This window comes from Curtobacterium sp. MCLR17_058 (assembly GCF_003234705.2).
Taxonomy (GTDB): Bacteria; Actinomycetota; Actinomycetes; order Actinomycetales; family Microbacteriaceae; genus Curtobacterium; species Curtobacterium flaccumfaciens.
Genome location: NZ_CP126262.1, coordinates 790570 through 1703770 on the forward strand (window position 1 = coordinate 790570; position 913201 = coordinate 1703770).

Annotated in this window: 828 protein-coding genes, 12 tRNA genes, 3 rRNA genes, 2 pseudogenes and 4 riboswitches (2 of these 849 running past the window's edge); of the genes and pseudogenes, 511 read left to right on the forward strand and 334 right to left on the reverse strand. The window is 71.0% G+C overall.

What is annotated here, in order from left to right; all coding sequences use genetic code 11:
* From glmU to DEJ11_RS03865, 3 genes are all read left to right on the forward strand, one after another.
* Nucleotides 1-149: the 3' portion of a bifunctional UDP-N-acetylglucosamine diphosphorylase/glucosamine-1-phosphate N-acetyltransferase GlmU gene (glmU, locus tag DEJ11_RS03855; protein ID WP_111104218.1), read on the forward strand. Its footprint begins 1279 nt before the window's first position; the window shows 149 of its 1428 coding nt (coding positions 1280-1428); its start codon lies off the left edge, out of view; its stop codon occupies nucleotides 147-149.
* A 61-nt stretch (nucleotides 150-210) separates the two neighbouring features.
* Nucleotides 211-1188, forward strand: a complete 978-nt coding sequence (locus DEJ11_RS03860; protein WP_027464468.1) for a ribose-phosphate diphosphokinase — start codon at nucleotides 211-213, stop codon at nucleotides 1186-1188.
* A 74-nt stretch (nucleotides 1189-1262) separates the two neighbouring features.
* Nucleotides 1263-2042, forward strand: coding sequence for a putative protein N(5)-glutamine methyltransferase (locus tag DEJ11_RS03865; protein WP_349775175.1), 780 nt, complete (start codon nucleotides 1263-1265; stop codon nucleotides 2040-2042).
* A 540-nt stretch (nucleotides 2043-2582) separates the two neighbouring features.
* Here DEJ11_RS03865 and DEJ11_RS03870 read toward each other — a convergent pair.
* Nucleotides 2583-4217 (reverse strand): molybdopterin-dependent oxidoreductase, encoded by a 1635-nt coding sequence (locus tag DEJ11_RS03870; RefSeq protein ID WP_111104222.1) that lies wholly within the window; start codon nucleotides 4215-4217, stop codon nucleotides 2583-2585.
* 109 nt (nucleotides 4218-4326) lie between these two features.
* On the opposite strand from DEJ11_RS03870, the gene DEJ11_RS03875 reads away from it, so the two are divergent.
* Entirely contained in the window at nucleotides 4327-5082 is a 756-nt protein-coding gene (locus DEJ11_RS03875) for a hypothetical protein (protein WP_146249300.1), read from the forward strand.
* Between the two features lie 81 nt (nucleotides 5083-5163).
* On the opposite strand, the gene gnd is transcribed toward DEJ11_RS03875, so the two are convergent.
* Entirely contained in the window at nucleotides 5164-6621 is a 1458-nt protein-coding gene (gene gnd, locus DEJ11_RS03880) for an NADP-dependent phosphogluconate dehydrogenase (RefSeq protein WP_111104226.1), read from the reverse strand.
* A gap of 112 nt (nucleotides 6622-6733) precedes the next feature.
* Between gnd and DEJ11_RS03885 the strand changes: the two genes are divergently transcribed.
* From DEJ11_RS03885 to DEJ11_RS03895, 3 genes are all read left to right on the forward strand, one after another.
* Nucleotides 6734-7273, forward strand: coding sequence for a gluconokinase (locus DEJ11_RS03885; RefSeq protein WP_111029615.1), 540 nt, complete (start codon nucleotides 6734-6736; stop codon nucleotides 7271-7273).
* A gap of 122 nt (nucleotides 7274-7395) precedes the next feature.
* A complete protein-coding gene (locus tag DEJ11_RS03890) occupies nucleotides 7396-7653 on the forward strand; it encodes a ribbon-helix-helix protein, CopG family (RefSeq protein ID WP_254699648.1) in 258 nt (85 codons plus the stop codon).
* Entirely contained in the window at nucleotides 7650-8027 is a 378-nt protein-coding gene (locus tag DEJ11_RS03895; protein ID WP_111029614.1) for a type II toxin-antitoxin system death-on-curing family toxin, read from the forward strand. Before DEJ11_RS03890 ends, DEJ11_RS03895 begins: the two co-directional genes overlap by 4 nt.
* Nucleotides 8028-8057: 30 nt before the next feature.
* On the opposite strand, the gene DEJ11_RS03900 is transcribed toward DEJ11_RS03895, so the two are convergent.
* The 3 genes from DEJ11_RS03900 to DEJ11_RS03910 form a co-directional block, all read right to left on the reverse strand.
* Nucleotides 8058-8666, reverse strand: a complete 609-nt coding sequence (locus DEJ11_RS03900) for a class I SAM-dependent methyltransferase (protein WP_111104228.1) — start codon at nucleotides 8664-8666, stop codon at nucleotides 8058-8060.
* 118 nt (nucleotides 8667-8784) lie between these two features.
* Entirely contained in the window at nucleotides 8785-10281 is a 1497-nt protein-coding gene (gene uxaC, locus DEJ11_RS03905) for a glucuronate isomerase (protein WP_111104230.1), read from the reverse strand.
* A 63-nt stretch (nucleotides 10282-10344) separates the two neighbouring features.
* Complete coding sequence (locus DEJ11_RS03910; protein WP_181440871.1) at nucleotides 10345-11430, reverse strand: LacI family DNA-binding transcriptional regulator; 1086 nt, start codon at nucleotides 11428-11430, stop codon at nucleotides 10345-10347.
* A gap of 120 nt (nucleotides 11431-11550) precedes the next feature.
* Between DEJ11_RS03910 and DEJ11_RS03915 the strand changes: the two genes are divergently transcribed.
* From DEJ11_RS03915 to mfd, 12 genes are all read left to right on the forward strand, one after another.
* Nucleotides 11551-12906 (forward strand): ABC transporter substrate-binding protein, encoded by a 1356-nt coding sequence (locus tag DEJ11_RS03915; protein WP_181440872.1) that lies wholly within the window; start codon nucleotides 11551-11553, stop codon nucleotides 12904-12906.
* Nucleotides 12906-13928, forward strand: coding sequence for a carbohydrate ABC transporter permease (locus tag DEJ11_RS03920; RefSeq protein ID WP_111104232.1), 1023 nt, complete (start codon nucleotides 12906-12908; stop codon nucleotides 13926-13928). Before DEJ11_RS03915 ends, DEJ11_RS03920 begins: the two co-directional genes overlap by 1 nt.
* Nucleotides 13925-14884, forward strand: coding sequence for a carbohydrate ABC transporter permease (locus tag DEJ11_RS03925; RefSeq protein WP_214542713.1), 960 nt, complete (start codon nucleotides 13925-13927; stop codon nucleotides 14882-14884). The genes DEJ11_RS03920 and DEJ11_RS03925 overlap by 4 nt, the downstream gene beginning before the upstream one ends.
* Before the next feature lie 73 nt (nucleotides 14885-14957).
* Complete coding sequence (locus tag DEJ11_RS03930) at nucleotides 14958-15797, forward strand: sugar phosphate isomerase/epimerase family protein (RefSeq protein WP_111104234.1); 840 nt, start codon at nucleotides 14958-14960, stop codon at nucleotides 15795-15797.
* A complete protein-coding gene (locus DEJ11_RS03935; protein WP_111104236.1) occupies nucleotides 15794-17005 on the forward strand; it encodes a Gfo/Idh/MocA family oxidoreductase in 1212 nt (403 codons plus the stop codon). Before DEJ11_RS03930 ends, DEJ11_RS03935 begins: the two co-directional genes overlap by 4 nt.
* Nucleotides 17002-17889 carry a sugar phosphate isomerase/epimerase family protein gene (locus DEJ11_RS03940; RefSeq protein WP_111104238.1) on the forward strand — a complete coding sequence of 296 codons (888 nt, stop codon included), beginning with the start codon at nucleotides 17002-17004 and terminating at the stop codon, nucleotides 17887-17889. The genes DEJ11_RS03935 and DEJ11_RS03940 overlap by 4 nt, the downstream gene beginning before the upstream one ends.
* Complete coding sequence (locus DEJ11_RS03945; protein ID WP_111104240.1) at nucleotides 17886-19169, forward strand: mannitol dehydrogenase family protein; 1284 nt, start codon at nucleotides 17886-17888, stop codon at nucleotides 19167-19169. The genes DEJ11_RS03940 and DEJ11_RS03945 overlap by 4 nt, the downstream gene beginning before the upstream one ends.
* Nucleotides 19166-20518 (forward strand): D-mannonate dehydratase ManD, encoded by a 1353-nt coding sequence (gene manD, locus DEJ11_RS03950; RefSeq protein WP_258375484.1) that lies wholly within the window; start codon nucleotides 19166-19168, stop codon nucleotides 20516-20518. The genes DEJ11_RS03945 and manD overlap by 4 nt, the downstream gene beginning before the upstream one ends.
* A 31-nt stretch (nucleotides 20519-20549) precedes the next feature.
* Nucleotides 20550-21458: a hypothetical protein gene (locus DEJ11_RS03955; protein WP_111104242.1), complete on the forward strand. Its 909-nt coding sequence runs from the start codon at nucleotides 20550-20552 to the stop codon at nucleotides 21456-21458.
* A 230-nt stretch (nucleotides 21459-21688) separates the two neighbouring features.
* On the forward strand, nucleotides 21689-22312 hold the full coding sequence (locus DEJ11_RS03960) for a 50S ribosomal protein L25/general stress protein Ctc (protein WP_071405234.1): 624 nt from the start codon (nucleotides 21689-21691) through the stop codon (nucleotides 22310-22312).
* Nucleotides 22313-22341: 29 nt separating this feature from the next.
* Entirely contained in the window at nucleotides 22342-22926 is a 585-nt protein-coding gene (gene pth, locus DEJ11_RS03965) for an aminoacyl-tRNA hydrolase (RefSeq protein ID WP_111054896.1), read from the forward strand.
* Between the two features lie 82 nt (nucleotides 22927-23008).
* Complete coding sequence (gene mfd / locus DEJ11_RS03970; protein ID WP_111104244.1) at nucleotides 23009-26617, forward strand: transcription-repair coupling factor; 3609 nt, start codon at nucleotides 23009-23011, stop codon at nucleotides 26615-26617.
* 159 nt (nucleotides 26618-26776) lie between these two features.
* Here the strand turns inward: mfd and nhaA are convergent, their stop codons facing one another.
* Nucleotides 26777-27955 carry a Na+/H+ antiporter NhaA gene (nhaA, locus tag DEJ11_RS03975; RefSeq protein ID WP_071406115.1) on the reverse strand — a complete coding sequence of 393 codons (1179 nt, stop codon included), beginning with the start codon at nucleotides 27953-27955 and terminating at the stop codon, nucleotides 26777-26779.
* Nucleotides 27956-28045: 90 nt separating this feature from the next.
* Between nhaA and DEJ11_RS03980 the strand changes: the two genes are divergently transcribed.
* The 8 genes from DEJ11_RS03980 (at nucleotide 28046) to DEJ11_RS04015 (ending at nucleotide 36590) form a co-directional block, all read left to right on the forward strand.
* A complete protein-coding gene (locus DEJ11_RS03980) occupies nucleotides 28046-28759 on the forward strand; it encodes a MazG family protein (protein ID WP_111104246.1) in 714 nt (237 codons plus the stop codon).
* A 270-nt stretch (nucleotides 28760-29029) separates the two neighbouring features.
* The gene (hisS, locus tag DEJ11_RS03985) at nucleotides 29030-30274 is read left to right on the forward strand and encodes a histidine--tRNA ligase (protein ID WP_110865050.1); all 1245 of its coding nucleotides are present in this window, start codon (nucleotides 29030-29032) and stop codon (nucleotides 30272-30274) included.
* Between the two features lie 123 nt (nucleotides 30275-30397).
* Complete coding sequence (gene eno, locus DEJ11_RS03990; protein WP_027464494.1) at nucleotides 30398-31681, forward strand: phosphopyruvate hydratase; 1284 nt, start codon at nucleotides 30398-30400, stop codon at nucleotides 31679-31681.
* Nucleotides 31682-32146: 465 nt separating this feature from the next.
* Complete coding sequence (locus DEJ11_RS03995) at nucleotides 32147-32680, forward strand: FtsB family cell division protein (RefSeq protein ID WP_111029598.1); 534 nt, start codon at nucleotides 32147-32149, stop codon at nucleotides 32678-32680.
* Nucleotides 32681-32755: 75 nt separating this feature from the next.
* A complete protein-coding gene (locus DEJ11_RS04000; protein ID WP_071406119.1) occupies nucleotides 32756-33304 on the forward strand; it encodes a DUF501 domain-containing protein in 549 nt (182 codons plus the stop codon).
* 40 nt (nucleotides 33305-33344) lie between these two features.
* The gene (locus DEJ11_RS04005) at nucleotides 33345-34820 is read left to right on the forward strand and encodes an NAD(P)/FAD-dependent oxidoreductase (protein WP_111104248.1); all 1476 of its coding nucleotides are present in this window, start codon (nucleotides 33345-33347) and stop codon (nucleotides 34818-34820) included.
* A gap of 71 nt (nucleotides 34821-34891) precedes the next feature.
* Nucleotides 34892-34965, forward strand: a tRNA-Leu gene (locus tag DEJ11_RS04010).
* A gap of 284 nt (nucleotides 34966-35249) precedes the next feature.
* Nucleotides 35250-36590: a threonine/serine exporter family protein gene (locus DEJ11_RS04015; RefSeq protein ID WP_027464496.1), complete on the forward strand. Its 1341-nt coding sequence runs from the start codon at nucleotides 35250-35252 to the stop codon at nucleotides 36588-36590.
* 67 nt (nucleotides 36591-36657) lie between these two features.
* Here DEJ11_RS04015 and DEJ11_RS04020 read toward each other — a convergent pair whose 3' ends face one another.
* The gene (locus tag DEJ11_RS04020; protein ID WP_111104266.1) at nucleotides 36658-38349 is read right to left on the reverse strand and encodes a class I adenylate-forming enzyme family protein; all 1692 of its coding nucleotides are present in this window, start codon (nucleotides 38347-38349) and stop codon (nucleotides 36658-36660) included.
* 235 nt (nucleotides 38350-38584) lie between these two features.
* Nucleotides 38585-40984 (reverse strand): Ig-like domain-containing protein, encoded by a 2400-nt coding sequence (locus tag DEJ11_RS04025; protein ID WP_284176682.1) that lies wholly within the window; start codon nucleotides 40982-40984, stop codon nucleotides 38585-38587.
* Between the two features lie 218 nt (nucleotides 40985-41202).
* Between DEJ11_RS04025 and DEJ11_RS04030 the strand changes: the two genes are divergently transcribed.
* Both DEJ11_RS04030 and DEJ11_RS04035 read left to right on the forward strand, forming a co-directional pair.
* The gene (locus DEJ11_RS04030; RefSeq protein ID WP_111103200.1) at nucleotides 41203-41784 is read left to right on the forward strand and encodes a LemA family protein; all 582 of its coding nucleotides are present in this window, start codon (nucleotides 41203-41205) and stop codon (nucleotides 41782-41784) included.
* A gap of 19 nt (nucleotides 41785-41803) precedes the next feature.
* Nucleotides 41804-42706: a M48 family metalloprotease gene (locus DEJ11_RS04035; protein ID WP_111103199.1), complete on the forward strand. Its 903-nt coding sequence runs from the start codon at nucleotides 41804-41806 to the stop codon at nucleotides 42704-42706.
* Nucleotides 42707-42710: 4 nt separating this feature from the next.
* On the opposite strand, the gene DEJ11_RS04040 is transcribed toward DEJ11_RS04035, so the two are convergent.
* A complete protein-coding gene (locus DEJ11_RS04040; RefSeq protein ID WP_111103198.1) occupies nucleotides 42711-43994 on the reverse strand; it encodes a winged helix-turn-helix domain-containing protein in 1284 nt (427 codons plus the stop codon).
* A 93-nt stretch (nucleotides 43995-44087) separates the two neighbouring features.
* Here DEJ11_RS04040 and DEJ11_RS04045 point away from each other — a divergent pair, with 93 nt between their 5' ends.
* Nucleotides 44088-45347, forward strand: a complete 1260-nt coding sequence (locus DEJ11_RS04045; RefSeq protein ID WP_258375339.1) for an AI-2E family transporter — start codon at nucleotides 44088-44090, stop codon at nucleotides 45345-45347.
* 48 nt (nucleotides 45348-45395) lie between these two features.
* The gene (gene ilvA / locus DEJ11_RS04050) at nucleotides 45396-46655 is read left to right on the forward strand and encodes a threonine ammonia-lyase (protein ID WP_071406124.1); all 1260 of its coding nucleotides are present in this window, start codon (nucleotides 45396-45398) and stop codon (nucleotides 46653-46655) included.
* A gap of 132 nt (nucleotides 46656-46787) precedes the next feature.
* On the opposite strand, the gene greA is transcribed toward ilvA, so the two are convergent.
* Both greA and DEJ11_RS04060 read right to left on the reverse strand, forming a co-directional pair.
* Nucleotides 46788-47276, reverse strand: coding sequence for a transcription elongation factor GreA (gene greA / locus DEJ11_RS04055; protein ID WP_017886739.1), 489 nt, complete (start codon nucleotides 47274-47276; stop codon nucleotides 46788-46790).
* Nucleotides 47277-47347: 71 nt separating this feature from the next.
* Nucleotides 47348-47839, reverse strand: a complete 492-nt coding sequence (locus tag DEJ11_RS04060) for a DUF4307 domain-containing protein (protein WP_051596498.1) — start codon at nucleotides 47837-47839, stop codon at nucleotides 47348-47350.
* A 19-nt stretch (nucleotides 47840-47858) separates the two neighbouring features.
* On the opposite strand from DEJ11_RS04060, the gene mca reads away from it, so the two are divergent.
* The gene (gene mca / locus DEJ11_RS04065; protein ID WP_027464504.1) at nucleotides 47859-48749 is read left to right on the forward strand and encodes a mycothiol conjugate amidase Mca; all 891 of its coding nucleotides are present in this window, start codon (nucleotides 47859-47861) and stop codon (nucleotides 48747-48749) included.
* Nucleotides 48746-49036 (forward strand): hypothetical protein, encoded by a 291-nt coding sequence (locus DEJ11_RS04070; protein ID WP_111103196.1) that lies wholly within the window; start codon nucleotides 48746-48748, stop codon nucleotides 49034-49036. The genes mca and DEJ11_RS04070 overlap by 4 nt, the downstream gene beginning before the upstream one ends.
* 202 nt (nucleotides 49037-49238) lie before the next feature.
* Here the strand turns inward: DEJ11_RS04070 and trhA are convergent, their stop codons facing one another.
* Nucleotides 49239-49964 (reverse strand): PAQR family membrane homeostasis protein TrhA, encoded by a 726-nt coding sequence (gene trhA / locus DEJ11_RS04075; RefSeq protein WP_258375338.1) that lies wholly within the window; start codon nucleotides 49962-49964, stop codon nucleotides 49239-49241.
* A 96-nt stretch (nucleotides 49965-50060) separates the two neighbouring features.
* Between trhA and DEJ11_RS04080 the strand changes: the two genes are divergently transcribed.
* The 3 genes from DEJ11_RS04080 (at nucleotide 50061) to phoH2 (ending at nucleotide 53923) form a co-directional block, all read left to right on the forward strand.
* Entirely contained in the window at nucleotides 50061-50846 is a 786-nt protein-coding gene (locus DEJ11_RS04080) for an isoprenyl transferase (RefSeq protein WP_027464506.1), read from the forward strand.
* 85 nt (nucleotides 50847-50931) lie between these two features.
* Nucleotides 50932-52041, forward strand: a complete 1110-nt coding sequence (locus tag DEJ11_RS04085) for an aminotransferase class V-fold PLP-dependent enzyme (protein WP_071406125.1) — start codon at nucleotides 50932-50934, stop codon at nucleotides 52039-52041.
* A gap of 520 nt (nucleotides 52042-52561) precedes the next feature.
* On the forward strand, nucleotides 52562-53923 hold the full coding sequence (phoH2, locus tag DEJ11_RS04090) for an RNA 5'-3' helicase PhoH2 (RefSeq protein WP_181433317.1): 1362 nt from the start codon (nucleotides 52562-52564) through the stop codon (nucleotides 53921-53923).
* Between the two features lie 93 nt (nucleotides 53924-54016).
* Here phoH2 and DEJ11_RS04095 read toward each other — a convergent pair whose 3' ends face one another.
* From DEJ11_RS04095 to xseA, 5 genes are all read right to left on the reverse strand, one after another.
* A complete protein-coding gene (locus tag DEJ11_RS04095) occupies nucleotides 54017-55420 on the reverse strand; it encodes a class II fumarate hydratase (protein ID WP_111055644.1) in 1404 nt (467 codons plus the stop codon).
* Nucleotides 55421-55546: 126 nt separating this feature from the next.
* Nucleotides 55547-56161 carry a carbonic anhydrase gene (locus DEJ11_RS04100; RefSeq protein ID WP_111103193.1) on the reverse strand — a complete coding sequence of 205 codons (615 nt, stop codon included), beginning with the start codon at nucleotides 56159-56161 and terminating at the stop codon, nucleotides 55547-55549.
* Nucleotides 56162-56217: 56 nt separating this feature from the next.
* Nucleotides 56218-56853 (reverse strand): DUF4245 domain-containing protein, encoded by a 636-nt coding sequence (locus DEJ11_RS04105; RefSeq protein ID WP_110864396.1) that lies wholly within the window; start codon nucleotides 56851-56853, stop codon nucleotides 56218-56220.
* The gene (locus DEJ11_RS04110) at nucleotides 56850-57095 is read right to left on the reverse strand and encodes an exodeoxyribonuclease VII small subunit (protein ID WP_017886728.1); all 246 of its coding nucleotides are present in this window, start codon (nucleotides 57093-57095) and stop codon (nucleotides 56850-56852) included. The genes DEJ11_RS04105 and DEJ11_RS04110 overlap by 4 nt, the downstream gene beginning before the upstream one ends.
* Nucleotides 57096-57166: 71 nt before the next feature.
* Nucleotides 57167-58402, reverse strand: coding sequence for an exodeoxyribonuclease VII large subunit (xseA, locus tag DEJ11_RS04115; RefSeq protein ID WP_111103192.1), 1236 nt, complete (start codon nucleotides 58400-58402; stop codon nucleotides 57167-57169).
* A gap of 126 nt (nucleotides 58403-58528) precedes the next feature.
* Here xseA and DEJ11_RS04120 point away from each other — a divergent pair, with 126 nt between their 5' ends.
* Nucleotides 58529-59593: a 4-hydroxy-3-methylbut-2-enyl diphosphate reductase gene (locus DEJ11_RS04120; RefSeq protein WP_081827167.1), complete on the forward strand. Its 1065-nt coding sequence runs from the start codon at nucleotides 58529-58531 to the stop codon at nucleotides 59591-59593.
* The gene (locus DEJ11_RS04125) at nucleotides 59590-60336 is read left to right on the forward strand and encodes a DUF6264 family protein (RefSeq protein WP_111103191.1); all 747 of its coding nucleotides are present in this window, start codon (nucleotides 59590-59592) and stop codon (nucleotides 60334-60336) included. Before DEJ11_RS04120 ends, DEJ11_RS04125 begins: the two co-directional genes overlap by 4 nt.
* A 408-nt stretch (nucleotides 60337-60744) precedes the next feature.
* Here the strand turns inward: DEJ11_RS04125 and DEJ11_RS04130 are convergent, their stop codons facing one another.
* Nucleotides 60745-62004: a M18 family aminopeptidase gene (locus DEJ11_RS04130; protein ID WP_111029591.1), complete on the reverse strand. Its 1260-nt coding sequence runs from the start codon at nucleotides 62002-62004 to the stop codon at nucleotides 60745-60747.
* 105 nt (nucleotides 62005-62109) lie between these two features.
* Complete coding sequence (gene fbaA / locus DEJ11_RS04135) at nucleotides 62110-63138, reverse strand: class II fructose-bisphosphate aldolase (protein WP_017886723.1); 1029 nt, start codon at nucleotides 63136-63138, stop codon at nucleotides 62110-62112.
* A gap of 159 nt (nucleotides 63139-63297) precedes the next feature.
* Here fbaA and glpX point away from each other — a divergent pair, with 159 nt between their 5' ends.
* The 9 genes from glpX to DEJ11_RS04175 all read left to right on the forward strand — a co-directional run bounded on the left by glpX (nucleotide 63298) and on the right by DEJ11_RS04175 (nucleotide 71158).
* Entirely contained in the window at nucleotides 63298-64287 is a 990-nt protein-coding gene (gene glpX, locus DEJ11_RS04140; protein WP_017886722.1) for a class II fructose-bisphosphatase, read from the forward strand.
* Nucleotides 64288-64370: 83 nt separating this feature from the next.
* The gene (locus DEJ11_RS04145; protein WP_111103190.1) at nucleotides 64371-65267 is read left to right on the forward strand and encodes a hypothetical protein; all 897 of its coding nucleotides are present in this window, start codon (nucleotides 64371-64373) and stop codon (nucleotides 65265-65267) included.
* 68 nt (nucleotides 65268-65335) lie between these two features.
* A complete protein-coding gene (locus DEJ11_RS04150; protein ID WP_284176683.1) occupies nucleotides 65336-66982 on the forward strand; it encodes a putative T7SS-secreted protein in 1647 nt (548 codons plus the stop codon).
* 5 nt (nucleotides 66983-66987) lie between these two features.
* Nucleotides 66988-67746 carry a PoNe immunity protein domain-containing protein gene (locus tag DEJ11_RS04155; RefSeq protein WP_082509793.1) on the forward strand — a complete coding sequence of 253 codons (759 nt, stop codon included), beginning with the start codon at nucleotides 66988-66990 and terminating at the stop codon, nucleotides 67744-67746.
* A gap of 161 nt (nucleotides 67747-67907) precedes the next feature.
* The gene (locus tag DEJ11_RS18115) at nucleotides 67908-68189 is read left to right on the forward strand and encodes a YrhB domain-containing protein (RefSeq protein WP_111103188.1); all 282 of its coding nucleotides are present in this window, start codon (nucleotides 67908-67910) and stop codon (nucleotides 68187-68189) included.
* Between the two features lie 320 nt (nucleotides 68190-68509).
* Entirely contained in the window at nucleotides 68510-68965 is a 456-nt protein-coding gene (locus tag DEJ11_RS04160; protein ID WP_146250035.1) for an SMI1/KNR4 family protein, read from the forward strand.
* A gap of 21 nt (nucleotides 68966-68986) precedes the next feature.
* Complete coding sequence (locus tag DEJ11_RS04165; RefSeq protein ID WP_181440801.1) at nucleotides 68987-69508, forward strand: RNA 2'-phosphotransferase; 522 nt, start codon at nucleotides 68987-68989, stop codon at nucleotides 69506-69508.
* A gap of 221 nt (nucleotides 69509-69729) precedes the next feature.
* The gene (locus DEJ11_RS04170; RefSeq protein WP_111022582.1) at nucleotides 69730-70500 is read left to right on the forward strand and encodes an ankyrin repeat domain-containing protein; all 771 of its coding nucleotides are present in this window, start codon (nucleotides 69730-69732) and stop codon (nucleotides 70498-70500) included.
* Nucleotides 70501-70582: 82 nt separating this feature from the next.
* A complete protein-coding gene (locus tag DEJ11_RS04175) occupies nucleotides 70583-71158 on the forward strand; it encodes a hypothetical protein (protein WP_111103184.1) in 576 nt (191 codons plus the stop codon).
* A gap of 30 nt (nucleotides 71159-71188) precedes the next feature.
* Here DEJ11_RS04175 and DEJ11_RS04180 read toward each other — a convergent pair whose 3' ends face one another.
* Both DEJ11_RS04180 and DEJ11_RS04185 read right to left on the reverse strand, forming a co-directional pair.
* Nucleotides 71189-72289 (reverse strand): DUF1266 domain-containing protein, encoded by a 1101-nt coding sequence (locus tag DEJ11_RS04180; RefSeq protein WP_111103183.1) that lies wholly within the window; start codon nucleotides 72287-72289, stop codon nucleotides 71189-71191.
* 23 nt (nucleotides 72290-72312) lie between these two features.
* Nucleotides 72313-73575, reverse strand: a complete 1263-nt coding sequence (locus DEJ11_RS04185) for a DNA recombination protein RmuC (RefSeq protein ID WP_111046288.1) — start codon at nucleotides 73573-73575, stop codon at nucleotides 72313-72315.
* 190 nt (nucleotides 73576-73765) lie between these two features.
* Between DEJ11_RS04185 and iolC the strand changes: the two genes are divergently transcribed.
* The 11 genes from iolC to DEJ11_RS04240 all read left to right on the forward strand — a co-directional run bounded on the left by iolC (nucleotide 73766) and on the right by DEJ11_RS04240 (nucleotide 86115).
* Complete coding sequence (gene iolC, locus DEJ11_RS04190; protein WP_111022586.1) at nucleotides 73766-74806, forward strand: 5-dehydro-2-deoxygluconokinase; 1041 nt, start codon at nucleotides 73766-73768, stop codon at nucleotides 74804-74806.
* On the forward strand, nucleotides 74799-75788 hold the full coding sequence (locus DEJ11_RS04195; RefSeq protein ID WP_111103182.1) for a class I fructose-bisphosphate aldolase: 990 nt from the start codon (nucleotides 74799-74801) through the stop codon (nucleotides 75786-75788). Before iolC ends, DEJ11_RS04195 begins: the two co-directional genes overlap by 8 nt.
* Nucleotides 75785-77296 (forward strand): CoA-acylating methylmalonate-semialdehyde dehydrogenase, encoded by a 1512-nt coding sequence (locus tag DEJ11_RS04200; protein WP_027464521.1) that lies wholly within the window; start codon nucleotides 75785-75787, stop codon nucleotides 77294-77296. Before DEJ11_RS04195 ends, DEJ11_RS04200 begins: the two co-directional genes overlap by 4 nt.
* Nucleotides 77297-77304: 8 nt before the next feature.
* Complete coding sequence (iolB, locus tag DEJ11_RS04205) at nucleotides 77305-78228, forward strand: 5-deoxy-glucuronate isomerase (RefSeq protein ID WP_111038833.1); 924 nt, start codon at nucleotides 77305-77307, stop codon at nucleotides 78226-78228.
* A gap of 17 nt (nucleotides 78229-78245) precedes the next feature.
* Nucleotides 78246-80135 carry a 3D-(3,5/4)-trihydroxycyclohexane-1,2-dione acylhydrolase (decyclizing) gene (iolD, locus tag DEJ11_RS04210; protein ID WP_111103209.1) on the forward strand — a complete coding sequence of 630 codons (1890 nt, stop codon included), beginning with the start codon at nucleotides 78246-78248 and terminating at the stop codon, nucleotides 80133-80135.
* A 33-nt stretch (nucleotides 80136-80168) separates the two neighbouring features.
* Nucleotides 80169-81122: a sugar phosphate isomerase/epimerase family protein gene (locus tag DEJ11_RS04215; RefSeq protein ID WP_111103181.1), complete on the forward strand. Its 954-nt coding sequence runs from the start codon at nucleotides 80169-80171 to the stop codon at nucleotides 81120-81122.
* Between the two features lie 44 nt (nucleotides 81123-81166).
* On the forward strand, nucleotides 81167-82252 hold the full coding sequence (locus tag DEJ11_RS04220) for a Gfo/Idh/MocA family protein (RefSeq protein WP_111046290.1): 1086 nt from the start codon (nucleotides 81167-81169) through the stop codon (nucleotides 82250-82252).
* A gap of 3 nt (nucleotides 82253-82255) precedes the next feature.
* Complete coding sequence (locus DEJ11_RS04225) at nucleotides 82256-83125, forward strand: sugar phosphate isomerase/epimerase family protein (RefSeq protein WP_111046291.1); 870 nt, start codon at nucleotides 82256-82258, stop codon at nucleotides 83123-83125.
* On the forward strand, nucleotides 83122-84234 hold the full coding sequence (locus DEJ11_RS04230; protein ID WP_111029577.1) for a transaldolase family protein: 1113 nt from the start codon (nucleotides 83122-83124) through the stop codon (nucleotides 84232-84234). The genes DEJ11_RS04225 and DEJ11_RS04230 overlap by 4 nt, the downstream gene beginning before the upstream one ends.
* A 218-nt stretch (nucleotides 84235-84452) precedes the next feature.
* Nucleotides 84453-85646: a Gfo/Idh/MocA family protein gene (locus tag DEJ11_RS04235; RefSeq protein ID WP_111103180.1), complete on the forward strand. Its 1194-nt coding sequence runs from the start codon at nucleotides 84453-84455 to the stop codon at nucleotides 85644-85646.
* Between the two features lie 61 nt (nucleotides 85647-85707).
* Nucleotides 85708-86115, forward strand: a complete 408-nt coding sequence (locus DEJ11_RS04240) for a tautomerase family protein (RefSeq protein ID WP_071405737.1) — start codon at nucleotides 85708-85710, stop codon at nucleotides 86113-86115.
* A gap of 143 nt (nucleotides 86116-86258) precedes the next feature.
* On the opposite strand, the gene DEJ11_RS04245 is transcribed toward DEJ11_RS04240, so the two are convergent.
* Together DEJ11_RS04245 and DEJ11_RS04250 are read right to left on the reverse strand one after the other, a co-directional pair.
* Complete coding sequence (locus DEJ11_RS04245) at nucleotides 86259-87017, reverse strand: GntR family transcriptional regulator (protein WP_071405736.1); 759 nt, start codon at nucleotides 87015-87017, stop codon at nucleotides 86259-86261.
* A 156-nt stretch (nucleotides 87018-87173) separates the two neighbouring features.
* Complete coding sequence (locus DEJ11_RS04250) at nucleotides 87174-87809, reverse strand: exonuclease domain-containing protein (protein ID WP_051596555.1); 636 nt, start codon at nucleotides 87807-87809, stop codon at nucleotides 87174-87176.
* A gap of 74 nt (nucleotides 87810-87883) precedes the next feature.
* Here DEJ11_RS04250 and DEJ11_RS04255 point away from each other — a divergent pair, with 74 nt between their 5' ends.
* From DEJ11_RS04255 to DEJ11_RS04270, 4 genes are all read left to right on the forward strand, one after another.
* Nucleotides 87884-88453 (forward strand): hypothetical protein, encoded by a 570-nt coding sequence (locus DEJ11_RS04255; protein ID WP_111103178.1) that lies wholly within the window; start codon nucleotides 87884-87886, stop codon nucleotides 88451-88453.
* 59 nt (nucleotides 88454-88512) lie between these two features.
* Nucleotides 88513-89586: a redox-regulated ATPase YchF gene (ychF, locus tag DEJ11_RS04260; RefSeq protein ID WP_111033284.1), complete on the forward strand. Its 1074-nt coding sequence runs from the start codon at nucleotides 88513-88515 to the stop codon at nucleotides 89584-89586.
* A gap of 116 nt (nucleotides 89587-89702) precedes the next feature.
* Nucleotides 89703-90941: a hypothetical protein gene (locus DEJ11_RS04265; RefSeq protein ID WP_181440800.1), complete on the forward strand. Its 1239-nt coding sequence runs from the start codon at nucleotides 89703-89705 to the stop codon at nucleotides 90939-90941.
* 125 nt (nucleotides 90942-91066) lie between these two features.
* On the forward strand, nucleotides 91067-91456 hold the full coding sequence (locus tag DEJ11_RS04270) for a DUF2510 domain-containing protein (protein WP_111103177.1): 390 nt from the start codon (nucleotides 91067-91069) through the stop codon (nucleotides 91454-91456).
* A gap of 36 nt (nucleotides 91457-91492) precedes the next feature.
* On the opposite strand, the gene DEJ11_RS18120 is transcribed toward DEJ11_RS04270, so the two are convergent.
* The 5 genes from DEJ11_RS18120 to DEJ11_RS04290 all read right to left on the reverse strand — a co-directional run bounded on the left by DEJ11_RS18120 (nucleotide 91493) and on the right by DEJ11_RS04290 (nucleotide 93608).
* Entirely contained in the window at nucleotides 91493-91687 is a 195-nt protein-coding gene (locus DEJ11_RS18120) for a HepT-like ribonuclease domain-containing protein (RefSeq protein WP_111103208.1), read from the reverse strand.
* Nucleotides 91688-91702: 15 nt separating this feature from the next.
* Nucleotides 91703-91873 (reverse strand): hypothetical protein, encoded by a 171-nt coding sequence (locus DEJ11_RS04275; RefSeq protein WP_284176684.1) that lies wholly within the window; start codon nucleotides 91871-91873, stop codon nucleotides 91703-91705.
* Nucleotides 91873-92337, reverse strand: a complete 465-nt coding sequence (locus DEJ11_RS04280; RefSeq protein ID WP_111103176.1) for a helix-turn-helix domain-containing protein — start codon at nucleotides 92335-92337, stop codon at nucleotides 91873-91875. The genes DEJ11_RS04275 and DEJ11_RS04280 overlap by 1 nt, the downstream gene beginning before the upstream one ends.
* Nucleotides 92338-92436: 99 nt before the next feature.
* The gene (locus DEJ11_RS04285; protein ID WP_017887091.1) at nucleotides 92437-92724 is read right to left on the reverse strand and encodes a hypothetical protein; all 288 of its coding nucleotides are present in this window, start codon (nucleotides 92722-92724) and stop codon (nucleotides 92437-92439) included.
* Between the two features lie 272 nt (nucleotides 92725-92996).
* Entirely contained in the window at nucleotides 92997-93608 is a 612-nt protein-coding gene (locus tag DEJ11_RS04290; protein WP_111103175.1) for an HD domain-containing protein, read from the reverse strand.
* Between the two features lie 139 nt (nucleotides 93609-93747).
* On the opposite strand from DEJ11_RS04290, the gene DEJ11_RS04295 reads away from it, so the two are divergent.
* Nucleotides 93748-94557 (forward strand): hypothetical protein, encoded by an 810-nt coding sequence (locus tag DEJ11_RS04295; RefSeq protein WP_111103174.1) that lies wholly within the window; start codon nucleotides 93748-93750, stop codon nucleotides 94555-94557.
* Complete coding sequence (locus DEJ11_RS04300) at nucleotides 94554-96449, forward strand: amidase family protein (RefSeq protein WP_111103173.1); 1896 nt, start codon at nucleotides 94554-94556, stop codon at nucleotides 96447-96449. The genes DEJ11_RS04295 and DEJ11_RS04300 overlap by 4 nt, the downstream gene beginning before the upstream one ends.
* Before the next feature lie 82 nt (nucleotides 96450-96531).
* On the opposite strand, the gene DEJ11_RS04305 is transcribed toward DEJ11_RS04300, so the two are convergent.
* Nucleotides 96532-97308 carry an isocitrate lyase/PEP mutase family protein gene (locus DEJ11_RS04305; RefSeq protein WP_111103172.1) on the reverse strand — a complete coding sequence of 259 codons (777 nt, stop codon included), beginning with the start codon at nucleotides 97306-97308 and terminating at the stop codon, nucleotides 96532-96534.
* Between the two features lie 112 nt (nucleotides 97309-97420).
* On the opposite strand from DEJ11_RS04305, the gene DEJ11_RS04310 reads away from it, so the two are divergent.
* Nucleotides 97421-98608, forward strand: coding sequence for a MalY/PatB family protein (locus DEJ11_RS04310; RefSeq protein WP_245164561.1), 1188 nt, complete (start codon nucleotides 97421-97423; stop codon nucleotides 98606-98608).
* Between the two features lie 105 nt (nucleotides 98609-98713).
* Here DEJ11_RS04310 and DEJ11_RS04315 read toward each other — a convergent pair whose 3' ends face one another.
* Both DEJ11_RS04315 and DEJ11_RS04320 read right to left on the reverse strand, forming a co-directional pair.
* Nucleotides 98714-98899: a hypothetical protein gene (locus DEJ11_RS04315; RefSeq protein ID WP_017887087.1), complete on the reverse strand. Its 186-nt coding sequence runs from the start codon at nucleotides 98897-98899 to the stop codon at nucleotides 98714-98716.
* A 63-nt stretch (nucleotides 98900-98962) separates the two neighbouring features.
* Nucleotides 98963-99451, reverse strand: a complete 489-nt coding sequence (locus DEJ11_RS04320; RefSeq protein WP_111103171.1) for a GNAT family N-acetyltransferase — start codon at nucleotides 99449-99451, stop codon at nucleotides 98963-98965.
* Between the two features lie 68 nt (nucleotides 99452-99519).
* Here DEJ11_RS04320 and DEJ11_RS04325 point away from each other — a divergent pair, with 68 nt between their 5' ends.
* Nucleotides 99520-100404 carry a LysR substrate-binding domain-containing protein gene (locus DEJ11_RS04325; RefSeq protein ID WP_111103170.1) on the forward strand — a complete coding sequence of 295 codons (885 nt, stop codon included), beginning with the start codon at nucleotides 99520-99522 and terminating at the stop codon, nucleotides 100402-100404.
* Between the two features lie 46 nt (nucleotides 100405-100450).
* On the opposite strand, the gene DEJ11_RS04330 is transcribed toward DEJ11_RS04325, so the two are convergent.
* From DEJ11_RS04330 to DEJ11_RS04345, 4 genes are read right to left on the reverse strand one after another with little or no spacing between them, the layout of a single operon-like run.
* A complete protein-coding gene (locus DEJ11_RS04330; RefSeq protein ID WP_017887084.1) occupies nucleotides 100451-100705 on the reverse strand; it encodes a hypothetical protein in 255 nt (84 codons plus the stop codon).
* Nucleotides 100702-101184 carry an FBP domain-containing protein gene (locus tag DEJ11_RS04335; RefSeq protein ID WP_027464546.1) on the reverse strand — a complete coding sequence of 161 codons (483 nt, stop codon included), beginning with the start codon at nucleotides 101182-101184 and terminating at the stop codon, nucleotides 100702-100704. The genes DEJ11_RS04330 and DEJ11_RS04335 overlap by 4 nt, the downstream gene beginning before the upstream one ends.
* Nucleotides 101185-101224: 40 nt before the next feature.
* A complete protein-coding gene (locus DEJ11_RS04340) occupies nucleotides 101225-101962 on the reverse strand; it encodes a M48 family metalloprotease (RefSeq protein WP_111088225.1) in 738 nt (245 codons plus the stop codon).
* Nucleotides 101963-101975: 13 nt separating this feature from the next.
* Nucleotides 101976-102350, reverse strand: a complete 375-nt coding sequence (locus tag DEJ11_RS04345; protein ID WP_110864431.1) for a BlaI/MecI/CopY family transcriptional regulator — start codon at nucleotides 102348-102350, stop codon at nucleotides 101976-101978.
* A 96-nt stretch (nucleotides 102351-102446) separates the two neighbouring features.
* A riboswitch (glycine riboswitch) is annotated at nucleotides 102447-102584 on the forward strand.
* Nucleotides 102585-102686: riboswitch (glycine riboswitch) on the forward strand.
* 49 nt (nucleotides 102687-102735) lie between these two features.
* On the opposite strand from DEJ11_RS04345, the gene gcvT reads away from it, so the two are divergent.
* The 8 genes from gcvT (at nucleotide 102736) to DEJ11_RS04385 (ending at nucleotide 113717) form a co-directional block, all read left to right on the forward strand.
* Nucleotides 102736-103881, forward strand: a complete 1146-nt coding sequence (gene gcvT / locus DEJ11_RS04350) for a glycine cleavage system aminomethyltransferase GcvT (protein ID WP_111054534.1) — start codon at nucleotides 102736-102738, stop codon at nucleotides 103879-103881.
* A 4-nt stretch (nucleotides 103882-103885) separates the two neighbouring features.
* Nucleotides 103886-104263 (forward strand): glycine cleavage system protein GcvH, encoded by a 378-nt coding sequence (gene gcvH, locus DEJ11_RS04355; protein ID WP_017887079.1) that lies wholly within the window; start codon nucleotides 103886-103888, stop codon nucleotides 104261-104263.
* Nucleotides 104260-107181, forward strand: coding sequence for an aminomethyl-transferring glycine dehydrogenase (gene gcvP, locus DEJ11_RS04360; RefSeq protein ID WP_111103166.1), 2922 nt, complete (start codon nucleotides 104260-104262; stop codon nucleotides 107179-107181). Before gcvH ends, gcvP begins: the two co-directional genes overlap by 4 nt.
* Before the next feature lie 508 nt (nucleotides 107182-107689).
* A complete protein-coding gene (locus DEJ11_RS04365; RefSeq protein ID WP_111022606.1) occupies nucleotides 107690-109315 on the forward strand; it encodes a peptide ABC transporter substrate-binding protein in 1626 nt (541 codons plus the stop codon).
* Nucleotides 109316-109539: 224 nt separating this feature from the next.
* Nucleotides 109540-110469 carry an ABC transporter permease gene (locus tag DEJ11_RS04370; protein WP_111022607.1) on the forward strand — a complete coding sequence of 310 codons (930 nt, stop codon included), beginning with the start codon at nucleotides 109540-109542 and terminating at the stop codon, nucleotides 110467-110469.
* Complete coding sequence (locus tag DEJ11_RS04375) at nucleotides 110459-111409, forward strand: ABC transporter permease (RefSeq protein ID WP_111103164.1); 951 nt, start codon at nucleotides 110459-110461, stop codon at nucleotides 111407-111409. Before DEJ11_RS04370 ends, DEJ11_RS04375 begins: the two co-directional genes overlap by 11 nt.
* Nucleotides 111406-113148 (forward strand): dipeptide ABC transporter ATP-binding protein, encoded by a 1743-nt coding sequence (locus DEJ11_RS04380; RefSeq protein WP_071404173.1) that lies wholly within the window; start codon nucleotides 111406-111408, stop codon nucleotides 113146-113148. The genes DEJ11_RS04375 and DEJ11_RS04380 overlap by 4 nt, the downstream gene beginning before the upstream one ends.
* Nucleotides 113149-113210: 62 nt before the next feature.
* A complete protein-coding gene (locus DEJ11_RS04385) occupies nucleotides 113211-113717 on the forward strand; it encodes a PH domain-containing protein (protein WP_071404172.1) in 507 nt (168 codons plus the stop codon).
* 105 nt (nucleotides 113718-113822) lie between these two features.
* Here the strand turns inward: DEJ11_RS04385 and DEJ11_RS04390 are convergent, their stop codons facing one another.
* The 3 genes from DEJ11_RS04390 to DEJ11_RS04400 are packed head-to-tail and all read right to left on the reverse strand — an operon-like array spanning nucleotide 113823 to nucleotide 117882.
* Nucleotides 113823-115967 carry a dipeptide ABC transporter ATP-binding protein gene (locus DEJ11_RS04390; RefSeq protein ID WP_111103162.1) on the reverse strand — a complete coding sequence of 715 codons (2145 nt, stop codon included), beginning with the start codon at nucleotides 115965-115967 and terminating at the stop codon, nucleotides 113823-113825.
* Nucleotides 115960-116898, reverse strand: coding sequence for an ABC transporter permease (locus DEJ11_RS04395; protein ID WP_071404170.1), 939 nt, complete (start codon nucleotides 116896-116898; stop codon nucleotides 115960-115962). Before DEJ11_RS04395 ends, DEJ11_RS04390 begins: the two co-directional genes overlap by 8 nt.
* 3 nt (nucleotides 116899-116901) lie before the next feature.
* On the reverse strand, nucleotides 116902-117882 hold the full coding sequence (locus tag DEJ11_RS04400; RefSeq protein ID WP_111103160.1) for an ABC transporter permease: 981 nt from the start codon (nucleotides 117880-117882) through the stop codon (nucleotides 116902-116904).
* A 255-nt stretch (nucleotides 117883-118137) separates the two neighbouring features.
* Between DEJ11_RS04400 and DEJ11_RS04405 the strand changes: the two genes are divergently transcribed.
* Nucleotides 118138-119856 carry an ABC transporter family substrate-binding protein gene (locus DEJ11_RS04405; protein WP_111029560.1) on the forward strand — a complete coding sequence of 573 codons (1719 nt, stop codon included), beginning with the start codon at nucleotides 118138-118140 and terminating at the stop codon, nucleotides 119854-119856.
* An 87-nt stretch (nucleotides 119857-119943) separates the two neighbouring features.
* Here the strand turns inward: DEJ11_RS04405 and DEJ11_RS04410 are convergent, their stop codons facing one another.
* The 3 genes from DEJ11_RS04410 to DEJ11_RS04420 form a co-directional block, all read right to left on the reverse strand.
* A complete protein-coding gene (locus DEJ11_RS04410; protein WP_111103158.1) occupies nucleotides 119944-120495 on the reverse strand; it encodes a PH domain-containing protein in 552 nt (183 codons plus the stop codon).
* Nucleotides 120496-120688: 193 nt separating this feature from the next.
* Complete coding sequence (locus tag DEJ11_RS04415) at nucleotides 120689-121168, reverse strand: peroxiredoxin (protein ID WP_111103156.1); 480 nt, start codon at nucleotides 121166-121168, stop codon at nucleotides 120689-120691.
* Nucleotides 121169-121244: 76 nt separating this feature from the next.
* Nucleotides 121245-121994 carry a CPBP family intramembrane glutamic endopeptidase gene (locus DEJ11_RS04420; RefSeq protein ID WP_111103155.1) on the reverse strand — a complete coding sequence of 250 codons (750 nt, stop codon included), beginning with the start codon at nucleotides 121992-121994 and terminating at the stop codon, nucleotides 121245-121247.
* A 121-nt stretch (nucleotides 121995-122115) separates the two neighbouring features.
* Between DEJ11_RS04420 and typA the strand changes: the two genes are divergently transcribed.
* The 7 genes from typA to DEJ11_RS04455 all read left to right on the forward strand — a co-directional run bounded on the left by typA (nucleotide 122116) and on the right by DEJ11_RS04455 (nucleotide 130148).
* Entirely contained in the window at nucleotides 122116-124038 is a 1923-nt protein-coding gene (gene typA, locus DEJ11_RS04425) for a translational GTPase TypA (protein ID WP_027464562.1), read from the forward strand.
* 100 nt (nucleotides 124039-124138) lie between these two features.
* Complete coding sequence (locus DEJ11_RS04430; RefSeq protein WP_220038315.1) at nucleotides 124139-125332, forward strand: amidohydrolase; 1194 nt, start codon at nucleotides 124139-124141, stop codon at nucleotides 125330-125332.
* A 117-nt stretch (nucleotides 125333-125449) separates the two neighbouring features.
* Complete coding sequence (locus DEJ11_RS04435) at nucleotides 125450-125998, forward strand: hypothetical protein (RefSeq protein ID WP_071404165.1); 549 nt, start codon at nucleotides 125450-125452, stop codon at nucleotides 125996-125998.
* Nucleotides 125999-126017: 19 nt separating this feature from the next.
* Nucleotides 126018-127202, forward strand: a complete 1185-nt coding sequence (locus DEJ11_RS04440; RefSeq protein ID WP_111103152.1) for a PIG-L family deacetylase — start codon at nucleotides 126018-126020, stop codon at nucleotides 127200-127202.
* Nucleotides 127203-127237: 35 nt separating this feature from the next.
* A complete protein-coding gene (gene fdxA / locus DEJ11_RS04445; RefSeq protein ID WP_111103207.1) occupies nucleotides 127238-127555 on the forward strand; it encodes a ferredoxin in 318 nt (105 codons plus the stop codon).
* Nucleotides 127556-127566: 11 nt separating this feature from the next.
* Nucleotides 127567-128685: a succinyldiaminopimelate transaminase gene (gene dapC, locus DEJ11_RS04450; protein ID WP_111235445.1), complete on the forward strand. Its 1119-nt coding sequence runs from the start codon at nucleotides 127567-127569 to the stop codon at nucleotides 128683-128685.
* 164 nt (nucleotides 128686-128849) lie between these two features.
* A complete protein-coding gene (locus DEJ11_RS04455) occupies nucleotides 128850-130148 on the forward strand; it encodes a citrate synthase (protein ID WP_111103151.1) in 1299 nt (432 codons plus the stop codon).
* 598 nt (nucleotides 130149-130746) lie between these two features.
* On the opposite strand, the gene dapD is transcribed toward DEJ11_RS04455, so the two are convergent.
* Nucleotides 130747-131712, reverse strand: coding sequence for a 2,3,4,5-tetrahydropyridine-2,6-dicarboxylate N-succinyltransferase (dapD, locus tag DEJ11_RS04460; protein WP_111103150.1), 966 nt, complete (start codon nucleotides 131710-131712; stop codon nucleotides 130747-130749).
* Nucleotides 131713-131798: 86 nt separating this feature from the next.
* On the opposite strand from dapD, the gene dapE reads away from it, so the two are divergent.
* The 4 genes from dapE to DEJ11_RS04480 all read left to right on the forward strand — a co-directional run bounded on the left by dapE (nucleotide 131799) and on the right by DEJ11_RS04480 (nucleotide 135271).
* Nucleotides 131799-132881, forward strand: coding sequence for a succinyl-diaminopimelate desuccinylase (gene dapE, locus DEJ11_RS04465; protein WP_071404160.1), 1083 nt, complete (start codon nucleotides 131799-131801; stop codon nucleotides 132879-132881).
* A complete protein-coding gene (locus tag DEJ11_RS04470) occupies nucleotides 132866-134110 on the forward strand; it encodes a hypothetical protein (protein WP_111103149.1) in 1245 nt (414 codons plus the stop codon). The genes dapE and DEJ11_RS04470 overlap by 16 nt, the downstream gene beginning before the upstream one ends.
* 147 nt (nucleotides 134111-134257) lie before the next feature.
* Nucleotides 134258-134428 (forward strand): DUF3117 domain-containing protein, encoded by a 171-nt coding sequence (locus tag DEJ11_RS04475; RefSeq protein WP_017887054.1) that lies wholly within the window; start codon nucleotides 134258-134260, stop codon nucleotides 134426-134428.
* 114 nt (nucleotides 134429-134542) lie between these two features.
* Nucleotides 134543-135271 carry an AAA family ATPase gene (locus DEJ11_RS04480; RefSeq protein WP_071404158.1) on the forward strand — a complete coding sequence of 243 codons (729 nt, stop codon included), beginning with the start codon at nucleotides 134543-134545 and terminating at the stop codon, nucleotides 135269-135271.
* Between the two features lie 27 nt (nucleotides 135272-135298).
* Here DEJ11_RS04480 and DEJ11_RS04485 read toward each other — a convergent pair whose 3' ends face one another.
* Nucleotides 135299-135931: an O-methyltransferase gene (locus DEJ11_RS04485; RefSeq protein WP_017887052.1), complete on the reverse strand. Its 633-nt coding sequence runs from the start codon at nucleotides 135929-135931 to the stop codon at nucleotides 135299-135301.
* 64 nt (nucleotides 135932-135995) lie between these two features.
* Between DEJ11_RS04485 and DEJ11_RS04490 the strand changes: the two genes are divergently transcribed.
* Nucleotides 135996-136364: a twin-arginine translocase TatA/TatE family subunit gene (locus DEJ11_RS04490; RefSeq protein WP_110894138.1), complete on the forward strand. Its 369-nt coding sequence runs from the start codon at nucleotides 135996-135998 to the stop codon at nucleotides 136362-136364.
* Between the two features lie 82 nt (nucleotides 136365-136446).
* On the opposite strand, the gene DEJ11_RS04495 is transcribed toward DEJ11_RS04490, so the two are convergent.
* Genes DEJ11_RS04495 through DEJ11_RS04510 form a run of 4 tightly spaced genes read right to left on the reverse strand, consistent with a single transcriptional unit; the run spans nucleotide 136447 to nucleotide 140328 of the window.
* The gene (locus DEJ11_RS04495) at nucleotides 136447-137295 is read right to left on the reverse strand and encodes a class I SAM-dependent methyltransferase (RefSeq protein ID WP_111103148.1); all 849 of its coding nucleotides are present in this window, start codon (nucleotides 137293-137295) and stop codon (nucleotides 136447-136449) included.
* A gap of 10 nt (nucleotides 137296-137305) precedes the next feature.
* Entirely contained in the window at nucleotides 137306-138466 is a 1161-nt protein-coding gene (locus DEJ11_RS04500) for a P-loop NTPase (RefSeq protein ID WP_111103146.1), read from the reverse strand.
* The gene (locus tag DEJ11_RS04505) at nucleotides 138459-138956 is read right to left on the reverse strand and encodes a DUF1003 domain-containing protein (protein WP_042539423.1); all 498 of its coding nucleotides are present in this window, start codon (nucleotides 138954-138956) and stop codon (nucleotides 138459-138461) included. The genes DEJ11_RS04500 and DEJ11_RS04505 overlap by 8 nt, the downstream gene beginning before the upstream one ends.
* A 52-nt stretch (nucleotides 138957-139008) precedes the next feature.
* Nucleotides 139009-140328 (reverse strand): magnesium transporter MgtE N-terminal domain-containing protein, encoded by a 1320-nt coding sequence (locus DEJ11_RS04510; protein ID WP_027464574.1) that lies wholly within the window; start codon nucleotides 140326-140328, stop codon nucleotides 139009-139011.
* A 130-nt stretch (nucleotides 140329-140458) separates the two neighbouring features.
* Between DEJ11_RS04510 and DEJ11_RS04515 the strand changes: the two genes are divergently transcribed.
* Nucleotides 140459-141337, forward strand: a complete 879-nt coding sequence (locus tag DEJ11_RS04515) for a YflT domain-containing protein (protein WP_111103145.1) — start codon at nucleotides 140459-140461, stop codon at nucleotides 141335-141337.
* Between the two features lie 366 nt (nucleotides 141338-141703).
* Here the strand turns inward: DEJ11_RS04515 and DEJ11_RS04520 are convergent, their stop codons facing one another.
* Nucleotides 141704-142180, reverse strand: a complete 477-nt coding sequence (locus DEJ11_RS04520; protein ID WP_111103144.1) for a GNAT family N-acetyltransferase — start codon at nucleotides 142178-142180, stop codon at nucleotides 141704-141706.
* A gap of 9 nt (nucleotides 142181-142189) precedes the next feature.
* A complete protein-coding gene (locus DEJ11_RS04525; RefSeq protein WP_111103143.1) occupies nucleotides 142190-143674 on the reverse strand; it encodes an aminopeptidase P family protein in 1485 nt (494 codons plus the stop codon).
* A 70-nt stretch (nucleotides 143675-143744) separates the two neighbouring features.
* Between DEJ11_RS04525 and DEJ11_RS04530 the strand changes: the two genes are divergently transcribed.
* Complete coding sequence (locus tag DEJ11_RS04530) at nucleotides 143745-144617, forward strand: PHP domain-containing protein (protein WP_071405460.1); 873 nt, start codon at nucleotides 143745-143747, stop codon at nucleotides 144615-144617.
* A 177-nt stretch (nucleotides 144618-144794) separates the two neighbouring features.
* Here the strand turns inward: DEJ11_RS04530 and DEJ11_RS04535 are convergent, their stop codons facing one another.
* On the reverse strand, nucleotides 144795-146300 hold the full coding sequence (locus tag DEJ11_RS04535; RefSeq protein ID WP_111103142.1) for a DEAD/DEAH box helicase: 1506 nt from the start codon (nucleotides 146298-146300) through the stop codon (nucleotides 144795-144797).
* 159 nt (nucleotides 146301-146459) lie between these two features.
* Here DEJ11_RS04535 and DEJ11_RS04540 point away from each other — a divergent pair, with 159 nt between their 5' ends.
* Nucleotides 146460-147173 (forward strand): ferritin-like fold-containing protein, encoded by a 714-nt coding sequence (locus DEJ11_RS04540; RefSeq protein WP_258372448.1) that lies wholly within the window; start codon nucleotides 146460-146462, stop codon nucleotides 147171-147173.
* A gap of 42 nt (nucleotides 147174-147215) precedes the next feature.
* Here the strand turns inward: DEJ11_RS04540 and DEJ11_RS04545 are convergent, their stop codons facing one another.
* Nucleotides 147216-147512, reverse strand: a complete 297-nt coding sequence (locus DEJ11_RS04545; RefSeq protein WP_111103141.1) for a hypothetical protein — start codon at nucleotides 147510-147512, stop codon at nucleotides 147216-147218.
* Between the two features lie 4 nt (nucleotides 147513-147516).
* The gene (locus DEJ11_RS04550; RefSeq protein ID WP_031259670.1) at nucleotides 147517-147741 is read right to left on the reverse strand and encodes a DUF3107 domain-containing protein; all 225 of its coding nucleotides are present in this window, start codon (nucleotides 147739-147741) and stop codon (nucleotides 147517-147519) included.
* Nucleotides 147742-147868: 127 nt separating this feature from the next.
* Here DEJ11_RS04550 and DEJ11_RS04555 point away from each other — a divergent pair, with 127 nt between their 5' ends.
* Nucleotides 147869-151024, forward strand: a complete 3156-nt coding sequence (locus tag DEJ11_RS04555; RefSeq protein ID WP_181440799.1) for a UrvD/REP family ATP-dependent DNA helicase — start codon at nucleotides 147869-147871, stop codon at nucleotides 151022-151024.
* Nucleotides 151021-154302 carry an ATP-dependent DNA helicase gene (locus tag DEJ11_RS04560; RefSeq protein ID WP_258375331.1) on the forward strand — a complete coding sequence of 1094 codons (3282 nt, stop codon included), beginning with the start codon at nucleotides 151021-151023 and terminating at the stop codon, nucleotides 154300-154302. The genes DEJ11_RS04555 and DEJ11_RS04560 overlap by 4 nt, the downstream gene beginning before the upstream one ends.
* Nucleotides 154303-154508: 206 nt before the next feature.
* On the opposite strand, the gene DEJ11_RS04565 is transcribed toward DEJ11_RS04560, so the two are convergent.
* Nucleotides 154509-155507, reverse strand: coding sequence for a phosphotransferase (locus DEJ11_RS04565; protein ID WP_111103138.1), 999 nt, complete (start codon nucleotides 155505-155507; stop codon nucleotides 154509-154511).
* A 116-nt stretch (nucleotides 155508-155623) separates the two neighbouring features.
* On the opposite strand from DEJ11_RS04565, the gene nudC reads away from it, so the two are divergent.
* The gene (nudC, locus tag DEJ11_RS04570) at nucleotides 155624-156559 is read left to right on the forward strand and encodes an NAD(+) diphosphatase (protein WP_071405456.1); all 936 of its coding nucleotides are present in this window, start codon (nucleotides 155624-155626) and stop codon (nucleotides 156557-156559) included.
* Nucleotides 156556-158322, forward strand: coding sequence for an ATP-dependent helicase (locus DEJ11_RS04575; RefSeq protein WP_181433046.1), 1767 nt, complete (start codon nucleotides 156556-156558; stop codon nucleotides 158320-158322). Before nudC ends, DEJ11_RS04575 begins: the two co-directional genes overlap by 4 nt.
* Here the strand turns inward: DEJ11_RS04575 and DEJ11_RS04580 are convergent.
* Together DEJ11_RS04580 and DEJ11_RS04585 are read right to left on the reverse strand one after the other, a co-directional pair.
* Nucleotides 158213-159070 carry a TOMM precursor leader peptide-binding protein gene (locus DEJ11_RS04580; RefSeq protein WP_111029542.1) on the reverse strand — a complete coding sequence of 286 codons (858 nt, stop codon included), beginning with the start codon at nucleotides 159068-159070 and terminating at the stop codon, nucleotides 158213-158215. The genes DEJ11_RS04575 and DEJ11_RS04580 overlap by 110 nt on opposite strands.
* 60 nt (nucleotides 159071-159130) lie before the next feature.
* Nucleotides 159131-160549: a zinc-dependent metalloprotease gene (locus DEJ11_RS04585; RefSeq protein ID WP_111029541.1), complete on the reverse strand. Its 1419-nt coding sequence runs from the start codon at nucleotides 160547-160549 to the stop codon at nucleotides 159131-159133.
* 152 nt (nucleotides 160550-160701) lie between these two features.
* Between DEJ11_RS04585 and DEJ11_RS04590 the strand changes: the two genes are divergently transcribed.
* The 4 genes from DEJ11_RS04590 to DEJ11_RS04605 all read left to right on the forward strand — a co-directional run bounded on the left by DEJ11_RS04590 (nucleotide 160702) and on the right by DEJ11_RS04605 (nucleotide 166119).
* The gene (locus tag DEJ11_RS04590; protein ID WP_111029540.1) at nucleotides 160702-161811 is read left to right on the forward strand and encodes a YlbL family protein; all 1110 of its coding nucleotides are present in this window, start codon (nucleotides 160702-160704) and stop codon (nucleotides 161809-161811) included.
* 165 nt (nucleotides 161812-161976) lie between these two features.
* The gene (locus DEJ11_RS04595; protein WP_181440798.1) at nucleotides 161977-164964 is read left to right on the forward strand and encodes a UPF0182 family membrane protein; all 2988 of its coding nucleotides are present in this window, start codon (nucleotides 161977-161979) and stop codon (nucleotides 164962-164964) included.
* Between the two features lie 63 nt (nucleotides 164965-165027).
* Nucleotides 165028-165104 (forward strand) — tRNA-Met (locus DEJ11_RS04600).
* A 175-nt stretch (nucleotides 165105-165279) separates the two neighbouring features.
* Nucleotides 165280-166119, forward strand: a complete 840-nt coding sequence (locus tag DEJ11_RS04605) for a carbon-nitrogen hydrolase family protein (RefSeq protein WP_111103137.1) — start codon at nucleotides 165280-165282, stop codon at nucleotides 166117-166119.
* Between the two features lie 32 nt (nucleotides 166120-166151).
* Here the strand turns inward: DEJ11_RS04605 and DEJ11_RS04610 are convergent, their stop codons facing one another.
* Complete coding sequence (locus tag DEJ11_RS04610; RefSeq protein ID WP_111103136.1) at nucleotides 166152-167360, reverse strand: aminotransferase class I/II-fold pyridoxal phosphate-dependent enzyme; 1209 nt, start codon at nucleotides 167358-167360, stop codon at nucleotides 166152-166154.
* Between the two features lie 191 nt (nucleotides 167361-167551).
* Between DEJ11_RS04610 and DEJ11_RS04615 the strand changes: the two genes are divergently transcribed.
* The 5 genes from DEJ11_RS04615 to DEJ11_RS04635 all read left to right on the forward strand — a co-directional run bounded on the left by DEJ11_RS04615 (nucleotide 167552) and on the right by DEJ11_RS04635 (nucleotide 173757).
* A complete protein-coding gene (locus DEJ11_RS04615; RefSeq protein WP_258375330.1) occupies nucleotides 167552-169510 on the forward strand; it encodes a S1C family serine protease in 1959 nt (652 codons plus the stop codon).
* Between the two features lie 182 nt (nucleotides 169511-169692).
* Entirely contained in the window at nucleotides 169693-170736 is a 1044-nt protein-coding gene (locus tag DEJ11_RS04620) for a glycosyltransferase family 2 protein (protein ID WP_111029537.1), read from the forward strand.
* Nucleotides 170737-170740: 4 nt separating this feature from the next.
* Nucleotides 170741-171562 (forward strand): CDP-alcohol phosphatidyltransferase family protein, encoded by an 822-nt coding sequence (locus DEJ11_RS04625; RefSeq protein WP_110864465.1) that lies wholly within the window; start codon nucleotides 170741-170743, stop codon nucleotides 171560-171562.
* A gap of 44 nt (nucleotides 171563-171606) precedes the next feature.
* Nucleotides 171607-172482 (forward strand): glycosyltransferase family 2 protein, encoded by an 876-nt coding sequence (locus DEJ11_RS04630; RefSeq protein WP_111103201.1) that lies wholly within the window; start codon nucleotides 171607-171609, stop codon nucleotides 172480-172482.
* Nucleotides 172483-172524: 42 nt separating this feature from the next.
* Complete coding sequence (locus tag DEJ11_RS04635) at nucleotides 172525-173757, forward strand: CDP-glycerol glycerophosphotransferase family protein (protein WP_111103135.1); 1233 nt, start codon at nucleotides 172525-172527, stop codon at nucleotides 173755-173757.
* A gap of 47 nt (nucleotides 173758-173804) precedes the next feature.
* Here the strand turns inward: DEJ11_RS04635 and DEJ11_RS04640 are convergent, their stop codons facing one another.
* The 4 genes from DEJ11_RS04640 to DEJ11_RS04655 all read right to left on the reverse strand — a co-directional run bounded on the left by DEJ11_RS04640 (nucleotide 173805) and on the right by DEJ11_RS04655 (nucleotide 176558).
* Nucleotides 173805-174107, reverse strand: a complete 303-nt coding sequence (locus tag DEJ11_RS04640; RefSeq protein ID WP_111103134.1) for a hypothetical protein — start codon at nucleotides 174105-174107, stop codon at nucleotides 173805-173807.
* Between the two features lie 116 nt (nucleotides 174108-174223).
* Nucleotides 174224-174994, reverse strand: coding sequence for an ABC transporter ATP-binding protein (locus tag DEJ11_RS04645; RefSeq protein WP_071405446.1), 771 nt, complete (start codon nucleotides 174992-174994; stop codon nucleotides 174224-174226).
* On the reverse strand, nucleotides 174994-175818 hold the full coding sequence (locus tag DEJ11_RS04650) for an ABC transporter permease (protein ID WP_258375328.1): 825 nt from the start codon (nucleotides 175816-175818) through the stop codon (nucleotides 174994-174996). Before DEJ11_RS04650 ends, DEJ11_RS04645 begins: the two co-directional genes overlap by 1 nt.
* A 44-nt stretch (nucleotides 175819-175862) precedes the next feature.
* Nucleotides 175863-176558, reverse strand: coding sequence for a phosphocholine cytidylyltransferase family protein (locus DEJ11_RS04655; protein WP_017887019.1), 696 nt, complete (start codon nucleotides 176556-176558; stop codon nucleotides 175863-175865).
* Nucleotides 176559-176855: 297 nt separating this feature from the next.
* On the opposite strand from DEJ11_RS04655, the gene DEJ11_RS04660 reads away from it, so the two are divergent.
* The 3 genes from DEJ11_RS04660 to DEJ11_RS04670 all read left to right on the forward strand — a co-directional run bounded on the left by DEJ11_RS04660 (nucleotide 176856) and on the right by DEJ11_RS04670 (nucleotide 180023).
* Nucleotides 176856-178127, forward strand: a complete 1272-nt coding sequence (locus DEJ11_RS04660) for an ABC transporter ATP-binding protein (protein ID WP_258375327.1) — start codon at nucleotides 176856-176858, stop codon at nucleotides 178125-178127.
* Nucleotides 178103-179674 carry an ABC transporter permease gene (locus DEJ11_RS04665; RefSeq protein WP_111103132.1) on the forward strand — a complete coding sequence of 524 codons (1572 nt, stop codon included), beginning with the start codon at nucleotides 178103-178105 and terminating at the stop codon, nucleotides 179672-179674. Before DEJ11_RS04660 ends, DEJ11_RS04665 begins: the two co-directional genes overlap by 25 nt.
* 88 nt (nucleotides 179675-179762) lie before the next feature.
* Nucleotides 179763-180023: a DUF3039 domain-containing protein gene (locus DEJ11_RS04670; protein ID WP_099051947.1), complete on the forward strand. Its 261-nt coding sequence runs from the start codon at nucleotides 179763-179765 to the stop codon at nucleotides 180021-180023.
* A gap of 110 nt (nucleotides 180024-180133) precedes the next feature.
* On the opposite strand, the gene DEJ11_RS04675 is transcribed toward DEJ11_RS04670, so the two are convergent.
* A complete protein-coding gene (locus tag DEJ11_RS04675; protein ID WP_502866907.1) occupies nucleotides 180134-181630 on the reverse strand; it encodes a nicotinate phosphoribosyltransferase in 1497 nt (498 codons plus the stop codon).
* On the opposite strand from DEJ11_RS04675, the gene murI reads away from it, so the two are divergent.
* From murI to rdgB, 3 genes are read left to right on the forward strand one after another with little or no spacing between them, the layout of a single operon-like run.
* Nucleotides 181539-182384, forward strand: coding sequence for a glutamate racemase (gene murI, locus DEJ11_RS04680; RefSeq protein WP_111038847.1), 846 nt, complete (start codon nucleotides 181539-181541; stop codon nucleotides 182382-182384). The genes DEJ11_RS04675 and murI overlap by 92 nt on opposite strands.
* A complete protein-coding gene (rph, locus tag DEJ11_RS04685; protein WP_027464601.1) occupies nucleotides 182381-183118 on the forward strand; it encodes a ribonuclease PH in 738 nt (245 codons plus the stop codon). Before murI ends, rph begins: the two co-directional genes overlap by 4 nt.
* The gene (rdgB, locus tag DEJ11_RS04690) at nucleotides 183115-183708 is read left to right on the forward strand and encodes an RdgB/HAM1 family non-canonical purine NTP pyrophosphatase (protein ID WP_027464602.1); all 594 of its coding nucleotides are present in this window, start codon (nucleotides 183115-183117) and stop codon (nucleotides 183706-183708) included. The genes rph and rdgB overlap by 4 nt, the downstream gene beginning before the upstream one ends.
* A 95-nt stretch (nucleotides 183709-183803) precedes the next feature.
* Here rdgB and DEJ11_RS04695 read toward each other — a convergent pair whose 3' ends face one another.
* The 3 genes from DEJ11_RS04695 to DEJ11_RS04705 form a co-directional block, all read right to left on the reverse strand.
* Nucleotides 183804-184511, reverse strand: coding sequence for a DedA family protein (locus tag DEJ11_RS04695; protein WP_027464603.1), 708 nt, complete (start codon nucleotides 184509-184511; stop codon nucleotides 183804-183806).
* Nucleotides 184512-184654: 143 nt separating this feature from the next.
* A tRNA-Leu gene (locus DEJ11_RS04700) sits at nucleotides 184655-184735 on the reverse strand.
* Between the two features lie 200 nt (nucleotides 184736-184935).
* Nucleotides 184936-186243: an MFS transporter gene (locus tag DEJ11_RS04705; RefSeq protein ID WP_111103131.1), complete on the reverse strand. Its 1308-nt coding sequence runs from the start codon at nucleotides 186241-186243 to the stop codon at nucleotides 184936-184938.
* 56 nt (nucleotides 186244-186299) lie between these two features.
* Here DEJ11_RS04705 and mnmA point away from each other — a divergent pair, with 56 nt between their 5' ends.
* The 9 genes from mnmA to DEJ11_RS04750 all read left to right on the forward strand — a co-directional run bounded on the left by mnmA (nucleotide 186300) and on the right by DEJ11_RS04750 (nucleotide 199504).
* Entirely contained in the window at nucleotides 186300-187406 is a 1107-nt protein-coding gene (mnmA, locus tag DEJ11_RS04710; RefSeq protein ID WP_111038787.1) for a tRNA 2-thiouridine(34) synthase MnmA, read from the forward strand.
* Nucleotides 187407-187472: 66 nt separating this feature from the next.
* A complete protein-coding gene (gene ligA, locus DEJ11_RS04715) occupies nucleotides 187473-189803 on the forward strand; it encodes an NAD-dependent DNA ligase LigA (RefSeq protein ID WP_111029530.1) in 2331 nt (776 codons plus the stop codon).
* Nucleotides 189804-189989: 186 nt separating this feature from the next.
* Nucleotides 189990-191414 (forward strand): alpha/beta hydrolase, encoded by a 1425-nt coding sequence (locus DEJ11_RS04720; RefSeq protein ID WP_111103129.1) that lies wholly within the window; start codon nucleotides 189990-189992, stop codon nucleotides 191412-191414.
* Between the two features lie 260 nt (nucleotides 191415-191674).
* Nucleotides 191675-194020: a transglycosylase domain-containing protein gene (locus DEJ11_RS04725; protein ID WP_111103128.1), complete on the forward strand. Its 2346-nt coding sequence runs from the start codon at nucleotides 191675-191677 to the stop codon at nucleotides 194018-194020.
* 138 nt (nucleotides 194021-194158) lie between these two features.
* The gene (gene gatC, locus DEJ11_RS04730) at nucleotides 194159-194458 is read left to right on the forward strand and encodes an Asp-tRNA(Asn)/Glu-tRNA(Gln) amidotransferase subunit GatC (protein WP_017887005.1); all 300 of its coding nucleotides are present in this window, start codon (nucleotides 194159-194161) and stop codon (nucleotides 194456-194458) included.
* Between the two features lie 11 nt (nucleotides 194459-194469).
* Nucleotides 194470-196017, forward strand: coding sequence for an Asp-tRNA(Asn)/Glu-tRNA(Gln) amidotransferase subunit GatA (gene gatA, locus DEJ11_RS04735; RefSeq protein ID WP_111022649.1), 1548 nt, complete (start codon nucleotides 194470-194472; stop codon nucleotides 196015-196017).
* Nucleotides 196017-197522, forward strand: coding sequence for an Asp-tRNA(Asn)/Glu-tRNA(Gln) amidotransferase subunit GatB (gene gatB, locus DEJ11_RS04740; RefSeq protein WP_035807593.1), 1506 nt, complete (start codon nucleotides 196017-196019; stop codon nucleotides 197520-197522). Before gatA ends, gatB begins: the two co-directional genes overlap by 1 nt.
* A gap of 123 nt (nucleotides 197523-197645) precedes the next feature.
* On the forward strand, nucleotides 197646-198785 hold the full coding sequence (locus DEJ11_RS04745; RefSeq protein ID WP_111103127.1) for a type III polyketide synthase: 1140 nt from the start codon (nucleotides 197646-197648) through the stop codon (nucleotides 198783-198785).
* On the forward strand, nucleotides 198782-199504 hold the full coding sequence (locus tag DEJ11_RS04750) for a methyltransferase domain-containing protein (protein ID WP_111038782.1): 723 nt from the start codon (nucleotides 198782-198784) through the stop codon (nucleotides 199502-199504). The genes DEJ11_RS04745 and DEJ11_RS04750 overlap by 4 nt, the downstream gene beginning before the upstream one ends.
* 109 nt (nucleotides 199505-199613) lie before the next feature.
* Here DEJ11_RS04750 and DEJ11_RS04755 read toward each other — a convergent pair whose 3' ends face one another.
* Entirely contained in the window at nucleotides 199614-200663 is a 1050-nt protein-coding gene (locus DEJ11_RS04755; protein WP_111103126.1) for a zinc-dependent alcohol dehydrogenase family protein, read from the reverse strand.
* An 80-nt stretch (nucleotides 200664-200743) separates the two neighbouring features.
* Here DEJ11_RS04755 and DEJ11_RS04760 point away from each other — a divergent pair, with 80 nt between their 5' ends.
* On the forward strand, nucleotides 200744-201712 hold the full coding sequence (locus tag DEJ11_RS04760) for a DUF3097 domain-containing protein (RefSeq protein ID WP_111103125.1): 969 nt from the start codon (nucleotides 200744-200746) through the stop codon (nucleotides 201710-201712).
* Between the two features lie 70 nt (nucleotides 201713-201782).
* A complete protein-coding gene (locus tag DEJ11_RS04765; protein WP_111054500.1) occupies nucleotides 201783-202436 on the forward strand; it encodes a spermidine/putrescine ABC transporter substrate-binding protein in 654 nt (217 codons plus the stop codon).
* A 314-nt stretch (nucleotides 202437-202750) separates the two neighbouring features.
* Here the strand turns inward: DEJ11_RS04765 and DEJ11_RS04770 are convergent, their stop codons facing one another.
* Together DEJ11_RS04770 and DEJ11_RS04775 are read right to left on the reverse strand one after the other, a co-directional pair.
* Nucleotides 202751-203764 (reverse strand): LacI family DNA-binding transcriptional regulator, encoded by a 1014-nt coding sequence (locus DEJ11_RS04770; RefSeq protein ID WP_071405476.1) that lies wholly within the window; start codon nucleotides 203762-203764, stop codon nucleotides 202751-202753.
* Nucleotides 203761-204183 carry a DUF3054 domain-containing protein gene (locus DEJ11_RS04775; RefSeq protein WP_258367055.1) on the reverse strand — a complete coding sequence of 141 codons (423 nt, stop codon included), beginning with the start codon at nucleotides 204181-204183 and terminating at the stop codon, nucleotides 203761-203763. Before DEJ11_RS04775 ends, DEJ11_RS04770 begins: the two co-directional genes overlap by 4 nt.
* Before the next feature lie 425 nt (nucleotides 204184-204608).
* On the opposite strand from DEJ11_RS04775, the gene DEJ11_RS04780 reads away from it, so the two are divergent.
* The 9 genes from DEJ11_RS04780 (at nucleotide 204609) to DEJ11_RS04820 (ending at nucleotide 214952) form a co-directional block, all read left to right on the forward strand.
* Complete coding sequence (locus tag DEJ11_RS04780) at nucleotides 204609-205259, forward strand: hypothetical protein (RefSeq protein WP_259489293.1); 651 nt, start codon at nucleotides 204609-204611, stop codon at nucleotides 205257-205259.
* 471 nt (nucleotides 205260-205730) lie between these two features.
* Nucleotides 205731-206885, forward strand: a complete 1155-nt coding sequence (locus tag DEJ11_RS04785) for an extracellular solute-binding protein (protein ID WP_111103123.1) — start codon at nucleotides 205731-205733, stop codon at nucleotides 206883-206885.
* On the forward strand, nucleotides 206882-207916 hold the full coding sequence (locus tag DEJ11_RS04790) for an ABC transporter permease (RefSeq protein WP_111103121.1): 1035 nt from the start codon (nucleotides 206882-206884) through the stop codon (nucleotides 207914-207916). The genes DEJ11_RS04785 and DEJ11_RS04790 overlap by 4 nt, the downstream gene beginning before the upstream one ends.
* Entirely contained in the window at nucleotides 207913-208725 is an 813-nt protein-coding gene (locus tag DEJ11_RS04795; protein WP_017886992.1) for an ABC transporter permease, read from the forward strand. Before DEJ11_RS04790 ends, DEJ11_RS04795 begins: the two co-directional genes overlap by 4 nt.
* Before the next feature lie 83 nt (nucleotides 208726-208808).
* Nucleotides 208809-209885 carry an ABC transporter ATP-binding protein gene (locus DEJ11_RS04800; protein ID WP_258375325.1) on the forward strand — a complete coding sequence of 359 codons (1077 nt, stop codon included), beginning with the start codon at nucleotides 208809-208811 and terminating at the stop codon, nucleotides 209883-209885.
* Nucleotides 209882-211489, forward strand: coding sequence for an inositol monophosphatase family protein (locus DEJ11_RS04805; protein WP_111103117.1), 1608 nt, complete (start codon nucleotides 209882-209884; stop codon nucleotides 211487-211489). Before DEJ11_RS04800 ends, DEJ11_RS04805 begins: the two co-directional genes overlap by 4 nt.
* Nucleotides 211490-212248: 759 nt before the next feature.
* Nucleotides 212249-213046, forward strand: a complete 798-nt coding sequence (locus DEJ11_RS04810) for a hypothetical protein (protein ID WP_071405482.1) — start codon at nucleotides 212249-212251, stop codon at nucleotides 213044-213046.
* Between the two features lie 59 nt (nucleotides 213047-213105).
* Nucleotides 213106-214107 (forward strand): ATP-binding cassette domain-containing protein, encoded by a 1002-nt coding sequence (locus tag DEJ11_RS04815; RefSeq protein ID WP_111022661.1) that lies wholly within the window; start codon nucleotides 213106-213108, stop codon nucleotides 214105-214107.
* Nucleotides 214104-214952 carry an ABC transporter permease gene (locus tag DEJ11_RS04820; RefSeq protein ID WP_051596514.1) on the forward strand — a complete coding sequence of 283 codons (849 nt, stop codon included), beginning with the start codon at nucleotides 214104-214106 and terminating at the stop codon, nucleotides 214950-214952. The genes DEJ11_RS04815 and DEJ11_RS04820 overlap by 4 nt, the downstream gene beginning before the upstream one ends.
* A gap of 15 nt (nucleotides 214953-214967) precedes the next feature.
* Here the strand turns inward: DEJ11_RS04820 and DEJ11_RS04825 are convergent, their stop codons facing one another.
* Both DEJ11_RS04825 and DEJ11_RS04830 read right to left on the reverse strand, forming a co-directional pair.
* Nucleotides 214968-215630: a LuxR C-terminal-related transcriptional regulator gene (locus DEJ11_RS04825; protein ID WP_111103115.1), complete on the reverse strand. Its 663-nt coding sequence runs from the start codon at nucleotides 215628-215630 to the stop codon at nucleotides 214968-214970.
* Nucleotides 215627-216862, reverse strand: coding sequence for an ATP-binding protein (locus tag DEJ11_RS04830; RefSeq protein ID WP_111103113.1), 1236 nt, complete (start codon nucleotides 216860-216862; stop codon nucleotides 215627-215629). Before DEJ11_RS04830 ends, DEJ11_RS04825 begins: the two co-directional genes overlap by 4 nt.
* A gap of 114 nt (nucleotides 216863-216976) precedes the next feature.
* Here DEJ11_RS04830 and DEJ11_RS04835 point away from each other — a divergent pair, with 114 nt between their 5' ends.
* The 4 genes from DEJ11_RS04835 (at nucleotide 216977) to DEJ11_RS04850 (ending at nucleotide 221739) form a co-directional block, all read left to right on the forward strand.
* Complete coding sequence (locus DEJ11_RS04835; RefSeq protein WP_181440797.1) at nucleotides 216977-218389, forward strand: PspC domain-containing protein; 1413 nt, start codon at nucleotides 216977-216979, stop codon at nucleotides 218387-218389.
* An 11-nt stretch (nucleotides 218390-218400) separates the two neighbouring features.
* Nucleotides 218401-218679 (forward strand): hypothetical protein, encoded by a 279-nt coding sequence (locus DEJ11_RS04840; RefSeq protein ID WP_111031136.1) that lies wholly within the window; start codon nucleotides 218401-218403, stop codon nucleotides 218677-218679.
* A 154-nt stretch (nucleotides 218680-218833) separates the two neighbouring features.
* Nucleotides 218834-220735, forward strand: a complete 1902-nt coding sequence (locus DEJ11_RS04845) for an APC family permease (protein WP_217500037.1) — start codon at nucleotides 218834-218836, stop codon at nucleotides 220733-220735.
* Entirely contained in the window at nucleotides 220732-221739 is a 1008-nt protein-coding gene (locus DEJ11_RS04850) for an EamA family transporter (RefSeq protein ID WP_111103111.1), read from the forward strand. Before DEJ11_RS04845 ends, DEJ11_RS04850 begins: the two co-directional genes overlap by 4 nt.
* A gap of 53 nt (nucleotides 221740-221792) precedes the next feature.
* Here the strand turns inward: DEJ11_RS04850 and DEJ11_RS04855 are convergent, their stop codons facing one another.
* Nucleotides 221793-223475, reverse strand: coding sequence for a long-chain-fatty-acid--CoA ligase (locus tag DEJ11_RS04855; RefSeq protein WP_111103109.1), 1683 nt, complete (start codon nucleotides 223473-223475; stop codon nucleotides 221793-221795).
* A 95-nt stretch (nucleotides 223476-223570) separates the two neighbouring features.
* On the opposite strand from DEJ11_RS04855, the gene DEJ11_RS04860 reads away from it, so the two are divergent.
* Nucleotides 223571-224497: an oxygenase MpaB family protein gene (locus DEJ11_RS04860; protein ID WP_110864492.1), complete on the forward strand. Its 927-nt coding sequence runs from the start codon at nucleotides 223571-223573 to the stop codon at nucleotides 224495-224497.
* An 82-nt stretch (nucleotides 224498-224579) separates the two neighbouring features.
* Here DEJ11_RS04860 and DEJ11_RS04865 read toward each other — a convergent pair whose 3' ends face one another.
* The 4 genes from DEJ11_RS04865 to DEJ11_RS04880 all read right to left on the reverse strand — a co-directional run bounded on the left by DEJ11_RS04865 (nucleotide 224580) and on the right by DEJ11_RS04880 (nucleotide 228404).
* A complete protein-coding gene (locus tag DEJ11_RS04865; RefSeq protein WP_027464628.1) occupies nucleotides 224580-225569 on the reverse strand; it encodes an aldo/keto reductase in 990 nt (329 codons plus the stop codon).
* Nucleotides 225566-226132, reverse strand: a complete 567-nt coding sequence (locus tag DEJ11_RS04870; protein ID WP_110864494.1) for a TIGR03086 family metal-binding protein — start codon at nucleotides 226130-226132, stop codon at nucleotides 225566-225568. Before DEJ11_RS04870 ends, DEJ11_RS04865 begins: the two co-directional genes overlap by 4 nt.
* Nucleotides 226133-226801: 669 nt before the next feature.
* Nucleotides 226802-227362, reverse strand: coding sequence for a YceI family protein (locus DEJ11_RS04875; protein ID WP_027464630.1), 561 nt, complete (start codon nucleotides 227360-227362; stop codon nucleotides 226802-226804).
* A 109-nt stretch (nucleotides 227363-227471) separates the two neighbouring features.
* Nucleotides 227472-228404, reverse strand: coding sequence for a putative endonuclease domain-containing protein (locus tag DEJ11_RS04880; RefSeq protein ID WP_284176685.1), 933 nt, complete (start codon nucleotides 228402-228404; stop codon nucleotides 227472-227474).
* 374 nt (nucleotides 228405-228778) lie between these two features.
* Between DEJ11_RS04880 and DEJ11_RS04885 the strand changes: the two genes are divergently transcribed.
* From DEJ11_RS04885 to DEJ11_RS04920, 8 genes are all read left to right on the forward strand, one after another.
* Nucleotides 228779-229783, forward strand: a complete 1005-nt coding sequence (locus tag DEJ11_RS04885) for an aldo/keto reductase family protein (protein WP_071405490.1) — start codon at nucleotides 228779-228781, stop codon at nucleotides 229781-229783.
* A gap of 217 nt (nucleotides 229784-230000) precedes the next feature.
* Entirely contained in the window at nucleotides 230001-230498 is a 498-nt protein-coding gene (locus DEJ11_RS04890) for a GtrA family protein (protein ID WP_258375510.1), read from the forward strand.
* Complete coding sequence (locus tag DEJ11_RS04895; RefSeq protein WP_111104587.1) at nucleotides 230495-232000, forward strand: glycosyltransferase; 1506 nt, start codon at nucleotides 230495-230497, stop codon at nucleotides 231998-232000. The genes DEJ11_RS04890 and DEJ11_RS04895 overlap by 4 nt, the downstream gene beginning before the upstream one ends.
* Nucleotides 231997-233985 carry an ArnT family glycosyltransferase gene (locus DEJ11_RS04900; protein WP_111104584.1) on the forward strand — a complete coding sequence of 663 codons (1989 nt, stop codon included), beginning with the start codon at nucleotides 231997-231999 and terminating at the stop codon, nucleotides 233983-233985. Before DEJ11_RS04895 ends, DEJ11_RS04900 begins: the two co-directional genes overlap by 4 nt.
* A gap of 389 nt (nucleotides 233986-234374) precedes the next feature.
* Nucleotides 234375-235199 (forward strand): DUF4397 domain-containing protein, encoded by an 825-nt coding sequence (locus DEJ11_RS04905; protein ID WP_111048000.1) that lies wholly within the window; start codon nucleotides 234375-234377, stop codon nucleotides 235197-235199.
* 100 nt (nucleotides 235200-235299) lie between these two features.
* Nucleotides 235300-236454, forward strand: a complete 1155-nt coding sequence (locus DEJ11_RS04910; RefSeq protein ID WP_111104581.1) for a family 8 glycosyl hydrolase — start codon at nucleotides 235300-235302, stop codon at nucleotides 236452-236454.
* Entirely contained in the window at nucleotides 236451-237158 is a 708-nt protein-coding gene (locus DEJ11_RS04915) for a class F sortase (protein WP_146250093.1), read from the forward strand. Before DEJ11_RS04910 ends, DEJ11_RS04915 begins: the two co-directional genes overlap by 4 nt.
* 45 nt (nucleotides 237159-237203) lie before the next feature.
* On the forward strand, nucleotides 237204-237998 hold the full coding sequence (locus tag DEJ11_RS04920; RefSeq protein WP_071405494.1) for a polyprenol monophosphomannose synthase: 795 nt from the start codon (nucleotides 237204-237206) through the stop codon (nucleotides 237996-237998).
* A 105-nt stretch (nucleotides 237999-238103) separates the two neighbouring features.
* Here the strand turns inward: DEJ11_RS04920 and treZ are convergent, their stop codons facing one another.
* From treZ to glgX, 3 genes are read right to left on the reverse strand one after another with little or no spacing between them, the layout of a single operon-like run.
* Entirely contained in the window at nucleotides 238104-239858 is a 1755-nt protein-coding gene (treZ, locus tag DEJ11_RS04925) for a malto-oligosyltrehalose trehalohydrolase (RefSeq protein ID WP_111104575.1), read from the reverse strand.
* The gene (gene treY, locus DEJ11_RS04930; RefSeq protein WP_111104572.1) at nucleotides 239855-242356 is read right to left on the reverse strand and encodes a malto-oligosyltrehalose synthase; all 2502 of its coding nucleotides are present in this window, start codon (nucleotides 242354-242356) and stop codon (nucleotides 239855-239857) included. The genes treZ and treY overlap by 4 nt, the downstream gene beginning before the upstream one ends.
* Complete coding sequence (glgX, locus tag DEJ11_RS04935; RefSeq protein ID WP_111055658.1) at nucleotides 242353-244584, reverse strand: glycogen debranching protein GlgX; 2232 nt, start codon at nucleotides 244582-244584, stop codon at nucleotides 242353-242355. Before glgX ends, treY begins: the two co-directional genes overlap by 4 nt.
* 128 nt (nucleotides 244585-244712) lie before the next feature.
* On the opposite strand from glgX, the gene DEJ11_RS04940 reads away from it, so the two are divergent.
* The 4 genes from DEJ11_RS04940 (at nucleotide 244713) to DEJ11_RS04960 (ending at nucleotide 249171) form a co-directional block, all read left to right on the forward strand.
* On the forward strand, nucleotides 244713-245033 hold the full coding sequence (locus tag DEJ11_RS04940) for a hypothetical protein (protein WP_027464636.1): 321 nt from the start codon (nucleotides 244713-244715) through the stop codon (nucleotides 245031-245033).
* 81 nt (nucleotides 245034-245114) lie between these two features.
* Nucleotides 245115-245226, forward strand: a riboswitch (TPP riboswitch).
* Complete coding sequence (locus tag DEJ11_RS04945; protein WP_111104592.1) at nucleotides 245221-245859, forward strand: ECF transporter S component; 639 nt, start codon at nucleotides 245221-245223, stop codon at nucleotides 245857-245859. It overlaps the preceding riboswitch by 6 nt.
* A 2-nt stretch (nucleotides 245860-245861) precedes the next feature.
* Complete coding sequence (locus tag DEJ11_RS18105; RefSeq protein ID WP_220038339.1) at nucleotides 245862-248558, forward strand: ATP-binding cassette domain-containing protein; 2697 nt, start codon at nucleotides 245862-245864, stop codon at nucleotides 248556-248558.
* Nucleotides 248551-249171 carry a nucleoside/nucleotide kinase family protein gene (locus DEJ11_RS04960; protein WP_258367313.1) on the forward strand — a complete coding sequence of 207 codons (621 nt, stop codon included), beginning with the start codon at nucleotides 248551-248553 and terminating at the stop codon, nucleotides 249169-249171. The genes DEJ11_RS18105 and DEJ11_RS04960 overlap by 8 nt, the downstream gene beginning before the upstream one ends.
* A 128-nt stretch (nucleotides 249172-249299) precedes the next feature.
* Here DEJ11_RS04960 and DEJ11_RS04965 read toward each other — a convergent pair whose 3' ends face one another.
* Nucleotides 249300-250700: an MFS transporter gene (locus tag DEJ11_RS04965; RefSeq protein ID WP_111104566.1), complete on the reverse strand. Its 1401-nt coding sequence runs from the start codon at nucleotides 250698-250700 to the stop codon at nucleotides 249300-249302.
* A gap of 102 nt (nucleotides 250701-250802) precedes the next feature.
* Between DEJ11_RS04965 and DEJ11_RS04970 the strand changes: the two genes are divergently transcribed.
* Together DEJ11_RS04970 and DEJ11_RS04975 are read left to right on the forward strand one after the other, a co-directional pair.
* Nucleotides 250803-252221: an LLM class flavin-dependent oxidoreductase gene (locus DEJ11_RS04970; protein ID WP_111055742.1), complete on the forward strand. Its 1419-nt coding sequence runs from the start codon at nucleotides 250803-250805 to the stop codon at nucleotides 252219-252221.
* On the forward strand, nucleotides 252218-253483 hold the full coding sequence (locus DEJ11_RS04975; RefSeq protein WP_111104563.1) for an acyl-CoA dehydrogenase family protein: 1266 nt from the start codon (nucleotides 252218-252220) through the stop codon (nucleotides 253481-253483). The genes DEJ11_RS04970 and DEJ11_RS04975 overlap by 4 nt, the downstream gene beginning before the upstream one ends.
* Before the next feature lie 181 nt (nucleotides 253484-253664).
* Here the strand turns inward: DEJ11_RS04975 and DEJ11_RS04980 are convergent, their stop codons facing one another.
* The 5 genes from DEJ11_RS04980 to DEJ11_RS05000 all read right to left on the reverse strand — a co-directional run bounded on the left by DEJ11_RS04980 (nucleotide 253665) and on the right by DEJ11_RS05000 (nucleotide 257385).
* The gene (locus tag DEJ11_RS04980; RefSeq protein ID WP_111104560.1) at nucleotides 253665-254009 is read right to left on the reverse strand and encodes a metallopeptidase family protein; all 345 of its coding nucleotides are present in this window, start codon (nucleotides 254007-254009) and stop codon (nucleotides 253665-253667) included.
* 152 nt (nucleotides 254010-254161) lie between these two features.
* Nucleotides 254162-254237, reverse strand: a tRNA-His gene (locus DEJ11_RS04985).
* A gap of 75 nt (nucleotides 254238-254312) precedes the next feature.
* Entirely contained in the window at nucleotides 254313-254951 is a 639-nt protein-coding gene (gene orn, locus DEJ11_RS04990; RefSeq protein WP_111024210.1) for an oligoribonuclease, read from the reverse strand.
* A gap of 746 nt (nucleotides 254952-255697) precedes the next feature.
* Nucleotides 255698-256939, reverse strand: a complete 1242-nt coding sequence (locus DEJ11_RS04995; RefSeq protein WP_111100853.1) for an MFS transporter — start codon at nucleotides 256937-256939, stop codon at nucleotides 255698-255700.
* Nucleotides 256936-257385: a MarR family winged helix-turn-helix transcriptional regulator gene (locus DEJ11_RS05000; protein WP_027464646.1), complete on the reverse strand. Its 450-nt coding sequence runs from the start codon at nucleotides 257383-257385 to the stop codon at nucleotides 256936-256938. The genes DEJ11_RS04995 and DEJ11_RS05000 overlap by 4 nt, the downstream gene beginning before the upstream one ends.
* 83 nt (nucleotides 257386-257468) lie before the next feature.
* Between DEJ11_RS05000 and DEJ11_RS05005 the strand changes: the two genes are divergently transcribed.
* Together DEJ11_RS05005 and DEJ11_RS05010 are read left to right on the forward strand one after the other, a co-directional pair.
* Complete coding sequence (locus DEJ11_RS05005) at nucleotides 257469-257759, forward strand: hypothetical protein (RefSeq protein ID WP_071405508.1); 291 nt, start codon at nucleotides 257469-257471, stop codon at nucleotides 257757-257759.
* Nucleotides 257760-257788: 29 nt separating this feature from the next.
* Nucleotides 257789-258049, forward strand: a complete 261-nt coding sequence (locus DEJ11_RS05010) for a thioredoxin family protein (protein WP_111104557.1) — start codon at nucleotides 257789-257791, stop codon at nucleotides 258047-258049.
* Here the strand turns inward: DEJ11_RS05010 and DEJ11_RS05015 are convergent.
* The 3 genes from DEJ11_RS05015 to DEJ11_RS05025 are packed head-to-tail and all read right to left on the reverse strand — an operon-like array spanning nucleotide 257993 to nucleotide 261212.
* Nucleotides 257993-259546 (reverse strand): DUF6716 putative glycosyltransferase, encoded by a 1554-nt coding sequence (locus DEJ11_RS05015; protein ID WP_111104554.1) that lies wholly within the window; start codon nucleotides 259544-259546, stop codon nucleotides 257993-257995. The two genes, DEJ11_RS05010 and DEJ11_RS05015, sit on opposite strands and share 57 nt — an antisense overlap.
* Nucleotides 259543-260415: an N-acetylneuraminate synthase family protein gene (locus DEJ11_RS05020; RefSeq protein ID WP_111104551.1), complete on the reverse strand. Its 873-nt coding sequence runs from the start codon at nucleotides 260413-260415 to the stop codon at nucleotides 259543-259545. The genes DEJ11_RS05015 and DEJ11_RS05020 overlap by 4 nt, the downstream gene beginning before the upstream one ends.
* Nucleotides 260412-261212: an acylneuraminate cytidylyltransferase family protein gene (locus tag DEJ11_RS05025; protein WP_111104548.1), complete on the reverse strand. Its 801-nt coding sequence runs from the start codon at nucleotides 261210-261212 to the stop codon at nucleotides 260412-260414. The genes DEJ11_RS05020 and DEJ11_RS05025 overlap by 4 nt, the downstream gene beginning before the upstream one ends.
* 152 nt (nucleotides 261213-261364) lie before the next feature.
* Between DEJ11_RS05025 and DEJ11_RS05030 the strand changes: the two genes are divergently transcribed.
* Nucleotides 261365-261437, forward strand: a tRNA-Arg gene (locus DEJ11_RS05030).
* A gap of 62 nt (nucleotides 261438-261499) precedes the next feature.
* Here the strand turns inward: DEJ11_RS05030 and DEJ11_RS05035 are convergent.
* Nucleotides 261500-262804, reverse strand: a complete 1305-nt coding sequence (locus DEJ11_RS05035) for a hypothetical protein (RefSeq protein WP_111104545.1) — start codon at nucleotides 262802-262804, stop codon at nucleotides 261500-261502.
* A gap of 89 nt (nucleotides 262805-262893) precedes the next feature.
* Nucleotides 262894-263160, reverse strand: coding sequence for a hypothetical protein (locus tag DEJ11_RS05040; protein ID WP_017886047.1), 267 nt, complete (start codon nucleotides 263158-263160; stop codon nucleotides 262894-262896).
* Nucleotides 263161-263310: 150 nt separating this feature from the next.
* Here DEJ11_RS05040 and msrA point away from each other — a divergent pair, with 150 nt between their 5' ends.
* The 3 genes from msrA (at nucleotide 263311) to DEJ11_RS05055 (ending at nucleotide 264876) form a co-directional block, all read left to right on the forward strand.
* The gene (gene msrA / locus DEJ11_RS05045; RefSeq protein WP_111054885.1) at nucleotides 263311-263838 is read left to right on the forward strand and encodes a peptide-methionine (S)-S-oxide reductase MsrA; all 528 of its coding nucleotides are present in this window, start codon (nucleotides 263311-263313) and stop codon (nucleotides 263836-263838) included.
* 37 nt (nucleotides 263839-263875) lie between these two features.
* A complete protein-coding gene (locus DEJ11_RS05050; RefSeq protein WP_027464651.1) occupies nucleotides 263876-264079 on the forward strand; it encodes a hypothetical protein in 204 nt (67 codons plus the stop codon).
* A 119-nt stretch (nucleotides 264080-264198) separates the two neighbouring features.
* Entirely contained in the window at nucleotides 264199-264876 is a 678-nt protein-coding gene (locus DEJ11_RS05055) for a single-stranded DNA-binding protein (protein WP_111104542.1), read from the forward strand.
* A 72-nt stretch (nucleotides 264877-264948) separates the two neighbouring features.
* Here the strand turns inward: DEJ11_RS05055 and DEJ11_RS05060 are convergent, their stop codons facing one another.
* Nucleotides 264949-265686, reverse strand: a complete 738-nt coding sequence (locus DEJ11_RS05060; protein ID WP_111033444.1) for a hypothetical protein — start codon at nucleotides 265684-265686, stop codon at nucleotides 264949-264951.
* Between the two features lie 189 nt (nucleotides 265687-265875).
* Between DEJ11_RS05060 and ettA the strand changes: the two genes are divergently transcribed.
* On the forward strand, nucleotides 265876-267561 hold the full coding sequence (gene ettA / locus DEJ11_RS05065) for an energy-dependent translational throttle protein EttA (RefSeq protein WP_111030561.1): 1686 nt from the start codon (nucleotides 265876-265878) through the stop codon (nucleotides 267559-267561).
* 32 nt (nucleotides 267562-267593) lie between these two features.
* A complete protein-coding gene (locus DEJ11_RS05070) occupies nucleotides 267594-268046 on the forward strand; it encodes an acyl-CoA thioesterase (protein WP_071405517.1) in 453 nt (150 codons plus the stop codon).
* On the opposite strand, the gene DEJ11_RS05075 is transcribed toward DEJ11_RS05070, so the two are convergent.
* Entirely contained in the window at nucleotides 268033-268896 is an 864-nt protein-coding gene (locus tag DEJ11_RS05075; protein WP_111030580.1) for an acyl-CoA thioesterase, read from the reverse strand. The two genes, DEJ11_RS05070 and DEJ11_RS05075, sit on opposite strands and share 14 nt — an antisense overlap.
* 91 nt (nucleotides 268897-268987) lie before the next feature.
* Here DEJ11_RS05075 and DEJ11_RS05080 point away from each other — a divergent pair, with 91 nt between their 5' ends.
* Together DEJ11_RS05080 and DEJ11_RS05085 are read left to right on the forward strand one after the other, a co-directional pair.
* Nucleotides 268988-269689 carry a DUF8185 domain-containing protein gene (locus DEJ11_RS05080; RefSeq protein ID WP_111104539.1) on the forward strand — a complete coding sequence of 234 codons (702 nt, stop codon included), beginning with the start codon at nucleotides 268988-268990 and terminating at the stop codon, nucleotides 269687-269689.
* Between the two features lie 55 nt (nucleotides 269690-269744).
* A complete protein-coding gene (locus tag DEJ11_RS05085; protein ID WP_111104537.1) occupies nucleotides 269745-270587 on the forward strand; it encodes an NAD-dependent epimerase/dehydratase family protein in 843 nt (280 codons plus the stop codon).
* A gap of 209 nt (nucleotides 270588-270796) precedes the next feature.
* Here DEJ11_RS05085 and DEJ11_RS05090 read toward each other — a convergent pair whose 3' ends face one another.
* From DEJ11_RS05090 to pepN, 3 genes are all read right to left on the reverse strand, one after another.
* Nucleotides 270797-271258, reverse strand: coding sequence for a globin (locus tag DEJ11_RS05090; protein ID WP_241660472.1), 462 nt, complete (start codon nucleotides 271256-271258; stop codon nucleotides 270797-270799).
* Nucleotides 271259-271314: 56 nt separating this feature from the next.
* Entirely contained in the window at nucleotides 271315-272379 is a 1065-nt protein-coding gene (locus tag DEJ11_RS05095) for a mechanosensitive ion channel family protein (protein ID WP_111057866.1), read from the reverse strand.
* 75 nt (nucleotides 272380-272454) lie between these two features.
* Complete coding sequence (gene pepN, locus DEJ11_RS05100; RefSeq protein WP_111039296.1) at nucleotides 272455-275034, reverse strand: aminopeptidase N; 2580 nt, start codon at nucleotides 275032-275034, stop codon at nucleotides 272455-272457.
* Nucleotides 275035-275247: 213 nt separating this feature from the next.
* Here pepN and DEJ11_RS05105 point away from each other — a divergent pair, with 213 nt between their 5' ends.
* Complete coding sequence (locus DEJ11_RS05105) at nucleotides 275248-275808, forward strand: mycothiol-dependent nitroreductase Rv2466c family protein (RefSeq protein ID WP_244993485.1); 561 nt, start codon at nucleotides 275248-275250, stop codon at nucleotides 275806-275808.
* A gap of 121 nt (nucleotides 275809-275929) precedes the next feature.
* Here the strand turns inward: DEJ11_RS05105 and DEJ11_RS05110 are convergent, their stop codons facing one another.
* Complete coding sequence (locus DEJ11_RS05110; protein ID WP_111030558.1) at nucleotides 275930-276448, reverse strand: GNAT family N-acetyltransferase; 519 nt, start codon at nucleotides 276446-276448, stop codon at nucleotides 275930-275932.
* Between DEJ11_RS05110 and DEJ11_RS05115 the strand changes: the two genes are divergently transcribed.
* The 3 genes from DEJ11_RS05115 to DEJ11_RS05125 are packed head-to-tail and all read left to right on the forward strand — an operon-like array spanning nucleotide 276447 to nucleotide 278589.
* Nucleotides 276447-277088, forward strand: a complete 642-nt coding sequence (locus DEJ11_RS05115; protein ID WP_111054847.1) for a helix-turn-helix domain-containing protein — start codon at nucleotides 276447-276449, stop codon at nucleotides 277086-277088. The two genes, DEJ11_RS05110 and DEJ11_RS05115, sit on opposite strands and share 2 nt — an antisense overlap.
* 46 nt (nucleotides 277089-277134) lie before the next feature.
* Nucleotides 277135-277623, forward strand: a complete 489-nt coding sequence (locus tag DEJ11_RS05120) for a ribose-5-phosphate isomerase (RefSeq protein WP_027464669.1) — start codon at nucleotides 277135-277137, stop codon at nucleotides 277621-277623.
* 36 nt (nucleotides 277624-277659) lie between these two features.
* The gene (locus tag DEJ11_RS05125) at nucleotides 277660-278589 is read left to right on the forward strand and encodes an Fpg/Nei family DNA glycosylase (RefSeq protein ID WP_071246661.1); all 930 of its coding nucleotides are present in this window, start codon (nucleotides 277660-277662) and stop codon (nucleotides 278587-278589) included.
* Between the two features lie 36 nt (nucleotides 278590-278625).
* Here the strand turns inward: DEJ11_RS05125 and DEJ11_RS05130 are convergent, their stop codons facing one another.
* Both DEJ11_RS05130 and DEJ11_RS05135 read right to left on the reverse strand, forming a co-directional pair.
* Nucleotides 278626-280095: an amidohydrolase gene (locus DEJ11_RS05130; RefSeq protein ID WP_111104534.1), complete on the reverse strand. Its 1470-nt coding sequence runs from the start codon at nucleotides 280093-280095 to the stop codon at nucleotides 278626-278628.
* Nucleotides 280092-280751 (reverse strand): FMN-binding negative transcriptional regulator, encoded by a 660-nt coding sequence (locus tag DEJ11_RS05135; RefSeq protein WP_111104531.1) that lies wholly within the window; start codon nucleotides 280749-280751, stop codon nucleotides 280092-280094. Before DEJ11_RS05135 ends, DEJ11_RS05130 begins: the two co-directional genes overlap by 4 nt.
* Before the next feature lie 179 nt (nucleotides 280752-280930).
* Between DEJ11_RS05135 and DEJ11_RS05140 the strand changes: the two genes are divergently transcribed.
* The 7 genes from DEJ11_RS05140 to DEJ11_RS05170 all read left to right on the forward strand — a co-directional run bounded on the left by DEJ11_RS05140 (nucleotide 280931) and on the right by DEJ11_RS05170 (nucleotide 289430).
* Nucleotides 280931-282517 carry a peptide ABC transporter substrate-binding protein gene (locus tag DEJ11_RS05140; RefSeq protein ID WP_258375506.1) on the forward strand — a complete coding sequence of 529 codons (1587 nt, stop codon included), beginning with the start codon at nucleotides 280931-280933 and terminating at the stop codon, nucleotides 282515-282517.
* Nucleotides 282518-282525: 8 nt separating this feature from the next.
* Nucleotides 282526-283920: a M14 family zinc carboxypeptidase gene (locus DEJ11_RS05145; protein WP_111104528.1), complete on the forward strand. Its 1395-nt coding sequence runs from the start codon at nucleotides 282526-282528 to the stop codon at nucleotides 283918-283920.
* Entirely contained in the window at nucleotides 283920-284861 is a 942-nt protein-coding gene (locus DEJ11_RS05150) for an ABC transporter permease (protein ID WP_111104524.1), read from the forward strand. Before DEJ11_RS05145 ends, DEJ11_RS05150 begins: the two co-directional genes overlap by 1 nt.
* The gene (locus tag DEJ11_RS05155) at nucleotides 284858-285748 is read left to right on the forward strand and encodes an ABC transporter permease (protein WP_071246671.1); all 891 of its coding nucleotides are present in this window, start codon (nucleotides 284858-284860) and stop codon (nucleotides 285746-285748) included. The genes DEJ11_RS05150 and DEJ11_RS05155 overlap by 4 nt, the downstream gene beginning before the upstream one ends.
* Before the next feature lie 84 nt (nucleotides 285749-285832).
* On the forward strand, nucleotides 285833-287242 hold the full coding sequence (locus DEJ11_RS05160) for a serine hydrolase (RefSeq protein WP_258375505.1): 1410 nt from the start codon (nucleotides 285833-285835) through the stop codon (nucleotides 287240-287242).
* Nucleotides 287239-287772 (forward strand): GbsR/MarR family transcriptional regulator, encoded by a 534-nt coding sequence (locus DEJ11_RS05165; protein ID WP_231495614.1) that lies wholly within the window; start codon nucleotides 287239-287241, stop codon nucleotides 287770-287772. The genes DEJ11_RS05160 and DEJ11_RS05165 overlap by 4 nt, the downstream gene beginning before the upstream one ends.
* A complete protein-coding gene (locus DEJ11_RS05170) occupies nucleotides 287769-289430 on the forward strand; it encodes a dipeptide ABC transporter ATP-binding protein (protein WP_111104518.1) in 1662 nt (553 codons plus the stop codon). The genes DEJ11_RS05165 and DEJ11_RS05170 overlap by 4 nt, the downstream gene beginning before the upstream one ends.
* A gap of 18 nt (nucleotides 289431-289448) precedes the next feature.
* Here the strand turns inward: DEJ11_RS05170 and DEJ11_RS05175 are convergent, their stop codons facing one another.
* A complete protein-coding gene (locus DEJ11_RS05175) occupies nucleotides 289449-290030 on the reverse strand; it encodes a hypothetical protein (protein ID WP_146250092.1) in 582 nt (193 codons plus the stop codon).
* A 257-nt stretch (nucleotides 290031-290287) separates the two neighbouring features.
* On the opposite strand from DEJ11_RS05175, the gene DEJ11_RS05180 reads away from it, so the two are divergent.
* Both DEJ11_RS05180 and DEJ11_RS05185 read left to right on the forward strand, forming a co-directional pair.
* On the forward strand, nucleotides 290288-290617 hold the full coding sequence (locus tag DEJ11_RS05180) for a hypothetical protein (RefSeq protein WP_035807629.1): 330 nt from the start codon (nucleotides 290288-290290) through the stop codon (nucleotides 290615-290617).
* A 101-nt stretch (nucleotides 290618-290718) separates the two neighbouring features.
* Entirely contained in the window at nucleotides 290719-290871 is a 153-nt protein-coding gene (locus tag DEJ11_RS05185; RefSeq protein WP_163343414.1) for a hypothetical protein, read from the forward strand.
* 67 nt (nucleotides 290872-290938) lie between these two features.
* Here the strand turns inward: DEJ11_RS05185 and DEJ11_RS05190 are convergent, their stop codons facing one another.
* From DEJ11_RS05190 to DEJ11_RS05200, 3 genes are read right to left on the reverse strand one after another with little or no spacing between them, the layout of a single operon-like run.
* On the reverse strand, nucleotides 290939-291796 hold the full coding sequence (locus tag DEJ11_RS05190; protein ID WP_111104512.1) for an EamA family transporter: 858 nt from the start codon (nucleotides 291794-291796) through the stop codon (nucleotides 290939-290941).
* Nucleotides 291793-292455, reverse strand: coding sequence for a response regulator transcription factor (locus DEJ11_RS05195; protein ID WP_027464682.1), 663 nt, complete (start codon nucleotides 292453-292455; stop codon nucleotides 291793-291795). Before DEJ11_RS05195 ends, DEJ11_RS05190 begins: the two co-directional genes overlap by 4 nt.
* A gap of 39 nt (nucleotides 292456-292494) precedes the next feature.
* Nucleotides 292495-294063 carry a sensor histidine kinase gene (locus DEJ11_RS05200; RefSeq protein ID WP_111104509.1) on the reverse strand — a complete coding sequence of 523 codons (1569 nt, stop codon included), beginning with the start codon at nucleotides 294061-294063 and terminating at the stop codon, nucleotides 292495-292497.
* Between the two features lie 132 nt (nucleotides 294064-294195).
* On the opposite strand from DEJ11_RS05200, the gene DEJ11_RS05205 reads away from it, so the two are divergent.
* A complete protein-coding gene (locus tag DEJ11_RS05205) occupies nucleotides 294196-295026 on the forward strand; it encodes an AraC family transcriptional regulator (RefSeq protein WP_111104507.1) in 831 nt (276 codons plus the stop codon).
* Nucleotides 295027-295421: 395 nt separating this feature from the next.
* Here the strand turns inward: DEJ11_RS05205 and DEJ11_RS05210 are convergent, their stop codons facing one another.
* On the reverse strand, nucleotides 295422-296453 hold the full coding sequence (locus tag DEJ11_RS05210) for a LacI family DNA-binding transcriptional regulator (RefSeq protein ID WP_111102880.1): 1032 nt from the start codon (nucleotides 296451-296453) through the stop codon (nucleotides 295422-295424).
* 118 nt (nucleotides 296454-296571) lie between these two features.
* On the opposite strand from DEJ11_RS05210, the gene DEJ11_RS05215 reads away from it, so the two are divergent.
* The 7 genes from DEJ11_RS05215 (at nucleotide 296572) to DEJ11_RS05245 (ending at nucleotide 305679) form a co-directional block, all read left to right on the forward strand.
* Nucleotides 296572-297846, forward strand: a complete 1275-nt coding sequence (locus tag DEJ11_RS05215; RefSeq protein ID WP_111102881.1) for an ABC transporter substrate-binding protein — start codon at nucleotides 296572-296574, stop codon at nucleotides 297844-297846.
* Nucleotides 297846-298724 carry a carbohydrate ABC transporter permease gene (locus DEJ11_RS05220; protein WP_027464687.1) on the forward strand — a complete coding sequence of 293 codons (879 nt, stop codon included), beginning with the start codon at nucleotides 297846-297848 and terminating at the stop codon, nucleotides 298722-298724. The genes DEJ11_RS05215 and DEJ11_RS05220 overlap by 1 nt, the downstream gene beginning before the upstream one ends.
* Nucleotides 298721-299698, forward strand: a complete 978-nt coding sequence (locus tag DEJ11_RS05225) for a carbohydrate ABC transporter permease (RefSeq protein WP_220038312.1) — start codon at nucleotides 298721-298723, stop codon at nucleotides 299696-299698. Before DEJ11_RS05220 ends, DEJ11_RS05225 begins: the two co-directional genes overlap by 4 nt.
* Nucleotides 299698-301095 (forward strand): glycoside hydrolase 5 family protein, encoded by a 1398-nt coding sequence (locus tag DEJ11_RS05230; protein ID WP_111102882.1) that lies wholly within the window; start codon nucleotides 299698-299700, stop codon nucleotides 301093-301095. The genes DEJ11_RS05225 and DEJ11_RS05230 overlap by 1 nt, the downstream gene beginning before the upstream one ends.
* Before the next feature lie 14 nt (nucleotides 301096-301109).
* On the forward strand, nucleotides 301110-304130 hold the full coding sequence (locus DEJ11_RS05235; protein ID WP_111102883.1) for an alpha-mannosidase: 3021 nt from the start codon (nucleotides 301110-301112) through the stop codon (nucleotides 304128-304130).
* A gap of 56 nt (nucleotides 304131-304186) precedes the next feature.
* Complete coding sequence (locus DEJ11_RS05240; RefSeq protein ID WP_111102884.1) at nucleotides 304187-305164, forward strand: endo-beta-N-acetylglucosaminidase H; 978 nt, start codon at nucleotides 304187-304189, stop codon at nucleotides 305162-305164.
* 224 nt (nucleotides 305165-305388) lie between these two features.
* Complete coding sequence (locus DEJ11_RS05245) at nucleotides 305389-305679, forward strand: DUF1905 domain-containing protein (RefSeq protein WP_071246689.1); 291 nt, start codon at nucleotides 305389-305391, stop codon at nucleotides 305677-305679.
* A gap of 23 nt (nucleotides 305680-305702) precedes the next feature.
* Here DEJ11_RS05245 and DEJ11_RS05250 read toward each other — a convergent pair.
* Nucleotides 305703-305776 (reverse strand) — tRNA-Gly (locus tag DEJ11_RS05250).
* Between the two features lie 54 nt (nucleotides 305777-305830).
* Here DEJ11_RS05250 and DEJ11_RS05255 point away from each other — a divergent pair.
* The 5 genes from DEJ11_RS05255 to DEJ11_RS05275 all read left to right on the forward strand — a co-directional run bounded on the left by DEJ11_RS05255 (nucleotide 305831) and on the right by DEJ11_RS05275 (nucleotide 309121).
* Nucleotides 305831-306106 carry a hypothetical protein gene (locus DEJ11_RS05255; RefSeq protein ID WP_111054863.1) on the forward strand — a complete coding sequence of 92 codons (276 nt, stop codon included), beginning with the start codon at nucleotides 305831-305833 and terminating at the stop codon, nucleotides 306104-306106.
* 94 nt (nucleotides 306107-306200) lie between these two features.
* Nucleotides 306201-306277: transfer RNA gene (locus DEJ11_RS05260), tRNA-Pro, on the forward strand.
* A gap of 53 nt (nucleotides 306278-306330) precedes the next feature.
* Complete coding sequence (gene tig / locus DEJ11_RS05265; RefSeq protein ID WP_027464695.1) at nucleotides 306331-307638, forward strand: trigger factor; 1308 nt, start codon at nucleotides 306331-306333, stop codon at nucleotides 307636-307638.
* A 167-nt stretch (nucleotides 307639-307805) separates the two neighbouring features.
* Nucleotides 307806-308435, forward strand: coding sequence for an ATP-dependent Clp protease proteolytic subunit (locus DEJ11_RS05270; protein ID WP_071405541.1), 630 nt, complete (start codon nucleotides 307806-307808; stop codon nucleotides 308433-308435).
* Between the two features lie 26 nt (nucleotides 308436-308461).
* Nucleotides 308462-309121, forward strand: coding sequence for an ATP-dependent Clp protease proteolytic subunit (locus DEJ11_RS05275; protein WP_027464696.1), 660 nt, complete (start codon nucleotides 308462-308464; stop codon nucleotides 309119-309121).
* A 63-nt stretch (nucleotides 309122-309184) separates the two neighbouring features.
* On the opposite strand, the gene DEJ11_RS05280 is transcribed toward DEJ11_RS05275, so the two are convergent.
* The gene (locus DEJ11_RS05280) at nucleotides 309185-309793 is read right to left on the reverse strand and encodes a copper resistance CopC family protein (protein WP_181440777.1); all 609 of its coding nucleotides are present in this window, start codon (nucleotides 309791-309793) and stop codon (nucleotides 309185-309187) included.
* A gap of 50 nt (nucleotides 309794-309843) precedes the next feature.
* Nucleotides 309844-310572, reverse strand: a complete 729-nt coding sequence (locus DEJ11_RS05285; RefSeq protein WP_181440778.1) for a YcnI family copper-binding membrane protein — start codon at nucleotides 310570-310572, stop codon at nucleotides 309844-309846.
* Nucleotides 310573-310808: 236 nt separating this feature from the next.
* On the opposite strand from DEJ11_RS05285, the gene clpX reads away from it, so the two are divergent.
* Entirely contained in the window at nucleotides 310809-312089 is a 1281-nt protein-coding gene (clpX, locus tag DEJ11_RS05290) for an ATP-dependent Clp protease ATP-binding subunit ClpX (RefSeq protein ID WP_017886000.1), read from the forward strand.
* 108 nt (nucleotides 312090-312197) lie between these two features.
* On the opposite strand, the gene DEJ11_RS05295 is transcribed toward clpX, so the two are convergent.
* A complete protein-coding gene (locus DEJ11_RS05295; protein WP_111102887.1) occupies nucleotides 312198-314222 on the reverse strand; it encodes a M3 family metallopeptidase in 2025 nt (674 codons plus the stop codon).
* Nucleotides 314223-314450: 228 nt separating this feature from the next.
* The gene (locus DEJ11_RS05300) at nucleotides 314451-315032 is read right to left on the reverse strand and encodes a TetR/AcrR family transcriptional regulator (RefSeq protein WP_071245042.1); all 582 of its coding nucleotides are present in this window, start codon (nucleotides 315030-315032) and stop codon (nucleotides 314451-314453) included.
* Nucleotides 315033-315154: 122 nt separating this feature from the next.
* On the opposite strand from DEJ11_RS05300, the gene DEJ11_RS05305 reads away from it, so the two are divergent.
* Entirely contained in the window at nucleotides 315155-315994 is an 840-nt protein-coding gene (locus DEJ11_RS05305) for an alpha/beta fold hydrolase (protein WP_111030535.1), read from the forward strand.
* Nucleotides 315995-316146: 152 nt separating this feature from the next.
* Here the strand turns inward: DEJ11_RS05305 and DEJ11_RS05310 are convergent, their stop codons facing one another.
* Both DEJ11_RS05310 and valS read right to left on the reverse strand, forming a co-directional pair.
* Nucleotides 316147-316374, reverse strand: a complete 228-nt coding sequence (locus DEJ11_RS05310) for a hypothetical protein (RefSeq protein ID WP_258375289.1) — start codon at nucleotides 316372-316374, stop codon at nucleotides 316147-316149.
* A gap of 89 nt (nucleotides 316375-316463) precedes the next feature.
* Nucleotides 316464-319058 carry a valine--tRNA ligase gene (valS, locus tag DEJ11_RS05315; RefSeq protein WP_258375290.1) on the reverse strand — a complete coding sequence of 865 codons (2595 nt, stop codon included), beginning with the start codon at nucleotides 319056-319058 and terminating at the stop codon, nucleotides 316464-316466.
* 288 nt (nucleotides 319059-319346) lie between these two features.
* On the opposite strand from valS, the gene proP reads away from it, so the two are divergent.
* Complete coding sequence (proP, locus tag DEJ11_RS05320; protein WP_232536609.1) at nucleotides 319347-320912, forward strand: glycine betaine/L-proline transporter ProP; 1566 nt, start codon at nucleotides 319347-319349, stop codon at nucleotides 320910-320912.
* 149 nt (nucleotides 320913-321061) lie between these two features.
* Here proP and DEJ11_RS05325 read toward each other — a convergent pair whose 3' ends face one another.
* The 4 genes from DEJ11_RS05325 to DEJ11_RS05340 are packed head-to-tail and all read right to left on the reverse strand — an operon-like array spanning nucleotide 321062 to nucleotide 326350.
* Complete coding sequence (locus DEJ11_RS05325) at nucleotides 321062-322837, reverse strand: ABC transporter ATP-binding protein (RefSeq protein ID WP_111102890.1); 1776 nt, start codon at nucleotides 322835-322837, stop codon at nucleotides 321062-321064.
* Nucleotides 322834-323733: an ABC transporter permease gene (locus DEJ11_RS05330; protein ID WP_111102891.1), complete on the reverse strand. Its 900-nt coding sequence runs from the start codon at nucleotides 323731-323733 to the stop codon at nucleotides 322834-322836. The genes DEJ11_RS05325 and DEJ11_RS05330 overlap by 4 nt, the downstream gene beginning before the upstream one ends.
* Nucleotides 323730-324725: an ABC transporter permease gene (locus DEJ11_RS05335; RefSeq protein ID WP_111102892.1), complete on the reverse strand. Its 996-nt coding sequence runs from the start codon at nucleotides 324723-324725 to the stop codon at nucleotides 323730-323732. The genes DEJ11_RS05330 and DEJ11_RS05335 overlap by 4 nt, the downstream gene beginning before the upstream one ends.
* Nucleotides 324726-324730: 5 nt before the next feature.
* On the reverse strand, nucleotides 324731-326350 hold the full coding sequence (locus tag DEJ11_RS05340) for an ABC transporter substrate-binding protein (RefSeq protein WP_111102893.1): 1620 nt from the start codon (nucleotides 326348-326350) through the stop codon (nucleotides 324731-324733).
* A 32-nt stretch (nucleotides 326351-326382) separates the two neighbouring features.
* On the opposite strand from DEJ11_RS05340, the gene DEJ11_RS05345 reads away from it, so the two are divergent.
* Nucleotides 326383-326982 carry an acyl-CoA-like ligand-binding transcription factor gene (locus tag DEJ11_RS05345; protein WP_027464707.1) on the forward strand — a complete coding sequence of 200 codons (600 nt, stop codon included), beginning with the start codon at nucleotides 326383-326385 and terminating at the stop codon, nucleotides 326980-326982.
* 140 nt (nucleotides 326983-327122) lie between these two features.
* On the opposite strand, the gene DEJ11_RS05350 is transcribed toward DEJ11_RS05345, so the two are convergent.
* Nucleotides 327123-328145 (reverse strand): cation diffusion facilitator family transporter, encoded by a 1023-nt coding sequence (locus DEJ11_RS05350; protein WP_111030530.1) that lies wholly within the window; start codon nucleotides 328143-328145, stop codon nucleotides 327123-327125.
* A gap of 244 nt (nucleotides 328146-328389) precedes the next feature.
* On the opposite strand from DEJ11_RS05350, the gene ileS reads away from it, so the two are divergent.
* Genes ileS through DEJ11_RS05375 form a run of 5 tightly spaced genes read left to right on the forward strand, consistent with a single transcriptional unit; the run spans nucleotide 328390 to nucleotide 334943 of the window.
* A complete protein-coding gene (gene ileS / locus DEJ11_RS05355; protein ID WP_111102894.1) occupies nucleotides 328390-331647 on the forward strand; it encodes an isoleucine--tRNA ligase in 3258 nt (1085 codons plus the stop codon).
* Complete coding sequence (locus DEJ11_RS05360; RefSeq protein WP_181440779.1) at nucleotides 331644-333212, forward strand: bifunctional folylpolyglutamate synthase/dihydrofolate synthase; 1569 nt, start codon at nucleotides 331644-331646, stop codon at nucleotides 333210-333212. The genes ileS and DEJ11_RS05360 overlap by 4 nt, the downstream gene beginning before the upstream one ends.
* Nucleotides 333209-333625 (forward strand): DUF4233 domain-containing protein, encoded by a 417-nt coding sequence (locus DEJ11_RS05365; RefSeq protein WP_051596525.1) that lies wholly within the window; start codon nucleotides 333209-333211, stop codon nucleotides 333623-333625. Before DEJ11_RS05360 ends, DEJ11_RS05365 begins: the two co-directional genes overlap by 4 nt.
* A 35-nt stretch (nucleotides 333626-333660) precedes the next feature.
* Nucleotides 333661-334080, forward strand: a complete 420-nt coding sequence (gene ndk, locus DEJ11_RS05370; RefSeq protein WP_017885984.1) for a nucleoside-diphosphate kinase — start codon at nucleotides 333661-333663, stop codon at nucleotides 334078-334080.
* Nucleotides 334081-334094: 14 nt separating this feature from the next.
* Nucleotides 334095-334943, forward strand: a complete 849-nt coding sequence (locus DEJ11_RS05375; protein ID WP_111102895.1) for a DsbA family protein — start codon at nucleotides 334095-334097, stop codon at nucleotides 334941-334943.
* Nucleotides 334944-335013: 70 nt separating this feature from the next.
* Here the strand turns inward: DEJ11_RS05375 and DEJ11_RS05380 are convergent, their stop codons facing one another.
* Nucleotides 335014-335877, reverse strand: coding sequence for a DsbA family protein (locus DEJ11_RS05380; protein WP_111102897.1), 864 nt, complete (start codon nucleotides 335875-335877; stop codon nucleotides 335014-335016).
* A 31-nt stretch (nucleotides 335878-335908) separates the two neighbouring features.
* Nucleotides 335909-336511: a vitamin K epoxide reductase family protein gene (locus DEJ11_RS05385; RefSeq protein WP_164941242.1), complete on the reverse strand. Its 603-nt coding sequence runs from the start codon at nucleotides 336509-336511 to the stop codon at nucleotides 335909-335911.
* A 347-nt stretch (nucleotides 336512-336858) separates the two neighbouring features.
* Here DEJ11_RS05385 and DEJ11_RS05390 point away from each other — a divergent pair, with 347 nt between their 5' ends.
* Both DEJ11_RS05390 and DEJ11_RS05395 read left to right on the forward strand, forming a co-directional pair.
* Nucleotides 336859-339846: an Rne/Rng family ribonuclease gene (locus DEJ11_RS05390; protein WP_111102898.1), complete on the forward strand. Its 2988-nt coding sequence runs from the start codon at nucleotides 336859-336861 to the stop codon at nucleotides 339844-339846.
* 1 nt (nucleotide 339847) lies between these two features.
* On the forward strand, nucleotides 339848-340777 hold the full coding sequence (locus DEJ11_RS05395) for a hypothetical protein (protein WP_284176686.1): 930 nt from the start codon (nucleotides 339848-339850) through the stop codon (nucleotides 340775-340777).
* Between the two features lie 95 nt (nucleotides 340778-340872).
* Here DEJ11_RS05395 and DEJ11_RS05400 read toward each other — a convergent pair whose 3' ends face one another.
* Nucleotides 340873-341145: a DUF4031 domain-containing protein gene (locus DEJ11_RS05400; protein ID WP_071405560.1), complete on the reverse strand. Its 273-nt coding sequence runs from the start codon at nucleotides 341143-341145 to the stop codon at nucleotides 340873-340875.
* A gap of 179 nt (nucleotides 341146-341324) precedes the next feature.
* Here DEJ11_RS05400 and rplU point away from each other — a divergent pair, with 179 nt between their 5' ends.
* From rplU to DEJ11_RS05475, 15 genes are all read left to right on the forward strand, one after another.
* On the forward strand, nucleotides 341325-341633 hold the full coding sequence (gene rplU, locus DEJ11_RS05405) for a 50S ribosomal protein L21 (protein WP_027464715.1): 309 nt from the start codon (nucleotides 341325-341327) through the stop codon (nucleotides 341631-341633).
* A 12-nt stretch (nucleotides 341634-341645) separates the two neighbouring features.
* Nucleotides 341646-341897 carry a 50S ribosomal protein L27 gene (rpmA, locus tag DEJ11_RS05410; RefSeq protein WP_017885976.1) on the forward strand — a complete coding sequence of 84 codons (252 nt, stop codon included), beginning with the start codon at nucleotides 341646-341648 and terminating at the stop codon, nucleotides 341895-341897.
* A 104-nt stretch (nucleotides 341898-342001) separates the two neighbouring features.
* On the forward strand, nucleotides 342002-343579 hold the full coding sequence (gene obgE, locus DEJ11_RS05415; protein ID WP_111087573.1) for a GTPase ObgE: 1578 nt from the start codon (nucleotides 342002-342004) through the stop codon (nucleotides 343577-343579).
* Nucleotides 343580-343586: 7 nt separating this feature from the next.
* Nucleotides 343587-344405 carry a glutamate 5-kinase gene (gene proB / locus DEJ11_RS05420; protein WP_217499638.1) on the forward strand — a complete coding sequence of 273 codons (819 nt, stop codon included), beginning with the start codon at nucleotides 343587-343589 and terminating at the stop codon, nucleotides 344403-344405.
* Between the two features lie 424 nt (nucleotides 344406-344829).
* Nucleotides 344830-346095: a glutamate-5-semialdehyde dehydrogenase gene (locus DEJ11_RS05425; protein WP_071405563.1), complete on the forward strand. Its 1266-nt coding sequence runs from the start codon at nucleotides 344830-344832 to the stop codon at nucleotides 346093-346095.
* Between the two features lie 40 nt (nucleotides 346096-346135).
* Nucleotides 346136-346336 (forward strand): hypothetical protein, encoded by a 201-nt coding sequence (locus DEJ11_RS05430; RefSeq protein WP_035807661.1) that lies wholly within the window; start codon nucleotides 346136-346138, stop codon nucleotides 346334-346336.
* Between the two features lie 11 nt (nucleotides 346337-346347).
* On the forward strand, nucleotides 346348-346947 hold the full coding sequence (nadD, locus tag DEJ11_RS05435; protein WP_027464719.1) for a nicotinate-nucleotide adenylyltransferase: 600 nt from the start codon (nucleotides 346348-346350) through the stop codon (nucleotides 346945-346947).
* A complete protein-coding gene (locus DEJ11_RS05440; protein ID WP_111102900.1) occupies nucleotides 346944-348467 on the forward strand; it encodes a hypothetical protein in 1524 nt (507 codons plus the stop codon). Before nadD ends, DEJ11_RS05440 begins: the two co-directional genes overlap by 4 nt.
* A 132-nt stretch (nucleotides 348468-348599) precedes the next feature.
* The gene (gene rsfS, locus DEJ11_RS05445; RefSeq protein ID WP_027464721.1) at nucleotides 348600-348974 is read left to right on the forward strand and encodes a ribosome silencing factor; all 375 of its coding nucleotides are present in this window, start codon (nucleotides 348600-348602) and stop codon (nucleotides 348972-348974) included.
* 108 nt (nucleotides 348975-349082) lie between these two features.
* Nucleotides 349083-349155, forward strand: a tRNA-Ala gene (locus DEJ11_RS05450).
* A 79-nt stretch (nucleotides 349156-349234) separates the two neighbouring features.
* The gene (locus tag DEJ11_RS05455; protein WP_111102901.1) at nucleotides 349235-350158 is read left to right on the forward strand and encodes an aldose 1-epimerase family protein; all 924 of its coding nucleotides are present in this window, start codon (nucleotides 349235-349237) and stop codon (nucleotides 350156-350158) included.
* Nucleotides 350137-351654, forward strand: coding sequence for an anthranilate synthase component I family protein (locus DEJ11_RS05460; RefSeq protein WP_111102902.1), 1518 nt, complete (start codon nucleotides 350137-350139; stop codon nucleotides 351652-351654). Before DEJ11_RS05455 ends, DEJ11_RS05460 begins: the two co-directional genes overlap by 22 nt.
* Before the next feature lie 46 nt (nucleotides 351655-351700).
* On the forward strand, nucleotides 351701-352570 hold the full coding sequence (imuA', locus tag DEJ11_RS05465; RefSeq protein ID WP_181440780.1) for a DnaE2-dependent mutagenesis accessory factor ImuA': 870 nt from the start codon (nucleotides 351701-351703) through the stop codon (nucleotides 352568-352570).
* Complete coding sequence (locus DEJ11_RS05470) at nucleotides 352567-354195, forward strand: DNA polymerase Y family protein (protein ID WP_111102904.1); 1629 nt, start codon at nucleotides 352567-352569, stop codon at nucleotides 354193-354195. The genes imuA' and DEJ11_RS05470 overlap by 4 nt, the downstream gene beginning before the upstream one ends.
* A 34-nt stretch (nucleotides 354196-354229) precedes the next feature.
* Nucleotides 354230-357640 carry an error-prone DNA polymerase gene (locus DEJ11_RS05475; protein ID WP_111102909.1) on the forward strand — a complete coding sequence of 1137 codons (3411 nt, stop codon included), beginning with the start codon at nucleotides 354230-354232 and terminating at the stop codon, nucleotides 357638-357640.
* 27 nt (nucleotides 357641-357667) lie between these two features.
* Here the strand turns inward: DEJ11_RS05475 and DEJ11_RS05480 are convergent, their stop codons facing one another.
* The gene (locus DEJ11_RS05480; protein WP_111030518.1) at nucleotides 357668-359179 is read right to left on the reverse strand and encodes a sensor histidine kinase; all 1512 of its coding nucleotides are present in this window, start codon (nucleotides 359177-359179) and stop codon (nucleotides 357668-357670) included.
* Nucleotides 359176-359853, reverse strand: coding sequence for a response regulator transcription factor (locus DEJ11_RS05485; RefSeq protein WP_017885962.1), 678 nt, complete (start codon nucleotides 359851-359853; stop codon nucleotides 359176-359178). The genes DEJ11_RS05480 and DEJ11_RS05485 overlap by 4 nt, the downstream gene beginning before the upstream one ends.
* Nucleotides 359854-360048: 195 nt before the next feature.
* On the opposite strand from DEJ11_RS05485, the gene DEJ11_RS05490 reads away from it, so the two are divergent.
* On the forward strand, nucleotides 360049-360363 hold the full coding sequence (locus tag DEJ11_RS05490) for a hypothetical protein (protein ID WP_110864838.1): 315 nt from the start codon (nucleotides 360049-360051) through the stop codon (nucleotides 360361-360363).
* A 41-nt stretch (nucleotides 360364-360404) separates the two neighbouring features.
* Here DEJ11_RS05490 and DEJ11_RS05495 read toward each other — a convergent pair whose 3' ends face one another.
* Entirely contained in the window at nucleotides 360405-361499 is a 1095-nt protein-coding gene (locus DEJ11_RS05495) for an FUSC family protein (protein WP_111103000.1), read from the reverse strand.
* Nucleotides 361500-361579: 80 nt separating this feature from the next.
* Here DEJ11_RS05495 and DEJ11_RS05500 point away from each other — a divergent pair, with 80 nt between their 5' ends.
* Both DEJ11_RS05500 and DEJ11_RS05505 read left to right on the forward strand, forming a co-directional pair.
* Nucleotides 361580-362824, forward strand: a complete 1245-nt coding sequence (locus DEJ11_RS05500) for a phosphotransferase enzyme family protein (protein ID WP_071405569.1) — start codon at nucleotides 361580-361582, stop codon at nucleotides 362822-362824.
* A 567-nt stretch (nucleotides 362825-363391) separates the two neighbouring features.
* On the forward strand, nucleotides 363392-365518 hold the full coding sequence (locus DEJ11_RS05505) for a DEAD/DEAH box helicase (RefSeq protein WP_181440781.1): 2127 nt from the start codon (nucleotides 363392-363394) through the stop codon (nucleotides 365516-365518).
* A 119-nt stretch (nucleotides 365519-365637) separates the two neighbouring features.
* On the opposite strand, the gene DEJ11_RS05510 is transcribed toward DEJ11_RS05505, so the two are convergent.
* Complete coding sequence (locus DEJ11_RS05510; protein ID WP_071405571.1) at nucleotides 365638-365910, reverse strand: mycoredoxin; 273 nt, start codon at nucleotides 365908-365910, stop codon at nucleotides 365638-365640.
* Between the two features lie 58 nt (nucleotides 365911-365968).
* Between DEJ11_RS05510 and DEJ11_RS05515 the strand changes: the two genes are divergently transcribed.
* Complete coding sequence (locus DEJ11_RS05515; protein ID WP_071405572.1) at nucleotides 365969-367498, forward strand: CYTH domain-containing protein; 1530 nt, start codon at nucleotides 365969-365971, stop codon at nucleotides 367496-367498.
* Nucleotides 367499-367609: 111 nt separating this feature from the next.
* Here the strand turns inward: DEJ11_RS05515 and DEJ11_RS05520 are convergent, their stop codons facing one another.
* Together DEJ11_RS05520 and DEJ11_RS05525 are read right to left on the reverse strand one after the other, a co-directional pair.
* Nucleotides 367610-369781, reverse strand: coding sequence for a S9 family peptidase (locus tag DEJ11_RS05520; RefSeq protein WP_111047942.1), 2172 nt, complete (start codon nucleotides 369779-369781; stop codon nucleotides 367610-367612).
* Nucleotides 369782-369810: 29 nt separating this feature from the next.
* Entirely contained in the window at nucleotides 369811-371010 is a 1200-nt protein-coding gene (locus tag DEJ11_RS05525) for a Fic family protein (RefSeq protein WP_111102911.1), read from the reverse strand.
* Nucleotides 371011-371170: 160 nt separating this feature from the next.
* Between DEJ11_RS05525 and DEJ11_RS05530 the strand changes: the two genes are divergently transcribed.
* Complete coding sequence (locus DEJ11_RS05530; RefSeq protein WP_111102912.1) at nucleotides 371171-372370, forward strand: amidohydrolase; 1200 nt, start codon at nucleotides 371171-371173, stop codon at nucleotides 372368-372370.
* A gap of 88 nt (nucleotides 372371-372458) precedes the next feature.
* On the opposite strand, the gene DEJ11_RS05535 is transcribed toward DEJ11_RS05530, so the two are convergent.
* Nucleotides 372459-373349 (reverse strand): aminodeoxychorismate lyase, encoded by an 891-nt coding sequence (locus DEJ11_RS05535; RefSeq protein ID WP_027464735.1) that lies wholly within the window; start codon nucleotides 373347-373349, stop codon nucleotides 372459-372461.
* Nucleotides 373350-373368: 19 nt separating this feature from the next.
* Nucleotides 373369-373719 carry a tryptophan synthase subunit alpha gene (locus DEJ11_RS05540; protein WP_111038858.1) on the reverse strand — a complete coding sequence of 117 codons (351 nt, stop codon included), beginning with the start codon at nucleotides 373717-373719 and terminating at the stop codon, nucleotides 373369-373371.
* A 64-nt stretch (nucleotides 373720-373783) separates the two neighbouring features.
* On the opposite strand from DEJ11_RS05540, the gene DEJ11_RS05545 reads away from it, so the two are divergent.
* Nucleotides 373784-374308, forward strand: coding sequence for an 8-oxo-dGTP diphosphatase (locus DEJ11_RS05545; RefSeq protein WP_181440782.1), 525 nt, complete (start codon nucleotides 373784-373786; stop codon nucleotides 374306-374308).
* A gap of 24 nt (nucleotides 374309-374332) precedes the next feature.
* On the opposite strand, the gene DEJ11_RS05550 is transcribed toward DEJ11_RS05545, so the two are convergent.
* The 3 genes from DEJ11_RS05550 to DEJ11_RS05560 form a co-directional block, all read right to left on the reverse strand.
* Nucleotides 374333-374620 (reverse strand): hypothetical protein, encoded by a 288-nt coding sequence (locus DEJ11_RS05550; RefSeq protein ID WP_110864711.1) that lies wholly within the window; start codon nucleotides 374618-374620, stop codon nucleotides 374333-374335.
* Nucleotides 374621-374636: 16 nt separating this feature from the next.
* The gene (locus tag DEJ11_RS05555; protein WP_071405578.1) at nucleotides 374637-375938 is read right to left on the reverse strand and encodes an ABC transporter permease; all 1302 of its coding nucleotides are present in this window, start codon (nucleotides 375936-375938) and stop codon (nucleotides 374637-374639) included.
* 229 nt (nucleotides 375939-376167) lie between these two features.
* Nucleotides 376168-377856, reverse strand: coding sequence for a cation:proton antiporter (locus DEJ11_RS05560; protein ID WP_027464738.1), 1689 nt, complete (start codon nucleotides 377854-377856; stop codon nucleotides 376168-376170).
* A gap of 115 nt (nucleotides 377857-377971) precedes the next feature.
* On the opposite strand from DEJ11_RS05560, the gene DEJ11_RS05565 reads away from it, so the two are divergent.
* From DEJ11_RS05565 to DEJ11_RS05575, 3 genes are all read left to right on the forward strand, one after another.
* Nucleotides 377972-379228: an inorganic phosphate transporter gene (locus DEJ11_RS05565; protein ID WP_035807670.1), complete on the forward strand. Its 1257-nt coding sequence runs from the start codon at nucleotides 377972-377974 to the stop codon at nucleotides 379226-379228.
* A complete protein-coding gene (locus DEJ11_RS05570; RefSeq protein WP_111030495.1) occupies nucleotides 379228-379524 on the forward strand; it encodes a hypothetical protein in 297 nt (98 codons plus the stop codon). The genes DEJ11_RS05565 and DEJ11_RS05570 overlap by 1 nt, the downstream gene beginning before the upstream one ends.
* Nucleotides 379525-380010: 486 nt before the next feature.
* Nucleotides 380011-381471 carry an aspartate ammonia-lyase gene (locus DEJ11_RS05575; RefSeq protein WP_258375292.1) on the forward strand — a complete coding sequence of 487 codons (1461 nt, stop codon included), beginning with the start codon at nucleotides 380011-380013 and terminating at the stop codon, nucleotides 381469-381471.
* A 34-nt stretch (nucleotides 381472-381505) separates the two neighbouring features.
* Here the strand turns inward: DEJ11_RS05575 and DEJ11_RS05580 are convergent, their stop codons facing one another.
* Both DEJ11_RS05580 and DEJ11_RS05585 read right to left on the reverse strand, forming a co-directional pair.
* Nucleotides 381506-382591, reverse strand: a complete 1086-nt coding sequence (locus DEJ11_RS05580; RefSeq protein WP_111102915.1) for a YihY/virulence factor BrkB family protein — start codon at nucleotides 382589-382591, stop codon at nucleotides 381506-381508.
* Nucleotides 382592-382772: 181 nt separating this feature from the next.
* Complete coding sequence (locus DEJ11_RS05585) at nucleotides 382773-384092, reverse strand: MFS transporter (protein ID WP_111102916.1); 1320 nt, start codon at nucleotides 384090-384092, stop codon at nucleotides 382773-382775.
* A 69-nt stretch (nucleotides 384093-384161) separates the two neighbouring features.
* Between DEJ11_RS05585 and DEJ11_RS05590 the strand changes: the two genes are divergently transcribed.
* From DEJ11_RS05590 to DEJ11_RS05600, 3 genes are all read left to right on the forward strand, one after another.
* Nucleotides 384162-384533 (forward strand): FKBP-type peptidyl-prolyl cis-trans isomerase, encoded by a 372-nt coding sequence (locus DEJ11_RS05590; RefSeq protein ID WP_173035534.1) that lies wholly within the window; start codon nucleotides 384162-384164, stop codon nucleotides 384531-384533.
* Complete coding sequence (locus DEJ11_RS05595) at nucleotides 384533-385369, forward strand: aldo/keto reductase (protein WP_111102917.1); 837 nt, start codon at nucleotides 384533-384535, stop codon at nucleotides 385367-385369. Before DEJ11_RS05590 ends, DEJ11_RS05595 begins: the two co-directional genes overlap by 1 nt.
* Before the next feature lie 78 nt (nucleotides 385370-385447).
* Nucleotides 385448-387691 (forward strand): HelD family protein, encoded by a 2244-nt coding sequence (locus DEJ11_RS05600; RefSeq protein WP_258375294.1) that lies wholly within the window; start codon nucleotides 385448-385450, stop codon nucleotides 387689-387691.
* 150 nt (nucleotides 387692-387841) lie between these two features.
* Here DEJ11_RS05600 and DEJ11_RS05605 read toward each other — a convergent pair whose 3' ends face one another.
* The 3 genes from DEJ11_RS05605 to DEJ11_RS05615 are packed head-to-tail and all read right to left on the reverse strand — an operon-like array spanning nucleotide 387842 to nucleotide 390325.
* On the reverse strand, nucleotides 387842-388111 hold the full coding sequence (locus DEJ11_RS05605; protein WP_111100781.1) for a protealysin inhibitor emfourin: 270 nt from the start codon (nucleotides 388109-388111) through the stop codon (nucleotides 387842-387844).
* Nucleotides 388112-388140: 29 nt separating this feature from the next.
* Nucleotides 388141-389190, reverse strand: coding sequence for a M4 family metallopeptidase (locus DEJ11_RS05610; protein WP_111102919.1), 1050 nt, complete (start codon nucleotides 389188-389190; stop codon nucleotides 388141-388143).
* A gap of 58 nt (nucleotides 389191-389248) precedes the next feature.
* Nucleotides 389249-390325, reverse strand: coding sequence for a glycoside hydrolase family 6 protein (locus DEJ11_RS05615; RefSeq protein WP_146250022.1), 1077 nt, complete (start codon nucleotides 390323-390325; stop codon nucleotides 389249-389251).
* 182 nt (nucleotides 390326-390507) lie between these two features.
* Between DEJ11_RS05615 and DEJ11_RS05620 the strand changes: the two genes are divergently transcribed.
* From DEJ11_RS05620 to DEJ11_RS05655, 8 genes are all read left to right on the forward strand, one after another.
* Nucleotides 390508-390957, forward strand: coding sequence for a VanZ family protein (locus DEJ11_RS05620; protein WP_084741173.1), 450 nt, complete (start codon nucleotides 390508-390510; stop codon nucleotides 390955-390957).
* Between the two features lie 100 nt (nucleotides 390958-391057).
* Nucleotides 391058-391327 (forward strand): 30S ribosomal protein S15, encoded by a 270-nt coding sequence (rpsO, locus tag DEJ11_RS05625; RefSeq protein ID WP_017885935.1) that lies wholly within the window; start codon nucleotides 391058-391060, stop codon nucleotides 391325-391327.
* A gap of 335 nt (nucleotides 391328-391662) precedes the next feature.
* Nucleotides 391663-392280 (forward strand): CE1759 family FMN reductase, encoded by a 618-nt coding sequence (locus DEJ11_RS05630; RefSeq protein WP_111102922.1) that lies wholly within the window; start codon nucleotides 391663-391665, stop codon nucleotides 392278-392280.
* 134 nt (nucleotides 392281-392414) lie between these two features.
* Entirely contained in the window at nucleotides 392415-392747 is a 333-nt protein-coding gene (locus DEJ11_RS05635; RefSeq protein WP_146250023.1) for a hypothetical protein, read from the forward strand.
* Nucleotides 392744-393706 (forward strand): FAD:protein FMN transferase, encoded by a 963-nt coding sequence (locus DEJ11_RS05640; protein ID WP_111102924.1) that lies wholly within the window; start codon nucleotides 392744-392746, stop codon nucleotides 393704-393706. Before DEJ11_RS05635 ends, DEJ11_RS05640 begins: the two co-directional genes overlap by 4 nt.
* Complete coding sequence (locus DEJ11_RS05645) at nucleotides 393706-394263, forward strand: ferric reductase-like transmembrane domain-containing protein (RefSeq protein WP_111102925.1); 558 nt, start codon at nucleotides 393706-393708, stop codon at nucleotides 394261-394263. The genes DEJ11_RS05640 and DEJ11_RS05645 overlap by 1 nt, the downstream gene beginning before the upstream one ends.
* A complete protein-coding gene (locus DEJ11_RS05650; RefSeq protein ID WP_111102926.1) occupies nucleotides 394260-395549 on the forward strand; it encodes an NADH-ubiquinone oxidoreductase-F iron-sulfur binding region domain-containing protein in 1290 nt (429 codons plus the stop codon). Before DEJ11_RS05645 ends, DEJ11_RS05650 begins: the two co-directional genes overlap by 4 nt.
* Entirely contained in the window at nucleotides 395546-395800 is a 255-nt protein-coding gene (locus DEJ11_RS05655) for a ferredoxin (protein ID WP_258375296.1), read from the forward strand. Before DEJ11_RS05650 ends, DEJ11_RS05655 begins: the two co-directional genes overlap by 4 nt.
* A 34-nt stretch (nucleotides 395801-395834) precedes the next feature.
* On the opposite strand, the gene DEJ11_RS05660 is transcribed toward DEJ11_RS05655, so the two are convergent.
* Nucleotides 395835-397052 carry a coiled-coil domain-containing protein gene (locus tag DEJ11_RS05660; RefSeq protein ID WP_111046605.1) on the reverse strand — a complete coding sequence of 406 codons (1218 nt, stop codon included), beginning with the start codon at nucleotides 397050-397052 and terminating at the stop codon, nucleotides 395835-395837.
* A gap of 281 nt (nucleotides 397053-397333) precedes the next feature.
* Between DEJ11_RS05660 and DEJ11_RS05665 the strand changes: the two genes are divergently transcribed.
* Nucleotides 397334-399613, forward strand: a complete 2280-nt coding sequence (locus DEJ11_RS05665) for a polyribonucleotide nucleotidyltransferase (RefSeq protein WP_110864729.1) — start codon at nucleotides 397334-397336, stop codon at nucleotides 399611-399613.
* Between the two features lie 187 nt (nucleotides 399614-399800).
* Here DEJ11_RS05665 and DEJ11_RS05670 read toward each other — a convergent pair whose 3' ends face one another.
* Together DEJ11_RS05670 and DEJ11_RS05675 are read right to left on the reverse strand one after the other, a co-directional pair.
* A complete protein-coding gene (locus DEJ11_RS05670; protein ID WP_111033188.1) occupies nucleotides 399801-400328 on the reverse strand; it encodes a YbhB/YbcL family Raf kinase inhibitor-like protein in 528 nt (175 codons plus the stop codon).
* 274 nt (nucleotides 400329-400602) lie between these two features.
* Nucleotides 400603-401250, reverse strand: coding sequence for a TetR/AcrR family transcriptional regulator (locus tag DEJ11_RS05675; protein WP_071405592.1), 648 nt, complete (start codon nucleotides 401248-401250; stop codon nucleotides 400603-400605).
* Nucleotides 401251-401501: 251 nt separating this feature from the next.
* Between DEJ11_RS05675 and DEJ11_RS05680 the strand changes: the two genes are divergently transcribed.
* Nucleotides 401502-402836 carry a M16 family metallopeptidase gene (locus DEJ11_RS05680; protein WP_071405593.1) on the forward strand — a complete coding sequence of 445 codons (1335 nt, stop codon included), beginning with the start codon at nucleotides 401502-401504 and terminating at the stop codon, nucleotides 402834-402836.
* Between the two features lie 8 nt (nucleotides 402837-402844).
* The gene (locus tag DEJ11_RS05685; RefSeq protein WP_027464756.1) at nucleotides 402845-403447 is read left to right on the forward strand and encodes a histidine phosphatase family protein; all 603 of its coding nucleotides are present in this window, start codon (nucleotides 402845-402847) and stop codon (nucleotides 403445-403447) included.
* A 49-nt stretch (nucleotides 403448-403496) separates the two neighbouring features.
* Here the strand turns inward: DEJ11_RS05685 and DEJ11_RS05690 are convergent, their stop codons facing one another.
* Nucleotides 403497-403988, reverse strand: coding sequence for a GNAT family N-acetyltransferase (locus tag DEJ11_RS05690; protein WP_111102928.1), 492 nt, complete (start codon nucleotides 403986-403988; stop codon nucleotides 403497-403499).
* Between the two features lie 23 nt (nucleotides 403989-404011).
* On the opposite strand from DEJ11_RS05690, the gene DEJ11_RS05695 reads away from it, so the two are divergent.
* Both DEJ11_RS05695 and DEJ11_RS05700 read left to right on the forward strand, forming a co-directional pair.
* On the forward strand, nucleotides 404012-404758 hold the full coding sequence (locus tag DEJ11_RS05695; RefSeq protein ID WP_258375298.1) for a 4-hydroxy-tetrahydrodipicolinate reductase: 747 nt from the start codon (nucleotides 404012-404014) through the stop codon (nucleotides 404756-404758).
* Between the two features lie 14 nt (nucleotides 404759-404772).
* On the forward strand, nucleotides 404773-405237 hold the full coding sequence (locus DEJ11_RS05700) for a tetratricopeptide repeat protein (RefSeq protein ID WP_017885925.1): 465 nt from the start codon (nucleotides 404773-404775) through the stop codon (nucleotides 405235-405237).
* Nucleotides 405238-405256: 19 nt separating this feature from the next.
* Here DEJ11_RS05700 and DEJ11_RS05705 read toward each other — a convergent pair whose 3' ends face one another.
* A complete protein-coding gene (locus DEJ11_RS05705) occupies nucleotides 405257-406171 on the reverse strand; it encodes a TIGR01777 family oxidoreductase (RefSeq protein WP_110864735.1) in 915 nt (304 codons plus the stop codon).
* A gap of 38 nt (nucleotides 406172-406209) precedes the next feature.
* Here DEJ11_RS05705 and DEJ11_RS05710 point away from each other — a divergent pair, with 38 nt between their 5' ends.
* The 14 genes from DEJ11_RS05710 to dapF all read left to right on the forward strand — a co-directional run bounded on the left by DEJ11_RS05710 (nucleotide 406210) and on the right by dapF (nucleotide 421002).
* Nucleotides 406210-407040, forward strand: coding sequence for a thymidylate synthase (locus tag DEJ11_RS05710; RefSeq protein WP_111054271.1), 831 nt, complete (start codon nucleotides 406210-406212; stop codon nucleotides 407038-407040).
* A complete protein-coding gene (locus DEJ11_RS05715; protein ID WP_111102930.1) occupies nucleotides 407040-407537 on the forward strand; it encodes a dihydrofolate reductase in 498 nt (165 codons plus the stop codon). The genes DEJ11_RS05710 and DEJ11_RS05715 overlap by 1 nt, the downstream gene beginning before the upstream one ends.
* Before the next feature lie 125 nt (nucleotides 407538-407662).
* Nucleotides 407663-408640 carry a 4-hydroxy-tetrahydrodipicolinate synthase gene (gene dapA / locus DEJ11_RS05720; RefSeq protein ID WP_017885921.1) on the forward strand — a complete coding sequence of 326 codons (978 nt, stop codon included), beginning with the start codon at nucleotides 407663-407665 and terminating at the stop codon, nucleotides 408638-408640.
* Between the two features lie 49 nt (nucleotides 408641-408689).
* Entirely contained in the window at nucleotides 408690-410366 is a 1677-nt protein-coding gene (locus DEJ11_RS05725) for a ribonuclease J (RefSeq protein ID WP_027464761.1), read from the forward strand.
* 129 nt (nucleotides 410367-410495) lie between these two features.
* Entirely contained in the window at nucleotides 410496-413429 is a 2934-nt protein-coding gene (locus DEJ11_RS05730; protein WP_111102931.1) for an FtsK/SpoIIIE family DNA translocase, read from the forward strand.
* A gap of 5 nt (nucleotides 413430-413434) precedes the next feature.
* On the forward strand, nucleotides 413435-414079 hold the full coding sequence (gene pgsA / locus DEJ11_RS05735) for a CDP-diacylglycerol--glycerol-3-phosphate 3-phosphatidyltransferase (protein WP_071405653.1): 645 nt from the start codon (nucleotides 413435-413437) through the stop codon (nucleotides 414077-414079).
* The gene (locus DEJ11_RS05740) at nucleotides 414076-414603 is read left to right on the forward strand and encodes a CinA family protein (protein ID WP_110864739.1); all 528 of its coding nucleotides are present in this window, start codon (nucleotides 414076-414078) and stop codon (nucleotides 414601-414603) included. Before pgsA ends, DEJ11_RS05740 begins: the two co-directional genes overlap by 4 nt.
* 154 nt (nucleotides 414604-414757) lie before the next feature.
* Nucleotides 414758-415066, forward strand: a complete 309-nt coding sequence (locus DEJ11_RS05745) for a helix-turn-helix domain-containing protein (protein WP_027464765.1) — start codon at nucleotides 414758-414760, stop codon at nucleotides 415064-415066.
* 86 nt (nucleotides 415067-415152) lie between these two features.
* Nucleotides 415153-415377, forward strand: coding sequence for a DUF3046 domain-containing protein (locus tag DEJ11_RS05750; protein WP_111102932.1), 225 nt, complete (start codon nucleotides 415153-415155; stop codon nucleotides 415375-415377).
* A gap of 272 nt (nucleotides 415378-415649) precedes the next feature.
* Nucleotides 415650-416711 carry a recombinase RecA gene (recA, locus tag DEJ11_RS05755; protein WP_027464767.1) on the forward strand — a complete coding sequence of 354 codons (1062 nt, stop codon included), beginning with the start codon at nucleotides 415650-415652 and terminating at the stop codon, nucleotides 416709-416711.
* Nucleotides 416708-417622 carry a regulatory protein RecX gene (locus DEJ11_RS05760; protein WP_111030471.1) on the forward strand — a complete coding sequence of 305 codons (915 nt, stop codon included), beginning with the start codon at nucleotides 416708-416710 and terminating at the stop codon, nucleotides 417620-417622. The genes recA and DEJ11_RS05760 overlap by 4 nt, the downstream gene beginning before the upstream one ends.
* A 26-nt stretch (nucleotides 417623-417648) precedes the next feature.
* Nucleotides 417649-419145, forward strand: a complete 1497-nt coding sequence (gene miaB, locus DEJ11_RS05765) for a tRNA (N6-isopentenyl adenosine(37)-C2)-methylthiotransferase MiaB (RefSeq protein WP_111046597.1) — start codon at nucleotides 417649-417651, stop codon at nucleotides 419143-419145.
* A gap of 31 nt (nucleotides 419146-419176) precedes the next feature.
* On the forward strand, nucleotides 419177-420115 hold the full coding sequence (gene miaA, locus DEJ11_RS05770; RefSeq protein WP_258375307.1) for a tRNA (adenosine(37)-N6)-dimethylallyltransferase MiaA: 939 nt from the start codon (nucleotides 419177-419179) through the stop codon (nucleotides 420113-420115).
* A complete protein-coding gene (gene dapF / locus DEJ11_RS05775; RefSeq protein WP_027464770.1) occupies nucleotides 420112-421002 on the forward strand; it encodes a diaminopimelate epimerase in 891 nt (296 codons plus the stop codon). Before miaA ends, dapF begins: the two co-directional genes overlap by 4 nt.
* Nucleotides 421003-421152: 150 nt before the next feature.
* Here dapF and DEJ11_RS05780 read toward each other — a convergent pair whose 3' ends face one another.
* The gene (locus tag DEJ11_RS05780; RefSeq protein ID WP_111102933.1) at nucleotides 421153-421764 is read right to left on the reverse strand and encodes a class I SAM-dependent methyltransferase; all 612 of its coding nucleotides are present in this window, start codon (nucleotides 421762-421764) and stop codon (nucleotides 421153-421155) included.
* 61 nt (nucleotides 421765-421825) lie between these two features.
* On the opposite strand from DEJ11_RS05780, the gene hflX reads away from it, so the two are divergent.
* Entirely contained in the window at nucleotides 421826-423367 is a 1542-nt protein-coding gene (hflX, locus tag DEJ11_RS05785) for a GTPase HflX (RefSeq protein WP_111102935.1), read from the forward strand.
* Between the two features lie 198 nt (nucleotides 423368-423565).
* On the opposite strand, the gene lexA is transcribed toward hflX, so the two are convergent.
* Nucleotides 423566-424210 (reverse strand): transcriptional repressor LexA, encoded by a 645-nt coding sequence (lexA, locus tag DEJ11_RS05790; RefSeq protein ID WP_027464773.1) that lies wholly within the window; start codon nucleotides 424208-424210, stop codon nucleotides 423566-423568.
* A 237-nt stretch (nucleotides 424211-424447) separates the two neighbouring features.
* Between lexA and DEJ11_RS05795 the strand changes: the two genes are divergently transcribed.
* From DEJ11_RS05795 to DEJ11_RS05870, 16 genes are all read left to right on the forward strand, one after another.
* Nucleotides 424448-424825, forward strand: coding sequence for a LysM peptidoglycan-binding domain-containing protein (locus tag DEJ11_RS05795; protein WP_111092331.1), 378 nt, complete (start codon nucleotides 424448-424450; stop codon nucleotides 424823-424825).
* Nucleotides 424826-424889: 64 nt separating this feature from the next.
* The gene (locus tag DEJ11_RS05800; RefSeq protein ID WP_111102936.1) at nucleotides 424890-425996 is read left to right on the forward strand and encodes a histidinol-phosphate transaminase; all 1107 of its coding nucleotides are present in this window, start codon (nucleotides 424890-424892) and stop codon (nucleotides 425994-425996) included.
* Nucleotides 425993-426595, forward strand: a complete 603-nt coding sequence (gene hisB / locus DEJ11_RS05805; protein WP_111102937.1) for an imidazoleglycerol-phosphate dehydratase HisB — start codon at nucleotides 425993-425995, stop codon at nucleotides 426593-426595. Before DEJ11_RS05800 ends, hisB begins: the two co-directional genes overlap by 4 nt.
* Nucleotides 426592-427230, forward strand: coding sequence for an imidazole glycerol phosphate synthase subunit HisH (gene hisH, locus DEJ11_RS05810; protein WP_111030465.1), 639 nt, complete (start codon nucleotides 426592-426594; stop codon nucleotides 427228-427230). The genes hisB and hisH overlap by 4 nt, the downstream gene beginning before the upstream one ends.
* Before the next feature lie 97 nt (nucleotides 427231-427327).
* Nucleotides 427328-428074, forward strand: coding sequence for a bifunctional 1-(5-phosphoribosyl)-5-((5-phosphoribosylamino)methylideneamino)imidazole-4-carboxamide isomerase/phosphoribosylanthranilate isomerase PriA (gene priA / locus DEJ11_RS05815; RefSeq protein ID WP_017885902.1), 747 nt, complete (start codon nucleotides 427328-427330; stop codon nucleotides 428072-428074).
* Nucleotides 428075-428078: 4 nt separating this feature from the next.
* Nucleotides 428079-428894, forward strand: coding sequence for an SseB family protein (locus DEJ11_RS05820; RefSeq protein WP_111046593.1), 816 nt, complete (start codon nucleotides 428079-428081; stop codon nucleotides 428892-428894).
* A gap of 120 nt (nucleotides 428895-429014) precedes the next feature.
* Entirely contained in the window at nucleotides 429015-429890 is an 876-nt protein-coding gene (locus tag DEJ11_RS05825; protein WP_017885900.1) for a ParA family protein, read from the forward strand.
* Entirely contained in the window at nucleotides 429874-430677 is an 804-nt protein-coding gene (locus DEJ11_RS05830; RefSeq protein WP_171907825.1) for a segregation and condensation protein A, read from the forward strand. The genes DEJ11_RS05825 and DEJ11_RS05830 overlap by 17 nt, the downstream gene beginning before the upstream one ends.
* Nucleotides 430667-431356 carry an SMC-Scp complex subunit ScpB gene (gene scpB, locus DEJ11_RS05835; protein ID WP_258375299.1) on the forward strand — a complete coding sequence of 230 codons (690 nt, stop codon included), beginning with the start codon at nucleotides 430667-430669 and terminating at the stop codon, nucleotides 431354-431356. The genes DEJ11_RS05830 and scpB overlap by 11 nt, the downstream gene beginning before the upstream one ends.
* Before the next feature lie 1291 nt (nucleotides 431357-432647).
* Nucleotides 432648-433436, forward strand: a complete 789-nt coding sequence (locus DEJ11_RS05840) for a pseudouridine synthase (protein WP_231495626.1) — start codon at nucleotides 432648-432650, stop codon at nucleotides 433434-433436.
* Nucleotides 433437-433494: 58 nt separating this feature from the next.
* The gene (locus DEJ11_RS05845) at nucleotides 433495-434607 is read left to right on the forward strand and encodes a prephenate dehydrogenase (protein WP_111102939.1); all 1113 of its coding nucleotides are present in this window, start codon (nucleotides 433495-433497) and stop codon (nucleotides 434605-434607) included.
* Nucleotides 434608-434801: 194 nt separating this feature from the next.
* On the forward strand, nucleotides 434802-435497 hold the full coding sequence (gene cmk, locus DEJ11_RS05850; protein WP_111038957.1) for a (d)CMP kinase: 696 nt from the start codon (nucleotides 434802-434804) through the stop codon (nucleotides 435495-435497).
* Nucleotides 435498-435606: 109 nt separating this feature from the next.
* Complete coding sequence (der, locus tag DEJ11_RS05855; protein WP_071405612.1) at nucleotides 435607-437127, forward strand: ribosome biogenesis GTPase Der; 1521 nt, start codon at nucleotides 435607-435609, stop codon at nucleotides 437125-437127.
* Between the two features lie 114 nt (nucleotides 437128-437241).
* Nucleotides 437242-437868 (forward strand): hypothetical protein, encoded by a 627-nt coding sequence (locus tag DEJ11_RS05860; protein ID WP_146250024.1) that lies wholly within the window; start codon nucleotides 437242-437244, stop codon nucleotides 437866-437868.
* Nucleotides 437869-438023: 155 nt separating this feature from the next.
* Entirely contained in the window at nucleotides 438024-438545 is a 522-nt protein-coding gene (locus tag DEJ11_RS05865; RefSeq protein ID WP_017885892.1) for a hypothetical protein, read from the forward strand.
* Nucleotides 438546-438773: 228 nt separating this feature from the next.
* Nucleotides 438774-439295, forward strand: coding sequence for a hypothetical protein (locus DEJ11_RS05870; protein WP_111102942.1), 522 nt, complete (start codon nucleotides 438774-438776; stop codon nucleotides 439293-439295).
* 132 nt (nucleotides 439296-439427) lie between these two features.
* On the opposite strand, the gene DEJ11_RS05875 is transcribed toward DEJ11_RS05870, so the two are convergent.
* Both DEJ11_RS05875 and DEJ11_RS05880 read right to left on the reverse strand, forming a co-directional pair.
* Nucleotides 439428-441584: a RecQ family ATP-dependent DNA helicase gene (locus DEJ11_RS05875; RefSeq protein WP_220038313.1), complete on the reverse strand. Its 2157-nt coding sequence runs from the start codon at nucleotides 441582-441584 to the stop codon at nucleotides 439428-439430.
* 65 nt (nucleotides 441585-441649) lie between these two features.
* Complete coding sequence (locus DEJ11_RS05880) at nucleotides 441650-443125, reverse strand: hypothetical protein (RefSeq protein ID WP_111102943.1); 1476 nt, start codon at nucleotides 443123-443125, stop codon at nucleotides 441650-441652.
* A gap of 70 nt (nucleotides 443126-443195) precedes the next feature.
* On the opposite strand from DEJ11_RS05880, the gene DEJ11_RS05885 reads away from it, so the two are divergent.
* The 4 genes from DEJ11_RS05885 to DEJ11_RS05900 all read left to right on the forward strand — a co-directional run bounded on the left by DEJ11_RS05885 (nucleotide 443196) and on the right by DEJ11_RS05900 (nucleotide 445314).
* Nucleotides 443196-444026, forward strand: coding sequence for an endonuclease/exonuclease/phosphatase family protein (locus DEJ11_RS05885; RefSeq protein WP_111102944.1), 831 nt, complete (start codon nucleotides 443196-443198; stop codon nucleotides 444024-444026).
* On the forward strand, nucleotides 444023-444604 hold the full coding sequence (locus tag DEJ11_RS05890) for a DUF2238 domain-containing protein (RefSeq protein WP_146250025.1): 582 nt from the start codon (nucleotides 444023-444025) through the stop codon (nucleotides 444602-444604). Before DEJ11_RS05885 ends, DEJ11_RS05890 begins: the two co-directional genes overlap by 4 nt.
* Nucleotides 444605-444741: 137 nt before the next feature.
* A tRNA-Pro gene (locus DEJ11_RS05895) sits at nucleotides 444742-444815 on the forward strand.
* Between the two features lie 316 nt (nucleotides 444816-445131).
* A complete protein-coding gene (locus DEJ11_RS05900) occupies nucleotides 445132-445314 on the forward strand; it encodes a hypothetical protein (RefSeq protein WP_111046587.1) in 183 nt (60 codons plus the stop codon).
* A 1125-nt stretch (nucleotides 445315-446439) separates the two neighbouring features.
* Here the strand turns inward: DEJ11_RS05900 and DEJ11_RS05905 are convergent.
* A complete protein-coding gene (locus DEJ11_RS05905) occupies nucleotides 446440-446958 on the reverse strand; it encodes a GNAT family N-acetyltransferase (protein ID WP_111046585.1) in 519 nt (172 codons plus the stop codon).
* Between the two features lie 1085 nt (nucleotides 446959-448043).
* On the opposite strand from DEJ11_RS05905, the gene DEJ11_RS05910 reads away from it, so the two are divergent.
* Together DEJ11_RS05910 and DEJ11_RS05915 are read left to right on the forward strand one after the other, a co-directional pair.
* On the forward strand, nucleotides 448044-451340 hold the full coding sequence (locus DEJ11_RS05910; RefSeq protein ID WP_181437750.1) for an SGNH/GDSL hydrolase family protein: 3297 nt from the start codon (nucleotides 448044-448046) through the stop codon (nucleotides 451338-451340).
* Between the two features lie 86 nt (nucleotides 451341-451426).
* On the forward strand, nucleotides 451427-451888 hold the full coding sequence (locus DEJ11_RS05915; RefSeq protein ID WP_111100753.1) for a hypothetical protein: 462 nt from the start codon (nucleotides 451427-451429) through the stop codon (nucleotides 451886-451888).
* Between the two features lie 596 nt (nucleotides 451889-452484).
* Here DEJ11_RS05915 and DEJ11_RS05920 read toward each other — a convergent pair.
* Nucleotides 452485-452916 carry a hypothetical protein gene (locus tag DEJ11_RS05920; RefSeq protein WP_111046582.1) on the reverse strand — a complete coding sequence of 144 codons (432 nt, stop codon included), beginning with the start codon at nucleotides 452914-452916 and terminating at the stop codon, nucleotides 452485-452487.
* Nucleotides 452917-453514: 598 nt separating this feature from the next.
* On the reverse strand, nucleotides 453515-453820 hold the full coding sequence (locus DEJ11_RS05925; protein WP_146248656.1) for a hypothetical protein: 306 nt from the start codon (nucleotides 453818-453820) through the stop codon (nucleotides 453515-453517).
* A gap of 83 nt (nucleotides 453821-453903) precedes the next feature.
* Here DEJ11_RS05925 and DEJ11_RS05930 point away from each other — a divergent pair, with 83 nt between their 5' ends.
* Nucleotides 453904-454287, forward strand: a complete 384-nt coding sequence (locus DEJ11_RS05930; RefSeq protein ID WP_111046580.1) for a hypothetical protein — start codon at nucleotides 453904-453906, stop codon at nucleotides 454285-454287.
* A gap of 16 nt (nucleotides 454288-454303) precedes the next feature.
* Here DEJ11_RS05930 and DEJ11_RS05935 read toward each other — a convergent pair whose 3' ends face one another.
* From DEJ11_RS05935 to DEJ11_RS05970, 8 genes are all read right to left on the reverse strand, one after another.
* Nucleotides 454304-454966 (reverse strand): ABC transporter ATP-binding protein, encoded by a 663-nt coding sequence (locus tag DEJ11_RS05935; protein WP_111102946.1) that lies wholly within the window; start codon nucleotides 454964-454966, stop codon nucleotides 454304-454306.
* A complete protein-coding gene (locus DEJ11_RS05940; protein WP_111102947.1) occupies nucleotides 454963-456255 on the reverse strand; it encodes a hypothetical protein in 1293 nt (430 codons plus the stop codon). Before DEJ11_RS05940 ends, DEJ11_RS05935 begins: the two co-directional genes overlap by 4 nt.
* Nucleotides 456243-456947 (reverse strand): hypothetical protein, encoded by a 705-nt coding sequence (locus DEJ11_RS05945; RefSeq protein WP_284176687.1) that lies wholly within the window; start codon nucleotides 456945-456947, stop codon nucleotides 456243-456245. Before DEJ11_RS05945 ends, DEJ11_RS05940 begins: the two co-directional genes overlap by 13 nt.
* A 438-nt stretch (nucleotides 456948-457385) precedes the next feature.
* Nucleotides 457386-458018: a hypothetical protein gene (locus DEJ11_RS05950; protein WP_111102950.1), complete on the reverse strand. Its 633-nt coding sequence runs from the start codon at nucleotides 458016-458018 to the stop codon at nucleotides 457386-457388.
* Nucleotides 458019-458249: 231 nt separating this feature from the next.
* The gene (locus tag DEJ11_RS05955) at nucleotides 458250-460073 is read right to left on the reverse strand and encodes an LAVTG motif-containing sortase-dependent surface protein (protein ID WP_111102951.1); all 1824 of its coding nucleotides are present in this window, start codon (nucleotides 460071-460073) and stop codon (nucleotides 458250-458252) included.
* Between the two features lie 232 nt (nucleotides 460074-460305).
* Complete coding sequence (locus DEJ11_RS05960) at nucleotides 460306-460491, reverse strand: hypothetical protein (protein WP_111102952.1); 186 nt, start codon at nucleotides 460489-460491, stop codon at nucleotides 460306-460308.
* 89 nt (nucleotides 460492-460580) lie between these two features.
* On the reverse strand, nucleotides 460581-461564 hold the full coding sequence (locus DEJ11_RS05965) for a zinc-binding alcohol dehydrogenase family protein (protein WP_111102953.1): 984 nt from the start codon (nucleotides 461562-461564) through the stop codon (nucleotides 460581-460583).
* Complete coding sequence (locus tag DEJ11_RS05970; RefSeq protein WP_111102954.1) at nucleotides 461561-462055, reverse strand: MarR family winged helix-turn-helix transcriptional regulator; 495 nt, start codon at nucleotides 462053-462055, stop codon at nucleotides 461561-461563. The genes DEJ11_RS05965 and DEJ11_RS05970 overlap by 4 nt, the downstream gene beginning before the upstream one ends.
* A gap of 44 nt (nucleotides 462056-462099) precedes the next feature.
* Between DEJ11_RS05970 and DEJ11_RS05975 the strand changes: the two genes are divergently transcribed.
* Together DEJ11_RS05975 and DEJ11_RS05980 are read left to right on the forward strand one after the other, a co-directional pair.
* Complete coding sequence (locus DEJ11_RS05975) at nucleotides 462100-462522, forward strand: ester cyclase (protein WP_110864774.1); 423 nt, start codon at nucleotides 462100-462102, stop codon at nucleotides 462520-462522.
* 421 nt (nucleotides 462523-462943) lie between these two features.
* Complete coding sequence (locus DEJ11_RS05980; RefSeq protein ID WP_111087522.1) at nucleotides 462944-463171, forward strand: hypothetical protein; 228 nt, start codon at nucleotides 462944-462946, stop codon at nucleotides 463169-463171.
* 32 nt (nucleotides 463172-463203) lie between these two features.
* Here the strand turns inward: DEJ11_RS05980 and DEJ11_RS05985 are convergent, their stop codons facing one another.
* From DEJ11_RS05985 to DEJ11_RS05995, 3 genes are all read right to left on the reverse strand, one after another.
* Nucleotides 463204-464505 carry an MFS transporter gene (locus DEJ11_RS05985; protein ID WP_284176688.1) on the reverse strand — a complete coding sequence of 434 codons (1302 nt, stop codon included), beginning with the start codon at nucleotides 464503-464505 and terminating at the stop codon, nucleotides 463204-463206.
* Between the two features lie 3 nt (nucleotides 464506-464508).
* A complete protein-coding gene (locus DEJ11_RS05990; RefSeq protein ID WP_181440783.1) occupies nucleotides 464509-465705 on the reverse strand; it encodes an MFS transporter in 1197 nt (398 codons plus the stop codon).
* 421 nt (nucleotides 465706-466126) lie between these two features.
* Complete coding sequence (locus DEJ11_RS05995; protein ID WP_111102958.1) at nucleotides 466127-466609, reverse strand: MarR family winged helix-turn-helix transcriptional regulator; 483 nt, start codon at nucleotides 466607-466609, stop codon at nucleotides 466127-466129.
* A 55-nt stretch (nucleotides 466610-466664) separates the two neighbouring features.
* Here DEJ11_RS05995 and DEJ11_RS06000 point away from each other — a divergent pair, with 55 nt between their 5' ends.
* From DEJ11_RS06000 to DEJ11_RS06010, 3 genes are read left to right on the forward strand one after another with little or no spacing between them, the layout of a single operon-like run.
* Nucleotides 466665-467855 (forward strand): FAD-dependent monooxygenase, encoded by a 1191-nt coding sequence (locus DEJ11_RS06000; protein WP_111102959.1) that lies wholly within the window; start codon nucleotides 466665-466667, stop codon nucleotides 467853-467855.
* A gap of 54 nt (nucleotides 467856-467909) precedes the next feature.
* Complete coding sequence (locus DEJ11_RS06005) at nucleotides 467910-468248, forward strand: ASCH domain-containing protein (protein WP_111102960.1); 339 nt, start codon at nucleotides 467910-467912, stop codon at nucleotides 468246-468248.
* Between the two features lie 18 nt (nucleotides 468249-468266).
* On the forward strand, nucleotides 468267-468410 hold the full coding sequence (locus tag DEJ11_RS06010; protein WP_181440784.1) for a hypothetical protein: 144 nt from the start codon (nucleotides 468267-468269) through the stop codon (nucleotides 468408-468410).
* Nucleotides 468411-468419: 9 nt separating this feature from the next.
* Here DEJ11_RS06010 and DEJ11_RS06015 read toward each other — a convergent pair whose 3' ends face one another.
* Nucleotides 468420-469130, reverse strand: a complete 711-nt coding sequence (locus DEJ11_RS06015) for an SDR family oxidoreductase (RefSeq protein ID WP_111102961.1) — start codon at nucleotides 469128-469130, stop codon at nucleotides 468420-468422.
* Nucleotides 469131-469186: 56 nt separating this feature from the next.
* Here DEJ11_RS06015 and DEJ11_RS06020 point away from each other — a divergent pair, with 56 nt between their 5' ends.
* Nucleotides 469187-469582, forward strand: coding sequence for a MerR family transcriptional regulator (locus tag DEJ11_RS06020; RefSeq protein ID WP_111102962.1), 396 nt, complete (start codon nucleotides 469187-469189; stop codon nucleotides 469580-469582).
* Nucleotides 469583-469592: 10 nt separating this feature from the next.
* Here the strand turns inward: DEJ11_RS06020 and DEJ11_RS06025 are convergent, their stop codons facing one another.
* Nucleotides 469593-469970, reverse strand: a complete 378-nt coding sequence (locus DEJ11_RS06025) for a VOC family protein (protein WP_111102964.1) — start codon at nucleotides 469968-469970, stop codon at nucleotides 469593-469595.
* Between the two features lie 112 nt (nucleotides 469971-470082).
* A complete protein-coding gene (locus DEJ11_RS06030) occupies nucleotides 470083-470778 on the reverse strand; it encodes a helix-turn-helix transcriptional regulator (RefSeq protein ID WP_111102965.1) in 696 nt (231 codons plus the stop codon).
* A 254-nt stretch (nucleotides 470779-471032) separates the two neighbouring features.
* Here DEJ11_RS06030 and DEJ11_RS06035 point away from each other — a divergent pair, with 254 nt between their 5' ends.
* Complete coding sequence (locus tag DEJ11_RS06035; RefSeq protein ID WP_111102966.1) at nucleotides 471033-472103, forward strand: magnesium and cobalt transport protein CorA; 1071 nt, start codon at nucleotides 471033-471035, stop codon at nucleotides 472101-472103.
* A 61-nt stretch (nucleotides 472104-472164) separates the two neighbouring features.
* Here the strand turns inward: DEJ11_RS06035 and DEJ11_RS06040 are convergent, their stop codons facing one another.
* From DEJ11_RS06040 to DEJ11_RS06055, 4 genes are all read right to left on the reverse strand, one after another.
* A complete protein-coding gene (locus DEJ11_RS06040; protein WP_111102967.1) occupies nucleotides 472165-472944 on the reverse strand; it encodes a hypothetical protein in 780 nt (259 codons plus the stop codon).
* Nucleotides 472945-472969: 25 nt separating this feature from the next.
* Nucleotides 472970-473509, reverse strand: coding sequence for an RNA polymerase sigma factor (locus DEJ11_RS06045; RefSeq protein WP_083389453.1), 540 nt, complete (start codon nucleotides 473507-473509; stop codon nucleotides 472970-472972).
* Nucleotides 473510-473643: 134 nt separating this feature from the next.
* Nucleotides 473644-474354 carry an NADPH-dependent F420 reductase gene (locus tag DEJ11_RS06050; RefSeq protein ID WP_111102968.1) on the reverse strand — a complete coding sequence of 237 codons (711 nt, stop codon included), beginning with the start codon at nucleotides 474352-474354 and terminating at the stop codon, nucleotides 473644-473646.
* A gap of 132 nt (nucleotides 474355-474486) precedes the next feature.
* Nucleotides 474487-476004, reverse strand: a complete 1518-nt coding sequence (locus DEJ11_RS06055; protein WP_111102969.1) for a SulP family inorganic anion transporter — start codon at nucleotides 476002-476004, stop codon at nucleotides 474487-474489.
* A 213-nt stretch (nucleotides 476005-476217) separates the two neighbouring features.
* Here DEJ11_RS06055 and DEJ11_RS06060 point away from each other — a divergent pair, with 213 nt between their 5' ends.
* From DEJ11_RS06060 to DEJ11_RS06070, 3 genes are all read left to right on the forward strand, one after another.
* Complete coding sequence (locus DEJ11_RS06060) at nucleotides 476218-476604, forward strand: MerR family transcriptional regulator (RefSeq protein WP_111102971.1); 387 nt, start codon at nucleotides 476218-476220, stop codon at nucleotides 476602-476604.
* A gap of 170 nt (nucleotides 476605-476774) precedes the next feature.
* Complete coding sequence (locus DEJ11_RS06065; protein WP_111103005.1) at nucleotides 476775-477587, forward strand: HAD-IIB family hydrolase; 813 nt, start codon at nucleotides 476775-476777, stop codon at nucleotides 477585-477587.
* Nucleotides 477584-478798 carry a glycosyltransferase family protein gene (locus DEJ11_RS06070; protein WP_027464806.1) on the forward strand — a complete coding sequence of 405 codons (1215 nt, stop codon included), beginning with the start codon at nucleotides 477584-477586 and terminating at the stop codon, nucleotides 478796-478798. The genes DEJ11_RS06065 and DEJ11_RS06070 overlap by 4 nt, the downstream gene beginning before the upstream one ends.
* A 406-nt stretch (nucleotides 478799-479204) precedes the next feature.
* Here DEJ11_RS06070 and DEJ11_RS06075 read toward each other — a convergent pair whose 3' ends face one another.
* The 3 genes from DEJ11_RS06075 to DEJ11_RS06085 form a co-directional block, all read right to left on the reverse strand.
* Nucleotides 479205-479405, reverse strand: coding sequence for a hypothetical protein (locus tag DEJ11_RS06075; RefSeq protein ID WP_110864786.1), 201 nt, complete (start codon nucleotides 479403-479405; stop codon nucleotides 479205-479207).
* A gap of 95 nt (nucleotides 479406-479500) precedes the next feature.
* Nucleotides 479501-480550 carry an LLM class flavin-dependent oxidoreductase gene (locus DEJ11_RS06080; RefSeq protein WP_111102973.1) on the reverse strand — a complete coding sequence of 350 codons (1050 nt, stop codon included), beginning with the start codon at nucleotides 480548-480550 and terminating at the stop codon, nucleotides 479501-479503.
* Nucleotides 480551-480613: 63 nt separating this feature from the next.
* Nucleotides 480614-481006 (reverse strand): VOC family protein, encoded by a 393-nt coding sequence (locus DEJ11_RS06085; protein WP_111054317.1) that lies wholly within the window; start codon nucleotides 481004-481006, stop codon nucleotides 480614-480616.
* A 70-nt stretch (nucleotides 481007-481076) separates the two neighbouring features.
* Here DEJ11_RS06085 and DEJ11_RS06090 point away from each other — a divergent pair, with 70 nt between their 5' ends.
* Both DEJ11_RS06090 and DEJ11_RS06095 read left to right on the forward strand, forming a co-directional pair.
* Nucleotides 481077-481943: an SMP-30/gluconolactonase/LRE family protein gene (locus DEJ11_RS06090; RefSeq protein ID WP_111054318.1), complete on the forward strand. Its 867-nt coding sequence runs from the start codon at nucleotides 481077-481079 to the stop codon at nucleotides 481941-481943.
* Nucleotides 481940-482539: a hypothetical protein gene (locus DEJ11_RS06095; RefSeq protein WP_146248472.1), complete on the forward strand. Its 600-nt coding sequence runs from the start codon at nucleotides 481940-481942 to the stop codon at nucleotides 482537-482539. Before DEJ11_RS06090 ends, DEJ11_RS06095 begins: the two co-directional genes overlap by 4 nt.
* 6 nt (nucleotides 482540-482545) lie before the next feature.
* On the opposite strand, the gene DEJ11_RS06100 is transcribed toward DEJ11_RS06095, so the two are convergent.
* Nucleotides 482546-482695 carry a hypothetical protein gene (locus tag DEJ11_RS06100; protein WP_181438962.1) on the reverse strand — a complete coding sequence of 50 codons (150 nt, stop codon included), beginning with the start codon at nucleotides 482693-482695 and terminating at the stop codon, nucleotides 482546-482548.
* Nucleotides 482696-482919: 224 nt separating this feature from the next.
* On the opposite strand from DEJ11_RS06100, the gene DEJ11_RS06105 reads away from it, so the two are divergent.
* The 3 genes from DEJ11_RS06105 to DEJ11_RS06115 all read left to right on the forward strand — a co-directional run bounded on the left by DEJ11_RS06105 (nucleotide 482920) and on the right by DEJ11_RS06115 (nucleotide 485224).
* On the forward strand, nucleotides 482920-483051 hold the full coding sequence (locus DEJ11_RS06105; protein ID WP_258367032.1) for a hypothetical protein: 132 nt from the start codon (nucleotides 482920-482922) through the stop codon (nucleotides 483049-483051).
* A 22-nt stretch (nucleotides 483052-483073) separates the two neighbouring features.
* The gene (locus DEJ11_RS06110) at nucleotides 483074-483991 is read left to right on the forward strand and encodes a phosphotransferase family protein (protein WP_111054320.1); all 918 of its coding nucleotides are present in this window, start codon (nucleotides 483074-483076) and stop codon (nucleotides 483989-483991) included.
* Between the two features lie 225 nt (nucleotides 483992-484216).
* Entirely contained in the window at nucleotides 484217-485224 is a 1008-nt protein-coding gene (locus DEJ11_RS06115) for an SPFH domain-containing protein (protein ID WP_152377666.1), read from the forward strand.
* Nucleotides 485225-485410: 186 nt separating this feature from the next.
* Here the strand turns inward: DEJ11_RS06115 and DEJ11_RS06120 are convergent, their stop codons facing one another.
* The 5 genes from DEJ11_RS06120 to DEJ11_RS06140 all read right to left on the reverse strand — a co-directional run bounded on the left by DEJ11_RS06120 (nucleotide 485411) and on the right by DEJ11_RS06140 (nucleotide 491106).
* Nucleotides 485411-486679: a sugar ABC transporter permease gene (locus DEJ11_RS06120; protein WP_071404281.1), complete on the reverse strand. Its 1269-nt coding sequence runs from the start codon at nucleotides 486677-486679 to the stop codon at nucleotides 485411-485413.
* Entirely contained in the window at nucleotides 486676-487440 is a 765-nt protein-coding gene (locus DEJ11_RS06125) for an ATP-binding cassette domain-containing protein (protein ID WP_110864792.1), read from the reverse strand. The genes DEJ11_RS06120 and DEJ11_RS06125 overlap by 4 nt, the downstream gene beginning before the upstream one ends.
* Before the next feature lie 129 nt (nucleotides 487441-487569).
* Entirely contained in the window at nucleotides 487570-488685 is a 1116-nt protein-coding gene (locus tag DEJ11_RS06130; protein ID WP_110864793.1) for a sugar ABC transporter substrate-binding protein, read from the reverse strand.
* Between the two features lie 196 nt (nucleotides 488686-488881).
* Nucleotides 488882-490054, reverse strand: a complete 1173-nt coding sequence (locus DEJ11_RS06135) for an ROK family transcriptional regulator (RefSeq protein WP_071404279.1) — start codon at nucleotides 490052-490054, stop codon at nucleotides 488882-488884.
* 116 nt (nucleotides 490055-490170) lie between these two features.
* Nucleotides 490171-491106: a ketopantoate reductase family protein gene (locus DEJ11_RS06140; protein ID WP_111102974.1), complete on the reverse strand. Its 936-nt coding sequence runs from the start codon at nucleotides 491104-491106 to the stop codon at nucleotides 490171-490173.
* Between the two features lie 78 nt (nucleotides 491107-491184).
* On the opposite strand from DEJ11_RS06140, the gene DEJ11_RS06145 reads away from it, so the two are divergent.
* Nucleotides 491185-491751: a TetR/AcrR family transcriptional regulator gene (locus DEJ11_RS06145; RefSeq protein ID WP_111102975.1), complete on the forward strand. Its 567-nt coding sequence runs from the start codon at nucleotides 491185-491187 to the stop codon at nucleotides 491749-491751.
* A 4-nt stretch (nucleotides 491752-491755) separates the two neighbouring features.
* Here DEJ11_RS06145 and DEJ11_RS06150 read toward each other — a convergent pair whose 3' ends face one another.
* Genes DEJ11_RS06150 through DEJ11_RS06165 form a run of 4 tightly spaced genes read right to left on the reverse strand, consistent with a single transcriptional unit; the run spans nucleotide 491756 to nucleotide 495540 of the window.
* The gene (locus DEJ11_RS06150) at nucleotides 491756-492715 is read right to left on the reverse strand and encodes a hypothetical protein (RefSeq protein WP_258375302.1); all 960 of its coding nucleotides are present in this window, start codon (nucleotides 492713-492715) and stop codon (nucleotides 491756-491758) included.
* Nucleotides 492712-493674: an NAD-dependent epimerase/dehydratase family protein gene (locus DEJ11_RS06155; protein ID WP_111102976.1), complete on the reverse strand. Its 963-nt coding sequence runs from the start codon at nucleotides 493672-493674 to the stop codon at nucleotides 492712-492714. Before DEJ11_RS06155 ends, DEJ11_RS06150 begins: the two co-directional genes overlap by 4 nt.
* A complete protein-coding gene (locus tag DEJ11_RS06160) occupies nucleotides 493671-494318 on the reverse strand; it encodes a MerR family transcriptional regulator (protein WP_111102978.1) in 648 nt (215 codons plus the stop codon). Before DEJ11_RS06160 ends, DEJ11_RS06155 begins: the two co-directional genes overlap by 4 nt.
* 40 nt (nucleotides 494319-494358) lie before the next feature.
* Nucleotides 494359-495540: an epoxide hydrolase family protein gene (locus DEJ11_RS06165; RefSeq protein ID WP_111102979.1), complete on the reverse strand. Its 1182-nt coding sequence runs from the start codon at nucleotides 495538-495540 to the stop codon at nucleotides 494359-494361.
* A gap of 93 nt (nucleotides 495541-495633) precedes the next feature.
* Here DEJ11_RS06165 and DEJ11_RS06170 point away from each other — a divergent pair, with 93 nt between their 5' ends.
* Complete coding sequence (locus DEJ11_RS06170) at nucleotides 495634-496227, forward strand: MarR family winged helix-turn-helix transcriptional regulator (RefSeq protein ID WP_111102980.1); 594 nt, start codon at nucleotides 495634-495636, stop codon at nucleotides 496225-496227.
* The gene (locus tag DEJ11_RS06175; protein WP_111038929.1) at nucleotides 496224-497144 is read left to right on the forward strand and encodes an NmrA family NAD(P)-binding protein; all 921 of its coding nucleotides are present in this window, start codon (nucleotides 496224-496226) and stop codon (nucleotides 497142-497144) included. Before DEJ11_RS06170 ends, DEJ11_RS06175 begins: the two co-directional genes overlap by 4 nt.
* On the opposite strand, the gene DEJ11_RS06180 is transcribed toward DEJ11_RS06175, so the two are convergent.
* The 4 genes from DEJ11_RS06180 to DEJ11_RS06195 form a co-directional block, all read right to left on the reverse strand.
* The gene (locus DEJ11_RS06180; protein ID WP_111102981.1) at nucleotides 497113-497421 is read right to left on the reverse strand and encodes a hypothetical protein; all 309 of its coding nucleotides are present in this window, start codon (nucleotides 497419-497421) and stop codon (nucleotides 497113-497115) included. The two genes, DEJ11_RS06175 and DEJ11_RS06180, sit on opposite strands and share 32 nt — an antisense overlap.
* A gap of 5 nt (nucleotides 497422-497426) precedes the next feature.
* Nucleotides 497427-497672 carry a hypothetical protein gene (locus tag DEJ11_RS06185; protein WP_111024494.1) on the reverse strand — a complete coding sequence of 82 codons (246 nt, stop codon included), beginning with the start codon at nucleotides 497670-497672 and terminating at the stop codon, nucleotides 497427-497429.
* Between the two features lie 74 nt (nucleotides 497673-497746).
* Nucleotides 497747-497995, reverse strand: coding sequence for a hypothetical protein (locus DEJ11_RS06190; protein WP_181440785.1), 249 nt, complete (start codon nucleotides 497993-497995; stop codon nucleotides 497747-497749).
* 168 nt (nucleotides 497996-498163) lie between these two features.
* On the reverse strand, nucleotides 498164-499219 hold the full coding sequence (locus DEJ11_RS06195; RefSeq protein ID WP_146250026.1) for a hypothetical protein: 1056 nt from the start codon (nucleotides 499217-499219) through the stop codon (nucleotides 498164-498166).
* 24 nt (nucleotides 499220-499243) lie between these two features.
* Between DEJ11_RS06195 and DEJ11_RS06200 the strand changes: the two genes are divergently transcribed.
* The gene (locus DEJ11_RS06200; protein ID WP_111102985.1) at nucleotides 499244-499843 is read left to right on the forward strand and encodes a TetR/AcrR family transcriptional regulator; all 600 of its coding nucleotides are present in this window, start codon (nucleotides 499244-499246) and stop codon (nucleotides 499841-499843) included.
* A gap of 12 nt (nucleotides 499844-499855) precedes the next feature.
* On the opposite strand, the gene DEJ11_RS06205 is transcribed toward DEJ11_RS06200, so the two are convergent.
* The 11 genes from DEJ11_RS06205 to DEJ11_RS06255 form a co-directional block, all read right to left on the reverse strand.
* Complete coding sequence (locus tag DEJ11_RS06205) at nucleotides 499856-500995, reverse strand: glycosyltransferase (protein ID WP_111102986.1); 1140 nt, start codon at nucleotides 500993-500995, stop codon at nucleotides 499856-499858.
* Between the two features lie 22 nt (nucleotides 500996-501017).
* Nucleotides 501018-502388, reverse strand: a complete 1371-nt coding sequence (locus DEJ11_RS06210) for an FtsX-like permease family protein (RefSeq protein WP_111102987.1) — start codon at nucleotides 502386-502388, stop codon at nucleotides 501018-501020.
* 1 nt (nucleotide 502389) lies between these two features.
* Nucleotides 502390-503124 (reverse strand): ABC transporter ATP-binding protein, encoded by a 735-nt coding sequence (locus DEJ11_RS06215; protein WP_111030393.1) that lies wholly within the window; start codon nucleotides 503122-503124, stop codon nucleotides 502390-502392.
* A complete protein-coding gene (locus tag DEJ11_RS06220; RefSeq protein WP_111102988.1) occupies nucleotides 503121-503813 on the reverse strand; it encodes a hypothetical protein in 693 nt (230 codons plus the stop codon). Before DEJ11_RS06220 ends, DEJ11_RS06215 begins: the two co-directional genes overlap by 4 nt.
* Nucleotides 503814-503942: 129 nt before the next feature.
* A complete protein-coding gene (locus DEJ11_RS06225) occupies nucleotides 503943-506768 on the reverse strand; it encodes a helix-turn-helix transcriptional regulator (protein WP_220038314.1) in 2826 nt (941 codons plus the stop codon).
* Between the two features lie 72 nt (nucleotides 506769-506840).
* Nucleotides 506841-507356: a MarR family winged helix-turn-helix transcriptional regulator gene (locus DEJ11_RS06230; protein WP_111030391.1), complete on the reverse strand. Its 516-nt coding sequence runs from the start codon at nucleotides 507354-507356 to the stop codon at nucleotides 506841-506843.
* A 94-nt stretch (nucleotides 507357-507450) separates the two neighbouring features.
* Nucleotides 507451-507807 carry a nuclear transport factor 2 family protein gene (locus tag DEJ11_RS06235; protein ID WP_244993449.1) on the reverse strand — a complete coding sequence of 119 codons (357 nt, stop codon included), beginning with the start codon at nucleotides 507805-507807 and terminating at the stop codon, nucleotides 507451-507453.
* Nucleotides 507808-507881: 74 nt separating this feature from the next.
* Nucleotides 507882-508373, reverse strand: a complete 492-nt coding sequence (locus DEJ11_RS06240; RefSeq protein ID WP_181440628.1) for a nuclear transport factor 2 family protein — start codon at nucleotides 508371-508373, stop codon at nucleotides 507882-507884.
* Nucleotides 508366-509325, reverse strand: coding sequence for an alpha/beta hydrolase (locus DEJ11_RS06245; protein WP_111054334.1), 960 nt, complete (start codon nucleotides 509323-509325; stop codon nucleotides 508366-508368). Before DEJ11_RS06245 ends, DEJ11_RS06240 begins: the two co-directional genes overlap by 8 nt.
* 82 nt (nucleotides 509326-509407) lie before the next feature.
* On the reverse strand, nucleotides 509408-510355 hold the full coding sequence (locus DEJ11_RS06250; protein ID WP_111054335.1) for an SDR family NAD(P)-dependent oxidoreductase: 948 nt from the start codon (nucleotides 510353-510355) through the stop codon (nucleotides 509408-509410).
* Complete coding sequence (locus DEJ11_RS06255; RefSeq protein ID WP_220035445.1) at nucleotides 510348-510947, reverse strand: type 1 glutamine amidotransferase domain-containing protein; 600 nt, start codon at nucleotides 510945-510947, stop codon at nucleotides 510348-510350. Before DEJ11_RS06255 ends, DEJ11_RS06250 begins: the two co-directional genes overlap by 8 nt.
* Before the next feature lie 89 nt (nucleotides 510948-511036).
* Here DEJ11_RS06255 and DEJ11_RS06260 point away from each other — a divergent pair, with 89 nt between their 5' ends.
* Complete coding sequence (locus tag DEJ11_RS06260; protein WP_111046534.1) at nucleotides 511037-511420, forward strand: ArsR/SmtB family transcription factor; 384 nt, start codon at nucleotides 511037-511039, stop codon at nucleotides 511418-511420.
* Here the strand turns inward: DEJ11_RS06260 and DEJ11_RS06265 are convergent.
* Complete coding sequence (locus DEJ11_RS06265) at nucleotides 511417-512163, reverse strand: NADPH-dependent F420 reductase (protein WP_111046533.1); 747 nt, start codon at nucleotides 512161-512163, stop codon at nucleotides 511417-511419. The genes DEJ11_RS06260 and DEJ11_RS06265 overlap by 4 nt on opposite strands.
* A 33-nt stretch (nucleotides 512164-512196) precedes the next feature.
* Nucleotides 512197-517668: a discoidin domain-containing protein gene (locus tag DEJ11_RS06270; protein ID WP_111054336.1), complete on the reverse strand. Its 5472-nt coding sequence runs from the start codon at nucleotides 517666-517668 to the stop codon at nucleotides 512197-512199.
* A 151-nt stretch (nucleotides 517669-517819) separates the two neighbouring features.
* Between DEJ11_RS06270 and DEJ11_RS06275 the strand changes: the two genes are divergently transcribed.
* Nucleotides 517820-518974, forward strand: a complete 1155-nt coding sequence (locus DEJ11_RS06275) for a low temperature requirement protein A (RefSeq protein WP_175473003.1) — start codon at nucleotides 517820-517822, stop codon at nucleotides 518972-518974.
* 76 nt (nucleotides 518975-519050) lie between these two features.
* Here DEJ11_RS06275 and DEJ11_RS06280 read toward each other — a convergent pair whose 3' ends face one another.
* Nucleotides 519051-520880, reverse strand: a complete 1830-nt coding sequence (locus tag DEJ11_RS06280; RefSeq protein WP_258375306.1) for a BCCT family transporter — start codon at nucleotides 520878-520880, stop codon at nucleotides 519051-519053.
* 368 nt (nucleotides 520881-521248) lie between these two features.
* On the opposite strand from DEJ11_RS06280, the gene DEJ11_RS06285 reads away from it, so the two are divergent.
* From DEJ11_RS06285 to DEJ11_RS06300, 4 genes are read left to right on the forward strand one after another with little or no spacing between them, the layout of a single operon-like run.
* A complete protein-coding gene (locus DEJ11_RS06285) occupies nucleotides 521249-522520 on the forward strand; it encodes an ABC transporter substrate-binding protein (RefSeq protein ID WP_111102992.1) in 1272 nt (423 codons plus the stop codon).
* A 25-nt stretch (nucleotides 522521-522545) separates the two neighbouring features.
* Nucleotides 522546-523517 carry a carbohydrate ABC transporter permease gene (locus tag DEJ11_RS06290; protein ID WP_111033103.1) on the forward strand — a complete coding sequence of 324 codons (972 nt, stop codon included), beginning with the start codon at nucleotides 522546-522548 and terminating at the stop codon, nucleotides 523515-523517.
* Entirely contained in the window at nucleotides 523514-524425 is a 912-nt protein-coding gene (locus DEJ11_RS06295; protein WP_111102993.1) for a carbohydrate ABC transporter permease, read from the forward strand. The genes DEJ11_RS06290 and DEJ11_RS06295 overlap by 4 nt, the downstream gene beginning before the upstream one ends.
* A 10-nt stretch (nucleotides 524426-524435) precedes the next feature.
* On the forward strand, nucleotides 524436-526931 hold the full coding sequence (locus DEJ11_RS06300) for a glycoside hydrolase family 31 protein (protein WP_111102994.1): 2496 nt from the start codon (nucleotides 524436-524438) through the stop codon (nucleotides 526929-526931).
* Between the two features lie 121 nt (nucleotides 526932-527052).
* On the opposite strand, the gene DEJ11_RS06305 is transcribed toward DEJ11_RS06300, so the two are convergent.
* From DEJ11_RS06305 to DEJ11_RS06320, 4 genes are read right to left on the reverse strand one after another with little or no spacing between them, the layout of a single operon-like run.
* On the reverse strand, nucleotides 527053-528099 hold the full coding sequence (locus DEJ11_RS06305; protein WP_111033100.1) for a LacI family DNA-binding transcriptional regulator: 1047 nt from the start codon (nucleotides 528097-528099) through the stop codon (nucleotides 527053-527055).
* A 51-nt stretch (nucleotides 528100-528150) separates the two neighbouring features.
* Entirely contained in the window at nucleotides 528151-528864 is a 714-nt protein-coding gene (locus DEJ11_RS06310) for a GAF and ANTAR domain-containing protein (protein ID WP_111030378.1), read from the reverse strand.
* Nucleotides 528861-529574 carry a GAF and ANTAR domain-containing protein gene (locus tag DEJ11_RS06315; protein WP_111054343.1) on the reverse strand — a complete coding sequence of 238 codons (714 nt, stop codon included), beginning with the start codon at nucleotides 529572-529574 and terminating at the stop codon, nucleotides 528861-528863. The genes DEJ11_RS06310 and DEJ11_RS06315 overlap by 4 nt, the downstream gene beginning before the upstream one ends.
* A complete protein-coding gene (locus DEJ11_RS06320) occupies nucleotides 529567-530355 on the reverse strand; it encodes a helix-turn-helix transcriptional regulator (RefSeq protein WP_111046524.1) in 789 nt (262 codons plus the stop codon). The genes DEJ11_RS06315 and DEJ11_RS06320 overlap by 8 nt, the downstream gene beginning before the upstream one ends.
* Before the next feature lie 184 nt (nucleotides 530356-530539).
* Between DEJ11_RS06320 and DEJ11_RS06325 the strand changes: the two genes are divergently transcribed.
* From DEJ11_RS06325 to DEJ11_RS06340, 4 genes are all read left to right on the forward strand, one after another.
* Nucleotides 530540-530872 (forward strand): hypothetical protein, encoded by a 333-nt coding sequence (locus tag DEJ11_RS06325; RefSeq protein WP_071405799.1) that lies wholly within the window; start codon nucleotides 530540-530542, stop codon nucleotides 530870-530872.
* Nucleotides 530866-531906 carry an AraC family transcriptional regulator gene (locus tag DEJ11_RS06330; protein WP_071405798.1) on the forward strand — a complete coding sequence of 347 codons (1041 nt, stop codon included), beginning with the start codon at nucleotides 530866-530868 and terminating at the stop codon, nucleotides 531904-531906. The genes DEJ11_RS06325 and DEJ11_RS06330 overlap by 7 nt, the downstream gene beginning before the upstream one ends.
* Before the next feature lie 134 nt (nucleotides 531907-532040).
* Nucleotides 532041-533150 carry a fatty acid desaturase family protein gene (locus DEJ11_RS06335; RefSeq protein ID WP_110864824.1) on the forward strand — a complete coding sequence of 370 codons (1110 nt, stop codon included), beginning with the start codon at nucleotides 532041-532043 and terminating at the stop codon, nucleotides 533148-533150.
* A 4-nt stretch (nucleotides 533151-533154) separates the two neighbouring features.
* A complete protein-coding gene (locus DEJ11_RS06340) occupies nucleotides 533155-533376 on the forward strand; it encodes a cold-shock protein (protein ID WP_306789659.1) in 222 nt (73 codons plus the stop codon).
* Between the two features lie 611 nt (nucleotides 533377-533987).
* On the opposite strand, the gene DEJ11_RS06345 is transcribed toward DEJ11_RS06340, so the two are convergent.
* Complete coding sequence (locus DEJ11_RS06345; RefSeq protein WP_110865654.1) at nucleotides 533988-534671, reverse strand: hypothetical protein; 684 nt, start codon at nucleotides 534669-534671, stop codon at nucleotides 533988-533990.
* 198 nt (nucleotides 534672-534869) lie between these two features.
* Between DEJ11_RS06345 and DEJ11_RS06350 the strand changes: the two genes are divergently transcribed.
* The 9 genes from DEJ11_RS06350 to DEJ11_RS06390 all read left to right on the forward strand — a co-directional run bounded on the left by DEJ11_RS06350 (nucleotide 534870) and on the right by DEJ11_RS06390 (nucleotide 542450).
* Entirely contained in the window at nucleotides 534870-535385 is a 516-nt protein-coding gene (locus DEJ11_RS06350) for a GNAT family N-acetyltransferase (protein ID WP_111105280.1), read from the forward strand.
* Nucleotides 535382-536053: an HAD-IA family hydrolase gene (locus tag DEJ11_RS06355; protein WP_258375582.1), complete on the forward strand. Its 672-nt coding sequence runs from the start codon at nucleotides 535382-535384 to the stop codon at nucleotides 536051-536053. The genes DEJ11_RS06350 and DEJ11_RS06355 overlap by 4 nt, the downstream gene beginning before the upstream one ends.
* Nucleotides 536050-536700: an HAD family hydrolase gene (locus tag DEJ11_RS06360; RefSeq protein WP_111105278.1), complete on the forward strand. Its 651-nt coding sequence runs from the start codon at nucleotides 536050-536052 to the stop codon at nucleotides 536698-536700. Before DEJ11_RS06355 ends, DEJ11_RS06360 begins: the two co-directional genes overlap by 4 nt.
* A 19-nt stretch (nucleotides 536701-536719) precedes the next feature.
* On the forward strand, nucleotides 536720-538468 hold the full coding sequence (locus DEJ11_RS06365; protein WP_111105277.1) for an AMP-binding protein: 1749 nt from the start codon (nucleotides 536720-536722) through the stop codon (nucleotides 538466-538468).
* A 28-nt stretch (nucleotides 538469-538496) separates the two neighbouring features.
* Nucleotides 538497-539357: a hypothetical protein gene (locus DEJ11_RS06370; protein WP_111105276.1), complete on the forward strand. Its 861-nt coding sequence runs from the start codon at nucleotides 538497-538499 to the stop codon at nucleotides 539355-539357.
* Between the two features lie 49 nt (nucleotides 539358-539406).
* Complete coding sequence (locus tag DEJ11_RS06375) at nucleotides 539407-539892, forward strand: luciferase domain-containing protein (protein ID WP_220038354.1); 486 nt, start codon at nucleotides 539407-539409, stop codon at nucleotides 539890-539892.
* 191 nt (nucleotides 539893-540083) lie between these two features.
* Nucleotides 540084-541016, forward strand: coding sequence for an ABC transporter ATP-binding protein (locus DEJ11_RS06380; RefSeq protein ID WP_111095987.1), 933 nt, complete (start codon nucleotides 540084-540086; stop codon nucleotides 541014-541016).
* The gene (locus DEJ11_RS06385; protein ID WP_111055522.1) at nucleotides 541013-541876 is read left to right on the forward strand and encodes an ABC transporter permease; all 864 of its coding nucleotides are present in this window, start codon (nucleotides 541013-541015) and stop codon (nucleotides 541874-541876) included. The genes DEJ11_RS06380 and DEJ11_RS06385 overlap by 4 nt, the downstream gene beginning before the upstream one ends.
* Before the next feature lie 94 nt (nucleotides 541877-541970).
* Nucleotides 541971-542450, forward strand: a complete 480-nt coding sequence (locus DEJ11_RS06390) for a hypothetical protein (RefSeq protein WP_111105275.1) — start codon at nucleotides 541971-541973, stop codon at nucleotides 542448-542450.
* A gap of 11 nt (nucleotides 542451-542461) precedes the next feature.
* Here DEJ11_RS06390 and DEJ11_RS06395 read toward each other — a convergent pair whose 3' ends face one another.
* Nucleotides 542462-543067: a dihydrofolate reductase family protein gene (locus DEJ11_RS06395; protein WP_111105274.1), complete on the reverse strand. Its 606-nt coding sequence runs from the start codon at nucleotides 543065-543067 to the stop codon at nucleotides 542462-542464.
* Nucleotides 543068-543171: 104 nt separating this feature from the next.
* Here DEJ11_RS06395 and DEJ11_RS06400 point away from each other — a divergent pair, with 104 nt between their 5' ends.
* Nucleotides 543172-545115, forward strand: a complete 1944-nt coding sequence (locus DEJ11_RS06400; RefSeq protein ID WP_111105273.1) for a family 43 glycosylhydrolase — start codon at nucleotides 543172-543174, stop codon at nucleotides 545113-545115.
* A gap of 199 nt (nucleotides 545116-545314) precedes the next feature.
* A complete protein-coding gene (locus tag DEJ11_RS06405) occupies nucleotides 545315-546727 on the forward strand; it encodes a protein kinase domain-containing protein (RefSeq protein WP_111105272.1) in 1413 nt (470 codons plus the stop codon).
* Nucleotides 546728-547001: 274 nt separating this feature from the next.
* Here the strand turns inward: DEJ11_RS06405 and DEJ11_RS06410 are convergent, their stop codons facing one another.
* A complete protein-coding gene (locus DEJ11_RS06410; protein WP_111105271.1) occupies nucleotides 547002-547799 on the reverse strand; it encodes an SDR family NAD(P)-dependent oxidoreductase in 798 nt (265 codons plus the stop codon).
* Between the two features lie 110 nt (nucleotides 547800-547909).
* Between DEJ11_RS06410 and DEJ11_RS06415 the strand changes: the two genes are divergently transcribed.
* Nucleotides 547910-548815: an AraC family transcriptional regulator gene (locus DEJ11_RS06415; protein WP_111105270.1), complete on the forward strand. Its 906-nt coding sequence runs from the start codon at nucleotides 547910-547912 to the stop codon at nucleotides 548813-548815.
* Nucleotides 548816-548948: 133 nt separating this feature from the next.
* Nucleotides 548949-549161, forward strand: a complete 213-nt coding sequence (locus DEJ11_RS06420; RefSeq protein WP_239001530.1) for a PLDc N-terminal domain-containing protein — start codon at nucleotides 548949-548951, stop codon at nucleotides 549159-549161.
* A 6-nt stretch (nucleotides 549162-549167) separates the two neighbouring features.
* Here DEJ11_RS06420 and DEJ11_RS06425 read toward each other — a convergent pair whose 3' ends face one another.
* The 4 genes from DEJ11_RS06425 to DEJ11_RS06440 all read right to left on the reverse strand — a co-directional run bounded on the left by DEJ11_RS06425 (nucleotide 549168) and on the right by DEJ11_RS06440 (nucleotide 552091).
* Nucleotides 549168-549653: a tetratricopeptide repeat protein gene (locus DEJ11_RS06425; RefSeq protein ID WP_111031055.1), complete on the reverse strand. Its 486-nt coding sequence runs from the start codon at nucleotides 549651-549653 to the stop codon at nucleotides 549168-549170.
* Nucleotides 549650-550459, reverse strand: coding sequence for a DUF6807 domain-containing protein (locus DEJ11_RS06430; protein ID WP_111105269.1), 810 nt, complete (start codon nucleotides 550457-550459; stop codon nucleotides 549650-549652). Before DEJ11_RS06430 ends, DEJ11_RS06425 begins: the two co-directional genes overlap by 4 nt.
* Before the next feature lie 10 nt (nucleotides 550460-550469).
* Nucleotides 550470-551150, reverse strand: a complete 681-nt coding sequence (locus tag DEJ11_RS06435) for a class I SAM-dependent methyltransferase (protein WP_111105268.1) — start codon at nucleotides 551148-551150, stop codon at nucleotides 550470-550472.
* Between the two features lie 191 nt (nucleotides 551151-551341).
* A complete protein-coding gene (locus DEJ11_RS06440; RefSeq protein ID WP_110865573.1) occupies nucleotides 551342-552091 on the reverse strand; it encodes a FadR/GntR family transcriptional regulator in 750 nt (249 codons plus the stop codon).
* Between the two features lie 238 nt (nucleotides 552092-552329).
* Between DEJ11_RS06440 and DEJ11_RS06445 the strand changes: the two genes are divergently transcribed.
* The 6 genes from DEJ11_RS06445 to DEJ11_RS06470 are packed head-to-tail and all read left to right on the forward strand — an operon-like array spanning nucleotide 552330 to nucleotide 558599.
* Nucleotides 552330-553748 (forward strand): MFS transporter, encoded by a 1419-nt coding sequence (locus tag DEJ11_RS06445; protein WP_111024851.1) that lies wholly within the window; start codon nucleotides 552330-552332, stop codon nucleotides 553746-553748.
* On the forward strand, nucleotides 553745-555505 hold the full coding sequence (locus DEJ11_RS06450) for a dihydroxyacetone kinase family protein (protein WP_111105267.1): 1761 nt from the start codon (nucleotides 553745-553747) through the stop codon (nucleotides 555503-555505). Before DEJ11_RS06445 ends, DEJ11_RS06450 begins: the two co-directional genes overlap by 4 nt.
* A gap of 25 nt (nucleotides 555506-555530) precedes the next feature.
* Nucleotides 555531-556028: a ribose-5-phosphate isomerase gene (locus tag DEJ11_RS06455; protein WP_111093737.1), complete on the forward strand. Its 498-nt coding sequence runs from the start codon at nucleotides 555531-555533 to the stop codon at nucleotides 556026-556028.
* Nucleotides 556028-556843: a triose-phosphate isomerase family protein gene (locus tag DEJ11_RS06460; protein ID WP_111105266.1), complete on the forward strand. Its 816-nt coding sequence runs from the start codon at nucleotides 556028-556030 to the stop codon at nucleotides 556841-556843. Before DEJ11_RS06455 ends, DEJ11_RS06460 begins: the two co-directional genes overlap by 1 nt.
* The gene (locus tag DEJ11_RS06465) at nucleotides 556840-557685 is read left to right on the forward strand and encodes a sugar phosphate isomerase/epimerase family protein (RefSeq protein WP_111055533.1); all 846 of its coding nucleotides are present in this window, start codon (nucleotides 556840-556842) and stop codon (nucleotides 557683-557685) included. The genes DEJ11_RS06460 and DEJ11_RS06465 overlap by 4 nt, the downstream gene beginning before the upstream one ends.
* Nucleotides 557682-558599: a phosphogluconate dehydrogenase C-terminal domain-containing protein gene (locus DEJ11_RS06470; RefSeq protein ID WP_071406073.1), complete on the forward strand. Its 918-nt coding sequence runs from the start codon at nucleotides 557682-557684 to the stop codon at nucleotides 558597-558599. Before DEJ11_RS06465 ends, DEJ11_RS06470 begins: the two co-directional genes overlap by 4 nt.
* 32 nt (nucleotides 558600-558631) lie before the next feature.
* Here the strand turns inward: DEJ11_RS06470 and DEJ11_RS06475 are convergent, their stop codons facing one another.
* Nucleotides 558632-560227, reverse strand: coding sequence for a D-apionate lactonase family protein (locus DEJ11_RS06475; RefSeq protein WP_111105265.1), 1596 nt, complete (start codon nucleotides 560225-560227; stop codon nucleotides 558632-558634).
* A gap of 80 nt (nucleotides 560228-560307) precedes the next feature.
* On the opposite strand from DEJ11_RS06475, the gene DEJ11_RS06480 reads away from it, so the two are divergent.
* Nucleotides 560308-561069 (forward strand): SDR family NAD(P)-dependent oxidoreductase, encoded by a 762-nt coding sequence (locus tag DEJ11_RS06480; RefSeq protein ID WP_111105264.1) that lies wholly within the window; start codon nucleotides 560308-560310, stop codon nucleotides 561067-561069.
* Nucleotides 561070-561245: 176 nt separating this feature from the next.
* Here DEJ11_RS06480 and DEJ11_RS06485 read toward each other — a convergent pair whose 3' ends face one another.
* Both DEJ11_RS06485 and DEJ11_RS06490 read right to left on the reverse strand, forming a co-directional pair.
* Nucleotides 561246-562202, reverse strand: a complete 957-nt coding sequence (locus DEJ11_RS06485) for a DUF1648 domain-containing protein (RefSeq protein WP_258375580.1) — start codon at nucleotides 562200-562202, stop codon at nucleotides 561246-561248.
* Complete coding sequence (locus DEJ11_RS06490; RefSeq protein WP_111024843.1) at nucleotides 562199-562549, reverse strand: GntR family transcriptional regulator; 351 nt, start codon at nucleotides 562547-562549, stop codon at nucleotides 562199-562201. Before DEJ11_RS06490 ends, DEJ11_RS06485 begins: the two co-directional genes overlap by 4 nt.
* Nucleotides 562550-562671: 122 nt before the next feature.
* Here DEJ11_RS06490 and DEJ11_RS06495 point away from each other — a divergent pair, with 122 nt between their 5' ends.
* Both DEJ11_RS06495 and DEJ11_RS06500 read left to right on the forward strand, forming a co-directional pair.
* Nucleotides 562672-562866, forward strand: coding sequence for a hypothetical protein (locus DEJ11_RS06495; RefSeq protein ID WP_071246336.1), 195 nt, complete (start codon nucleotides 562672-562674; stop codon nucleotides 562864-562866).
* Nucleotides 562867-562951: 85 nt separating this feature from the next.
* The gene (locus tag DEJ11_RS06500) at nucleotides 562952-563479 is read left to right on the forward strand and encodes a hypothetical protein (protein WP_111105262.1); all 528 of its coding nucleotides are present in this window, start codon (nucleotides 562952-562954) and stop codon (nucleotides 563477-563479) included.
* 9 nt (nucleotides 563480-563488) lie between these two features.
* Here the strand turns inward: DEJ11_RS06500 and pdxR are convergent, their stop codons facing one another.
* Nucleotides 563489-564925: a MocR-like pyridoxine biosynthesis transcription factor PdxR gene (gene pdxR, locus DEJ11_RS06505; protein ID WP_111105261.1), complete on the reverse strand. Its 1437-nt coding sequence runs from the start codon at nucleotides 564923-564925 to the stop codon at nucleotides 563489-563491.
* Between the two features lie 21 nt (nucleotides 564926-564946).
* On the opposite strand from pdxR, the gene DEJ11_RS06510 reads away from it, so the two are divergent.
* The 9 genes from DEJ11_RS06510 (at nucleotide 564947) to DEJ11_RS06550 (ending at nucleotide 579601) form a co-directional block, all read left to right on the forward strand.
* Nucleotides 564947-565696, forward strand: a complete 750-nt coding sequence (locus tag DEJ11_RS06510) for a pyridoxamine 5'-phosphate oxidase family protein (RefSeq protein WP_111105260.1) — start codon at nucleotides 564947-564949, stop codon at nucleotides 565694-565696.
* 182 nt (nucleotides 565697-565878) lie between these two features.
* Nucleotides 565879-566832, forward strand: coding sequence for a C40 family peptidase (locus DEJ11_RS06515; RefSeq protein WP_111105259.1), 954 nt, complete (start codon nucleotides 565879-565881; stop codon nucleotides 566830-566832).
* A 93-nt stretch (nucleotides 566833-566925) separates the two neighbouring features.
* The gene (rlmN, locus tag DEJ11_RS06520) at nucleotides 566926-568158 is read left to right on the forward strand and encodes a dual-specificity RNA methyltransferase RlmN (RefSeq protein ID WP_017885785.1); all 1233 of its coding nucleotides are present in this window, start codon (nucleotides 566926-566928) and stop codon (nucleotides 568156-568158) included.
* A gap of 556 nt (nucleotides 568159-568714) precedes the next feature.
* Nucleotides 568715-570236 (forward strand): 16S ribosomal RNA (locus DEJ11_RS06525).
* Between the two features lie 432 nt (nucleotides 570237-570668).
* Nucleotides 570669-573796: ribosomal RNA gene (locus DEJ11_RS06530) — 23S ribosomal RNA — on the forward strand.
* A gap of 152 nt (nucleotides 573797-573948) precedes the next feature.
* A 5S ribosomal RNA gene (gene rrf, locus DEJ11_RS06535) occupies nucleotides 573949-574065 on the forward strand.
* Together the 16S, 23S and 5S rRNA genes form the textbook arrangement of a ribosomal RNA operon.
* A gap of 128 nt (nucleotides 574066-574193) precedes the next feature.
* A complete protein-coding gene (locus DEJ11_RS06540) occupies nucleotides 574194-575324 on the forward strand; it encodes an ROK family transcriptional regulator (protein WP_111105076.1) in 1131 nt (376 codons plus the stop codon).
* A 105-nt stretch (nucleotides 575325-575429) separates the two neighbouring features.
* Entirely contained in the window at nucleotides 575430-577445 is a 2016-nt protein-coding gene (locus DEJ11_RS06545) for a beta-galactosidase (RefSeq protein ID WP_111105075.1), read from the forward strand.
* Nucleotides 577442-579601: an alpha-galactosidase gene (locus DEJ11_RS06550; protein WP_258375542.1), complete on the forward strand. Its 2160-nt coding sequence runs from the start codon at nucleotides 577442-577444 to the stop codon at nucleotides 579599-579601. The genes DEJ11_RS06545 and DEJ11_RS06550 overlap by 4 nt, the downstream gene beginning before the upstream one ends.
* A 502-nt stretch (nucleotides 579602-580103) precedes the next feature.
* On the opposite strand, the gene DEJ11_RS06555 is transcribed toward DEJ11_RS06550, so the two are convergent.
* The gene (locus DEJ11_RS06555) at nucleotides 580104-582659 is read right to left on the reverse strand and encodes a glycoside hydrolase family 2 protein (RefSeq protein WP_111105074.1); all 2556 of its coding nucleotides are present in this window, start codon (nucleotides 582657-582659) and stop codon (nucleotides 580104-580106) included.
* A gap of 116 nt (nucleotides 582660-582775) precedes the next feature.
* On the opposite strand from DEJ11_RS06555, the gene DEJ11_RS06560 reads away from it, so the two are divergent.
* The 6 genes from DEJ11_RS06560 to DEJ11_RS06585 are packed head-to-tail and all read left to right on the forward strand — an operon-like array spanning nucleotide 582776 to nucleotide 590503.
* On the forward strand, nucleotides 582776-584461 hold the full coding sequence (locus DEJ11_RS06560) for an ABC transporter substrate-binding protein (protein WP_111105073.1): 1686 nt from the start codon (nucleotides 582776-582778) through the stop codon (nucleotides 584459-584461).
* Nucleotides 584462-584495: 34 nt separating this feature from the next.
* Entirely contained in the window at nucleotides 584496-585485 is a 990-nt protein-coding gene (locus DEJ11_RS06565; protein WP_111105072.1) for an ABC transporter permease, read from the forward strand.
* Nucleotides 585486-585499: 14 nt separating this feature from the next.
* Nucleotides 585500-586540, forward strand: coding sequence for an ABC transporter permease (locus DEJ11_RS06570; protein ID WP_111023919.1), 1041 nt, complete (start codon nucleotides 585500-585502; stop codon nucleotides 586538-586540).
* Nucleotides 586537-587493: an ABC transporter ATP-binding protein gene (locus DEJ11_RS06575; protein WP_111031005.1), complete on the forward strand. Its 957-nt coding sequence runs from the start codon at nucleotides 586537-586539 to the stop codon at nucleotides 587491-587493. The genes DEJ11_RS06570 and DEJ11_RS06575 overlap by 4 nt, the downstream gene beginning before the upstream one ends.
* Entirely contained in the window at nucleotides 587490-588383 is an 894-nt protein-coding gene (locus DEJ11_RS06580) for an ABC transporter ATP-binding protein (protein WP_111023915.1), read from the forward strand. The genes DEJ11_RS06575 and DEJ11_RS06580 overlap by 4 nt, the downstream gene beginning before the upstream one ends.
* Nucleotides 588380-590503 carry a glycoside hydrolase family 36 protein gene (locus DEJ11_RS06585; protein ID WP_111105071.1) on the forward strand — a complete coding sequence of 708 codons (2124 nt, stop codon included), beginning with the start codon at nucleotides 588380-588382 and terminating at the stop codon, nucleotides 590501-590503. Before DEJ11_RS06580 ends, DEJ11_RS06585 begins: the two co-directional genes overlap by 4 nt.
* Nucleotides 590504-590708: 205 nt before the next feature.
* On the opposite strand, the gene DEJ11_RS06590 is transcribed toward DEJ11_RS06585, so the two are convergent.
* From DEJ11_RS06590 to DEJ11_RS06615, 6 genes are all read right to left on the reverse strand, one after another.
* A complete protein-coding gene (locus DEJ11_RS06590; RefSeq protein ID WP_111105070.1) occupies nucleotides 590709-592313 on the reverse strand; it encodes an MFS transporter in 1605 nt (534 codons plus the stop codon).
* A 79-nt stretch (nucleotides 592314-592392) separates the two neighbouring features.
* Nucleotides 592393-593025, reverse strand: a complete 633-nt coding sequence (locus DEJ11_RS06595) for a response regulator transcription factor (RefSeq protein ID WP_111105068.1) — start codon at nucleotides 593023-593025, stop codon at nucleotides 592393-592395.
* Entirely contained in the window at nucleotides 593022-594224 is a 1203-nt protein-coding gene (locus tag DEJ11_RS06600) for a sensor histidine kinase (protein ID WP_181440895.1), read from the reverse strand. The genes DEJ11_RS06595 and DEJ11_RS06600 overlap by 4 nt, the downstream gene beginning before the upstream one ends.
* Nucleotides 594225-594253: 29 nt before the next feature.
* Nucleotides 594254-595051 (reverse strand): ABC transporter permease, encoded by a 798-nt coding sequence (locus DEJ11_RS06605; RefSeq protein ID WP_111105066.1) that lies wholly within the window; start codon nucleotides 595049-595051, stop codon nucleotides 594254-594256.
* Nucleotides 595048-595884: an ABC transporter ATP-binding protein gene (locus tag DEJ11_RS06610; protein WP_181440894.1), complete on the reverse strand. Its 837-nt coding sequence runs from the start codon at nucleotides 595882-595884 to the stop codon at nucleotides 595048-595050. The genes DEJ11_RS06605 and DEJ11_RS06610 overlap by 4 nt, the downstream gene beginning before the upstream one ends.
* A gap of 164 nt (nucleotides 595885-596048) precedes the next feature.
* On the reverse strand, nucleotides 596049-596621 hold the full coding sequence (locus tag DEJ11_RS06615; RefSeq protein WP_111105064.1) for a hypothetical protein: 573 nt from the start codon (nucleotides 596619-596621) through the stop codon (nucleotides 596049-596051).
* Between the two features lie 139 nt (nucleotides 596622-596760).
* On the opposite strand from DEJ11_RS06615, the gene DEJ11_RS06620 reads away from it, so the two are divergent.
* From DEJ11_RS06620 to DEJ11_RS06640, 5 genes are all read left to right on the forward strand, one after another.
* Nucleotides 596761-597693 (forward strand): NADP-dependent oxidoreductase, encoded by a 933-nt coding sequence (locus DEJ11_RS06620; RefSeq protein WP_111105063.1) that lies wholly within the window; start codon nucleotides 596761-596763, stop codon nucleotides 597691-597693.
* Nucleotides 597694-597922: 229 nt separating this feature from the next.
* Entirely contained in the window at nucleotides 597923-598291 is a 369-nt protein-coding gene (locus tag DEJ11_RS06625; RefSeq protein WP_181440893.1) for a lactococcin 972 family bacteriocin, read from the forward strand.
* Nucleotides 598288-600186: a bacteriocin-associated integral membrane family protein gene (locus tag DEJ11_RS06630; RefSeq protein ID WP_111105060.1), complete on the forward strand. Its 1899-nt coding sequence runs from the start codon at nucleotides 598288-598290 to the stop codon at nucleotides 600184-600186. The genes DEJ11_RS06625 and DEJ11_RS06630 overlap by 4 nt, the downstream gene beginning before the upstream one ends.
* Before the next feature lie 2 nt (nucleotides 600187-600188).
* Nucleotides 600189-600863, forward strand: a complete 675-nt coding sequence (locus DEJ11_RS06635; RefSeq protein ID WP_181440892.1) for an ABC transporter ATP-binding protein — start codon at nucleotides 600189-600191, stop codon at nucleotides 600861-600863.
* A 4-nt stretch (nucleotides 600864-600867) separates the two neighbouring features.
* Entirely contained in the window at nucleotides 600868-601341 is a 474-nt protein-coding gene (locus tag DEJ11_RS06640; RefSeq protein ID WP_111105058.1) for a hypothetical protein, read from the forward strand.
* 40 nt (nucleotides 601342-601381) lie between these two features.
* Here DEJ11_RS06640 and DEJ11_RS06645 read toward each other — a convergent pair whose 3' ends face one another.
* Nucleotides 601382-603490, reverse strand: coding sequence for a nuclease-related domain-containing DEAD/DEAH box helicase (locus DEJ11_RS06645; RefSeq protein WP_220038345.1), 2109 nt, complete (start codon nucleotides 603488-603490; stop codon nucleotides 601382-601384).
* 270 nt (nucleotides 603491-603760) lie between these two features.
* On the opposite strand from DEJ11_RS06645, the gene DEJ11_RS06650 reads away from it, so the two are divergent.
* The 6 genes from DEJ11_RS06650 to DEJ11_RS06675 all read left to right on the forward strand — a co-directional run bounded on the left by DEJ11_RS06650 (nucleotide 603761) and on the right by DEJ11_RS06675 (nucleotide 615043).
* Complete coding sequence (locus DEJ11_RS06650) at nucleotides 603761-606286, forward strand: GmrSD restriction endonuclease domain-containing protein (RefSeq protein WP_111105057.1); 2526 nt, start codon at nucleotides 603761-603763, stop codon at nucleotides 606284-606286.
* Nucleotides 606279-607883 carry a hypothetical protein gene (locus tag DEJ11_RS06655; protein ID WP_111105055.1) on the forward strand — a complete coding sequence of 535 codons (1605 nt, stop codon included), beginning with the start codon at nucleotides 606279-606281 and terminating at the stop codon, nucleotides 607881-607883. Before DEJ11_RS06650 ends, DEJ11_RS06655 begins: the two co-directional genes overlap by 8 nt.
* Nucleotides 607855-608148: a hypothetical protein gene (locus DEJ11_RS06660; protein WP_146250104.1), complete on the forward strand. Its 294-nt coding sequence runs from the start codon at nucleotides 607855-607857 to the stop codon at nucleotides 608146-608148. Before DEJ11_RS06655 ends, DEJ11_RS06660 begins: the two co-directional genes overlap by 29 nt.
* A gap of 597 nt (nucleotides 608149-608745) precedes the next feature.
* Nucleotides 608746-610695, forward strand: a complete 1950-nt coding sequence (locus tag DEJ11_RS06665; RefSeq protein ID WP_111105053.1) for a type I restriction-modification system subunit M — start codon at nucleotides 608746-608748, stop codon at nucleotides 610693-610695.
* A gap of 167 nt (nucleotides 610696-610862) precedes the next feature.
* On the forward strand, nucleotides 610863-611936 hold the full coding sequence (locus DEJ11_RS06670; protein ID WP_181440891.1) for a restriction endonuclease subunit S: 1074 nt from the start codon (nucleotides 610863-610865) through the stop codon (nucleotides 611934-611936).
* On the forward strand, nucleotides 611933-615043 hold the full coding sequence (locus DEJ11_RS06675; RefSeq protein WP_111105048.1) for a type I restriction endonuclease subunit R: 3111 nt from the start codon (nucleotides 611933-611935) through the stop codon (nucleotides 615041-615043). The genes DEJ11_RS06670 and DEJ11_RS06675 overlap by 4 nt, the downstream gene beginning before the upstream one ends.
* Before the next feature lie 141 nt (nucleotides 615044-615184).
* Here the strand turns inward: DEJ11_RS06675 and DEJ11_RS06680 are convergent, their stop codons facing one another.
* The 11 genes from DEJ11_RS06680 to DEJ11_RS06730 form a co-directional block, all read right to left on the reverse strand.
* Entirely contained in the window at nucleotides 615185-616240 is a 1056-nt protein-coding gene (locus DEJ11_RS06680) for a MupG family TIM beta-alpha barrel fold protein (protein ID WP_181440890.1), read from the reverse strand.
* Between the two features lie 5 nt (nucleotides 616241-616245).
* Nucleotides 616246-617754, reverse strand: a complete 1509-nt coding sequence (locus DEJ11_RS06685; protein WP_111105044.1) for a PTS transporter subunit EIIC — start codon at nucleotides 617752-617754, stop codon at nucleotides 616246-616248.
* A gap of 44 nt (nucleotides 617755-617798) precedes the next feature.
* Nucleotides 617799-618722, reverse strand: coding sequence for an N-acetylmuramic acid 6-phosphate etherase (murQ, locus tag DEJ11_RS06690; protein WP_111105042.1), 924 nt, complete (start codon nucleotides 618720-618722; stop codon nucleotides 617799-617801).
* 8 nt (nucleotides 618723-618730) lie between these two features.
* Entirely contained in the window at nucleotides 618731-619645 is a 915-nt protein-coding gene (locus DEJ11_RS06695; RefSeq protein ID WP_181440889.1) for a MurR/RpiR family transcriptional regulator, read from the reverse strand.
* Between the two features lie 56 nt (nucleotides 619646-619701).
* Nucleotides 619702-620289 (reverse strand): hypothetical protein, encoded by a 588-nt coding sequence (locus tag DEJ11_RS06700; protein ID WP_146250103.1) that lies wholly within the window; start codon nucleotides 620287-620289, stop codon nucleotides 619702-619704.
* The gene (locus DEJ11_RS06705) at nucleotides 620286-621578 is read right to left on the reverse strand and encodes a DUF7224 domain-containing protein (RefSeq protein WP_111105038.1); all 1293 of its coding nucleotides are present in this window, start codon (nucleotides 621576-621578) and stop codon (nucleotides 620286-620288) included. Before DEJ11_RS06705 ends, DEJ11_RS06700 begins: the two co-directional genes overlap by 4 nt.
* Nucleotides 621578-622321 carry an ATP-binding cassette domain-containing protein gene (locus DEJ11_RS06710; protein ID WP_220038344.1) on the reverse strand — a complete coding sequence of 248 codons (744 nt, stop codon included), beginning with the start codon at nucleotides 622319-622321 and terminating at the stop codon, nucleotides 621578-621580. Before DEJ11_RS06710 ends, DEJ11_RS06705 begins: the two co-directional genes overlap by 1 nt.
* Before the next feature lie 87 nt (nucleotides 622322-622408).
* Nucleotides 622409-623023 carry a hypothetical protein gene (locus DEJ11_RS06715; RefSeq protein ID WP_111105035.1) on the reverse strand — a complete coding sequence of 205 codons (615 nt, stop codon included), beginning with the start codon at nucleotides 623021-623023 and terminating at the stop codon, nucleotides 622409-622411.
* Entirely contained in the window at nucleotides 623020-623622 is a 603-nt protein-coding gene (locus DEJ11_RS06720; protein WP_146250102.1) for a hypothetical protein, read from the reverse strand. The genes DEJ11_RS06715 and DEJ11_RS06720 overlap by 4 nt, the downstream gene beginning before the upstream one ends.
* A 103-nt stretch (nucleotides 623623-623725) precedes the next feature.
* A complete protein-coding gene (locus DEJ11_RS06725; RefSeq protein WP_111105031.1) occupies nucleotides 623726-624205 on the reverse strand; it encodes a DUF4395 domain-containing protein in 480 nt (159 codons plus the stop codon).
* Entirely contained in the window at nucleotides 624202-624684 is a 483-nt protein-coding gene (locus DEJ11_RS06730; RefSeq protein ID WP_284176689.1) for a TlpA family protein disulfide reductase, read from the reverse strand. The genes DEJ11_RS06725 and DEJ11_RS06730 overlap by 4 nt, the downstream gene beginning before the upstream one ends.
* A 203-nt stretch (nucleotides 624685-624887) precedes the next feature.
* Here DEJ11_RS06730 and DEJ11_RS06735 point away from each other — a divergent pair, with 203 nt between their 5' ends.
* Entirely contained in the window at nucleotides 624888-625103 is a 216-nt protein-coding gene (locus DEJ11_RS06735; protein ID WP_258375512.1) for a DUF1653 domain-containing protein, read from the forward strand.
* A gap of 76 nt (nucleotides 625104-625179) precedes the next feature.
* On the forward strand, nucleotides 625180-628695 hold the full coding sequence (locus tag DEJ11_RS06740) for a TM0106 family RecB-like putative nuclease (RefSeq protein ID WP_111104595.1): 3516 nt from the start codon (nucleotides 625180-625182) through the stop codon (nucleotides 628693-628695).
* An 11-nt stretch (nucleotides 628696-628706) separates the two neighbouring features.
* Here the strand turns inward: DEJ11_RS06740 and DEJ11_RS06745 are convergent, their stop codons facing one another.
* From DEJ11_RS06745 to DEJ11_RS06770, 6 genes are all read right to left on the reverse strand, one after another.
* Nucleotides 628707-629393, reverse strand: coding sequence for a hypothetical protein (locus DEJ11_RS06745; RefSeq protein ID WP_111104598.1), 687 nt, complete (start codon nucleotides 629391-629393; stop codon nucleotides 628707-628709).
* A gap of 548 nt (nucleotides 629394-629941) precedes the next feature.
* A complete protein-coding gene (locus tag DEJ11_RS06750; RefSeq protein ID WP_146250094.1) occupies nucleotides 629942-630367 on the reverse strand; it encodes an SseB family protein in 426 nt (141 codons plus the stop codon).
* Between the two features lie 95 nt (nucleotides 630368-630462).
* Complete coding sequence (locus DEJ11_RS06755; RefSeq protein ID WP_111104604.1) at nucleotides 630463-631266, reverse strand: SDR family oxidoreductase; 804 nt, start codon at nucleotides 631264-631266, stop codon at nucleotides 630463-630465.
* Between the two features lie 157 nt (nucleotides 631267-631423).
* Entirely contained in the window at nucleotides 631424-632089 is a 666-nt protein-coding gene (locus tag DEJ11_RS06760; protein WP_111104607.1) for a GOLPH3/VPS74 family protein, read from the reverse strand.
* A 77-nt stretch (nucleotides 632090-632166) separates the two neighbouring features.
* A complete protein-coding gene (locus DEJ11_RS06765; RefSeq protein WP_258375513.1) occupies nucleotides 632167-632958 on the reverse strand; it encodes an HNH endonuclease family protein in 792 nt (263 codons plus the stop codon).
* A 289-nt stretch (nucleotides 632959-633247) separates the two neighbouring features.
* Nucleotides 633248-636658 (reverse strand): DEAD/DEAH box helicase, encoded by a 3411-nt coding sequence (locus DEJ11_RS06770; protein WP_146250095.1) that lies wholly within the window; start codon nucleotides 636656-636658, stop codon nucleotides 633248-633250.
* A 122-nt stretch (nucleotides 636659-636780) separates the two neighbouring features.
* Here DEJ11_RS06770 and DEJ11_RS06775 point away from each other — a divergent pair, with 122 nt between their 5' ends.
* Together DEJ11_RS06775 and DEJ11_RS06780 are read left to right on the forward strand one after the other, a co-directional pair.
* Nucleotides 636781-636978, forward strand: coding sequence for a hypothetical protein (locus DEJ11_RS06775; protein WP_027465181.1), 198 nt, complete (start codon nucleotides 636781-636783; stop codon nucleotides 636976-636978).
* 116 nt (nucleotides 636979-637094) lie between these two features.
* A complete protein-coding gene (locus tag DEJ11_RS06780) occupies nucleotides 637095-638096 on the forward strand; it encodes an AraC family transcriptional regulator (RefSeq protein ID WP_111104615.1) in 1002 nt (333 codons plus the stop codon).
* Between the two features lie 67 nt (nucleotides 638097-638163).
* Here the strand turns inward: DEJ11_RS06780 and DEJ11_RS06785 are convergent, their stop codons facing one another.
* Nucleotides 638164-639576 (reverse strand): amino acid permease, encoded by a 1413-nt coding sequence (locus DEJ11_RS06785; RefSeq protein ID WP_110865115.1) that lies wholly within the window; start codon nucleotides 639574-639576, stop codon nucleotides 638164-638166.
* 76 nt (nucleotides 639577-639652) lie between these two features.
* On the opposite strand from DEJ11_RS06785, the gene DEJ11_RS06790 reads away from it, so the two are divergent.
* Nucleotides 639653-640153, forward strand: coding sequence for a DUF427 domain-containing protein (locus DEJ11_RS06790; protein ID WP_110865114.1), 501 nt, complete (start codon nucleotides 639653-639655; stop codon nucleotides 640151-640153).
* Between the two features lie 93 nt (nucleotides 640154-640246).
* Here DEJ11_RS06790 and DEJ11_RS06795 read toward each other — a convergent pair whose 3' ends face one another.
* The gene (locus DEJ11_RS06795) at nucleotides 640247-640579 is read right to left on the reverse strand and encodes a hypothetical protein (RefSeq protein ID WP_146250096.1); all 333 of its coding nucleotides are present in this window, start codon (nucleotides 640577-640579) and stop codon (nucleotides 640247-640249) included.
* A 90-nt stretch (nucleotides 640580-640669) separates the two neighbouring features.
* Here DEJ11_RS06795 and DEJ11_RS06800 point away from each other — a divergent pair, with 90 nt between their 5' ends.
* The 3 genes and pseudogenes from DEJ11_RS06800 to DEJ11_RS06810 all read left to right on the forward strand — a co-directional run bounded on the left by DEJ11_RS06800 (nucleotide 640670) and on the right by DEJ11_RS06810 (nucleotide 642051).
* Nucleotides 640670-641050 carry a DoxX family protein gene (locus DEJ11_RS06800; RefSeq protein ID WP_111100914.1) on the forward strand — a complete coding sequence of 127 codons (381 nt, stop codon included), beginning with the start codon at nucleotides 640670-640672 and terminating at the stop codon, nucleotides 641048-641050.
* Nucleotides 641017-641520: pseudogene (locus DEJ11_RS06805) on the forward strand (DUF6264 family protein); the annotation flags it as partial. The gene DEJ11_RS06800 and the pseudogene DEJ11_RS06805, both read left to right, overlap by 34 nt.
* Before the next feature lie 96 nt (nucleotides 641521-641616).
* Nucleotides 641617-642051, forward strand: coding sequence for a hypothetical protein (locus tag DEJ11_RS06810; protein ID WP_071404198.1), 435 nt, complete (start codon nucleotides 641617-641619; stop codon nucleotides 642049-642051).
* 4 nt (nucleotides 642052-642055) lie between these two features.
* Here the strand turns inward: DEJ11_RS06810 and DEJ11_RS06815 are convergent, their stop codons facing one another.
* From DEJ11_RS06815 to DEJ11_RS06825, 3 genes are all read right to left on the reverse strand, one after another.
* The gene (locus DEJ11_RS06815) at nucleotides 642056-642676 is read right to left on the reverse strand and encodes a hypothetical protein (RefSeq protein ID WP_111095055.1); all 621 of its coding nucleotides are present in this window, start codon (nucleotides 642674-642676) and stop codon (nucleotides 642056-642058) included.
* 257 nt (nucleotides 642677-642933) lie between these two features.
* Nucleotides 642934-643062, reverse strand: a complete 129-nt coding sequence (locus tag DEJ11_RS06820) for a hypothetical protein (RefSeq protein ID WP_258375514.1) — start codon at nucleotides 643060-643062, stop codon at nucleotides 642934-642936.
* Nucleotides 643062-644516 carry an APC family permease gene (locus tag DEJ11_RS06825; protein ID WP_111104624.1) on the reverse strand — a complete coding sequence of 485 codons (1455 nt, stop codon included), beginning with the start codon at nucleotides 644514-644516 and terminating at the stop codon, nucleotides 643062-643064. The genes DEJ11_RS06820 and DEJ11_RS06825 overlap by 1 nt, the downstream gene beginning before the upstream one ends.
* Before the next feature lie 97 nt (nucleotides 644517-644613).
* Between DEJ11_RS06825 and DEJ11_RS06830 the strand changes: the two genes are divergently transcribed.
* A complete protein-coding gene (locus DEJ11_RS06830) occupies nucleotides 644614-645042 on the forward strand; it encodes a DUF6892 domain-containing protein (RefSeq protein WP_111104627.1) in 429 nt (142 codons plus the stop codon).
* A gap of 38 nt (nucleotides 645043-645080) precedes the next feature.
* On the opposite strand, the gene DEJ11_RS06835 is transcribed toward DEJ11_RS06830, so the two are convergent.
* The 3 genes from DEJ11_RS06835 to DEJ11_RS06845 are packed head-to-tail and all read right to left on the reverse strand — an operon-like array spanning nucleotide 645081 to nucleotide 647737.
* Nucleotides 645081-645692 (reverse strand): uracil-DNA glycosylase, encoded by a 612-nt coding sequence (locus DEJ11_RS06835; RefSeq protein WP_111104630.1) that lies wholly within the window; start codon nucleotides 645690-645692, stop codon nucleotides 645081-645083.
* A complete protein-coding gene (locus DEJ11_RS06840; protein ID WP_111104633.1) occupies nucleotides 645689-646891 on the reverse strand; it encodes a glycosyltransferase in 1203 nt (400 codons plus the stop codon). Before DEJ11_RS06840 ends, DEJ11_RS06835 begins: the two co-directional genes overlap by 4 nt.
* A 9-nt stretch (nucleotides 646892-646900) precedes the next feature.
* Nucleotides 646901-647737 carry a DUF429 domain-containing protein gene (locus tag DEJ11_RS06845; RefSeq protein WP_111104636.1) on the reverse strand — a complete coding sequence of 279 codons (837 nt, stop codon included), beginning with the start codon at nucleotides 647735-647737 and terminating at the stop codon, nucleotides 646901-646903.
* Nucleotides 647738-647890: 153 nt separating this feature from the next.
* Between DEJ11_RS06845 and ligD the strand changes: the two genes are divergently transcribed.
* Nucleotides 647891-648913, forward strand: coding sequence for a non-homologous end-joining DNA ligase (gene ligD, locus DEJ11_RS06850; RefSeq protein WP_111088977.1), 1023 nt, complete (start codon nucleotides 647891-647893; stop codon nucleotides 648911-648913).
* 17 nt (nucleotides 648914-648930) lie between these two features.
* Here the strand turns inward: ligD and DEJ11_RS06855 are convergent, their stop codons facing one another.
* From DEJ11_RS06855 to DEJ11_RS06865, 3 genes are all read right to left on the reverse strand, one after another.
* On the reverse strand, nucleotides 648931-649074 hold the full coding sequence (locus DEJ11_RS06855) for a hypothetical protein (RefSeq protein WP_155896788.1): 144 nt from the start codon (nucleotides 649072-649074) through the stop codon (nucleotides 648931-648933).
* Nucleotides 649071-649232: a hypothetical protein gene (locus DEJ11_RS06860; RefSeq protein ID WP_163343780.1), complete on the reverse strand. Its 162-nt coding sequence runs from the start codon at nucleotides 649230-649232 to the stop codon at nucleotides 649071-649073. Before DEJ11_RS06860 ends, DEJ11_RS06855 begins: the two co-directional genes overlap by 4 nt.
* Before the next feature lie 143 nt (nucleotides 649233-649375).
* The gene (locus tag DEJ11_RS06865) at nucleotides 649376-650419 is read right to left on the reverse strand and encodes an ATP-dependent DNA ligase (RefSeq protein WP_111104639.1); all 1044 of its coding nucleotides are present in this window, start codon (nucleotides 650417-650419) and stop codon (nucleotides 649376-649378) included.
* Nucleotides 650420-650576: 157 nt separating this feature from the next.
* On the opposite strand from DEJ11_RS06865, the gene DEJ11_RS06870 reads away from it, so the two are divergent.
* Nucleotides 650577-651620, forward strand: a complete 1044-nt coding sequence (locus tag DEJ11_RS06870) for an MBL fold metallo-hydrolase (RefSeq protein WP_181440881.1) — start codon at nucleotides 650577-650579, stop codon at nucleotides 651618-651620.
* A gap of 25 nt (nucleotides 651621-651645) precedes the next feature.
* On the opposite strand, the gene DEJ11_RS06875 is transcribed toward DEJ11_RS06870, so the two are convergent.
* The 4 genes from DEJ11_RS06875 to DEJ11_RS06890 all read right to left on the reverse strand — a co-directional run bounded on the left by DEJ11_RS06875 (nucleotide 651646) and on the right by DEJ11_RS06890 (nucleotide 657207).
* Entirely contained in the window at nucleotides 651646-652278 is a 633-nt protein-coding gene (locus DEJ11_RS06875; RefSeq protein WP_111104643.1) for an FMN-dependent NADH-azoreductase, read from the reverse strand.
* Between the two features lie 141 nt (nucleotides 652279-652419).
* Nucleotides 652420-654024: a putative Ig domain-containing protein gene (locus DEJ11_RS06880; protein ID WP_111104646.1), complete on the reverse strand. Its 1605-nt coding sequence runs from the start codon at nucleotides 654022-654024 to the stop codon at nucleotides 652420-652422.
* A gap of 253 nt (nucleotides 654025-654277) precedes the next feature.
* The gene (locus DEJ11_RS06885) at nucleotides 654278-656110 is read right to left on the reverse strand and encodes a hypothetical protein (protein WP_181440882.1); all 1833 of its coding nucleotides are present in this window, start codon (nucleotides 656108-656110) and stop codon (nucleotides 654278-654280) included.
* Nucleotides 656111-656304: 194 nt separating this feature from the next.
* Entirely contained in the window at nucleotides 656305-657207 is a 903-nt protein-coding gene (locus DEJ11_RS06890) for a LysR substrate-binding domain-containing protein (protein WP_071405378.1), read from the reverse strand.
* Between the two features lie 105 nt (nucleotides 657208-657312).
* Between DEJ11_RS06890 and DEJ11_RS06895 the strand changes: the two genes are divergently transcribed.
* Both DEJ11_RS06895 and DEJ11_RS06900 read left to right on the forward strand, forming a co-directional pair.
* Entirely contained in the window at nucleotides 657313-660795 is a 3483-nt protein-coding gene (locus DEJ11_RS06895) for a proline dehydrogenase family protein (protein ID WP_111104652.1), read from the forward strand.
* A 224-nt stretch (nucleotides 660796-661019) separates the two neighbouring features.
* Nucleotides 661020-661460 (forward strand): VOC family protein, encoded by a 441-nt coding sequence (locus DEJ11_RS06900; RefSeq protein WP_111104654.1) that lies wholly within the window; start codon nucleotides 661020-661022, stop codon nucleotides 661458-661460.
* 5 nt (nucleotides 661461-661465) lie between these two features.
* Here the strand turns inward: DEJ11_RS06900 and DEJ11_RS06905 are convergent, their stop codons facing one another.
* Together DEJ11_RS06905 and DEJ11_RS06910 are read right to left on the reverse strand one after the other, a co-directional pair.
* Nucleotides 661466-661909 carry an acyl-CoA thioesterase gene (locus tag DEJ11_RS06905; protein ID WP_111039501.1) on the reverse strand — a complete coding sequence of 148 codons (444 nt, stop codon included), beginning with the start codon at nucleotides 661907-661909 and terminating at the stop codon, nucleotides 661466-661468.
* Nucleotides 661906-662514 (reverse strand): QsdR family transcriptional regulator, encoded by a 609-nt coding sequence (locus DEJ11_RS06910; protein WP_111104656.1) that lies wholly within the window; start codon nucleotides 662512-662514, stop codon nucleotides 661906-661908. The genes DEJ11_RS06905 and DEJ11_RS06910 overlap by 4 nt, the downstream gene beginning before the upstream one ends.
* Before the next feature lie 59 nt (nucleotides 662515-662573).
* Between DEJ11_RS06910 and DEJ11_RS06915 the strand changes: the two genes are divergently transcribed.
* Nucleotides 662574-663755 (forward strand): acyl-CoA dehydrogenase family protein, encoded by a 1182-nt coding sequence (locus DEJ11_RS06915; protein ID WP_111104658.1) that lies wholly within the window; start codon nucleotides 662574-662576, stop codon nucleotides 663753-663755.
* Between the two features lie 48 nt (nucleotides 663756-663803).
* Here the strand turns inward: DEJ11_RS06915 and DEJ11_RS06920 are convergent, their stop codons facing one another.
* Both DEJ11_RS06920 and DEJ11_RS06925 read right to left on the reverse strand, forming a co-directional pair.
* Complete coding sequence (locus DEJ11_RS06920; protein WP_111104660.1) at nucleotides 663804-665876, reverse strand: S9 family peptidase; 2073 nt, start codon at nucleotides 665874-665876, stop codon at nucleotides 663804-663806.
* Complete coding sequence (locus DEJ11_RS06925; protein WP_111104663.1) at nucleotides 665873-666769, reverse strand: patatin-like phospholipase family protein; 897 nt, start codon at nucleotides 666767-666769, stop codon at nucleotides 665873-665875. Before DEJ11_RS06925 ends, DEJ11_RS06920 begins: the two co-directional genes overlap by 4 nt.
* Before the next feature lie 113 nt (nucleotides 666770-666882).
* Between DEJ11_RS06925 and DEJ11_RS06930 the strand changes: the two genes are divergently transcribed.
* On the forward strand, nucleotides 666883-667692 hold the full coding sequence (locus tag DEJ11_RS06930; protein WP_111236062.1) for a GAF domain-containing protein: 810 nt from the start codon (nucleotides 666883-666885) through the stop codon (nucleotides 667690-667692).
* Nucleotides 667693-667733: 41 nt separating this feature from the next.
* Complete coding sequence (locus DEJ11_RS06935) at nucleotides 667734-667919, forward strand: hypothetical protein (RefSeq protein WP_027465208.1); 186 nt, start codon at nucleotides 667734-667736, stop codon at nucleotides 667917-667919.
* Nucleotides 667920-668028: 109 nt separating this feature from the next.
* Here DEJ11_RS06935 and DEJ11_RS06940 read toward each other — a convergent pair whose 3' ends face one another.
* Nucleotides 668029-669060, reverse strand: coding sequence for an NADPH:quinone reductase (locus DEJ11_RS06940; RefSeq protein WP_111104665.1), 1032 nt, complete (start codon nucleotides 669058-669060; stop codon nucleotides 668029-668031).
* Nucleotides 669061-669128: 68 nt separating this feature from the next.
* Nucleotides 669129-669491, reverse strand: coding sequence for a winged helix-turn-helix transcriptional regulator (locus DEJ11_RS06945; RefSeq protein ID WP_071405387.1), 363 nt, complete (start codon nucleotides 669489-669491; stop codon nucleotides 669129-669131).
* Between the two features lie 108 nt (nucleotides 669492-669599).
* Between DEJ11_RS06945 and DEJ11_RS06950 the strand changes: the two genes are divergently transcribed.
* Nucleotides 669600-670247: an NAD(P)-dependent oxidoreductase gene (locus DEJ11_RS06950; protein ID WP_111104698.1), complete on the forward strand. Its 648-nt coding sequence runs from the start codon at nucleotides 669600-669602 to the stop codon at nucleotides 670245-670247.
* A 177-nt stretch (nucleotides 670248-670424) separates the two neighbouring features.
* On the opposite strand, the gene DEJ11_RS06955 is transcribed toward DEJ11_RS06950, so the two are convergent.
* On the reverse strand, nucleotides 670425-671747 hold the full coding sequence (locus DEJ11_RS06955; protein WP_110865086.1) for an MFS transporter: 1323 nt from the start codon (nucleotides 671745-671747) through the stop codon (nucleotides 670425-670427).
* A gap of 136 nt (nucleotides 671748-671883) precedes the next feature.
* Here DEJ11_RS06955 and DEJ11_RS06960 point away from each other — a divergent pair, with 136 nt between their 5' ends.
* Nucleotides 671884-672741 carry a LysR substrate-binding domain-containing protein gene (locus tag DEJ11_RS06960; RefSeq protein ID WP_017886578.1) on the forward strand — a complete coding sequence of 286 codons (858 nt, stop codon included), beginning with the start codon at nucleotides 671884-671886 and terminating at the stop codon, nucleotides 672739-672741.
* A gap of 168 nt (nucleotides 672742-672909) precedes the next feature.
* Here DEJ11_RS06960 and DEJ11_RS06965 read toward each other — a convergent pair whose 3' ends face one another.
* Together DEJ11_RS06965 and DEJ11_RS06970 are read right to left on the reverse strand one after the other, a co-directional pair.
* Nucleotides 672910-674169: a hypothetical protein gene (locus DEJ11_RS06965; RefSeq protein WP_146250097.1), complete on the reverse strand. Its 1260-nt coding sequence runs from the start codon at nucleotides 674167-674169 to the stop codon at nucleotides 672910-672912.
* A 235-nt stretch (nucleotides 674170-674404) separates the two neighbouring features.
* Complete coding sequence (locus DEJ11_RS06970) at nucleotides 674405-675040, reverse strand: NADPH-dependent F420 reductase (RefSeq protein WP_071405392.1); 636 nt, start codon at nucleotides 675038-675040, stop codon at nucleotides 674405-674407.
* Nucleotides 675041-675116: 76 nt separating this feature from the next.
* Here DEJ11_RS06970 and DEJ11_RS06975 point away from each other — a divergent pair, with 76 nt between their 5' ends.
* The 4 genes from DEJ11_RS06975 (at nucleotide 675117) to DEJ11_RS06990 (ending at nucleotide 676956) form a co-directional block, all read left to right on the forward strand.
* Nucleotides 675117-675413 (forward strand): GNAT family N-acetyltransferase, encoded by a 297-nt coding sequence (locus DEJ11_RS06975; protein ID WP_111023751.1) that lies wholly within the window; start codon nucleotides 675117-675119, stop codon nucleotides 675411-675413.
* A gap of 21 nt (nucleotides 675414-675434) precedes the next feature.
* A complete protein-coding gene (locus DEJ11_RS06980) occupies nucleotides 675435-675896 on the forward strand; it encodes a VOC family protein (protein ID WP_111104671.1) in 462 nt (153 codons plus the stop codon).
* An 83-nt stretch (nucleotides 675897-675979) separates the two neighbouring features.
* Nucleotides 675980-676450, forward strand: coding sequence for a MarR family winged helix-turn-helix transcriptional regulator (locus DEJ11_RS06985; RefSeq protein ID WP_051596672.1), 471 nt, complete (start codon nucleotides 675980-675982; stop codon nucleotides 676448-676450).
* The gene (locus DEJ11_RS06990; protein WP_111104674.1) at nucleotides 676447-676956 is read left to right on the forward strand and encodes a metallophosphoesterase family protein; all 510 of its coding nucleotides are present in this window, start codon (nucleotides 676447-676449) and stop codon (nucleotides 676954-676956) included. The genes DEJ11_RS06985 and DEJ11_RS06990 overlap by 4 nt, the downstream gene beginning before the upstream one ends.
* A 103-nt stretch (nucleotides 676957-677059) precedes the next feature.
* On the opposite strand, the gene thiD is transcribed toward DEJ11_RS06990, so the two are convergent.
* The 3 genes from thiD to thiM form a co-directional block, all read right to left on the reverse strand.
* A complete protein-coding gene (gene thiD / locus DEJ11_RS06995; RefSeq protein WP_111104677.1) occupies nucleotides 677060-678688 on the reverse strand; it encodes a bifunctional hydroxymethylpyrimidine kinase/phosphomethylpyrimidine kinase in 1629 nt (542 codons plus the stop codon).
* The gene (gene thiE / locus DEJ11_RS07000; RefSeq protein ID WP_258375517.1) at nucleotides 678685-679434 is read right to left on the reverse strand and encodes a thiamine phosphate synthase; all 750 of its coding nucleotides are present in this window, start codon (nucleotides 679432-679434) and stop codon (nucleotides 678685-678687) included. Before thiE ends, thiD begins: the two co-directional genes overlap by 4 nt.
* Nucleotides 679431-680294 carry a hydroxyethylthiazole kinase gene (gene thiM, locus DEJ11_RS07005; protein ID WP_181440883.1) on the reverse strand — a complete coding sequence of 288 codons (864 nt, stop codon included), beginning with the start codon at nucleotides 680292-680294 and terminating at the stop codon, nucleotides 679431-679433. The genes thiE and thiM overlap by 4 nt, the downstream gene beginning before the upstream one ends.
* Nucleotides 680283-680378: riboswitch (TPP riboswitch) on the reverse strand. Its footprint overlaps the gene before it by 12 nt.
* A gap of 68 nt (nucleotides 680379-680446) precedes the next feature.
* Here thiM and DEJ11_RS07010 point away from each other — a divergent pair.
* The 5 genes from DEJ11_RS07010 (at nucleotide 680447) to DEJ11_RS07030 (ending at nucleotide 684792) form a co-directional block, all read left to right on the forward strand.
* Entirely contained in the window at nucleotides 680447-681367 is a 921-nt protein-coding gene (locus DEJ11_RS07010; protein ID WP_111104680.1) for an NUDIX domain-containing protein, read from the forward strand.
* Nucleotides 681368-681472: 105 nt separating this feature from the next.
* Nucleotides 681473-682219 (forward strand): phosphotransferase enzyme family protein, encoded by a 747-nt coding sequence (locus DEJ11_RS07015; RefSeq protein ID WP_181440884.1) that lies wholly within the window; start codon nucleotides 681473-681475, stop codon nucleotides 682217-682219.
* Entirely contained in the window at nucleotides 682216-683292 is a 1077-nt protein-coding gene (locus tag DEJ11_RS07020; RefSeq protein ID WP_111104686.1) for a winged helix DNA-binding domain-containing protein, read from the forward strand. Before DEJ11_RS07015 ends, DEJ11_RS07020 begins: the two co-directional genes overlap by 4 nt.
* A gap of 113 nt (nucleotides 683293-683405) precedes the next feature.
* The gene (locus tag DEJ11_RS07025; protein ID WP_111104689.1) at nucleotides 683406-684335 is read left to right on the forward strand and encodes a J domain-containing protein; all 930 of its coding nucleotides are present in this window, start codon (nucleotides 683406-683408) and stop codon (nucleotides 684333-684335) included.
* A 79-nt stretch (nucleotides 684336-684414) separates the two neighbouring features.
* Nucleotides 684415-684792, forward strand: a complete 378-nt coding sequence (locus DEJ11_RS07030; RefSeq protein ID WP_181438500.1) for a hypothetical protein — start codon at nucleotides 684415-684417, stop codon at nucleotides 684790-684792.
* Here the strand turns inward: DEJ11_RS07030 and DEJ11_RS07035 are convergent.
* A complete protein-coding gene (locus tag DEJ11_RS07035; protein ID WP_071405402.1) occupies nucleotides 684786-685148 on the reverse strand; it encodes an RNA-binding S4 domain-containing protein in 363 nt (120 codons plus the stop codon). The two genes, DEJ11_RS07030 and DEJ11_RS07035, sit on opposite strands and share 7 nt — an antisense overlap.
* Nucleotides 685149-685181: 33 nt before the next feature.
* Between DEJ11_RS07035 and DEJ11_RS07040 the strand changes: the two genes are divergently transcribed.
* Both DEJ11_RS07040 and DEJ11_RS07045 read left to right on the forward strand, forming a co-directional pair.
* The gene (locus DEJ11_RS07040; RefSeq protein ID WP_258375518.1) at nucleotides 685182-685439 is read left to right on the forward strand and encodes a hypothetical protein; all 258 of its coding nucleotides are present in this window, start codon (nucleotides 685182-685184) and stop codon (nucleotides 685437-685439) included.
* A gap of 513 nt (nucleotides 685440-685952) precedes the next feature.
* Entirely contained in the window at nucleotides 685953-687110 is a 1158-nt protein-coding gene (locus DEJ11_RS07045; protein ID WP_111103505.1) for a hypothetical protein, read from the forward strand.
* 19 nt (nucleotides 687111-687129) lie between these two features.
* On the opposite strand, the gene DEJ11_RS07050 is transcribed toward DEJ11_RS07045, so the two are convergent.
* Entirely contained in the window at nucleotides 687130-688635 is a 1506-nt protein-coding gene (locus tag DEJ11_RS07050; protein ID WP_258375376.1) for a S1C family serine protease, read from the reverse strand.
* Nucleotides 688636-688794: 159 nt separating this feature from the next.
* Between DEJ11_RS07050 and DEJ11_RS07055 the strand changes: the two genes are divergently transcribed.
* From DEJ11_RS07055 to DEJ11_RS07075, 5 genes are all read left to right on the forward strand, one after another.
* Nucleotides 688795-689829: a FecCD family ABC transporter permease gene (locus DEJ11_RS07055; RefSeq protein ID WP_111103507.1), complete on the forward strand. Its 1035-nt coding sequence runs from the start codon at nucleotides 688795-688797 to the stop codon at nucleotides 689827-689829.
* Complete coding sequence (locus tag DEJ11_RS07060; RefSeq protein ID WP_258375377.1) at nucleotides 689826-690857, forward strand: FecCD family ABC transporter permease; 1032 nt, start codon at nucleotides 689826-689828, stop codon at nucleotides 690855-690857. The genes DEJ11_RS07055 and DEJ11_RS07060 overlap by 4 nt, the downstream gene beginning before the upstream one ends.
* 158 nt (nucleotides 690858-691015) lie before the next feature.
* Nucleotides 691016-691495, forward strand: coding sequence for an FHA domain-containing protein (locus DEJ11_RS07065; protein ID WP_051596676.1), 480 nt, complete (start codon nucleotides 691016-691018; stop codon nucleotides 691493-691495).
* A complete protein-coding gene (ftsR, locus tag DEJ11_RS07070; RefSeq protein ID WP_027465230.1) occupies nucleotides 691495-692199 on the forward strand; it encodes a transcriptional regulator FtsR in 705 nt (234 codons plus the stop codon). Before DEJ11_RS07065 ends, ftsR begins: the two co-directional genes overlap by 1 nt.
* A gap of 184 nt (nucleotides 692200-692383) precedes the next feature.
* Nucleotides 692384-692944: a MerR family transcriptional regulator gene (locus DEJ11_RS07075; RefSeq protein WP_027465231.1), complete on the forward strand. Its 561-nt coding sequence runs from the start codon at nucleotides 692384-692386 to the stop codon at nucleotides 692942-692944.
* 668 nt (nucleotides 692945-693612) lie between these two features.
* Here DEJ11_RS07075 and DEJ11_RS07080 read toward each other — a convergent pair.
* Entirely contained in the window at nucleotides 693613-694425 is an 813-nt protein-coding gene (locus tag DEJ11_RS07080) for a ParA family protein (protein ID WP_027465232.1), read from the reverse strand.
* Between the two features lie 60 nt (nucleotides 694426-694485).
* Between DEJ11_RS07080 and DEJ11_RS07085 the strand changes: the two genes are divergently transcribed.
* The 3 genes from DEJ11_RS07085 to DEJ11_RS07095 all read left to right on the forward strand — a co-directional run bounded on the left by DEJ11_RS07085 (nucleotide 694486) and on the right by DEJ11_RS07095 (nucleotide 698675).
* Entirely contained in the window at nucleotides 694486-697896 is a 3411-nt protein-coding gene (locus tag DEJ11_RS07085; RefSeq protein ID WP_111103508.1) for a pyruvate carboxylase, read from the forward strand.
* Between the two features lies 1 nt (nucleotide 697897).
* Nucleotides 697898-698401, forward strand: a complete 504-nt coding sequence (locus DEJ11_RS07090; RefSeq protein ID WP_071405406.1) for a peptide deformylase — start codon at nucleotides 697898-697900, stop codon at nucleotides 698399-698401.
* A 142-nt stretch (nucleotides 698402-698543) separates the two neighbouring features.
* Entirely contained in the window at nucleotides 698544-698675 is a 132-nt protein-coding gene (locus DEJ11_RS07095) for a hypothetical protein (RefSeq protein ID WP_258366694.1), read from the forward strand.
* A gap of 757 nt (nucleotides 698676-699432) precedes the next feature.
* On the opposite strand, the gene DEJ11_RS07100 is transcribed toward DEJ11_RS07095, so the two are convergent.
* Nucleotides 699433-701370: an AMP-dependent synthetase/ligase gene (locus DEJ11_RS07100; protein WP_111103509.1), complete on the reverse strand. Its 1938-nt coding sequence runs from the start codon at nucleotides 701368-701370 to the stop codon at nucleotides 699433-699435.
* 121 nt (nucleotides 701371-701491) lie between these two features.
* On the opposite strand from DEJ11_RS07100, the gene DEJ11_RS07105 reads away from it, so the two are divergent.
* The 3 genes from DEJ11_RS07105 to DEJ11_RS07115 all read left to right on the forward strand — a co-directional run bounded on the left by DEJ11_RS07105 (nucleotide 701492) and on the right by DEJ11_RS07115 (nucleotide 704763).
* Nucleotides 701492-702445, forward strand: a complete 954-nt coding sequence (locus DEJ11_RS07105) for an ROK family glucokinase (RefSeq protein WP_017886608.1) — start codon at nucleotides 701492-701494, stop codon at nucleotides 702443-702445.
* A 102-nt stretch (nucleotides 702446-702547) separates the two neighbouring features.
* Nucleotides 702548-703273 carry a lysophospholipid acyltransferase family protein gene (locus tag DEJ11_RS07110; protein ID WP_071405408.1) on the forward strand — a complete coding sequence of 242 codons (726 nt, stop codon included), beginning with the start codon at nucleotides 702548-702550 and terminating at the stop codon, nucleotides 703271-703273.
* A 104-nt stretch (nucleotides 703274-703377) separates the two neighbouring features.
* Nucleotides 703378-704763, forward strand: coding sequence for a class II 3-deoxy-7-phosphoheptulonate synthase (locus DEJ11_RS07115; RefSeq protein WP_110864693.1), 1386 nt, complete (start codon nucleotides 703378-703380; stop codon nucleotides 704761-704763).
* A 155-nt stretch (nucleotides 704764-704918) separates the two neighbouring features.
* Here DEJ11_RS07115 and pknB read toward each other — a convergent pair whose 3' ends face one another.
* Nucleotides 704919-706994 carry a Stk1 family PASTA domain-containing Ser/Thr kinase gene (gene pknB, locus DEJ11_RS07120; protein WP_111103562.1) on the reverse strand — a complete coding sequence of 692 codons (2076 nt, stop codon included), beginning with the start codon at nucleotides 706992-706994 and terminating at the stop codon, nucleotides 704919-704921.
* An 82-nt stretch (nucleotides 706995-707076) separates the two neighbouring features.
* Nucleotides 707077-708348 carry a LysM peptidoglycan-binding domain-containing protein gene (locus DEJ11_RS07125; protein ID WP_258375379.1) on the reverse strand — a complete coding sequence of 424 codons (1272 nt, stop codon included), beginning with the start codon at nucleotides 708346-708348 and terminating at the stop codon, nucleotides 707077-707079.
* 172 nt (nucleotides 708349-708520) lie between these two features.
* On the opposite strand from DEJ11_RS07125, the gene DEJ11_RS07130 reads away from it, so the two are divergent.
* Nucleotides 708521-708877: an Rv2175c family DNA-binding protein gene (locus DEJ11_RS07130; RefSeq protein WP_171907813.1), complete on the forward strand. Its 357-nt coding sequence runs from the start codon at nucleotides 708521-708523 to the stop codon at nucleotides 708875-708877.
* 69 nt (nucleotides 708878-708946) lie between these two features.
* Here DEJ11_RS07130 and DEJ11_RS07135 read toward each other — a convergent pair whose 3' ends face one another.
* Entirely contained in the window at nucleotides 708947-710065 is a 1119-nt protein-coding gene (locus tag DEJ11_RS07135) for a polyprenyl synthetase family protein (protein ID WP_071405410.1), read from the reverse strand.
* A gap of 96 nt (nucleotides 710066-710161) precedes the next feature.
* On the opposite strand from DEJ11_RS07135, the gene DEJ11_RS07140 reads away from it, so the two are divergent.
* From DEJ11_RS07140 to DEJ11_RS07250, 23 genes are all read left to right on the forward strand, one after another.
* A complete protein-coding gene (locus DEJ11_RS07140) occupies nucleotides 710162-710557 on the forward strand; it encodes an SCO2097 family morphological protein (RefSeq protein ID WP_111103510.1) in 396 nt (131 codons plus the stop codon).
* A gap of 707 nt (nucleotides 710558-711264) precedes the next feature.
* Nucleotides 711265-711696, forward strand: a complete 432-nt coding sequence (gene mraZ, locus DEJ11_RS07145) for a division/cell wall cluster transcriptional repressor MraZ (RefSeq protein ID WP_017886616.1) — start codon at nucleotides 711265-711267, stop codon at nucleotides 711694-711696.
* A gap of 106 nt (nucleotides 711697-711802) precedes the next feature.
* The gene (rsmH, locus tag DEJ11_RS07150; RefSeq protein ID WP_111103511.1) at nucleotides 711803-712768 is read left to right on the forward strand and encodes a 16S rRNA (cytosine(1402)-N(4))-methyltransferase RsmH; all 966 of its coding nucleotides are present in this window, start codon (nucleotides 711803-711805) and stop codon (nucleotides 712766-712768) included.
* Nucleotide 712769: 1 nt separating this feature from the next.
* The gene (gene ftsL / locus DEJ11_RS07155) at nucleotides 712770-713492 is read left to right on the forward strand and encodes a cell division protein FtsL (RefSeq protein ID WP_111103512.1); all 723 of its coding nucleotides are present in this window, start codon (nucleotides 712770-712772) and stop codon (nucleotides 713490-713492) included.
* Nucleotides 713493-713541: 49 nt separating this feature from the next.
* Entirely contained in the window at nucleotides 713542-715311 is a 1770-nt protein-coding gene (locus DEJ11_RS07160; protein WP_111023101.1) for a peptidoglycan D,D-transpeptidase FtsI family protein, read from the forward strand.
* A gap of 14 nt (nucleotides 715312-715325) precedes the next feature.
* Nucleotides 715326-716972 (forward strand): Mur ligase family protein, encoded by a 1647-nt coding sequence (locus DEJ11_RS07165; protein WP_111047164.1) that lies wholly within the window; start codon nucleotides 715326-715328, stop codon nucleotides 716970-716972.
* A complete protein-coding gene (locus DEJ11_RS07170) occupies nucleotides 716969-718477 on the forward strand; it encodes a UDP-N-acetylmuramoyl-tripeptide--D-alanyl-D-alanine ligase (protein ID WP_111103513.1) in 1509 nt (502 codons plus the stop codon). The genes DEJ11_RS07165 and DEJ11_RS07170 overlap by 4 nt, the downstream gene beginning before the upstream one ends.
* On the forward strand, nucleotides 718474-719577 hold the full coding sequence (gene mraY / locus DEJ11_RS07175; RefSeq protein ID WP_071405416.1) for a phospho-N-acetylmuramoyl-pentapeptide-transferase: 1104 nt from the start codon (nucleotides 718474-718476) through the stop codon (nucleotides 719575-719577). The genes DEJ11_RS07170 and mraY overlap by 4 nt, the downstream gene beginning before the upstream one ends.
* 4 nt (nucleotides 719578-719581) lie before the next feature.
* A complete protein-coding gene (gene murD, locus DEJ11_RS07180; protein WP_111023104.1) occupies nucleotides 719582-721117 on the forward strand; it encodes a UDP-N-acetylmuramoyl-L-alanine--D-glutamate ligase in 1536 nt (511 codons plus the stop codon).
* Nucleotides 721080-722345: a putative lipid II flippase FtsW gene (gene ftsW / locus DEJ11_RS07185; protein WP_027465248.1), complete on the forward strand. Its 1266-nt coding sequence runs from the start codon at nucleotides 721080-721082 to the stop codon at nucleotides 722343-722345. Before murD ends, ftsW begins: the two co-directional genes overlap by 38 nt.
* The gene (gene murG, locus DEJ11_RS07190; RefSeq protein ID WP_111023106.1) at nucleotides 722342-723439 is read left to right on the forward strand and encodes an undecaprenyldiphospho-muramoylpentapeptide beta-N-acetylglucosaminyltransferase; all 1098 of its coding nucleotides are present in this window, start codon (nucleotides 722342-722344) and stop codon (nucleotides 723437-723439) included. The genes ftsW and murG overlap by 4 nt, the downstream gene beginning before the upstream one ends.
* Nucleotides 723436-724857: a UDP-N-acetylmuramate--L-alanine ligase gene (murC, locus tag DEJ11_RS07195; RefSeq protein ID WP_111088928.1), complete on the forward strand. Its 1422-nt coding sequence runs from the start codon at nucleotides 723436-723438 to the stop codon at nucleotides 724855-724857. Before murG ends, murC begins: the two co-directional genes overlap by 4 nt.
* On the forward strand, nucleotides 724854-726140 hold the full coding sequence (locus DEJ11_RS07200) for a cell division protein FtsQ/DivIB (RefSeq protein ID WP_111103515.1): 1287 nt from the start codon (nucleotides 724854-724856) through the stop codon (nucleotides 726138-726140). Before murC ends, DEJ11_RS07200 begins: the two co-directional genes overlap by 4 nt.
* Nucleotides 726141-726286: 146 nt before the next feature.
* Nucleotides 726287-727447 (forward strand): cell division protein FtsZ, encoded by a 1161-nt coding sequence (gene ftsZ, locus DEJ11_RS07205; RefSeq protein ID WP_111103516.1) that lies wholly within the window; start codon nucleotides 726287-726289, stop codon nucleotides 727445-727447.
* 7 nt (nucleotides 727448-727454) lie between these two features.
* The gene (locus tag DEJ11_RS07210; protein WP_111103517.1) at nucleotides 727455-728177 is read left to right on the forward strand and encodes a YggS family pyridoxal phosphate-dependent enzyme; all 723 of its coding nucleotides are present in this window, start codon (nucleotides 727455-727457) and stop codon (nucleotides 728175-728177) included.
* A 41-nt stretch (nucleotides 728178-728218) separates the two neighbouring features.
* On the forward strand, nucleotides 728219-728803 hold the full coding sequence (locus tag DEJ11_RS07215; RefSeq protein WP_111103518.1) for a cell division protein SepF: 585 nt from the start codon (nucleotides 728219-728221) through the stop codon (nucleotides 728801-728803).
* A 68-nt stretch (nucleotides 728804-728871) separates the two neighbouring features.
* Nucleotides 728872-729168, forward strand: coding sequence for a YggT family protein (locus DEJ11_RS07220; protein ID WP_084741074.1), 297 nt, complete (start codon nucleotides 728872-728874; stop codon nucleotides 729166-729168).
* A 185-nt stretch (nucleotides 729169-729353) separates the two neighbouring features.
* Nucleotides 729354-730034: a DivIVA domain-containing protein gene (locus DEJ11_RS07225; protein ID WP_071405424.1), complete on the forward strand. Its 681-nt coding sequence runs from the start codon at nucleotides 729354-729356 to the stop codon at nucleotides 730032-730034.
* A 2-nt stretch (nucleotides 730035-730036) separates the two neighbouring features.
* Nucleotides 730037-730723, forward strand: coding sequence for a signal peptidase II (lspA, locus tag DEJ11_RS07230; RefSeq protein ID WP_258375381.1), 687 nt, complete (start codon nucleotides 730037-730039; stop codon nucleotides 730721-730723).
* Nucleotides 730720-731649, forward strand: coding sequence for an RluA family pseudouridine synthase (locus DEJ11_RS07235; RefSeq protein ID WP_110864623.1), 930 nt, complete (start codon nucleotides 730720-730722; stop codon nucleotides 731647-731649). Before lspA ends, DEJ11_RS07235 begins: the two co-directional genes overlap by 4 nt.
* Nucleotides 731650-732605: 956 nt before the next feature.
* Complete coding sequence (gene dnaE / locus DEJ11_RS07240) at nucleotides 732606-736085, forward strand: DNA polymerase III subunit alpha (protein WP_071245757.1); 3480 nt, start codon at nucleotides 732606-732608, stop codon at nucleotides 736083-736085.
* A gap of 11 nt (nucleotides 736086-736096) precedes the next feature.
* Nucleotides 736097-736447: a DUF2200 domain-containing protein gene (locus DEJ11_RS07245; RefSeq protein ID WP_111103519.1), complete on the forward strand. Its 351-nt coding sequence runs from the start codon at nucleotides 736097-736099 to the stop codon at nucleotides 736445-736447.
* Nucleotides 736448-736515: 68 nt separating this feature from the next.
* A complete protein-coding gene (locus tag DEJ11_RS07250) occupies nucleotides 736516-737247 on the forward strand; it encodes a hypothetical protein (RefSeq protein WP_258375382.1) in 732 nt (243 codons plus the stop codon).
* 59 nt (nucleotides 737248-737306) lie between these two features.
* Here DEJ11_RS07250 and DEJ11_RS07255 read toward each other — a convergent pair whose 3' ends face one another.
* Nucleotides 737307-738761, reverse strand: a complete 1455-nt coding sequence (locus DEJ11_RS07255; RefSeq protein WP_111103522.1) for a glycosyltransferase family 2 protein — start codon at nucleotides 738759-738761, stop codon at nucleotides 737307-737309.
* On the reverse strand, nucleotides 738758-740128 hold the full coding sequence (locus DEJ11_RS07260) for a glycosyltransferase family 4 protein (protein ID WP_111103524.1): 1371 nt from the start codon (nucleotides 740126-740128) through the stop codon (nucleotides 738758-738760). Before DEJ11_RS07260 ends, DEJ11_RS07255 begins: the two co-directional genes overlap by 4 nt.
* 168 nt (nucleotides 740129-740296) lie before the next feature.
* Here DEJ11_RS07260 and DEJ11_RS07265 point away from each other — a divergent pair, with 168 nt between their 5' ends.
* Both DEJ11_RS07265 and DEJ11_RS07270 read left to right on the forward strand, forming a co-directional pair.
* Nucleotides 740297-741118 (forward strand): ABC transporter permease, encoded by an 822-nt coding sequence (locus tag DEJ11_RS07265; RefSeq protein WP_111103526.1) that lies wholly within the window; start codon nucleotides 740297-740299, stop codon nucleotides 741116-741118.
* A gap of 11 nt (nucleotides 741119-741129) precedes the next feature.
* A complete protein-coding gene (locus DEJ11_RS07270) occupies nucleotides 741130-741843 on the forward strand; it encodes an ABC transporter ATP-binding protein (RefSeq protein WP_258375383.1) in 714 nt (237 codons plus the stop codon).
* A 72-nt stretch (nucleotides 741844-741915) separates the two neighbouring features.
* Here DEJ11_RS07270 and DEJ11_RS07275 read toward each other — a convergent pair whose 3' ends face one another.
* The 4 genes from DEJ11_RS07275 to DEJ11_RS07290 all read right to left on the reverse strand — a co-directional run bounded on the left by DEJ11_RS07275 (nucleotide 741916) and on the right by DEJ11_RS07290 (nucleotide 749169).
* On the reverse strand, nucleotides 741916-743358 hold the full coding sequence (locus DEJ11_RS07275) for a glycosyltransferase family 61 protein (RefSeq protein WP_284176690.1): 1443 nt from the start codon (nucleotides 743356-743358) through the stop codon (nucleotides 741916-741918).
* A 289-nt stretch (nucleotides 743359-743647) separates the two neighbouring features.
* The gene (locus DEJ11_RS07280; RefSeq protein ID WP_181440827.1) at nucleotides 743648-745345 is read right to left on the reverse strand and encodes a polysaccharide pyruvyl transferase family protein; all 1698 of its coding nucleotides are present in this window, start codon (nucleotides 745343-745345) and stop codon (nucleotides 743648-743650) included.
* Nucleotides 745345-746454, reverse strand: a complete 1110-nt coding sequence (locus DEJ11_RS07285) for an acyltransferase family protein (protein WP_111103531.1) — start codon at nucleotides 746452-746454, stop codon at nucleotides 745345-745347. The genes DEJ11_RS07280 and DEJ11_RS07285 overlap by 1 nt, the downstream gene beginning before the upstream one ends.
* Nucleotides 746455-746481: 27 nt before the next feature.
* Nucleotides 746482-749169 (reverse strand): CDP-glycerol glycerophosphotransferase family protein, encoded by a 2688-nt coding sequence (locus DEJ11_RS07290; protein ID WP_181440828.1) that lies wholly within the window; start codon nucleotides 749167-749169, stop codon nucleotides 746482-746484.
* A gap of 133 nt (nucleotides 749170-749302) precedes the next feature.
* Between DEJ11_RS07290 and DEJ11_RS07295 the strand changes: the two genes are divergently transcribed.
* Together DEJ11_RS07295 and DEJ11_RS07300 are read left to right on the forward strand one after the other, a co-directional pair.
* On the forward strand, nucleotides 749303-750976 hold the full coding sequence (locus tag DEJ11_RS07295; RefSeq protein WP_146250049.1) for a glycosyltransferase family 2 protein: 1674 nt from the start codon (nucleotides 749303-749305) through the stop codon (nucleotides 750974-750976).
* A 92-nt stretch (nucleotides 750977-751068) separates the two neighbouring features.
* A complete protein-coding gene (locus tag DEJ11_RS07300) occupies nucleotides 751069-751764 on the forward strand; it encodes an SGNH/GDSL hydrolase family protein (RefSeq protein ID WP_181440829.1) in 696 nt (231 codons plus the stop codon).
* Between the two features lie 46 nt (nucleotides 751765-751810).
* Here the strand turns inward: DEJ11_RS07300 and DEJ11_RS07305 are convergent, their stop codons facing one another.
* The 5 genes from DEJ11_RS07305 to DEJ11_RS07325 all read right to left on the reverse strand — a co-directional run bounded on the left by DEJ11_RS07305 (nucleotide 751811) and on the right by DEJ11_RS07325 (nucleotide 758579).
* Entirely contained in the window at nucleotides 751811-752878 is a 1068-nt protein-coding gene (locus DEJ11_RS07305) for a glycosyltransferase (protein ID WP_111103535.1), read from the reverse strand.
* Between the two features lie 40 nt (nucleotides 752879-752918).
* A complete protein-coding gene (locus tag DEJ11_RS07310; protein WP_181436829.1) occupies nucleotides 752919-753074 on the reverse strand; it encodes a hypothetical protein in 156 nt (51 codons plus the stop codon).
* A gap of 101 nt (nucleotides 753075-753175) precedes the next feature.
* The gene (locus tag DEJ11_RS07315) at nucleotides 753176-755770 is read right to left on the reverse strand and encodes a glycosyltransferase (RefSeq protein ID WP_111103539.1); all 2595 of its coding nucleotides are present in this window, start codon (nucleotides 755768-755770) and stop codon (nucleotides 753176-753178) included.
* The gene (locus DEJ11_RS07320; protein WP_111103541.1) at nucleotides 755770-757224 is read right to left on the reverse strand and encodes a glycosyltransferase family 2 protein; all 1455 of its coding nucleotides are present in this window, start codon (nucleotides 757222-757224) and stop codon (nucleotides 755770-755772) included. The genes DEJ11_RS07315 and DEJ11_RS07320 overlap by 1 nt, the downstream gene beginning before the upstream one ends.
* Nucleotides 757221-758579: a rhamnosyltransferase WsaF family glycosyltransferase gene (locus tag DEJ11_RS07325; protein ID WP_111103542.1), complete on the reverse strand. Its 1359-nt coding sequence runs from the start codon at nucleotides 758577-758579 to the stop codon at nucleotides 757221-757223. The genes DEJ11_RS07320 and DEJ11_RS07325 overlap by 4 nt, the downstream gene beginning before the upstream one ends.
* Before the next feature lie 53 nt (nucleotides 758580-758632).
* Between DEJ11_RS07325 and hisD the strand changes: the two genes are divergently transcribed.
* From hisD to DEJ11_RS07340, 3 genes are read left to right on the forward strand one after another with little or no spacing between them, the layout of a single operon-like run.
* Nucleotides 758633-759940, forward strand: coding sequence for a histidinol dehydrogenase (gene hisD, locus DEJ11_RS07330; RefSeq protein ID WP_111103543.1), 1308 nt, complete (start codon nucleotides 758633-758635; stop codon nucleotides 759938-759940).
* 13 nt (nucleotides 759941-759953) lie between these two features.
* Nucleotides 759954-760454 (forward strand): transcriptional regulator NrdR, encoded by a 501-nt coding sequence (nrdR, locus tag DEJ11_RS07335; protein ID WP_111103544.1) that lies wholly within the window; start codon nucleotides 759954-759956, stop codon nucleotides 760452-760454.
* Nucleotides 760451-761527, forward strand: coding sequence for a quinone-dependent dihydroorotate dehydrogenase (locus DEJ11_RS07340; RefSeq protein ID WP_084741082.1), 1077 nt, complete (start codon nucleotides 760451-760453; stop codon nucleotides 761525-761527). The genes nrdR and DEJ11_RS07340 overlap by 4 nt, the downstream gene beginning before the upstream one ends.
* Nucleotides 761528-761767: 240 nt before the next feature.
* Here DEJ11_RS07340 and DEJ11_RS07345 read toward each other — a convergent pair whose 3' ends face one another.
* Complete coding sequence (locus DEJ11_RS07345) at nucleotides 761768-762343, reverse strand: DUF3043 domain-containing protein (RefSeq protein ID WP_111023129.1); 576 nt, start codon at nucleotides 762341-762343, stop codon at nucleotides 761768-761770.
* A 52-nt stretch (nucleotides 762344-762395) separates the two neighbouring features.
* Between DEJ11_RS07345 and DEJ11_RS07350 the strand changes: the two genes are divergently transcribed.
* The 6 genes from DEJ11_RS07350 (at nucleotide 762396) to DEJ11_RS07375 (ending at nucleotide 769170) form a co-directional block, all read left to right on the forward strand.
* On the forward strand, nucleotides 762396-763847 hold the full coding sequence (locus DEJ11_RS07350; RefSeq protein ID WP_111103545.1) for a dipeptidase: 1452 nt from the start codon (nucleotides 762396-762398) through the stop codon (nucleotides 763845-763847).
* Nucleotides 763848-763905: 58 nt separating this feature from the next.
* Nucleotides 763906-764274, forward strand: a complete 369-nt coding sequence (locus DEJ11_RS07355; RefSeq protein ID WP_035808216.1) for a HesB/IscA family protein — start codon at nucleotides 763906-763908, stop codon at nucleotides 764272-764274.
* A gap of 292 nt (nucleotides 764275-764566) precedes the next feature.
* Nucleotides 764567-765469: an aa3-type cytochrome oxidase subunit II gene (ctaC, locus tag DEJ11_RS07360; protein WP_027465265.1), complete on the forward strand. Its 903-nt coding sequence runs from the start codon at nucleotides 764567-764569 to the stop codon at nucleotides 765467-765469.
* 11 nt (nucleotides 765470-765480) lie between these two features.
* A complete protein-coding gene (ctaD, locus tag DEJ11_RS07365; protein ID WP_027465266.1) occupies nucleotides 765481-767217 on the forward strand; it encodes an aa3-type cytochrome oxidase subunit I in 1737 nt (578 codons plus the stop codon).
* 4 nt (nucleotides 767218-767221) lie between these two features.
* Nucleotides 767222-767638: a cytochrome c oxidase subunit 4 gene (locus DEJ11_RS07370; protein WP_111030352.1), complete on the forward strand. Its 417-nt coding sequence runs from the start codon at nucleotides 767222-767224 to the stop codon at nucleotides 767636-767638.
* Between the two features lie 158 nt (nucleotides 767639-767796).
* On the forward strand, nucleotides 767797-769170 hold the full coding sequence (locus tag DEJ11_RS07375) for a glucose-6-phosphate dehydrogenase (protein WP_071405720.1): 1374 nt from the start codon (nucleotides 767797-767799) through the stop codon (nucleotides 769168-769170).
* A gap of 114 nt (nucleotides 769171-769284) precedes the next feature.
* Here DEJ11_RS07375 and DEJ11_RS07380 read toward each other — a convergent pair whose 3' ends face one another.
* Together DEJ11_RS07380 and DEJ11_RS07385 are read right to left on the reverse strand one after the other, a co-directional pair.
* Nucleotides 769285-771231 carry a glycoside hydrolase family 15 protein gene (locus DEJ11_RS07380; RefSeq protein ID WP_258375385.1) on the reverse strand — a complete coding sequence of 649 codons (1947 nt, stop codon included), beginning with the start codon at nucleotides 771229-771231 and terminating at the stop codon, nucleotides 769285-769287.
* Between the two features lie 78 nt (nucleotides 771232-771309).
* A complete protein-coding gene (locus tag DEJ11_RS07385) occupies nucleotides 771310-772374 on the reverse strand; it encodes an App1 family protein phosphatidate phosphatase (protein ID WP_110864632.1) in 1065 nt (354 codons plus the stop codon).
* A 153-nt stretch (nucleotides 772375-772527) separates the two neighbouring features.
* Between DEJ11_RS07385 and DEJ11_RS07390 the strand changes: the two genes are divergently transcribed.
* From DEJ11_RS07390 to holA, 13 genes and pseudogenes are all read left to right on the forward strand, one after another.
* Entirely contained in the window at nucleotides 772528-773175 is a 648-nt protein-coding gene (locus DEJ11_RS07390; protein ID WP_111039135.1) for a TetR/AcrR family transcriptional regulator, read from the forward strand.
* A 229-nt stretch (nucleotides 773176-773404) separates the two neighbouring features.
* Nucleotides 773405-774331, forward strand: a complete 927-nt coding sequence (locus DEJ11_RS07395) for an ABC transporter ATP-binding protein (RefSeq protein WP_027465271.1) — start codon at nucleotides 773405-773407, stop codon at nucleotides 774329-774331.
* The gene (locus tag DEJ11_RS07400; protein ID WP_027465272.1) at nucleotides 774328-775044 is read left to right on the forward strand and encodes an ABC transporter permease; all 717 of its coding nucleotides are present in this window, start codon (nucleotides 774328-774330) and stop codon (nucleotides 775042-775044) included. Before DEJ11_RS07395 ends, DEJ11_RS07400 begins: the two co-directional genes overlap by 4 nt.
* Nucleotides 775041-775769, forward strand: a complete 729-nt coding sequence (locus DEJ11_RS07405) for an ABC transporter permease (RefSeq protein ID WP_071405717.1) — start codon at nucleotides 775041-775043, stop codon at nucleotides 775767-775769. Before DEJ11_RS07400 ends, DEJ11_RS07405 begins: the two co-directional genes overlap by 4 nt.
* On the forward strand, nucleotides 775766-776689 hold the full coding sequence (locus DEJ11_RS07410) for an ABC transporter substrate-binding protein (protein ID WP_110864635.1): 924 nt from the start codon (nucleotides 775766-775768) through the stop codon (nucleotides 776687-776689). The genes DEJ11_RS07405 and DEJ11_RS07410 overlap by 4 nt, the downstream gene beginning before the upstream one ends.
* 273 nt (nucleotides 776690-776962) lie before the next feature.
* A complete protein-coding gene (locus tag DEJ11_RS07415; RefSeq protein ID WP_071405716.1) occupies nucleotides 776963-778375 on the forward strand; it encodes a cytochrome ubiquinol oxidase subunit I in 1413 nt (470 codons plus the stop codon).
* A 16-nt stretch (nucleotides 778376-778391) separates the two neighbouring features.
* Nucleotides 778392-779396, forward strand: coding sequence for a cytochrome d ubiquinol oxidase subunit II (gene cydB, locus DEJ11_RS07420; protein ID WP_110864636.1), 1005 nt, complete (start codon nucleotides 778392-778394; stop codon nucleotides 779394-779396).
* Between the two features lie 10 nt (nucleotides 779397-779406).
* The gene (gene cydD, locus DEJ11_RS07425; protein WP_111054956.1) at nucleotides 779407-781083 is read left to right on the forward strand and encodes a thiol reductant ABC exporter subunit CydD; all 1677 of its coding nucleotides are present in this window, start codon (nucleotides 779407-779409) and stop codon (nucleotides 781081-781083) included.
* Complete coding sequence (cydC, locus tag DEJ11_RS07430) at nucleotides 781080-782768, forward strand: thiol reductant ABC exporter subunit CydC (protein WP_111103546.1); 1689 nt, start codon at nucleotides 781080-781082, stop codon at nucleotides 782766-782768. The genes cydD and cydC overlap by 4 nt, the downstream gene beginning before the upstream one ends.
* Nucleotides 782769-782818: 50 nt before the next feature.
* Entirely contained in the window at nucleotides 782819-785380 is a 2562-nt protein-coding gene (gene leuS, locus DEJ11_RS07435) for a leucine--tRNA ligase (RefSeq protein ID WP_111103547.1), read from the forward strand.
* 107 nt (nucleotides 785381-785487) lie between these two features.
* On the forward strand, nucleotides 785488-786249 hold the full coding sequence (locus DEJ11_RS07440; RefSeq protein WP_111103548.1) for a ComEA family DNA-binding protein: 762 nt from the start codon (nucleotides 785488-785490) through the stop codon (nucleotides 786247-786249).
* Nucleotides 786250-786819: 570 nt separating this feature from the next.
* A pseudogene (locus DEJ11_RS18125) lies at nucleotides 786820-788037 on the forward strand (ComEC/Rec2 family competence protein); the annotation flags it as partial.
* Nucleotides 788038-788665: 628 nt separating this feature from the next.
* On the forward strand, nucleotides 788666-789685 hold the full coding sequence (gene holA / locus DEJ11_RS07445) for a DNA polymerase III subunit delta (RefSeq protein ID WP_027465301.1): 1020 nt from the start codon (nucleotides 788666-788668) through the stop codon (nucleotides 789683-789685).
* A gap of 179 nt (nucleotides 789686-789864) precedes the next feature.
* Here holA and rpsT read toward each other — a convergent pair whose 3' ends face one another.
* On the reverse strand, nucleotides 789865-790125 hold the full coding sequence (rpsT, locus tag DEJ11_RS07450) for a 30S ribosomal protein S20 (RefSeq protein ID WP_017886662.1): 261 nt from the start codon (nucleotides 790123-790125) through the stop codon (nucleotides 789865-789867).
* Nucleotides 790126-790347: 222 nt separating this feature from the next.
* On the opposite strand from rpsT, the gene DEJ11_RS07455 reads away from it, so the two are divergent.
* Both DEJ11_RS07455 and lepA read left to right on the forward strand, forming a co-directional pair.
* A complete protein-coding gene (locus DEJ11_RS07455) occupies nucleotides 790348-791514 on the forward strand; it encodes a pyridoxal phosphate-dependent aminotransferase (RefSeq protein ID WP_111103550.1) in 1167 nt (388 codons plus the stop codon).
* Between the two features lie 291 nt (nucleotides 791515-791805).
* A complete protein-coding gene (gene lepA / locus DEJ11_RS07460; protein ID WP_017886664.1) occupies nucleotides 791806-793653 on the forward strand; it encodes a translation elongation factor 4 in 1848 nt (615 codons plus the stop codon).
* Between the two features lie 91 nt (nucleotides 793654-793744).
* Here lepA and DEJ11_RS07465 read toward each other — a convergent pair whose 3' ends face one another.
* Nucleotides 793745-794242 carry a hypothetical protein gene (locus DEJ11_RS07465; RefSeq protein WP_111103551.1) on the reverse strand — a complete coding sequence of 166 codons (498 nt, stop codon included), beginning with the start codon at nucleotides 794240-794242 and terminating at the stop codon, nucleotides 793745-793747.
* A gap of 131 nt (nucleotides 794243-794373) precedes the next feature.
* Between DEJ11_RS07465 and DEJ11_RS07470 the strand changes: the two genes are divergently transcribed.
* Nucleotides 794374-795021, forward strand: coding sequence for a DUF1990 domain-containing protein (locus DEJ11_RS07470; protein ID WP_035808235.1), 648 nt, complete (start codon nucleotides 794374-794376; stop codon nucleotides 795019-795021).
* A 66-nt stretch (nucleotides 795022-795087) separates the two neighbouring features.
* Here DEJ11_RS07470 and DEJ11_RS07475 read toward each other — a convergent pair whose 3' ends face one another.
* A complete protein-coding gene (locus tag DEJ11_RS07475) occupies nucleotides 795088-795780 on the reverse strand; it encodes an HAD family hydrolase (protein ID WP_181436827.1) in 693 nt (230 codons plus the stop codon).
* 29 nt (nucleotides 795781-795809) lie between these two features.
* Here DEJ11_RS07475 and hemW point away from each other — a divergent pair, with 29 nt between their 5' ends.
* Complete coding sequence (hemW, locus tag DEJ11_RS07480) at nucleotides 795810-797063, forward strand: radical SAM family heme chaperone HemW (RefSeq protein WP_111103568.1); 1254 nt, start codon at nucleotides 795810-795812, stop codon at nucleotides 797061-797063.
* 42 nt (nucleotides 797064-797105) lie between these two features.
* On the opposite strand, the gene DEJ11_RS07485 is transcribed toward hemW, so the two are convergent.
* Nucleotides 797106-797579: a DUF4870 domain-containing protein gene (locus tag DEJ11_RS07485; protein WP_349775176.1), complete on the reverse strand. Its 474-nt coding sequence runs from the start codon at nucleotides 797577-797579 to the stop codon at nucleotides 797106-797108.
* A 110-nt stretch (nucleotides 797580-797689) separates the two neighbouring features.
* Between DEJ11_RS07485 and hrcA the strand changes: the two genes are divergently transcribed.
* The 15 genes from hrcA (at nucleotide 797690) to DEJ11_RS07560 (ending at nucleotide 813173) form a co-directional block, all read left to right on the forward strand.
* On the forward strand, nucleotides 797690-798709 hold the full coding sequence (gene hrcA, locus DEJ11_RS07490; protein WP_027465308.1) for a heat-inducible transcriptional repressor HrcA: 1020 nt from the start codon (nucleotides 797690-797692) through the stop codon (nucleotides 798707-798709).
* Between the two features lie 33 nt (nucleotides 798710-798742).
* Nucleotides 798743-799855 carry a molecular chaperone DnaJ gene (gene dnaJ / locus DEJ11_RS07495; protein WP_017886671.1) on the forward strand — a complete coding sequence of 371 codons (1113 nt, stop codon included), beginning with the start codon at nucleotides 798743-798745 and terminating at the stop codon, nucleotides 799853-799855.
* The gene (locus DEJ11_RS07500; protein ID WP_071405707.1) at nucleotides 799855-800592 is read left to right on the forward strand and encodes a 16S rRNA (uracil(1498)-N(3))-methyltransferase; all 738 of its coding nucleotides are present in this window, start codon (nucleotides 799855-799857) and stop codon (nucleotides 800590-800592) included. Before dnaJ ends, DEJ11_RS07500 begins: the two co-directional genes overlap by 1 nt.
* Before the next feature lie 38 nt (nucleotides 800593-800630).
* Entirely contained in the window at nucleotides 800631-800984 is a 354-nt protein-coding gene (locus DEJ11_RS07505; protein WP_071405706.1) for a histidine triad nucleotide-binding protein, read from the forward strand.
* On the forward strand, nucleotides 800974-802116 hold the full coding sequence (locus DEJ11_RS07510; protein WP_111103552.1) for a PhoH family protein: 1143 nt from the start codon (nucleotides 800974-800976) through the stop codon (nucleotides 802114-802116). Before DEJ11_RS07505 ends, DEJ11_RS07510 begins: the two co-directional genes overlap by 11 nt.
* Complete coding sequence (gene ybeY / locus DEJ11_RS07515; RefSeq protein WP_111103553.1) at nucleotides 802113-802574, forward strand: rRNA maturation RNase YbeY; 462 nt, start codon at nucleotides 802113-802115, stop codon at nucleotides 802572-802574. The genes DEJ11_RS07510 and ybeY overlap by 4 nt, the downstream gene beginning before the upstream one ends.
* Before the next feature lie 3 nt (nucleotides 802575-802577).
* Nucleotides 802578-803900, forward strand: coding sequence for a hemolysin family protein (locus DEJ11_RS07520; protein ID WP_110864648.1), 1323 nt, complete (start codon nucleotides 802578-802580; stop codon nucleotides 803898-803900).
* Nucleotides 803897-804835 carry a GTPase Era gene (gene era, locus DEJ11_RS07525; RefSeq protein ID WP_111023145.1) on the forward strand — a complete coding sequence of 313 codons (939 nt, stop codon included), beginning with the start codon at nucleotides 803897-803899 and terminating at the stop codon, nucleotides 804833-804835. The genes DEJ11_RS07520 and era overlap by 4 nt, the downstream gene beginning before the upstream one ends.
* 73 nt (nucleotides 804836-804908) lie before the next feature.
* Entirely contained in the window at nucleotides 804909-806147 is a 1239-nt protein-coding gene (locus DEJ11_RS07530; protein ID WP_220038323.1) for a sensor histidine kinase, read from the forward strand.
* Nucleotides 806144-806833 (forward strand): response regulator, encoded by a 690-nt coding sequence (locus DEJ11_RS07535; protein WP_035808237.1) that lies wholly within the window; start codon nucleotides 806144-806146, stop codon nucleotides 806831-806833. Before DEJ11_RS07530 ends, DEJ11_RS07535 begins: the two co-directional genes overlap by 4 nt.
* A gap of 112 nt (nucleotides 806834-806945) precedes the next feature.
* The gene (locus tag DEJ11_RS07540; RefSeq protein WP_111023148.1) at nucleotides 806946-807698 is read left to right on the forward strand and encodes an ABC transporter ATP-binding protein; all 753 of its coding nucleotides are present in this window, start codon (nucleotides 806946-806948) and stop codon (nucleotides 807696-807698) included.
* On the forward strand, nucleotides 807695-809095 hold the full coding sequence (locus tag DEJ11_RS07545; RefSeq protein ID WP_111031146.1) for an ABC transporter permease: 1401 nt from the start codon (nucleotides 807695-807697) through the stop codon (nucleotides 809093-809095). Before DEJ11_RS07540 ends, DEJ11_RS07545 begins: the two co-directional genes overlap by 4 nt.
* 443 nt (nucleotides 809096-809538) lie before the next feature.
* Nucleotides 809539-811314, forward strand: coding sequence for a 2-isopropylmalate synthase (gene leuA, locus DEJ11_RS07550; protein ID WP_071405366.1), 1776 nt, complete (start codon nucleotides 809539-809541; stop codon nucleotides 811312-811314).
* Nucleotides 811315-811524: 210 nt separating this feature from the next.
* A complete protein-coding gene (recO, locus tag DEJ11_RS07555; RefSeq protein WP_027465318.1) occupies nucleotides 811525-812379 on the forward strand; it encodes a DNA repair protein RecO in 855 nt (284 codons plus the stop codon).
* Nucleotides 812376-813173: an isoprenyl transferase gene (locus tag DEJ11_RS07560; protein WP_071251399.1), complete on the forward strand. Its 798-nt coding sequence runs from the start codon at nucleotides 812376-812378 to the stop codon at nucleotides 813171-813173. The genes recO and DEJ11_RS07560 overlap by 4 nt, the downstream gene beginning before the upstream one ends.
* A 59-nt stretch (nucleotides 813174-813232) precedes the next feature.
* Here DEJ11_RS07560 and DEJ11_RS07565 read toward each other — a convergent pair whose 3' ends face one another.
* Entirely contained in the window at nucleotides 813233-814180 is a 948-nt protein-coding gene (locus DEJ11_RS07565; RefSeq protein WP_258375390.1) for a LysR family transcriptional regulator, read from the reverse strand.
* Between the two features lie 70 nt (nucleotides 814181-814250).
* On the opposite strand from DEJ11_RS07565, the gene DEJ11_RS07570 reads away from it, so the two are divergent.
* The 4 genes from DEJ11_RS07570 (at nucleotide 814251) to DEJ11_RS07585 (ending at nucleotide 817934) form a co-directional block, all read left to right on the forward strand.
* Nucleotides 814251-815318: an aminotransferase class V-fold PLP-dependent enzyme gene (locus tag DEJ11_RS07570; RefSeq protein WP_111103556.1), complete on the forward strand. Its 1068-nt coding sequence runs from the start codon at nucleotides 814251-814253 to the stop codon at nucleotides 815316-815318.
* Between the two features lie 107 nt (nucleotides 815319-815425).
* Nucleotides 815426-816811 carry a glycine--tRNA ligase gene (locus DEJ11_RS07575; protein ID WP_071405363.1) on the forward strand — a complete coding sequence of 462 codons (1386 nt, stop codon included), beginning with the start codon at nucleotides 815426-815428 and terminating at the stop codon, nucleotides 816809-816811.
* A 128-nt stretch (nucleotides 816812-816939) separates the two neighbouring features.
* A complete protein-coding gene (locus DEJ11_RS07580) occupies nucleotides 816940-817674 on the forward strand; it encodes a DsbA family oxidoreductase (protein WP_111023153.1) in 735 nt (244 codons plus the stop codon).
* 5 nt (nucleotides 817675-817679) lie between these two features.
* Complete coding sequence (locus DEJ11_RS07585) at nucleotides 817680-817934, forward strand: hypothetical protein (RefSeq protein WP_139196618.1); 255 nt, start codon at nucleotides 817680-817682, stop codon at nucleotides 817932-817934.
* Between the two features lie 8 nt (nucleotides 817935-817942).
* On the opposite strand, the gene DEJ11_RS07590 is transcribed toward DEJ11_RS07585, so the two are convergent.
* Nucleotides 817943-818428 carry an aminoacyl-tRNA deacylase gene (locus tag DEJ11_RS07590; protein WP_111103558.1) on the reverse strand — a complete coding sequence of 162 codons (486 nt, stop codon included), beginning with the start codon at nucleotides 818426-818428 and terminating at the stop codon, nucleotides 817943-817945.
* A gap of 47 nt (nucleotides 818429-818475) precedes the next feature.
* On the opposite strand from DEJ11_RS07590, the gene dusB reads away from it, so the two are divergent.
* The 12 genes from dusB to DEJ11_RS07650 all read left to right on the forward strand — a co-directional run bounded on the left by dusB (nucleotide 818476) and on the right by DEJ11_RS07650 (nucleotide 834161).
* Nucleotides 818476-819642 (forward strand): tRNA dihydrouridine synthase DusB, encoded by a 1167-nt coding sequence (dusB, locus tag DEJ11_RS07595; RefSeq protein ID WP_110860455.1) that lies wholly within the window; start codon nucleotides 818476-818478, stop codon nucleotides 819640-819642.
* Complete coding sequence (locus DEJ11_RS07600) at nucleotides 819639-820934, forward strand: deoxyguanosinetriphosphate triphosphohydrolase (RefSeq protein WP_110864660.1); 1296 nt, start codon at nucleotides 819639-819641, stop codon at nucleotides 820932-820934. Before dusB ends, DEJ11_RS07600 begins: the two co-directional genes overlap by 4 nt.
* 40 nt (nucleotides 820935-820974) lie before the next feature.
* Complete coding sequence (dnaG, locus tag DEJ11_RS07605; RefSeq protein WP_111103559.1) at nucleotides 820975-822894, forward strand: DNA primase; 1920 nt, start codon at nucleotides 820975-820977, stop codon at nucleotides 822892-822894.
* A 1126-nt stretch (nucleotides 822895-824020) separates the two neighbouring features.
* A complete protein-coding gene (locus tag DEJ11_RS07610) occupies nucleotides 824021-825637 on the forward strand; it encodes an ABC transporter substrate-binding protein (RefSeq protein WP_111093200.1) in 1617 nt (538 codons plus the stop codon).
* A gap of 84 nt (nucleotides 825638-825721) precedes the next feature.
* Nucleotides 825722-826831, forward strand: coding sequence for an ABC transporter permease (locus tag DEJ11_RS07615; RefSeq protein ID WP_372439454.1), 1110 nt, complete (start codon nucleotides 825722-825724; stop codon nucleotides 826829-826831).
* A 2-nt stretch (nucleotides 826832-826833) separates the two neighbouring features.
* Nucleotides 826834-827868 (forward strand): ABC transporter permease, encoded by a 1035-nt coding sequence (locus tag DEJ11_RS07620; RefSeq protein WP_111103987.1) that lies wholly within the window; start codon nucleotides 826834-826836, stop codon nucleotides 827866-827868.
* Nucleotides 827865-829562, forward strand: a complete 1698-nt coding sequence (locus tag DEJ11_RS07625) for an ABC transporter ATP-binding protein (protein WP_111103985.1) — start codon at nucleotides 827865-827867, stop codon at nucleotides 829560-829562. The genes DEJ11_RS07620 and DEJ11_RS07625 overlap by 4 nt, the downstream gene beginning before the upstream one ends.
* Before the next feature lie 148 nt (nucleotides 829563-829710).
* Nucleotides 829711-830640: an ATP-binding cassette domain-containing protein gene (locus DEJ11_RS07630; RefSeq protein WP_071405352.1), complete on the forward strand. Its 930-nt coding sequence runs from the start codon at nucleotides 829711-829713 to the stop codon at nucleotides 830638-830640.
* Nucleotides 830637-831647, forward strand: coding sequence for a D-isomer specific 2-hydroxyacid dehydrogenase family protein (locus DEJ11_RS07635; protein ID WP_258375442.1), 1011 nt, complete (start codon nucleotides 830637-830639; stop codon nucleotides 831645-831647). The genes DEJ11_RS07630 and DEJ11_RS07635 overlap by 4 nt, the downstream gene beginning before the upstream one ends.
* Nucleotides 831648-831762: 115 nt before the next feature.
* A tRNA-Asn gene (locus DEJ11_RS07640) sits at nucleotides 831763-831835 on the forward strand.
* 86 nt (nucleotides 831836-831921) lie between these two features.
* Nucleotides 831922-833454 (forward strand): hypothetical protein, encoded by a 1533-nt coding sequence (locus DEJ11_RS07645; protein WP_111089183.1) that lies wholly within the window; start codon nucleotides 831922-831924, stop codon nucleotides 833452-833454.
* A 23-nt stretch (nucleotides 833455-833477) separates the two neighbouring features.
* Nucleotides 833478-834161: a pentapeptide repeat-containing protein gene (locus DEJ11_RS07650; RefSeq protein ID WP_284176691.1), complete on the forward strand. Its 684-nt coding sequence runs from the start codon at nucleotides 833478-833480 to the stop codon at nucleotides 834159-834161.
* 13 nt (nucleotides 834162-834174) lie between these two features.
* On the opposite strand, the gene DEJ11_RS07655 is transcribed toward DEJ11_RS07650, so the two are convergent.
* Nucleotides 834175-835677: an ArnT family glycosyltransferase gene (locus tag DEJ11_RS07655; protein ID WP_111103981.1), complete on the reverse strand. Its 1503-nt coding sequence runs from the start codon at nucleotides 835675-835677 to the stop codon at nucleotides 834175-834177.
* Between the two features lie 52 nt (nucleotides 835678-835729).
* Here DEJ11_RS07655 and DEJ11_RS07660 point away from each other — a divergent pair, with 52 nt between their 5' ends.
* Entirely contained in the window at nucleotides 835730-836218 is a 489-nt protein-coding gene (locus tag DEJ11_RS07660; protein ID WP_111103979.1) for a hypothetical protein, read from the forward strand.
* Nucleotides 836219-836288: 70 nt separating this feature from the next.
* Here the strand turns inward: DEJ11_RS07660 and def are convergent, their stop codons facing one another.
* On the reverse strand, nucleotides 836289-836864 hold the full coding sequence (def, locus tag DEJ11_RS07665) for a peptide deformylase (protein ID WP_071405349.1): 576 nt from the start codon (nucleotides 836862-836864) through the stop codon (nucleotides 836289-836291).
* Between the two features lie 39 nt (nucleotides 836865-836903).
* Between def and DEJ11_RS07670 the strand changes: the two genes are divergently transcribed.
* From DEJ11_RS07670 to DEJ11_RS07695, 6 genes are all read left to right on the forward strand, one after another.
* Nucleotides 836904-837818: a DMT family transporter gene (locus DEJ11_RS07670; protein ID WP_171907811.1), complete on the forward strand. Its 915-nt coding sequence runs from the start codon at nucleotides 836904-836906 to the stop codon at nucleotides 837816-837818.
* 158 nt (nucleotides 837819-837976) lie between these two features.
* Nucleotides 837977-839188, forward strand: a complete 1212-nt coding sequence (locus DEJ11_RS07675) for a glycosyltransferase (protein WP_111046959.1) — start codon at nucleotides 837977-837979, stop codon at nucleotides 839186-839188.
* Between the two features lie 13 nt (nucleotides 839189-839201).
* Nucleotides 839202-839276, forward strand: a tRNA-Ile gene (locus DEJ11_RS07680).
* A gap of 97 nt (nucleotides 839277-839373) precedes the next feature.
* Nucleotides 839374-840408 carry an AI-2E family transporter gene (locus DEJ11_RS07685; protein WP_309147174.1) on the forward strand — a complete coding sequence of 345 codons (1035 nt, stop codon included), beginning with the start codon at nucleotides 839374-839376 and terminating at the stop codon, nucleotides 840406-840408.
* Nucleotides 840405-841250 (forward strand): DUF1684 domain-containing protein, encoded by an 846-nt coding sequence (locus DEJ11_RS07690; RefSeq protein WP_111103977.1) that lies wholly within the window; start codon nucleotides 840405-840407, stop codon nucleotides 841248-841250. The genes DEJ11_RS07685 and DEJ11_RS07690 overlap by 4 nt, the downstream gene beginning before the upstream one ends.
* Before the next feature lie 158 nt (nucleotides 841251-841408).
* Nucleotides 841409-841909: a DUF3145 domain-containing protein gene (locus DEJ11_RS07695; protein ID WP_027465337.1), complete on the forward strand. Its 501-nt coding sequence runs from the start codon at nucleotides 841409-841411 to the stop codon at nucleotides 841907-841909.
* A 236-nt stretch (nucleotides 841910-842145) separates the two neighbouring features.
* On the opposite strand, the gene DEJ11_RS07700 is transcribed toward DEJ11_RS07695, so the two are convergent.
* The 6 genes from DEJ11_RS07700 to aceE form a co-directional block, all read right to left on the reverse strand.
* Nucleotides 842146-843390 carry a beta-ketoacyl-[acyl-carrier-protein] synthase family protein gene (locus DEJ11_RS07700; protein WP_027465338.1) on the reverse strand — a complete coding sequence of 415 codons (1245 nt, stop codon included), beginning with the start codon at nucleotides 843388-843390 and terminating at the stop codon, nucleotides 842146-842148.
* An 87-nt stretch (nucleotides 843391-843477) separates the two neighbouring features.
* Entirely contained in the window at nucleotides 843478-843726 is a 249-nt protein-coding gene (locus DEJ11_RS07705; RefSeq protein WP_017886710.1) for an acyl carrier protein, read from the reverse strand.
* A 122-nt stretch (nucleotides 843727-843848) separates the two neighbouring features.
* The gene (locus tag DEJ11_RS07710) at nucleotides 843849-844901 is read right to left on the reverse strand and encodes a beta-ketoacyl-ACP synthase III (protein ID WP_071405345.1); all 1053 of its coding nucleotides are present in this window, start codon (nucleotides 844899-844901) and stop codon (nucleotides 843849-843851) included.
* Nucleotides 844898-845839, reverse strand: a complete 942-nt coding sequence (locus DEJ11_RS07715; RefSeq protein WP_111103975.1) for an ACP S-malonyltransferase — start codon at nucleotides 845837-845839, stop codon at nucleotides 844898-844900. The genes DEJ11_RS07710 and DEJ11_RS07715 overlap by 4 nt, the downstream gene beginning before the upstream one ends.
* A gap of 95 nt (nucleotides 845840-845934) precedes the next feature.
* Nucleotides 845935-847161 (reverse strand): PucR family transcriptional regulator, encoded by a 1227-nt coding sequence (locus DEJ11_RS07720; protein WP_027465341.1) that lies wholly within the window; start codon nucleotides 847159-847161, stop codon nucleotides 845935-845937.
* Nucleotides 847162-847168: 7 nt separating this feature from the next.
* Nucleotides 847169-849913 (reverse strand): pyruvate dehydrogenase (acetyl-transferring), homodimeric type, encoded by a 2745-nt coding sequence (gene aceE / locus DEJ11_RS07725; RefSeq protein ID WP_071405343.1) that lies wholly within the window; start codon nucleotides 849911-849913, stop codon nucleotides 847169-847171.
* Between the two features lie 241 nt (nucleotides 849914-850154).
* Here aceE and DEJ11_RS07730 point away from each other — a divergent pair, with 241 nt between their 5' ends.
* Complete coding sequence (locus tag DEJ11_RS07730; protein ID WP_111030255.1) at nucleotides 850155-850643, forward strand: peroxiredoxin; 489 nt, start codon at nucleotides 850155-850157, stop codon at nucleotides 850641-850643.
* Between the two features lie 56 nt (nucleotides 850644-850699).
* A complete protein-coding gene (locus DEJ11_RS07735) occupies nucleotides 850700-851626 on the forward strand; it encodes an alpha/beta fold hydrolase (RefSeq protein ID WP_111103973.1) in 927 nt (308 codons plus the stop codon).
* Between the two features lie 14 nt (nucleotides 851627-851640).
* Here the strand turns inward: DEJ11_RS07735 and DEJ11_RS07740 are convergent, their stop codons facing one another.
* From DEJ11_RS07740 to DEJ11_RS07760, 5 genes are all read right to left on the reverse strand, one after another.
* Nucleotides 851641-853227, reverse strand: coding sequence for an alpha/beta fold hydrolase (locus DEJ11_RS07740; protein WP_111030254.1), 1587 nt, complete (start codon nucleotides 853225-853227; stop codon nucleotides 851641-851643).
* The gene (locus DEJ11_RS07745) at nucleotides 853224-854228 is read right to left on the reverse strand and encodes an amino acid--[acyl-carrier-protein] ligase (protein WP_220038332.1); all 1005 of its coding nucleotides are present in this window, start codon (nucleotides 854226-854228) and stop codon (nucleotides 853224-853226) included. Before DEJ11_RS07745 ends, DEJ11_RS07740 begins: the two co-directional genes overlap by 4 nt.
* Nucleotides 854225-855400, reverse strand: a complete 1176-nt coding sequence (locus DEJ11_RS07750) for an acyl-CoA dehydrogenase family protein (RefSeq protein ID WP_111103971.1) — start codon at nucleotides 855398-855400, stop codon at nucleotides 854225-854227. The genes DEJ11_RS07745 and DEJ11_RS07750 overlap by 4 nt, the downstream gene beginning before the upstream one ends.
* The gene (locus DEJ11_RS07755; protein ID WP_111033509.1) at nucleotides 855397-855696 is read right to left on the reverse strand and encodes an acyl carrier protein; all 300 of its coding nucleotides are present in this window, start codon (nucleotides 855694-855696) and stop codon (nucleotides 855397-855399) included. The genes DEJ11_RS07750 and DEJ11_RS07755 overlap by 4 nt, the downstream gene beginning before the upstream one ends.
* An 81-nt stretch (nucleotides 855697-855777) precedes the next feature.
* Entirely contained in the window at nucleotides 855778-856152 is a 375-nt protein-coding gene (locus tag DEJ11_RS07760) for a holo-ACP synthase (protein ID WP_171907809.1), read from the reverse strand.
* A 106-nt stretch (nucleotides 856153-856258) separates the two neighbouring features.
* On the opposite strand from DEJ11_RS07760, the gene DEJ11_RS07765 reads away from it, so the two are divergent.
* Nucleotides 856259-857296 (forward strand): nitroreductase family protein, encoded by a 1038-nt coding sequence (locus DEJ11_RS07765; RefSeq protein ID WP_111046953.1) that lies wholly within the window; start codon nucleotides 856259-856261, stop codon nucleotides 857294-857296.
* A complete protein-coding gene (locus DEJ11_RS07770) occupies nucleotides 857293-858867 on the forward strand; it encodes a phenylacetate--CoA ligase family protein (RefSeq protein ID WP_258375441.1) in 1575 nt (524 codons plus the stop codon). Before DEJ11_RS07765 ends, DEJ11_RS07770 begins: the two co-directional genes overlap by 4 nt.
* Nucleotides 858868-858885: 18 nt before the next feature.
* Here DEJ11_RS07770 and DEJ11_RS07775 read toward each other — a convergent pair whose 3' ends face one another.
* The 5 genes from DEJ11_RS07775 to DEJ11_RS07795 are packed head-to-tail and all read right to left on the reverse strand — an operon-like array spanning nucleotide 858886 to nucleotide 862540.
* On the reverse strand, nucleotides 858886-859437 hold the full coding sequence (locus DEJ11_RS07775; protein WP_111030251.1) for a hypothetical protein: 552 nt from the start codon (nucleotides 859435-859437) through the stop codon (nucleotides 858886-858888).
* Nucleotides 859434-860414, reverse strand: coding sequence for an aldo/keto reductase (locus tag DEJ11_RS07780; RefSeq protein ID WP_111103969.1), 981 nt, complete (start codon nucleotides 860412-860414; stop codon nucleotides 859434-859436). The genes DEJ11_RS07775 and DEJ11_RS07780 overlap by 4 nt, the downstream gene beginning before the upstream one ends.
* Nucleotides 860415-860449: 35 nt before the next feature.
* The gene (locus DEJ11_RS07785) at nucleotides 860450-860983 is read right to left on the reverse strand and encodes a hypothetical protein (protein WP_111103967.1); all 534 of its coding nucleotides are present in this window, start codon (nucleotides 860981-860983) and stop codon (nucleotides 860450-860452) included.
* Nucleotides 860984-861026: 43 nt separating this feature from the next.
* Nucleotides 861027-861896 carry a hypothetical protein gene (locus DEJ11_RS07790; protein WP_111030249.1) on the reverse strand — a complete coding sequence of 290 codons (870 nt, stop codon included), beginning with the start codon at nucleotides 861894-861896 and terminating at the stop codon, nucleotides 861027-861029.
* Nucleotides 861896-862540 carry a SatD family protein gene (locus DEJ11_RS07795; protein ID WP_111030248.1) on the reverse strand — a complete coding sequence of 215 codons (645 nt, stop codon included), beginning with the start codon at nucleotides 862538-862540 and terminating at the stop codon, nucleotides 861896-861898. Before DEJ11_RS07795 ends, DEJ11_RS07790 begins: the two co-directional genes overlap by 1 nt.
* A 248-nt stretch (nucleotides 862541-862788) precedes the next feature.
* On the opposite strand from DEJ11_RS07795, the gene DEJ11_RS07800 reads away from it, so the two are divergent.
* Nucleotides 862789-864969: a hypothetical protein gene (locus DEJ11_RS07800; protein ID WP_111103965.1), complete on the forward strand. Its 2181-nt coding sequence runs from the start codon at nucleotides 862789-862791 to the stop codon at nucleotides 864967-864969.
* 54 nt (nucleotides 864970-865023) lie between these two features.
* Nucleotides 865024-865096, forward strand: a tRNA-Val gene (locus DEJ11_RS07805).
* A gap of 47 nt (nucleotides 865097-865143) precedes the next feature.
* On the opposite strand, the gene DEJ11_RS07810 is transcribed toward DEJ11_RS07805, so the two are convergent.
* Nucleotides 865144-865500, reverse strand: a complete 357-nt coding sequence (locus DEJ11_RS07810) for a putative quinol monooxygenase (RefSeq protein WP_111103991.1) — start codon at nucleotides 865498-865500, stop codon at nucleotides 865144-865146.
* A gap of 172 nt (nucleotides 865501-865672) precedes the next feature.
* Here DEJ11_RS07810 and DEJ11_RS07815 point away from each other — a divergent pair, with 172 nt between their 5' ends.
* Entirely contained in the window at nucleotides 865673-866605 is a 933-nt protein-coding gene (locus tag DEJ11_RS07815; protein WP_111103963.1) for an AraC family transcriptional regulator, read from the forward strand.
* Between the two features lie 8 nt (nucleotides 866606-866613).
* Here the strand turns inward: DEJ11_RS07815 and DEJ11_RS07820 are convergent, their stop codons facing one another.
* The gene (locus tag DEJ11_RS07820) at nucleotides 866614-867459 is read right to left on the reverse strand and encodes a helix-turn-helix transcriptional regulator (RefSeq protein WP_258375443.1); all 846 of its coding nucleotides are present in this window, start codon (nucleotides 867457-867459) and stop codon (nucleotides 866614-866616) included.
* A gap of 106 nt (nucleotides 867460-867565) precedes the next feature.
* Here DEJ11_RS07820 and DEJ11_RS07825 point away from each other — a divergent pair, with 106 nt between their 5' ends.
* From DEJ11_RS07825 to DEJ11_RS07845, 5 genes are all read left to right on the forward strand, one after another.
* Nucleotides 867566-868537 carry an SDR family NAD(P)-dependent oxidoreductase gene (locus tag DEJ11_RS07825; RefSeq protein ID WP_111103959.1) on the forward strand — a complete coding sequence of 324 codons (972 nt, stop codon included), beginning with the start codon at nucleotides 867566-867568 and terminating at the stop codon, nucleotides 868535-868537.
* 205 nt (nucleotides 868538-868742) lie between these two features.
* On the forward strand, nucleotides 868743-868985 hold the full coding sequence (locus DEJ11_RS07830) for a hypothetical protein (protein ID WP_111055364.1): 243 nt from the start codon (nucleotides 868743-868745) through the stop codon (nucleotides 868983-868985).
* 119 nt (nucleotides 868986-869104) lie between these two features.
* The gene (locus DEJ11_RS07835) at nucleotides 869105-869644 is read left to right on the forward strand and encodes a GNAT family N-acetyltransferase (RefSeq protein ID WP_111103957.1); all 540 of its coding nucleotides are present in this window, start codon (nucleotides 869105-869107) and stop codon (nucleotides 869642-869644) included.
* Nucleotides 869645-869733: 89 nt separating this feature from the next.
* The gene (locus tag DEJ11_RS07840) at nucleotides 869734-870399 is read left to right on the forward strand and encodes a hypothetical protein (protein WP_111055362.1); all 666 of its coding nucleotides are present in this window, start codon (nucleotides 869734-869736) and stop codon (nucleotides 870397-870399) included.
* Between the two features lie 67 nt (nucleotides 870400-870466).
* Nucleotides 870467-870982 carry a hypothetical protein gene (locus DEJ11_RS07845; protein WP_111103955.1) on the forward strand — a complete coding sequence of 172 codons (516 nt, stop codon included), beginning with the start codon at nucleotides 870467-870469 and terminating at the stop codon, nucleotides 870980-870982.
* 143 nt (nucleotides 870983-871125) lie between these two features.
* Here the strand turns inward: DEJ11_RS07845 and DEJ11_RS07850 are convergent, their stop codons facing one another.
* Nucleotides 871126-873291, reverse strand: a complete 2166-nt coding sequence (locus DEJ11_RS07850; protein ID WP_284176692.1) for a phosphocholine-specific phospholipase C — start codon at nucleotides 873289-873291, stop codon at nucleotides 871126-871128.
* Nucleotides 873292-873539: 248 nt separating this feature from the next.
* Between DEJ11_RS07850 and DEJ11_RS07855 the strand changes: the two genes are divergently transcribed.
* Nucleotides 873540-874295: a GntR family transcriptional regulator gene (locus tag DEJ11_RS07855; RefSeq protein WP_111103951.1), complete on the forward strand. Its 756-nt coding sequence runs from the start codon at nucleotides 873540-873542 to the stop codon at nucleotides 874293-874295.
* Between the two features lie 84 nt (nucleotides 874296-874379).
* On the opposite strand, the gene DEJ11_RS07860 is transcribed toward DEJ11_RS07855, so the two are convergent.
* Nucleotides 874380-875708, reverse strand: a complete 1329-nt coding sequence (locus DEJ11_RS07860) for a glycosyltransferase (RefSeq protein WP_111103949.1) — start codon at nucleotides 875706-875708, stop codon at nucleotides 874380-874382.
* A gap of 234 nt (nucleotides 875709-875942) precedes the next feature.
* Between DEJ11_RS07860 and DEJ11_RS07865 the strand changes: the two genes are divergently transcribed.
* The 5 genes from DEJ11_RS07865 to DEJ11_RS07885 all read left to right on the forward strand — a co-directional run bounded on the left by DEJ11_RS07865 (nucleotide 875943) and on the right by DEJ11_RS07885 (nucleotide 882193).
* The gene (locus tag DEJ11_RS07865; protein WP_111103947.1) at nucleotides 875943-877442 is read left to right on the forward strand and encodes an FAD-dependent oxidoreductase; all 1500 of its coding nucleotides are present in this window, start codon (nucleotides 875943-875945) and stop codon (nucleotides 877440-877442) included.
* A gap of 52 nt (nucleotides 877443-877494) precedes the next feature.
* Nucleotides 877495-878739: a cytochrome P450 gene (locus tag DEJ11_RS07870; protein WP_111030232.1), complete on the forward strand. Its 1245-nt coding sequence runs from the start codon at nucleotides 877495-877497 to the stop codon at nucleotides 878737-878739.
* A 46-nt stretch (nucleotides 878740-878785) separates the two neighbouring features.
* The gene (locus tag DEJ11_RS07875; RefSeq protein ID WP_111103945.1) at nucleotides 878786-879466 is read left to right on the forward strand and encodes a hypothetical protein; all 681 of its coding nucleotides are present in this window, start codon (nucleotides 878786-878788) and stop codon (nucleotides 879464-879466) included.
* 227 nt (nucleotides 879467-879693) lie between these two features.
* A complete protein-coding gene (locus tag DEJ11_RS07880) occupies nucleotides 879694-880695 on the forward strand; it encodes an endonuclease/exonuclease/phosphatase family protein (protein WP_111103943.1) in 1002 nt (333 codons plus the stop codon).
* Nucleotides 880696-880834: 139 nt separating this feature from the next.
* Nucleotides 880835-882193: a cation:dicarboxylate symporter family transporter gene (locus tag DEJ11_RS07885; RefSeq protein ID WP_111103941.1), complete on the forward strand. Its 1359-nt coding sequence runs from the start codon at nucleotides 880835-880837 to the stop codon at nucleotides 882191-882193.
* Nucleotides 882194-882208: 15 nt separating this feature from the next.
* Here DEJ11_RS07885 and DEJ11_RS07890 read toward each other — a convergent pair whose 3' ends face one another.
* Nucleotides 882209-882721 carry a hypothetical protein gene (locus DEJ11_RS07890; RefSeq protein WP_146250072.1) on the reverse strand — a complete coding sequence of 171 codons (513 nt, stop codon included), beginning with the start codon at nucleotides 882719-882721 and terminating at the stop codon, nucleotides 882209-882211.
* Between the two features lie 129 nt (nucleotides 882722-882850).
* Between DEJ11_RS07890 and DEJ11_RS07895 the strand changes: the two genes are divergently transcribed.
* Nucleotides 882851-883693 carry a hypothetical protein gene (locus DEJ11_RS07895; protein ID WP_111103937.1) on the forward strand — a complete coding sequence of 281 codons (843 nt, stop codon included), beginning with the start codon at nucleotides 882851-882853 and terminating at the stop codon, nucleotides 883691-883693.
* A gap of 45 nt (nucleotides 883694-883738) precedes the next feature.
* Here the strand turns inward: DEJ11_RS07895 and DEJ11_RS07900 are convergent, their stop codons facing one another.
* Nucleotides 883739-884395 (reverse strand): TetR/AcrR family transcriptional regulator, encoded by a 657-nt coding sequence (locus DEJ11_RS07900; protein WP_111054659.1) that lies wholly within the window; start codon nucleotides 884393-884395, stop codon nucleotides 883739-883741.
* Nucleotides 884396-884583: 188 nt separating this feature from the next.
* Here DEJ11_RS07900 and DEJ11_RS07905 point away from each other — a divergent pair, with 188 nt between their 5' ends.
* Nucleotides 884584-885741: an alpha/beta hydrolase gene (locus tag DEJ11_RS07905; RefSeq protein WP_181433111.1), complete on the forward strand. Its 1158-nt coding sequence runs from the start codon at nucleotides 884584-884586 to the stop codon at nucleotides 885739-885741.
* A gap of 268 nt (nucleotides 885742-886009) precedes the next feature.
* Here DEJ11_RS07905 and DEJ11_RS07910 read toward each other — a convergent pair whose 3' ends face one another.
* The 4 genes from DEJ11_RS07910 to DEJ11_RS07925 form a co-directional block, all read right to left on the reverse strand.
* A complete protein-coding gene (locus tag DEJ11_RS07910; RefSeq protein ID WP_258375440.1) occupies nucleotides 886010-887218 on the reverse strand; it encodes a glycosyltransferase in 1209 nt (402 codons plus the stop codon).
* Between the two features lie 120 nt (nucleotides 887219-887338).
* A complete protein-coding gene (locus DEJ11_RS07915; protein ID WP_111103933.1) occupies nucleotides 887339-888676 on the reverse strand; it encodes an ABC transporter substrate-binding protein in 1338 nt (445 codons plus the stop codon).
* 56 nt (nucleotides 888677-888732) lie between these two features.
* Nucleotides 888733-889563 carry a carbohydrate ABC transporter permease gene (locus tag DEJ11_RS07920; RefSeq protein WP_111054653.1) on the reverse strand — a complete coding sequence of 277 codons (831 nt, stop codon included), beginning with the start codon at nucleotides 889561-889563 and terminating at the stop codon, nucleotides 888733-888735.
* Complete coding sequence (locus DEJ11_RS07925; protein ID WP_231495659.1) at nucleotides 889563-890408, reverse strand: carbohydrate ABC transporter permease; 846 nt, start codon at nucleotides 890406-890408, stop codon at nucleotides 889563-889565. Before DEJ11_RS07925 ends, DEJ11_RS07920 begins: the two co-directional genes overlap by 1 nt.
* Before the next feature lie 382 nt (nucleotides 890409-890790).
* Here DEJ11_RS07925 and DEJ11_RS07930 point away from each other — a divergent pair, with 382 nt between their 5' ends.
* Nucleotides 890791-891690 carry an inositol monophosphatase family protein gene (locus DEJ11_RS07930; protein ID WP_111103929.1) on the forward strand — a complete coding sequence of 300 codons (900 nt, stop codon included), beginning with the start codon at nucleotides 890791-890793 and terminating at the stop codon, nucleotides 891688-891690.
* 83 nt (nucleotides 891691-891773) lie between these two features.
* Here DEJ11_RS07930 and DEJ11_RS07935 read toward each other — a convergent pair whose 3' ends face one another.
* The 3 genes from DEJ11_RS07935 to DEJ11_RS07945 all read right to left on the reverse strand — a co-directional run bounded on the left by DEJ11_RS07935 (nucleotide 891774) and on the right by DEJ11_RS07945 (nucleotide 894069).
* Entirely contained in the window at nucleotides 891774-892793 is a 1020-nt protein-coding gene (locus DEJ11_RS07935; RefSeq protein WP_181440858.1) for a LacI family DNA-binding transcriptional regulator, read from the reverse strand.
* Between the two features lie 2 nt (nucleotides 892794-892795).
* Nucleotides 892796-893446 (reverse strand): 2'-5' RNA ligase family protein, encoded by a 651-nt coding sequence (locus tag DEJ11_RS07940; protein WP_111093233.1) that lies wholly within the window; start codon nucleotides 893444-893446, stop codon nucleotides 892796-892798.
* Nucleotides 893447-893604: 158 nt separating this feature from the next.
* Nucleotides 893605-894069: a DUF2231 domain-containing protein gene (locus tag DEJ11_RS07945; protein ID WP_111093234.1), complete on the reverse strand. Its 465-nt coding sequence runs from the start codon at nucleotides 894067-894069 to the stop codon at nucleotides 893605-893607.
* Between the two features lie 124 nt (nucleotides 894070-894193).
* Here DEJ11_RS07945 and DEJ11_RS07950 point away from each other — a divergent pair, with 124 nt between their 5' ends.
* The 3 genes from DEJ11_RS07950 to DEJ11_RS07960 are packed head-to-tail and all read left to right on the forward strand — an operon-like array spanning nucleotide 894194 to nucleotide 896959.
* On the forward strand, nucleotides 894194-894913 hold the full coding sequence (locus tag DEJ11_RS07950; protein WP_111030217.1) for a VIT1/CCC1 transporter family protein: 720 nt from the start codon (nucleotides 894194-894196) through the stop codon (nucleotides 894911-894913).
* A 1-nt stretch (nucleotide 894914) separates the two neighbouring features.
* Entirely contained in the window at nucleotides 894915-895598 is a 684-nt protein-coding gene (locus tag DEJ11_RS07955; protein WP_111046925.1) for a response regulator transcription factor, read from the forward strand.
* Between the two features lie 50 nt (nucleotides 895599-895648).
* Nucleotides 895649-896959 carry a sensor histidine kinase gene (locus DEJ11_RS07960; RefSeq protein ID WP_111103927.1) on the forward strand — a complete coding sequence of 437 codons (1311 nt, stop codon included), beginning with the start codon at nucleotides 895649-895651 and terminating at the stop codon, nucleotides 896957-896959.
* Nucleotides 896960-897058: 99 nt separating this feature from the next.
* Here DEJ11_RS07960 and DEJ11_RS07965 read toward each other — a convergent pair whose 3' ends face one another.
* The 4 genes from DEJ11_RS07965 to DEJ11_RS07980 form a co-directional block, all read right to left on the reverse strand.
* Nucleotides 897059-898078 carry a LacI family DNA-binding transcriptional regulator gene (locus DEJ11_RS07965; protein ID WP_111103925.1) on the reverse strand — a complete coding sequence of 340 codons (1020 nt, stop codon included), beginning with the start codon at nucleotides 898076-898078 and terminating at the stop codon, nucleotides 897059-897061.
* Between the two features lie 138 nt (nucleotides 898079-898216).
* On the reverse strand, nucleotides 898217-899323 hold the full coding sequence (locus DEJ11_RS07970; RefSeq protein ID WP_111103923.1) for a tyrosine-protein phosphatase: 1107 nt from the start codon (nucleotides 899321-899323) through the stop codon (nucleotides 898217-898219).
* A gap of 162 nt (nucleotides 899324-899485) precedes the next feature.
* Complete coding sequence (locus tag DEJ11_RS07975) at nucleotides 899486-900292, reverse strand: trypsin-like serine protease (protein WP_111030212.1); 807 nt, start codon at nucleotides 900290-900292, stop codon at nucleotides 899486-899488.
* A 3-nt stretch (nucleotides 900293-900295) separates the two neighbouring features.
* Nucleotides 900296-900793 carry a hypothetical protein gene (locus tag DEJ11_RS07980; RefSeq protein WP_111030211.1) on the reverse strand — a complete coding sequence of 166 codons (498 nt, stop codon included), beginning with the start codon at nucleotides 900791-900793 and terminating at the stop codon, nucleotides 900296-900298.
* A 188-nt stretch (nucleotides 900794-900981) separates the two neighbouring features.
* Here DEJ11_RS07980 and DEJ11_RS07985 point away from each other — a divergent pair, with 188 nt between their 5' ends.
* A complete protein-coding gene (locus DEJ11_RS07985; RefSeq protein WP_111030210.1) occupies nucleotides 900982-901635 on the forward strand; it encodes a TetR family transcriptional regulator in 654 nt (217 codons plus the stop codon).
* 45 nt (nucleotides 901636-901680) lie between these two features.
* On the opposite strand, the gene DEJ11_RS07990 is transcribed toward DEJ11_RS07985, so the two are convergent.
* The 8 genes from DEJ11_RS07990 to DEJ11_RS08025 all read right to left on the reverse strand — a co-directional run bounded on the left by DEJ11_RS07990 (nucleotide 901681) and on the right by DEJ11_RS08025 (nucleotide 906801).
* The gene (locus tag DEJ11_RS07990) at nucleotides 901681-902208 is read right to left on the reverse strand and encodes a COG4315 family predicted lipoprotein (RefSeq protein WP_111030209.1); all 528 of its coding nucleotides are present in this window, start codon (nucleotides 902206-902208) and stop codon (nucleotides 901681-901683) included.
* 129 nt (nucleotides 902209-902337) lie between these two features.
* Nucleotides 902338-902850, reverse strand: a complete 513-nt coding sequence (locus tag DEJ11_RS07995; protein ID WP_111103921.1) for a hypothetical protein — start codon at nucleotides 902848-902850, stop codon at nucleotides 902338-902340.
* Nucleotides 902851-902988: 138 nt separating this feature from the next.
* Nucleotides 902989-903411, reverse strand: a complete 423-nt coding sequence (arr, locus tag DEJ11_RS08000) for an NAD(+)--rifampin ADP-ribosyltransferase (protein WP_071244431.1) — start codon at nucleotides 903409-903411, stop codon at nucleotides 902989-902991.
* Nucleotides 903412-903431: 20 nt separating this feature from the next.
* Nucleotides 903432-903824 carry a hypothetical protein gene (locus tag DEJ11_RS08005; protein WP_111030205.1) on the reverse strand — a complete coding sequence of 131 codons (393 nt, stop codon included), beginning with the start codon at nucleotides 903822-903824 and terminating at the stop codon, nucleotides 903432-903434.
* Nucleotides 903821-904393, reverse strand: a complete 573-nt coding sequence (locus DEJ11_RS08010; protein WP_111022959.1) for a TetR/AcrR family transcriptional regulator — start codon at nucleotides 904391-904393, stop codon at nucleotides 903821-903823. Before DEJ11_RS08010 ends, DEJ11_RS08005 begins: the two co-directional genes overlap by 4 nt.
* On the reverse strand, nucleotides 904386-905234 hold the full coding sequence (locus DEJ11_RS08015) for an alpha/beta fold hydrolase (protein WP_111030204.1): 849 nt from the start codon (nucleotides 905232-905234) through the stop codon (nucleotides 904386-904388). The genes DEJ11_RS08010 and DEJ11_RS08015 overlap by 8 nt, the downstream gene beginning before the upstream one ends.
* Before the next feature lie 73 nt (nucleotides 905235-905307).
* Nucleotides 905308-906150, reverse strand: a complete 843-nt coding sequence (locus DEJ11_RS08020) for an SDR family NAD(P)-dependent oxidoreductase (RefSeq protein WP_111103919.1) — start codon at nucleotides 906148-906150, stop codon at nucleotides 905308-905310.
* Nucleotides 906151-906237: 87 nt separating this feature from the next.
* Entirely contained in the window at nucleotides 906238-906801 is a 564-nt protein-coding gene (locus DEJ11_RS08025) for a cyclophilin-like fold protein (protein WP_284176700.1), read from the reverse strand.
* 125 nt (nucleotides 906802-906926) lie between these two features.
* Here DEJ11_RS08025 and DEJ11_RS08030 point away from each other — a divergent pair, with 125 nt between their 5' ends.
* On the forward strand, nucleotides 906927-908126 hold the full coding sequence (locus DEJ11_RS08030; protein ID WP_258375439.1) for an MFS transporter: 1200 nt from the start codon (nucleotides 906927-906929) through the stop codon (nucleotides 908124-908126).
* Between the two features lie 65 nt (nucleotides 908127-908191).
* Entirely contained in the window at nucleotides 908192-908767 is a 576-nt protein-coding gene (locus DEJ11_RS08035) for a GrpB family protein (RefSeq protein ID WP_111103915.1), read from the forward strand.
* Between the two features lie 21 nt (nucleotides 908768-908788).
* Here the strand turns inward: DEJ11_RS08035 and DEJ11_RS08040 are convergent, their stop codons facing one another.
* Nucleotides 908789-909739 (reverse strand): nuclear transport factor 2 family protein, encoded by a 951-nt coding sequence (locus DEJ11_RS08040; RefSeq protein ID WP_111103913.1) that lies wholly within the window; start codon nucleotides 909737-909739, stop codon nucleotides 908789-908791.
* A gap of 240 nt (nucleotides 909740-909979) precedes the next feature.
* Nucleotides 909980-910450 (reverse strand): MarR family winged helix-turn-helix transcriptional regulator, encoded by a 471-nt coding sequence (locus tag DEJ11_RS08045; RefSeq protein ID WP_017885670.1) that lies wholly within the window; start codon nucleotides 910448-910450, stop codon nucleotides 909980-909982.
* A gap of 63 nt (nucleotides 910451-910513) precedes the next feature.
* Between DEJ11_RS08045 and DEJ11_RS08050 the strand changes: the two genes are divergently transcribed.
* Nucleotides 910514-911041 (forward strand): phenolic acid decarboxylase, encoded by a 528-nt coding sequence (locus tag DEJ11_RS08050; protein WP_017885669.1) that lies wholly within the window; start codon nucleotides 910514-910516, stop codon nucleotides 911039-911041.
* Between the two features lie 2 nt (nucleotides 911042-911043).
* Nucleotides 911044-911865, forward strand: a complete 822-nt coding sequence (locus DEJ11_RS08055; RefSeq protein ID WP_111103911.1) for an alpha/beta hydrolase — start codon at nucleotides 911044-911046, stop codon at nucleotides 911863-911865.
* On the opposite strand, the gene DEJ11_RS08060 is transcribed toward DEJ11_RS08055, so the two are convergent.
* Together DEJ11_RS08060 and chrA are read right to left on the reverse strand one after the other, a co-directional pair.
* A complete protein-coding gene (locus DEJ11_RS08060) occupies nucleotides 911843-912235 on the reverse strand; it encodes an arsenate reductase ArsC (protein WP_027465394.1) in 393 nt (130 codons plus the stop codon). The genes DEJ11_RS08055 and DEJ11_RS08060 overlap by 23 nt on opposite strands.
* Nucleotides 912236-912249: 14 nt before the next feature.
* On the reverse strand, nucleotides 912250-913201 hold the 3' portion of the coding sequence (gene chrA, locus DEJ11_RS08065) for a chromate efflux transporter (protein WP_111103909.1). It continues 272 nt past the right edge of the window; 952 of the gene's 1224 nt are visible here — the last part of the coding sequence; its start codon lies beyond the right edge, outside the window; the stop codon is at nucleotides 912250-912252.

Below are 913201 nucleotides of genomic sequence, written 5' to 3' on the forward strand. Positions count from 1 at the left end.
CCGGCGCCGGGACGACCGTCCGCAAGGACGTTCCGGCAGGATCGCTCGCGATCAGCTACGCCCCACAGCGCAACACCGACGGATGGGTCGAGGAACACCGACCCGGCACACCGGCGGCCGAGGCTGCTCGGCTCGCGAACGGCGAATAGATCCCGGCGACCACCCGTCGCCGACATCGACCCCTCGTGGGTCAGGGAGTGAGCACCGCACTTGTCCGGAATCAAGACAACCGGCCAGAAACGACTCGTCCTCGTCTCGGGGCGAGCACACCCGGCGCTCTCTGCCGAGATCGCGGAGGAGCTCGGGGTCGACCTCGTGCCGACCGATGCCCGGACCTTCGCGAACGGTGAGCTCTACGCCCGCTTCGACGAGTCGGTCCGTGGCTGCGACGCCTTCGTCATCCAGTCGCACACCGCGCCGATCAACGAGTGGCTCATGGAGCAGCTCATCATGGTCGACGCACTGAAGCGTGCCTCGGCGAAGCGCATCACGGTCGTGGCGCCGTTCTACCCGTACGCCCGTCAGGACAAGAAGGGCCGCGGCCGCGAGCCGATCTCGGCTCGCCTCGTCGCCGACCTGTTCAAGGCCGCCGGCGCGCACCGCATCATGAGCGTCGACCTGCACGCCGCGCAGATCCAGGGCTTCTTCGACGGCCCCGTCGACCACCTGTTCGCCATGCCGGTGCTGCTCGAGCGCTTCCGCCAGATCCTCGACCCGAAGACGCTCACCGTCGTGTCGCCCGACATGGGCCGCGTCCGTGTCGCCGACATCTGGTCCGAGAAGCTCGGCGCCCCGCTCGCCATCATCCACAAGCGCCGCGACCCGCTCGTGCCGAACCAGGTCTCGGTGCACGAGATCGTCGGAGACGTCAGCGGCCGCGTGTGCCTGCTCGTCGACGACCTCATCGACACCGGCCGCACGATCGCCAAGGCTGCCGAGGCGCTCAAGAACGCCGGCGCCACGGGTGTCGTCGTCGCCGCGACCCACGCCGTGTTCTCCGACCCGGCCACCGAGCTGCTGCAGAGCGAGTTCATCGACCGCGTGGTCGTGACGGACACCCTGCCCCTGCCGATGGACAAGCGCTGGGACCGCCTCGAGGTCCTGCCGATCGCCCCGCTCATCGCCCGTGCCATCCACGAGGTCTTCGACGACGGTTCCGTGACGTCGATGTTCGACGGCGCAGCGTAGCGGAGCCGTCGAACCATGGGCACAGCCGACGGCGCAGGACCATCTCCGCGACGTGACGTGTCCCGTTGCCCGTGGTGACCCATCCCGCGCGTGACGCCCTCGCGGCCCGGCTCCGGGCCGCGGGGAGCGTCTTCGCCGAGGACGAAGCCGACCTGTTGCTCGAGGCCGGTGACGGTGAGCCGGTGCGACTCCGGAGCCTCGTGCAGCGTCGGCTGGCCGGTGAGCCGCTCGAGTACGTGCTCGGCTGGGCCGCCTTCGACGGGCACCGTATCCGTGTGACGCCCGGCGTCTTCGTGCCGCGAGCCCGCACCACCGTCGTCGTCGAGCAGGCTGCGCGTCGGCTGCAGCGCTACGACCGCGTGGTCGACCTGTGCTGCGGCGCCGGCGCGATCTCGGTGGCCCTGTTCGGTCGGGTCGGCGCGCTCGACCTCGTCGCCACTGACATCGACCCCGACGCCGTCGACGTCGCAGCCGAGAACATCGGCGACCGCGGCATCGTCGTCGCCGGTGACCTGTTCGCGCCGCTGCCCGATCGGTTCCGCGGGGCCGTGGCGGTCATCGCGGTGAACGCCCCCTACGTGCCGACGGCCTCGATCGAACTCATGCCAGCCGAGGCCCGCGAGCACGAACACCGCGTCGCCCTCGACGGAGGTGCGGACGGCCTCGACCTGCACCGCCGGATCGCTGCGGGTGCGGGGGAGTGGCTCCGCCCCGGTGGTGCCGTGGTCATCGAGGTGTCCGAGGACCAGGCCGAGGCGTCCGCCGCTGCGTTCACGGCCGCCGGCTTCTCCGCCGTGGTCGAGCGGGACGCCGAGGTCGACGGCACCTGCGTCGTCGCGACCCTGCCCGCCTGACCCCGGTCTGCCCGCCTGACCCTGGTCTGCCTGGCCGTGGTGCCGAGTGGTCACGACATGCCGCTCAGGTTCGTCGAGGTGGCACGAAGTGTCGCCTGAGCGTTCGCGAACCGACGCTTTCTGCACCCCCGGCGTGACGCACGTGGCGTGTCGCGCGACCACGGCGAGGGGCGGGGCGGGGTGTCACCGGGCCTCCAGGCCGTCGGGTGAGCGGAGCGCGCCGGCGTCGAGTGGTCACGACATGCCGCTCAGGTTCGCCGAGGCGGCACGAAGTGTCGCCTGCGCGCCCACGAACCGACGCTTTCTGCGCCCCCGGCGTGACGCACGTGGCGTGTCGCGCGACCACGGCGAGGGGTGGGGCGGGCTGTCACCGGGCCTCCAGGACGTCGGGTGACCGAAGCGCGCCGGCGCCGAGCGGTCACGACATGCCGCTCAGGTCCACCGAGGTGACGCGAAGTGTCGCCTGCGCGCCCGCGGACCGGCGCTTTCTGCCACCTCGACGGCCGTCTGCGGGCGTGTCGCGGACCCGCTCCCGGGCAGTCAGCGCGCGTCGACCGTCACCGTGTGCCAGCCCGTCGCACCGTTGGGCGCCGGCGGCCGGTCCACGCTCGTCTGCACCTCGCCGTCCGCACTGGTCGCGCGCACCTCGATGCGGTGCGAGCCGGCGGTCGGCGTCCACCGCACCACCCACTGCCGCCAGGTGTCCGCGGAGACCGAGTCGGCGAGTTCGGCGCGCTGCCAGCCGCCGCCTCCGACGCGGACCTCGACGGCCTTCACGCCCTTGTGCGGCTGCCACGCGACCCCCGCGATCGCGACCGGCTTGCCCGCGGTCACGGTCGACCCGTTCCGCGGGGTGTCGATGCGGGACTCGAGCTTGACCGGGCCACGCTCCGACCAGCCACGCGGGGTCCAGTAGCCCTGCGCGTCGGCGAACCGGGTGACCTCGAGCTCGGTGACCCACTTCGTCGCCGAGACGTACCCGAACAGGCCCGGCACGACCATCCGCACCGGGAACCCGTGCTCGGTCGGCAGGGGCTCGCCGTTCATCCCGACCGCGAGCAGCGCCGCGGTGCCGTCGTCCTGCAGCACGTCGAGCGGGGTGCCGGCGGAGAACCCGTCGATGCTCCGTGAGAGCACCATGTCGGCGTCGCCCGTCGGACGCGCCCGGGCGAGGAGCTTCCGGATGGGGTAGCCCAGCCAGCGGGCCGTGCCGATGAGGTCACCGCCGACCTCGTTCGACACGCAGCTCAGGGTGGCCACGTGCTCCTCGAGGGGCAGCGCGAGCAGTTCGTCCCACGTCAGCGTGATCTCGTTCTCGACCGCGCCGTGGATGCGGAGCGACCAGTCGGCGGGGTCGACCTGCGGTACCCGCAGGGCCGTGTCGATCCGGTAGAAGTCGGCGTTCGACGTGATGTACGGGGTGATGCCGTCGACGTCGAGCGACGCACCCGCGGGGACCGCCGGTGCAGGGGTCGCCGCGGCGGGCAGCCGGATGGCCCGCCTGGCAGCAGCGGCCGCCTGCATCGCGGACGACCCCAGCCGGGAGGCGGTGCCCACCATGACCGCGACGGTCGCCGTCGCGACGCCCCAGACCAGGAACGTCCGCCGCTCCGTCGACGCCGGTCGCGGTGCCGCCGTCGGCACGGTCGCCGCGGCCTCCCACCGGCGCAGCCGCTGGAGCAGCAGGCGCAGGACGACCACCGCTGCCGCGATGCCGAGGACCGTCGGGGCGCCGTCGAGCGTCCCGCTGCCCGAGCGGGTGCTGACAGCCAGCAGCGCCAGCACGCCACCGGCGGCGAACACGAGGGCACCGAAGGGCGGTCGTGCACGTTCGAGGACACCGGCACCGGCACTGATCGCGATGACGATCACCGTCATGAGCACGAACAGGGCGACCTTGTCCCCGGTGCCGAACACGGCGACCATGAAGTCCTTCGCACCCGGGGGAGCGAGGTCGATGACGGCGGATCCGACGGCGACCAGGGGGCTGCCCGCTCCGCCGAGCAGCAGCGCGCCGAACTCGGCGACACCGAGGAACGCGGCGGCGGCCACGACGCCGACGATCGCGGCGATCAGCGTCCAACGTCGGGTCGAAGGGGCATCGGGCCCGCCCGGGCCGTCCGACGGACCCGCCGTCGGTCGACCGATCGGTTCGTCCGTCGTCTCGGTGGTCACCGCCCGAGCGTAGGTCGCCCGGCCGCTCGTGGGCTGTGTGTGCGGGCTTCCCCGCGCGTTCATCGGGTTCGGCCAGCAGGTGGCGCGCGGCTCGTGGGAGGATCGGACCGTGCTGCAGCGTCCGGATGGTGTCCCGCGGTCCGGTCGTGCCCGCGGTGCCGGGCGGACACCGATGTCTCCGGCACGTCGACTCGCCACCCTGCGCTGGGTCATCGTCGTCGTCTGGCTGGTCCTCCTGATCACCCGGATCGTCGTGGTCTCGACGGCGCCGGGCGTCGACCTCTCCTGGTACGGCATCGTGGAGTTCGGCGCGATCGCCCTCGGTGTCGTGGTCATCGTGGTCGCCGTCGTGCGGACCGCGACGGCACGGCGGCGGCAGGCGGACGAGGCCCTCGCGCTCGCCATCCGGCGGATCGACCCGACGGTGTGGCTGGTGCCGGCGGCGCCGACGCCCGAACTCCGTGGCGTCGTCGACGAGGTCCGTCCGGACACCCACCTCGGTTCGCGCGTGACTTGGGCCTTCGGCGCTACCGAGGCCTCCCTGTGGGAACTCGACGAACGGCGGGCGACCCGGCTGCTCGTGATCCGGTGGAGTCGTGTCGTGCACGTCGGACTCGAAGACGTGGCGGACGGCGTCGACGGCTCGGACGGCTCGGGGCGAGACGGTGGCTCCGAGCGCCCTGGCCGTTCCGCTGGCGCTCGCCGCGCGTGTGCGGTGGCGATCCACCACGTACGACCGGACGACACCCCCGCGGTGGCGACGTTCTTCGTCCGGACCGCCCCCGGTTCGCGTCGGCTGCTCGGGCGCGGTCCACGGCTGGACCGGCTCGTCGCCGACCTGGCACGGGAACGCATCGTCGCCTGACGCGACGGAGGGCCCCGTGGTCAGCGAGGCCCTCCTTGCAGGACCCGCACCGACCTCCGTGGTCGGCAGCGGGTGCGGTCGTCAGTGCGTGGACGGCTCCTGCTCGACCTCGCGGCGGTCGTCGTCGGACCACAGCGTGTGGAAGGTGCCGTCCTTGTCGATGCGCTGGTAGGTGTGCGCGCCGAAGAAGTCGCGCTGGCCTTGGATCAGCGACGCGGGCAGACGGTCGGACGCGAGCGAGTCGAAGTACGACAGCGCGGACGAGAAGCCCGGAGCGGGGACGCCCGACGCAGCCGCGATGCCGACGATGCGGCGCCAGGCGGCTTCGCCCTCGGCCACCGCGTTCGCGAAGTACGGGTCGACCAGCAGCGACTCGAGCTTCGGGTTCTCGGCGTACGCCTCGACGATGCGGTTCAGGAACTGAGCTCGGATGATGCAGCCACCCCGCCAGATCTTCGCGACGTTGCCGAGGTCGATGTCCCAGCCGTACTCCTTCGCCCCGGCGATGATGAGGTCGAAGCCCTGTGCGTACGCGACGACCTTCGAGGCGTACAGCGCCGCACGCACGTCGTCGGCGAAGGTGTCCGGCACCTCGGCGATCTGCGGACGGTTCTTGACCGACTGCTGCACCGCGGCACGCTGCGTCGGCTTCGACGACACGGCGCGGGCGAACACGGCTTCGCCGATGCCCGAGACGGGGATGCCCAGGCCCACGGCGTTCTGCACGGTCCAGACGCCGGTGCCCTTCGAGCCGGCCGCGTCACGGATGACGTCGACGAGCGGCTTGCCGGTGTCGGCGTCGCGCTGCTTGAGGATCTCACCGGTGATCTCGATCAGGTAGGACTCGAGGTCGCCCTTGTTCCACTCGTCGAAGACCTGCACCAGGTCCTCCACCGAGAGCCCGCCGACGCGACGGAGCAGGTCGTACGACTCGGCGATGAGCTGCATGTCGGCGTACTCGATGCCGTTGTGCACCATCTTGACGAAGTGCCCGGCGCCGTCGGTGCCGATGTGGGTCACGCACGGTTCACCTTCGGCGACCGCGGCGATCGACTTCAGGATCGGCCCGAGCGTCTCCCAGGCCTCCTTCGAGCCACCGGGCATGATCGACGGGCCCTTGAGTGCGCCCTCTTCTCCACCGGAGATGCCGGTGCCGACGAAGTTCAGGCCCTTCTCGCGCAGGTCGTGCTCACGTCGGATGGTGTCGTGGAAGTTCGCGTTGCCGCCGTCGACGATGATGTCGCCCGGTTCGAAGCGTTCGGCGAGCTGTCCGATCACGGCGTCGGTGCCCTTGCCGGCCTGCACCATGATGATGGCGGTCCGGGGCTTCGACAGCGAGGCGACGAACCCGTCGATGTCCTCGGACGCGATGAACCCGGCGTCGCCGTGCTCCTGGAGCAGCTCCTCGGTACGGGCGTACGTGCGGTTGTAGACCGCCACCGTGTTGCCTTCGCGCGATGCGAGGTTGCGGGCGAGGTTCGAGCCCATCACTGCGAGTCCGACGACTCCGATGTTCGCCTGACCGTTGTTGTCTGCCACGAGGGCCTCCTTTGTCCTGACGTTGGCGCCCAACCTACGACCGGCGGTCTGGGATCGCACAGGTGTTGCGGGAACTGGGGACCAGAGTTCACCGGATCAATACTGTGGAGGGATGAGCGAGCTCGCTGTCCACCCGCCCGTCCTCGTGATGGGGGTCTCCGGCTCCGGCAAGTCCACCATCGGCCAGGCGCTCACCGACGCCCTGGTCGCGCAGGGCGAACCGTGCGTCTTCGTCGACGCCGACGACCTGCACCCGGTCGCCAACAAGGAGAAGATGCGGCAGGGGATCCCGCTCACCGACGACGACCGCTGGCCGTGGCTCGACGCCTGCGCCGAGCGGATCGCCGCGGTGGAATCGGACGGCTCCCGGTGCGTGATGGCGAACTCGGCGCTCAAGCGCGCCTACCGGGACCGGCTGCGCGAGTCCGCGCCGGGTCTCGTCATCGCCTTCCTCGACGGGTCGCGCGACCTGATCGCCGAACGGCAGTCCCACCGCCAGCACGAGTACATGCCGACGACGCTGCTCGACTCGCAGTTCGCGACCCTCGAGTGGCCGCAGCCCGACGAGGCCGCCGTCGCGGTGTCGATCGACGGATCGGTCGACGACACCGTGCGGGAGATCCTCGCCGCGCTCGCGGTCACCACCGCCTGACGAGCGTCGACGACCCGCGACGGATCCGGGCAGTTCCTCCACAGGGCGCAGCGCGGCCGTCGCCATCCCCAACCGATCCCCGGTCCCGTCCGCGTCGAGGGAGACGCTCGTACCGTCGCTCCATGACCACGATCACTGCCGCGCGTTCAGATACCACTCTTGATACCATCGACCCCATGGCCATGACCCTCCGACTCGACGACGACGAGGCAGCGGCGTTGCGCAAGCGTGCTGACCTCGAGGAGCGCTCGATGCAGGACGTCGCGCGCGCCGCCATCCGCGAGTACGTCGAGCAGCACAGCCGCAGCGATCTGATCGACGGCATCCTCGACCGAGAACTCCCGCGCTACGCCGAGGCGCTCGAACGACTCGGCAAGTGATCCACCTCACGACCGACGAGGCGTTGCACGTCGCTCGTCGGACCCTGGGAGCTGACTACGCGATCCGCGACGTCGGACTGCTCGAGGCGGCGGTCGCGCGACCCGCCGCGTCGGTGGGCGGGAACGACGCCTACCCGACGCTGGTCGAGAAGGCGGCGGCGCTCGTCCACTCCGCCGTCCGGAACCACGCCCTGGTCGACGGCAACAAGCGCCTCGGGCTGATGCTGCTCGTGGTCTTCCTCGGCGTGAACGGCGTCCGGCTCCACGCCTCGAACGATCAGGCGTACGACTTCATCGTCGCGATCGCCGAGGGGGAACTCGATGCCGTGCCGGAGATCGCTGCTGCTCTGACCGCGATGGTCTCGGACGCCTGACCGGCCGCTGGAACGGACAGCGGTCAGCGATCAGCGGCGCACCGCACTGATCGCCCCGTGCGGCCGGGCCCCCGGGTCCGTGCGGGTGTGGACGTCCACGACGTCGAAGCCCGCTTCGTCCAGCAGCGCCGCCAGGGACGCGACCGGCCAGCGGTAGGCGGTGACGACGGCGTGGTCGAAGGCCTCGACCGCGGCGCCCTCGAAGAACCCGAGCAGCAGCCCACCGCCGGGGGCGAGCACCCGACGGAACTCGGCGAGTGCCCCACCGATCTGCGACGGTTCGTGGTGGATCACCGAGTACCAGGCCAGGACCCCGTCGACGCTGCCGTCCACGAGCGGGAGCGCGTCGAGCGACGCGACCCGGAAGTCGATGTCCGCGTCCAGGGCGCCGTGCGTCCGTCGTGCGTGCTCGACGAACTCAGGCGCCGCGTCGATGCCGCTGACACGGTGCCCCTGCCGTGCGAGGTGCGCCGTCCAGTGACCGGGGCCGCACCCGGCGTCGACCAGGGGACCGCTTCGACCGGCTGCCCAGGCGTCGACGAGGGCTCGGTCGTCGGGGTGGACGGTGTCCATCGACCCGAGCAGTGCCGCGTACTCGTCGGCCCGAGCGCCGTACGCCGCCGTCACCCGCTCCGTCATGCGCCCGACCGTACCGCCGCAGCGCCGAACCGTGCGAGGTTCCGTGTTCCGTGCGACCCGGCACCCCTCGCACCAGGCACGGAACCTCGCACCACGCGGCAGTGCGGCGCCGCCAGCGTCAGAGCTTGAACGTCGCCCGAGGGATGTCGGACACGATGCGGCGGGCGGTGCGGACGGCGTCCTCCTCGGAGACCTGGTGCGTGACCACGAGCGACGCCAGGTACGCCGCGTCTGCCCGCCGCGCCATGTCGTGCCTCGCGGGGATGGAGCAGTACGCGCGGGTGTCGTCGATGAACCCGGAGGTCTTGGTGAACGACGCCGAGTCGGTGACGGCCGACCGGTAGCGCCCGATGGCCGCCGGGGTGTCGATGAACCACCACGGTGCGCCCGCGTACACGGCGGGGTAGAAGCCCGCCAGCGGCCCGATCTCGCGCGAGAAGACGGTCTCGTCGACGGTGAACAGCACCAGATGGAACCCGGGAACGGTGCCGAAGGACTCGAGCAGCGGCCGGAGCGGCTCGGTGAAGGACCCGACGGCCGGCAGGTCGTGCCCGGTGTCCGGCCCGAAGCGCTCGAGCGTCGGGGTGTGGTGGTTCCGGATCACCCCGGGGTGCAGCTGCATGACGAGGCCGTCCTCCACGCTCATCTCCGCCCAGCGGTAGAGCATGTCGTGCCGGTACGCCGTCGCCTCGGCCTCGGTGACCGAGGACGCATCGCGCAGCGCCGCGGCGTGGATGCGTTCCCGCTCGCTCGACGGCAGGGGAGCGGAGCCCGCGTCGAGCACCCCGGTGTCCGTGGCGGTCGCACCGTGCTCGATGAAGTAGTGGCGACGTGCGCGGAGAGCCGCCAGCAGCCCTGCGTGGCTGCCCGTGTCGATGCCGGCGGCCTCGCCGATCGACGCGACCACGGGCCTCCAGTCCGACCGCGTCGGGTCGAACACGGCGTCCGCGCGGAACGTGGGGAGCACCCGGCCGGTGAAGCCGGGGTCCGCGGCGAGCTGCGCGTGCGCAGCGAGGTCGTCCGCCGGGCCGTCCGTGGTGGCGAGGACCTCGATGCCGAAGGCGTCGAAGAGCGCGCGTGGCCGGAAGGCGGGCGACGCTAGCAGGCCGGCGAGGTGGTCGTACTGGTCGTCCGCGTTCGCCGTGGACGGCGCCTGGTCGAGCCCGAACACGTCGTGCAGCTCCGTCTCGAACCAGTAGCGCACGGGGGTTCCGAGGAAGTCGTCCCAGTGCTCCGCCAGCTGCCGCCAGATGGCACGGCCTGGCGGCGTCGGCTCAGCGGCATCGCGCCAGCGATGCGCCGACGCCGCCGGGCGAGCCTGCGAGCCCGGGCGGGGCCCCGACAGGTCCGCGCGTCCCAGCGCGGCCAGGTCCACCCCGTTCGCGTGCAGCAGGCGGAGCACGTAGTGGTCGGGGGTGATGAGCAGCGACGCAGGGTCGCTGAACGGCTGGTCCGAGGCGATCAGCGCCGCGTCGACGTGCCCGTGCGGCGAGATGATCGGGGCGTCCTTGACCGCCTCGTACACGGTGCGTGCCACGGCTCGCGCTCCGGGGTCGGCGGGGAACAGCCGGTCGGGGTGCGGTGCGAGCCGGGTGGGGGTGCTGGTGCGGGTCATCATCGACTCCTTCGGGGGCGGCGAGTTCGGGTGGTGCGAGTGTGGGGCGGCGGGATTTCCGGATCAGGCGGTTCCGGCACGGGGCGCCGGCCCGGTCGACTCGCGCACGGTCAGGTGGGTGGGCAGGGCGACGGCGCCGGACATGTGCTCCCCGGGGAGTTCATCCGCGGGCAGGGCGCCGAGCCGTCCGAGCAGCATCCGGATCGCGACCCGGCCGGCACGTTCGATCGGCGAGGTCATCGTGGTGAGCGGCGGGTTGCAGAAGTCGGCGCCGAAGATGTCGTCGCAGCCCACGATGCTCATGTCCTCGGGGACGCGGACTCCGCGCTCCCGCAGCCGGGCGAGCATCCCGATGGCGATCAGGTCGTTGAAGGCGATGCACGCGGTCGCACCGGCGTGCACGGCGGCGTCGGCGGCCGCGGCGCCGGAGTCGACGAAGGGTGCGTGCGGCCCGACCCGGGCGACGCGGATCGCCAGGCGCTTGGCGACCTGCACGAGCGCGCGCCACCGACGCTCGTTCGACCACGAGCTGTCCGGCCCGGCGACGTACAGGATCTCCCGGTGTCCCAGCGACACCAGGTGCTGCACCGCCTGCTCCACCCCGCCGGGGGTGTCGATGAGCACCGATGGCACGCCGGTGGGTCGGCGGTTCACCACGACCAGGGGGATCCGTTCGGCGAACCGTGCGATCTGCGCGTCGGACAGTCGTGACGCCGTGAGCACGACCCCGTCGGCCTTCGCCCCCACGGCGGTGAGCGCGGCTATCTCGGCGTCGGCGGACTCCTCGGTGTCGACGAGCAGCTGCGTCCAGCCGGCCCCGGCGAGCTGGTGCTGCGTGCCCCGGATGACGTCGAAGTAGAACGGGTTCGTGATGTCGGACACGAGCACGGCGACGGCGCGGGTGCGCCCGGACGTCAGCGCCCGTGCCTGCGAGTTGGCGACGTAGCCGAGCTCGCGAGCTGCCCGCTGGATGCGCTCCTGGGTGACGGGGTTGACCCGGTCGGGCAGGGACAGGGCGCGGGAGACGGTGGACGCGGCGACCCCGGTGGCGTCGGCGATGTCGCGGATGGTGACGCGACGCGCGGCACCAGCGGCGGTGCCCGCGGCACCGCCCGTGCGCCCGCCGCCGTCCGTCGAGAGGTCCTTCACGAGGCCGAACGTATTCGCGTCTGGCAACAAGTGGCAACCGGTTGCCGCATGTTGCCAACGGCGGAACAGTGGTGCCACCGAGCAGCGCCGCTCGGAGGAGGTCTCGAGGAGGAAACCCCCGTGAAGACGCGAAGACTGCAAGTCCGCACCCTCGTCGGTGCCGTCGCCGTGGTCGCCCTCACCGCACTGTCCCTGCAGGGATGCGCTGTGGTGAACGGCAGCGGCGACGACCCGAACACCCTCCGCGTGATGATGGGCGCGGACACCACCTACCCCAAGGAACGCAAGCAGTGGCAGCGGGAGACCGCCGCCGAGTTCAAGCGCACGACCGGTGCGGACATCCAGTGGGAGACCTACTCGTCCGCGCAGGAGGAACTGACCGCGATCCAGACGAGCGTCATCTCCGGCCAGGGCCCCGACGTCTACGCGATCGGCACGACCTTCACCCCGACCGCGTACGCCACCGGTGCCTTCGTCGAGATGGGCACGAAGGAGTGGGACGCGATCGGCGGCAAGGACCAGTTCGACCCCGCGTCGTTCGGCATCTCCGGTCCGAGTGCGTCGAAGCAGATCGGGATCCCGTTCGCCAGCCGTCCGTTCGTGATGGCGGTGAACAAGGACCTGCTCGCGAAGGCCGGCATCACCGACATGCCCACGACGTGGGACGAGCTCACCGCCGATGCGAAGGCCACCACGGGTGACGGACGCCACGGGATGGCGATCGCCTACGCCGACGGCTTCGACCCCTGGAAGTTCGTGTGGGGGATGGCCCAGAACGCCGGCAACACGATCGTCGACGGCTCGAAGGCCGAGATCGACAGCAAGGCCGTCGAGAACGCCTACCGCACCTACTTCGACTGGGTCACGAAGGACGGTGTCGTCGACCCGGCCGCGATCGGTTGGAACAACGCCCAGGCCCTCGCGCAGTTCACCGAGGGCAAGGCCGCGTTCTTCCCGATGACGACCACCACCGCCATCAACTCCTTCAAGGACACCAAGGTCGACGGCAAGTACGAGTTCGCCCTGCTGCCGACCGTCCCGCCGGGGGCGTCCGAGCGGCCGTCCGACGGGATCGAGGCCGCCAGCATCCTGTCCGGCGACAACTGGGTCGTCGCCGACTACGGCAGCAAGCAGGAGCTGTCGTTCGCGTTCGTCAAGCAGCTCAGCGCCCCGAAGGCCCAGCTCGAGTACTACGACCTGTTCGGCAACCTGCCGACCAATGCCTCGGCCGCCGCCGACCTGGCAGCCGACAACCCGCAGCTCAAGCCGATCATCGACGCCGGCCGCCTGTCCAAGCCGACCGCGTTCACCGGCGCCTGGTCCGACATCCAGCTCGCCCTGGTCGACGTGGTCGTGCAGTCGATCCCGTCGCTGAAGTCCGGCGAGGTCACCGACGACCAGCTCCGCAAGCGACTGCAGGACGCCCAGAAGGACGCCCAGGCCACCCTCGACCGTCAGAAGAACGGAGGTCTGTGATGACCAGCATGCAGACCAGGCCCCGCACGGACGCGGCGCCGCCCCGGCCGGTCCGCCCGGCCGGCAAGACGCCCCTCTACAAACGCGAGCGCCCGCTGTGGATGCTCCTACCCGGCGGGGTCCTCATGCTCGCCGTCATCGTGGTGCCGCTGCTGGTGGGCTTCTGGATCGCGATGCTCGACCTCGACCAGTACACGCTCCGCCAGTGGTTCAGCGCCCCGTTCGTCGGGTTCGCCAACTTCACCGAGGCGTTCACGAACTCGCCGCTGCTGCACTCCATCTGGATCTCGGTGTCGCTGTCGGTGCTCGTCACCGCGGTGACCGTGCCGATCGGGGTCGCCGCCGCGATCTCGACGCAGAACCGGTTCCCCGGTCGCGGGCTCGTCCGATCGATCTACCTGATCCCGTACGTGCTGCCGGCATTCGTGGTCGGCACGTTCTTCCGCACGATGCTCCAGCCGCAGGGGGTCGTGAACTCGATCCTGCACACCGACGTGCTGTGGCTGAACGGCTCGGCGTCGTACTGGGCGCTCGCCGGCGTGATGATCTGGACGAGCTGGCCCTTCGTCTACCTGCTGTCCCTGGCCGGCCTGCAGGCCGTGGACAACGAGGTGCACGAGGCCGCAGCGCTCGACGGGGTGACCTGGTGGGCGAAGCTGCGGTACATCATCTTCCCGTACCTGCGCGGACCCCTCAGCCTCGCGGTGATCATCTCGATCCTGCACAACATCAACAACTTCACGCTGCCGTTCGTGCTGTTCGGCATCCCGCTGCCGTCCAGCGTCGAGGTGATGCCCGTCCTGACGTACATCGCGAGCTTCCAGTCGTTCCGCTTCGGCCTGTCCGCGGCGATGGCGATCTGCTCGCTCGTGATCGTCGCGATCCCGCTGTTCGTCTACCTGCGGGCGGTCAAGCTCGACACCGGCGACGACGCCGGCCCCAACCGGAAGCAGCGTCGCGCCGACCGCGCCACGCTCGCCGCCTCCCCGACCGCCGCCGACATCGACGGAGCCCGCGCATGACCACCCCGAGCACGTCCTTCAGCACCCGCACCCGCCCCACCGCGACGCTCACCGAGAGCATCACGACCGGCAGCGGCGGCCGACGGAGCAAGCGTCCCTACGACACCGACGTCACCCGGTTGCTGCCGCGCTGGCTGCTCGTCGCCGTCATCGCGGTGATCATCGCGTTCATCGCCGTCCCGGTGCTCTACATCCTGTTCGGCTCGGTCAACTCCGACGTCGCCGTCGCCCGTGGCGAGTACTTCCCGTCCGAGTTCACCCTGTCGAACTACGTCGAGATCTGGTCCACCGTCGCCCTCGGCGAGGGACTGGTGAACTCGATGCTCACCGCCGGTGCCGTCGCCGTCGCGAGTGCCGCGCTCGCCGTGTCCACGGCCTACGTGCTCGTCCGGTTCCGGTTCCTCGGGCGGCTGACCATCCTGCGTGGGCTCCTCGCCCTGCAGTCGATCCCCGGCACGCTCCTGCTCCTGCCGGTCTTCGTGGTGTTCTCGAACATCGCCAGCGCCACCGGCGTGCAGATCATCGGCACCCGCTGGGGCCTGTTCGTCACCTACCTGACCTTCGCCCTGCCGTTCTCGACGTGGGTGATGGTCACGTACCTGCGCGGCCTGCCGAAGGAACTCGAGGAAGCGGCGCGCATCGACGGCGCCAGCTCGACGAAGATCCTGACGAAGATCGTGCTCCCGCTGTCGTGGCCGGGCATCGTCGTGTCCGCGATCTTCGCGTTCCTGCTCGGGTGGAACGACGTCCTGTTCTCCACGATCATGACGACCCCGAACACCCGGACGGTCGCCGTGGTGCTGCAGGTGCTCGGCACCACGCAAGAGGGCGGTGCCGTCCCGATCTACGGCCAGATGATGGCCGCCTCGATCGTGTGCGCCGTCCCCGTCGTCGCCCTGTACCTGATCTTCCAGCGCTACCTGGTCGGCGGGCTCACCGCCGGCTCCGTCAAGTAGGCCGCAACCCAGAACCGGACTGGAGGCCCGTGGCGGCCCCGCCACGCGCCTCCCGTCCGAACGAAAGGACACCATGACCGACCAGCCCAGTTGGGAACTCTCCGGTTTCGGCGACGAGATCGACGCCGACCCGGTCGTCCAGGTGGCGGTCCTCCAGGCGCTCGGCGCGAGCGCCATCGAGGTCCGCAGCGCCTGGGGCGTCAACGTCGTCGACCTCGACGAGGACCAGCTCGCCGGACTCCACCGGCTGCTCGACGAGCGCGGGCAGACCGTGTCCGCGATCGCCTCGCCGATCGGCAAGGTGCCCGTCGACGAGCCCGTCGAGCACGAGGTGTCACGGCTCGCCCGTGCGATCCGTGCCGCGCACGCCCTCGGCACGACGAACATCCGGATCTTCTCGTTCTACTTCGAGGGCCGCAGCCCCGACGACGTCCGCGACGACGTCCTCGTCCGGATGCGGGCGCTGGCCGACCTCGCCGAGCGCGAAGGCGTGACGCTGCTGCACGAGAACGAGAAGGACATCTACGGCGACGTCCCCTCGCGGGTGCTCGACATCGTCGAGAGCGTCGGGTCGCCGGCGCTCCGCCTGGCCTGGGACAACGCGAACTACGTGCAGTGCGGCGTCCGGCCCTTCACCGACGGCTGGGAGCAGCTCGCCCCGTACGTCGACTACCTGCAGGTCAAGGACGCCCTCGCCGCCGACTCGTCGGTGGTCCCCGCGGGCGAGGGTGACGGCGAACTGCTCCAGACCCTCACCGCGCTCCGCGACGCCGGCTACTCCGGGTACGCCTCGCTCGAACCGCACCTCAGCGACTTCACCTCCCTCGGCGGGTTCTCCGGCCCCGCGGCCTTCGGCCGTGCCGGCCGGGCCTTCCGCACCCTCACCGACCAGATCGGAGTCACCCTGCGATGACCGAACCCACCAACCCGCTCCGCCTGGCCGTCGTCGGCGCCGGTGTCATCGGCCGCCACCACGCCACCGTCGCCGTCCACCACCCCGACCTGCAGGTCGTCGCCCTCGTCGACGCCGTGCCCGAAGCCGCCACGAGCGCAGCCGACGCAATCGAGGCGATGGGCGTCGCCCGCCCGATCACGACGTCCACCATCGAGGAGGCGATCGACCAGACCGACATCGACGTCGTCGCGATCTGCTCGCCGTCCGGCATGCACGTGCAGCTCGCCGAGGCCGCCCTGGCCGCCGGCAAGCACGTCGTCATCGAGAAGCCGCTCGACACCACGATGCCCCGGGCCCGGCAGATCGCGGCGCTCGCCGCAGCCGCTCGTGACCGCGGGCTCGTCACGAGCGTCATCAGCCAGCACCGCTTCGACCCGGCGTCGGCAGCCGTCGCCCGGGCCGCGCACGACGGCGGGTTCGGCACCGTGACCTCGGGGCTCGCGAGCGTCGCGTGGTACCGGTCGCAGGGGTACTACGACTCCGGTGACTGGCGCGGCACCTGGGCGCTCGACGGCGGCGGCGCGGTGATGAACCAGGGCGTGCACACCGTCGACCTGCTCGTCTGGGCGCTCGGTCGTCCGGTCGAGATCTCCGCGCAGACCGGCCTGCTCGCGCACGACCGGATCGAGGTCGAGGACACCGCCGTCGCCACCGTCCGGTTCGCCGGCGGGGCGCTCGGGGTCGTCCACTGCACGACCGCGGCGTACCCGGGGCTCTCCGCCCGGTACGCCGTGTACGGCACGCACGGCTCCGCCATCGTCGACGACGACCGGCTCGCGTACTTCCACATCGCCCCGGACACCGCCACGCTCGAGTCCGCGTCCACCACGTCGAACGCCACCGCGGTCGCCGGTGCGGTCGACCAGAAGGACCAGGTCGTCCCGCCCGAGCACGTCGTCGGCGGCCCGGCTGAACCCGACCACTTCGCCGCGGGGCACGCTCGGCAGTACACGGACATCGTCGACGCGATCCGGCAGGGACGCGAACCGGGTGTCACCGTCGACGCGGCCCTCGTGTCGCTCGCCACCGTCCGCGGGCTCTACGTCAGCGCGACGCTCGGACACCCCGTGCGCATCGACGACGTGATCGAGGGGGAGTACGACGACGTGGTGCCCGTCGTCGGCACACCCGCCACCGCCAGCGCGACCGAAGGAGCCACCCGATGAAGTTCTCCGTGTTCACCGCCTCCACTCCCGACTGGACCCCGTCCGAAGCTGCCGAGACCCTGGCCACACAGGGCTGGGACGGCATCGAGTGGCGCATCGTCGACGACCGCCCGGCCGACGGCGTCGAGGTCCCCGCTGAGCGGTCGTTCTGGGCGGGCAACAACTCGACCTGGCAGTACACGGGCATCCGCGACCGGGTCGGCGAGATCGCCCGGGTCACCGCCGCCGCCGGGCTCGAGTACTCGGGCATCGGCGGCTACCAGCCGACCGCCGACCACGACGGCGTCGAGACGATGCTGCGCGTGACCAGCGAACTCGGCGCGCGCCAGGTGCGGGTCACGATGCCGCACTACCGTGCCGAGAAGGAACGCACCGGCGAGACCTACCCGCAGCTCTTCGACCGCACCCGCGCCGATCTCGAGTGGGTCGCGTCGCGTGCGTCGGAGCTCGGCGTGAAGGCACTCGTCGAGCTGCACCACATGACGATCACGCCGTCGGCATCCGCGGCACTGCGACTGATCGACGGTCTCGACCCCGCACACGTCGGCGTCATCCACGACCTCGGCAACCTCGTGATCGAGGGGTACGAGGACCACCTGGCCGCGTTCGAACTGCTCGGGCCGTACCTGGCACACGCCCACGTGAAGAACGCCCGCTGGGTCGACACCGGTGACGCCCGTGCCGACGGCAGTTCGATCTGGCAGCACGAGTGGGCACCCCTGCGCACCGGCCAGGCGTCGGTGTCCGAGTACCTCGACGCGCTCCGCCAGGTCGGGTACGACGGATGGGTCACCATCGAGGACTTCTCCACCGACCTCCCGCTCGAGGCCCGCACCGCCGACAACCTGGCGTACCTCCGCTCCCTCGTACCGGTGTCGGCATGACCGATCGGCGTCCGGGCATCGTCCACCTGGGGGTGGGGGCCTTTGCTCGTGCCCACCTCGCCTGGTACACCGCCCACACCACGGGGGAGCCGTGGGGGATCACCGCCTTCACTGGCCGCTCGCCCGCCGCCGCGGACGCGTTGACCGCGCAGGACTGCCGGTACACGCTCGTCACCCGAGCCGCGTCCGGCGACGGAGCCGAGGTGGTCGACACGATCGTGGCCGCCCACCCGGGCAGCGACGACACGGCCTGGAGGCACGTGGTCGCGTCCCCGGAGACGACCATCGTCACGCTGACGGTCACCGAGCAGGGCTACCGGCCCGGTTCCGACGTGCCCGCGCGGCTGGTCGCGGGGCTCGACGCCCGCCGTGCCGCCGGGTCCGGGCGCATCGCGCTGGTCAGTCTCGACAACCTGACGCACAACGGGGCGGTCCTGCGCGACGCCGTGCTCGACGCCGTCACCGACGACGCCCTGCATGACTGGATCGAGGCGAACGTCACGTTCCCGAGCTCGATGGTCGACCGGATCACCCCGGCCACCACCGACGACGACGTCGCGCGCCTGTCGGAACTGCCGGGTGCGCTCGCCGGAGACCGGGTCCCCGTCGTCACCGAGCCGTTCGCCGAGTGGGTGCTCGAGGACGCCTTCGCGGGCACCGACCGGCCCGCGTGGCAGACGGCCGGCGTCCGGATCGTCGACGACGTCACCCCGTACGAGCAGCGGAAGCTCTGGCTGCTGAACGGCTCGCACTCGCTCCTCGCCTACCTGGGGCTGCAGCTCGGCCACGACACCGTGGCCGAGGCGATGGACGACCCGGTCTGCCGCACCGCCGTCGAGCAGCTCTGGGACGAAGCCGCGCTCGAACTCCCGCTGCCCGAGGCCGAGGTCAAAGACGCCCGCACGGCCCTGGTCGAACGGTTCGCCAACCCGCGCATCCGGCACACGCTGCGGCAGATCGCGTCCGGCGGCTCGCAGAAGCTGCCCGTCCGTGTCGTCGACGTCGTGCGGCACCGGCTCGCCCGCGACCCCTCGGCCGGCATCGGCACCGGAGCGGCCACCGCCCTCGCCGCGTGGTGGCTGCACGTCACCGAGCAACCCGACCTGGTGGACGACCCCGGTGCCCCCGGGCCAGACTCGGACGTGCACGACGTCCTGGCCGTCGTCGCGCCCGAACTCGACACCACCCCCGTGGTCGCCGCCGTGACGGCGGCGGCCGACCGCATCCGCACCGCCGCGGCACGCGCCCGCGAACGCTCCAACGGAGGAGTCCACGCATGACCGACACGACCACCACCAACCCCGCGGCCCCGGTCCCCGGCGCCACCGACAGCGGGCCGGCCGAGACCACCGCCGGCCGTCCGGACACCTGGGCCTCGGCGGACCGCGGCCAGCTGATCGAGCGGGCCGAGGTCATCGTGACCAGCCCGAACCGGAACTTCGTGACGCTCAAGCTCACCACGGCCGACGGCGTCACCGGGCTCGGCGACGCCACCCTGAACGGCCGCGAGCTCGCGGTCTCCGCCTACCTGTCCGAGCACGTCGTCCCGCTGCTCGTCGGCCGTGACGCCAGCCGCATCGAGGACGCCTGGCAGTTCCTGTACCGGTCGTCGTACTGGCGCCGTGGTCCGGTCACGATGGCCGCGATCGCCGCCGTCGACATGGCCCTCTGGGACATCAAGGCGAAGGTCGCCGGGATGCCGCTGTACCAGCTGCTCGGCGGGGCATCGCGCACCGGGCTCATGGCGTACGGCCACGCCTCGGGCAAGGAGCTGCCCGAGCTGTTCGACTCCATCCGCGAGCACCAGGAAGAGGGCTACCGCTCCATCCGGGTGCAGACCGGTGTCCCCGGCCTCGAGTCCATCTACGGCATCGCCTCGAACAGGACCACCGAGGGCAACGCCGGCGTCCGCTACGACTTCGAGCCCGCCCAGCGCGGTGCGTACCCGGCGATGGAGGACTGGGACACCCGCGCCTACTTGCGCCACGTGCCCACCGTGTTCGAGGCCGTCCGCAACGAGTTCGGTCCCGAACTGCCGCTGCTGCACGACGGCCACCACCGGATGACCCCGCTGCAGGCCGCCAAGCTCGGCAAGTCGCTCGAGCCGTACGACCTGTTCTGGCTCGAGGACTGCACCCCCGCCGAGAACCAGGAGGCCCTGAAGCTCGTCCGGCAGCACACCACGACGCCGCTGGCGATCGGGGAGGTCTTCAACACCATCTGGGACTTCAAGGACATCATCCGCGACCAGCTCATCGACTACGTCCGCGGTGCCGTCACGCACATGGGCGGCGTCACCCCGCTCAAGAAGACGATGGAGTACGCGGCGCTGTACCAGGTCAGGTCCGGGTTCCACGGACCGACCGACATCTCCCCGGTGGGTCTCGCCGCGCAGATGCACCTCGGGCTCGCGATCCACAACTTCGGCATCCAGGAGTACATGCAGCACGGACCGCAGACCAACCAGGTGTTCCACCAGACGTTCACGTTCACCGACGGCTACCTGCACCCGGGGGACGAGCCGGGCCTCGGGGTCAGCCTCGACGTCGACGAAGCCGGCAAGTACCCCTACGAGCAGGCGTACCTGCCGTTCAACCGCCTGGCCGACGGCACCGTCCACGACTGGTAGTACCCGGCATCCTGGCTGGCACAGTGGTCGCATGGAGTTCGCCGACGTCGCCAGGGAGCTGTTGCTCGTCGCGCCGCAGGACTTCGTCGCCGAGCGCACCGCACGGCAGCGCGCGGTGCGGAAGGACGACCGTGCCCTCGCCACGGCGGTCGGGAAGCTCCGGAAGCCCGCCCCGGCCGCATGGGTGATCGACCTGCTCGCCCACGACGGTGCCCTCGACGACGCCGTCGACCTCGGACCGGCGCTCCGCAAGGCGCAGGCCGACGCCGACCCCGACGCGATCCGGACGCTCCGTCGGCAGCGCGCCGAGGTCGTCGACGCCCTCGCGCAGGCCGGTGCGGACCTGGCGTCCGACGCCGGGCACCCCGTCACCCCGGCGGTGCTCGAGCAGGTCCGGTCGACGATCGAGGCGGCGATGGCGGACCCGCACGCCGGCGCGGCCGTCCGGTCGGGGCTGCTCGTGACGGCGCTCGAGAGCGTGGGGTTCGACGCGGTCGACCTCGACGGGGCGCTCGCGGATCCGGACGCGGTGCCCGATGCCTGGTCCGGCAGCGATGCCCCACCCATCCCCATCTCCCAGGCGAGGGGTGCGCGGAAGGCGAGCCGTGCCTCCAGGCCCGCGCAGCGCGACGCCCCGGAGTCGGAGCCGGACGCCGAACCCGAACCGAAGCGCGACCCGGCCGCCGACCGGAAGGCCGCGCGCCAGGCCGAGACCGCAGCGCGCACGGAGTCCCGCGACGCCGACGCAGCACTCGACACCGCCGAGGCCGATCTCGAACAGGCGGAGGAGCGCCGCGCGGAGCTCCAGCGTGCCCTCGAGCAGGCCGAGGCCGAGATCACCCGGCTCGAGACAGCCCGCGACGAGGCCGAGGTAGCGAGCGACCGGGCGCGCGACGTCCTCCACGCCGCGCAGGAGCACCGTCGGCAGGTCGGCCGCTGAGCGTCGTCGCAGCCGGAGCGGGCAGATCATGGGACGACACGCCCGGACGGCCCTGCTAGACTCAGTCCCTGACTTCGGCGAGGGCTGCGTACGCGCGGCCGTGATCGACGCGGTGGGATACCCGGCAAGACCCTGGGATCGTTCCTCACGCGTGCACGCGTTCGAGTTGCAACACCACAGACCCCCACGATGCCGGCACCCCGGCGTCGTCCCCGACACCAGGAGGCACCATGGCCGACTACACCAAGCTCGCAGCGGAAGTCCGCACCAAGTTCGGCAAGGGCGCTGCTCGCAAGCTCCGCGCGGCCGACAAGATCCCCGCGGTCGTCTACGGCCACGGCACCGAGCCGAAGCACATCTCGCTGCCCGGTCACGAGACCATGCTGCTCGTCCGTACCGCCAACGCGGTCGTCGACCTCGACATCGAGGGTGCTGCGCAGCTCGCCCTCGTCAAGGACGTCCAGCGTGACCCGGTGCGCCAGATCATCGAGCACATCGACCTCGTGGTCCTCCGCCGCGGCGAGAAGGTCACGGTCGACGTGCCCGTCGTCATCGAGGGCGAGTCCTTCTCCGGCACCATCCACGTGCAGGACCTCAACACGATCTCGCTGCTCGTGCTCGCCACCGACATCCCGGAGCACGTCTCCGTGAACGTCGAGGGCCTCGAGGACGGCGTGCAGATCCACGCCGCGCAGCTCGAGCTCCCCGAGGGCGCCGAGCTCGAGACCGACCCCGAGGCGCTGGTCGTCGCGATCGTCACCCCGCGTGGCACCGCTGACGACGACGCTGCGGACGAGGCCTCGGCCGAGGCCGGCGCCGAGTCGGGTGCCGAGGGCGCCGCGGACTCCGAGTAACACCCCTTCGAAGACATCTGGTCGACGCTGTGACGGATCGAATCCTCGTGGTGGTCGGGCTCGGGAACCCCGGGCCCGACTACGCCGGCAACCGCCACAACGTCGGCCAGATGGTCCTCGACGAACTCGCCTCCCGCATGGGAGCGACGTTCAAGAAGCACAAGACGCCGAACCAGGTCGCCGAGGGGCGCCTGGTGCCCGGCGGCACCCGACTCGTGCTGGCGAAGCCCGGGTCGTTCATGAACACCTCGGGTGGACCGGTCTCCTCGGTGCTCGGGTTCTACAGCGCCACCCCGGCCGACCTCGTCGTCGTGCACGACGAGCTCGACCTGCCGTTCGACACCGTCCGCCTGAAGGGCAGTGGCGGGCACGGCGGGCACAACGGGCTGCGCGACATCATCAAGGCCACCGGGACGAACGAGTTCATGCGCGTCCGGGTGGGCATCGGTCGTCCGCCCGGTCGGCAGGACCCGGCCGACTACGTGCTGCGTGACTTCTCCGCAGCCGAGAAGAAGACGCTGCCGATCCTGCTGGCTGACGCCGCCGACGCGGTCGAGGCGATCGCCGAGGTCGGGCTGCTCGCCGCACAGCAGCGCGTGCACGCTCCGTCCTGAGCGCTCCGTGCCGGGCGTCGGCGCTGTTCGCCCGTCGCGCACGTCGCGGCCGGTGTCGGTGGCGGCCGGTACCATCTCCTGAGTGACGATCTCGGGCATCATCCCTGCGCTCTCGCGCGCCTCCGCCTTCGATCGCGTGCTGCGCGCCGCACCGCGCGACGCCGACTTCTCCGTCGTGGACGGCCTGCGCGTGCCGCTGCTCGGCGCGCTGCTCGCCGAGCGCAACGGCCCGCAGTGCGTCCTCGTCATCACGGCGACCGGGCGTGAGGCCGAGGCGGTCCGCGAAGCGTTCGGCAGCTACGTCCCCGATGCCGACGTGCTCGAGTTCCCGGCGTGGGAGACCCTGCCGCACGAACGCCTCAGCCCGAGTGCCCAGACCGTCGGCACGCGCATCGCGACGCTCCGGAAGCTCGCGGCGTGGCAGGCGGCGGACCCGGCCGAGCGTCGCCAGACCATCGTCGTCGCGAGCGTCCGCGCCGCGCTGCAGCCGATCGCGAGCAACCTGACCTCATTGGCACCCGTGGTGCTGCGGACCGACTCGCGGGGCAACGACCTGGCGGCGATCGCGTCCCAGCTGGTGGACCTCGCCTACTCGCGCGTCGACCTCGTCACCCGCCGTGGTGAGTTCGCGGTGCGCGGCGGCATCCTCGACGTCTTCCCGCCCACGGCCGACCACCCGGCACGCGTCGACTTCTTCGGCGACGAGATCGAGGCGATCAAGGCGTTCTCCGTCGCCGACCAGCGCACGACCGAGGACGACCTCGGCTCGGTCGAGCTGACCGCCTCGCGCGAACTCCTGCTCAGCGACGACGTCCGGCAGCGGGCGCGCGAGATGCTGCACGAGTTCCCGAACCTGTCGCAGATGCTCGCGAAGATCGCCGAGGGCATCCCGGTCGAGGGCATGGAGTCCCTCGCCCCGGCGCTCGTGCAGGACCTCGTGCCGATGACCTCCTACCTGCCGGACGACGCCACCATCGCGGTGTTCTCGCCCGAGCGGGTGAACGGCCGCGCGAACAGCCTCGCCGAGACGAACACCGAGTTCCTGCAGGCGGCCTGGAGCGCAGCGGTCGCCGGTGCCCAGGCGCCGATCGACCTCGACGCGGGCAACTTCCTGACCGTGCAGCAGCTCAAGAACACCCGGGGGCAGCGCACCTGGTGGACGGTGTCGCCGTTCGACTCCGGCCTCGACGAAGGGGACACCGAGCGCGTCCTCACCGACGCCGAGGCCGCTGCCGAGGCAGGCGAGTACATCCGCGTCCGGGCCGAGGCCGTCCCGAGCTTCGCCGGCAGCGCCGACGGGGCGATCGCGCACGTCAAGTCGCTGACCGACGACGGGTGGGCCGTCGTGGTGACCGCGCAGGGCCAGGGCCTCGTCGAGCGGGCGGTGCAGGTGCTCGCCGACGCCGGGGTCGCCGCCCGTGCCGCAGTAGTCGACGCGCCGCCGGAGCCGGGGTTCGCCGTCGTGACGACCGCGACCGTCGAGCACGGCTTCGCCATCCCCGACCCCCGCATCGCGGTCCTGAGCGAGGCGGAGTTCTACGGCCGCAGTGTCCAGCAGGGTGCCCGCACCGTCAAGAAACTCGCGAGCCGACGCAAGAACGTCGTCGACCCGCTGCAGCTCAAGCCGGGCGACGTCGTCGTGCACGCGACCCACGGCATCGGCAAGTTCGTCGAGCTCGTCAGCCGCGAGGTCTCCAGCGGTGGCCGGAACGCCGTGAAGACGCAGCGCGAGTACCTCGTGCTCGAGTACGCGCCGTCGAAGCGCAACTACCCGGGCGACAAGCTCTTCGTGCCGACCGACCAGCTCGACCAGCTGTCGCGCTACGTCGGTGGCGAGTCCCCGACCCTGTCGAAGATGGGCGGCTCGGACTGGTCCGCCGCCAAGTCGAAGGCCCGCAAGGCCGTCCGCGACATCGCCGTCGACCTGGTCAAGCTGTACTCGGCGCGGATGGCGTCGAAGGGGCACGCGTTCGGTCCGGACACCCCGTGGCAGCGCGAGCTGGAAGAGGCGTTCCCGTTCGCCGAGACCGCCGACCAGCTCACCACGATCGACGAGATCAAGCGCGACATGGAACGCCCGATCCCGATGGACCGCCTGCTCTCCGGCGACGTCGGCTACGGCAAGACCGAGGTCGCGATCCGTGCCGCGTTCAAGGCCGTGCAGGACGGCAAGCAGGTCGTCATGCTCGTCCCGACGACCCTGCTCGTCCGCCAGCACATGGAGACGTTCCAGGAGCGCTTCGCCGGGTTCCCCGTGCACCTGCGCGCCCTGAGCCGGTTCCAGACCGAGAAGGAGTCGAAGGAGACCATCGCCGGGCTCGCCGACGGCACGGTCGACATCGTCATCGCGACCCACCGGATCCTGTCGCAGGGCATCACCTTCAAGGACGTCGGGCTCGTCATCATCGACGAGGAACAGCGGTTCGGCGTCGAGCACAAGGACCAGCTCAAGAAGTTCAAGACGAACGTCGACGTCCTGGCGATGTCGGCGACCCCGATCCCGCGCTCGCTCGAGATGGCGGTCACGGGCATCCGCGAGATGTCGACCCTGGCCACCCCGCCCGAGGACCGCCACCCGATCCTGACCTTCGTCGGACCGCAGTCCGACCTGCAGGTGGCGGCGGCGATCCGCCGCGAGCTGCTGCGCGAGGGCCAGGTGTTCTACGTGCACAACCGCGTGAAGGACATCCAGTCGGTCGCCGCGCACCTGGCCGAGATCGTGCCGGACGCGCGCATCGCCGTGGCGCACGGGCAGATGTCGGAGACCGCCCTCGAGCAGGTCATGGTCGACTTCTGGGAGCGCCGCTTCGACGTCCTCGTCTCGACGACGATCATCGAGACCGGTCTGGACATCGCGAACGCGAACACGCTCATCATCGACAAGGCGGACAAGTACGGCCTGTCGCAGCTGCACCAGCTGCGCGGACGTGTCGGCCGTGGGCGGGAGCGCGGGTACGCGTACTTCCTGTACGACTCCGAGAAGCCGCTGTCCGAGACCGCACAGGACCGCCTCGAGACGATCGCCGCGAACAATGAGCTCGGCGCGGGCATGCAGGTCGCCATGAAGGACCTCGAGATCCGCGGGGCCGGCAACCTGCTCGGCGGGGAGCAGTCCGGCCACATCGCGGGCGTCGGCTTCGACCTGTACCTGCGGATGATCGGCGAGGCGGTGTCGCAGTTCCGTGGGGACGTCGCCGAGGGGCAGACCGAGCTCCGGCTCGAGATCCCCGTCGATGCGCACATCCCCGAGGACTACGTCGAGTCCGAGCGACTCCGGCTCGAGGCGTACCAGAAGCTCTCGGCGGCCTCGGCCCCGACGGCCCAGCCGAACGCGATCGACATGGTGCTCGACGAGCTCACCGACCGCTACGGGCAGCCGCCGCAGGCCGTGCAGACCCTGGTCGAGGTCTCCCGCCTCCGTCGCATGGCGCAGCAGGTCGGCCTGTCCGACGTCGTGGTCATGGGCTCGAACCTGCGGGTCGCCGGCAAGGAGCTCGCCGACTCGTCGCAGGTGCGCCTGAAGCGCATGTTCCCGGGCGCGCGCTGGTTCCCGCAGCAGAACGCGACGAGCATCCCGATGCCGCGTCCGCACGACCAGGCGCTGCCGGACGACGGCCTCATCCAGTGGGTGGAGAGCATCCTCACCGCCGTGTACGGGGCGACGACCCCGGCCGAGGCGCCGGCCGCGTAGACGCGAGCGGAGACGGCCTGGAGGCACGGTGCGGGCCCGCACCGTGCCTCCAGGCCGTCCATGGCCACGTCCACGGCACGCACGCCCTTCGCGACGATCCACGCGTCGAACGACGCGTGCCCTGTCGCGGAACGGGTGTGAACCCCGGCCCGCGAGCCGCTACTCGGTGTCCTCGGCCTCGGACAGCTCGCGGCGCGCGCGGTACGCCCGCGCCCGCAGCGTGACGACGACCGCCGACGCGACGATGGCGATGCCCGAGCCGACGAGCACGGCGAGGACGCCCTCGTCGAGGATCTCCTCGTTGCGGGCGAACGCCAGCTCGTTCATGAGCAGCGACACCGTGAACCCGATCCCACCGAGCACACCGACGGTGATGATCGAGAAGAACGACAGCGACGAGCGGCCGGGCGAGCGGAAGATCCGCGTGGCGATCGTGCCGAACAGCGTGATGCCGATGACCTTGCCGACCGGCAGGGCGAGGACGACCGCCCAGAACGTGGGGGAGAGCTCGCTGATGCCGACCGAGGGGATGATGACGGCTGCCGACGCGAACGCGAACACCGGCAGCACGATGGCGTTCGACCACGGCTCGACGTTCTCGTGCAGGGTGTGGCCCGGGCGGCGGGGGAGCACGAGCCCGAGGGCGACGCCGGCGATGGTGGCGTGCACACCCGAGTGGTAGACGAGCCACCACGTCAGGAGCCCGACGACGACCATCGCCACGATGATGAACGTCTGCCCGCTGCGCCCGGGACGGAGCATCCGGCCGAGCAGCCAGAACACCGCGAGGGTGACGACGGCACCGGCGAGGGCCAGGAAGTCGGTGTCGTGGGCGAACACCACGGCGATGATGATGATCGCGATGAGGTCGTCGAGCACGGCCAGCGCGAGCAGGAACACCCGGATGCCGCTCGGCAGCCCGCGACCGAACATGGCGAGCACCCCGAGCGCGAACGCGATGTCCGTCGCCGTCGGGATCGGCCAGCCGTGCGTGTACTGCGTGCCCGCGGTGACGAGCAGGAAGATGCCGGCCGGGACGAGCACGCCGCCGACCGCCGCGATGGCGGGGATGATCGCGGTCTTGGGGTTCGACAGCTCGCCGTCGACGAGTTCCTGCTTCAGCTCGATCGCGACGAGCAGGAAGAACACCGCGAGCAGGCCGTCGCTGATCCAGTGCGCGATCGACAGGTCGAGGCCCAGGGCACCGAGCGGCAGGTGCGCGTCGAGCAGCCGTTCGAGGCCGGGGCCGATCGGGGAGTTCGCCACGACCAGGCCGAGCACGGCGGCGGTGAGGAGCGCGATGGCGCTGAAGCGGGGGGAGCGGACGAGGGACGACATGGATCTCCGTCTCGAGGGGTCGGGTGAGTGTCCGTCGACCAGACTTCCCGACACACCACGACCAGTCTACGCGGGTGGCACGATGACGTGATGACCGCCGTACCGGACCTCGTGACCGTCGTCGACCGCCTGCTCGCCGAGGACGGGGGGTGCGTCTGGAACCGGGCGCAGACCCACGCCTCGCTCGCCCGCTACGCCGTCGAGGAGTCGTACGAACTCGTCGACGCCATCGACGACGGCGACCCGGACGACGTCCGCGAGGAACTCGGCGACCTGCTCTACCAGGTGGTCCTGCACGCGGGGATCGCCGCCCGCGCGGGGGACTTCACCCTCGAGGACGTCGCCGCCGGGGTCCGGGACAAGATGACCAGGCGGCACCCGCACGTGTTCGGCGACGAGACGGCGGACACCGTCGAGGACGTCGTGCGGGTCTGGCGTGCGGCCAAGGCGGCCGAGAAGGCGAGTCGGCGGAGTGCGTTCGACGGGGTGCCGCGGGCGATGCCGCCGCTGGAGCGCGCGGTGAAGCTGCTGGAACGCCTGGAGGAGCGTGGGGACGCCGACGCGGTCGTCTCGTCCGTCGTCGGGGCCGGTTCCGGCGTCGGCCCGGAGGCCCGTGGTGCGTCAGCCGCGCCCGCCGCGTCGGCCGCGCCCGCTGCGGACGACGGGGTGGGGACGGTCGACGCCGGATGGGGGCGAGCGGTGCTCGGGGAGGTCGCGGCTGCAGCACGACGCGGGGTGGACCCGGTCGCGAGTCTGCGGGCCGCGGTGTCGGCGCTCGAGGAAGCCGGTCGCGCCGTGGAGTGATCCCCGGTCGGGAGATCGCTCCGGGCAGGGGAGAACGGGCGCCCTCCCAACCCGAAAAAGAGAGGGCGCCCGTGAGCGGGCGTCGGCTCCACCAGGGAGAGGGGCCGACAGGGAAGCCCGCTCGAACCGCGGGACGCACTGCAGCACGTCGCCCCGCGAATCGGTCCGGAGCGTGGATCAGGCACGATCCGGACCGAGGTTCTGCATGCAGTATGCCAGTGGGTCGGCAGGCGCGCAAGCCGGAGACGCCCGTCTGCCAGAATTGACCGCATGGCAACGACCGTGACGGCACCCCGTGGCATGCGTGACTTCCTCCCGGCGGACAAGGCCCGGCGCGAGCACGTGCTCGGTGTCGTGCGGGACGTCTACTCGCGGCACGGTTTCGACGAGATCGAGACCCCGGTGGTGGAGGACGCTGCGCGGCTGCACTCCGGGCTCGGCGGTGACAACGAGAAGCTGGCGTTCGCGGTGATGAAGCGCGGGCTGACCACCGAGGACCTGCAGGCTGCCGAAGCGCCGCTGGACCTCGCCGACCTCGGTCTCCGGTTCGACCTGACGGTCCCGCTCGCCCGGTTCTACGCCTCGCACCGTGCGGAGCTGCCGTCGGTGTTCCGGTCCGTGCAGATCGCGCCGGTCTGGCGTGCCGAGCGCCCGCAGAAGGGCCGCTACCGCCAGTTCGTGCAGTGCGACATCGACATCCTGGGGGAGCCCGGGCAGCTCGCCGAGATCGAGCTCATCCGCGCGACGACCGCGGCCCTCGACGCCCTCGGGGTCCGCGGCACGACGATCCGGATCAACGACCGCCGGATCCTGCTGGCGCTCCTCGCGTCGTGGGGGATCACCGAGCCCGCCGCCGCCGACCGCGCGCTCATCACGATCGACAAACTCGACAAGATCGGTGCGGACGGCGTCGCGGCGGAACTCCGCAGCACCGTGGGCGCCGACCTGCCCGGGCTCGAGGACACCATCCGCGCGCTCGAGGCCGCCGACTGGACGTCGGTCGAGGGGGCGCCGTGGCTCGACGCCGAGGCCTTCGCCGACCTGCTCCGCCTGCGCGAGGCGCTCCCAGGGGTGGATCTGCGCTTCGACCCGACGCTCGTGCGCGGCATGGGCTACTACACGGGCACGATCTTCGAGGTCGCGCACCCCGACTTCGGCTACAGCCTCGGTGGCGGCGGCCGGTACGACGGCATGATCGGCCGGTTCCTCGGGCAGGACGTCCCCGCGGTCGGGTTCTCGCTCGGGTTCGAGCGGCTCGTCGACCTCGTGACCCTCCCGGAGTCCGCCGAGGCCGACGCCGTCGTGCTCGTGTACGACAAGGACGTCGATCCGGTCCGGCTCGCCGCGCTGAAGACCGAGGCGCTGGCGTCCCACCGGCGCGTCCGGCTCGAGCGCCGCACGAAGAACACCAAGAACCTGCTCGCCGGCCTCGCCGCCCAGGGCTTCACGGCGTTCGCGACCGTCTCGGCGGACACCGCGTCGCTCGAGGGCGTCGAGTTCCGCCCGCTCGACTGAGCACCCAGTCCTCGTTCCAGCACGGACTCGTCCACAGCGGGGCGTCACGGCCGACGTCGTGTTCACCTCCGCTCGCTAGGATCGACACCGCAATCACCACAACCAATGTGTAGGGAGTACCCCGTGGCCCTGATCGATGCCGTAGGCGCACGCGAAGTCCTCGATTCCCGAGGCAACCCGACGGTCGAGGTCGAGGTCCTCCTCGACGACGGCGTCGTGTCCCGCGCGCTCGTCCCGTCCGGTGCATCCACCGGCGCGTTCGAGGCGTACGAGCTGCGCGACGGCGACGCCTCGCGCTACGGCGGCAAGGGCGTGCTCAAGGCCGTCGACGCCGTCCTCGACGAGATCGGCCCGGCGCTCGAGGGCTTCGACGCCACCGACCAGCGCCTCGTCGACGCCGCGCTCATCGAGCTCGACGGCACCGAGAACAAGTCCCGCCTCGGCGCGAACGCGATCCTCGGCGCCTCGCTCGCCGTGGCCCGTGCCGCGGCCGACTCGGTCGACCTGCCGCTCTTCCGCTACCTCGGCGGCCCGAACGCGCACACGCTGCCCGTCCCGCTGATGAACGTCGTCAACGGTGGTGCCCACGCGGACACCAACGTCGACATCCAGGAGTTCTTCCTGGTGCCCTACGGCGCCGAGTCCTTCTCCGAGGCACTCCGCTGGGGCGTCGAGACCTACCACGCCCTCAAGGGCGAGCTGAAGAAGCAGGGCCTGGCCACCGGCCTCGGCGACGAGGGCGGCTTCGCGCCGGAGCTCGCGTCGAACCGCGCCGCGCTCGACTTCCTGCTCACCGCGATCGAGAAGGCCGGCTACACGCCCGGCAAGGACATCGCCGTCGGCCTCGACGTCGCGTCCACCGAGTTCTTCTCGGACGGCAAGTACCAGTTCGAGGGCAAGCAGCTCTCGAGCCAGGAGTTCACCTCCTACTTCGCCGAGCTCGTCGCGAACTACCCCCTCGTCACCATCGAGGACCCGCTGGCCGAGGACGACTGGGAGGGCTGGTCGCACCTGACCGCCGAGCTCGGCGACAAGGTCCAGATCGTCGGCGACGACCTGTTCGTCACCAACCCGAAGCGTCTGCAGCGGGGCATCGACGAGAAGGCCGCGAACTCGATCCTCGTCAAGGTCAACCAGATCGGCACGCTCACCGAGACGCTCGACGCGGTCTCGCTCGCGCACCGTCACGGCCTGACCTCGATCCTGTCGCACCGCTCCGGCGAGACCGAGGACACCACGATCGCGGACATCGCGGTCGCGGTCGACGGTGGCCAGATCAAGACCGGCGCCCCGGCCCGCTCGGACCGCGTCGCGAAGTACAACCAGCTGCTCCGCATCGAGGAAGAGCTCGGCGACGCCGCGGTGTACGCCGGTCGCTCGGCCTTCCCGCGCGCCGCGTCGCTGTAACCAGCCGCTCAGCAGTACCCGCACCACCGAGACGCCGTCCTCCTCCAGGAGGACGGCGTCTCGTCGTCTGTGCCGCCCCGAGGTGCCGAGCGGTCAGGACGTGCCGTGCGCGCTGCGTCGAGTGGGCACGAGTCGTCGGTTGGCCCGGGCCCGGCCGACAGGACGTGACCACCGGACGTGCGTCGGGCGGTGTGTGGTGACCACTTCGGGTGCGGGACCGACGGGCGGGCCGGAGCCGTGCCTCCCGGCTGCCTCGACCGGACCCGGACCCGCCCGCCGTCGGCGTGACGCCGTCGTGTCAGCCTGACGCCGCGAAGTCCGTGAGACGCCGCCGAATCCGGAGGCGTCTCGAAGAGACGACGGCGTCTTCTGCTGGGCGGCACCGTGGGACGCGAGACGCTGGGAGGGCGCCGAACGGCCGCGTGCCGGGCGGCCCGACCGGCCGTGCCGGGTTATCGTCGGACCGTGCCCAGCCAGAAGCCCCGCGTCCGCCGCGTCCCCGTGGCGATGCCCGACGGCAGCACGCCCGCGCAGCCCTGGTACCGCTCGATCCACTTCTCCGGGTTCAGCCTGCTCATGCTCGCGATCATCGTGCTCTTCGTGGTGGTGCTCGCGCCGTCGCTCCGGACGCTCATCCAGCAGCAGGAGCAGATCGCCCAGCAGCAGCAGGAGGTCGCGAGCCAGAAGGCCGACGTCACGCAGAAGAAGCAGGACGTCGCACGCTGGGACGACCCGGCGTACATCGAGGCGCAGGCCCGTGACCGGCTGCTCTACGTGTACCCGGGCGAGGAGAGCTACCTCGTGATGGGCACCGAGGACAAGCGGGCCGAGAAGACCCCCACCACCGACTCCGGCACCCCCGTGAGTGCGAAGGTGCAGACGCCCAAGGTCGACTGGGTGCAGGCGATGCTCTCGTCGGTGCTGCAGTCCGGGCTCACCGACGAGCGTGCCGCCGACCTCGTCGCCCCCGACGTGTCCGGCACGGGCGACAGCAAGTAGTCCGGACCGCAGGGCGCGGAGCCGTCCGGCCCGACGGTGCGAGGGGTTCCGCTTCTCCGGTAGGCTCACGTTCCCGTGACGACCCCTCCCTTCGACCCGCCCTCCGACCGCGACGTCCAGGTCGTGTCGGCGCAGCTCGGCCGACCGGCGCGTGACGTCATCGGGATCGCGGCACGCTGCGTCTGTGGCAACCCCACCGTGGTCTCCACGAAGCCCCGGCTGTCGAACGGCACCCCGTTCCCGACGTTCTACTACCTGTGCCACCCCGCGGCCACCGCTGCGGTCAGCACCCTCGAGGCCAACCAGGTGATGCCCGAGCTGGCAGCCCTGCTCGAGGACCCCGAAGTCGCCGCGCAGTACCGCGCGGCCCACGAGTCCTACCTGGCCGATCGCGAGTCGATCGAACACGTCGACGAGATCGACGGCATCAGCGCCGGTGGCATGCCCACCCGCGTGAAGTGCCTGCACGCCCTCGTCGGCCACGCCCTCGCCGCCGGACCCGGCGTCAACCCCATCGGCGACCTCGCGCTCGAGCGCGCGGACTGGTCGCCCTCCCGGTGTGAGTGCCGGGCGTATGATGACGGTGCAGACGCTGGAGTCGGGGCGGGTGGCGGCGAAGTCTGACCCGACTCCCGCACACCCCCATCCAAGGAGATCATCCCCCGTGCCCAAGATCCTCGTCGTCGGCGGCGGTTACGCCGGTTTCTACACCGCATGGAAGCTCGAGAAGCACCTTCGCCAGGGCGAAGCCGAGGTCGTCATGGTGGACCCGCTGCCGTACATGACGTACCAGCCGTTCCTGCCCGAGGTCGCCGCCGGTTCCATCGAGCCGCGTCACGCGGTCGTCGCGCACCGTCGTCACCTCAAGAAGACCCGCGTCGTCACGGCGAAGGTCACCAAGGTCGACCACGCCACCAAGACGGCGACGATCACCCCGACCGAGGGCGAGGCGTGGGAGGAGTCCTACGACCAGATCGTCATGACCGCCGGCGCGGTGTCCCGCACGTTCCCGATCCCGGGCGTCGCGGACGAGGCCATCGGCCTGAAGACCATCGAGGAAGCCGCGTCCATCCGTGACCGCATCCTCAGCAACTTCCACAGGGCGGCGAACCTGCCGGCCGGTCCCGAGCGCGACCGCCTGCTCACCGTCGTCGTCGTCGGTGGTGGCTTCGCCGGCATCGAGGTGTTCGCCGAGCTCCGCTCCTTCGTCACCGACCTGCTGAAGAGCCACCCGCAGCTGTCCTTCGACGACACGCACTTCCACCTGGTCGAGGCGATGGGCCGCATCATGCCCGAGGTCTCCCTCGAGACCTCGCACTGGGTGCTCAAGAACCTCGCCGAGCGTGGCGCGACCGTGCACCTCGAGACCCAGCTGGCCTCGGCCGTCGGTGGCGTCTGCGAGCTCAAGACGAGCGACGGCGCGATCGAGACGATCCCGTCCGACCTCATCATCTGGACCGCCGGTGTCATGGCGAACCCGATGGTCAAGGGCACCGACTTCCCGCTCGAGCAGCGTGGCCGCATCCGCGTCCAGCCCGACCTGCGCGTGGTCGACGACAACGGCGTGATCGCCGACGCATGGGCCTGCGGCGACGTCGCAGCCGTGCCGGACCTGACCGGTGGCGGTGTCGGCGGGTTCTGCGTGCCGAACGCCCAGCACGCCGTGCGCCAGGCCAAGCAGCTCGCGAAGAACGTCGTCGCGACCATCCGTGGTGAGGCGACGACCGACTACAAGCACGAGAACCTCGGTGCCGTCGCGGGCCTCGGCCTCGGCACCGGTGTGTTCCAGTCCGGCAAGTTCGCCATGAAGGGCTTCCTGGCCTGGGGTGCCCACCGCGGCTACCACGGCCTGGCCATGCCGTCGTGGGAGCGCAAGTGGCGCGTCATCGGCGACTGGGTCGGTGGCTTCTTCCTGGGCCGCGACATCGTGTCGCTCGACGACCGCGAGACCCCGCGTGCCGCGTTCGAGGCGTTCGCGTCCCGTCCGAAGCCCGCTGCCCAGGCTCCGGCCGCGCCCGCCGCGGCCCCGGCTCCGGAAGAGGGCAAGGTCGCCGGTGCCGCCGGCCCCGTCTACGGCGAGCCCGCGAAGGACGTCTCCAACGCCCCCGAGCCGGTGACGGCCCCGGCCGACGCCAAGTAGCAACGCTCGTCACGAAGGCGGTCACCTGCGAAGGGTGGCCGCCTTCGTGCATCGGTAGGCTGTTGCGGCCCGCCCCCGTGGCCCAATCGGTAGAGGCACGCGACTTAAAATCGCTGAGTTGTGGGTTCGAGTCCCACCGGGGGTACCGCCGAGGCTCTGGCGCGGCGCCCGCCGCGTGGCGCCCGCCGCGTGCCGCTGCGAAAGCGACAGAACTCTGCGAACAGTTTGCGTCGTTCTGTCGCTCCGGCCGCACAGTCCGAGCGCTGGTCCTGCCATCTGTCGCTTCGACGGTGGGATCGGGTCGCCCTGGGCATCGGACTGGAGGCGCGGGACCGGCCCGCCACGTGCCTCCCGGCCCGCGGACCGTCGCCTTCCCGCGAAGACGGCGCGACTGCACGACCGGCTCGCCGCCCAGTAGCATCGACGATCGTGGTCGGACTCGGAAGCGCACTCGCCAACCTGCAGAACGCCCTCCGCCGACCGGAGGCCCACGTCGAGGTCGTCGACGGCGAGAGCGTCCCGGTCGGCATGCTCCTCGGCACCCTCGGAGCCCTGCTCCTGGACGCCGGCAGCTCCGTCACCGACGTCCGGTCGGCGCTCGAGAAGGCCCGGGACGCCGCCGGGGTCGGACCGACGCTCGCGATCGGCGTCCTGCCCGCCCTGGTGATGGTGAGCGAGGTCTCGACGGGCGCCGCCACCATCGTCAACGCCGAGGGCGTCGAACTGTCCTCCCGCCAGGCCGCCCGCGCCAACCGCGTCGTGCTCGGGCTCGAGAGCGGCTCCATCGCCCTCGCCGAGATCCCCGCCCGCGTCCGGGCCATCCGGGCCGGCACCGTCCCGCCGCCCGCGCTGCCGTGGATCCTCGGCAACGCCCTGACCTCCGCCGGCCTGGCCGTCGTCTTCCGCTGCCCCTGGTGGGCGATCGTCCTGGCGCTCGTCGTCGGCGGCCTGGTCGGCGTGATCGGACTGGTCCTCCGGCGGTTCCGCGAGGCCGTGGCGATCATCCCGTTCCTGGCCGCGTTCGTGTCGACGGCGATCGTCGGCCTGGTCGCCGCGGGTACCGGGTTCGAGCAGGTCCCGCTCTTCGCGGTCTGCGCCCCGGTGGCGGTGTTCGTCCCCGGCGCGCTCATCACCAACGCGTTGCTCGAACTCACCGCCGCGGACATCGTCACTGGGTCGTCCCGACTGGTGCAGGGGCTCATCATGCTCGGCTTCATGGCCGCCGGCATCGCGTCCGGCAGCGCCCTGACCGGGTTGCACGTCGACCCGTCGTCGGCCGCGCTCGTCGGCGAGGTCGCGGGGGTCGGCACGGACCTGGCCGGCTGGGAGTCCGTGCCCGCGTACTGGGTGTCGTGGGTGGCCGTCGTGGTGCTCGCGGTCGGGCTCGGTCTGGTGTTCCGGTCCGGGTGGCGCCTGACGCTCGTGTCGGTGGCGGTCATGGTCACCGCCTACGCCGTGGTGAGCACGACGACGCCGCTCTGGGGCAGCGTCGTCGCGACCGGGGCCGCAGCGGCGCTGCTGTTCGTCGCGACCCGGTTGCTCGAGCGGCTCGTGCCGGCGATCCCGGCGACGGTGTCGTTCTTCCCGGCGTTCCTGCTGCTCGTGCCGGGGACGGTCGGGCTGGTGGCGGTGGCCACCTTCGATCCCGAGGCGCTCGCGACCCCGCTCGCGACCTTCGTCAGCCTGTGCATCGGGACGAAGATCGGCGGGCTCCTGCCCGGCCTCTTCGCCCGCAACGCGCCCCGGCGCGCGGTGGACGCGACCAGCTGACGGACGGGAGGCCCGTGGAGGCGCCGCCACGGGCCTCCAGGCCGTCACCGGCCGGGTACCGGGCCCGCTACGGCTCGATCAGCCGGCCGGCTGCCTGGTCCGCCGCGGCCGTGTCCTTCGCCAGGTAGTGCACCTTCTTGCCGGTGGCGTTGTAGGGGACGTCCGGGACGAAGCGGTACCGCCGCGGGCGCTTGTACCGGGCGAGGCCCGGGTGGGAGCCGGTCCACTCCTCGAGCACGGCCGCTGCCTCGGTGTCGTCGGCCGGCAGCCGGTCGCCGGCACGGACGACGTACGCCGTGACGACCTCGCCCCACCGCGGGTCCGGCACGCCCACCACGATGGAGTCGGCGACCCCGGGGTGCTCCTGCAGCACCGCCTCGACCTGGACGGGGTGCACGTTCTCGCCGCCGGAGATGACCATGTCGTCCTTGCGGCCCACGATCGTCACCCGCTCGTGCTCGTCCCACGTGGCGAGGTCGCCGGGGTAGAACCAGCCGTTCGCGAACTTCTCGGCCTCGAGCCCGGGGTTCCGGTACGAGTAGCCGGACTTCACGGTGCGGACGGCGAACTCGCCGATCTCGGTGCCGTCCTTCGCCACCGTGTCGGTCGGGTCGGCCAGACGGTCCTCGTGCACGCGGACGACGGCGACGTCGTCGTCGGTGGAAGCGCGACCGGTGGAGCCGGCGCCGTCCGGGAAGTCCTCGGGGCGCAGGAACGTGTTCCAGAAGGTCTCGGTGGTGCCGTAGCCGTTGAAGATCCGGGGCGACAGCAGCTCCTGGTACCGCAGCGCCGCGGCTCGGTCGAGCGGTGCGCCCATCGTGACGATGCCGTTGAGGCTCGACAGGTCCCGCGCCCGGCGTTCCTGCGCGTCGGCGAGCTGCACCAGGTTCGGCGGAGCCCCGATCAGGAACGTCAGGCGCTCGGACTCGACCAGGTCGAGTACCCGGTCGGCGTCGAAGTGCCGCAGCGTCGTGAGTTCCGCGCCGACGTAGAACACCGGGTTCGGGCCGCCGGAGTACAGGCCGCCACGGTGGAAGAGCGGTGACATGTTGAGCGTCCTGTCGAACGGACTGAGCGGGAAGTGCATGACCACGTCGTGCGCGCTGAGCACCTCGACAAGGCTCGGCAGCGGGACGGGCTTCGGCCGACCGGTCGTGCCCGAGGTGTAGAGCCGGGTGGACTCGTCGTAGGTGCTGCGCGGGCCGATCGCCGCGAGTTCCTCGGAGGAGACGGGATCGGACGCGAGCAGCTCGGCGAACCGGTCGTGGTCGCCGCCGACCGGGACGACGTGGTCCGGCCGGTGCGGCGAGGACTCGATCGCGGCGGCGATCGCACTCGTCCGCTCGGTGTCGTGCACCAGGACGGCGGGTGCGGAGTCCTCGATGATGAACGCGACCTCGTCGGGGGCGAGCCGGAAGTTCGTCGGCGAGAACACCGCGCCGATGCGGTGGCAGGCCAGGTAGAGCATCGCGAACTCGGGGGTGTTGAACAGCTCGACCATCACGACGGAACCCCGTCCGCCACCGTGCCGGACGAGCCACCCGGCGATCCGGTCGACGGTGTCGCCGAGCTCGGCGTAGGTCCACGAGCGGTCCGTCTCCGGCTCGCGCAGCGCGGGTCGGCCGGCGAAGCGGTGGGTGTTGCGGGCGAAGCCGTTCGCGTAGGTGAAGCTGCCCTCGAACACCTCGCGGAAGCGCGTCGCGTCGTAGTCGGACCGGGTGTCGGTGTGGGGTTCCGGGTCGGGTCGGGTGTCGGTCATCATCGCTCCTGCCGCGGTCGTGCGGTGCACACCGTCGGTGCTGCGCGGGCACCGGTCGCGCGGCACTGCTGCACCGCTGGTCCGGTGCGGCGTCGGTCGTCCGTGCGGGACGGCGAGCGTCCTCCGTGCGGTGCGACCAGCACCGATCGTCACACTAGCCCGCTGTCCGCGAACCGGCTCGGAAGTGCGTCTTCTGTCCGACGGGTGGTGCGGTACGCCGCTCTGGAGGCTCGGGTCAGACGCGGGCCGCGCGCCGGTCGGTGCGCAGCCAGACCAGGGCCGCGATCGCGGCCGCCACGCAGGCCGCGGCGATGCCGACGAGCAGGGCCGGTGCGGCGTGCGTGCCGGTCGTCCCCGAGTAGACCGCGGTGGTCAGCGCGACGGCGACCACCGCGAGCGCGACGTACCGACCGCGGGAGGCGGCGAGCAGCGCGCTGCCGGCGGACCCTGCGACGGGCAGCAGGGTCGCAACCACGGCACCGAGGCCGCCGACGCACAGCGTGATGGCGAACTCCGAACCGAGTGACACCCAGAAGCCACCGCCCGCGAGCAGGCTGTGCAGCACCCAGCCGGCCGCGGCGAGTCCGAGGAGGGCCAGCACCCGCCAGGTCGCACCCCGGGCGCTCGCGGCGATCCCGGTACCGAGGCGGAGCGGTCCGGTCCCCAGTCCGGGGCGGACGGACGGCACGAGGACGACCCCGACGATGAGTGCGGGGGACAGGTCCGCCGCGCGGGTGACGCCGCACGCCACGAGGGCTGCGAGCACGAGCCACGGCGACACCCGGAACCCGATCGTGCGGTGGTCGCTGCCGGCTGCCCACCGCGTGGCGAACACGACGGCGGCGGTCAGGACCCCGGTCCCGGCGAGGACGGCGATCGCCAGACGGGCGTACCGGGCCTCGAGCTCGACGCCGACCCCGAGCAGGGTGCACACCGCCGCGACGGACACCGCGATGGTGATCGACGCCCAGGTCGGCAGGACGTCGTCGCCGCGTGCGCGGTCCGACCGCGAGCGGTTGCGGCCGAGCAGCCCGGCGAACGGCGAGCGGAGGCGACCCCGGGTGACCGCGGCCACGAGGGCGAGCGGCGCCGCGATCAGCAGGAGGAACCCGGCGGCGACGGCGGTGGCGACCAGGACGGTCCGCCACGAGAACGCGGCCTGGATGGTCGGGACGGTGCGGTCGTAGGTGGTCGCCGCGGTCCAGTCGCCGGCGGGGCCGGACCAGTCGGGGTGGCCTCCGGCGCTGCCGACGCCGGCCGGGGTGCTGCCGGTGCCGTCGCTGGGGCCGTTGCCGGTGCCTGCTGCGCCGCCGTTTTCACCGCCGTTGCCGCCGTCGCCCCCGTTGCCGGCAGCGTTCGCGCCGTTGCCGTTGCCGTTGCCCTTGCCAGTGCCGGTGCCACCGTGGCCGATCGCGCCGGGGGCGCCCGTCGTCGCGCCGGACCCCGGCGTCGACGTGCCCGGCGTCCCCGGGGTGTCCGTGGCGCCCGGGGTCGGTGTGGCGGTCGGGGCCGTGGTGGTGGACCACACCGTGACCCGTACGGCGGCCGACGACCGGGAGTAGTTGCCGGCGACGTCGTGCTGCGTCGCGGTGAGCTGGTGCCCGCCGGCGCGCAGCGTCGACCCCGCGGTGGAGCACGACCACGAGGCGTCCGACGCGACCACCACGCCGCACACCGGGGCACGGTCGACGTACACGGTCACGCGGGCGCCCGGCTCACCGGTCCCGGACACCGTCGTCGAGCGGGTGCCGATCCGCTGGCCGTCGTCCGGTGACGTGATGCGCGGGGCAGCGGGCGCCGTGCGGTCGACCGTGACCGTCACGGGAGCGGACGCGGCGCTCCGCAGGTCGGACCGGTAGCCGCGCGCCGTGCTGGCGGTCTGCGACGCGGTGACGGTGAACCGGCCGTCGGCGAGCGACCCGAGGGCGGCCACCCACCGGCCGTCCGCACCGACCCGGGCGGTCTGCTGGGCCGAGGAGCCGGACACCGACAGCAGCACCGTCGATCCGGGGTACCCCGTGCCGGAGACCGTGCCGCCGGTGGGCCCGGCGGCCGCCAGGGTCGGCGGGACGATGACGTCCGAGGCCGGTGCACTCGCGACGGGCAGTGCGGCGACGAGGTCACGCACCGTGAAGACCTGCTGCGGGCCGGAGCGCACGGTGCCGAGGCAGGCCCAGGAACCGTTCGGCTCCACCCGGGTCGTGCACCCGGACGAACCCGTCGCGGCCGGGCCGGTCACCCGGACGGTGTGCCCGGGGGTGCCGGTGCCGTGGAAGCGCGTCGTCCCCGTCGTGACGTCACCGGGGTCGGCGATGGTGGGCCGAACGGCGGGACGCGTGGGGGTGGGCGTCGGGGCGCCCGGTCGGCCGGGGCTCGGCGGAGCGATCTCGCTCGGCTCGGGGGTGGCGGTGGGGGTGGCGGCTGCCCGGGCGGCGGGGGCTGCCGGGGCGTCCGCAGCGGCGGCGTCGACCGACGTGCCGTCCGCGGCGACCGCGATGGCCGGGGCTGCCGCGGCGCCGAGCAGGGCGGCGACGAGGACCGTCGTCGCCGCTGCGAGCAGGGCGAAGCGGGGACGACGACGAGGGCTGTCGCCCCCGACAGCCCCCTCGTCCACGTTCTCCCCGCTCGTGTTCACCGGACCCATCCCACGGGATCTGCGGCCTCCGGTCAATACACCTCGCGGATGAGGTTCGGGATCGGGCCGCAGTCCGGGAACCCGGTGTGCGTGACTCGGGAATCGCCCGTGAACACTGCTCACGGAACGGAGCATGCTCAGTGCGTCGATAGACTTCACGATGGCCGTTCAGGCCAACGCAGCACCGCGGATCCCGACGCGCAAAGGAGTACGCCCGCATGGACACCGGACTCGTCACGACGCTCATCGTCGTCGGAGTGGTGGTGGTCGTCCTGGTGATCATCGGGATCTACCTCTGGGTGACGTACAACTCCCTCGTCACGCTCAAGGTCCGGGTCGACGAGGCCTGGAGCGACATGTCGGTGCAGCTGAAGCGCCGCGCCGACCTGATCCCCACCATCGTGGACACGGTCAAGGGGTACGCCACGCACGAGAAGGCGGTCTTCGACGACGTGACGAAGGCCCGCGCCGAGACCCTGTCCGCCGGTGACGCCGACACGGCCTCCACCGCCGAGGGGCACATGCAGAAGGCCCTCAAGAGCGTGTTCGCGGTGGCCGAGGGGTACCCGCAGCTGCAGTCGAGCCAGAACTTCCTGCAGCTGCAGTCCGAGCTCGTCGACACCGAGGACAAGATCCAGGCCGCCCGCCGCTTCTACAACGGCGGAGTGCGCGAGCTGAACACGAAGATCCGGGTGTTCCCGAACTCCACGTTCGCGAAGAACCGCGGTTTCTCCGAGGCCCCGTTCTTCGAGACGAACGAGCCGGCGGCCATCGCCGAGCCGCCGCGCGTCCAGTTCTGACCCCAGCGTCGGATCCGACGTGTACAGCGCCATCGCGCGGAACAAGCGCAACACCGTGGTCATCGTCCTGGTGTTCCTGCTGATCATCGGCGCGCTCGGGTTCCTCGGCGGGTACCTCGCCGGCAACGTCTCGATCGGCTTCATCGTGCTCGTGGTGGCCCTCGGGTACGCGGTGCTGCAGTACTTCCTGGCGGCACGGCAGGCCACCGCGATCGCCGGCGGGGTCGAGATCGAACGCGTCTCGGAACCGCGGCTGTGGCGCACCGTCGAGAACCTCGCCATCGCGACCGGCATGCCGATGCCCCGGGTGTTCGTCATCCCCGACCCCTCGCCGAACGCCTTCGCCACCGGGCGTGACCCGGAGCACGCGGTGGTGGCGGCGACGACGGGGCTGCTCGAGCTCATGGACGACCAGGAGCTGCAGGGCGTGATGGCGCACGAGCTCGGACACGTCCGGAACTACGACATCCGGGTGTCCACGATGGTCTTCGGTCTCGTCGTGGCCGTCGGGCTCATCGCCGACGTCCTGCTCCGCATCTCGATCTTCAGCGGCCTGTCCGGCGGGCGGAACCGCAACTCGGACAACGGCGGCAGCGCCAACCCGGTGCTGCTCATCGCCGGGATCGTCGCCGTCATCGTGGCCCCGATCGCGGCGGCCGGCGTGCAGGCGGCGGTGTCCCGGCAGCGCGAGTACCTGGCCGACGCCACCGGGGCGATGACGACCCGGTACCCGGAGGGCCTCGCCCGGGCCCTCGAGAAGCTCGGCGCGTACGGCCGACCGATGCAGACGCAGAACTCCTCGATGGCGCACCTGTGGATCGCCGACCCGATGCGCCCCGGTGTGATGGACCGACTGTTCTCGACGCACCCGCCGCTGCCCGACCGCATCGCGCGGCTGCGGGCGAACGCCGACCGGTTCTGACGGGTCAGCCGATGCCGTCGGCGGCCGTGTCGTCGGCCGTCTCGATCGGTTCGGGGGTGTCCGCGTCGTCAGCGGACTCGTGCGGCACCAGGGGCACTCCGAGCGCCCCGGCGACGGCCGCAGCAGCGGTTCCTCGGTCGGTCACCTCGATCGCGCCGAGGCCCTGCCAGGTCGCGGTCCGTCGCAGTGTGTCGGCGAGCCGCTCGGGGTCCAGGTGCTCGCCCGGTTCCTGCCACGCGGTCCGGACGCGGAGCACACCGCGCTGCCGGTCGCTCTTCAGGTCGATCCGCCCGACGAGCCGGTCGTCCTGCAGCACCGGCAGCACGTAGTAGCCGAAGACCCGCTTCGGCGCCGGCGTGTAGATCTCGATCCGGTAGTGGAAGCCGTACATCCGCTCGGCCCGCCGCCGGAACCAGACGACCGGATCGAAGGGGCTCAGCACCGCGTCCGCCGCAAGCTGCCGGGGGACCCGAGCCCCAACGTGCAGCCAGCCCCGCTCGCCCCAGCCCTCCACCCGCACCGGCAGGAGCTCGCCGGCGTCGGTGAGGTCGGCGATCGCGGTGGCCGTGTCGTCGGAGCGCAGCCGGTAGTAGTCCGCGATGTCCGCTCGGGTGCCGATGCCGAGCGCCCGTGTGGCCTGGCGCACGAGTTCGAGCACGGCGTCGGCACGCGGCGGGGCGGTCTCGAGGAAGCCTGCGGGCAGCACCTGCTCCGGCAGGGCGTACACCCGCTCGAACCCGGCTCGTCCGGCACTCACCGCCTCGCCCCAGCGGAACATCTGCTCGAGCCCGAGCTTCACGTCGCTCCACCCCCACCAGGGGCCGCGCCGCACGTTCGATTCGTGCTCCACCGCGCTCGCCCGCATCGGCCCCTCGGCCCGGAGCAGGGCGTGCAGTTCGCGCCGGACGGCAGCGACCCGGATGACGCCGTCGACCCGGGTCGGGCCGGCGTCCCGCTCCCGCAGGGCATCCATCCGCCACCGGAACAGTCGCAGGTCGTCGCGGGGGATGAACGCCGCCTCGTGTGCCCAGTACTCGGTGTACGGGCCGGATCGGCCGAGCGTCAGCCGGTCGAGCGTCGACCGGTCGTACGCACCGAGCCGGGCGAAGAGCGGCAGGTAGTGACTGCGCTCGAACACGTTGACGGAGTCGATCTGCAGCAGCCCGAGCCGGCCGAACGCGGCGTTCAGCGCGCGCGTCGAGACCGGCTCGGCGGGTGCCCGTCCGAACCCCTGCGCGGCGAGTGCGACCCGGCGGGCCTCGGCGGCGGAGAGCGTCGACCTGGGCATGCCGCGACGCTACCGAACCCCGCCGACATGAGGGTCCACGAACGTATGCCGCATACGGCACCTGACGCGAAGCACATCGCTACACTCGGGCCCATGGCATGGGGAAGCAAGCAGACACACCCCGACCCCGTGGTCGAGGAATCCGTCCCGGTCGGCGTGCGCATCGCCGGGGCGTGGTCGTGGCGGGCGCTCGTCGTCGTCGGCGTGATCGCCGTCTTCATCTGGCTCGTCACGGTCTTCAGCCAGATCCTCATCCCGTTCCTGGTCGGCATCGTGGTCTCGGCGCTCCTCGTGCCGATCTCCAACTGGCTGCAGCGGCACCACGTGCCGAAGTGGCTCGCCGTCGTGATGAGCCTGCTCGGCGGCATCGCGGCGCTCGGTGGCCTGATCTGGCTCGTCGTCGACCAGATCATCGCCTCCTACCCGTCCCTGCGTGACCGGACCGTGGACCAGTACGCGAACATCAAGGACTTCGTCCTGAGCTCCGGGTTCGGCATCAGCCAGTCCGACGTGAACGGCTGGCTCGACGACGGCACGAAGTGGCTGCAGGACAACTCCGCGTCGATCCTGTCCGGGGTCGCCAGCGCGGGTTCGGGCGCCACGCACGCCTTCGAGGCGCTCTTCATCATCCTGTTCACCACGATCTTCCTGCTGATCGACGGCAAGAACGTCTGGCGTTGGTCCGTCCGGCTGTTCCCGAAGAAGGCGCGGGCCGCGGTGGACGGCGCCGGTGTCGCCGGCTGGATCACCCTGACGAGCTTCATCCGCGTGCAGATCTTCGTCGCGTTCGTCGACGCGGTCGGCATCGGCCTCGGGTCCTTCATCGTCGGGCTCTTCTTCGGCGGCATGCCACTGGTGATCCCGATCGCCGCGTTCGTGTTCCTCGGTGCGTTCATCCCGGTCGTCGGTGCCATCGTCACCGGCTTCCTGGCGGTGTTCGTCGCGTTGATCTTCAACGGTCCCCTCGCCGCGGTCCTGGTGCTCGGGGTCGTGCTGCTGGTCCAGCAGATCGAGGGCCACATCCTGCAGCCCCTCGTCATGGGCAACGCGGTCAAGGTCCACCCGCTGGCGGTCGTCCTCGGCGTCACCGCGGCCTCCGGGCTCGCGGGCATCGCCGGAGCCTTCTTCGCCGTGCCGCTGATCGCGACGCTGAACGCCATGGTCACCACCATCGCGAGCGGACGCTGGCGACGGCTCGACTCCGACCACGTCCTCGAAGCGACGCCGAAGCGCGGGCAGCACGGGCAGATCCAGTTGCTCCGACGCCGTCGGCACAAGGTCGGCGACGACGTCCCGGCGCCGGGCGTCGACTCGGGTCCCTCGGCCGAAGAAGACACCGCCAGCACCAACTGAGCGTCACACGAGTTCGCCGCGGGGCCCCGGAACGACGATGATGGGGGAGTGACCGACACCAGCGCCTCCCCGCACACGCTCGCCGCGATCCCGACCCTCGCGGACATCGAGGCGGCGCGCGAGACCATCAAGGGCGTCGCACGCGTCACCCCGATGGAGACATCGCAGTTCCTCGCCGAGCTGCTCGGGTCGCCGGTGCACCTGAAGTGCGAGAACCTGCAGCGCACCGGTGCCTACAAGGTGCGCGGTGCCTACAACCGGCTCTCGACCCTGTCCGCCGAGCAGCGCGCCAAGGGCGTCGTCGCCGCGAGCGCCGGCAACCACGCGCAGGGCGTCGCACTCGCCGCCCGCGAACTCGGTATCCCCGCGACGATCTTCACGCCGGTCGGCGTCGCCCTGCCCAAGCTGCAGGCCACCCGCCACTACGGCGCCGACGTCGTGCTGCGGGGCCACTCCGTCGAAGAGGCGCTGAGTGCCGCGAAGGACTTCGCCGCCCACACCGGCGCCGTGTTCATCCCGCCGTTCGACCACCCGGCCGTGATCGCCGGGCAGGGCACGCTCGGCCTCGAGATCATCGACCAGGTGCCCGACGTCGACACCGTCGTCGTGCCGATCGGTGGCGGCGGTGTCATCTCCGGCATCGCGCTCGCCGTGAAGGGCATGGCCGAGCGGCTCGGACGGCCGATCCGGGTCATCGGTGTGCAGGCGGAGAACGCCGCTGCCTACCCGTCGTCGATCACCGCCGGCGAGCCCGTCACCATCACCACGAAGCCGACCATCTCCGACGGCATCGCGGTGGCGCGCCCCGGCGACCTGAACTTCCCGATCATCCGCGACCTGGTCGACGACATCGTCACCGTCTCGGACGACGACACCGCCCGAGCACTGCTCGTCCTGCTCGAGCGCGCCAAGCTCGTGGTCGAGGCAGCGGGGGCCGTCGGCGTCGCCGCGATCATGTCCGGTGCCGTCCGCGACACCGGCCGCACCGTGGTGCTGCTGAGCGGCGGCAACATCGACCCGCTCATGATGGAACGCGTGATCACCCGCGGGCTCGTGGCGGCCTCGCGCTACATCGGCATCCGCATCATGCTGCCGGACCGCCCGGGTCAGCTCGCCCGCGTCGCCCAGGTCATCTCGGACGCCGGCGCGAACGTGGTGGAGGTGCTGCACACCCGCCACGGCCAGGGCCTGGTCATCAACGAGGTCGCGCTGGACCTGTCGATCGAGGCGCGCGGCCCCGAGCACGCGCAGGAGGTCATCCAGCGCCTGCACGAGGTCGGCTTCCGCCCGGAACTCCTCGAGCACTAGTCCGCGACGATCCACGAGTCGTTCGACGCGTGGACTGTCGGAAGTGCGGCGCGCGCTCTGGGCGCGACCAGCGGACAGACGGGAGGCCCGTGGCGGTGTCGCCACGGGCCTCCCGTCTGCAGTGGGCCGGGTCTACGGCTCGTAGCGCTCGATCTTGACGACCTCGACGGCGATCTCCTTGCCGTTCGGCGCCGTGTACGTGGCCTTGTCGCCGGCCTTGAGGCCGACGATGGCCGCGCCGACGGGGCTGACCGGGCTGTAGACCGTCAGGTCCGAGCCCTCGGCGACGATCTCGCGGCTGCCGACCAGGAAGGTGGACTCGTCGCCGGCGATGACCGCCGTGACGACGGTGCCCGGCTCGACGGTGCCGTCGAACTCCGCTTCGCTGACGGTGGCGTGCTTGAGGAGCTCGGTGAGGACGCGGATGCGGGCCTCGATCTTGCCCTGCTCGTCCTTCGCGGCGTGGTAGCCGCCGTTCTCCTTGAGGTCGCCCTCTTCGCGAGCGGCCTCGATGCGGCGCGCGATCTCGGCACGGCCCTCGCCGCTCAGCTCGTCGAGCTCCGCCTTGAGACGGTCGTGCGCCTCCTGGGTCAGCCAGGTGACCTGCGTGTCGTTGCTCATGTTCTGTCCCTTCGACCATGAAAAAACGAGACCGGCCGAGTGGTCGGTCTCGAGAGGCGAATCAGGACAGTCTAGGGAATCCAGCAGTCGTGGATCAAGCCGGTCACGCCCCGCGTCGTCGTGGTGACCTGCGTGGAGATGCTCCGGCTGCGCTGTTCGGACGCCGGGACGGTGATCTCCTTCCAGCCCACGATCGAGTAGCTCTTGTCGAGGACCTGCACGGCGCACTTCGCCTCGACACCCGGGTCGACGGACACCTGCGAGTGGACGACGGTGCTGTGCTCGGACAGCACCTCGTACCCGATGACGTCCTGGTCGAGGCCGCGGTCGGACTGGTCGAGCCCGGCCCAGATCACCCACGCACCGAACACCACGACGACGGCGATGGCCGCGACGATCGCGAAGAGGCGGCTGCGGCGCTTGCGGGCCGGGGTGCGGCCGTAGCGCTCGTCGAGGGTGGCGGTCTGGGTCTGTTCGGACAGTTCGGGGCTCCCGGGGTGGATATCCTGATCCCAGGGTAGTTCACGCGATGCTGTGCGCTGCCCGCGTCCGACGCCGCTCACCCGCAGTGAGGAACCCCACGTGCCCTACCGTCTGCTGGCCGTCCACGCCCACCCCGACGACGAGTCGAGCAAGGGTGCCGCGACCGCCGCGAAGTACGTGGCCGACGGGCACCAGGTGCTCGTCGTGTCCTGCACCGGTGGCGAGGCCGGCGACATCCTGAACGACCAGCTCGGCGAGCCGGCGACGAGCCGTGCGCACCGTGACATGGCCGGGTACCGCCGCACCGAGATGGCCGCGGCGCAGCAGGCGCTCGGCATCGACCACGTGTGGCTCGGCTACCACGACTCGGGGCTGCCCGACGCCGAGAAGGGCGAGACGGTCCGGCCGGGCACGTTCTCCACGGTGCCGCTCGAGTACAGCACCGAGGCCCTCGTCCGCGTGATCCGCCGGTTCCGCCCGCACGTGCTCGTCACCTACGACGAGAACGGCGGCTACCCGCACCCCGACCACATCCGCACGCACGAGGTGTCGATGGCCGCGTGGTCCGCCGCCGCCGACCCGTCCGCGTACCCGTCCGCCGGTGCCCCGTGGTCGATCGCGAAGCTCTACTACGAGCGCACGATGAACCCGCGCCGCTTCAGCACGATCTTCGAAGCCCTGCAGGAGCGCGACCCGGACAGCCCCGCGATCGAGCAGCTGCGCGAGTGGGTCGAGCGGTTCGCCGACCGGCCCGACCTCGCCACCACCCACGTCGACGTGCACGAGTACTTCGACCAGCGTGACGCCGCGCTCCGCGCGCACGCCAGCCAGGTCGCACCGGACAGTGCCTTCTTCTACTGGCCGAACGACCTCCTCGCGACGGTGTGGCCGACCGAGGACTACCAGCTCGTGGAGGCACGCGTGCCGACCGAACTCCCGGAGACCGACCTGTTCGCCGGGATCCCAGCCGACAAGGAACCGACCTCGTGAGCACCATCGCGGCGGCACTCGCCGCCACCCCCAGTCCCAGCCCCTCGGTCGTCCCCGACGTCGACGTCACCCCGGGTGTCGTCGGGTTCATCGCGATCGCACTCGTCGCGATCGTGACGATCCTGCTCGTGGTGGACATGACCCGACGCATCCGTCGGACCCGCTACCGTGCCGAGGTGCGTGAGCGGCTCGAGGCCGAGGCGAACGGCACCGCGACGGACGAGCCGGAGCGGCGGGCGGCCGAGGACGGCCGGGCCGACGTCGGCGACGACACCGAGCGCGGCTGACGCGACTGCAGGGCGGCTGACGCGACTACAAGGCGGACTGGAGGCCCCTGGCGGTATCGCCACGGGCCTCCAGTCCGCCTTGTGCGCGCCTACCGGAACCGGGCGTACCTGGTCGAACCGGGCGTACCTGGTCGGAACTTCCGGGTGAGTACGCCCGGAACCACCCGGCATCGCACCCGTTCTGGGAAGGAACGTGCGACGGTCAGCGCACCGGGTCCAGCGCGACGATGAGCACGCCGACCCACTGCGCACCGAAGGCCACCACGGTCAGGGCGTGGAACACCTCGTGGAACCCGAACTGCGTCGGCACCGGGTTCGGCCGCTTGAAGCCGTAGACCAGGGCGCCGATGATGTAGGCGACGCCGCCGGACAGGATGAGCACGGTCATCGGGACGCTCGCCCCGAAGAACTGCGGCAGGAGCCCGAGGGCAGCACACCCGAGCACCAGGTAGATCGGGACGTACAGCCAGCGGGGCGCGTTGATCCAGAGCACCCGGAACGCGATTCCGAGCGCGGCGCCCGACCACATCACCCAGAGCACGACGACCATGAGCGTGTGCGGCAGGGCGCAGATCGCGACGGGCGTGTAGGTGCCGGCGATGAGCAGCAGGATGTTGGTGTGGTCGATGCGCTTCAGCACGGCCTTCACCTTCGGCCCCCACGGGAACCGGTGGTAGGTCGCCGAGACGCCGAACATCGCGAGCGACGTCGCCATGAACACCGCGCTGCCGACCTTCGCCGCGGTGCTGTCGGCGAGGGTGATCAGGACGATCCCCATCGCGATCGCGAACGGGAACGCGCCGAGGTGGATCCAGCCGCGCCAGGCCGGACGGGGTTCGGCGGCGGTCGTGGTCGTGGTCGCGGTCGCCGACGCCTCTTCCGTGAACGGGACGTGGGGGAGTGTTCCGGTCTCGTGCTCGTCCTGCATGGTCCCGACCATAGGGCCTGACCCCGAACGACAGCCACGTGTCCGCAGAGCGGGAGCCTCAGGGACTCGGTGTCGGTGGTGCACTACGCTCGGTGCGTGACCGGGACGGCGGGATGGACAGGGCGAGGGATCCTCTACCGCGCCTACCAGCGCCGGATCCGCCGCCAGCTCGAGGGTGCAGCGAAGCCAAAGCACGTCGCCATGATCGTGGACGGCAACCGCCGCTGGGCGAAGCAGCTCGGGCTCGAGTCCGCCGCACACGGCCACCGCGCCGGCGCCGCGAAGATCCCGGAGTTCCTGACGTGGTGCGACGACCTCGGCATCGAGGTCGTGACGCTGTACCTGCTGTCGGCCGACAACCTGACGGGTCGTGGCGGCGAGGAGCTCGAGGAACTCGTCGGCATCATCGCCGACCTCGCCGGGGTCCTGGCCGACAACCGTGACTGGCGCGTGCAGCACGTCGGGTCGAACGAGGGGCTGCCGGAGAACCTGGTGACCGCGCTCGAGCAGGCCGAGCAGCGCACCGCCGGCCGCACCGGCCTCCACGTCAACCTGGCCGTCGGCTACGGCGGGCGGCGTGAGATCGCGGACGCCATGCGCAGCATCGTGCAGGCGCACGGCGCGGGTGGCGGCACCATCGACACCCTGGCCGAGGTCCTGACGCCGGAGCTCATCGGCGACCACCTGTACACGCAGGGCCAGCCAGACCCCGACCTGGTGATCCGGACCTCGGGCGAGCAGCGGCTGTCCGACTTCATGCTGTGGCAGAGCGCGCACAGCGAGTTCTACTTCGTCGAGGCCTTCTACCCGGACCTGCGCGAGGTCGACTTCCTCCGGGCGGTCCGTGACTTCGGACTCCGGTCGCGTCGGTTCGGCGGCTGACCAGCCACCTCCCGCACCGGGTTCGTCGGCGGAGCCGCGTCCCAGTAGGCTCTCAGGGTTCAACCCTGTGAAAGGTGCACCACCTGTGAACATCGACGAGTACGCCGCCGGCTTCTCCGAAGACCCCGGTTACCTCGACCACGCTGCGTTCGGCCCCGTGCAGACCGCCGTGCTCGAGGAGCAGCGTGTGCTCGGCACCATCCAGGCACACATGCGCTTCGGCGCCATGGAGACCCTCGACGAGCAGGACGCCCGCGTCCGCACCGTCGCCGCCCGCCTGGTCGGCCGCCGCGAGGACCAGGTCGTCTCGCAGGCCGCGACGACCCCGGGCCTGCTGCACACCGCCTTCGGCCTGACCGGCGGTGTGCTCGTGTCCGCCGACGAGTACCCGTCGCTGCCGCTCGCACTCGCCAGCGCGGCCTCGGCCACCGGCGGACGGGTACAGCCCGTCGTCATCGAGTCGGGTGCCGGCTGGGTGACCCCCGAGCTGATCCGTGAGCGCCTGTCCGACGAGGTGACCGCCGTCGCGGTGTCCCTGGTCGACTGGCGCACCGGCTACCTGACCGACCTCGCCGCCATCCGCGAGGTCATCGGCGACCGCCTGCTCATCGTCGACGCGATCCAGGGCTTCGGCGTCGTCGACGCCCCGTACGAGGTCGCGGACGTCGTCGCCACCGGCGGGCAGAAGTGGTTGCACGCCGGGTGGGGCACCGGCTTCGTGGCGTTCAGCGACCGCGCCCTGAACCGGATCCGTCCGGCACTGTCCGGCCCGCACGGCACGTCCGGATGGCCCACCGAGGTCCCGGCGGTGCGTCCGGGGGCTGCCGGCTTCCAGATGTCCCGCATCGACCCGGTCGCGCAGGCCCGGCTCGCGGTGTCGCTCGAGCGTCTCACCGCCGTCGGCGTCGCCGCCGTGCAGGAGCGGGTCACCGACCGCGTCGAGCGCGTGTTCGCGATCGCCGACGAGTTCGGGCTCGAGGTCGAGTCCAGCCGTGACCCGGCCGAGCGCGCCGGCATCGTGGTGCTCCGGCCGACGCAGGGTCGCGTGACGGCCCTGTCCGCCGCGATGCACAACCACGGCGTCACCGCGACCACGCGGCTCGGCGTCGCGCGCGTGTCCGTGTTCCCGTCGACCACCGACGAGACCCTGGACATGTTCCGCGACGCCTGCGTCTCGTACGCCACGATGCAGTAGAAGCGGCGGGGTGCTGCGCTTGCTGCCTCCCGTCCGCAGCCCGCGAGCGGTCAGGACACCCCGCTCACGTCCGCCGAGTGGTCACCACCTGTCGGCTGGCGCCGTCGCAGCCGACGGATCGTGACCAGTCGGCGCTGCGCGCGCGACGAGTCGCGACCACCGGACGGCCTGGAGGCGCGGTGCCAGGCCGCCACGGGCCTCCCGTCCGGAGTCCGCGAGCGGTCACGGCACCCCGCTCACGTCCGCCGAGTGGTCACCACCTGTCGGCCGGCGCCGTCGCACCCGACGGTTCGTGACCACTCGACGCCACCGCCGCGCGCGGCGTCGCGAGCCGCGCTCGCGTTGTTCACGCGACCGTAACTCCGGAAACCGCGTGTCGCTGTCGGGGTGTCGGGGGCCGGACGTACGTTGTCCCCATCGGGCACCGCGCCCGATCGAAGCGGCCACAGTCGGTGCTTCGGGACCCGCTCCGTGGCCGCGTTCGAGGACAGGACCGGGCCCGTCGCGGCCCGGGGATGGAGTGGTCGTGACCTCTCAGAACGTCTCTCGCGGAGCACAGCAGCAGCACACCGCGGACTCGTCCACATCGGTCGCCCAGCGCACGTACGTGCTCGACACGTCGGTGCTCCTCAGCGATCCGCGGGCCTTGTTCCGCTTCGCCGAGCACGCCGTGGTCCTGCCCGTGGTGGTCGTCAGCGAACTCGAGGCGAAGCGCAACGACCCGGAGATCGGGTACTTCGCCCGGCAGGCCCTCCGGCTGCTCGACGAACTGCGCATCGAGCACGAGCGGCTCGACTTCCCGATCGCGATCGGCGACGGCGGCTCGTTCCGCGTCGAACTGAACCACTCCAACCAGTCCGTCCTGCCGTCGGGTCTGCAGCTCGGCGACAACGACTCCCGCATCCTCGCCGTCGCGTCGAACCTCAAGAACGACGGACTCGACGTCGTGGTCGTGTCGAAGGACCTGCCGCTCCGGGTCAAGGCGTCGTCGATCGGCATGGCGGCGGAGGAGTACCGCGCCGAACTCGCGGTCGACTCGGGCTACACCGGCATCGCCGACCTGCAGGTGTCCGGCGAGCAGATGTCCGACCTGTACGAGAAAGAGGAGATCCGGTCCTCGAAGCTCGACGGCGTCCCGGTGAACACCGGCGTCGTCATCCACTCCGAACGCGGATCGGCCCTCGGCCGCGTGCACGTCGCCGGAGCCGTCGCCCTGGTGCGCGGCGACCGCGAGGTCTTCGGCCTCCGCGGGCGCTCGGCCGAGCAGCGGCTCGCGATCGACGCCCTGCTCGACTCCGAGATCGGCATCGTCTCGCTCGGCGGCAGCGCCGGCACCGGCAAGTCGGCGCTCGCCCTGTGCGCCGGACTCGAGGCGGTGCTCGAACGGCAGCAGCACAAGAAGATCATGGTGTTCCGGCCGCTGTACGCCGTGGGCGGGCAGGACCTCGGCTTCCTGCCCGGCGACGCCGGCGAGAAGATGAACCCGTGGGCGCAGGCCGTCTACGACACCCTCGGTTCGGTGGTGTCGGACAACGTCCTCGACGAGGTGATCGAGCGCGGCCTGATCGAGGTGCTGCCCCTGACCCACATCCGCGGCCGCTCCCTGCACGACGCCTTCGTGATCGTCGACGAGGCGCAGTCGCTCGAACGGAACGTACTGCTCACGATGCTCTCGCGCATCGGCCAGAACTCGCGGGTCGTGCTCACCCACGACGTCGCGCAGCGCGACAACCTGCGGGTCGGCCGGCACGACGGGATCGCGTCGGTCATCGAGCGGCTCAAGGGGCACCCGCTCTTCGCGCACGTCACGCTGACGCGGTCCGAGCGCTCCGCGATCGCGGCCCTGGTCACCGACCTGCTGGACTCGCCGGATCTGGTGTAGCGCGCGTCGAGCCGCCATCGGACGGACGGGAGGCCCGGTGCCAGCTGGCACCGGGCCTCCCGTCCGTCCTGGGGGTGCGTCAGGAGGGTCGCGCTAGTTCGGGTGGGTCATGCTCAGGACGTCGAGCGCCTCGTCGAGCTGCGCCTCGGTGACCTCGCCGCGCTCGACGTGGCCGAGGGCCACGACGGCTTCGCGCACGGTGATGCCCTCGGCGACGGCGTACTTCGCGACCTTGGCGGCAGCCTCGTAGCCGATGACCCGGTTGAGCGGGGTGACGATCGACGGCGAGGACTCCGCGAAGGCGCGGGCACGCTCGAGGTTCGCCTGCAGCCCGTCGATGGTCTTGTCCGCGAGCACCCGCGAGCTGTTCGCCAGCAGGCGGATCGACTCGAGCAGCGCCGTGCCCATCACCGGGATGGCGACGTTGAGCTCGAACGCACCCGAGGCACCGGCCCAGGCGATGGTGGCGTCGTTGCCGATGACCCGGGCGCCGACCATCAGGGTGGCCTCGGGGATCACCGGGTTCACCTTGCCGGGCATGATCGAGGAGCCGGGCTGCAGGTCGGGGATGTGCAGCTCGCCCAGACCGGTGTTCGGACCGGAGCCCATCCAGCGCAGGTCGTTGTTGATCTTCGTCAGGCTGACGGCGAGCACCTTGAGCGCACCGGAGGCCTCGACCAGGGCGTCACGCGCGCCCTGCGCCTCGAAGTGGTCGACGGCCTCGGTGATCGGCAGGTCGGTGTCGCTCGCGAGCTGGGCGATGACCCGCTGCGGGAAGCCCTTCGGGGTGTTGATGCCCGTGCCGACCGCGGTGCCGCCGAGCGGGACCTCGGCGACGCGGGGGAGCGTCGCCTGCACCCGCTCGATGCCCAGGCGGATCTGGCGGGCGTAGCCGCCGAACTCCTGCCCGAGGGTGACGGGCGTGGCGTCCATCAGGTGCGTCCGGCCGGACTTCACGGCGTCGGCCCAGAGCGTGGCCTTCGCTTCGAGTGATTCGGCGAGGTGCTCGAGGGCGGGCACGAGGGTGCGGAGGAGCGCCTCGGTCACGGCGACGTGCACCGAGGTGGGGAAGACGTCGTTCGACGACTGCGAGGCGTTGACGTGGTCGTTCGGGTGGACCGCCGAACCCGCGATGTCGGATGCCAGTGTCGCGAGCACCTCGTTCATGTTCATGTTCGACGACGTGCCGCTGCCGGTCTGGTAGACGTCGACCGGGAACTGGTCGTGGTGCTGGCCGCCGATGATCAGGTCGGCGGCGCCGGCGATGGCGTCGGCGACGGCGGGCTCGACGATGCCGAGTTCACCGTTGACGATGGCCGCCGCCCGCTTGATCCGTGCGAGCGCCACGATCTGCGCCGACTCGAGCCCGGTGCCCGAGATGGGGAAGTTCTCGACGGCGCGCTGGGTCTGGGCACGGTAGAGCGCCGACTTCGGCACCCGTACCTCGCCCATGGTGTCGTGCTCGATGCGGAACTCGGTCGGGGTGGTGTCGGTCACGTCGTCGTGGTCCTTCCTGGGGTGCTCGCCGGTCGCGGTCGCGCCGGCCCGTGCCTGCGCCCCGGGGTCGCCGGGGCGGTCGTCGTCGGGGTCGCTCTTCGTCTGGCTCGGTCGTCGTCGGGTCGGTCAGACCTGGCCGACGACGGTGTCGATGGTGACTTCTCCGGTGGCGAGGTCGTACGTCGCCCCGACGACGGCCAATCTACCCTCGGCCACGGCGTCGGAGACCGCGCCGGAGCGCTCGATCACCTGGCGGAGGGTGGCTTCGAGGTGTGCGGCGCCGACGGCTTCCTGCGGGAGCTCGGCGTCGGTGAGCCGGACCTTCTCGACGCTCGGGGCGATCGCGTCGACGAGGGCCTGCAGGTGCGGAGTGGCGACGGGCTCACCGGAGCGCGCTGCCGCGACGGCACCGCACCGGGTGTGCCGGAGCACGACGACCAGCGGCGTGCCCAGGGCGACGACCGCGAACTCGATCGAGCCGAGCACGACGTCGTCGACGATCTGACCGGCGTTGCGGATGGCGAACAGGTCACCGATGCCGGCGTCGAAGACGTGCTCGAACGGCACCCGCGAGTCCGAGCAGCCGAGGACGGTCGCGAACGGCGACTGCGAACCTTCGAGCTCGGTGCGGCGGTCCGGGTCCACGCGGCCCATCCGGCGCTTGTCGGCGGCGAAGCGGGCGTTGCCGTCGACCAGCAGGCGCAGGGCGTCGGACGGGGTGGAGGCGGCGCGGTCGGGCATGGGGCTCCTCGGTTCGGGTGGGACGGGGTGGTGACTGGCGGGGCGGTGCCCGTCGTCTACTCGGTCAGTTCTCGGGAGACGGCGGTCGCGACGGTCCGGAACGCCTTGTCGTCGGCGGTGCCGGAGAGCACGATCGTGTTCTTGCCGAACGTCGAGACGAGCGAGTACGCGTGGTTGCCGGCATCGGTGCCCTCGGCGCGGCGGTCGTAGACGGTCCACTCCGTGTCGCCGATGGTGCGGTCACCGGTGGACGGGCGCTGGTCGAGCTGGTTCGACACCCACGAGGCGTTGGCGTCGATGCCCTGCTGCAGACCGAGGTACTGCTTGTCCGGCGTCACGAAGCCGACGGTCCAGACGTCCACGCCGTCGGTGGTCTTGCTGGCGAAGTCCGCGCGGTTGGCGCTGTAGCCGTCGGGCAGCGGCGGCGCCACCAGGGTGACGTCGTCGACGTTCGCCTTCGCCGCGATCTGCTGGTAGTCGACGGTGCGGTCCACCGTGGTGTCGGGCCGGACGACGACCGCCACCAGGAACAGCACGATGCCGAGCGAGGCGATGAGCGCGATGACCAGGTTGAACGCGGTCTGGTGCTGTCGGCGGGCGGTCCGGGCGGCGTCCTTGCGGGCCCACGTCTCCTCTGCCGTCTCGGGGCGACCGAGCTCAGCGACGATCGGGCGGCCGTCGGCGTCGGTCATCGGCCGGAGCCGTCCTGGGCGTCGCTGGCGGCACGGGCCGCGTCGAGCCGAGCGCGGGCGCCGACGAGCCACTCTTCGCACCGGGCGGCGAGGGCTTCGCCCCGCTCCCAGAGCGCCAGCGAACGCTCGAGGGTCGCGGAGCCCTGTTCGAGCTCGCTCACGACGCGCACGAGTTCGTCGCGGGCCGCTTCGTAGCTCAGCGACTGGACGTCGGTCTGCTCGGGTTCCTGCTGGGATGGCACGGGTCGATCCTACCGAGCGTCCACCGACGATCCGTCGCCCGGTCCCAGGCTGTGGAGAACACCCGCGGTGGTCAGGAGCCGTCCGGGCCGGGGCCGTCCGGTTCGAGCGTGCCCGTGGCCGTGCCGGCACCGAGCGTGACGTGCACCGGCGTCGCTCCGGACAGGTCGTCGGTGCCGCGGACGACACCCCCGTCGGCCCGCTGCACGATGGCGTACCCGCGGCGCAGGGTGTCCCGCGGCGAGAGTGCCCGGAGCCGGGCGGTCAGGTGCCCGACCTCGGAGTGCCCGCGCTCCAGTCGGCGGTCGAGCAGTTCGCGGGCGCGGGACAGGTCGCGGGCGACCTCTTCCGCACGGGTGTCGACGAGCCACGCGGTCGACGCCAGAGCCGGGCGCGACCGCAGCGCGGCGAGCCGGTCGGCCTCGACCGACAGCGTGTGCGAGAGCCGGAGCCCGAGCCGGGCGCGGGCCGCCCGGACGTTGGCGAGCTCCTCGGCGACGTCGGGCACGACCCGTTTGGCGGCGTCCGTCGGGGTCGAGGCACGTAGGTCGGCGACCTCGTCGAGGATCGGGCGGTCGGCCTCGTGCCCGATCGCCGAGACGATCGGGGTCGACGCCGCGGCCGCCGCACGGACGAGTCCTTCGTCGCTGAAGCCGAGCAGGTTCTGGAAGTCGCCGCCACCGCGGGCGATGATGATGACGTCGACCTCGGGGTCGGCGTCGAGCTCGAGGATCGCCGCCGTGACCTCGCCCACGGTCCGTTCGCCCTGCACCGCGGTGTGCACGGTGCGGAACTCAACCTGGGGCCACCGCAGCAGCGCGTTCCGCTTGACGTCCTTCTCGGCGTCGGAGTCCTTGCCGGTGATGAGGCCGATGCGGTGCGGCAGGAACGGCAGACGCCGCTTCCGGGACGGGTCGAACAGCCCCTCCTCGGCGAGGGTGCGGCGGAGGCGCTCGAGGCGTTCGAGCAGGTCACCGAGCCCGACGTGCTTCATCTCGACGACCTGCATCGTCAGCGAGCCGCCCTTGACCCAGTAGTTCGGCTTGAGGGCGGCGACGACCCGGTCGCCCTGCTTGATGTCCGCCGGCACCCGGGAGCGCACGCTCGACCAGATGGAGAACGACACGGTGGCGTCGACCTCGACGTCCTTGAGCTTGCCGTACACGTTGCCGCCGGCGACGTTCCACTGCGTGATCTCGCCCTCGACCCACGCGGTGCCGAGTCGATCGATCCAGTCGCGGAGCTTCGCGCCGAGGAGCGCCACCGGCCACGGGTTGTCGGCCGTCGGCGGGCCCTGTTCGATAGCCATGTCGCTCCTCGTCCTGCTGGGACGTCCATCGTGCCCGAGACCGGTGACAAGCGACGGACGTCGTGTTCTCCACAGGCACCCCGCGCGCCCAGGTCGCGTGCGTGCCGCTCACCTATCATCGGGGACGTGACGATCACCAACGGCCACACGGTCCCGCTCGCCCCGCCGCGTGTGCACGCGGCACGGGGTCGACTGCGTGACGAACCGGTCGCCGGCCCCAAGAAGGTGCTGCTCGCAGCCCCCCGTGGTTACTGCGCCGGGGTGGACCGTGCAGTCGTCGCGGTCGAGAAGGCGTTGGAGCAGTACGGCGAGCCCGTCTACGTCCGCAAGCAGATCGTCCACAACGTGCACGTGGTGTCGACGCTCGAGCAGCGCGGTGCCGTCTTCGTCGACGACGTGGCCGAGGTCCCCCGGGGCTCGCACGTCGTCTTCAGCGCGCACGGGGTGTCGCCGGCCGTCGTCGCGGGTGCCGCCGAGCGCGACCTGCACGCCATCGACGCCACCTGCCCCCTCGTCACCAAGGTCCACCGCGAAGCCACCCGGTTCGCCAAGGCCGAGCGCACCATCATCCTGATCGGCCACGCCGGCCACGAAGAGGTCGAGGGAACGATGGGGCACGCCCCGGACCGCACGATCCTGGTGAACGGTCCCGACGACGTCGCCGCGCTGTCGGTCCCCGATCCGGACAACCTCGTCTGGCTGTCGCAGACCACGCTCAGCGTCGACGAGACGATGGAGACCGTGCGGCTGCTGCGCGAGAAGTTCCCGGCCATCCAGGACCCCCCGTCGGACGACATCTGCTACGCCACCCAGAACCGCCAGGTCGCGATCAAGAAGGTCGCGCCCGGCGCCGACCTGGTGATCGTGGTCGGCTCCGCGAACTCGTCGAACAGCGTCCGCCTCGTCGAGGTCGCGCTCGAGCACGGTGCCCGTGCCGCCCACCGCGTCGACTACGCGGAGGAGATCCAGCAGGAGTGGCTCGACGGTGTCGAGACGGTCGGCGTGACCAGCGGTGCGTCCGTGCCGGAAGAACTCGTGGCCGAGGTGCTCGAACAGCTCGCCGACGCCGGCTACGCCGCCGTCGAAGAGGTCGTCACCGCACACGAGGACCTGATGTTCTCGCTCCCCAAGGAGCTCCGCACCGACGCGTCGGGCAACCCGACGCGCGCGCTCGGCGGGCGTCGGGCATGAGCGGCTCGGACGGCTGGTCCTCGGTCCCGCGTCGCGACCCGGCGAACCACGGCGACGCCGGCGCTGGTACCGGCCAGGAGGCCCGGGGTGCGTCCGCGACGTCGGCCGCCGGTCCCGCGAACGGTCGGCCCCAGGGCCGTCCCGCCCCCGGGTACGGCGAGTACGCACCAGAGGGTTGGGTGAACCCGGTCCTCGTCGAGCAGGAACGCCAGGAGCGGGAGCGTCAGGCACGGGAGCGGCAGGACCAGGCCCCCGCCACCAGCGTGCGCGACGCTGCTCCGAGCGACGGCGTCCGCGGCGACCGCGCCGGTGCGGACGCTCGCTCCGGTGCAGTCCCTGCCGGGGCGCAGCGGTCGATGGCCCGCAGCCGGTTCGGTCGCACACCGGCGGACTTCGTGCTCACCGTCGGGCTGCTCGCCTTCGGGCTGGTCTCCGTGGTGCAGTCCCTGTCCGTGGGCGAGGTCGCCTCCACCGTGCGGCGCACCCTCGAGACCCAGTACACGGCGCTGAACGACCCGAGCGCCCTGAGCACGGCGGCCGCCATCGCCGCGATCACCAACGTCGTCGTCTTCGCCCTGGTCGCCTGGTGGTCCATCCGTCGGCTCCGCGCACGGAAGCGGACGTTCTGGGTGCCGCTGGTCGGCGCGGTCGTCGCCACGGCGATCAGCACGATCGCGTTCGTCGTCGTGGTCATGCAGGACCAGGCCTTCGTCGACTTCATGCTGCGACAGTCCGGCGCCTGACCGCCTGACCGCCTGACCGCCTGACCGCCGGGCTGCTCGCGGCGGCCGCCTCCGCGCGCCGAGTGGTCGCAACACGCCGCGGCCCCGCCGTCGAGTGGTCACCAAGTGTCGTCTGGCACCGGCGCAACCGACACTTCGTGACCCCTCGGCTCTGCGCGCGCGGGGAGTCGTGACCTCTCGGCAGCCCCTCCCTCGGCCAGCCGCGGTGCCGGTGTGCCTCCGACGAGCTTCGTCAGCCTCGCGGGCGAGCGCAGCAGCCACCGCCGAGTGGTCGCAACACGCCGCGGCCCCGCCGTCGAGTGGTCACCAAGTGTCGTCTGGCACCGGCGCAACCGACACTTCGTGACCCCTCGGCCCTGTGCGCGCGGGGAGTCGTGACCACCCCAGCCCGCCGACGCCAGCCGGAGGTCAGCCGGCCAGGAACGCCGCGACCGCTCCGTGCAGGGCAGCCAGGTCGTCGACGTGCACGAGCTCCCGGATCGAGTGCATCGACAGCAGTCCGACGCCGATGTCGATCGTCGGGATCCCGAGTCGGGTCGCCGCGATCGGGCCGATCGTCGAGCCGCCGGGGATCGTGTTCACGTTGACGAACGGCTGCCACGGCACACCGGCGGTCTCGCAGGCGGCGGCCCAGACGGCCTCGCCCTTCGCCTCGGTCATGTAGCGCTGGTTCGCGCTGATCTTCAGCAGCGGTCCGGCCCCGGGGCGCGGACGGTTCGTCGGGTCGTGCTTCTCCGGCTGGTTCGGGTGCACCAGGTGCCCGGCGTCGCTCGACAGCAGCCACGACGCACGGAATGCTCGGGCGGCTTCGGAGCGGGTGGCGCCGAGGCCCTCTTGCACACGGCCGAGGACGTCCTCGAGGAACGGACCACCGGCACCGGACGGCGTCGACGACCCGATCTCCTCGTGGTCGAACGCCGCGAACACCGGGATGTGGTCACCGTCGGTGGGAGCGTCGACGATGCCCCGGAGTCCGGCGTGCACGCTCGTCAGGTTGTCCATCCGGCCGGACGCCAGGAACTCCCGCTCGATGCCGATCCGGGCCGGCGCCTGGGTGTCCGCGAGGAACAGGTCCCACGACACGGCGCCCTCGCCGAGCCGGGCGAGCAGCCACTCCACGACGGAGGTCCCACCGGCGTCGCCGTCGACCCCGACGATCGGCAGGGTGTGGCGCTGGCGGTCGATCTCCTTGCCGTCGTTCACCCCGCGGTCGAGGTGGATCGCGAGGTTCGGGATGCGGGCGACGGCGTCGGTGCTGACGAGCCGCACGCTGCCGTCGGCGTCGACGACCCGGCCGGCGATCCGCAGATCACGGTCGAACCAGGTCGACAGGAGCGCGCCGCCGTAGACCTCGACGTTGAGCTGCTCCCAGCCCCCGGTGCGCACGCCGGGGTTCGGCTTCACGCGGAAGCCGGGGGAGTCGGTGTGGGCACCGAGGATCCGGAACGGCGTCGTCGGGACGGCACCGTCGGGCAGGCGCCACGCGATGACGGCGCCGTCGCGGACGACCACGTACGCACCGGGTTCGGTCGGCCAGGCGTCGAGCTCGGACAGCTCGGTGAACCCGGCCGCGACGAGACGGTCACGGGTCGCCGCCGCCGCGTGGAACGCGGTGGGCGACTCGGTGACGAACTGGGCGAACTCGGAGGCGATGGCGTCGACGGTCACCCGCCCATCGTGGCACGGGGTGGAGGCGACCCGACGCAGAACGGGGCGCGTCCGTCGGACGCACCCCGTTCCTCCAGGCCGGTGGACCCGACCGGACGGACCTGCTCAGCCCTTGGCGTGGCCTGCCGAGCCGAGGACCTTCGCGGCCTCGACCACGCGGGCCGCCATGGCGGTCTCGGCGACCTTGCCCCAGGCGCGGGGGTCGTACTGCTTCTTGTTGCCGACCTCGCCGTCGATCTTCAGGACACCCTCGTAGTTGCGGAACATCGAGTCCGCGATCGAGCGGGTGAACGCGTACTGCGTGTCCGTGTCGATGTTCATCTTGATGACGCCGTTGCGGACGGCCTCGTGGATCTCGTCATCGGTCGAGCCGGAGCCGCCGTGGAAGACGAGGTCGAGGGGGTTCTCGCCGGTGCCGTGCTTCGCCGCGACGGACGCCTGGATCTCGCCGAGGAGCTCGGGACGGAGCTTGACGTTGCCCGGCTTGTAGACGCCGTGCACGTTGCCGAAGGTGAGCGCCGCGATCCAGCGGCCCTTGTCGCCGAGGCCGAGCGCGTCGACGACCTTCTCGACGTCGTTCGGGGTCGTGTAGAGCGCGTCGTTCGTGCCCTCGTGCTGGACGCCGTCCTCTTCGCCGCCGACGACGCCGATCTCGACCTCGAGGATCGCGTTGATGTTCCGCGTCTTCTCGATCATGGTCTTCGCGATCTCGATGTTCTCGTCGAGCGGCACGGCCGAACCGTCCCACATGTGCGACTGGAAGATCGGGTTGCGACCCTGCCGGACCTCTTCCTCGCTCGCCGCGATGAGCGGCAGGACGAAGCCGTCGAGAGCATCCTTCGGGCAGTGGTCGGTGTGCAGCGCGACCGTGATGTCGTAGTTCTTGGCGACCTCGTGGGCGAACTTCGCCATCGCGAGGGCACCAGCTGCGCGGTTCTTGATGGTGTGGCCGGCGAAGTAGTCGGCACCGCCCGTCGTGACCTGGAGGATGCCGTCGGAACCGGCTTCCTGCAGGCCCTGGAGGACCGCGTTGATGGTCTGCGAGGAGGAGACGTTGACCGCGGGGTACGCGAACTTGCCCGCCTTCGCGCGTTCGATCATCTCGGCGTACTGTTCCGGCGTTGCGATGGGCACGTGGATCTCCTTCGACTTCGGTGATGTCCCCGCCGATCGTAGTCAGCCGGACTGGAGGCGCGGTCCGGGTTACGCGGTCGGCTCACGTCCGGCGTGCACATGCGTGCACGGGCCCGGTGTCCGGACCGTCGGTCGGCCGCCGGTCGGTAGGCTCGGGTCGTGACTCCCACGACTGAGACCGGCTCCCTGTTCCTCCAGCCCGACCGCAACCTCGCGCTCGAGCTCGTGCGTGCGACGGAGGCCGCCGCGATCCGTGCGCAGCCGTGGGTCGGGCGTGGTGAGAAGAACCTCGCCGACGGCGCCGCGGTCGACGCGATGCGCAAGTTCCTCGGCACGGTGAACTTCGACGGTGTCGTCGTCATCGGCGAGGGCGAGAAGGACAACGCCCCGATGCTCTACAACGGCGAGCACGTCGGCAACGGTCACGGCCCGGCCTGCGACATCGCGGTCGACCCGATCGACGGCACCTCGCTCACCGCCGCCGGCCGCCAGAACGCCATCTCCGTCATGGCCGTCTCGGACCGTGGCTCGATGTACGACCCCTCCGCCGTCTTCTACATGGACAAGATCGCCGCCGGCCCCGAGGGTCGCGGTGTCCTGGACCTCGAGAAGCCGATCGGTGACAACATCCGCGCGCTGGCGAAGGCCAAGGGCAAGGACCTCGAGGACATGGTCGTCGCCGTGCTCGACCGCCCGCGCCACGACGAGCTGATCCGCGCCATCCGCGCGACCGGTGCCGGCACGCGACTGCTGCTCGACGGTGACGTCGCCGGTGGCATTGCCGCCGCCCTGCCCGGCTCGACGATCGACATGTGCGTCGGTGTCGGCGGCACCCCCGAGGGCATCATCACGGCGTGCGCGATCAAGGCGCTCGGCGGCGTGATCCTCGGCAAGCTCCAGCCGAAGGACGACGAGGAGCGCGAGCGCGCCATCGCCGCCGGCCACGACCTGGACAAGGTCCTCGACCAGGACGACCTGGTCACCGGCGACAACACGTTCTTCGTCGCCACCGGCGTCACCGACGGCGTCCTGGTCGACGGTGTCCGTCGTTCGCGCGGCGTCATCCACACCGACTCGCTCGTGCTCCGCTCGCGCTCGAACACGATCCGCCGCATCCAGGCGGACCACCGTGCGGAGAAGTGGTTCTAGGCCGGACGATCGTCCGCCGCTTCGGGGCGTCGCCGGTCTTCCGGCGGCGCCCCGTTGTACGAGCCCTTGCGTAGGCTCGACGCATGACTGCGACAACGGCACGGATCGTCGGACTGGACACCGCGGGCATCCGCACGCTGCACGCGGAGGCGGACGGCACGGCCGACCGGCTGCCGCACGTCGTGCCGGTGGCGCCCGACCTCGGCGTGATCCTGGCGGACGAGGACGGCGCGATCCTCACCGCGCCGGCGCTCGCCGAGATGGGCTGGGCGGACGAGGACGTCCTGCGTGCAGCCGTCGCCGCCGCGCAGGAGCAGGCCGGAGGCGACGTGGCGGTGATCCAGCCCGGCACGATCGTCATCCAGGACCCCGACCTCGCCGTGGTGCTCGTGCTCGCACCGCAGGCGTTCCAGGGGATCGAGTTCCGCGGCAGCGCAGTGGTCTTCCCGGTTGCGCCGACGACGTTCATCGTCACCGGCGACCAGGACGAGGACGGGCTCCAGGTCGCGGCCGGTGTCGCCCAGCAGATCCTGGCCGACGACGAGGGCGAGGTCCTGAGTGGACCGCCCATGGTGCTGCGCGGTGACGGGTGGGTGCGGTTCGAGCACCCGTCGCTCGACGGCGAGCTCCGGACGATCCGCGCGCTCTGGACGGCGACCGCCGCGAACCTGCAGCAGGACGCCCTGCAGGAGTCGTTCGACCGGCGGGGCGAGGACGTCCACGTCGGTGCGGTCTCGGTCGCCCGGCTGGCCGAGGACGACCCGGCCTTCTCGTACTCGTCGTGGACGGAGGACGTCGAGACCGTCGTCGCCGCGGTCGACACGATCGTGCTCGTGACCCTCGACGGGCAGACGCAGCCCGTGCCGTTCGGTCGGCTGCGGGAGCTGGCCTCCGGGTTGATCGAGGAACTCGAGGTCCGCCCGACGCGCTACCGGCTCCGCGGTTTCCCGGACCTCGAGTCGGTCCGCGCAGCCCTCTGACGGGTCGACCCCGGTCGGTGGAACTCGTCCCCGTCGCTGCCCCCTGATATGGTCACACTCGCGCGCTTGTGGACAACGGCGCGAGAGATCGGACCTGGGGAGGAATGATGGGGCGACCGTCGGGGTGGGACGTTGTCGATCAGGGTGATGATCCGGTCAAGGGGGATCCGTCGACGTTGCGGATGATGGCGCGGGAGTACCAGCGCATCTCCGACGCGGCCGATGACGCCTCGACCCGGCTGAAGTCGGTGAAGGGCTCCGGGTGGCTGACCGACTGGGAGGGTGAAGCCGCGGATGTGTTCGTCGACGCGATCGAGGACACCCCGTCGGACCTGACCAAGCTCGTCGATTCGTACGAACTCGCCGCGACGGCGTTGTCGGGGTGGGCTGACACGGTCGATGACACCCAGTACCGGGCTGATGGTGCGTTGGCGGACGCGAAGGACGCCACCGGGGACCTCGCCGCGGCGCAGGACCGGTTGGCGGATGCGCAGTCGACGCTGTCGCACTACGAGTCGGCGTCGAAGGACCTGTCGAAGGTCGCGGACAAGTACCCCGCGGGTTCCGACGTGCCGGACGGGGTGGATGTTCCCTCGCCGGCGCAGTTGCGGGCAGCGTCCGACAACGCTTCCGTCGCGCAGGGGTCGGTGTCGTCGGCGCAGGGGGACATCTCGGCGGCGCAGTCGCGGATCGATGCGGCGAAGCGGCTCGTGGCGGACGCGAAGGGCGACTGGCAGGACGCGGAGCAGCGGACCGCGACGAGGATCGGTGAAGCTGCGGACGCGGGCCTCGGGAAGCAGTCCACGTGGGACAAGATCTTCGGGTCCGAGGCGTGGGAGACCATCGTGTCGGTGGCGAAGGTCGTCGTGGCGGTGGGTGGGATCATCGCGATGATCATCCCGGGGCCGTGGACGTTGGTCATCGCGGCGATCGCGCTCGTGGTGTTGGCGGACACGTTGTACAAGATGAGCAAGGGCGAAGCCGACGGGTGGGACCTCGCGTTCTCCCTGCTCGACTGCGTCCCCGCAGGCGGCGCGGTCGGCACGCTCTTGAAGAGCACCCGAATCGCCACGCAGATCGCACGCGTCGGGTCGATCAGCATGAAAGGCGTGGCGGTCGTCGGCCGTTCGACCGGCCCGTTCAGTATGGCGAGCCGATCGGCGCGTGCGCTCCTCACGAGGGTCCAGCGGCCACTCTCCGGTCTCAGCGACGTGAGTAGCTCGGCTCTCAACCCGCTCCGGAAGCTGACAGATGCGGCTAACCCCACCGGAAGGTCGATCTCTCGCTTGAGCTCGAACAAGACAAAAGCTGAGTTCGGAGAAGCGCAGACCAAAGCCTTCTTCGAGTCTCATGGTTTTGTAGATGTCACAAGGCCGAAGAGCGTGTTCAAAAACGGTATCGACCATGTATTTCATCACCCAGAAACTGGGCAGTATTTCGTTGTTGAGTCCAAATTCTCGTCCAACGCGGGCAAGAGTGGAGTGGACCTACTCGGAAGCACGAAGAATCATGGCCGACAAATGTCGGACACGTGGCTTAACGGGATACTTCCTGGACAGCCCGGTTCGCGACTCCGAGTCGGCACACAGTCCGAACACTCTTCTGCTGTTGTGAACTCGTTGATCGACGGTACGCTTGAGCGCGTGGTTGTCAAGATCAGTCCGGACGGTACGTGCCTTCCTCAGCTACTCGACGCAGCGGCACGTCTACGCTGAACATCATGACTCCACGTGATGACCGAGTGAATGCTGCCTACTGGGACGACGCGTTCAGAGTCCTCGAGCGGGATATCGAGAAGTTTCGTCCGTTCAGCCATACTTTCCGGTCGGATGACGTCAGGGCTGGCATCATGCGGACCACGGCGAACTTGGAGAATGTGCTGTTCCTGCTGGGAGCGCGCTATTCAGCCGGAGCGCCCGTGCTCGAGCTCGCGGCGGACGTCGATTCGGCCGTCACTGTCTGGGAGACCTGGAACCGCTACGCGGCGGTGCCGGATGCGGGATTCCCATTGGATCCATTGGAGTTCGACAACAAGTCGACGTACTACAACGCGTTGTGGCTGTCGTCGATAGCGCGGTGCATCGGTGTCGCTCCGGAGTTGATGGATCGGTTGATCGGGATTGTTGCTGCTGCTGGCGGTGCTGATCCAGTGCTCGGGGTGCTGCTGGGGGTTGATCCGGTGCGGGACACCGTGTGGCACAAGCGACCGTTCCAAAACCTTGCTACGGCAGCGAGTGCTCCGTACGATCGTGCCGTTTCTGCGTTGAACAGGTATGTGCAAGCGTGGCAGAAGAACATCTCGTTCATCTGGTGGGCGCCGGCACTGCAGGCAGTGCAGGGAGACCGGTTCGAAGCGTACTTTGGGTACTGGGCGTGGGAGGCCGCGGGGCTCGTGGTGGCGCGGGGGCTTGACGATTCGGCGCTACGGTCGTCGCCGTACTACCCAGTCGATCTCGTCGACGTCCAACGGGACAGATGAGTTGCCTACTTTCTCGAGCGAGGACCTCGGGGAGGGGCCGCGGCTGATTCAGAGATGTACCGGGCGGCCATCGTGGAAGCAGGCGCTGCGCGCATCCGGTCCATCCGCGGGACAGGGGTGACTTCGATCAACTCTTCCTACTCGAGACACGGTGATGTTGCATGCGAACTCTGAAGGATGCTCAGGACGAATTTGCGAAGGAAGTGCGCACTGACGAAGACCTTATTTGGGATAGGGGATGGATCGAGACCGACGATTGGTGGATCGTTCTGTACAATTGTCGAAAGTATTACGAGACGCAAAATCCATTGTTTAGCCTGGCTGGAAATGGCCCGTTTGTTGCACCAAAAGACGGCGGTGCATGTTTCACTCTTCAAGCGAATACCTCGGTCGAATCACAAATAGAGCAACGGGGTCAGCGGGTCATCAGTCGGTCTCGGTGAAGCCACTTGTGGCTCGAGCGTAGAAGAACGAGGTGGCGGTCGAGGGTCGTACCCGTAGCGTTTTTAGCTCGAACTCTTTGCGATTGCTCGGGATTCCGTTGATCGTTGGTCGGGTAGCAGGGCAAGGCAGGAACTGATCAAGCGCCAATCTGAATTGATCCGACGATCTGCCAAATCTCACACTGAATCTCCGGTGCAGGGGCCGAGCACGCGAACCTCATCAACGCTTCACGAAGCGTGGCCATGCCGAGCCCAGAACGTTGGGGGCGCTGAGGTTCGGATAAAGTTACAAGGCGCGAATTGGTCGAAAGTGAATCCAGATGGGTGTCACGACCCCCGAGGCTCCCCGGAGGACCACAGTGAGGGAACATCGACTAACAACCGTCGAGGAACGGCAAGTCGAGGCGCGCTTGATCGCGCCCGAGGGATTCCAGTACCCCGAGCGCTTTCAACGTGCCCTTGCACAACACCCGCTTCCCGACATCGATCCCTTCATGTGGACGTCTGAGTACGAGAACCAGACAACGGACTGGGTTGACATCGTTGGGAAGCAGTATCCGACCCGTTCCCTCGTACCCTTCGCAAAGCACCAGGACACGGACGATGTGTTCTGCTTTGACGGTGGCGACCATTCGGGCAACCCTCCGGTGCTGATCATCCACACGTTCGCTTCGCCGGGGACGGAGTACCGGGGTCAGTGGACGTCGTTCGACGTCTGGTGGGAGGAGATGGAGGAGCATCGAGCAGCGTGGCTCGCGGAGCAGGAAGAGGACTGAGACATGCCTCGTAGGGACACGTTGATCAGCAAGGCGATGTCGCACGCGTTGCGGCACGAACCGGGTGCGTACGGGCTGGAACTCGGCGCTGACGGGAGCGTCCCGCTCGCAGATCTTGCCGACGCTTTGGAGCGGTCGGGCATTCAGTCATCGTTGGAAGATCTGCGCCGCGTGGTCGCCGAGTCCGACAAGCAGCGCTTCGCCGTCGAAAGCGACCGGATCCGTGCTCAGTACGGGCACTCGACGGACGAGCGCATCGTGAAGCCGTCGATCGTTCCGCAGCCGGTGCTCTGGCATGCAACTTCCCCCGCTGCGGCTGAGTCGATCCTGCGCGAAGGGCTCTTACCGATGGGGCGCCAGTACGCGCATCTTACGACCGATCGCGAGTTGGCTATGCAGGCTGGGCGGCGCAAGTCCACCGCTCCCGTCCTGTTGCGAATCGATGCAGCTCGCGCGCACCGGGAGGGCGTGGAGTTCACGGAGGGCCACGGCCGGGTGACCCTGGCCTTGCTCGTTCCCGCGCGGTACATCTCGGCGGAATGACGCGCCTGCCTCAGCCGCGCGAGTAGCGGGGCTCCTGCATTGCTTGGGCGATGCGCTCGAGACGGTCACCCGTCGAACGGATCGATTTCTCAGTCTCCCGCGAGTGCGAGGGGGCGATGGCAGTCTCATCTCATCAGACGTGAGACTGCTCGGAAGAAGCGCAGGCCCGACCAGCTGGGCTTGCAGTCGGGTGGCGTGGAAGTCCTGGATAGCATCATCCGATGAGCACAGCGATGGACAGTTCTGCGTTCTGGGATGCGATCATCGCGGACGATCCGCAGGCGATCACGAGGATCGCGTCGGAAGGCTTCGAAGTGTCTTCAGCATCACGCGCCAATGCCGACGCCCTCACGCCCCTCCACTTCGCGGCTCAGACCGGTGCGGTGCATGCGATGCGAGCACTCCTGGACCTCGGGGTGGAGGTGGACTCGCCGGACCGTTGGGGGACGACGCCGCTGCAGCTCGCAGTGACGAACTCAGGCGACGGCGGACTTGATCCGGTCGCCGTCTTGCTCGACGCCGGCGCTGATCCGTGCCATGTCAACGACCTTGGTGCGACCCCACTGAGCTATGCCCGAATCTCGGGGGACGCACCCGCCGGGCTCATCACCATGCTGCAGCAGGATCGGGTGTTCGAGGATGATGAGGCGGGCGTATCCGTCGTGTTCGAGGCCGCTACGCATGGGTCCCTCATCGACATCCAATCAGCAATTCGTGCCGATGCGGCTCTGCTCAACTCTGCCGTGGCTGGAGAGACTCCGCTCCGACTGCTCGTACGACGTTCTCTCCCCGTGCGACCGAATCGATCGAACCCACACCCGGTCTCTGTGGACGACGCGGTGGCTGGCGCCAGTGCAATGCTGAGTGCCGGAGCGAAGGCCAGGTTGGTCGGTGCAGACGGCTTCACCGCTCAAGGGCTGGCACGAGCGTTCCTGGCGCCGAAGCCGTTGATCAAGGTGCTCGATCGTGCGGCGAAGCTCGAGCGGAGGTAGACGGCGTGAATGATCAAGAGGCAATGAAGTGCGCTATCGCGGCGAAGGCTCCCGGTCGCGACACGAACGAAGGTGGTTCAAGGTGATCGACGTCGAAGTACTCCGCACAGCGCTCGATCCGTCCTCGATGGACGTTCCGAAGCGGGTCCGGAACGCCTTCGAGAAGGCGGCTCGGGTGAAGTCGTTCGTCACGGTTCCGGGCGGGGCTGCGCTGATCTGGGGATCGGTGTTGATCGCGGTCTACGGGGACGCTCCCCGTGTGAGCACGGCGGCACGCGCGCTGCGCGTCCCTGACGAGGGTGTGTCCCACACCCAATGGACGAGGCAGCGTGGTGCCTACGCGGCGGTGGCATTCGCAGCCGCTCGCGACTCCGACCCACCATCGGTTGCGGCACGGACTGCCGGATGGACGGTGAGAGAGCCGTTGATGCAAGGGAAGGCGCTTCGGCACCACATCGACCGGTCTGCCGAGGAGCGGGAGATGGATGAGTTCATGCCGGTTTCGGGGCACCTCGCCGCCTTCGCATCGGACATGGTGATCCTGGGGACCATGTGGCTGTTCGGCGGGTCTGACGCGTGGCCGATCGGGCGGATCGCAGCGGAGTGGGACCGCAACGCCGAGGCCGTCCGCGCGCTCCCCGGGTACTCCGACGCATGAGCCGTCGCCCCGAGGGTGATCCTGTCGTGGTCAGGAGACCGACGCGTCGTCCTCGTCCGCCCACAGCGGGTCGCTGACGGTCCGGGGCAGCAGCACCCCCGGCGACGCCGGCCACGGCAGCCGCGTGATCGGCCAGTTCGAGGCGAAGAGCTCACGCCGCCCGGCATCGAACTCCTGCACCGTCTTGAGCTCGTCGTAGACCAGGGCGTACGCGGCCCGCAGGTTGTCGAAGTAGTCGTCCCACGAGTCGAACAGGGTGAAGGCGACATCGGAGACCAGGTCGATCGACGACCAGGCATCGTCCTCGCTCAGGAGCCCGGCGGCGTACGCACCTCGGACGGCGGTGACCGCGTTCTTGACGTCCATCGACCAGAGCAGCTTCGGCGGGCGGTCCGCTCGGCGTTCGAGCAGGCTCGACCCTGCCCACGGGTCGGTGCCGAGCAGTGAGGACAGTCGGGTGAGGCGGGTCTCACCCTCGGCGGATCGGCTCAACGCGAGGAACTGCCACGACACGCTCTTCGGGCCGAGCAGGTCGACGGCGAAGGCCTGTGCGTCCCGCCCGCTGGCGGTCTTGTAGGTCTCGTCGAGTTCGCGGCGCAGGAACGTCAGCGGGGGCAGGGGGATGGTCACGAAGGGCGACGGCGTGGTGTCCTGCAGGTACTCGCCGCCGAGCTCCACCCGCGAACCGTACGGGGCGAGCGACGCCGGCCACCATCCGTCGTGGAAGTCGCCGAACGAGGCGAGGGCCAGCTGCTGCAGTCGGCGGACGGGCAGCTCGCGGGCACCGGTGCGCTCCCGGTACCGCCGCTGTTCCCGCACCGGCAGCCCGATGTCACGGAGCGAGGTGATGAAGGTCAGCACGAACCACACGACGACGGCGATCAGGAAGCAGCGCCACACCGCCTGGATGCCGTACCCGAAGTGCGCCCGGACGTCGTACGGACCGGCTGTGGCGGCGACGAGGGCGACGAAGAACGCCACGATCGCGATCGCCATGATCATCCACGCTGCGGCGCGGTCCCGTCGTCGCCCGGTCTGCTTCCGCGCCTTGGCGACCATCGCCCGGTGCCGCCAGCGTGGACGGACCGGGAACTCGCGGTCGCCGGGATGGTTCTGCAGTGCTTCCCCCATGACGATCGATCGTAGCGAGCAGCTCAGTCCTCGTCGACGGCGCCGACGAGCTCCGGCGCCGTGAGCAGCCGCGGCTCGTCCTCGATCGACGACGGGTCGGCGATGACCTTCGACTCGTCGAGCAGCGAGAGCCGACGGGCGCTCGGCAGCACCTGGCGTTCGAGCGACCCGACGAAGCGGTTGTAGTCGACGACGGAGCCGCGGATCGAGCGGCCGAGCTTGTCGACGTGCCCGGCCATCGTGGACAGCCGGCCGTAGAGCTCGCGGGACACCTTGAAGAGCTCGTGCGCCTCTTGCGAGACGACGTCCTGCTGCCACGAGAACGCCACGGTCTTGAGCACGGACCACAGGGTCACGGGAGAGGCGAGCGCGATGCGCTTGCGGAAGGCGTGGTCGAGCAGGCCGGGGTCGGCGGCGAGTGCGCTCGAGATGAGCGACTCGGACGGGATGAAGGCGACGGTGAGCTCGGGGGAGGCGTCGTAGCCGGTCCAGTACTCCCGTGCGGCAAGGGCGTCGACGTGCGCTCGGAGCGCCTTGACGTGCTGGGCGATGAGCTGGTCGCGTCGAGCTGCCTCGGCACCGGTGGCGGTCGCCGGGATCTCGGCGGCCTGCAGGTAGGCGCTGAACGGCACCTTGGCGTCGACGGCGATGGTCTTGCCGCCGGGCAGGTGCACGACCATGTCCGGGCGGGCGGAGCCGACGGCGGTGGTGACTGACGACTGCACGTCGAAGTCGACGCGTTCGAGCAGCCCGGCGGCCTCGACCACGTTGCGCAGCTGCGTCTCGCCCCAGACGCCGCGCGTGCTGTTCGACGACAGGGCGCTGGCCAGGGTGTCGGCGGTGGCGCGCAGGCGCTCTTCCGACTCGGCGGCCGACCGGAGCTGCGCCGACAGCGCGCCGTACTGCTCGCTCCGCGATTGCTCGAGCTCGGCGATCTTCGTGCGCATCACGTCGAGCGTCTGCGCCACGGGGCTGAGCGCGGAGAGCACCTTGGACTCGTTCTGGTTCCGTGCCGCGTCGACGCCGTGCATGCGCTGCACCAGGTGCTCGAGCTCGGCGGAGCGCCGTTCGAGCGAGTCGACCTGGCGGCGGTACTGCGTGTCCTGGGCGTCGAGGCGTTCCTCGGCGTCGCGTCGGGCCGCCTCGAGCTGGCCGCGGAGCGCCTCGGCGGTCGCACGGGACGACGCGGCGTCGATGCCCGCGCGCGAGCGGGCGAGCGACCAGGCGACGACCGCACCGACGGCGATGCCGATCACGAGACCGATGACCAGGGCGAGGATCTGCATGTCGCGACCCTGGCAGAACCCACCGACACCGCGCCTCCCGGCACTCCGGCGCGCCCCGCAGAACCAGCGTGACCAGCGCCACGGGACCAACGTGACGGACCGCGGAATCCATGTTATGACATTAGGGCAAACAGGGTGTACAGTCGTGATCGTCCGCCGATGAAGCCGCACGGAAGGTCCACCGCGTCGCATGACGAACCAAGCTCCCCACGCCTACGACGTGATCACGATGGGACGCGTCAGCGTCGACATCTACCCGCAGCAGACCGGCCCGCTCGAAGACGTCTCGACCTTCTCGAAGTCCGTCGGCGGCAGCGCCACGAACGTCGCCATCGCCGCCGCTCGCCACGGCGCGGACGCCGCGGTCATCACCCGGACGGGCAACGACCCCTTCGGCCGGTACATCGCCCGCACGCTGCCCGAGTACGGGGTCGCGAACGCCTTCGTCGAGACGGTGGAGGGGCTGAACACCCCCGTCGCCTTCTGCGAGATCTTCCCGCCGGACGACTTCCCGCTCTACTTCTACCGGGCCCCGAAGGCGCCCGACCTGATGATCACGGCGAAGTCCCTGCCGCTGCACGAGATCGAGCGCGCGAAGATCTTCTGGACCACGGTGACCGGGCTCAGCGAGGAGCCGAGCCGACAGGCGCACCACGTGGCGTACGAAGCCCGGTCCGCCGCGCAGAACAGCACGAAGACCCACACCGTCTTGGACCTGGACTACCGGTCGATGTTCTGGTCGAGCCCCGAGGCCGCGACGCGCGAGGTCGCGATCGCCCTCGAGCACGCCACCGTCGCCGTCGGCAACCGCGAGGAGTGCGAGGTCGCGGTCGGTGAGACCGACCCGGTCCGCGCCGCCGACGCCCTGCTCGACCGCGGTGTCGAGATCGCGATCGTCAAGCAGGGGCCGAAGGGCGTGCTGGCGAAGACCCGCGACGAGTTCGTCGAGTTCCGTCCGCACCACATCGACGTCGTGAACGGGCTCGGCTCGGGCGACGGCTTCGGCGGCGCGCTGACCCACGGACTGCTGCAGGGCTGGAGCCTCGAGCGGATCCTTGCGTTCTGCAACGCCGCCGGCGCGATCGTCGCGACGCGGTTCGAGTGCTCGACGGCGATGCCGACGAGCGACGAGATCGAGCAGTTCCTGACCGACAACCCGGCCGAGGGCACGACGCACACGGGTGCGACGCAGACGGGTGAGACGCACACCGAGGAGAAGACCCATGCCTGAGCTCAGCCCCGCTGACTTCCAGCGCCTCCGCGACATCCGTGCCGGCCAGCCGGACCTGGTGCGTGCCATGCTCGACGCCCGCCGCAAGCGCTCCCTGCTCGCCGCCGACGGCAAGCTCTTCATCGTCGCCGCCGACCACCCCGCACGCGGTGCGCTGGCGGTGCGCGACGACGAGTCCGCGATGGCGGACCGCTACGACCTGCTCGAGCGGCTCGTCACGGCCCTCGGCCGGCCGGGGGTCGACGGCGTGCTCGGCACCCCCGACATCCTCGAGGACCTCGCGCTGCTCGGCGCCCTCGACGGCAAGGTCGTCGTCGGGTCGATGAACCGCGGTGGACTCCGCGGCGCGACGTTCGAGATGGACGACCGGTACACGGCGTACTCGGCGCAGGCCATCAAGGACTCCGGGCTCGACTTCGCCAAGCTGCTGGTGCGCATCGCCCTGGAGGACTCGGGCACCGCGCCGACGCTCGAGGCCACGGCCCGCGCCGTCAGCGAGGCCGCGGCGCTCCAGCTGCCGATCATGCTCGAGCCGTTCATGTCCGAGTGGCGGGACGGCCGGGTCGTCAACGACCTGTCAGCCGACGCCGTGATCACCTCGATGGCGATCGCTGCGGGACTCGGTGAGTCCAGCGCCTACAGCTGGCTCAAGATCCCCGTCGTCGACGACATGGAGCGCGTGATGGCCGCGACGACGCTCCCGACGCTGCTGCTCGGCGGCGACCCGGCTTCGCGCCCGCTGGAGACGTACGCCAAGTGGGCTGACGCCCTGGCCCTGCCCGGTGTCCGCGGCCTGGTCGTCGGACGCACCCTGCTCTACCCCTCGGACGGCGACGTCGCCGCCGCCGTGGACGTGGCCGCCGGTCTCGTCCACAGCCAGGAGGCCCGGGGCGGGTTCTCCACAGATGCCCACGACCCAGCCGCTCGGCTCGCGGGCGCCACCACCATGGACTCGTCCATCTCGGAAGGAAGCAACGCATGACGCTCACCGACACGACCACCACCACCGTCGGGCACTGGATCGACGGCAAGCGCGTCGAATCCGCGTCGGGCAACACCGCCCCCGTGTACGACCCGGCGCTCGGCGTCGCGACAAAGCAGGTCGCGCTGGCCGACGAGTCCGAGATCCAGGCGGCCATCGGCAGCGCCAAGGCGGCGTTCCCCGGCTGGAGCAACCTGTCACTGGCCAAGCGCCAGGCGATCCTGTTCTCGTTCCGCGAGATCCTGAACCGCGACAAGGCCGAGCTGGCCGAGATCATCACGAGCGAGCACGGCAAGGTCATCGACGACGCCCTGGGTGAGATCGCCCGCGGGCAAGAGGTCGTGGAGCTCGCCACCAACATCCCGAGCCTGATGAAGGGCGAGTTCTCCGACCAGGTCTCGACCGGCATCGACGTCTACTCGATCCGCCAGCCGCTCGGCGTCGTGGGCATCATCAGCCCCTTCAACTTCCCGGCGATGGTGCCGCTCTGGTTCCTGCCGATCGCGATCGCCGCGGGCAACACCGTCGTGCTGAAGCCGAGCGAGAAGGACCCGTCGGCCGCCATCTGGCTCGCCGAGAAGTTCAAGGAGGCCGGGCTGCCCGACGGCGTCTTCAACGTGCTCAACGGCGACAAGCTGTCCGTCGACGGCCTGCTCACCAGCGACGACGTCGAGTCGATCTCGTTCGTCGGCTCCACGCCCATCGCGCAGTACGTCTACGAGACCGGCACCAAGCACGGCAAGCGCGTGCAGGCCCTCGGCGGCGCGAAGAACCACATGCTCGTCCTGCCGGACGCCGACCTCGACCTGGTCGCCGACAACGCGATCAACGCCGGCTTCGGTTCGGCCGGTGAACGCTGCATGGCGATCTCGGTCGTCGTCGCCGTCGAGCCGGTGGCCGACGAGCTCATCCAGAAGATCAAGGACCGCGCGGCGACCCTGCGCATCGGCGACGGTCGTCGCGGGTGCGACATGGGCCCGCTCGTCACGAAGCAGCACCGTGACAAGGTCGCCTCGTACATCGAGGTCGCAGAGCAGGACGGTGCGGTGGTTGTGGTGGACGGCCGCACCGTCCGACCCGACGGCGACGAGAACGGCTTCTGGCTGGGCCCGACGCTGATCGACCAGGTGCCCACCACCAGCCGCGTCTACACCGAGGAGATCTTCGGTCCGGTGCTGAGCGTCGTCCGCGTCGCCACCTACGAAGAGGGCCTCGAGCTCATCAACTCCGGCGCGTACGGCAACGGCACCGCCATCTTCACGAACGACGGTGGCGCCGCCCGACGGTTCCAGCGCGACGTGCAGGTCGGCATGATCGGCATCAACGTCCCGATCCCGGTGCCCGTCGCCTACTACTCGTTCGGTGGCTGGAAGAACTCGCTGTTCGGTGACCACAAGGCGTACGGGGCTGACGGCGTGAGCTTCTTCACCCGTCAGAAGGCGATCACGAGCCGCTGGCTCGACCCGTCGCACGGCGGCATCAACCTCGGCTTCCCGTCGAACAACTGACCCGCAGCATGGCGAACGAACAGCACCAGCACGACCAGTGGTTCATCCCGGCGGGCTCCCGGCCCGAGGCGGGCTGGACCGACGTGGTCGACGGTCGCATCGAGGGGTGGGCGCACACCGGGCTCCGGACCGGCGCGCTGACCGACGGGGGCGAGCTGCGCCTCCCGGCCGACGCCGTGGAGCGCATCGTCGTGCCGCTCGCCGGGTCGTTCCACGTGACCCACTCGGGCGCTGCCGGTGACGGCGAGCAGACCCTGCAGGGGCGCGGGAGCGTCTTCGACGGCCCCACCGACGTCCTGTACCTGGGCTCGGGCTCCGCGGCCACCATCACCGGCAGCGGCCGGTTCGCCGTCGCGGAAGCTCCCACCGACACCGTCAAGCCGACCACCTACGTGGCCCGGCCGGACGTGCCCGTGGAACTCCGCGGCGCCGGGCAGTCGAGCCGCCAGGTGCACAACTTCGGCACCCCGGCCGCGCTCGACGCCGTCAAGTTCATCGTGTGCGAAGTGATCACGCCGGCCGGCAACTGGTCGTCGTACCCGCCGCACAAGCACGACACGAACGTGCCCGGTTCGGAGTCGAACCTCGAGGAGATCTACTACTACGAGGCCGCGGTGTCCCGCGGGCTCGAGTCGATCGCCCCCGAGGCCGCCGACCCGTTCGCCCTGCACCGCACGTACGCCTCGGACGACCGCGCCATCGACGAGTTCCGGCAGGTCCGGACCGGTGACGTCGCCCTGGTGCCGTACGGCTGGCACGGTCCGGCGGTCGCCGCTCCGGGTTACGACATGTACTACCTGAACGTGATGGCCGGGCCCGACCCGGAGCGCGTCTGGAACATCACCGACGACCCCGCCCACGGGTGGGTCCGGCAGGCGTGGGCATCGGAATCGATCGACCCACGACTGCCCTACGAAAGGAAGCAGGCGTGACCACCACCACGCGGAAGATGACGGTCGGCCAGGCACTCGTCGAGTTCCTGGCCAACCAGTGGACCGTCGACGGCGACGTCCGCGAACGCACCATCCCGGGGATCTTCGGCATCTTCGGGCACGGCAACGTCGCCGGGGTCGGTCAGGCCATCAAGCAGCTCCACGTCGAGCAGCCCGGTCTGCTGCCGTACCACCAGGCCCGCAACGAGCAGGCGATGGTGCACGAGGCCGTCGGCTTCGCCCGCATGCACCGCCGCCGCGCGACCTACGCGTCGACGGCGTCGGTCGGCCCGGGCGCCGCCAACATGCTGACCGCCGCGGCACTCGCCACCACGAACCGGCTGCCGGCACTGCTGCTGCCGTCGGACACCTTCGCCACGCGCACCACGGACCCGGTGCTCCAGCAGATCGAGCTGCCGCACGACACGTCGTTGCAGGTCACCGACGCCTTCCGTCCGCTCTCGCGCTACTTCGACCGTGTGGAGCGTCCGGAGCAGCTGTTCTCGATCGCCCTCGCCGCGATGCGGGTCCTCACCGACCCGGCCGAGACCGGTGCGGTGACGATCGCCCTGCCCGAGGACGTCCAGGCCGAGGAGTTCGACGTGCCCGTCGCGTTCCTGCAGCCGCGCGAGTGGCACATCCGCCGTCCGTTGCCCGAGCGTGGCCCGCTCGAGCGTGCCGTCGCCGCGATCCGTGCCGGCCGGCGTCCGGTCATCGTGGCCGGCGGCGGGGTGCTGTACTCCGACGCCGCCGACGAGCTCCGCGCCTTCGTCGAGGCCACCGGCATCCCGGTCGGCACGTCGCAGGCCGGCGGCGGATCTCTGGTCTGGGACCACCCGCAGTACCTCGGCGGCATCGGCGCGACCGGCACCGCGGCCGCCAACGCGATCGCCGCCCAGGCCGACGTCGTCATCGGGATCGGCACCCGCTACAGCGACTTCACCACGGCGTCGCGGACCGCGTTCCAGAACCCCGACGTCACGTTCGTCAACGTCAACGTGGCCGCGTTCGACGCCTACAAGCACGGTTCGCAGCTGCCGCTGATCGCGGACGCCCGGGAGGCGCTGGTCGCCCTGACGGAGTCGCTCACCTCGGACACGGCGTACGTCGTCGAGCGCGGCTACGCGTCCGAGATCGCCTCGCTGAAGGCGGCGTGGGACGCCGCCGTCGACGGCGCGTTCGCGCCGTCCGGCGCGGACCTGCCCGGTCAGCCCGAGATCATCGGCGCCGTGCAGTCGGTCTCCGACCCGCGCGACGTCGTGATCCAGGCCGCGGGCTCGCTGCCCGGCGACCTGCACAAGCTCTGGCGGGTCCGCGACGAGCTCGGGTACCACGTCGAGTACGCGTTCTCGTGCATGGGCTACGAGATCGCCGGTGGCATCGGGGTGCGACGCGGGGCTCCGGAGCGCGACGCGATCGTGATGGTCGGTGACGGCAGCTACCTGATGCTGCACACCGAGCTCGTCACCGCCGTGGCCGAGGGCATCAAGATCATCGTCGTGCTGATCCAGAACCACGGGTACGCGTCGATCGGGCACCTGTCCGAGACCGTCGGCTCCGAGCGCTTCGGCACGAAGTACCGCTACCTCGACGAGACCGAGTCGTTCGAGAACGGCGAGCCCCTGCCCGTCGACCTCGCCGCCAACGCCCGCTCGTACGGCGTCGACGTCATCGAGGTGCAGCCCGGCCCGGACAGCATCGAGGACCTGAAGGCCGCACTGCGTCAGGCGAAGGCGAACGACCACACGACCCTGGTGCACATCAACTCCGACCCGCTGGTCTACGCCCCCGAGGGCGACGGCTGGTGGGACGTGCCGGTCGCGCAGACCTCCACCCTCCCCAGCACCCAGGCCGCCCGCGCCGAGTACGAGCAGCAGGTCGCCACGCAGCGTCCGCTGCTCGGCTGAACCGTTCACGAGACAGAAAGCGACAGCGACGTCATGACCGACACCGCCACCCCCATCGGCAGCCCCGCCACCGACGCGGCGCCCGCCTCGATCCGCATCGGCACCGCCCCGGACTCGTGGGGCGTCTGGTTCCCGGACGACCCGAAGCAGGTGCCGTGGCAGCGCTTCCTCGACGAGGCGTCCGCCGCCGGGTACGAGTGGATCGAGCTCGGCCCGTACGGGTACCTGCCGACCGACCCGTCGCAGCTGTCCGACGAGCTCGAGTCCCGCGGGCTCAAGCTGTCGGCGGGCACGGTCTTCACCGGGTTCCACAAGGGCGAGGACCAGTTCCAGCGCGCGTGGGACCAGGCCGTCGCGGTCGCCGGTCTGGCAGCGAAGCTCGGCGCCGAGCACCTGGTGACGATCCCCGACCTGTGGCGCTCGGACGCCACCGAAGAGGTGCTCGAGTCGCGCACGCTCACCGACGAGAAGTGGGAGCGACTCGGCAAGGGACACGACCAGCTCGGCAAGGCGCTGCTCGAGGAGTACGGCGTCCACCAGCAGTTCCACACCCACGCGGACAGCCACGTCGGCACCTACAAGGAGACCGTGCGGTTCCTCGAGGTCACGAACCCCGAGTACACCAACCTCTGCCTCGACACCGGCCACTTCGCCTACTACGGCGGCGACAACCTCAAGCTCATCGCCGCCCACCCGGAGCGCATCGGCTACCTGCACCTCAAGCAGGTCGACACCGACCTGCTGTTCGACGTGCTCAAGAACGACGTGCCGTTCGCCACCGCCGTGTCGCAGGGCATCATGACCGAGCCGCCGCACGGCACCCCGGAGCTCGCCCCGATCATCGAGGCCGTCGCCGCGATCAACCCGGACGTCTTCGGCATCGTCGAGCAGGACATGTACGGCTGCTCCGTCGACGCCCCCGGCCCGATCGCCGAGCGCACCTTCCAGCACATCTTCGGCTCGACCTCGGCCGCCCGCGCCTCCTGACGCGCCGTCCACGCAGCGTCAACAACCCCCAGGAGAACACCACCATGACCACCACGCAGAACCTCCGCGTCGCCGTCGTCGGCGCCGGCATGATGGGCGCCGACCACGTCCGCCGCATCACCGCCAAGATCTCGAACGCCGACGTCGTCGCCGTCGTCGAGCCCGACCAGGCCCGTGCCGCTGCGGCAGCCGCCCTGGCGCCCGGCGCGATCACCGCTGCGTCCTTCGACGAGGCGCTCGAGCAGACCGAGATCGACGCCGTCATCATCGCGACGCCCGGTTTCCTGCACGAGCCGATCCTGGTGACCGCGCTCGAGCGCGGACTCACCGTCCTGTGCGAGAAGCCGCTGACGACCAGCGCCGAGGACTCGCTGCGCATCGTCGAGCTCGAGCAGCAGCACGCCGCCCGGCCCGTCATCCAGGTCGGCTTCATGCGCCGGTTCGACGCCGGGTACCAGGAGCTCAAGGCCCTGCGCGAGTCGGGGGCGAACGGCGCCCTGCTCGCCCTGCACCACGCGCACCGCAACCCGACGACGCCGCCGAACTTCAGCGAGTCGATGCTCATCCACGACTCGGTGATCCACGAGATCGACATCATCCCGTTCCTCACCGGTGAAGCGATCACGAGCGTCGAGGTGAAGAAGCCGCGCAAGAACTCCCTGGCGCCGGCCGACCTGCCCGAGCCGCAGTTCGTCCTGTTCACCACCGAGTCCGGCACGATGGCGATCGTCGAGATCAACGTCAACGCCCAGTTCGGCTACCAGGTCACCACCGACGCCGTGTTCGAGTCCGGTGTCGCGTACATCGGCCGCGACACGTCGCTCTCGCTCGTCGCAGCCGGAGCGACCTCGCAGGGCGTCACGCCGTCCTTCAAGGAGCGCTTCGGTGCCGCCTACGACGAAGAGGTCCAGCGCTGGGTCGACGCGGCCCGGACCGGCGGCATCGACGGGCCGAGTGCCTGGGACGGCTACACCGCCTCCGTCGTCGCCGAGGTCGCGGTCCGGGCCCAGCAGTCCGGCGCGCACGAAGTGGTCGAGTACGCGGTCACCAAGCCGGCGTTCTACGACGAGACGAGCGGCGCGACGAGCGACGCGACGAGCGACGCAACCGCCGCGCTCGCCGGGGCCTGATCGATGCCGAAGATCGCGCTCGACCCGACCCCGTTCCACCACGACCTGTCGCTGTTCGAGTTCCCGCGCAAGGTCGCGGAGCTCGGCTACGAGTACCTGCAGCTCACCCCGCACAAGGACTTCATCCCCTTCTACCGGCACCCCAAGGCCGACGACGACCTCGTCGACGCGTTCGCCGCGGCCTGCCGTGACGCCGGGGTCCAGGTGGCGAGCGTGCTGCCGGTGCTGCGCTGGTCGGGTCCGGACGAGGACGCCCGACAGGCTGCGGTGCGGAAGTGGAAGCGGGTCATCGAGATCACGAAGCGCCTCGGCGTGGACACCATCAACACGGAGTTCTCCGGCCGCCCCGAGCGTGCCGAGGAGTCCGAGGACCAGTTCTACCGGTCGATGGAGGAACTGCTGCCGATCATCGAGGACGCCGGCATCCGTGTGCTCATCGACCCGCACCCCGACGACTTCGTCGAGGACGGGCTCGAGGCGCTCCGGGTGATCCGCGGCCTGAACTCGAAGCACGTCGGCTTCGTGTACGTCGCCTGCCACACGTTCCACTACGGCGGCAACATGGACGAGATCATCGACGCCGCCGGTGAGTCACTGCAGCTGGTCCACGTCGCCGACGCGTACGACCACCGTCGCTCGCACGGCCTGCGCTACATCACGAACCCGCCCGGCAACCCGGTCCGCGTGCACCAGCACCTGCCGGTCGGCCAGGCGGACGTCGACTTCGACGCCTTCTGGGCAGCACTCGACCGGGTCGGTTTCTCGGCGCGCGAGGACACCGTCGCCGTCTCGAGCGTCTTCGCCGAGGACGAGAACGCCGACGCGGTGTCGCGGTTCCAGCTCGACACGATCACGAAGGGACTCCACCGATGACCACCACCCTCGAGACGCAGGCGTCCACCGACGCCGACTCCCGTCCCGTCACCCTGCAGGCCGCGGAACAGACCCCGACCGCCCTGTGGAACGACTCCGCCGACCCGCGCGAACTGTCGACCGCCATCCACGAGTACGGTGCCGTCGGTGCAACCTGCAACCCGGTGATCGCGTACACCTGCATCCAGCAGGACCCGGAGACCTGGGTCCCGCGCATCCGCGAGATCGCCGAGGAGCACCCGACGGCGGGGGAGTCCTGGATCGGCTGGAAGGCCGTCGAGGAGCTCTCCATCGCCGCCGCGGCGCAGCTGCTGCCCGCGTTCGAGGCGTCCGGCGGCCGGAACGGTCGACTGTCCATGCAGACGGACCCCCGGTTCCACCGTGATGCCGACGCGCTCGTCGAGCAGGCCGTCCGGTTCTCGCAGCTCGCGCCGAACATCATCGTGAAGATCCCCGCCACCAAGGTCGGCATCGCCGCGATCGAGGAAGCCGCCTACCGCGGGGTCTCGATCAACGCCACGGTGTCCTTCACCGTGCCGCAGGTCGTCGCCGTGGGCGAGGCCATCGAGCGCGCCCTCGACCGCCGTGCTGCCGAGGGCCTGCCGGAGCAGGAGTTCGGTCATGTCGTCACCCTGATGGCCGGCCGCTTCGACGACTGGCTGAAGACCGTCGTCAAGCGCGACCACGTGATGGTGGACCCGGGCATCCTCGAGTGGGCCGGTGTCGCCGCGGTGAAGAACGCCTACCGCGTCTTCCAGGAGCGTGGGTTCCGGTCGCGCGTGCTGGTCGCCGCGTTCCGCAACGCACTGCAGTGGTCGGAGTTCCAGGGCGGGGACCTGGTGGTGTCGCCGCCGTTCCAGTGGACGAAGGACATCAACGACAACGCGTTCCCGTTCCGTCCGCACGCCATCGACGACGAGGTCCCCGTGCACGTCATCGAGGCGCTCCGGGCCGCGACGCCGGAGTTCGCCCGCGGTTACGACGTGGACGGCATGACGATCGACGAGTTCGACCGCTTCGGTGCGACCGTGACGACGCTCCGGCAGTTCCTGGACGCCGACGCGAAGCTCGATGCCCTGGTCCGCGACATCATCGTCCCCGCGATCTGAGAAGCGATCCAAGACGCGGTCTGATGCGCGGTGCGATCCGCGGTCGCAACCACGGGTCGCGCCCCGCGCGCTGACGCACCAGCCTGGAGGCCCGGTGCCGGTCCCCGAGACCGGCACCGGGCCTCCAGGCGGTTGCGTCATGTGCTGACAAAGTCCGCCGCATCGGCTACGCTCGTTGTCGCGCTCCAATGCGCGTCACCTGAACGAAGGAGTTCTCCATGGACAGCATCGGCGTCGGGCTGATCTCGGTCGGCTGGATGGGGCGGTTGCACTCGCGTGCCTACCGAGCGTTGCCGGACCACTTCCCGGAGCTCGGCGTCCAGCCGCGGCTCGTCGTCGCGGCCGACCCGATCGAGGCGGCACGCGACCAGGCGGTGACGCGGCTCGGGTACGAGCGGGCCGTCGCCGACTACCACGAGGTCCTCGCCGACCCGGCGGTCGACGTCGTGTCGATCTGTTCGCCGAACTTCCTGCACCGCGAGATGGCCGTCGCCGCGGCCGAGGCGGGCAAGCCGTTCTGGATCGAGAAGCCGATGGGACGGTACGCCAGCGACTCGCGCTCCATCCACCAGGCGGTGCAGCACGCCGGCGTCATCACGAGCGTCGGGTTCAACTACCGGCACGCCCCGGCGATCGAGCGCGCCCGTGAACTCGTCCGCAGCGGGCGGCTCGGGCGCATCACGAACGTCCGCGGATCGTTGCTCGCCGACTACTCGTCCGACCCTGCTGCACCGCTGACCTGGCGCTTCGAGCGTGAGCGTGCCGGATCGGGTGTGCTCGGCGACCTGCTGTCGCACGGACTCGACCTGGCGCAGTACGTGGTTGGACGGATCGCCTCCGTCAGTGCGCTCGCCGAGACGTTCATCGAGTCGCGTCCCCGCCCGGGTGCCGGCATCGTCGACCGCAGTGCGGCGGCCACCGGCGAGCTCGGTGCCGTCGAGAACGAGGACTACGCCGCGCTGCTGTTCCGGTTCGAGGACGGTGCGGTCGGCACGATGGACTCGAGTCGGGTGATGCGCGGGCCGCACGCCGAGTACACGCTCGAGATCTACGGCACCCGCGGCTCGGTCCGGTGGGACTTCCAGCGCCTCAACGAGCTCGAGGTGTACCTGGACGGGCAAGAGGTCGACGGGTACGCGACGCACTACGTCGCTCCCGGGGACGGTGACTTCGGTCGCTTCCAGCCCGGCGCCGGGACCGCGATGGGCTACGACGACCTGAAGACGATCGAGGCGGCGCAGTTCATCGCGAGCGTGCAGCGCGGGGAGCAGCTCGCACCCTCGGTCGCCGACGGGCTGGCCGCGGCGTCGATCGTCGAGGCGGCGGAGGCCTCGCTGGTCGACGGCGCGTGGCACGACGTCGCTCGTGTCGACGGGCCGCTGACGTACGGGGCACCGACGCCGAGGTTTTAGACACGTGGCGGCGTCCGCTTGTTAGTATGTAAGGACAAAGTCCGAGCAACCAGGAGGCACCATGCCGCTCGTCCGTATCGACCTCGCCACCGGCCGCACGCCGGAGGCCGTCCGTGGCATCGCCGACGCCATCCACCAGGCCATCGTCGACGTGTACGGGATCCCGGTGCGTGACCGGTTCCAGGTGATCACCGAGCACCCGGCGCAGCAGATCATCGCCGAGGACGCCGGCCTGGGGTTCGAGCGCACCGAGGGCGTCATCGTCATCCAGGTGTTCACGCAGCGCGGGCGGACCGACGAGGCGAAGGCGGCGCTGTACCGGGCGATCCACGACGCCCTCGCGGCGATCGGTGTCGCGTCCGAGGACGTCTTCATCGGCTACGTCGAGAACGGGCCGCAGGACTGGTCGTTCGGCTTCGGACGGGCCCAGTACGTCACCGGTGAGCTCGGGGTGCCCGCGCTCGGTTGAGGCCGTGCGGTCGCGGGGCGGTCACGACACCCCGCTCAGTTCCGCCGAGTGGTCACGAAGTGTCGGTTGCCGGGCGTCCGGGCGACAGTTCGTGACCACTTGGCGCATCACCGACAGCGTGTCGTGACCACTCGACGAGCGGCCTACTTGTCGACGAGCGTGACCTCGAACGAGTACCGGTCGGGGCGGTAGCAGTGCACGCCGTACTCGACCGCACGGCCCGAGGCGTCGTACGCGGTGCGGCTCATCGTGAGCACCGGGTCGCCGTCTTCGATCTCGAGCAGGCCGGCCTCTTCGTCGGTGACCGCGCGGGCCCCGATCCGCTGCTTCGCCACCCGCATCGTCACGCCGCGGCCGCGCAGCAGCTGGTACAGCCCGTACGCCTGCAGGTCCTCGTCGGTCAGGTCGAGGAACTCCGGCGGCAGGTAGTTCTCGAGGATCGCCATCGGCACGTCCTCGGCGAACCGCACCCGCCGGATGTGCGCGACGGTCGTGCCGGGCTCGATGCTGAGCGCCGCGGCGACCTCGTCGGACGCGGGGACGTCGTTGCGCTGCAGGAGCTTCGTCGCCGGAGCCTGCGCACCCTGCGCCAGGTCGTCGTACAGGCTCGTCAACTCGACCTTGCGGGTCACCGGCCCGTGCACGACCTGGGTCCCGATGCCGCGGCGGCGCACCAGCAGACCCTTGTCGACGAGGTCCTGGATCGCGCGCCGGATCGTCGGCCGCGACAGACCGAGACGCTCACCGAGGGCGATCTCGTTCTCGAGCCGGGCCCCTGGCGGCATCGCGCCGGAGCGGATCGACTCCTCGATGCGCGAGGCGACCTGGAAGTAGAGGGGCATGGGACCCGACCGGTCCAGGTCCATGAACAGGTCGGACGGCAGCTGGCCTTCGTTGGTCATCGCGGTCCTTCACACGTGCGGAGATGCCGGCGTCGGTGCCGACGGCATTGTCGTGACAATACCACCGGGGATGTGACACCCCGGCCGCGCGCAGCGGGCGTTGCGTCAGTCGGCGAACACCGTCAGACAGCGCAGACCCTCAGCCAGCGCAGACCGTCAGTCGGCGAACACCATCGGCCGGTTCGACAGCCGCGGCTGGTTCGCGGCCTTCGGCTTCTCGGCACGCGCACGGACCGGGGCGATCGTCACCCGGGTCACCGCCCCGAGCGCCTCCACCGTCTCGACCCCGTGGTGCCCGGCTGCGTGCACGACGATCGCGGCGCAGGCCTCGGCGTCGGCGGCGGCGTCGTGGTGCTGGAAGCCCTCGAACCCGGCGGCCATCGCGGCGACCGGCAGACGGTACGAGTCGAGCGTGTAGGTCTTGCGGGCCACCGCCAGGGAGCACAGCGAGTGGTGCTCGGCCAGGTCGATGCCCGTCGCAGAGCAGCCACCGGCGATGACGCCCATGTCGAAGCGGGCGTTGTGCGCCACCAGGACGTCACCCTCGGCGAAGGCCACCAGGTCGGGGTACTGCTGCTCCCACGTCTTGGCGTGCGTGACGTCCTCGGCGACGATGCCGTGGATCCGCGTGTTCCACTCCAGGAACGCGTCGTGCCCGAACGGCGGGCGGATGAACCACGACGCCCGATCGACGACCCGGCCGGCGCGGACCTTCACGAGCCCGACGGAGCAGGCGCTGGCGGGCGAGCTGTTGGCGGTCTCGAAGTCGATCGCGGTGAAGTTCAACGGCACGGTCCCGATCGTCGCACGGGGTGCCGACATCGCCCTCCGTTCCCGTCGGCGTTGCGTGTGGCTACTGTCGGCGCATGGGGAACGAGGCCGACCGACGTCCGCTCGTCCTGGTGCTCGCCGGCGCCGGCTACGGGCAACAGGCGCCGCTGCTCTGGTGGACGAACGAGATCGCTCTCGCGTCGGGGTGCGAGGTCGTCGCGCCTCGATGGCACGTCGACGACGCTGCCGGTGCCGATCCGGTCGGGTTCGTCGAGACCGCTGTCGCCGCCGCCCTGGGGGACCGGCTACCGGACCTCGTCGTCGCGAAGTCGTTCGGCTGCTTCGCCCTGCCGTGGGCGATCCGCCACGAGGTGCCCGGGGTCTGGCTGACGCCGGTCCTCACCCACGACGACGTCGCGGCAGCGCTCGCCGCTGCCACCGAAGCGCACGTCGCGATCGGGGGTGGAGACGACACCATGTGGCGGCCTGAGCGGGTCTCGGGGACGGCTGCGCGCCTCCAGACCGTCGACCATGCCGACCACTCGCTGCAGGTGCCGGGGGACTGGCGGCGATCGCAGCGGCTGCAGGCCGACGTCTTCGACGTCGTCGAGCGCCGCATCACGGCTCTGCGGCCTCCGATGGGCGGGTCGCGTCCGCTGATCTGACGGACGGACTGGAGGCCCGGGTCGGCTCCGACAGGCCGCCGCCGGTAGGCTCTTCTTCCGTGGCTCTCACCATCGGAATCGTCGGTCTCCCGAACGTCGGCAAGTCGACCCTGTTCAACGCCCTGACCAAGAACCAGGTCCTCGCCGCGAACTACCCGTTCGCGACGATCGAGCCGAACGTCGGGGTGGTGAACCTGCCCGACTCGCGGCTCGACCAGCTCGCTGAGCTCTTCCACTCGGAGAAGACCGTGCCGGCACCGGTGTCGTTCGTCGACATCGCGGGCATCGTCAAGGGCGCGAGCGAGGGCGAAGGCCTGGGCAACAAGTTCCTCGCCAACATCCGCGAAGCCGACGCCATCGCACAGGTCGTCCGCGGCTTCACCGACGACGACGTCGTGCACGTGGCGAACAAGGTCTCCCCGAAGGACGACCTCGAGGTCATCAACACCGAGCTGATCCTCGCCGACATGGAGACCATCGACAAGGCGCTCCCGCGGTACGAGAAGATGCTCAAGCTCAAGCAGGCCGAGCCGGCCGTGCTCGAGACCGCTCGCGAGGCCCGTGCCGCGCTCGAGCAGGGCACCCTGCTGTCCGCGACCAAGATCGACCTGTCGCCGATCGCCGAGCTCGGCCTGCTCAGCGCCAAGCCCTTCATCTTCGTCTTCAACGTCGACGAGGCGATCCTGACCGACGAGTCCCGCAAGGCCGAACTGGCCGCGCTCGTCGCCCCGGCACAGGCCGTGTTCCTCGACGCCCAGGTCGAGTCGGAGCTCATCGACCTCGACCCTGCCGACGCCGCCGAGCTGCTCGAGTCGACCGGGCAGACCGAGTCGGGCCTCGACCAGCTCGCCCGCATCGGGTTCGACACCCTCGGGCTGCAGACGTACCTGACGGCCGGTCCGAAGGAAGCCCGAGCGTGGACGATCGGCAAGGGGTGGAAGGCTCCCCAGGCTGCCGGCGTCATCCACACCGACTTCGAGAAGGGCTTCATCAAGGCCGAGGTCATCTCGTTCGACGACCTGGTCGAGACCGGCTCGATCGCCGAGGCCCGCGCCGCCGGCAAGGCCCGCATCGAGGGCAAGGACTACGTCATGCAGGACGGCGACGTGGTGGAGTTCCGCTTCAACAACTAGATCGTCGATCTGGAGCGGTTCCACTGGCGTGCTGACCGATAGAAGCGGCATCACGGTCATGCCATGCGCGTCCTGCGCGGGTTGGCGCAGTCTGTGGCACGTGGTAGACGTGACACATGACAGACGTGACCAGGGAAACTCCCGCCGAGGACCAAGAGGAGACCGGTGAAGACGCCGCGCCTTCCGAAGGCGGCACCACACGCCGGACGCGCAGGACGACGAAGTTCCCCGCCGGCACCCTTGAGGAGGCCATGGGTCTCGCCGAGGCAATTATCCAAGCCGCCCCAGCGGGGTCCATACGTCGATTGACGTTGTTGGACCAGCTTGGACGAAGCCCGTCCAGTGGCACCACTCGGCAGTGGATCACCAACAGCAGCAAGTACGGCCTCACAACCGGGAACTACAACGCTGAGACGCTGGCACTGACCGTCCTTGGGCGAAAGGCCGTGGACGAGACCGACACTCTTGCGGCTAGGACGCGGGCCAGGTTTCAAGCCGGCATTGATGGCGTTGAGGTGTTCAAGCGCTTGTACGAGTCGAACCTGGGGAACCGGCTCCCGCTGCAGGCGGTCCTCATTGACCAGGCCAAGGATTTCGGGATACCTGACGCCGACCTAACGGAGTGCATCGAGACATTTACGGTCAATGCAAAGTTCGTCGGAGTGCTTCGCACTTTGTCTGGGGCCGAGCGGCTCGTCACGCTGGACGCACTTGTGGACGATTTCCTGCCGAAGGCCATAGGCAGGGGCGGTGACCGCGGCATCTCCATCCCGCCGGTTCCGCTGTCGGCTAACTCTCCATCGACTGTTGCCTCGAAATCAGCCGAAGGCGATTTCGAGCAGATCTGCTTCTACATCACGCCCATCGGCAGCGAGGAAAGCGAGGATCGCAAACACGCTGACCTATTCATGGGTTCCTTGGTCGAGCCCGCCCTCAAGGAATTCGGGCTGCAGGTTGTGCGCGCCGACCTCATCGGAGATGCGGGGATGATTACGCGCCAGATCATCGACTACATCGTCCACAGCAAGCTCGTCATCGCCGACTTGTCATTTCATAATCCGAATGTCTTCTATGAGCTCGCGCTGCGGCATGCGGTTCGCAAGCCGATCGTGCAGATCAGTCGTGCGGCCGATCGCCTCCCGTTCGACATCGGTCAGGTACGGACCGTCGTGGTCGACACAACGGACATTTTCACCCTCGTTCCTCAGCTGGATACGTTGCGGGCGCAGATATCGGCTCAGGTGAGGGCGACGTTGGCGGAAGGAGCCGAGGTGGAAAACCCGCTCAGCATCTTTTCGCCGGACTTCTGGGCTCATTTGCCGCACTCCGGGCGAGCTGGGGGAGGCGACGCGTAGATCGAACCAAGCCGCTGCCTGCACAATGGTGGGGAGGCGTTCGCAGATGCCAATCTTGCACGCAATGCGGTGGAGTTCCGCTTCAACAACTGACCTCGCCGTGGGCGGTGCGCCAGGATGAGCGCATGACCAATGCACAGGCAGGGTGGTACGACGACGGCTCCGGCACCATGCGGTGGTGGGACGGTTGCGCGTGGACGGAGCAGGTGCAGCAGCAGGCCCCCGCGGTGTCGGGTGTCGGTGGAGTGATCGGCCGGATCCAGGCCGAAGCCGCTTCGGGTGGTCAGCCGCGTCCGGCACAGAACGGCATGAGCTACGTCGTGCTGCAGGTGGTGCTCAAGGAAAAGTTCTTCGGGACGGGTTCGGGCAACCTCACCGAGCTCGAGAAGGCGATCAACGCGCAGGCTGCGCTCGGGTACCGGCTGCACACGATCACGACGGCTTCCTCGGGGAGCACGGGTTTCGGCGGCGGCGACCGGGTGCAGGCCACGATGGTCTTCGAGCGCCTGAATTGAGGCGAGCGGTCCGAGTCGTCGGGACGTCCGGTGGGGTCAGCCGACGAGCGCCAGGATCACCGCGGGGATGCGGTGCTCGATCGCGTCCCAGACGATCTCCTTCCGCGCCCTCCGGTAGTCGTGGGACAGGATGTTGCGGGTCTTCCGGACCGCCGCGATTGACAGGTCCGACGGAAGTCGTGCCTCCCGGTCCGGGGGGATGCGAGCGAGCAGGTCGTCGAAGTGGATGATGACCGCTTCGGCTGCTCAGTAGGTGAGACTGCGGGCTGCGTCGAACTCGCTCCGCCCGTGCTCGACGATCATGGAACACTCGGCGAGCAGTTCGAGGAAGCTGGCCTGCATCGACGGCCACCGCTCCTCGAGGGCAGCAGGGTCACGGTCGTTGCGGGGCCGAGGCGTGAACCGGGGAGCCGGCATCACAGCGGCACGGCTTCGTCGAGGACGTGGGCGAAGTGCTCGTCGTCCTCGAGGTCGTCGGTGAGGACGTCGACCTCGAAACCGGTGATGCGCTCGACCTCGTGCGCGAACCCACCGAGATCGAACAGCGATGCCGCGGGGGTCAGGTGGACCAGCAGGTCGATGTCACTGTGTTCGGTGTCCTGCCCGCGCACCGCGGAGCCGAAGACGCGGACGTCGTCGAGGTGGAAGCGCTTCGCCTCGTCGAGGATCGCGTCGGCGTAGACGGCGAGCGGGATGCTCGGGCGGGTGTGCGCCGCTTCGAGGATCCGCCGGAGCGACTCCGGTCGCGGCCGCTTCCGTCCGCTCTCGTACGCCGAGATGGTGGGCTGCTGCATGCCGGCGGCGGCAGCGAGACCGGTCTGCGAGAGGCCGAGGTCTTCGCGGGCGGCGCGGATCAACTCCGCAGCACGTTCGATCCGCATGGCGACCTCCCCTATAGCTCTCGACTATAGACGAGCACCGGGAACGACGAAGCGCCGCCGAGCGGACTCGGCGGCGCTTCGTGGTGGTGCTGGTCGGACCTAGGCCGCGAGGGCCATCTCGCCCGCCTGCACGGACTGTGCCTGCAGCAGGGTGCGGCTGGCCTCGCCCGCCCAGGAGCGGCCCGGGACGGTCCAGCCGGCCTCGCCGACGGCGTCGAGCCGGGTGCCCCGGGTGACGAAGGTCCCCAGGTCGTCGGCTGCGATGCGGACGAGGTACTCGCGCTGCGAGCGGTCGTCGCGCACCGGGAACTCGGCGATGCGGTCGGGGGTGATCGTCGGGGCCGCGAGTGCGGTCCCGAACACGGTGATTCGTTCGTTGCTGGTCATGGTGCTGTACTTCCTGGTCATTCGGCGCCAGGGCGACTCGGTGTCGGCGGACGTCTCAGTCCAGCGCGACGCATCGAGTGCGGGGCGCGCACGTCGAGTTTCAACGTGCAGCTCGTCCGTTCGGATCGAGCGGTGTCTCGAGTGGAATGCGACTCGGGTGAGTCGGTGACGAGAGGTTGGTGTGCGCGAGTCAGATGGGTTCGCTGCAGTGCACCAACCAGAGACTATACGCCCACCCCGCCGAGAAGTCCAGCGAGCGACCGGACCGAGCGTCAGGACGCCAGGAAGGCTGCCCAGCGTTCCCCGCCTGCGACCACGTTGCCCGAGCCGTCGAGGCGAGCGGCCGCGGACGACGGCTTGCGCGAGGCCTGCTCGCGGATCAGCCCGTCGAACGACGCCGAGAAGTCCAGGCGGGGCAGCGCGGCCGTGACGTCCCGCAAGGCGTCCGGCGACCACCTGTCGAAGCCCACGCCGGAGACGTCGAGCGAGGTCGCCACCTCGAGCAGGTGCCCCTCAGCGTCGAGCTCCGGGTCGACGGACCGCCACATGTGCCGCTCGATGATCTCGCCGACCCGACGGGCTCGCACGGCGTCCCACCCGGCACCGAGCGCGAAGACCGAGCCGACCGCGCCGCCGGCGTCCTCGAAGGGCACCCGGTGGGCGTCGAACGACGGGGTCACGCCGAGGTCGTGGAGCATCGTCGCGACGAAGAGCAGCTCGGGGTCCGGTTCGAGGTCGACCGTCGGGGCGAGCAGGACGGCCCATGCCCACGAGCGCAGGCAGTGGTTGACGAGGGCGGGTTCCGACCACGCCCGGACAACCTCCAGCGCGCGTGCCGCGACGGGGGAGGGCGGGGTGAGCAGGGCTTCGACGTCGAGCGACATGGCACGACAGTAGCGGCAGGGACGAGCCGTAACGGAGCGGAAACGTGCCGGGCCAGAACCGGAAACAGCGCCCCGTTAGCTTTCGGTTCACTGAGTACCCGCTCAGCGCCCCTCCACCCCACCCGAAGGAACTGCGCCCATGCAGCACCGACCACGGCTGCGCCCACGCGCGACGATCGTCTCCTCGACGCTCGTCGCCGCCGGGGCGTTCGGCCTCGCCGTCCTGACGGCCGCTCCGGCCCAGGCAGCGCCCACCGCGACCACCGCCACCATCGACGCCCCGGCCACCGTGACCGTCGGCACGGCGTTCGACGTCGACCTGACGATCCCGGACACCGCCGACGTCTACGCCTACGAGATCACGCTCGAGGCCGACTCGGTGGAGTACCGGGACGACAGCGTCACCGGCCCGGACGGCGGCTTCGACACTGTCGAGCAGGACGGCGACGCCCTGACGATCGTGCACACCCGCCTCGGCACCTCGCCGGCACTCGACGGCGACCTGGCCACCTCGATCTCGCTGACCCCGACCACGGTCGGCAGCGTCGCCCTCGACGTCACGAGCATCACCCTCGTCGGCTCCGACGGCACGTCGACGACCCTCGACGACCCGGCGAGCACCACCGTCGTGGTCGCCGCGGCCGCGACCACCGCCCCGACGGCCACGCCGACCCCGGGAGCGACCACGCAGCCCGGCGCCGGTGGCGGCACGGCTGGCCCCAGCGTCCCCGGCGACCCGACCGCCCCGGGCACCGACCCGACCAGCGGCGCCACCGCCGTGGCGGCAGCCGGCGGGGACGACCGTCCGACCGGAGGCGACCTCGCCTGGACCGGCGCCGACGTCGCGCCGTGGATCGCCGCGTCCATCGCCCTGCTCGCAGCCGGCGGCACCCTGATCACCCTGCGGGCCCGTCGTGCCCGCCGCGACCGCACCGGAGCCTCCGCATGACCGCCACGAAGCAGGCCGCCTCGAAGCAGGCCGCCACGAAGCGGGCCTCCAGCAAGCAGCGCACCACCGTCGCCGGCGCATCGCTGATCGCCCTCGTCGGCACCGTCCTCGCCGCGACCCCCGCGATCACGGCCGCCGCAGCACCCGCAGCCGTCGACGCCAGCCCCGCCGCCATGCTCGCGCCGTACTACACGGACCTCGACCTGACCGGCGACGACCAGGTGACGAGGGCCGACCTCTCCGTGCTCACCGACCACCTCGGCGCGACGACCGCGAGCACCGACTGGGCGACGGTCAGCGCCGCGGACACCGACGCCGACGGCACCATCACCGTCGCGGACCTGGCCGGGTTGTCCCAGCGGATGATCTACGACGACGGCCCGTTCCAGCTCGTCGAGGCGTCGACGATCGACATGCAGGCCGCGATGAACGCCGGGGTCACCACGTCGGTCGCGATCACGCAGGACTACCTCGACCGCATCGCCGCGTACGACCGCACCAAGGTCGACACCGCGTCGACCGGGCGCGCGCTCAACTCGATCGTCACCACCAACGCCGACGCCCTGGCCGCCGCGAAGACCGCGGACGCCGAGCGCGCCGAGCACGGGATGACGAGCATGCTGCTCGGCGTGCCGATCGCTGTGAAGGACAACTACGACACGAAGGACATGCCGACCACCGGTGGCTGCGGCTGCTGGGACGACAACCAGACCGACACCGACGCCGCCATGGTCACCGGCCTCCGCGACGCCGGCGCCGTGATCCTGGCGAAGGCCAGCCTCGACGAGTTCGCCTTCGGCTTCGTCTCCGAGTTCTCGTCGAACCAGCCCGCCGGCTCGTCGCTCCTGGTCGCCAGCCCGTACAACACGGCGCAGACGGCCGGTGGCTCGAGCGGCGGCACCGGTGCGGCGATCTCCGCGAACCTCGCCGGGATCGGCTTCGGCACCGACACAGGCGGGTCGATCCGCGTGCCGTCGACGTACAACCAGCTCGTCGGCATCCGGCCCACGGTCGGCCTGACCAGCCGTGACGGGATCATTCCACTCGCCCTGTCGCAGGACACCGGCGGCCCGATCACCCGCTCGGTCACCGACGCGGCGGTCGCGCTCGACGCCGTCACCGGCGTGGACGCGGCGGACCCGGCGACGGCTGCGCAGGCCGGCAAGGTGCCGACGTCGTACACGTCGTACACGTCGTCGCTCGACGCCGACTCCCTGCAGGGAGCCCGCATCGGCTACGTGACGAGCATGGTCGGCACGAACGCCACGACGAAGCGCCTGTTCGACGCCTCCGTCGCGAAGCTCGAGGCCGCCGGTGCCACCGTCGTCCCGATCACCGCGACGACGGCCTTCAACCGGGTCCTGTCCGAGGGCAGCGGCAGCACGAACGAGTTCAAGCACGACCTGGACGAGTATGTCGCGAAGCACCTCGACCCCGACGTCACCGCGCGTTCCCTGCAGAGCATCCTGGCCTCGGGTGAGTACGTGCCGAGCCGCAAGAGCACCTACCAGTCGCGCGACCTGATCACCGACACGCAGTACCAGGCGTGGGCCGGACCGACGGGGTCGCACACGACGCAGCTCGCCACCGGCAAGCAGCTCGTGACGCAGATGCTCGACGACCAGGACCTCGACGCGCTCGTCTACCCGTCGGGCACGCCGTACGGCACGCAGTCGACGAACATGCGCCTCAGCCCGAACACCGGCATGCCGGCGATCACCGTCCCGATGGGCCAGGCGACCGCTGCCGACGACACCATCACCGGTGCCGGCGTGAACCTGGAGTTCCTCGGCCGTTCGTTCGACGAGAGCACGGTCATCGGCCTCGGCTACGCCTTCGAGCAGGAGACGCACGCGCGCACCACGCCCGCGCTGTACCCGGCGCTCGGCTGAGCTGAGCGGGTCGCGATCGCGACCATGTGATGGACGGGAGGCCCGGTGCCAGCTGGCACCGGGCCTCCCGTCTGCACTGGGCTCAGTTCAGGGTCGGGGTGTCCTCCGGCACGACGCCGTCGGCGTACAGGTCGGTCGCCAGGTCGCGGAGCGCGCGCAGCGCGACCCGCTGCGTGAGCGGACCGTAGGAGATGCGGGCGACGCCGAGCGCCTCGTACTCGGCGGCGGGCAGGGCGCCGGGCAGGCCGATGACCGAGAGCTTGCCGCGGCCCAGACCGGCGACGAGCCGCTCGACCACCGAACGCTCGATCGCGCCGGGCACGAAGACCAGGGCGGCGCCGTTGTCCAGGAACGCCTTGCCGCGGGCGATCGCGTCCTCGATGCTCTCGTCGACCGGGCGCTCGCCGCCGCGCACGATCGCGTCGGTGCGGGCGTTCAGCTGGAAGTCGACGCCCTCGGCCTGTGCCGCTGCGGTGATCGCGGCGACGCGGGCGACCGCTTCGTCGAAGGGACGCAGCCGGTCCTCGACGTTGGCACCCACGATGCCGGAGCCGATGGCGCGGCGGATCGTCTCGGCGGGGTCCTCGTAGCCGTCGTCCAGGTCGGCGGTGACCGGCAGGTCCGTGGCTGCGGCGACGATCGCCGCCCCGGACAGGGCGAGGTCGAGGGACATCCCGCCGTCCTCGTACCCGTACGACGCGGCGATCGAGTGCCCGGCGGTGGCGATCGCCTTCGTGCCGGGCAGGTCGCTGACGACCTTGGCGGTGATCGCGTCCCACACGTTCACGACGCGCAGGATCTCGGGGGCTTCGTGCAGCTGCTTGAGGGTGACGGCCTTGTCGGCGGTGCTCGTGCTCATGCTGCCGACAGTAGGCCGACGGGGCGGCCCCCGGCCGCGAGCCCAGCCGAAGACGACGTGGGATGACGTCGGGAGTCGCGCCGGGCCTCCCGGCAGGGGCATGCTGGGACGCATGGCGAGCGACGAGCAGGACCCGGTCGGCACGCTCCGCGGGGTCCGGACGAGCATCAAGTGGACGCGGTACGCGCCCGACGTGCTGCCCCTGTTCGTCGCCGAGATGGACCACGACGTCGCCCCGGCGATCCGGCAGGCCCTGATCGAACGGGTCTCGCAGTCCGACCTCGGGTACCTCGACGGCCCCGGTCCGCTCGCTCCCGCGTTCGCGCAGTTCGCGCTGGACCGCTGGGGCTGGGAGATCGATCCGTCGCGCATCCACCTGGCCACCGACGTCAGCGTCGGGATCGTCGAGTCGCTCCGGCTCGCGCTGCCTGACGGCGGCCGAGTCGCGATCACGCCGCCGGTGTACCCGCCGTTCTTCGAGCTCGTCGAAGAGGCCCGATGTCAGGTCGAGGAGGTCCCGCTGCTCGAGCAGTGGGGGCAGTACCGGCTCGACCTCGAGGGCCTCGAGCGGGCATTCGCCGGCGGAGTCGGCGTCTTCCTGCTCTGCAACCCGCACAACCCGGTCGGGCTCGTGCACGACCGGGCCGACCTCGTCGCGATCGCCGAACTCGCTGCGAAGTACGACGTCCTCGTCATCAGCGACGAGATCCACGCGCCCCTGACCCACCCCGGCGTGCAGTTCACCCCGTTCGCCGCCGTCGCCGAGCCGCTCGGTGCCCGCAGCGTGTGCGTGACCTCGGCGAGCAAGGGGTGGAACCTCGCCGGGGTGAAGTGCTCGGTCATCGTCGCCGGGGATCCCCGGACCGCCGCGCTCCTCGACACCCTGTGGGAGGAGGTCGCCTGCCGCACGAGCATCCTCGGGCTGCACGCGAACCTGGCGGCGTTCACCCTGGCGACGGACTGGCTCGACGACGTCGTGGCGCGCATCGTGGCGAACGACCGGCTGCTCGCCAAACTCCTCGCCGAGCACCTGCCCGGGGTCGTCTACACGCGGCCGCGCGCCGGGTACCTGGCGTGGCTCGACTTCCGCGGCATCGGCCTCGGTGACGACCCCGCGGTGCCGCTGCGCGAGAACGCGTACGTCGCGCTGAACTCCGGGCTGGGGTTCGGGTCCGAGGGGCGCGGGTTCGTCCGGCTCAACCTGGCGTGCTCACCGGAGACCCTGCGCGAGGCCGTGTTCCGGATCGCTTCGGCGTACCCGTCGAGCGCGCAGGAGGGGCTGGTCTGGCACGTCGCCTGACCTGTGGAACGGCGTCGTTTGCCGGCTACGCAGCACCGAGTGAGCACAAGACGTCGGGTCGGCTGCACGCACTCGATGTCTTCTGCACACTCGAGCCCGCTGCGGTCAGGCCACGTACTGGTTGCGGCCGACGACGCGGATGCGCAGGTCGTCGTCACGGTCCATCGCGAGGAGCTCGCGGGCCACGAACCCGACGGACGGCCACCGGGACACCTCGGTCACCATGAAGCCGTCGATGAAGACCTGCCACGCGCCGGCCTCGCGGACCGCCTGCACCTCGTACGTCGCCATGCCGCGAGCGTACCGGGACCGGGGCGCCGTCAGTGCAGGTCGAACGGCGGTGCAGGTCGAACGTCAGTGCAGGTCGAGGGTCATGTGCACGTCGGCCCGGACGTACGGGCTCGGGGCGATCTCGTCCGCGCGCAGGTGCCGGAACCCGAACGCCTCGTACAGGTGCACGGCGCTGGCGAGCTGCGCGTTGCTCTCCAGGTCGATGCGGTGTGCACCGAGCTCGCGTGCCCGGTCGAGCGCCGCGGTGATGAGCTTCCGCCCGGTCCCGTGCCCCTGGTGATCGGGGGAGACCGCCATCTTCACGAGCTCGAACACGCCGGAGGTGGTGGGCACCACCCCGATGCACCCGATGACCTGGTCGTCGAGCCGGGCGACCAGGACGGCGCCGCCCCGCTCCACGACCCGGCCGACGGGATCGGAGAGGAACACGCGGTCCTCGTCCTCGAGGGTGAAGTACCGGGTGATCCACGCCTCGTTGAGCGTGCGGAACGCCTCGGCGTCCGCGGGGGTGGCGAGGTCGGCGATGGTGATGGTGGAGGTCGCTTCGGGCATGCATCCATCCTCGATCGACGATGCAGTCACGTCCAATACTCGTTCGCGCTGATCGATAGCCTGTGTGCATGGATCGAGAACCGGACGTCGACCTCCGGCAGCTGCGGGCGTTCCTGGCCGTCGCCGACGAGCTGCACTTCGGCCGAGCGGCCGAGCAGCTGCGGATCGCCCAGCCCGCGCTGTCCCAGCAGATCCGGCGCACCGAACGCGCGCTCGGGGTCGACCTGTTCGTCCGGACCAGCCGCAGCGTCGCCCTGACCGCCGCCGGCCGGGTGCTGCAGGGCCGGGCGCGGTCGTTGCTCGGGCAGGTGCGACGGGACCTCGACGAGACGGTGCGGGTCGGGCGCGGCGAGGTCGGTCGGCTCGACGTCGGGTTCGTCGTCTCCGCGCTGCCCCTCGGTCCGATCGAACGCGTGCAGGCGTTCCGGGAGCGCTACCCGCTGGTCCGGGTGGAACTGACCGAGGGGTACTCGTCGACCCTGCTCGCCCGGATCGTCCGCGGTGAGCTCGACCTCGCCGTCGTCCGCGATGCCGACCCGGACCCCACCGTGCGGCTGCTGCAGTTCCGGTCCGAGGCGTTCGTCGCCGCCGTGCCGCGCGGGCACCGCCTGGCGGACCGCGAACGCATCCGCGGCACCGAACTGGTCGACGAGCCGTTCGTGTTCTTCCCGGCGGTCGCGGGGGCTCTGGCGACCGAGCGCAACCTCGCTCCGGTCACCGCCGGTGGCCGCCGTCCCGTCATCGTGCAGGAGGCCACGACCTGGGCGACCGTGCTGCACCTGGTCGGGGTGGGCCTCGGTGTCACGGTGGTGCCGGAGAGTGCTGCGCTCGCCGCACCCGACACGGTGGCGCTCCTGCCGCTCGAGGGCAGCGACCACCGCAGCGAGCTCGCCTGGGCGATGCGCGCCGACGACGACCGCGAGATCCTGCGCAACTTCGTCGCCGCGGACTGACCGAGCGGACCGGCTGCGCGAGCGGACGCCGTTCGGGCGTCCTCGCTCAGCCGAGCGACAGGACGGGCGCCCGGTGGTCACCGAGTTCGTCGATGCGCCACGGCCGAGCCCCGCGCAGCGTCAAGCCGAGCTGGACGAGCACGAACCCGACGTGCGGCTCGACGTCGGGGTCCCACGGCCCCTCGACGCCCAGACCGAACGCGCCGAGTTCGTCATCGGCCTCGTCCCGCAGCGTCAGCCGCCACCGGCCGTCGCCGAGTTCCTCGACCACAGCCCAGCGGGCGGTGCCGAACCGGCTCACGCCGTCTTGGTGATGTCCGCGGTGAAGTTCTGCACGCGCTGCAGCAGGGAGGCACCACGCATCGCGATGGTCGCCGGTGGGTTCAGGTGCGGGGGCGCGGTGCGGATCAGCATCGGGCACCCGAGGTCTTCGCAGATGTACGTGCCGATCGTGTTGCCGTTGCGCCCGGACTCACCGGCACGCGCGGCGGAGAACAGCCGGACCTGGGTCGCGGGCTGCGGCGAGTGACAGAACGAGCACATCGCGGCGATGCCGGGGCGCAGCGAGCCACCGGCGGACCGGACGACGATGCCCACGGGGCGCTCGTCGATCCAGGACACGATGTACCCGCGGCGGGCGGCCTGCGGGTCGCGCCAGCCCAGGAACTCGCGCTCGTCCCAGAGTGTCTCGTGCAGGCCCGGGATGGGCAGCTGTGCGAGCTCGTCGGGGGTGGCGTTCACGAACGACGATCGGATGTCGGCTTCGGTCAGTGGCTTCACGGTCCGATCACCATATGCCTCGCCCCCGACACATGGTGCGTCACGACAGCCTGGAGGCTCGGATGGCGCCGAGCGCGCTGCTCCCGTCCGCCACCAGCACCGCCCGGCGCAGGGCGTCGCGTCCGACGCGACGGGCCGCCGCGTCGTCCGCGGCGAACTCCACGAGCACACGCGTCGACCGCGCCATGGCGCGCGCACCGGGCACCCACGGGACCGCACGTTCGATCGATTCCGCGACCGCGACCGCAGCCGCGTGGTGCTGGGTCAGGTGGGCGCGTTCGTGGGCGACCACGGCCTCCAGTTCGTCGGTGCGCAACCGGTCTGCCAAGCCGGTGCTGACGAGGACGCCACCGCTCCGACCCGGCACGGCGCACGCCAGTGCGTGGTCGGCCTCGACGACGGCGACGGGGGTGCCGTCGATCTCGCGGTGCGGGGCGACGCCGGAACGCATCGCCCGCCGGACGGCCTCGTGTTCCGGGCCGGGGCGCACCCGGACCGCGACGACGAACGCGACGACCGCGAGGAGCGCGACGCCGACGTTGAAGCCGTGCGTGGGGGAGCCGTCCCCGCCGAACAGTTCGGTGACCGGACGGTCGGCGAGCACCACGAGGGTGATGCCGGCCACGAAGCCGACGACGCCGAGCAGGACCGCGACCGACCAGCAGACCAGCGCGGTGCGGGGCAGGTCGATCGTCCAGGCGGAGCGGGTCAGGACCCGGGGCGCGAACACCACCACCGCGAGTGCGAGGACGATGAGCGCGATGCCGGCGACGACCACGGTGCGCAGCCGGTCAGGAGCGGGCGCGGGCGTCGAGGGCGCGGCGCAGGGCCTCGAGGTCGTCCGAGGCGAGCGAGCCGGTGAACTGCAGCAGTGCGGCCTCACGGTCGGACGACGCGGCCAGCGCGCTCGACATCAGCGACGCGGTCTGCTCGTCACGACTGTGCACGGCGCGGAACGTCAGGGGAGCGTCGTCGTGCTGCTCCCGTTCCACCTGGCCCTTGCGGCCGAGTCGGTCGAGCACGGTGAGGACGGTCGTCAGCGCGGGGCGAGGCTCCGGGAACGCGTCGAGCACCTGGCGTGCGGTGCGCCCGGAGTCGGCGGAGCGGAGTGCGTCGAGCACCGCCTGCTCCAGCTGCCCGCGGGGGCGCGATCGTTGTCCGGCCATCCCCGCATTCTACGAGATGTCGAAGGCTCGCTCGCGACACACGCTCGAAACGCGGCCTCGGTATGCTCGTCGCGGACAACTGAACACACCGGCCGCTCATCCGTCGCGGGAGACGCCGTGCACGTACCTCCGGGTACGTCGTGCCTCTGGGTACATCGTGCCCTCGGGCGCACGCACGGCACCGAAGGAGCAATCCCCCCGTCAATCTCTCAGGTCCCACACCGCAGCGGACAGGCCACTCTGAAAAGCAGACGCTCGGTCGTCTCGCCCACGGTGAAAGCCGCCGGACCTCACGGGCCGCGGTGAAACTCTCAGGCCCATGACAGAGGGGGAGTTCCACCCGGCGATCGTCGCCGGGCCCTGCCGATGCCAGGAGAACTCCGCCATGAGTCCGTCCCCACTGCCCACGCCGGGTCAGCGTTCGTCGCCGCTCGAAGCCGTGCACGAGGCCGCCGGTGCGACCTTCACCGACTTCGCCGGGTACCGCATGCCCGTGCGCTACTCGTCGGACCTCGCCGAGCACCACGCCGTGCGCCAGGCCGCCGGGGTCTTCGACCTGTCGCACATGGCCGAGATCGGGGTGACCGGCAGCGATGCCGTCGCCTTCCTCGACCACGCGCTCGCCGGCTCCTTCGGCACGATGCCCATCGGCCGCGCCAAGTACTCGCTGCTGCTCGCCGAGGACGGCGGGATCCTCGACGACCTCGTCGTGTACCGGACCGACGACGACGTCTTCCTCGTCGTCGCGAACGCGTCCAACCGCGACGTTGCCGTCACCGCGCTCACCGCCCGGGCCGACGGCTTCGACGTCGAGGTCTCCGACGACTCCGACACGACGGCCCTCGTCGCGATCCAGGGCCCCGCGGCTGCCGGCACGCTCGACGCGCTCGTCGTCGCCGACCGCCTGCAGCCCGAGACCCCGCTCGACGAACTCGGCTACTACCGCGTGCTGCACGCGCTGTTCGACGGTGCCGACGTGCTCGTCGCGCGGACCGGGTACACCGGCGAGGACGGCTTCGAGGTCTACACCGACCCGGACACCGCCCCGGTGCTCTGGGACGCCCTGCTCGAGGCCGGTGCCGACCGCGGCGTCGTCCCCGCCGGGCTCGCCGCGCGCGACACCCTGCGACTCGAGGCCGGCATGCCCCTCTACGGGCACGAGCTCGGCACCGACGTCCGTCCGGCCCAGGCCGGCCTCGGCCGCGTCGTCGCCAAGGACGGCGACTTCGTCGGCGCGGCCGGCGTCACCCCGTCGGCGGACGCCCGCGTGCTCGTCGGTCTGGTGACCGAGGGCCGCCGTGCTCCCCGAGCCGGCTACGACGTCGTGCTCGACGGCACGGTCGTCGGCACCGTGACCTCGGGCGCGCTCTCGCCGACGCTCGGACACCCCGTCGCGATGGCCTTCGTCGACCCGGCCGCGCTCGCCGCCGTGTCGGACGGGGCACAGGTCCTCCACATCGACGTCCGCGGGACTGCCGTCCCCAGCACGGTCTCCGCGTTCCCCTTCTACCGCCGCGCCTCGAAAGGCTGACCCCATGACCGACCAGACCGCACTCCAGTACACGGCCGACCACGAGTGGCTGCTCGTCGAGGGCGACACCGTCACCGTCGGCATCACCGACCACGCCGCCGAGCAGCTGGGTGACGTCGTCTACGTCGAGCTCCCCGCCGTCGGCACCGCCACCACCGCTGGCGACCAGATCGGCGAGATCGAGTCGACCAAGAGCGTCGGCGAGCTCTTCGCCCCGATCGAGGGCGAGGTCGTCGAGGTCAACGACGCCGTCGTCGACACCCCCGACACCGTCAACCAGGACCCGTTCGGTGCCGGCTGGCTCGTGAAGATCAAGGTCGACGGCACCTCGTTCCCCGAGGACCTGATGGACCACGACGCGTACCGGGCCTCCATCGCATGACCGCGTTCGAGAACCTCCAGACGTCCTTCGCCGACCGCCACATCGGCACCACCCCGGCTGACCAGCAGGCCATGCTCGACGTCGTCGGGCAGCCGTCGCTCGACGCCCTGGTCCGTGCGGCGATCCCGGAGTCCATCCACGTCGGCCCCGTCGCCGACTCGGTGATCCCGGCTGCCGTCGGCGAGACCGAGGCGCTCGCCGAACTCCGCGCGAAGGCCGGCCGCAACACCGTCCGCCGCGCCATGATCGGCCTCGGCTACCACGGCACCCACACGCCCGCGGTGATCCAGCGGAACGTGCTCGAGAACCCGAGCTGGTACACGGCGTACACGCCCTACCAGCCGGAGATCTCGCAGGGCCGCCTCGAAGCGCTCATCAACTTCCAGACGATGGTGTCCGACCTGACCGGCATGGCCACTGCCGGCGCCTCGATGCTCGACGAGGGCACCGCCGTGGTCGAGGGCATGCTCCTCGCCCGCCGCGCGTCCAAGGTCAAGGGCGACGCGTTCCTCGTCGACGCCGACCTGCTGCCGCAGACCCGTGCACTGCTCGACCACCGTGCCGACGCCGTGGGCATCACGCTGCGCGCGTTCGACGCTGCCGACGGCCCGAGCGACGACCAGCTCGACGGCGCGTTCGGCGTCATCCTGCAGTACCCGGGCGCCTCGGGCCGCATCGTCGACCCGTCGTCCGTCATCGAGCGGGTCCACGCCGGTGGCGGCATCGCCGTCGTCGCGGCCGACCTGCTCGCGATGACCCTGCTCGCCAGCCCCGGCGACCTGGGTGCCGACGTGGCGGTCGGGACGAGCCAGCGCTTCGGCGTCCCGCTCGGCTTCGGTGGCCCGCACGCCGGTTACCTCGCGGTACGCGCCGGCCTCGAGCGCCAGCTCCCCGGTCGCCTGGTCGGGGTGTCCTTCGACGCCGACGGTCAGATGGCCTACCGCCTCAGCCTGCAGACCCGCGAGCAGCACATCCGCCGCGAGAAGGCGACGAGCAACATCTGCACCGCGCAGGTCCTGCTCGCCGTGATGGCCTCGATGTACGCGGTCTACCACGGGCCCGAGGGCCTGCGGTTCATCGCCGGTCGGGTCGCGCGGGCCACCGGTGCACTCGCCGCCGTGGCGCGTGACGCCGGGGTCGAGGTCGTGCACGACGCCTTCTTCGACACGCTCACCCTGCGGGCCGTCGGTCGCGCCGAGGCGATCGTCGCGGCAGCGCAGGACGCCGGCTACCTGCTGCACGTCGTGGACGCCGACACGTTCCAGCTGTCCGTCGACGAGACGACCACGCCCGACGACGTCGTGGCGCTGGCGAACGTGCTCGGGGCGGTGGACGTGACCGTCCCCGCGACCGAGACCGCCGTGCGCGACGCGGCCACGGGCCTCCCGGCCGCCCTGCAGCGCGAGAGCGACTACCTGACGCACCCCGTGTTCAGCGCACACCGCAGCGAGACCCGCATGATGCGGTACCTCAAGCACCTGTCCGACAAGGACTACGCGCTCGACCGCGGCATGATCCCGCTCGGCAGCTGCACGATGAAGCTCAACGCGGCGACCGAGATGGCTGCCGTGACCTGGCCGGAGTTCGCGAACATCCACCCGTTCGCACCGCGCGAGGACGTCGAGGGGTACCTCGACATGATCGGCGACCTCGAGTCGTGGCTCGCCGAGGTCACCGGCTACGACACCGTGTCCCTGCAGCCGAACGCCGGCAGCCAGGGCGAGCTCGCCGGGCTGCTGGCCATCCGTGGGTACCACCAGGCTCGTGGCGACGAGGACCGGACGGTCTGCCTCATCCCGTCGAGCGCGCACGGCACGAACGCCGCGTCCGCCGTGCTCGCCGGCATGAAGGTCGTCGTGGTGGCCTGCGACGAGAACGGCAACGTCGACCTCGAGGACCTCCGGGCCCGTGTCGCCGCCCACGCCGACACCCTCGCGGCGCTGATGATCACGTACCCGTCCACCCACGGTGTCTACGAGCACGACATCCGTGAGATCTGCGACGCCGTGCACGACGCAGGCGGCCAGGTCTACGTCGACGGCGCGAACCTCAACGCGCTGCTCGGCCACGCCCGCTTCGGTGACTTCGGCGGCGACGTGTCGCACCTCAACCTGCACAAGACCTTCTGCATCCCGCACGGCGGTGGCGGCCCCGGCGTGGGACCCGTCGCCGCGAAGGCGCACCTGGCACCGTTCCTGCCCGGTCACCCGTTCGCGCAGCAGGCCGACCGGCGCTCCGGTGCGACCGCTGCCGAGGCGGACGACCGTCTGGCCCACGCCGGCGGCCCGGTCAGTGCCGCGCCGTACGGCAGCCCGAGCATCCTGCCGATCACGTGGACGTACGTGCGGATGATGGGGCTCGAGGGCCTCACCCGTGCGACCGAGGCCGCGGTCCTCGGGGCGAACTACATCGCGGCCCGTCTACGCGACGCGTTCCCCGTGCTGTACACGGGCGACGACGGACTGGTCGCGCACGAGTGCATCCTCGACCTCCGCCCGCTGCGTGACACCACCGGCATCACGGTCGACGACGTCGCGAAGCGCCTGGTCGACTACGGGTTCCATGCCCCGACGATGTCGTTCCCGGTGGCGGGCACGCTCATGGTCGAGCCGACCGAGAGCGAGGACCTCGCCGAGCTCGACCGCTTCGTCGACGCCATGCTCGCGATCCGGGCCGAGGCAGCGGCGGTGGAGCGCGGGGAGTGGCCGGCGGACGACAACCCGCTCGTGCACGCGCCGCACACCGCCTCGTCGGTGATCTCGGGGGAGTGGGCACACGCCTACACCCGCGAGCAGGCCGTCTACCCGTTGCCGGGCATCAGCGCCCGGAAGTACTGGCCGCCGGTGCGCCGCATCGACCAGGCGTACGGGGACCGCAACCTGGTGTGTGCCTGCCCGCCGATCGAGGCGTTCGCCTGATCCCGACCGGCGCCGACACTCCGTCGTCGCCGTGCGCTCCGTGCCCCGTCCGGTCCTCCGGGCGGGGCACGGTCGTGTCCGGCCGGCGGCACGGTCCCGTCCCGGCTGGTCACGACACCCCGCTCAGTTCCCCGAGCGGTCACGAACCGTCGTCCGGACCCGCTCCCACCGACAGTTCGTGACCACTCGGCGTGCCACCCACGGCAAGTCCTGACCGCTCGACGCAGCCCCCGAGCCGTACCCCTGAGCGATGCTCGGCCGTCCCCCGACTTGCACAGAAGTGTGACGGAGTGCAATGGATTTCATGCGGATGCAACAAAAACGCACCCTTCACCGGCACGCGCGCGAATGTTGCATCTTGTCGCAAGGATCGTGCAAGTTGGTTACCGGCGTGTAACCGTTCGCCCCTGGGTTTGGACGCCGCTGTTCACCTTGCCTACGCTGCAAAGGTCAAACGCGCCCGGGCGACACCGCTGTGCCCTGCGCGTCCCATGCACCAGGAGGAACCTTGATCAAGAAGCGCGCCGGGCTTTCCGCCCTCGCCGTGCTCGGGGCCACAGCACTCGCCCTGACCGCCTGCTCCAGCAACAGCTCCGACGGGGGTGGCTCGGGCTCGGCGAACGCGTCCGGGATCGTCACCACGAACGGGAGTGAGCCGCAGAAGCCCCTCATCCCGTCGAACACCACCGAGACCGGTGGCGGCAAGGTCATCGACTCGCTGTTCGAGGGCCTCGTCTCGTACGACGCCGACGGCAAGCCCGTCAACGAGGTCGCGAAGAGCATCGACACCGATGACTCGAAGACCTTCGACATCAAACTGAACACGGGTTACACCTTCACGAACGGCGAGAAGGTCACCGCCGAGTCCTTCACGAAGGCGTGGAACTGGGCGGCCCAGTTCTCGAACAAGCAGAGCGCCTCGTACTTCTTCGAGAACATCGAGGGGTACAACGCCGAGAAGGACTCCGAGCTCACCGGCCTCAAGGTCGTGAACGACGACGAGTTCACCGTGAAGCTGAAGTCGGCACAGTCCGACTTCCCGCTCTCGCTCGGCTACTCGGCCTTCGTGCCGCTGCCGTCGGCGTTCTACGACGACACCAAGGCGTTCGGTGAGAACCCGATCGGCAACGGTCCGTACAAGCTCGACGGCAAGAAGGCCTGGACCCACAACCAGTCCATCAAGCTCGTCGCCAACAAGGACTACGAGGGCAAGCGCAAGCCGAAGAACGGTGGTCTGACGATCACGTTCTACACCTCGCAGGACACCGCCTACGCGGATGCTCAGGGCGGCAACCTCGATGTCCTCGACGCCGTGCCGGACGCCAACTTCCAGACGTACAAGTCCGACTTCCCGGACTCGAACGTCAACCAGCCCGCCGCGATCTTCCAGGGCATCTACCTGCCCTACTACCTGGACCACTGGAAGGGTGAAGAGGGCAAGCTCCGTCGCGAGGCCGTCTCGATGGCGATCAACCGCAAGGAGATCACCGACAAGATCTTCGACGGCACCCGCACCCCGGCCAAGGACTTCACCTCGCCGGTGATCGCCGGTTGGAACGACGACCTCGAGGGCTCTGACGTCCTGGAGTACGACAAGTCCGAGGCCAAGAAGCTCTGGGCCGAGGCCGACAAGATCTCGAAGTACGACGACACCCTCACCATCACGTACAACGCCGATGGTGGCCACCAGGCATGGGTGACCGCGGTCACGAACTCGATCTCGAGCACGCTCGGCATCAAGGCCGAGGGCAACGCGATCCCGACGTTCCAGGAGGCCCTCGACCTCCAGACGAACGACAAGCTCACGGGCGGCAGCCGCACCGGTTGGCAGGCCGACTACCCCTCGCTGTACAACTTCCTCGGCCCGACCATGGGCAAGGGCTCGTCGAGCAACTACGCGCGCTACGACTCGGCCGAGTACAACGAGCTGCTCGCGAAGGGCCGTTCGGCAGCCACTGTCGAAGAGGGCAACAAGATCTTCGACCAGGCTCAGGAACTCCTGTTCGAGGACCTGCCCGAGATCCCGCTCTGGTACTCCAACGTGACCGGTGTCTGGAACGCGGACAAGGTGTCGAACGTCAAGTTCGGCTGGAACTCGGTGCCGCTGTACTACGACGTCGAGGTCAAGAACTGACCCTGGTCTCGTAGAGACCACCACGCGAGCAGGTATCCTGCCTCGCGACCACCGGACGGGGGTTCGGGGGCCACATGGCCCCCGAACCCCCGTACCGCGGCGGTAAGACCTTCCCCCACACCGCGGGCGCCCTCCCGCACCGGACTTCCGTGCCGACCCTCGGACCGTCCACCCCTCACCACAATGAACCTGATCGACATCGCTCCGGACCGGGCAGTGATCTGATGCTCTGGTACCTCGGCAAGCGCCTCCTGCAACTCATCCCCGTGTTCTTCGGGGCCACGTTCCTCATCTACTTCATGGTCTTCTCGCTGCCCGGCGACCCGATCGCCGCGCTGTTCGGCGACCGCCAGCCGACACCGCAGGTGATCGAGCAGCTGCGACAGCAGTACAACCTCGACAAGCCGTTCATCGTGCAGTACCTGCTCTGGATCGGCGGCGTGTTCCGCGGCGACCTCGGCGTGACGTACTCGGGTCTGCCGGTCAGCTCGCAGCTCGCCTCGGCGTTCCCGATCACCGCCCGTCTGGCGATCCTGGCGCTGCTGTTCGAATCGGTCGCCGGCATCGTCGTCGGTGTCATCGCTGGTCTGCGCAAGGGCAAGCTGTTCGACGCCACCGCACTCGTCGTGTCGCTGCTGCTCATCTCGGTCCCGACCTTCGTCGTCGGGTTCCTGCTGCAGTACGTCTTCGGCATCAACCTCGGACTGTTCCGGGTGACGGTGTCCGGCGAAGCGCCGTGGGACGAACTCGTGTTGCCCGCGATCGTGCTCGCCTCGGTGTCGTTTGCGTACATCGTGCGTCTGACGCGCGCGAGCGTCGCCGAGAACATGAGTGCTGACTTCGTCCGCACCGCGACGGCCAAGGGCCTGCCCCGTCGTCGTGTCGTCGGCGTGCACATCTTCCGCAACTCACTCATCCCCGTGGTGACGTACCTGGGTGTCGACATCGGCAACCTGATGGTCGGCGCCGTGGTGACCGAGGGCATCTTCAACATCCACGGTGTGGGTGGCACGGTGTTCCAGGCCGTCAAGCTCGGCGAAGGACCGACCGTCGTGTCGTTCGTCGCCGTGATGGTCATCATCTTCATGCTCGCCAACCTCCTGGTCGACCTGCTCTACGCCGTCCTGGACCCGAGGATCCGCTATGCCAAGTAACGCCGCATCCCGCTCGGCGACGCACTACGTCGCTCCGATCGAGGAGACCCCGCTCCAAGCGGTCGACCAGGTCGACGAGAACGAGAAGACCCGGTCCACCTGGACCGATGCCTGGGACTCCATGCGTGTCCGCCCGATGTTCTGGGTGTCCGCCGTGCTCATCCTGCTCATCATCGTCGTGGCGTTGTTCCCTGGCCTCTTCACGCACATCGACCCGAGGAAGGCGATCCTCGCCAAGAGCAACGAAGGCTCGGAAGCAGGCCACATCTTCGGGTACAACCGCCAGGGCTACGACGTGTACTCACGTGTCATCTGGGGTGCACGGAACTCGCTGATCGTCGGCATCGTCGCCACGGTGCTGGTCACGTTCGTCGGTGTCATCATCGGCGCTCTCGCCGGCTTCTACGGCGGATGGCTCGACACGATCGTGTCCCGCATCGCGGACATCTTCTTCTCCATCCCCACCGTGCTCGGCGCAATCGTGATCATGTCGGTCATCCCGGCGCGGAACGCGATCACAGTGGCGTTGGTCCTCGCCGCGTTCGCCTGGCCGCAGATCGCTCGCATCATGCGTGGTGCCGTGCTCAGCGCGAAGCAGTCCGACTATGTGATGGCCTCGGCCGCGCTCGGCGTGAGCCGCTTCAAGACGCTGGTCCGTCACGTGATCCCGAACTCCGTGGCCCCGGTCATCGTCGTGTCGACGGTGTCGCTCGGCACGTTCATCGTGGCTGAGGCGACCCTGTCGTTCCTCGGCATCGGGCTCCCGGACTCAGCGCTCAGCTGGGGCCTCGACATCGGAACCGCACAGGTCTCGATCCGAACGGCACCGTCGACGATCTTCTGGCCGTCGGCAGCCCTGTCCATCACCGTGCTCGCGTTCCTGCTCCTCGGTGACGTGGTGCGCGACGCGCTCGACCCGAAGGCGAGGGCCCGCCGATGAGCGAGACACTGACCCAGACGAACAGCAGCCGCACCGGTGGTTCCGGCGCCCCGCTGCTCGAGATCACCGACCTGCAGGTCGGCTTCAAGACCCAGAGCGGCCTCGTGCAGGCCGTCCGCGGCGTCAACCTCACCCTCGAGCAGGGCGAGCGGCTGGCCATCGTCGGCGAGTCCGGTTCGGGCAAGTCGACGAGCGCCCAGGCGATCATCAAGCTGCTCCCCGGCACCGGTGAGGTCACCGGCGGCTCGATCAAGTTCAACGGGCGCGAGCTCGTCGGGCTGAGCGACAAGGAGATGTCGGAGATCCGCGGGAAGGAGATCGGCTACGTCCCCCAGGACCCGATGTCGAACCTCAACCCGCTGTGGTCGATCGGCTTCCAGGTCGAAGAAGCGATCCGTGCGAACGGCATGGCGACCGGCAAGAAGGCCGTCCGTGACCGTGCCGTCGAGGTCCTGCAGGAGGCCGGCCTCGGCGACGCCTCGACCCGCCTGAAGCAGTACCCGCACGAGTTCTCCGGCGGCATGCGCCAGCGCGTGCTCATCGGCATCGGTCTGTCGAGCCGCCCGCAGCTGCTGATCGCCGACGAGCCGACGAGTGCGCTCGACGTCACCGTCCAGCGCGTCATCCTCGACCACCTCGAGAGCCTGACCCGCGACTTCGGCACCTCGGTGCTGTTCATCACGCACGACCTCGGCCTCGCCGCCGAGCGCGCCGAGAAGCTCGTCGTGATGTACAAGGGCCAGGTCGTCGAGGCCGGTCCCTCGAAGGAGATCCTGGCCAACCCGCAGCACCCGTACACGCAGCGGCTCGTCGCGGCGGCCCCGTCGCTGGCCAGCCGTCGCATCCAGTCGAAGGTGCAGCACGCGCGCGTCGACATCGCCGACGCCGGCAACGACGACGCCGAGCTGATCGCCCGGGCCCAGGAGCGCGAGCACCGTCCGGCCGAGGACCTCATCGTGGTGAAGAACCTCGAGAAGGTCTACAAGCTGCGCGGCAAGAGCCTCGCCACCCGCGAGCTCAAGGCCGTCGACGACGTGTCGTTCTCGATCCAGAAGGGCACCACCACGGCGCTCGTCGGCGAGTCCGGTTCGGGCAAGTCGACCGTCGCGAAGCTCGTCCTGCAGCTCGAGAGCATCACGAGCGGCACAGTGCAGTTCGACGGGATCGACATCGGCGCGCTGAAAGGCAAGGACCTCTTCGACTTCCGCCGTCGCGTGCAGCCGGTGTTCCAGGACCCGTACGGCTCCCTGGACCCGATGTACAACGTCGGGAACACGATCGCCGAGCCGCTCGCCACGCACAAGGTGGGCGACAAGGCATCGCGTCGCGCCCGGGTGCTCGAGCTGCTCGACCAGGTCGCGCTGCCGAAGTCGATGGTGAACCGCTACCCGAACGAGCTGTCCGGTGGCCAGCGACAGCGCATCGCCGTCGCTCGCGCGCTGGCGCTCAAGCCGGAGGTCATCGTCCTCGACGAGGCCGTCTCCGCGCTCGACGTGCTCGTGCAGGGGCAGATCCTCGACCTGCTCACCGAGCTGCAGACCGAGCTCGGCCTGACGTACCTGTTCATCACGCACGACCTCGCGGTCGTCCGCCTCGTCGCGGACAACGTGTGCGTCATGCGCCGTGGGCAGATCGTCGAGAAGGCGACGACCGACGAGGTCTTCGCTGCCCCGAAGGAGCAGTACACGAAGGACCTCCTGGCCGCCATCCCCGGCGCCGGGTTCGAGTTCGGACGCTGATCCACCTGGACACGAACGAGGCCGGACGCCCCGTCGTCCTCCGCGCTGGTCGCGGTGGCGCGGTGGCGTCCGGCCTCGTCGCCGTCCTGGGCCTGTTCCTCCTCGGCGATGCGGCGTTCCGGGGGAGCTGGGACGTCGTCCTCCGTGCCGCCGGCCCGATCGCCGTGCTCGTCTGGGCGCTCTGGGTCCTGACCTACCGTCCGTGCATCGTCATCGACGAGCGCGCGGTCACCGTGGTCAACCCGCTCCGCCGCACCGTGGTGCCGTGGCAGGCCGTCGCCGACGTCCGGCTCCGCTGGCAGATCGTGATCGAGACGGTCGCCGGCCGGAAGGTCCAGTGCTGGGGTGGGCCGTCGCTGCCGCGGCCGAAACCGGCCCGGCGCGGTGAGCGGGCCGTCCTGCGACAGCCCGACGAGATGACGGTGCTGCTCGACCGCTGGTCCGAGCACCGCGACGGCACCGGCGCCGGCGACGCCGTGCGCGGCTGGGACGTGCCGGCCCTGGCGGTCGGCGCAGCGGCGCTGGCGCTGCTCGCCGCCTCGCTGCTCAGCCTGTGGCTGGGGGCCTGACGCGGCTCGCGATCGCGACCACACGACGGACGGGAGGCCCGGCGCACGACGTGCGCCGGGCCTCCCGTCCGTCTGCTGGTCACGTCCACGGCGTGACCGGCGTCGTCAGACGACCGCGCCCACCCGCTCGGTGAGCAGGTGCTCCTGGTCGGTCTGGATGCAGGCGACACCGCGGCCGTGCACGGGCTCGAGACCCGGGTCGATCGTGCGGCACTGCTCCTGCCGGCCCTCGTCGAGGAGCTGGTAGAGCGGGCAGCGCGTGCGGAACCGGCACCCGTCGATGCGCTCCGTGGGGGAGGGCAGGTCGCCGTCGAGCAGGATGCGCCCGCGGGCGGCCTCGGCCATGGGGTCCGGCACGGGCACGGCCGACAGCAGGGCCCGGGTGTACGGGTGCTGCGGGTCCGAGAAGACCGAGTCGCCGTCGCCGTACTCGACGATGCGGCCGAGGTACATGACCGCGACGTCGTCGGCGATGTGCCGGACGACGGACAGGTCGTGCGCCACGAACAGGTAGGACAGCCCGAGGCGGTGCTTGAGGTCCTCGAGCAGGTTGATCACACCGGCCTGCACGGAGACGTCGAGCGCGGAGACCGGCTCGTCGAGCACCAGGATCTTCGGCTCGACGATGAGCGCTCGGGCGATGCCGATGCGCTGTCGCTGGCCGCCGGAGAACTCGTGCGGGTACCGGTCGATGTAGCTCGGCTCGAGCCCGACCAGCTCGAGGACCTCGCGCACCCGCCGGCGGATCTCGTCCTTCGCGACGCCGTGCACGGTGAGGGGTTCACCGATCACCGAGCCGATGTCGAGGCGCGGGTCGATCGACGCCATCGGGTCCTGGAACACGACCTGGATGTCGCGGCGCAGTGCCAGACGGTCCTTCTTGGACAGCGAGGCGGTGTCGACGCCGTTCACCCGGATGGTGCCGTGCTGGGCACCGGCGAGCTCGAGGATCTCCATGATGGTGGTCGTCTTGCCGCAGCCGGACTCGCCGACCAGACCGAGTACCTGGCCGCGCTTGAGCGTCAGGGAGATGCCGTCCACCGCGTGCACCTCGCCGATCTGCCGGCGGAAGAGCGCGCCCTTGGTGAGCGGGAACGTCTTGACGACGTCCTGCAGCTCGAGCACGACCTCGTCGCCGTGGTCGACCGCTGCCTCGGGGACGTCCTCGGGGCGGGGGAAGATCTCCGAGCGCTCGAGGGTGCCCGCGGCGATCTCGTCGCGACGGATGCACGCGGCGGTGTGGTCGTCGAGCAGAGTGCCGTTGCCGATCGTCTGGACGGCACCGGTCAGGACCGGGTTGTCGGCGCTCTGCGGCACCGACGGTGCGACGAGGGCGGGTTCGCCGTCGCGGCAGGCGTCGATGACGGCGGGGCAGCGGTCGGCGAACGGGCAGCCGGTCGGCTTCTGCGTGAGCAGGGGCGGGCGGCCGTCCAGCGGGACGAGCCGCTCGGTGCGGGCGGACGTCATGTTCGGCATCGAGCGGAGCAGCCCGATCGTGTACGGCATCACCGGCTCGCGGAACAGGGGGAGCACCGGTGCCGTCTCGACGATCCGGCCGGCGTACATCACGGCGACGCGGTCGGCGTTGCCGGCGACGACGCCGAGGTCATGGGTGATGAGCACGACGGCCGCACCGGTCATGTCCTTCGCGGTCTGCAGCACGTCGAGGATCTGCGCCTGGATCGTCACGTCGAGCGCGGTGGTGGGCTCGTCCGCGATGATCAGCTTCGGGTCGTTCGCGATGGCGATGGCGATCATCGCGCGCTGGCGCATGCCGCCGGAGAACTCGTGCGGGAACGCGTCGAGTCGTCGAGCCGGGTTCGGGATGCCGACGATGCGCAGGAGTTCCTCGGCGCGGGTGCGTGCGGCGTGCTGGGTGAGGGAGCGGTCGTGCAGGCGCAGGCCCTCGACGATCTGCTGGCCGATCGTGTACACCGGCGTCAGGGCGGACAGCGGGTCCTGGAACACCATCGCGATGTCCCGGCCGCGCAGCGCCGACATCTCGCGATCGTTCCTGCCGACGAGCTCCTGCCCGTCGAACCGGATGCTGCCCTGCACCTGGGCGGACGACGGCAGCAGGCCCATCACGGCCATCGAGGACACCGACTTGCCGGAACCCGACTCGCCCACGATGCCGAGGAACTCACCGGGGGCCACCGAGTAGTCGACACCCCGGACCGCGTAGACGGGCTTGGTCTTCGGGTTGAACGTGACCGACAGGTCGGACACGGTGAGCAGCGGCTCAGTCACGGTTGGCTCCGGAGGTGGGGTCGATGGCGTCGCGCAGGGCGTCGCCGAGCAGGCTGGTCGAGAGCACGGTCGCGACGAGCGTCGCGGCGGGCAGGACGAACAGCCACGGGCGGGTGACGGCGGACTGGCTGCCGGCGGCGAGCAGGGTGCCGAGCGACACGTCGGGGATCTGGATGCCGAAGCCGAAGAAGCTCAGCGAGCTCTCCGCCAGGATCGCGGCTCCGACGCCGAGCGTGGCGTCGATGATGAGCAGCGACGCGACGTTCGGCAGGATGTGCCGCCGGATGATCGTGAACGCCGGGACGCCCATGAACCGGGCGGCCTTGACGTAGTCGCGTTCGCGGAGCGACATCGTCTGACCGCGGATCACCCGGGCCATCACCATCCAGCTGAACACCGCGAGGCCGACGATGAGGGCAACCCACGTCAGGTTCTTGAACACCGGGCTGAGCAGCACGAGCGCGTAGAACGACGGGATCACGAGCAGCAGGTCGATGACCCACACGAGCAGCCGGTCGGTGAGGCCGCCGAAGTACCCGGCGATCGCGCCGACGATGCCGGCGATCAGGGTCGCTGCCGGTCCGGCGATCAGGCCGATGAGCAGCGACTTCTGCAGGCCGACCAGGGTCTGCGCGTAGATGTCCTGGCCGATGTCGTTCGTGCCGAACCAGTGCGCAGCGCTCGGCGGCATGCCGAACGCCAGCCCGTCTGAGTCGACGGCGTTCCAGTGGTACAGGTACGGGCCGAGGAACGCCCAGAGGATGATGAGGAGTAGGGCGCTGCCACCGATGCGTGCGCGCCAGGTGCCGAACACCTTGCGCCAGAGCGGGGTGCGGCCGCCCTTCACCTCGATGACGTGCGCCGGCGTCCCGGCGTTGCCGTCGCCGGGGTCACCGGCGGTGGTCGTGGTCGTGGGGTCGAGAACAGACACGGGTCACACCCTCACTCGCGGGTCGAGCGCGGCGTACAGCAGGTCCGCGAGGGTCCCTGCGATGAGCACGAGGATCGCCGTGAAGAGGATCGTGCCCGACGCCGCGTTGATGTCGTTGTTGCTGATGCTCTGGACGAAGTACTCGCCCATGCCGTGCCAGCTGAAGACCAGCTCGGTGATGCTCGCGCCGGTCAGGATGAGTCCGAACGAGTACGCGAAGAAGGTCGACATTGGGATGAGGGCGACCCGCACACCGTGGCGCATGATCGCCGAGCCGCGGGTGCGGCCCTTCGACCGTGCGGTCCGGATGAAGTCGTTCGACAGCACGTCGAGCATCGCCGAGCGCTGGTAGCGCGAGTAGGTGGCGACGGCGCCGATGGTCAGCGAGATCGTCGGTAACAACAGGTGCACGAGCCGGTCGCCGAGCACCGGGAAGAACCCGGTCACCCCCGGCGTGTACTCGCCGGTGAACCGGATCACCTGCGTCCCCACGCCCTGGTTGAGCGTGGTCGCGAGGATCATCAGCACGACCGCGATGACGAAGGTCGGGGTGGCGAGCACCGCGAACGACAGGTACGTCGACACCTGGTCGGAGGTGCGGTACTGCCGGACCGCGTTCCAGACGCCGAGGAGCACCCCGAGGATCGCGCCGAGCAGTGTGCCGATCACGAGCAGCCGCAGGCTCGTCCCGGAGCGGGCGATGATGTCGGCCGTCACCTCGGTGCCGCGGGTGCTCATGCCGAGCGAGCCGTGCGTCACCAGCCCGACCCACCAGTCCCAGGTGCGGACGAGGAGTGGGGTGTCCGGATCGGCGCCGAGCATGCGGAGCGACGCCTGGATGGTGCCCGGCGGCACGGCCGGGTTGCGCCCCAGGAACCGGGCTGCCGGGTTGAGCGTCGTGCTGGCGAGGATGTACCCGAGCGTGGTCGCCACGATCGTCAGGACGATGTAGTTGACGATCCGCTTTGCGATGAAGGCGAGCATGTGGTTCGTGACCTCTGGGTGCGGCCGTCCGACCGGACGGCGTTGTCGGTGGCGACAGGCTAGCCGTTCGAGCGACTGGGTGGGACAACGGAAGTGACGCTATGCAACATTCGTTACGAGCGTGTTTCGATTCATCGCACAGACCCTTGTGCCGCCTTCGGATGTGGCTAGGGTTCTCAACCAACAGGCGCGACGGCGGGGGCCGCCGCGGTCCCGCGCGATCTGCGCGAACCACAACGAAAGGGAATCCTCGCCATGCGAAAGAGGATCAAGGGCATCGCCGTCCTGGCCACCGCTGCGGCTGCTGCCGTCGTGCTGGCCGGCTGCTCCGGCGGCGGAGAAGCGGGCGGCGACAACTCCGCGGTCGCCGAGTCGTCGCTGAAGTCGACCGGCTGGACCGTCGCGGACCGCGCCGACGTGAAGGACGGCGGGTCGATCACCCTGCCGATCGACACGGCTCCGGCGAACTGGCAGCTGGCCAACCTGGACTCGGGGACCGTCGACGACACGACGATCTCGCAGACCTACCTGCCGGGCTTCATCCAGTTCAAGGAGAACGGCGAGTGGGAGGCGAACAAGGACTACGCGACGTCCGTCGAGCTGACCAAGGACTCGCCCCAGACCGTCGAGATCAAGATCAACCCGAAGGCCGTGTGGTCGGACGGCACCCCGATCAGCGCGAAGGACGTCATCGCGAACTGGAAGGCGCTGAACGGCACGAACAAGGCGTTCGCGCCCCTCGCCACCAACGTGTGGGAGGACGTGGACTCGGTCAAGCAGGGCTCCGACGAGCGTGACGTCATCATGACGTTCTCGAAGACCAACGCCGACTGGGCGAGCGTCCTGACCGCCATCTACCCGTACTGGGCCGTCGACACCCCGGACCACTTCAACAAGGCCTGGGCCAAGGCGCCGTACGCCGCCGACGGCAAGACCTACGTCTCCGGTGGTCCGTACATCCTGAAGTCCTTCGACACCAACGGTGGCGTCGTGACCTTCGAGAAGAACTCCAAGTGGTGGGGTGACCCGGGCAAGCTCGACACGATCGTCTTCAAGACGGTCTCGCGTGACGGCGTCGCCCAGGCGTACGGCAACAAGGAGCTCGACGCCTTCAACCTGAACGGCAGCGCCGACAACCTCAAGACGGCGAACTCGCGCTCCGACTCGAAGATCGAGCGCTCGCTCGGCACCACGCAGCGTCAGATCACGCTGAACGGCACCTCGGACGTCTTCAAGGACCAGGACGTGCGCCAGGCGTTCGCACAGGCCATCAACCGCAAGGTCGTGGCCCAGGCGATCCTGTCGCCGGTGAAGAGCCCGGGCGACGTGCTCAACAACCTCGTCTACCTGCCCGGACAGCAGGGCTACGAGGACGACGCGTCGAGCGTCTACGGCTACAGCACCGACAAGGCGAAGTCGAAGCTCGAGGACGCCGGCTGGAAGATCGGCTCGGACGGCTACGCAACCAAGGGCGGCAAGGAACTCGACGTCCGCTTCGTGATCCCGTCGGACAACCCGAACTCGGCGAACGTCGCGCAGCTCGTGCAGCAGCAGACCAAGCTCGCCGGCTTCAAGGTGACCATCGACACCGTGCCCACCGATGACTTCTTCACGAAGTACATCACCACGACGACCCGTGACTTCGACGCCACGTACTTCGCGTGGCAGGGCACCCCGTTCCCGATCTCGTCGCTGAAGTCGATCTACTACCCCGCCGACGCCGGCCAGAACTACACCGGCGTGACGGACGACTCGCTCGGTGCCGCGTGGGACAAGGCGAACGGCGAGCTCGACCCGGATGCCCGCATCAAGGACGCGCAGGCCATCGACAAGAAGATCGTCGCGGTCGCCGGCACCATCCCGCTGTTCGCCGAGCCGTACGCCTGGGGTGTGCGCAAGGACCTGGTGAACTACGGTCCGGCGCAGTTCCAGCAGTCCTCGGTCAAGTGGCAGGACGTCGGCTACACGAAGTAGTCGCGACCGCGTTCACGAACGCCACCGCACACGAACGACACCCCCGACGTCGCACGACGTCGGGGGTGTCGTTCTGCGTCGTGACCGTCAGAACCGTGCCGCCGCCAGCGACGCCGCGACCCCGAGGACGACCATCGCCAGGATCGTCCAGCCGTGGGTGCGGTGCGTGATCGGCGCAGCCGTCACGGTCGACGGGGGCGGGCCGTCCTGCTCGGCCGGGGCGGGCACGTGGGCCAGCATCTGCGCGGCCGCAGCGTCGACGTCCAGGCGATCCGGGCCTCCCGGCTGGTCACCGGTGTGCGCGGCGAGACGCGCCGTCGGGCGGGTCGCGATCCAGACGCGGCGGACGCCCTCGCTGGTGACCACCTCGATGCCGTACTTCGTGCGCACCTCGCTGATCCGTGACCAGGTGTAGGTGCTGGTCCGCCGGACGTCCACGATGCGCAGGTGCTCCGGCGTCAGCTCGATCCGGGGACGCCACAGCGCTGACCAGGCGACGAACGCGACGGCGATGCTCGGGATCGGCACGAGCCAGGGGGCGCCGCCGCCGAGCAGCGCCAGTGGGACGAGCACGACGGCCACGACCCAGAGGACGACGGCGAGGGCGCGCAGGCCGGGGGCGACGATGGTGGTGGGCACCGGACGAGGGTACGAGATGCCTCCCCGGAGACGCCCGGGGAGCGGGTGTGACACACCGGCGCGTATCTCCGGACGACCCGATTCCCCGGGGAGGCAGATCCTGGACGGACCCTCGTGCCGTCAATGGTCGTCGCCCCCAGTTGGGGTGTCAATACCCCATCGCGACGCATTCAGGGGAATCCCACGCCGAGGACTACGAAACGAGCAGTTCGATCTGTTCGCGGATGGTCTCGGCCTTCGGGAACCGCAGACCGACCAGGCCGACGTGCCGCCACCGGACCACGCCGTCGGGGCCGATCACGAAGACCGACCGACGCAGGCCGATGCCCGGTGCCTGCACCCCGTAGGCGCGGATCACCGAGCCGGCGGTGTCACTGAGCAGCGGGAACGCGAGCGAGGACCCGCGGGCGAACCCCTCGTGCGAGTCGAGTGCCTGCGGGCTGATGCCCCACACGGTCGCGCCGAGGTCGGTGAACTCGTCGAGTTCGGCCTGGTAGCTGCAGAGCTGGGCCGTGCAGACCGCCGTCGCGTCGCCCGGGTAGAAGGCCAGCACCACGGTGCGGCCGATCTCGGCGGACAGGTTGTACTCGTCGTCGGTGCGGACGCCGCCGCGCACGACCATCCCCGGCAGGGTGAACGACGGGGCGGACTCGCCGATCGCGGGGATGCTCATGGGTCTCACGGTAGGGCGACTCGGCGGGGGGTGACCCTCGGCGCGCTGTGCGGGGGCTGTGGATGCGCTCCGTGGCCTACGAGAACAACTGCGGGAACGCGTGCGCCACCCAGGGGTACCCGACGAAGACCACGGCGTCGAGCAGGGCGTGCGTGATGACGAGCGGCAGGAGCCGGCCCCACCTCGTGTAGATCCAGCCGAACACGACGCCCATCACCGCGTTGCCGATGAACGCCCCGAACCCCTGGTACAGGTGGTAGCTGCCGCGCAGCAGGGCGGTCGACAGGATCATCTGCCAGCGGCCCCACCCGAGGTTGCCGAGTCGGGCGTAGAGGTACCCGATCACGATCACCTCTTCCTGCAGGCCCGAGCGGATCGCGGACAGGAGCAGGACCGGGACCGTCCACCAGTACGAGTTCAGCGCGGCGGGGTCGACCGCGACCGTGATGCCGAGCGCCCGCCCCGCGAAGTACAGCGCGAGCCCCGGGATCCCGATGCACAGCGCGATGAGCGCCGGGCCGCCCAGGTCCGGCTTCGCCCGGAACCGGTCGATCCCGAGCCGGCCGAGGTGTGGTCGCGACGTGCTCCACAGCAGGTAGCAGACGAGCGCGACCGGGGCCAGGTCCACCGCGATGCCGAGGATCTGCCGGGCGAGGTCGACGTACTGCACCGTCGTCGACGAGGTGTTCAGCGCCGTCGACTGCTCGCCGAGCGGGGTCGTCTGGGACAGGTCGTCGATGATCTGCAGGATCGAGTAGAGGGCGCTGGCGCCGAGCGAGAGCAGCAGGACGATGGCGATCTCGACCCACGTTCGCCGACGGCTCATGCGCTGTACTCCTGTCGCTTGCGAACTACCGGTAGACTGGCGTGTCGGGCGTTCTGCCCACGGGTGCGGTGCTGTGAAAACACTGGCCCGACACTCTCCCAGAAATTGAAGGATGTCCTGTATGGCGCTCGCCACCCGGTCCGACCTGCGCAACGTCGCCATCGTGGCACACGTCGACCACGGCAAGACCACCCTCGTCGACGCGATGCTCACGCAGACCAACTCGTTCGACGCCCACTTCGAGGGCGAAGACCGCATGATGGACTCGAACGACCTCGAGCGCGAGAAGGGCATCACGATCCTCGCGAAGAACACGTCGGTGCTCTACAACGGCAAGCACGCGACCGAGTTCGGCGCGGACGGCCCCATCACCATCAACGTGATCGACACGCCCGGTCACGCCGACTTCGGTGGTGAGGTCGAGCGCGGCCTCTCCATGGTCGACGGTGTCGTGCTGCTCGTCGACGCCTCCGAAGGTCCCCTGCCCCAGACCCGCTTCGTGCTGCGCAAGGCGCTCGCCGCGAAGCTCCCGGTGATCCTGCTCGTCAACAAGACGGACCGGCCCGACTCCCGCATCGACGAGGTCGTCTCCGAGTCCCAGGACCTGCTCCTCGGCCTCGCCTCCGACCTGTCGGACGAGGTCGACGACCTCGACCTCGACGCGATCCTCGACGTCCCGGTGGTCTACGCCTCGGGTCGCAACGGCGCCGCGTCGCGCAACAAGCCGAACGACGGCGAGCTGCCCGACAACGACGACCTCGAGCCGCTGTTCGAAGCGATCCTCCAGCACGTCCCGGCCCCGAAGTACGACGACGAGCACCCGCTGCAGGCGCACGTCACGAACCTCGACGCCTCCCCGTTCCTCGGTCGCCTGGCGCTCCTGCGCATCTTCCACGGCACCATGAAGAAGGGCCAGACGGTCGCGTGGGTCAAGCACGACGGCACCGTCGTCAACGCCCGCATCACCGAGCTCCTCATCACGAAGGCGCTCGACCGCTACCCGGCCGAGTCGGCGGGCCCCGGTGACATCGTCGCCGTCGCCGGCTTCGACACGATCACCATCGGCGAGACCCTGACCGACCCCGAGGACGTCCGCCCGCTGCCGACCATCACGGTCGACGACCCGGCGATCTCGATGACGATCGGCACGAACACCAGCCCGCTCGTCGGCAAGGTCAAGGGCCACAAGCTGACCGCCCGCATGGTCAAGGAGCGCCTCGACCGCGAGCTCGTCGGCAACGTCTCGCTCAAGGTCCTCGACATCGGCCGCCCCGACGCGTGGGAGGTCCAGGGTCGTGGTGAGCTCGCACTCGCCATCCTGGTCGAGCAGATGCGTCGCGAGGGCTTCGAGCTCACCGTCGGCAAGCCGCAGGTGGTCACGAAGCGTGACGAGAACGGCAAGCTGCAGGAGCCGTACGAGCACATGACGATCGACACGCCGGAGGAGTACCTCGGCGCGATCACGCAGCTCATGGCCGCTCGCAAGGGCCGCATGGAGAACATGACGAACCACGGCACCGGCTGGGTGCGCATGGAGTTTATCGTCCCGTCGCGCGGCCTGATCGGCTTCCGCACGTCCTTCCTCACGGAGACCCGCGGCACCGGCATCGCCAACGCGATCTTCCACGGCTACGACGAGTGGGCCGGCGCGATCCAGACCCGCATCAACGGCTCGATCGTCTCCGACCGCTCCGGTGTGGTGACGCCGTTCGCCATCACGAACCTCCAGGAGCGGATGTCGTTCTTCGTCAACCCGACCGAAGAGGTCTACGAGGGCATGGTCATCGGCGAGAACTCGCGCGCCGACGACATGGACGTGAACATCACCAAGGAGAAGAAGCTCACCAACATGCGGTCGGCCAACGCCGACACGTTCGAGTCGATGACGCCGTCGCGTCAGCTCTCGTTGGAGGAGTGCCTCGAGTTCGCCCGTGAGGACGAGTGCGTCGAGGTCACCCCCGCCGCCGTGCGCATCCGCAAGGTCGAGCTGGACGCGTCGGCTCGCCAGCGCTCCTACGCGCGTCTCAAGCGCCAGGACGCGTAAGCACCAGCACGAGCAACACGCGCGGAGGCCCGTCCTCCGTCCGACGGCCCGGTCACCTGCAACAGGTGGCCGGGCCGTTCGCGGTTGTACCGTGGTCAGCGTGACTCTCGACCTGCTCTCGATCTACCAGGACCTGCACGCCCACCCGGAGCTCGGCTTCCAGGAGCACCGCACCGCCGGTGTCATCACTGCGAAGCTCGCCGAGATCGGTGGGATCGAGGTGACGACGGGCGTCGGCGGCACCGGCGTCGTCGGTGTCGTGTCGAACGGCGAGGGCCCCGTGGTCTGGCTCCGCGCCGACATGGACGGCCTGCCCGTGCAGGAACGCACCGGCCTGTCCTACGCCAGCGAGCACGTCGGCACCGACGACGAGGGCCGCGAGGTCCCGACCATGCACGCCTGCGGCCACGACATCCACGTCACGTGGCTGCTCGGCACGCTGGAGCGCCTGGTGGCGACCACGGGGGACTGGCGCGGCACGGTCGTCGCCGTCTTCCAGCCTGCTGAAGAGGTCATCTCCGGCGCCCGCGCGATGGTCGAGGACGGCCTGGTCGAGCGGTTCCCGAAGCCGGATGTCGTGCTCGGGCAGCACTCCGCACCCGCACCGGTCGGCATCGTCGCGGTCGGCACCGGCCCCGTGATGGCGTCGAGCGACCGGCTGACGGTGACCTTCAACGGTCGTGGGGCGCACGGTTCGGCACCGCAGGCCTCGCTCGACCCGGTCGTCACCGCGGCCTCGGCCGTCGTGCGGCTGCAGACCGTCGTCGCCCGCGAGGTCTCGCCGAGCGACGCGGGGGTCGTCACCGTCGGCAGCTTCCACGCCGGCACGCGGGCGAACATCATCCCCGACGAGGCCGTCATCGAGATCTCGACCCGGGCCCGCAACGAGGAGACGCGCCAGCGCATCATCGCCTCGATCGAGCGCATCGTCCGGGCCGAGAGCACGGCCGGAGGCCTGTCCGAGCCGACGATCGTGCGCGCGCCGGGCGCCGAGGTCACCGTGAACGACGCCGATGCCGCCGCCACCGTGCTCGAGGCCATCCGCGCCGAGGTGCCGGGAGCCCGCGACCTGGAGATCGGGCTCGCCATGGCGTCGGAGGACGTCGGCCAGCTCGCCACCGCCGCCGGAGCGCCGCTCGTGTACTGGTTCACGGGCATCACCGCCCCGGAGCGCTTCCGCCGCGGCGAGGAGATCCCGAGCAACCACTCGCCGTTCTACGCGCCGCAGGCCGAGACCGCGATCCCGGTCGGTGTCGATGCCCTGGTCGCGGCGACGCGCGCCTACGTCGCCTGACACGTTCTTCGGGAAGGAGGCCCGGGGCGGCCCCGCCGCGCACGTGACCGCCCCGGGGACGGCACGTTCACAGCCAACTCGCGCCGGGCCTCCCGGCTCGTCCGTTACGGTCGCGCCATGCGCTCCCTCCGCACCCCGCTGATCGCCGCCGTCGCTGCCGGCATCGCCCTGGCCGGACTCACCGGCTGCTCGACCCAGGCCGTGCAGCAGGCCACCGACCTCGGGTCCTCCGTCGCGTCGAACGTCGCCGACGGGGTCGCCGGCATCGACGGCAAGGCGATCCAGGACGGCATGTCCTCGGTCGCCGGTGGCATCGACGGCGCGCTCGACACGGCGCTCAAGGGTGCCGATGTGACCTCCGACGGCAAGGTGCCGGACGGGTTCCCGTCGGCCGACGTCCCGCTCGTCGACGGCACCGTGCTCGGTGGGGGAGCCGGCCCGAACGGCTCCGGGTGGGTCGCGCAGGTCCGCGCGGCCTCGGTCGATGACTTCCAGGCCGCCGTGCAACAGCTCACCGACGCCGGGTACACCGAGTCGGCGAAGCGTGCGGACTCCTCGAGCGCGTTCGGCATGTTCCGGAGCGACGCCTACCGCGTCGTCCTGACCTTCTCGGAGACCAAGGACAGCGGCGGCGTCACGGCGACCTACATCGTCACGCCCCGCTAGTCCCGTACCCTTGGGGACGATGTCGAAGGCCCCCGCCACGCGCCCCGAGCGCGTCCTGATCGTGCACGCCCACCCCGACGACGAGACGCTCTCGTCGGGCGGGACCATCGCGACCCTGCTCGAGCGCGGCGCCGAGGTGACCGTGCTCACCGCGACCCGGGGCGAGCGCGGTGAGATGCTCACGGAGCAGTTGGCCCCGCTGGCCGGCGACCCCGCGCGGGTGGCGCGGCACCGGGAGACCGAGATCGCCGCGGCCCTGGCCGCCCTCGGTGGTCCGCAGCACCTGTGGCTCGGCGGGCGCGGTGCCCGGCCGACCGACCTGCCGGAGCGTCGCTACGTCGACTCGGGCATGCAGTGGGGCCCGGACGGGCGGGCCACCGCCGCGGACGACGCCCCGGCCGACTCGCTCACCGCGGCGGACCTGGGCGAGGTGGTGGACGACGTCCGTGCAGCCATCCGCTCCACCGGTGCCGACGCCGTGATCAGCTACGCCGACGACGGCGGCTACGGGCACCCCGACCACGTGCGGATGCACCACGCGGCGCAGTACGCGGCCCGAGCCGAGGAAGTCCCGTTCTCGATGATCGTCGACCCCGCCAGCGGTCAGGCCGACGTCACGGTCGACGTCCTGCCGGTCCGGGCGAAGGTGCGGGCGGCCGTCGAGCAGTACCGCTCCCAGGTCGCTGTCGACCCCGTGGACCCCGCCGACCCGAGCGCCCTGTCGTGGGTGATGCCGCACGGCGTCCGGCAGCACGCCCCGGCGGTCGAGGCGTTCCGGCACGACGCGGCCCCGCAGCCGGCGGCCCCGCAGACCTACGCCGAGATGTCCGGCCAGGGCAAGGCCGCGGCGGTCGTCGTCTCGCTGCTGCTCGGGCTGCTCGCCGGCGGGCTCGGGACGGTCACGCACCAGCAGACGCTCGGCGCGTTCCCGGTCGGGCTCGTCGTCACCACCCTCATCGTGCTCGGCCTGACCGTGGGCGTGCGGCTCGTCTACCGCTCGCGGGCGATGGTCGCCGCGATCGGCATCGGGATCCTCGTCGCGACGCAGGTGCTCGTGTCGGTCGGCGGGGAGAGCTCGCCGCTCGTCCTCGCCAACGCGGCCGGGTACGTGTGGACCTTCGCCCCCGCGGTCATCGCCGCCCTGGTCCTCGCGTGGCCGGACCTGTCGGGGCTGCGGTCCCGGACGGCCCCGGGCCGCGAGTAGACTCGAACCCGCTCGTCGAAGGGAGCACCCGAACCGTGACCTACGTGATCGCCCAGCCGTGTGTCGACGTCAAGGACCGCGCCTGCATCGACGAATGCCCGGTCGACTGCATCTACGAGGGTGACCGCTCGCTCTACATCCACCCCGACGAGTGCGTCGACTGCGGTGCGTGTGAGCCGGTCTGCCCCGTCGAGGCCATCTACTACGAGGACGACCTGCCCGACCAGTGGGCCGACTACTACAAGGCCAACGTCGAGTTCTTCGACGAGGTCGGGTCGCCCGGCGGCGCTGCGAAGGTCGGCGTGATCCACAAGGACCACGCCGTCGTCGCGGCCGAGCCCGTCCGCGGCTGACCGGACCCCTCGTGGCGCTCGACCTCCCCGACTTCCCCTGGGACCAGCTCGTCCCGTTCAAGCAGCGCGCCGCGGCGTACGAGGGCGGCATCGTCGACCTCAGCGTCGGGTCGCCCGTCGACCCCACGCCCGAGGTCGTCCGCACCGCCCTGGCCACCGCGACCGACGCGCACGCCTACCCGCAGGTCGCCGGCACCCCGGCGCTGCGGCAGGCCATCGCCGACTGGTACGGCCGCCGGCACGGCGTCGCCCTGACCGAGGCGAACGCGCTGCCGACGATCGGCTCGAAGGAGTTCATCGCGGGCCTCGCGCTCTGGCTCGGCATCGGCCCCGGTGACACCGTGGTGTTCCCGGCCGCCGCGTACCCGACGTACGAGCTCGGCGCCGCACTGGTCCGCGCCGAGGCCCTCGCGTCGGACGACCCGGCGGCGTGGCCGTCCAGCACGAAGCTCGTGTGGCTGAACTCCCCGGGCAACCCCGACGGCCGCGTGCTGACCATCGACGAGCTCCGCGCCGCCGTGGTGCGCGCCCGCGAGCTCGGAGCCGTCATCGTCGGCGACGAGTGCTACGCCGAGCTCGGGTGGGACCCGGAGTACGCCACCACCCCGACGCCCACGATCCTGGACCCCCGGGTGGTCGGTGACTCGCTCGACGGCGTGCTCAGCGTGTACTCGCTGTCGAAGCAGTCGAACCTCGCCGGCTACCGTGCGGCCTTCGTCGCCGGTGACGCCGCGATCCTGGCCGACGTCCTGGCCGTCCGGAAGCACGCGGGGCTCATGCCGCCGCTGCCCGTGCAGCAGGCCATGGTCGTCGCGCTCCAGGACGAGACCCACGTGCAGCAGCAGAAGGCCCGCTACCGAGCGCGACGGAACATGCTCCGGCGAGCACTCGAGGATGCCGGGTTCCGGATCGACCACAGCGAGGCCGGTCTCTACCTCTGGGCCACCCGCGGCGAACCCGCACTCGACACCGTGGCCTGGCTCGCCGACCGCGGGATCCTCGTCGCACCGGGCACGTTCTACGGCGCAGCAGGGGGCGAGCACGTCCGCGTGGCCCTGACGGCGACCGACGAGCGCATCGCCGCAGCGTCGCAGCGACTGGCGAGCAGCCGTCGCCTCGGCACCGCGTAGCACGGACACGAGTCGTTCCGGTGGTGCCCGCAATCCCTGGGAACCACCAAATCGTCACCTGGGATGTGTGCACGACCGACAGGTGCCGCGATTAGGCTGTCCTCGTGACTGACACTGCCAATGACGCTCAGAAGACGGCCACACCGCCCACCACGCCCGTCCCCGTGAGTCCCGCCGCCGAACAGCAGGGCGCGACCGCGACACTGACGTTCCCGGGTGGCACGGCGGAGTTCCCGATCCTGCAGAGCGTCGACGGCGCGTCCGCGATCGACATCTCGACCTTCAAGAAGCAGACCGGGATGAACACGCTCGACTACGGGTTCGTGAACACCGGTGCGACGAAGAGCGCGATCACCTACATCGACGGCGACCAGGGCATCCTGCGCTACCGCGGGTACCCGATCGACCAGATCGCCGGCAACTGCACCTTCCTCGAGGTCGCGTGGCTCCTGATCTACGGCGAGCTGCCGACCCCCACCGAGCTCGAGCAGTTCGACGCCCGCATCCGTCGGCACACCCTGCTGCACGAAGACCTCCGCCGCCTGTTCGACGCCCTGCCGCACTCGGCGCACCCGATGTCCGTGCTCTCGAGCGCCGTGAGCGCCCTGTCCACGTACTACGAGGACGACATGGACGTGGACGACCCCGAGAAGGTCGAGCTGCAGACCGTCCGGCTCCTCGCCAAGCTCCCGGTGATCGCGGCCTACGCCCACAAGAAGGCCATCGGGCAGGCGTTCCTGTACCCGGACAACTCGCTGTCGTTCGTCGACAACTTCCTGCGGCTGAACTTCGGCACCATGGCCGAGACCTACAAGCCCAACCCGGTGCTCTCGAAGGCGCTCGAGCGGCTCCTCATCCTGCACGAGGACCACGAGCAGAACGCCTCGACCTCGACGGTGCGCATGGTCGGCTCGACGAAGGCGAACATGTTCGCCTCGATCTCGGCCGGCATCAACGCCCTGTACGGTCCGCTGCACGGCGGCGCGAACGAGGCTGTCCTCGAGATGCTCCAGCAGATCAAGGACTCGGGCGAGCCCGTGACGCGCTTCGTCGAGCGGGTGAAGAACAAGGAGCAGGGCGTCAAGCTCATGGGCTTCGGGCACCGCGTCTACAAGAACTACGACCCGCGCGCGAAGCTCGTCAAGGAGTCCGCGCACGAGGTCCTCGAGTCCCTCGGCGTGCAGGACGACCTGCTCGACATCGCGATGGAACTCGAGCAGATCGCACTCGAGGACGAGTACTTCGTCAGCCGCAAGCTCTACCCGAACGTCGACTTCTACACCGGCATCATCTACAAGGCGATGGGCTTCCCGCCGCGGATGTTCACCGTCCTGTTCGCGATCGGTCGTCTGCCGGGCTGGATCGCACAATGGCGCGAGCTGAACAACGACCCGCTCAACAAGATCGGTCGCCCGCAGCAGCTCTACGTGGGTGCGCCCGAGCGCGACGTCCCCGAGCGCTGATCGACCCCGAGCGCCCCGCCCCACGGTTCCGTGGCGCGGGGCGCTCGTGCGTACGCGCCGCGTGCCGCCGTCCGGCAGGACGCGCCGCTCGCCTCCGCCGAGTGGTCGCGAACTGTCGTTGAGCGGGTGTCGAACCGACGGTTGGTGCGCCCTCGGCGCACGCGGACGGCGTGTTGTGACCACTCGCGGGGCACTGGACGCGACCGCCTGGAGGCCCGGTGCCGGTCTCGTGGACCGGCACCGGGCCTCCCGTGCGGGCGTGTCGGGCGCGGGGCGGCGGGGCGCGCCGCTCACCTCTGCCGAGTGGTCGCGAACGGTCGTCCGGCGGGTGTCGAAACGACGGTTCGTGCGCCCTCGGCGCACGCGGACGGCGTGTTGTGACCGCTCGCGGGGCTCTGGACGCGACGGCCTGGAGGCCCGGTGCCGGTCTCGTGGACCGGCACCGGGCCTCCCGTGCGTGCGTCGGTGGGAGCGCGATCGTGGGCCGCGCCGCTCACCTCCGCCGAGTGGTCGCGAACTGTCGTCCGGCAGGTGCCGGAGCGACAGTTCGTGCGACCTCGGCGCGCGCAGGCGGCGCGTCGTGACCGCTGGCCGGGCGCTACGCGTGCAGCGCGGTGTTCAGCTGGATGCCCTCGCCCTTGCGCTGCAGTGCCTCGACGGCGCCGCTGATGCTGTTGCGGCGGAACAGGATGTTCGGGGTGCCGGAGAGCTCCGCGGCCTTGACGGTCTTCGGGGTGCCGTCGGGGTTCGGTGCCGCGCCGACCAGCACCACCTTCGTGCCGGCCGTGACGTAGAGACCGGCCTCGATGACGGAGTCGTCGCCGAGCGAGATGCCGAGGCCCGCGTTCGCGCCGAGCAGCGCGCGTTCGCCGAGCGAGACGCGGTGGGTGCCGCCGCCGGACAGCGTGCCCATGATCGAGGCGCCGCCGCCGATGTCGGTGCCGTTGCCGACGACGACGCCCTGCGAGACGCGGCCCTCGATCATGGCGTCACCGAGGGTGCCGGCGTTGAAGTTGACGAAGCCCTCGTGCATGACTGTGGTGCCCGGCGCCAGGTGTGCGCCGAGGCGGACGCGGTTGGCGTCACCGATGCGGACGCGGTCCGGCACGACGTAGTCGAGCAGGCGCGGGAACTTGTCGATGGCGTGCACGGCGATGCCGGCGCGCTGCAGGGACGGGCGCAGGCGCGTCAGGGAATCGGGGTGCACCGGGCCGGCGTTCGTCCACGCGACGATCGGCAGGTGGCCGAAGACGCCGTCGAGGGAGACCTCGTTCGGGCGGACGTGCAGGTGGCTCAGCAGGTGCAGGCGGAGGTACGCGTCCGGGGTGTCCGTCGGAGCGGCGTCGATCGTGATCTCGGTGGTGACGGCCTCGATCCGGACCTGGCGGCGGGGGTCGTCACCGACGTGCGCCTGCAGCTCGGCGGGGAACACGGCGTCGGCGGGCAGCGCGCCGAGGTGTGTCTCCGGGTACCAGGTGTCGAGCGTCGTGCCGTCGGCGGCGATCGTCGCGAGGCCGTGGCCCCAGGCGTGGGTCGGGCGGTCGGTGGCAGTCGTGTCGGTCACGGCTCCAGGGTACCGAGCGGCCGTCGGCGGGCACCGTCCGGCCGGACTGCCGGGGCGGTGCGAGGGGCGGCCGGTAGGCTGCCCGCATGCCGGAGCACCTCGACCTCACCGCCTCGTCCATCGACATCACCCGTGCCATCTGCGACATCGAGTCGGTGTCCGGGAACGAGCAGGCCCTCGCCGACGCGATCGAGGCCGTGCTCGCACCGCTGCCGCACCTCGAGGTGATCCGCGACGGCGACGCGATCGTGGCGCGGACGAACCTGGGCCGCGACCGCCGGGTCGTCATCGCCGGTCACATCGACACGGTGCCGCTCAACGACAACCTGCCGACCGAGTTCCGGACCACCGAGGACGGCACCGAGATCCTCTGGGGCCGCGGCACCGTCGACATGAAGGCCGGCTGCGCGGTGCAGCTCAAGCTCGCGTACGACCTGGTCGACCCCTCGGTCGACGTCACGTGGGTCTGGTACGACCACGAGGAGGTCAGCGATGCCCTGAACGGCCTCGGCCGTCTGGCCCGGACGCGACCCGAACTCCTCACCGCCGACTTCGCGATCCTGGGCGAGCCGTCCGGGGCACAGATCGAGGGTGGCTGCAACGGCAACCTCCGCGCCGAGATCCGCACGTTCGGCAAGCGTTCGCACAGCGCCCGGAGCTGGATCGGCGACAACGCGATCCACAAGACCGCCCCGATCCTGGCCACCCTGGCCGCCTACGAGCCCCGCACCGTCACGGTCGACGGGCTCGAGTACCGCGAAGGCCTGAACGCGGTCGGCATCAGCGGCGGCATCGCGGGCAACATCATCCCCGACGAGGCGATGGTGCACGTGAACTACCGGTTCGCCCCCTCGCGCTCGGCCGACGAAGCCGTCGCCCACATCCGCGAGCTGTTCGACGGGTACGAGGTCACGATCGTCGACCTCGCCGCCGGTGCCCGCCCCGGACTCGACGCCCCGCTCGCGCAGGACTTCGTCGCGGCCGTCGGCGGACCGGAGCCCCGTCCGAAGTACGGCTGGACCGACGTCGCACGCTTCTCGGCGCTCGGGGTCCCCGCAGTCAACTACGGCCCCGGCGAGCCGGTCTTCGCCCACCACGACGACGAGCAGGTCCCGGTCGCGCAGATCACCGCGGTCGAGGCCGGGCTGCGTCGGTGGCTGACGGCCTGACGACGGCGGGGGCCACCCGGAGGACCCCTGCCCGGAACCGCTGGCGGGCCCGGTACCGGGTCGTCCCGTGGTGGGTGCGCATCACGGTCGTGTACGTGCTGGCGCGGCTCGTCACGGGCGCCATGATGCTCGCCTTCGCCCGCGTGCAGGCGGCGAACTCGTTCACCGTGCAGAGCCCGGGCTACCTGTCGTTCGCGTCGATCTGGGACGGCGCCTGGTACCGCGTGATCGCCACGGGCGGGTACCCGTCGACGCTGCCCGTCGACGCCGCCGGACACGTGACCGAGAACGCGTGGGCGTTCATGCCCGCGTACCCGTTCCTGGTGCGCGCGCTCACGCTGCTCACCGGAGCGTCGTTCGAGTTCGTCGCGGTCTCGGTGTCGTTGCTCGCCGGACTCGGGGCCGCGCTGGTGTTCCGCAGGCTCATGGGACGGTTCCTCGACCCCGCACGGGCGACGTTCGCCACGGTGCTGTTCTGCGTCGCACCGGTGTCGGCGATGTTCCAGGTGGCCTACGCGGAGTCGATGGGTCTGTTCCTGCTGCTCGTCGCGCTGCTGCTCATGGTGGATCGACGGTGGTGGGCGATGCTGCCCGTCGTGCTCCTGCTCGGCATGACCCGACCGACGGGGCTCGCCTTCGCGTTCCTGGTGGTGCTCTTCGTGGCCGCGTGGGCGATCCGGCCGGCGTGGGTGCGCTCGTCGGAACCGCTGACCCTCCGCCGGCTCGTCCCACCCGCGGTGGTCGCCACGGTGTCGGGTCTGGTCGGTCTGGCTTGGCCGGCCATCGCGTGGGCGGTCACCGGCGTGCCGAAGGCCTACACGGACACCGAGCTCGCCTGGCGGTCGTCGTACATCGGGTGGAAGGAACTCGTGCCGTTCGCGCCGTGGGTGCAGGGGTTCGGGTGGTGGTTCGGGCAGCCGGCCGGCACGGTGCTGCTCGTCGTCGTGCTCGTCGGGTTCGCGGCGTTCGTGTGCATGCCGGCCGCACGCCGGATCGGCATCGAGCTCCGACTCTGGGGTGTGGCGTACCTGGTGTACCTGCTCGCGGTGTTCTTCCCGCAGTCGAGCACCTGGCGCATCCTCGTGCCGATCGCGCCGTTGCTCGGGATCGTGGCGCTGCCGCGGTCGCGGGTGTACCGCGTGGCCGTCGTCGTCGCGTTCGTCGGGCTGCAGTGGGTCTGGCTGTACTACACGTGGTGGATCGACGGCTACGACTGGACCCCGCCGTGATCGATGCGGGGCGCCGGAGGCCCGTGGATCCGCGTTCTGCGGAGCATCCGGACGGCGCATCCGACACCCCCAACCTGGGCGGTTTCGCAGTTGCCCCCTCCATACGGGATAATGGGGCTGCATTTACTGCACGAAAGGGGACATCTGATGGCAGCCATGAAGCCGAGGACCGGTGACGGGCCGATGGAGGCTGTTAAGGAGGGTCGACTCATCATCGTGCGGGTTCCGCTCGAAGGTGGAGGCCGCCTGGTCGTCTCGGTCAACGATGCCGAGGCCAAGGAACTCCACGACGCACTCGCTGAGGTCGTCTCGGCCTAGTACGTCGAAGCACCAGAACGGAAGGCCCGGAGCGTGTACGCTCCGGGCCTTCCGTCTGCCCGCCGGTAGCGGGCGTGCACACGCGGTGTCGGTCGGCTCCGGCAGGATGGGGCCGTGCCGAGGACCCACCTGCCCATCCGACGCGTCGAGGAGTACCGCGACCCGGACCCGATGCCGCGCGACGAGTGGCCGGCCACGCTCCCGCCGATCCGGCAGCTGCTCGACGAGGGCCTCGACCTGGACCCGGTGACGGTGTTCGTCGGGGACAACGGTGTCGGCAAGTCGACCCTGATCGAGGCCATCGCGCTCGCGTTCGGGATGTCCCCGGAAGGCGGCTCGACCGGGGCACACCACTCGACCCGTCCGTCCGAGTCGGACCTGTGGCAGCACATCGCCCTGCGACGTGACTTCGGTGCGCCCCGCGGTGGTTTCTTCCTGCGTGCTGAGACGATGCACGGCTTCTTCACCTACCTCGAGGAGCACCCGAACCGCAGTCGCCCCGAGCCGGTGTTCCACGAGCGCAGCCACGGCGAGGCATTCCTGGACTTCGTCATCGACCGGGCGCGTTGGCCCGGCCTCTGGATCCTCGACGAGCCGGAGTCCGCCCTGTCGTTCTCGGGCTGCCTCACCCTGATCGCACTGTTGCGCTCGATCGTCGAGAGCGGCGTCGGCCAGGTCGTGCTCTCGACCCACTCGCCCGTGCTCGCCGCGTTCCCGGGCGCGACGATCCACGAGGTCGGCGAGTGGGGCCTGCGGCGCACCGAGTGGCGCGACCTCGACCTGGTGCGGAACGAGCGTGCGTTCCTCGAGTCGCCCGAGCGGTACCTGCGGCACCTGGACTGACCTGCGCGAGCGCCGGCGGGTCGAGCGCTAGTTGGTGACCTTCGTCAACTGCAGCAGCCCGTCACCGGCGGGCGACAGCGCGCTGCGCACCGCACCCGAGGTCGACACCTCGGTCAGGAGCAGCCGGAAGTCCGTGGTGGCGCGGTCGCGCTTCACCGGGTCGGCCACGCGTCCGCGCCACAGGGCGTGCGGCACCAGGACGGTGCCACCCAGGCGGGCGAGCCGCAGACCGTGCTCGACGTACTCGATGACGTGCTCGGGGTCGGCGTCGACGAGGACGACGTCGTACGAGGCCTCGTTCATGCGGGGGAGCACCTGGTTCGCCCGACCGGGGATGAGCCGGATCCGTGCGGGAGCGGTGCCGGCGCTGATGTAGGCGTCGCGGGCGAACTGCTGGTGGTCGACCTCGACGTCGATCGTCGTCAGGGTCGCGTTCGGGGCGCCGGCGAGCAGGTACAGGCCGGAGACCCCGAGGCCGGTGCCGATCTCGATGATGCTCGTGGCTCGCGAGGCTGCCGCGATGACCCCGATCTGCGCACCGATCGCGGGCGAGATCGCTTCGACCCCGAGTTCCAGGGAGTGCTCACGAGCACGGGCGATCGCCTCGGTCTCCGAGACGATGTCCTCGGCGAACTTCCAGTTCGACTCTTTCTCTGACACGCACACTCCGTTCGGGAGACAACTCTAGAGGTGCAACGCAGCAGCACGCGTTAGGCTCGCTCGCGTGGACATCCCGCTCGACAAGATCCTGATCATCGGGGTCATCGGCGTCCTCTTGCTCGGGCCGCAGCGCCTGCCGATGTACGCCCAGAAGCTGGCCGAGTTCGTCAAGGCCGTCCGTCGCTTCGCCGACACCGCGAAGGAGCGGATGCGCGACGAGATGGGCCCCGAGTTCGACGACATCGAGTGGCAGAAACTCGACCCGCGCCAGTACGACCCGCGCCGCATCATCCGAGACGCCCTGCTCGACTCCGGTTCCAGTGCGGCCGCCGTGCAGACCGCGCAGGTGACGGCCTCCAAAGTTCGCGCGACGGCTCCCGTCGTGCCCCTGGCCGCCGGTGAACCGGCTCCCTTCGACGCCGAGGCGACCTGACGCCCGTCACGTCCCCACGTGACGGACTGGAGGCCCGGTGCCAGCTGGCACCGGGCCTCCAGTCCGTCTGGGGGTTGCGTCGTCAGTCGCGGGTGGCGACGATCGTGTAGGTCGTCGGCATCCGGTCGCGGTCGTGTTCCGGCCAGGCCCACGAGCCGGTGTCGGTCTCGACCATGCGGGAGCTGAAGCGCCACGGCAGGGTCCGGCCCTCGTCGAGCCGTCGGAGCCGCAGCCCGGCACCGAGCAGGGCGTTCACGATCTCGGACAGCGGGTGCGGCCACTCGAAGGTGCGGGTGTTCGCCACGGTCCCGTCGCCGGCGTAGGTGCCGGCGTCGTCCCACTGCTGCGCGGTGCCGTCCGGGAAGTACCGGTACCGGGTGACGAGCTCGTCGGCGTCCTCGTCGAGGGCGTACAGCGCCGGGTGTCCGTCGCGGATGAAGAACACCCCGCCGGGGCGCAGCAGGCCGGCGACCTGCGCAGCCCAGCGGTCGAGGTCGGGGAGCCAGCAGATCGTGCCGATGCTCGTGTACACGACGTCGAAGTCACCGGTGACGGCGGCCCGGGCATCGAGGACGTCGGTCTCGACCCAGGTGACGTCGAGCCCGAGGCGCGATGCGAGTCCGGCGGCCGAGGCGAGGGCGGCGGGGGAGAAGTCGACACCGGTCAGTCGGGCACCCTCGCGGGCGAGCGACACCGTGTCGGTGCCGATGTGACACTGCAGGTGACAGACGTCGAGGCCCGCGAGCGAGCCGTTCGGCAACCAGGGCGTCAGGGCCGGCAGGTCCTCACGGACGACGTCCGAGCGGTGGCCGGGGTCGGCGAGGGCGTCGATCGCGTAGGCACCCTCGTGGATCGGCACCCGGTCGTCCCAGTTCGCGCGGTTGGTGGCGCGTGCGTGGTCCCAGTCGACATCGACGTGATCGGTGCTCATGACCTCGAGCCTAGGACAGCGACAACCCGAGCTTCCGGCCGGCGAGTCCGCGTCCCATCGTGGTGATCCGGTCGGCGATCGCCGTCAGGGCCACGGCGGACGGGTCCTCCGGGGCGCCGAGCACCACCGGGACGCCTGCGTCGCCGCCCTCGCGCAGCGGCACGGACAGCGGCACGCTGCCGAGCACCGGGACGGGGGTGTCCTGCCCGCGGGAGAGCCGTGCGGCGGTCTCGGCGCCACCACCCTCGCCGAACAGGTGCAGCACCGAGCCGTCGGGCTGCACGAGCCCGGCCATGTTCTCGACCACGCCGATGACCCGCTGCCCGGTCTGCCGGGCGACGATCCCGCTGCGCTCGGCGACGTCGGCCGCGGCGGCCTGCGGGGTCGTGACGACCAGGACCTCTGCGTGCGGCAGCAACTGCCCCACCGAGATCGCGACGTCGCCGGTGCCCGGCGGCAGGTCGAGCAGCAGGACGTCGAGGTCGCCGAAGAACACGTCCGTCAGGAACTGGTTCACGGTGCGGTGCAGCATCGGTCCGCGCCACGACACCGCGGTCGACACGTCGTCGACGAACATGCCGATCGACACGACCTTCACGTCGTGCGCCACCGGCGGCAGGATCATGCTGTCCACGCGGGTCGGGCGGGGTGCGACCCCGTGCTCGTCGGTCAGGCCCATCAGGCCGGGGACGCTGAAGCCGTGCACGTCGACGTCGACGACCCCGACCCGCAGGCCCCGGCGGGCGAGCGCGACGGCGAGGTTCACGGTGACGGTGGACTTGCCGACGCCACCCTTGCCGCTCGTGACGGCGATGACGCGCGTGAGTGAGTCCGCGGTGAACTGGACGCCCTCGGGGCGGCCGGCTCGCAGCCGCTCGGTCAGCGCGGCACGAGTGGCCGGGTCCATCACGGACACGTCGACGTCGACTGCGGCGACCCCCGGGACGGACCCGGCGGCGACGCGGACGTCGCGCTCGATGGTGTCGGCGGCGGGGCACCCCACGATCGTGAGCTGCAGGTCGACGCGCACCGCGCCTCCTGGCTGCACGTCGACACCACGGATCATGTCGAGCTCCGTGACGGGGCGGCGGATCTCGGGGTCGATGACGCGGCCGAGCGCAGCGAGGACCGCCGTGCCGAGCTGTTCGTCGGTGGGGACGGCGTCAGCCACGGGTGGAGCTGTCGTGTTCGTCCGCGTAGCCGGCCTCGTCGGCGTCGCGGCGGTCGAGCTCCTCGAGCAGGGAGCGGAGCTCGGCGCGGATGAAGTCCTTCGACGCCATGTCCCGCATCGCCAGGCGCAGGGCCACGACCTCGCGGGCCAGGTACTCGGTGTCGGCCAGGTTGCGTTCGGCGCGCTGGCGGTCCTGCTCGAACTGCACGCGGTCGCGGTCGTCCTGCCGGTTCTGCGCGAGCAGGATCAGCGGGGCGGCGTACGAGGCCTGCAGCGAGAGCACGAGCGTCAGAGCCGTGAAGCCGATGGCCGCCGAGTCGAACTGCCACGGCTTCGGCGCCAGGGTGTTGTAGCCCATCCAGACCACGCAGAACAGCGTGAGGCCGATGAGGAACCACGGCGTGCCCATCCCGCGGGCGATGCCCTCGGTCGCGCGACCGAAGGTGTCCCCGCGACCACGGCGGCGGCTGGGGAGCACACGCGTGCGCATGCCCTTGGGGGAGTCGAGCCGGACCTCTTGGCGGTCACGGTCGCGACGGTTGTCATCCGTTCGGGCCACGGGTGGTCCTCCTTCCCGTCGTCACGGGTGTCCTGCGCGGGCGTTGGCGTGGAAGCGGTGAGGGTTCCCCCTCGCCCTGACTTCGCCAGTCGTCCGGCAGGACGTGGTCGAGGACATCGTCGATCGTCACCACCCCGACGAGACGGTGGGCGTCGTCGACCACGGGGACGGACAGCAGGTTGTAGGTCGCCATGATGCGGGTGACCTCGGCGGCGCTCGCGTCGACCCGGACCGGTTCGGTCTGCTGGTCGATGAGCGTGCCGAGCCGCTCGTTCGGCGGGTAGCGGAGCATCCGCTGGAAGTGCACGAGCCCGAGGAACCGACCGGTCGGCGGCTCGTACGGCGGCAACGTGACGCAGACGGCGGCGCCGAGCACCGGCGCGAGCTCGTGGCGGCGGACGAGCGCGAGGCCCTCGGCCACGGTGGCGTCGGCCGAGACGATCACCGGTTCGGTGGTCATCAGACCACCGGCGGTGTCCGGCTCGTACTCCAGGAGCATGCGGACGTCCTGCGCCTCCTCCGGCTCCATGAGCTGCAGGAGGGCCTCGCTCCGCTCGTCGGAGAACTGGGCGAGGACGTCGGCCGCGTCGTCCGGCTGCATCTGGTCGAGGACGTCGGCGGCACGGGCGTCGACCAGCCGGGTGAGGATCTCGATGCGCTCCTGGTCGGGCATCTCCTCGAGCACGTCGGCGAGGCGGTCGTCGGGGAGCTCCTCGGCGACCTCGAACCGGCGCTCGGCGGGCAGGTCGAGCAGCGTCGACGCGAGGTCGGCGGGCAGCAGGTCGGAGTAGGCGGCGATGACGTGCTCGGCGGACTGGGCCTCGCCGGGGAGCTCGTCCTCGGTGACCTCGTTCCACGTCGCGAACGTCGTCGGGCCCTTGCCGAACGGCGACGGCGTGGTCTTCGGCTTGCGGAGGAAGAGCTGCGCGACCTCCCAGTCGCCCTGCCCACGGTCCTCGATCGCGACGTCCTCGATGGTGGCGCGGATCCGCTGGTTCTTGATGAGCACCTTGCGGCCGAGCATCTCGGCGATGACGCGGACCTCGCCGCCACGCTGCTCGAAGCGGCGCATGTTCACGAGGCCGGTCGTGATGACCTGCCCGGCACCGATGGAGGTGATCCGGCCGATGCTCACGAAGATGCGGCGCTTGCCGGGCACCTCGACGATGAGCCCGACGACGTGCGGGGGATCGGCCCGGCGGTAGACGACCAGGACGTCCCGAACTCTGCCGACGCGGTCGCCCGCGGGGTCGAAGACGGAGCACCCGGCGAGGCGGGCGACGAAGACCTTCGTGGCGCTCACCCGACCCAGCGTAGTCGCTCGGGTGTGCGCGTTCGCTCGCGCCGCCGACGGCACCGGTCGACGGCTTGCGATCGGCTGCTTCCCTGAGAGTGCACGTGCGATTGCAAGGTGTGCGGTGAATGATGGCTGTGTGAGCAATCAGAGCCCCTTCGCCGGCAGGACCGCCCAGGCGTTCCCGACGCTGCCCAAGGGCGACGTCCTGGGAACGTACGACAGCTACCCCGACGCGCAGCGCGTGGTGGCGAAGCTGGCCGAGGCCGACTTCCCCGTCAACCAGCTCTCGATCGTCGGCAACGACCTGAAGACGGTCGAACGGGTCACCGGCAAGATGACCTACGGCCGTGCCGCCATCGCCGGCGCGCTGTCCGGCCTGTGGCTCGGCATCTTCTTCGGCATCGTGCTCACGCTCTTCTCACCGAGCGCCGGCGGCCTGATCCTGGCCGCCGCGATCATCGGTGCCGCGTTCGGCATGCTCTACGGCATCGTCTCGTTCGCGATCACGAAGCGGCAGCGCGACTTCACGAGCGTGCACCAGGTGCTCGCCACGAACTACCAGATCGTCGTCAACCCGCAGCTGACCGGGCAGGCGCAGCGGATCCTCGGTGAGCACGGGGCGACCCCGTCCACGCACTGGAACGACGCTCCCCAGCAGCAGCAGCAGCAGCAGTGGCGTCCGGGCCCCGGTGGGGTCCCGCCGCAGCAGCAGTCGCCGTACGGCGGGCACGCCACGCCGCACCAGCAGCCGGGAGGCCCGCAACACCCCGGCACGTCGGCCCCCGGCGCGCAGACGGGTGCGCCTTCGGGCCCGCCGCGCTACGGCACGAACGACGGACCCCGGTACGGGGAGACCCCCGAGACGGCTGCCGCCCCCGCGGCCCCGCCGGTGCCGGAGCGTCGACCCGAGGAGCCGCCGCGCTACGGCGAGCGGGTCGCCGGTGCCACGCCGCCGGAGCCCTCGTCCTCGCCGGATGCGCCGCGCGAGGGCGACGGGGACAGCGACCGCCGCTAGCCGGACTCCGGCTGGCGCGACTGGGCTTCGTCCTCGGGTCGTGCGCGATCGGGTCGTGCGAGGTCGGGTCGTGCGAGATCGCTCGACACGCCGTTTGCGTTCGTCGAGGTCGCACGAACTGTCGCCGCCGAGCTCCGCGGGCGGCACTTCGTGCGACCTCGGCGGTCGTCCGGGTGGTCCGAGCGGTCGCAACACCCCGCGCGCACGGCGTCGAGCGGTCGGAGATCGTCGTCCGGCGCCGCCCCGGACGACGGTTCGTGACCGCTCGGCCTCGGGCCGACGGCACGTCGTGACCGAGAGCCGAGCGGGCTCGGGCGCGCGCGAGCCGGGCTTGCGCGCGGCGCGGTCCGGGCAGGTTCGGGCCGGCTAGAGGACCTTCGAGAAGCAGACCGACTGGGGCGCCCCGACGTACGGCCCGAAGTTCGCGATCCGCCGGAACCCCTCGCGCTGGTAGAACCCGACGGCGCGCTGCTGCTCCGTGCCCGTCTCGAGGACGAGCGCCGGGGACCCGAGGTCGAGCGCCGCTTCTTCCAGCCGGCGCAGCAACGCAGCCGCGGCGCCGGACCCGCGGGACTCCGGCCGGACGTACATGCGCTTGATCTCGGCGATGCCGTCGTCGACGATGCGCAGGCCCCCGCACCCCAGGGGAGTCCCGGACTCGTCCCGTGCGACGAAGAACACCGCGATCGACTCGGCGGTCGGCTTCTCACCCGGTTCGGTGTCGCCGCCGTGCGCCCGGTCGATCTCCAGGCGCTGGGCGGCGCGGAGTCGCTGGGCGTCGGGGGAGTCGAAGTGCTCGACCTCGATCGAGATGGTGTTCGGGGAGGCCTCGGGCGTGGTCACCCGATCAGGCTAGCGGCCCGAGCGGGCGATCCACCCCTCCACGTCCGAGGGGGTCCGGGGGATGCCGACCGACAGGTTCTCGGCGCCGTCCTCGGTCACCAGGATGTCGTCCTCGATGCGGACACCGATGCCGCGGAACTCCTCCGGCACGGTCAGGTCGTCCTGCTGGAAGTACAGTCCGGGCTCGATCGTGAAGACCATGCCGGCCTGGACGGTGCCGTCGAGGTACATCTCGCGGCGAGCCTTCGCGCAGTCGTGCACGTCGAGCCCGAGGTGGTGGCTCGTGCCGTGCACCATGTAGCGGCGGTGGAACTGGTTGTCCGGCTCGAGCGACTCGGCGGCAGAGACCGGCAGGAAGCCCCACTCGGCGGTCTTGCGCGCGATGACCTCCATCGCGGTGGCGTGCACCTGGCGGAACGTGATGCCCGGCTTGACGATGGCGAACGCGGCGTCGGCGGCCTCGAGCACGGCTTCGTAGACCATCCGCTGCACCGGTGAGAACGTGCCGCTCACCGGCAGCGTGCGGGTGATGTCGGCGGTGTAGAACGAGTCGACCTCGACCCCGGCGTCGATGAGGATGAGGTCGCCCGGCTGCACGGCGCCGTCGTTGCGGGTCCAGTGCAGGATGCAGGCGTGGTGGCCAGAGGCGGCGATGGTGTCGTAGCCCACGGTGTTGCCGTCGGCGCGCGCCCGGCGGTTGAACGTGCCCTCGACGATGCGCTCACCGCGCGGGTGCGCGAGCACGGCGTCGAAGTCGCCGATGACGTCGTCGAACCCGTGCTTCGTGGCGTCGACGGCCTTGCGGAGCTCACGGACCTCGTACGCGTCCTTGACCAGTCGCAGCTCGGACAGGTCGCGGGCGAGCAGGTCGTCGGTGGCCGGCGACCCCTCGGTCTCGTCCGCGCCACCGATGGCCGCGCCGATGCGGGCGTCGAGGGAACGGGTCAGGTCGTCGTCGGCTTCACGCACGAGCAGCGCCGATGCGTCGAGTGCATCGGCGACGGCCGTGAACGCCCCGAGGTCGGCGGTGGCCAGTCCGAGGTCGGCGGCGACGGCGTCGAGCGAGGGGCGCGGCCCGACCCAGAACTCCCCGATCTCGGGGTTGGCGTAGAACTCTTCCGAGTCGCGGCCCGCGGTGGCGCGGAAGTACAGCGTGGCGTCGTGGCCGGAGCCGTTCGGCGTCATCACGAGCACGGATCCGACGACGGTGTCGGTGCCCCAGCCGGTCAGGTGCGCGAAGGTGGAGTGCGGGCGGAACGGGTAGTCGCAGTCGTTCGAGCGGACCTTGGCCTGCCCGGCCGGCACCACGATCGTGCGGCCCGGGTGCAGCTCGGAGATGCGCGCGCGACGCTCGGCGGCGAACACGGCCTGCTCGCGGGGCTCGGGCTGCGCTTCCGAGCGCTCGGCCCACTGCGACCCGATGAAGTCCTTGAAGGTCGAGGACCCGGGGGTCGTGGATCGGTTGCTCGTCGCGCGGGGAGTCGTGTCGGCCATGCGTCCATCATCGCACCGCCGGGCGACACCCGGCCTGTGCGGCCGCTCACCTGTGGATAGCATTGGCCACGTGCCAGACCCGTTCATCGACCTGCACGCGCACTCCAGTGTCTCCGACGGCACCGAGCGTCCCGCGGAGCTCGTCCGAGCGGCCGCGGCCGCCGGACTCGACGCCGTCGCGCTGACCGACCACGACACGACCGCGGGGTGGGCGGACGCCACGGCCGCGGCACACGAGCTGCCCCTGACCCTGCTGCCCGGCCTCGAGCTGAGCACCCGGATCGGCTACCGCAGCGTGCACGTGCTCGGCTACCTGGTGGACCCCGAGCACCCCGGACTGGTCGAGGAGACGACCCGGATCCGCGACGGCCGGCTCTCCCGCGCGCACCGCATGGTCGACCGCATCGCCGAGGACCACCCGATCACCTGGGCGGACGTCCTGGCCCAGTCCAGCCCCGGTGCCACGATCGGCCGTCCGCACATCGCCGACGCCCTGGTCGCCCGCGGGCTCGAGTCCGACCGGTCCGCGGCGTTCCGCGGCATCCTGCACCCGGCGTCCGGCTACTACGAACCCCACGAGGCACCGTCGCCCCTGCGCGGCGTCGAACTCATCCGGCAGGCGGGCGGTGTGCCCGTCATCGCGCACCCCGCGGCGTCCTCGCGCGGGATCGTCATCGACGAGCCGATGCTCCGCGACCTGGTCGACGCCGGGCTCGGCGGGCTCGAGGTCGACCACCGCGAGAACCTGGCACACGGCAAGCGCACCCTGCTCGACTGGGCGACGCGCTACGGCCTGTTCGTCACCGGTTCGAGCGACTACCACGGCACCGGCAAGCCGAACCGGCTGGGGGAACACCGCACCGCACGCGTCTCGTTCGACGCGATCGTGTCCGAGGCGACGGGCAGCGCTCCCGTCGTCGGACCCGGCTCGCGCCTGTCCTGACGCGTCACGCCGTCCCACCGAAGCGACAGATCTCGGTCGGCGCGGCTTGACCCATCCGCGAAAGCGACAGATCCCCGCTGACAGTTCGCGGCGATCTGTCGCCCTCGCGGGGCAGTCGGCGGGTGGGGACGACGAAGGGCCCGTCGCGTCAGCGACGGGCCCTTCGGTCTGGAGGCGCTACTCGCCGTCCGACGTGCCCTGCGGTGCCGAGGCGGTCGCCGAGGCATCGCCGGTGCCGGCTCCGCGACGGCGGCGACGGCGACGGCGCTTCGCGGCGCCGTCGGTGGAACCACCTTCGACGGCCGAGCCGTCCTCGGTGCCCGCCGCGGTGGTGGGGGCGACCGATTCGGTGGCCGGAGCCTGCGGGGCGGACTGCTCCGAGCCTCCAGACCGGGTGCGGCTGCGCGACCGCGAACGCGACGCGTCACGCGAACCCGAGGCCGGGCGGTCGCTGCTGCGCTTCTCAACGGGCGCGCCGGCAGAAGCAGCGTGCGACGACGAGCCGGGCAGACGGCCCTTGGTGCCCTGGGGGATGTCGAGTTCCTCGAACAGGTGGGGCGACGACGAGTAGGTCTCGACGGGCTCGGGGATGCCGAACTCGAGCGCCTTGTCGATCAGCGTCCACTTGTGCAGGTCGTCCCAGTCGACGAACGTGACCGCGATGCCGGTCTTGCCGGCGCGGCCGGTGCGGCCGGCGCGGTGCAGGTACGTGTCCGGGTCGTCCGGGATCGTGTGGTTGATCACGTGCGTGACGTCGTCCACGTCGATGCCGCGGGCGGCGACGTCGGTGGCGATGAGCACGTCGCGCTTGCCGGCCTTGAACGCCGCCATCGCGCGCTCGCGCTGCTCCTGGTTGAGGTCGCCGTGCACCGCTGCGGCGTTGAACCCGCGGTCCTTCAGCTCCTCGACGAGCTTCGCCGCGGCACGCTTGGTGCGGGTGAAGATCACGGTCTTGCCGCGGCCCTCGGCCTGGAGGATGCGGGCGATGACCTCGTCCTTGTCCAGGGAGTGCGCACGGTAGATGAGGTGCTTGATGTTGGCCTGCATGAGGCCCTCGTCCGGGTCGGTCGCCCGGATGTGCACCGGACGGCTCATGAACCGGCGGGCGAGCGCGACGATCGGCGCGGGCATCGTCGCCGAGAACAGCATCGTGTGCCGCACCTCGGGGACGGCCTGGAAGATGCGCTCGATGTCGGACAGGAACCCGAGGTCGAGCATGCGGTCGGCCTCGTCGAGCACGACCTCTTGCACGTGGGAGAGGTCGAGCAGACGCTGCCGCTGCAGGTCGATCAGTCGCCCGGGCGTGCCGACGACGATCTGGGCACCGGCCTTGAGCTGCTCCACCTGGCCCTCGTAGGCCTTGCCGCCGTAGATCGAGACGACCGTGGTCGGACGGTTCGAGGCCGCGAGTTCGAGGTCCTCGGTGACCTGGACCGCGAGTTCACGGGTCGGGACGACGACGAGCGCCTTCACGCCGTGCGCCGGGTCGGCACCGAGTCGCTGGATCAGCGGCAGGCCGAAACCGAGCGTCTTGCCGGTACCCGTCTTGGCCTGGCCGATGATGTCCTGGCCGGTCAGGCCGAGCGGGATGGTCTGTTCCTGGATCGGGAAGGGCTCGATGATGCCCTTGCCGGCCAGTGCATCGACGATGTCCTGGTCGATGTTGAGGTCTGAGAAAGTCAAAGAATCACCTTAGTTCTGGTGGAAGTCCGGGCCAGTCTACCGACGGGCGCGTGGTCCGGGGCGCTCCGGGGCGCTCCGGGGAGTCGGGCGGTCCGGTCCGGGCGCCGAGCGGGGCGACCGGCGGGTCCCACGGGGCGCGCCCTCTATGCTGGTCGGGTGGTGTCGTGGTGGAACCGGAAGCGCGCGGCGCAGCTCGCTGCAGCATGGCTCGCGTCGCGGAACCCGCGCGGAGCCGCACAGGTCAAGCGCCTCGCGCTCGACGACGTCACCCCGGAGCTCGACGTCTACCTCGGGCAGGCCGCGTACCTGCAGCTCTCCGTCTACGAGACGATGGGACGAGCCGGTGCTTCGGCCCCGACGCTCTCCGGCCGTCTGGTCACCGGGGTCCTCGCGACCACGGCGCTCGAGCGGCACCGCACGATCGTGGCCGAGATCGAGCGCACTGGCGGGGACCCGGCGGCGCTGATGGCCCCGCACCGCGAGGCGATCGACCTGTTCCTCGAACGGACGAGCGGTGCCGACTGGTACGAGTCGATGCTGACCGGCTACGTGACCGCCGGCATCCTGAACGACCTGTTCGGCAACCTGCTCCGCTCGCTGCCGCTCGACGTGCGGCAGCGGCTGCGGTCGGTGTTCGACGCGCGCGAGGAAGCGGCGGTCGTCGAGGAGCTGACGGCTCACATCGAGGACGACCCGCAGATCGGTTCGCGTCTGGCGATGTGGGGACGCCGTCTGGTGGGCGACACCCTGCTCGTCGCCCGGTCGGCGCTGGCGTCGCACGCCCGCGAGGACCAGGAGCGGCTCGAGCCGGTCTGGACCGAACTCATCGCCGCGCACACCCGACGGATGGACGCGCTCGGGCTGACGGCCTGAGCGGTCGAGCGTCAGGCGCCGCGCGTCTGAGTTGCTCGAGCGTCAGGCGCCGCGCGTCTTGAGCTGCTCGTAGTACTCGGCGTCGCGCTTGTCGCGCTGGGTGCCGAGGAGCCACTCGACGACGAGGACGACCACGCCGGACCCCACGAGGGCCACGACCCAGATCCAGGTGCCGTCGTACCGCCACCCGGCCCAGGTCAGCGCTTCCCAGAGCACTGCTGCGGCGATGCCGCCGACCGATGGGCCGACGAGCACGCCACGGTTCGACCGCCACGGCAGGATCACGTGCGCGACCGCACCGATGATGACGCCGCCGAGGACGGCGAAGAGCAGTTCCACGTCGTCAGGCGACGAAGCCGATGCGCCGTGCCTCTTCCGCGCCGACCTCGACGTACGCCAGGGCCGAGACGGGGACGATGAAGCGACGGCCCTTGTCGTCCTGCAGCGACAGGTGCGTCGACTTGGCGGTGAGCGCCTCGGACACGGCCTTCTCGACCTCGTCCGCGGTCTGGGCGGTCTCGAAGGCGATCTCGCGGGGGCTGTTGATGATGCCGATCTTGATGTCCACGAGCACAGCGTATCCGAGCGGTCCCGTGCGGCATCGGGCGTTCGCCGCGGGCGCACTCGACGGCGTGACGACCGGTGCCCCGCGCGTCAGCAGCGGTGCTGTCGGCGGTCCTGGGTACCGTACGAGCGTGCCGCAGACCACGCTGATGCCCGCTCCCGAGGACACCGGGTTCGCGCGCGCACTGGTCGACGACCCCTCGCAGGCCGCGGTGCTCGCGTTGCCGGACGGCCGTCACGCCGCGGTGATCGGTGCGCCGGGCAGCGGCAAGACGACCACGCTCGCGCGGCTCGTCGCCGACCGGCTGACCCGACCCGACGCGATCACCCCCGACGGCCACGCGACGGTGCTCGCCCTGACCTCGGCGCGGACGGCCGCGACGGCGCTGCGCGACCGGCTCGCTCGGGCGGTCGACCGGGTCGTGCCGGGTGCACTCGCCCGCACCGTGAACTCGCTGGCGTTCCAGATCGTCACCCACGCGGCGTCGGTGCAGGGACAGGAACCCCCGACGCTGCTGACCGGCGGGGAGCAGGACCGGATCATCGCCGACCTGCTCGCCGGCCACGAACTCGACGGAGCCGGACCGACCTGGCCCGACCCGATCACCGCCGTCGTCCGGGAGCGAGCGGGGTTCCGTACCGCCCTGCGCGACGTCATGATGCGTGCGGTGGCCGCCGGCGTCGAGCCCGACGACATGCGGGAACTCGGCGACGAGCTCGGACGGCCCGAGTGGCGGGCCGTCGGGGACTTCGTGGACGACTACCGGGCATCGGTCACCGCGTTCCGACCGACCGGACTCGACTCCGGCGAACTCGTGGCGTACGCCACCGCCGCGGTGCTGCGGCACGAGCTCCCCGCGAGCATCGCCGCCCTGCGCCTGGTCGTGGTCGACGACACGCAGGAACTGGTGGAGGGTGAGATCGCGCTGCTCGGGGCACTCGCGCGCTCCGGCGTGCAGGTCGTCGCCTTCGGGGATCCGGACATCGCCGCCTCGGCGTTCCGCGGCGCCGAACCGGACGTGCTCGGTCGGCTGGCCGTGCGACTCGGGGTGGACCGCGTCGACGAGCTGTTCCTCGGCGCCGTGCACCGGCACCCCGCCCCGATCCGTGCCCTGGTCACCGGCGTCACGGGTCGCATCGGCACCGCGGCGGCCGGTCGGCAGCGCAGCGCGTCGGCGGGCGACCAGGATGCGCGGCCCGACGCCGTCGTGCACCTCGAAGCCGCCAGCCGGTCCGCGCTCGTCGTGGCGATCGCCCGTCGACTGCGCGAACACCGCCTGCTCGACGGTGTGCCGTGGCACCGGATGGCCGTGGTCACCCGCAGCGGTGCTGCCATCCCCGAACTCGTCCGGGCGCTCTCCGTGGCCGAGGTCCCGGCGACCGCCGGTGCCGCGCCCGTCCGTCCGCGCGACGACTCGGCGGCGCGGGCGCTGCTCGACGCGGCCGCGGTGGCGCTCGACGTCCTGCCGCTCGACGCCGCCCTGGCCACCGCGTTCGCCACCGGACCCCTGGGTGGCCTCGACACCCTGGCGATGCGTCGGCTCCGGCTCGCCCTGCGGCGTGAGGAACTCGCGGGCGACGGCAGCCGCACCGCCGACGAACTGCTCGTCGATGCCCTGGGCGCACCGGAGCGCCTGGCGACGGTGGACGCCGGGTTCGCACGACGAGCGACCCGGCTGGCCCGGAGCCTGGTGCAGGCGCGTGCCGACGCCCAGGCGGGATCGAGCATCGAGGAGATCCTCTGGGGCCTCTGGGAACGCAGCGGTCTCGCGAAGTCATGGGGCGCCCAGTCCGCCGCCGGTGGGGTCGGCGCCGGGGAAGCCGACCGGCACCTGGACGCCGTCGTCGGCCTGTTCACCGCGGCCAAGCGCTTCGTCGAGCGCACGCCGGACGCCCCCGCGCGGGTCTTCGTCGACGACCTGCTCGGCGCCGACCTGCCTGAGGACTCGATCGGCCCCGACCGGACCGCCGGCCGGGTGCGGGTGCTGACGCCGTCGGCGACGATCGGGCTCGAGTGCGACGTGGTCGTGGTGCTCGGTCTGCAGGACGGCGTCTGGCCGAACACCCGGGTGCGCGGCAGTCTGCTCGACCCGGACGGACTGGTCCGCGCTGCCGCCGGGGTCGAGCGTTCGCCCATCGACGACCGTGCCGCCGTGGTCGCCGACGAACTCCGGCTGTTCGCCCGGGCCGTCTCGCGCGCCACCACCCAGGTCGTCATCGGCACGGTCGCGAACGACGACGAGTCGCCGTCACCCTTCGTCCGGCTCGTCCCGGTGCCGCCGGACCGTCAGCCGACCGTCCACCCGCTGTCCCTGCGTGGGCTCGCCGGGTCGCTGCGCCGCCGCGTGGTGGGCTCCGGCGACCACGAGGCCGCGTCCGCGCTGGCCCGCCTGGCCGAGGCCGAGGTCCCCGGGGCGGACCCGGACGAGTGGTACGGGCTCGCCGAGCCGACCACGGACGACCCCCTGGTGGACCTCGACGCCGAGCCCGCGCCCGAAGCCGAGGGCGGCGAGCCCGTCGCCCCGGCAGTATCCGTGTCGCCGTCGCGGATCGGCACCTTCGAGGAGTGCCCGGTGCACTGGTTCGCGCAGACCTTCGGCGGCGGTGCCCCGAGCCCGGCGATGGGCATCGGCACGATCGTGCACGAAGCGATGGAGCACGCCACCGAGATCGACGTCGAGTCGCTGTGGGAGCGGGTCGAGGCGCGGTGGGACGAGCTCACGTTCGAGTCGCCCTGGGTCGCCGACCGCGAACGTGCCCGGACCCGGCGGATGATCGAGGGGCTGAGCGACTACCTCCGCACCTTCGCCAGCGCCGGCCGTCGACTGCTCGGCGCCGAGACCTCGTTCGCGCTCGTGACCGGGCCCGCCCGGATCCGGGGGAGCATCGACCGCATCGAGGTCGACCCCGAGGGGCGGGTGAGCGTCGTCGACCTGAAGACCGGCCGTTCGATGCCCAGCGAGAAGAACGACATGCCGGAACACCCGCAGCTCGGCGCCTACCAACTCGCAGTCGAGGACGGCGCGGTCGAGGGCGTGCCGGCGGGGTCGCCGATGACCGACGCCCGGCTGGTCTTCGTCCAGAACCCCCGCGGCGGACAGGCGTACTCCGAGCGGACCCAGCACGCGTTCGACGCCGAGGCGCGCGAGGCCTACCGCGAGCGGTTGCACGGGGTGGCGCGGGGCATGGCCGGACGCACGTTCGTGGCGAACGTGGACGACCACTGCGAGAAGGCCCGGACCGGGGTCGAGTGCCGGATCCACGTGGTGGCGGAGGTGACCTGGTGAGCGACACGGCGGACACGACCGACACGGCGGACACGACCGGCACGGCTACTGCTGCCGACACGACTGCTGTTGCTCCGCCCGTCATCCAGCACGGCGCCGACGCCATCGCCGACGCCCTCGGCCGCCCCCGTCCCACCGCCCAACAGCGCGCCGTCATCGAGTCACCGCTCGTGCCGGCGCTGGTCGTCGCCGGTGCCGGCAGCGGGAAGACCGAGACGATGGCCTCGCGCGTCGTCTGGCTGCTGGCCAACGGACTCGTCCGCCCCGACGAGGTCCTCGGCCTGACCTTCACCCGCAAGGCCGCCGGCGAGCTGTCCGTCCGCATCAACGACCGCATCCGCGCGCTCGAGGACGTGGGGTTGATCACCCCCGGTGACGCCTTCGAGGCCCCCACCGTCTCGACGTACAACGCCTTCGCCAACGCGGTCTTCCGCGAGAACGCCCTGCTCGTCGGGCGTGACGGCGAGTCCCAGGTGCTGACCGAACCGTCGGCCTGGCAGCTCGCCCGTCGGGTGGTGGTGGCCGCCCGCGACGACCGGCTCGCCGGACTCGACCGCGACGTCGACACCCTGACCGCAGCCGTGGTCGCGCTCGCCGGTGCCACCTCGGAACACCTCGTCGAGCCGGAGGACCTGCGCCGGTTCGCGATCGAGTTCTCGGAGCTGCTCGAACTCCCCGGCAACCGCGGCAAGCCGTACAAGGCGATCACCGACGCGGTCGCCGCGATCGGCGCCCTCGAACCCCTGGCCGACCTGGTCGCCGAGTTCCGACGACAGAAGGTCGACCGCGGGTTCGTGGAGTTCTCCGACCAGATCGCCCTCGCGCTCGCCGCGGCGGAGTCGGCGCCGCGGGTCGTGACGGACCTGCGGAGCCGGTACGGCGTGGTGCTCCTCGACGAGTACCAGGACACCTCGGTGGTGCAGACCCGGTTCCTCGCGCGGCTGTTCCGCGGGCACTCGGTGATGGCGGTCGGCGACCCGCACCAGTCGATCTACGGTTTCCGCGGTGCGAGTGCCGCGAACCTCGCCCGGTTCCCGCACGACTTCGGCGGCGACGAACCCGGCGTGGCCGAACCCGTCACCTTCGCGCTGTCGACCAGCTGGCGGAACCCGGTGGACGTGCTCGCGGGGGCGAACGCGATCGTGTCACCGCTGTCCGAGGCGTCCGAGGTCGACGTCGAACGGCTCTCGCCCCGGCCGGGTGCGGACGCCGGCACCGTGCGGGTGGTGTTCCCCGAGACCCTGCCGGAAGAGGCCGACGAGGTCGCGGCGTGGTTCCAGGACCACCGCAGGCAGAACCCGGCGGGCTCGATGGCGCTGCTGCTGCGGGCTCGGAAGGACCTCGCGGCGTTCACGGCGGCGCTCGGTTCCCGTGGGGTGCCGTACCACGTGCTCGGCACGGGCGGACTGCTCCAGCGTCCGGAGATCGTCGACCTGGTGGCGTGCCTGCGCGTCCTGCACGACCCGGCGGCCGGCAACGACCTGATCCGGCTGCTCGCGGGTGCACGGTGGCGGGTCGGGGCGGCGGACATCGTCGCCCTGCACCAGCTCGCCCGGTGGCTGTTCCAGCGCGACCACACCCAGCAGCGCCTCGACGATGACCTGACCGCGGCCTTCCGTGCCTCGGTGGCTGCCGGGGAGCACGGGTCGATCGTCGACGCGCTGGACTTCGTCGCGACCGCACCCGACGAGCACGGCGCGCTCGAGGGCATCACCCCCGCGGGTCGCAGCCGGATGCGCGCGCTCGGCGGGCAGCTCGCGATGCTCCGGTCACGTGCGGGGAGCGACCTGGTCGACTTCGTGACGCTCGTCGTGCAGGAGATGCGGCTCGACATCGAGGTCGCCGCGCACGAACAGGGCAGCGGCGCGTACCTCGACGCCTTCATCGACGAGCTCGCCGGTTTCGTGTCGACCGACGACCGCGCCGACCTCGGTTCGTTCCTCGGGTGGATCGACGCCGCAGCCCGACGGGACGACATGGGCCCGCGGTCCGAGGAGCCCGAGGCCGGCACCGTGCAGATCCTGACGATCCACGGGTCCAAGGGGCTCGAGTGGGACGCCGTCGCAGTGCCCCGGATGGTCGAGGGCGGCCTGCCGGCGCGTCCGCAGGAGGGCTCGTCGGGTTGGCTCGGGTTCGGCCGACTGCCGTACGAGTTCCGTGGAGACGCCGCCGAGCTGCCGCGACTCGCATGGCGCGGGCAGGAGACCCAGAAGGACGTCACCACGGCGATCGACGCCTTCAAGGAACAGGTGAAGGCCCGCAACGAGGACGAGGAACGCCGGCTGACCTACGTCGCCCTGACCCGTGCCAAGCACGACCTGCTGGTGTCCGGCTCGTTCTGGGCGGGCGGAGTCCGACCCACCGAGCCGAGCCGATACCTGCGCGACCTGGTGGACGCCGGCGTCATCGACGGCGCGGCGATCCCGGAGACGACGGTGCACGACGAGAACCCGATGGGGGAGAGCGGCGCGACCCAGACCTGGCCGCACGTGCCGTTCGGGCAGCGTGCGCCGCGGGTCCTGGCTGCCGCCGAGCGGGTGCGGAACGCGAACCCCGGTGCCGCGGGGCGCTTCGCCGCCGACATCGACCTGCTGCTCGCCGAACGGCACGCCACCCGGAACGCGAAGCACGCGGTCGCCGTCCCGCACCGGGTCCCGGCGTCGGGCTTCAAGGACTACCTGACCGAACCCGACTCCGTGGCCGAGCGGCTCCGCCGGCCGATGCCGGAGCGCCCGTACCGGGCCACACGGCTCGGCACGCTCTTCCACCAGTGGGTGGAACAGCGGGCACGGAGCGGCGGCGCGCTCGAGACGCTCGACGTGTGGGACGGCGAGCTCGACCTCGATGCCGACGACCTCGCCGATTCGTCGCCGGACGCCGTGGTCACCGACGACGACGCCCGTCGCCTCGCGGACTTCCAGGCGACGTTCGCCGGTTCACGGTGGGCCGGGCTGACGCCGGTCGAGGTCGAGCGCGAGATCCACATCCCGTTCCTCGGCCACAGCGTCGTCTGCAAGCTCGACGCCGTGTACGAGATCGACGGGCGCGCCGAGGTCGTCGACTGGAAGACGGGCAAGGCGCCGTCGGGGGTGGACGACCTGGCCCGCCGCACCCTGCAGCTCGCGTTGTACCGCGTCGCCTACGCCGAGTTCACCGGGCGACCGCTCGACCAGGTCGACGCGGTGTTCTACTTCGTCGCCGACGACTTGGAGGTCCGTCCGACCGAGCTGCTCGACCGCGCCGGACTCGAGCGCGCGTGGTCCGAGGCCGTCGGCTGACGTCCTGCGGGCGCGCTGCGCCCGTCGCGCGCGCTGCGCCCGTGTCGCGCTCCGCCCGTGTCGCGCTCCGCCCTGGAGGCCCGGTGCCGGTCCGCCGGACCCGCGCCGGGCCTCCAGGCGGTCGCGTCCACGACTCCTGCCGCACGTTGATGAGCAGGAATGGTCGGGTGCGCCGCAGCGACCCGACCATTCCTGCTCACGAAGCGTCAGCCGTGGCGGCGTTCGGTGGAGGACAACAGCTGCTCCACCTCGCCGATCTCCATCGTCTCGGGTGACACGGACTGCAGTGGTTCCGCACTCGGGGCGTGCACCGCGTCGACCAGGCGGTGCATCATCGCGACGGCGTCGTCGACGACCTCGGTGCTCTTCGCCTGGACGCCGTGCAGCAGCCAGTGCGCCGTCTCGAGTTCGTGGTGCACGCGTGCACGCTGTGCGAGCTGGCGGTCGCGTCCGCCGCCGTTCGCCTCGTAGACGCTGAGGACGGTGTCGAAGGCGTCGCGGCGGCCGGCGAGCACCCAGGCGAGGTCCTTCGCCGGGTCGCCGAGCCGCAGCTCGCCCCAGTCGAGGACCCCGGTCACCGCGTCGCCGTCGACGAGCAGGGCGCCGGTGCCGAGCGAACCGTGCACGACGGTCGGCGTGAACTGCCAGAGCTGCTGGTCGCGGGCGGCACCCTCCCAGCGTTCGACGAGCGCGGCCGGGACGAGCTTGGTCGCCACGGCGCGGTCCATCACCGAGACGGCGGAGCGGAGCACCTCGAACGGCGTGAGCGACGGCAGGCCGGCGTCGGAGACGAAGCTCGTCGGCAGCTGGTGGATCGCGGCGAGGGCACGGCCGACGCTGGTGGCGAGGTCGGGGCGCTCGACGAGCGACGCGAGGGTCGGGTGAGCCCCGGCCAGCCGCGTCGTGACGATGGCGCGCGTCGACCCGATCGGCGCCTGGCCGCGGTACTCGGCGACGCCGAACGGCAGGCGTGTGCGGATGCCGGCGCTCAGCGCGCGGATGGCGACGAGGTCGGCCGACTGCCGCGCCTCGGCACGCTGGTTCCGGGGGCGGCGGATGACGATCTCGGTGCCGTCGGCGTCGCGGAGGAGCGCCGACTCGTAGTCGCCGGCCGCGGCCGAGCCGAGCGTGCGCGTTCCCGTGACGAGGAGACCTGGAACGGCCGTCGTCGCCAACGCGGCTAGAGTGAACTGGGATCCCGCCATGCCCCTCAGGGTAGGCGCGTGACGCGTGCACGGCTGCACGCCACGCTGTTCGGCGGCCCGCACGCCCACCGCACGTCTCCTGCACGTCCGCACCCGATCCGAGGAGCTCTCCCGCCGTGACCGTCGAGTTCGCCGCCCGGCTCCCGCTCTCCCGCAACGAACTCGACCGCGACGCCGAGTTCCGCACGACCGACGACGTCGAGCGTGTCCTGCGCGAGGACGAGCACACCCGGTACCTGCCGGTGCGCGGTGCCGAGATGCTCCGGAACGCCGACGGCACCCTGCGCTTCGTGACCGCGACGGAGATCCCGGTCGACACCGTGACCCTGTACCTCGGCCGTGCGGTGTCGGACGCCGCCGATGCCCCGGCGGGTACCCGCTTCGTCGCCGCCCTGATCGACAGCGCGACGGCCACCGCCATCGAACCCGACGACGACGCCTGGCAGAGCCTCCGGATGTTCGGCACCGAGCTCTCGCCGCGCGACCAGGGCCTGGCGGTCGAAGCCGTCGCGATGGCCAACTGGCACGCCGTGCACGGCTTCTCGCCGCGCACCGGCTCACCCACTGCCGTCGTGAGCGGCGGATGGGTCCGGCGCGACCCCGAGGGGCACGACCTCTTCCCGCGCACGGACGCGGCGATCATCGTCGGGGTCGTCGACGCCGACGACCGGATCCTGCTCGGTTCCAACGCCGCGTGGGACGCCGACCGGTACTCGCTGCTGGCCGGGTTCGTCGAGCCGGGGGAGTCGCTCGAGGACGCCGTCCGCCGCGAGGTCTGGGAGGAGTCCGGCGTCCGTGTCGAGGAGCCCGAGTACCTCGGCTCGCAGCCGTGGCCGTTCCCGGCGTCGCTGATGGTGGGCTTCCGTGCCCGCGCAGCCGGCGGTGACCCGACGACCGCCCGCCCCGACGGCGTGGAGATCCTGGACGTCCGGTGGTTCTCGCGCGACGAGATCCGCGAGCGCGCCGGCGACACCCTGCTGCTGCCGGGACGCACCTCGATCGCCCGCGCCATCATCGAGGAGTGGTACGGCGGGCCGCTGGACCTGCCGTGAGCGTCACCGGTCCGCGCGGTGCAACGGGTGCCGGGGCAGTCGAGCCCCGGCCGCCGTCGCCCGACGAACTGCTCGCCGCGCTCGACGCCGAGCAGCGGACTGTCGCCCGCACCCTGCTCGGTCCGGTCGCCGTGCTCGCCGGCGCCGGGACGGGCAAGACCCGTGCGATCACGCACCGGATCGCCTACGGCGTCGCCACCGGGACCTACGCGCCGAACCACGTCCTCGCGCTGACCTTCACGACCCGTGCCGCAGGCGAACTGCGGTCGCGCCTGCGCGCGCTCGGGGCCGGGACGGTCCAGGCGCGCACCTTCCACGCCGCGGCGATGGCGCAGCTCAGCTACTTCTGGCCGGACACCGTCGGCGGGCACGCCCCCAAGATCGTCGAGTCCAAGGGGCGGATGATCGCCCACGCCGCGGACACGGTCGGCATGAACGTCGACACCCCGGTGCTCCGCGACCTGGCCGCCGAGGTCGAGTGGCGCAAGGTGCAGATGCTCTCGCTCGACGAGTACGAGGCCGCCGCCGCCGACCGGGTGATGCCGCGGGACACCACACCGCGCCGGGTCATCGACCTGATGAAGGCGTACGAGCGACTGAAGGACGACCGGCGGCAGCTGGACTTCGAGGACGTCCTGCTGGCGACCCTCGGCATGGTCGAGTCCGAGCCCCGCGTGGCGTCGTACGTGCGGCAGCAGTACCGGTTCTTCGTCGTCGACGAGTACCAGGACGTCTCGCCCGTGCAGCACGACCTGCTGCGGGCCTGGCTGGGCGGCCGTGACGACCTGTGCGTCGTCGGTGACGCCAGTCAGACCATCTACTCGTTCGCCGGCGCATCGAGCGACTACCTGCTCGGGTTCGGGTCGGAGTTCCCGCGCGGGTCGGTCCTGCGCCTCGAGCGGAACTACCGCTCCACCCGCGAGGTCGTGTCCGCGGCGAACACGCTGATGCGCGGCCAGCCCGGCGCGCTCGACCTGGTGGCCCAGAGCCAGGAGCCGGGCCCGGAACCGGTCGTGCTGGCCTGCGTCCACGACGGCGACGAGGCACAGACCATCGCCCGGCGCATCGCCGAGCTCGTCGGGGCCGGAGCGTCCTACGGGGACTGCGCCGTGCTCTTCCGAGTCGGAGCGCAGTCCGCTGCGCTCGAGTCCGCGCTCGGCCGGAACGGCATCCCCTACCGCGTGCAGGGCGGGACCCGGTTCTTCAACCGCCCGGAGGTCAAGCTCGCCGTCCACCACATGCGCGGCGAGGCGATCCGGCAGACCGACGACGAGCTGACCCGACGGGTCCGGCTGGTGCTGCAGGTCAGCGGCTGGACGGAGACGCCGCCGGAGGGCACCGGCGCAGTCCGCGAGCAGTGGGAAGCGCTGCAGGCGATCATGGGCCTGGCCGAGGACGCCCCCGCGGGTACGACGATGCAGCAGTTCACCCAGGACCTGGTGGACCGTGCGGCGACGCACCACGAGCCCGAGGTCGACGCCGTCACGCTCGCGACGCTGCACTCGTCGAAGGGTCTGGAGTGGCCGCACGTGGTCATCGCCGGCGCCGCCGAGGGGCTCCTGCCGATCTCGCACGCGTCGACCGACACCGAGGTGGACGAGGAACGACGCCTGTTCTACGTCGGGCTGACACGCGCCCGCCGTTCCGTCACGATCACGTGGTCGCAACAGGGCTCCACGCGTGGGGGAGCCCGGGCTCCGAGTCGGTTCCTGGCAGCGCTCGGCACGCGCACCGCGGATGGGGCCGGACCGGCGAACGGCTGACCGACAGGTCGTCGCGCTCGAAGACGAGCTGGTCGGGGTCGGCTCGTTGCGTCCGGAGCGGGAGTCGTTCCAGCAGCATCCGCGTCGTGGCGGCGGCCACCGCCGCCGCCCGCCACGGGGACAGCGGTGTCGGGTGCCGCCCCCACACCTGGGCGGCGATGGCCGGCCAGGCCGGGTCGTCGTCGACGCGTGCGTACTCAGCACACTGGAGGCACGGCCCGGCTCCCGGCACGACGAACGGACCGAGACGGACGCGTCCGTCGCCGACGACGACCGCCAGGTGCGGCACACCCCGGCGGGTCCACGCGGCGCGGAGCGCCGGGTCGACGACGTGGTCGGCCACCACCACGGCCAGGCGTGGTTCGGGCTCGGGCAGCACGATCGGCCCTCCGGCGGGCGCGGTGGTGCGGCTGACCGTCACGCCCTCGCCGGACAGGAACGTCGCCACGGCGTCGGCGAGGACACCGGTGCCGTGCACCTCGATGCGTTCGAGCGGCTCGGGCAGGACCTCGACCACCGCGGGCGACGCGGCACCGAGCACACCCGCAGCACGTTCCGGCGAGCACCCCGACGCGGCCGCCAGGCCTGCCAGCACGTCGTGGCCGGTCTCGCGTCGCAGACCGTTGAGGAACCGTTCTTCCCCCGTGCTGGGCACCGCGACGACGGCGCGTGGAGGATCGACCCCGAGCTGGACCGTGGCGGGGTCACGCCAGACGAACTCGAGCGTCGGATCGATGCGGATGCCCATGACCCCACGGTGCCGGAGTGCGCGGCACGCGTGGGGTCACCAGGGGGATCTGTGGAGAACTCAGCGGGGCTGGTCGCCCGTGTCGTTCCCGGGCTCGTCGCCCGCTCCACCCTCGGGGTCGTCGGCCACGCGGCCGGACTCGTCCTCGTGCGGACGCGCACCGGTCGAGTCGTTCAGCAGGTCCTCGAGGGCCTTGTCGAACGCGTCGTCCTCGTCGGTCTGGGACGGGTTCCGCAGCCGTGCGACGAGGGCGTCGGGTGCGTCGACGTCGTCCGAGGTCGGCACCAGGTCGAAGTGCGACCAGAGGGCGTCACGCTCTTCGGCGCCGAGCTCGTCGGTCACCCGCTGCCACATCGCGGCAGCTTCACGCAGACGACGCGGACGCAGCTCGAGGCCGACGAGTGTCGCGAACGCCGACTCGGCCGGGCCGCCGGCCGCACGGCGACGGCGCACCATCTCGGCGATCGCTCCGGCCTTGGGGAGACGGACCGTGGCCGCGGCGGTGACCGTGTCCACCCAGCCCTCGACCAGGGCGAGCATCGTCTCGAGTCGGGCGAGCGCGGCGTCCTGCTCGGCGGTCCGCGGCGGGATGAGGGCACCCGAGGCGAGTGCGTCGCGCAGCTGCTCCTGGTTGGTCGGGTCGATGTCGGCCGCGAGTTCCTCGACGCGGTCGAAGGGGATGTGGATGCCCCGCGCGTAGTCCGTGATGGACGAGATGATGTGCAGGCGGAGCCACCGTGCCGACCGGAAGAGCCGGGCGTGGGCGAGTTCGCGGACCGCGAGGTAGATGCGGACCTCGTCCTCGGAGACGTCGAGGCCCTCGGCGAACTCGGCGACGTTCTGGGGCAGGAGTGCCGCGACCTGCTCGTCGAGGAGCGGTACGCCGACGTCACCGCCGGACACGACCTCCTTCGACAGCTGCCCGACGACCTGGCCGAGCTGGATCGCGAACAGTGCCCCGCCGATGCCGCGCATCGCCTTCGAGACGTCGCCGAGCATCGCCTTGAGCTGCTCGGGAGCACGCTGGTCGATCGCCTCGGTCAGGGCATCGGCGATGCTGAAGGCCACCGGCTCGGCGATCTGCGTCCACACCGGGACGGTCGCCTTGGCCCACTGCTCACGCGTGTAGAGACTCGGGGTCGCGGTCAGCTCGGCGACGGTCGTGACCTCGTCGAGCCACAGCGCGGCGACCTGGAACGCCTGGTCGGCCGCCTGCGAGGTGGCCGGGTCGACGGGGTGGCCGCCGTCCCGAGCGATCGCGCTGGCGCGTTCCGCGGTGGCCGAGAAGTCGATGCCGTCACCGCCGGACTGCGCGGCACGCTGGAGCTGGCTCATCAGGTTCGCCACGGATGCCGGGTCGTTCGGCAGACCGGCGGCACCGGCGAGCTGCGACGGGTCGATCTGCCCCTCGCCCGAGAGCAGCTTGCGCAGCATCTCCTGGAAGTCGTCGTCCGGCCCCGGCTGTGGTTCATCAGGCATGCCGACTACGCTAATCGCTGCTCACGGGGCCGCACCTGGGATGCCCCCGTGGGAACGCCCGAAGCGCTGCGCCCAGGGCGAACAGCCCCGTCGCGAGACGCGGGCGACCACCCTGCCTCCAGGCGCGGGTGCCCACCTCGGAAGGACCCCGCGTGACCCTCTTCGCCCCCGCGCCCCGTCGTCGCTCGCGTGCCCGGACCGTCGGGTGGGCGTTCCTGATCGGCGCGGTCGTGCTGGGACTGCTGGCGAGCCTGCTGCCCAGCCCGTACCTCATCGAGGTCCCCGGGCCGGTCTACAACACGATCGGCACCCAGGAGCAGGGGACGGGCAAGGACGCGAAGGACGTCAAGCTCATCCAGGTGTCCGGCCACGAGACGTACCCGACGGCCGGCGCCCTCGACATGCTCACCGTCGGCATCCAGGGCGACGCCACGAACCGCCCGTCGTGGACCAGCGTGATCCGCGCGATCTTCACCAGGTCGCAGGCGGTGATCCCGGTCGAGGCGATCTACCCGAGCGGCACCACGACCGAGCAGGTGAACGAGCAGGACTCCGCCGACATGCAGGCGTCGCAGCAGTCAGCCGTCGCCGCCGCGCTCATCCAGCAGGGGAACGACCTGCCCACGGAACTCGAGGTCAGCGCCGTGCAGGAGGGCTCAGCGGCCGACGGCACGATCGAGAAGGGCGACGTCATCACGGCGTTCGACGGCAAGTCGCTCACGACCAACGCCGACGCGGTGAGCCTGCGCGAAGCCGTCGCGCAGCACGGCACCTCGAGCCCCGCGACCGTCACCGTCGAACGGGACGGCGCGACGAAGGACGTCCGGGTGACGCCGCGCAGCGAGCAGGGCACGGCGCTGCTCGGGGTCGGCGTCACCGAGCGCTACGAGTTCCCCTTCAAGGTGTCGATCCGCCTGCAGGACGTCGGCGGTCCGTCCGCCGGCATGATGTTCGCGCTCGGGATCATCGACGAGATCACGCCGGGCAAGCTGAACGGCGGAAAGCACGTCGCGGGCACCGGCACGATCACGGCGGCCGGCGAGGTCGGCCCCATCGGCGGGATCCGGCAGAAGCTCTACGGTGCCGCGGACGCGGGCGCCACGGTGTTCCTCGCCCCCGCGGACAACTGCGACGAGGTCGTCGGGCACGTGCCGGACGGGCTCGACGTCTACAGCGTCTCCACGCTCGACCAGGCCGTCACCGACCTGCAGACGATCGCCGACGGCGGGAGCACCGCGAAGCTCGCTCGCTGCGGGTCCTGACCCGGTCCTGAGCCCCCGTACAGGTTCACGCTCGGTCCGGTCCCATAGGATCAGTGTCACTGACGGCCCGCCGCGAGCCGGGCCCGCCGGTCCGACACGTCTGGAGCACATCAAGTGACGACAACCTCGTCCACCTCGGGGCGGCGTTCGCCGCGGGTCCCCATCGTGGTCACGATCATCGTGCTGGCCGCACTGGTGATCGCCTTCTTCATCTTCGCCAGCCTGTACACCGACTACGCGTGGTTCGCGCAGCTCGGGTTCCAGCAGGTCCTCACCACCCGGTGGATCGCCGGGACCCTGATGTTCCTGGCGGGCTTCCTCGGCATGGCGGTCCCGGTCTTCGTGAGCATCGCGCTCGCGTTCCGGTTCCGGCCGGTCTACGCGAAGCTCAACTCGCAGCTCGACCGCTACCAGCAGGTCATCGAGCCGCTGCGGCGCGCCGTGATGATCGGCATCCCCGTGGTCCTCGGCATCTTCGCCGGGCTCTCGACCGCGGGCCGCTGGAGCATGGTCCTCGAGTACTTCAACCGCACGCCGTTCGGCAAGACCGACCCGCAGTTCGGACTGGACATCGGGTTCTACGTGTTCGAGCTGCCGTTCTGGCGCTCGATCGTGGCCTACTCGTCGGCCGTCGTCCTCATCGCCGGCCTCGCCGCGCTCGCTGCGAGCTACCTCTACGGTGCGCTCCGCTTCGGTGGTCGCGAGGTCCGGATCTCCCGTGCCGCGCGCATCCAGCTAGCGGTCACGGCGGCGCTCTACATCGCGCTGCAGGCCGTCAGCCTCTGGCTCGACCAGTACGCGGCGCTGACGAAGTCGAACTCGCTCATCACCGGTGCCCAGTACACCGACGTCAACGCGGTCATCCCCGGCCGCGAGATCATGGCGGGCATCGCGGCGATCGTCGCGCTGCTCTTCATCGTCACGGCGGTCATCGGCCGCTGGCGCATCTCGATCGTCGGCACGGGCCTGTTGCTCGTCGCCGCGATCGTCGTCGGCGGCATCTACCCGTGGGTCGTCCAGCGTCTGCAGGTGAAGCCCTCGGAGCGCACCTTCGAGTCCGCCTACATCGAGCGGAACATCAAGGCCACGCGAGACGCCTACGGTGTCGCCGGCGTCGAGGAACAGAACTACGACGCCACGACCGAGACGAGCTCGGGTGCGCTCGCGAAGGACGCGCAGACGACGGCGAACATCCGCCTCATCGACCCGAAGATCGTCTCCGACACGTTCAGCCAGCTGCAGCAGTACCGGCAGTACTACCAGTTCCCGAAGGAGCTGGACGTCGACCGCTACGACGTCAAGGGCGAGACCGAGGACACCGTCATCGCGGTCCGCGACATCGACCTCGCCGGCCTCAGCTCGGCCGCGAACACGCAGTACAACCGGGCGTTCGTCTACACCCACGGCTACGGCGTCACCGCGGCCTACGGCAACCAGCGCGCGAGCGACGGCAAGCCGGTGTTCCTGGAGTCCGGCATCCCGTCGAACGGTGCACTGGGCGACTTCCAGCAGCGCGTGTACTTCGGTGAGACCTCGCCGCCCTACTCGATCGTGGGTGCGCCGAAGGGCACGAAGGACGTGGAGCTCGACTACCCGTCCGGTTCGGACGACGACAACGGCGGCAACGCGACCACCACCTACGCCGGCGACGGCGGTCCGAGCCTCGGCAACTTCTTCAACCGGCTCGTCTACGCCGCGAAGTTCCAGTCGGAGCAGATCCTGCTCTCGAACGCGGTGAACAAGGACTCGCAGATCCTCTACGACCGCGACCCGATCACCCGTGTGCAGAAGGCGGCGCCGTACCTGACCGTCGACAGCGACGCCTACCCGGCGATCGTCGACCACCGCATCCAGTGGGTGGTGGACGGCTACACGACGAGCGACGCGTACCCGTACTCGCAGAGCCAGAGCCTGTCGGACAGCATCGCCGGCGCCGAGTCCTCGACGTACCGCACCGACCAGGTGAACTACATCCGGAACTCGGTGAAGGCCACCGTCGACGCCTACACGGGCAAGGTGACGCTGTACACGTGGGACACGAAGGACCCGGTCCTGAAGACGTGGCAGAAGATCTTCCCGACGTCGATGAAGCCGGTGTCGAGCATGAGCGCCGAGCTCCTCGACCACGTGCGGTACCCGACGGACCTGTTCAAGGTGCAGCGCTCGATCCTCGGGACGTACCACGTGACCAACGCCAACTCGTTCTACTCGGGCGACGACGCGTGGAACACCCCGCAGGAACCGACCAGCACGGCGACGTCGGACAGTGACGCCGACACCGCGGCGACGTCGACGAACGCACTCGGCGCGCAGACGACGACGACCGCCAACAGGGCGAACCTGCAGGACCCGTACTACCTGACGATGAAGGTGCCGGGGCAGGGGACGGCGTACTCGCTGTACACGACCTACATCCCGCAGCAGTCGGCCGGGGCGAACAACCGCAACGTGCTGACCGGCTACCTGGCGGTGAACTCCGACGCGGGTGGTGCCGGCAAGGGCGAGAAGGCGTCGGGTTACGGCAAACTCACGCTGTTGACGATGCCGAAGACCGACAACATCCCGGGCCCCGGACAGGTGCAGAGCCTCTTCAACGGTGACTCGACCGTGTCGCAGGAGCTCAACATCCTGAAGCGGGGCAACTCGACCGTGAAGCAGGGCAACCTGCTCACGCTCCCGGTCGGCGGTGGGTTCCTCTACGTGCAGCCCGTCTACGTCCAGTCGACCTCGAGTGGTTCGTACCCGCTGCTGCAGAAGGTCCTCGTGGCCTTCGGCGACAAGATCGCGTTCGAGGACACCCTCGACGAGGCGCTGAACTCGCTGTTCGGCGGCGACTCCGGTGCCGCGGCGGGCGACTCCGGCGCGAGCGGCAGCGGTTCCGGCAGCGGTTCCGGTTCCGGTTCCGACAGCGGGTCCGGCTCCGACACGGGGTCCGGTTCCGACACGGGTTCCTCGGGCTCCGGCTCGACCGGCTCGACGGGTTCCGGCTCGACCGACAACGACGCCCTGCAGGAAGCCCTGGCTGACGCCAAGGCAGCCCTGCAGGACCGCCAGGAGGCCTACGCCGACAACGACCTGGTCGCCGCGGCGGAAGCCGACCAGCGCCTCCAGGACGCGATCGAGGCCGCCACGGCAGCCGAGAACGGCAACTGACACACCGTGGCGGGGCACTCGATTTGTGTCCCGCCACGGCCCCGTGTAGGCTTCTAAACGTGCCGCGGGGTGGAGCAGTTCGGTAGCTCGCTGGGCTCATAACCCAGAGGTCGTAGGTTCAAATCCTGCCCCCGCAACCAAGCGTCACATGAAGGCCCCGGTCCAACAGGACCGGGGCCTTCTTCGTGTCCCCACCGCGAGACGCCCCGACGCGAGACGCGAGACGCGAGACGCGAGACGCGAGACGCGAGACGCCCGGCGCAGGACGCCCAGCCGCAGGCCCGCCCGCCGCAGGCCCCCGGGTACGCTCGCCCCATGGCCACCCTCACGATCGCGGCGGCGCAGTTCGCCCCCGTGGACGACCCCGTCGCCAACCTCGACACCGTGCGCACCGCCGCCGTCGACGCGGCGGCCCGTGGCGCGGATCTCCTGATCACGCCGGAGTACACCTCGTACTTCACCGCCGACATCGACGATCGCTTCGTGGCGGCCGCGCAGCCCCTGGACGGTCCGTTCGTCTCCGGCCTGCGCGACATCGCCCGCGAAACGGGCATCGCCCTGGTCGTCGGGGTCGCCGAGTCGGCAGGCACGCCGGAGCGCTTCCGGAACACCCTGGTCGCGGTGCTCCCGTCGGGCGACCTGGCGGCGACGTACCGGAAGGTCCACCTCTACGACGCCTTCGGCTCGCGGGAGTCGGACCGCATCGAGTCCGGCGACCCGGAGCAGCTGCCGGTCTTCGAGCTCGGCGGAGTCCGCGTCGGGCTCGAGACCTGTTACGACCTGCGCTTCCCCGAGGTCACGCGACGGCTCGCCGCTCCCGATACCGGAGCGGCCGACGTCGTCGTCCTCCCGGCGGAGTGGGTGCGCGGCCCCGGCAAGGAGCACCACTGGCACACGCTCCTCACCGCCCGCGCGATCGAGAACACCGTCTGGGTCGTCGGGGTCGGGCAGACGCCGCCGATCGGGATCGGCGGCTCGGTCGTCCTCGACCCGTCGGGCGTCGCGGTCGTTTCGGCCGGCGCTTCGCCGACCACGCTCACCGCCACGATCGACACCACCGTCACCGACGCCGTCCGACGGGTGAACCCGTCGCTGTCGCTGCGGCGCTACGACGTCGCACTGCGCACCCTGCCTGGAGGCCCGGGGCAGCCCTGACGCGTCGGTCGCGTCCCCGACGCGGTCGCGTCTCAGGCGCCGGGGCGCGCTCCGAGGGTCGCCAGGCGTGCGGCGGCGTCCTCCAGGACACTCCGGCGCTTGCAGAACGCGAAGCGCACCAGAGACCGGTAGCCGGAGACCCGGTCCGGGCGGACGAACGCCGAGACCGGCACGCCCGCGACACCGGCCAACGCGGGCAGTTCGAGGCAGAACGCACGGGCGTCGTCGTACCCGAGCGGCGCGGCGTCGGCGAGCACGAAGTAGCCGCCGTCGGGTCGCATCACGTCGAACCCCGCCGCCGTCAGTCCGTCGGCGAGTAGTTCGTGCTTCGCGCGCAGGTCGGCGGCGATGCCGGTGAAGACCGCGTCGGGCAGGCGGAGTCCCACGGCGACGGCCGGTTGGAAGGGCGCGCCGTTCACGAAGGTCAGGTACTGCTTCACCGTCGTGATCGCGTCGACGAGTGCCGGCGGAGCGGTGAGCCAGCCGACCTTCCACCCGGTCGTGTTGAAGGTCTTGCCCGCGCTCGACACCGACACCGTCCGCTCGGCGGCGCCCGGCAGGGTCGCGATGGGCGTGTGTGGGACGTCGAACGTCAGGTGCTCGTAGACCTCGTCCGTGATGATCACCGCGTCGCGCTCGGTGGCCAGGTCGACGATCGTCTGCAGCACCTCGGTGGGCAGGACCCGGCCGGTCGGGTTGTGCGGGGTGTTCACGAGCACGGCGCGGGTGCGGTCGGTGAAGGCCGTGCGGAGCGTGCGCTCGTCGGGCAGGAAGTCGGGCGCGGTGAGCGGGACCGTGACGTGCACGCCGCCGGCCAGCCGGATGAGCGCGCCGTAGGCGTCGTAGAACGGCTCGAAGGTGATCACCTCGTCACCGGGTTCGACCAGCGCGAGGACCGTGGCGGCCAGCGCCTCGGTGGCGCCGGCGGTGACGAGGACCTCGCGGTCGGGGTCCACCTCGAGCCCGTACCACCGCTGCTGGTGCTCGGCGATCGCCGCCCGCAGGTCAGGGGTGCCCCGGCCCGGCGGGTACTGGTTCACGCCGTCGCGGATCGCCTGCACCGCGGCCTCGAGCACCTCGGCCGGCCCGTCCTCGTCGGGGAAGCCCTGCCCCAGGTTGACCGCGCCGGTGCTGGCGGCGAGGGCGCTCATCTCGGCGAACACCGTCGGTGCGGGGACCCCGTCCGGTCCCAGCAGCATCGCTCCGTCGGCGGCTCGCAGCCACGGTCCTGCCTGGCGCATGTGGTTCCCTCCCGTGCGGGCGACGACGCGTCGCGCTGAACGGACCCCAACCTAGCTGTCCGTCCCGCGGCGGACCGGGCCACCGTGTACAGCGCACGCATAAGATCGCCAGGGGTGGCTCGCAGCCTCGCCAGAAGGACCGCTCAGGTGCTTGCGACAGACTGCACGAGCTTGAAAGGAGCACGTCCAGCATGACCGACACCACGCCCAGCGGGCAGGGCGACGACCGCCGTCCGGACGATGCGGCTCCGCCTGCCGCCAGTGAGGACGCCGCAGCAGCGGCCACGAGAGGGAACACGTCGATGCCGAACGACTCCGACCAGCCGGACGAGACCCGTCGCCCGAACCAGGACCAGAACCAGAACGACGAGACGACCCCGGACCACACGGATGTGATCCCGTCGTCGACGGACCACCCGACCGACCGTTACACCGCGCCGTACCCCGCCGTCTCGGGCGACTCCTCGGGTGCGCAGCAGGGCGGCTACGGCCAGCAGACGTCGCCGTACGGACAGCAGCCCCAGCAGAGCCAGAACCCGTACGGCCAGCAGCCCCAGCCGAGCCAGAACCCGTACGGCCAGCAGTCGCAGTACGGCCAGCAGACGCCGCAGGCCCAGAACCCGTACGGCCAGCAGAGCCAGTACGGCCAGCAGCCCCAGAACCCCTACGGGCAGCAGGGCCAGTACGGCCAGCAGCCCCAGAACCCGTACGGCCAGCAGTCCCAGTACGGCCAGCCGGGCGGCGAACGCCCCCGCTACGGCGAGTACGCCCAGCCGACGTCCTCGACCGCTCCGAGCTCGTCCTCCGAGTACGCGAACGCGTCCGCGCAGGCCCCGCAGTCGGCCACGAGCGGCTTCGGTGACGTCGACGGCGCGAACCAGCGCAACGGTCACTACTTCAGCGACGACGCCTCGGGCGCAGCCGCGACCACGACGACCAAGGACCGCTCGGGCCGCAGCAAGCTGCTCCTGCCGGTCATCGCCGCGGTCATCGCCGGTGGTCTGGTCGGCGGCGGTGCCGGTTGGGCCGTCTCCTCGGGCAACGACGGTGGCAGCGTGGTGTCCTCCGGTTCGTCGCAGGGCGGAAACCTGACCGTCAACGACTACGACTCCGCCACCGTGGTCACGGCCGTCGCGGCACAGGCGACCCCGTCCGTCGTCACGATCAACGTGTCCGCGAGCAACGAGGCCGGCACCGGTTCCGGCGTGGTGATGAGCAAGGACGGCTACATCGTCACGAACACCCACGTGGTCACCCTCGACGGCGACAGCTCGAACGGCCGGATCACCGTCACGACCTCGAACGGCAAGATCTACGCGGGCAAGCTGATCGGTACCGACCCGACGGTCGACCTCGCGGTCATCAAGATCGATGCGACGGACCTCAAGCCGATGGAGTTCGCGGACTCGTCCAAGCTCAACGTGGGCGACACCGCGGTCGCGATCGGCGCGCCCCTGGGCCTGTCGAACACCGTCACCGACGGCATCGTCTCGACGCTGAACCGCAGCATCCAGGTCACCTCGAGCGCCCCCAGTGAGGGCGGCGACTCGAACGAGGGCGGCAACGGCGGCTCGGGTCCCTTCGACTTCTGGGGCAACGGGGACAACGGCAGCAGCTCGTCCGCGAACACCACCGTCTCGCTCCCGGTCATCCAGACCGACGCATCGATCAACCCGGGCAACTCCGGCGGTGCGCTGCTCGACTCGAAGGGCCGACTGATCGGCATCAACGTGGCGATCGCCTCGGCCGGCAGCTCGTCGTCGTCGGAGTCGGCCGCCGGCAGCATCGGCGTCGGCTTCTCGATCCCGGCCAACCTGGTCAAGCGGGTCGCGAACGAGATCAAGGACAACGGGTCGGCGACCCACGGTCTCCTCGGCGCAACGGTCGGCGACGCCACCGAGGACGCCAGCGCCACCCAGGTCGGCGCCCTCATCAAGTCGGTGTCCAACGGCGGTGCCGCGGCGAAGGCCGGTCTGCAGAAGGGCGACGTCGTCACGAAGATCGGTTCGGCGTCGGTCTCCGACGCCACCGACCTGACCGCGCAGGTGCGCTTCTTCGCGGGTGGCGCCTCGACGACGATCAGCTACGTCCGCGACGGCCAGACCCGCCAGGCCGACGTGAAGCTGGGAACGTTCGACAGCAAGGGCTGACGCCACCACACGACGGACAGGAGGCCCGGGGCACGACGTGCGCCGGGCCTCCAGTCCGTCACGGGGCGCGTCCCGCGTCGACGCAGGTGGGCGGTTCGGCCTCTTGATAGGCTCATGGTCGCTCTGCGGGGCGGCACCGCCCCGGTGCGTCCCGTGCCGCCAGCCAGCACCCCGAGGTACGCATGCAGTCAGACGGACAGCCCCTGCCGGGCGTCTCGTACGTGATGCCCGTGCTCAACGAGGTCACCGAGGTCCGGGCCGCCGTCGGCAGCCTGCTCGACCAGGACTACACGGGCCCGTTCGAGGTCATCCTCGCGCTCGGGCCGTCGATCGACGGCACGAACGAGCTCGTCGCCGAGATGAGCGCTGCCGACCCCCGGATCCGCGCGATCGACAACCCCGTCGGGTCGACGCCCGCCGGGCTGAACGTCGCGATCCGTGCGTCGGTGCACCCCGTCGTCATCCGGGTCGACGCGCACTCGGTCCTGCCCACCGACTACACGCGCATCGCGGTGCACACGCTCCTCGAGTCCGGTGCGGACAACGTCGGCGGCATCATGCGCGCCGAGGGCCGGACCCCCTTCGAGCGGGCCGTCGCCCTGGCCTACGGCAGCCGTGTCGGGCTGGGTGGCACGCCGCACCACGTCGGCGGCACCGCGGGCCCGGCCGAGACCGCCTACCTCGGTGTGTTCCGACGCGAGCGGCTGTTCGACGTCGGACTCTTCGACGAGGGCATCAAGCGCGGACAGGACTGGGAACTCAACCGGCGGCTGCGCCAGACCGGTGGGACCGTCTGGTTCACGCCCGAACTCGTCGTCACGTACCGCCCGCGGCCGAGCCTGAAGCGCCTGGTGCGGCAGTTCGTCGCCACCGGGCTCTGGCGCGGCGAGCTCGCCCGTCGGTTCCCGGCGAACAACGGCCTGCGCTACTTCGTGCCGCCGGCCATGGTGGCGGCGATGGCACTGGGCATCGTCGCCGGGCTCGTCGGCGTCGTCGGCGCCGTGCTCGGTACGCCGCTCGCCTGGGCGCTGCTCGGGTTCGTGGTGCCCGTCGTCTACCTGCTCTTCGTCGTCCTGGGGTCGATCGCCGTGGCGCGCCGCTCCGGGCTGCCGACGCTCCTCTGGCTGCTCGTCGTGCTGCCCTGCATCCACGTGGGCTGGGGGCTCGGGTTCATCATCGGGTTCCTGACCCGCACGTCCGAGCTGACCACCCACACGGGACGGTGACCGAATGACCGACCAGCCCACGACCGGCCGCGGATCCGCACGGCCGACCTCGATCGCCGAGCTCCGGGCCGTCGCCCAGCCGGACGAGGTCCGTGCCCGCGCCAACGCCGAGCACTGGACGGCCTCGCTGTACCTGCGCGACGTCTCGCCGTACCTGACCTGGGTGCTCCTGAAGACCCGTGTCAGCGCGAACCAGGTCACCGGCCTGATGATCCTGGTGGGCTGGAGCGTCGCTGCCGCCCTCCTCATCCCCGGCATCTGGGGCGCCGCGCTGGCGCTCGTGCTCGGCCAGCTGCAGATGCTCGTCGACTGCTCCGACGGCGAGGTCGCCCGGTGGCGCGGCACCAAGTCGCCCGCCGGGGTGTTCCTCGACAAGGTGGGGCACTACACGACCGAGGGCCTGATCCCGGTCGCGCTCGGCATCCGGGCAGCCACCTGGCCGATCCACGACGCCGACTGGATGTGGACCACGATCGGCTGCGCACTCGGACTGGTCATCGTGCTGAACAAGGCCCTCAACGACATGGTGCACGTGGCCCGCGCGAACGCCGGGCTCGACAAGCTCGTCGACCGACGGGACGCCTCCACCGCGCCGTCGGGTCGGAAGCTCGCCTCGCTCCGCCGTCTGGCGAAGTTCCTGCCGTTCCACCGCCTGTACCACTCGGTCGAGCTGAGCATGCTCGCGTTCGTCTTCGCCCTGCTCGCCCTGGTGATCGGCGACCCGCTCGCCAGCCGGATCCTGGTCGGTGCGCTGTTGCCGCTCGCGGTGCTCGCGACGGTCGGGCACTTCCTGGCGATCATCGCCTCGAAGCGGGTCAAGGCGTGACCGAGGACACGACCGTGCCCGGAACGCTGCGCCGCCACGCGGTGGTGCACCGCGGACGACCACGCGTCGCCGTCGTGAGCCTGTCGCAGGGCACCCGGCCGGACGACCTGCGCCGCGGGCTGGACAGCGTGCTCGCGCAGCAGGACGTCGAGCTCGACGTCGTCTGCGTCGGCAACGGCTGGGCGCCGACCGGGCTGCCGGACCGCGTTCGGGCGCTGGCCCTGCCCGAGAACGTCGGGATCCCGGCCGGGCGCAACGCCGGGGCCGAGGTCGTCGACGGCGACTACGTGTTCTTCCTCGACGACGATGCGTCGGTGCCGTCGCCGACGTTCCTGCGCGACGCGATCGCGGTGTTCGAGCACGATCCGTCGCTCGGCCTCGTGCAGCCGCGGGTCGTCGACCCCACGGGCGCCGCGAACCCCCGCCGGTGGGTGCCGCGGATACGGAAGGGCGAGCCGGACCACTCGTCGCCGGTCTTCTCGGTCTGGGAAGGCGCCGTCGTGCTGCCGATGGACGTGTACCGGGCCGTCGGCGGCTGGGGTGCCGAGTACTTCTACGCCCACGAGGGCATCGAGCTCGCCTGGCGGGTGTGGGACGCCGGCCGTCGGACCTGGTACGCCGGGGACCTCGTCGCGCACCACCCCGCGATCGACCCGGCGCGGCACACCGAGTACTACCGGTTGAACGCCCGGAACCGGGTGTGGCTCGCTCGGCGCAACCTGCCGACGGTGCTGCGACCGCTGTACGTGGGGTCGTGGGCCGCGATCCAGATCGCGCGCTGGTGGCGTCACCCCCGCCGACTGGCCACCTGGTTCGGTGGGATCCGTGAAGGATGGACGACCGACTGCGGTCCGGTCCGCCCGATGGGCTGGCTCACAGTCGCACGGATGACCATCGCAGGGCGGCCGCCGGTCGTCTGACCCGCCCGCCCCGTACCGCCCGAGCAGACCCGGAGAACGACCATGTCGATCATCAGCGACCTGCGGACCGCACTGCGGCTCGTCGAGCGACTCCTGACGTCGCGCCGGAGCCGGCGGCAGCTCGCACAGCGACTGCCGTCCGCGCCGAAGCCGACGCCCGGTTCGGTCGAGATCGCCGTGTACTTCGCCGACGGTCCGGTCAACATGTACCAGGTGCGCCAGTGGTACGCGCCGCTGGCCGAACTCGCGAAGACGCACCCGGTGGCGATCGTCTCGCGGAGTCCGGGCACCATGCTGACCCTGCTCGACGAGTCGCCCGTGCCCGCGGTCTACGCCCGGCAGGTGGTCGACCTCGAGCACTTCGTCGACACCCAGGCGCCGAAGGTGGTGCTGTACGTCAACCAGAACGCCCGCAACTTCCAGATGATGCGGTACGGGCGGATGTGGCACGTCTTCGTCAACCACGGCGAGAGCGACAAGATGTACATGACCACGAACCAGTTCAAGGCGTACGACTACGCCCTGATCGCGGGGGACGCAGCACGCAATCGTCTGGCCGAGGCGCTGTGGGACTACGACCTGGACGCCCGGACCATCGCGATCGGACGCCCGCAGGCCGACCACTTCGCCGGAGCGGCCCCGTACCCGGACGACGACCGGACCGTCGTGCTCTACGCCCCGACGTGGGAGGGCGACCGCGGTGCCGCAGCGTACGGGTCGATCGCGTCGCACGGCACGGCCATCGCCGAGCAGGTGCTGGCGTCGCCCCGCCACCGGCTGGTCTACCGCCCGCACCCGCGCAGTGGTGTGCTCGACCCGGCGTACCGCGTGGCGCACGAGCGCATCGTGGCGGCGATCAGCGCGGCCAACGCCGCCGACCCCGCCGCGCACCACCTGTACGACGACGGCGGTGACCTCGGCTGGCAGCTGGCGGACGCCGACGTCGCGATCACGGACATCAGCGCGATGATCTACGACCGGCTGGCGGTCGGCAAGCCCCTCATCGTCACGCGGCCGGTCTCGCCGGAGGCCGACGTCGACGAGCGGGGTTACCTGAGCGACGCGAACTGGCTGACCGCGGCCGATGCCCCGTCGGTGCTCGCCCGTGTCGACGCGGCCGCGAGCGACGCCGAGGAGCTCGCACGCCTGCAGCACTGGGTCGCACGGTACTTCGGCGACACGACCCCGGGCGCCGCCACGGAGCGGTTCCACGAGGCCGTGGAGTGGCTGCTCGAGCGGTGGCGGACCGTCGCGGCCGAACGCGACGGGCGCTGACGGCCGGTCGTCACCCCGGGTGCTCCGTGGAGCAGGTCGGCGCAGGGTCACGGCTGGAGCCCCGGCCCGACGAGTGACATCCGCCAGAGGTACTCGGACCGGTCGGGCCGACGCCACCGCACGATGACGACCCCCGTGTCCTCGGGGTCGGCGCCGAACACCGCCAGCGACAACGACCTGCCCGGATCGAGGCGGCGCACCGCGAGCGGCGGGCAGTAGCCGTTGCCCAGATGGGTGAGGGAGAGCCCGTCGACCGGCTCGTGGCCGGTGTTGACGAGGTCGTACCGACGCGGTGCGTGCGATCGGTCGACGGCGAACGGGACGGCGTACGCGGTTGGTGGGTGGTGCATGGGTGGAACGTTAGGGGGAGGGTCCGACGGCGGGACCCCGGGGGCGCTCACGAGGACCGGGGCTGTGGAGGGAGCCAGCGATACCGGTGTTGGTGCAGGGGGAGTACCCCGGCCGGTCAGGAGCCGTAGTCGGCTGCGTACCGGGCCAGCGCGGCCTCGATGGTGCCGTCGAGCTGCAGACGACCCTTGTCGAGGTAGAGCCCCCGGTCGCAGAAGCGACGGAGGTCCTTGTCGCTGTGGGAGACGAAGAACAGCGTCCGGCCGCCGGCCAGGAGCTGCTCGATCCGCTTGTAGCACTTCTCGCGGAAGGCCTTGTCGCCGACCGCCAGCACTTCGTCGACCAGGATGACCGGTTCGTCGAGCCGCGAGATCACCGCGAACGCGATACGGACCTTCATGCCGCTCGACAGGTGCTTGTAGGGGGTGTCCACGAAGTCGGCGATCTCGGCGAAGTCGATGATCTCGTCGAAGGCGTCGCGGATCTCGGCCCGCGACATGCCGTGCAGGCCCGCCGTCAGGTACACGTTGTCGCGCACCGTGAGGTCCCCGACGAAGCCACCGGTGATCTCGATGAGCGGGGCGACGCCGGCACCCACGTCGACGCGGCCCTCGTCGGGCAGCATGACCTGGGCCACGAGCTTCAGCAGGGTCGACTTGCCCTGGCCGTTCCGTCCCACGACGCCGATCGCCTCGCCCGGGCGGACGTCGAACGACACGTTGCGGAGCGCCCAGAACTCATCGGCACGCTTCCGGCGCCCGCGTCCGGCGAACAGGTCCTTGAAGTTCCGGCTCGCGCGACGGTTGCGCTTGAAGCAGATGCCGGCGTCGCGCACCGAGATGACCGGTGCGACGGTCTCGGTGCGACGGGTCTGGTCGGTCGCGGTCATCACAGCTCCTTCAGCACGCGGTGCTCGCTGCGGCGGAACACCGCGAACCCGATCACCAGGACGATGCCGGTCACGACCACCGAGGCGCCGACCTCGAGCAAGTCGAGCTGGCCGGGGAAGAACGCCGCGCGGTACATGCCGAAGATGCCGGTGAGCGGGTTGATCGCGGCGATGTCACGCAGGGCGGAGGGCAGCGCGTGCGTGCCGTAGATGATCGGGGACGCGTAGAACAGGAACCGCAGCACGAGCTTGGTGGCGCGCTCGAGGTCGCGGAAGAAGACCACCAGCGGGGCGACGATGAGGCCCAGGCCGTAGACCAGTGCGCACTGCAGCACGATCGCCAGCGGGAAGAACACGACCTGCCAGTGCAGGTGGGCGCCCGTCGCGATCGCGAAGGCCGCCAGGACCGGCAGGCTCAGCAGGAACTCGATGCCCTTCGACGCGATGATCCGTGCCACCCAGATGGTGCGGGGGATGGTGGTCGAGCGGATGAGCTTCGATTCCTTGATGAACGCCCGGGTGGAGTCGGAGACGCCGCCGGTGAACCACATCCACGGCAGCAGCGCGGACAGCAGGAACACGATGTACGGATCCTCACCGACCGAGCCGCGGTGGAACACCTGCGTGAAGACGAACCAGTAGATCCCCGACATCACGAGCGGGTCGAGGATCGACCACACGTAGCCGAGCGCCGACGTCGAGTAGCGGACCCGGAGGTCGCGGACGGTCAGCAACCACAGGGCCTGACGATAGCGCCGACCGGCGCTCCGGGCCTTCGCGGGTGCGGGAGCCACGGGCGCGGTCGGCGCACTCGCTGTCGTCACGGTTTCCCTCCGGGCGGAACCGCCGAGGGGGTCCTGACGGTGGTTCAGGCGAACAGGTTGTTCGCGCGCTCGAGGTCCTCGGCGAAGTCGATCTCGACCGCGTACAGGTCGGAGATGTCGATCGGCGTCCAGCGTAGCCCGTCCTCGGCGATGGCAGCCTCGATGCCGCCCTCGAAGTACTCCTGGTCGTCGACGCGCCCGAGCTGGCGGATGAGGGCCTGCTTGTCGGCGGCGGAGACGTAGTTGATGCCGACGGCTTCGCCGAGACCCCCGACGACCTGCTTGGAGAGCTTGTGGATGAAGCCCTCGGCGTCGACGGTGTACTTGACCTCTTCGTCGGAGACCTTGTCGGTGTTGACGCTGACGAAGGAACGGCCCTCGTCGATCATGTCGGCCGCACGGACGAGCGCCATCGGGTCGAAGACCACGTCGCCGTTCATCCAGAGGACACCGCTCTTGCCGGTGGCCTTGAGGGCACGCAGCAGGCTCTTCGAGGTGTTGGTGGAGTCGTAGGACTCGTTGTAGACGAAGTTCGCTTCGGGGAACGCCTCGACGATGTGCTCCGACTTGTAGCCGACGACGATCGTCACGCGGGCGCTCGAACCGAACGCGGCGCGGATGTTGTCGAACTGCTGCTGCATGATGGTGCGGCCGTCACTGAGCTCCGTGAGCGGCTTCGGCAGGCTGCGGCCGAGACGGCTGCCCATCCCCGCTGCGAGGATCACGATCTGCGTGGTCATGCTGGTCCCTTCTGGTGTCCGCCCGCGCACCCTGGGGTACGGGCGGGCCTCGTCGAGTCTGCGCTTCCAACGTCCGAGTTGCCCGAGAACCGGTCGCGTCGACGTGGTCGTCGCAGCGAGGAGGCTGCCGGGATCGCCTGCTGGAGCAGGTTTCCAAGTGGTGAACACTCCTTCGTGCCCTGGTGAATGATACGGAAACACCCCCTCGCGGGGTACGGGTCTGCGTGCTTCGTACTCAATTCGTGACCCTGGCCGCGACGGTTCCCGACGGTCGGAGAGCGTTGGTACGGTGGGTCGATGCCAGCGCGAGCAGAGAACGAGGACGTGTACGCCACGGCCGACGCTGCCTGGATGACCGAGGCGGGGGACGCCGACGACGCGGACACCGCCGCGGCTGCTGAGGACGACGCAGCCGACGACGACACGGGGGACACTGATGCGGACGACGCCGCCACTGATGACGCGATGACCGACGGGACGGCCGTCCGCACCGACGCGACGACGGCGACCAACCCGGACGACGCGACGACCGGCACCGACGCGACGACCGAGACCCGCACAGACGACACGACGACGGACAACCGCAGCGACGACGCGACGGCCGCAGCGCCCCGCCCCGCGAAGGCGCGCAACGGCAAGGGACGCACCAAGCGCCCGACGAAGGCCGCCCCGCGGACCGACGCCGCGCATCCCGTCCCGACCGACGCGGACGAGGCGACGGACGTCGCCGACCGGGCGAGCACCGCCGCGCCCGCGGCGAAGAAGCGTGCGCCCCGCACCGCCGCCCCGAAGCAGCCGCAGACGCTCCAGCCTGTCGTGCTCGCAGCGAGCGGCCTGGTCAAGCGGTACGGGCAGACCCTGGCCGTCGACGAGGTCGACCTCGAGATCCGGCAGGGCTCCATCTTCGGCGTGGTCGGCCCGAACGGCGCCGGCAAGACGACGACCCTCTCCATGATCACCGGACTGCTGCGCCCCGACGCCGGCTCGGTGACGGTGCTCGACCACGACGTCTGGGCCGACCCGACGGCGGCGAAGCGCAGTCTCGGTGTGCTGCCGGACCGGCTCCGCCTGTTCGACCGGCTGACCGGTGCGCAGCTCCTCTACTACTCGGCCACGCTCCGTGGGCTCGACGGTGCCACCGCCCGGAAGCGCAGCGCCGACCTCGCCGAGGCCTTCGGGCTGGGCGAGGCGCTGGGCCGCCAGGTCGCCGACTACTCCGTCGGCATGGCGAAGAAGATCGCCCTGGCCGCGACCCTGATCCACTCGCCGCGGGTGCTCGTGCTCGACGAGCCGTTCGAGTCGGTCGACCCGGTGAGCGCGGCGACGATCACGGACATCCTGCGCCGGTACACCCGGGGTGGCGGCACGGTCGTGCTGTCCAGCCACTCGATGGAGCTCGTGCAGCGCACCTGTGACTCGGTCGCCATCATCGTCGGCGGCAAGGTCCTGGCGTCCGGCACCATGGCCCAGGTCCGCGGGCGCAAGAGCCTCGAGGACAAGTTCGTCGAACTCGCCGGCGGTCGTGTCGTCGCGGAGAGCATGGAATGGTTGCACAGCTTCTCCGGCTGAGGGCGGACCTGCTCGCGGGCGAGGTCCGCGGCACCGCCCGCCGGTCCGTCGCCGTCGTGCTCGGGAGCCTCGTCGGACTCCTCGCCGCCGTGTTCGTCGCGTCGCAGACCATCGCCCTCGGTGACGCCGACCCGGACGTCGCACGTGCCGTCATCGTGCCCGTCGGCACCCTGATCACCTTCGGGTTCACGGTCGTGCCGCTCGTCGTCGGCCGGAGTGACCAGCTCCACCCGCGGCGCTTCGCGGTGTTCGGCATCGAGCGCCGTCGCCTGGCGATCGGACTCGTCGTCGCCGGCCTCGTCGGCATCCCGGTGATCGGTGTGGTCGTCGTCGCGGTCGGCCAGGTCGTCGCCTGGGCTCGCGACCCCGGTCTCGGGCTGCTCGCGGTGCTCGGCGGGCTGCTCGGCGTCGCCACGTGCGCGCTCCTCATCCGGGTCTGCTGCACCGTCGGCTCCCGGCTGATCGGGCCGGACCGCTCCCGCGACGCCGGGTGGCTGGTGGCCCTGGTCATCATCGCGCTCTCGATCCCGACGGTGGCGCTGCTGCTGCGCGTCGACTGGCTCGACCCGCAGGGCGCCGAGATGCAGCGCGTCGCGGACGTCGCCGGGTGGACCCCGTGGGGTGCCGCGTGGGCCGTGCCCGCCGAGGTCGCGAGCGGCCACGTCGGTGCCGGTGTCCTGAAGCTCCTCGTCGCGGTCGTCGTCGTCGCGCTCCTCGCCTGGGCGTGGTGGGCACTCGTCGGCCGTGCGCTCGAGACCGTCGACGACCGCGCCCGCACCCGCCGTTACCAGGGCCTGGGCTGGTTCGACCGGTTCGGTTCGGCCCCGGTGTCGGCCGTCGCCGCCCGGGCGCTCACCTACTGGGTTCGCGACCCGCGGTACCGCACGTCGTACCTGATCATCCTGCTCGTGCCGATCGTCGTCATCCCGCTCGGTGTCGCCGGGGTGCCGTGGCAGTGGACCGCCCTCGTGCCGCTGCCGCTGATGGCCCTGATCGCGGGGTTCCTGCCGCACAACGACGTCTCGTACGACAACACCGCCGTGTGGCTGCACGTCGCCTCGGGTGCGCCCGGGTGGAGCGACCGGCTCGGCCGTGTCGTGCCCGTGCTGGTCGTGGGGGCGCCCGCGATCGTCGCCGGGGCCGCACTGTCCGCCCGGCTGTTCGGAGACTGGGCGGCGTTCCCGCTGCTCATCGGCGTGAGTGCGAGCGCGCTGCTGTCCGGGCTCGGGTTGTCGAGCGTCCTGTCCGTGCTCATGCCCTACCCGACGGTGCGCCCGGGCGACCACCCGTTCCAGCAGCCCCAGGCCGCCGGCGTCACCGCCACGGTCGCGCAGGCGTCCATGGTGATCGGCATCGTGCTCTGCACGGTCCCCGCAGCCTGCCTCGCGGTGCTGGCCGTCGTGCAGGGTCCGGAGCCCTGGTCGGTGCTGACGCTCCTGGTGGGCATCGGGGTCGGTGCCGTCGTGCTCGTGATCGGTGTCTCCGCCGGCGGACGCCTGTTCGACCGCCGCGGCCCCGACCTGCTCGCCGCGGCACAGCGCAACTAGCAACTCCGAGCACCGAGCGACTCCGCGCGACGATCGCCCAGCGCGGACGAGCGGCGCGCCCGAGGGCGGACCGTCGTACCCTGGACCCATGAGCATGACGGAACCAGGCGGCGGCCTCGACGTGATGGACCGGGAGCTCGAGAAGCTCCTCGAAGACGAAGCGATCGAACCCGGTGACCACGAGCGGTTCTCGCACTACGTGAAGAAGGACAAGATCCTGCAGTCGGCCCTGTCCGGCAAGCCGGTCAAGGCCCTGTGCGGCAAGAAGTGGATCCCGGGTCGCGACCCGGAGAAGTTCCCGGTCTGCCCGGACTGCAAGGCCATCTACGAGAAGATGAAGGCCGAGTAGACGCGACCAACAGACGGACGGGAGGCCCGTGGCGAGGCCGCCACGGGCCTCCCGTCCGTCATTCGGTCGCGACGCGGCGCGCGAGGTGCCGCGCGACGCGCGCGTGCGCCCTAGATCACCAGGGTGGGGATGGCGGGGTCGCCGCGCCCGATGCGCGACGCGTCGGCGGGCAGCTCCGCCTTCGCGCGCTTGTGGTGCGCGCGTGCGGCCTCGACACCCTGCGTGCCGAGGAACGCCGGGTCGACCTCGCCGCCGGTGACCACGGGGACCAGCAGCGGCCGCTCGTCCGGACCGACCTGCGCACCCGTGAGCACGATCTCGGCGGTGGCGACGCCGTTGCGGAGTCGTCGGCCCGCCTCCTTCCGGCCGCCGATCGACGCCTTGTCGGCCGACTTCTTGGCGACGGGGACCCAGTCGCCGCCGTCCGCGTCCCGGTGCGCGACGAGCTTGAACACCATGCCGGCGGCCGGGTGCCCGGAGCCGGAGACGACCGAGGTGCCGACGCCGTACGAGTCGACCGGGGCGGCTCGGAGCGCGGCGATCGTGTACTCGTCGAGGTCGTTCGTCACCGTGATCTTCGTGCCCGTCGCGCCGAGGCGGTCGAGCTGCGCACGCACGGCGGCGACGACGGACGGCAGGTCGCCGCTGTCGATGCGGACGCCGCCGAGCTTGCCGTCGGTGAGCCGGACGGCCGTCTCGACCGCGGCCTCGATGTCGTAGGTGTCGACGAGCAGGGTCGTGCCGTTGCCGAGCGCGTCGAGCTGTGAACGGAACGCCTGCTCCTCGGAGTCGTGCAGCAGCGTGAAGGCGTGCGCGGCGGTGCCCATCGTGGGGATGCCCCAGGTGCGGCCGGCCTCGAGGTTGCTCGTCGCACCGAAGCCGGCGATGTAGGCGGCACGGGCGGCGGCCACGGCGTTCCACTCGCCGGTGCGGCGGGAGCCCATCTCGGCGAGCGGGCGGCCGTCGGCGGCGGACACCATGCGGGCGGCGGCGGAGGCGATCGCGGAGTCCGCGTTGAAGATGCTCAGGGCGAGGGTCTCGAGCACGACGGCCTCGGCGAAGGTGCCCTCGATCTGCAGGATGGGGGAGTTCGGGAAGTAGACCTCGCCCTCTCGGTAGGCGCGGACGTCGCCGCTGAACCGGTAGTCGGCGAGCCACGAGGCGGTGCCGGCGTCGATGACACCGCGGTCGCGCAGGAACCCGATCTCCTCGTCGCCGAAGCGGAAGTCCCCGAGGGCGGTGAGGAAGCGTCCGAGCCCGGCCGCGACGCCGTAGCGACGGCCGTCCGGCAGCCGCCGGGCGAACACCTCGAAGACGCATCGGCGGTCGGCGGTGCCGTCCTTCAGGGCGGCGTCCACCATGGTGAGCTCGTACTGGTCGGTGAGGAGCGCGCTGGTCACGTCTCCGACACTAGTGACGTGACGGTGGGGAGGCCCAGAGCACCCCGTGCGCCCGGCCTGCGTGGCGTGCGTGGTCGCGTCGGTGCTCGTCGGCCTGCGTCGGTACGCTGGTGCCGTGACGGATGCACCGATCGGAGTCTTCGACAGCGGGGTCGGCGGCCTCACCGTGGCCCGCGCCATCATCGACCAGCTCCCGCGCGAGAGCATCCGCTACGTCGGCGACACCGTGCACTCGCCCTACGGCCCGAAGCCCATCGCCGACGTCCGCCGCTACGCGCTCGAGGTCATGGACGACCTGGTCGAACAGGGTGTGAAGGCCCTGGTGATCGCGTGCAACACCGCTTCGTCCGCCGTGCTCCGCGACGCCCGCGAACGGTACGAGCAGGCGTACGGCATCCCCGTCGTCGAGGTCATCCAGCCCGCGGCCCGCGCCGCCGTCAAGCAGACCCGAACGGGCCGCATCGGGGTCATCGGCACCGTCGGCACCATCGCGTCGCGCGCCTACGAGGACGCCTTCGCGGTCGCCGCCGACGTCACGCTGACCACCGCCGCGTGCCCCCGGTTCGTCGAGTTCGTCGAGGCCGGGGACACCTCCTCGCCGTCGCTGCGCGAGATCGCGGCCGGCTACCTCGACCCGATCCGTGCCGCCGACGTCGACACCCTCGTGCTCGGCTGCACCCACTACCCGCTCATGTCCGCCGCGATCCAGTTCGTCATGGGTCCGGAGGTCACGCTCGTCTCCAGCGCCGAGGAGACCGCGAACGACGTCTACCGCCGGCTCGTGGAGCACGGGCTCGAGCGCACCGCGACCTCCGCCCCGACCTACTCGTTCGAGGCGACGGGCGACGACAAGAACGGCTTCATCCGGCTCGCCCGGCGCTTCCTCGGTCCCGAGGTCTCGAGCGTCGGCCACCTCCAGACGGGGGCCATCACGCTGCCCCGCACCGAAAGGACCCCATGACCGACAACCTCCGCGTCGACGGCCGCACCGCCACCGACCACCGTCCCGTCACCATCGAGCGGGGGTGGAGCACGCAGGCCGAGGGCAGCGCGCTCATCTCCTTCGGCAACACCAAGGTGCTCTGCACCGCGTCCTTCACCAACGGCGTGCCCCGCTGGCTCGCCGGCAAGGGCACCGGCTGGGTCACCGCCGAGTACTCGATGCTGCCGCGGTCAACGAACGAGCGCATGCAGCGCGAGTCCATCAAGGGCAAGGTCGGCGGCCGCACCCACGAGATCTCCCGCCTGATCGGGCGTTCGCTCCGCGCGGTCGTCGACACGAAGGCCCTGGGTGAGAACACCCTGGTCATCGACTGCGACGTGCTGCAGGCCGACGGCGGCACCCGCACGGCGTCGATCACGGGCGCGTACGTGGCGATGGCCGACGCGATCGAGTGGGGCCGCGCCAAGGGCTTCATCGCGAAGAAGGCCACCCCGCTCACCGACAGCGTGCAGGCGATCTCGGTCGGCATCGTCAAGGGGGAGCCGATGCTCGACCTGGCCTACACCGAGGACTCGGCCGCCGACACCGACATGAACATCGTCACGACGGGGTCGGGCAAGTTCATCGAGGTGCAGGGCACCGCCGAGCACGCGCCGTTCGACCGTGACGAGCTGAACGTCCTGCTCGACCTCGGCCTGGCCGGCAACCAGTCGCTCGCGGCGATCCAGCGTTCGGTCCTGGGTCTGGCGTGACGTCCCGCGAGGTGGTGCTGGCCACCCACAACCAGGGCAAGGTCGTCGAGCTGCGCGAGATCCTCGGGTCGGCGTTGGGCGAGGGCGTCGAACTCGTCGGGTACGACGGCCCCGAGCCGGTCGAGGACGGCGACAGCTACGCCGCGAACGCCCTGATCAAGGCGCGTGCCGCCGTCGCGCACACCGGGTTGCCGGCGCTCGCCGACGACTCCGGGATCGCCGTCGACGCCCTCGGGGGCGCACCGGGCATCCACTCGGCCCGCTACGCCGGTACCCGCTCGGACGCCGACAACATCGCGCTGCTGCTCACGAACCTGCAGGGCGTCGTCGAGCGGACCGCCGCGTTCGTGTGCGCTGCCGCCTTCGTGACGCCCGACGGTCAGGAGCACGTCGTCGAGGCGGTCTGGAACGGGGAGGTGCTGACCGAGCCCGTCGGTGACGGCGGCCACGGCTACGACCCGGTGTTCCGGCCGGACGACGCCGACCGCTCGTCGGCGGAGCTCACCCGCGACGAGAAGAACGCCCTGTCGCACCGCAGCAAGGCGTTCCGGGGCATCGCGCCGATCGTGCGGGAGCACTTCGGCGTCTGAGCGCCGGCGCTCTCTTCGTCCCGCAGAACCGAAGTCGCCCCGAACCACGTGATCGCGTGGTCCGGGGCGACTTCGGTTGTGCGCCGGTGCTGCGGCTAGAGCGTCGGGTCGACCGTCGGGGCCGTGGTGGCCTCGGCCTCGTTCGTGTGCTTCGCCTTGCGGGCGTTGCGCAGGTACGTCAGCGCCATCGGCACGACGGTCACGACGACCGCGGCGAGCAGGATGATGTCGATGTACTCGCGGACGATGTGTGCCACGAACGGGATGTGCCCGATGAAGTACCCGAGGAACGTCACGCCGACGCCCCAGACCACGGCACCGATCGCGTTGTAGAGCGAGTACTTCTTGTAGTCCATCCGGCCGACGCCCGCGGCGATCGGGGCGAAGGTGCGGACGACCGGCACGAAGCGCGCCAGGATCACGGCCAGGGGGCCGAAGCGGTGGAAGAACGCGTTGGTGCGCTCGACGTTCGCCTTCGAGAAGAGCCCGCTGTCCTTCCGCTCGAAGATCGGGGGCCCGGCCTTCTTGCCGATGTAGTACCCGAGCTCGCCGCCGAGGAACGCGGCGGCGCCGATCATCAGTGCCGCGACCCAGATCGGGATGCCGCCGATCTCGCCACCGCGGTCGAAGGCGAACAGGCCGGTGATGACCAGCAGGCTGTCGCCCGGGAAGATGAAGCCGATGAGCAGACCGGTCTCGGCGAACACGATCGCGCAGACCACGAGCACGGCGATGGCCCCGAAGTGGTCGAGGATGTACTGCGGATCGAGCCACGGGATCAGGGCGAGTGCGACGGAGTGCATGGTTCTTCCGGTCGTGGAGCGGGAGTCACGGGGAGGACTCCCGCGGGATGAGGGTACCGCCCGGAAGTGACCGGGCCATCCCTCGCAGGGTTGACCTGCACGAGGCGTGCGGATGACCGCAACGTGCGCCAGGAGGGACTCGGTGCGGAAGGAGGGACTCGAACCCTCACGCCTGGGGCACAGGAACCTAAATCCTGCGTGTCTACCGATTCCACCACTCCCGCGAGCAGCGGCAGTCTACCGAGCGCGGGCTGCGGGGCGGACGTGCGCCGGGCCTCCAGGCCGTGGGACGCACCGTGCGCGGGACGTGGCCCGGTGCGAGCTCGGCGGCTGGGTGCGGCGCTGTGGGTGTGCACGGTGCGGTCAACCGCGCACGGAGCGGAGGAGCGCGCACGGTGCGCCAGCGCGGCAGCGCGGCAGCGCGTCAGCGCAGCGGGCGCGGCAGGTACCGGGGCACGTACCGGAGCAGGATGCCCGCGCCGACCAGGCCGAGCACGCCCATCACCCCGCTCGCGACGGCGATGGACGCGACGGCGGTCACGCCGGAGATGAGGAGCGGTGCGGCCGCCGACCCGAAGTCGCCGGTGAACCGCCACGCCCCGAGGAACGGTGCCGGGGCGTCGCGCGGTGCGAGGTCCGCGCCGAGCGTCATGAGGATGCCGGAGCCGACCCCGTTGGCCAGGGACATGCCCATCGCGATCGCGACGAACCAGCCGACCCGGGCGTCCAGGTGGCCGCTCCAGGCGAGCAGGAAGTAGCTGATGCTCAGGCCGAGCATGCAGGGCAGGGCGCTCGCCAGCCGTCCCCACCGGTCCATGATCTGCCCGCTCGTGTAGAACAGCGCGAAGTCGACTGCTCCGGCGATGCCGATCACGAGGGCCGCGGTCGAGTCGTCGAGACCGACGCTCACCGCCCAGAGCGGCAGGATCACCTGCCGCCCGGCGCGCATCGCACCGATCAGGCCGGCGCCGCTGCCGAGCCGCAGCAGGACCGCCCCGTTCGCGCGGATGGTGCGGAAGAGGCCCTGCGCCTCCTGCTGGACGAACTGCGCGCCCGTGTCGGCGGGCGGTTCGGTCGGTTGGTCGCTCGCGTCGGACGCGTGGTCGGCCGACAGCCGGGAGGCCCGTGGCGGCAACCGCAGACCGCGTGTGCCCGTCGCGGGGTCGCGCAGCACCAGGAGCACGGTCGCCGCCGCCAGGCAGCAGACGACGTGGATCCAGAAGGCGCTGCTGGTGGTCCCGGTCAGGTGGATGACGCCGGCGGCGATGAACGGGCCGACGAAGTAGCCGAAGCGGAAGACGCCGCCCAGGCTCGACAGCGCCCGGGCCCGGATCCGCAGGGGGATCGCGGTGGTCATGTAGGCGTGCCGGGCGAGGGCGAACACCGCGGTGGAGACGCCGACCAGGAACACCCCGAGCGCCAGGACCCAGGCGTTCGCGGCCGTCGTGGCGACGACGAGCCCGACCACGGAAACGAGCGCGGCGCCGATCATCGCGTTCCGCTCGCCGATGCGGGCGACGACGATGCCGGACGGCACATCGCCGATGAGCTCGCCGACCAGGATGAGCGAGGCGACGAAGCCCGCGAAGGCCAGGCTGGCACCGAGCGAGTCGGCCGCGATCGGGATGATCGGGATGATCGCGCCCTCGCCGATCGCGAAGAGCGCAGCGGGCAGGAACCCGGACAGCAGGACGGACCGGAAGTCGAATGAGTCGTTCCCCGTCGTGGCCATCGCCCGACCAACGGTACGCCAGCGGTACCGCTTCGTCGGCGGGTTACCCTGGAGGCATGCGTGTTCTTGCGGCGATGAGCGGTGGTGTCGACTCGGCGGTGGCCGCGGCCCGGGCGGTCGACGCCGGCCACGACGTGGTGGGCGTGCACCTGGCCCTGAGCCGGATGCCCGGCACCCTGCGCACCGGCAGCCGCGGGTGCTGCACCATCGAGGACTCGATGGACGCCCAGCGCGCCGCGTCGGCCCTCGGGATCCCGTACTACGTGTGGGACTTCTCGGCCCGGTTCAAGGAGGACGTCGTCGACGACTTCGTGGCCGAGTACCAGGCCGGCCGCACCCCGAACCCCTGCATGCGCTGCAACGAGCGGATCAAGTTCGCGGCGCTGCTCGAGAAGGCACTCGCCCTGGGGTTCGACGCCGTCGCGACCGGGCACTACGCCTCGATCGTCACCGGTCCGGACGGCTCCCGCGAACTGCACCGTTCGGCCGCGTGGGCGAAGGACCAGTCGTACGTGCTCGGCGTCCTGACCGCCGAGCAGCTGCAGCACGCGATGTTCCCGCTCGGAGCCACCCCGTCGAAGGACGAGGTCCGGGCCGAGGCCGCCGAGCGCGGGCTGACGGTCGCGCAGAAGCCGGACTCGTACGACATCTGCTTCATCCCGGACGGGGACACCCGCGGCTGGCTGGCGGACCGCGTCGGCACCGCCCCCGGCGAGGTCGTCGAGCGCGACGGCACGGTCGTCGGCTCGCACGAGGGAGCCACCGGCTACACCGTCGGACAGCGCCGCGGCCTGGCCCTCGGTCGCCCGGCACCGGACGGCAAGCCCCGGTTCGTGCTCGAGATCCGCCCGAAGGACAACACGGTCGTCGTCGGCCCGAAGGAGGCCCTCGCCGTCACCTCGATGTCCGGCTCGCGGTTCACCTGGGCGGGCACGGCCCCGGCCGACCCCGCGACGCCGTTCGCCTGCGACGTGCAGATCCGCGCGCACGCCGACCCGGTGCCCGCGACCGCCCGGGTGCAGGACGGCGTGCTCGTGATCGACGTCGACGAGCCGCTGCACGGGGTCGCTCCCGGGCAGACGGCCGTGGTCTACGTCGGCACGCGGGTGCTCGGTCAGTGCACGATCGACACCACGGTCAGCGCCGTCCCCGTCGACGCCTGACCCCGCCGCTCCCGGGGCACACGCTCGCTGCACGCCGCGTCGGTGGTGCACGGTAGAACTGATGCCATGAGCGAGACCGACGCGACGTTCGAGACCATCGACCCCGACGGGCTCGACGCCGCCCAGGCCGCGCGCGAGGTCGACCGGTTGCGCGCCCGCGTCACCGAGCTGCGCCACGACTACTACGAGGGCAACGCCTCGCCCCTGTCGGACGCCGACTACGACGCCCTGGTGCACCGCCTCGACGCGATCGAACGGCGGTTCCCGGAACTCCTGACGCCCGACAGCCCGACGCAGACGGTCGGCGGGCAGGCGCAGACGACGCAGTTCGCGCCGGTCGAGCACGCCGAGCGCATGCTCTCGCTCGACAACGTCTTCAGCCCCGACGAGCTCACCGAGTGGGCCCTCAAGGTGCAGCGGGACGCCGGTGCCGAGCGGGTGCGGTTCCTGACCGAGCTGAAGATCGACGGCCTGGCCATCAACCTGCGGTACGAGCACGGTCGGCTCGTCTCGGCCGCCACCCGCGGTGACGGCGTGGTCGGCGAGGACGTCACCGGCAACGTCCGCACGATGGGCACGATCCCGGACCGCCTGTCCGGCACCGGTCACCCGCCCCTGGTCGAGGTCCGGGGCGAGATCTTCTTCCCGGTCGCCGAGTTCGACGAGCTCAACGCCAACCAGCGCGAGGCGGGGGAGCGCGTGTTCGCCAACCCGCGCAACGCCGCCGCCGGGTCCCTCCGCCAGAAGGAAGAGGGCAAGTCCGAGGCGAAGCGGGCACTGATGGTCGACCGGCTGCGGCGTCTGCGGATGCTCGTGCACGGCATCGGGGCGTGGCCCGTCCGTGAACTCGAGCAGGGCACCGACGTCCGCAGCCAGTCCGAGGTGTACGAGCTGCTGCAGACCTGGGGCCTGCCGACGAGCAGCCACTACCGGGTGTTCGACACCATCGACGAGGTCAACGGCTTCGTCCGGACCACGGGGGAACGCCGTTCGTCGGTCGAGCACCAGATCGACGGCGTCGTGGTGAAGGTCGACGACCTCGCCCTGCACGAGGAACTCGGGTCGACGTCGCGGGCGCCGCGGTGGGCGATCGCGTACAAGTACCCGCCGGAAGAAGTGCACACGACGCTCACCGACATCGTGGTCAGCGTCGGCCGCACCGGCCGTGCCACCCCCTTCGCGGTGATGGCCCCGGCCGAGGTCGCCGGGTCCGTCGTCCGCCAGGCCACATTGCACAACCAGCAGGTCGTCAAGGCGAAGGGCGTGCTGATCGGCGACACCGTCGTGCTGCGGAAGGCCGGCGACGTCATCCCCGAGGTGCTCGGCCCGGTGGTCGAGCTCCGTGACGGTTCCGAGCGCGAGTTCGTGATGCCGACGAACTGCCCCGAGTGCGGCACTGAGCTCGCCCCCGCGAAGGAAGGCGACATCGACCTGCGCTGCCCGAACGCGAAGAGCTGCCCGGCGCAGGTGCGCGGTCGGGTCGAGCACATCGCATCGCGCGGGTCGCTCGACATCGAGGGGCTCGGCGAGGTCGCGGCCGCGGCGCTCACGCAGCCCCTCCGCCCGGAGACCCCGCCGCTCGTCACCGAGGCCGGACTGTTCGACCTGACGATGCAGGACATCGTCCCGATCGAGGTCATCGTCCGCGACGCCGAGACCGGCATGGAGAAGGTCGACGACGACGGCACCCCGAAGCGCGTCACGCCGTTCAGCCGGGCGCGCAAGAAGACCGACCCGCCGTTCGACCCCGAGGCACGCGGCGCCGACTACACCGGTGAGCCGAGCCGCTACCCGTCGAAGAACGCGTTCGAGATGCTCGCGAACATCGACGCGGCGAAGACGAAGCCCCTGTGGCGGATCCTGGTCGGCCTGAGCATCCGCCACGTCGGACCCGTCGCCGCCCGGGCCCTGGCGAACCACTTCGGCTCCCTCGACGCGATCCGGTCGGCGTCGCGCGAGGACCTCGCCGCCGTCGACGGGGTCGGCGGGATCATCGCCGACGCCCTGCTCGCCTGGTTCGACGTCGACTGGCACCGCGAGATCATCGACCGCTGGACCACGGCCGGCGTGCAGTTCACCACCCCGGGCCACCCCGGCCCGGGCAGCGCCGACGTCGAGGGCGGCGTGCTGAGCGGCGTCACCGTCGTCGCGACCGGGTCACTCGAGGGCTACACGCGCGAAGGTGCACAGGAGGCGATCATCACCGCCGGTGGCAAGGCTGCCTCGAGCGTCAGCAAGAAGACCGACTTCGTGGCGGCCGGTCCGGGTGCCGGTTCGAAGCTCACGAAGGCCGAGCAGCTGGGCGTCCGGATCATCGATGCCGAGCAGTTCCACCTGCTCGTGACCGAGGGGCCCGCGGCGCTCGCCGAACCGGAAGCGCCCACGACCGAGGACTGAGGACCGACCGGGGCGCACAGCACGCCCGGTCGCATCCGCTGAGCGCGGCGCGCCGCCGAACGCGCCCAGTTCGGGGGACAAGTTGCATCGCGCATGGATGATCCGCGGACATCTCCATAGACTCGACCGAGCATCACCCGTCGTCTGCAGGGGGACGTCGGGACGGCCTTCCCGGGGGAGACCCGAATGCTGCTCATCGCTGCGGCTCTGCTCACCGCCTCGGTGCACTCGCTCGGAGTGATCGAGGCCCCAGGCATGCCCCCGGCGCACCAGGTCACGGTCGCCAGCACCGCCACGTCCCGCATCGTCCCGGTCGACGACGTGCTCTCGTCGGCGTCCCTGTCGGCGTCGGCATCCGTGTCGGCTCCCGTGGCGACGCCGGTGGCTGCAGCGGCGTCGTCCACGACCGCGGTGCGGGTCGACGACCTCGCCGCCGCGCACGGACGAGCCTTCGTCGAGGACCTCGGTGCGCTCGGTGCCGCCGACCTGCGGAGCGCAGCCACCGACCGCGGCGTCGTGGCGACGGTGCAGGACGACCCGCCGCCCGCGCAGACCGTCGCGCAGTGGTGGTCGCACCTGCCCGCCGACGAGCAGGACCGCCTCCTCGTGCACGCGCCCGCCCTGGTCGGGAACCTCGAGGGCGTGCCGTACGCCGTCCGTGACGAGGCCAACCGCTCGACGCTGACCTCCGGCCTCGCCGACGCCGACCTCGGAGCAGCCCGGGCCGCGATGCTCGGGCAGGTCCGGGACTCCCTGGTGCAGCAAGCCGGCGACCCGCGGCGCTTCCTGGTGGCGCTCGACACCCGGGGTTCCGGGCGGGCGGCGATCAGCATCGGCGACCTCGACACCGCGGCCGACGTCACCGTCGTGGTGCCGGGCATGTTCTTCACGGTCACCGGGCAGATGACCGACTTCACGAACACCGCCAACGACCTGTCCCGCGAGCAGGCCACCCTGGCGCCGCTCGCCGCCACGGGCAACGGGTCGGGAGCCGCCGTCGTCGCGTGGATGGGGTACCGCACGCCGGACCTGTCGAACATCCTGTCGCTCAGGCTCGCCCGGACCGGGGCGGAGCGCCTCGAACGGACCGTCGCGGGACTGCGTGTGATCCGCGCCGGCGACCAACCGCGGGTGAACATCGTCGCGCACTCGTACGGGTCGACCACGGCGATGACGGCCCTGGCGTCCGGCCGGATGACCGCCGACACCTTGACCGTGCTCGGGTCGCCGGGCAGCGACGTCCGGACGGCGGACGACCTCGCCGTCGCCACCGGGCAGGTCTTCGTCGGCGGTGCGCACAGCGATCCCATCGCGGGCTCCGGGTACTTCGGCACCGATCCGGGCGGGGCGTCGTTCGGGTCGACCGTGCTCGACCTCGCCGGGGGCGCCGACGCGCTGTCGGCCGGTGACGTGTTCCGGCGACCCGTGGGGCACAACGACTACCTCAAGCCGGGCACGGCATCGCTGCACGACGTCGCCCTGATCGGCATCGGACGCGGCGACCTGGTGCGCGAGCAGGTCCGACGCGGCAAGTCGGGTGGTGACGGCATCGTCGGCGCCTCGCCGGACATGTACCTCGTGCGCCCGCAGGACCTGCAGCCCCGTGACTGACCGGCCGTGGCCGACGGGCGGTGGGCGGCCGGCCCTGACCGACCGGGCGGACCCGCCGGTCGTGGCGACGCGGTGGGCGTGACCCGATCGTGACCGGCGGCCGACGTGGCGGAGCCGATGCGGGCCTCCCGGCCGGATCGGTGCGCCCGCGCGGATCGCGACGCGTCCTCGGAACCGCCTGGGGGGCAACCTGAGCGCGACCGCAGCCTGCACTCGTTCCAGGGCAGAACCAGTACAGCCCTGCTGCCTACGGTGCCGTCATGCGTGTGGTGCGATGGCCTGGTGCTCTCCTGATGTTCGTGGTGATGTCCGTGCTCGCCGGCATGCTCGTCGCCGTCGCGGTGACCCCGGCGGTCGCCGTCGCGGGTGAGGGGACGTCCGGGGCGGTCTCGTTCTTCGAGGACCTGCCGACCTACCTCGACGTGCAGACCCCGCAGCAGGTGTCGTCCGTGTACGCGGAGCAGGGCGGGAAGCAGGTCAAGATCGCCTCGTTCTACGCCGAGAACCGCACGAACGTGACGGCCGACCAGATGGCGGACTCGCTCAAGCAGGCGGCGATCGACACCGAGGACCCGCGCTACTACGACGAGGGCGGCATCGACGTGCTCGGAACGCTCCGCGGGGTCGCCGCGACCGTCGTCGGCGGGGACGTGCAGGGCGGCTCGAGCATCACGCAGCAGTACGTCAAGAACGTCCTGGTGCAGCAGTGCGAGGAGCTCACGGGCAAGGACCAGGCCGCCACCGAGAAGAAGGTCGACGCCTGCTACGAGGACGCGGCCGGCGTCACGCCGCAGCGCAAGCTGCAGGAGATGCGGTATGCGATCGCGGTGAACAAGAAGTACTCGAAGGACGAGATCCTGACCGGGTACCTCAACATCGTCGGGCTCGGCGGGCGGGTCTACGGGGCCGAGGCCGGGGCCGAGTACTACTTCGGCGTGCACGCGAAGGACCTGTCGCTCGTGCAGTCGGCCACGCTCGTCGCGATCCTCAACAACCCGTCGAACCTGCGCATCGACGTGCCGAGCGACAAGGACAACGGCAAGGCCAACGGGTACGAGCTGACGAAGGAGCGCCGCGACTACGTGCTCCGCCGGATGCAGGCGCACGGGTCGATCACGAAGGCACAGATGACGAAGGCGATCGCGACGCCGGTCACGCCGAAGATCACCGAGACCGCCAACGGGTGCTCGACCGCCGCGACGAACCACGACGCGGGCTACTTCTGCGACTACGTCCGCGACCAGGTGCTGCAGGACCCGGCGTTCGGCAAGACCGCGGCGGCACGCATCGCCACGCTCGACACCAAGGGCCTGCAGATCCACACCTCGCTCGACCTCGACCTGCAGGGCCAGGCACAGTCCGCCCTGTCCACCTACGTGCCGGCCACGATGGCGGGCGTCGACGTCGGCGGCTCGAACGTCACCGTGGAGCCCGGCACCGGCCGGATCATGTCGATGGTCCAGAACACCACGTACACGCAGGGGGACAACGCCGCGGCCGGGGCCACGGCGGTGAACTACAGCGCGGACTCCGCGTACGGCAACTCCGGTGGGTTCCAGACCGGCTCGACCTACAAGGTGTTCACCCTGGCCGAGTGGCTCGCCAGCGGGCACACCCTGTCCGACTCGGTCACCACCTCGGAGCACCAGTTCGCGAACGCCGAGTTCACCAACAGCTGCCAGAACGTCGCGGGTGGCACCTGGAACGTCGCCAACGCCGAGAGCGTGCCGTCGTCGATGTCGGTCGAGGCGGCGACGGTCGAGTCGATCAACACCGCCTACGCCCAGATGGGCAAGCAGCTCGACCTGTGCAAGATCGCCCAGCTCGCGCAGTCGATGGGCATCCACCGCGCCGACGGCGGTGACCTGACGCAGACGCCGTCGTCGATCCTCGGCGTGAACGAGCTGTCGCCGATCGACCTGGCCGAGGCCTACGCGGGCTTCGCCAACGGCGGCATCGTGTGCACGCCCACCGCGATCGACTCGGTGACCGAGGCGGACGGCACGAAGATCACCCCGACGCCGTCGTCCTGCACGCAGGGCGTCTCGGCGGACGTCGCGGGCACGGTCGACTACGCGCTGCAGGGCGTCCTGTCCGGGTCGGGCACCGCGGCGAGTGCGAACCCCGGGGACAGCGTGGCGAAGTTCGCGAAGACCGGCACCACCGACGGCGACGTGCAGAACTGGCTGGTCGCGTCGTCGACGAAGTACACGAACGCCACCTGGGTCGGCAACGTGCAGGGGAGCGTGAGCCTGGCGAACTGGCCGTTCCTGCAGGGCACCACCGGGTACAGCGCGAAGTTCGGGGTCGGGAAGTCGATGATGGCGTACCTCGACCAGACCGTCGGCGGGGGAGCGCTGCCGGCGCCGAGCCAGGCGATGATCGGGCAGGCGAGCAAGTCGTCGTCATCGTCGTCGTCTTCTTCGTCGTCGGGCTCGTCGGGGACCTCGTCCGGGCAGGGGACGGCGCAGGACGACCAGACCACGCCGACGGCTGCTCCGGCTGCGCCCGCTGCTCCGGCTGCACCCGCTGCCCCGGCTGCTCCGGCACCCGCCGCGACGGTGGCGCCGGCGGCACCGGCTGCGAGGGGCCAGAACGGGAAGTGACCCGCTGACGCCCTGGAGGCCCGGTGCCGGTCCCACGGACCGGCACCGGGCCTCCAGGGCGTTGTCCACAGCCGCGCCTGCGCGCCCGACGCAGCCAATAGACTGTGGGGCATTCCACGAACCGATCGACGGAGCACCATGCCTGACATCACGAGCGAGCAGGTCGCACACCTGGCGAACCTCGCACGTATCGCACTCACGCCCGACGAGATCGAGAAGCTGACCGGGGAGCTGTCGCACATCGTCGAGAGCGTCGCCAAGGTCGCCGAGGTCGCGACCGACGACGTCCCGGCGACGAGCCACCCCGTGCCGCTCGGCAACGTCACCCGACCCGACGTGGTCGGCACGACGCTGACGCAGGAGCAGGCGCTCTCCGGGGCGCCCGACTCCGACGGCGAACGGTTCCGCGTGACCGCCATCCTCGGCGAAGAACAGTAGGGCGAAGAACAGTGACTGACGACATCACGAAGCTGAGCGCCGCGGCGCTCGCCGACGCCCTCGTGGCGCGCGACGTCTCGAGCGTCGAGGCCACCCAGGCCCACCTCGACCGGATCGCCGCCGTCGACGGCGACGTGCACGCGTTCCTGCACGTCAACCAGAACGCCCTGGCGGTGGCGAAGTCGATCGACTCCCGCCGTGCCGCGGGCGACGACCTCGGGCCGCTCGCCGGTGTGCCGATCGCCGTCAAGGACGTCCTGTGCACGCAGGACATGCCCACGACCGCCGGGTCCAAGATCCTCGAGGGCTGGGTGCCGCCGTACGACGCCACCCCCGTCGCGAAGCTCCGCGCCGCCGGCCTCGTGCCGCTCGGCAAGACCAACATGGACGAGTTCGCGATGGGCTCGACCACCGAGTTCTCGGCCTACGGGCCGACTCGCAACCCGTGGGACCTCGACCGGATCCCCGGCGGGTCCGGCGGTGGCTCGGCCGCTGCGGTCGCTGCGCACGAAGCCCCGTTCGCCCTCGGTTCGGACACGGGTGGCTCCATCCGCCAGCCGGGTGCCGTGACGGGCACGGTCGGTGTGAAGCCGACCTACGGCGGGGTGAGCCGCTACGGCGCCATCGCCCTGGCGTCCAGCCTCGACCAGATCGGCCCGGTGTCCCGCACCGTCCTCGACGCCGCGCTCCTGCACGACGTCATCGGCGGGCACGACCCGAAGGACTCCACGTCCATCCCGGACGCCTGGCCCTCGATGGCCGCGGCCGCACGCGAAGGGCTGCAGGCGGACACGCTCCGCGGCCTGCGCGTCGGCGTGGTGAAGGAACTCGCCGGGGGCGACGGGTTCCAGGCCGGTGTCACCCAGCGCTTCCAGGAGACGGTCGCGCTGCTCGAGTCGGCCGGTGCGGTCGTCGTCGAGATCGACGCCCCGTCGTTCGCGTACGCGATCAGCGCGTACTACCTGATCCTCCCGGCCGAGGCGTCGTCGAACCTCGCCAAGTTCGACTCGGTGCGCTTCGGCCTCCGGGTCACGCCCGAGAACGGTGCCACCGTCGAGGACGTCATGGCCGCCACGCGTGAAGCCGGCTTCGGCCCCGAGGTCAAGCGGCGCATCATCCTCGGCACCTACGCCCTGAGCGCCGGCTACTACGACGCCTACTACGGCTCGGCGCAGAAGGTCCGCACGCTCGTGCAGCGGGACTTCCAGGCCGCCTTCGAGCAGGTCGACCTGCTCGTCAGCCCGTCGGCGCCGACGACCGCGTTCCCGATCGGTGAGCGCATCGACGACCCGCTGGCGATGTACCTCAACGACCTCACGACGATCCCGGCGAACCTCGCCGGCGTGCCCGGCATGAGCATCCCGAACGGCCTCGCGCCCGAGGACGGCCTGCCCGTCGGCGTGCAGCTGATGGCGCCCCAGCGTGAGGACGCCCGGCTGTACCGCTACGGTGCCGCCCTCGAGCGTCTGCTCGAACAGCAGTGGGGCGCGCCGCTCATCGCGTCCGTCCCGGACCTCGACCAGAGTCAGCAGTCCGCTGCGCAGGAAGGTGTGATCTGATGGCGCAGAAGGACGCGCTGATGGACTTCGACGAGGCGCTCGAGCGCTACGAGCCGGTGCTCGGCTTCGAGGTCCACGTCGAACTCGCGACGAAGACCAAGATGTTCTCGGACGCCCCGAACTTCTTCGGCGGCGAACCCAACACGAACGTCACCCCGGTCGACCTCGGGCTGCCCGGGTCGCTGCCGGTCGTGAACGCACAGGCCGTGCGGTACTCGATCCAGCTCGGGCTCGCGCTCGGCTGCTCGATCGCCGAGTCCTCGCGGTTCGCCCGGAAGAACTACTTCTACCCGGACAACCCGAAGAACTACCAGGTCTCGCAGTACGACGAGCCCATCGCCTACGAGGGCGAGGTCGAGGTCGAGCTCGCCGACGGCACGATCTACAACATCCCGATCGAGCGCGCCCACATGGAAGAGGACGCCGGCAAGCTGACGCACGTCGGTGGTGCCACCGGCCGCATCCAGGGCGCCGAGTACTCGCTCGTCGACTACAACCGTGCCGGTGTGCCCCTGGTCGAGATCGTCACGAAGCCGATCTTCGGCGCCGAGCACCGTGCCCCCGAGCTCGGAGCCGCCTACGTGCAGGTCATCCGCGACCTCGTCCGGGCGCTCGGTGTCTCCGAGGCGCGCATGGAGCGCGGCAACCTGCGGTGCGACGCGAACATCTCGCTGCGCCCTCGCGGGCAGGAGAAGCTCGGCACCCGCACCGAGACCAAGAACGTCAACTCGTTCCGCGCCGTCGAGCGTGCGATCCGCTACGAGATCCAGCGCCAGGCCGCGATCCTCGCCGCCGGTGGCACGATCACGCAGGAGACCCGCCACTGGCACGAGGACACCGGTCGCACGTCGGCCGGTCGACCGAAGTCGGACGCCGACGACTACCGGTACTTCCCGGAGCCCGACCTGCTGCCCGTCGTGCCGGACCCCGCCGTCATCGCGGAGCTCCGTGCCTCGCTGCCCGAGGCACCGGTCGCACGTCGCCGTCGCCTGAAGGGTGACTGGGGCTTCGCCGACCTGGAGTTCCAGGACGTCGTGAACGGCGGGCTGCTCGACGAGGTCGAGGGCACCGTCGCCGCCGGCGCCGCACCACAGGCCGCCCGCAAGTGGTGGACCGGTGAGATCAGCCGCGTCGCCAACGCGCAGGACGCCGCCCCCGGTGACCTGGTGTCGCCGAAGCACGTCGCCGAGGTCATCGCGCTCGTCGAGTCCGGCGACCTGACCGACCGCCTGGCACGCCAGGTGCTCGAGGGTGTCATCGCGGGCGAGGGCTCGCCGGCGCAGGTCGTCGAGGCCCGCGGGCTCAAGGTCGTCTCGGACGACTCCGCCCTGACGGCCGCGGTCGACGAAGCACTCGCGGCGCAGCCCGACGTGCTGGCGAAGATCCAGGACGGCAAGGTCCAGGCGGCCGGCGCGATCATCGGCGCGGTCATGAAGGCCATGAAGGGCCAGGCCGACGCCGCCCGCGTGCGCGAACTCGTGCTGGAGCGCGCACAGCAGTCCTAGGCAGTTCCACCTCGGAGGGCACGGTACCGGTCGGTGCCGTGCCCTCCGAGCGTCCCGTCGCCGTGGGTCCCGTTGCCGTGTGCATCCTGGGGACGCGTCAGCGATCCGGTGACAGGATGAGTCGTGTCCGCAACGATCCGCGCCATCGGAACCGCCGTCCCCGAGACGACCCTCGACCAGCCCCGGGTGCGTGACCTGTTCTCCGCCCAACCCGACCTCGGGCGGCTCGGCAAACGGCTCGTCCCCGCCGCGTTCGACGGGTCGGCGGTCGACCAGCGGCACACCGTCCTCGAGGAACTCGACTCCGCGCGTGCCGGTGGGGCCTTCCGTGACGACGACGGCACCCTGCGCTCGCCGTCCACCGGCTCGCGGAACGACCGGTACCGCGAACTCGCCCCGCCGCTGTTCGTCGCGGCCGCCCGCGACGCCGTCGCACGTGCCGGCATCGCGCCGGAGGCCGTCACGCACCTGGTGACCGTGTCGTGCACCGGGTTCACCCAGCCTGGGCCCGACATCGACGTCGTCGAGCAGCTCGGGCTCCCCGGTGGGGTCTTCCGGCACCACATCGGTTTCATGGGGTGCTGCGCCGCGTTCCCCGCGCTCCGCATCGCCGCGGCGTTCGTCGACCAGGACCCGGACGCCGTCGTGCTCGTGGTCTGCGGCGAACTCTGCACCCTGCACGTCCGCGCCTCGAACGACCCCGACCAGATCGTCGCGAACAGCGTCTTCGGTGACGGTGCGGCCGCCGCGGTCGTCGCCCGGGACGGAGCCGGTCTGCGCTTCGACGACTTCACGACGGCTGTGGTGCCCGAGGGGGCGTCCGAGATGGCGTGGAACATCGGGGACGAGGGGTTCGAGATGGTCCTGTCCACCGCCGTGCCGAAGCTCGTCGGCCTGCACGTCCCGAGCGCCGTGCAACCGCTGCTCGACGGCGGGTCGGCGTCGGACGTGCCGGTGTGGGCGGTGCACCCGGGCGGCCGGGCCATCCTCGACCGCACCCAGGAGTCGCTCGGTCTGCCCGACAGTGCGATGGAGTCGAGCCGGCGGGTGCTGCGCGAACACGGCAACATGTCGAGCGCCACCGTGCTCTTCGTGCTGCGGGACGCCGTCGACGCCGGTCTCGAGGACGGCAGCGCCGTCGTCGCGCTCGCCTTCGGCCCCGGGCTCACCGTCGAGAGCGCACGGCTCACCGCGGTGCGGACCGAGGCGTCGCCGGCCGTGGAGCCGCTGCGCGTGCCCGTCGCGACCACGGGCGCGGCGTGAGCCGTCAGGACGGCGGCACCACGGGCCTCCCGGCCGTCGACCTGCGCACCCGCGCGCTCGACCTGACCGAGCTGATGGACGACCCGGACTGCGACCCGCGCGCCCTCGCGCGCACCTTCCGGCGCTTCGCCGTCGTGAACGCGCTCGTGAGCGGCTGGCGCGCGGCCTGGCGGTCCCACGTCGTGCCGGCCCTGCCCGCCAGCGGGCGCGGCCGGGTGCTCGACCTGGGGTGCGGCGGCGGCGACCTGGCCCGCTCGCTGGTGCGCTGGGCGGCGAGCGACGGATTCGACCTCGAGGTCGTCGGGGTCGACCCGGACGAACGTGCCATCGCCGCGGCACGGCGGTCGTCCCCGACCGGCGTGACGTTCCGGCAGCAGTCGAGCGGTGACCTCGTCGCGGCGGGTGAGCGGTTCGACGTCGTCGTGTCGAACCACGTGCTGCACCACCTGGGCGACGAGGAACGGCGGGGGTTCCTGGCTGACTCCGAACTGCTCGCGAGCGGGCGCAGCCTGCACTCGGACATCCGTCGGTCGCCGGCGGCCTACCGGGCGTACGCGCTGGCGTCACCGCTCGTGGCGGCGGGGACGTTCATCCGCGTCGACGGCCTGCGGTCGATCCGCCGGAGCTTCACGGTGCCCGAACTCCGCGACGTGCTGCCCGGCGGGTGGCGGGCCGAGGCGGCCGCGCCGCACCGGGTGTTGGCGATCCGCGACGCGTGAGCGGGCGGGCCGCCGGTTTCCCGACGCGACCAGACGACGGACGGGAGGCCCGTGGCGACGTCGCCACGGGCCTCCCGTCCGTCTGCCGGTGCGTCCACGACGCGCGCCGCTACGGGCGCAGCAGCACCTTGATGGCCCGGCGCTCGTCCATCGCGCGGTGGGCCTCGGCGGCCTCGTCGAGCGGCAGCTCCAGGTCGAAGACGCGACCGGGGTCGATCGCGCCGGACAGCACGTCGGGCAGCAACTCGGGGATGTACTTCCGGGCCGGGGCCATGCCGCCCGCGATGGCGATGTTCGTGTCGAACAGGTAGCGCGTGCCAATGGTCGGCACCCCGTGCGGGACCCCGACGAAGCCGACGTTGCCACCGGGGCGCACCGAGTGCAGCGCCTGGTCCATGCTCTCCTCGGTGCCGACGGCCTCGACCCCGCAGTCGGCCAGGTCGCCGCCGAGCAGCGCGCGGACCGCCGCGACGCCCTCGTCGCCGCGCTCCGCCACGATGTCGGTGGCACCGAACTCGCGGGCGAGTGCCTGCCGGTCGGCGTGGCGGCTCATCGCGATGATGCGCTCCGCCCCGAGCCGCTTCGAGGCGAGCACGGCGGACAGGCCGACCGCGCCGTCGCCGACCACGACGACGGTCTTGCCGGGGCCGACCGCTGCCGACACGGCGGCGTGGTGGCCGGTCGAGAAGACGTCGGACAGGGTGAGCAGCGACGGCACCAGGGCCGGGTCGACCGGACCGGGGACCGCGACGAGCGTGGCGTCGGCGTCCGGGATCCGCACGTACTCGGCCTGTGCGCCGCCGACGGGGTCGCCGTACGCGTCCGTGCTGCCGAACCCGGACAGGTGGTCGCAGCCGGTGGTCATGCCGTTGCGGCAGGCCTGGCAGGTGCCGTCGTTCATGGTGAAGGGGGAGATGACGAAGTCGCCCTCGTGCAGGCCGGTGATGTCGTCACCGACGGCGACGACCTCGCCGACGAGCTCGTGGCCGATCGGCCGCGGCTGCTTCGTCTCGGTGACGCCGCGGTAGGGCCAGAGGTCCGAGCCGCAGACACAGGCCGCGAGGACCTTGACGACGACGTCCTTTCCGGACAGCAGCCCGGGTCGGTCGCGCTCCTCGACGCGGATGTCGTTCGGGGCGTGGATGATCGCTGCGCGCACGGGCGGGCCTTCCGTCGAGATGATGGGGAACCGGCGCGGTCGACGTCGTCCGGGCCGTCGTCGACAGTACCCTCGTGCGGGTGGACGACGACCGGTACGGCGGCGATGTGCTCTCGGGGGACTGGCGCTCGCGCGGGGTGAAGAAGGTGCGGCAGGTGCCGCTCGAACGGGACATGGTGCTCGAGGACCCGGAATCCGGGTGGGCCGGTGCCGTGGTGGGACTCGAGGCGGGCAACATCGCGCTCGAGGACTGGAAGGGCCGCACGCGCTCCTTCCCCTTCACCGGGCAGTTCCTGCTCGAGGGTGAGCTGGTGACGCTGGGGCGGCCGTCGGCGCCGGTCGGGCGGTCGGCCGGGGGCGCTGTTGGGGCTGGTTCCGCTGGCTGTGCGGGTGCCGCTGGTTCCGTCGGTGCCGTGCACGCGGACTGGAGGCCCGGGGGTGCGCCCGCCGTGCGGCAGGCGTCCGACGGTGGTCGCCTCCGCACCGCGTCCGGATCGTTCGCCGTGGAGTCGCAGCGTGCTCGGATTGCGCTCCCCAGCCGCATCATGGTCGAGGGCAAGCACGACGCGGAACTCGTCGAGAAGGTCTGGGGTGCCGATCTGCGCGTCGAGGGCGTCGTGGTCGAGGAGCTCTCCGGCGTCGACAACCTGGCCGCCGTGCTCGACGAGTTCCAGCCGACGCGGGAGCGCCGGGTCGGGGTGCTCGTCGACCACCTGGTGCCCGGGTCGAAGGAGTCCCGCTTCGCCGACGCCGTGATGCGCGGCAAGTGGGGCGCGCACGTGCTCGTCGTCGGGCACCCGTTCGTCGACGTCTGGCAGTCGGTCAAGCCGGCACGGGTCGGGCTGCGGGCGTGGCCGACGATCCCGCGCTCGATCGAGTGGAAGGCGGGCATCTGCCAGGCACTCGGCTGGCCGCACGCCGAGCAGGCCGACATCGCCAGGGCATGGCAGCGGATCCTCGGGCAGGTGCGCACCTTCGCCGACCTCGAGCCGGAGCTGCTCGGCCGTGTCGAGGAGCTGATCGACTTCGTGACGGAACCACAGGCCTGAGAACCGGCGGATTGCCCGACCGGCGCGGTGTGCCGGGGGTGATCCGCGCCTCCAGGCCTACTGTTGAGGGATGGACGGCATCGACGGTCGCGTGCGGGGCGCGGTCGACCTGTGGCTGCGCTGGCTGCCGCGCTGGCAGATCGGGACCGCCCGCCCGCGCACGCGCATCTGCCGGAAGTGCACCGGGTCCCCGATCGCTGCGGCCGCGGGGTTCGGACCCGACGTGCCGCACGCCGTCCAGCACGCGCTGATCGGGCGGATCTCGACGATCGTCGAGGACGCCGTCGACGACTACACGGCGAAGAACCTGCCGCTGCTGCAGCGCGAACTCGAGCGGGCGGCGGCGCGGAAGCGGCACGCGGGGTACCAGCCGGCCGAGGGGTTGTCGCCGGAGTTCCAGGGCCTCGACGTGGACCCCGAGCCGTCGCCGGGGTCGCCGTTCCTCTTCACGCTCGGCGAGCTGGCAGGCACCGGTGCGGGGGAGCAGACGCCGCGCGAGCCGCTGTCCGACGAGGCGAAGGCCGCGCTCCGGCACGAGATCGCGCTGTCCGACGAGTGTGCGCGGTCGACCGGCACCGCGGTGTGCCTGGCGCTCCTCGACCACCGGCCGCGGATCGCCGAGGCCGTGGAACGCCTGGTGGAGCCGCAGATCGAGGCGCTGGTGTCGGACATGTTCCGCGGGTTCGACGGGCCGGAGGACGGGCCGCGCAGCGGGCTGTTCTAGGCGCGGGCAGCTGCGCGGGTGCGGGCGCGTGCGGCTGCGGCTGCGGTTGTGGCTGCGGCCGTGGGCCGAAGCCGCACGGTGCTGTCTGAGTCGGCCGGTGCGAGGTTGAGCGCTCGGTGCACGCTTGTAGCGCCGCACCGAGCCACCACGGTGGCATCGCGTGACGAACCTCGCACCGTGTGTGCTTCTCGAGCCTCGCACCGCATCACGAACCGTGCGCGGTTTGAGCGACCTCTCACCGTGCGCCAGGCCCGGAGCCTGCACGGGTCGAGTCGACGCGCACCGTGCGAGGTCGGCGGGTCGGGGGATCGGCGTCAGCGGGGGAGCAGGGTGCGGCCGGGGATCACGGTGCCGCGCAGTGAGCGGTGCTCGACCGGGCGCGTGGGGTCGTCGATGCGGCCGATGACGAGGTCGATGGCCTCGCGGCCGATGCGCTCGATTGGTTGCTCGAGTGTCGTGAAGCCGATCCAGTCGCTCGCCAGCGGGTAGACGCCGTCGAACCCGGTGACGGAGAGGTCGCGCGGGACCTCGACACCGCGGCGGGCGAGCGCCTCGCACACGTCGAGCATGAGCCGGTCGGTCGGGCACATCACCGCGGTCACGCCCGACTCCTGCACGGCGTCCACCAGGTCGGCGGCGAGGTCGTCGGGTGGCCGCACGAAGCTCGCGTCGATGTCGATCACCCGGACGCCTCGTGCTCGGAGCCGCTCGAGCATCGCCGACGATCGTGCGTGCTGCGTGATCGCGTTGTCGAGCGGGACGGTGAACACCGCGGCCGTGGTGTGGCCGGCATCGGCGACGGCGTCCGCGATGGAAGCCCCACCGTCGACCTCGTCGCAGTAGACGCTCGAGAGCGCCGGGTGCAGCTCGGGCCGACCCGCGACGACGGTGGCGATGCGGGGCGCGAACTCGGCGATGTCGGCGGACGGCATCAGGCCGCTGCACACGACGAGCCCGTCGACGCGCATGGACACGAGTGCGGCGAGGGCGGACTTCTCGTCCTCGACCCGACCGACGCCCGTCGTGGTGACGACGCGGTAGCCGAGCTCCGATGCGCGGCGCTCCATCACGGCGTGCAGTGCGGTGTAGACCATCGACGATGCATCCCGGACGAGCATCCCGATCGTGTTCGTCCGCCCGCTGACCAGCCCGCGAGCCATCGCGTTCGCGACGTACCCGAGCTCGGCTGCCGCTCGTTCGACGCGCTCGCGGGTCTCGTCCGAGAACCGTCCGGTCCCGGAGAGTACGCGGCTCACCGCCGACTTCGAGACCCCCGCACGTGCGGCGACGTCGAGGATCGTCGGTTGGGAACCGCGGCTGCCGTTCACGCGTCGGACGCTGCGGCGTCCCGTCGCGACCGCGACGCGGTGAACCGGAGCACACCGCGGGCGATCGCGCGCCAGCCGAGCAGGAACACCCCGAGCACGATGGTCGCGACGATGACGAACGAGATCGGCAGCGGGTTGCCGTCGACGTCCCCCTGCCCGGTGGCGACGCGGATGGCCAGACCGACGAAGACCGTGAGGACCCAGACCACGACACCGGTCGGCCAGAAGCGCAGCGGTCGAGCCCAGGCACCGCTCGTCACGTACCCGATCGCCCAACCGGCCAGGAACGGGTAGGCGGTGGTCCAGAGCGCCAGCGCCGTGTTGGCCTCACCGTGCGACGAGCGCCCGATGAGCGCGAAGACGACGATGAGGACGACGTCGATGACGGCTGCGAGCCAACCCCAGGTGCGTGCGTTCACCCGCTCATTCTCGCAGGCCCCGGGCTGCCCGCTCATTCCTCCACAAGGTGGTCGACGGGGCTGGTCCTCCACAGCACTCCCATGCGGTGCTGCTCCGAAGGCGGAGGATCCGGAGCATCACGAGTATGTCGATGAACCTCAAGCTCGCACCGGTCCCCGAAGTCCTCACCTTCCGAACGTCCGCCCAGCGCCCCGACGAGTCCGATGTCATCAGACGTCGGGCCGCTGCGGGGGAGCTCACACGGGTAGCACGCGGACTGTACGCGGAGTCTGCGGGATGGGCCGCACTCCGCCCCAGCGAGCAGCACCACGTTCGGCTGCGCTCGTTCGCCGACCGGATCCGCCCCGGAGACCTGATCTCACACGTCTCGGCCGCCGTCGTCTTCGGTGTGCCCCTGCTCACCCCACCACCGACACGGATCCACGTGACCTCACGCGGTGCCGACCGGCGCACCACGAACGCGACCTTCGTGGTGCATGCCGACCTCGACGCCGAACGGAACGAGCGTCCGGTCGCCACGCCCGACGGGTTGCTGGTGTGTGGACTCGATCGGCTGGCGACTGATCTCGCACTCACGCTGCCGTTCACCGACGCAGTCGTGTCCCTCGATGCGCTCCTCCGTCGCGAGGTCGAGCGCGAAGACGTCCGGTCGGCGATCGAGCGGCGCGGGCAGAAGGGACGACGTCGGGCGCTCCGGGCGATCGGGTTCGCCGATCCCGCATCGGACTCACCGGGGGAGTCGTACGCACGAGCGCGGTTCGACCAGTTCGGGACACCGCCGCCGGTCCTCCAGCACCGCTTCCGAGCGCCCGGCGAGCCGGACATCGTCGTGGACTTCTGGTTCCCGGATGCCGGGGTCGTGGTCGAGTTCGACGGAGCCGTGAAGTACCGGAGCAGTGCGTACCTGCGGGGACGGACGCCGGAGGAAGCGCTGTTCGACGAGAAGATCCGGGAAGACCGGCTCCGCGCGTTCCCCGAGGTGCGAACCGTGGTGCGGCTCACCTGGTCGGACCTGCGCAACGAGTGGGTCCTCCGCGCGAAGCTCCGCCGGGCCGGAGTCCGCATGTCGCGCTGAGGGGCTTCAGCCACGCACCGTGCGAGTTTGTTCGGCCTCTTGCCGGTGCGCACGGTGCGCGGTTCGTCGCCCAGGGCAGACCTGGCTGCTGGGTGCGGGGGCGTCGGCAGCGAACGGGGCCGCGCACGGTGCATCCTTCGCCGGTCGGGGGCGAATAGCCCGCTCCGTGCAGGGTTGTAGCCGGGCACGAAGCGGTCAACCCCGCACGGGTCAGCGGAACTCGCACCGTGCGCCGTCACCGCATCCGACGCGCAGCACCGCAGCACCGCGCCGCGCCCGCGCGCCCCCGCACCCGGAGTTCACCCGGCGGCGACGCCGGAGGCACCCGGAGTTCACCCGGCAGCGCCACACTCGACCCCGGCGCGGGAACGTTCCCACACGGCCCGCCCGCACGAACCTCGCACGCCCGCAAGCACGCACGCACGCCCCCACCCCGCACACCCCACGCACCACGGAACAGGGAGAACCCACGTGAAGACCCGAGTCCTCGCCGGCCTCGCCATCGCGGCAGCCGCGACCGTCGCACTCTCCGGCTGCGTCCAGAGCGCCAACGCCTCGAACGCCTCCGACACCGACGGCACCACCGACCTCACCGTGTTCATCAGCGGCGACACCAACGTCCAGGACCTCTGGGACAAGTCGCTCATCCCCGCCTTCGAGAAGGCGAACCCGAAGATCCACGTCAGCACGAGCATCGACCTGCACGGCGAGCACGACGCCCAGACCCAGGCGAACCTCGCCACCGCGGTCAAGGCCGGCAAGTCCGTCGCGTACGACCTCGTCGACGCCGGCTTCGTCACCACCGCCGGCAAGGCCGGGCTGATGGCGCCGGTCAGCGACAGCACGATCCCGAACCTGAAGGACGTCCCGGACGCCACGAAGCAGCAGGGCGGCGACAGCGCCATCCCGTACCGCGCCTCGAGCGTGCTGCTGGCGTACGACGCGAAGAAGGTCACGGACCCGCCGAAGACCCTCGACGACCTGCTCGCCTGGATCAAGGCCAACCCGGGCGAGTTCGCCTACAACTCCCCGTCGTCCGGCGGTTCGGGTGGCTCGTTCGTGGCCACGGTGCTCGCGAAGTACCTGACGCCCGCCGAGCAGGAGACGATGCAGACGAAGTACGACAAGTCCCTCGAGTCGAAGTGGGACAAGGGCTTCGCGGCCCTGAAGGACCTCGGTCCGTCGACGTACCAGAAGGGCGTCTACCCGAACGGCAACGACCAGGTCGTGCAGCTGCTCGGCAGTGGCCAGATCGCGATGGCCCCGGTCTGGAGCGACCAGTTCATCACCTCGCAGAAGACCGGCATCATCCCGAAGACCACCAAGGCCGTGCAGATCGACGACCCGTCGTTCACCGGCAGCGCGAGCTTCCTCGGCATCCCCAAGACCGAGCCGAAGGCCAAGAAGGCGGCAGCCGAGAAGCTCGCCGACTTCGTGCTCAGCGCGAAGGGGCAGCAGCTCGTCGCGAGCGCCGTCTCCGGCTACCCGGTGATCCCGCTCGACAGCCTGCCCAAGTCGGTCGCCGAGCAGTTCGCCGACGCGAACCCCTCGCAGCTCCGCCTCGGGTTCCAGAGCGACTTCGCCGCCGACATGAACGCGGCGTGGGACGCGAAGGTCCCGCAGTGACCCAGACCGTCCAGGACGGCCCGGCAACCGGCCGGGAGGCCCGTGGCGACTCCGCCATGGGCCTCCCGCCCGTCCCGCCCCACGCCCAGGGCCCGGCGCACCCCGCCAGCGGGCGCACGACGCAGGAGCGACTGGCCCGCCGCCACCGGTGGCAGGGCCTCGCCCTCGTCGCCGCCCCCGTGCTGGTCGTCGTCCTGTTCGTCGGCGTCCCGGTGGTGAACGCCGCGCTGTTCAGCCTCGGGTTCACCGGCGGCCTGAACCAGGCGCTCGCCGACATCGGTGGCGACACCGTGCGCGGCTTCTCGTTCGCGGTCTACGCGACCCTGCTCGGCAACGCCACGTTCCTGCGCGACCTGGTCGCGACGCTCGGGGTGACTGCACTGTCGACCGGCCTGACGGTGGGGCTCGCCGTCGTCGTCGCGGTGATCCTGCGGCTCCGCGGAGGCTTCCTCGGCAAGACCCTCAGCGTCCTGGCCGTGGTGCCGATCTTCGTGCCGGTGGTCATCGCGAGCTGGTCGATCCTGACCTTCACCGACGCGCAGGGGTTCCTCCGGAGCCTCGGTGCGCAGTTCGGCCTCGACGTCCCGGTGTGGGGCTACACCCTCGTCGCCGTGGTGTTCGGCAGCGTCTGGACCAGCCTGCCGTTCGCGGTGCTCATGATCGCCGGGGCGCTGCAGGGCACACCGGACGCCCTGGTCGAGGCCGCGAAGGACGCCGGGGCGAGCACCTGGCGCGTCGTCTGGCAGGTGCTCCTGCCGATGGCCGCGACCCCGCTCGTCATCGCGACGACGTTCACCGTGATCGGGGTGCTCGGTTCGTTCACCGTGCCGTACTTCACCGGTCCGAACGCGCCGACGATGCTCGGCGTCGACATCTCGAAGTACTTCCAGGCCTACAACCGTCCGCAGCAGTCGACGGCGATGGCGTTCATCGTGTTCGCGTTCGCCGCGGCCGCGAGCGTCTTCTACCTCCGCTCGACGGTCCGCTCGAACGCGGGCGAACTCGACGAGAAGCGTCAGGAGCAGCAGTGATCAAGCGTCTGACCGGCAACGCCCTCGTCTGGGCGACCGCGATCGTGCTGGCCGTGTTCATCCTCGGGCCGCTCGTCTGGCTGGCCGCCCGGGCCTTCGCCACGACGTGGACCTACCCGAACCTGCTGCCCGACGGCTGGACCCTGCAGTGGTGGGGCACCGTGTTCGAGGACCGCAGTCTGGCCGTCGCCGTGCAGAACTCGCTCGTCCTCGCCCCGCTCACGGTCCTCATCGCCGCGGTGGTCTGCCTGCCCGCCGCGTGGGCGATCAGCCGCATCGAGTTCCCGGGGCGGCGGCTCGTGCTCGTCGGGCTGTTCGCCACGAACGCGTTCCCGAAGATGGGCCTCTTCGTCACGATGTCGGCGATGTTCACCGCGCTGAACCTCATGAACACGGTCACCGGCATCCTGATCGTGCACGTCCTGGGCTGCGTCGTCTTCATGACGTGGCTGCCCGCCGCTGCCTTCTCGGCCGTGCCGCGGTCCCTCGAGGAAGCCGCCCGCGACGCCGGGGCCAGCCGCTGGCGCACCTTCTGGAAGGTGACGTTCCCGATCGCCTGGCCCGGGATCCTCGTCGCGATGGTGATGTCGTTCCTGGCGTCCTTCGACGAGGCGCAGGGCACGTACCTGGTCGGCGCCCCGACGTACATGACGATGCCGACGGCGATGTACTCGCTCGTCCTGAACTCCCCGCGCCAGGTCTCGGCGGTGTTCGCGATCGCGCTGAGCATCCCGTCCGTGGTCCTGCTGCTGCTCGCCCGGAAGCACATCATGGGCGGCCGACTGGCGGACGGCTTCCAGATCCGATGACCCGGCCGCGACCGACCGGGCCGACACCCGGACAGACACCCGGACCGACACCGATGACCCACACCAGCACGAAAGGCGACCAGATGACGGACGCAACGCTCGTCGCGGAACGCGCACCGGGCCTCCAGGCAGACGGCAGCACGACGGACCGGACCCGATCCGGCGGCCTCACCCTCCGCGGACTGCGCAAGACGCTCGGCGGGCGCGACGTCGTCGCCGGCATCGACCTCGACGTCGCGAAGGGCGAGCTCGTCTCGCTCCTGGGGCCGTCCGGCTGCGGCAAGACCACGACGCTCCGGATGGTGGCGGGGTTCCTGCCCGCCGACGGCGGCGTCGTGACCATGGGGGACCGCGACGTCACGTCGCTCGGTCCGGAGCGCCGGCCGAGCGCGATGGTGTTCCAGAACTACGCGCTCTGGCCGCACATGACGGTGACGCAGAACGTCGCGTTCCCGCTGCGGACCCGACGGGTGCCGAAGGCGCGGGTCGCCGAGCGGGTGCGCGACGCGCTCGAGCTCGTCGGCCTGAGCCACCACGCCGGCTCGAAGCCGACCGCGATCTCGGGCGGTGAGCAGCAGCGCGTGGCCCTGGCCCGCGCCATCGTGCAGGAGCCGGACGTCCTGCTCCTCGACGAGCCGCTGTCGAACCTCGACGCGAAGCTCCGCGTGAGCGTCCGCGACGAGATCCGCCGCATCCAGCAGCGCCTCGGCATCACGACCGTGATCGTCACGCACGACCAGGACGAAGCGCTCAGCATCTCGGACCGGATCGCCGTGATGCACGACGGCCGCATCGAGCAGATCGCGACCCCGACCGAGCTCTACGCCCGCCCCGCCACGAGCTTCGTCGCGTCGTTCATCGGGTCGACGAGCGTCGTCACCGGCCGGTTCCTCGCCGGCACCTCGGTCAGCCCGACGGCGGCCGACACGGTGGTGATCCGTCCCGAGCAGGTCGTGCTCACCGAGGACTCGCCGATCCGCGCGACGGTCGCGCGGGTGCTCATGCGGGGGCACTTCGCCGAGGTCGTGCTCAGCACCGACGGCGCGGAGCTCCGCGCCTACGTCACCGGGCCACCGCCGGCGGTCGGCACCGAGACCGGGGTGCGCCTGGGTGAAGTGCTCGTCCACTGCGACGGCGTGCTGCTCGAGGTCGCCCGATGAGCGCCGGGGTCCCGACGTCGACGGTCTCCGCTGCGGCTGCGGTCGACCGTGTGGTCGCCACCAGTCCGGACGGGAGGCCCGGCGTGCGTCCGCCACGCCTCGTCGCCCACCGCGGTGCGCCGCGCGTCCGGCGCGAGAACACGCTGCCCGCCATCGCGGTCGCCGAGGCGCTCGGCGCCGAGGCGATCGAGGTCGACGTCCGCCGCACCGCCGACGGTGTCGCCGTCCTGCTGCACGACGAGACCCTCGGCCGGATGTGGGGTGACGCCCGCCGGGTGTCCGACGTCGACTGGTGCGACGTCGCCCGGCTCGGCAACGGCCTCGACCGGATCCCGCGGCTCGACGGTGCGCTCGAACGTCTCGACGGCTGCCGGTCCACCCTGCTCGTCGACCTGACCGACGCCGAGGACGCCCTGGTCGCCGCCCGCACGGTCGCGGGCTTCACCGGTTCCACCGCGGTGGCCTGGTGCGGGGCGCCGGCGGCGATGGCGGCCGTCCGCTCCGTGCTGCCCGATGCCGACGTCTGGCTGGCATGGGAGTCGCTCGACCCGCCGGTGTCGGCGGACCTCGAGGCGCTCGAGCCGTCGACGCTCAACCTCGACGTCGCGTTCCTCACCCCGCGCACCGTCGAGGTCGCGCACGCCCTGGGCCTGCGCGTCGCCGTCTGGACCATCGACGACGTCGAGCCCGCGATCTGGGCAGCCCGGCTCGGTGTCGACTCGATCACCACGAACGACGTCGGGTCCATCGGCGCAGCCCTGTCGGCGGCCGAGCGCGACGGCTGGCCCGAGCGCGACCGCGAGCCCACCGAGACCGAGGTCGCCTCGCGCGCCCAGGCCCTGGCCCACCGCATCGCCCACGAGGTCATCGCCTACACGCGTGAACACCCGGTCAGCGAGGTCCACACCAAGGCGAACCCCGCCGACCTGGTCACCGACGTCGACCGCCTGGTGGAGCAGCACGTCCGCTCCCGCGTGCGGATGGTGTTCCCGACGCACGGGTTCACCGGCGAGGAGTACGGCGAGGCCCCCGGCGACCGGCACCGCTGGTTCCTCGACCCCGTCGACGGCACCACCAACCTGGCGAACGGCGTGCCGTGGACCTCGATGTCGCTCTGCCTGACCCGTGGCGGCCGCCCGCTCGTCGGCGTCGTCGCGGATCCCTGGCGCGGTGAGGTGCTCGAGGCCCGACGCGGTCGCGGCGCCACCCTGCGCGACCGCCAGCTCCGACTCGACGACACACCCCGGCCGCTCGCCGGTGCCGTCGTCGGCACCGAGCTCGACGGACACCGCCCGTGGCCGGGGTTCGGGGCGTTCCTCGACGCCCTGGCCGACCGGTCGTGCACGCTCCGGGTGCAGGGATCGGGCACGTTGACGATCGCCCAGGTCGCGGCCGGGCGGGGCATCGGCGGCTGCGTCTCGGCGTTCAACCCGGTCGACCACGGTGCCGCGGTGCTGCTCGTGCACGAGGCCGGGGGCGTCGTGCTGACGCGGTCCGGCCCCGTCGAGGGCTTCCCGCCCGTGGGGGAGCCGTTCCTCGTGGCGCACCCGGGGGCCGCGGACGAGCTGCACGCGGTGTGGACGGCGGCGCTCGTCGCGGGGTGAGCCACGCGGCGCAGACCGGAGGCACGGTGCTGGGTCTGCGATCCGGTGCGGGGTTGGCTGCTGGGTGCGATGCTGCAAGCGCGCACCGGGCTGGGAACCGCGCACGGGGTGCGCAGGTGCGCACGGTGCGGACTGGAGGCACGGTGCCAGCCCGGCACGCGCCTCCCGGCCGGTGGGTGGTGCGCACGGTGCGGGGTCGGCGATCCGGTGCGGGGTTGGCTGCCGGGTGCGGCGCTGCAAGCGCGCATGGGGCTGCGAACCGCGCACGGGGTGCGCAGGTGCGCACGGTGCGGACTGGAGGCGCGGTGCCAGCCCGGCACGCGCCTCCCGGCCGGTGGGTGGTGGGCACGGTGCGGGGTCGGCGATCCGGTGCGGGGTTGGCTGCCGGGTGCGGCGCTGAAAGCGTGCACGGGGCTGGGAACCGCGCACGGGGTGCGCAGGTGCGCACGGTGCGGACCGGGGGCGCGGTGCCAGCCCGGCACGCGCCTCCCGGCCGGTGGGTGGTGCGCACGGTGCGGGCTCGGCGATCCGGTGCGGGGTTGGCTGCTGGGTGCGGTGCTGCAACCGCGCACGGGGCTGCGAACCGCGCACGGGGTGTGCAGGTGCGCACGGTGCGGGCTGGAGGCGCGGTGCCAGCCCGGCACGCGCCTCCCGGCCGACTCTGAGCGGGCGCTCAGTCAGTCGACGCCGGGGGTTCGTAGTGTTGCAGTCCACGACCGGTCCGACCGGGCCCACCGTGCACCCGAAGGAGCATCGACCATGGGATTCCTCGACCGCCTGCTCGGACGTCCGGAGCGTGACCGATCCGCTGACGCACAGCAGAACCAGTGGGGGCAGCCGCCGCAGCAGCAGGGCTACCGGTACGGCCAGCAGTCTTACCAGCAGCCGGCGCCGTCCGCACCGCAGGGCGCAGGCGACCAGTACGGCGTCCCGCAGTGGGGCGGTGCACCGACGCAGCAGCAGGGCGCCACGACCGACGACGAGCGTGCGGTCGAGCGCTACCGCTACCTGCTCCGCACGGCACCGCCGGAGCGCATCGAAGAGGTCCACGCCGAGGCCTTCGCCAAGCTGACCGACGAGCAGCGCCGCATGGTCTACGACGAGTTCACCCGGACCGCGCCTCCCGGTGAGGCACCCCGTGGCGACGACCCGCGCTCGCTCGCCCAGTCGGCGACCCGCTCCGAGATCCGCCAGCCGGGCTTCATGGAGCGCTCGCTCGGCGGCGTCGGCGGTGGCGGCGGACGCTTCGGCGGCCAGCGCGGCGGTCCGTCGTTCGGCAGCATGATCGGTGCGTCGATCCTCGGGACGGTGGCCGGCTACGTCATCGGTTCGGCGATCATGAGCGCGTTCCTGCCGGACCCCGGTTCGTTCGATGGCGGTACCGACGCTGCGGGTGACGGTGGTTCGGAGGACACTGGTGCTGAATCCGGCGATGCCGGGGCGTCCGACGGCGGCGCATCCGACGGCGGCGGCTTCGACAATGCGGGCTGGGGCGACAGCGGATCCGACTTCGGCGGTGGCTTCAGCGACTTCGGTGGTGGTGACTTCGACGTCTGAGTGACGTCCGTCGCTCCACCGGACCCCCGGGTACCCACCGTGTCCGACGAAGGAGCGACATGGCCATCATCGAAGCCTCCGGGCTGACCAAGACCTACAAGTCGAAGTCCGGGCCGGTGCACGCGCTGGCCGGACTCGACCTGTCGGTGCCGCAGGGCACCGTGAAGGCGCTGCTCGGGCCGAACGGCGCGGGCAAGACCACGGTGGTGAAGGTGCTGACCACCCTCATCACGCCCGACTCGGGCACCGCGACGATCGACGGCATCGACGTGATCGCCGACCCGCAGGCCACCCGGCGGTCGATCGGGGTGTCCGGGCAGTACGCGGCGGTGGACGAGAACCTGACCGGGTTCGAGAACCTCGAGATGATCGGGCGGCTCTACCACCTGGGTCGCCGGACAGCGCGCGATCGTGCCCGGGAGCTCATCGACGTCTTCGACCTGTCCGAGGCGGGGGACCGTCCGGTGAAGGGCTTCTCCGGCGGCATGCGGCGACGCATCGACCTCGCCGGGGCGCTGGTGATGAACCCGCGCGTGCTGTTCCTCGACGAGCCAACGACGGGCCTCGACCCCCGAAGCCGACTGGCGCTCTGGGGCATCATCGAGGACCTCGTGGCCGAGGGAGCGACGGTGCTCCTCACCACCCAGTACCTGGAAGAAGCCGACCGGCTCGCCGACGACATCGCGGTCATCGACGACGGGGCCGTCATCGCCGAGGGCACCGCGGACCAGCTCAAGGCGCAGGTCGGCGGGCACCGGGTGGTCGTGACCCTGGTGGACGAGGCCGACGGCGACGCGGCGACGACGGTGCTGCGCCGGTACGGGGTCGGCGAGGTCGAGACCTCGGGCGACGGCCGAACCCGTGCCATCGCGGTGGAGGCCGGTCCGGCCGCCCTGCAGCGCGTGCTCGCCGACCTGGGCGAGGCCGGCATCGAACTCCACGACGCCGGCATGCGGCGCCCGACCCTCGACGACGTCTTCCTCCGCCTGACCGGACACGCCGCGACGGACGATGACGCCGGCGCACCCGCGGCCACCAAGCAGAAGGAGACGGCACGATGACCACCACGTCCCTCGCGCCGGGCCGCCAGCTGCCCGTCGTCGTCACCTCGCCGCTCGCCGTCTGGGTCGAGGACGGTTGGACCGTCACCAAGCGGAACCTCATCAAGCTCAAGCGGTCGCCGGACATGCTCGTGTTCGCCGTGCTGCAGCCGATCATGTTCGTGCTGCTCTTCAGCCAGGTCTACGGCGGCGCCATCCAGGTGCAGGGGACCGACTACACGCAGTTCCTGATGGCGGGGATCTTCGCGCAGACCGTGGTGTTCGGTGCGACGTTCTCCGGGTCGGCGATGGCGCAGGACCTGAAGGAGGGGCTGATCGACCGGTTCCGCACGCTGCCGATGTCGGCGTCCGCGGTCCTGGTCGGGCGCACCAACTCCGACCTCGTCCTGAACTCGATCTCGATGGCGATCATGATGCTCACCGGGCTCGCGGTCGGGTGGCGGGTGAACTCGTCGCCGCTCGAGTTCCTGGCCGGCATCGCCCTGCTGCTGCTGTTCAGCTACGCGTTCAGCTGGGTCATGGCGCTGCTCGGCATGAGCGTCAAGACGCCCGAGGTCATCAACAACGCCTCGTTCATGATCCTGTTCCCGCTGACGTTCATCTCGAACGCGTTCGTGCCGAGCGACACCCTGCCGCTGGTGTTGCGCGTGTTCGCGGAGTGGAACCCGGTGTCGTCGCTCGTGCAGGCCGCGCGGGAGCTCTTCGGCAACGTCGGATCCGCCCCGGTTCCGGACATCTGGACGATGCAGCACCCCGTGCTGACCGTGCTGATCGGGATCGCCGTGATGCTCGTGGTGTTCGTGCCGTGGGCGGTCAACAAGTACACCCGCATCAGCGCGAAGTGACGCCGGCGTGGGCGCTCAGAGCAGCTTGCGCTGCAGCGCCCACGCCGTCAGCTCGTGCCGGTTCGACAGCTGGAGCTTCCGCAGGACCTTCGACACGTGCGTCTCGACGGTCTTCACCGAGATGAACAGCTCCGTCGCGACCTCCTTGTAGGCGTACCCCCGCGCGATGAGCCGCATGACCTCCTGCTCGCGCGCGGACAGGCGGTCCAGCTCGGCGTCGTGCTGCGCCGTCTCGCCGCTGACCGCTCCGAACGCGTCGAGCACGAAGCCGGCCAGGCGCGGCGAGAACACCGCGTCCCCGTCCGCCACACGGGCCACGGCCTCGGCGACCTCGGTACTCGACGAGCTCTTCGTGATGTACCCGCGGGCGCCGGCTCGGATGACCCGCACCACGTCGTCGGCGGCGTCCGACACGCTCAACGCGAGGAACCGGGTGTCCGGGTTCTCCGGTGCGGACCGCGTGATGACCTCGGCACCGCCGCCGCCGGCGCCGCCCGGCAGGTGCACGTCGAGCAGGACGACGCGTGGGCGGGTGGCCGCGACGAGCGTCACGGCTTCGTCGACGGTCGCCGCCTCACCCACGACCTGGAGGCCCGGTGGCAGTCCGGCGCGCACGCCGGCTCGGAAGATGGAGTGGTCGTCGACGATCGCGACGGTCAACGGGGCGGGCTCGGTCATGCGTGCTCCTCGTCCTGGGCCGCGGGTGCGAGCGGCAGGGTCAGCCGGACCTCGGTGCCGGTGCGGCCCGGCCCCGGCGCGATGGTCGCGTGGCCGCCGAGGCGCTGCATCCGGCCGATGATCGACTCGCGGACGCCGTACCGGCCCTCGGGCACCGCGTCGACGTCGAAGCCCGGGCCGCGGTCGCGGATGCTGAGCTCGACCCGGTCGCCGGCGGTCTCGGCGTACACGCTCACGGTCCCACCGGCGTGCCGGGCGGCGTTGAGCATCGCCTCGCGGGCGGCGGCGACGAGCCCGTCCGGCAGGTCGCTGCGGGCGGGTCCGACCGCGATGACCTCGATGCGGGCGGGGTACTCGGCCTCGATGTCCACGGCGGCGTCCTGCAGCTGCGCGCCGAGGTCGCGCGCCGGTTCCGCCCGCTCGGTGAAGAGCCAGGACCGCAGTTCGCGCTCCTGCGCCCGCGCCAGCCGTGCCGCGTCCGAACCCGGCTCGGCCTTCTGCTGGATGAGGGCGAGGGTCTGCAGCACCGAGTCGTGCAGGTGCGCCGCGAACTCGGCGCGCTCGAGGTCGCGGACGCGGGCGGCGCGTTCCTCGGCGAGGTCGCGGACGAGTCGGACCACCCACGGGGCGACCACGACGGCGACCCCGACCAGGACGGCCACCGCCGCGGTGAGCACGGTCCAGACGTTCGGGCGGCTGCTCGTCGTGAAGAACAGCAGGATGCCGAGCACGACGAGCACCAGGGCCCCGAGCGCCCGGACGACGAGGGCGGATGACCCGGCCGTGCGGACGTTGCGGAGCGCGTCGAACTGCCGCCAGGCGAGTGCGGCACCGGTGACGACCACGACGCCGGGGACGATGACCTCGAGGGGGACGGCCACCCCCATCCGCGCTGCGACCACCGCGCCGGCGGCGGCGAGCAGAGCCACGCCGAGCAGGATCTCGACGACCGGGGCACGCCGGGCGGACGCGGTGGTCTCGTCCTGGTCGACGACGGCGGCCGGGGTCAGCACGGACTTGAGCGGTGCACGTCCGGCGGTTGCCCCGGCGGCGGCGCTCGGCACGGTCGCCCAGAGCCAGGCGTAGAGCAGCAGCCCGGCGCCACCGCAGACCACCAGGACCGCGGTGGCGAGCCGGACGGCCCCGACCGGCAACCCGGTGTGCGCCGCGAACCCGCTGCAGACCCCGCCGACGACCCTGGGGGTCGGGCGCGTCATCGTCGCGGTGGCCATGGGGCAATCCTGGCACCCGGACGGCGGTCGCAGCAGGGTCCGGGGCCGGGATCAGGGACCGGTCAGGGGGAACCCCGATGGTGTCGGCGCAGCACTGCCGGGATGCTGGTGGCCATGACCGATCACCAGCACGACTCCGCTCCCGGCACCGCCGCCGGCAGCGCCGACTCGACGACCCGGTTCTTCGACTGGGTCCGCGGCCTCGGCATCGTGCGCACCGACGACCGCTGGCTCGCCGGCGTGTGCGGTGCCGTCGCCCGCCGCACCGGGCTCGACCCGCTCGTGGTCCGCGGCGTGACGATCGTCGTCGCGCTGCTGGGCGGGCCGGTCTTCCTCGCCTACGCCGTCGGCTGGGCGCTGCTGCCCGACACCGCCGGACGCATCCACGTCGAGCGGATGATCCGCGGGGTCCTGGACCCGGCGCTCATCGCGATCGGCGCCTTCGTGGCGCTCACCTTCGTGCCCGCCGCCCGCGGCCTCTGGTGGCAGGGTGTCCCGGACGCCTGGGGGATGCCCGGCTGGCTCGAGGCGACCCTGGCCACCGCGTGGAGCATCGTGCTCGTCGGCGGGATCGTCTGGCTGATCGTGGTCCTGGCCCGACGCGGGGTGGACGGTGAGCGGACCGCGAGCACCGGCACCGGCACCGGCACCGGCACCGGCACCGGACCGACCGCTGCCCCGCGGGGTGACTTCTGGACCAGCCCCGAGGAACCGCACCCGGCCCGGAAGGCGTGGACCGCGGAGGCGACCGGCGCGGCGGACGCGGGACGGGCCTCCTGGCAGTGGGGTGCACCCGCGAGCCCCGAGGACCGGCGACGGCAGCACGAGGAGCGGATGCGCGCGGAACGGGAGCGGGCGGCCGAACGGCGGGCCGAGCGGGTGGAGCGGCGACCCGGGGCAGCGTACGTCGCCGTGTCCCTCGGACTCGCACTCGTCGCCGGAGCCGGGGTCGCGTTCTGGGCGCAGCAGGCCGGGTGGTCCGTCCCGGTCCTCGGGATCGCTGCCGCGCTCGCGGTGCTGGCGATCGCGACGATCGTCGCCGGGATCCGCGGCCGCGACGACGACGTGCTCGGACTGTTCTCGACGGTCGCCGCGGTGGCCCTGGTGGTCACCGGGGTCCTGCCCGCCGGCACCCAGGTCTCGCTGATCGGCGGCACCACGTGGCAGGTGGAACGTGCCGCCCCGGGCACCGAACGGAACTTCGCGATGCTGGCCGGCGGTCCGACGCTGGACCTCCGCGAGCTCGAACCGTCGGCGGTCGGGGGCGACGTGAACCTCTGGCTGGGTGCCGGCGGGGCCGAGGTGCTGCTGCCGACCGACGTGCCGGTACGGGTCGAGGTGAGCGGTGTCGGCTACGGGATCGACACCGGCGGAGGCGACGACGACGGCGCCGGTGGAGTGCTCCGGACCACCACGCTCGAGAACCGTGCGGCACGCACGGCCGATGCGGACGAGACGACGACGGTGCACCTGTGGATCCTCGGCGGCGGCGTCGACGTGCCGCGGGCGATCACGGTCGGCGAGTGAGGAACGGGACGATGACGAACGACGGAACGACCAACGACGAGACGACTGCGCCGATGGCTCCACCGGCGGCTCCCGACGAGCCCGTCCGGCGGCCCGCACGCCGTGGCGCACGGTTCGGCACGATCCTGTGGGGTGTCCTGATGCTCGTGTTCGCCGGAGCGATGGCCGTGAGTGCGCTGCCGATGTTCTCAGTGGACACCACGACCCTGCTGCTCGCCGCCTGCATCGCCGCCGGTGTGCTGCTGGTCGTGGCCGGGATCGTGGCGACACTGTCCCGCACACGGCGGTAGTGGGAGCGCCCCGTCCACAGGACCGTCCGGGTGTGCACGGGGGTCACCCGGACGGCTTAGCATCATCCACGTGACCGCGACAGACGCCGAGCGGGCCGCCCAGCGCGACGCCACCGAGCAGCCCCTCGACCGCAGCACCCGCCTGCGCCGGTGGATGCTGCACGGGGCCGACCAGGGAGCCTCCCACCAGGGCCCGCACCAGGTCGAGGTCGAGAAGACCCACCCGTGGTGGCGGGTCATGTGCCTGACCGGTGTCGACTACTTCTCCACCCTCGGGTACCAGCCCGCCATCGCCGCGCTCGCCGCGGGGCTGCTGTCGCCGATCGCGACGATCGTCCTCGTGCTCGTCACGCTGTTCGGGGCGCTGCCGGTCTACCGCCGGATCGCGCACGACAGCTTCCGCGGCGCCGGGTCGATCATGATGCTCGAGAAGCTCCTGCCGTGGTGGGCGGGCAAGCTGCTCGTGCTGGTGCTGCTCGGGTTCGCCGTGACGGACTTCATGATCACGATGACCCTGTCGGCGGCCGACGCCACGGCGCACATCGCCGAGAACCCGTACACGCCGCACTGGTTCACCGAGATCCCGGTGCCGCTCACCCTGGCGCTGCTGCTCCTGCTCGGCATCGTGTTCCTGCGCGGGTTCAAGGAGGCCATCGGCATCGCGGTCGGCCTCGTCGCGGTGTTCCTCGCCCTGAACGCCGTCGTCATCATCGTCGCCCTCTGGCACGTGTTCGAGAACCCGATGGTGGCGAGTGACTGGTGGTCCGGGCTGACGGCACAGCACAGCAACCCGCTCGTGATGGTCGGCATCGCCCTGATCGTGTTCCCGAAGCTCGCGCTCGGCCTCTCCGGGTTCGAGACCGGTGTCGCGGTGATGCCACAGGTCCGCGGCGACGCCACCGACGACACCAGCGACCGACCCGAGGGCCGGATCCGTGGTACCAAGCGCCTGCTGACCGTCGCGGCGCTCATCATGAGCTCGTTCCTCATCACGTCGTCGATCGTGACGACGTTCCTCATCCCGCAGCGCGAGTTCCAGCCGGGCGGCGGTGCGAACGGGCGCGCCCTGGCGTACCTGGCGCACGAGTACATGGGCGGCGTGTTCGGGTCGATCTACGACTTCTCGACCGTCGCCATCCTGTGGTTCGCCGGTGCGAGTGCGATGGCGGGGCTCCTCAACCTGGTGCCGAGGTTCCTGCCGCGCTACGGCATGGCACCGCAGTGGGCGCGCGCGGTGCGTCCCCTCGTGATCATCTTCACGCTCATCGCGTTCGTCATCACGATCATCTTCCAGGCCGACGTCGACGCCCAGGGTGGCGCCTACGCCACCGGCGTGCTCGTGCTCATCACGAGCGCCGCGGTCGCGGTGACGCTGTCCGCGCGCCGCAAGCAGCAGCGCAAGCGCACCATCGCGTTCGGCGTGATCTCGGTCGTGTTCGTCTACACCACCGTCGCCAACGTCATCGAGCGGCCCGACGGCGTGCGGATCGCGGCGATCTTCATCATCGCGATCGTCGTGGTGTCGCTCATCTCGCGCGTGCGGCGTTCGTTCGAGCTCCGGGCATCGTCGATCGAGCTCGACGCGACCGCCCGCCAGTTCGTCGAGGCCGACGCCGACCAGTTCAGCTCCGTCTGCATCATCGCGAACGAACCCGGTGCCGGCACGGCCGAGGCGTACCGGGCGAAGGGGCGCGAGGAACGCCGCGACTCCGGCATCCCGGCCCGCGTGCCGACGATGTTCCTCGAGGTCCTGCCCGCCGACTCCTCCGACTTCGAAGAGGACCTGGTGGTCGAAGGCCACGTCATCCACGGGTTCCGCGTGCTCAAGGTCCGTTCCGGGAACGTCCCGAACACCATCGCGTCGACGCTCCTCGCCATCCGCGACCTCGCCGGGGTGGTGCCGAGCATCTACTTCGAGTGGAACGAGGGCAGCCCGATCCGCAACGCCCTGCGCTTCGTGTTCACCGGCGCCGGCGACGTCGCCCCCGTCACGCGCGAGGTCCTGCGCGAAGCGGAACCCGAAGTGAACCGACGGCCGAGCGTCCACGTCTCGTGAGCCACGGACCGGGCGCGGGGCGTGCCTCCAGGCCCGTCGGCGGCCTGGCGGCGATCGCCGTCGCGGCGGCGGTCTGGGGCACCACCGGGACCGCGACGCACTTCGCGCCCGGTGTACCGGCGTTCGTGTTCGGCGCGGTCACCTTCGGGCTCGGCGGCCTCGTGCTCGCCGCGACCGCTGGTCGGGGCACGCTGCGTGCCGTCGCCCAGCGCCGGACCCGCGGCTGGGCACTGCTCGGCGCCGCGTCGCTCGTGGTCTACGCGGTCGCGTTCTACGCGGCCCTCGCCGACGCCGGGGTCGCGCTCGGCACGACCCTGGCGATCGGCTCGTCGCCCGTCTTCGCCGGCCTGGTCGAGTGGGTCGCCGACCGGAGGCGCGTCACCCGGCGGTGGGTCGTCGCCACCCTGGTGAGCGTGGTCGGCATGGTCGTCGTCACCCTCGCGCGCTCCGAGCACGACGGCGGCGGGCGGTCACTCGCGGTCGGCGTCGGCAGCGCCCTGGTCGCCGGTCTGACGTACGCGCTGTACTCGTGGGCGGTGGCGCGGGGGATGCACGCCGCGACGAGCCGGATGCCGATCGCCGTCGGTCGTGCGGAGTCCGACAGCATGCCGGTCGGTGGGGACGTCGGGGTCGCGGCCGCGCGGGCTGCCCGCGGGCCGAACGAACGCGGCCTCGTCGGCGCGGTGTTCGGGGTGGCCGCGGTGCCGCTCGTCGTGCTCGCCGTGGTGGCGGGCGGGCCGTTCCTGACCGACGCCGGCAACTGGCCGGTGTTCCTGTACCTGGCTCTGGTGCCGACGGTGATCGGGCACTCGCTGTACGCGCTCGGGCTCCGGACGGCGACGGCGTCGGTCGCGACGCTGCTGTCCCTGCTCGAGCCCGTCGTGGCCGCGGTACTCGCGGTGCTCGTGGTGGGGGAGCGCCTGGGCGTCGGCGGATGGGCCGGCATCGTGCTGGTGGTGGCCGGGCTGTCCGTGCTGACGCTGCCCGCGCGGCGCGCCCGCTGATCAGCGGCGGCGCCCGCGCGTCAGCCGGAGCGGCGCCGCCCCGGGAGTGCCCGTCAGCCGTCCAGGATCTGGTCCCGCACCTTCCGCCGCAGCACCTTGCCGATCATCGAGCGCGGCAGGTCCTCGACCACGACGACCCGGCGCGGCACCTTGTACGCCGCCAGGTGCTCGCGTGACCAGGCCCGGAGCGCGGCCGCGTCGAACGTCGAGGGGTCCTTCGGCACGACGGCCGCGACGACCTGCTCGTTGCCGCCCTGCGTGATGCCGACGACCGCGACCTCCTTGACGCTGGGGTGCTTGAGCAGGGTGTCCTCGACCTCGGACGGCGACACGTTGAAGCCGCCGGTGATGATGAGTTCCTTGAGGCGGTCGACGATCCGGACGTACCCGTCGGCGTCGATGGCCACGATGTCGCCGGTGCGGAACCAGCCGTCGGGCGTGAAGACCTCGTCGGTGGCCTCGGCCTTGCCCCAGTAGCCGCGGAACACCTGCGGGCCACGGACCTGCAGTTCGCCGGGCTCGTCGATGCCGAGCACCTTCGTGTCGTCGTCGGGGTCGACCACGCGCGCCTCGGTGGAGGACAGCGGCAGGCCGATCGACCCGAGTCGACGCTCGGGGGAGACCGGGTTGGCCATCAGGACCGGGGAACACTCGGACAGGCCGTAGCCCTCGACCAGGTAGCCGTCGGTCCGGGTCTCCCACGGTTCGACGATGTCCTGCGACAGCGGCATGGCACCGGAGATGCCGATCTCGATGCCCTTGAGCGACACCTTCGCCGAGTCGGCCGCGTGCTGCAGCCGGGCGTAGATCGGCGGCACGGCCGGCAGGAACGTCGGCGGGTGGCGCTTGATCGCCGTCAGGACGAGGGCGGGGTCGAACGCGGGGAAGAGCACGAGCCGCGAGGCCATGCTCATCGCGAAGGTCAGGCAGAGCGTCAGGCCGTAGGCGTGGAACATCGGCAGCACCGCGTACACGACGTTGTCGCCGCGGCGGATCTGCGGCACCCACGCCCGGGCCTGCGCGGCGTTCGCCAGCAGGTTCCGGTGGCTCAGCACCGCGCCCTTCGGCGTCCCGGTGGTGCCGGACGTGTACTGGATCAGGGCGACGTCGTCGGTGGCCGGCCGCGGGTGCCGCTTCGACAGCTTGCGGGTGTCGGCGAGGTCGTCCCACTTGACCGTGCCGCGGACCTTCGCCGTCAGCTTCGCGCGGGACTCGCGGGCCTTCGCGACCGGCAGCGACAGGGCGAGCCGGGTGCTCCGGGGCATGGCCCGGGTGATGTCGACCGAGACGATCGCGTCGAGGTGCACGTCGGCCGGGAAGTCCTGCAGCGTCGCGACGGACTTGTCCCACGCGATGGCGACCTTGGCGCCGTGGTCCTCGAACTGGTGGCGGAGCTCCCGCGGCGTGTACAGCGGGTTGTGCTCGACCACGATCGCACCGAGCCGCAGCACCGCGTAGAACGCCACGATGTGCTGCGGGCAGTTCGGCAGGACGATGGCGACGCGGTCACCCGCGCCCACGCCGAGCTTCCGCAGGCCGTTCGCCGCGCGGAGGATCTGCTCCTCGAGGTCGGCGTAGCTCGTGGTGCGCTTGAAGAACTCGAGGGCGACCTGCCTGGGGAACTTCCGGGCCGACTGCTCGACCAGGTCGTACAGGGAACCACTCTGTTCCTCGATGTCGTGCGGGACCCCCGGGGCGTACGAGGCAAGCCAGGGACGAGGCGTGTCGATGCTCACCCGACCCAACCTAGTGGGCCACCCCCGTGCACGCTGGGAGGGCCACTTTGCGCGATGCCACCCCCGCGCCCAGGTGACGGACGGAACATGACGACATGTCCACTGTCTCCGACGTCTTCCGGTCCCGCCTCAACCAGACGTTCACGGGTGGTTCGACCGGCACGGAAGCCTGGATGGACGACCTGGAACACGGCACCGACGCGGGCTTCTTCGGTCCGGGCTCCGCCACGTGGGCGGTGCACGGCGGCAGCCACGGCATCGTCGCCGGCGTGCGGGCACTGCTCGTCCAGGCGCTGCACCCCGGCGCGCTCGCCGGCGTCGCCGACCACTCCCGGTACCGCGAGGACCCGTTCGGCCGCCTGGCCGGCACCAGCCGGTGGATCGCCACCGTCACGTACGGCGACCGCCAGACCGCCCGCAGCGGCAGCGACTGGGTGCTCCGGCTGCACGAGCGGGTCCGCGGGCAGTACGTCGACGCGCACGGCACCACCCGCCCCTACGCGGCGAACGACCCCGACCTGGCGCGCTGGGTGCACCTCGCCTTCACGGATGCGTTCCTCCGCGCCGCCCAGCGCTGGGGCGGCCCGATCCCCGGAGGCGCGGACGCCTACGTGCGCGAGTGGGCCGAGGCCGGACGGCTCATGCGCATCGTCGACCCGCCCGAGTCCGAGGCGGAGCTCCGCGCCCAGATGAACGGGTACCTCGACCGCGGCGAACTCCTGGTGGACTCGCGCACCCGAGACGTCGTCAGGTTCATCAAGGACCCGCCGCTGTCCCGCCTGCTGCGACCCGGCTACCGCGCCGTGTTCCAGGGGGCGGTGTCCACGCTCGACCCGCGGCACCGCTCGCTCCTCGGCCTCCGTGCGCCGATCGTCGGCCCGGTGGAGCTGCCGGTGGTCCGCACCACGAAGCTCGTGCTCGACGGGATCGGTGCGGTCCTCGACGACCAGACCGGGTCCGAACGAGCCGCGCGGCGGCGCATCGCGCGCCTGCAGCGCGCCGACGGCAGCGCGGTCGCCTGACCACGGCCGTCACCGCGACCACCTGACGGACGGGAGGCACGGTGCCAGCTGGCACCGTGCCTCCCGTCCGCTCGTGGGGGCGTCAGAAACCCGACGGCACCCGGGGCGTGTACGCGGACTCGAGTCGCGTGACCTCGTCGTCGGTGAGCGTCAGCGACGCTGCGGCCACCGCGTCGTCGATGTGGTGCTCCTTCGTCGCGCCGACGATGGGCGCGGAGACCGCGGGCTTGCCGGCGACCCAGGCCAGGGCGACCTGCGCCATCGGGACGCCGCGCTCGGTGGCGACGGCCTCGACCGCGTCGACGATCGCACGGTTGGCGTCCTCGTCCTGCTTGTAGAGGGTCTTGCCGAACTCGTCGGTCTGCGCGCGCGAGCCCGAACCGGAGGCGTCCCAGGGGCGGGTGACGCGGCCGCGGGCGAGGGGGCTCCACGGGATCACGCCGACACCGGTGTGCTCGCAGAAGGGGAGCATCTCGCGCTCCTCCTCGCGTTCGAGCAGGTTGTACTGGTCCTGCATGCTCACGAACTTCGTCCAGCCGTGGCGTTCCGCGGTGTGCTGCATCTCGGCGAACTGCCACGTCCACATGCTGCTCGCGCCGATGTAGCGCGCCTTGCCGGCCTTGACGACGTCGTGGAGGGCCTCCATGGTCTCCTCGATCGGCGTCACCGGGTCGAAGCGGTGGATCTGGTACAGGTCGACGTAGTCCGTGCCCAGCCGGGTCAGGGAGGCGTCGATCTCGTGCATGATCGCCGCGCGGGACAGCCCGGCGCCGTTCCGGCCGGGACGCATCCGGTTGAAGACCTTCGTGAAGACCTGGACGTCCTCGCGCGGAGCCAGCTCGGCGAGGAGCGTGCCGGTGATCTCCTCGCTGCTGCCGTCCGAGTAGACGTTCGCGGTGTCGAAGGTCGTGATGCCGGCCTCGAACGCGCGGCGGACGAACGGGCGGGCCTCGTCGATGCCGACGCTCCAGGCGTGCGAGCCCCGGTCCGGGTCGCCGTACGACATCATGCCGAGGACGACGCTGCTGATCTCGAGCCCCGAGTTGCCGAGGCGCTTCGTGTCGGTGGTCATGCCGTCACTCTGGCATCGCGACCTGTGACGGCGAGCAGGCGGACCTGGAGCGGGGAGTCCTCGGTGACGTCGACCGGGGGTGCGTACAGGCCGGTGGCGGCGAGGTCCTCGATCTGCGGCTCGAAGTACTCCCACACGGCGCGGACGAGCTCGTCGGGCAGGGACTCCTCGGTGCCGGTCGCCCGGGCGAGGTCCCACGTGTGGATCGTGATGTCGCTCGTCTGCTCGGTGAGGTACTGCGCGGCGGGCACGACGTCGGTGCTGAGGTGCACGGGGGTGTCCTGCGGTGCGTTCCGCCAGGCGTCGGTGGCCGCCGTGGCGAACCGGTGCCACTCGGCCACCAGGTCGTCGCCGATCGGCTCGAGGTCCGCCTGGGCCTGGGCGTAGTCGCACCCGGTCAGGAGCTTCGGGATCCAGCGCTGCTCGTCGACGACGTGGGCGACGAGGTCGCGGGTGGTCCACTCGGAGTCGGGGGTGGGGGCGTCCCAGTCGGCGACGGCGGCGACGCGGCGGCCGAACTCGGCTGCCGCGAGGGCCTGCATCGCGATCCAGTCGGTCGCCATGGTGGTGCTCCTGTTCGTCGTGCGGGCGTGTTCTTGGTTGGTGCTTCTCGTGCAACTCGGGGTCCGTCGTGCGGATTCCCCTCGGTGCCGTCGCACGTGCCAACGTTACGCGGGGGCGGGGGCGGTGCCGGGGGCCGGGGCGGTGCCGGGGCGGGGGGCGCCCGGGCGCTCGTCCGCTCGTGCGCTCGTGCGCTCGTGCACGCTGGCTCCCTGTCCCGCGCGTGCTCGCGCCCCGTTCCGCGAGCGGGCGAAATGCCGCACTTCGTCCCCGCCGTGTCCCGGGCATTCCGCCCGCTCGGCCGCGCTCCCGATCTCCGCCGGGGTCGCTCGCGCACCGCGCGGGTCCTTAAGCGAGCGGGCGAAATGTCCGGCGTGCTACGGAGATCGGCGTGGTATTTCGCCCGCTCGTGGCGTGGGTGTTTGCATGGGCACGGGCGCCGGCATGGGCGTGATTGCGGGGATCAGCGTCGACTTCGGCGCCCGGCATCGTCGAGCGGGCGGAATGCCTGACGTGACAGGACGAAGGGCCGGGGTGTTTCGCCCGCTCGTGGTCGGCGGAGCGGGGCCGACAACGAAGAACGCCCCGACTCCGTGCGGAGTCGGGGCGTTCTTCTCGGGTTCGGGGAGTGCCGCTCGGTGCCCTCAGTCGGGCGTTGAGTCAGGGGTGGCTCAGGCCGCCTGGAGGACGAACTGGACGTCGAGGTTGATCGTGACGTCGTTGCCGAGCGTGAAGCCACCAGCCTCGAGCGCCGCGTTCCAGTTCACACCGAACTCGGTGCGGTCGATCTTCGTGGTCGCCTCGGCACCGAACTTGACCTGGCCGTAGCCGTCCGTGGTGAAGCCGCCCAGCTCGGCCTTGAGGACGACCGGCTTGGTGACGCCGCGCAGGGTCAGGTCGCCCGCGATGTGCAGGTCGTCGCCCTTCGCCTCGATGCTCGTCGAGCGGAAGGTCAGCTGCGGGTGCTCCTCGGTGAGGAAGAAGTCGCTCGTCTTGAGGTGCTGGTCGCGCTGCTCCTGGCCGGTGTTGATCGACGCGACGTCGATGTTGGCCTCGACGGTCGACTCGAGCGGGTTCTCGGCGGTGACGACGGTGGCGTCGAACGTCTCGAACTTGCCCTTGACCTTGCTGATGGCGAGGTGGCGGACCGAGAACGTGACCTCGGAGTGGGTCGGGTCGATCTTCCAGGTGCCGGTCTTGTAGCCGGGAACGGTGTCAGCGGTGAGCGTCATGGTGGTCCTTCTTCCGAACGAGAGTCTGCGGTGCGACGCGTTCCATGCGCCTGCATCGAGTTGATACTACGCCAGTGTGCACCGTTTTGGTTGAAGCGTCAACCATTGTTCACCCAAGTGTCGCAAACCGCGTGTCGTGGGCTCCTTTGGCGCCGGCCTCGAGCAGCCGTCGGATGCGGTCCACGAAACGGTCGACGCCGTGCGCGACGTCGTCTGCTGTTGCTCTGACGAGCCACCAGTCGACGTCCTTGAGGTGCTCCCCGCGCGTCAGGTCCTTCCGGAAGGTGGCTGGATCGGTGCGGTGCAGATCACTCTCGTACTCGATCGCGACCCTGGCCTCGGGGTAGGCGAGGTCCACACATGCGACCCACTGCCCGTCGACGACGACATCGTGGTTGAGTGCCGGTTCCGAGAGTCCGCGGCGGACGAGTGCCAGCCGTGTCCGGGTCTCTCCGGGAGACCGGGATCCCCTCCGGATCTCGTCGAGCGCGAGGCGGAGCTTCACGATCCCGCGAATGCCCCGTCGTCGTCGGACGGCCTGGGCGAGTTCGTCGAGCGTCGCCCAGCCGAGCCAGCCCACGAGCGCATCGCCCGCGACGATGAGTTCGTCGAGCGTCAGCATCGAGCCCAGTGCGACGAACGTGTCGGCCGGAGTGGTCAGTGGCACTCCTCGTGCGATCGTCGCGCGGACTGACCCGTACCGGGCTCGGTGGCCGACCGTGCCGCGGACCCGGAGCGCTTGGTCGGTCCCGATCGTCGTGACGTGCAACCGCTGATCGCGTTCGAGACGACGGGGGAGCGGGACGCCGATGATCGCTGCCGCAGTGACGTGACTGAAGACCTGATCGGGGCGGAGTCGAGGAGCGAGCGCCCTTGCGCGTTCATCCACGGATTCCGGTGGGAACGCTGATCGGATGCCGTGGAACGGGCGGACGAGATCTCGAGCGTCGAGTCGGCCACGTGAAACGCCTCTGTGCAGCGCATCCCGTACCCGGAACGAAGCGTCGCGGAGTGCCATCGGGAGTCGGCGTCTTGCGGTCATCTCCACAGCGTGACGGCGAGCCGACCCTGAGGACGGGAGTCGGGCCTCCTCTGTGGACTGCTTGCCCGCTCTCGCCGCTGTGGAGGGACGGTTGCCCCCGTGAGCGGGTGAAACACCGCGCCCGCCGCCGACGGCACCGCGGTGTTTCGCCCGCTCGCGGGGGTGGAGGCGATCGCAGGGAGCGCGGAAGTCGCAGCCCGGGGTCATCCAGGCGAGCGGGCGAAAGGTATGGGTGGGCTGGCGAGAGCACCGTGGCATTTCGCCCGCTCGCGGATCCGACCCCCGCCCCACGCACGCACCCACACGCCCCACCCACCCCGACAGGCACTCGCGGGACCCCTCACGTGCGCGCTCACTCCAGTAGCGTCGGGACCATGGAATTCAGGTACCTGGGCAACTCCGGACTCAAGATCTCCGAGATCACCTACGGCAACTGGCTGACGCACGGCTCGCAGGTCGAGAACGACGTCGCCACCCAGTGCGTGCGGGCAGCGCTCGACGCCGGCATCACCACGTTCGACACCGCGGACACGTACGCCAACACCGCCGCCGAGACCGTCCTCGGCGAGGCGCTCAAGGGCGAGCGGCGCCAGTCCCTCGAGGTCTTCACGAAGGTCTACTGGCCGACCGGCCCGAAGGGGCACAACGACGTCGGCCTCAGCCGCAAGCACATCATGGAGTCGATCGACGGCTCGCTCGAGCGACTGCAGACCGACTACGTCGACCTCTACCAGGCACACCGCTACGACTACGAGACCCCGCTCGAAGAGACGATGCAGGCCTTCGCCGACGTCGTCCGCCAGGGCAAGGCGCTCTACATCGGCGTCAGCGAGTGGTCCGCCGAGCAGATCCGCGCCGGTGCCGCACTCGCCAAGGAACTCGGCTTCCAGCTCATCTCGAACCAGCCGCAGTACTCGATGCTGTGGCGGGTCATCGAGGGCGAGGTCGTCCCCGCGTCGAAGCAGCTCGGCCTGTCGCAGATCGTCTGGTCGCCCATCGCGCAGGGCGTCCTGACCGGCAAGTACAAGCCGGGTCAGCCCCTGCCCGAGGGCTCGCGTGCCACGGACGAGAAGGGCGGCGCGGACATGATCAAGCGGTTCATGCGCGACGAGGTCCTCGAAGCCGTGCAGCGCCTGCAGCCCGTCGCCGACCAGGCCGGCCTCACGCTCGCGCAGCTCGCGATCGCGTGGACCCTGCAGAACGAGAACGTCGCGAGCGCCATCGTCGGTGCCTCGCGTCCGCAGCAGGTCACCGACAACGTGAAGGCCGCCGGGGTCAAGCTCGACGCGGACGCCCTCGCGGCGATCGACGAGGCACTCGGCGACATCCCGGAACGGGACGCGTCCAAGAACGTGTCCCCGTCGTCGCGCCCCGCGTAGACGCAACCGACCGACGGACGGGAGGCCCGGTGCCAGCTGGCACCGGGCCTCCCGTCCGTCGTCCGTGCGCCCCTGACCACCGCAGCTGACGGATCATCAAGATGAACGGCATGTGTCGCGCATCTGGCAGAGGCCTGGCAAGTCGCGTACCCCGCCCAAACCACCCAGCCACGCCCCCCGAATCGGGGGCATGACCCGAACTCGTACCCCCGTTCTGGTGTCACCCGACACCGGTGCGGTGCGGACCGTGCGCCCTGGCACGGTCCCGCGCCTGCTCGCCACCGCGAGGCAACTCGCGTCGTTCGGCACCATCGGTGCCGTCTGCTTCGTCATCGACCTGGGTGTCTACAACCTGCTCCGCGCCACCGTCATGTCGGACGGTCCCATCGCCGCGAAGATCGTGTCGGCCATCGTGGCGACCTCGGTCGCGTGGCTCGGCAACCGCTTCATCACCTTCCGTTCCCAGCGCCAGACCGGCCGCCGCGAGACCGTCCGAGAGGGGTTGCTCTTCGCTGCCACGAACCTCGTCGGCCTCGGCATCGCCGCTGCCTGCCTGTTCGTCTCGCACTACGTCCTCGGCTTCACGTCCACCCTCGCCGACAACGTCGCCGGCAACGGCATCGGCCTCGTCCTCGGCACCGCGTTCCGGTTCGCCGCGTACAAGGCCCTCGTCTTCCGGTCCACCGACACACGTCCGAAGGGGTTCCCCGAATGACCATCTCAGCCGTGTTGCTGACGGCCGCAGGGCCGCTGCTCCAGCCCGACGAACGCCCCGGCACGACCGGGGACGTCCCGAACCGCGGGACCACGGACGTGCCGACGGGAGGCTCGGGGCAGCTCCCACAGGCCGCCTGGTCGCTGGGCGAGTGGCTCGGCTACTCGACCCTCATCGCCCTCTCCGTGCTGCTCACGATCATCGCGTTGACCACCCTCTGGTGGATGCTGCACGCCTGGCGGTCCCGGGACGCGCTCAAGTCCACCAGCTTCAGCCAGACCCCGCGGCCGGCGGCACACCGGTTCACGCTCCTGGTGCCCGGTCGGCACGAGCAGGACGTGATGGGGCAGACGCTCGACATGCTCGCGACCCAGGACCACCCCGACTTCGAGATCATCGCGATCGTCGGGGAGGACGACCCGGAGACCGACGCCGTCGTGCGTGCGGCGGCGGCTCGGCACCCCTCCCTGATCAAGGTCGTGGTGGACGACACCCTGCCGAAGAACAAGCCGAAGGCGATGAACCTGGCGCTCCAGCACGCGACGGGCGACATCGTCGGGGTGTTCGACGCCGAGGACGAGGTCTACCCGCGGCTGCTCTCCCTCGTCGACTCGCGGTTCCAGGAGACCGACGCCGACGTGGTGCAGGGCGGCGTCCAGCTGATGAACTTCACGTCGAGCTGGTGGTCGCTCCGGAACGTCCTGGAGTACTACTTCTGGTTCCGCTCGCGCCTGCACTTCCACGCCGGGTCCAAGTTCATCCCGCTCGGGGGCAACACCGTCTTCGTGACGCGCTCCCGCCTGGAGTGGTCGAACGGCTGGGACGCGCACTGCCTCGCCGAGGACTGCGAGCTCGGCGTGCGGCTCTCCGCCGACGGCGCGAAGGTCGTCGTCGCCTACAGCCCCGAGGCCGTCACCCGCGAGGAGACCCCGCCGACCTTCGCCTCGCTGCTCAAGCAGCGCACGCGGTGGAACCAGGGCTTCCTGCAGGTGCTGGGCAAGGGGGAGTGGAAGAAGCTGCCGTCCTTCCGGCAGCGGTTCTTCGCCCGCTACATGCTCACGATGCCGTTCATCCAGGCGGCCACCGGGCTGCTCATCCCGCTGAGCGTCCTGATGATCCTGTTCGTCAAGGTGCCGACGGCGATCGCCCTGGTGTCGTTCATCCCGGTCGCACCGACGCTGATGCTGCTGGCCGTCGAGATCGTCGGGCTGAACGAGTTCGGCCGCCTGTACGGCGAGAAGGTCCGCCTCCGCGACTACGTGCGGCTCGTGCTCGGCCTGGTGCCGTACCAGGTGTTCCTCGCCGCCGCGGCGGTCCGGGCAGTCGTCCGGCACGCCAAGGGCCAGAACGGGTGGGAGAAGACCGAGCACACCGGCCAGCACCGCAACGGACAGGTGGTCGGCTTCGCCTCGGACCTCGACGGGTCGGGCGCAGCGTCGTCCGCGGGCGCAGCGTCGTCCGATCATGCGTTCGCCGGCACCACCACGGGAGGCACCCGATGACCGCCAGCATCACCGACACCACGGGCATCCCGATCCGTGGTGCCTCCACCGCCCACCGCACCGGCATCGGGGCGTGGTTCCGCCGGCACGCAGCCAGCCTGACGTGGTTGCTGCCCGTCGTCGCGGTGACCGTGCTCGTCCAGGCCTGGAACATGTCGGGCACACCGCAGCGCATCGACGACGAGGGGACCTACACCGCCCAGGCGTGGGCGATCACGAACCTCGGCGAGCTCACCCACTACACGTACTGGTACGACCACCCGCCGCTCGGATGGATCCAGATCGCCGGGTACACCGGGCTGACGGGGGCGTTCGCGCGGTACCCCTTCGCGGTGGAGGCCGGGCGCGAGGCCATGGTGTTCTTCTCCGCCGTCTCGAGCATCCTGCTGTTCGTCCTGGCCCGGCGGCTCGGTGCCGGACGGATCACGGCGGCCGCGGCCGGACTCGTCTTCGCGCTGTCACCGCTCGCGCTGCAGTACCACCGCACCGTGTACATCGACAACGTCGCGACGCCCTGGCTGCTCGCCGCGTTCGTCCTCGTGCTGAGCCGTCGCCAGCAGCTCGCCGGGTTCGCCGGTGCCGCTGCCTGCCTCGGCATCGCCGTGCTGTCCAAGGAGACCTACCTGCTCGCGCTGCCGTTCCTCATCTGGATGGCCGTGCGTCGCGCCGACAAGAGCACCCGCCGGTACACGCTCAGCGTCGCCGGGGCCGTGCTCGTGCTGATCGGCGGCGGGTACCTGCTGCTCGCCGCGGTGAAGGGCGAACTCGTTCCGGGTGCCGGGCGGGTCAGCCTGTGGGAGGGCGTCACCTACCAGCTCGGTTCGCGGACCGCTTCCGGATCGGTGTTCGACGGGGGCAGCCTGGCGAACGAGGCCGCCGCGCAGTGGTGGGCACTCGACCCGGTGTTCATCGTGCTCGGCTCGGTCGCCGCAGTCGTGGGGCTGTTCCTGCGCCGGGTCCGACCGATCGCCGCGATGCTCGTGTTCCTGCTCGCGGTGATGTTCCGGCCGAACGGGTACCTGCCGGTGCCGTACGTCATCATGCTCATCCCGTTCGCGGCGCTCCTCGTCGCGTACACCGCCGAGCGTGCCGTCCTGACGATCGCCGGTCGGGTCCACGCCCGGAGCCGGTTCGGCCCGAGGGCACGGCGCGGCCTCGGCATCACCTGGGCTGTCGTCACGGCTGCGGCGCTCGTCGTCGCGGTGCCGCTGTGGGGGACGCAGCTGCGCGGGTTCCTGCTCGGCAACCTCGACCTGCCGATGCAGCAGGCCGAGCAGTGGGTGGGTGACAACGTGCCGAAGTCCTCGCGTCTGCTGGTCGACGACGCCATGTGGGTCGACCTGGTGGACGACGGCTTCGCCCGGAACAACGTCGTCTGGTACTACAAGCTCGACACCGACGGAGCGGTGGAACGGCAGTCCCCGAACGGCTGGAAGGACTCGGACTACGTCATCACGACGGACTCCATGCGCACCGGCGGCAACTCGTCCACCGACGTGCGGCAGGCCATCGAGAACTCCACGGCCGTCGCGACCTTCGGCACCGGTGACCAGCAGGTCGAGGTCCGCCGGATCCACGCCGAGGGAGCCAGTGCCGCCGAGACCGCGATCACCCGGGCCACCGACGTCCGGAAGGCCCTGGGGACCGAGCTCGCCTCGAACCCGGCCCTGCGTGCGGACGACGGCACGAAGTCGCAGTTCCGCGCCGGACAGGTCGACTCGCGGGCGATGATCGCGCTCGGTCAGGTGCTCGCCGACCAGGACGTGCGGGTCGACCGGTTCACCCCGCGCACCGGGGAGACCGGCCAGCCGTTCCGCACCGTCGTCCTGCACACGAGCGACGACGCCTCGGCCGCCCGGGTCCTCCGGACCTTCGACGCCATGTCCGAGGCGTTCCGGCCGGACTCGGTCGAGCGTGAGGGAGCACGGCTCACGGTGACGTACGCCCCGGCCGACCCGACGACGACCGCGACGAGCGCCTCGTGACCCCCGATCGCTCGGCCGAGTGGGAGCTGGCCGAGCTGGCGTCCCGCGAGCGGGCAATCCGCGAGCTGGCGTTCCGCGAGCGGGCGAAATGCCCGGAGGGCTCCGGCGTGGACCCTGGCATTTCGCCCGCTCGCCGGGGCGGCCGCGGAACCGTTCTCCGCGAACACGTCGGGGCGGAGCGCCCGCTGGCCGAGCGGGCGAAATGCCCGGAGGGCTCCGGCGTGGGCCCCGGCATTCCGCCCGCTCGTCCGGGGGCCCGCACGACCCGCACGACCCGCACGACCCACACGAACCGCACGACCCGCACGACCCGCACGGCCCGCACCTCGACACGACACCCGCACGGACACCCGCACGCCAACCGCACCTCGACCCGAAGGAGCACCATCATGACCGCACGCACCACGAACCGCCGCCGCACCGTCGTCGTCGGAGCGCTCGCCGCCACACTCGTCGCCGCGACGGTCGGGCTCGCCGCCCCGCAGACCGCCTCCGCGGCGACGGCCGACCAGGGCTGGCTCCGCGTCGGACACCTGTCGCCGGACACGAAGGGCGTCGACGTCGAACTGTCCAGCCTCGCCGGGGGCAAGACCGTCTTCGAACTCGACGACGTCACCTACGGCCAGGTCAGCCCGTACAAGAAGCTGCCGGTCGGCACCTACGTCCTGTCGATGCGCGCCGCCGATGCCCCGCGTGCCACCCCCGTCATCTCCACCGACGTCACCGTGCAGAAGGGCGACGCCAGCACCGTCGTCGCCTACGGCAAGAACGACGGGCTGAAGACGACCGCGTTCACAGACGACCTGCAGCAGCCCGGCGACGGCAAGGCGAAGCTCCGGCTCGTCCAGGCCGCGACCACCGCGAAGCGCGTCGACGTGCAGACCTCCGACGGCACCCCCATCGCCGAGGACGCCACCTTCGGCAGCGCCACCAAGTACGCAACGGTCGACGCCGGCAAGTGGTCGCTCGACGTCTCCGGCAGCGGCCAGCGGGGCACCGCCAAGGTCGACCTCGCCGGCAACACGGTCTCGACCCTGTTCGTCCTCGACGACAGCAAGGGCAACCTGACGGTCGTGCCCGTGACGGACGCCGCGGCGACCGCCGCCACCCCGTCCGGCGGTGTGCAGACCGGCGGTGGCGGCGCAGCCGCCGACCGACCGGTGACGGAGGCGGTCCACGCGGCCGTCGCGATGCTCCGTTCGCTGTTCCGCTGACGCCCCGGACTGGAGGCGCGGATCACGTGCGCTGAACGGCCCACGTGATCCGCGCCTCCCCTTCGACCCCCCCCCACCATCCCCGGAGAGGCAGGCCAGCATGACCCGCAGGACCTGGATACCGGTCGTCGCAGTGGCGGCGGTGCTCGTCGCCGTCGTCGTCGCGATCGTCGCCGTCCGCCCCTGGTCGTCGAGCACCACGACCGCCGCTCGCGACACGGCGACCCCGACCTCGACCACCGCGCCCGACGGGGCGCGTTCACCGCAGCAGCTGCGGTCGGCGTTCCTGGACCGCTACGTCGAGGGCGGTCGCGTCGTCCGCACCGACCAGGGCGGTGACACCGTCAGCGAGGGGCAGGCGTACGGCTTGCTCATCGCCTACGCGAACGACGACCGTGCACGCTTCGACGCGATCTGGGAGTGGACGAAGGACCACCTGCTCACCGGTGACGACCTGCTGGCGTGGCGGTGGACGTCCGACGAGGGCGTCGCCGACGAGCAGTCCGCGAGCGACGCCGACCTCGACGCAGCCCGGGCGCTCGTGCTGGCGGGGAAGGCCTGGGACGACGACCGGTACACCGCCGCGGGCAAGCGCATCGCGGCGGCGATCCTCCAGCACGAGACGGCCCGGACGGACCTCGGCACGATCCTGCTGCCCGGACCGTGGGCGGATCAGGAGCCCTACAGCTACAACACGTCGTACGCCTCGCCCGCGGCCTTCTCGGTGCTGGCGGACGCCACCGGGGACGACCGGTGGAACGCGCTGAACCGGGGTTCCCGCGCCGTGACGGCCGCCGTGCTGGACGCCTCCGATCTGCCCAGCGACTGGTCCCAGGTGCACGCCGACGGATCGGTGGACCCGATGCCGGCCGTCGGTGGCGACGGGCGCGTGCTCTACGGGTACGACGCGATGCGGACGCCGCTCCGGTACGCCGAGGCGTGTTCGGCGCCCGACCGGGAGCTCGCGGCGGCGCTCGCGCCCACGCTCGGACGGACGACGCGGCTCGCCTCGCAGCTCGACCTCGGCGGCACCCCGGTGACGCAGGACACGAACGCGCTGGCCTACACCGCGCGGGCCGCGGCCGAGCAGGCTGCCGATTCCTCCCGTGCGGCTGCCGCCGACCTCGAGCGGGCCGACCGTACCGCGGCGACCACACCGACTTACTACGGCGACGCCTGGTTGGCCATCGGTTCGACCATGCTGACCTCCGACGTGCTCGGGGGATGCGCCAGCGACGTGGGAGGCGGCTCGTGAGCGGCCGTCGGAGCGCCGGGCGCGTCTTGGCCGTCCGGCGCCGAGGCGTGGTGATCGGTGCCGTGGTCGCCGCCGTCGTGGTGGTCGGGGGCGTGGCCGGGGTGGCGGTCGCGTCGACCGTCGGCGGTGGCGCGTCGTCCCCGCCGCAGTCCTCGTCGTCTCCGTCGCAGTCGTCGTCGTCGTCCTCGTCCTCTTCTTCGTCCTCGGGCTCCGGCACCGACGGGTTCCAGGACCCGGCCGCACCCGAGGCCCGCTCGACGGCCACCCCGGTCAGCGTGTCGATCCCGGCCATCGGCGTGCGGTCCTCGCTCGAGGACCTGCACCGCGGTGCTGCCGGAGAACTCGACCCGCCCGTCGACTGGGACAGCGCGGGCTGGTTCAGCGACGGGATCGTCCCCGGCGAGGTCGGCCCCGCCGTCATCGCCGGTCACGTCGACAGCCCGACGAGCGCCGCGGTGTTCTTCCGGCTCGACGAACTGGTCGCCGGCGACGAGGTCCACGTCCGGATGTCCGACGGCACCACCCGCACCTTCACCGTCGACCGTTCCGAACGCGCCGCCAAGTCGGCGTTCCCGACGAGCGACGTCTACGGCCCCACCCCCACCCCGCAACTCCGACTCATCACCTGCGACGGCACGTTCGACACCGCCACCGGGCACTACACGGACAATCTGATCGTGTTCGCAGACCTCTCGTCGGATTGACCCACCAAGCCAGCGATACATTCGACTGCGAGCACGAGGAGCACCATGAGCGAGACCCTGGTCATCATCCCGACCTACGACGAAGCCGAGAACGTCCGGCCGATCGTCGAGCGCACGTTGGCCGCGACCGACGACTCCGTGCACGTGCTCGTCGTCGACGACAACTCACCCGACGGCACCGGCGACATCGCGGACGCGATCGCCCGTGAGACCGACCGGGTGCACGTCATGCACCGCACCGTCAAGGACGGCCTGGGCGGCGCGTACCTGTCCGGCTTCGCGTGGGGCCTGGAACACGGCTACGCCAAGCTCGTCGAGATGGACGCCGACGGCTCCCACCACCCCGAGTACCTGCCGTGGATGCTCGAGCTCGCCGACTCGAACGACCTGGTGCTCGGCTCCCGGTGGATCAAGGGCGGCAAGGTCGAGAACTGGCCCTGGTACCGCCTCCTGCTCTCCCGTGGCGGCAACCTGTACACCCGCCTCGCCCTGGGCATCGCGGTGCGCGATGCGACCGGCGGGTTCCGGGTGTTCACCTCGCGGGCGTTCGAGCGGATCGACCTCGCCGGGGTCGCATCGAAGGGGTACTGCTTCCAGGTGGACCTGTGCTGGCGTGCCCTCGAGGCGGGTCTGCGGGTCGTGGAGACCCCGATCACGTTCACCGAGCGGGAGTTCGGCGTCTCGAAGATGAGCGGCAACATCGTGCGCGAGAGCCTGGCACTCGTGACGAAGTGGGGCATCGACCGCCGGATCCGCGAGACCCGCTCCCTGGTGAAGGACCACCGCAAGCTGCCGTCCGTGCGGAAGAACGCGCACGCGGTCGCCGACCACGCGGGCTGACGCCGGGGACACACGAACGTCTGCACACACGAACGGCGACGGACCCAGGGGTTCGTCGCCGTTCGTGTGTGCTGCCAGCGGGTGGCTCGCGCAGCCCGCGGTCGGCTAGCGCAGCACGACCACGCCGCGGCCGCGGAACCGGACGACACCGGCATCGACCTCGGTCGCTCCGAAGCCGTAGAGCTCTTCGCCCACGGCGTCGGGCACCGGCACCTCGGCTGCGTCGTCGGCGAAGTTCACCACGACGTGCACCGGAGCCACATCGGGGCCGAGCAGCCCGCGGGTGAGCACCAGCCAGCGGCGGTCCTCGCTGAAGCGGACGGCGTTCGCCTCGTAGCGGTGGTCGACGAACGCCTGGTCGGTGCGCCGCAGGGCGATGAGCACCCGGTAGGCCCGCAGGATCGCCGCACCGCGCTCGGAGCTGACGTCGGCCCAGTCGAGCTTGGAGTTGGTGAACGTCGTCGGGTCCTGCGGGTCCGGCACCGCTGACTCGTCCCACCCGTGCTCGGCGAACTCGGCGATGCGCCCTTCTGCGGTGGCCTTGCCGAGCTCGGGCTCCGGGTGCGAGGTGAAGAACTGCCACGGCGTCGAGGCCGCGAACTCCTCGCCCATGAACAGCATCGGCGTGAACGGCCCGAGCAGCGTCAGGGCCGCGGCGATCACGAGCCCCTCGTCGTCGAGCGTCGCCGCGAGCCGGTCGCCGGCGGCGCGGTTGCCGATCTGGTCGTGGTTCTGGTTCGCGACGACCAGGGCCGTCACGGGAGAGGTCCCGCGGTCGATCGGCCGGCCGTGCCGCTTGCCGCGGAACGACGACCAGGTGCCGTCGTGGAAGAAGCCGTCCTCGAGCACCTTCGCCAGCGCCGACAGCGGGGCGAAGTCGGCGTAGTAGCCGTTCGTCTCGCCGGTGAGCGCCACGTGCACGGCGTGGTGGAAGTCGTCCGACCACTGCCCGGCGAGGCCGTACCCGGCGGCCTCGCGCGGCCGGAACATCACCGGGTCGTTGAGGTCGGACTCTGCGATGAGCGACAGCGGACGACCGACGAAGGACGAGTAGGCGTCGGTCTCGTCGGCCATCGAGGCCAGCACGTGCGGGCGGGTGGTGTCGCGGATCGCGTGCACGGCGTCGAGCCGGAGCCCGTCGACGTGGTGGTCGCGGAACCACATGCGCACGTTGTCGAGCACGTACCGGCGGACCTCGGGGTGCTCGACGTTCACCGAGTCACCCCAGGTGTTGCCGAGCCCGGCCAGCAGGTACGGGCCGTACAGCGGCAGGTAGTTGCCGCTCGGTCCGAGGTGGTTGTAGACGACGTCCTGGATGACCCCGAGCCCCAGCGCGTGCGCCGTGTCGACGAACCGGTCGTAGGCGTCCGGGCCGCCGTACGGGGCGTGCACGGAGAACCAGCCGACACCGTCGTAGCCCCAGTTCCACTCGCCGTTGACGGCGTTGACGGGGAGCAGCTCGACGAACTCGACCCCGAGCTCGACCAGGTGGTCCAGCTTCTGGGCGGCGGCGTCGAGCGTGCCCTCGGGCGTGTAGGTGCCGATGTGCATCTCGTAGATCACGGCGCCGCGGGCCGGGCGTCCGGTCCACGACTCGTCGGTCCACGCGAACCGTGCGGGGTCGACGACCTCGGACGGGCCGTGCACGCCCTCGGGCTGGTACCGGCTTCGCGGGTCCGGTCGGACCGCGTCGTCGTCGCCGATGCGGAACCCGTAGCGTGCGCCGACGACCGGCATCACGGCGTCGGTGGACCACCAGTCGTCGTCGCCCTTGGTGAGCGGGTACTCGACGTCGTCGACGACGAGCCGGACCCGGTCCGGCTCGGGCGCCCAGACGGCGTAACGGTCGGGTGCGGTCATGCGTGACCCTCCAGGATGTCGATCTCGGCCTGCGCGTCGGTCTCGGTGGCGTCCGTCGTGCGGTCGGCGGCGGGCCGGGAGGCACCGCTCGCGTCGGACACGGCGGTCACCGCGTCGGCGTGGCCGGCTGCACCGACCGCGTCGGCGGGCACGAGCAGCGCGACCGGGTAGGTGGTGAGCAGGTCGGCCAGCGCGATCCCGCGATCAGCGGGGACGTGTCGGCCGGTGAGCAGGTCGACGCGCTCGACGGGGACGGCGTGCACGAGCGTGTCGCCCCAGCCGCCGACCCGGTCGAGGCCGATCGGCAGACGCGTCGCGATCGTCACGGCACCGCCGCGGTCGAACGCGATGACGTGGTCGGCCGCGCTGCCGGTGGCCTCGAGCTCCAGGTACCGGGTGAACAGCTCCGGGTGGTCCCGACGGATGCGCAGTGCGCGGGTCGTGACCAGGAGCTTCGCGGCACCGTCGATGCCGATGGCCGGCAGGTCCTCGGGGCCGTCGTCGTCCGGGCCGTCGAGCTCGGCGAGCACGTGACGCCGTTCGGCGTAGTCGACCGGACGACGGTTGTCGGGGTCGACGAGCGAGCGGTCCCAGAACTCGGTGCCCTGGTAGACGTCGGGGACGCCCGGGGCGGTGAGCTGGACGAGCTTCTGGGCGAGACCGTTCGACCACCCCGCGGCGTCGATCTGCTCGTCGAGGGCGTCGAGCACGGCGACCACGTCCGGGTCGTCGAACGCGGCGTCGACGATCGCGTGCATCTGCTGCTCGAACGCCTCGTCGGGCTCGGTCCAGGTGGTGCTGTCACCGGCTTCGCGGGAGGCCTTCTCGGCGTAGGCGTGCAGACGCTCACGGCTGGCGGGCCGGGCGCCGACGATCGCCTGCCAGAGCAGGTCGGCGAACACACGGTCCTGCAACGGCACGAGCGACTGCAGACGCTCGAGCGTGGCGGCCCACTCGTCGCCGAGCTCGGCCAGCACGGCGATGCGGGCGCGGGTGTCCTCGCTGCGCTTGGTGTCGTGGGTGGTGAGCGTCGTCATGGTGTGCGGCCAGCTGCCGAGCCGTTCGCGCTGTGCCTGGTGGAAGTCCGCCACCGAGACCGCGAAGACGCTCGGGTCGCCGCCGACCTCGCTCAGGGACGACAGGCGCGAGGTGCGGTAGAACGCCGTGTCCTCGACGCCCTTCGCCATCACCATGCCGCTGGTCTGCTGCAGTCGGACCGCCGCGGCGTTCGTCGGGTCGACGAGTGCCGGTGCGATCCGGTCGATGACGTCGTCGAGGTCCGGGCGGGCCTCGGCGGCGCGCTCGAGCGCGGTGATGAGGTGGTGGGCGCCCTCGGGCAGGTACGTGCGGTACACGTCGAACGAGGCCACGATCTCGGCGACCGCGTCGACGATCCGCTCGTGCGTGATCGTCTCCGTCGCGGCGCTCGGAGCGAGCAGGCGTGCGAGCCGCTCGACCTCGCTGCCGAGGATGCCGTCCGCGATGCCCCGTCGGGTGTCGTGCGTGAGCTGCTGCCAGTCGGTCGGTTCGGCGCCCGACGCCGCGGTCAGCGCCTGCTCGCCCGCGGGGTCGACGAACACGCGGTCGAGCACCCCGAGGGCGTCGTACCCGGTGGTGCCGTCGACCGGCCACGAGCTCGGCAGCTGCTCGCCGGGCTCGAGGATCTTCTCGACGAGGGTGTAGGCCCCGCCGGTCAGCTCCGCCAGGTCCTGCAGGTAGCCCGCCGGGTCGTACAGCCCGTCCGGGTGGTCGATGCGCAGGCCGTCGACGAGCCCGTCGCGGAACCAGCCGCCGATGACCCCGTGCGAGGCCGCGAAGACCTCGGGCTCCTCGACCCGGATCGCCGCGAGGGTGTTCACCGCGAAGAACCGGCGGTAGTTCAGGTCGTGGTCGGCACGCTTCCAGTGCACGAACGCGTAGTGCTGGCGGTCGTGGACGATCTCGACGGTGTCGCCGTCGTGCACCGTCCCGGGTGCGGTGGGGTAGGCGGTCTCGCCGACGCGGAGCACCGGACGCTCGGCGTCGGAGGTGTCGAGCGTGATCGCCTCGAGCAGCCGGTCGTCGAGCACGGGGACCCGGAGCTTGCCGTCGCCGGCCTCCCAGTCCACGTCGAAGGCCCACGCCACGGGGGAGCCCTGCCCGAGTTCGAGCAGGGACCACCACCACGGGTTCGACTCGGGGGTCGCGACGCCGACGTGGTTCGGCACCACGTCGACGATGACCCCGAGCCCGACGGCGTGCGCGGCCTCGGCCAACGCTCGCATCGCCTGGTCGCCGCCGCGGTCGGTGTCGACCCGCGTGTGGTCGACCACGTCGTAGCCGTGGTTCGACCCGGACTCGGCCTGCAGCACCGGCGACAGGTACAGCCAGTCGGCGCCGAGGTCGTGCACGTAGTCGACCAGGTCGCGGGCAGCGTCGAGGTCGAAGTCGGCCGAGACCTGCAGCCGGTACGTCGACGCGGGGACGCGGTTCGCGGCGCCGGGCGTTCCGGCGGTCATCGGGCGGTTCCGCTCGGTGCGGTGGAACCGGCCGGGTTCACCGGGGTGACGGCGTCCTGCGGGGCGTCCGGTTCGGGGGCGCCGTCCTGCTCGGCGTCGACCGGGGTGCTCGTGACCTCGTGGTCGGGCTCGGCACGCAGCACGATCATCGACCGGGCGGGGACGTCGAGCGGGGTACCCGCGTCGAGCACCTCGTCGCGGGCACCGGGGTCGGCGGTGTCGATCCGGACGGTCCAGCCGGGGGAGTACTCCTCGGGCGGGAGCGTGAACGTCACGACGTCGTCGTGGGCGTTGAAGTACGTGATGAAGCCGACGTCGGTGACGCGCTCACCACGGGCGTCGCGTCCGCGGATGCCCTCGCCGTTCAGGTACATGCCGACGCTCTTGCCGAAGCCGGAGTCCCAGTCTTCGGGGTCCATGGCGTCACCCGAGGGGGTCAGCCAGACCACGTCGGGCAGTGGCTCGCCCTCGCCACGACGGACCGGACGGCCGTTGAAGTACCGGGTCCGGCGGAACGTGGGGTGGTCGTGCCGCAGCTTCACCACGTCGGCGGTGAACTGGATGAGGTCTTCGTCCGCGCTGTCCCAGTCGATCCAGCTGAGCTCGGAGTCCTGCGCGTAGACGTTGTTGTTGCCGGACTGCGACCGGCCGAGCTCGTCGCCGTGCGCGATCATCGGCACACCCTGGCTCAGGAGCAGGGTCGCCAGGAAGTTCCGGCGACGCTGCAGCCGCAGGGCGTTCACGGACTCGTCGTCGGTCGGGCCCTCGGCTCCGGAGTTCCACGACCGGTTGTGGCTCTCGCCGTCGTTGTTGTCCTCGCCGTTGGCCTCGTTGTGCTTCTCGTTGTAGGCCACCAGGTCGTACAGCGTGAAGCCGTCGTGCGCGGTGATGAAGTTGATGCTCGCCTTGGGCGTGCGGCCGTCGTGCTCGTACAGGTCGGCCGAGCCGGAGATCCGGGAGGCGAACTCGCCGAGCGTCGACGATTCGCCGCGCCAGAAGTCACGGACGGTGTCGCGGTACTTGCCGTTCCACTCGGACCACTGGGGCGGGAAGTTGCCGACCTGGTAGCCACCGGGGCCGACGTCCCACGGCTCGGCGATCAGCTTGACCTGCGACACGATCGGGTCCTGCTGCACCAGTTCGAAGAAGGCCGACAGCCGGTCGACCTCGTAGAACTCGCGGGCCAGCGCCGAGGCGAGGTCGAAGCGGAACCCGTCGACGTGCATCTCGGTCACCCAGTAGCGGAGCGAGTCGAGGATGAGCTGCAGCGAGTGCGGGTGCCCGACGTTGAGCGAGTTCCCCGTGCCCGTGTAGTCCATGTAGAACTTCTTGTCGTCATCGACCAGGCGGTAGTAGGCCGCGTTGTCGATGCCGCGGAACGACAGCGTCGGGCCGAGGTGGTTGCCCTCGGCGGTGTGGTTGTAGACGACGTCGAGGACGACCTCGATGCCGGCGCGGTGCAGTTCGCGCACCATCGTCTTGAACTCCTGGACCTGCTGGCCCTGGTCGCCCGACGACGAGTACGCCGAGTGCGGCGCGAAGAAGCCGATGGTGTTGTAGCCCCAGTAGTTCGACAGCCCCTTGTCCTGCAGGGTCGAGTCGTTCACGAACTGGTGCACCGGCATGAGCTCGAGCGTGGTGATGCCGAGGCGCTGCAGGTGCTCGATGACCGCGGGGTGGGCGACGCCGGCGTAGGTGCCGCGCTGCTCTTCCGGCACGTCCGGGTGGGTCTCCGTGAGCCCCTTGACGTGCGCTTCGTAGATGACGGTCTCGCCGTACGGCGTGCGCGGCGGGCGATCCCCCTGCCAGTCGAAGAAGGGGTTGATCACGACGCCCTTCATCATGTGCGACGCGGAGTCCTCGTCGTTGGTCGAGTCCGGGTCGCCGAACGTGTACGAGAAGAGCGACTGGTCCCAGTCGATCTCGCCGCTCGTCGCCTTGGCGTACGGGTCGAGCAGGAGCTTCGACGGGTTGCAGCGCGCGCCGGAGTCAGGGTCGTACGGGCCGTGCACGCGGAAGCCGTACTCCTGCCCGGGGCCGATGTTGGGGAGGTACGCGTGCCAGACGTAGGCGTCCACCTCGAGCAGGCGGACGCATTCTTCGTTGCCGTCGGAATCGAACAGACAGAGTTCGACGCGCTCGGCGACCTCGGAGAACAGCGCGAAGTTCGTGCCGCTCCCGTCGTAGGTCGCCCCGAGCGGGTACGGGTTTCCGGGCCAGGTGTGCAAACGGTCCTCCAGGTGTGGGTGCGGCCAACATATCGGCGGCGCTCGTCCGCGTCCGCAGACAAGCCCCAGCTGTGGATGCGTGATGCGCCCCGCGGCCTGTGGAGGAACGGACGAGTAGCGTCGCGCGCATGGCCAACATCGTCTCGAAGATCGCAGACCAGGTCCGCCCGCTCGGGGTCTCCACGAACTACGGAGAACCCGTCGAGGTCGGCGACCAGACCCTCATCCCCGTGTCCGTCAGCTGGTTCGGCTTCGGTGGCGGCGGAGACGACGAGAACGGTGGCGGCGGTGGCGGCGGCCTGTCGGCCCCCGTCGGCGCCTACGTGCGCCGCCCGGGCAAGGACCTCGTGTTCGAGCCGAACCCGATCTCGCTGATCGTCGTCGGCATCCCCTTCGTGTGGGTGGCCGGGCGTGTCCTCCGCAAGCTGGTGCGCGCGCTCAAGAAGTGACCACCTGACGGACGGGAGGCCCGTGGCGACGCCGCCACGGGCCTCCCGTCCGTCACGCGGTCGCGACCGCGTCTAGACTGCTGGCACACACACGGGAGTCCGGGACCGCCGGGCTGAGAGGGAGCGATCGGCGCTCCGACCGTCGAACCTGATCCGGATCATGCCGGCGCAGGGAGGAGTCAGCAGCATGCCTTCAGGCACGTCCACAACCGTCACCACCGCTCCGCGGCGATCGCTGCGGTGGCGGGTCGTCGACATCGTCGTCGCGAGTGTCCTCGCGGTGGCCCTCGGAGTCGTCTTCCGGCTCTGGGAGTTCGGCTACGAACCCATCAGCGCCGTCATGGACCTCGTGCTCCCCGGCACGAAGGCCCTGTTCGGCGGGGTCTGGCTGCTCGCCGGCCCGATCGTCGCGATCGTCGTCCGCAAGCCCGGCGCCGCGCTCTACGGCGAGATGGTCGCCGCCTCGGTCGAGGCGTTGTTCGGCACCCAGTGGGGATGGCTCACGCTCGAGGCCGGACTCGTCCAGGGTCTCGGCGCGGAGATCGTCCTCGCGCTGTTCCTGTACCGCGTCTACCGCCTGCCGGTCGTCGTGCTCGCCGGTGCCGCAGCCGGACTCGCGCTCGGCATCAACGACACCGTCCTCTGGTACCCGGGGCTCGACGTCGCCTTCAAGGTCGTCTACGTGATCTGTGCGGTCATCTCCGGTGCCGTGATCGCGGGGGCGGGCTCGTGGCTCATCGTCCGGGCACTCGCCCGTACCGAGGTGCTGTCGTCCTTCGCGGCCGGCCGCGAGCACAGCCGTCGCGAACCCCGCGCCCTGGTGTGACCGTGCCCGCTCCGTCGGCGACGTCCCCTTCCACCGGCGGCGACGCCGGCGCAGGTGCCGGCGTCCGCGGGGCGCGCATCGCGTTCCGTGGCTGGGGCTGGCGGTACCCGGAGCGCGACGCCTGGGCCGTCCGTGACGTCGACCTGACCGTCCAGCCGGGGGAGCGGGTCGCCGTCGTCGGGCCGTCCGGTGCCGGCAAGTCGACGCTCCTGCGAGCGGTCGCCGGCGTGCTGCCCGACGAGCCCGACGCCACCGACGACACCGCTGCTTCGGTGCAGGGGACACTCCTGGTCGACGAGGCCGACCCCCGCGCGCTCCGCGGGCGTGTCGGTCTCGTCATGCAGGACCCCGAGGCGCACACGGTGATGTCCCGGGTCGGCGACGACGTGGCCTTCGGCTGCGAGAACGCCGGCGTCCCTCGTGACGAGACCTGGGACCGGGTGCGGACGGCGCTCGACGTCGTCGGGCTCGACCTGCCGCTCGACCGCTCCACCGCGCAGCTGTCCGGTGGGCAGCGGCAGCGGTTGGCGCTCGCGGGCGTGCTCGCGATGCGGCCGGGTGCGCTCGTGCTCGACGAACCCTGCGCGAACCTCGACCCGGACGGCGTGGCGCAGGTGCACGACGCCGTCCGGGCACTGCTCGACGAGACCGGGGCAACGCTGCTCGTGGTGGAGCACCGGATCGGCACCTGGCTGGACCTGGTCGATCGGCTCGTGCTGCTCGAACCGGGCGGCGGCGTGGTCGCTGACGGTTCGCCGGCCCGGGTGCTGGCGGACCACGGAGAGGCGCTCACGGCGGCCGGGGTCTGGGTGCCCGGTGTCGAGCCGGCGCGCGGTTCGGCCCGGCGGCTGCGGCGTGCGCGCGGACGAGCGGGCGAAATGCCCGGGGCGTCCGGCGGAGCGACCGCGGCATTCCGCCCGCTCGGCGAGGGGGAACCCGGCGAGCAGGCGCGTGAGATGACGTCGGCGGGACGAGCGGGCGAAATGCCCGGGGCGTCCGGTGGGGTGACCGCGGCATTCCGCCCGCTCGGCGAGGGGGAACCTGGCGAGGGGGTCGGCGCGGGGGAGCGTGACGACGCGGCGGCGGCTGCGGTACTGCTCGACGCCCGGGGGCTCGGCACGGCACGGGGGAAGCAACCGGTCGGGAACGGCATCGACCTGGAGCTCCGGGCCGGGCAGGTCCTCGCCGTCACCGGACCGAACGGCGTCGGCAAGTCGACGCTCGGGCTGACCCTCGCGGGCTTGCTCCCACCGGCCGCCGGTGAGCTCCGCGCCACGGACGCCCTCGCCGACGGCATCGGCACAGCGCCCCACGCCTGGACGAGCCGGGAACTCGCCGCCCGGATCGGCACGGTGTTCCAGGACCCCGAGCACCAGTTCGTCGCCCGCTCCGTCCGCGAGGAGATCGAGGCCGGACCCCGAGCACTCGATGCGCCGGACGCCGCCGAACGAGCCACCGCGCTGCTCGACGAGTTCGGGCTCGCACACCTGGCCGACGCCAACCCCTTCACGCTGTCCGGGGGCGAACAACGACGGCTCGCGATCGCCTCGGTCATCGCGGCCCGGCCGCCGGTCGTCGTGCTCGACGAGCCGACCTCCGGGCAGGACCGTGCCACGTGGCAGTCCGTCGTCGGTCGGCTCGGGGCCCTCGCCGATGCCGGCACCGCGGTGGTGGCGGTCACCCACGACCGCGACCTCGTCCGGGCACTCGACGCCGACGAGGTCGTGCTCGGGCCGGACGGTGCCCTGACCGTCGGTCGCGACCAGGGGCCGTCGGTCGCGACCGCCCCGGAGACGGGACCGACAGCCCGGAGCCGCCCCGGGCCTCCAGACCGGACCGACACGGCCGACCACGCGGCCGACCGGACGGACACGGCGGACGCGGCGGACGCGGCGGACGCGGTGGACGGAACCGACCGGACGAACCCCCTGCGACGACCGCTGCCGGCCCGCGCGACCGGCATCCCCGGCGTCCAGCCGGTCGCGTCGCTGATCGGTGTGCTCGCCCTCGGCATCTGCCTGGTGCTCAGCCTCGACGTCGTCTCCGCCGCCGTCGCCCTGGCGCTCGAACTCGCACTCCTGCCGCTCCTGCGCCTGCCGGTCCGGACCCTGCTGCTCCGACTCGCACCGGTGCTCCTCGCGGTGCCGCTGACGGCTGTGAGCATCGCGCTGTACGGCAGGCCCTCGGGTCGGGAGTGGTTCGACCTCGGGTTCGCACACGTCACCGACGGGTCGCTCACGCTCGCGTTGGCGACCGCGCTCCGGGTCCTCGCGGTGGGGGTGCCAGCCATCGCGCTCTTCGTGCGGGTCGACCCGACCGACCTGGCCGACGGGCTCGCGCAGGTGCTCCGGCTGCCCGCGCGCTTCGTGCTCGGCGCGCTCGCCGCTGTCCGGATGATGACCTTGCTCGTCGACGACTGGCGACAGCTCGCGATGGCGCGGCGTGCCCGAGGGCTGGCCGACTCCGGACGGCTCCGCCGCGGGGCGACGATGGCGTTCGCGCTGCTCGTGCTCGCGCTGCGGCGTGCGACGACGTTGGCGGTGGCGATGGAGTCACGGGGGTTCGGTGCTCCCGGACGGCGGACCTGGGCGCGGGTCGCACGGTTCGCCGGGCCGGAGTGGGCGATGGTGGCGGTGCTGGTCGGCGTCGGCATGGTGTCGATCGCGGTCGCGGTGAGCGTGGGGACGTGGCGTGCCTGACGCGGAACGCGCAGCCGGCGCGACGGGCGGCGACCGGCCGACGCAGACGTCGGCCGGCGACGGCGCGACGGGCGCGACGGGCACCGCCGCCGGTGACCTCGCCCCCGGCCTGGCCGCTGCTGCTGCCGGTGTCGCCGCTGCCACGGGCCGGCGCGCCGTCGTGCTCATCGACGGCCGGTCCGGCACGGGCAAGACCACCCTCGGAGCACAGGTCGCGGAGCAGCTCGGCGCGCAGCTCGTGCACCTGGACGACCTGTACCCGGGGTGGGACGGCCTGCGTGCGGCTGCCGATGCCGTGGTGACGGACGTCCTCGGAGCGCCGAGCGGGTACCGACGCTGGGACTGGGCGGCCGATGCGCCCACGGACTGGGCGTCGGTGGACCCCGACCAGCCGATCGTGGTCGAGGGGTGCGGTGCGCTGTCGCGGGCGTCGGCACCGCTGGCGTCGTTGCGGGTGTGGCTCGACGCCGACGACGCCGTGCGCTGGGACCGGGCGATCGGCCGCGACGGCGAGGTCTTCGCACGGGAGTGGGACCGCTGGGCCGCGCAGGAGCAGGCCTTCATCGCCGCCGAGGACCCGGCTGCCCTGGCCGACGTGGTCCTGCGGACGTAGCGCGCGGCGGGCCCGCGGCGCCGCGCGGCGCCACGCGGCGGGCCCGCGCGCGTGGCGGCACCGAGGATTCGCGCTGAGCGACACCTCACGGCCTCCGGAAGGCGAGAACTGCCGCCCAGCGCGAAACGTCAGCCCGCCGCGCCCGCGCCGCCCGTGCCCGCCGTGCCGGCGCCGCCCGCACCCGCGCCCGCCCGCGCCTCCCGCCGCGCCACCGCCCGCGGATCCACCGCGAACACCGCCGCCACGATCGTCAGCACCGCGTACACCCCGAGGTACCCGCACAGGATCCACGGCGACCCACCCCCGAGCTGCACGAACACCGCGGCCAGCAGCGGCGTCAGCCCCACCGAGAAGATCGACCCGATCTGGTACCCGAGCGACATCCCCGAGTACCGCCGCCCGGTCGGGAACTGCTCCGCGAACCACGCCGCCTGCGGCCCGTAGATGCTGTCGTGGAACACGCACATCCCGATCAGCGCCACGAGCGGCAACAGCACGAGCGGCCCGGCGTCGAGGAACGCGAAGAACGGCCAGATGAGCACCGCGATGCCCACCGCCGACCAGATCGTGAGCACCCGCCGCCCGACCCGGTCGGACAGCCACCCCCAGAACGGCGTGGACACGAGCGACACGGCCGAGATCACGAGCACGGCCTGCAGCCCCGCGTCCGAGCCCGATGGCCCCCGGACGTTGCCGAGGTAGGTCAGCGAGTACGTCGTCAGGATCGAGTACAGCGCCGGCTGCACGAGGCGCAGGCCCGCCGTCACCAGGATCGACCGCGGGTGCTGCCGGATCGCCTGCCACACCGGGAACCGCTCGACCCCGCCCGAGGCGCGCAGCTCCTGGAACACCGGGGCGTCCTGCACACCGAGCCGGATGACGAGCCCGACCGCCACGATCACCGCCGAGAACAGGAACGGAAGCCGCCATCCCCAGGCCAGGAACGCCTCGGTGCCGAGCAGGGACCGCACGAGCGTGAAGACCCCGGTCGCCAGGAGCATCCCACCGGCCGACCCCATCTGCGTGAACGCCCCGAACAGCCCCCGGTGCCGCTCCGGCGCGTGCTCGACGGACAGCAGCGCCGAGCCGCCCCACTCCGCACCGGCCGCGACGCCCTGCAGCAGCCGCAGGAACACGAGCGCCACGACGGCACCGACACCGATGGTCGCGGCGGACGGGATGACCCCGATCAGCGTGGACGCGATGCCCATCAGCACGAGCGACGCGACGAGCAGCTTCTTCCGCCCGATCCGGTCACCCAGGTGGCCGGCGATCACGCCGCCGAGCGGCCGCGCCACGAACCCGACGCCGTAGGTCGCGAACGACGCGATGACCCCGACGGCCGGTGTCACGGACGGGAAGAACGTCGGCGCGAACACCAGCGCCGAGGCCGTCGCGTAGAGGTAGAAGTCGTAGTACTCGACGGTCGTGCCGACGAACGACGCGAGGGCGACCCGACGACGGGTCGCGCTGGTCGACGGTGCAGCGGGACGGCCTGGAGGCGCGGTGAGGGTGGTCTGGCTCGGCATGCCTCAGGAGCATGGTCGCGTCCAGGGCCGCGGGGAACACCGCGCGTAACGGGAGGTCACGTCGCTGTCGTCGGACGGTGCCCGCCGACCACGATGGGACACATGAGCGATGCACCGAACCGCCCGCTGCGCTTCGCGGCCTTCGTCATGAACACGACCTCGCACATCCAGCACGGCCTGTGGCGGCACCCCGACGCCCGGCAGGCGGACTTCGACGACGTGACCCTGTGGACCGACCTGGCGAGGACCCTCGAGCGCGGCAAGTTCGACGCGATGTTCTTCGCCGACGTCGTCGGGACCTACGGCCCCGGGCGCGGCGACTACTCGACCAACCTGCGCGAGGGGCTGCAGATCCCCTCCAACGACCCCTCCGTGCTGCTCTCCGCGCTCGCCGTGTCGACCGAGCACCTCGGGCTCGCGTTCACCTCGAGCGTCATCCAGGCGCACCCGTTCGACTTCGCCCGCAAGGTCTCCACGCTCGACCACATCACCCGGGGCCGCATCGGCTGGAACGTCGTCACGAGCGCCCTCGACAGCGCCGCCCGGAACTTCGGCGCCGACCGGCTCGAGGAGCACGACGAGCGCTACGTCTGGGCCGAGGAGTACCTCGAGGTCTGCGCGAAGCTCTGGGAGGGCTCGTGGGAGGACGGCGCCGTGCTGAAGGACCCGGTCCGTGGCTACGCCGACCCCGACAGGGTGCACCGCATCGACCACCACGGCATGCGCTACGACGTGCAGGGCCCGCACCTGTCGGCACCGTCGCCGCAGCGGACCCCGGTGCTGTTCCAGGCCGGGTCGTCGCCGGCGGGCCGTGCCTTCGCCGCCCGGAACGCCGAGGCCCAGTTCATCCTGACCTCGAACCGGGACGCCACCGAACAGCTCATCCGCGAGACCCGCGACCTGGCCGAGGCCGCCGGTCGACAGCGGGACGACATCGCGTTCTTCCTCGGCCTGACCTTCGTCACCGGCTCCACCGAAGCCGAGGCCAAGGCCAAGGAAGCGGAGATCGACGAGTACCTGGCCGCCGACGGGTTCCTGGTGCACTCGAACCTCGGCTTCGACCCGGACACCGGCGAGCCCCTCGACCCGGACACCCCGCTGTCCGAGGTCCGCACCCACGCCGGACAGTCGCACCTGCAGTGGCTCCGCGAGGCCGCTGGGGACCGCGAACCGACCATCGCCGACCTCGCCCGGTTGTCCGCGAAGCTCCGCGCCCGGGTCGTCGGCACGCCGGAGCAGATCGCCGACGAGCTCGCCGACTGGCAGCGGGTGGGCGTCGACGGCGTCAACGTCATCAACTGGACGCTGCCCGGCTCCTACGAGGAGTTCGTCGACCACATCGCGCCGACCCTGCAGGAACGCGGCCTGATGCAGTCCGAGTACCGCGAGGGCACCCTGCGCGAGAAGCTCTTCGGCCACGCACAGCTCCCGGACTCGCACCCCGCCCGGCAGTGGCGCGGGGCGTTCTCGGGCGGTGCCGGCGCGACCGAGGCGCGCGACGCGGTGGAGGTGCCCGCATGACGGACGCGACGACGATCGACGGACGCGTGACGGGCCTCCCGGCCGACCGTCTGGCGACCCTGCGCGAACGCTTCGCGCCCGTGTTCGCGACCATCCGCGACGGCGCGGTCGAGCGTGAGCTCGCGTCCGGGAGGCCCGGCGACCGGCCGCTGCCGCATGCCGAGGTCCGGGCGCTCGCCGACGCGGGGTTCGGGCGGCTGCGCGTGCCGGAGGACCGCGGGGGCTTCGGCGTGACGCTGGTCGAACTCGCGCACCTGGTGGCGGACCTGGCGGCGGCGGACTCGAACATCGCGCACCTGTGGCGGGGACACTTCGGGTACACCGAACTCGTGCTGCTTCGGCCATCGTCGTCCTCCCGCGATGAGTGGCTCCAGCGCATCGTCGACGGAGCGATCATCGGGAACGCGACCTCGGAGCGGACCGGGACGACCCTGGCCGACATCTCGACCACGGTGACGCCGGCTGGTGGTTCCCTCCGCCTCGACGGGCGGAAGTTCTACTCGACGGGCACGCTCTACGCGGACTGGATCTACTTGGCGGCGGACCGTGACGGGGAGCGCGTGACGTTCGCCGTCGACGCCTCCGCGCCGGGCGTGACGAGCATCGACGACTGGGACGGGTTCGGCCAGCGGTTGACCGCGTCCGGCACGACCGTGTTCGACGGGGTGTCGGTCGACCCGTCGGTGGTGTCGGCGTACCGGGACGCTCCGCTGTCGCACATCCAGGCCTTCTACCAGCTGTACCTGCTGGCGGTCCTCGCCGGGATCGGGCAGGCCGTGTCGGACGATGCCGTGGCCTTCGTGCGACCACGGACCCGCACCTACATCCACGCCAACGCGGCCGTGCCGGGGGAGGACCCGCAGGTGCTCTCGGTGCTCGGGCGGCTGTCGGCCGGGGCGTTCACCGCCCGGTCACTCGTCGTCGCCGCCGCGGGGCTGCTCGACGGGGTCGTCGCGACGAACGAGCCCGGGGTCGGCGTCGACCGCGTGGTGCTCGACGCGGCCGAGAACGCCGTGTACCAGGCGCAGGTCGAGATCGGGCCGCGGGTGCTGCGGTCGGCGTCCGAGTTGTTCGAGGTCGGCGGGGCGTCCGCGGCCGACCGGACGCGTGGGCTGGACCGGCACTGGCGGAACGCCCGGGTGGTGGCGTCGCACAACCCGGCCGTCTACAAGGAGCGGCTGGTGGGGGAGTACGCGCTGCACGGGCGGGGGCCGGTGGGGGCGTGGGAGAAGTACCACGAGGTGGGGCCGACGCGGTTCTGAGGTGCGTGGGCGGGTGTGGGTGCGGGTGCGCGGGCTGCGGCGGCCGCGGCAGCGGCGGCTGCGGCGCGACTTTTCGCGGTGAGCGACAGTTCTCGCGCTCGTGGGCCCGAGGAATGTCGCTGAGCCCGAAACTCGGGCGCCGCCCGCCGCCCGCCGCCCGCCGGGTGCGCGTCGCTGGCCGCTACGCCCAGCCGAGCTCGTGCAGTCGCTCGTCGTCGATGCCGTAGAAGTGGCCGATCTCGTGCACGAGGGTGGTGTGCACCTCGTCCTTGAGCTCCTCGACGGTGTCGCACTCGGCCAGGTGCTGCTTGCGGAACACCACGATGCGGTCGGGCAGCTCGCCGAAGCCGTACTGCCCGCGCTCGGTGGCTGCGATGCCGTCGTACAAGCCGAAGAGCTCTTCGCCGTTCTCCGGTTCGTCCTCGACGACGAACACCACGTTGTCGAGCCCGTCGACCATCTCGTCGGGGAGCAGGTCGAGTTCGTCGGTCACGAGTTGCTCGAACGCGTCGGCGGACATCTCCATCACGGGTGGATCGTCCCACACCGCGCTGATCACTCGCGGCTCACTACTCGTGGCTCACCACTCGGGGCGAAGCCGCACGGCGCCGGAGCCGTCCAGAAAAACACTGAGGGAGAGCCCCGGTTGCGTCACACGCAACAGGACTCTCCCTCGACTGGGGTGAATAACGGGTCTCGAACCCGCGACCTCCTAGACCACAACCAGGCGCTCTACCAACTGAGCTATATCCACCATGTTCGAACCGGCGGACCGGCGCGACCACTCAATAGTAGTACATGCGGGACGGGGTGCGGACCACCCGTGTCGCTACTCGGCCGCGGGCTGCGCCAGCCGTGACTCCCACTTCGCCACGACGTCGGCCTGGACGGCACGCACGTCGTCGGTGCTCGGGCCGGGCTCGGCGACGAAGCCGGCGCGGCGGTAGTACTCGAGCTCGCGGATCGACTCGAGGATGTCCGCGAGGGCCCGGTGCCCACCGTGCTTCTCCGGCGCGTTGAAGTACACGCGGGGGAACCAGCGGCGGCAGAGCTCCTTGATGCTCGACACGTCGACGCTGCGGTAGTGCAGGTGCCCGTCGACCCGCGGCATGTACTTCGACAGGAACGCACGGTCGGTGCCGATGGTGTTGCCGGCCAAGGGTGCGGAGCCCTCGGCAGGGACGTGCTCGAGGATGTACTCGAGCACCTGGTACTCGGCGTCCGCCAGGCTCACGCCGTTCGGGATCTCGTCGATGAGCCCCGAGGTGACGTGCATGTTCGTCACGAACTCGTTCATGTTGTCGAGCGCCGACTGGTCCGGCTTGATGACGATGTCGAACCCGGGGTGCACGGGCTCGAGGTCGAAGTCGGTGATGACCACGGCCACCTCGACGAGTTCGTCGACCTCGAGGTCGAGGCCGGTCATCTCGCAGTCGATCCAGACGAGGCGGTCATTCGCGGTTGCCATGTCCCCGATCCTATTCCCGCCCCGCGTGCCTCCCGTACGTGCCGCTGCGCCCGTTCCGCGAGCGGGCGAAATGCCGCGGTCGCCCTGCGGAGGCACCCGGACGTTCCGCCCGCTCGTCCGGGACGCGAGCCGCGAGCACTGCAGGCGACCGCCTGGAGGCCCGTGGCGACCCCGGCAGGCCGCCCCGCGCCTCCAGGCGGTCGCCCTCCACCCCGCCTGCCGTGCCGATCCCGCCTCACCACCACGAGTGGGCGAAATGCCGCGGTCACCCTGCGTACGGACCGCGGTATTCCGCCCGCTCGCTGGCGGCGGCGCTGCGGTCGCGGCTCCGCCCGCCCGCGTCCAGCCGAGCGGGCGAAATGCCGCGGTTGCCCTGCGGGCGCACCCGGATGTTTCGCCCGCTCGTCCGCGACGCGAGCCGCGAGCATTGCAGGTGACCGCTTGGAGGCCCGTGGTGACCCCGGCAGGCCGACCCGCGCCTCCCGGCAGTCGCTCTCTACCCCGCCTACCGCACGGTTCTGGCCAGCCCCGTGCGAGCGGGCGAAATGCCGGACTCGCTCTGCAGTCGAGGCCGGACATTTCGCCCGCTCGCGGGTGGGGCGTGGAACGAGGGGCGAGCGAGCCCCCGCGCGGACGCACGAACGGGCGAAATGCCGGGGTGCCCACGGGGGACACTCCGGCATTTCGCCCGTTCGTGGAGAAGTGGGGACGTGGGGCGCGCGTGAAGCGCCCCCGCACCCCGGCGGCTAGGCCATGTCGCCGGCGGTGATGGCCTCGGCCTCGATGCGCTCCGGCTCGGGACCGTCGTCGACGCGGCGCAGGACCCTGGTGGTGCAGAGGATCACGACGAAGGCGACCGCGACGGATGCGCCCGCGAAGACGTAGGCCGCCGAGGGGGAGTACGCGTCGGCGAGCAGGGTCGCGACGGGCGGGGCGATGGCGCCGCCGATGAAGCGGACGGCGGAGTAGGCGCTCGAGGCGACGGAGCGGGGGAGGTCGGTGGCCTCCATGACGCACTCGGTGAGCACGGTGTTCAGGACACCGAGCACGAGGCCGCCGATCACGACGCAGATGATCAGGCCGACCTGGGACCGCACGACGAGGGCCGCGGCGAACAGGTCGAGCGCGAGCAGGGGCAGCGCGATCTTCAACACCGTCGTCCGCCGGAGACGGGCGGTGAGCATCGGGGCGACCCAAACCGACGTGATGGCGAGACCGACACCCCAGCCGAAGAACGTGAACCCGATGCCGAGCGCGCCGAAGCCGAGCGGGAACGGCGTGTACGCCAGCAGGACGAAGAAGCCGATGTTGTAGAACAGCGCGGTTGCGGCGAGGGCGGCGAGTGCCGGACGGGTCAGGGCGCGGAAGGGAGCGGAGAGCTTCGTCGGCGTGGGCTTCTCGAGGCTGCCGGTCTTCAGCAGGGCGACGATGGCGATGAACGCGACGGCCATCAGGGTCGTGACGCCGAAGAACGGGCCGCGCCAGCTCACCGAGCCGAGCAGGCCTCCGACGAGGGGGCCGACGGCGATGCCGAGGCCGAGCGCTGCCTCGTACAGGATGATCGCCGAGGCGGTGCCGCCGGACGCTGCCCCGACGATGGTCGCGAGCGCGGTGGAGATGAAGAGCGCGTTGCCGAGGCCCCAGCCGGCACGGAAGTCGATGATGCTCCACACGCTGTTCGACGTCGCCGCGAGCACCGAGAAGAGCACGATCAGGGCGAGTCCGATGAGCAGGGTGCGCTTCGCGCCGATGCGGCTGGAGACCCAGCTGGTGAAGAACATCGCGACGCCGGTGACGGCGAGGTAGCTCGTGAAGAGCAGTTCGGTCTGCGCGGGGGTCGCCTTGAGGGACGCCGCGATCGCCGGGAGGATCGGGTCGACGAGGCCGATGCCCATGAACGCGACGACGCAGGCGAAGGCGATCGCCCAGACCGCGGACGACTGCTTGAGGATGGAGCCGGACTGGCCGGCGGGTGCGTGGGCGTTCACGCGGGGATCTCCGTTCCGTTGGGGGTTGTCCGGGTGCGCTGGGCGATCAGGTTCGCCGCGTGGTGCAGGACGTCCCAGTCGTCGTCGGTCAGGTCGGCGAACAACGGACCGACCGTGCTGGTGAGGGTGGAGCGCCAGGAAGCGAGCCGTTCGCGTCCAGCCTCGGTGAGTTCGATGAGCTGCCCGCGGGAGTCGTCCGGGTCGACGCTGCGGCTGACCAGGCCGTCGGCGAGCATGCCGGCGACGAGTCGGGTCATGGTGGGCTGCGCCACGCGGGAGGCGGTGGCCAGTTCACCGAGTCGCAGCGGCTCGTCGGTCTCGAGGATGCCGAGCGTGCGCCAGACCGCGGCGGACGTGGTGTTGCCCGTCGACTGGACGGCGCTGCGGATCAGGCGGTTGACGGAGACGAGGAGGGTCTCGATCGTCTGCTCACGCGGTGTTTCCATAGCTGAACTATATAGCCGTGCTATGCATAGCGCAACGACGGGCTCGACAGACTGCACCAGCCACCGCCTGGTAGAAGGGAGGCATGAGCGACATCACCATCCACGAAGGCGACGAGTACACCGCGATCTTCCACGGCGGTCCCTTCGACGGCACGACCGACACCCGCACCGCCACGAGCGACGCGCTGGACGACGAGGTCACGGTGTTCGCCGACGTCGAGGGCCTGCAGACGGCCTTCACCTACCGCGCCACCAAGTCCCGCCAGGTCCTCGACCAGATCTCGGTCGAGTTCACCTACGAGCCCGGCGAGTCCGACCCGGTCGACGACCTGCAGGACCGCGGCGACCGCAGCGGCGAGTTCGACCGGGAGTAGAACCCCCACCCGCCGCGTTGCAGGACCACATGCAGCTCGACCTCTGGACGTCCGCCTTCTGTGCGCCGTGTGCCGCCGCCCGCCGGGTGTCGGCCGAGGTGTCAGAGCTCGTCCCCGGGCTCACCGTGACCGAACGCGACGTGGCGGCACACCCCGACGACGCGGAAGACCTCGGTATCCGGTCCACGCCCACGATCATCGTGCGGCAGGACGACGGCACCGAGGTCTTCCGTTCACCCGGCGTCCCGACCCGTGACCAACTCCTGCTCGCGGTGGCCAAGGCGCTCTGAACGAGCCGCCGCCGCGGCCGGGGCGGCCGCCGCCGCAGCCGTCCCAGCGGCGGTCCCCGGCGCGGGCAGAGCGGCCCGCGCCCCCGCACGCTGCGACGTCGGCGCCGCCACCACCACGGGTTCCGGCGGATCGACCAGCGCCCGCACGCGTCGCGCCAGCCGCTTCGCGCCCCGGATCGGCGCTCCGATGCCCAGTGCCACCAGCCCGAGCGGGCTGCGATCGGCCCCACCGAGGGCGTTCTTCCGCTCCCACGCACGGCGCAGCACGCCACCGCGACTCCGCCGAGCCGGTGCCCGGTCCACCAGCGTGCCGGCGTCCCGTCGGGCCATGAGCTCCACGAGCCGGTGCTGCCAGTCGTCCTCCGAGGTCGGGTGGAAGTAGTTGTCCCGCATCCACTCCGGCCGGACGACACCGAACCGTCCGTCGACCAGGTCGACGGCGTCACCCTCGAGGCCGCTCCCTACGAACACCTCGTTGATCAGGTGCCGCCCGATCCCGAAGTCGGTCAGCGTGAGTGCGGGCACGCCTCGCGCCGCCGCCTCGAGCACCGCGGTCGAGCTGATCGTCACGAGCGCCACCGCCCGGTCGAGGTGCTCGGCCATCGGGCCGCTCTCCACCACGAGGTTGGTCGGCGCGTCCGCGGGCACCAGGTCCGGGTAGGGGTGCTCCTCGCGGTGCGTCTGGTGCTCACCGGCCGCAGCGCGCGTCTTGATGACGACGCGCCACTCCGGGTGCGCCCGCGCTGTCTCCACGAGCCACCGCACGACGAGTGCCCGGTCGGCCCGCTCGAACGGCACACTCGGCTGCGCAGCGAAGACGACGGCGTCGCGGACCGTCGAGCCCGCACCATCGCTTGCGCCGGCACCGCCGGTCGCGCCGACCCCCCGCGCGAAGGGCAGTGTGGCGAGCGCGAAGTGCGGCTCGACGCCGCCCTCGCGCGCCATCTCCTCGTACGCGCGGACCTCACGATGGCTGTGCAGCACGAACAGGTCGGCCCGGGCGCGGAAGAAGATGCCCTTCCACTTCGACGGGAACGAGATCCCCGGCAGCCCCGAGACCAGCACCGGCCGGTCCGGGATCCGCCGGTGTACCTCGTCGATCACGAGCTCGGCCACCGGTCCGATCAACGACACCAGGACGGCGTCCGGCGGGTCCTGTCGGAGCTCCTCGACGACGGCGTCGACGTCCTTCGGCGCTGGCGGTTCCCGGTGCAGGTGGGCGAGGCGCCGGTCCAGCCCGCGGAACGCCGACCGCAGCTGCTTCGGACTCGCCGACCTCGGGGTCGCCACGGTGCGCAGCTCCAGGTCCCAGTCCGCCGGTGCGCTCGCCAGCAGGTGGGCGCCCCACTTCGCGAACGAGTCGGTGTCGACCAGGCCGACCACGCGTCGGACGCGTGGTGACGCGTCGGACGGGAGGCGCGCCTCCAGTCCGTCCGTCGACCCACTGCCGTCAGCCGGCATGTCCAGGGCACGGGTCCCGTCGACCGGGCCGCTCACGCGCCGACGCGACGCAGCTTCGCGAGCGGTGCCTGCTCGCCGGGGAAGATCCTCTTGACGCCGTCACCGAGGGCGGTCTCGATGATGCGGATGTCACGGGCGAGCGTCTTCAGGCCGTGCGGCTCGAGCGATGCAGCGTGGTCGGAGCCCCACATCGTGCGGTCGAGCGTGATGTGGCGCTCGACGGCCGTGGCACCGAGGGCGACCGCGGCGATGGAGATCTGCAGGCCGGGCTCGTGGCCGGAGTAGCCGACGGGGACGCCCGCGTAGCGGTGGGCGAGGGTGTCGATCATGCGGAGGTTCGCCTCCTCGGCCGGCAGCGGGTAGGTCGACGTCGCGTGCATGAGGACGAGGCGGTCGGTGCCGAGGGCCTCGACGGCGGCGTCGATCTGCTCGAGCGTGGACATGCCGGTCGACAGGATGACGGGCTTGCCGGTCGTGGCGACCGCGGCGAGCATGCCGAGGTCGGTGACGGACGCCGAGGCGATCTTGTAGGCGACGACGTTGAGGTCCTCGAGGAAGTCGACCGACGGCTCGTCCCACGGCGACGCGAACCAGTCGAGCCCGCGGAGGGTCGCGTGGTCGCCGATCTCGATGTACTGGTCACGGTCGAACTCGACGCGGTAGCGGTACTCCAGGTAGGTCATGTCGCCCCACGGGGTGCTGCGCGGGGTGTTCTTCATGTGCTCCGGCGTGGAGATCGCGGGAGTGCGCTTCTGGAACTTCACGGCCTGCAGGCCCGCGTCGGCAGCGACGTCGATGAGCTGCTTCGCGATGTCGACGTCGCCGTTGTGGTTGAGGCCGATCTCGCCGATGAGGTACGCGGGGTGGCCCGCGCCGATCGTGGACGTACCGATGGTGACGGTCATGGTGCTCCGTTCGGTGCGGGGGTGGCCCGCGTCGGGGATGGGTCTCGGGTCGTGGTGGGTGCTGGGGCCGGGTCGCCGACGCGTGCGTCGGCCAGCGCGCCGGGCGCGCCGGGCGCGCCGGGCGCTTCGGCGAGGGCTTCGGCGAGGGCCAGGTCGGCCTCGTCGTCGATGTCGATCGCACCGGCACCGTCGACGACGGCCAGCTCGACGCGGCCGTGGAACCGGTGCCGGTTCTCGAGGAACCCCGCCGTCCGCATCACGTAGAAGGCGCCGGTCTCGCGGTACTCGGGCTCGCGGTCCTGCCGGCGGGGCCTGGTCGCAGCGTCGTGGTTCACCGCGACCGCGGTGCCGTCCGGGGCGGTCCGCCACAGGAACGCGTGCGACGGCGTGGCGGCGAACACCGCGTCGGCGTGCCCGTCGACCACGCGCGCGACGGCGGCGTCGAGGTCGGCCGGGTCGATGAACGGCGAGGTCGCCTGCAGGAAGACGAGGACCTCGGGCAGCGGCGTGCTGATCGCGTCGAGGACGTGCAGCAGGGCGGACTCCGATGACGCCTCGTCGCCGGCGAGCTCGGCCGGACGGCGGACCACGGCGGCACCGGCGGCGACGGCCTCGGCAGCGATGGCGTCACCGTCGGTCGTGACGACGACCTCGTCGATGCGGGTGGCGCGTCGTGCCGAGTCGACCGCCCGCCGGACCAGCGAACGGCCCGCGACCGTGCGGAGGTTCTTGCCGGGGATCCCCTTCGACCCGGCACGCGCGGGCACGACGGCGAGGACGGAACCGGTGGTGCGCATGCTCCGGACGCTACGAAGCGCGGGTGTCGCGGAGGGGAACGGGCGGCAGACGGCGGCCGACCGTTGGGCGACCGCCGGGTCCTGTCGCGGCGACGCGGCGGGGCGCGCATCGAGCGTCCGGTGGCCGCTCGCCGCTACAATCGACGCTGCTCGCCTCCGTAGCTCAGTGGATAGAGCAGGTGGTTTCTACCCACCGTGCCGCGGGTTCGATTCCTGCCGGGGGCGCCGAAGACGAACAGGGCCGCCATCCTCTCCGGATGGCGGCCCTGTTCTCGTCGTGTGGGTTGCTACTCGTCGTCGTCCGCGGCGCGGCGTCGGAGTTCGGCGGCGCTGATCGGCTGCGTGTACGGCGCCTCCGACGTCTCGTTCGCGTCCGCGGGCTCGGCGGGGGCCTGGTTCAGACGCGTCGGGACGGACGTGGTGTTCGTCGCGCCGGGGGTGTCGACCCGGGGTGCCGATGCGGGCGGGACGTCGTTCGCGGGCGCCCGGTTGACGTGGGCGTCGGCCGCGGTGGGCGTCGCGACGGGGCGGTCGGACGAGGACGGACGGTCGTTCCGCGGAGCGCGGCCGGAGTCACCGAAGGCGCGGGTGGCGCCGGCGTCGCCGGACGCGCGAGTGGCGCTCGCGTCGCCGAAGGCCCGCGTGGCGCTGTCGTCGTCCACGACCTCGGTGTCGTCCGTGCCGCGGCCCTGGACGGAGCGGGCGGGCGAGGTCGGGGTGCCGAGCGCCGGACGGACCGGGGGTGCAGCCTCGTCGTCGTCGCCGTAGACGCGGGTGGTGTTGTCACCGAAGGAGCGCGTGGCGTTCTGGTCGGCGCTGCCGCGGTTCGGGTTCGTGCCCGCACCACGGTTCACGGAGAACGACGGGGTCGTCGCGCCGGCGGCACCGGCAGACGCAGCGGCCGCCGCCGGAGGGGTCGAGGGTGCGGACGCGGGGCGCTGCGCCGGACGCAGCGAGGTCGTCGTCGGGGTGGGACGCTCGGCGGGAGCAGCCGGAGCCGGCGCCGGGGCCTGTGCGGGTGCCTGGGTGCGCGGGGGTTCGGCCTGGTCGGCGTTCCAGTCCTGCTGGCGCTTGATCAGGTCGGCGTCGGGGTCCGGGGACTCGAACTTCCAGCGCTCGAGGTCGGCCTTGAAGAGCTTGCGCGCACGACTCGGTCGCGCCTGCCAGTCGAGCAGGCGGTCACGGAACTCGGCGAGGGACTGGTCGGCCTGGAAGCTGAACGTCGACGAGTTCTTCTTGATGTCGGCGATCTCGTGCTGGGCCCAGTTGGCGGCCAGCGGCGCACCCTGCACGGGGAGCAGGCGCAGCCGGATGTCGGCGTCCTCGGCGAGGTGGTCCGCGTACGCACGCTCGTCGTGTCCGAGCGATCCCCATGCCGCTGCCTTGCGCGCAGCCGTCAGGATCGCGGCGACGGCCGCGTTCTTCGATTCCCGCTCCTGGAGCGCCACGACCCGCTTGGTCGCGCTGCGCCCGATGAGCGCCGCGATGACGCCCGCCACGACGATGGCGACGAAGGGGATCACAGCGCCCGAGAGCACCCGCCAACCCGTGTCGGACGAAGTCCAGTCGGTCAGGTCGTTCCACCAGTCCATGCGCGCACCATACCCACGGAACGGTCAGGCGTCGGGGAGGCCGGACGGCGTTCCGTGCATCCCGGTGCAGATGATTCCAATGTGGAACATCATGACCAGCGCAGGGTGTCCACGGCGTCGTCGGCGGACCACACGCTCGGCAGCTCGACGAACCGGCGCTCGGTCGCGACGTACCGGCGGGCACGGTAGGCGGTGTCACCGGCGACGTCGATGCGGTCGACGTACCCGACGATCTCACCGTTGGCCCGGGTGACCCGGCTCAGGTCATCGCGGACGTCGAGGATGCGGTAGTCGCCCCGGGCGCGGGCCAGCGGGACGGTGCGGATCCGCAGTGCGGGTTCGGTGATGGTCTGCATCGCTGGCCTCCTGGTCGGTGTGGTGCCGACGCTACGGGGGACCACCGACACGCCGAGGGGCAACGTCCGATCTGGGGAACAGGGTCCCCGCGCACACTGTTGTGGAGGAACGACGGGGCTGCACGGGCAGCCCGGAGAGAGGTTGTGGCCATGACCACGTTCGTGCTCGCAGGTGGATGTTTCTGGTGTCTCGACGCCGTGTACCGCACGCTCCAGGGTGTGCAGGACGTGGTGTCGGGCTACGTCGGCGGACAGGTCGAGGACCCCTCGTACGAACTGGTGTGCACCGGGACGACGGGCCACGCCGAGGCGGTCGCGGTGACGTTCGATGAGTCGGTGATCCCGGCTGACGTGATCCTCGACGTCTTCTTCACGCTGCACGACCCACGGCAGCTGAACCGCCAGGGGGCCGACGTCGGCACGCAGTACCGCTCGGCGATGTTCCCGGCCGACGACGCGCAGCGCGAGCTGTTCGAGCGCGCCATCGAGCGGGCGTCGGACATCTGGGACGGCGGCATCGTCACCACCATCGAGCCGCTCTCGACGTTCTACACGGCAGAGGAGTACCACCAGGACTTCTTCGCGAAGAACCCCGGGCAGGGCTACTGCCTCGCAGTCGCGCTGCCCAAGGTGAACAAGGTGCGGAAGGCCTACAGTCAGTACATCCTGGCGTCCTGACCCCGGGGCGGCAGGGCCACAAGGAGGTGGTTCGAACATGACGGACAACACGGGAACCTGGGTTGCGATCGGTCCGGCCGGAGCGGTGGGCAGCATCCACCGCGCGGCGGACGGGTTCCAGGTCGAGCTCTACGGGCGACGACGGGCGGGCGGGCCGTACCCGTCCCTCGAGTCCGCGAAGGGCGCGGTCCACGCCGCGCTCGGACCGTTGGCCGCCCGGCCCGAGTTCCGAGCGCACTGACCGGGTCCGGACAGGAGGCCCGGGGGACTCGTCCTCCACAGGTCGCCTGATCGGGTCCACACGCCACAGATCGAGCCCGGGGTCGCTGACGCGGCCCCGGGCTCCGTGACGATCGACGCATGAACGACATCATTACCGTCTGCGGAATCGTCGCCACCGAGCCCCGGCACCTCGTCACCGAGACCGGCATCGCCATCACGAGTCTCCGACTCGCCTCACCCTCGCGCCGCTGGGACCGGGCCACCGCCGCCTGGGTCAACGGCGCCACCAACTGGTACACCGTCACCGCGTTCCGGTCGCTCGCGTCGAACGTGTACAAGTCCCTGAAGAAGGGCGACCGGATCGTCGTCGCCGGACGGGTCCGCATCCGCACGTGGGAACGCGACGGTCGCGGCGGGACCTCGGTCGAGATCGACGCCGACGGAATCGGCCACGACCTGGCGTGGGGGATCAGCAACTGGCTGCGGGTGCCGCGGCAGGTCGGCGACGGCGCCTCGGGGCAGGGTGGTCTGCGCGGCGTGGACCCCCGCACCGGCGAGGTCCGCGACCCCGTGGGGCACGGCGCCGGTCACGGGGCGGAGCCGGACGGCGCGCACGAGCATGCACCGGCGACCGAGCACGGTCCGGACGGTGACGGTGACGGTGACGGCGACGTCGACGGGGTCCACGGGGCACCGCCGCTCGGCCACGGCGAGGAGCCCGCGGGGCCGTCCGAGCACGTCCTCGAACAGGACGCCGCCCCCTGGGACCCCGCGCCGCCCCTCGACGACCACGCCCACGACGCCGAAGCGGCCTGACCCGCACGCCGACCGGAGTCGGGGTGCGGGTCAGGCCGCCGGGGACGCAGGCGGTTCACCGCGTCGCGTCGGTCACCACTTCTGGGCGATCATCCCGATGCCGGAGACCTGGGCGGTGTCCCAGTTGCCGCCACGGGGCAGCCCGGTCACGCGGCCGTCGATCTTGAAGCTGGCGCCCTGCACCCGCGGGCTGTTCGTCTGCTTCGCCTTCAGCCCGTGGAACGAGAAGCTCGTGTCCCACTTGCCGTTCAGGCCGGTGTTCGACTTGCGGTCACCGACCGTGATGCGGGTGTTCTGCACCGTCGAGTGCACGACGTCACCGTTCAGGCGAGCGTTGGCCTCGGCGTTGAAGAACAGGCGACCGTCGAGGTTGAGCTTGAGGGTGCCGATCGTCTTGTGGTTCACGATCATCGTCGCGACGTCGTTCTTGTACCAGCGCATGCCGATGGGCGTGAGCTTGTTCGTGGCCAGGCCCAGGTAGCCGTAGGTGAACTTGCCGTTCTGCACGCGCTCCCAGATGTAACGCGGCTTGCCCTTGCTCTGTGGGGAGCCCTTGTCCGACTGGATCCCGAACGAGTACGCGTTGTTGTGGGCGTCGTGCACGTTGATGTACGACGAGTAGCCGGTGCCCGTGCCGTTGGCGCTGATGCTCGCCGTGTACAGCAGGTACGGGCTGCCCTTCGGCACGGCACCGGCGGCCGATGCCGGCGACACCGGGGCGATGAGCGCGACGGTGAGTGCGATCGCTCCGACGAAGGGGAGTGCGAGGCGGCGGAGCCGCGACGGGGTCGTGGTCGTGTGCGTGGTCATGGTCCTCGTCCTGTCCGTGGTCCTGATCCTGGTCCTCGTCGTGGTGGGTGACGGGCCCGAGGTAGCGGGGTGAGGCCAAGCTACGTCGTCCGTGTCGCGAACAACAGGCTTGTTCGTACAGGTGCGGGAAGCGGCGATCCGGCGTCGGGCGAGCGGTGCTCCGGCGGTGTCACTACACTTGGGGCCGATATGGCTGAGTACATCTACCAGATGGTCCGCGCCCGCAAGGCGGTCGGCGACAAGCTGATCCTCGACGACGTCACGATGTCGTTCCTCCCCGGTGCCAAGATCGGCGTCGTCGGACCGAACGGTGCGGGCAAGTCGACGATCCTGAAGATCATGGCGGGTCTCGACCAGCCGTCCAACGGCGAGGCGAAGCTCACGCCGGGCTTCAGCGTCGGCATCCTCATGCAGGAGCCGGAGCTCGACGAGAGCAAGACCGTGCTCGAGAACGTGCAGGAGGGCGTGGGCGAGATCCACGGCAAGCTCGCACGCTTCAACGAGATCTCGGCGCTCATGGCCGAGCCGGACGCCGACTTCGACGCGCTCCTGGCCGAGATGGGCACCCTGCAGGAGGACATCGACGCCGCCGACGCGTGGGACCTCGACTCCCAGCTCGAGCAGGCCATGGCCGCGCTGCAGTGCCCCCCGGGGGACGAACTCGTCACCCACCTGTCCGGTGGTGAGAAGCGCCGCGTCGCGCTCTGCAAGCTCCTGCTCCAGAAGCCCGACCTGCTCCTCCTCGACGAGCCCACCAACCACCTCGACGCCGAGAGCGTGCTCTGGCTCGAGCAGCACCTGCAGCAGTACCACGGTGCCGTTCTCGCCGTGACCCACGACCGGTACTTCCTGGACCACGTCGCCCAGTGGATCGCCGAGGTCGACCGCGGCCGCCTGTACCCGTACGAGGGCAACTACTCGACCTACCTCGAGAAGAAGCGTGCTCGTCTCGAGGTCCAGGGCAAGAAGGACGCTAAGCTCGCGAAGCGCCTGTCGTCCGAGCTCGACTGGGTCCGGAGCAACACCAAGGGCCGTCAGGCGAAGTCGAAGGCCCGTCTCGCCCGGTACGAGGAGATGGTCACCGAGGCCGAGCGCACCCGCAAGCTCGACTTCGAGGAGATCGTGATCCCGGTCGGCCCGCGTCTGGGTTCGCAGGTCATCGACGCCGAGCACCTGCGCAAGCAGTTCGGTGAGCGCGTCATCATCGGCGACCTGTCGTTCACGCTGCCCCGCAACGGCATCGTCGGCGTCATCGGCCCGAACGGTGTCGGCAAGACCACGCTCTTCAAGACGATCGTCGGCCTCGAGCCCCTCGACGGCGGCACGCTGAAGATCGGCGACACGGTCGACATCTCGTACGTCGACCAGAGCCGTGGCGGCATCGACCCGAACAAGAACCTGTGGGAGGTCGTGTCCGACGGACTCGACTACATCCAGGTCGGCAAGACCGAGATCCCGTCCCGCGCCTACGTGTCGCAGTTCGGCTTCAAGGGCCCGGACCAGCAGAAGCGCGCCGGCATCCTGTCCGGTGGTGAGCGCAACCGTCTGAACCTGGCGCTGACGCTCAAGCAGGGCGGCAACCTGCTGCTCCTCGACGAGCCGACCAACGACCTGGACGTCGAGACGCTCGGCAGCCTCGAGAACGCCCTGCTCGAGTACCCCGGTTGCGCCGTGGTCATCACCCACGACCGGTGGTTCCTCGACCGCATCGCCACGCACATCCTGGCGTGGGAGGGCCTCAACGAGGACGGCACGCCGAACTGGTACTGGTTCGAGGGCAACTTCGAGGCCTACGAGGAGAACAAGATCGAGCGTCTCGGTGCCGATGCCGCGAAGCCCGGTCGCGCGACGTACCGCAAGCTCACCCGCGACTGATCCTCGTGGCGAGACTGCACGCTCCCATCCGCATGCGGTGGAGCGACATCGACGCCTACGGTCACGTCAACAACTCCGCGATGCTGCGCCTCCTCGAAGAGGCGCGCATCGTGGGGTTCTGGGGTGCCGATCCCGGTGAAGACCCCGACGGCGACCTGCCCGAGCCGATCATCGACGGTCGGCCGGGTTCCGGCACCATGACGGTGATCGCCGGCCAGCGCCTCGAGTACCTGGCGTCGATCCCGTACCTCCGCCAACCGCTCGACATCCAGATGTGGATCGGGCGGCTCGGGGGCGCGAGCATCGACGTCTCGTACGAGGTCTGGTCGCCGGTGGGGCAGCACCCCGCCGTCCTGTACACCCGGGCGACAACGGCACTCGTGATGGTCGACGCGGCGACGAACCGTCCGCGTCGACTGACCGACACCGAGCGTGCCGCGTGCGAGCGCTACCTCGAGGAGCCGGTGCAGTTCAGCCGGCCGTAGGCACCCGCATCATGCCCTCCTGGGCGACGGTGGCCAGCAGCTGCCCGTCGCGGGAGAACATCCGACCGAACGCGAGTCCCCGTCCGCCCTGTGCGCTCGGGGACTCCTGCGTGTACAGGATCCACTCGTCGGCGCGACCGTCGCGGTGCCACCACATGGCGTGGTCGAGGCTCGCGCTCTTGACCCCCGGGGTGCCCCAGGCGACGCCGTGCCGCCGCATGATCGGCTCGAGGATCGACAGGTCGCTCGCGTACCCGAGCACCGCACGGTGGAGCGCCGGGTCGTCGGGCAGGTCGCCCTGCACGCGGAACCAGACCGCCTGGTGCGGCACGTGCTCGCCCTGCACGTCGACGAACACCGGGCCCTCGACGTGTCGCAGGTCGATGGACCGCGCGGCCCAGGCACGCGCGACCGGGTGGTCGATCGCGGACAGGATCGACGCGGCCGACGGCAGGGACTCCGGGTCCGGGGTGTCCACCGGGTACGGGTCCTGGTGCTCGATGCCGGTGTCCGGCACCTGGAACGACGCGATCATCGAGAAGATCGGGACACCGCGCTGGTAGGCCTGCACGCGACGGGCCGCGAACGACCGGCCGTCGTGGATGCGCTCGACGCCGAAGGTGATCGGCACGTCGATGTCGCCGGGCCGCAGGAAGTAGCCGTGCATCGAGTGGACGTCGCGTCCCTCGATCGTGCGCTGCGCGGCGACGATGCACTGCGCCAGCACCTGCCCGCCGAACACCCGTCCGCCGGGGGACCAGTGGCTGGCACCGGTCAGGATCGTCTCGCCCGTGCTCGCGCCGGTGTCCTCGAGTCGCAGGGTCCGCAGGAAGTCGGGTTCGCCGTTCACGCTGTGCAGTCTACGAACGGCTGCCCGCCGCCGTCGCAGGTCGTCGCGCTCAGGTGCCGCGGCGTCGACGGCCGGTAGGATCGGGGTCGACATGGGCAACTCGTTCACGCTTCCCGACGCCGCCTCACTCGGTGACCTCCGCACGTACCTCGGACGTGCCGCTCGGATCGAGGACGGCTCGGTCCGGCTCATCGCCGACTCCGGCGTCCTGGCCGTCTACACGGCGATCCTCTACCCGCTCGGGCTGCTCGACGAACTGCCGACGGTGCTCGGCCTCCGCACGTTCTCGCTCACCGAGCCGGCGTCGATCGACACCGTGGTCCCGCAGCAGTCGCTCCTCGAGCGTCTCCGCCTGCTGGCCGAGGCGCAGGACGCCGAACACGCCGAGGGCGCCGACCCGACGCGGGCCACCCCGATCGAGGTCGAGCTGCCGCACGAAGTGCACACCGTGACGTGGGCGGCCATCTCCCCGCCCCGCGGTGGCTGGGTCCCGCTGCCGGACGTCTCACCGGAACTCCTCCGCCGCGCCACCCGCGACGGCATCGCCGAGGTCGCCGACGCCGTGCCGTCCAACGCGGGCGAGGCCATCGTCCGGCGGATCCGCGCCGAGGTCTGGGGTCGACCGGTCCCCGGCGTCGAGCACCTGCCCGCCGGTGCGGGCTTCGCGGGCGAGAGCCTCGGGTTCCTCGGGCACGACCCGGTCCGGCTGTTCGAGACGGGCCCGTGGAGTCGACTCACGACCTCGCGCGGCCACGTGCTCGTCAAGCGCCGCGCCTGGACCCTGAGCTCCTAGCAAAGACGACGGCGACGACGACCACACCGCCCGGCCGCCGTGGTTGGCTGGCCGCATGCACGTCTTCCTCACCGGTGCGTCCGGCTACATCGGCTCCTCCGTCCTCCGCTCCCTCGTGGCCCACGGCGACGAGGTCACCGCGCTCGTCCGCTCCGACGAGAAGGCCCGGCACGTCCGTGACGCCGGTGGCCGGGCCCTGGTCGGCGACGTCACCGACACCGACGTCGTCGAACGCCTGCTGCACGAGAGCGACGGCGTCGTCCACACGGCATCGGCGCCCGGCGTCGACCCGGACTTCATCCGCACCGCGATCGGTGCCCTGGCCGGCACACCGAAGCCGTTCGTGCACACCGGCGGCATCTTCACCTTCGGCGACTCGACGGACATCTCCGAGCAGTCGCCGACCGGCCCTCCAGCGTTGACCGCCTGGCGCGGACCGAACGAGGCCCTGCTGCGGGGGAGCGACGTGCGGAGCACCATCGTCGCCCCTGGCATCGTCTACGGGCGCGGCGCCGGCATCCCGGCGATGTTCGTCAGCGACGGCGAGCAGCCGGTGCGGCTGGTGGGCGACGGCTCGCAGCGCTGGACGACGGTGCACGTCGACGACCTCGGCGAGCTCTACGTCCTCGCGCTGCACCGCGGCGAGCCCGACGGGTACATCGTCGCCGCGACCGGCGACAACCCGACCGTCCGGCAGATCGCCGAGGCCGGGGCTCACGGTGCACCGGTCGTCGCCGAGAGCGTGGACGCGAGCCGCGAACGGCTCGGGCGGGACTTCGCCGACGCCCTGCTGCTGCACCAGGAGGCGTCCGGCGCACACGCCCGGTCGGCCTTCGGCTGGCGACCGTCGCGGCCGTCCCTGGTCGAGGACCTCGCCTCCGGCTCGTCCGTGCGCTGACCCGCGCTGCCCGAACACGCCGGCGTCTCGCGCGCACGAGAACGCGGGAACCGGCGGACGGGAGGCCCGTGGCGCCGCCGCCACGGGCCTCCCGTCCGCCGCTCGCGACGATCACTGCACGCCGGCGTCAGCGGAAGACGCCGCGGGAGCGTCGAGACGCCGCCGGATTCGGCGGCGTCTCGACGACACGACGGCGTGTGCCGCGCGGGTCAGTCGAAGGTGTTCGTCATCGCGTGGGCAGCGCGGTCGAGGTAGCCCCAGAGCTCGGCTTCATCGAGGGGCGCGAGCTCGAGTGACTCGACCGCCTCGTGCATGTGGTGGAGCCAGCGTTCCCGGGCCTCGGACGTGATGCGGAACGGGTTGTGCCGCATCCGCAGGCGGGGGTGGCCGCGCTGCTCGCTGTAGGTGCCCGGGCCGCCCCAGTACTGCTGCAGGAAGGCGGAGAGGCGCCAGATCGCACCCTCGAGGTCGTCGGCCGGGTACATCGGCCAGATGACCTCGTCCTGCTGCACGCCCTCGTAGAAGCGCCGGACGAGCCGGTCGAATGTCGGTGCGCCGCCGATCCGCTCGTACAGCGACCCGGTGGCCGAGGCGCCGTGCTCCCCGACGCGCAGGGTGATCGGCTGCGCCGGGACGCCGACCGAGCCGGGCATGCCGGGGGCGCCGGGCATGCCGAGCGAGCCGCGTGCTCCGGGCGCGCCCGTGCCGCCCGGGGGTGTGGGGTCGGTCATCGGGGGTCCTTCCCGCTGTCGGGGTCGTCGGTGCGGATCGGCTGCCCGAGGATGTTGCGCTTGGTGCGCCGGGGCTTCGTGGGGGCCGGCGTCGGCTGGGTCCGGACGGTGCGCAGGCCGTTGATCGAGGTGGCGTTCTCCCAGCCCTCGGGCATGATCATCGCCATCGCCGGCAGGGTGATGCCGAGTTCGTCGACCGCGTGCTTCAGGCGGGTGCGGAGCTCCCGACCGACGACGTCGAGTTCGGACGCCCGGGTCTTCACGACCAGGCGGAAGACCATGCCGGCGTCGGTGATCGACTGCAGCCCCCAGATCTCGGGCTTCTCGACGATCCGCTGCCGCCAGCGGGACTCCTGCGACATCGTGACGGCGGCCTTGAGCAGGGCGTCCTGCACGGCGTCGATGTCGGTGTCGTAGGGCACGGTGATGTCGACGAGCACGCGCGACCAGCCCTGCGACAGGTTGCCGACGCGCAGGATCTGGCCGTTCGGCACGAACCACAGGATGCCGTTCACGTCGCGGATCTGCATGACGCGCAGCCCGACGTTCTCGACGACGCCGGTGGCCTGACCGGTGTCGACGACGTCACCGACGCCGGCCTGGTCCTCGAGGATCATGAAGATGCCGGACAGCAGGTCCTTCACGATGGACTGGGCGCCGACGGCGAGGCCGGCTGCGACGAGCGATGCACCGCCGACGATGCCGACCGCGGCGCCCTTCCACACAGCAGTGGCGATGATGACGAGTGCGATCGCGACCACGACGACGGTGGCGAGGTTCTCGAGGACGCTGCCGAGCGTCCGGGTGCGCTGGACGACCCGAGCTGTCTGCACGGGCGACGCGATGAGGGCCTGGGTGTCAGCGGCTCCCTGGCGCTTCTTGACGCCGTTCACGATCCGGTCGACGACCTGCTTGATCATCCGGCGCAGGATCAGCCGGAGGATGATCGCGGCGATGATCGTGATGACGATCGTGATCGGTGCCTGCCAGGTGTCGACGAAGTCCGTGAACGCGTTCGAGACCAGTTTGGACGTGTCTTCGGTCGTTGCAGCCAAGTTCATATCCGGTCGATGCTAAGCGGCGGGGCCTCGGCATCCCTGGAGGAACACCAAGACCCCGCCGGATCAGAGCAGGGGTCAGGCGTCGGCGGCCTGGACCCGGAGTGCGCGCTCGGTGCCCGCGAGGCTCTCGGACACGATGCGGCGCAGCGCCGGCGTCTCCGGGTGCTCCTCGAGCCACGCGGCGGCGGCGTCACGGAGCTCGGCCGACGCGAGCGGCGCCGGGTAGAGGCCCGAGACGATGGTGTCCGCCATGTGGTAGCTGCGCTCGGCCCAGATGCGCGTGAGCACCTCGAAGTACTTCGGCACGAGGCCCTCGAGCAGCACCGGGCTGTTCACGTGCTGGAACCCGACCGTGGTCTGGCGCACGATGGCGTTCGGCAGCTCGGACGAGTCGACCAGCGACGAGAACGCCGCCAGCTTGCCCTCGGCCGTGGGGATCGTCGCCCGGGCGCGGGCCGCGGCCTGCTCGCCTGACGCGGTCTTGTCCGCGGCGAGCTCGGCGTCGATCTCGGCGTTGTCTGCAGCGCCCGCGAGCACGAGGCCCTCGAGCAGCTCCCAGCGCAGGTCGGTGTCGATCTCGAGGCCCTGCAGGGTGACCGATCCGTCGCGGAGGCCCTGCAGGGTCGCGACGTGCTCGGGCGTGGATGGGACCTGCGCGAAGAACTTCACGAACTGGAACTGCGCGTCCGAGCCGGCCTCAGCCGAGGACGCGAGCTGCCAGAGCGTGTCGCCGACGGTGCGGACCGTGGCCTCGACCGAGCCCGGTGCCACGTAGTTGCGTGCGGTGAGCAGCAGCTGCGAGAGCGTCGTGCGGATGGTCGTCGACTCGGTCTCGGTCGCGATGTTGCCCAGCACGAGGCGGACGTAGTCGCTGGCCGGGGACTCGGCGTCGCGCGTGGCGTCCCACACGGAACCCCAGACGATCGAGCGGGCGAGCGGGTTCGCGATCGACGCGAGGTGCTCGATGGCGGTGCGCCGGGAGTGCTCGTCGAGACGGATCTTGGCGTAGGCCAGGTCGTCGTCGTTCAGCAGCACGAGGTCGCCGCGCTGGACGCCGACGAGCTCGGGCACCTCGGTGCGGGCACCGTCGACGTCGATCTCGACGCGGTGGACCCGCTCGAGCTTGCCGCCGGCGGAGGCCGTGTCGGCACCGAACGGCGCGGACTCGTCGTTCCGGAAGGCGTACACGCCGATCGCCAGACGGTGCGGGCGCAGCGTCGGGTAGTCGGCCGGGGCTTCCTGCAGGACGGTGAACGACGTGATGACGCCGGACTCGTCGGTCTCGATCTCGGGACGCAGGGTGTTGACGCCCGCGGTCTCGAGCCAGAGCTTCGACCACTCGGTCAGCTCACGGCCGCTCGTCGCCTCGAGCTCGACGAGCAGGTCGCGGAGCTCGGTGTTCGAGTGGTGGTGCTTCTTGAAGTACGCGGAGACACCGGCGAAGAACGCGTCGATGCCGACCCAGGCGACGAGCTGCTTGAGGACCGAGCCGCCCTTCGCGTAGGTGATGCCGTCGAAGTTGACCTGGACGTCCTCGAGGTCGTTGATCGTCGCGACGATCGGGTGCGTCGAGGGGAGCTGGTCCTGGCGGTAGGCCCAGGACTTCTCCATCGCCTGGAACGTGGTCCAGGCCTCGGTCCACTCGGTGGCTTCAGCCGTGGCGATCGTGGAGGCCCACTCGGCGAAGGACTCGTTGAGCCACAGGTCGTTCCACCACTTCATGGTGACCAGGTCGCCGAACCACATGTGGGCGAGCTCGTGCAGGATCGTGACGACCCGGCGCTCCTTGATGGCGTCGGTGACCTTCGACCGGAACACGTAGGTCTCGGTGAAGGTGACCGCGCCGGCGTTCTCCATCGCACCGGCGTTGAACTCCGGCACGAACAGCTGGTCGTACTTGTCGAAGGGGTAGGCGACGTCGAACTTCTCCTCGAAGTACGCGAAGCCCTTCTTCGTGATGTCGAACACGTACTCGGGGTCGAGGTACGAAGCGAGCGACTTGCGCGCGAACACACCGAGGGGGATCGTCCGGCCGTCGCGGCTGGTCAGCTCGTCGCGCACGACCTCGTACGGGCCGGCGACGAGCGCGGTGATGTAGCTCGAGATGCGCGCGGTGGGCGGGAAGGCCCAGGTCGCGACGTCGCCGTCGACGTGCGGCTCCGGCGTGGGGGAGTTCGAGACGACCTGCCACCGTGACGGCGCCGTCACGGTGAAGGAGAACTCGGCCTTCAGGTCGGGCTGCTCGAACACCGCGAACATGCGGCGGGAGTCCGGGACCTCGAACTGGGAGTACAGGTACACCTCGTCGTCCACCGGGTCGACGAAGCGGTGCAGGCCTTCACCGGTGTTCGTGTACAGCGCGTCGCTGACGACCACGAGCTCGTTCTGCTCCTGCAGGTCGTCGAGCTGGATGCGCACGCCGTCGTTCACCGCGGCGACGTCGAGCGCCGAACCGTTCAGCGTGATCGAGTGCACGGTCTTCGTGATGGCGTCGATGAAGGTCGATGCGCCGGCGGTGGCGGTGAAGCGCACCCGCGTGGTGCTGCCGAAGCTGTCGGCGCCGCGGGTCAGGTCGAGCTCGACGTCGTACGTCTGCACGGCGACGACGGCCGCGCGCTCCTGGGCTTCGATTCGGGTGAGGTTCTCTCCGGGCACGCAACGCTCCATCTTCGCTGGGGACGCGGACGATCGGTGTCCGCGTACGGGGCCCCGGACGGCGTCGTGCGCCGGCGGGACGATGGGTTCCAGCCTAGCGACGCCGCGTACGCTCGGATCGTGACCGAGACGACTGTGGACAACCCGACCGACCCCACCACCGCGCGCACCGCCGTGGAGTTCTGGTTCGACCCGAACTGCCCCTGGGCCTGGATGACGAGCCGCTGGGTGGGTGAGGTCGCCGAGCACCGCGACCTCGACGTGACCTGGAACGTGATGAGCCTGTTCGTCCTCAACGAGGACCAGGACGTGCCGGAGAGCTACAAGGAGCGCCTGCACGCCGGCCAGGTCTACCCGCGCATCGTCACGGCGGCGAGGCTCCGGCTCGGGCAGGACGTCGTGAAGCCGCTGTACGACGCCCTCGGCGAGCACATCCACCACCGCCAGGAGTCCGACCCGGAACAGGTCGTCCCCGCCGTGCTCGCCGAGCTCGGCCTCGACGCCGACCTGCTCGAGTACGCCTGGACGGACGAGGTCGACGCCGCCGTGCGCGCCAGCCACCAGGACGGCATTGACCGCGTCGGACAGGACGTCGGCACGCCGGTCATCGCCGTCGAGGGCACCGCGTTCTTCGGGCCGGTCATCTCCCCGGCGCCCAAGGGCCAGGAAGCGCTCGACCTGTGGGACGGCGTCGTCGCCGTCGCGAAGTACCCCGGCTTCTTCGAGCTCAAGCGCTCGCGCACCGTCGGCCCGATCTTCGACACCACCGACTGACGTTCCGGAACCAGGTTCCGGACACAGCACCGCGGGATCGCGTGGTTCCGTGTCCGGAACCAGGTCCCGTTCGTCGACGGGCGGCCGGGAGGCCCGTGGTGCGCCCGCCCCGCCCGTCGCGTCAGACGAGCGGCAGGCGCATGAGCGTCAGGTCGAGCCAGCGGTCGAACTTGCGTCCGACCTCGGGCACGACCGCGACCGTGGTGAACCCGAGGCGTTCGTGCAGGGCGATCGACCCCGTGTTGGTGCTGCAAATCCCGGCCATCATGACGTGCCGGCCCTCGGCGGTGGCCCGCGCGACCAGCTCGGCCATCAGGGTCGTCGCGATGCCCCGGCCGCGGAACGCCTCGACCACGTAGACGCTGTGCTCGACGGTCAGCCGGTACCCCTGGTGCGGCCGCCACTGCGAGTACGTGGCGTAGCCGGCCACGGTGCCGTCGACCTCGGCCACGACCACCGGGTACCCGCCGCCCTGCCGCTCGGCGAGCCACCCGTCGAAGTACGCACGCGGGTGCGGGGTGTCCTGCCAGATGGCGGTGGAGTGCAGGACGGCATCGACGTGCAGGGCGTGCACGACGTCGAGGTCGGTCGGGGTGCAGTCGCGGATCACGACCCCGTTCGTCGCATATGCTGTCGTCATGTCTCACATCGTAGACGACGCGCACGCCGATCCCGCAACCGGCGCCGACGACACCTCGGTCGCCGAGCAGCGGGCGCTCGGTGAACGCCTCCAGCGCCTCCGCACCGAGCGGAAGTGGAGCCTCACCGAGCTCGCCGAGGAGTCCGGCGTCTCCCGCGCGATGATCAACCGGGTCGAACGCGGAGTTTCCAGCCCCACCGCGACGATCCTCGGTCGCCTGTCCGGTGCCTTCGGCCTGACGATCTCGCAGCTCCTCGACGATGCCCTGGAGCACGAGGTGCCCAGGGTGACGGATCCCGACGAGGCGCGCGGGGTGCAACGGGGCGCGACCGCCGATTCCTGGACCGATCCCGACACCGGGTACCGCCGCCGTCCGGTCTCGAGCGCGGCGTTCCCCGCTGACGTCACCGAGGTGCGCCTCCCGGCCGGCCGCGAGGTGGCCTACCCGGCGTCCGCCTACGCGTTCCTGCGGCACTGCATCTGGGTCGTCGAGGGCGTGCTCGAGGTCGTCGTCGGCGGCGAGCCGACGCGTCTGGCGGCGGGGGACCGGATCGAGCTCGGCGACCCCGCCGACGTCGTCTACCGCAACCCGGGCGAGGACCCCACCCGGTACCTCGTGGTGGTGGTCCGCGCACCGTAGTCCGTCGTGGTCCGGGCCCCGGAGCCGCAGGAATAGGATCGGTTCCATGCGCATCCACCTCGGAACGGACCACGCCGGCCTCGAGTTCAACAAGACCCTCGCAACCCACCTGACCGAAGCCGGGCACGAGGTGGTGGACCACGGTCCGACCGAGTACGACGCGCTCGACGACTACCCCTCGTTCTGCATCAACGCCGCGCACGCCGTGGTGCAGGACCAGCGCGCCGGTGTCCAGGCCCTCGGCGTCGTCTTCGGCGGTTCCGGCAACGGCGAGCAGATCGCCGCCAACAAGGTCGAGGGCATCCGCGCCGCGCTCGTCTGGAACGAGTCGACCGCCCTGCTCGCCCGTCAGCACAACGACGCCAACGTCATCTCCATCGGTGCGCGCCAGCACACCGAGGACGAGGCGATCCGGTTCGTCGACCTGTTCATCGCCGAGCCGTTCTCGGGCGAAGAGCGCCACGCCCGCCGCATCGCCCAGCTGGCCGAGTACGAGACCACCGGGCTGATCGCCGGCCGCCAGATCGACGCGTAGCCCGGCTCGTCAGGGGTACCGGGTAGAACGGTAGTCATGCCCGAGGGTCACTCCGTCCACCGCATCGCCAACCAGTTCACCCGGCACTTCGTCGGCAAGCGCTGCGAGGTGTCGAGCCCCCAGGGGCGCTTCGCCGCCGGGGCCGCGCAGCTCGACGGCAAGCGGATGATCGCCGCGCGTGCGGTGGCGAAGCAGATGTTCCTGGAGTTCGAGGGCGACCTGTTCCTCCGCGTCCACCTCGGCCTGTACGGGGCGTGGGACTTCGCGGGCGTGATCTCCACCGCCGAGGCACTGTCCGACGACGACGACCGCGAAGAGTCGCTCAGCTCGATCGGCGCACCGCGGCTCGCCCGCTACCGGATGGCCGAGCAGGAGAAGGCGGAGGACCCGATCGAGTCCTTCCCGCCGGACCCCGTCGGCCAGGTCCGGGTGCGGATCCTCACCGAGGACACCGTCGCCGACCTCCGTGGCCCGACCGCGTGTGTCGTGGAGACCCCGGCCGAGGTGCAGCGTGCGCTCGACAAGCTCGGCCCCGACCCGATGAACGACGACGGGCCCGAAGCCGAGAAGACCTTCGTCGACAACGTCCGCCGTCGGAACGTCGCGATCGGGCAGCTGCTCATGGACCAGTCCGTCGTGGCCGGCATCGGCAACATCTACCGCGCCGAGCTGCTGTTCCGGCAGCGCATCGACCCGTACAAGCCGGGCAAGAAGATCACCGTCAAGCAGGCCAAGGCGCTCTGGGCCGACTGGTCGAAGCTGTTGCACGACGGCGTCCGCGACGGCCTGATGATGACGATGGACGACCTGTCCGAGGCCGACCACAAGAAGGCCCTGCGCTCCCGCAAGGACCGCCACTGGGTGTACCACCGGCAGGGCGAGCCGTGCCGGGTCTGCGGCACCGAGATCCGGATGGCCGACATGGCCGGCCGGAAGCTCTACTGGTGCCCGAAGGACCAGAAGTAGTCCACGGGGCACAGACGCAGCCGCCCGCCCTCCTGCTCACAGCTCCCGGTACGTGAACCGTCCGGCGACGGCCGTCCCCAGAACCCGCATGCCGCGCAGTGCGGCGGACGAGGACGCCAGCGGGTCGGACTCGACGAGCACCAGGTCCGCCACGTCGCCGACGGACACCCCGACGCGCCCGTCGGTCGACCCCTGCCACGCGACGAGTGCCGAGAGCCGTTCGGCCGGGTGCCACGGGTCTCGCCCGTCGCGGTCCCGCCCGACGGCCGCCGCCATCGACACCCACGGGTCGAGCGGCGCCACCGGCGCGTCCGAGCCGAGCAGCAGGCGCGCTCCGGCCCGTGCGAGCGACGCGAAGGCGAACGCCCGGTCGGTGTGCCCGGCCCAGTGCCGGTCGGCGATGTCCCGGTCGTCCATGGCGTGTTCGGGCTGCACGGACGCGGCGACCCCGAGCCGGGCGAACCGGTCGACGTCGGTGTCGACGAGCAACTGCGCGTGCTCGATCGTGCCGCGGGTCCCGACGGTCTCGAAGACGTCGAGGGCCAGCGTGTTCGCCCGGTCGCCGATCGCGTGGATCGCGGGGACGAGTCCGGCGTCGACGGCACGGCGGGTGATCGCGACGAGGTCCTCGAACGGCCAGGCGAGCACACCCGAGCCGTCGGTCATGGCGGCGGTCCGGGTGCCGAGCGACCCGTCCGTGACCACCTTGAACGGCCCCATCGTGAGCAGGCCCCGCGTGCCGTCGACCACGTCGCCGGTGCGCAGTCCCCGGGCGATGGCCTCGTCGAGCTCGGCCGGGTACACCCCGGACGCGACCCGGATCGCGTCGGTGCCGGCGTGGATCCGGCGGCGCCAGCGGTCGAGCCCGAAGCGCATCTCGAGGTCGACCACGCCCGTCACCCCGCGGGCCGCCGCGGCCTCGGCAGCGTCCGCAACGTAGGCGTCGAGCAGGTCGTCCGGCACCTGCGACAGCGCACCGGTCACGTCGAACGCGTCCTGCTCGCGCAGGACCCCGTCCTCGCCCGCCCCGAGCGGGCGGCCGACAGCAGCCGAGAAGTGCGCGAGCGCGAGCGCGTTGCACCACACCGCGTGCAGGTCCGCGCTGATCACGACGACCGGGAGGCCCGGTGCGGCCTGGTCGAGCAGCTCGCGTCGTGCCGGGCGCGGCCACATCCCGTCGCGGTAGCCGTGTCCGACCAGGACGCGGTCCGCCACGCCCGCCCGGGCGACGGCGGCGAGCAGGTCGGCGGTCGCCTCGGCGGAGTCGCAGCCGGTGACGTCGACACGGCGACGGACGAGTGCCCACTGGTCGAAGTGCGTGTGGTGGTCGCGGAGCCCCGGGCCGAGCCAGGCACCGGCGGCCTCGACCACGTCGGTGTCGACACTCGTGGGGTCGAGGGTGCCGGTCGGTGCGATCTCGGTGACGCGCCCGTCGACGATGCGGACGTCGGCAGGGGCTCCGGAGGTGCCCACACGTCGGACGGTGCGGAGCAGGATGTCCGTCACGACGCCTCCAGGCCGTTCGCCGGGGACGGGACGGGCCGGACCCGCTCGACCTCGTCGGCGAGCGCCGGCGACGCGTAGGGGCCGTCGCCCCGCAGCCCGGCGACGATGCGGTCGATGACCTCGGGGGCCTTGTTCTGCGAGAGCTTGGCGCGGGCGTCGAACCGGGTGACGCGGATCCGGATGCCGACGGTGCCCTTGGCCATTCGGCGAGCGGTTTCCTCGTCGATCTGCAACGACACGGGCGCGGGCATGACCCGCTCGAAGTGGTCGACGAGTTCGCCGAGCACCCGGAAGTTCTCGTCGTCGGACAGGATCTCGGGGGTGCCCCAGACGTGGGCGGTGACGTGGTTCCAGGTCGGCACGAACTGCTCCGGCGGGTACCAGGCGGGGGAGACGTAGCCGTGTGGACCCTGGAACACGACGAGGACTTCGTGCCGTCCGAGTTCGTGGGCGACCTCGTCGGGGCGGCCGACGTGGGACACCAGGACGAGGGCGTCCGGGTCGTCGTCGGGGCCGGGGGTCTCGAGCAGCACCGGGTAGTGCGACGCCACCAGCCCGGCCGCGGTGTGCGACACGATCGTCGCCCACGGGTTCCCGGTGATGAGGCGTCGGACCTCGTCGACGTCGGTCATCAGGAAGTGCGGTGTGTGGCGCATGTTCCGAGCGTGGCACAACGGGCCCGGTCGCGCGACGGGTGTCGTTTCGTCAGTGTTTCTGCGCGGTAAAACTCTCAGAGCGCATTGAAAGAAGTCTTGTGGTCGGGATTCGAACCGTCCTAGCTTTCCCACCACGACGACCGGGCAGGGATCCGGCCGCACCCGATCGAGGAGAGATCATGCGACGCAGGACGATCGCCGCGCTGGCCGCGGCGGCAACCTTGGCACTGGTGGCGACCGGCTGTTCGGCGGGCGGCGCGGCCGACGACGACGCTCCCTCGAGCCTGGTCTACGCGACCGGCGAACCCGACCACCTGACCCCTGGCCGGCAGACCGTGGCCTTCGACCAGGTGATGAGCGTCTTCGCGCCGCTGACCCAGACCGACGCCGACGGTGACCTGCAGGACGTGGCGGCGAAGAGCGTCGAGAGCGACGACGCCACCACGTGGACGATCACGCTGCGGGACGGCTGGACGTTCCAGAACGGCGAGGCCGTGACGCCGGAGAGCTACGTGAAGGCCTGGAACCACGTCGCCTACGGCCCGAACGCGTGGGAGAACAGCGGTCAGCTCGCCGGGATCGTCGGGTACACGGACCTCAACCCGGCGAAGGGCACCCCGAAGACCAAGGAGATGTCGGGGCTGAAGGTCACCGGCAAGGACACCTTCACGGTCACGCTCACCCACGCGGACAGCCAGTTCCCCCTGCAGCTCAGCCAGGCCCAGACGGCGTTCTACCCGATGCCCGAGGCCGCCTACGACGACCTGAAGGCGTACGACAAGAAGCCGATCGGCAACGGCCCGTACGAGATGACGAAGGCGTGGAAGGCGGACCAGGAGTTCACCGTCACGGCCTGGAAGGACTACGAGGGCACGAAGCCCGCCACCGACGAGGTGACCTTCCGCAGCTACTCCGACATGAACACCGCGTACACCGACGTCCTGGCCGGCAACGCCGACGTGCTGTTCCTGCCGACCGACAAGATGACGAGCGCGAAGGCCGACTTCGGCGACCGCCTGCACTCCTTCGACGCCCCCGGCATCGACTACCTCGGGTTCCCGCTGTGGGACGACCGGTACTCCGACCCCGACGTGCGCCGCGCGATCTCGATGTCGATCGACCGTGACGAGGTCAACGACGCGATCTACGGCGGCCTGTACGACCCGGCCACCGCACTCACCCCGCCGTCGATGTCCGGCACCGAGGAGGGCATCTGCGGCGACGCCTGCGAGTTCGACCCGGCAGCGGCGAAGAAGCTCCTCGCCAGCGCCGGCGGGTTCGACGGCACCATGACGCTCGTCTACCCGGGCGGCACCGGCCTCGACTCCCTGTACGAGGCGTACGCCAACCAGATCCGGCAGAACCTGGGCGTCGACGCCGAGGCGAAGGCCACCACCGACTGGGCGTCCTACTACTCAGAGCTCACCGACAAGACCGTCGCCGGCCCGCACTTCGGCCACTGGGGCGCGCTGTACATCAGCCAGCAGAACACGCTCCGTGCGCTGTTCACCACGGCCGGTGGCTGCTCCCCGTGCACCGGCTACTACCAGTCCGACGACGTCGACTCGCTGCTCGCGAAGGCCGACTCCGCCGGGTCCCAGGACGAGGCGAACGGGTACTACACGAAGACGCAGGAGGCCGTCCTGCAGGACTTCCCGATCGTCCCGACCTTCTTCGACAAGTACTCGTACGTCACGAGCGACAAGATCGCGAAGCTGCCGGCGGTGGCGGGCAGCCCCGTGATCGCGCAGATCGCCGTGAAGTAGGGCGGGGCATGGAGCAGCACACCGTCCTCGACCTGGTCCGCGACGTCCCCGACCGCGACGGCTTCCCGCTCGTCGACGACCTGCACGCCCGGTTCGCCGCGCTCGCCGCGGCGCACCCCGACCGGGTCACGGTCACCCGGATCGGCACGAGCCGCCTCGGCGAACCCCTGCACAGCTACCGCATCGGCACCGGGTCGCACGTGGCCGTCGTGGTCGGCGGGGTGCACCCGAACGAGCCGATCGGTTCGTGGACGGCGCTGCACCTCGCTGAGACGGCCCTCGGTGACGAGCGGGTGGCCGGGCTCGACGTCACCTGGCACATCGTCCCGACGATCGATCCGGACGGCATGCGGCTCAACGAGGCGTGGTTCCACGACCCGCACGACCGCGTGTTCTACTCGCGGCACTTCTACCGGCCGGCCCCGGACAGCCAGGTCGAGTGGACGTTCCCGAACAGCTACAAGTCGGTGTACTTCGACCAGGTGCTGCCCGAGACGCTCGCGTTCATGCGGCTCATCGACGACACCGAGCCGGACCTGCTCGTGAGCCTGCACAACGGCGAGATGGGCGGCGTCTACTACTACCTGTCCGAGGACCTGCCCGCCGTCGTCGACACCCTGCACGCGGTGCCGGCCGCACTCGGGCTGCCGCTCGACACCGGGGAGCCGGAGTCCCCGTACCTGCGGGAACTCGCCCCGGCGGTGTTCGCGATGGACGGTATCGAGACGGCGTACGCCTACCTCGAGGAGCTCGGCGTCGACCCAGGCGAGCACATCCACGGTGGGTCGAGCGCGGCGTGGGCGATGCGGCACGGCGCCCTCTGCATGGTGGCCGAGCTGCCGTACTGGAGCCACCCCGACGCCGACGACCAGACCCCGACCGACGAGTCGTACGCCGACCTGCTCCGTCGGTGCGCGGACGACCTCGGTGCCTCGGGTGCGGAACTGCAGGCGTTCCTCGACGAGGCATCGCCGATGCTCTCGATCCCGTCCCCGTTCGTCGAGGCCTCCCGAGCGTTCGTCCCGATGCTCGCCGGGATCGCGGACACCGACCGCCGCCGGGCCGAGCGGGAACCGGCCGACCGGACGGCCACCGTCGCGGAGCGCTTCGGCTGCGAGGACCTCGTCCGCTGCTTCCGCCTGCGCTACGGCGGCATGCTCCTGCGCGCCGTCGAGGCGGAGACGACCGCCGGTACGGCGTCCGCGCCGCTCCGGCGGCTCCGCGACCGCCTGGCCGAGCGGTACGCGCACTGGCAGGCGGACGCGTCGGCGGGTGCGCAGCCGATCCCGGTGGGGAAGCTCGTGGGCGTGCAGTACGGGGCGATCCTCGCCTGCGCGGCGCACGTGGCGGACCCGACCCGCGCCTCCCGTCCGGTGTCGGCGGCCGTGTCGGGAGGCGCGTGATGCGTCCGACGCTCGCCGTCGGTCGCCGACTCGGCGGCCTGGTCATCGTGTTCCTCGGGGTGACCTTCCTCATCTACGCGATGACGTTCGCGCTGCCCGGCGACCCCATCAAGGCGCTCGGCGGTGAGCGCCCCCTCACCGACTCGGTCGTGCGGGCGCTGCGGGCCGAGTACCACCTGGACCAGCCGCTGTGGCTGCAGTACGTGCAGTACCTGGGCGGCCTGTTCCGGGGTGACTTCGGCACCGACTTCAACGGGCAGTCCGTGGGTGAGCAGATGGCCTCGCGGTGGCCCGTGACGATCACGCTGGCGCTGAGCGCCTGGGCGCTCGAGATCGTCCTCGGCATCGGGCTCGGCGTGGTCTCGGCGCTCAGGCGCGGCACCGTGCTCGACAAGACGGTGCTCGTCGGCACGATCGTCGTCGGGGCGGTCCCCGTGTTCGTGCTCGGCGTGGCCCTGCAGCTGGTGTTCTCGGTGCGGCTGCACTGGTTCCCGGTCGCGGGGGTCACCGCCGGGTGGCCGACCGCGTACGTCCTGCCGGCGTTCGTGATCGCCCTGTTCGGCCTGGCCGCGGTGTCCCGGCTCACCCGGACGTCGATGATCGAGACACTCGACGCCGACTACGTGCGGACGGCCCGCGCCAAGGGGCTCACGCCGGGCCGGATCGTGGGTGTGCACGTGCTGCGGAACTCGCTCATCCCCACCGCCACCTACCTGGCGACCGACCTCGGGTACCTGATGGGCGGCACCGTCATCATCGAGGGCATCTTCAACCTGCCGGGCGTCGGGAACCTGCTGTTCCAGGGCATCCGCTCGCACGAGGGCGCCGTCGTCGTCGGCATCTCGACCGCCCTCATCCTGGTGTTCCTCGTCACGAGCGTGCTCGTCGACCTGCTGCACGCCGCCCTCGACCCGCGCGTCCGGACAGGAGCCTCCCGATGACCACCGAAGCCCTCGGCGCCACCGTCGAACCCGTCGTCGGGGTCCGGCGCCGGCCACTGCTCGCCGCCGCACGGACGCCGGGGTTCTGGGTGCCCGCGTCGGTGCTCGTGGTGGTCCTGCTCATCGCGGCGTTCCCGCAGCTGTTCGCCGGCCTGTTCGGCCACGGCGACCCCCGGGTGTGCGACCTCGGCCGGAGCGGGGCGTCACCGACCGCCGGGCACCCGTTCGGCTTCGACCTGCAGGGCTGCGACGTGTACGCGAACGTCGTCTGGGGCACCCGGTCGTCGATCGCCGTCGCGGTGCTCACGACCCTGCTCGCCGGCATGGTCGCGGTCGTCGTCGGGACCGTCGCGGGCATGGTCGGCGGGTGGGTGGACGCCGTCCTCGCCCGGCTCACCGACGTGTTCCTCGGGTTCCCGTTCCTGCTCGGCGCCGTCGTCGTGCTGAACAGCGTGGGGGAGCGGTCGGTGCTCACCGTGTCGCTCGTGCTCGCCCTGTTCGGGTGGCCGACGATGGCCCGGCTCGTGCGGTCGAGCGTCCGCAGCGTCCGGGGCGCCGAGTTCGTGCTCGCCGCCCGGACGATGGGGCTGTCGACGTGGCGGATCACCACCCGGTACGTGTTGCCGTCGTCGATCTCGCCACTGCTCGTGCTCGCCACCATCACCGTCGGCGGGGTCATCGTGTCCGAGTCGTCGCTGACCTACCTCGGCATCGGGCTGGAGCGTCCGGCGATCTCGTGGGGGCTGCAGCTGTCCGCGGCGACGTCGCAGTTCCTCCGGGCCCCGCACATGCTCATCGCCCCGGCGGCGTTCCTCGCCGTGACCGTGCTCGCCGTCATCGCGCTCGGCGACACGCTGCGCGCCGCGCTCGACCCACGTCGGCGCTGACCGGCACGGCACACGCCGCGTCGCGGCGGGCACCGTCGCGACCGACGCGCCAGACTCGAACCACCGCCCTTCGAAAGGACCACCGTGACCGACACCCTCTCCGCGTACCGGAAGACCCTGCCCTACATCCGTGAGTGGGTGTCGTACAAGGTGTGGCAGCTGCGGGTGCCCGGCGTGCAGGTCGCCGTCGGCTTCGGCGGCGAGGTCCTGTTCGACGAGTCCTGGGGCTACGCCGACGTCGAGGCTGGGCGCCGGCTGACCACCACCGACCTGTTCCGCATCGCCTCGCACTCGAAGACCTTCACCGCGACGGCCCTGCTGCAGCTCGCCGAGCGCGGGTCGCTCCGGCTCGACGACACCGTCGGCACGTACGTCCCGGCACTGGTCGACGGCGGCTCGCCGCTCGCCGACGCCACCCTGCGCGAGCTCATGGAGATGGGCGCCGGCGTCATCCGCGACGGACACGACGGCGACTACTGGTCCCTGCTCCGCCCGTTCCCCGACGAGCAGGAACTCCTGGCGCTCGTGCTCGACCGGGGCCAGAAGGTGCCGACCGGCTCGTCGTTCAACTACTCGAACCTCGGCTACTCCCTGCTCGGCCTGGTCATCGCCGCGGTGTCCGGGCAGTCGTACAACGACTTCGTGCGCGAGTCGATCACCGAACCCCTCGGCTTGCGGAACACCGGCCCCGACTGGGACCCCGCACGCGCCGACGACTTCGTGGTCGGGTACACCGGCTTCCACACCGCCCGGCACCGGCAGCGCATCGACCACGTCGACACCCGCGCGATGGCCGCCGCCACCGGCTTCCACGGCACCGCGTCCGACCTGGTCCGCTACTTCTCGCAGCACGTGATCGGGCAGGGCACCCTGCTCGACGACCACTCCAAGCGCCTCGCGCAGCGGAAGGCCTGGAGCGCCACCGACGACCCCGCGGCCCGCGGCTACGGTGCCGGGTTCATCGTCGACCGGATCGGCGGGCGCGAGATCCGCGGCCACTCGGGCGGATTCCCGGGGCACATCACCCAGTCGATGTTCGACCCGGCATCCGGGCTCGTCGTGTCCGTGCTGACCAGCGCCGCCGCCGGACCCGCCACGGTCATCGCCACCGCGGTCATCGCCATGCTCGACGCCGCGGCCGACGCCGACGCCCCGGGGACCCCGGTACCCGACGACGTCGACACCGCCACGTTCACCGGACGCTTCGCCAACCCGTGGGGCGTCACCGACGTCGCCCGGATCGGTGACCGGCTCGTCGAGGTCGACCCGTCCGGCGCCGAGCCGATGGACACCCCCACCCGGCTCGAGGTCGTCGACGCCGACACCCTGCGGATGACCCACGGCAACCGCTTCGGCTCGGTCGACGAGGACATCACCTACACCCGCGACGAGGACGGCACCGTGCGGGCGATCCGTGGCGGTGGCGGCATGTCGCAGGAGCCGTGGTCGATCCCGGACGAGCGACCCGAGGTGGCCGCCGGGCTCGCCTCGTGACCGACGACCGGCTGCTCGGACCGGAGCGCCAGGCCTTCGTCGAGGAGTTCGCCCTGATGCTCAACGACGGCGCGGGCATGCCCCTCACCGACGCCCGGGTGCTCGGCTACCTGATGATGACCCGCGCACCGCACTCGTCGTCATCCGACCTGCAGGCAGCGCTCGGCGCCAGCTCGGGGTCGGTGTCGATGGCCACGCGGCGGCTCGTCGACTCCGGGTTCGTGAAGCGCCACATCGTCCCCGGCGAGCGCAGTCACTACTTCCGGGCCGAGGCCGACGTCTGGGGCTCCTGGCTCGCCAGCGAACGGAAGTACCTCGACCGGCAGCGCGACATCATCGGCCGCGGGCTCGCCGTCGTCGAGGGTGCCGGCCGCACCGGCACGGGCGATGTGGACGCCGAGGTCCGCGAGCGTCTGCTCAACGGCCGCGACTACATGCAGTGGCTGCAGGGCTACCACCGCAAGATGCTCGAGGAGTGGGAGGCCTTCAAGGCCGCCCGCGACGACACCGACCCCCCGGAGACCCCATGAGCGGCACCACCGACGTCCTGACCGTCGAGCACCTCACCGTCACCTTCGACGTCGACGGCGAGGTGGTCCGCGCCGTCGACGACGCCTCGTTCACCGTGGCCCGGGGTGAGGTCGTCGCGGTCGTGGGGGAGTCCGGCTCCGGCAAGAGCATGACCGCGATGACCGCGATGGGCATCGCCCCCGACGGTGCGCGCGCCTCGGGGAGCATCCGGCTCGGCGACCTCGAGGTCATCGGCACCGACGAGCGCACCCTCCGGTCGGTCCGGGGCCGCAGCGTGTCGATGATCTTCCAGGACCCGTCCGCGGCGCTGAACCCGGTGTTCACCATCGGGTTCCAGCTCGCCGAGGCCGTCCGACGCACCGACGGCCAGCACGACCGCGCCGCCGTCCGGGAGCGCTCGCTCGAGCTGCTCCGCGCCGTGGAGGTCCCCGAACCCGAACGCCGCCTGGGCCAGTACCCGCACGAACTCTCCGGCGGGCAGGCCCAGCGCGTGATGATCGCGATGGCGCTCGCCGCCGACCCGGACCTGCTCATCGCGGACGAGCCGACGACCGCCCTCGACGTCACGGTGCAGGCCGAGGTGCTCGACGTCCTCCGCGCGCTGCGCGAGCGCACCGGCACCGCGATCCTGCTCATCACCCACGACATGGGCGTCGTCGCGGACCTCGCCGACCGCGTGGTCGTGATGCGCCGCGGACGCGTCGTCGAGACCGGCGCCGCCGAGGCGGTCTTCGCCGCACCGTCCGCCGACTACACGCGCGAACTCCTCGCTGCGGTCCCGCGCATGGGCACCGGGTCCGGTCTGGAGGCCCGGCTCGGCTCCGCCACGACGCCCCCGGCCGCCGTCCTGGACGTCCGGCACCTCGTGGTCGAGTACGGCGGCGCCCTGCGCGGGCGCTTCCGTGCCGTCGACGACGTGTCGTTCACCGTCGGCCGTGGCGAGATCGTCGGCCTGGTGGGGGAGTCCGGCAGTGGCAAGACCACCATCGGCCGGGCCGCGGTGGGCCTCGCGCCGATCACCTCCGGCTCGGTGGTCGTCGACGGCACCGACGTCGCCGGCGCACGGCGAGCCGCCCGCCGGCAGATGCGCCAGCACGTCGGCGTGGTGTTCCAGAACCCGCTCCGGTCGCTCAACCCCCGGTACACCGTCGGGCAGACCGTCGCCGAGCCGCTCCGTCAGATCCTCCGGCTGCCGGCGGCGCAGGTCGAGGAGCGTGTCGAGCGACTCCTCGCCGACGTCGGTCTCGACGGCGGGTACGCCGAGCGTTACCCGCACGAACTCTCCGGGGGCCAACGGCAACGCGTCGCGATCGCCCGCGCGGTGGCGCTCGACCCCGCGCTCCTGATCGCCGACGAGCCGACGAGCGCACTCGACGTGTCGGTGCAGGCCCGCGTGCTCGACGTGTTCCGCGAGCTGCAGGAGCGCCTCGGGTTCGCGTGCCTGTTCGTCACGCACGACCTCGCCGTGGTCGACACCCTGTGCGACCGGGTCGTCGTGCTGCACGGCGGCCGGGTCGCCGAACACGGCACCCGCGACGCCATCCTGCGCTCGCCACAGGACCCGTACACACGACGGCTCATCCAGGCCGCCCCGGTGCCGGACCCCGCGGAGCAGGCACGCCGACGCTCCGAGCGCCTGGCCGCTCGCGCGGGCTGAGGCGGGCGAGAGTCCGGGTCAGCGCACCTCGGCCGAGGCCCACAGCACGCCGGCCCCGCGGCCCACCGGGCGCAGCAGCGGCACGGCGACGAGCACGGCCGCGGCCAGGTAGGCGACGGTCTGCAGCAGGCCCGGGACCGCGAAGGCGACACCGAGCGACTCCTGCGGGAGCGCCGTGAGGAGCACGGTCTCCGACAGCAGTGCGGTGACGAACCACGCCGCAGCCGCCACCGTGACGATCCAGCCGAAGGCCCGCTGCACACCCGTTTCACTCCGGACGGTGACGACGCCGAAGGCCACGAGCGCCGCCTGCGCGACGACGAGGAACACGTCGATCAACAGTCCGGGAACCAGCGACACGAGCGCGAACGCGAGCACGGACACCGCGAACGTGAGCGCCCGGCGGTCTCGAGCACGCACCGCGGCGACGAGCACGACGACGGCGGCGATGCCCCCGACGACCGTGGCTCCGAGGAGCAGCCCGCGGGGTAGGTCCCAGGGTGCCAACCAGACCGTCCCGACCAGTCCGGCCGCTCCGAACACCAGCGCCGCCACCACCGCGGCCGCCGACACCACCCGTACCCCCGTGCTGCTCTGCATGCCCGCACACTATGCCCCGGGACCCCGCCAGCGGAACACCTCTCCGCCCGGCGAGGGACGGACGTTCGTGTCCGCGCGATGACGGTTCCGGTTCGCGCCGCCCGGGGATCGTGAACCAGAACCGTCAACGACACGGGAACGCGTGCCCGTCCGCCCCGCCCCGCCGCCCGACGACGACACGCCCGTCCGATGCCAGGTCGTCGTCCAGACGGCGCGGTCGACTTGACTGTCGTTCGAACACACGTTCGAATACCGTCGTGGGACGGCGTCGCGAGAACCGGTGGCAGCCCCCGGAACACCCGGAGGTCGAGCGTCCGCGCGCGTACTCCCTGTCCGAGGACGCCCGCGGCGGCGACGTGTGCCACGCCGTCACCCCGAAGCCGGTCTGGGCGTGGATCCAGTTCCCGACCTTCCACGTCCGGGTGAAGGCCTTCGCGAAGAGCTGGACCCGGGATGCCGTGCTGGTGGAGTGGGCGCAGTTCGGGCAGCAGGCCGAGGCATGGGTGTGGCGCTCAGCGGTGAAGCACCGCACGCTCCGTGCCGACCGCGACAGCGCGAACCGGAGTCCGCAGAACGCACTGCGTTGACTTCCACCCGCACCCCGAGGATGGTTTAGCGAACGCGGGTTCAGCAAGTAACTCACTGATCGAGGCATTCGATCCGGACCCGTACCCACGAAGGAGGCACCATGAAGAACGCAGCGGTGCCGTCCTGGGTCGCCCACGTGCTCACCCCGCCCGAGGTCATCAGTGCCTACGTCGAGCGGCGGATCAACGATCCGTCCCTCCTGTCGGGTGAGCAGTCGGAACCCACGTACGCAGACTTCCTGCGCGACGAGTAGACGGTCTTCTCAGGAGGCCCGGATCACGCACCGCCGTCGGCGGACGTGATCCGGGCCTCCTCTTCGTTCATCCCACCGGTCCGCCGCGTCGGCGACGGGCCGACAGCGTCACGCCGACGCTCGCGGCAGTGACGCACGCCAGGGCGACCGTCTCGAGCACCGAGAGCCCCTCGGTCAGCACGACGAGACCGGCCAGGGCGGCGATCGCCGGGCCGAGGCTCTGCAGCACCCCGAACACCCGTGTCGGCATCCGGCGGAGCGCGAGCATCTCGAGGGCGTACGGCAGCACGCTGGACAGCACGGCGACGGCGCCGAAGACGAGCAGGAGCGTCGGTTCGTGCACGACGCCGTCGACCGCGGAGCGGAGCCCGAACGGCAACGACACGAGCATCGCGACCACCATCGACACGACGAGCCCGTCGACGCCGGGGATCGCGGCTCCGACGTGCCGGTTCATCACGATGTAGCCCGCCCAGCACGCGGCGGCGAGGACCGCCCAGACGACACCGCCCACCTCGGTCACCGCGGTCGGGCCGACGCCGAGCAGCACGACCCCCGCGAGCGCCAGCACGGCCCACAGGGCATCGCGCCAGCGCCGGGTGTGCACGAGCGACAGGGCGAGCGGCCCGAGGAACTCGATCGTCACGGCGACACCGATCGGGATGCTCGCGAACGACAGGTAGATGAAGACGTTCATGCCGCCGAGCGCCAGGCCGAGGCCGACCGCACCGAGCCACTGCGCCCGCGTCCAGTGCCGGACGCGGGGACGGACCACCAGGGCGAGCACGACGGCACCGATGACGAGCCGGAGCGTGGCGGCCCCGACCGCGCCGACGTCGTCGAAGTGGGTCTTCGCGATCGCGGCGCCGAGCTGGACGGACACCATCGCGGTGAGGGCCAGCAGGGGTGCGGGGACCTGGTTCATCCGAGGTAGGCGAGGACGGCGAGGACGCGGCGGTGGTCCTCTCCGGTGTCCTCGAGCGCGAGCTTGCCGAAGATGCTCGACACGTGCTTCTCGACGGCACCGGTACCGATCACCAGGGCGCGGGCGATCGCGGCGTTCGTGCGGCCCTCGGCCATCAGCCCGAGCACGTCACGCTCGCGCGGGGTCAGGGCTGCGAGCGGGTCGCGGCGGCGGCTCATCAGCTGCGTGACGACCTCGGGGTCGAGCACGGTGCCCCCGGCGGCGATGCGGCGGACGGCGTCGTCGATCTCCTCGAGCCGGGTGACGCGGTCCTTGAGCAGGTAGCCGATGCCGGTCGCGCCGGCCGCGAGGACGTCCTCGGCGTAGGTGGCCTCGACGTACTGGGAGAGCAGGAGCACACCCGTCCGTGGAGCGATCCGGCGGGTCTCGACGGCGGCGCGGACACCCTCGTCGGTGAAGGTCGGTGGCATCCGCACGTCCATCACCACGACGTCGGGTGCACCCTCGGGCAGCGTCGCCAGGAAGGCCCGGGCGTCGGAGTACTGCCCGATCACGTCGATGCCGGCCTCGTCGAGCACTCGTGCCAGGCCCTCTCGCAGCAGGACGGCGTCGTCGACGACGACGGCCCGGATGCGTGCTGCATCCGGGCCGTCTGTCATGCCGACCAGCCTAGTGGGAGCGCGGACGCCCCCGTGGGGTCACGGCCGCTGGTTCGCCGCCGTCGGGACGCCGTTCAGGGCACCGAGGGGGATCCGGGCGGTGGCCTCGGTCGGGCCACCCTCGGGGCTCGAGACGACCAGGTCGCCGTCGAGGGCCCGCATGCGGCCGATCAGGCCCTCGATCCCGTGGCCCTGCTGCGGTCGTGCGCCACCCCGGCCGTCGTCGGTGACGCTGACCGTCAGGTACCAGAGGCCCGAGGCGTCGACGACCAGGCCGAGGTACACCCCGGCGGTGGTGGCGCCGGCGTGCTTCATGGTGTTCGTCAGCAGCTCGCTCACCGTGAAGTACACGTTGCGCTGGATCTCCGTGGCGAGCTCCAGGCCCTCGGGTAGCCGGACGTCCAGGCCCACCGGGATCGGGGTGCGGGCGACCAGTGCCTCGAGCGCCGCGACGAGTCCGCGGTCGAGCAGGATCGGCGGGGCGAAGCCGCGTGACAGTGCGCGCAGTTCGTCGAGGGCGTCCTGGGCGTGCTCGGATGCCTCACCGATGAGCTGCTTGGCCTTCTCGGGGTCCTTCTCGAAGGCGCGCTCGGCGGCGGACAGGTCCATGCGGAGCCGCACCAATCGCTGCTGCGGGCCGTCGTGCAGGTCGCGCTCGATCTGGCGGAGAGCCTGCCCCTCGGCGGTGACGGCACCGGCGCGGGAGGCCTGCAGGCCGGCGACGCGCTGCTCGAGCTGCTCGGCACGGAAGCCACCCAGCAGGCCGAAGTCGACCCAGTAGTGCGCGAGGACGGACCCGCGGGCCCAGAGCGGGAAGAGCACGACCGAGGCGGTCATCGACAGCAGCCCGAGGGCGCCGACGCCGGTCACGAACCCGACGCTGTCCGGGAAGTAGCCGACCCGGACGTTGCTCGCGAAGTACAGTCCGCCCACGACGATCGGCCAGGCGAAGCCGACGAGCAGCAGTGCACCGGTCCCGACGGTCACGACCGCGACGAGCGGGTACACGACCGCGGCGTGCAGCAGGTAGAGCCAGTAGTGCGGGTTGGCGACGGCCGAGCCGGTGCGGGTCCACCAGTTCTGCTGCCAGCGGGGCGTCCAGTCCACCGGGCGGATCGGGCGTCGGTCGGCCCAGCTCATGCGGAGCTTCTCGAACTGTCCGAGCCACCGCGCCACGAACAGCGCGATGAAGAACATGAGCAGGACGAAGGGGTTGAAGAGGTCGCGGAACCCGCCACCGAAGATCGCCGTCGGGAACGCGAAGTACAGCGTGCAGAGCAGCACGGCGGTGAGCGCCATGTAGCCGAAGTCCCGCGGCAGGCGCTTCCACGCGTCGCGGTAGAACTGCCCGGCGGTCATGCCGGAACCGCGACCGGAACCACCGACCGGCCCGGACCCGACCCGCGGGGTGGCACTCCACGACGCCGGCGGGGACTGCCGGTCGTCCTGGGTGTCGTGCTGGTGCTGGCGCGGGTACTGGGGCATCGGCTTGGTGGCTCCAGGGGGCACGGAGCCGCCCAGCGGGACGGTCTGGGCCTGGTCGGGCGAAGGCGTGACGTCGTCCAGCGGGACGGTTCGCGCCTGGTCGAGGCGGTCGGTGTCGGTCATGCATCCAGCCTCGCGATCGCGGAGCCGTTCCCCCATCCTGCCCTCTCCCCACCCCGGGTGGGGTTATCCCCCCTCTTCCACAGGTCGCCCGATCCACGCCCGCGCGTCCTGCCCGTGGATCACGCTCGTCGGATGGCTGATGCGCTCCGAGCACTGATCGACGCCGTCGGGCTCCAAGTCGGGCCGGGCACCGAGGTTCGGTCCGACGACGAGGCGTGGACGCTCGACGTCGAACCGACGGGCACCCACGTCTGGGTGGCGACGCGGTCCCGCTCCGTGTGGGTCCGGCACGGAGAGGACATCGCGATCGTCGACGCCGGCACCGCCGCCCTCGTCGAAGGGCACGCGATGATCACGATCGGCACGGGCCCCGAGCGCTCCGGCCCGCCCCGCGTCGCGGAGACGTACGCGTTCCCGCACGAGGCACTCTTCGCGCTGACCGGTGTCCTCCTCGGAGCCGCAACGCTCGGCCCGCTCGCCGACGAGGTCCTCGCACTCCCACCCGTCGCGACCACCGGTCCGCCCGGGGCTCCCTCGCCCGACGTCGGCCTCGCGCTCCGCCACGTCGGGCACCTCGACGGCGGGAGGTGGCACGGCGCGCAGCAGCAGGCCCTCGCCCGGCTCGTCGTCACGACGGTGCTCCGCGACAACCCGCCCCCGATGCTCGGCGACAACGGTCTCGCGCGGATCCTCGACCGCCTGTTCGATCCGGCTGGTCCGTCGTCTCTGCAGGGCATCTTCGTCGGTGTCCGCATGTCGGAGCGCACCCTCGAGCGCCGGTGCGCCGCAGCAACGGGATGCTCGCCCGCGCAGCTCGGCCGCTGGTACCGCAGTCTCGCCGTCCGCAGCGCACTCACCCGTGGCGACCGCCCGTCCGACGTCGCGACACGCTTCGGCTTCAGCACGACGTCGTCCATGCGGCGAGCCCTCGAGCGGGTCCGACCCCCGACGACCCGCCGGTGACCGTCGACCGCGGGGAAGGAGGTTCCGATCCGCGTCGATGACGGTTCCGGTTCACGATCCTCGGGTTTCGTGAACCAGAACCGTCACGGCGCGGAGAAGACCACGTCGTCCCGCGTCGGTGCAGTGCAGTGCGGTGCGTGCGCCAGTTGCAGGCAGCCGCGCCGCGCTTCGGGAGGGGGAGCGGCGGGAGCGGGAGCGGGAGCGGGAGCGGGAGGGAGAACGGCGGGAGCGGGAGGGGGAGCGGCGGGAGCGGGAGGGGGAGCGGCGGGAGCGGGAGGGGGAGCGGTGGGAGCGGGAGCAGCGGCAGCCGGACCGGCGAGCACGGCGGGCGCCTGAGCGCGCGGAATCAGCGGCGGGAGCGGGAGCGGGTCGTCGGCGCCGACGTCCGGAGCGGGTCAGGCGGGGGCGCGGCCGGTGGACTCGCGGACGCTCAGGGTGAGCGAAGGGCCCGGGCGCGAGGGGAGCGGAGCGCTGGCGTCGATCTGCGCGCGCAGCAGGGTCGCCGCACGCTGTCCGAGCTCGACGGTGTCGCGGGTGAGCGAGGTGATCGCCGGGCGGACGAGCCGGATCATCGCCGAGTCGTCGAAGGACACGATCGACACGTCGCCGGGCACCGCGACGCCCATCTCGCTCGCCACGCCCAGCCCGGCGACGGCGAGCACGTCGTTGTCGTAGACGATCGCGGTCGGTCGGATGCTCCTCGACAGCAGGGTGCGGGTGGCGCTGGCGCCGGCCTCGGCCGAGTAGTCCGTCGGCACCGAGACCGTGTCGTCGAGCCCCTCGCCGGCAGCGAACGCCCGGAGCCGGTCCATGCGCATGGCGGTGTGCTCGAACTCGGGCCGGCCGGCGACGTGCGCGATGCGTCGGTGTCCGAGGGCGTGCAGGTACCGCAGAACGGTGTCGGTGGCGTCCGAGTCGTCGATCCAGACCGTGGGGGCGGCGCCGTCGGGGGAGGGGTGCGAGCCGACGACGACGGTGGGCATGCCGAGGTCGGCGAGCAGGGCGAGCCGGGCGTCGTCGCGACGAGGGTCGATCACGATCACGCCGTCGACACGGTGTCCGCGCCACCAGTCCCGGTAGGTCTCGAGTTCTTCCTCGGCATCGCGCGCGACGAGCAGGTTCATGCCGACGTGCGTGCCGGCGAGCCCGAGCTGGATGCCGGAGATCAGGTCGCCGAAGAACGACTCCGTGCCCAGGGTCCGGGCCGGGCGGTTCAGCACGAAGCCGATGGAACCGGCCTTCGCGCCGCCGAGCGCCCGGGCCGCGGTGTGCGGCTGCCAGTCGAGCTCGCGGGCGATCTCGCGCACGCGGCGACGGGTCTCGTCGGAGACGCCGGGGCGGTCGTTCAACGCGAACGACACCGCACTGATGGACACGCCGGCCCGCGCGGCGATGTCGGCGATCGTCGTTCGACGCTTGGTGGCCACGGGGTTGACTATAGCGCTTTAGTCATCCACAGTGGCTGCCACACACGGGTTCGGTGACTGCTGCTGAACCGGTTCAGCTATGACGAGGGAGTCAGACGCCATGAGGACCACCACACGCATGACGAGGGGCCGCGCCACCGCGCTGCTCGCGACGGCCGCCGCCACAGCGCTCGTCCTGACCGGCTGCTCGAGCGGCGGGAACGCGGCCGACAACGGCGGCGGCGAGATCAGCGGCACCATCACCCTGCAGACCTGGGCGCTCACGCCGACCTACACGGGCTATCTCAACGGGGTCATCAAGGACTTCGAGCAGGCCCACCCGGACGCGAAGGTCAAGCTGCAGGACCAGCCCGGCGACGGGTACGCCGACAAGGTGCTCAGCCAGGCCTCGTCGAACAGCCTGCCCGACGTGATCAACCTGCCGCCGGACATCGCCCTGCCCCTCGCGAAGCGCGGGTTCCTGCAGGACGTCGCGAAGGACGACTCGAAGCTCGCCAGCACGTACGTCGCCGGCGCGTTGGACTCCTACGAGTACAAGGGCGTCGACGGCACGTTCGGGTACCCCTGGTACCTCAACACCGACGTGAACTACTGGAACTCGACGATGTTCGCCAAGTGCGGCCTCGACGCGAAGAACCCGCCGAAGACCACCGACGAGCTGTTCACACAGGCGAAGACCATGCACGACAACTGCCCGACCGACTACCTGATGAGCCGGAAGCCCGGCCTCGGCGACTTCACGCTCGCCGGCGTCAAGGTGCTCAACGCCGACGGCACGAAGTTCACCTTCGCCGACTCGTCGAAGGCCGCCGACCTGATCGACCGCTACAAGGACGCGTACCAGGACGGCTACATGCCCTCCAACGTGCTGAACAGCGACTACCTCGGCAACTCCACCCTGTTCACGCAGGCCAAGGTCGCCTGGACCACCGGTGGTGCCACCTCGCTCGCCGACTTCGAGAAGAACAACCCGTCGCTCAAGGGCAAGGTCACCGTCAGCCCCGCACTCGACACCCCGCCGCTCTACGTGCAGGGCCTGTCGGTCTCGAGCAAGTCGAAGCACCTCGCCACCGCCGAGGCCTTCGCGAAGTTCATGACGAACGCGAAGAACCAGGAGGCGTTCGCCCACAAGGTCAACATCTTCCCGTCCACCACGTCGTCGCAGTCCGACCCGTACTTCTCGAAGGACGACGGCACCGTGAACGGCGAGGCCCGGGTCCTGGCGAACGAGGCCCTGAAGACGGCGAAGGTCATCAACCCGGTCGAGGCGAACTCCGCGATGACGGACTTCCTCGACCAGCAGATCGCCCTCGCGATGAAGGGCCAGGTGGCGCCGAAGCAGGCGCTCGAGACCGCCCAGACCAAGATGAACAGCCTGCTGGCCAACGGCTGATGCGTGCGAACCGCTGGTACACGCCCTGGTTGCTCGTCCTGCCGGCACTGATCTGGCTCGTCGCGTTCAGCCTGTGGCCCTCGATCAACACGGTCCGGTTGTCGTTCACGAACGCCAGCCCGCTCGGCGGCGTCAGCCAGTGGGTCGGGGTGCAGAACTTCGAGACACTGCTCGCCGACCCGCAGGTGTGGGAGGCGCTGCTCAACAGCGTCATCTACATGGCGGTGTGCCTGCCGCTGCTGACGGTCCTCCCGCTCCTCATCGCGGTGCTCGTGCAGCAGAAGCTGCCCGGGATCGCGTTCTTCCGCACCGCGTTCTACACGCCGGTCATCGCGTCCGCGGTGGTCGTCGGGCTCATCTGGACGTGGATCCTCGACGACCGCGGTGTCATCAACGAGATGGCGCAGGCCCTCGGCGTCGTACAGGGCAGCGTCCCGTTCCTGACCGACCGGTGGCTGCTGCTCCTCAGCGCCATCAGCCTGACGGTGTGGAAGGGGCTCGGCTACTACATGATCATCTTCCTGGCCGCCCTCGGGAACGTCGGCAAGGACCTGCACGAGGCCGCCGCCCTCGACGGTGCCGGCGCCGTCCGACGCTTCTGGTCGGTCACGATGCCCGGGGTCCGCGGCACCATGACGCTCGTCGGGATCCTGGTGTGCGTGTCCGCGCTCCGGGTGTTCAGCGAGCTCTACATCCTCACGAACGGCACCGGCGGACCCGGCGGGCAGGACAACTCGCTCGTCATGCTCATCCAGCAGTACGCCCGCGGCTTCACCGGCAACCTCGGCTACGCGTCAGCCCTGAGCCTCCTGCTCTTCGTCGTGACGCTCGTGCCGATGCTCGCCCTCGCCCGGATGAACAGCAAGGCGGACAAGTGACGAACACGACCAGCACGACCGAACCCGTCATCGGCGGCGCGCAGGGCGCAGCCAGCCCGACGCCGGACGTGACCGGCGCGACGGGCGCTGGACGGGCCTCCAGGCAGAACGGACGCGACGGACGCAAGCGGCGCCGCGCGGTCTGGGGCGTCATGTCCACCCGCGAGAAGGTCGTCCGCTACGTCCTGCTCATCGTGGTGCTCTTCATCACGATCGGCCCGTTCCTGTGGCAGCTGTCCACGTCGCTCAAGGGCGCCGGTGAGGACATCTACACGGCGAACCCGTCGTTCATCCCGTCCGAGCCGACCATCGATAACTACCTGAAGGTCGCCGCCGCGATCCCGGTGTGGCGGTACATCGGCAACTCCCTGCTCGTCGCCGCGATCGACGTGCTCGGCAACATCGTGTTCGCGACCCTGGCCGGCTTCGCCCTCGCCCGGCTGCAGTGGCGGCACCGGAAGCTCGTGCTCGGCCTGTTCCTCGGCACCCTCGTGCTGCCCGGCGAGGCGACGATCATCTCGCAGTTCGTCACCGTGAAGGACCTCGGCCTCGCCGACAACCTGGTCGGCGTCGCCCTGCCCGGCATGATCGCGGCGCTCAACGTCCTGCTGATGTTCAACGCGTTCCGGCAGATCCCCGAGGAGATCGACCAGGCCGCGGTGATGGACGGTGCGAACGCGATGCAACGTCTCCGCTACATCTCGCTGCCCGCCGTGCAGGGGACCATCGCGGTCATCGCGATCTTCTCGTTCATCGGCGCGTGGGACGACTTCCTCTGGCCGCTCATCGTGCTGCAGTCGCCGGAGAACCTCACCCTGACCGTCGGGTTGCAGTACCTGCAGGGCACGTTCGCCACCGACCAGCGGATGATCGCGGCCGGCACCATGATCGCCTTCATCCCGATCGCCGTGATCTTCGCCGTCCTGCAGCGCTTCTTCTTCAAGGGCGTCGAAGAGGGCGGTGTGAAGGGCTGATGCGCTTCGGGGTCAACTACACGCCCTCGGTCGGCTGGTTCCACTCGTGGCTCGACTTCTCGCGGTCGGACACCGCCAGGGACCTCGAGGCCATCGCCTCGATCGGCGCCGACCACGTGCGGATCTTCCCGCTCTGGCCGGTCGTCCAGCCGAACCGGACGCTCATCCGGCAGCAGGCCCTCGACGACGTCGCCACGGTCGTCGACCTCGCCGGGTCGTTCGGACTCGACGTCAACGTGGACGCGCTGCAGGGGCACCTGTCGAGCTTCGACTTCGTGCCGTCCTGGCTGGACAGCTGGCACCGCCGCAACATGTTCACCGACCCGGACGTGGTCGCGTCGACCGCCGCGTACGTCCGGGCGCTCGCCGGAGCGGTTGCCGGCAAGCCCAACCTGCTCGGCATCACCATCGGCAACGAGGTCAACCAGTTCGCACACGCGCCGCACCCCGCACCGCACGCGATCACGGCGGAGCAGGGGCACGCGTGGGCGGCGGCGATGGTCGCGGCGGCGCGAGCGGGGCTGTCGGACGGGTCGTCGGCGTCGCCCGCGTCGTCCGTGTCGGTCGGCCTGGAGGCGCGGCTCGACCCCGCCTCCACGGTCCCGCCCGCCACCGGGTCGCGTCCCGGGCCACTGGTCACCGTCGCGCAGTACGACGCGGCCTGGTACGACGACGCCCAGCCCTTCGGCCCCGAGCACGCGGCGGACCACGGTGACGCCACGGTCACGCACTCGTGGGTGTTCAACGGCTCGGCGGCCCTGCACGGCGCCCTCGGGGCCGGGTCGGTGCGGCACGGGGAGTACCTGCTCCAGCTCGCCGCGGCCTGGAACCGCGACGCCGCCCGCCCGAACTGGCTGCAGGAGGTCGGCGCCCCCACCAACGTCGTCGACCCCGCCGACGCCGCCGCGTTCACCGAGCAGACCATCCGGCACGTCCTCGACGCGCAGCAGGTGCTCGGGGTGACGTGGTGGTGCTCCCACGACGTCGCCCGGACGCTCGCGGACTTCCCGGAGCTCGAGTACGACCTCGGGCTGTTCACGAACGACGGACGGCTGAAGCCCGCCGGCGAGGCGTTCGCCGCCCTCGCCCGCGCCGAGCACACCCGCGACGCCCGTGCCGCACCGTCGGCCACCGCGCTGGTCCTGGACGACGTGCTGTCCGACGGCACCGACCGGCACGGCACCCGCGCCGACTGCGCCCCCGGCGGTCGGTTCGCCGCCGCCTGGCTCGCCCTGGCCGAGGCCGCACCGGACGGCCGCGGCCCGCAGATCGTCCTGCGCTCCCGACTGTCGGACACCGCGCTGCTGGCCGCCCGCGGCATCGACCGCTGCGTCGACGTGCCCTCCGACCTCGACACCACCACCGTCCGCGTCGCCCACCCGGCGACCACGCCCTGACCCCGGAAGGCCCCATGCACGACGACATCCCCCTCACCACCGGACGCGCCCGACGGGTGCTCGACGAGCGGATCACCCCCGCGGTGCACGCGACCACGACGGCCCTCGAGGCCGCCTGGCACGAGCTGCCGGGGGAGCCGGTCCCGCCGACCGAGGGGCTCGCGCTCACGTTCGAGCCCTACGAGGTCGGCACCCCGTGGGGCGCAGCGTGGGGCACGACGTGGTTCCGGTTGACCGGGACCGTGCCGACCGCGTGGGCCGGACGCCGGGTGGAGGCCGTGATCGACCTCGGCTTCGACAAGAACATGCCCGGGTTCCAGTGCGAGGGACTCGTCTACCTGGCCGACGGCACCCCCGTGAAGTCGATCAACCCGCGCAACCAGTGGGTCCTGGTCACCGAGCGGGCCGAGGGCGGCGAGACCGTCGAACTGTTCGTCGAGGCCGCGTCGAACCCCGTCCTGCTCGACTACCACCCCTTCCTGCCGACGCAGGAGGGTGACGTGCAGACTTCGTCCTCGAAGCGCCTCTACGCCACCCGCCGGATGGAGCTCGCCGTCTTCGAGTCCGAGGTGCACGAACTCGCCCTCGACATCGACGTCCTGCTCGAACTGCAGGCCGAGCTGCCCGCCGGACCCCGACGCATGCGGATCCTGCAGGCCCTCGACGACGCCCTCGACGCGCTCGACCTGCAGCACATCCCGGAGACCGCCGGGGACGCCCGTGCGGCGCTCGCCGAGGTGCTGGCCGCTCCCGCCGAGGCCTCGGCGCACACGATCTCGGCCGTCGGGCACGCCCACATCGACTCCGCCTGGCTCTGGCCCGTGCGCGAGACCATCCGCAAGGTCGCCCGCACCACGTCGACCATGACCGAGCTCATCGACCAGACCGACGACTTCCTGTACGGCATGTCGAGCGCGCAGCAGTACGCGTGGATCAAGGAGCACCGCCCCGAGGTCTACGCCCGGGTCAAGGCCGCGGTCCAGGCCGGCCGGTTCCTGCCGATCGGCGGCATGTGGGTCGAGTCCGACACCGTGATGCCCACCGGCGAGAGCATCGTCCGGCAGTTCTCGCAGGGCCAGCGGTTCTTCGAGCGCGAGTTCGGCATCCGGCCCAAGGGCGTCTGGCTGCCGGACAGCTTCGGGTACTCGCCGGCGCTGCCGCAGCTGATGCGCCGCGCGGGCTTCGAGTGGTTCTTCACGCAGAAGATCTCGTGGAACCAGGTGAACAAGTTCCCGCACCACACGTTCCTGTGGGAGGGCATCGACGGGTCGCGGGTGTTCTCGCACTTCCCGTCGATGGACACCTACAACTCGCGGTTGTCCGGCAGCGAGGTCGCGAAGGCCTCCCGCCAGTTCCGCGAGAACCGGCTCGCCAGCGGCTCGATCGCCCCGGTCGGTTGGGGCGACGGCGGCGGTGGCACCACCCGCGAGATGACCGGCACCGCCGCACGGTTGGCCGACCTCGAGGGCAGCGCGAAGGTCCGCTGGGAGCATCCGGACACGTTCTTCGACCGGGCGAAGTCCGAGCTGGCCGATCCGCCCGTGTGGGTGGGGGAGCTGTACCTCGAGCTGCACCGGGCCACGCTCACGTCGCAGCACGGCACGAAGCAGGGCAACCGCCGGTGCGAGCAGCTGCTCATCGAGGCCGAGCTCTGGGCCGCGACCGCCGCCGCCCGCACCGACTTCGCCTACCCGTACGACGAGCTCGACGCCCTGTGGCAGCAGGCCCTGCTCCAGCAGTTCCACGACATCCTGCCGGGCACCTCGATCGCGTGGGTGCACCGCGAAGCGGTCGAACGCTACGCCGAGACGGCCGCGGCGCTGACGGCGATCATCGACCGGGCGCTCTCGGCGCTCGCCGGTACCGGGGACGCGGCCGTCGTCGTGAACCCGGCCCCGTTCCTCCAGGCCGGTGCACCCGCGCAGGGCGCGGTCGTGGCGACCGACGTGGTGGCGGCGACCGCCGTGTCCCTGACCGAGCAGGACGGCGGGTTCGTGCTGGCGAACGACCTGGTACGGGTCGTGGTCGACGCGCAAGGGCTCGTGACGAGCGCCGTCGACCTGGCGAGCGGGCGCGAGGCGATCGCGGCCGGCCAGGCGGCGAACCTGCTGCAGCTGCACCAGGACTTCCCGAACATGTGGGACGCGTGGGACGTCGACCGGTACTACCGCAACCGCGTCGAGGACCTCGTGTCGACCACCGGGCTGACCGCGTCGGTCGACGAGTCCGGGGTCGCACGGGTCGTCGTGTCCCGGGCGTTCGGTGACTCGACGGTGACGCAGGAGATCGTCCTGGCGCCGGGGTCCCGCACCCTGGAGTTCGACCAGGTGACCGACTGGCACGAGACCGAGAAGTTCCTCAAGGTGGCGTTCCCGCTCGACGTCCGCGCCGAGCACACCGTCGCCGAGACACAGTTCGGCGCGCAGAAGCGGGTGACCCACACCAACACCTCGTGGGAGGCCGCGAAGTTCGAGACCTCGATGCACCGCTACGTGCTGGTGGCCGAGCCGGGCTTCGGTGTCGCGCTCGTGAACGACTCGATCCACGGCTTCGACACCACGCGCGACGCCGTCGACGGGCACGTCACCACCACGGTGCGACTGTCGCTGCTGCGCGCACCGCGGTTCCCGGACCCCGAGACCGACCAGGGCGTGCAGACGCACCGGTACGGCATCGTCATCGGCACCGACCAGCTCGGCGCCACGTCGGCCGGCGTGCGGATGAACGCGGGCGCGCGGACCATCACGGGCGCGCACGGCTTCGAGCCGCTGGTGCAGGTCTCCGGCGACGTCGTGCTGTCGAGCGTCAAGCTCGCCGACGACCGGTCGGGTGACCTGGTCGTGCGCGTCTACGAGCCGTCCGGGCAGCGGGGGACCGGGGGCATCGCGGCTCCGGCCGACGAGGCGACCTTCGGCGCTGGCGTCGAGGTGACCCTGCTCGAGGAACCGCTCGGGGACGCGTCGTCCGACGCCGATGCGTCCTCGTTCGCCGTCGACGCCTACGAGGTCCGCACCTTCCGGTTCCCGCGCAACTGACCGACCAACTGACCGACTGACCGACCGACCGCCCGTCCCACCCAAGGAGGAACCACATGAAGCAGTCCACGAAGTTCAGCATCGCGACCGCACTGGTCGCCATGCTCGCGGCACCACTGGTGCCCGCCGCAGCGTCCGCGGCGCCCTCCTCGTCCGGGTCCAGCCACGGGCACGGACACGGTTCGTCCCACGGCGGCGGGCACGGCCACGGTCATGGCCACGGGCACCAGGCTGCGCCCTCCAAGTCGGGGCCGACGAGCATCGCCTACGTCGAGGTGAACAACGACGAGCTCGCCAACGTCGGGCGGTACACGCTGGAGAACGGCGCGAACGCGTTCGACGTGGCGATCATCTTCGCCGCGAACATCAACTACGAGGACGGCAAGGCGGTCCTGTACAACAACGAGAACGTGCAGCGGACCCTCGACCAGGCGGCCACGCAGATCCGCCCGCTGCAGGCCAAGGGCATCAAGGTGACGCTCTCGGTGCTCGGCAACCACCAGGGCGCCGGCCTGGCGAACTTCCCGACGAAGGCCGCGGCACGGGACTTCGCGGCGCAGGTCTCCGCGACGGTCAAGAAGTACGGACTCGACGGCGTCGACCTGGACGACGAGTACTCCGACTACGGCGTGAACGGCACCCCGCAGCCGAACCAGCAGTCCATCGGCTGGCTCATCAGCGCCCTGCGTGCGGACATGCCGGGCAAGATCATCTCGTTCTACGACATCGGCCCGTCGTCCGAAGCCCTGAAGACCGCGAGCCCGTCGATCGGCGGGAAGCTCGACTACGCCTGGAATCCCTACTACGGCACCTACACGGCGCCGACGATCCCGGGCCTGCCGAAGTCGAAGATCTCCGCCGCCGCCGTCGACATCCAGAACACCCCGCAGGCCACGGCAGTGTCGCTCGCGCAGCGCACGAAGGCCGACGGCTACGGCGTCTTCATGACGTACAACCTGCCGGGAGGCGACGAGTCCTCCTCCGTCTCCTCCTTCACGAAGGTGCTGTACGGACAGGCCGCGTCATACCGCTGACGCGTCCGTCCTGACGGCGACTCGCGCCCCGTGCTCCCCGGCTCCGGCCTGGAGGCACGGGGCGCGTCCGTCGTCCGGCTCCCGCTGCCCGGGGGAGGCACCAGTTCCTCCTCGCGAATGACGGTTCCGGTTCGCAGAACCCGGCGATCGTGAACCGGAACCGTCATCCACCGAGAATAAATACCGACCCGGCGCGCTCGACGCCGCGGCCGTACGATCGCCGCATGGAGCTCGAGTTCCGCGGCGAGGTGATCGAGTGGCGCGGCCCGTCACCGTTCTTCTTCGCCGTCGTGCCACCGGACGCCGCCGAGGTCATCGCCGACCTCGCGCCGGTGCTCACCTACGGGTGGGGTGTGATCCCGGCCCGCGTGACGATCGGCTCGGTGACGTGGACGACGTCGCTGTTCCCGAAGGACGGCGGGTACCTCGTGCCGTTGCGGGCGGCGGAGCGGAAGCGTGCCCGGGTGGAACTCGGCGACTCCCCGGAGATCACCCTGGAGTTCGCCGACCCCTGACGCGCGTGCGCCGAGGGGTTCTGTGGAGGGGATGACGGGAATCGAACCCGCGTAGCCAGTTTGGAAGACTGGGGCTCTACCATTGAGCTACATCCCCGCGCCTGCGCACCCGGCGCAGCCCGACCATCGTAGCGGACGAACGAGCACCGACATGCCGACGCGCGTCATCCCGAAGCCGGACGCCGGTGCCGAGCGCACCATCCGCTGGTCGCGGGTGGTCTCGTACGTGCTGGTGGTCCTCGCCGCCGCGGTGCTGTCCCTCCGTCCCGACCTGTTCGGCGACCCGCAGTCGCAGCCCGCGCACGCACTCCTGCACGTCTGGCGGATCGTCGTCGGACTGCTGCTCGCGGTGGCCGCCCTCGGGGTCCAGGTGGCCGTCGGGATCCGGTGGCGGCGGGGTCTGCGACGCGCCGCGGAGGACGACTGAGCAACCCCCGGGAACAGCGCGCCGTCGGACCGCTAGACTCACCGGGGTCGCATGCGCCCCTCGGCGTGCGCGGCTGATCCCTGGCACGAAGCAACGGGGCGTAGCTCAGCTTGGTAGAGCGCCCGCTTTGGGAGCGGGAGGTCGCAGGTTCAAATCCTGTCGCCCCGACCAGGTCCTCCGAGCACCACCGACCACACGAACGTCAACCAACAGGAGAACATCCCTTGGCCACCAGCACCGTCGACAAGGTGAGCGACACCCGCGTCAAGCTCACCGTGAACGTGACGCCGGACGATCTCAAGCCGAGCATCGACCACGCCTACAAGCACATCGCCGAGCAGATCAACATCCCCGGCTTCCGCAAGGGCAAGGTCCCGCCGGCGATCGTCGACCAGCGCGTCGGCCGCGGCGAGGTCCTGAACCACGCCGTCGGTGACGCCATCGACAACTTCTACCGCCAGGCGGTCGAAGAGCAGGAGCTGCGCATCCTCGGCCGTGCCGAGGCCGACGTCGCCGAGCTGCCGAACGTCGCGGACTTCACCGGCGACCTCGTCCTCACCTTCGAGGTCGACGTCCGCCCCGAGTTCGACCTGCCGGACTACTCCTCGTACGAGCTCACCGTCGACGCCGTCGAGGTGTCGGACGACGAGATCGAAGAGGAGCTGCAGAACCTCCGCACCCGCTTCGGCACGCTCGTGACGGTCGACCGTCCGGCGAAGACCGGCGACTTCGCGCAGATCGACCTCACCGCCAGCATCGGCGACGACGAGGTCGACTCGGCCACCGGCGTCTCCTACGAGATCGGCTCCGGCGACCTGCTCGAGGGCATCGACGAGGCGCTCGAGTCCCTGACCGCCGGTGAGTCGACGACCTTCGAGTCGAAGCTCGTCGGTGGCGACCGCGAGGGCGAGACCGCCCAGATCGCCGTCACCGTCACCGCCGTCAAGGAGCGCGAGCTCCCCGAGGCCGACGACGAGTTCGCCCAGATCGCCAGCCAGTTCGACACCATCGACGAGCTCAAGGCCGACCTCAAGGAGCAGATCGCGAAGTCCAAGACCTTCGGTCAGGGCGCCGCGGCTCGCGACAAGCTCGTCGAGAAGCTCACCGAGGACGTCAACATCCCGATCTCGGAGCAGCTCATCGCCGACGAGGTGCACCGTCACCTCGAGCAGGAGAACCGCCTCGAGGACGAGGAGCACCGCAAGGAGGTCTCCGAGTCCAGCGAGACCGCCTTCCGCTCGCAGATCCTCCTCGACGCGATCGCCGAGAAGGAAGAGATCCAGGTCTCGCAGGAGGAACTGACCCAGTACCTCATCCAGGCCGCCGCGCAGTACGGCATGGAGCCGGCCGAGTTCATCAAGGTCATCGACCAGAACGGCCAGATCCCCGGCATGGTCGGCGAGGTCGCCCGCTCGAAGGCGGTTGCGACCGTCCTGTCCAAGGTGACCGTCAAGGACACCAACGGCGACGCCGTCGACCTCTCCGCCTTCACGGCGGGCGTCGCGCAGGAGCCGGCAGGGGACGCCGAGTAACGATCTCGACGCCACCAGTACGACAGACGGGAGGCGCGGTGCCAGCTGGCACCGCGCCTCCCGTCCGTATTTCCGCACCACCGCATTGCTGTCGGCGAACAGACGAGAACTGGTGCGTTGCACCCGATAAGTTCGACAACAAGCGACAACTGAACGGGAGCTTTTCCATGGCCGAAGCAACACTGAACCCCAGTGTTTTTGACCGCCTTCTGAGAGACCGGATCGTGTGGCTCGGCTCCGAGGTCCGCGACGACAACTCGAACGAGATCGCAGCCAAGCTGCTGCTGCTCGCCGCCGAGGACCCTGAGAAGGACATCTACCTCTACATCAACTCGCCCGGTGGTTCGATCACCGCCGGCATGGCGATCTACGACACGATGCAGTTCGTCCCGAACGACATCGTCACCGTGGGCATCGGCCTCGCCGCGTCGATGGGACAGTTCCTGCTGTCCTCCGGCACGCCCGGCAAGCGCTACATCACGCCGAACGCGCGCGTGCTGCTCCACCAGCCGTCCGGTGGCTTCGGCGGCACCGCTGCCGACATCCAGACGCAGGCCAAGGTCATCCTCGACATGAAGCAGCGCATGGCGGAGCTCACGGCCGAGCAGACCGGCAAGTCGGTCGAGCAGGTCCTCAAGGACAACGACCGCGACAACTGGTTCACGGCGCAGGAAGCGCTCGAGTACGGCTTCGTCGACCACCTCCGCGCCTCGAGCGCCGAGGTCATCGGCGGCGGTGGCACCGTCGGCGACGGCGAGACGCCCACCAGCGCAGCCGAGCCCGACGCCCAGTCCTGATCACCACCGAAGAAAAGGAAACGAGAATGCATCTCCCCATGCTCGGTGGCGCGCAGAACGTCCCGGCTCCGTCCAATCGGTACATCCTGCCGAGCTTCGAAGAGCGCACGGCCTACGGCTACAAGCGCCAGGACCCGTACGCCAAGCTGTTCGAGGACCGCATCGTGTTCCTCGGCGTGCAGGTCGACGACGCGTCGGCTGACGACGTCATGGCCCAGCTGCTCGTGCTCGAGTCGATGGACCCCGACCGCGACATCGTGATGTACATCAACTCGCCCGGTGGCTCGTTCACCGCGATGACGGCGATCTACGACACGATGCAGTACATCCGTCCGCAGATCCAGACGGTCTGCCTCGGTCAGGCTGCCTCGGCCGCGTCGGTGCTCCTCGCCGGTGGCACCCCCGGCAAGCGTCTCGCACTGCCGAACGCCCGTGTGCTGATCCACCAGCCCGCGACCCAGCAGGGTGGCGGTCAGGCGTCCGACATCGAGATCCAGGCGGCGGAGATCCTCCGCATGCGCACCTGGCTCGAGGAGACGCTGTCGAAGCACTCCAACAAGACGCCGGAGGAGATCAACCACGACATCGAGCGCGACAAGATCATGTCCGCGCAGGAAGCCGTGGAGTACGGCCTGATCGACCAGGTCCTCACCAGCCGCAAGAACCTGCCGGCGCTCGTCAAGTAGCACCAGCAGGAACGACGAAGGCCCCGCACCGAACGGTGCGGGGCCTTCGTCGTTGCGCGGTGGTCAGTCCTCGGTGTCGTCGGACTCCGGGGCCGGCTTGCGGCGCAGGAGCAGCAGCACCGCGACGACCACGCCGACCAGCACGACGCCACCGGCGCCGATCCAGATCGCGTCGGACGCCGCCGAGTCGCTCGATCCCGAGGCGGTGCCGGTGGTGGTGTCCGAGCCGGCGTCGTCGTCACCGGCGGTGGCGCAGGTCGGGGGCTTCGCCGCACCCGAGGCCGGGGTGAAGCCCGACGGTGCCTTCCACGTGAAGGGGTACTCGTCGGACACGGTGTGCCCGTCAGCGGAGACGATCTGCCACTCGACGGTGTACTTGCCCGAGTCGCCGAGTGCGGCGGCCGTGGTCATCGACGGCCCCTCGACGTCGACGCAGCCGTCCTCGTAGTACTTGCCGTCGGGGCCGACGATGCGGAACGCGAACCCGGAGCCAGAGTCGCCGATGTCGAGCAGCTTGTCGTTCGTCGTGATGTCGAAGTTCTCCGGCAGCTCGGTCAGGGTGCCGCCGACCTCCGGGTCAGACGAGATCAGGTAGTTGTGCGCGCTGGCCGGACCGGCGAGCCCGAGGACCGCACCACTGGCGATCGCGACGGCCGCGGCGGTCCCGGCCACGAGCCTCCAGGCAGAGGACCGAGGCCGGGACCGACGCGAGCCGCGCTGCGTCACTTGGCGGAGCTCCGACGACGCGTGCCGGCGACGGCGACGACCAGGGCGACGGCGCCGAGCACCAGGCCGCCGAGGCCGAGGAAGCGGCCGACCAGGTCGGGGTCGTTCGAGGCGGTCGAGCCGGCGGCCTCGGCCGTCGGGGTGGCGGCGATCGGGTCGCCGTCGTCGTCCGTCGCCTCGGCGGCGGTCAGCGTGATCGAGGGTGCCGGGTGCTCGGGCTCGGCTTCGCCGGCCTTCTGCTCCTGGTTCCACTCGACGCTGCCCTTCTCGCAGGTCTGGATCGCGGGGAACTCGACCAGGTCACCGGCCTTGCCGTCCGGCAGCGAGAACGAGAGGGCGAAGGTGTCGCGCTCGTCGGCGGGCAGGGGGGTCTTCGCGGTGTACGTGACGCTGGTGACGCGCTCGGCGGCCGTCTCGGCGTGGTCCTCGGCGGAGGCCGAGGCCGACGGGTCGGTGTAGGGCTCGGTCGCCTTCGTGATCGTCCAGTTCGGGTTCACGGTGGGCGTGACCTCGATGACGGACTCCGGCACCTGGAACTGGATCTTCGTCGTGGGGGAGCCGTCGCAGCCGTGCGGGACCGAGAAGGTCGCCGTGGTGTACGAGTTCGCTGCGGTCGACGTGGCCGTGGCGGACACGTGCGCGCTGGCCGCCGTGGCGCTGCCGAGGACGATGACGGCTGCGACACCGAGGGTGACGGCGCCGCCGGCGGCGAGACGCTTCTGCATGGGGTTCCTTCCGGGGTGGTTCTGCACCTGCTGTTCTACAAGATGTAGAGAAGTCCGGATCACCGTAGCAGGCTCGCACGCCCTGGGCGAACGCGCGGGCGGATTCCGGAGGGGCATCGCGGTCGGTGTCACCGGTTGCGGTTAGGCTCGTGTCCACGACGAGGTGCCCACCAGCAGCGGTGCACCAGCGGTGGTGCGACAGCGCGGCCGGCATGTCCAATCAGGGAGGCACGGGAATGGCACGCATCGGAGAGAGCGGCGATCTCCTCAAGTGCTCGTTCTGCGGCAAGAGCCAGAAGCAGGTCCAGCAGCTCATCGCCGGACCGGGCGTCTACATCTGCGACGAGTGCGTCGAGCTCTGCAACGAGATCATCGAGGAACGTCTGGCCGAAGCCGGCGAGGACACCTCGAGCGGGGACTTCGAACTGCCCAAGCCGCGGGAGATCTTCGACTTCCTGCAGGAGTACGTCATCGGGCAGGACCCGGCGAAGCGCGCCCTCGCCGTGGCTGTCTACAACCACTACAAGCGCATCCGGGCGCAGGGCCAGATCACCGCCGCCGAAGACCGCGACGACATCGAGATCGCCAAGTCGAACATCCTGCTCATCGGCCCGACCGGCTGCGGCAAGACGTACCTGGCGCAGACCCTGGCGAAGCGCCTCAACGTGCCCTTCGCCGTCGCGGACGCCACCGCCCTGACCGAGGCCGGCTACGTCGGCGAGGACGTCGAGAACATCCTCCTCAAGCTCATCCAGGCCGCCGACTACGACGTGAAGCGTGCCGAGACCGGCATCATCTACATCGACGAGGTCGACAAGATCGCCCGGAAGGCCGAGAACCCGTCGATCACCCGCGACGTCTCCGGTGAAGGCGTGCAGCAGGCGCTGCTCAAGATCCTCGAGGGCACGGTCGCCTCGGTCCCGCCGCAGGGCGGCCGCAAGCACCCGCACCAGGAGTTCATCCAGATCGACACGACGAACGTGCTGTTCATCGTGGCGGGTGCGTTCGCCGGGCTCGAGGACATCGTGTCCTCGCGTGTCGGCAAGCGCGGGATCGGCTTCGGGGCACCCCTCCACAGTGCGACCGACCACCAGGACCTGTACTCCGAGGTGCTGCCGGAAGACCTGCACAAGTTCGGTCTGATCCCCGAGTTCATCGGTCGTCTGCCCGTCGTCACCACGGTGTCGCAGCTCGACCAGGCGGCTCTCATGCAGATCCTGACCGAGCCGAAGAACGCGCTGGTGAAGCAGTACCAGCGGATGTTCCAGATCGACGGCGTCGAGCTCGAGTTCGACCAGGGTGCGCTCGAGGCCATCGCGGACCTCGCGGTGCTGCGCCAGACGGGTGCCCGCGGGCTCCGGGCGATCCTCGAAGAGGTCCTCGGCCCGGTGATGTTCGACGTCCCGTCCGACGACGACGTGGCCCGCGTGGTGATCACCCGCGAGTCCGTGCTCGAGAACGCGGCGCCGACGATCGTGCCGCGGCCCCGGGCCAAGCGCGTCGAGAAGTCGGCGTAGCCCTCCGAAACCAGCGAACGGACACAGCACCACGGGAATCCGTGGTGCTGTGTCCGTTTCGTGGTGCGGTGCGGTGCGGTGCGGTGCGGTGCGCGGGCGCGGGCGCGCCTACTCGAGCCCGCGGCGCCGCAGCAGCGGCCCGACCTCGGCGTCGCGGCCGCGGAAGTCCCGGTACGCCTCGAGCGGGTCCTTCGCCCCGCCGACCCCGAGCAGACGCTCGGCGAACCGCTTGCCGGCCTCCCGGTCCAGCCCGCCGTTGTCGCGGAACCACTCCACCGTGTCGGCGTCGAGCACCTCGGACCAGATGTACCCGTAGTAGCCGGCGTCGTACCCGCCCGAGAACGTGTGCGCGAAGTACGTCGACGAGTAGCGCGGCGGCACTGCCTCGACCGCGATGCCGGCGGACTCCAACGCAGAGCGCTCGAAGTCCTCGACGGACGTCACCGCCGCGGCGTCGGCTGCCGACAGCCGGTGCCACGCCTGGTCGAGCAGTGCTGCGGCGAGGTACTCGGTCGTGCCGAAGCCCTCGTTGAACCCCTCGGACTCGCTGAGCCCCAGGACGAGCTCGGGCGGCAGGAGTGCTCCGGTCTCGTGGTGCTTCGCGTAGTTCGCCAGCACGGACGGCCACGACAGCCACATCTCGTTCACCTGGCTCGGGAACTCGACGAAGTCCCGCTCGACGTTCGTGCCGGAGAACCGCGGGTAGGTGGTGCGGGCGATGAGGCCGTGCAGGGCGTGGCCGAACTCGTGGAAGAGCGTCTCGACCTCGTCCTGGATGAGCAGGGTGGGGGAGCCGGCGGACGGCTTCGCGACGTTGAGGTTGTTGACCACGACGGGCAGGGTGCCGAGCAGCTCGGACTGCTCGACGACCGGGTTCATCCACGCGCCGCCGCGCTTGCCGTCGCGCGTGTAGAGGTCGAGCAGGTACAGCCCGACGGGCTCGCCGGCGTCGCCGGTGACCTCGAAGACCCGGACCTCGTCGTTGTAGCCGTGCAGGTCCGGGCGCTCGGCGAAGGTCAGGCCGTACAGGGCGCCGGCGGCGTGGAAGACCCCGTCGTGCAGGACCCGGTCGGCCTCGAAGTACGGGCGGAGCGCCGTGCTGTCCGCGGCGAACTGCTCGCCTCGGAGGATCTCGGTGGCGTACGCCCAGTCCCACGACTCGATGTCGAACCCGACCGTGCGCGACCGGACCGCGCGCTCGTCGTCGGCGTTCCGTGCCGCGGCGCCGACGAGCGAGGACAGCAGCCCGTCCACGGCCTCGGGGGTCTTCGCGGTCTCGTCGGCGGTGACCACGGCGGCGTGGTTCGGGAACCCGAGCAGCTCGGCGCGCTCGGCGCGGAGCCGGACGATGCGGAGCAGCACGTCGCGGTTGTCGTACTCGTTGCCGCGACGACCGCGGGCGAGCGAGGCGCGCATGATCCGCTCGCGCAGGTCACGGTTGGCCAGTGACGACAGCCACGGGTGTCCGGTGTAGAGCGGCAGCGTGATGAGCCAGCCGTCGAGGCCCCGGTCGGCGGCAGCGGCTGCCGCGGCGGACTTCGCCCCGTCGTCGAGCCCCTCGAGCTCGTCCTCGTCCGTCACGTGCACGGCGGAGTCGTTGGTGTCCTCGAGCAGGTTCCGCTCGAAGGTCGTCGTGAGGGTCGAGAGCTCCTGGTTGATCGCGGTCAGACGCTCCTTGCCCGCGTCGTCGAGGCCCGCGCCCGCCAGGGTCATCTCGGCGTGGGTCCGCTCGACCAGGCGCAGCGCCTCACCGGTCAGCCCGGCGGCTTCGGCACCGTCGAGCACCTCCTGCACGCGGGCGTACAGGCGGGAGTCGAGCGTGATCGCGTCGCGGTGGGCGGCGAGGAGCGGGGAGACCTCGGCCTCGAGGTCGTGCAGCTCCGGGGTCGAGTCGGCCGACGACAGCGTGAAGAACACGTGGCTGACGCGGGTCAGCAGCTGCCCGGATCGCTCGAGTGCGACCAGGGTGTTCTCGACCGTCGGGGCGTGCGGGTCGGTGGCGATGGCCTCGACCTCGGCGCGCTGCTCGGCCATGCCGGCCTCGAACGCCGGTCGGTAGTGCTCGAGTCGCACGTCGCCGAAGGGCGGCAGGGCGTAGGGGAGGGTGCTCGGGACGTCGAACGGGGTTGCCATCTGCCCACCCTATGCACGGGTGCTGGAGTCCGTTCCTTCCCATGACGCCCGGACTGGGAAGCGGGATCGGGCGTCCCTGGTCGAAAGAACGTACCCGGTACGCCCGGAACGACCAGGGACGCCCGGAACGACCCGGCAGGCGCCCCCGCGCCCGGCGCGACCAACAGACGGACGGGAGGCCCGTGGCGGCGCCGCCACGGGCCTCCCGTCCGCATCGCTGGTCGCGTGTCAGCGCATCGCGGCGTCGATCAGGGTCACCGCGGCACGGCGCGCGTGCGCGGCCGGCGCCGTGGTGCCGGCGATGGCCGCGGTGGTCTGCGCGCCCTCGGCGAGCAGTGCGAGCTGCGCGGCGAGTTCCTCGGCGTGCTCGGGGTCGGCGACGACCTCGGCGGTGAGTCGCTGCACGAACTGCTGGAACGAGTCCTTGTGCTCGCGCGCGATCTCGGCGACGGCGGGCGAGGTCGCACCGAGCTCGCCGAACGCGTTGATGAACCCGCAGCCGCGGAACGTGTCGTCGCCGAACCACGACTCGAGGAAGTCGTAGACCGCCAGGAGCTTGTCTCGCGGGCTGGTCGCAGCCTCGACCGCGCCGTGCACACCCTGCTCCCACATGTCGTGGCGGCCGGCGAGCACCGCGGCGATGAGCTGCTCCTTGCCGGGGAACGCCGCGTACAGCTTCTTGAGGGAGACCCCTGCGCCCGTGCGGATCTCGTCCATCCCCACGGACTGGATCCCGCGCGTGTAGAACAGCTGGTCCGCGACCTCGACGATGTGTGCTCGGACGTCCGGCTCGACGGTGCTGGTGGCCATGTGTGTACCCCGTTCCCTGAGTGTTCACCGTTCTCGACTTGCGCCGGGAACGGGCGTTCTCTACTGTAGTCCACATCGGCGGAGAACGATCGTTCTCCGCGATACTCAGGGAAGGAACGATCATGGGTGCCATCACCGTCGGAACCGAGAACAGCGTCGACATCGAACTCCACTACGAGGACAAGGGCCAGGGGCAGCCGATCGTGCTGATCCACGGCTTCCCCCTCGACGGCAACTCGTGGGAGGGGCAGGTCCCGATGCTCCTCGAGGCCGGCTACCGCGTCATCACGTACGACCGCCGCGGCTTCGGCCAGTCCTCCCAGCCGTCCACCGGCTACGACTACGACACCTTCGCCGACGACCTGCACACGGTCCTGACGACCCTCGACCTGCGCGACGTGATCCTCGTCGGCTTCTCGATGGGCACCGGCGAGATCGCCCGCTACATCGGCCGCCACGGTGAGGACCGGATCGCGAAGGTCGCGTTCCTCGCCTCGCTCGAGCCGTTCCTCGCGATCACCGACGACAACCCCGACGGCGCTGGCCCGATGTCGTTCTTCGAGGGCATCGCCGCCGACGTGGCGAAGGACCGTTACGCGTACTTCACGAACTTCTACCAGGACTTCTTCAACCTGTCGGAGAACCTCGGCACCCGCATCTCCGAGGAGCAGGTCCGCAACGCCTGGAACATCGCGGCCGGCTCCGGCTCGATCGCGTCCGCGGCCGCACCCCTGACCTGGCCGACCGACTTCCGTCAGGACATCCCGAAGGTCACCGTCCCCGCCCTGATCGTGCACGGTACGTCGGACAACATCCTCCCGATCGACGCCACCGGCCGACGCTTCACCCAGGCGCTGCCCGCGGCGGAGTACGTCGAGATCGAGGGCGCCCCGCACGGCCTGCTCACCACGCACACCGCCGAGGTGAACGAGGTCCTGCGCACCTGGCTCGCCGAGTCCTGATCCCTCGGCGATCACGCGGGCGCTCCCCGGCGGGGGCGCCCGCATCGTGAGCACAAATGGTCGGGTTCCCACCGGGGACCCGACCATTTCTGCACTCCAAGCGCGCCGCGCAGCGAGCAGAGCGCGCCGCGCGCCGCGCAGCTCGCCGCGCGCTAGTCCTCTTCGCCTGCGTCGTCGGGGTTCGTCACCTGGGCGTGCCCGGCGTCGTCGAGGTGGATCGAGGTGCCGTCGTCGAGCTCGACGATCGGCTTGCCCTCCAGGAACGTCAGGGTCCACCCCCAGGTCCCCGTGTCGACGGACTCCGCCGCGAGCTCGTCCTCGACCCCGCGCACGGCGACGACCATTGCCTCGGGCAGTCGCGCAGGCGGCTCCCCACTCACGTTCCAGCGTGTGCCCAACTGCATCCGTGCCTCCAGTCCGGTGGTTGACGGGCCGGGTCACCAAGGCGACCCGGCCCGGACAACCGACGTTACGCCTGCTGCTCCGCGAGCTCGATCTCGGTGACGGCGAGCTCGTCGCCGTCGACGAACGACAGGTTCTCGATGCGGCCGACGGCCGCCAGGTCGACCGCCGCGCGCTCGATGAGCACCCGCGTCTCGGCGGGTGCCGCGACGACCGCACGCGTCACGGGCGTCTTCTGGGACGCCTTCGCCGCCGTCTTCGCACCGCGGATCCCGATGAGCGCCTGTCCGACGGCCGCGAGCAGCCCGGTGGGGGCCGCGTCGGTGGGCAGGTCGGCCGCGGTTGGCCAGGAGGCCCGGTGCACGCTGGTGTCGTGGGTCCAGGCCCACACCTCTTCCGTCGCGTACGGGAGGAACGGTGCCAGCAGGCGGAGCAGCACGTCGATCGCGCCGCGCAGCGCCAGGACGGCGCTCGCCTGCGTCTCGTGCGTCGCGTCGGACGCGGTGCCGTAGGCACGCTCCTTCACGAGCTCGAGGTAGTCGTCGCAGAACGTCCAGAAGAAGCGCTCGGTGATCTCGAGGGCACGGGCGTGGTCGAACCCGTCGAACGCCGCGGTGGCCTGCTCGACGACCGCACCGAGCTCGGCGAGCATGTCGACGTCGAGCGCCTCGGTGACGCTCGTGGCGCCCTCGGGCAGCGGGAAGCCGTAGACGAACTTCGCCGCGTTGAGCACCTTGATCGCCAGACGACGGCCGACCTTGATCTGCTTCGGGTTCTGCGGGTCGAACGCCGCGTCCGTGCCGAGCTTGGAGGAGGCCGCCCAGTAGCGGACCGCGTCGGCACCGTGCTGCTCGAGGATGGACAGCGGCGTGACGACGTTGCCCTTCGACTTCGACATCTTCTTGCGGTCGGGGTCCACGATGAAGCCGGAGATGGAGGCGTGCTTCCACGGCACCACGTCGGCCTCGAGCTGGCTGCGGAGCACAGTCGTGAACAGCCAGGTGCGGATGATGTCCTGCGCCTGCGGGCGGACGTCGTACGGGTACACCAGGTCGTAGAGCGCCGGGTCGGTCTCCCACTTGCCCGCGAGCTGCGGGGTGAGCGACGAGGTGGCCCAGGTGTCCATGACGTCGAGTTCGCCCTGGAACCCGCCGGGCACGCCGCGCTGGTCCTCGGTGAAGCCGGGGGCGGGCTCGGAGGCCGGGTCGACGGGCAGCTGTGCCTCGGTCGGCACGATCGGCTGGTCGAACACCGGGTTGCCGTCGGCGTCGAGCGGGTACCAGACGGGCAGCGGCACGCCGAAGAAGCGCTGGCGCGAGATGAGCCAGTCGCCGGACAGGCCACCGACCCAGTTGTCGTAGCGCACGCGCATGAAGTCCGGGTGGAACGCGATCTCCTCGCCGCGCCGGCGGAGCGTGCTCTTCAGCTGCTCGTCGCGCGCACCGTTGACGATGTACCACTGGCGGGTCGACACGATCTCGAGGGGCTTGTCGCCCTTCTCGAAGAACTTCACCGGGTGCTGGATGGTCTTGACGTCACCGATCAGCTCGCCGGACTCGGTCAGCGCGTCGACGACGACCTTCTTGGCCGAGAACACGGTCTTGCCGGCCATCTCGGCGTAGAGCTCCCGGCCCGTCGTGGACCCGATCCAGGCGGGTTCGTCCGAGCGCACGCGGCCGTCGAAGCCGATGATCGCGCGGTTCGGCAGCTGCAGCTCGCGCCACCACACGACGTCGGTGGTGTCACCGAAGGTGCAGACCATCGCGATGCCGGCGCCCTTGTCCTTCTGCGCCAGGTGGTGTGCGAGCACCGGGACCTCGACGTCGAACAGGGGGGAGCGGACCGTGGTGCCGAAGAGGTCCTGGAACCGCTCGTCGTCCGGGTGCGCGACCAGGGCGACGCAGGCCGGCAGGAGCTCGGGGCGGGTGGTCTGGATGACGACGTCGTCGCCGCCGTCGGTGCGGTGGAAGGCGATGCCGTGGTACGCGCCGGGCATCTCCTTGTCCTCGAGCTCGGCCTGTGCGACCGCGGTGCGGAACGTGACGTCCCACAGGGTCGGGGCGTCGGCCTGGTAGGCCTCGCCGCGCTCGAGGTTGCGCAGGAACGCGCGCTGGGCGCTGGCCCGCGAGGTGTCGTCGATGGTGCGGTACGACTGGGTCCAGTCGACCGACAGGCCGAGCGTGCGGAAGAGCTCCTCGAACTGCTGCTCGTCCTGCACGGTCAGGCGCTCGCACAGCTCGATGAAGTTGCGGCGCGACACGGGCAGCTGGTCGGCGGCCTTCGAGGACTTGCCGTCCCCGCCCTCGAACGGCGGCGTGAACTCGGGGTCGTACGGCAGCGTCGGGTCGCAGCGGACGCCGTAGTAGTTCTGCACACGGCGCTCGGTGGGCAGACCGTTGTCGTCCCAGCCCATCGGGTAGAAGACGTGCTTGCCGCGCATGCGCTCGAACCGGGCCTTGAGGTCGGTGTGCGTGTACGAGAACACGTGCCCGATGTGCAGCGAGCCGGAGGCGGTGGGCGGCGGGGTGTCGATCGACCAGACGGCGTCACGGTGACCGGCGGCGTCGCGGTCGAAGCGGTAGGTGCCGTCCTGCTCCCAGACCGGCCCCCAGACCTGCTCCAGTCCGTCGACGCTCGGCTTCTCGGGCATGGGCTTGGTCATGGGTGTGCCTTCCGTACGTGTGTGCGGCACCGAGTCCGTGATGAGGTGCCTGAGTGTTCCGCGCCTGACGCGCGGTGCCCCAATCGTAGCGGCCGCGCACGCGTACGCAGGCGGAGGAACCGGTCGGACGCGGCCATCACCGAGCAGCGCCTAGCACACCGAACTGTCGGACACGCCCGGAGCCTGCTAGTCTTCCTGGGTTTGTCCGGCGAGCGCAGGGTTCGCAGGAGCTGCAACGTCGCCGTCCGCCGGACGCCCGAAGGAAGCACCGCACCCCGGAGGAACGACTTGGCACCGAACAACGCACCCCACCCGCACGGCGATCGGCCGTTGCGCACGAAGGGCGCCGCGAAGCGCGCTCGTCGCGATCTGACGAAGGACGACGTCACCGTCGTCGAGGAGTCGCTGCTCAAGCGTGCCGTCGCGGCTGCCGCGCTCGGCAACGCCATGGAGTGGTTCGACTTCGGCATCTTCGCGTACCTGACGGTCACCATCTCGCAGGTGTTCCTGCCGCAGGGCGACCCGGCCGCGAACATCGTCGCCACGTTCGGCTTCTTCGCCGCAGCGTTCATCGTGCGCCCGATCGGCGGTGCCGTGTTCGGCCCGATCGGCGACAAGATCGGCCGACAGAAGGTCCTCGCGCTGACGATGATCCTGATGGCCGCCGGCACGCTCATGATCGGCCTGATCCCGTCGTACGACACGATCGGCTTCTGGGCCCCGGTCCTGCTGCTCGTCGCCCGCTTCGTGCAGGGCTTCTCGACCGGTGGTGAGTACGGCGGCGCCGCGACCTTCATCGCCGAGTACTCGCCCGACAAGCGCCGCGGCTTCATGGGCTCGTGGCTCGAGTTCGGCACCCTCGCCGGCTACGTGCTCGGCGCCTCGATCGTCACCGGCCTGCAGTTCGGCCTGTCCGAGGACGCCCTGCTCAGCTGGGGCTGGCGCATCCCGTTCATCGTCGCGGGCCCCCTCGGCCTGATCGGCCTCTACCTGCGCCTCAAGCTCGAGGAGACCCCGGCGTTCCAGAAGCAGCAGGAGCAGGCCGCCGAGCGCGAGGGCCAGAAGACCCCGTTCCTCAAGCTCTTCGCCGAGAACTGGCGCTCGCTCATCATCTGCATCGGCCTGGTCCTGGTCTTCAACGTGACCGACTACATGCTGCTGTCGTACATGCCGACCTACCTCGAGCAGAACCTCGGCCAGAACGCCACGTTCGGCCTGATCCTCATCGTCATCGTGATGCTGCTCATGATGGTCGTCATCACGTTCGGCGGTCGACTGTCCGACAGGTTCGGGCGCCGTCCGGTGCTCGCCGCCGGCTGCATCGGCTTCATCCTGCTGTCCTGGCCGGCCCTCAAGCTGGTCCAGACCGGCACCGGTGTCGGCGTCTTCGCCGGCCTGTTGATCCTCGGCGTCGTGCTGGTCACGTTCACCTCGACCATGCCGTCGACGCTGCCCGCGCTGTTCCCGACGATCATCCGCTACGGCGCCCTGGCGATCGCGTTCAACGTGTCCGTGTCGCTCTTCGGCGGGACCACCCCGCTCGCGACCGCCGCGCTCATCAACGCCGCGAAGGACGCCGGGTACGGCTGGGCCGAGGACATCCCCGCGTTCTACCTGATGCTCGCCGCCGTGATCGGCCTGGTCGCGGTGTACTTCACCAAGGAGACCGCCGCGAGCCCGCTGATGGGTTCCGGCCCGACGGTCGGCTCCGAGGACGAGATCGCCGGCGTCATCGAGGACTACAACGACCCGACGTCGGAGCTCGCGCAGTCCGACTGGGCGAAGGACTTCTCGACGAGCGAGATCCCGATCATCTCGGCCGACGCAGCGCAGAAGGAACCCTCCGGTTCCTGACCACGGGGCCGCCCCGCGGCAACCCGGCCAGGAGGCCCGGTGCACGTTCCGTCTCGGAACGCGCCCCGGGCCTCCTGGCCGTTCAGGGCCGTCGGTGACGTCACGCGCGCAGCGACAGTCCACGGGCAGGAGCGCGCGTGGACTGTCGCTCAGTCCGTGAGGTCGGCTGCGGTCCCCGCTGCGGGGCCGGCTGCCAGCCGCTCCGCTGCGTGCAGCAGCCGCGCGGTCACCGGGTGCGCCGGGCGCGCGAAGACCTCGGCGGCGGGGCCGTGCTCGACGACCGCGCCGCGGTGCACCACGAGGACGTCGTCGGCCATCCGCCGGACCGCCCGGAGGTCGTGCGACACGAACACCATCGCCACGCCGGTCTCGTCGCGGAGCCGTTCGAGGAGCCGCAGCACGGCGTCCTGCACCGTGGCGTCGAGGGCGGTCACCGGCTCGTCGAGCACGATCACCTCGGGGTCGGTCGCCAGCGCACGGGCGATCGCGAGCCGCTGTCGTTGCCCGCCGGACAGGGTGCGGGGGGAGCGGGACCGCAGCACGGGGTCGAGGTCGACCTGCCGCAGTGCCGCGTCGACCCGTTCGCCGAGCGCACCGCGCGCCCGCCGTTCGTCACCGCGTGAGAACGCGTCGGCGAGGACCCGCTCCACGTTCCACCGTTCGTCGAACGTCGCGCCGGGGTCCTGCACGACGGCCGCGAGCCGGTGCCGTCGGGGGCGTCGCTCGCGCTCGGGCAGCGGGACCCACGGTTCGTCGTCGAGCGTGACCGTGCCGGCGTCGGGTGTCTCGAGCCCGAGGAGCATCCGCGCCAGCGTCGTCTTGCCCGAGCCCGAGGCGCCGATCACCCCGAGCACTCGGCCGCGTTCGAGCCCGAACGACACGTCGTCCACTGCGAGCACCCCGCCGTACTTCCGCGAGAGCCCCTGCGCCGCGAGCACGTCCCTCGCACAGTGCGAGGTTGCCCGCTCGGTGCCGCGGCTGCCGATCGGCGCACGGTGCGGAGTCGTGCGGTCGGTGCGAGGTTGGCCGCTCGGTGCATCGTCCGACGGCTGCACGGAGCCATCGACCTCGCACCGATCGGCAAGATCGGCACCGTGCTCCGCCTCCGCCTCCGCCTCCGCCTCCGGCTCCGGCTCCGGCTCCGGCGCAGCCGCCGCAGCAGCGCCGGCCGCGCGCACCAGCGCCCGGGTCGCGGGGTGGTGCGGCGCCGCGAAGACCTCGGCGACCGGGCCCTGCTCGACGATCCGGCCCTCGTGCACGACGGCGACCCGGTCGGCCCACCCCGCGACGAGCCCCAGGTCGTGCGTGATGACGAGCAGTCCGGCACCCCGGGCCTGCGCGGCCCGCAGCTGTTCCATCACGGTGACGGCGACCCCGGCGTCGAGCGCCGTCGTCGGTTCGTCGGCGACCAGCAGCGCGGGGGACCCGACGGTCGCCGCGGCGATGAGGGCCCGCTGTCGCATCCCGCCCGACAGTGTCCCGGCGAGCCGGCCGTCGGTCCCGATGTCCGGGTCGAGGCCCACCGCGGCCAGGGCGTCGCGCACGGCGTCCGTGCGCTCGGCCGCACGCATCGCGGTGTGCAGGCGGAGGCTGTCGGCGACCTCGCGCCCGACGGGGCGCAGCGGGTCCAGCGCGCCCAGGGCCTCCTGGCCGACGTAGCCGACCCGCGATCCCCGCAGCCGACGCCACCGCCGGTCCGTGTACCCGCCGACGTCGACGCCGTCGACCGTGAACACGTCGGCGTGCACGGCGGCGCCGGGCGCGGACAGACCGAGCACGGCGCGGGCGGTGACGGTCTTGCCGGAGCCGGACGCCCCGACCAGGGCGACGCACTCGCCGGCGTCGACGCGCAGGTCGACACCGTGCACGATCGGGGTGCCGCCGATGGCGACGGTGAGCCCGCGGACGTCGAGGACGGCGCTCACCGCGCGGCCCCGGTCCGTCGGATCGCCCGGCCGAGCACGGTGACGGCGGTCGCGAGCACCACGATCGCGAGTCCGGGGAAGGTGCTCATCCACGGCGCGGTCTGCAGGTAGGTGCGACCGTCGGCGAGCATCGCGCCCCACTCCGGCGCGGGCGGGGGTGTGCCGACCCCGAGGTAGCTCAGCGCCGAGGCCCACACGACCGCCTGCCCGACCCCGAGCGTGGCGACGGCGACGACGGGCCACAGCGCCGTCGGCAGCACGTGCCGGACCACGGTGCGGACGGGGGAGCGGCCGAGCAGCACCGCCGTCTCGACCACCTGCGAACTCCGGGCGGCCCGGACCAGGCCGCGCACGATCCGGGCGTAGCCGGGAGCGGTCGCGAACCCGACCGCGAGCACCGCCGGCACCGGACCCGGACCGGTCACGGCGATGACGACCAGGGCGACGAGCAGCAGCGGCAGGGCGAAGGCGACCTCGGTGACGCGGCCGATGACGGCGTCGACCAGGCGTCCGAGCCGTCCGGCCCCGGCACCGAGCCCGGCGACGACGCCGAGCAGGACGCCCACGCCGCCGCCGATCAGGGTCGCGGCGACGCCGACGACGAGCGATGCCCGGGTCCCCGCGACCACCCGCGCCAGGACGTCGCGTCCGGACTCGTCGGTGCCGAACGGGTGCGCACCGCTCGGCGCGGCCAGGGCATCTGCGGGGTGCACCGCGAGCGGGTCCCCGCCGCCGAGCAGGGCGGGCCACACCGCCGCCACGACGGCGACCAGGACGACCACCCCCGCGGCGATGCCGCCGGCGCCGAGCGTCCCCCCACGGACGCGCTCGGTGCCGGCGGCGGTCTGGTCGCCGGGCGCTCCGGTCTGGAGGCCCGGGTCGGCGATCCCGCTCACCGCGCGTCCGCCGGACGGCCGGGCCCACGGCGTCGCGCAGCACCGGGGCGCAAGGCCGCGTTCCGTGCGGTGCTGCGCGGGTCGACGGCACGCTCGACCAGGTCGGCCACCGCGAGCACGACGACGTACGCGGCCGCCGACACCATCGCGATGCCGGCGACGAGCGGCATGTCCCGCTGGGTGACCGCGGTGACCAGGGCACGGCCGATGCCGGGCAGGGCGAACACGGACTCCACGACCACGGCCCCGGAGACGAGCGACCCGAAGGCCCACGCGGACAGCGCGATCCCGGGCAGGGCGGCGTGCCGGAGCAGGTGCCGTCCGAACAGGCCGAGGCGGGTCTCGCCCCGACCCCGGGCGGCGAGTGCGAAGGCCGAGCGCTGTGCGTCGACCACGCCGTCGCGCACGGTCTCGGCCAGGTACCCGGCGACCGGCACGGCCACGGTCAGCACCGGGAGCACCCAGCCGCGAGCGGTGCCGTCACTGACCGCCGGCACCCACCCCAGGGACGTGGCGAACACCACGATGAGCACGCTGCCGAGCCAGAAGTGCGGCATCACGCTCGCGGTGACGCTCAGGGCACTGGTGAGCCCGGCGGCGATCCGGCCGCGCTGCGTCGAGGCCCACGCGGCGACGATCGCCAGCACCCAGGCGACGACGAGGCCGGCGACAGCGAGCGTCAGCGTGACGGGCAGCTGCTGGGCGAGGAGCGTCGCGACCGGGGTGCGGAAGGCGTACGAGTCGCCGAGCTGCCCGGTTGCCAGGCGTCCGAGGAACACCGCGTACTGCACCAGGACCGGCTGGTCGAGGCCGTACTCGTGGCGGACCTGGGCGACGGCCTCGGCCGAGGCCTGCGAGCCCGGTCCGCCGAGGATCGCGAGCGCCGGGTCACCGGGGATGAGCCGGATCGCGACGAAGACGATCGTCGCGACGGCCCAGAGCACACCGATGCCCCCGGCGAGCCGCCGGACGGCCCACCAGAACCATCGCATCCGTGTCAGCGGTCGATCCAGGCGGTGCCGAACCACGGCGTCGAGACCGGGGTGGTCCGGATGCCGTGCACGGCTGAGCGCACCAGGAAGTGGTTCTGCTGGTCGTACAGGGGGAGCACCGTGTCGCTCGCCAGGATCGCCTTCTGCGCCTGCTCGTACAGGTCGGCGCGGTCGTCGGCGTCCGAGGTGCGGGCGGCCTGCTCGAGCAGCCGGTCGACGGCGGGGTCGTCGAGCTGGGCGAGGTTCGCGAAGTAGCCGGACGGTGCGGGTTCGATGCTCGCGCTGTCGTACAGGATGCGCAGGACGTCGGGACCGACCTTCGTGTACGGGGCGCTGACGACGTCGTACTCGTTCGCGGCGAGGGCGGCGTACCAGCTGGACAGGTCGAGTTCGTCGAGCACGACCTTGAACCCGACGGCCTTCTCGGACGCCTGGATCTGCTGGAACAGGCTGCGCTCGGCCGGCACCGACTGGTTCGTCGAGACGGGGAACGTCACGGTGAGCTGCTGGCCGTCCTTCTCGCGGATGCCGTCCGACCCGACCTTCCACCCGGCGTCGTCGAGGAGCTGCTTGGCCTTGGTGGGGGAGTAGTCGAACCGGCTCTTCTCCGAGTACGCGAGCGGCTCAGCGCTCGAGAGCACCGAGTACGAGCGCTTCGCGGTGCTGAGGAACAGCGACTGCAGGCCGGGGTCGATCTCGGCACCGGCGATGAAGGCCTGGCGCACCGCCTCGTCGCGGAACACCCCGTGCCCGGAGTTCAGCTCGAGCCGGTTCGAGGCGCCGGGGCGCGGGGCATCGAGGTCGCGGATGGCGCCCTTCGCCGACGCGGCCTTGAGCTGGTCGGGCTGGGCGTTGTCGATCACGTCGACCTGGCCGGACTGCAGCGCGGCGTAGCGCGAGGTCGAGTCCGGCAGGAACCGCCACGTGATGCCGGACAGGCGCGGCTTCGTCGCGCCCCAGTAGTCGGCGTTCTTCGTCAGGGTGACGCGGTCGCCGTGCTTCCAACCGGTGACCTCGAAGGGGCCGGTGCCGACGGGGGACTCGCAGTTCGTCGCCTGCTTCCGTTCGAGCGCCTTCGGGGACTCCATGCCCACCCAGGGCTGCGAGAAGGACTCGAGCAGCGCGCTGTCCGGTCGGCTCAGCGTCAGCGTGACGGTGTGCTCGTCGGTGGCGGTCGCCTTCGTGATGGACTGCAGCGCCAGGTAGCCGGTGCTCGAGGCGGTGGCCGGGTCCTGCACGTGCTCGATGTTCGCGACGACCGCGGCGGCGTCGAACGGGGTGCCGTCGGTGAAGGAGACGTCGTCACGCAGGGTGAACGTCAGGGTCTTCCCGTCGTCGCTCGTGCTCCACTTCGTCGCGAGCTCCGGCGTGGGCTTGCCGTCCTCGAGCCCGACGAGCTCCTCGATGTACTGCGTCGCCAGGAGTGCCTGCGGGTAGTTGCCGCCGACGTGCGGGTCGAGGCAGGTCGGTTCGGCGTCGCCGGAGGCGTAGGTGAGCGTGCCGCCCGCGACCGGGGTGCTGCTCCCGGTGCTCGTGCCCGGTCCGCTGCAGGCAGCCAGGACGAGCAGGACCGCCGAGGCGCCCGCGACGGCGGTGAGGGTTTTCTGTACTGAGTCCAAGATCATGGCTGAACGAGTCTAGCGGTTTACTGGGGCCCATGGACGAACCGATCCGCCGCGGTGGCCGACCCCGACGCTCGAGCGCCGAGGTGCTCGCGGACGCCGCCGCCGAGCTCTTCCTCGAGCAGGGGTACGGACGCACCACGGTCGACCAGATCGCCGCCCGCGCCGGGGTCAGCCGTGCGACGTTCTTCAACTACTTCCCGGCGAAGGCCGACGTGATGTGGCTCGAACTCGACGCCGCCGTCGCCGGGCTGCCCGGGTACCTCGCCGCCTCGACCGAGCCGAGCGTCGTGCGGGCCGTCGAACAGGCGCTGCTCGCAGCAGCCCGTGCCCACGACCCCGAGCGGGTGCCGTGGGCCGTCGCGCAGGCCGAGGTGATGGGCATCGGGCCCGAGCTGGTGGCGGGCGTCGCGGTCCGGGTGACGGCGCAGCACGAGGCCGTCGCCGCCTTCGTCGCGGGCCGCACGGGGGAGCAGCCGCGCTCACTCTGGCCGCAGACGGTGTCCGGCGCGATGCTCGGTGCCGCCGCCGCGGCGTTCGGGGTGTGGGTCACCGACGGGGTCGGCCGCCGTGCGCTCGTCGAGTACGTCGCGGCGGCGCTCACCCCGGTGGTCGCGGGCCTCGACGCCCGTTGACGCGCCGGCGTCTTCGCGCGACGCCGCCTCGACGGCGAGACGCCGCCTTATCCAGCGGCGTCTCGAGCACATGGCGGCGTCTTGCTGACACGCCGGCGTCCTGCGACACCAGCCCGACACCCACCCGCGCGCCCAGTCGCTCACTCCGTGCGCAGGGTCCCCGCGCCACCGGACGCCACGTCCGAAGCCGTCCCGTCCCGGACCACCTCGGGCACGTCGCCGTCGGTCGGCACCAGCGACTCGTCGCCCGGGTAGCTCAGGGTGAGGACGGCCTCCTCGATGTACGGGCTGTCCTCGAGCGACTGCTCGACGTCGCGCAACCGCACCGCCACGTGCTCCTCGGTCTCGTTGCCCGTCAGGTCGACGGCCGCGACGAGGTACACCCGCGACGGCCCCACGAACTCCAGGTGCAGGTAGGTGACCCGCTCGACCTGCGACCGGCCCAGCAGCTCGACGAGCACCGCGTTCTCGAGCTCCGGGGACGTGCTCTCGCCGAGCAGGAACCGGCGGTTGCGGTCGATCAGGACGATCGCCACGACCCCGAGCAGCACACCGATCGCGATGGAGCCGAGCGCGTCGAAGACCGCCAGCCCGGTGACCTGGTGCAGGAACACCCCGAGGAACGCCACGACCAGGCCGATCAGCGCCGCCGCGTCCTCGGCGAACACCGCACGGAGCGTCGGGTTCGACGACTGCAGCACGTGCCGCAGCACCGGGACCTTGCGCTTCGTCGCGGCACCGTGCGCCTGCCGGTACGCCTGCAGGAAGCTCGTGCCCTCGAGCAGGAACGCGACCCCGAGCACGACGTAGTTGAGCACGACGTCCTCGGCTGGCCCGGTGTCCCCGAACTCCGAGATGCCGTGGTAGATCGACACGATCGCACCGGCCGTGAACAGGCCGAACGCGGCGAACATCGACCAGATGTACGTCTCGCGTCCGTACCCGAGCGGGTGCGCGGTGTCCCGCTTCTTGCCGCCCCGTCGTTCCGCGACGAGCAGGAACACCTCGTTGCCGGTGTCCGCCCACGAGTGCGCCGCCTCGGCCACCATCGAGGCCGAACCCGAGACGAGCGAGGCGATCGTCTTCGCGATCGCGACGAGCAGGTTCGCCCCGAACGCGATCAGGACGGTGACGAGTGACTCGGGACGTTCTTCTGCGGGCATCACTCAAGCATGCTCCCGTCCGGTAAAGTCGTGTTCCAAGAGCGTCGATCCGGCCATCACCGGGGAGCTTCCGGAAGAACGCGGAGCGCACCAGCGGCTCCGTCAGTAGAACCGGGCGGGTTCGGGACCGTCACCACCCCCGACACAGAGTGGTCGCACAGCGCACGTTGGGCGGCAAACGAGGTGGTACCGCGGAACCTGTTTCCGTCCTCGTGGAGATCGAGCGAACCCACAAGGAGTCCCGGTGCCGTACCCGTTGAACGCCGATGCCGATGGCGTCGTCCCCTCGCCGAGCTTCCCCGCCGTCGAGCGGGGCATCCTCGCCTTCTGGAAGCGCGACGACACGTTCCAGGCGTCCATCGACGCGCGACAGGGCTGCCCGGAGTGGACCTTCTACGACGGCCCGCCCTTCGCCAACGGCCTGCCGCACTACGGGCACCTGCTGACCGGCTACGCCAAGGACGTCTTCCCGCGCTACCAGACCATGCGCGGCAAGCAGGTGCACCGCCGCTTCGGCTGGGACACCCACGGCCTGCCCGCCGAGCTCGAGGCGATGCGCCAGCTCGGCATCACCGAGAAGCACGAGATCGACGCCATGGGCATCGACGTCTTCAACGCCGCCGCCAAGAAGTCGGTGCTGCAGTACACCGACGAGTGGCAGGAGTACGTCACCCGTCAAGCGCGCTGGGTCGACTTCGAGGACGACTACAAGACCCTCGACGTCACCTTCATGGAGAGCGTGCTCTGGGCGTGGAAGCAGCTCTGGGACAAGGGCCTGGCGTACGAGGGCTTCCGGGTCCTGCCGTACTGCTGGAACGACCAGACACCGCTGTCCAACCACGAGCTGCGCATGGACGACGACGTCTACAAGATGCGCCAGGACCAGTCCGTCACCGTCTCGTTCCCGCTGCACGGCGACCGCGCTGCCGCGCTCGACCTGACCGGTGTGCGGGCGCTCGCCTGGACGACGACCCCCTGGACCCTCCCCACGAACGCCGCGCTCGCGGTCGGTCCGGAGATCGCGTACGCGGTCGTCCCGGCAGGGCCTGGAGGCGCGGCTGACGGTGCCGACGCCGGTTCCGTCTCCTACCTGCTCGCGTCCGACACCGTGGCCGCGCACGCGAAGGAGCTCGGCTACGCCTCGGGTGACGAGGCGCTCGCCGCCGTCGCGCGCACCCTGACGGGCGCCGAGCTCGACGGCGTCGAGTACGAGCGGCTGTTCGACTTCCTAGCCGACCAGGAAGGGTACGAGAACGCTTGGCGAGTACTGGTCGCCGAGTACGTCGAGACCGGTGAGGGCACCGGCATCGTGCACCAGGCCCCGGCCTACGGTGCCGACGACCAGGAGGTCTGCGCCGCCGCCGGCATCCCCGTCGTGCTGTCCCTCGACGAGGGCGGCGTCTTCACGTCGCAGTTCGGCGAGGTCGCCGGCATGCTCTGGTCGGACGCGAACAAGCCGCTGACCAAGGCGGTCCGCGACGCCGGGCGACTGCTCCGCCAGGCGTCCTACGAGCACAGCTACCCGCACTGCTGGCGGTGCCGGAAGCCCCTCATCTACAAGGCCGTCTCGTCGTGGTTCGTCCGCGTCACCGAGCTCCGCGACCGCATGGGCCAGCTCAACCAGGACATCAACTGGGTGCCGGACAACGTCAAAGACGGCCAGTTCGGGAAGTGGGTGGGCAACGCCATCGACTGGTCGGTCTCGCGCAACCGTTACTTCGGCACGCCGATCCCGGTGTGGCAGTCCGACGACCCCGAGTACCCGCGCACCGACGTGTACGGCTCGCTCGCCGACATCGAGCGCGACTTCGGTCGCCTGCCGGTGAACGCCGACGGTGAAGTCGACCTGCACCGGCCGTTCATCGACGACCTGACGCGGCCGAACCCCGACGACCCGACGGGCAACTCGACGATGCGCCGGATCACCGACGTGTTCGACGTGTGGTTCGACTCCGGCTCGATGCCGTACGCCCAGGTGCACTACCCGTTCGAGAACCGCGAGTGGTTCGAGTCGCACAGCCCGGCCGACTTCATCGTCGAGTACATCGGGCAGACGCGCGGCTGGTTCTACGTCATGCACGTGCTCTCCACCGCGCTGTTCGACCGGCCGGCGTTCCAGAACGTCATCAGCCACGGCATCGTCCTCGGCTCGGACGGCCAGAAGATGTCGAAGTCGCTCCGGAACTACCCGGACGTCTCCGAGGTCTTCGACCGTGACGGCGCCGACGCCATGCGCTGGTTCCTGATGTCCTCGTCGGTGATCCGCGGCGGCAACCTCGTCGTCACCGAGGAGGGCATCCGCCAGGGCGTCCGCGAGTTCATGCTGCCGCTGTGGTCGACGTACTACTTCTTCACCCTGTACGCGAACGCCTCGGGCCCCGACGGGTACCGGGCCCAGCGCCGGACCGACTCGACCGACGTGCTCGACCGGTACCTGCTCGCGAAGACCCGGGTCCTCGTCACCGACGTCCGGACACACCTCGACGCGCTCGACACCCCGCTCGCGGCCCAGGCCGTCCGCGACTTCGCCGACGTGCTCACGAACTGGTACGTCCGCCGCTCGCGCGACAAGTTCTGGACCGGGGCCGACGCGGACGCCGGTGTCGAGACCCGTGCGGCGTTCGACACGCTGTACACCGTGCTCGAGACCCTGACCCGGGTCGCCGCCCCGCTCGCGCCGCTCGTCACCGAGGAGATCTGGAAGGGCCTGACCGGCGGACGCAGCGTCCACCTGACGGACTTCCCGGACCCCGACGAGTTCCCCGCCGACGACGCCCTCGTCGACGCGATGGACCGCGTGCGCGACGTCGCCTCGAAGGGACTGGCGCTCCGCAAGGCCACCGGCAAGCGCGTCCGCCTGCCCCTGGCCACGCTGACCCTGGTGGTGCCGGACCCGGCCGCGGTCGAACCGTTCGCCGACATCCTGCGCGACGAGCTCAACGTCAAGCGCGTGGTGCTCGAGGCCCAGGCGGAAGAGTCGCTGGCGCAGTACGGCATCGAGCGGAAGCTCACCGTGAACGCCCGCGTCGCCGGCCCCCGCATCGGCAAGCAGGTGCAGCAGGTGATCCCGGCCGCCAAGAAGGGCGACTGGACCGCGACCGACTCCGGCGTGACCGTCGGCGGCGTCGACCTGATCGAGGGCGAGTACTCGCTCGACCTCACCGTGGCCGACTCTTCGGTGGCCGTGGCGTTCCTCGACGAGGGCGGCTTCGTCGTGCTCGACACCGTGACGACGCCCGAGCTCGAGGCCGAGGGGCTCGCCCGCGACGTCGTCCGCGCCGTCCAGCAGGCCCGCCGCGACGCCGACCTCGACGTCAGTGACCGCATCGCCCTGACCCTCCGGGTGGACGACACGGCCGACGGCGCGGTCCGCGCGCACCAGGAGCTCATCGCCGGGGAGACCCTGGCGACGAGCGTCGAAGTCGTGCCCCTCGGGGCGGACGACACCACCACCGACGTCGGTGACGGTGCGAAGGTATCCGTGGAGGTAGCACGCGCATGAGTGACCACGACCAGTACGACGACCACGAGGCGAACGAGGAGTTCGTCGGACACGACGAGCTCGACGGTCACGGTGTTGATGGGCGCGACGCGGACGGCATCCGGATCCCGGTCGGCCCCTCCGGCGACGCTCCGGCCGACGCCGTGCCCTACGGCGGCGACGACGACGAGGTCCGCCGCGTCGAGGCCGCCCTGTACGCCCGCATCGGCGAACAGGCCCCCGAGCGCCGGCTGACCGCCACGCGCCGCGCCGTCGAGCTGCTCGGCGACCCGCACCTGGCGTACCCGGTGATCCACGTGACGGGCACGAACGGCAAGACGTCGACCGCGCGCACCATCGAGAGCATCGTCCGGGCCCACGGTCTGCGGACCGGTCTGATGACGAGCCCGCACCTGGTGTCGATCCGGGAGCGCATCGTGGTCGACGGTCAGCCGATCGCGGCGGACCGGTTCGTCGAGAACTGGGACGACATCGCCCCGGTGCTCGAGATCACCGACCGCGAGCTCGCCGACAAGGGCGAACTCCCGCTGACCTTCTTCGAGGCGCTCACGGTCCTCGCCCTGGCGTGCTTCGCCGAGGCGCCGGTGGACGTCGCCGTGATCGAGGTCGGCATGGGCGGCGAGTGGGACTCCACCAACGTCGTGCAGAGCCAGGTGTCGGTGTTCACGCCGATCGCCATCGACCACGCGAAGCAGCTCGGTGCCACCGTGGCCGGGATCGCCCGCACCAAGTCGGGCATCGTCAAGCCGTCGTCCGCCGTGGTCTCGAGCCGGCAGGTCCCCGAGGCCCTCGCCGAACTCGAGCGTGCCGCCGAGCTCACCGAGTCCACCCTGGCCGTGGAGGGCACGGTGGGCCCCTTCGAGCCGGTACCTGACCGTCGCGAAGCGGCGGGCAGGCCGAGCTCGCAGGGATTCAGTGTCGTCGACGTCACCCCGGCCGTGGGCGGACAGCTCATCACCGTGCAGGGCATCGCCGGCCGCTACGACGACCTGTTCCTGCCGCTGTTCGGCCGGCACCAGGCCGAGAACGCCGCCGTGGCCATCGCGGCGGTCGAGTCGTTCCTCGGCCGCGGGGCCCAGGCCCTCGACGAGGACGTCCTGTCCGAGGGCATCGCCGGCACGACCAGCCCCGGTCGCCTGCAGCCCATCGCGACCGACCCGACCGTCGTCGTCGACGCCGCGCACAACCCGCACGGTGCGAAGGCCCTGGCCGAGGCCCTGCCGGTCGCGTTCCCGTCCGAGCACGTCGTCGGCGTCGTCGGGATCCTCGGCGACAAGGACGCCCGCGGGTTCGTCCGCGCGCTCAAGGACACCGTCGCCACGTTCGTCGTGACGCAGCCGCCGGGGGAGCGTGCGCTCGACGCGGACGAGTTCGCCCGGGTCGTCGTCGACGAGGTCGGCGAGGACCGCGTCGTCGTCGAGCCGTCCCTGGCGTCCGCACTGCAGGAAGCGCGCAGCCTGGCCGACGAGGCCGACGCCGAGGACGCCCTCGTGCTCGTCGCGGGCTCCATCGTGATGGTGGGCGCGGTCATGGACCTCGTGCACCGCGAAGGCGAGGCGAAGTGACGGACGCACCACGGGCCTCCCGGCCGGGCCGCGCACCGCGCACCCGGAAGCCGCGCCGCGAACGCGGGGCGCAGGAGAGCCTGCTCTCGATCACGCTCGTGCTCGAGGCGATCATGTTCTTCTTCCCCATGCTCGTCGTCTTCGGCAAGGGCACGCTGCCGCCCGCAGCGGCCTTCGGCGGGGGCATCGGCGCGATCATCGTCCTCGCAGCTGCCTCACGTCTGACGGGCAACCGGGCCGGTGTATGGTTCGGGTGGCTGCTGCAGGCGGCCATCCTCGCCACCGGGTTCATCGAACCGTTCATGTTCGCGGTCGCCGTGGTGTTCCTGGCGCTGTGGGTCTTCTGCTTCGTCAAGGGCGGTCAACTGGACCGTCAGAACGCCGCGCGCCGAGCGGCCATGGGCGAGGACTGACCACCACATTCGACCCCGAACACAGGGAGTACTGCGTGTCCGACTTCGAAGAGACCCTCGTCCTCGTCAAGCCCGACGGCGTCGCCCGCCAGCTGACCGGTGAGATCCTCCGCCGGATCGAGGCGAAGGGCTACGAGCTCGTCGACCTGAAGATGCTCACCGCGCCGCGTGACCTGCTCGACGCGCACTACGAGGAGCACCAGGGCAAGCCGTTCTTCGAGCCGCTCGTCGAGTTCATGCAGTCCGGTCCCGTCGTCGCCGTGCGCGTCGCCGGCAACGGTGCGATCGCGGGCTTCCGCTCGCTCGCCGGCACCACCGACCCGACCTCGGCCGCGCCTGGCACCATCCGTGGTGACCTCGGCCGCGACTGGGGCCTCAAGGTGCAGCAGAACCTGGTCCACGGTTCGGACAGCCCCGAGTCGGCCGCGCGCGAGCTCGCGCTCTGGTTCGCCTGAGCGACGGGGACGACGTGACGAACAACGACCGACCCACCAAGAACGAGCGGCGTCAGCACGCCCGAGAGGTCGCACGGCAGCGCGCCGACGCCGAGAAGCGCCGCAAGCGCCGCAACAAGTGGTTCCTGCAGGGCGGCATCGGTCTGGGCATCCTGGCGGTCGCCGCGATCATCGCGATCGTCGCGGTGAACGTGAACAACGCGCCCGTGGTGTCCGCAGCCGGGCCGAAGAACATGGCCACCGGCGCGATCCAGTTCACCGGCCAGGACGGCAAGGTCACCCCGGTGACCACGCCGGCCGTCTCCGCGACGGGCTCGGCCTCGCCGGTCCCGACGGCGAACAGCGACGGCGCCGTGACGGTCACCGAGTACGTGGACTGGGCCTGCCCGGTCTGCAAGCAGTTCGAGGCGGCCTACTCCGACCAGATCCTCGACAAGGTGAAGTCTGGCGACGCGACCCTGGCGATCCAGCCGGTGTCGATCCTCGACCGCAGCTACGCGGGCTCCCGCTACGCCAGCCGTGCCGCGAACGCCGCCATGTGCGTGGCGAACTACGCGCCGGACAAGTTCCTCGACGTGCAGACGCAGTTCTTCGAGAACCAGCCGGCGGAGGGCACCAAGGGCCTGACCAACTCCGAGATCGCGAAGCTCGTCAAGGCGGGCGGCGCGACCGGTTCGGACCTGTCCGAGTGCCTGTCGTCCGAGCAGTTCAAGGGCTGGGTGACGAAGTCGACGCAGGCCGTCACCACGAACAAGGCGCTCGCGGGCACGCAGGGCTTCGGCACGCCGACGATCGTCGTCGACGGCAAGCGCCTGGACGACCTGAGCACCGTCATCACCGCGATCGACGCCGCGGCGAAGTAGCACGCCCCGAACGACCGACGGCCCTCGCTCCCATCCGGGAGCGGGGGCCGTTCGCCGTGTGCGGAGAAGGCTAGGACGCCCTGCCGTGCTCCCGGACGAAGGCCGCGAACGCGTCGACGTCGGCGAGGGACGCTGCGCCGTCCGCGTTGTACTGCGCGCCGTCGACGATGATCGTCGGCGTGCTCGTGATCCCGTCGAGCGACGAGTTCGGCACCGGGTCGTTCATCGCCCGGTTCGTGGCGTCGGCGACCCACCCGGCGAAGTCCTGCCGGGTGATGCACGCTGTCACGGCCGGGTCAGTCGCCCCGGCCTCGTGCGCGAGGGACGCCAGCTCGTCGTTCGTGAGTCCGCGCGTGCTCTCCGACGGCTGGTGGTCGTAGAGCGAGCTGTTGAAGGCCAGGAACGCGTCCGGGTCGTGGTCCGCGACGCACGCGGCAGCCGCAGCGGAGCGGGTCGAGTACCGCGATCCGAGCGACACGCGGTCGAGCAGCCCGAGCGGATGCAGCTCGAGGGTGGCGGTTCCGTCCTCGACCCACTGTCGGATCCGGGGCATCTGGGCCGTCTCGAACTGGTTGCAGTACGGGCACATGTAGTCCGCGTAGATCGTGATCGCGGTCTTCGAGCCGTCCTGCGCGGTCGGCGTCGGGGTCCCGCCGTCGGGCACCGCTCGCGTCTCGACGGGCACGATCCTGCCGCGCACCCCGGTGAGCAGGACGCCGTCGCTCGCCGTGTTCCGTGGACCCGGCCCGGCGGGCTGCACGGAGTTCGCGAGCACCAGGACGACCACCGCGACCACCGCGAGGCCCGCGACGATGATCCCGCTGATGCCGAGTGTGCGGAGGCGCCGGCGTCGAGACTGCTCTGCCGCCCGTGCCGCTCGCGCACGTTCCCGTGCGGCGTCGCGGCGCGCCCTGCTGCTCTCGTGCTCGCTCATCGATCCCGAGCGTAGGGGCAGCGGGGACGGCTCAGAAGCTGGTGAGGACCGCGGGGAACTTGATGATGATCGTGACGATGATGACCAGGTAGTTCGCCAGCACGAACGCCCAGCTGAAGGGCAGGAGCGACCGCCCGACACGCTGTGCCCCGGCGCCGAAGCGACCCTGGGCGGCGTTCCAGATCGTGAACACCCAGAACATCGGGATCGTCATCGACCAGACGAGCATGCACCACGGGCACAGCGCCCCGATGACGAACACGGTCTGCGTGAACAGCCAGGTCACGAACACCCACGCCAGGAAGACTCCGGCGTTGAAGACGATCCAGAACCAGCGCGAACCGTTCCGGAACCCGGCGAGCAGCAGCACGGCGACCGCGATCGGGGCGACGAACCCCATGACGCCGAGCAGCGGGTTCGGGAACCCGAACAGGTGCCCCTGCCAGCTGGCCATCACGTCGGAGCAGTTGATGAACGGGTTCACGTCACAGCTCAGGACGGCCTTCGGGTTCTCGTACTTCGTGAACTCGTCGAGGACGAGCCGGAACGAGCCGAACAGGCCGACGATCCCGGTGACGAGCAGGAAGACCGCCATCGCGATCGGACGACGGGGGGCAGGTGCAGACGCGGTCACGCGGTCATCATCGCATGCGGGTTCCGGTGCTTTCCGGGTGCGGCATGCGATAATGCCTGGAGGTCGTGCGGCCAACCGCACACCGAAGAGAGCTTTCCGAGTGACGCCCCACCGGGCCGAACCCGGACGATCCGGTGCGGTGAGAGCGCACTGTGGTCGGGCAGCGTCACTCCGATGCCGAGCCGGAACGGGCCGGGTGCCCGGACCGGAACGGGCGCGGACGCAACGAGAAGTTGACGCGGACCGATCACGAGACAGCGAGCGCGGGGGCGTCGACGCCGCCCGCCACGACACAGAATTCCCGCCACCCGAAAGGGTGCGAGTGGGGCCGAGGAGTGCACCAGTCCATGGTGGAGCAGAACAACGACAACACGACCAACGACGAGAACGCGCCGAAGCGCCGGAGCCGCCTGTTCGGCGGTCGCCGCGCCCGGTCGTCCGGCCAGGAGGCCCGTGGGGGCGCCGAGCAGGCACCCCACGCCGACGAGACCCTCGCGCTGACGGGCGGCGCTGACGCCCGTCCCGCGGCCAGCGTCGCGTCGGCCGGTTCGCCGGAGTCTCCCGATTCGCCGGACTCGCCCGACTCCCCGGCATCGCCGGCGTCGCCCGTCGAGCCGACCGACACCGGGGCGGTCTCCGTCGCGGTCGAGGCCGTCGCCGACAGCGGTGCCGAGCCGCACGACGTGAGCACGCTGACCGGCGACCTGCCGGTCGTGACGGGCGACCGGTCGGCCAGCGCGACCGACGGGGCGGACGCGGACCGCGCCTCCCGTCCGACCGACGCCGCACCGACGGCCGAGGTGAGCGGCGACGCCGCACCCGCCGACGAGCCGTTCGTGCCGAAGGCCACGAGCACGCTCAGCCTGATCTTCCACGCGCCGGTGCTGCCGGAGCTGCCGCAGCGCGCGCCCCGGTTCGAGCGTGACCGTGACCGCGACCGCGACCGTGACCGCGACGAGGACGACCGCTACGACCGCGAGGACCGCTTCGACCGCGACCGCGACGACCGCGACGACCAGGGCGGCTCGCGCCGTCGCTCGCGTCGCCGTGGTTCGAGCGCCGACCGCGAGGCCCGCGAGCCGCGCGACCACCAGGAGCCGCGCCGCCGCGAGCCGGAGCTCATCACCGAGCCGCAGCGCATCAAGGGCTCGACCCGGCTCGAGGCGAAGAAGCAGCGCCGCCGTGACGGCCGCGACGCCGGACGCCGCCGTCAGGTGGTCAGCGAGGACGAGTTCCTCGCTCGCCGCGAGAGCGTCGACCGCCAGATGATCGTCCGCTCCAGCTCGTCGACGATCGAGATCGGCGTGCTCGAGGACGGCATCCTCGCCGAGCACTACATCACCAAGTCCGAGAACGTGTCGCTCATCGGCAACGTCTACCTCGGCAAGGTGCAGAACGTCCTGCCCTCGATGGAGGCGGCGTTCGTCGACATCGGTCGTGGCCGCAACGCCGTGCTCTACGCCGGTGAGGTCGACTGGAACTCCGTCGAGACCGGCAACCACGGTCGCCGCATCGAAGCAGCGCTCAAGCCGGGTGACAAGGTCCTCGTGCAGGTCACGAAGGACCCGGTCGGCCACAAGGGTGCCCGCCTCACCAGCCAGATCTCGCTGCCGGGTCGCTACCTGGTCTACGTGCCGAACGGCTCGATGAACGGGATCTCGCGCAAGCTGCCGGACACCGAGCGTGCCCGACTGAAGAAGATCCTGAAGGAGGTCCTGCCGGAGCACGCGGGCGTCATCGTGCGCACCGCTGCCGAGGGCGCGACCGAGGAGCAGCTCACCCGCGACGTGCAGCGCCTGACCAGCCAGTGGGAGGCCATCCAGAAGAAGGTCGCCGGTGGCCACGCCCCGGTGATGCTGCACTCCGAGCCCGACCTGCTCATCAAGATCGTGCGTGACGTCTTCAACGAGGACTTCACGAAGCTGATCATCGACGGCGAGGCCGCCGGCGGCACCATCGACGAGTACCTGTCGGCCGTCGCCCCGGACCTCAAGGACCGCGTCGTCCGGTACGAGGGCCCCGACTCCTTCGAGGAGTTCCGCCTCAACGAGCAGATCGACAAGGCGCTCGACCGCAAGGTCTGGCTGCCCTCCGGTGGTTCGCTCGTCATCGACCGCACCGAGGCCATGACGGTCGTCGACGTCAACACCGGCAAGTTCGTCGGTTCCGGGGGCAACCTCGAAGAGACGGTCACGAAGAACAACCTCGAAGCCGCCGAGGAGCTCGTGCGCCAGCTCCGCCTGCGCGACATCGGCGGCATCATCGTCGTCGACTTCATCGACATGGTGCTCGAGGAGAACCGCGACCTCGTGCTCCGCCGCCTGGTCGAGTGCCTGAGCCGCGACCGCACGAAGCACCAGGTCGCCGAGATCACCTCGCTCGGCCTCGTGCAGATGACCCGCAAGAAGATCGGTGTCGGCCTGCGCGAGTCCCTCGACGAGGTCAACGCGAAGATCAACGACAACAACGCCGACCCGGGCCCGAGCAAGGGCCGTCGCAAGGGCCGCGGCGGGAACGGCAACGAGAACGGCCGATCTGACAACGGCAACGGCAACGGCAACGGTGGCAAGGGGAACTCCGGTTCCTCGGGGCAGTCGAACGGTGCCTCCGGCCAGGCGCACCAGATCACCGACGACGTGAAGAACGCGCTGTCGCGGATCGCCGCCTCGACCCTCTCGCACGACGAACAGGAGGCCGCAGCCGCTGCCGTGACCGCGACCGCGACGGAGGCCACGGCACCATCGTCGGACGACGCGTCGACCGGCTCGGACAGCACGGGTGGCGAGCAGCCGACCGGTTCGAAGCGTCGTCGCCGTGGCCGTGGCGGCCGCGGGGCAGAGCAGCAGACCGGCGACCAGCAGGCCGCTGCCGACGCTCGGGCCACCGATGCACCGCAGGCACCCGCTGCCGAGCAGTCGGACGCGCCGCGGTCGTCGGTCACCGCTGAGCCCGCCGTGATCGTCGAGTCCGAGGCTCGCGCGCCGAAGGTCGCCGCTCCGGCCGTCACCGAGCCCGCAGCCGCACCGAAGGCGAAGGCCCCGGCCCGCCGTCGCGTGAGCTCGAGCGCCACCGTGACGCCGACCGACAACACCGTCGCGATCCTGGACATCCCGATCGCCGCGGCGCCCAAGCGCGAGCCCCGCGCGGTCGCCCCGGACGCCGAGTCCCTGCTCGACTCGGTGCTCCAGGCGCTCCCGGAGCCGAAGCAGCCCGGACAGGGGCGCTCGCGCTCCCGCCGGGTCTCGTCGCCGAGCATCAGCGCTCCCGCCACGCCGACGGAGGAGTCGACCGACGACGCCGACGGCTCCGACGGCGCAGTGATCCTGGGGAACTGACGTGTCGAACCCGGGCGACCCGCAGCAGCAGCGTGGGTACTACGGTGCGGGCTGGTCCCAGCCCGCACCGCCCGGACCGGGTGCCCAGCAGCCCGGTGGCCCGGTGCCGCCGCAGCAGGGCGGCGTGCCGCAGTACGGGCGTCAGCCCGGTGCCGGCGCGCCGTACGCCCCGCCGCGGCCGCCCCGTGCCCCGGCCGACCCCCGCCGGGCCTTCGCGCCCGGCGCCTCGGTGACGAACACGGCCGGTGCGCTCATCGCCGTGGTGGCCCTGGTGCTCGTCGAGTTCGTGTCCGGGCTCTTCGGGCTGCTCGGCACCTCGCTCGTGGTCAGCCCGTTCCGGCACTACGGCGCCGGCACGAGCCTGCTCGGCAGCTTCACGACCGGGGTCTTCGTGGCGCCGTTCCCGTACTACGTCGGTGCGTTCCTGGCCCTGGCGTTCCTGACGCCGATCGACCGCCGCAGCCCGCTGCCGAGGCTCCTGCTCCGCGTGGTCCTCGCCGGCGCCGCGGGCACGGTGGCCCTGATGCTCGTCGGTGTCTTCACCGGCTCGTTCGGAGCGGCCACCGCCGGCGGCTCCCAGCTCGTCATCGACGTGCTCACGCGGCCGCTGCAGAACGGTCTGCCGTTCACCGTGATGCTCCTGGCGACCGCCACGGCGGCTTGGCTCTGGCTCGGTCGGCCGCGCCGCGGACGAGGCACACCGACGACCCCGGGGATGCCGGGCACCGTCCGACCCGCCGACGCGGTCCCGCCCTCGACGATCCAGCCGCAGGCACCACAGCAGCCACAGCAGCAGCCGCCGGCACCGTACGGGCAGGGGCGCGTGCAGCCCGACCCCCACGGCCAGTACGGCGGCCAGTACGGCGCCGGGCCACGCCCAGACCAGCAGCAGCCCCCGGCGAACCCCTGGGGCGGTCCAGCGCCCCGCTGAGCCCGTTCGCGCGGCCCTGCAGGCCGGCGGCGCACCGTGCGCGGCGCCGGGCGGGGCGGGCGCACGCCGCGCCTCCCGGGGGTCCGGATGGGCGGTCAGAGACCGCGCTTGTCCCGCTGCGCCACGCGCAGCCCACTGCGGATCAACCGCAGCACGAGCTCGCGTCCGGTCACGGCCGAGGCGCCAGCGGCCACCAGTTCGTCGTACCGCGAGAGCGGGACGTCGTAGTGGTCGTGGTCGAACGCACGGCGCGGCACACCGGCCCGCGCAGCGAACGCGTGGAGTTCCGCGTAGGATTCATCACTGACGAGGTGCGACCACAGTGTGTCGTGGGCGGGCCACGTCGGTGGGTCGATCAACACGGTCACCGTGCAATCGTACGGGTGTCGCCGTTTGACCGGACCCAGGGTGATCGAGTATTCTCGGTCCCTGGTGTCAGCGGGCCGTTCTGCCTGCGTCGCCGATCGGGCCCGGCCTTCCGGGAGCCGCTCGTGCAGAAGTGGGCACCCGAGACTTCCCTCAAGCAGAGTTACGTAAGGATTTCCACGTGGTTTACGCAGTAGTGCGCGCCGGCGGCCGTCAGGAGAAGGTCGAGGTCGGCACCATCCTGACCATCGACCGTGCCAAGGCGGACGACAAGGGCAACATCGACCTCGCCCCCGTGCTCCTCGTGGACGGTGACAAGATCACGTCGGCGGCTTCCGAGCTCGCGAACGTGACCGTCACCGCCGAGGTGCTCGACGACCTCCGTGGTCCCAAGGTCATCATCCAGAAGTTCAAGAACAAGACCGGGTACAAGAAGCGCCAGGGTTTCCGCGCTGAGCTGACCCGCGTCAAGATCACCAAGATCGCGTAAGGGAGTCAACTCATGGCACACAAGAAGGGTGCGAGTTCCACTCGCAACGGTCGTGACTCGAACGCACAGCGCCTCGGCGTGAAGCGCTTCGGTGGCGAGGTCGTCAACGCCGGCGAGATCATCGTCCGCCAGCGCGGCACGCACTTCCACCCGGGCGCCAACGTCGGCCGCGGTGGCGACGACACGCTGTTCGCCCTCTCGTCCGGTTCGGTCGAGTTCGGCACCAAGGGTGGCCGCAAGGTCATCAACATCGTCAACGCGTAGTCGTTCGAACGACTGCAGCTGGAGGGGCGGGCCGAGTGCCCGCCCCTCCTTCGCTTTTCCCGCCGACGATCCCGTCGGCACAACGAAACACCTGGAGTGGACCCATGGCGACCTTCGTCGACCGCGTGACCCTGCACCTCAGCGCGGGGCACGGCGGCAACGGCTGCGTGTCGGTCCGCCGTGAGAAGTTCAAGCCCCTCGCCGGGCCCGACGGCGGCAACGGCGGTGACGGCGGCGACATCGTGCTCGTGGCCGACCCGCAGGTGACGACGCTGCTCGGCTACCACCGATCCCCGCACCGGTCGTCGAAGAACGGGCAGCCCGGCATGGGCGACCACCGCAGCGGTGTCAGCGGCGAGGTCCTCGAGCTCCCGATGCCCGTCGGCACCGTGGTGTACGACGAGTCCGGCGAGGTCATCGCCGACCTCACCGAGCCCGGCATGCGCGTCGTCGTGGCCCCCGGTGGACAGGGCGGCCTCGGCAACGCGGCACTCTCCACCACGAAGCGCAAGGCTCCCGGCTTCGCGCTGCTCGGCACCGAGGGCTGGGCGGGGGACATCAGCCTCGAGCTGAAGACCATCGCCGACGTGGCCCTGGTCGGGTTCCCGAGCGCCGGCAAGTCCTCGCTGATCGCGGCCGTCTCCGCCGCCAAGCCGAAGATCGCGGACTACCCGTTCACGACCCTCACGCCGAACCTCGGTGTCGTCGAGTCCGGTGACACCCGCTTCACCGTCGCAGACGTCCCCGGTCTGATCGAGGGCGCGTCGGAGGGCAAGGGCCTGGGGCTCGAGTTCCTGCGCCACGTCGAGCGGTGCGAAGCGCTGCTCCACGTCATCGACTGCGCCACGCTCGACCCGGGCCGCGACCCGATCAGCGACCTCGACGTCATCCTCGGCGAGCTCGAGCGCTACCCGGTCCCCGAGGGCCAGGTGCCGCTGCTCGAGCGCCCGCAGCTCATCGCCCTGAACAAGATCGACGTGCCCGAGGCGCAGGAGCTCGCCGAGTTCGTCACCGCCGAGCTCGAGGGCCGCGGCTACCGCGTCTTCCCGATCTCCACGGCGTCCCGCAAGGGGCTTCGTGAGCTGACCTTCGCGCTGGCCGACATCGTCGAGCAGGCCCGTGCAGCCCGTGCTGCCGAGCCGGTCCCGGAGCGCATCGTGCTCCGCCCCCGCTCGGTCAACGAGAAGCCGTTCACCGTGCGCGCCGAGGGCGGCGAGGAGCACCGCTTCTACCGCGTCCGCGGTGCCAAGCCGGAGCGCTGGGTCCAGCAGACGGACTTCACGAACGAAGAGGCGATCGGCTACCTGGCCGACCGGCTCGCGAAGCTCGGCGTCGAGGACGGCCTGTTCAAGGCCGGAGCCGTCGCCGGCTCCACCGTCGTCATCGGTGGCGACGGCGGCATGGTCTTCGACTGGGAGCCCACGCTCACGTCGACCGCGGAGCTCATCACGAGCGCCCGTGGGACCGACGCCCGCATCGGTGCGACGGCGCGTCCGACCCGCAACGAGCGGCGCGAGGAGTACTTCGAGCGGATGGACGCCAAGGCGGCCGCCCGTGCCGAGCTCGAGCAGGAGCGCGTCTCCGGACTCTGGGTGGACGACGACGTGGTGACCAGCGACCAGCTCGGCACCGGCGACCAGTTCGACGCCGACCAGGTCGAGACCAGCGACCAGAAGGACTGACCGCGGCATGACCGACACGACCGCCCGCACCGACCTCGGACCCGTCACACGGCGCGAGGACATCCCGCGTGCGCGGCGGATCGTCGTCAAGGTCGGCTCGTCCTCGGTCAGCGGTGACGCCGCCGGCCAGATCGGCCCCCTGGTGGACGCGCTGGCTGCCGCCTACGGCCGGGGGACCGAGGTCGTGCTCGTGTCGTCCGGTGCGATCGCGACCGGGTTCCCGTTCCTCGGGCTCGAGGGCCGGCCGGACGACCTCGCCACGCAGCAGGCGGCGGCGGCCACCGGGCAGAACGTCCTGATGTTCCGGTACCAGAAGGAGCTCGACCGGCACGGTGTCGTCGCGGCGCAGATCCTGCTCACCGCCGGTGACCTGCAGAACCCCACGCACCGGGTGAACGCCCAGCGCGCCATCGACCGCTTGCTCGCCCTGCGCGTGCTCCCGATCGTGAACGAGAACGACACCGTCGCCACGCACGAGATCCGCTTCGGCGACAACGACCGGCTCGCGGCCCTGGTGGCCCGGCTGCTCGGAGCCGATGCCCTCGTGCTGCTCTCCGACGTCGAGGCGCTCTACACGGCACCCCCGGAGCAGCCCGGCGCGACCCGCATCGACGAGGTGCCGTTCGGCGACGAGCTCGCCGGGGTCACCTTCGGCTCGATCGGCACCGCCGGCGTCGGCACCGGGGGAGCGGGGACCAAGGTCGCCGCCGCACGGCTCGCGGCCGAGGCGGGCACCGCGGTGCTCGTGACCGACACGGCGCTGGTCGACCGCGCGCTGGCGGGCGAACACCTCGGCACCTGGTTCCACGCCGCGCCGCGTCCCTGACGCAGTCGGCAGTGCGCCGCGCCGCGTCGCGCCCGTGGCAGCGAGCGGTCACGACTCGCCGTCGGGACGGTGCCGACTGGTCGGAGACCGTCGGTGTGGGCGTCGCGGAGCGACGGTCTGTGACCGCTCGCGTCGCGCAGGACGACGTGTCGTGACCGGTCGCCGAGGTGAACGCGACCGCCTGGAGGCCCGGCGCAGGTCCCGGGGACCGGTGCCGGGCCTCCAGGCGGTCACGACTCACCGACGGGACGCGGTCGTGTGGTCGGGAACCGTCGGTGCGGGCGGCGCGGAGCGACGCTCTGTGACCGCTCGGCAGGCAGATGACGACGTGTCGTGACCGGTCGGCGCGGCGGACCGAGCCTGGAGGCACGGCGAGCGTCAGCAACGCCCGTCACGAACCGAGGGGCGGACCTACAATCGGTCCATGTCGTCGATCGCGCCCGCCCCGACCCTCACCGACAAGCTCGTGGCGGCACGGGCCGCCTCGTCGGCGCTCGCGACCGCGACGACCGCCGTCAAGGACGCGGCCCTCGGCGCGATCGCCTCGGCGGTGCGTGCCGCGACCGACGAGATCGTCGCCGCGAACCACGACGACCTCGTCGCCGGCGAGGACGGCGGGCTCTCGTCCGGGCTGCTCGACCGGTTGCGACTCGACCCCGTCCGGATCGAGGCCCTCGCCGCCGCGGTCGAACACGTCGTCGGGCTGACCGACCCCGTGGGGGAGCACGTGCGCGGGTCGCAGCTGCCGAACGGACTCCAGCTCACCCAGGTGCGCGTGCCGTTCGGTGTCGTCGGGGCCATCTACGAGGCACGCCCGAACGTCACCGTCGACATCGCCTCCCTCGCGCTCAAGTCGGGCAACGCCGTCGTGCTCCGTGGCGGGTCGGCAGCCCAGCACACGAACGCCGTGCTCGTCGCCCGGATCCAGGACGCGGTCGAGTCGGTGGGGCTGCCCCGCGACCTGGTGCAGACCATCGACGAGTTCGGCCGGGCCGGTGCCACCGAGCTCATGCGCGCACGGGGCCTGGTCGACGTGCTGATCCCGCGGGGGAGCGCCGCGCTCATCCAGACCGTCGTCACCGAGTCGCAGGTGCCGGTCATCGAGACCGGTGCGGGCGTCGTGCACGTGTTCCTCGACGCGTCCGCACCCGAGCAGCGTGCTGTCGACATCGTCCTGAACAGCAAGGTGCAGCGGCCGAGCGTGTGCAACGCCCTCGAGACCCTCCTGGTGCACGAGGCCGCGGCCGAACGGCTCCTGCCGCTGCTGGCCGACCGGCTGCGGGCGTCCGGTGTAACGCTGCGCGGCGACGACGCCACGCGGGCGATCGTGCCCGGGGTGCTCCGCGCCACCGACGACGACTGGGCGACCGAGTCGATGGACCTCGACCTGTCGATCCGCGTCGTGCCCGACGTCGACGCGGCGATGGCGCACATCGCCCGGTGGTCGACGCACCACACGGAGTCGATCGTGACGAACGACGTCGACACCGCCGAACGGTTCCTGGCGACCGTCGACTCGGCGGTCGTGATGGTGAACGCCTCCACCCGATTCACCGACGGCGGCGAGTTCGGTTTCGGTGCCGAGGTCGGCATCTCGACGCAGAAGCTGCACGCGCGCGGTCCGATGGGCCTGCCGGAGCTCACGAGCACGAAGTGGATCGTGCGCGGCTCCGGGCAGATCCGCGGCTAGACTGAACGGCGTCTTTCCCCGACCGAACGGAGCACGAACGATGACCCTCCTCGCAGAAGCTGCTGAGCACGCCTCCGGGGCGCCCGCGTTCGTGTTCCCCATGGTCGGCGCTCTCTTCTTCATCTTCCTCGGCTTCGTGACCTGGAGCTTCCGCGACGTGGCCTACCGTCACTCGCAGAAGTTCGAGGCCACCCGCCACCACGAGACGGGTGTCGACGAGTTCGGTCACACCAAGATCTGACCGACCACTCGATGCTCGAGACCACCGGACGGCCACGCATCGGCGTGATGGGTGGCACGTTCGACCCCATCCACCACGGGCACCTGGTCGCGGCGTCCGAGGTGGCGCGGGCGTTCGACCTCGACGAGGTCGTCTTCGTCCCCACCGGACAGCCGTACATGAAGTCCGACGTCACCGACGCCGAGCACCGGTACCTGATGACCGTGATCGCCACCGCGTCGAACCCGATGTTCACCGTCAGCCGCGTGGACATCGACCGCCCGGGGCCGACGTACACCGTCGACACCCTGCGGGACCTGCACGAACAGCGACCGGATGCCCAGCTCGTCTTCATCTCGGGCGCAGACGCCGTTCAGCAGATCGTCGACTGGAAAGACCATGATGGTCTCTGGGACCTCGCGCACTTCGTGGCCGTGACGCGTCCGGGACACGCCTTGAGCCTCACCGGATTGCCCGAGCGGGACGTAAGCTTGCTCGAAGTCCCTGCACTGGCCATATCCTCGACGGATTGCCGTGACCGGGTTCGACGGGGGTTCCCCGTCTGGTACTTGGTTCCCGACGGTGTCGTCCAGTACATCTCCAAGCACCATCTGTATCGGAGCGTTGCATGAGTTCGTCCGACGCGCAGCCGCCCCTGTCGCGGCGCCAGGCGCGCGAGCGGGAGCGTGCCGCCGCGGCCGGTTCGCAGCCCGCGACGCCGCCCCCGACCGTCGCCGCACCCGCCGCCGAGACTCCCGAGTCCCGTCGTCGCCCCGGGTCGCACGTCGCCCCGGCCCCCGGTGGCCCCGCCCAGTCGTCCGCGCCGGCATCGGCGCAGACCGACCCCGGGTCCGCCCGGTCCGTCCCGGTGTCGGCACCCGCGGCCGGTGTGCCGCCGTTCCCACCGGCCTCCGCGACCGAGATCGTCCCCGGCAGCGGTGGGCTCACCCGTCGGCAGATCCGGCAGCTCCGTGCCGCCGAGCGTCAGGCGGTCCTGCCGGTCCCGCTGCAGAACCCCACGCCCCAGTCGTCCGACCGCACCGTCGAGGACGTCCTCGGGTCGGTGGACACGATCGACCCCTCCGCCGCGCCGCAGAGCGCTCCGGACGCCGAGGCCGCGCACGACGAGCAGCCCGCTGCCCCGACGGTCCTCGACCAGGCCGCGGTCGCCCAGGCCACCGAGGCCGACGGGTCCCCGGACGCGCTCGAGCCCCTCGACGAGGCCGCCGCGCACGCCGAGGAGCCCCGCCGCCACCGGTCCACGTGGTCGCCGCCCGCCGACGTCACCGAGTCCGACGCGTCCGCGACCGACGTCCCCGAGTCCGGTGCGCCGGAGACCGACGCACCGGCGGACGACGTCCCCGAGTCCGACGCCCCTGCGGACGAGACGACCGACGTCGCCCCGGCGGACGAGACGTCCGAGGACGCTCCGGCCCGCTCGGCCGACGACGCTCCCGCACCCGCTCCCGCTGCCGGGTCGCAGCCCGCCGTCACGCCGGTGCCGATCCCGACGAACGCCGCCGCGGCGACCCCCGCGGTGTTCCCGCTCTCGCTCGACGCCGAGGACGACGACACCAACGAGGTGCCGCTGCCCGAGCCCGCGACCGAGGCCCCGAAGGTCCCCGCCGCGTTCCAGCGTCCGACCGAGCCGAAGCCGGTGACCACGGCCTTCGCGCCGCCCGCCGGCCACTGGTCGCAGCAGGCGCACGACTCGAACGACTCCGAGGTGCACGACGCCGAGACGGGCACCCGCCGTGTCGCGGTGACGAACACGAACGCGATCATCCTGCCGAACTCGGCCCTGGCCGACCCCACCGGTGCGCTCAACGCGACAGGCGAGGTGATCCTGACCGGGTCGATCGACCTGCCGGCGTCGCTGTCGTCGACGGGGTCGCACCGGCCGATCGACGGCGCCGAGGTCGACCGCCTGCTCGAGCAGCAGGACGAGCAGCCCGAGACCGACGCCAGCCCGGTGCGGGCCAGCCGCGCGGTGTCCAGCCACACCTCGACCCGTCAGGTCGTGCTCGCCGCCGCCAAGCCGAAGGAGTCGCGTACGCCGCTGATCCTCGGTGTGACGGTCGGCGCGGTCGGGCTGGCCGCGGCCGGCGTCATCATCACCGCACTGCTCACCACCCACGCGTTCGGCGGCTGACCGCTGCCGTCCTCGACGTCCGTTCTCCACCACCCCGCCGACCCTGGCCTGGCCGCTGTCGGCGGGGTGGCTTATGATCGTGACCCATCAAGCGAACCGGCTGTCCGTCGGTTCGACGACCGGAAGGAATCCGTGACAGCCTCCACTCGCGCACTGGAACTCGTGCAGGCCGCAGCACTCGCGGCCGACGCCAAGCAGGCCGAGGACCTCGTCGCTCTCGACGTGACCGGGCCGTTGCAGCTCACGGACGTGTTCCTGCTCGCAACCGGTCGGAACGAGCGCAACGTGCAGTCCATCGCCGATGCCGTCGAGGAACGCCTCCTCGAGCTCGGTGCCAAGACGCTCCGCCGCGAAGGCCGTACCGAAGGCCGCTGGGTCCTCATCGACTTCGGCGAGATCATCGTGCACGTCTTCCACGACGAAGACCGCCAGTACTACTCGCTCGAGCGTCTCTGGGCCGACTGCCCGACGATCCCGCTCGAGCTCCCGGTGGACCACACCGCCTGATCAGCGACGCGCCCGGGTGACGGCTTCGATTTCGTTGCCCGGCGTTCGCATGGTGTACGCTTCTATGGTGCCTCCGGGGAACCGGTCGGTACGGAAGCAGCACGATCTGGGTCTGTGGCGCAGCTGGTAGCGCACCTGCATGGCATGCAGGGGGTCAGGGGTTCGAGTCCCCTCAGATCCACCCTCAACCCCGTCGTTCCTCGGAACGGCGGGGTTTTTCGTGCACCCGGCGGGCCTCGGCGGCCCGATACGCTGAGCGCATGAGCAACGACGCGCCGCTGTCCGGGTCCCCGCTGACGATCACCTCCGCCGGGTACACGGCCGACATCGCCACCGTCGGAGCGACACTGCGGACCCTGCGGCACGAGGGCCGAGACCTGGTCGTCCCGTTCGACGCCGACGAGGTCCGCCCGGTCTTCCGCGGTGCCGTCCTGGCCCCGTGGCCGAACCGGATCGTCGACGGCGAGTACTCCTTCGGCGGCGTCGACCACGAGCTGGCCCTGACCGAGCCCGCACGGCACCACGCCCTGCACGGACTCGTCGCGTGGACGGACTTCCGCGTGCAGGAGCAGGCGGACGACCGCGTGGTGCTCGCCACGACCGTCCAGGCGCAGCAGGGTTACCCGTACCGCGTCGAGGTCACCGTGGAGTACCGGCTCGACGCCGAGGGGCTGCACACGACGATCACCGGGACGAACACCGGGGCCGAGGACGCACCGTGGGGGACCGGCCCGCACCCGTACCTCGTCGCGGGTGCCGGCACCGTCGACGACTGGACCCTGACCCTCCCCGCCGCCCAGGTGCTCGAGGTGACGCCGGACCGGCTCGTCCCGACCGACCTGGTCCCCGTGCACGACGAGTTCGACCTGCGCACGCCCACGCTGATCGGCGACCGGTTCATCGACCACGCCTTCACCGGCTTCGACCGCGACGCCGCCGGCCTCGCCACCATCGCGGTCACGGCGGCGGACGGTCACGGGGTCCGTGCGACCTTCGGGCCGGAGTGCGGCTGGGCCCAGGTGCACACCGCCGACCACGTCGTCCCCGAGTACCACCGCGCCGGTCTCGCCGTCGAGCCGATGACGTGCGCCCCCGACGCCTTCAACGACGGCGAGGACCGCGGCCTCGTGGTGCTCGCGCCCGGTGCCTCGCACGCCGCCGCATGGACGATCGCCGCGATCTGAGCACCCCCGACCCCGGCGTCCGCGTCGAGGTCCGCCGACTCGACCCGGTCCCCGACCTCGCGGCCCTGGCGGCGCAGGTCCCCGGGGACCTGGTGTGGCTCGACTCCGGCCTGCCCGACGGTGCTCCCGCCACGGCTCGACCCCGGGCACGGTGGTCCGTGCTGGCGTGGACGGACGGGCCGTTCGCCGCACGGTTCCGGCACCAGGACCGTCGCGCGCACCTGACGGTCGCCGCGCCCGCCGAGGGGTGGTTCGGGCCCGCCCGGTCCGAGGAGCGTCCAGCCTTCGCGGTGCTGGCGGACCTGCTCCGACGCACGCCCCGCCTGCCCGAGCCGGTCGTCGGGTGCGGGTTCGCGCTGGGCTGGGTCGGGTTCCTCGGCTACGAGCTCGGCCGCGAGTCCGGCGGCCCGGACCGCACCGCCGACGGGCACGCCGACGCCGACCTGCGGTTCGTCGACCGCGCCGTCGTCGTCGACCACACCGGTGGCGCCTGGGCGCTCGCGCTCGTCGCCGATGCGGAACCGGCGGCCAGTGCGCGGAACCGCGTGTGGCTCGAGGAGGTGCCCATTCCCACGACGTCGGCCGGCGTCGTGGACGCGGCCACGGGCCTCCCGGCCGGGGTGTCCACGGCGACCGGACGTGTCACGCGCGCCGCCTACGAGCGGGCGGTCGACGCGTGCCGCGCGGAGATCCGCGAGGGGAACGCGTTCCAGGTCTGCCTCACCACTGCCTTCGCGGTCGGACTGGAGGCCCGTGGCGGCCCCGGTACGGACCCGCACCTGGGTGAGTACCTGCGGATGCGGGCGGCCGACCCGGTGCCGTTCGGCGCGTTCCTGCGGCTCGGCCCGCTGCGCGTGGCGAGCCGGTCACCGGAGCGGTTCCTGCGGATCGACGCGGCCGGAGCGGTGCTCGCGGAGCCGATCAAGGGCACGCGGCGGCGGCTCGCCGACGCGGTGGCGGACGCGGCTGCGCGGGACGACCTGGCGGCGAGCCCGAAGGACCGCGCCGAGAACGTGATGATCGTCGACCTGCTGCGGAACGACCTGCTGCGGACCGCGGTGCCCGGGTCGGTGCACGTCGAGCGGCTGTGCGCCGTCGAGACGTACGCCAGCGTGCACCAGCTGGTCTCGACGATCGGGGCGGTGCTGCCGCGGGGGACGTCGCGGGCCGACGTGGTGCACGCGGCGTTCCCGCCGGGGTCGATGACCGGGGCGCCGAAGAGCAGTGCCACGGCGATCGCGGACCGGCTCGAGGGGGCGCCGCGCGGGGTGTACTCCGGGGCGATCGGGTACTTCTCGGCGAGCGGGGCGGTCGACCTGTCGGTGGCGATCCGTAGCCTCGTGACCGTGCTCGACGAGTCGGGGGCGGTGCGTTCCCGGACCCTCGGAGCCGGGGGAGCGGTGACCTGGTCGTCGGTGCCCGCGGACGAGGCGGACGAGGTCGAGACCAAGACGCGGTCGGTGCTCGGCGGGGTCGGGGCGGTTGCCAGCTGGTGAGCTGATGCCCTGATCCGAACACGTGTTCGACCAGGACTGTCCACGGATGTCGGACGCGATTGACATCATCGAACACATGTTCGAATATGAGGGCATGCAGACGGCGGCGGCACTCCGGTCGCCCACCCCGGACCGGGGCGGGCGGAGCGGTGCTGCACGCGGCGGCAGCGGTGCGGGCGGTGGCGGTGCGCGCCGGGGGCCAGACCACCTGAGCGATGCCCGGGCCGCGCTCGACCGCATCACGTCCCTGCGGTCCCGGGTGGCCGACATGGAGTCCACCCGGGTCGACACCGCCGGGCTCCCCACCGCCTCGGCACTCGAACCCCTGCTGCCCGGCGGCGCGATCCGGGTCGGTGGCACCTACGCCGTCCCCGAGTCGGTGCTGCTCGCGATCACCATGCTGCAGGCGGCCTCGGCGGCCGGGGCGTGGTGTGCGGTCGTCGGGGTGCCGTCCTTCGGGATCGAAGCCGCCGCTGCCGCGGGGATCGACCTCGAACGGCTCGTGCTCGTCCCCGATCCGGGTGACCAGTGGCTCGCCGTGACGGCGGCGATGGCCGACGTCGCCCAGATCGTCCTCACCCGACCGCTCGGCCGGGTCGTGCCGGGCGACGTGGCACGGCTGTCGGCCCGGCTGCGACAGCGCGGTGGCGCACTCGTCGCGCTCGGCTCCTGGCCCGGGGCGGACGTCACGCTGCGGGTCACGTCCTCGACGTGGAGCGGCATCGGTCAGGGCCACGGCCACCTGACGGAGCGCCGGGCCACCGTGACCGCGACCGGGCGTGCCGGCGCGGTGCGTCCGGCGACCGCCGAGCTGCTCCTGCCCGCGGCCGACGGTGCGGTCCGGGCCGCCACACCGGTGCCGATGGTGGGCTCCGGGGACACCCGCGTGCTGCGGCCCGTGGCGGTGGCGTCGTGATCGCCTCCGGGCGCGTCCGGACCGACGCGATCACGCGGGGAGCGGCACTGCCCGAACCACCCCCGACCCGGACGATCGTGCTCTGGTGCCCGGACTGGCCGGTCATCGCGGCGGCTCGGGCCGGTGGCACCCCGCCGGAGCAGCCCCTCGCCCTGACCGCGAAGGGACTCGTGTTCGCGAGCTCCGCGTCCGCGCGTGAGCAGGGTGTCGTGCGGGGGCTCCGCGTGCGTGAGGCGCAGGCGCGGTGCCCCGAGCTCCTCGTGCAGCCCTACGACGACGCCCTCGACCACCGCGCCTTCGAGCCCGTCATCCGTGCGGTCGAGGCGGCTGTCCCGGGGGTCGAGGTGCTGCGGCCGGGCACCCTCGCGCTCCGCGCCCGCGGGCCGGCCCGGTACTACGGCGGTGAGCGCGCGGCGGCGGCGACCCTCGCCGGCATCGCCGCCGACCACGGCGCCCCCGCGGTGCGGGCCGGGGTGGCCGACACCCCGTTCGCGGCGGACCAGGCCGCCCGGGCCCGTCCGGTGCGTCCCGGCGAACGGGTGCGGCTCGTGCCCGTCGGGGGATCGGCGGACTTCCTCGCGCACCTGCCGCTCGGTGTGCTCGGCGACCCCGACCTCGCGACGGTGCTCGACCGGCTCGGCATCACCACGCTCGGCGACTTCGCGGCACTCGGCGACGAACAGGTGCGGGACCGCTTCGGCGTGGCCGGGGCGTTCCTGCACCGGTTGGCCGGGGGCCGCGACCCCCGCGAGATCGCGGCGCGTGAGATCCCGCCGGAACTCCGGGTCGAGGCGTCGTTCGAGCCCCCGCTGGACCGTGCCGACCAGATCGCGTTCGCGTTCCGGCGTTCCGCCGACGACTTCGCCGAGCGACTCCGGGCCGCGGGGCTCGTGGCGACGACCATCCGCGTGGGGATCGTCGACGAGCGCGACATCCTGCTCGAACGGACCTGGGCGCACCCGCGCTGGTTCGACGCCGCCGACGTGGTCGACCGGGTGCGGTGGCAGCTCGCCGGCGGGGTGGACCCCAGCGGGCTCGAGGCGCCGGTCACCTCGGTCGTGCTCGAGCCGGTCGCCGTCGACGACATGGCGAACCACGAGCGCGGGCTGTGGGGCTCCGGCCCGGACGAGCGCGTGCACCACGGCCTCGCCCGGATCCAGGGCATGGTCGGCCACGACGGTGTGGTGAGTCCGCGCATCGGTGGGGGCCGCACCCTGTCCGAGCGCGTGGTGCTCGTGCCGTGGGGCGACGCCCCCGCCGGCGGTGAGCGAGCCCTGGCGACCGTCCGCGACCGCCCGTGGCCCGGCAAACTGCCCGGCCCGCCCCCCGCCACCGTGCTCGAGCGCCCCCGACCGGTCGACGTCGTCGCCGCCGGCGGTGCGAGCGTCGACGTCGACGAGCGCGGCGTGCTGTCCGGCGCACCCGACCGGTTCCGCGCCGAGGGCGACCGGGGCGGCGGGTTCTCCGCCGTGACGGCATGGGCGGGTCCGTGGCCGCTCGTCGTCCGGTGGTGGGAGTCCGGCGGCCGACGCCTGCACCGGCTGCAGCTCGTCGACGCCGAGGGGCGTGCCTGGTACCTGGTGCTGGCGGACCACCGCTGGTGGGCAGAGGCGATCGCGACGTGACCCCGACCACCACCACCGACAGGAGCGTGACCTGATGGGCTACAGCAACCCACCCATCCCGTGGTCGCAGTTCGAGCGCGCGCTGTCCGACAAGCGGAGCCCGGGCACGGCGCACGACGGCGACGGCGGCGACAGCCCGGCGTGGTCGCGGAAGCGCGAGCCGTACGTCCCGTCGCCGCTCGACACCGACGGCGGGCCCGTGGTGCCGTACGCCGAACTGCACGCACATTCGGCCTTCAGCTTCCTCGACGGCGCCAGTCAGCCCGAGCACCTGTTCGAAGAAGCCGCTCGGCTCCGACTGCACGCCCTCGCGCTCACCGACCACGACGGCTTCTACGGGGCCGCCCGGATGGCCGAGGTCGCCGAGTCGTACCCGCAGGTCGGCACCGTCTTCGGCACCGAGCTGTCCCTGGGGCTGACCGAACCGCAGAACGGTGTGCCCGACCCCGAGGGCTCGCACCTGCTCCTGCTCGCCGACGGCCAGGACGGCTACCACCGGCTCGCCGGCGCGGTGACGAGCGCACACCTGGCCGCCGGGTCCGAGAAGGGCAGCCCGCAGTACGACCTCGACGACCTCGCCGCGCGGGCGGACGGGCACTGGCGGGTCCTCACCGGCTGCCGCAAGGGCTCCGTGCGGCAGGCCCTCGAGCAGGGTGGCGAGTCCGCCGCCGAGACGGCGCTCCGGGTGCTGCTCGACCGGTTCGGCAGCCGCAACGTCGTCGTGGAGCTGCTCGACCACGGCGACCCGCTCGACAGCGCCCGCAACGACGCCCTGGCCACCCTCGCCGCGAAGCACGCGCTGCCCCTGGTCGCCACCGGCAACGTGCACTACGCCACCCCCGACCGGTTCCCGGTGGCGACCGCGCTGGCGGCGGTGCGTGCCCGCCGCAGCCTCGACGAGATCGACGGCTGGCTGCCGGCCGCCGACACCGCCCACCTGCGCTCCGGCGCCGAGATGGCCAGACGGTTCGGGCGCTACCCCGGCGCGATCGAGCGGACCGTGGAGCTCGCCGACGAGCTCGGGTTCCAGCTGAAGACCGTGCAGCCCGGGCTGCCCGACCTCGACGTCCCGGACGGACACACCGCGATGTCGTGGCTCCGCGAGCTCACGTGGACGGGTGCCCGGCGGTTCTACCCCGGCAGCGCCGACGGCGTCGATCCCCGCAAGCGGGAGCGCATCGAGCGTGAGCTGTCCGTGATCGAGGAGAAGAACTTCCCGGGGTACTTCCTGATCGTGCGCGACATGGTGCAGTACGCCCGCGGTCGGGGCATCCTCTGCCAGGGGCGTGGCTCGGCGGCGAACTCGGCGGTCTGCTACCTGCTCGAGATCACCGCGGTGGACTCGATCCGGTACGGGCTGCCGTTCGAGCGGTTCCTGTCGGCGATGCGCGACGAGGAACCCGACATCGACGTCGACTTCGACTCGGACCGACGCGAAGAGGTGATCCAGTACGTGTACGCCAAGTACGGCCGGCACAACGCCGCCCAGGTCGCGAACGTCATCACCTACCGGCCCAAGGGCGCGGTGCGCGACATGGCGAAGGCGCTCGGCCACAGCCCCGGGCAGCAGGACGCCTGGTCGAAGCAGGTCGAGCGGTGGGGGTCGGTGACCGAGAGCCAGGACCACGACATCCCGCCGGCGGTCGTCGGGCTCGCGAGCGACGTCCTCGGGTTCCCGCGGCACCTCGGCATCCACTCCGGCGGCATGGTGCTGACCGACCGCCCGGTGGGCGAGGTCGTGCCGATCGAGCACGCCCGGATGGACGGCCGCACCGTGCTGCAGTGGGACAAGGACGACTGCGCCTACATGGGGCTCGTGAAGTTCGACATGCTCGGGCTCGGCATGCTCGCGGCCCTGCAGTACTCGTTCGACCTGGCGGCAGAGCACTGTGGGGAGCGCTGGGAGATGCACTCCATCCCGAAGGAGGAACAGGGGGTCTACGACCAGCTCTGCCGCGCGGACACGATCGGGGTGTTCCAGGTGGAGTCCCGTGCGCAGATGGGCACCCTGCCCCGACTGCTCCCGCGGCGGTTCTACGACCTGGTGATCGAGGTCGCACTCGTCCGACCCGGTCCGATCCAGGGCGGCGCGGTGCACCCGTACATCCGCCGGCGCACGGGCGAGGAACCGATCACCTACATGCACCCGGCGCTCGAGCCCGTACTCGAACGCACCCTCGGGGTCCCGCTGTTCCAGGAGCAGCTCATGCAGATGGCGATCGCGGTCGGCAACTGCTCCGGTGACGACGCCGACCTGCTGCGACGGGCGATGGGGTCGAAGCGCGGGCACGAGAAGATCGACCGACTGCGCGACAAGCTCTACACGGGGATGGCGGACAACGGCATCCACGGGGCCGACGCCGACGCGATCTACGCGAAGATCCAGGCGTTCGCGAACTTCGGCTTCGCGGAGAGCCACTCGATCAGCTTCGCCCTCATCGTCTACGCGAGTGCGTGGATGCGGCTGCACTACCCGGGGGCGTTCCTGGCGGCACTGCTCCGGGCGCAGCCGATGGGGTTCTACTCACCGCAGACCCTGGTCGCCGACGCCCGGCGGCACGGCGTCCGCGTACTGCGACCGGACATCCTGCGGTCCGGGGTCGACGCCACGCTCGAACCCCTGCCGGACGGGGACGCCCCTGCCGGTGACGACGCGTGCCTGGCCGCCGAGCAGCCACCGGTGCTGCCCTTCGACAAGGCGCTCCCCGACGACACCGCGAGCCACCGACGCGACGGTGCCTTCGTCGTGCGGCTCGGGCTCGCCGAGGTCGCGTCGCTCAGCCGGAAGAGCGCCGAGAAGATCGTCGCGGAGCGGGACGCGAACGGCCCCTTCCGCGACATGTCGGACCTGGCCCGCCGGGTCGGGCTCACCACGCCGCAGCTCGAGGCCCTCGCCGCCGCCGACGCCTTCGCCCCGTTCGACATCGACCGCCGCGGTGCGATGTGGTCGGCTGCCCAGGCGGCCGCCGAGCGTCCGGACCAGTTGCCGGACACGCAGGTGTTCGTGCAGCCGCCGCTGTTCGGGCAGATGACGAGCGGGGACGTGCTCATCGCCGACATGTGGTCGACGGGCATGACGACCGACGACCACCCCGTCCGGCACGTGCGCGACCGGCTCGCCGCCCGCCGGGTGCTCAGCGTGCAGGACACCGCGACCGCCGAGACCGGACGACGGGTCGAGGTCGGCGGGATCGTGACGCACCGGCAGCGTCCGGCGACGGCCTCCGGCATCACGTTCCTGAACGTCGAGGACGAGACCGGGCTGGTCAACGTCATCTGCAGCGTCGGGGTCTGGGGGCGCTTCCGCCGGGTGGCGCGGGAGTCCCCGGCGGTGATCGTCCGGGGCATCCTCGAGCGCTCGCCCGACGGGGTGGTCAACCTGGTGGCGGACCGCATCGAGCACCTGTCGCTGTCCGTCCGCACCCGCTCGCGGGACTTCCAGTGAGTGGTCTGCTCAGGCGAGCCGTCGTGCTCAGCGCACCTCGGGCAGGCGGATCGTGACCTCGAGCCCACCGGCGGGCACGTTGCGGAGCGACGCCGTGCCTCCCGCCCGTTCCGCCACCGCACGCACGATCGCGAGTCCCAGCCCCGAGCCGCCGGGCAGGGCGCCGGCACCGGTGGACGGGTCCGGGTTCGGGCGGGACGTCCGGGCCTCGTCCGGACGGGTGAATCGGTCGAACGCCACCGGGATGAAGGACTCGGGCACGCCGGGGCCGTCGTCGGTGATCTGCAGCACGCCCTCGCCGCCGGTGCTCCGCCAGGACACGAAGATGCCGCCGCCGCGGGGGAGTGCGGCCACGGCGTTGCCCGCGATGTTCGTGACGAGCTGGGCCATCCCGCCGGTGTCGATCCGGTACCGCGGTTCGACGGTGCCGCCGCCGATGCCCGGGCCGGAACCGCCGACGGCGACGGGCGGCTCGAGGTCGAAGTCGACGGTGACGTCCTTCGCCGACGCGATGAGCCGGACGCGGTCGACCGCGGCCATCACCTCGTCGCCGAGGTCCGACCAGGCGGTCTCGGGGCGCCGGTCGCCGTCCTGTTCACGGCGCTCCGACTCCTCGATCCGCGACAGGGCGAGCAGGTCGTTCGCCAGCCGCGACAACCGCGCGACGCTGTGCTTCGCGCGTTCGATGTGGGCGGCGAGGGCGGCGGCGTCGTTGCCGTCGAGCGAGGCGAGGTCGAGCTGGGTCGTCAGGATCGCCAGAGGCGTCCGGAGCTCGTGGCTGGCGTCCGACACCATCTGGCGTTCGCGCTCGGTCGCCTGCCGGGTCCGGGCGAGGAAGGCGTTGAGCGTGGTCGCCAGGGACGCCAGCTCGTCCTGGGCCGGGCCCACCGGCAGTTCGGCACGCTCCGGGGCGACGGAGAGCCGTTCGGCCTCGCGGCGCATCCGGTTCACCGGGCGTAGCGCGGTGGTCGCGAGCACCCAGGACGCCACGCCGAAGGCGAGCAGGATGGCCAGACCGGTCAGCGACAGCGTCGTCGTGAGGTCGTCGACGACGATGGCCTCGGCCTGCGAGTTGCGGGCGGCGACGACGGTCCAGCGGCCGGCCTCGTTGACGGGGTGCTCCACCACGACGCGGTACTCCGAGCCGGATGCCGTGATGATCGAGGTGCCGGCGGGGGTGGACCGCAGACTGCCGAGCGCCTGCTCGACCCGATCGGGCATCGTCGACAGCACGATCTCGCCGGACGGGGACACGACGGCGACGAGCTGCGCGTTGCCCGGCGGCGAGAGGTCGGGGTCGCTGTCGACCTCGAGCGTGGCGACGTACGGGTCGGCATCGGCGTCGAGCAGGGTGCGGGTCGCACTCGCGACGACGCTCACCACCTGGAACCGCATCACCAGGACGAGCAGCAGGATGACGATCGCGGCGATCGCCGTCGACCCGATCGTGATCCGGGCACGCAGCGACAGCAGACGCAGCGGCCGGATCGGACCGCCGCGTCGGCGGTCCGATCGTGGGGCGTCGTCGGCCCCGCTCACGCCCCGAGCAGATCCAGGCGGTACCCGCGACCGCGGACCGTGGCGATGGCGACGGTGGCCTCGTGCGCGGTGAGCTTCTTGCGGAGGTACGAGATGTACTGCTCGACCACGTTCGGGTCGACGTGCTGCGAACCGTCCCAGACCTCTTCGAGGATCTTCGGGCGGTCGACGACACTGCCGGCGGACCGGGCGAGCAGTCGGAGCAGGGCGAACTCGGTGGGGCTCACGGCGACGCGCTGGCCCTTGATCGAGATGCGGCGGGCCTCGGAGTCGATGGAGACGTCCCCGACCTCGATCGTGCGGGGTGCCCCGGCGGACTCACGACGGCCGAGCGCACGCAGCCGAGCGGTGAGCTCGGCGAAGGCGAAGGGCTTGGTGAGGTAGTCGTCCGCGCCCGCGTCGAGCCCGAACACGCGGTCGTCGACGGCGTCGCGCGCGGTCACGAGCAGGATCCGCACGGGGTCCTCGCGCTCACGGATCCGCCGGGCGAGCTCGAAGCCGGACATGCCGGGCATCATCACGTCCACGACCGCAAGGTCGAACGCCTGCTCGCCGAGGGCGATGAGCGCCTCGACACCGTTCTCGACGGCCGTGACCCGGTACCCCTCGGCCGCGAGTCCGCGTTCCATCAGGGCACGCATCTCGTCGTCGTCCTCGACCACCAACAGCCGCATAGTGGACCTCCTCGGACCCATCGTGGCATCGAACCGGCGCGGACGGCCGTTCTGCGGGTCCGACTCGCTGAATCTCGTCACAGGACAAAGCAGAACGGTCTGTCCCACGTTCTAGGGACGTGAGTGCCGCTTGCTTCGTTGCTAGGCTCCGGCAGCGGACAGCGCGACCCGATGCGCCGCCCGCACTGGGGGATCATGAACGACTCGATCGACCACCCGGCCATCGTGCGCCTGCGCGCCGAACTGGACGCCGCGTGGAAGGGCATCGGCGCGCTCGCGCAGCTGGAGGACGCACCGCGCGACCGCGTGGTCGCGGAACTGCGGACGGCCGTGCCGGACGTGGCGAGCCGTGCTGCACGCGAGGTCGGCACCGAGGCCGTCGTCGCCGAGATCAGCCGGTACGCCGACGCCGGCATCCCGGGTGCGACCGCGACCGACGTCGTGCCGACCGCGGTGATCTGGTCGGACGTCGTGCGGACGGCGTCGGAAGCGGCCTGCGCAGCGCGCTGAAGCGGACCGAGCGGCCTGCGCAGCGCGCTGACGCGGACTGACTAGTCGTCCTCGCCGAGCAGCTCGCCACGCACCCGTCGGATGTCCTCGAGCAGTGCCCCGATGAGCACCCAGTGCCGGGAGTTCGGCCGCACCACCTCGAGCGGCGCGGTGAGCGCCGGCTCGGAGGCCTCCGCCCACGGCCCGACGTCCGGCCCGGAGGCAGCGGCGTCCGCTCCGCCGACCCCGTCCACCGGGTCGAGCCGTGTCGACTCGACCCGCGCACTGAGGGCCCGGACGTCCGCACCGATCCGTGCCACCTCGGTTGCGATGCCGTGCACCACCGGGTCGTCGCGCAGGTCCGGTGCGGTGTTGTCGCGGATCGCCCGGGTCATCCCGGTGACCCGGGTCACCAGGACGCGCAGGTGGTCGGTGGTCACCACGTCGCGGTCGAGGATCGTCCGGTGCCGGCCACTGCGGGGATTCATCGTCAGGGACTCGCGCGCCGACCCCAGGGACGCTTCGGCCTTGGCGTGCTGCTGCCGGAGTGCGCGGGCCGCGACGAGCGCCTCGTCCCAGCGCTCGCGGTCCCACCCCTCGGTCAGGCCGATCGCGATCCGCTCGAACGCCACCGCGGTGTCGCGGGCGAGCCGGGCGACGGCGAGGTGCGCCGGTTCGAGCAGCACGGGCGGCACGATGAGCGCGTTCACGACCAGGGCGACGATCGCACCGATCACGGTCTCGAGGATCCGGTCGGCGGAGTAGTTCGGCGTCACGACCCCGGCGGTGAGCACGAGCATCCCGCTGATCCCCACCTGGGTGGCGGAGGTCGGGGTGAGCCGGAGCGCCCAGGCGATGAGGATCGCGAGCACGATGACGAGCAGCACGACGAACACGCCGTCGCCGAGCAGCAGGTGGAACCCGGTGGCGAGCACGACGCCGATCACCACGCCCGCACTCCGCTCGAGCCCCTTCACGAACGACTGGTTGATGCTCGGCTGCACCACGAGCAGCGCGGCGATCGCCGCGAAGGTGGGGAACGGCCCCTGGATGACCAGGCGGCACAGGAGCACGGCCGCGACCACCGCGACGGCGGTCTTCACGACCTGCAGGAACGGCGTGCGACTGGAGCTGCGGAGACGCGCGACCGGGTTCACACCGACCACGGTAGCCACCGGCCCCGCGCCGAGCCGTGCACGAACGCGACGAAACCCGCGCGACACGGTTGACTGATGTCGTGTGGCCCAACCATGAGCGCGTCATCCCGCAGGCCTTCGCCGGCTCCGGGACCTCCGTGGTGGCCGCGCGGGCGCACTCCGTCGAGCCCTCGGGCAACGGCTACCTGTACGGCTACGAGGTCGACACGGTGGACCGCAACGGACAGCGCGCCACGGTCCTGACCTACGTCGACACCGGCGGCACCCACGACCAGAACAGCGCGATCGTCACCGACCCGGCGACGGGCGACCCGGTGTCGGTGTGGGCGTACCCCAACGACCCCGGCCTGCCGGTGCTGCCGCAGGTCACCTACCGCGACGCCGTCGCCGAGCTGCTGACCACGCTCGGCATGCCCGTCACCGACCCGGTGCTCACCGTGGCGGCGTACCGCCCCGGCAAGCGCGCGGTCGTGCGCGTGGACGCCCCCGAGCGCACCCTGTTCCTGAAGATCGTCCGTCCGCACCGGGTCGCGCCGATCGTGCAGTCGCACGAGCAGTTCGTCGCGGCCGGTCTGCCGGTGCCGCGTGTGCTGTCCAGCCGTGGCGACGGCCTGCTCGTGCTCGAGCGCATCCGCGGCGTGCCCGCCGGCAGCCGCATCCTCGACATCGCCGACGACCCCCGCTTCGTGGCGTCGCTCGCCGCGCTGAGCGGTCGGGTCGCCACCGTCCCGATGACCCAGCAGGCGCGCGCCGACGCGATGGACCACGCCGACTGGCACCGTCGCACGCTCATCGCGGCTCTTCCGCGCGACGCCGAGGAGATCGACCGCCTGTACGACGCCATCGGCCGCCGCTCCATCGGCTGGTCGAGCTCGACCAAGCAGGTCGTGCACGGCGACCTGCACCTGGAGCAGGTGTTCGTCGACGAGGACGAGCCGTGGCGCATCTCCGGCCTGCTCGACATCGACACCGCGGGCTGGGGCTTCCCGGTCCGTGACGTCGGTGCCGTCGTCGCCCACCTCGTGGTCACCGGGCTCTGGCACCGGTCCCGAGGCGACGCCGAGCGCGGCGCCGCCGCCGAGCGCCTCGCCGACGCGATCGCCCGCGACTGGGTCGCGCGCAACCCGCGCGAGGCCGACCGCATCGGACCCGCCATCGGCGCCCAGCTGCTCGCCCACGCCGGCGGCCAGGCGACCACCGGCTCCGCCAACGGGATCCAGACGGCCCAGCAGCTCCTCGCCGCGACGCAGGCCGCCCTGGCGGACGCGGCCCCGAGCCTCCCGACCGGTGGTTCGACCCGCCCGCGGTCCGCACCGCAGGTCTGAGACGCGACGCCGCTGTCGCGAAAGCGACAGTTCTGCGCGGAACATCCGCGGCGTCCTGTCGCTTTCGCGGGGTCACCGGGGCAGGGAACCGGAGACGTGTCGCTTCGGTGGGGTGAACACGACCGAAGGACGGACTGGAGGCCCGGGTCGGGCCCGCCACGGGCCTCCCGTCCGCCATCGCGACGCGCGCGGGCAACGCGCCGGTCGCCTCCGTCGGTGGTCCGGGAGTAAACTGAGCGCGCACGCACCGCGTTCCCGCGTGCCGCGTCGATTCCGGACGCAGCCGTCGATCACTTGATCGACGCGGGGACCGGGCCGTGACCGCCCCGAGGGGGCATCACGTGCGTGTGACGACGCCGGATCCCGGCGCGGACCGTCCGAACCTGCTCCCGGCAGGTGCTCGTGTGGAACGGCTCGCGGGAGTCCACCGGACGTCCCGATGCGGGGACCGGCGATGCGGTGGGCCACGGTGGCCCGCAGCTGAACCGGAGCCGCGCCAGGCGCCGGTGCAGGACTTCCCGCCCCACGGGCGGATCGCCCCGACGTGTGGGCGGAACAGGAGGAGCGTTGGCTCGATCAGGCACCCGGCGTGCTGCCGGCGGGACGCGGACCGCGTCACGCCGCACCAGGCCGCTGGACAACGACGGCGTCATCCCCGTCCTCGCCCGCGCTGTGCGCGAGGTCGAGGCCGCGGCGCAGCGCGGACCGCTCAAGGCATCGAACCGGACGAAGTTCCAGGCGGTCGCCCTGCTCATGCGCGAAGAGCGCGCGCGGGTGAAGGCCGACACGGAGCTCACCGACGCGCAGCGCGCCGAGCAGCTCAAGCGGCTCGACGGCGTGGCCACGATCCTCGCGAAGACGGCGGCGCGCGACACCAGTGTCATCCAGCTCCTCGCCGAAGAGGTGCAGGTGTCCGAGGCGACGCGTGCGGTCAAGCGCGACATGATGATCGCCGGCGGCATGGAACTGCAGCCGGAGGACCTCGTCATCGCGTCCGAGCCCGCCGCGATGGTCGAGACACCGGTGCGTGCCGTCGTGCCGCAGGCGGTCGTGCAGCGCCAGCTGGCGAACCCCTTCATGCCGCCGGACTTCGCCCTCGCCGACCAGCCCGTCGCGCACCCGCGTCGCCTGGCGAACTGGGAGCTGTTCGGACCGCTGTTCAAGTCGTTCGAGTACGGCGCGGGCGGGGGAGCGGCGACGATGCCGCTGCCGGAGCCCACGACGCTGCACTCGCGCTCGGGCACCACGCTCATGAAGCACCAGGCGGAACTCGTCGCCGCCGCGTCGCAGGGGCACCGCACGTTCTTGCTCGCCGACGAGCCCGGCCTCGGCAAGACCGCACAGTCGCTGCTCGCCGCCGACGCCGCGAACGCGTTCCCGCTGCTCGTCGTCGTGCCGAACGTCGTCAAGACGAACTGGGCGCGTGAAGCCGAGCGCTGGGTGCCGAACCACCGCGCCACGGTGATCCACGGGGACGGCAACGACCTCGACGGGTTCGCCGACATCGTCATCGTGAACTACGAGATCCTCGACCGGCATGCCGGGTGGCTCGGCAACTTCGGGTTCAAGGGGATGGTCGTCGACGAGGCGCACTTCATCAAGAACAGGGACTCGCAGCGCGCCCGGTTCGTGCTGCAGATCGCCGAGCGCATCCGGCAGCGCACCGCCGCGCCGCTGCTCATGGCGCTGACCGGTACCCCGCTGATCAACTCGGTCGAGGACTTCCGCACCATCTGGGAGTACCTCGGCTGGATCGACGACAAGAAGCCGCGCGCGAAGCTCATGAACGAGCTCGAGGAGATCGGCCTGACGCCGGCCGACCCCGGGTTCTTCGTCGAGGCCCGCCGTGCCGTCATCGACCAGGGCATCGTCCGACGCCGCAAGGTCGACGTCGCCGCGGACATCCCCGCCCGCCGGATCGCCGACATCCCCGTCGAGCTCGACGGTGACGAGGGCCGCTCCATCCGCGACGCCGAGCGCGAGCTCACGGCGAAGCTCGTCCGCCGCTACCACCAGGCGCTCGACGCCCGCACCGGGCAGGACCCGGTCGTCGGCATCGACCACAAACTGGTCCGCCAGGTCGCCCGCTGGGAGCTCGAGGACCAGGACGCCTCGTCGACCGGCGAGAACGTGTTCTCGATGGTCCGCCGCATCGGCCGGGCCAAGGCCCAGCTCGCGGCCGACTACGCGGCGCAGCTCGCCTCGAACGTCGGCAAGGTCGTGTTCTTTGCGAAGCACCTCGACGTGATGGACCAGGCGGAAGAGGTGTTCGCCCGTCGTGGCCTGCGCACCGCCACGATCCGCGGCGACCAGACCCCGACGCAGCGCACGGCCGAGATCGACTCGTTCGTGAACGACCCCGACGTCGCCGTCATCGTCTGCTCGCTGACCGCGGCCGGGGTCGGCCTGAACCTGCAGGTGTCGTCGAACGTCGTGCTCGCCGAGCTGTCGTGGACGAGCGCCGAGCAGACCCAGGCGATCGACCGTGTGCACCGCATCGGGCAGGAAGAGCCCGTCACCGCGTGGCGCATCATCGCCGCGCAGACGATCGACACCAAGATCGCCGAGCTCATCGACTCGAAGGCGTCCCTGGCCGCCCGGGCGCTCGACGGTTCGGACGAAGAGGTCGTCGACTCCGGCGACATCCAGCTCGACGCGATGGCCGCGCTGCTGACCGAGGCGCTCGGCGGCTAGCTCGGCGCGTCCGGCGCGCGGCGCTGTCCCGGACAGCAAAACACCGGTGTTCGCACTCTGAACCGCGTCATGCGCGTGTTCGGAGCGTGAACACCGGTGTTTTGCGGAGGGCCGCCTGCTCAGATGCGGGACTGCACCTCGGCCAGGGAAGGGTTCGTCGCCGTCGAGCCGTCGGGGAACACCAGCGTCGGAACGGTCTGGTTGCCGCCGTTGACCTCGGCGACGAGCTCGGCGGTGCCCGGGGTCTGCTCGATGTCGACCTCGGTGAAGGGCACCCCGGCCTTCGACATCTGGTTCTTCAGGCGGGCGCAGTAGCCGCACCACGTGGTGGTGAACATCGTGACGCCGCCGGCTTCGGGCGTGAACTGCTCGCGGGTGATCGTGTCGCTCATCCCTGCAGGCTAACCCCGGGTGCGGGGAAACCCCGCAGTGCCTGGTAGACAAGAGCGTGTGAGCCACACGCACCTCGAGATCGAGCGCACCTACGACCTGCCGGAGGGCGGTGCCCTCCCCGACCTCGTCGGCGCGGGCGGCATCCTCCGCACCGAGCACCAGGAGCCGTTCGAACTGGACGCGACCTACTGGGACACCGAGCGGTACGACCTGGTGGCCGCGCGGGTGACCGTCCGCCGTCGCACGGGCGGCCCCGACGCCGGCTGGCACATCAAGCGCTCGGAGTCGGACACGGTCCGCCACGAGCAGCAGTTCCCCCTGACCGACGACGCCGACACGGTGCCCGACGAGGTCCTCGCCGCGCTCTTCACGGAGCGTCGCGGCCGCGGGCTGCGCCCGGTCGTCCGGATCACGACCACCCGCACCGTCACCCGACTGCTCGACGAGGACGGCGACCAGATCGCCGAGCTCGCCGACGACCAGGTCACCGCACAGCGTCTCGACGACGACGCCCCCGAGACCCCGCGCACCTGGCGCGAGGTCGAGGTCGAGACCGTCGACGGCGTCGACCCGCAGATCGCCCACGAGCTGTTCGCGGCCCTCGACGGGCGCTTCGCGGCCGTCGGCGCCGGCCCCGCCGCCGTCGCGTCCAAGCTGGCACGCGGGCTGGCAGGAGCGCCGGCACCGCGCCTCCAGACCGAGGAGAAGCCGGCCAAGGGCACGACCGCACGCATCCTGGCGAAGCGGGTGCGCAAGCTGCGCGTCGCGCTGCTCGGCCAGGAGGCCCGGCTCCGCTCCGGCGACACAGCCGACCTCCGGCAGGCGGCCGACACCACCCTCGAGATCGCCGCGATCCTGGGCGCCTACCGCCCGGCGTTCCCCGACGGCGAGGCCGTCGACCGCGCCGCCGAGGCGGCGGACGGCCTGGCGGGCGTCACCGCGCGTGCGGCGCTGGCCGAGTACCTGATCGACCGGCTGCCGCGGGCGTCGTCGCCGGCGCAGGACGACCTGGTCGACGCGATGACCCGCGAGCGCATCCTCGCCTCGACCCGGGAACGTCGCGACCAGGCGGTGCGGGACGTCGTCGCGTTCCTGCACGGCGAGCCGTTCCTCGAACTGCTCGACGCCCTCGACGACGCGGCCGAGCGACCGGCTCCGACGGCGTGGTCGCTCCGCGCACCGAAGCAGGTCGCGCAGGACGTCGGCGCCGACGTGAAGCCGCGTGTGCGCGAGCTCGTCCGGGCCGCCGTCGCCGACGACACCTCTGACACCGCCGCCGAGCGTGAGGCTGCCGACCGGACCACCACCGAGGCCGCGTGGCAGGAGACGATGCGCGCCCGGATGGCGATGGACGTCCTCGGCGACGACGCGTTCCCGCACGCGCTGTGGAAGCGGATCGGCACCGCCGCCGACGTGCTGACCGAACGGGTGCGGTCCCTGCACGCCCTCGACATCCTGCGGGCGAACGCGGCGATCGCGGAGCGCGGGGGTGAGGGCACCTTCGGGTACGGGGTGCTCGCGGGGGACCGGGTGCGCCTGGCCGAGGAATCCTACGACGAGGCGGTGCACGCGCTCAACCGCGTGTGAGCGGGGTGCGCGCTGCGTGCGCTGCGTGCGCTTCGCTCGCTTGGTGAGCAGAAGAGGTCGGGTCCCGCGTTCGGACCCGACCTCTTCTGCTCACGAAGCGCGTGGCGTTGCTCAGCCCGCAGCGATCGGGTTGGCGGTGGCCGCGGCGGGCGTCTCGTCGGCGAGCCCGAGCACGTCGAGCAGCCAGGCGAGTTCGAACGCCCGCTCCTTCCACGACGCGTAGCGACCGCTGACACCACCGTGGCCGGCGGACATCTCGGTCTTCAGCAGCACCGGCGCGCCGACCTCGCGGAGCTTCGCGGTCCACTTCGCGGGCTCGACGTACAGCACGCGGGTGTCGTTGATCGAGGTCACGGCGAGGATCTGCGGGTACTGCACGTCGTCGCGGACGTTCTCGTACGGGGTGTACTCGCTCATGTAGCGGTAGACCTCGGCGTCGTGCAGCGGGTCGCCCCACTCGTCCCACTCGATGACGGTGAGGGGCAGGTCCGGGTCGAGGATGCTCGTCAGGGCGTCGACGAACGGCACGGCGGCCAGGATGCCGGCGAACCGCTCTGGTGCGAGGTTGGCGACCGCACCCATCAGGAGCCCGCCCGCGCTGCCACCCTCGGCCACGAGGCGGTCGGCGCTCGTGCGGCCGGACTCGATCAGGTGCTCGGCGACCGCGACGAAGTCGGTGAAGGTGTTCTTCTTCGTCAGGGTCTTGCCGTTCTCGTACCAGTGCCGGCCGAGCTCACCGCCACCACGGACGTGCGCGACGGCGAAGACGACACCGCGGTCGAGCATCGACAGGCGCATGACGCTGAAGCCGGGGTCGATCGAGTGTTCGTACGAGCCGTAGCCGTAGAGGTGCAGCGGTGCCGGGGTGCCGTCCTCGACGGCGTCACGACGCCAGACGAGCGAGATCGGCACACGGGTGCCGTCCGACGCGGTCGCCCAGTCGCGCTCCTGCACGTAGTCGGCCGGGTCGTAGCCGCCGAGCACGGGCTGGCGCTTCAGGACGGTGACCTCGCCGGTGGCCAGGTCGAGGTCGCTGACCTCGGAGGGGGTCACGAACGACGTGTACCCGATGCGGAGCGTCGGCTGCTCCCACTCCGGGTTGCCGCCGAGCCCCGCCGAGAACAGTGCTTCGTCGAAGGGGACCTCGTGCGCGTCGCCGTAGCCGTCGCCCTCGATCGGGATGATCGCGACGCGGGGGAGCGCCTCGGACCGGTACTCCAGGGCGAGGTGTCCGGCGAAGGCGTCGACCGACTCGATGCGGCGCTCGGTGTGGTGCGCCACGACGACGCGGCGGTCACGCTCGGACGTCGGGTCGTCGGCGGGGACGTCGACGAGCTCGAAGTTCTCGGCGCCGTCGTTGTGCAGCACCAGGAACCGGTCGCTGCCGCCCACGATGGCGTGCTCGATCTCGTACTCGACACCCTCACGGCGGGGCCAGACGACCTGGAACTCACCGGTCGGGTCCGCAGCGTCGAGGACGTGCGCCTCGGACGTGATCTTCGAGCCGAGCTCGATGACGATGTACTGCGACGAGCGGGTGACACCGACACCGACCCAGTAGCGGTCGTCGGGCTCTTCGAACACCAGGACGTCCTCGGACGCCGCGGTGCCGACCGTGTGGCGCCAGATCTTGTCCGGACGCCACGACTCGTCGACCGTGGGGTAGAACACGTAGCGGCCGGCCGGGTCGAACGTGGCGCCGGCGCCCGTGTTCGGGATGGCGTCGCCGAGGTCGGTCCCCGAGGCCAGGTCGCGCACGTGCAGGGTGTACCGCTCGTCGCCCTCGACGTCGATGCCGTAGACCAGGCGGGTGCCGTCGTCGCTGATGTCGTAGGTGCCGAGGGAGAAGAACTCGTGGCCGTCGGCCAGGGCGTTGCCGTCGAGGACCACCTGCTCGCCGGGGAGTGTCGACTCGCCCTCGACGACGGCGGGCGGCGTCCAGTCGTCGGGGCCGGCGACGGGCACGCGGCAGTGCACGCCGTACTGGCTGCCCTCAGCGGTGCGGGTGAAGTACCACCAGTCGCCCATCCGGACCGGCACGGAGAGGTCGGTCTCCTGGACGCGGCTCTTCACCTCGGCGAAGATGCGGTCCCGCAGCGGCGCGAGGTGCGCGGTGGCGGCGTCGGTGTGGGCGTTCTCGGCTTCGAGGTACGCCAGGGTGTCGGGGGATTCCTTGTCCCGCAGCCACTCGTAGTCGTCGACGAAGTCGATGCCGTGGTGGGTCCGTGTCACGGGCCGCTTGGCGGCGCTGGGCGGGGTGGATGCGGTGTGCTCGTTGCTCACCGTCCCACCCTATTCGCCCGCACCCCCGGTCAGGCCGCCGTGCGCTCGCGCCCGCCCACCGCCGCCTGCACCCGCCGCTCGAACGCCTCGAGCTCGTCGACCACGGCGGGCGCGACCCACGCGCGGTCACGGCGACGAACGGTGACCGGACGGAGCACTCCTGCCAGCACCAGGTCGTGGGTGACGCGCTCGACCTCGTCGGTGGTGAGCAGGGTGTCCAGGTGCGATTCGGTCAGGACGGGGTCGTCGGCGAGCGCACGGCCGACGACGGCGTGCGGGCCCGAGGCGCAGGGGCCGACGGACCGATCGGCGTCGTGCTCGGTGAGCAGCAGGGCGCTCAGCGTCGCCTCGTCGCACACCGTCCCGATCGCCAGGGCCAGGTCGACCACGAACCCGGTGACCTTGCCGTCGCGGTACTGCTCGAGGTGCCGGAAGTACCGCCGCCGATCCGCCGCGAGCGCGGTGGCCACCGGTGCCGTGACCGTGGTCGTCATCCCGCGACGCCGGAGCACGGCACCGATCAGCGCGCGCCCGATCCGACCGTTGCCGTCGGTGAACGGGTGGATCGACTCGAACTGGGCGTGGGCGATCGCGGCCTGGGCGATCGGGTGCAGGTCCACACGGTGCACGAACGCGAACAGGTCGGCCATCAGCGGTGCCACGAGCTCGGGCGGTGGTGGCACGTACACGGCGTCGCGGGGCGTGGCGCCGCCGCCGATCCAGTTCTGCACGTCGCGGTACCGGCCGGCGTACCGTCCGTCCACCGGGTCGTCGCGCGTCAGCAGGCGGTGTGCCTCGAGGAAGGAGGCCTCGGTGACGGTGCCCGAGTCCGCTCCGGACACCAGGTGCTCGACGGCGCCACCGGCCCGGACGACCGCGGTGGCCCCCGTGTTCGCGCGGATGCCGACGAGTGCCCGCGCCAGGTCGTCGATCGTCGCGGACTCGTCCTCGATCCGCGACGACGCCACGGCTTCGGTCCGGCCGAGCACGGACCCGAGCGGTGCGAGCCGGGAGCCGTGGTGGACGTCGAGGGCGCGCAGGGCCGTGGCGCTCCGGTCGAGCAGCGCGACGGTGTCGTCGTCGGGCGTCCACCGAGCCCTCGCGATGGACGGGGGCAGCGACACCCGCACGGTGGTCACCAGCCGGTCGTCACGGCACCCGCGGACGGCGCTGCGCCACGGTCGCTCGCTGCGTTCGTGCGTGGGCCAGGTGTCGCTCCGGTGTGCCATCCCGCGACGGTAGAGCCACCCGGACGCTCGACGCCAGGAATCGGTATTTCGCCCGCTCGCCGCCTGCCGCCGCGCGCCCGCCCGGCCCCGCCGCGCGCTCGTCCGCCCGCCCGCCCGCCGCCGCCCGCCCGCGCACCGCGCCCCGCGTACCGTTGGTGCCATGAGCAACTCCTTCTCGATCACCGGTGCCCACGTCGTCCCCGTCTCCGCTCCAGCCTTCGACGGCGGCGCGGTCGTCGTCGAGGACGGCCGGATCACCGCGATCGGTCCGGACGTCTCCCCGCCCGAGGGGATGACGGTCATCGACGCCGCGGGTTCGTGGCTCGTCCCCGGCTTCGTCGAGGCGCACGGCCACGTCGGCATCCACGAGGAGGCCAACGGCGAGGCCGGCAACGACACGAACGAGATGACCGCCCCGAACATGGCCGGCGTCCGCGCGATCGACGCGATCGACATCGACGACGAGGGCTTCCGGGACGCCCTGGCCGGCGGGATCACGAGCATCGTCGTCAAGCCCGGCTCCGGCAATCCGATCGGCGGGCAGAGCGTCGCCATCAAGACCTGGGGCGGCCGGACGATCGACGAGCAGCTCATCTCCGACTCGGTGAGCGTGAAGAGCGCCCTCGGCGAGAACCCGAAGCGCGTCTACGGCGGCAAGGGCCAGACACCCTCGACCCGGCTCGGCGTCGCGAAGATCATCCGCGACGCCTTCGTGGAGGCGCAGAACTACAAGGCCGCCCGCGACGCCGCAGCCGCGAAGGACGAGCCGTTCGCCCGCGACCTGACGAAGGAGACGCTCGTCCGGGTGCTCGACGGCGAGCTCGTCTGGGACCAGCACACCCACCGCCACGACGACATCGCCACCGCGATCCGCCTGTCCGAGGAGTTCGGCTACCGCCTCGTCGTGAACCACGGCACCGAGGCGCACAAGATCGCCGACGTGCTGGCCGCCAAGGACATCCCGGTCATCTACGGCCCGCTCTTCACCAGCCGCTCGAAGGTCGAGCTCCGCGACCGCGGCATCCCGAACCTCGCCACCATCGCGGCGGCCGGGGTCCGGGTCGCCATCACGACAGACGCTCCGGTGGTGCCGATCAACATGCTCGTCGACCAGGCGACCGCCGCCGTCAAGGAGGGCCTGCCCGCCCAGACCGCACTCGAGGCGCTCACCGTCAACCCGGCCGAGTTCCTCGGGTTCGGGGACCGCGTCGGTCGGCTGGCCGAGGGCTACGACGCCGACCTCGTGCTGTGGGACGGCGACCCGCTCGACGCGACCAGCCGCGCGACGCGCGTCTGGATCGACGGCAAGTCCGTCTTCGCGTGGGCCGACGGGGCCGGCGTCACCACCCCGCGCTGGTAGCGGGTGCAGAGCCGGGAGGCCCGGATCGCGACGTGCGTGCGAGTTGCGATCCGGGCCTCCAGGCCGTTGCGCCGGGGGCGCCGCGTGCTCAGACCTCGCGCGCCAGCAGGAAGTCGTTGATGCGCGTCGTGAGCTCCGCGTCGATCGGCCGCGCGTCGCCGTTCACCGAACGGATCGGCGCAGCCTGCCGCACGCTCGACACGAGCCAGAGCGCGTCCGCCGCCGCCAGGTCGGCGAGCGTGACGAGTTCGTAGGCGGTCTCGATGCCCTCCTGCTCAGCGAAGCGGAACACGTCGGCCTGCGTCGTGCCGGCCAGGATCCCGATGTCGGTGCGGGGCGTGACGAGCCGGTCGCCGACCTTCATGATGAGGTTGGCGCGCGTGCCCTCGAGCACGTAGCCGTCGCTCGAGACGAACAGGGCGTCGTCGGCGCCGCGGCGGACGGCCTCGCGCAGGGCGGCCATGTTGACGCCGTACGACAGCGTCTTCGCGCCTTGCAGCAACCACGGCGAGGTGCGCTCGACGTCGTGCCGGTACCCGCGGTCCAGGACGACGACGGAGATGCCCTCGGTGCGGGCGGCCGTGGAGTCGCCCGACGGCGCGGCGTAGACCCACCCGGTCGGGCGGTCGGTGCCCTCGACACCACGGGTCAGGACGGTCTTGGCGAAGGCCTCGCGCACCGGGTCGAGGCGGGCGCAGACGGCTTCGATGGCCTGGCGCCAGGCCTCCGGGTCGGGCGCGGGCAGGTCGAGCATCGCGGCGGAGCGGCCGAAGCGGGCGAGATGCGCCTCGAGGGCCTGGGGCCGACCGTCGATCACCGTGATCGTCTCGAACACGCCGTCGCCGCGCGTGACGCCGAGGTCCTGCACCTGCACGTGCTCCTCGAGCGGCTTCGCCCAGGTGAAGGCGTCCGCCGCGGGGTCGTGCGGCGCGGCGTCGCGGGAGGGCTGGTTGAGGACGGCGAGCACGGTTTCGGTCATGCGTCCATCCAACCGCAGCTCAGCCGGCTTCGGGCAGCGCGCCCAGCAGCTTCCACACGGCGGGCGTCAGCTCGGGGTGCTGCAGCGCGATCCGGCGCAGCCGGTGGTACTCCTCGCCCAGCTTGGTGCCCTGCCCGGACGCCGGGTGGCTCGACCACTGCGCGTGCCGCTTGCCGATCGCCTCGTCCAGGTCGACGGCATCCGCGCGCAGGATCAGCACGACCTGCTCGTCGACGGTGGGGAGCGTCGGCATGAACTCCCACGGGTCTTCGCCCTGACGACTGCGGTGCTCGACGAGCATCGAGATCTCCTCGGCGGCCTCGGCGCGCAGCACTTCGAGGCTGCGCCCGGTCCTGCGGGGCTCAGCCATGGTGCCCCCGCAGCACGCCTGCCATGGGAAAAGCGTACGACACTCCATCGGTCACACTGGACGCGTGACCCTTCGCGACGAGAGCAAGTCCCAGCATCCCCGGGTGGTGGTCGTGTACCTGCTGCGCGACGGCGAGGCGGGCCCCGAAGTGCTGCTGGGGGAGAAGCGCCGCGGTCTCGGCACGGGCCGTCTGGTCGGCCCCGGCGGCAAGCGCGAGCCCGGTGAGTCGGCGGTCGAGACCGCCGTGCGCGAGGTGCGTGAAGAGGTCGGCCTGCGGCTCGACGCGGTCGACCTGGAGGCCCGTGGCACGTTGGACTACCGGTTCCCGTACCGACCGTCCTGGTCCCAGGTCTCGGACGTCTTCGTCTGCCGCCGCTGGCAGGGAGACCCGTCGGGCTCCGACGAACTGGAGCCGCGGTGGATCCCGGTCGACACCGTGCCCTACGACGCGATGTGGGACGACGCCCGCTACTGGTTGCCGGGGGTGCTCGCGGGCGGCAACGTCCGGGCGCGCTTCACGTTCGCCGAGGACGACGCGACGGTCGCCGGGTTCACCGGGACGGGCGTCGGCGCGGGCGTGGGTGAGTAGCTGCTTGCTGCTTGCTGCTTGCTGCTAGCGCGGCTGCTGGGTGCGGGTGCTGCCGGTGCGCGCTTCCTCGGCGGCGGCCATGACGTCGGCGTCGCCGCTCCGGCCACCCAGGGGCCGCACGAAGAAGTCGATGATGCCGACGACGATCGCGCCGATCATCGAGAACATCGCCCACCCGACGAACAGCCCGGCGGTGCCGCGGCCGTCGGCGGGCGCGAGCAGGACGCTCGCGGCGTAGAAGCCGACCGTCATCACGAGGAACACGACGACGACGGTGATGAGGACGCGGTGCCAGGTGATGCGCGGGTTCATCCGATCAGGATACGCGTCAGCGGTCGGCGTGCTTGCCGTGCGGAGCCGCCGCTGGTCGCGGTTCCTTCCGGTTCGCGGGGCGCTGCACGGCGATGCGACCGGTCGGCGTCGCATCCGGCTCGAGGCCGTCGCGACCGCCGGTGAAGACGTCACCACCGGTGCGGTCGTCCTCCCAGTCGTCGTCCCGCAGCACGCTCAGGGTGCCGGTCTCGGTGGAGGTCAGGCCGTGGCGCTCGAGCTCGGCGTCGCGCTGCCCGCCGAGGAACTCGCGGTTGGCGGTGTTGGCGTCCTGGAACATCGTGGTCCGGCCGGTGACGATCGCCCGGATCCGTCGGCGCTCCCACCACTTCTTGCCGAAGTACATCAGCACCAGGCCGGCCGTGGCGTAGCAGGCCATCGTGATCAGGCCGCGGGCCGGGCCGGGGCCGACGCCGTAGACCTGGTGCTTGATCATGTCGACCATGCTCGAGCCGACGACGACGTTGTTCAGCCAGGCGAAGGGCTCGGGCATGAACCACTTCGGGTAGGCGCCGCCGGACGACGGCATGGACAGGAAGACGAAGCAGATCATCGCGGGTGCGGCGATGAACCGGCCGACGAAGTAGCTCAGGCCGTTCACCGCCAGGCCGATCGCCACGATCCAGCCCCAGGCGATGAGCACGAGCTGGATCCAGTGCCCGTGGATGGCGCCGAGCACGGGCCCGGCGAGCGTGTTCGTGATGAGCGAGATGACGAGGCCGCCGACGACGATGACCGTCATCCGGGTGCGGTGCCGGAGCGGGCCGCCCATGATGCCGATGAACATCGCGACCATGTAGCCGCCGATGCACCACGCGAGCATGACGTACATCGCGACGGTGCCGTACTCGTCCCAGGCGGGCAGCGGTGCGAGCTCGGTGACCTTCGGGGTCGCCACGCCCAGGCCGGTCAGTACCGCGGTGAGGGTGGCCGGGACGAGGCTCGCGACCTGGAACTGGTGCGCGCTCGCCTTGAAGAACTCGTTCGCAGCGGGGTCGTACGCGACCGCCATCGAGCCACCCACCACGTCGCGCTTCGCCTGCGCGAGCGAGTCGTACGTGTGGAACACGAACTCGCCGGGCAACGCCTGCTGCACCGCCTGCACGAACGCCGGGTCGCTGCCGATCAGGGCGATCGGGACGTCGTGCGGGTGCGGGGCGTGGAACGCGAAGACGTAGCACAGGCAGAACCCGACGATGAAGAACAGCGGCATCCAGAGCTGCAGGCCGATCAGCTGCAGCGACGGGTGCAGGGTCGAGTACCACCGGCGGTAGGCGCCGTGCTGCTGGGGCGCGGGCACCGGAGCCTGTCGCCGGGGTCCCGAACGCGTGTGCCCGGCGACCTTGCCGCCACGACGCGGCTTGGTCCCACGTGCGGAGGGCCTGGTCCCACGCGGCTTCGGCGGCGTGGGACGAGAACCGCCGGGGCGCTCCGGTCCGTCGTCGTTCCTGGGGACGTCGTTCCGCGGCGTGCTCACTCGGCGCTCTGCTCCTGCTCTCGATCGGAGCGCCAGGATACGCCCGGGGTGCTCAGGAGCGACTGCGCGACGCCTGCGCCGAGTCCATCGCGAGCTCTTCCGCGTCGAGGGTCACGAGCACGCGGCGCATGACCTCCTCGTCGAGGTTCCCCTTCTCCCGCTCCTCGAGCACGATCTCGCGGCGGCGGTCGAGGAGCTCGCGCCGGATGTCCTGGATCTGCGAGCCACGCAGGCGCAGTGCGACGTTCCGCCCCTCGTCCTCTTCTTCCTCGGCGTCCTGACGGAACGTCTCGGCCTGACGCTCGAGTCGCGCCTTCAACCGGTTCACCACCGAGTCGACGGCCTCCGAGCCGTACTGCTTCGCCCATGCCGGGCGCCGCTTCTCGAGCAGCTCGATCGCGGCCTCGGTGGTGCGCTGGTTGAGCCGCATCTCGCTGCGCACGTCCTCCTCGCCCTCGGCCGGGTCCTGCACCTTGAGCGCGCGGATGACGAACGGCAGGGTGAGTCCCTGCAGCAGCAGGGTGCCGACGGTGACGAAGAAGGCGATGATGAAGATCGTGTCCTGCGCCGGGATCTGCGTCGGGCTCGCCACGACGGAGACCGCGGCCGCCAGGGTCACCACGCCGCGCATACCCGTCCACGAGATGACGGTGAGCTCCCGCCAGTTGAGCTTCGGCTCCGCGGAACCGCGCATCCACCGCAGAGACGGGTGCCCGCGGGACAGCTTGATCCGCAGCGGCCGGAGCCACTTCCCGTTGAACCGGTTGCGCGCGTAGGACTCGAACACGAACAGCGGCCGGACCAGGATCACCACCGCGAGCACGACGGCCGCGGCGGTGAGCGTCTGCCCGAGGCTCCGCTCGCTCTCGACCAGGTCCTGCACGACGGTGTTGAGCTGCAGGCCGATGAGCGCGAACACGAAGCCCTCGAGGATGACGTCGATGCTCGTCCAGAGCGGACGCTCCTGCAGGCGGGTCGCGTAGCCCTCCTTCGGCGAGTTGTAGCCGATGTACAGGCCCGCAGTGACGACCGCGATGACCCCGGAGCCGGACAGGTCCTCGGCGAGGATGTAGGCGACGAAGGGCAGCAGGATGCTCATGATCGTCTCGACCACGGGGTCGTTGATGCGCATCCGGATCCAGTGCACGACGACGCCGAGCACGATGCCGACGACCAGACCGACGCCGATCGCCAGGCCGAAGATACCGAGGTCCTGCCAGATGGTCAGCGACGTGCCCGCGATGATGAGCGTGAACACCCGCACCAGGGTCAGCGAGGCCGCGTCGTTGATCAGGCTCTCGCCGGACAGCACGGTCATGACGCGGCGGGGGAGTCCGAGCTTCCGGCCGATCGCGGCGGCGGACACCGCGTCCGGCGGGGCGACGATCGCGCCGAGCAGGATCGCCGCCGGCAGCGTCATGTCCGGGATGAGCAGGTACGCCACCCCGCCGACGACCAGGGCGGTGACGATCACCAGGAAGATGCCGAGCCGTCGGATCTGCTTGATGGAGCCGCGGAAGCTCTGCCACGACACGTCGAGGGCCGCCGAGTAGAGCAGCGGCGGCAGGATCACCGTGAGGATGACCTCGGAGTCGATCTCCATGGGCGGCAGCCCGGGCAGGAACGAGGCAGCCAGGGCGACCGCCGTGACGAGCAGCGGAGCGGGGAGTCCCTTGGCCCGGGCGAACCCCGTCACCGCGAGCGATCCGATCAGCAGGATGAGGAGCTCAGCGGTGTCCATGGACGCATTCTCCCATCGGCATGGTTCCGAAGCTGAACGAGTGTGAAGCTGCGGTGAACAACAGGTTGCCGATCAGGTTTGCTCGATGGGCCGACGCCTGGGACACTTGCCCGCGGTGGACATCACACTCATAGTCGTCCTGGTCATCGCGTTGGCCCTCTTCTTCGACTTCACAAACGGTTTTCACGACACCGCCAACGCGATGGCGACCCCGATCGCGACCGGCGCCATGAAGCCCAAGGTGGCGGTCACCGTCGCTGCGGTGCTCAACCTGGTCGGTGCGTTCCTCAGCACCGCCGTGGCGACGTCGATCTCGCACGGGTTGATCAACGAGGGGCCCGGTGGCGTCGCCATCAGCCCCGAGATGATCTTCGCGGGCCTGATCGGGGCAGTCGTCTGGAACATGATCACGTGGCTCCGCGGGCTGCCGTCGTCGTCGTCGCACGCGCTGTTCGGCGGGCTCATCGGTGCCGCGATCGTCGGTGCCGGGTTCCAGTCGGTCAACTACGTCGCGCTGCTGACGGTGGTGATCATCCCGGCGTTCGCCTCGCCCGTGATCGCCGCGCTCGTGTCGTTCCTGTCGACGCGCATCGCGTACCGGATCACGAAGCGTCCGGTGTTCCCGAACGAGCGCGGCGGGTTCCGCATCGGGCAGGTCTTCACCAGCTCGATGGTGTCCCTGGCGCACGGCACCAACGACGCGCAGAAGACGATGGGTGTCATCACGCTGACCCTCATCGCCTCGGGCGCGCAGTCGTCGAACCAGGGCGTGCAGTTCTGGGTCGTCGTCGCCTGTGCCCTCGCGATCGCCCTCGGTACCTACACGGGCGGCTGGCGCATCATCCGCACCCTCGGCTCGGGCATCACCGAGATCCGTGCGACGCAGGGCTTCGCCGCCGAGGCCTCGACCGCTGCGACGATCCTCGCGTCCAGCCACCTCGGCTTCGCGCTGTCGACCACGCAGGTGTCCTCGGGCTCGATCATCGGTGCCGGTCTCGGCCGCCGCGGCTCGAAGATCCAGTGGTCGACCGCCGGCAAGATCGTCATCGCCTGGTTCATCACCCTGCCCGCGGCCGCCGCGGTCGGTGCGGTCGCCTCGGGCATCGCCCGCCTCGGCGTCATCGGGCTCGTGCTCGACGCCGTGATCGGTGCCGTCGTGATCCTCGGCCTGTACCTGTGGTCGCTCCGCAAGCCGCACGAGCAGGCCTCCGCGATCGAGGTCGACGTCGCCGCGAACGCGGTCCTGACCCGCAAGGAGCTGCGTGACATGCAGCGCAAGAAGCGTGCCGACGCGGTCGCCCAGCGTCGCGCAGAACTGAGCCGCGAGCGCACGCTCCGTCGCATGGCGGCCCGCAAGGGAGGCCGTCGCTGATGGGCATCGACTGGTTCGCATTCCTCACCGTGGCGCTCGTCGCCGTGGTCTCGTCGTGCTTCGTCGTCGCCGTGTACTCGGTCGGCCTCCGTCTCTGGAGCGCCGCCGACACCCGCGAAGGCAAGTTCACCGTGAAGGAGGACGGCACGATCGGCCCGGCCACCGCCGGCTTCCCGAACCCGGCCGGAGCCTCGGCGGCCGCACGCGCACTGCGCGCCGCGGCCATCGCGTGCTTCGTCGTGTGCGGCGCCGTCGTGCTCTACGGCATCTACCTCATCGTCCCGCAGTTCCACTGACGGGCACGCTCACCGTGTGAGCAGAAGACGCCGTGTCGCCCCTCGCGACCCGGCGTCTTCTGCTCACTCGTCGCGCGTTCGCCGCGCCCGCGGCGCGGGCGGCGCGCTTGGTGAGCAGAAGATGTCGGGTCCCCGTCCGTGACCCGACCACTTCTGCTCACGGAGCGCGCGGGCGGACGGACGGGAGGCCCGTGGCGGCCTGGCACCGGGCCTCCAGGCCGTCGCGGGCGAGCGGGCGAAATGCCGCCGTGCGTGGCTGAAGTGACCCCGGCATTCCGCCCGCTCGCGCGGGCGGCGCGCTTGGTGAGCAGAAGATGTCGAGTCCCGCAGCGCGAGCCGACATCTTCTGCTCACGAAGTGCGCGGGCGGGTCGGACGGGAGGCCCGTGGCGGCACGCCGCCCGCTCCGCCCAGCCCCGGCGCGTTCCCGGACCGGCCGGACGGACGGGACTAGCCTCGACGTGTGACCGGCAACGAGGAGGCACCTGTGACGACGACGACGCGGACCGAGAGCGACTCGCTGGGATCACGGGAGGTCCCGAACGACGCGTACTGGGGCATCAACACGTTGCGGGCACTCGAGAACTTCCCGATCACCTCCGTGCCGATCGCCGTGTACCCGGACCTCATCGAGGCGCTCGTCACCGTGAAGCAGGCGGCGGCGCGGGCGAACCGGGCGATCGGTGTCCTCGACGAAGAGCGCGCCGACGCGATCGACCGCGCGGCGCAGGAGGTCCGCGACGGGGCACTCCGCGAGCAGTTCGTCGTCGACGTCGTGCAGGGCGGCGCGGGGACGAGCACGAACATGAACACGAACGAGGTGCTCGCGAACCGGGCCCTCGAACTCTTGGGCCGTGAGCGGGGCGACTACGCGTACCTGCACCCGATCGACCACGTGAACCGCAGCCAGTCCACGAACGACACGTACCCGACGAGCATCAAGATCGCGATGATCTTCGGGGTCCGTCGTCTGATCGTGCAGCTCGAAGAACTGTCCGCGGCGTTCGCCGAGCGGGGCCGCGCCTTCGCCGACGTGCTGAAGGTGGGCCGGACGCAGCTGCAGGACGCCGTGCCGATGACCCTCGGGCAGGAGTTCACCGGGTTCTCGCACACGATCCAGGAGGACGCGGACCTGCTCCGCAAGGTGATGCCGCTGCTCGCCGAGATGAACCTCGGCGCGACGGCGATCGGCACCGGGATCACCGCGGACCCGCTCTACCGCGACGAGGTCCGTCGGCAGCTGCAGGAGGCGAGCGGCATCGACGTCGTCACCGCCCCCGACCTCATCGAGGCGACGAGTGACGCCGGTGCGTTCATGACCCTGTCCGGCACGGTGAAGCGCAGCGCCGCGAAGCTCTCGAAGATCTGCAACGACCTGCGGCTGCTGTCGTCCGGCCCGCAGGCGGGTCTCGGCGAGATCACGTTGCCGGCTCGCCAGGCCGGTTCGTCGATCATGCCGGGCAAGGTCAACCCGGTGATCCCCGAGGTCGTGAACCAGATCGCCTACGCGGTCGCCGGGGCGGACACCACCGTGACGATGGCGGCGGAGAGCGGGCAGCTCCAGCTCAACGCCTTCGAGCCGATCATCGCCCACTCGATCCTGCAGTCGCTGCAGTGGATGTCCCGCGGCTGCGCGACCCTGCGTGAGCACTGCGTCGTCGGCATCGAGGCGAACGAGGCGAAGCTCGCGGCCCAGGTCGACACGAACGTCGGTGTCGTCACCGCGCTGACGCCGTACATCGGGTACGCGGCGGCTGCGTCGATCGCGCACACGGCGCTGACCACCTCGACGCCGATCTCGACGCTCGTCGTGGCCGCGGGCCTGATGGACGAGGACCAGGTCATGCGGGTGCTCAGCCCGGCACGGCTGTCGGGCATCGAGCTGGCGACGGGTGCGATCCCGATCATCACCGAGGAGATGCTGGACGCCGAGGCGCGCAAGCGCTGACGCGGCGCGTGCAAGCGCCGCGCGCACACCCCCGTCAGGGCAGCGGCCGCTCGCCCACCCGCACCTGCTGCGCCATCGCCCGCAGGCGCTCCTCGCCCGGGGTCAGCTCGGCGTCCTCTTCCTCGGCCACCCGCGCGGCCTCGGCCCGTACGTGCTGGGCGGCCGCGATGTCCTGGTCCCGCCAGCGCGCGAGCGTGAAGTTCCGCGTGACGTCCCGCAGCGGCAGCCGGATCGACTCGTCCGCCTCGATGCCGGCGAGCAGCTGCCGCATCCGGATCACCTCGGAGTCGAGCTCCCCGCCGACCACGAGCACGAAGTTCGAGATGTACAGGTACACGAGCAGCAGGATCGCGCCACCGAGCCACCCGTAGGCGCGGTTCCCGCCGCCGAGGGTCTCCACGTAGAGCGCGAACCCCACCGTGGCGATGGCCCAGGTCACGATCGCGAACGCGGCACCGGCCGACACCCACCGCAGCTGCGGGGTCTTCACGTTCGGCGTCGCGTAGTAGAGCACCGCCACCATCACGACGAGGTCGGCCGCGAGCACCGGCCACTTCACCACGTTCCACACGTCGTCGATCCAGGGCGCCCAGCCGAGCTGGCGGATCACCGCCTCGGAGATCGTCGGCGTCCCGAGCAGGATGACGATGGCGACGGCACCGCCGACCATGACGAGCAGCGTGACGAGGAGCATCATGCTGCGGAACTTCCAGATCCGCCGGCCCTCCTCGACCTCGTAGGCGGTGTTCATCGCCCGTCCGAACGCCGTCGCGTAGCCGGACAGTGACCAGAGCGTCAGCACGACGCCGATCGTGAACCCGAGCCACGGGTTGTCCAGGGTCAGCAGCTGCCGGAGCGGCCCCTCGAGGTGCTGGGCGGTCTCCGGCCGGACGATGAACCCGAGGACCTCGACGATGTCGGTCAGGCTGTCGCCCTTGCGGTCGACGATCGACAGCGCCGACACGACCGCCAGCGCGGTCGGGAACACCGTCAGGAGCGCGAAGAACGTCAGCGACGCGGCCGCGTCGACGACGCGGTGCCGGATGACCGAGTGGTAGGTGCGCCGCACGACGGCGCGGACTCCCGTCCGCTGGAGGTCGCGCGATGCGCTGTCCGGCATGTGTCGTACGGTACCCGACACCTGACGGCCTGGAGGCCCGTGGCGGGCCCGCCCCGCGCCTCCCGTCCGCCCTTCGGTCGCGTCGCGAGCCCCTGCAAGACACCGGTGTTCACGCTCCGCACCGCGGGACGCGGGTGTTCGACGTGCGAACACCGGTGTCTTGCGCACCAGGACCGACCGGTCAGTTGGCGTGCGGGTGCAGGGCGTCGTAGCGGCGGAACGACGGGACCATCCGGAGGAGCAGCGCGACGAGGCCGATGATCAGCACGCCGCCGATGACCGGCGGGTACGCGATGCCGGCCGCGACGACCAGGCCGGCGTACAGGTCACCGAGCCGCGGGCCGCCCGTGACCACCACGATGAAGATGCCCTGCAGCCGACCGCGCATGCCGTCCGGCGACGCCGCCTGCAGGATCGTGTTCCGGAACACCGAGCTGACGTTGTCCGCGCCACCGGCCATCGCCAGGAACAGCGCCGCGAGCCCGATCGCCGGCAGGATCTCGACGCCGAACGCCTCACCCGAGCGGCCGCCGAGCACGTGCGCCAGCGCGATGACCACACCGAACGCCGCGATCGCCCCGCCGTACGCCGTGATGGCCCAGCCGACGGCCTCACCCTGGCGTCGGACGTGCCCGAGCGGCCCGGAGAACACGCTCGACAGCAGCGCACCGATCGCGTACGCGGCGGTCAGGGTGCCGACGGTGATCGACCCGCCGCCGATGACGAGCGCGCCGATCGCGGGGAACAGCACACGCGGCTGCCCGAAGGTCATCGCGATGATGTCGAGCACGAACGTCATCGTGATGTTGCGCGATCGCCGCAGGAACTTCGCGCCCTCGATGAGCGAGCCGAGCCCCGGCCACAGTGCGTCGTGGTCGGCGGCCATCCGCGGCAGCGTGAACACCCCGAGGAACGCGAACGTGAACAGCACGACGTCGATCGTGTACGTCGGCGCGAACCCGACGGTCGCGATGAGCACGCCGGCGATCGCCGGGCCCACGGTGACCTGGAACCCGGACGCGATCCCGCCCAGGGCGCTCGCCGCGGGCAGCAGGTCGGTGCCGACGAGCCGGGGGACGATGGCCGAGCGGGAGGCGTTGCTGACGGTGGCGGCCACGGCGTTCACCGTCGCGAGCACGTAGAGCAGTGCGACGCTGTGCAGGTCGAGCCAGGCGTGCGTGGCGATCAGGGCGACGGCGACCCACGCGATGATCGACGACACGAGCGCGACGAGGCGTCGGTCGAAGGCGTCCGCGAGCATGCCGCCGTACAGGCCGGCGACGATCATCGGCACGAGCGCGATGACACCCACCAGGGCCACGGCGAAGGTCGAGCGGGTGATCTCGTAGACCTCGAGCCCGACGGCGACGGTGGTCATCTGGGTACCGATGCCGGCGATCGCCGTGCCGGCCCAGAGCCGGGCGAAGGCGGGGGAGCGGCGGAGCGGGGTGAGGTCGGCGAGCAGGCGGCGGCGCGGCGGTGCGGGAGTCGATGGTGTCACGGTGGAACCATTCTGCGGGCTGGACGCTCGTTGCGCGTGCCCGGTGCGCGCTCTGGTTGACTGATCGGCATGACTGACCTGAACAGCAAGCCCGAGTTCGACGCCCCCGAGGGCCCCGCCCCCACCGAGCTCGTCATCACCGACATCGTCGAGGGCTCCGGCGAGGAAGCGTCCGCCGGCTCGACCGTCAAGGTCCACTACGCCGGGGTCGAGTACGAGACCGGCGAGGAGTTCGACAGCTCCTGGAACCGCGGCGAGCCCATCGACTTCCCGCTCGCGGCCCTGGTGCGCGGGTGGCAGGAGGGCATCCCCGGCATGAAGGTCGGCGGACGCCGCAAGCTCGTCGTCCCGCCGGAGCTCGCCTACGGCCCTGCCGGTGGTGGCCACTTCCTGTCCGGCAAGACCCTCATCTTCGTGATCGACCTGCTCGGGGTCCGCTGATGCAGGTCGGTGCCCCGACGATCGAGCTGAACGACGGCCACCGGTTCCCGGAGCTCGGCCTCGGCACCTACGGCCTGAACGGCGACGAGGGCGCTGCGGCAGTCGGCACCGCGATCGCGAGCGGCTACCGGCTGCTCGACACGGCGCTGAACTACGGCAACGAGGACGCCGTCGGCAAGGCGGTCCGTGAGTCCGAGGTGGCGCGCGAGGACCTCGTCGTCACGTCGAAGCTCCCCGGCCGGCACCACGGCTACGACGAGGCGCACCGCTCGATCGACGAGACCCTCGGCAACCTGGGGCTCGACCACGTCGACCTGTACCTGATCCACTGGCCGAACCCGTCGGTGGACAGGTTCGTCGACACCTGGAAGGCGTTCGTCGACCTCCGCGACAGCGGGAAGGTCCGCTCGATCGGCGTCTCGAACTTCACGCCGGAGCACCTCCGCCGCATCGTCGATGCCACCGGGGTCGCCCCGGCCGTCAACCAGGTGGAGCTGCACCCGTACTTCCCCCAGGCGGAACTGCGGAAGGTGCACCAGGAGCTCGGCATCGTGACCGAGAGCTGGAGCCCGCTCGCGAAGCGGTCGGAACTGCTCACCGAGCAGCCGATCGTCGCCGCCGCCGCCGCGCACGGTGTGGCCCCCGGCCAGGTCGTGCTGCGCTGGCACGTCCAGCTCGGTGCCGTGCCGGTGCCGAAGTCGGGTGACGCCGCCCGCCAGAAGGAGAACCTCGACGTCTTCGGCTTCGAGCTGACCGACGACGAGGTGCAGGCGATCTCCGCGCTCGAGCGCGGTCGTCTGTGGGACGGCGACCCGGACACGCACGAAGAGATGTGACTCCGACGCGACCCTTCGGGGACAGCGGGGCTCCCGGTGGGCAGTACACTGGTTCCCCCTCTTCCCGAAGGGTTGCGTGTGTCCGAACCGACCGAGATCGACCGTGAACGCGGCTACGTCGACGGCCTCTTCCGTCGTCTCGACGAGCTGACCGCCGAGGCCGAACAGCGCCTCGCCGAGACCCGCCGACAGGCGGTCGGCGGGAACCACCAGAGCCGCAGCGAGCGCGACGCGTACGCGCGGCTCTACGAGGACACCGTCGCGACGCTCGAGCGGGTGGGGGACCGTCTGGTCTTCGGCCGGCTCGAGGTCGCCGAGCCCGACAACCCAGACGACACCTTCCGGTACATCGGCCGGGTGGGGCTGCGCGACGCCGAGCACCGGCCGCTGCTGCTCGACTGGCGCGTCCCCGGTGCGAGCGCCTTCTACCAGGCCACCGCCGCGCACCCGATGGGCATGCGCTCCCGTCGGCACCTGTCCCTGCAGGGCCGTCGCGTGGTCGGCGTCGAGGACGAGGTGTTCGACGCCTCGCTCTACGACGACGAGCGCACCCACCTGCAGGGCGAAGGAGCACTGCTCGCCGCGGTGACCGCCGAGCGCACCGGCCGGATGACCGACATCGTCGCGACGATCCAGGGCGAGCAGGACCGCATCATCCGCTCCCCGCTCGAGGGCGTGCTCATCGTGCAGGGCGGCCCCGGTACCGGCAAGACCGCCGTGGCGCTGCACCGCGCGGCCTACCTGCTCTACTCCTACCGCGAGCGGCTGCGGGGCTCCGGCGTGCTCATGGTCGGCCCGTCGCCGGCGTTCCTGACGTACATCGAGCAGGTGCTCCCGTCGCTCGGCGAGACCGGTGTCGTGATGGCGTCGCTCGGCTCGCTCTACCCGGGCGTGCACGCGACGACGCACGACACCCGCGACGTCGCCGCCGTGAAGGGCGCCGCGCAGATGGCGTCCCTGCTGCGCCGGGCCGTGCGCTCGCGCCAGGTCGTGCCGACCGAGTCGGTCACGCTCGACATCGAGGGCGAGCGGCTCGTCGTGCCGCCGCAGCTCGTCGCCGACGCCATGAAGCGTGCGCAGGACCGCGGCAAGCCGCACAACGCCGCCCGCGTCACGTTCAACAAGACCGCCCTCGACGCGATGACCCGCCTGCTCGCCGAGCAGCTGCGGGAACGCGGCACCACGGTGGACGAGGCCGACGAGAAGGTCCTGCGCGAGGACATCCGGAGTTCGTACGACGCCCGCGTGCTGCTCAACACCGCGTGGTTGCCGCTGCCGCCGGAGAAGTTCCTCGAGGACCTCTACGCCCGGCCGAACTGGCTCGCCTCGCTCACCCCCGACTGGACCCCGGAGCGCCGAGCCCTGCTGCAGCGCGCCCGAGGCGCAGCCTGGACCGTCGAGGACGTCCCCCTGCTCGACGAGGCCGCCGAACTGCTCGGCCCGTTCGACCCGACCGGCGGCGCCGCCAAGCGCGCGGCGAAGGCCAGCCGGAACCGCGACATCGAGAACGCCCGCCAGGCCATCGAGAACATGGGCGTCGAGGGCATCGTCAGCGCCGAGCAGGTCGCCGGCTCGTTCGCCGAGGGCGGCGACCCCCGCTCCACCGCCGAGCGCGCCGCCGACGACCGCGAGTGGACCTACGGGCACATCGTCGTCGACGAGGCGCAGGAGCTCTCGCCGATGCAGTGGCGCGTGCTCGCCCGCCGCAACCCGCTGCGCTCGTTCACGATCGTCGGCGACATGGCGCAGGGTTCATCGCCGGGTGCCGCGCGCACCTGGGACGACGTCATCGGGGCGCTCGCGCGTCGCCGACGCGGCCGTGCGCCGCAGGTGCCGCTCGACCACCGCATCGAGCAGCTCACGGTCAACTACCGCACCCCGCGCTCCATCGTGGAGGCCGCCGGGGCCTTCGCCGACGGTGCCGGCCTCACCGTCACCCGCAACGAGGCCGTGCGTGACGGTGACCCGGTCGAGCGCGTCCGCGTCGCCCGGGCCGACCTGCTCGACACCGTCGTGGCGGTCGCGGACGCCGAGCGTGCCCGGATCGGCTCCGGCACCATCGGCGTCATCGTCCCCGAGGCCCAGGTCGACACGGTCCGGCAGCGGCTCGCCCGCACCGAGGCGGACGTCCGGGGCCTCGCCTCGCCGAACGCCGGCTCGCTCACGGTGCTGACGGGTGCGGACGCCAAGGGCCTGGAGTTCGACGGCGTGCTGCTCGTCGACCCGGACGGCGTGGGTGCCGACGCCGCCCGCGCCGCCGCCGCGGTGTACGTCGCGATGACGCGTCCGACCCGTCGCCTGACGGTCATCGACGTCGACTGACGGTCGCGCGCGTGTCCCCGCGCACTTCGTGAGCAGGAACGGTCGGGTCCGTCGGTCCCACGCGACCGTTCCTGCGCACGATCGGTGGGCGGTGGCGTCCCCGCGGGGCGGACGGGAGGCCCGGTGCGGGCCCGCCACGGGCCTCCCGGCTCAGGTCGGGTCGCCCTCGGACCGCACCCGCGCGACGAGGTCGGCCCACGGACCGTCGAGGCGGCGTCCCGGGATCGTCACGGTGGTGCGCTCGACGGTGATCGTCCAGCTGAAGTCGTCGGGGACGGGCGGTGCCGTCGGTGCCGGGGTGCGCCGCAGCGCGTCGACGACGTCGGACCACGCCGTGGGGTCGCTGCTCGTGTCGGTGTCGACCCGCCAGCGCCGTGTGGTGCCGGCGAAGCCCCCGGAGCGGCGGACCTCGATGCGCATGCCCTCGACGCTACGCCCGGGTGGCGCGATCAGTCGAGGACGCCCACCCGCTGCCAGGCCTGACGGACCGCGGTCTGCTCGGCGGAACCGTCCCCGAACCGCCGCCCGGCCGCGTCGACGGTGACGGCGGCGAAGCCCGCGAAGTCGATCGAGGCGGTCACCTCGGCCGACGTCAGGGCGTCCCACCAGACGGCGCCGGCACCCAGCCACGCGGGGCCGCCGATGGCCGTGGCCGCCAGGAAGAACGCGTGGTTCGGGATGCCGGAGTTCGTGTGGACCCCGCCGGCGTCGTCCGTGGTGACGACGAAACCGGCCATGGTCGCCGGCTGCGGGTCCTTCCCGAGCACCGGGTCGTCGTACGCGGTGCCGGGGGCCCGCATCGACCGGAGCGCGTCGCCCTGCACTGCGTCGGTGAACAGCCCCTCGCCGATGAGCCAGCTCGCCTGCTCCGCCGTCTGCCCCGCCGCGTACTGGGCGACCAGGGAACCGAAGACGTCGCTGATCGACTCGTTGAGGGCACCCGACTGGCCCTGGTAGGTCAGGTCGGCGGTGTACTGCGTGACGCCGTGCGCGAGCTCGTGGCCGATGACGTCGAGCGCGACGGTGAAGCGGCGGAACACCTCGTCGTCGCCGTCGCCGAACACCATCCGGTTGCCGTCCCAGTAGGCGTTGTCGTAGTCCTGGCCGTAGTGCACGGTCGCGTCGAGGGGGAGCCCGGCGCCGTCGATCGACACCCCGCCGAACACCTCGAGCCAGAAGGCGTGCGTGGCGCCGAGGCCCGCGTACGCCTCGTCGACCGCGGCATCACCGGAGTCGGCGTCGCCCTCGCCCCGGACGACGGTGCCGGGCAGCGTCGTGGTGCCGCGCGCGTCGGTGATCGTCCGCTGCGGCGAGCGGTCGACGGCACCGCTGACGCTGCGCGGTGCGACCAGGTGCGCGTGCTTCGGCGCCTGCACGGCGTCGAGGGAGGCCAGCGCAGTGCGGGCCGCCGAGGCCGCCCGGGGGAACGCATCGGCACCGGCGACGGCGCGGAGCAGGTAGGGCGGGACGACGGAGCGGATGCGGTCGGTCGCGGTCATGCGCACATGCAACCACCGGGTACCGACACGGCCCTGCGCGGGCCGTCTCGTGGCGGGGTCAGTCGCGCTTGCGGTGCTCGACGAGGGCCAGCGCGTACGACTCCCACCACTGGCCGGCCGCGGGGCCGCCGTTGCAGGTGCCGTCGCTGAGCCCGGGCGTCTTCACCCAGAGCAGGGCGTCGAGCCGGGTGCTGCCGCCGGTGACGTGCGGCTCCTGGCCGAGGCCGGCGCCCTCGGGGTTGCACCAGGTTCCCCGCCACCCCTGCCCGTTGCGGGAGACGTCGATGACGAAGTGCGGGTCGCCGCCGATCGCGTCGGCGAGCTCGTCGGCGTACGCGCGCTCCTGGTCGACCCGGTAGAAGTTCGACACGTTCGTGAAGAACCCCTGCACCTCGTCGACGCCGGCCTGCCGCAGCCAGTCCGCCATGGTGGCGGTCGGCACACGGTTCTCGTTGCCGCCGTCCAGGTACACGGTGAGCCCGTGGCCGGTCAGCGCGTCGACGGCCTTCCGCAGCAGGGGCAGGCGTTCGTCGCGCAGCCGCTCGCAGTTCTGGATCTGGGCGATCGAGTCGGGCTCGACGAGCACGACGGCGTGCGAACCGGCCATCGCCCGGACGGCGGACCGGACCCACGGCAGGTAGGCGTCGTCCTCGGTGCCGCCCTTCGAGTAGCTGCCGCAGTCGCGGTCCGGGATGTTGTAGAGGACGAACACGGGGGTGCCACCGCGTTGCTCGGCCGTGCTGACCACCGACCGGATCGTGGAGCGGGTCTCGGCCCGCGAGGTGTTCGTCAGCCACGTCGCGATCGGCTGGTCGGCGATCACCGCGATCTGCTCGGCGGTCTGGGTGTCACCGTCGGCACGGGCCTGGCGCTCCCGGAGGCCGGCCTGGTTCACGGCGGTCGGCTGGCGCGCGAGCCCGCCCGGGAACGCCTCGGCCGCGGACTTCCGCTCGGCGACGCTGCGGCCGCTCGGGGTACGGTCACCGTCCGGCGGGCCGCCGTTCCACGGGCCGACGACCACGAGGGTCGTGACGACCGCGGCGACGACGACGGCCGCAGCGGCGATCCACCCCCACTGCCGCAGGCCGCCGGTGCGGTTGCGGCGTGGGGTGCTGGGTGCCTCGTGCTCCGGCATGCTGCGGTGCTCCTGATCTGACCGTGCGGTGTCGGTGGTGCGGGCACCGATCGCGCCCGGACCCATGCTGACAGGTGCGGGGGAGTCCTGACCAGCGCCGATCCGCGATCGCCCAGGTGTCGTACCGACGGCTGACAGGAGCGCTCCAGCGACCGCGCAGGACCGTGCAGCACACTGTGCGGATGTTCCGTCGACTCCTCCTCCTCGCCCTGACCGCGGGCTACGCCTGGGTGATCTGGCGGATGACGCTGACCCCGCAGGTCTTCACGTCGGCCCAGAACTCCCTCGTGCTGCACGCGATCGCCTGGGTGCAGCAGCTGCCGCACGGTGCCTGGTTCACGTACGAGCGCACCGAGTTCCTCGCCAACATCGCGATGTTCGTGCCCGTGGGGATGCTCGCGGCGCTGTGGTTGCCCCGGCGCTGGTGGATCCTCGGCGCGCTCGTCGCGGTCGCCCTGTCCACGGGCATCGAGTTCGCGCAGGCCACCTACCTGCCGTACCGCGTCGCGGACCCGCGCGACGTGCTGTCGAACGGCCTCGGCGGACTGCTCGGCGCGACGCTGGTCGGACTCGTCCGCAGCCTGCTGCCGGAGCGTCGTCGCCGGCGCCGTCTGCACCCCAGGACCGCCTAGGACTCTGGTAGTCTTGTGCGGTTGCCGTCGAACGGCCGCGGACAAAGAGCGCTCGTGCATCAGGCACGAGCACCGCGCAACGGACAGGAAGGGGATCACCATGGCACTTGACGCACAGGTCAAGCAGGAGATCATCGAAGAGTACGCGACCCACCCGGGCGACACCGGATCCCCCGAGGTCCAGGTCGCCGTTCTGACGCGTCGTATCAACGACCTGAACGAGCACCTCAAGGAGCACAAGCACGACCACCACTCGCGTCGTGGCCTGCTCCTCATGGTCGGTCAGCGTCGCCGTCTCCTCGGCTACCTCTCCGACGTCGACATCGCCCGCTACCGCACGCTCATCGAGCGCCTCGGCCTGCGTCGCTAGTCGACCGACACACGCTTGACCGAACGCCCCGGTCCTCTTCGAGAGGACCGGGGCGTTCTTCGTTCCGCGGGGCGTTCGGCGCTCGGCGGGGCCCCGCTCAGTCCGCATTCCGTCCTCGGTCGGTCGCGAGGTCGGTCACGACACCTCGCCTGCGCTCGTCCCGCGGTCACGACTCGTCGGCCACCACGGTCCCACTCGACACTTCGTGACCGCTCCGCAGTCAGCGCGCGGGGAGTCGTGACCGATCGGCACGCTGTTCGATGGCGGGAATGGTTGCGAGGGCAACCCGGTTGGATGCTATGTTCATGCAAACGCATCGAAAGTCGGGAAGCATCATGACCACCATCGCCGTCGTCTCCGCCGGACTCTCCGAGCCCAGCTCCACCCGCCTGCTCGCCGACCGTCTGGGCGAGGCCGCCGTGGCGTCGCTCGTCGCCGAGGGCACCCCGGCACACGTCGTGCACGTCGAACTCCGGCCGCTCGCGCACGAGATCACCGACGCGATGCTCACCGGCTTCGCGGCTCCGGCGCTCTCCGCAGCGATGGCCGCCGTGGTCGAGGCCGACGCCGTCGTGTTCGTCACGCCGATCTTCACCGCGGGCGTCAGCGGACTGGCGAAGTCGTTCCTGGACTTGCTCGACAAGGACTCGTTGGCCGACATGCCCGTCCTGCTCGGGGCCACCGGCGGGACCTCGCGGCACTCCCTCGCGATCGACCACGCCCTCCGGCCGGTTTTCGCGTACCTGCGTGCGGCGATCGTGCCCACCGGGGTGTTCGCCGCGACCGACGACTGGGGGACCGACGGTGACGCGGCCGCCCTGGACGGTCGCATCCGCCGGGCCGGAGCCGACCTGGCCTGGGCGATCCGGGCCTCCAGGCGGGCCCCGCAGGAAGCCGACGCGCTTCCCGCGACGCCGGACTTCGCGAGCCTGCTCGGCGGCCTCGGTCACTGATCCGCGTCCCACCGCCGTCGACGGGAGCGCGTGCTCTTAGACGGACCACAGGGTTCGTACGGTCGGTGCGCGGCGGGTGCGCGGCTGGCTCATCGGTGCCCTCGGGAACCTCGTCATGACGACGAGGAGCACCGATGGACACCAGAGGCAGCGGCAGGCGATCCGCACGGATCACGAGTGCGCTCGTCAGCGTGGGCGGGCTCGTGGTGGCGATGGTCACCGGTGCGGGGCTCTGGCTCGGGCACGAGCAGGCGAGCACGAGCACGAGCAGTGACACGAGCACGAGCAGCTCCAGCAACAGCGACTCCAGCAGCAGCGAGTCCAGTAGCAGTGCCGACACGAGCACCGACTCGTCGACCCAGCCGACCGACTCCGCCACGACCGACTCCGGCACCAGCAACTCGGACACCGGCGTCTCGCAGGGCACCACCGGCGGGACCTCCGACACCACGACGACGGGGTCGTGACCGTGCGCGCCGCCACCGAGTGGGACCTCTGGACCACGACCGCCCGGGTCGTCCTCGACCACCGGGACCGTCGGCACCTCGCGGACGCGGAGTCCTGCGTCCGGCAGGTCACCTCCGCCGTCGACGCCGCGTGCAGCCGCTTCCGCGACGACTCCGAACTCACCGCACGCGCCGACGACCTGGTGCGTGGCGCCGAGGTGTCGCCGCTCCTCGCCGCACTGGTGCACCAGGCCCTCGACGCAGCCCGGCTCTCCGACGGTGACGTCGACCCCACCCTCGGGCGCCGGATGGTGTCCCTCGGGTACGACACCGCCTTCGCCGACGCCCGGCCGGTCCCGTCGCCCGAGGCCCTGTCGCGTGCACTCGACGACCGTCCGGCGTGGCAGCGCATCCTGCTGTCGGGCACGTTCCTGCGCATCCCCGAGGGCGTCACCCTCGACCTCGGTGCCACGGCGAAGGCCGCTGCCGCCGACATGGCCGCGGCGAGCATCACCGCACGGCTCGGCATCGGGGCGCTGGTGTCCCTCGGCGGTGACGTCGCGACCGCCGGCCCGGATCCGTCCGGCGGCTGGCAGGTGCGGGTGGAGGACCTCGAGGGTGACCCGGTCGACCACGTCCGGATCGCCTCGGGCTGGTCCGTGGCGACCTCGAGCACGCAGAAACGCCGCTGGGAGCAGGACGGCACCGCCCGGCACCACATCCTCGACCCCCGCTGGGGTCTGCCCGCCGAGCCGGTCTGGCGCACGGTGACCGTCGTCGCCCCGTCGTGCACCACGGCCAACACGATGACGACGGCCGCCGTGGTGCGCGGTCGCACCGCCGCCGAGTGGCTCCGGCAGAGCGGTCGCGCCGCCCGCCTCGTCGCCGCCGACGGCACGGTCGTGCGGCTCGGCGGCTGGCCCGACGACCGAGGCGCCGACGGCCAGCGCGCCGACGACGACCGATCGGCGGTCGCCTGATGGACACCGCGCTCTGGGTGATCGGCCGGGGCTTCGGGGTCACCGCTGTCCTGCTCCTCACCCTCACGGTGCTCCTCGGCATCGTCACCAGGGGCGGACGACCGCTGCCCGGGCTGCCCCGGTTCGCCGTACAGCTCGTGCACCGGGACGTCGCCCTCGCCGCCACCGTGTTCGTCGCGGTGCACGTGGGTTCGCTGCTGCTCGACACCGAGGCCGAGCTGCGCCTCCTCGACACGGTCGTGCCGTTCGTCGGCGCCGACCGGTGGTTCTGGCTGGGGCTCGGCACCCTGGCCGTCGACCTGCTCGTCGTGCTCGTCGTCACCGCACTGCTCCGCCGTGTGATCGGGCCGCGGGCCTTCCGCGCGGTGCACTGGGCGGCCTACGCCATGTGGCCGATCGCCCTGGCCCACGCGGTCGGCACCGGGACCGACGGCACCTCCGCGTGGTTCCTCGTGCTCGCCGGCGTCTGCACCGCGGCCGTCGTCGGCGCCGTCGTCTGGCGCTGCACCGCCCGTGTCACCGAGTTCCGTTCCGCGAAGCTGGAGGTCGTCCGATGACCCTGACCCACCCCCGCACCGTCGTCCCACCCACCGGCACCCGACGGCTCCTGGCCGCACCCGGTCCGGCCCGCACCGACCACGAGGACACCTTCGGCCCGCTGCCGCAGCTCGGCCCGTGGCTGGTCGACGAACTCGGCCGCGCCGGCGTCGACGGCCGCGGCGGAGCCGGGTTCCCGCTCGCCCGGAAGCTCGCCGCCGTGACCGTCCGCGGCCGCCGTCGGGGTCGGAGTGCGCCCCTCGTGGTCGCGAACGCCGCCGAGGGGGAACCCGCCAGCCGCAAGGACGCCGTCCTGCTCGAGCGCGCACCGCACCTGGTGCTCGACGGCATCGTCGTCGCGGCCGCCGCGGTCGGTGCGTCCGAGGCAGTGCTCGCCACGAGCGACCAACTCGCCGGTCCGGTCCGCCGGGCACTGGCGGAACGCACCGACCGCGGCGGCGACCGCGGCACCGACCGCGGCGGCGACCCCGTGCCGATCAGCCTGCGGGTCCTGCCCCACGCCTCCTTCGTCTCCGGGGAGGCGAGCGCCCTCGCCTCGGCCGTCGCCGGTGGCCGGGGTGTGCCCGAGGACCGCGTGGTGCGGCTCGCCGAACGGGGCCCGAGCGGGCGACCGACCCTGGTGTCGAACGTCGAGACCCTCGCCCAGGCAGCACTCGTCGTGCGCTTCGGGGCGGCGTGGGCCCGGGGCGTCGGCAGCCCGAGTGCCCCCGGCACCCGGCTCGTCACGGTGAGCGACGTGACGGACCCGACCACCGCGGTGGTGCTGGAGACCGCCGGGGGTGCGCCGCTCGGGGAACTGCTGCGGGCCTCCCGGCTGCCCGTGACCGATCCGGCGCACACACGCGCCGTACTGGTCGGCGGATGGGGCGGGACGTGGCTGCCGGCCGCGGCCCTCGACACGTCGTTCGACCCCGAGGGACTGGCTCGGTGGGGTGCCGCGCCCGGGGCCGGGGTGCTCGCCGTGCTCGATGACCGGACCTGCCCGATCGCGGTGACGGCACGGCTGGCGGCGGCGCTCGCCGGAGCGTCGGCCGGACGGTGCGGACCCTGCGTGAACGGACTGCCGCGGATCGCCGACGTCGTCGGGGACCTGGCCTCGGGGCGAGCAGCGGGGGACCTGGCGGGAGAGGTGCGTCGGGTCGCCGCGCTGGTGGACGGTCGTGGGGCGTGTCACCACCCGGACGGGGTGGCGCGGATGGTGCGGAGCGCGCTCGACGTGTTCCACGACGACGTGCAGGCGCACCTCGGTGGCCGGTGCCTGCTGCGACGCGGGGGTGCGCGGTGAGCGGGGGCGTCGGCGCGGGTGCGGGCGACGTCTCGCTGCACGTCGACTGGACGCGCTGCCGGGGCCGGGGGTTGTGCACGGAACTGTTCGCCGAGCGGCTCGAGCGCGACGAGTGGGGCTACCCGATCGCCCGGGCCGGCACCCCCGGTGCCGGCACCCGCGACGTCCCGGTCCGTCCGCACGAGCGGGCCGCTGCGGCCGACGCCGTCGCGATGTGCCCCCTGCAGGCGCTCCGACTGGTGGAGCGGTGAGCAGCCGGCGACCGGCGCCCGGCCGGCCCAGCGCTCAGTACCAGTGCGGGTTGACGCTCATCTCGTGGCCCCACGCCCCGCAGGGTGAGCCGTAGGCGCTCTTGATGTACGCGAGCCCCCAGTCGATCTGCGTGTTCGCGTTGGTGCGCCAGTCGGCTCCGGCGACCGCCATCTTCTCGGCCGGCAGCGACTGCGGGATGCCGTAGGCGCCGCTCGAGGCGTTCAGGGCGTTCGCCCGCCACCCGGACTCCTGCGTCCAGAGCGACACCAGGCACGAGAACTGGTCGGAGCCCCACCCGTACGACCCGAGCGCGCTCCGTGCGTAGGCCTGCGCGGCCGCGGGGTCCACGGCGACGCCTCCGGTGCTCGGGTAGGACGAGCCGGTGCCGCCGCTGGTCGCGCCGCCGCTGGAAGCGCTGCTGCCGGCGTTCGCCGCGGCCGCGTTCGCCGCCGCCTCGGCCGCAGCCGCTGCGGCCCGCTTGCGCTGCTGCTCCGCCTTCTGCGCGGCGACCCGCTGGCCGAGTTCGTACCCGGCCTCCTGCTTCGCGGTGCTGTCCTTGAGCGACGCGAGCTGCGCGTACAGCTCGTCGCTGTGCTGCTCCGTCGACTCGACGGCGGCGTCCGCCGCCTGTTCCGCCGACTTCGCTGCGGCCGAGCGCTCCTCGGCCGCCTGGGCGCGCGTCGCGCGTTCCGTCTCGGCCCGCTCGGCCTGCTCGTGCAGCGACGACGCCGTGCCGGCCGCGACGGACGCGTCGTCCATGACGCCGGCCCAGGTCTCCGACAGCTGGTCGAGGGCGCCGAGCTGGTAAAGCAGCTGGTCCGGGTTCTTCGCGGTCGCGATGCGGGTGGTCATCTGGTTCGTGCTGCCGTCGCGGTACAGGTTCGCGGCCAGTTGGCCGGCCCGCTGCTGGGCCCGGTCCGCCGTCTCGCTCGCGTGCTGCGCCTGGGCCTGGAGGCTCGTGGCGGCCTGGGTGGCCGACGCCAACTCCGACTCGGCCGCGTCCGCCTTCGACGAGGCCACCAGGGCGGCCTGCGACTTCGCGGCGGCTTCGTCCTGCGCCGACTGCAGCGCCGCCTGCACCTTCTGCACCTCGGCGCGCTTGGCGGTCTCGTTGCCCTTGGCGCGCTGGACGTCCTGCCAGGTGGGGTACTCGGTGGCGTTCGCGGGGGCAGCGGTCAGGGCCGGGGCGACGAGCGCGCCGACGACCACGGCGGCCGCGACGAGCACGCCCCGCGAGGGGGTGAGGCGCATGTCGGCAGGCTACCGATGTTCACCAGGAGTCCAGCGAGCCGCGCCGCCGACAGCCTGAGGACTGGTAAAGTCCATCGTGTCCGAGGACTCATTCCCCGGACGTCACACACAACACTGCGCAGGCCGGGCACGGAGCTGGTCATCGGTGGTGGCTCGCGGGCCGGAACGGTTTCCCGAGTGCTTCTACTGCTGGCCAGACATGCGTCCGGAACGATCGGCGCGCACGCACCATCGAGTGCCGTCGCCACGGCCTGCCGGAAACACATCAAGGAGGCGCCCTTTTGGAGGGTCCCGAGATCAAGTTCGCCGAAGCCGTCATCGACAACGGCAAGTACGGCAAGCGCACCGTCCGGTTCGAGACCGGTCGGCTCGCACAGCAGGCCCAGGGCGCGGTCGCCGCGTACCTGGACGAGGAAACGATGCTCCTCTCGGCCACCAGCGCCGGCAAGCACCCGCGTGAGGGCTTCGACTTCTTCCCGCTGACCGTCGACGTCGAGGAGCGTTCCTACGCCGCCGGCAAGATCCCCGGTTCGTTCTTCCGTCGTGAAGGCCGTCCGTCGACCGAGGCCATCCTCGTCTGCCGTCTCATCGACCGGCCGCTGCGTCCGTCGTTCGTCGACGGCCTCCGCAACGAGGTGCAGATCGTCATCACCGTCCTGAGCATCGCTCCGGACGAGTTCTACGACGCGCTGGCGATCAACGCCGCGTCCGCGTCGACGCAGATCTCCGGTCTGCCGTTCTCCGGCCCGATCGCCGGTGTGCGCCTCGCGCTCATCGGCGACCAGTGGGTCGCGTTCCCGAAGGCCTCGCAGCTCGCCGACGCCGTGTTCGACCTGACCGTCGCCGGTCGTGTCGTCACGGACGAGGCCGGCAACGAGGACGTCGCGATCATGATGGTCGAGGCGGAAGCCACCGAGCACGCCTGGGACCTCATCCAGGGCGGCGCCACCAAGCCCGACGAGGCCATCGTCGCGCAGGGTCTCGAGGCGGCGAAGCCGTTCCTCAAGTCCCTCGTCGACGCGCAGGCCAAGCTCGCCGCGCAGTCGGCCAAGGAGATCCAGGACTTCCCGGTCTTCCCGCCGTACGCGCCCGAGGTCTACTCGGCCGTCGAGGCCCTCGCGCTCTCCGAGCTCGGTGACGTCTACAAGATCGCCGCCAAGACCGAGCGTCAGGACGCCGACGACGCGCTCAAGTCGCGCGTCAAGGCTGCCATCGCCGAGCAGGTCACCGCGGGCTCGCTGCCCGAGGTTGCCAACTCGCAGGTCGGCGCCGCGTACAAGTCGGTCACGAAGAAGGTCGTCCGCGGCCGCATCCTGACCGAGCAGATCCGCATGGACGGCCGCGGCCTCGCCGACATCCGTCCGCTCGACGCCGAGGTCGCCGTGATCCCGCGCGTCCACGGTTCGGCGATCTTCCAGCGTGGCGAGACGCAGATCCTCGGCGTCACCACGCTGAACATGCTCAAGATGGAGCAGCAGATCGACTCGCTGTCGCCCGTCACGAAGAAGCGCTACCTGCACCACTACAACTTCCCGCCCTACTCGACCGGTGAGACCGGCCGCGTGGGTTCGCCGAAGCGTCGCGAGATCGGGCACGGCTTCCTCGCCGAGCGCGCCCTCGTGCCGGTGCTGCCGTCGCGTGACGAGTTCCCCTACGCCATCCGTCAGGTCTCCGAGGCGCTCAGCTCCAACGGCTCGACCTCGATGGGTTCTGTCTGCGCCTCGACCCTGTCGCTGCTCAACGCCGGTGTGCCCCTCAAGGCCCCGGTCGCCGGCATCGCGATGGGCCTCGTGTCCGACACCGTCGACGGCCAGACCCGCTACGCGGCCCTGACCGACATCCTCGGTGCGGAAGACGCCCTCGGCGACATGGACTTCAAGGTCGCCGGTACCTCGGAGTTCGTCACCGCGATCCAGCTCGACACCAAGCTCGACGGCATCCCGTCGACGGTGCTCGACGCGGCGCTCAAGCAGGCCAAGGAGGCCCGCTCGGCCATCCTCGGTGTGCTGAACGAGGCCATCGACGCCCCCGACGAGATGGCGGACACCGCTCCTCGCGTCATCTCGGTGCAGATCCCCGTCGACAAGATCGGCGAGCTGATCGGCCCGAAGGGCAAGACGATCAACGGCATCCAGGACACCACGGGTGCCGACATCTCGATCGAGGACAACGGCACCGTCTACATCGGCGCCGTCGACGGTCCGTCGGCCGAGGCCGCTCGTGCCCAGGTCAACGCGATCGCGAACCCGACCAACCCGGAGATCGGGGACCAGTTCCTCGGCACCGTCGTGAAGATCGCCACCTTCGGCGCCTTCGTGTCGCTGCTCCCGGGCCGTGACGGTCTGCTCCACGTCTCCGAGGTGCGCAAGCTCGCCGGTGGCAAGCGTGTGGAGAACGTCGAAGACGTGCTCGGCGTCGGCCAGAAGGTCCTGGTCGAGGTCACCAAGGTGGACGACCGCGGCAAGCTGTCGCTCGCGCCGGTCGTGGCCGACGAGACCGAGGGTGACTCCACCTCGGCCGAGACGGTCCGCGCCCACGCCGAGGACCCGGCCGAGGGCTGATCCTCCCCGCGTCCTGACGCACGAACGGCCGCCGTCCCTTCCGGGGCGGCGGCCGTTCGCCGTTGCGGGGCAGGTGCCACGCGTGCGTTGGCCGCGCGTGCTTTCGCGGTCAGCGACACCTCACGGGCACGGCGCCGCGTGAACTGTCGCTGTGCGCGAAGGATCGCCGCGCCGTGCCACGTGCCGGTCAGGCCGCGGGGGTCTCCTGCGTGCCCATGAGCTGCGCGCGCCCGAGCAGGTGCCCGCGGAGCATGAAGCCCACGACCGCAGGGGTCGCGTCGGCGGGGACCTCGAGCACGGGGACGTCGAGGGCGCTCAGCGTGAAGAAGTAGCGGTGCACACCGTGGCCCGCGGGCGGAGCAGCCCCGAGGAACGTGTCCGTGCCGAACTCGTTGCGGCGGCGGAGTGCCTCGGCGGGCAGCAGGGCGTCGTCGGTGCCGGCGCCTGCGGGGAGCGAGGTCGCCGAGCCCGGGATGTCGGTCAGGCTCCAGTGCCAGAAGCCGGAGCCGGTCGGGGCATCGGGGTCGTAGACGGTCAGGACGAAGCTCTTCGTGCCCTCGGGTGCGTCCGACCACTCGAGTGCGGGGGAGCGGTCCTCACCGCCGACGTCGGAGCCGCGTGCCGAGGTGGGCAGCTCGCCTCCGTCGGTGAAGTCGGGGCTCGTCAGGGTGAAGGACGGGACGTCGGGCAGGTTCCAATTGGGGTCGTTGGCCATGCCCCCAGCCAACACCCGCCGGCTCGGGCTGCGCTCGGTGCGCACGCGGGGCTGTGGGAGTTCGCACAGGACGGCCTGGAGGCGCGGTGCGGGCCCGTCACGGGCCTCCCGTCCGGCCGCGGTCGCCTCGACCGCCCCACGGAAGCGACACATGTGCGTCGCGCGGGTGCGTCCGTGCCGCGAAGGCGACAGGATGCCGCGAACTGTTCGGGGCTATCTGTCGCTTTCGCGAAAGCGACAGCCGACGGCGACAGCGCTGGCGGCGAGCCGAGCGTCAGCCCGCGAGCACCCGGTCGACCACGCGGTTGAGCGCGGCGGTGGCGGCGATCGCGTCACCGGCGTACGCGCCGGCCATCGCACCGTCGCGCGCGAGCATGAGCTCGTCGGCGCCGTCGCCGGGCAGGGGGTGTCCGGCCTCCTGCAGCAGGGTCGCCAGCCGTTCGGTGTACCAGTCGCGGTGCACGGCGACGACCTGGCGGACCGGATCGCGAGGGTCGTGGTACTCGGCGGCGGCGTGCAGGAACGCACAGCCGCGGAACGCCGGGTCGTTGACGTCGTCGGCCAGGGCGGCGACCCACGCGCGAACGGCCCGCTCGGGGGAGCCGGCGTCGGTGATGAGCTGCTCCATCCGCTCCTGCACGCGCTCGTGCTGGGTGCGGATGTAGGCCAGGATCAGGTTGTCCTTCGACCCGTAGTGCTTGTAGAACGTCGCCTTCGTGACGCTCGCCTCGGAGATGAGACGGTCGACGCCGACGCTGTGGATGCCCTCTTCGTAGAAGAGTCGCGTGGCGGTCTCGAGGACACGGACCTTCGCGCCGCCGGAGCGGGGAGTCGGGGGGACGCTCGACCCGTCCGGCGACGCGAGGTTCGTGCTCGGGCCGGGGAGACGCTGGACGGCCGGTTGGGGGGAATCGACCGTCACAGCGTGTACTCCTCGGACTCATCGGCTCCGCGACCGGAGTGGGGGGACTCGGTGGTCGCGCAGGACTGATGTCCCGAGCCGCCGGATCGGAACTTAGGGGGGCTTTCGATCCGGCGTGGCCAACTGTAGCACAAGGAGGACAGACAGACGAGTCGGTCTGTCCACATTTTCTGTACCCCACTTCGAGTGGCATGCGACCGAGACCGGGAAACTGGGCGGGAGGCATCGACGGATCACTAGGCTCGTCTGCGATGAACCAGCCAGTGCCACTGCCGCTCGGGGCCCCGGACACGTCGTTCCTGACGTCCGGCGGGGCCTTCGTCCGTCGCACCGTGCTGCCCTCGGGCGTCCGTGTGCTGACCGAGGCGGTGCCGGGTGCCGCGTCGACGAGCATCGGGTTCTGGGTCGGCGTCGGTTCGCGTGATGAGCGCGACGGGCAGTTCGGGTCGACGCACTTCCTCGAACACCTGCTCTTCAAGGGCACCGAGACCCGGTCGGCGCTCGACATCGCCATCGCGTTCGACTCGGTCGGCGGTGAGCACAACGCTGCGACCGCCAAGGAGTACACCTGCTACTACGCACGGGTCCGGGACACCGACGTCCCGATGGCCGTGAACGTCATCGGTGACATGGTCACCGGCTCGGTGCTCGAACCGGACGCCTTCGCCGTCGAGCGCGGGGTCATCCTCGAAGAACTCGCGATGGCCGCCGACGACCCGGCCGACGTCGCGGGCGAGGCGTTCTTCGCCGCGGCCTTCGGCGGACACCCCCTCGGTCGTCCGATCGGCGGGACCCCGGACAGCATCCGTGCGGTCCAGCGCGACGAGGTGCTGGCCCACTACCGCGAGCACTACGCGCCGAACGGCATCGTCGTCACCGCCGCCGGTGCCGTCGACCACGACCGGTTCTGCGAACTCGTCGCCGGCGTCTTCCACGACGCCCCGGACGCCGAGCCGCTGCCGCGCCGCACCCCTGAGACCGTGGCCGACCCGGTCGAGGCGAAGCTGACCGTGGTGCACCGCCCGACCGAGCAGGTCAGCATGCTCCGCGGCTCGCAGGGCCTCGACCTGCGCGACGACCGCCGTCCCTCGCTCAGCGTCCTGAACGCCGTGCTCGGTGGGGGCATGAGCTCGCGCCTGTTCCAAGAGGTCCGCGAGCGCCGCGGTCTGGCCTACGCGGTGTCGTCGTTCGCCCCCGCGTACCTGGACAACGGTGCCTTCGGTGTCTACGCCGGCTGCGCGCCGGACAACGTCGCCGGTGTCATCGACATCGTGGACGCCGAGTTCCGCCGGATGGTCGACCACGGCATCACCGACGACGAGCTCCGACGTGCCAAGGGCCAGATCGAGGGCGCGCTGACGCTCTCGCTCGAGGACTCCGACGCCCGCATGACCCGCCTCGGCCGCTCCGAGCTCGGCACCGGCGAGTACACCGACCTGTCGACGGCGCTCGAGCGTGTCGACGGCGTCACGACCGACGGCGTGCTCGAACTCGCGCGCGACCTGCTCACCCGGCCGACGATCACCTCGGTCGTCGGTGCCGTGCAGCAGGACGAACTCGCCGCGGCCATCGGGATCGGCAGCTGAGCACGGACATGTCGCACTACCTGTACCTCGTCCGGCACGGCGAACACCAGGACGCCGAACACGGCCTGCGGGACGGCAAGCTCTCCGAACGCGGCAAGCGCCAGGCGACCCTGATCGCGGACCGTCTCGGCGGTGTGCCCTTCGACGGCGTGTACCACTCGCCGCTCGAGGCCCCGAGCGAGACCGCCGCGTTCCTGTCGCAGCGCCTGCCGTCGATCCAGCCCGAGCCCTCGACCCTGCTGTTCGACTGCATCCCCTCGGGCCCGACCCCGGACATGCCGCACGCCTACCAGGGCTGGTACGGCGGCATCACCGAAGAGGAGATCGTCGCCGGGCAGGCCCAGATGGGCGACGCCGTGTCGGAGTGGTTCACCCCGGCGCGCGAGGACCGGCACGACCTGCTGATCACCCACAACGCCGTGATCGGCTGGTTCGTGCGCGAGGCGTTCCAGGCCCCCGAGTGGCGCTGGATGGGCACGAACGTCGCCCACACCGCGCTCACGATCATCCGGATCCGTTCGGCGAAGCCCGCCGAGGTCGTCACGCTGAACGACCTGGCCCACCTGCCGGTGGAACTGCGCACGGGTCTGCCCGTCGACCAGCCCGTCTAGCGGCTGCCCGTCCGGTCCGCGGCGGCGCGGCCGGGAGGCCCGTGGCGGCTCAGACGATCGGCTTGCGGTACCAGGCGGTCGCGTTCGGGTTGTCGTTGAACGGCTCGACCCGCTGGTACCCGCGGCCGCGGTACATCGCGCCGGCCGCCACGAGCGAGTCGTTCGTGTCGAGGACGATGCTCGTCGCACCGAGGTCCGCCCCGGCCCGCTCGAGCAGGTCCATCACGGCCGTCGCCACGCCCGTGCCGCGCCCGGCCGGCGCCACGAAGACGTGCTTGACCTCGAACCGGACGTCGACGGCACCGGTCGCGTCGACCCCGTCCGCGATCCGACGGATGCCGCCGCAGCCGACCGCGACGCCGTCGTCGTACGCCACCGCGAACACCCCGTTCGGCGGCGTGAACTCGGACGCGGGGGTGCGCTTCCGCGAGTACGTGCCCTGCGCGCTCGGGAACGTCGCCTCGCGCTCGTCCAGGTACGCGTCGAGCAGCACGTCGACCTCGGGCAGATCGGCCGGCACGGTCCTGACCTCGACTGACATGCGTCGATCCTAGGATGGACCGCATGGTCACTCCCGTCGCCGTCGTCGGCGCCACCGGTCGTCTCGGGGGCCTCGTGGCGTCCGTCGTCGAGGAACTCCCGGAGTTCGAGCTCGTCGCCCGCCTTTCGTCGAAGGACGGCGCGCACGAGGCGCCGCCGTCGGTCTTCGGCGGCGCGGCCCTGGTGGTCGACGTGACGGTGCCGTCGCTCAGCCCGGCGATCGTGGAGAACGCGCTGTCGAGCGGCGCGAACGTGCTCGTCGGCACCTCCGGCTGGTCGCTCGACCGGCTCGCGAAGCTCCGAACCGGGCTGCGGGAACGCCCGGACCAGGGGGTGCTCGTGGTCCCGAACTTCTCGATCGGCTCCGTGCTCGGCACGCACCTGGCGACGATCGCGGCACCGTGGTTCCCCGCCGCCGAGATCGTCGAGACCCACCACGCCGGCAAGGTCGACTCGCCTTCGGGCACCGCGGTGCGCACCGCCGAGCTGATGGCCGACGCCCGGCGCGAGGTCGGTCCCGTGGACGCCCCGCACGTCGACCAGCGCGCCCGCGGCCAGCAGGTCGCCAGCGTGCCCATCCACTCGCTCCGGCTCCCCGGGGTGAAGGCCGTGCAGGACGTCCTGCTGAGCGGCCCCGGCGAGACGCTGACGATCCGGCACGACACCAACGACGACGTCGCCTACGTCGCGGGCATCCGTGCGGCGCTGGCGAACGTGGTGTCGGCGCGCGGCCTCACCGTGGGCCTCGGCAGCGTCCTCGGCATCGGCTGACCGCCGTGGGTCGGATGGAGCGGGCCGGACGCACGATCCGCTCGCCGTTCTGGGGTGCAGCGCTGATGGCGGTGCTGCTCGCCCTGTACATCGTGCTCGTCGGGCAGCGCGCCGTCGCCTTCATCGCGACCGGGATCCCGATCGGCATCGGCATCGGCGTCGCGCTGTTCGTCGTCGCCGCGATCGGGGCGCTCCTGCTCGTGCTGGAGTTCCGCTTCGGCATCCGCATCACCCGGCTCGGCGCGCGGCTCGAGGCCGAGGGCGGCACCCCGGACGACGTCGTCCCGGTGCGGCCGTCGGGCCGGCCGATCCGCGACGCCGCCGACGAGCTGTTCCCGCGGTACCGCGACGCGGTCGAGCAGGACCCGGCCGACTGGCGTGCCTGGTACCGGCTCGGTGTGGTCTACGACGCCGCCGGTGACCGCAAGCGCGCGCGTTCGGCGATGCGCACCGCCCTGGCGCGCGCCGCCGACCGCTGACCCCGGGGCCGGAGGCGGATCAGAAGACGGCGTCGATCGCGTCCGCCGCCTGCGTGTACCGGAACGTGTAGCCGGACTCGAGCAGCTTCGTGGGGACCATCCGCTGACTCGACAGGAGCATGTCGTCGGCGGCGTCCCGCAGCGCCAGGCGCAGGGCGAACTCGGGGATCCGGAAGAGGTACGGGCGGTGCAGGACCTCGGCGACGTGCTTCGTGATGCGGTCGGCCACGACGGGCTCGGGGCCCGCCAGGTTCACCGGGCCGGACACGTCCGGTGCCGCGGTCGCCAGGTGCACGATGGCGCCGACCTCGTCCTCGAGCGCGATCCACGGCCAGTGCTGGCCGCCGGTGCCCAGCCGGCTGCCGACGCCGAGCTTCGTCAGCGGGACGAGCGGCGCGAGCGCACCGCCGCCCTTGCCGATGACGATGCCGGTGCGGAGCGTGACGACCCGGACCCCGGCGGGAGCGGCGTTCGCGGCGGCTTCCCACGCGGTGCAGACGTCGGCGAGGAACCCCGTGCCCGGGGCGGCGTCGTCCTGCAGCACGTCGGCCGGGCGGTCGCCGTACACGCCCGAGGCCGAGCCCGACAGGAACAGCGCCGGGGGAGTGGCGGCGTGCCGCATCGCCTCGACCAGGGTGTCGGTGGCGTCGATGCGCGAGCTGCGGATCTCCTTGCGGTACGCGTCCGTCCACGGCAGCTTGCCGATGTTCGCGCCGGCCAGGTTGATCACCACGTCGGCGCCGTCGAGGATCGCCGGGTCGAGCGGACGCCGCCCCGGTGCCCAGCGGAACTCGGTCGCGGTGCGCGCTTCGCGGCGGACGAGCGTGGTGACGTGGTGCCCCGCCTCGCGCAGGGCGCGGACGAGGGGCGTCCCGATGAACCCGGACGAGCCGGCCACCAGGATCGAGAGCGGTTGTTCCGTCGTGTCGGGCATGCCCGCAACGCTACTCACACCGACGTAGGCTTCTGTGTGTGACCGACAGCGAGACCGTACAGCCCGACGCCTCCGTCCCGACGCCCTACGAAGACCTGCTCCGCCGGGTCCTGACGGAGGGCTCGCCGAAGGGTGACCGCACCGGCACCGGCACCCGGAGCCTGTTCGGCGCACAGCTCCGCTACGACCTGTCGAAGGGCTTCCCCCTCGTCAGCACCAAGCGCGTGCACTTCAAGTCGGTCGCGTACGAGCTCCTCTGGTTCCTGCGTGGCGAGGGCAACGCCACCTGGCTGCAGGAGCACGGTGTCCGGATCTGGAACGAGTGGGCGGACGCCGACGGTGACCTCGGCCCGGTGTACGGCGTGCAGTGGCGCTCGTGGCCGACCCCCTCGGGCGAGCACGTCGATCAGATCGCCCAGGTCATCGAGCAGATCAAGACCAACCCGGACAGCCGCCGGCTCATCGTCTCGGCCTGGAACGTCGCCGACGTGCCGGACATGGCGCTCGCTCCGTGCCACGCCTTCTTCCAGTTTTACGTGAACGACGGCAAGCTCTCGTGCCAGCTCTACCAGCGGAGCGCCGACATGTTCCTCGGCGTCCCGTTCAACATCGCCTCGTACGCGCTGCTGACCCACATGATCGCGGCGCAGACCGGGCTCGAGGTCGGCGACTTCGTCTGGACCGGCGGCGACTGCCACATCTACGACAACCACGTCGAACAGGTCGAGGAGCAGCTGTCCCGCACGGCGTACCCGATGCCGACGCTCGAACTCGCTCCGCGCGACTCGATCGATGACTACGAGTACGAGGACTTCACCGTCGTCGGCTACGAGCACCACCCGGCGATCAAGGCCGCGGTCGCCGTCTGATGATCGGCATGGTCTGGGCCCGCTCGACCACCGGCGTCATCGGTGCCGACGGCGGCATGCCCTGGCACGTGCCCGAGGACCTGGCGCACTTCAAGCAGGTCACCGGCGACGCGACCGTGCTGATGGGCCGGCGCACCTGGGAGTCCCTGCCCGAGCGCTTCCGGCCGCTGCCCGGTCGGCGCAACGTCGTGCTCACCCGGGACACGACGTGGACGACCGACGGCGCCGAGGTCGTGCACGACCTGCAGGCCGAACTCGAGCGTGCCGACAGCGCCGACGAGACCGTGTGGGTGATCGGCGGCGGTCAGGTCTACGCCGCCGCACTCGACGCGGCCGACCACGTCTCCGAGACGCTGATCGACGTCGACGTGCCCGGTGACACCGTCGCACCCACGCTCGACGAGGCGGCCGGCTGGACGCTCACCGACGAGGGCCCCTGGCAGGAGTCCCGCACGGGCACCCGCTACCGGTTCTTGGAGTGGCAGCGCCGCGCCTGAGCGCCCGCACGGGGCGGGCGTGACCGGCGGGACGGACGTGATCCGGGCCTCCCGTCCGCGCCGCAGGCGGTCCACCGTCCACACGGACGGCGGTCCTCGCGCGCATCCCCGGTACGCTGGTGCCCGTGTCCCCGCGTGAGAATCCCTTCGGTCAGGTCCTCGTCGCCCTCGTGACCCCGTTCACGGCCGACGGCGAGGTCGACTGGCCCGGCGTCGAGCAGCACATCGACGACTGCATCACCGCCGGCGCCGACGGCATCGTCGTCACCGGCACGACCGGCGAGACGTCGACGCTGACCGACCCGGAGAAGCTCCGTCTGGTCGAGGTCGGCAAGTCCGTCGCTGCCGGCCGCGCGAAGATCATCACGGGCGGTGGCTCGAACGAGACCGCGCACGCGATCCACCTGTACAAGCAGAGCGAGAAGGCCGGCGCGGACGGCGTGATGATCGTCACGCCGTACTACAACAAGCCGACGCAGTCGGGTGTCCTCACCCACTTCCGGATGATCGCGGACGCCACCGACCTGCCGGTGATCCTGTACGACATCCCGGGCCGCACCGGCATCCCGATCACGTACGACACGATCCTGCGTGCGTCGAAGCACCCGAACATCCTCGCCGTGAAGGACGCCAAGGGCGACTTCGCCGAGGTCTCGCGGGTGCTGAACAACACCGACCTCATGTACTTCTCCGGTGACGACACGAACGTGCTCCCGCACCTGTCGATCGGCGCCACCGGCCTGATCGGCGTGACCGCGAACATCACGAGCGCGCCGTACCGCACCATCGTCGATGCGGTGAACCGGGGCGACCTGGCCACCGCGACGGCCGAGCACAAGCGACTCGAGCCGCTCGTCCGCGCTGTGATGACGCACGTTCCCGGTACCGTGGCCGCCAAGTACATCCTGCACGGGCTCGGCCGCATCGGCAGCCCGCGCGTCCGACTGCCGCTCGTCGGCCCCGAGGACTCCGAGGCGTACGCCATCGAGACCTCCCTCGAAGCCGTGCGCGACGTGCCCGGCGCCGACTTCTCGAACTTCCGCCCCGACCGCAACGCGGCGGCCGGCGGTGCACTACCGAAGGTGCCAGGCACCACCCGCTAGCGAACACCGCGGCGCGCAGCACGCGCGTCGCCCGAATCCGTAGGACCGAATGCCCACACAGATCTCCGAACCGCAGCCGCTCGAAGCCGGCACCCTCCGCGTCGTCCCCATCGGGGGTCTCGGCGAGATCGGTCGCAACATGACCGTCTACGAGTACGAGGGCAAGCTGCTCATCGTCGACGCCGGCGTGCTGTTCCCCGAGGAGCACCAGCCCGGTGTCGACCTGATCCTGCCGGACTTCTCGCCGATCCGTGACCGCCTCGACGACGTCCTCGGTGTCGTGCTCACGCACGGCCACGAAGACCACATCGGCGCCGTCCCGTACCTGCTCAAGCTCCGCGACGACATCCCGCTGATCGGCTCCACGCTGACCCTCGCGCTGGTCGAGGCGAAGCTCAAGGAACACCGGATCAAGCCGTACACGCTCGTCGTGGCCGAGGACCAGACCGAGCAGATCGGCCCGTTCCACCTCGAGTTCGTCGCCGTGAACCACTCCATCCCGGACGCCCTCGCCGTCGCGATCACGACCCCCGCCGGTCGTGTGCTGCACACGGGTGACTTCAAGATGGACCAGCTCCCGCTGGACGACCGCATCACCGACCTCCGCGCGTTCGCCCGTCTGGGCGAGGCCGGCGTGGACCTGTTCCTACCGGACTCCACGAACGCCGACGTGCCGGGCTTCACCGCTCCGGAGCGCGACATCGGCCCGGTGCTCGAGAACATCATCATGCGCGCCCGCAAGAAGGTCGTCGTGGCGAGCTTCTCGTCGCACGTGCACCGCGTGCAGCAGGTCCTCGACGCCGCCGCAGCCGCGAACCGCAAGGTCGCGTTCATGGGGCGCTCGATGATCCGCAACATGACGATCGCCGCCGACCTCGGGTACCTGCGGGTGCCGGAGAACGTGCTCATCGACACGAAGAAGGCGAAGAACGTCCCCGACGACCAGATCGTCTACATGTCGACCGGGTCGCAGGGTGAGCCGATGGCCGTCCTGGCCCGCATGGCGAACCTCGAGCACCAGATCGAGATCGGCGAGGGCGACACCGTCATCCTCGCGTCGTCGCTCATCCCGGGCAACGAGAACGCCGTGTACCGCGTCATCGACGGGCTGACGAAGCTCGGTGCGAAGGTCGTGCACAAGGGCAACGCGAAGGTGCACGTCTCCGGACACGCCTCCGCCGGCGAGCTGCTCTACTGCTACAACATCCTGCGGCCGCGCAACGTGCTCCCCGTCCACGGCGAGCACCGCCACCTGTACGCGAACGCCGACCTGGCGATCCAGACGGGTGTCCCGCCGCGCAACGTGATCCTCGGGCAGGACGGCATCGTCGTCGACCTGAAGGACGGCGTCGCGACGGTCGCCGGCCAGCTCGACATCGGCTACGTCTACGTCGACGGCTCCACCGTCGGCGAGATCACCGACGCCGACCTGAAGGACCGCCGCGTCCTGGCGGAAGAGGGCTTCATCTCGATCTTCTGCGCGGTGGACTTCACCACCGGGCAGTGCGTGATCGGCCCGGAGATCCAGTCGCGCGGCTTCGCCGAGGACGACTCCGTGTTCGACGACGTCCGCCCGCAGATCGCCAAGGCGATCTCCGAGGCCGCCGCCAACGGCACGCGCGACTCGCACGCCTTCGCGCAGGTCGTCCGTCGCACGGTCGGTCGCTGGGTGAACACGAAGCACCGTCGTCGTCCGATGATCGTCCCGGTGGTCATCGAGGCGTAGGGCCCGTTCGCGGGTGGGCGCGCGTTCGCGTTCGCGTCCGTCCGGCCCGGGAGGCCCGTCCAGCGTCCGTCACGGACGCTGCGGCGGGCCTTCCTGCGTTTGTCCTGAGCGGGCGTTAGGGTTCTGCCCATGGCCGGAGGCACCAAGTCGACCACGCGCTCGCGCGCGTCCACGTCGTCCCGTGGCAACGGGACGCGCGGTTCGTCGCGCACCCAGGCCACGACGAAGAAGCTGCCGCAGGCCGCACCCACGCCGGTGTTCCGCGAGCAGAACCCGCTCGTGACCTTCTGGCTCGCGATGGCGCACGGCGTCGGCGCGATGTTCCGGCTGCTCGGCAAGGAGACCCTCGAGAAGGACCAGCGGCGCGACGGGTTCCCGTTCCTGCTGTTCCTGCTGGCCATCGCCGGCGGGGTCGTCGAGTGGCTCAACCCGACCAACAGTGTCTCCGTCGCACTCGACGCGTACACGTTCGGTGGGCTGTTCGGCCGCCTCGCGTTCGCCCTGCCCGTCATCATGATCGTGTTCGCCGGGTGGTTGTTCCGGCACCCGGCCTCGGTGCACGACAACACCCGGATCGGCATCGGCCTGGGCATCCTGATCGTGTCGATCGCCTCGCTCTGCCACGTCTTCGGCGGCCGTCCGAGCGCCGCCGACGGCATGCCCGCGCTGGCCGCTGCCGGTGGGGTGCTGGGCTGGGTGGTCATCGGCTGGCTCGTCACGATCGCGACCGCCTGGGTGGCCGTCCCCGTGGCGATCGTGCTGCTGGTGCTCTCGCTCTTCATCATCACCAAGACGCCGCCGAACAAGCTCGGGCGACGCCTGCACGAGCTCTACGCCTACCTGTTCGGCGCCCCGGCCCCCGCAGCAGAACCCGAGGCCGACGCCGCCGCCGTGGCGGAGCCCGCCGCCCGCGCCCGCACGTCGAAGCGCGGCAAGAAGGGCGACACCGACTTCCAGCTGTTCGACGACCTCGGGTTCGGTGACGAGCAGGCCGCTGCCGACGCCGAAGCCGGTGGCGACAACGTGCCGTGGTGGCGCCGGAACAAGTCCGGGCGCGAAGAGGACCCGGCGTACGACAGCCCCGTGCTGCCCCCGGCCACCGGGGTCGCCCCGGCTGCCGCTGCCGTCGCACCAGCTGCCCCCGTCGTGCCCGCTGCGCCCGCGGTGAGCCCGAACGCCGGTGCCGCCGCCGGGCTCGTCGACCTCACGCCGGCCGAGCCCGCGTCGGTCAACCTCAACGACTCCGTCGAGCAGGACCTGCAGGACGCCGAGCAGGCGCTCCGCGCGTTCGGTACCGACGTCCCCGCACGGCCCGAGCCGACGGCCGACATCCGTCCGGCGGTGCCCGAGGTGCTGTCCGAGCCCGAGATCGTCGACGAGCCGGAGGACATCGACGCCGCCGCCGAGCTGAGCGCGGCCGTCGCCGGTTCCGACGACGACCCGTCGAAGCCCTACCGACTGCCCGCCGCCACGACGCTGAGTTCCGGAACGCCCTCGGTGGCGCGGAGCCAGGCGAACGACGACATCGTCGCCGCGATCACCGGGGTGCTCACCGAGTTCAAGGTCGACGCGAAGGTCACCGGGTTCTCCCGCGGGCCGACGGTGACCCGGTACGAGATCGAGCTCGGCCCCGGCGTCAAGGTCGAGCGCGTCACGGCCCTGTCGAAGAACCTGTCGTACGCGGTCGCCTCGAACGAGGTCCGCATCCTGTCGCCGATCCCGGGCAAGAGCGCCATCGGCGTCGAGATCCCGAACACCGACCGCGAGATCGTCTCGCTCGGTGACGTGCTGCGCTCGAACGCCGCCCGCAAGTCGAAGCACCCGATGACGATCGGCGTCGGCAAGGACGTCGAGGGCGGCTTCGTGGTCGCGAACCTGGCGAAGATGCCGCACCTGCTCGTCGCCGGCTCCACCGGTTCCGGCAAGTCGGTGTTCATCAACTCGATGATCACCTCGCTGCTGATGCGCGCGAAGCCGTCCGAGGTCCGCATGGTCCTGGTCGACCCGAAGCGTGTCGAGCTCTCGATCTACGCCGGTGTCCCGCACCTCATCACGCCCATCATCACGAACCCGAAGAAGGCGGCCGAAGCGCTGCAGTGGGTCGTGAAGGAGATGGACATGCGGTACGACGACCTGGCGTCGTTCGGGTTCCGCCACGTCGACGACTTCAACAAGGCGATCGAGAACAACGAGATCGTCCTGCCGGCGGGCAGCGAGCGGAAGCTCAAGCCGTACCCGTACCTGCTCGTCGTCGTCGACGAGCTCGCCGACCTCATGCTCGTGGCGCCACGTGACGTCGAGGAGTCGATCGTCCGCATCACCCAGCTCGCCCGCGCCGCCGGCATCCACCTGGTGCTCGCGACGCAGCGCCCCTCGGTCGACGTCATCACCGGCCTGATCAAGGCGAACGTGCCGTCGCGCATCGCCTTCGCGGTGACGAGCGTCACGGACTCCCGCGTCATCCTCGACCAGCCCGGCGCCGACAAGCTCATCGGTCAGGGCGACGCCCTCTTCCTGCCGATGGGCTCGTCCAAGTCGCTCCGCGTGCAGGGCGCCTGGGTGCAGGAGGGCGAAGTCGCCGAGGTCGTCCAGCACGTCACGCGGCAGGCGCAGCCCGAGTACCGCCAGGACGTCCAGGCCGTGGTCGAGCGCAAGGAGATCGACGCCGACATCGGTGACGACCTCGAACTCCTGCTCGCGGCCGTCGAGCAGGTCGTGTCGACCCAGTTCGGCTCGACGTCGATGCTGCAGCGCAAGCTCCGCGTCGGCTTCGCCAAGGCCGGTCGCCTGATGGACCTGATGGAGTCGCGCGACATCGTCGGGCCGTCCGAGGGGTCGAAGGCCCGCGACGTCCTGGTGACCGCCGACCAGCTGCCCGCGGTGCTCGCGAAGCTCCGCGGCGAGGAGCCGCCCGCCGCGGCCGCTCCGGCAGCGCCGGCCCCGACGCCGTCCGGCGACGGCGACCGCTACGGAGCAGACCCCGTCGGGGACATGACCCGCGGGTACGATGAAGTCCACGACGAGCCCGATGAGGACGCGTGGGGACTGACGGGCAGGGAGTGACGGCGATGACCGCCTCGGACAGCACGAACACCACGCACGGCGCACGGTTCCCGTGGCGCGGGCGGCTGCTGCGCAAGGGCCCCGGCCCCGCGTCGACCGCGAACGTCGCGAACATCATCACGGTGGTGCGCATCCTGATGGCGCCGCTGTTCTTCGTCCTGCTGCTCACCGACGCCGGCAACGACGGGCCGCTGCGCATCTGGGCCGCGGTCGTCTTCGTCGTGGCCATCGTCACGGACAGCGCCGACGGCATCATCGCCCGTCGGCAGAACCTGGTCACGGACTTCGGCAAGCTCGTCGACCCGATCGCCGACAAGGTGCTCATCGGTGGTGCCCTCGTCGCGCTGTCGATCCTGCAGGAGCTGCCCTGGTACGTGACGGTGCTGATCATGGTGCGCGAGATCGGCATCACGGTCTTCCGGTTCGCGGTGCTCTCCGACCGGGTGATCCCGGCCAGCCGCGGCGGCAAGATCAAGACCGTGCTGCAGGCCGTCGCGCTGACGGCCGCGCTGTTCCCGTGGTGGAACCTGGTCGGCGACTGGGCGCACTGGGTCAACGGCATCCTGATGACGGCCGCGTTCCTGGCAACGATCCTGAGCGGGATCGACTACCTCTGGCAGGCATGGAAGCACAACCGCACCACCGCATGACCGGGCCCGACCGCTCGACGCAGGCCGCGCCTCCCGTCCCGGTCGCACCGGGACTCATCGCCGAGCTGACGGCACGGGGCGAGACCCTCGCCGTGGCGGAGTCGCTGACCGGGGGCCTCGTCGTCGCGACGCTCGTCGACGTGCCGGGCGCGAGCGCCGTCGTCCGCGGCGGCGTCGTGGCCTACGCCACGCCCGTGAAGCACTCGGTGCTCGGGGTCTCGGCGGAGCTGCTCGAGGCCGAGGGCGCGGTGCACCCGGAGGTCGCCCGGCAGATGGCCGCGGGTGTCCGGATCGCGCTGTCCGTCGACGGGGAACCCGCGACGTGGGGGATCAGCACGACGGGCGTCGCCGGCCCGGACCCGCAGGACGGCAAGCCCGTCGGCACCGTCTACGTGGGGATCGCCTCGGCCGCGGGGGCTGAGGCCTTCGAGCTGCACCTCGACGGCGACCGGGGAGCAATCCGGCACGCCACCGTCTCCGAACTCCTTGCACGGATGTCGTCCGAGGTCCGGGGCCGGGAATAGGTCCCGTTTCCACTGGGTTACATCTCACGAAATCTCCAGCAGTACGGCAGCCAGCCTGGCTAACATGCTGCAACCGGCAACGCTATTGTTGCTGAACCCGAACTCGATCCACCGGACCGAGCGGGCGCGGAGACGACAGAGAGGAGGAGTTCTCATGGTTCTCGTTCGTCAGGAAATCGGCGATGTGCTCCGGGACTTCCGCTTGCAGAAGGGCCGGACCCTCCGTCAGGTCGCGTCCAAGGCCAGTGTCGCGCTCGGGTACCTCAGTGAGGTCGAGCGCGGGCAGAAGGAAGCCAGCTCGGAGATCCTCGCGTCCGTCGCGGATGCTCTGGACACGCCCATCTCGACCATCATGCGCGAAGTGGGTGACCGCCTCGCGATCGTCGAGGGGCTGACCCCCGTCCCCGACACGCTCCCGGACGACCTCGTCGCCGAGTTCGACAACGACCTCGCGGTGCGCTGAGCGCACCGCACCGAACGCCCTCGCCGGTCCTTCCCGGCGGGGGCGTTCTGCGTTCCGGCCCACGACCACGCGCCTAGGCTGGTCGGATGCGCGTGAGTGAGTTCTGGCGAGCCGTCGACCAGGTGTTCGGTGAGGCCTACGGTTCCGTGGTCACCCGTGACGTCGTGCTCGAGGGGTTGGGCGGTCGCTCCGCCGTGGACGCCCTCGCCGCCGGCATCGACGCCCGCCGGGTGTGGGACGCACTGTGCGACTCGCAGGACGTCCCGATGGACCGTCGGCACGGCAAGGGCCTCGCCGAACCCCAGGTCTGAGCGGGTCCCGCGGGGCGGCGCACCCGAAACTGTGTTCGGCGTGTTGCTCGAACGCGTGTTCGATCGGTGGTAGCTTCCTCCACAGCGGCGTCGCCCGGATGTTCCATCCACAGATCGCGTGACCGTCGGCAGTGATGTCGGTGGCTCGCCATAGGTTGATGGACATCGGGAACAGCCCGAAGCCTTGTCGCAGAACCATCGGCCTTGCACCATCGGCCGGCGTGGACGCGACAGCCTACAGGCGGCCGAACACGAGCACGAAGGAGCACCCCATGCCATCACCGGCAGACCGCGAAAAGGCCCTCGAGACCGCACTCGCACAGATCGACAGGCAGTTCGGCAAGGGTGCGATCATGCGCCTCGGTTCGGACGAACGCGCCCCCGTCAACGTCATCCAGACCGGGTCGGTGGCGCTGGACGTCGCGCTCGGCATCGGTGGCCTGCCCCGTGGCCGCATCGTCGAGATCTACGGCCCGGAGTCGTCGGGTAAGACGACCCTCACCATCCACGCCATCGCCAACGCCCAGCGCGCCGGTGGCATCGCGGCCTTCATCGACGCCGAGCACGCGCTCGACCCCGAGTACGCCAAGAAGCTCGGTGTCGACATCGACGCCCTGCTCGTGTCGCAGCCCGACACCGCCGAGCAGGCGCTCGAGATCGCGGACATGCTGGTCCGCTCCGGCTCCATCGACCTGATCGTCATCGACTCCGTCGCGGCCCTCGTGCCCCGTGCCGAGATCGAGGGCGAGATGGGTGACTCGCACGTCGGTCTGCAGGCCCGCCTCATGTCCCAGGCGCTTCGAAAGCTCGCCGGTGGCCTGAACCAGACGCAGACCACGATGATCTTCATCAACCAGCTGCGCGAGAAGATCGGCGTGTTCTTCGGTTCGCCCGAGACCACCTCGGGCGGTAAGGCGCTGAAGTTCTACGCGTCCGTGCGCCTCGACATCCGCCGCATCGAGACGCTCAAGAGCGGCACCGACGCAGTGGGCAACCGCACGCGCGTCAAGGTCGTCAAGAACAAGATGGCGCCGCCCTTCAAGCAGGCCGAGTTCGACATCCTGTACGGCGTCGGCATCTCGCGCGAAGGCTCGCTGCTCGACTTCGGTGTCGACCACGGCATCGTCAAGAAGTCCGGTGCCTGGTACACCTACGACGGCGACCAGCTCGGGCAGGGCAAGGAGAACTCGCGTTCCTTCCTGATCCAGAACCCCGAGATCGCTGCCGACATCGAAGGCAAGATCCTCGCCAAGCTCGGCGTCGGCGGTGCCAAGGCCGAGGACGCCCCGGTCGAGTCGATCGCGCCGAAGCTCGCGGAGCGCAAGGGCGCGTGAGCACCGACCACGACGACGACGGCCTCGCACCGGTCACCGACCTGTTCGGTGCGAGGTCTCGTCGTCGCGCTCCTGTCACGCCGGTGATGCCCGCCATCCCCGATCCTCCGGTGTCACCGGACGAACCGCGCGACACCGACGGCTGGGCGCTGCCCGAGTCGGACGAAGGTCGTGCGGACGAGTTCCCCGCGTCGTTCGACGCCGATTCGCCGGTGCCCCTGCACGGTGCCCGCGGGCCGGCAGCGTGGGTGTCGCCCGTCATCGGAGACGGCAGCGGGCGCTCGAACCGTGCGGAGCAGGACGGCTACGACTCCGAGACCGCTGACGCCACCACCGCGTCGGTGTTCTCCATCGCCGGCGGCGAGGAGATCGACCCGGCCGACGCACCCCGTCCGCTCGACGAACAGCGCGCGGACGCCGAACGGCTCAGCCTGCGTGCCCTCGGGCGCAAGGGCGTGAGCGAGTCCGAGATGCGGACCCTGCTGCTGCAGCAGGACCTCGACCCCGACGTGGTCGAGCACGAGATCGAACGGTTGACCCGTGTCGGGCTCCTGGACGACGTCGCCCTCGCCACCGACCTGGTGGATCGGCTGCACGCCCGCAAGGGCCTCGGTCGACAAGGTGTCGTGACGGAGCTCCGTCGCCGGGGGATCGACCAGGTGGCGATCGACACCGCACTCGACGAGGCCGCCGACGACGAGGACGACGAGTTCCTCCGCGCGCAGGAGCTCGCCGACAAGCGGGCGCCGCAGATGCGCGGACTCGACCGGGCGACCGCGGAACGCCGGCTGTCCGGCTTCCTGATGCGCAAGGGCTACAGCTCCGGTGTCGTCCGGATCGCTGTCGCGCGGGCACTCGACGGCGGGGGGAAGCGGCCGCCTTCCGGCCGCGGGACCGTCCGGTTCGAGTAGCCGCTCCGACCTACACTGGGACGACCATGGCCACCGTCGAAGCGCGCCCCCGCACCTACGAAGTCCGCACCTACGGGTGCCAGATGAACGTCCACGACTCCGAGCGGTTGAGCGGGTCACTGCAGGCCGCGGGCTACACCGCGGCGGACGGTGCGCAGGCCGACGTCGTCGTCATCAACACCTGTGCCGTGCGCGAGAACGCGGACAACCGGCTGTACGGCAACCTCGGGCAGCTCGCGGGGATCAAGCGCGAGCACCCCGGCATGCAGATCGCCGTCGGCGGGTGCCTGGCGCAGAAGGACAAGAACGTCATCCTCGAGAAGGCGCCGTGGGTCGACGTCGTCTTCGGCACGCACAACATGGGGTCGCTGCCGACCCTGCTCGAGCGGGCGCGGCACAACGACGAGGCGCAGATCGAGATCCTCGAGGCGCTCGACGTCTTCCCGTCGACGCTGCCCACCAAGCGCGACTCGACGCACAGCGGCTGGGTCTCCATCTCCGTCGGCTGCAACAACACCTGCACGTTCTGCATCGTCCCCTCGCTCCGTGGCAAGGAGAAGGACCGCCGTCCCGGTGACGTCCTGGCCGAGATCCAAGCGCTGGTCGACGACGGCGCGATCGAGGTCACGCTGCTCGGGCAGAACGTGAACTCCTACGGGGTCGAGTTCGGCGACCGACAGGCGTTCGGCAAGCTGCTGCGGGCCACCGGTGCCATCGAGGGCCTCGAGCGCGTCCGCTTCACGAGCCCGCACCCGGCGGCGTTCACCGACGACGTCATCGACGCGATGGCCGAGACCCCGAACGTGATGCCCCAGCTGCACATGCCGCTGCAGTCGGGTTCCGACCGGGTGCTCAAGGCCATGCGCCGGAGCTACCGCAGCGAGCGGTTCCTCGGCATCCTCGACCGCGTCCGCGCGAAGATCCCGCACGCGGCGATCTCCACCGACATCATCGTCGGGTTCCCCGGCGAGACCGACGCCGACTTCGAGGACACCCTGCGCGTCGTCGAGCAGTCACGGTTCGCCTCGGCGTTCACGTTCCAGTACTCGATCCGCCCGGGGACCCCGGCCGCGACGATGGACGACCAGCTGCCGAAGCACATCGTGCAGGAGCGCTACGAGCGACTCGTCGCCCTGCAGGAACGCATCACCGCGGAAGAGAACGCGCTGCAGGTCGGCCGGAGCGTCGAGGTCCTCGTCGCGTCGGGCGAAGGCCGCAAGGACGACGCCACCCACCGGCTCTCCGGTCGCGCGGAGGACTCCCGGCTCGTGCACTTCACCGTGCCCGCCGGGTCCGAGGTCCCGCGCCCGGGCGACGTGGTCACCGTCGACATCACCCGTGCCGCACCGCACTTCCTGCTCGCCGACGACGACGCGCCGCTGCGCATCCGACGCACCCGGGCCGGTGACGCCTGGGACCGCGCGCAGGCCGAGAGCTGCGGCGTGCCCACGCCCGCTGCCGCCACGGGCGACGGACCCCGTCCGGTCTCGCTCGGGCTGCCCACGCTCCGTGTCGGGCGCTGAGCTCCCCGGGGCTGCGCCGACGAGCGACGCGTTGCTCGCATCCGGTGACGCCGCGGACCTGATCGCAGTCGTCGGGGCGACGGGCACCGGGAAGTCCGACCTCGGCATCGCGATCGCGGAACGGTTGCGTGCTGCGGGCCGGAACGCCGAGATCATCAACGCGGACGCCATGCAGCTGTACCGGGGCATGGACATCGGCACCGCGAAGCTGCCGCCGGCCGAGCGGCACGGCATCCCGCACCACCAGCTCGACGTGCTCGACGTCACCGACGAGGCGAGTGTCGCCGCCTACCAGGTCGCCGCCCGCGCCGACGTCGACCGGATCCAAGCCGACGGTGGCGTGGCCGTCCTCGTCGGCGGCAGCGGCCTGTACGTCTCCGCGGTGTTGTTCGACCTGGCGTTCCCGGGCACCGACCCCGCGCTCCGTGCGCAGCTCGAGCGCGAGCACGAGGAGCTCGGCCCGGGCATCCTGCTCGAGCGACTCCGCGCTCTGGACCCGGCAGCTGCCGTGACGATCGACGCGCGCAACCCACGGCGGTTGATCCGTGCACTCGAGATCGCGAGCCGATCCGAGGTCGTGACCCCGAGCCTCCCGGCCGCGCCCCGCGCCTGGCGACCGTCCCGGATCCTGCACCTGCGGCGTGACCGCGAGCAGCTCGTGTCGGCGCTGCACGAGCGGGCCACGCGGATGTTCGAGGCCGGACTCGTCGACGAGGTCGCGGCCCTCCGCGAGCAGGGACTCGAGCAGGGCAAGACCGCGCGCGGCGCGATCGGGTACTCGCAGGCGCTCGAGGTGCTCGCCGGCACGGCGACCCGCGAGCAGGCGGTCGAGGCGACCGGCATCGCGACCCGCAAGTACGCCCGGCGGCAGGTGTCCTGGTTCCGCCGGTACGCCGAGGCCGAGACGCTCGACGTCACGGGGGCGGACCGCGGCGACCTGTCGGAACTGGCCCGTAGGATCGTGCCGTGACCGAGCTGCACTTCACCAAGGGCCAGGGGACCGGCAACGACTTCGTCCTGTTCGCCGACCCCGACGCCACCGTCGACCTGACCCCCGAGCGGATCCGCGCCATCGCGGACCGACGCTTCGGCGTGGGCGGCGACGGCGTGATCCGCGCCGTGCGGTCCGAGGCGATCCCCGAGGGGCGGGCGCTCGTGGCCGTCGAGCCCGAGGCGACCTGGTTCATGGACTACCACAACGCTGACGGCACGGTCGCGGAGATGTGCGGCAACGGCATCCGCGTGTTCGCCCGGTACCTGACCGAGTCCGGCCTGGTCGAGCTCGCTCCCGGCGAGACGCTCACCGTCGGCAGTCGCAAGGGGCTGGTCGACATCCAGCGCACCACGAACGGGTTCGCCGCCGACCTCGGTCGCTGGGGCCTGGGCATCGAGGGCGGTGGCTCCGACGACGTGCTCGTCCGGGCGAAGAACCTCGACGGGGCGCGGCCCGGCATCGGCATCGACGTGGGCAACCCGCACGTGGTCGTCGCCGTCGAGACCGAGGACGAACTGGCCGACCTCGACCTGACCTTCCTGCCGGTGCTCGATCCGGCGCCGGAGCACGGTGCGAACGTCGAGTTCGTGCTGCCCGGCGACCCCTTGATCAAGGACGGCGTCGGCGAGATCACGATGCGGGTGCACGAGCGGGGGAGCGGTGAGACGCTGTCGTGCGGCACCGGGGCCGTCGCCGCTGCTCTCGCGACGCGCTACTGGGTCGGTGCAGGGGCGCCGGACACCTGGCGCGTGCGGGTGCCGGGCGGGCTGCTGACGGTGCGGATGACGGCGACCGAGGACGGCGAGCACGTGTCGCTGTCCGGTCCCGCCGAGCTCGTGTTCTCCGGCGACCTGACGGTCTGACGGCCTGACGGCCTGACGGCCTGACGGCCTGACGGTCTGACGCGGAGCGGCGGCGCTTCGGCTCGTTGCCGTTTCGTGAGCAGAAATGGTCGGGTGCCCAGCGGCGACCCGACCATTTGTGCTCACGATGTGAGCGCTAGAGCTCGCGCCCTACGCGCTGCGCTGCACCCGGATCACGCGGAACCCCTTCGCCGTCGACTCCCGCGTGACGGCAAAACCCGAGCCGAGCGCCCCGACGAGCCACTTCTGCAACGAGTCACCCCCGAGGTCCTTCGACACGACGAGCCAGGCGTCGCCCCCGACCTCGAGCCGGGGCAGCCACGTCAGCAGGATCTGGTGCAGCTCGTCCTTGCCGACACGGATCGGCGGGTTCGACCAGATCGTGCGGAAGCGCAGGTCGGCCGGCACGTCGTCGGGCAGCGCGACCCTGACGTTCGATGCCCCCGCAGCAGCAGCGTTGGCGCGCGCGAGCCCGAGCACCCGCTCGTTGACGTCGACGCCCCACACGTGGGCGTCGGGGGACTGCAGGGCCATCGTGATCGCGATCGGGCCCCAGCCGCAGCCGATGTCGAGCAGCGCTCCGTCGGCAGCGGGTGCGGGCACCGAACCGAGCAGGACCTTCGTGCCGCGGTCGACGCCGTCGGGGCTGAAGACCCCCGCCGCGGTCGACAGGGTGAGGGGCTGACCGGCGAGCGTGACGTGCACCTGGCGCGGCCGGAGTTCGCTCTCGGGGCTGGCCGAGAAGTAGTGGTCGTTCGCCATGGATGAACCGTACCGGCAACCGAGTGTGTCGCAGGGCCTCCAGAGGTAGCCTGTGCACAGGATGACGGATACCCATCAGCAGAACCACCAGACCAACGACGACAGCGCAGACGGTGTCGTCGAGAGGGTGTTGCGCAACGCAGACCACCGCGCAGCATCGTCCATCTTCGCACCCGCCCAGGCCATCCAGACGCAGTCGGTCGACGACCGCAGCTGGACCGGCGACGGCGACCAGTACGACCGTGAGGATCGTGCGGCGTTGCGCCGTGTCGCCGGCCTCTCCACCGAACTCGAGGACGTCACCGAGGTCGAGTACCGCCAGCTGCGGCTCGAGCAGGTCGTCCTGATCGGCGTGTACCCCCAGGGCGACGCCTCGGACGCCGAGAACTCCCTCCGTGAGCTCGCGGCACTCGCCGAGACCGCGGGCGCCGTGGTGCTCGACGGGCTCCTCCAGCGCCGGCCGAACCCGGACCCGGCCACCTACCTGGGCAAGGGCAAAGCCCAGGAGCTCGCGATGGTCGTCAAGGCCACCGGCGCCGACACCGTCATCGCCGACACCGAACTGGCACCCTCGCAGCGTCGTGCGCTCGAGGACGTCGTGAGGGTGAAGGTCATCGACCGCACGGCCGTGATCCTCGACATCTTCAGCCAGCACGCGAAGACCCGCGAGGGGAAGGCGCAGGTCGAACTCGCCCAGCTGCAGTACCTGCTGCCGCGACTGCGCGGTTGGGGTGACTCGATGTCCCGGCAGGCCGGTGGCCAGGTCTCCGGAGGCGCTGGCATGGGCTCTCGTGGCCCAGGTGAGACGAAGATGGAGCTCGACCGCCGCAAGATCCACACGCGGATGGCGAAGCTCCGCCGGCAGATCGCCGGGTTCACCCCGGCCCGTGAGGCCAAGCGTGCCGAGCGCAACCGCAACGAGGTGCCGAGCGTCGCGATCGCGGGCTACACCAACGCCGGCAAGTCGTCGCTGCTCAACCGGCTGACGAGCGCGGGCGTGCTGGTGCAGAACCAGCTGTTCGCGACGCTGGACGCCACCGTCCGTCGGACCGAGAGCGCCAAGGGCCGGGAGTTCACGTTCGTCGACACGGTCGGCTTCGTCCGCAACCTGCCGCACCAGCTCGTCGAGGCCTTCCGCTCCACCCTCGAAGAGGTCGGCGACGCCGACGTCATCGTGCACGTGGTCGACGGCTCGCACCCCGACCCCGGTGCGCAGCTGTCCACCGTGCGCGAGGTCATCGGCGACGTCGGTGCGGGTGACATCCCGGAGATCGTCGTCTTCAACAAGGCCGACCTGATCGACGACGCGCAGCGCCTCGTGCTCATCGGACTCGTGCCGGACGCGGTGTTCGTGTCTGCGCGCACCGGCGAGGGCATCCCGGAGCTCCTCGGCGTCATCGAGGACCGCCTTCCCGAGCCCGACGTCGACCTGACGATCGTCGTGCCGTACGACCGCGGCGACCTGGTGTCGTCGCTGCACGACACCGGCTCGGTCGAGTCCGTCGACTACGTCGAGGACGGCACGCGCCTGCGGGTGCGCGTCTTCCAGCGGCAGGTCTCCGAGCTCGAGCCCTACGTGGTCACGCCTGTCCCCACCGTCTGACGGTCACCTCCGGCGGGCGCTGGCGCTGGGAAGCGCTGCCGCGCGGCCTGGAGGCCCGTCACGGGTCCGCCGGACGCCGTCACGTCGCCGAGACGCCCCGGAACACACGAAACGCCGCCGGATCCGGCGGCGTTTCGTCGTGCAGGGGGCGTCGTACGGTGACGACGGCGTCTCGCGCCGGTGCAGCGCGGGCCGCGGTCAGAGGGAGCGGAGGACCGCGACGACCTTGCCGAGCACCGAGGCCGCGTCACCGAGGATCGGCTCGAAGGCGGAGTTGCGCGGCAGCAGCCACGTGTGACCGTCGCGCTGGCGGAAGACCTTGACCGTCGCCTCTTCGTCAAGCATGGCCGCGACGATGTCACCGTTCTCGGCGGTCTGCTGCGACCGGACGACGACCCAGTCCCCGTCGCAGATCGCGGCGTCGATCATCGACTCACCGACGACCTTGAGCATGAAGAGCTCGCCGGTGCCGACGAGCTGTCGGGGGAGCGGGATGATCTCGTCGACGTGCTGCTCGGCGGTGATCGGGACACCGGCGGCGATCCGGCCGACGAGCGGCACGAGCGTGGTGGCGTCGATGTCCGGGCCGCCGACGTCGGACGACGGTTCGTCGACCAGGACCTCGAGCGCGCGCGGGCGGTTCGGGTCGCGGCGGATCCAGCCACCGAGCTCGAGCTGGCCGAGCTGGTGGGAGACGCTGGAGAGCGAGGAGAGCCCGGCGGCGTCGCCGATCTCGCGCATGCTCGGCGGGTAGCCCCGTGAGGCGATCGACGCACGGATCGCGTCGAAGATCGCCTGTTGCTTCGGCGTCAGCGGCTTCTGGCCCCGCAGTTCGTCCACCACGTCGTCTCGCTTTCGTCGGTGCCGGTCCGGCCGCGGCGGGAATGTCGGTGGTCCCCGTCAGGCTTGTCCCAGTCGATCGAAACAGTATCCGACCAGCCAGGGCCGGACAAACACCTGTTCGAGCGTGTCGCAAGAAAACCCCGCAGAAATCCACTCCCAGGACTTGTGCGTCGTCTGATTCGAAACTATGTTCGGTACACGACTTCGGTTCCACCCGAACGGGAAGGCAAGAACGACATGAGCACCATCGCCATCGCTGACATCCAGCGCACCGCGGCGCCCGCCGTGCGTACCCGCCTGCGTCTGACGCGTCGCGGCCGCATCGTCTTCACGACGCTGGCCGCGCTCCCGCTCCTCGTCGTCGTCGCCCTCGGCGTGCTGAACGGCGGGCAGGCCTCCGCCGGAGACGCCACCGCCGGCGGCGCCCGCACCCAGTTCGAGACCGTGACGATCCAGCCGGGCGAGACGCTCTGGCAGCTCGCCGAGCAGACCGCGCCGAACTCGGACCCGCGTGACTTCGTGCAGGACGTCGTGAGCCTCAACGCGCTCGACGGTTCCGCGCTGCAGGCCGGCGAAGAGATCGCCATCCCCACCAAGTACACCGACGGCGAGTAGCCGCTCGGGCAGCGCCGTCCGGACGGCTGGTCGTCGCACGGTGACAGCGGCCTACGATGGATCGGTGGCATTCACGCTCGAAGACCTCCCGATCCGAGACGACCTGCGCGGGCAGAGCCCCTACGGCGCCCCGCAGAAGCACGTCCGTGTGCAGCTCAACGTCAACGAGAACACGCATCCCGTTCCGGACGACGTCGCTGCCGACATCGTCGAGTCGATCCGGCAGGCCCTGCTGACGGTCAACCGCTACCCGGACCGCGAGTTCACCGAGCTCCGGCAGTCGCTCGCCGACTACCTCGGACACGACCTGACCGCCGAGCAGCTCTGGGCGGCCAACGGATCGAACGAGGTGTTGCAGCAGCTCCTCCAGGCGTTCGGCGGGCCCGGTCGCTCGGTGCTCGGGTTCCCGCCCACGTACTCGATGCACTCGATCCTCGCGTCGGGCACCGGCACCACGTGGATTCCGGCCCAGCGGGACGACGAGTTCCGCATCTCGCCCGAGACCGTCGTGGCGGCGATCCGACAGCACCAGCCGGACATCGTGTTCCTGTGCGGGCCGAACAACCCGACGGGGACCCCGCTCGACATCGAGACGATCGCGGCCGCCTACGACGCGACCGACGGCATCGTGATGGTGGACGAGGCGTACGCCGAGTTCATGCCGTCCGACGCCCCGAGTGCCCTCACGCTGCTGCCCGGTCGTGAGCGCCTGGTGGTCTCCCGCACGATGAGCAAGGCGTTCGCGTTCGCCGGTGCCCGGGTCGGGTACATGGCTGCGCACCCCGCCGTCGTCGACGCCGTCCGACTGGTCCGGCTGCCGTACCACCTGTCCGCGCTCACCCAGGCGGCAGCGATCGCGGCACTCCGGCACGCCCCAGAGATGCTGGCGATGGTCGACGACATCAAGGGGCAGCGTGACCGCATGGTCACCGAGCTGCAGGCCATGGGGTACCGCACCTACGAGACCTGGTCGAACTTCGTCCTCTTCGGTGGTGTCGCCGACCCGAACGCCGCGTTCGAGGCGCTGCTCGAGCGTGACGTCATCGTGCGCGACCTCGGCATCCCGAACCACCTGCGGGTGAGTGCGGGGACCGAAGCCGAGACGACCGCGTTCCTCGACGCGATGCGGCAGGTCGCCGCCGAGCAGCCGCCGGTTAGGGTTGAGGCATGACCGCCCGCACCGCCTCGATCAGCCGTTCGACGAGCGAATCGAGTGTCGAACTCGAGCTCGACCTGGACGGCACCGGGACCTCGTCGATCTCGACCTCCGTCCCGTTCTTCGACCACTTGCTGACCGCGTTCAGCAAGCACTCCCTGATCGACCTGCGGGTGCGCTCGACGGGTGACACCGACATCGACGTGCACCACACGGTCGAGGACACCGGCATCGTGCTCGGACAGGCGATCAAGCAGGCCCTCGGCGACCGCGCCGGCATCGGCCGCTACGGCGACGCCCTGGTCCCGCTGGACGAAGCGCTGGCCCAGGCCGTCGTCGACGTCTCCGGGCGTCCGTTCCTGGTGCACTCCGGCGAGCCCGCGGGCTTCGAGTTCCACCGCATCGGCGGCCACTTCACCGGCTCGATGGTCCGCCACGTGTTCGAGGCGATCACGTTCAACGCCGGCATCACCGTCCACATCCGCGTGCTCGAGGGCCGCGACCCCCACCACATCGCCGAAGCCGAGTTCAAGGCGTTCGCCCGAGCCATGCGCAAGGCGGTCGAGCTGGACCCGCGCGTCGACGGCATCCCCTCCACGAAGGGCGCCCTGTGACAACCGCCAAGCCGAACGTCGTCGTCCTCGACTACGGGTCGGGGAACGTCCACTCCGCCGCCAAGGCACTCGAGCGCGCCGGCGCCGAGGTCACCCTGACCTCGGACAAGCAGGCGGCACTCAAGGCCGACGGCCTGCTCGTCCCCGGCGTCGGGGCGTTCGCCGCCGTGATCGACCAGCTCGAGGGTGTGCAGGGCGGCGAGATCGTCGACCACCGTTTGGCCGGCGGGCGACCCGTGCTCGGCATCTGCGTCGGCATGCAGGTCCTGTTCTCGCGGGGCATCGAGCGTGGTGCCGACGTCGAAGGGCTCGGTCAGTGGCCCGGCACCGTGCAGGAGATCCAGGCCGAGGTGCTGCCGCACATGGGCTGGAACACCGTGCAGGCGCCCGAGGACTCCGTGCTGTTCGACGGGCTGCACGACGAGCGCTTCTACTTCGTGCACTCCTACGGCGTGACCGACTTCCCGCTCGAGGCGTACGGGCCGTTCCGCGCGCCGCGTCTGACCTGGGCCGAGCACGGGCAGCCCTTCATCGCCGCGGTCGAGAACGGGCCGCTCACCGCCACGCAGTTCCACCCCGAGAAGTCCGGCGAGCCGGGCATCCGCCTGCTCTCCAACTGGGTGCGTTCGCTCTGAACCCGGCCGGTGCCGGGCGCGACGGCCGTGCCGGACGCGCACCGGGCCTCCCGGCTGTCCGCAGCCCCTTCTCCACCGCAACGAAACCGACAGGACCATGACCGACCTCACCGACACCCCGCCCCTCGTCCTGCTGCCGGCTGTCGACGTCGTCGACGGACAGGCCGTGCGGCTCACCCAGGGTGAGGCGGGGAGCGAGACCGGCTACGGCGATCCCGTCGCCGCTGCCCGGACCTGGCGTGACCAGGGTGCCGAGTGGATCCACCTCGTCGACCTCGACGCAGCCTTCGGTCGTGGCGACAACCGCCGGGTGATCGCGCACGCCGTCCGCGAGGTCGAGGGTGTCTCCGTCGAGCTGTCCGGCGGCATCCGCGACGACGCCTCGCTCGAAGCGGCACTGGCGACCGGTGCGGCGCGCGTGAACCTCGGCACCGCGGCGCTCGAGAACCCGGACTGGGCCGCGCGGGTGATCGGTGAGTACGGCGAGCAGATCGCCGTCGGGCTGGACGTCCGCGGCACCACGCTGTCGAGCCGCGGCTGGACCGAGGACGCCGGTGACCTGTGGGAGGTGCTCGACCGGCTGGAAGCCGCCGGGTGCGCCCGCTACGTGGTGACCGACGTCACGAAGGACGGCACGCTGCAGGGGCCCAACGTCGAACTGCTCCGCCAGGTGTGCGACCGGACCGACCAGCCCGTGGTGGCCTCCGGCGGGATCTCGACGCTCGACGACCTCCGTGCGCTCCGCGAACTCGTGCCGTACGGGCTCGAGGGCGCGATCATCGGCAAGGCGCTGTACTCCGGGGCGTTCACGCTGCCGGCCGCACTCGACATCGCGTCCGAGTAGCGCCGTGGCGGGCATCTCGAACGGCCGCGGCACCGGGCCGGACGCCGACGACGCGCACACCCCCGGCGGGGCGGCGGACTCGGCGGGCTTCTCGTGGGAAGGCCGCACGTTCGACCACCACGACACCGCGTTCGCCGAGGACGACGGACTCGCCGACCCCGCGGTGGTCGCCGCGATCGGTGCGCTCGCCGCGGGTGCCTCCCAGGCGGCGATCGTCGAGGCGCTCCGCACCGCCCGGCTGCTCATCCCACTCATCGCCGAGGCCGGTGACGTGGGGGAGACCGACGAGGGCAAGCTCGTCGACAAGACCCAGGAACTCTCGATCGTGACGGTCGCCGGTCCGGATGGTCGCAGCGTGATGCCGGCGTTCACCTCGGTGGACGCCATGCACGTGTGGGACCCGGACGCGCGCCCGGTGCCGGTGGAGTCGCGCCGTGTGGCGATGGCCGCGGCGAGCGAGGACACCCAGCTCGTCGTGCTCGACCCGAAGTCGCCGACCGAGTTCGTGCTGCGACGTCCGGCGGTGTGGGCGCTCGGGCAGGACCTGCCGTGGACCCCGTGCTTCGAAGACCCCGAGGTGGCTCGGGCCTTCGCGGTCTCGGTCGAGGGGGAGCCCGGCGTCGCCCGTGTCGAACTCGCGCCGGGCGACCCGGTCGGCCGGTTCGCCGGGCCGGAGCTGACGGTGGGACTGGCGCTGCACCCGGGGCTCGACCGCGAGCAGGTCGGCGAGCTCGTCGGTCGGCTGCAGCAGCGGTGGTCGACCGACCCCGTGATCGCGGAGCGGGTCGACAGCATGCGCGTCGCCCTGCGCGCTGCCTGACGGGCAGCAGCACCAGCGCACCAGCGCAGCAGCGCCCGCGGCCAGGCTGCCAGCCAGCAGCGCGGCGGTCCCGCGGCGGTGCGACCCGGCCCAACCCGAGGTCGCCGGTACGATGACGGGGTGAGCCCGAACCCGACGACCAACCCCACCGGCGCGACCACCCACGGTCCGACGGGGCGTCCCGTCCGGGACTTCCCCGTGCCCGAGGAGCTCGACAGCACCGGACCCGCCCGCATCATCGCGCTCTGCAACCAGAAGGGCGGCGTCGGCAAGACCACGACCGCCATCAACCTGGGCGCCGCGCTCGCGGAGTACGGCCGCAAGGTCCTCGCCGTCGACTTCGACCCGCAGGGTGCGCTGTCCGCGGGCCTCGGGGTCCGGACGCACGACATCCACACCGTGTACGACCTGCTCATGGGTGCCGTGAAGGACCCGAACCAGGTCATCCAGCCGACGAACACCCCCGGCCTCGACGTCATCCCGGCGAACATCGACCTGTCCGCGGCCGAGGTGCACCTGGTCAACGAGGTCGCCCGCGAGCAGATCCTGGCGAGCGTGCTGCGCAAGGTCGCGAACGACTACGACGTGATCCTGGTCGACTGCCAGCCGTCGCTCGGCCTGCTCACCGTGAACGCCCTGACCGCGGCACACGGCGTCCTCATCCCGCTCGAGTGCGAGTTCTTCGCGCTCCGCGGTGTCGCCCTGCTCATCGAGACGATCGACAAGGTGCGCGACCGTCTCAACCCGGCGCTCAAGCTCGACGGCATCCTGGCGACCATGTACGACTCGCGCACGCTGCACTCGCGCGAGGTCATGGAGCGGGTCGTCGACACCTTCGACGACCGCGTGCTCGACACCGTCATCGGCCGCACCGTGAAGTTCCCGGACGCCACCGTGTCCGCACGCCCGATCACGCAGACCGCGCCGGACCACCCTGCCGCCCACGCCTACCGGCAGCTCGCACGAGAGCTCGTCCAGCGTGGCGCCGTCGCCTGACGCGGGGTTCCGGGTCCGGCTCGCCAACTTCGACGGACCGTTCGACCTCCTGCTGTCGCTCATCACGAAGCACGAGCTCGACATCACCGAGGTGTCGCTCGGTGCCGTGACGGGGGAGTTCATCCAGTACGTCCGGCAGGCCGAGTCCGCCGACGAGCTCGACGAGGCCAGCGAGTTCCTGGTCGTCGCGGCGACGCTGCTCGACCTGAAGATCGTCGGGCTGCTGCCCCAGGGTGAGCTCGTCGACGCCGAGGACGTCGCCCTGCTCGAGGCCCGCGACCTGCTGTTCGCCCGACTGCTGCAGTACCGCGCGTTCAAGCAGGCCGCCGACTGGTTCGGGGAGCGCTGGGGCGTCGAGTCGCGCCGGCACGTCCGCAGCGTCCGGCTCGAGGAGCGGTTCCGCGCGCGGACGCCGGAGCTCGTCTGGACCCTGTCGGTGCAGGACTTCGCCGCACTGGCAGCGCTGGCCTTCGCCCCGCGGGAGATCCCGACCGTCGGCCTCGACCACCTGCACGCCCCGCTCATCAGCATCCGCGAGCAGGCCGCGATCGTCGTGTCGATCCTGCGCACCCGCGATGGTGAGGGCGTCTCGTTCCGTGAACTGGTCGCGGGCGTCGACCAGACGGGTATCGTGGTGGCTCGCTTCCTCGCGATCCTCGAGCTGTACCGGAACGCGTCGATCTCGTTCGAGCAGCTCGAGCCGCTCGGGGAGCTGACACTGCGGTGGACCGCCGAGGACTGGTCCGACGAGAGCCTCGCGAACCTGGGAGCCGACTATGACGGATGACGTGCACGACACGTCCAGCGCCGAACCCGGCGGCGCTGACGAGATGGCCGACGCCCGCGCGATCGAGCACGAGATCCACGAGCGCGCCGCGTCCGAGGCCCACCCCACCATCCCCATCGACCGCCAGCTCGAGGCCATCCTGATGATCGCCGACCAGCCGCAGTCGCTCGTCGCCCTCGGTGCTGCGGTCGGTTCGCCCGTCCCCGCCGTCCGGCAGGCGATCGAACGCCTGGTCGCGGACTTCGACGGCGTCGACGGCACGGTCCGCCGTGGCTTCGAACTGCGCGAGGTCGGTGGCGGCTGGCGCTTCTACGTCCGCGCCGACCTGGACCCCGTGGTCGAGCAGTTCGTCGAGGCCGAGCGCCCCTCGCGGCTGTCGCAGGCCGCACTCGAGACCCTCGCGGTCGTCGCCTACAAGCAGCCGATCACCCGCTCGCAGATCGCTGCGATCCGCGCCGTCAATGTCGACGGCGTCGTCCGAACCCTGGTGGCACGCGGCCTCATCGAGGAGTCGTTCACCGACGCCGAGACCGGCGCCATCAACTACGTCACGTCCGACCTGCTCCTGCAGCAGCTCGGCATCAACTCGCTCGACGAGCTGCCGCTCATCTCGCCCCTCCTGGACGACGGTGCGGACGGCTTCGAGCAGAACGAAGGGATCCCCGATGGCAGGGTTTGACGACCGGGGGCGCGGCGCGCCCCGAGACCGAGACGACCGCAACGGACGCTCGGGAGGCCCGGATCGCTCCGGCCGCCCGGCCGGCGGACGCGGTGGGGCCGGCTCCAGTGCCGGTGGCCGCTCCGGCGGGTACGGTCGCGACGACCGCGGGGGCGCACGCCCGCCGCGCGACGACGACCGTCGTGGCGGGTACCCGTCGCGCGACGACCGCGGCGGCGAGCGTGGTGGGTACCGCGGGACTTCGGCTCCGCGTGACGACCGTGGTGGGTACCGGGGCCGGGACGACCGTGCCGGTGGCGGCGACCGTGGTGGCTACCGGGGTAACTCCGCTCCGCGTGACGACCGTGGTGGCTACCGCGGCCGTGACGACCGTGGTGGGTCCGCTCCTCGCGACGACCGCGGTGGTGACCGTGGGGGCTACCGCGGCAACTCCGCTCCGCGTGACGACCGCGGCGGCTACCGGGGTCGCGACGACCGTTCCGGTGGCGGCGACCGTGGTGGCTACCGCGGCAACTCGGCTCCGCGTGACGACCGCGGTGGGTACCGCGGCCGCGACGACCGTGGGGCTTCGGCTCCGCGTGACGACCGTGGTGGCTACCGGGGCTCGGCTCCGCGTGACGACCGTGGTGGGTACCGGGGTCGCGACGACCGCGGGAGCTCCGCACCGCGCGATGACCGTGGTGGGTACCGCGGCCGTGACGACCGTGGGGCTTCGGCTCCGCGCGACGACCGTGGCGGCTACCGGGGTCGCGATGACCGATCCGGTGGCGGTGACCGTGGTGGCTACCGCGGCAACTCCGCTCCGCGCGACGACCGCGGCGGGTACCGGGGCCGTGACGACCGCAGCGCCGCCCCGCGCGACGACCGTGGTGGGTACCGCGGCCGTGACGACCGTGGGGCTTCGGCACCGCGCGACGACCGTGGTGGGTACCGCGGCCGCGACGACCGTGGCAGCTCTGCTCCCCGCGACGACCGCGGTGGGTACCGGGGTCGCGACGACCGTGGCAGCTCCGCTCCCCGCGACGACCGGCGCGACGACCGCGGCCGCGACGACCGCCGCACGCCGGACGGCCAGCAAAGCCGCGTCTGGCACAACGGCCGCCGCTACGTCGGCGGCACCACGAGCGTCCGCAACAGCGACCGCACCACGCCGAAGCCGAGTGGGCAGCGCGACGACCGGGGCAACCCGGCCGAGGGCACGCCCGAACGGCCGATCATCGAGGACTGGGACGCGGCGGACGGAACGGCGCCTGCCGGGGCCGAGCCGAGCCTCCAGGCAGAGGGTGAGCGCCTGCAGAAGGTGATCGCCGCTGCCGGCGTCGCATCCCGCCGGGTCGCGGAGAACCTGATCGTCGAGGGCCGCGTGACGGTCAACGGCGAGGTCGTGGACGCCCTCGGGCGTCGCGTCGACCCCGAGAAGGACGCGATCAGCGTCGACGGCGTGCCCGTGCAGATCGACTCGTCGCGGCGCTACATCGTGCTGAACAAGCCGACCGGTGTCGTCTCGAGCCTGCAGGACGAGCGCGGTCGCCGCGACCTGACCGAGTTCGTGGACCGCTACGAGGAGCGCCTGTTCAACGTCGGCCGTCTCGACACCGAGACCTCCGGGCTGCTCGTCCTGACGAACGACGGCGACCTGGCACACGTGCTCGCGCACCCGTCGTTCGGCGTGCAGAAGACGTACATCGCGAAGGTCCACGGCAACGTGAACCCCGCCGTGGTGCAGCGCCTGACCGAGGGCGTCGAGCTCGAGGACGGTCCGATCAAGGCCGACAAGGTGCGGTTGCTCGAGTCCTCGCGGGGTGAGTCGCTCGTCGAGATCACGCTGCACTCCGGCCGCAACCGCATCGTCCGTCGCATGCTCGAGGCCGTCGACCACCCGGTCCTCGAACTCGTCCGCCGGTCGTTCGGACCGCTGCACCTGGGCAGCCTGCCGCCGGGCAAGATGCGCGAGCTCGGCACGGTCGAGGTCGGCAAGCTGCTCAGCACCGTCCGTGACGCGAAGCCGTCCGCTCGTGACGACCGCGACGTCGCGCTCGACCAGGACGACGACGAGTACGAGGACGAGTCGGCGGACTGACCGAACCCGACGCTCGGGCATCGACCGATGCCCGAGCCGCGATCGGTAGGCTTGCCCGGTGACCGACGTGACCCCGACCGACATCGACCGCCGTCTGCGCGGCCCGGTCCGGGTCGTCGGTGCCGGGTTGCTCGGCGCCTCGATCGGTCTCGCCCTGCGTGAGAAGGGCGTGGACGTCGTCCTCGACGACGTCTCGCCCGCTGCGCTGGCGCTCGCCGTGGACTACGGCGCCGGCCGTCGACCAACTGCCGGCGACCAGCCGGAGCTGATCGTCGTCGCGGTGCCGCCGGACGTCGTCGCGACGGTGGTGGAGCGCGAGCTCGCCGCCCACCCCGACGCCGTCGTGACAGACGTCGCCAGCGTGAAGTCCGGGCCGCTCGCCGCCCTGGTGGCGGCCGGGGCCGACGTCTCCCGCTACATCGGGTCGCACCCGATGGCCGGACGCGAGCGCAGCGGTCCGACCGCCGCCCGCGCCGACCTGTTCGTCGGTCGCCCCTGGGTGATCGCGGGGCACGACGGCATCACGTTCCAGCGCGCCGCGGTGGTCGAGGACCTCGCGCTCGACGTCGGCGCCACCGTCGTGCCGATGGACCCCGAGTCGCACGACCTCGCCGTCGCGTACGTCTCGCACGCGCCGCAGCTCGTGTCGACCCTCATGGCCTCGCGCCTTCGGGACGCCCCCGACGGGTCGCTCGGCCTGGCCGGCGGCGGCGTGCGCGACGTCACCCGGATCGCCGCGAGCGACCCGGGGCTCTGGGTGCAGATCATCGGGGCGAACGCCGGGCACATCCGGCCGGTGCTCACCGACCTGCGCGACGACCTGTCCCGCGTGATCGACGCGCTCGGCGACCCGGACGGTGCCGGTTCGCCGCGCACCATCGCCGAGACGATCGCCGACGGCAACCGCGGGGTCGAACGGCTCCCCGGCAAGCACGGCACCACCAAGCGCTTCGCCCAGGTGGTCGTCCTGGTCGACGACACCCCAGGGCAGATCGCCGCACTCCTGACGTTCATCGGGGAGATCGGCATCAACCTCGAGGACATGCGCCTCGAGCACTCACCGGGCGCACAGATCGGCATCGTCGAGGTGTCGGTGCTGCCCGAGCAGGAACAGCGACTCGTCGAGGAACTCGAGGGGCGCGGATGGAGGATCGCAGCAGCATGGGCCTGAACGACGACACGAACGCAGCGACGAACGACTCCGGTGTGACCGGCGGACCGGACGGGCCCGACTCCGGCCTCCCGACCCCGGGCCAGGGCGGTGCCGGCGGCCCGTTCAGCGGCAGCGGCGACGGCGGCGCACTCGGGGGCCCGGCCGGCGGCCTCGGCGAACCCGGCGGGGAGCCCGGCTCGACCAGCGCCCCGATGCCGTCCGGCCTGGCCGACGGTGCCTACGTGGCGAAGATCGTCATCGCGGTCGACGGTCCCGCCGGCAGCGGCAAGTCGAGCGTCTCCCGTGCGGCCGCCCGCGCCCTGGGCTACGGCTACCAGGACACCGGCGCCGCCTACCGTGCACTCGCGTGGCACGCCCTGCAGCAGCGGGTCGACCTCGACGACGCCGCGGCGGTCCTGGCGAGCTGGGACACCTTCGACTACGCCATCGGCACCGACCCCGACGACTACTACGTCAAGGTGGGGGAGACCGACGTGACGGAGGCCATCCGCACCCCCGACGTCACCGGCGCGGTCGCCCACATCGCGAAGCTCCCGGACGTCCGGAAGCGCCTGGTCCAGCTGTTCCGCAACGTCATGCGGAAGACCGACGCCCCGGGCATCATCACCGAGGGCCGGGACATCACCACGGTCGTCGCACCCGACGCCGAGGTCCGGATCCTGCTGACGGCCGACGAGTCCGTTAGAATGGCCCGACGCTCGGCAGAGGTCACGACCCAGTCGGCCGCCGAGACCTCCGCAGCACTCGCTCGTCGCGACGCGGCGGACGCGAAGGTCGTCGACTTCATGAACGCCGCCGACGGCGTCACGACGCTCGACTCCACCGACCTCGACTTCGACCAGACCGTGCAGGCGGTCGTCGACCTGGCCCGCGCGGCCACGCACTGACGCACGACCGGACGGCCTCGGCCGCCTGGTCACACCACGGCCGGACCCCCGGCCCCGGCCGGCAACGGCCACCGACACCGCGGCCCCGGCCGCTCGCGAGGAACCCAAGATGGCTCAGCTGGACAACCCGGACAACGACGACTTCCCCCGGTACGACGACGCCCTCGGCGAGCGGCTCGCCGGACTCGACGAGGCCGAGGCCGAGCAGCGCGCGACCGCGCTCCGCGCCGGACTCGAGGAGTACGACCTCGAGGACGAGGACCTCGCCCTGCTCGAGGCCGGTCAGGTCGGCGAGGACGGCGTCCACTACCTGCCCGCCTACCCGGTGCTCGCGATCGTCGGCCGCCCGAACGTCGGCAAGTCCGCGCTCGTGAACCGCATCCTCGGTCGTCGTGAGGCCGTCGTGCAGGACGTCCCCGGCGTCACCCGCGACCGTGTCAGCTACAAGGCCGACTGGAACGACAAGCGCTTCACCCTCGTCGACACCGGCGGCTGGGAGCCCGGCGCCGAGGGCATCAACGCCTCCGTCGCCGCGCAGGCCGAGGTCGCGATCGACCTCGCCGACGCCGTGCTGTTCGTCGTGGACGTCACGGTCGGGATCACCGCCACCGACGAGCACGTCGTCAAGATGCTGCGCGGCACCGACCGCCCCGTCATCGTCGTCGCGAACAAGGCCGACGACGAGCGCCGTGAACTCGACGCCTACGAGCTCTGGAACCTGGGGCTCGGCGAGCCGCACCCGGTGTCGGCCCTGCACGGCCGTGGCGTCGCGGACCTGCTCGACCTGATCATCAAGACGCTGCCCGACACCTCGGCCGTCGCCAAGCAGGAGGTCGGCGGCCCCCGCCGTGTGGCCATCCTCGGCCGCCCGAACGTCGGCAAGAGCTCGCTGCTCAACAAGGCCGCCGGTGAAGAGCGGGTCGTCGTGAACGACATCGCCGGCACCACCCGCGACCCGGTGGACGAGCAGATCGAGCTCGGCGGCAAGGTGTGGCGCTTCGTCGACACCGCCGGCATCCGGAAGCGCGTCCACATGCAGCAGGGCGCCGACTTCTACGCCTCGCTCCGCACCACCGCCGCGCTCGAGAAGGCCGAGGTCGCCGTCGTCGTCCTCGACGTCACCGAGCCGGTGTCCGTGCAGGACCTCCGCATCATCGACCTCGTCCTCGAGTCCGGCCGTGCCCTCGTGCTGGCCTACAACAAGTGGGACCTGCTCGACGACGAGCGCCGCCGCTACCTGGAGCGCGAGATCGAGCAGGACCTGGCGCACGTCGCCTGGGCCCCGCGCGTGAACATCTCCGCCCGCACCGGTCGCCACCTCGAGAAGCTCGTGCCGGCGCTCGAGACCGCCCTCGAGTCGTGGGACACCCGCATCCCGACCGGCAAGGTCAACGCCTTCATCGCCGAGCTCGTGCAGGAACACCCGCACCCCGTGCGCGGCGGCAAGCAGCCCCGCATCCTGTTCGGGACCCAGGCGTCGAGCCAGCCGCCGACCTTCGTGCTCTTCACGTCGGCGTTCCTCGACCCGCAGTACCGACGCTTCATCACGCGTCGCCTCCGCGAGGTCTGGGGCTTCTCCGGCACGCCGATCAACGTCAACATGCGGGTGCGCGAGCGCCGGAAGCGCTGAGCCCTCCCACCCGTCACGCAGAACGCGCCCCGATCCGTCGGGGCGCGTTCTGCGTTCGCGTCCGGCCTGGAGGCCCGCAGCGGGTCCGCCACACCGGTGCGGCATCATGGGGGCGTGGGTACCGGGCCGTGGGCAGCGGACCGACGTCGGCTCGCCCTGGTGGGTGTCCTCGTCGGTGTGGTCGTCGTGGGTTCGGTGTCCCTGTGGATGATCTCGCACGCTCCGGACGACGGCGACACGGTCACCCGTGCCGATTCCGTGCCCTCCGAGCCGGCGCAGTCGCCCGACGTCCGACTGCCGCCGTCCAACGGCCTCGAGGAACCGATCGAGCCGGAACCCGTCCCTCCGGTCGACGGTTCGCCCATCGACCCGTGGTGGCGCCGCGTCCCGCCGGTCTCCGGTGACATCGTCGGCATCGGGGCTGCGGCCTCCGGGCACGTCCGGATCGCCGGGAACACGGGCGACGAGACCCTCGCGGTGCAGATCGACCACCTGGAGACCGGCGGGGACGGCCCGGTCGACGTCGTGCTGTCCGCGGGGACGGTGCGCGGTGGCTCGAAGCCGGTGTGGACACCCGCCGGGGAGTCCTACGACCTGTTCCAGGCCGCCGGGGTCGAACAGGGGCTGACCGTCGTGCTCAGCGACCCGTGGTCACTGCCCGACGAGGTCCGCTCCCTGGTCCTGCTGGACGCCGACACCGGGACCGTGCTGGGCGGCGCGGCACTCGTCCCGTCGGACTGAGTGGGGCCGGGGTGAGGCTGGGCGGGGTTGGGGTGCGCTGCGCCGACGTAGAACGACGGTGTCGTGGTCGTCCGAAGTCGACAGTGTCGTTCCGCATCGGTGCTCGTGGCTGTGCCGCGTCCGCCGCCACCGCCGGGATGGGGCACGATGTACTGGTGACGCAGCAGAACGACGGACTCGGTGTGCTCGCCGACCGCGTGTGGTGCCGTCTGCGGCTCGACCGGTTGGCCGGAGGTCGGCAGTCCGGGTACGTGATCCGCGAGGACATGCTCGAACACCCGGACACTGTCCGTTCGTTCCGGTGGATCCGGTGGCTGCTCGTCGCGGAGACCGTCGTCGGACTCACCGCCATCGTGGTCGCCGTGCTGCTGACCCGCGCAGGGGAGTCCCTGTCGTGGGCGGTGTGGTTCCGGTCCACCGTGGTGCTGCTCATCACCCTGACGCTCTACGTGTTCGCCTGGCGTGCACAGCTCGGGTACTACTGGGCCTACCAGCGGCTGCGGTTGTTCAGCCGGATCTTCCCGATCGTGACGCTGATCGTCGCGGCGATCCCCGGGCTCTACCCGTTCTGGATGGTCATCGAGCAGATCCTGTTCTCGGTGCTCATGGTCGGGATCGGCGACGTGCTGACGAGCGACCACATGCGGGCCACGTTCCCGAAGCCCGCGCGGCGCTGAGACTGCCGTCGGCCGCCGTGGCTCGACCCCGTTCTTCGCGCGTGGCGCGCCGGAGCGGTATCCGGTGGCTGGCGGACCGCGTGTGCGACAACCTACGAGTCGATCAACAGGTGGACTGTCGCGGAAATGGTGCAGAGCCGGTGTGCGCGGGCCGCAACCGGATCGCTGCCAACGCAGGAGAGAATCGAGCCGTGCTGGATCACATCGACAGAATCATCTAGGGGGAAGATGAACGGCTCAGGCAAGCTCATCGCTCCGATCGTGTTCCTGACTCTCCTGACGGGGTGCTCGAGCATCGACGACAACCGATCCGAAGCTTCCGAACCGGCAGCCCCGAGCATCTCTCCCGAAGTCGAGATCCGTGCCGCGAAGGCGCGGACACAACGCGTCGAGCTCGAGATCGCCGACGTCATGCCCAACCGAACAAGCGTCCGCCAGCAGGAGAAGGGTGCGCTCTTCCCGTGTGGTGAGCACCGGCGTCAATGGTCGGGCGGCACGAACGTCGTGACGACCGATGAGCCTGACATGGACGCGGTCGTCGCGGCTGTCGAGAAGGAATGGGGTGATCGGTCGGGCTGGGCGATCGACAAGCGTCAGGACACCGTGGGACTCCCGACCATAGACATCTCGACCAGCGACGGCGAGGGCTACCTGATCTCACGAGGGACCGATGCGAAGACCGTGCACATCAGATCATCGTCGTCGTGCTTCGCGGTGCCCGACGTGTTCTCCGGAGGCGGTGCCTGGTAGTCGAGCGGGGCGGGTGACGGTTCTGGTTCGCGAATCCCGCAGATCGTGTACCGGAACCGTCAGAACCCTGGACAAGCGTGATCTTCCACAGCGGCGCAGCGCAACGCCCGCAGCACCGGGCAATGATCCGGCTCAGGCGACCGTGGCCAGGGCGAACGGGAGCACGGCGGAGGCCCCGGCGCGCCGGAGCTCCCGGCCGGCGACGGTCATCGTCCACCGGCTGTCGACCAGATCGTCGACGAGCAGCACCGGGCCCTCGTGCGCCTGCAGGGCGGCGGCGAGCGACGGATCGACCACGAAGGTGTCCCACACGCCGGACAGTCGGTAGGCGCTGTTCGTCGCACCGTCGCCACGAGGGGTCCCGCCGGCACGGCCGAGCGTGCCGAGGAACTGCAGCCGCCCGATGGTGGACAGCGCCTGGGCGAGGGACCCCACGAGCTCGGGCCGTGACCGCGAGGACATCGCCACGACGCCGGTCGGCCGGGTCTCCCACGGCCAGTCCTTGAGCGCCCGGACGCAACCGTCGACGAGTTCGCGCGAGATCGGGGCATCGGGGGTGGACGTCGAGAACAGCGCACGCAGTGGACCGCCCCAGCCGAGGTCGGTCAGACGCGCCACCGCACGGCCGGGCTGCACGAGCTCGTCCGGGCCGATCTTGCCCCGCACGGAGACCCCGAGCGACGACATCCCCGAGGGCCACTGGGCACGCGGGGCGATCTCGACACCGACCTTGTCGAGCGCGGCCGCTGCACCGGACGAGTCGGTGTCGGACACGGCCGTCGGGAACCACGCCCCGGCGCAGTTGTCGCACCGGCCACAGGGCTCGGCCGAGGGGTCGTCGAGGTCCTGCTGCAGCAGCTGCATGCGGCAGGCCGAGGTGGACTCGTAGTCGAGCATCGACGCTGCCTCCGCAGCACGGGCCGCTGCGACCCGCTCGTACCGGGGCGCGTCGTACTCCCACGGCTGCCCGGTCGACACCCAGCCGCCGGTGACGCGTCGGACGGCGCCGTCGACGTCGAGCACCTTGAGCAGGAGTTCGAGGGTGGAGCGCTTGATGTCGACCAGGCCCTCGAGCGCCACGGTCGACATCGCGGTGTCGGTGGACAGGGCACTGAGCACGGCGGCGGCGCGGGCCTCGGTCGGCATCGAGGCGCTGGCGAAGTACTGCCAGATCTCGCGGTCCTCGCGCCCGGGCAGGAGCAGGACGTCGGCGTTGTCGGTCGCACGACCCGCGCGACCGATCTGCTGGTAGTAGGCGACGGGCGACGAGGGAGCCCCGACGTGCACGACGAACCCGAGGTCGGGCTTGTCGAACCCCATGCCGAGCGCACTCGTGGCGACCAGGGCCTTCAGCTCGTTGCCCTTGAGCTGCTGTTCGAGCTGTTCGCGCTCATCGGTGTCGGTGCGCCCCGTGTAGGCGCGGACGGCGTACCCGTTGTCGCGGAGCAGCCGGGCGATGTCCTCGGCCGCCGAGACGGTGAGCGTGTAGATGATGCCGCTGCCGGGCAGGTCGCCGAGGTGCGCGAGGAGCCAGCCGAGGCGCTGCCGGGCATCGGGCAGCGTCAGCACACCGAGGCGCAGGGACTTGCGGGCGAGCGACCCACGGATCGTGAACACCGGGTCGGCCGGGCCAGCGGTGAGCTGTTCGGCGACGTCCTCGACCACGCGCTCGTTCGCCGTCGCGGTGGTCGCCAGGACGGGGACGCCATGGGGGAGCGAACGGATGAGCTCGGCCAGCCGGCGGTAGTCCGGCCGGAAGTCGTGGCCCCAATCCGAGATGCAGTGTGCTTCGTCGACCACGAGCATGCCCATCCGGGCGATCAGGGTCGGCATCTGCTCGTCGCGGAACTTCGGGTTGTTCAGCCGCTCGGGGGAGACCAGCAGTACGTCGACCTCGTCACGGGCGAGGGCTGCCTGGGTCTCGCCCCACTCGTGGGCATTCGCGGAGTTGATCGACACCGCACGGACACCGGCCCGCGCGGCAGCGGCGACCTGGTCGCGCATTAGGGCGAGCAGCGGCGACACCAGGACGGTCGGGCCGCCCCCGCGTCGGCGCAGCAGCAGCGTTGCCAGGAAGTACACCGCGGACTTGCCCCACCCGGTGCGCTGCACGACGAGGGCGCGTTGCCGGTGCTCGACCAGCGCCGAGATGGCCTCGAGCTGGCCGGGGTGGAACACCGCGTCGGGGCGCCCCGTGAGCGCAGCGAGCGCCTGCTGCGCCTCGGCGGCGATGTCCGCAGAGGGGGACACGGAAGACGACGCGGTGGACCCGACACCAAGACCAGACATGCCCCCATGCTGTCAGCACCGACCGACGTAACGCAGGTCGTGCCTCCAGGCTGTGGAGAAGCTCCCTACTGGTAGGTGACCAACGACGGCGTCGGCTGCACGTCCCGCATCGTCTGCGCGGGCGTCAGCATGGGCGTGTCCTCGTCGTAGAAGTTCTTCCATCCCCAGTGCAGCCCATCCGGCGCGCCCTGGTGCAGTGCCTTCCACGTCGCCTGCTTGTCGGGCTGCGACCCCTGCCCGTCGACGTGCACGAGCATGTCGAGCTCCGGGTGGGTCTGCAGTGCGGAGCGGTCCTGGATCATCGACAGCCGGAACTGGTGCAGCACCAGGGCCTTCGGCGGCAGCCCCTCGTCGCGCACGAGTCCAGCCAGCCACGAGGACACCTCGTTCACCTCGGACGCCGAGACACTCCCGATCTGCTTGAGCGGCACCTGGTCCTTCGTCAGCCGCCACTCCGGGTCGAGCGCCAGCCAGACGCCCGGCTTCTTCAGCAGTGACTCGTACTTCTTGGCCTGCGACAGGAAGTCCGACCGCCCGGGCTGCAGGTCGATGATGACCGGCATGTCCGCATCGTGCGCGGCCTCGACGTAGGGCTCGAGCGTCGACACCGGCAGCTCCGTCGAGTAGTCGCCGTCGGCTCCGGCGTCCCCGGCGGCGACGGTCGCGATGACCTCCATCGCGGGCGTCACGAGCTCGTCGGACTCCGCCCGGTACGGCTTCGCGACCTGCTCGGCACGCTGCACGGTCTCCTTCGGCCCCTGCTCGCCGAGCACGCCCAGCGCCGGAGCCCCGGGAGCCCCGTACAACGCGACGTACCGGTGCCCGTCGAACGGTCGCTGGCCGCCGTTCCGCAGCTGGAACCCGCCCTCGGCAGCCCGGACCGTCCACTCCGGGTCCGGGAGGGCCTCGAACGCCGCACCGACCAGGACGGTCGGGTGCTTCGCCCGTTCGTGCAGCGCCGTCACCACGTCGGGTGCGGCAGCCGGGTCGGCTACACCCTTCGGCATGGTCACGACGCGCGCGCCGGCGGCCTTCGCGGTCGCCACGGCAGCAGCGTCCGCACTCGCGTCCGCCACCACCACCGTCGCCTGCCGGGAGGCCCGGGTCGACTCCGGCGCGTCACCACCGTCCGGCGCCTGCCGCTGTTCGACGTCCGTGTCGACCGACACGTCGCCCTCGGCCTGGTACCAGTCGGCACCGAGCCGGTCGAGCTCGCGGGCGACGGCGGCGCTCTCGTTCTTTGCGGTCAGCAGCACCGGGACGTGGGCGCTCGCCGCAGCCTTCGCCGCACCACGGATGCCGTCGGTGTCGCCGGCCCGGGCGACGACCGCTCCCGGGGCACTCGCGAACAGCGCCTTGCTGACGCGGACCGACCGGGCAGCGGCGTCCGAGGCATCGGCCACCGTGACGGTGTCGGCCGAAGCCTTCGCCAGCGTCGGGCGGCTCGTGTCCGGTCCGCTCGACGTGCACCCAGCGGCTCCGAGCAGCAGCCCGGAGACCGCGATCGCGATCAGGAGACGAGGGGTGGAACGTGAACGCATCGAGCCACCATACGAGCCAGACGGAGAGGTCCCTGGGAATCCGACGGGTGTCGTCTCGTAGAAGGGAGGCATGCCCCACCACCCCGACGACCGCCCGCTCATCGGACCGGTCCGGTCGCCCGAGGTGCACTGCATGACGCTCAACGTGCGTCGCCGCGTGCCGCGACAGCCGACCCACCCCGACGCCTGGGAGCGTCGCCGCGACGCCGTGCTCGCGCTCGTCACGTCCGAAGCGCCCACCGTCCTCGCCGTCCAGGAGGCCCTGCCCACGCAGGCGGACGAACTCACCGCTGGCCTGGGGTCGGGTTGGGAGCCCGTCCTGGCCGGACGGGGAGCGCGTGGCGGTGGCGAACAGGTCGGCCTGTTCCTCGACCGCTCCCGCCTCGACGTCGTCGAGCGCCGCACCTGGGCGCTCTCCAGGTCGCCCCACCGCCCCGGGTCGCGGTCGTGGGCGACGTCTTTCCCCCGGCACGCCGTTGGAGCCGTCGTCGACGACCGCGCGACGGGCATCAGGTTCCTGGCGATCGCCACCCACCTCGACGTCGCCTCGCCGTGGGCCCGGCTGCGGTCCGCCGAACTGCTCGGCCGGATCGTCCTGCAGCGCGGCCTGCCCGCCGTGGTCATGGCCGACTGGAACAGCCCCGCCGGTTCCGCACCATGGCGAGCCCTGGCGGAGGCGGGGGTCGAGGACAGCTGGGGGCGGGCCTCCAGGCAGGTGGGTGAGCCGTACGGGACGTACCCGCACTACGGGAGTCCGCGCGTCGGTGGCCGGCGGATCGACGGGGTGCTCGTGACGTCCGAGGCGGAGGTGGACCGCGTCGCGGTCGACGTGCGGCGGCCGGGCGGCGTGTGGCCGTCCGACCACGCCGCCGTGCACGCGGTCGTGCGGTGGGCGTCGTGATCGCCACGCTCGGACCGACGTTCCTGCGGCCGCGGTTCCTGGTAGCCGACGTGGTGCGGGCGCTGACGATCGTGAGCGTCGTCGTGGCGGCTGTCGGGTGGGGTGGGACGGCATTCCCGGTCATGGCGCTGGCGCTGCTCGGTGTCGTGGTGCCGCGGATGCTCGGGCTGCGGCCGGCCTTCGACGTGGCGGTGTGCGTGCTCGTGCTCGTCGCCGGGTGGTCGAGCGTGCTCGAGTGGTACACGACGGTCTTCCTGTGGGACAAGTTCATGCACGTCGTGCTGACGGGGCTGCTCGCGGCGGTGCTCTACGTCATCGGTGCCGACCTGCGCGCTGTGCCGGCCCCGCACGCCGAGCGCCGGGTGGTCGTCGCGGTGCTCGCGCTGTGTGCGGGACTCGCGGTCGGGGCGGTCTGGGAGATGGGGGAGTGGCTCGGGCACAACTTCGTCGACTCGAAGATCTTCGTCGGGTACGACGACACGATCGGGGACCTGGCGGCGGACGGGTCCGGTGGGTTGCTCGTCGGGCTCGGGTTGCCGTGGTTGGCGGCGCGGCGCGAGGTGGTGCGGCGGGGCTGAGCGTGTCGTTCGGGTCGCGTTGCTCCGACTCGCCGTGGCACGGAGGGGGTCTGACGTCCGCTATGCTGGACCGGTCGCTCGCGCTCCGGTCGGACGCGGGCGAGGATCCTCCGGGATCCTGAGTTCTCCGGAACTCGCGGGCTGTGGCGCAGCTTGGTAGCGCACTTGACTGGGGGTCAAGGGGTCGCAGGTTCAAATCCTGTCAGCCCGACCGAAACGTGTGTGACACGACGGCAGAAGCCCACCGAGGATCTCGGTGGGCTTCTTCGTTCTCATGGCTGTCGTTGGGTCGTACGCATGGGGTGCCTCACTGCGACGTTTAGCGGACCACCCGTGTGCGACGTGGGTCTTCTGACCCCTGCGGCCCGGTCGATTCAGACACCGCGTTGCGCGACGGGACCGGCTTACGAGACGTTCCTACCGGGGCTCGTCACCGAACGAGTGCCTTTGTCCATCGAGGCGAGTCGGACACCAGCTCATGACGGCGACGATAGATTCGCGGCATGACCCCTCGACGCGTTGTACTCGTGACGCTGGGTGCACTGGTCATCATCATCGGCTTCGTGTTGATGGCCCACTCGGACGGCAGGCTCGACCGTCTGGTGGCTTTTCTCGTCATCTTCGCCGGGTTCGCTCTAGTCGTGTTCACCACGGCTCGACCGGGCCAAGCGGCGCTCGCCCGCTACTGGAGCAAGTACGAGAAGAAGTAGCCACGACACATGTCACTCCTGCCGGACCGTTGAGCGCTCGTCATGCAGGACACGGTCAGGGCCGTCAGCCCCGCCCGGTTGTGGATCCCTATCGGCAGCCGATCCGACCTCACCTGCCGTCACTCGGCGGCCCCGGTAGAGTCGGTGCGAACGCCGAAGCGGACGAGATGGGGGATCTCGATGCGCAGGATCGTGTCGGTTGCAGTGATGGCCGTTCTCGCTTGCACCGTTGTCGGTTGCACTGACAGTTCCAAGCCTGACGTCACTCCGGCCCCATCCTCCGACCAACCGTTGGCTTCGGCATCTGCGGTCTCCGAGAGTGCTCCGGCCGAAGATCACGAGAGGACCGTGACGGCGAATGGAAGCGTCACCGGCGGTCCCTCATCATTCGTCTACACCGTGGCATCGGGGGACGCCGTGACAGGAATTGCTGCGCGTTTCGGTCTTTGCACTGCCGACATTTACCTGGCCAATGAAGACCCAGAGGTATATGGGCACGAGCTTGCGGTCGGCCAGCAGCTCACTATTCGCCGGATGGTCGGACCGGGTCATACAACGGAGCAGTGCGACCAGCCCTACCCAGACGGCGTGTACTGACCATGCGAGAGCGAGACTTGCAGGGTCCGCCTACCCAGCACGGCTGGAAGTCAACACCAAGTGCGGTGTTGTTCTGGGTACTCGCGGTGGTCGGGCTGCCCATCATGGCCGGCGCGTGGTTGTGGCTCAGTCTTGCCTCGTTAGAGGAAGCTACAGAACAGCCGAAGGCCGTTGCTGCGGGCACCACGATGGCTGGCACGACGCTGCTCGTGGGCGGCAACCCGCTGGCGCTCACCCATGTCCTCGGACTGGTCGTCCTTGGCGCGGTAGCAGTCAAGGGACGGTGCCACCGGTGGACGGGAATGATCGCAACCCTGGTTGCAGTGCTGTCGCCTCCGCGGCTGGGATCGCGTTCGTATTGATCCTGAACGGCGGGCAGCTGCTCACTCCAGTGAGTGGTTCATACGCCCCGTAGCCGCTACCGGCGCGCAACATGATGCTGAGGTCCCTCGACACGTGTGGGCCGACGAGGCCAGATGAGTTCCGGCGTCCAGTAGCGCATCGGCTACTGAGACATTTGGGCCGGTTCTATGAGCCGGTCACACTTCGTGTCATAACGATGCTGCCGTAGCGCTTACCGGGGAAGCGCACGTCGTCGACGTGCTCGAAGCCCCAACGCGCGTACATGGCGACAAGGTGCTCGGCCGGTGCCGCAGTGTCGAGTCCAATCCGCGTGATACCGTTCCTCGCGGCCCACGCGCACGCGACGTCGAACAGCGTTCTGGCGACGGCGCGACCGCGCAGTTCCGGCCCGACCGCCACTTGGCACAGCCATCCGGTGCCTGGCTTCTGAGCATGCTCCGACAGTGAACGGACGTCGTCCGGTGGAGGCGCGGACATCGTCATGCTCGCTGCGACACGGCCGTCGTTCTCCACAATCCAGCAGACGCCCCCTGCCACCCGCTGACGGGTCGTCTCGACGTCCTGGGTCGCTGCGGTGAAGTTCAATCCCGCATCTTGAAGCTCTCGGTAGGCCGAGTTCAGAAGAGCCGTCAGCTCCACTGCGTCCTCAGGACGGAAAGGACGCGGCTCGACGTTGGTAGTCACTCTGCAAGCCTAGGAGGCTGCCTCACGGTAAGCCGGTCCCGCCCGCCGACGCCCGGATCGGGATCGGCTACTGGACTTCTTCTTCCTCCCCTTGAGCTGAGGGATTTGCCCTATCCGCTTGCGCGGGTGGGACGACGCACGCCTGTCGCCCTGATCTCCGCATCGCCTTTCTTGCTCGTCTCTTGACAGATCCACAGGTTGGGGTCGAAGGTAACTGTCATGGGGACGGATCGGGGGGCTGGCGCTGAGGACCAGCCCGCGGAACGGCTTGAGCGCCTCGTTGCTGAGTCGCCCGGGTCAGTGGTTTCTGCGCCGGAGCAGGCGCAAACCTCTCGTCGAGTCCTCGGTGCGGTGGGCTTGCTTGCGGGTATCGGTGTTGTTGTGGCCGTGGGGTTGATTGCCGTTTGGCACTTCGTGTTGTCGCACGTTGTGCGTGCGGCCATGAGTCATTGGGCCGGTTAGTAGAGATCTGAGGCACGTCCAGCATGGGCAGGGCCGTGTGGGCGTCATTTGGGGGAGAGATGGCTGAGTTGTGGTTGCGTCGACGTTCGTTCCGTACCACCGCAGTGGCGGTTCTGGCGTGCGTGGCAGTGTTTGCAGGAGGTCCAGCACTGGCTGCCGCGCCGCCTGCTGCGGATCCGGACGCCTCGTTGCCGCCGGTTCAGAGCCAGGGGGATGCATCGCAGCAGGTTCCGGAAGGCGACCGGCGTCAGGCTCTTGGATCTGAGTGGGCGTCCTCGGGGGATGCCGCGTATCAGCTGGTGGGGACGGCTGACGGTCTCGCGGTGGTGCGCGGCACCGCGAAGGCGGGGTACCGCTGGGAGACGTTGGCGCAGATCACCGTTCCGGGTGTTGAGACGGACCGGTGGATTGGGAACTTCTGCCTGACCGCTGATGCGTCGCGCATGGTTGTGGTTTATGCCCCGCGGACGACGACGAACTCGGAGCAGGGGTTCGGGGAGGGTGCCTGGGCAAGTGTCGTGGACACGAAGACGGGGGAGCAGTCCTCTCTCGGCCGGGGGTACAGCATCTCGTATTCCAATCCGGGCTGTGGAGCAGGGCAACGAGTCGCTTTGATGCGGTCCGTGGACGATGCGACGTCAATTGCGAGCTTTGACGCGGTGGACAAATCGAGCCAGTGGACGGCTGACATCCCGCGGCAGCTGACATCCCCCGTGCCACTTGCCGACGGGTCAGTGCTCGGCGCCACTGCTGGGAAGATTGTTCGTGTCCGTGACGGTGGTGCGGTGGAAATGGTCGCCAAGACAACCGGTACCGCCTTTGATTTGGTCGTCGCCGGAAGTCGGCTGACGTATGCCGAGTACAAGGGTGCGACCGCCACGGTGAAGACGGGGACAGTGCCCGCGACGGGGACGGCTGCGCTCCGCTCAATTGGCTCCGGGAAACTTGAACAGGTCGGGGTTGCAGCGGATTCCCGCGGCCACACCTACGTCCTCGGCGACCTCAAGGCAGCTGGTTCGGTCCCGGATGGGATCCGTACGGCACCAGAGGTGCAGCCGGGTGCGGACATCTCGACGACGGGGCTAGTGGCGACAAGCGACGCGGCATCCCCGTCCACCCTTGGTGGTAGCGCCGCTGGTGACGCAACGATCGGGGTGCAGTCTCTCGAGACGGGGAAAGCCACAACGCTCGAAGTCCCTCCGGCGGGCGGGGACGTGACTTCTTCGCCAGTCGGTTCTCCTGCCGCATCACGGTCTCGGGTCGCCGCAGCTGCGGTGGGCTCGAAGTCGAATCCATCCGAAACGGAGCGCACGTGCGCGGTGCCCCGCAACGACCCGCGCGCACAGGCGCTGCAGCCCAAGCCGCGGCAGGTCGAGTGGGCCGTCAACCGGATCGTCTCCGGCCAGCTGACCATCTCTCGCCCCGCGAACTGGAACAGCACCGGCATGGCCGCGTACAAGCCAGCAGACCTGTTCCCGACGAAGGCGCTCTCCGGCGGCGGACGCATCCCCTCGCAGGTGCTCCTCGGGATCCTCGCGCAGGAGTCTAATTTGTGGCAAGCGTCCCGCTATACGAAGCCTGGAGCGACCGGGAACCCGCAGATTGGCGTGTTCTACGGCAACCCGCAGGCCGCAGGTGTGAATGACAACGCGTTCTGGGCGGTGGACTTCTCGAACGCCGACTGCGGCTATGGAGTCGGGCAGGTCACCGACGGGATGCGTCTCGCCGGCCGCGAGCAAGGCCGCGTTACCGCACTTCCGGTCGCGAAGCAGCAAGCCATCGCCCTCGACTACACGGTGAACATCGCTGCTGCGGCGCAGATCCTGACGGACAAGTGGAACCAGAGCCGCGCCGACGGCACCACCATCAACAACGGCGACCCGACGAAGATCGAGAACTGGTTTGCAGCGGCCTGGGCGTACAACTCCGGCTACCACGCGAAGGGAGAGCCCGAGTCGAACGGCGCGTGGGGGCTTGGCTGGCTGAACAACCCGGTCAATCCGGCCTACCCGGCGAACCGGAAGGCCTTCCTCGATGGCAACGCGGCGGACGCCGCACACCCACAGGACTGGCCCTACCCAGAGAAGATCATGGGGTTCGCGGCGAACTCGCTGACCTTAACCGAGAAGCAGACCGCCGACGCACCGCCGACCGAAGTGGGCGGGTACCGCACCGCCTGGTGGAACGGCACCGACGAGACCGCTCCGAAGAACCGCACGGCGGTGAAGCCCCCGCTGACAACCTTCTGCCAGCAGGGCGTAAACGAGTGCGCACCGATCTACACCGGCTACTGCTCCCGCTCCGACCTGCACTGCTGGTGGCATGGAAACGCGACCTGGAAGAAGGACTGCGACACCACCTGCGGCAACGAGCTCTACCGGTTCGCCCCCGCTGCCGACTACATGACCGAACAGCCCAACGGGGAAAGCTTCCCGCCTGCCTGCACCCGTACCGGTCTGCCGAGTACCGCGCGAGTCATTGACGACGTCCCGATCACGACGGACGCGGGAACCCTCACCGCCAACCCGACGAGAGCTGGATGCTCTCGAGTAGCCACAGAGGGGTCATTCCGATTCGACTTCGGTGCTGCCGGTGCATCCGGTTCGTACCCGTCGAAGATCGACACGCACCAGCTCGGCGGCGGCTTCAACGATCACTTCTACTTCACCCACACGTGGGCATCCAACAACACCCCGGCCTCTTCCGTGACTGGCACGTGGACGCTCGGCGGCAGTCTCAAACAGTGGGGAAGAGTCTGGATCCACACCCCGGACAACGGGGCATGGGCGAAAGACGCCCGCTACGACATCAATCTTGGCGACGGACGCACCAAAACCCGTGTGCTCCCACAACGCAACTGGTCCAACAAGTGGTCATCCGTTGGGGTGTTCCAGTTCAATGGCACACCGTCGGTATCGCTGTCGAACATTACGAACGACGCCGACGACAACGCCGCACGAGACGACGTCGCGTGGGACGCCGTCGCATTCGAGCCGCTGTCCGCGAAACCGAAGGACATCGTGGTCAACATCGGCGACTCGTACTCCTCGGGCGAGGGAGCGCCAGGTGACACCCCTGGCGGCTACATCCCGGTCAGCGACACCAACGGTGATGATACCTACTACCAAAACGCATGCCACCGCTCGGTGAACTCCTGGACCAACCGGGCCGTCTTGCCCGGAGCGACAGCCACTGTGGCCAGCCGCGACAGCACACGCGACGCCACGCTGGACTACCACTCCGTGGCGTGCTCGGGCGCGCAAGCGACGAATCTGCTGACGACGAAGCAATGGGAACCACCGCAGCTGTCGCAGGGGTACCTCGATGAGAACACCACCCTGGTGACGATGTCCATCGGGGGGAACGACATCGGGTTTGGCGACATCATCCGCGGTTGCATCTTCAAGGGTGTCTGCGAAGACAAGCAGAAGCCTTCCGCATACGCGGCACTCGACATTCTCAAGGGCCGCCTCGACGCCACCTACACCGAGATCAGGCGGCAAGCACCAAACGCCAAGATCGCGGTGATGGGCTATCCGAACATTTTCGAGGACGGCGTCAAATGCGTCGCGGGGATGAAGGAAGCCGACCAGGCGTGGCTCGTACAGCTCGGCGTCGACCTGAACCAAACGATCAAGGACCGCATCACGGCGCAGAACGCGGGCGCGAAGATGGTGTTCATGGACCCGGCGCCGGTGTTCAAGGGGCACAACGTCTGCAGCGCAGACCCAGCCATCCACACAACTCTGCCGATCGTCACGAACCTTTACGGTGCCCGGCGCAGCGGCGAGAAGGCCTGGTTCAACATCCCCGTTACCGAGGGCGCAGACGCGATCTTCGCGGTGTCGCAGCAGAGCTTCCACCCGAAGGTTCTCGGTACTGGCTACGAAGCGAAGCTGCTCGAGGCAGCCCTCAAATAGCAGCCCGCCGCTTTCAGACCAGGCGCCACTCGCCGCAGCACGGGTGGACGGCCGTCACAGAATGCTGCTGTCACAAGGGGATAACTATGGAACTGACCAGCAACCGCCGCATCGTCGCGACACTGCTCGCGTTCGGACTCGCCGCCGGCGCCCTCGTCGGGGGAAGCCAGACCGCCGGCGCCAGCCCGGCTGCCGCGGCCACCACCGCCGCTGCGTGCACCGACGGAGGCGAGACAGCGGACAACTTCGTCGCGTACAACATGTACGTTGAACTTCGCCGCAGCGCCAAGTGCGGAGGCACCGCCTGGTTCCGCATCAACTACAACGGCGGCGGCATCCAAGGCAACGGCGAAGTCACGCTCCAGCTCAAGTCCCGCACCGGGACCGTCTCGTCGGTATACACGAAGGACGTCCTCAGTGCCAGCCCGTCCTGGGTGAGCCCGTACTACACCGGTTACAGCCAGGCTCGGTTGGTCTACAAGAACAAGTCCGGTGGTGTCGCCAACCGCACGGGAGGGTGGAAGTCGATCTACCAGGAAGCACGGTAGTTCGACCACTTACGACTGAACGGGCTTTGAGGCTTCCTATCTCAGGGCCCGTTCAGCGCTTCATCCGACACCCTCGGGGAACGATGCATGGCACTGATCCACCTGATGACCCGGACCCTTCACATGACGGATATCCAGCCGTTGCCCGACCGAGAGTTCCTGCCCTAGGACGTCGTCATTGCTCAGGTAGATGTCCGCAGTGCAGATGCCAAACCGCTGCGCGATCGCTATCACCGCGTCTCCTTGTGCAACCCGGTACCTGTACCCGTTCCCGTCAGCGGTGCTCGATCCCGCGGCGCCGGCACGAGATCCCAGATCAGAGGGATCCGCAGAGACAACCCCCACGGGAGTCGACGAGGCGGACGGCGTAGCCGTTGGCGACGCCGATGGGAGTGGCGACTCTCGATGCGCGGTGCAACCGGTCAACAGGACCCCGCTTACAACAGCAACGACCACTGCCGTAGTCACTCGATTCACTCTGCCCCCTTAGCTCAGTGGACCCAGCATAAGGCGCGCCTTCGACAGGGCGACTCGCCGCCCGGTGGACGACGTCTTGCATCACTTCCAGCCCCGCTGACATGCTCCGAGAAGCAGCATTATCGGAACCGGGCCGCGCCGACTCGGTATCCGTGTGCGCGCATGGCGGCTTCGACGGCGGTGGTGATCAGCTTGCGCTGGTCGGTGTTGTCGCCGGCGGTGAGGGCGTTGAGTTGCACGGTGCCGATCGGCGTGGTGCTGTCAAGGATCGCGACGAGCTGCTCGAGGGGGAGCTGGCTACGGGTGTGGAGGGTGTGCAAGTGGCGGGCGATACCGTCGCGGAGATGCTGTTGGAGCTCCTTGGTGAAGGTGGCGTCGTCGGCGTGTACCCAGCCGGCCTGTCGGTAGGTTCGGCGGGTGGCATAGACAGTGCGTGCGAACGTTGCGGCCGCAGCAAGGCCCGCCAGGACCCAGGTGGCGGTCGTGCCGACGGCAGCGAGCCCAACTGTGATGATCACGCCGCTGATCAGCGTGGCGAGGATCCATGGCACGTCGGATCGTGTTGCAGCGTGCGCGATGCTACGGGCGGTGTCGGCGATCGCGGTGACTTCTGATGCTGCTGGTTTCGGGACGGGAGCGCGGCTGATGGGTTCGTAGGTGGTTGCAGTCCGTTGAAGGGGAGTCGTGGAGCGGATCTGTCCGTCGACTGAGATCCGTGTCAACTGCCCATCGCCACCGAGAGCGCTCGGTCGCCTCCGGTCCCTCCCGAGCCTTGCAGATCGCGAACGGCTGGGAGCCCTCCCGGGCAACACCCACACTGGCCATTGCCTGACCGGCGCAGGCCCAGGAATGCGCCGACACCCACCGCAGCAATGCCTCCGAAGAACGAAAGGCTCATGCTGCTGAACCAGGGCGCGTCCGAGCACCCGGTGTGTGGAGGTTTTGGGCAGAGCCCGTAGGCGTACAGGTTCTCGTTGAACACGTAGCCGGTTGAGATGACCACGGCCACGATTTCCGACCACGACGAATGCCCAGTTCATGACCAGGTCGCCGCGAGCAGCATTCCCTTCCCGAGGTGTGCTTGTGGTGCGTGTCCTCGTTCACGAGTGCTTCGATCGGTTCTTCTCCACCGGCCAGCTCCGTATCTGATCACGAGAGCGGCTGTCGCCGGATCCACACGGTCACCCCGAGGTGAGCGATGCCGGTCGCAGCGAGACAGACCATTGCCCACCCGACGACGCTGTGCCCGGTGGCGAGCCAGAAGATCCCGAAGGCGAGGACGAGGGCGGCCAGGAGAGCACCGACCAGGAGCAGCAGCAGGCTGGTCACGGGGGTGGCGTTCAAGGTGAGCTGCACGTCACGCACCCAGGCCGGGGTCCGCACACGATGCACGAGGATCGCGACCGTACCCACCAGGACGGCGATGCTCGCTGCAAACAGACCTGCTTCAGCCATGGCGAGATGGTACCGGCGAAAGGTGCATGCTTCGGCTGGTCCGCAGCCTCGAACGCCCCGGCTGACGCTGACAGGATGAGTTCGTGCAGATCGAAGACGTGGACGAGCGGCACTACGGCACCGAAGGCGAGCGCGACACGTTCGTCGTGCACTTCTTCCATGGCCCGAGCGGCGAGACGGTCGCGCCCGACTGGGACGCCACGAGTTGGGCGGTCAGAGTGATCCGCGTCACCGACGCGACGTACCGTGCGGCGTTTGCAGAGGCCCGGCGGATCGCCGCAGGCGAGGTGTTGCCGACACTGTTCTCGGTGTCCCTCGAGACCGCGGAGCCGAGTGGTCCTGGGATCCTGCGACTGTTCGGGACCGACCTCAACATGGAGGGACTCGAGCTCGAGCCCGATTCACACGCGGCGAAACGGGAGATGTTCGCCGAGTTCTTCAGCCGCGACCGTTCTGCGCGCGCGTGATCGGGCCTCCAGCCCATCACGCGCCGCGCGCGATGAGCTGCTCGTGTTGTAGCTGCAGTCGACGTCCACATCGCTGTGCAATGCGCTCACTGTGGGTGACGATCACGAACTTGGTTCCCGCTTGCTGCAGCCGATCGAAGAGGGCGAGCACGTCGTCTTCGGTCGTCTCGTCCAGTGCGCCGGTGGGCTCATCGGCGAGGACGACGGCAGGGCGCTTCGCGATGGCTCGAGCGATCGCGACGCGCTGCGCTTCTCCTCCTGACAGTCGTCGTGGGCGCTTGCCAGCGAGGTGGCTGATGCCGACCGCCTCGAGAGCCTCATGCGCTCGGTCGGCGGAGTCAGCGCGAGCAGGAACGCCGAGCCGGACGTTGTCGAGCACGCTCCGGTCGCCGAGCAGGCCGTGGTCCTGGGTGACGATGCCGATGTGTCGGAGTCGATGCGCCGCCATCCTCCGTGCGGTGCGCTCGAGCACGTGCCCGTCGTGCTCGTAGGTCCCGCCGAAGTCGGTGTCGAGGCCGGCGAGGATCCGGAGCAGTGTGCTCTTGCCGGATCCGCTGCGCCCGGTGATGGCTACTGAGCGATCGGCTTCGCGAAGGTCGAAGTCGAGTCGGTCGAACAGCGCTCGGGTCGATCCGTCGGGCTCGGTGATGGTCTTGGAGACGTCGCGCAGCACGATCATCGTGGGGTACCTCTTCGGCGTTGGGTGGTCAGTTCGATGCGGACGGCTCGTCGACCGAGTGCGCCGTCTGCCACACACCAGAGGAGCAGGGCGGTGCCGGCTCCGAGTCGTGCCATCGCACTGTCGTTGGGGAGCAGCGCGCTGGACGTGAGGAACAGCCCGAGCGCGGCGGTGTACTCGGTCAGGCGGCTTGCGCGGAACAGTCGGTTCGTGGCATCCGGGCTCCTCCCGAGGAGATGGTGCACCCGCGCCACAGGCGCTCGACGGTGATGCAGGAGCCGGTGGAGGAACGCCGTGATGATGCCCACACCCGCGGTGAGGACGACGAGCAGCGCGATGACGAGCAGCAGGTTGTCCTGGATGAGCTGGCGGATGAGGGAGAGCTGCACGAGGTAGGTCGGAACTCCGAGCAACGTGTACGACCGGAAGCCGGTGTCGTCTCCGATCGCGTCGAGACGCGCGACGACGTCCCCGAAATCGAGGCTGGGATCGACGGCGAGATCGGCGTTCAGCACCTGGAACACCAGGCGCCCGAACAGCTCGGGATCCAGTCGGTCCAGTGCTGCTCGGTCGAGTCCGGCGAGTGTCGGTGGGTACGGCACGATGATGGTGTCGTCGAGGTAGTGGTTCGCTTCACCGCGGAAGTACATGGCGCTGTTCGGTTCGAGGAAACCGACGACTTCGAGCTCCTGCTCCTGCAGGATGACCGCTCCGGTGAGTCGCTCTCCGAGCTCGTACACGCCGCGGTACTCGTTGCCGAGCAGCACCGGGATCCGGCCGGATCCCCAGTCGACAGCGCTCCACTCGATCGGCTTGCCGTCCTGCACGGAGAGCCCCGCGAACTCGTACGCAGTCTCGTTGGGCTGGATCGACTTGATGTCCTGGACGCTCCGTCCGGACTCGTCCTGGTACTTCCCGTTGAGCGTGTACTCGGTCCCGTAGCCGACGTCGAAGCGGTCGTCGCCGCGGAAGTCCTGGACGGTGACGGGCTGGTCGTACGAGGAGATGAAGTCGAATCCGGGCTCGTCATCGATGCGGTCGACGAACGAGGCGACGTCGTCGAGCGCGTGCTGGTCTCGCCGGATCGCTTCGAACGCATCCGGGTCGAGATCGTCGACCACCGTGTAGAGGTCGGCGTCGGCATCAGCGGACAGGCCCTGGGCCACTGCCTGCGAGGTGGACTGAGTGAACGACGCCACGTTGTACCAGCAGAGTGCGAGCAGCACGAGCAGGACGATCTTGGCGGAGATGATCGTCCAGTTGGACCGGAGGTCCTTCAGCAGTTCCATCGACGGCTTCCCTGCCAGAACGAAGCGACGGACACGGCAAGCACGACGGTTCCGACCGCGACGACTGCGGGGGTGACGTCGAGGTCGAGGATGGTGGTCTGCCTGATGACCGCCGCGCCCGCGAGGGCGGTCGTGCAGGCGGCGGCGCCGATCACAGCGACTCTGGCGGCCGCGCTGCGAAGGGTGTTCAGCGGTCGGATCCCGGTGGTGAAGCGGACGGCGGCGGTGCGGAGTTCCCATCGTCCGGCCTGAAGACCTGCGACCACGGCGATGAGCATGACGACGAGCGCGCCGAGCGCGACCAGGACCGGCGACACGGCGTCGACGTTCGTCCTGCGGTTCGTGCCGTCGTCGATGATCTCGATGCTCCTGCCGGGGAACTCTGCGCTGTAGTGGCGGACGCTGTGCGGGCCGTCCAGGAGTAGCCGCTGTGGTGACGCTGAAAACCGCGACGGATCAGCGAGGACCACATCGTCGGACAGCAGACTGTCGGCTCTGACGCCGAGACGTCCCACCACGTTGTACGGCTTGCTATCGACCGCGATGTCGTTGCCGCGGACGGCAACGTCAGCGCCGGCGAGGGCTTCGCCGGGGCGCCCGGTCAGTGCGTGTCCGTCATGCAGCGGGACGTCTGTCCACCGGCCGGACAGGATCGCAACGGCGCGGACGCCATCCTCGAGTTCCACGAACACCTTGGTTCCCGGTTCGAACGCGCTCCGCGCACGCTCGAGCTCGTCGAGTGTCGCGGTCATCCACGCGCTCTGGCCCGTACGGAGGTCGTTGCCTTCCGCGGCGATGACACGTCGGCGAGCGTCGAACACCCCGATCAAGACCGTCAACAGCATGGCCAGCAGGAGCAGGCCCGCGATTGCCGTGATCTGTTGCTTCGTCACGTCTTCTCCTCGTGCAGCAGCGGGCGTGCTGACACTAGCCGTTAACATGTCAGACGCGGATCAATCTGTCGAGCGGGCGTGCTGGATCGCCGCAGAAGCGTCGTTCTGCTTCAGGCGCCTTCCATTCGAAGGGCCGTGCTGGTGCCGTGACGCTCATCGCTCATCCGAGCGATGTCCTCGTCCGAGCGAGGTGCTCTCCCGGTCGACCGCACCGGTCGCAGCACTCGCTCCGGCTGGTCAGAGCTTGACGGGGAACGTGGCGAGGAGGGCGATGCCGGCGAGCGCGCCAACGACGGCTGTGATCAACAGGACATCTCGCAGTCGCTCGCGCAGTTCCCGTTGGGACAGGGCCGTGAGGAACAGGACGAGGGCGAAGAGGACGGTGAGGATGGAGTAGTTGTCCGCCCGTTGGTTCATCTCGAGCGCCCGGGCGAAGCGTCGATCCGCGCGATCGGCGAGTGCGGTAGCGGTGGCGGTGCCCTCGGGGACGTAGGACCGCTCGGCGAACGGTCCGGCCGCTGCTTTCCCGTCCGCCTGCCAAGCCTCGAACGCGGTCCGGAGCTCCGGGGTGAACCGTTGCTCGACGTAGTCCCGGAGCACCGTGTCGTTGCGTGCATCAGCGAGGACCCACTGCACCCAGATGGTGAGGTCCCACTGCCGGGCGTCGCGCGCTTCAGAGGTCGCGTCGGCGGCTTGCACCCGAGCGCTCGAGGCCTGGCCGAACGCGATCGACATCTCGCCGCTCCACTTCGATGCCTGGAACCCGCACCAGGCGGTGAGGACCGCGGTGATCGAGAGGATGAGGACGGTGATGAGCTCGCGGTTCGAGCGCCAACGTGTCCGGCGATCGGACTGCCCTGTACTGCTCATGCCTTCTGCTCCCGGCCGTCGGTCCGTTGAACGGAACACCACCTTCGTCGTGCTGGGGGAGGCGCCCATCGCCCGGAGCGGGTGAACTCGGCGAGGACCTGGAGCGAAACCACGGACGGACTGGAGGCACGGTGCCAGCTGGCACCGTGCCTCCAGTCCGGCCGTTACCCCGCTGGGGCGGGGCGCCGGGACAGGCTGGTCATCTCAAGAAGCCGCGGATCCGCGTCGGTGTCACTCGGGGGGTCGCAGGCGACGCCGGCGACGCAGCACCAGCGTCCCGGCGCCGGCCAGGAGGAGCAGTGTCGCGAGCAATGCCGGTCCGACAGGTGACTCCGCTCCGGTCGCGGCCAGCGTGCCCGTCGCCGTCGCCGGGATCGTCGCCGGGGTCGTCGGTGCGCCGGCTCCCTGCAATGCTGGTGTCACGGTGGGCGTCGGCGTGGGCTCCGCGGTGGGCGTCGCGGTCGGTCCTGGGACGGCTGCAGCGATCAGCGGGCTCTCGGCCATCGCCGCGCCGGTGAGGCAGTGCTTGAGCTCGGTCTCCTTGACCCAGTGCGACCCTGCGGCGACCGCACGGCACCCCGAGGCGAACGCGATCTCCCGCTCGTTGTAGAGCATGCGCACGAGCGGCGTGTAGGCCGCTCCGGTAGCGGGGTCGATACCCGCACGCGACACGACGTCCCACTGCACGTTCGCAGCCATCGGCGTCACCTGGGAGCCTCGCCACGGGTTGGTGGCGTACCCGTAGACGTCGGCGTCGGATGCCGGAGCAGCGTTGTCGGGCGCGGCGACGGTGGAGCCCGGCAGATGCAGCAGCGCAGCGAACGGGATGATCGTCTCGGCGTGCGCGAAGCGGAAGGTCGCGACCACGTCACCGCCTGCGACGCGGGCGTCGATCGTGGCAAAGAAGTCGTCGAGCAGGGGGTCGGCGATCGAGTAGGTCTCGTCGTGCCCGGCGAGGCTCGGGCCCTTCTCGTAGAAGTCCTCGGCGTCGAGCAGGTACGCGAACCATTCGGCATCCGCCGGCCGGCCAGCGAAGTACTGCGCGAAGTCGAACTGGTGCGGAGCGACGTTCTCCTCTTGCATGTCGGCCGCGATGATGTACAGGTTGTACAGCGACATCGCCGCATCGACGGTGCTCTTGATCGACTTCTTCGGATCGCCGCAGGCATCGGGATCGGCTTTCGTGTCGGCGCCGGGCGCGCACGCCACCGCGCCGCCCTTGGAACCGTCGGCGGTGTTGTACCAGGTGTGTGCCTTGTCCGTGCCGATCGCGGCGATGAACCCGGGCGTGAAGATGCCGGAGAGCAGATCCTGCGCCGCTTCGACGGATCGCGGCTTCGCCTCGATGTACTGCAAGGCCGCGGCGATCGTGCCGCCGTCACCCGTCTGTGCGGCGACGTAGTCCTCGTACGCCTGGGCGCGCTCGCGCTCGGGCGACCCTTCGGCCTTGTCGGTGCCGTCCGGGTTCTCGACGTCGTGGAAGTAGAGCAGGTCAGGGCGCGGCTCGAGCTTGACGCCCGGTGCCCCGAAGCCCCGCAAGAAATTCTCGCCCGACTCCGTCGCGCGAGACTCACCCGAGGTCTCGGCGACGACACGCCCGCCCGTCTTCGCCGCAGCTGCGAACAGCTGCTTGTTGCGCCGCGCGGCCCGTGCTCCGATGCCCTGGTGCTGGGCGGCGCCCTGACCGGTGAGCATGCCGTAGCCGTTCGCGACGTTCGCCGCGGTGATGGCATCGAGGTTCGCGGAGAACTCCTTCCCGATCTCCGGCGTCAGGAACCCGTTCTCGGCCTGCGCGGTCGCGGCGAGACGGTGCAGCAGTGCGTCGTACTTGTAGGCGGAGAGTCCCCGGGATCCGTGTCGGGCGACCGACTCCGTGGCGACGGGTGTGTAGCCCGTCGGCGCCGGCGAGTAGGCGTCGATGTCCGACCGGCTGGGGGCGATGTAGGGCTGCTTGCTGCTGGTGAAGCTGGCCTCGTCGGCGTGCGCCGGTGTCGCGAACACCAGCGAGGCGAGGGCAGCGACGGCAACGCAGGACAGTGCGGTGCGGGTGTTCATGGGTCCTCCGGTATCGGGACCCTCGGGCAGCGGTCCGACAAGCAGAGGTAGCGGCAGCGGGTGAACAGCCCTTGACCTGGCGGTGACCGGACGGTGCTGCCGGGTACGGCGACGCGCGTGGGACGCCACGACAGAGGCGCAGGCCCTGGACGCGTGCCACTGACGGAATGGAGGCCCGGTGCCAGCTGGTACCGGGCCTCCAGTCCGTCAGTTGCGGGCCACCGAGACCTGCCTAGCTGTGCCCGGATCGTCGGGTCAACTTCGAGCTGACGACGCCGTAGAGCAGCCAGGCGACGACAACGACGAGTGCGACCATGCCGTACATCGCCGGCAGGGCGCCCTGCACCAAGAACGGCACGAGCAAGAGACTGACCACGCCGAGGACGGCCAAGGTGATCTTGTAGCTGCGAGGAGACATCAGACCTTCCTGACTTGCACTGGCTGGCGCCCTTGTCGAGGACGAACGGGTTCCACCCCGAGAGCGGGGTTCCGGAGAGCCCGTAACCATCATCGGATGGTGACGACGAGCTTGCCTGACCGGGTCCCGTCCTCCATGTCGCGGTGGGCCTGCACGATCTCCTCGAGCGGATACACCTTCGCGATCGGGACCTGCACGGTGCCGGCTGCGACGGTGTCAAGGTACGTCTGCAGCACCGATGCCGGCAGGTCGCTCGCTTCGCCGGAGTACGCGGTGAGGCGCACCCCGTTGGGGATCACCGCCATCGGGTAGAAGTCGGGGATGGTCCAGACGTCGGAGAGCATCCCGCTGAACGACACGGTGCCGTGGACGGCTGTCGCCCGGAGCGTGTCGGGCAGCGTGTCTGTGCCGATCAACTCGACCGCTCCGTTGACGCCGTCCGGCACGATTCGACGGACCGTCTCGGCGATCCTGCCCGAGTCCACCACGACGTGGTCCGCACCAGTGGTGTGCAGTCGCTCCGTGCGGTCCGGGTTGCGCGTGGTGGCGATGACGGTCATGCCCTGCTGCTTCGCCAGCACGATGCACGCCAGGCCGATCGACGACGTGCCACCGCGGATCAGGATCGTGTCGTCCCGGCGGGCACCGACGCCCACGGTGAGCGAACCGTGTGCGGTCTGCAGCATCTCGGGGACGGCGCCGAGCAGGGACCAGTCGAGGCTGCTCCGGAACGGCACGACGCTGCTGGCCGGAACGACGGTGTACTCGGCGTAGCCCCCGTCGAAGTCGCGACCCATCCCGCCCATCAGCCCGGCCACTTGGGTACCGGCGGGGAACTCCCCACCTGGGGCTGCCTCCACGGTCCCGACGGCTTCGATCCCGGGCACCCGTGGGAAGGTCCCGAAATGGCCCATGCCGCGGCGGAAGTGCAGCTCGGACCGGTTGAGCCCGAACGCTTCCACACGGATCAGCACCTGGCCCGGGCCTGGGATCGGGATCGGCAGCTCACGGAGGTGCAACACGTCGGGGCCACCGGGTGCGTCGATCACGACGGCCCGCATGGTGGCCGTCATCGCCTTGCCTCCAACGTCGACTGCAGGCGCTCGAGTGCCGCGATGCCGTCTGCGATCGCCGTGGCATCGGCATCCGAGAGCACGGCGTCCAGCGCTTGGTCGAACCGCTCGTCCGCGAGGGCGAAGGCGTCTCTCCCCTGGGGTGAGAGCACACTGCGGACACTGCGCCGATCGTCCGGGTCCGTCGAACGCTCGAGGAAACCATCGGCGGCGAGCCGGTCGAGCAAGCGACTGGCTGCAGCGATCGACGTCCCGACGCCGGTCGCGACGTCCTGCACCCGGGCGCCCGATGGGGCTGCCTGGACGATCCGCAACACTTCCAGTCGGGCCAGGCTCAGCACACCCTCGCCCCGCATCCGCTTCTCGACCGCGTTCCACACGTCGGTCTCGTGCCGCACCAGCGCGGCGAAGTACTCGTGCAGACGCGCCGCTCGCCCGGTCCGGTCATCCGGGGCGTCGATTCCAGGGAGGGGGGCGAGGTCCGTGCTCATGCTTCGACTCTACGGCATCTACTTGCTATGTAAAGTAGTTGCCCATGACCACAGACACACGCCTCTCGTTCCTGCGATTCGTCGACTTCATCAACAGCGCCGACCCGTCCATCGGTGAGACGGTCATCGCACCGGAGGCGGCGTTCTTGACGCCGTTCTCGCCCGAGCCGCTGCGCGGGCTGCCGGGGTACCTGCAGATCCTGACGATCATGCGGGGCGCGTTCTCTGACATCCAGTGGAGCATCGACCGGATCGTCGTCGAGGGCGACACGGTCGCAGCACGTTTCGAACTCCGCGGCACGCACGACGGCGAGTTCCTCGGTGTCCCCGCTACGGGGAGGACGGTGGTCGCGAACGCGAGCAACTTCTACCGTTTCGACGAGGGACTGATCGTCGACGAGGTCGGCCAGCCTGACGTGCTCAGCATCCTCGGGCAGATCGGGGCGCTCCCGCCGGCACTCGGCTGAACGGTCACCGTTGAACGCCCTCGAGGACCCACCCGTTGTCGCAGATGCGCATCGGGGGAGTGAGTGACCTGGAACCGTGGATGCTGCTCGGGTTCGGCGAGGACGTGCCCCGATCGCTACGGTGATGCGCGCGCAGCCTCGGGCGGCAGCGGCGTCCGTTGGCAAGGTGCATGGATGCAGACCGAGGACGCTTGGCAGATCGCCACCCGAGCTCCGTCACCGACGCTGTTCGCGGGGGAGTTCGCCGAGTTCTCCAGTCGAGACTGCACCGCGGTCGAGTGATCGGGCGTGACCCGCGGTCGTCGTCGAGGAGGTCCGGAGCGCAGCCGGCGGCGGACTGGGTGTGGCCGCCACATCCCCGGCACGGACGTCACTTCGCCAGCGCGCGCGGATCGCGGAGAGTCGAGAGTTAGATGGGCGCATGTTCTCTCGCGTTCCGCCCCGTGTGTTCGGCCTTGCGTTCGGCCTCGGGGCTCTGGTCGCGGGGCTCGTGATGGCGCTCCTCGGTGCGGGCGTCCAGTACATCGGGCTCGTGGCCGGAGGGCTGGTCATCGCGGCGATGGGATTGCTGGCTGCGATCGTCGGTGCGATCGGCTTCGCACTCCACGGGTCCGCCCGATCCGAGCGTGACCGGACGAAGCGAACCTGAGTCGCTGGCAAGCTCGTTCGGCGGTCGATCCGTTACCGAACGGCGATCGTCCTGAGTGGTGAGCACATCGCCACGACGACGGCGCCGGCGAACACGAGGGTCACCGCGAGCAGCGCGACGCCATCTCCAGCGACGGTCATGAGCGCGCCGCCGCCCACTGCTCCTCCAGCCGCGAGGGTCCTGTTCGCGCTGCGCATCGTGCCGTTCATCCGACCGAGCAGCGCGTCGGGTGTGACGGTCTGGCGGAGACTCATCTCGTTCGCGTTCTCGCAGCCCGCTGCAGCGCCGTGCACGGCGAAGGCGCCGAACAGCACCGCGACAGTCGCCGGTGTTCCTGCGGTGTCGGTGCCAACCGTCGTGAGCGTGATGGCGGCCCAGGCGATCGGGTACGCGGCTCGAGCGGCGATGATCGTCCGGCCGGCACCGAAGCGGGTGCCGAGTCGAGGCGCCGCTGTGGCGCCGAGGAGCATCGCGACACCGCTGACGGCGAGGATGCCCCCGTACACGGCCGCTGGGAGCGCGAAGGTGCGGAGCGCGAGTGTCGCGAACACCGTCAGTCCGGCGGCGTTGGCGAGGAACCAGAGATGTGTCGACAGCGCCAGCGGTGCGAGCGTCGCATGACCGTACGTCCACCGCAGACCGTCGGCGATGTCCCTCCGCAACCGGGTTCCCGCCGTGCGTGCTGGCGTCTGCTCGTCGACGCGGACGCGCGCGATGAGAACGGCGTCGATGAAGTAGCTCACCGCGTCGAGGGCGATCGCGACCGGCGCGGTCACGATGCTGACCAGGACACCTCCGAGAGCCGGGCCCACCGTCTGCGCTGCCGCATCACTCTGATCAACCCGCGCATTCGCCGCCAGGAGGAGTGGGCGAGGGACGATTCGGGGGAGGAGGGACTGCGTTGCGGCGAATCCGATGACGGACAGGATGCCGAACACGAACAACGCCGCCGCCGTCGCCCAGAGGTTCAAGAGCCCCGTGAACCAGAGCACCGGGATCGTGCCCAGGCACACGCCACGACCGACACTCGCCCAGATCAGGAGTGGCTTGCGCCGGAATCGATCGACGTACGCGCCGACGATCAGCCCGAACAACGCGTACGGGAGGAACTGGGCAGCGTTCACCAGCCCCACCTCGAACGGGCTGGCGTGCAGCACTGTCACCACGAGAACCGGTACGGCGACCGCGCTGACTGCTGATCCGAACGACGAGACGGTCGCAGCAGACCAGTACGGGCGGAACCCGGGGACTCCACGCAGCGTGGTCGCGTCCTCGCCCATGCGCCAACGCTGGCAGACCGCGACACTGCGAGCAAGACAGTTCGCCCAAGACACTGTTCAAGCGTCGATGTCGGTCGGCTCCGCGACTCGTACGCGTCCCGGCAAACCCCGGACCGCTCTGTGCCAAGCCCAGGCGGCGGCGAGGAACACACCCGTGGCGATGAGCCAGAGCAGCCAGGGCGTGCGCGAGTCCAAGAGTCCGAGAGTGAGCGGGAACAGTGCCATGCCGATCGAGCTCGCGGTCTGGAACACCCCGATCGCTCGGCCGCGGATTCGAGGGTGTGGAGCTTCGGCCATGACCGCGTTGGCGGCCGGGAGGTAGATCATGTCCGCAGCTGCCAGCAGGATCGCGACCACGATGACGAAGGACCATGCCGCCAGCCCATGCAGCGGAGGGAGAACGATGAGCGGTGCTGCGGTCGCGGCAGTCAAGACTGCACCGAGCGCGATGAGCGTTCCACGCTGCTGACCAGCAACCCAGCGGGTCACGGAGGTCTGGAGCAACGCGCACAGGCCGGTAGCGACAGCGAACTGGACGGGCGCGACCGCTGGGGACATGCCCCACTGCTCGACGAACAGAACACTGAACGCGACGTTCGGCAACACCATTGCGGGACCGATGAGGAACTGTCCGAGCGTGATGAGTCGCATCGACCGGTCGGCGATGAAGGAACGAAGTGACCCGGTCGTGTCCGCCCCTTCCGCATCGGCGAGGGCGGACGTCGGCGTGGATCGGTGCCCGGTGGGTTGCGTCGCGAACACGCCGGCCGCCACAACGCTGGTGACGACGTTGGCGAGGACCAGCCACCGCAACCCGTCTTGGTGGCCGTTCGCGAGGGTGACCGCGGCGATGATCGCGCCAGCGCCGAGCGCTGCGGCCTTCGTCGCTTCGAGGAACGCGAACCACCGCTCGAACGGGCGGCCTTCAGCGAGGTCGTGGACGTACGCGGTCCATGAGGTCCAGTAGAGCCGCTCGGAGCCGCTGGCCAGGAAGATCGCCGCGAAGATCATCATCGGATCGTGAGCGAACAGGTAGAGCGTGAAGCCCGCTGCTGAGAGGAGGTTGTTGAGGATCATCGACGCCTTCGCGCCGAATCGATCGGTGAGGACGCCACCGACCAGTCCGATCGGGAGGGCAACCAGTGTCGCGACGGTGGAGACGGCGCCGAGCACTGCAAGCGGCACGTCGGTGGTGATGGTGAAGTAGACGATCGTCAGTGGCAGCGTGAGGCCGGCGCCGATGGTGTCGGTCAAGACTGCGAAGGTGACGAAACGGTGTTCGCGCAAGCTCGCGAGTGAGGCCCGAAACCGGGCAGGGGTGAAGAGCATGGATGTGGTCCCGTGAAGTCGTCGCGCCGCCGTCGTACGACGGCGCGGGCAAGCAGAAGCACGCGAGCAGGACGCTCGCGTCGGGGAGGGGCCGACCTTCGTGGTCAGCTCAGTACTGCGTTGCCATGACTCCGGGAGGGATCGGCCGCGGTCCGACGAACTCGGGCGCAGGCTTGGTGGGGAACAGTCGACGAGGGGCACAGAACGGCATCGTTGCCACCCTTCGCCATCATCGGACCAGTTGAACGAACGCTAGCAGCGCTCAAGATGACAGATCAACGTGAATAAGCAGCTGGCGATCGGCCAACAAGACCCCCGGTGGTCGGCCGGGCAACCTCGATGGCGTCTATCCGCGGAGCCGGTCCGCGGCATCCGACGCGGCACCGACCATGCGGCGGATGAACGCGGCGTGGTGCTCCAGCTCCGCTGCAGGCACCTGTTGCAGGGCGGCAGCGATCTCGGCGGTCGACCGCTCCGTGAACGCCCGCGCGCGTTCCCGCGCAGCCGGTGTCGGACGGAGCGTCACCCGGCGCCGGTCGGTGTGCTCGCGGCTGCGTGCGAGCAGACCGGCCGCTTCCAAGCGGTTCAGCAGCACCGTCACGGATCCGGAGGTCATACCGATCCTCTGCCCGAGTCGTGCCGGCGACAGCGGGTCCCCGGACGAGTCGGCCCAGAGCACCTGTCCGAGGGCGTTCGCATCCGTGGTCGGCAGGTCGAGCCAGGAGGACATCAGCTGGTTGAGCTCGGCGAACGCCACGGCCCACGTCTGGAGCGCTTCCATCACCTCGACCTGGGGTGCGTCCCACTCCATCTCGAACACGTCGTCCATCAGATTCCTTTACTGTGTAGTATCTTTATTGTAAAGCTCACAACGGAGGAACACCATGGCAAACCGCACCGCTGTCATCTCAGGAGCCAGTATTGCTGGCCTCTCGACCGCCTACTGGCTCCGACGGACCGGATGGGACGTGACCGTCATCGAACGAGCCGCTGCGTTCCGTGACGGCGGACAGAACGTCGACGTCCGAGGCGTCGCGCGCGACGTGCTTCGCAAGATGGGCTTGTTCGACGCCGTGAAGGCACGGAACACCACCGAGACGGGCACCGTCCTCGTCGACAGGCGAGGAGCCGTCACCGCCGAACTGCCCTCCGACGGGGCTGGCGGTGCGACCGCGGAACTCGAGATCCTGCGCGGCGACCTCGCTCGGACGATCCTCGACAACCTGCCGGGCGGCGTCTCCTTCATCTACGGGGACACTGTGTCGGACGTCGCCGACGACGCTGCGGGAGTCACCGTGACGACCGCGAAGGGACAGCGCCTCAGCGCGGACCTGTTCGTCATCGCCGAGGGTGTGCGGTCCCGGACTCGTGGCATGGTCTTCGATGGGGACGACGTCGACCAGCGCGACCTCGACGTCACCATGGTGTTCGGGACCATCCCGCGGACCGACAACGATGACGACCGTTGGCGGTGGCACAACGCCGTTCGCGGACGCCAAGTCCACCTTCGACCCGACCCGTACGGCACCACCCGCGCGATCCTCGCCTACTCTCCCGGGGACGACGTCATCGGTCTGAATCGTGAGCAGACACTGGCGGCGGTGCGGCGCAGGTACGACGGAGTCGGGTGGGAGGCGCCGCGGGTCCTGGACGCGCTCGACACGTCCACGGACGTCTACATCGACCAGCTCCAGCAGATCCGGATGCGGACCTGGCACCGCGGCCACGTCGTGATGGCCGGTGACGCCGGATGGTGCGTCACGCCGATGGGCGGCGGCGGCGCCTCACTCGCGCTCACCGCCGGGTACGTCCTTGCCGCGGAGCTCGCCGACGCGACGCAGGACCAGGAAGCAGCGCTGACCGCGTACGAGAAGTGGATGCGTCCTCTGGTCGACGATGTGCAGGACCTCCCTCGCGGACTCAAGGCCCTGGCCTACCCGCAGTCCCGACTCGCGCTCGCGCTCCGCGGGCTCCTCAACAAGGTGTTGATGTCACGGCCGCTCCGACCCGTCGCCATGAAGCTCACCCAGGTCGCCGAGACCGATCGCGAGTTGCCGGTCCTCCTCGATCGCTGAGCCCGCAGCGCGGGAGGGGCACTCGCTCCGCGAGGAGTCCGGCAAGCTGGGAGCATGGCCGACACAACCCCACGCATCGTCCACTTCCACCAGAAGCACCACGAAGCGATCATCAGCGGCGAGAAGGTCACCACCGTCCGGTGGAACGAGTCCGTGCAGGTCGGCGCGGCGACGTTCGTCTTCGACGATCACCCGACCGCCGAACCACTGGCCGGCACGATCACCGCCGTGCACCCTTACCGGCTCGACACCCTCACGGCAGAACAGGCGCATCAGCCGCCGGAGACGGACATGCGGCGCTTCGGCCAGCAGCTCCGTGAGAACTACTACCCCGACATGCCGGACGATGCGATCGTCGAGGTGGCCGAACTCACGACCGGGCCGTCTCAGTAGTCGCAGCCCGACCTCGACGTGGTCACGCGCGAGTTCACGCTCGTCGGGGTGAACCCCGCCCTCGATCAGTTCACGGAGTTGGCCGACGAGCTGCGGGTCCGCGCCGAAGAGCAGGCGGCCCGGCACGGCCGCACGTTGGCGGCCGTGCCGAAGGCTGCGTGAAGCCGACTCCTACGACGCGAGCATCTGCGCCACCACCGCGTACAGCTCCTTGGGGTCCCCGGCGAGCATCTGCTTGATCAATGCGGCCTGCTCGTCGACCACGACCTCGTAGTCGTCGCGCTCGACCCCGTCCAAGGTCGCGCGCGCCACATCCGCAGGGTCGGTCTTGGCCATCGAGATCCCCGCGGTCATGTCGGTGTCGGCGACTCCGAGGTGCACGGACATCACCGCGGTCCCTTGGCCGGCCAGCTCGTGCCGCAACGCGTTGCCCATGTTCCACAGGGCGGCCTTCGACACCGCGTAGGCGGAGGCTCCGGGCATGGCGAGCCACGAGGCACCCGAGGCGATGTTCACGATGCTCCCACCGCCGTTCGCCGCCAGGACGGGTGCGAATGCGCGGATCACGGACAGGGTGCCCCAGACGTTCGTGTCCATGTCGGCGTGCGCTGCGTCCAGGTCGCCCAGCAGGGTCGCCGTGGTCGCGATCCCGGCGTTGTTGATCAGGAGATCGACGTCGGTCGCGACCGCGGCGGCCGCTGCGACGGACGCGGGGGAGGTGATGTCGAGGGCGAGGCGCTCGGCGCCCTCGAGGTCGATCAGTTCGGGGCGTCGGGCGGTGGCGTAGACCTTCGCCCCGCGTGCGATCAGCTGTGCGGCGAGGTGGCGTCCGATACCGCGGTTCGTGCCGGTGACGAGGGCAGTGGCTCCAGAGAGGTTCATGCCTGCTACGGTAGAACCTGACGTCAACGTGAGGATCAAGCCCGAGGGACAGAACGATGCGGATCGGTGAACTCGCAGAACGTGCCGGCGTCAGCGTCCGGTCACTGCGGTACTACGAGGAGCAGGGGCTCCTCGAGTCGGAGCGGACCACGGGCGGACACCGGGAGTACCGCGAGCCCGATGTCGCGCGGGTGCGCTTCATGCAGATGCTCTACGCGGCGGGCATGCCGAGTCGTCGGATCGTCGAACTCCTGCCCTTCCTCGACACCGGGGTCGCGACGCGGACGATGCTCGACCACTTCGACGAGGAGAGCGATCGCATCCGACGCCAGATCGAGGCCCTCGGTGCCACCCACGACCGCCTCGCGCGGCTCCGCGACATCGCGGCGGAGTCCGTCGCGGGGCGACCACCGGAGGAGTGCCGCTCGTCCGCGAACGCCGCCGCCGCCTGAGCCGCTCCGCCTAGTTGGCGGCGGCGGGCCTGCTGAACAGGTTGACGACGTTGCCGTCCGGGTCGCGGACCAGTGCGGAACGGTTGCCCCACGGCATCGTGGTCGGCTCCAGGACGACGCCGTCGCTGCCGAGCTGCAGTCCGGCGAAGTCGCCGTCGACGTCGGCGACCTCGAACTCGATGAGCACGGAACGGTTCGTCGCGGGCGTCAGGGCGCCGCCGAGCATGGCGACCGTGGCGGTGCTGGCGATCGCGAGGGTCCCACCCGGGCCGGTGAACTGCGCGAAGACCGGAGCGGGGCGCTCGGCCGGCTGGCCGGTGACCCGCTCGTAGAAGGCGACCATGCCCTCGAGGTCGTCGGTGATGATGCGGACGGATGCGAACGACATGGGGTTCCTCACGGTGGTGCTGCTGACTCGGAGCGATCAGCTTCACCGGCCGCCGCGACAGCGTCCTGTCGGTGTTTCCGGAAACCGACCGCGTTTCCGGGGACCGACCGCGCTAGTCGTCGAGGACCGGACGGAGTCGTCCGTAGTGGATTGCGAGGTCCTCGGATCGCAGGACGCGCTGCGCAGGCCGCTCGTCGGTGACCTCGACCGACAGCATCCGGTCGCCGCGGAACGCCCGCACCCCGTCGCGGGTCCGGCACCAGGCGATCAGGTACCACTGACCGTCCTTCCCGATCGACCCCAGCGGTTCGACGTCGCGGACGGACTCCGCTCCGCCGGCGTCCCGGTACCGGAGCCGCACCACTCGATCCGCACGCAGGGCAGCCGCGAACGCGGCCGGGGCGACCGTGTCCTCCTCGTCCTCCAGGAAGTGCACCCGCGAGGCCAGCGCACTGGCTCGTGCGGCATCCCCGGCGGGCATCACCGCGAGCGTCTTCCTGGCCGCGGTCTGCGCCGCGTGCCGGAACGGACTGCGCCCCAGCGAGCCGAGCCCGATCAGCACCGCGAGGGCCTCGTCCGGCGTGAAGCCCGCCGGGCCGAGCGTGGCGGACGCGTCGATGACGTACCCGCCCGTCCGGCCGGGCTCCGCCCAGATGGGCACACCCGACTGCTGCAGCGCGGAGATGTCCCGTTCGATGGTCCGCACCGACACCTCGAACCGCTCCGCGAGACGACGCGCGCTCCGCGGTTGCGGGGCGACGGCGCGCAACTCCTCCACGAGGCCGTAGAGCCGGTCGGTGCGATTCACCTCGCCATCTTCGCTGTCGCCCCGACGTTCCGTCAGATCCACGCCGTCTCGTCTGCCACGTGACGGTCTGGAGGCACGGTGCCAGCTGGCACCGCGCCTCCAGTCCGTCCTGGGGTCGCGCCCAGGGCGTGTCAGGACTCCGACAGGAATCCGGCGCAAAGCGTGAGGGCTCCGTCAGGGAAGCGCTCGCGCCGTCGGCGGTCCGGCATGATCGGCAGGTTGCCCGCATGCACCACGGAACCAGGAGGACACCGGTGGCCCTCATCGACAACGGCATCTACGTCAACGGAACCCGAACGGAGTCGCCGCAGGACCTCAGCCTGACCGACGAGGCGCTCGACGCTGCCGGAAGCGGCGCGATGGCATGGATCGGGCTGTTCCGACCGACGGCCGCCGAACTGGCCTCGGTCGCGGACGAGTTCGGGCTGCACCCGCTCGCGGTCGAGGACGCGCACAAGGGGCACCAGCGCGCGAAGCTCGAGCGCTACGGCGACACCTTGTTCGTGGTGCTGCGACCCGCCTGGTACGACGAGGACGAGGAGACCGTCGAGTTCGGTGAGGTGCACCTGTTCACCGGGCGCGACTTCGTCGTGACCGTCCGGCATGCGGAGCAGCCGAACCTCGCCGACGTGCGGAAGCGACTCGAAGCCGATCCGGACGCCCTCGGGCGCGGGTCCGAGGCGGTGCTCTGCGCGGTCCTCGACGAGGTCATCGACAGCTACGCCCCGGTCGTCGCCGGGCTGCAGGACGACATCGACGACATCGAGGACGACCTGTTCGACGGTGACGTCGACCCGGCGTCCTCGCGGCGGATCTACCAGCTGCTCAGCGAGGTCATCGGGTTCCAGCGCGCCATCGGCCCGCTGCCCGGGATGCTCAACGCGTTGCTGCGCGGCGCCGAGAAGTACGGCACGGACACCGAGGTGCAGAACCAGCTGCGGAACGTGCTCGACCACGCGATCCGCGTGACCGAGCGGGTCGACACGTTCCGGACGCTGCTCGAGAACGCCCTCACCCTGCACTCGACCCTGGTGACGCAGGAGCAGAACGACGCGATGCGACGGATGACCAGCGCGAGCCTGGCACAGGGGGAGGAGAGCCGACGGCTGGCGCGGGCGTCGATGGAGCAGGGCGAAGAGGTGAAGAAGATCTCGTCCTGGGCGGCGATCCTGTTCGCTCCCACGTTGGTCGCGTCGATCTACGGCATGAACTTCGAGCACATGCCCGAGCTGCGGTGGGTGTGGGGGTACCCGGCGGCGATCGTCGCGATGGTCCTGTTGGCGGTCGTGCTGTGGGCGGTGTTCAAGCGGCGGCACTGGCTCTGAGCGTGCGTGACGACGGACTGGAGGCGCGGTGCCAGCTGGCACCGTGCCTCCAGTCCGTCGGTCACTCCGTCCAGGTCTGCTGGACGAGCGCTTTCAGGAGGCCGTCGGTCGGGACGTTCGACTGCGTGATCGAGATCCAGGTGTCGCCGCGCACGAAGAACGTGTGCGTCGTCTCCACCCGGTCCGAGTAGTACATCGCCGTCTCGGTGTGCTGGCAGGAGCGTCCACCGAGCGTGTCGGTGCAGGTCCAGTCCTTGTCGGCGACGACGCGGAGGCGAGCCTGCAGGACGTCACGATCTGCCGTGCCCATCTCGAGGAACAGCCCCTCGTCGCCCTCGGAGGTACCGCCCGGTGTCCAGGAACAGACCAGCTCCGCGTCCTCCTTGAACGGGATCTCGGGGTCGATGTAGTAGTCGGTCCTGCCGCCCGGTACCTGGGGGCGGAACTGGGTGATCTCCAGCGAACCGAACAAGCGCGGAGCATCGGCGGCCGGCACGGCATCGGTGCACGCCCCGGGGATCGTCGCCGTGGTGTCGGCCGGCGCGGGGGTCGGCGTGATGCGGGCCGCGGACGGTGACGGTGACCCGGTCGGTGCTGGTGTCGGCGGTGCAGAGGACGGCGCGGGTGCGGGTGCTGCGGCGAAGGGCGTCGGAACGAGTCCGAGCGCCACCGAACCGCTCGCGGTGCCGATGCCGAGCACGGCGATCAACGCCACGATGAGGCCGACGCGACGGTGTGTGGAAGCCGGGCGTGGCTTGTCGTGCATGCCCCGGACGACCTGCTGCCGCATGCCGGCGAGCATCCGCTGCATCTCGTCACCTCCGGGCGGCTCGTTGCTCATCGGGGACCCGTGGTCGGTTCGTCGTTCATCGTTCATCGTTCGTCACCGCCTTCTTGATCCGTGCACGGGACCGCCACACGCGCTGGGTGACGGCGCCGACGCTCATACCGAGCAGGTCGGCGGCCTCGGCGTAGGAGCGGCCCTCGATGAGGCACAGCTCGCACACCTGGCGATCGAGTGGTGCGAGCGCGTCGATCTCGGCGCGGACCCACCGCAGTCGCTCGCGGGCGTCGTCGTCCGGCTCGGGCGCTGCGAGCTCGTCGGGCAGGTCGACGCCCTCGTGCCGTCGCTGTTGTCGCCGCAGGTTCGCGGCGTGGTTCCGGCACACGACGAGCAGCCACGGCAGGAGTGACTCCCCGGGGACCTCCACGGTGTCGGCCTTCTGCCAGAGGGTCAGGAACGCGTCCTGCACGATCTCCTCGACGTCCATGCGCCGCGTGACCAGTGCCCACGTGTAGCGGGTCATGGTCTCGGCGTGACGGTCGAACAACGCGGTGACCGCACTGCGGTCGCCGCGCGCTGCTGCCGCCACGAGCGCGCTGTCCGGCTCGGCTGATCGGTTCATGTCCACCCCCTTCACTCCGCAGTGTGCACGGAGGGGACATCCTCACAGATCCTTCGCCGCCGGGCGTGTCGTGTGGCCGAGGGGGCACCCCGGAGTCGGCGGTCACAGGGGTGCCATCGCGTCGCCCGGTCGCGTCAGGTGTCGGTCTCCCTCTCGGCCTCCGGCATCAGGTGGGTCCGACGCGAGACGACGTCGTCCGCCTCCATGTCCCGGTAGCGGCGCGCGTCGGCCAGTGCCCGCACGAGTTCGGTGGCGGTCAGCGGGACGACGTACGCCGGGGTCCCGCGTTGGAACCGCCAGCCCTCGCGGAGCGGACCAGCGTCCACGACGTCGAAGCCGATGCTCCGGATGAGCTCGCTGACGGTGTCCTTGGCCGCGGCGTCGTCGCCCGCGACGGGCAGCGCTCGCCGCGGTCCTCCGCCCGGCCGTGCGTCCGTGGCGATCTCCTCGGCGTAGATGCTGTTGAACGCCTTCACCACACGAGCGGCCGGGAACGAAGCCTGCAGGAGTTCCGACGTGGTGGTCGACTCGTCGTCGAGTGCTTCGATGCGCCCGGACCAGTCGGTGTAGTAGTTGCCCGCGTCCATGACGATCCGGCCGTCCAGCGCGGCCGACGGGAGCTGGTCGTACCGGTGCAGCGGGACGGCGAGCAGCAGCATCTCCGCTCGGTCCGCTGCCCCGACCACGGTGTCCGCGGATGCCCGCTCGCCGAGTGCGGCCACGATCTCGGACAGGCTCTCCGGGCCGCGCGAGTTGGCGAGGACGACACTGTGGCCGGCGGCGACGGCTGCCTGCGCGAACCCCGCTCCCACCTTGCCGGTGCCGATCACTGCGATGACTGTCATGGCGACGCTCCTGCCGTGTCGTGGGCGGCGTGTGGCACAGGTCGCACCACGGTGCTGCCGCCCTCGGTCCATCGTGGGGCGGCCCGGCCCCGGTGTCTTCCGTCACGTGACGTAGGGGGAAGGGGCAGGAGGTCAGTGGCCGGCGCCGAGGCTCCCGGCGAGGCGGCTGTGGAAGGCCTGGCTGGCGTCGTTCAGTCCGGCGATCTCGACCCGCTTGCCGTGCTGGTGGTACTTCGTCTCGATGGCGTCGAGTGCGGCGACGGTGGAGGCGTCCCAGATGTGCGACCCGGTCATGTCGATGACGACCAGGTCGGGATCGTCGACGTAGTCGAACTGCGTGGTGAGGTCGTTGCTCGACGCGAAGAAGAGTTCGCCCTCGACCGTGTAGAGCGCGTGCTGCTCACCGGTGCTGAGCGTCTCGATGCTCCGCGACACGGTGGTGAAGTGGGAAACGCGGCGTGCGAAGACGATCATCGCGGCGATGACCCCGATGATCACGCCGATGGCCAGGTTGTCCGTGGCGACGACGATCACGACGGTGAGGACCATGACGACGGTCTCGCCGACCGGCATCCGCTTGAGGGTGGAGGGCTTGATGCTGTGCCAGTCGAAGGTGCCGACGGACACCATGACCATCACGGCGACGAGTGCGGCCATCGGGATGATCGCGACCACGTCGCCGAGTCCGACGACGAGGACCAGCAGGAAGACCCCGGACAGGAACGTCGAGATCCGGGTACGGGCGCCGGAGGCCTTGACGTTGATCATCGTCTGGCCGATCATCGCGCAACCGCCCATGCCGCCGAACAGGCCGGAGGCGATGTTCGCCACCCCCTGCCCGAGCGCTTCGCGGGTCTTGCGGGAGCCGGTGTCGGTGACCTCGTCGACGAGCTTCGCCGTCATCAGCGACTCGAGGAGTCCAACGAGGGCCATGGCGAGTGCGTAGGGGGCGATGATCGTGAGCGTCTCGAGGTTCAGCGGGACGTTCGGGATGAACAGGGTCGGCAGGCTGTCCGGGAGTTTGCCCTCGTCGCCCACGGTGGGGATGGCGATGGACGCCAGCACGGTGACGAGCGTCAGGACGACGATCGCCACGAGCGGTGCCGGGATGGCCTTGGTGACACGGGGCAGGAGCACGATGATCGCGATGCCGACGGCCCCGATGGGCCAGACGAGCCAGTCGACGCCGATGATGTTCGGCAGCTGCGCGGTGAAGATCAGGATCGCGAGGGCGTTGACGAACCCGACCATCACCGACCTCGGCACGAAGCGCATCAGCTTGGCCGCGCCGAGCCCGCCGAGGACGAGCTGGAACACGCCGCCGAGCAGGACGGTGGCGATCAGGTAGTCCAAGCCGTGCTCCTTGACCACGGGGGCGACGACGAGCGCGATGGCTCCGGTGGCGCCGGTGATCATCGCGGCACGTCCGCCGACGAACGAGATGACCACGGCCATCACGAACGCCGAGAACAGCCCGACGCGGGGATCGACGCCCGCGATGATCGAGAACGAGATCGCTTCCGGGATCAGCGCGAGGGCCACGACGAGGCCGGCGAGGACCTCGCGGAGCAGGACCTTCGGGTTCCGCAGGGCGGACAGGACGGTGGGGCTTGCGTGCACCGGAGCCGGTGCGGGCGTGACGGTCGTCACGGTTCTCCTTCGGTGAGGGATGCGGACGCTCGGCGTCCGCGGGGGGAATGTCGTGGGGCGCTTCGTCGCGCGCACTGTCCGAGTGCGGCCAGGGACCTGAACCTTCCGCAACGGAAGAGTTGGTCGTGTCCGACTCTAACGCAACGGAAGGGTTGCTGCGCAAGCATCGGTACGATCGGTCGGGACCGGGCAACCGGGCGGAAGGGGTCAGCAGTGACGGACGCGGCAGGAGCATCGACGATGCGGATCGGTGAACTCGCCGACCGGACCGGGCTCTCCATCCGGACCGTGCGGCACTACGACGACGTCGGGCTGCTCCACCCCACCGGCCGGACCGAGGGTGGCTTCCGGCTGTACTCCGACGACGACCTGCAACGCCTGCTCGTGATCCGCCGGATGAAGCCCCTCGGCTACTCCCTCGAGCAGATGGCCGAGCTCCTCGGCATCCTCGACGGGCTCCAGGTGGCGGACGGCACCGAGCGGGACCGGCTGCAGGCGCAGCTCGACGCGTACGTCGTGGACACCGAGGAGCGCCGGGCGAAGCTCGCCCGCAACCTCCAGTGGGCCGACGAGTTCCTCGGCATCCTGCGCGCGCACTGACACACCGTGACGGACTGGAGGCGCGGTGCCAGCTGGCACCGCGCCTCCAGTCCGTCCGCTGGTCGCGTCGCGCGGCCGACGCCGGCTTGTTCACCCAACCGACGCATGCGCGTGGCAGGGTGGTCCGGGGCATCGTCGCCCGCAGCCCAGCCAGCCGCCAGCGGAGCACGATGCCAACACCCGACCTGATGATCGTCACGGACCTCGACGGGACGTTCCTCGACCACCACGACTACTCGTTCGACGCGGCCCTGCCGATGCTGGAACAGCTGCGGGTGGACGACGTCCCCGTGGTGTTCTGCAGCAGCAAGACGCGTGCCGAGATCACGGCGCTGCAGGCACGCACCGGGCTCGACGGACACGCGTTCGTGGCGGAGAACGGCGCGGTCGTCGTCGGACCGGTGGACGACGTGCTGGTCGGACCGGTCGACGGTGAGCTCGAGCGGCTGCACGCAGCACTCGACCGTGTCCGACAGTCACTGCATCTGCGGTTCGAGACCTTCGGCGGCGTGACCGACGCGGTCGTCGCCGCGTGGACCGGCCTCGACCTCGAAGCGGCCGGACGAGCACAGCAGCGCGAGGCGTCCGAGGTGCTGCTCTGGCACGCTGAGGACGACGACCGGGCGGACGCATTCCGCGCGGCGCTCGCCGCGGTCGGCCTCGACCTGGTGCGCGGCGGCCGGTTCTGGCACGTGCTGCCGGCCGGCCGCGACAAGGGCGCGGCCGTCCGGACGCTGATCGCCGACCACGAGCGTCGGACGGGCACCGTCCCGCGCACGATCGGACTCGGCGACGGCCCGAACGACACCGCGCTGCTCGACGCCGTCGACTTCGCCGTCGTGGTCCGCGGACACGGCCCGGCACCCGGACCACTCGCCGACGACCGCCCCGAGCGCGTCCACCGCACGACCGCCCCCGGCCCGCAGGGCTGGACCGAGGGCCTCACCCGGTTCACCACCCCGTCCGTCAGGAGCCACCGATGAGCGACTTCCACCAGAACGGCGTCATCACGACGTTCCACGACCTCGGTCGCCGCAGCACCGCGAGTCTCGAAGAGGACCTGCGGGGCTTCGCCGAGAAGCGCCCGATGAGCCTGATCCTGCCGGCGCTGTACTCCGAGCTCGAGCGTCCGGCACTGTCGCGGATCGTCGACGAGCTGGCCGAGGCCGACTGGCTCAGCGAGATCGTGATCGGGCTCGACCGCGCCGACCGCTCGCAGTTCGAGCACGCCCGCGAGTTCTTCTCGCGGCTGCCGCAGCGGCACCGGATCCTGTGGAACGACGGGCCGCGGCTGCGCGAACTCGACGCCGAACTGGAGCGTGCGGGCCTGGCGCCGGGGGAGCCCGGCAAGGGCCGGAACGTCTGGTACTGCACCGGGTACGCCCTAGCGTCGGAGCGGGCGGACTGCATCGCCCTGCACGACTGCGACATCACCACCTACGAGCGGGGCATGCTCGCGCGGCTGTTCTACCCGGTCGCGAACCCCGCGTTCGACTACGAGTTCTCGAAGGGCTACTACGCCCGCGTCGCCGACGGCCGGATCAACGGCCGCGCCGCACGGCTGCTCGTCGGGCCCCTGCTCCGCTCGCTCCGCCAGGTCTACGGGGAGTCCGAGTACCTGGAGTACCTCAGCAGCTTCCGGTACCCGCTGTCCGGCGAGTTCGCGATGCGCGCCCACGTGCTGAACGGGCTGAAGATCCCCGGCGACTGGGGACTCGAGATCGGCATGCTCTCCGAGGTCTACCGCGACTACGCGACCCGGCAGGTGTGCCAGGTGGAGATCGCCGACGCGTACGACCACAAGCACCAGCCCCTCGCCGAAGCCGACGGCACCGGCGGCCTCGCCCGGATGGGCAATGACATCGTGCAGTCGCTGCTCCGGAAGCTCGCGACCATGGGCGTCCCGCTCACGTCCGACTCGTTCCGGGTGCTCAAGGCGACGTACTACCGGAACGCACTCGACATCGTCGAGGTCTACCGGCACGAAGCCGAGATGAGCGGGCTCGCGTTCGACCAGCACGCCGAGGAAGCCGCGGTGGAGCTCTTCACCAAGGCGATCCTCGACGCCGGCGGCGCCTTCACGGCGCGGCCGAACGACAAGCCGTTCATCCCGAGCTGGAGCCGGGTGCGCTCAGCGGTGCCGGACGTGCTCGACCGGCTGCGGGACGCGGTGGAGGCGGACCAGCAGGACTGACCGGTTCCCTCGACCGGGTGACGGCGTCGACGAAGCCGTCAACGACCAGACCGGCGCAAGCCGTCGAGGGGGACCCACCCTGGCTGCGAGCGTTGCCACGATCGGAAACGGTCGATGCGCCCCTGCGCGGCTGCCACGGCAGGCCGAGCCCGCCGGATCACGCGGCTCCGCAAGACGAGGAAGCCCGAGCCCACGAGGACGAAGAAGCCCGCCAGAGCCAGCCCCGTAAATCGGATCGGACCGACTACCGACCAGCCGATCGAGGCGCCGCCGAGCGCACACAGCACACACCCCCAGAACAACATTCGGCTCGCGGTGTGCCGGAAGGTCCGGACGAGCCGTTCATCGTGTTCGATCGTCGGCGTGCTGCCGGGCTCTGACTCTGCGAACCCCACCCGGAGCCGCATCACGAGCCCCAGATGACGTACGCGACGACCCCGAGGACGACGACACCGCCGATGGGAACGAAGAAGATCCAGTCGTTCCGGATCGGCGCGCTACCCGGTTGATGGTCTCGCTGGAACGGGGCGACCGGGTTGCCGCTGACCCCGGGGAGGAAGTCGGTCGAGTGCTGTCGGACCGGTTCTTCGGGACGCTGGTCGTGCATGTGACCCCCCAGAGTCGACGGGTGCTGATGACCCTCCCGTCGATCTTGCCCGACATCGGGTGCCTTGACCACCACCGGTGCAATCGGCCGACTCGTCATCCGTGCTGCGGGTCCCACCCGTCGGTTCCCGGCGCCCAACCGAGTTCCGGACCGAGACGCTCAGCGATGTCGGTGATGATCTGCGCGTAGTCGTCGGGCTCGAACGAGAAGGGGAGCGCGAAGGCGACCTCGGTGACCGCCTGGTAGCCGACGTCGGCACGCAGCCGGTCCGCGATCTCGGCCGACGTGCCCACCAGGTCGGCGGCGAAGAGCATCCCGGCGGGGCCCTGCGGCACGCCGACGCGACCCGAGCGGCTGTCGACGTAGGCGCGGTAGCGGGCCGCTTGCTCGGCCGTCGCGGTGTCGGTCGGGATGACGACCAGGCCCTGCGAGACGCGGGCGGCAGCGGGGTCGGGGTGGACGTCGAGGTAGGCGTCGATCTGGGCGCGCTGGTTCGTGGCGAAGTCCGTGCCGTTCTCACTGCGGGTGACGCTCGAGGTGAGCAGGTGGAAGCCGTTCTTGCCCGCCCACACGGCCGACTTCGTGCTGCCCGTGCCGTACCAGATCCGGTCGGCCAGGCCGGCGCTGTGCGGCTGGACGGTGCTCGCGAACTCCTCGATGCCGCGGCGTTCGACGGTCTCGGTGGCCGTCACCGGGTCACCGCGCACCAGGTCACGGAAGCGCAGGAGCCGGTCGTTGCCGAGGTCCTCGTGCTCCAGGGTGTCGGGGTAGATCGCGTCGCGGTACAGGTCGAAGTTCATCGGCGTGCCGACGGAGAACCCGGGGTTCAGGCGGCCGCCGAGCAGGACGTCGACCGTGCTGAGGTCCTCCGCGAGGCGGAACGGGTTCTCCGCGCCGATCGGGGTGACCGCGGTGCCGAGGTCGATGCGCGAGGTGCGCTGCGAGGCGGCCGCCATGACCGCGACGGGGGAGGAGATGCCGTGCTGCAGGTGCCGGTGGCGCAGCCAGGCGCTGTCGAAGCCCAGGGTCTCGGCGCGCTCGATCACGCGCAGGGTGTCCTCGTGGCCCTCGGACGGTCGGGCGGGGTCGAACGACCCGATCGTCAGGAAGCCGAGCCGGTGCAGGGGAGTTCCGTCGAGGGGCATGGGTCGATCGTGCCAGATGCGTCGTCCGTTGCGGCTGTCGATGACCGTCGTGCAGCCGCCGGGTCAGTCGCCGCTCTCCTTGATCAGCGCTTCGACGTTGTTGCCGTCCGGGTCGGACACGAACGCGGTGTACGCGCCGTACTCCGGCCAGTAGCGCGGCTCGTGCCGTGACACCCCGCCGGCGGCGACGGCTTCGCGGTGGAAGGCGTCGACCTCGCTCCGCGATCCCGCCTCGAACGCCAGGTGGAGTCCGCGGGTCGTCGCCTCGGGGGTCCGGGCGGTCTCGAGCGAGACGCTCGGGGTGTCGTCCCCGTGCTGCCAGAACTCGGCGACGGAGTCGGTGCGGTAGCCCGCTCCGATGCCGAGGGGCGCGAGGGCGGCGGTGTAGAACGCGTCGCTCGCGGCGAAGTCGCTGGCGAAGACGCCCAGGTGGTGGATGAGGTGACGACCCGGCATGGGACGACCCTAGGCCGCCGTCACGGCATCCGTCCGGGCAGCTTCCCGGTCCCGCTGGCAGGCTGGATCCGTGCACATCACCCTGGACTCAGCGACCGACATCGTCATCTCCGGCATCCGCTTCCCGGAGGGCAACCGCTGGCACGACGGACGGCTCTGGTACTCGGACATGCACACGGGCCAGGTCTTCTCGGTCGACCCGTCCTCGACCGACGGCCCCCGGCTCGAGGCCACCGTCGACGGGCAGTCGTCGGGGCTCGGGTGGCTCGCCGACGGGCGGCTCATCATCAGCTCGATGGAGTCCCGCACGGTCGTCGCCGTCGACCCGGACGGCAGCACCTCGGTGTTCGCCGACCTGACCACGATCGAGTCGTCGCTCGTGAACGACCTGGTCGTCGACGCCCAGACCGGGCGGACCTACATCGGTGCCTTCGGCTACGACCTGTACGCGGGCGAGGAACTGCGCCCCGGCCCGCTCTACGTGATCGGCACCGACGGCTCCGTCCGCCTCGCCGCCGAGGGCCTGGTGTTCCCGAACAGCGCCAACATCCTGCCCGGCACCCGGACCCTGGTGGTCAGCGAGACGTGGGGCGGCCGGCTCACCGCCTTCGACATCGAGGACGACGGTTCGCTGACCGGGCGGCGCGAGTGGGCAGCCCTGCCCGGCGGCGTGACCCCGGACGGCAGCACCGTCGACCGTGACGGCGCGATCTGGGTCTGCTCGGTCGACACGGGGGAGTTCCTGCGGGTCGTCGAGGGTGGCGAGGTGACGGACCGCATCGACGCACCCGGGGACTGCGCGATCGACTGTGCGCTCGGTGGCGAGGACGGTCGCACCCTCTACCTGGCGACCGCCGACAGCTACGACCCGGCCGTGACGGCGACGACGCGCGCCGGTCGGATCAGTTCGGTGCGGGTCGAGGTGCCCGGGTGGTGAACCCGAGCGACCTCGCCGAGGCGACGCGTCGTGCCGAGTACCTGGTCGAGCACGGGCCGACGGTGGTCGTCATGTCGCAGCAGGCGGGGTTCGCCGGCATGTCGATCCTGTGGGCGTTCATCAGCGTTCCCTCCGTGCTCCGCACCGACTCGGTGATCTGGTTCCTGTTCGCCCTGGCCGGAGCGGTCGTGAACGTGACCGCATGGGTCCGTGCTCGACGCCACCGCAGGCTGCTGCCGTACCTCGTCGAGACGCCGCAACAGCCGCTCGGCGCGCTCACGCCGGCGGACCGCAAGTCCGTGACCCGACAGGTCAGCGGACGGGCACCGGTGCCGCCCGAGGCCGTGCCGCTGGTGCGGGCGATGCTCGCGTGGCAGCGACGCTCCACCCGGACCTCGGCCCCGGCCCTGATCGGCACCGGGCTGAGCCTGTTGGGACTCGGCGGCGCCACAGCCCCGACGTTCGGTTCGGATTGGGCGTTCCTGGTGTTCATCGCCGTCGTCGTGGTGTTCGTCACGGTCGCGACGGTGATCGGCGTACGTCGAAGCCGCCGAGTCCTGGCCGAGCTCGATCGGGCAGGTGCGCCCGTCTCCTGAGCCGGGTCAGTCGCTCGGCTGCGCTCCCGGCCCGAGCGCGATCACCGTGCCGAGGAACCGTTCCGGTTCCATGTCGACCTCGTCGAAGCGGACCGGGTCGGCAGGGGAGATCGGGATCACGCCGGACACTCCGAGGTCGGTCCTGAACCAGACCATCGGTGCGGGCGTCCGACCTGCGCGCGCATCGCGGAGCGCCGCATCAGCCAGCTGCGGCCACACAGCTTCTTGCTGTGCGGAGACACGCATCGTCGTCGCACTGATCGTCAGGATTCGCACACGTCATCATGCGCTCCCGACGACCGGTTGGGGCAACCGCGTCGTCAACCTGGTGGTGCTGGTCGTTCTCCTCGCGCCCGTCAGCGTGGTGCGGGGAGGTCGTGATGGGCAGTCCGGGTTGGTGGGCGGCGATCGGCTGTGCCGTGCTCCTGCTCATCGTCGACGCGGCGATCTGGGGCATCGTGTCGGTCGCTGCCGCATCCCGCGCTGCGAACAGCGTTCCGCGCGACGGTTGATCGGAGCGGCCATGCTGGTCCCATGTCGGACGAGGTGGTCGAGCAGGAGTGGTTCCGAGTCGTCCTGCGCTCCGTCGGCGGATCGGTCGACCGGATCGAACGGCTGCACGGCGGGGCGGTGAACCACACCTACCGGGTGGACCGTGCGGGTGCTGCTCCGGTCGTACTGCGTTTCCCGGTTGACCCGCTTCGACAGGACGAGTACCCCGTCGAGTCGTGGGCAGCACGGAGTGCGAGCCGGGTCGGCATCCCGGTCCCCGAACCGCTCGCCCACGGGTCGGAGGGCGGTGTCCACTTCTCGGTGTCGGCGTACGTCGCACCTGACCCACGACCGATCGACCGCCCGTGGCGGTGGCTCGGTCGCTCCGCGCGAGCCGTCGCCATGATCCCGCTCGTCGATGCGCCTCGGTCGTTGTTCACGAGGTTCGGCGACGACCTCCGGCTCGCCTGGACGGCGCACCTCGACTACAACCTCGATGCGCTCGGCGACGACGATCCGCTGCTCCGTGACGGTGCCTACGCGTCGCCGGACCGGTTGCGTGATCGTCTCGCTCCGCTGTCGGAGGCGCAGTTCGAGTTCGGGCTGGCCCACGGCGATCTCGCACCTCGCAACCTGATCTCCCGCGGTCCGGGCCAGCGGCCGGTGCTCATCGACTGGGGCGCCGCGGAGACCGGGCCGGCACCGTGGACGGATGCCCGCCGGGTGTTCACGTGGACGTTCATCGACGGGTCCGTCACCCGCGCGGACCACGACGAGTTCATGACGGCTGCCGGACTCACGTCGGACGACGACCACCGGCGGCTCGCGTCGATGACTGCGCTGCACCTGCTCGACGTCACACGGTGGGCGCGTGACCGGCGACCGGACCTGTACGACGAGTACCTCGGACGCTGCCGCAGCGGACTCGAGCGCATCGAGGAGATCGTCGGACCGGCCTAGCCCACGCGGCCCCGACCCCGAGCGCGTCCGCGCGGTGCGAGGTTGTACACGTGGTGCGAGGCATCCAGGCTCGCACCACGTGTGCAACCTTGCACCAGACGGAACCGGCGCCAGGCGACCGGGGCGACACGGACGCCACGCGCGCCCGCCACCACGCACCCCCACGTCACCCGCACCCCTCCGGGTACGGCAGACTGCACGGACAAGCATCCAGGAGTGATCGTCATGTTCGTCGCCGCCATCGTCTTCCTCGTCATCGCGCTCGTCGCGCTCTTCTTCCGAACACGCACCTACTCCACCCCCGCACGACCGGCCACGCCCGGTCGCGAGGCACGTCCCGCCGTCCCGACTCGCCGCCCGAACCTCATCGCGACGTGGACAGCAGCAGCCGCGGGCGTCCTGTTCGTCGGGCTCACGCTCGGCAGCACCCTGTACGCGCAGGACACGGGCGAGTCGAAGGTCCAGGTGGACATCTCCGGCAACATCGTCGGGCAGACCACGGACTCCGGGTTCCACTTCAAGGCACCGTGGGCCACGCTCCACACGTTCAACATCCGGAACCAGACCGTCACCTACATCAACGCGGTGAACGGCTCCGACTCGGACAACAACGGCAACGTCCGCTCCGGCCCGTACGTCACGGTGCAGGACCAGGACGGCGTCTCGTCGAACGTCAGCCTGAACCTGCAGTACAGCATCGACGCGAAGTCGGTCACCGACATCTACCGGTCGTACAAGACCGAGGAGAACTTCAAGACGCAGTTCATCGGCAACTCGGTGCGCAGCGTCGTCCGTCAGGTGCCGAACGACTTCACCACCATCGAGCTCATCACCAAGCGCGGCACCGTCGAGAAGGCGATGATCCAGGCGCTCGAGACGCGCTGGAAGGGCTCGGGCGTGCACGTCGACAACTTCGCCCTGCAGGAGATCACGCCGCCGAAGTCGGTCATCGACGCCTACGCCACGGCGCAGCAGGCGCAGATCCAGGTCACGAAGGAGCGCGCGCTCCTGGATGCCAAGAAGGTGCAGGCGCAGCAGCAGGTCGCCGAGGCGCAGGGTCAGGCCGACGCCAACGAGGTCCTCAACGAGCACCCGCTCTCCGACGCCGCGCTCAAGCAGCGCGAGATCGAGGCGCTCAAGAGCGCCGGCGACAACGGCTCGCTGATCGTCGTGCCGCAGGGCACCGACAACATCCTCAGCCTGCCCGGTACCTCGGGTTCGAAGAGCAAGTAGCGCGCCGAGACGCCGCCCAGTCGCCGAGACGCCTCCGTTTTCGGAGGCGTCTCGCGCACGGGGCGGCGTCGGGGGCACACGACGGCGTCTTCCGGATCCGAGACGCGCGCCGAGACGGACGGGAGGCACGGTGCCAGCTGGCACCGTGCCTCCCGTCCGTCCGCGTGGCGGGGTCCGGGGCCCCGCTCAGGCCGCGCCGTGACTGGCGCGACTGCGCCGCGAGAGCGAGTCGATGATGACGGCCAGCAGCAGGACCGCGCCGGTGATCATGTAGCGGATCGACGAGTCGAGGCTCAGCAGGGTGAGCCCGTTCGAGATCGACTGGATCACGATGATGCCGAGCAGTGCCGACCAGGCGCTGCCACGGCCACCGAACAGGCTGGTCCCGCCGATGACGGCTGCGGCGATCGCATTGAGGTTCGTGTCACCGGCGCCGGAGGACAGGCTCGCCGAGTTCAGGCGGGCGGCGGCGAGGATGCCGCCGACGGTGGCGAAGAGCGAGGTCAGCATGAACACCGAGATGTAGATGCGGTTCACCCGGATGCCGGAGCGCCGTGCGGCCTCGACGTTGCCGCCGACCGCGAAGACCGAGCGCCCCCAGCGGGTGCGCTTCAGCACGAAGTTCATCAGCACGACCAGCACGATGAAGAACACGAACGAGGTGCCGGTGCCGAAGTCGCGCGACAGGTACCAGACCATCAGCGCGAGGCCGAGGAACAGGGCGACGGCCTTCACGATGGTCAGCGACATCGCCCCGGTCGACAGCCCGGCACGGCGGCGGCGGGCAGCGCGTCGGATCTCGGTGAAGAAGAGTCCTCCGGCGGCCAGGACGGCGAGCAGGTAGGCGAGCCACGGCGGCAGGTACGAGGCCGAGGCGAACTGCACGATCGGGGAGTCGTACGGCAGGTTGATCGAGCCGTTCGGGCCGAGGATGAGCAGCTGCAGCCCGAGGAAACCGAGCAGACCGGCGAGCGTGATGACGAAGCTCGGCACCCCGAAGCGGGTGAACAGCAGGCCGTAGAGCAGACCGGCGGCGGCACCGACGGCCAGGGCGACGGTGAGCACGAGCCACAGCGGCCAGCCGAGCGTGGTGAGGCCCTGGCCGAGGATCGCGGCGGAGAGCCCGCTGACGCTGCCGACGGACAGGTCGATCTCGCCGAGCAGCAGCACGAGGACGATGCCGATCGCGATGGTTCCGACCGCGGCGCACTGCAGGGCGAGGTTGACCAGGTTCCCCGGGGACAGGAAGTCGGGGGAGAGCGCCTGGAACACCGCCCAGATGACGATGAGCCCGACGACCACCGGCAGCGAGCCGATGTCACCGCCGCGGACCCGTCGGACGAACGCCTTCGCGGCGCCGCCGATCCCCTGGTCGCGCAGGAGCCGCTCGTCCTGCAGGTCCGCCGCCGAGGGGGTCGGGGTCGCTGCGGTGAGGGTCTCGTCGGTCTTGCTCATGCGCTGGTCTCCTGCTCGGTGCGGGCGGCGGCGCGACGGGTGACGGCGTTGTCGGTGGCGCCGGTGATGGCCGCGATGATCTCCTCGTAGGAGACGTCGTCGATGCGGAACGTGCCGTTGTTCCGCCCCAGCCGCAGGACCGCGACCCGGTCGGCGACGGCCTGCACGTCCGCGAGGTTGTGGCTGATGAGGACGACGCCGAGCCCGCGCTCACGCAGGCGTTCGACGAGGTTGAGGACCTCGGCGGTCTGTGCGACACCGAGTGCGGCGGTGGGCTCGTCGAGGACGACCACCTGCGGGTCGCCGATCAGCGAGCGGGCGATCGCCACGGTCTGCCGCTGGCCACCGGACAGCGACGCGATCGGGATCCGCACCGACGGGATCCGCGCGGCGAGCTGCTGGAGGAGCTCCCACGATCGGCGCTCCATCTCCTCTTCGTCGAGGAACGGGTGGGCGATCTCGCGCCCGAGGAACAGGTTCGAGACCACGTCGAGGTTGTCGGCGAGGGCGAGGTCCTGGAACACCGTGGCGATGCCGAGGGTCTGGGCCGCGGCGGGGTTCGGGACGCTGACCTCGTCGCCGCCGAAGGTGATCGTGCCGCCGTCCGGTGTGTAGACCCCGGCGAGGATCTTCACGAACGTCGACTTGCCGGCACCGTTGTCGCCGACGATGGCGACCACCTCGCCCGGGTAGACGTCGAAGTCGATGTCGCTGAGGGCCTGGACGGCGCCGAACCGCTTGGTGATCCCGCGCAGGGACATCACCGGGTCGGCGGAGGGGTGTGCTGCTGGTGACGCGTTGCTCACGGGTGTCGTGCTCACGGGTGTCGTCCTCGATCGGTGAGGCCCGCCCGGTCCGCAGTCGGACCGGGCGGGCAGAGGGGGTCGGACCTACTTGATGCCGGCGCTGTCGCAGGCCGACTTGTACTGCGCGGTGCAGATCTTCGACACCTCGTACAGGCCGTCCTTGACGACCGTCGACTGGACGTTGTCCGTGGTGACGGCGACCGGGTCGAGCAGCGTCGACTGGACGCTGGCGCCGCCGGCGGTGTCGACGGTGGTGTCGCCCTTCGGGGTCTCACCCTTGGCGAACTGGATCGCCAGGTCGGCGGCCTTCGAGGCCTCGGGCTTGAAGGCCTTGTAGACGGTCATGTACTGCTCACCGGCGAGGATCCGCTGGATGCCCGCGAGCGAGGCGTCCTGCCCGGTGACGGGCGGGAGCTCGGTGACGCCGGCCGACTTCAGGGCCGCGATGACGCCGCCGCCGGTGTCGTCGTTCGCCGCGTAGACGCCGGTGATCTTGTCCTTGCCGAGCTTGCTGATCTGGCCGGCTGCCCAGTCCTGCGCCTTGGCGGGGTCCCACCCGGGGGTGTCGTACTCGGCGAGCACCTTGTAGCCGCTGTCGTCGATGACCGAGTGGGCGCCCTTCTTGAACTGCGAGGCGTTGTTGTCGGTGGGGGAGCCGTTCACCATGATGATGCCCGAGCCCTCCGGGACCTTCTTCGCCTTGAGGGCGTCGACGAGTGCCTGGCCCTGCAGCTCACCGACCTTCTCGTTGTCGAACGAGATGTAGTAGCTCAGGTCGGGGCTGTTGATGAGCCGGTCGTAGGAGATCACCGGCACCTTCTTCGCCTTCGCCTGCTGGACGATGGACGCTGCGGCCTCGCCGTCGAACGGGTCGAGGACCAGGACCTTGACGCCCTGCGTGAGCATCGACTGGGCCTGCTGCAGCTGCTTCGACGCGTCGCCGTCGGCGTTCGCGTAGATGACCGAGCAGCCGCTGCACTGCTTCTTCACCTCGGCGGTGAAGAGCGGACGGTCGGCGCTGGCGTAGCGGGCGGTGACGGAGTCGGGCAGGAGCAGGCCGATCTTGGCCTTCGACGCGTCGCCGCCGCCTCCGCCGGAACCGGTCCCGGCGTCCGCGCCGTTGGAACAGCCCGCCAGGGTGGTGATCGCGAGCAGCAGGGCGCTGACGCCCAGCATCGCTCGTGTGGTGGATTTCTTCATTGAAACGTCCTCCAACAGTGGACCGCCCCCATCGGCGGTGCCCTGAGTGTGACAGCGAGCGTTCTTGGCTGCAAGAGTTGAACGCAAGGACCGCGCGCCGTGACGAAAACGTTATCCGGAGGGCGCGGGGCGGCCAGGCCAGCGGCGGGGCGGCCACGTCGGCGGGCGCGTGCGGGTCGGCAGCGACCGTCTCCGCTCAGCGCGCGCGCGTCACGTCCACCGCTTCGATCGCCAGGGCCAGCGCCCCGGTCACCGAGGCCTTCTCGCCGAGCTGCCCCTGCACCACGTCCGGCGTGCCGTCCACGTCGACGATCAACGACGACTCGAGGGCCTGCCGCATCGGGCCGAGCAGGAGTTCCCCGGCTCGTGCGAACTCGCCGGTGACCACCACCCGCTCCGGGTCGAGGACGTTGCAGAGCCCCACCGCCGCCGAACCGATCGCCCGCCCGGCGTCGGCCACGGCGCGCATGCAGACCTGGTCGCCGCCCATCGCGCGCAGGATCAGGTCCGCCAGCTTGAGGGTGCCGACCTCGTCGCGGACGCCCTCGAGCACGGCGGGTGCGCCGGCGATCGCCTCGAGGCACCCGCGGTTGCCGCACCGGCACAGGGGCCCGTTCGGCAGGACGGGGGTGTGCCCGAACTCGCCGGCGATGCCGTGGTGCCCACGGAACAGGTGCCCGCCCAGCACGAGTCCGGCGCCGATGCCGTTGCCGACGTCGAGCGTCACCACGGTGTCGCGGCCGCGTGCCGCTCCGCTCCGGTGTTCGGCCAGGGCGGCGAGGTTGGCGGAGTTGTCGACCTGCACGGGCTTGTCCATCCGCCGGGCGAGCGACTGGCCGAGCGCGACGCCGTCCCAACCCCGCAGGATCCCGCCGCGCGCCGTCATCCCGGTGCGGGCGTCGATCGGGGCGGCCACGGCGAGGCCGACTGCGAGCACCTCGTCCATCGACGACTCGATCGACTCCACCATGTCCAGCACGAGCAGCGCGGTCTTGTCGAGCTCGGCGTCCGCCCGGTGGTCCCGTGCCAGGGGCATGTGCCGCTCGGCCAGGACGGCGCCGTTCAGGTCCGACAGCGCCAGCCGCAGGTGCCGCGGCGAGACGTGCACCCCGGCGACCAGCCCGAGGCCGTGCGGCAGGGTCACGCGGAGCGCCCGACGTCCGCTCGAGGTGCTCGGCGTCGCGTGCAGGGCGCCCGTCGCGACGAGTTCCTTGACGATGTTCGAGACGGTCGCGGGGGAGAGTCCGGTCACCCCGGCGAGCTCGACCTGCGTCAGCCCGCCGTGCCGCTTCACCGCGCTGACGACCCGGCCCCGGTTGGCTTCACGCAGTGAAGCTTGGTTCCCCGGACTGCGGCGCGGCTCTGACACGGGGACAGCGTAACGGGCGGGTCCGGAACGCTCGCCGTGACGGACTGGAGGCACGGTGCCAGCTGGCACCGTGCCTCCAGGCCGTGGGTGGTCGCGTCCACCGCCCGCACCCGTCGTCAGACGCGTCGCGCCGTCCGGTCGAGGCGCGGGGTCGGGATGCCCAGGGCGGCGGCGGTGCGCCGGACGTCCTCGAGGACCGCGAGGGGTTCGGCGGCGGTCGGGTCGTCGTGCGCGGCGAGGCTCGCCCGCGCGATCGGGACGAGCGCCGTGGCCGCGGCGACGAGCGTTGCCGTCGTCCCCGGCAGCCGGACGGGCAGGGTCGTGGAGCGGTGTCGGGAGAGGTCGACGCCCCGTGCCTCCAGGACCGGGCGGAGCTCGCGGCCGGTCAGGAACGCCTCGCGGAGCGCGTGCCGGTCCCCGACCATCGTCGCCAGGCCACCGCTCTGCAGGGCCTGTGCGAACATGCCGGCGTCGAGCACGAAGTGCAGCCACAGCCAGCCGCGGATGTCGTCCTCGTCCTGCACGGTGAACCCCGCCCGCTGGAACACCGACCGCACCAGCTCCCGCCGGTCCGGAGCCGTGCCGGTCGTCCCGAGCCGGACCGAACGGAGGACGGCGCCGTGCAGGACCCCGTCGGCGTCGAACCCGCCGCCGGCGCCCGGGAACCCGAACAGCACCCGGTCCGCGGCGAGCGGTGCGACCGCGGCGAGGGGTTCGTCCCACACGTTGCCGAGGACCAGCACCGTGGCGTCGCCGATGCGGGGCGACAGGGTGGCCACGGCCTCCTGCAGTCGGTGGTGGCCGACGCTGAGGACGACGAGGTCGTAGGCGTCGTCCGGGTCGATCGACTCGACCAGTCGCGTCGGCGACGTCGATCGGGTGCGCCGACCCAGGGGTCCGCGGCGACCGTCGATGACGTCGGTCTGCACGCTGTCGCCGTACTCGGCAGCACGCCCCGGCCGCACCAGGTGGTCGACCTGGTGCCCGGAGTGCTGGAAGGTCTGGCCGTAGATCGTGGCGATGACGCCCCGGCCGAGCATGAGGATCCGCATCAGGCACCTGTCCGCTAGTCTGGAGACGATCTCCACTTTGAAGATATGGAGATTGTTTCCACTTGTCAAGGAGGCTCCATGTCGGTCGAGGAACCCCTGCCTGCCGAGAAGCCGATGCGCGCCGACGCCCGTCGGAACCGCGACGCGATCGTGGCCGCTGCCCGGACGGCGTTCGAGCGTGACGAGCAGCTGCGATTCGACGACTTCGCCGGACGCGCGGGAGTCGGCGTCGGCACCCTCTACCGACACTTCCCGACACGCGAAGCGCTGGCGGCTGCGGTCTACCGGGGCGAGGTCGACGTCCTCTGCCGCCGTGCTCGTGACTCGACGCGACCCGCGGCCGAGAGCCTCGACGACTTCCTGCACGGGTTCGTGGAGTACGTGGTCGACCACGCGGCGCTCGCCCGCACCCTCGCCGCCGTGGTCGACGCCACCACGCAGGCCGAGGGCGGGGGAGACCTGGAGCGGACGCTCGCCGAGCTGATGGCACGCGCTGCCGCCGACGGGACCATCCGGTCCGACGTCGCCCCCGGGACGGTGCTCATGCTGCTGCACGGCATCGGGGCCGGGATCGATCGCCCCGGGTGGGCGACGGAAGCCCGTGCTGCCGCCGACCTGATCTCCCGAGGGCTCCGGGTCCGCTGATCCGTCAGTGCAGTCGCGCCGCCGGAGCGGTGCGGGCACGGAGCAGGCGGGCACGGAGCAGCACGGCCGCGCTCGCAGTTGCGGCGAGCACGACGAGTGACCACGCCACCGCGCCCACCGCGCCGGCGGGGTGGACCACCGACTGTCCGACCGCGGCCTGCACGGTGAGGAGCACGGTGCCCGCCGCCCACGCGACCGCGACGACGACCACGATCCGCACCTGCGTGGTCGGGTGCGCCAGCCACGGCAGGCGCCGACCCGCGGCGGCGACCAGGAGCGCCACCAGTGGGAGCACCTGCAGGGCGTGCATGCCGACGAAGTGGGCGACCCGGTAGTCACCGCCGACGGTGCTCCACCCGAGCAGCGGCACCCCGGGTCCGCCGTCCGCGATCCCCACCGTGTGGGCGCCGACGATCCCGTCCGGAGCGGTGAGCTGGGTGGGGGTCGGGCCGGTCATCAGGAACGCGACCCCGATGCCGAGGAGCGCGATGACGGCACCGGCGCGGACGGCAACCGTCAGTGCCGGGGTGGGCAGGCGCAGGAAGAACAGCGCGATCGAGGTGACGAAGGTGCAGAGGTAGAGCGTCGTGATCGCCACCGCCATCACCGCCCACACCACCACGTGCACGCTGTTCGACACGTTGAAGTGACTCGTCGTGCCGGTGGCGGCGGCCCACACGATGAGCACCTGTTCCACCACCAGGGCCACGGCGACCACGGTGCCGAGTCGGCGAGCCAGCGTCTGCCACTTCGGCAGGTGGGCGATGAGCCACGCCCACGTGACGGCGTAGAGCAGGATCGACAGCGAGAACTTCAGGGGCTTCATCCACGCCGGTGCTCCGAGGATGGTCCGGGGATCCACGACGAGTCCGACGAGGCAGACCGCGGTGGACACGACCATCAGGCCGGCCACGGCCATGAGTGCCGGGTGCCACGCGACCGCTCGGCGGACGGCGGCGATCACCGGGTCACGCTCCGGGCGTGCAGCAGGGCGGCGGCCACGACGTCGGCGGTGGGGGTCGGGTGCACGCCGAAGGTCTGCTCGAACGCCGACGAGTCGAAGACGTAGGGGTCGGTGTACTGGTACCGCAGCTCGAGCGTCTCGCGGGCGGACGTGTTGAACAGCGCACCGAAGCGCAGCGTGGCCGACGACATCACGGCCGTGCGAGCGGCGGGTACCCCGGCGAGCTCGACGTACTGCCGCCCCGTCAGCGCCGGGGCGGTCGGCAGGTGCCAGGTCCGGCCCGTCGCACGGCCGTCGGTGCCGAGGACCACGAGCGCGTCGCCGATGTCGGTCGTGGCGGTGAGGGAGTGCGGCTGGTCTGCGTCGAGCAGCCAGGTCGGGCGCTTGCCGGCGGCGATCCGGTCGACGACGAACCCGTTGAACACGCTCGTCGTCGCCCCGGGGCCGGTGAAGTCGGCGCTCCGCCCGATGGTGACGGCCAGTCCGCGGTCGGCCGCGGTTCGCAGCTGTTCGAGGGCGGCCGCGCGCACCGCACCCTTCCGGCCGGAGGGGTTGATCGGGGTCGCCTCGGTCATCGGCCCGGACACGCGGCCGTAGGCGTAGACGTTGTCGAGGTACACCAGGTGGGTGCCCTCGGCCAGGGCTGCCTCAACGGTGTTGTCGACGATCCGCGGCCACTGGTCCGTCCAGACCCTCGACGAGTACGGCAGTCCGGCGACGAGGTACGCGACGTCGGCACCGTGCAGTGCGCGGCGGACGGCGGTGGGGTCGAGCAGGTCGGCGATGAGGTGTTCGGGGGTGGCGTTGGCGCTCTCGCTCTCGTTGTTGCCTGCCGTTGCTGGTGTCGACGGGCGCCGGCCGACGGACACGGCGGTGACGTCCTGCTCGCGGAGGGCTCGGAGCGTCTCGCGCCCGACGACACCGTTGCCGCCCAGGACGACGTGCAGCGGAGCGGTCATGCGCCGGCCTCGTCCGTGTCGGCGACGGGGAACAGGTCGTGGGTGGCGTCCTGCTGCGCCAGGCGCCGGAGTCCTGCGAAGAGCGGATCGCCGAGGACGGTCCCGATCACCATCAGCTCCGCCATCGCGGTCCGGCCGTCGCGGTCCTGCAGCGCGGCGACGTCGGCACGTGCCGCGCTCGCCGCTGCCGACACGTAGGCGTCGAGGTAGTCGTCCGGAGCGTCGAACCCGATGGTGCGCAGCCCGTCGAGCGCCCGGGCCGCGGTCTCGAGTCCCGGGTTGTCCGACGTCGCGCACCAGCCGGCGGCCGACACCCGTTCCTCGATCCGGGTACGGGCCTCCGGGGTCGCCTCGGGCTCGGGGGAGCGCGGGGTGGTCATCGCGTACTGGGCGACGGCGAAGACCTCGGCCAGCGGTGCGGTCTCGGCATCGAGCACGGCCAGGACCTGCTTCGTCACGGCGACCGAGAGTCCGCCGGTATCCAGGAGTGCCCGGACGAGCCGGACCCGTTCGACGTGCCGGTCGTCGTAGGCGGTCTGGTTCGGCGCCGACTTCTCGCCGGGAGGCAGCAGGCCTTCGCGTTGGTAGTACTTGACGGCGGTGACCGGCGTGGACGCCGCTCGGGCAAGTTCAGATATTCGCACTATCGGAGAGTAGCGGTACCTACTCGCTGACCACAAGGTATCAGCGCAGGTTCCGGAACGTCGCACGGACGTCGTCGACGAGCAGCTCCGGCTGTTCGAGCATCGCGAAGTGCCCGCCGCGCGTGACCTCGTTGAAGAACACCAGGTCGGTGTACCGGCGCGCTGCCCAGCGGCGCGACCGGCGGACGTACTCGCCGGGCATGATGCTCAGTCCGACGGGCAGGGTCAGTGGTTCCTCGACGGTGCCCGGGGTGGCCCAGCCGGTCCGCGTCGCCTCCCAGTAGATGCGCGCCGAGGACGCAGCGGTGTTCGGCAGCCAGTACAGCATGACGTCGTCGATGATCTCGTCGAGCGGGAAGAGCCGTTCGGCATCGCCGTGTTCGTCGTGGGAGCCGCCGACGTCCTGGAACATCGCGTAGATCCACGACGCCAGCCCGACGGGGGAGTCCGCCAACGAGTACCCGATTGTCTGCGGGCGGGTCGACATCTGCTGCGAGTAGGCCGACAGCTCCCGCCAGTAGTGGCCGCTCTCCTGCAGCATGACCCGCTCGTCGGGGGAGGCGTTCCGGGCTTCGTCGTCCGTCGGCATGAACAGCGCCATGTTGAGGTGGATCCCGGCGAGTCCGATGTCCCCGGCGGCCTGCAGTGCCGCGAGCTCCGCGGTGACGGTGGCGCCGAGGTCGCCGCCCTGGGCGAACCAGTCCGTGTACCCGAGCCGGGACATCAGCACCGACCAGGCCCTCGCGGTCCGGGCGGTGTTCCACCCGGTCGTCGTCGGCTTCCCGGAGAAGCCGAACCCGGGCAGGCTCGGGATCACGACGTGGAACGCGTCCGCCGCGTCGCCGCCGTGCGCCACCGGGTCGGTGAGCGGACCGATCGCGTGGCGGAACTCCAGGACGGAACCGGGCCAGCCGTGGGTGAGCAGGAGCGGGCGGGCGCCGGGGACGGCGGACCGGACGTGCAGGAAGTGGACCTCGAGCCCGTCGATGTGGGTCGTGTGCTGGCCCCAGCCGTTCAGCAGTGCTTCGGTCCGGCGCCAGTCGTACTCCGTCGTCCAGTGTTCGACGAGGGCGCGGACCTTCTCGAGTCGGGGCCCCTGCGAGGTGTCCTCGACGGTCTCGGCATCGGGCCAGCGGGTGGTCAGGAGACGGCGGCGCAGGTCGTCGAGTTCCGCCTGGGGGACGTCGAGGGTGAACGGGGTGATGGCTGCGGTGTCCGACATGGGGTCCTCGGCTGCTTGGCGTCAGGGCGGTTGTCCGTCTTGATCGCAGATGATCTTTGCACAAGACGATCTTGTTCCGGTACGGTCTCCGGTATGGACAGTCCGACGCCGACCGACGCGCTCCCCGAGATCGACTGGGGCGCCGAGGGCATCGAATCCGAACTCGGGTGGGCGCTGCCGCTGGCGCTCCAGGGCTTCACGCGTTTGGGCAGCGAGGCGGTCGCCGACGTGCCGGGAGGTCCCCGTGGCTACCAGGTGCTCGTCGCGACCACGACCGAGGAGCCGTCGTCGCAACTCGGGCTCGCGCAGCGCCTCGGGATCGACAAGACCCAGATGACCTACATCGTCGACGCGCTCGAGGCGGGCGGGCTCGTCGAGCGCCGCCCCGCCCCGACCGACCGGCGGGTGCGGCAGGTCCACCCCACCGACGCCGGCCGTGCCCTGCTCGCCCGGACGCGGTCCGCCCTGCGCGGCGCCGAGGGCGTGCTCATGCGGCACCTCGACGACGACGAACAGACGACGCTGCGCCGGCTGCTGGCCCGCGTCGCGCTCACCGCCGGGCTCGGCACCGCCGGACCGGACCAGGCAGACCCCACGTTCCAGCACCCCCTCGCCGTCCCGGAGCGATCCCGACGGCGCACCGCGACGACCACGTCGACCACCACTGCAGTGAGGCCCCGCCCATGACCACCACCATCCTCGTCGCCGGCGCCACCGGCGACCTCGGGCATCGCATCGTCCGCGAGCTCACCCAGCACGACGTGCGGGTCCGGGTCCTCACCCGGCCCGGCAGCAGGACCGCCGCAGAACGCTTCGGCGACGACGCCCGTGTCGACGTGGTTGCCGCCGAGTACGGCGACCACGACGCCCTGACCCGGGCCGTGAGCGGCGCCGACGTCGTGGTCTCCGCCGTGAGCGGGACCCGCCCGGTGATCGTCGACGCCCAGCGCGCGCTGCTCGCGGCGACCGTGGCGGCGGGCGTCCGGCGGTTCATCCCGTCCGACTACTCGGCCGACTACCGGCGGATCGCACCCGGCACCAACCGCAACTTCGAGCTGCGGCGCGAGTTCGCCGCCGACCTCGACGCGGCCCCCGTGCAGGCGACCTCGATCCTGACCGGCATGTTCACCGACCTGCTGACCGGCGAGGCCCCGATGATCCTGTCCGGCCGTCGGCTCGTGCTGTTCTGGTCGTCGGCGGACCAGGTGCTCGACTTCACCACGAAGGACGACGTCGCCCGGGTCACAGCCCTCGCCGCGCTGGACGACGATGCTCCGCGGGTGATCGAGATGGCGGGCGACCAGGTCACCGCACGCGACGTCGCACGCACCATGAGCGAGCTGACGGGGGAGCGCTTCCGGCTGCAGTGGGCCGGCACCACCGGCACCCTGTCCGCGATGAGCGCCGTCGGCAGGCGCCTGTCGAAGGACCCCGACGAGACGTTCCCGGCATGGCAGGGGATGCAGTACTTCGTGAGCATGTTCAGCGGGCAGGCGCAGCTGCACCACGTCGACAACGACCGCTACGGCGTGCAGTCCTGGACGAGCGTCCGTGACGTGCTCCGCGCACACCTCAGCGGACAGGGCCACCCGGCGACGGACTGACGGGCGCGGTGCGCGGTCGTCGGCGGCGGAGCAGGAACGCGAGCCTGACGACGACGACCGGCACCAGCGCGAGTGCGGCGAGCCAGACGACGACGTCCCACTCCGGTGAGAGCGGCACGCCGAGCGTGCTCGACGAGGTCCGCCACACCTGGTCGCCGGGCCCCTCGTGCTCGTCCATCCCCGTGACCGGGAACAGCAGCGCCGTCGCGATCGCCCAGCCCACCAGGACCGCGACGGCGATCAGTGCCCAGGGACGCGCAGCGGACGGGGCGGACATCTGTGTCACCGGACCGCAGTCCGCGAGCGCTCGGCCCGGGTGCCCCACCACGTGGCGACCAAGGCAGCGGCTCCCAGTGCGAGCCCGACGACGCCTGATCCGAGGCACGGGATGAGGGCGAGGCCCAGGCCGATGTTCGCGCCGCCGCCCTCCGGGCCGTAAGACGCGTCGTACATCAGCGCCCCGACGCCGAGGAACCCCACGGCGAGGAGCACGGTGCTGACCCAGTGGAGTGTGCGGGCTGTGGTCATGGCGGTTGTTCCCCTTGAGAGTGCGGTTGACGAATCCTCGCACGGCTGTTCCGCCGCACATTCCTGGAGCGGCATCAGTCGATCGGCACGCGGCCGGCTCGGGCCGCCCGGACGATCTGCCACACGCAGACCGCGAGCACGACGACACCGGCGAAGGCGGCGATCCACGCGCCCGCGACACCGATCATCGGCTCGGTCGTGCAGTAGCTCGTCGCTTCTCCGGGAACGGCATCGGCGCAGGTGGTCGTCGGGATCAGCGTCAGCATCGACATCGTCACGACGACGACCACCGCGACCGTGGGCCACCCCACCACTCGTTCCACCGTGCGCTCCGTCCTGCCTGCCATCGGTGGGTCAACCATGCCGTACGACGGACCGGACCGGTGTCTCGATCAGGCAACGAATCGGCCGTGCCGACAGGCGGACTGGAGGCCCGGTGCCAGCTGGCACCGGGCCTCCAGTCCGTCAGCCGCTCGCGGTGACCGCATCGCTCACGCCACGACGGCGGCCGGCGGCACCGGTCCGACGATCGCCGCGACGTCCCGTCGCCGTGCGGCGCCGGTCCGCACCCCGTGCGCCACCGACAGGGACACGGCTGCGGCGACGATCCACGCACCCAACGTGAGGAGCGCGCCCGTCGCGCCAGCCCCGTCGAAGTAGCTGAACCCCGTGACTGCGCCGAACGCGGCACCCGGCGGGAGGGCCTGTCCGACGGTGGCGAGCACGGGTGGCAACAGGTGGGTGCTGATCGTCGCACCGCTCGTCGCGTTGCCGAGGGTTGTGAAGAGGAGCGTCGAGACGATCACGCCCATCGGTCCGACGATCGAGGTGATCGCCATCGTGGACAGCGAGACGGCGACGGCGAGGAGCGAGAGCACCACGATCACGGCGCCCGTCGCTGCGGGGACGGCGCCGTCGATCGGCCCGGCGATGACGGCGACCACCGCGGCTGCGGCGATGCTCCCCACCACCGTGACGACGATCCGGGTGCGGAGGCGCGCGAGGGCGCCGAGTGAGTTCATGACCTGCGCCAGGATGAACGCCGCCAGGGTCGTGCCGAAGACCAGGTAGAACCCCGCGATGCCCTGGGCATCGTTCGTCGCGAGCGGGACGACGTCCTGTGTGCTGGTGACGGAGGCACCGGCGCCGGCCGCGACCCCGGAGAGCATCGTGGTCGCGGCGGTCGTCGCGCTCCGTCCCTCGGCGCCTGCCGTGTACAGGGACCAACCGTCGCTGCCGGGGACGAGGGCTGCGACCGCGTCGCGGGACCGGACGAGGTCGCGTGCGTCGGAGGGGGAACCGGCGGTGCGCACGTCGGCGCGGTCGCCGAGCGCCTCGCCCGCCGCGTCGGCCACCTGGGTGCCGACGACGGCGATGGGCAGGTGGTGGGGTGTCGGGGCCTTCTGCAGGCCGATGTACAGGCCGGCGAACGCTCCGGCGACGGTCATCGCGACCAGGATCTGGGTGACGAGGACGGGCAGGACCCGGCGGACCGGGGGGAAGCCGGCGGGCTTCGTGGCGTTGTTAGTAATCGATTCATTACTCATGGAATCGAATGATACCCTCGCGGCATGGAGACAGCAAGGGGTCCGGTCCCGAAGGGTGCGGAGCGCATGGCCGGCAGCCAGCGGCGCGAGGCCACCCTGACCGCGGCGGCCGCCGTGTTCGCCCGGCAGGGGTACCACGGCGCGACCACGGAGCGCATCGCCCAGGCCGCGGGCATCAGCCAGCCGTACGTCGTCCGGATGTTCGGCTCGAAGGAGAACCTGTTCCTCGCCGTCGTCGACGGGTGCCTCGAAGCCGTGCTCGACGCGTTCCGGGCGGCACTCGACGACGGGCAGCCGGGCGCCGTCGCGTCCCGCCTCGGCGCTGCGTACCGTGCGCTCGCGACCGAGGACGGCGTGCACCTCATCGTGATGCAGTCGTACATGCTCGGTGCCGACCCCGTCGTCGGACCGGTCGCCCGAGACGGCTTCACCCGGATCCTGCACTTCCTGGTCGAGGAGGCCGGGCTGTCGGAGTCCGCGGCGGAGTCGTTCCTGGCCAAGGGGATGCTCATCAACACGCTGCTCGGCATCCGGCTCGGGGACCAGGACGACCCGCTCGCGCAGCGGTTCACCCAGACGGTGTTCGGCCCGGACCCCACAGGACCCGGGCCGACCGACCGCTGACGAGCGTCGTCGTCAGGCGACGCGCTCGACCCGTTCGACGAGCTCCCTGACGGCGTCCGTCGCGCTCGGGCGCTGCGCGGTCTCGTCGCCCAGTCGCCGTGCCGCGGCGAAGTGACTGCGCTCCGCGAGCATCCGGTGCACCGCAGGACCGACCGCCGACGGCTCGTCGACCACGACCGCGACACCGGCCTCGGCGGCACGGGCGGCGTTGATGAACTGGTCCGCGCCCTGCGGGAGCAGCACCATCGGCACGCCCACGCTGGCCGCGGCGAGCACCGTGCCGGCACCGGCCGCTGCGACGACCAGGTCCACGCCCTCGAGCAGCTCGCGCATCGGGCGGAACGGCACGAAGCGCACGTGCTCGCTGTCGTCGAGGCGCTCGCCGATGACCCCGACGGTCGCCACCAGGTCGGCCTCGTCGGGCTGGAACCCGTCGAGGATCGCCGTCAGCAGCGCGGCGTCGCCGAAGACCGTGCCGAGGGTGACGAGCACCCGCGGTCGTCCTCCGCGCGCCGAGACCGGTGCGAGCGGCTGCTCGGCGGCGGCGGCGTCCGGTCGGCTGTGCGGTTCGGAGCGGAACGGGATCGTGACGGGCGGCTGCGTCCACCCGGGTGCCTGCAGCGACACCGGCGTCGGGTCGAGCAGGGCGATGGGCGGGGTCGGCACCACTCCTCGCTCGGCGTAGCGGGGGAGGACGAGCTCGGCCATCGGGCGGCGGAACTCCTCGGGGACCTCGGGGCCGAAGGCGACGGTCGCGTACGGCACGCCGAGTTCCGCGGCGACGAGCGGCCCGACCAGGTCGACGGCGTCCGCGACGACCACGTCGGGCGCCCACCCGCGCGCTGCGCGCACGGCGTCGTCGACGGTCAGGTCGACGCGGGTGCCGGCGAAGAACTCGGCGACGGCCGCCGGCTCGGGCCGGTTCGCGGGGTCGCTGCCGGGGATGCGGCGGGCCACTTCGGAGAACAGGTCGGGAGGCATGGGTCCGGCCGCCAGGACCGGCACCGTGGGCAGTTCGGTCGCCAGGGGCTCGCGCATCCCACCACTGGTGAGCAGGGCGGCATCGTGGCCGGCCGCCTGTGCGGCACGGGCGAGCGGGACGAGGGGCAGGAGGTGTCCGAGTGCGGGGACGCCGGAGAAGAGGATGCGCAAGAGGGGTCTTCCTGGTTCGGGGTCAGTCGGCGGCGAGGACGAGCGGGATGCTGCGTCGGCGTCCGGTGACGAGGGGGATCGTGCCGGCGGCCACCATGAGCACGAGGCTCACGAGGGCGGCCGGCAGGGCGGCCTGCAGGCCCAGGTGGGGCTGCGTGCCGGGGACGGTGACCGCGAGCGCGACGGCTTGTCCGCAGGCGGTCAGCACGAGGACGACGGCGGCGACGAGGACCGCGGTGCCGACGAGGATGACGGACTCCCACGCTGCGCGGGCGAGCACGGTGGCGCGGGACCCGCCGGCGGCCTCGACCAGCGCGGCCTCCTGCTCGCGGGTGCGTCCGGCCATCAGGACGGTGGCGGCCGCGCCGAAGAGCGACACGAGCAGCGGCCCGCCGAGCATGAGCAGGACGCTCTGCACGTCGAGTCCACCACCCGACGACGACCCCGTGGTCCGGTGCACGGCGTCACCCAGGGTGTCGAAGCCGGCGAAGAGGCTGCCGGGCAGGGCGATCGTGATGACGAGCGCGCTCACCGTGGCGCTGCTCCGGTCGACGGAGAACGCGGCGGCGTTGCGTGCGAGGAACCACGATGCCGATCGGTGCGCGGGCACCACCGCGGTCCAGGCCCGGAGGGTGGCCGGGAACACCACGGGGCCGATCGCGGTGCAGGCCGCCGTCACGAGCGGCCCGATCAGCAGCACCTGCCCTCCGGTCCGGACGCCGGCGTCGACGATCGAACTGGTCAGGAGCCCGGCGAGCAGCAGTGCGACGGCACTCGCGGCCCAGCGGGTCCAGGTCGTCCGGGTGCGGACGGACTCCGGCTCCCGCAGGACCTCGATCGGGCGGACGAGACCGGCTCGGCGCGACGGCCGGAGACTGCTCAGGACGACCACGACCGTCACGGCGAGCACGACCGAGACAGCGCTCGTCGGACCGAACCGTTCGTCGAGGTCCCGGAGCCCGTCGGACTCCGACAAGCCGAAGTGCAGGAACGCCGGCACGAACGGCGCCACGACGAGGCAGCCGATCGTGCTGCCGACCAGCGCCACGACGGCGAGCTGCAGCCGGACGACCGCCGTCACCGTGCGGGACGGCACCCCCACCAGCTGCCAGAGCGCGTAGCCCCGCCGCTGCAGGTCGATCGTCAGGCGGGTGACGCTGCCGAGGACCGCGATGACGGCGACGATCGTCAGCACGACGACGAGCGACGCGAGCGTGGCGAGGCCGCCGGCCCGGAGTAGGTCCGTCGGCCTGCCTGACCCGATGATCGCGAAGCCGGTCTCGAGCATCCCGGCCGCGATGGCGGCAGCCGCCGCGGTGGCTGCGCTGACGACGAGTGCGCCGATCCAGATGCCGGCGTTCTGCCGCAGGTCGCTCAGGACGAGTCGGAGCACGTCAGGCCTCCTGCGCGGCGGCGGTCAGTGCTTCGAGGACCGCGGCGGCGTCCGGGTGCGCCAGCTCGCGGTGCACGGCCCCGTCGCGCAGGACGAGCACACGGTCGGCACGCGCAGCCGCTTCGAGGTCGTGCGTGACCATCACCACCGACCTGTCACCGTCGGCCACCCGGCGCAGCAGGTCGAGGACCGCGTCACCGGCGGTGGTGTCGAGCGCGCCGGTCGGCTCGTCGGCGAACACGACGTGCGGTTCGGACGCCAGGACCCGGGCGATCGCGACCCGCTGCTGCTGCCCGCCGGACAGCGCGCCCGGTCGGTGGTCGCCGCGGTCGGCGAGTCCGACCGAGGCGAGCGCCGCGTCGACCTGGTCCGCGGAGACCGGCCGGTGGGCGAGGCTGGCGGGCAGCGCGATGTTCTGCCGCGCGGTCAGCGACGGGATGAGGTTGAAGGACTGGAACACGAAGCCGACCGTCGAACGGCGGAGTGCCTGCAGTTGCTTCGGTCGGAGGGTCTCGAGGCGTTGCCCGGCGATCGACACCGATCCGCTGTCGTAGGGCTCGAGGGCGGACAGGCAGTACAGCAGCGTCGACTTGCCGGAGCCGCTGGGGCCGACGACGGCGACGAACTCGCCCGGCAGCACGGACAGTGAGACACCCCGGAGCACCGGGACCCTCGACTGTTCCGGCCCGGGGAACGACTTCGTCAGGTCGTGTGCCTGCAGGAGGGGTTCGGTCATGGTGTCAGTCCGTCTCGTTCTCGTCGTCGTTCTCGGGTGTCGGACCGCAGGATGCCGAGGACCCGCGCGTACCGACGCTCCTGGTAGACCCCGTGCACACCGGCGAGCAGGACGGCCGTGACCACCCCGGTCGCCAGGGACCCGGACGGCGCCCACGTGCTCGCGGTCAGCAGTGCCGCCCCGGCACCGGCGACGATGCAGTTCACGACCGCGATCGCGCTCGACAGCGTGAAGAACATCCCGCGCCAGGACAGCCGGAGCCCGATGTCGAGCAGCTCGTTCGGCGCGATCCGGTCCTCGGGCACCGGGAAGTACCGCCGGGCGCCGGGCAGGATCGTGCCGTACCAGCGGCGGATCCGCTGCATCGCGGCGAGGGCGACCACGTCCTCCAGCGAGGTCTGGACGAGTCGCTCGTAGGTGAAGACCCCGAGCAGCACGACGACCGGGATCACCACGGCGAGGTAGCCCGTGGCGAAGTCGGTGTCGGCCAGGAACCCGAACGCCACCAGGGCGCTCGACAGTGTCGTCAGGTAGATCGCTGCCCGGGTCGACGACTCCGAGACGGTGACGCCGCGCGCGGTCTGGAGCACGAAGTGCTCGGTCACGAGGGCCGTGAAGAACGCGCTCGGCGCGTCCGGCAGCCGCGCAGCCGCGTGGTCGGCGGTGTCGTCGGCGGAGCCTTCCGGCATGGGCGCCTCCCGGTGGTCGTCGTGGTCGCGACCCGATGCCGGGTCGCCGCCACGAGGCTCGCAGCTGGTCCGCCCACGGTGCATCCGTTGCGTGACGTAACCCGTGCCTCCAGGTCGTCGCCCGGTGCGTCAGTCCGTCGGACCGGACGCCGCCAGCGCGGCCGCCAGCTCGGTGCGACTCGTCACGCCGAGCTTGGGGAACACCTTGTACAGGTGGGTGCTGACGGTGCGGTGCGACAGGTAGATGCGGTCCGCGATCTCGCGGTTCGTCATGCCGGCGGCGGCGAGCCGCGCGATCTGCAGCTCCTGGGGTGTGAGCCGTTCGCGTGTCGGCGCCGTCGTGCTGTCGGCCCGTTCCGGGGCCTCGCCGGCTGCGCGGAGTTCCGCCGCGGCGCGGGCGGCGAAGCCCGCGGTGCCGGCGGCGTCGAACGCGTGGAGCGCCTCGCGGAGGTGCAGCCGAGCCTCGACCACCCGACGCTCGCGGCGGAGCCACTCGCCGAACAGCAGCTGGGTCCTCGCCAGTTCGACCGGGGAGTCCGCGAGGCGGCCGGCCTCGATCGCGCGGGCGTAGAGGGACTCCGGGTCCGCGCCGCCCGCGCCGTCGGTGTCGGTTCCCGTCGAGTCCGTGCCCTCGGCGAGCAGGGCCCGGCTCCGCACGACGAGGGCGGTCAGGTGCGCGGACCCGGTGGTACGGGCGACCGCCTCGGCCTCGGCGAGGTTCTCGACGACCGACCCGGGTCGACCGCCCCGGACCGCGGCCTCGGCGCGGTCGGCGATCGCCCACAGGGACCGGGTCGCGTGGACGGTCATGTGCGTGAACTCGATCTGGGCGTCCCGGTGGCGCCGCTGACCGAGGGCGACCAGTCCCGCTGCCCACCGCGCGTCGGCGCTGGCCAGGGCGAGCCGCCCGCCGTGCGCGAACTCCGAGCCCTCGCGCAGGGCGGCCAGCGCGGCCTCGTCGTCGCCGAGCAGGGCGTGGCCCCGGGCGAGCGTGGCGTAGGCCATCCCGGCGATGAGCGGGAGCTGGACGTCGCGGGCGATGCGGACGGCGTACTCGGCGTCGGCCAGACCGTCCCGCACCCGCCCGCGCAGCATGAGCACCGTCGCCCGGCCGCGGAGCGCCTGGGTCTCGTCGGCGACGGCGCCGAGCTGGTGTGCACGCTCGTACGCCAGCTCCCAGCACGTCAGCGCGGTCTCGAGGTCCTGCTGGGACTCGGCTGCGATCGCGAGGGACGCCATCGCGAGCGGTTGCTCGGTGAGCTGCGGCACCAGGTGTGCGAGTTCGGTGCGCAGGTGCTGGGCGGAGCCGAGCGGCGCCAGCACGGCGAGGGCCACCGACTTCAGCGGGCTCGCCGAGCGTGTCGCGAGCAGGGCCGCCTCGATGTCCTGCCACTCCGATCGCGGCAGGTTGCGGCCGCGGGCATTGAGGGCCGCCGCCCAGAGCACCCGCACGAGTCGGTCCGCGTGCTCCGGGCCGGCGAGCACGGGTCGGATCCGGCGGAGTTCGATGCGCGGTCGACCGGCAGCACCCGTGGTCAGGCTCAGGACCGTCTGCGTGACGGCGGTCTCGGTGACCGTCTCGGGGTCGGCGGCGAGGGAGTCGACCTGTTCCAGGAGCTCGATCGCCTCGGCCGTCATGCCGGCGGCCCGTGCGGTCTCGGCAGCCCGGCCCAGCCGACGTGCCCGACCGGTGACGCCCTGCGACAGGGTGGCCGCACGCTCGTAGGCCCGGACCGCCTCGGGGCGGGCACCCCGCTGTGCCGCGCGGTCGGCGGCGGTCTCGAGGTCAGCGGCGATGGACTCGTCCCGCTCGAACGTCGCCGAAGCCCGGTGCCAGGCGGCGCGCATGCCGTCGGTGACCACCGACGCGAGTGCCCGGTGCGCCGCGGACCGTGCAGCGGCCGAGGCGTTGCCGATCACCGCCGAGCGCACGAGCGGGTGTCGGAAGCGCAGGGAGACGAGGTCGGTGCGGAGGAGCCCGAGTTCCTCGAGCGGCTCGAGGTCGTCGACCCCGAGGTCCATCGTGCGGGCCGCCGCCATGACGTCCTGCAGGCCGGCGTCGTCGGCCGCCGCGGCGAGCAGCAGGAACGAGCGGCTGCCGGACGGGACGGCGGCGACCTGCTCGAGGAACGCCTGCTCGAGCCGCCGCGTGGTGGGGAGCCGGGACGCGATGGTGGCCGGGCCGCCCGTGGTCCAGGTGACGGGCAGTTCGTGCAAAGCGAGTGGGTTGCCGCCGGCCTCGGCCAGCACCCGTCGGCGGACCGAGGTGGACAGGGTGCCGGCGTGGGCGTCGAGCAGGGCCTCGGCGGCGTCGTCGGCGAGCGGTCCGAGCTCGAACCGCGTGAAGCTGCACGGGGGCACGGCGTCCGGAGCGTGTCCGGTCCGGACCGCCGCGATGACGACGACCGGGGTGTGCGTGAGCCGGCGCCCCACGAAGTCGAGCACCTCGGTGGTGGACCGGTCGAGCCACTGCAGGTCCTCGGCGCGGACGAACACCGGGCGGTGCGACGCGGCCTCCTCGAGCAGCCCGAGCGTCGCGGTGCTCACCAGCAGGCGGTCCGGACTCGGGCCGTCCTCGACCGCGAGGGCCGTGAGCAGTGCGGTGCGCTGGCGCGGCGGCAGGGCGGACGCGAAGGGGAGCAGTGGGTGGAGCAGCTCGTGCAGGCCGTCGAAGCCCACGCTGTTCGCCCCCTGGATGCCGGTGCAGGTCAGCACGCGGAAGCCGGTCCGCCGCGCGTGCCGCTCGACGGCGGCGAGCAGCGTCGTCTTGCCGATGCCCGCCTCACCCTCGACCAGGACCGCGGCGCCGCGCTCTGCCGCTTCGTCCTCGGCCGCCCCGTCCGCAGTCACCGCCGCGGCGTCGTCGAGCAGGCGCGTGAGGGCCGCGAGTTCGTCCGCGCGGCCGAACAGTGCACGGTCGGGGAGCGGCGGTGACACGGCTCGTTCGGCGTCCACACGCTGCCCTTCGCTCGTTTAGGTGATCTTTCACCTAAGTTACGTCGCGCTGGTGCGTGAGGGCAAGCGGAGCTAGGGGTGGTCGGCCGGTCGGGGCAGGGTGCCGTGCTCGAGCACTGACTCGTACACGCGCTCGAGCACGTCGGCGAAGCCCGCCAGCTCGTCCTCGCGCAGGTCGCTGAAGAACATGTCCTTGACGAGTTCGGTGTGGCGCGGCGTGGCTTCGCGGAGCGTCCGCCAGCCCGTGTCGGTCAGGGCGACGGCGGTGGTGCGCCGGTCGTGCTCGCTCCGACGGAGTTCGAGGAACCCGCGTTCGGCCATGCGTTTCGCGTGGTGCGAGGCACGGCTGCGCTCCCACCCGATGCGGGTCGCCAGGGCCGACATCGTCATCTCGCCGCCCGGCTCGCTCGTGAGGGCGACGAGGACGTCGTAGTCGGCGAGCGAGATGTCGCTGTCGGCGCGCAACTGCCGGTTCATCTCGTACCGCAGGCGCAGCTGGAGCTTCATGTAGGCGTACCAGGTCCGCACCTGCTCGGCGCTCATGTAGGCGTACGGGGACTCCGGGGGCACCTCGTGCTGCATCGACATCGCCCGTGTCCTCCTGCCTCGCCCACCGTCCAGACGCCCGACCATCATCGCAGGGTGCGTGACACTGCGGCGGGTCGGGCGTCTGCGGGTGGGTTCAGCTGGTCAGCAGCGTGTAGACCTTCGCGATGCGGTCACCCTCGACGAAGCAGATGTCCATCCCGGACACGACGGGCGGCGCTCCCTCCGGTCCGAAGTGCCAGGCGAGGTACCCCATCCCGTGGTTCTCGTAGACCGGGCCGGCCGGCGAGAACACGAACCCGGGAGCCTCGTCGAGCAGGCGCTGCGCCTTGGTGTGCAGGGCGTCGTGGCCGGTGACGACCTCGTCGGGGTCCAGGAACTCGACGTCGGGGGCGTAGGTCCGCTCGATGGCGGCGCGGCGGCGGTCCGGGTCGCGTTCCCCGAACACCTCGAACAGGTTGGCGTGCATGAGCGATTCGAGCGGTTGCGACATGGTGTCTCCGTCGGTGGTCGGTGGTCGGTGGTCGGTGGTCGGTGGTCGGTGTCCGTGTGCGGTGGCGGTCTCAGTCACGTGTGCGACGGGGACCGGTCGGTCCAGTCGAAGACCAGGTCCCGGTGCCCGATCGCCCACCCGCCCTCGACCCGGACGAACCGGTCGAGGTAGCGGATGGCCATCGTCAGGAGCACCCGCTCGCCGCCGTCGTGCAGGACGTGGAACGCGACGCAGTACGTCTCGCCGTCGGCGGTGTCGGGTCCCGTGAACCGGATCATGGACTGACCGTTGAGGTACGTCGTCACCTCGTACCGGGCGATCAGTCCGGCGAACGTCTCGGCCAGGTGCTCCCGACCGTGGATCGTGTCGACCGGCTCGTGCGAGGAGGGGTCGCCCTCGTACAGCGCGACGACCCCGTCCTCGGTGAACACGGACGCCTCGAGCACGGCGTCGCGTCGGTCGGCTCCGCGGGCGTAGGTCGCCAGCAGCGTCCGGATCTCCTCGCGCGCGACGAGCGTCTCGAGCGTCTCCGGGGTGCTCGCGCGGGCACGCTCCTGCTCAGGCAAGGGCGGCACGGAGCGACGCGGTGGCGAGCATCAGCGCGTGCTTCGCGGCCTCGGTGTCGTGCAGTGCGTTCACCATCACGAAGTCGTGGACGATACCGCCGAAGCGGGCGTTCGTCGCCTTGACGCCGGCTTCGCGCAGGCGTGCCGCGAAGGCCTCGCCCTCGTCGCGGAGCACGTCGGCCTCACCGGTGATGACGAGGGTGTCGGGCAGCGTCGCGAGCACCTCGAGCGGTGCGCGGAGCGGCGACACCGTGGGCAGGGCGCGCACGGCCTCGTCGGTCGTGTACTGGTCCCAGTACCACTGCATGCCGGCACGGGTGAGGAAGTAGCCCTCGGCGAACTCCTCGTACGAGCCGGTGTCGAACGCGGCGTTCGTCACCGGGTAGAAGGCGACGAGCTTCACGAACTCGACGTCCCCGCGCTCGGCGGCGAGGAGCGCCAGGGCGATCGCCATGTTGCCGCCGACCGAGTCGCCCGAGACCGCGAAGCGCGAGGCGTCCAACCCCTTCTCGCCGCCCTCCTTGACGACCCACTGGGCTGCGGCGTAGGACTGCTCGAGCGCGACCGGGTGGCCGACCTCGGGGGAGCGGTCGTACTCCGGGAACACGACGGCGGCGTTCGACCCGATGGCGAGGTCGCGCACCAGGCGGTCGTGGGTGTGGGCGTCGCCGAAGACCCAGCCGGCACCGTGCACGTACAGGATCACGGGCAGGTTCGCGGTGGTGCCGGCCGGCTTGACCAGGCGGATGTTCACGGTGCCGGTGGGACCGCCCTCGATCTCCAGCCATTCCTCGTCGACCTCGGGCTTGAAGATCGGGGAGTCCTGCACGGAGTCGACCGCCTTGCGTCCCTCGGCGGGCGGCAGGTCGTTCAGGAACGGCGGGTTCGACGTCGCGTCGACGAACTCCTGGGCGGCGGGCTCCAGGGCGATGTGCTTCGGGTTTCCGGTCATGGTGGGCTCCTCGTGGGTCGCTGGTGACGGATGGTGCGTGGCGTGCTCCACGCTGACAGGAGGCCCGTCCCGGCAGCATCCGTCAGGTGACGTATCCGGAACCCAGCGTCCAGAGCCGCTCCGCGGCACCGTGGTCCAGCGCGTACCGCGCCACCCCGCGGTCGTGGCCGGTGCCGTCGTCGAGCACGGGCGACTCCTGGTTGTCCTCGAAGTACCGCCCGGTCACGCCGGCGACCAGAGGGGAGGCGACCAGCAGTGCCGACGTCGCCGCGCCCTGCGCCGCGGTCTTGAAGAACGGCTGCTCGATCCGGTTGCCGTCGTCGTCGAGTGCGCCCATCGCCCGGAGCGTCGCGTCGTCGAGGTGGCGCTGCAGCCGGGTCGTGATCCAGCCGGGCATGACCGCGTTCGCGGTGACGCCGTGCTCCGCCCAGCGGTCCGCGACGCCCACCGCGAGGAGCACGTCGGCCGTCTTCGACTGCGCGTAGGCGGCCCACCGGTCGTACGGACGCACGGCGAAGTGCGGGTCCTCGAAGTGGAACGGGGAGCGCAGGTGCGCGGTCGAGCTCACCGTCACCACCCGGGCGGACCCGGCGGCGAACAGGTGTTCCCGCAACCCGAGCAGCAGGGCGAAGTGGCCGAGGTGGTTCGTCGCGAGCTGCATCTCCCAACCCGATGCCGCGAGTTGCTTCTCGGGCAGGGCCATCACGCCGGCGTTGGCGACCACCCCGTCGACCGTGCCCTGCCACGCGTCCGTGAACCGGCGCACGGAACCGAGGTCGCTGAGGTCGAGCGCACGTGGCACGACCAGGCCATGGGCCTCCAGGTCGGCGAACGCCGCGTCCGCGCGGGCCGTGTCGCGCACCCCGACGACGACCTCGGCTCCGGCACCGGCGAGGGCGCGGGCGGTCTCCGCGCCGATGCCGGAGGCGCCGCCGGTCACCAGGTACCGGCGGCCGTGCAGGTCCACGTCGGCGAGGACGTCGGCCGCGGTGGCGGACGCGGAGAAGGGGGTGCGGACGGGATCAGACATCGTCGCGTTCCGTCCGTGCCGTGGCGAGCCGCTCGAGGATCCGGGCCAGCTGCTGCGGCATGTCGCCGGGCTTCCGGGCGGTGACGAACTGGCCGTCCTCGACGACCGGCTCGTCGATCCAGGTGCCGCCGGCCGCACGGACCTCGTCGGCGACCTCGCGCCAGGACGTCAGGCTGCGTCCGTCGACCAGCCCGGCGGAGGCCAGGACCTGGGGTCCGTGGCACACGGCACCGATGAGTCGGCCCGTGGCGGCGAAGTCCCGGAGGAACGCCAGGGCCTCGGGGACGGTCCGGACCTCGGCCGGGGCCAGGCCGCCGGGGATGAAGACCGCGTCGTAGTGCTCGGCGGTGGCGTCCGCGACGCGCTGCAGCCCGGTCCGCAGGGACAGGCCGACGTACCCGGTGACGGTCCCGCCGTCGGGCGTCAGGACGTCGACGTCGTAGCCGGCCTCGACGAACCGGTAGTAGGGGTAGAAGAACTCGACGTCCTCGACGCGGTCCGCGGTGACGATCGCGATGCGGCCGATGGGCGGTCGGTCGGCGCGGATCGCGGCACGGTTGTCGGTGACGCGGGGGTCGGTGGTGGTGGGCACGGTGGTCACTCCTTCGGTTCCGAGGTCGTTGCCTCGGCTTTGTTTGACAAGCATCAAACCATTGAGATCATTCCTGATAGGTTTGATGCATGTCAAACGAAGAGTCGAAGGTCGGGCACGACCCCTTCCCGCTGCCCGACGTCGACGACCTCGAACTCGTTCGGGTGCTCCGGGCGGCCGGTGACCCCGCGCGACTCGTGATCATCGAGCGACTGTCGGACGGCGACTACCACCCGTGCAACCTCACCGACTACCGACTCGACATCCACAAGACGACGCTCTCGCACCACTTCAAGGTGCTGCGCGAGTCCGGACTGACCCGGACCCGTGTGACGGGACGCGAGCACGCCGTGCAGCTGCGCCGGGACGCGCTCGAGGCGCGCTGGCCCGGGCTGCTCGACACCCTCGTCGCGGCTGCGGTGCGGGACGACCCCGAGGCGCAGGCGGCGCCCGGGGTGACGGCGGCGGGCTAGCGGCGAGCCGCTGCCGCCAGAGCGGCGGTCATGCCGGCCCGGTCGTGCCGCACGCCGTACGCCGGCTGGTCGCGTTCGTACCGCCAGCCCTCGCTCAGCGGTCCCACGTCGACCACGTCGAACCCGAACCGGTCGAGCAGCTCGGTGACGACGGCCTTCGCGTCCGCATCGTCCCCGGCGACGGTCAGGGCTCGGCGCCCCGGCGTTCCGGCGGGGGACCCGTCCGTGGTGACGTCGGCGGCGCCGAGGTTGTTGAACGCCTTGATGACGCGAGCATCCGGCAGCGACTGCTGGAGCAGCTCGGAGGTGGTCGGCACCGCGCCCTGCTCGAGCTCGTCCACCGGTCCGAAGAACTCCGGGTAGTAGTTGCCGGTGTCGACGACGACCTTGCCCGCGAACGCCTCGGCCGGCAGGTCCCGGTAGCCGTTGATCGGGATCGAGACGACGACCACGTCACCGGCCCGGGCGGCGTCGGCGACGGTGGCTGCTCCGGCACCGGGGGAGAGCTCGTCGATCAGGGACTCGAGCGTCTCGGGCCCGCGGGAGTTCGCGAGGACGACGTCGAGACCGACGGCGATCGCGCGGCGGGCGATCTGCGCGCCGACGTTGCCGGCGCCGATGATGCCGAGGGTCTCGAGGGGGGTGCTGGTCATGGTCCGTGCTCCTGACGTGGTGCGGGTGGTGTCCCGCCAGGATCCGTGGTCCGGCCGGTCGGGGGCATCCGTCGGACGACGTAACCGCACCGCGGCGGCGTCGTCCGACGGGTGCTGCCCCGGCTACCGGATCTCGAGGTCGTACAGCGAGTAGCCGTACGGGGTCGCCCGTTCGACACCGTGCACGCGGACGTACCGCCACGAGCCGTCCAGGGCGTGCCGGTCGGTCCCGCCGTCACCGTCGGTCTCGGTGGCGAGCGTCGTCCACCCGTCGTCGCCCGCGTTCCGCGCCTCGATCCGGTAGGAGCGTCCGAAGGCGTCCTCCCACCGGAGCACCGCGCCGTGCAGGCGGTGCGGTGCGCCGAGGTCGACGGCGAGCCACTGGTCGTCGGTGTGCCCGCTCGCCCAGCGCGATCCCGGGTCGCCGTCCACGGCGTTGTGCGCGGGCACGCCGTCGCCCTCGTCGGCCGACGACGACACGGTCGCCCGTCGTGCCAGGTCCGGCGTCGGTTTGCCCTGCGTCGAGGTGACGCGGAGGTCCCAGAGGGAGACCCCGAACGCGGTGTGCCGGAGGTCTGCGACGACCCGGACCCAGCGGCCGGTGACGTCGTCGCCCTCAAACCGGTGGGTCGCCTCGCCGCCGGTCCCGTGGGCTTCTTCCGCGACGGTCTGCCAGGGGGCGTCTTCGTCGTCGCGGACCTGGACGCGGTAGGCCTCGGCCCACGCGGCCTCCCAGTCGATCTGCACCTGGTCGATCGGCACGACCTGCCCGAGGTCGACCGCCAACCACTCACCGTCGCGTGCTGCGCTGGCCCACCGGGTCCGGTCGTCGCCGTCCACCGAGTTGCCGCCGGACAGGTCGCCGCGCTCGTCCGACGAGGTGGTGACGGGCTTGCCGGCGGCAATGTCACGAGAGCGGGCGGGTGCCGTTCCGCCGTCGTCGTCACCGTCGGTCGCCTCGTCGAGGGTCGTGACGGTGGCCGTCCCGGATGCTCCTGGCACGGTGGCCGTGACCGTCGCGGTCACGCCGCCCTCGGTCGCTGCGGTGACGACGCCGTCCGGTTCGACACTTCCGCCGCCGTCGACGGCCCACTCCGGGCGGTCCGCGGCGAGCCGCCCGCCGAACCCGTGGCGGTCGAACCCGTAGGCCGCCATCCGGACCGTGTCACCGGTGCGGACGGTCGCGCTGCGCGGTGCGACGAGCACGTCCTCGACGTCGACGGTCGAGGCCGCCGGGGTGCCGGACACGTGCACCTCCCAGATGGAGTACCCGTACCCGGTGAGGCGGTCGGTCAGGTGCAGGCGCACGAACCGGGCGGTCTCGCCCACGGGCACCGTGTCCATGTCGGCCGTTGTCTTGTCGACGGTCCGCACGTCGCGCCAGGGGCCGTCGGCGGTGTCCCGGACCTGCAGCACGTACCGTGCGGCGGCGGCGTTCTCCCAGTCCACCCGCACGGTGCCGACGTCGGTCAGCCGCCCGAGGTCGATCGTGTAGTCGACCTCGTCCACACCGTGCGCGCTCTCCCACCGGGTGCTGCGGTCCCCGTCGACGGCCTTCCCGGCGACGTTCCCGCCGTCCGAGGAGCTCGCGTCGACGTCGGCACCCGCTGCGGCGTCGGGGATCGACGTCACCGAGGCGACGACCGCCGAGCCCTCGACACCGCCACCGGTCGCGACGACGTACCCGGAGCCCGCGGCGGTGGTCGTCACGGTGCCGTCGGTCCCGGCGCTCCCGGCGCCGGTGTACGACCAGGTGACGTCGGCGGGCAGGGCCGCCGGGTCGCCGTACTGGTCGTGGCCGGCGGCACGGAACCGCTGTGGCGTCCCGACGACGAGCCGGTCGAAGCCGGGCGTGACGTCGAACCCGGTGAGGACCGGTGCCGGTGCGACCCGGAAGGCGTACGACCCGTGCACCCCGCCGATCGTGGCGGTGACCGTCGCCTGCTCCGCGCGCTCCGATGCGCGGTGGAGGCCATCGGCGCTGATCGTGCCGGTGTCGGTCGACCAGGTGACCTCGTCCAGCGCGACGGTGGCGCCGTACTGGTCGTAGCCGGTGGCGGTGAAGGTCGTGGTCGCGCCGGGGACGATCGTCTTCGGGGCGCCCTGGGTGCTGACGACCACCTCGGTGAGCCGCGCGTCCAGGTGCGACGTGATCTGCGTCTGGGCCGGGACCGCGATCTGGCCGATCACCTCGGTGCCCTCGTAGACGTCGTACGTGTGCTGCACGGTGTCGGGGTTGTCGAGCACGTAGCTGATCGTGCCGTCCGGTGCGCGGAACACCTGGCTGAGCGGGTCCGAGGTGTGCCGGTCGGTGACCTCGGTGCCGACGGTCCGGTTCGACATCGCCTGGTGGTAGACGAGGCCAGCCATCGACTGTCCGGTCACGGCCGGGTCGTCGGCGGCCCACAGAGCGGCGTGCACGTCGGCGTAGGTGTCCGGGTCGTACTGCCCGAGGAACCCGAGCACGACGTTGCCGAGGGCGTCACCCATGCCGCTGAACACCCGTGCGGCGTGCTCGGTGTCCTCGCCCGGGGTGTGGTCGGTGAGGTCGACGCCGTACAGCTGGTCGATGGTCGCGGTGTCGGCGCGGAAGTCGTCCACCAGGAACGGCATCAGCGGGGACGGCGTCGGCCAGTCCTGGGGCTTCCGGTCGGCGGTGGGACCGTCGAGCTCAGTGGGCACCAGCGAGTCGGGCAGGTTCTCCGGGGTCCAGTACCGGTCCGGGAACACCACCCGTCCGTCGTCCTCCACGCTCACCAGCAAGGTGTCGGTGGCCGGGACGTACAGGGGGTTCGCTGCGGTTCGTCGGGTGATGTACCCGGGGTGGTTCGTCTCGACCGCGCGGATCGCGTCCTGCAGCTCACCGATCGCGGCCGGGCGGTCGCGGGTGATCTTCACGTCGCCGTAGCTGCCGACGCCCCACCACTTCTTCGTGAGCATCTGGATGCGTGCCGCGTTGCCGTCGGTGACGCCGGCCTGCCCGATGGACTCCGGGCGAGCGGCCATCATCTCGCGCATCAGGGCCTTCGAGAAGCCCGGGTCCCAGCCGAAGTAGTCGAACCACGGGGCGATCGGCATCCACTGGATGCCGGAGATCCAGGCGGGGTCGCCGGAGAAGTACGTCGCGTGGGCCTGCCCGGAGTCGAACAGGATCCCCGCCTGCCCGTGCTCGTACTCGTCCGGGAACGCGCCGTTGCCGTCGTACGACGCCGAGGCGGGGTTGCCGCGGACGTTCTGCCAGTAGTCGCGGACGGCCGCGCGCTCGGTGACGTACTGCACCGCACCGGCGGCCTGCATCTCCTCGTCGCCGAGGACCGAGCCGAGCAGGAAGAGCCCCGCCTCGGACTGGATCGCCTCGGACGACGACTCCTGGTTGTTGCCGCCGGGTGACGACACGCCGCCGGCGTTCGACCGGCCCTCCCAGACGCCGAACGTGCGCATGTGCGGGAACCGGGCGTCGTCGCGGTCCCAGTTCGCGTACTGCTTCGCGACGAGCGTCGCCATGCCCTGGTACTTCGCGGCCCACTCGTGGTCGACCCGGCCGAGCATGGCGGTCGCGACGGCGAAGTACCCGTAGTGGAAGTGGTTGTCGTTGAACTGGGCCGACCCGTACGAGTCGGCGAACCCGATCAGGGCCTTCCACGTCGGGTACATCGCGAAGAAGTGCTCCGCTTCGCCGTCCGTGTACGTGTACCAGTCGGTCAGGGCGCGCTCGAGGGTGTCCTGCAGCGTCCGGGCGTCCTCGTTGGCACCGATCTGCCGCGCGATCGTCATGTACTCGGCGAGCTGCAGGACGTCCTTGCCGCCCCAGTAGGTGTCCCCGCCGTACGTCGTCTTCGCGGCGTAGTCGTGCAGGTACTCGCGCATGACCTGCTCGGAGTACGGGTCTTCCCCGACCGCCTCGGGCGTGGCACCGATCGGCGTGATGCCCGTGAACGCGTAGTCCAGGGTCCAGCCGTCGTGGCCGACGGTGGTCCGCATGGTGCCGCGCGGGGTCTCGTAGGTGGCGCCGGTGAAGCGCAGGTTCGTGGTGGCGTCGGCGTACTGGTGCTGCAGCCAGCCCTGCACGGTGTCGTGGTCGTCGCCCTGCAGCGTGTCGGTGCGGATCGACCACTGCTGGCGGACGTTCGCCGCCGCCGGGTCGTACGAGTACGTCATCGTCGTGTCACGGGGGACCGCGAAGGCGGTGCGGTGCAGGTCATCGAGGGACAGCCCCTGCTCGGGCACCGCGCTGAGCACCAGGTAGGGCGTGCCGGATGAGACCTCCAGCGCGTTCCCGACACGGGTGAAGGTCGTCCCGTCGGGGGCGTGCACGCCGAAGACGTGGCCGTCCTGGCGGATCTCGAACCGGTCCGTCGTCACCGGCAGGTCGAGCGGTTCGCCGTCCCCGTCGGTGATCTCAGCACCGTCCTGCAGGGTGAGGCGCGGGGTCATGCCGTGGAACTCGAACCACTCGTACGGCGAACCCTGCACGCTCGTGACGTCCATGTACTGCCCGCCCGGGCCGTCCTGCGGCATCCGCCAGCTGACGTTCCAGTCGCCCCAGCGGAGCGCATCGGCCTGCTTCGCCCGGAACGTGGTCGCGAAGCGGTCAGCGAGGCCGTCCGGGGCGTCGGTGAGCAGGACCTGGTCGACCAGCACGTGTGCCCACCCGGCACGCAGGTCATCGACGATCCGCAGCTGCGCGGACTGCCCTCGGTGGGCGGAGACGTCCCAGCTGTCCCAGCGCAGCTGTTCGCTGTCCGTCCCGGTGCTGCTCGCCACGACGTCGCCGTCGACCAGGAGCTGCACGGCTTCGTGGTCGGGGTGTCGGCCACCGCCGACCAGGAACGCCAGGGTCGAACGGTCGATCGTGAACGCCGGCGAGGTGAGCGTGCCGGTCGCGCCGTCGCCGTCCTCGTCGCTGAACGAGTTCAGGAAGCGTCCGCCGAGCCACCCGGAGACCGCGCTCTGCCCGGCGGCCGTCCCGGTGGCGGTGGCGGTGAAGGCGTCACCGGTCGCGGTCCAGCCGTCGGGCAGGCCGTCCTCGAAGTCGGCGAGGGTGCGGTCGCTCGCGTCGGGGGTCGGCTCCACCGTCCCGCCCACCGTCACGGGGGACTCCAGGCGCATCGCCGTGCCGTCGCTGTTCCACCGCGTCGGGATCGTGAGCTTCGTGCCCGCGGCACTGTTCGACGAGACGAACGGGTACGCCCACATGTCGCCGGAGTACTTGCTGACCAGCAGGTCCGTCCACCACTGGTTCGTCGGCACCGGCTCGCCGGCCTTCGACGGGTCGATGTACAGCCGCTGGTCCAGCGTCTTCCGCACGTCGGCGATGTCCGTGATCTCGTCCGGCGGGGCCGGCGCGTAGGAGCCGGAACCCACCTGCACGCCGTCCGCGGCGGGACCGACGCGGGACGAGCCTCCAGGGTCTTCCTGCGGTGCGGCCACCGCAGCGGTCGGATCGGCCGGTGAGCGCGGGATGTCCGAGGTCGCGGCGTGCGCCGGGGTGACGGCCAACGCCAGCAGCGTGGCGGCGGTCAGTGCGCCGGCGGTGGCGCTGACGGCCGCTCGGCGGAACGACCTGGGACGGACGGCGGGACGCGGTGAGGTCACCGGGACTCCTGTCGGAGGGGTTCGGCCGGACACGACGTACACGGCCGAGACGGGCTGGGTCTGGTGGTGCGGGGCCTGCACACGGACAGATCGGCCGGGCCGGTCCCGCCGTCAGCAGTCCGCGTTCTGGGGATGCCCTACCGTTGGCCCCATGCCGACCATCGGACTGCGCCGGATGGTGCCGCGCGACCCCGACCAGCGACACCGGGCAGCGAGCCCGCTGGAGCTCCTGTTCGACCTGGTGTTCGTCGTCGCGGTGGGCTTCGCCGCGACGAACCTGCACGAGATCGAGCTCGAGGGCCACGTCGCCTCCGCCGTCCTGGCCTACGGGCTGGTGTTCTTCTCGATCTGGTGGGCGTGGATGAACTTCACCTGGTTCGCCACGTCGTTCGACACCGACGACTGGCTCTACCGGGTGATGACCTTCGTGCAGATGGCGGGGGTGCTCGTCCTCGCCGCCGGGGTGCACGCGGCCATGGTCGAGAACGACTTCACGATCGGCGTCATCGGCTACGTCGTCATGCGGCTGGCCCTGGTCGGGCAGTGGATCCGCGCCGCCGCGTCCTCCACCCGGTACCGGCGGACCGCCATCCTGCACGCCGTCGGCGTCACGGTCGTGCAGCTGCTCTGGGTGGTCTCACTCGCCCTGCCCGACGACGTCTGGGGGTACGCCGCACCGTTCCTCGTGCTCGCCGAGCTGTCGGTGCCGATCTGGGCGCAGACCTCGACGGGGACGGCCCCGTGGCACACCCGGCACCTGGCCGAGCGGTTCTCCCTGTTCACCCTCATCGTCCTGGGCGAGGGGCTGGTGGCATCGGCCGGCGCGGTGATCGATGCCCTCGCGCACACCGAGCACCTCGGAGCCCTGCTGGCGCTCGCCGGGTGCGGGCTGGTGATCACCGTCGGCATGTGGTGGATCTACTTCTCCCGCGAGCAGCACGCACACATCCGCTCGCTCCCCACCGCGCTCGTGTTCGGCTACGGCCACTACTTCGTCTTCGCCGCCGCCGGTGCCCTGCCCGCCGGCATCGAGGTCGCGGTCAGCGCCGACGCCGGACACGTCGCGCTGTCGTCCGCCTCGGTCGCCGCGACCGTCGCGGTGCCGGTCGCGGTGTTCGTGCTGTCGATCTGGGCGCTCGCGATCCGGCCGTCGCTGTCGGCACGGGCCAACGCCGTCGTGGTGGCCCTGGTGCTCGTCGTCCTCGCGTCGATCGCGGTGCCGGCGGTGTCGCTGCCGGTCACGGCGCTCGCCGTGGTGGCGGTCGTCGTGACCCTCGAGGTCGCGTCCGCACGGACCGACACCTGACGCACTGACGGACGGGAGGCACGGTGCCAGCTGGCACCGTGCCTCCCGTCTGTCAGGTGGTCGCGTCGACCGCCCGTCAGCGCTCCGGCTGCTCCGTCGCGGGCCCGTCGTCCGCTGCCGGTCGCGCGTCGAGGCTCGGGTCGACCGCTGGGTCAGCCGAGATCGACTCGGGCCGCACCGGGAACTCGTCGAGCGCGCCCGCGCCCACCGTCGGGGCCGCGGTTCCGCGGCCGCCGCGCACACGGTTCTTCACCGCGGCCCAGGGGCGGCCGAGGCCGGACCGTGCCGGACGCTCGGTCGGCGCCTCGACCTCGAGGCCGTAGTAGGCGCCGACGTGCTCGAGCAGGACCTCGCGCTCGGCCTTGTCGTAGGCACGGCGCTCGCGGGTGAAGGCGATGATCGTCGACCAACAGGTGAGCAACAGGACGATGCTGAACGGCAACGCGGTCGTGATCGCCGCCGTCTTCAGCGCGTTCAGTCCACCGCTGAGCAGCAGGGCGACGGCGAGCAGCGCAGCGACACCGGCGAAGAAGACCCGCAGCCAGTTCTTCGGCTCGATGTCACCGCCCGACGCGATCATCGCCATCACGAGCGACCCGGAGTCCGACGAGGTCACGAAGAACACGCCGATGAGCAGGATCGCGCCGTAGGTCAGGACCATGCCGGCGGGCAGGTCGCCGAGGACCGCGAACAGCGACCCCTCGATGTCGACCGAGCCGTCCGAGCCGATCAGGCCGCCCGAGCCGTCGGTCTGGCGGTGGATCGCGGTGCCACCGAGGACCGCGAACCACAGGAACGTGAGCGCGGTCGGCACGAGCAGGACACCGAACACGAACTGGCGGACCGTGCGGCCCTTGGAGATGCGTGCGATGAAGACACCGACGAACGGTGCCCACGACATCCACCAGCCCCAGTAGAAGGTGGTCCAGGCGCCCTGCCAGGCCTCGCCCTCGGCGCCCTGCTGGGCGGTGACGTTGAACGACAGGCCGACGATGTTCTGCAGGTAGGAGCCGATCGACTGCACGAAGTCACGGAGCAGGAACTGCGTCGGGCCGACGATGAGCACGAAGAGCAGCAGTGCAGCGGCGAGCAGCAGGTTGAAGTTCGACAGGATCTTCATGCCCTTGGTCACGCCGGTGACGAGCGACACGATCGTGACGGCGGTGATCACCGCGATGATCGCGATCTGGCTGACGATGCTGCTGTCGGCGATGCCGGCGCTCTCGAGTCCGGCGCCGATCTGGATGACCCCGAGGCCGAGCGAGGTCGCGACGCCGAACAGCGTGCCGACCAGGGCGATCACGTCGATCAGGTTGCCCCAGCCGCCGCGGACGCGGTTGCCGAGCAGCGGTTCGAGGGCCCAGCGGATCGACACCGGGCGACCCCGGCGGTGGATCGCGTACGCCAGGGCCAGGCCGAGGACGACGTAGATCGCCCATGCGTGCAGGCCCCAGTGCAGGAACGTCTGGGTCAGTGCCTGCTGCGCGAGCTCCTTCTCGGTGCCGGTGACGCCGGGGCGCGGGGAGGCGAAGTGGCTGAGCGGCTCGGACACGCCGTAGAAGACGAGGCCGATGCCCATGCCGGCGGCGAAGAGCAGTGCGAACCAGGAACCGGTCGAGAACTCGGGCTCGTCCTGGTCCTTGCCGAGCTTGATGTCACCGAAGCGGCTGAAGCCGACGAACAGCGAGAAGCCGACGAAGAACGCGGCGATCAGCACGTAGTACCAGCTGAAGTTCTTGACGATGCCGTCCTGCAGACCGAGGAACAGCGCCTCGGCGGTGGAGGGGGAGATCAGGGTGAAGGCCACGAACCCCAGCACGATGACGGCGGCGGGCCAGAACACCCACCGCCGCAACTGCGGCGTCGTGGTCACGGGTCCGGGCAGGGGAGGAGTGGTGCTTGCCATGCAGTCCATGGTGCCTGCTCGCGATCCTGTGTGTTCGCCCAGGCGTGTCGTGGGCGCTGCCGTGGTGCGCCCCCGGCGCGCTCCGTGCGAGGTTCCGCACTCGGTGCGGCGCTCCGGCCCTCGCACGGAGTGTGCAACCTCGCACCACCAAGCGGCGGCGCGCGGCCGTGGACGCGCTGCGCGGCGGACGGGAGGCGCGGGGCGGGCTGGCGCCGTGCCTCCCGTCCGTGGGGCGCACCGACTACTACCACATGCGATTACAACGTTGACGTACGCTTTACAGCGCTGTAAACAGGAGCCTGCGCGACGATGCGCGACGAGGGAGAGACCCGATGGTGGGAAGCAGGACCGCAACACTCCAGGCGGCGGTGAGCCGGCGGGGGTTCCTCGCGGGCGCGGCCGGTGGCATCGCACTCGGCACGATTGCGCTCGCCGGGTGCGCGACCCCGGGGCGTGCCGCCGGTGGTGCCACGACGCTCCGCTTCTACGAGCAGAAGCAGGAGGTCATCGCGTACTTCGACAAGCTGCTGCGGAAGTTCGAGGGGGAGCACACCGGCTTGTCGGTCGTGCACGACAGCACGGCGGCCATCGCCCCGCAGTTCGTGCGCGGTGAACCGGCGGACGTCGGCTGCTTCAACGACAACCTCGAGCTCGCCCGGTACATCTCGCGCGGCGTGCTCAGCGACCTCAGCGAACTGCCGTCCGCGGCGCGGGTCCGACCGGACATCGACACCCTGACGAACCAGTACGCGAAGTTCGAGGACCGCACGAGCGTGCTGCCGTACTCGCTCGCCGCGGCCGGGGTGATCTACAACAAGCGGATCTTCGCCGAGCACGACCTGCCGGTCCCGACGACGTGGGACGAGTTCGTCGAGGTCTGCCGGACGCTGCAGAAGGCCGGCATCACGCCGATCTACGCCACCGACCGGGACACCTGGACGCTCTGGCAGGGCCTGTTCGACTACTCGGTGGGCAGCCTCGTCGACACCGGCTCGTTCTTCCGGAAGATGAAGGCCCTCGGCGCCGACGTCGGCCCGGACTCCGAGGTGTCGTTCGAGAAGGACTTCGCGGTGCCGATGGAGCGCGCGAAGACCATCTCGTCGTTCTTCAACCGCGACCACGCCACCCGGGCCTACGCCGACGGCAACCTGGCGTTCGGCAAGGGCGAAGCCGCGATGTACCTGCAGGGCCCGTGGGCGCTCGGGCAGATCGCGCTGATCGACGACGAGCTGCCCGTCGGCACCTTCGCCCTGCCGGTGTCGAACGACCCGGCCGACCGCAAGGCCCGGGTCAACATCGACCTCGGGCTCTGGATCCCCACGGCGTCCGAGCACCCGGAGCAGGCGAAGGAGCTCGTCGAGTTCCTCATGCAGCCCGAGGTCATCGACGCCTACAACCGCGACAACCTGGCGTACTCGCCCCGCATCGACGCACCGCCGCAGCAGGACGAGCGCCTCGCCGGCCTGCAGCAGTACGTCGACGACGCGGCGTTCTACCAGGGCGCCGGCACCTTCATCCCCACGTCGATCCCGCTCGGCAACTACCTGCAGTCGGCGATCCGGAGCGGGGACTTCACCTCGATGCTGCAGCGGCTCGACTCGGACTGGCGGCGGCTCGCCGGCCGTTCCGCGACGGTCTGAGCCGGACCAGGACACAGGAGTCACCATGACCATGCAGACCCCGCTCTCCCGCGACACCGACCCGGACACCTCCGGACCGGCGACCGACGCAGCCCGCACGCACCGGCGTGTGGGTTCCCGCGGTGTCGGTTCACTCAGCCGCACGGAGGGCATGTACTACCTGTTCCTCGTGCCGGCCCTCGTGCTGTTCACGGCGTTCGTCGTCGCCCCCGCCTGCGTCGGCGTCTTCTACAGCTTCACCGACTACCTCGGGTTCGGGCAGTGGGACTTCATCGGCGTCGAGAACTACAAGGCGCTCGTCTCCGACCCGGCGATCCTGGCGTCGTACGGGTTCACGCTCGGCTTCGCGGCCGTCACCGTCGTCGTCACGCAGGTCGTCGCGCTGTCCCTGGCGATCGCCCTGGCGAAGAAGATCCGGTTCGCCGCCGGGTTGCGGTCGGTCTTCGTCATCCCGATGGTGATCTCGGGGATCATCGTCGCCTACGTGTTCAACTTCCTGTTCTCGAACACCGTGCCGGCCCTGGCCACGAGCGTCGGTTTCGGCCCGCTCGAGCAGAGCATCCTCGGCGACCCGAACCTCGCCTGGCTCGCGATCGTGATCGTGTCCGCCTGGCAGACCGTGCCCGGCGCGCTCCTCATCTACACGGCGGGCCTGACGTCCATCCCCGAAGAGCTGTACGAGGCCAGTGCGCTCGACGGCGCGACCGGCTGGAAGCAGCTCCGCTCGATCACGCTCCCGCTGCTCGGCGGCTTCATCGTCATCAACACCGTGCTCGGTGTGAAGGGCTACCTCGGCGCCTACGACGTGATCGTCGGTCTGACCAACGGCGGCCCCGGCAGCGCGACGAGCAGCGTCGCGATGACCATCTTCGGCGGCTTCACCGGCGGCGACTACGCCTACCAGATGGCGAACGCGACCGTGTTCTTCATCATCACCGTCCTCATCTCCGTGCTGCAGCTCGCGGCGACCCGCGGAAGGAACCTGCGACTCGCATGACCGCCATCGACACCCGACCCCCGACCGACACCCGCGCCGCGACCACCGGCGGCGGCGGTCGCTCCGGCCGCGGCCACCGCCGACGACTGGGCGGCACGAACTGGACGCTGACCGTGGTCCTCGGCCTTGCGTCACTGACCGTGCTCATCCCGCTGTACGTGACGCTCTCGATGGCCTTCAAGACGACCGAGCAGTCCGTCGACGGCAATGCACTCTCGCTGCCGTTCCCGTTCAACCCGGGCTCGTTCGCCGAGGCCTGGCAGCTGACCCGGTTCCCGGTGTCCTTCTCGGTGTCGCTGGGCGTCGCGGCGCTCACCGTCGTCGCGACGCTGCTGCTCAGCTCGTTCGCCTCGTACGCGATCGTCCGGAACTGGCACAAGCGGTTCTTCCGGTACTCGTTCGTCTACCTGCTCGCGGCGATGTTCCTGCCGTTCCCGGTGGTGGCGCTGCCGCAGATCAAGCTGACCGCCGAGATCGGCCTCGACAACCCGATCGGCGTCGGGATCCTGCACGCCATGTTCCAACTGTCGTTCAGCGTGCTGCTCTACTCGGCGTACCTGCGGTCGATCCCGGTCGAACTCGAGGAGAGCGCCCGCATCGACGGGGCGTCCACGTGGCAGATCTTCTGGCGGATCATCCTGCCGCTCCTCGGCCCGATGAACGCGACGGTCGGCATCTTCGCGTTCCTGGCATCGTGGAACGACTTCATGATGCCGTCGCTCATCACGGCGGATCCGGGGTTGCAGACCCTGCCCGTGGTGCAGAACATCTTCCAGAGTCAGTTCGGCACCAACTACAACGTCGCCTTCGCCTCGTACTTGATGGCGATGGCGCCCACGATCATCGTCTACCTGTTCGCGCAGCGCTGGGTCATCAGCGGCGTGACGCAGGGCGCGGTCAAGAGCTGAGAGGCACCACGTGAGCAGCAGCACCACCGGCACCAGCACGACCGGCACCACCGGCGCCGTCCTCCCCACCATCCGTCCGTTCCCGGGGTCGGACCCGGTCGCCGACCCCGCAGCCGTCGTCACCGGCGACCACTGGCGCATCACCGTTCTCGACGCCGGGGCGTTCCGCATCGAGTGGAGCGACGACGGCGGGTTCGAGGACCGCGCATCGACCTTCGCGATGCGCCGACGCCTGCCCGTGCCGGCCTTCACCGTGGAGCGGACGGCCGGCGCCGACGGCACCGGCACCGCCGCCGGCGTCGTCGTCACCACGGATCGCGCCCGCCTGCGCTACGACGGCCGCCCCTTCAGCCCGAGCGGCCTGGTCGTCGAGACCACCGGTCCGGACGCCAACCGCTGGCGCTGGGGGCAGGAGCCGCGCGACCTCGGCGGCACCGGCCGCACCCTCGACGACGTCGACGGCCGGATGCCGCTCGAGTCGGGGATCCTGGCCCGCGACGGCATCACCGCGCTCGACGACAGCGAGTCGTTCCTGTTCGCGGACGACGGCTGGATCGGCACACGGGTCCCCGGGCGCCGCGACGTCACGGTCTTCGCGTACGGCCGCGACTACGACGCCGCGCTCCGCAAGTACCACGCCGTCTCCGGGCCGCCCTCACGGATGCCGCGGTGGGCACTCGGCAACTGGTGGAGCCGGTACCACCCGTACAGCGACACCTCGTACCTCGAGCTGCTGGACCGCTTCGCCGCCGAACACCTGCCGTTCTCGGTCGCCGTCATCGACATGGACTGGCACCGGGTGGACTCGGTCCCGCCGCGCTTCGGCAACGGCTGGACGGGGTACTCCTGGGAGCCGTCGCTGTTCCCGAACCCCGAGGCCTTCCTCGCCGAGCTGCACCGCCGGGGGATGCGCACGACGCTGAACCTGCACCCCGCCGACGGCGTGCGGGCGTTCGAGGACGCCTACCCCGCGGTGGCCCGGGCGGTGGGCGTCGACCCGGAGACCGAGCAGCCGATCCCGTTCGACCCGACGGACCGGCGGTTCCTGCAGGCCTACTTCGAGCAGCTGCACCGCCCGCTCGAGGAGCGGGGCGTCGACTTCTGGTGGATCGACTGGCAGCAGGGTCGTGAGACCGGGCTGCCCGGGGTCGACCCGCTGTGGCTGCTCAACCACTTCCACCTGCTCGACTCGGCGCGACACGCGGCGTCGAGCGACGCAACCGCCGACACGACCGCGGACACAGACACCGACGCAACCGCGGTCCCGGCGCCCGTCGACGGCATGACCTTCTCGCGCTACGCCGGCCCCGGCAGCCACCGGTACGCCGTCGGGTTCTCCGGTGACGCCGTCGTGTCGTGGGCGTCCCTGGCGTTCCAGCCCGAGTTCACCGCCACCGCCGCGAACATCGGCTACCCCTGGTGGAGCCACGACATCGGCGGCCACACGCGCGGCGTCCGCGACGACGAGCTCGCCACCCGCTGGGTGCAGTTCGGGGTGTTCTCGCCGATCATGCGCCTGCACTCCGCCAACAACCCGTTCATCCGCAAGGAGCCGTGGGCGTTCCCCGCCGAGGCCCGCGCCGCGATGGGGGAGGCACTCCGCTTCCGTCACCGCCTGGTGCCGTACCTGCACACGATGAACCACGGCACCGCCGAGGGCACCGCGCTGGTCCGGCCGCTCTACCACCTGGAGCCGCGCCGCGACGACGCGTACCGGGTGCCGAACACCTACGCGTTCGGCTCGGAGCTGCTCGTCGCCCCGATCGTGGCGCCGAGCGACCCGGTCAGCCGGCACGGGGTGGCCCGGGCCTGGCTGCCGCCGGGCACCTGGACCGACGTCTTCACCGGCACGGTGTACGCGGGCGACCGGTTCGTCGACCTGCACCGCACGCTCGACACGGTGCCGGTCCTGCTGCGCGCCGGTGGGATCCTGCCGCTCGCCGCGGCCGACCAGCTCGACGCAACCGTCAACCCGACGGCGTTCGAGGTCCTCGTCGCACCGGGTGCGCCCGGCGAGTTCACCCTGGTCGAGGACCACGAGGGCGAGGGCAGCCGCACCGCCCGGACCCGTCTGACCTGGGATCCCGAGCACGCCGAGTTCCGGGTGCACGCCACCACCGGAGCCCTCGACGTCGTCCCCGCCCACCGCGACTGGCGGATCACGTTCCTCGCCGCACCGGCCGACGGGCAACCGACTTCGGCACGCTCGGCCGACCGGTTCTCGGTCGACCTGTCCGTCGACTCGGCGTCGGGCGGATCGGTCACGCTGGTCGGCGCTCCGGTCATCGGTGTCGACGCGCGGGAGGCCGTGCGGCGGGTCCTCGAGGGCGCGCAGGCGGGCAACCCGGAGAAGCTCGAGGCGTGGGACGTCGTGGCGAAGGACCTGCCGCGTGCGGACCGCATCGTCGAGCTCGGCACCGTCGGGCTGCCCGACGCCGTGCGGGACGTCGTCGTCGAGCTGCTCGGCAGCGCGCACCCGGGGGAGTCGGGTCCCGCAGGCCGCTGACGGCCCGCGACGGGGGGATTGCGGACGGGAGGCCCGTGGTCGGCCCGCCACGTGACCTGGGGTCGGCCACACTTCGGACGGGAGGCCCGTGGCGGCACCGCCACGGGCCTCCCGTCTGTCGTCAGGCGCCCTGGTGCGCCGCCCGGTCGGACGTGCCGTCCGCGTACGGCGCGCTCTCCCCGACGAGCAGGCGGTGGCCGACCGTGACCAGCCGGCCCGGCACGTCGGAGCCGTCCATCCGCTCGACCAGCAGGTCGAGCGCGGTGTCGGCGAGGGCGACCGTGTCGGGCGCGACGGAGGTCAGGCTCGGCACCAGGCTCGACCCGAGTCCGACCGCGTCCCACCCGACGACGGCGACGTCGCCGGGGGCGTCCAGGCCGCGCAGGCGCATCGCCCGGAGCGCCCCGAGTGCAGCCAGATCGTCGCGGCAGAGCAGACCGTCGACCCGCAACCCGGCGTCGAGCGCGGCGCCGAAGGCGACCTCGGCACCGGCGGCGTCGCCGACCTCGCGGGGGACCAGCAGCGCGTCGTCGAGCGACAGGCCCGCGGCGACGAGTCCGGCGCGGTAGCCGTCCAGACGCAGTCCGGACGTGCGCGACGACGGGCCGGTCTCGTGCCCGAAGAACCCGATGCGGCGGCAGCCGAGCGCCACGAGGTGCGCGACGGCCTCGGTGGCGGCCCCGGCGTTGTCGATGACGACCTGGTCGGCGTGCGGGGGCCGGACGTCCTCGCCGAGGAACACCACGGCGGTGTCGCCGCGGATCCGGTCGATCGCCTCGGGCGTGAGCACCTGCGGGTGGATCACGACCCCGTCGACCACACCGGCCTCGCGTCCCCGCACCGCCGAGCGTTCACCGTCGGGGTCGCCGCCGGTCTCCTCGAGCAGGAGCTGGTAGCCGCGGTCGGCGCACACCCGCGAGAACACGTGGGCCAGTTCGGCGAAGTACGGACGCCGCAGGTCGGGGAACGCGAAGGCGAGCATGTTCGAGCGTCCCGTCGCCAGGGACCGGCCTGAGACGTTCGGGCGGTACCCGAGCTCGTCGATGGCGGCCTGCACCCGGCTGCGCATCGGGTCGCTGACGTGCTGGTAGCCACGGACGACGTTGGACACGGTCTTCATCGAGACGCCGGCGTGCGCGGCGACGTCCTGCAGCGTGACCTTGCCCATCCGCTCACCGTAGCGGGCGGAGGGGCACCGGACCCGGCGGGGCCGGGCTCGTCAGGGGACGAGTCGGCGCTGCACGATCGCGCGGGCGACCTCGGAGAGCGGCTCGTGGTGCTCGAGCGCGTACCCGCGGATCACCGCGAAGGCGTCCTCGATGGAGACGCCGCGCAGGTACGACACGACGCCCTTGGCCTGCTCGATGACCTCGCGTGACCCGATGGTCCGCTGCAGCTGCGCGCGGACGACCTCGTGCTCGCGCAGGGAACGTTCGTGCAGGATGCCGATCGTGGCCACGTCGGCCAGGGCCCGGGCGACGCGCAGGTCCGACTCCGCGAGGGCACCGACGCCGGCCCCGAACAGGTTGAGCGTGCCGATGACGTTGCTCCCCAGCCGGAGCGGGACGGCGTGCACGGAGCGGAACCCGAGCGCGAGCGCACCCGTGCGGAACATCGCCCACTCCGCCGGGGCGACCTCGATGTCCGGGCACGTCACGACCCGTCCGGTCGCGAACGAGGTCATGCAGGGGCCGGCCTCGGCGTCGAGCTGCAGCACCTCGACGAGACGGGTCGCCTCGGAGGTGGAGGCCACGACCTCGAGCTCCTGGTCGTCGTTCGCGAGCAGGATGCCCGCGGCGTCGATGTCGAGCACGTCGGCGCACGTCTCGACCAGGGTCTGCAGGAGTTCCACGACGTCGTAGGCGTCCACCAGGGTGTCGGCGAGCGACGTGAACGTCTCCAGGATCCGGGCTTCTCGGCCTGCCGTCGTCACTGGACCTCCTCGATCAGGTCGCCTCGCTTCTCGAACCGGACCGTGCCGTCGAGGATCTCCTCCGCCACCCGCCGCATCGTCGTCCGGCGGGCGAAGGCGTGGCCCTGCAGCAGCAGGTAGGCGTCCTCGGGGCTGATGTCGAGCTGCGCGAGCACGACCCCGGTGGCCTGGTGCACCACGCGCCGCGACGACGGGCTGCGGTCGAGCAGGGCGTCGTCCTCGTCCGCGATGGAGCGCAGCGCCCGGCGCAGGACCCGGCGGCTGACGGCCGAGGCGAGGGTCATGGCCTGCCGCACGGTGTCGTCCTCGATCGTCGCGGGCTCCGGCACGTACACGTCGATCGCGCCGAGCGGGAACGGCCCGAAGGCGACCGGGAACGCGAAGACCGCGCCGACGGGTTCGCTCCGGACGGCATCGTTGAAGGCGGGCCACGCGGCGTTCGGACGCTGCACGAGATCCGTCTCCAGCACTGGAGCATCGGTCGCGAGCGCGGTCCAGCACGGTCCCTCGGACAGGTCGAGCTGGATCTCGTCGATCCGGGTGGCGACCTCGTCGGTCGCGGACACGGTCTCGCTCGGGCACAGGTCACCGAAGGTCGAGATCGAGACACCGCCCATCGGCAGCGCGAGCGCGAACGGCCGACTGAGTTCGTCGTCGGCGATCTCCGCCGACCGGAGCGCACGGAGTGCACGCTCGAATGCGTCATCCATGGGCGCCTTCCCTGCCGTCTCTCGATCCTACGCGCTGGTCGGTGTCGGACGATCCGGACGGCGCAGGCACGTTCGGCGGTGGGCCGGCGCGCCAGGCCGGCAGCTCTGCGGGCGGGTACGACCCCTGCTCGTCCTGCACCCGGAGCATCGCGTCCAGGGCCACCAGCGTCACGCCGGAGGTCTCACGGACCACCGTCCGCACCGCGTTGCCGAGCAGGAACGCCATCAGGTCCTCGCTGCCGCCGTCCGGCCGGTAGTCCCGCCACGGACCGGTCCCCGCGCGTTGCAGGGCACCGGCGAGCACCGCCTTCGCGTCGTCGACGTCGACCTCGCAGTCGAGCACCAGGCGGAAGCGTCGCTGGCTCCGGTCCGACAGGCTCGGTGCGCCGTCTTCGTCGTCCTCGGGAACGAAGGACCGCAGCGCCGACGAGGGCGCGATGCCGTACGCCGCACGGAACGCCGCAGCCATCCGGCCCGCGTTGCTGAACTGCCAGCGTTCGGCGATCTCCGCGATCGTCCGCCGGTCCGGCGCACCGGAGGCTTCCTGCAGGTCGCGACGGACACCCTCCAGGCGCACGGCGCGCAGGAAGGTTCCCGGGGACTGCCCGATCTCGGCCTGGAACCGCTTCTGCAGGCTCCGCGGCGACAGCTGCACGGCCGCGGCGACGTCGGCGACGGTGATGTGGGTCGCAGCCTGCTCGTGGACGAACCGCATCGCATCCCGGACCGCACGCGAGAGTCGGGGCGGGCCGTCCTGGGTCGCGCTGCTCCCGTCGCTCATGCGCCGACCGTACGGGACCCGCCGATGGCGCGCTCCCAGGGCACCGATCGAGGCGACGGATGATCCACCTTGCGCGGTACGAAGTCAACCCCTGACATGACCGGAATCGTCCTGTCGATACTGAAAGTGTCTCGTGCATCGCGGTCGAAGCGATGCGCCACATCGAACCGACAGGGAGGGCGCGATGGGACACCGCCAGGGGTCCACGACCGTGATGACCGAGGCCGCCGTCTGGCAGCAGGTCGTCCACACCGACCGGATCCGTGCGCTCGCCGCGACGGACCCGACGGACATCCGCGTCCAGCCGGTCGACGCCGGGTGCTGGCGGGTGGTCGACGCCGCAGCTGCATGGGGGGATCCCGACATGCTCCTCGGCTTCATCGAGCGCACGGTGGACGGGTTCGACTGCACGCTCATGGCGGCGCTGCACGAGCACGACCGGCGAGCGAGCCTGCAGGACGCCCGCGCCTGGTTCGAACACCGCTGCGGACAGCGCTTCGACGAGGCACCGTGCTGACCGCGGTCCACGGGACCGACGCCGCCCGGACCGTCACCGCGAGGATCGACGCTCAGCGACGCCGCACCGAACGATCCGGTACCGACCGGGCCTTCGCCGCACGCGTGCTCGCCCAGGCCGGGCACGGCCGTGACGTGCGCTTCGACGTCGAGGACGACGCCTTCCGGCTGCCGTTCCGCTTCCGCTACCGGACCCGACGGGACGGTTGCGTGAGCCTCGTCACCGCGTCGGCGACCTCCGGCTTCTCCGGGGTCTTCGAGCCCATCGACCGCATCGTCGTCGGGTGGTCGAGCACTGGAGGTGTCCGCATCGCCGTCGAGGACGGCGTCGTCCTCGAGACCCGCCCGGGCACGCCCGTCCTGATGCCGACGTCCGGGGAGTTCTCGGTGCGCGCCCCGAAGGGCACGCTGCAGCTCGTGAGCATCGACCGGTCGCTCCTCGACCAGGTGCGCTCGTCGCTGGGAGCAGCGTCCGAACTGCCGACGCGGGGTGCCGAGCCCGCCGTCGCTGCCCTCGAACACCTGCGCCGGTGCGTCGAGCAGGTGGCCGTCACCGCGACGCGCGACGGGTTCACGTCCGGTGCCCGGACCGGTGCGCAGGTCGCGCTGGTCGAGGCCGTACTCGGAGCCTTCGGCGTGCGGACGCCCGCGGTCCTCCGCCGTGCGGTGACGCCGTCGACGGTCGAGCTCGCCGAGGCCTACCTCGAAGGACACTGCGAGCGGACGTTGTGCCTGGCCGACATCTGCGACGCCGTGGGCGTGAGCCCGCGGACCCTGCAGACGGCCTTCATGCGGGAGCACGGTGTGTCGCCGATGACGTTCCTGCTGCGGATGCGGCTCGATCGGGTGCGCGCGGCACTGGAGTCCAGCAGCCGGCACGAGACGAGTGTGAGCGAGGCCGCGATGGCCTGGGGCTTCCGGCACCTGGGGCGGTTCTCGGGCACGTACTTCCGTCGGTTCGGGGAGTACCCGGGACAGACGTTGCGCGCATCGTCCGGTCGGTGCGCGGACGGTCCGGAGCGCCACGCGGGCTGAGTTCGTGCACTGCGCAACGTGTTCTGGACACCACGGTGAACACGCAAGTTCGGCCCCTAGGGTCGCCGCAAGCGCAATCGCGTGAACTCCCTCGAACCGGTTGAAGGACCGATCCGTACCGGAAGGCGGTCCACATGACCACCACTCCGCTCGCTCCGGGTTACACCCGCACTCGTCCCGCTACGGGGGCCCGCAAGGGCACCTCGACCTACTCCGCGCTCCTGGCGCAGGTGAAGGAGAACGGCCTCCTGCGCCGTCGTACCGGTTTCTACTGGGCACTGTTCGGCGCACTCGTCGGCAGCCTCGCCCTCACCTGGGTCGCGTTCGCGTTCCTGGGTGACTCGTGGTTCCAGCTGATCGTGGCCGGTGCGCTGGGCGTGCTGTTCACGCAGTTCGCGTTCCTGTCGCACGAAGCCGCGCACCGTCAGGTGTTCGAGTCCCAGAAGTGGAACGACCGCGCGGGCCGCTGGCTCGGCACGTTCCTCGTGGGCCTGAGCTACTCGTGGTGGATGAACAAGCACACCCGTCACCACGGCAACCCGAACACCGTCGGCAAGGACCCGGACATCGCCCCCGACGGCATCCGGTTCCTGCCGGAGGACGCCGCCGCCGTCAAGGGTGGCGCGATGAAGACCTTCATGCGCTTCCAGGGGTGGCTCTTCTTCCCCCTCCTCACGCTCGAGGGCCTGAACCTGCACCGCTACGCCGTGATGTCGATCGTCACCGGCAACGGCACCAAGGCCGACAAGAAGCACCGCCTCATCGAAGGCGCCCTGCTCGTTGCCCGTTTCGCGATCTACCTGACGGTGGTGTTCTGGTTCCTGCCGTTCGGGATGGCGTGTGCGTTCCTCGGGGTGCAGCTGGCCGTGTTCGGCGTGATGATGGGTGCCTCGTTCGCCCCGAACCACAAGGGCATGCCGACCATCGCCCACGACGCAAAGGTCGACTTCTTCTCCCGCCAGGTGCGCACGTCGCGCAACATCCGTGGCGGCTGGTGGGTGTCGTTCCTGATGGGTGGCCTGAACTACCAGGTCGAGCACCACCTGTTCCCGTCGATGCCGCGTCCGGCGCTGAAGCAGGCTCGCCTGCTCGTCCGTGACCACTGCGACACCCTCGACGTGCCGTACACCGAGACCACGTTGCTGCGCTCGTACGGGATCGTCGTCCGGTACCTCAACCGCGTCGGCCTCGCCGCCCGCGACCCCTTCGCGTGCCCCATGGTCGCGCAGCTGCGCATCCACTGACGCCGTGCTGACCGCCATGCCCACGGGCACCGTCAAGTGGTTCGACCACAGCAAGGGGTTCGGCTTCATCCACCCCGACGACGGGTCCCAGGACCTGTTCGCGCACTTCTCCAGCATCGTCGCGGCGACCGGCTCCCGGCCGCTCGCCCAGGACGACCACGTGCAGTACGAGATCGGGCCCGGCAAGAAGGGCCCGCAGGCGGACAACATCTCGATCATCCGCTGATCGGCACCACCACGAGCAACGCCCCGACCGGTCCGGTCGGGGCGTTGCTCGTTGCGCGCGTCGCCGTCGCTGGCCGAGCCTCGCTCCGCTGGACAGACCGCGCGTCCCGGCACCCGCAACCTGTCCGCGGGCCGAGTCTCGGTGGGGGCCGCCGGCCCGGCGCACCACGGGACGGACGGGAGGCCCGGTGTCAGCTGGCACCGTCCCTCCCGGCACGGCCGTCGAGCCGCCTGCACCCGGCCCATAGCTGCGGGCTGGGCTGTGTTTCGCGCTGAGCGACAGACCACGCGGACGTGAGCACGTGAGGTGTCGCCCAGCCCGTAACGACGGCGGCCGCCGGCCCGGCGTCCGCACATGACGGACGGGAGGCCCGGTGCCAGCTGGCGCTGGGCCTCCCGTCCGTCTGTGCGCCCGTTCTTTCCCATCGCGCGCGCGTTGGTTCGCAAGAACGGGCGTACCTGGTCGAAAAAACTCGCCAGGTACGCCCGTTTCCGCCAGGTACACCTGGTTCCGCCAGGTACGCCCGATACCGCTCGACGCACGAGCCGCGACGCAAGTCGGCCCGGACCGCGCTACTGCGTGGTCCGGGCCGATTGCGGTGGTGCGGGGTGTTACTTGATCTGTGCGGTGATGGTGGCGGTGCCGACGAGCAGGCCGCGCTTGACGGCGTCGGTGCCGAAGGTCTTGTTCAGCAGGCCGGCGGCGTCTTCGCTGATGTGGACGGTGGTGCCGGTGAGGATGGCGTTGTCGCCCTCGAGCTGGAGGGGCTTGAGGGAGCCGCCGTGCAGCTCGAACAGGAACGCGTTGGCCGCGGCGACCTTGCCGTTGACGAGGACGTCACCGTAGAGCTTGGACGAGCCCGGGTTCACGACGAAGTTCTCCAGCGTGACGGTGGTGTCGCCGGCCTTCAGGGTCAGACCCGAGTCGTCGTGGTTCAGCAGGCCCTGCACGTACGGGCGGTAGTTGCCATCCGGCGACCAGTAGGTGACCGACCCGGCGGTGATCGGGAACGACACCGACCCGTCAGCCAGGGTCGCATCGCCCGAGACGCCGGGGGTGAGCTTCAGGGCGGTGAGGGCGTCGGTGAAGCCGGAGTCGAGCTTCACGGCGGTGGAGCCACCGAGGACCTCGGGGACCGAGGCGACGGGTGCGGGGATCTTCGACTCGGACGACGAGGACACCGTGTGCACGTTCGGGGTCGCGGCCTGGGCGGAGGAGATCCCGAACGCGGCACCGCCGAGGACGAGGGCGCCGGTCGTGGCGAGGGTGATGGAGGTCTTGAGGCTCTTACGCATCGTGATCAGTCCTTTGCTGTTGTCGCGCTCGGCGCGGCTGCTGTGTGCGCGCCGAACACACCCTTGGTGGGGTGGAGAACCAGCGATGTGCGGCTGGTGAGCGCTCCGGGTGTTTCCCGGTCGTTGCAGGTGATTCGGCGTCGTCCGCCAGTCGGATTGGAACGATTTCTCCGGGCCTGCCACCCCTAGGCTCGGGTCATGCGGGGAACGATGATCCGACCGACCACGGAGGACGACTGGGAGTCCGTGCGGGCACTGCGACTGGAGATGCTCCGGGACACCCCGAAGGCGTACGGGGAGCGGCTCGCCGACGCGGAGCGGCTGCAGGAGCGTGACTGGCGCCGACGCGGCCGCCGTGAGCACGACGTCGGTGGGACCACCCTCGCCGCCATCGACGCCGACGGCCGGTGGCTCGGGACGATGGGGGTGTTCGTCCCCGGCCCCCGCGTCGGGCCGCTCCTGGTCGGCGTCTACGTCGCACCGTCGCACCGGGGTCGTTCCGCCGGTGTCGCCGATGCGTTGCTCGACGAGATCGAGATGTGGGCGGCGGCGCACGGATCGGCCCTTCGGCTGCACGTGCACCAGGGGAACACCCGCGCGCAGGCCTTCTACGCCCGACGTGGCTACGAGCCGACGGGTGCGACCGAGGCGTACGTGCTCGATCCGAGCGAACTCGAGGTCGAGATGATCCGGCAGCTGCGGGGTTCGCTGTGAGCGGCGGGACGGACGGAGCTGGCGGGGCTGCCGGGTCCGTCGTGCGGTGGCTGCTGTCCGACGTGGGCGGCGTCCTCGAACTCGTCGACGACGCCGCCTGGCCCGGGCACTTCCGGGCACGATGGGCCGAGCGTCTCGGGATGACGACCGACGACTTCTCCGCACGCCTCGTCGCAGCGGACCTGCCCGACGCCTCCCGTCAGACCGGCGTCGTCGACCGGTACTGGGGCGCGATCGGGACAGCGCTCGACCTCGGGGCCGACCAGCTCGCCGTCATGCGGGCCGACTTCTGGGATGCGTACTGCGGAACCCTGAACGAACCGCTGTACGACTTCCTCGCCGGACTCCGCGGCACCATCGGCCTCGCGATCCTGTCGAACTCGGGCGATGGTGCTCGAGAGGAAGAGGAGCGGCGCTTCCGGTTCTCGGCGGTGTTCGACCCGATCTGCTACTCCCACGAGATCGGTGTGAACAAGCCAGACGCCGAGGCGTTCCGGATCACGCTCGAGCGCTTGGGGGCGGACCCGGACGAGGTGTTCTTCGTGGACGACGTGCCGGAGAACATCGAGGCCGCACGTGCGCTCGGCATCGGGGCGCACCTGCACGTCGACACCGACGAGACGATCCGGGTGCTCGATGCGGTCGTGCGGGGGAGCGGCCGGCAGTGACCGTCGGCATCGTGTTCTTCGACGTCGACGGCACCCTCGTCAGCCCCGGTTCCAGCAGCAGCTTCCTTGCCGCCCGGCTCGGGCACCAGGGCACGCTCGACGACGCAGAAGCCCGCTACGCCGACGGCGGTCTCACCAACCAGCAGGTCAGTGAAGTCGACGCACTCGGGTGGCGTGACACATCCGTCGCGACGGTCGACCGGTGGCTCGACGACCTGCCGGTGTTGCCCGGAACCGAGACCGTCGTCGCGTGGTGCCATGCCCACGACGTCGAACCCGTGCTCGCGTCGCTCGCGTGGCAGCCCGTGACCCGTTCCCTCGCGCGGCGGTTCGGTTTCGTCCCGAACGGCGGGCCCCGAGTCGGCGAGCACGGCGGCGTCCACGACGGCACCGTCGCCGAGCACTTCGACGAGTTCGACAAGCGGGACCGGGCGCTCGCGCTCGCTCGCGACCTCGGTGTGTCGGTCGAACACTGCTGCGCCATCGGCGACAGCCGCTCGGACATCCCGCTCTTCCAGGCGCTCCCCAGTGCGTTGGCGCTCAACGCGGGTCCGGCGGCACGTGCGGCCGCGAGTGACGCGATCGACGCGGACGACCTCTCGCGCATCATTCCCTGGCTCGACCGCTGGCTCCGGGAACTCGCCTGATCGATCGGCTCTGAGACGGATGCGGCATGATCGGTCCGTGCCTGATGTGAACCCGACCGCCGCGTACCGTGCCGCCCGCGACCAGCTCCTCGCCGCGGACTCTCCCGAGGCGGCACGCGCCGGGTTCCGCTGGCCGGACGTCGGCGACACGTTCAACTGGGCGACCGACTGGTTCGACGTCATCGCGACCGACAACAGCCGCACCGCGCTCTGGATCGTCGAGGAGGACGGCCGTGAGCAGCGGTTCAGCTACGCCGAGATGGCCGCACGGTCCGATCGGCTCGCCGCGCGCCTGCACGGCTTCGGCGTGCAGCAGGGCGACCACGTCCTCGTCATGCTCGGCAACCAGCTCGAGCTCTGGGAGACCATGCTCGCCGTGATCAAGCTCGGTGCGGTCATCCTGCCGACGTCGACCATGCTCGACACGGCCGACCTGCAGGACCGCGTCGACCGGGGCTCAGTGGCGCACGTCGTCACGAACCGGAGCGAGACGCACAAGTACGACGACGTCCGCGGGTCCTTCACGCGCATCGTCATCGGCGGTCCCGCTGACGGGTGGACGGAGTACCCGAGCGACCTGGGTGAGCCCGCTCCCAGTGATGAGGTCCGCCCCCACGTCGTCACCCGCACGACCGACCCGTGCCTGGTCTACTTCACGTCCGGCACGACGTCGAAGCCGAAGATGGTCGTGCACACCCAGACGTCGTACCCGGTCGGGCACCTCAGCACGATGTACTGGCTCGGCGTCCGGCCCGGTGACGTGCACCTGACGATCAGCTCGCCCGGGTGGGGCAAGCACGCCTGGAGCTGCTTCTTCGCGCCGTGGATCGCGGAGGCCACCGTGTTCATCCACAACACTGCGCGCTTCGACCCCGCCGCACTCCTCGCGCAGCTCGAGCGGGCCGAGGTCAACACGTTCTGCGCGCCGCCGACCGCGTGGCGGATGATGCTGCAGTCCGACCTCGGCGTGAAGCCGCGCGCGCTCCGTGAGCTCATCTCGGCCGGCGAGCCGCTCAACCCCGAGGTCATCGGCCGGGTCGAAGCGGCGTGGGGGCTCACCATCCGCGACGGCTACGGGCAGACCGAGACCACGGCGATCATCGGCAATGCTCCGGGCGCCGCCGTGACGCCCGGCGCGATGGGCAAGCCGCTCCCCGGCGTGACCGTGACGCTGCTCGACCCCGTCACCGGCGAACCGGGCGACGAGGGCGAGGTCTGCCTCGACCTCACCGAGCGGCCCGTCAACCTGATGGCCGAGTACCTCGGCGACCCCGACCGCACGGCATCGTCATTGCGCGACGGCTTCTTCCACACCGGCGACATCGCCGTCCGCGACGCCGACGGCGAGCTGACCTTCATCGGCCGCACCGACGACGTCTTCAAGTCCTCGGACTACAAGGTGTCGCCGTTCGAGGTGGAGAGCGCCCTGCTGCAGCACCCGGCCGTGGCCGAGAGCGGCGTCGTCCCGGCACCCGACGACGCCCGTCTCAACGTCGTCAAGGCGTACGTCGCGTTGGCCACCGGATGGGAGGCGTCGGCCGACACCGCCAGGCAGGTCCTGGAGTACGCACGCACGGCTCTCCCCGCCTATGCGCGCGTCCGCCGCGTCGAGTTCGCGGAGCTCCCGAAGACCATTTCGGGCAAGATCCGCCGCGTGGAGCTCCGGGAGCGCGAGGAGCAGTCGGTGACCAACGGCACGCGCGCCGAGGGGGAGTGGCGCGACGACGAGTTCCCCGGCCTCCGAGCACCCCGCCCGCAGGCGAGCTGACCCCGCACGGGCACCGAGGGCTCGGCACGTGGAACTGATCAAGGACGCCTCGCGCGGCGACTGGTTGCTGGCCCGGGCCGGCGCGTTCGCCACGTTCGGCGGCGTCGCGGGCACCGGGTTCGAGGCGTACGTCCGGATCCTGCACCCGCTCCGAGCGGATCGCGAGGACCGAACGACCGTGGACGAGTACGACGAGCACCCGGTCCTCGAGTCGGCGGAGTGGCGCTGGGCCGACGTCGCCGAGCGCACCCGTCGGACGATCGACCCGCTCGTGTCGCGGCAGACGCTCAGCGGTCGGGACGACGAGTCGGACCTGCCCTTCGAGGACGGCTGGGTCGTCCATCCACCCGAAACGGGCTGGTACGAGCCGAAGCAACTCGCCGCGCTCACCGGGCTCCTCGCCGACGCGACGTCGACGCCGGACGACCTGGTCGGGGCGATCTGGGACGGATGGGGCGACCTGAACGGGACGTCGACGTTGGGCTTCGGGTGGCAGGGGAGCGGCGAGCCGACGGCGGCCGAGCGCGCGGAGATGCAGGCGCACATGGCCCGGGCTCAGGCGCAGCACGGGCGGGAGCAGGCTGCGCTCCGGGAGTCGCTCGCGGGTCCGCGCTTCCTGTGGCCGGCCCGCGAGTGCTTCCTGCTCGCCATGTCCCTGCCGCAGCTCAGCGACCCGTGCTGGACGGACGACGCCCGCGCGGGCACGTACGTCGATGTCGGGCACACCCCGCAGATGCTCTGGCCCGAGGGGCACGAGTGGGTGCTCGCCACCGAGATCGACTGGGACTCGACGATCGTCGCAGGCTCACGGTCACTCGTCGACGCGATCCTCGCCGACGCCCGGTTCGAGGCGTCCGAGGTCGACGCGGACGCTTCCCCCTCCTCGTGAGGGCCCGAACAGGAGCGACGCAACCCGGCCGAGCCGGTATCGTCGAGCAATGATCAGGTCCATCCGTCGCGGCGAACGGCCCACCGTGTCCGGCGCCGGTCCCCAGCGGCAGCTCACCGACCGTGCGACGCCGGAACTGTGGGGAGCACTCGTGGGGAGTGCGGTCGCCCTGCCCGGCGTCGAAGAGGGGCACAGCCAGGTGTCGCCGGCGTCGTCACGCGCGTTGTTCCTGCGCGGTCAGCGCGCCCACGTCGTCCCGTGGACCTCACTGGCGCCGGACGGACGACTCGAACCCGTGCACCTGCACGGCGTCAAGGACACCTCGGTCCACCTCTGTCTCCCGGTCGCACGGGGAGCCGAACTGACCGAACTCGGGTGGGCGATCCCGCACCAGTACGAGGACCACGGGACCGAGTTCATGGTCTACGGCCCGCGCGACGCCGAGGAACTCGCGGTCGTGCTGTCGATCATCGAGGAGAGCCTCGCGTTCGCTCGCGACCCTGGGGATGAGCGTCCGGCCCACCAGCCCGTCTGAGCACGGCGCGCCGACCTTTCGCGCCCAGCGACACCTCACGGGCCGCCGCACGCGTGAGCTGTCGCTCAGCGCGAAAACCCGCGCGACGCCGATGCCCGCGCCCCCCCCACCCCCGCGTCACCCTGTGGGAGCACACATCTCCCCCCAACGGCGGACGCGGCACCGACGGCCCCTCCCGTAGCGTCGAGGCCGTGATCGAAGTCAGCCATCTCACCAAACAGTACGGTCCGAAGACCGCCGTGGACGACGTCTCCTTCGTCGTGCGTCCCGGCAGTGTGACCGGCTTCCTCGGGCCCAACGGCGCCGGGAAGTCCACCACGATGCGCATGATCATGGGGCTCGACCGGCCCACGTCGGGCACAGCCACCGTGAACGGCCAGCCCTACACGAGCTTCCGCGACCCGCTCCGGCAGGTCGGCGCCCTGCTCGAGGCGAAGGCCGTGCACTCGGGCCGCAGCGCCTACAACCACCTGCTCTCCCTCGCGGCGACCCACGGCATCCCGAAGTCCCGCGTGCACGAGGTCATCGACATGACCGGCCTCGACTCCGTCGCGAAGAAGCGCGTCGGCGGGTTCTCGCTCGGCATGGGGCAGCGCCTGGGAATCGCTGCCGCACTGCTCGGCGACCCGAAGACCCTGATCCTCGACGAGCCGGTCAACGGCCTCGACCCCGACGGTGTCGTGTGGGTGCGTCAGCTCGCTCGCCGCATGGCCGCCGACGGCCGCACGGTGTTCCTCTCCAGCCACCTGATGAGCGAGATGGCGCAGACCGCCGACCGCGTGGTCGTGCTCGGCCGGGGCAAGGTCCTCGCCGACGCCCCGATCGCCGAGTTCGTCGCCGGTGGTGGCGCCGCTGCCGGCACCGATGCCGCCGTCAGCCGTGTCATCGTCCGCACGCCGGACCCGAACGGCCTGTTCAACGCCATCGGCCCGAACGCCGCGGTCACCCAGCGCGAGGACGGCTCGTTCCTCGTCGTCGGGCCCGACGCACCGACGGTCGGCAACATCGCCGCACAGGCAGGCGTCCCCCTGCACGAACTCACCCCGACCGGCGCGAGCCTGGAGGAGGCCTACATGGCCCTCACCCGCGACGACGTCGAGTACCGATCGGAGGGCACCCGATGAGCGCCACCACCTCGCCCACCACGCCGTCGACCCGGATGTCCGGCTCGACCCGCCTGTCCTTCCCGCACCTGGTGCGGAGCGAGTGGATCAAGCTGCGCAGCATCCGGTCCACGTTCTGGTGCTACGCGATCCTGGTCGTCCTCACGATCGGCATGGCGGCGCTGATCGGGGCGAACACGAACAGCGGCGGCCAGGAGCTGCCGACGGACCTCGCCAACGGCACCTTCGTGAACGCCAACGCCGTGGGTGTCCTGCTCTCGTCGCTCGTCGTCGGCGTGCTCGGCGTCCTCATCATCACCGGTGAGTACGGCACGGGCCAGGTCCGCTCGACCTTCACCGCCGACCCGCGGCGCACCGGCGTGATCCTGGCGAAGGCCACCGTCCTCGCCATCGCGACCTTCGTCGTCAGCGCCGTCGCCACCTGGATCGGCGTCCTCATCTCGCTCCCGCTGCTGGCCGGCAACGGTGTCGAGCCGGAGCTCGGTGACCCGTCGGTGTTCCTGCCGATCCTCGGTTCGTCGGTCTTCCTGACCCTGCTGGCGCTCCTCGCGTACGGCATCGGTCTGCTCGTCCGGTCGAGCGCCGGCGGCATCGCGATCACGCTCGGCCTCCTGCTGGTCGTTCCGGGGGTGCTCGCACTCATGAGCGGACTGATGAAGGTCGACTGGCCGATGGACATCGCGGCGTTCCTGCCCGACTCGGCCGGCGGCCAGCTCTACGCCTACTCGTACGACGGCGCGAGCACGGTCGACAACAGCGGGGTCGTGCTGAACGGCTGGGGCGGCTTTGGCGTCCTCGCCGCCGAGGTGCTCGTCGTGGGTGGCCTCGCCCTGACGCTCGCGCGCCGTCGCGACGTCTGACGCGACCACCCCACGGCCGGGAGGCGCGGTGCCAGCTGGCACCGCGCCTCCCGTCGTTCCGCGGGCGGGTCCACCGCGTCAGTAGGCTCACAGCGTGCGCTCCGTCCCCGCCCTGCTCCTGCCCGCGATCGCGGGTGTGCTCCTGCTGGCCGGCTGCGCCGGGCCGCCGCCCGTCGACGAGGCAGCGCTGTCCGCCTGGGAGAAGCGGCAGCGCGCAGTCGAGTCGGACACCGAGCTCGGCGCCCTGTTCGCCGCGGTGTCGCCCGGTGACGACGACAGTGACGCACCGGGCACGGGCGTCACCATCACGTTCCCGCACCCGGAGTCGGTCGACCACCTCGAGTTCTCGTGCTTCGGGGACGGGCACATGAGTGGCTCCTTCACCATCGGGTCGGCAGGCGCCTCGCAGACCCGACCGACAGATCCGATGTCCTGCCGGGACGGTTCACAGCGGATCGACCTTCCAGCGGAGCTGCGTCGCCGGGCGGACAGCGTTTCCTTCAACGGGTTCGGCAGTGACCGCGACAGCGCCTGGTACGTCCGGATCATCGCAACCGAGGCCGTCGAGGACTGACGCCCGAGCGCTCAGGACCGCCGGACGTCGTACCGGTGCAGGGTGACACCGTTGTCGTAGCGCTGCTGCTCGAGCAGGTCGAGCTGCACGAGCGGGCGGTGCCCCGAGCGCGGCGGATCGAACAACGGGCGGCCGACGCCGAGCACCGACGGGTGCGTGAAGAGCATGACCTCGTCGAGCAGCCCGGCATCGAGCAGCTGACTCGCGATGCTCGGTCCGCCCACGCCGATGTCGCCGTCGCCGGAGGCACGGATCGCGGCCAGCTCGGCGATTGCGTCGCCGTCGCCACCGATGACCCGGGTGTCGTGGTCGGCGACCGTCCGGGTGCGGGACACCAGGATCTTCGGCTGCGCGGTCCAGATCTCGCCGTACTCGCGCAGGTACTGCGGCATCGACTCGTCGTGCCGGGCGTCGGGCCAGAACGGGTCCATCATGTCGCGCACCACCCGGCCCTCGACGGACAGGGTCATCGCGGCGGCGCGGGCGTTGAACTCGCGGTGCAGTGGCTCGTCGATCCGGATCCAGTCGGGTCCGTCCAGGCCGTCGTGCTCGCCGGGGGCCCGTTCGACGAACCCGTCGACGGAGACGTTGATCCAGTAGACGAACCTCGCGGGCATGGCATGACTCCTTCGTCGAGCCGAGCGTACGCTCGCGCACGTCGCCAGGCGACACCCGCAGTCCCTCCAGCAGCACCTTCCTCAACGACGAGAGCAGGTCCAGCATGCGCCGATCGTCCACCGCACTCCTCGCCGTCGTGACGTTCCTCGGCGTCGCGACCACGGGCCTCCAGGCCGCACCAGCGGACGCGTCCGCGGTGCCGGGCGGGACCACCCGGGCGACCACCTCCACGACCGCGGCGTCGAGTGCGGCCAGCCGGAACGGCCGCGCGGCGCCCAGCCACCAGAACCCGGTCGCGCTCAGCCTGCCGGACGGGCAGACGGCGGCGAGCTGCGCGGACCCGACCGTGATCCACGGAGCCGGACGCGACCGCAACTGGTACCTGTACTGCACCACCGACGCGCTCACCGCGACGGAGCAGAACCCGGACGGGTCCCTCGTGCAGCACGCCGTGCCGACGTACCGGTCGACCGACCTGACCCACTGGACGTACGTGAACGACGCGTTCCCGACGAAGCCCGCCTGGGTGGGTGACGCGAACGGGATCTGGGCGCCGGACGTCGTGTACCGCGCCGGGGACCGTGGCCGCGCGGGCACCTGGTACCTGTACTACGCGGCCTCGGACACCCCGTCGGCAGCGGGACCGAGCGGCGGCGGCTCCGCGGTCGGGGTGGCGACGAGCTCGAGCCCGACCGGCCCGTGGAAGGACTCCGGCGGCCCGGTCGTGGCACCGCAGACCGCACCGAACGGCGACGGAGCACGGTGGGCGTTCGACCCCGAGGTCATCACCGACGGCGGCACGACCTACCTGTACTTCGGCAGCTACTTCGGCGGCGTGAACGTCCGGCGGCTCAGCGCGGACGGCCTGCGATCCGACCCGTCGACCGAGCGGCAGATCGCGATCGACAACCGCTACGAGGGTGCGTACCTGATGCGGCACGGTGGCTGGTGGTACTTCATGGGCTCCGCCACGAACTGCTGCAACGGCGCCCTGACCGGCTACGGCGTCTTCGTCGCCCGGTCGCGCAGCCCGCTGGGACCGTTCACGGACCGCGACGGCGTGGCGATCACGAGCACCCGGGTCGGTGGCACGCCCCTGCTCGCGCAGAACGGCAACCGGTGGGTCGGGACCGGCCACAACACCGTGGTCACCGACTTCGCCGGGCAGGACTGGATCATCTACCACGCGGCCGATCGCAACGACCCGTACTACGCGGGGCAGCCGACCTACACGAAGCGGCCGGCGCTGATCGACCCGCTCGACTGGCAGGGCGGCTGGCCGGTCGTCCGCGGTGGTGCCGGGCCGTCCGACACGGTGCAGCCGGGGCCGGTCGCGCAGCCGGGGCAACGGCCGACCTACCGGGCGTCCACGGCCCCGGTCGACGTGCCGGGCCGGACGATCCGGGCACTGTCGACCTCCTTCGACGGTGCCGCGGAGCCGGGAGCGCTGCCCGTCGCGCTGCCGGCCCAGCTCGCCTGGACGCGTGAGCCCGACCCGTCCACGTGGACCGTCGCCGACGGGACGTTCCGCTGGCAGACGCAGGACGCCGACATCCACCCGCCGGCGACGCCGCTCGCATCGGTGCTGTCCGAACCGGCGCCCCGTGGGGACTACGTGCTCCAGACCACGGTCGGGGTGGACACCCCGGCCACCGGCGACGGTCTCAACTACGTGCAGGGCGGCCTGATCGTGTGGGGTGACGACGGCAACTACGTCCGGCTCACCTCGAACTCGATCTTCAACACCCGCCAGACGGAGTTCGGCAAGCAGGTGTCCGGGCAACCGGCCGAGGCGCCGAGCTACGGCAACATGGTCGTCGGTCCGGTCGGGGACACCACCACGCTCCGGATCGTCCACCGCGAGGTCCGGGGGGAGGACCGGTACACGGCCTACACGAGCCTGGACGGGCGGCACTTCGTCCGGGGCGGGACCTGGACGGCGGACCTCGGCAGTGCACCCCGCGTCGGGCTCATCTCGCTCGGGGGCTCCGGCTTCACCAGCACCTTCGAGGACCTCCGCGTGAGTACGGTCGCGACGCGTCGCTGACGGGGCGGTCGGGTGGCGCCGGGATCGCAAGACACCGGTGTTCGCACGTTGAACCGCGGTCTGCGCGTGTTCGACCCGCGAACACCGGTGTCTTGCACACCACCACCCCCCGTTCAGCCGGAGAACGACGTCGGCAAACGAGATACCCGTCGGGATGCGAAGATGCATCGTTGGTGCCGGAGCCGAGAACGAGGGTTGGATGATCCCGACGGAAGACCACGACGCGAGCGCGCCGCTGCTCGACGGTCGGTACCGCGTGGAGCAAGCGATCGGCCAGGGCGGCATGTCCGTCGTCTACCGGGGTGTGGACGAGAGCCTGCACCGCCCGGTCGCGATCAAGCTCTTCCACGCGGGCATCGTCGACATCGCCCGGCAAGAGGCCGAACTCGGTGTGCTGGCGTCGCTCGAGCACCACAACCTCGTCAGCCTGCTCGACGCCGGAGTCGTCACCGGGCAGGACGGCACCCAGCAGCGCTACATCGTGATGTCGCTCGTCGTCGGGCAGGACCTCGAGGAGCGCCTGGCCGTCGGCCCGCTCGCCTCGCGGCACATCGCCGAGATCGGCTACGACATGGCCGAGGCCCTCGACTACATCCACGCCCACGGCGTCGTGCACCGCGACATCAAGCCGTCGAACATCCTGCTCGTCGACTACGGCAACGGTTCCGACCGGGCCCGCGCGCGTCTGACCGACTTCGGCATCGCGCTCGCCGCCGGTGTCGAACGCCTGACCGCCGACGGCGTGACCACCGGCACCGCCGCCTACCTCAGCCCCGAGCAGGCGCGCGGCGGCGAGGTGGGCCCGCCGAGCGACGTCTACTCGCTCGGCCTCGTGCTGCTGCAGTGCTTCACCCGCCGTCGCGAGTTCCCGGGCTCGCTCGTCGAGTCCGCCGTCGCCCGCCTGTCCCGCGACCCCGTGGTCCCCGAGCCCCTGCCCGAGCACTGGAAGCACCTGCTCCGTGCCATGACCGCGCAGGACCCCGCAGCCCGTCCGCTCGGCGCCGAGCTGGTCACGATGCTCCGCGACGTCGTGATCGCCGAGACCGCCACGGCCGACCACGTGGTCGAGCCGACCGACGCGACGGCCCCGGTACCGACGCGCCCCGAGACGGACCGCCCGGCGACCCTCGACACCCTGCCCGACGAGTCGCTGCAGCGCACCACGGCGATGGCGGCCCGGCTCTTCGACGCACCGATCGCCCTGGTCGAGGTCCTCGACGAGGACCGCGAGTGGTCCCAGTCGTACATCGCCGAGGGCGTCGACGAGGCAGCCCGCAGCATCAGCTTCCGCAACGGCTTCGCCCCGGTCCCCGTCCCCGTCGTGATCCCGGACGGCTCCGCACACCCCGAGATGCGGAACAGCCCCCTGGTCACCGGTCCGCTCGGCATCCGCTTCTACGTCAGCGTTCCGCTCGTCAAGCACGACGGCGCCCCGATCGGCACCCTCGCCGTGCTCGACACCCGCCCGCGGCAGGCCACCGAGGACGACCTCGCGAACCTCCGCGACCTGGCGGCGCTCGCCGTGTCGCAGCTCGAGATCCGCCAGGAGTCCCTGCGCACGACCAGCGACTCGCTGCCGGTCCCACGGGTGGTCGGCGACCACACCGCCTGACGGGAGGCCCGGTGCCAGCCCGCACCGCGCCTCCCGACCGTGCCGTGGTCGCGCCCACCGCCGCGCCGTCGCCGTCCGCCGAGCGGTCACGCCCCGTCGCCTGGAGGGCTCCCACGCGACGGTCCGTGACCGCACGACCACCTGCCGGCGGTGTGTCGTGACCACTCGCGGTGGTGGGTGTTCGCCCGGGTCGGCTGGCGCTGACGAGCGGGCGAAATGCCGGGGTGCCTCCGCGAGCCGACCCGGGTGTTTCGCCCGCTCGTGCGGGGCGCGCTCAGCCGAGGCGGGTCGCGGCGATGCCGCCGTCCACGTCGATGGTGGCGCCGTGCACGAAGGTTGCCTCGTCAGAGACCAGCCAGCGCACGGCGAACGCGACGTCGACCGGTCGGACGGGTGCGCCGGCCGGGGTGCCCGCCGTCATCTGCGCGAGGACGTCGTGCGAGTCCGCGTTGCCCGGTGTCGCGGTGGCCCCGGGCGACACGGTCGACACCCGGACGCCGTGCGGTCCGAACTCGGCTGCCCAGGCGCGGGTCAGCTGCTCGACGGCCGCCTTCGTCGCCGGGTAGAGCGCCGTGAACGGGACGCCGACGCGGGACATCCACGAGCCGATGTTCACGACGACGCCCGAGCCGCGTTCGACCATCGCGGGCGCCAGCGCGCCGACCAGCACGTGGGGTGCACGGACGTTCGTGGCCCAGAGGGCTTCGGCGTCGTCGTCGGCGAGCAGCGCGGTGGGGCCGACCGGGTAGACGCCGGCGTTGTTGACGAGGACGTCGACCCGGCCACCGAGGGCCTGGGCAGCGCGGCCGGCGAGGTCACGGACCGCGTCGGGGTGGCTGTTCAGGTCGCCGATCACGGCCACGGCGGTGCCTCCGGCCGCGGTGATGGCGTCCACCACGGCCTGCGTGCGCTCCGGGTCGCGGCCCGCGACCGCGACGGTGGCGCCGGAGGCGGCGAGGACACGGGCGACGGCTTCACCGATGCCGCTCGAGGCGCCGGTCACCAGCGCGGTGCGGCCGGCCAGTCGGTCGTCGGTGGTCAGGGAGTCGAGGAGTGCTTCGTTGGTCTGCATGCTCCGATGCTCGGTCCCGCGTGCCTCGTGGAGATTGCCCAGGACTCCGGACTGCTTGCCGGATCCAGCACGGGCGTTCAGCGCATCGATCGGCTCGACAGAATGGGCACATGGACGACGTCACCTCGGATCGACTGGACCGCGCGCTGCAGAGCGTCCTGGCCCACGTCGACGACACGGAGCGCGCCGGACGGCTCGGCCTCCGCCTGGCCCGGGTCGACGCGCCGACCGACCTCGGGTACCAGCGCTACACGCCGTCGGTGTCGGTGGTGCTCGCGGGGCAGAAGCGGTCCATCGTCGGGGATGACGACCAGCTCTGGGGTCGCGAGCGCTTCATCATCACGCCCGTCGACCTGCCCGTGATCGCCGGGGTGGTCGAGGTCGAACCACCCGCGGGGTTCGTCGCGGTCGTCTGGCAGCTCGACCCTGCGGTGGTCGCCGAGGTCGCGACGGCGATGTCCCGCCCCCACCAGGACGAGGCGCCGCCGGCACGACTCGGCAGCTGGACCCCAGCCCTGGCGGACGCGTTCGCCCGGCTCGTCGGACTGCTCGATGCTCCGGAGGACATGACGGTCCTCGCCCCGCTCGTCACCCGCGAGGTCGTGCTCCGCCTGCTGCAGACCGACCAGGCACCGCGCATCCTGGCCGCGATCGGCAACCGGGACGGCGACGTGGTCGCGGCCGCCACGGCCCTGCTCACCGACCGGTTGGCGGACCCCTGGTCGGTGGCCGGCCTGGCCGCGGCGGTCCGGACGAGCGAGTCGACACTGTTCGCGCGCTTCCGGCAGGTCACCGGGATGAGCCCGGTGCAGTACCTGCGGCGGCTGCGGCTCGGGGAAGCCCGGCGGCGGATGATCGTGCTCGGTGACACCGCCGCCCAGGCTGCGGTCGCGGTCGGGTACCGGAGCGCCTCGCACTTCTCGCGCGACTACCGCGCCCTGCACGGTCGGCCACCGGCTGCCGACGCCGGTCGGGCCCGTGAACTGCTCGCGCTGGGTGAGGTCGCGATCGCCTGACCTGCCAGCGCGATCGCCAGACCGACCCGCGCGGTCAGTCGGACGGATGACGCGGACGAGTCCGGGCAGGCCCTACTGTCATCGATGCGGGCGACGACCGTCGCCGCGGAGAGGACCGCTCGTGTTGACGAACGTGTCGGGAGCACACGCCGTGGTGCTCCTCGTGCTGCTGGCGCTCGAGGCCGTGGCGCTGGTGCAGGTCTGGCGCGACCGTCGCCGGACGCAGGTGGTCAAGGTGCTGTGGACGGTGGTCATCCTCGCGCTGCCCGTGATCGGCGTGCTGGGGTGGGCCGTGAACTGGCTGCTCGGCAAGGCTGCGGACGCGCTCCAGCGCCGGAACGCCTGACGCGCGTCAGTCCTCGGTGAGGGCCGCAGCGTAGGCCCGGACGGACCGGTGGTACCGGGGGAGCGTCGGTTCGACGGCTTCGATCGCGACGCGCAGGGCCTCGGCGGAGCGTCCGGCGCTGTGCAGTGCGAGCGCGAGGAACACCTTGGGTGCCGCTCCGGTGGCGGAGTGCTCCGGCGCGTCGCGGAGCATCGCGATGGCCTCGTCGATCCGACCGAGGTTGCGGAGCGTCGAGGCGTGCTGGACGACCATCCTGGCGGCGCGATCTGGGTCGACGGCGTCCAGGCCAGCCGTGGTCGCGGCGGCGTACTGCACGTCGGCCTCGGCCTCGTGGCCGCCCGAGTCGAAGGCGCCGCCGAGCTCGAACGCGCCGAGTGCGGGATGCGGAGCGTCGGCGGCGAGGTCGCGCGTCCACTCGATCCGCTGCTGATCGTCGATCGTCTCGTCGTCCCACAGCGCCGCGACGCGTGACTCCCAGTCCCCGGTGTTCATCCGGCGAGCGTACCGCCGTCGGTGATCGTCGCGCGGAACGAGCGGACCAGCGGAGCGCCGGGCTGCACGACGGCGGGGGAGTCCCACGCCAGTGCCGAGCCGATCGCCGGGTACTCCTCGGCGCGGACGAACCAGGGGTCGTGGTGGTCGAGGGCCTCGATGCGGATCGTCGCCGGACCGCCGTCGAACACCGCCGACCAGGTGATCCAGGGTGCGGCCGAGCCGTGCACGGCGGCCTCGCCCTCGGCATCGGCGGTCCGGATGACCACTCCCGTGCACTCGGGGAACCGCCAGAAGAAGCCGCCGTAGCCCGCTCCGGTCCGGCCGTTGCTGCCCGGACCGCCGAGGTGCACGGGGGAGTCACCGGGGGCCCGGAACGACGACGACCAGGACAGTTCCCACCCGCTGGTGACGGCGCGCCAGCGGAGGGTGCGGTCCTCGCGCAGGACCACCGCGCGGTCCGGACCCCGCCAGACCAGCTCCTCCGTCGATCCGAGTCCGTGCTGCGCGGCGTGCACGACCTCGACCGACCCGTGGTCGTCGCGCCAGACGTAGCCGGGGCCGTGGACGTAGGTCCGGCCACCCCAGCAGTTCACGCCGTCGACGTCCGGGATCGCGACGCCGACACCGCAGTGCCAGTCGTGGTCGCCCGGGTGGTGTGCGCTGACCACGGTGCCGCCGAGGGTCCGGACCGGGTGCAGGTACGGACGAGGGGACGATGTGGCGATCGTGCCGGCGCCGCTGCGTTCGACGGCGACCTCGACGCCGTCCACGACGAGTGCGCGGATGCCGTCGTCGGTGCTCACGCCACCGACGCTACCCGCGCGTCAATCGGGCGAGCACGACGCTGTCGAGCACCTCGTGCGGATCACCCTCCGGTGTCGTCGCGGTGCGCGGCCGGACCTCGGCGACCGGGACGTCCCACCGGTCGTCGAGCTGCAGGGCGGCAAGGTCGTCGGCCGGCGCGGGGAACCGGTACTCCCGCAGCTCGGGCGGCAGGTCGTCGTGCGGGGGAGCAGCGTGTGCGGTGACGAGCAGGTGCCCACCGACGTCGACGAAGCCGGCGGCCCGACGCAGGATCTCGGCTCGGGGGATCTCCACCGGCCACGACTGCAGGAACGACGCGGTCACCAGGTCGAACCGCGCGGCGGTGTCCCACCGGCCGAGGTCCGCGGCGACGAACGCCGTCCGGTCCTGCACCCCGGCGGCGACGGCAGCCCGCGAACCACGCCGGAGCGCCGTCACGGACAGGTCGATGCCCGTCACGTCCCACCCCTGCTCGGCGAGCCACACCACGTCGCCGCCCTCGCCGCAGCCGAGGTCGAGCGCCCGCCCCACCGGCAGCCCCCACGTCACCGAGGCGAGCACGGCGTTCACCCGGCCGGACCAGATGCCGTCGCGCTCGGCGTAGCGGGCCTCCCACCACTCCCGGGCGGAGGGCGCGGCGGTGACATCGGTGGCAGATCCGGCGGCGGAGCCGTCGTGGTGGGTGTGCATGCACCTACCCCAGCGCACGTGCCGGGCCGGACCCAAGCGGTGTTGCCGACCCGGCAACACCGCACCGTGCGAGGCGGGCGCGACCCGGGCCTCCCGTCCGCCCCGATCGTGAGCAGAAGGTGTCGGGTCGGCTCGACGGACCCGACCATTCCTGCTCACGAAGCGCGCGAAGCGAGCGACCGCGAGCCCCCCTACTCGTCGGCGGGCAGCGGCTCGGCGTGCTCGATGCGGGCGCTCGCCGTGGCCATGTGTTCGTCCATCGCGCGCTGCACGGCGGGCACGTCGCGGGCCCGCAACGCCTCGAAGACGGCGCGGTGCTCGTGGAACGCGGCCTCGGTCGCCTGCCGGGTCTGCACGCGCCGCGCGACCCAGACGCTCAGCATGGAGCGCAGGCTCTGTAGCAGGTCGGCGAGCACGTCGTTGCCCGACGCCCGCGCCAGCAGGACGTGGAACCGCACGTCGGCGTCGATGAAGGCCTGCGGGTCGTCGAGCGTCGCCTCCTGCCGGACCAGGTACTCGCCGAGCTCGGTGATCTGCTCGTCGGTGGCGCGCTGCGCGGCGAGGATCGCGGCCGTGCGCTCCAGCGAGGACCGGATCTCGAGTAGTTCGCGGGTGCGGTTCGAGGCGAGCATCAGACCCCACGACAGGGTCGTCGGGAGCAGGTCCGAGGTGCCGCCGCGCAGGTAGGTGCCCGAGCCGGGGCGGATCTGCACGATGCCCAGGATCTCGAGGGCGGCGAGGGCCTCACGGACGGCCGAGCGTCCGACGCCGAGCCGCTCGGACAGGATCCGCTCCGAGGGCAGCCGCGAGCCGGGGGCCAGCTCGCCGGCGGTGAGCAGCGAGACGAGCTGTCGGGCGACCACCGAGGCGGGGGACCCGACGGGCACGGACTCGAGCTCGAGTCGGATGTTGAGGGGGTCGTCCGGGCTGAACGCGGGCATGGAGTGAGCGTACCGGTCGGTCAACCGGTTGCGGCGAGAGCAGCGCCGAGGCGACCAGCGTCGCGAAGAACGCAGCAGCGCGCGTGAAATGGTCAACCGGTTGACAAGTTGCCCGACCGCGACGCACACTGGATCAGGCGCACCGATGCGCCCGCTCCCGATCCGCGCAGCAGCACGGACCATCCCGGCGCAGCCGCCAGGACGGGAGTCGTACCACCCCCACCGAGCAGGAGTCATCGTGGACATCCCCGCCACGCGAGGCATCCCCACCTCGGTCGTCGAGAAGACGGCCATCCGCAAGATCGCGATCCGCATCGTGCCGTTCGTGGCACTGATGTTCTTCATCAACTTCCTCGACCGCACCGCGATCTCCTTCGCCGCCCCCAACGGCATGGAGGCCGACCTCGGCCTGACCGCCGCCCAGTTCGGCTTCGCGTCCGGTGTGTTCTTCATCGGCTACCTCGTCCTCGAGGTGCCGTCCAACCTGGCGCTGCACAAGTTCGGCGCCCGGATCTGGCTCGCCCGCATCATGATCACGTGGGGCATCGTGTCCCTGCTCTTCACGTGGGTGCAGAACTACCCGCAGCTCGTCGGCCTGCGCTTCCTGCTCGGCATCGCCGAGGCCGGCTTCTTCCCCGGCGCGATCCTGTTCCTGTCGACGTGGGTCCCGGCCCGGCACCGCGGCAAGATGCTCGCGCTCTTCTACCTGGCGCAGCCGCTCACGAGCGTCATCGGTTCCCCGCTCGCCGGATGGCTGATGACCCACGAGGGTATCCTCGGCGGCCTGGCCGGCTGGCGCTTCATGTTCCTCTGCGTCTCGATCCCGGCGATCATCGTCGGCGTCCTGTGCCTCTTCGTGCTCAAGGACAAGCCGTCGCAGGCGAAGTGGCTCGACGAGGACGAGAAGGTCTGGCTCGAGACGACGCTCGCTGCCGAGAGCGCCGCGAAGGGCGGCGGTGACGGCCACGGCAAGGGCGGCCTGCGTGCGGCCTTCGGCTCCGGCCGCGTCTGGATGCTCGCCGCGGTGTACTTCGGCTTCATCTACGGCCTGTACGCACTCAGCTTCTTCCTGCCGACGATCATCGACGGCTTCCAGGAGCAGTTCGGCACCACGTTCGACCTGTTCCAGAAGGGCCTCATCACGGCCATCCCGTACGTGCCGGCCGCGGTCGTCCTGTACTTCTGGTCGCGTGACGCCTTCCGTCGTGGCGTCCGGGTCTGGCACATCGCCGTCCCGGCCCTGGTCGGTGGCCTGAGCATCCCGGTCGCGCTCTACATGAACAGCCCGGCCGCCACCGTCGCGGTCATCGCGATCACCGCGTGTGCGATCTTCGCGGCCCTGCCGAACTTCTGGACGGTCCCGACGCAGTTCCTGACCGGTGCCGCCGCAGCCGCGGGGGTCGCCCTCATCAACACCGTCGGCAACCTCGGTGGGTTCGCCGCCCCGTACATCACGGGTGCCGTCAGCGAGTGGACCGGCGGCTACCAGGTCCCGATGTTCATCGTCGGCTTCTTCATGGTGCTGTCGAGCGTGCTGATGTTCGTGCTCGGCCGGAACACGAAGCGCAACGAAGCAGCTGCCGCGGCGTCCGGAGCCGACACCGCGGTCGCCGCCACGGACGGACCGACCGCCATCGCGAAGGAGGCCGGCGCATGACCCGCCTGTTCAACGACCCGGCGGACTTCGCCGACGAGATGGTGGACGGCTTCGTCGCCGCCAACCGCGCCCGGGTGCGCAGGGTGCACGGCGGGGTCGCCCGCTCCACCACCAGCCCCGAGGGCACCGTCGCGCTCGTCGTCGGCGGTGGCTCCGGCCACTACCCGGCCTTCGGCGGCCTCGTCGGGCACGGCCTGGCGGCCGGTGCCGCGATGGGCAACCTGTTCGCCAGCCCGAGCGCCCAGCAGGTCACCGCGGTCGCGAAGGCGTCCGAGCACGGTGGGGGCGTGCTGCTGAGCTACGGCAACTACGCCGGTGACGTCCTCAACTTCGACGCGGCGGCACGGGCACTCGAGGCACAGGGAATCGACGTCCGCACGGTCCGCGTGACCGACGACGTCGCGTCCGCGCCCGCCGACCAGGCGCACAAGCGCCGCGGCATCGCGGGGGACCTCTGCGTGTTCAAGGTGGCCGGCGCGGCCGCGGAACGGGGCGACGACCTCGACGCGGTCACCGCGATCGCGGCCCGGGCCAACGACCGCACCCGCAGCTTCGGGGTCGCGTTCTCGGGCTGCTCCCTGCCCGGCGCCGACGAGCCGCTCTTCACCGTCCCCGAGGGGCGCATGGCCATCGGCATGGGCATCCACGGCGAACGCGGCATCGCCGAGGCCGACGTCCCCACCGCGGACGGCCTGGCCGACCTGCTCGTCGACAAGCTGCTCACCGAGCGACCCGACGGCACCGGCACCACAACACACGGCACCGCACCAGACACCGCAACAGCAACCGCCGGCCCCCGCGTCGTCCCGATCCTCAACGGCCTCGGCTCCGTCAAGTACGAGGAGCTCTTCGTCGTCTTCGGCGCCGTCCAGCGGAAGCTCACCGACGCCGGCATCGTCGTCGTGGAGCCCGAGGTCGGCGAACTCGTCACCAGCTTCGACATGGCGGGCGTCTCGCTCACCCTGTTCTGGCTCGACGACGAACTCGAGCAGCTCTGGGCCGCCCCGGCCGACGCCCCGGCGTACCGCAAGGGCGGCGCCGTCCCGCAGCAGCCGGTGCCGGTCGAGGTCCTCGAAGCCGGCGTGGTCGTGCCCGTGACGCCGGGCACCGAGGAGTCCCAGGCCGCAGCAGTCCGCGTCGTGAGCGCGATCGCCGCGATCCGCGCCACCATCGACGACCACGCCGACGAGCTCGGCCGCATCGACGCCGTCGCAGGTGACGGCGACCACGGCATCGGCATGCAGCGCGGCTCCACCGCCGCCGACCGTGCGGCACAGGACGCCGCCGCCCGTGGCGCCGGCGCCGGTTCGGTCCTCGCGATCGCCGGAGACGCCTGGTCCGACAAGGCCGGTGGGACGTCCGGTGCGATCTGGGGTGCCGCCCTGGAGGCACTGGGTCGCGTCCTCGGCGACGACGAACGCCCGTCGTCGGCCACCGTCCAGAGCGCGGTGCACGCCGCCACCGAAGCCGTCCTGGCATTCGGGGCCGTCCCCGGCGACAAGACGATGGTCGACGCGCTCGTGCCGTTCGACCAGGTCTTCTCCGCCCGGGTCGACGCCGGTGACGAACTCGTCGACGCCTGGTCGGCCGCCTCGGCTGCAGCACAGACCGCGGCGGACGCCACGGCCGACCTGTTGCCCCGGATGGGCCGCGCCCGCACCCACGGCGAGGACGCCGTCGGCACACCGGACGCCGGCGCGATCTCCTTCGCGCTCATCACCGCCGCGGTCCTGGCGACCATCGCCGTCCCCGCCTGACCCCCACCACGAAAGGCACACCCGCATGAGTGAGCAGCAGTTCCGTATCGTCGTCGGTTCGGACGACGCCGGCTTCGACTACAAGGAAGTCATCAAGGCCGACCTCGCGAAGGACCCCCGCGTGGCCTCCGTCGTCGACGTGGGCGTGGACGCCGACGGCCACACCGCCTACCCGCACGTCGCCGTCGACGCCGCCCGTCTGGTGGCGAACGGCGAGGCCGACCGCGCGATCCTGATCTGCGGCACCGGCCTCGGCGTCGCGATCGCGGCGAACAAGGTCCCCGGCATCCGCGCCGTGACCGCGCACGACTCGTTCTCGGTGGAGCGCTCGATCCTGTCGAACGACGCCCAGGTGCTCTGCATGGGGCAGCGCGTCGTCGGGGTCGAGGTCGCGCGCCGGATGGCGAAGGAGTGGCTCGGCTACACCTTCGACCAGACGAGCGCGAGCGCTGAGAAGGTCAACGCGATCTGTGGGTACGAGACGAGCACAGCCGACGTTGCCGGCAAGGCGGCCGACGCCTGATGCCCTCGACCACGGCGGCCGCCCCGGTGACGATCGGGGTGTCGCTCAAGATGTACTTCTCGCACGCCCGGACGCTCGAGTGGGCGGCCGCCGTGGCCGACATCGCCCGGAGCCACCCGGCGGTGCGGTCCGGCGCGGTCGAGCTCTTCGTGGTGCCGACGTTCCCGTCGCTCGTCCCGGTCCGTGCGGTGATCGGGGACGCCCCCGTGACGCTCGGCGCGCAGGACCTGGCGTGGGCGGACAGCGGCGCCTTCACCGGCGAGGTCTCCGGCGCCGAACTCCGTGAGATCGGGGTCGACCTCGTCGAGATCGCACACGCCGAGCGACGCGAACTGTTCCACGAGACGGACGACGAGATCGCCGGCAAGGTACACGCGGCGTACCGCAACCACCTGCGGCCCCTGATCTGCATCGGCGAGACCGAGCGCGCCGCCGACGGCGACCCCGCGGCAGCGATCGCCGAGGTCACCGCGCAGCTCGACCGCTTCACCGCCACCGCGACCGCCGACGGGCTGGCCGGACCGCTCATCGCCGCGTACGAGCCGGTGTGGGCGATCGGTGCCCCGCAACCCGCACCCGACGAGCACATCGTCGCGGTCCTGGCCGGCATCGAGCAGCACCTGGCGACCCGGCCGGAGCTCGCCGGCTCCGTCGCGATCTACGGCGGCAGTGCCGGTCCGGGCCTGCTGGCCCGCGGTGCCGGACGCATCGGCGGCCTGTTCCTCGGCCGCTTCGCCCACGACCCCGAGGCGATCCGCACGATCCTCGACGAAGCCGAGGCGCTGGCCGCGACGCAGGACGGAGCACCGGCATGACGTCCCTGCTCGGCCTCTCCACCTACGCCTACTTCTGGCGCATGTCCGACCGCATCCCGTCGCCGATGTCCCTCGACGACGCCCTGCGCGCCGCCGCCTCGCACGACGGCGTCGACCTGTTCCAGATCTGCGACCACCTGCCGCTCGACACCGCGACCGACGAGCGCCTGGCCGCGATCCGGTCCCTGGCCGCCGACCTCGGTCTCACGCTCGAGGTCGGCACCCGCGGCACCCGGCCGGAGCACCTCGCCCGGTACCTGCACGTCGCGCAGCAGCTCGGTGCGACGCTCGTGCGGAGCATGTGGACGAGCGGCGACGACCAGCCCGACGCGGCCGAGACCGAACGACGCCTGCGGCAGGCGCTCCCCGCCTACGAGCGCGCGGGCGTGACCCTCGCGCTGGAGACCTACGAGGTCGTCGCCACCGCCGACCTCGTCGCCGTCGTCCAGGCGATCGGCTCCGACCGCCTCGGCATCTGCCTCGACCCGGCGAACACCGTCGCCCGACTCGAACACCCGGCCGACGTCGTCGCGATGACCGCCCCGTACGTCGTCAACTGGCACGTCAAGGACTCCGCCTTCACCCGCTCGCCGGGCTGGGTCGGGTTCCAGTACACCGGCGTCCCGATCGGCACCGGGGTCCTCGACCACGACGCCGTCCGTGCCGCGCTCGAGCCGGACACCCGGGGGATCAACCGCGTCATCGAGTTCTGGCTGCCGTGGCAGGACGAGTACGCCGGCGCCGAACCGCTGCCAGGGGAGACCCCCGCACAGACCACCACCCGCATCGAAGCGGCGTGGACCGAACACACCATCGAGTACATCAGGAGCAAGGAATCATGACCGACACCGTCACCACCACCCACACCGTCGCTGCCGGATCCGGCACGGCCGACGTCACCGTCGCCGTGATCGGTGCCGGCGGCAAGATGGGCACCCGCGTCTCGAACAACTTCGCGAAGAGCGAGTACACCACCCTGTACAGCGAGGCCTCGCCCGCCGGGCAGGAGCGCATCCAGGCCCTCGGCCGCGAGATCACCGACAGCCTCGACGCCGCGAAGGCCGCCGACGTCGTCATCCTCGCCGTCCCGGACGTCCTGCTCGGCACCATCTCGGAGCAGCTCGTCCCCGTCATGAAGCCCGGCGCGTCGATCCTGACGCTCGACCCGGCCGCCGCCTACGCGGGCCTCCTCGCCAAGCGCGAGGACATCCACTACGCCGTGGCGCACCCGTGCCACCCGTCGGTGTTCCTCGAGCGCACCACCAAGGCTGAGTGGGACGACACCTTCGGTGGCATCGCCGCCCCGCAGGAGGTCATCGCGGCCTTCGACGCCTCGGAGTCGCTCGGCGACGAGGGCGACCGCGCCAAGGCCGTCGCCGAGGCCGTCATCACCACCATGTACGCCCCGGTCATCCAGGTGCACTGGGTCACGGTGAAGCAGCTCGCCGTGCTCGAGCCGACCCTGGTCGAGACGATCGCCTGCATGATCGGCGACTTCCTCAACGACGCCCTCGAGGAGACCGTCACCGGTGTCGGCGTACCCCGCGAGGCCGCCCGCGCCATGCTCTACGGCCACACGTGGATCGCGCTCACGAACGGCCTGCGCGGCTCGAACCCGTTCTCCGACGCCTGCCACATCGCGATGGGCTACGGCCGCGAGAAGCTCATCAAGGAGGACTGGAAGCAGGTCTTCGACGACAGCGAACTCGACTCGGTCATCGCGAAGATGCTCAAGATCGACGCAGTCCGGCGCTGAGCCGGACCGCCACCGACCACCGCGCCGACCCGTCAGCGCACCCGGACCGGAACGCCCCGCCGACCCCCTTCCGGCGGGGCGTTCCCCGTGCCGTCGGCGGCCACGAACCCGCGCGGCCCCCACGCCTCGGCCAGCGTGATCGAGGCCACGCCCGGCACCGTCAGCGCTCGCGCCGCGTCGGCGAACCACCGCTCGGCGGCCGGCGTGTGCTGCGCCGGGTCGGTCGCGTCCGGAACGGTCTCCGGCCCGTACCCGTGCTCGACGGTCGCGTCCGTCACGACCGGGGTCGGCGCCGTCGCCACCGCGTTGCACCGTGGCCGCAGCGTCACCGGTCCGACGTGCAGCGCCCTGCCGGCGGCCAGCCTGGAGGCACTGCTCACCACCCAGCGCTGCATCCGGATCGACTCGGTCACCTGTTCGGGCGACCGGTCGTGCATCTGCGGCGTCACGCTGCAGGTCAGGGGGCCGTCCCAGCCCGAGAACACCGCGATCGAGCGGTTCAGCTCGGTGAAGTGGGCACGGGTGCCGGCAACGACCTCCAGCGCGCCGACCGCTGCCACCGCTTCGCGCAGTGCCCGCTGCAGCGCCGGCGTCGTCACGTGCGACACCGGGTCGAACGCCCCGACGCGAGCCACCGGCCCGGCTTCGAGCACCTCGTCGATCGCCGCGCGCAGCAGCACCGGGTCGTCGGTGACGAACCGGACGTCCAGGGGAGCGCCACCCGCGTCACGCCGGGCCGAGGCGAGCACCGCCTCGACGTTCGGGGCCCCGAGGACCGGCTCGACCAGGATCGGGAACCCGCGGAGTAGGTCGGCGTCGTCCGGGCGCGCAGCGACCGGCGCCGAGCCCGCGAGCAGCTGGAGCGTCGGTGGGGGCGTGACCACGGCACCGGGACCCGGCCCGTCGAGCGCCGCGAGGTCCGGGGCGGGGGAGGCCGCGCCTCCCGACCGGGTGCCCGGACCCCCTGCCGGACCGCCCGCCGTCGCACGCAGGGTGAGCCCCTGCCGAACCGTCGTCCCCGGCGAGAGGGCGACCGGGAACGGCTCGGCGAGCGGCGTCGAGTACGTCTTGAACGAGGCGTCGGTCCAGTTCCGCTGGTCCTCGGTCTCGAACACGTCGCCGGTCAGGTCGAGCGACAGCGCGGTCGCGCCCACCGACCAGTCGAGCCCGGCGACGTCGACGGCCGGCTGGTGCGGCGCGATCCAGAACGGGAACGCGGTCGCCGTGCTGCTACCGGACGGATGCCGCACCGTCAGCGGCTGCCCGGCCAGGGTCGGCGGGTGCAGGACGACGAGTCCGATGCGGTTGCGGCGGAAGGCCCGCGTGACCGTCCCGACCGCGGCGATCCGCAGGGTGTCGTCCTCGAGCGTGGCCTCGAGGACGGTGCGCACGACCTCGACGCCGTCGTACCGTGCGCTGGTCTCGATGCGGATGCGGCTCTCGTCGCCGTCCACCGTCCGTGTCGAGACCGTGTCGTCGGCGGTGCGCCAGTCGTGGTCGCGGACGACGAACCGGACGGCGCGCAGGACGAGCGTCCCCCGGAACGTGACGTCGGCGAGTTCGGCTCCGCGCAGGGCCAGACGCCAGGGCCCGACGGACACGATCTCGTCGTTCGACGTCGCAGTCATGGTGCATGCCTAGCACCGGTCAACCGGTTGGGCAATGATGGGGGTGACGGAGCAGCGCTGCTCCGAGGACGGAGTCCCACATGACCGCACGACTCGACGGCCGGACCGCACTCGTCACGGGAGCGGGATCCGGCATCGGCCGCGCGATCGCCGACCGCTTCGTGGCCGAGGGGGCCACCGTCGTCTACGCCGACCGCGACGCCGACGCGGCCGCCGGTGCCGCCGTCGCAGCCGGCCCGACCGCGATCGGCCTGACGATGGACATCGCCGACGAGGCGAGCGTGGCCGCGGGGTTCGCCGGACTGGCTGACCGTGACGCGAGCCCCGACGTGGTGGTCGCGAACGCCGGAGTGCAGCTGTTCGGCCACGACGCGAAGGTCGCCGACGTGTCGCTCGAGACCTGGGACCGCACGCTCGCGGTCAACCTCACCGGCACGTTCCTGACGATCAAGCACGCCGTCCGGGCGATGCTCGCGGGCGGCACCGGCGGGTCCGTCATCGCCACCGGGTCGCCCACCGGCCTGAACGGTGAGGGCGCCGACTTCGCGGCGTACTCCTCGACCAAGGGCGGCATCCACGCACTCGTCCGGGCGACCGCGATGGCCTACGCGCGGGACGGCATCCGGGTGAACACGGTCGTGCCGGGCTACACCGAGACCGGCCTCGTGTCGGCGATCTCCGGTGACCCCGAGGCCCGAGCGGCGATCGTCGCCCGCACCCCGCTCGGTCGCCCGGGCACCCCCGACGACGTCACCGGGATCATGGTCTACCTGGCCAGCCAGGAGTCGTCCTACGCCACCGGTGCGGAGTTCCGCGTCGACGGCGGCATGACGAGCCTCTGACCCGGCGCACGGCCCGCCCGTCCTGCGAAAGCGACAGTGTTCCACCGAACGTTCGCGGCACACTGTCGCCCTGACGGGACAGTCGCCGCAGCGATGACGAGGTCTGTCGCTTCCGCGGACAGGTCCCGCCCGCCGCCGAACCCGCCACACCGCCCTGGAGGCCCGTTGCGGCCCCGTCAGGCCGTCTCGCGCCCGGCGAGCAGCGCGCCCAGGGCCGCGGCACCGCCCGCAGCGTCGGGCACGGTCACCATCCGCGCCTGCCCGCCGCGGAGCCGCGCGACCAACCCCGGCCCGGACCGCACGACGTAGGCGACACCGCGGCCCGAGATGCGGTAGCCCCAGCCGCCCCACTGACCCGGGGACACCTGCTCCCAGCCGCACGACTCGATGCGGTCCAGCGGGACGCGCATGAGGGGGATCCTCGTCCAGGTGGACGTGAGCCGCATGCCGCGACGGTCGACGGTGAGCTCCACCCGCGCCAGCACCAGCACAGCGAGCCCCGCGAGCACCATCGCCAGGCCGGAGACGACCGCCGTCGTCACCCCGGCCGACGCCGTCCAGACGGCGGTGCCGACGCCGAGCACCACGACGACTACCCCGAGCACCGCGAACCACCGGCTGCCGACGCGTGCGCGCCAGGCGACGCGGGTGTCGGGCCCGACCGCCAGGGGAGCGACCTCGTGGGCCGGCACGGGTGCAGCGACCCGGAACAGTGCGAGCACGGGGACGGCGGCGACCACCACGGCGACGAGCAGGAACGGGACCGTCCACCAGGGGGACAGGGTGCCGTCGCCGGCCGTGTTCGTCCACGCGAGCACGACCCAGGCCGTGCCGAGGGTCCCGGCCAGCAGGTTCGCGACGAGCAGCACCGTGGCTGCCGTCCGCCTGTCGCGCCAGCGCAGCGCGGAGAACGCGAGTACGACGGCCACCAGTGCCACCGCCAGGGTGACCCAGAAGGCCGTCCACGGTGATCCCCAGCCGTCGGCGGTGCCGTCCGTCCGGAAGTGGATCGCGATCCGCGCGGGCATGGTGGACGCTGCGAGGACCGCGGTGAGCACCAGTCCCACCGCGACCAGGAGCCCTGGTGCCGTCACGGCCAGCCGTGTGCCGGTGGTCATCGGTCGAGTCGTCATCGTGCCCCCTTGATCATCGTGAACAGGTCGTCGAGCGAGACGCCCAGGGTGTCCGCCTGGTCACGCAGCTCGTCGACGAGCGTGCGCAACCGGTCGAACGAGGCGTTGCCCGATCGCAGGACCGTCGCACCGCGGCCGCGCCGCAACTCGATCAGTCCGTCGTCCTGCAGCAGCGCGTAGGCGCGCAGGACGGTGTGCATGTTGACGTCGACCGAGGCGGCGAGGTCCCGCGCAGCGGGCAGCCGCTCGCCGTTCCGGAGCTCGCCGCGGGCGATCGCATGGCGGATCTGGGTGGCGACCTGCTCTGCCAGGGTCGCTCGCGCCTGCGGGTCGACGGTGATCAACATGTTCGCATTTTATGCGAACAATCCGGCATCGCACCAGGGCTGGTCCACCCGTTCGGAACCAGTTTGGCCGCGGAACGCAGCACGTGGTTCCGCGGCTCCCGGCACGCGTACCGTCCGTCTCGATGACCGAATCACCCACCACCACCGCCCCGTCGAACTACGAGTCCGCCGACGGTGTGGACCCCCTGCACGTCACCACCTACCGACAGGTCCGCAAGGCCGCCCGCCGCGGACACGCGCTGCCCGGCGACGCCGGAGAGCCGTCCCTCGCCGACCTCGTGAACGCCCGGAAGAACGGCACCGCCGAGTCCCGCTGACGCAAGCTCACGATCCGGTCTCGACCAGGTCTCGATCGGGACACGACGACGCGAACGGCACGACGGCGCTGCCACGATGACGTCCATGGTCTCCTTCCGGTCCGCACTGCCCCTCGTCGTCGTGAGCGCGGTCCTCGTGTCCGGCTCGCTCGCCGGTTGCTCGACCGATACCGATACCCACGCCGACGCAGCGGCGCGGTCGACGTCGACTCCGAAGGCGACCTCGGAGACCTCGGACGCCCAGCCCGTGCGCGGTGCGACGGACCCGATGGAGGAGGACCGGAGTGCTGCGGCGATCTGCGGCCAGATCAGTGCGCTGACGACGATCTCGCTGAACGCGACGGTCGGCCGCAGCCAGGGCGATCTCTCCGAGGCGCAGTACCAGGCACTGATCGCGGCGGAACGCTTCGGCTACGAGCACCTGTCGAGCAGCGACGAGGAGCTCGATGACGCGATCGACTACGCCCACGAGTACCTCGACGCGCACCCCGCACCGAAGTCCGGGCCGGCGCTCGAGATGACCCCCGAGTGGGAACTCGTCGGGCGGACCCTGATCACCGCGTGTCAGCGGGCCGGGTCGAACGTCGTGGGCACCGCCCAGTACGGCGGCTGACGACCCGGATCAGGCTCCCGTGACCGCCGTCACCAGGGCGTCGAGCGCGCGGTCGAGCTCTGGCATCGTCACGGCGCCGTAGCCGAACACGATGCCCGGCGGCGTGCTGCCGGGTGCGAGCCCGTACTCCTCGAGCGACGCCACGAGCACCCCGGCGTCCGCCAGCCGACGCGCGATCCGCGCCCCGGTGGTCGGACCCGACCACGTGACCACCGCATGCAGCCCGCCGTTCAGGGCACGGGCCTCCAGTCCGGCGACGCCGCCGAGCCGAGCCGCGATCCGGGCCCGGCGGTGCGTGTAGTCGCGGCGCACCCGACCCAGGTGTCGCCGCAGCGCACCCGTCCGCAGCAGGTGCACGAGCGCGGCCTGCACCGGCTCGGCAACGACCGCGCCACGTGCCCGACGCGCACCGAGTACCGCGTCCGTCACCGGAGAACCCGCCGCTGCAGTCGTCGGCAGCACGAGGTAGGCACACCGCAGCCGGGGGTCGAGCGTCTTCGAGAACCCGCCGACGTGCAGCACCACGCCCTCGGCGTCGAGTGCGGCCAGCGCGGGCACGGGCGCGCCGCGGTGCCGGAACTCGGAGTCGTAGTCGTCCTCCACCACCACGGTGCCGGTGGTGGCGGCCCAGGTGAGCAGCCGCCGGCGCCGGGCGACGGGCATCACCGACCCGAGTGGGTACTGGTGCGTCGGGCTGACCAGGACGGCGTCGACCGGTCCGGCGGCTTCGAGTGCGTCGAGGTCGAGGCCGTCTTCGCCGACCGGGACGCCCACCAGGGACCCACCCGCACTCGTGACCGCACGGTGTCCGGTGCGGTACCCGGGGTCCTCGACGGCGACGACGGGAGCGCGACCCAGCAGCCCCCGCAGCGCCTCGGTGACGAGCGACAGCGCCTCCGAGGTCCCCGCGGTCACGAGCACCCGGTCGACCGACGTCGTGAACCCGCGGGTCAGGCCGAGCTGGGCGACGACCTGTGCGCGCAGGTCGGGGGAGCCGAGCGGGTCCGCGATCGCGTTCCGGAGCGGTGCCGACGCCGCTGCGTGCCAGGCTGCCCGCCAGTCCCGCTGCGGGATGGCGGTGACGGCGGGGATGCCCGGACGGCAGTCGATGAGCGAGGACGTCGGGTCCGGACCGTCCGGATCGGGGGAGCGGGCGCCGACCGAAGCCGGCGTCATGCCCGCGTCCACCGTCACACTCGCCGCGACCCGCGCGAGGGCACCGTGCCGCGTCCGCAGGTACCCCTCGCCGTCGAGCTGCTCGTACGCCGCGACCACGGTGCCCCGGGCCACCCCGAGCTCCGCCGCCAGCGCCCGCGTCGAGGGCAGCGCATCGCCCTCGCGCAGGGTGCCGTCGTGCACCATCCCGCGCACCCGTGCCACCACCTCGGACACCTTGCTCGACTGGTCCACCGTGATCGCCCCGATCTGGTCCAGGCACCGGACCACTGGTGACCCTAGCGTGACGACGTGCCCACCTCGAGTCCCGAACCAGAACCGACAGCCGACGACCCCTCGCTCCGCGTCCGCCGCCTGCGCGACCGCCAACTCGACGACCCCGCCGTCCTGCACGCGATCCTCGCCGAGGCCCACCTCGCCCACGTCGGCATCGTCCGCGGCGGCCACCCCGTCGTCCTGCCGTTCCTCTGCGCCGTCGGGGACCTCGGCGACGGCTCCGTCCTGCTGCTGCACGGCTCGACCGGTGGTGGGCTGTTCCTCGACGCCGGAGCCGAGGGCGTCCCGGTCGCCGCCACCGTCACCCACCTGGACGGCCTCGTCTTCGCACGCTCGACCAACGACAGCTCGGCGAACTACCGCAGCGCGATGATCGCCGGGCGCGCGACCGTGGTGCCGACCGACCTGCGCACCGAAGCCCTCTGGCAGGTGGCCGACCACCTCATGCCGGGCCGCCGAGCCGAGGTGCGCGAGATGACCGCGAAGGAGGTCCGCGCCACCCAGGTCCTCCAGCTGCCCCTCGACCGCGCGAGCGTCAAGGTCCGCGCCCACGGTGTCGGCGAGGACCCGGCCGACGGCGAGGACCACTCCGTCTGGGCCGGCGTCCTGCCACTCGCGGTCCGCGCCGGTGTCCCGATCCCGGGGGACATCTCGGGGGACAGCCCGGTGGACGCGTCGGTCGTCGCGCTGTCGGCTCGCCTCGACCGCCTGGCGGCCGACCGGGAGGCCCGGATCGCCGCCGTCATGCGGGTCACGCCGGTCTGAGTCCGGGTCCACCGCCGCGGGCCGGCTCCGGAACGCCCGTGCGCGCCGTCGGAGTGACCTGCGAGCGGTGCTCGTTCCTGTGACCAGCCGCAGGAACACTCCGGCGCTGCCCAGCCGCGAGCACCGTCGTGACCAATACGTTACTTTCCGGACCGCCGAGTGGTCCCGACCCGGAAGGACCCATGGGACGCCACACCCTGCCTGCAGCAGCCCACGACCGTCAGCCCGCGCGAACGCACACGCACCCCACGGTCGACCCCGCGCCGCTGACGCCGGACACGCAGCAGTCCCGTCCCCGTGGCCGCCGCTCGGCCCTCGGCCCAGCGGCCGCCCGCTCCACCTTCGTCGAGCACCCGAAGCCGGCCCGGACCGTGCGGATGCAGCCGCGTCCCGCCCCCGTCGCCTCGTCGGCCGGCAGTGCGGTGCTGAGCCGGACCGCCACCCTGCGTGCCGAGCGCGCCGTCGACCCGCGGCAAATCCGTCGCTCCGCCAACGCGAAGCGTGCCGCGATCCTGCTCGCCCCGGCGATCGCGGTGACCTCGAGCCTGACGCTCGCCCTGCCCGCGAACGCCGACACCCTGCCCGCGGACACCCGCTCGGGCACGACCACGGCGCAGGCCGCCCAGACCTTCACGGTGGCGCACGACGTCCAGGTCCCCGTGGTCTCCACCGACGGCATGACCACGACGACGACGATCGTGTCGTACCCGACGCTCGACCTCCGCTTCGGGGTGACGACCGCGCAGGCACAGTCCGCGTTGTCCGCCGCACTCTCGGCCGGCGGTGACCGGGCCACGGTCGTGCAGACCGCCCTGCAGTACATGGGGGACCCGTACGTCGAGGGCGGCGCGAGCCACGAGGGCATCGACTGCTCCGGGCTCACGATGGTCGCGTACCAGGCGGTGGGGATCCAGCTCGTGCACTACGTGCCGACGCAGGACGCCGTCGCCACCACGATCCCCGAGTCCGAGGCACTGCCTGGCGACCTCGTCGTGTACGACGACGAGGACCACGTCGGCCTGTACCTCGGCCAGGGACTCGTCCTGCAGGCACCGCACCCGGGCGAGGTCGTCGACATCGTCCCGATGTACTCGGCGGCGCACCACTTCGCGCGCGTCCTGCCCGCCGGCAGCTGACCCGACCAGCCGTGGTGCGGCCCTGGTGGTGACCACCAGGACCACCCGGACGGGGCGTCCCCACCGATCACGGGCCTCCCGTATCCTGGAGTGATGGCTTCCGACACCCGCACCCCGTTCGAACAGCAGCAGTCTGCTCGTCCGCAGGTGCGCCCGCGCACCGAGGGCTGGAAGCAGGCCACCGACACCGACGGTCGCCCGCTCCTGCAGTTCGCGTCCCCGAAGCGTGGCAAGCCGCCCGTGCACCTGGCCGACCTGACGGCCGAGGAACGCGAGGCCCGCGTGAAGGAACTCGGCCTGCCCGGGTTCCGCGCCAAGCAGCTCGCGACCCACTACTTCCAGCACTACACGTCCGACCCGGCCAAGATGACCGACCTGCCCGCCGCCCAGCGGGAGCAGCTCGTCGCCGGGATGCTGCCGCCGCTCCTCACCGAGACCCGGCGGCTGGCGACGGACAACGGCGACACGATCAAGTTCCTCTGGAAGCTGCACGACGGCGCCCTGGTCGAGTCGGTCCTCATGCGCTACCCCGGCCGCATCACCCTGTGCGTCTCGTCCCAGGCCGGGTGCGGCATGAACTGCCCGTTCTGCGCCACCGGCCAGGCCGGGCTGACCCGCAACATGTCCACTGCCGAGATCATCGAGCAGATCGTCCGGGCCAACGCCGCGATCGCCGCCGGTGAGCTCGGCGGTGATCCCCGCAAGGGCGGCAACGACCGCGTCGACGCCGAGCGCGTGACGAACATCGTGTTCATGGGCATGGGGGAGCCGCTCGCGAACTACAAGCGGGTGATGGACGCCGTGCGGTTGATGGTCGCACCGCAGCCGAACGGTCTCGGCATGAGTGCCCGCGGCATCACGGTGTCGACCGTCGGACTGGTGCCGGCGATGATCAAGCTCGCGGACGAAGGGATCCCGCTCACGTTCGCGCTGTCCCTGCACGCACCCGACGACGAGCTCCGCGACGAGCTCATCCCGGTGAACTCGCGCTGGAAGGCCGACGAGGCAATCGATGCCGCCCACAACTACTACGTCAAGACGGGCCGTCGTGTCTCGATCGAGTACGCGCTCATCAAGGACATGAACGACCACGCCTGGCGAGCCGACCTGCTCGCCGAGAAGCTCAACAAGCGCGGCAAGGGGTGGGTGCACGTCAACCCGATCCCGCTCAACCCGACGCCGGGCTCGGTGTGGACCTCGTCCGAGGTGCACGTGCAGGACGAGTTCGTCCGCCGACTCAACGCCGCAGGCATCCCGACGACCCTGCGCGACACCCGCGGCAAGGAGATCGACGGGGCGTGCGGGCAGTTGGCCGCGGCCGAGTAGGTCGGTCCTGTTCGTTCGGGAGGCACGGTGCGGGTTCGCACCGTGCCTTCCGTCGTTCCCGGGGTCGCGCTCACCCCCGTCGATCCCCGGAAACCCGGGGGACACGTGCCGTTCACCCAACTGCGACACGCCCGGGAGGGACGACGGTTGGCAGGGCCCCCGGGGCGTGTGTAAAGTAATCACTCGTTGCCGCTGAGGCGGAGAACGGAACGGCCGAGACGGTCACAGGGTGCAAGCCCTGGATGCGCAGTCCGGACGGGGTCCCGCTCAGGCAACATCCCCCCGAAGAAGTCGAAATCATTCGACGTGTCTGACGGTGGAACAAGACGAATGCCTCTCTGGCGGAACCTTTCGTGGGTCGAGCGGGGAGTGCGTCTGGTCCTTGAGAACTCAACAGCGTGCACATTGTCAATGCCAATTTATTGATTGACCTCGTGCCTGGTCGGCTTGCTGACCGGGTCATGAAGCAATTCCTTTTGGATTGAAGATTGTCAGTAGACAGTCAACAGTCAGAATCAACTCGGTCTGATGCCTTCGGGTGTTGGGTCTGTATTTTTTTACGGAGAGTTTGATCCTGGCTCAGGACGAACGCTGGCGGCGTGCTTAACACATGCAAGTCGAACGATGATGCCCAGCTTGCTGGGTGGATTAGTGGCGAACGGGTGAGTAACACGTGAGTAACCTGCCCCTGACTCTGGGATAAGCGTTGGAAACGACGTCTAATACTGGATATGATCACTGGCCGCATGGTCTGGTGGTGGAAAGATTTTTTGGTTGGGGATGGACTCGCGGCCTATCAGCTTGTTGGTGAGGTAATGGCTCACCAAGGCGACGACGGGTAGCCGGCCTGAGAGGGTGACCGGCCACACTGGGACTGAGACACGGCCCAGACTCCTACGGGAGGCAGCAGTGGGGAATATTGCACAATGGGCGAAAGCCTGATGCAGCAACGCCGCGTGAGGGATGACGGCCTTCGGGTTGTAAACCTCTTTTAGTAGGGAAGAAGCGAAAGTGACGGTACCTGCAGAAAAAGCACCGGCTAACTACGTGCCAGCAGCCGCGGTAATACGTAGGGTGCAAGCGTTGTCCGGAATTATTGGGCGTAAAGAGCTCGTAGGCGGTTTGTCGCGTCTGCTGTGAAATCCCGAGGCTCAACCTCGGGCTTGCAGTGGGTACGGGCAGACTAGAGTGCGGTAGGGGAGATTGGAATTCCTGGTGTAGCGGTGGAATGCGCAGATATCAGGAGGAACACCGATGGCGAAGGCAGATCTCTGGGCCGTAACTGACGCTGAGGAGCGAAAGCATGGGGAGCGAACAGGATTAGATACCCTGGTAGTCCATGCCGTAAACGTTGGGCGCTAGATGTAGGGACCTTTCCACGGTTTCTGTGTCGTAGCTAACGCATTAAGCGCCCCGCCTGGGGAGTACGGCCGCAAGGCTAAAACTCAAAGGAATTGACGGGGGCCCGCACAAGCGGCGGAGCATGCGGATTAATTCGATGCAACGCGAAGAACCTTACCAAGGCTTGACATACACCGGAAACGGCCAGAGATGGTCGCCCCCTTGTGGTCGGTGTACAGGTGGTGCATGGTTGTCGTCAGCTCGTGTCGTGAGATGTTGGGTTAAGTCCCGCAACGAGCGCAACCCTCGTTCTATGTTGCCAGCGGGTTATGCCGGGGACTCATAGGAGACTGCCGGGGTCAACTCGGAGGAAGGTGGGGATGACGTCAAATCATCATGCCCCTTATGTCTTGGGCTTCACGCATGCTACAATGGCCGGTACAAAGGGCTGCGATACCGTAAGGTGGAGCGAATCCCAAAAAGCCGGTCTCAGTTCGGATTGAGGTCTGCAACTCGACCTCATGAAGTCGGAGTCGCTAGTAATCGCAGATCAGCAACGCTGCGGTGAATACGTTCCCGGGCCTTGTACACACCGCCCGTCAAGTCATGAAAGTCGGTAACACCCGAAGCCGGTGGCCTAACCCTTGTGGAAGGAGCCGTCGAAGGTGGGATCGGTGATTAGGACTAAGTCGTAACAAGGTAGCCGTACCGGAAGGTGCGGCTGGATCACCTCCTTTCTAAGGAGCATCTGGTCAGTGCTGGTCGCCCATTAGGGGTGGTTGGTTGCTGGTCCAGGCGCCTGTTTCGGACCGAACGTGTCCGACGGGTAGCTCATGGGTGGAACATTGACAGTGCAGTTGGGAGTGATGCTTCCGACCTCAGTACGCTCTGCTTGCAGGGTTGGGACGGGTCGGGGTGGAGCTGCTGGCTGGTGCACGTTGTTGGGTCCTGAGGGACCAGGCTTCCTGCTGTCACGTGAGTGGTGGTGGGGGTTGGGCCTACGGGTCCTTCGTCGGGCCAGGGTGAACCTACCTTGTGGTGGGGGAGTGCTGGTGCCGATCGTATGTTGAGAACTACACAGTGGACGCGAGCATCTTTGATTCGCGTCATCCATGATCAGCCTCTTAGGTTGTTGATTGGTGACGTTGGATCGCAATTTTAATCTTTGTGGTCAAGTTTCTAAGAGCAAACGGTGGATGCCTTGGCATCTGGAGCCGATGAAGGACGTAGAAATCTGCGATAAGCCTCGGGGAGCTGATAATCGAGCTGTGATCCGAGGATTTCCGAATGGGGAAACCCCGCCAGGCGTTTTGCGACCTGGTGACTCCCGCCTGAATATATAGGGCGGGTAGAGGGAACGTGGGGAAGTGAAACATCTCAGTACCCACAGGAAGAGAAAACAACATGTGATTCCGTGAGTAGTGGCGAGCGAAAGCGGATGAGGCTAAACCGATCATGTGTGATAGCCGGCGGGCGTTGCATGGTCGGGGTTGTGGGACACGTCACTCAGTTCTGCCGGACTGGGACGGTTACAGCGCATCATAGTCGAACCGGTTTGAAAGCCGGGCCGTAGTGGGTGCCAGCCCCGTAGACGAAATGGTGTTATGGCCGGATGTGTATCCCAAGTAGCACGGGGCCCGAGAAATCCCGTGTGAATCTGTCAGGACCACCTGATAAGCCTAAATACTCCCAGATGACCGATAGCGGACAAGTACCGTGAGGGAAAGGTGAAAAGTACCCCGGGAGGGGAGTGAAATAGTACCTGAAACCGTTTGCTTACAAACCGTCGGAGCCTCCTTAGTAGGGGTGACGGCGTGCCTTTTGAAGAATGAGCCTGCGAGTTAGTGATATGTGGCGAGGTTAACCCGCGAGGGGCAGCCGTAGCGAAAGCGAGTCTGAATAGGGCGTTTGAGTCGCATGTTCTAGACCCGAAGCGAAGTGATCTATCCATGGCCAGGTTGAAGCGACGGTAAGACGTCGTGGAGGACCGAACCCACTTCAGTTGAAAATGGAGGGGATGAGCTGTGGATAGGGGTGAAAGGCCAATCAAACTTCGTGATAGCTGGTTCTCTCCGAAATGCATTTAGGTGCAGCGTTGCGTGTTTCTCGCCGGAGGTAGAGCTACTGGATGGCCGATGGGCCTCAACAGGTTACTGACGTCAGCCAAACTCCGAATGCCGGTGAGTGAGAGCGCAGCAGTGAGACGGTGGGGGATAAGCTTCATCGTCGAGAGGGAAACAACCCAGACTACCAACTAAGGTCCCTAAGCGTGTGCTAAGTGGGAAAGGATGTGGAGTTGCACAGACAACCAGGAGGTTGGCTTAGAAGCAGCCACCCTTGAAAGAGTGCGTAATAGCTCACTGGTCAAGTGATTCCGCGCCGACAATGTAACGGGGCTCAAGCACACCACCGAAGTTGTAGATTTCGCACTATAGACAAGCCTTCGTGGTTCAGTCGTGCGGAGTGGTAGGAGAGCGTCGTGTGGCGAGTGAAGCGGCGGAGTGATCCAGCCGTGGACGCTACACGAGTGAGAATGCAGGCATGAGTAGCGAAAGACGGGTGAGAAACCCGTCCTCCGAAAGACCAAGGGTTCCAGGGCCAGGTTAATCCGCCCTGGGTAAGTCGGGACCTAAGGCGAGGCCGACAGGCGTAGTCGATGGACAACGGGTTGATATTCCCGTACCGGCGAACAACCGCCCAAGCTAATCCAGTGGTGCTAAGAGTCCTAACCCGGTACAACCGGATCCCTTCGGGGTGATGGTGGCCGGTCTAACGCTCGACCCCATGCTGGTGCGGTTAGCGTATGAACAGGTGTGACGCAGGAAGGTAGCTGAGCCAGGCGATGGTATCCGTAAGGTGAACCTGGTGTAAGGATGTAGGGCTGACGATAGGCAAATCCGTCGTCTGTGTGCCTGAGATCCGACGCGTACCCGTAAGGGGAAATCAGTGATCCTATGCTGCCGAGAAAAGCATCGACGCGAGGTTGCAGCCGCCCGTACCCGAAACCGACTCAGGTGGTCAGGTAGAGAATACCAAGGAGATCGAGAGAATCGTGGTTAAGGAACTCGGCAAAATGCCCCCGTAACTTCGGGAGAAGGGGGGCCGGACACGTGACCGGATTTACTCCGTGAGCGTTGAAGGCCGCAGAGACCAGTGGGAAGCGACTGTTTACTAAAAACACAGGTCCGTGCGAAGTCGCAAGACGATGTATACGGACTGACGCCTGCCCGGTGCTGGAAGGTTAAGAGGAAGGGTTAGCCTTTGGGCGAAGCTCTGAATTTAAGCCCCAGTAAACGGCGGTGGTAACTATAACCATCCTAAGGTAGCGAAATTCCTTGTCGGGTAAGTTCCGACCTGCACGAATGGCGTAACGACTTCCCAGCTGTCTCAACCGCGAACTCGGCGAAATTGCACTACGAGTAAAGATGCTCGTTACGCGCAGCAGGACGGAAAGACCCCGTGACCTTTACTACAGTTTGGTATTGGTGTTCGGAGTGGCTTGTGTAGGATAGGTGGGAGACTGTGAAGCGGGCACGCTAGTGTTCGTGGAGTCATTGTTGAAATACCACTCTGGTCACTTTGGATGTCTAACGTAGGACCCTGATCGGGTTCATGGACAGTGCCTGATGGGTAGTTTAACTGGGGCGGTTGCCTCCCAAAGAGTAACGGAGGCGCCCAAAGGTTCCCTCAACCTGGTTGGCAATCAGGTGGCGAGTGTAAGTGCACAAGGGAGCTTGACTGTGAGACTGACAGGTCGAGCAGGGACGAAAGTCGGGACTAGTGATCCGGCAGTGGCTTGTGGAAGCGCTGTCGCTCAACGGATAAAAGGTACCTCGGGGATAACAGGCTGATCTTGCCCAAGAGTCCATATCGACGGCATGGTTTGGCACCTCGATGTCGGCTCGTCGCATCCTGGGGCTGGAGTAGGTCCCAAGGGTTGGGCTGTTCGCCCATTAAAGCGGTACGCGAGCTGGGTTTAGAACGTCGTGAGACAGTTCGGTCCCTATCCGCTGCGCGCGTTGGAAATTTGAGAAGATCTATCCCTAGTACGAGAGGACCGGGATGGACGAACCTCTGGTGTGTCAGTTGTTCTGCCAAGGGCACCGCTGATTAGCTACGTTCGGACCGGATAACCGCTGAAAGCATCTAAGCGGGAAGCCGTCTTCGAGATGAGATTTCCATGCACCTTGAGTGTGAGAGGCTCCCAGCAGACTACTGGGTTGATAGGCCGGATGTGGAAGCGGGGACTAACGACCCGTGGAGCTGACCGGTACTAATAAGCCGAAGACTTGATAACACACTGATTTCCGTGCACTTGTTGCACGGGCTCGCGTCCACTTTGTGGTTCCCGACAGACGATCGGGAATCGAAACTGAATACACCGCTCTGCCCTCTTCACCGAGGGCAGCAGTCGGGACAGCTTTGAGACCAGATCATGGTCGAAGGTGTTCCGGTGGTCATAGCGAGAGGGAAACGCCCGGTCACATTCCGAACCCGGAAGCTAAGCCTCTCAGCGCCGATGGTACTGCAAGGGGGACCTTGTGGGAGAGTAGGACGCCGCCGGACTTAACGTAGCAACACCAGGGAACCCCTGACCATTCGTGGTCAGGGGTTTTCTGCGTTCTGCGGCCCGTTCGGGGTCCTTGTCGAAGGGGTCCGGTCAGGCCGTAGGATCAGCCGACGACGGAGGAACGATGACCGAAGCCTGGCCGGCCCTGCCCGACGGCTCCCGACTGGCGCTGCGGGAGATCCTCATCCACGGGGTGCTCTCCCGCGCCGAGATCGCTCGGTCACTCGGGCTCTCACGGGCGAGCCTCACGCGGGCGATGCGCATCCTCGTGTCACAGCGGCTCGTGGTCGAGGTCGGCACTGATGTTCGCGGCGCCACCGGCCGCCCGTCGGAGCTCCTGCAGGTGAGCAGCGGGCAGTGGGAGTTCCTCGGCATCAAGCTCACGAAGGACCGCCTGTACGCCGCGGTCACGGACCTGGGCGGACGGGTCCTCGCGCTGCACGAAGAGGCGATCGACGACACCGCGGCCGAGTCGCTCGCGGAGCAGATCACGGCGGTGCTCGAGCGGCTCCGGGATGCGCACCCGGCGATCTGTGCGGTCGGGGTCTCGCTGCCCGGAGACGTCATGGTGCGCGCGGGGGAGTCCGTCGTCGCGGCGTCGGTGTTCCTCGGGTGGCACGAGGTGCCGTTCGCCCGGATGCTCGAGGAGCGGACGGGCATCGCCACGTTCACCGCGAACGACGTCCATGCGCTGACGGCGAAGGAGCACTGGTTCGGTGCGGGTGCCGGCCGTGGGTCGATGGTGCTCGTGACGGTCGGTGAGGGCCTGGGCCTCGGACTCATCGCGAACGGGCAGGTCTCCACCGGGGAGCACGGGCGACTGGGGCGCATCGGGCACCTTCCCGTCCTCGGAGGCGGTCCGGACTGCGGTCTCGGTCACGCCGGGTGCGCCTCGAGCTACCTGCCGAGTCCGGTCATCGTGCGGAACGCCGGGCACGAGGGGAAGACGTACGACGAGGTGGTCGAGCTCGCGCGGGACGGCGACGAGAGCGCCCTCGCTGCGTTCGAGGATGCCGGCCGCGCCCTCGGGGTCCTGCTCGCCACCGCGGTGCACATCGCGGACCCCTCGGCGATCGTGCTGACTGGTGACGGGCTGCCCGTGTACGACCTGGCGCGGGCGACCGTGGACGATTCGATGCGGGCCGCCCTGGCGCCGTACACCGAGCCGGTCACGGTGGAGGTGCAGCCGTTCGAGTTCTCGGAGTGGGCACGCGCCGGGGCGGTCCTCGCCATCCGCCGGCTGCTGGGGGAGTGAGCGGTCGAGAGATCAGGCATAGGTGTCGGCGCGTTAGTTACACACGTTGACAAACGCGGACGCAGACGGGAGGCTTGAGCGGTCCACACCATCGAAGGAGATGCCGTGACCGCTGCCCCCACCGTCCCGTGGCCGACCGACGGCCTGTCGTTCGGCGGCGACTACAGCCCCGAACAGTGGCCCCGGGAGACCTGGCTCGAGGACGTTCGCCTGATGCGCGAGGCCGGGGTGAACCTGGTCACCGTCGGGGTGTTCTCGTGGGCACTGCTCGAGCGGTCGCCGGGGGACTTCACGTGGGAGTGGCTCGACGACGTCCTCGCGCTGCTGCACCAGAACGGGATCGCGGTGGACCTCGCGACGCCGACCGCTGCCCCACCGAACTGGCTGCTGACCGCACACCCGGAGATCCTCCCGGTGGACGCCACGGAGCGGCGAGAGCGACCGGGTGGACGACTCGGGTGGTGCCCGGCCTCCGAGCTGTTCCGGGAGTACGCGCTCCGCATGGTCGACGCGTTGGCGGAGCGGTACGGCCGGCACCCCGCGGTGCGGCTCTGGCACGTGAGCAACGAGCTCGGCGGCGGCAACGGCCGGTGCTACTGCGAGGAGTCGGCAGCGGACTTCCGGCACTGGCTCGTCGCGAAGTACGGCGACGTCGAGGCCGCGAACGACGCGTGGGGCACGGCCTTCTGGGGGCACACGTACACCTCGTTCGACGAGGTCTCGCCACCGCGCGGTGTGGGCGGAGCGCCGAACCCCGGGCTCGCGCTGGACTTCGAGCGGTACTCCTCCGACGCCCTGCTCCGCCAGTACGACGCCGAGAAGGCCGTCATCGAGCAGCACTCGGACGTGCCGGTCACGACGAACTTCATGGTGGGCGCCGGGTCGCAGGTCGTCGACTACGCCGGGTGGGCGAAGCACGTTGCGATCGTCGCGAACGACCACTACACGCTCGTCGACGACGCCCGCCGCGAGCAGGACCTCGCGCTGGCCGGTGACCGGATGCGCGGGATGTCGGCGGACCGCCGCCCCTGGCTGCTGATGGAGCACTCGACGGGTGGCCCGAGCTGGCAGCAGCGCAACCGCGCCAAGGAACCCGCGGAGCTCGTCCGGAACGCCCTGGCGCACGTCGCACACGGGTCCGACGGGGCGCTGTTCTTCCAGTGGCGGGCCTCCACCGTGGGTGCGGAGCAGTTCCACTCGGCGATGCTCCCGCACGCCGGCACCCGCACTCGCATCTGGCGCGAGGTGCTCGCCCTCGGCCGGGCACTGCAGGACCTCGCCCCCGTCCAGGGCACCCGCGTCGAGCCGGCCCGGGTCGCGATCGTCGTGGACGAGGCCTCCGGGTGGGCCGTGCAGTCGGGGCTCAAGCCGCACCGGGGCCTGCGCTACGGCCGGGAGCTCCGCGCCTGGCACCGCGCGTTCCACGATCGGCAGGTGCTGACGGACGTGGTGCCCGCCGACGCCGACCTGGACGGCTACGACGTGGTCGTCGTGCCGACGATGCTCATCGTCGACGACGCGACCGCCGCGCGGCTGTCCGCCGTGGTGAACCGCGGCGCCACTCTGATCGTCACCTACCTGTCCGGCGTCGCCGACGAGACCGCCCGCATCCGCACCGGCGGGTACCCGGGAGCGTTCCACCAGGTGCTCGGCGCCTGGAGCGAGGAGTTCACCCCGCTGCAGCACGACGAACGCTGGACCCTCGACGACGGCGAGGTCGTCACCGACTGGGCCGAGGCGGTCGTCCTCGAGGACGCCGAGTCCGTGCTCCGGTACACCGACGGCCCGCTCGCGGGCCGGCCCGCCGTCACGCGCCGCGCCGTCGGCGGCGGCGCCTGGTACGTGTCCGCGATGCTCGCGGACGACAGCATCCAACGGCTCGTGGACGGGGTGATCGCGGAGCGGGGGATCCTGCGGACGGTCACCGGGCCTCCCGGCCTGGAGGCGGTGCGTCGCGTCGGCGACGACGGTTCCGCCTTCCTGTTCCTCGTCAACCACCGTGCTGACGACGTCACGGTCGTCGCGTCCGGCACGGACCTGCTCGACGGGTCCGGCCACGGGCCGGACACCGTCGTGCCGGCCGGACGCGTCCGCGTGCTGCGCGAGGAGCGGGCCTCGTGACCGTCGTGGAGCGCGAGTCGACAGCCGTCGGTGCCGGCGATCGACGTGTGTACGTGCTGCGATCGGCCGGGGTGTCGCTGGTGCTGGCGTCCGCGGCGGACGGGCTGCCCGAGGTGCTGCACTGGGGTCGGGACGTCGGGCCCGTCGCGCCGGACGATGCGGCCGACCTGCTGCTCGCACTCGGCCGGCCGCTCGGGCCGAGTGCGCTCGACGCGCGGTGGCCCCTCACGGTGCTGCCGACCGAGCGCGACGGGTGGGAGGGGCGACCGGGGATCGCGGGGCACGTGGACGGGATGCCGCTCGTGCCGCGGTGGCTCGACGTTGTGGTGATCGGTGACGACGAGCGGATCGTCGTGACCGCCGAGTCGGACTCGTTGGCGCTCCGGAGCGAGTTCGCGCTCGACTCCGCGGGGGTGCTGCGGGTGCGGCACACGGTGACGAACACCCACGCCGAGCCCGTGCACGTGCAGGCGCTCGAGGCGACGCTGCCGGTGGGCGAGCGGATCACCGAGGTGCTCGACCTGGGCGGACGGTGGACCCGAGAGCGCACACCGCAGCGCCGGGGGGCGACGGCCGGGAGCCACGCGCGGGAGAGCCGTCGCGGGCGGACGGGCCACGATTCGCCGACGTTGCTCGTGCTCGGGACGCCCGGGTTCTCGGACGCCGAGGGCGAGCTGTGGGCGGTGCACCTGGCCTGGAGCGCGGACTCCGTGTACCGGTACGACCAGCTCGCCGAGGCGCGACCATTGCTCGGTGCCGGAGAACTGCTGCGCGCCGGCGAGGTCGTGCTCGGCGAAGGGGAGTCGTTCGCCGCCCCCGACGCCGTGTTCGGCTGGAGCGACACCGGGATCGACGGGCTGTCCGACCGGCTGCACGACTCGTTGCGCAGCCGCCCGGGGCACCCGCGACGACCCCGGCCCGTGGTGCTCAACACGTGGGAGGCCGTCTACTACCGGCAGGAGCTCGAGCCCCTGGTGGCCCTGGCCGAGACGGCGGCGGACATCGGCGTCGAGCGGTTCGTGCTCGACGACGGGTGGTTCCTCGGCCGGCGGTCGGACTCGACCTCGCTCGGAGACTGGCGCGTCGACCCGTCGGTGTGGCCGCACGGGCTGGCACCGCTCGTCGACCGGGTGCGTGCGCTCGGCATGGAGTTCGGCCTGTGGTTCGAGCCCGAGATGGTCAGCCCGGTGTCCGAGCTGGCGGAGGCCCACCCTGAGTGGATGCTGCAGCGCCCCGAGGACGACGTCCGCACGTGGCGGAACCAGTACGTGCTCGACATGGCGAACCCGCTGGCCCGGCACCACGTGCTCGAGAGCATGTCCCGCGTGATCGGTGAGCACCACGTCGACTTCGTGAAGTGGGACCAGAACCGGGACATCGTGCACGCTGTGCACGCGGGACGCGCCGGCATCGACGCGCACACCCGCGGCGTCTACGCGTTGATGGACGAGCTGCGTGCGCGGCACCCGTGGCTCGAGATCGAGGCGTGCGCGAGCGGCGGTGCCCGGATCGACCTCGGCGTGCTCGAGCGCACCGACCGGGTGTGGCCGTCGGACTCGAACGACGCCTTCGAGCGACTGCCGATCCAGCGCTGGACCGAGGCACTGCTCCCGCTCGAGCTGATCGGCTCGCACGTCGGGCCGGAGATCTCGCACACCACGGGCCGGCACCTCGACCTGGACTTCCGGATGGCGGTGTCGTTGTTCGGCTCGGCCGGCATCGAGACCGACATCACGAAGCTGTCGCCCGAGGAGCTCGACCGGCTCCGGGCCTGGACGGCGCTGTACCGACGGGAGCGCGGGCTGCTGCACTCCGGGCGGCTGCGGCACCTGGACCTCGGGGAACCGGGGACGGTGGCGACGTCGGTCGTGGCCACCGACCGTGCGCGGGCGCTGGTGCGGGTGGCGCGGACGGAGACGGGGCCGAGGTCGTTGCCGGTGCCGCTCCGGATGCGCGGACTCGACCGGTCGCGGCGCTACCGGCTCGCCCCGGTGTCCGGGCTCGCTGTCCCGCGCGGGCTCGACATGGTGCCGCCGGAGTGGCTCGTGCGCGGACACCTGGAACTGACCGGCGCCGTGTTCGAGGACGTCGGCGCCCGGCTGCCACTGCTCGCACCCGCGACCGCGATCGTGCTGGAGCTCCGCGCGATCGACTGAGCGCCGTCAGCCGCGCTCCTTCGGCGGGGGAGGCGTTTCCTGATCGGTGACGTGACGGTTCTGGTTCGCGATCCTCGGGGATCGTGAACCAGAACCGTCACGCGTCGAGAGGAAATGGCCGTCCCGGGGCGCTCGGTGTGGGGTGTCGCGCGGTGAACGAGGCGGCGGTGCGGGACGGCCGCTCCGTCCGCGGGCTGCGGGCTGCGGGCTGCGGGCTGCGGTATTGCGGGTGGGAGTGGTGCCGGTGCGAGCGACGGTGCTGCCGGGTGCCGGGTGCCGGGTGCCGGGTGCCGGGTGCCGGGTGCCGGGTGCCGGGTGCCGGGTGCCGGGTGCGGGGTGCGGGGTGCGGGTGCGAGCGGCGGTGCGGGTGGCGGTGGTGCGGGTGCAGCGGAGGTGGGTGGGCGTGCTCGGGTGACGGTTCCGGTTCGCGAACCCGGGGGATCGTGAACCGGAACCGTCAGCGGCGCGAGGGAACGTCGCCGTCCCCCCTAGAGCACCCGGGTCAGGGCAGGAGCGAACCCGCGTGGCGGAGGACGAGCGGGTGGACGAGCTCCTGTGCAGCGATGCCCGGCGCGCCCGTCACCGTGAAGGTCACCGACTCGCCGGGGAGCAGGGACACCAGGCCGTCGTCGACGCGGGCGGCCGCATCCACGCGGTCGGGGAACAGCGAGACGTCGCGCGCGTACGCCGTCGCCGTCACGGTGACCGTTGCGCCGTCCTCCTTCGCCGACACCACCGTGGACAGGGGCGAGTGGTCGAGTGCCTGGTCGACGACCTCGGCGAAGTCGTGCACGGTGCGGGTGCCGGCTCCCGTGACGACGAGGACCTCGGAACCGGGGTCGCCCGGTGCCGCGAGCGACGACGGCAGCTGCACCCGGTCGGCATCGGCGGGGGCGGCCGCGAGCATGAACGACGACGACTCGAGCACGGTGCCGTCGAAGGCCACACGGGAGACGGTGACTTCGTCGGCGACCGACGCCCCGGACGCGTTGACGAGGACGACGTCGAGACCTCCGTCGCCGTCGCCGTCACCGCCCTGGGCACCGGACGACGGCTGGACGGTGAGCAGCACGGGCTGGTAGGCCTGCCGGACGGCGTACCAGACGGGCTTCCGGATGCCGGCGTGGTCGACCAGGGCCCAGGACACCACGGGCCAGTCGTCGTTGAGCTGCCAGACGATCATGCCGGTGTTGTCGGGTGTGCGGGAGCGGAACCACTCCATGCCGAAGCGGATCGCGTGCGCCTGGTTGAGCTGCGCGGCGAAGTGCCAGTCCTCGATGGAGGTCGGCTCGGGCAGGTGCCCCCGCATGCCGTCGGCGAGCTTCCGGTTGCCCTGGTCGGCCTTCTGGTGCACCAGCATCTCGTGGCCGTCCGGGTCGAGGGGCTCGTCGTGCACCACCGCGGTCAGGGTCGACCACGCCGGCGGGCCCTGGAACCCGAACTCGGCGACGAACCGCGGCTCCCAGTCGGCGTAGGCGCGGTAGTCGAGCCGGTTCCAGACGTCCCAGATGTGCACGCTGCCGTTCCGCTGGTCGTTCGGCGTCAGGTACTCGTCGAACGAGAACGGACTGCCCGGCGTGTACGGCCGGGTCGGGTCCAGCTCGGCGACGACCGCCGGCAGCAGGGAACGGTAGTAGCCGTTGCCCCAGGTGCGGCCGACGAGCGACGGCCGCCAGCCCCACTCGGCGTAGGCGACGAGGTTCTCGTTGTTGCCGTTCCACACCACGAGTGACGGGTGCGGGCTGAGGCGGGTGACGGCCTCGCGGACCTCGGGCTCGACCTCGTCGGCGAGCCAGGGCTCCTCGGCGTAGGCGGCACAGGCGAACAGGAAGTCCTGCCACACCAGGACGCCGAGCTCGTCGCAACGGTCGTACAGGTCGTCGGACTCGTAGATGCCGCCGCCCCAGATGCGGAGCAGGTTCATGTTCGCGTCGATCGCGTCCTGGATCCGGTCCGCGTACCGCTCGGGCGTCATCTCGGTCAGGTAGGCGTGGTCGGGGATCCAGTTCGCCCCGCGCACCATGACCGGACGGCCGTTGACGCGGAGCAGGAACGGCGCACCGCCGGCGTCGGCGGCGGTGTCGAGCGTGACCGTGCGGAAGCCCACGCGGCCGGTCCACACGTCGTCGCCGACCTCGACCCGGACGTCGTACAGCGGCTGGTCGCCCTCGCCGCGGGGCCACCAGACGGCGACGTCGGGGACCTCGAGGCGGACGGTCGCGGCGCCGTGGACGACGGGACGTGCGCCGACGACCCGGCCGTCGGTGTCGGAACCGGTGTGTCCTGCGGACGCGGGGTGCGGGGCCAGGGTGATCCGGGCCTCCAGGCCGGTGCCCGCAGAACCGTCTGCGGACGCGACGGGCGCGCTGCCGATCGCCTGCGAGAAGGAGCCGGTGGAGCCGGCGTGCTCGACGTCGACGTGGGCCGTCAGCAGCCCGGTGGTGCCGTCGAGGTCGACGAGCGGGCGGACGGCCGCGATGCGGACGCCGCTCCAGGACTCGATGCCGATCGACTTCCAGATGCCGCTCGTGGCGACGTCGACGCCCCAGTCCCACCCGAAGTTCGACGCGTTCTTGCGGAGCGCGTTGTAGGGGTGGTGGTTGACGTGCGGCAGTTCGCCGCCGTGCAGGGCGGACAGCCGCTCGGCGGCGGGGACGGGCGCGTCGAACGTGACGACGAGCTCGTTCGCGCCCGGTCGGAGCAGGTGCCCGACGGGGAACCGGTACGAGCGGTGTTGGTTGGCGGTCGTCGCGACGACGATGCCGTTGAGCTCGATCGTGGCGAGGGTGTCGAGGCCCTCGGCGACGAGGTCGTGGCGGGTCTCGTCCGGCGCGGTCCACTCGAAGGTGCGGCGGTAGCGCCAGACGGTGTCGCCGATCCACTGGGTGGCGGCCTCGCCGTCGCCGTCGAACGGGTCGGGGATCCGGCCGGCCCGCAGCAGGTCGGTGTGCACGCAGCCGGGGACCTGCGCCTCGACCGGTCCGCGGTGCTCCGCCGACTGCTCGGGCCCGGTCACCGCCTCGAGGGTCCACGTGCCGTCCAGGGTGGTCCGCTCCATTGCGTCTCCTCATCGTTACGGGGCCGTGACCCGACCCCTTGACCGCCTTAGTTTACGCGTGTAACAATCACGCTCACAACGTGGACCCTGCGACGACGCAGACCGAGAGGACAACGATGTTCAACCCAACCCGTTCACGGCTCGCCATCGGCGGCGCCGTTCTCCTCGCAGCCGGCCTCGCGCTCAGCGGCTGCAGCTCCAGCGGCACCGCCAGCACGAACGACGCCGCTGCCTCGACCCTGGTGGCATACACCGGCCAGTCCGGCGACTACCAGATCAACTTCAACCCGTGGTCGCCGTCCAACATCGGCGGCGTCGGCACGATCTACGAGTCGCTCTTCTTCATCACCAACGTCAACACGAAGGACCCGAAGCCGCTGCTCGGCAAGTCCTCCGAGTGGAACGACGACGGCACGCAGCTCACCATCACGCTGCGCGACGGAGCCACCTGGAGCGACGGCGAGCCCTTCACCTCGAAGGACGTCGTGTTCACGCTCGACATGCTCAAGAAGCAGAAGGCCCTGAACTCGATCGGCTACGACGGCACCGCGAAGGCCGACGGCGACGACAAGGTGGTCGTCTCGTTCGACAAGCCGTCGTTCGTGCTCGGCCCGAACCTGCTCGGCAAGACCTGGATCGTGCCCGAGCACCTGTGGAAGGACATCGACCCGACCACCGACGTCGTGCGCGAGCCCGTCGGCACCGGCCCGTACACGCTCGGCACCTTCAAGGCGCAGGCGTTCACCCTCGAGGCGAACAAGAAGTACTGGGACGGCGCCCCGGCCGTGAAGACCATCCGCTACCTGTCGCTCTCCGGCAACACCGCCGGCGCCGACGCACTGAAGCAGGGGTCGATCGACTGGCAGACCGGCCCGGTGCCGAACATGGACGACATACCCGCCAACTACAACGGCTACGACGGCATCACCGTCGGCCAGAACCAGATGGCCCTGCTGACCTGCGCGAACACCGACCTGGGCTGCGCCGGCCCGCAGACCGACCCGGCCGTCCGCCACGCCATCGCCGACGCCATCAACCGCAAGCAGCTCAACTCGCTGGCGTTCGAGAACACCGCGAGCGAGATCTCGCCGACCTTCGCGCTCACCACGACGCAGAAGGACACCATCTCGAAGGACATCGAGCCGGCCGTGATGCCGGAGACCGCCGACACCGACGCGGCCGCCTCGACCCTCGAGGACGCCGGATGGAAGAAGGGCTCCGACGGCATCTACGCCAAGGACGGCAAGAAGCTGTCCCTGACGGTCGAGGTCGTCACCGGGTGGACCGACTACATCACCGCGATCGACACGATGACGCAGCAGCTCAAGGCCGCGGGCATCGAGCTCAAGGCGCAGCAGTCGTCGTGGAACGAGTGGACCGACAAGAAGACCAAGGGCAACTTCGAGCTCGCGATCGACTCGCTCGGCCAGGGCCCGACGGCGAACCCGTACTACCTGTACAACAACTACTTCACGACGGCCAACACCGCCAAGGTCGGCGAAGCAGCGCCGATGAACATCTCGCGGTACAGCAACCCCGACGTCGACAAGGCCATCGCGAAGCTCGCCACGATCAACCCCGAGGACACCGCGGCGACGCAGCCCGAGCTCGACACGATCCAGGAGCACATCGTCGAGGACCTGCCCTACATCCCCGTGATGACCGGCGGCACGACGAGCGAGTTCCACGCGGCGAAGTTCACCGGCTGGCCGACGAAGGACGACCTGTACGCGTTCCCGGCGGTCTGGGCGAGCCCGGACAACGCCGAGATCTTCAAGGCGCTCAAGCCGGCGAAGGGCTGACACCGATGGGATCGCGACCGAGGGGCACTCGACGATGACCTACTTCCTGCGCAAGATCGGCTTCTACGTCGTCGCACTGTGGGCGGCCCTGACGCTGAACTTCATCATCCCCAGGCTCCTGCCCGGCAACCCGGTGGACATCCTGCTCGCCAAGCTCCAGCAGCGCGGCGGGCAGGTGACCCCGGCGACCCGGGAGGCGTACGAGCTGCTCCTCGGTGGCGATTCCTCGGAGCCGCTCATCTCCCAGTACGGCCACTACCTGGTCAACGTGTTCCGCGGTGACCTCGGCGTGTCCGTCAGCTACTTCCCGACACCCGTCACCGAGGTGATCGGCAGTTCGCTGCCGTGGACCATCGCCCTGGTCGGCATCGCCACCATCGTGGCCGCCATCATCGGCGTCGGCCTCGGGGCCTTCGTCGGGTGGCGGCCCGGCACCTGGCTCGACTCGTTCGTGCCGGCCACCACCCTGCTCGCCGCGGTGCCGTACTTCTGGCTCGCGCTGATCCTGGTGTACTTCTTCGCCACCGGGCTCCACCTGTTCCCGGCGCAGGGCGGCTACGACGTCATCCTGACGCCCGGGTTCAACTGGGACTTCATCGTCTCGGCGGTCCAGTACGGAGTGCTGCCGGCGGTGACGATCGTGCTCGCGTCGCTCGGCGGCTGGCTGCTCGGCATGCGCAACATGATGGTGTCGACGCTGTCCGAGGACTACATCACCACCGCGCAGGCGAAGGGCCTGTCCGACGGCAAGATCCTGCGGAACTACGCCGCCCGGAACGCCGTGCTGCCGTCCGTCGCCGGGTTCGCGATCTCCCTCGGGTTCATCGTGTCCGGCTCCGTCGTCACCGAGCAGGTGTTCTCGTACCCGGGCATCGGGTCGAAGCTGCTGTCCGCGGTGACGAACAACGACTACGCGCTCATGCAGGGCATCTTCCTGTTCATCACCCTGGCGGTCCTCGGCGCGAACCTCGTCGTCGACCTGCTGTACGGACTGATCGACCCGCGCACGCGGGCCCGGAGCTAGGGGAGGAGACGACCATGACCAACATCCAGCAGGAGACCGAGCCCACCATCGGCGCGCTGACCGAGGAGGCCGACAGCACCACGTCGATCGCCACCCGGCGCGCGTCGAAGGGCGGCATCCGTCGGTTCCTCCCGACCCTCACCCCGTGGCTCGTCACGGGCATCGCGCTCGTCGCCGGCGTCACGCTGTTCGGGGTGATCGGACCGCTGCTCGTCGGCGACCCGACCACCATCCGCGACACCGGGCTGCAGGGACCGAGCGGCTCGAACGTCCTCGGCACCACCCAGACCGGTCAGGACGTCCTGGCGCAGCTCGCCTTCGCCACCCGGGGCAGCCTGCAGATCGGGCTCATCGTCGGCGTCCTCGCCACGGTGCTGTCCGCGTTCTTCGGCATCCTCGGCGCCTACCTGGGCGGGATCATGGACGAGGCGTTCTCGCTGTTCTCGAACGTGTTCCTCGTCATCCCCGGCCTGCCGCTCGTCATCGTCATCTCCGGCCTGGTGCCGCGTGAGGCCCGAGGGCTCTGGACCATCGCCGTCGTCCTGGCGATCACGTCGTGGGCCGGGTCCGCCCGGGTGCTGCGGGCGCAGACGATGTCGATCCGCAACCGCGACTACGTGTCCGCTGCCCGGGTCGCCGGCGAACGGCCCTGGCGGGTCATCGCCGTCGAGATCCTGCCGAACCTGCTGCCGGTGCTCGCGTCGCAGTTCGTGTTCGCGGTGATCGCCGCGATCCTCGGGGAAGCGGGACTGTCGTTCCTCGGGCTCGGGGCGTCGAACTCGTCGACGCTCGGCACGATGCTCTTCTACGCCCAGAACGGCTTCGCGCTGGCGAACGGCGCCTGGTGGTGGTTCGTGCCGCCGGGCCTGCTCATCGCCCTGCTCGGCATGGGCCTGTCCCTGGTGAACTTCTCGATCGACGAGGTCATCAACCCGCGACTCGCGAACGTGCGTGCGCAGCGACGGCGCGACCGTCGTGCGAAGCGTGCGGCCCGCTCGGGAGGCCCGGCCCGCGTCGCCACCGCCGGTCACGACACGAAGGGGGTCGCCCGATGAGCGCCACCGACACCGCACGACCGGTCACCTCCGGCGCCACGGGCGACGGCCGCCGCCCGGCCGTGCTGACCATCGACCACCTCGACGTCGTGTACGAGACCGAGCACCCCGTGCACGCCGTCAAGGACGTCTCGCTCACCCTGGCGCCCGGCGAGATCCTCGGGCTCGCGGGGGAGTCGGGCTGCGGCAAGACGACCCTGGCGTACGCCATCACGCGGCTGCACCGGCCGCCGGCGAAGGTCACGTCGGGCAGCATCACGTTCCACGACCGCGACGGCACCGACGTCGACCTGCTCGGCCTGCCGCACGAGCAACTCCGGGCCGTGCGGTGGTCGAAGCTGTCGATGGTGTTCCAGGGAGCCATGAACGCGCTCAACCCGGTCACCACGATCCGCGCCCAGCTCGACGACGCCCTGGTCGAACACCGCAAGGGCCTGCCCCGCAAGGAACGACGGGCCATCGCCGAGGACGCCCTGCGCCGCGTCGGCGTCGACCCGTCCCGCATCACCGCGTACCCGCACGAACTGTCGGGCGGCATGCGGCAGCGCGTGATGATCGCGATGGCGATGCTGCTCGAACCGCAGATCATGATCATGGACGAGCCGACCACCGCGCTCGACGTCGTGGTGCAGCGGGAGATCCTGCGCGAGATCGTCCGACTGCGGGACGAGCTCGGGTTCGCCGTCGTGTTCATCACGCACGACCTGCCGCTGCTGCTCGAGATCAGCGACCGGATCGCGATCATGCTCCGCGGCGAGGTCGTCGAGTGCGACCGTGCGAGCGTGATCCAGCACGACCCGCAGCACCCGTACACGCGGAAGCTGCTGCAGTCGTTCCCGAGCCTGTCCGGAGCCCGCGGCGCGTTCATCCGCACCGGGGTCGAGGACGGCGCCGAACCCGAGACCGACACCCGGGCCGTCGTGGTCCAGGCAGCACAGGAGACGGACCGATGACCAGTGTGACCGTCAGCCACCTCGGCAAGGACTTCCACACCCGCAAGGGTCTGAAGCGCACCACCCTGCGGGCCGTCGACGACGTGTCGTTCGACCTGCTGCCCGGCCGGACCGTCGCACTGGTGGGGGAGTCCGGTTCGGGCAAGTCCACCATCGCGCGGATGCTCGCCAAGCTCGAGACCCGGACGCGCGGCTCGATCGACGTGCGGCTCGAGGACGGCACCCCCGTCGAGGGCAGCATGTACCGGCGGCACGTGCAGATGGTGTTCCAGGACCCGTTCGCCTCGCTCAACCCGTTCCACTCGATCGAGCACCACATCGCCCGGCCGCTGCAGCTGCACCACCGGGCCCGCGGCGCCGACGAGACCGCCGACAAGGTGCGGGAACTGCTCGGCCGGGTGAACCTCGACGAAGACTTCGCGTCGCGGCGGCCGCACGAGCTCTCCGGCGGGCAGCGGCAGCGCGTCGCCATCGCCCGCGCACTCGCCCCGGGCGCCCAGGTGCTCATCGCCGACGAACCCGTGTCGATGCTCGACGTCTCGATCCGCCTGAGCGTGCTCAACCTGCTCGGCCGGCTGCAGCGCGAGGACGAGCTCGCCGTGCTCTACATCACGCACGACCTGGCGACCGCGCGGCACTTCTCCGACGAGATCCTCGTGCTCTACCGCGGCCGGGTCGTCGAGCGGGGACCGTCGGACGCCGTCATCCTCGACCCGCACCACGACTACACCCGGCTGCTCGCCGAGGCCGCACCCGACCCGGAGCGCACCGAGCGCCGGATCACCGCGGGGCCGCCGCTCGACCGGACGAAGATCGACAACACCACCTGCTACGACCACACGGTCGGGGACTGGGTGTCGAGCGAGCCCGCACCGGTCGGGGCGCGATGAGCGACGGGCCGACGTTCGTCGACTGGGTCACCGACGGGTTCGCGGCACGGTTCCGGGTCGGTGCGGACCAGCCCGCGGCGCTCGTGTCGTTCGTGCCGGCCGACAGGGTGCCGGCCAGCGGAGCGCTCGCCGACGGGCCGGACGACCCGCAGCCGCTCGTCGAGCTGACGACGATCGGGCACGGGCGGTTCCCGGGCGGGTTCCGGCACGTGGACTCCACGATCGGGGCGCGACTGCGCCCCGTGTCGCACCACGTGCACGACGACGGGACCGACCTGTGGTTCCGGATCGTGCAGGCGGACGCGGCCACGGGCCTCCAGGCCGAGTCGGTGTTCCGGGCGCGCGCCGGCGTGCCCGCGTTCCAGACGTGGACCGAGGTGTCCGCCGAGCACGGTGAGCACGTCGTCGACTCCGTGTCGTCGTTCGCGACCGGGGCGTTCCTGACCGACTCCGGCGCCTCCGTCGACGAGCTCGCCCTCGTCCACGCCGACAACGACTGGGCAGCGGAGAGCCGGTGGCGGACCGATCCGCTGCGATCGATCGGGCTCGCGCGCATCGACCGGGAGGCCCAGCACCACCCGCCCCGCAGCCGCGCCGTCGTGCAGAACCGCGGCTCGTGGTCGACCGGCGAGGCGCTGCCGATCGGGGTGCTGCGGGCGGAGGACGCTGTGTCGCATCCGTACGCGCTCGTCTGGCAGATCGAGCACAACGGGCCGTGGCTGTACGAGCTCGGGGAGACCCGGCGGCACGCGTACCTGCTGCTGAGCGGCCCCACCGACCAGGAACACCAGTGGACCACCGTCGTCACACCGGAGCGGCCGTTCACCTCGGTGCCGGTGTCCGTCGGCATCGCCGGGTCGATCGACGACGCCTTCGGGGTGCTCACCCGGCAGCGTCGGGCGTTCCGGCACGTGCGGGAGGCCGACCGTGCCCTGCCCCTGGTGTTCAACGACTACATGAACACGCTCATGGGCGACCCGACCACCGAGAAGCTCCTGCCGCTCATCGACGCGGCAGCCGACGCCGGAGCGGACCTGTTCTGCATCGACGCCGGCTGGTACGCCGAGGGGCACTGGTGGGACACTGTCGGAGCGTGGGAGGAAGCGGCATCGCGGTTCCCGACGGGGCTCGGGGCCGTCATCGACCACATCCGTGCGCGCGGCATGCAGGCCGGCCTCTGGCTCGAACCCGAGGTCATCGGCATCCACTCGCCGCTGGCCGGGGCCCTGCCGTCGTCCGCGTTCGTCGAGCACCACGGGGTCCGGGTCGCGGAGCACGGGCGGCACCTGCTCGACCTGCGCTCGCCGGAGGCCCGCGCACACCTCGACGCGGTGGTCGACCGGCTCGTCGGAGAGCTCGGCGTGACGTTCTTCAAGATGGACAACAACACGATGACCGGGCCGTTCGCCGGGATGCTCGAGCACCAGCGTGCGCTGCTCGACTGGCTCGACGCGGTGCAGGAGCGGTACCCGGCACTGCTCATCGAGAATTGCGCCTCGGGAGCGATGCGCGCCGACTGGGCCATGCTCTCGCGCCTGCACATGCAGTCGACATCGGACCAGCAGGACCCGGTGCTGTCCGCCTCGATCGCCGCCGCCGCTCCCGCCGCGATGCTGCCCGAACAGGCGGGGAACTGGGCGTACCCGGCGCCGACCATGGACCCGGAGCTGTTCACGCTGTCGCTCGTGAACGGGGTGCTCGGGCGGATGTACCTTTCCGGGTACCTGAACGAGATGTCGTCGTCGCAGCGTGCGGTGGTCGGTGACGCGATCGCTGCGCACCGGCAGGTCCTGGACGTCGTCGAGGCGTCCGTCCCGGTCTGGCCCCTCGGGCTGCCCGCCTGGGAGGACCCGTGGATCGCGCTCGGCCTGCACGCCACCACGGGCGAGCTGTACCTGTCGGTGTGGTCGCTGCCCGGTGCGTCGGCGTCGGTGTCGCTGCCGCTGCCGGCGTTCGCCGGGCAGGCGGTGGTCGTCGAGCCGCTGTTCCCGACGGCACTCGGGTCGTGGTCCGTGGCGTGGGACGCCGCTTCGGGCTCGCTCGAGGTCGCGAACGGTGGATCGACCCCCACAGCGCGGGTGCTCCGCGTCCGGTCGCAGGAGGCGGACGCGGGGGCCTGAGCGGGCGCGCGTCGCGATGGCAGGGCGCGCGCTGGAGCGGACGGGAGGCACGGTGCGGGCAGGCACCGTGCCTCCCGTTTCGTCGGTGGTCGCGTCCACGGCGCGGGGGACGCGGATTCGTGTCCGCGCGGTGACGGTTCTGGTTCAGGATCCTCGGGGATCGTGAACCAGAACCGTCAGGAGCGCTGCAGGACGGGGTCTCCGGTCACGCCTGGTCCTCGTCGTCGGGCCGGCGCGGTGCCCGGAGGCGCAGGGTCGCACCGAGGCCGATGACCAGGAAGCCGGCGGCGGAGAACGCGGCGGCGCGGGTGCCGTCGGAGAACGCGTCGGCGGCGTCGGCGCGGGTGGCCCCGTCGAGGCCGGAGATGGCTCCGCCGGATGACTGCACCACGGCGTCGGCGATCTTCGTCGCGGTGGCGGCCGGGGTGCCCGCGTCCTGCAGGCGGTGCTCCAGGATGCTGCCGGTCGAGGTGAACAGGACGGTGCCGAGGACGGCGATGCCGAGCGCCGAGCCGATCTGGCGCGCGGTGCTCTGGGCGCCGGACGCCTCACCGCTGCGTTCGACGGGGACGTCCTGCAGCACCACACCGGTGAGCTGGGCGGTCGCGAGCCCGACGCCGAAACCGTAGACGAACAGACACGGCACGATCGCCCACCACGGCGTCGACGACGTCACGACGAACCCGATCGCGGCGACCCCGACGATCTCGGCGCCGATGCCCATCCGGACGATCGGCAGTGCTCCGACGCGTTGCCCGACCGTGGCGGCGAACCCACTCGCGACGAACGACCCGATCGCCAGTGCGAGCAGCACGAAGCCGGTCTGCAGGGCGGAGTACCCGAGCACGTTCTGCAGCCAGAGCGGCAGCGACAGGATGATGCCGAACTCGCCGAGCGACACGATGAGCGCGGCGACGGAACCGTTCCGGAACGAGCCGATGCGGAACAGGTCGAGTGCGATCAGGGTCGAGCGTCCGGCCCGCTGCCGGCGCAGGGAACGGACCACGAAGGCGGCTCCGGCAGCGACCGCGATCACGAACGCGACCGGGATCGGGGAGACCGGGCCGTCCCACGACCACGAGCCGATGGTGAGCGGCGTCGACGACGGGGTCCACCAGCCGTAGGTGCGGCCCTCGATGAGCCCGAACACCAGGGCGGCACTCGCGATCACGGACAGTAGCGCTCCGACCAGGTCGATGCGGCCGGTGTGCCGGGCATCCCGCGACTCCCGCACGGCGACGGCGAGCCCGACGAGGATGACCGCGACGATCGGGACGTTGATGCCGAAGGCCCACCGCCACGAGAAGTCCGTCGTCAGCCAGCCCCCGAGCAGCGGGCCGACCGCGACCATGCCGCCGATCGTCGAGCCCCACACGGCGAACGCGATGCCACGCTCCCGGCCGGTGAACGTCGCGTTGAGGATCGAGAGCGTGGTGGGCAGGACCATCGCGCCTCCGATGCCCTGCAGCACGCGGGACACGACGAGGAGCTCACCGGTCGGCGAGAGCGCGGCGAGCACCGACGCCACCGCGAACACGATGACGCCGGTGGTGAGCAGGCGTCGGCGGCCGAACCGATCGGCCACGGACCCGAAGACGAGCAGCAGGGCGGCGAACACGAGCGTGTAGCTCTCCTGCACCCACTGCACCAGGGTCGAGCCGATGTCGAGGTCGGCGACGATGCTCGGGATCGCGACGTTGACGATCGTGGAGTCGACGATGATGAGCGCCACGGCGAGGCTGATCACGACCAGGCCGAGCCAACGACGACGATCCGGCGTGGTGGCTGGTGCTGCGGCGGGAGCGCTCATTCCGGTGGTTCCTCTCAGATGGTCAGCATGCTGACGACCTGACGGTACACCCGCTTCCGGTGACCGGCGGACCGGGGGCTCACGGCAGGAGCTGGAGCTCCATCGCGCGGGTCACGGCGCGGGTGCGGTCGTTCACGCCGAGCTTCTCGAAGACGTGGCCGAGGTGGGTCTTCACCGTGGCCTCGCTGAGGAACAGTGCGCGGCTGATCGCCGGGTTGCTGTTGCCCTGGGCGACGAGGCGCAGGACATCGAGCTCGCGCGGGGTCAGCGACGGGCCGGCCGCAGCGGGGAGCGAACCCGTTGCTCGGCGGACGAGTGCTGCGGCAGCCGAGGGAGCCAGCGCCGTCTCGCCCCGTGCGGTCGCCCGGACGCCGGCGAGGATCTCGGACTCCGGGGCGGCCTTGAGCAGGTAGCCGGTGGCGCCGGCCTCGATGGCGGCGAGGATCTGGTCGTCGGACTCGTACGTGGTCAGGATCAGGACGCGGACGCCGGGGTTGGCGGCGAGGATCTCCGCCGTCGCCGCATCGCCGTCGAGCACGGGCATCCGGAGGTCCATGAGCACGACGTCGGGGCGTTCGGCCAGTGCCACCGTCACCGCGGCGCGGCCGTCGCTGGCCTGGCCGACGACCTCGACGTCGTCGGCGTCCTGCAGCAGGGCCACGATGCCCGACCGGACGATCGGGTGGTCGTCGGCGACCACGACGCGGATCACCGGGTCACCGCTGCCACGGGGTCACGATCGACGGCCGGGAGGCCCGGCTCGGCTCCGGTGGGCAGGCTCGCGTCGACGACGGTGCCCCGGCCCGGGCTGCTCGTGATGGCGCAGGCACCGCCGGAGAGCACCAACCGTTCGTGGAGGCCCCGGAGACCGTGCCCGGCTGTCGGGACGCCGGTGTCGAAGCCGACGCCGTCGTCAATCACACGGACGCCGACCCGTTCGGGCGCGTGCTGCAGGACGATGCGGACGGAGCCGGCATCGGCGTGGGCACGGATGTTCGCGAGGGACTCCTGGACGACCCGGAGCAGCACGACCTGGGCGTCACGGTCGAGCGGGCCGTCCGTCGCGTCCACGGCGACGGGCGTTCCGGTCTCGCGGGTGTACCGCTCGGCCAGGCGGTGCAGGGCCCCGGCCAGGCTGCCGCTCGTGGCACCGGCGACCCCGGCGGCGATGAGGGCGCGGGAGTCCTCGAGGGCGGCGCGCGCGGACTCTTCGAGGACGGCCAGCCGTTCGTCGAGCGCGGCACCGCGGTCGTTCGCCAGGTCCTTGCGGGCACGTTCGGTGAGCATGACGATGCCGGCGAGGTTCTGCGCGACGGTGTCGTGGATCTCGCGGGCCAGGCGCTCCCGTTCGCTCGCGACGCCCGCGCTGCGGTGCGCATCGGCCAGGGACTGCTGGGTGGCGCGGAGTTCGTCGAGGAGCTGGCGGCGCTCCTCGGACAGCCCGGCGACGCTCGAGATCCACACGCCCATCGCGCAGGCACCGATGACGCTGATGCCCTCGATGAGCACGGTGCTGACGAGGGCGTCCGGGCCGCCGGAGACCTGCAGGCCGATGCCGCTCGCGATGCCGACCGCGACCGAGAGCAGGACGGCGGTGCGGACCCGTTCGGACTGCACCCAGACGAGCGGGAACGCGATGCACTGCACGAACGCGGTGCTCGGCACGACGGCGGGCAACACCAGGGCCGCGACGAAGACCAGCGGCAGGAAGGCCGCGGCGGCACGGGGGCTGTCGTAGCCGCGGTGGCCGAACACGGCGTAGGCGACGACGAGCACCACGACCGCGGTGAATGCCGGCCAACGGATCGACCACGGGGACCACCCGAACACGGTGATCACGGCGGTGAGGAGCATCGTGCCCGCGAAGAAGACGTGCAACCACCGGTTGCGCATCCACGTCTCGCCGTTCATGTGCCCAGCATCCCACCAGCGGGGCGCCATCAGGCGTCCTTGCGGTTCCACCGGAACGTCAGCAGGCAGGCCACCGTGCCCAGGACCAGCCACGCTGCCAACACGAGGGCTCCGAGGCCGAGGTGCCACGCGCCTCCCGGCTCGCCCGACTCGAACGCACCGGGCAGGAAGACGGACCGCATGCCGGACGCCATCCAGCGCAGGGGGAAGACGGAGGCGACGTCCTGCAACCAGGTGGGGAGCTGCGTGAAGGGCAGGTAGACGCCGGAGATGAACTGCAGCACCAGCACGATCGGGACGATGGTGGCGGTGGCGCGGCGGCCCTCGCGGGGGAGTGCCGAGACCGCGATGCCGAGGACGCAGCTGGTGGCGATGCCGAGGACCATCACCCCGGCGAAGACACCCCACTTGCCCGCGTCGGTCGGCAGGTCGACGCCGAACACCAGGCTCGCGATCGCCAGCAGCAGTGCGGTCTGCACGAGCGTGGTGACGAGGACCATGCCGATCTTGCCGACGAAGTACGACAGGACGGGCAGCGGTGTGCCGCCGAGTCGCTTCAACGTGCCGTCGCTGCGCTCGGTGGCGATGTCGACGCCGAGGGACTGCGTGCCGGAGAGCAGGATGCCCGTCGCGACCAGGCCGGGCAGGTAGTAGGTGGCGTAGTCGACGCTGACGTCGGGGCCGGCCTGGATGTCGGCGGCGCCGGAGAACGCCACCGAGAACAGCGCCAGCATGATGATCGGGAACAGGAAGGTGAAGAAGACCGCGTCGGGAGCGCGGAAGTGGGTGCGGATCTCGTAGGAGATGCGGCTGGTCGCTGTCTTCACTGCTGTCCCACCATGTCGAGGTAGACGTCCTCGAGGGACGGACGGATGACTTCGAGGTCGTGCATGGGGGTGGCGCTGCTGCGGATGAGCACCGTCGGGTCGGTCGTGCGCTCCTCGTGGTGTCCGTCGTCGTCACGCCAGCGGACACGGGGCGTGCGGGCCTCGGCACCGCCGATCTCGTCGATGGGTGCGAGGTCGAGGAGCTTCCCGTCGGCGATGACCGCGGCACGGTCGGCGAGCTGGGCGGCTTCGTCGAGGTAGTGCGTGGTGAGCAGGATCGTCGTGCCCTCGTGCTGCACCTGGCGCAGGAGGTCCCAGAACTGGCGTCGGGCCTCGGGGTCGAAGCCCGTGGTCGGTTCGTCGAGGAACAGGACCTCGGGGCGGCCGATGATGCCGAGGGCGACGTCGACGCGGCGGCGCTGGCCTCCCGACAGGCGGCTGATGCGGGTGTTGCGCTGCGTCCCGAGCCCCGTCGCGGTGAGGAGTTCCTCGACGCTGCGGTGCTTCGGGTAGAGCGTCGCGAAGTGGTTCAGCTGCTCGGCGACGGTGACGTTCGGAGACTCCGCGCTGGTCTGCAGGACGATGCCGATGCGTGCGTTGTGGCTGCGGCTCGTCCGTGCGGGGTCGTGACCGAGGACGCGGACCTCGCCGGCGGTGCGGGAGCGGTACCCCTCGAGGATCTCGACCGTCGTGGACTTGCCGGCACCGTTGGGGCCGAGGAGGGCGAAGGTCTCGCCGCGCTCGATCGTGAAGGAGACGTCGTCCACGGCACGTTTGCCGGTGGCGTACTGCTTGCCGAGGTGCTGGACCTCGATGGCGGGGGACTCGGGCATGGGTCCAGCTTCGCCGCCGGGTGGCCGTGGGGGATCGGCCGGGGCGGTGGTCTCGGCATCGTCCGATCGGGGGATGGTGCCGGCGGGGGAGGTGGTTCGGTTTCCGGCCGGTGACGGTTCTGGTTCGCGATCGTCGGGGTTCGTGAACCAGAACCGTCACGACTTCAGTACTGCGGGCGGATCCAGTCCGTCGGTTGCACGAAGCGGGCGCGCGGCAGGACCTCGTCCGGCTCGGCGGTCCGCACGCTCGTGATGACCGTGTCCTCGCCGTACTCCGACAAGCGGCGGGCGATGCCGTCGCGTTCGTCGATCACCAGTGTCGCGCGGGTCGCCGGGTTCTCGCGGTGTTCGAAGGTCACCAGGATCGAGTGTTCGCCGATGTGCTGGACCAGGATCGGGTGGAAGCTCTCGGGGCCGCGGCCCCATCGGAGCATCAGGTCGGGCACGGCCATCCGGACGACGGGATCGGAGACCATGCTCCGGGCGAACGAGATCTCGTCCGGACCGTCGTCGGGGTCGTGCAGCACGCCCTCGCGGTAGGAGACCGGCTTGGCCCGCTGGCGCACGAGAGTCCAGGTCTGCGCGGCCTCGTCGATGTCGACGCGGAACTGCCAGTACTGCTGCCGGGACTCCTGGTGGACGCCCTCGAGGACGTACCGGGCGGGTCGACGGAGGGCGGCGAGCTCCTCGGCGATCGCGGGACCGTCGGACCGGGTGAGGAGTTCGTCGAAACGCACGGTGCCAGCATGGCGCACCACGTGCCGTGGACCGCACCCCCTGACGGGCGGGAGGCGCGGGGCGGGGTGGTGCCGGGCCTCCAGGCCGTCGGGTGGTCGCGTCAGGTTGCGTCAAGCAACGTGCGCGTAGACCGGGAGGATGCAGGTCGTCGGAGTCGAACAGTTCGGAGGGCCCGAGGCCCTCGCCGTCCACGAGGTGCCGGAGCCGCACGCCGGTGCGGGATCCGTGCGGATCCGGGTGCAGGCGTTCGCCGTGAACCCGACCGACACGGGGGTGCGTGCCGGGCAGCGGGACAGCTCGCAGGCCTCGCCGCCGTACGTGCCGGGGATGGACGCCGCCGGCGTCATCGACGAGGTCGGGCCCGACGTCACCGGATGGCAGGTCGGCGACGAGGTCATGGCGATGGCGCTGCCGCTCAGTGCCCACGGAGGCGCCTACGTGCAGGAGCTCGTCGCGCCGGTGGGGTCGTTCACGCGGATTCCTCGTGGGACGTCTCTTCCGCTCGCCTCCACGGTGCCGATGAACGGGCTGACGGCGTTGCAGATCCTGTCGCACGCCTCGCTCGCGCCGGGGCAGACACTCGCAGTAACCGGGGCCGCTGGGCTGCTGGGGAACTACGTGGTGCAGCTGGCGAAGGCCGCCGGGCTGACCGTGATCGCAGATGCTGCTCCGGCGGACGAAGCACTCGTCCGGTCGCTCGGGCCGGACCACGTGGTACCGCGAGGTGCTTCCTTCGCCTCCGCTGTCCGGGAGCTCGTGCCGGACGGGGTCGATGCGCTCGCCGACGCTGCTGTCCAGCGGGACGAGGTGGTGGACGCCGTTCGCGACGGGGGAATGTTCTTCGACGTGCGGGGTTGGCAGGGGAACGGGGCTCGGGGGATCGAGTTCGTGCAGGTGATGGTGTTCTCGGAGTACCGGTCGTTCGACAAGCTCGAGCAGCTGCGGCACGCGGTGGAGAGTGGGACGTTGACGCCGCGGGTGGCGGAGGTGCTGCCGGCTGCGCGGGCTGTGGAGGCGCATGAGCGGTTGGAGGCCGGGGGGACGCGGGGGCGGTTTGTGCTCAGCTGGTGAGTTGAAGTCGGTGTGACGGACGGACGGGAGGCGCGGTGCCGGTTGGCGCCGTGCCTTTCGTCGTTGGGCGGCGGCGCTTTCGTGCTGAGACGTCGTCGAACAGACGACGCAGCCCGAGTCGCAGCGACGATGCGAGATACGAAATATACTGGACTTATGATTTAGCGTTTCAGTTGCTACGGTTCGGACGTGGTCGATGGACGACCACGATCGATACGGAGGCATCTCGATGAAGAAGATCATCCAGCTCGGCGCTTTTTGCGGGGCAATGTTCATAGCGGCCGGGCTCGGCGTCTCGCCGGCCAGCGCGGCACCGTCCGACGCCGCAATCGTGGTCGAAGGAAGCGCATCGGCGGACGCTCCTCAGCAGACCCGGGCCGGCAAGATGGTGCCCGCCGGCGGCGGTATGTGGACCTATGGCATCTGGGACAAGAAGGTCCACTCGCTCTTTGCGCACGAGCGGTCCACGCACCGAGCGTCGGTCAAGTCCAACGGCACGGTGACACGGTCAGCCTGGCAGCCCCCGAAGACCCTGGCCTACGCAACGCGAGCCAAGGCGGTCTCCGGGAACCAGTCGTACTGGGCGACTCGCGGATGAGGACCTTCGCGGCCGCCACTGCCGTCGCGGTGGCGGCCGCGATCCTCGCCGCCACCGCGCTCGTCATCTCCGTGGTGGGCACGATGGAAGCATCCGGTGCGCTGGTGGGCCGCAGTGTCGTGACCCTCACCGATCTTCCGTACGGCCTGACGAAGTCAGAACAAGTGCGAAATCTCACTTCCATCGCCACCGATTCTGATGTGTCGCTGGCGATGCTCGTGCCGGACCGTCACGCACGGCCGGACGTCTGGACCGCTTACGTGTTCCGCGGCCGCCCGGTCGTTCCGGTTCTTCGAGGTGAGCTGGACGTCCGTCCGATCGGCGACGGTGCTGACCTCGACCTGCGGACGACCTTCGCCGTCGACGGTTCTGCCGAGGCGACGGAGCGCTTCCTCGAAGGCCTCGGACGGGCCGATTACAAGTTCGTGGACGACACACCCCGGGGTCCCGCGGCGCTCGTCTTCGTCGTCTCAGAGTCCGGCACGCTGGCCGCCCTCGTCGCGACTGCCCTCGGGATCGCGGTCGCGCTCATCGCAGAGTCGGCCAGGAGGAGTGCGCGCCAGGGGATCCGAAGGACCGTTGGCTGGTCACGGCGGCGGGTCGCAGCTCGGGAAGCCGCTGAGATGAGCGCGCTCGTCGGCGCTCTCGTCGTCGTCTCGGGTGTGGCGGTCGCAGCACTCCTCACCGCGCGAACTGCAGGCACGGCCGTCTGGAGTCTCACCGCCGTTCTCTTCGTCATCGTGTTGATCCCCGTGGGAGCCGTGATCATCGGCGGCCACGTCCTCGCCAACGTGTTGTGGGCACGAGAGCTCAGTTCGGCGAAGACCGCGCACTGGCCGCTCGTCGTCGTCACCTCGGCCGCGATTGGCTTGGTCGTTCTCTCGGTCCTGGACATCGGCACGATCGTGGCACGTCAGGAACGAAGCACGGCGCTCGAGAGGACGTTGGTCGCTGAATCAGCGCACGGTGATGATGTCGTCCTGGGCACGGGTTTCACCGACTTTGATCAAGACGTGGCGTTCGGCAAGCTCGCGCTTGGACCACTCGCCAGAGGAGATGCCGGCTTGGCCCAGGTTTCCTTCGTTGAGTCGTTCACCGTCGTCGGCGATGTTGCTGTCGGACTCAGTGCGTACAACGATGAGATCGAAGCTCGACCTGGACCCGTGCTGGTCGTTCCCGAGGTCCTCGCCCCGGACGCATCGCAGCTCAGGCGGACCGCGGAAGAAGAACTCGCTGCGGGCTGGGAAGTCGAGGGTCGTGCTCCGCCGAGGGAAAGGTCGGTGCGGGCAGTGACGGTTGCATCGACGGCCGACATCACGGAGTCCGTCATCGACTGGACGGGCGCGTTGCGGCCGGAGGCTTCCACCTGGCCGGACATCCCGGTACTCGTCGTCCCTGATCCAACGGACATCGCACCGAATCGCATCGGAACCGCGGTCGCGAACGGCGAAGTCCGGTTCGCCGACCGCCGCGCGTTGCTCAGTGCCGTTGACGATGCAGGTCTCTCCGACGTCGTGCTGCAGGTCCGTCGGGTCGGCGCAACGGTCGAAGGGCAACTCGCGATGCTGAGGAGCGAACGCCTCACTGCGATGGTCGCCGCGCTCGCCGCTCTTGCCGCCACCGTGTTCACCGCTAGCGCGCTGGTCGTCGAGCACCGCGTTCGAAGTCGTGTCCCAGGACGAGTGCTCTTCCTCTCCGGCCGCAATCCGGTGATCCGACATCGGCGATTCGTCCTCGTCGGGGTCGGTCTCACTGCAGCAGTCACCGCTGTGACGCTCGCCTGCACCGGGCACCAGGCTTCGGACGCCGGGGCCTTCGCTGTGCTCGCGGCAGTCCTTGCTGCCGGGACCCTCTCTGTACTGCTGGCCATCACCGGCCGGCGCGAAAGGACATGACCATGACTGACCAGCCCATCCTGCACGTCGATGGTCTCGGCCACGACGTCGCGTCCCGGACCCTTTGGGACGACCTCGCGTTCACCGTCGCCCACGGAGAAGTCCTCGCGGTTCGCGGGGCGTCGGGGCAGGGCAAGAGCACCCTCTTGCGCTGCCTCGGCGGCTTGCAACAGCCGACACGTGGGAAGGTGCGGATCGGCGGTGAAGAGCTGGGTTCGATCGGCGAGCGGCGGCAGCGATCGCTCCGCCGAGACGTGATCGGCTTCGTCATGCAAGACCATGCGATCGTGCCCGAGTGGTCGGTTCTCCGGAATCTGCGCGTCGTGCGGCCCGAGGGCGTGGGCCGCCAAGCGCTCGACGTGCGGATCGATGAGGCACTCGACGCCGTCGGTCTTGACGGACGGCAGCGTCAGCGAGCGGGTCTGCTCAGCGGCGGCGAGCAGCAACGGGTGGCGCTCGCCCGGGTGCTCGCGCAGCGGCCGAGCTTGGTGCTGGCCGACGAGCCGACGGCCTCGCTTGATGACCGGAGCGCTGCCCGCGTGCGTGCTGGGCTGGACCTGATCCGCGCGCACGGGGGAGCGGTGGTCGTCGCGACGCACGACCCGGGGCTGCTGGAGTGGAGCGGGCGCGAGATCGACCTCGGCTCAGAGACCGCCGAAACGCGTCGGGGCAGCTGAGGAGGTGTTCCGCAGCCCCGCGGACCACGGCGTCGTGTTCGGGACGATGTTGCTGCTCGGCCCCATCGCCGTGGTCGGTGTCGCAGGAGCGGCGGTCCGAGAGTTCGATTTGCCGTCGCTCGTCGTGCTCTGCCTGCTCGTCGGAACGCTGATCTGGATGGCGGTACTCGCCACCAAGACGGCCGCCTTCGTCCAGTGTTCGCCGGAACAGATCACCGTTGGCCTGACGCCCTTTTGGCAGACTCGCTTGGTGCGTCGCGACGTCGTCGAAGTCGCGATCGTGCGGATCGATGCACACGCCGACTACGGCGGATGGGGCATCAAGGGTGCCGTTCGAAGCGCTCGTGGGCGGCTCTACTCGGTGGGCGGGGAAGTTGCCGTCCGATTGGAGATGCGGGACGGGCGAACATTCGTGGTGGTGTTCAAGGACCCGAGGACAGCAGAGTGTGTGCGGCAAGTGCTCTGCGACCGGGACTGAAGACGCTCAGCTGGTCGTCATAGCTGGCCGAAGAGAACCGTCAGCGGCTGCGCGTTGCTCCGCTGCGGACGCCGACCCACAGGCCGTCCCGCGCCCGGGTCATTCCTACGTAGAGCTCGCGGCGCCCTCGCTCTCGGCGCTCTCGTTCGGACTCCGACGGTTCGGCCGGTGCAGCATCGAGCAGTCGTGGATCGACGTGCGAGAGCAGCACCTGCTTGAACTCGAGGCCCTTCGCACGCCTCACCGTCCCCACGCGAACCGCGTCCGAGCTCCGTCCCGCGTACTGCTGCAGAGAGACGGTCGGGACGCCGGCGCTTGCAAGCGCCTGCATGACGTCGTCCGCCTGCCGGTTCGTCGCCGTGAGGATGCCGATGTCACCGTGACCGGTCCCGACGAGTCGAAGGACCTCGGTCAGCCGGTCGAGCATCGCCCGATCGTGATCCGCACGATTGGTGAAGCGCGTCATCGTCGGAGCTTCACCGGAGCGCGACACGTCGGACACCGCGTCACCGACCCCGTCGACGCCCTCGATGTCCACGAACTGGTCGTCCGCCACCATCTCCTTCGCGAACTCGAGGATCTCAGCGGTGTTCCGGTGATTCACGTCGAGCACGACACCGCGTCCGGACAGGCTGATGCCGACCTCGCCGAGCGTGTACCCGCCGGGGTAGATCGTCTGCTGGCCGTCGCCGATGAGCGTCAGGCCGTCGGTCCGGTCACCCACGAGCTGGTGCACCAGCGCGACCATCGCGCACGACAGGTCCTGCGCCTCGTCCACGATGACCGCCTCGTACCGCTCGAGCGGCACCGCGCGGACCGCGTCGCGAGCGAGCAGAACGATGTCCTCCCAGTCGTGCGCCCGTCGCTCGCGCAGCCCGCGCGCGTACGCCTCGTACAGGTCCCAGACGGCTTGCCGCGTCTCCAGCGGGAGCGCGTGCTTGCGCCCGACGCGAGCCAGGTCCGCGTACTCGTCGAACCGCGTCAGGCCGCGGCCTTTGATGACGTGGCTGATCTCGTCTTCCCAGTACGAGCGCGAGAATCGCGACGACCGCAACGGACTGGAGGCGCGGATCGCGTTCCACGCGTCGTCGAACGCAAGCTGGGCCTCCCGTCCAGGAGTGCGGAACGCGATGCCGCGTTCCTTCAACAGGCGCGTGGCGAACGCGTGGACGCCCATGAAGTCGACGCGACCGACCATGTCGGGCGCGAGGCGTTCGAGGAGGGACTCGAGGACCTTCGGCAAAGTGCTGATGTACGTCGTGAACAGCACGCGACCGCCGGTTGCGCGTGCGAGGTACGCGGCGCGGTGCAGGCCGACGACGGTCTTGCCGGTGCCGGCAGCGCCGCGGATGCGTGCCGGGCCGTTGAAGCTGCGGCGGACGAGCTTGGCCTGTGCCGGGTCGAGGAACGCCATCCATTCCTCGATCGGCGCTTCGAGCACGCCGTCTAGGACCTGGTCGGTCAGCTCGTCGTCCGCGGTGTCGACCGTCGGGACGAGTACGTCGGGTTCGCGGGGGAGTACCGGTGCCGGGACGACGACCTGTGGCGGTGTTGCTCCGCCGTCGCCGATCACGGGGAAGTGGTGCAGCATCGCGGCGAGGACCTCGTCGACGCGGGACGCGGACAATCGGGCTCCACGCTTCGTGATGTGGCCGACGAGGTCGTGCGCCCCGATGACATCGACCGAGGCGACGCGAGCGTGCATGCGCTTCTGGCCGGCGAGGGCGGCGACCGCGTGGACCTCGCCGGGCGCCAGGCCCGTGTCCGCCAGAGCTGCCTCGGTGCTGTACGCGAGGTCAGCGAGGCGAGCGATGTCGTCGGTGACGTCCTCTTGGCCGCGGGTGATCCGGTCGCCGTGGACCGCAACCTCGCGCCAGGCCTTCGTGTCGACGATGAAGACGCCGGCGCGGCCGACGACGACCATGTCGACTTGTGCCGTGCGGCTGCCGGGCCAGCGGCGGTCTGCGAGCAGGTGGTAGCCGATGCCGGCGAGGGGGGCGAGGATCCGCGCGGTCTCGCTCTCGGTGCGGTTGGCGATCTCGTAGCGGGCAGCGCGTTGCTCGGCGTCGTCCGCCTGGCGGCGAAGTTCTCTTGCATGGCTGCGCTGGCGGTATGCCTCGACCCCTGCGGATTCTCCGGCCATCGTCATGGTGTTGCCCCTCGAAGGATCCGTTCGTATCGACCGCTCGCCGTCCCCGGAGCGCGCGGTGCTGACTCATCCTCGCGGATGCGACATTGCCTCGAAAGCACCTGTTTTGGGGTGCTCTCGTGTAGTAGCTATTCAGTCGATACGTTACACATCAGTGCGCGGACGATTGCGGGGTTCCGCAGAAGTGCCGAGACGAGTCGTGGACAGTGGTCGCCAGTGTCGAGAAGGACTCGGTTCTGTCTCTAGGATCTCGATGACGGAGGACGCTACATGGACGTACGTGAAACCACCCTGCAGGAACTGCTCGGCGGACCCAAGCAGTACCTGGTGCCGCTCTACCAGCGGCCCTACGCGTGGGAGGTGCGTCAGCGGAAGCGCCTGTGGAGCGACATCCTCGAACTCGCCGAGACCCGCCGGACGAACCCGAGCGCGACGCACTTCATGGGCTCACTCGTGCTCTCGACCGGCGCGATCGTGCCGACCGGCATGGAGTTCCTCGTCGTCGATGGCCAGCAGCGACTGACAACGTTGTCGATCCTGCTGTGCGCGCTCCGGGACTACCTCCGGGTGCACCAGACCGACGCGCCGATGCTTGCCGAGAGCATCCACGAGCAGTACATCGCGGACCGCTTCAAGCCCGGCGACGCCCGACTGAAGCTCTTGCCCACGCAGGCGGATCGCGACTCTTTCCGAGCCGTCGTCGACGGCGCAGTCGGTGCCGATTCCACGTCCGGGGTGGGCGACGCCTACTCGTTCTTCCGTCGCGAGCTCGAGCTCGCCGACGACCCGGACGATCCCCACGACATCGAACGGATCCGCGAGGCCGTCCTCGGCGGTCTGAGCTTCGTGTCCATCACCGCGCGCGACGAAGACAACGTCTACCGGATCTTCGAGTCGCTCAACAACACGGGTCTCCGACTGACGCAGGGTGACCTCGTCCGCAACTACCTGTTCATGCGACTCGGGTCCCGTGGGGAGTCGGTGTACACGTCGTGGTGGCTCCCGATGCAGCGCCGGCTCAGCGTCAACGACCTCGAGCTGATCTTCTGGCTCGACGCCGTCGCAGACGAACCGCTGCTCAAGCAAGGCGACATCTACAGCTACCAGCAGGCGCGGCTCGCCAAGATGGACGACGAGCAGATCCTCGCAGAGATCGAACGCTTCAGCCGTTTGTCCGAGCAGCTCGAGGTGATCCGGGAGCCTTCCCGCGAGCCTGACCCCGGTGTTCGCAAGCACCTGCAGCACCTGGCGGAGTGGGGATCGACGACCACCGTGCCGCTCACCCTTCGGCTCCTCGCACGGCGCGCCGCCGGCGCCAGCAGCACGGAGCACGTCGCGGGCGCGCTCGCAGCAGTCGAGTCCTACATCGTTCGCCGGACCATCGGTGGGCGCTCGGGCCAGGGCCTCAACCGCACCATCCTGCAGGCGTGCGGCGTCCTTGATGATCGACCGGTCGACCAAGTTCTCGTCGACTACTTCTCGACCGGGCGAAAGTACTTCTCGACCGACGACCAGATCCGCGACGCGGTCCGCACCCAGCCGTTCTACCTACGTGGTCTGCGGACCCAGCAGAAGCTGATCCTGAAATGGGTGCAGGAGGAACTCAACGCGAAGGAACCGGTCGACGTCGAGAAGTCGACGATCGAGCACATCTTGCCGCAGACGCTGACCCCAGAATGGCGTGCAGCACTCGATGTCAATCTCGCCGACGACGAGACGGCCGACCTCGTGCACGAGCAGCTCGTGCACTCGCTCGGCAACCTGACGCTGACCGGGTACAACTCCGAGCTCAGCAACCGGCCCTTCCCCTCGAAGCAGGAAGACTTCCGAAAGAGCAGCTTCAGCGGTCTGAACCGGCTTGTCCTCGAAGCCTCGACGTGGGGGCGCGCCGAGATCCTCGCTCGCGGAGAGTGGTTTGCCGAACGGATCGTCGAGCAGTGGGCCGGCCCGAACGAACGGCTGCAGTCATCCGACACCGGCCGCGACTGGTCGCTCGTGCACCAGGCGATCATGGCGATCCCGGCCGGGCACTGGTCGTCGTACGGTGACGTCGCTGCTCTCGTCGGCACGCACCCGGTCCCGCTCGGCGTCCATCTGGCGAGTCACGAAGTCATCGGCGCACACCGGGTGTTGCAGGGCGGCGGCACGATCTCGCCTGGATTCCGTTGGCCAGACCCGTCCGACGAGCGTGACCCTCGAGCGGTCCTGGAAGAAGAAGGGCTGCGATTCTGGACGAACGGCGCTGCTGACGAGGCGGCCCGTCTCTCGACTGCAGCGCTCGCCGAGCGGGTGGGTCTCGGCACCGATGGACTCAATGGGACCGATGCAGTGTCGGATGGCACCTTCATGGGACAGCTCTCCAGCGCGAACCCGCCGACGACCGTTCACGCCGTCTCCGAGCTCTTCGCCGCGTGGAAGGAACTCGGCGGCACTGTCGAGTTCGGGTCGAACCGGGAGAGCAGCGCGTTCATGACGGCACCGCGTCGTTCCGAGGAGGGGCCGTCGCACTGGCCCTTCGCGATCTACCCGATCTCCGGAAGCGTGGAAGTGGTGTTCCAGCACCTACGAGTCCGCCCGCCGTTCGATGACCTCGCGCTGCGGCAGGAGTTCCGTAGCCGCCTCAACGCCGTGCCAGGCATCGACCTCGCCGCCAGCAGGATCGACAAGCGGCCGTCGTTCCCGATCGACGTGCTGACTGCCGCCGCCGCTCGGGAGCAGGTCATCGAAGCCCTGCGATGGTTCGTCGACCAGCTCGTTCCCACCACCCTGAACCCTGAAGGAAGTACCGATGAGTGATGAGCTCCACGACGACGTGCACGGCGACGAGCTGCGGAACGAGGAGACGCCCTCGTCAGCACTCGTCGAGTTCGAGGACGGTCTCGCCATCTTCTTCGGCGCCGAGATCCCGGACGGTCTCGAGGTCGTCCCGTTCTCGTTCATCGACGAGCCGACGCTGCGTGCAGTCTCGACGGCTGTCGGGAACGCTGTCGGTCTCGGAAGCGTCGGCGCGCAGGGTGTCAATGCGGCGATGCAGGCTCAGGGTCTCGTGCGGCTCGCACCGCAGACCCTCGAAGCGCTCAAGACGGCCACGCCGATAGTCAAGGACGGTTGGAACCTCGGGACCCTCGCCAGCGGCGGCGGTTCGTTCACAGCTTCAGTCCGCTGGCTCCCCGCGACCGCGGCAACGACCGCTTCGGTCGTGGCCTCCATGGGGCCCGCGATCACGTTGATGGTCATCCAGTTCCAGCTGAACCAGATCGCCGCCGTCGCCCAGCACAATCTGGAACTGACCTCGAAGGTGCTGCAGGTCGTGCGCCAGGGCCAGTGGTCCGCGGTGACCGGCCACTACGAGACCCTCATCCGCGAACTGCGGCACGCCCGACGGATCGGCGAAGTGACCGACGCCGTCTTCGCTGAGGTGCGCGGCTACCAGGGTGAACTCACGTCGCAGTGGGACGCGAACAAGCATGCCGTTCAGCGGTATGCAGATGAGCTTGAGCGAAAGGTCGGGCACAAGGACCGCCAGCAGTACCTCGCCGACAACGGACAGGCGATCATCGCCGATGTCCAGGCGCTTCTGCTCTCGCAGACATCCTGGTTCGTCTACCAATCCCTCCGCGCCGGCCACCTGTTGCGGAGTGCGAAGACGAACGACGCAGACGCGAAGCTGCTCGACGGATTGGTCACCGACGCCCGTGACCTGCACGAGCAGTCGCTTGCGCAGACGGACGAACTGCTGGAGCAACTCGCTCGTGAATTCGCGATCATCGCCGAACTGCCGGGCAAGCGGACATTCAAGATCGGGGGTACCGCACGAGCGGCGAAGGAGTCGCACATCATGGTCCGTGAGCTCCAAGACGCCCTCGGGCACATCCGCGGCCTCGAGGCGGCCCGCGACCGAGAGCCCCTCGAGCTTCCGTCGTTGCTGGTCTTCGAGGACGACGTTCCCGAGGAGCTCGTGCGGATTCTTCCGTTCCGCCTCCAGCCGGGGGAGCGGGTGCTGGGCCTAGCGGACGTCTCGTTCGACCGGATCACCCTTCCCCGTCTGAGCGACGGTTGGGTTGCGGTCACCGACCGACGCCTGCTTCTGACCAAGCAGGACTCGTTGCGACGGGTTGGCGCGATCGACTCCGAGTTGAGCCTCGCGAACATCCGGTACGTCCGACGTTCGGACGCTCCGGAGCGGCCACCCGTCGTCGAGATCATCACCAAGGATGCGGACGTGACCCTTCGCTTCCCCGCGTGGGCGAAGACGGGTGCAACGCGCCGATCCGCGGCAGAATTCGGGGAGTTGATCGCCAGTTTCATGAACCTGCCTTCCGAGGAGATCCCGGCAGTCAGCCTGCTCGAGATCGCCGCTTCAGATGAAGGTTTGCGCTCGGTTCGAAGCTGATCCACACAGCTGCGCCGACCTGCTGACGCGACTCAACGAGCAGATTCAGGGCCACGATGCCACGGTCGGGCCGTCGTTGCTGATGCGCGGCCTCGTCGGCGCCGGTCTGCACAACGTGTGGCGGTACGTGATCCCGCCACTCCTGGCCGAGCACCATTACGGCGAAGGTGTCGACCTGGAGGCCCGGCGCGGCCTGGCATCGCTATGTCGCCAGGCGACGCCCAACGCTGCGGGCGGGGCCGAATGTGCTTCCGTCGACGGTTGAGCTGCGGGGGGGGGGGCTTGTGCACGCGGCGAGCCGCTCTGACAGCGGGTCACTGGGGTAATAGATGGCCCCCCTCATCCGCCGCCAGCGCTGGACTCGAGCGGTAAGTCAAGCGAGATGCTGGAGTCTACTTCCGGTATTGCACGGGGGGGGTCTGTGACCTCGGACCGACGTGCGCTGACCACGAGCGTGCTCGAACCCTGCCAGTGCCTGAGATCGAACCGTTTGGGCCACCACGAAGAACGAGCACTTCGTCTTAGGCGTGCTCTGGAGAAGCGGCCCCCGAGGTGGACTCGAAGTTTCGGAGGCGCGGTGAGACTGCGGCGTTCAAAGAAGCGACCCTCACGTTGTACCACTCGCTACAGATCCGTAGGACCTCACGCTTTGGCAGATGAATCGGCGAACGGACTGTCAGAGATCAAGCGGGGCCTCCGGAGCTGCGATAGTCGCCGATGGCCTACCACGAAATGTGAAATTCTAAACGCGCCCCGCCGCGACTCGCCGTTGAGTCGAACAAAATGCAAGACATGGGTAAGAATGGAACGTTTAGCGGCGCATGTGCCGCTTTGAGGGGCAACACAGCAGGAGTGTCCACCCGTGGTAAATCACGTCGCCTTCATCTGGAACATCGCCGAGTCCCTCCGCGGCCCGTTCAAGCCCTCCGAGTACGGGTCCGTGGTTCTCCCGTTCACCGTGCTCCGCCGGCTCGACGCCGTCTTGGCCGACACGAAGGCCGCTGTCGTCCAGACTGCGAAGGCGATCGAATCACTCCCCGACATGCTGCAGGACGCCAAGCTCACCGACGAAGCGGGCCACCAGTTCTACAACACCTCCCCCCTCGACCTCGAGAAGCTCGTCGCCGACCCGCAGGACCTCCGAGTAAACATGTCCGCCTACCTGGCCGGATTCTCGGCGAACGTGCGGGACATCTTCGACCGGTTCGAGTTCGACAAGACACTGAACAAGCTGGCCGAGAAAAACAAGCTGTTCGCGGTCACGGAGAAGTTCGCGCAGGCCGACTTCCACCCCCGCACGGTCAGTAACATCCAGATGGGACTCGTGTTCGAGGAACTCATCCGGTTCGCGAACGAGAAATCGAACGAGACCGCCGGCGACCACTACACGCCCCGCGAGGTGATCGCGCTGATGGTGCAGCTGCTGTTCGCCATCGACGACGACGCCCTCGCCAAGTCCAATGTGGTTCGGTCCATCTACGACCCCACGGCCGGCACCGGAGGCATGCTCTCCGTCGCCGACGAGTACCTGCGCACGCTCAACCCCGGTATCCAGCTCAGCCTCTACGGGCAGGACTACAACGACGCCTCGTACGCGATCTGCAAAGCAGACATGGTCATCAAGGGCCAAGACGTCGACAACATCGCCCTCGGCGACACCCTCACCGAAGACGCCTTCGACGACAAGACCTTCGATTACGGCCTTTCCAACCCGCCGTTCGGCGTCGACTGGAAAGACCAACGCGCCGACGTCGACGACGAACACACCAAGCTCGGCTTCAACGGCCGATTTGGCCCCGGCACCCCCGCCGTCAGCGACGGGGCCATGCTGTTCCTGCTGCACCTGGTGTCGAAGATGCGCAAGCCGGAACATGGCGGCTCCCGCATGGCGATCGTCCTCAACGGATCGCCCCTTTTCTCCGGCGGCGCGGGCGGCGGCGAGTCGAACATCCGCAAGTGGCTACTCGACAACGACCTCGTCGAAGCGATCATCGGACTGCCGAAAGACATGTTCTACAACACCGGCATCTCCACCTACATCTGGATCCTCACCAACCGCAAGGAAGGCGACCGGAAAGGCCGGGTGCAACTCCTCGACGGCCGGCAGATGTTCACCAAGCTCCGCAAGGGCCTCGGCTCCAAGCGCAACGAGCTCTCGCCGCAGAACATCGAGACGATCGTCGGCCTGTACGCCGAATTCAAGGACGGGGAGCACTCGAAGATCTTCCGTAATGAGGACTTCCTGTACCGCACCATCACCGTCGAACGCCCCCTCAAACTGAACTGGCACGCGACTTCGGAGCGCATCAATACCCTGTTCGAGGCGAAGGCCGTCCAGAAGCTGAACGAGGCGGATGCCGCAGCTTTGCGTGCCGTGCTCGACCGCCTCGGTACCGACACGGTGTGGAAGAACCGCGCGGCGTTCCACAAGGCGCTGAAGGACGCCGCGAAAGCCGAAGGCCTCGCCTTGCCTGCACCGTTGCTCAAAACCGTTACCACTGAGCTCGGCGAGCAGGACGACTCCGCCGACTCCTGCCCCGACAGTAAGGGCAACCCGGAACCGGACGCGGCGCTCCGCGACACCGAGAACGTGCCATGGGACGAGGATGTCGACGCCTACGTCGCCCGTGAAGTCCTCCCGTACGCGCCCGATGCGTGGGTCGACTACTCCAAGACGAAGGAAGGCGCGGAGATAGCCTTCACCCGCCACTTCTACCAATACCTACCGCCCCGCCCGCTCGAGGAGATCGATCGCGACCTCGACGCCGTCATGGACGACCTCCGGGCGATGCTCACGGCGGTCGAAGCATGACAAGAGAACTCAGTGACTCCGGAGTGGGGTGGCTAGGGGTTACCCCGGCGGCCTGGCCCGTTGTCCCTGCGCGCGCCCTCTTTGGCGAACGCAAACAGAAGAGCTCCGCGACCGACGTGCACCTAACGCCCTCCCAGAAGTACGGTGTGCTGCCGCAGGCCGAGTACATGGAGATCACCGGCAACAAGGTAGTTTTGAACCTCTCGGGCGCTGACAACATGCGGCACGTCGAGGCGGGCGACTACGTCAGCCACCTTCGGAGCTTTCAGGGCGGACTCGAATACTCAGGCATCCCAGGCAAGGTGAGCGCGGCGTATACGGTGCTGAAGCCGAAGGTGGCCCTAGAACCGCGATTCTTCAAGTACCTGTTCAAGAGTGATCTCTACATCCAGGCTCTCCAGACCACGACCGATCAGCTCCGCGACGGGCAATCGATCCGCTACGGGCAGTTCACCCTGATCCCATTGCCCTACCCGGACCTCGATGAACAGCGGGCGATCGCGGACTATCTGGATCGGGAGACGGCGCAGATCGATGCGTTCATCGCGAAGAGTGAGGAGCTCATCGCCCTCCTGGTCGAACGCCGCGCCGCCGTTCTGAGTGCGGCGATGCGGGCGGACTCCGGTCGGATGCGATTGCGCCAAGTGCTCAGCGTGGCGCAGACCGGTCCTTTCGGCACCCAGCTTTCTGCGTCTGAGTACGTCGACAATGGTGTTCCTGTCATCAATCCCAGCCACATTGTGCACGGTGCGATCGCGGCTGACGTCAGTGTGTCGGTGAGAGCCGATCGCGCCCATCAGTTGTCCCGGTTCCGCCTCCGCGCGGAGGACATCGTGCTCGGACGCAAAGGTGAAGTAGACAAGGCTGCCCTTGTCGACGAGGAGAGCGACGGCTACATTTGCGGGTCCGACTCGATGATGCTTCGGCCGGCGAAGAGCATGGTCCATCCGAAGTACTTGTGGTGGTTCCTCCAGTCACCACCGGCGCACGAGCAGCTCGAAAGGTTCGCCGTGGGATCGACTGTTGCGGGTCTTAATCAGCGGACGCTGCGGGCCGTGCAGCTCCCGGTCCCTAGCCTCGACGAGCAGCTGACGGTCACCGAGAATCTGAATCGTGCAACCGCCATCATTGGGCATGCTATGTCTATCGGGAAGCAGAACGTGAAACTCGCAAAGGAACGTCGCGCTGCCCTGATTTCGGCGACTGTGACGGGGAAGATCAATGTGGGAGTGGCTACATGAGTGGGACTGCTGGGGCGCACCTGGAGTCGGTGCTGGAGAACGAGATCGCCGAGTACCTTGCCGCGAACGGCTGGTTGTATTCGTCCACAGACACCGGGTATGACCGGGAACTCGCGTTCTTCCCCGAGGATGTTCTTGGTTGGTTGGAGGAGTCGCAGCCGACCGAATTCGGGAAGGTCGTCCGTGCCACTGACACGGACACTCAGCGTAACGCGGCAGCCCGCAGTATCTTGATCCGGCTGGCGAAGTCGCTCGATCTTGACCCCTTGAAGAACGGTGGGACGATCCGGATCCTGCATGAGGGCTTCTCGATGGTGCCGTTGCATGGGGGTGCGGTGAAGTTCCGGTTAGCGCAGTTTCGGCCGGCGACCACGCAGAACCCGGACACGCTTGACGCGTACGCCAAGATGCGGGTGCGGGTGATGCGGCAGGTGCATTACTCGGTCAAGCATCCAAACAAGGCATTGGACCTGGTGCTGTTCGTCAACGGCGTCCCAGTGGCGACAGTCGAGTTGAAGACGGACTTCACGCAGCCGATCGGGAACGCGGTGAATCAGTACCGGTTCGACAGGTCGACGGCGGGTGAGCCGTTGTTCGGGTTCGCCAAGCGATCTCTCGTGCACTTCGTGGTCTCGAACTCCGAGGTGCGGATGACGACCAAGCTCGCCGGCGCCGCGACCCGGTTCCTGCCGTTCAACAAGGGTGCAGACGAGGGGGCAGGGAACCCCGTGAATCCGACCGGGTCGGCCTCCTCCTACTTCTGGGAGGAGATCCTGCAACGCGACACCTGGCTGCAACTGCTGGGGTCGTTCGTGCACCTGCAGGTCGAGACGGATGTTGACCCGGACACAGGCACGAAGACGAAGACGCAGAGAGTCCTGTTCCCCCGCTACCACCAGTGGCGGGCCGTGACCCGGCTAGTGGAGGCCGCCCGGACGGAGGGGCCAGGCAACCGGTACCTGGTGCAGCACTCGGCAGGGTCCGGGAAGACGAACTCGATCTCCTGGCTCGCCCACCGCCTCGCCCAACTTCACGATGAGCAGAACGAGCGGGTCTTCAACACGGTCGTCGTCGTCACGGACCGCACCGTGCTGGACAAGCAGCTGCAGGACGCGATCGCCCAGTTCGAGAAGCACGCGGAGGTGGTGCAGTCGATCACGAAGGACGGGGGCGAGTCGAAGTCGAAGCAGCTCGCCGCGGCGCTCTCCGGTGGTAAGAACATCGTGATCGTGACAATCCAGTCGTTTGAGGCGCTGATCACCGCAATCCAAACGCTGCCCGAGCTGAAGGGGCGCCGGTTCGCGGTCATCGCCGACGAAGCCCACTCGTCCCAGACCGGGTCGACGGCGGGAGCGCTGACGAAAGTGCTGTCGCCGGACGAGCAGGTGGCGGTCGCGGAAGGCGCCCCGATCGATTCGGACGCGTACCTGCAGTGGGCCATGTCCGTGACCGCGTCCGCGCCAAACCTCTCCTACTTCGCGTTCACCGCCACCCCAAAAGCGAAGACGCTGGAACTGTTTGGCAGCGTGCCGGACGGTGCGGGGCCGGATGCGACGCCGGAACCGTTCGACCTGTACTCGATGCAGCAGGCAATCGAAGAGGGCTTCATCCTCGACGTGTTGCAGAACTACACCCCGTACAAGGTGGCGTGGAAGCTGCAGCACCCCGATAGTGACTACGACGGTGCCGGCGAGGTGGACGAGTCGACCGCGGTGAAGGCGCTGGTGCGGTACGTGCGGTTGCATCCGACGAACATCAGCCAGAAGGCCAAGATCGTCGTCGACCACTTCCACACCTTCGTGCAGCCGCTGCTGGACGGTAAGGCGAAGGCGATGGTCGTCACCGGGTCGCGCATGGAAGCGGTCCGGTGGAAGAAGTACCTCGACACCTACATCTCCGATTCGGGTGTGTTGGGGGTGCGCTCGCTGGTGGCGTTCTCGGGCACCGTCGAGGACCCGGACGACGTCGGTGAGGGGCTGACGGAGCACACGCAGAACCCGGGCGTCCAGGCGGACCTGACGGAGGCGTTCAAGCCGGCCACGTACAACGTGATGATCGTTGCCGAGAAGTTCCAGACCGGGTTTGACCAGCCCCGCCTGGTTGCGATGTACGTCGACAAGAAGCTTGGCGGGGTGCAGGCCGTGCAGACCCTGTCCCGGCTGAACCGCACACACCCGGGCAAGAACAAGACGTTCGTCCTCGACTTCGTCAACGACCCGCAGGAGGTGCTGGACGCGTTCCTGCCCTACTACCGGAAGGCGACGCTCACCACGACGACCGATCCGAACCTGATCTACGACCTCGTGGCGAAGCTCGACTCGGCCGGAATCTACAACATGACCGAGGTCGAGCAGACATTCGACGCCGCGCTCACTGGCGGGCTGAACGTGAATTCGAAGGTGTCGGCCGCGACCGCGCCGGCAGTGGACCGGTTCCAGAAGCGGTGGGTCGCGGCGGTGCTCGATGACGACAAGGTCGAGCAGGATGAACTGCGGCTCTTCAAGGGAGACGTGGGGAACTTCGTGAAGTTCTACGACTTCATTTCCCAAGCCCGCAACCTGGAAGACACCAACCTGCCGCGCCGACACTACTTCTTCCGCCGCATCCTTCCGCAACTCTCGACCGCGACGTTCCTTGAACCGGTCGACATCTCGGACGTGTCCCTCGCTGGCTACAAGATCAGCGCCGGCGAAGCAGTGGAGCTGAACCTCGAGCAGGGGTCCGGGTTGGACCCGATCACCGCGATCGGGTCGGGCGCGATCCACGAGAAGCACCGCAGTGCCCTCGAGGAGATCGTCCAGAAACTCAACGAAAGCCTCGGCGACAAGTACGGCGTGGGCGTCATCGACCTTCAGATGAACCACATCGTCGGCAAGCTCGCGCTGGATGAGGACCTCAAGGGTCAGGCGTCGGTGAACACTGCGCAGCAGTTCGCGGAGTCCCCCGCTCTGCCGAAGGCGTTCACGAAGGCCCTGCTCGGGGTGCGGGACGAGACCCCAGCGTTCATCGACGACCTCTTCACCGACAGCAATCTGTTCGGCGAGCTCGGGAAGGCATTGCCGGCGATGCTTTACGAGTATCTGAAAAGCCCTCCCAAGTCAGACTGAGTGTGGGCGGCAGATAACGATGAACCCCAAGATGCCTGAACACACTCGGCGCAAGGTGCGTCGGCCTGTCCCGCCTTGGATTCTTCCGCATGGTTGCTGCGGACGCGGGCCCGAGTGGTTGCAGAGCCAAGGCACCTGGGTCTACATCCCACCAGTGATCAAGCCGAGGTTGATCGACGCGAAGACACTGCCCGGGCTAACGAGGGGAGACCAAGGGAACCCCCGAACGGGCGATTCAGACAGCACAGCAACATGGTCGTCCCGCGGCAGGTCCCGCAACGTGATCGCCACCTCCCCGCAGTACCTCCCCGCCGACGCCAACTGCACGGTGACCGACCCCGCTGGCCTCGGCTGCCCACCGGCCTCGGGCAACGGCAGCCTGGCGAACCGCTCCCGCGAGTGCTCCAGCCGGATCATGGCCTCGGCTGCATCGGGGCGGTTCCGATCAGGAACCGCCAGCGCCTCGATCACCGCCGGGTGCAGTCCCGGCGCCGCAACACCGTCGAGCACGACGACGTCATCGCGGACGAACGACCCCAATCGCGACCACGAGTGATCGGTCAGCGCCGGATCCCCGACGTACACGTCGTCCACCCCGGCATCGACGAGCGCCACAGCCTGGAACAACGGCGGCATGGTCCGGTGCTCCTCGACGGTCGGCAGCCCCTCGCCGAGTGGCCCACGCCGCACGGAGTCGCCGGCGATGAACGCCCCGACGCGCCAGCCGTACTGCCGAGCAACACCGACCGACGACGACACGGACGCCAGCGCCAGCCCGGTCCACTCCCGCGGGTAGAAGTTGTGGATCAGCTCGACGTCAAGTTCCGCGAACGGCGCCAGATCGGCGGCTCGGAGCGTGCTCGCGTTGAGGGCGATCGGCAGGACGGCGGCGATCGAGAGGATCTCAGGGACCGAGAACCCGAAGTCGATCCGAACTCGAGCCACTCCGATCGACCGCAGGAACTCCCACGGCGAATCACCGAGCAACCGAGCGGTGTTGGGGGAGACGTCGGCGACGACCGACAGCCCTGATGACGCGGCAGCCGACACGATCGCGTTCGCGGCGGCTCGGGCGCCCGACGGGGAGTCCTCCGGGATGTGCAACGAGGTGAACGCGAGCGTCGCACCCGCGGCCGCGGCGGCCTCGAAGGTCGGACCAGCCAGCGGACCGTGCGCCAGGTATGCGCTCGCGCCCAACCGCATCAGCGTGCAGCTCCCACGGAGTCAGCCGGCGTGACCTGCACGTCGAGCGGCGCGTCCGGAGCGACGGGGTCGCCGGACGGCGCAGACGACTGCGCCTCGAGGTCGGCCCGCACCGAGTCGGACACCCCGAACAGCAGCGTTGCCACGAAGCCGACGACGTACGCCACGACGAGGCCCGATCCGTATCCGAGCAGCGCCCATCCGTACCCGGACGAGCCGTTCAGCAGGGGGATGAGCGAGAGGTCCGAGGCGCCGATGGCGATCGCCCCGACGGAGTGGCCGAGCTGGTCGAACAGCCCGACGACACCGCCACCGAACGCGCCGCCGATGCACGCGGTGATGAACGGTCGACCGAGGGGGAGCGTCACACCGTAGATGAGGGGCTCGCCGACACCGAGGAGCCCGGCGGGCAGCGCGCCACGGATCGTGCGGGAGAGGGCCTCGTTGCGACGGAAGCGCATCCAGAGCGCGAGCGCCGCACCGATCTGGCCGGCGCCACCCATCGCGAGGACGGGGAGCAGCACGGTCCAGCCGGTCTGGTCGATCAGGGTGGTGTGGATCGGCGTGAGGGCCTGGTGCATGCCGGTCATGACGAGCGGCAGGAAGAAGCCGCCGAGCACGAAGCCGGCGAACGCACCACCGTTGGCGAGGAGCCAGGTGGCAGCGGTGCCGATCGCGACGGAGACGACACCGGCGACGGACATCAGGATCCCGAGCGTGATCGACCCGGCGACCAGGACGGTCACGGTCGGCACGACGATGAGCGCAATCACGTCGGGAGTCACGCGCCGCATGAACCGCTCGACGTAGGCGGCGAGGATGCCGCCGGCCATGGCGCCGAGCACGCCGCCCTGCCCGGGAGCCAGGGTCTCGCCGAACACGGTCACGTTCGCGACACCGGCCGCGACGATGATGCCGCCGACCGCACCGCCGAGGATGGGCGTGCCGCCGAACTCCTTCGCGGCGTTCATCCCGACGAACACGGCGAGCAGCGACAGGAACCCGGACGAGAGCACACCGAGGAACGGCGTCACTCCCGGCACCCACCCGAGGTTCGTCAGGATGCCGTTGATCCCGGCGATCAGCCCGCAGGCGATCAGGGCGGGGATGAGCGGGATGAAGATCGCGGAGATCTTCCGGATCGCGCGCATGGTGCGACCGTCGGAGCGGGACCGCGCGGTCGCCTTGATGGACGCACCGCGAGCAGCGAGCTCCTCAGGCGACGCACCAGGCCCACCAGCCGCAGCCGGCGGGGCGGCCGCGCGCAGGGCCTCCAGGCCGTCGGCCACGCGGTCGACGAGACCCGGGCCGAGCACGATCTGCAGGCTCGAGCCGGCCGCGATGGCGGCCATGACGCCGTCGGTGGCCTTCAGGTCGTCGAGCGCGACGGACGAGTCGGAGACGACCTCGACCCGCAGGCGGGTCATGCAGTTCTCGACGTCGGCGATGTTCGCGGATCCGCCGACGGCGTCGAGGATCTGCTGGGCGAGTTGCTGTGCATCGGGCATTGCTGTGCTCCTCGGGGGAAAGGAAACGAACGGGGGAACGGGGTCTACAGCACGGCGCGCAACGAGCCAGCAGCAGCATCGAGGTGAGCACGCACGTCGGCAGCCGAGGCGCCGGTCAGGATCACGGCGATGGCGGTCTTCACCTCGCCGTCCGAGGCTTCGAGCGCTGCCTGGACCTCAGCGGGGGGCGCGCCGGTGACGTCCTGCACGAGCGAGAACGCCCGGGCGACGAGCTTCGCGTTCGTCGCCCGCACGTCGACCATGCGGTTGCCGTACGTCTTGTGGCTGCGCACCATCGCGAGCGTGGTGAGCATGTTCAGGACGAGCTTCTGCGCGGTGCCCGCCTTCAGGCGGGTCGATCCGGCGATGAACTCGGGGCCGACGACGACGTCGATGGCGATGTCGGCCTCCCGCCCCGCGGCCGAGTCGGGGTTGCACGCGACGGAGACCGACAGGGCGGAGCGGCGCCGGGCCTCCAGGATGGCTGCGATGACGTAGGGCGTCCTGCCGGACGCGCTGATCCCGACGACCACGTCGTCGGCCGTCAGGCCGAGTGCGTCGAGGTCCCGGACGGCCGCTGCTTCGTCGTCCTCCGCGCCCTCCACCGCGGTGGTCAGGGCAGGGTCGCCGCCGGCGATCACGCCGACCACCTGGCTCGGGTCGGTACCGAAGGTGGGCGGGCACTCGCTGGCGTCGAGGACGCCGAGCCGGCCCGGCGTCCCGGCGCCGACGTAGACGAGCCGGCCGCCGCGCGCGAACGCTGCGGCGATCGAGTCTGCCGCCAGGGCGATGGCCGGGAGGCACGGCTCCAGTGCCGCAGGCACGCTGCGGTCTCCGGCGTTCATGCGCTGAGCAGCTTCCAGCGTGGAGATCGTGTCGATGTCGTCCAGCGAGTGGTCGGTCGCCTCGGTGGTGAGGGCGGCGAGTTCGTCGCGGAGGGCGTCGTGGGTTTCGTGCGTCTGGTTCATGGTGGTGCTCAGTTCCGGTGGTGGGTGCGGACGGCGTCGCGGCTGCGGGCGAGGAGCGGCTGGGAGCGCTCGTCGGTGCGCTGCGCGACGACGATGAACAGGGTGTCGACGATGGCGAGCTGGCTCATCCGGCTGCCCATGGCCGCGGGGCGCAGGGCGCTCTCGGCACCGGCGACACCGAGCAGGACGTGGTCGGCGGTGGTGGCGAGCGGGGCGGAGGCGTGGCCGGTGATCGCGACGATCGTGGCGTGCTGGGTGCGGGCGGCGTGGGCGACCTCGAGGGTCTCGACGGTGGAGCCCGAGTGGCTGACGAGCACCAGGACGTCGTGCTCGCCGATGACGCTCGCCAGGGTCAGGGCGTTGTGCGGGTCGTCGGCGATCGAGCTCACGATGCCGATGCGTTCGAGCTTGAGGTGCAGGTCGCGGGCGACGATGCCGCTCGCGCCGACGCCGTACAGGACGACGCGGCGGGCACTGCTCACGGCTGCGGCCGCTGCTTCGAGGGCGTGCGGGTCGAGTGCGGCGCGGGTGTCGGCCATCACCGCGCGGACGTCCTCGGTGACCTTCGCGATGACGGTGGCGACGTCGTCGTCGACCGCGACACCGGCGTGGATCTCGGTGGATTCACGCTCGTGGATCCCGCGTTCAACGGCCCGGGTCATGCTCCGCTGCAGGGCGGCGAAGTTCGCGAAGCCCAGGTGCTGGGCGAAGCGGGAGACCGTGGCGGGGGAGACCCCGGCTCGGCCGGCGAGGTCGGTGGCGTTCGTGGTGGCCGCGGCTGCCGGGTCGTCGAGGACGGCGTCGGCGATGGCACGCATGCTCGACGGCATGCTCGCCGACTGGGTCCGGACGAGGGCGAAGGCGTCGGCGCGCTCGGACCGCTCGGATCGCTCGGGCCGCTCGGGCCGCTCGGTGATCGTCATCCCGCCATGAAAGCGCCTTTCGTCGGTGAGCGCCAGTGCTGAAAGTAAATTGCGTGTTACGTCGTTGTGCCCCACCTGTGTGCCAGCGGACTGACGATGGCGGCGATCACCAGGGGGAGGACGAACACCCACGACACCGGGCCGGTGTTCGTCGACACGACTCCGGCCCATCCGGCTGGTTGGTCCGGGGTCCCGCGACCGAACAGCGCTGCGACGAACAGGTAGAGCACGCCCGGCACGGACTGGTACCGGTCGCCGAGTACCGCTCGGCTGACCAGTGCGAGTGCGCAGAACGCGATCGTGTTCCGGGCGGTCGCGACCGCGGCCTCGGGTTCGGCGCCGACCGCGAGGCCGATGCTCGCGGTGGCTGTCACCAGCGCGACCACCGCGATGACGGCGGCCAGCTCGAGCAGGTCCGTCCGCCGAGTGGGCGCGGGGAACGGTGCGCGGGTGATCGAAGCGCTCGTCGCGATGGCGATCACCAGCGGGAGCACGGCCGCGACGGGGAACAGTGCGAACGGTGCGCCGCCGCCGAACGAGGGGAAGAGCATGCCGATCGGGCCGAGCGCGATCGAGAGCACCGTCAGGGCGGTCGTGAGTCCGAGCAACGGCAGGGTGCGGTGGACACGCAGCCACCAGGTCACGAGGACGGCACCGCGACGTGGCCGACCGAGCAATCCGTCAGGCGCTCGATCGTCGCCGTGACCCACGCGGCCTGAGCGGGGGCCGGAGCACGACGGAGGGCTCGCAGAACGTCGGGGTCATCCAGCTCGAGGGCGGGTTCCACGTGGTCGGCGTTCACGATGCCCTCGGCGGCGACGTCGATGAGCCATCGGTTGGCAACAGCGGCATCGTTGAGGCGTTCGGCGTCGTCCTCCTCGGTGCCGCAGTGGGCCACCTCGGCGTCACCGAGCAAGGAGGTGGTGATGCTGTGGAGCACGTCGGCGTCGGTCATCCGGACCTGGACGATCATGTTCAGGACGTCGGCCGTCGATGGCGCGTTGCTCGCGCGGATGGTCGACGGCACCGTGATGCCCGAGCGGCCGAGGTTCTCCGCAGCCTTGCGGATGACGGATTCTGATTTGCCGCTGTCGCGTTGCTCCGGGAAGAGGCAGATCGTCGGCGCCGCGCCGCTGCAGATCGCCTGCGCTTGCGGGCGGTCGATGATCGGTGCCGCGCCGAGGCCGGAGCCGGCGGTCAGCGCGACGAGGGTGATCACGACGAACGAGCTCGCGCCTATCGGGACACCGAACCGGTGGACGCTGTTGCCGCTCGAGCGTCGAGCGACCGCGATGACGAGCAGACTGCACCCGGCGAGCAGACTGAACGCCGTCGCGATGACCGGTGCCCGGGTGTCGAGCGCGGTCTCGACCGAGCAGCAGTCCGCCATCACGAGTCCGGCGAGGTACCGGAGCGGGAAGTAGTCCACGGACCAGGTGAAGCCGAGCCAGCTGTACGAGACGAGCAGGCTCAGTGGGATGGATGCCACCGGCGGGAGCCATCGCCCCAGTGCGAACCCGATGCAGCTGTTGAAGAACAGGATCCCCGCGAAGGCGAGGCCGACGAGGGGCGACGGGCCACCGGGAGCGCCCCAGGTGTCCCGACTCATGAGTGCGACCGCGACGAGCTGGAGCAGCAGACCGGCGGCCAGTGGTGTCCACAGGTGATCGGTGACGACTGCTGCACTGGATCGGCTGCTGGACTCGATCACGGGCGCAGCCAGACGGAAGCGCTTCCCTTCCCAGGCGCCGGCCGTGGCCGCCACTCCGCACGAGAACACCAGGTAGATCGCGGAGCCGGCCATCGCCGCGGGCCAGTAGCCAGCGACGGTCGTCTCATCTGCGAACTGCACGCTGTAGGCGACGACGCCGAGCAGCCCAGGAATGAGGAGCCACACTGCTGCTCGGCTGCGCCACGGGATGATCGGGCGCATCAGTCGTCCTCACGCGTGAACCGCGCGTGCGAAGCGGTGACCGCCTCGGCGGGCGAGAGGTCTGCGAACGGCTCGGTGAACGACGCGACCGAACCAGCGAACGGCACCCGGCCGTCGACGAGGACAGTCACATGGTCGTAGGTCGCGGCGACGTCCTCGGTCTGGTGCGTCGAGACGACGACGGACACTTCCGTCGGCAGGTTCTGGATCACCCGAGCGAACCGCGCGCGCTGTGCCGGATCGAGTCCGGCCGTCGGTTCGTCGAGCAGGATCCACTGCGCGCCGGACACCAACGCGCCGGCAACGCCGAGCCGCCGGATCTGGCCGCCCGACAACGACGACGCTCGTGCGTCAGCTCGGGTGGCGAGATCGACGGCGGTCAGCGCGGCCGTCGAGCGATCCCAGGCGTCGGCGCGCGACAAGCCCTTCAACCAGCCGCAGTAGGCGACGTGCTCTCGAGCGGTCAGGCCCGGGAAGGCGCCGCTCCGCTGCGGAAGCCATGCGACCCCTCGGCGGTACCGTCGGCGGTCTCCGCGCGTCCCCGGTTCCCCCAGTCCCTCGATGTTGATCGTCCCGGCGCGGGGGCGGAGCGTGTCGGCGACGAGTCCCAGCAGGGTCGACTTGCCAGCGCCGTTCGGCCCGAGCAGGACGCTCGCTCCGGTCGGGAACACCGTCGACAACCCGGAGAGCACCGTGGAGTCCCGCCGGTACCCGAAGGTGAGTTCGTCGATCTGTATGCCCACTGCGCCCCCTTGAAACCTCGTACTGGTGTTTCACCGTACAGGGCGAAGGATCACCGCAGGAGCACGAGGTGCGGCAGGCCTCCTGAGTCAGCGCTGGCGGGCGGCTGCTTCGGTGGCCGCCTGCACGTAGCGCCGGCAGCTTCGGGACTGGTGGAGGAAGAGTGGCGTGAAGACGACGGCCGCAACGAGGAGCGTGCCGCAGAGGATCCGACTGAAGACGGCAGAGAAGGGGTCGTCGCCGACGAGGTTCGGGAGCTGCGGACCAACGACGCCGAGGCAAAGCAGCAGGAACTGACCGAGGGCGATCGGCTGGTAAGCGGCGCGGAGACGGGCGAGGTCGAACGCCCGTTGTGCGAGGTCAGAATCGGCCGGTTCGATCGGGGCTTGCTTCGCGATCGCCTGCGCGAGGGTCTTCCGGCCGAAGCGCGAGAGCCCTTCGAGGGGCGCCTGCATCTGCGGAGTCAGCCGGAGTGTGGTGGCGACGAGCGAGAACGCCCCCGCGAGTCCTCCGGCCGCCACCGTGCACCCGATCACCACGAGGGGCCATCCCGGGCCTCGGCGCGCGTCTCCGAGCAGGATGACGACCACGACGCCCACCATCAGGCCGACGATTCCGCCGGCCAGGATGACCCAAGCCGTCCTGCGCCAGGCTCGGCGGGCGATCACCTCCGGTGTCGAGTGCATCTCCGTTGCGGTGGTCATACGACGGAGACCGGAGTGTCGGTGCGGCGATCGTTGTCGGCAGTGGCGGCATCCGCGTAGCGCCGCGCTCGGCGGCCTCGGACGACCAGCAACGGCACGACGAACACCATTTCGATGACGAAGAGCGCGAGGAAGATCCGGCTGATGATCGCGTTGCCATCGCCGGTGACGACCCGGGCGAACTGGGGAACTGCGGCTCCTGCGAACAGCATGAGGTTCTGGACGAGGATCAGCCCGTTGAACGCGGCGGTCCCGCGAGCGAGGGTGAGCGCGCGGTGCTGGAGTTCCGGGCCTGCGTCCTCCTTGAGCGGAACGCCCGAGCGGATGGCTCCCTTGATGATCTTGCGACGGTCTCTCGTCAGGTCCTCGGTCGCCTGCGTGATGATCGACGACGCGCGTGCTGTGGTGGGGAGCAACGAGAGCATCCCGGCCAAGCCGACGAGCACGGCGACGCACGTGCAGATCGCCAGGGCGACGGTCCAACCGTCCTCGTCCCGCGAGGTTGCCCAACCGGCCACTGCCCCCGCGACCGCGGCGATCGACACGACCAGGGCGGTACGACGCCACGCGCGCCGGATGATTTGTTCATCTTCCCCCACCCGCTCACCCTACGGGGCGGGGCAGAGCCGTGTTCTGGAGTCGAGCACCTGTCGGACGCTGGCGGTGCGGTCGAGGTGGGGCGGGCCTCCAGGCCGGACGCCGTCAGGCGACGCCGCGCCGCGGACGGAAGACGCCCGCCCGGACCAGCCACACGTAGAGCAGGCAGCCGATGCAGACGTCGAAGACGGCGTTGAGGAATGCGGCGACCAGGGCGACCGCGGCACCGATCGGGGCGGCGTACGGCACGCCGAGCAGTGCGAGGAGCAGCGAGACCGCGGTCACGAACAGGCCGACCTGCTGGGCGAAGGTCGGGGGTTCCGGGGCCTCGAGTTCGGCGGGCGGGGCGAGGCGTGGACGGACGACCCGTCGGAAGAGTGCGCCGTAGGGGTGGCGGCGGATGCCGGCGATGCCTCCGACGGCGAACAGCACGACGATGACCGCGAGCAGCACGATGCCGGCGATCCACGTCTCGGGGATCAGCGTGAGGACGATCGTCGCGGCGAGGAGCACCGTCGTGATGGCGGCGCCGAAGCGTGGGGAGCGCGGGTCGATGCCGCGTGTGGGGTCGGTCGACGTGGTCATCGGGACTCCTGGGTGCCGGTCGTGTCTGCGGTGCCTGCGGTTCCTGCGGTCAGGACAGTGGCGAGGGCTGCGGCGAGCTCGGGTGGGCGGGGTGGGCCTCCGAAGCGGGTGCGGACGGTCCGGTTGGCGTCGAGGAGCAGGACCGTGGGGGTCTGCAGGACGTTGAAGCGGCTCGCCAGTCCGGGGTGCTCGGCGAGGTCGATCTCCAGTCGGGAGACACCGTCGTGTCGGGCTGCGACGGAGTCCAGGTGCCGGGCGGTCGCGGGGCAGCGGGCACAGGTCGGAGTGGAGAACTGGACGAGGGTGGCGCGCGTGCCGAAGGCTGTCGGCGGGGCGAGGTCGGCGACGGTGCTGGCGGTGCCATCGGCTGAGGTCGGGCTGGGCTTCGCGCGGCCGGTCCTGGAGCGGAGGAGCAGCCCGAGGACGGTGGCGAGGGCAAGAACCCCCGCCAGCACGGCGACGGCCACGATGACGGTCATGGTGCGACCGTACGTCGTGGTGCTGTCCGCACGGAAACACGTGTCCGTTCGTGACGGGGCCGGGCGGTCAGGCGGCCCGGCGCAGCCGTCGCGTCGTTCCGTCGGCAGGCGAGCGCCCCGCCAGTGTGGGGACGCCTTCGCTTCGAATAGGCATACGTTTCCAGCGTCGGCAGCGGACGGCTCGCCTGCCTACGATCGAGAGTGTGAGCTTCGACGTGACACCTGGGCGGTACCGGCACTTCAAGGGCAACGACTACGAGGTGCTGGTCGTAGCCCGTGACGTCGAGACCGAAGAGCCGGTGGTCGTGTACCAGGCGCTCTACGGCGATCGCGGACACTGGGTGCGCTCGCTCGCCGACTTCACCGCGCACGTCACCCGCGACGGGTACGACGGGCCTCGGTTCGTGCCGATCGGCTGACCGCCCGGCGACCCGACGGGGTCGGTGTCGGCGCCCACCCCTAGGCTTTCAGCGCACCATAGAGACGGGGGAGCGCATGCAGATCGGCGTCGACGGGCACGTGCTGCTCAGCCCGAGTGACCTGAGCACGTGGTCGGCCTGCGAGTGGGCGTTCCTCCGCCGCCTCGACGCCAAGCTCGGTCGCGGGGACGCCCTGCCCGACGTGCACGACGACATGCTCGAGCGCACCGCACGGTTGGGGGACCAGCACGAGCTCGACTACCTCGACATCCTCAAGCAGACCCGCAAGGTCGTCGAGTTCGACCGTCCCGCACCGCCGGACTACGCACGCGCCGCAGCCGAAGCACGACAGGCCTTCGCCGACGGTGCCGACGTGCTGTACCAGCCGACGTTCCACGCAGCACCGACCGCCGACGCCCCCGGCTTCATCGGCTTCGCGGACTTCATCATCCGCAACGACCGCGGCGAGTACGAGGTCTACGACACCAAGCTCGCACGCCACGCCAAGATCAGCGCCTTGCTGCAGCTCGCCGCGTACGCCGAGCAGATGCAGGCGCACGCCGAGCAGATGCAGGCGCACGGCATCCCGACCGGGCAGCAAGTGCACCTGGTGCTCGGCGACCGGACGACGACCACGCACGACCTCGCCGACATCTCGCCGGTGTACCGCACGCAGCGCGCCGAGCTGCAGCGGGTCATCGCCGAGCGCATCGCTGCCGACGAGGCACTGCAGTGGGGTGACCCGCGGTACTCCAGCTGCGGGCGCTGTGCGATCTGTTCGACCCAGGTCGCCGAGCACCGCGACCTCGTCCTCGTCGCGGGCATGCGCCTCGACCAACGGGCGAAGCTCATCAAGCACCAGGTGCGGACGATCGACGACCTGGCGGTCCGCACCCGGGCAGTGCCGGGCTTGTCTCGCGCGACGCAGGATCGGCTGGTACGGCAGGCGAGCCTCCAGATCGAGTCGGAAGACGCCCGACGGAAGGGTGCCGACGGGCCGGGCCAGCCCGTGAAGCCGCGCTTCGAGGTCCTCGACGCCCGTGCGCTCGACGCGATCCCGGCACCCGACCCGGGTGACGTGTTCTTCGACTTCGAGGGCGACCCGCTGCACACCGAGGACGGCGTGCACTGGGGCCTCGACTACCTGTTCGGCCTGGTCGACGACCGCGCCGAGTTCACCGCGTTCTGGGCGCACATCATCCGCGACGAGCGAGTTGCGCTGGAGCAGTTCCTCGCGTTCATCGAGGCCCGGCGGCAGCAGTACCCGGGCATGCACATCTACCACTACGCGGCCTACGAGCGGACGCACCTGCTGTCACTCGCCGCCCGGCACGGCGTGGGCGAGGACGCCGTCGACGACCTGCTCCGCGCCGGGGTCCTGGTCGACCTGTACCCGATCGTCCGCAAGGCCCTGGTCGTCGGCAGCCACAGCTACTCCATCAAGAAGCTCGAACCGCTGTACATGGGGTCCGACCTGCGCGAGAGCGACGTCACGAACGCCGCGGACAGCATCACCGCCTACGTCGACGCGATCGAGGAGCTCCGGAACGGCGACGCTGTCGAAGGGCAGCGGATGCTCGACCAGGTCGCCGACTACAACGCCTACGACTGCCGCTCGACCCTGCGCCTGCGCGACTGGCTCCGCTCGCTGCGCACCGACGACCCCGACGCGGCCGACCCGTCGCTCGAACTCGAGGTCCCGCCGATCCCGGTCGAGCGCGAGCCGAACCCGGTGTACGTCGCCCTGGCCGCGCAGCTCGAGGACGTCGACGCCCTCGATCGCACCCCTGACCAGACCGCGTTGGCGCTCGCCGCAGCCGCGATCGACTACCACCGCCGCGAGGCCAAGACCTTCTGGCAGGACCACTTCGACCGCCTGCGGAACCCGGTCGACGACTGGGCCGACACGCGTGACGTCCTGGTCGTGGAGCGTGCGTCCGTCGAGCGCGACTGGGACACGCTGCCGCGTGCCCGCTCGCAGTCGCGGGAACTCCGGTTGTCGGGGACGCTCGCGCCCGGCTCGCGGCTCCGGCCTGGAGGCACGCCCCACCTGGTCTACGACGACCCGCTTCCGCCCTCGGTCGCCTCACCGGGCCCCGGGTCGAAGGGCGCGTCGTCGCGCGCCGTGATCATGGACGTGTGGGACAACGGGGATGCCGTCGAGGTCCTCGTGAAAGAGGGTCTGCCCGTCGGCGGCGAACCGCACCACGAGTTCCCGGTGGCCCTCGCCCCGTCGGCGCCGCCCCGAGCGAAGCCCCAGCCCGAGGCGATCGCCTGGTGGGGTCAGGCCGTGCTCGACGAGCTGCCGGCGATGCTGCCCGACCCTGCGCTCGACCTGCTGCGCCGGGTGCCCCCGCGTGGCCCGATCGTCCCGGTGCAGCGCGACGACACGGTGTCGGCGGTGGTGTCAACGTTGCTCGACCTCGACCGGTCGTACCTGGCGATCCAGGGCCCTCCCGGCACGGGCAAGACCTACGTCGGCTCGAACGTCGTCGCCCGGCTCGTCCGCGAGTACGGCTGGCGCGTGGGGGTCGTCGGCCAGTCACACGCGACGTCGGAGAACTTCCTTGCCTCCGTGGTCAAGGCCGGCGTCCCCGCGGACCGCGTCGTGAAGGTGCCGAAGTCCGGCGCGACCGAGGACGAGCTCGATTCCGCAGCCTGGACCCCGGTGAAGAACGGTGCCGCGGTCGCCGCGTTCCTGTCTTCGTGCGAGTCCTCGGGCACCGGCGGTGTCGTCGGTGGCACGGCGTGGACGTTCGCGAACGAGTCCACGATCGAGCGCCGTTCCCTCGACCTGCTCGTGGTCGACGAGGCCGGGCAGTTCTCCCTCGCCCCGACCATCGCGTCGTCCGTCGCCGCCACGCGGTTGCTGCTGCTCGGAGACCCCCAGCAGCTGCCCCAGGTGTCGCAGGGCTCCCACCCGGAGCCCGTCGACGAGTCCGCACTCGGCTGGCTCGCCGACGGCCAGCACGTCCTGCCGCCCGAGTTCGGCTACTTCCTGGCCCGCACCCGCCGCATGGAGCCCGCGCTGACCGAATCCGTCTCGGCCCTGTCCTACGACAGGCAGCTCGCCTCGATGGTCTCCGGGCGGCACCTCGACGGCATCGACGCGGGTGTGCACCCCGTGCCGGTCGTGCACGCGGGCAACACGACGTCGTCTGCTGAGGAGGCCGCCCGGGTCGTCGCACTCGTCGGTGACGTCGTCGGCCGCACCTGGACCGACGGTTCCGACACCCGTGCCCTGACCGACGAGGACGTCATCGTGGTGGCGCCGTACAACGCGCAGGGGGCACTGATCCGGCAGGAGCTCGACCGCTCGGGCTTCACCGGCACTCAGGTCGGCACCGTCGACCTGTTCCAGGGCCGCGAGGCCGTCGTGTCGATCGTGTCCCTGGCGGCATCGAGTGCGGCGGACATCCCGCGCGGCCTCGACTTCCTGCTCATGCCGAACCGGTTGAACGTGGCGATCTCGCGGGCGAAGTGGGCGGCCTACCTCGTGCACTCACCGGCGCTGACCACGGGGCTGCCCCCGTCGATCGCGGGACTCTCGCTGTTGTCCCGCTTCATCGAGCTCGTCGAACCGCGCCGCTGACCAGCGGGAAGTCAGCCCGACTCGACGGTGCCGATGGTCGAGCTGTATGTCGCCACCGCCCCGAACTGTGCTCCGATGATCGTGACGGTCCACGCTGTGCCGTCCGGGGCGACGGAGTACAGGATGCGTGCGCCATCAGGAACGGCAGCGAGCCCGGTGCCGTCGGGCAGGAGGATCCGCTCCGGCGCGGTCATCCCGACGGACAGAGTCGACGGGTACGGACCGGTGCCGAACCTCTGCTCCATGACGAAGGCGAGCGAGCCGGCGCTCTGTACGACGGCCGACCGCTCGGTCTCCACAGTCGCCGGAGCTGGCGGCGCGGCAGGTTCCGGCGTCGCTGACGGAACAGCAGACTCCACCGGAACAGCGACGGCCGGGAGTTGCGGGACCGCAACCGGTCCGACGGCAGCGCTCCGGCCATCGAGGGGGAGCGAGAGTGCTGGCAGGTGGACACCGGTACCCGCCAGAGCAGACCCGATGACCGCGTACGCCATGAGCGCCGTCCCGACGCTGCCGAGGATCGCACCTCCGCGACCGAACGCCCGCGCAGTGGCCGAGCCCCATCGTGCTGTCTTGATCGCCTGCACACCGAAGACGATCGCCGAGATGCCGATCGTCGAGACGATGAAGCCCGTCTGGATCCCGGACTGTTGCGGCTCGACGAGTGCGATGACCACGCTGCCGAAGCCGAGCAGCATCGCAAGCGTCGCGAACGCCCAGGGCCTCGTGCGCCGGCGTGGCTTCGCGTTCAGCAGCGGTGAGGGTGCGTGGAGTGTCGGCAGCCGGCGAGCACCGCTTCGCGAGGGTCCTGACGAGTACTCCGGAGGGGACCAATCTCGTGGTCCTGGCCCGCCCAACGGCATCGTCGATCCCCCGTCTGCTCAGTACGACGGACCCATCTTGATGGGCGCCGCTGACATGAGCGATCCCCAGAACTGGGTTGACGGGCTGGCCAGGAGTGCAGGTGGCAGACCGCTACGATCACGCGGACATCGGCACCGGATGCCCTCGGCCTCGGGCAGGTCATCCGACGGACGAGGTCGCAGGGTTGGGCGGTCGCTGTGGGCACCGCGACCGTCATGGCGATCGTGGTGTCCGTGAGCTGTGTGGTCGTCGCGGAGCACGCTGGGTGGGCCAGCGCTGCGTGACGGTTCTGGTTCACGAACCCCGGGGATCGTGAACCAGAACCGTCACCCAGCGGAAAACGCACCGCACTCGCCCGGAGCGGACGGTGAGACGGAGCGGGTCAGTCGTCGCTGGTCGGGACGCCGCCCTGCATCTGCACCCGCATCTGGGCGAGGACATCGGCGTGCAGGAAGTTCGCCTCGGCCGCACTCGTGGGGTCGACCACGATGCCGAACTCCTCGGGGAGCGCGGACACGAGCTCGGACATCGGCACCGGACGCCCCTCGGCGTCGGGCAAACCGGCGGCGAGTTCGGCCGGGTCGGTGAAGACGGGCACGAACGGCTTGTCCCGGATCATGACGTGGGCGACGCTGCCGGCCTCCGGAGCGCCCACCGGCTTCCAGGGGACCCACGCCGCGCTGCGCAGGAAGCCCGCGGGTGAGGCGGCCATTCGGCGCCGGAGTTCGGCGGCCGCGGTCGGCGGGGCCTTGTCGATCCCTCGGCCGAAGGCTGATCCGTTGGTCTGATCGGTACTCACACCAGCCATGCTGTCACGGTCGGCGGACACGGCGGGGCCGAGCCGCGCCTCCAGGCCGAAGCCCGGCGCACGCGGACGTGCGCCGGGCGGCGGAGGTGACGGACTCAGTACGCGGCCGACTGCCCGCCGTCGATCGGGACGACCGTCGCGTTGACGTAGGACGCGTCGTCAGACAGCAGGAAGGCGACGACGGCGGCGATCTCGGGGGCCTCGCCGTAGCGCTTCGTCGGGTTGACCTGGATGAACTCCTCGGCGGCCTTGCGGGGGTTCTCCGCATCGAGCTGCTTCATCGAGTTCTCGACCATGGGCGTCCAGATGGCACCGGGGGCGATGGCGTTGATGCGGATGCCGTAGCGGCCGTACTCGACGGCCGAGTTGCGGGTGAGGCCGACGACGCCGTGCTTGGCGGCCGCGTACCCGGACTGGTTGCCGATGCCGCGGATGCCGCCGACGCTCGCGGTGTTCACGACCATGCCGGAGCCCTGCTCGCGCATGACCTTGAGCACCTTCTCGAGACCGAGGAACACGCCACGCAGATTGATCGACACGACGCGGTCGAACTCGGCGGCGGTGAAGGACTCGGTGGGGTTCTGCTTGCCCTCGATGCCGGCGTTGTTGAAGAAGCCGTCGATGCGGCCGAAGCGCTCGGTCGTGGCGGTGACGTAGGCGTCGACCTGGGCCTCGTCGGACACGTCTGCGACGGCCGTCAGGACCTGCGCGTCGGGGGTGGCCTCGAGCACGGCGGTCTTCGTCGCCTCGAGACCCTGCTCGGAGACGTCGACGAGGGAGAGCGCAGCGCCCTCGGCTGCCAGGCGGACGGCCGTCGCGCGGCCGAGGCCGGAGCCGCCGCCGGTGATGAGGACGACGCGGTCGGCGAAGCGGGTGGTGCCGGTGGTGGTTTCGGGCATGGTGGGAGGCCTCCTGAGGTCTTCGACGGTGAAGGGCTCGGGGTCCGCGGTGGGGCAGCGAGTCCGATCGATGCAGCTGCATCGAGAAACCTAGACTACACCTGTCGTTTAACAGTGGAGTCAGCAGGCGTCCAGGCGCCCCATCACGCTGCCGGCCTCAGCTCGTCACGATCGACGTCGTCGTTGCCATGGTCGCAGCCATGATCACGACGATCGTCGCGGCCTCGATCTCCTCGAGCACGGCCTTCACCGCCGGGCTCGCCCAGGTACCCGAGGTGATCCCCTTCACCAGGTCCTTGTCGACGGCGCCGAACTGCTTGCGCAGGGTGTTCGTCGCGTCGAGCAGGCCGATGACCGCGGCGGAGAACGGCGTGGGTCCTGCTCGGCCAGCCAGCACGTCCCCGATGCCGGAACGCAGCAGTGCCTCCGGGGCTCCGTCCCGCTCCGGGTGCTTCGTGGTGGGGAAGAGGCCGAGCACCTTGCCCTGCTCGACGCTGATGATGCCCCTGGCGACGAGGCCGGCGAACACGTCGTCGCGCAGCCGCTGCTTGCCGAGTCGGCTCACCCACCACTTCGCCTTGCGCGGTGCACCGGATGCCGCGATGGAGCCGACCACGCCGTCGAGCACAGGGTCGCCGGTTGCGGCACCGTTCACGACGGCGACGAGTCCGTCCTGCAGCGAGACGGCACCGCGCAGCGCGAGATCGGCGAGGACGGCCCCCGCGAGACCCGTGTCGAGCGTCGAACCATCGAGCGCGTGGCGTCCGTCGGGCTCGACCTGCAGGAGCGCAAACGCCTGTGGGACCGTGAGTTGCTCAGCCATGCCCGCAGCCTGCCACGCGGGGCGGAGGTGCGCCGGGCCTCCGAGCCGACACCCAGCGGCGCCGGACCCGCCCGACGTCAGCAGGCGTCCAGCACCCGCACCATCGCGTCCCGCTCCGCCGGAGCCACCCACAGGCGGTACTTCGCCTTCACCGTGACCTGGTGCTCGATGTAGGTGCAGCGGAACGCCTTGTTCGCGGGGAGCCAGGTCGCCGCGTCGCCGGAGCCCTTCTGCGAGTTGGACCGGCCGTCGACGGCGAACAGGTTCACCGGGTCGTTCGCCAGCGCCTGCCGCTCGGCCTCGGTGAGCCGCTGCGCTCCGGTGCGCCAGGCGTTCTCGAGCGCGACGACGTGGTCGATCTGCACGAGGGTCGAGGTCGTGTTGCCGCGCACGAAGTCCACCGTCGCACCCGTGTACGGCGAGACGAGGGTGCCGGTGAGGACCTTGCAGCGACCCTCGCGGGTGATGTCGGCGAGGTCGCGCGCGAGGACGTCGTTCCGGGTGTCGCACCCGTTGTGGTCGACGTCGAGCCAGGCGCTGCCGAAGTCACCGGTGCGGTCGTAGCCGGTGCCGGCTGCCTTGCCCTTGACGGGTAGGTCGGCGAGCTGGGTGCGCGCGCGGACCGCGTCGGCGTCGGTCCCGCGACTGACGGTCGGACTGGAGGCGGGGGTCGCCCCCGACGACGCCTGCTGCGGTCCGATGGTGGTCGTCTCCCCGGCCGTGGGGCCGCCCGCAGCGGTCGTGCCCGCTGCGTCGGCGTCCGGTCCGAGGACACCGGTGGCGTCGAGGGCGTAGCCACCGACGGCGAGGGCCAGGACGACGAGGACGGAGGTCAGGGTGATGCGGCTGCGGCGTCGGCGGGACGTCATGCGGTGGGACTCCAGGTGGTGCGGGGCGGAACGTGGTGCGGGTCCCGCGGTGCGGTGGGACGGGTCTGGCGAGACAGGGACGATCATCTCGTGCGTGACCGACATACCGGGACGGCGCGCGCGGCACGGTGCGGGGTTGGTCGGTGTGTGCGGTCGGGGTTGTTCGGTGCGGGGTTGTGGCGTGGCACGGGGCGGGCAATCTCGCACGGGTTGGCGGATTTCGCACGGTGCGGATCTGGCGCGGCAGCGCAGCGGCGGGCGAACAGCGGGGGAGCCGGCGGGCGGCGGGTCAGGTCAGCAGCGAGCGGATGTCGTCGGCGGTCAGGTCGTCGGCGAACAGGGCGTCGTCGTCGATCATCGTGGCGAACAGCTCGGCCTTGCGGGCGGCGAGGGCGAGGACCTTCTCCTCGATGGTGTCCTCGGCGATGAACCGTTGGACGCTGACTGATCGGGTCTGCCCGATGCGGTGCGTGCGGTCGACGGCCTGGGACTCGGCGGCGGGGTTCCACCACGGGTCGAGCACGAACACGGTGTCCGCCTCGGTCAGGGTGAGCCCGAACCCGCCGGCCTTCAACGAGATGAGGAACGCGGGGGCGGTGCCCTGCCGGAAGCGCTCGATGACCTCCGGGCGCTTGCGGGTGGAGCCGTCGAGGTACTCGTAGCCGATGCCCCGGGCGTCGAGGGCGTCGGAGACCATCCGCAGGAACGAGGTGAACTGGCTGAACACCAGGGCGCGACGGCCCTCTGCCGCGAGCTGTTCGAGTTCGTCGAGCAGCAGGTCGAGCTTGGCGGAGGGGATCGGCGTCGCCGGTGACACAGGCGAGTCCGACCCCGCTGACACCAGCGCTGGCGACAGCGCGAGCATCCGCAGCAGCGTCAGCGACCGGAACACGATCATCCGGTTCTTCGACAGGTCGTCGATCAGGTCGAGGACCTTCAGGCGCTCCCGGTTCAGGGTGCGCTCGTACAGCTCCCGGTGCGCGGGGTCGAGCGTGACCCGGACCACTTGTTCTTGCTTCGGCGGTAGGTCGGCCGCGACGGCTTCCTTCGTGCGGCGGAGCATGAGCGGCCGGATCCGTCGACGCAACCGCCCGGTGAGCTCTTGCCGGGCTTCACCGCGGAGCTCGGGCGAGGCGAGGGGCTTCACGTAGTCGTCGCCGAACCGGGTCCAGGTGGACAGCAGCCCGGGCGCGACGATGTGGAACAGTGCCCACAGGTCCGTCAGGCCGTTCTCGAGCGGCGTGCCGGTGATCGCGAACTTCACCGGTGCCTGCAGCTCCGAGGCCACACGGTGGGTCTGGGACTGCGGGTTCTTCGCGAACTGGGCTTCGTCGAGCACCAGCGCCGACCACGGCAGGTCGGTCCAGGCTCGGGCGTCGAGCCGGAGCAGCGCGTACGAGGTGACCACGATGTCCGACGCGGCAGCGGTGCGCGCGACGAGCCCGGGGTCCTTCAGCGACGTCGAGGTCACGGTCGCGACCCGCAGCGACGGCACGAACTTGGCGGCCTCGGCAGCCCAGTTGCCGACGACCGAGGTCGGTGCGACGACCAGGAACGGGGGCGCGTCGGGCTCCGCGGCACGACGGGCGGCGACCATCGCGAGCACCTGCAGCGTCTTGCCGAGGCCCATGTCGTCGGCGAGCACCCCGCCGATGCCGTGCGTCACCAGGAACGACAGCCACGCGTACCCGGCGTGCTGGTACGGCCGCAGGTCGGCGTGCACTGTGTCCGGCACGGGGACGTCACCCGGGGGAGTCGCCCCGAGCAGCCCCGAGGCGATCGCCTGCCACCGCTCGTCGTGCGAGGTCTCGTCGGCCAGCAGGTCGAACTCCGACCACAGCCCGGCGTGCAGCGGCGTGACGGCGATCGGCTGGTCGGGCTCCCACTCGTCCAGGTCGCGGGCCTCGTCGATGAGTTCCTTGAGCCGGTCGAACGCGGGGTCGGCCAGCGACAGGTACGAGTTGTCGACGAGCTTGAGCCGTCGCTGCCGCCCCGCGAGCGCGGTGAGCAGCGGCGTGAAGGGGATCTGCTTGCCGTTGACGCTGACGATGATGCCGAGGTCGAACCAGTCGTGCTTGTCCGACGGCATCGTCGTGACCCGGATGTGCGGCCGGCCGCTCAGCCGCTCGTAGTCGAGCCGCTCACCCTGCACGACCGTGCGGACGCCGAGCGACGGCAGCTCGGGCAGGAACTCGTTCGCGAACACCGCGACGTCGGCCCCGTCGATGGTGCCGTCCTGGAACCAGTCCAGCCCGCCACCGGGTCCGGCAGGGCGGACGGGAGGCCCGGCCTGCGTCGCGTCGTCGTCCGGCGTCGTCGACGTGGTCGGCTCCACCGCCACGGCCGGGTCCGCGACGGGAGTGTCGTCGGTGCCCGCCGGATCGTCGGCGGCACGGAGCCCGGACAGGTCGGGGAGCGGGCCGTGCAGGGACACCGGGTCCTTCCTGCCGTCGACGTGCCAGCGCCAGTGCAGGTGCACGCGGCCGTCGGTGCGAGGGGCCCGGGCCGGCTCGAAGGTCGCGGTGAGCACGAGCTCGGGCGGGGTGCGTTCCGGCAGCACCACGGAGCCGTCGGAGCTGACCAGCCCCAGGGCACCGCGCAACCGGGGCGACCAGTCGGCCAGGAACTCGTCGACCTCGGCGGTCGGCACGGTGATCCGGGTGCCCTCGACGAGCATCCGCCGCTGGTCCTCGGGCACCGGCGCCGGGGTCGGTGCGACGGCGACCGTGAACTCGGGGCTCTCGCGGAACACGTAGACGCCGTGGTCGCCGATCATCCGCGCCGCTCCGGGCACCACGGGCCGGCCGTCGAGCACGGCACTCGCACCGATCACCACGGCGTCGTCGTGCCGGGCGACGTCGAGCAGCACCTGCGCCTGCGTGCCGAGCACCGCACCGCCCTCGCGCTTGCCGGTGACGAACGCGATGTCGAGCGCCGCGGCCTGCTGCAGGAGCGGCCAGAGCAGGGGGCTCCGGAAGTCGTCGAGGTGCAGCCAGTCGCTCTCACCCGGCAGGCCCGCCAGCTGCCCGGCACGGTGCAGGGCGGCGAGCTGCAGGAACCAGGCGTGCTGCTCGGCGCCGACGCCGAGCCGGTTCTGCGAGTAGGGGAGCGTGCCCCAGGTCAGCTGCCCGCGCACCCAGTTGCCGGCGTCGCTGCGGGTCACCGGCCGGACCCCGAGCCGCACGCTGCGGGACGGCGCCGGCAGGGCGCGGCCGGCGGCACGGGCGCGCGAGGCGAGCTTGGCGGGGACCGCGTCACGCAACTCGAACTGCAGCCCCATCCGGGTGCCCTGCGGGGTGGGCGCCCGGTCGTCGTCACCGGCGAGGCGGGCGAGGTCGTGCCTCCAGTCCGAGGGCGGCGGAGCCGGCGTCTCCGGGCGTGGGCCGGCGTTCGCGGCGAGGGCGCGGGCGTTGATGGTGAGGAGCGCGGCCGCGACGTGCTTGCAGTCACCGCCGAGCGGGCAGCTGCAGGTGCTGCGGACCGGGCGGACGAAGTCGCCGCGCGCCGGGGTGGTGTCGACGCGGAGTTCGTACGGGTCGTCGGCGGTGCCGGACACGATCGCGGTGACCGTGCCGTCGTCGTCGTGCCAGGTGGCGTCGTCGACCAGCCCGGCGCGGACGACGTCGCGTGCGCGGCCGAAGGTCTGCGGCCCGACGAAGCGGATGACGTCGACGGCGTCGATCATCGGGGCAGCAGGCACGGGACCATCGTGCCAGTCGCCACCGACGATCCGGGCCGCCACCCTGTGCGACGAACATCTGACAGGACTACCGTCCAACTCGGAGCGCGACGACTGCGGTCCACGGAACCGATTGGAAACGCATGCCGGACCGACTGCGGTGGGTACGCGATTCAGCCGACCACTGGAACGGGTGGATCGACGCCGAGGTCGTGTGCGACATCACCCGGACCGACACGTACACCGTCGATTCCCCGGACCACTCGTTGACCGGCGGGCACTCGTCCTTCGAGAGCGCGGCGGCTCAGGTGCACGGCTGGGTGCGCTGGACCGGCCGTTAGGCCGCGGAACGCAACCCGGTTGTACGTCCACCCGCTGCTCCCTAGCGTGAGAGGGCAGGCCGGGGACCACCCGGAGGTGACCACACCGCTCTGCTCCAGGAGAGAGAGGTGTTCCCATGACCGACACGACCGAGTCGCAGGCGCCCGCTCCGGGTTCCGATCCTGCTGCACGCCCCGCTTCGCCGCGTTCGCTCGTCGCCGTGGCCGGTCAGGACACCGACGAAGCCATCAGCTCGCTCGCCGGCATGTACGCCGGCAAGGCCTGGTACTCCCGCGCCCTCGACCAGGAGTACTGGTTCAAGTACGTCGGTGTCGGTGACGAACGGCTGAGCGTCCGCCGTTCCCAGATGCACGGCTACCTGCGCGGTGACGTCGCCACCGAGGGCGAGGTCGTCGTCCAGTGGCTCGAACGCGGCGAGGCCCGCGTCGACGTCGGCCGCGACGAGGTCCGCATGCAGCCCGGTGTCCCGACGCTGTTCCCTGTCGAGCGCCGATTCGAGATGGAGTACCAGGACTGGGACCAGCGCCTGGTGCACCTGCGCCGTGACCTGGTGCTCGACGTCGCCGCCGAGGACCACCTGGTCGACGGCACCATGGCGTTCGACACCACGACCGCGCCGAACCTCACCGCCGTCGGCCTGTGGCGGACCGCCGTGTCCGGCGCGCTCCGTGCGCTGCGCGAGGAGGGCGACGAGTCCCTCGCCTGGCACGAGGCGCAGCGTGACGTCGCCCGGGCCCTGTTCCGGATGTACCCGCTGCAGGCCGAACGGTTCCCCGCGGGCTACGGCACCCGCAGTGACGGACGACTCCGGGCCGCGGTCGAGTTCATCCAGGCGCACGCCCACGAACCGCTCACCGTCGCCGACATCGCACAGGCGGCGGGGCTGAGCATCCGAGGGATCCAGGAGTCGTTCCAGCGGGCGTTCGAGCGCTCGCCGATGACGTACCTGCGCGAAGTGCGGCTCGGACGGGTGCACGAGGAACTGCGGATCCTCGACCCGCAGGCGACCTCGGTGGCGGACGTCGCCCGGCGGTGGGGCTTCGCGCACATGGGGCGGTTCGCTTCGGTGTACGCGGCCCGGTTCGGGGAGTACCCGCGGGAGACGTTGCGGCGCTGAGGGGCGCGGGCGTCGGCTGTGCTCAGCGCTCCGTCGGCTGTGCTCAGCGCTCCATCGGCTGCTGCGCTCAGCGCTTCGCCGGCTCGGCCAGCTTGCTGTGCTTCCGCGAGTACCCGAAGTAGACGCCGAGCCCGATCGCGAACCAGATCGCGAACCGCACCCACGTCTCCCACTGCAGGAACGTGACGAGCCACAGCGACGCGATGACGCCGATGATCGGGATCACGGGCATGAACGGCAGCCGGAACTGGCGGTCCAGGTCGGGCTGCCGGTAACGCAGCACCACCACGGCCGAGCACACCACGACGAACGCGAGCAGGATGCCGATGTTCGTGAGCTCGGCGACGACACCGATCGGCAGCACCCCGGCCAGGATCGCCGACGCGATGCCGAGGATCCAGGTCACCCGGGTCGGCACGTGCCGCTTCGGGTCGGTCTTCGCGAACCACTTCGGCATCAGGCCGTCGCGGCTCATCGAGAACCAGACGCGCGAGGCGCCGAGCATGAACGTCACGAGCACCGTGACGATGCCGACGATGGCACCGATCGCGATGACGTTGGCGACACCGCCGAGCCCGACGGACGCGAACGCCGACGAGAAGCCCGACGCCGGGTCGATGTCGGTGTACTTCTGCATCCCCGTGAGCACGAGGGTCGCCAGGACGTACAACACCATCGAGATGCCCAGGGACAGCAGGATCGCCTTCGGCATGTGCTTGCGGGCATCGGTGGACTCCTCGGCGGCGGTGGACATGGCGTCGTAGCCGAACACGGCGAAGAACACGGTCGCGGCACCGGTCATCACGCCGCCGAAGCCGAACGGGAAGTACGGGGAGTAGTTCGCGCTGTTGATGTGGAACACGCCGAGCACGACGATGAGCACGACGAGCGCCACCTTGATGCCGACAGCGACGAACTCGAACCGGGCGGCGCTCCGGATGCCGCGTGTGAGGACGAACGCGGTGAGCAGGCACAGCGCGATCGCGAAGACGTCGATCACGTGGCCGTCACCGGTGCCCGGGGCGCCGAGCATCCACGCGGGCAGGTCGATGCCGAACTGACCGACCAGGAACCCGACGTAGCCGGAGATGCCGATCGCGACCACCGCCACGATCGCCGTGTACTCGAGCAGCAGGTCCCAGCCGATGAACCACCCGACGATCTCGCCGAGCACCGCGTAGCCGTACGTGTACGCGCTGCCCGCCTTCGGGATGAGCCCGGCGAACTCGGCGTACGACAACGCGGCGGCGGCGCTCGCGACGCCGGCGACCAGGAAGCTGATCAGCACCGCGGGCCCGGCGACGCCGTTCGCGACGGTGCCGGCGAGGGTGAAGATGCCGGCGCCGATGATGCCGCCGATGCCGATCGCGGTGAGCTGCCACAGACCGAGGTGCCGTTTCAGGCCGCCCTCGCCCCCGGCCTCGTCATCGATCGTGTCGATGGGCTTCCGTCGGAACAGGGTGCGTGTCGTCGTCGTCACCCGCCCATGGTGCACCCGGAGGCGATTCCGCGCACGCACGCGGCTGCACCGCAGGCACCGGGCGTACACCTGGAGCATGCGCCACCCGAAGAGGACCGAGCCCGGCCCCGGCCAGGAGTCCGTCTGGGACTACCCCCGCCCACCCGCCGTCGAGCGGGTCACCGCACGCGTCGTCGTCCGTCTCGGCGGTACGGTCGTCGCCGACACGACCGATGCCGTCCGCGTGCTCGAGACCTCGCACCCGCCGGTCTACTACCTGCCGATCGCTGACCTGGCCGAGGGTGCGTTGGTCAAGGCGCCGGGTTCGAGCATGTGCGAGTTCAAGGGCCTGGCGCGCTACTTCGACGTCGTCGGTGGTGACGGGACGGTCGCGAGCCGTGCCGCCTGGAACTACCCGACGCCCGTGCCCGGCTACGAGTCGCTGCGGGAACGCGTTGCGATCTACCCGTCGGCGATGGACTCGTGCGAGGTCGGCGGCGAACGGGTCCAGGCGCAGGACGGCGACTTCTACGGCGGCTGGATCACGGCGGACATCGTCGGGCCATTCAAGGGCGCGCCTGGCACACTCGGCTGGTGACCCGGCGTCGTCAGGCGGGGCGGCCCTGACCCGGGCCGACCCGTTCCGCGCGCGACGGGGCGGACCCGACCCGGGCCTCCCGGCCGGACCGCGTCAGCGGTTGGCGTACGGCGACCAGAACGGCGGCGGGAACGTGCCCCCGGTCACGATCACGAGCACCTGCCAGACGAGCATGACGAGCCCGACGCTCCCGATCACGATGCCGATCAACGACCACACCTGCACGGCCCGGCGACGACCGGCGATCCGGATCGCCCGCCAGCCACTGAGCACGCACACCAGCCCGAACACCGCACCGAGCAACACGTGCTGCACGGTCGACTGTGCGGGCACGATGATGCCGAGGTAGAACGCGACCGGTCCGAGCACCACCGCGAAGGTCGCCGGGGCTGCCGGCGGTTCGTGGTCTCGAGCGACTGCTCCCATGGACCGCATGTTAGCGAGTGAACCTCGCTTCGAACACGTCCGAGTCGCGCAGCGCGGGCACCCGGTCGCGGGAACGGGCACCATGGAGGCATGCGTTCCTTCTTCCGCGTCCTGCTCGGCCTGGCCCTCGTCGTCGCGGGCACGAGTCACCTCACCTTCGCGCGCAAGGAGTTCACGGCGCAGGTGCCCGAGTTCGTCCCGCTGGACGACGACACGACGGTGCTCGCGTCGGGGGTCGCGGAGATCACGCTCGGCTCGGCCCTGGTGCTCGCCCCGAAGCCGACCCGCCGCTTCGTCGGCTCGGTCGCGGCCCTGTTCTTCACGGTGATCTTCCCCGGCAACCTGTCGCAGTGGGTCAACCGGCGCGACGCCTTCGGCCTGGACAGCGACGAGAAGCGCTTCGTCCGCCTGTTCGGTCAGCCCGTCCTCATCGCGCTCGCCCTCTGGTCGACGCGCGGCCGGCGCTCCTGATGGGCGCGCCCGCGCGTCAGACCGGCCCGGCCCCCGGGACGGGTCCTGGGGCGGGTCCTGCGTCGGGTCCCGATCCGCTCGGGTCCGGCCCGGCGCGCTTCGGTCGGGAGGCCCGGCACCCCCTGGCAGGACGCGCTCGCGTCGCGGACGTGGTCGCCTCCACCGCGCTGCTCGTCGTGCTCACGGTCGGTGCGTTGGCAGCGGGGTGGGGGATCAGGCTCATGTCGCTGGCGTTCGTGTCGTGCGCGGCGCCGGGGAACACCTGCAACGAGACGCTGGGGGACTCGGTCGTCGTCGTCGGACCGATCATCGTGGCGGCGGTGCTGGTCGCCACCATCGCCGTCTGCGTGCTGCGGCTCGTACGGCGTCGACTGACCTGGCCGGTGGTGCTCGTCGGCATGGCGGCGATCGTCGCGGTGTTCTTCGCCTCGCTGCTGCTCGTCGACAGCTCGGTCACGCACGGCATCTGAGGGACTCTTCCCTCACAGGCTGGGTTCGTGGAGCGGCTCTCCACAGAACCCGGACCGCGCCTCGGGTGGGGGCTTCCGGTTCGCCACGCTGGAGTCATGCCTGACACCGAGATGCTCGACCGCCTGATCCGTGAACCCGTCCGCACCGACGACGACGTCGTCCGACTCGTCGAAGCCGTCGTCGAACGACCGCTGCGCCGGCAGTGCTGGGTGCTGTTCCTCGACGACCGAGGGATGTCGATCCCGTTCCTGCTACCGATCGCCGACCTGCCGTACTCCCCGGACGAACACGTCGACGACTTCGCGGCCCTGATCGCCGACATCGTGGCGCAGCTCGGAGCCGTCGACGTCGTGCTCGTGTGGGAACGCCCCGACGCCGACCGGCTCTACCCGGTGGACTGGGAGTGGGTCGACGCCTGCGCCTGCGCCCTCGACGAGCAGTCGGTCCGGCTCCGCGCCCAGGTCGTCGTGCACTCCGGCGGAGCCGCGATCGTCGAGTTCGACGAGGAGACGCAGGCGGTGGCCTCGTGAGCGGTCAGCCCTGGGGAGCGGCGTCCGGCACGTCCTGGCCGGTGAGCTCCTCGACGATCGCCTTCGCCTGCGGCCACGACTTCGCGTAGTGCTCCGGGTCGGAGTTGATCTGCACCGCGTGCGCCATCTGCGTCGGGCTCATCGTCTTCCAGCCGGGGACCTTCACGAGCTTCGTGTAGAACATCGTCGCGGCCGTGTACGGGTCCATCCGCTGCTCGTACGTGCCCCACGCGCCGTTGTCGCGCTGCTGGAACAGGCCGCGGCTGTCCGGGCCCGCGGCGTCGCCGTGGTCCAGGTTCACCAGGCTCGACTCGCCGATCGCGGTCATCACACCGACGGCCTGCGTGTGGGGGCCGATGCCGAGCGCCTGGGCGGCTTCGATCACGTGTGCGGCGTTCACCAGGCGGTCCTGGCAGAAGCCACCGACGGGTCCGGCCGGCACGACCATCCCGCCGATCGTCTTCGAGGCGACGGCCGGGCACGCGGGAGTCGGGGTGGCGGCGCTGGACTTCGCGATGCCGGCGAGCGAGTTGACCGCGATCACCACGAGGACGACCACGCCGATGCCGACCGCCACGATCCCGGCGCCGAACACCGAGGCGAGGGTGATGCCGACACGGCGCATGACGGGACCTCTCGAGGGGCTGGGCGGGTGCTGGGCAGGCGGAGCGGGAAGAGCAGCACGAGCGTACGGGCGCCTCCTGGGAAGCCTGCGGCGGCCCGCCGTGATCGCCCGTTCGGGGGTTCGGCGTTCAGCGTTCGGGGTTCGCCGCGGGTAGCTCGCCGCGGGGAAGGTGCCTCCCCGGCAACGAGTGACGGTTCTGGTTCACGAAGCGGGGGCTTCGCGAACCAGAACCGTCACGGGTCGCTCATGCACGGCGGTCAGCGCTCGCGTCGACCGTCCTGTCGACCGCGACCGCGACCGCGACGCAGGCGCCAGCCTCCGGCGGACAGCGACAGCGCGGCGATCACCGCGATGACGATGGTCCAGATGGCACTGGTCGCGTCCATCAGGCGTCGCGGTGGTCGTGCGGCGGGCGCTGCACCTTCGTCGGCTCCGTCACGAGTCCGGTCGGGGCCTTCTCTGCCTGCTTCCGTCCGTGGGTGAACCAGGTCAGGATCCAGAGCAGCACGCCCAGGGCCAGCAGCGCGCCGGCGATCTGGTACTGCTGCGGGTCACGACCGGACGAGAACGGCAGGACGAGCCAGAGGCACGTGATGATGCCGATGACCGGGATGATGACGCCGGCTCGGAAGTGCTTGTGGTCGACCTTGTCGCGGCGCAGCACGAGCACGGTCACGTTCACGACGGCGAACACCGTCAGCAGCAACAGCGAGGTGGTGCCACCGAGGACGACGACGATGGGGGAGTCCGGGTCGAGCGAGACCCACCCGATCAGCAGCAGCGAGATGAGCGTGGTGAAGACGATCGCGGTCGACGGGGTGCGACGGGCGGGGGAGATGCGGGACAGGAAGCCCGGCAGCACGCCCTGCTTGCTCATGCCGTAGAGCAGACGCGACGCCATCATCATGTTGATCAGGGCGGTGTTGGCGACGGCGAACATCGAGATGAAGGGCAGTAGGTCGGCGATCGGGAAGTCCGGTGCGGCGGTCTGCACGACGGTGACGAGCGGGGTCTCGTTGCCGGCCAGCTCACCGATCGGCACGACGGCCACGGCGCAGATCGACACGAGGACGTAGATCACGGCGGTGATGCCGAGGCCGGTGAGCATGATCTTCGGGAAGATGCGCGAGGGGTCCTTGGTCTCCTCGGCCATGTTGACCGAGTCCTCGAACCCGACCATCGCGAAGAACGCCAGCGACGTCGCGGTGCTGATCGACAGCAGCAGGGACTTGTCCTCCGGCGTCTCGAACATCACGACCCGCGAGAAGTCCGCGTTGCCGCCCGCGATCGCCCAGAACCCGATCAGGATCACCATGACGAGACCGGACAGCTCGACGAGCGTCAGCACGACGTTCGTCTTGACGCTCTCGCTCACCCCGCGGAAGTTGATGAACATCACCGCGAGCATGAAGCCCATCGCGATGAGCATCACCACGCCGTTCGGCAGCTCGATGCCGAACCCGGCGCCGAGGTTCGCCGCGAACGCCCGCGATGCCGTCGATGCCGATGTGATCCCGGAACACATCACGATGAACGTCACGATGAAGGTGACGAAGTGGATGCCGAACGCCTTGTGCACGTAGAGGGCGGCACCGGCGGTCTGGGGGTACTTCGTCACGAGTTCGAGGTACGAGAAGGCCGTCAGCAGCGCGACCGCGAACGCGATGAGGAAGGGGAGCCACGCTGCCCCGCCGACCTCGGCCGCGACCTGGCCGGTGAGCGCGTAGACACCCGTGCCGAGGATGTCGCCGACGATGAAGAGCAGCAGGAGCTTGGGACCGATGACCCGGCGGAGCTCGTGCTGCTCCTGCTGTGGGCGGTCCGTCTTGGTGGTGGCCATGCGTCACCCTTGCGCGCGGAATGCCTTTCTGTCCAGTCCCACAGGAAGGTTTCTCGCGATCGCAACACGGTCGCTCGGCGACGGATACGCTCCGGCCATGGACCAGCAGTCGAACACCACCGAGGAGCCCATCGAGTTCGCGGACTTCAACGCGAAGCTCCTGGTGCTCGACGTCCTCTGCTACGACCTCGACGTCCTGGACCCCTACGACCCGGACGCCGAGGACGAGACCGACGAGGACCTCGACGTCGACGGGCAGGACGACCGGGCGCGCGAGTACTACGACGACCTCGACCTGCTGCCGTCGCACCTGTCGCTCGTCACCGAGGTCACCGTGGACTCCGACCTCGAGGTGCTGCAGGACGTCCACCCCGGCTGGGACGGCTCGGACGACCGCTTCGACCCGCAGAACTGGGACGACGTGCTCGACCTGCCGGAGCTCCGCACCGTGTACGCCGCCGCACCACTGCCCGCCCACGTCGCCGAGCGGCTCGCGGCCAAGGGCGTCGAGGTCCGCTCCGCCTGACCGGGACGCGGCCTGGACGCACCTGGGCGGACGGACGGCTAGCGGTCCAGCGCTCGCAGCTGCTCGGTGAACTGCTTTGCGCCGCCCTGCGCCGGGTGCCGCACGGCACTCGCCTCGATGTCGGCCAGGGCGAGTGCTCCCTGCGCCTTGCGGCCGACGGCGACCACCCGGACACGGTCCACGCCGCCGAGGGCCTCCAGCAGCGCAAGCGCGACGGGCGCTCCCGAGCGGACCTCCGCGGGCCGTGGCGTCCGGTTCGTCAGCCGGTCCGGTGCCACGAAGGGGTGGTGCGGGAAGATCGCCCACGCGACGGGGAGCGCACCGCGCCAGCCCTCCAGCGCAGCGTGCACGACGCGCGACGAGGCCTCCCACGGTGCCGTCGGCTCCGGTGGCACGCCGTACTCGGGTCCGAGCTCGCGCATGCTCGTGAACGGCACACCCGTGTTCGTCATGCCGCGCCACCCCGGTGCCTCGGCCACGAGCAACGTGTCAGCCCCCGGCCCGGACTGCTCCAGGTACCGCGTCAGGTTCGCTCGCCGGAGTCGTCCCTCGGGCGATCCGACGTCGTAGAGCGCCTCGGCGTCCGACTCGACGGGCACCGCGTCGAGCGCCGCCCAGAACGCCGCGAACCGCCCGCCCGTCCCGCTCACGAGCGCCCGAGCACCCGGCGGTAGACGTCCTCGAGCCCCGCGGCCGACCGCTCCCAGCTGAGGCGCTCCGCGTGCTCCCGCCCTGCAGCGGCGAGCCCGGCGGCGTACGGCGCATCCGTCAGGATCCGCTCGATCTCGGCCGCCCACTCCTGCGGGTCACGGGACTCGAGCACGACGCCCGTCTCCCCGTCGACCACGGCCTCGCGCAGGCCCCCGGCAGCCGCGGCCACGACCGGCACCCCGGAAGCGGAGCCCTCGAGCGCGACGAGCCCGTACGTCTCGGAGTGGGACGGCACGAGCACGGCTGCCGCGCCGCGGAACAGGAACGCCAGGTCGGCACGCGACTGCGGCCCGATGAAGGTGACGTGGTCGGCGATGCCCCGCTCGTCGGCGAGCCGACGCAGTTCGTCCACGTAGTCGCCCGCCTCACTCGAGACGTCGCCCGCGATGACCAGGGTGGGGCGGGCCTCCAGGCTGATGTCCGCGATCGCCTCGATCGCCAGGTCCAGGCCCTTGAGCGGCTGCACGCGCGCCGCTGCGACGACGTAGGGGGTGGCGGCGCGGCGCGCACCGACCGCGGCGGGGCGGAAGACGGACCCGTCGACCCCCGGCGGCACGATCCAGATGCGGGCGTCGTCGCCGCCAAGTCGGGTGCGCACGGTCGACGCTTCGGCCTCGGAGACCACGACGACGGCGTCCGACTCGCGCGCGAGCAGTTCCTCGCCGCCGATGCGGCCGGCGGACTCGGGACGTTCGCCCTCGGACAGCGGCGTGGCCGGGTCGGCGGCGATGGAGTGGAACGACTGCACGTGGGGGATGCCGCGCTCGCGGGCGACGGGCAGCGCGGCCGCGCCGGAGAACCAGTGGTGCGAGTGCAGGACGTCGAACGGCCCGAGCTGCTCCAATTCGTGGCGGAACGGTTCGATGAACGCGTCGTGCTCGCCCTTCGGCACCGGCTCGGCCGGCCCCGCGGACAGGAACTGCAGGCACACGCCCGGCACGAGCGACACCGAGTCCGGCTGCGTCGGCGCTGACCGGCGCGTGATGATGTCCACGTGGTGGCCCAGGTCGGCCAGTGCCTCGGCCTGGTGCCGGACGACGACGTTCATGCCGCCGACCTCGCCCGAACCGGGTTCGTCTCCGGGGGAGGTGTGCAGCGACACCAGCCCGATGTGCAGGGGTTCGGTCGTCGTGCTCACCGCTCAACCCTAGCCGCGCGGCCTCCGCTGCGACGGGCGTGCGGGCGCCACCACGACGGGCCGGCGGCCCGCCTCGTCCAGCGGGTCGCACAGGAGGGCCGGATCACCTCCCAGGATCTGCACGCGCTGGTCGCCGTGTCGCTCCCAGAACGCCGCCGTCCACGCACACAGGGCGCCGTCGAGCAGGTCCTCGCGGTGCTTGTGCGTCGGACCGTGCAGCACCGACGGGTCGGCGAGCCGCTGCGTCAGCGGGTGGGAGTCCAGCAGCAGCGGCGGGTCGAGCGGGGTCTCGCGCAGCCGCCGGACCAGCTCGTCGAAGGCCTCGGCGCGACGGGCACGTGCCTCGGCGGCGGGGATCCGGAGGTCGAGCCGCTTGTACCGGGGCCGTTCCTCGTCGTAGCCGAGCTCCTCCACGCCGACCAGTGTCGTGTACGGGTAACACTCGAACATCGCCGGACCGGTGCGTCGTCGCATCGAATCCGTGTCGGAGACGTACCCGACGCCCAGCGCGGTCAGTCGGTCGAGCAGCGCTGAGCCGGCGCTCGCCGCCGATGCCTGGTTGGTCGGGTTCGCCGCGACCTTCCACCGGCCGTACCGCTGCCCGACCTGCCGCTCGGATTCGCGGATGCCCGTCGGGTTCGTCACGACGAGCGAGGCGTCCACGGCGATCAGGGATCGTGGCCCGAGGTGCTCGGCGATCCAGTCCGTGACGGCGTCGACGCCGCGGGCCCACCCGGCGTCGGTGATCGTGCCGTCGTGGTCCATCGCGACCAGCCCGGTCTCGTTCGCGGCCTTCCGCTCGGAGCCGAGCCCCCACGCCAGGTCGATGCCGAGGTACGCGTTCACCCGCCCATCCTGCCGACCCTGCCCGCAAGACACCGGTGTCCGTGCGCTGAACACCGGCGTGCGCGTGTTCGACCAGGGAACACCGGTGTCTTGCGGGAACAAGAGCGGTCCCGGCTGCGGGCGGGCGGCCGGCACGCGTGTACGGTCCGCTGCATGGCGAGCGAAGCGACGACGGTGCGGGTGCCCGGGCCCGACGGTGACCGCGAGGTCCGGATCAGCAGCCCCTCGCGGGTGCTCTGGCCCGAGGCGGGCATCACGAAGCTCGACCTGGCGGAGTACCTCGTCACGGTGGGCGACGCCTTCGTCCGGGCGAACGGCGACCGGCCGATCTCGCTGCAGCGGTTCCCCGGCGGCGTCGACGGCGAGCAGTTCTTCTCGAAGAACCCGCCCAAGGGTGCGCCCGACTACGTCCGCTCGGTGACGGTGACCTACCCGAGTGCCCGGTCGCACCCGCAGCTCGTGATCGACGAGCCGGCCGTGGCGGTGTGGGCCGCACAGATGAACACGGTGGTGTTCCACCCGTGGGCTTCTCGTGCCGAGGACAGCGACCACCCGGACCAGCTCCGGATCGACCTCGACCCGCAGCCCGGCACCGACTTCGGCGACACGGTGCCGGTGGCCGAGGAGCTCCGGAAGGTCCTCGACGAGGTCGGCCTGACCACCTGGATCAAGACGAGCGGCAACCGCGGCCTGCACGTGTTCGCGCCGATCCGCCCCGAGCACGAGTTCCTCGAGGTGCGGCACGCGGTGATCGCCGCGGCGCGCGAACTCGAACGCCGGATGCCGGACCGTGTCACGACGGCGTGGTGGAAAGAGGAGCGGGGGCAGCGCATCTTCGTCGACTTCAACCAGGCGAACCGCGACCGCACGATGGCCGGTGCCTACAGCCCCCGGGCCCTGGCGCACGCCTCGGTGTCGACGCCGATCGCGTGGGAGGAACTGCGCACCGCGGACCCGACGACCTTCACGATCCGCACGGTGCCGGAGCGGCTGCGGACCACGGGCGACCCGTGGGAGTCGATGGGCGAGCAGCCGGGCAGCATCGCGCCGCTGCTCGAGTGGTGGGAGCGGGACCTGGCGAACGGCGAGGGTGAGCTGCCCTTCCCGCCGGACTTCCCGAAGATGCCGGGGGAGCCGCCGCGCGTGCAGCCCTCACGGGCGAAGAAGCCGAGCTGAGGCCCAGCGGCCGAACCTCAGGCTGCGGAGGAGACGTCCCGCTGACGGTCCGGGTCCTCGACGCGCGTGGTGTGCGTCGGCAGCCCGATGCTGGCGGTGTGCAGGCGGGTCAGCCGCGACCAGGTGCCGCGGTGCACGTCGGTGATGCCGTCGACGATCACGAGCCGAGTCCGACCGTGACGAGTGCGAGCGCCGTGGCGGTCACGCCGGCGATGGCGCTGATGACCGCGCTGAGCTGCAGGACGCGCTGGCGCCGTGCCTCTCGGACTTCTGTGAAGGGGCTCCGCCGAGGGTGGCGGACAAGCGTGCTGGTGCTCATGTCGACCGCTTTCGATCCGGGCGTCCGAACTGGACGCCTCGTGCTGCTGAGATCATCCTGGCACGGCTTCGCTAGTTCGGCTAACTACTTTTCCCCGAACGTGACAGAACAGCGACAAACGGACACCGCAGTGCGTTCCGTCGTCAGGACAGCACGTCGTTCAGGTCGTACGCACTCGGCATCTCGAGCTGCTCGAACCCGCACGACGTCGCGTCACGGTCGGGCCGCCACCGCTCGAACTGCACCGTGTGCCGGAACCGGTCGCCCTCCATCTGGTCGTACCGGACCTCGAGCACCAGCTCCGGCGCCAGCCGGACGAACGACGTGTCGCGACCCGACGAGAACCGCGACCGTTCCCCGTCACCGGTGACGGGCCTCCCGTCCGCATCGCGGAGCACGACGGGCTCGAGCTCGTCGATCAACGCGGCCCGGCGCTTGTCGGAGAAGGCGGAGACGCCGCCGACCTGGCGGAGCTCGCCGTCCGCGTCGTACAGGCCGACCAGCAGGGACCCGACGCCGGAGCCGCTCTTGTGCACGCGGTAGCCGATGGCGACGACGTCGGCCGTGCGGTGGTGCTTGATCTTGAGCATCGAGCGCTTGTTCGGTTCGTACGGCCGCGCTCGCGGCTTCGCGACGACGCCGTCGAGCCCGGCGCCCTCGAACGTGGTGAGCCACTCGCGCGCCTGCTCGACGTCGAGTGTGGTGCGGGTGACGAAGAGCGGGTCGGTCATCGCGTCGCCGAGCTGCTCCAGGCGCTCGCGGCGCTCGTCGAAGGGGCGGTCCACCAGCTCTTGGCCGTCCACCGCCAGCAGGTCGAAGGCCACGAACTGCGCCGGCGTCTCGACGCTGAGCTTGGCGATCCGCGAGGCCGCCGGGTGGATGCGCTGTGACAGGGCCTCCCAGTCGAGGCGCTCGGCACCGGGTTCCCCAGAGCGCAGGATCACCTCGCCATCCAGGACGACCGGGTGGTCGCGGCCGCCGAACTGCGCGCGGAACGCCTCGACGAGCTCGGGGAAGTACCGGGTGAGCGGCTTGGCGCCGCGGCTCCCGATCTCGACGTCGTCACCGTCGATGGTCACGATGCCCCGGAAGCCGTCCCACTTCGGTTCGTACCGCAGCCCGCCCTTCGTGCTGTCCGGGTCGGGGACGGTGGCGACGGCCTTGGCGAGCATCGGTGCGATCTCCATGGGTCCTGTCTACTCGCGGGAGTCGGCGGGGCTGCGCACTTCGTGAGCAGGAATGGTCGGGTCCGGCTCGACGACCCGACATCTTCTGCTCACGATGCGCGGCCGGGAGGCCCGGATCACCCCGGGCAGGTCGGCCAGCGTCGGTAGGGTGGCCGGCGTGACGACCGTGCCCCCACCGGCAGCGCCGGCCCCGGAACCGATCAGCCCCGTGCAGGCCGCCGCGCTCCGCGACGGCGTCCTGCCACCGGTCGAGCAGGTCCGGCCGGGCATCTGGACCCTCGCGGTGCCGTTCCGGTTCGGGGTGCCCGACGCGACCCTCGTGTACGTCGTCGAGGGGTCGGACGGCTCGCTCGCGGTGATCGACCCCGGGTGGTCGGTCGACGGCGGGCTCGACGAGCTGCGGGACGGGCTCGCCGCGATCGGACGGACCCTGGACGACGTGTCGCTCGTGGCCGTGACGCACCTGCACGCCGACCACCTGGGTGCCGCAGCGGCCATCCGCCGGGCGACGGGAGCACGCGTGGCGATGCACGGCCTCGAGGTCCGTGCGCTCGAACGGGAACGCGCCGACGCCGAGCGGAACGACGCGGACATCGCGACGTGGGGGCTGCCGGAACACCTGCGGGCCGGGGTCGTCGAGGCATGGGGCAGCGGACGCCGCATCGGGATGGGCCGGATCGAGGCGCCGTACGCGGACGTGCTGCTCGAGGACGGCGACCTGCTGCCGATCCCCGGTCGGACGATCCGCACGCTGTGGACCCCGGGGCACACGAGCGGGCACGTGTGCTTCCTCGACGAGGCCGACGGGCTGCTGTTCTCCGGCGACCACGTGCTGCCGCGGATCAACTCCGGCATCGGGCTCGGCGGCCGGACCGGGACGAACCCGCTCGGCGACTACCTGGCGTCGCTCGCGCGGCTCGACCCGTACGCCGACCTCGAGGTCTGCCCGGGCCACGAGTACCGGTTCCGGGACGTCGTCACCCGCGCGCGGGCCCTGGCCCGTCACCGGGAGGAACGCTCCCGCCACGTCGCCGCGGCCCTCGACGCACTGGACCGTCCGACGCTGTTCGAGGTCGCCGCCCGGGTGCCCTTCAGCGGCGGGATCGAGTCGATGACCGGGTTCCTGCTCGCGAGCGCGCTGACGCAGACGGCCTTCCACGCGGAGCTGCTCGGGCGCGCCGGCGAGATCCGGCCCGCCTGACCTCAGCCGTCCGCGGCCGCGCGGCTCAGCCGAGCGTGGTCGCGAGGCGCTCGATCGTCGTCTTCGCGTCGGCGAACTCCGCGGCGGCGTGGTCGGCCAGCGGTGCGAGGTCCGGCAGCCGGTCGGCCAGGGTCGCGCTGACGGTGATCGGGTACAGCTTCATGCCGAGCGCGGTGCCGAGCACGATGTGCAGGACCGGGGACCCGTGGTCCCAGCCCTCGGTCGGGGTGCCGGCGTCGTAGGTCGCGCCGCGGCTCACCACGGTGACGACGGGTCGTCCGGCCAGGGGCTGCACGCCGCCGGTCAGGATGCCGGGCACGTGGATGCGGTCGATCCAGGCCTTCAGGGTCGACGGCACGGTGTAGTTGTAGAGCGGCGCACCCACCACGACGACGTCGGCGGCCAGGAGCTCGTCGATGACCTCCTGGCGCAGGGCCTCGGCTTCGGGCGCGACGGTCTCCTCGGCGGTGCGATCGGCGGCGGCCCAGTGCAGCGCCGAGCTCTCCAGGTGGGGGAGCTGGTCGATGTGCAGGTCCCGCCGGACGACCGTGTACTCCGGGCCGCGGGCGCGCCAGGCGTCGGCGAAGGCCGCGGTCAGTGCGCGCGAGCGGGAGTGGGACAGGTCGGCCGAGGAGTCGATGTGCAGCAGCGTGGGCATGTCGCCAACGCTACCGGCGCGGACCCGGCCGGGCGCGGATGCGAAACGGCCCCGCCTGCTCCGGTGGAGGAGCAGGCGGGGCCGTCGCGGGCCTCCCGTCCACCGCGCGGGCACGCGACGGACGGGAGACGTCTCAGGGTGTCAGCGCTGGGCGCGACGACGACGCGCGAAGCGGGCGCCGATGAGGCCGGCACCGGCGACGAGCAGGCCCAGGGCCCACGGCAGTGCGTCGGTGGTGTCCGAACCGGTGTAGGCGAGCTGGCCGCCGGTGTTGACCGGGGCGACCGGGGCCGCTGCCGGCGCGACCGGGGTCGGGTCGGCGATACCGGCGACCGCGGTCGGCTGGACGTCCACGGCGAACGAGGTGGCGAAATCGCCGGCGGCGACCGTGAGGTTGTGGATCGAGGCGTGCGGGAACGTGACGCCGATGAAGCCGAACTCACCGATCTCGGGGTCTGCGGCGATGACGTCGGTCGAGACGTCCGACGTCACGGTGGGCGTGATCGACTCGTCGTCCTCGCCCAGGACCTCGTTGCCGAACCGATCGACGACCGTGCCGGTCACGATGAGCGTCCCACCCTGCTTGATCGTGGGGCGACCGCCGTCGACCTCGGTGCCGACCTGGCCACCGTCGCCGTCACCCTGCGTGATGACGGTGTAGACCTTGCCGTCCGGGTCGATGATCCACGTGGTGCGCTTCTTGGTGTCGTTCTCGTCGAAGTCGAAAGCTCCGGCGCGATCGGTCGTGTAGACGAACAGGCCGAGCGGCGCACCGGCCTCGACGTTGAGCGAAACGTACTGCGTGGTCGTCTCGGTGCCGCTGGTCGCCGTGACGGCGAAGGTCCAGTCCCACGCCTCGGTCGTGACGCCGCTGAGCTCACCGGTCGACGCGTCGAAGGTGAGGCCGTCGGGGAGCTGGTCCGCGGGGGACATCTCGTCCTCGGGGTACTCCTCCGCGTACTCGGCGTCGTCCTCGTCGAACCAGGCGAGGCTGTACTTCGGCTCCGGGAAGCCCTGCGCACGGAAGGTGTGCGAGAAGGCGTCACCGGCGGCGGTGCTCAGCTCGAGCGGGCTGTCCTGCGTGGCTCCGGCTTTGGTGGGCTGGCCGTCCTCACCGAGGAACGCCGGGGTCTGGGTCACGGCGGCGGTGGCCTCGGACTCGACCGTGGAGGTCTCGGTCGCGCCGGGCAGCGTGCCCGTCACGGCGACCGTGATGGTCTTGCGGACGTCGGTCGGGTCGACGACGTAGCTCGCGGCCTTCGACAGGACGTTGCCGTCCTGGTCGGTCCAGGAGTACTTGTACCCCGCCTCGTCGTCGAAGCCGGTGACGACGGCGACGAGTCGGGTGCCGACCTTGGCCGTGCCCTCGATGGTGACGGTGGCGTCGGCAGCCTTGGTCGTGACGTCCGGCTTCGGGGTCTCGGTCGGCTTCGGAGCCTCGGTGGCGGCCGGCGCGGTGGTCTCCGGCGCGGCGGGCTCGGTGGCCTCGGGGGTGGGCGCCGGGGCTTCCTCGACCGGAGCCGGGGTCTCGGGCGCGGTCTCGACGGGCGGGTCCGTCGGCGTGGGCGTCTCGTCGGAGACGACCGGAGCGGGCGTCTCGGCGGCCACGATCGGCTGCGTCGTGTCGAGCGTCTCGGCGTTGGCGGCCGTCGCGGTCATGATGCCGAGGCCGGTGGTCAGGCCGACCAGGGCGACGGTGGTGCCGACGGCGCAGGCGCGACGGACAGTGGAGGTGCTGCGGTGCACGGGATCCCCCAGGGATTCGGTCCGGGCTCATCGCCCAGATCATGTGAATTTGCCGAGAATGTCGGCGTTCTCGGATCGTAGCGGGATGACGTTGCCGGGCTGTGACGATTCACCGGAATGTGACCCGGGTTGGGGGTGCGTGCGGGAAACCGCCGGACCCCCGCACGCGCGGCGTGCCCTGTGGGCGCGGAAGGACGGACGGGAGGCGCGGTGCGGGCCCGCACCGCGCCTCCCGTCCGTCCGGGGCCGCGTCTCAGGCGCGACGGCGACGCAGCCGGTGGACCAGCAGACCGCCGCCGGCGGCGAGCAGGCCCAGCGCCCACGCGAGCGGCCCGGAGGCGTCAGCGCCCGTGTAGGCGAGGTGCCCACCGCCGCCGGCCGTCGGGGTCGTGTCGCCGACGGTCGCGACCGACGGCCGCACGTCCACGTCGAACGTGGTCGAGACGTCACCGAGGGCGACCGTGATGGTGTGCGGCGAGGCGTGCGGGAACCCGACGCGGGGCTCCCACTCGCCGTACGGCAGCGTCACTTCGTCGCTGGCCACGCTGCTCGTCACGACGGGCTGCGCGCCGTCGGACTCCTTCGTGCTGTTCCCGAACGCGTCGAGCGCCGTCACCCGGACGACCATCGTCGCCCCCTGGGCCACCGGGACGGCGTCGACCGGGATCGACTTCGGGCTCTCCGCGAAGATCTCGCGCAGGCCCTCGGCGTCGCGGAGCCACCCCTTCGGCGACCCGATCGTGCCGACGAGCAGGCTGAGTTCCTCCGTCGCGGCGGGACGGATGGACAGGTGGACGTACTGGGTGGCAGCGCGGGACCCGTTCATCGCCATGACCTGGAAGTCGTACTCGCCAGCCACCGTCGGGGCGCCGCTCAGGACCCCGCTCGTGTCACCGACGGCGAGGCCGAGCGGTGCGATCGGGTGTTCGTTGCCCGGGACGGGGAACGCCGTCGGGCCGGTCAGCAGGACGTAGTGCAGCTCCGTTGACGACCCCGTCGCGGTGAAGGTGCGCTCGATCTGCTCGCCCGCGGTGGTCTCGATGCGGATGGGGGACTCGGGCGTCGAGGGCTCGGTAAACGTGATGGTGTCCGGGGCGGCGGGCTCGTCGGTGTCCTCGGCGCCGACCACGACCTCGAAGGACGTGGAGACGCCCCCTTCGGAGACCGTCACGGTCCGGGTGCCGGTGCCACCGAAGGTCACGGTGTTCGAGGAGTCCCCGTCGTTCCACACCGCCGAGTCGGAGTCGTCCGTGCTCGTGACGGTCGACCGGGGGTAGTCCGGACCCGGCGTGGTCCGGTTGCCGTACGCGTCGACCGCGAGCCCGGCGAGCGTGAGCGGCGTGTCCTCGGCGACGGGGATGCTCGGCACGATGCGGACGCGGCCCTGACCGGCGGCCTGTTCCCAGATCGTGCCGTCGGTCTCGACCTGCCACAGCCCGTTGTAGTCGGGGGTGGCGACGCCGAACGTCACGCCCACGGGGTCGCCGGGTGCGACCGTCAGCTCGACGTACTGCGTGATCTCGGTCGAGCCGCTCAGGGCGACGACCTGGAACCGGAAGGTCCCGGCCTCCTTCGGGTCACCGCTCAGGACACCGGAGTCGACGTTGACCCAGTAGTCGGAGGACGGGGCGTCCTGGATGGCGTAGCCGACGGTGCCGTCGCCGCCGGTGGTCTCGAAGGTGCGTGTGAAGGGCGTGCCGCTGGTGGCGGTGAGCTCGATCGGGTCCTCGGCGGTGGACGGTTCCGTGAAGGCGAGGTCGCTGCCGTCGTCGGCGGCGGGTGCCGCGGGTGCCGCGGGTGCCGCAGGTGTCGCCGGTGCGGCGGGTGCAGTGGGCTCTGGTGTCGCCGTTTCCGGGACCGCAGTCGGCGTCGGGTCGGTTGACGGGCCTCCCGGCTGCTCGTCGGTGTCGACCGTCGTGACGGGCGTGGCGGGCGTACCGGGTATCGCCGTGCTCGTGGCAGTCGTGGGCTCGGCCGCGACGGCGGTCGCGGCGCCGATGCCGAACGCCGACGACGCGGTGACGATGGCGACGGCTGCGCCGATGGCAGCGACCCGTCGTGTGGTGGAGGTGCAGGGCTGGTTCATGGGATCCCCCTCGGATGCCGGTCTGGGCACCGGGAGGTGCCCTCATCCAGGAGATGTCTGCGTCGACGAGATCCTGACGGATGCACAGGTCTCGATCCGGTCACGGTGCCGTCTCGCGTGCGCGGTGGCTGGCGTGCGCGCTGGCTGGCATGCGCGTCGGCTGGAGTGCGCTGGATGACGTGCGCGCCGGCGGATCAGTCGCCGACGGCCGCCGCCGCGCGCTCGAGCGCGTCACGGAGTGCGCGGACCGCCGGGGACGACGACCCCGCGGACCGCACCACGGTGAAGATCGTGCGTCGGGGCCCCTCCGGCAACTCGAGCAGTCGACAGGTCGTCGTCCGACCGGTCCACATCAGGTCCGGCATCAGGCTCACCGCGTTCCCCGACTCGACCAGGCGGATCTGCGTCTGCAGATCGGCGGTCTCGTACCGGACGTCGGGCTCGAAGCCCCAGCGCCGACAGACCTGCTCGGCGAAGTGCCGCGACGCGGTGCCGCGGGGTTCCATCACCCAGGGCATGGTGCGGGCGTCCTCGAGCGACGACACCGGGCGCAGGGCCGTGTCGAGCGGGGGCAGGGCGAGCCGGACGGCGTCGGTCGTCAGGTCGGAGCGGTCGAGCCCGGGCAGGTGCGGAGCGGCGTGGGCCGGGTACTGCTCGGCGATGACCATGTCGAAGTCACGAGCCCACGTCTCGTTCAGTGCGGTCTCCGGTTCCCGCTGGACCATCTCGACCCGGACGTCGGGGTGTTCCGTGGCCATCTCGTGCAGGGCGCTCGGCATCAGGGCGAGGGCCGCGGACTGGAACACCGCGACCCGCACACGCCCCTGCACGGACGACAGGGTCTCCTCCACCTGTGACTGCGCGTGCTCGAGGACGTCGAGCACCTGGCCCGCCGCGGCCACCAGCACCTCGGCCTGCGGGGTGAGCTGGAGCCGACGCCCGGCCTTGCGGAGGAGCTGCACGCCGGCCTCCCGCTCCAGGGCGCTCAGCTGCTGCGAGACCGCCGACGGGGTGAAGTTCACGGCCTCGGCGACGGCCGCGATCGTGCCGCGGATGGACAGCTCACGGAGGAGCACGAGACGGCGGACGTCGAGCATGGTCCGACGCTAGCCGGATCAGGACCGGAACGGTAGCGGAACTGAACGGTATCCATCAGGAACGCTCACTTCCGCTACCGCATCCCGGACCTCCACACTGAACCCATGACGACGCTGCACGAGGACTCCGCCATCGACCACGACGCCCTGGCGGACCAGTCCGTCGCGCTCGTCCGACAGTGGCTGGCCGAGGCCGAGTCCTACCCGGTCGACGGCTCCGCGAAGCAGCTCGCCGGCGTGCTCGCCGACCCCGCCGGACTCGACTTCGCCGTCGGGTTCGTCGACGGGGTCGTGCGACCGGAAGACCTCGCCGTCGCCGCACGCAAGCTCCGGCAGATCGCCCCCGATGCCCCGGGATTCCTGCCCGCCGCGCTCCGCGGACTCGTCCGGCTCGGCGGCGGCATGGCCCCGATGCTGCCGAACGTCGTCGTGCCCATCGCCCGACGGGTTCTCCGCAACATGGTCGGCCACCTGATCGTCGACGCCACCGACTCCAAGCTCGGCCCGGCCATCGCCGGCATCAAGCGCGACGGCGTCCGCCTCAACGTCAACCTGCTCGGCGAGGCCGTCCTGGGCGAGCGCGAAGCCGCCCGCCGACTCGAGGGCACGCACAAGCTCCTGGCCCGCGACGACGTCGACTACGTCTCCATCAAGGTGTCCTCGACCGTGCACCCGCACTCGCCGTGGGCGTTCGGCCACGCGGTGGACGACATCGTCGAGCAGCTGCGACCGCTCTTCCAGCGTGCCGCAGCCGTCACCCCGGCCAAGTTCATCAACCTCGACATGGAGGAGTACAAGGACCTCGACCTCACCATCGCGGTCTTCACGAAGCTCCTCGACGAGCCCGAGTTCCTCGGCCTCGAAGCCGGCATCGTGCTGCAGGCGTACCTGCCCGACGCGCTCGCCGCGATGCAGGAGCTGCAGGAGTGGTCCGCAGCCCGCCGCGCTCGTGGTGGCGCCGGCATCAAGGTCCGTCTGGTCAAGGGCGCGAACCTGCCGATGGAGCAGGTCGAGGCCTCGGTCCACGGTTGGCCGCTCGCCACCTGGCACACCAAGCAGGACTCGGACACCAACTACAAGCGCGTGCTCGACTGGGCGCTCACCCCATCGCGCGTCGAGAACGTCCGCGTCGGTGTCGCCGGGCACAACCTGTTCGACGTCGCGCACGCCTGGCTGCTCGCCGGTGAGCGCGGCGTGCGGGACGGCATCGAGTTCGAGATGCTGCTCGGCATGGCGCAGGGCCAGGCATCGGCCGTGAAGAACACCGTCGGTTCGCTCCTGCTCTACACGCCGGTCGTGCACCCGGGCGAGTTCGACGTCGCGATCGCCTACCTGATCCGCCGTCTCGAAGAGGGTGCGTCGCAGGACAACTTCATGTCGGCGGTCTTCTCGCTGGTGTCCTCGCCGCCGCTGTTCGCCCGCGAAGAGGAGCGCTTCCGCGCCTCCCTGGTGCCGCTCGCGACGCCCGAGGGCCTCGAAGCGCCGGCGTCCCACCGTGTCGCCGACCGCTACGCCGCCGTCGGCCGCCCCGGCCCCGGCCACTTCGAGAACACCCCGGACAGCGACCCCTCGGTCGGCGCCGTCCGCGCCTGGGGCGACGCCATCACCGCACGGGTCGCCTCGTCGACGCTCGGCGTCCGCGCCGTCCAGGAGGCCCGGGTCGACTCCGCCACGGCGCTCGACTCCGCGCTCGGCCGCGCCAAGGCCGCCGGTGCGGTCTGGGGGGCCTGGTCCGGTGGTGCGCGTGGCGCCGTGCTGCACGCCGTCGGTGACGCACTCGAGGCGAACCGCGCTGCCCTCATCGAGGTCATGGCGTCGGAGACCGGCAAGACCATCGACCAGGCCGACCCCGAGGTGTCCGAGGCGATCGACTTCGCGCACTTCTACGGCACCCTGGCGTCCTCGCTCGACGACGTCGACGGTGCGACCTTCACCCCCGCGGCGCTGACCCTGGTCGCGCCGCCGTGGAACTTCCCCGTCGCGATCCCCGCCGGATCGACCCTCGCCGCGCTGGCGGCCGGGTCCGCCGTCGTGCTGAAGCCCGCGCCGCCCGCCGAGCGCTCCGGCGCCGTGCTCGCCTCGATCATCGAGACCGCGCTCGACGCCCACGGGGCCCCGGCCGACGTGCTCGCGTTCCTGCAGGTGTCCGAGAGCGACCTCGGACAGCAGCTCATCGCGTCCCCGATGGTCGACCAGGTCATCCTCACCGGCGCGTACGAGACGGCCGAGCTGTTCCGCTCGTTCCGCCCCGACCTGCCGCTGCTCGCCGAGACCTCGGGCAAGAACGCCGTGATCGTCACGCCGTCGTCCGACCTCGACCTCGCCGTGAAGGACGTCGTCGCGTCAGCGTTCGGGCACGCCGGCCAGAAGTGCTCGGCCGCGTCCCTCGTCGTCATGGTCGGCTCGGTCGCGAAGTCGAAGCGCTTCCGGAACCAGCTGCTCGACGCGGTGGCCTCGCTCACGGTGGGGTACCCGACCGACGCCGCGACGCAGATGGGTCCCGTCATCGAGCCGGCCTCGGGCAAGCTGCTCGACGGCCTGACGAAGCTCGGCGCGGGGGAGTCCTGGGCCGTCGAGCCGAAGCAGCTCGACGAGACCGGCAAGCTCTGGAGCCCGGGTGTCCGACAGGGCGTCCGCCGCGGCTCGGAGTTCCACCGCACCGAGTACTTCGGCCCGATCCTCGGCATGATGACCGCGGACTCGCTCGACGAGGCGATCGACATCGTGAACGAGGTCGACTACGGCCTGACCTCGGGCCTGCACTCGCTCGACCCGGCCGAGATCGGCACGTGGCTGTCGCGGATCCAGGCGGGCAACCTCTACGTCAACCGCGGCATCACGGGCGCCATCGTCCGCCGCCAGCCGTTCGGCGGGTGGAAGAAGTCGGCCGTGGGCGCCGGCACGAAGGCCGGTGGGCTGAACTACCTGCTCGGGCTCGGGTCGTGGACGCCCGCACCGGCGACCGCTGCGTCCGGTGTCGCCGTGTCGGATCCGGTCTCGGCGTTCGCCCGGGCTGCCGAGGTCGCGTCGCCGATGCTCGACCGTGCGCTCGCGTCCGACGAGCAGGCGTGGTCGACGCTGTTCGGCACCGCGACCGACGTCTCGGCGCTCTCCGCCGAGCGGAACATCGCCCGGTACCTGCCGTTCCCGGCGGTGCAGGTGCGGCTGGCCGCGGTCGCCGACTCGGACACGGACGCTGACGCCTCCGTGATCGAGCTCGTCCGCGTCGTCGCCGCAGCGCTCCGTGCCGGCACGACGATCGAGGTCTCCACGGCCGCGACGCTGCCGTCGTCCGTCGCCTCGGCGATCCGTTCGCTGCCGATCGTCCGCTCGCTGTCGCAGACGGTGTCCGACGAGGCCTTCGCGAGCTCGGTCGCCTCGGGTCCGTCGACGCGGGTGCGGCTCATCGGCGGCGACACCTCGGCGCTGTACTCGGCCGTCGGTGGTCGTCCGGACGTCGCGGTCTACGGCGGCCCCGTGACCGAGGCCGGGCGGCTCGAGATCCTGCCCTTCGTCCGCGAGCAGGCGGTGTCCATCACGGCGCACCGCTTCGGCACGCCGAACCACCTGACCGACGACCTGATCTGACCCCGGACCGCGGCGCTGGCGTTCGGGTCCAGCGCCGCTTGCACAACCGAAGTGCCCCCGAACCGCGCGATCGCCTGGTTCGGGGGCACTTCGGTTGTGCGGCGTGCGGAACGCCGTGCACGGGGCTGTCCGGTCGCCGCACCGCCTCGGGTGCTTCGGAGGGACCGAGCGTTGCCTCGGGTGCGCGTCGCAACCACGGCGCGCAACCCCTGAGGAGCTCCACCATGACCGAGCCGTTCGCACGCCCGACCGCCCTGGCCCACGTCCGTGTCACCGTGACCGACATCCACCGGAGCAAGGCCTTCTACCAGCTGCTGCTCGGCACGGATCCGGCGATCGACTTCAGCGACCAGGTCGACGAGCCGGGTGTCCGCGAGGACCGCGAGCGTTTCTACGGCGGATCGGTGTTCCGGCTCGGTGACCAGGTGTTCGGACTCCGTCCGGTCGCTCCCGCGGGGCAGACGTTCAATCCGGACACCGTCGGCCTCGACCACGTGAGCTTCGTCGTGGGTTCGGTCGACGAGCTGCACGAAGCGGCCGCCCGACTCGATGCCGCGGGTGTCGAGCACGGCGAGGTCACCGACCTCGGCGACGCCGGCATGGTGATCCTGTCCGTGCAGGACCCTGACGACATCAACCTCGAGCTCGCAGCCCTCAAGGGCTGAGGTCGTCAGTCGGCGACGGCGGGCTGCTGCGCGACCATCGAGCCGGTCACGAGCTCGCGGAGCTCGGCGGGCAGCGGGATCGGTCGGCGGGCGCCCTCGCGGTCGATGATGACGTGCACGAACTCACCCGTGGCGAGCAGGGCGCCGTCGGACTGCCGGAACAGGCCGAACTCCCACGACAGGCTCGTGGTGCCGAGGTGCTTCGAGCGCATCCCGACCTCGATGACGTCCGGCCAGACGGCGGACTCGACGAACCGGCAGCTCGACGACACCAGCACGGCGATCCACTCCGACGAGAACGGGTCGAGCCCGGCGGCCTCGCGGAACCAGTACGTCGACGCGTTGTCCATCGCCGAGTAGTAGATCGTGTTGTTGACGTGCCCGAACATGTCGTTGTCGTTCCACCGGGTGGGGTAGGAGCGGCGGAACGGGTACTCGTCGATGGTCATCGGTCTCCGATCGGTGGTGCGGGTGTGGCGTGCACCGCGTCGGGCCGCAGGACGTACTCGAACGCCGCACGGGCCCGGTCGGGATCAGGGGTCTCACCGGAGATGAACTCGGCGTAGGTGAACGACTCGGAGATCCGGACGAGCAGCCGTGCGAGCTCCTCAGCCGACAACGGTGCCGGATCGAACGTACCGGACGACTCCTGCTGCTCGATGAGAGCGGTCACCCGGGCGACGAAGCGGCTCTGCACGTCACTGTCCGAGGTGGTGAGCAGACGCATCGCCCGAGCGGGTTCGCGCGTCAGGAACGCCCGGAAGTACGGGGCGTCGATCAGGTCGGCGGTGAACCGGTCGAGCACGACGACGAGCCTGGCAGCTCCGGTCGCCCCGATCTCGTCGGCGGCGTGGGTGGCTCCGTCGATGGTCGGGACTGCGAGGGACCACAGGATCTCGGACAGCAACCGGTCACGGTTGCCGACCCACCGGAACAGCGACGTGCGGTCGACGCCGAGTACGGCAGCCAACGCCCCCATGTCGATCCGTGACCCGGCGATGAAGGTGTGACGGGCCTCCCGGAAGGCGCGCAGCGCAGAGTCTGATGTGTACACGCGATCCTCTCTTGCAACGTTTTCGAGAATGATGCATCGTGGTTCCCATGTCAACGACGATGCCCGCGACGCCCTTGCTCGAATCGGACTTCTACGGCTTCCAGCAACAGCTCACCGAGCAGGAGCGCGCGTCGCTGGGGCAGCTCCGGCAGTACCTCGAGCGCGAGGTCGCGCCCATCGCCGACGAGTACTGGGCGCGTGCCGAGTTCCCGATGCAGGTGATCGCGCCGCTCGCCGAGCTCGGCATGTACGGGCCCGGCGTCCCGCTCGTGCGGCAGTTCGAGAACTCGGCCGTGTACCGCGGCTGGGCGGCCCTCGAACTCGGACGCGTGGACGCGAGCGTCGCCACCTTCATCGGCGTGCAGTCCGGCCTGGCGATGAACTCGATCGCGGTCGCCGGCAGCGACGAACAGCAGCGCGAGTGGCTCCCGCGGATGGCCACGGGTGAGATCGTCGGGGCGTTCGGGCTCACCGAACCGTACTCGGGCAGCGACTCCGCGAAGGGCCTGCGCACCACCGCCCGGCGCGAGGGCGACGAGTGGGTGCTCGACGGCGAGAAGCGCTGGATCGGCAACGCCACCTTCGCCGACGTCGTCGTGATCTGGGCGAAGGACGTCGCCGACGGTCAGGTCAAGGGCTTCCTCGTCACCACCGACACCGCGGGCTTCACCGCGACGAAGATCGAGGACAAGATCGCGCTGCGCGGCGTGCAGAACGCCGACATCGTCATGCAGGACGTCCGGGTGCCCGAGTCGCGTCGGCTGCAGAACGCGACGTCGTTCCGCTCGACCGCCGAGGTGCTCCGACTGACCCGCACCGAGGTCGCCTGGCAGGCCGTCGGCATCGCGGTCGGGGCGTACGAGGCCGCGCTGGCCTACGCCCGCGAGCGGATCCAGTTCGGCAAGCCGATCGCCGCCCACCAGCTCGTGCAGGACCTGCTCGTCAAGTCGCTGTCGAACATCACGGCCTCGATCGCACTGTGCACGCAGGCCTCGGCCATGCAGGACGCCGGGGTCGGTGGCGACGAGCACTCGGCGATGGCCAAGGCGTTCGCCACCGCGAAGATGCGGGAGACCGTCGCCTGGTGCCGCGAAGTGCAGGGCGGCAACGGCATCGTGCTCGACAAGGGCGTGGCCCGGTTCTTCGCCGACGCCGAGGCGATCTACTCGTACGAGGGCACGCGTGAGGTCAACACCCTGATCGTCGGACGGGCGATCACCGGGCAGGCCGCGTTCGTCTAGCGGCCCACCCGGCCCGCCCGGCTCGCCCCGGTTCGCCGGACGGGTGCGCTACCCGAGCAGCGCCGGCCGCTCCCACTCCTGGTCGAGCACGTGCTGCCCGAGGAACGCGAACACCGTCTCGTACCAGACCACGGCGTGCTGCGGGGCGAGCACCCAGTGGTTCTCGTCCGGGAAGTACAGGAACCGGTGCGGCATCGTGCCGTCCGGTGCCGCGTGGTGCTCCGCGAGTTCGGACCAGAGTCGCAGCCCCTCACCGATCGGCACCCGGTAGTCCTTGTCGCCGTGGATGACGAGCATCGGTGACGTGATGTCACCCACGAACCGGTGCGGGTCGTTCGCCGCGATCCCGTCGGCGTCGAAGATCGACGACCAGTACTGCGACGAGTCCGTCGTGCCGTTGAACTGGTCGAGCGCCCACAGGCTCGCGTGGGTGACGATCGCGCGGAACCGGTCGGTGTGCCCGGCGACCCAGTTCGCCATGTACCCGCCGAACGACCCGCCCATCGCGGCGGTGCGGGTCGCGTCGATGTCCGCCCGAGCCTCGGCCACGTCGGTGATCGCCATCAGGTCGGTGTACGGCGCCTGCCCCCAGGCGTTCCAGCCGCGGTTCACGAAGTCGAGTCCGTAACCGGTGGACAGCGCGGGGTCCGGCAGGAGCACGGCGTAGCCCCGGGCTGCGAGCAGCATCGGGTTCCAACGCCAGGACCACTGGTTCCACGAGTTGAGCGGTCCGCCGTGGATCCACAGGACGAGCGGGTGCGGCCCGTCGCCCTCGGGCACGACCAGCCAGCCGCGCACGCGGGCGCCGTCGGCCGCGGTCGTCTCGACCTCTTCCAGGTGGGCGGGCACGTCCGGCAGGGGCGCCGGAGCCGCCAACGGGGTCACCGTGCCGTCCGTCGCGATGCGCACCGGGTGCAGCGGGGCCGCCCAGGAGGCCCGGAGCGCCACGACCACGCCCGTCGCCGCCGCCACGCGCAGGCTCGAGTACGCCCAGTCGTCGTGCGTCAGCTGCTCGACGGCGCCGCCGTCGAGGGGGATGCGGAAGACCGGCGCGCGGCCGTCCTGGTCGGCGACCGCCAGGAGCGCGCGGTCGCCGTGTTCGAACACGAGCTCGCTCGGCCAGCGGTCCCAGTCGGTCGCGACGCGGCGGGCGTCGGAGCCGTCGATGCCGGCGACCCAGACCTCCTGCTGGTTCGCGCCGGCCGGGGTGGAGCGGACGGTGCGGACCCAGGCGATCGTCCGGCCGTCGTGGCTGAGCGCCGGCATCTCGTGGTCGACGTCGACGTCGTCGAACAGCACCGTGCGGTGGCCGCTGGACAGGTCGATGGTGACGAGCGTCGAGCGGTCCCCACGGGCCTCCCGGACGCCGACGGAGGCCAGCAGGACCGCACCGTCGGGCGTGAGCGCCCCGCCGACGTGGTCGAGCGAGCGGCCGGGGGCCGGTGTGCGGTCGACGGGCTGGACGGGCTCGGCGCTGGCGCCGACGGCGTCGCTGCCGGTGTCGCTGTCGGCCGTGTCGAGCGTCAGCACGTGCGTCTGGGCCGGCCCGAGGTCGTGGTCCCAGTACCGGACCGGGTAGGTCTCGTGCAGGATCGCGCGGACCTGCTTGTCCTTCCGGCTCTTCCGGAGCTCCGCGTCGGCCTCGAGCACGGTCGCGGGGTCGGAGCCGGCCCCCGGCAGCAGGTCGGCGGTCAGCGCCACGACGTCCGACGAGGCCGCGGTGGCCAGGACCCCACCGACGCCTCCGGCCAGGCGGGTGAGCGGACGGGCCTCGCCACCGTTCGCGGGCAGCACCCAGAGCTGGGCTGTCTCGAGGTCGGTGGCGTCGGCGTCGGGCCGGGCGGAGACGAAGAGCAGGTCGCCGGTGCGGGTGAAGGCGATGCCGCCCTCGCCCTTGGCGGAGCGCGTGAGGCGGGCCGGGCGTGCGGCGGGTGTGCCGGCGTCGTCCGTGTCCTCCGCCGGGGCTGCTGGTACCTGCCAGATCGACCGGCGGTACCCGGTGCCGTCCGGGTCGAGGGCGCTGACCGTCAGGGCGACGCGGGTGCCGTCGGGGCTGATGTCGATGCCGTCGACACGGGGGAGCGCGACGTACTGGTCGAGGTCGGAGAACGGGGTGCTCATGCGTGCACGCTCGCCAGGTCCTCGGCCCAGAAGGCGGCGACCTGCTCGGCGACCGCGGTGCCCTGGGCGTGGCCGGCCTCGGCCGACGGTGCCTGGGTGGCGAGCGAGAGCGAGTTCGTGCCGAAGGCCTGCTGGGAGGCGCTGTCCGCCACCACGACCTCGACCGACGAACCACCGGCGCGCAGGGCCTCGACGGCGACGTCGAGCCACGGCCCGCACGGGGACGGGCCCTCGGGGCCGCAGGCGATGACGAGCACGCGCTCGTACCCGGCGGCGGCGTCGGCGTTGGTGCCCGAGCGGACACCACCGTCGACGTACGGGCGGCCGTCGATGGTGACCGGGGTCCAGACGAAGGGCACCGAGCAGCTGGCCGCGACCGCACGGGGGAGCGGCACGCCGTCGGCTGCCGTCAGCAGGCGGAAGGTGCCGTCGGTGGCGTCGACCGCGGTGACGGCGAGCGGCTTCTCCGGCCACTCGGTGGACGGGAGCGTCTCGCCGAAGGTCGCTGTCCGCTCGTCGTCGCTCTGACCACCGACGACCTGCTGAGCGGCCTGACCGAGTCGAGCCCGGGCGTCCTGCTCGCCGGTCGCACCCTGCAGTGCTGCGCCGATGTGCTGCTGCACGGCCTCGACGTCGATGGGGGCCGGCTCTTCGTAGGTGGTCGGCGCCGGGGTGTGCTGCTGGTCGTAGGCCTGCTGGACGGCACCGTTCCGGACGAACGCGCCGACGACGCTGCCGGCGCTGGTGCCGACGACGAGGTCGGCGGCGTCGAGGTCGACGCCGGCTTCCTGCAGGGCGACGAGGACGCCGACTTCCCACGCGATGCCGGCGACACCTCCGCCACCGAGGACGAGGGCTCTGGATCCGGGAACGGGCGTGCTGACGTCGGTCATGGGTCCTGCTTACCAGCTGCGTGCGACGGGCCGGTGGAGGCCGATGGATCCTGTGGAGAACCCGCCTGTGGACAACTCCGTCCGCGTCGGTGGCGTGACCTAGCGTCGTGGTCATGGGGCAACAGCGTTCAGGACGGGTCGGCACGGTCGTGTGGCCGATCGTGGTGGCCGCTGCGCCCACCGCGGCGTTCCAGCTGCCGAACCTGTTCGTCACGCCGGCGGTCCGGCTGTCGCTCGTCGCGTTCGGGCTCGTCGTGCTCGTCGGCGCCGTGACCGTGCAGGTGGTCCGGACCCGGCGCAGCGACGCCGCTCGGTCGGTGGCCGAGGACAACGCCACCGCGGCGGAGCTCGAGCAGTCGACGGCGGTCCGGTACGCGTTCGGCCAGATCGCCACCCGGCTCGTCCGGTTCACCGAGCTGCCCCGGTCCGATCGCCACGGCGAGCTCTCGGTCGTCGCCGATCGCGTCGCCGTGGCCCTGGCGTTCTACCTGCTGCCGAAGGTGCCCGACGTCCGCGCGAACGTGTACCAGCTGTCCACCGATCTGCGTGCCCTCGAGCCGATCGGTCACGGCGGGGCCGGCGACACCGCCGGGGTCTTCCGAGCGGGCACGCCCTACGGCGACCGCAACCTCGAGTGGGTGCTGGTCGGGGGATCACCCCGGATCGTCGGTGACCGCTCGGCCGACGTGGACGTCGACCAGGACCTGCCGGGCTTCGAGCCGCGGTACACCTCGTACGTCTCGGTGGTGATCCGGTCCGACCAGTACTCGTTCGGCATGCTCACCGTCGACTCCCCGGTCCCCGACGCCTTCACCGAACTCGACGCCAAGAACATCGCGATGATGGCGTCGTTCATGGCCGTCGCGTTCTCGCTGACCTACTCGTTCCCCGAGCGCGACCGCAATCCAAGGAAAGGCCCGTGATGCTCACACGCTCTGTCGGACGCTCGACGTACGATGCCCCCATGACGACCGTGAACCCTGCTCCGCCGTCGTTCGGGCGTGCCCGGATCTCCTCGCCGAACTGGAACGACACCACCACCGACGCCGACTACGAAGACCTCGACGTCATCGCCGCCAACATCGAACGCGAGCGCGTTGCAGCCCGGCTCCGGGTCACCGCAGCCATCGCCGCGCGTCTGGGTCGCTGACCCCTCCCGCATCGTCCACGACGAACGGCTCCCACGCGTGCGTGGGAGCCGTTCGTTTTAGCCGGAGCCGGAGCCCGAGCCCGAGCCCGAGCCGGACCTGGTGTCGCAGCTACGGCGCCTCGGTCACGTCGATGAGCACCTTGCCGACCGTGTCCTGCTCGACCGCGTCGTGCGCCTGGGCGGTCTGCTCGAGCGCGAAGCGGGTGAGCGGGAGCCCGGCGTCCTCGCCGACCGGCAGCACACCGTCGTGCAGCGCCTCGGTGACGTCCTCGGCCGCCGCCGACAGCGCCTCGTCGCCGATCGTGTAGAGCAGCAGGAACTGGTAGCGGGCGTTCACGCTCATGTTCGGGCGGATCGGCAGGCTCGCCTCGTCGCCGCCGTTGTTCGCGTAGATCGACACGACACCGTGGTTCGCCAGCACGTCGACGACCAGTGCGGCGTTCTGCGGGATCGACACCTCGACGACGATGTCGACACCGTCCGGCGCGATCGCCCGGATGCGCTCGGCGGCGTCCTCCTCGCGGTAGTTCACGACGTGGTGGGCGCCGGCTGCCGTGGCAAGGGCTGCCTTCGCGTCCGAGCTGATCGTCGTGATGACGGTCGCTCCGGCCCAGCGGGCGAGCTGGATCGCGGCGTGCCCCACGGCACCGGCACCACCGGCGACGAGCACGGTGAAGCCGTCGAGGGCTCCGGGCCCCAGGCGTGCGGGGCCGTCCTCGTGGGTGGTGAGCGCTCGGTGCGCCGTCATCGCGGGGACGCCGAGCGAGGCGCCGACGTCGAACGAGACACCGTCGGGCAGCGGGACCACGCGTGACTCGGGCACGACCGTGTACTCCTGTGCCGTGCCGGTCGGCCGTGACGCCGCCGCCATGAACAGCCAGACGCGGTCACCGACGGTCAGCCCGTCGACTCCGGGGCCGACGGCGTCGACGACACCTGCGCCGTCCTGGTTCGGCGTGATCTCGGGGAACGGCAGTCCGTCGCCGTAGGTCCCGCCAGCGCGTGCCTTCCAGTCGGTCGGGTTGACGCCGGAGACGACGACGCGGACGCGGACCTCACCGGCCCCGGGCTCCGGGATCTCCCGCTCGACGAGTTCGAGGACGCTGCTGGCACCGGGCTTCGTGTAGACGATCGATCGCATGTCCCCAGGCAACCACTCGTCACCGTCGGGGATTCCGAGTGCGCCGGAGCGCAGGGCGCGCGGGGTGCTCAGCGCGCGTCGTACCCCTCGCGCGCCTCGGCGACGTCGGGCATGTGCGAGGTGGCCCAGTCCTCCAGGGGCACGAGCACCGTGCGCAGCGATCGCCCGAGGTCGGTCAGTTCGTACTCCACGTGCGGCGGGATCTCGGGGAACACCGTCCGCGTCACCATGCCGTCGCGCTCGAGGGCCCGCAGCGTCTGGGTGAGCATCTTCTGCGAGACCCCCTGCACGCGGGCCGCCACCGCCGAGTACCGTGCGGGACCGTCGGCGAGGGCGCCGATCGTCAGCACGCTCCACCGGTCGCCGATGCGGTCGAGCAGCTGCCGGCTGGGGCAGTCCGCCGCGTAGGGGCTGTACTCGAGTGCTGACATGGTGTCCTCCGTCACGCACCGCCAGGTGCCTACTTACTCAAAGAGAGTAACTCTTGTACGGTGACTGTCAACGTCACCGACGCCCAGCACGTCCACGAAGGGAACACCATGACCAACATCGTCGTCTTCGGAGGCACCGGCTACGCCGGCTCCGCCATCACCCACGAGGCACTCTCCCGCGGCATCACCGTCACCACGGTCGCCCGCGACACGAGCAAGCTCGAGCCGGCCGAGGGCCTCACCCTGGCGCAGGGTGACGCGTTCGACGCCGACTTCGTGTCCGAGGTCACCAAGGGTGCCGACGTCGTCATCGTCTCGCTCCACGCCGTGCAGGCCGACGGCAGCGAGCTGAAGGACAAGTTCCAGCACTTCGTCGAAGCCGCCGCTGCAGCCGGTGCGCGGCTCGGCATCGTCGGCGGTGCCGGCTCGATGCGCGTGTCCGAGGACGGCCCCCGCCTCTTCGACACCGACGGCTTCCCGGACGCCTTCAAGGGCGAGGCGAAGAGCCACGCGCAGATCCTCGACGCCCTCCGTGCGTCGGACACCGAGGTCGACTGGTTCTACGTGAGCCCCGCCGCGGCCTTCGGCGGCTACAACCCGGGCGAGCGTCGCGGCACCTACCGCGCCTCGGACGAGGTCCTGCTCGCCGACGCCGAGGGCAACTCGGACATCTCCGGCGCCGACTACGCCATCGCGTTCGTCGACGAGATCGTCACTCCGGCGCACCACCAGACGCGTTTCGGCGTCGCCTACTGAGGCGCTGCCCCTCGCAAGACACCGGTGTTCACGCAACACACCGCGGGATCCCGCGGCGTCGAGCGTGAACACCGGTGTCTTGCGTAACGCCCGGCGCGACCGACGGGCGGACGGGAGGCACGGGGCGGGGCCGTCACGGGCCTCCAGGCCGGCGGGCGGTCACCGCCAGGGCCCGCGTCAGTGCGCGACGATCGCCGGCACCGGTAGGTGGTGGCGCATCCGAACCGCCAGGTGCAGGCCGCCCCGGCGGGCGAGCACGAGCGCGATCACGGCGGCGGCCGCAGCAGGCACGCCTCCGGCGACCATCATCCCCACGTGCGCACCGAAGCGGTCGACGATCTGGCCCATCAGCGGCCCGCCGATCGCCTGCCCACCGAGCAGCACGAGGACGTAGAGCGACATCACCCGCCCGCGGATCGCCACGTTCGACGACAGCTGCACGAGCGAGTTCGACGCGGTCTGGAACAGCAGCTGCGACATCCCGACAGCAACCAGCGCGACGGTGAACGGTGCGATCGCCGGGATCGACCCCGAGACGACGAGCAGCACGCCCGTCCAGAACACCCCGCCGACGATGGTGCGGAGTCGGACGACGGCCCTGCGGGTGGAGAGCAGCGCACCGACCAGGGCACCGATCGCCACGGCGGAGTTGAACACCCCGTAGCCGCCGGCGCCGACGTCGTACACCTGTGACGCGAAGGCGGACAACAGCACGGGCATCGTCAGCGCGAACACCGAGAAGAACGCGACGAGGATCACCGGCACGATGATCGTCGGCTTGTGCACGGCGTAACGCAGGCCCTCCACGAGCTGCCCCTTGCCGCGGGGCGCCGGGGGTGTGCGGTGCAGTTCGGAGACCTTCAGGAACCCGAGCGTCACGACGACGGCGACGCAGGCGATCGCGTTCACGCCGAACGACCACCCCGCGCCGACCGCGACGAGCAGGGCCCCGGACAGCGCCGGACCGATCATGCCGCCGAGCTGGAACACCGACGAGTTCACGCTGATGGCGTTCCGCAGGTGCTTGTGCCCGACGATCTCGGTGACGAACACCTGCCGTGCCGGGTTGTCGATCACGGTGACCATGCCGACCAGGAACGCGATCACCCAGATGTGCCACGCCTCGACGACGCCGGCGAGCGTCAGGACGGCGAGCAGCGCGGACAGCACCGCGAAGGCGCCCTGCGTGATCATCATGAGCGCGCGCTTCGAGAACCGGTCGACCAGGACGCCGCCGAGCAGCCCGAACAGCAGCATCGGCGCGAACTGGCAGGCGACCGTGATGCCGACCTGCGCGACCGACCCGGTCAGCTGCAGCACGAGCCAGTCCTGCGCGATGCGCTGCATCCAGCCGGCGGTCATCGCCACCAGGTTGGTCGCCGTGAACAGCCGGAAGTTCGGCACGGAAAGGGCGATGAGCGTGTGGCGCCACGGTGGTCGCGTGGCCTGGATCGGGAGCGGTTCGGTGGGCGGGGGGAGGGTCGTCGGTGACGCGCTCACGGTGCGGGGTTCTCCGGACGTCGGTGTGGATCTGGTACCCCAACGAAACTACGTGGCGCCGGCCCATTCGATACCCCTATGGTGGCTATCACTCCATTGCGATGTCGAATGAGGTCGCACCGACGGAAGGCGCGACGTGCTCGATCCGGTCCTGTTGCAGACGTTCCTGGCCGTGGCGGAGACCGGCAGCTTCACGCAGGCCGGCACCCGGCTCGGCATCAGCCAGCCGACGGTGTCGCAGCACGTCCGGCGCCTGGAGACCGCGGTGGCGCGCACCCTCGTCGCACGGGACACCCGCGGCGTCGCCCTGACCGACAACGGGGACGCGATGGCCGGGTTCGCACGGACGATCCTCGCCGCGCACGCCACCGCCGATGCCTACTTCTCCGGCGCGGCCACCCGCGGGCGGCTGCGGTTCGGGGCGGCGGACGACCTCGCCATCACCCAGCTGCCGCGGATCCTGCGGGACTTCCGACGGCTGCACCCGCAGGTGAACCTCGAGCTCACGGTGAACCAGTCGTCACCGCTGCTCCGCCGGGTGCACGCCGGCCAGCTCGACCTGGTGTTCATCAAGCAGACGGCGGGGGAGTCCGCCGAGGGCACCCGGGTCGCCACCGACCAGATGGTGTGGATGGCGCAGGACGGCATCGCCCTGGAACCCGGCGAACCCGTCCCGCTCATCGCGTACCAGGCGCCGAGCATCAGCCGGCAGATGGCGATCGACGCCCTCGAGGCCGCCGGCCGCACCTGGCGGATCACCTGCAACACCCGCGACGTCAACGGGGTGCTCGCCGCGGTGCGCGCGGGCATCGGCGTCGCGGTGTTCCCGCACTCGCTGATCCCGGCCGACCTGGTGAAGGTGTCGCAGCGGCTCGGGCTGCCGGACCTGCCGGCGGTGGACTACGTCCTCATCGCGAACCCGACGGTGCAGCGGGAGCCGATCGACGCGCTGACGAACGCGATCCTGTCCCGCGGGGTCGTCCGCGCCGTCTGAGCGCTCGCGTCGACGGCGAGACGCCGGCGTCTTCGGGCTGGTGTCCGCAGCAAGACGCCGGCGTGTTGTCTCGACACCGCCGAGCCGTCGAGACGCCGCGACTTTCGGAGGCGTCTCGACGTCGATGCGGCGTCCTGCCGAGACGACGGCGTCCGAGCGCTCGCGGAGCTACGGGGCGAGCGTCGGGGTCGTGCCGGTGCCGGTGACGTCCGGCAGCGTCACGCCCGCGAGCGGCAGCAGCGCCGCCGCGACCGCCCACAGCAGCACGACCGTACCGACGCCACCGAGTACGGCGCCGAGCAGCGCGACCGGCCGCTGCCACGTGGCCGTCCGGTCGCGAAGCGTCACGATCGAGAGCACCAGCGCGAGCAGCCCGAGCACCACGCCGACGCCGTGCACGGTCGCGGGCGCGGTGAACCACCAGGCCGCCAGACCGATCGTCGCGATCCCGGCGACGGCACCGAGCACCGCACCGGCGGTCGCGCCGAGCGCACGGCGTGGCTCCGGAACGGCGCCTGCGGTCACGGGCTGGTCGAGCAGTTCGGTCGGGAGGCCCGCCTCGCCCCCGCCAGCACCCTGCGGCACCGGGGTGGGTGCGACCAGGGCCGTGGTCGCCCGGGCTTTCGGGGTCGCGACGGCGGTGCCGCCGAGAGCGGCGGTGGTCGGCGCCGCGTGCAGCACGGCGTCGAACGACCCCGCGGCTGCGGGTGTGGGTGCTGGTGCTGGTGCGGCCGACCGTGCGGCGGCCTGCTGGTGGGCGAAGCGTCGGGGCGTCCGGTAGCCGATCGGGCCGACGGGCTCGGGTTCGGTGCCCTCGACGACCACGTGTTCGAGGCCGGGCACCGAGAACCGGGGCTGTCCGGCGACGGGCACCGCGGGTGCGGCGGTCGGCGGTGCCGGGGAGGCCTCCGGCGAGGGGGTGGTGAGGGGGGCGACGAGCGGTGTCGCGTCCGCCGAGGCGGGTGCGGCGGCGACCGGGGAGACCGGCACCACGAGCCCGGAGGCGGGGACGACCGACGACGGCGGCACCGCGGGGGTCTCGAACGGCACGGTGTGCACGTTCGGCGACGTCGGGGCCGGGGGCAGCAGTTCCTGCTGCGGCGGGAAGTCGGGCACGGGGGCGTCGGCCTCGACCAGTGCGGCGATCGACGCGGGCTCGGACGTCGGTGCGTGCGCGGCCGGCGCATGCGCGGCGGGTGCCTGCTCAGCCGCGGCGTTTCCCGCCGGGGCGACCGTGGTCGGTGGGACCGGCGCCGCGTGGGCCGCGCGTGACGAGGCGGGGGTGGGGCGGGCCTCCCGGCCGGAGGCGTTCACGTGACCGGCGGCGGCGACCCGCTCGGGCGCGACCTCGTCGACGGGCGGCGCGGTCACCCAGGCCGGGACGGGCCGACGGGGCCGGTCCGATTCGGGCATGCGATGCGCTGCCACTGCGGCGCTCCTTCCGTCGACTGATCCATGCTCAGTTGTAGCGGCAACCGCTGTGTGGATCGCAGCCCCAGTTCGGGGTCGCCGCCGACCGAGGACGACATCGCCGACATGACGACGATCTTCGACCGGGCCTGAGCGGGCTTTCGCGCCCGGTTGTTTCGCGCTGAGCGACAGGTCACGGGCTGCGGAGCCCGTGAGGTGTCGCTCAGCGCGAAACTGCGTCGGGGGCGCGTCGCTAGCGCGTCGCGGCGGCCAGGGCGTCGCGCAGCTCGGCGGCGGTCATCCGCGGGCCGTAGCCGGGGGTGTCCCGCTGGATGCGCCAGCCCTCGGCGAGCGGCCCTGCGTCGACGACGTCGAAGCCGAACGCGTCGATGAGCTCGGCGACGGTCTGCTTGGCGGAGTCGTCGTCGCCGGCGATGACCAGGGCACGACGATCAGGGGTGCCGGCGGGCGTCGCGTGGCCGGTCAGGTCGTCGGCGCCGATGTGGTTGAACGCCTTCACGACACGGGCGCCGGGCAGGTGGTCCTGCAGCATCTCGGCGGTGGTCGTGGACTGGTCGTCGAGGGCGGCGATGTGGCCGTCGCGCTCCCAGTAGTAGTTGTTGGTGTCGATGACGACCTTGCCGACGAGGGGCTCGACGGGGATCGTCTCGATCGCGGCGAGCGGCACCGTCACGACGACGATCTCGCCCGCTGCGGCTGCCTCGTCGCGGGTCGCTGCGCGTGCGCCGTCGCCGAGTTCCGTGACCAGGTCGGTCAGGGTCTCCGGGCCGCGGGAGTTCGCGATGACGACCTGGTGGCCGTTCCGTACCGCGAGTCGAGCGAGCTGGGATCCGATGTTGCCGGCGCCGATGATTCCGATGGTTGTCATGGTGTCCCTGCAACGCTGCCCGCCGTCGTGCATTCCCCGGGGGGCGCGAACGCCCCGCCGGGAGCATGATGGCGGCATGGACCCCGAGTTCCGCGACGAGACCGACCAGGACCGCTACGCGATGTACGTCGGCGGCGAGCTCGTGAGCGTGCTCGACTACCGGGTGAACGGTGACGCGGTGGCGTTCCCGCACACGTACACGGTCCCGAAGCACCGCGGCCACGGGTACGCGGCGCAGCTCGTCGAGTACGCCGTCGCCGACGTCGAGTCGTCGACCACGAAGCGCATCGTCCCGATGTGCTGGTTCGTCGGCAAGTGGTTCGACGAACACCCCGAGAAAGCCGACCTGCTCAGCCGCAGCGCCGCGGACTGAGCACCGAACGAAGGGGCTCCCGTGCCCACCATCACCCCGTTCCTCTGGTACGACGACCAGGCCGAACAGGCGGCCGAGTACTACGTCGCACTGTTCCCCGACAGCCGCGTCGACAGCGTCAGCCGGATGCCCGACGGTCGTGCCCTCGTCGTGGAGTTCACGTTGCTCGGCGCCCCGTACCGCGCGATGAACGGCGGCCCCGGGCACCCGCACACCGACGCGGTCTCGTTCCAGATCGACGTGGACACGCAGGACGAGCTCGACCGGCTGTGGGACGCCCTGCTCGCCGACGGCGGGAGCCCGACGGCGTGCGGCTGGTTGACCGACCGCTGGGGTCTGGCGTGGCAGGTGACCCCGTCGATGCTGGGGGAGTTGATGAGCGGATCGGGTGATCCGGAGGCGAATGCCCGCGTGTTCGAGGCCATGATGCAGATGGTCAAGCTGGACATCCCCGCACTGCAGGCTGCCGCGGCCGGTCGCTGACCCCACTCTCCGCGGACCCGCCGGTAGTGTGACCGGACGAGAAGACCGCCGGCCGGCGCCGGCACAGACAGGCTGGAGCCACCATGGACCACCCGAGTTCGAGGGTCCGCAACAGCGACATCAGCCGGGCGTACACGGAGCTCGCCCGCATCACCCGTCGGGCGAGCATCCGTGCCCGCGGCTCGGACCAGGTGTTGAGCGTCGTCGACCAGTCCCTCGTCGACTTCGTCGTCCAGCACCCGGGCTGCATGGCCATCGACATCGCGCGCTACCTGCGCCTGAACCGTTCGACGATCTCGCGGCAGCTGTCCGGGCTCCTCGCGACCGGACTGGTACGGACGACGGACGGCGGCAGCGGCAACGCGAAGCCGCTCGAAGCGACCGACGCCGGCCGCGCCGCGCTCGAGCGGTCGGTGCAGCTGCACCGGGACGCGCTCGACGAGCGGCTCGCCGACTGGTCGGACGACGACATCGCACTGCTCGCCGGGCTGCTGGAGCGCCTCGGTGCCTCGGACGAGGCCGGGCTCCCGATGCCGGCACCCACCGAGTCGTGACGACGTCGTTCGTCCTGCTGTCCGACACGCACCTGCCGAAGCGCGCGAAGGACCTGCCGCCCGGACTGTGGGCCGACGTCGACGCGGCGGACCTCGTGGTGCACGCGGGGGACTGGGTCGACCTCGCCACCCTCGACGCCGTGCAGGCGCGGTCCCGCCGGTTCGCGGGCGTGCGGGGCAACAACGACGGTCCGGAGTTCGACGACCGGCTGCCGCTCGTCGCCCGGTTCGGTGTCGAGGACCTGCGATTCGCCCTGGTGCACGAGACCGGGGCGTCGACCGGTCGGGAGCGCCGGATGGACGCCGAGTACCCGGACACCGACGTGCTCGTCTTCGGCCACTCGCACATCCCGTGGGACACCGTGGCGCCGTCGGGGATGCGCCTGCTGAACCCCGGTTCGCCGACCGACCGCCGTCGCCAGCCCGACCACACGTGGATGCGCGGCACGGTCAGCGGCGCCGAGCTCTCCGTCGAACTGGTGCGGCTGCCGCCGGTCGCCGGCTAGCCCCGGTCGCGTGCCTGCGTCGGCGCGCCCCGTTCCTGAAAGCGACAGATCCCTGCGGAACTTCTCCGGACATCTGTCGCTTTCGCGGGGTGTTCGACGGCCGTCAGCGCAGCAGTGTCGCTTCGGCGGCACCGACCGCGCCGCCCGCAGCCGCGGTGGCCCCGACCGCACCGCCCGCCGTGACCGCGCCGCCCGCAGCCGCGGTGGCCCCGGCACCAGCAGCCCCTGCCAGCGGCATCCGGAAGAACGCGAGCTCCCACTCCGCCGAACGCCGGAACGCCCGCGCCATCCGCCCCCGCTCGTCGGGTGTCGCCGCACGGGCTGCCTCCTCGACGAGCCGGGTCGCCTCGGCGCTCGACGCCGCGAACCCCGGGTCCCCGTACGCCGTGATCCAGTCCGCGAAGGCGTGCCCGTCCGGAGCGACCCCGAGCTGCGACCCGACCCAGGCGTAGACCCGGAAGCACGGCAGCACCGCGGCGGCGAGCACCGCACGGGAGCCGGAGTCGGCGGCCTCCTGCAGGTGCGCGAGGTACCCGGCGCACGTGGGGTGCACGGGATCGTCGGCGTGCGAGCCGGCCAGCCGACGGTGGTGCAGGTCACGGGCCTCGTCGGCACACCCCTGCGCAGCCGCCGCCCAGAACGCAGCAGCATCGCCAGCAGCACCGCCAGCGCCAGCGCCAGCACCAGCACCAGCACCCGAACCACCACCGGCCCCGCCGACCCCGAGCGCCGCCAGGTGCCGCTCGTACGCCCGCAGGTAGTGGACGTCCTGCGCCAGGTAGCCCGCGAACACCTCCGGCTCGAGGGTCCCGTCCCGGAGCCCCACCAGGAACGCGCAGTCGATCGTCTCCTGCAGCACCGACGCCGCATCCGCCCACCACACGTCCGTGTACGACAGCGCCGGCAGGGCTGCCCGCGCCTGCGCCCCGTGGTCGACCGGGCCGTTGCCGCTCCCGACCGACAGTGCGTCGGCCCCGCGCAGCGCCGCCGTCAGCCACTCCTTCGCCACGCCGACCGCGAGCTCCCAGTCGCCGTGCCGCGCGGCGAGCGTCGCGATCGCACTGGAGAGCGAGCACCCGGTGCCGTGCGTGTTCGTCGTCGCGACCCGGGGACCCGTGAACACCCGCACGGTACCGTCCGGTGCCACGAGCACGTCGTCCGAGGTCGGCCCCTCGTCGTGCCCACCCTTCGCCAGCACCAGGACGTCCCAGCGCGCCGCCACGGCACGCGCGGCGTCCATCGACGAAGCCGACGCCGACGCACCACGACCGGGCACACCGGACCCGGCCAGCTCCGCCAGCACCACGAGCTCGGCCCGGTTCGGCGTCACCAGGTCGGCGAGCGCGAACAGCGCCCCCATGGCCGCCGCCGCGTCCTCGTCGAGCAGCCGGTCCCCGCTCGTCGCCACCATCACCGGGTCGACGACGACCACCGGTGGCCGGTGCTCCCGCAACCAGTCCGTCACGACCCGCACGACGTCGGCGGTGCCGAGCATCCCGATCTTCACCGCGTCGACCACGACGTCGTCCGACACCGCGTCGAGCTGCTCCCGCAGGAACCCGACGTCCGGCACGTGCACCGACCGCACCCCGTGCGTGTTCTGCGCGACGAGCGCCGTCACGACCCCCATCCCGTACCCGTCGTGCGCGGCGATCGCCTTGAGGTCCGCCTGCATCCCGGCCCCGCCCGTCGGGTCGGTCCCGGCGATGGTCAGCACCCGCGGGACGCTCATGCGTCCGCCCCGTGGTGCGTGGCGTCGGACTGGAGGCACGGATCGCCAGCACCTGACGGCCTCGCCTCCGTCCCGTGGTCGGGTCCAGGGCCCCACGCGGCCACGTACGCCGCCGCCGCGGATCCGGGGTCGGCCGCAGCGCAGATGCCCGAGACGATCGCGACCCCCGCGGCACCGGCGTCCCGGAGCGGCGCGACGTCGTCGAGGGTCACCCCGCCGATCGCCACGCACGGCACGTCGGTCGCGGCGGCCAGCCGTGCGAACCCGTCGTGGCCCAGCGCCGGCGGGTGGTCCGCCTTCGTCGCCGTGGGGTGCACGACCCCGACGCCGAGCAGGTCCACGGTGCCGCGGGGGAGTCGCTCGACGGCAGCCAGGTGCGCGAGCGTGTTCGCGGTGAGGCCCACGTGGGCGTCCGCTCCGAGCAGGGCACGGGCGGCGGTGACGGGGACGTCGGACTGGCCGAGGTGCACGCCCGCGACCCGGTGTCCCGCGTGCCGTGCGGCGAGGGCGACGTCGAGCCGGTCGTCGACCACCACCGTCGCACGGTCCCCGACGGCGTGGGCGACCGCCGCGGTGAGTGCCAGCAGGTCACGCGCCGAGGCGTCCTTGTCCCGTACCTGCACGATCCGGACCCCGGCGTGCACGGCGGCACGGACGACCCCGAGCACCCCGATGCCGTGCCGGTCGGCCAGGGCACCGTCGGTCACCAGGTAGACGCCGAACCCCGCAGCCTGCAGCCCGCTCATGCCGACACCGCCCGGGCACCGACAGGAGCGGTCTCGACCGTGATCCGGGCCTCGCGGACGACGTCCTCCGGGGTCAGCGACGCCAACCGGTCGAGGAACAGCGGCTGGAAGGTCCCCGGCCCACCGGCATCCCGCGCCGCGAGCTCCGCGGCGATCGTGTGCACGGCGGTGGCGGCGACGGCAGCGGCACCCGCGTCCTCCGGCGCGACCGACGTGAACGCGGCGACGACCGCGCCGAGCGCACACCCGCCACCGGTGATCCGCGTCAGCAGGTCGGTCCCGTTCGCGACCCGGACCACACCGATGCCGGGCGCGACCAGCAGGTCGACCGCACCCGACACGGCCACCGCGGCCACGAGCCTCCCGTCCGAAGCGGCGACGGACGCGACCCGGGCGTCCTCCGTGCCCACCGTGCTGTCGACCCCCCGGCCACCGGCCGAGTCGCCGAGCAGGGCGAGCACCTCGGACGCGTTGCCCCGCAGCACCGTCGGGTGCAGCGCGAGCAGATCGCGCGCCAGGGCGGTGCGCACCGGCAGCGAGCCGACCGCCACCGGGTCGAGGACCCACGGGGTCCCCGCGGCACGGGCAGCGTGCACGGCCTCGAGCGCGGCGACCCGCGGCTCGGCGTGCGGGGTACCGGTGTTCACCAGCAGGGCATCGGCGATGCGGGCGAACGGCCCCGCCTCGGTCGGCACGTCGACCATCGCCGGCGAGGCCCCGAGTGCGAGCAGCACGTTCGCCGTGACGTTCTGCACGACGGTGTTCGTGATGCACTGCACCAGCGGCGCCCGGGCACGCACGGCCTCGAGCAGTTCGGCGGTTCGGTGGGCCCAGGCAGGGGAGGGCGCAGCGGTTTCCATGGACGATCCCTTCGCGAGTACGAGCTCGAGCAGGTTCGACGGGTGTGATCTCAGCCGCTGGATGCGGCACCCCGTGTCTCGAGCGACACCGTACACGACGCCCGGTGACCACTCCGAGGCCCGCTCCGGGCACCGTGTGCCAGGGTTGGACCGTGCCAGATGCAACGCCTCCCGGGCCCCCACCCGGCCCCCGCGACCCCGGCGACGCCTGGGCGGTCGGCCCCGACGGCACCAAGGCGTGGGGACGCTTCGGCGCCGCCGGCCTGCTCGTCGACGACGGCGCCGGCCGCGTGCTCCTGCAGCACCGCGTCGAGTGGAGCCACCACGGCGGCACCTGGGGCATCCCCGGCGGCGCACGGCACCAGGGCGAAGCCGCGGTGACCGCCGCCCTCCGCGAATCCGCTGAAGAGGCCGGCGTGCCCGACGACGCGATCGCACTGCGCCACACGGCGCTGCTCGACCTGGGGTTCTGGACCTACACGACCGTCGTGGGGCGCGCCTCCCGACCCTTCGAACCCGTCATCGCCGACCGCGAGAGCCTCGCCCTGTCGTGGATCCCGATCGACCAGGTCGACGACCTGCCCCTGCACCCCGGCTTCGGCAGGTCGTGGCCGGCGCTCCGCGCCACGGTCGCGACCACCCCGCACGTCGTCGTCGACGCCGCCAACGTCGTCGGCAGCGTGCCCGACGGCTGGTGGAAGGACCGACCCGGTGCCGCATCGCTCCTGTTGGAACAGGTGTCGGCGCTCGCCGCGGGCGGGGTTTCCTCATCGTTGCTCGACCTGCCGTTCGCGCGGTGGTGGCCGAGGTGGACCGTGGTGCTCGAGGGGGAGGCCCGGGCCGCTGCGGACGTGGGCGGTGCGGGTGGAGACCGCGGCGCCGCCACCGGCGCTGTCGACGTCGTCCGTGCTCCGGCCTCCGGCGACGATGCCATCGTCGAGTCCGCGCGGGCCGCGGTGCAGGCCGGCGACGGGCCGGTCGTCGTCGTGACGGCCGACCGCGAGCTCCGCGACCGCGTCGAGGCCCTCGGCGCGATCGTCCACGGGCCGTCCTGGTTGCGCGACCAGCTGTAGCCGCCATCCGGACCGCCGCGTTCCGGATGGTCTCCGAGCGGCCGTCGGTCGCTGCCGGTACGCTGGCCCTCCGTCAACGGAGACGCAACACGCAGGAGGTTCCCCTTGGAGCGCATCACCAGGGCCGACGACCGAGTCCACCGCCCCGCCGGGCCGTGGACCCCCACGGTGCACCGGCTGCTCGCCCACCTGCACGAGCAGGGGTTCGTCGCAGCCCCCGAACCGATCGCCCTCGGTGACACCCTCGAGACGGTCTCGTTCGTCCCCGGTGTCGCGGGCGAGTACCCCTGGACCGAGGACATCGCCAGCGAGGCCGCCCTCGTCACCAGCGCCCGACTGCTCCGCCAGTTCCACGACGCCGCCGCGAGCTTCCCGCGCAGCGCCACCGACGACCTCTGGTCCCAGGCCGACCGCGCCCCCGTCGAGACGATCGTGCACGGGGACTTCGCCCCGTACAACTGCGTCTACGACGGCATCGCCGCCGTGGGCCTGATCGACTTCGACACCGCACACCCCGGCCCCCGCGTCTGGGACGTCGCGAGTGCCGTCTACCGGTTCGCACCGTTCACCACCGGCTCCGTCGAGGGATCGACGCCCCCCGACCTCGACGAGCGGCTCGCACGGGCCGCCGAGTTCTGCCGCGCCTACGCCCTCGACGACCGCTCCCGGGGCGTCCTGGCCGAGACGATGATCGCGTCCCTCGTCGCCCTGGTCACGACGATCGAGCACGAGGCCGCCGCCGGCAACCCGAAGTTCGTCAGCGACCTGCAGCACGGCCACGCCGACCTGTACCGCGCCGACGTCGCCTACCTGGAGCAGCACGCCGCCGCCGTCACCGCCGCCGTCGCGTGACCACCAGCCCCGCGCGGCTCCGCACAGCGCGGTCCGCGGCGCAGGGCATCGCGGTGCCCGGACTGCGCCCCACCGAGGTCGTCGAGCGGATGCTGGCGGTGCAGGGGCAGGACCTCGGCCAGGTGCTCTGGGCCATCGGGGTCCGCGCTCCCGGATCGTCGCGGGACGACGTCCGCGAGGCCTTCGACCGCGGGGAACTCGTTCGCTCGTGGCCGATGCGCGGCACCCTGCACGCCCTGCGCCCCGACGACCTGCGTCTGCTGCTCTCGCTCACCGCCGAGCGGACGCTCCGCACGATCGCCCGACGCGCCGCCGAGCTCGGCATCGACGACGCCCTGCTCGGCCGGGCCCGGGACGCGACGATCGCGGCCCTGGGCGGTGGTCGTGCGCTGGTCCGGGACGACCTGTTCGCGGCGTACCGCGCTGCCGGTATCGACCCCGCCGGCGGTCGCGGCTACCACCTGGTCCTGCAGCTCGCGCAGGAATGCCTCGTCGCCTGGGGGCCCACCGCCCGCGTCGGGCAGGGGCTCGTGCTGCTCGACGAGTGGGCACCCGCCACCGCTGAGCTGCCGGACCGCGACGAAGCCCTCCGCCGGGTCCTGCTCGGGTACCTGCGCGGCCGTGGCCCCGCGACCGAGGCCGACGCCGCAGGCTGGACGAAGCTGCCGCTCGGTGACCTCCGCCGAGCGCGGGCCGCGGCGGGGGACGCGGTCGAGGACCTCGGCGACGGGCTCCTCGACGTCGCCGACCGGCCGGCAGCCGCGCGCGTCCCCACCGGGCACCTGCTCCCCGGCTTCGACGAGTACCTGCTCGGGTACGCCGACCGGTCCGCGCAGCTCGACCCCGCGCACGCCGACCGGGTCGTCCCCGGGGCCAACGGCATGTTCCTGCCGATGGCCGTCGTCCGGGGTCGCGTCGTCGGCACCTGGAGGCGCACCGAGCGCCGGGCCGGGCACCTCGTCACCGTCGCACCCTTCGGTGCCCTCGACGCGGCATCGGTCCGCGCGCTCGAGGCGGCGGCCGCGCGGTACGCGGCGTTCCTCGGTGCGCCCGTCGCGACCACGGTGGTCTGACGCGACCACCTGCGGACCGTGTGCCGAGGCTGCCCGGCCGCACCGCTCCTCCAGACCGCACCCAGCAACCATGCGGCGGACTCCGACACTGCCTCCGGTAATGTCGCAGGGCCATGACGGACAGCCCGGCCGACGCCACCCCCTACGAAGTCCTCGGCGTCCCCGCGACGGCTGACGACGAAGCGCTCCGCCGTGCCTACCGGCGGGCCTCCCGCGAGACGCACCCCGACCTCGGCGGCGACGCCCAGCGCTTCCGCCAGGTCCAGCTCGCATGGGAGCGCATCGGCACGCCGGCGGCCCGGCGCGCGTACGACATCGGGTCCCGCGCGTACGGCGCGTCCGGGGCGACCGCCGGCAGGGGTGACACCGGTCGCGACGCCTACGCGCCCCCGGCAGCGCGTCGCGACACCCGCCCCCGGGCCCGGTCCCACGGACACCCCGGCGGTCGGTCGCGCGAGGTCTTCCTGCAGGCCGAACGCGAGTGGGTCGGCCTCGGCGACCCCATCGAGGACCCGTACGACCCCACGCTCATCCGCTCCGCGCCCCGGCACATCCGGCGCCTGCTCGCCGAGGCCCTGGCCGAAGAAGCGACCGCCCTGATCGTCTCCGACATGGGGATCGGCGTCACGGTGTGGCACGACCTCGACGCCGGAGCCGAGGGCAAGCTCGACCACGCCGTCCTGACCCCGAGCGGGCTCTGGGCCGTCGAGTCCATCGACTGGGGCGCTCCGGTCCGCGTCGAGCACGGCGAGATCGTCGGCGAGACGCTCGCACCGGGGGAGCGACCCGTCAAGGAACTCGTCCGCGCCGCCCGTGCCGTGCAGAAGCAGACCCGGGTGCGGTTCTCCGGGCGGCTGCTCGTCGTGCCGGACGCCGCCGTCACCGAGGACGTGCAGCTCGTCGGCTCCCCGAAGAAGCCCACCGCGCTCGTCGTCCGCCGGAGTGCGCTCGCCCAGGTGCTGAACGGCGTCTGGTCGCCGGCCGGTTCCGTCGACGTGTTCGAGATCCGCGACCGCCTGCAGCAGACAGTCCGCTTCGTCTGACCCTGACGCCTGACGCCTGACGCCTGACGCTCGACCCGGGCTCCGACGGTCACCGTCCGACGCGTCGTACGATCACGGCATGCGCGAAGAGGTCGTCGTCGTGGTCGGCGGATGGGAGCACGACTGCTGCGGGCCCGCCTACGAACGGCAGGCCACGGCGGCGTTCACCGCGTACGGAAGGACGCCGCGGTTTGCCGAGTCCCGGCACCACGACGACCCGTTCGGCATCACGGAGTTCCGTGGTCGGGTGGCCGATCTGTTCGTCGTCGCGGAGGACGGCACCCGCATCCCCGTCCACCGCATCCCGTCCGGTCGCGCGCTGGGCGGATCCGATCCGGACGACGACGGGCACCTCGAGGTGCCCTGGACCGGAGAACGGATCGAGGTCGAGTCCGACACGTTCGAGATCGTGGTCGATGTCCACGTGCCCGGGTCCGGGTCCGCGAAGCGTCAGTAGCCGCGGAGCTTCTCGAGGTCGCGGCGCTCCCGCTTGCTCGGCCGTCCGGCGCCGCGATCGCGCATCGGGACGAAGCCGGCCTCTTCCTTCGACAGCCGCGGCGGGGTCTTGTCCTCGAAGTGCTTCGCCGCCTCGGGGGCGCTCGTCCGCTTCAGGATGATGCCGGTGACCATGACGATGCGGTCGAAGCCGTTCTGGCGCACCCGCACCTCGTCGCCGGGGCCGATCGGCTGCGCCGGCTTCGCGCGCTCCCCGTTCACCCGGACGTGACCGGCCTTGCACGCGGCGGTCGCGGCCGACCGGGTCTTGGTGATCCGGACGGCCCAGATCCAGCTGTCGACCCGGGCCTTCTCCATGCCGACACTCTAGGCGGCCCGTACCCTGGGGCGGTGCATGCGGACGAACAGGCGGCGATCGCCCGGGCCCGTGCCCTCGGGGTGCTGCGCGACGCCGCGATCGGGGACCGCCTGGTGGTCCGGGCGCACCACGGGGACGGCGCGCAGGACGCCCTCGGCGACCTGGTCGCCCGGACGCCCAACGCCGTGACGATCGCGACCCGCCGCGGCCCGGTCGAGGTCCAGCTCGCCGACGTCGTCGCCGCGAAGCCCGTCCCGCCGCCCCCGCCCGCGCGGCCTGCTCGACGCTGACGCGCTCGGCTCGCACCGTGCGGACTTGTCGTGCTGTCGAGCCGGGGTCGCACGGTGCGGACTTCGTCGGCGGGTGCGTCTTCGGAGGCTCGGTGCGGGGTTGTGGTGCCGCACGGAGCCACCAGCCCCGCACGGTGTGGCGGAGGCGGCACCGTCCGGGATTCGCGGAGCCGGGGTCGCACGGTGCGGACTTCGTCGGCGGGTGCGTCTTCGGAGGCTCGGTGCGGGGTTGTGGTGCCGCACGGAGCCACCAGCCCCGCACGGTGTGGCGGAGGCGGCACGGTGCGGGATTCGCGGAGCCGGGGTCGCACGGTGCGGACTTCGTCGGCGGGTGCGTCTTCGGAGGCTCGGTGCGGGGTTGTGGTGCTGCACGGAGCCACCAGCCCCGCACCGGCTGACGAACCTCGCACCGTGCGAACCCGGCGCCCCACCCCACCCCGCCGCGCAGCCCGGCCCCGCCCACCCCGGCGAGCCGCAGGCCCCCGCGCCCCGCTCCCGACATACGCTCATCCCATGGCAGTCCCCGTCCCGCTCGGCACCGAGGACCGCACCGCCCGCCTCACCCTCCGCCGCCCGGACTCCTGGCGCCGCGAGGACTCAGCCCAGGCGGACCTGCGCGTCACCGGCGACGACGTCGTCCTCACCGTCCGATCCCGCCCCAGCGACCGCGCGATCGGCGACGAGAACACCGGTCTGCTCGAACGGCTGCCCGGCTCCGTCGAGGGCCTGCTGCTCGTCGGCTGCGACCCGTGGACCACCGCCGGCGCCCCGGCCCGGCTGGTCGAGTACGTCCGGCCCGACGAACACGGCGACGTCGCCGGCACCCACCTGCTCTTCGTCACCGGTCGGCACCGCGTCGACCTCACGATCGAACGCCCGCTCGCCCGGCTGCTCGAGACCGACGACCTCGTGCTCGCGGTCCTCGAGAGCGTCCGCGCCACCGAGACGGTCCCGGTCCGCCCCGAGCGTGACCTCGAACCCCTGCCGGTCCCCGCCCCGGCACCGTCGCTCGACGGCCCCCGCCTCAGCACGGACGCGATCGGCACCCTTCGGAGCCTCGCCGGACGCCGGTGGAACCCCACGCTCCTCCGCACCGCGGCGGGCCGCGAACTCATCGAGGCGGGCCTCGTCGGCCGACTCGGCACGCTGCCGGAGTCGACCCAGACCCTCCTCGAACCCTGGCAGGGCGATGCCCAGCCGGTCACGCTGGAACAGCACCTGCCCGACGGGGGCGAGTCGCGCCTCCAGGCCTGGTCGCAGACCGTCGTCGACGGGACCGACGCGGCGGGCGCCGTGGTCGCGTCCGTCACGCCGGACCGGGCCGTCGCGCTGCTGGCCGGGAGGCTCGGCATCGGTCCGACGTGGACCTTCCCGTTCCGCACGGGGTCGCTCCCCGGGCACCTGCTCGGCCGCAGGCTGGCCGGCGGTCCGGACGCACCGGACCTGCCGGAGGCCCTCGCCGAGGCGGACCCGCGCCTCGCGCGGTTCTGGGCGGCGCCGTGGACCGTCTCGTACCTGCGTCGACCCGGCAAGCCGAAGCCGATCACGATCGTGCGGGCCGAGGGGCACGGGTTCGCGCGCGTGGGCGCGACGAAGGCCGGGGAGACCGCCTTCCGGACGGACTCCCCGGCCAACGTCTACCGGTCGGTGGTGCGGGCGCTGCTGGGTTGAGCGCGCCCGGGTTCTCCCGCTACGCGGCGGGGCCGGCGGTCAGGGTGATCGTGACCGTCTTCGCGGCGCCGGTGCTGTCGGTGTAGCGGACGCTCACCTTGTCGCCCACCGAGTGAGACTGCACGACCTTGGTGAGCTGGTCCGAGCTCGTGACCGCGGTGCCGTCGATGCTCGTGATCGTGTCCCCGGCGGTCAGGCCGGCGCTCGCGGCGCCGGAGCCCTCGACCGTGCCGGCGACGGCGACGCCGCCCGTGGTGCCGGTGGTGTTGCTGACCTCGACCCCGAGGAACGCGGGCAGCCCGATGGTGATCGTGCTCGAGGACTCCCCGGCGAGGATCTTCTCGGCGATCGTCTTCGCGGTGGTGATCGGGATGGCGTAGCCGGTGACGTCGGCCGTGCCGGAGGACGCTGCCGTGGCCATGCCGACGACCTCGCCCTCACTGTCGAGCACCGGGCCGCCGGAGTCGCCGGAGACGATGTCCGCCGAGATCTCGATCAGGCCGGTCAGGGACTCGGTGCCGGTGCCGGACTCGCTCTGCACCTGGATGTCCTGGTCGGTCGCGGTGACGGTGCCCTCGGCGGCGACGAGGTTGCCGGTGCCCTCCGCGTTGCCGACGTCCTTGACGGTGTCACCGGTGCTCGGCTCGCCGTCGTCGTCGAGCGTGACCGTGGAGAGTCCGGAGGCGTTCTCGAGCTTCAGCACGGCGACGTCGTTGGTGGCGTCGGCCCCGACCACGTCGGCCTTGTACTCCTTGCCGGTGGTCTCGTCGGTGACGGTGATGCTCGTCGCGCCCTGGATCACGTGGTTGTTCGTCAGGATCGTGCCGTCGGAGGTCAGGACCATGCCGGTGCCGGCCGCCTGTGACGACTCGTCGTAGTTCAGGACGGTGTTGATGGTCACGACGCCCTTCTTGTCGGCGGCCGTCGCCGCGGTGGCGGGGGACTGGGTCGTGCCGGTGCCGGTGCTGCCGTCGCCGCTGGTGCCGCTGCCGCTGCCGTCGCCGGGCACCGTGAAGCCGTTCGTCCCGTCGCTGCTGCCGGTGCCGCCGGTCCCGTCGGTGCCGTCGGTGCCGGATCCGGTGCCGGGGAGCGTGGTGGTGCCCTGCGACTGGCTCGACGTCGTGGTCGTCCCCTGCGAGGACAGGCCGAGGGCGGTGCCGCCGGCCGCACCGACGATGGCGAGTGCAGCGATGCCGGAGCCGATCATCAGTCCCAGGCGACGCGGGCGCTTCGTCCCACCGGGGTGGTTCGCGGTCGCCGCCGAGTACGCCCAGGCGTGGTTCGCGCCGGCGAGGGCGGGGCTGCCGATCAGGTACGGGCCGCGGCCGTCCGGCGTGTAGGCGTAGGGGCCGGAGCCGTCCGGACCGTAGAGGTAGGGACCGGAGCCGTCGAACGCGTACGCCGGGCGCAGGGAGGCCGGGTCGGCGTGCGGCGCCTCCCAGTGCATCCCGGGAGCCTGCTGCTGCGCGGCGGGGGTGCCGTCCTCGTCGTGGTCGGCGGCTGCGGGGTTCGGGGTCTCGTTCATCGGTGCTCTCCGGTCGTCCCTCGACGGCCCGGTCGGGCGTCGATGGAGACCAGTACAGGGCGCTTCCCCATGACGAGCCTATGAACGAACCCTGCGCACGCTCCGGGCTTGCTCGGGGGACGCCGAGTGGGGCTCCGGCGTTAGGGTGGCCTTACTTCCATGCCTCCGTCGACGTCCACGCCCCCGGCTCCCAGCTCCGTCCCCCGACTCGTCGGTGCGACCGTGCTGGCGGTCGTCGTCCTCGCCGTGGCGTGTGCGCTGTCGATCGCGTACGGCTCGCGGCCGATCCCGCTCGGCACCGTCCTCGACACGGTGATGCACCCCGGGCGGAGCGACGAGGTCGGGATCATCGTGCTCGGCAACCGTGTGCCCCGCACCGTCGTCGGACTGCTCGCCGGAACCGCGCTCGGGGTGGCCGGGGCAGTCATGCAGGGCGTGACGCGGAACCCGCTCGCCGACCCGAGCGTCCTCGGCATCAACTCCGGAGCGACGCTGGCCGTGGTGGCCGGGATCGCGGTCTTCGGCGTGAGCGGCACGGCTGCCTACCTGCCGTTCGCGTTCGTCGGGGCCGCACTCGCCGCCGTGCTCGTGTACGGGATCGCGACCGTCGCCCGTCGTGGCCTCTCACCCGTCGGGCTCGCCCTCGCCGGAGCCGTGGTCGCCGCGGCGCTGTCGTCGGTCACCACCGCGGTGCTCGTGACCGACCAGAGCCTGCTCGACCAGCTGCGGTTCTGGCAGGTCGGTGCCCTCGCCGGCAAGGACCTCGGCACGGCGGGGATCATCACGGCGCCGGTGCTCGTCGGGCTGGTGATCGCGTTCGGTCTCGGTCGGTCGCTGAACACCCTCGCGCTCGGGGACGAACTCGCGGCGTCGCTCGGGCAGCGGGTCGTGCTCGTCCGCGCCGTCGGCGGTCTGGTCGCGGTGCTGCTGGCCGGCTCCGCGGTGGCCGCCGCCGGGCCGATCGCCTTCGTCGGGCTCGCCGTGCCGCACGCCGTCCGCCGGCTGAGTGGCCCCGACCACCGCTGGACCATCCTGCTGTCGGCGATCGTCGCCCCCGCACTGCTGCTCGTCGCCGACGTCATCGGCCGAGTCGTGGCGTACCCGGGGGAGCTGCAGGTCGGCATCGTCACGGCGTTGATCGGCGCGCCGGTGTTCATCGCGCTCGTGCGGTCGAAGGCGGTGCGGGGACTGTGAGGCAGTTGTTCGGCTCCGGCCGCCCGCGGTCCGGCGGTCTGCGCCGCTCGGCCGGCCTGCGTCGTGAGGTCGCGGTGCTCGTCGCCGTGGTGGCGGTCGTCGTGGTGCTCGTCCTGGTCGGGCTCGGCGCCGGTTCGATCCCGCTCACCCCGGGCCAGGTGCTCGCCTCCTTGTTCGGCCAGGGGGACCGGATCTCGGACTTCGTGATCGGGCAGCTCCGCGGGCCGCGGGTGCTCGGTGCCGTCCTCGTCGGGGCCAGTCTCGGCGTCGCGGGCGCGATCGTGCAGAGCGTCGTGCGGAACCCGATCGCGAGCCCCGACGTCATCGGGATCACCTCGGGGGCCAGCGCCGCCGGACTCACCGCCATCGTGCTGTTCGGTGCCAGCGGTGGCACGCTCTTCTCGGTCGTGCTGGTCGGCGCCGTGGTGGTCTCGATCGTCATCGCCGGGCTCGCCTGGCGACGGGGGATCACCGGCAACCGGGTGATCCTCGTCGGGATCGGCGTCGCGGCCATCTGCCTGAGCATCACCGGCTGGATGCTCACGAGCGGCACCGTCACCCAGGCCGGCACCGCGCTGCTCTGGCTCTCCGGCAGCCTGAACGCCGTCGACCGCGACCTGGTCGGGGTGCTCGGCGTCGCGTTCGTCGTGCTCGTCGTGCTCGCGCTGCTGCAGTCCGCCCGTCTGCAGGTGCTGAGCCTCGGGGACGAGGTCGCCGCCGCACTCGGACTCCGGCCGGACCGGGCGAAGGTGCTCCTGCTCCTCACCGCCGTGTGCCTGACCGCCGCAGCCGTCGCCACCGCGGGGCCCGTCTCGTTCGTGGCGCTGATGTCTGCGCCGATCGCCCGACGCCTCGTCGGCGGCGGACGGGTGGCGCTCGCGCCGGCCGCTGCCGTCGGTGCCGCGATCACGCTCGGCAGCGACCTGCTGGCACAGTTCGCCTTCCCCGGCAACGCGCTGCCGGTGGGCGTCGTGACGGGCGTCGTGGGGGCGCCGTACCTGCTCTGGTTGCTCGCACGCGGACGGTGACGCCGGGTCGCACGAGTCGATGACGTCGGGTCCCACGGGTCGCTGACGCGGCTCGTTCGTTCGCGGATCGCGGAAGTCCCTCCACAGTCCCAGATCGGGGCTGCCGCTCGGGCCGTCGTTTCCGATACGCTGGTGGGCCAAGAGGAGGAGGTCCACCGATGCCAGATCCAGTGGTCCCGCAGCCGGGCGGTCAGAAGACCCCGGAGCAGCGGCTGGTCGACACCACGCTGACCTTCAGCATGGACATGGGCGCGGCGCTCACCGCCGAGTCCGGTGTCTCGACCGAAGAACGTGAAGCCGTCAACGCCCTGCCCTCCGGGTCAGCGCTGCTCGTGGTCCGTCGCGGCCCCAACGTGGGTGCGCGGTTCCTCCTCGACTCCGACGTCACGACGGCCGGTCGACACCCCGACGCCGACATCTTCCTCGACGACGTCACCGTGTCGCGCAAGCACGCGCAGTTCCTGCGTCACGGCACGAGCTTCAGCGTCAAGGACAACGGCTCGCTGAACGGCACGTACTTCGACGGTGTCCGCATCGACGAAGCGCTGCTCACCGACGGGGCCGAGGTCCAGGTCGGCAAGTTCCGCCTGACGTTCTACGCATCTCGGGTCGACCTGGCGCGCCTGGCGAACGCGTAGTGGCCGCACGGTCCGCTGCGGCCCGGGCGGGGTCCGCGGCACCGGACCTGCTCACCATCGGGCAGGTCCTCGCTCGCCTCAAGCCCGAGTTCCCGGACCTGTCGAGCTCCAAGCTGCGGTTCCTGGAAGAGCGTGAGCTCGTCACCCCGATCCGCACGGCCAGCGGGTACCGCAAGTTCTCCGCTGCCGACCTCGAGCGGCTCCGGGTGATCCTCGGACTGCAGCGTGACCACTACCTGCCGCTCAAGGTCATCAAGGAGTACCTCGCCGACCTCGATGCCGGACGCGAACCCGTCCTGCCTGGCGGAGGCGACGCGCCGAAGCCGTCGATCCTCGGTCGCGAACGCCGGTACACCCGCGACGAGACGGTCCGGGCAGCCGGCGCCTCCCCGATGCTCCTCGCCGATGCGGTCTCGGCTTCGCTGCTCCCGGCCACCGACACCTACGGCGACGACGGCGTCTCCGTGCTGAAGGCCCTGGTCGAACTGCAGCGCACGGGTATCGAGCCGCGACACCTCCGCACGCTGCGCAGCACCGCCGAGCGCGAGGTCGGTCTCATCGAGTCCGCCCTCATGCCGGTCTCCCGCCGGGGCGACGCGACCTCTCGCGCGAAGGCCACGGAGCTCGCGCGTGAGATCGCCGGGCACCTCGAGATCATCCGGTCGAACCTCATCCGCCAGGCCATCGGTCGTCTCGACGCATGACGCCGTCCGGTGCTCCGACAGGGCTTGTGTGTCAGTGGCCGAGGCGTATCCTCGACACGCCGGACGCGCCGGGTCGGATGTCCCGCGCGGGAGCGGTCGGAGTCGCTACCGTGGACCTCGGAACAACTCTCAACCCGTCGTTGAAGCTTCGGGTGGGAGCTCGATCGTCGTGGAAGGCAAGCTCATGAGTGGGAACGACACCCCTGGCACCGAGTCTGATGTGACCCGGTACGACCTCGGGCTGCTCTTCACCGATGGTCTGCCCGAGCACGACGAGCAGAACGGCTACCGCGGCACCGTCGCCGCACGGGCAGCCGGCATCTCGTACCGCCAGCTCGACTACTGGGCCCGCACCGAACTCGTGCAGCCGACGATCCGCGGGGCCGCCGGCTCCGGATCGCAGCGCCTGTACGGGTTCCGCGACATCCTCGTGCTCAAGCTCGTGAAGCGCCTGCTCGACACCGGCATCTCGCTGCAGCAGATCCGCACCGCGGTCAACCAGCTCCGTGAGTCCGGCGTCTCCGACCTGGCGCAGACCACGCTGATGTCCGACGGCGCCTCGGTGTACCTGTGCACCTCTGACGACGAGGTCATCGACCTCGTGTCCCGCGGCCAGGGTGTCTTCGGCATCGCGGTCGGCAAGGTCCTGCGTGAGGTCGAGAGCTCCCTGGTCGAGCTCGACGCCACCGCTGCGGCCGACCCCTCCGACGAGCTCGCCGCTCGTCGCGCTTCCCGCGCTTCCTGACCGTTCGGGTTCCGGGCGCGCGGTCGCGAACCGTCGTGTGCGCGTCGCCGAGGTGTCACCAACTGTCGCCTCGACGCCGTCTGCCGACAGTTGGTGACCTTTCGGCGGACGTGAGCGGTGTGTTGTGACCGCTGGGCGAGCCAGGGTCGGGCGTCTCTGCCGGGGCCGGGATGGGCCTCCAGGCAGTCGCCGAGGTGTCACGAACCGCCGTGTGCGCGTCGCCGAGTGGCCAAGAACTGTCGCCTGCGGGGCTGCTAGCCGACAGTTGGTGACCGCTCGCCGGACGTGAGCGGTGTGTTGTGGCCGCTGGGCGAGCCGGGGTCGGGCGTGTCTGCCGGGGCCGGGGCAGGCCTCCCGGCAGTCGGCGCGTGGTCACGAACCGCCGTGTGAGCGTCGCCGAGGTGTCACGAACTGTCGCCTGCGCCGCTGCCGACCGACAGTTGGTGACCCCTCGCCGGACGTGAGCGGCATGTCGTGACCGCTGGCGAGCCGGGGCCGGGCGTGTCTACCGGGGCCGGGTGGGCCTCCGGCAGTCGCCAACGTGTCACGAACCGCCGTGCGTGCGTCGCCGAGGTGTCACGAACTGTCGGCTGCGACGCTGCCGACCGACGGTTCGTGACACCTCGCCGGACGTGAGCGGCATGTCACGCGACCGCGCGGGCACCGACCTACGCGGCGCCACCCTCGGCGTACGGACCGATCTTGCCGGTGCGCATGATGCGCTCGAGCAGCTGGTCGAAGTTCTTCGCCATCTCCTGCGCGGACTCGCCGGGCCAGACGTGCAGCGGCTTCGCGGCACCCTGCGCCTGCTGCAGCGACGTGCGCTCCGGCAGCTGCGGCGAGAGCACGAGCGGGCCGAACATGTCGCGGAGTTCCTTGATGCGGAACTGGTGCTCGAGCGACTGCACCCGGGCACGGTTCACGATGATGCCGAGGGGCTGCAGGCGCGGGGAGAGTCCGCGGCGGATCTCCTCGATGGCGCGCAGCGCACGGTCGGCGGCGGCGACGGAGAACAGGCCGGGCTCAGTGACGACGGTGACGCGGTCGGACGCGGCCCACGCGGTGCGGGTCAGGGCGTTCAGCGACGGCGCACAGTCGATGAGGACGAGCTCGTAGTCCTGCTCGACGTTGGCCAGGGCCTCTTCGAGCTTCCAGATGTCGCGGATCGACGGGTGCGGCCCGTCGAAGTTGATGGCGGAGGGCGACCCGACCATGACGTCGATCTTGCCCTGCGACCCCTTCGTCCAGCCCGAGGGGGCGATCGCCTGACGGACGATCTTCTCCTTCGGGTTCTCGAGGACGTCGGCGACGTTGAGGTGGCCGGCGAGGTTGATGTCGAGGCCCGTGGAGACGTCGGACTGCGGGTCCAGATCCACCACCAGCGTGCGCAGTCCCTTGGCGAACGCGGCCGAGGTCAGGCCGAGCGTCACCGTCGTCTTGCCGACACCACCCTTGAGGGAGCTCACGCTGAGTACATGCACGTTGAGCAACGTTACCGCCACTAGGGTTGTCTCACCTCAACCCGGGCTGAAAGGGACGTCGTGTTCACGAAGATCCTCGTTGCGAACCGTGGCGAGATCGCCATCCGCGCGTTCCGTGCCGCCTACGAGTTGGGGGCCCGTACGGTGGCCGTCTACCCGTACGAAGACCGGAACTCCCTGCACCGTCTCAAGGCCGACGAGGCCTACCTGATCGGGGAGCGGGGCCACCCGGTCCGGGCGTACCTGGACGTCTCCGAGATCATCCGCGTCGCCCGCGAGTCGGGGGCCGACGCGATCTACCCGGGGTACGGGTTCCTGTCCGAGAACCCCGAGCTCGCCGCGGCAGCAGCCGCGAACGGCATCACCTTCATCGGCCCGGGCGAGCACGTGCTCGAGATGGCCGGCAACAAGGTCACCGCGAAGGAGCACGCGATCGCAGCCGGCGTCCCGGTCCTCGCGAGCACCCCGGCGAGCCGCGACATCGACGAACTGATCGCCGGCGCCGACGCGATCGGGTTCCCGGTCTTCGCCAAGGCCGTCGCCGGTGGTGGTGGCCGAGGCATGCGCCGGGTGGAGACGAAGCCCGAGCTGCGCGACGCCCTCGAAGCCGCGATGCGCGAGGCCGACAGTGCGTTCGGCGACCCGACGATGTTCCTCGAGCAGGCCGTCATCCGTCCGCGCCACATCGAGGTGCAGATCCTCGCCGACGGGACCGGCATCGACGCGGGCACGATCCACCTGTTCGAGCGGGACTGCTCGGTCCAGCGGCGCAACCAGAAGGTCGTCGAGATCGCGCCGGCGCCGAACCTCGACCCCGCGATCGCGCAGGCACTGCACCGTGACGCCGTGGCCTTCGCCCGGTCGATCGGGTACGTGAACGCGGGCACCGTGGAGTTCCTGCTCGACACCGAGGGCGAGCGCGAGGGGCAGCACGTCTTCATCGAGATGAACCCGCGCATCCAGGTCGAGCACACGGTCACCGAAGAGGTCACCGACGTCGACCTGGTGCAGTCGCAGATGCGCATCGCGGCGGGGGAGACCCTCGCCGACCTCGGCCTGTCGCAGGACACCGTCGCCGTGCACGGCGCCGCGCTGCAGACCCGCATCACGACCGAGGACCCGACGCAGGGCTTCCGTCCGGACACCGGCCGGATCAGCACCTACCGCAGCCCCGGCGGCGCGGGCGTCCGGCTCGACGGCGGCACGGTCGCCACCGGCGCGCAGATCAGCCCGCACTTCGACTCGATGCTCGCGAAGATGACGTGCCGCGGCCGTGACTTCCCGGCGGCGGTGTCCCGGGCCAAGCGCGCCCTCGCCGAGTTCCGCATCCGCGGCGTCAGCACGAACATCCCGTTCCTGCAGGCCGTACTCGAGGACCCGGACTTCGCCCGCGGCGACGTCTCGACGAAGTTCATCGAGGAACGCCCGCAGCTCTTCGGCGGCCACGTCTCGAAGGACCGCGGCACGAAGGTGCTCACCTGGCTCGCCGACGTCACGGTGAACAAGCCGAACGGGGAGCGGTCGCTGCTGGTCACCGACCCGGCCGACAAGCTCCCGGCCACGGACCTGACGGCGCCGGTGCCCGAGGGACAGCGCGACCGCCTGCTGGCCATGGGGCCGGCCGAGTGGTCGAAGGCCCTGCGCGCCCAGACGGCCCTCGCGGTGACCGAGACGACGATGCGCGACGCCCACCAGTCGCTCCTCGCCACCCGGGTCCGCACGAAGGACCTCGTCGCCGTCGCGCCGCACGTCGCGCGGCTCACCCCGCAGCTGCTCAGCGTCGAGGCCTGGGGAGGTGCCACGTACGACGTGGCACTCCGGTTCCTCGGTGAGGACCCCTGGGAGCGCCTGTCCTCGCTGCGCGAAGCGATGCCGAACATCCCGATCCAGATGCTGCTGCGCGGCCGCAACACGGTCGGGTACACGCCGTACCCGACCGAGGTCACCGACGCCTTCGTCGACGAGGCGGCCCGGTCCGGCGTCGACGTCTTCCGCGTGTTCGACGCGCTGAACGACGTCAGCCAGCTGCGTCCAGCCCTGGAGGCCGTGCTCGCGACCGGCACGGCGGTCGCCGAGGCGGCGCTCTGCTACACCGCCGACCTCCTCGACCCCGCCGAGGACCTCTACACGCTCGACTACTACCTCCGACTGGCGGAGCAGATGGTCGACGCCGGCGCGCACGTCATCGGCATCAAGGACATGGCGGGGCTCCTCCGTGCCGGTGCGGCCGAGAAGCTCGTCACCGCCCTGCGCGAGCGCTTCGACCAGCCCGTGCACGTGCACACCCACGACACCGCCGGCGGCCAGCTCGCGACCCTGCTCGCCGCCTCGCGCGCCGGGGCCGACGCCGTCGACGTGGCCGCAGCACCGATGGCCGGGACGACCAGCCAGCCGAGCATGTCAGCCCTGGTCGCCGCCCTGGCCCACACCGAGCGGGACACCGGTCTGTCCCTCGACGCCGTCGGTGACCTCGAGCCGTACTGGGAATCGGTCCGTCGCGTGTACGCACCGTTCGAGTCCGGGCTCGCCGGTCCGACCGGGCGTGTCTACAAGCACGAGATCCCCGGCGGCCAGCTGTCGAACCTCCGGCAGCAGGCGATCGCCCTCGGCCTCGGCGACCGGTTCGAGCAGGTCGAGGACTGGTATGCCGAGGCGAACCGGATCCTCGGCCGGCCGACCAAGGTCACGCCGTCGTCGAAGGTCGTCGGTGACCTCGCGCTGCAGCTCGCAGCGGTCGGTGCCGACCCGGTCGACTTCGAGCAGAACCCGGACAAGTACGACATCCCGGACTCCGTCGTCGGGTTCATGGCCGGCGAACTGGGCGACCTGCCCGGCGGCTGGCCCGAGCCGTTCCGCTCGAAGGTCCTGGCCGGGCGCGACGTCCGCCTCGAGATCACCCCGGTGCCCGCGGACGAACGCGCGCACCTCGAGACCCCCGGGCCGGAGCGCCAGCAGGCGCTCAACCGCCTGCTCTTCCCGCAGCCGACGCAGCAGTTCCAGCGCGTGCGGGAGCAGTACGGCGACCTGTCCGTCGTGCCGACCGTCGACTACCTGTACGGGCTGCGTCCCGGGCAGGAGCACAGCGTCCCGCTCGGCAAGGGCGTCGACCTGTTCGTCGGGCTCGAGGCGATCGGCGAGGTGGACGCCAAGGGCATCCGCACGGTCATGGCGACGATGAACGGGCAGCTCCGCCCGGTCGCCGTCCGCGACCGTTCGGTGGAGGTCGAGACGAAGGCGGCCGAGAAGGCCGACGCGTCCGACCCCAAGCACGTGGCCGCGCCGTTCTCCGGCGTGGTGACGCTCAAGGTCGCCGTCGGTGACGTCGTCGAGGCCGGTACGCCGGTGGCGAGCATCGAGGCGATGAAGATGGAAGCGGCCATCACGGCGCCCGTGTCGGGCACCGTCGGCCGACTCGCGATCCCGGTGACCCAGCAGGTGGACGCCGGCGACCTCCTGGTGGTGCTGCAGTAAATTGACCGTTCGTCCCATCCGCCTGTTCGGCGACCCCGTCCTCCGCTCGCCGGCCGACCCGATCCGCCCCGAACTGCTCGGCAGCGCCGGGGTCCGTGACCTCGTGCAGGACCTCATCGACACCGTCAAGGAACCCGGACGGGCCGGAGTGGCCGCGCCCCAGATCGGCGTCGGACTCCGTGCGTTCTCGTACAACGTGGACGGTGAGGTCGGCTACGTCCTCAACCCGGAGATCGTCGAGGTCTCCGGGGAGCCCGAGCTCATGGAAGAAGGCTGCCTCTCCGTCCCGGGGCTCGGCTACCCGACGCGTCGCTCCCCGTACGCGAAGGTGCGGGGTGTCGACGTCGACGGCGACGAGGTCGTCCTCGAGGGCACCGGCTTGATGGCCGAGGCGCTCCAGCACGAGTGCGACCACCTCGACGGCACCGTCTACGTGATGACGCTCGACCCCGAGGTCCGCCGTCAGGCACTGCGCGACATCCGTGCGCAGGACTGGTTCCACTGAGCGCTTGCACAGTCCCGCGTTCGCCGGCTGTGAACTGTGGTGTGACACCCCCACGGGGGATTGTCGCTTTGTCCTGACGAGGGGGTACCGTGCTGCTGTCGGCCTCCCACCGACGACCATCCCATCCCCCCAGGACTCCCGCATGACCAGTCAGAACGACGAGCTCAGCTCGCACCGCACCCGCACCAACCGTCGACCAGCCGAGACCACCGTCACGACCGGTTCGACCGCCGTCCTCGACGCCCCCGCGACGGAGCAGTCGCAGGAGGCCTGAGCCCCGCAGGCGCCCCCGGCGCCCGCTGAACGGCCTGGAGGCCCGGATCACGTCCGACGGACGTGATCCGGGCCTCCAGGCCGTTGCGTCTGTGACCCGCGCGTACCTGGCGGAATCGGGCGTACCTGGTCGAAAGAATCGACCCGGTACGCCCGAATTGACCAGGTACGCCCGAATCGACCCGGTACGACCGAAGCTGGTCGCTCAGCGGGGCGGCCGCGCGCGTACCTGGCGGAATCGGGCGTACCTGGTGAGAAGAATCGACCAGGTACGCCCGAAACGACCAGGTACGCCCGAAGCTGGTCGCTCAGCGGGGCGGCCGCGCGCGTACCTGGCGGAATCGGGCGTACCTGGCCGGAAGAATCGGGCGTACCTGGTCGGAAGGATCGACCGGGTACGCCCGGAACCAGCTGGTACGCCCGGAACGAGCTGGTACGCCCGAATCGACCGGTACGCCCGAATTGACCCGGTACGCCCGGGGCTGGTCTCTCAGCGGGGCGGCCGCGCGCATACCTGGCGGAATCGGGCGTACCTGGTCGGAAGAAACGACCCGGTACGCCGGAAACGACCAGGTACGCCCGAAAGCTGCCAGCCGCACGCGCGGCGACCGCCTGGAGGCCCGGCGCCAGTCCGGCGGCCCGGCGCCGGGCCTCCAGGTCGTCGCGTCCACGACCATGCGCACCTGACGCAATCGGGCGTACCTGGTCGGAAGAACCGACCCGCTACGCCCGGAACGACCAGGTACGCCCGGCGGGCGCTACGCGCGGTTGCGCCGCCGACCCTCGATCACCGGGGTCGCCGTCGTCTGCACCTTCGACCCGGAGTAGATGTGGTCGATGTCCGCGGCGAAGTCCTTGAGGATCACCGACCGCTTGATCGTGAGCTTCGGCGTGAGGTGCCCGGAGGCCTCGGTCAGGTCCGTGTCGAGGATCGTGAACGACCGGACCGACTCGGCGCGGGAGACCCGGCCGTTGGCGGCGTCGATGGCCTCCTGGACGGCGGAGAGCACACGCTCGTCGTAGGCGGCCTCGTGCCCGCTCAGCGCCGGGGTGATCCCGCGGGACTCGCACCAGCCGGGGAGCATCTCGCGGTCGAGCGTCACGAGTGCTGCGACGAACGGCTTGCCCTCGCCGACGACCACGACCTGGCCGATGAGCGGGTGCTCGCGGATGCCGTCCTCGAGCGGTGCCGGCGCGACGTTCTTCCCGCTCGCGGTGACGATGAGCTCCTTGGCGCGTCCGGTGACCGTGAGGACCCCGTCGGCGTCGATCCGGCCGAGGTCGCCGGTGCGGAACCAGCCGTCGGCGAAGGCGTGCTCGGTCGCCTCGTCGTTCCGCCAGTACCGGTCGAAGACGTCGACGCCGCGGATCAGGATCTCGCCGTCGTCGGCGATCCGGACCTCGATGCCGGGCAGCGCGCGCCCGACCGTTCCGATGCGCAGTTCCCGGGCACGGTTGACGGTGGCGGGGGCGGTGGTCTCGGTCAGGCCGTAGCCCTCGAGGATGAGCACCCCGATCGATCGGAAGAAGTGCGACAGCCGCGGGGAGAGGGGCGCCGAACCGCTGACGGCGTACTCGACCCGGCCGCCGAGGGCGTCGCGGAGCTTGGCGTACACGAGCCGGTCGAACAGCTTGAACTTCAGCCCGAGCAGGAACGGCACCCTGCCGGCTGCGAGGGCCTCGGAGTGGGCGACCGCGGTGTCGGCCGCCGCGCGGAAGATCCTGCCCTTGCCACCGAGGTCGGCCTTCTGCTCGGCGGAGTTGTAGATCTTCTCGAACACCCGGGGGACCGCGAGCAGGAACGTCGGCTTGAAGGTCGACACCGCCCGCATCAGGTCCTTGGTGTCCGGCTCGTGGCCGACGAGGACGCCGGCGGACACCGACATCGCGGCGATGAACCGGGCGAAGACGTGGGCGAGCGGGATGAACAGGAGGGTCGAGGCGCCGTCGGCGACGACCTCGGGCATCGCTTCGCTCGCGCCCTCCACCGTGGCGGTGAAGTTGTCGTGCCGCAGGACGCAGCCCTTCGGCCGGCCGGTGCTGCCCGAGGTGTAGATGATCGTGGCGTCGTCGTGCCCGTGCACGTTCGCGGTCCGGGCGTCGAGTTCGTCGTCGGTGACGTCCTCGCCGAGCCGGGTCAGGTCGTCGAGGCCGCCGCCGTCGATCGTCCAGTGCTGGCCCAGGGACGGCAGGTCGGGTGCGATGGAGGCGACGCGGCGCGCGTGTTCCTCTTGCTCCACGATGATCGCGACCGACTCGGAGTCGGACAGGATCCAGCGCACCTGGTCGGGGGAACTCGTCTCGTACACGGGCACGGACACCAGGCCGGCTGTCCACACGGCGAAGTCGACCAGGGTCCACTCCAGACGGGTGCGGGACAGGATCGCGACGTGCGCGCCCGGTTCGAGCCCGGCGGCGACGAAGCCCTTCGCGATGCCGCGCACCCGGGCGAGAATCTCCGCCGCGGTGAAGGTGGTCCAGGTGTCGCCGTGGCGCTGGGCCAGGATCGGACGGTCGGGCGTCAGCCGGACGCGGTCGCCGAGGAGCCGCGCTGCGGAGCCGTGGTCCGGGGCGACGGGACCGGCGCTGTGGGGTGTGGCGTGCCTCCCGGCCGACGGCGTGGTCCCGGTGGCGGCGCTGCCAGCGGTGGACGTGTCGGTGGAGGCGCTGCTGCGTGCAGGACGCTGATCGTTCACGGTGACTCCCTTGTCTGCCGGTTCGACTCGAGTGCGCCTCAACACCGAGGCGACACCGCCAGCATAGGACGCGTCACCGGGCGTTCCGTGACTTCGCGGCGAACCGGTAGGCTCGTTGCTCGTGCACGCCATCGGAATCGACATCGGGGGCACCAAGATCGCGGGTGCGGTCGTGACGGAACTGGGCGAGATCGTCGCCGAGGACCGCGTGGCCACCAACGCTGCGGACCCGAACGCCATGCTCGACGACGTCGTCTCGATGGTCGAGCGACTCAGCTCGCTCCACCAGGTCGGCGCCGTGGGGGTCGCTGCCCCCGGGTTCATCGACGCCTCGCAGTCGATCGTCTACTACACGCCGAACATCCGGTGGCGGAACGAACCGCTCCGGCAGAAGCTGCAGCAGCGCCTCGGCGACCTCCACATCACGGTGGACAACGACGCGAACGCCGCCGGCTGGGCCGAGTTCCGGTTCGGCGCCGGTCGACTCGTGTCCGACATGACCATGCTGACCATCGGCACGGGCGTCGGCGGCGCCATCGTGACCGAGGACCGCCTGTTCCGCGGGGGCTTCGGCACCGGCGGCGAGATCGGTCACCTGCGCATCGTCCCGAACGGCCTGCCCTGCGGCTGCGGTGCCCGCGGCTGCATCGAGCAGTACGGCTCGGGCCGCGCGCTGCAGCGCATGGCGAACGACGTCGCCGACGCCGGTGGCATCGGTTCGGCCCTGGCCGACGCCCGCGCCGACAACGGCGGCCAGCTCGACGGCAAGATCGTCGGCGACCTGATCCTGGCCGACGACCCGGGTGCCCTCGCGGCTCTCCGTCGGCTCGGTCGGCACCTCGGCGAGGCGTGCGCGTCGCTGTCCGCGGTGCTCGACCCGCAGCTCTTCGTGTTCGGCGGCGGCGTCGCCAGCGCGGGGGACCGGCTGCTCGACCCGATCAAGCAGGCGTACCTCAACAACCTGCCGGCCCGCGGGTACCACCCCGAGCCGGACTTCGTGATCGCCGAACTCGTCAACGACGCCGGCGTCGTCGGTGCCGCCGACCTCGCCCGCATCCACGCCCGCACGGCGTAGGGTCGGCGCGCACACACGCACACACGCACGCACGCACACACGAACGACCGCCCACCCCCGGGCCGTGCACCACCCGGACCTTCTCACCACCTGGAGTCGTCGATGACCTACTGGCTGCTGAAGAACTTCGTGCTCGGCCCGCTCATCCTCACCCTGTTCCGGCCGTGGGTCGTCGGGCGTGAGCACGTCCCGACCTCGGGCCCGGTCATCTTCGCGTCGAACCACATCTCGTTCATCGACTCGGTGATCCTGCCGGCGGTGCTCGACCGTCGACTCTCGTTCCTGGCGAAGAGCGACTACTTCACCGGCCGCGGCCTGAAGGGCTGGGCGACGAAGACGTTCTTCAACGCCATCGGCCAGCTGCCGATCGACCGCTCCGGCGGCAAGGCGTCCGAGGCATCGCTGCGCACCGGCCTGCAGGTCCTGGCGCGCGGTGAGCAGCTCGGCATCTACCCCGAGGGCACCCGCAGCCCCGACGGCAAGCTCTACCGTGGCCGCACCGGCATCGCCCGGATGATCCTCGAGGGGCGCGTGCTCGTCGTCCCCGTGGCCATGGTCGGCACGCGCGAGGTGCAGCAGATCGGGCAGCGCTTCCCGAAGATCAAGCGCGTCGGGGTCGTGTTCGGCAAGCCGCTCGACTTCTCGCGGTTCCAGGGGTTCGAGACCGACCGCTTCATCCTCCGCAGCGTCACGGACGAGGTCATGCACGAGCTCGCCGGCCTGAGCCGTCAGGAGTACGTGGACGTCTACGCGACCAGCGTGAAGGAGCGGGCGAGCTCCGCGCGCGAGGCCGTCATGCGGGAACGGAAGTCGACGCCTGCACGTTAGGCTCTGATGGTCCCGGCACCCCGCCAGGACGCCCATCGACGACGCGCGGCCCGGTGCCGGTCAGCGTCGTCGGGCCGCCCGCACAGAACACCGAGGTAACGCCCTTGCCCGAGTCGACCGACTTCGTCGCCCTGCAGGATCCGGACGTCATCGAGGGGCTCGACTATTGGCGGACGCTCCCGATCAAGCAGCAGCCGACCTGGCCGGACGCCGCCGCGGCCGAGGCCGCCTCGGCCGAGATCGCCACGCTCCCGCCGCTCGTGTTCGCGGGCGAGGTCGACAAGCTGCGTGAGCGGCTCGCCGCGGCCGCCCAGGGCAAGGCGTTCCTGCTGCAGGGCGGTGACTGCGCCGAGACCTTCGCCGGTGCCACCGCCGACTCCATCCGCGACCGGGTCAAGACGATCCTGCAGATGGCCGTCGTGCTGACCTACGGCGCCTCGATGCCCGTCATCAAGATGGGGCGCATGGCCGGGCAGTTCGCCAAGCCCCGCTCGAGCGACTTCGAGACCCGTGGCGACGTCACGCTGCCGGCATACCGCGGCGACATCGTGAACGGCTACGACTTCACGCCGGAGAGCCGGACGGCCGACCCGCGCCGCCTGGTGCAGGGGTACCACACCGCCGCTTCGACGCTGAACCTCGTCCGTGCCTTCACGCAGGGGGGCTTCGCCGACCTGCGCCAGGTGCACTCGTGGAACAAGGGCTTCGCCTCGAACCCCGCGAACGCCCGCTACGAGCACCTCGCCAAGGAGATCGACCGCGCCATCCGCTTCATGGACGCCTGCGGTGCCGACTTCGAGGCGCTCAAGCACGTCGAGTTCTACGCCTCGCACGAGGGGCTGCTGATGGACTACGAGCGCCCGATGACCCGCATCGACTCGCGCTCGGGTCTGGCGTACGACACGTCCGGGCACTTCATCTGGATCGGTGAGCGCACGCGCGACATCGACGGTGCCCACGTGGACTTCCTGTCGCGGGTACGCAACCCGATCGGTGTGAAGCTCGGCCCGACGACGAGCGTCGACGACATGAAGGCGCTCGTCGACAAGCTCGACCCGAACCGTGAGCCGGGTCGCCTGACCTTCATCACGCGGATGGGCGCGGGCAAGATCCGCGACGAGCTGCCCAAGCTGCTCGAGGCGATCAAGGGCATGGACGCCAACCCGCTGTGGGTCACCGACCCGATGCACGGCAACGGCCTGACCACGCCGACGGGCTACAAGACCCGCCGGTTCGACGACGTCGTGGACGAGGTCCTCGGCTTCTTCGAGGCCCACCGCCAGGTCGGCACGTACCCGGGTGGCATGCACGTCGAGCTCACCGGTGACGACGTCACCGAGTGCCTCGGCGGCTCGGAGCACATCGACGAGGCCACCCTCGCCACGCGCTACGAGTCGCTGTGCGACCCGCGCCTGAACCACATGCAGTCCCTCGAGCTCGCCTTCCTGGTGGCCGAGGAACTCGGCGCGCACCAGCCCGACCGCTCGTAACGCAGGAACCGTTTCGCCGAAGCGACAGAACCCCGCGGCATGTTCGCGGGGTTCTGTCGCTTTCGCGTGTCGGACGGGAGGCCCGTGACGGCGCCGCCACGGGCCTCCCGTCCGTCCTGGGGTCGCGTCGACGGCCGAGGGTGCGGTGTCCGCACCTACTGGTCGTAGGACAGGGTGATCGTGTCGCCGCGGTAGACCGTGGCGCCGGCGCCCGGGTCGGTGCCGGTGACGGGCAGCTTGGACTTCCAGTCGTAGAAGCCGCAGAGGATGTTCGTGCAGTCGGGCACGGACACCTTGAGGCCGAGGTCCTCGAGGGTCTTCGTCGCCTCGTTGATCGTGGGCCGGTCCTTTCCGAGGTCCGGCACGGTGATCGGCGTCGGCCCCTTCGACACGACGACGTCCACCGCCGACCCGCGCACGGCGGGGGAGTCCTGCACGGCGGCGGAGACGATCTGGCCCGAGGGCACGGTGTCGCTGTACTCCTCGGTGCGGGCGCCGAGGATCAGGCCGACCTCGTCGAGTGCGGCGGAGGCCTCGTCGACCGTCTTGCCGACCACGTCGGGAACCGGCCCGAGCGAGACGGTCAGGGTGACCGGCCCGGTCTCGCCGTAGGCCTGCACCGTCGTCAGGTCGAGGGCCTTGCCGCCGGACGCCCGACCGGTCGCCGCGACCACGGTGTCCTTCGGGGCGTCGGCGGAGAACTCGTACCGGTCGTCCTGCAGCTCGAAGTCGTCGTCGAGCGCGGCCGTCACGGTGGAGAGCGGCTGCCCGACGATCGCCGGCAGCGGGATCATCCGGGGGCCGTTCGACACGACGATCTGCACCGCCGTGCCCTTCTGTACCTCGCGCTCTGCGGCCGGCTTCGTCGTGGAGACCTGCCCCTTCGCGACGACGGCGTCGAACCGTGTCCCGGTCTTCGACGCCGCCTGCAGGCCCTGTGCTTCGAGCAGCTGCCGGGCCTGCGAGACCGACTTGCCCGTGACTTCCGGGATCCGCACGTTGCCACCCGGCCCCGGGCCGAAGTACCAGCCGAAGCCGGCTCCGATCAGCGCGAGCACGACGACCACGGACAGCAGGATCCAGCCGCGCTTCCGACGCTTCGCCGACTGGTCGGCGAGCCGCTGTCCGGCGGGGGAGAGCACGCCCGGCTGTGCCCCGGTGCGACGGGGGCCGGGGGCGTTGCCACGCGCACGGGCGGGCGCTCGACCGCGGTCGCCGGTGTCCCGGTCGCCGGACCGGTCGATGATGGCGGTCTCGTCCGCACCTGCGGCTCCTGCAGCCCCGACCGAGGCGGCGGCCGCTGCGGCGCCGAGCGTGCCGGCACCACCGGAGGGCAGGATCGCGGTGCCGTTCTCGGGGCGCAGCACGGCCGTGCGGTACTGCCCGGTCGCGCGCTGCTGGTTGCCCGACATGTGGTCGAGCATCTCGCGGGCGTCGCGGGGGCGGTCCTCGGGGTCGCGTGCGGTCGACCAGGCGACCAGCTCGTCGAGTTCCGGCGGCACCCCGGACACGGCGGCACTCGGTGCCGGCACGGAGTCGTTGGCGTGCTGGTAGGCGATCTGCATCGGCTGTTCGCCCTTGTAGGGCTGCTCGCCGGTGAGCATCTCGTAGAGCATGATGCCGAGCGCGTAGATGTCGCTGCGCGAGTCGGCGGCGCCGCGGGTCACGAGCTCGGGGGAAAGGTAGGCGATCGTGCCGAGCAGGGCCGCGCCGGTCGCCGTGTTCGCGGTCGTGGCGCGGGCCAGGCCGAAGTCGCCGAGCTTGATGCGGCCGTCGTCGGCGAGCAGGACGTTCTCGGGCTTCAGGTCGCGGTGCACGATCCCGGCGCGGTGGGCCGAGGCGAGCCCGGCCAGCACGGCGCGCAGGATGTCCGTCGCCTGCTCGGGCGTCAGGGCGTGGTGCTCCTGCAGCAGGTCCCGCAGCGTGATGCCGGGGATGTACTCCATGACGATGTAGGCGATCTCGCCCTCGGCGCCCTGGTCGTAGACGCCCACCAGGTTCGGGTGCGACAGCCGTGCGGCCGAACGGGCCTCCTGGATGAAGCGCTCACGGAAGGCCTGGTCGTCGGCCAGGTGCCCGTGCATGATCTTGATCGCGACGCGTCGCTCGAGGCGCACGTCGGTCGCGAGGTAGACGGTCGCCATGCCCCCGCGCGCGATGCGGGAGCGGACGCGGTACCGCTGATCGATCATGCGACCGATCATCGGGTCCGTGGCGGCGTTGGTGGTCATCGGCGGCATTCTACGAATCGAGACCGCACTCGGACGCACCGGCGCACCGGCCGTGACCCAATCTCGATCTTCCGGATGAGGCTCAGAGGGTCGCCAGCCAGCCCTCGGCGGCGCTCGCCCAGGTGGCGTAGGCCTTCGGGTAGGCGGAGAGCTGCACGGCCTGGGCCGCGTCGGTGATGCTCATCGAGGACCAGCCGGGCACGTCGAGCAGCCCGCGGGTCTTGCCGGCGTTCGGGTTGTTCCGCCCGCCGAAGAACAGCGCGGTGGCGTGCGCCGGGTCCTGCAGCTTCGCCGCGCTGCCCCAGCCCTGGCTCGGACGCTGCTGGAACAGGCCGACCGAGTCGCGGTCGCCGTGCGGCAGGTTCCGGAGGCTCGACTCCTGCATCGCGGCGGCGAGGGCCACGACGATGCCGCGGTCCGGGACTCCGAGCGATCGACCCACGGCGACGATGGTCGCGGCGTTCTGGCGCTGCTCGGCGCTCAGGCCGACGGCACCGCTCACCGCGGCACTCGCGGCGACCGCGGGGGCGGCGGTGGCGTTCGACGACGGGATGACGAGTGTCTTGCCGGCGTAGATCGTGCTCGTGTACGACAGGCCGTTCGCCGACAGGAGCGACTTGACCGAGACGTGGTGCGCGGCGGCGATCGAGGCCACGGTGTCGCCGGCGCTGATCTTCACGCTCGACTTGGTCGACGGGGCCGAGGCGGTGGAGACCGACGGCGTCGACGACGTGCCGTGCGGCACCCGCAGCGTCTGGCCGGGGTAGATGACGCTGCGCTGCGACAGATTGTTCGCGCTGAGGAGCGCCGTGGTCGACACGCCGACGCGGGACGCGATGCCGGAGACGGTGTCGCCGTGCTTCACGTGGTAGCTCGAGGTGTCCGAGCCGGAGCCGCCGGTCGACCCGGAGGTCCGGACCGCGGCGGTGGTGACGGCGGGGGTCGACGCCAGGTGGAGCGTCTGCCCGGGGTGGATGATCGTGTTCCAGCCGAGGCCGTTGCGCACGAGGATCTCCTGCGCCGACAGGCCGAAGCGGGCGGCGATGCCCGAGACCGTGTCGCCGTGGTGGACGGTGTATGTGGTGGGGGCCTTCGTGGTCGCGGCGACGGTCCGCACGACGGTCTGCGACGGCCGGGCGACGGCGGTGCCGAACACCGGGCGGTCGGTCACGGCGCGGTCCTGGTCGACGTGGCGCTTGTGGTTCGCGTCGGCGTCGTCGTGCCGGGGCTCGGCGTGCGCGACCGGGCCGGTGAGGCCTGCGGTCACGGCGATGGTGCCCGCGAGGACGATGGGCATGGTGGCGAACCGGGCGGATCGTGCGCGCCGGGCGACTTCGTCTGCAGCGTGGTCCACGGGTTTCTCCTGATCTCGACTGAGCCGTGCGCACGCATGCGCGCACTCACAGGTGCCACAACGCTGGCATGGCCTGATTCCCAAGTCAACCAGAGAGTCAGATGGGGTGGATGTGACGAATGTGACGAACGAGCCGCATTCACTCCGGCGGTCACTCTGGCACCATGGGCGTGTGAGTGCCGCACCCGTCGACGACCTGTCCCTCTCCGAACGCTGGCTGACCGTCCCCGAGCTGGTGGACATGTTCAGCACCAGCCCCGGACGGATCCACCGACTCTTCGAGCAGAAGACCCTGCTCGCAGCCCGCGTCGGCGGTGTGCTGCGCGTGCCCGTCGAGTTCCTGGAGGACGGCGAGCCCATGCCCGAACTCCGCGGCACGCTGATCGTGCTCGGCGACAACGGCTTCACCGACGACGAGGCGGTGCGCTGGATGCTCACCGTCGACGACGCGATGGGCACCACGCCGATCGCGGCGCTGCGCGCCGGTCGCAAGGCCGAGGTGCGTCGCATCGCCCAGTCGCTGCTCTAGACGCGTTCCGGACAGACGGGAGGCCCGGTGCCAGCTGGCACCGGGCCTCCCGTCTGTCTTGGGGTGCGTCTAGGACGACCGGCGGCTGACCGTGTCGGCCAGCGACGCGAGCTGCTCGCGTGCCGACGGTGTCAGCGGCGAGGCGTCCAGTGCCGCCTTGGCGCGCTGGACGTGCCGCTCGATCGACCGCTCCACGGCGGCCACGGCACCGGACTCGGTGAGGGTCGCGCGGAGCATCTGCACCTGCTCCTCGTCGAGGTCGGGGTCGCCGAGGAGCTCGTCCAGGAGCTGCCGCGGGCCGCTCGCCAGCGTCTTGCGCGCCGAGGCGATGAGGACGGTGCGCTTGCCCTCGCGCAGGTCGTCGCCGGCCGGCTTGCCGGTGACCTCGGGGTCACCGAAGACCCCGAGCATGTCGTCGCGGAGCTGGTACGCCACGCCGAGGGGGAGTCCGAAGGCGCGGAGGCCCTCGAGCTGGGAGTCGCTCGCGCCGGCGACCAGGGCGCCGATGACCAGCGGGGCCTCGATCGAGTACTTCGCCGACTTGAAGACGATGACGCGCTGGGCGCGGAGCAGGTGCTCGGACTCGTCGATGACGGGCCAGGCGGTCTCCTCGTGCACGTCGAGGTACTGCCCCGCCGTGACGTCGAGGCGCATGGCGTGGAACTCCTGGCGGACGATGCGGGCCCGCACCGGGTCGAGGAGCGCGAGACCCTCGTCGAACACCGAGTCGCTCAGCGAGAGCAGCAGGTCGCCGAGGAGCAGCGCGGAGTTCGTGCCGTACTGCCCGCGGTCGCCGACGAAGCCGGACTCCTCGTGCAGGGACTCGAAGCGGCGGTGCGCGGCCGGACGCCCACGACGGGTGTCCGAGCGGTCCATGATGTCGTCGTGCACCAGGGCCGCGGCGTGGAAGACCTCGAGCGCTGCGGCGACCGTGACGACGGCCTCGGCGGTGGTCTGTCGGGACCCTTCGGCCAGCGGGTCGAACGAGCCCGAACGGCCCGCCACCGACTGCCATCCCCAGTAGCAGAACAGCGCCCGGAAGCGCTTGCCGCCGGACAACAGGTCTCGGGCGTACCGGTCGAACGGCGCGAGGTCGGGGCTGATCGCGAGGAGCCGTTCACGCTGCTCGTCGAGTGCCCGGTCGATACGCGCCGATACGAGGTCCACTAATCGCGTACTCTCAGCCACGATCCCTACCCTAGTGGAGTGGTCGAGGCATAGAATCGGTCCACTCAACCCGCGTTTTTCAACCCCGCGTCGATCCCAGGAACAGAGGGAACCAAGATGCCGCTCTCGGAACAGGAGCAGCGCCTTCTCGAAGAGATGGAGCGCAGCCTCTACCAGAACGATTCCGATTTCGTGGCTCGTGTCACACGTCGACAGGGTCGTCCGACGTACACAGCCATCACGCTCGGTGTCCTCGGTGCACTCGCCGGGGTCGCCATCGTCATCGTCGGCCTGGTGATCAAGGCGCCGCTGCTCGGCATCCTCGGTTTCGTCGTGATGCTCGCCGGTGTCCTGTTCGCGCTGCGTCCGGGCATGCGTGCCCCGAAGGCGAAGCCCGCTCGGCCGGGCAAGCCCGCGTCCGGTGGGTCGGCGCGTCCGTCCGGCGGTGGTGGCGGGTCCTTCATGGACCGGATGAACGAGCGCTGGGACAAGCGCAACGACCAGAGTCAGTAGCTGACGGGGGTCAGCAGGACTCCCTCCACACTCCTCCACGGGGTCGGCCTTCGGGTCGGCCCCGTTTCGTGTTTCCGGGGGGCTGTGGGTGGGGCGGGCCGGGGTCGTGCCGGGGTCGTGCCGGAGCGAGTGGTCACGACATGCCGCGTGCTGGCCGCCGAGGGCGCAGGAACTGTCGGCTGGGGGCCGCGCGAGCGACAGTTCGTGACCACTCGGCGTCGCGGCGGCGGTACGTCGTGAACCCGCGCTGACCGGCGGCCGGGCGTGGTGGAGCCGACCGTGCGCCCGCGTGAGCGCCGCGGCCGAGGTGGGACGGGCTTCCAGGCCGGGGAGGCCGGGGTGGACCGCCGCCGGTGCGTGCGCGAGTGGTCACGACGTGCCGCGCGGTGGATGCCGAGGGTGCAGGAACTGTCGGCTGGGGGCCGCGCGAGCGACAGTCCGTGACCATTCGCCGTTGTGAGCCCGCGGCGCGCCCCGGGGTGCTCCACCGGCTGCGAAAGTCCTCCACTTTCCTCCACGGCTGCTCCGGCGCTCGCGAACCGCATGGATCCGGGCATCCGCGGTCATCCCCGCGGGGTGCATTCCGGCTTCGATGCCCCCAGTAGGGGTGTCGCGGGCGGAAAAGGGAACGGATTCCTGGTCGAGGGGAGGGGAGTGGAGTAAAGTGGGGCTCGCAACGGTCCGGTGGAGCGGAGGGGAGGCCCGACGTGCTGCTCGGTACTCATGCCCCGAAGCTCGACGAGAAGGGTCGCGTGATCCTCCCCGCCAAGTTCCGGGACGAACTGTCCGGCGGGCTCGTGATGACCCGCGGCCAGGAACGCTGCGTCGTGGTCTTCAGCGCCCGGACGTTCGAGGAACTCCACGAGCGCATCCGGACCGCCCCGATGACGTCGAAGCGCACCAGGGACTACATGCGTCTGTTCCTCTCGGGGGCCAGCGCCGAACAGCCCGACAAGCAGAACCGCGTGACGATCCCGCAGAACCTCCGCGAGTACGCGGGGCTCGAGCGGGACCTCACGGTCATCGGCAGCGGTGACCGCGCCGAGATCTGGTCCACCCCCGCGTGGGAGGCCTACTACGCCGAAGCCGAAGAGGCATTCGCCGACAACGACGAGGAGGTGATCCCAGGGATCTTCTGATCCGCGGATCGGGACTCCCAGCCGTGAAGCCCTGACGCCACTTCCCCGGTGTCAGGTCGCATGGATGGGGATCCGGACCCACGGCCCAGGAGACGAGGGGCTGCATATGGCCGACAACGACAACGAGACGCCACGCTTCCCGCACACGCCGGTGATGCTCCAGCGCATCGTCGACCTCTTCACGCCGACGCTCGAAGGACCGGGCAAGGTCGTCGTCGACGCCACGCTCGGCATGGGCGGCCACTCCGAGGGCCTGCTCGAGCGGTTCCCGGAGCTGACGCTCATCGGACTCGACCGGGACACCGACGCACTCGGCATCGCGGGGGAGCGCCTGGCCCGCTTCGGCGACCGCGTCCGCCTCGTGCACACGGTGTACGACGGCATCGTCGACGCGATCGAGGGCGAGGGCTTCACGAAGGTCGACGGCGTGCTGTTCGACCTCGGCGTGAGCTCGCTGCAGCTCGACCGGGCCGAGCGCGGGTTCGCGTACAGCCAGGACGCACCGCTCGACATGCGCATGGACCGAACCGAGGGGCAGACCGCCGCCGACGTCCTGGCCACCTACGACGAGGGCGAACTCCGCCGCATCTTCCAGCGCTACGGCGAGGAGAAGCTCGCCGGCCGCTACGCCCGAGCGATCGTCGAGCGGCGGGCGACGAAGCCGTTCGAGATGTCCGCCGACCTGGTCCAGGTGCTGCACGACGCGACCCCGGTCGCCATCCAGCGCCAGGGGCACCCGGCCAAGCGTGTCTTCCAGGCGCTCCGCATCGAGGTCAACGCCGAACTCAGCGTGCTCGAGCGGGCGATCCCGGCGGCGCTCGACGCCATCGCGGTCGGCGGCCGGATCGTCGTCGAGTCGTACCAGTCCCTCGAGGACCGCATCGTCAAGCGGGCCCTGGTGGAGCGCACGAAGTCGAGCGCCCCCGCCGGCCTGCCGGTGGAGCTGCCCGAGCACGCCCCGACCTTCTCCCTGATCGTCAAGGGCGCCGAGCTGGCCGACGAGGCCGAACGCGCCGCCAACCCCCGAGCAACCCCCGTGCGCCTGCGCGCGGCCGAGCGGATCCGGAACTGACATGAGCACGAACCTCGCACTCGTCGACCCTGCGGTCGTCCCGTCGCGGGCCCCGCGCCCCGACCGTCAGCACCGCCCCGAGCTGGTCGAGGTCACCCCGACCGCGGCCCAGCGCCGGGCTCGCCCCCGAATCGGGTACGCCGTGGTGGCCGTCGCCGCGCTCGGCATCCTGCTGCTGGCCCAGCTCGGCATCAGCATGGTGCTCAGCCAGGGCGCCTACACGCTCAACTCGCTGTCGGCCGAGCAGACGAACCTGTCCCGCACGCAGCAGTCGCTGTCCGAGCAGCTCCGGGTCCTCGACTCGCCGCAGAACCTGGCCCGCAACGCGCAGTCGCTCGGCATGATCGCCAACTCGACGCCCGTGTACCTCGACCCGAAGACCGGTCGGGTGTACGGCACGCCGACGCCTGCGAAGCCCGACGAGGCCACGGCGTCCACCGAGAACCAGGTGCCGAACTCGCTGCTGAACGACGTCCCGCTGGCCACGAAGCCGGGGGACACCTCCACCAGCAAGGAGACGGGCACGACGAGCACGACGGACACGTCGGGCACGTCGGGCACGTCGAGCACGAAGGACTCGTCGGGCGCCACGGGCACCACGGGAACCACCGACAGCACCGCCACGTCTGAGAAGACGAGCGGCGCCAGCGCGTCGGACCAGGGGACGGCGAAGTCGTCCGTAGAGTCCGACGCGAACCCGCTCCAGGCGCCCTCCACCCGGTGACCGGCGGGTCCGCCGCACCCTCAGCACCGCCCGGGAAGGACCGCACCGCGTGACGAAGACGATCCGCAACCGACGCCTGCGCTACAGCATCGTGATGCTCGCCGTGATCGCCCTCGTCGGGGTGTTCGTGGTGCGGCTCGTCGACATCCAGGTCGTCCAGGCGTCCGAGCTGAACAAGGCGTCGGCGCAGAAGCGCAGCATCCCCGTGACGATCTACGGCACCCGCGGGTCGATCGTGGACCGCAACGGCACCGAACTCGCCGACAGCGTCACCCGGTACAACATCACGACCTCACCGCGCCTGGTCAAGCAGTTCAAGGGCAAGCTCGGTGGCACCCGCATCAAGGACGTCAGCGTCGGCACCGCCCTCAGCGCGCTGGCGAAGGCCTCCGGCGGCGACGTCGCGACCATGCGGAAGAACATCGCCGCGAACCCGAAGTCGGACTTCGCCTACCTGGTCAAGGGCCTCGACGTGCAGCACTACGAGGCCGTGCGGGCACTCGGCATCCCCTGGCTGTACCCGGAGCCACAGGCGGCCCGGGTGTACCCGACGGGTGCGACCACGGGCAACCTCACCGGCTTCATGGGCACCGACGGTGCCCAGGCCGGCCTGGAGTACTCCTACAACCAGTGCCTGGCGGGCACGAACGGGTCGGAGACGTACGAGCGCGGCGAGGACGGCGTGCAGCTCCCGGGCAGCACCGTGACCACGAAGAAGGCCAAGGACGGCGGCACGCTCGAGACCACGATCGACAGCGACCTGCAGTACATGGCGCAGCAGACCATCGCGTCCGCCGCCAAGACCCTGCAGGCGGAGTCCGCTACGGCGACGGTCACGAGCGTCAAGACGGGTGAGCTGCTCGCGGTCGCCGACTACCCGACGGTGGACCCGAACGACGTCGACGCCACGACCGACAAGGGCGCCTTCGGTTCCCGTGCCCTGACGGCGTCGTACGAGCCGGGCTCCACGATCAAGGCCGCGATCGCCGCCGCGCTGCTCGACCAGGGCAAGTCGAACCCCACCGACCAGGCGGTCGTGCCGTACTCGCGCACGTTCCCCTGGGGCGGCACGATCCACGACTCGGAGTTCCACCCCACCGAGAACCTCACGCTGACCGGCATCCTGCAGAACTCGTCGAACGTCGGCATCACCGAGCTCGGCGCACGGCTGACCGCCCAGCAGCGCTTCGACTACATGAAGAAGTTCGGGCTGTTCGAGCCGGAGACGGCCATCGACTACCCGGGCCAGCCCTCGATGGACTACGGCACGAGCCCGAACTGGGACCAGCAGACGAACATCAACTCGATGTTCGGTCAGGGCATCTCGACGACGGCGGTGCAGGTCGCGAGCGTGTTCCAGACGATCGCGAACGACGGTGTCCGGATCCCGCTGCACTTCGTCAAGGGCTGCACCACGGCCGACGGCAAGACGATCGACGCGCCCGACGTGCAGAAGCAGCGGGTCGTCTCCGCAGCCGCCGCCACGCAGGTCACCGGCATGCTGCAGAGCGTCGTCACGGGTGGCACGCTGGTGGGCATGAAGCCGATCTCCGGCTACAACATCGCCGCGAAGACCGGCACCGCCGAGGTGGCCGAGGGGTCGCAGGGCTACGGCGGTCAGCGCATCACGTCGGTGGCCGGAATGGCACCCGCCGAAGACCCCCAGTATGTTGTCACGGTGACGTTCACGAAGCCGCAGACCAACAAGTGGTCCAGCGGAGCGGCTCCGGCGTTCCGCACACTCATGTCCCAGGTGCTCGAGAAGTACCGAGTAGCCCCCTCCGCGTCCGAGGCGAAGCTCTACCCGTCCACGTGGTGAGGAAGAAGGAACACTTGTCCGCACGGATCCCCCCGGTCCTCCGACCCGAACACCCGACCCCGAGGGCCGTCTCCGAACTCGCCAACGCGTTCGGTCTGCGAGTCGTCGGCTCGGTCGACAGCATCGAGACCACCGGTGTCACCCTGAGCGCCACCGAGGTGCAGCCGGGTGACCTGTTCGTCGGCGTGCACGGTGCGAACCGGCACGGCGCACAGTTCGCGACGGAGGCCGCCGAGCGCGGCGCCGTCGCCGTCCTGACCGACCAGGACGGCGTCGCACTGGTCGAGCCGTCCGGGCTGCCGGTGCTCGTCGTCGACGACCCCCGCGCCGCCCTCGGCGACGTCGCGGCGTGGGTCTACCGCACGCACCCCGACGAGGCCACCGACCTGCCGCAGCTGTTCGCCGTCACCGGCACGAACGGCAAGACGAGCACGTCCTACATCCTCGAGGGCATCCTCAAGCAGCTCGGCCTGGTCACCGGCCTGAGCTCGACCGCCGAGCGCCACATCGGTTCGCTCAGCGTGACGAGCCGCCTGACCACGCCCGAGGCCAGCGAGATGCACGCGCTCCTCGCACGCATGCGCGAGAGCGAGGTCCGCGCGGTCGCCGTCGAGGTCAGTGCCCAGGCCCTCAGCCGGCACCGCGTCGACGGCATCGTCTTCGACGTCGCGGCCTTCACGAACCTGTCGCACGACCACCTCGACGACTACGCCGACATGGAGGAGTACTACCAGGCGAAGCTCCCGCTGTTCCAGCCCGAGCACGCCCGTCGCGGCGTCGTCTCGCTGGACACCGACTGGGGCCACCGCGTGGTGCAGGACTCCCGCATCCCGGTCACCACGATCACCGTGCACCCCGACGTCGAGGCCGAGTGGCACGTCGACATCGTCGAGGCGCACGCCGCCTACACCGAGTTCCGTCTGACCGGCCCCGAGGGCCGCGAACTGACCACCCGTGTGCCGCTGATCGGATGGCACATGGCGGCGAACGCGGCACTCGCGATCGTCATGCTCGTCGAGGGCGGGTTCGAGCTGGGTGCCATCGCGCACGCGCTGGAGAGCAACCACCGCCGCTACCCCGACGAGGACGACGCGAGCGAGCGTGACGGCGACACACACCGCGTCTCCGCCATCGAGTGCTACCTGCCCGGCCGCACCGAGCGCGTCTCCGGCGAGCACGGCCCGAGCGTCTACGTCGACTTCGGCCACAGCGCCGACGCGTTCGAGAACACCCTCGCCGCGGTCCGGCAGTTCACCTCCGGCAAGGTCCTGATGCTGTTCGGCGCCGACGGCGACCGCGACACCACGAAGCGCGGCGACATGGCCCGCGTGGCCGCGGCCGGCAGCGACATCCTCGTCGTCACCGACCACCACCCCCGCTTCGAGGACGCCGCGTCGATCCGGAAGACCCTGGTCGACGCCGCACGTGCGGCATACCCCGACCACGAGATCCACGAGGTCAGCCCGCCCGAGGCCGCCATCCGCACGGCCGTGAGCCTGGTCGGCGAGGGGGACTCGATCCTCTGGGCCGGCCCGGGCCACCAGGACTACCGCGACATCCAGGGCGTCCGCACGCCGTACTCCGCCCGCGACGAGGCCCGCGTGGCCCTGCGCGAGGCCGGCTGGGAGCCGAACTCCGGTCCGGCGGAGGACGTCCGATGATCGCCATGACCCTCGCCGAGATCGCCACCGCGGTCGGCGGCGAGCTGATCGGCGGCGCGCAGGCGACCGACGTCGCCGAGGCCGGCGACCTGGTCGTCGAGGGCTCGGTCGAAACCGACTCCCGCCTGGTCCGCCCCGGCAGCGTCTTCTTCGCCCTCCCCGGTGAGGTCACCGACGGCCGACGCTTCGTGCCCGCAGCGGTCGACGCCGGTGCCGCCCTGGTGATCACGCCCGACCGCGTGGAGACCACCGCGCCGCAGATCGTCGTCGCCGACGGGTACGAGGCCCTCGCCGCGCTCGCGCACGAGGTCGTCACGCGCGTCCGGATGAGCACCGCGGACCGCGTCGACGCCGACGGTCGCCCGGCACCCCTGCGGGTCGTCGGCATCACCGGCTCGAACGGCAAGACGAGCACGAAGAACATGCTCCGCACGATCCTCGAGCAGCACGGCGCGACCGTCGCGCCCGAGGGCTCGTTCAACAACCACGTCGGCGCACCGATCTCGATGCTCCGAGTGACGTACGACACCCGGTACCTGGTGGTCGAGATGGGCGCGAGCGGCGTCGGCCACATCGCCAAGCTCGTCTCGATCGCCGAGCCCGACCTCGGCGTCGTCCTCAAGGTGGGCCTCGCGCACGCCGGCGAGTTCGGCGGCATCGAGGCGACGCAGCGCGCGAAGTCCGAGATGGTCACCGACCTGCCCGAGACCGCCACGGCCCTGCTCAACGTCGACGACGACCGCGTCGCGTCGATGCGCGACCTGACGGCCGCGCGCGTGGTCGGCTTCGGCACGTCGGCCGAGGCCGACTACCGCATCACCGGCATCGAGACGGACCGCAGCGGCACCCGCTTCACCCTCACCGCGCCTCCCGTCCGCCACGAAGGCGACCGTCCGACGGACGCGACCCTGTCTGGAGGCCCGGATCACGTCGACGTGCGCCTCGCGATCCTGGGTGAGCACCACGCCATGAACGCGTCCGCCGCGCTCACCGTCGCCCACCTGTGGGGCGTCCCGCTCGCCGACGGCGCCGCGGCGCTCGCGTCGATGACGCGCGCCGAGCGCTGGCGCATGGAGCTGCTCCAGGGCGGCCCCGAGGGCGTCACCGTCATCAACGACGCGTACAACGCGTCGCCCGACTCCACCGCGGCGGCGCTGCGGACCCTGGCGCAGATCGTGCGCCCGGGGGAGCGGACCGTCGCCGTGCTCGGTGAGATGGCCGAGCTCGGTGAGTACTCCGTCGAGGAGCACGACCGCATCGGTCGGCTCGTCGTCCGCCTCGGCATCGGACAGCTCGTGGTCGTCGGCCGCGGCGCGATGCCCATCCACCAGGCCGCCACCCTCGAGGGATCGTGGGACGGCGAGTCCGTGTACATCGAGGACGTCGACGACGCCGTCCGTGCCATGCAGGAGATGCTCCGCCCCGGCGACGTCGTCCTCGTCAAGTCCTCGAAGTCTGCCGAACTGCGATTCCTCGGCGACCGCCTCGGAGGTGTCACCGAATGATCGCGCTCCTCATCGCCGGCGCCACGTCGCTGGTGTTCACGTTGCTGCTCACCCCGTCCTTCATCAAGCTCTTCCACCGTCTCGGGTGGGGGCAGTTCATCCGTGATGACGGTCCGCAGTCCCACCACACCAAGCGCGGGACCGCCACCATGGGTGGCATCGTCCTGATCATCGGTGCGGTGATCGGGTACTTCGTCGGCCACCTGATCGGAGGCGACTCGATCACGCTGTCCGGGCTGCTCGTGCTGTTCCTGATGGTCGGGCTCGGGTTCGTCGGCTTCATCGACGACTTCCTCAAGGTGCGCCGTCAGCGGAGCCTCGGGCTCGGCGGCTGGGCCAAGATCCTCGGCCAGGTCATCGTCGGCGTCATCTTCGCGACGATCGCCCTGGTCGTGCCCACGTCGAACGGCAAGCCGCCGGCGTCCACGATGATCTCGGCGATCCGCGACGTGCCGTGGCTCGACTTCATGGCGCTCGGCACCGTCATCGGCACCGTGCTGTTCCTCGCCTGGATCGTCCTGCTGACGGTGTCCACGTCGAACGGCGTGAACGTGGCCGACGGGCTCGACGGCCTGGCCACCGGGTCGAGCATCCTCGCGATCGGCTCGTACGTCATCATCGGTTTCTGGCAGTCGAACCAGATCTGCGGCGGGGCACGGCTCGACTCGAACACCGCCCACGCCTGCTACACCGTCTCGAACCCGCTCGACCTCGCCGTGGTCGCGGCCGCGGTCTGCGGCGGGCTCATCGGGTTCCTCTGGTACAACACCTCGCCGGCGCAGATCTTCCTCGGTGACACCGGGTCGCTCGGCCTCGGCGGTGCCCTGGCCGGCCTCGCGATCCTCAGCCGCACCGAGCTGCTGCTCATCCTCATCGGTGGCCTGTTCTTCATCGTCACCGGCTCCGTCATCCTGCAGCGGGCCTACTTCAAGATCACCCACGGCAAGCGCATCTTCCTGATGAGTCCGCTGCACCACCACTTCGAACTGAAGGGGTGGGCCGAGGTGACCGTCGTCGTCCGCTTCTGGATCATCGCCGGGCTCTTCGTCGCGGCGGGGGTCGGACTCTTCTACCTCGAATGGATCGCACGCGTTGGTTGACCCGGTGTCCTCGCCGTCCCGCCTCCAGTCCCTCGACAGCTGGTACTCCGAGGGGTGGAAGGGGCTCAACGTCGCCGTCCTCGGCCTCGGTGCCACCGGGTTCTCGGTCGCCGACACGCTCGTGGAGCTCGGCAGCGAGGTGACGGTCTACTCGTCCGACGCCCCCGCCGACAGCGTCGAGCTGCTCGACGTGATCGGTGCCCGGTTCCTGCAGACCCCGCTCGACACCGTGCCGGACGCCCTCGTGCAGCAGGCGCCCGACGTCGTCATCGTGTCGCCGGGGCTGCCCCCGCACAACGCCACCGTGCAGTGGTCGGTGACGAACAGCACCGTCTGGGGCGACATCGAGCTCGCCTGGCGCGTGCGCGACAAGGTCGTCCGCGGCCCGGTCGCGGCCCCCTGGATCACGATCACGGGCACGAACGGCAAGACCACGACGACACAGCTCACGACCGCGATGTACGAGGCCGGCGGCCTGCGTGCCGTCGCGTGCGGGAACATCGGCGTGCCGGTGCTCGATGTCGTCCGCGACCCGGTCGGCTACGACGTGCTCGTCGTCGAGCTCTCGAGCCACCAGTTGCACTACGCGGCGACGTCCGGTGACGGCGCCGTGGTGCCGCTCGCGAGCGCCTGCCTCAACATCGCCGACGACCACCTGGAGTGGCACGGCTCCGCCGAGGCGTACCGCGCGGCGAAGGCCAAGGTCTACGAGCGCACCGTGATGGCGTGCGTCTACAACACCTCGGACGAGGCCACCCGGCAGATGGTGCAGGAGGCCGACGTGGTGGAGGGCTGCCGTGCGGTCGGCTTCACCCCCGGCGTCCCCGCTCCCGGTGACGTCGGCATCGTCGAGGACGTCCTGTGCGACCGGGCCTTCAACGAGGACCGCCGCAACAGCGCGCTCGAGCTGTCGACGATCGCCGACCTCGAGGCCGCCGGGCTCGCCAGCCCGCACATGACTATGAACGTCCTGGCCGCCGCTGCCCTGGCCCGTGCCGGCACCGTCCAGCCGAGCGCCATCCAGTCGGCGGTCCGGGCGTTCCGCGCCGACCACCACCGCACCGAGCTCGTCGCCCAGGCGGACGGCATCACCTGGGTCGACGACTCCAAGGCCACGAACCCGCACGCCGCCACCGCGTCGCTCGCGTCGTTCGACACCGTGGTGTGGATCGTCGGCGGTCTGTTCAAGGGCGTCGACGTCGACGGGCTGGTCGAGCGCTTCGGCCCCGGCGTCCGCGCCGTCGTGGTCATCGGCACCGACCGGACCCCGGTCCTCGAGGCATTCGCGCGACACGCGTCCACGGTCCCGGTGCTCCAGGTGGAGACGACGGACACTGATCAGGTCATGCGCGAGGCGGTCCGGCATGCCGCATCGGTCGCGAGGCCGGGCGACACCGTCCTCCTCGCCCCGGCGGCGGCGTCGTTCGACCAGTTCGGCTCCTACGCCGACCGGGGGCAGCGTTTCGCGGCCGCGGTCAACGAGCACCTGGGAGGAGAAGTCGATGGCGACGACACCGACGGATCTTCCGAACAGCCGTAACGGCCGGACCGCGTCGACCCCACGACGGACGAACGGCGCGATCGTCGCTGTCAAGAACGTCTTCGTCGCGGAGTCCAGCACCTTCTACACGATCCTCGGCGTCACGCTGTTCCTCGTCGTCTTCGGCGTCGTGATGGTGCTGTCCTCGTCGAGCGTCGAGGAGTACGCGGCGACCCACGACTTCTTCGGGGCGGCGTCCCGCCAGGGTCTGTACGCCGTGCTCGGCGTGCCGCTCATGCTCATCGCCAGCCGGGTCCCGACTCGGATCTGGCGGAAGTGGGCGATGCGGCTGCTCGGTGCGGCGCTCGTCCTGCAGCTGCTCGTGTTCACCCCGCTGGGCATCGACATCCAGGGCAACCGGAACTGGATCGAACTCGGGTCGTTCACCGCGCAGCCGTCCGAGGTCGTGAAGCTCGGCCTGGTGCTCGGCATCGGCGCCATCATCTACGTCAAGCGGGACAAGCTCGACGACTGGAAAGAGGTGTTCATCCCGATCGGGATCGCCTCGATGCTCTCGCTCGGGCTCGTCGTCCTCGGCGGTGACCAGGGCACCGCGATGGTCATGCTCATCCTGGTGTTCGGCGCGCTGTACATCGGCGGCGTCCGCGCCCGGCACCTGCTCGTCGGCCTCGGTGCGTTCGCCGTGATGCTGCCCTTCGTGACGATGGCCTCGGCCTCGCGCTCGACCCGCATCAGCGCCTGGCTGTCGGGATGCACCGACACCAGCCAGTACCAGGACATCTGCTGGCAGCCCGTGCACGGCATGTGGGCGCTCGCGTCCGGCGGCGTGTTCGGCGTCGGCCTCGGCAACTCCAAGGCGAAGTGGTCGTGGCTGCCCGAGGCGGACAACGACTACATCTTCGCGATCATCGGCGAGGAGCTCGGCCTGATCGGCGCCGTCGTGGTGCTCAGCCTGTTCGTGGTGCTCGCCGTCGGCATGATCAAGATCATCCGGCAGTCCCGCGATCCCTTCGTGAAGACGGTCACCGGTGGCATCCTCGCGTGGATCATCGGCCAGGCGCTCATCAACATCGCCGTCGTGCTCGGCCTGCTGCCCGTCCTCGGTGTGCCCCTGCCACTCATCTCGGCCGGTGGTTCGGCCCTCATCATGACCCTGGTGGCGATCGGCGTCGTGCTCTCCTTCGCCCGTGACCTGCCCGGCAAGAACGACCCCGGCCTGACGAACGCCCCACTCGGCCGGACCTCCACGAACGGATCACTGCGGTGAGCAAGTACCTCTTCGCCGGCGGCGGCACCGCCGGCCACGTCAACCCCCTGCTCGCGGTCGCCGACCGGCTGACCGAGCGGGAGCCGGGCGCCGAGGTGCTCGTGCTGGGCACCGCCGAGGGCCTGGAGTCCCGTCTCGTCCCGATGCGCGGCTACGAGCTGCTGACGATCCCGCGCCTGCCGTTCCCGCGGAAGCTGAACGGAGCCGCCCTGCGCTTCCCGCAGCGGTTCGCGGCGGCGGTCAAGCGGACCGAGCAGATCATCCGCGACCACGAGATCGAGGTGGTCCTCGGTGTCGGTGGCTACGCGGCCGCTCCGGCGTACATCGCCGCCCGCCGCACCGGCACCCCGATCGTCGTGCACGAGCAGAACGCCAAGCCCGGGCTGGCGAACCGCCTCGCCGCCTTCCTCACCGAGCACGTCGGCCTCACCTTCTCGAACACCCGCCTGCGTCACGGCCGCGTCGTCGGCATGCCGCTCCGTCGCGAGATCGAGTCGCTCGACCGTCGTGCCGTCCGGGCCGAGGGGCTCACCGAGTTCGGGCTCGACCCGGACCGACCGGTGCTGCTCGTGACCGGTGGCTCCTCGGGTGCGCGGAGCATCAACCGGACGATCAACAAGTCCGCCGCCGCGATCGTCGGAGCCGGCTGGCAGGTCCTGCACGTCGTGGGCGCCGCGTCGGACATCGGCCCGAGCGACCTCGACGGCTACCACGTGCTGCCCTACTGCGACCGGATGGACCTGGCGTACGCGGCGAGCGACTTCGTCGTGTCGCGCTCCGGCGCCGGCATGGTGTGCGAGCTGACCGCCGTCGGGCTGCCGAGCGTGCTCGTGCCGTACCCGGTGGGCAACGGTGAGCAGCGCCACAACGCGAAGGACGTCGTCGACGCCGGGGGAGCCGTCCTGGTGGCCGACGGGGAATTCGACCAGGACTGGGTGACGTTCCAGCTGCTGAGCATCCTGCAGGACCGCTCCCGCATCGCGGACATGACCGTGCGGGCGGGCAGTGTCGGCCACCGCGACGGCGCCGACCGGATGACCGACCTGGTCCTCGACGCCGCGAAGCAGGCCCCCAGCACCACGGAGGAACGATGACCATCAAGCCGGACCTGACCCAGCCGATCCCGGACGACCTGGGCACGGTGCACTTCGTCGGCATCGGCGGCGCGGGGATGAGCGGGATCGCACGGATGTTCCTCGCCGCTGGGCACCGCGTCACGGGCAGCGACTCCCGCGAGACGGAGACGACCGGCACGATGCGCGACCTCGGCGCGACCGTGCACATCGGTCACGACGCCGCGAACGTCGGCCAGGCCGACACCATCGTCGTCACGAGCGCCCTCTGGCCCGACAACCCCGAGCTCCTCGAGGCGCAGCGCCGCGGTCTGCCGGTGCTGCACCGCTCGCAGGCCCTCGCCGCCCTGATCGCCGAGCACCGTCTGGTCGCGGTCGCCGGTGCGCACGGCAAGACCACCTCGACCGGCATGATCGTCACCGCGATGGTCGAGCTCGGCCTCGACCCGAGCTTCGTCAACGGCGGCGTCATCCAGTCCCTCGGCACCAGCTCGGCCCCGGGGTCCAGCGACCTGTTCGTGGTCGAGGCCGACGAGTCCGACGGCTCGTTCCTGCTCTACGACGTCGCCGTGGCCCTGATCACCAACGTCGACGCCGACCACCTGGACCACTACGGCAGCGAGGAGGCCTTCACCGAGGCCTTCGTCGAGTTCGCCGCGAAGGCGAGCGAGCGCGTCGTCATCTCGAGCGACGACGCCGGCGCGAAGACGGTCACGGCCGGCATCCGCCAGCGCCCGGACGCCCCCGAGATCGTCACGTTCGGCGAGGCCGTCGACGCGGACGTCCGCATCGAGGGCATCACCGAGTCGGCGGGCGTCGAGGTCGACTTCCGCGCCGGTGGCGAGGCGTACCACCTGACCCTCCGCGTGCCCGGCCGCCACAACGCGATCAACGCCGTCGGCGCCTTCGCGGTCCTGACCGGCCTCGGCGTCGCCCCGGCCGACGCGGTCCGCGGGCTCGAGGCGTTCGGTGGCACCCAGCGCCGCTTCGAGCTGCACGGTGTCGAGCGCGGCGTCTCGGTCTACGACGACTACGCGCACCACCCGACCGAGGTCGCTGCGGCGCTCAAGGCAGCCCGCAACGTCGTCGGTGACGGTCGCATCATCGCGATCCACCAGCCGCACCTGTACTCGCGCACCCGCCTGATGGCCGGCGACTTCGCCAAGGTGTACGAGGAGCTCGCCGACCACACGGTCGTGCTCGACGTCTACGGCGCCCGCGAGGACCCGGAGCCCGGCGTGACCGGCGCCCTGGTGCAGGAGCGCTTCGCCGACCAGTCGCGCGTCGAGTTCCTGCCCGACTGGGACGAAGCGGCGGCCCGCGCGGCCGCGGTCGCCCGTGACGGCGACATCATCATGACGCTCAGCTGCGGCGACGTGTACCGGATCATCCCGCAGGTGCTCGGCGCCCTGGGCACCGACGGAGCGTCGTCCCGGTGAAGCGCCCCGAGGGGTTCGACGAGGGGGACGCCCGCAGGGACGCCCCGGCCGAGGCCGCGGAAGCGCCCCGGCAGCGTCGTGGTCCCTCGAAGCCGCGGCTGCCGTTCCGCGGACGCGTCGCCGACGACCGGGAGGCCCGTCCCGCGTCCGCCCCGGACGCCCCGGTCGACGAGACGGTCGCCGACACCGCCGAGCCCACCATCGCGGACCGGCCCGCCGCCGACACGTCGGGTCCGCACCGGGACCGCGTCGGCGCGTTCGCCGGTGCCGCCGGACGCCGGTTCGGCGCCGGGCTCTCCACCGTCGCCGACCGCCTGCGCGAGTACACCCCGAACGAGGACCACCGGGACGAGGAGGCCGACCGCCGCGACGCGGAACGCCGAGCCGCTACGAGCGTTGGAACCGACCACGACGCGACCGTGACCGACGTGCTCGACGCGGGCAGTGCCTCCCGGACCGACCAGCACACCGAGGCGCCCATCGGGGCGCGGGTGCGCGCTGCCGAGACCGCCCGCGAGGCGCGCATCGCGAAGCGACGCCGCCGGCTGCTCGAGCGTGCCGAGGTCCGCCGGTTCACCCGGCGCAGCCGGCACCGCCGCGCCGCGTGGATCACGGCGGCGAGCGTCGTCCTGGTGCTCGGGGTCTCGATCCTCGTCGCGGTGTTCTCCCCGCTGATGGCGCTCCGCACGATCGAGGTCAAGGGCACGAACCGCGTCGACGAGTCCGCGCTGCGCCAGGCGCTGTCCGACCAGATCGGCACGCCCCTGGCCCGGCTCGACTTCGACGCGATCAAGCGGGACGTCGCCGGGTTCCCGCTCATCGAGAGCTACGTGACCGAAGAGGCCCCGCCGCACACGCTCGTCGTCACGGTGACCGAGCGCACGCCGGTGGTCGCGGTGCGCTCCGGCAGCACCTTCGACCTCGTCGACCCCGCGGGCATCGTCGTGCAGTCGTCGCCGAAGCGTCCGGCGACGATGCCGCTCGCCGACATCGCCCGTGCGCGCCTGGGGTCCTCGAGCTTCCGCACGATGACCGAGGTCGTGCTGGCGCTGCCCTCGACGGTCCGGTCCCAGGTGACGCGCGTCGCCGGGTCGACGGCCGACGACGTCACCCTGACGCTCAAGGACGGCTCGACCGTCGTGTGGGGGAGCCCGGACGACTCGGTCGCGAAGGCCGAACTGCTCGCCGCGCTGGTCAAGGACCACGCGGCACGGAACCCCGGCGTCGTCGTCGAGTACGACGTCTCGGCACCGGACAACGGCGTGATCCGCGCCAAGGACTGAATTGCCGGACCTGATCGGCGACACGCGGCGTGGCGGGGCGACACTGCGCCGAACGCCCCCGTAGCGTCGGAGCCAGCACCACATCTACCAGCATTGCCCCTGAACTTCAAGTAGAGGTTGAGGGTTCTACCGGAGGCCTGACTGACGTGACCACGAACCACAACTACCTCGCCGTCATCAAGGTCGTCGGTGTCGGCGGCGGCGGCGTCAACGCCGTCAACCGCATGATCGAGCTCGGTCTCCGTGGGGTCGAGTTCATCGCGATCAACACCGACGCCCAGGCGCTGCTGCTCAGCGACGCCGACGTCAAGCTCGACGTCGGCCGCGAGATCACCCGCGGCCTCGGTGCCGGCGCGGACCCCGAGGTCGGCCGTCGTGCCGCCGAGGACCACGCCGAGGAGATCGAAGAGGCCCTGGCGGGCGCCGACATGGTGTTCGTCACCGCGGGCGAGGGTGGCGGCACCGGCACCGGTGGCGCACCGGTCGTCGCGCGCATCGCGAAGTCCATCGGCGCACTGACCATCGGTGTCGTCACGAAGCCCTTCAGCTTCGAGGGCAAGCGCCGTCAGTCGCAGGCCGAGAACGGCGTCGCGGGCCTCAAGGACGAGGTGGACACGCTCATCGTCGTCCCGAACGACCGCCTGCTCGAGATCAGCGACCGCGGCATCTCCATGGTCGAGGCGTTCGCCACGGCCGACCAGGTCCTCCTGGCCGGTGTGCAGGGCATCACCGACCTCATCACGACCCCGGGCCTGATCAACCTCGACTTCGCCGACGTCAAGAGCGTCATGCAGGGTGCGGGTTCGGCGCTCATGGGCATCGGCTCGTCGCGCGGCGCCGACCGTGCGATCAAGGCGGCCGAGCTCGCCGTCGCGTCGCCGCTGCTCGAGGCCTCGATCGACGGTGCGCACGGCGTGCTGCTGTCGATCCAGGGTGGCTCGAACCTCGGCATCTTCGAGATCAACGACGCCGCGCGACTGGTGCAGGAAGCCGTGCACCCCGAGGCGAACATCATCTTCGGTGCGGTCATCGACGACACCCTGGGCGACGAGGTCCGCGTGACCGTCATCGCCGCGGGCTTCGACGGTGGCGAGCCGGCCCAGCAGCAGAAGGAACGTCGCTCGAGCTACGTCGACCCGGAGTCGAGCGCAGCGGCGCCCGTCGCCGCCTCGATCGGCGCGATCGAGGACTCGACCACGTCGAGCCCGTCCTGGGCCTCGCAGGAGCACCAGCCGCCGGTGCAGCGCGCCGCCGACCCGGCGTTCGACGACGACGACGAGCTCGACGTCCCCGACTTCCTGAAGTAACCCACCCTTGGTAGCCGACACGCGCCTCCAGGCCTCGTCACCCGACGACGGACTGGAGGCGCGCGTTGCGTCCGTCCGGAGCGGCATCGCCGACGCGGCGCGCGCCGCAGGGCGCTCGCCCGACGAACTCACGCTCGTCGTCGTCACGAAGTACCACCCGGCGTCGCTCGTGCGCGAGCTCGCCGCACTCGGCGTGACGGACGTGGGGGAGAACCGCCACCAGGAGGCGCAGGCGAAGGCCGCCGAACTGGCGGACCTCGGCCTGACCTGGCACTTCGTCGGGCAGCTGCAGTCGAAGAAGGCCCGCCAGGCCCGCCGGTACGCCCAGGTGGTGCAGTCGCTCGACCGTGGCTCCGTTGTCGACGCGTTCGCCCCGACCGAGGCCGAGCCGGAGCCGTCGGTCATCGACGGCTTCGTGCAGGTCAACCTCACCGACGACCCCGGCCGTGGCGGGGTGCAGCCGGACGACGTCGAGGCGATGGTGACCCGTGTGCTGGCCACCGGGACCATCCGACTGCGGGGTGTGATGGCGGTCGCGCCCCTGGACGAGGAGCCCCGAGCCGCCTTCGCCCGACTCCACTCGATCTCCGAACGGGTCGTGTCGCTCGAGTCCGGCGCCACCGACATCTCGGCCGGCATGAGCGGGGACTACGCCGAGGCGATCCTCGAGGGCGCGACACACCTGCGGATCGGCACCGCAATCACGGGAAACCGGCCGCCCGCACCCTAGCCTCGTTGCAGGGCACCACGAGCACGAACCCCGGAGGAACCATGGCCAACCCGCTGAAGAAGACGATGGTCTACCTCGGCCTCGCCGATGAGGAACTCGACTACGAGGACGAGCAGCAGGCCGAGCCCGCGCGCCAGCAGGCAGCCCCTGCTCGCCAGACCGCAGCGGCTGCTCCGGCGCCCGCCGAACCGCAGGAAGCCCCTGCCGCGGCAGCAGCCCCGGCGGCCGCTCCCGCAGCGGCGCCGGCTCCCACCAAGACGCACACCCACCAGCGCGGCGCCCAGGTCACTCCGCTCCGCCGCTCGCACACGACCGCACAGAAGGCGACCCCGGTCCAGGAAATGAACGAGATCCTCACCGTCCACCCGCGCGAGTACAAGGACGCCCAGTCCATCGCCGAGAGCTTCCGCGACGGCATCCCCGTCATCATCAACCTCTCGCAGATGACCGAGGGTGACGCCCGACGCATGATCGACTTCGCCTCGGGGCTGTCGCTCGGCCTGTTCGGCAAGATCGAGCGCGTCACGAACAAGGTCTTCCTCCTGTCGCCGGCCCACGTCGCAGTGAGCGGTGAGCCCGCTGAGGTAGAGTCCGACATCGAGGCGAACTTCTTCGCCCAGTCCTGAGCCGTACCCGGCACACCCGCCCCTGAGCGTCGTCTGACGACGCTCGCCCGAGACGAGCGAGCCCCATCGTGTCCGTGATCCTAGGGATCATCTCCCTCGCGTTGCTCCTGTACTTCTTCGTGATGTGGGGGCGCTTCGCGCTCGACCTCGTGCAGAGCTTCAACCGTTCCTGGCGGCCGCGCGGGGGCATGCTCGTGGTGTCCGAGTTCGTCTACACGGTCACGGATCCGCCCATCCGAGCGGTGCGACGGGTCCTCCCGCCGCTCCGCCTCGGGCCGGTGGCGCTCGACTTCGGCTGGACGATCGTGATGCTCGTCGTCATCATCGCCCGGTTCGTGGTCGCCGCTCTGGCACGCGGTATCTGAGCGGACTCCCGTCCGCGACACGCGCCACGCCCGGCGCAGGTCACGGTTCCGCCCCATCGTCGGTGTACGGTGGTCGGGATCGATGCCCGCTTCGGTGGCGCATCCGCACCGCACGGTACGACTGGTAGATTCGGTCGCACCGCACGCGGTTCCACACGTTCAGCAGTTCTATTGAGGTGACGGCAATGGCTTTGACGCCGGAAGACGTAGTCAACAAGCGGTTCCAGCCGACGAAGTTCCGCGAGGGCTACGACCAGGACGAGGTCGACGACTTCCTCGACGAGGTCGTGGTCGAGCTCCGTCGCCTGACCGCGGAGAACGACGAGCTCCGCCAGCGCCTGCAGGCGGCCGAGTCGGCCCCGCAGCCGGCGCAGGCCGAGCAGCCCGCTCCCGCGGCCGAGCCGGAGCCCACCCCGGCCCCGGTCGAGGCAGCACCGGAGCCCGCTCCGGTCGCCGCGGCGGCTCCGGCCACGACGGTCCCCGCCGACGAGGACACCGAGGGCACCACGAACCTCCTGACCCTGGCGCGTCGTCTCCACGAGGAGCACGTCCGCGAGGGCATCGAGAAGCGCGACGCGCTCATCGCCGAGGGCACGGCCCAGGCGGCTCGCCTGGTCTCCGAGGCCGAGGCGAAGCAGCGTCAGATCATCGCCGACACCGAGAACACGAACCGTCAGCGTGTCGCGGTGCTCGAGCAGGAGCAGCGCCAGCTCGAGGGCAAGATCGACGAGCTCCGGACCTTCGAGCGCGACTACCGTGCGCAGCTCAAGAGCTACATCCAGGGTCAGCTCTCCGAGCTCGACACCTCGGGCGAGCAGTCCGGTCTCACCCCGGCGCCGGCTTCGGCGCAGGGCTTCGGCAACTGACGTTGTCGCGACCAGCATCACGAGCGAAGGTCAGTGTCCGCGCGATCGCGGCACTGGCCTTCGCCGCTGTCGTGGTGGTGGCGTTCGACCAGGTCGCCAAGACGCTGGTCGTCGCGAACCTGCCCTACGGCACCCCCGTCCCGGTCCTGGGCGGGGCGTTGCAGTTCCTGTACGTCCGGAACCCGGGGGCCGCGTTCTCGTTCGCGGTGAACATGACCTGGGTGTTCTCGGTCATCTCGGCCGCGGTCGTCGTCGCGATCATCGTGTACTCGCGTCGCATCCGGTCGATGTGGTGGGCCATCGTGCTCGGCATGCTGCTCGGCGGCGCGCTGGGCAACCTGCTCGACCGGCTCTTCCGTGAGCCCGGCTTCGGTCGTGGCCACGTCGTCGACTTCATCTCGACGCCGTGGATGATGCCGGCGATCTACAACGTCGCCGACTCCTTCATCTGCATCAGCATGGTGGTCTTCGTGCTGCTGGTGATCCTCGGGGTGAACCTCGACGGCACCCGCACGCTCTCGGCCAAGCGCCAGGCGCAGCTCGACGCGGCGCAGCCGGTCGGCGCGGCGGAGCCGCTCGACGGTGGGGCCGCGCTCTCGTCGACCGACGCCGCTCTCGACGAGCCGACCCGCGCCTCCAGGCCGGAGGACCGCGACCGCCGCGACACGCTGGGCCACGACGCCACGTGAGCGAATCGCGTTCTCTTCCCGTGCCCGACGGGCTCGCCGGTGAGCGCGTCGACGCCGCCATCGCGAAGCTCCTCGGCTTCAGCCGGTCGTTCGCGGCCGACGTCGTCGCGGCCGGTGGCGTCCGCGTCGACGGCGTCCCCGTCGACAAGTCGGACCGGCTGCACGCCGACTCCTGGCTCGAGGTCGAGTGGACCCCGAAGGAGCCGCCGCGCATCGTGCCGGCGGCCGTGCCGGGCATGACGATCGTGCACGACGACGAGGACATCGTCGTCGTGGACAAGCCCGTCGGTGTCGCCGCGCACCCCTCGCCGGGGTGGGACGGTCCGACCGTGCCCGGGGGCCTCGCCGCCGCCGGGTTCACGATCGCGACGTCGGGTGCCGCCGAACGCGCCGGGATCGTGCACCGCCTCGACGTCGGGACCTCGGGCCTGATGGTCGTCGCGAAGACCGAGCTGGCGTACACGCACCTGAAGCGGGCCTTCAAGGAGCGCACGGTCGAGAAGGTCTACCACGCACTCGCGCAGGGCCACCCCGACCCGACCTCGGGCACGATCGACGCCCCCATCGGCCGGCACCCGTCGAGCGACTGGAAGTTCGCGGTCACGTCGGAGGGCAAGCCGAGCGTCACCCACTACGAGACGCTCGAGGCCTTCCGCGCCGCCACCCTGCTCGAGGTGCACCTGGAGACCGGGCGCACCCACCAGATCCGGGTGCACATGGCTGCCACACGCCACCCGCTCGTCGGGGACACGATGTACGGCGCCGACCCGGTGCTGGCGGCAGAGCTCGGGCTGACGCGCCAGTGGCTCGACGCCGTCCGGCTGGGCTTCGACCACCCCCGCACGGGCGAGTGGGTGTCGTTCGAGGCGCAGTACCCGGACGACCTGCAGGCAGCGCTCGAGCAGATCCGGAGTGCGTCGCTCTGACGCGCCCGGGTGCTTGCGCCGATTGGTCGTGAGCTGTCGGCTGGGGGGCCGCCAGGCGACGCTTTCTGCGCCCGCGGCGGAGCGCGCGCGGCGTGTCCTGCCCTCTCGGCGGGCCGCCGCGCGCGTGCCCAGTCGCCGCGCCCGGGCGCTTGCGCCGAGGGGTCGCGAACTGTCGGCTGCGGCGCCGCCAGGCGACGCTTTCTGCGCCCGCGGCGGTCGGCGTGCGGCGCGTCCTGCCCTCTCGGCGGGGCGCCCCGCGCGCGTCGCGGCCCGGTGCCGGCCTGGAGGCGCGGTGCGGGTCCGCCACGAGCCTCCCGTCCGCCGTGCCCGGGCCGTTGCGCCGAGGGGTCACGAACTGTCGGCTGCGGCGCCGCCAGGCGACGCTTTCTGCGCCCGCGGGGGAGCGCGTGCGGCGTGTCCTGCTCTCTCGGCGGGGCGCCCCGCGCGTGTCCAGACCGACGCGCCCGGGCGCCTGCGCCGAGGGGTCATGAACTGTCGGCTGGGGCACCATCAGGCGACGCTTTCTGCGCCCGCGGCGGAGCGCGTGCGGCGTGTCTTGCCCCCTCGGCGGGGCGCCCCGCGGGGGTCGCGACCCGGTGCCGGTCGGGAGGCGCGGTGCGGGCCCTCCACGCGCCTCCCGGCACGCCCGGGCGCCTGCGCCGAGGGGTCATGAACTGTCGGCTGGGGCGCCGCCAGGCGACGCTTTCTGCACCCGCGGCGGTCTGCCTGCGGCGTGTCCTGCCCCCTCGGCGTGGCGCCCCGCGCGCGTCGCGACCCGATGCCGGCCTGGAGGCACGGTGCGGCCCCGCCCCGTGCCTCCGGTCCGCCCCGACGCGCGCGGGAATGTGGGCGGCCGCGGTTAGGCTGTTCCCACCCCGCAGCACACCGTACGAACCGGAGGTTCCGTGTCGGATTCCGACTCCTTCGTCCACCTGCACGTGCACAGCGAGTACTCGATGCTCGACGGTGCCGCCAGGCTCTCCGACCTCGTGGCGGAGACCGCCGCGCAGGGGATGCCCGCCGTGGCGGTGACCGACCACGGCAACATGTTCGGCGCCTTCGAGTTCTGGAAGGCCGCCAAGGCCGGTGGCGTCAAACCGATCATCGGGACCGAGGCGTACATCACGCCCCGCACGCACCGCTCGGACAAGACCCGTGTCCGCTGGGGTGACGGCGGGGGCGACGACGTGTCCGGCGCCGGCTCGTACACGCACATGACGATGTTCGCCGAGAACACCACGGGCATGCACAACCTGTTCCGGTTGTCGTCCAAGGCGTCGCTCGAGGGCTACTACTTCAAGCCCCGTATGGACATCGAGCTCCTGCAGGAGTACCACGAGGGCATCATCGCCACGACCGGCTGCCCCTCGGGGGAGATCCAGACGCGCCTGCGGCTCGGCCAGTACGACGAAGCGGTGCAGGCCGCCGCCGACTACCGCGACATCTTCGGCAAGGAGAACTACTTCGCCGAGGTCATGGACCACGGCCTCGAGATCGAACGCCGGATCATGAGCGACCTGATCCGCCTGGCGAAGGACCTCGACATCCCGCTGGTCGGCACCAACGACCTGCACTACACGCACGCCCACGACGCCAAGTCGCACGCGGCACTGCTCTGCGTGCAGTCCGGCTCGACCCTCAACGACCCGAACCGCTTCAAGTTCGACGCCGACGAGTTCTACCTGAAGACCCCGGCGCAGATGCGGCACGTCTTCCGCGACAACCTCGAGGCCTGCGACAACACGCTGCTCATCGCGGAACGCTGCAACGTCGAGTTCGACACCTCGGCCAACTACATGCCGAAGTTCCCGGTGCCCGAGGGCGAGACCGAGCACTCCTGGTTCGAGAAAGAGGTCGCGAAGGGGCTGGACTACCGGTACCCGGACGGCATCTCGAAAGAGGTGCAGGACCGCGCCGACTACGAGGTCGGCATCATCAACCAGATGGGGTTCCCGGGCTACTTCCTGGTGGTCGCGGACTTCATCAACTGGTCCAAGAACAACGGCATCCGCGTCGGTCCGGGTCGTGGCTCCGGCGCCGGCTCGATGGTGGCGTACGCGATGCGCATCACCGACCTCGACCCGATCCGGCACGGCCTGATCTTCGAGCGGTTCCTCAACCCGGACCGCGTCTCGATGCCCGACTTCGACGTCGACTTCGACGACCGGCGCCGCGGTGAGGCGATCAAGTACGTCACCGAGAAGTACGGGTCGGAGCGCGTCGCGCAGATCGTCACGTACGGCACGATCAAGGCGAAGCAGGCGCTCAAGGACTCCTCGCGCGTCCTCGGGTTCCCGTTCGGCATGGGCGAGAAGCTCACCAAGGCGATGCCGCCGCCCGTGATGGGCAAGGACATCCCGCTCACCGGGATCTTCGACAAGGACCACCCGCGCTACAAGGAAGCCGTCGACGTCCGCACCGTGGTCGAGACCGACCCCGAGGCGAAGACCGTCTTCGACACCGCGCTCGGGCTCGAGGGGCTGAAGCGCCAGTGGGGCGTGCACGCGGCCGGCGTCATCATGTCGAGCGATCCGCTCATCGACATCATCCCGATCATGAAGCGGGAGCAGGACGGCCAGATCGTCACGCAGTTCGACTACCCGGCAGCAGAGTCGCTCGGCCTGATCAAGATGGACTTCCTGGGGCTCCGCAACCTCACGATCATCAGTGACGCCCTCGACAACATCAAGACGAACCGTGGGACCGAGCTCGACCTCGAGAACATGGGGCTCGAGGACCCCGAGGCGTACGCGCTCCTGCAGCGCGGTGACACCCTCGGCGTGTTCCAGCTCGACGGCGGGCCGATGCGTGGCCTGCTGCGGCTGATGAAGCCCGACAACTTCGAGGACATCTCCGCGCTCATCGCCCTGTACCGCCCAGGGCCCATGGGTGCGAACTCGCACACGAACTACGCGCTCCGCAAGAACGGCGAGCAGCCGATCACGCCGATCCACCCGGAGCTCGAGGAGCCCCTCAAGGACATCATCGGCACGACCTACGGCCTGATCATCTACCAGGAGCAGGTCATGGCCATCGCGCAGAAGGTCGCCGGGTTCTCCCTCGGCCAGGCGGACATCCTCCGCCGCGCGATGGGCAAGAAGAAGAAGTCCGAGCTCGACAAGCAGTACGCGGGCTTCCAGCAGGGCATGAAGGACAACGGGTACTCCGACGCGGCGATCAAGACGCTGTGGGACATCCTGCTGCCCTTCTCCGACTACGCGTTCAACAAGGCGCACTCGGCGGCCTACGGTGTGGTGTCCTTCTGGACCGCGTACCTCAAGGCGCACTACCCGGCCGAGTACATGGCGGCGCTGCTGACGAGCGTCGGCGACGCCCGCGACAAGCTCGCGCTCTACCTGAACGAGTGCCGCCGGATGGGCATCAAGGTGATGCCGCCGGACGTCAACGAGTCGATCGGCTTCTTCGCCGCAGTCGGCGACGACATCCGCTTCGGCATGGGTGCCATCCGCAACGTCGGGTTCAACGTCGTCGACGACATCGTCAAGGCGCGGACCGAGAAGGGCGCCTTCGAGTCGTTCCACGACTTCCTGCGCAAGATCCCGATCTCGTCGGCGAACAAGCGCACGGTCGAGTCGCTCATCAAGGCCGGTGCCTTCGACGAGTTCGGCGACACCCGCCGAGCCCTGGTGGAGATCCACGAGGGCGCGGTCGAGGGCGCGGTGAAGGTCAAGCGCGACGAGGCCCACGGCAACGTCGGGTTCGACTTCGACTCGCTCTTCGCCGAGGCAGCCGAGGACGCCCCGAGCGCCGCGGTGTCCCAGGTGCCGGACCGTCCGGAGTGGTCCAAGCGCGACAAGCTCGCGTTCGAGCGGGACATGCTCGGGCTCTACGTGTCCGACCACCCGCTCGCCGGGCTCGAGATCGAGCTCGCGAAGCACCAGTCGATCACCATCGCCGACCTGTTGACGGCCGACGACTCGATCGAGGGCGAGACGGTGACCGTCGCCGGCTTGCTGACGAGCGTGCAGCACCGGGTGGCGAAGACGAGCGGCAACCCGTACGGGATCGTCGACATCGAGGACTTCGGTGGCCAGATCGGCGTGATGTTCCTGGGCAAGACCTACCAGGAGTTCGGCCCGTCCCTGGTGCCCGACTCGATCGTCGTCCTGCGCGGCCGCGTCAACGTCCGCGACGACGGCAAGGCCCTGCACGCGGTGAGCATGTTCCAGCCGAACGTCGGCGACGCGATGGGCTCTGGCCCGCTCACCCTGTCGCTGCCGGAACGCCAGGCCACGACGACCACGGTGACGGAACTCGCCGCCGTGCTCGGCCGCCACCAGGGTGACACCGAGGTCCGGCTGAAGCTGCTCAAGGACGACGTCGCGCGCACGTTCGAGCTGCCGTTCCCGGTGAACCTGACCCCCGACCTGTTCGGCGAGCTGAAGAGCCTGCTCGGACCTCGCTGCCTGGTGTAGGAGCGTCGACCATGGCCGGTCACCGGGTCTTCGGGACGCCCGTCGCGGACGTCTACGGGCACTACCTGGCGAAGGTGGAGCGGAAGGGCCACACGAAGGCGGAGCTCGACACCGTCATCGAGTGGTTGACCGGTTTCGACGACCGGGCGCTCGCGCAGCACCTGGCCGACCGGACCACGTTCGAGGACTTCTTCGCCGGCGCGCACCTCAACCCGAACGCCCCGCTCATCACCGGGGTGATCTGCGGGGTGCGGATCGAGGAGCTCGACGACCCGCTCATGCGGCAGATCCGGTACCTCGACAAGCTCGTCGACGAGGTCGCCAAGGGCCGGCCGATGGCGAAGATCCTCCGGACCGCGTGACCCACTCGCGGCCGGCGCCCCCGGACCCCGGAGTGCTCGCCGCGTTCGGTGTGGGAGCAGCCACACCGGTGCCACTCGTGGGAGGCCGCGGGCTCTCCTGGCGGGCGGGCGACATCGTCCTCCGGCCCCACGACGGTGCGCTCGTGACCGACTGGCGCGCTGCGGTGCTGACGGACCTGGGCCACACGTCGGCGTTCCGGACTCCGAGACCGGTGCCCACTCGCGCCGGTGCCTGGAGGTGCGGGGAGTGGGAGACGTGGGAGTTCGTCGCCGGGGCAGCTGACGAGACCCGTGTCGACGACATCATCCGAGCGGGTCGGGCCTTCCACCGCGCAGTCGCCGACGTCGGGTGCCCCGCGTTCCTCCGGACGGCCGACCCCGAGACCGACGACCCGTGGCGTCGCGCCGACCGCATGGCCTGGGGCGAGGCACCACTGCCGACCGACCCGACCCTCGACCGCCTGGCCGCGGCGTTCCGTCCCGTCCACGCGCCGGCGCAGTTGATCCACGGGGACCTGCTGGGCAACGTCCTGTTCGCGGAGGGACTCGCGCCCGCGATCATCGACTGGCCACCGTACTGGCGTCCGGCCGGCACGGGAGCCGCGATCGCCGCGGTGGACGCGGTCTGCTGGCACGGCGTGCCCGTCGACCGCCTCGACGATCTCGGCGAGGGCGAACACGAGTGGCGGCAGTTGCTCCTGCGCGCCCTCGTGTTCCGGATCGCCACGCTGCACCTGCTCGGTGCGTTCGACGGGGCCAGCGTCGCGCGACACCGCGCGGTCGTCGACGCACTCGCGTGACGGACGGGAGGCCCGTGGCGGCGCCGCCACGGGCCTCCCGTCCGCTCGTCGGTCGTCGCTCAGGCGCCGCGGCCGGCGATCGCGCGGAGGCGGGCGACGATGCGCGGGTTGCGCGCACCGAACGTGAGCGCGGCGAGGCGTCGGACCGACACCGTCGCGCGGTGCACCAGGAGGCCGGTCGCTTCGGCGATGTCCGAAACCGCGTGCCAGCGAGCACGCAGGGACGCGGGGTCGATCTCGTTCGCGGCGGCTGTGCGGACGAGCCGGACGAGGTCGTCCCCGTCACGCCAGCTCGTGCTCTGGTTCTCGAAACGGCGCAGGATGCGGTCGATCGCCGACGCACGGTGGTTCGCGACCGCGTGTGACCACCGGACGTCCTGCGACACGGGGTCGACGAGGATCCAGCGGGGAGCGTTGGCGTTGAGCGCGGAGAGCTGCGCGAACGTGGTCAGGGCACCGAGCGCGACCGCGACGTCGAAGATCTGCCGTGGCCGGCCGCCGACGGCGATCGCAGCGCCCGGGAACGCCTCACGGGCGTCCCGGATCTGCGACTTCGCGACGATGACCGTGACGACGACGTCATCCGGCGCTGCAGCGAGGGTGCTGCGGGTCCGGGCGATGACCTCGTGGGTCAGGTCGGCCGGGAGATGCAGCGCCACGCGGACGACGTCGTCGTCGGGCAGGAACGCATCGGCGAACACGTCGACGGCGTCACGGTACCGGGCGAGGAAGAGCGCGATCGCGCCGCCGTAGAAGGGGTAGCGCTCGAGCAGGATCCGCTCGTGCTCGAGCCGGAGCGAGGGACCGCGATCCCCGCTGAAGCTCGTCGAGCCCGTGTGCAGGACCAACGCGCGGTTCGCCAACACCGAGGTGAAGCCGTGCTCGTTGATCCGCAGGCAGAAGTCGTTCTCCTCGCCGTAGCCGGGGGAGAAGACGTCGTCGAACAACCCGAAGCGGTCGACCATCTCGCGCCGGATGAGGAAGCAGAAGCCCATCGCCACCGGGGAGACCGTGTGCCGCGGAAGCAGGTACTTCGTCCGGCCGTGCAGCTCGCGGGTGCGGCGCGGTGCGAGGCTCGCGCGCGGGTTCCGCCGCGCGTAGGGGAAGGACGCGATGGTGGCGTTGTCGCTCCTCGCGCACACGACGCCGATCGAGTCGTCCGAGGCCAGGACCGCGGTCATCTCGTCCAGGAACCCCGGCATCGGGACGGTGTCGCTGTTGAGGAGCAGGACGTCGTTGCCCGTGCGGTCGAGCTCGAGGACCGCCCGGTTGCAGTTGCCGACGAAGCCGAGGTTGCGGCTGTTGCGGGTGTACTCGAACCCCTTGTGGTCACCGACGAGCTCGAGCACCCGGGCCTCGATCGCGTCGACGCGGGGGCCCATGTCGTTCGCCAGGAGCACGCGGTCGACGGCGAAGTCCACCGTCTCGAGCAGTGCCTCGATGCAGCGCTCGAGACCGGGGAGATCGTCGTAGATCGGGACCACGATCGTGACCGGACGACGGTCGCGCGTCATCGCCGAGCCAGCTTCCGGACGACGACGCCCGGCCGGGCGAGGAGTCGGCCGACGGCCCCGGAGCGGGATCGCACGCGGCTCGCGAGGAGTCCGACGGCGGCTCTGGCGCTCGTCGCACCGAGCGAGGCGTACGCGCCGGGCAGCTCGAACCAGTAGCGCGCCGCCTGGGGGAGCCGGTAGCCCTCGGTGCCGACCAGCGCGACCAAGCGTGCGATGGCCGCCGCGTTGTCGTGGCCCGAACCCGTGACGGTGACGAGGCGTTCCGGTGCAGCCGCACCGTGCCTCCTGGCCGTGTCCGGGTCGGCCGCGTACGCCGCGAGGGCGTCGGCGAGGGCGTTCGTGTCGTCGGCCTCGACCAACGCGCCGGTCACGCCGGGCTCCACGAGTTCCGCGCTGCCGCCTTGGTGCGTGGCGACGACGGCCCTGCCGAGCGCCATGTACTCGGCGGTGGTGCGACCGAAGGCCTCGATGGTGGAGGGCGTGACGCAGACGTCGGCCGCCTGGATGAAGGGCGCGGGCGTGTGCTGCTCGCCAGCGAAGACGACGTGCTCGGCGACACCGAGCGCGCGGGCGCGGTCGGTGAGCCGCTGGTCCTCACCCGGGTGCTTCCAGCTCCCGACGAAACAGACGCTCGCGGTCACGCCTCGTCGGCGCAGCGCGCCGAGCGCGTCGACGACGCGGTGTTGCCCCTTGGACTCCTCGACGCGGCCGAGGACCGTGATCCGCAGGCCGGGTTCTGCCTGCGGGAAGGGGGCGACGGCAGGCGTGTCGTCCTTCGTCGCCAGGAGTCGGCTCGTGTCGACCGTCGGGTAGGCGACGGAGAGCTTGTCGGCGGGGATGTACTGGGCGAGGTGGTCGCGCATCGCCTCGGAGTTGGTGACGACGGCCCCGGACAGCAGGCCGATGTCGCCGAGGACGCCCGCACGGCCCGTCTGGAACTGCAGACCGTGGTCGAGGTCGCCGTACTCACGGACGAACCACGCCTGCGGGATCCCGAGGACCGCGGCGGCGAACGACGCCCACGGGGCGACGAGTGTGTTGGTGACGACGAGGTCCGGGCGCTCGCGCTCGTACTTCCGGATGATCGCGTTCACGGCGGCGTAGTCGACGGTCGCGAAGGCGGCGCGTTCCGCAGCCGGTGCGGGCTGCGGACTCGGCAGGGCCCAGCCGCGGAACCGCAGCGCGTCGTACGACCAGCCACGCTCGTCGAGGGCATCGATGAACTTGCCGCGCGGGGCCTTGGTGATGAAGGTCGGCGTCATGGCCGGGTCCTGCGCCTGCCAGTCCTCCACGAAGCGGATGAGTGACCGTTCCGCCCCGCCGAGGTTCACCGGCGCGGTGGAGTGGTTGGCGAAGCTGACGATCACCCACCAACCCTACTCAGGTTTCACCAGGTGTTCGTCTCCGCGGCACCCGCAGCGGACATGCGTCACCGAGTCGAACGTGGCAAGTGCAACCTTTGTGCGAGAATGTCTCGTCCCCGAATCCCTGTGAGGAGCGCTGCGTTGCGCCCCGGAGGAGCCTGCACCCGAAGCATGACGTACCTGAACGAGCTCATGTCGTCGCGGGAACTCCTGGCGAACCTCACCGCCCGCGAGGTCAAGGGCAAGTACCGCCGCACGGTCTTCGGGCAACTGTGGTCCCTGATCAACCCGCTCGCGACGATGTTGATCTACACGATCGTGTACTCGTTCATCTTCCGGGCACGACTCGAGGTCGGCGACCCCAGCGGACTGAACATCTACCCGCTGTGGTTGATGTGCGGCCTGCTGCCGTGGATCTTCGCGCGCAACGTCATCAACTCCGGCATGACGTCGATCGTCGCCAACGGCTCGCTGATCAAGAAGGTGTACTTCCCGCGGATGACGCTGCCGCTCGCGGCCGTCGGGTCGTTCGGCTTCACCTGGCTCGTCGAGATGGGTGTGCTGTTGATCGCCCTCGCGATCGCGGGGTCGAACTTCTGGATCTACCTTCCGTTGATCGCGTTGACGATGGTGTTCCTCGCCATGTTCGCCGCCGGTCTCGGACTGATCCTGTCGATCATCAACGTGCACTTCCGCGACATGCAGCACCTCGTCGGCATCGGCCTGCAGATGTGGATGTACCTGTCGCCGATCATCTACCCGCTGTCGCTCGTCGAGGACGCCGCGAACAAGGCCGGACACCCGTGGATCATCCACGTCTACAAGCTCAACCCGATCGAGCGGTTCTCCGAGGTCTTCCGGAACCTCATGTACGACAACCGTCTCCCGAACTGGACCGACCTGGTCGCGTGCGCCCTCGCAGGATGCGTGTCGCTCGCACTCGGCTACTTCGTGTTCTCCCGCAACGAGAAGAAGCTGGCTGAACTGCTGTGACCGATGCTGCCGTGACCGTCGAACACGTGTCCAAGCGTTTCCGCATGTACCACGAGCGGAACGACTCGCTGAAGAGCATGGTGATGCGGGGGAAGAAGTCCGTCCACGAAGACTTCTGGGCGTTGAAGGACGTCTCCTTCGAGGTGCCGCACGGAACGACGTTCGGGCTGATCGGCAAGAACGGCTCGGGCAAGTCGACGCTGCTGAAGTGCCTGGCCAAGATCCTCTGGCCGGAGGAGGGGGCGATCACCGCCCGTGGCAAGCAAGCCTCGTTGCTCGAGGTCGGTTCGGGCTTCCACCCCGAGCTCTCCGGGCGCGAGAACGTCTTCCTCAACGGCTCGATCCTCGGCATGAGCCGCAAGGAGGTCGCCCGGAAGTTCGACGAGATCGTGTCGTTCTCCGGCGTGGGTCACTTCATCGACCAGCCGGTCAAGAACTACTCGTCCGGCATGTACGTCCGCCTCGGCTTCTCGGTCGCCGTAGCCGTCACACCGGACATCCTCGTCGTGGACGAGGTGCTGGCCGTCGGTGACGCCACGTTCCAGAAGCGGTGCCGTGAGAAGTTCAAGGAGATGAAGCAGGACGGCCGCACGGTCATCCTCGTCTCCCACTCGATGAGCACAGTGAAGGACATGTGCGACGAGGTGGCCTGGCTCAATCAGGGTGAGCTGAAGATGATCGGCAAGACCGACGAGATCGCCAAGGCGTACAACGCCACCGTCTGACGGCCTCGTACCTCGGTTCCTTCAACCCGGACAGGCGTCGCTCTGACGCTCGCCTGGAGTGAGACACCCAGGTCAGCGCCGGAGCGCGTCCAGAGCGGTCGCGTTGGCACCGAGGTCGACGTCCCAGGCCGACCGGAAGGCAGCTGAGGAGAACTTGTCCTTCGGCTGGGCTACGTCCGGGCGAGACCACAGGTAATCAATTTCGGTTGCGAGCAGTGTCGCGAACAAGTGCTCGCTCCGACTCGTGTTCGAGTCGTGCGTCACGACCACGATGTGCTCCGGGTCCGCCGCGAAGAGCGAGGCGTGGAGCGCGCCGCCGGAGAACCCCGCCACCGTCCGCGCTCCGCGCAGGGTCCGAGCAACCTCGGATGCGGTCGCGGAGTCAAGGTTGACGATGGTGAAGCCGAGCGCACCGAAGCGTGCCATGACCTCTGCCGCGTTGCGGGGGAGCGGCGTGCCGTTGCTGTCATGACGGGTGAGGAAGACTCGGTCCGGACCATCTCCATCGACCCCGAAACCTCGTCTGATCGCAGCCCAGGTCTCTGCGTTCACCGGGTGCGCGTAGTGGTGGCCGCCGTCCTGCCAGGACTGTGACGCGATCACCAGGCGCTCCACCACGACGTCGCAGTCCACCATGTGGACGTCCTCCGGCACGATGCCGAACGCATGCAGGACGTCGCGCTGGAACACCGCCTCGGGGTCCTCGGGGCTGGTCCGGTACAGGGCGCGCAGTGCCGGTTCGCGGCGCTTTGCCTCGGCCCACCCCCACAGCTTCGACAGCGACACCGAGAGGAACTGGGCACGGTCGCCGGGCCCCGGGGCCGTGAGATCAAAGAAGACGCCGTCGAGCCGCGGCGTTTCAGGCCGAGGCTCCGTCATGGGCAGGGCGATCTGCTCACTCACGTTGCGGAGCTCGTCGTTCCATGCGCGCCACGGGTGCTTGAACGAGCTGGGGAGCACCGTCGACCCGGTCACGGCCAGCATGGCCGGGCCGAGGGTGGTTCCGCCCCGCACCTCGAGCAGGGACAGTTCCGGAGCCTGCATCGGGAAGGCGGGCAGCTTGTGGGCGACGTCGGAACCGGTCGAGCGGACGATTGGCTGGTCCTTGACCGTCGCTGCCCTGCGTGAGCCGAGGACTCGGACGTTCTGGGCTCCGAGACGGCCGGGAAGCAGTTCGAGAGCGTCTTCGTGTCGTACCTTGACGAGGTGGTCCCGCTGCTTCGCGGAGATCGTCCTGCCATCGCTGTCCCACGTGCGAGTGATGCTGTCCTGGAGCTCTTCGACTTCACCGGCACCGATGCGGCGCGACCCAAGCGACTCAAGCGCCGCAGCCCACGGCGAGCGTTCTTCGGTGCGCAGCGAGATGAACGAGCCCCCGGCCGCGATGTGGAAAAAGCTCCGCTGCCAGCGCTGTAGCTGCTCGACGAGCGTCCTTGCCTGCTCGTCGACCACGGCGGCGACGGGACCGATAGAGCGGAGGTACGCCGCGATCTCGTCGTTGGTCGCGGCCTGCACGGCACCCGACTCCTCGAGTTCTGGGCGGGCGCGGAGGTCCGCCAAGACGTGGAGCCGGTACTCGAACGCGGCGCGCCACCGAGAGAGGTCCCGTTTCGACGTCGGGCCGGCGATGAGCACGACTGGGCGCTTCATCCGGCGGAGGTCGTCGAGGTGTTCCTCCAGGTCGGGTCCTGCTGCGTTCAGCTGCGTTCCACCGTCGGTTCGGTCGCCACGTCCACGCAGGATTCTCATCCCTTCAGGCTAGCCGAAGCGCCGAAGCGCCGGGGTGTCGTGGCCACGAGGCCGGTCAGGACGGACGGCGGAAGGCGCGGGCGAGTGCGTCACTGATACGGGTGATACGCCGGTCCCGGTACCGCTGGACCTCGCGCCGGTACCCGAGCGCTGCTGCACGCCACCGCGCCTTCTCCGCAGAGAGACGCTCGCCTTCGGCGGCCAGGTCGGCGGTGGCACGCTGCTCCTCGGCGAGCTCTCTCCTGAGGGCCGCCGCTTCGGAGCGTGTGTGCTCGACGAGCTCCCGCGCCTCGCCGAGCTGCTGCTCGACTGTGCGACGCTCCCGCGACTCGCGTCCGAGCCGGAGTTCGAGCTCCGAGCGTTCCGCAGCGACGGCCTCCAAGCGCTCGGTGGTCCAGCGGTGCGCTTCGCGCTCGCGTCCGGAGTCCACACCGAGGACGGGGGCGGCGTCGGCCAACACTGCTTCGGTGACTCCGAGCGGCACTTGGGCAGGCGGGTCCATCGGTTTGAACATGAAGGGCTCACCCCGCAATGCGCAGCCGAGCGCGCGCCACCAATCCGATTGGCCCTGCTGGACGGCCCGGACCGCCGAGTTGACGCCTTCGGTCACGTGCGGCCACTCGTCTACGAGCGACGAGACGAGGCCCGCGAGGACCGTCGGGTCGTCGAGGACTGTACCGGGGAGCACGGTCCGTGCCAGTCCGTACTGCGATGTGGCTCCGACCATGCGTTGCCAGGTGTAGGCCGTGTCGGCGAAGCCGAGCGCCGGAACACCTGCGGCCGCGGCGAACACGACGGGGTGGTACCGGGTGGACAGGGACACGAGCGCGCGCGACGTCACCGCGAGGGTCTGGCCGGCTGGCAGCACCGGGAGCAGCACCGGCCGGGAGACATTAACGGCGATCGCAGCGTGGTAGACGATGTCGTCCTTCGGAGTCTCGACGTCGAGCGAGCCCGCGTGTGGGACGAACACGACGGCGCAGTCGAGCTCCTGGCTGACCGCCTCGAGTGCCCGGCCGACGCGGTCGGCATGTGCTCGTGCCCTCTCGTCGTCGAGGCCCGGCGGCCGCTCGAAGCTCGCGACCAAGTAGCGTTCCGGCAGGTCGTCTACCTCGTCGTCGAGCGGTGCCCGGGGGAGGAGCAACGCGTCGTCGCCGGTGGTGAAGACGCGTCCGGCATCGGCGGCCAGCGAGCGAGCGAGCGTGGCACTGGTCCCCTCGCGAGCCCCGAACACAGCCGCTGAGTCGATGATCTCGGTCATCACCGGCAGGTCGACTTCCCTGAAGGTGGCGCCGAGCGTCTGGCTCGTGACGAAGACCGGCCGGCCGAAATGGCGAGCCACACGGACCAGGGCGAGTCGCTCGTACAGCTGGTGCACGTACTGACTCGTCATGTTTCCGCCGCCGGCGATGACGACCGCGTCCGCGTCGTGCACGGCGTCCAGGACGGTCTGCGCCGGTCCCGTCCTGCGCTGGAAGCCGGCCAACGGGGCGAGGACCTTCTCGAGGTGGCTGTCGTGCCAGTCACGGGGCCACCCGAGCTTGAAGTGGAAGCGGGGGACTGCTGCCACTCCATGGAGCCGTGCCGCAACCTCGGGATCGGCCGCAACCACGGTGACGTCGACGACACCGTCAGCGGTGAGCCGGTCGATCGCGACCTGGGTCATCGCTTCGTCACCCACGTGGTACAGGTGCGGCCAGCCGACGTCGCCCATGACGACGACCCGACGCGCGGGAGCGGGATGGTCGTTCATCATTCAGCCCTCCGGCCATGAGACCGGGCATCGCCGATGGCAGCCTGCACGGCACGACGGAGCTTCGGGGCGAACGGGCGTTCGATCCCGTAATGAACACCGGCGGCAAGTGCGATACTCACGATCGTTGCAAGTAGGACCGCGACGAGCCAGCCGTACTGCTGCGTGTGGGCGATGACCTTCCAGCCGATGTGTTCGTGCAGGAGATAGAGCGGATAGGTCAACGCTCCGACGGTTGTGAGCCAGCTCCACGACAGGCGCCGGACGGGAGTCAGCGTGACGAGGAGTACTGCGCCGAAGCACATCACGATGAGCACGAACTGGGTCCACTCAGGGATCGGGCTCCCCGTGGTGCTCTCGATCCTCTGCGCGGCTTCCGGGCCAGCAGTGGTGATCGCAAAGGCGATGTTGACGGCGAGCAGCATCCAAGCCATGACGTTGCGACGCTCACGCACGAGCAGGTAGATCAACATGCCGCCCGCGAACAGCGGAGCGTGCTGCCAGACGAGCATGTACGCCAGAAAGTCGAAGCCGTGGCGTTCTGCAAGAACGGCGACAACGGGCCACACGACCGACAAGACGAGCACCTTCCGCTCGGTCAGCCTGAAGCAGAGCAAGATCGCGATTAGCAAGTAGAACCGCATCTCGACCCAGAGCGTCCAATAGACCCCATCGACGTGGTCGACGCCGAACGGTTCGTGCAACATCGTGAGGTTGATGGCGATCTCGCTCGGTGAGAGCCAGTACGCCCCGGTCGCGATCAGCACCGCGGCCGTCAGAAGCACCGAGACCCAATACGCGGGGTACAGCCGTGCGATGCGCGAAGCGACGAAACCGTCCAGCGGTCTGCCCCACGCGCTCATCAGGATGACGAAGCCGCTGATGACGAAGAAGAGGTCGACTCCGAAGACTCCGTACTTCGAGACGTCGAACACTCCTGGGGCGAACTCCGAGGCGGGTGTCGTCCAGGCGTCGGTCTCGCGCGCAGTGTAGTGGAAGGCCAACACCGCCAGTGCGGCAACGAAGCGAAGACCGTCCAGCGCTGCGTACCGCTGGGTCTGCGGGAGCGCCCGCTCACGGAGCAGGGGGGCAGGGGTCATCTCGACCATGCTCGAACCTCTCGGTCGGGCCGCGGCTCAGCCGCGGATCAGGTCAGCGTCGGAGTCGGTGGCGAGCGCGGCGGGGGCCGCGGGACGAGGGCCGCGCTCACGCGTGGCCTGCATGGCAGCGATGACGCGCTCGGAACTGCGGCCGTCCCGCATCGTGAACGTCCGCGCCACCCGCGATGCGAACGGCTCAGCCAGCTGCCAGCCGTTGGCGGCGACCGCCCCGATGGCGTCCACCGCCGCATCGACGGTCAGCACGCGCTCGCCGAATCCGTCCCGCTCGTAGTCGAAGTACCCGCGTCGCCCGATGTGCATGCCGTTGAAGAAGTCCTCGGCGTCGAACTGGAAGTTGACCACCGGGATGTGCAGGAACGAGGCCTCGAAACCGAGCGAGGAGTAGTCCGTGAGGACGAGGCAGGCACGCGCGAGGACCGACTGGACGTCGTTGCCGTCGTAGCCGAGCAGGGTGACGTGGTCCGGGACGTCGAAGTCGTCGAGGTGAGGCTTCATGTTCGGGTGCGGCATGAAGACGATGCGCTTGCCCGACGCCTCCGCGATTGCGCGCAGCCGCTCGGATCGGAGCAACGCTCCGTACTGCTGGGCGTACTCGCTCGAGGCGAAGTTCTCGCCCTTCGCCCGAGCGTTGGAGCCCGGAATCGAGGCCCCAAGGAGCACCTGCCGCCAAGTCGGCATCAGCACGATCGAGTCGCGTTCGGTCTCGGACAACGCCGCCCGCTTGGCGAGGAGTGCGTCGTGCCGCGGGAAGCCAGTGAGCTGCGTCTCGCGTGAGGTGAACACAAAGGGTCCATCTCCCGCGATCGAGTGCCACTCCGGCGGCGTCGCTGTGACGAACACGTCGATCGGCTTGATGTTCAGCCAGCGTGAGAGGTCGTCCTTGGTGATGCCGTGCTGTAGGAAGGTGAACTTGAAGTGCGACTTGCCGTACCGACGCGCGTCCAGCGGGTGGATCACGTAGTGGTCGATGTGTGACGAGGCGAGGTGGTCGGCCGAGAGCAGGAGCGACGCCCAGTCCTTCGACTTGTACTCGACGAGCCGGAAGCCCTCGCGCTCCAGCCGGTCCCAGTCGCTCGACCGCCGGTCGAGGATGAACCAGGCGTTGATGTCCGGCCGGTTCGCCGCCACCCACCGGTACAGGTGCTCAGCGTTGTCACCGGCGTCGGTGTCCTTGTCCATGAACGCCCAAGCGTGCGCGAACTTGTCGCGGGTCGACTGCTTGTGCAGGTGGCGGGAGGTCGCGGCGTTCTCGCGGGCGCGCTTCGAGACGTACTTGCGGACGTCGCCGCGGATGCGCCGGAGCAGCGCACCGGTGCGCTGACGAGTTGTCTCCTCGGGTGCGCCAAGCCGTGGGGTGGCTCGGCGGCGCTCGTCGTGGATCACCGGTGCGAGGTCACGGATGGTGATCGCCTCGGTGTGCCCCCACTGCTCGTGCCGCACGCTCGGGAGGGCGCGGCCGTCGACCTCGACGACGGTCCTCGTGCCACGGGCGAGCCAGACGTGGCGTCGTCGCATCGTCACCCGACCGTAGAAGGCGAAGTCCTCGGTCTTGGCGTGCAAGGGCTCGACCTGCTGACCGTCGACGACGAAGCGCTCCTGCGGGTTCACCCCGGTGAACCAATAGGTGAGATGAACCTCCTGACGGATTTCGTCGACCTCGTTCAGTCGGACGTACTCGGGAGCCCACCGTGCGCCGGCGTAGCCGTGCAGGAACGTCGCCTTGATCGGGAACTCCACGCCCATCACGTTGAACTCGCGGATCGCGTCGTCGCTGATCGACTGCAGGACGAGCCCGACGAGCTCGTGGAAGCGGGGGAGCACCGTCGTGGGTGCCGCCGCCGTGATGGAGCGGATCTTGCGTTCGTTCTTGTAGTACCAGAAGAGTTCGTAGAGCAGGACGTTCTGGAGCCACCGCGGCAGGTCGCCGGCTGCTCGGTGCGCTGTCTCGACGAGGTCGAGGTACCCGGCCTCGAGGAGCTGCGTGTACTTGTCCTCCTTGAGGTAGCTCACCTGGACGAGGGAGCTGCCGTCGGTGCGGGTCCGGTAGTGGTACTTCGCCGAGGCGAGCAGTCCGAGCTTGTGTGTCCCGTTGAGGAGCAAGTACCGCGCGATGAAGTGCCCGTCCTCGAAGTTGGGGCGCACCTCGGGGTCGAAGAGCAGCCCGAGCTCCCGGATGAGTCCGAGGCGCATGAACGAGGAGTTCGCGCTCAGGTGGACGAGAGGCTCCACGTGCAAGTCCGCGATCCGGCTCCCCGTCGCGAACTTGTGACGGAGCGGGTGGGTGTCTGTGAGAAGGCCGGTCGTCTCATCCCACACCACCTGGTGCGTGCCCAGCAGGGTCAGGTCGGGAAGGTCGTAGAGGCGCATGAACTTCAGCGCCTCGGCGAAGTAGTTCGCGTCGAGCCGGTCATCCGGGTCTGGGAAGCTCACCCACACGCCCGAGGCCTCGGCCATGCCGGCGTTCCGCGCGTTCGACAGCCCAGCGTTCTCCTGGTCCACCACGACGACGCCGTCGCGCCCGACGGCCCAGCGCTCGATGACTGCGAGCGAGTCGTCCGGGGAACCGTCGTTGACGAAGACGAGTTCGACGTCGTCGAGGCCGCTCGTCTGAGCGTCAAGCGAGGCGAGGAACTCGGGCAGGTACCGACCGACGTTGTAGCACGGGATGACGGCAGAGATGAGGGGGGAAGTTTCGCTGCGCAACGCGCGTGCCTTTCGGGGTGTGGACGTCGAGCTCGGCCATGGGCGAACGCGCCGAGCGGAGCGACGCCCGGAGAGGTTATCAGCAGCCGCGCCCGGTGCAGGAGGAACGCTCGACTCTTGGTAGCGTCGGCGGGTGATCGAGCACAGTGACGACGACGCCCTCCTCTCGGTCGTCATAGCGGCGCGGAACGCTGGGCGCTGGATCGACGAAGCGCTGGACTCCCTGCTCGCCCAGGGGCCATCGGTGGCCGAGGTGCTCGTCGTCGACAACGGGTCGACGGACGACACCGCGGAACGGGTGGCAGCCGCGGCGCGGTCCGACCCTCGCGTTCGTCTCCTCGTCTCGACCGCACCGACCGCCGCCGCCGCACGGAACGAGGGTGTCGCCGCTGCGACGGGCGAGTACCTCGCCTTCGCCGACGCCGACGACATCGTCCCTGACGGCGCCTACGCGGCCATGCTCGCGTCGCTGGAGGCGAGCGGTTCCGACGTGGTGATCGGCGACCACCTCAAGTTCTCCGCGACGAGGACGTGGAGTCCCACCCGCCGCTGGTACCGGTTCGACGAGGTCGTCCGAGCCGCCGCTCCGGAGGCTGTTCCGGAGCTCCTGTCCGGACGCGCCTGCTGGAACCGGGTGTTCCGTCGGTCCGCCTGGGACCGTATGGGACTGTGGTTCCCCGAGGTCCAGAGCGTCGAGGACATACAGCCGATGACGCGGGCGTTCGTCGAGGCGCGCAGCATCGACATCGTCCCTCAGTGTGTCTACCTGTACCGTGACCGCGGGGACACGACGTCGTTGTCGCTCCGCGCCGATGCGGCGGGCACCGTGCGGTACCTCGAACAGGAGCTTGCCTGCGCCGTTGCGGTGAGCGGTAGCCCCGTGCTCCGTGCTCAGCACGCCATGGTCGTCCTCGACGCGGACGGCTGGGCGCACCTGCACCGGTTCCTGCTCACCGATCCCGACGCCGTTGCGATGGCGACGGTCGCGCGAGCTACGGCAGCGCTCGCAGCGGCCCTCCCGGTCGATCTCCTGCGCGACGTCGCTCCCGCCCGTCGTGCGCTCTGGGCACTGGTCCTGCAGGGCGACTGGCCCGCTGCGCGGTCGTTCGTGCTCGGCGAGGCGAGCACGATCGCGACCGAACGGATCGGGGCGTGGATCGACGCCGTGGCGCGGGCGTCCCGGGCGGAACCGGACATCGCTGAGACCCTTGCCCGGGATGGGCTCGTGCCGACGCTGGTGAACACCGCCGAGGAGGTCGACCCGGTCTGGCTGGCTCACCGGCTGCCGGCGGTCGCGGTCGTCGTGCCTCCATCGGGCGCGGTCCTCGCCGACGCGATGACAGCTGCGGTCGGAATGCGCGACCCCGACGGCGTCCGGGCGGTGTCGGCGCTCCGGCACGTCGTGCCCCTCATGGTTGACCGAGTCGAGGTCACGGCGACGGGCCTGGTGATCGGTGGCCCGGTCGACCTCGTGGCACGCGGGCTCCGAGCCACCGTGCTGCTGGCGGATGCCGACGCCAACGAGCACGCCGTCGCGGTCTTCGCCGACGGTGCTCGCTGGCGAGCGGAGGTGCTCGCTGAGCGGGTCACGTCAGGTCGCCACAGGGTGTCGGTGTCCTTCGCCGGTGTCGACGGCCGTTTCCCGGTGGTCACCGCACGGATGCCTCTCCCGCCCGTCGCCGACACCGTCCCGATGCAACCCCTCGCGGACCGCAAGGACGGCTGGCGCTTCCTGGTCGACCGCCGCACCCCGGAACGCCCGGGGCTCGGGAGCCTCCTTGCCAGGATCGCGCGCCGCCTCCGCTGACCGGAAGGGATGGCCGCTGACCCGCAGGTCGATCGCCGCAGTTGCGCCGAGCAATGTGCGGCCCATGGCGCGCATCGTCGAGAATGGGGGACATGCGCCGTTCCGTACCCGTCGTCGTGGCCGTGCTGGTGGTGGCCTTCGTCGTGGCGGCGCTCGCCTGGGTGAGCGCCGAGTCGCTCCGCGACACCGAGTCGACCCCGATCGCGGCCGACGCTTCACCGTCGGCGCCGCTCCGGGTGGCGGTCGTCGGGGATTCGCTCAGCGCCGGGGCCTCGCGGTTCCTCGGCAACGGATTCGATGAGGACTCCTGGATGACGTACGCCGTGGGCGACGGGATCCAGTTCGCAGGCGGGTGGGCACGGGCCGGCGCGACGCCGGAACAGATGGCCGACGCCGTCCGCCCCGTCGAGCGCGTCGACGTGCTCGTCGTCCTGGCGGGCACCAACGCCGTGCTGCACGGGGAGACGGGCGCCGACACGGCCGACTCCTACGACCGCATCGCCGAGGTCATCCACCCCGATCGCGTCCTCGTCGCGGCGATCCCGCCGTATCGGGCACATGCGGCCGAGGCCCTCGCCTACAACCGCGACCTCCGCGTTCTCACACGGGAGCGGGGCTGGACGTGGGTGGATCCGTGGACCGCGGCGCGCGATGGGGACGCCTGGGCGCCGGGTTTCAGCGCCGACGGTATCCACCCGGCCGGGCCACAGCAGTACGCGGTGCTCGGTCACGCGTTCCGCCAGCTCATCCTCGAGCACCGACCGTCAACAGCGCTGGCGGACTCCTGACGAGTGGCGCGCTCGCCGAGGAGCATGCCCCCCCCCCGCCCGACGCTCAGCCCCGGACCCGCTCCAGCAGCTCCGCGTACGCCCGCGACCGCCTGAACGGCGCGAGCCGTCGGCTGAACACGTCCGCTCCCACCGCCGCCGCCGGACCCATCAACAGCGAGGCGAGAGACGATCCCGGAGCGACCGACGATGCCGCGTCCGACGGATCGAACCACCGGACCCATTCCTCGCCCCCGAACTCCGCACGCAGGTACGGCTCGTCCGGTAGCACGGCCGGCACCTCGAACGACGCGGCGAGGTGCAGTGCGCCGGAGTTGAGGACGCGGCGGTAGGGGAACACCGCGAGGTCGGCCGCCCGAAACCACCGCTGCACGTCCACGTCCTCGACGTGGTCGTGCTCGCGCACAGCACGGACGTCGTCGCCGAGCAGCGAATCGATGACGGCGCGGTCCTCGTCGGAGGTCCTGCCGGCGAGGAGCAGAACCGGACGCTCAGCGGGGGCGAGCGCACGGACGGCTTCGACCAGGACGTCGATGCCCTTGTACGGGCGCATCTGGCCGAAGGCGAGGACGGCGTGGTCGCGGTCCGTGAGTCCGAGCGACGCACGCGCTTCCTCGCGCGAAACCGAGTCCGGGTACACGCCCTGGTAGCTCGGGTGCGGGAGGTGTACGACCTTTGCAGGGTCGAGCTCGTAGTACGAGGACACGGCCGTGGGCGTGTCCCTGTTCATCACGTGGACGACGTCTGCGGCGTCGGCCAGGTAGCGGTTCAGTTCGAGTTCGAGCTCGAGGTGCCGCGCATCGTGGGGGAGGACGTTGTGGATCGTCCAGACGAGCCGAGCTCCGCGTGTGCGCGCCGCGTCGACGGCGGTGCGGAAACGATCGAGACGAGCCCGCGCTTCGTCGAGGTCGTCGTCGTTTCGTTGCACGATCGGGGATGTCCAGTGCATGTGGAAGACGTCACCGGTACTGAGGCGACCGAGGTGCTGCTCGAGCTGCTCCAGACGCAGGCTCTCGAGGACGTTCCAGCCGCGTGCCCGTGGGGCCAGCAGCATGAGGTTCAGGAACGGGTTGTCGCGGTAGGCAGGGAACACCGCGAGGAGGTGATCGGGCACTGACCGATCCTACGGGGACTCGACCGGAGGCGGGGTGGTGTCAGTCGAGCGTGGCGACGATGTACTCGGCCTCGTGCAGGACCGAGCAGAACGCCAGTCCCTCGTGGTCGAGCGCATCGCGTTTCCGGATGACCGCACCGCACACCGAGCACTTGGTCGTGAAGGTCGACCGCACGACGTCTGAGATCAGTGACATGCGTTCATGCTGCGCGCTGAAGGTGAACAACGGGGTGCGATCGCCTCGGAACCGGATGAACGACGCCAAAGAGTCCGCCTGGTACGCGACGAAGCCTCGGCTCACAGCGACCGGACGACCTGCCCCGCCTCCGCCACAGCCCCGACCACGACGGCGAAGTCCCCGTCCGCGACGGACTGCCCCTCAGCCAGCCACACGACGTTCCGCGCCCCCGGCTGCGGCACGAACGACGAACCACCCGGCCCCGAAGACGGTGCCCCCACGACCAGCACGGTCACCTCGTCCAACCCGCTGGATCCCCGGTACCAGGACGTCGGCATGTCGACCTGCACCACGTGTCCCGCGGCTTCGAGTGCGATGACCAGTGCGGACACGTCCGCGACGCGCGTGCCGTCGTGCTTGACGGCGACACGGAAGCCTGCAGCCCCCTCCTCCCGGACGATGACCGGTCGCGAGGACCGCACCATCACGCCGTGGCCCTTGGGGAGCCCGGGGTCCACTCCGAGGTAGCGCAGTCCGGCTGCGTCGTACCGGGCGTCGGCGTCGGCGTCGGGGTACCGCCCGCGCCACCGCTCGTCGAAGATGCGGCGGTTGTCGACGCGGGCGTCGTCCCGGCCCGGCGTGCGGCTCTCGTGGTGGACGACGACCGACGACGGGACGACGACGAAGGCGCAGCCCGCCGGTGACGTCGACAGCGCGCGGAGGCACAGGTCCACGTCCTCCAGTCCGTTGGCGTACACGGGGTCGAACCCGTGCCAGCGGATCAGGTCGACGGCACGGAACGCCGCGGCGGCTGCGGTGATCGCCGAGAACCGCGCTGCGCCGGCGGAGCCCGACCCGAACACGCGGTCGGCGTCGTGCCGCGGGTGGTCGCCGAGGAAGTGCCAGGGCAGCACCTTGTCCCCGCCGAAGACCGTGCCGGCGGCCTGCACGACGCCGTCCGGGTACACGAGCAGGGGCTGCGCGCCGAGGACCGACGGGTCGTCCAGCGCGCCGACGAGCGGCCGCAGCCAGCCGGTGGTGACCTCGGTGTCGTTGTTGAGCATGACGACGGTGCCGCCCGAGGACCGGGCGAGTCCGAGGTCGCTGCCCAGGGCGAAGTTCCGGTTCCGGTCCTCGCGCTGCAGGACGACCCGGGATTCGTCACGGAACCAGGCGCCGAGGATCGCGGAGACCGATCGCGGAGAGCCGTTGTCGACCAGGACGACCTCGACGCGGTCGCCGTCGTGGTCGGCCGCGCCGAGGACGGCATCGACGGCGCGCCGGGTCATCGTCCAGTCGCGGAACACCGGGACGACGACCGAGACGAGTCCGGTGTCGCGCGTCGGTGCGGCGGACGCCAGGGCGTCCCAGTCGATGCGGTGGCGGGCGAGCGCGACCTCCTGCCACGACGCGGGCTGGGCGGAGGAGACCCGTCGCTGGTCCCGCACGTTGTCGTAGTCGACGCCGATGACGGGCACGTACGCAGGCACCCCGAACCGCTGCCCGATGCGGAGCAGCCACTCCCAGTCGATCCAGCGTCGGAGCGTCTCGTCGAACGGGCCGACCCCTGCTGCGACGTCACGGCGGACCACGAGCGCGTTGAGGTCGATGAAGTTGCCCGCGAGCAGGTCGTCGAGCGTGCAGTCCTCGCCGCGGTACGTCTCGACGGGCGCGGTCCGGTCGTCCGCGTTGTTCGCGCCGACCATCCGCAGACCCGTGTGCACGGCGGGCCCGTCGGTCTCGAGCAGAGCCGCGAGGGCCGCGGTCAGGTGTTCCGGACGCCAGGTGTTGTCGGCGTCGAGGAACGCGACGAAGTCGCCACGCACGGCCGCGAGTCCGGTGTTCCGTGCGGCGCCGGCACCGCCGTTCTCCCGCTCGAGGAGCCGGATGCGCCCGTCTCCGGCAGCGAGCCCGCGCACGACGTCGACGGTGTTGTCGCCGGACCCGTCGTCGACCACGAGGAGTTCCCAGTTCGTGTGCTGCTGCGCTCGCACCGAAGCGATCGCCGCACCGACCACGTCGGCGCGCTGGTACACCGGCATCACGATCGACACGAGCGGTTGCTCCGCGTCGCGCCGCGCGACACCGCGCGGGTACCGGCCGAGGGCCTCGGCGACCTCGGGCCCGTCCCACGTGGACCGGTAGCGTCGCCGGGTGCGGTGCTGCGCACCGGCGAAGGCGCGAGCATCGGCGACGGCTGCGTCGCGTGCGGCGCCCCAGGTGGGAGCGTCGCCACGGCGGCCTGGAGGCACGGGGAGCGTGGTCGCGTCGGTCGCGTTCCGCAGGAAGTGCCGGAGCGCATCGAGCGTGGTCGCCGGGCGGTCGGCTCCCGGCACCGAGGCGGCGTACACGCCTGCGTCGAAGAGCGGCCCGGTCTGGAAGAGCTCGGGCCCCTCCTGGTGCAGGGCGTCGTACCAGGACATCGCGGGGACGGGCTGGTGCTCGCGCATCCACTCGTGCTCGATGAGCGGGTGCAGCGAGAGCCCACGCTGCCCGTCGTTGTGCACGTAGAACGCGACGGCGTCGGCGTCGGCGTCGGTGTCGAACGTCCGTCCGGTCTGTGCCTCGAAGTACGCGCGGTCGAGCACCTCGAACTCGGCGATCCGCCGGGCCCAGCGGTCGAGCCGGTCGGTTACGGTCAGCGGTCGGTCCGGGCCCCGGAAGGGTCGGGCGAGGCGCCGTGCGACGCGGCCGATGCCCTTCGCCTCGGCCATCAGCGGCGCCCCGGCAGTCGTGCGGCGACCTTCGCGATCGCCTGGCCGGTGCGGAAGGACCTGCTCGCGCGCAGGTCGGTGAGCTCCCGGCGCAGGCGCACGACCTCGTCCGCTGCGCTGGCCGCGGCGACGTCGGCGGCCGTGAGGTCGAGGGGGAGCAGCGCCGCCCACCGACGTTCGAGCGCGTCGGCCGTGCCCGCGAGCGGGGCCGTCAGCGCATCCTCGATGCGTGCACGGGCGTCGGTGACCGCGCCCGGTGCGACGACCACGGCGAAGTGGTCCACGACGGCCGCGAGGGTGTCGGCGCCCGTCCGGTGCGCTCGCGACGACCACGGCACCGCGTTCTGCGCGGCCCGCACGACCACCAGGTGGAGCGCCCGCCGGTTGGCCGCGACGACGTCCGCGGGCGCCGGGTCCACGAGCACGGCGACCGTGACGAGGTCGTCCGGGCTGGGGTCTCCGGTGGTGACGGTCCACGCGGCCGGTGCCGACGTACCGGCGGGGAGCCGGGCCTCCAGGTCGAAGCCGTCCCCGAAGGCCGCGTCGACCTGGCGGACGAGCGTGTCGGCGTCCTCGACGTGCCGCAGGTCCACGGCGAGCCGCGGGCGCTGCCCCGAGGGGACGAGGACGTCGGCGAACCGCTCGGTCGCCGTCATGCCGTGCCGCTGGTACGCGGCCACTGCGTCCGGCAGGAACGGGTAGCGACCCTCGAGCACGCGCTGGTGTGCGGCGCGCAGGGCGCTGCGGTTGCCGGAGAAGCTCTTGCCGCCGGCGTGCAGGACCAGCGCGCGGTTGGCGATCTTGGCGAGCCAGCCGTGGGCGGCGATCCGGAGGCAGTAGTCGTTCTCCTCGCCGTAACCCGGCGCGAAGGCCTCGTCGAACAGACCGTGCTCGGCGATCAGCTCGCGGCGGGTGAGGAAGCAGAAGCCCATCGCGACGGGCAGGACCTGGGACACCGGGAGCAGCGGTGCGAGCTCGTCCCAGACCCGTCGGGTGCGGTCCTCGGTGCGGGCCGCACCCCGGTTGGTCAGGCGGTAGGGGATGCTCGCGATCGTCGCGTTGTCACTGCGCGCGGTGACGACGCCGGTGCGGTCCTCGTCGAGGACCGCGAGCATCGCGTCGAGGAACCCCGCCGTCGGCACGGCGTCGCTGTTGAGGAGCAGGACGGCCTCGGTGTCGGGCTCGTCGGCACCGCGGTCGAGTTCGTCCACGGCACGGTTGCACGTGCCGACGAACCCGAGGTTGTGGTCGTTCCGCTCGTACCGGAACCCGGGGCGGTCGCCGATCCAGTCGAGCAGCGCCCGCTCGATGGTGTCCGCATCGGGCCCGCAGTCGTTGACGAACAGGGCGCGGTGCCGCTCGGTGTCGAGGTGCTCGAGGAGCCCGTCGACGCACCGCAGCAGGGAGTCGAGGTCGCCGTACACGGGCACGACGACGAGGGTGGAGCGGGTCATCGGGTGGACTCCTCTGCTTCGAGTGCACGTGCGAGGGCGTCGACGGCGGTCTCCAGCGGGCCACCGAGCACCCCCGCGGCCAGGGGCACGTGCCCGGTCGGGCCGTCCGCAGCTGCCTGCCGGACGGCGTCGGCGACGGCCAGGCCGAGGGAACGGGCGTCGGCGGGGACCGCCTCGAGGTTCGGGTGCAGGTGCGCCCGGGTGCCGCGGAACTCGTTCGTCACGACGCGTGCGCCGGACACCGCGCCGTCGAACGGCGGGTGGCTCGGGTGCGGGCTGTGCTGGAGCGACAGCACCACGTTCGTCGATGCGATGAACTGGAAGTAGTCGTCCCAGGGCATGGTGCCGTGCGAGACGAGCTTCACGTCGCCTCGGCCCCCGTCCAGCTCGACGTCGCCGTGCTGTTCACCGGCCGAGTGGAACTCGACCCGGATGCCGTCGTCGGCCAGCTCCTGCACCGCGACCCGCAGCGCGGCGACGCCGAGGCGGAACAGGTTCCGGTGCTTGCTCGGACGGCCGTAGAAGAGGACCCGGACCACGTCCTCGTGCTTGCGGGCAGCGGCCACGCGTTCGAGCAGCTCGAGGTCGAGGTGCGGTGCGAAGGTGTGCTCGGAGGGGACGTCGAGGCCCTCGACGTCGGCCAGGTACCGGCGCAGCGGCTCGGAGTTCACGAGCATGCGGAAGCCGGCGCGGTAGGTCGAGGCAGCGACCGCGTACTCGGTCGACCACGGGCTGAAGCCGGGTTCGTAGTCCTGCACCAGGTACACGACGCGGTGTCGGGGGACGACCCCGGCGGTGACGGCGACGTCGATCGGGTGCGCGGTCTTCCAGTGCGTGGCGACCCAGACGTCGTCGCGGCCGAACTCGGTGTCCAGGACGTCCTCGCGCCGGACCACGCGGACGCCGGGACGTCCGTCGACGCGCGACTCCGGGAACCGGTCGGCGACGAGCGCCTCGGCTGCGGCGGCACTGTTGCCGGGTGTCGTCCACCGGACCATGACGACGCGGACCCGCCGGCCGAGCCGGTCGCCGAGCGCGAGGGCGACGGCCAGGGCGGTCTGCACCCCGGCGAAGGCGGCACCCTCGCGGAGTTCGTCGACCACGAGCACCACCTCGGGATCGCGGTCCACGGTGCGGATGCCGGCGAGCGACAGGCTCGTCTCCACCAGGCCGTCGAACGGGCGCGCGGCCAGCGGCGCACGATCGCGTTCTCGCCGAGCCACACCGACGTCGACCCGGGACACCGTCCGGCCGAGTCGCTCACGGACGTCGTTGCGGTAGTGGCCGTCGCGGGCGTACCGCTCGTTCACCCGGACGAGGTCGCTCACGAGGCGCCGTGCCTTCTCGAAGTTCATCAGCCCTCACGTTACTGGGCGTCGGCGTTCGGCTCGGTAGGATCGGACCCCTCATGATGCAGCGAATCGACCTCCGCGGCGGCCTCCCCGCCCGTGCCGAACTCCTCCGACTCATGCCCCGCGCCGCGGGTGACGTGTCGCACGCGGTCGACGCCGCGCGCGAGTTGATCGAGGACGTCCGACACCGTGGGGCCGCTGCCCTGCACGACCAGGCCGAGCGCTTCGACGGCGGGGCTCCCGCGAACGTCCGGGTGCCCGCTGCCGAGATCACCGCAGCCGTGGCCGGGCTCACGCCCGAGGTCCGGGCAGCCCTCGACGAGGCCATCCGCCGGGTCCGGGCCGCGAGTGCCGCGCAGATCCCCGCCCCGTCCGTGACGACCCTGGCCGACGGCGCCGAGGTCCACCAGCGCTGGCAGCCGATGCGCCGCGTGGGGCTCTACGTGCCCGGTGGCAAGGCCGTCTACCCGTCCAGCGTCGTGATGAACGTCGTCGCGGCCCAGGTCGCGGGCGTGCCCTCGATCGCCCTCGTGTCGCCGCCGCAGCGCGACCACGGCGGCGCGGTCCACCCGACGATCCTCGCCTCGGCGGGGCTGCTCGGCATCGACGAGGTCTACGCCATGGGCGGCGCCGGAGCCGTCGGCGCGCTGGCGTACGGCGTCGCCGAGATCGACCTCGAGCCGGTCGACCTGGTCACCGGTCCGGGCAACAACTACGTCGCCGCCGCCAAGCGCCTGGTGCGCGGGGTGGTGGGCATCGACTCCGAGGCCGGGGCGACCGAGATCCTCGTGATCGCGGACGACACCGCCGACGCCGGGTTCGTGGCCGCCGACCTCATCAGCCAGGCCGAGCACGACGAGCAGGCCGGCAGCGTGCTGGTGACGACGTCCGCGGCGTTCGCCGACGCGGTGGAAGCCGCCATCCCGGAACGCACGGCGGTGCTCGGGACGGCTGCGCGCCTCCAGACCGCCCTGGACGGACCGCAGTCCGCGATCGTCCTGGTGGACTCGCTGACCGACGCCGCGACCGTGAGCAACGCCTACGGGCCGGAGCACCTCGAGATCCAGACGGTCGACGACGACGCCGTGCTGGCCGACATCGACGCCGCCGGTGCGGTGTTCGTCGGGCCGAGCACGCCGGTGAGCCTGGGGGACTACCTGGCCGGGTCGAACCACGTGCTGCCGACGGGCGGCCAAGCCCGGTTCGGGTCCGGGCTGTCCGCGTCGACGTTCCTGCGACCCCAGCAGATCGTCCGGTACACGCCCGAGGCCCTGGCCGAGGTCGCGCCGCACATCGTCGCCCTGTCCACCGAGGAGCAGCTCCCCGCGCACGGGGCCGCCGTGACGGAGCGCACGAACCGATAGCCTGGGGAACGACATGTTCTGCCCCTTCTGCCGCCACCCGGACTCCCGCGTCGTCGACTCACGGACGAGCGACGACGGAACCTCCATCCGCCGCCGTCGTCAGTGCCCCAACTGCGGTCGACGGTTCTCGACCACCGAGACCGCATCGCTCAACGTCGTGAAGCGCAACGGTGTCACCGAGCCGTTCAGCCGCGACAAGATCGTCTCCGGCGTGCGCAAGGCCTGCCAGGGGCGTCCGGTCACCGACGGTGACCTGGCCGTGCTCGCGCAGCGCGTCGAGGAGACCGTGCGGTCCTCCGGATCCAGCCAGATCGATGCGAACGACATCGGCCTCGCGATCCTCGCGCCCCTGCGGGAGCTCGACGAGGTCGCCTACCTGCGGTTCGCGAGCGTCTACCAGGCGTTCGACTCGCTCGAGGACTTCGAGGACGCCATCGCCCAGCTCCGCCGCGACCACCACGCGGCGTCCGACACGGCCGCCGGGTCGTCCACATCGTCCGGCACGCGCGCGTGAGCGGCATCGCCGAACGCATCGTGCGCGGCGGCTACCGCGTCGTGTTCCGCTCCGTGTTCGCGAACATGGACCCGGAACGTGCCCACCACCTGGCCTTCGCCGTCATCGCGGGGCTGCCTCGCGTGCCGTTCCTGAGCGGTGTCGTCGAGCGGTACTGCCGTCCCGCGGCGGCCGACGGCATCACCACGATGGGCATCCACTTCCCGTCGCGCTTCGGTCTGGCGGCCGGGTTCGACAAGGACGCCCGCGGCATCGCCGGTCTCGGCCTGCTCGGCTTCGGCCACGTCGAGGTCGGCACCATCACCGCCAAGCCGCAGCCCGGCAACGAGCGCCCGCGCCTGTTCCGGCTGATCGGCGACCGCGCCCTGATCAACCGCATGGGCTTCAACAACCACGGCGCCGCAGCGGCCGCCCGGCGTCTCGAGCGCGCCCGCCGCAACCCCGGTCGCCCCGTCATCGGCGTGAACATCGGCAAGAGCCGGGTCGTCTCCGTCGAGGACGCCATCGACGACTACCTCGAGTCCACCCGTCGGCTCGCGACGTTCGCGGACTACCTGGCGGTCAACGTCAGCTCGCCGAACACGCCCGGTCTGCGCGGACTGCAGGAACTCGACCAGCTCCGACCGCTGCTGTCCGCGGTGCGTGACGCCGCCGGTCGCACGCCGGTGCTCGTCAAGATCGCACCGGACCTGACCGACGAGCAGATCGACGCGATAGCGGGCCTCGCGGTCGAGCTCGGGCTGTCCGGGGTGATCGCGAACAACACGACGATCTCCCGCGACGGGCTGACCGCCGATCCGTCCGACGTCGAGGCGATGGGTGCCGGGGGCCTCTCCGGTGCGCCGGTCGCCGCTCGCTCGCTCGAGGTCCTGCGTCGCGTCCGCGCCGCGGTGCCCGCCGACTTCTGCGTCATCGCCGTCGGTGGTGTGACCACCGAGCAGGACGTGCAGGACCGCATCGATGCCGGGGCAACGCTCGTGCAGGGCTACACGGCGTTCCTCTACGAGGGACCGACCTGGGCCGCGCGCATCAACCGGCTGCGCCGTCGGCGGCTGCGTCGCGCCGCGCGGTAGACGCGACCACCTGACGGACTGGAGGCCCGTGGCGACACCGCCACGGGCCTCCAGTCCTTCCTGGGAGCGCGCCTGCGCCATCGGGTGAGCAGAACACGCCGTGGCTCGCCAGTCGACCCGTCGTGTTCTGCTCACTCGATCGCCGATGCGGAGCGTGGGAGTGGGGGAGTGGGAACTGGGGAGCTGGAACGACGAAGCGCCGCCCGGCAGGCCGGGCGGCGCTTCGTCGTGTGCGTAGAGCTAGAGCGTGGGGTACTGCCCACGCCGGACCTGGGGCTTCGGCAGCCGCAGGAAGCGCAGCTGCCACGCCCGCGTGAGGATGTAGAGGAACGTGCCGCGCTGGAACTCGCCGAACTTGTTGGTGAGCTTGCGGCGGAGCGACAGCCACAGCACCACGCAGTCGATGATGAACAGCGCCACGAACGCCCACACGAGCAGGAGCGAGTAGGAGGCGATGACGGTCTGCGCGGCGGCGAACCCGACGATCAGGAACAGCACGAGTACGGGCATCATGACCTCGCCGACGTTCCAGCGGGCGTCGATCCAGTCGCGGACGAAGCGTCGCTGCTCACCGCGGTCCTTCGCCGGCAGGTAGCGCTCCTCGCCGTTGGCCATGCCGACCCGGGCACGCTCGCGCTCCGAGTTGAGGCGGGCGCGGGCGGCCTTCTTGTCGACCGGCGTGTTGCCGACGAGGGGGCGGCGGTTCGCTGCCTCTCGCTCGCGACGGGACGGCGTGGGGCGGCCCTTGCCCTGCTCGAGGAGCTCGGCCTCGGTCGGGTTGACGGTCGTGTTGGTCTTGGGGGCTGCCTTCGCCACGGTGCGTTCCTAACGGCGGTGTGCGTGCGGGATCTCCTCTAGATTACCGGGCATGACCGACAGCGAACAGCACAGCCCCGCGACCGACCCCGCGCTCCTCGACGCCCTGCGCGAACACGTGCAGGGCGCACTGCCCACGACGATCGCCGACCTGTCCGCGCTGGTGCGCCTGCCGTCGGTGTCCTGGTCGGCCTTCGACGCGTCGAACGTGCGCGCGAGTGCCGAGGCCGTCGCGGACCTCGCCCGGTCGACCGGGGTCTTCGGCGCGGACGACGTCCGGATCGTGCGGTCCGCGGTGTCCGGGTCGACGGCCGACGTCGCCGAGGCCGACGCGGAGACCGAGCTCGGCCAGCCCGCGGTGCTCGCGGTGCGCCCGGCGCGGAACGGCAAGCCGACGGTGATGCTCTACGCCCACCACGACGTGCAGCCGCAGGGCGACGAGGCCCTGTGGGAGACGCCGCCGTTCGAGCCGACCCTCCGCGGTGACCGCCTGTACGGCCGCGGTGCCTCGGACGACAAGGCCGGCGTGATGACGCACATCGCGTCGCTCCGCGCGGTGCACGCCCAGTTCGGTGACGACCTCGACCTCGGGATCGTGCTCTTCGTCGAGGGCGAGGAGGAGTTCGGCTCCCGCTCGTTCCGCACGTTCCTGCGCGAGCAGAAGGAGCACCTCGCCGCCGACGTCATCGTCGTGGCGGACAGCGACAACTGGTCCACCGAGGTCCCGTCGATCACGGTCTCCCTGCGCGGCAACGTCACCTTCAAGCTCACCCTCACCACGCTCGAGCACGCCAGCCACAGCGGCATGTTCGGGGGAGCGGCCCCGGACGCGATGATCCCCATGGTGCGGCTGCTCGCCTCGCTGCACGACGCCGACGGCTCGGTCGCCGTCGAGGGGCTGACATCGTACGAGGCCGACGTGCCGGAGCGCACCGAGGACGAACTCGCCGTCGACGCCGCGCTCGTGCCCGGTGTCCGCCCGATCGGCACCGGCGCCGTCCTGTCCCGCATGTGGTTCCAGCCGTCGATCACGGTGACCGGCATGGACGTGCCGAGCGTCGCGAACGCCTCGAACACCCTGCTGCCCACGGTCTCGGCACGGGTCTCGGTCCGCGTCGCCCCCGGCCAGGACGCCAGGCAGGCGTCCGCAGCCGTCGAGCGGCACCTGCGCGAGCACGTCCCGTTCGGCGCACGGATGGAGATCACCGAGCCGGACAGCGGCGACGGGTTCCTCGTCGACACCGCCGGCTGGGCCGTCCAGGAGGCCCGAACGGCCATGCGGGAGGGCTGGGGCGCCGAGGCGGTCGAGCAGGGCATCGGCGGGTCGATCCCGTTCGTGTCCGACCTCGCCGCGGAGTTCCCGGACGCGCAGATCCTGGTCACCGGCGTCGAGGACCCGGACACGCGCGCCCACAGCCCGAACGAGTCGCAGCACCTCGGCGTCCTGCACCGTGCCATCGCGTCGGAGACGATCCTGCTCGCCAGGCTCGCGACGCGCAGCTGAGGGTGCTTACAATCGACGCCAGGCGCGGTGACCAGCACCGCCCGGAGGGAGACGCGCGATGAGCGACACCATCACCGAAGCACCGGCGACCGAAACGCAGTCGCACGGCGTCCTCCTGAGCGACGCCGCTGCCGGCAAGGTGGCGAGCCTGCTCGAGCAGGAGGGCCGCGACGACCTGCGCCTGCGCCTCGCCGTCCAGCCCGGCGGCTGCTCGGGCCTGATCTACCAGCTCTACTTCGACGAGCGCCTGCTCGACGGTGACGTCACCGCCGAGTTCGACGGGGTCGAGGTCGTCGTCGACAAGATGAGCGTCCCGTACCTCGACGGCGCGACGATCGACTTCGAGGACACGATCCAGAAGCAGGGCTTCACGATCGACAACCCGAACGCGCAGGGCAGCTGCGCCTGCGGTGACAGCTTCCACTGATCGCCAGCGATCCGACACGCGAGCGGGGAGCGACCGGAAGGGTTGCTCCCCGCTCGCGTTCGTGTGACCGGACGTGGCCCGCCGGGGCGCGGTGTGACCGGGCGAAATCGTGCCCGCAGACGTGCGGATCGAGGCCAGAACCGTGTCGTGTGTGCGCGAGCGGTACCGAGCTGCGAGTAAGCTAGGAGTGTTCCAATCAAGCTGGGAGCCAGCCATGCGCCGCCTTCGTGCGGCTCGCCGTCGGACTCGACGGGCTGACCTCCGAAGCTCACGTCTTTTGCGAGAGGTAACAGTGCGTTCGAATCGCCGTATACGTTGGGCGGCCGTCCCGGTGGCCGTCGGTCTGGTCATCGCACTGGCTGGCTGCACGCAGCAGCAGATGAACGGATGGCTCCCCGGCACGGAGGAGACGAAGAACGTCACCAACCACACGAGCCGCATCGTCGGCCTGTGGACCACCAGCTGGGTCGTTCTCCTCGCCGTCGGTCTCATCGTCTGGGGCCTGATCATCTGGGCCGCGATCGTCTACCGCCGCCGGAAGGGCCAGACCGGCCTGCCCGTGCAGATGCGGTACAACATGCCGCTCGAGATCTTCTACACGATCGTGCCGCTGATCCTCGTGCTCGGCTTCTTCGCCTTCACCGCGAAGGACCAGGCCGCGATCGAGAAGCCCTTCGCCGACCCGGACGCCACCGTGCACGTGTACGGCAAGCGCTGGGCGTGGGACTTCAACTACATCAACAAGGACAACCCCGAAGAGAGCGTCTACTACCAGGGCATCCAGGCCCAGGAAGAAGAGAACGCCAACGGGGCGATCGACGAGTCGCAGCTGCCGACCCTCTACCTGCCGAAGGGCAAGAAGGTCGCGATCGAGCTCTCCTCGCGCGACGTCGACCACTCCTTCTGGGTCATCGACTTCCTCTACAAGAAGGACATGCTCCCGGGCAAGACCAACTGGGAGTACTTCATCCCGGAGAAGCTCGGCACGTACCAGGGCAAGTGCGCGGAGCTCTGCGGTGAGTACCACTCGCTGATGCTCTTCCAGGTGAAGGTCGTCACGCCGGCGCAGTACCAGGACTACCTCGACACCCTGAAGGACCAGGGCAAGGTCGGTCTGCTCGGTGACGAGTACAACACCAACACCAACGAACCGAACAACAAGGCGCCGGTCGAGGCGTCCAGCGAGAACAAGTAGGGGCTCGTCAGATGACAACGTCACTCGTCGGCCAACCGACCCAGACCTCGTCGCCGGACTTCCAGGCGTCGAAGGTGGGTCGGAAGGGCAACATCGTCGTCCGGTGGATCACCTCCACCGACCACAAGACCATCGGGTACATGTACCTGATCGCGTCGTTCATCTTCTTCCTGCTCGCAGGTGTGATGGCCCTCGTGATCCGCGCCCAGCTCTTCGAACCCGGCCTGCACGTGGTCGCGACGAAGGAGCAGTACAACCAGCTGTTCACGATGCACGGCACGATCATGCTGCTGATGTTCGCGACGCCGCTGTTCTCGGGCTTCGCGAACGCGATCATGCCGCTCCAGATCGGTGCGCCGGACGTCGCCTTCCCGCGACTCAACGGCTTCGCCTTCTGGCTCTACCTGTTCGGCTCGCTCATCGCGGTCGGCGGCTTCCTCACCCCGCAGGGCGCTGCCTCGTTCGGGTGGTTCGCCTACGCGCCACTGAGTGACACGACGTTCACGCCAGGGCTCGGCGGCACACTCTGGGTCTTCGGGCTCGGCATGACCGGCTTCTCGACGATCCTCGGCGCGGTGAACTTCATCACCACGATCATCACGATGCGTGCCCCGGGTCTGACCATGTTCCGCATGTCGATCTTCACGTGGAACACCCTCGTGACGGCGCTCCTCGTCCTGATGGCCTTCCCGGTCCTCGCGACGGCGCTCTTCGGCCTCGGGCTCGACCGCGTGTTCGACGCGCAGATCTTCAACCCGGCCAACGGCGGGGCTCTGCTCTGGCAGCACCTGTTCTGGTTCTTCGGGCACCCCGAGGTCTACATCATCGCGCTGCCGTTCTTCGGCATCGTCTCCGAGGTCTTCCCGGTGTTCAGCCGCAAGCCGATCTTCGGGTACAAGACCCTGGTCTACGCGACCATCTCCATCGCGGCCCTCTCGGTCACGGTGTGGGCGCACCACATGTACGTCACCGGCGGAGTCCTGCTCCCGTGGTTCTCGCTCATGACGATGCTCATCGCGGTCCCGACCGGCGTGAAGATCTTCAACTGGGTCGGCACGATGTGGCGCGGTTCGGTCACGTTCGAGACCCCGCTGCTCTGGGCCCTCGGCTTCCTGATCACCTTCACGTTCGGTGGTCTGACCGGTGTCATCCTGGCGTCGCCGCCGCTCGACTTCCACGTGTCCGACTCGTACTTCGTCGTCGCGCACTTCCACTACGTGGTCTTCGGCACCGTCGTGTTCGCGATGTTCTCCGGCTTCTACTTCTGGTGGCCGAAGTGGACCGGCAAGATGCTCAACGAGCGTCTCGGCAAGATCCACTTCTGGCTCCTGTTCATCGGGTTCCACACCACGTTCCTCATCCAGCACTGGCTGGGCGTCATCGGCATGCCGCGTCGCTACGCGACCTACCTGCCGAACGACGGCTTCACCTGGATGAACCAGCTGTCGACGATCGGCTCGATGATCCTCGCGATCTCGTTCCTGCCGTTCATCTTCAACGTCTACGTGACCGCCCGGAACGCACCGAAGGTCGCCGTGAACGACCCGTGGGGCTACGGCCGCTCGCTCGAGTGGGCGACCTCCTGCCCGCCGCCGCGCCACAACTTCACGTCGATCCCGCGCATCCGTTCGGAGTCCCCGGCCTTCGACCTGAACCACCCCGAGGCCGGTGTGCCGATCGGTGTGGGTCCCGCGAAGGACGCGCCCGATGCCCCGACCTACGACGCCGCGAAGGGCGAGGTGAAGTAACGCCATGCGCGCGAACACCAACCTGTTCTGGATCCTCTTCGGGTTCTTCATCCTGGCGGACGCCGCCTACACGATCTGGGCGCTGATCTACTACGGCGAGCCCGAGTGGGTGGGCACCGTCGCCATCGGTCTGACCGGCCTGATGTCTGCGTTCATCGCGTTCTACCTGGGCAAGGTGATGGCGTCCCAGGGCGGTGTCCTGCCCGAGGACCGTCCCGACGCCAACATCGAGGACGGCGACGCCGAGCTCGGGCACTTCAGCCCCTGGTCGTGGTGGCCGATCCTGCTGGCCGCCGCGGTCGCCGTGTGCTTCCTCGGTGTGGCCGCCGGCCTGTGGATCGTCCCGATCGGACTCGTCCTCGTGGCGATCACCCTGGTCGGCTGGGTCTACGAGTACTACCGCGGCAACTTCGGGCACTGACCCGGCGCTGCAGCGCACCTGACACTTCGGGCGGCACCAGAACGGTGCCGCCCGAAGTGCGTCCAGGAGACGATCTCCGGTCCCGATCCGGAACAAACGGGCCCGCCCGCGACTTGACTGGAGCGGACCTCCCACCACAGCGAAAGGAGTCACCTCAGGTGACCGACAAGCGCACCCTCATCATCTTCGGCGCGACGGGCGACCTCGCCTCCCGCCTGCTCCTGCCGGGCCTCGGCACGTTCCTGCAGAGCGGCCGTGCCGTCCCCGTGCAGTTGATCGGCACGGGCCGCAGCGAGCGCAGCCCCGAGAAGTGGAAGGACATCGTCACGCAGTCCTTCGCGTCGCAGGACGTCAAGGGGCCGGAGGTCGACGCGACCATCGAGTCGACGCAGTTCATCCAGGGCGACCCCACCGACCCGAAGCACCTCGAGGCGCTCCTGGCCGCGGCCGACTCCGAGCCGATCCTGTACTTCGCCCTCCCGCCGCAGATCGCCTCCGACATCTGCGAGGCTCTCGAGCACGTCGAGCTCCCCGAGGGCACGACCCTCGCCTTCGAGAAGCCCTTCGGCACCGACGTCGCCAGCGCCCAGGCCCTCAACGAGACGGTGCTGAAGCTGGTCCCGGAAGAGCGCGTGCACCGCACCGACCACTTCCTCGGCCGCACCACGGTCCTGAACATCATCGGTCTGCGCTTCGCGAACCGCCTGTTCGAGCCGATCTGGAACGCCGACAACATCGAGAAGGTCGACGTCTTCTACGACGAGACCCTCGGGCTCGAGAACCGCGCCCAGTACTACGACGAGGCCGGCGCGATGGTCGACATGATCCAGTCGCACCTGCTGCAGATCCTCGGCATCGTGACGATGGACGCCCCGGCGGACATCGACGCGGTCGAGTTCCGCTCGTCCCTGGCCCGGGTGCTCCGTTCGACCCAGCTCAAGGGCGGCGACCCGAAGATCGCGTCGCGTCGCGCCGTCTACACGGCCGGCACGATCGACGGCAAGGAGCTGCCGTCGTACCAGGACGAGGACGGCGTCGACAAGTCGCGGAGCACCGAGACGCTCGCCGAGATCTCGGTCGAGGTCGACACGGCCCGCTGGAAGGGCGTTCCGTTCACGCTGCGCTCCGGCAAGGCACTCGGCAACAGCCGGAAAGAGGTGCTGATCACCTTCAAGCCGGTCACCCGCCTGCCCTCCGGCCTGAGCGGTCGCCCGAAGGCGGACACGCTCCGCATCGTCCTGAACCCGGACGAGATCGAGCTGACCGTGTCGGCCAACGGCGGTGGCAACCCGTTCGAGATGGGCCAGGTCACCCTGTCGTCGTCGTTCAGCGACGGCGAGCTCACCCCGTACGGCGAGGTCCTGAACGGCATCTTCCACGACGACCCGCTGCTCTCCATCCGCGGTGACGTGGCCGAGCGCTGCTGGGAGATCGTGGAGCCGGTCGTTGCCGCGTGGAAGGCCGACGAGGTCCCGCTCGAGGAGTACCGCGCCGGTTCGCGCGGCCCGGCGGACTGGGAGTCGTCGTCCTGACGGACGCGCTGCTGACGTCCTGAACGGACGCCCTGACGGACGGGAGGCCCGGTGCCAGCTGGCACCGGGCCTCCCGTCCGTCGTGGGGTCGCCATCAGGGCATCGCGGGACGCATCAGGCGGGGGAGCCGGCGCGCTCACCCTCGCCGGTCCACGACCGGGTGCCGCCGTCGTGGACGGGCAACCGCGTGCGGTGCCCGACGGTCGCGCCACGGGCGCGCTCGATGGCGTCCGCTGCCGACACGAGCGTCAGGTGCGACAGCACCTGCGGGGTGTTCCCGATGTGGTGTCCGGTGGCGACGTCGATCTCCTCGGAGAGCATGCCGACGTCGTTGGCGTACCCGACGAGCACGTCCATCAGGCGCTCGGCGTCCTCGACCCGGCCCGAGGCGGCGTACTGCTCCACCAGCCAGAACGAGCACGCCAGGAACGGGTGCTCGGCGCCGGACAGCCCGTCGAAGCCGGCCGTCGTGCGGTAGCGGAGCACGAGGCCGTCGTCGCCGACCCGCAGGTCCTCCTCGATGGCGCGCACGGTGCCCGTCATCCGGGGGTCGTCGGCGCGGCAGAACCCGACCTGCGGCAGGACGAGCAGGCTCGCGTCGACCTCGTCGGTGTCGTAGTGCTGGCGGAACGAACCGCGCTCCGCGTTCCAGCCGTGCTCCTCGATCTCGGCGCGGACGGTGTCGCGCAGGGTGCGCCACCGGTCGACGGGGCCCTCGAGGCCGAACTCCTCGACCGCGGCGACCCCGCGGTCGAACGCGGCCCAGATCATCACCCGCGAGTGCGTGAAGCTCCGCCGGGGGCCGCGCATCTCCCAGATGCCGTTGTCCGGCTCCTGCCAGTGCTCCTCGACGTAGCCGAGCAGCGCCCGCTGCAGCGCCCACGAGTCGGCGTTCTCCTCGACACCGAGCTCGCGGGCGTCGTGCAGTGCCGCGAGCACCTCGCCGAAGACGTCGCCCTGGTACTGGGTCGAGGCGCCGTTGCCGACGCGCACGGGCGTCGAGCCGAGGTACCCGGGCAGCTCGGGCAGCTCCCGTTCGGGCAGCTCGCGTTCGCCGGCGATGCCGTACATGATCTGCACGTCGGCGGGGTCACCAGCGATCGCGCGCAGCAGCCAGCCGCGCCAGTGCGTGGCCTCGTCGCGGTACCCGTGGGCGATGAGCGAGGCGAGCGCGAGGGACGCGTCGCGCAGCCACACGTAGCGGTAGTCCCAGTTGCGTTCGCCGCCCGGGTCCTCCGGCAGGCCCGTGGTCGCGGCGGCGACGATGCCACCGGTGTCGCCGTGGGTCATCGCGCGGAGGAACACCAGCGACCGTCGTGCGGCGTCGGCGTACCGACCGGTGGTCTGCGCCGGGGCGGTCCACGCCGTCCACCACTGCACCGTGTGGGCGAGGGCCGCGTCGACGTCGAGTGGCTCCGGCGGCTCGCGGTGCGACGGGTACCAGGTGAGCACGGTGTCGAGCACGTCGCCGTCGTGGATCGTCGTGACGGCGGTGTGCCGGTGGTCGTCGGCGCGGAACTGCGGTCCCCGCACGATCACCGAGCCCGGACCGGCCGTCGCGAGCAGCGCCGGTTCGTCGTCGTCCCCGATCTGCCGGATCCACGGCAGGGCCCGCGCGTAGTCGAACCGGATCCGGAGCGTCTGCCGGAGTTCGACGGTGCCGCGGAGCCCGCGCACCCGGCGGACGATCGAGGGGCGGTGCGCGCCGACGGGCATGAACTCGGTGACCTCGACTACACCGTCACGGGTGGTCCACACGGTCGAGAGCACCAGGGTGTCGCCGTGGTACCGCCACTCGGCCGTGGCCTCGTCGTCGACGGGTCGCAGGGTCCAGTGGCCGTGGTCCTCGGTGCCGAGCAGCGAGGCGAAGGTGGACGAGCTGTCGAAGCGCGGCAAACACGCCCAGTCGATGGTCCCGTCGCGGCCGACCAGGGCAGCGGTGCCGGTGTCGCCGATCAGGGCGTGGTCCTCGATGCGGTTCGGCGGTGTGTGCGGTGCGGCTGGGCGTGGTGCTGCTGGGCGTGGTGCAGCTTGGTGCGGTGCGGCCGGCTCGGTGCTCATGGACCGATCGAACACCCGGTGCCCGAGCGCCGCGGTCGGCCACGGGTGCTCCGGGCCGAGAACGTGATGAAGGGTCGCTCAGGCCGGGTCGGAGGCGTCGGACTCGATGATGCCGACCCGCGCGAGCTCGCTCCACAGACCGGCGCCGTCCGGTGCGTACACCCAGGGTGCCGACGAGTCACGGGAGCGTTCCTGCGCCCGCGAGCGTCCGCCGGCCAGGACCGCTTCGCTCGTGGACAGCTGCCGGATGGCGACGCCCGCGACGTTGTCCGGGTGCTCCCGCGAGAAGTCGCCGTAGAGGCTCTCGTCGTGCTGTCCGTCGTCGCCGACCAGGAGCCAGCGGATGTCCGGGAAGTCCTTCGCGAGCCGGCGCAGGTTCTCCTGCTTGTGCAGCTGCCCGCTGCGGAAGAACCGGTCGTGGGTGGGACCCCAGTCGGTGAGCAGGAGCGTGCCGGACGGGTACATGTTGCGCGACAGGAAGCGCTGCAGCGTCGGCGCGACGTTCCACGCTCCGGTCGACAGGTAGACCGTCGGGGAACCGGGGTGCTGCGCGAGGATCCGCTCGTAGAGCACGGACATGCCGGGCACGGGGCGGCGGGCGTGCTCGGTCAGGACGAACGAGTTCCAGGCGGCGAGCATGGGGCGGGGGAGCGAGGTCACCATCACGGTGTCGTCGATGTCGGACAGCAGCCCGAAGCGGGTGTCCGGGTGCACGACGAACACGTCGGCCTCGACGTCGCGCCCGCCACCTGCCGACAGCCGCACCGTGCGCCAGCCGGGCTCGAGGTCGATCGGGACGATGGTGTCGACGACACCGCCACGGTCGGTTTGCACCACGTGGGAGACGCCGCCGGCGGTGACGGTGACCTCGGCGTGGTCGACGGCGACGCTTGTGAAGCTCTTCCAGCCGCGGACTCCGGCGTAGGAGACGTCCGAGGCGAGACCCCGGCGGGTGAGGAGCACACGGCAGAGGATGCGCACCCAACCGGGCGCGCCGTAGCCGGTGTACGGGACCACCGTCGGGACGAGTCCGCGACGGCGTGCACGGTGCTCGCGGAACTCCTGGACGGCGTCCTCGATGCGGGCCGCGCGGTGCAGGAGCGGCTCGGCCAACGACGGCTCGTGGGGCGTCGGGTCGGGCATGGCGTCATCCTCCCACGGGCGGCTGACGAAACCCGCGCGCTGTACAGAACTGGTGCGTCGCAACTGGTGAGTCGCAGCCACGTTCCAGGTGCGTTCTGCGAAAGTTGTCCCCGTCACACCAACCAACCGCGCTGGAGCGCAAGAGGAGAACACGTGCTCGTCACCGAGGTAACGAACGCTCTGCCGGGGGGATCATCACTGCTCAGGAACGAGCCGGTCCAAGCCCGCAGTTCGGCGCGCCTCGCCGGCCTCCTCGACGCCGCAGCCGCGGTGATCGACGAGATCGGGTTCGAACGGCTCACGACCGCCATGGTCGCCGAGCGCGCGGGGGCGTCGATCGGCACCGTCTACCGGTACTTCCCGGACCGCATCGCCGTGGTCGAAGCACTCGCGATCCGCTGCACCCAGCGGCTCGCCGCCCGCTTCGTCGAGGCGCTCGACGCCAGTGGCGCCGTGACCTGGCAGGACGCCAACGACGCGCTCATCGACATGACCGCAGAGATGTACCGCACCGAGCCCGGCTTCCGGGCCATCCGCTTCGGCGACCCGGCGGACACCGGAACGGGCGACGCGGAGGACCGCATGGGTGCGCTCGGCGCGGCCGTCGGCCAGATCATGCGCGACCGCTTCGGCCTGCCGGACGACGAGCGCATCACCCGCGCCTGGGTCGTCCTCGCCGAGTCCGGTCACGCGGTGCTGGCACGGGCACACCGCGACCGCGAGCACCCCGACACGGAGCTGATCGAGGAGTACCGCCGGATGAACCGTGCGCACCTGGAATCGGTGATCGCCGCTTCCTGACCGTCCCGTCGAACCGGCGCGACACGCCGGAGACCGAACCGACCCGCCCGCGCCTCCGAACACCGAGGCGCGGGCGTCGTCGTCCCCGCCGATCCCGTGGTTCCCGTCGGCATCCCCACCGACCTGTGCACCGTCGCGGGTCCGTCACGGATCGTCACAGCGAACCGATGTCGGCACCCCCGGGTACTCTCATCCGGAGTCGGGCTACCTCCGAACAGAAGGGCACCCCATGATCGAGTTCCGCTCGGTGCGCAAGACCTACCCGGACGGCACGACTGCGGTCGAGCACTTCGATCTGGTCATCCCGTCCCGGACCACCACCGTCTTCGTCGGATCCAGCGGCTGTGGCAAGACCACGCTGCTCCGCATGATCAACCGCATGGTCGACCCCACTTCCGGAACCGTCGAGATCGACGGCTCGGACGTCGCCGGGATCAACCCCGTCGAGCTCCGTCGCCACATCGGCTACGTCATGCAGAACTCCGGGCTGCTGCCGCACCGCAAGGTCGTCGACAACATCGCGACCGTCCCGCTGCTGACCGGCGTCTCCAAGGCCGACGCCCGCAAGCGCGCCCTCGAGCTCATGGACACCGTCGGACTCGACCGTGCCTTCGCCGACCGCTACCCGTCACAGCTCTCCGGCGGCCAGCAGCAGCGCGTCGGTGTGGCCCGCGGGCTGGCCGTCGACCCGAACATCCTGCTCATGGACGAGCCGTTCGGTGCGGTGGACCCGCTGGTGCGCAACGACCTGCAGGACGAGCTCATCCGCCTGCAGCGCGAACTCGGCAAGACCGTCGTGTTCGTGACGCACGACATCGACGAGGCGTTCAAGCTCGGCGACCAGGTCGTCATCCTCAAGAAGGGCGGCGAGATCGCCCAGCAGGGGACGCCGGCCGAGATCCTCGCCGCACCCGCCGACGACTTCGTCGCCACGTTCATCGGCGCCGGCCGCGGGCGCCGCGCGCTCCGCGTCGAGCAGACCCCGACCGGTCCGATCGTCGTCGACGGCGAAGGCCGTGCGGCCGGCGTGCTGACGGGCCCCGTCGGGGTCGTCGACGCCGCCGAGGCCGTTCCGCAGTCCGACTCCCGAGCAGCAGAGGCCGGAGCGTCCCACGACGCACCGGGTGCCCCGGCGCAGGGTGGGGGCACCCGGTGAAGTGGGTGCTGGCGAACCTCGACACGATCTGGGACAACACCTTGTCCCACCTCGCGATCGCGATCCCGCCGATCATCGTCGCGTTCCTGCTGTCGATCCCGATCGGGTGGCTGGTGGTCCGGCTGCAGCGCCCCGGTGGGTCGCGCTTCGCATCGGGTGTGGGCAGCAGCATCGTGACCCTCGCCGGTCTGCTCTACGCAATCCCGTCGCTCGCCCTGTTCGTCGCCCTGCCGAGCATCATCGGCACCGGCCTGCAGAGCCCGATCAACGTCGTCATCGGTCTGACGCTGTACGGCCTCGCGCTGATGGTCCGTTCCACGGTCGACGGGCTGACCTCGGTCGACTCCGAGACCAAGTCCGCGTCGACCGCCATGGGCTACTCGCCAGCGCAGCGGTTCTTCCGTGTTGAGCTCCCGCTCGCCGGTCCGGTCCTGCTGGCCGGCCTCCGGGTGGTCTCGGTCTCCACGATCTCGCTGACCACGGTCGGCGCGGTCCTCGGCATCCCGAGTCTCGGCCTGCTGTTCACCGACGGCCTGGGTCGCGGAATCTACGAGGAGATCCTCTCCGGCATCGTGATGGTGCTCGTGCTCGCCTTCGCCCTCGACGGCCTCCTCGTGCTGCTCGGGCGCCTGGTCATGCCGTGGACCCGGACGAACTCGGTGTCACGCCGACAGGCTCGCCGAGTCCTGCAAGCAGCGGAGGTCTCCTCGTGATCATCGGTCAGGCCTTCGCGTGGGTGTTCGACCCCACGAACTACGGCGGGTACAACGGCATCCCCACGCGCCTCTGGGAGCACGTCTGGATCACCCTGCTCGCGGTGCTCATCGCCGCGGTCATCGCTGTGCCGGTCGGGTACGCGATCGGCCACACCCGCCGCGCTCGTGGCTTCTCGATCGCGGTGTCCGGCGGGGTGCGGGCGCTCCCGACGCTCGGCGTGCTCTCGCTGTTCGGGCTGCTGCTCGGCATCGGGCTGCAGGCCCCCTTGCTCGCCCTCGTCATCCTGGCGATCCCGTCGGTGCTCGCCGGTGCGTACTCCGGCATCGAGTCCGTCGACCCGGGGGTCGTCGACGCCGCGAAGGCCCAGGGCATGACCGGCTGGCAGATCCTGTGGAAGGTCGAGATCCCGCTCGGGCTCCCGCTGCTGATCGGTGGCATCCGCGCCGCGGTGCTGCAGGTCGTCGCGACGGCCACGCTCGCCGCGTACGTCGGGGCCGGTGGCCTCGGCGGGTACTTCTTCCTCGGCCTGAAGACCCAGGACTACGCCGAGATGCTCGGCGCCTCCATCCTCGTGATCGCCCTCGCGATCGCGTTCGAGATCGTGTTCGCCGTGCTGCAGCGGGCGGCGGTGCCGAAGGGCACCGCGGACCCGTCGGCCCGACAGCGTCAGGGGTCGCGTGAGCGAGCCCGCAATCCACTCCCGGAAGGAAATCCCTCGTGATCACAGCACCCAAGATCCGCGCCGGTGTCGCCGCCGCGATGGCGGTCGGCGTCGTCGCCGCCCTCGCCGGCTGCGCGTCGAGCGACCCGCTCGACAGCGGTTCCAGCGACTCGTCCGACTCGAAGACCATCGTCGTCGGTTCGCAGCAGTACTACTCGAACGAGATCATCGCCGAGCTGTACGCCCAGGTCCTCGAGAAGGACGGCTTCGACGTGAAGCGCAACTTCAACATCGGGCAGCGTGAGGTCTACATCCCGCAGCTCGAGAAGGGCGCCATCGACGTCATGCCCGAGTACAGCGGCAACCTGCTGCAGTACTTCGACAAGGACTCGGACGCGAAGACCGCCGACCAGATCGACGACGGGCTCGACACGGCCCTGCCGAAGGGCCTCCGGGTCCTCGACGAAGCCGACGCGACCGACCAGGACAGCTACACCGTCACGAAGAAGTTCTCCGAGGACAACGACGTCACGAGCCTGGCCGACCTGAAGAACGTCGACGAGAAGCTCACCGTGGGCGCCAACTCCGAGAACCAGACGCGGCCGTACGGCCCGAAGGGGCTCAAGTCGGTCTACGGCGTCGACGTCGACTTCAAGGCGATCGAGGACGGCGGCGGGGCCCTGACCGTCAAGGCGCTCAAGGACGACACCGTCCAGCTGGCCGACATCTACACCGCCGACCCGAGCATCAAGGCGAACGGCTTCGTCACGCTGAAGGACCCGGAGAACCTGATCCTGCCGCAGAACGTCGTGCCGGTCGTCTCGAAGAAGGTCAACGAGAAGGCTGCGGACGCGATCGACTCGGTCAACGAGAAGCTCACGACCGAGGCCCTGATCGAGCTCAACACCAAGAGCACGGCCGACAAGGAGAAGGCGTCCACCATCGCCGAGGACTGGCTCAAGGCCGAGGGTCTGCTGTAGCCAGAGGTTCACGAACAAAACGACAGGCGTCGGGTATCCACCCGGCGCCTGTCGTCGTTCGTGGAGCAGGCAGCGCGAACATCCGTGCCGCACGGTTGTGCCGTGCAAGGGCTGTGCACGTTTGTGCACGGAGTCGTTCTACAACTTGTCGAAGTGTGATCCAGCGCGATAGCGTTGGGGTGTCCCAAGGGCTGTGACACCTGATGTATCCGTTCCACAGGAAGCAACTGACGTGCACGAACAGCGCGCGGCCACCCGTCTCGGAATCGCCGCATGAACGACCTCCTCGATCCGCTCCTCCTGTCGCGGTGGCAGTTCGGTCTGACGACCATCTACCACTTCCTCTTCGTCCCGCTGACGATCGGCATGGCAGCCGTTGTGGCCGTGTTCCAGACCGCCTGGTACCGGACCGGCCGCGCGCACTACCTGCAGCTGACGCGGTTCTTCGGGCGGATCTTCCTGATCAACTTCGCGATGGGTGTCGTGACGGGCATCGTGCAGGAGTTCCAGTTCGGCATGAACTGGTCGAACTACTCGCGCTTCGTCGGTGACGTCTTCGGCGCACCGCTCGCGCTCGAGGGCATCCTGGCGTTCTTCTTCGAAGCGGCCTTCATCGGCATCTGGATCTTCGGCTGGGACCGCCTGCCCAAGGGGTTGCACCTGGCGAGCATCTGGTGCGTGAGCGCCGGCACGATCATGTCGGCGTACTTCATCATCGCCGCGAACGCGTTCATGCAGCACCCGGTCGGCTTCGCGATGAACGAGGCCAAGGGCCGTGCGGAGCTCACCGACATCTGGGCGGTGCTCGGCAACAAGGTCGCCCTGGCCGCGTTCCCGCACACGCTCTTCGCCTGCTTCATGGTCGCCGCGGCGGTCATCATCTCGGTCGCGGCCTACCACCTGGCCCGCAACCAGAACCTCGAGACGATGCTGCCGGCGCTCAAGTTCGGCATGTGGACCATGCTCGCTGCCGGCGCGCTGACCGTCCTGACCGGCGACCAGCTCGGCCTGACGATGGTCGACACGCAGCCGATGAAGATGGCGGCGGCCGAGGCGCTGTACAACACCGCGACCGGCAAGGACGCCTCGTTCTCGATCTTCACGCTCGGCACGCCCGACGGCGTGCACGAGCTGTTCTCGATCCGGGTGCCGTACCTGCTGTCGTTCCTGTCGACGCACACGTTCAACGGCACGGTCGAGGGCATCAACGACCTGCAGGCGCAGTACACGCAGGTGTACGGCCCCGGCGACTACAAGCCGATCATCTGGGTCACCTACTGGTCGTTCCGCTGGATGATCGCCCTCGGTGTCGGCGCGGTCATGGTCTCGCTGGTCGGGCTGTGGCTGACCCGCAAGGGCCGGTTCCCGACGCAGCGCTGGGTGTGGCGCATCGCCACCTGGACGGTGCCGCTGCCGATGGCCGCGATGATCGTCGGCTGGGTCTTCACCGAGATGGGCCGCCAGCCGTGGCTCGTGTTCGGGCTGCTCCAGACGAAGGACGGTGTGTCGCCGAACGTGACCGGACTCGAGGTCCTCATCTCGCTGCTGGTCTTCACCCTGATCTACGGCTCGCTGGCCGTCGTCGAGTTCAAGCTCATCAAGAAGGTCGCGCAAGAGGGGCCCGCCGACCCGGACGAGGTCGACGAGGAGACCGGCGAGGTCAAGCACGAAGTGACGGTCTACTAGAAATGGACGCTGCCTGATGGATCTCCCCGTTCTCTGGTTCGCGATCGTCGGCGTCTTCTTCGTCGGCTACTTCGTCCTCGACGGATTCGACTTCGGTGTCGGCATGTCCCTGCCGTTCCTCGGCAAGGACGACACCGACCGTCGGGTCCTGATCAACACCATCGGCCCGGTCTGGGACCTCAACGAGACCTGGGTCATCGTCGCCGGGGCGTGCCTGTTCGCGGCGTTCCCGGAGTGGTACGCCACGATGTTCTCCGGCTTCTACCTGGCGCTGCTGCTCATCCTCGCTGCACTCATCCTGCGAGGGGTGTCGTTCGAGTACCGGCACCAGAACAAGCACCTCGAGTGGAAGCGCCGCTTCGACCTGATGATCATCGTCGGCAGTGCCGTGCCGTCGTTCCTGTGGGGCGTCGCGTTCGGCAACGTCGTCCGTGGCATCCCGATGGACGCCGGGCACAACTACACCGGCACGATCTTCGACCTGCTCAACCCGTTCGCGCTGCTGACCGGTGCCGCGACGCTGCTGGTGTTCTTCACCCACGGGGTCGTCTTCGTTGCGCTGAAGACCGAGGGCGACATCCGCGTCCGCGCCAAGCGCCTGGCGACCCGCGCCGGCATCGTCACGATCGTCGTCGGCGCCGCGTTCCTGGTGTCGATGGCCTTCGTCCGGGCCACCCCGGCCTCGCTGGTGCTCTCCGTGGTCGCCGCCCTGGCCCTGGTGCTCGCCGTGCTCTGCAACGCCTGGGGCAAGGAGGGGCGCGCCTTCACGCTGATGGCGGTCACCATCGCCGCGATCGTGCTCGCGATGTTCACGGCGATCTTCCCCGACGTCATGCCGGCCTCGAACGACGTCGCGAACAGCCTGAACGTGTACAACGCCTCGTCCGGGTCGTACACGCTGACCGTGATGAGCTGGGTCGCGCTGATCTTCGTGCCCCTGGTCTTCGCGTACCAGGCCTGGACCTACTGGGTGTTCCGCAAGCGCGTCTCCCGCGCCCACGTCACCGCGGCCGCGCACTAGGCGGACGACGATGAAGCCCCTCGACCCCCGACTCCTGCGGTTGTCCCGGACGGCGCGCGGCTTCATCGTCGCCGCCGCCGGCACCGGTGTCCTCCGCACGCTCGCGACCATCGCGATCGCGTGGGGGATCGCGGCGGCCGTCACCCTCGGGGTCGACGCCGTCGGCGACGGCAGGGTGCCGGCGGCGTTCGGGCAGGCGCTCGCGCTGCTCGGCGGGGCGTTCGTCCTGCGTACGGTGGCCGCGTGGGCGACGGACGACCTGGCGGCGCGCGCTGCTGCGAAGGTGAAGAGCGAGATGCGCACGACGGTGCTCGCCCGCGCCGCCGAGCGCGGTCCGTCGTGGCTCGCGGGCCGGTCGAGCGCCGGCTTCGCCACCACGCTTGGCCCCGGGCTCGACGCACTCGACGCCTACTTCGGCCGGTACCTGCCGCAGCTCGCGCTCACCGCGATCGCGACGCCGATGCTCCTGGTCGCGATCGGCCTGGGCGACCTGACGAGCGGGCTGATCATCCTGTTCGCCCTGCCCGTGATCCCGGTCTTCATGATCCTGATCGGCCTGGCCACGCAGTCGCTGCAGCGGAAGCAGTCGGACGCCCTCGCGAAGCTGGGTGGCGCCTTCACCGAGGCCGTCGAAGGGCTCGCCACGCTCAAGGTCTTCGGCCGTGCGCGCCGCCAGGTCGGTCGCATCGGGGTGGTCACCGACGAGTACCGTCGCGGCACGATCGGCGTCCTTCGGCTGTCCTTCGTGAGCGGCTTCGCGCTCGAGCTCGCCGCGAGCCTGTCCGTCGCACTGGTCGCCGTCTCGATCGGCATCCGCCTGGTGGACGGCTCGCTCGGCCTCGGGGCCGCGATGTTCGTGCTCGTGCTGGCACCGGAGGCCTTCGCCCCGATCCGCCAAGTCGGCGCCGACTTCCACGCCGCCCAGGACGGCGTCGAGGCCTCGGCCGCGGTGCTCGACGTGCTGGCCGACGACGAGACCGCATCACCGTCCGCGACCGGCAGCAGCGGCGGCAGCGGGACCGACACGGACCCCGCAGCACCCGCATCCGCCCTGGACGTCCGCGGACTCACCGTCCGCCGACCCGACGTCGTGATCGGACCGTTCGACCTGCACGCCGAGCCCGGCACCGTCGTCGTGCTGGCCGGCCCGAGCGGTTCCGGCAAGTCGAGCATCATCGCCGCACTCCGCGGTGTCCTGCCGCACGACGGTGCCGTCACCGTGCCCGGCCCGGCCGGCGCGTCCGTCGCCGAGCGCACCACGTGGGCCGACCAGCGCCCGCGTCTCGTCCGCGGGACGATCGCCGAGAACGTCGCGCTCAGCGCGACCCCCGACGACGCCGACGTGCGCACCGCGCTGGGCGACGCGGGGCTGGGACTCGACCCGGGCCTCCCGGTCGGCGCCGGTGGCAGCGGACTGTCCGGCGGCCAGGCACAGCGCGTCGCCGTCGCCCGCGCGCTGTACCGCGCGCGACGCGCCGCCACGCCCCTCGTGCTGCTCGACGAGCCGACGTCCGCGCTGGACGCCGAGTCCGAGGAACGCGTCATCGCGGCAGCCCGAGGCCTGGCGGCCGACGGCGCCGTCGTCGTGGTCGCCAGCCACCGACCCGCGGTCGTCGCCGCGGCCGACGTCCGCGTGGACGTCCGCGCCGGCGGGTCCGTGACGGTCCGCAAGGGGGTGCGCGCATGAGCCGGGAGGCCCGTGGCGGCTCCGTCCTGCGGCTCGCGATGCCGCACGGGTCGGGTTGGGCGAAGGCGGTCGCCGCCGGGTCGCTCAGCGCGGTCTGCGCGGTCGCGCTCCTCGCCGCGAGCGGCTACCTGATCACCCGTGCCGCCGAGCACCCGCCGATCCTGTACCTGACGCTCGTGATGGTCGGCGTGCGTGCGTTCGCGCTGGGGCGTGCCGTGCTCCGGTACGTCGACCGGCTCGCCGGGCACGACGCGTCCTTCCGGCAACTAGCCGTGGTGCGGACGGAGATGTACCGGCGGCTGGCGTCGATCGCTCCCACCGGACTCGGCCGGACCGGACGCGGCGACCTCATGACGCGCCTGGTGACCGACACCGACCGGCTGCAGGACCTGCCGATCCGCGTCGTCGGGCCGCTCGTCTCCGCCGGGGTCGTCGCGGTGCTGTCGGTCGTCGCCGTGGCGCTCGTGTCGGTGCCGGCGGCGCTCGTGCTCGTCCTCGCGCTGGCGGTCGCGGCCCTGGTCGGCACGATCGTCACCCGGGCCATCGCCGAGCGCTCGGACCGCGAGACCGCCGCCGACCGGGGTCGCGTCGCGGACCTGGTGCTCGACACCGTCCGGACGCTCGACGTCTTCGCCGCGTACGGCACCCTCGACGAGCGGCTCGCGCACATCGCCCGGCTCGACGCGGGTGTCACCCGGGCCGTCCGGCGCCGTGGCACGGTCGAGTCGCTCGTCGGTGCCCTGGTCGGCCTGGTCGGTGGCGGTGCGGTGATCGGGATCCTCGCCGTCGGTGCCCCCGCCGTGGTGTCCGGTGCGCTCGACGGTCCGCTCTGGGCACTGGCGGTCTTCGTGCCGCTGGCGCTCTTCGAGGTCGTCGGGACCGTCCCGCTCGCCGTCCTGACGCTCCGCCGGGTGCGTGCTGCGGCCGAACGGGTCGAGCAGGTCGTGCCCGCCGAGGTGCCCGTCGGCATCGTCCCCGAGCCCGACGAGGACGCCGACCCGGCGTCGCTCGTGGTCGAGGGGCCGGTCACGCTCGCCGTGCAGGACCTGACCGTCCGCTGGCCTGGTGCTGCCGAGCGTGCAGTCGACGGGGTCTCGTTCACGCTCGCCCCCGGCGAGGTCGTCGTGCTCGAGGGGCCGAGCGGTGCCGGCAAGTCGACCCTGGTCGACGCGCTCGTCCGGTTCGTGGAGCACGAGGGTTCCTACACGCTCGACGGCGTCGAGGCGAGGGCGATGCACCCCGACGCGGTGCGGGCCCGGGTCGGCCTGATCGAACAGGACCCGTTCGTGTTCGACCAGTCGGTGCGGCAGAACCTGCTCTTCGCCCGCGAGACCGCGACCGACGAGGAACTGCTCGCCGTGCTCGACCGGGTCGGCCTGGGGGAGTGGGTCGTCCGGCGGGGCGGGCTGGACGCCTCGGTCGGGGAACGCGGCGTGCTCGTGTCCGGCGGCCAGGCGCACCGGCTCGCGCTCGCCCGCGCACTGCTGCACGCGTTCCCGGTGCTGGTGCTCGACGAACCGACCGCAGACGTCGACCCGGACCTCGGTGACACCGTGCTGCGTGACCTCGTCACCACGGCCCGCGCAGCGGGCCGGACGGTCGTCATCGTCTCGCACGTCCCGGTGGCGCCGGACCTGGTCGACCGCACCCTGCGGATGCGGGACGGACGCCTGCTCGCCGGGTGAGCCGACAGGCGGACGCGGGACGGGCCTCCCGGCTTGTATCGTTGACGACCGTGACCACCGAGCAGCACGCCGAGGACCCGAACGCCTACGACTTCCGTCCTATCCAGGAGAAGTGGCAGCCCCGCTGGGAAGAGCTCGGGCTCTTCACCACCGACCTCGACGACACCCGTCCGCGCAAGTACATCCTCGAGATGTTCCCGTACCCGTCCGGCGACCTGCACATGGGGCACGCCGAGAACTGGGCGCTCGGAGACTTCGTCGCGCGCTACTGGCGCCAGCAGGGCTTCAACGTGCTGCACCCGATCGGCTGGGACTCGTTCGGGCTGCCCGCCGAGAACGCGGCGATCAAGCGCGGGGTGGACCCGAAGGACTGGACCTACGCGAACATCGAGCAGCAGAAGGCGTCCTTCAAGCGCTACGCGCCGTCGTTCGACTGGACCACCGAGATCCACACCTCGGACCCCGAGTACTACAAGTGGAACCAGTGGCTGTTCCTGAAGATGTACGAGAAGGGCCTGGCGTACCGCAAGGACAGTTGGGTCAACTGGGACCCGGTGGACCAGACCGTGCTCGCGAACGAGCAGGTCCTGCCCGACGGCACCTCGGATCGCTCCGGCGCCGTCGTCGTGAAGAAGAAGCTCACGCAGTGGTACTTCAAGATCACCGAGTACGCCGACCGGCTGCTCGACGACCTGAACCAGCTCGAGGGGCGGTGGCCGGCGAAGGTCATCGCGCAGCAGCGCAACTGGATCGGCCGCTCGGTCGGCGCCGACGTCGACTTCGTGATCGAGGGCCGCGACGAGCCCGTCACGGTCTTCACCACCCGTCCGGACACGATCCACGGGGCGACGTTCCTGGTCGTCGCGCCGGACTCCGACCTGGCGGCTGAGCTCGTCGCCGACCCGTCGGTGCCGGCCTCGGTCCGTGACGACTTCGACGCCTACCTGACGGCAACGCAGAAGACGTCCGAGATCGACCGGCAGAACGCCGACCGCCCGAAGACCGGCGTGCCGCTCGGCCGGTCCGCGATCCACCCGCTCACGGGGGAGCGCCTGCCCATCTGGGCCGCCGACTACGTGCTCGCCGACTACGGCCACGGCGCCGTGATGGCCGTGCCCGCGCACGACCAGCGCGACCTCGACTTCGCGCGGGCGTTCGACCTGCCCGTCAAGGTGGTCGTCGACACGAACGCCGCCGTCACCGGCGCGATCCCGGTCATCCCCGAGGGCGCGACGCTCGACGACTTCGACGTGCCGACCCTCGACCCGGTCGCCACCGGCGAAGCGCTGACCGGTCAGGGCCGGATGATCAACTCCGGGCCGCTCGACGGCATGTCGAAGCAGCACGCCATCACCGCTGCCATCGCGCTGCTCGAAGAGCGCGGCACCGGCCGTGCCGCCAAGACCTACCGCCTGCGCGACTGGCTCATCTCGCGCCAGCGCTTCTGGGGCACCCCGATCCCGATCATCCACGGCGCCGACGGGACCGAGCACCCGGTGCCCGAGGACCAGCTGCCGATCGTGCTGCCCGACACCGAGGGGCTCGACCTCAAGCCGAAGGGCACGTCCCCGCTCGGTGGCGCGACCGACTGGGTGAACGTCCCGAACCCCGTCGACGGCACGCCCGCGCTCCGCGACACCGACACGATGGACACCTTCGTCGACTCGTCGTGGTACTTCCTGCGGTTCCTGTCGGCGAACGACGACACCCAGGCGTTCGACCCGGCAGCCGCGCGCCGCTGGGCTCCGGTCGACCAGTACATCGGCGGCATCGAGCACGCGATCCTGCACCTGCTCTACGCCCGCTTCGTCACGAAGGTCCTGTTCGACCTCGGGTACCTCGACTTCACCGAGCCGTTCTCGGCCCTGCTCAACCAGGGCATGGTGCTGTCCGGTGGCTCGAAGATGTCGAAGTCGAAGGGCGGCGTCTCGCTCGGCGACGAGCTCGACGCGAACGGCGTCGACGCGATCCGCCTGGTGATGGGCTTCGCGGGCCCACCGGAGGACGACATCAACTGGGAGGACGTCTCCCCGTCCGCCTCCGCACGCTTCCTGGCGCGGGCGTACCGCCTGGCGCTCGACGTCACGTCCGCACGCGACGTCGTGTGGGCCGACGGCGACCGGGCTCTCCGCCAGGTCACGCACCGGTTCCTCGCCGACGCCCCCGGGATGATGGAGTCGTTCAAGTTCAACGTCGTGATCGCGCGACTGATGGACCTGGTCAACGTCACCCGCAAGGCGATCGACAGCGGCCCCGGTGCCGGTGACCCCGCCGTGCGCGAGGCCGTCGAGACCATCGCGCTCGGGCTGAGCGTCTTCGCGCCGTACACCGGCGAGGAGATGTGGGAGCGGCTGGGCTACGAGGCCACCGTCGCCACGTACGGCTGGCGGAAGGCCGACCCGACGCTGCTCGTGCAGGAGACCCTGACGGCCGTCGTGCAGGTCAACGGCAAGGTGCGTGACTCGTTCGAGGTGTCGAAGTCGATCGAGGCGGACGAGCTCGAGCAGCTCGCACGGTCGTCGGCGAACGTGCAGCGGTACATCGGTGACCGGGAGATCGTGAAGGTGATCGTCCGTGCGCCGAAGCTCGTGAACATCGCCATCAAGGGGTAGCGACCGTCGCTGGCGTCGTCCCTCACAGCAGGGGCGTTCGCGGCACCCGTCCACGGGTGTGACTTCCGGGGCCCGGCCGATCGGCCGGGCTCCGTAGCGTTCGGGGCATGTCGTCCCCGTCGTCTCCCGGACCGTGGTGGTCCCGTCTCGCGTTGTCACCGCGGGCCGCCGTGGTGCTGGCGGCGGTCGTGGTGGTGGTCGCCGTCGTCGTGGTGCTCGTCGGGGCGCTGGTGTCGGGTGGTGGCGAGGGTGCCGGAGGAACGGGCGGGGTCGTCGTGCGTGGGGCGCCGACGGCCGGTGCGGCGTCGGGCGGCCCGTCGCCGTCGGCTGGTGCGTCTGCCGGTGCTGCTCCGTCCGCTCCTGGTGCCGGGCGCGTCATGGTGCACGTGCTCGGGGCGGTGCGGCGGAGCGGTGTGGTCGAGTTGCCGGCATCGAGCCGGGTCGGTGACGCGCTCGAACGTGCCGGTGGGGCCAACGATGACGCCGACCTCGACCGGCTGAACCTGGCGCGGGTGCTGACGGACGGCGAGCGGTTGTACGTGCCGCGGGTCGGGCAACAGGAGGTACCTGAGGCGCTCGGGCCGGTGGCGGACGGTGCTGCCGCCGGGCCGATTGCCGGGGCCGGGGCCGGGGCCGGGAGCGGCGGTGGCTCGGCGGGCACCGGGGGCGAGGGGGCCGCCGTCGTCGACCTGAACACCGCCGACCAGACCGCGCTCGAGACCCTGCCCGGCATCGGACCCGGGTTGGCCGGGCGGATCATCGCCTGGCGTGACGAGCACGGCCGGTTCACCACGGTCGAGGACCTGCTGGACGTCAGCGGCATCGGCGACGTGCGCTTCGCCGAGCTCCGCGATCGCGTGCGGGTCTGAGGGGCGACGGTGCAGCTCGCGCCGAGTGCGATCGACCTCCGGGTCGCGGTGCCGGTGACCGTTGCCTGGATCGCGACCGCCCTGCTCATCGGCGTGCCCGACGTGGCACCCGTGGTCGCCGGGGCTGCGGCGCTCCTGACGGGCGTCAGCGGCATCGTGCTCCGGTGGCGACGGGGCACCGGGGTCGTGGTGGCCGTCGCCGGGCTGCTGCTCGTCGCGGGGGCCCTGACGACGCTGCTCGCAGTGTCGGTCACCGCGGGGGAGTCCCGGCGGGCTCCGGAACCGCTGCGTGCGCTCGTCGCCGGTCCGGGGGCGGGGCACGTGGACGTCGAGGCGGTGCTGACCCGCGACCTCGTGCCGGGCGACCGCTCCGTCACCGCGTCGCTCGTGCGCGCCGACGAGCTCGACGGGCTCCGCGTGCCGGTCCGGCTCGTCCCCGACCAGCACGGCGGTGCACCGGGTGCCGTGCTGGCAGCCGGTGCCCGGGTCACCGTGACCGCCGCCGTGCAGCCGGACGAACCCGGATCGGCGACCGCGTTCGTGGCGTTCGTGCGCGGCACGCCGTCGTCGGTGCCGCCCGGAGGGCTGCTCGGCGGCACCGACACCGCGCGACAGGCGTTCGTCCGGGCCACTGCCGACCTGCCGCAGCCCGGAGCGGCGCTCCTGCGCGGACTCGCGATCGGGGACCGCTCCGGCCTCGACCCGACGACCGAGGCGGCGATGGAGACCTCGGCGCTGACGCACCTGACGGCGGTGTCCGGGGCGAACTGCGCGGTGGTGGTCGGGCTCGTCGTGGTCCTCGGTCGCGCCTGTGGGCTGCCGAGAGCACCTCGAGCGGCAGCGGCCGTCGGTGTGCTCCTGGTGTTCGTCGTGCTCGTGCGGCCCGACCCCTCGATCGTCCGGGCGACGGTGATGGCGATCGTGGTGCTCGTCGTGCACCTGGCCGGTCGACCGGTGCGGGGCGTCCCGCTCATCGCCCTCGCCGCGGTCGGCATGCTGGTTGTCGACCCCTGGTTCGCCCGGTCGTTCGCGTTCGCCCTGTCCGTGCTCGCCACGAGCGGGATCGTGGTGCTCGGCCCGCCGCTCACCGAGCTCCTGGCTCGTCGTGCGTGGCCTCCGGTCGCCGCTGCACTCGCGATCCCCGTCGCGGCGCAGGTGGCGTGCTGGCCGGTGACGATCCCGCTGTCGGCGGCGCTCCCGACCTACGCGGTGCCGGCGAACCTGCTGGCGGAGCCGTTCGCGCCGGTCGTCACGGTGGTCGGGCTCGCCGCGTGTGGCCTCGCTCCGGTGTGGCCGGTGGGCGCGCAGGGACTCGCGGCCGTCGCGTGGGTCCCGGCCGCCGCCGTCGGGGGCATCGCGCACGGGGCGGCCGCCCTGCCGTACGCCTCGGCACCCTGGCCGGCCGGTGTGTTCGGTGTGGCCGCCGCCGTGCTGGTGTGCGGCTGCATCGCGGTCGCCGTGCTGGTCCGGGGGCAGCTCGGCTCCCGGCTGCTGCTCGCCGCGGGGGTCGTTGTCGTGGTCGGTGTCGCAGCGGTCACCGTCCCGGTGCTCGTCGTCCGGGGATCGGTGCCGGGGGACTGGTCGGTCGCCGCGTGTGACGTCGGGCAGGGGGACGCCGTGCTGCTCCGCGGTGACGACGCCGTCGCGCTCGTGGACACCGGCGACGACGAGGAACGGCTCCGGGCGTGCCTGGACCTGCTCGGGGTCACCCGGATCGACCTGCTCGTCCTGACCCACTTCGACCGCGACCACGTCGGCGCGGTGGGCGCGGTGGCCGGCACCGTCGAGACCGCCCTGGTCGGACCCGTCGGCCGTGCGTCGGACGAACGGGTGGTCGACGACCTCCGACGTGCCGGTGTCGACGTGCGGACGGCCGACGACCGGGTCTCCGGAACCCTCGGGCCGCTCGCCTGGCGTGTGGTGTGGCCGCTGGTCGGCGACCGTGCCGCCGGCAACGACGCGAGCATCGTGCTGGTCACGGGGCCGGTGGACGGAGACTCCTGTCCGGCCTGCCTGACCGGGGTCTTCCTCGGCGACCTGGGGGAGTCGTCGCAGCGTCGGCTCCGGAACGCCGGGGAGCTGCCGGTGGGGCCGATCGACGTCGTGAAGGTGGCGCACCACGGCTCGGCGGACCAGGACCCGCAGCTCTACCGGGGGCTCGCCGCGCGGGTCGGGCTCATCGGGGTCGGCGCGGACAACACCTACGGACACCCGACGGCATCGGCCCTCGGCATGCTCGAGGCCGCGGGCACGCTGCCGCTCCGCACCGACGAGCTCGGCACCGTGGTGCTCGCCCGGTCCGGCAGCGACGAGGTGCGGGTGTGGACGGAGCGCTCGTCGTCGGCGGCCGCCCGTAGGATCGACGGTGCACCACTCGACCCGGCACCGTCCGGGCCGGCACCACCGGAAGGACCACATGGCCGCCAAGAAGCCCGCGCGCGCCGCAGCGAAGATCGACCAGGTGCCCTGGTCGGGGATCCGTCCGGCGCCCGTCGTGCTCATCACCGGACCCGAAGCGTTCCTCGCCGACCGCGCCCGCGGTGTGCTGAAGGACCTGCTGCAGGGCGAGGACCCCGCGCTCGAGGTGCACGACCTCGAAGCCGACCAGTACGCCCCCGGGCTCCTCGCCACCCTCGCCAGCCCGTCGCTGTTCGGCGAGCCGCGACTCGTGCAGGTCACGAACGTCGAGAAGTGCACCGACGCCTTCATCACCGAGACGATCTCGTACCTGCAGGCCCCGGCCGACGACGTCACCCTGGTGCTCCGGCACGGGGGTGGTGTGCGCGGCAAGAAGCTCCTCGACACGATCCGCAGCGGTGTCGGCGGCGGGGTCGAGGTGCTGTGCGACGAGCTCAAGCGCGAGACCGACCGCATCGACTTCGTGAACGCCGAGTTCCGCGCCGCACGACGCCGGATCGCGCCCTCCGCCGTCCGGACCCTGGTGACCGCGTTCGCCGACGACCTCGCCGAACTCGCCGCCGCCTGCCGACAGCTCCTGGCGGACGAGGCCGAGGAGATCACCGACAAGGTCGTCGACAAGTACTACGGCGGTCGCGTCGAGACGAACGCGTTCAAGGTCGCCGACATCGCGCTCGCGGGCCGGTCGGCACCGGCGATCGTCGAGCTGCGGCACGCCCTGGCCACCGGCGAGGCACCCGTGCCGATCGTCGCCGCGTTCGCGAGCAAGATCCGCACGATGGCGAAGGTCAGCGCCTTCCGGGGCCCGAGCGGGCAGGCGGCCTCGGCGCTCGGTATGGCGCCGTGGCAGGTGCAGCGCGCGCAGCGTGACGTCGCCGGCTGGAGCGAGTCCGGGCTGGCGAACGCGATCATCAGCATCGCCGAGGCGGACACCGCGGTGAAGGGTGGCTCGCGCGACGCTCACTACGCGCTCGAGGTCATGGTCCGCACCATCGCCCGACGCGGCGAGCCCCGCTGAGGCGAGTCGGGCCTCCCGGCTGTCCCGCGCCTGTCGGGCGGCACTTCGTGAGCAGAAACGGTCGGGTCCGCCATCGCGACCCGACCGTTTCTGCTCACGAAGCGAACCCAACGCACCCCACGCACGACGAAGGCCCCGCACCAACGGTGCGGGGCCTTCGGACCAGAATGGTCAGGACGTCAGAGCGACGAGACCTTCTTCGCGATGGCCGACTTGCGGTTCGCGGCCTGGTTCTTGTGGATGACACCCTTGCTCACGGCCTTGTCGAGCTTCTTCGACGCGAGGGCCAGGGCGGCAACGGCCTTGTCCTTGTCGCCGGCGGCGACGGCGTCGTTGGCACGACGGATGTGCGTCTTGAGCTCCGACTTGTAGGCCTTGTTGCGCTCAGTGGCCTTGAGGTTGGTCTTGATGCGCTTGATCTGCGACTTGATGTTCGCCATGAATTGCTCCTGCTCGTCTCGTACGGGTGGGCGCGACCGCAGGGTAGAGGGGCCCTTGGTCGCATCGCGTTCCACCCGTGGGCGGGGAACGCGGAAGCCAGCCACCAACACTACCAGGCAAGCGGGCTGCCACCAAAGCACGAAACACCGCCGGATCGGCGGAAGCCCGCGGCCGACCGCGCCGAAACCCCACGGCAACACGCACCGGATACCGTGACGGACATGCCCTCCCTCGCACCGCGCATCGACACCGTGCCCGCCTCCGGCATCCGGAGGGTCTTCGAGCAGGCGGCCCTGCTGCAGTCGAGCGGCACCGACGTCACGATGCTCGTGATCGGCGAGCCGGACGTCCCGGTGGCGACGCACATCGGTGAGGCGGCCCGTCGTGCCTGGACCGAGGACCGCACCGGGTACACCCCGAACGGCGGGATCGCGCCCCTCCGCGAAGCCGTCCGCGACAAGCTCCGCCGTGAGAACCGGATCGAGGCCGACCTCGAGCAGATCTGGATGACGATCGGTGCGACGCAGGCGCTGTTCCAGGCGATGACGCTGACCCTGAGCCCGGGCGACGAGGTGCTCGTGCCGGACCCCGGCTACACGACCTTCACGATGAACGCCCACATCATCGGGGCGACCCCGGTGCCGTACCGGCTGGAGCCGCAGCACGGGTTCGAGCCCGACCTGCAGGCCCTCGAGGCGAGCGTCACCGAACGCACCCGGGTGCTGATCGTCAACTCGCCGTCGAACCCGCTCGGCTCGGTCTTCGGCGAGGAGACCCTGCGCGCGCTGCTGGCCTTCGCGAAGCGGCACGACCTCTGGGTCATCAGCGACGAGGTCTACGAGTACTTCACCTACGGCACCCGGCACGTCAGCCTGGCGGCGCTCGACGAGGACGACCGCGTGTTCTCGGCGTTCTCGCTCAGCAAGACGTACGCGATGACCGGCGTCCGCGTCGGCTACCTCGTCACGCCGAAGGGGCTCGGCGCGACGATGCGGACCACGCAGGAGGCCATGATCAGCTATGTCGCCGAACCCGACCAGTACGCGGCCCTCGCGGCGATCGTGGGGGACCACTCCGCGGTGCGCGACGCCCGGGAGCACTACCGCGCGAACCTCGAGGTCGCGAAGGAGACCCTCGACGCCGCCGGCATCCGGTACCTCGACCCGCGCGGGGCGTTCTACCTGTGGGTCGACATGTCGCACGCCTCCGACGGGGACATCGCCGAGTGGGCGCTCGGGTTCCTGCAGCGCGAGCGGGTCGCCGTCGCACCGGGCAGCGCCTTCGGACGCACCGGCGAGGGCTGGATCCGCGTCTGCCTCGCAGCCACCGCGGACGACCTCCGGCACGGCCTCGGTGCCCTGCCGGCTCCGGCGCACGCGACCGTCTGACGCGCGGTCCACACGGCCGGGAGGCCCGGTGCCGGTCGGCAGGACGGCGCACGGTGCGTGGTCCTCCACCTGGTGCGAGGCTGCTCGCCCCGTGCCGCGCAGCATCCGGTCACCGGGCGGTCGACTGCGCACGGACCCGCCGACGTCGCACCGTGCGGCGTCCAGCACGCCGGCGCGAGGGCGCACCAAACGCGCACCGAACGCGCACCGTGCGTGGCGGACGCGCGCCGTGCCTCCAGGTCGGGTGAAGCGTGGGAGACTGTTGCGACCGTCCGACCCACCTGAGGAACCGTGAGCCCACAAGCATCTGCACCGCTGGAGCCCGCAGCGACCCCGGCCGACGCGATCCGCAACTTCTGCATCATCGCGCACATCGACCACGGCAAGTCGACGCTGGCCGACCGCATGCTGTCGATCACCGGCATCGTCGAGGACCGCGCGATGCGTGCGCAGTACCTCGACCGCATGGACATCGAGCGCGAGCGCGGCATCACGATCAAGTCGCAGGCCGTGCGCATGCCGTGGGAACTCGACGGTGAGACCTTCGCGCTGAACATGATCGACACCCCCGGGCACGTCGACTTCTCGTACGAGGTCTCGCGCTCCCTGGCCGCCTGCGAGGGCGCGATCCTGCTCGTCGACGCAGCCCAGGGCATCGAGGCGCAGACGCTCGCGAACCTGTACCTGGCCCTCGAGAACGACCTCGAGATCATCCCGGTCCTCAACAAGATCGACCTGCCGGCGGCCGAACCGGACAAGTACGCCGCCGAGCTCGCACAGCTCATCGGTGGCAAGCCCGAGGACGTCCTCCGGGTGTCCGGCAAGACCGGCGTCGGGGTGCCCGAGCTCCTCGACCTGGTCGTCCGTCGCGTGCCGGCCCCCGTCGGCGACGCCGAGGCGGCGCCCCGCGCGATGATCTTCGACTCGGTCTACGACAGCTACCGCGGCGTCGTCACCTACGTCCGCATGATCGACGGCACCATCTCGCCCCGCGAGAAGGTCCAGATGATGTCGACCAAGTCGACGCACGAGATCCTGGAGATCGGGGTCTCCAGCCCGGAGCCGAAGCCCACGAAGGGGCTGTCCGTCGGCGAGGTGGGCTACCTGATCACCGGCGTGAAGGACGTCCGCCAGTCCAAGGTCGGCGACACCGTCACGAGCGCACAGAAGCCCGCGACCCAGGCGCTGCCCGGCTACACGGACCCGAAGCCGATGGTGTTCTCGGGCCTGTACCCGATCGACGGCAGCGACTACCCGGTGCTCCGCGAAGCGCTCGACAAGCTCAAGCTGTCCGACGCCGCACTGGTCTACGAGCCGGAGACCTCGGTCGCGCTCGGCTTCGGGTTCCGCTGCGGGTTCCTCGGGCTGCTTCACCTCGAGATCATCACCGAGCGGCTGTCCCGCGAGTTCGGCCTCGACCTCATCACCACGGCCCCGAGCGTGATCTACGAGGTCACGACCGAGGACAACGCCGTGACCGAGGTCACGAACCCCTCGGAGTTCCCGACCGGGCGCATCGTCGAGGTCCGCGAGCCGATGGTCCGCGCCGCGATCCTGGCCCCGAAGGACTACGTCGGCGCGATCATGGAGCTCTGCCAGCAGCGCCGCGGCTCCCTGCTCGGCATGGAGTACCTCGGCGAGGACCGCGTCGAGATCCGCTACGAGATGCCCCTCGGCGAGATCGTCTTCGACTTCTTCGACCAGCTGAAGAGCAAGACCCAGGGCTACGCGTCGCTCGACTACGAGCCCACCGGCGACCAGGCCGCCGACCTCGTCAAGGTCGACATCCTGCTGCAGGGTGACCAGGTCGACGCCTTCAGTGCGATCGTGCACCGAGACAAGGCGTACGCCTACGGCACCCTCATGACCGAGCGGCTGCGCAAGCTCATCCCGCGCCAGCAGTTCGAGGTGCCGATCCAGGCCGCCATCGGGGCGCGCATCATCGCCCGCGAGAGCATCCGCGCGATGCGCAAGGACGTCCTGGCGAAGTGCTACGGCGGTGACATCACCCGCAAGCGCAAGCTCCTCGAGAAGCAGAAGGAGGGCAAGAAGCGCATGAAGACCATCGGTCGCGTCGAGGTCCCGCAGGAAGCCTTCATCGCGGCGCTCTCCGGCGACGTCGAAGAGAAGAAGAAGTAGCGCCGGGCGCGCAGCGCGTTTCGCGCTGAGCGACAGCTCACGCACTGCGACCGCCGTGATCTGTCGGTGAGCGCGAAAGCCCGGTGCGCGGTCAGCCGGTCCGGCGGGCGCGGGCCCGCAGGGCGGCCAGGCAGAGGGCCGGGAGGCTCGCTGCGGCCAGTCCCGCCAGTGCGGTCCGCAGGATGGCCCAGTGGGCGGCCGCTTCGAAGTCGGTCTGCTCGCCGAAGGCCACCCCGGCGATCACGGCGCCGACCACCGTCGCGAGCGTCACGACCGCGAGAGCCAGCGCCAGCCGGTGGCCACGATCACGCCGCACCGCCGACACCAGTGCGGCGCCGAACAGCAGCACCCCGGCGCCGGCGCAGCTCGCCCCGACGGCGGCGATGACGTTCGCGGTGTCGAAGCCGTTCCACGACTCGGGGGCGATCGCGGCGGTGGCGTACCGGGCGGGTGACGCTGCGGCAGAGGTCGTCACGTCCACCAGCACCCGGGCGGTCGCCGCCACGCCGAACGCGACGAGCGTGAGCGCGGCGAGGACGATGGTCCGTCGGTCGACGGACCGCGGGCGGGCGGGGGTGGGGCGGGGCACCTGCTGACGATAGCCGCGGGGCGGACGGTTGTCGGGCCTCCAGTTCGGGGTGCACGGTTGTTGGGCCGACCAGGCAGAGGTGAGCACGGATCGGTTCGATCCGGGGCGGCCCGCCCAAGTACCATGGCAGCATGAGCATCCGCGGGAGCTACCGGACCGCCCTGACGTACGGCGCGGTGGGGGCGACCCAGGCGTCGGACCTCATGACCTACCCGCCGGACGGCTTCACGCCGGCCGAGTCGCGCGCGCGGATCGGACACGGCGACCAGCGGTTCGAGACCGCCGTCGTGCAGGCGCTCACGTGGCAGATCCAGGAGCGCAGCGGTGTCCGCGTGCGCGTCGAGGAGCAGCCCGACGACGACGAGGTCCGGTACAACCCGGTGACCTTCGACGACGACGGTGTGCCGATCGCGCCGGCGTCCATCGGGACGCCCCGGGTCGAGAAGTTCGCGCCCGACGGCACCCCGCTGCTGACGGCGGGCACGAGCGCAACGTTGACGATCCACGCGTTCGGGCAGACCGTGCTGGCACCGGTGCGCGTCGTGTCGATCATCGACGAGCACGACCGCAAGGGCTTCGCCTACGGCACGCTCGAGGGGCACCCGCTCTCCGGTGAGGAGTCGTTCGTCGTCGAGCGCACCCCGGACGGGTCGGTGTGGCTGCAGGTCCGGCAGTTCTCGCAGCCGGCGAGCCGGAAGTGGCGCTTCGTCGCGCCGTTCGTGCGGCGGCAGCAGAAGGTCATGGCGGAGAAGTACCTGGCGGCGCTGCGGGGCGACTAGGCGTCGCGGTCGCTGGCGGTCGCTGGCGGTCGCTCGCGGTCGCTGGCGGCCGCTCGCTCTCGCTCCTCAGCGGAGCGGTGGGAGCGCGGCGATCGCGTCCTCGATGAGGGCGGCGTCCTGCTGGCAGTCGCGCGCGACGGTCACGGCGTTCGTGTGCCGCAGCGCATCGACGTCGTAGACACCCGTTGCCACGGCCAGGAAGGGGATGCCCGCGGCGTCCGCGGCCTCGCCGTCGCGCGGGGTGTCGCCGACGATGACCGCCCGGGTGCCGACCAGTTCCGCGGCGGCGCGCAGGGTGACCCCGGCCCGCTCGACCTCGGTGTCCCCGAAGTACGAGTGCTCCCAGTCGAAGACGTCGGCGTCGAACCCGGCGCCGGTGAGCTTCACCCGGGCGCGGTACTCGGAGTTGCCGGTGAGCAGGCCGTTGCGCCACCCGAGTTCGGCGAAGCGGGTCAGGAGCGCCTTCGCCCCGGGGACGGGGCTGCGGTGGTCGCCGGAGGCGTGCCGTTCGGCGGTCAGGTCGTGCAGGTGCCGGCTGACCGAGGGGATCAGGGTGTCCTCGAACGCGTGGGCGCGCACGTGCTCGGCGATGAGCCCGGCGTCGGTCCGACCGTGCTGGTGCCCGACCCGCAGGGTGAGGTCGCGGCCCACCGCCCGCTCGAGGGCGAGGTGGTAGAGGTTGCCCGGGGACGACGCGTTCATCACGAGGGTGCCGTCGATGTCCCACAGGACCGTGGTGGGGACGGGATGGTGCTCCATGGCTCCCATCATGACGGACAATGGACTCCATGCCGAGTGCTCTCCCGATCGCCGATCCAGCACCAGCGGACGGCCTGATCACCCCGTGGGCGGCAGCGGGCTCCGCCGCCGGGCCGGGGGCTGCTCCCGCCGCCGGTGACGTCCCCTTCGGCGTGTACGTGCACGTGCCGTTCTGCCGCGTGCGCTGCGGCTACTGCGACTTCAACACCTACACGGCGTCGGAGCTCCGCGGCGTCCGTCGCGACGACTACGCCGGGCACGCCGTGCGCGAGATCGAGTGGGCCGCGACCGTGCTCGACCGTTCCGGTGTGCCGCGGCGACCGGTGTCGACCGTCTTCTTCGGCGGCGGCACCCCGACCATGCTGCCGGCGTCCGACCTCGCGATGATCCTCCGTGCGATCGACGACACCTGGGGCATCCTGCCCGGGGCAGAGGTCACCACCGAGGCGAACCCGGACTCGGTCGACGCGGCGTCGCTCGAGACCCTGCGGGCCGGCGGCTTCAACCGGATCAGCTACGGCATGCAGTCCGCCGTGCCGCACGTGCTCGCCACGCTCGACCGCACGCACGACCCGCTCCGGGTCCCCGTCGTCGTCGACCTCGCGAAGCAGCAGGGACTCGACGTCTCGCTCGACCTCATCTACTCGACGCCGGGGGAGTCCCTCACCGACTGGCGGACCTCGCTCGACGCCGCGATCGCCTGCGAGCCCGACCACGTGTCGGCGTACTCGCTCATCGTCGAGGACGGCACCGCGATGGGTCGCATGGTCGCCCGCGGCGAGCTCCCCGCCCCCGACGACGACCTGGCCGCCGACATGTACGAGCTCGCCGACCAGGTGCTCGGCGACGCCGGCTACTCCTGGTACGAGGTGTCGAACTGGGCGCGCGGCGACGCGCACGCGAGTCGACACAACCTGTCCTACTGGAAGGGCCACGACTGGTGGGGCGTCGGCCCCGGCGCGCACTCCGCCGTCGCCGGCACGCGCTGGTGGAACGTCAAGCACCCGGCCGCGTACGCGAACCGGGTGCTGTCGGGGGAGTCGCCGGCCGCCGGCCGCGAGACCATCGACGACGAGACGCGGTACGTCGAGCGCCTGCTGCTGGCGGCGCGGGTCCGGGGGGAGCTCGCGACGAGCGAGATCCGCCAGGAGGCCCGTGGCCGGGTCGCCGGGCTCATCGCACGCGGACTCGTGGACGGGTCGGCCGCGGTGCGGGGACGGATCGACCTGACCCTGCAGGGTCGCCTGCTCGCCGACGCGGTGGTGCGGGAGCTGCTCGACTGAGGGGCGTGCGCACTGCTTGCTGCGCACTGCTTGCCGCTGCCGCTACTGCTTGATGAACTCGATCGAGAGCGGGTAGCGGTAGAACTGGCCCTGGTTCGCGGCGACCGCAGCCATGATGCTGAAGATCAACGACACGATGCCGGCTGCCAGCACGATCAGGACCCCGACGCCGAACACCGACGTGAGCGAACCGACCACGTAGGCGATGCCCATCGTGATGTGGAAGTTCAGCGCGACGCGGGTGTGCTCGCGGACGAAGCCACCGCGGTCGCGGAGGACCAGGTAGGCGACGAGCGGTGCGATGAAGTTGAAGAAGATGCCGCCGATGTGCGTCAGCGTGGCCCACAGGCGCTGGTCTTCCGGGCTCATCGGCTGGGGTGGGGTGTAGCCGGCGGGGTACTGCGGCCCGCCGGGGTACTGGGGCCCGCCGGGCTGCTGGGGGCCACCGGGGCCGTGGCCGTACGGGCCGCCGGGCTGCTCGGGTCCGGGGCCGTCGGGCTGCTGTCCGTAGGTCATGGCGGAAGCGTATCGGCCGACCGCCCGGAAGTCCCGGGCCGTCAGCGGTCGGGCGTAGGATCAGCAGTCGACACGTCCGAGTGCCAGGTCGATCGGGAAAGGAGGCGCTCGTGGTCAGTGAACGCAGCCTCGAGGTCCTCAAGGCCATCGTGCGCGACTACGTGGCGTCGCGTGAACCCGTCGGGTCGAAGACCATCGTCGAGCGGCACGCCTTCGGGGTCAGCGCCGCGACGATCCGCAACGACATGGCCCTGCTCGAGGACGAGCAGTTGATCGCCGCACCGCACACCTCGTCCGGCCGGGTGCCGACCGACAAGGGGTACCGCGTCTTCGTGGACCACCTGGCGGGTGCCCGTCCGCTCTCGAGCGCGCAACGGCACGCCATCGAGACCTTCCTCGGTGCCCCGAACGACCTCGACGAGGTCCTCGGGCGCACCGTCCGGCTGCTCAGCCAGCTCACCAACCAGGTCGCCCTGGTGCAGTACCCCTCGATGGTGCGCGCCCGGGTGCAGCACGTCGAGCTCGTCCGGCTCGGTGACGCCCGGTTGATGGTGGTGCTCATCACCGACACCGCCCGCGTCGAACAGCGCGTGGTCGAGACCGACGTCCCGCTCGACGAAGACTCGCTGGGCGAACTCCGCACCGTGGTGAACGGCGCGACGGTGGGGCTCCTGCTGCAGGACGTCCCGACCGCGCTCCGAGCCGTCCCACAGCAGCTCCGCCCCGACGCCCAGACGCTCGGCGGGGTCGTCGTCGCCACGCTCATCGAGCAGGTCGCGGCGAACCGGCAGGACCGCCTGCTGATGGCCGGTGCGGCCAACCTGGCGAAGAGCGAGCAGGACTTCTCCGGCGGCCTCTTCCCGGTGCTCGAAGCGATCGAGGAACAAGTCACCCTGCTCCGGTTGTTCGGGGAGATGCAGGTGGACGACATCGCGGTGGCGGCCAGCATCGGCGTCGAGAACGCCGAGTACGGGCTCGACGCCACGAGCATCGTCGCCGGCGGCTACCTGGCCGGTGGCGAGGTGGCCCGCCTGGGCGTCCTCGGACCGACCCGCATGGACTACGGCACGAACATGGCGGCCGTCCGCGCCGTCGCCCGCTACCTGTCCAAGCTCCTGGGCGAACACTGACCAACCGACCGAACCCAACCGACTGAGGGATACGTGGCAGACCACTACGACGTCCTCGGCGTCCAGCGAGACGCCTCCGATGCCGACATCAAGAAGGCCTACCGCCGCCTGGCGCGTGAGCTCCACCCGGACGTGAACCCGGCACCCGACGCCGCCGAGCGCTTCAAGGACGTGACGCACGCGTACGACGTGCTGAGCGATCCCGAGCAGCGGCGCCGGTACGACGCCGGCCCGCAGGCCGACAGCCCCTTCGGCGGTGGCGCCGGCGGCTTCAGCGACATCTTCGACGCCTTCTTCGGCGGTGGCGGTGGCGGCGGCCGTGGCTCGGGCCCGCGCAGCCGTGCCGAGCGCGGCCAGGACGCCCTGCTCCGCATCGAGGTCGACCTCGACGAGGTCGTCTTCGGCACCCACAAGGACGTCGAGGTCGACACGGCGGTGCTGTGCGAGACCTGTCACGGCTCCTGCTGCGCACCGGGCACCAGCCCGCGCACGTGCGACATCTGCGGCGGCTCCGGGCACATCCAGCGCCAGGTCCGTTCGCTCCTGGGCAACGTGGTGACGAGCGCCCCGTGCGGCACCTGCCGCGGGTACGGCACCGTCATCCCGAGCCCCTGCCCGACCTGCCAGGGTCAGGGCCGCGTCCGCGCACGTCGCACCGTGCCGGTGGACGTCCCCGCGGGCGTCGACTCCGGCCTGCGCCTGCAGATGCCCGGCCAGGGCGAGGTCGGTCCGGCCGGCGGTCCGTCCGGCGACCTGTACCTCGAGATCCGTGTACGCCACGACGACGTCTTCAGCCGTGACGGCGACGACCTGCTGGCGACGCTCGAGGTCGGCATGACCGACGCCGTCCTCGGCACGACCACCACGATCGACGGCCTCGACGGTCCGGTCGAGCTCGAGATCCGGCCCGGCGTGCAGAGCGCCGACGTCCTCGTCATCAAGGACCGCGGCATCACGAAGCTGCGCGGGAACGGCCGCGGTGACCTGCGGGTCGGCGTGCAGGTCGTCACCCCGACCAAGCTGTCCCACAAGGAACGACAGCTGGTCGAGCAGCTCGCGAAGTCGCACAAGACCACCGCCCCGCAGCTCGCCCGGTTCCAGCAGGGCATGTTCGGCAAGCTCCGCGACCGGTTCTTCAACCACTGATGGCGTCGCTGTACCTCGTCGACTCGCTGGACGGCGTCGCCGTCGGTGACCCGGTGTCGCTCGACGGCGCTGAGGGCCGGCACGCGGTCTCCGTCGCGCGCGTCCGGGTCGGCGAGGTCCTGCGGATCGCCGACGGTCGGGGCACCGTGGTGTCCGGGCCGGTCACCACGCTCGGCAAGGACACGCTGGAGCTCGCGGTCCAGACCGTCGAGCACCAGGATGCACCGCGCCCGTCGCTGACCCTCGTGCAGGCCCTGGCGAAGGGCGGCCGTGACGAGATGGCGGTGCAGGCGGCGACCGAGATCGGCGTCGACCGGGTCGTGCCGTGGTCGGCCGCGCGCAGCGTCTCCCGGTGGGACGGCGCGAAGGTCGAGAAGGGCCGTGCCCGGTGGGCATCGATCGCGCACGAGGCCGCGAAGCAGGCGATCCGTCCGCGCGTGCCCGTCGTCGCGCCGCTGGTGACGACCGGACAGCTCGTGTCCGCGCTCGGGGAGGGGACCGCCCTCGTCCTGCTCGACCCGACCGCGACCGTGCGACTCGCCACCTGGGAACCCCCGACGGACGCCGAGGACATCGCACTCGTCGTCGGTCCCGAAGGCGGCATCGACGGCGCGGAGCTCGACCGGCTCGAGGCCGCGGGTGCCGTGCGGGTCCGACTCGGTGACAGCGTGCTCCGCACGTCCACCGCCGGACCGGCGGCACTCGCTGTCCTGCAGGCGCGACTGGGCCGCTGGTGAGCCGGACCAGGCCGTCGGGCGCGTCCTACGATGGAGCCATGAGCAGCAGCACGCCCAGCGTCTTCTCCAAGATCATCGCGCGCGAGATCCCGGCGACCATCGTCGCCGAGGACGACCGCGTGATCGCGATCGAGGACATCGCCCCGAAGGCTCCCGTCCACGTGCTCGTCGTCCCCAAGACCGAGCAGTACGCGAACGTCGGCGAACTCGCAGCGGGCGACCCCGGCCTGCTGGCCCACGTCGTCGCCACCGCGCAGCGCATCGCCGACGAGCGCGCCGACGGCCAGTTCCGACTCGTCTTCAACACCGGCGAAGCCGCCGGTCAGACCGTGTTCCACGTGCACGCGCACGTACTCGCAGGTGAACTGCAGGAAGGCACCCTTGCCGGTTAACGAACCAGTACAGCCCACCGCCGCCGACGACGAACCCGTCTCGGTCTCGCTCGAGGTCGACGGCATCGCCATGGTGCAGCTGCTCGGCCCCCAGGACCGTCTGCTCAAGACGGTCGAGCGCCAGTACCCGGGCGTCCGGGTCGTCGTCCGCGGCAACGAGGTCACGCTGACCGGGCCCGAGCGCGACGTCGCACGCGCGAAGGCGCTCGTCGACGAGCTCGTCGGCATGGTCAGGCGCGGGCAGGAGATCGGCCCGGCCGACATCCCGATGTCGGCACGGATCCTCGACGACGACCGCAAGCCGTCCGACACCTTCGGCACCCCGATCGTGTCGAGCCGCGGCAAGTCCGTCCGGCCGAAGACGGACGGGCAGCGTGCCTACGTCGACGCGATCGACGAGCACACCATCACGTTCGGCATCGGTCCGGCCGGTACCGGCAAGACGTACCTGGCGATGGCCAAGGCCGTGCAGGCACTGCAGCGGCGCGAGGTCAACCGGATCATCCTCACCCGTCCCGCGGTCGAGGCCGGCGAGCGGCTCGGCTTCCTGCCGGGCACGCTGACCGACAAGATCGACCCGTACCTGCGCCCGCTGTACGACGCGCTCAACGAGATGATGGACCCGGAGCTGGTCCCGAAGCTCCTGGCGGCCGGCACCGTCGAGGTCGCCCCGCTGGCGTACATGCGCGGCCGGACGCTCAACGACTCCTTCGTGGTGCTCGACGAGGCGCAGAACACCACGCCCGAGCAGATGAAGATGTTCCTGACCCGCCTCGGGTTCGGCTCGAAGATGGTCATCACGGGCGACATCACCCAGGTCGACCTGCCGGGCAACGTCTCCGGTCTCCGGCTCGTGACCCGCATCCTCGACCAGGTCGAGGACATCCACTTCGCCCGTCTCGGCAGCGAGGACGTGGTCCGTCACACCCTCGTCGGCCGGATCGTCGACGCGTACACCGTCTACGACGAGGAGCGCCTCGCCGAGCAGGCCGGGCAGCGTCCCGGTGGCCGTGGCACCGCCCCGGTCGGCAACCCCGACGGAGCGAACCGCGCCGAACGCCGGGGGCGCCCGCCGCAGGATCGCGCACGACCCCCGTACCCCCAGAACGACGCCCGAGGAGGCACCCGGTGAGCATCGAGCTCAACAACGAGTCCGGCGTCGAGGTGAACGAGGCCGCGATCCAGCGGCTCGCCGCGTTCGCCCTGGACGCGATGCACGTCCACGCCGATGCCGAGCTCGCGATCGTGCTGGTCGACGAGGGTGCGATGGAGCAGCTGCACGTCCGGTGGATGGACGAGCCCGGACCGACGGACGTCCTGAGCTTCCCGATGGACGAGCTGCGTCCCGGCACCGAGGACGATCCCACGCCGGCCGGGCTGCTGGGCGACATCGTGCTCTGCCCGCAGGTGGCCGAGGAGCAGGCGAAGACCGCCGGGCACTCGAGCACCGACGAGATGCTGCTGCTCACCTGCCACGGCATCCTGCACCTGCTCGGCTTCGACCACGCCGAGCCCGACGAGAAGGCCGAGATGTTCGGCATCCAGGGCGAGATCCTGACCGCCTTCGCCGCCCAGCACCGAGGGCGGTAGCCGGTGGTCGTCGTCGCCGGACTCCTCGCGGTGGCGCTGGGGCTCGTCGTGCTCGGCGGGCTCCTCGCCGCGAGCGACGCCGCGCTCTCGGTGGTCTCCCGTGCCGACCTCGAGGAGATCGCCAGGGGCAACAAGCGCCGCCGCGCCATCGAGGCGATCGCGGACGACGTGGGGGCGCACGTCAACGCGCTGAACTTCTTCCGCGTCCTCGCCGAGACCGCGGCCGCGGTGCTCGTGACGATCGCCCTCGTGCGCGCCTTCGACAGCTGGTGGCTCGCACTCGTGCTCTCCGCCGCGATCATGACCGCGGTGTCGTTCGTCCTGGTCGGGTCGAGCCCGCGCAGCGTCGGACGCGCCCACGCCGAGCGGCTGATCGGTGCGACCGGCGGCATCGTCCGTGGGGTCCGCATCGTGCTCGGTCCGCTGGCCGGGCTGCTCGTCCGGATCGGCGACCGGGTCACCCCCGGCCGCGGCCGGAGCGCCTCCACCGTGTCGAGCGAGGAGCAGCTGCTCTCGCTCGTCGACGAGGCCACCGAGAGCAACGTGCTCGAGGACGAGGACCGCGAACTCATCCACTCGGTGTTCGAGTTCAGCGACACCCTGGTGCGCGAGGTCATGGTGCCCCGCACGGACATGCTCACCGTCGACGGCGCAGAGACGCTGGCCGCGGCCATGGAGCAGTTCCTGGCCGCCGGAGTGTCCCGGATGCCGGTGACGGGCAAGGACAGCGACGACGTGCGGGGCGTGCTCTACCTGCGCGACGTCGCGCGGTCGCTGTACGAACGACCGGCGTCCCGCAGCGAGCGGGTCAGCCGGCTGCTGCGGCCCGCCGAGTTCGTGCCGGAGTCGAAACACGCCGACGACACCCTGCGGCACATGCAGGTCGCCAAGAACCACCTGGTGCTGGTGGTCGACGAGTACGGCGGAGTCGCCGGGCTCGTGACCATGGAGGACCTCATCGAAGAACTCGTCGGCGACATCTCCGACGAGTACGACCGCGCCGTCGTCGACCGGACCGAGGTCGAACCGGGCATCTGGCGGATCTCCGCCCGACTGCCGATCGACGAGCTCGGCGACCTGTTCGGCATCGAGCTCGACGACGACGACGTCGACACCGCCGGTGGCCTGCTCACCAAGGAGCTCGGACACCTGGCGGTCTCCGGCGACACCGTCACCGTGTCCGGGGTCGTCCTGACCGCCGACCGGGTCGAGGGCAAGCGCCGCCACCTCATCACCGTGCTCGCCGAGCGCACCCATGCCCTGGCCGACGTCGAGGACGCCTTCGACGACGCCGAACCCACCACGACGGGAACCACGCACGCATGACCGACACCGACACCACCCAGGCCGGCTCGGACAAGCCCTACCGCGCGGGCTTCGTCTCGTTCGTCGGCCGCCCGAACGTCGGCAAGTCGACGCTGACCAACGCCCTGGTGGGCGAGAAGGTCGCCATCACCTCCTCGAAGCCGCAGACCACCCGGCGCGCCATCCGCGGGATCGTGCACCGGCCCGACGGCCAGGTCATCATCGTCGACACCCCGGGCGTCCACCGTCCGCGCACCCTGCTCGGCGAACGGCTCAACGACCTCGTGCAGTCCACGCTCGGCGACGTCGACGTGATCGGGTTCTGCGTGCCGGCGAACGAGCCCGTCGGTCCCGGTGACCGGTTCATCAACGACACGCTCGACCAGTACCCGCGCGCCAAGAAGATCGCGATCGTCACCAAGATCGACAGCGCCTCGAAGGACCGCGTCGGTGAGCAGCTGCTGGCCGTCTCGAAGCTCCGCGACTGGGACGCCGTGGTGCCGACCTCGGGCACCCGGGGCATGCAGCTCGAAGACCTGCTCGGCGTCGTCACGAGCCTGCTGCCCGAGTCGCCGCAGCTGTACGACTCGAGCGCGGTGACCGAGGAGACCGACGAGGAGCGCATCGGCGAGCTCATCCGCGAGGCCGCGCTCGAGGGCGTCCGCGACGAGCTGCCGCACTCGCTCGCCGTGGTCATCGAGGACATCGTCGAGCCCGACGCCGACGAGGACGCCGACGGCCCCCTGCGCATCTTCGCGAACCTGTTCGTCGAGCGGGACAGCCAGAAGGCGATCGTCATCGGACACAAGGGCGAGCGCCTGAAGGACGTCGGTTCGCGGGCCCGCGTCGAGATCGAGTCGCTGCTCGGGGGCCGGCACGTCTACCTGAACATCCGCGTGAAGGTGGCCAAGGAGTGGCAGCGTGACCCGAAGCAGCTCGGACGCCTCGGCTTCTGACCGTCCGCCGTTCGCACCCCGGGTCATCCGGGCGAGGGACGCGGGGACGAGCGGCCGGCCGTACCGTGGACGGGTGTTCCGTCCCATGCTGCGCGCGCAGGTCATCACCGACCTGCTGATCGCCGTGCTGCTCGGCGGCCTCGTGCTGGTCGCCAGCGGGCGCGGGATCGACGGGCCGTTGTCCGTGGTCACCGTCGTCGGGATGACCGGCGCCCTGGCACTCCGGCGCCTGTCACCCGGGCTCGCCCTGGCCGTTGCGTGGGTGTTCGCGGTCTTCGAGATGGTCACCCTGCAGGTGCCGGACGTGTCGAACGCGTTCATCGCCGGCGTCATGTACACGACGAGCGCGTACGGCAGCCGCCGTGTGCGGCTGGCCGGGCTCGTGTCGGCGATCGTCGGGTCCGTGGCGGCGGCGGCGTACATGGGCTTCGACGACTACCAGAACCGGCTCACCTACGAGACCGCCTCGACGCCGCTGCAGGAGTCGCTGCAGGTCACCCTGTCGTTCTTCGCCGTCGTCCTGCTCCTCCTGCTCCTGCCGTGGCTCGCCGGACTCGTGGTCCGGACCCGTCGCTCGGCGAGCATGAGTCGCGAGGCCCAGCTGCTGGCCGAGCGTGACGCCGCGCGGGCCGACCGGGCCGTCGCGGTGGAGCAGGAGCGCGTGCGGATCGCCCGCGACATGCACGACATCGTCGCGCACTCGCTCGCGGTGGTCATCGCGCAGTCCGACGGCGCCCGGTACGCCCTGAAGGCCGACCCAGCGGTGGCCGACCAGGCCCTCAGCACCATCTCGGCCACGGCCCGGCGCGCACTCGGCGACGTGCGCGAACTCCTCGGCGCGCTCCGGCACGAGCAGGGGACCGCGCCGACGCCCGAGATCGACGACATCGACCGGCTCGTCGACGAGATGCGGCAGCTCGGGCTCGACGTGCGCGTCGAACGCGAGGGCGACCCCGCCGGGCTGCCCACCACCACGCAACTCGCGGTCTACCGGATCGTGCAGGAGAGCCTGACGAACGCGTACAAGCACGGAGAGCCCGGCAGCCCGGTGCGTGCCGCCCTGACCTACCGGCCGGACACGGTCGAGATCGCGGTCGTGAACCGACGTGCCGACGATGGTGTCCGCGGCCCCGGCACGGGCCACGGCCTGGTCGGCATGCGCGAGCGCGCCGTGATGACCGGCGGCACCATGACCGCCGGGGCCCGAGGGGACGACTTCGCGGTCGCTGTCCGGATGCCGACCGTCCCGGCCAGCGGGCAGATGCCCCGGGGCCGGATCACCCCGACCGAGCAGGAGCGCAGCACCCGATGACCACGATCCCGACCGACGAGCACTCGATCCGCGTCGCCCTCGTCGACGACCAGGCGCTGTTCCGCACCGGCATCCGGATGCTCATCGACTCGCAGCCCGACCTGCGGTTCGTCGGCGAGGCGGGCGACGGTGCCGAGGGCGTCGAACTCGTCCGGCGGACCCGTCCCGACGTGGTGCTGATGGACGTCCGGATGCCCGTGATGGACGGCATCACGGCGACCGGTCACATCGTCGAGCAGTCCGGCACCGACGGTGCGAAGGTCCTCGTGCTGACCACGTTCGACTTCGACGAGGCCGCCGCCAAGGCCATCCGCGCCGGTGCGAGCGGGTTCGTGCTCAAGGACGCCGACCCCGAGTTCCTGCTCGCGGCGGTCCGGACCGTGCACGCCGGCACCGCGGTGTTCGCTGCGTCGGCCACGCGGGAGCTCCTGCGACGGTACGACGACTCGGTCGGCCGCGCCGCCGCCGTCCCCGCGGCCTTCGCCGACCTCACCCCGCGTGAGCGCGAGATCTTCGACCTGGCCGCCCGGGGGTTCAGCAACAGCGAGATCGCCCAGCACGAGTACGTCAGTGAGGCGACCGTGAAGACGCACATCTCGCGGGTCCTGACGAAGCTCGAACTCCGCGACCGGGTGCGGCTCGTCGTCTTCGCCCACGAACACGGGCTCGTCACCAAGGCCGACTGAGGCCGGGTCATCCGCGGGGATGACCCCTCCACAGGCAACCGAGCCGAGCGGACGATCCACAGGAGCCGACCGGGCGACGCGGGACAGGACCGCTGACCGTCATCGTGGATGCATGACCACGAGCCACGCCCCGATCATCCGCCTCGACCACGTGTCCAAGCACTACGGCGACGACGCCCGACGTGTGACCGCGCTCGACGACGTCAGCGTCGACATCGGCGCGGGGGAGTTCACCGCGGTGATGGGCCCGTCCGGGTCCGGCAAGTCGACGCTCATGCACGTCGCGGCCGGCCTCGACGCCGTGTCCACCGGTCGGATCCAGATCGACGGCGTCGACATCACGGCCCTGGGCGACAAGGACCTCACCGAGCTGCGTCGTCGTCGGCTGGGCTTCGTGTTCCAGTCGTTCAACCTCGTCCCGACGCTGGACGTCAGCGAGAACATCCGGCTGCCGTTCCTGCTCGGTGGGCACAAGCCCTCGCGAGAGGAGACCGCCTGGATCGACCGGCTGGTCGAGATGCTCGGGCTCGGCAACCGGCTGACCCACCGTCCGCACCAGCTCTCCGGCGGGCAGCAGCAGCGCGTCGCCATCGCACGGGCACTCGCTTCGCGGCCGGCGGTGGTCGTCGCCGACGAACCGACGGGCGCGCTCGACTCCCGCACGGGGCGCGACGTGCTCGCGATCCTCCGCGGCGCCGTCCAGGAGTGGGGCCAGAGCGTCGTCATGGTCACGCACGACCCGGTGGCGGCCGCGAACGCCGACCGCATCCTGTTCCTGGCCGACGGCCGGATCGTCGCCGACCGCCCTGCGATGGATGCCGGTGCGATCTCCACGACGATGCTCGGGATGGAGGCAGCAGCGTGAACGGCATCCGCTCCTTCGCCCCCACCGTCCTGGTCGCCGCCCTCGGCACCACGTTCGGTTCCGCCCTCGTCATCGCGCCGGGGATCGTGACCGAGGCGCTCCGAGCCGCCGGGGTCGCCGACCTCGGCCCGATCAAGGCGATCCTGTCGGTGGTCGGGTGGCTGTTCCTCGGCATCGCGCTCTACGTCGGCGCGATCGTCACCGCGAACACCTGCGCCACCCTGATCGCCGGACAGACCCGGATCATCGCCCTGCAGCGGCTGGTCGGCGCGACCGGTGCGACCCTGCGGGCGCGGATCACCCGCACGGGCCTGGTCGTCGGCGTGCTCGGCGGGGTCGTCGGCGCCGTCGTGGGCACCGCGCTCTCGGCCCTGTTCGTCATCGTCCTGCGGGGCAACGGGGTCCTGCCCGACGCCGAGTACACGTACGTGCCGTGGGAGCTCGTCCTGCCGGTCGTGGCCGTCGTCCTCGCCACCTGGGGGGCCTTCGCTGCCGGGTCGCGCCGCGTGCTCACCGTCACCCCGCTCGAAGCGCTGTCGTCGTCCGTCGAGCCGAGCCACGACGACGTCCGGTCCGGTACGGCCCGCAAGGTCTGGTCGATCGTGCTCATGGCCGGCGGCGCGGTGCTCATGCTGCTCGGGCTCGCGGTGAGCTCGCTGTCCCCGGTCGCGGTCCTGCCGGCGGCGCTCGGCGGATTCGTGTCCTTCGCGGGGGTCGCCGTGGGGGCGACGATCGTGATGCCGCCCGTGCTGCAGCTCATCGGCCGCATCGGCTCGCACGACCCCGTCGTCCTGCTCGCCGGACGGAACGCGATGCGGGCGCCGGGGCGGTCCTCGCGGGCGACCATCGGGCTCGTCATCGGCGTCACCCTGCTCGTCACCTTCGCGGTCGCGCTCGGCATCATGCAGCACGTGCTCGAGACCGAGATGCGCGCCATGAGCGCCGGGAGCGCCACCCCCGAGATGATCGAGGCGCAGCGGGACCTCTTCGTGCAGATCAACGCCGTCGTCAGCGTGATCGTCGGGTTCTCCGCCGTGATCGCCGCCGTCGGGGTCGTCAACGCCCTGGCGCTCGGGGTGCTCCAGCGTCGACGCGAACTCGGGCTGCTTCGGGTGCTCGGCCTGACCGGTGCGCAGGTCCGACGGATGATCGTGACCGAGGCCGTGCAGATGGTCGTCGCGGCCGTCGTCGCGGGGCTCGCACTCGGCACGCTGTACGGCTGGGTCGGCGGGCAGACCCTGCTCGGCTCGCTCGGGACGCCCGTGGCACCGGTGCTGCCGCCGCTGACCATCGGCATCGTGGTGATCGGCGCGCTGGTCCTGGCGGTCGTCGCCACCATCGCGCCGGTGCGGCGCGCGATGCGCGTCCCGCCGACCGAGGCGCTCGCGGTCGACTGACGCGTCGCCCTGGTCACGCCATGCGTCGACACGGGAGGCCCGGTGCCAGCTGGCACCGGGCCTCCCGTCCGCCGTGTGGTCGCGCCGACGTGCCCTGCCCGGCCCCACCACGCCGCCCACGTCCGCCGAGGTGTCACGAACCGTCGTCCAGACGCGGGCCGGGCGACACAACGTGACCACTCGGCGACCAGCCCGCGGCATGTCGCGACCACTCGGCACCGCACCCGGTACCCCACTCGGCGCCCCGTTCGACGGTGCCGGGAAGTCCCGCGTCACACGCTTGCGCCAGCCCGCTGCTCCGGTGCTACCGTGGGTCTCGATGTACTCGGCACTCCTCCTCCTTCGCTGCCGCGACGAGGCCTGACACTCCGGCCCACCTCGTCGCGGAGTCCGTCGTGGCCGCACCACAACAGCTCACGAACACGCGACGAAAGCGAAGAACGATGCAGAACACCCAGCAGCCCTCCGGGATGCCGATCCACAAGTACGTCCCGTTCCACGAGCAGATCAGCGTCGACCTGCCGGACCGGACCTGGCCCACGAAGCGCATCGACAAGGCACCGCGCTGGTGTGCGGTCGACCTGCGTGACGGCAACCAGGCCCTCATCGACCCGATGGACGCCGAGCGCAAGCGAGCGATGTTCGACCTCCTCGTCCGGATGGGCTACAAGGAGATCGAGGTCGGGTTCCCGAGCGCCTCGCAGACCGACTTCGACTTCGTCCGGTCGCTGATCGACGAGGGCGCGATCCCCGACGACGTCACCATCCAGGTCCTGACCCAGGCGCGCGAACACCTCATCCAGCGCACCTACGAGGCGATCGACGGCGCGAAGCAGGCCATCGTCCACCTGTACAACTCGACGAGCATCGTGCAGCGCGAGGTCGTCTTCCGCACCGACGTGCAGGGCGTGGTGGACATCGCGGTCACCGGTGCGAAGCTCTGCAAGGCGGCCGAAGCCACGCTGCAGCACGACACGACGATCTACTACGAGTACTCGCCGGAGTCCTACACGGGCACCGAGCTCGAGGTCGCACTGGAGATCTGCAACGCCGTCCTCGAGGTCTTCGAGCCGACGCCCGAGCGCAAGGTCATCATCAACCTGCCCGCCACCGTCGAGATGGCCACGCCGAACGTCTACGCCGACTCGATCGAGTGGATGTCCCGCCGCCTCGCCCACCGCGAGGACGTCATCCTGTCGCTGCACCCGCACAACGACCGGGGCACCGCAGTGGCGGCCGCCGAGCTCGGCTACATGGCCGGTGCCGACCGCATCGAGGGCTGCCTGTTCGGCAACGGTGAGCGCACCGGCAACGTGGACCTGGTCGCCCTCGGGATGAACCTGTTCACGCAGGGGATCGACCCGGAGATCTCGTTCGCCGACATCGACCAGGTGAAGCGCACCGTCGAGTACTGCAACCAGCTGCCGGTGCCCGAGCGCCAGCCGTGGGCGGGCGACCTCGTGTACACGGCGTTCAGCGGCTCGCACCAGGACGCCATCAACAAGGGCTTCGAGGCGATGAAGGCCAAGGCCGCCGCCGCGGGCAAGGACATCGACGAGATCGAGTGGGCGGTGCCGTACCTGCCCGTCGACCCGAAGGACATCGGCCGGTCGTACGAGGCCGTCATCCGTGTCAACTCGCAGTCCGGCAAGGGCGGCGTCGCCTACCTGCTCAAGACCGACCACGCCCTCGACCTGCCCCGCAAGCTGCAGATCGAGTTCTCCGGCGTCGTCCAGCGGCACACCGACACCGAGGGTGGCGAGTTCTCGTCGCAGCGCATCTGGGACGTGTTCCAGGACGAGTACCTGCCCGCGTCGATCGACGACGAGAAGTGGGGCCGGTACGAGCTCACCAAGACGGCGACGTCGAGCGACTTCGAGGGCACGACCTCGCTGTCCGTGGCGCTCCGGGTCGACGAAGGTGCGGTCACGGCCGAGGCCGTCGGCACCGGTCCCATCGACGCGTTCCTGAAGGTGCTCGCCGAGCAGGGCGTCCAGGTCACGCTGTACGACTACTCGGAGCACACGATGAGCGCCTCCGGTGACGCGAAGGCCGCGTCCTACGTCGAGCTCGACGTCGACGGCGTGCGTCTGTGGGGCGTCGGCATCGACGCCGACATCTCGACGGCGTCGCTCAAGGCGATCGTGTCCGCGGTGAACCGCGCGGTGCGCGCGGGTGCCGCGGCCGGCGCCGACGCGCCGGAGCTCGTCTCCGCCTGAGACGCAACCAGGCCTGGAGGCGCGGTGCGGGTCCGTCCCGCACTGCGCCTCCCGTCTGTGCCCGGTCGTTCCCCCGTCACGCGCGATGGCAGGTCGATTCGGGCGTACCTGGTCGTTTCTTCCGACCAGGTACGCCCGATTCCACTCGGTACCCCCGAGCCCCGCCCCGCACCGCACGCGGCTGTCGGCGGGGCGGGGGATACTGGGGGCATGCCGCTGTACCGGGACGAGTGCGTCGTGTTGCGCACCCACAAGCTCGGTGAAGCCGACCGCATCGTCACGATGCTCTCGCGGCAGCACGGCAAGATCCGCGCCGTGGCCAAGGGCGTGCGGCGGACGGCGTCGAAGTTCGGCAGCCGCCTCGAGCCGTTCATGGTCGTGGACGCCCAGTTCTACGAGGGCCGGTCGCTCGACATCGTCACCCAGGCGGAGTCCCTCGGTGCGTACGGGGCCCAGATCGTCGCCGACTACGGCGCGTACACCGCGGCCAGCGCCATGGTCGAGACTGCCGACCGACTGAGCGAGGCCGACGCCGGGCTGCAGCAGTACCTGTTGCTCGTGGGGGCGCTGCGCTCGTTGTCGCGCGGTGAGCACCAGTCCAGCGCGACCCTCGACTCGTACCTGCTCCGCGCGATGAGCATCGCGGGGTGGGCGCCCTCGTTCAGCGACTGTGCGGTGACGGGGGAGCCCGGCCCGCACTCGGCGTTCGTGGTGCAGCTCGGTGGTGTCGTCGCCGACCGTGCGGCACCCCCGGGGACCCCGCGGCTCGACCCGGCGACGCTCGGGGTGCTCGGCTCCCTGCTCGCCGGCGACTGGGCGACGGTCGACGCCACGGACGAGCGGACACGTTCGCGGGCCTCCGGCGTGGTCGCGGCCTACGCCCAGTGGCACCTGGAACGATCGCTCCGGTCCCTGCCGCACGTCGACCGCTCCGAACACCCGATGCCGGTGCCGCAGACCCACGGCGGACCCGAGGCGACAGCACGTGCAGTGGCCTCGACCCCGGCACCCGCCGTGCCCGAGCCCGACCCTGATCCCGCTGTTGAAGGAGCCCCCACCGCATGAGCCCCCGCCGCCCCGACGACGTCGAACCGTTCCGCCCGATCGACTGGACCGGCGAGACGCCCCCGGCGATCCCGGCCCGGTTCGTGCCGGAGCACGTGGCCATCGTCATGGACGGCAACGGTCGGTGGGCGAACGGCCGCGGCCTGACCCGGATCGAGGGGCACAAGGCGGGCGAGGCCTCACTGCTCGACGTCGTCGCCGGGGCGATCCAGATCGGCGTCGGGCACGTGTCGGCGTACGCGTTCTCGACGGAGAACTGGAAGCGCTCCCCGGAAGAGGTCCGGTTCCTGATGGGCTTCAACCGCGACGTCATCCGCCGTCGCCGTGACCAGCTGCACCAGTGGGGCGTCAAGGTGCGGTGGGCCGGCCGGCGTCCGCGGCTGTGGCGGAGCGTCATCGACGAGCTCGAGACCGCCGAGCGGATGACCGCGGGCAACGACGTCCTCACGCTGACGATGTGCGTGAACTACGGCGGCCGGAACGAGATCGTCGACGCCGTGCGGGGCATGGCCGAGGACGTCGCAGCCGGTCGCCTGAAGCCGAGCCAGGTCACCGAGAAGGCCCTGGCGAAGCGGCTGTACGTGCCCGAGATGCCCGACGTCGACCTGTTCCTCCGGAGCTCGGGGGAGCAGCGCACGAGCAACTTCCTGCTGTGGCAGTCCGCCTACGCCGAGATGGTGTTCCTCGACCGGCTCTGGCCGGACTTCCGTCGCACCGACCTGTGGGGCGCGATCGAGGAGTACGCCAGCCGCGACCGACGCTACGGCGGCGCGGTCGACACCCCGACGGCCTAGCCCAAGCCCGAGCCCGAGCCCGAGCCCGAGCCCGAACCCAAGCCCCCGAGCCCGGCCCCTCAGCCCGGCAGCGGCCCCTCGAGCAGGTGGGCCGCGGAGCGCACCGCGTCGAGCGCCGCACGGACGCTCGGCACCCGGTCGGCACCACGGGCGACGACGACCTCGACACGCCGGGCCAGCTCGTCGTCCACGGGGTCGATCGCGACACCGGCGGGGATGACCGTCGTCGCGAGTGCCAGCCGGGGGAGCAGCGCCACCCCGAGCCCGGCGGCGACGAGTCCCACCACCGCGGCCGCGTTGTCCGTCTCGAGCACGATGTCCGGCGTGAACCCCGCGCTCGCGCACGAGGCGAGCAGGTGCCCACGGCACCGCGGGCAGCCCCCGATCCACCGGGCGTCGTGGTGGGACGCGAGGTCCACGACGGTGGAGCCGGCGGTGCGGAGTCGCTCAGAGCCTCCTGGCTCGACCGGCGTCACCAGCGCGAGCGGGTCGCGACCGAGCGCCCGGGTGACGAGGCCCGGGTCCGGGGTGGTCCCGACCTCGTCGCCGACGTAGGTGAAGGTGAGGGCGACGTCGACCTCGCCACCGCGCAGCAGGTCGAGTGCCTCGGGCGGCTCGACCTCGACGTACGAGGTCGTCACGCCGGGCGCCGTCGCCGCCATCCGGGCGAGCACGGCGGGCACGAGGGCGGAGGACGCGCTCGGGAACCCGGCGAGTCGCACCCGACCGCGGCTGAGCCCGCCGACCGCGTCGAGGTCCTCACGCGCCGCGGTCAGCGCGGCCTGCACGTGCAGGGCGTGGTCGGCGAGCACCTGCCCCGCGTGCGTGAGGGTCGCGCCCCGTCCGCCGCGCAGCACCAGCGCGTGGCCGAGACGCTGCTCGGCCCGGGCCAGCAGCTGGCTGACGGCCGGCTGGCTCGACCCGAGTGCGGCGGCAGCGCGGGTGATCGACCCGCCGTCGGCCACGGCGCGGAGGACCCGGAGCAACTGGGGATCGATCTCGTCCATCATCCGATGTTATCGGTGGCACAACGGATCGGCCCTGGTGTGATGGCTCGGGAACCAGGACGCTGTCCGCATGGACTCCTTCCCCGCCGGCCGCGGCTACCTGGCGGCGTGCACCGCTGGCCTGCCGACCCGCGGCACCCTCGCTGCCCAGCGCGCCGACCTCGACGCGTGGTCCCGGGCCGAGACGTCGCCCGCCCGGTACGGCGCGCTGGTCGAGCAGGGGCGTGCGCTCTTCGCCGCGCTGGTCGGCGTCCCGGCGGAGCGCGTCGCGACGGGCTCGCAGACCTCGGTGATGGCCGCGGTCGTCGCCGACGCGCTGCCGGACGGCGCCGAGGTGGTCGTCCCCGACGGCGACTTCAGCTCGGTCGTCTTCCCGTTCCTCGCCCAGGCACACCGCGGCATCCGGGTCCGGAGCGTCCCGCTGGACCGGCTCGCCGCCTCGGTCGGGCCACACACCGCCCTCGTCGCGTGGTCCGCGGTGCAGTCCGCGACCGGCGTGGTCACCGACCCCGACCCGGTCGTGGCCGCCGCCCGACGCGTCGGCGCCCTGACCCTCTGCGACCTCACGCAGGCCGCCGGCGTCCTGCCCGTCGACGCCACACCGTTCGACGTGACGCTCACGCACACCTACAAGTGGCTCTGCGCTCCGCGCGGCGTCGCCTTCATGACGCTCTCCGACACCGCCCTCGGCCGGCTCCGCCCCGTGCAGGCCGGCTGGTACGCGGGAGCGGACGTGTGGTCCTCCTGCTACGGCCCAGCCATGCACCTGGCCGACGACGCGCGTCGCTTCGACGTCTCGCCGGCCTGGCAGGCGTGGCCCGGTGCCGTGGCCGCGCTCGAGCACGCGGTCGCGCTCGACCAGCAGGCGGTCTGGAGGCACGCCACCGGTCTCGCGGATCGGCTGTGCGACGCCCTCGGGGCGCCTCGGCAGGGCGACGGGCAGGGCGGCGGGCAGGCGATCGTGACGTTCGCGGACTCCGACGGGGCGGCCCTCCGTGCCCTCGCCGCCGCAGGCGTCACCGCCTCGGGGCGTGCCGGGCGACTGCGCATCGCGTTCCACCTGTGGAACGACGAGTCCGACGTGACCGACGTCGTGGCCGCGCTGGGCGGGGTGGGGCCGACCACGTCGGCGAGGTGAGCGTGGAGGGCGGATCCGGGGCGGGCCTCCCGGGCCAGGATCGCCGGTAGTCTTGCCCGGACCGTTTCCGCACCGAGCACCCAGCTCGGCGACCTCTGGAGCACCCTTTGGCACAGCCCTCCCGTCTCGACAGCGTCATCGCCCTGGCCAAGCGCCGCGGCTTCGTCTTCCAGTCGGGTGAGATCTACGGAGGCTCCCGCTCCGCATGGGACTACGGGCCCCTCGGCGTGGAGCTCAAGGAGAACATCAAGCGCCAGTGGTGGCAGCGGTTCGTCCGCGGTCGCGGGGACATGGTCGGCCTCGACTCCGCGGTGATCCTGCCCCGCAAGGTGTGGGAGGCCTCCGGCCACGTCGCGACCTTCACCGACCCGCTGGTGGAGTGCCTGCACTGCCACCACCGGTTCCGCGAGGACCACCTGATCGAGGCGTTCGTCGCCAAGAAGGGCCGCGACCCCGAAGGCCGCATGGCCGAGATCGCCTGCCCGAACTGCGGCACCCGCGGCGAGTGGACCGAGCCCCGCGAGTTCTCCGGGATGCTCAAGACCTACCTCGGCCCGGTCGAGTCGGAAGAGGGCCTGAACTTCCTGCGCCCCGAGACCGCCCAGGGCATCTTCGTCGACTTCGCGCAGGTCGTCACGACGAGCCGCATGAAGCCCCCGTTCGGCATCGGCCAGGTCGGCAAGGCGTTCCGCAACGAGATCACGCCCGGCAACTTCATCTTCCGCACGCGCGAGTTCGAGCAGATGGAGATCGAGTACTTCGTGCCGCCGGCTTCGGCGCAGGAGCACTACGAGCAGTGGATCGCCGACTCGGTCGCGTTCTACACCGACCTCGGCATCGACCCCGAGAACCTGCGTCGCTTCGACGTGCCGGACGGCGAGCGGGCGCACTACTCCGACGCCACCGCCGACATCGAGTACCGCTTCGGCTTCACCGGCTCGGAGTGGGGGGAGCTGATGGGCGTCGCGAACCGCACCGACTTCGACCTGAACAACCACATCGAGGCGTCCGGCCAGGACCTCCGGTTCTTCGACCAGGCCGCCAACGAGAAGTACGTGCCGTACGTCATCGAGCCGTCGTTCGGTCTGACCCGTGCACTCATGGCGTTCCTGCTCGACTCGTACCACGAGGACGAGGCGCCGAACGCGAAGGGCGGCGTCGACAAGCGCACCGTCCTGCGCCTCGACCCGCGCCTGGCCCCGGTGAAGGCCGCCGTCCTGCCGCTGTCGCGCAACGAGCAGCTCTCGCCCGTCGCCCGCGGCCTGGCCGACGACCTGCGCAAGAACTGGAACGTGGACTTCGACGACGCCGGTGCCATCGGCCGTCGCTACCGTCGCCACGACGAGATCGGCACGCCGTTCTGCATCACGGTCGACTTCGACACGCTCGAGGACAAGGCCGTCACGGTGCGCGAGCGCGACACCATGAGCCAGGAGCGCGTCTCGCTCGACCAGCTGCAGGGGTACCTGGCGCAGCGGTTGCTCGGCGCGTAGGGGTTTCGGTTCCGCAAGACACCGGTGTTCGTGCGTTGCACACCCGCAATCGGGTGTTCGACCTGCGAACACCGGTGTTCTGCTGCCAGCGACGGGAATGCGCGCCGCACGAGCGCGTTGGGGTCAGCATGAACGACTCCGTGAAGGTCGATGTCTGGTCGGACATCGCCTGCCCCTGGTGCTACATCGGCAAGCGCAAGTTCGAGGCCGGCGTCGCCGCGTTCGGCGCCTCGAGCGAAGGCCGCCCCGTCGAGGTCGAGTACCACTCCTTCGAGCTGAGCCCGGACACCCCCGTCGACTTCGAGGGGACCGAGGCCGAGTTCCTCTCGGGCCACAAGGGCATGCCCGTCGACCAGGCGCAGCAGATGCTCGACCAGGTCACCGCCATCGCCGCGGGCGTCGGCCTGGAGTACGACTTCGAGGCCATGCACCACACCAACACCGTGAAGGCCCACCAGGTCATCCACCTCGCCAAGCAGCACGGCAAGCAGCTCGAGATGGTCGAGCGTCTGTTCACCGCCTACTTCGAGCGCGGCGAGCACGTCGGACAGGAGTCCTCGCTCGCCGACCTGGCGGCGGAGATCGGTCTCGACCGCGACGAGGTCCTCAGCACCCTGCGCGACGACGCCCAGCTCGCTGCGGTCCGCGCCGACCAGGCCCAGGCCCAGGCGTACGGGATCAACGGCGTGCCGTTCTTCGTGATCGACGGCAAGTACGGCGTCTCCGGCGCCCAGGACCCCACGGCGTTCGAGCAGGTGCTCCGCCAGGTGGTCGCGCTCCGCGAGACCACGCCGGAGGAGGTCGCCTCGGCGGCCGAGCGCGCTGCGGACGACGCGAGCGCGGACGTGGCGGTGACCCGATGACGGACATGACCATCAGCGACCAGGGCGCGGTGCGCCTCCAGGCCGTGACGTCGGTGCCGTCCGTACCGGACGCGCTCACGGGGCTGCCGGGCGTGCGCGGCTTCTCCGCCGCTTCCGGCGTTCCCGGCCTGGAGGCCCGTCCCGCGTTGCTGACGCTCGTCACGCCCGGCGGTGCGCCGGTCTGCGAGGGCGATGCGTGCCTGATCGACGCCGGCTCGTTCGCCGGGGCCGAGGGCGACTGGTCCGAGGTGCCGGACTGACGGCTGCGTCAGTCGCGCTGCGGTTCCTCGTCGGTGATGTCGGCGACGGTCGCGCCGTAGGCGGCGACGAGCGCGTCGGCGTCGACGAAGGCGCTCGCCCCGTGCCGGCCCGCACCCAGGGCGACGCGGCGGCCGACGATGCGTTCGTCGGCGTACACCGGCAGGTCGCCCGTGGCACCGATCGGCGTGATGGTGCCGTGCTCGTAGCCGGACGCCCCGAGCGCGGTGGCGGCGTCGGGCATAGAGAGCTTGTTGACGCCGACGACCGTGCGGAGCTTCTTCCAGGCGATGCTGCGGCCGCCAGGCACCAGGGCGAGCAGGAACCCGCCGTCGTGGCGCTTCACCACCAGGGTCTTGACGATGTCGCCGGGCTCGATGCCGAGCAGTTCGGCGGCCTCGTGCAGGGAGTCCGCGGCCGGGCGTTCGACCACCTCGACCGGCAGGCCACGGGCCTGGACGTCGGCGTCGAACCGGGAGCTGGCGTCGGTCGTCATGTGGAGAACGCTACCGGCGCGCACCGACGTGGGAAGATGGGACAGGTATGACGATCACACAAGCACCCGCCTCGCGAGTCGGCGGCCCCCTGCGCATCGGCCCGATCGAGGTCGACGTGCCGGTCGTGCTCGCGCCGATGGCCGGGATCACGAACATGGCGTACCGCCGGCTGTGCCGCGAGTACGGCGCCGGGCTCTACGTGTGCGAGATGATCACCTCGCGGGCGCTGGTCGAACGGACCCCCGTGTCGATGCAGCTCATCCAGCACCACGAGTCCGAGACCCCGCGGTCGATCCAGCTGTACGGCGTCGAGCCGAACACCGTGGCCGAGGCGGCGTCGATCCTGGTGGGCGAGGACCGCGCCGACCACATCGACCTGAACTTCGGGTGCCCGGTGCCCAAGGTCACCCGCAAGGGCGGCGGCGCGGCCCTGCCCTGGAAGCTCGACCTGTTCCGCGAACTCGTCACCAAGACCGTGCGCGCCGCCGGTGACGTCCCCGTCACGGTGAAGATGCGCAAGGGCATCGACGAGGACCACCTGACCTACCTCGACGCCGCCCGCATCGCGCGCGACGCCGGTGTCGCCGCCGTGTCGCTGCACGCCCGCACCGCGAACGAGCACTACTCCGGGCACGCCGACTGGTCCGCGATCGCCACCCTGAAGGAGACCGTCACCGACATCCCGATCCTCGGCAACGGCGACATCTGGTCGGCCGCCGACGCGCTCCGGATGATCGACGAGACCGGCGCTGACGGCGTGGTCGTCGGGCGTGGCTGCCTCGGCCGCCCGTGGCTGTTCGGCGACCTGGCCGCGGCGTTCCGCGGCGAGGGGCTGCGGTACATGCCGTCCCTGGGCGAGGTCGCCGACGGGTTCCGTCGGCACGCCGAGCTGCTCGTCGAGTTCTTCGGCGACGAGGAGCACGCGTGCCGCGACATCCGCAAGCACGTGGCCTGGTACTTCAAGGGGTACCCGATCGGCAGCGACGTCCGGGCCGGCCTGGCGATGGCGTCGAGCCTGCAGGAGATCGACGACTTCCTCGGCCAGCTCGACCACGACGCGCCCTACCCGGGTGCCGACGCCGAGGGGCCGCGCGGTCGTGCCGGACACCCGAAGCGCACCGCCCTGCCCGACCGCTGGCTCGAGAGCCGCGACGTCGACTCCGAGTTCCGCAAGGTCCTGGCCGCCGCCGAGCTGCACCACAGCGGCGGATGAGCGCCACCGCTTCGTACGGCCCGGCGGACGCGGAGCGCTGGCTCCCCGAGGAGCACGGCAACCGCCGCTCGGACTTCGCCCGTGACCGCGCCCGACTGCTGCACTCCAGTGCGCTCCGGCGCCTGGCCGCCAAGACCCAGGTGCTCAGCCCGACCGCGGGGCTCGACTTCGCCCGCAACCGGCTGACGCACTCGCTCGAGGTCGCGCAGGTCGGCCGCGAGCTCGCCGACTCGCTCGGACTCGACCCCGACGTGGTCGACACCGCGTGCCTGGCGCACGACATCGGGCACCCGCCGTTCGGGCACAACGGCGAGACCGCGGTGAACGCCTGGGCGACCGGCATCGGTGGCTTCGAGGGCAACGCGCAGACGCTCCGGTTGCTGACGCGGCTCGAGCCGAAGGTCTACGGCGTCCGGCCCGGCGCCGACGTCGACCGTCCGTTCGGGCTCAACCTGACCCGTGCGTCGTTGGACGCCAGCTGCAAGTACCCGTGGCCCGCTGCGCAGGGGGTGTCGGAGTCGTCGTCCGGGCGCACCAAGTTCGGCTTCTACGACGACGACCACGACGCCTTCGAGTGGCTCCGCGCCGGCGCCCCGCGTCGCCAGCGGTGCATCGAGGCGCAGGTGATGGACCTCGCCGACGACATCGCGTACTCGGTGCACGACTTCGAGGACGCCGTCGTCGCCGGGTTCATCGACGTCGCGGCCCTGGGCGACCGCGTCGGTGAGAACGACATCGTGACCGCCATGCACGCGTGGGTCGGCGACGACCTGAGCCGCGACGAGCTGCTCGAGGCGTTCGACCGCCTGCGTGCGCTGCCGCTCTGGATGACCGCGTACGACGGCTCCCGCCGTGACGCCGCACGCCTCAAGAACCTGACGTCGCAGCTGATCGGACGCTTCGCGCGCACCGCCACGACGGCCACCCGCGAGTCCTACGCCTCGGGATCGCTCGTGCGGTTCGCCGCGTCGGTCGTCACCCCGCCCGAGATCATCGGCGAGATCGCGGTGCTCAAGGGCATCGTCGCGGCCTTCGTGATGACCCAGGGCGACCGTCAGCCCGTGTACGAGGACCAGCGCCGCGTGCTCACCGAACTGCTCGACGCGCTGGCGGCGACCGGTGCGTCCGACCTCGAGCCGGGCTTCGCCGCCGACTGGCACGCCGCGGACGACGACGCCGGCCGACTGCGCGCCGTCGTCGACCAGGTCGCGAGCCTGACCGACCAGGGCGCACTCGCCTGGCACCGACGTCTGGTGGTGGGTGACCGTGACCCGGTCCACATCGCCGTCTGACCGGTCCGCCGACGTCGGTCCCACGAACTAGGATCGAGGGGTGGCTGGCAGGATCGCGCGGAACGACATCGACGAGGTCCGCTCGCGTGTCAACATCGCCGACGTCGTGGGCGACTATGTCACGCTGAAGCACGCGGGCGTCGGGTCGATGAAGGGCCTGTGCCCCTTCCACGACGAGCGCTCCCCGTCGTTCCACGTCCGGCCCCAGGTCGGCCGCTACCACTGCTTCGGCTGCGGCGAGGACGGCGACGTCTTCAGCTTCATCATGGCGCAGGACCACACCACCTTCGCCGAGGCCGTCGAGCGCATGGCCGCGAAGATCGGCTTCACCCTGCACTACGAAGAGGGCGACGGGCCGCGCACCGACTACAACACCCGTGCCCGGCTGATCGCCGCGAACGAAGCCGCGCTCGAGTACTTCACCGCGCAGCTCACCACGGCCGCCGCCGACCCCGCCCGCCGGTTCCTGGGGGAGCGCGGGTTCGACCCCTCGGCTGCCCAGCACTTCGGCGTCGGCTTCGCGCCGAAGTCCTACGACATGCTCAAGGACCACCTGCGCGGGCGTGGCTTCACGATGGAAGAACTCGTGTCCGCCGGTCTCGTCAGCCAGGGTGACCGCTCGCCGTACGACCGGTTCCGCGGGCGCCTGATGTGGCCGATCCGCGACGTCACCGGGGCCACCATCGGCTTCGGGGCGCGTCGTCTGCTCGAGGACGACAAGGGTCCCAAGTACCTCAACACGCCCGAGACCCCGATCTACCACAAGAGCCAGGTGCTCTACGGGCTCGACCTGGCCCGCCGCGACATCTCGAAGCAGAAGCAGGTCGTCATCGTCGAGGGCTACACCGACGTGATGGCGTGTCACGTCGCGGGCGTCACGACCGCGGTCGCCACCTGTGGCACGTCGTTCGGCGTCGACCACATCAAGGTGCTCCGCCCGATGCTCGGCGACCTGGCTGGCGCCGACCCGAACGCCAACGGTGAGGTCGTGTTCACGTTCGACCCCGACGAGGCCGGGCAGCGTGCCGCCTCTCGTGCCTTCGCGGAGGAACAGCGCTTCGCGGCGCAGACCTACGTCGCCGTGGCACCCGGCGGGCTCGACCCGTGCGACCTCCGGCTCGCCCGCGGCGACGACGCCATCCGCCGCCTGGTCACGAACAAGCGCCCGATGTTCGAGTTCATGATCCGCCGCACGCTCGACGGCCACGACCTCGAGACCGTCGAGGGGCGCGTCGGTGCCCTGCGTGCGGCCGCGCCCGTGCTCGCCGGCATCCGCGACCGCTCGCTGACGCAGGGCTACGTCCGCGAACTCGCCGGCTGGCTGGGCATGGAGATCCCCGAGGTCCGTCGGCCGGTCGAGACGGCCAGGCGCCGTGCGGGCTCTGCCGGGCAGGACGACCGGTCCGGAGGCGCCGGGCGCGACGGCCGCAACGGGAACGGCACCGACGGGGCCGACACCCCCGACGAGCCCGTCGCCGGCATCCGCTCGCTGCCGAACGACCCGATCAGCCGCATGGAGCGCGACGCCGTGATGGCGATGGTGCAGCAGCCCACGTCCGTCGGCGCACCGATGCTCGGGCTCGCCGCGTCGGCCACGTTCTCGACGCCGATGCTCGCCGCGGTGCGGGACGCCGTGGTCGCCAACGTCGACGTCATCGGTGCGGGGGACTGGCTCGACCGGCTGCTCGCCGACGTGCCGGCGCCGCTGCGAACCCTGACGCACGAACTCGCCCTCGCACCCATCCCCGCGCGCAACGCGGAGGACCTGGCGGCCTACTGCCGGAGCATCGTCGTGGCCCTGGTCGAGCGCGACCTGCTCGCCCGCAAGGCCTCGTTGCTCGGGCAGCTGCAGCGCGCCGACCCGCACGAGCAGGCCGAGCGTCGCGCGGAGATCCAGCGGCAGCTCGTCGACATCGACGGGCAGCGGATGCGGTTGCGCGCCGACGCGGAGGCGTCCTAGGGCTCTTCGCGCGGCTGGTGCCGGGCGTGCGCGAGGTCGCCCCGGTCGGCCCCGGTCGCACGACGCGCCGCGTGCGTGTCACCGAGGTCGCGCGAACTGTCGTGCGGCGGAGCTGCGAGCGGCAGTTCGTGCGACCTCGGCGGTCCGTGAGTGGTCAGGACGTGCCGCGTGTGGGGCGTCGAGTGGTCGCAGATCGTCGGTTGGCCGGGGTCCGGCCGACGAGACGTGACCGCGCGTGGTGGGGCGAGCGGTGGGTCGTGACCGGTCGGCGGGGTAAGGCGCGGGGCGGACGCCGGGCGGGCCTCCAGGCCAGGGGAGCGAGGTCGCACGACGCGCCGCGTGCGTGTCACCGAGGTCGCGCGAACTGTCGTGCGGCGGAGCTGCGAGCGGCAGTTCGTGCGACCTCGGCGGTCCGTGAGTGGTCAGGACGTGCCGCGTGTGGGGCGTCGAGTGGTCGCAGATCGTCGGTTGGCAGGGGTCCGGCCGACGAGACGTGACCGCGCGGGGTGGGGCGGGCGGTGAGTCGTGACCAGTCGGCGGGGGCGCGAGGCGGGGCGGACGCGGGGTGGGCCTCCAGGCGGGGGGCGAGGTCGCACGACGCGCCGCGTGCGCTTCGCCGAGGTCGCACGAACTGTCGTGCGGCAGGCCCGCGAGCGGCAGTTGGTGCGACCTCGGGGGTGCGTGAGTGGTCGGGACCTGCCGCGTGTGGGGCCTCGAGTGGTCGCGGATCGTCGGTTGGCATGGGTCTGTCCGACGGGACGTGACCGCGCGGGGTGGGGCGGGCGGTGAGTCGTGACCAGTCGGCGGGGGCGAGGGGGCGCGGCGGACGCGGGGTGGGGCTCCCGGCAGGGCGGGCGAGATCGCACGAACCGTCGCTCGACAGGCGCTCTTGAGTGCCAGACCGCCTCGGTTGCACCACGCAACTTTCGTGCGTGACGCGCCGCTCGATTCCGGCGGAATCATGCATCACGCGGCGGGCCCGTGCATTACAGCGGTGTAAACAAATCGCCCCCGGTTCGTTCTGTTCCGTGACAGGGTGATACCAATGAGCGTTCCTGGCCGGGCACACAGACGTTCCACCCTCCGGCTCAGGACTCTTGCAATCATGACCAGAGAGGCAGCGGACATGGCATCCGTGACCAAGTGGGGCAAGCGCGGCATCGCGCTCGGCGCCGGTGCAGCAGCGACGGCGCTGGTGCTGACCGGCTGCGCGAGCAGCAGCGTGAGTGACACCGAACTGAACGGCCTGAGCATCGGGACGACGGACAAGATCACGTCCCTCGACCCGGCCGGTTCCTACGACAACGGCTCCTTCGCCGTGCAGAACCAGGTGTTCCCGTTCCTGATGAACACGCCCGTGGGGAGCCCGGACGTCGAGCCGGACATCGCCACGAAGGCGGAGTTCACGAACCCGACCACCTACGAGGTCACCCTCAAGGACGGGCTCGAGTTCGCGAACGGCAACAAGCTCACGTCGAGCGACGTGAAGTTCTCGTTCGACCGCGAGCTGAAGATCAACAACGAGAACGGTCCGCAGTCGCTGCTGGCCAACCTCAAGAGCATCGACACCCCGGACGACACCACCGTGGTGTTCAACCTCGACCACGCCGACCAGACCTGGCCGCAGGTGCTCTCGAGCCCCGCGGGTCCGATCGTCGACGAGGACGTCTTCAGCGCGACGAAGCTCACCAGCGCCGACGACATCGTCAAGGGCAAGGCGTTCGCCGGGCAGTACCAGATCAGCTCGTACAAGGAGAACGACACGATCCAGTACAAGACGAACCCGAAGTACGACGGCCTCCTCGGCAAGGCGAAGACCGACGAGGTCACCGCCAGCTACTACACCAAGGAGACCGACCTCAAGCTCGCCGTGCAGAAGGGCGACGTCGACGTGGCGTACCGCTCCCTGACGCCGACCGACATCTCGGACCTGCGCAAGGACGACTCCCTCAAGGTCACCGACGGCCCCGGCGGCGAGATCCGCTACGTGGTCTTCAACTTCAAGACGCAGCCGTTCGGCACCGGGCAGGACGACGCCGACGAGGCGAAGGCCCTGGCCGTGCGTCAGGCCGCGGCCGACGTGGTCGACCGCGCCCAGCTCGCGAAGGAGGTCTACAACGACACCTTCACCCCGCTGTACTCGATGGTGCCGGACGGCCTGACCGGCGCGGTCCAGCCGTTCAAGGAGATGTACGGCGACGGCGACGGCGGCGCGGACGTGTCCAAGGCGAAGAAGACGCTGTCGGACGCCGGCGTCACGGGCAAGGTGCAGCTCGACATCCAGTACGCGCCCGACCACTACGGTTCGGCCTCGGACGACGAGTACGCCCTGCTCAAGCAGCAGCTCGAGGACTCCGGTCTGTTCACCGTCAACATCCAGTCGACGGTCTACACGACCTACGCGCAGGAGCGCACCAAGGACGCCTACCCCGTGTACCAGCTCGGCTGGTTCCCGGACTTCTCCGACGCCGACAACTACCTGTCGCCGTTCTTCACCAAGGAGAACTTCGTCCAGAACCACTACGACGACCCGGAGATCCAGGACCTCATCGCGAAGGAGCAGGCCGAGTCCGACCCGGACAAGCGTGCTGACCTGATCGAGCAGGCCCAGGAGCGCGAGGCCACCCAGATCTCGACGCTGCCGCTGCTGCAGGGCAAGTCCGTCGCGGTCGCCGGCAAGGACGTCAAGGGCCTGACCCTCGACGCCTCGTTCAAGTTCCGGTACGCCACCCTGAGCAAGTAGCACCAAGCCCCACGTGCAGGCCGCGGGCGTTCCCACGAGGAGCGCCCGCGTGCCTGTGCAACGGCGACGAAAGGCACACACCCCGTGACCCTCAGCACTCCCGAGGCGACGCAGGACGTGAACGGCACCGATCCCACCAAGCCACAGGCACAACGCAGTGCCAAGAACAGTGGCGGCGGACTCGGCCGGTACATCCTCGTCAGGTTCCTCCTCATCATCCCGACCGTCTTCATCCTGGTGACGCTCGTGTTCTTCCTGATGCGCGTCATCGGGAACCCGATCACCGCGTCGGTCGGCGGTCGACTCACGCCGAGCCAGCTGCAGGAACGCCTGCACGCCGCCGGGTACGACCGGCCGGTGCTCGTGCAGTACTTCGAGTACCTCGGCAACATCCTGCGCGGCGACTTCGGCACCTCGTCGACGGACAACCGTCCGATCACCGACATCATCGTCACGTACGGCGGTGCGACCGCGGAGCTCGTGTTCTACGCGCTCATCGTCGCGCTGGTGCTCGGCATCCCCCTCGGCATGCTCGCCGCGTACACGCGTGACAAGTGGCCGGACGTGCTGCTCCGCGCGCTGGCGATCCTGACCTACGCCACGCCGGTGTTCTTCGGCGGCCTGCTGCTCAAGCTCGTCTTCTCGGTGTGGCTCGGCTGGCTGCCCCTCGGCGACCGGGCCTCGACCCGGGTGTCGCTCATCCTCGACGGCATCCCCGGCGCGAGCGGCATCTACATCATCGACGCGCTCCGCACCGGCAACGCCCAGGTCATCGGCGACGTGCTCCAGCACGCCGTCCTGCCCGCGCTGACGCTCGGCCTGCTCACCGCCGGCATCTTCCTGCGCCTGGTGCGCGCGAACATGATCGGGTCGCTCGGCTCCGAGTACGTCGACGCCGCCCGGTCCCGCGGTGTGCGCGAGTCGCGGTTGGTGCGCACCCACGCGTTCCGTCCGGCCCTCGTGCCGATCATCACCGTGATGGGGCTGCAGATCGCGATGCTCCTGGGCGGCTCGGTGCTCACCGAGACGACCTTCGGGTGGCGCGGTCTGGGCTTCGAGCTCAACCAGTACCTGTCGGCCCGTGACTTCGTCGCGGTGCAGGGCATCGTCGCGATGCTGGCGGTGATCGTCGCGGTGACCAACTTCATCGTCGACGTCGTCGCCGCCCTGATCGACCCGAGAGTGAGGTTCTGACGATGGCCGACACCACCCTCGTCGACCGCCACGAGCCGCTCTGGAAGCGGCTCCCCGTGGTGGTCCAGCTGCGCCGGAGCACCGGCTGGCAGCGCGCCATGCTCATCGTCGGCGTGGTCATCTGTGCCCTCTACCTGCTCGTCGCGGTGTTCGCCCCGCTCCTCGCCCCGTACGGCTTCGGCCAGCTGCAGGGCGCGGACGGGCAGAGCTTCCCGCGCACCGGCGCACCGAGTGCCGAGCACATCTGGGGCACGACGGTCGGCGGCTTCGACGTGTTCAGTCGCGTGCTCTACGGCGCCCGCACGGCCGTGCTCGTCGTCATCGTCGCCGTGATCGTCTCGATCATCGTCGGTGTCCTGCTCGGCATGGTCTCCGGGTACCTGGGCGGCTGGCTCGACCGCGTCCTGGTGGTCGTGGCCGACGCCATCTACGCGTTCCCGTCGCTGCTGCTCGCGATCATCGTGTCCATCGTCATCTCCGGCGGCAACTCGAGCTACTCGGGCGGCATCATCGCGGCGGCGATCTCGATCACCGTCGTGTACGTGCCGCAGTACTTCCGCGTGGTCCGTGCCGAGGCCGTCCGGCTGAAGAACGACGCGTTCGTCGAGTCGGCGCGCGTGATGGGCACGAACCCGTGGCGCATCATGACGCGGCACGTCCTGCGGAACTCGACCCGTTCGCTGCCGCTCATCCTGACGCTCAACGCGAGCGACGCGATCCTGACCCTGGCCGGCCTCGGCTTCCTCGGGTTCGGCATCGGTCCGACGTCCGGTGCCGAGTGGGGCTACGACCTGAGCCGCGCGCTCTCGGACGTCGCGAGCGGCGTCTGGTGGACCGGTGTCTACCCGGGTGTCGCGATCGTGGTGCTCGTGCTCGGCGTGACCTTCATCGGCGAGAGCCTGAACGACATCTCCGACCCCCGCCTGCGGGCACGCCGACGCCTGAAGCAGCTCGTGTCCACGAGAGAAACGCGCGACACGCGCGACGCCGAGGCACCGCGCACCGCCGGGAACGACACGGAAGGGACGGGCGCATGACCCCGACCACCCGCCTGCAACCGGGCGACACCACCACCGAGCCGGTCGTCGTCGTCGACGACCTGACCGTCACCTTCGCGACCGACGGCGGCGCCGTCGACGCGGTCAAGGGCGTCAGCCTCGACGTCCGCCCCGGCGAGGTCCTCGCCCTGGTCGGCGAGTCCGGCTCGGGCAAGTCCGTCACGGCCCGCAGCATGCTGCGGCTCATGCCGGAGACGGCGACACTCGGCGGCGCGGTGCTGCTCGACGGCACCGACGTGGTGTCGGTCGGCTCGCAGAAGCTCCGCGAGCTCCGCGGGACCGCCGGCGCGATGGTGTTCCAGGAGCCGTCGACCGCGCTCAACCCGGTCTTCACCGTCGGGTGGCAGATCGCCGAGGGGCTCCGTGCCCACGGCGGCGTGTCCAAGAAGGAGGCACGGGCGAAGGCCATCGACTACCTCGGTCGCGTCGGCATCCCCGACCCCGAGACCCGCGTCGACCACTACCCGCACCAGTTCTCCGGTGGGCAGAAGCAGCGCGTGGTCATCGCGAGCGCACTGTCCCTCGAGCCGAGCGTCATCATCGCGGACGAACCGACGACGGCGCTCGACGTGACGGTGCAGGCCGAGATCCTCGACCTGCTGCGCCGCTGCCGCGACGAGTTCGGCACCGCGATCGTCGTCATCACGCACAACATGGGCGTGGTCGCCGACCTGGCCGACCGCGTCGCCGTGATGTACCAGGGCGAGATCGTCGAAGAGGCCACGGCGACGGCACTGTTCGCGACGCCGCAGGCCGACTACACCAAGCGGCTGCTCGCGGCGGTGCCCCGGCTCGAGGCGTCCACCGGGGTGGCCCGGCGCGCTGCGATCTCCGAGGACGTCACCCCGCTGGTGGAGGCGAAGGGGCTCGAGATCGAGTACCCCGGGCGGCTCGGTTCGCCGGCGTTCAAGGCGGTCAAGGGCGTCGACCTGGCGATCCGTCCGGGCGAGGTCCTCGGTCTGGTGGGGGAGTCCGGCTCGGGCAAGACCACCATCGGCCGGGCCATGGCGGGGCTGACGAAGGTCACCGGCGGCTCGCTCACGGTCCTCGGCGCCGAGATGCTCGGGTACCGCGAACGTGACTTCAAGCACCTGCGCAAGGACATCGGGTTCGTTTTCCAGGACCCGGCGACCTCGTTCAACCCGCTGCTGACGATCGCCGAGTGCGTCGCCGAGCCGCTGGTCGTGCACAAGGAGGTCTCGAGCCCCCGTGCCGCGCGCAAGCGGGTGGACGAGCTGCTCGAGGCCGTGCAGCTGCCGGCCGCCTACGGCGACCGCTACCCGCACGAGCTCTCCGGCGGGCAGCGCCAGCGCGCATCGCTCGCCCGGTCGCTCGCGCTCCGGCCGAAGCTGCTCATCGCCGACGAGCCGACGAGTGCGCTGGACGTCTCCGTGCAGGCCCGCGTGCTCGAGCTCTTCCTCGAGCTCCAGCAGGACCTCGGCTTCGCCTCGCTGTTCATCAGCCACGACCTCGCGGTCGTCGGCGCGCTGTCCGACCGGATCGCGGTGCTGTACCGCGGCGACCTGGTCGAGACGGGCACGACGGCGCAGGTCCTCGGCGCGCCGCAGCACCCCTACACGCAGCGGCTCCTCGCGTCGCTGCCGGTGCCGGACCCAGCCGAGCAGGCGGAGCGACGGCGTACGCTGGAGCGACTGGAGAACGTCGGGTCCTGACCCGACGTGACCCGCCCTGGAGGCCCGCCCAGCGTCGTCGACGCACGCCGGGCCTCCAGGGCGGTCGTCTCCACTGCTGCACGCACGACGGACCTGCCAGGGCGGCCCGTCGCGAACCGCCGCCAGGGGGCGGCGTGGAAGGGGACCCATGATCGCGGTCAACGGACCGGCGGTCGTCGCGGACGACGTGTCGATCGAGTACCGGGGCGGACGCGGGGGCGAGTCCATCCGGGCCGTCGACGGCGTGAGCCTCACGGTCCGGCAGGGGGAGATCCTCGCCCTGCTCGGTGAGTCGGGATCGGGCAAGTCGACCTTCGCCGCCGCCATCGCCGGCCAGCTCGGATCCCACGGCGAGGGCGAGGGCGCCCTCCGTCGGCACATCGTCGGCGGCGAGCTGACCGTGCTCGGCCAGAAGACCCGGGGCCTCCGTCCCTCGTCGCGCAAGCTCGAACGGCTGAGCGGCCGGATCGGGTACCTGCCGCAGGACGGCGCCGACCGGCTCAGCCCGGACCTGACCGTCGGCGAGGCCGTCGCCGAACCGATCTACGCCCGCGACCGCCGGTTCGACCGGCGCGAGGCCGGGCTCATCGTGGCCCGGCTGCTCGACGCGGTGCACCTGCCGCTCGGGGCGATGCGCCTGAACACGTGGGAGCTGTCGAGCGGTCAGCGCCAGCGTGTCGCCCTGGCGAAGGCGCTCGTGCTCGAGCCCCAGCTCCTGGTCGCGGACGAACCAGCGCGCGGCGTCGACGTGCTCGTGCGGCAGTCCGTGCTCGAGGCCCTGGCGACCCTGCAGCGCGGCCGGCAGTTCTCCGCCGTCGTCGTGTCCAGCGACCTGCGCGAGGCCCGCGCCCTCGCCGACCGCGTCGCCGTGATGGCCGATGCCCGGCTCGTCGGGCTCGGCACCTTCGACGAGGTCCTCGACAACCCCGTCGACCCCTACGTCAAGACTCTCGCCTCGACCGCGGCCCGCGGCGTGAAGCGCCGTCCGGCACCGACCGCGGCCCGCCGTTCTTCGGCGCCGCGCCGTCCGCTCGCCGCCGGCACCGGCCCGCGCACCGACCGTCAGGAGAACGCGTGAGCGCCACAACCCAGGGCCCCCGCGGCCACCGCGCCGTCGTCCCCACGTCGGGTGCACCGCTGCCGATCGACGCCCCGCAGCCCGGGCCGGTCGCCGTGCTGCCGGAACCGACGGACCTGCACGTGGACGCCGTGACCGAGGCCGGCGGCACCGTCGCGCCGCTCGACGCCGACACTCGCGGGGTCGTCTGGCTCGACCCCCGCGACCCGGCCGGACTCGCCGACGCGCTGTCGTCGGCACCGGGGGTCGGCTGGGTGCAGCTGCCGTTCGCCGGCGTCGACGCCTTCGCGCACCTGATCCAGGAGCACGGCGACCGCGTGCTGTTCACCTCGGCCAAGGGCGCCTACGCGGAGCCGGTCGCCGAGCACGCGCTCTCGTTGACCCTCGGCACGCTCCGGGTCCTGCAGAAGCGCGCTCGTGCGTCGTCGTGGGCGACTGAGCCCGAGGGTGTCTCGCTGTACGGGCGGAACGTCGTCGTGATCGGTGCCGGCGGGATCGCCCTCGAGTACCTCCGGCTGCTCGCCCCGTTCGACGTCGATGTCACCGTCGTGCGCCGCTCGCCCGAGCCCGTGCCGGGAGCCGCGCGGACCGTCACCACCGACGAGCTCGACCGGGTCCTGCCCGACGCCGACGTCGTGATGATCGCAGCGGCGATGACCTCGGGCACCGCGAAGCTCTTCGGTGAGCAGCAGTTCCGGATCATGAAGCCGTCCGCCCGGCTCGTGAACATCGCCCGCGGCGGACTCGTGGACACCGACGCACTGGTCGCCGCCCTGCGCGCGGGGGAGATCGCCGCGGTCGGCCTCGACGTCACCGACCCCGAGCCGCTGCCCGACGGGCACCCGCTCTGGTCGGAGCCCGGCGCGGTCATCACCCCGCACCAGGCGGACACCCCGGAGATGGTCGCACCGCTGCTCGCCGAGCGCGTCCGGCTCAACGCCGCGGCGTTCCTCGGGGGCGACGGCGAGGGCTTCGTCGGCGTCGTCGACCCGGTCGCCGGGTACTGACACGGGGGCCTCGGGGCGCGGCGCGCCCGGGCGGCGTGTCCGATGCGGTGGAGGGCCTCGGCGTCCTGCTATGCTGTTACCCGTTGTTCGCATGTCATTCGCCAGCGGACAGTGATCCTCGATAGCTCAATTGGCAGAGCAGCCGGCTGTTAACCGGCAGGTTGTTGGTTCGAGTCCAACTCGGGGAGCGACAGGTCCTCATCCCTTCGGGGTGGGGATCTTTTGCGTTGCTGTCGTCGTGCGCGTTCGGTGCTCCCTGTACGATCGTTCCGTCATGACGAACACTCGGGAGTCCCGCCGCGGACGTTCGGAGCGAACGGAGCGGCGGTCCGTCGTGCAGGCGGTGGACGTCGCACTGTCGTCACGAGCGTCGTTCGTGGTGGTGCTGACGGTCTTCGTCGTCATGGGGTTCGCCTTCGCCGGGTGGTTCCACGTCCACGTGGCCGCGGCCCCGGACGAGCGAGGGCACGTCTGGAACATCCTGCTCTACGCCGAGCGCCCCGTGCTCGCGGGCCCCTACCTGCAGCAGGTCGACCCGTCGCAGCTCTGGATGGGCGAGCTCGTCCGGTCGCCGCTGTACCTGTACCACTACCTGATGTCGTTCCCCGCGCGCGGAGCACTCGCGATCGGGCTCGACTACGAGCAAGTCGTCTTCGTTCTCCGTGCCGTGGACGTGCTGTGGGCAGCTTCGGGGCTCATCGCGCTCCGGTCGCTGTTCCAGCACGCTCGCGTCCCCGCGTCGATCGGGCTGCTCGCGATCGTGGCGACGGCGTTCACGGGGCGGTTCACCTGGCAGGCCGCGTCGGTGAGCTACGACGCCCCGGCCATGGCAGCGCTCTTCGTGTTCGCCGCCGTCGCGGTCCGTTTCGTCCGCGGTGGGGGACTGCGCACGCTGGCCTGGATGGCCGTCGCGGCGCTATTCGCCCTCCTGATGAAGTACTCGCAGGCGCCGTTCGTGCTCGCGGGAGGGTTCTTCGCCATCCTGCTGCGGTACCGCGCCGCCGGCTGGTCGTGGTTGCGGCACCCGGTGCAGCGAACCGTCGGGGGACTCCGCGCGCGACCCGGACAGTCGATCGTGCTGCTCGTGATCGGCGGTGTGCTGACCGCTCTCGCGATCGAGCGCTTCGGTCTGAACCTGTTGCAGTTCCACGCGGTGAACCCCGCCTGTACTGCCCTGCACAGTCGTGCCGATTGCATGGACTACGCGATCTTCCGCCGGAACTACGCCGCTTCCCGCGCCCACGACCTGGCCGAGGTGAACGGAACGCTGCCGGCATTCGCGCCGCTGTCCTTCCTGTGGTCATGGGTGACGATCTACTTCCAGTCACTGTTCTTCTTCTGGGGCGCCTCGTTCCCGTGGCGTCCGAACCCGTCGGTCGTCGTGTTCGGAGCCTCGAGCGCCGTCGTCGGCATCGGGATCGCGCTGACGCAGGCCCGACGGATCCTGCACGATGCGGCGCTCACCTGGTGCGCCGCGGTCGCGGCGACCTACACGTTCGCCGTCCTCTGCTTCAACGCCGCCACGATGGTCAACTTGGGGGAGTCGTACGCATTCTCCGGTCGCTACCTGTTGCCAGCGATGCCGTTGGCCGTGGTCGTCGTCCTGGTCGGTGTCCGGACGTGGCTCCGACGTCTCCGACCGCGAACGCGTTCCGTCGCGACGGCCGTGGTCGGCGTGGTGCTCGCCGCGCTCTTCGTGTTGTACAACCCGCTGAGCGCGTTCTTCCCCTACGCACACTCCGCCGCGTGGTACTCCGATTGGGGGCTCGACGTCCTGCCGAGATGGCTGACCGGGGTCGAGTCGTGAGCGCGTCCCGTCGCGCCCGTGGGGTGAGCGTCGGAGTCGCCTCAGTTGCCTTCGTCGTGGTGATCGGTGTCGCAGCCTTCCTCAGGCCGGGCGACGACGGGGGTACGAGTCACGATGTCGACGGTTGTGCGGTGGTGTCCGAGCCGGGGCCGGCCACGGCGACGGCGTGCCCCGGAGCCGACCTGTCATCGGTCGATCTCTCGACGGCCGACCTCCGGCTCGCAGACCTGCGTGGTGCTGACCTCCGTGACGCAGACCTCTCCGAGACCGTGTTCTTCGGAGCCGACCTGCGCTCGACCGACCTGCGCGGCGCGGACCTCCGGGAGGCTGATCTGCACGCCGCCGATCTGCGCGGTGCTGATCTGCGCGGAGCCCGGCTCGCGGACGCTGATCTCTCCTCCGCCCGGATCGACGGTGCAGACGTCTCCGGTGCCGACCTGTCGGGCGCTCGGATCGAGCAGATGAGCGTCCGGGGCACAGCACTGGAACCCGGAGCGCTCTCGGTCCGGAGCACCGACGGCACAGCAGTCCGCGTCGTGCTCCGACTGGAACTGCCACTCGGACTGACTTCTCCGAACTGCAGTGACCGTGTGGTCACCGCGCCGGTCGGCACGACGACCGTCCGGTGCCAGATCCGCACGGACGCACGACACGGCGGTCGTCTCGAGGCGCCGGTGGACGTCGTCGTCGCCGGACAGGACAGCTGAACCTCGATCGCGGTCAGCGAGCGTCGGGCTCGACCCTGAGCGTGCCGTCCCGGTTGTTGTCCTCGATGATGCCCTGTCGGGGCACGTAGACGTCGAGGTAGTCGAGCCGGAAGTGCTGGAGTTCTGCAGCGTGTTCGTCGAGGAACGTCCGGACCTGCTCGGGCATGGTCCGCCGGGTGTCCGAGCCGACGACGACGGCGTCGAACGGTCCGTTCTCAGGGCGCATGGAGCCACGGTCCCCGAAGTAGATGCGCCAGGTGTTGGCGCTGAACTGGCTGAAGAGGACGCCTTCGGAGTCGTGTCCGCGGACCTTCAGAGCATCCGAGAGCAGAGCGATCCCGCTCGGACGGGTCTGCACGACGGCGACGCCCAGCCGTGCGACGGGGATGAGCAGCGCGGCGACGAGCACTGCTGCCGTGATGCGTCCGAGGGGCGGCCGGACGGTCGCCAGTCGCCCGTACCCGATCGCCGCCAACGCGATGATGAACGGCATCCACGCGTCGTAGTAGTACGGCAGCGAGACGTTGGCGACGATGACGTAGAAGACGAGGAAGACACCGAGGGCGATGCCGAGGTACGCGACCAGGCGGTCCGGTCGGACGACGAGGGCGGCGACCACACCGATGGTCAGGACGGTGAGCAGCAACCAGCCCGTGCCGTCGGCGAGGAACGCGAAGTTCGCCCACCACGGTGCCGCCGGGTAGATCGTCCCGAGGATGGTCGTCGGGTGCCCGTGGGCGTTCTGCTGCGCCTGGAACCGGAGCATCTGCCCGATGGCCCCGAAGAGCCCGACCGGCAGGTAGACGACCACGAACACGACCACGAACGCGACGCCGCCGTACAGCGCACCGACCCCCAGGTCGCGCCACCGACGGAACAGCAGGGGGAGTGCTCCCACGGCGAGGACGAGCACTGCCGTCGACACCTTCGAGGTCACGGACAGTGCGAGCAGCGCACCCGCTGCGGCCACCCACCACCGGTTGCCGGTCCGCATCCAGCGCCAGGCCGCGGCGAGCGAGGCGACGGCGAAGAAGACCATGAGGGGTTCGAGCATCGCGAACCGGTCGATGCGGACACCGATGACCGACCCGGCTTCCGCCCAGGACGAGCCCGAGCCACGCGGCGTCAGCCACCACATCGCCGCCGCGGTCAGGCCGGTCCAGAAGCCGACCTCGCGTCGCAGCCAGAGGAACAGGACGACGCCCGTGCCGAGCATCGCGGTCGCAGCCACCAGCCTCGGTCCGAGCGGCCCCTGTCCCACCAGGAGCTGCGCCACGCCGTACACGTACTTCGCGAGCGGCGGGTGCTCGAGGTTGAGCGAGAAGTTCCCGTGCACGTAGGCCCAGCTCGCGCGGAGGTACACGAACTCGTCGTTCACGATGGTCGGACGGCCGAGGTGCCAGTAGGCGACGAACACAGCAGCCAGGGCGACGACCACGAGGGCCGTCGCACGGACGGGGCGGGAGTGCAGGCGGGGGATGAGGACCTCCAGGACAGGGCGATGCCGGACCATCATCGCAGGAGCCGCCGTACGGGTCGTCCGCAGCGCTTGCTGTTAGCGTTCACAGGTGCACCGTTCCCGTTCGCCTCGACTCACGCTCCTGGGCGTCGTCGTCGCCGTGACGGCGGTGCTCACCGGCTGCAGCAGCGTCGGCCCGGACACCGACGCGTCCGAGGACCCGACGAGCTCGGACACCGGCCTGGGCTCGGGCGCGTCGCCCGTGGTCTTCGCGTTCGTCTGCGCCGCCGACGGATCGGACAGCGAGACCTACACCACCTACTCGGCGGTGTGGGAGGCCGAGCGCGCCGACTGCTCGGCGAAGCGCCTGACCGGGTCGGTGCCGTCGAGCCAGCAGCAGGCCGCGGTGGCGGCGGCGCGCGGTGACGCGAACCTGGTCGAACTCGCGAGCACGTGCGCGGTCCGCGGCTCGGCGCCGTGGACGTCGGCGGTCGCCGACGCGCGCGGTGCGCACGTGGCCGCCGGGCTCCTGCGGTACTGCCCCGGGCACCCGGAGACCGACCGCCTGCGGGACGCACTGGCTGCCTACCGGGGCTGAGCCGGGCCTCCAGGCCGCCCGCCGGACCATCGACGGGCTGGACGACACCGGGTGCCGACGCCGACGGGCGTCAGCCCTCGGGGTGGTCGCGACCCGGCAACCAGGACTGGCCGGGGCCGCCCCAGCTGCTCTTGCGGATCGCCTTGGCGACCTGCTTGCCGTAGGGGTGCACCAGGCGGTCGGCGTAGAGCCAGCCGTCCAAGTGATCGTACTCGTGCTGGAAGATCCGGGCCAGCCAGCCGTGCGCCTCGACCTCGAACGGGGTGCCGTGCTCGTCGAAGGCCCGCAGCAGGGCGCCCTCGGAGCGGCGGAGCGGGAACCGCTCACCAGGGATCGACAGGCAGCCCTCGGACTCCTCGTCCTCGTCGAGCTCCTCGACGGATTCGGGCACCGGGGGCGTGATCCACAGGACGGGGTTCACGGCGGCGCCCCGGTGCAGGACGTCGTCGTCGTCGGTGTAGGAGTACACGAACAGGCGCTTGCCGACGCCCACCTGCGGTCCGGCCAGGCCGACGCCCGGTGCCAGGTCCATGGTCTCGAGCATGTCGGCGACGAGGGTGCGGAGGTCGTCATCGAACGCGGTGACCTCGGCTGCACGCTCGTGCAGGACGGGTTCGCCGGTGATGCGGATCGGGAGAACGGCCATTCACCCAGGTTATCCGGCGGGGGACGGTAGCCTCGACGCGTGACGACGGACCTCCAGCTGCCCGACGCCGTGAGCAACCTCACGCCGTTCCAGGCGCTGATGATCCCGGTGGCGCTGATCGGTGCGGTGTTCCTGTCGCTCGGGGCGCAGTTCCAGAGCCGCGGGGTCCAGCGGGTCGAGGCACGTCTCGGTCGGCAGTCGAAAGGGCTGAGCGTCCGGCACGTCGTCGGGCTCGTCTCGAGCGGCTACTGGGTGCTCGGCACGCTCATGCTCGGCATCGCGGTGGTGCTGCAGCTCATCAGCATCACGTTCGCGCCCCTGATCGTCGTGCAGCCCCTGGGTGCCGTCGCCCTCGTCATCACGACGTGGTTCTCGTCGCGGTCGTCCGGTGTGCCACTCGGTCGCCGTGCCCGGCGGGCCGTGTGGACGTGCATCATCGGTGTCGGCATCTTCGTCGGGATCGCGGCGTTCGTCGGGCACGAGAGCGCGATCACCCGTCAGCAGCTCGTCACCGTGCTGGTGATCCTCGCCGTCGTGCTGGTACTCGTGCTGGTGTCGTTCCGGTTGGTCGCCAAGCACCGCAGTGCGCTGTACTACATCGTCGGCGCGGGGGTGCTCTACGGGTTCGTGGCGACGCTGGCCAAGGTGGTGCTGAACCGGTTCGTGAACGGCACCTTCGACTGGTTGACCGTGCTCGCCATCGTCGGGGTGGTCGTGGCGGCGTCGCTCGGCGGGTACTTCGTGCAGAACGCGTACTCGAGCGGCTCGGCCGACCTCGTGATCGCGGGGCTGACGGTGATCGACCCGATCGTCGCGGTCGGCATCGGCGTGATCGTGCTCGGCGAGGCCTCGGGGGCGCCGTGGTTCGCGGTCGCGGGCTTCGTGGTGGCCGCGGGCATCGCCATCACCGGGGTGTTCCTGCTCGCCAAGCACCACCCGCAGACCCGGGCCTGACGCCGGCCGGCGCGGGCGACCGGCGCGCACGCGGCGGTGCACTCGCCGCGCACCCCGGGTGGTCGCCGCCCTCATCCGCGCGGCTGACGCGACCGTCGATCCGGGTGCGATAGCGTCACTGCCGACCAGCCATCGCCCACGAGAGGACGAACTCAGCCGTGTCAGGAGACGCCACCACCGCCACCGCCGGACCGACGGAAGCGACGGGCGGTCACCGGCCGTTGCGCGTGCTGATCGCAGCGGACACCTTCGCCCCCGACGTCAACGGCGCCGCCACCTTCGCCGAGCAGCTCGCCGTCGGCCTGGCCGAGCGCGGGCACGAGGTGCACGTCGTGGCCCCGGCCTCGAGCCGCCACTACGGCACCTTCGACGAGGAGCACCACGGCGTCACGCTCGTCGTGCACCGCCTGAAGTCCTACAAGTGGCCGCTGCACCCGTGGCTGCGCTTCGTGTGGCCGTGGAGCGTCCGGAAGTGGACCGGACCGATCCTCGACGCCGTCAAGCCCGACGTGCTGCACATCCAGTCGCACGTGGTCATCGGCCGCGGCATCGTGCACGAGGCGAACGACCGCGGCATCCGGGTCATCGCGACGAACCACTTCATGCCGGAGAACCTGCTCGAGTACACGCCGTTCGGCAAGTGGACGCTGCCCCTCGCGCTGAAGATCGCGTGGAGCGACGCCGCCAAGACCTACCGGCTGGCGGACACCATCACGACGCCGACGAACCTGGCCGCCGACTACCTGCGGAAGGCCATCGCCGGCCAGCAGGTCCTCGCGATCTCGTGCGGCATCGACGCGTCCCGGTACGTGGCGCGCGAGGGACGCCCGGTCAACAACGACATCGTCTTCGTGGGCCGTGTGGCCCCCGAGAAGAACCTCGACGTGCTCGTCCGCGCGGTGGCGCTGCTGCCCGCCGAGCTGTCCGCGACGCTGACCATCGTCGGCGACGGCGAGATGATCCCGAAGCTCACCGCGTTGGCGAAGGAGCTCGGGCTCGAGGACCGTGTGCGGTTCCTGGGCTTCGTCTCCGACGAGCGCAAGCAGGAGGCCCTGACCAACGCGACGGTGTTCGCGATGCCGTCCACGGCGGAACTGCAGAGCATCTCGTCGCTCGAGGGGATGGCCTCGGGGCTGCCGGTCGTCGCCGCCGACTCGATGGCGCTGCCGCACCTGATCGACGGCAACGGGTACCTGTTCACCCCGGGCGACGTGGACGACCTGGCGGCGAAGCTCACGACGGTGCTCACCGCGTCCGAGTCGGAGTACGTCGCGATGCGGGATCGCAGTCTGACGATGATCGAGGCACACGACATCAACCGCACGCTGTCGACGTTCGAGTCGCTGTATCGTGGTGAGCCGGTGGCCTGAGGGTCTCCGGCGAGGGGCGGTAGCCAAGCTGGTCAAGGCAGTCGGCTCATAACCGAACGATCCGCGGGTTCGAGTCCCGCCCGCCCTACGTGCACATGCCAAGGAAGCGCGACACGTCGCAGGACGACCACGCACCGACACCGAACGTCACTTTCGAGGTGACCCGTGGCGGTACCGGCGTGCGCGTGAACGCCTTCCGCCTCGGGTTCATGGGCGCCATCGGGGTGCTCGTCGCGCTGCTCGCCGGTGCGATCATCAACGAGCTGAGCACGGTGCTGGTCTACATCGGGGTCGCACTGTTCCTGGCGCTCGGCATCGACCCGCTCGTGTCGTTCCTGGAGCGCATCATCCCGCGCTGGTCGGCCATCACGATCGTCGTGGTCGCGGTGCTCGGGGCCTTCGCCGGCATCGTGTTCGCCGTGGTGCCGATCCTGGTGGAGCAGGCGTCGAACCTGATCCAGAACTTCCCCGACATCGTGCAGGACATCTCGCAGCAGCAGTGGGTGCAGGACCTGTCGAAGCAGTTCGCCGGGTCGTTCGACATCGACCACGCCCTGCAGTCGCTGCAGTCGTTCGTCGAGAAGCCGGGCAACCTGCTCAGCGTCGGCGGCGGGATCCTGGCGGTCGGCAGCGGCATCCTGTCCGGGGTCACCGGGGCGCTCATCGTCATCATCCTGATGCTCTACTTCCTCGCGTCGATGCGGGGCATGAAGCGTGCGACCTACCGGTTCGTGCCCGCGTCGCGCCGCCAGAACTTCATCGACGTGAGCGAGCAGATCACGCAGGCTGTCGGCCGCTACGTCGTCGGGCAGGTCTCGCAAGCACTGATCAACGGCATCCTGAGCTTCTTCTTCCTGCTCATCATCGGCGCGCCGCTGCCGGTGCTGCTCGCGTCGTTCGCGTTCCTCGGTTCGCTCATCCCGCTCGTCGGCACGCTCGCCGCCGCGATCGTCATCTCGCTGCTCTGCTTCTTCGCGTCGCCGGCGACCGCCCTCGCCGCTGCCATCTACTACCTCGTCTACATGCAGGTCGAGGCCTACCTGATCTCCCCGCGCATCATGTCGCGTGCGGTCCAGGTGCCCGGCGCGCTCGTGGTCATCGCGGCGGTCGCGGGCGGCACGATCGGCGGCGTGCTCGGCGCACTCGTGGCGCTGCCCGTCGCGGCGTCGGTCATCATCATCGTGCAGAAGGTCATCTACCCCCGCCAGGAGCAGGCGTGACGAGCGGCACCGGCGCACCGGACGACGCGGTCGTCGCCGCCTTCGCCGAGCACGTCCACGACCGTGACCGCTGGGCGCGCAGTGCCCGTGGACCGCTCGCCCTGGTGAACGCCCAGCACGTCGACCACCCGCAGCCGGTCTGGCCGGTCCCCGGGACGTGGGCCTCGGCCGTCGGCGGACTCACCGTGACGGCCGAGGCCGCCGACGGTGTCGTCGTCGACGGCGTCCCGGTCGACGGCACGGTCCTGGTGGCCGGCGACACCGCCGTCGTGCCGTCGTCCGTCGCGCTGCCGGACGGCTTCGCCGGCACCGTCAGCGGCGACACCCTGCGCGTCTGGGACCCGTCGTCCGAGGCGATCGCCCGGTTCGCGCAGATCGCCCGCTTCGCGTGGTCCGGCGACTGGGTGACGTCCGGCACGTACGTCCCGCTGGTGGGAGACGACCTGGAGGCCCGTGGCAGCGTCCGCGACGCCGCCGGCGACACCCTGCCGGTCGCCGGACACGTCGAGACCGTCGTGGGTGGTGCAACGGTGCGGTTCGTCGCCGTCCGGTCGGCTGCCCACCGCGGAGCCCCGCGGCTGCAGCTCATCGTGCAGGACGCCACGAGTGCCCTACCGGAGGACGACCCGGGCAGCACCTACTCAATGGGTCGGTTCCTGTACCTCGACGACCCCGGCACGGAGGCCACGGTCGAGCTCGACTGGAACCTGCTGGTCCTGCCGCCGTGCGCGTTCTCGTACCAGTACGCGTGCCCGATCCCACCGGAGGACAACCGCGTCCCGGTGCCGATCACGGCGGGGGAGCGACACCCGGTCGACGCGGACGGTGCCGTCCTGCACTGATCGGGGTCGGTTCCTTGCCGTTCCCAGCCGCAGCGCTGCATAATGGGCGTGTCCCGTCGGGACATCACAATCGCATACCGATGGTTCCGTGGCCCCTCGGGTCAGGATCCTCCGCACCAGGTCGATGGGGAAGTCGCACCTGACGTATCGGAGGAACCGTGAACGGAACGACGACAGGAGTGCTCTACGTGCACTCCTCACCCCGCGCGCTCTGCCCGCACGTCGAATGGGCAGCAGGTCGCGCGATGAACCGCGCCGTGAACTTCTCGTGGCTCGACCAGCCCGCACAGGACGGTGCGCGCCGGACCGAGTACACGTGGACCGGTGCGGTGGGCGCCGGTGCCGCGATCGCGTCGGCCCTGCGCGGGTGGGAACACCTGCGGTACGAGGTCACCGAGGAGCCGACGAGTGCCTCGGACGGCGGCCGCTGGATGCACACGCCCGACCTCGGGGTGTTCTACGCGCAGACCGACGTCACGGGCAACATGGTCATCCCCGAGGACCGGGTGCGCTACGCCATGGAGGTCGCGGGCAGCAACGCCCTCGAGCTGCACCGTGAGCTCCGGCTCGCCCTCGGGCAGGCCTGGGACGACGAGCTCGAGCCCTTCCGCCACGCGGCCGAGGGCAACCCGGTCGTCTGGCTGCACCGCGTCGGCTGACCCGACTCGCAACCGGCGTCTCGGGTGCGCCGGACGCTGACGTCGGGTGCGCAACACGCCGGCGTGCTGTCCTGACGCCGCCGAAGACTCGAGACGCCGCCGAATACGGCGGCGTCTCGTCGTTTCCGGGGCGCCTCAGCGACACGACGGCGTGTTGCCGGGACTCCAACCGGCACCGGAACGACGGAAGCCCGCCCCGACGACGCGGGACGGGCCTCCTGGCAGGGTGGGACGGATCAGACGCTGCGGAACGCGACCACGGCGTTGTGGCCGCCGAAGCCGAACGAGTTGCTGACCGCGAGCAGGTCGCCCTCGGGCAGCGCGCGCGGCTCGCGGGCGACGTCCATGACGATCTCCGGGTCCTGGTCGTGCAGGTTGATCGTCGGCGGGGCGACGCGGTTGTGCAGCGCGAGGACGGTGAAGACCGCCTCGATCGCGCCGGCACCACCGAGCAGGTGGCCCGTCGAGGCCTTGGTCGCGGACACCACGACGTCGTCCAGGTGGTCGCCGAAGACCCGACGCATCGCGTGGTACTCGGCGACGTCACCGACGGGGGTCGAGGTGGCGTGCGCGTTGACGTGCACGACGTCCTCGATGCTCGCGTCGGCGTGCTCGAGGGCCTGCAGGACCGCACGGGCGGCGGCGCTGCCCTCGGGGTCCGGCGCGGTGATGTGGAAGGCGTCCGAGGTGATGCCGGAGCCGGCGACCTCGGCGTAGATCGTCGCGCCGCGGGCTTCCGCGTGCTCCTTCGACTCGAGGATGAGCGCCGCTGCGCCGTCACCGAGCACGAAGCCGTCACGCGTGACGTCGTAGGGACGTGACGCGGTCTCGGGGGAGTCGTTGCGGCGCGACAGGGCCTGCATCGCGGCGAACGCGGCCAGCGGGAGCGGGTGCAGCGCGGCCTCGGCGCCACCGGTGATGACGATGTCGGCGTCGCCGTCGGCGATGTGCCGGTACGCCTCGGCCAGCGACTCGGTCGAGGACGCGCAGGCGGACAGGTAGGTGCGGGCACCACCACGGGCGCCGAACTCCATCTCGATGGCGGCGGCGGGTCCGTTCGCCATGAGCATCGGGACCGTCATCGGCAGGACGCGACGCGGACCCTTCTCGCGCAGGGTGTCCCAGGCGTCGAGCAGCGTGTTCACGCCGCCGATGCCCGTCGCCCAGTCGACGATGAGGCGCTCGGGGACGACCGACTCGTCGTCGATGCCGGCGTCGGCCCAGGCCTCGCGCGCCGCGACGAGCGACAGCTGCGACGAGGGGTCGAGGCGCTTCGACTCGGGGCGGGTGAGCTGGTCGGTGAGGAACCGGCGCGCCTGGCCGGCGAACTCCACGGGGAGTTCGAGCTCGGCGTAGCGGGGGTCCTCGATGCGGGTGATGCCGGACTTGCCGGCGAGCAGCGCGTCCCAGGTGTCCGGGGCGGTCGCGGCGAGGGGTGAGATCGCACCGATCCCGGTGACGACGACGGTCTTCTTGGTCATGGGACGACGTGCTCTTTCGTTGGGGTGAACAAGATGAGCGCCACGGCCCGCAGGGGTCCGCGGGCCGCGGCGCTCAGGAAGCTCGTGTCAGGCCTGGGCCTTGACGATGTAGTCGACCGCGTTGCCCACGGTCTTGAGGTTCTTGACCTCTTCGTCCGGGATCTTCACGTCGAACTTCTCCTCGGCGTTGACCACGATGGTCATCATCGAGATGGAGTCGATGTCGAGGTCGTCCGTGAAGGACTTGTCGGCGGCGACGGTGTCGGTGGCGATACCGGTCTCGTCGTTGATCAGCTCGGCCAGGCCGGCGAGGACTTCTTCGTTGGACAGGGCCATGAGTGTTCTCCTTGAAGGGGGGTGTCGTTTGACCGTTGACCAGCCTAGGGCACGCGGGGTCCGGGTGCGCGGAGGCTCGTCGGGATGGGGACCGGGCGCGCGGGTGCGCGACCGGAGGGGGATCAGGGGAGGACGACCACCTGGGCACCGAACACGAGTCCGGCGCCGAAGCCGATCTGCAGGGCGAGGCCGCCCGACAGGTCCGGGTGCTCCTCGAGCAGGCGGTGCGTGGCGAGCGGGATGCTCGCGGCGGAGGTGTTGCCGGTGGTGGTGATGTCGCGGGCGATCGTCACCGTCTCGGGCAGGCCGAGCTGCTTGGCGAACTCGTCGATGATGCGGATGTTCGCCTGGTGCGGCACGAACGCGGCGAGGTCCTCGGGGCGGACGCCGGCGGTCTCGAGTGCCTGGCGGGCGACCTTGACCATCTCCCAGACGGCCCAGCGGAACACCGTCTGCCCGGCCTGGCGCATGGTCGGACGCGGTGCCCCGGCCTCCCACTCGTTGTAGGTCGCGGTCATGCCGATGGCGTCCCACTTCGAGCCGTCGGAACCCCAGATGGTGGGGGCGATGCCCGGGAAGTCGCTCGGGCCGATCACGGCGGCGCCGGCACCGTCCCCGAGCAGGAACGAGATCGAGCGGTCCGTCGGGTCGACGACGTCGCTGAGCTTCTCGGCTCCGACGACCAGCACGTGGTCGGCGAGCCCGGACTTGATGAACGAGTCGGCCTGGGCGATGCCGTAGGCGTACCCGGCACAGGCGGCGCTGATGTCGTACGCGGCGGCCGGGGTGGCGCCGATGCGCTCGGCGAGCAGCGACGCCATCGACGGGGTCGCGACGGTGTGCGTGACGGTGCTCACGAGCACGACGCCGATCTGGGACGGCTCGATGCCGGCCTTCTCGATGGCCTCGCGTGCGGCGGCCTCGGCGAGGTCGACGGCCTCGACGTCCTTGCCCGCGCGCTTGCGGGTGATGATGCCGGTGCGCTGGCGGATCCACTCGTCGGACGAGTCGATCGGGCCGACGAGGTCGTCGTTCGGCACGACGTTCTCGCCGCGGGCGGCGCCGAACGCCAGGATCCGGGTGAACTCGTGGCCGCGGCGCTGCTGGAGCAGCGGGCGCGCGGATCCGGTCGGGAGGCCCGTGGGGGCGTCCGTCGGGGTGGTCGGGTCGGTCATGCGGTTGCGTCTGCTTCCTGGCCCGCGCGCTGCAGCAGGTCGATCGCTGCAGGCAGGTCGTCGGGGGTCTTGATGGCGACGGTCGGCGTGCCGCGGAGGCCGCGCTTCGCCAGGCCGACGAGGGCACCGGCGGGTGCGAGCTCGATGATGCCGGTCACGCCTGCGGTGGAGAAGGACTCCATGGCCGCGTCCCAGTGGACGGGGTTCGCGATCTGCTGGACCATGAGGTCGACGAAGCGGCGTCCGTCGTCGACGCGGGAGCCGTCGGCGTTGGTCCAGATCGGCAGGGTCGGGTCCTGCACGGTGGCGGCGGCCGCGACCGGGGCGACCCGCTCGACGGCGGGGGCCATGTAGCGGGTGTGGAACGCACCGGCCACGGCGAGCGGGATCACCCGGGCCTTGGCGGGCGGGTCGGCGGCGAGGGCCGCGATGGCGTCTGCGGCACCGGCGACGACGGTCTGGCCGCCACCGTTGTGGTTCGCGGGCACGAGGCCGTGCTCGGCGAGGGCTGCGGCGACCGCGTCGGCGTCGCCACCGAGGACGGCGGCCATCGAGGTCGGCTCGAGCGCTGCGGCGTCCGCCATGGCCCGGCCGCGCTCGGCGACCAGGGCGACGGCGTCGGTCGGCTCGAGGATCCCGGCGACCGCGGCGGCGGTGAACTCGCCCACCGAGTGTCCGGCGACCCCGCCCACCAGCGCACGACGGCCCTCGGCGAGCAGTGCGTCGGCGGTCACCAGGCCGGCGGCCACGATGAGGGGCTGTGCGAGCGCGGTGTCCTTGATGGTGTCCGCGTCGGAGTTCGTGCCGTGCTCGGCGAGGTCGACTCCGATCGACTCCGACCACTGCCCGACTCGTTCACGAACGGTGGCGTCCTCGAGCCAGGGGGCGAGGAAGCCGGGGGTCTGGGAGCCCTGTCCGGGCGCGACGACGACGATCACCGGACAATCCTCGCGTTCTCGTCCCGCGGGGCCCGTGTGGACTTCCCACACGAATCCCCGCGGGACATTGTCGGTTCTCTACCGTCCGGAGCGCTCTAGCGTCGGGGCGTGATGCGGCGACGGCCGGTCGCGGACTCGGACATCGCGCCGAGGATGAGCGCCGACTGCACGATCAGGGCGTCCCGGGCGTGCGTGGCGTCCCACCCGATGATGTCGGCGACCCGGCGCAGGCGGTAGCGCACGGTGTTCGGGTGCACGAAGAGCTCGCGCGCCGTGGCCTCGAGCGACCGGCCGGTGTCCAGGTAGCACCACAGCGTCTGCAGGAGCTCGGTGGACTGGTCCTTGAGCGGGACGTAGATGCGCTGCACCAGGGCCGACCGGGCGAGCGGGTCGCCGGCCAGGGCACGTTCGGGCAGCAGGTCGTCGGCCAGGGCCGGACGGGGCACGCCGCGCCAGGCACGCGCGACGGCGAACCCGGCGAGGGCGGCCTTCGCGCTGGTCGAGGCGTCGACGACCCCGGGGACCTCGTTGCCGAGCACCAGGTGCCCCTCGCCGAACAGCGGTTCGAGGGCCTGCGCGATGGTCGTGAAGGAGACGGGCTCCTCGCCCTCGGGGACGTCGTCGCGCGGGGTGGCGCGGCCGATCACCACGACGAGCCGCGACCCCTGGACCCCGACGAGCACGTCGGCGTCCATGTGCCGTGCGGTCCGCCGGACCTGGTCGACCTCGAGCTGCTTCGGCGCGGTGCCGACGAGCACCGCGACCTCGCCGTGGCCGTGCCACCCGAGGGCGGCGATGCGGGACGGCAGTTCGTCGTCGTACTCGCCGGAGAGGATCGAGTCGACCACGAGCGCTTCGAGCCGGGCGTCCCACAGACCGCGGGCCTCGGCCGCGCGGGCGTAGACGTCGGCTGCGGCGAACGCGATGTCGCGGGAGTACTTGAGGATCGCCTCCTGCAGCATCTCGTCGTCGGCGGCGCGTTCCTCGACCACGGTCACCACGACGCGGATGAGCTGCAGGGTCTGCTGCAGGCTCACCGAGCGCAGGAGCTCCCGCGGGGCGGACCCGAAGACGTCGGCCGCGGCGATCCACGGCGTCGACGCGGTGCCCTCGAGCCAGCTGATGAACGAGGTGATGCCCGCCTGGGCGACGAGGCCCACGGCGGAGCGGCGCCCCGGCGGCATCTCGCTGTACCAGGGGAGCGTGTCCTCGAGCCGCTTGATCGTGGCGGTGGAGAGTTCTCCGGACACCTGACGGAGCCAGGAGAGCGCACGCTCGCGCGCGCTCTCCTGGCTCTCGTGGTCCGGGCGGACCGTCGTCACGGGTTGATCAGCTCTCGCCGCCCGCGCTGCCGGTGGTGCCGGCGGTCACGTCGTGCAGGCGGTACTTGTCGATCGCCTGCTGGACGAGCGCACCGTCGACCTTGCCCTGGCGGGCGAGCTGCTGCAGCGTCCGCACGACGACCGAGGGGCCGTCGATGTGGAAGAAGCGGCGAGCGGCCGGACGGGTGTCCGAGAAGCCGAAGCCGTCGGCGCCGAGCGTGGCGTAGTCGGTCGGCACGAACGGGCGGATCTGCTCCTGCACGAGGTGCATGAAGTCGCTCACGGCGACGACCGGGCCCTCGGTGCCGAGCAGACGCTCGGTGACGAACGGCGTGCGGGCCGGCTCGTTCGGGTTGAGGAACGCCTGCTGCTCGGCGGCCACACCGTCGCGGTACAGCTCACCCCAGCTCGTGACGCTCCACACGTCGGCCGACACGCCCCAGTCCTCGGCGAGGAGCTGCTGCGCCTCGAGGATCCACGGCACGGCGACACCGGACGCGAGCAGCTGGGCCTTCGGGCCGTCGTGCTCGCTGGCCTTGAGCAGGTACATCCCCTTGAGGATGCCCTCGACGTCGACGCCCTCGGGCTCGGCCGGCTGCACCAGCGGCTCGTTGTAGACCGTCAGGTAGTACATGACGTTCGGGTCGGCGTGCTTCGGCGAGCCGTCCTCGTTCGTGCCGTACATGCGGTCGAGGCCGGCCTTGACGATGTGGCCGATCTCGTAGCCGTACGCCGGGTCGTACGAGACGACGGCCGGGTTCGTCGTGGCGAGGAGCGGCGAGTGACCGTCCGCGTGCTGCAGGCCTTCGCCCGTCAGCGTGGTGCGGCCGGCGGTCGCGCCGATCATGAAGCCACGGGTCATCTGGTCGCCGGCGGCCCAGATGGCGTCGCCGGTGCGCTGGAACCCGAACATCGAGTAGAAGACGTAGACCGGGATGAGCGGCTCGCCCTGCGTCGAGTACGAGGTGCCGACCGCGGTGAAGGCCGCGAGGGCGCCCGCCTCGTTGATGCCGACGTGGATGATCTGGCCCTGCGGGCTCTCCTTGTAGGCCAAGAGGAGCTCGCGGTCGACCGACGTGTAGTGCTGGCCGTTCGGGTTGTAGATCTTCGCCGACGGGAAGTAGGCGTCCATGCCGAACGTGCGTGCTTCGTCCGGGATGATCGGGACCACGCGGTCGCCGAAGTCGGGCGAGCGCAGCAGGTCCTTCAGCAGGCGTGCGAACGCCATGGTGGTGGCGACCTCCTGCTTGCCGGAGCCCTTCTTGACGACCTGGTACTTCGAGTCGTCCGGCAGCGTGAACTGCGTGTACTTCGTGCGACGTTCCGGCACGTAGCCACCGAGCGCGCGACGACGCTCGTGCATGTACTGGATCGCCTCGTCGTCGTTGCCCGGGTGGTAGTACGGCGGCGTGTAGGGGTTCTCTTCCAGCTGCGCGTCGGAGATCGGGATGCGCATCTCGTCGCGGAACTGCTTGAGGTTGTCGAGCGTGAGCTTCTTCATCTGGTGGGTCGCGTTGCGGCCCTCGAAGCTCGGGCCGAGGCCGTAGCCCTTGACCGTCTTCGCCAGGATGACGGTCGGCTGGCCCTTGTGCTCGGTCGCGGCCTTGAACGCGGCGTAGACCTTGCGGTAGTCGTGGCCACCGCGCTTGAGGTTCCAGATCTGGTCGTCGGTGTAGTCCTTGACGAGCTCGAGCGCCTTCGGGTCGCGCCCGAAGAAGTTCTCGCGCACGTAGGCACCGTTCTCGGCCTTGTACGTCTGGTAGTCGCCGTCCGGCGTCTGGTTCATCAGGTTGAGGAGCGCGCCCTCGGTGTCACGGGCGAGCAGGTCGTCCCACTCGCGGCCCCAGACGACCTTGATGACGTTCCAGCCCGCACCGCGGAAGAACGCCTCGAGCTCCTGGATGATCTTGCCGTTGCCACGGACCGGACCGTCGAGTCGCTGCAGGTTGCAGTTGATGACGAAGTTCAGGTTGTCGAGGCCGTCGTTCGCGGCGACCTGGAGCTGCCCGCGGGACTCGACCTCGTCCATCTCGCCGTCGCCCAGGAACGCCCAGACCTGCTGGTCCATGGCGTCCTTGATGCCGCGGTTCGACAGGTACTTGGCCTGCTGCGCCTGGTAGATCGCGTTGATCGGGCCGATGCCCATCGACACGGTCGGGAACTGCCAGAAGTGCGGCATGAGGCGCGGGTGTGGGTACGACGACAGGCCGCCGCCGGCGTGCGACTTCTCCTGCCGGAACCCGTCGAGCTGGTCCTCGGAGAGGCGACCTTCCATGTACGCGCGGGCGTACATGCCGGGGGAGGCGTGGCCCTGGAAGAAGACCTGGTCGCCACCGGAGGGGTGGTCCTGCGCGCGGAAGAAGTGGTTGTAGCCGACCTCGTACATCGCGGCGCTGGACGCGTACGTCGAGATGTGCCCGCCGACCCCGATGCCGGGACGCTGTGCGCGGTGCACCGTGATGGCCGCGTTCCAGCGGATCCAGCGGCGGTACCGGCGCTCCAGCTCTTCGTCGCCGGGGAACTCCGGCTCGTTCTCCGGCGCGATGGTGTTCACGTAGTCCGTCGTCGGGACCATCGGCACACCGAGGTGCAGTTCCTTGGACCGCTTGAGCAGGCTCAGCATGATCTCGCGACCGCGCTGGTGTCCGTGGGTCTGGACCAGCCCGTCGAGGGACTCACGCCATTCGGCGGTCTCCTGCGGATCCTGGTCGTTCGCCCCGGCGCTGTACGGGTCCTGGTCGTTCACCGTCACCCTTGACCTCGTTCGTTCTCGTGGTGGTGGACATGGTGGCTCCGGTGGTCGGGTCGCGACCGGCTGGGGCCCCGTCCACTCTAGGCCCCAGGACCGACGCTGATGCTGATGGTGACGTGCAGGTGGACGGGTGCTTGCATTCGCGTGTCGTCGGCGTAGCATGGCCGATCGTGCACACGCGATCCGCGGCGCACGGACCCGACGGGCACACCCCACGCCCGAGGAAGAAGCACACGTAGCGATGGCACTGGAGATCGGCTCACTCGCGCCGGACTTCGAGCTCCCGAACCAGTTCGGTGAGCACGTCCGACTCAGCGACTTCCGTGGCAACCGCCCGGTCGCACTCGTCTTCTTCCCGCTGGCGTTCTCGTCCGGGTGCACGAGCGAGCTCTGCACCCTGCAGGACAACATCACGATGTTCCAGGACCAGCGCATCGAGCTGCTCGGCATCTCGGTCGACTCGAAGGCGACGCTCCGCTCGTTCGCCGAGACGAACGGCTACGACTTCGAGCTGCTCGCCGACTTCTGGCCGCACGGCGCGGTCTCGAAGGAGTACGGCGTGTTCCTCGAGAACAAGGGCTTCGCCACCCGCGCGACCTTCGTCATCGACGTGCAGGGCCGCATCAAGGCCTCGATCATCACCGAGCCCGGTCTGCAGCGCGACGTCGCCGAGTACAAGGCGGCCCTCGACCGGCTCGCCGCCTGCTCGGCACCCGTCCCCGTCGGCTAGCGTTCCGAATCCCTCCTGACGGACGCGTCCGCGTCGACGGTCGGACAGGAGGCCCGGTGCACGCGATCGACACCGACCCACGTGATCACGGGGTCACCGCTGATGCCTACGCCCCGTACCCGGTGCGCGTCACGCCCGGCGCATGGGGGCTGACCCGCACGGTCGTGGAGGCCCCGACCGGGCCAGTCATGGTGCACCACCGCGCCGGCCCGGACCCGCTCCTGCTGCTGCACGGCGTCGCCGGGTCCTGGTCGACGTGGACACCGTTGCTGCGCACCGCGGACGGGATCGGGGACCGCGGGCTGGTGCTCGTCGACCTGCCGGGCTGGGGGTCCTCGCCGGCTCCCGACGGTCCGCTCGGGCTCGACGCCGTCACGGGTGCCGTGTCGGCGGTCCTCGGTGCGCTGGGCGTCGGCGCGGTCGACGTGGTCGGGCACTCCATGGGAGCGTTCGTCGGGTTGCACCTGGCGGTGGTGGCGCCCGAGCGGGTGCGGTCGCTCGCCCTGGTGTCCGGTACCACGGTCGCGACCGCCGGCGCGGCTCGGCACCCGGTGCGGGCGCTCGGCACCCTGCCGGCGTTCACCCTGCTGCGTGCGGGCCTCACGGTGACCGGTGGCTCCGCTCGTCCGCTGCTCCGGTGGATCGCGCGGATCGGTCTGTTGCCGCTCGTCGCGGCGCCGGTGTTCACGCACGTTCGACGTCTGGACCCGAGCGTGCTCGAGGCCTTCGTCGAGGAGCTCCGGCCGGAGCAGTTCACCGAGGCGGCACGGTCGGCGGCGGTGTACGACGTCGACCGGTGGCGCGCGATCACCTGCCCGGTGACGGCGATCGCCGGGCGCGACGACGTGTTCGCCCGGGTCACGGACCTCGAGGCGCTGCGGGCGCTCGTGCCGCAGGTCCGGACGGTGCTGCTCGAGGACTGCGGGCACTTCGCCCACGTCGAGCGTCCCGACGCCGTCGCGCGGGAGCTCAGCCTGCGCTGAGCCGGGCGGGCGCGTCAGGTGTGGACGGGGAACGTCGCCGCGACGCGGGAGCGCACCTCGGCGACGACGGCCTCGCGCATCGTCGGGGAGAACAGCGAGTGGTCGCCGTCCTCGACGCGGACGACGGACACCGATCCGCGGCGGTCGTCGCCGGGCCAGCGCCGGACGGCCTTCTGCCCACCGAGTCGGTCGAACAGGGCGGCGTCCTCGGGAGCGACGATCACGACGACGTCGGTGCCGTGCTCGACGAGCGGGCGGACGTGGCCGACGACCCCGCCCATCCGGTCGCGACGGGCGATCCGGTCGCGGACGGCCTTCGGCACGAAGCGGTTGTAGCGTTCACGCACCCACATCCGTGCGGGCGACGGGGCGTCGATGGCCCGGACCCCGTCGGCGTACGAGCCGGGCTCGGCCGGGACGCGACGGTAGTCGTTCGGGCTGATCTCGACGACCAGGCGCGGGGCCTCCTCGACGGCGCGGCCCGCGACCCAGGCGCCGGCGCACATGCCGACGAGCACGAGCCGGTCCGAGGGCGTGGCGAGTGCGGTGACGACGGCGGACTGGTCCTCCACCCACTCCTGCGCGAACAGGAAGCTCCGCTCGTCCTCGTGCACGCCGGTGCTCTCGCCGGTGGCACGACGGTCGACCCGGACGACCCGGGCGCCGTCGCGGGCGAGGGCGCGGGCGAGTTCGACCTGGTAGTCGGTGGCCCCCACGCGGTGTTCGGCGCCGCCGCTGTGGAGCACGACGACGGGGGCGTCGTGGTGCTGGGCGGACGAGACGGTCTCGATCCCGAACAGGCCCTGAACGCCGAGGTGGACGATGCGCTCCGACACGCGGCCGTCGACGTCGAGGACCTCGTCGAGGACGGGGGTGCGGACGGGCACCGCAGTCTCAGGTGCCCAGGTGTCGAGCCAGGCCACGACGGTGTCGACGGCGGCTCCGGGGATGCGGGCGTGGATGCTCGTGCCGTCGAGGAGCTCGGCGCTGCCGGTGACCTCGGTCACCTCGACGCCACCGAGCGGCTTCGGCGGCCGGGCACCCGGACGGACGAGCGCGACGGTGGGCCCGGTGCGCGGGGCGAAGGCGAGGTCCGCGAGTGCGGCGGCCTCGTCCGGCTCGACGTCGAACCCGATCAGGCTCTCGACGCCGTCGACCACGCGGTCGGCGCCGATCGTGATGGTCGCGAGGGCGCGCTGCCGGCGGAGCCACCCCTTCCCCGAGGCCGGTGCGTCCCAGACGACGAGGCCGTCGGTGTCCGCGGCCGCGTTCGCCGCGACGAGGGCCGCCGAGGCCAGCCCGACGAAGGCGACGTGCTGCACCCCCGTCGTGCGGAGCACGGCGGCAGCGTGGCGTGCGGACCGGACCTGCGCGTCGGGCGCGGTGTCGGGTGCGCCGTCACCACGTCCGGACGGGTCGTAGCGCACCGAGGCGATGCCACGGGCCTCCAGGCGGTCGGCCAGCAGACGGAGCGTGCGGTACGCGATGACGCCCTCCTGCCCGAGCGGCGGGCAGATGACGACGCCGGCGCGCGCGGCGGCGGGGAGCTGGACCGCGGCGCGGATCGCCGGCGATCCGGACCAGCCGTGCAGCGTGGTCACAGGGCGAGGGCGGCGCGGGCGGACGCCGGCCAGGCGTCGAGGTCCGTGCCGTGGGCGGCGAACAGGGCGATGGTGATGCGTTCCAGGCCGAACGCGATGCAGGCGCTGTGCGCGACCTGTCCGTCCTCGGTGCGGAGGCCGAACGAGGTGCCGAAGTGGTCCTCGTGCAGGTTCGCGGAGCTGATCGCGGTGGCGTCGTGGTCGGGGCCGTAGACCTTCGTCACGAACTCGAACTTGAGCGCCTGCTCGACCTGGTTGCGGGCGAGCATCTGCCCGACGCGGCCGAAGAAGGGGTCGTTGGCGGGGACGACGTCGATCTCGAGCCCGAACGACTCGAGCAGCGCGCGCATCACCGGGATGCTGCCGTCCCGGTGGGCCGCCGCGGACGCGGGGGTGCCGACGTGCACGAACTCGTGCATGTGGAAGGCCTGCAGGCGCATCGGGTCGAGCGAGGGCTCGCGGCGGAAGGAGTCGCCGAGGACGTCGAAGAACCGGCCCTGCTGCGGCACGGTGTCGCCGATCAGGCCGTAGACCGGGTGGCAGACCGCGGGGGTGAGCATGAGGTCGGCCGGCTCGAGGAACCCCTCCCAGCGCTCACCGCGCTCGCGGGCGGCGAGCAGTGCGCGGTGGGTGCGGTCGTCGCCGGTGAACCCGGAGATCGACGCGGCGAGGTCCGGGAACGACGCGATGTAGTCGGTGCGCTCGAACGACGCGAGCGGCTCGACCGGCGGGAAGCGCAGGACCTCGGCGCCGAGGTGCTGCTGGCTGCGGACCGCTGCCGCGTCGACTGCGGCGTACACGCGCTCGAAGACCCCGGTGCGGCCGTAGAGGCCGGGCGTGCCGAGGTCGAGGAGCACGCCGTCGGTGAGCAGGCGGGCGCGGAGGGCGGCGCGGGCGGCGTCGAGCGCGGCGGCGTCGGCGGCGGTGTCCGCGGCGGCGTCGGCGGCGGTGTCCGCGGTGGTGGTGTCGGTGGTGTGCGTGGTGGTGTCCGTGATCGTCACAGGATCACTCCCGTCATGATGGCCAGGTCGGCGTCGTTCTTGAGGAGACGGTCGTTGCTCACCATGACGGCGGCACCGTGGGCGTCTCGGAGGTGTCGGGCGATGCTCATCGGACCCGAGGCGGCGTAGCCGGCGATCCCGACGATGCGCAGCGCCTTCGTGACGATGTCGGTGACGCGCTCGGACGCACCGATCTTCAGGGCGTTGGCGGCGAGGGCGTACGCGCTCGAGGCCAGCACGTCCGGGTCGTCGGCGGCCGCGTCGAACCGTTCGGCGGCGTGTCGCACCGAGTCGGCGAGGGCCTGCAGGTCGACCAGGAGCTCGGCGAGCCGGAGAGCACCGGGCGGGGTCGTCCCGACGGCGGCGCGGGCCTGCTTGCGGACGGCGCTGCGGGCACGTTCGGCGGACGAGACCGCGATGCCGAGCCAGACCGAGGCCCAGAGCACGTGCGACACCGGCAGGACCGTCTGGGCGGAGATCGCGGCGTAGTCGTCGCGGAACACCCGGTCGGTCGTCGTCTCGGTGTCGAGGATCCACCCGTTGCTGCACGTGCCGCGGAGCCCCATGGTGTCCCAGGTGGACGTCTGCGACAGGACCATCGTGTCGGTGCGGCAGATGAGCAGTCGCTGGTCCGACGCCGGGGCGTCGGGGTCGCGGCGGGCGGTGACGAACACCGCGTCGGCCTCGGTGGCGTACGAGATCACCGGCGCGTCCTTGCGCAGGCGGATCCGGCCGTCGTCGGTCGGCTCGATGGAGCAGGTGGACCGCCGGGCGTCGCCGCCGACGCCGCGCTCGGTGGTGGCCGACGCGACGAGTGCCCCACCCCGGACGGCCTCGATCGTCTCGAGCACGCCGGCGCCGTCGCCGCCGTGCCGCCAGAGCGCCATGACCTGGCCCTGGTGCATCGCGAACACCATGCCGGTCGCGGCGCAGGCCCGGCCGAGTTCGGTCGCGATCGCGGAGAGCTCCGCCACGGAGGCACCCTCGCCACCGTGCTCGGTCGGCACCGCTGCCGCGAGCAGGCCGTACTCCCGCATCGCGGCGATGGCCTCGCGCGGGGGTCGGGCGTCGCAGTCGACCTCGTCGGCGAACTGTGCGGCGACCTCGGCCACCGCGCTCGCACGCTCGGCGAAGCGGTCGACGACCGACGGTGCCGGCAGGACCAGGGTCACGAGGCGAGCTCCGCGGCGAGCTCCGCCGCGGCGACGATCGACTCGACGGTCGCGAAGGTGGACCGGTTCAGCACGGAGTCGGGGAACTCGACGTCGAGGTCCGACTCCACCGCGAGCATCACGTTGACGGTGGCGTGCGAGGTCAGGCCGAGGGCGTAGAGGTCGGCGATCGACGCGACGTCCCACGCGTCGACCGTCAGCCTGCCGTGCTCGGCGAGGGCGCGACGGACGGCCCGGTCGGTGGCCGGGTCGGCGATCGTCGCGGTGGTGCTGGAGGGGTTCGGGTCCTGTTCCATGACTGCAACCGTAAAGAGGAACGGCCCTCGGGAAACCGCCGTGCCGGTGCGGGAAACCGCACCCCTGTCCGGAGCGCCGGGTCAGCGCTCCGAGAGGGCCACCGCCGTCGCCACCGCGAGCCCCCGTTCGTGTGCCAACGAGACCGCGATCGGGCCGCACCCGATCGACTCCGCCAGGGCCGCGGCCGCCCCGGACAGCTCGACCGTGGGGGCGCCGCCGGCGTCGAGCACGACGGCGACGTCCCGCAGCGGGATCGCCTGGTCCGGAGCCGGCCGGAGCAGCTTCACGACGGCCTCCTTGCCGGCGAACCGGGCAGCGAGGCGCTCCGGGTCGTCGCCGGTGTCGGTGCGCTCCCGCAGGGTGAACACCCGGTCCAGGTACCGCTCGCCGTGCGCCGTCACGGCATCGACGACGTCCTCGACCGCTGCGAGGTCGGTGCCGGTGCGGATGGTCATCACGAGGAGCAGGCTACGCACCGGTTGTCCACAGTGCATGCCCTGACCGGCATGGGGCACGTCGGGGGTTCGTATGATCGTCGCCAGGGACCACCGAGGGGGAACGATGGCATCACCGTGGACGGGCATCATCGAGGACGCGCGGCACTACCCGTCGCCGCACAACTCGCAACCGATCGTCGTGCGCGTCGAGGACGACCGCACCGCGACCGTGTTCTACGACCTGCGACGGGGGTTGCCGGCGGAGTCGTTCGGCATCCCGTTCGGGCACGTCTGCGCCGGGGTGTTCCTGGCCGGGCTCGACGTGGTGGCACGGGCGCACGGGTACACCGTGCAGGAACGGCTCGACCACGCCGAGATGGACTTCGGTCGGCTCGACGCTGGCGCGGACGACCACCTGCACCGGCTGGGCACGGTGACGTTGCGTCCGCACGTGGTCACCGCGGACGACCGGGAGGCCCTGGCCGGCTTCCTCGCACGGCGCACCTCACGCAGGCCCTACGACGCAACGCTCGTTGACGCCTCCGCGATCGAGGCCGCGTCCGCCATCGCGTCGGCGGCCGGGCAGCGCTTCCGCACCACCGACGACCGGGCCACGGTCGACGAGATCGTGCGCGTCAACCAGGAGACCCTGTTCGACGACCTGCAGCACGACGCCGTGCACGACGAGATCCTGCACTGGCTGCGGTTCTCGAAGCGACAGGCAGCGGCCACCGGCGACGGGCTGTCCGCCGAGACGATGCTCATGCCCGGCCCGGTGCTCCGGTTCGCCATGGAGCACCGCGGACTCTGGCAGGCCCCGGGCATCGGCGGGGTCTTCCGCAAGGTGTACCTGTCCACCATGCGGGGCGTCCGACAGCTCGCCTGGCTCGAGGGACCGTTCAGCACCCCGGCCGAGTACGTCGAGGCCGGACGGGTCTTCATGCGCATCTGGCTGGAGTTCTCCGCCCGCGGCATCGCCATGCACCCCTTCGGCACCGTGATCACCAACCCGCGGTCTCACGCCGCGTTCGTGGAACGTGCGGGCGTCGACGAGTCCGACGGGCGGATGGCCTGGATGCTGTTCCGCTTCGGACACAGCGACCCACCACCCCTGGCACACCGCCGACCCGCAGCAGCGATGACCGTTGGCGGTGCCCGGTGAAGCGCGCAGCGGTGTTCTCGGTGGTGTGGGTGGTCGAGACCTTCGTCGCACTGTTCATGCCCCGCGTCGGCACCCACAAGCTCCTGCTCACGCCCGGCATCGAGCCGCTCCGCTGGACCCTCGGACGCTGGCGCGCCTGGCGGACCGCGGAACGGGCTGCGAAGCGGGTCCCCGCGTACCGCACGTTCCTGGCGGAGTCCGGACGCGCCTCCAGGCTCGACACCCGTGGTGGGATCGCCGCAGCGATCTCGGGACTGCCCGAGATGGACAAGGACTCCTACGTCAAGCGCTGGAGCATCCCCGAGCGCTGCATCGACGGACGCCTGCCCCGACGCGGCGTCGTCGTCGACGAGTCCAGCGGATCGAGCGGCACCCCGACCAGCTGGGTGCGCGGCCCCGACGAACGCCAGGCCACCCGACAGCTGCTGCAGCTCGGGTTCTCCCGCACCGCGAAGGACCTGTCGAAGCAGCCCTTCGTGCTCAACGCCTTCTCGCTCGGGGCCTGGGCCACCGGGATGAACGTGACCGCCTCGCTCACCGAGTCGTCCATGATCAAGTCGATCGGTCCGGACCGCGACAAGATCGTGCAGACGATGCGCGAGTTCGGCACCGACTTCACCTACATCATCTGCAGCTACCCACCGTTCCTGAAGGCCCTGTTCGAGGATGACCGGCTCGACTGGAGCCAGTACACGATCGTCGCCGCGTTCGGGGGCGAGGGCATCAGCGAGAACATGCGCGCCCACATCGAGCAGTACGCCCAGGCCGTGCTCGGCTCCTACGGGGCGAGCGACCTCGAGATCAACCTCGGCATCGAGACGCCGTTCAGCGTGCAGCTGCGCCGGGCGATCGCCGCCTCACCGGAACTCTCCGCCGCCCTCACCAAGCAGGGCGAGTACGGGGTGCTGCCGATGGTGTTCCAGTTCAACCCGTTCGGCTACCTGATCGAGACGAACGACCTCGGCGAACTCGTCGTGACCATCGCCCGCTCCGAGAACATCAGCCCACGCATCCGCTACAACATCCACGACCGCGGACACGTGGTGCGGATGAAGGAACTCCGCTCCGTGCTGCGGGCGACGGGGCACGCGGCGCTCGCCGCCGAGGCCGAGCTCGACCTGCCGCTGCTGTTCCACTACGGCCGGTCCGACCTGTCCGTCGACTACAACGGGGCCGTCGTCGCACCCGACGTGGTGCGGGACGTCGTGTACGGCGACCCGGAGCTGCTCGAGGCCGTCGAGAACCACCGGCTGATCAGCTACGAGGACGACCACGGCGACCGGCAGCTGCACATCGCGTTCCAGCTCGCGTCGGGCGCCGGTGAGTTCGACGCGGACTCCGCCCGGGGCGACGTGATCGCCGAGCTGCGGCGGCTGAACAAGGACTTCTCGAACGCGATCCGTACGGCCCCGCCCGGCACGCTGCCGACGGTCGCGTTCTACCCGTACCGGACGGGGCCGTTCCGCGAGGACGGCAAGAAGCTCAAGAACGAGTACGTGTGGCAGCTGCCGGCCGCGTCGGTCGAGCAGTGGGACCTCGACCTGTCGTGGGTCGCGGCGAAGGAGGCCTGAGTCGAGCCGGCTCCGGCGCTAGTCGTACTGCGGGGGCCAGTCGAAGGGGGCCGGCAGGTGCGGGACCTCGCCGACGGTCGTGACGACGAGGACGATCTGGCGGAGGTCCGTGAGCTCGATCGAGCGCGGGTTGCCGATCCTCCGGTGCCCGTCGACCCACACCGTCAGTTCGCCGCGCAGACCACCGACGTGCTCCGGACCGAGCGAGACGCCCCACTCGTCGAAGAACTGCCCGAGCGTGAACGTCTGCTCGGTCGGGGACTCGACGTGCACGATGCCCGACGTGTCGTGCGTGTGGATCTCCGCGGCGAACTTCCGGTCGTCGGAGTGCCCGATGTTCGCCGGGACGGTCACCGGCTCGTCGCCGTCCAGGATCGTCAGGTGCGTGTGCACGTGCTCGGCCAGCCGTTCGCCCCAGACGTTCCGGAGCCCGGCGGACTCGGCGCGGGCCGTCAGGTCGGACGGCCGTGGCCAGGGTGGAGCGTCGCGGGTGGTCACCGCTCCGGGTGCGGCGCACCCGGACAGCAGCAGGAGTGCGGCCACCGCGACCGCGACGCTCCGCAGGTTCACCAGCGGTCGTGGACGCTCGCGCGGAACCACGTGTCGTACAGGTCGTGCACGGTGGCGTCGAGCCCCTCGATCGGCGGCAGGTCGCCGGCCGCGGCGTTCGAGCGCGCCTGCTCCGGGTTGCGCGCGCCCGGGATCGCCGCGGTGACGCCGTCCTGCGCGATGATCCACGCGAGCGCCGCCTGCGGGACCGAGACGGCGTCCGGCAGGGACGCCGCGAAGGTCTGCGCAGCACGCACGCCGTCGTCGTAGTCGACGCCGCTGAAGGTCTCGCCCTGGTCGAAGGCCTCGCCGTGGCGGTTGTAGTTGCGGTGGTCGCCCTCGGCGAACGACGTGTCGGTCGTGTACTTGCCCGAGAGCAGCCCCGAGGCCAACGGGACGCGCGCCAGGATGCCGACCCCTGCCTCCCGGGCCGCCGGCAGCACGCGGTCGAGCGGCTTGAGACGGAACGCGTTGAGGATGATCTGGACGCTCGCGACGCCGGGCCGGGCGATCGCGGTGAGGGCCTGGTCGGCGGTCTCGACGCTGACGCCGTAGGCGGCGATCGAGCCGTCGGCGACCAGCGCGTCGAGGGCGTCGTAGACGGCGTCGTCCTCGTAGACCGGGGTCGGCGGGCAGTGCAGCTGGACGAGGTCGAGGGTGTCCTGCCCGAGGTTCTTCCGCGAGCGGTCCACCCACTCGCGGAAGTTCGCGGCGACGTAGTTCTCGGGGACCTGGTCGGCGCGACGGCCCATCTTCGTGGTGATCGTCAGCGGCACGTCGGGGTTCGCGGCACGCCACGCGCCGATGAGCTGCTCGCTGCGACCGTCGCCGTAGACGTCGGCGGTGTCGAACAGGGTGACGCCCGACTCGACGGAGGCGTCCATGACGGCGTTGGCGTCGGCTTCGGAGACGGGACCCCAGTCACCGCCGAACTGCCAGGTGCCGAGGCCGATGGGGGAGACGGAGCGGCCGGTGCGGCCGAGGGTGCGACTCTGCATGGGTCCGAGCGTAGTCAGACGCGGACGGGCGGGGTTCAGCCGATCGTCGAGACGCCGCGGCGCAGGAGCGCTCGCGCTGCCCGCGCGCGTGGGATGACCCAGACGGCTGCCCACAGGGCCATCGCGCTCCAGAGCAGGATGAGCATCGTCGTGATGAGCGTGCCGTGCTGGTCGCGCATCGACCACGTCATCGCGATCCACAGCACGCCGAGGACGACCTTGCCCCAGCCGGCGCCCTCGCGGTCGGCCTGGGCCTGCACGAGCGGGATCCACTGGTCCGCCGGCACACCCGCGGGCACCTGACCGTCGGCGATCCACTCGCGGACGACGATCGACCGTTCGTAGCCGCCCTCGGCACGCCAGGTGCGGCGCTGCAGGACGACGGCGATCGCGGCACCAGCCACGGCGGTCGGGATACCGGCCGAGACCAGGACGGTGGTGGTCGCCTCGGTCCACGAGGACAGGACCAGCATGACCAGGACGACGGCGAAGGCCGCGCCCGTCACACCGGCGCCGAGCAGGCGGAGCCGCCCGGCTTCGTCGAGGACACCGACTCCGACACCGTTCACGGGGGAGAGCGTACCTGCGGTGATCGGGGGCCGGGGGCGTTCGTCAGCCCAGTGCCAGCAACCAGCACATGCCGGCGGCGGCGAAGGCCATCGCCCAGCTCACCAGGCTGCCGATGAGGAAGTACTCGGCCTGGTACCCGGTCGTCTCGCGGCGGATCTCGGGGAACCGGACGATCCCCTTCGCGGCGATCAGTGCGGCGACGACGGGGAAGGCGCCGGCCAACGAGAACCCGGCGAGCAGCAGGCGCTCGATCGGGCCGATCATGCGTCCGCCCTTGAGGGTGACCGTGCGGTCTCCGGGTTGGTCGTCGTCTTCGTCCGACGCCCTGCCGGTGCGTCGTCGGCCGAAGCGTTTCGGTCGGCCGGCTGCTGCTGCTGCCGCCGCCGCCGCTGTGCGCTGGTCGTCCGGGGAGAGTTCTGCTGGCAGTGCCTGGGCGACGACCACGTTGGCCGAGTCGACCAGGAACAGCGCCGATCCGATCCCGGCGACGATCGCGGCGAGCGGCACCGCGCCGACGAAGGACGGGCCGACGTCCCGGCGCCAGTCCACCACGAAGCCGGAGGCGTCGGCAGCCGGTACCCAGAGCAGCAGCACGGCGACGGCGACCGCGAGCAGGACGGCCGGCCAGGACCCGGAGCGTCGGAGCCAGGGGAGTGCCCGACCACGACCGCCGGGTGCGCCCCCGGACCGCACCGGGATCGTCGTCGCGACCCACAGGGCTGCGAGGACGACCGTGACGAGCACCGACCAGACGGCGAGGCCGAGGCCGAGCACCGCCACGGCCGTCACGGCGGCCCAGAGCAGGACGATCACCGTGGCGGTCAGCCCGCGCCGTGGAGCCGCATCGGTCCCGGTCCGTGCGCGGACGACGTCGGCGAGCCCGACGAGGGTGAGGAGGACTCCGGCGAGCATCAGCTGCCCCCGTCCCCGAGGACACGCAGGCCCTCGACCAGGGCGGCGACGCCCGACTTCTGCACGGACTGGGACACCGCCGACGGGGTGATCCCCTCGTCTGCGGCGATCTGCGCCTGCGTGCGGCCCTGCACCAGACCGAGTGCGATCCGGCGGGCGCGGGGTGCGAGTCGCGAGACGACGTGGTCGCGGCTGAGGAAGTAGGCGTTCACGAGTCGCTCCGTCGTTCCGTGGCGGTCGTCGGCGTCGTGGTACCAGGACCGCAGGAACGCGGTCCGGCCGTCCTCGCGCCGGTGGGTCTCGTTGATGGCGTCCCGAGCCGACCACCAGCCCGGGCCGTCCTGCAGCGGGCCGGCGCCGCCGGTGCCGATCGTCCGGACCTGCCCGCGGCCGATGCCGAGGCGGATCTGCACGGTCGGGGGGAGTGTGAGGGTCGCGGCCGTCGTGGCCAGCAGCGCGTCGGTGAGCGTGGCGTAGATGACCTGGAACTCGTCGCCGACCGTCGCGCGCAGGGGGTCGAGCGCGGTGACGCCAGGGGTACTGTCGAAGGCGTGCTCGACGTCCTGCTGGGCTGCGGAGCGGTCCTCGAGCGTGCGGGAGTCGACCAGGTCGACGATCACGGCGATCACGGGCTCGGGCTGCATGGGTTAAGCGTAGAGCTTCATATCGTCGAAAGTAAGCCTGGGGCTAAACCATTTGGGGTGGGCACTCTCGCCAGCGCACGGGTCCGCGGCTGAAATGTCACCTTCTGGACGTCTGGCGTCGAACCTGCCAGCATGGGCGGACGCTGTCGGAGGGGGACGAGCAGATGGATGGTGCACGACCGGGGACGGGTGTCGCCAGGACGGGTTCGACCGAGACCGCGGTGCGGCGGCAGGACGGTCCACCACCCGTGCCGTCGATCGCATGGAGCGGGGGCCGCGGGGTGCTCGCCCTCGTCGTGCCGTTCACGGCCGGGCTGCTGCTGGCCGGGGTGGTGCTCCTACTCGGCGTGCCGGGCGGTCGCGTCGCCCTGGTGAACGGTGCGTTCGCGGCGCTCGAGGGGGCCGGGGTACCCGTGGCCCTGCTCGCCGTGGGCACGGTCATCGCGGCGCTCGGGCTCGGTTTCGGGGTGACCGCAACCACCGTGGTCATGCTCGCGGCCACGGATGATGCGACCGCGGGGCCGCGCGACGCGTGGCGGTGGTCGGTCCACCACTGGCGGCTCGTCGTCGAGGCCGCTCTCGTCGCGTTGGTGGCGGTGGCGGCGGGGACAGCCACGGCCGCGTCGTGGCGGGCAAGTGTCAGGGGCACCGTCGTGATCGTCGTGGTGCTGGCGGTCGGTGTCGTCATAGGGGCGCCGCTGCTGCTCGGGTGGGCGTTGCTCGTGGCCGGTGTGCCGCGTCGATCGGCCTTCCGTCGCGCCTGGGGATCTGGTCGGGTCATCGTCCGTGGTGGGCACGAGGCGACGGCGACGCCGCGCCGTGCGCTCGTCGGGGGAGCGGCGCTGGTGACGGTGCTCGGGGTCGGCGTCCTGCTGGTGCTGCGCCTGTTGCCGCCGTCCGTGCTCCGGAGCAGCGTCGTCGTCGCGTGGTGCTGCGTCGCCGTGACCGGTCTGGTGCTGGTCATCGTCGCGATCGCGGTGCGTGGGGCCGCAACGCGGAACGAAGGCGGTCGGCTTCGGTCACCGCTGACGGTCGACCCGGCCGATCCGATGGCCCGGGGACGACGGGCGCGGCCTGGACTCGTCGGAGCGGGCGTGGTGCTCGTCCCGGCGGTGGTGTTCGCGGTGATCGTCTCGAGCAATCCGCTCGGCGTCGTGCAGTACGACGCCGCCCCTGCCGACGCGCGCGGCCTGCTCGGCGGCGACATCGCGGACGTCGGAGGCCGGACGGCGGTCGTGAGCACGCCGTCGACACCGCCCAGCCGTCTGCGGATGTGTGGGCATGCGTCGTGCGACACCCCCATGGAGATGCCCGGCCTGACCGGCGGCTCCGCGATCGGGAGCGCCGGCGACGGCGGGCTGCTCACTGCCCATTGGAAGGTGCGGTTCGAGGACGAGGTCGCGCAGCAGTACGAGCTCGAAGTCGTGCACTCACGCGCGGACCAACTCGATGTGGCACCGAAGTCGGACGATGCCGCCTGGCCCGCGGGGAAACGGGCGGAGCAGCGTGACTCCGCCGACGAGGCACCGGCCGTCGATCGCCCGGAAGGGCGCCGCACCACGGTCGCCGCCGTCGACATCGTGGAGACCGATCACGGGCGCGTCAGCTACTGGATGACCGACGTGGCAGTCGCGAGTTCCGGCGACCGGCCGGTGGTGGTCGGGATCGCCCGCGGCGGTGAACCGGAAGGACGCTCGCACCTGGTCGCCGTGTTCTGCGAGGACGTGTCCTGCACCGAACACACGGTTCGGCAGGTGGCGCTGCCGTGGATCCCACCGCTGGACCACCAGGGTGTGGACGTCGCCGTCGCGCGGGACGGCACCGCCGTGGTCTCGCTGGTGTCGGAGACCGACGGTCGTTCGCCTACCTTCACCGCCCTTCGGCTGGTGTCGTTCCGCCCGGACGGCGGCCAGCCCGTCGTCCGCGACCTGTCGCACGCGATCCCGCCGGGGGAGCCGGTCCGCGCGTGGGACGAGGCGTACGACGCCCGGGTGGCGATCGGCGGCGACGGGAACCCGGTCGTGCTTGCGCGGTCGAACGGTGTCTCGACCCAACGGCTGACGTTCTGCGCGGATGCGTCGTGCTCGTCTTCGTCGCACACGGACATCACGCCGAAGGGGCCGACGAACCTGCTTCCGGCGTTCGTCATCGACCGATCGGGGCGGCCACTCGTCGCGGTCCGTGACGAGGAACGCGGCACTCTGGGACTGCTCTCGTGCCGTGATGCGCGGTGCACCAGTTCCGAGCAGACGACGATCGCCCGGTTCCCGCCGGTGCAGGACGAACGGTCGGGTACCAGCACGCTGGCGATCGGCCTCAGCGCCGACGACACCCCGATCGTGCTGTCCGGGGGCGTGTCGGAGGATCGGGACGAGGACGCGAAGGGACTCGTGATCCGCTGCGATCGACCCCGGTGCGGGGTGTCGTGACGTGCCCGCCTCGTTCGACGACGATCGAGCGCTGACGCCCTAGGATCGTGGTGAGGGCCTTTAGCTCAGCTGGTAGAGCGCCACGTTTACACCGTGGATGTCGTCGGTTCGATCCCGGCAGGGCCCACCGAGCCACCGCTGGCCGGTCTCCCACCGGGACCGGCCAGCGATCCGTCAGTTGCCGAGGGGCCACAGCCATTCGGCTTCGAGGTCGCCTTCGACGAGTTCCGCGAGCTTGCCGAAGTAGTCCTGCATGTGCGGCTGCTGTACGTGGCGCGCGATGTCCGCCCCGGAAGACCACCGCTCGTAGAACGCGAACGCCCCGGGCTGCTCCTTCGTGGTGTGCACCGAGTACTGCTCGTAGCCGTGCTCGGACCGCACCGTGGGGATGATCGCGCGGATCGCGTCTTCGAGTGCCTGCTCCTTGCCGGCCCGGGCGCGGGCGAACCCGTAGACGGCCACCGGGGTCGTCGAGGCCAGGACGTCGGCGGGCATCAAGCCATCGGGGACGGTGTCTTCGGTCGTGCTCATGGTGACTGCTTCCTTCGTGTCGTTGCCGTCCCGAACGAGTGCTCCGGACGTCGCCAACGCTAGGAGCGGTCAGTGGGACGTTCAATGTTCCTGAGGACCAGGTTCATGTCCGCGAGGACCAACCGAAGCGGTTCCATGGTCCATCCGGAAAGACAGGCGTACGTTCGTCGAAGTGGACGTCCTCTCCGAAGTACTCGACGTCTCCGGAGTCCGGGGAAGTGCCGGCGCCCGGATCGCGGCCGCCGGCGACTGGGGCGTGGAATGGGTCCGGGATCGCGACGCCGTCGTCTACGCGGTCACTGCCGGTGTCGCCTACTTGATGGTCGAGGGCGGTGCCCCGAGGCTCCTGACGACGGGCGACGTCGTCGTCCTGACCACCGGCACCGCACATGCGCTCTCCAGCGCGCCCGGCGTCGACATCCACTCGTGCGACGTCGCGGCCGCGGACGAGGCACGCCGCAACGGTGGCCTCCTGCGTCTGGGTGACGGGGACGAGCAGACGCAGATCCTGGGCGCTTCGTACTCGCACGACCCCGCTGGATCCACACCGGTCTTCGCCCTGCTTCCTCCGGTGATCCACCTCCGGGCCCAGCAGCTCGACGCGAGCCTCGCGGATATCGTCCGACTCATCGGGCACGAACTCGCTCGTCCCGGCCTCGCGACCCACCTCGTCCTCGATCGTCTCGTCGACGTCCTCCTCGTCGCGATCCTGCGGACCTGGCTCGCCTCCTCGCCAGAACCCGGCGCCTCGTGGTGGGGAGTCCTCCGCGACCCGCTCCTGATGCGGGCGGTCACGAGGATCCACGAGGCTCCTGGTCACCCCTGGACGACCGAGGCGCTCGCACGTGACGTCGCAACATCGAAGCAGACGCTGGTGCGCCGCTTCCGGACGTTCGCGGACACCACGCCGGGGGAGTACCTCACCCGCTGGAGGATGGACCTCGCAGCGCGTCGACTCCGTGACACCGACGACGGCCTCCAGAAGATCGCCGCCGACGTCGGGTACACCTCTGTCTACGCGTTCAGCCGAGCCTTCAGCCGCGAACGGTCGCTCCCGCCCGGGCGGTACCGAACGGTCGCCCGCGCAGGTGAGCGCGCCGATTGACGGGAGCACTACTCGCTGATCGTCGATGTGCTCGCCGCGCCCATGGAGAGCAGGATCAGCGCGCGCGCCGTTGCAGAGCCGGCCTCGCAGCCGTAGACGACCAGCTGCAGGCCGGGTGACCCCTCGACGGCGAAGGTGTGGGCGTCGAACTCCAGCCGCCCGACCTCCGCGTGCTCGAACTGCTTCGCGGTGGTCGTCTTGCGCTGTACCCGTTGCGTGCTCCACCGGTCCGCGAACTCCGGGCTGGCATCGTTCACTTCCGCGATGAGACGGAGGAGGCGCGGGTCGCCCCCGAACTCCGCGGTCGCCGCCCGCAGGCTCGCGACGGTTGCGTCGGCGGCGCGGGCCCAGTCGGCGTGGAAGTGCCGAGCCGTCGGGTCGAGGAAGGCCATCCGCACGAGGTTGTCGAGGCGTCCGAAGGGTGCGTACACCGCACGGGCAAGGGCGTTCGCGGCGAGGACCTCGTGCGCGGGGTCGATCACGAACGCGGGGTGTGTCGACCACGAGGCCAGCAGCTGCCCGAGAGCCGGCGTCACCGACGTCGCCACCCGGGGGACTCGCGGGGAAGCAAACAGTCCTGCCAACGCGAACAGGTGGTCGCGCTCGTCGCCCTCGAGCTCGAGCCCGTCGGCGATGCCCTCGAGCACAGCGGCGCCGGGGCTCACCTCTCGCCCTTGCTCGAGGCGCGTGTAGTAGTCGATGCTGAGGCCGCCGAGCACCGCGAGTTCCTCGCGGCGAAGCCCGGGAACCCGGCGGACACCGCCGCCTGGCAGTCCGAGCGACTCCGGGGCGAGGCGGCCGCGGACGGCGCGCAGGTACGCGGCGAGGGTGAGGTCGTCGGCGGGCATGGGCATGGGCACGGGACCAGGGTAGGTGGCAGGAGCTCCGCCTCCCTGGTCCTGCCGCACCCCGGCAGGACAGGGCGATGGTCCGGGGCTGCGCGGCGTCGAGGCTGGGGGCATGGACACCAGCAGCACGCCCCAGCCCGTTCACCCCTACCTCGGCCTCTGGGTCACCGCCGACGGCCGCATCCGCCACGAGCTGCGGCCCGACGGTCGTTACGTGGAGGCCCGAGGTGACCGTGAGGCGGCCTACGTGGGCACCTACGAGGTCGACGGCGACCACATCGACTACCGAGACGACACCGGCTTCACCGCGGACGGCGACTTCAGGGACGACGTCCTGCACCACGCCGGCATGGTGCTGCACCGACGGAAGGTCGTCCTCGTGACCGGCGCTTCCAGCGGCATCGGGCGCGCGACGGCCGTCCGCCTCGCCGCGGCCGGCCACCCCGTCGTGCTCGGGGCCCGGCGCACCGACCGGCTCGACGAGCTCGTCAGCGAGATCGAGGGGGCGGGCGGTACGGCGATGCCAGTACCGCTCGATGTCACCGCCGTCGCCTCGGTGCAGGAGTTCGCGGCTGCTGCCCGGGCACGCTTCGGGCGGATCGACGTGCTCGTCGCGAACGCCGGCGTGATGCCGCTGTCGCCCCTCGCCGCAGGCCTCGTCGACGAGTGGGACAGGATGATCGACGTCAACGTCCGCGGCCTCCTCCACAGCATCACGGCGACACTGCCCACCATGCTCGCCCAGGGCACTGGCCACGTCGTGACGATCGCATCCGTCGGTGCCTACGACGTCTCGCCCACGGCTGCCGTCTACTGCGGCACGAAGTTCGCAGCACGGGCGATCACCGAGGGGCTGCGTCAGGAGTCACCGCGCGGGATCCGTGTCACCACCGTGTCGCCCGGAGTCACCGAGTCCGAGCTCGCCGCAACGATCACCGACCCCTCCGCCGCCGCCGCGATGGTCGTCTACCGTGCCGAGTCGATCTCCGCCGACGCCATCGCCCGCGCCGTTTCCTACGCGGTGGCCGAGCGACCCGACGTCGACGTGAACGAGATCGTCGTGCGGCCTGCGGCCCAGCGTTGAGTTGCTCCGCAGTGTCGCAGCGAGCCGTCGGGCGAGGCGTGGCCGGTGGCCGTCACCCCGGGGGGGGGCTACGACACAGGTCACGAGTGCAACAGCGCTCCGGGCGATGAGGGCGATCGCCCACCGGCGTGAGGCTGTTCGACGTCTCACCGGAACACGGTGGCGGTCCTCGGCGATCACCCTGGCGTCCGGTAGCGTCAGCGCCATGACCGAGATGCAGCGACGCAGTCTGCTGGAACGGCTGATCGGCAAGCCCCTGCCGTGGCTCGCCTGGGTGTGGGCGGTCATCGCGCTGGTCTGGCTCGTCCTGGCCGTCGTCGAACCGTCCCGGTTCCACACGCAGATGGCGGTCCTCTGGATCATCCTCGCCGCCGTGCAGATCGGCTCGGTGTCCTACGCCCGCGCGCAGGCGCGGAAGCGTGCTCGGAACGCAGGCGACGACTCGTAGCCGGCCCGACGCAGGCGCCCAGACCACGCCCGCGCCCGGACCACGCCCACGCCCGCCCAGTGCATGAGCGTGCGCAGAGCTCGGCGAGATGCCTGTGTGCTGCGTGAGAGCATGCGGTCGTGACAGACGAACCCCTGCTCGAGATCCGGTCGGCGTCCGAGACCGACGCGGCGTCCGTCGCTGCGGTCGTCGTCCGTGCGTACGCCAACGAACAGGGTTGGGTGAGCGACGCCGAGCTGGTCACCGGGGAGCGGACGAGCCCGGACCAGGTGCGTGCGATGATCCGTGCCCCGCGGTCGGTGGTGCTCGTCGCGGTCCACGACGCCACCATCGTCGCGACGTGTCACCTGCGGGCCTCCGACTGGGCGACGGCGCACCTCGGCATGCTCGCTGTGGACCCGGCGTGGCAGTCCCGAGGCATCTCCCGGCGGCTCCGGACCGCGGCGATCGCGTACGCCGAGGAAGCCTTGGCGTGCGATTCCGTCGAGCTCGAGGTGCTCAGCGTGCACGAGGGACTGCGACGCGTGTACGAGCGAAGCGGGTTCATCGCGACGGGGGAGACCCGACCGTTCCCGGCACACGTCGCTCGCGTCGCGGGGCTGCACTTCGTCGTGCTCCGGAGATCGCTCGGCGCGTCTGGACAGAACCCGGACGTGTGACCCGAGCGGCGCGCCGCCGCCGGGACCCGTAGGCTCCAGGCGGACCCACCGGTGCACGGGGCGCACGGTGGGATCCGAGGGGGAACCACATGACCATCACATCCAGGATCACCACCGCGGGGACGGCGACCGTGATCGTCGTGCTCGCACTGTCCGGCTGCGCCGGCACCGGCACCACCGCACCGGGGACGGAGCGGGCGGCAACGCAGTCGTCAACACCGACACAAGCGCCGACCCAGGCACCGACGGAGACGCCGACCGCGCCGGCCACCGTCGACTCGGCAACGAAGGACCTCACGTTCGAAGACGGCGACGCGCTCTCGGCGAGCACGCTGCCCGCGTTCGGGCTCCAGGTCTCGGCACTCGACGGCTGGGAGCAGACCGGCGAGGACCCGACCACCGGGTCGCGGGAGTACACGAACGCCGACGGCTCCGTGGCGACGATCACGCAGCAGCGGCTCACCGACCTCGACCCGACGATCGGGGACCGTGCCGCCACCGAGCAGCTGTTCACGGCTGCGGGGCTCCCGGCCGACCGGCTCGAGGAGCAGCTGCTGCCGACGATCACCGGCGGCACCGCGCAGTTCCTGTCGATCGCCGGGCACAACACGGACGGGTCCTGGTCGGCGACGGTCGCGCGCGCCTTCGCGAAGCCCGGAGCGGCGCTCATCGTGAAGGTCCGGACGACCTCGCAGGATGCGCTCCGTCCCGACCTGCACGACATCCTGGTCAACGCGCAGGTGGTCGTCGCCTAGCGAGTCGAGCTGGTGCGTCGGGGGCGCCGCGACGGGCGCCCCCGACGGGTCCCTATGCTGAGTCCTCGTGCGCCGCTCCGTCCGTCTCCTGACCGTCATCGTGATCGTCGCCCTGTTCGCCGTCGGGGTCCTTGCGGCAGTGGTGTTCATCCAGCGTGTGCTGGCGGATCCGGCAAGCGACGTCGCGTGGGTCGGCACCGTCCGGGCGATGGGGTTCATCGTCATCGGGGTCATGCTGACACTGCTCGGACGGCGAGGGCTGCCCGCGGCCGTCGACGCGATCAACTTGCTCGCCGACGCCGGTCCGGTGCGGCCGCTCACGGTCGTGGTGTGGGTCGTCCTCGGCGCCACCATCTACTCGATCCTGCGCGGCTGGACGGTGATCGTCCCCGTCGCGGCCGTCATCGGTGCGATCGTGGTGGCGTTGCCGTTCGTCGAACGCTTCCTGGACGCGGCGCTGGCCCGACAGGCTGCGCGAGCCGACGCCGACGCCGAGGCCGAGGCCGACGCCGACGCCGATGCCGCCGACGCCGCGACCCCGGTCACACCGGTGGCACCCGCCGGGACCGCCGCCGACGCGTGAGACGACGAGCGAGACGGCACGCGGGACGGACGTGAGACGGTCACGAGACGGGACGGGAGGCCCGGTGCCAGCTGGCACCGGGCCTCCCGTCCGTCGTGGACGCGGCCTGACCGCCCCTGCCGACCCACGCGGGTCGGCCCGCCTCAGCGCTCCGCGCGCCCGGCGAAGCGGTACCGGAACCCGGGCACACCGTCGGCGGTGACGACCACGTCGTAGTACCCCCACTCGTCGAGCGGCCAGTGCATCGTCTTGTGACCGGAACCGCGGACGTGCGCGGTCTCGCGGTGCTCCACGAAGTCGTTGGCCACGAGCACGAAGCGGAGCTCGGCCCGGCCGGTGTTCTCGAGCAAGAGCTGCAGGGTGCGCCGACCACGGGTGTCCCGGACGACGGAGACGTGCGGGACGCCGCCGGTCGCCCGACCACCGACCGCGACGGTGCCGGCGAAGCGCCGGAGGAACCGGTCGGGTCCGTAGACGCTGACGTCGTACGCACCGTCGGTCGTCGTGGTGTCCCATGCCCAGTCGGCGGTGGCGCCCACCGGGACGGTCTTCGGGTGGGCGGCGAACGGCATCGCGGTGTTCGGGTACACCAGGAAGTTGACCCCCTGGCGACCGTCGTTCGCGAGCGTCACGGTGACCCGACCGGTCCGGTGGTCGACGGTCGCGTCCGCGTGCTGTCGGTAGGGCAGGCTCCGACGGCGGACGGTGCCGGGCTCCTGGACGGGCACGGTCTGCGCACCGATCGCCGGTTCCTCGATGGGCGGCTTCGCCTGGTCGGCGTCGGCGGCCGCGACCAGCGCGCGCGTCTGCTCGATGCCGGGGACCACGTCGGCGCCGGGGATGCTCGCGTCGGGGGCGCTGAAGTCGAAGCAGCTCGTCAGGTCCCCGGAGACGGTCCGCCGCCAGTCGGAGATGTTCGGCTCGCGGACGCCCGTGACGTGCTCGAGGAACTGGATCACGGAGGTGTGGTCCGCCACCTGCGAGTTGACCCACCCGCCACGGCTCCACGGGGACACCACGGTCATCGGCACGCGGGCGCCCATGCCGATGGGCAGACCGTCGACGTACTCGTCGGGCGTGCCGGGTTCGGCGAACGGGGGGACGACGTGGTCGAAGTACCCGTCGTTCTCGTCGTAGTTGACGAGTAGGACGGTCGAGGCCCAGGTGTCCGGGTTGCTGAAGAGCGCCTGCACGACGGCGTTCGTGTAGTGGGCGCCGTAGTCCGGGCTGGCAGCCGGGTGCTCGCTCCAGCCGTAGGGGGCGACGACGTACGACACGGTCGGCAGGCTGTTGGTCGCGCAGTCCTGCCCGAACTGGCTGAGCAGGTGGGTGACGTCGAGGCCCTTGCCGGAGTTCGGCTTCCACCCGTCGTGCAGACCGGCACGCGCGGCGAGCTCCTGTTGCGCGGGATCGGAGGACGCGAGCGCGCGGTGGTACTGCTCGAACAGCCAGAGCGGGTTGTCGCCGTAGTCGCCGACGTACGGGTCGGCGGAGCTGTCGCCGACCTCGTCGTTGGCGTAGGTCTTCCAGGTGACCCCGGCCGCCTGCAGTCGTTCGGCGTAGGTGGTCCAGGCGAACACCGGTTCGTAGTCCGCCGGGTTGTCGGTCGCCGGTCCGCCCTGGGCGCCGCGGGGGTCGATGGTGCCGGACCACTGGTACAGGCGGTTCGGCGTAGTCGGCCCGTTGAGCGAGCAGTGGTAGTCGTCACAGACCGTGAAGGCCCCGGCGAGTGCGCGCTGGTAGGGGATGTCCTCGCTCGTGAAGTAACCCATCGTCTGGGCGCTCTTCGCGTCGACCCACCGGTTCCAGGCCCCGCCGTTCCACGCGGTGTGCCCACCGCCCCAGGAGTGGTCGAGGCCGTCGGCGTTCTGCGCGTTGAACCGGGTGGTGTCGAGCCGGAACGGCAGCATCGCGCCTCCGTCGGTGCGGGCCGCCGCCGGCTGGTGGAAGACGTCGTGTCCGGTCGGCAGCTCGAGCGCCTGCTTGTCCGAGAACCCGCGGACCCCGGGCATCGTGCCGTAGTAGTGGTCGAAGGACCGGTTCTCCTGCATGAGCACGACGACGTGCTTCACGTCGGCGATCGTGCCGGTGGGGACGGCGCGGGCGGTCGCGGCGCTGGCGCTGTCGGTCGCGCCCGGTCCGAACGCAGACCCTGCGGCGACGCCGGCCATGATCGCTGCTGCGCCGCCGACCAGGACTGTCCGGCGGCTCAGGCCGGGGCGGACCGCTGCGGTGTACGCCGCGTCCGGGGTCAGCGGTGGTGCGGCGTCCAGGCTGACGTCGGGTGCGCCGTGTTCGGGCTTCCTCATGCTCATCGCGGGCCTTCCAGGTCGTGGGAGTGCGGGCGGCGCTGCGGGGGAGGAGCGCCCGTCAGCATGACAACGAGGTGCGCTGAACCGTGCCTTGCCCGGCCGTGGCGGCGGGGTGAACGCGTCCCGTGGAGTCAGGATCGACCTGTCCAGGTGCGCCGCGGCTGGGCCCTGTGGTTCCGGTGTTGATCCCGCGGGGACTCCGACGCACCTGGACAGCTCCTGCCGCGGCGGGGGAGGATCACCGGGTGCGACCACTGTTCCGGGACATCGCCGAGGACCTCGCCGACCGGGTGCTCCGCGGTGAGTTCGACGCCACGGGTGTCCTGCCGGCCGAGCACGACCTGGCGGCCGACTACGCCGTCGCGCGCGGCACCGTGCGGAACGCGCTCGAGCTGCTCCGCGACCGGCAGGTCCTGACGGCACGTGCCGGTTCCCGCTGGCGCGTGCGCACCACGACGCTCGGCCACGACGCGGGCGCGCTCGAGTCCTTCGGTCAGCTGGCCAGGGCCCGGGGGCACGAGCCCGGCGGGCGGGTCGTGGCGGTCGAGGAACGGCCGGCCACCGTGCGCGAGCGGCGCCTGTTCCACGCCGCGCACGACGAGCCCGTCCTGCACGTCGTGCGGGTGCGCTCCCTCGACGGTGTGGACGTCATGCTCGAGCGCACCGCCTACGCGCCGTGGGTCGCCGCCGTCATCCGGACGATCCCGGGCGGGCAGACGTCGGTGTCGGCGACCCTGGAGGACCGGTTCGGCATCCGGGTCGGTGCCGCCGTCACCACCGTGGACGCGCTGCTGGCCGACGACGCCGACGCCGCGCTCCTCGGGGTCCGGCCCGGCGCGGCCCTCCTGCAGGTGCGCCGGTCCAGCACCGCCGAGGACGGCCGCTCGCTCGAGGCCGGCGACGACCGGTACGTCGCCGGGACGGTGCCGCTCCGGATCCGGACGGCGTCCGCAACGGAACCGGCACCGCGGACCGGCACCGGGCACGACGACGCGGGATGAGCCGGACGGGAGGCCCGGTGCCAGCTGGCACCGGGCCTCCCGTCCGTCGCCTTCCGACCCCACGACGTGGGCCGGCAGGCGGGGTCAGCGTCGCTGTGCGCCGTCCGCGGCGACGGCCGCCGCCAAACCGGCCTCGATGTCGTCGACGGGGTCCGGCAGGGCCGCGATCGACGCCGCGACCTGACGACTGCGGGCGCGGTGGGTCGGCGTCGTCAGGACCTCGCGGACGGCCCGACGGATCGCCGCCGGCCGTGGCGTCCCGGAGCGCAGGTTCCGCCCGCACCCGGCCCACGCGACCCGGGTGGCGACCTCCGGCTTGTCCTCGGTCGACCCTGCGACCACGAGCGGCACGCCGTGTGCGAGGGCACGCTGCACGCCGCCGAACCCGCCGTTCGTGACGACGACGCTGCACCGCGGCAGCAGCTGGTCGTAGGGCAGGAAGGTCGCCACCCGGGCGTTGGCGGGCAGTGCCGTGCCGAGCGCGCGGTCGACCTGGTCGACGGGGCGGCCACCGGTGGTCGCGACGACGAGGACGTCCTCGTCCGCCAGCGCGCGGAGCGTCGGCGCGATGAGCCGGCCGAGGTCGACGGTGTCGATCGTGCCCTGGGTCACGAGCACCACCGGGGAGTCGGTGTCCAGGTCGTCCCACCAAGCGGGCAGGTCGGCCGCGGGCGTCGGAGCCGCGCGGGCCACGACCGGACCGACGAACCGGACCGAGTCGGGGAGCTCCCGGCGCGGGTACTCGAGCTCCGCGACGCTCAGCTGGAACAGGGTGTCGAAGCAGCGGTAGGCGAAGTCGAACGTCCCGGTCTGCGACGGTGGTGCCCCCACCTCGGCGAGCACGGCGTCCACCGCTCGACGCAGCGGCCGGGTGAGCACGGGGTGGATCGCGGCGGTGAGCAGTCGGTTGCGCCCGCGAGCCACCGGCCCGCGTCCCGGGGAGAGCGCAGTGCCGAAGGGTGCCGCGTCGACGCTGGTGAGCGTCACCGGGGTGGTCGCGATCCCGAGCACGGGCAGGCGGTCGCCCCGCGGCAGCGCGAGGTACGGGGCGAGCCCGGTGAACGTCGCCTCGCCGAGCACCGCGTCGAAGCGCCCCGCTGCCAGCAGCGCCGTCAGCGCGCGGTACTGGGACGGGATCGCGCGGACGAACATGGCGATGATGCCCTCGCGGACGACGGCGATCCCGCGTGCCGCACTGGCGTCGGCGAGCCGCTCCTGCAGATCGGCGTCGTCGAAGTCGACGTCGGCGGGCAGCGCCACGAACCGGAGCCCGGCGCCGACGACGAGGTCGCGGTACTTGGACCCCGTCAGCACGGTGATCTCGTGGCCGCGTTCGGCGAGGGCGCGGCCCACGTCGACGAGGGGTGCGAGGTGGCCGTAGACGGGCGGGGCGCAGAGCAGGTACGAGGACACGGGTGCCGCTTCCGTCGGGGGATGGCCGGACGTTCGGAGCGTAGGCGCGGCGAGCAGGCGCGTGGCGCGGCACGGACTGGGAGTGGGTGAGAGTCCTCGAGCACACGACGGCACACACGTCGGCGCCCGGGTGACGTACTGCGTCCGCAGTAGTCGGGGCGCTCCCGCTGCAGTACCGCTCGCGCTCCGGATCGGCGCACGCTGAGGACCACCACACCCCGACGAGAGGACTCCATGGACATCGCAGTCGACATGACGAAATGCCAGAGCTACGCCCAGTGCTGCTTCTTCGCACCCGGCGTGTTCCGGTTCGAGGGGGAGGAAGCGTTGGTCTACAACCCGAACCCGAGCGACGAGGAACGCTCTCGCGTCCTGGAGTCCGCGGCGGCGTGTCCGGTGCAGGCGATCCGTGTCGGGGGAACGCGCCTCCCGGTCCGGCACGCCGACCCCGCCGTGCGCGGTGCCGCGCCGTTGACGTCCAGCGACGCGGTCGTCATCGTCGGTGCATCGCTCGCCGGCCTCCGAGCCGCAGAGACGGTGCGCGCAGCGGGGTTCACCGGCCAGCTGACGATCGTCGGGGACGAGCCGCACCGGCCCTACGACCGCCCGCCGCTGTCGAAACAGGTGCTCACCGGCGTGGTCGGCACCACCACGACGACCCTCCCGCACGCGGCCGACCTGGACGTCGACTGGCGCCTGGGCCACGCAGCGGTCTCGCTGGACACGTCGGGCCGGGAGGTCGTCCTCGACGGTGGGGAACGCATCCGGTACACCCGGTTGCTGATCGCCACCGGACGTCGCTCCCGGCCGTGGCCCGTCGAGTCCGAGGCCGCCCTGGACGGCGTCTTCGTGCTGCGGACGGCAGACGACGCCGCACGGATCCGCACCCGGTTGGAGGACCGACCTGGTCGAGTGCTGGTGATCGGCGGTGGGTTCACCGGCGGCGAGATCGCGTCGTCGTGCAGCACGCTCGGCATCCCCGTCACCGTCGTCGATCGCGGGCCGGCTCCGATGGTGAAGGTCTTCGGGACCGCGATCGGACGGATGATGGCGGATGTCCAGCGCGAACACGGTGTGGACCTCCGGACCGGCACCGGCGTGGTGTCGTTGCTCGACGACGACAGCGGACGGCTCTGCGGTGCTCGACTCACCGACGGTTCCACCGTCGACGTCGACCTGGCGGTCGTCGCTGTCGGGGCCGTTCCCAACAGTGAATGGCTCACCGGGTCCGGTGTCGCACAGGACGCCGGTGGGGTGCTGTGCGACGTCGCGCAACGGGCGCTCGACACCGACGGGCAACCGATGGACGACGTCTTCGTCGCCGGCGACGTCGCGCGGCACCCGAACCCGTCGGCGGGCCCCGGCCCCTGGACGAGCGAGCACTGGGGTGCCGCGGTCAGCCAGGCCGACGTCGCAGCGCGGAACCTCGTGCACGACAGCCACGTGCCGCACGAGAGCACCGCGGTCTTCTGGACGATGCAGTTCGGCAACGTCCTCAAGGCCGTCGGAGAGCCGTCCGTCGCGGACTCCGCGCAGGTCGCCCAGGGGTCCCTCGACGAGCGATCCGGTGTCGTCACGTTCGGCAGGGACGGACGCCTGGTGGCCGCCGTCGCCGTCAACCAGGCGAAGTGGCTGCCGTACTACCGTGCGCAGATCGCCGCTGGTGCGACCTTCCCGCTCGAGGACCCGACCGTCGACCCGTCACGGGATCCCGGAGTGGCCGCAGCACGCTAGCGGACCGCTCCCACCACCACCGATCAGAGCCAGACGACAGGAGCAGAACCCAATGACGAACAACCCGCACACCGCGTCGACGACGTGGGACACGTTGCTCGAGCAGGACAACCGGCACGACCCCAACCCCCTCTACGCGCAGCTGCGCACCCACCCGGTGCAGCAGCTGGACAACGGCGCGTTCCTCGTCACCGGGTACGACGAGGTCGTGCAGCTCATGCACGACCCGCGGATCAGCTCCGACCCCATGGCGAAGCACCGCGCGGAGGGTGCCGATCCGGGCGAACCCGCGCTGACGTCGGCGTTCGTCATGACGGACCCGCCCGTGCACGACCGCCTGCGCCGGCAGACGATGCGCCACTTCGGACCGCCGCACGCCGCCGACTACATCGACGGGCTCCGACAGGACATCGATGCCATCACGAACGACCTCATCGACGGGTTCGCCGGACGCACCGAGATCGACGTCGTGGAGTCGTTCGCGTACCCGCTGCCGGTCGCGATGATCTGCGACGTGCTCGGCGTCCCGCCGGAGGACGAGCCCCGCTTCCACGCCTGGAGTTCAGCCATCATCGCGCCGCCGGAGGCCACGGACGACGCCGACGCCGCGGTCAAGCGGCGCGAAGCAGACGAGGCCAGCCGTGAGCTGGCTGCGTACCTCGGCGCACTCGCCGAGTCGCGGCGCGGCACACCGCAGGGCGATCTGCTCTCCGGACTCGTCAACGACCACGGCCCCGACGGCCCGATGTCGCAGACGGAGGTGCTCAACACGTCGATCATGCTGCTCGTCGGCGGGCACGAGACCACCGTCAACATGATCGCCAACGGCACCCTGACCATGCTGCGCCACCCCGACACCATCGAGCTGATCCGCGACAACCCGCACACCATCGCGCAGGTGTTCGAGGAGCTCATCCGAGTCGAACCGCCGGCGCAGGTGACCCCGAAGTACATCGCCCTCGCCGACGTCACCGTCGCAGGCATCACCATCCCCGAGGGCGCACCCGTGTGGATCGCCTGGGCTGCAGCGAACCGCGACCCACGGCACTTCCCCGAGCCGGACCGGTTCGACCCGCACCGCGCGGGCAACGACCACCTGAGCTTCGGCGCCGGGATCCACGCGTGCTTCGGCGCCCCACTGGCCCGGTTGGAGACCCAGATCGCCCTCGCCACCCTGTTCCGGCGGCTCGTCAACCCGAGGCTGGTGCTCGACCCGCCGCCGTACCGCCGCAACGCGCTCCTCCGGGGTCCGAGTGAGCTCCGTGTCACCTTCGACGGAGTCCTTCCCGCCGCCTGACCGGAGCCGTGTCGGCGTCGCGGAGCCCGGGGGCTAGGGTCGCTGCATGACCACACCCGCGGGGGCGAGTTCGGGCAACGGCTACTGGCGCGGCCAGATCGGGGCGACGGCCCTGTTCGGCGTCGGCATGGTGGCGTGCAGCGTGGTGCTCTTCCGGGTGGACCCCGACGAGCCGGGGCGGGCGGTCCTGCTCGCGTTCGGGGGCCTGCTCTTCCTCACGACGCTCGGTTGGGCGGTCGATGCCGCGACCCGTTCGGACCCCCGACAGCGTGCGCTCTTCGCGTGGGCCATCGCCCAGCACGAGGCTGCGGGGCACGGCAACGACGCCCTCGCGCTGGCCGATGCGGCCCGTGCCCGCGACGGTGCACTCGACGCCGAACGGATCCGGGCGCTGCAGGCGCTCCGCCCCGACAACCCGTACCCGGGCGCCCCGCTCGACGACGACCCGGACGGCGGGACCGCCGAGACCGCCGGGGCGAACCGGCTCGGGGTCGCGCTCCTCGCGCTGTTCCTCGCGTTGACCGGGTTGTACAGCAGCTGCTGGCCGTCGGTGTTCGTGCTCGGGTGGCCGTTCCAGTTCGTCGCGTCGATCCTCGCGGTGGTCGCGATCGTGCGGCCCGGTCGCGGACGCCGGCTCGGCGTCGTCGCGGCCATCGTCTCGGTGCTCGGCACCCTCGTGACGGTCGGCATGCTCGTGTGGCGCGTGGTCGAGGCGAACGGCAGCTAGCTGCCCGCGGTCGCGTGTGCGGCTCGCGACGTGGGCGGGTGACGGACGGGAGGCGCGGTGCCAGCTGGTGTCGCGCCTCCAGTCCGGTGTCGTGACGCCCCACGGGGTGGGCTGGTCCCCGGCGCCGCTGCGGGTGCGGGTGCGGCGGGTGCTAGATCCAGCAGGATCCTCAGCGGGAGGTCGCCGTTCACCGGCGGCTGCAGGCTGCCGTCCACGATGATCCGAGGGTGCCTCGTCGTCGTGCTGCCGTCCGGACCGCCGTGGTGGTCGTGATCGTGCTGCTGGTCGGTGCCGTTCTCGGCGCCGTCTTCGTCGCCGCTCCGTGGCTCAGTTTCGGGCGGGCTCCGGTGCTCGCCGCCGTGTTGCCGGCCCGGTCCCTCGTGAGCGCGGGACTGGTCGCCGCCGGTCTCGCCCTGGTGCTCGTCGCCGTCGTCCTGCGACGCACGCGACTCGTGCGGCTGGTTGCAGCGTCGCTCGGTGCGCTCCTGCTCGTCGTCGCCGTGGCGAACACGGCGGTGCTCGGCGTGCGGGGATGGGACGTGCGGCCGGTCGACGGTGCCCGCGGTGCGCTCCGGGTGTTCGAGTGGAACACCAACGGAGGACTCGTCGGTGCGGAGGGCGTCGCCAGTGCGGCACTGACCGCGCGGGCGGACGTCGTCGTGCTCCCCGACGCGGGGGACCGACGCGCTGCCGCCGCGGTGGCGCGGGCGATGGGGCAGCACGGTCGGCCAGTGCGGCTGTTCATGGGTGGTGACGACACGCAGGTGGCGGTGCTCGTCGGGGCCGACCGCGCGTCCGGCGCGTCGATGTCGCCCGGCGTCGATCCGGTGAAGACGATGACGGTGTCCGGGCCGTCGATCCCGACGATCGTCGCCGTGCACGCTCCGCAACCGATCGGGCGTGGCCTGGCGGGCTGGCGGACCGATCTGCGGTGGGTCGGCGAACAGTGCGGCCGCGGCGCTGACGTGGTCGTGTCGGGGGACTTCAACGGATCGGTCGACAGCTTCGATGACGGGCGTCTCGGGTCCTGCCGCGACGCCGCGTCCACCGTGCACGCCGCGGCGCTCGGCACGTGGCCGACGTGGCTCGATCCGCGGCTGGCGATGCCCATCGACCACACCCTGGTCGGTCCGTCGGCCGGTGTCCTCCGGTCGTGGAGTGTGCTGACGAGCCAGGACGACTCCGGCGCTCGGCACCGGCCGACCCTGACGGTCGTCGGCGGCAGCTGACCCGGACGGCGGCCCCTGTTTCGGTCGGCGCGCGGCCCTGTTCCGGTGGGCGTGCGGCGCTGTTTCGGTGGGCGCGCGGTGCGGGAGGTGGGAACAGACTCGCAACGTCGACGAAACACGCGCCCTGTGGGGTGGATGCATGGACGTCATCACCACGGATCGTGCTCCCGCTCGCTGGTACCACTCACTGTTCGTGCAGATCGCGATCGGGGTGGCCCTCGGCATCGCCGTCGGGGTCTGCTTCCCCGCGGCCGCGCCGGTGCTCAACGTGGTGGGGCAGGGGTTCATCCGGCTGATCGAGATGGTCATCGCGCCGCTCGTGTTCATCGTCGTGGTGACGGGCATCGTGCACGTCGGTGACCTGCGCTCCGTGGGACGGATCGCCGGCAAGGCGATGATCTACTTCCTGCTCGCGTCGTCGTGCGCGCTCGTGTTCGGCCTGCTGGTCGGCAACCTCGTGCGCCCCGGGGCCGGCCTGCGGATCGACCCGTCGTCGCTCGACGCCTCGGCCGTGGCGGCGAAGACCGCGGGCGGCACGGCTCCGGACGCGGGGACGTTCATCCTCGACCTCATCCCGTCGAGCGTCGTGAACGCGTTCGCGACGAACGACATCCTGCAGGTGCTCGTCTTCGCGGTGTTCGTCGGCGCGGCGATCGCCGCCATCGGCAGTGACCGTGCGCGACCGCTCGTGCGGGGCCTCGACCTGTGCCTCGAGGTCGTCTACCGGATCCTGGGCTGGGTGATGCGTCTGTCGCCGCTCGGTGCGTTCGGGGCGATGGCGTACGTCGTGGGGCAGTACGGCATCGACACCTTGGGGTCGTACGGGCTGCTGATCGCCGCCTGCTACGGCGCAGCGGCGGTGTTCATCGTGGCGCTGCTCGTCGGCGGGCGGCTGCTGTCCGGGGTGCCGATCTGGCGGTTCGTCTGGCACACCCGCGCGGAGTTCGGGCTGGCCCTGGGCACCGCGTCGACCGAGGCCGTGCTGCCGCGGATGATCACCCGGCTCACCGAGGTCGGCGTCTCACGGAGCGTCGCCGGGCTCGTCGTGCCGACGGGGTACTCGTTCAACCTCGACGGAGCGGCGATCTACCTGTCGATCTCGCTGCTGTTCCTGACCCAGGCGTTCGGGGTGCCGCTGACGCTCGAGCATCAGGTCGCCGCACTCGGCGTGCTCCTGCTGACGTCGAAGGGCATGGCCGGGGTGCCGGGATCGTCGTTCCTGGCGCTGTCCGCGACGGCGACGAGCCTCGGGCTGTTCCCGGTCGCGGGCGTCGCGCTGCTGCTCGGTGCCGACCGGATCATGGACGCGATGCGGGTGAGCGTCAACCTGCTCGGCAACTGCGTCGCGACGCTCGTGGTGGCGCGGTGGCAGGGCGAGCTCGACCGCGAGCGGGTGGACGCGGTGCTGCGGCCCGGGCGCGGGGTGCGGCCGTCGTCGGAGCCGGAACCTGCTGCGGGTGCTGCGGGTGCAGCCGCGGTGTCGGCACCGGTTCGGTGAGGGCTCTCGGCGCGGTCAGCGTTCGAGGACGGCGCGCTGCTGGTCGTACTGCTGGCGGGTCCGGTGTCCGCCCATCTTGCGGACGACTGCGCCCGAGGGGTCACGGGTGATGCGCCACCACACGCCGACACAGATTGCGTCGATGGGCAGGGCCGTGCCGAGTCCGACCAGGAGCTCCCTGCCGAGGTCCGTCCGCCACGGCAGACCCGAGACCTCGAGCGCGGTGAATACGAGCAGACAAACCACGATGGTGATCGGGCTGAGCCAGAGCTTCCGCACGGTGCGTTGACGTGCCACGTCGATCTCCGCCAGCTGCGCCAACGGCAGCGTCGAACCGACGTGCTCGCGCGGCTCGCCACCGACGATGACGGCGGCAGGGCCGGGGGTGGTCGCTGTGTCGTCCGCGTCCGTGGCGGGTCGCCACACCACGTCGTCCAGGTGTTCCAGGTCGTCGTCGATGCGGAACCAGCCGCCTTCGAAGCCGTCGGCAGCGGCGTCGGGATCGGCGCGAGGCGTGGTCGTGGTCACGTCGGTCATCTTGGCAGCAACCAGGGCTGCTCCGGCACCACCGATTCGGGGGTGGGCGGATGCGTCGCTCGGGCCCCGATCGCGTTCTGCTGACAGGATGGTCCGGACACCACGGGGGCGGGGGCCGGCATGGGCACGGAACAGCAGGACTGGCGAGACCAGGGGACGGGCCCGACGACGGGGCGGGGCAACGCGATCGCCATCGCGCTCGTGCTGCCGGTGCTGCTCGTCGTGAGCTGGGCGGTCCAGATCGGGGCGTACCTGGCGCGCGACTTCGGGTCGATGGACGACCGGCTCGGAGCAGGGGGCGTCCTGACGCGGCTGGTCATCGGCGCCGTGCTCGCCGTGGGGATCCCTGTGGCGGTGCTCGTCGTGCAGGTCCGGGCTCGTCGGCGCGAACCGCGGCACTCGCTGGCCGCCGTGGTCGCGGCGATCGTCGTGCTGGTCATCGCCGTGCCGTGGAACGGCCTGGTCCTGACGTCGCAGGTGCGGAGCATGGTCGCCGACGCCCGGCAGTGGGCGCAGCCCGCGACCGCCGCCGAGCGGCACTTCGCCGACGGCGACGCCCGGGCCACGCTCGAGCGGATCGGGGACCGCACGGTGCGGATCCTCGGCGGCGACCGGAAGTCCGCCTACCGCGATGGTGAGCGAGCCGGTGGCGCGTACAGCGAGGAGTGCCAGCTGTCGAACGCCCACCAGGGGGTGCGGTGGATGTACTGGTACGACCCGGGGGAGTACACCGACGAGCAGGGCAACGAGTTGCTGCCCGAGGACCACACCGTGATCGAGGGTGCGAACCGCGACGTGGACGGAGTCCGGGAGTACTGGGCGTCCGAGGGCATCGACGCGCGGTCGGAAGAGGACCTGGTGCCCGACCAGATCGCGCCGACCGCCGACTGGCTCGAGAGCGGCTCGTCGTACACACGGCCCGGTCCGGACGTCGACTTCCGCACGATCTGCCTCGTGCGCTGACCCGGGAGTCGTCGGGTCGTCGCTCCGGCGCAGTGGATCGACAGCTCAGGTGGGTCGGTTGTTCTCGCCGTAGCCGGTTCGTGACCCCTCGATTGCGCTGTCGAGCATCCGGGTCCAGGTGGCCCTGGACTCTGTGCTGAGGTTCCCGCCCTCGTTCAGGAGCCAGTGGCTCGAGGCGACCGTGACGCCGCTCATGAGCGATCCAACGAGCAGATCGACTTCGAGACGGCTCCAACTCGGGTAGCGGGTGGAGACGTGCTCGGCCAGGTGCAGCGAGGTTCGGTCCATGACCTGTCGGAGCAGGGCTTCGTGCCGGGGTGACGCTTCGTCGCCTCGCCCGACGACTGCTCCGACGGACACGATCACGTCGGGCATGCTCGTGGCGCGCAATGACCGAGACACCTCGTCAAAGACAGCGGCACGAGAACCGTCGGTCCCTGGCGCGGCCGCACTCACTTCGTCGAACGTCGCCCACGCAGTCTCGAACTGCTCGACACTCGCCGTCACCAAGACGTCTGACACCGAAGGGAAGTAGTTGAACACCGTCGCCCGAGACATGTCAGCACGCTCGGCGAGTTCTTCGACGGTGAAGGCGGGGCCACCCCGCTCGGCGACCAACGCGATGGCCGCGTCGAGGATCGCGCGTCGTGAGCGGGCCTTCAACATCTCGCGGCGTCCGCGCGGGATTGCAGGGGAACTCATACGCCGAGTGTAACGCCCAAGAGCTAGACGGCGTCGATGTTTAGACGTAGTCTCGATTCACCACGTCGGCTTGCATGAAGGGCACCATGAGCACGAACGAGCAGTCACCCCAGTCCCTACCTCCGCAGGACGAGCGGACTGGCAGAGACCGTCCGGCGCGTTTCCGGTGGGCGCGGACCGTCGCTGCCGTGGTCGGCGCCGTCCTGGGGGGCCTTGTTGTCGTCCTCGCTGCCGGGAACCTCGTTCCCGCGACGAGCAACATCGTGACGCTCGGCGGCTCGATGGCCTGGGGCTATTTCGCGCCACACCTGGTGATCGTCAGTGTCATCGCTGTTCTTCTCTGCGTTCCCCTCTGGCGGGCACGGCGACGACCCGTGATCCGGGGCATCGCCTCTGTTCTCGCCCTTGGGGCGCTGGTCGCCTCGACCGGCATCACCGCAGCCCTGGTGCATTCGGCGACGGCGAACGGCGGTTCCGTGAACTTCGCCCGCACTCTGGCGCTGACGAACACGCCCGTGACCCCGACCAAGATCACGACCTACGTCACGGCTGGCGGCAAGGCCCAGCAAGCGCGCATCTACGAACCCAAGGGCGGCCCGAAGGGCGCGCCGGTGATGATGTACATCCATGGCGGCGGCTGGTACGGCGGTACTGCGGAAGAGTCCGACAGTCTCGCGCAGCGGTGGGCCGATCGGGGTTGGTACGTCGTCAACGTCGACTACCGGCTCGCGGACGCCACGCACGCAACATGGGACGAAGCCCCCGCCGACGTCGCCTGCGCCCTGACCTGGACGGACAAGCTGGCGAAGGACGTCGGCGCTGACACCGGCAAGCTGACCGTCATGGGTGACTCCGCAGGCGGCCACCTCGCCATGCTCCTCGGCTGGTCCGCCGCCGCGGGTGCCGCCCCCTCCACGTGCCCCGGAGCTGGCAAGGTCCCCGTTCCCGACGCCGTCGTGGCCGGGTATCCCGTGAGCAACATCGACTACACGTACGACCACGGCGCCTCACCCCTGCCGAGCTTCAACCCGCAGGAGTTCACGCGGTTCTTCCTCGGTGGCGCACCTGCTGATGTCCCCGACCACGTCCGAGCAGTGTCGCCCTCGACCTACCTCAGCGCCGCGATCCCGGCGACTCTCGTCCTGCAGCCCGAAAGAGATGACTTCATCCCCGCCAAGGGCAACGACGAGGTGATGAAACAGGCGAAACAAGCGGGCGCCGACGCGACGATCGTGCAGGTCCCCTTCGCTTGGCACGGATTCGACGCCACAGAGGACAGCATCGGCGGCCAGGTCAAGATGACCGTCACCGAGAACTGGCTCGAGAAGCGCAACCTTGCCCCCTAGGAAACCTGCTGACGATCCGAGACGTGAGCGGCGAGGTGCCTCGATGGCCGCTTCGCGGTCCTGCATCGGCTGTTCAGCTATGAGCTCGGCGCCGCAGGCATACCGACGGCCGCGGAGGAGGGACATGCGCGGCCGGACAGCGGTAGCGATGCAGGTTGGGAACTCGCGCCGAACTCGCCCACCGCCGCAGGCGCCGACAGACCCTCGCTCACCAACGAGCTGACCGTCGGACAGCCGCGCCGCCGTGGTGTGGCGGGACCTGCGCTCCTCACCGCGGGGCGGGCGTCCAGCCGACCAGGCGCTCGACGGCGGCCAGGACGACGGCCGGGGGGTCACCTGTCACGATCTCGGTCCGGACCCGTCCGGCTGCGACGCGGAACGACGGCTCGGTCAGGAGCTGCGACGCAGTGGTGCGGATGTCCGCCGGGGTCGCCGTCGCGGCGTCGAGGACGAGTCCGGCGCCCAGGGCCTCGACGCAGCCGCCGTTCGGCAACTGGTCCGCACCGAGCGGCAGGACCAGCAGGGGCACCCCGTGCGCGAGTGCCCCGGTCACCGATCCGGACCCGCCGTGGTTCACCACGAGGTCCACGAGCCCGAGCACCGAGTCCTGCGGGACGTACTGCTCGATCCGGATCGCTCCCGGCCCCGCCGGCACCGGGAAGGTCGTCGGGTCGACCCAGGGTCCGGTCGTCACGAGGATCCGTGCCGGCAGGGCGGCGAGGGCGTCGATGAGCCGAGCGAACAGGTCGCCTGACTTCGTGTTGAACTCGGTGCCGAGCGTGACGTAGACGCGAGGTCCGTCGCCGGCGGCCAACCACGCGGCGGCGTCCGACGGTGGTGACGACCAGGGGTCCGGTCGCATCCGGATGACCGGACCATGCAGCTCCTGCCCGGATCGCATCGACGCCGGGAACGGGATGACGGTGAGCGCGCCGCCGAGCATGTGTTGCTGCGGGTCGGGTCCGAGTCCCGCGCGTCGGCGGAGCGCCTCGAGCGGCGCTCGCACCGCGTCGCGCCAGGTCCCACCGGCCGAGGCGAAGGCCAGGACCACCACGCACGGCACCCCGGCTCGTTCGGCGGCGGTCATCGCGCCGAAGTCGAACTCCCCGCAGACCACGAGGTCGGCCGTCCACCGAGTGACCAGCCGTCCGACGTCGACGACGGCCCCGGCGGCCGCGTCCCCCAGGAACACCTGGGGAACGCGGGTGAGCACCGTGCTCGGGTCGATCGGGGTCAGGGTGCCGGTGCCCGGCCTGCTCGCCGGCAGCTCCACGTCCCGCGGCTGCCGGTGCGAGAACCCGGTCTGTTCGAGGACGGCCTCGCGCGCGCCACTCAGTGCGGTCCGGTGTCCGGCAGCGCTGGCCGCGCGTGCGAGCGGCAGCATCGGCGCGAGGTGTCCCCGCCCCCGTGGGAACGAGAACACGATGCGCAGGGGTTCCGGAGTCCCGTAGCCGGGCCGGCCGTTCGCAGCAGACACCACAGGGCTCCGATCGTCGCACGGGCTGCCTGCCCGCTTCGTCAGACAACCGTATGGCGAACGACGGTCGTGCTCCATGAACCCTTGGTCAGCCTCGACGGGGCGTGCACTCGGAGTGGGTCACTTGCCAGCGGCCTCGTTGTAGGACTCGATCTGCTTGCCGGCCTGCTGCTCCGCATCCGTCATGGTCGACTCGACGTCGGCACCCTCGACGATCCGGTTGAAGGCGCCGATGACGGTGGCGCGCACCGTCGGGAACGCGCCGGTGATGCAGCCAGCAGCGGCGACGCTCGTGGGGTCGTCGGCGAGCTGCTGGTACATCGTGGCGATGTTCGGGTCGGACAGGGAGCGCTTGCCCACGGTGGTGTCCTGGGCGTCGGTGTTCATCGCGACGTAGCCGGTCGCCTTCGCCCACTCGGCCTGCACGTCCGGCGTCTGGAGCCACTTGGCGAACGTGTACGACGCCTGCTGCTCGGCGGACGAGTGGCCCTTGCCGGAGATCCACAGCGCGTTGCCGCCGATGACCTGCCCGGCGTCGTCGGAGGCCGACGTGGTGGGGAACCGGGCGACGACGGACTTCGAGCCGTCCGGGTCGACCGTCGTGTAGGCACCGGACGAGGTCAGCAGCATCCCGACCTTGTTGCTCGAGAACGCCGAGTTCTGCACGGTCGAGTCGGTGCCGGGGTTCAGGGCAGCGCCGTCCTGGTAGAGCTTCTGCAGCGTGGTCATGAACTGCACCTGGGTGTCCGAGGTGAGCGAGACACCGGTGACCGGCTTGCCCTTCCGCCCGTTGTCCGGCGTGCAGAAGGGCTGGCCGCCCGAGGCGCTGAGCTCCTCGAGCATCCACGAGTCGCCCATGTTCATGCTCATGCCGTAGCCACCGGTCGCGGCGTGGATCTTCTCGGCCCAGGTCGCGACCTGCGCCAGCGTCTTCGGCGGCTTCGTGGCGTCGAGGCCGGCCTTCGCGACGAGTGCCTTGTTCAGGTAGAGCACGGGCATCGAGACCGAGAACGGCATCGCCGCGAGTGACTTGCCGTCGCTGTAGTAGGTCGCGGCGGCCGGGGCGATCGTGTCGGTGCCCGATGTCGATCCGCTGATCTTCGCGGGGGACACCGTCTGGCCGGAGTCGATCATGAAGCCGGTCGACACGTCGTTCATCATGAGCAGGTCCGGCGTCGAGCCGGACTGCACCGCCGCCGTGTACTTCGTCTGGACGGCCGCGTAGTCGCCCTGGAACGACGACTTCACGGTGATGTGCTGGTCGTTCTCCTTGTTGAAGCGGGCGACGAGCGCGTCGAGCTCGGTCGCGGGCGGCCCGGACATGGCGTGCCAGAAGTCGACGGTGACGGGGCCGGAGATGTCCGACGCGGAGCTCGACGTGGAGCACCCGGTCAGGGCGAGGACCGCGACGGCCCCGGTGGCGAGTGCGGTGAGGGCGGTGGAACGACGTGCGGGCATGGTGCGTCCTTCGGGTGTGGGGCGGGCGGGGGTCGGGGAGGGGGTCGAGCGTGTCGTCACTTGAGCGCCCCGGCGGTGAGACCGCCGGCGAGGAACCGCTGGGCGACGAGGACGAGGACCAGGACGGGGAGGGTCACCATGGCGGCGCCGGCGAGGACCACGCCGATGTCGGCGGCCTCGGCGTCGGACAGCTGGGCGATGCCGACCTGCACGGTGCGGTGCTCCGGCGAGTTGGTGACGAGGAGCGGCCAGAAGAACCCGTTCCAGGCGGCCGTCGCGCTCACCAGGGTGACCGAGACGAGCGTCGGGCGGGTGAGCGGCAGGAGCATGGACCGGATGAACCGGAAGTGTCCGGCGCCGTCGAGTACCGCGGCTTCGCGCAGCTCGTCCGGGAAGCTCAGGAACGCCTGGCGGAACAGGAAGATCGTCAGTGCCGAGGCCACGAACGGCAGGAAGACGACCAGGAGCGTGTCGATGAGGTGCCACGACGAGACGGTCAGGTAGTTCGCGATCAGGGTCGTCTCGCCGGGGATCATCATGCTGGCGAGCAGGACGAGGAACAGGGCACGGGTGCCCCGGAGTCGACAGAACACCAGGGCGTAGGCGGTGATGATGCCGATCACGACCTGCAGCACCGTCTGGGCGAGGGTGACGGCGACGCTGTTCAGGAACTGCTGCCCGAGCGGGACGACCTGCGTGGCGCGGACGATGTTGTCGAGCGTCAGGTGGATCGGCACCAGACCGGCGAGGCCCTGGTCCAGGTACCGGGTCGGGGTGAGCGCGCCCTCGAACACGTAGTAGAGCGGGAAGCAGACGACGACGACCGCGATGATGAGCCAGGCGTAGACGAAGACGCTCCGGAGCCGGCGTGCGGTGACGGGGCGCATCAGTAGTTCACCCGCTTCTCGAGCACGCCGAACTGCACCAGCGACAGCCCGAGGACCAGCAGGAACAGCACGACCCCGAGCGCGGCGGCGAGGCCGAAGTTCGCGCTGCCGGACCCGAACGCCTGCTGGTAGATCGCGTAGACGAGGGTCTTCGACGAGTCGGCCGGACCGCCGCCCGTGAGGATCTGGATCTGCCCGAAGGTCGTGAGTGCCTCGACGGTTCCGGTCACGACGACGAAGAAGAGCGTCGGCGTGACCAGCGGCAACGAGATCGACCAGAGTGTCCGCACGGGCCCGGCGCCGTCCAGGTGCGCCGCCTCGATGACGTCCTGGTCGATGGCGCCGAACGCTCCGAGCAGGAGCAGCACGGTGAACCCGAGCGACCCCCAGATCGTCACGACGATGACGCTCGCCAGGGCCCACTGCGTGCTCGTCAGGAACGGCACGGGCGCGCCGCCGAACTGGGTGATCACCGTGTTCAGCAGCCCGTTGCCGGGTGCGAGCATCGCCGCGAACGCGACGGACCCCGCTGACACGGACACGACCATGGGTGCCGTCAGGAGTGCGCGGAAGACCGGCAGGCCGCGGAGCTTCACGGTCAGGGGGATCACCACGAGCAGACCGAACACGATGCGGCCGACGACCACGCCGACGCAGAAGACCGCGGTGGTCAGCATCGTCCGTCCGAACGCGGGGTCGGTGAACGTGCGGACGTAGTTCTGCAGCCCCACCGAGCCCGCCGGCTGACCGAAGATGTCGGTGCCCTGGGTGCTGAGGACCAGGACGCGGCCGAGCGGGTAGAAGACGAAGACCGCGAACGCGAGCAGCGCCGGTGCGAGGAGCACCAGACCGAGCCGTCGGTCCGAGCGCAACGAGGACCGCGTCGTCCCGGTCGCCCGGGGTGGACGCGGCGACTGCGGTGACCGCGGCGACCCTGCGGTACGCGGGGGACCGGCGACCAGGCCGGACCTGACGGGGACCGTCATGGGGCGGACTCCTCCGAGTAGGGAACGTTCCCTAACCGGGAACGACTCCACTGTGCGGCGGGGGTCGGAGACCGGTCAAGGCACGTCGACCACCCGCCGTCACCCGTTCACGCCGCGTTCAACCCCTCCGCCGATCGGGTGCCGACGTTCACCGCTGCACGCCCCGCGTTCACCTCGGGTTCGGCCCGTCGACCGGCGTGGTTCGCCGTCCAGGGGCCTCGACGTCGTAGAACCGGAGACCATGCGAACCGTTCCTGCTCCCCAGACACTCCGGGCGATCGCCGAGGAGGCCGCGCGCACCGTCGCGCCCGACCTGCTCGCCGTGTTCCGCGCCCCGATGACGATCAGCACGAAGCGCGATGCGCACGACGTGGTGACCCTGCACGACCGCGCGGCGGAAGAGGCGATCACGGCGGTGCTCACCGCCGCCGTGCCGGGCTCGGTCGTGCTCGGCGAAGAAGGCGGCACCACCGGCGGCTCCGGCACTGCCGGCGCCGCCGGTGGCATCGACACCGCCGGCACCGCCGGGGGCGTCGGCAGCACCGCGGTCCCCGTGGTGCGGTGGATCGTGGACCCGATCGACGGCACCGCGAACTTCGCCCGCGGACTCGCGTACTGGTGCATCTCGATCGCGGCCGAGGTCGACGGCGCGGTCGTCGCCGGCGTGGTCTTCGACCCGGTCGCCGACCACGTGTTCGCGGCGGACGACGTCGGCGCCTGGCTCGACGGTGCGCCGATGCACTCGTCGTCGGGGCCCGCCGACGCCGCGACGGTGCTGACGAGCTTCCCCGTGCAGCAGGACCTCGACCTGCTCGGCGAGGCCGCGGCGTTCGACCTGCTCCGGGACCTGACGCTCCGGTACCGCCACCACCACAGCCTCGGCAGCGGCGCCCTCAACCTGGTGCACGTCGCCGCCGGGTGGTCGGACGTGACGATGGGTTTCGCCACGCACCCGTGGGACGTCGCCGCCGGGGCACTGGTGCTCGAGCGCGCCGGCGGGTGGTTCCGGGGCTTCCGTCGGGGCGAAGCCGTCGGCCGCGCCCACCTGGCCGACGACTACGTCGCCGCCGGCGCCGGGGGATCGCACGCCGAGCTGGTGCGCCGGGTGCAGGAGCTGTCGGCCACGACCGCCACCGACTGAGCCGCCGACCGGGCCGCCAGCCGCCCCGCCGACTGAGGCATGGACCGGGCCGCCGACCGGTTCGACGCGGGCGTCGCGAGCGGTCAGCCGAGCGCGTGCCCGGCGACCGCCTGCGCGGTGGACCCACGCGGCAGCAGGCGTGTCGGGAGCACCTCGTGCCGGTCGCCGCGACGGCCCCGGAGCCGCTCGACCACGAGCTCGACCGCCCGCGCGCCCATCCGGACGCGCGGCTGGTCGACACTCGTCAGGTCGAGCCGTTCGCCGAGACCGGTGCCGTCGAACCCGGTCACCGCCGCCATCCGGGGGAGCGCGAGCCCCGCGCCGTCGGCGATCGCCACGAGCCGAACCGCGGTCGCGTCGTTGGTCGCGACGAACGCCGTCACCCCGTCACCCAGGTGCCGGGCGATCCGCGCCGGGTCCGCCGCCAGGGCCTCGACGTCGTCGACGCGGTGGTCGCCGGGCTTGCCGAGCTGCGCGGCGACCGCGGCGTGCGCGACCGCACGACGGGTCGTCGAGGGGTGGTCGGACTCCGCCACGAAGCACGTGCGCCGGTGCCCGAGTGCAGCGAGGTGGAGCACCAGCGCGCGCACGCCCGCCTCCTCGTCGGCGCGCACGGTGTCGAGTCCGAGGCCGGCGAGCGCCGACCCGCTCGACCCGAGGACCGCGACCGGCAGGTCGCGCGCGACCGCAGCGAGCCGTGCCGGGGCGAGCCGACTGCTCAGGACCGCGACCCCGAGGACACCGTCGGCCGATCCGTGGGAGGCGTGCAGGGCCTCCAGGCCGTCGGCCAACCGGGCAGGGTCACGGAACCCGTCCACGACCCGGAGCGCGAACCCCAGGGTCTGCGCGGTCGCGCGTGCGCTCCGGAGTGCTTCGTCGTGGAACGGGTTCGCGGCTTCGGTGACGACCACCCCGAGGACGAGCGGCGCGCCCTGCGCGCGTCGCCGGGCGAGCGAACCGACCGGGAGGCCCAGCTCGTCCGCCGTCCGCACCGCGAGTTCCCGACGTGGCCGGGACACACCGTCGTCGCCCCGCAGGGCGAGTGACACGAGTGATCGCGAGATGGCACACCGCTCGGCGACGTCGCGGAGGGTCGCGGCCACGGTCAGGCGAGCTTCCAGGTGTGGACGTGCTCCCAGGTCATCGTCTGCCACCAGCGACCGGACCAGTCCGGGCTCGCGGTGCGGTAGAGCACGACGGTGTCGCCGCGGAACCCGGTCGGCACGTCGACGTCGAGCTCGCGGATGAACGCACCGACCTCGTCGTGCAGGTCCGGCCGGCCGTACAGGTCGTGCGAGGCGAGGGAGAGGTGCGCGCGGTACTGCTCCGGGTCGTAGTCGTTCGCCAGCGGGACCTGCATCGGCTGCCGGAACGGTGCGACCACGGCCTCGATGTCGGCGGCGAGCCGGACGAAGTCGTCGTTGTGCGAGCCGTCCGGTCGGGTCGCGACGTCGTAGACGAACCCGATGCCCTGTTCACGGACGCCGGCGTTGTGGACGTCGAACGCCGGCCGGCCGTCGAGCAGTGCCGTGACGGCCGCGACGACCTGGTCCTCGTTGCTACCGAACGGCTGGCTGCCGACGAGTGTGGCGTGCGGCGGGAAGGCGCCGGCCGACAGCAGGCCGTACTGCGCGCGGAGCTGGTCGGTGACGACCGTGACGGCCCGGCAGGTGCGGGCGTCCGGGCGCAGGTAGATGCCGTGGCGGTAGGGGTCGCTCGGGTCGCGCGGCAGCTTGGCGGTGACGTTCTGGGGCATGAGTCCGTCCGTGGTCGGTCGATGGGGAACGTTCCCGATGGTCGGGAACGTTCCCCATGATCGACCGGACGGATCCGGATCTCACCCGTCGGTCCGTGACGGGACGGTGAACGATGGGTGTCGGCGGCGCCGAGCAGGTGCCGTCGCTGTCCGTGCGGTCAGCCCTTCCAGACGGACGCGGCGCCCGCGTGTCCGATGACGATGACCTCGATCATCGACACGACGCCGGCGGCGAGCAGCAGCACGGGACCCACGACCGCGACCGCGCGCAGCGCCCCGCCGCTCGTCACCCGGTCGGACGCGAACCTGTGCCAGGCCCACCACAGCAGCAGGAGCGCGAAGACCGCGATCGACCACGGCAGCAGGCCGTCGGCGAGTTCGGTGTGCCGTTCGAGCAGTGCGCTCTCGCGCTCTCGGTGCTCGAGCCACTCACCCGAGGACGTCGCCAGGGGGACCGAGACGAGGGCGATGAGGCCGATGATCGGTGCGCCGACTGCGAGCCACCGTCGTGCCGCGGGCCACACCGCGACCACGATCGCGGTCAACGCCGCGACCGGGACGGCGACCGAGGTCAGGTGGACGAAGAGGGGGTGGAGCGGTATCCCGCCGAACTGCCAGTCCATGACGGCCTTTCACGTCGAGCGCCCGACGGTGCAGGCGCGGTTCGACCAGACAACAGGATCTGGCGGCTCGGATCGTTCGAAACCTCACACGAACAGGGCGTCCCGGACATGGTTCGCTGAGACCATGAGCACCGCGGAGCCGCACGCCGGAGAAGCGCACACCGGCGACCTCGCGGCACGTCTGAACTGGCTGCGCGCCGGAGTCCTCGGCGCGAACGACGGGATCGTGTCGACGGCCTCCATCGTCGTCGGCGTCGCCGGTGCCTCGTCGTCCGTGCCGGCGATCGCGACGGCCGGCATCGCGGCCCTCGTCGGCGGCGCGGTGTCGATGGCGCTCGGCGAGTACGTGTCGGTGAGCAGCCAGAAGGACAGCCAGCAGTCCCTCATCGAGCAGGAACGCCGCGAACTGGCCGACGACCCGGCCGCCGAGCTCGAGGAGCTCACGCAGCTCTGGCAGGCCCGCGGTCTCCGACGAGCAACGGCCGAACAGGTGGCTTCGGAACTGACCGAGCGCGACGCCCTCGCCGCACACCTCACCACCGAACTCGGGATCGACGAGGACGAGGTGGTCAGCCCGTGGCACGCCGCGTTCGCATCCGCCGCAGCGTTCTCGATCGGCGCGCTCCTTCCGCTCCTGGCGATCCTCCTCTTCCCGGAGGCGATCCGGGTGCCCGCGACGTTCGTCGTCGTCCTCCTCGCGCTGGCCCTGACCGGAGCCACGGGAGCCCGCATCGGCGGAGGCTCGCTGCGCCGCGCCACCGCCCGGGTGGTCGTCGGTGGAGCCCTGGCCCTCGCGGCGACCTTCGTCATCGGGTCCCTGCTCGGCACGAGCGGGGTCGTCTGAGATGGCGAACATCCTGGTGGTGGAGGACGACCCGGAGATGGGTGCCCTCGTCGAGCGCGGCCTGACCGGTGAAGGACACGTGGTCACGGTCGTGACCGACGGCATCGCCGCACTCGTCCAGGCCCGGGCCCAGTCGTTCGAGGCGGCGGCGATCGACGTCATGCTGCCCGGGATGACGGGCTTCGAGGTCTGTCGGCGGCTCCGTGAGCTCGGCCAGGACTTCCCGGTGATCCTGGTGACCGCACGGGACGCCGTCGACGACCGGGTGTTCGGGCTGGACTCCGGGGCGGATGACTACCTCACGAAGCCGTTCGCGATCACCGAGCTCAACGCGCGGATCCGGGCGCACCTGCGGCGTCGCGCCGCGGGTGGGGTGACCATCGTGGAGGCCGGTTCGGTGCGGCTCGACACCCTGGCCGTGCGTGCGTCGGTGCGCGGGCGGGACCTGCCGCTGAGCGTCAAGGAGTTCTCGTTGCTGCGGTTCCTGATCCAGGGCGCCCCTGACACGCGCACCAGAACCGAGGTGCTCGAGGAGGTCTGGGGGAGCCCCGAACACTTCGATCCGACCATCGTCGACCAGTACGTCAGCTACCTCCGCAAGAAACTGCAGGCCTCGGGCGCTGACGTCGTGATCCGGACGGTGCGCGGCGTGGGGTACGCCCTCGAGGTCGTGTCGGCGAGGTGAGGTTCCTACGCCGTCTGTCGATCCGTGCCCGGATCACCCTCGGGAGTCTGATGGTCGGTGCAGTCGTGCTCTCCGGGGTCGCGGTCGTCCTGCACGTGCAGATCGAACGCGCGACGCTCGCGACCGACCGGTCCCTCGCCTCCGGTGACGCCGCGCCCTTCGTCTCCGATCTCCGGCGCAACCCGGACGAGGCGCCGGACCGTCCGGCAGAGGACGTCCTGGTCGGGATCCGGTCGTCGTCCGGCGGATGGGTCGTGGACTCCCTGCCGCGCGACGTCCGTGCGGCGCTGCCCTCGACGGTACCGGACGACGGCGACACGCTGAGACTCCACACCGCACACCGGGTCGTGACGGTCGTCGGTGTGCCGGTGCGGAACGCCGCCGGGTCGTTCGTCGTCTGGGCCGCGCACGACGGTCGGGCCGGAGAGGAGACGGTGGCGCGGGTGGACCGGTCACTGGTCGTCGGCACGGTCTTGGCGCTGCTCGCCTTCGCCGCGACGGCGTGGTTGCTGTCGACGCTCGCCCTCCGCCCGGTGGGGCGGATGCGCCGGATCGCCGAGCACCTCAGTGCCGGGAACGGTGGTGGACACCTGCCCGTCGGGGCGTCCGACGACGAACTCGCGGCACTCGCCCGGACCCTCAACACCTTCATCGACCGGCAGCGCGAGAACACCGAGCGTGAGCGGCGGATGGTCTCCGACGCGAGCCACGAACTCCGCACGCCGCTGGCGGCACTGACCGCGCGGCTCGAACTCGCGCATCGCTCGTCCGGCGATGCCGTGGCCCTCGAACGTGCGCTACGCGCAGCCGAGAGCGATGCCGCCCGGTTGGTCGCGCTGGCGAACGCCCTGCTCGAACTCAGTCGACTGGGTGAAGGCGGCGCCGTTCCGTCGACTCCGGTCGCTGCGCTCGTCACGGAACTCATGGGATCGATCGACCGTGCTCGCGCCGTCTCGTCCGTCGGTCTGCGCGACATCGACTTCGCCGTCCGCCTGACTGCGCCGGACGAGCACTACGGGATCGAGCCCGCGGCGTTCGCCCGGGTCGTCGACAACCTCGTGGCGAACGCGATCGCAGCGGGGGAGGACGGCGGCGTGATCCGGGTCACGCTCGAGCAGTTCGCCGACGGGCGGCTCGAGCTGCGCGTCGTCGATGACGGACCCGGCGTCCGGGACGACTTCCTCCCACAGGCCTTCGACCGCTTCACCCGGGCGGACAGTGCACGGCGTGCCGTCCTCGGCGGGAGCGGACTCGGGCTCTCCCTCGTACGAGGCATCGCCGAACGTGCCAACGGGACGGCGGACCTCCGCAACGTCCCCTCCGGGGGTGCCGTCGCCAGCGTCACGCTCCCCGCGTGCTGACCGTGTTCGCCGACCACATCGTCACTCGGACTCTCGAACGACCGAACGTCGCGGCTGGGGAGCGGGCCGGGCGGGCCAGGGGTGCGTTCTGCCAGGGGGTCAGACCCGGGCGGCGGTCCGGCCCGGTACCAGGCTGCCGTCGACCGCGTTGTGGGTCACGCCCGTCGAGCGGCCGTCGATCTGGTCGACCACGTCGTCGACGGACAGACGACCGATCAGGCCGAGCGGCTGTCGCCACGAGGTGATGCCGAGCAGCTCGGTGGCGAGTGGGGCGACCCCGTCGTAGCCCGTGACCGACAGGTCGTCCGGTGCGCGGAGGCCGCGGCGGCGCATCGACTCGAGCACACCGACGGCCCAGCGGTCGCTCGGTGCCATGATCGCCGTGACACCTCCGGCCCGCAGGACCTGCTCGACGAACGAGTCGAGGTCCTCGGGGTCTGCTCCGTGGTCCTCGGAGCGGATCCGGAGCACCTCGGCGCCGCGTGCACGCAGGCGGCGCACCATCGCGTCGGTGCGTGCCGACTGCGTCAGTGACCCGGACGGTGTGACCGTCAGCACGGCGACGCGTCGGTGTCCGAGGTCGGCGACGTGGTCGGCGAGCCCGCGTCCGCCGCCGCGCTCGTCGCAGTACGCGCTGCTCACCGCATCGTTCGTCTCGGGGCGCCCGGAGACCACCGTCGGGATGCGTCGGGCGAACGGCAGCACGTCGGCGATCGGCAGGGCGCCGCTGCAGACGATGAGCCCCTCGACGCGCAGGGAGACCAGGGTCTCGAGCGCCCGGCGTTCCTCGCTGACCGGGAACGACCCCGCACCCGTGGCGGTGACGACGCGGTACCCGCGCGCCGCGGCCTGCAGCTGGAACGCGGTCAGCAGGTGTCCGTAGAAGGGGGTGGAGGCGTCGCGGACGAACACCCCGAGCGTGTGCGTGCGGTGTGCCGACATGCCGCGGGCGTTCGCGTTCGCGACGTAGCCGAGGTCGAGCGCGGCCCGCTTGACCCGTTCGGTCGTTGACGGAGCCACGCCGTACGCGCCGGCGAGGGCGCGGGAGACGACCGACTTCGACACACCGGCCAGGGCGGCGACGTCGTGGATGGTCGGGACGGTGGGGTGTCCGGTCACCGCGGGCGCCGTTGTCTGGAGGACTGCACGAGTGTCACGGTAGCCGGAGGGACGCCCGGACCGGGCGACGGTGGTGGTGAACAGTTGGTCACGCCGGCCGCCCGGCGCTGGCCGCGGGCGGTCGGCGTGGGTGCCGGGCTAGCGCTCCGTCGCCGGGCGACGGAGCGTCAGGCGGTACTCCTCCTTCGTGGTGCCGTCCTGGGCGGTGACCGTGATGCGTGCCGTCCGGCCGGACACGTGCACAGCGGCGGCCGCGTTCGGGTTCGTCGTGTGCACGTGGACGTCCGCAGCGCGCAGCGTCCGGACCGGAGCGGTCACGGTCGCACCGTGCGACGAGGCAGCGGCAGGCAGGTGGACACGCACGCCGGCGACCGTGATCGAGGACACGGTGGGGTCGTTCGACACCAGGAAACGCTCGCGCAGGGCGGCAGCCTCGTGCTTGGTCACGCCGATCGTGTCGGTCAGGTACGAGCCCATGCCGCCGTACTCGGTCGCGATGTCCTGCTCGAAGGTGCCCTGCAGCAGCTGCGGGGTCGCCCAGGTCACCCCGAGCTGCGTGTTCGAGAGCAGGTAGTCGTGCAGGATGTCCGCGCTGTCCACGCCGAGGACCCGGTCGAGTAGGTCCACGACGGTGCCGGTGCGGTCCATGCCGTGGGAGCAGTGGATCAGGACCGTGCCGCTGGTGTGCGTGGCGAGGATCCGCAGCACGCGGCGGTACGCGGTGATCATCGACCCGGATGTCGCCTGGTCGACCCGGCCCTTGTCGACCAGGTCGTGGTACATCGCGGTGTCGTCGCTGTAGTCGCCGTCGGCGCCGAACATCGAGATGTCGACGTGGCGTGCACCCGGGATCGCGACGTCCGGCTTCGCGGCGATCTGGGACGGGGTGCGCAGGTCGACGACGAGGTCGACGTGGTACTCGTCGGCCAGGGTCGTGGCCCCGGCGGGGGTGATCTTGTCGAGAGACTCGGAGCGGATCAGGCGCGGGGCGTTCACGGTCTGCCCCGACCGTCCGTGGACCGCGGCGAGTTCACGGCCGTTGACCAGCCCGGGGACGTCGGTGATCGGGTGGTCGGCGGCGGTGAGCGCCGGCTGCAGGGCGTCGTCGGCGTGGGCTGCCGTGACGGAGAACGCGGCGGAGGCGACGACGGCCAAGCCGGCGAGGGCGGTCGCTGCGACGCGGGTGGTGCGCGGCGAACGGGTGCGTGGGGAGTGGGTGAGTGGGGAGCGGCGGAGCGGGGACACGGGGCAACCTCGATCTGATCAGGACCCGGGGGTCGGGGGGAGCCGGACGTGGTGGCGTCCGGCTCCCCGCAGGATCGCGGCGCGGGTCGTCGGCGGTGTGGCGGCGAGGTGGCCGGGGCGTGTCCGGGTCATGAGGCAGCGCTCAGTCGCCCACCCAGCGGCTCAGGACGCCGGGGCCAGCCGGTACCGGAACAGCTCGGTGAGGACCTGCCGGGCGGGCGTGTAGAGCAGCACCGTCGAACCCGTAGTGCTCGTCGTGCTGCTCGAGATGATCCCGTACAACCGGTTCGTGGCGCTCATCACCGGTCCGCCGGCGTCGCCCGGCTCGATGCCAGCGCCGGCGCTGGCGGCGGCGAGGTGCTGCACGCCGGGATGGCTCCCTGCCGGCACGCGTGTGGCCGTCCAGGAGCAGTGCAGCCCGCTCGCCGCCCCGCTGGTGCAGAAGGGATCGGCATCTGGCTTGCCGATGCCGGTGACGGCGGCGCGTACCAGGCCCCCGTCCACCCGGTTGAACACACGACCCGATGCCCGGGGTGTCCAGGTCGCGACCGATCGGTCGCACGACCCGGTCGCCGTCCGCGCCCGGGTGCACGCCAGGGGCGGGACGACGGCGAGTTCGAGGTCCGAGTCCGCGGACTGCCAGACCACGTTGCCGACGGTCGCGCCGGCGAGCTGCACGGGTGCCTGCAGCGGCGCGCAGTGCTTCGCGAGCACCACCCAACGGGTCGCTCGCTGGTACTGCTTGCGCTGGCTCCGGAAGCCCTTGGCGGACAGCACGGCACCGACCGTGCAGGACCCGCCGGGGACACCGACCTCGGTGCCGGCGATGATCGGCGCTGCGACCCGGTCGGGGTTGTTCGTGGTGGCCGAGGCCGACGGAGCCCCGGTGAGGGTGGCCCCGACGACGGCGGCAAGTGACACCGCGACGGCCAGGGAGCGGACGAGCGCCGGTTGCGCGTGGCGGGTCACGGGTCAGCCGAGCGTGCGGGTGCCGTTGACGCGTCCGATCACCGACAGGGTGTCCGGGTCGCTGAGACGGGCGTGCCAGTGCAGTGTCGTGGTGCCGCGCGGCAGGTCCGGGAACGCTGCGGTGAAGCGGTAGTGGCCGCTGGCGCTGACGACGTCGTCGCCCGAGGTGACCTCGGCGATGTGCTTGTTGAACAGGCCCCGCGGCTTGCCCGGTGCGTCGTAGTAGACGATGACCAGGGTCCCGGGCTTCCCGGTCCCGGCGAAGGTGATGCCGGTGAAGCTCTTCCGGTCGGGCCCGCCGTGGGTCTTCGCGGTGAACGCCACGGCCGCAGCCCGGGTCGAGGTGGGTGTGGCGTGCGCCGTGTGGGAGATCGTGGCGGCTCCGGCCTGCGCGGGGACCAGGACGCCGGCGGCGAGCGCACCGCCGAGGGTGACGCACGTCGCGAGCACGGTCAGTCGGCGGACCGACGGGGAGCGGTGGGTGGACGGGGTCGAACGCATGGGGACTCCTCGCTTCGTGGGGGGACGGGCCAGGGTGGCCCGGTGTGCGTGAACGCTAACAACGCGCCAGACGATCGTCTAGCGAAATCCTGAAGCTGAGGGGATCAGAGGCATTGCGCCCGGTGGGACCGCTGCCGACTCCTGGTCAGACGTTCGTATGATGAACCAAGACCCGACCGAGGAGTGCGATGAACCAGCGGCAGCAGGCGAAGACCCGGACCCGCGAGCAGATCATCGAGGCTGCGGCGGCGGTGTTCGCGAGCCACGGCTACGCGGGGACCTCGTTCGCACGGGTCGCCGCCGCGATGGACCGCCCGAAGTCGGCGATCGGCTACCACGTGTTCTCGTCCAAGCACGAACTCGCCTTCGCGGTCATCGAGCGGCAGCAGGCGCGCTGGGCGGCGATCGACTCGCTGATCCGGCAGCCTGAGGGGCTCGAACACCTGCTCGTCATGCTCACGTCCGCCTGTTCCGACGCCATACGGTGTCCGGTGGCTGCCGGGGCGATCCGCCTGAGTCACGAACTCCGCGGTGCGGGGGAGGTGATTCCACGGGTCTTCACGTGGGACGACTACGTCCGTCGGCACCTGTCGGCTTCGAGCGGTGGCACCGGACCGGCCACCGACCCCGAGTGGGCACGTGCGGCGGACCTCGTGCTGACGTCGACCTTCGGGGTGATGTGGGCCCGGACGAGCGCCCGGCTGACGCGGGACACCGAGGGGCAGCTCCGGGACCTGTGGGCGGCGCTGTTCACCGGGCTCGGTCTGCCGGGTGTGCACGCGTTGCTCGAGCAGGTGGAGCCCGTGCGCGTGGGCGGGCACCCGGCCGAGCCCGAGGACTGACCCCGGCGGGCGTGGCATCCCTGCCGTCCCGCCGGGGTGCCCCGCCTACTTCTTCTGCTCGGAGCCGTCCGGGTTCACGACGTACCAGACGCCCTTGTCGCCCTGACCCGTCACGTCACCGGCCTTCTTGTCCCCGATGAAGGTGTAGATCGGTCGGCCGTCGATCGTGATCTGCCGTCCGCCGTCCACGCCCGTGATGGTGCCGACCTTGCCGGTGATGCCGGACACCTTCGGTGTCGTGGTCGTCGCCTCGATCGCGGGCCACGCGGTCGCGCAGCCACCGGTGCAGGTGCTCTTCCCGGAGTCCTTGACGTCGGCGTCGAAGTAGTAGGCGGTCATGCCCTTGCCGTCGACGACGACCTTGCCGAGTGTCGTCGCGGCGACGGTCACGTCGACCGACGGTGACGAGTCGGTCGTCGCGGGAGCGTCGCCCTGCGCGGCGGGGGACGGAGAGGGTGATGGCGCTGCGGATCCGGCCGTGGAGCAGCCGGCGAGGCCGAAGGTCAGGAGCAGTGCGGCCCCGAGTGCGATGGACGCGGGTCGGGATGACGGGGTGCGGTGGGGTGTCGACACGGGGGCTCCTCGAGGTCAGGTCTCGCCGCTGACTGCTGGCCAGACGTTCGTCTAGCGAACGTAACCGCAGGACGAGGCGGGAGCCAGCACCCTGCGCGCCCTCTCATCGTGCCGGCCGTGGATCGGTGGTCAGTGCTCGGTGTGCTCGACGAGGTGAACGCCCTCGACGCGGCCGAGGACGTCCAGTGACGCGGGGTCGATCAGGCGGGCGCTCCAGGACGCCCGGTCGGCTCCACGGGGCAGCTCGGGCAGCGCCGCCGTGAAGGCGAACCGGCCGGTCGGGCCGACGGCGCTGCTGCCCGGCTCGATCTCCGCGACGCGCTCGTTCCCGGAGTCGTCCCCGGGGCTGCCGTAGTGGACGACCACGACGGCACCGGGGGTGCCCAGCCCGGCGAACCGCACCCTGACGACTCCGCTGGTGCCGACCGTCCGTGGTGGGCGGATCGCGAACCGGTGTGCGCCACTCGTCACGGTCGGTGCCCCGAGTGCGGCGCCGAGTGCGCCGGATGCGCCGAGGTCGATCGTCTCGGGACCCGGCGTGGTCGGTGACGGCGCGGGCAGGGCGAGGGCGACGGCGAGCGCAGCGATCCCCACGGCGAGGATGATCGGAGACGCCCGGACCCGATCGGTGCTCCGCGGCATGGTCGGCCCCTTCGTGGACGGTGTGCGGCGGCTGCCGCCACCGCACACGCTACCGGTTCGCCAGACGATCGTCTGCGCTGACCGACGACCTGGTTCGGACACCGGTTCGCCCCGAACATCATCGCGGCCTGACGCCGGTCAGTTGACGATCTCGCCGCGTTCCTCGGGCGGGAGCGCGACGAGCCGTTCCCGCCACTGGCGCAACGCCTCCGGGGTGAGCCGTGTCCACCCGGTCTCCTCGCCGACCACGCGGAGCGGGAGGGCACTGCGGTACGACCGGGTCGGGTTGCCGGGGAACTTCTTGTCGGTCACGTTCGGGTCGTCCTCGAAGGGACCGGTCGGCTCGACGCGGTACACACGCGGCTCGCGGTCGCCGGGCACGAGCTCGGCCGCGAGTTCGGCCGCGAGCCCCGCTCCGTCGCGGGTCGCCGTGAAGTAGACGTGGTTCATCACGACGTCGGGGCGGTAGTTCGAGCGGAAACCGGGGGAGAGGAACTCCCCGGGCCGCAGGGCTGCCACGGTGCCGTGCCAGAACGGACCGGTCTCGTCTGCTGCTGCCATGGCGTCAGCCTACGAACGGCTCAGCGCCCGCGTCCGACCAGCGCGCGCCACCGCGGCTGTTCCGAGACGACGACGGCGACGCACAGCGCGGTGACGACGATCGCGACCGCCGTCGGCCACAGGACCCAGGCTGCAGCGACCGCCCCGACGAGGTGCGCGAGGACCGACGCGATGGTGACCGCTCCCGGTGCCGCGACCGGCGGATCGCCTCCGGGGCGGTCACCCGGGGTCCCGAACACCGCCGGCGGCACGACGAGGACCAGGACGGCGGTGATCGCGAGCACCGGCGAGTGGGGCCAGAGCGCCCACGGCACGCCCACCCACGCGACGAGCTCCGCCAGGAACCGGAGGCCGCCACGGAGCGGGTCGTGACCGACGGGCCTCGGCGGGCGCGCCGCCGTGGTGACGGTCACCGTGTCGTCGCGGCACGGAAGCCGCGATCCAGGAAGTCGACCATCCACGCTGCACTCGCATCGACGTCGGTGTCCATCTGGAACCCGCCGGACGCCTCGATCGTGGCGAACCCGTGCAGGACGCTGCGGAGCACCCGGAGCGCGTGGACCTCGTCGGCCGGGTCGAGCGGGTAGTCGCGGAGCGCCGCGGCGAAGGACGCCAGGGTGCGGCCGAGTGCGACCGCCAGGGGGTCATCGGCACCGGTCGGCCGGACGCCGACGGCTGCCTGGTACCGCGCCGGGTGCTCCTGGACGCTCCGGCGCACGGTCTGCACCGCCGCCTCGAGCGCACTCCGACCGCTGCGCCCCTGCATGGCGTCGCGGAGCGCGTCACCGAGCTCGTTCGCGCCGAGGATCGCGATCCTGCGGGTGAGGTCGCCGAGTCCGTCGACGTGCTTGTACAGCGACGGTGCCTTCACCCCGAGGCGGTCGGCGACGAGGCTCATGCTCAGCTGGGCCAGACCGATCTCGTCGGCCAGCGTCGCCGCGGCCTCGGTGACGGTCGCCGGGTCGAGCCCCGCCCTAGGCAACGGGACCTGCGACGGGCAGCGTGCGGGCGAGGAACGGCAGCAGCAGGGCGAGGAGCGCCGCCGGCGTCTCGGTGTGGGGGTAATGGCCGGCGCCGTCGATCACGGCGAGTTCGCCGAGGCCGTCCGGCAGGTCGGCGAGGATCCGCTCGCCCTCGGCGCGGGGCACGGCCCAGTCCGGATCGGCGCTGCCCTCGACGACCAGCACGGGGCACCGGACGGCACCCAGCTGCTCGCCGGCGTCGGCGGGCGACGTGCGGGTCATGGCGCGGAGGGCCGCCATCCGCTCCGGTCGCCGCAGGGTCGTCTCGATCCGGCTGCGCTCCGTCGCCCAGTCGGAGGGCTTGGCGGGGACCGCGATGTCGAGGTACGCGAGCCAGCCGGGCAGGCTGCCGCTCGTCATGACCCGCGCGAGCTGGACGGTGCCGGCGCGGTGTCGGCGGTTGCGCAGGAGTCCGCCCACGTCGACGGACTGCTTGCGCGTGAACGGCGCCAGCTCGACGATGCCCGCGAGCAGGTCCGGTGCGGTCGCCGCGGCGATCGTCGCCGCGCCCCCGCTGATGGACTGCCCGACGACCACGGCCGGGCCACCGAGGTGGCGGGCCACGGCGACGAGGTCACGTGCGATGTCGGTGCGCTGGTAGCCGTCCCACCCGGTGCTCGAGTCGCCGCAGCCGCGGAGGTCGACGTTCGCCACCCGGTAGCCGGCCGCGACGAGCTCCGGTACGACGAAACGGTAGGAGTGCCGGCTGTCGCCCATGCCGTGGGCGAGGACCACGAGCGGCCCTGTTCCGGAGAGGTCGTAGGCGATCGTGCCGCCCTCGGTGTCCAGGTGTTCGAGCATGACGTGGCTCCTTCGGCTACGGGTAGTAACTCAAAGGCTAATACCCGTAGCCGACGGTGGCAAGGGGCAGTCGTCACACATCCAGGTTGAGCGTCGTCGACAGCTCGGGGAACGCCTGCGCCTGCTCGACGAGCTGTTGTCCCTTCTGCACGATCCCCGCCACGCTGTCCGCGCCGGCGGCGAACCGCAGCGGCGGCTCGGGCATCGCGATCAGCGTCAGCAGCACCTGCGCGAGCTTCGCGGGGTCGCCGGACTGGTTGCCCCGCATGCCGCGGAAGAACTCCTTCGACCCGGCCGAGAGCGGGGCGTAGTCGTCGATCGCGACGTCGCCCCAGAAGGTCGAGTCGCCCTCGGCCAGCAGGTCGGTGCGGAAGAAGCCGGGCTCGACCACGGTGGTGTGGATGCCGAAGGGCGCCACCTCGTCGTGCAGGGCCTCCATCCAGCCCTCGAGCGCGAACTTCGACGCCGAGTAGGCGCTCCCGCCGGCGCCGGCGACGATGCCAGCGCTGGAGCTGATGCTGACGACGTGCCCGGAGCGCTGCCGTCGCATGACCGGGAGCACCGCACGCGTCACCGCGAGCGCTCCGAAGAAGTTCGTCTCCATCTGCGCGCGGAACTGCTCGGTCGAGATCTCCTCGAAGTACCCGGCCTGGAAGCTCCCGGCGTTGTTCACCAGGACGTCGACGCCGCCGAAGCGGTGGGTCGCGGCGTCGACTGCTGCTCGGACCGACTCGGGGTCGGTCACGTCGAGCGCGACGGCGAGCAGGCGCTCGTGGTCGCCGAGGACGGCGCGGACCCGCTCGGGGTCGCGTCCGGTCGCCACGACCCGGTGCCCGGCGTCGAGGGCGGTCCGGGCGAAGTCGGTGCCCATCCCGCGGGTCGTGCCGGTGATGAGGAAGGTGCTGGTTCCGGTCATGGGGTGTGGTTCCTGTTCGGTGGAAGGGACGCGAGGCGAGGCAGGGACGCGAGGCGAGGCAGGGACGCGGGAAGGGGCGGACGCCCGTCAGCCGCGCACTCGGATGGTGGCGGCGCCGGACGGCAGGTCGCGCACCGCTCCGAAGTCGTCGACGGTGCCGATCGGCACGATCCCCGGGAAGCTGCCGACGTCCGTGTAGTACAGGACGATCGACTGGTCGGGCACGTAGTACGCGATGGTGCCCGCCGGCGCATCGCTCGTACTCGGGGCGCCGGTGGTGTCGAGCGGCGCGGGGAGCCGGGCGATCTGCTCCTGCCCGCCGTAGTCGGCGAAGGTCAGCGTCGCCGGCAGCCGGGCGGCCAGCGCGCGCGCCGTCGCGCTGTCCGTCAACCGGCCGGTCAGGGTCTCGCCGTCGAGCTCGATGGTGATGTGCACGGGGTCGGCCTCCGTCGGGGTGGTGATCGTGGGAGCTGCAGTCGCAGTCGCAGTCGCGGCCGCCGATGCCGGCGCCGACGCAGGCGGCTCCGCGCGGTCGACGCCGCTGCACCCGGCGAGCGCCCCCACCACCAGCGCGACGACCGGAGCCAGCGCGAGCGGACCCAGCGCGACGTGCGGACCCACGGCGGGACGGCGTCTGGTGCGGACGGGCATCGGGGCTCCCTCTGTTCGTGGACACCACCATCGAAGCCCCACCACCACCCGCCCAGTGAGGCTCCGGCGAAACGGGGTCCAGCCGAACCTCCCTGTCCGCCGGACCATGCCCCTACCGTCGGTCCGTGACCACGACGACCTCCGACCTCCCCACGACCGACCGGGCCAACGACGGTCGACTGCCCTGGTTCCCGCTCGCCCTGCTCGCCGCGATCGGGTTCCTCCTGGTCGCCATGGAGACGATGCCGGCCGGGCTGCTGCCCGCGATCGCCGATGGCATGGGCACGAGCGAGGGCACGGTCGGCCTGTTCGTCAGCGCGTACGCGATGGGGACGGTCATCGCCACGGTCCCGGCGATCGCCCTGACCCGCGGGTTCCGCCGCAAGCCGCTCATCGTCGCCGCCACCGCCGTGCTCCTCGTCGCGAACACCCTGACCGCGTTCGCCCCGAACGTCGCGGTCGCACTGGTCACCCGGTTCGTCGCCGGCGCGATGTCGGGGACGATCTGGGGCATGTTCGCCACCTACGCGCGGCGGATCAGCCCGGCCCGCTTCGCCGGGGTGTCGCTCGCGATCGTCTCGACGGGCGCGCCGGTGGGGTTCGCGCTGGGCACCCCGCTCGGGTCCTTCATCGGCAACGCCCTGGGCTGGCGGTCGTCGTTCATCGGGCTGAGCCTGGTCGGCGTGGTGGTCCTGGCGCTGATCGCGCTGTTCGTGCCGGACGCCCCGGGGCAGACGAGCGCCGCGAAGCTGTCCGTCGTGAAGGTGTTCCGGATCCGCGGCATCGCGGTCATCCTCGCCGTGATCGCGACGTGGATGGTGGCGCACAACACGATCTACACGTACATCTCGCCGTACCTGCGGGCGACCGGCACCGACCTGAGCGCCGGGCTGGTGCTGCTCGTCTACGGGATCGCCGCGATCCTCGGCGTCGTCGTGACGGGCGCGCTGCTCGACCGGCACCCCCGACCCCTGCTGCACGGCAGCGTCGGCCTGTTCGTCCTGGCCGGCGTGGTGCTGCTCGTCGGCCACACGTCGCCGGTCGCGGTCCTGGTGGCCGCGGGCCTGTGGGGCATCGGCTTCGGCGGTTCCTCCACGCAGCTGCAGGCCGCCCTGACGACCGCCGGCGGCGAGGACGCCGACGTCGCGAGCGCGTTCCTGCCGGTCGCGTTCAACATCGCGATCTTCGCGGCCGGCCTGTTCGGGGCCGCCCTGCTGACGGCCTTCGACGGGCTGGTGCTCGCCGTGGTGATGATCGTGTTCGGGGCGGTCGCGGCGCTCCTCACCGTCATCGGCCGCGGATCGGCGTTCCCCGCGAAGCTCTGACGCGACCGACGACGGCGACCGCGACCGCGCCGGCGACCACGACCACGGGCTGCGATCATGTCCGGGTGCACCACGACGAGGACCACACCCGCCCGGACGTCACGACCGTCGAGATCATCGGCGGCCCGGAACCGGTCACCGTGACCCTGCACCCCGCCGACACCGCGTGGGCTGCGGTCTTCGCGGACCACCGGCGACGCATCCTGGAGGCCCTCCCCGGCTCCGGCGCGGACGCTCCGGTCGTCGAGCACATCGGCTCCACGGCCGTCCCCGGCCTGGCAGCAAAACCCATCGTCGACATCGTGGTCGTCGTCGCCGACATCACCGCCGAGGCCACGTACCTCGACCAGCTCCTCGCCGCCGGGTACGAGCTGCGCGTCCGCGAGCCGGGCCACCGCCTGGTCCGGACGCCGGCCCGCGACGTCCACGTGCACGTCTACGGGCGGGGCGCGACGGCGGTCGACGAGTACCTGCTCCTCCGGGACCACCTGCGCGCCGATGCCGACGACCGCGCGCTGTACGAACGGACGAAGCGGGAGCTGCTCGACCGGAGTTGGGACGACATGAACGCCTACGCCGAGGCGAAGACCGCCGTCATCACCGCGATCAAGGAGCGGGCACGACGGAGCCGCGCGTCCTGAGACGCGCGGCTCCGTCGTGCCTCAGCTCGTCGGGACGACGTCCCAGTGCTCGCGGATCAGGTTGTGGTCGACCCGGAACAGGTCGGCCGCGCCGAACGGGGCGTCGGCCTTCGCTCCGACCGGCTTCGAGAACGTCCACACCAGGTCGCCGTCGGCGAGCGAGATGACGGACTCCTGCTTCGGCAGGCTCTGCGCGGCGCTGCCGGCGAAGAACTGCTTGAGCGCGGCCGTGCCGTTCGCGGCGACCGAGTTGTGCTGCAGGTACGCCGGGTCGAACTTCTCGTCGAGGACGGACACGTCGTGGTCGCGGAACAGCCGGTTGTACGCCGTCACGGCGAGCACCCGGTTGTGCTCCTCCTGCCGCTCGGTCAGGTGACGGTCACGCTTCGCGGCCGGGTACAAGTCGCTGAACATGCTGTTCGTGTTGCCGCTGGCCGGGGTCCCCGTCGGCACCGTCTGACGGAGTGCCCACCACTCGCTGATGCGCCCGTCGCGCATGCGGAACAGGTCGACGGCGGCGTCACCGGTGCGTTCGTCCTTCGGCTTCGCGGTGATCTGCCAGTGCACGGCCACCAGGTCCGCGTCACCGGCGATGTGCTTGATCACGGCGTGGGCGCCGGGCACCCGGGAGCGGTCGGCGGTGAACTCGGCGAGCAACGCGGACGGACCCGTGGCGCTCGTCGCACCGTGGGCGACGGCACCGGTCGCGACGGCGGTCCGTGCAGCCGCACGGGCCTTCGCGGACGCGGGGGACCGGAACGCGCACCGGAACAGGTGCCGGACCGTGGCCTCGTTGCGCTGCTCGGCGCGACGGTCGAGCCGCGAGACCGCCGTGCCACCCGAGGTCGTCCGCGCCGCACGGTCCACCGTGTGGTGCGCGGAGGTGGAGGTGTCGGAGGTGGAGGTGTGGAGGGGTGCCGCCACGGCCGGACCGGCCACGAGCGACACAGCGATGGCGACCGGAGCTGCCACCGCACACGCCTTGGCGATGATGGGGAGAAGTGATGTCGTCTGCACGGCAGAACGATGGAACCGGTCCCTGGGGGCCGCCGTGCGCCCTGGAGCCGCCGCGCGCTGCGACCGTGACCGGCTTCTCAGTCGCGGTGCGCGCCTCCAGGGTGGCCTGTGCACGCGCTGCCAGGGTGACCCGTTCCCGCTGGTGATCGACGGTCCGGACCTGTGGGACGGCTCACGCGCACTGTCAGCCGATCCCTACGCTCCGGGCTCGTCGATGGCCAGACGGAGCTCGGCGAGCACGGGCAGCGCGGCGCGCAGCGCGTCGACCCCGTCCGGGCCCAGGCGTTCGAGCGCGCCGACCAGGACGTGCTCGGCCGAGGCGTCGTAGACCCGGAGCCGCTCGGACGCGAGCTCGGTCAGGGCGATCTCGGTGCTGCGGCCGTCACCGGTGGCGAGCCGCCGGTGGACGAGCCCGCCGCGTTCCATCGCGGTGACGAGGTTGCTGACCGTGGAGCGGGCGAGGCCGAGGGACCGGCCGAGCGCCGTCGGCGTGAGCCATCCGGCCTCGTCGAGTCGTCGCAGGACCTCGATCTGGGCGTCAGGCAGTTCCGGCAGTGCACCGTCACGGCGTGATGCGTTCAGCAGGGTGCGGCGGAACGGGCCGACCTGGTCGCTGAGCCGCCGGGCGATGTCCCGGAGTCCTGCGGTGTCGTGCTCGCTGCCCATGTCCTCAGCTTAGGTCCTCGAAAAAGGTTTGCAACAAAACTATGTTTGGCGCAGGATGGGTGCATGACGATCACCACCTCAGTCGCACAGCCCGTCCCGTCGCAGGACCTCTCCGGCATCGTCGGACACCGGTTCATCTACACGTACGCCAACGGCTGGCAGTACGAGATGTACGTCAAGAACGCCACCACCATCGACTACCGCATCCACTCCGGCATGGTCGGCGGGCGCTGGGTCAAGGACCAGCAGGTCGACCTCGTTGTGCTCACCGCCGGCGTCTACAAGGTGTCGTGGAACGAGCCGACCGGCACGAGCGTCGTCGTGACCGTGGTGCCGGGGGAGCGCGTGCTGCACGGCACGATCTTCTTCCCGCACTGGGTCGAGGAGGACGGCAGCAAGACCGTGCTGTTCCAGAACGACCACCTGGACCGGATGCGCGAGTACCGCGACGCCGGCCCCACCTACCCGATCTACGTCGTCCCCGAGTTCGCCCACATCACCCTGTTCGAGTTCGTCGGCCAGGACGACGAGACCGTCGTCGACACTGCGCCCGCCGACCTGCCGGCCGGGTTCGCCGACCGGAGCAACTGAGCATGACCGCGGAACGCCCGCTGGAGCGTGCCCTGACGAGCATCCGGCTCGAGCACCGGGGCGGGGCGCTCCGGGGGTGGGAGTACCGCCCGGCGTCGGCGTCGGCGTCGGCACCCTCGGCACCCTCGGCTGCCGGTGGCTCGGTGCTGTTCGTGCACGGGTTCGGTGACTCGTCGATCGGTCCGCGCCAGCTCTTCGTGCAGGCCGCGACCGCCCTGACCGACACCGGTCTGACGGTCCGCTCCTACGACCGTCTCGGGCACGGCACGAGCGACGGACGGTTCGCGGACATCTCGATCGGCGACGAGGTCGAGCAGGTCGTCACGATGATCCGGGCGTTCTCGGACGACCAGGGGGCACCGATCGACGTCGTCGCCCACAGCCTGGGCGCCGTCGAGTCGGCGATGGCGGCGGCGAGGGTCCCCGACCTGGTCCGGAGCCTGACCCTGTGGTCGCCCGCAGGGGTCGTGGTCGACGACATCGCCGTGCACGACACCATCCAGGGGCAGCCGCTCGCACCCGTCCGTGACCGCGGCTGGTTCGACTTCGGTGGGACCGCCCTCGGGCGCGGGTTCGTCGACGAGGTCCGGGACGGACTCGACGTCTACGCCCAGGCACGCGGGTACGACGGGCCGGTCGACGTGCTGCACGGCACTGCCGACGAGATCGTCCCGGTCGAGTACGGCCGGCGCTACGGCGAACTGCTCAGCGGGGCGACGTTCACCGCGGTCGAGGGTGCGGACCACGTCTGGTCGTCGGTCCCGTGGCGTGAGCAGCTCGTCGACCGCCTGCTCGACCGCGTCAGGGAGCGGTCCGGGCGATGAGGTCCTGCACCCGTGCGCGCACGTCGTCGCGGATCGGCCGGACGGCGTCCAGGTCGAGCCCCGCGGGGTCGGGGAGCTCCCAGTCCTCGTAGCGCTTGCCCGGGAACACCGGGCAGGCGTCCCCGCACCCCATCGTGATGACGACGTCGGCGGCACGGACGGCATCGGTGCTGAGCAGGGCCGGCTGCTCGCTCCGGATGTCGATGCCCTCCTCGAGCATCGCTGCGACGACCACGGGGTTGAGCTGGTCGGCCGGTTCGGAGCCGGCGCTCCGGACGTCGACGCGGCCACCCGCCAGGTGCTGCAGGAAGCCGGCGGCCATCTGGGAGCGGCCGGCGTTGTGGACGCAGACGAACAGGACGGTGGGCATGCGGGGTGCTCCGATCAGAGGACGACGGCGCCGAGCAGGCCGGCTCCGATGACGACGGCCCACGGGGGAGCGGACCAGCGGGTGAGGGCGGTGAAGGCGGCCACGGCGAGCGCCAGTGCGGGTGCCGAGCGGACCCCCTCGGTGATGACCGGGTCCCAGAGCGCCGCGGCGAGGAGCCCGACGACCCCCGCGTTCACGCCGGCCAGCACGCGCCGGGCCCACGGCAGGGCGCGGAGCACGTGCCAGAACGGCAGGGCGCCGATGACCAGGAGTGCCGCAGGCAGGAAGATCGCGACGAGTGCCACCGCCGCGCCGAGGAGCCCGCTCGGACTGCCGTCGGCGACGGCGCCGAGGTAGGCGGCGAAGGTGAAGAGCGGCCCGGGCACGGCCTGTGCGGCACCGTACCCGGCCAGGAAGTCCGCGTGGCCCACCAGGTGCGTGGCCACGGTCTGTGACTCGAGCAGCGGCAGGACGACGTGGCCGCCGCCGAAGACGAGCGAGCCCGCCTGCGCGAAGACCCCGAACAGGCGAACGGCCCCGGTGCCGCTCGCGGCGACGGGTGCCGCGACGAGCAGGGCGGCGAACGCGACGAGCGCCGACACGGCGACCCAGCGGGGGAGGCGCACGGCGACCTCGGCGCCGGCGATGTCCTCGGTGTCTCCGACGTCCTCGACCGGGTCGACCACCCGACCGAGCCACAGCACGCCGACCACACCGCACGCCGCGATGACCGCGACCTGCGGCCCCGGTCCGGGGACGAGCAGCACCACGATCGCGGCGGCGGCCGCGATGGTCGCCCGACGGCGGTCCGGTGTGAGCGAGCGCGCCATGCCGAGCACCGCCTGCGCCACCACCGCCGCGGCGGCTGCCTGCAGCCCGAGCAGCCACCCGGCGCCGGCCAGGTCGGGCGTGCCGGACACGAGCAGGGCGAACGCGACGAGCAGCACCGCGGACGGCAGGGTGAAC

What these genes read in the sequence shown, in the direction of transcription:
- DEJ11_RS03885 (WP_111029615.1), top strand. Translation starts at nt 6,734, where the DNA reads ATGAGCGAGCTCGCTGTCCACCCGCCCGTCCTCGTGATGGGGGTCTCC.
- DEJ11_RS03890 (WP_254699648.1), top strand. Translation starts at nt 7,396, where the DNA reads ATGACCACGATCACTGCCGCGCGTTCAGATACCACTCTTGATACCATC.
- DEJ11_RS03900 (WP_111104228.1), bottom strand. Translation starts at nt 8,666, where the DNA reads ATGACGGAGCGGGTGACGGCGGCGTACGGCGCTCGGGCCGACGAGTAC.
- uxaC (WP_111104230.1), bottom strand. Translation starts at nt 10,281, where the DNA reads ATGACCCGCACCAGCACCCCCACCCGGCTCGCACCGCACCCCGACCGG.
- DEJ11_RS03920 (WP_111104232.1), top strand. Translation starts at nt 12,906, where the DNA reads ATGACCAGCATGCAGACCAGGCCCCGCACGGACGCGGCGCCGCCCCGG.
- DEJ11_RS03925 (WP_214542713.1), top strand. Translation starts at nt 13,925, where the DNA reads ATGACCACCCCGAGCACGTCCTTCAGCACCCGCACCCGCCCCACCGCG.
- DEJ11_RS03930 (WP_111104234.1), top strand. Translation starts at nt 14,958, where the DNA reads ATGACCGACCAGCCCAGTTGGGAACTCTCCGGTTTCGGCGACGAGATC.
- DEJ11_RS03935 (WP_111104236.1), top strand. Translation starts at nt 15,794, where the DNA reads ATGACCGAACCCACCAACCCGCTCCGCCTGGCCGTCGTCGGCGCCGGT.
- DEJ11_RS03940 (WP_111104238.1), top strand. Translation starts at nt 17,002, where the DNA reads ATGAAGTTCTCCGTGTTCACCGCCTCCACTCCCGACTGGACCCCGTCC.
- DEJ11_RS03945 (WP_111104240.1), top strand. Translation starts at nt 17,886, where the DNA reads ATGACCGATCGGCGTCCGGGCATCGTCCACCTGGGGGTGGGGGCCTTT.
- manD (WP_258375484.1), top strand. Translation starts at nt 19,166, where the DNA reads ATGACCGACACGACCACCACCAACCCCGCGGCCCCGGTCCCCGGCGCC.
- DEJ11_RS03955 (WP_111104242.1), top strand. Translation starts at nt 20,550, where the DNA reads ATGGAGTTCGCCGACGTCGCCAGGGAGCTGTTGCTCGTCGCGCCGCAG.
- DEJ11_RS03960 (WP_071405234.1), top strand. Translation starts at nt 21,689, where the DNA reads ATGGCCGACTACACCAAGCTCGCAGCGGAAGTCCGCACCAAGTTCGGC.
- nhaA (WP_071406115.1), bottom strand. Translation starts at nt 27,955, where the DNA reads ATGTCGTCCCTCGTCCGCTCCCCCCGCTTCAGCGCCATCGCGCTCCTC.
- DEJ11_RS03980 (WP_111104246.1), top strand. Translation starts at nt 28,046, where the DNA reads ATGACCGCCGTACCGGACCTCGTGACCGTCGTCGACCGCCTGCTCGCC.
- hisS (WP_110865050.1), top strand. Translation starts at nt 29,030, where the DNA reads ATGGCAACGACCGTGACGGCACCCCGTGGCATGCGTGACTTCCTCCCG.
- DEJ11_RS04020 (WP_111104266.1), bottom strand. Translation starts at nt 38,349, where the DNA reads ATGACCGACACCCGACCCGACCCGGAACCCCACACCGACACCCGGTCC.
- DEJ11_RS04030 (WP_111103200.1), top strand. Translation starts at nt 41,203, where the DNA reads ATGGACACCGGACTCGTCACGACGCTCATCGTCGTCGGAGTGGTGGTG.
- DEJ11_RS04040 (WP_111103198.1), bottom strand. Translation starts at nt 43,994, where the DNA reads ATGCCCAGGTCGACGCTCTCCGCCGCCGAGGCCCGCCGGGTCGCACTC.
- DEJ11_RS04045 (WP_258375339.1), top strand. Translation starts at nt 44,088, where the DNA reads ATGGCATGGGGAAGCAAGCAGACACACCCCGACCCCGTGGTCGAGGAA.
- greA (WP_017886739.1), bottom strand. Translation starts at nt 47,276, where the DNA reads ATGAGCAACGACACGCAGGTCACCTGGCTGACCCAGGAGGCGCACGAC.
- trhA (WP_258375338.1), bottom strand. Translation starts at nt 49,964, where the DNA reads ATGCAGGACGAGCACGAGACCGGAACACTCCCCCACGTCCCGTTCACG.
- DEJ11_RS04100 (WP_111103193.1), bottom strand. Translation starts at nt 56,161, where the DNA reads ATGCCCGACCGCGCCGCCTCCACCCCGTCCGACGCCCTGCGCCTGCTG.
- DEJ11_RS04105 (WP_110864396.1), bottom strand. Translation starts at nt 56,853, where the DNA reads ATGACCGACGCCGACGGCCGCCCGATCGTCGCTGAGCTCGGTCGCCCC.
- xseA (WP_111103192.1), bottom strand. Translation starts at nt 58,402, where the DNA reads ATGGCTATCGAACAGGGCCCGCCGACGGCCGACAACCCGTGGCCGGTG.
- DEJ11_RS04125 (WP_111103191.1), top strand. Translation starts at nt 59,590, where the DNA reads ATGAGCGGCTCGGACGGCTGGTCCTCGGTCCCGCGTCGCGACCCGGCG.
- DEJ11_RS04145 (WP_111103190.1), top strand. Translation starts at nt 64,371, where the DNA reads ATGACTGCGACAACGGCACGGATCGTCGGACTGGACACCGCGGGCATC.
- DEJ11_RS04155 (WP_082509793.1), top strand. Translation starts at nt 66,988, where the DNA reads ATGACTCCACGTGATGACCGAGTGAATGCTGCCTACTGGGACGACGCG.
- DEJ11_RS18115 (WP_111103188.1), top strand. Translation starts at nt 67,908, where the DNA reads ATGCGAACTCTGAAGGATGCTCAGGACGAATTTGCGAAGGAAGTGCGC.
- DEJ11_RS04160 (WP_146250035.1), top strand. Translation starts at nt 68,510, where the DNA reads ATGGGTGTCACGACCCCCGAGGCTCCCCGGAGGACCACAGTGAGGGAA.
- DEJ11_RS04170 (WP_111022582.1), top strand. Translation starts at nt 69,730, where the DNA reads ATGAGCACAGCGATGGACAGTTCTGCGTTCTGGGATGCGATCATCGCG.
- DEJ11_RS04180 (WP_111103183.1), bottom strand. Translation starts at nt 72,289, where the DNA reads ATGGGGGAAGCACTGCAGAACCATCCCGGCGACCGCGAGTTCCCGGTC.
- DEJ11_RS04185 (WP_111046288.1), bottom strand. Translation starts at nt 73,575, where the DNA reads ATGCAGATCCTCGCCCTGGTCATCGGTCTCGTGATCGGCATCGCCGTC.
- iolC (WP_111022586.1), top strand. Translation starts at nt 73,766, where the DNA reads ATGACGAACCAAGCTCCCCACGCCTACGACGTGATCACGATGGGACGC.
- DEJ11_RS04195 (WP_111103182.1), top strand. Translation starts at nt 74,799, where the DNA reads ATGCCTGAGCTCAGCCCCGCTGACTTCCAGCGCCTCCGCGACATCCGT.
- DEJ11_RS04200 (WP_027464521.1), top strand. Translation starts at nt 75,785, where the DNA reads ATGACGCTCACCGACACGACCACCACCACCGTCGGGCACTGGATCGAC.
- iolB (WP_111038833.1), top strand. Translation starts at nt 77,305, where the DNA reads ATGGCGAACGAACAGCACCAGCACGACCAGTGGTTCATCCCGGCGGGC.
- iolD (WP_111103209.1), top strand. Translation starts at nt 78,246, where the DNA reads ATGACGGTCGGCCAGGCACTCGTCGAGTTCCTGGCCAACCAGTGGACC.
- DEJ11_RS04215 (WP_111103181.1), top strand. Translation starts at nt 80,169, where the DNA reads ATGACCGACACCGCCACCCCCATCGGCAGCCCCGCCACCGACGCGGCG.
- DEJ11_RS04220 (WP_111046290.1), top strand. Translation starts at nt 81,167, where the DNA reads ATGACCACCACGCAGAACCTCCGCGTCGCCGTCGTCGGCGCCGGCATG.
- DEJ11_RS04225 (WP_111046291.1), top strand. Translation starts at nt 82,256, where the DNA reads ATGCCGAAGATCGCGCTCGACCCGACCCCGTTCCACCACGACCTGTCG.
- DEJ11_RS04230 (WP_111029577.1), top strand. Translation starts at nt 83,122, where the DNA reads ATGACCACCACCCTCGAGACGCAGGCGTCCACCGACGCCGACTCCCGT.
- DEJ11_RS04235 (WP_111103180.1), top strand. Translation starts at nt 84,453, where the DNA reads ATGGACAGCATCGGCGTCGGGCTGATCTCGGTCGGCTGGATGGGGCGG.
- DEJ11_RS04240 (WP_071405737.1), top strand. Translation starts at nt 85,708, where the DNA reads ATGCCGCTCGTCCGTATCGACCTCGCCACCGGCCGCACGCCGGAGGCC.
- DEJ11_RS04245 (WP_071405736.1), bottom strand. Translation starts at nt 87,017, where the DNA reads ATGACCAACGAAGGCCAGCTGCCGTCCGACCTGTTCATGGACCTGGAC.
- DEJ11_RS04255 (WP_111103178.1), top strand. Translation starts at nt 87,884, where the DNA reads ATGGGGAACGAGGCCGACCGACGTCCGCTCGTCCTGGTGCTCGCCGGC.
- DEJ11_RS04265 (WP_181440800.1), top strand. Translation starts at nt 89,703, where the DNA reads ATGACAGACGTGACCAGGGAAACTCCCGCCGAGGACCAAGAGGAGACC.
- DEJ11_RS04270 (WP_111103177.1), top strand. Translation starts at nt 91,067, where the DNA reads ATGACCAATGCACAGGCAGGGTGGTACGACGACGGCTCCGGCACCATG.
- DEJ11_RS04275 (WP_284176684.1), bottom strand. Translation starts at nt 91,873, where the DNA reads ATGCCGGCTCCCCGGTTCACGCCTCGGCCCCGCAACGACCGTGACCCT.
- DEJ11_RS04280 (WP_111103176.1), bottom strand. Translation starts at nt 92,337, where the DNA reads ATGCGGATCGAACGTGCTGCGGAGTTGATCCGCGCCGCCCGCGAAGAC.
- DEJ11_RS04285 (WP_017887091.1), bottom strand. Translation starts at nt 92,724, where the DNA reads ATGACCAGCAACGAACGAATCACCGTGTTCGGGACCGCACTCGCGGCC.
- DEJ11_RS04290 (WP_111103175.1), bottom strand. Translation starts at nt 93,608, where the DNA reads ATGTCGCTCGACGTCGAAGCCCTGCTCACCCCGCCCTCCCCCGTCGCG.
- DEJ11_RS04295 (WP_111103174.1), top strand. Translation starts at nt 93,748, where the DNA reads ATGCAGCACCGACCACGGCTGCGCCCACGCGCGACGATCGTCTCCTCG.
- DEJ11_RS04300 (WP_111103173.1), top strand. Translation starts at nt 94,554, where the DNA reads ATGACCGCCACGAAGCAGGCCGCCTCGAAGCAGGCCGCCACGAAGCGG.
- DEJ11_RS04305 (WP_111103172.1), bottom strand. Translation starts at nt 97,308, where the DNA reads ATGAGCACGAGCACCGCCGACAAGGCCGTCACCCTCAAGCAGCTGCAC.
- DEJ11_RS04310 (WP_245164561.1), top strand. Translation starts at nt 97,421, where the DNA reads ATGGCGAGCGACGAGCAGGACCCGGTCGGCACGCTCCGCGGGGTCCGG.
- DEJ11_RS04315 (WP_017887087.1), bottom strand. Translation starts at nt 98,899, where the DNA reads ATGGCGACGTACGAGGTGCAGGCGGTCCGCGAGGCCGGCGCGTGGCAG.
- DEJ11_RS04320 (WP_111103171.1), bottom strand. Translation starts at nt 99,451, where the DNA reads ATGCCCGAAGCGACCTCCACCATCACCATCGCCGACCTCGCCACCCCC.
- DEJ11_RS04325 (WP_111103170.1), top strand. Translation starts at nt 99,520, where the DNA reads ATGGATCGAGAACCGGACGTCGACCTCCGGCAGCTGCGGGCGTTCCTG.
- DEJ11_RS04345 (WP_110864431.1), bottom strand. Translation starts at nt 102,350, where the DNA reads ATGGCCGGACAACGATCGCGCCCCCGCGGGCAGCTGGAGCAGGCGGTG.
- gcvT (WP_111054534.1), top strand. Translation starts at nt 102,736, where the DNA reads ATGAGTCCGTCCCCACTGCCCACGCCGGGTCAGCGTTCGTCGCCGCTC.
- gcvH (WP_017887079.1), top strand. Translation starts at nt 103,886, where the DNA reads ATGACCGACCAGACCGCACTCCAGTACACGGCCGACCACGAGTGGCTG.
- gcvP (WP_111103166.1), top strand. Translation starts at nt 104,260, where the DNA reads ATGACCGCGTTCGAGAACCTCCAGACGTCCTTCGCCGACCGCCACATC.
- DEJ11_RS04370 (WP_111022607.1), top strand. Translation starts at nt 109,540, where the DNA reads ATGCTCTGGTACCTCGGCAAGCGCCTCCTGCAACTCATCCCCGTGTTC.
- DEJ11_RS04375 (WP_111103164.1), top strand. Translation starts at nt 110,459, where the DNA reads ATGCCAAGTAACGCCGCATCCCGCTCGGCGACGCACTACGTCGCTCCG.
- DEJ11_RS04380 (WP_071404173.1), top strand. Translation starts at nt 111,406, where the DNA reads ATGAGCGAGACACTGACCCAGACGAACAGCAGCCGCACCGGTGGTTCC.
- DEJ11_RS04400 (WP_111103160.1), bottom strand. Translation starts at nt 117,882, where the DNA reads ATGCTCGCCTTCATCGCAAAGCGGATCGTCAACTACATCGTCCTGACG.
- DEJ11_RS04405 (WP_111029560.1), top strand. Translation starts at nt 118,138, where the DNA reads ATGCGAAAGAGGATCAAGGGCATCGCCGTCCTGGCCACCGCTGCGGCT.
- DEJ11_RS04415 (WP_111103156.1), bottom strand. Translation starts at nt 121,168, where the DNA reads ATGAGCATCCCCGCGATCGGCGAGTCCGCCCCGTCGTTCACCCTGCCG.
- DEJ11_RS04420 (WP_111103155.1), bottom strand. Translation starts at nt 121,994, where the DNA reads ATGAGCCGTCGGCGAACGTGGGTCGAGATCGCCATCGTCCTGCTGCTC.
- typA (WP_027464562.1), top strand. Translation starts at nt 122,116, where the DNA reads ATGGCGCTCGCCACCCGGTCCGACCTGCGCAACGTCGCCATCGTGGCA.
- DEJ11_RS04435 (WP_071404165.1), top strand. Translation starts at nt 125,450, where the DNA reads ATGCGCTCCCTCCGCACCCCGCTGATCGCCGCCGTCGCTGCCGGCATC.
- DEJ11_RS04440 (WP_111103152.1), top strand. Translation starts at nt 126,018, where the DNA reads ATGTCGAAGGCCCCCGCCACGCGCCCCGAGCGCGTCCTGATCGTGCAC.
- dapE (WP_071404160.1), top strand. Translation starts at nt 131,799, where the DNA reads ATGCCGGAGCACCTCGACCTCACCGCCTCGTCCATCGACATCACCCGT.
- DEJ11_RS04475 (WP_017887054.1), top strand. Translation starts at nt 134,258, where the DNA reads ATGGCAGCCATGAAGCCGAGGACCGGTGACGGGCCGATGGAGGCTGTT.
- DEJ11_RS04495 (WP_111103148.1), bottom strand. Translation starts at nt 137,295, where the DNA reads ATGAGCACCGATCACGTCGATGTCGACTGGGACCACGCACGCGCCACC.
- DEJ11_RS04505 (WP_042539423.1), bottom strand. Translation starts at nt 138,956, where the DNA reads ATGCGCACGCGTGTGCTCCCCAGCCGCCGCCGTGGTCGCGGGGACACC.
- DEJ11_RS04525 (WP_111103143.1), bottom strand. Translation starts at nt 143,674, where the DNA reads ATGGCCGACACGACTCCCCGCGCGACGAGCAACCGATCCACGACCCCC.
- DEJ11_RS04565 (WP_111103138.1), bottom strand. Translation starts at nt 155,507, where the DNA reads ATGGCGGGATCCCAGTTCACTCTAGCCGCGTTGGCGACGACGGCCGTT.
- DEJ11_RS04580 (WP_111029542.1), bottom strand. Translation starts at nt 159,070, where the DNA reads ATGGGCATCCGCATCGATCCGACGCTCGAGTTCGTCTGGCGTGACCCC.
- DEJ11_RS04585 (WP_111029541.1), bottom strand. Translation starts at nt 160,549, where the DNA reads ATGCCTGATGAACCACAGCCGGGGCCGGACGACGACTTCCAGGAGATG.
- DEJ11_RS04605 (WP_111103137.1), top strand. Translation starts at nt 165,280, where the DNA reads ATGGCCACCCTCACGATCGCGGCGGCGCAGTTCGCCCCCGTGGACGAC.
- DEJ11_RS04610 (WP_111103136.1), bottom strand. Translation starts at nt 167,360, where the DNA reads ATGCGCCAGGCAGGACCGTGGCTGCGAGCCGCCGACGGAGCGATGCTG.
- DEJ11_RS04615 (WP_258375330.1), top strand. Translation starts at nt 167,552, where the DNA reads ATGACCGACACCACGCCCAGCGGGCAGGGCGACGACCGCCGTCCGGAC.
- DEJ11_RS04620 (WP_111029537.1), top strand. Translation starts at nt 169,693, where the DNA reads ATGCAGTCAGACGGACAGCCCCTGCCGGGCGTCTCGTACGTGATGCCC.
- DEJ11_RS04625 (WP_110864465.1), top strand. Translation starts at nt 170,741, where the DNA reads ATGACCGACCAGCCCACGACCGGCCGCGGATCCGCACGGCCGACCTCG.
- DEJ11_RS04635 (WP_111103135.1), top strand. Translation starts at nt 172,525, where the DNA reads ATGTCGATCATCAGCGACCTGCGGACCGCACTGCGGCTCGTCGAGCGA.
- DEJ11_RS04640 (WP_111103134.1), bottom strand. Translation starts at nt 174,107, where the DNA reads ATGCACCACCCACCAACCGCGTACGCCGTCCCGTTCGCCGTCGACCGA.
- DEJ11_RS04645 (WP_071405446.1), bottom strand. Translation starts at nt 174,994, where the DNA reads ATGACCGCGACCGACCAGACCCGTCGCACCGAGACCGTCGCACCGGTC.
- DEJ11_RS04655 (WP_017887019.1), bottom strand. Translation starts at nt 176,558, where the DNA reads ATGACCACGCAGATCGTGATCCTCGCAGCGGGGATGGGCAGCCGTCTC.
- DEJ11_RS04660 (WP_258375327.1), top strand. Translation starts at nt 176,856, where the DNA reads ATGCCAGCGCGAGCAGAGAACGAGGACGTGTACGCCACGGCCGACGCT.
- DEJ11_RS04665 (WP_111103132.1), top strand. Translation starts at nt 178,103, where the DNA reads ATGGTTGCACAGCTTCTCCGGCTGAGGGCGGACCTGCTCGCGGGCGAG.
- DEJ11_RS04670 (WP_099051947.1), top strand. Translation starts at nt 179,763, where the DNA reads ATGAGCATGACGGAACCAGGCGGCGGCCTCGACGTGATGGACCGGGAG.
- DEJ11_RS04675 (WP_502866907.1), bottom strand. Translation starts at nt 181,630, where the DNA reads ATGCTCTCGCGCGGGAGCTGGTCGATGATGGCGCGGGCCACGGTGAGG.
- rph (WP_027464601.1), top strand. Translation starts at nt 182,381, where the DNA reads ATGACCGACAACCTCCGCGTCGACGGCCGCACCGCCACCGACCACCGT.
- DEJ11_RS04695 (WP_027464603.1), bottom strand. Translation starts at nt 184,511, where the DNA reads ATGCACTCCGTCGCACTCGCCCTGATCCCGTGGCTCGATCCGCAGTAC.
- DEJ11_RS04705 (WP_111103131.1), bottom strand. Translation starts at nt 186,243, where the DNA reads ATGGCCACGACGGGGAACGACTCATTCGACTTCCGGTCCGTCCTGCTG.
- mnmA (WP_111038787.1), top strand. Translation starts at nt 186,300, where the DNA reads ATGCGTGTTCTTGCGGCGATGAGCGGTGGTGTCGACTCGGCGGTGGCC.
- ligA (WP_111029530.1), top strand. Translation starts at nt 187,473, where the DNA reads ATGAGCGAGACCGACGCGACGTTCGAGACCATCGACCCCGACGGGCTC.
- DEJ11_RS04720 (WP_111103129.1), top strand. Translation starts at nt 189,990, where the DNA reads ATGCTGCTCATCGCTGCGGCTCTGCTCACCGCCTCGGTGCACTCGCTC.
- DEJ11_RS04725 (WP_111103128.1), top strand. Translation starts at nt 191,675, where the DNA reads ATGCGTGTGGTGCGATGGCCTGGTGCTCTCCTGATGTTCGTGGTGATG.
- gatC (WP_017887005.1), top strand. Translation starts at nt 194,159, where the DNA reads ATGCCTGACATCACGAGCGAGCAGGTCGCACACCTGGCGAACCTCGCA.
- gatB (WP_035807593.1), top strand. Translation starts at nt 196,017, where the DNA reads ATGGCGCAGAAGGACGCGCTGATGGACTTCGACGAGGCGCTCGAGCGC.
- DEJ11_RS04765 (WP_111054500.1), top strand. Translation starts at nt 201,783, where the DNA reads ATGGACGGCATCGACGGTCGCGTGCGGGGCGCGGTCGACCTGTGGCTG.
- DEJ11_RS04800 (WP_258375325.1), top strand. Translation starts at nt 208,809, where the DNA reads ATGACGGACGCAACGCTCGTCGCGGAACGCGCACCGGGCCTCCAGGCA.
- DEJ11_RS04805 (WP_111103117.1), top strand. Translation starts at nt 209,882, where the DNA reads ATGAGCGCCGGGGTCCCGACGTCGACGGTCTCCGCTGCGGCTGCGGTC.
- DEJ11_RS04810 (WP_071405482.1), top strand. Translation starts at nt 212,249, where the DNA reads ATGGGATTCCTCGACCGCCTGCTCGGACGTCCGGAGCGTGACCGATCC.
- DEJ11_RS04815 (WP_111022661.1), top strand. Translation starts at nt 213,106, where the DNA reads ATGGCCATCATCGAAGCCTCCGGGCTGACCAAGACCTACAAGTCGAAG.
- DEJ11_RS04820 (WP_051596514.1), top strand. Translation starts at nt 214,104, where the DNA reads ATGACCACCACGTCCCTCGCGCCGGGCCGCCAGCTGCCCGTCGTCGTC.
- DEJ11_RS04825 (WP_111103115.1), bottom strand. Translation starts at nt 215,630, where the DNA reads ATGACCGAGCCCGCCCCGTTGACCGTCGCGATCGTCGACGACCACTCC.
- DEJ11_RS04830 (WP_111103113.1), bottom strand. Translation starts at nt 216,862, where the DNA reads ATGGCCACCGCGACGATGACGCGCCCGACCCCCAGGGTCGTCGGCGGG.
- DEJ11_RS04835 (WP_181440797.1), top strand. Translation starts at nt 216,977, where the DNA reads ATGACCGATCACCAGCACGACTCCGCTCCCGGCACCGCCGCCGGCAGC.
- DEJ11_RS04840 (WP_111031136.1), top strand. Translation starts at nt 218,401, where the DNA reads ATGACGAACGACGGAACGACCAACGACGAGACGACTGCGCCGATGGCT.
- DEJ11_RS04845 (WP_217500037.1), top strand. Translation starts at nt 218,834, where the DNA reads ATGCTGCACGGGGCCGACCAGGGAGCCTCCCACCAGGGCCCGCACCAG.
- DEJ11_RS04860 (WP_110864492.1), top strand. Translation starts at nt 223,571, where the DNA reads ATGTCCACTGTCTCCGACGTCTTCCGGTCCCGCCTCAACCAGACGTTC.
- DEJ11_RS04865 (WP_027464628.1), bottom strand. Translation starts at nt 225,569, where the DNA reads ATGACCACCGACACGAAGCGCCTCGGCAACTCGGGGCTCGAGATCAGC.
- DEJ11_RS04870 (WP_110864494.1), bottom strand. Translation starts at nt 226,132, where the DNA reads ATGGCGACCGACTGGATCGCGATGCAGGCCCTCGCGGCAGCCGAGTTC.
- DEJ11_RS04875 (WP_027464630.1), bottom strand. Translation starts at nt 227,362, where the DNA reads ATGACGCTCACCGCTGACACCGTTCCCGGCTACAAGACCGGCACCTGG.
- DEJ11_RS04880 (WP_284176685.1), bottom strand. Translation starts at nt 228,404, where the DNA reads ATGACCGCAAGACGCCGACTCCCGATGGCACTCCGCGACGCTTCGTTC.
- DEJ11_RS04885 (WP_071405490.1), top strand. Translation starts at nt 228,779, where the DNA reads ATGGAATTCAGGTACCTGGGCAACTCCGGACTCAAGATCTCCGAGATC.
- DEJ11_RS04895 (WP_111104587.1), top strand. Translation starts at nt 230,495, where the DNA reads ATGACCATCTCAGCCGTGTTGCTGACGGCCGCAGGGCCGCTGCTCCAG.
- DEJ11_RS04900 (WP_111104584.1), top strand. Translation starts at nt 231,997, where the DNA reads ATGACCGCCAGCATCACCGACACCACGGGCATCCCGATCCGTGGTGCC.
- DEJ11_RS04905 (WP_111048000.1), top strand. Translation starts at nt 234,375, where the DNA reads ATGACCGCACGCACCACGAACCGCCGCCGCACCGTCGTCGTCGGAGCG.
- DEJ11_RS04910 (WP_111104581.1), top strand. Translation starts at nt 235,300, where the DNA reads ATGACCCGCAGGACCTGGATACCGGTCGTCGCAGTGGCGGCGGTGCTC.
- DEJ11_RS04920 (WP_071405494.1), top strand. Translation starts at nt 237,204, where the DNA reads ATGAGCGAGACCCTGGTCATCATCCCGACCTACGACGAAGCCGAGAAC.
- treZ (WP_111104575.1), bottom strand. Translation starts at nt 239,858, where the DNA reads ATGACCGCACCCGACCGTTACGCCGTCTGGGCGCCCGAGCCGGACCGG.
- treY (WP_111104572.1), bottom strand. Translation starts at nt 242,356, where the DNA reads ATGACCGCCGGAACGCCCGGCGCCGCGAACCGCGTCCCCGCGTCGACG.
- DEJ11_RS04940 (WP_027464636.1), top strand. Translation starts at nt 244,713, where the DNA reads ATGGCCAACATCGTCTCGAAGATCGCAGACCAGGTCCGCCCGCTCGGG.
- DEJ11_RS04945 (WP_111104592.1), top strand. Translation starts at nt 245,221, where the DNA reads ATGCCTTCAGGCACGTCCACAACCGTCACCACCGCTCCGCGGCGATCG.
- DEJ11_RS04965 (WP_111104566.1), bottom strand. Translation starts at nt 250,700, where the DNA reads ATGCCGAGCCAGACCACCCTCACCGCGCCTCCAGGCCGTCCCGCTGCA.
- DEJ11_RS04970 (WP_111055742.1), top strand. Translation starts at nt 250,803, where the DNA reads ATGAGCGATGCACCGAACCGCCCGCTGCGCTTCGCGGCCTTCGTCATG.
- DEJ11_RS04975 (WP_111104563.1), top strand. Translation starts at nt 252,218, where the DNA reads ATGACGGACGCGACGACGATCGACGGACGCGTGACGGGCCTCCCGGCC.
- DEJ11_RS04980 (WP_111104560.1), bottom strand. Translation starts at nt 254,009, where the DNA reads ATGGAGATGTCCGCCGACGCGTTCGAGCAACTCGTGACCGACGAACTC.
- orn (WP_111024210.1), bottom strand. Translation starts at nt 254,951, where the DNA reads ATGGCAACCGCGAATGACCGCCTCGTCTGGATCGACTGCGAGATGACC.
- DEJ11_RS05000 (WP_027464646.1), bottom strand. Translation starts at nt 257,385, where the DNA reads ATGGAAACACCGCGTGAGCAGACGATCGAGACCCTCCTCGTCTCCGTC.
- DEJ11_RS05005 (WP_071405508.1), top strand. Translation starts at nt 257,469, where the DNA reads ATGAGCGACATCACCATCCACGAAGGCGACGAGTACACCGCGATCTTC.
- DEJ11_RS05010 (WP_111104557.1), top strand. Translation starts at nt 257,789, where the DNA reads ATGCAGCTCGACCTCTGGACGTCCGCCTTCTGTGCGCCGTGTGCCGCC.
- DEJ11_RS05020 (WP_111104551.1), bottom strand. Translation starts at nt 260,415, where the DNA reads ATGACCGTCACCATCGGTACGTCCACGATCGGCGCGGGCCACCCCGCG.
- DEJ11_RS05025 (WP_111104548.1), bottom strand. Translation starts at nt 261,212, where the DNA reads ATGCGCACCACCGGTTCCGTCCTCGCCGTCGTGCCCGCGCGTGCCGGG.
- DEJ11_RS05035 (WP_111104545.1), bottom strand. Translation starts at nt 262,804, where the DNA reads ATGGACTGGTGGAACGACCTGACCGACTGGACTTCGTCCGACACGGGT.
- DEJ11_RS05040 (WP_017886047.1), bottom strand. Translation starts at nt 263,160, where the DNA reads ATGCAGACCATCACCGAACCCGCACTGCGGATCCGCACCGTCCCGCTG.
- msrA (WP_111054885.1), top strand. Translation starts at nt 263,311, where the DNA reads ATGACCACGTTCGTGCTCGCAGGTGGATGTTTCTGGTGTCTCGACGCC.
- DEJ11_RS05050 (WP_027464651.1), top strand. Translation starts at nt 263,876, where the DNA reads ATGACGGACAACACGGGAACCTGGGTTGCGATCGGTCCGGCCGGAGCG.
- DEJ11_RS05055 (WP_111104542.1), top strand. Translation starts at nt 264,199, where the DNA reads ATGAACGACATCATTACCGTCTGCGGAATCGTCGCCACCGAGCCCCGG.
- DEJ11_RS05060 (WP_111033444.1), bottom strand. Translation starts at nt 265,686, where the DNA reads ATGACCACGCACACGACCACGACCCCGTCGCGGCTCCGCCGCCTCGCA.
- ettA (WP_111030561.1), top strand. Translation starts at nt 265,876, where the DNA reads ATGGCTGAGTACATCTACCAGATGGTCCGCGCCCGCAAGGCGGTCGGC.
- DEJ11_RS05070 (WP_071405517.1), top strand. Translation starts at nt 267,594, where the DNA reads ATGCGGTGGAGCGACATCGACGCCTACGGTCACGTCAACAACTCCGCG.
- DEJ11_RS05080 (WP_111104539.1), top strand. Translation starts at nt 268,988, where the DNA reads ATGGGCAACTCGTTCACGCTTCCCGACGCCGCCTCACTCGGTGACCTC.
- DEJ11_RS05085 (WP_111104537.1), top strand. Translation starts at nt 269,745, where the DNA reads ATGCACGTCTTCCTCACCGGTGCGTCCGGCTACATCGGCTCCTCCGTC.
- DEJ11_RS05090 (WP_241660472.1), bottom strand. Translation starts at nt 271,258, where the DNA reads ATGCCCGGCGCCCCCGGCATGCCCGGCTCGGTCGGCGTCCCGGCGCAG.
- DEJ11_RS05095 (WP_111057866.1), bottom strand. Translation starts at nt 272,379, where the DNA reads ATGAACTTGGCTGCAACGACCGAAGACACGTCCAAACTGGTCTCGAAC.
- DEJ11_RS05105 (WP_244993485.1), top strand. Translation starts at nt 275,248, where the DNA reads ATGACGAGCCGCTGGGTGGGTGAGGTCGCCGAGCACCGCGACCTCGAC.
- DEJ11_RS05115 (WP_111054847.1), top strand. Translation starts at nt 276,447, where the DNA reads ATGTCTCACATCGTAGACGACGCGCACGCCGATCCCGCAACCGGCGCC.
- DEJ11_RS05110 (WP_111030558.1), bottom strand. Translation starts at nt 276,448, where the DNA reads ATGACGACAGCATATGCGACGAACGGGGTCGTGATCCGCGACTGCACC.
- DEJ11_RS05120 (WP_027464669.1), top strand. Translation starts at nt 277,135, where the DNA reads ATGCGCATCCACCTCGGAACGGACCACGCCGGCCTCGAGTTCAACAAG.
- DEJ11_RS05125 (WP_071246661.1), top strand. Translation starts at nt 277,660, where the DNA reads ATGCCCGAGGGTCACTCCGTCCACCGCATCGCCAACCAGTTCACCCGG.
- DEJ11_RS05135 (WP_111104531.1), bottom strand. Translation starts at nt 280,751, where the DNA reads ATGCGCCACACACCGCACTTCCTGATGACCGACGTCGACGAGGTCCGA.
- DEJ11_RS05140 (WP_258375506.1), top strand. Translation starts at nt 280,931, where the DNA reads ATGCGACGCAGGACGATCGCCGCGCTGGCCGCGGCGGCAACCTTGGCA.
- DEJ11_RS05145 (WP_111104528.1), top strand. Translation starts at nt 282,526, where the DNA reads ATGGAGCAGCACACCGTCCTCGACCTGGTCCGCGACGTCCCCGACCGC.
- DEJ11_RS05150 (WP_111104524.1), top strand. Translation starts at nt 283,920, where the DNA reads ATGCGTCCGACGCTCGCCGTCGGTCGCCGACTCGGCGGCCTGGTCATC.
- DEJ11_RS05155 (WP_071246671.1), top strand. Translation starts at nt 284,858, where the DNA reads ATGACCACCGAAGCCCTCGGCGCCACCGTCGAACCCGTCGTCGGGGTC.
- DEJ11_RS05170 (WP_111104518.1), top strand. Translation starts at nt 287,769, where the DNA reads ATGAGCGGCACCACCGACGTCCTGACCGTCGAGCACCTCACCGTCACC.
- DEJ11_RS05175 (WP_146250092.1), bottom strand. Translation starts at nt 290,030, where the DNA reads ATGCAGAGCAGCACGGGGGTACGGGTGGTGTCGGCGGCCGCGGTGGTG.
- DEJ11_RS05185 (WP_163343414.1), top strand. Translation starts at nt 290,719, where the DNA reads ATGAAGAACGCAGCGGTGCCGTCCTGGGTCGCCCACGTGCTCACCCCG.
- DEJ11_RS05190 (WP_111104512.1), bottom strand. Translation starts at nt 291,796, where the DNA reads ATGAACCAGGTCCCCGCACCCCTGCTGGCCCTCACCGCGATGGTGTCC.
- DEJ11_RS05195 (WP_027464682.1), bottom strand. Translation starts at nt 292,455, where the DNA reads ATGACAGACGGCCCGGATGCAGCACGCATCCGGGCCGTCGTCGTCGAC.
- DEJ11_RS05200 (WP_111104509.1), bottom strand. Translation starts at nt 294,063, where the DNA reads ATGACCGACACCGACCGCCTCGACCAGGCGCGAACCGTCCCGCTGGAC.
- DEJ11_RS05205 (WP_111104507.1), top strand. Translation starts at nt 294,196, where the DNA reads ATGGCTGATGCGCTCCGAGCACTGATCGACGCCGTCGGGCTCCAAGTC.
- DEJ11_RS05215 (WP_111102881.1), top strand. Translation starts at nt 296,572, where the DNA reads ATGACGAGGGGCCGCGCCACCGCGCTGCTCGCGACGGCCGCCGCCACA.
- DEJ11_RS05220 (WP_027464687.1), top strand. Translation starts at nt 297,846, where the DNA reads ATGCGTGCGAACCGCTGGTACACGCCCTGGTTGCTCGTCCTGCCGGCA.
- DEJ11_RS05230 (WP_111102882.1), top strand. Translation starts at nt 299,698, where the DNA reads ATGCGCTTCGGGGTCAACTACACGCCCTCGGTCGGCTGGTTCCACTCG.
- DEJ11_RS05235 (WP_111102883.1), top strand. Translation starts at nt 301,110, where the DNA reads ATGCACGACGACATCCCCCTCACCACCGGACGCGCCCGACGGGTGCTC.
- DEJ11_RS05240 (WP_111102884.1), top strand. Translation starts at nt 304,187, where the DNA reads ATGAAGCAGTCCACGAAGTTCAGCATCGCGACCGCACTGGTCGCCATG.
- DEJ11_RS05245 (WP_071246689.1), top strand. Translation starts at nt 305,389, where the DNA reads ATGGAGCTCGAGTTCCGCGGCGAGGTGATCGAGTGGCGCGGCCCGTCA.
- DEJ11_RS05255 (WP_111054863.1), top strand. Translation starts at nt 305,831, where the DNA reads ATGCCGACGCGCGTCATCCCGAAGCCGGACGCCGGTGCCGAGCGCACC.
- DEJ11_RS05270 (WP_071405541.1), top strand. Translation starts at nt 307,806, where the DNA reads ATGGCCGAAGCAACACTGAACCCCAGTGTTTTTGACCGCCTTCTGAGA.
- DEJ11_RS05275 (WP_027464696.1), top strand. Translation starts at nt 308,462, where the DNA reads ATGCATCTCCCCATGCTCGGTGGCGCGCAGAACGTCCCGGCTCCGTCC.
- DEJ11_RS05285 (WP_181440778.1), bottom strand. Translation starts at nt 310,572, where the DNA reads ATGCAGAAGCGTCTCGCCGCCGGCGGCGCCGTCACCCTCGGTGTCGCA.
- clpX (WP_017886000.1), top strand. Translation starts at nt 310,809, where the DNA reads ATGGCACGCATCGGAGAGAGCGGCGATCTCCTCAAGTGCTCGTTCTGC.
- DEJ11_RS05295 (WP_111102887.1), bottom strand. Translation starts at nt 314,222, where the DNA reads ATGGCAACCCCGTTCGACGTCCCGAGCACCCTCCCCTACGCCCTGCCG.
- DEJ11_RS05300 (WP_071245042.1), bottom strand. Translation starts at nt 315,032, where the DNA reads ATGGCCACCAGCACCGTCGAGCCGGACGTCCGAGCACACATCGTCGAG.
- DEJ11_RS05305 (WP_111030535.1), top strand. Translation starts at nt 315,155, where the DNA reads ATGGGTGCCATCACCGTCGGAACCGAGAACAGCGTCGACATCGAACTC.
- valS (WP_258375290.1), bottom strand. Translation starts at nt 319,058, where the DNA reads ATGACCAAGCCCATGCCCGAGAAGCCGAGCGTCGACGGACTGGAGCAG.
- DEJ11_RS05335 (WP_111102892.1), bottom strand. Translation starts at nt 324,725, where the DNA reads ATGCGATGGTTCTGGTGGGCCGTCCGGCGGCTCGCCGGGGGCATCGGT.
- DEJ11_RS05340 (WP_111102893.1), bottom strand. Translation starts at nt 326,350, where the DNA reads ATGATCTTGGACTCAGTACAGAAAACCCTCACCGCCGTCGCGGGCGCC.
- DEJ11_RS05345 (WP_027464707.1), top strand. Translation starts at nt 326,383, where the DNA reads ATGGACGAACCGATCCGCCGCGGTGGCCGACCCCGACGCTCGAGCGCC.
- DEJ11_RS05350 (WP_111030530.1), bottom strand. Translation starts at nt 328,145, where the DNA reads ATGCCCGCAGAAGAACGTCCCGAGTCACTCGTCACCGTCCTGATCGCG.
- DEJ11_RS05360 (WP_181440779.1), top strand. Translation starts at nt 331,644, where the DNA reads ATGAGTGACCACGACCAGTACGACGACCACGAGGCGAACGAGGAGTTC.
- DEJ11_RS05380 (WP_111102897.1), bottom strand. Translation starts at nt 335,877, where the DNA reads ATGAGCGAGCACGAGAGCAGCAGGGCGCGCCGCGACGCCGCACGGGAA.
- DEJ11_RS05390 (WP_111102898.1), top strand. Translation starts at nt 336,859, where the DNA reads ATGGTGGAGCAGAACAACGACAACACGACCAACGACGAGAACGCGCCG.
- rpmA (WP_017885976.1), top strand. Translation starts at nt 341,646, where the DNA reads ATGGCACACAAGAAGGGTGCGAGTTCCACTCGCAACGGTCGTGACTCG.
- obgE (WP_111087573.1), top strand. Translation starts at nt 342,002, where the DNA reads ATGGCGACCTTCGTCGACCGCGTGACCCTGCACCTCAGCGCGGGGCAC.
- proB (WP_217499638.1), top strand. Translation starts at nt 343,587, where the DNA reads ATGACCGACACGACCGCCCGCACCGACCTCGGACCCGTCACACGGCGC.
- DEJ11_RS05425 (WP_071405563.1), top strand. Translation starts at nt 344,830, where the DNA reads ATGTCGTCGATCGCGCCCGCCCCGACCCTCACCGACAAGCTCGTGGCG.
- DEJ11_RS05430 (WP_035807661.1), top strand. Translation starts at nt 346,136, where the DNA reads ATGACCCTCCTCGCAGAAGCTGCTGAGCACGCCTCCGGGGCGCCCGCG.
- nadD (WP_027464719.1), top strand. Translation starts at nt 346,348, where the DNA reads ATGCTCGAGACCACCGGACGGCCACGCATCGGCGTGATGGGTGGCACG.
- DEJ11_RS05440 (WP_111102900.1), top strand. Translation starts at nt 346,944, where the DNA reads ATGAGTTCGTCCGACGCGCAGCCGCCCCTGTCGCGGCGCCAGGCGCGC.
- DEJ11_RS05455 (WP_111102901.1), top strand. Translation starts at nt 349,235, where the DNA reads ATGAGCAACGACGCGCCGCTGTCCGGGTCCCCGCTGACGATCACCTCC.
- DEJ11_RS05460 (WP_111102902.1), top strand. Translation starts at nt 350,137, where the DNA reads ATGGACGATCGCCGCGATCTGAGCACCCCCGACCCCGGCGTCCGCGTC.
- imuA' (WP_181440780.1), top strand. Translation starts at nt 351,701, where the DNA reads ATGTCGGACGCGATTGACATCATCGAACACATGTTCGAATATGAGGGC.
- DEJ11_RS05475 (WP_111102909.1), top strand. Translation starts at nt 354,230, where the DNA reads ATGGGCTACAGCAACCCACCCATCCCGTGGTCGCAGTTCGAGCGCGCG.
- DEJ11_RS05485 (WP_017885962.1), bottom strand. Translation starts at nt 359,853, where the DNA reads ATGCGGCTGTTGGTGGTCGAGGACGACGACGAGATGCGTGCCCTGATG.
- DEJ11_RS05490 (WP_110864838.1), top strand. Translation starts at nt 360,049, where the DNA reads ATGAACGACTCGATCGACCACCCGGCCATCGTGCGCCTGCGCGCCGAA.
- DEJ11_RS05510 (WP_071405571.1), bottom strand. Translation starts at nt 365,910, where the DNA reads ATGAGCGACACGATCACCCGCGAGCAGTTCACGCCCGAAGCCGGCGGC.
- DEJ11_RS05525 (WP_111102911.1), bottom strand. Translation starts at nt 371,010, where the DNA reads ATGGCACACCGGAGCGACACCTGGCCCACGCACGAACGCAGCGAGCGA.
- DEJ11_RS05530 (WP_111102912.1), top strand. Translation starts at nt 371,171, where the DNA reads ATGAGCAACTCCTTCTCGATCACCGGTGCCCACGTCGTCCCCGTCTCC.
- DEJ11_RS05535 (WP_027464735.1), bottom strand. Translation starts at nt 373,349, where the DNA reads ATGACCGAAACCGTGCTCGCCGTCCTCAACCAGCCCTCCCGCGACGCC.
- DEJ11_RS05540 (WP_111038858.1), bottom strand. Translation starts at nt 373,719, where the DNA reads ATGGCTGAGCCCCGCAGGACCGGGCGCAGCCTCGAAGTGCTGCGCGCC.
- DEJ11_RS05550 (WP_110864711.1), bottom strand. Translation starts at nt 374,620, where the DNA reads ATGAACCCGCGCATCACCTGGCACCGCGTCCTCATCACCGTCGTCGTC.
- DEJ11_RS05560 (WP_027464738.1), bottom strand. Translation starts at nt 377,856, where the DNA reads ATGGACACCGCTGAGCTCCTCATCCTGCTGATCGGATCGCTCGCGGTG.
- DEJ11_RS05570 (WP_111030495.1), top strand. Translation starts at nt 379,228, where the DNA reads ATGGGCATCGACTGGTTCGCATTCCTCACCGTGGCGCTCGTCGCCGTG.
- DEJ11_RS05580 (WP_111102915.1), bottom strand. Translation starts at nt 382,591, where the DNA reads ATGCCGGACAGCGCATCGCGCGACCTCCAGCGGACGGGAGTCCGCGCC.
- DEJ11_RS05590 (WP_173035534.1), top strand. Translation starts at nt 384,162, where the DNA reads ATGACTGACCTGAACAGCAAGCCCGAGTTCGACGCCCCCGAGGGCCCC.
- DEJ11_RS05595 (WP_111102917.1), top strand. Translation starts at nt 384,533, where the DNA reads ATGCAGGTCGGTGCCCCGACGATCGAGCTGAACGACGGCCACCGGTTC.
- DEJ11_RS05605 (WP_111100781.1), bottom strand. Translation starts at nt 388,111, where the DNA reads ATGCGCATCGAGGTCCGCCGCTCCGGGGGCTTCGCCGGCACCACACGG.
- DEJ11_RS05610 (WP_111102919.1), bottom strand. Translation starts at nt 389,190, where the DNA reads ATGACCGCGACCGACCGCATCCGCTCCGTCGTCCCGCCCTACCTGCTC.
- DEJ11_RS05615 (WP_146250022.1), bottom strand. Translation starts at nt 390,325, where the DNA reads ATGCCGGAGCACGAGGCACCCAGCACCCCACGCCGCAACCGCACCGGC.
- DEJ11_RS05620 (WP_084741173.1), top strand. Translation starts at nt 390,508, where the DNA reads ATGTTCCGTCGACTCCTCCTCCTCGCCCTGACCGCGGGCTACGCCTGG.
- rpsO (WP_017885935.1), top strand. Translation starts at nt 391,058, where the DNA reads ATGGCACTTGACGCACAGGTCAAGCAGGAGATCATCGAAGAGTACGCG.
- DEJ11_RS05630 (WP_111102922.1), top strand. Translation starts at nt 391,663, where the DNA reads ATGACCACCATCGCCGTCGTCTCCGCCGGACTCTCCGAGCCCAGCTCC.
- DEJ11_RS05635 (WP_146250023.1), top strand. Translation starts at nt 392,415, where the DNA reads ATGGACACCAGAGGCAGCGGCAGGCGATCCGCACGGATCACGAGTGCG.
- DEJ11_RS05645 (WP_111102925.1), top strand. Translation starts at nt 393,706, where the DNA reads ATGGACACCGCGCTCTGGGTGATCGGCCGGGGCTTCGGGGTCACCGCT.
- DEJ11_RS05650 (WP_111102926.1), top strand. Translation starts at nt 394,260, where the DNA reads ATGACCCTGACCCACCCCCGCACCGTCGTCCCACCCACCGGCACCCGA.
- DEJ11_RS05660 (WP_111046605.1), bottom strand. Translation starts at nt 397,052, where the DNA reads ATGCGCCTCACCCCCTCGCGGGGCGTGCTCGTCGCGGCCGCCGTGGTC.
- DEJ11_RS05670 (WP_111033188.1), bottom strand. Translation starts at nt 400,328, where the DNA reads ATGGCCAACGACCCCAATTGGAACCTGCCCGACGTCCCGTCCTTCACC.
- DEJ11_RS05680 (WP_071405593.1), top strand. Translation starts at nt 401,502, where the DNA reads ATGAACCAGCCAGTGCCACTGCCGCTCGGGGCCCCGGACACGTCGTTC.
- DEJ11_RS05685 (WP_027464756.1), top strand. Translation starts at nt 402,845, where the DNA reads ATGTCGCACTACCTGTACCTCGTCCGGCACGGCGAACACCAGGACGCC.
- DEJ11_RS05690 (WP_111102928.1), bottom strand. Translation starts at nt 403,988, where the DNA reads ATGTCAGTCGAGGTCAGGACCGTGCCGGCCGATCTGCCCGAGGTCGAC.
- DEJ11_RS05695 (WP_258375298.1), top strand. Translation starts at nt 404,012, where the DNA reads ATGGTCACTCCCGTCGCCGTCGTCGGCGCCACCGGTCGTCTCGGGGGC.
- DEJ11_RS05700 (WP_017885925.1), top strand. Translation starts at nt 404,773, where the DNA reads ATGGAGCGGGCCGGACGCACGATCCGCTCGCCGTTCTGGGGTGCAGCG.
- DEJ11_RS05705 (WP_110864735.1), bottom strand. Translation starts at nt 406,171, where the DNA reads ATGCCCGACACGACGGAACAACCGCTCTCGATCCTGGTGGCCGGCTCG.
- DEJ11_RS05715 (WP_111102930.1), top strand. Translation starts at nt 407,040, where the DNA reads ATGATCGGCATGGTCTGGGCCCGCTCGACCACCGGCGTCATCGGTGCC.
- DEJ11_RS05725 (WP_027464761.1), top strand. Translation starts at nt 408,690, where the DNA reads ATGCCCACACAGATCTCCGAACCGCAGCCGCTCGAAGCCGGCACCCTC.
- DEJ11_RS05730 (WP_111102931.1), top strand. Translation starts at nt 410,496, where the DNA reads ATGGCCGGAGGCACCAAGTCGACCACGCGCTCGCGCGCGTCCACGTCG.
- pgsA (WP_071405653.1), top strand. Translation starts at nt 413,435, where the DNA reads ATGACCGCCTCGGACAGCACGAACACCACGCACGGCGCACGGTTCCCG.
- DEJ11_RS05740 (WP_110864739.1), top strand. Translation starts at nt 414,076, where the DNA reads ATGACCGGGCCCGACCGCTCGACGCAGGCCGCGCCTCCCGTCCCGGTC.
- DEJ11_RS05745 (WP_027464765.1), top strand. Translation starts at nt 414,758, where the DNA reads ATGGTTCTCGTTCGTCAGGAAATCGGCGATGTGCTCCGGGACTTCCGC.
- DEJ11_RS05750 (WP_111102932.1), top strand. Translation starts at nt 415,153, where the DNA reads ATGCGCGTGAGTGAGTTCTGGCGAGCCGTCGACCAGGTGTTCGGTGAG.
- recA (WP_027464767.1), top strand. Translation starts at nt 415,650, where the DNA reads ATGCCATCACCGGCAGACCGCGAAAAGGCCCTCGAGACCGCACTCGCA.
- miaB (WP_111046597.1), top strand. Translation starts at nt 417,649, where the DNA reads ATGGCCACCGTCGAAGCGCGCCCCCGCACCTACGAAGTCCGCACCTAC.
- DEJ11_RS05780 (WP_111102933.1), bottom strand. Translation starts at nt 421,764, where the DNA reads ATGGCGAACGACCACTACTTCTCGGCCAGCCCCGAGAGCGAACTCCGG.
- hflX (WP_111102935.1), top strand. Translation starts at nt 421,826, where the DNA reads ATGACGGATACCCATCAGCAGAACCACCAGACCAACGACGACAGCGCA.
- DEJ11_RS05795 (WP_111092331.1), top strand. Translation starts at nt 424,448, where the DNA reads ATGAGCACCATCGCCATCGCTGACATCCAGCGCACCGCGGCGCCCGCC.
- hisB (WP_111102937.1), top strand. Translation starts at nt 425,993, where the DNA reads ATGACCGCCCGCACCGCCTCGATCAGCCGTTCGACGAGCGAATCGAGT.
- priA (WP_017885902.1), top strand. Translation starts at nt 427,328, where the DNA reads ATGACCGACCTCACCGACACCCCGCCCCTCGTCCTGCTGCCGGCTGTC.
- scpB (WP_258375299.1), top strand. Translation starts at nt 430,667, where the DNA reads ATGACGGATGACGTGCACGACACGTCCAGCGCCGAACCCGGCGGCGCT.
- cmk (WP_111038957.1), top strand. Translation starts at nt 434,802, where the DNA reads ATGCCGTCCGGCCTGGCCGACGGTGCCTACGTGGCGAAGATCGTCATC.
- der (WP_071405612.1), top strand. Translation starts at nt 435,607, where the DNA reads ATGGCTCAGCTGGACAACCCGGACAACGACGACTTCCCCCGGTACGAC.
- DEJ11_RS05870 (WP_111102942.1), top strand. Translation starts at nt 438,774, where the DNA reads ATGAACGGCTCAGGCAAGCTCATCGCTCCGATCGTGTTCCTGACTCTC.
- DEJ11_RS05875 (WP_220038313.1), bottom strand. Translation starts at nt 441,584, where the DNA reads ATGTCTGGTCTTGGTGTCGGGTCCACCGCGTCGTCTTCCGTGTCCCCC.
- DEJ11_RS05880 (WP_111102943.1), bottom strand. Translation starts at nt 443,125, where the DNA reads ATGCGTTCACGTTCCACCCCTCGTCTCCTGATCGCGATCGCGGTCTCC.
- DEJ11_RS05885 (WP_111102944.1), top strand. Translation starts at nt 443,196, where the DNA reads ATGCCCCACCACCCCGACGACCGCCCGCTCATCGGACCGGTCCGGTCG.
- DEJ11_RS05915 (WP_111100753.1), top strand. Translation starts at nt 451,427, where the DNA reads ATGGAACTGACCAGCAACCGCCGCATCGTCGCGACACTGCTCGCGTTC.
- DEJ11_RS05925 (WP_146248656.1), bottom strand. Translation starts at nt 453,820, where the DNA reads ATGGCTGAAGCAGGTCTGTTTGCAGCGAGCATCGCCGTCCTGGTGGGT.
- DEJ11_RS05935 (WP_111102946.1), bottom strand. Translation starts at nt 454,966, where the DNA reads ATGATCGTGCTGCGCGACGTCTCCAAGACCATCACCGAGCCCGACGGA.
- DEJ11_RS05940 (WP_111102947.1), bottom strand. Translation starts at nt 456,255, where the DNA reads ATGGAACTGCTGAAGGACCTCCGGTCCAACTGGACGATCATCTCCGCC.
- DEJ11_RS05950 (WP_111102950.1), bottom strand. Translation starts at nt 458,018, where the DNA reads ATGAGCAGTACAGGGCAGTCCGATCGCCGGACACGTTGGCGCTCGAAC.
- DEJ11_RS05955 (WP_111102951.1), bottom strand. Translation starts at nt 460,073, where the DNA reads ATGAACACCCGCACCGCACTGTCCTGCGTTGCCGTCGCTGCCCTCGCC.
- DEJ11_RS05960 (WP_111102952.1), bottom strand. Translation starts at nt 460,491, where the DNA reads ATGTCTCCTCGCAGCTACAAGATCACCTTGGCCGTCCTCGGCGTGGTC.
- DEJ11_RS05965 (WP_111102953.1), bottom strand. Translation starts at nt 461,564, where the DNA reads ATGACGGCCACCATGCGGGCCGTCGTGATCGACGCACCCGGTGGCCCC.
- DEJ11_RS05970 (WP_111102954.1), bottom strand. Translation starts at nt 462,055, where the DNA reads ATGAGCACGGACCTCGCCCCCCTCCCTGGAATCGACGCCCCGGATGAC.
- DEJ11_RS05975 (WP_110864774.1), top strand. Translation starts at nt 462,100, where the DNA reads ATGACCACAGACACACGCCTCTCGTTCCTGCGATTCGTCGACTTCATC.
- DEJ11_RS05980 (WP_111087522.1), top strand. Translation starts at nt 462,944, where the DNA reads ATGTTCTCTCGCGTTCCGCCCCGTGTGTTCGGCCTTGCGTTCGGCCTC.
- DEJ11_RS05995 (WP_111102958.1), bottom strand. Translation starts at nt 466,609, where the DNA reads ATGGACGACGTGTTCGAGATGGAGTGGGACGCACCCCAGGTCGAGGTG.
- DEJ11_RS06000 (WP_111102959.1), top strand. Translation starts at nt 466,665, where the DNA reads ATGGCAAACCGCACCGCTGTCATCTCAGGAGCCAGTATTGCTGGCCTC.
- DEJ11_RS06005 (WP_111102960.1), top strand. Translation starts at nt 467,910, where the DNA reads ATGGCCGACACAACCCCACGCATCGTCCACTTCCACCAGAAGCACCAC.
- DEJ11_RS06015 (WP_111102961.1), bottom strand. Translation starts at nt 469,130, where the DNA reads ATGAACCTCTCTGGAGCCACTGCCCTCGTCACCGGCACGAACCGCGGT.
- DEJ11_RS06020 (WP_111102962.1), top strand. Translation starts at nt 469,187, where the DNA reads ATGCGGATCGGTGAACTCGCAGAACGTGCCGGCGTCAGCGTCCGGTCA.
- DEJ11_RS06025 (WP_111102964.1), bottom strand. Translation starts at nt 469,970, where the DNA reads ATGTCGTTCGCATCCGTCCGCATCATCACCGACGACCTCGAGGGCATG.
- DEJ11_RS06040 (WP_111102967.1), bottom strand. Translation starts at nt 472,944, where the DNA reads ATGAGCAACGAGCCGCCCGGAGGTGACGAGATGCAGCGGATGCTCGCC.
- DEJ11_RS06045 (WP_083389453.1), bottom strand. Translation starts at nt 473,509, where the DNA reads ATGAACCGATCAGCCGAGCCGGACAGCGCGCTCGTGGCGGCAGCAGCG.
- DEJ11_RS06050 (WP_111102968.1), bottom strand. Translation starts at nt 474,354, where the DNA reads ATGACAGTCATCGCAGTGATCGGCACCGGCAAGGTGGGAGCGGGGTTC.
- DEJ11_RS06065 (WP_111103005.1), top strand. Translation starts at nt 476,775, where the DNA reads ATGCCAACACCCGACCTGATGATCGTCACGGACCTCGACGGGACGTTC.
- DEJ11_RS06070 (WP_027464806.1), top strand. Translation starts at nt 477,584, where the DNA reads ATGAGCGACTTCCACCAGAACGGCGTCATCACGACGTTCCACGACCTC.
- DEJ11_RS06075 (WP_110864786.1), bottom strand. Translation starts at nt 479,405, where the DNA reads ATGCACGACCAGCGTCCCGAAGAACCGGTCCGACAGCACTCGACCGAC.
- DEJ11_RS06080 (WP_111102973.1), bottom strand. Translation starts at nt 480,550, where the DNA reads ATGCCCCTCGACGGAACTCCCCTGCACCGGCTCGGCTTCCTGACGATC.
- DEJ11_RS06085 (WP_111054317.1), bottom strand. Translation starts at nt 481,006, where the DNA reads ATGCCGGGTCGTCACCTCATCCACCACCTGGGCGTCTTCGCCAGCGAC.
- DEJ11_RS06100 (WP_181438962.1), bottom strand. Translation starts at nt 482,695, where the DNA reads ATGGTCTGGTTCAGGACCGACCTCGGAGTGTCCGGCGTGATCCCGATC.
- DEJ11_RS06105 (WP_258367032.1), top strand. Translation starts at nt 482,920, where the DNA reads ATGGGCAGTCCGGGTTGGTGGGCGGCGATCGGCTGTGCCGTGCTCCTG.
- DEJ11_RS06110 (WP_111054320.1), top strand. Translation starts at nt 483,074, where the DNA reads ATGTCGGACGAGGTGGTCGAGCAGGAGTGGTTCCGAGTCGTCCTGCGC.
- DEJ11_RS06115 (WP_152377666.1), top strand. Translation starts at nt 484,217, where the DNA reads ATGTTCGTCGCCGCCATCGTCTTCCTCGTCATCGCGCTCGTCGCGCTC.
- DEJ11_RS06120 (WP_071404281.1), bottom strand. Translation starts at nt 486,679, where the DNA reads ATGAGCAAGACCGACGAGACCCTCACCGCAGCGACCCCGACCCCCTCG.
- DEJ11_RS06125 (WP_110864792.1), bottom strand. Translation starts at nt 487,440, where the DNA reads ATGTCCCTGCGCGGGATCACCAAGCGGTTCGGCGCCGTCCAGGCCCTC.
- DEJ11_RS06130 (WP_110864793.1), bottom strand. Translation starts at nt 488,685, where the DNA reads ATGAAGAAATCCACCACACGAGCGATGCTGGGCGTCAGCGCCCTGCTG.
- DEJ11_RS06140 (WP_111102974.1), bottom strand. Translation starts at nt 491,106, where the DNA reads ATGCGGATCCTCATGCTCGGCCGGGGCGTCATCGCCACGATCTACGGC.
- DEJ11_RS06145 (WP_111102975.1), top strand. Translation starts at nt 491,185, where the DNA reads ATGTCGGTCGAGGAACCCCTGCCTGCCGAGAAGCCGATGCGCGCCGAC.
- DEJ11_RS06155 (WP_111102976.1), bottom strand. Translation starts at nt 493,674, where the DNA reads ATGACCGCTCCGCTGCACGTCGTCCTGGGCGGCAACGGTGTCGTCGGG.
- DEJ11_RS06165 (WP_111102979.1), bottom strand. Translation starts at nt 495,540, where the DNA reads ATGTCGGACACCGCAGCCATCACCCCGTTCACCCTCGACGTCCCCCAG.
- DEJ11_RS06170 (WP_111102980.1), top strand. Translation starts at nt 495,634, where the DNA reads ATGGACAGTCCGACGCCGACCGACGCGCTCCCCGAGATCGACTGGGGC.
- DEJ11_RS06175 (WP_111038929.1), top strand. Translation starts at nt 496,224, where the DNA reads ATGACCACCACCATCCTCGTCGCCGGCGCCACCGGCGACCTCGGGCAT.
- DEJ11_RS06180 (WP_111102981.1), bottom strand. Translation starts at nt 497,421, where the DNA reads ATGTCCGCCCCGTCCGCTGCGCGTCCCTGGGCACTGATCGCCGTCGCG.
- DEJ11_RS06185 (WP_111024494.1), bottom strand. Translation starts at nt 497,672, where the DNA reads ATGACCACAGCCCGCACACTCCACTGGGTCAGCACCGTGCTCCTCGCC.
- DEJ11_RS06195 (WP_146250026.1), bottom strand. Translation starts at nt 499,219, where the DNA reads ATGAGTAATGAATCGATTACTAACAACGCCACGAAGCCCGCCGGCTTC.
- DEJ11_RS06200 (WP_111102985.1), top strand. Translation starts at nt 499,244, where the DNA reads ATGGAGACAGCAAGGGGTCCGGTCCCGAAGGGTGCGGAGCGCATGGCC.
- DEJ11_RS06215 (WP_111030393.1), bottom strand. Translation starts at nt 503,124, where the DNA reads ATGACCGAACCCCTCCTGCAGGCACACGACCTGACGAAGTCGTTCCCC.
- DEJ11_RS06220 (WP_111102988.1), bottom strand. Translation starts at nt 503,813, where the DNA reads ATGCCGGAAGGCTCCGCCGACGACACCGCCGACCACGCGGCTGCGCGG.
- DEJ11_RS06230 (WP_111030391.1), bottom strand. Translation starts at nt 507,356, where the DNA reads ATGTCGATGCAGCACGAGGTGCCCCCGGAGTCCCCGTACGCCTACATG.
- DEJ11_RS06235 (WP_244993449.1), bottom strand. Translation starts at nt 507,807, where the DNA reads ATGTCGCAACCGCTCGAATCGCTCATGCACGCCAACCTGTTCGAGGTG.
- DEJ11_RS06245 (WP_111054334.1), bottom strand. Translation starts at nt 509,325, where the DNA reads ATGACCGGAAACCCGAAGCACATCGCCCTGGAGCCCGCCGCCCAGGAG.
- DEJ11_RS06250 (WP_111054335.1), bottom strand. Translation starts at nt 510,355, where the DNA reads ATGTCTGATCCCGTCCGCACCCCCTTCTCCGCGTCCGCCACCGCGGCC.
- DEJ11_RS06260 (WP_111046534.1), top strand. Translation starts at nt 511,037, where the DNA reads ATGTCAAACGAAGAGTCGAAGGTCGGGCACGACCCCTTCCCGCTGCCC.
- DEJ11_RS06275 (WP_175473003.1), top strand. Translation starts at nt 517,820, where the DNA reads ATGCCGACCATCGGACTGCGCCGGATGGTGCCGCGCGACCCCGACCAG.
- DEJ11_RS06280 (WP_258375306.1), bottom strand. Translation starts at nt 520,880, where the DNA reads ATGGCAAGCACCACTCCTCCCCTGCCCGGACCCGTGACCACGACGCCG.
- DEJ11_RS06290 (WP_111033103.1), top strand. Translation starts at nt 522,546, where the DNA reads ATGACCATGCAGACCCCGCTCTCCCGCGACACCGACCCGGACACCTCC.
- DEJ11_RS06295 (WP_111102993.1), top strand. Translation starts at nt 523,514, where the DNA reads ATGACCGCCATCGACACCCGACCCCCGACCGACACCCGCGCCGCGACC.
- DEJ11_RS06305 (WP_111033100.1), bottom strand. Translation starts at nt 528,099, where the DNA reads ATGGGCAAGGTCACGCTGCAGGACGTCGCCGCGCACGCCGGCGTCTCG.
- DEJ11_RS06315 (WP_111054343.1), bottom strand. Translation starts at nt 529,574, where the DNA reads ATGGATGACGCATTCGAGCGTGCACTCCGTGCGCTCCGGTCGGCGGAG.
- DEJ11_RS06320 (WP_111046524.1), bottom strand. Translation starts at nt 530,355, where the DNA reads ATGAGCGACGGGAGCAGCGCGACCCAGGACGGCCCGCCCCGACTCTCG.
- DEJ11_RS06325 (WP_071405799.1), top strand. Translation starts at nt 530,540, where the DNA reads ATGGGACACCGCCAGGGGTCCACGACCGTGATGACCGAGGCCGCCGTC.
- DEJ11_RS06335 (WP_110864824.1), top strand. Translation starts at nt 532,041, where the DNA reads ATGACCACCACTCCGCTCGCTCCGGGTTACACCCGCACTCGTCCCGCT.
- DEJ11_RS06345 (WP_110865654.1), bottom strand. Translation starts at nt 534,671, where the DNA reads ATGCGTAAGAGCCTCAAGACCTCCATCACCCTCGCCACGACCGGCGCC.
- DEJ11_RS06350 (WP_111105280.1), top strand. Translation starts at nt 534,870, where the DNA reads ATGCGGGGAACGATGATCCGACCGACCACGGAGGACGACTGGGAGTCC.
- DEJ11_RS06365 (WP_111105277.1), top strand. Translation starts at nt 536,720, where the DNA reads ATGCGGCATGATCGGTCCGTGCCTGATGTGAACCCGACCGCCGCGTAC.
- DEJ11_RS06375 (WP_220038354.1), top strand. Translation starts at nt 539,407, where the DNA reads ATGATCAGGTCCATCCGTCGCGGCGAACGGCCCACCGTGTCCGGCGCC.
- DEJ11_RS06385 (WP_111055522.1), top strand. Translation starts at nt 541,013, where the DNA reads ATGAGCGCCACCACCTCGCCCACCACGCCGTCGACCCGGATGTCCGGC.
- DEJ11_RS06395 (WP_111105274.1), bottom strand. Translation starts at nt 543,067, where the DNA reads ATGCCCGCGAGGTTCGTCTACTGGATCAACGTCTCCGTCGACGGGTTC.
- DEJ11_RS06400 (WP_111105273.1), top strand. Translation starts at nt 543,172, where the DNA reads ATGCGCCGATCGTCCACCGCACTCCTCGCCGTCGTGACGTTCCTCGGC.
- DEJ11_RS06405 (WP_111105272.1), top strand. Translation starts at nt 545,315, where the DNA reads ATGATCCCGACGGAAGACCACGACGCGAGCGCGCCGCTGCTCGACGGT.
- DEJ11_RS06410 (WP_111105271.1), bottom strand. Translation starts at nt 547,799, where the DNA reads ATGCAGACCAACGAAGCACTCCTCGACTCCCTGACCACCGACGACCGA.
- DEJ11_RS06415 (WP_111105270.1), top strand. Translation starts at nt 547,910, where the DNA reads ATGGACGACGTCACCTCGGATCGACTGGACCGCGCGCTGCAGAGCGTC.
- DEJ11_RS06425 (WP_111031055.1), bottom strand. Translation starts at nt 549,653, where the DNA reads ATGAACACCGGGGACTGGGAGTCACGCGTCGCGGCGCTGTGGGACGAC.
- DEJ11_RS06435 (WP_111105268.1), bottom strand. Translation starts at nt 551,150, where the DNA reads ATGCACACCCACCACGACGGCTCCGCCGCCGGATCTGCCACCGATGTC.
- DEJ11_RS06440 (WP_110865573.1), bottom strand. Translation starts at nt 552,091, where the DNA reads ATGCCCGCGTTCAGCCCGGACGACCCCCTCAACATCCGACTCGAGCTC.
- DEJ11_RS06450 (WP_111105267.1), top strand. Translation starts at nt 553,745, where the DNA reads ATGACCCGCCTGTTCAACGACCCGGCGGACTTCGCCGACGAGATGGTG.
- DEJ11_RS06455 (WP_111093737.1), top strand. Translation starts at nt 555,531, where the DNA reads ATGAGTGAGCAGCAGTTCCGTATCGTCGTCGGTTCGGACGACGCCGGC.
- DEJ11_RS06460 (WP_111105266.1), top strand. Translation starts at nt 556,028, where the DNA reads ATGCCCTCGACCACGGCGGCCGCCCCGGTGACGATCGGGGTGTCGCTC.
- DEJ11_RS06465 (WP_111055533.1), top strand. Translation starts at nt 556,840, where the DNA reads ATGACGTCCCTGCTCGGCCTCTCCACCTACGCCTACTTCTGGCGCATG.
- DEJ11_RS06470 (WP_071406073.1), top strand. Translation starts at nt 557,682, where the DNA reads ATGACCGACACCGTCACCACCACCCACACCGTCGCTGCCGGATCCGGC.
- DEJ11_RS06475 (WP_111105265.1), bottom strand. Translation starts at nt 560,227, where the DNA reads ATGACTGCGACGTCGAACGACGAGATCGTGTCCGTCGGGCCCTGGCGT.
- DEJ11_RS06480 (WP_111105264.1), top strand. Translation starts at nt 560,308, where the DNA reads ATGACCGCACGACTCGACGGCCGGACCGCACTCGTCACGGGAGCGGGA.
- DEJ11_RS06485 (WP_258375580.1), bottom strand. Translation starts at nt 562,202, where the DNA reads ATGACGACTCGACCGATGACCACCGGCACACGGCTGGCCGTGACGGCA.
- DEJ11_RS06490 (WP_111024843.1), bottom strand. Translation starts at nt 562,549, where the DNA reads ATGTTGATCACCGTCGACCCGCAGGCGCGAGCGACCCTGGCAGAGCAG.
- DEJ11_RS06495 (WP_071246336.1), top strand. Translation starts at nt 562,672, where the DNA reads ATGACCGAATCACCCACCACCACCGCCCCGTCGAACTACGAGTCCGCC.
- DEJ11_RS06500 (WP_111105262.1), top strand. Translation starts at nt 562,952, where the DNA reads ATGGTCTCCTTCCGGTCCGCACTGCCCCTCGTCGTCGTGAGCGCGGTC.
- DEJ11_RS06515 (WP_111105259.1), top strand. Translation starts at nt 565,879, where the DNA reads ATGGGACGCCACACCCTGCCTGCAGCAGCCCACGACCGTCAGCCCGCG.
- rlmN (WP_017885785.1), top strand. Translation starts at nt 566,926, where the DNA reads ATGGCTTCCGACACCCGCACCCCGTTCGAACAGCAGCAGTCTGCTCGT.
- DEJ11_RS06540 (WP_111105076.1), top strand. Translation starts at nt 574,194, where the DNA reads ATGACCGAAGCCTGGCCGGCCCTGCCCGACGGCTCCCGACTGGCGCTG.
- DEJ11_RS06555 (WP_111105074.1), bottom strand. Translation starts at nt 582,659, where the DNA reads ATGGAGCGGACCACCCTGGACGGCACGTGGACCCTCGAGGCGGTGACC.
- DEJ11_RS06560 (WP_111105073.1), top strand. Translation starts at nt 582,776, where the DNA reads ATGTTCAACCCAACCCGTTCACGGCTCGCCATCGGCGGCGCCGTTCTC.
- DEJ11_RS06565 (WP_111105072.1), top strand. Translation starts at nt 584,496, where the DNA reads ATGACCTACTTCCTGCGCAAGATCGGCTTCTACGTCGTCGCACTGTGG.
- DEJ11_RS06570 (WP_111023919.1), top strand. Translation starts at nt 585,500, where the DNA reads ATGACCAACATCCAGCAGGAGACCGAGCCCACCATCGGCGCGCTGACC.
- DEJ11_RS06575 (WP_111031005.1), top strand. Translation starts at nt 586,537, where the DNA reads ATGAGCGCCACCGACACCGCACGACCGGTCACCTCCGGCGCCACGGGC.
- DEJ11_RS06580 (WP_111023915.1), top strand. Translation starts at nt 587,490, where the DNA reads ATGACCAGTGTGACCGTCAGCCACCTCGGCAAGGACTTCCACACCCGC.
- DEJ11_RS06585 (WP_111105071.1), top strand. Translation starts at nt 588,380, where the DNA reads ATGAGCGACGGGCCGACGTTCGTCGACTGGGTCACCGACGGGTTCGCG.
- DEJ11_RS06590 (WP_111105070.1), bottom strand. Translation starts at nt 592,313, where the DNA reads ATGAGCGCTCCCGCCGCAGCACCAGCCACCACGCCGGATCGTCGTCGT.
- DEJ11_RS06600 (WP_181440895.1), bottom strand. Translation starts at nt 594,224, where the DNA reads ATGAACGGCGAGACGTGGATGCGCAACCGGTGGTTGCACGTCTTCTTC.
- DEJ11_RS06610 (WP_181440894.1), bottom strand. Translation starts at nt 595,884, where the DNA reads ATGCCCGAGTCCCCCGCCATCGAGGTCCAGCACCTCGGCAAGCAGTAC.
- DEJ11_RS06620 (WP_111105063.1), top strand. Translation starts at nt 596,761, where the DNA reads ATGCAGGTCGTCGGAGTCGAACAGTTCGGAGGGCCCGAGGCCCTCGCC.
- DEJ11_RS06625 (WP_181440893.1), top strand. Translation starts at nt 597,923, where the DNA reads ATGAAGAAGATCATCCAGCTCGGCGCTTTTTGCGGGGCAATGTTCATA.
- DEJ11_RS06630 (WP_111105060.1), top strand. Translation starts at nt 598,288, where the DNA reads ATGAGGACCTTCGCGGCCGCCACTGCCGTCGCGGTGGCGGCCGCGATC.
- DEJ11_RS06635 (WP_181440892.1), top strand. Translation starts at nt 600,189, where the DNA reads ATGACTGACCAGCCCATCCTGCACGTCGATGGTCTCGGCCACGACGTC.
- DEJ11_RS06645 (WP_220038345.1), bottom strand. Translation starts at nt 603,490, where the DNA reads ATGACGATGGCCGGAGAATCCGCAGGGGTCGAGGCATACCGCCAGCGC.
- DEJ11_RS06650 (WP_111105057.1), top strand. Translation starts at nt 603,761, where the DNA reads ATGGACGTACGTGAAACCACCCTGCAGGAACTGCTCGGCGGACCCAAG.
- DEJ11_RS06655 (WP_111105055.1), top strand. Translation starts at nt 606,279, where the DNA reads ATGAGTGATGAGCTCCACGACGACGTGCACGGCGACGAGCTGCGGAAC.
- DEJ11_RS06660 (WP_146250104.1), top strand. Translation starts at nt 607,855, where the DNA reads ATGAAGGTTTGCGCTCGGTTCGAAGCTGATCCACACAGCTGCGCCGAC.
- DEJ11_RS06670 (WP_181440891.1), top strand. Translation starts at nt 610,863, where the DNA reads ATGGAGATCACCGGCAACAAGGTAGTTTTGAACCTCTCGGGCGCTGAC.
- DEJ11_RS06675 (WP_111105048.1), top strand. Translation starts at nt 611,933, where the DNA reads ATGAGTGGGACTGCTGGGGCGCACCTGGAGTCGGTGCTGGAGAACGAG.
- DEJ11_RS06685 (WP_111105044.1), bottom strand. Translation starts at nt 617,754, where the DNA reads ATGCCCGATGCACAGCAACTCGCCCAGCAGATCCTCGACGCCGTCGGC.
- murQ (WP_111105042.1), bottom strand. Translation starts at nt 618,722, where the DNA reads ATGAACCAGACGCACGAAACCCACGACGCCCTCCGCGACGAACTCGCC.
- DEJ11_RS06695 (WP_181440889.1), bottom strand. Translation starts at nt 619,645, where the DNA reads ATGACGATCACCGAGCGGCCCGAGCGGCCCGAGCGATCCGAGCGGTCC.
- DEJ11_RS06705 (WP_111105038.1), bottom strand. Translation starts at nt 621,578, where the DNA reads ATGCGCCCGATCATCCCGTGGCGCAGCCGAGCAGCAGTGTGGCTCCTC.
- DEJ11_RS06715 (WP_111105035.1), bottom strand. Translation starts at nt 623,023, where the DNA reads ATGACCACCGCAACGGAGATGCACTCGACACCGGAGGTGATCGCCCGC.
- DEJ11_RS06725 (WP_111105031.1), bottom strand. Translation starts at nt 624,205, where the DNA reads ATGACCACGTCGACCGACCCCACACGCGGCATCGACCCGCGCTCCCCA.
- DEJ11_RS06730 (WP_284176689.1), bottom strand. Translation starts at nt 624,684, where the DNA reads ATGACCGTCATCGTGGCCGTCGCCGTGCTGGCGGGGGTTCTTGCCCTC.
- DEJ11_RS06740 (WP_111104595.1), top strand. Translation starts at nt 625,180, where the DNA reads ATGCAGATCGGCGTCGACGGGCACGTGCTGCTCAGCCCGAGTGACCTG.
- DEJ11_RS06745 (WP_111104598.1), bottom strand. Translation starts at nt 629,393, where the DNA reads ATGCTGCTCGGCTTCGGCAGCGTGGTCATCGCACTCGTCGAGCCGCAA.
- DEJ11_RS06750 (WP_146250094.1), bottom strand. Translation starts at nt 630,367, where the DNA reads ATGGCTGGTGTGAGTACCGATCAGACCAACGGATCAGCCTTCGGCCGA.
- DEJ11_RS06755 (WP_111104604.1), bottom strand. Translation starts at nt 631,266, where the DNA reads ATGCCCGAAACCACCACCGGCACCACCCGCTTCGCCGACCGCGTCGTC.
- DEJ11_RS06760 (WP_111104607.1), bottom strand. Translation starts at nt 632,089, where the DNA reads ATGGCTGAGCAACTCACGGTCCCACAGGCGTTTGCGCTCCTGCAGGTC.
- DEJ11_RS06765 (WP_258375513.1), bottom strand. Translation starts at nt 632,958, where the DNA reads ATGACGTCCCGCCGACGCCGCAGCCGCATCACCCTGACCTCCGTCCTC.
- DEJ11_RS06775 (WP_027465181.1), top strand. Translation starts at nt 636,781, where the DNA reads ATGCCGGACCGACTGCGGTGGGTACGCGATTCAGCCGACCACTGGAAC.
- DEJ11_RS06780 (WP_111104615.1), top strand. Translation starts at nt 637,095, where the DNA reads ATGACCGACACGACCGAGTCGCAGGCGCCCGCTCCGGGTTCCGATCCT.
- DEJ11_RS06790 (WP_110865114.1), top strand. Translation starts at nt 639,653, where the DNA reads ATGCGCCACCCGAAGAGGACCGAGCCCGGCCCCGGCCAGGAGTCCGTC.
- DEJ11_RS06795 (WP_146250096.1), bottom strand. Translation starts at nt 640,579, where the DNA reads ATGGGAGCAGTCGCTCGAGACCACGAACCGCCGGCAGCCCCGGCGACC.
- DEJ11_RS06800 (WP_111100914.1), top strand. Translation starts at nt 640,670, where the DNA reads ATGCGTTCCTTCTTCCGCGTCCTGCTCGGCCTGGCCCTCGTCGTCGCG.
- DEJ11_RS06810 (WP_071404198.1), top strand. Translation starts at nt 641,617, where the DNA reads ATGCCTGACACCGAGATGCTCGACCGCCTGATCCGTGAACCCGTCCGC.
- DEJ11_RS06815 (WP_111095055.1), bottom strand. Translation starts at nt 642,676, where the DNA reads ATGCGCCGTGTCGGCATCACCCTCGCCTCGGTGTTCGGCGCCGGGATC.
- DEJ11_RS06820 (WP_258375514.1), bottom strand. Translation starts at nt 643,062, where the DNA reads ATGGACGCGACCAGTGCCATCTGGACCATCGTCATCGCGGTGATCGCC.
- DEJ11_RS06825 (WP_111104624.1), bottom strand. Translation starts at nt 644,516, where the DNA reads ATGGCCACCACCAAGACGGACCGCCCACAGCAGGAGCAGCACGAGCTC.
- DEJ11_RS06830 (WP_111104627.1), top strand. Translation starts at nt 644,614, where the DNA reads ATGGACCAGCAGTCGAACACCACCGAGGAGCCCATCGAGTTCGCGGAC.
- ligD (WP_111088977.1), top strand. Translation starts at nt 647,891, where the DNA reads ATGGCGAGCGAAGCGACGACGGTGCGGGTGCCCGGGCCCGACGGTGAC.
- DEJ11_RS06860 (WP_163343780.1), bottom strand. Translation starts at nt 649,232, where the DNA reads ATGAGCACCAGCACGCTTGTCCGCCACCCTCGGCGGAGCCCCTTCACA.
- DEJ11_RS06865 (WP_111104639.1), bottom strand. Translation starts at nt 650,419, where the DNA reads ATGGAGATCGCACCGATGCTCGCCAAGGCCGTCGCCACCGTCCCCGAC.
- DEJ11_RS06875 (WP_111104643.1), bottom strand. Translation starts at nt 652,278, where the DNA reads ATGCCCACGCTGCTGCACATCGACTCCTCGGCCGACCTGTCCCACTCC.
- DEJ11_RS06885 (WP_181440882.1), bottom strand. Translation starts at nt 656,110, where the DNA reads ATGAACCAGCCCTGCACCTCCACCACACGACGGGTCGCTGCCATCGGC.
- DEJ11_RS06890 (WP_071405378.1), bottom strand. Translation starts at nt 657,207, where the DNA reads ATGCTCGACGTCCGCCGTCTCGTGCTCCTCCGTGAGCTGTCCATCCGC.
- DEJ11_RS06895 (WP_111104652.1), top strand. Translation starts at nt 657,313, where the DNA reads ATGACGACGCTGCACGAGGACTCCGCCATCGACCACGACGCCCTGGCG.
- DEJ11_RS06900 (WP_111104654.1), top strand. Translation starts at nt 661,020, where the DNA reads ATGACCGAGCCGTTCGCACGCCCGACCGCCCTGGCCCACGTCCGTGTC.
- DEJ11_RS06905 (WP_111039501.1), bottom strand. Translation starts at nt 661,909, where the DNA reads ATGACCATCGACGAGTACCCGTTCCGCCGCTCCTACCCCACCCGGTGG.
- DEJ11_RS06915 (WP_111104658.1), top strand. Translation starts at nt 662,574, where the DNA reads ATGCCCGCGACGCCCTTGCTCGAATCGGACTTCTACGGCTTCCAGCAA.
- DEJ11_RS06920 (WP_111104660.1), bottom strand. Translation starts at nt 665,876, where the DNA reads ATGAGCACCCCGTTCTCCGACCTCGACCAGTACGTCGCGCTCCCCCGT.
- DEJ11_RS06925 (WP_111104663.1), bottom strand. Translation starts at nt 666,769, where the DNA reads ATGACCGACGTCAGCACGCCCGTTCCCGGATCCAGAGCCCTCGTCCTC.
- DEJ11_RS06930 (WP_111236062.1), top strand. Translation starts at nt 666,883, where the DNA reads ATGGGGCAACAGCGTTCAGGACGGGTCGGCACGGTCGTGTGGCCGATC.
- DEJ11_RS06935 (WP_027465208.1), top strand. Translation starts at nt 667,734, where the DNA reads ATGACGACCGTGAACCCTGCTCCGCCGTCGTTCGGGCGTGCCCGGATC.
- DEJ11_RS06940 (WP_111104665.1), bottom strand. Translation starts at nt 669,060, where the DNA reads ATGCGATCGATCGTCTACACGAAGCCCGGTGCCAGCAGCGTCCTCGAA.
- DEJ11_RS06945 (WP_071405387.1), bottom strand. Translation starts at nt 669,491, where the DNA reads ATGTCAGCACTCGAGTACAGCCCCTACGCGGCGGACTGCCCCAGCCGG.
- DEJ11_RS06950 (WP_111104698.1), top strand. Translation starts at nt 669,600, where the DNA reads ATGACCAACATCGTCGTCTTCGGAGGCACCGGCTACGCCGGCTCCGCC.
- DEJ11_RS06970 (WP_071405392.1), bottom strand. Translation starts at nt 675,040, where the DNA reads ATGACAACCATCGGAATCATCGGCGCCGGCAACATCGGATCCCAGCTC.
- DEJ11_RS06975 (WP_111023751.1), top strand. Translation starts at nt 675,117, where the DNA reads ATGGACCCCGAGTTCCGCGACGAGACCGACCAGGACCGCTACGCGATG.
- DEJ11_RS06985 (WP_051596672.1), top strand. Translation starts at nt 675,980, where the DNA reads ATGGACCACCCGAGTTCGAGGGTCCGCAACAGCGACATCAGCCGGGCG.
- thiD (WP_111104677.1), bottom strand. Translation starts at nt 678,688, where the DNA reads ATGAGCGTCCCGCGGGTGCTGACCATCGCCGGGACCGACCCGACGGGC.
- thiE (WP_258375517.1), bottom strand. Translation starts at nt 679,434, where the DNA reads ATGAGCGGGCTGCAGGCTGCGGGGTTCGGCGTCTACCTGGTGACCGAC.
- thiM (WP_181440883.1), bottom strand. Translation starts at nt 680,294, where the DNA reads ATGGAAACCGCTGCGCCCTCCCCTGCCTGGGCCCACCGAACCGCCGAA.
- DEJ11_RS07025 (WP_111104689.1), top strand. Translation starts at nt 683,406, where the DNA reads ATGACGGACAGCCCGGCCGACGCCACCCCCTACGAAGTCCTCGGCGTC.
- DEJ11_RS07030 (WP_181438500.1), top strand. Translation starts at nt 684,415, where the DNA reads ATGCGCGAAGAGGTCGTCGTCGTGGTCGGCGGATGGGAGCACGACTGC.
- DEJ11_RS07035 (WP_071405402.1), bottom strand. Translation starts at nt 685,148, where the DNA reads ATGGAGAAGGCCCGGGTCGACAGCTGGATCTGGGCCGTCCGGATCACC.
- DEJ11_RS07045 (WP_111103505.1), top strand. Translation starts at nt 685,953, where the DNA reads ATGGCAGTCCCCGTCCCGCTCGGCACCGAGGACCGCACCGCCCGCCTC.
- DEJ11_RS07050 (WP_258375376.1), bottom strand. Translation starts at nt 688,635, where the DNA reads ATGAACGAGACCCCGAACCCCGCAGCCGCCGACCACGACGAGGACGGC.
- DEJ11_RS07055 (WP_111103507.1), top strand. Translation starts at nt 688,795, where the DNA reads ATGCCTCCGTCGACGTCCACGCCCCCGGCTCCCAGCTCCGTCCCCCGA.
- DEJ11_RS07065 (WP_051596676.1), top strand. Translation starts at nt 691,016, where the DNA reads ATGCCAGATCCAGTGGTCCCGCAGCCGGGCGGTCAGAAGACCCCGGAG.
- DEJ11_RS07075 (WP_027465231.1), top strand. Translation starts at nt 692,384, where the DNA reads ATGAGTGGGAACGACACCCCTGGCACCGAGTCTGATGTGACCCGGTAC.
- DEJ11_RS07095 (WP_258366694.1), top strand. Translation starts at nt 698,544, where the DNA reads ATGACCAGTCAGAACGACGAGCTCAGCTCGCACCGCACCCGCACCAAC.
- DEJ11_RS07110 (WP_071405408.1), top strand. Translation starts at nt 702,548, where the DNA reads ATGACCTACTGGCTGCTGAAGAACTTCGTGCTCGGCCCGCTCATCCTC.
- pknB (WP_111103562.1), bottom strand. Translation starts at nt 706,994, where the DNA reads ATGACCACCAACGCCGCCACGGACCCGATGATCGGTCGCATGATCGAT.
- DEJ11_RS07140 (WP_111103510.1), top strand. Translation starts at nt 710,162, where the DNA reads ATGCCGCTCTCGGAACAGGAGCAGCGCCTTCTCGAAGAGATGGAGCGC.
- rsmH (WP_111103511.1), top strand. Translation starts at nt 711,803, where the DNA reads ATGGCCGACAACGACAACGAGACGCCACGCTTCCCGCACACGCCGGTG.
- ftsL (WP_111103512.1), top strand. Translation starts at nt 712,770, where the DNA reads ATGAGCACGAACCTCGCACTCGTCGACCCTGCGGTCGTCCCGTCGCGG.
- DEJ11_RS07170 (WP_111103513.1), top strand. Translation starts at nt 716,969, where the DNA reads ATGATCGCCATGACCCTCGCCGAGATCGCCACCGCGGTCGGCGGCGAG.
- mraY (WP_071405416.1), top strand. Translation starts at nt 718,474, where the DNA reads ATGATCGCGCTCCTCATCGCCGGCGCCACGTCGCTGGTGTTCACGTTG.
- ftsW (WP_027465248.1), top strand. Translation starts at nt 721,080, where the DNA reads ATGGCGACGACACCGACGGATCTTCCGAACAGCCGTAACGGCCGGACC.
- murC (WP_111088928.1), top strand. Translation starts at nt 723,436, where the DNA reads ATGACCATCAAGCCGGACCTGACCCAGCCGATCCCGGACGACCTGGGC.
- DEJ11_RS07215 (WP_111103518.1), top strand. Translation starts at nt 728,219, where the DNA reads ATGGCCAACCCGCTGAAGAAGACGATGGTCTACCTCGGCCTCGCCGAT.
- DEJ11_RS07225 (WP_071405424.1), top strand. Translation starts at nt 729,354, where the DNA reads ATGGCTTTGACGCCGGAAGACGTAGTCAACAAGCGGTTCCAGCCGACG.
- dnaE (WP_071245757.1), top strand. Translation starts at nt 732,606, where the DNA reads ATGCTCGACGGTGCCGCCAGGCTCTCCGACCTCGTGGCGGAGACCGCC.
- DEJ11_RS07245 (WP_111103519.1), top strand. Translation starts at nt 736,097, where the DNA reads ATGGCCGGTCACCGGGTCTTCGGGACGCCCGTCGCGGACGTCTACGGG.
- DEJ11_RS07255 (WP_111103522.1), bottom strand. Translation starts at nt 738,761, where the DNA reads ATGACGCGCGACCGTCGTCCGGTCACGATCGTGGTCCCGATCTACGAC.
- DEJ11_RS07265 (WP_111103526.1), top strand. Translation starts at nt 740,297, where the DNA reads ATGACGTACCTGAACGAGCTCATGTCGTCGCGGGAACTCCTGGCGAAC.
- DEJ11_RS07280 (WP_181440827.1), bottom strand. Translation starts at nt 745,345, where the DNA reads ATGAACGACCATCCCGCTCCCGCGCGTCGGGTCGTCGTCATGGGCGAC.
- DEJ11_RS07285 (WP_111103531.1), bottom strand. Translation starts at nt 746,454, where the DNA reads ATGGTCGAGATGACCCCTGCCCCCCTGCTCCGTGAGCGGGCGCTCCCG.
- DEJ11_RS07300 (WP_181440829.1), top strand. Translation starts at nt 751,069, where the DNA reads ATGCGCCGTTCCGTACCCGTCGTCGTGGCCGTGCTGGTGGTGGCCTTC.
- DEJ11_RS07310 (WP_181436829.1), bottom strand. Translation starts at nt 753,074, where the DNA reads ATGTCACTGATCTCAGACGTCGTGCGGTCGACCTTCACGACCAAGTGC.
- DEJ11_RS07315 (WP_111103539.1), bottom strand. Translation starts at nt 755,770, where the DNA reads ATGGCCGAGGCGAAGGGCATCGGCCGCGTCGCACGGCGCCTCGCCCGA.
- DEJ11_RS07320 (WP_111103541.1), bottom strand. Translation starts at nt 757,224, where the DNA reads ATGACCCGCTCCACCCTCGTCGTCGTGCCCGTGTACGGCGACCTCGAC.
- DEJ11_RS07325 (WP_111103542.1), bottom strand. Translation starts at nt 758,579, where the DNA reads ATGAACTTCGAGAAGGCACGGCGCCTCGTGAGCGACCTCGTCCGGGTG.
- hisD (WP_111103543.1), top strand. Translation starts at nt 758,633, where the DNA reads ATGATGCAGCGAATCGACCTCCGCGGCGGCCTCCCCGCCCGTGCCGAA.
- nrdR (WP_111103544.1), top strand. Translation starts at nt 759,954, where the DNA reads ATGTTCTGCCCCTTCTGCCGCCACCCGGACTCCCGCGTCGTCGACTCA.
- DEJ11_RS07350 (WP_111103545.1), top strand. Translation starts at nt 762,396, where the DNA reads ATGACCGACAGCGAACAGCACAGCCCCGCGACCGACCCCGCGCTCCTC.
- DEJ11_RS07355 (WP_035808216.1), top strand. Translation starts at nt 763,906, where the DNA reads ATGAGCGACACCATCACCGAAGCACCGGCGACCGAAACGCAGTCGCAC.
- ctaD (WP_027465266.1), top strand. Translation starts at nt 765,481, where the DNA reads ATGACAACGTCACTCGTCGGCCAACCGACCCAGACCTCGTCGCCGGAC.
- DEJ11_RS07370 (WP_111030352.1), top strand. Translation starts at nt 767,222, where the DNA reads ATGCGCGCGAACACCAACCTGTTCTGGATCCTCTTCGGGTTCTTCATC.
- DEJ11_RS07380 (WP_258375385.1), bottom strand. Translation starts at nt 771,231, where the DNA reads ATGAGCACCGAGCCGGCCGCACCGCACCAAGCTGCACCACGCCCAGCA.
- DEJ11_RS07385 (WP_110864632.1), bottom strand. Translation starts at nt 772,374, where the DNA reads ATGCCCGACCCGACGCCCCACGAGCCGTCGTTGGCCGAGCCGCTCCTG.
- DEJ11_RS07395 (WP_027465271.1), top strand. Translation starts at nt 773,405, where the DNA reads ATGATCGAGTTCCGCTCGGTGCGCAAGACCTACCCGGACGGCACGACT.
- DEJ11_RS07415 (WP_071405716.1), top strand. Translation starts at nt 776,963, where the DNA reads ATGAACGACCTCCTCGATCCGCTCCTCCTGTCGCGGTGGCAGTTCGGT.
- cydB (WP_110864636.1), top strand. Translation starts at nt 778,392, where the DNA reads ATGGATCTCCCCGTTCTCTGGTTCGCGATCGTCGGCGTCTTCTTCGTC.
- cydD (WP_111054956.1), top strand. Translation starts at nt 779,407, where the DNA reads ATGAAGCCCCTCGACCCCCGACTCCTGCGGTTGTCCCGGACGGCGCGC.
- cydC (WP_111103546.1), top strand. Translation starts at nt 781,080, where the DNA reads ATGAGCCGGGAGGCCCGTGGCGGCTCCGTCCTGCGGCTCGCGATGCCG.
- DEJ11_RS07440 (WP_111103548.1), top strand. Translation starts at nt 785,488, where the DNA reads ATGTCGTCCCCGTCGTCTCCCGGACCGTGGTGGTCCCGTCTCGCGTTG.
- holA (WP_027465301.1), top strand. Translation starts at nt 788,666, where the DNA reads ATGGCCGCCAAGAAGCCCGCGCGCGCCGCAGCGAAGATCGACCAGGTG.
- rpsT (WP_017886662.1), bottom strand. Translation starts at nt 790,125, where the DNA reads ATGGCGAACATCAAGTCGCAGATCAAGCGCATCAAGACCAACCTCAAG.
- DEJ11_RS07455 (WP_111103550.1), top strand. Translation starts at nt 790,348, where the DNA reads ATGCCCTCCCTCGCACCGCGCATCGACACCGTGCCCGCCTCCGGCATC.
- DEJ11_RS07470 (WP_035808235.1), top strand. Translation starts at nt 794,374, where the DNA reads ATGAGCATCCGCGGGAGCTACCGGACCGCCCTGACGTACGGCGCGGTG.
- DEJ11_RS07475 (WP_181436827.1), bottom strand. Translation starts at nt 795,780, where the DNA reads ATGGAGCACCATCCCGTCCCCACCACGGTCCTGTGGGACATCGACGGC.
- hemW (WP_111103568.1), top strand. Translation starts at nt 795,810, where the DNA reads ATGCCGAGTGCTCTCCCGATCGCCGATCCAGCACCAGCGGACGGCCTG.
- DEJ11_RS07485 (WP_349775176.1), bottom strand. Translation starts at nt 797,579, where the DNA reads ATGACCTACGGACAGCAGCCCGACGGCCCCGGACCCGAGCAGCCCGGC.
- DEJ11_RS07500 (WP_071405707.1), top strand. Translation starts at nt 799,855, where the DNA reads ATGGCGTCGCTGTACCTCGTCGACTCGCTGGACGGCGTCGCCGTCGGT.
- DEJ11_RS07505 (WP_071405706.1), top strand. Translation starts at nt 800,631, where the DNA reads ATGAGCAGCAGCACGCCCAGCGTCTTCTCCAAGATCATCGCGCGCGAG.
- era (WP_111023145.1), top strand. Translation starts at nt 803,897, where the DNA reads ATGACCGACACCGACACCACCCAGGCCGGCTCGGACAAGCCCTACCGC.
- DEJ11_RS07535 (WP_035808237.1), top strand. Translation starts at nt 806,144, where the DNA reads ATGACCACGATCCCGACCGACGAGCACTCGATCCGCGTCGCCCTCGTC.
- DEJ11_RS07540 (WP_111023148.1), top strand. Translation starts at nt 806,946, where the DNA reads ATGACCACGAGCCACGCCCCGATCATCCGCCTCGACCACGTGTCCAAG.
- leuA (WP_071405366.1), top strand. Translation starts at nt 809,539, where the DNA reads ATGCAGAACACCCAGCAGCCCTCCGGGATGCCGATCCACAAGTACGTC.
- recO (WP_027465318.1), top strand. Translation starts at nt 811,525, where the DNA reads ATGCCGCTGTACCGGGACGAGTGCGTCGTGTTGCGCACCCACAAGCTC.
- DEJ11_RS07560 (WP_071251399.1), top strand. Translation starts at nt 812,376, where the DNA reads ATGAGCCCCCGCCGCCCCGACGACGTCGAACCGTTCCGCCCGATCGAC.
- DEJ11_RS07565 (WP_258375390.1), bottom strand. Translation starts at nt 814,180, where the DNA reads ATGGACGAGATCGATCCCCAGTTGCTCCGGGTCCTCCGCGCCGTGGCC.
- DEJ11_RS07570 (WP_111103556.1), top strand. Translation starts at nt 814,251, where the DNA reads ATGGACTCCTTCCCCGCCGGCCGCGGCTACCTGGCGGCGTGCACCGCT.
- DEJ11_RS07580 (WP_111023153.1), top strand. Translation starts at nt 816,940, where the DNA reads ATGAACGACTCCGTGAAGGTCGATGTCTGGTCGGACATCGCCTGCCCC.
- DEJ11_RS07585 (WP_139196618.1), top strand. Translation starts at nt 817,680, where the DNA reads ATGACCATCAGCGACCAGGGCGCGGTGCGCCTCCAGGCCGTGACGTCG.
- DEJ11_RS07590 (WP_111103558.1), bottom strand. Translation starts at nt 818,428, where the DNA reads ATGACGACCGACGCCAGCTCCCGGTTCGACGCCGACGTCCAGGCCCGT.
- dusB (WP_110860455.1), top strand. Translation starts at nt 818,476, where the DNA reads ATGACGATCACACAAGCACCCGCCTCGCGAGTCGGCGGCCCCCTGCGC.
- DEJ11_RS07600 (WP_110864660.1), top strand. Translation starts at nt 819,639, where the DNA reads ATGAGCGCCACCGCTTCGTACGGCCCGGCGGACGCGGAGCGCTGGCTC.
- DEJ11_RS07610 (WP_111093200.1), top strand. Translation starts at nt 824,021, where the DNA reads ATGGCATCCGTGACCAAGTGGGGCAAGCGCGGCATCGCGCTCGGCGCC.
- DEJ11_RS07620 (WP_111103987.1), top strand. Translation starts at nt 826,834, where the DNA reads ATGGCCGACACCACCCTCGTCGACCGCCACGAGCCGCTCTGGAAGCGG.
- DEJ11_RS07625 (WP_111103985.1), top strand. Translation starts at nt 827,865, where the DNA reads ATGACCCCGACCACCCGCCTGCAACCGGGCGACACCACCACCGAGCCG.
- DEJ11_RS07630 (WP_071405352.1), top strand. Translation starts at nt 829,711, where the DNA reads ATGATCGCGGTCAACGGACCGGCGGTCGTCGCGGACGACGTGTCGATC.
- DEJ11_RS07645 (WP_111089183.1), top strand. Translation starts at nt 831,922, where the DNA reads ATGACGAACACTCGGGAGTCCCGCCGCGGACGTTCGGAGCGAACGGAG.
- DEJ11_RS07655 (WP_111103981.1), bottom strand. Translation starts at nt 835,677, where the DNA reads ATGATGGTCCGGCATCGCCCTGTCCTGGAGGTCCTCATCCCCCGCCTG.
- def (WP_071405349.1), bottom strand. Translation starts at nt 836,864, where the DNA reads ATGGCCGTTCTCCCGATCCGCATCACCGGCGAACCCGTCCTGCACGAG.
- DEJ11_RS07700 (WP_027465338.1), bottom strand. Translation starts at nt 843,390, where the DNA reads ATGACCAAGAAGACCGTCGTCGTCACCGGGATCGGTGCGATCTCACCC.
- DEJ11_RS07705 (WP_017886710.1), bottom strand. Translation starts at nt 843,726, where the DNA reads ATGGCCCTGTCCAACGAAGAAGTCCTCGCCGGCCTGGCCGAGCTGATC.
- DEJ11_RS07710 (WP_071405345.1), bottom strand. Translation starts at nt 844,901, where the DNA reads ATGACCGACCCGACCACCCCGACGGACGCCCCCACGGGCCTCCCGACC.
- DEJ11_RS07730 (WP_111030255.1), top strand. Translation starts at nt 850,155, where the DNA reads ATGGCACTGGAGATCGGCTCACTCGCGCCGGACTTCGAGCTCCCGAAC.
- DEJ11_RS07755 (WP_111033509.1), bottom strand. Translation starts at nt 855,696, where the DNA reads ATGGAACAGGACCCGAACCCCTCCAGCACCACCGCGACGATCGCCGAC.
- DEJ11_RS07760 (WP_171907809.1), bottom strand. Translation starts at nt 856,152, where the DNA reads ATGACCATCCGCACCGGCACCGACCTCGCAGCGGTCGAGGACGTCGTC.
- DEJ11_RS07765 (WP_111046953.1), top strand. Translation starts at nt 856,259, where the DNA reads ATGGCATCACCGTGGACGGGCATCATCGAGGACGCGCGGCACTACCCG.
- DEJ11_RS07780 (WP_111103969.1), bottom strand. Translation starts at nt 860,414, where the DNA reads ATGCAGAGTCGCACCCTCGGCCGCACCGGCCGCTCCGTCTCCCCCATC.
- DEJ11_RS07790 (WP_111030249.1), bottom strand. Translation starts at nt 861,896, where the DNA reads ATGCTCGCCGGAGTCCTCCTCACCCTCGTCGGGCTCGCCGACGTCGTC.
- DEJ11_RS07795 (WP_111030248.1), bottom strand. Translation starts at nt 862,540, where the DNA reads ATGCAGCCCGAGCCCGTGATCGCCGTGATCGTCGACCTGGTCGACTCC.
- DEJ11_RS07810 (WP_111103991.1), bottom strand. Translation starts at nt 865,500, where the DNA reads ATGAGCACGACCGAAGACACCGTCCCCGATGGCTTGATGCCCGCCGAC.
- DEJ11_RS07820 (WP_258375443.1), bottom strand. Translation starts at nt 867,459, where the DNA reads ATGCCCATGCCCGCCGACGACCTCACCCTCGCCGCGTACCTGCGCGCC.
- DEJ11_RS07825 (WP_111103959.1), top strand. Translation starts at nt 867,566, where the DNA reads ATGGACACCAGCAGCACGCCCCAGCCCGTTCACCCCTACCTCGGCCTC.
- DEJ11_RS07830 (WP_111055364.1), top strand. Translation starts at nt 868,743, where the DNA reads ATGACCGAGATGCAGCGACGCAGTCTGCTGGAACGGCTGATCGGCAAG.
- DEJ11_RS07840 (WP_111055362.1), top strand. Translation starts at nt 869,734, where the DNA reads ATGACCATCACATCCAGGATCACCACCGCGGGGACGGCGACCGTGATC.
- DEJ11_RS07850 (WP_284176692.1), bottom strand. Translation starts at nt 873,291, where the DNA reads ATGAGGAAGCCCGAACACGGCGCACCCGACGTCAGCCTGGACGCCGCA.
- DEJ11_RS07865 (WP_111103947.1), top strand. Translation starts at nt 875,943, where the DNA reads ATGGACATCGCAGTCGACATGACGAAATGCCAGAGCTACGCCCAGTGC.
- DEJ11_RS07870 (WP_111030232.1), top strand. Translation starts at nt 877,495, where the DNA reads ATGACGAACAACCCGCACACCGCGTCGACGACGTGGGACACGTTGCTC.
- DEJ11_RS07875 (WP_111103945.1), top strand. Translation starts at nt 878,786, where the DNA reads ATGACCACACCCGCGGGGGCGAGTTCGGGCAACGGCTACTGGCGCGGC.
- DEJ11_RS07885 (WP_111103941.1), top strand. Translation starts at nt 880,835, where the DNA reads ATGGACGTCATCACCACGGATCGTGCTCCCGCTCGCTGGTACCACTCA.
- DEJ11_RS07895 (WP_111103937.1), top strand. Translation starts at nt 882,851, where the DNA reads ATGGGCACGGAACAGCAGGACTGGCGAGACCAGGGGACGGGCCCGACG.
- DEJ11_RS07900 (WP_111054659.1), bottom strand. Translation starts at nt 884,395, where the DNA reads ATGAGTTCCCCTGCAATCCCGCGCGGACGCCGCGAGATGTTGAAGGCC.
- DEJ11_RS07915 (WP_111103933.1), bottom strand. Translation starts at nt 888,676, where the DNA reads ATGCCCGCACGTCGTTCCACCGCCCTCACCGCACTCGCCACCGGGGCC.
- DEJ11_RS07920 (WP_111054653.1), bottom strand. Translation starts at nt 889,563, where the DNA reads ATGCGCCCCGTCACCGCACGCCGGCTCCGGAGCGTCTTCGTCTACGCC.
- DEJ11_RS07930 (WP_111103929.1), top strand. Translation starts at nt 890,791, where the DNA reads ATGCGAACCGTTCCTGCTCCCCAGACACTCCGGGCGATCGCCGAGGAG.
- DEJ11_RS07940 (WP_111093233.1), bottom strand. Translation starts at nt 893,446, where the DNA reads ATGCCCCAGAACGTCACCGCCAAGCTGCCGCGCGACCCGAGCGACCCC.
- DEJ11_RS07945 (WP_111093234.1), bottom strand. Translation starts at nt 894,069, where the DNA reads ATGGACTGGCAGTTCGGCGGGATACCGCTCCACCCCCTCTTCGTCCAC.
- DEJ11_RS07950 (WP_111030217.1), top strand. Translation starts at nt 894,194, where the DNA reads ATGAGCACCGCGGAGCCGCACGCCGGAGAAGCGCACACCGGCGACCTC.
- DEJ11_RS07955 (WP_111046925.1), top strand. Translation starts at nt 894,915, where the DNA reads ATGGCGAACATCCTGGTGGTGGAGGACGACCCGGAGATGGGTGCCCTC.
- DEJ11_RS07960 (WP_111103927.1), top strand. Translation starts at nt 895,649, where the DNA reads ATGGTCGGTGCAGTCGTGCTCTCCGGGGTCGCGGTCGTCCTGCACGTG.
- DEJ11_RS07980 (WP_111030211.1), bottom strand. Translation starts at nt 900,793, where the DNA reads ATGCGTTCGACCCCGTCCACCCACCGCTCCCCGTCGGTCCGCCGACTG.
- DEJ11_RS07985 (WP_111030210.1), top strand. Translation starts at nt 900,982, where the DNA reads ATGAACCAGCGGCAGCAGGCGAAGACCCGGACCCGCGAGCAGATCATC.
- DEJ11_RS07995 (WP_111103921.1), bottom strand. Translation starts at nt 902,850, where the DNA reads ATGCCGCGGAGCACCGATCGGGTCCGGGCGTCTCCGATCATCCTCGCC.
- arr (WP_071244431.1), bottom strand. Translation starts at nt 903,411, where the DNA reads ATGGCAGCAGCAGACGAGACCGGTCCGTTCTGGCACGGCACCGTGGCA.
- DEJ11_RS08015 (WP_111030204.1), bottom strand. Translation starts at nt 905,234, where the DNA reads ATGCTCGAACACCTGGACACCGAGGGCGGCACGATCGCCTACGACCTC.
- DEJ11_RS08020 (WP_111103919.1), bottom strand. Translation starts at nt 906,150, where the DNA reads ATGACCGGAACCAGCACCTTCCTCATCACCGGCACGACCCGCGGGATG.
- DEJ11_RS08025 (WP_284176700.1), bottom strand. Translation starts at nt 906,801, where the DNA reads ATGCCCGTCCGCACCAGACGCCGTCCCGCCGTGGGTCCGCACGTCGCG.
- DEJ11_RS08045 (WP_017885670.1), bottom strand. Translation starts at nt 910,450, where the DNA reads ATGGGCAGCGAGCACGACACCGCAGGACTCCGGGACATCGCCCGGCGG.
- DEJ11_RS08050 (WP_017885669.1), top strand. Translation starts at nt 910,514, where the DNA reads ATGACGATCACCACCTCAGTCGCACAGCCCGTCCCGTCGCAGGACCTC.
- DEJ11_RS08055 (WP_111103911.1), top strand. Translation starts at nt 911,044, where the DNA reads ATGACCGCGGAACGCCCGCTGGAGCGTGCCCTGACGAGCATCCGGCTC.
- DEJ11_RS08060 (WP_027465394.1), bottom strand. Translation starts at nt 912,235, where the DNA reads ATGCCCACCGTCCTGTTCGTCTGCGTCCACAACGCCGGCCGCTCCCAG.